Origin of the sequence: Streptomyces sp. C1-1 (assembly GCF_050214755.1) — a bacterium.
In the GTDB taxonomy this organism is placed as follows: domain Bacteria; phylum Actinomycetota; class Actinomycetes; order Streptomycetales; family Streptomycetaceae; genus Streptomyces.
Map to the genome: position 1 here is coordinate 1,592,326 of NZ_CP189826.1, position 903,311 is coordinate 2,495,636.

Here is a 903,311-nt window from a genome sequence, read left to right on the forward strand (position 1 = left end):
TGTGCTCCCGCCCCGTGACCGGAGGCCACAGCGCCGCGACCGTCGTCACCGCCCTCGACCTCGCCCCGTACCGCAACTCGGCGCGGACGGTGCTGCTCGGGTCACTGATCCTGGACGCCGTCATGCTGGCCTGCACCTATCTGCTGACGCGCCTGGCCGTGGGGCGGGCGCTGCGCCCCGTCCGCACGATGACGGACCAGGCCACGCAGTGGAGTGCCGTCGGCTCCGACGACCGCTTCGGAGCCGAGCACCATCCGGCCGAACTGGCCCGGCTGGGCACCTCGCTGGACGCGCTGCTGGACCGCATCCGCACGGTGCTGCGGCACGAGCGGCAGCTGACCGGCGAGTTGTCGCACGAACTGCGCACTCCGCTCACCCGGATCATCATCGAACTCGACTGGTGGCGGGCGCGGCCCCGCTCGGCAGCCGAGACCCACGCCACCCACGAGGTGATCGCCGAGGCCGCCCAGTCCATGCGCACGATCTGCGACACCCTGCTCGACGACGCGCGGGAGAGCGCCCTCAACTCCTCCACGGCCCCGGGTACCGCCGCCGTCGCGCCCGTCCTGCACCGGCTGGCCGCGAACCTCGACAAACGGGAACACGGCGAACGGATCAAGACGGTCGTCGACGTACCGGACGGGGACCTGGAGGCGGGCGTCGCTCCCGCTCTCCTCGAACGTGTCGTCAGCCCGCTGCTGACCAACGCGGTGCGGTACGCCCGCTCCACCGTGACCGTCTCCGCGCGAAGGCGGCCCGGCGGTCTGCGGATCACCGTCACCGACGACGGTACGGGCGTACCGGAGCCGTTCCTCGGCCGGCTCTTCCAGCCCGGCCGGCGCGCCGACCCGGGCGACGGGCACGACGGCGCGGGCCTCGGCCTGCCGCTCGCGCGCCGCCTGGCCCGTGCCGTCGGCGGTGAGGTGTCGCACGACGCCGGACACCAGGGCGGCGCGCGCTTCTGGATCGACCTGCCGGCCGGATGACGGACCGACCGGCCGGGCGACGACCGGCCGACTCAGTCGGCAGGCTGAGCGACGGCCTCCCGCTCCGACGGTGCCGCCGTCCGCCGCTCCCGGACCTGGGCGTGGGCCATCAGGCCGAACAGGACGGCCAGCAGTACGGCCGAGGAACCGGCCGTGCCGAGGTCGAGGCCGCCCTTGGCGACCGGCTTGGTCAGGAAGTCACCGGCCGTCGCACCGAGCGGCCGGGTGAGGACGAACGCGATCCAGAACAGCAGCACGTTCGGCACCGCCGGGACCTTCATCAGGGCGAGGAGGACGGCGAGCGCCCCCGCCACGAGCAGCGCGCCGCCTGCGTAGCCGAGTCCGGAGCTGTCGGAGAGGAAGTCGCCCATGGAGGTGCCGAGGGTGTTGGAGACGAGGATCGCCGACCAGAACAGCGCCTCGCCGCGGAAGCTGACGATGTCCCGGATGGCGAAGGTCATCCCGGCCGCCTTCCACACGGCGAAGATGACGAGCAGGATCGAGACGAGGATCGCGGCGCCCGCGGGATAGCCGAGGCCGAGGCCCTGCGGGCCCCAGCCCAGCGAAGTGGCGCCGCTCGCCAGGTACTTGGCGCTGGCGTCGCGGTTCATGAAGTCGGACATCGTGGTGCCGGCCATGCTGGTCGACAGGATCACGGTCCAGTAGAAGAACGGGTTGTAGTGGTCGGACCTGAGCTGGACGACCAGCGTCACCACGAAGACGAGGAACAGGACGATCGTGGTGAGGAAGTAGCCGAGCTTCAGGGTCTGCGAGAAGAGGTCGCCGGCCGTCTCGCCGAGGGTGGTCGCGGCGATCTTCATGATCCAGAACGCCAGCGTCACCTCCGGGAGTTTCTTCATGACCGACTTGGTCGAGCTCGCGACGTCGAGGTCGGTGAGCATGTCGGGTTTCTGCACGGTGGGGGGCTCCTAGGTCGAACGGCAGAGCGCCCGCCCCGCGAGGGGACGAGCGCCCTGTGACAAGCGGCGACCGCGCGACGGCGGTCGTCCTGATCGACCTTGGCAGCGTCCACCTGAACGCATCCTGAACGCCTGACGCACGATCAGGTGCGTGACGTCAGCGCACCCTGCCCCGCGGCTTCAGCAGCAGGGGCGGCAGCTCCGGAGCGGGCAGAGGGGCGCCGTCGTAGCCCTTCACCTCACCGAAGCGAGTGCCCTCCATCCAGCCCCGGCGTGCCTGCTCGATCTCTTCCTGGGACCGCCCGATCCAGTTCCGGAACATAGCGGGTCCTGTGCGCATTAGCGCAGGTCAGCGGCGTTCCGGACCGCCGACGGTGAGCAAACCGTCAGCATCGGTCTCGGAGGAGTCAGCAACCGTGAGTTCCACTGCCCTGGTTCGTGGGATGGGTTCGTTTTTCAAGGAGTGTGAGCATCCGCGGTCGCGGTGGTCGAAGTGTCCCCACCATTACAAGATCCGCTACCGGTCGGGGGCGGGGAAGCAGGTGAAGGAGTCCGGGTTCGCGACCCAGGACCAGGCGATTGCACGTTTGACGGAAATCTACAACGCAGAACCCCGCCCCGGGAGTCTGGACCGACGACATCGAACTGCCCGACACCGACGCCCCGCTCCTGGGCGAGAACGCGCGGATCCGGCTGGCCGTGACCCCCTGGGCCTGACGAGAGGAGGCGAACCGGTCATCGTCGCCCTGTCCAACGTCCAGTTCGGCAAGCGGAACGAGGACGTACGCACCGTACAGAAGGCCCTGATCACCCGGGGCCGCAAGATCCCCGACGGCCCCACCGGCTTCTTCGGCGAACAGACCAGAGCCGCCTACCGCGCCGAACAACTCGCCCAGGGCTTCAAAGGAACCGACGCCGACGGCAACCCCGGCTGCACCTCCCCCACCGCCCTCGGCCACGATGTCCATTTCCAGGTCGACTGCAGGACCGCAGCACCCTCCCCTCCCCGTGCGGGCACTCCCGGCAGGAAACAGGTGCCGTCGCCCGTGCCCGGGGACAAGGTCACCTTCGGCTTCTACGCACATGGTCCGTACGCCTGGAAGCCGGAACCGGACGGGAAAGCCTACGGGCAATGGATCGGGCTGCACGCGGACAACGGCCACATCTCCACCTACTGCCATCTCTCGGAACGGCAGGTGAAGGCCGGTCAGAAGGTCAGTGCCGGAAGGCAGCTCGGCAAGGTCGGCGCCATCGGCAACGCGACCGGGCCGCATCTGCACTTCGAGATGTCGAAGGGCTGCACCTGTTCCTACGGCGGTGTCGCCAGGCCCAGTTGGTGAGGGTGTGAGGGGGCCGGCGCCTTCTCAGAACGCGGAGTTGGCGAACCAGTGGGTCAGCAAGTGCTCGTCGCCCTCGTGGGCGAAGGCATCTGCCTGGTAGGGCAGTCGGCCGTAGACGAGGAGGAGCAGGTCGGCCGCGGTTCCCTGGACGGTCGCGTCAGTGGGGGCCGCGGTCGGGTGAGCCGGGTCGAGCCCGAAGCCGTCGGGCCGCAGGCGGACGACCCAGGCGTCGTCCCCGTCGGTCGTGCGGAAGCGGATGGTCGTGTCGGAGCCACGGAGGTCGGCCACCTTGGGCGCGAAGAAGGTGGCGAAGGGCAGATTGACGAGGAACTCGTCGATCCCGTCCACCGCGACCGGGCGGTCGATCGCGGGCCGGAGTCCGAGTGCGACCTCGGCGTCGGCCCGGTGCAGCAGGGTCTCGAAGAGCATCCGGCGTGCCCAGAATCGGGCGTGCTGGTCGGCGCCCCAGGCCCACATCGGCAGGTCCGGGTCGGTGGCCGCGAAGGCGTCCGCGGCCACGGTCGCGCTCTCGGCCAGCCAGTCGACGTATCCGTCCTCCTGGCCGGGGAGCTGAAGGTCCACGTCACGCGTGCGCGGGGGTTCCTGGATGCGCGCCCGCAGCAGGACGGAGAACCAGCGGTGGACGCTGCCCGTGTGCCTGACCAGGTCGGCCAGCGTCCAGCCGGGACAGCTGGGCACCGCCGTGGCCAGGTCGGCGTCCTTGACCGCTGCGACGAACCGGGCGGTCTCCGCCGCGACCGCGGTGCGGTGATCGACCGAGGTGGCAGCGGGTGCGTGCTGGGGGTGGTCGGACGTCGTCATCGTGACATGCCTTTCGGGGACTGCGGGTTCAAGGAGACTGCGGGGTCAAGCAGACGGCTGGGTGAGGACTGCTTTGTGGTGGCTGAACCTTTCGATGATTCCGGACGGCGGCAACGCTTGGAGACAGCGGCAGAGCCTGAAGCACGGTCACACGAGCTCGGCACCGGCCTCCGCCTCCGCAAGCCCCGCCGTCGAGGAGTCCGCGACCTTCCTCGGCACGGACGTACGAGGGGCGTGCGACGACTTGATGCCGACAAGGGCCACGGCGACGACCAGGCCGAAGGCCGCTCCGGCGATCACGAAGGTCGTCGTGAACTGGCTCTCCTGCGGCAGCGCGGGCCCTCCGCCCGGCAGCGGGATGGTCTTCGACGCCAGCAGCGAGGTGATCACCGCGCTTGCGACGGCGCTGCCGACCGAGCGGGAGATGGAGTTGATGCCGTTGGCGATGCCGGACTGGTGGGCGGGCACGCCGGCGACGATGAGCGCGGGCATGGCGGCGTAGCCGAAGCTGATCGCCAGGCCGATGACCATGCCGGCGCCGATCACCGAGGCCGTCACATCGTGCCCGACGCTCAGCCACGTGAAGCCGAGCACTCCGAAGCAGGCCCCGGCGGCCAGGGTGAAGCGCGCGCCGAGCCGGCGCACCAGGACCCCGCCGAACTGGGCGCCCACGAGCGAGACGAGTGTGGTCGGCAGCAGATACACGACGGACGCTTCGAGCACGGAAGCGCCGAAGCCGTAGCCGACGACGCCTTCCGGCATCTGGACGAGGTACGAGACACCGATGAACTGGGCGAACATCGCGAAGCCCAGCAGCAGCCCGGCCAGGTTGGTGAAGAGAACGGGCCGGTGGACGAACATCTTCATGTCCACCATGGGTTCCTTGACCCGGCGCTCGGCGACGACCCACACCACCGCCATGACGACGGCCCCGGCGAAGGAGCCGAGCGTACGGCCGGACGTCCATCCCCACTCGTGTCCCTGCGAGACCGGCAGAAGCAGCAGCACCAGCTGCATCGCCAGGGTGCCCGCGCCCAGCCAGTCCGTGCGCCCGCCCGTGGTCGTCCGGGAAGTGGGCACGGTGAACAGCACACCCGCCAGCGCCATCACCGCGAGGACCACCGCGAGCCAGAAGACCCGGTGGTAGTCGGGGTCGGAGCCGCGGGTGAGGAGCCCGGCGCCGACCAGCGCGAGTCCGCTGCCGAACGCGAGCGTGCCGCTGACCAGGGCCATGGCGCCGTGCAGCTTCTCCGGCCTGATCTCCTCACGCAGGATGGAGAGGGCGAGCGGGAAGATCGCGGTGGCCGCACCCTGCATCACTCGGGCGACGATCAGCCACGTCAGCGAGGTGGTGGTGGCGGCGAGCACCGAGCCCGCGATCATCACGAGCAGCACGCCCACGAGGGTGGGCTTCTTGCCGTGCTGGTCGCCGAAGCGGCCGAGCAGCGGTGTGAAGACCGCGGCCGACAGAAGCGTGGCGGTGGTCACCCAGCTGACGTTGGCCGTGGTCGCCCGCAGGTCGCTCTGGATGATTCCCAGGATCGGGACGACGAGCGTCTGCATCATCGAGACGACCATCGCGGCGAGGCCCAGCACCAGGACGACCGCGGTGTCGGCTGGCTGTCTCCGGGGCGCCGTCTGCTGCGCGTGAGGCACGGATCTCTTCCCTACGTGAGAGCTCGACGAACTACTTGAGAACATCGAAGCTTGAGAACTTCAAGTAACGGGTGAGACCGTAGCCATCGATATTTGAGATAGTCAAGTTTTCAGGCGTAAGGTGACGCTCATGACCGCACCCTCTCGCGTCGACACCTCCCGGCTCATGGAGCTGCTCTCGGTGTCCCTGGCTGCCTACTACGGCGACTTCACGGTCGCCGCCGCGAGCGAGAACCTCACGGCCAGCCAGGGCAAGACGCTCAACGTGCTGCGCCGGGGACCCGCCTCCATGAGCACGCTGGCCACCACGCTGACCTGCGACGCCTCCAACATGACCGGAATCGTCGACCGGCTGGAGAAGCGCGGCCTGGTGCGCCGCGAGCCGAGCCCCTCCGATAGGCGCGTCAAGAACGTCCTGCTCACCGAGGAGGGCGAGCAGGTCATCGACGTGATCCGCGGGAAGATGAACAAGACGTTGGCCGGGCTGAGCAGACTCAGCGAGCAGGAGCAGGACACTCTGTACGCACTGCTCGAGCGCGCGTTCGCCTCTCAGCCCACCACCGCCTGACGGTCTTCTCAGACGCCGACAGGCTCGCCGGGACCAGGGACCGTACGGAACCGGAACGGCTCCGGATCGCGGCCGGGCTGGATGAACCAGCACTCCCCCGTGCCGTCTCCGGTGAGGATCCGCAGCACGGTGTCCGCCACGACCTCGGCCGGAATGACCGACAGCCCCTGCTTGGAGAGCATGTCGCGCAGCGGATCGATGATCCGCGACTCCGCGAAGCCGGGGCAGACAGCGTTGAAGCGCACGTTGTCCGCCGCGAGAGCCGGCCCCAGGGAGCGGGCAAGCCCTACGACCGCGTGCTTGTTGGCCGCGTACAGAGGATCGAGCGGTACGGCGGCCAGGCCCGCCAGGGACGCGGTCGCCACGATGGCCCCTCCCCCGCGGGCCCGCAGCGCCGGCAGCACCGCATGGGTGCCGAAGACCACGCCGTCGAGGTTGGCTCCCATCGCGCGACGGTAGCGTGCCAGGTCGAAGTCCTCGCCGACGCCGCATCCGGTCGCCACCCCGGCGTTGAGCAAGGCGATGTCGACGCCGCCGTACTGCTCCTGGGCGAAGTCCACCAGCGCGCGGTTGGCGTCGGGATCGGAGACGTCGCAGGCGCGGAAACGGCCGCCGACCATGTCGGCCACCTCGCGGCCGCCCCGCGCGTCGAGGTCCGCGACGACCACGCGCGCCCCCGCCTCCGCCAGCGCCAGTGCCGTGGCCCGGCCCAGTCCACTGGCACCGCCGGTGACGATCGCCACCTTGCCCTGGAGCGCGGCGCCCTCCGCCTGTCCCGGCCGGGCGGCGACGGCGCTCTCGACGGCCGTCATGCCAACTCCAGGACGAGCTTGCCGACGTTCTCCCCGCGGAAGAGCATCCCCAGCGTCTCGGGGAAGTCGTCCACGCTCCCCTTCACCACATGCTCCTTGACCTTGATGCGGCCGGCCCCGATCCAGGCGGCGATCTCCTGCGCCGCCTGCGCGTAGCGCTTGGCGTAGTCGAAGACGACGAAGCCCTCCATGCGGGCGCGGCGCACCAGCAGCGAGAGGTAGTTGGACGGGCCCTTGACCGGCGTGGCGTTGTTGTACTGGCTGATCGCACCGCAGACCACGACCCGCGCGTGCATCGCCAGCCTCGTCAGGGCGGCGTCGAGGATGTCTCCTCCGACGTTGTCGAAGTAGACGTCGATGCCGTCGGGAGCGTGCTGCCGCAGCGCCTTCCTGACGTCCTCGGCGCGGTAGTCGATCGCCGCGTCGAATCCGAGTTCGTCGACGAGCAGGGCGCACTTCTCCGGCCCGCCGGCGATGCCCACGACCCGGCAGCCCTTGGCCTTGGCGATCTGACCGGCCATGGTGCCGACGGCTCCGGCCGCTCCGGACACCACGACGGTCTCACCGTCCTTCAGCGCCCCGACGTCCAGCAGACCGAAGTAGGCGGTCATGCCGGGCATGCCCAGCGCGCCGAGATAAGTCGAGGGCGGGGCGAGGGAGGTGTCGACCTTCAGGGCGCCCTTGCCGTCGGAGACCACGTACTCCTGGACGCCGAACGTGCCGACCACGTGATCGCCCGGCTGGAAGTCGGGGTGATTCGAGGCGGTGACCTCGATGACCGACCCGGCGCGCATCACCTCGCCGATGCCCACCGGCGGCAGGTAGGAGGGGCGGTCGTCCAGCCAGCCCCGCATCGCCGGATCCAGCGAGATGAAGCGCGTCCGGCCCGCGAATCGGCCCGGGCCCGGCTCGTCGAAGGGCCCTGAGAAGTGCTCCCAGTCCTCGGGCTTGACCTCGCCCACGGGGCGGGCTGCCAGACGGATCTGGCGGTTGGTCGCAGACATCGCGCCTCCTGTCGTTCACGGCTCCCGCCGCAGCGTACCGACCAGTAGGTATGCCTGGTGCATGATGTTCGCCACACGCCGGCACGCCGCCCGCCGACCTGCACCCAGAGAGCCGTACCGACCCCGAAACGTGACCCGCGATGACCTTATGGGCATTCCAACCAGTCGGTATCGTGCGCCGCTCACAGCCATCGCCGTAGCGGAAGGCCCTGCGATGACATTCGCCGACGAGAATCGGTATCCACCCTCGGACACGGGGTGGCCGCCGCCCCACACCGAGCACCAGCGGTACGGACACAACGCCCCGCGGTACGAGCCGTACGGGCAAGCCCCCTGGACCGAGTCGTACGAGCAGGCTTCGTGGACCGAGCCGTACGGACAGGCTTCCTGGGACGAGCCGTACGCGCACGAGACCCAGCGGCCCAACGCCGACCTCGCCGCCCTGCGCTCGGCCTACCGCGCGCTCCGCCGGATCTCCACCCTCACCGCGCTCGGCTCCTTCGTGGTGTATGTCGTGCTGTCCTGCTACGCGCCGGGCCTGATGGGGGTCAGTGTCGCCGGGCAGCTGAGCCTGGGAATGACCCTGGGGGTCTTCCAGCTCGTCGTCACCTTCGCGGCGGTCTCCTGGTACGGACGCAGCGCACAGCGCTCGGTGGATCCGTTGGCCCTGGCCGTCAGGGAGCGGGCGGTCCCCGCCGGCCGGAACGCGGGGATGGCGAGATGAACGACTTCAGCTCCGGGACGCAGGCTGTCGTCCTGGTCCTGTTCACCACGCTGGTCACCGTCACGCTGATGATGTGCGTGATGGCGGGACCGGAACGCGACGACCTGACGAACTTCTACACCGGCTACCGCTCGCTCACCCCGCTCAAGAACGGCCTGGCCATCGCGGGCGACTACATCTCCGCGGCCACGGTCCTGAGCACCACGGGCATCATCGCGCTCGCCGGTTACGACGGCTATGTCCTCGCGGTCAGCACGGCCCTGTCCCTGGTCCTGCTGATGTTCCTGCTGGCCGAACCCCTGCGCAACGCCGGCCAATTCACCATGGGTGACGTCCTGGCCCGCAACATGCAAGGGCGGGCGGTGCGGGTCGCCGCCTGCGTCGTGACGCTCTCGGCGACCGTGCCCTTCCTCGTCGTCCAGCTCTCCGGGGCCGGGTCACTGCTCACCTTCATCCTGGGCATCCCGCACATGGCGGGCGCCAGGACGGCCTGCATCGTCATCGTCGGCAGCCTGATGATCATTTACGCGGCGCTCGGCGGTATGCGGGGCACCGCGCTCATCCAGATGATCAAGATCGTAATCCTGATCGGCACCAGTTTCGTCGTCGCCGCTCTGGTGCTGAACCGATTCGACTGGAATCCCGGCGACGTCCTCAGGGCGGCCCAGCAGGGCAGCGGCGCGGGCCCGGCCTTCCTCCAGCAGGGCCTTCAGCTGGGCACCTCGGCCGTCGACCGGCTGGACTTCGTCGGTCTCCAGATCACCGTGGTCCTCGGCGTGGCCTGTCTCCCCCACATCACGATGCGTCTGTACTCCGCGCAGGACGTGCCGGCCGTGCGTCGCTCCATGTCGTGGGCGGTCGGCACGGTCACCACCTTCTGTCTGCTCGTGATCGTCATGGGTACGGGCGCGGCGGCGCTGGTGGGATCGCGGTACATCACCGCGGCCGACCCGCAGGGCCGGACGTCGGTGCTCATGCTGTCGCAGGTGCTCGGCGGAGCCTCCTCCTCCGCGGGCGCGACGATTCTCTACTCGGCCGTGGCGGGCATGGTGTTCATCACCCTGCTGTCGTCGGTCGCGGGGATGACCCTGGCCGCGGCCTCTTCGCTCGCCCACGACCTGTTCGCCCACGCGGCCCGGCGGGGACAGGCCGAGCCGCGTACGGAGATGACGGTGGCGGCGTGGACGAGCGTGGGCGTGGGAACCGTGGCCATCGGGCTCGCCACGCTCGTCCAGAACTGGAACGTCGGTGTGCTGACCACTCTGGCCATCTGCGTGGGCGCGTCGGCGGTGGCACCCGCGCTCACCTACTCCCTGTTCTGGCGCGGATTCACACGCACCGGCCTGCTCGCCACCCTCTACGGCGGTGCGGCCTGCGCGTTGCTGCTCATGATCTTCTCCAAGGCCGTCTCGGGCACACCGTCCGCCGTCTTCCCGAACGCCGACTTCGACCTGTTCCCGATGCAGTCCACCGGGCTGATCTCCATCCCGTTCGGCTACCTGGCCGGGTGGCTGGGCAGCCGCCTGGACCACCGGCGCCGCGCCGCCGACAGCCGGTTGAACCGGCGACTGTACGACGAGAGCGAGGCACGGCTGCTGGCCGCAGCGGAATGACCGCGGCCTGAGAGGGTCAGGTGAGCAGGCCGGTCAGTGACTGCTCGGTCCACACGGTCTTGCCCTCGCGGGTGTAGCGGGTGCCCCACCGTTCGGCCATCTGCGCCACCAGGAACAGGCCGCGCCCGCCCTCGTCGGTCGTACGGGCGCGGCGCAGGTGGGGGGAGGTGTGGCCGGTGTCGCTGACCTCGCACACCAGGGTCCGTTCACGGATCAGCCGGAGAGTCGCGGGGCCGCTGGCGTACCGGTACACGTTGGTGACCAGTTCGCTGGCGATCAGCTCGGTGGTGAACGCCAGATGCTCCAGACCCCATTCGGTCAGCTTGGCCGAGGTCAGCGCCCGTGCGCGGGCGGCACTGGCCGGCTCCGGCGGCAGCTGCCACGAGGCGACGTCGTCCTGCGGCAGCATGAGCGTACGGGCGATCAGCAGGGCGACGTCGTCGCTGGGGCGCGACGGTACGAGCGAGTCGACCACAGCCTGGCATGTTCGCTCCAGGGCGTCCGCCGGGCGGGTGAGCGCCGCGCACAGTTTGGACAGGCCCGCGTCGAGGTCGAGGTGGCGTTCGCCGATGACGCCGTTGGTGTACAGGCACAGCAGGCTTCCCTCGGCCAGTTCGACCTCCCGGGCCTCGAAGGGCAGGCCGCCCAGGCCGAGCGGCGGGCCGGCGGGCAGGTCGAGCGGTGCGACGTGTCCGTCCGGAGTGGTCACCACGGGCGGCGGGTGGCCGGCGCGGGCCACGGAACACCGCCGCGAGACCGGGTCGTACACGGCGTACAGGCAGGTGGCGCCGACGACCTGCTCACCGACGGGCCGTTCGCCCGCCGCCTCCTGTTCGACGGCCAGCAGGTTGACCATGTCGTCCAGCCGGGAGAGGACCTCGTCCGGTTCCAGGTCGAGGCTCGCGAGGGTGTGTACGGCAGTGCGCAGTCGGCCCATGGTGGCGGCTGCGTGGATGCCACGTCCCACCACGTCGCCGACGACGAGGGCGACCCGGGCCCCGGACAGGGGGATCACGTCGAACCAGTCGCCGCCCAGGCCCGGAGCCGCGCTGGCCGGCAGATACCGCAGCGCCACCTCTACGGCCGGCTGGTCCGGGACCGCCCGGGGCAGCAGGCTGCTCTGCAGGGTGAACGCGGTCTGCTGTTGCTGGGTGAAGCGCCGGGCGTTGTCGATGGCGACGGCGGCACGCGAGGCGAGTTCCTGGGCGAGGGTGAGATCGTCCGCCTCGAAGGGGTCGGGGCGGCGCGAACGCCACAGGGTCATCACGCCCAGCACCATGCCGCGCGCGGCGAGGGGTACGACGATCAGCGAGTGGACGCCCAGGTCCGGAGCGTGGGCTCCCTGGTGGCCTTCCGTCGAGAGCCAGTCGGGCGGCAGCACCGGTTCCAGGACGGGCCGCCCTTCGGACAGGCACCTGGCCTGGGGTGAGTCGGGCGCGAAGTCCACCGGCTCGCCGTGGGGGTGCGGTGGGCCGGGTTGCTGGGCCCCCACGCTGCTGGCGCCGAGCCGTACGACGGGCCCCGCCAGGACCGGTGCCAGTTCCTCGCCGCGCGTCACCGGCTGGAGCAGGTCCACCGACGCGTGGTCGGCGAGGTGGGGCACCATCACCTCGGCGAGTTCCCGGGCGGTCTCCGCCACGTCGAGGGTGGTTCCGATACGGCTGCCGGCCTGGTCGAGGAGCGCGAGCCGGCGCTGGGCCCGATGACGGTCGGTAATGTCCTCGATCATCTCGGCCACGCCCAGGATGCGGCCCGCGGGATCCTCCATGCGGAAGGACGAGACCAGGGCGACCCGTTCCCGTCCCGGATCCTGCTCCAGGCGGACGAACTGCTCGGAGTAGACGAGCGGTCTGCCGGTCTCCATCACCTGGCGCACCCGGTCCAGGGCCTTGCGTGCGTCGTCGGGGATGAGCATCTGCCCGCTGGGCAGCCCCTCGAAGCCCGCCGCGGGGACGCCGCTGAAGCGTTCGATGGCCCGGTTGACCCTGAGAAGCCTCAGGTCGGTGCCGTGCACGACCAGTCCGATCGGGCACTGGCGGTACAGACCGTCGAGGACCGCACGGTCCCGTTGCCACTCCATGACGTCGGCCGCGAGTGCCCCGGCCAGTAGCCACTCAGAGGTCTGGCCGTCGCGGGTGAGCGCATGGGCCCTGAGCCCCATCTCCACGAGCCGCCCGTCGCGGTGGCGCACCTTCAGCACCCCGAACCAGCCGCCGGCCTTCCTGCACTTTGCCGCGGCCTCCCTGGCGGCCGGCATTTCGCTCGGGCCGACAAGGACCTCGAAGGCCGGACGGCCGATCACGGCCGTGTCGGGATGGCCGAGCAGCTCCTGCGCCCGCTGGTTCCATCCGACCACGACTCCCCGGTCGTCGAGCACCGCCAGGGCGACGAGGTGCAGGGCAAACGGATCGTCGTGGCTTTCGCTGAACTCCGTCATCCGCTTCTCCACCGCTGTACCGGGACAGTCCCACTCTGACAACGTCCGTAGCTCGCCGCTACGGGACCGCGCCATGAACAGGGCCCGCCGGGCGGCGCGGGGGTGTCCTCAGGTCGCGTGCCGCCAGGGCCCAGCTGAGCTCCACAGCGGTATCCGCACTGTCCAGGCCGACACCGGTCAGCTCCTCGAACCGGCGCAGCCGGTAGCGGACGGTGTTGACATGGACGTGTGCGCTGCGGGCGACCTCACGGATGTGCCGCCCCTTCTGCAGGTATCCCCGCACCGACTCCTCGATGAGCGCTCCGAACTCACCCTCCGCCTCCAGTGGGCGCAGATAGCGGTCGATCAGCAACTCGGCGAGTTCCGGTTCGGAGACGACGGCCACGCGCCAGGACAGGTCGCTCAGGTCGTACACGCCGCGCAGACCGTACGCACGGGCGGCATCCAGCAGCCGGCCGGCGGTACGGAAGGAGCGGTGCGCCGCGGTGAGGTCCGTCGGCGGGCCGAGCCCCGCCGTCACCTCCAGATCGCCCGTCTCCGGCTTCGCCTCGACGACTCCGGCGACGGCGTCGTCCAGCACGGTGAGCAGCGCGCCTCGGCCGTTCCTGCGGGCCTGGGACTCCAGGGAGCGTTCGAGCGCGTCAGGACCGAGGTCGCCGTACGGTACGGCTCTGACGGCCCGGTACGGCCGCGACACGTCCAGTCCGTAGATCGCCGCACCGCTGTGGATCTCTACGGCGCTCAGCGTGCCGTAGAGCAGTCCGCGCAGGAAGTCGGCGCGGCGGCGGGCGTCGGACAGGGCGGAGGCGACCTCCGCCTGCCGGTGGACGGCGGCGATCCGCAGGCTGGCGACGTCCGCGAGCTCCCACAGGCACTTGGTTCGGTCGACGACGAGGCCGGGGTCCAGACCGTGTTCGGTCGCCTCGGCGATGAACAGATCCCGGATCGCGCTCAGCGCCCGGCGGAAGGCGCGGAGCCCGTCGTCGAGCGGGACGCCCCGGGCGACCCGGTCCCGGGCAACGTCGGCTTCGTCGAAGTCCTCCGGCGCGGGCACCGTTCCCTCCCGCAGCACGGTGAGAGCCCGCTGGAAGTGCCGATGCCAGATCTGGCCGAGGAGTTCGCGCGGGACGGCACGGTAGGACGGGATGTGGTCCGCCAGATCCCCGTGCAACCGCCCGCCCGCGTACCGCTGTTGCGCGGCCATCGCGGCGATGACCTGTTCGAGGGGCGCCGCCGCGCCCGACTGTCCGGGCATGGACCTCACCTTCCCCCCTCCGGCACCCGGCCGTTGTGCGAGTGAACAATATGCGGCCCTCCGGCCTTGGCCGGGGAGCCGTCGACAACTCCCCGCCCCTGAAAGCACAGTGGCACGGCGGAGAAGGAGCCCATCGGCGCACGCGGCAAGGCGCCGATCGACTGTGCTCGCCCCCGCCCTCGTGCCACCGGCCCACCCCGACGAACCGTGCGGAGACCGCCATGACCGACGAGCACCATGACCACCCTCACCACGCCGGCGCCGACACCGGCCCACGGCTCACGCCGCTGGGCGAGGACGACTGGGACCCGGCCACCCGGGAGTTGCTCGCCCTGATTCCCCGCGACGCCGACGGCCGCCTCGCCAACGTCTTCACCACCTTGGTACGGCACCCCGACCTCTTCCGGCACTTCCTGCCGTTCGGCAGCCATCTGCTGCGCGACGGCCGTCTTCCCGCCCGGACCAGGGAACTGCTGATCCTGCGTACCGCGTACAACACCCGGGCAGCCTACGAATGGGGACGGCATGTACCGCTGGCCCGGGCCGCCGGGGTCACCGACGAGGAGATCCGGCGGATCGGCGCGGGCCCGGACGCCCAGGGGTGGACGCCTGCCGACGCCCATCTGCTGCTCGCCGCCGACGAACTGCACCGGGACGCACGTCTGTCCGCGGCCACCTGGTCCGCTCTCGCAGCCGACCACGACGAGGCACAGCTGATCGAGCTCACCGTGCTCGTCGGCCAGTACCACATGGTCGCCTTCTTCCTGAACTCCGCCGGTACCCGGCTCGAGCCCGACTTCGAGGCGGAAGCCCTGCCCGCGCCCACCGGAGCCGGCGCGGACGCGGCGGACGGGACACACGGCGATGCCTGAGATCCTGCAGCCTGCGCCCCACCCGGCCGGTCTCCTGACCGGGCGGAACGTACTGGTCATCGGTGCCGGCACGCGTCCCAGCCACGATCCGAAAGCCCCCGTGGGCAACGGGCGGGCGATCGCCGTGCTCGCCGCCCGCGAGGGAGCGTCCGTGGCCTGCGCCGACGTCTCCCCCTCCGCCGCGGCGGCCACAGCCGCCCTGGTCGATGAGGAGGGCACCCGAGGCATCACCGTCGTCGGTGACGCCACGGGTCCCGGCCAGTCCTCGTCCATGGTCGCCGAGGCCCTCCGCGAACTCGGTGCGCTCGACGCGCTCGTGGTCAACGTCGGCATCGGACTCGGCGCGGGCCTGGCGGACACCTCACCGCAGCAGTGGGAACGCGTGCTCTCGCTCAACCTGGGCGCTCCCTTCCTCGCCGCCAAGTACGCGCTGCCCGTGCTCGCCGACGGGGGCTCGGTCGTCTTCGTCGGTTCCGTGGCGGGGCTGCGCGCGGCCACCAACTCGCCCGCCTACGACAGTTCCAAGGCGGGCCTGTTCGGACTCACCCGCCATGTCGCCAAGGAGGGCGCACCGCGTGGTATCCGCGCCAACCTGATCGTTCCGGGCCTGATCGACACCCCGATGGGCCGCGAGGCCTCGGCCGGGCGGGCGTCGCGTTCGGCCTCGTTCGCCCGCATACCGCTCGGCCGTCAGGGCACCGCCTGGGAGGTGGCCGAAGCCGTCACCTTCCTGCTCTCCGAGCGCGCCTCCTACATCACCGGGCAGAGCCTGGTGGTCGACGGAGGACTGAACGCCGTCTGAGCAAATGGTCAGCTGTCCGCTCCACCTCGGTGGACGAGGCGGGGGCGGTCCCGAGGTCAGGGCATCGACCGGGACCGCCCCCTCCGGCTCACTTCGCCAGCGGGCCGAACTCCTTACGGGTGTCCACCGGCTTGCCGAACAGCTGCCACCGCTTGCCCTTGAAGCGCATCAGCTGCATCGTCTCGATCGGGAAGGCGTCGTCGCGGCCCGTGGACAGCGTGACGCCGGGCAGCAGCATCCCCACCTTCACGCCCTTCAGGTCACGCACCGCGTCCCGCAGCCCCTCCCTGGTCGGGCACTTCATCGCGTCCAGCGCCTTGTGCAGGCTGGAGGCGACCGCCCAGCCGTAGGCGTTGAACTGGTTGGCCGGGTCGGAGCCGGGCGCGTACTTGTGCAGAGCGTCCTGGTACGCCCTCATCTCCTGGTCGTCGGCCCACTGCGGGTCGGCGGGGTCCTTGAAGTACGTCGCCGAGACCACACCTTGGACGTTCTTGAACCCGACGGGCTGGAGCACGGCGGCGGACGAGGACACGTTGTTGACGATGTGCAGCGGGTTCCACTTGGTGTTCTTGGCGTCGGCGGCGAGGGCCTGGCTGCCGAACTTGGGGGTGGTGATGTCGAGCAGGACGTCCGCCTCGGAGCGGGCCAGGTTCGCCATCTGCGCGGACACGGACGGGTCGGTGACCTCGTAGCTCTCCTCGGCGACCACCTTGATGCCGCTGCCGGCGACGGCCTTCTTGAACCCGCCCAGCAGGTCCTTGCCGAAGTCGTCGTTCTGGTAGAGGACCGCGACCTTGGCGTTCGGCTTCTCCTCCTTGAGGTACTTGGCGTACACCCGGGCCTCGGCCACGTAGTTGGGCTGCCACCCGATGGTCCAGGGGTGCTTGTCGTCGCTGCCCCAGACGGAGGCACCCGTGGCGACGAAGGGCTGCGGCACCTTCTGCTTGTTCAGGTAGTCCCACACGGCCGCCGTGGACGGGGTGCCCAGCGTCTGGAACACCGCGAAGACCTTCTCCTGCTCGACGAGTCTGCGGGCCTCCTCGACCGCCTTGGGCGGCTGGTAGCCGTCGTCACGGACGACGAACTGCACCTTGCGGCCGTCTATGCCGCCCTTGTCGTTGACGTACTTGAAGTAGGCGGCGACACCCTTGCTGATCGTGCCGTACGCGGAGGCCGGTCCCGACAGCGGGTAGATCCCGCCGAGCTTGATGGTCTTGTCCGTGATGCCGGTGGTCTGCTGCCCCTTGCACGCGCCATCGGCGGCGGTGTCCTGGGTGTCCTGCCCTCGCTGACTGCTGCAGGCGGTCGCGGTGAGCAGGGCGGCGGTGGCAGCTGCGGCAGCCCGCAGAGCGGTGGTCTTACGCATGTGATTCAGTCCTTTTCCGTACGGGGCGGGGCGCCCACGGGTTCGGCGTCGGCTACTGCGGGGTCCGCAGGGGTGAGCGTCGCGGAGGGTCGGGTTTCGGCCTGCGAGTTCGGCTCCGCGTCGGGTGGGGACTCCGGCTCCGCGTCAGGCGCGGATTCAGCCTCAGGTGTCCGGTCGAGAACGGTGGCGGTGGCAGCGGCAGAGGTGCGGGGCAGGCGGCGGGCTATCGCGCCCAGGACACGGCCCGGCAGACCGGCAAGTCCCGTCGGGGCCACGAACATCACCGTGATGATCAGCAGGCCGAACACCACTCCCGGCGCGGCCTCGCTGAGGTCCTGGGAGACACTCGGCACGTACATCACGAACGCCGCGCCCAGCAGGGGCCCGTACAGCGAGCCGAGCCCACCGACCACCAGGCCGGCCAGCAGGGTGATGGACAGCACGAAGCTGAAGGAGTCGGGCGAGACGAAGCCGATCACCCAGGTGTACAGGCACCCGGCGACACCAGCGAACATCGCGCTCCACGCGAAGGCGAGCGTCTTGTGCAGCGACAGGCGTACGCCCATGACCTCGGCGGCACTCTCGTTGTCCCGTACGGCGAGCAGGGCCCGGCCGACCCGGGAGCGCAGCAGGTTGCGAGCGAGCAAGAGGGCCACCGCGGCGACGGTGAGGACGACGAAGTACATCCACTGGTCCTCGGCGAGACCGCTCCACGCGGGTGGCTGCAGCTTGTCCACGGTCAGCCCCATGGAGCCGCCCGTCACCGGTTCGAGCCGCTTGAGCAGGGACGGCAGGAACACCGCGAACGACAGGGTGACCAGGGCCAGATACAGCCCACGCAGCCGCAGCGCGGGCACTCCGAACCCGAGGCCCAGCAGGAAGCATCCGGCGGCCGCGACCGGAAGCGTGGCCAGGTGGCCGGTGTCGTACCGGTCGAGCATGACCGCCGCCGAGTAGGCCCCCGCCGCGAAGAACGCGCCGTGCCCGAGCGAGATCTGCCCGCCGAAGCCGACCAGCAGGTTCAGCCCGGCCAGCGCGACGGCGTACAGCAGCACCATGGTCAGCTGGAAGACCTGAAAAGGGGCGAAGTAGAACGGCGCGCCGCAGGCGACCGCCACCGCGAGCAGCGCGGTGAGCGCGGCTCGCAGCCGCCGGGCCCGGTCGGTGCCGAGTGCCGTGGTGAGGGTGCTCATGCGCGCTCCACCGCCGCCCGTCCGAACAGGCCCTGGGGCCGCACCAGCAGCACCGCCAGAATGATCACGAGGGGTACGCCCACCTTCAGATCGGCACCGACCACATCGACGTACGCCCCGGTCAGCGTCTCGGCGACGCCCACGAACAGGCCGCCGACGACCGCGCCTACGGGGCTGTCGAAGCCTCCCAGGGTGGCCGCGGCGAAGGCGTAGATCAGCACCCCGCCCATCATGTTGGGCTCCAGGAACAGCAGTGGGGCGACGAGCACGCCCGACACGGCGCCGACCGTCGCGGCCAGCCCCCAGCCGAGCATCAGGACCCGGCCCACCCGGATGCCCGACAGCCGTGCGGAGGCCGGATTGCAGGCGACGGCCCGCATCACCAGGCCGATGGAGGTGTGCTGGAACAGCAGATACAGCAGGCCCATCACGACGGCCACCACGCCGAGGATCCCGAGCGTCGACCAGTCCACGCGTACTCCGGCCAGGTCCAGCCCGCCGTCGGGGAACTGCTGCGGGAAGTCCTTGACGGTGAACGACCAGATGAGGCCGGCCAGCGCGTTGACGAAGATGAACAGGCCGACGGTGACGATGACCACCGTCAGCTCGGGCGCGCCCTGCACGGGGCGGATGACGATCCGCTCGACCAGCATGCCGCCGGCGAAGGACACCGCGAGGGTGACCGGCAGCGCCAGCCAGAACGGCATCCCGGATGCCACCAACTGCCAGGCGACATACGTGGAGAGCATGGCCAGCTCGCCCTGCGCGAAGTTGACGATGCCCGTGAACCGGTGAATCAGTACGAGGGCCAGAGCCAGGCTGGCGTACACCGCGCCGGAGCCCAGTCCTTCCACCAGCTGCTGGAGAAAGTCGGTCACAGCGCTCACCCGGCCTTGCGGGAGCCGAGGGAGACACCGAGGTAGACCTCGGCGACCTGCCCGTCCTCGCGGATCTGCTGGGCCGGCCCGGACAGCACCAGGCGGCCGGCCTCCAGTACGTGCGCCCGGTGCGCGATGTCCAGCGCGAGCTGGGCGTTCTGCTCGACGACGACCACGGTGGTGCGTTCCTCCTCGTTGACGGCACGGACGATTTCGAACAGCTCACGGGTGACCAGTGGCGCGAGGCCCAGGGACGGCTCGTCGAGGAGCAGCAGCGAGGGCCGCAGCATCAGGGCCCTGCCGATGGCGAGCATCTGCTGCTCCCCGCCGCTGAGGCTGCCGGCGGCCTGCCGCGAGCGTTGGCGCAGTTTGGGAAAGTGGCCGTAGATCCGGTCCAGGTCGGCCGCCACGGCCGCCCGCTCGGCGCGGCTCCGCCATCCGGAGCCGGTGCGCAGGTGGGCGCCTATGCGCAGGTTCTCCTCGACGGTCAGCTCATTGAAGGTGCCCCGCCCCTCGGGCACATGCGCCACGCCGAGCCGGGCGGCCTGTTCGGGCGAACGGCCCAGCAGTCCCGTGCCGTTCAGGGTGACCGAGCCGCGGCCGCGGACCATGCCGCTCAGCGCCCGCAGTGTCGTGGTCTTGCCCGCGCCGTTGGGTCCGAGGATCGCGCAGACCTCGCCGCGGGCGACGGAGAAGTCGAGGCCCTGGAGGACGCGGGCCTGGCCGTATCCGGCGTGCAGTCCGGACACCTTCAGGAAGTCCGGTTCCGCAGTCGGGACATCCGGCTGCGTGGTCTGAGTGGTGGTGGGCTCGCTCATGCGGCCACTCCCAGGTACGCCTCGACGACCGCCGGATCGCGCTGGATCTCCTCCGGCGTGCCCTCGGCGATCTTGCGGCCGAAGTCGAGGCAGACCACCTTGTCGCACAGGCCCATCACGAAGCCCATGTGGTGTTCGACCACCACGAGCGTGAGGTCGAACTCCTCGCGCACCGACCGGACCAGATCCGCGAATTGGCCGACCTCGCCGTGGCTGAGCCCGTTGACGGGTTCGTCGAGCAGCAGCAGCCGGGGCCGTACGGCGAGGGCCCGGGCGAGTTCGACGCGTTTGAGCGTGCCGAACGGCAGCCCGGCGGCGGGGTGGTCGGCGACGTCCGCCAGACCGAGCCGCCGTAGCAGGTCGTCCGCCTGATCACACAGTTCCCTCTCCTCCCGCCGGACGCGGGGCAGCCGGAGCGCCGCGGCGAGGTGTCCGGTGTGCCCCCGGCTGTGGGCGCCGACCATGACGTTCTCCCGGACCGTGAGCTGCGGGAACAGGCCCAGGTTCTGGAAGGTGCGGGCGATGCCGCGCCCGGCCACGGCGTGCGGAGGGAGGGCCAGCAGGTCCTCGCCCTCGAACCGCACGTCTCCCCCGTCGGGGGTACAGCGCCTGGTGAGGCAGTTGAACAAGGTGGTCTTGCCGGCTCCGTTCGGTCCGATGAGCCCTACGGCGGTGCCCGGCTCGACGGTGAACGCGACACCGTCAAGTGCCGTGATCCCGCCGAAACGCACGGTGATACCGTCGACCGCGAGCATGAGTGACGCCCCTTCCGACGTTCTGGGGGGTGGGAGAGCGTCACAGTAGGTGGGGGCGTTCGGGGCGCACATTGGGTGCGAGCACCCAACTTCCCGGCCGTCGGACTGTGCGCCGCGCACAGATAACGCTTGATGTCTCACTCCGAGCCTGTTGACGGAGCACGAGGCGGGCGGCGACGATCGGCGCCATGCCTCACGGGCCCGCTCTGGGCGCTCCCCTGCTTTCCGAACCGCTCCGCCGGGAGCGGTGGCGGATCCTGCACGCCGTCCACGACCGGGTCGAGGATGTGGCGGACACCGCCGTGGGGGTGATGCGCGCGGAGATCCCGTCGTACGCGCTGCAGGACGAACGCTTCTTCGCGGACGTACGGGAGCAGGTGCTCGAGCACTACCGGATGCAGTTGGCGGCGCTGGCCGGGGATCGCGGTATCGCCCCCGAGGACCTGGTCTTCAGCCGCGCCGCTGCCATGCGGCGGGCACGGGCCGGGTTCGCGCTGGAGGACTGGATCAGTGCCTTCCGGGTCGGCCGACAGGTGCTGTGGGACGCGCTGCTGGACTGCGCGGGCACGTCCGCCGAGGCCCAGCAGGCCGCGCTGTCCCTGGTCACCCCGCTGATGCGGTACGTCGACTACGCCAGCACCCATGCCGCGCAGGCCTACGTCGAGTACCAGCAGCACGTGGTGGCGGACGCCGACCGGGAGCGCCGGGACCTTCTTGACCAGCTCCTGGCCGGCGTGGCACCGACGCGCGGCCCGCTGTCCGCCGCCGCGCAGGCGTACGGCATCGGGCCGCACTCGCCGATGATGGCGGTCGTGGCGGTGTGTGTGGGCGACACCCGCACCGGGGACCTCACGTCGGCCGAGCACGGGTATGCCACCACCGCGTCGATCAGCGTGGCCGGGCCGTGGGCGGGCCGGACCCTGGTCGTCGTACGCCACGAAGAGGTGGTGGCCGTGCCCGTGGTCCGGGCCGGCATGACCCCGGACGACATATGCGCCCACTTCGAGGCCGTGCAGCAGCGGCTCGCGCGGGGCGGGACCATGCTCTCCATGGGGATGAGTACGGTCGCGCACGGCGCGTGTGAACTGCCGCGCGCGTACGAGGAGGCGCGGGCAGCCCTCGACCTGGTGCCGAGCGGGGGCGGGGTGGCTGCGCTGCCGCGGCTTTCCCCGTTCGACTACCTCGCCCTGCGGGCCGACGACCTGGCCCGTCAGCTGGTCGATCCCCGGGTGCGGGTGCTGCTGGAGGAGGACCGCAGGCGGGGCGACACGCTGGCCGCCACCATTCGGGCCTTCGCGGAGGCCGACCTCAATCTGCGGCTGGCCGCCGACCGGCTGCGGGTGCATCACAACACGGCGCACTACCGGTTGCGCCGGATCGAGGAACGCACCGGCCGCAATCCGCGCCGGATCGCCGACCTGCTGGAACTACTGGTCGCCCTCGCCATCCGCGAGGGCGCCAGGGAAGGTGAGGAGGGCCGGTGAGCGGCATCGTGGAGTCCGCCGGAACCGAGGCGGCACATCAACTGCCGGGCGAGCAGACAGAGTCGGCCCTGCCGGAGGGGCACACGGAGCAGAACGGAACGGTCCGGCGGGCGCTGCTGGACGCCGCGCTGGAGGTGTTCACCGAGCGCGGTTACACCGACGCCGGCCTCACCGAGATCGCGGCGCGCTCCGGCATCCCGGTGGGCAGCCTCTTCCAGCACTACGGCGGCAAGCGAGGGCTCTACCTGGCCCTGTGGGAGGAGTTCCGGGAGGAACAGGAGCGCAGGACCGCGGCCACGCTGGCCGCCGAGCGCGGCCGTGGTGTGGACGACCCCATCGCTCTGTTCGTGGCGGGAACCAGGGCGTATCTGGAGGGTGCCTGGGACAATCGCAGGCTCGGCATGCTCCTCGTGGAGGACGACGGCCCCGCGGGCTTCGACGCGCTGCGCCGCCAGTGGGACCGCGCATGGGTACGGCGCAACGCCCGGCTGCTGGAGGTGGACGAGCGACGCCGCGCCGGCCGGGTCCGGGTGAGCGTACTGACCACCGTCATCGGCGGGGCGGCGCGCGAGCTGGGCGATTGCCGGGATGAGACGGAGGCCCGGGAGATAGTGGACGAGGTGTGCGGCATCCTGATCCATCTGTCGGCACCGCCCGGCCCGTGACCAGCAGAAGAAGAGGAGTCGTACGGCTTCGGCACCGGTGAGGGTCTGAGCCGGGAAGCGCCGTTCGGCCACGCCGGTGAAAGGCTGCACCAGTGGATGTTCGCCACCCGGTGGTGGCACGAGATGACCGGCGAGCCGGGCGGTACCAGCGGCCTCGACGACGCCTTCGTGCGCAGTTCACGCCCGGGATCGGCGCCGAGATCATGGGCGCCGTGAAGTACGGCCAACCCGGATGGCACGAAGACGAGGAGTGGAAGGGGTGGTGGGGCCCAACCCGTCCTTCCACACACCGACCTTCGTCCTCACCCGCCACACGCGCCCGTCGATCGAGATGGAGGACGGCACGACCTTCCACTTCCTCGATACGTCGCCCGCCGAGGCGCTGGAGACGGCCCGCGAGGCCGCTGGCGGCCAGGACGTACGCATCGGCGGGGGACCCACCCTGATCCGCGACTTCCTCGCCGCCGGGCTCATCGACCATCTGCACGTCGTGGTGGTCCCGATCCTTCTCGGCCGGGGCGTACGCCTCTGGGACGGACTGGAGAGCGTCGAGAAGGACTACCGGGTCGAGGCCACCTCCTCGCCCAGCGGGGTCACGCATGTGACGTTCAGCCGCGCAGGTCTCTGAACCACCTCTGTGCAACACGCCTCAGATGCCGATACCGGCTCCTTGCCTGAACGGGACCGCGTCACCCAGGAGTTGGCCGCCGTCGATCACCATGGTCTCGCCGGTGATCCAACTCGCCCCTTCCGAGACCAGAAAGGCGACCGCCGAGGCGATGTCGGCGGGCTCCCCGATACGCCCCAGTGCCGTCGAGGCGGAGACGGCCTGCTCGTGCTCCTTCCACAGGGCCTCGGCCAGCTTGGTGCGCACCACACCGGGTGCCACCGCGTTGACGCGGACCTTCGGTGAGAGTTCCAGGGCCAGTTGCCTGGTGAGATGGATCAGTGCGGCCTTCGACGCGTTGTACAGGCCGATGTTCGCCTCGAAGGCCATGCCGCCGACCGATGCCGTGTTGACGACCGCGCCTCCGTGCTCGCCCATCCAGGCCCGGGTGGCCAGGCCCGTCCACAGGACGGGAGCCCACAGGTTCACGTCGAAGGTCTTGGCGAACCGGCCGTGGTCCTGGTCGATGACAGGCCCGAAGGCCGGGTTGGTCCCCGCGTTGTTGACGAGGATGTCCAGGCTGCCGAACCGTTCGAGCGTCAGCTCGACACAGCGCCGGGCCGCCTCCTCGTCGACCGCGTGGGCCCCGACGCCGACCGCTGTGCCGCCGACCTGGGCCGCGGCGGCGTCCGCCGCCTCCTGGGAGCGGGAGGTGAGGACGACGTTCGCGCCGGCAGCGGCGAGGGCCTGGGCGATCGCCAGCCCGATACCGCGTGAGGCACCCGTGACGACGGCGGTGCGGCCGGTGAGATCCAGTCCGGCCATGTCAGCTCACCACTGCCGCGTTGCGGTACTGACGCAGTTCCTGCTTGGCGATGGCCCGCTTGTGGACCTCGTCGGGACCGTCAGCCAGCCTCAACGTCCGCAGGTGGGCGTACATCATCGCCAGCGGGAAGTCCTCGGTCACGCCCGCAGCGCCGTACACCTGGATCGCGCGGTCGACGATCTTCAGCGCGATGTTCGGTGCGGCCACCTTGATGGCCGCGATCTCGGTGCGCGCTTCCTTGTTGCCGACCGTGTCCATCAGGTACGCGGCCTTGAGCGTGAGCAGCCGGATCATCTCGATGTCGATGCGTGCTTCCGCGATCCAGTCCTGGATGTTGGACCGTTCGGCGACCGGGCTGCCGAAGGTCACCCGTGACTGCGCGCGCCGGCACATCAGCTCCAGCGCCCGCTCGGCCGCGCCGATGGCCCGCATGCAGTGGTGGATCCGACCGGGTCCGAGCCGGGCCTGGCTGATCGCGAAGCCCTCTCCCTCACCCTTGAGGAGGTCCTTGGCCGGTACCCGTACGTCGGTGAAGTCGATCTCGGCGTGTCCCTCGCGGTCCTGGTAGCCGAACACCGGCAGACCGCGCATCACCGTGATCCCGGGGGCGTCGATGGGGACGACCATCATCGACTGCTGCCGGTGCACAGCGGCGGTGGGGTCGGTCTTGCCCATGACGATGAGTACTTTGCAGTTGCGGTGCAGGGCGTTGGACGCGAACCACTTCCGGCCGTTGAGCACGTACTCGTCGCCGTCGCGTTCCATCCGCAGCTCGATGTTGGTGGCGTCGGAGCTGGCGACCTGCGGCTCGGTCATCGCGAAGGCCGAGGCCATCGTCCCGTCGAGCAGGGGCTTGAGGTACTTCTCCTTGTGCTCGTCGCTGCCGAACAGCGTGAGCACCTCCATGTTGCCGGTGTCGGGAGCGTTGCAGTTGCACGCTTCGGAGGCGATGTGACTGCGCCCCATGATCTCCGCCAGCGGCGCGTACTCGAGGTTCGTCAGCCCCGGCCCCCACTCCGGGTGCGGGTGGAAGAGGTTCCACAGGCCGCGCCGCCGTGCCTCCGCCTTGAGTTCCTCGAGGATCGGCGGCTGGAAGTGCGGGTCACCGGAGGCGCGCATCTGCTCGTGGTAGACCGACTCGGCGGGGTAGATGTGCGAGTCCATGAACTCCAGCAGATCCGCCTGGTACTTCTTGGCTCGATCCGACGTCTCAAACAGGGACATCCGAACTCCTGACGGGGGGTAGGGGAGGAAAACTCGGGGGGCGCTTCTCGAGGTGGCCGGCCACGCCTTCGACGACATCGGCCCCACTGAAGGCCTGGAGCATGAGGCTCTCCGCGCGGGCCACGGAGTCGGCGTAGGCGCCGTCCGCGTCGTGGTGCAGCTGGCTCTTGATGGTGGCCATGGAGCCCGGGGAGCAGCGCGTCGCCAGGTCAGTGGCGTACGCGACAGCCGCGTCGACCACGCTGCCGGTGGGGACCAGATGGTCGAGGAGTCCGATACGCAGTGCCTCGTCGGCGTCCACCATGCGGCTCGACAGCAGCAGGTCCATGGCTCGGCTGTGCCCCACCAGCCGGGGCAGCAGCCAGGAGATGCCGTACTCGGCGATGAGCCCGCGTTGCGCGAAGGCCGTGGTGAACCGGGCCGAGGGCGAGCCGAAGCGGAGGTCGCAGTAGAGCGCTTCCACCATGCCCAGGCCGGCGGCGACCCCGTTGACCGCGCCGATCAGCGGTTTGCGCAGGGTCAGCGGCAGGTCGCGCGGGCGGCGCCGCGCTGTGTCCACCGCGGAGGCCTCGCCGATCTCTCGGACGGACCGCAGGAGTTGGAGGTCGGCGCCGGAACAGAATCCGCGCCCCGCGCCGGTCACCACGACGGCACGTACGTCCGGGTCGTCCTCGGCGGCGTCGAGGAGCGCGAAGTAGCGATCTTCGAGTTCGTCGGTCCAGGCGTTCAGCTTGGCGGGCCGGTTGAAGGTGAGGACGAGCACGGGCCCGCGGTGTTCGGCGAGGACGAGCTCGCCGCTCGCGCCGGTCATTCCTGCTCCAGGAGGGAGCTCTGGTAGCGGCGCATTCCGCGCAGCCACCGGTCGTAGTCCGCGCCCTTCTGCCGGTACATGTCCAGCACCTCTTCGTGGGGCAGGATCAGGAAGCGCTCGTCGGCGATGGCGGTCAGGACGGCGTCGGCGACCTCGGCCGGCTCCAGGACGTCACCCGCGGACATGACGGCCTGCGTGGCCGCTCGTCCCAGCGCGTCCCCGGAGTCCTTCCCGGCGGTCAGCATCCGGGTGTTCACGCCCATCGGGCACAGACAGCTGACCCGGACCCCGCGATCGCCGTACGTGACGCTCAGCCATTCGGCGAAGCCGACGGCGGCGTGCTTGGTGACGGCGTACGTGGCGGAGCCGATCTGGGTGAGCAGCCCGGCGGCCGAGGCGGTAGTGACGAAGTAGCCTTCGCGGCGCTCCAGCCAGCGCGGGACCAGAAGTTGTGCCGCACGGATGTGGGCGCGCAGGTTGACGTCGATCGACAGGTCCCAGTCCTGTTCGCTCACGTCGAGGCCGGGTGCGCCGGCGATGCCCGCGTTGGCGAAGTAGAGGTCGACCGGGCCGAACGTGCTCTCCGCCAGGTCGATCAGCTCTTGGATCTGGGGGGTGTCCGACGCGTCCGCGCCGGCGCTGACAGTGCTCCCCGGATGGTCGGCGTTGGCCCTGTCCGACACCGCCCGCGCGCTGTCCGCGTCGAGGTCCGTGACAACGACCCGGGCACCCTCGCGAGCGAGCCGCGCGACCAGCGCGCTGCCGATACCGCCGGCACCACCGGTGACGATGGCGACTCTTCGTGCAACGTTCACAGCGAACCCTCTCCGAGATGGTGGGACCGTGCTCCGTCCGTCCGAACTGTATAGTTGAATCCGACGTCAAGTTCAACAGTCGGGCGTACGTCACCCCACACAGGGGTGGTGGCGGGCTTCGCCCCGGCTCAGGCTGCCGGGTCAGCGGTGGTCAGGGAACCGCAGGGCGTTCGCCCAGAGCCGGCTGACTGTGGACACGAGCTCCTCGAAGTCCACCGGCGTGCCTTCTTCCTCGCGCTCACCGAGCACGAAGGCGTTGTAGGCCATGACGCTGACCATGCCCGACAGCGCACGGGAGGCCAGCATCGGATCGACGTCCCGGTCTGCGACACCCCGCGCCTGCAGGTCGGCGATACCGCGGGCATTGCGGCGGATGAACGCGTCGGCGCGCCGGCTCCGGAATGTACGGAACTCCGGCTCGACCTGCGCCACCTGCTCGAGCAGCGCCATCAGCTTCGCGTTGCGCTTGTACGCCTGGAGATACGCGCGATTGCTCGCCTCGAGCACCGCATAGGGGTCGTCGGCATCCTCCACCCGGGCCATGCCGGGGTGCAGCATGTCCTCCTGCGCCTCCAGGAGGACGGCGGCGAGCACCTCTTCCTTGCCCGCGAAGTAGGTGTAGAACGACCCCGCCGCGCACTGCGCCTCTTTGGTGATGTCGGTCAGGCGGGTGTCGAGGTAGCCGTCCCGTTCGAACACCTTCCGCGCGGCCTTCACCAGAGCGGCCCGCGTCCGCGCTCCGCGCTTCGTCGTGGGCGGCTCGCGAAGGTGCGACAGGGGCGCCATCGGGGGCGGCTGCTCGCCGTCGATCTCCTCGGGCGCGGTGGTGTCCATCGCGGGAACTTTACTTGAATCCGACGCCATAGTCACAAACCGCGTCCGTCCGAAGAAGGTCGAAGAAGAGGCACATCCAGCAATTCCCGATCGGCCGATCGATCAGGCGCCGATCCCGAAGCTTTCGGCGAGCCGGCGGCGGGTGTCGGCGGCGCTGGTGTGCAGTACACCGCCGATCCCGATCCGTGCCGCCCCGTCGAGGTTCTGCTGCAGATCGTCGATCATGACCGCCTCCTCGGGGTCGACGCAGAGACGTTCACAGGCGATCGCGTAGATCCGCCGGGAGGGTTTACGGATCCCGACCATGGCGGAGATGACGACCACGTCGGCGAGCGAGGCCAGATCGACACCGTCGTAGGTACCGGTACCGAAAGAATTGGACACCAGCGCGACGGGATGCCCGGCGGCTCGGAGATCGCCGAGCAGGGCGAGCATGTCCTGGTCGATCGACATGCCTGCTTGCATGCGGGCGGTGAGTCCCTCGGCTTGGACGTCGGCACCGTGAGCCCGGAGACGTTGGGCGAATCCCCGCTCGAAGGCTTCGGCGTCGATACGGCCGCACTCGTGGTCGGACAGCAGGGCGCGTGACGGCTGGTCCCGGCTGAGGAGCTCCAACGGCAGACGTGGGTCGCCGCCGAGGGAGGCCCCGAAGTCGGTGAACGCCTGCAGCACGCTGGAGGTGATGACTCCGCCGAAGTCGACCAGGACCGCGGTTCTGGTCTTCTCCATCAGGCGACCTCGAACAGTCCGGCCGCACCCATTCCGCCGCCGACGCACATCGAGATCACCACGTACCGGACCCCGCGGCGCTTGCCCTCGACGAGGGCGTGTCCCACCAGTCGTGCACCGGTCATTCCGTACGGATGACCGACCGAGATCGCGCCGCCGTTGACGTTGAACCGCTCGGGGTCGATGTGCAGTTCGTCGCGGCAGTACAACGCCTGGGAGGCGAACGCCTCGTTGAGCTCCCACAGGCCGATGTCGTCGACGGTGAGGTTGTGCTGCTTGAGCAGCTTCGGGATGGCGAACACCGGCCCGATGCCCATCTCGTCCGGGCCGCAACCGGCGACGGCCATGCCCCGGTAGACGCCCAGCGGCTGCAGTCCGCGGCGCTCGGCCTCCCTGGACTCCATCAGCACCGACGCCGAAGCCCCGTCCGAGAGCTGCGAGGAGTTGCCCGCCGTCACGCTGGACTGCGCGCTCACCTGGCCGTCGGGCAGCACCGGCGCCAAGCCGGCCAGGCCTTCGAGCGTCGTCGAGGCGCGGTTGCCCTCGTCCCGGGTCAGGGTGACCTTCTCGTGCCGCACCTCCCCCGACTGCTTGTCGAGCACCTTCTTGACGCTGTCGAGGGCGACGATCTCCTGGTCGAACCGCCCGGCCTCCTGCGCCGCCGCGGTGCGCTGCTGCGACAGCAGAGCGAACTCGTCCTGACGTTCCCGGCTCACGCCGTAGCGTTCGGCGACGATCTCCGCCGTCTGCAGCATCGGCATGTAGATGCTCGGCTTGCGCTCGACCAGCCAGGGATCCGTCATGCGGTGCGTGTTCATGTGCTCGTTCTGCACGAGGGAGATCGACTCGACGCCACCGCCCACCGTGACCTGCATACCGTCGGCGACGATCTGCTTGGCGGCCGTCGCGATGGCCATCAGGCCCGACGAGCACTGCCGGTCGATCGTCATCCCCGACACGGTGTCCGGGAGCCCGGCGCGGAGAACTGCCTGGCGCGCGACGTTGAAACCGGATGCCCCCTGCTGCGCGGCGCAGCCGAAGAGCACGTCCTCGACCTCGCCTCCCTCGAGCCCGGCGCGCCGTACGGCGTGGGCCAGGGCATGGGCGGCGAGTTCCTGCGTCTGGGTGTCGTTGAACGCGCCGCGGTACGCCTTTCCGATCGGCGTCCGTGCCGTCGAAACGATGACTGCTTCCCTCATGTCGCCTCACTGTCTCTGCTGGTCCGACGCCACGTTATAGTTGAATCCGGCGTCAAGTTCAATAGTGGGCGTCCTGCATCCGCCGGGAAGCAGGCGCGCCCGCGGCCTTGACAGTCCGCCTCTGCACCTGAAGGCTACCGACCAGTCGGTATGAAGGGGGGGGTCGTGACCGAGCTGAGCATCTCCACCAGTGCGGGCGTCTTCGACGCGATCGAGGCGGGCCCGCCGGAGGGCCGACCGGTGCTGTTGCTGCACGGCTTCCCACAGACGGGGCTGGCCTGGGAACGGCAGATCGCGGCGTTGGCCGCGCAGGGCTACCGGATGGTGGCGCCCGACCAGCGCGGCTACTCCCCCGGCGCCCGCCCCGAGCGGGCCGAGCACTACCGCATGAGCCTTCTCGTCGACGACGTGGTCGCGATCACGGAGGAACTGGGGTGGTCGACGTTCGACCTGGTCGGTCACGACTGGGGCGGCGCGGTGGCCTGGTGGACCGCGGCCGCCCACCCCGGCCGCGTACGCACCCTCACGGTTGTCTCGACACCGCATCCCGGCGCCCTCGCCACCGCCCTGCGCACCGACGAGGACCAGCGTGAGCGCTCGCACTACATGATCGACTGGCGCGAGACCCCCGCGACCGAGGAGCGCATGCTGGCCCACGACGCCCAACTGCTTCGCGCCCTCTACGCCAGGAAGGTCCCGCAGGACAGTGTTGAGACCTATGTCCGGCACCTGTCCCGGCCGGGCGCTCTCACCGCTGCGCTGAACTGGTACCGGGCAGGCCGCCCGGACGGCAGTATCGGCACGATCGAGGTGCCCACGCTGTACGTCTGGAGCACGAACGACAGGGCGTTCGGCCCGGCGCCGGCACACGGGACCGGGCGGTGGGTCGAGGGGCCGTACCGCTTCGAGACCCTCCGGGGCGTCAGCCACTGGGTCCCCGAGGAGGCACCCGACACGCTGAACCGTCTGCTGCTCGAACACCTGCGAGCGCACGGCTAGTACCCCAGTCCGGAACCACAGCGAACACCCCGTTGACCGACTCTCCGAAGAGGTGACCCGTGAAGACAGCGCGCGCGGCCTGGCGCGGACTCGAGCCCGTGCACGGCATGATCTACTTCGTCCCCGAGGCGAGGCGACGGTACGCCGACCTCGGACTGAGCGGACGCGCAGGCTACTTCACCTCGCGGAGCGCCGCGTTCGGCCGGGCCCCCGCCGAGCTGGTCATCTCGACCTTCTACAACTTCAACCCCGATCTCGTACGGCAGGCACTCGACGGCGCCTGGGACGCGACGACGCCGCAGCAGGTGCTGGACGCCCGGTACGCCGCCGCGGGCGAAGCCCTGCGGCGGGCGGGAATCCACGAACTGCCCGAGCTGGGCGAGGTCCTGGCGCTGAGCCGGCGGGCCGCCGAGGCGGCCTGCGAACAAGCGCAGGGCCGCCCGCTCTTCGCCGCGCACGCCGCTCTGCCCTGGCCGGATGAGCCGGTGCTGCGCCTGTGGCACGCCCAGACGCTGCTCCGGGAGTTCCGTGGCGACGGCCATGTCGCGTGCCTGCTGAGCGAGGGCGTCGGAGGCCTGGAAGCCCTCGTGCTGCACGCCGCCACGGGTGAGGTTCCCGTCGACTTCCTCAAGATGAGCCGCGCATGGCCCGAGGAGGAGTGGGCCGGCACCCAGGAGAGCCTCCGTGAGCGGGGCCTCCTCGACGGCGACTCCCTCAGCGCGGAGGGCATCACCCTGCGCCGGCACATCGAGGACCGCACCGACCGTCTGGCCCTTCCCGCCTACGCCGCCCTGGGTGACGCCGACTGTGAGCGTCTCGCCGAACTCGCCGGCTCCTTCGGACGAGCCGTCCTCGAAGCCGGTCTTCTCAAGCTCGGCTGACCCGGCCTTGTCCGCCCGGACCCAGAAGCCGATGGGCACCTGCGCCGCCTGCATCGTACGGCTCGAGGCGGCAGAGTGTTGCCTGGACGTTCCCGCTCACCGTCCGTAGCAGCGCACCGTCGATCAGACCCATGCGGCCAACCTGCCCCACAGAGTGGCCATCAGAGCGCCACGAGCATCATTTCAGCGTCAAGATATCCCCCGTAACGCCCACACGGCACATAATGCGCGGGCATAAAATCCCAGGTCAGGAGCGCTTCGCGGCCGGTTCGAGGATGGCGACGCACTCCACGTGGTGCGTCATCGGGATCAGGTCATGGCAGAGCTGCAGCCGCCCTCTTGCGGACGGCACTTCGTCTGCACCTCGCAGCGTTGCCTCATCGGGCGTCTCATTCGCCAGAGCGCAGCACGGCCAGGCCCCGCTCACCATCCCCTCGGCAGCCCTCAGTCCAAGATCCGGCCAGGCGCGGACCGACTCGGCTCCGCATCAGCCCGCTCCCCTCATTGCCTCAGGTCAGCAAGGGGCCGACCGTGTATCACGCACAGACGAAGAACCTGCTCATCACTCTCCGGCGCAGCACCTTTTCGGATCGGACACAAGCGGCGCTGCCGACAGGCAGCGATGACATCGGAACCTTGTGGAATCTCCACAAGGCGGCAGTGAGAGTGACGCCGTCCCACCGCAACGCCCGACTCGACCGCCGGCCAGGTCAGCATCAGTCCCGGCACCACCGAACCTGCAAACGCCTACGCAAGCGCCGAAGCTGGAAGAAGAGCTCCTCACCCCAGCCTGACGGGGCGTCAGCAAAGTCAGCATCAGGTCAGCAAGAGTCCTGGCACAGCCACCCATAGACAGCCACACTGTGGAATCGCCAACCGCACCAGCCGGAGCCAGCCAGCTGTTCAGACGCCCTCCGGCAAGCAGGTGGAAGACAGTGAGAATCACCCGACCGCCTTCCGCCCACCGATGCTGACGCGTTTCAGCTGGTCAGCGCACTCTCCCCCGTGGCTTCAGCGGCAGGGGCGGCAGCTCCGGAGCGGGCAGGGGCGCGCCGTCGTAGCCCTTCACCTCGCCGAAGCGAGTGCCCTCCATCCAGTCCCGGCGTGCCTGCTCGATCTCTTCCTGGGACCGCCCGATCCAGTTCCAGAACATGATCAGCTCCTCCTCGAACGGCTCACCGCCCAGGAGCATCAGCGCCGCGTCCGACTCGGCGCGCAGGGGGAGTTCGGTGCGGCCGCAGCCGAGGTAGAGCATCGAGCCCGGCAGTACCGGCACGCCGTCGACATGGGCCTCGCCGGACATGGACAGCACGGCGTACTCGAAGTCCGGCTCCAGCGGCAGGCGTACGTCCGCCCCGGCGGAGAGGGCCAGGTCGGCGCCGACGAGGGGGGTGTACGTCGTACCGGGCGAGGTCGCGCCGTCGAGGTCGCCGAGGATCAGGGTGCCCTTCAGGCCCGGGGCCGTGACGACGGGCAGTTCGGCGTGGTGCTCGAAGTGCGGGTCGGTGTGGCGGTGGCCGTCGGGGAGGGCCACCCACAGCTGGGCGCCATGCAGGTAGCGGGCGTGCGTCCGGGGGCTCTCCTCGGAGTGGCTGATCGCCCGGCCCGAGGTCATGAGCCCGAGTTCCCGGGGGCGGATCGTCTGCAGGCTGCCGGTCGAGTCACGGTGCAGCACCTCGCCCTGGTGCAGCCAGCTCACCGTCTGCAGGCCCATGTGCGGGTGGGGCGGGACCTGCATGCCCGGTTCGTCGGCGATGTCGTCGGGACCGTAGTGATCGACGAAGCACCAGGCGCCGACCATGCGGCGGCCGAGGTTGGGCAGGAGACGGCGGACTTCGGTCGACTCGCCGAGTTTGACGCGGCGCGGGCTGAGGAGTTCGCGAACGGGCTCCGCCACCACGAAGCCACGGCCGCCGCACAGGGCGGGAACCGCCTCGCGATCAAGATTGCTCATGAAGCCCAACCTAGTCCCGTCGGGGCGGTCCCGTCAGTCCGTCACCCGGGCGGTCCCGGCCACCGCGGCTCACGGGACACGACAGCCCAGGGGGACTTCCAAATTTAGTAGCCATGGACATAGTAGCCATGTATCGTATTTTCATGAGCAGCGGTTCCGAGAAGGCGACGCCCGGGTTCCTCGTGTGGCGTCTGTCGATGAAGTGGCGGGTGGCGGTCGACCGGGCGGTGGCCCCGCTCGGACTGACCCACGCGCAGTACTCCCTGGTGGCCTCGCTGTACGGCATGCAGCGCGGGGGCGAGCGTCCGAGCCAGCGCCGCCTCGCCGACCACACCGGCCTGGAGGCGCTGTACGTGTCCAAGCTGGCGCGCGGCCTGGAGTCGGCCGGCCTCCTGGAACGCGCCCGGGACCCCCGCGATCCACGCGCCGTGCAACTGGCCCTCACCGAGCAGGGCCAACAGGTCACCCGGCGTGCGATCCAGGTCGTGCAAGGGCTGCTGCAGCAGCTGCTGGCGCCGCTCGGCGGCCTCGACGCCCCCCGCACGCGGGAGTTCACCCGCGACCTGGCCACCCTGCTCGACGCACCTCTTGATCCGTTCAGCGAGAACACCCCGAACAAGAAGGAGCAGTCATGACCACCACCGCGCCCGTCGCCGACGCCCGGGCCCTGGGCCTGGCCCACTACGCCGCCCGCGCCGCGCTGGAGAGCGTCCTGATCCGGCACGGCCTCACGTTCCAGCAGCACATCACCCTCAGGTCCGTCGTCGTCGCCGAGGCGCCGGTCGACCGCGACGCCCTCGTCGCCCAGGTCACCGGCTCGCTCAAGGTGGACGCCGCCGAGACGCGGGGCGTCGTCGAGGAACTGATCGGCAAGGGTCTGCTGACGGCCGAGGCGACCCGCGTCAGGGCCGCCGACGCCGGCCGCGCGCTCTACGCCGAGGTCGGCGCCGAGACCGGGGAGCTCTCGGCCCGGGTCTGGTCCGGGATACCGGCCGAGGACCTCGCCGCCGCCGGCCGCGTACTGGCCCTGGTGACCGAGCGGGCCAACGCGGAACTCGCGGCCATGGGCGCCTGAGCGCGGCCTCGACGCCGTACCGGAATAGGCGAAGGCCTTCCTCGGTTGCGCAGACCGAAGGAGGCAGCAGTGAACACGACGTACTACGACCACGGGACACCGGCGGAGCGCTGGGAGCGCGCGCGGATGTTCTTCGACGCCAAGGACTTCGCCGGCGCCGCGCGCGTGCTGGGCGGCCTGGTCGAGGAGGTGCCGGAGCAGACCGGCCCGCGGCTGCTGCTGGCCCGTTCCTACTACCACTCGGCACAACTCAAGCGCGCCGAAGCCGAGTTGCGCATCCTCGTCGAGCGCGACCCGGTCGAGCACTACGCCCGGCTGATGCTCGGCCGCACGCTGGAGCGCCAGGGGCGGCGGGAGGAGGCCGCATCGCATCTGCGCATCGCCTCGGCACTGGCGGGCGACTTCGAGCAGGTCTGAGCGAGGCCCTGAACGGTGAGACGGCCGGGCCCGGTTTCCGTACGGAAACCGGGCCCGGCCGTCGGCATCGGAATGGCGGCGCAGGCTACTTGACGGCCGGCGCACCGCCGGGTGTGCGGCGCCCGCGCCGGTGCGCGATCTCGCCGAGCACGACGTCCACCACGACGAAGGCGGCCAGCGGGATGCCGAGCAGGGGCACGAAGTAGCCGAATACGGCGATGACGGCGACGCCCGGGACGAGGATCACCGGGGGGACCTGCTGCCAGGCTCCGCGCGGGACGGGCCGGCCGAAGGCGGAATCGCGGCCGCGCTGCCACCACATGCGGTAGCCCCAGAGGATCAGCAGGACCAGAGCGAGCGACAGCAACATGAGGGCGATCTGGTTGACCAGGCCGAACAGGATGCCGGTGTGCAGGTCGATGCCCCACCGCGTCAGCTTGGCCAGCAACGGGTAGTCCGTGAACCGCAGCACGTCGGTGACCTCACCGGTCGCCGGGTCGACGGCGACCGAGTCCTGCTTCTCCGGCCAGCTGCGCTGGACCTGCCGCACGACGTACGCGGATTTCTCGTCGGCGGGTGGCACGATCTCCACCGGGTCCGTCAGGCCCTCGGCCCGGGCCGCCGCGAGCACCTTGTCCAGGCCGACACCGTGTTCACCGGAGCCGGTCGTGGCGGAGGCGCCGTGACCGGCGTGCTCACCGCCCGCCACGGTGGAGACGGACGGGGTGGCCTGGCCGAGCGAGGTGCGCAGCTCGTCGACGTTCGCGCCGGCGTACGTCGACCAGGTCAGGCCGGTCGCCGACAGGAAGAGGAAGCCGGCGGCGGCCCACACGCCGACCGTGCCGTGCAGCCCCAGAGTGCGGCGCCGGCCACGGGTGCCGCGCACCGTGCGCAGGGCCCGGCGCCGGGAGAACCACAGCACCAGCCCGCCGCCCGCGATCACCCACAGCCAGCTCGCGGCGAACTCGCTGTAGAGGCGGCCGTTCTCGCCCAGGTGGAGGTCACGGTGGAACTCGTCGATCCAGGTGCGCAGCGGCAGCGCCCCGGTCGAACCGTACTGTTCGAGGGCGCCGCGCACCTCGGCGGTGTAGGGGTCGACGAAGACGGCGAGCGTGTGGCCGGCGTCGACGCCCTCGACGCCGGAGAGCAGCACCCTGGTCGTGGCGTCGGCCTCCGGGGAGGGCCGTACCGCCGACACCGTGCCCTCGGGGTGGGCCTTGCGGGCGGCGGCCACCTGGCGGGAGACGGGCAGCTTGGCGTCGCCCACCTCGGTGACGCTCAACTCATGGGCGTAGACCAGCTTTTCGGCCTGGAAGGCGCCCGCGTACAGAAAGCCGGTGACGGCTGCGACGAGCAGGAACGGGGCGACGAACACACCGGCGTAGAAGTGCAGGCGCAGCACCAGGGGCCGTAGGGGCGCCCACCGGCCGGGGCGCGCTGACGGGGCGGCGGGCGGGGAGACCTCGTCCGACGGGGGTCCCCCCGATCCAGCGGAGCCGAGATGGGGGGAGGGCGAGGGAGCGGTGGACATTGGCGGGCTTCTCCGGGGCGGTGGGGACGGGACGGTGTGGCTGTAGTGGTCCAGTAGTCGGAGGGAGGAAGCCCTGAGTTCCCGGAGGGGCAAGTGGCTTACGCCACACGGCGGGACACGGGGTCCCGGAGGCGTCGTGCGATGCTTGCCGAATGGCAACTCCCCGTGATCACGCGTCCTTTGCCGAGCAGGTCGAGGAACTCCTCGCCACCGACGGCCCGCTGCCGATCGTCGCGGCCGGTGATCCGGTGCTGCGGCGCGGCACCGAACGCTTCGACGGTCAGCTCGATCCGGCGCTGTTCGCCCGCTTCGTCGAGGCGCTGCGCGTCACCATGCACGCGGCACCGGGCGTGGGCCTGGCGGCTCCGCAGGTCGGCGTGGGGCTGCGGATCGCGGTGATCGAGGACCCGGCACCGGTGCCGGAGGAGATCCGGCTGGCCCGGGGCCGGGAGCGGCAGCCGTTCCGGGTGCTGGTGAATCCCTCGTACGAGCCCGCCGGGCCCGCCCGGGCCGCCTTCTTCGAGGGCTGCCTGAGCGTGCCGGGCTGGCAGGCCGTGGTGGCGCGGCACGCGCAGGTGCGGCTGACGGCCGAGGACGAGCACGGGCGCGCGGTGGACGAGGTGTTCAGCGGGTGGCCGGCCCGGATCGTGCAGCACGAGACGGATCATCTCGACGGGATGCTCTACCTCGACCGGGCGGAGCCCCGCTCACTGGCGTCGAACGAGGCGATGGCGCGGCTGTGGACGCAGCCGACGCCCGAGGAGGCGGCGAGGGCACTCGGCTTCCGGCTGCCGTGACCTGCCAAGTGCCCCGCCGCGCGCGTCAGTTGTCCCGGTACGCCTCCAGCAGTCGCAGCCACACCTCGCTGATCGTCGGGAACGACGGCACCGCGTGCCACAGGCGGCTGATGGGCACCTGACCGGCGACCGCGATCGTCGCCGAGTGGATGAGTTCGCCGACGCCGGGGCCGACGAAGGTCACGCCGCGCAGGATCTCCTCTTCGAGGTCGACGACCATGCGGGCCCGGCCCTTGTAGCCGTCGGCGTACAGGCCCGCACCCGCGGCCGACGACATCTCGACGTCCACGGCGCGCACGCGGTGGCCGGCCTGTTCCGCCTCGGCCAGGGAGAGGCCGACGGCCGCGGCCTCCGGGTCGGTGAAGACGACCTGGGGGACGGCGTCGTGGTCGGCGGTGGCGGCGTGGGCGCCCCAGGGATCCGACTCCAGGATGGGGACCCCGGAGGCCCGCGCGGCGATGGCGGCACCGGCGATGCGGGCCTGGTATTTGCCCTGGTGGGTGAGGAGCGCGCGGTGGTTGACGTCGCCGACGGCGTAGAGCCAGTCGTGGCCGGTGACGCGCAGGCTGTCGTCGACCGGGAGCCAGCCGCCGGGTTCCAGGCCGACGGTGTCCAGGCCGATGTCGGCGGTGCGCGGCCTGCGGCCGGTGGCGAAGAGGATCTCGTCGGCCTCGATGCGGTCGCCGGCGTCGGTCACGACCACGACCGTGCCGTTCTCGCGGGTCACCGACTCGACCGACGTGCCGGTGCGGACGTCCGCGCCGGCCTCGGTGAGGGCCTCGGCGACGAGTTCCCCGGCGAACGGCTCCATGCGGTTGAGCAGGCCCTTGCCGCGGACGAGGACGGTGACCCGCGAGCCGAGGGCCTGCCAGGCGGTGGCCATCTCGGTGGCGACCACTCCCCCGCCGACGACCACGAGACGCCCGGGCACCTCCTGCGCGCTGGTGGCGTCGCGGCTGGTCCACGGCTTGACGTCGGCGAGGCCGGGCAGGTCGGGCAGGACGGCGTCGGTGCCGGTGCAGACGGCGACGGCGTGCCGGGCGGTGAGCACCTTCCGGGTGCCGTCCGAGGCGGTGACGGTCACCGTGCGCGGGCCGGTCAGCCGTCCGTGGCCCCGGTGGAGGTCGGCGCCGATGCCGTCCAGCCACTGGGCGGCGCCCTCGTCGTGCCAGTCGGAGGTGTAGTAGTTGCGGTGCGCGAGGACCGCGGCGGCGTCGAGGGGGCCCTGCACCGACTGGCGCAGGCCGGGTACGCGCCGCGCGTCCGCGCGGGCGATCACCGGGCGCAGCAGCGCCTTGCTGGGGATGCAGGCCCAGTACGAGCATTCGCCGCCGACCAGCTCGCTCTCGACGACCGCGGTGGACAGGCCGGCCGCGCGGGTGCGGTCGGCGACGTTCTCCCCCACCGGGCCGGCCCCGAGCACCACGACGTCGTACGCGAAGGTTTCCGTTTCCGTCATGGGGTCAGTCTGGTGGGTGGTGTGCGCTGAGACCACACGGGTAGGGGCTCGCGGAATAGCTGACCGCCCGGCCGCGTTTGTGCCGACGGCTTCGCCCCGACAGCAGGAAGAAGGATTCAGGTCATGAGCAGCACCGTGGAGCTCACCAAGGAGAACTTCGACCAGACGGTCACGGACAACGAGTTCGTCCTGATCGACTTCTGGGCGTCCTGGTGCGGGCCGTGCCGTCAGTTCGCGCCGGTCTACGAGAAGGCTGCCGAGGAGAACCCGGACCTGGTGTTCGGCAAGATCGACACGGAGGCGCAGCCGGAGCTGGCCGCGGCCTTCGGTATCCAGTCGATCCCTACGCTGATGATCGTCCGCGACCAGGTGGCCGTGTTCGCGCAGCCGGGCGCGCTGCCCGAGGCCGCCCTGGCGGACGTCATCGGGCAGGCGCGCAAGCTGGACATGGACGAGGTCCGCAAGGCGGTCGCCGAGCAGCAGGCGCAGGCCGAGCACAACGGCCAGTAGCGGCCGCCTTCGGACGGACCTCGGCTAGAACGGGTACGGCGCGACGTCTCCGCGTACGGTCGTCCAGCGGACGTCGGTGAAGGCCTCCAGGTTGGCCTCGCCGCCGAAGCGGGCGCCGGTGCCGGAGGCGGCGACGCCGCCGAAGGGTGCCACGGCCTCGTCGTTGACCGTCTGGTCGTTGATGTGGACGATGCCGGTCGGAATCCGCTCGGCGAGGTCCAGGCCACGGGCGGTGTCGCGGGTGACGATGCCCAGGGACAGGCCGTACTCCCCCGCCGCGGCCAGCGCGGCCGCCTCGTCGGCGGTGGCGAAGGACCGTACGGGCGCGACCGGGCCGAAGACCTCCTCGGCGTACGCGGGGGTGCGGTCGTCGACGCCCGCGAGGACCGTCGGCCGGTAGAACAGCCGCTCGTGGGTGCCGCCGGCGGCCAGCTTCGCGCCCTGCGAGGTGCTGGCCTCGACCAGTCCGTGGATCTTCGTGAGCTGGTGGTCGTCGATGATCGGGCCCAGGTGGACCTGTTCGCGGTGCGGGTCGCCGACGGCGAGGGAGTCGGCCTTGGCCGCGAGGCGCTCGACGTAGTCCTCGTACAGCGACTGGTGGACGAGGTGCCGGCCGGTCGTCATGCAGATCTGGCCCTGGTGGAAGAACGAGCCCCAGGCGGCCGTGGAGATCACCGCGTCGATGTCGGCGTCCTCCAGGACGACCAGGGCGGAGTTGCCGCCCAGCTCCAGGTGGACGCGCTTGAGGTGGCGTCCCGCGGCCTCGCCGACGGCACGGCCGGCGGCGGTGGAGCCGGTGAAGGAGATGACCGGCACGCCCGGGTCGGCGACGAGTGCCTGGCCGACGTCGGGACCGCCGGGCAGCACGTGCAGCAGGCCCTCGGGCAGGCCCGCCTCCGCGAAGACGGCAGCCAGGGACAGGCCACCGCAGACGGCGGTCCGCGGGTCCGGCTTGAGCAGGACCGCGTTGCCGAGCGCGAGGGCGGGGGCGACCGAGCGGATGGAGAGGATCAGCGGCGCGTTGAACGGGGAGATCACACCGACCACACCCACCGGGACGCGGCGGGTGTACGACAGTCGGGGTGCCTCGCTGGGCAGGATCTGTCCGGCCGGGCGGGAGGCGAGTGCGGCGGCCTCGTAGCACTCCTGGGCGGCGACGTGCAGTTCGAAGTCCGCCTTGCCGGGGATCGAGCCGGACTCGCGGACGAGCCAGTCGCGCAGTTCGTCGGCGTGTGCGGCGAACAGGTCGCCGGCCTTGCGCAGGACGCCCGCGCGGACGAAGTGCGGGACGCGGGCCCACTCGGTCTGGGCGGCGCGGGCGGCCTCGGCGGCCGTGGCGACGTCCTCGGCGGCGGCGAGGGTGACGGTCGCCAGCGTGTCCCCGGTGGCGGGCTCCGTGACGGCGTACTCCGGTCCCGACAGCGGACGGGCTTGCCAGGTTTTCGGGTCGAGCAACGGCATGACGGCTCTCCGTTTCGTCACCTGGGACTCAGATCATGAGCGGAAGTCCCGTGTAGTTGGCGGCCAGTTCGGCCGCCGCGTGGCGGGACGCGGTGATCCGGCGCAACCTTGCGAGCTGCAGCCGGGTCTCGAACGCGTCCCCATCTGGTTGAGCATGCAACATCTTAGTCATCTCGTACGAGAATCGCGTGGCCTGCCACACGCGGGAGAGGCACATCCGCGAGTAGTCGTCGAGGAGTTGCTCGGAGCCGCTGCGGTGCAGTTCGGCGAAGGCGCGGGCCAGGACGCGGACGTCGGAGACGGCCAGGTTGAGGCCCTTGGCGCCGGTGGGCGGGACGATGTGGGCGGCGTCGCCGGCCAGCAGCAGGCGGCCGTGGCGCATCGGCTCGTGGACGTAGCTGCGCATCGGCGTCACCGACTTTGCGGTGATGGGGCCGCGGCGCAGGGTCCAGTCGGCGTCGACGGCGAAGCGGGCGGCGAGCTCGTCCCAGATGCGGTCGTCCGGCCAGTCCTCGGGGTCGGTGTCGTTGGGGACCTGGAGGTAGAGGCGGGAGACGCGCGGCGAGCGCATGCTGTGCAGGGCGAAGCCGTTCTCCCCGCGCGCGTAGACGAGCTCCTCGCAGGACGGGGCCACGTCGGCGAGGATCCCGAGCCAGGAGTACGGGTAGTCGTGCGCGTAGGCCCGGCCGGCGGCGGCCGGGAACGCCTCGCGGGAGATGCCGTGGAAGCCGTCGCAGCCGGCCACCCAGTCGCAGGTGAGCGTCTGCTCCCGGCCCTCGTGCACGAACCGTACGACGGGCGTGTCGCTGTCCGGCTTCTCGATCGCGAGGGCCTCCGCGTCGAACAACAGGGGCGGCCCGTCGGCCAGTTGGAGGGCGACGAGGTCCTTCACGATCTCGGTCTGGGCGTAGATGGTGACGGTGCGGCCGCCGGTGAGCGTGGGGAAGTCGACGTGGTGGCGTTCGCGGTCGAAGCGCAGCTCGATGCCCTGATGCACCAGCCCCTCGGCGTTCAGACGCTCCGCCGCCCCCGCCTCGCGCAGGGCATCGACGGTGCCCTGCTCCAGCATTCCGGCGCGCTGGCGGTGCTCGACGTACTCCCGCGTCCTGGCCTCCAGGACGACGCAGTCGATGCCCGTGCGGTGCAGCAGCCGGGCGAGGAGCAGTCCGGCGGGGCCCGCGCCGATGATGCCGACCGTCGTGCGCATGCGCGCCTCCCGTGGTGTCAGCTGGAGTCGCGGTGGACCACCGTGGCCCCCAGCACCTTGTGCGTCTCGGGCGCGGCCGCGGGGTCGCGGACCGCGCGGTCGACGAGTTCCGCGAGGTCGCGGCCGGACGGCAGCTCGATGTGGACCGTGCTCAGCCGGGGCCTGAGCAGCCGGCCGAGCATCAGGTCGTCGGCGCCGATGACGGCCACCTCCTCCGGAACGCGCACACCCTCGTCCTGCAGGGCACGCATCAGCAGCATCGCGTACTCGTCGTTGTAAGCGAACACGGCGTCCAGGTCGAGATTTCGCCAGTCGGCGGCGAGGCGTGCGGCCGACTCCTCCTCATAGGCGAGGGGCAGCTCGGTGAGGGTCGCGGTGGTGCCGCGCAGGGCGTCGCGCACGCCTTCGAGGCGGGGCAGGGAGAAGGACTCCAGCCCGCGTTCGCGGGGCACGACCACCCCGATGCGGCACCGGCCTCTCTCATGGAGGTGGCTGCCCGCGCAGTGACCGACGGCCTCGTGGTCCATCAGCAGGGCGTGGGCGCCGTCGACGGGCTCGGGGCCCAGGGTGACCACGGCCCGGGCGCCGGAGCCCTTGAGCACCTGCACGCCCTGCGGACCGAGACCCGGGCCGGGCACCAGCACGGCCACCGGCCGCAGTTCGGCCCAGGCGCGGACGGCCTCGTCACCGTGCAGACCGACCGAACCGAACTGCACGACCGTGTAGTCGAGGCGGCCGAGCGCCCACTGCAGCTCGCTGATGAACCGGCTGTAGAGCGGGCCGACCGGGACGTCGGGCGCGGGCATCAGAACGAGCCGGCTGTGCCCGGCGCGCAGACTGCGGGCGGCGGCGTGGGGGACGTAACCGAGTTCCTTGGCGGCCTCGTGGACGCGGCGGCGCGTGGGCTCGCTGATCCGGACGGTGCTGGTGTTGTTGAGCACGTAGGACACGGTCGCGCGCGAGACGCCGGCCAGGCGGGCCACGTCGGCGCTCGTCGGCACGGACCGTGGTGCCGCGGACGAGGGCGCGGGCGTTTTCGGTATCTGCACCATGACGTACGGCATCTTCGCAGAACCTGACGCCGGTGATCCGGGTGGGGGAACTTCGCAATCAAGTCGGTAGAGAGCGAGTTCGAGCCATTTCGACGAACATGTTCGTCACGAACTTGTTCGCAACGAACATGTTCGTTACCGTCGAGCCATGACAGACCGATCCGACACCTCGCGCAGCCGCCGGGAGCGGCCGGCCAAGCCCGCTCTGACCAGGGAGGGCATCGTGGCCGCCGCCGTCGCGATCCTGCGGGCCGAGGGGTTGCAGAAGGTGACCATGCGGCGCCTGGCGCAGGAGCTCGACACCGGCCCCGCCTCGCTGTACGTCTACGTCCGCAACACCGCGGAGTTGCACGCGGCCGTCCTGGACGAGCTGCTCGGCACCGTCGGGCGGGCACCGGCCGAGGGCGACTGGCGCGAGCGTCTGGAGCGGGTGCTGGACTCGTACACGCAGATGCTCTTCGCGCACCCGAGCCTGGCCCGTTCCGCGCTGAGCGCCCGCCCCAGCGGCCCGCACTACCTGAACCTGATCGAGACGCTGCTCTCCCTGCTGGACGAGGGCGGTGTCCCTCCCGCGCAGGCCGCGTGGGGCGTCGACCTGCTGCTGCAGCATGCGACGGCGTCCGCCGCGGAGCACGTCGACGATGCGGCCGAGGAGGACTGGGACGCCCTGCGCGGCGCCCTGCGCGACCTCCCGGAGCGTACGCATCCGCGCATCGCCGCCCTGGGTGACGCGCTGTTGTCCGGCACACCCGAGGCCCGCCTGGCCTGGGGACGGCGGACGCTGATCGCCGGCATCGAGCGCACCGCCGTACCCGACTGACCCTCCGGCCGCACCGACCCACCCCAAGGAGCACGCCATGACCACACACCACCCCATCACCGTCGTCGGCGCCGGACTCGGCGGCCTCGCCCTCGCGCGCGTGCTGCACGTGCACGGCATCGAGGCGGCCCTCTACGACCTGGACGCCTCCCCCACCGCCCGCGTCCAGGGCGGCATGCTCGACATCCACGACGACTCCGGGCAGCGGGCGCTGCGCGCGGCGGAGCTGCACGAGGAGTTCCTGGCCCTCGTCCACCAGGGCGGGCAGGCCGTACGGGTCCTCGACAAGGACGCGACCGTCGTCCTGGAGCAGCCGGACGACGACGCCGGGGGCCGTCCCGAGATCGACCGCGGCGACCTGCGCGACCTGCTGCTCGGCTCACTGCCCGAGGGCACCGTCCGCTGGGGCGCCAAGGTCGCCGGCGCGCGGCCGCTCGGCGGCGGCCGACACGAGGTGACACTCGCCGACGGCTCGGTCTTCACCACGGATCTGCTGGTCGGCGCCGACGGGGCCTGGTCCCGGGTGCGCCCGCTCGTGTCCGACGCCCGGCCCGCCTACACCGGCGTGTCGTTCGTCGAGGCGGACCTGCACGACGCGGATCTGCGTCACCCGGTGAGCGCAGAGGTGGTCGGCGGCGGCATGCTCTTCGCCCTCGGGGAGGGCCGCGGCTTCCTCGCCCATCGGGAGACCGACGGCAGCCTGCACGTCTACGCCGCGCTCGAAAGCGCCGAGGGATGGCTCGACGGCGTCGACTTCACCGACACCGAGGCGGCCAAGGCCAGGGTTCTGGAGCACTTCGCCGACTGGGACAAGAGCCTGCGGGCGCTGGTCGCCGACGCCGACGACGCCCTCGTTCCGCGGCGCATCCACGCCCTGCCGGTCGGACACCGCTGGGAGCGCGTCCCGGGCGTGACCCTGCTGGGCGACGCCGCGCACCTGATGTCCCCGTTCGCCGGCGAGGGCGCCAATCTCGCGCTGCTCGACGGCGCCGAACTGGGCCTGGCCCTCGCCGCGCACCCGGGCGACACCGAGGCCGCGCTGGCCGCCTACGAGGAGAAGCTGTTCCCGCGCAGCGAGCGGTCCGCGGCCGAGTCGGCACGGCAGGGCGAGTCGCTCTTCCGGGCCGACGCCCCGCAGCGGCTGGCCGACCTGTTCACCGCCCACGACTGAGCGGGCACAGACGGGCGGGCTCGGCACCCGCCCACGACTCAGCGGCCCCAGCCGGGCGACCCCGGCACCCGCCCACGGCCAAGCGGACCCAGCCGGGCGACCCCGGCACCCGCCCACGACCGAGCGGACCCACCCGGGCGGCCCCGGCACCCGCCCACGACCCAGCGGGCTCAACAGGGCGACCCCGACACCCGCCCACGGCCAAGCGGACCCAGCCGGGCGACCCCGACACCCGCCCACGACCCAGCGGGCTCAACAGGGCGACCCCGACACCCGCCCACGGCCAAGCGGACCCAGCCGGGCAGCCCCGACACCCGCCCACGGCCAAGCGGACCCAGCCGGGCAGCCCCGACACCCGCCCACGACCGAGCGGACCCAGCCGGGCAGCCCCGACACCCGCCCACGACCGAGCGGACCCAGCCGGGCGACCCCGACACCCGCCCACGACCGAGCGGACCCAGCCGGGCGGGCTCGGCACGCGCCCGCGACTCAGCGGGCTCAACAGGGGCCCCGACACCCGCCCACGACTCAGCGGGCTCAACAGGGCGACCCCGGCACCGCCCACGGCCAAGCGGACCCAGCCGGGCGGCCCGGCACCCGCCCACGACTCAGCGGGCTCAGCAGGTGGGTGGCCGGTGCCCGCGAGCGGGCGGGTTCAGCAGGGCGGCAGCTCGGTGCCCGTCACGCGGGCGACCAGGTCCACCCAGCCGCGCTCCAGCCGCTCCAGGGGAATCCCCCGCTGGCTGGTCAGATGGTGGATGAGCGCGGGGTCGAGGTAGCCCAGCAGCGCCTGGGCGAGCAGTTCGCAGTCGGCGTCCGGGACGATCTGCCGCAGCAACACCATCACGTGCGTCGTGAGCGCCCGGGTCGAGGGGTGGGCGTACCGGCGGGCCGGCTCGGGCTGCGCGGCCAGCTGGAGATCCAGCTGCTCGGCCGAGCGGTACAGCAGCGCCACACCGAACGCCCGCAGCCGCTCCATGGGCGGTGCGCCGGGGCCCAGCGGCGGCGGGCCGCCGAGGAAGTCGGCCTGCAGCTTCCTCGCGGAGTGGTCCAGCAGCGCCATCAGCAGACCCGTGCGGTCACCGAAGCGGCGGAAGACGGTTCCCTTGCCGACGTTGGCCGCCGCGGCCACCGCCTCCATCGTGACCCCGGCCGCGCCGTGCTCGGCGATCAGACGGGAGGCCGCCTCCAGCAGCGCGGCTCGGTTGCGGGCGGCGTCGGCACGCAGGCAGGGCTCGTCCCCGACGGATCCGAGCTGCAGCAACTCGGCCTCGCCGGTGGGCTCCTGGGAAGCCGGGAAGGGCGGCACGGAGGCGGACATGAAGACAGCGTAAAGCATCGGGAACAAAACTGGACCGCGGTCCGGTTAAGGTGCTAGAAATCAAACGGACCTCGGTCCGGATTGTGACGGCACTGTTTCAGCATCTTTGGAGTTCGCATGTCTGTTCGTATCCTCGCGCTCGTCGGCAGCCTCCGCGCCGGCTCGACCAACCGCCAGCTCGCCGAGGCGGCCGTCAAGTTCGCGCCCGAGGGCGCGGACGTCGAGATCTTCGAGGGCCTGTCCGAGATCCCGTTCTACAACGAGGACATCGACGTCGAGGGCAAGGTCCCGGCCGCCGCCGCGCGCCTGCGCGCCGCCGCCCAGGCCTCCGACGCGTTCCTGCTCTTCTCCCCCGAGTACAACGGCACCATTCCGGCCGTCCTGAAGAACGCCATCGACTGGCTGTCCCGCCCCTACGGCGCCGGTGCCTTCGGCGGCAAGCCGGTGGCCGTGGTCGGCACCGCGTTCGGCCAGTACGGCGGCGTGTGGGCGCAGGACGAGGCCCGCAAGGCCGTGGGCATCGCCGGCGGCAAGGTCATCGAGGACCTCAAGCTGTCCATCCCCGGCTCGCTGACCCGCTTCGCCGAGACCCACCCGGCCGACGACGCCGAGGTCGCCGCGCAGCTGACCGAGGTCGTCGCCCGCCTGCACGGCCACGCGGGCGAGGCCGTCGCGGCCTGACACCGGGCCACGAAGGCCGGCAGGGGCCGGGCCGCATGGGGAACCAGTTCCGGTTGGTTCCCGACGCGGCCCGGCCCTTCGTCGTACGCCCCCTCGCATCCGCCGCCCGGCCCGTCGGCCTCCGTCACGCAACCGCCGTGGGTGCCAGCCGGTGGAGTTCCTCGAGCGCGGCCGCGACCGCGGGGCGTTCCCGCGCGCCTCGGCGGGTGCACGTGAGGAGACTGCGGTGGGGGTTACCCGTGCAGCGCACCCGGGTGATCGGCAGGTGGGGGGTGAGGTGGGCCAGTCGCGGGATGAGGGCCACGCCGAGACGGTTGGCGACGAGATGCGCGATGACGTTCCAGTCCAGGGCGTGATGGACGACGTGGGGGCTGAAGCCGGCCCTGCCGCACGCCGACATCACGTGCAGGCGGCACGGACTCTCCGGCACGGGCGCGATCCACGTCTCGTGCGCGGCATCGGCGAGATCTGCGCTCTCCCGCCCGGCCAGCGGATGCCCTTCCGGTACGACGAGGTCGAACGGGTCGTCCAGGAGCGCCTGTTGGTCGAACCGGGCGTCGCTCAGCGGCGGATTGAGCGGCGTGGCCTCGATGACCGCCAGGTCGGTCTCCCCTTCGAAGAGCAGGTCGAAGCTCTCCGGCAGGGCCGCCTCCCGGACCCGGACGGTCAGCCTCGGATGCCGTTCCTGCAACCGGGCCGCCATCGGCGCGAGCAGCACCGACAGGGCCACCGGAAACCCCGTGACGCGCAGCGGTCCGGCCGGGTCGCCGTGATCGGCGCGCAGGTCCAGCTCGGCCTGTTCCCAGCGGGCCTGGATGGCGTCGGCATGCGCCAGCAGGGTCAGGGCGGCCGGGGTGAGCCGTACCCCGCGCCCCTGCGGTTCGAGGAGGTCGACGCCCAGTTCGCGGGCGAGCTGGCGGATCTGCTGGGAGGCGGCGGAGGGCGTGAAGTGCAGCGCGCGGGCGGCCGCGGTGACCGTGCCGTAGTGGGCGACCGCCCGCAGGACGTGGAGCCGACGCAGGTCAATCATGAAGGCCAGGCTTCAAGGTCGGCTCCGACAAGTCAACCTGGACGTGTACGAATTCCGTGCCGCACCCTGGCTGTGTCGCGACGGTCAACCGCACCCGACGGACGAGGAGTCTGCCGCCATGACCAGCACCACCGGCGCCGCCGCCTGCCCGCACTGCGGCTGGCCCGACGGCGCCGAGCCCTTCCAGGTGGTGTCCCGGCACGCCACGGCCGCCGGCTGCACGCTGTGGACCCGTTGCGCCTGTGGCTCGCTGCAGGTCCGGATGGTCGACGGCTGCGGGACGCGCGTCGTCTCGCGCAGTAGTCCGGCCTGACCGCGGTCTCAGTCCAGCTCGGCGAGTCGCGCGGTGACCGGGGCGACGAACCGCTCCATCCAGGCCGCGGTCTCACCGAGCCGGGGTGCCAGGATCACCGTGTCGATGCCGAGCTCGGTGTAGCCACCGATGTCCCGCAGGAACGCGTCGAGGTCGCCGTCCGTGGCGGCCTCGCCCATGTAGGCCATGGTCTTGCGGATGCGGTCGTAGTCGCGCCCCAGGGCGTCGCAGTGGCCGCGCAGCACGTCTAGCTTGTGCCGGACCTCCTCGGGTGAGGTGGCGAAGAGATTGCAGGCGTCGCCGTACCGGGCGACCAGGCGCAGGGTTTTCTTCTCCCCGCCACCGCCGATCATGATCTCGGGGTGCGGGCTGCTGACCGGCGGCGGGACGCACAGGGTCTCGGCCAGCTTGTAGTGCTTGCCCTCGAAGGGGCCGTCGGCCTCCGGGTCCCACATCTGCAGGCAGATCCGCAGGGTCTCCTCAAGCCGCTCGAAGCGCTCGGCCAGCGGCGGGAACGGCACGCCGAGCCCCTCGTGCTCGCGGTCGTACCAGGCGGCGCCGATGCCGAGGGTGGCCCGGCCGCCGGACAGCACGTCGAGGGTGGTGGCGATCTTGGCGAGCAGGCCGGGATGACGGTACGTCACCCCGGTGACGAGCGCGCCCAGCCGGACCGTGGAGGTGTGGCCGGCGAGGTAGGCGAGCGTCGTGTAGGCCTCCAGCATGGGGTCCTCGGCACCGCCGTTGAACTCCATCTGGAAGTAGTGGTCCATGACCGACAGCCAGCTGACCCCGGCCGCCTCGGCCGCGGCGCCCGCGGCGGCGAGCTCGGAGCCGAGGGCGGCACCGCCGCCGCTGTGGTCGAACCGGTTGATGTGTACGCCCACCCGCATGTCGGTCTCCGTCCGCCGGACCTGCATCCATCGCGGGCGACGCTAGTTCTTCGAGCGCTCTCGAAGTCAAGCACGCACGGTCCGGTGGCGCGGGCGGCGGGCGGGCACCCGCCGTGCGGCGGGCAGGTTCCGCCGGACGGCGGCGGACGGGGCGGTGGGCGGGGCGTGAATCATGAGCGTCAGAGCCGCCGCGCCGTGTGTGAGGAGAAAGTCATGACCCTGGTCCCGCCCCCGTTCGACCCCGAGCTGGCAGCCGCGCTGGAACTCATCAAGGAGGTGGTGGCGCCGTCGATCACCCCCGACGAGATCGAGACGGTCCGCCAGGGCCCGGGCATCGAGATGCTGGCCGATCTCGACCTGACCGTCGGCGGCTTCTTCGAGGTCGAGGAGCGCGTCGTGCCCGGCCCCGAGGACGCGCCCGACATCTCGCTGCTGATCTGCCGCCCTTCGGGTGCGGCGGACGCGGGTCCACGGCCCGTGATCTACCACGTCCACGGCGGCGGCATGATCCTGGGCAACAACCGCGTCGGGGTGGACGTGCCGCTGGCCTGGGCGAAGGAACTGGACGCGGTCGTGGTGTCGGTGGAGTACCGGCTGGCGCCGGAGCATCCGTACCCGGCGCAGATCGAGGACGTGTACGCCGGTCTGGTGTGGACGGCGAAGCACGCCGGGGAGTTCGACGCCGACCCGGACCGGATCGTCGTCGCGGGCGCCAGCGCGGGCGGCGGGCTGAGCGCGGCTCTGGCGCTGCTCACCCGGGACCGCCAGGGGCCGCGGCCGATCGGCCAGGTCCTGATGTGCCCGATGCTCGACGACCGCAACGACACCCCGTCCACGCACCAGATGGCGGGTCTCGGCGTCTGGGACCGTACGGCCAACGAGACCGGCTGGACGGCGCTGCTCGGCTCGGCGCGAGGCGGCCCCGACGTCTCCCCGTACGCGGCACCGGCCCGCGCCGAGGACCTGACCGGTCTGCCGCCGGCCTTCCTCGACGTCGGCTCCGCCGAGACCTTCCGGGACGAGGTCGTCGCCTACGCCTCCCGGATCTGGCAGGCCGGCGGCATCGCGGAACTGCACGTCTGGCCCGGCGGCTTCCACGGCTTCGACGGCTTCGCCCCCCAGGCGTCCCTTTCCCAGTCGGCCCGCGCCGCCCACCTGGACTGGCTGCGGAGGCTCGTCAAGGACTGAGGCGGCCGGAGCGGTTCGGGGGTGCGGGTCGTGTCCCCGGTTCGCTGCTCACGGGCGTCGTCTCGGGCGAGGGCGGGAGGGGACACCCGGATCGACCGGCGTCGGAAGGGGCGCGGGGCTCCCCCGGTGGACGTCGGGTGGCGCACCATGTGCGTATGAAAGAGCTGGCGGGGCGACTGACCGCGCTGGACCCGGATGCCGGGGCCGCGGTGCAGGTCATCTCCTACTTCGATCGGCTGGCCGAGACCAGGGCCGGGCTGGAGGCCCTGGTGCGGGGCATGGCGGTGCTGGCCGGGTGTGCGGCACGGCTGGTCGAGGCCGAGCGGCGCGTGCGGGTGCGGGTGGAGCCGGACGGCACGCGGAACGACACCGACGCCGGCACTCCGCCGGACCCGGACTGGCCCTGCGCGCCATTGGAGCCCGGCGGCGCCCCCGTGCTGTGGCTGGAGCGGACGGCGACCCGGCCGAGTGTGGTCGACGCGGTGATCCTGGAGCGGGCCGCCGGTGCGATACGGCTGGTCCTGGACCGTACCCGGGGCCGCGCCCCGGCCTCCCCCGCCGACGATCCGGCGCTGGTCGAGGCCCTGCTGGACGCCACGGCGCCCGAGCCGACCCGGTTGCACGCGGCTCGCCGGCTGGGCGTCGATCCGGCGGATCCCGCCGTACGGGTCCGTGCGCTCGCCGCCTCCGACGACCGTCCCCGGATCGTGGCGGCGGGCGCCACCGAGGCCGAGCTGCCCGCGGGGCGCCTCGGTGTGGGCCCCGCCGTCCCGGTGCTGGAGCTGGCGCGTTCCTGGGCCGCCGCCCGCACCGCACTGCGGTTCACCGCCGAGGGCACCGCACAGGACCCCGGCCCCCGTGTGGTGTACGCCGATGAGCTCGGGGGCGTCGCCCTGCTCGCCGATCTGGTGGCGCCGGGCGCGGAGCCGCCGCCCGACGTCCGCGCCGTGGAGTCGGCCGCCGCGGCGGTGCCGGGACTGCTGGCCACCCTGAACGCCGTGGCGACGACGCCGAGCCAGCGTGCGGCGGCGGCCGAGATCAACGTGCACCACTCCACGCTCCAGGACCGGCTGACCCAGGCCGAGCACCTGCTCGGCTGGCCGCTGCGCACACCGCAGGGCCGACTGAGACTGCAACTGGCCCTGACGATGCGTCATTTGGCGCGGCCCTGAGCCAACTCACGGTACGGCGGCCGTCGTCGTCCTATCCGAACTCGTGCACGACCTGGATCTCGCCGACGATGTGGGCGTTGAACTCGTCGAGTTCCTCGGCGGGTACCCACAGTTCGAGGATCGTCTTGCCGCCCGCCTGCCGCACGGGGTAGCGGCTCACGAACTCCGAGTCGATCTCGAAGCGGGTGACGAACCCGGCGCCGTCGTGCTTGACGTTCCAGTCCCGGGCGATCCTGACGGCGTAGTCCTCGTCGAGCACCGGGTAGAAGATCGGCTGCTCGGGCAGCCGGGGCGGCCAGGCACGCCAGTCCAGTGCGCGGACCAGGTCGAGTTCCTTGGGGCCGGTGGGTCGCCAGAGGGTGGTCGTGGGGCGCGGGCCGGCCATGGTGTTCTCCTGGACGTGGCTAACGAAGTGCGAACGACGCCCGATGCTGCCACTCTCGACCGCTGAAGACCACGAGATCCACCGTCGGCACACGCGCGGTGAACGGCAGGGCGGCCCGCAGGCCCGCCTCGACCTCGTCGAGCACCGCGTCGTCCTGCCCCTGGGCGACCGTCAGATGCGGGTGTGCCTCGTACTTGCCGCCGTAGGGCGGGACTTCGGGCCAGCGGTCGACGACCGCCTCGGTGAGCCGGAGGAACGGGAGCTCGGGATCGGGGGCGAGGTAGAGCACCCCGGGGAAGCGTCCGCAGGTCTCGAACCGCACGTCGAAGGACTGGTGACGTCCGAAGATCTCGTCGAGGACGGCACAGGTCCCGTGGCCGACGAGGGAGGCGCGCAGGAACGGGAAGAGCACGGTGACGTGTGCCGGGACACCGGCCCGGGCCGCGGGGTCGTAGCGCTCCCGCCATTTCCGGACGGCGGGCTCCGCCTCCGGTACGGGTACGACGAGTGCAGTCTGCCCCGGTACGAATCGGTCGGAATCCTCGGCTGCCATGCCATGGGTGTACCAGCAGGATCCCGGTCGACGCGACTCAGCTCCGGCCGGGTCCGTTGCAGGCGCGGTATATGTGCCTGAGCCGACATTTTCACCGGTGTCCTATCCTGGATCGCAGGCACTTCGGGACGGAGGACCAGGGCCCCATGACCGCGACAGATCCGGCGCTCACCGCCCTCGCTCAGGGCTGGTGCGCCCTCTCGCTGCTGCACGGCAGGATCGAGGCCCACATCGAGCGCGCGCTGCAGGCCGCGCACGGCCTGAGCGTGCGGGAGTACTCGCTGCTGGACGTGCTGAGCAGGCAGCACGACGGCGAGGGCGGCCATCTGCAGATGAAGCAGGTCGCCGATGCCGTCGTCCTCAGCCAGAGCGCCACGACCCGCCTGGTGACCCGCCTCGAGGACCGTGGGCTGCTGACCCGCTACCTGTGCCCCACGGACCGGCGCGGCATCTACACCAACGTCACCGAGTCCGGACTGGAACTGCTGGAGCGGGCTCGCCCCACCAATGAGGCCGCCCTGCGCGAGGCCCTGGACGAGGCCGCACGGAACGCGGAGCTGGCACCGCTGGTCAAGGCGGTCGAGACGCTCCGCGTCCCCGCCTGAGACCGCGGCACTTCCCGCCCGAGACCACAGCCCCCGCGAGCGGCAGCGCTTCGGGGGCTTTGCTCTGCCCGAACATCCACTGCGGCCCAGTCCACTGTGGCCAATTACTTGCACACACGTGCTACCCGCCTCCAGCTTTGAGTGCACTTGCATTTAACCCGCGTCTGCAACTATTGTCGACGCTTGTTAGCGACACACGCAATCGCCTGGAAGGTTCTTCCCATGCCTCTCGCCCTCCTGGCCCTGGCCATAGGGGCCTTCGGGATCGGCACCACCGAGTTCGTGATCATGGGCGTGCTGCCCGAGGTCGCGGGGGACTTCGGCGTCTCCATCCCCACGGCCGGCCTGCTCGTCTCCGGCTACGCCCTGGGCGTCGTCCTCGGCGCTCCCCTGCTCACCGTGCTGGGCACCAGGGTGTCGCGCAAGAAGATGCTCATGTTCCTCATGGGCCTGTTCGTGGTGGGCAACACCCTGTCCGCCGTCGCCCCCAGCTTCGGCGTCATGCTCGCCGGCCGGGTCGTCGCCTCCCTCGCGCACGGCGCCTTCTTCGGCATCGGGTCCGTGGTCGCGGCCGGGCTGGTCGCACCCGAGAAGAAGGCCTCCGCGATCTCCCTGATGTTCACCGGGCTGACCGTGGCCAACGTCGTGGGGGTGCCGTTGGGCACATACATCGGTCAGGCCGCCGGCTGGCGGGTCACGTTCGCCGCCGTCGCGGTCCTCGGCATCGCGGGTCTCCTGGGCGTGGCCAGGCTGGTGCCGGAGACGGGCCGCCCGGATTCGGCCACGGTCCGTACGGAGTTCGCCGCCTTCCGCAACGCGCAGGTCTGGATCGCGATGGCGATGACGGTCCTCGGCTTCGGCGGGGTCTTCGCCGCGGTCACCTACATCACGCCGATGATGACGGAGGTCGCCGGCTACTCGGCCGGCGCGGTCACCTGGCTGCTGGTGCTGTTCGGGGCCGGGATGTTCCTGGGCAACCTGGTGGGCGGCCGGTTCGCCGACCGGGCCCTGATGCCGATGCTGTTCACCGCCCTCGGCGCGCTGTCGCTGACGCTGCTGGTGTTCACGGCGACCGCGCACGACAAGGTGCTCGCGGCGATCACCCTGACCCTGGTCGGCGCCCTGGGCTTCGCCACGGTGCCGCCGCTGCAGAAGTGGGTGCTCGACCAGGCCTCGGCCGCCCCGACGCTGGCCTCCGCCGCGAACATCGGCGCCTTCAACCTCGGCAACGCGCTGGCCGCCTGGCTGGGCGGCGTCGTCATCTCCGCCGGGTTCGGCTACACCTCGCCCAACTGGGTCGGCGCGCTGCTGACGGGCAGCGCCCTGCTCCTGTCCTTCCTGGCCGCCTTTCTGGACCGCCGCACCCGCTCGGCCGGCCGGGTCGTGACGGGTTCGGCCCCGGCCGAGAGCGCCCCCGTGCCGGCCCGGCGCTGACCGGGAACGCTCAGCGGGCCCACTTCGGAGTCCAGGTGTCCGCGCTCTGCCGGGCGGTGCCGAGGTGGGCGCGGAGCGCGGCCAGCGTCGGGTGCGGGTTGTCGGCCCGCCAGATCAACGAGTGCGGATACACGGGCGTGGGGTCGCGCAGCGGGATGCGGCGCAGGCCGTGGCCGGCCGGCCAGACCATGCGGGTCTGCACGCCGACGAAGGTCGCCAGGTGCGGGGAGTCGGCGATCGTGTCGAGGAGCGGTTCGGTGCCGAAGTCGGGACCGGTGACCTCGATGGTGAAGCCGAAGGCGGCGCCCAGATCGTCGTAGAAGGCGGCCCATTCGGTGCCCGCGACGTTGCCGGGCATCCAGATCCGGTGCCCGGCCAGCTGGGCCGGCGTGACGGCGCGGGCGGCGGCGAGCGCGTGCCCGGGGCCGGTGAGGAGCTCCAGGGGCTCGTCGTGGACGCGGGCCGCGGCGAGACCGTCGGGCAGCCGGCGCGCGGGGAGGGTGAGGGCGCGGAAGGACGCGTCGATCGTGCCGGAGCGCACGGCGGAGATCGCCGCGTCGGCGTCGAAGAGGGTCACCACGTCGAGCGCGGTCTCCGGGTGCGCGTGGTGGAAGTCCCGTAGCAGGTCGGCCGGTGCCAGGCGGCGGCCGATGACGTCGACGCGCAGGGCGCGCCGCCCCGGCCGCACCGAGGCCGCCGCCCGCTCCTCGGCCCGCAGGAGGTCGCGGGCGTGCGGCAGGAAGACCTGCCCGTCCACGGTGAGCCGGGCGCCTCGGGCGGTCCGGGTGAACAGACGCGCGTCGAGGTCCCGCTCCAGCGCCGCGACCCGCTTGGAGACGGCCTGCTGGGTGATCTCCAGGGTGAGGGCGGCCTCCCGGAACTGCCCGGCGTCCGCGACGGCCACGAAGGTGCGTACTGCGTCGAGATCCACGGCCCTTTTCTACAGCGTCCCGCGGTACTGCGCCGAGCGCCCGACCCTGACCGCCGGCTGTCCCGGGCCGGGAGTTCGGCCACAACCACCGGTTGTCTGGGGCCGGGCGTGTCGGTTGTTTGCTCACGGGCCGCGTGAGCGGCTTTGATGGCGCCGGTCGGATTCGGGCGGGGCGGGGAGACGGGCATGCGGAGCGGGCGATCGCTGGGGCGGCGGTTCGAGTGGCTGTGGGCCGCGTACGCCGTCAGCGCGCTCGGCACCTGGCTCGCCTTCGACGCGTTCTCGCTGATCGCGGTGATCGTGCTGCACGCCGGGGCGACCGAGGTCGCGGTGCTGTCGGCGGCCGGGCTGGCGGTGGGCGCGGTGGTGGCGACGCCGCTCGGGCCGTGGATGGAGTTCCGTCGCAAGCGGCCCGTGATGATGGCCATGGACCTGGTCCGCTGTCTGGTGCTGCTGACCGTTCCGGCCGCCTACGCGCTCGGCGCCCTCACCTTCGTACAACTGCTGGTTGTGGCGGTCGTCGTCGGCGCGGCCGACATCGGCTTCACGGCGGCGAGCGGGTCCTTCGTCAAGTCGCTGCTGGCGCCGGAGGACCTGCTGACCGCGAACGCGCGCTTCGAGGCGACGCAGTGGACCGCGACCATCCTGGGGCCGCCGCTGGGCGGAGCGGCGATGGGTCTGTTCGGGCCGGTGATGACCGTACTGGCCAACGCGGTCAGCTTCCTGCTGTCGGCCGTCGGGATCCGCGCGATCGGCGGCACCGAGACTCCCCCGGTCCGCACGGGCCCGGCGCCGGCCGGTGGTCTGCTCGAAGGCTGGCGGTACATCCTGGCCCACCCCGTGCTGCGTCCGCTGTTCTTCAACACGGCGCTCTACAACGCCCTGATCATGGTGTCGACCCCGCTGCTCGCCGTGCTCATGGTGGGTGACCTCGGGTTCGCGGCCTGGCAGTACGGTCTGGCCTTCTCCGTGCCGAGCGTCGGCGGGCTGATCGGCTCACGACTGGCCCGCAGGCTCGTGCCGCGCTTCGGGGAGCGGCGGGTGCTGCTCACCTCGGGGTGGCTGCGCGCGTGCTGGCCGATCGGCCTGGCCTTCGTCGGGCCGGGCACGGCCGGACTGGTGCTCGTCATGGCCGTGGAACTCGGCGTGATCACGTCCTGTGCCGTCTTCAACCCCGTGTACGCCACCACACGGCTGCGGCAGACGGACGCGGACCGGGTGGCGCGCACGCTCTCCGCGTGGTCGGTGACGAACAAGGCGACGACCGCCGCGATGACGGCCCTGTGGGGCCTGCTGGCCGGCGTGACCGGGCCCCGTACGGCGATCGCGACGGCCGGGGTACTGGTGCTGGCCACACCGCTGCTGCTCCCCCGCCGGGTCGAGGCCTCGCCGGGCCCGGCGCGGGTGCGCGCGGAGGAAGCGGCCTGACGGCACGGGCGACCCGGGCACGCCGGGTCGGGGAGTCAGCCGAAGCCCACCTCCGCCCGGGCGCGGGCCTCGTCACGGTGGCTCGAGGGCTACCAGGGGCTGGTCGTGCACGGCCCGCTGCTGGTCCTCGCCATGCTCGAACAGGTCCGTCGACGTCGGTGCCAGGGCGAAGTGCCGTCGTACGGATGGGCCTCGGTGTCCAGGGTGAGCCCGGACGGTTGGGGCGCGTCGCCGCCGCTGCGGTGGACGAGGTCCTGTTTCCTCGGTCAGAGATCACCGCTGCGTCCCCGTTTGGGGCGTACCCGGTCGACCGGCTGTGGGAAGCGGCTGTCCCGGGGGTGCCCGTCGGGGCCGAGTTCGCTGTGCCGGGGCCAGGACGGGAAGTGCAGCCAGTGCCGGCGGGTCGAGAGGGTCGGTCTCACGGAGAGCGTCGGGGCGCCAGGTGCGGGCGGTCTCCTCGAGGACGCCGAAGTCGGCCGCGGGCTCGGAATCGGAACGGGGCAACGGGACCCCCGAGGGGGTGCCTGACCAGGTGCCGCATTGTTGCGTACAAAGCCTCGGTATTGTGCGGATGGCGTCTCCGCCGCGTCAGGGGCGGGCCGCTAGCCACTGTTCAAGTCGTTGTGTCCGCCGTTGACAGGTCAGCGGATTTGGCCGTACAAAGCAGCGGAAAGGGCTCTTCCGGTCGTACGAGGAGCAGGCACCGAGCCCAGGACCGACCTGGGCGCGCGCCGGCGAGTTGCTGCGGACGCGGTCCCCCATCACAACCCGGAGGCATGACCGTGGAACTCCCCCTTTCCGGCATCACCGTGGTCAGCCTCGAACAGGCCGTGGCCGCGCCCTACGCCACCCGTCAGCTCGCCGACCTGGGCGCCCGCGTGATCAAGGTGGAACGTCCGGGCGAGGGCGACTTCGCGCGCCGCTACGACACCACCGTGCACGGCCACTCCAGCTACTTCGTGTGGCTCAACCGCTCGAAGGAGTCCCTCACCCTGGATCTGAAGGACCCGCGCGGGATGGAGATCCTGCACCAACTCCTCGCCGACGCCGATGTGTTGGTGCAGAACCTGGCACCGGGTGCGGTCGGCCGGCTCGGCCTCGGGGTGGACGCGCTGACCGAACGGTATCCGCGGCTCATCCCGTGCACGATCTCCGGCTACGGCACGAGCGGCCCATGGGCCGACCGCAAGTCCTACGACCTGCTGGTGCAGTGCCAGACCGGTCTGGTGTCCCTCACCGGAACGCCCGAGGAGAGCGCCCGGGTGGGGATCTCCGTCGCCGACATCGCCGCCGGGATGTACGCGTACACCGGCGTCCTGACCGCCCTGTACACACGGGCCACGACCGGGCGCGTCCACCCCGTGGAGGTGTCCCTGTTCGAGGCGCTGGCCGAGTGGATGGGGCAGCCCGCCAACTACACCCGCTACGGCGGCAGTCAGCCCGCCCGGCTGGGCACCCAGCACGCCACCATCGCCCCGTACGGCGCCTTCCCGACCGCCGACGGCAAGCAGGTGCTGTTCTCCATCCAGAACGAGCGCGAATGGGCGGCCCTGTGCGGGCGGTTCCTGGGACGGCCGGAGTTGACGGACGACCCTCGCTTCGCCACCGGATCCCAACGGGTGGCGCACCGCGAGGAGTTGAACGCAGTCGTTGCCGAGCGCCTCGCCCGCTCCGACGCCGAGGAGGTCCTCAAGGACCTGGAGGACATCGGCATCGCCTGCGCCGGGGTCAACGACGTCGCCGCGTTCCTCGACCACCCGGTGCTGGCGGAGCGCGGACGCTGGCGGGAGGTGGCAGTGCCCGGCGCCACCGTGCGGGCACTGCTGCCGCCGGCCGACCTCGCGGGGGTGCCCGCCCGCATGGACCCCGTACCGGACGTCGGCGAGCACACCGAATCGATCCTCGCCGAACTCGGCCGTACTCGGGCAGACATCGAGGCGCTGCGCGCCGACGCCGTCGTCTGAACCACCTCGATGACCCCGAGCCAGGCCACCGTTACGGAAGATGTGGAGATCCGTCGATGAGCGTCCTGGACACCCTCTCCGCCGACGAGCGTCTCGTCGTGCGGACCGTGCGCGAGTTCGTCGACAAGGACGTCAGACCCGTCGTGCGGGAACTGGAGCACACCGACACCTATCCCGAGGCCCTCATCGAGCGCATGAAGGAACTCGGCGTCTACGGACTGGCGATCCCCGAGGAGTACGGCGGCAACCCGGTCTCCACGCCCTGCTTCGTGCTGGTCACCGAGGAGCTGGCACGCGGCTGGATGAGCCTGGCCGGGGCGATGGGCGGGCACACCGTCGTGGCGAAGCTCCTGCTGTCGTACGGCACCGAGGCACAGAAGCGGCGGTACCTGCCCCGCATGGCCACCGGGGAGGTCCGCGCGACGATGGCGCTCACCGAACCGGGCGGCGGTTCGGACCTGCAGGCCATGACGACCGTCGCGCGCCGCGAGGGCGACGAGTACGTGGTCGACGGGGCGAAGACGTGGATCACCAACGCCCGCCGCGCCGGCCTGATCGCGCTGCTGTGCAAGACCGACCCGGCCGCCCGGCCGCGCCACGCGGGCATCTCGGTCCTGCTGGCCGAGCACGGTCCCGGACTGGTCGTCTCCCGGGACCTGCCCAAGCTCGGGTACAAGGGGGTGGAGAGCTGCGAGCTGTCCTTCGAGGACCACCGGGTGCCGGTGGACGCCCTGTTGGGCGGCGCGGAGGGGCAGGGTTTCGCCCAGATGATGAAGGGACTCGAGACCGGCCGCCTCCAGGTCGCCGCCCGCGCGCTGGGGGTGGGGCGGGCCGCCCTGGAGGACTCGCTGCGCTACGCGCAGGAGCGCGAGAGCTTCGGCAAGCCGATCTGGCGCCACCAGTCCGTCGGGAACCACCTCGCCGACATGGCGACCAAGCTCACCGCGGCCCGCCAGCTGGTCCTGTACGCGGCCCGTGCGGCGGACGCCGGGCGCCGGGTGGACATGGAGGCGGGCATGGCGAAGCTCTTCGCGTCGGAGACGGCGATGGAGATCGCGCTCGACGCGGTCCGCATCCACGGCGGTTACGGCTATTCGACGGAGTTCGACGTCGAGCGGTACTTCCGGGACGCCCCGCTGATGATCGTCGGCGAGGGCACCAACGAGATCCAACGCAACGTCATCGCACGCCAGTTGGTGGCGCGGGGCGGCCTCGATGACTGAGGGTTCGCAGCGGGAGAGCACGTACGTCCGACTCGCCCGTCAACTGCGGGCGGCGATCCTGCGCCACGACTATCCCGACGGGGTGCGGCTGCCCACCGAGGCCGAACTCGCCGAGACGTACCGGGTGAGCCGGCAGACCGTACGGCGGGCCTTCCAGGACCTCGTGGCCGAGGGACTGGTGTACCGGGTACCGGGGCGCGGCACGTTCGCGACGCCCCGGGAGGAGCAGTACCTACGGCAGTTCGGCTCGGTGGACGACCTGATGGGGCTGTCCATCGACACCCGCATGGACGTCGTCACGCCCCTGCACCGCCGGGTGGACGTCGACGCCGCGGGCCGCCTGGGCCTGCACACCGACCGGGTGCACAAGCTGGCGTTCCTGCGGCTCCACGAGGACGTCGCGTTCTGCCACACGTCGGTGTGGCTGCCGCCCGCCGTCGGCCGACTCCTGGAAACGGTGAAGGAGTTGACACTGCCGGGCACGCCCAACGCCTTCACCGTCATCGGCCTGCTGGACCGGTGGCTGCCGGAACCGATCGCCGAGGCCGAGCAGAGCATCACGGTCGCCGAGGCCACGGCGGACCTCGCCGAGCACCTCGGCTGCGAACCCGGCCGCCCCCTGCTGCGCATCGACCGCGTCTACCGGACCGTCGCCGGGCAGCCCGCCGAACTGGCCATCAGCCACTTCCTGCCGGAGCACTACTCGTATCGCGTACGGCTGCGGCGCAGCGGTGCCCCGACAGCCGGTTCACCTGTGACTCACCAGGGCAGCGGCCCGTCGACGTCGAAGTAGCCGCCGGTCGGGCCGTCCGGGCCGATCTGCGCCATGCGGACGATGACCTCGGCGCCCTGCTCGACGCTCTGCGTGCCCGTGTTGCCGTTCAGGTCCGTTTTGGTGAACCCGGGTTCCACGGCGTTGATCCGCATGTCCGGGAACGCCTTCGCGAACTGCACGGTGAGCATGTTGACCGCCGTCTTGGACGTCGGATAGGCGATGCCCGGGTAGAAGTGGGCGGGGTGAACGGGGTCGGAGAGGTTGGTCAGCGAGGCCAGGCCGCTGCTGACGTTGACCACCACCGGGGCGGCCGAGCGTCGCAGCAGGGGAAGGAAGGCGTGCAGGACCCGCACCACGCCGAAGACGTTGGTCTCGAAGGTCGTGCGCATGTGGTCGGCGGTCACGGTCTCGGCGACCGGCACGCTGTTGTCGTCGGTCCGGGTCTCGATCGCGGCGTTGTTGATCAGTACGTCGAGGCCGCCGGCCGCTTCGACGGTCTTGACCGCGGCGTCGACGGAGGCGTCGTCGGTGACGTCGAGCTGTACGAACCGGGCGCCCAGTTCCTCGGCGGCCCGTAGGCCGCGCTCCGCGTCACGGGCGCCGACCCAGACGGTGTGCCCCGCGGCGACGAGCCGGCGGGCGGTCTCGCGGCCGAGACCCTTGTTCGCTCCGGTGATGAGTGTTGTCGTCATGCCGTCCACCGTGCCGCCCGGCGAGGGGGGCAGCCAGTCGCCTCCGCTTCCTGGGACTGCCGGTACCAGGCACATCCGGGGCCGACGGTGTTCACTGGGCCGTATGGCGGCCACGGAACTCGGACAGGCACTGCGGCGTTGGCGCGACCGGGTCTCCCCGGACGCGGCCGGACTGCCCACGGGAGGCCACCGCAGGGCGGCCGGTCTGCGGCGCGAGGAGCTCGCGATGCTGGCCGGGATATCGGTCGACTACATCACGCGCCTGGAACAGGGCCGGGCGGTCAACCCCTCGGCGCAGGTCGTCGAGGCGCTGGCGCGCGCGCTGCGGCTGTCGGGGGACGAGCGGGCGTATCTGTTCGGGCTGGCGGAGCTGGTTCCGCCGGGACCGGACGTGGTGCCCGGATACATCACGCCGAGCGTCCAGCGGCTGCTGGACCGGCTGGTCGACACACCCGTGGGCGTCACCGACGCGGCGATGAACCTGCTGCTGGCCAATCCGATGTACGCGGCGCTGATGGGCGATCCGTCCCGGCTGCGGGGCCCGGAACGCAATGGCGCGTGGCGCAACTTCATGGGGGTGCCGAGCCGGGTCCGGCACACCCCCGAGGAACGGCGCTCCTTCGAGGCCGGGATGGTCGCCGAGCTGCGCTCGACCGCCGCCCGCTATCCGGCCGACCGCCAACTACAGCGCCTCGTAGCGGAGTTGAGGGCACGCAGCCCGCGGTTCGCGGAACTGTGGGAGGCGGGCGTCGTCGGCCGGCTCCAGGCGTCGCACAAGACGATCGACCACCCGCAGGTGGGTCTGCTGACCCTCGACTGCGACCTGCTGAGGGTCGAGGAGAACGACCTCCACATCCTCGTCTACTCGGCCGAACCCGGCACCGAGGCCGCCGAGAAACTACAACTGCTCTCCGTACTCGGCACCCAGAACCTGATCGATCAGGGCTAGGGCCTGTCGTTCGGATCAGCTCGGCGTCGCGGGCCCCGGCACGCGCATCTGCCGCGTTGTCGTCACTCGCCGACTCCCTCCTCCGCCTTGCAGCTGCACGCACCAGACCCCGCTCGGCTCGGCCGCAAGGCACCGTCCCCTGCAGCCGAGCCGATCCAAACGACAGGCCCTGGGCGGAGCCAACCGCACCGACGCGTCCCCGGGACCGCCGTGGTCGACCACTCACGTCGACTCCCGCACCACCAGTCGGCACGGCACCGTGTGCACTCCGGGTGTCGGGGCGGAGTCGATGGCCTCCAGCAGTTTCAGTGCGGCGATGCGGCCGATCTCGGTGAGGTTCATGTCGATGGTGGTGAGGGGCGGGCGGCAGGCCAGGGCCATGGTGTCCCAGTTGTCGTAGCCGACGACGGCGATCCGGCCGGGGACCTCCAGGCCGCGTTCGCGCAGCGCGTCGGCGACACCCCGGGCTATCTGGTCGTTGCCGCAGAAGAAGGCGTCCGTGTCGGGCGCCGTGCGCAGCACCGCGTCCGCCGCCCGGCGCCCCCACGCCTCGCTCCACTCCCCGAAGTGGACGCGGCCGCCGGAGAGCCGCAGGTCGGAGCGCTCGAGCACGTCGACGGCGTGACGGGCGCGGTCGCGGGCGGCCGCGTGGTGCTCGGGGCCGGTGACATGGGCGATCCGGGTACGCCCGGTGGCGATCAGGTGTCCGACGGCGAGCTGTGCGCCGCCCCGGTCGTCCGAGGCGACCGAGGTGTCGGCCGGGTCGGTGGACGGCGAGAGCGCGTAGACGATCGGAATGCCGTCGACGCCGTTCAGCGGCGGGCGGGCATCGGTCCGGCGGCCGGTGACGATGATGCCGTCGACCCGCCGGTCCATGAGGTTGCGCAGGTGGTGCTGTTCCCGGATGGTGTCGCCCCGGGTGTCGCACAGCAGCACGGAGATCTTCCCGGCGCCCAGCGCGTCCTCGGCGCCCAGCAGGACTGGCGTGCTGAAGCGGCCGATGCCGTCCGTCGTCATCAGCCCGACCGTCCAGCTGCGGCCGGTGTGCAGGCTCTGCGCGTGCTGGTTGGGCCGGAACCCGAGCTCCTCCACGGCGTCCAGCACCCGCTGCCGGGTCTCCGGACGCATCCGGCCGCTGCCGCTCAACGCCTTGGAGGCCGTGCCCACGCTGACACCGGCGAGCGCGGCGACGTCGGCGAGCTTCGCCCGGCCTGTGGAAGCGGAACGGGGAGCGGCTCCAGTCACGGGCAATCCTTTTCTCAGTGGTGGTGTCCGACGGGTCGACCGCCGCCCATGGTCGCAGGCGGTCGCACCGAGTGCCAGTCTTTGGGAAACAAGAGAAATCTTACGCAGACGACTTGACCGGGGTCCGCCGCCTCCCCTCTACTCTTCGACGAAGAAAACGGTTGCTCAAATCGTTGTTCAGTCGCTGTGTCGCTCCCACGCCTTCCACCTCCGGAGAGCCATGCCCCGCACCCCCTTGGCCCAGCACCCCGCCGGCCCGATCCGCCTCGGCCCGGACGCCCATGCCGCGCTGCGCCCCGCCACGGCCGAAGTGGCCGAAGGCTTCTGGCAGTTGCGTCGCGAGGTCAACGCCGGCACGTCCATCCCGCAGGGCCCCGGCCTGCTGGAGTCCGCCGGCAACCTGCACAACCTGCGGCTCGCGGCGGGCACGGCCGAGGGCGAGTTCCAGGGCGCGTACCCCTTCGTGGACACGGACGTCTACAAGTGGCTGGAGGCCGCGTCCTGGCAGCTGGCCCAGGGCGGGTCGCCGGAGCTGGAGGCGGACGTCGACCGGATCGTCTCCCTGGTCGCCGCCGCCCAGCAGAGCGACGGCTACCTCAACACCTGGTTCCAGCTGGTCAAGGGCGGCGAGCGCTACCAGGACCTGCGCTGGGGCCACGAACTGTACTGCGCCGGCCACCTCGTCCAGGCCGCCGTCGCGCACCACCGGGCCACGGGACGCACCGAACTCCTCGACGTGGCCGTGAAGTTCGCCGACCACCTCGACTCGGTCTTCGGCCCGCCCGGCAGCGGCAAGGAGATCGACGGCATCGACGGCCACCCCGAGGTGGAGACCGCCCTGGTCGAGCTGTACCGGGAGACCGGCGAGCGCCGCTACCTCGACCTGGCCGGTTACTTCGTCGACCGGCACGGCCACGGACTGCTCGGCGGCGAGGCCTACTGCCAGGACCGGGTGCCGGTGCGCGAGGCGGACAACGTCGAGGGCCATGCCGTACGGCAGTTGTACCTGCTGGCCGCCGTCGCCGACCTGGCCACCGAGACCGGGGAGGCCGAACTGCGCGCGGCCGCCGAGCGGTTGTGGCACGCCATGACCACCACCAAGACCCATGTCACCGGCGGCCTCGGCGCCCACCACGACTGGGAGGACTTCGGCGACCCCTACGAACTGCCCAACGAGCGCGCCTACTGCGAGACCTGTGCCGCGATCGCCTCGATCCAGTGGAGCTGGCGCATGGCCCTGCTCACCGGCGAGGCCCGCTACTCCGACCTGGTCGAACGCACCCTCTTCAACGGCTTCCTGGCCGGTGTCTCGCTGGACGGCGAGCGCTGGCTGTACGTCAACCCGCTGCAGGTCCGCGACGGACACACCGACCCGGGCGGCGACCAGTCCGCGCGCCGCACCCGCTGGTTCCGCTGTGCCTGCTGCCCGCCGAACGTGATGCGTCTGCTGGCCGGCCTGGAGCACTATCTCGCCTCCGGCGACGAAAGAGGCCTGCAGATCCACCAGTACGTCACCGGCCGCTACACCTCCGGTCCGATCGTCGTGCGGGCCGAGACCGACTATCCCTGGGACGGCACGGTCGCCCTCACCGTCGAGGGCACGCCCACCGACCGCCCCTGGACGCTGTCGCTGCGCATCCCGCAGTGGTGCCGCGACTTCCGGGTGCGGTGCGGTCAGGAGACGTACGACCGCGCGGCGGACGACGGCTGGCTGCGGCTGGAGCGGACCTGGGCGCCCGGCGACCGGGTGGTGCTGGAGCTCTCGATGGAGCCCCGGCTGACCGCGGCCGACCCGCGGGTGGACGCCGTGCGCGGCTGCGTGGCGATCGAACGCGGGCCGCTCGTGCACTGCCTGGAGCAGGTCGACCATCCCGGCGGCGGCCTGGACGACATCGTCCTGGACACCGGCCGTCCGCTCGCCGTGAAGCACCGGCCGGACCTGCTCGGCGGCGTCACCACCGTGGTGGCCGCCGGACGGCGGCGCCGCACCCCCGACCGGGGCTGGTGGCCGTACGCCTCCGCCGACACCGCCACCGAACCCGACGGCGAGTCCGTCGAGTTGACCGCCATCCCCTACTACGCCTGGGCCAACCGCGAGGACGGCAGCATGCGCGTCTGGCTCCCCACCTCCTGACACCCGCCCTACGACAACGAGGTCACCCCGTGATACCCACCCGCCGTACCCTCATGGCAGCGCTCGCCGCCGTCGGCACCCTCGCCTCCCTCACCGCCTGCGGAGGCGGTTCCAGCTCCTCCTCGGGCTCCTCGTCGGGCGGGTCCGCGGGGACGTACGCCTTCTGGGACCCCTACCCCCAGTTCAACGCCTCCTCGGCCTGGGGCAGGCTCGTGACCTCGTGCGGCACCAAGGCGGGGGTGAAGCTCGAGCGGACCGCCTACGACACCACCGACCTGGGCAACAAGGCCCTGCTGGCCGCCCAGCAGGGCAACGCGCCGGACGTGATGCTCGTCGACAACCCGGTCGTCTCCACGCTGGTGGAGGCAGGGATCCTCAACAAGACGAGCGACCTCGGTCTGGACACCACGTCGATCCAGAAGAACGTCATCGGCGCGGGCACCATCGACGGCGCCCCGTACGGTGTGCCGATCGGCGCCAACACCCTGGCCCTCTACTACAACAAGAAGGTCCTGTCCGCCGCCGGCGTCGACCCCGCGTCCGTCAAGGACTGGAACTCCCTCACGGCCGCGCTGAAGAAGGTCAAGGGGGCCGGCAAGAAGGGCATCACGTTCTCGGCGATCAACACCGAGGAGGGCAGCTTCCAGTTCCTCCCCTGGTTCTGGGGCGCGGGCGGCGATCTGACGAAGCTCGACTCCGCCAAGGGGGCCGCCGCGCTGTCCCTTTGGAAGCAGTGGGTCGACGCGGGATACGCGCCCAAGGACGTCCTGCAGAACACGCAGACGACCAGCTGGCAGGAGTTCGCCACCGGCGACTACGCGTTCGGCGAGAACGGCACCTGGCAGCTGGGCAACGCGGAGAAGGCCGGCTTCGGCTACGGCATCATCAACATCCCGGCGCAGAACGGCGGTTCGGCGCCGGTGCCGACGGGCGGCGAGTTCGTCACCGTGCCCGTGCAGAAGGACACCGGGCGCTATGACGTCAGCAAGAAGATCGTCACGTGTCTGACCAGCGACGCCAACCTGCTGCCGACCGACACGACGCTGCAGTACATCGCGCCCACGGCCGCCGTCCAGGCCGAGCAGGTCAAGCAGAACCCGAAGCTCAAGCCGTGGGTGGCCGCGGTGGCCGCGGCCCGTGGCCGGACCAGCGGCGGCCTCGGCACCAAGTACCCGACGATCTCCCAGCCGATGTGGACCGCCGTGCAGGCGGCGCTGTCGGGCAGCAAGAGCCCGCAGGACGCCCTGGCCACCGCCCAGCAGAGCGCGCAGAAGGGCTAGGACCGGCATGACCATCGCCCGGGTCGACCGTCCGCGGCGGACACCGGCCGCCGCGGCGGGGGCGAGCGACGCCGACGCACCGTCCCTGCGCCGCCGTCACCGGCGCAGGAGCCGTCTGACCGCGCTCGCCTTCGTGACGCCTCTGCTCGCCTATCTCGCCGCCTTCTACGTCTATCCGCTCTACCGCAACCTCGACCTGAGCCTGCGCGACTACACCGTGCGGTCGTTCGTGGCGGGCGACGCGCCGTTCTCCGGCTGGCACAACTTCCGCACGGTGCTGGACGATCCGACGTTCGGTCCGGCGATGCGGCACACGATGGTCTTCACCTTCGTGTCGATCGCCTTCCAGTACGCCATCGGGCTCGCCCTCGCGGTCTTCTTCAACCGCCACTTCCGGCTCGCGCCCACCCTGCGCGCGCTGTTCCTGATCCCGTGGCTGCTGCCGCTGATCGTGTCGGCGTCGACGTGGTCGTGGATGTTCAACAGCGAGTCGGGGGTGGCGAACTACTTCCTGCACTTCCTCGGCGTGAGCCCGGTCGGCTGGCTGACCTCGCCGGACTGGGCGCTGACGTCGGTGATCGTCGCCAACATCTGGATCGGCATCCCGTTCAACCTGGTGATCCTCTACAGCGGACTGCAGAACATCCCGGCCGAGCTGTACGAGGCGGCGTCCCTGGACGGGGCGAGCGCCTGGCAGCAGTTCCGCCGGATCACCTTCCCACTGCTGCGCCCGGTGTCGGCTGTCACCCTGCTGCTGGGGCTGGTCTACACGCTGAAGGTGTTCGACCTGATCTGGATCATGACCAAGGGCGGTCCCGGCGACGCCTCCTCGACCCTGGCAACGTGGTCGTACCAGCTCGGATTCGGCACCCTGCTGCCCAAGTTCGGGCCCGGGGCGGCGGTCGGCAACATCCTCATCCTCATCGCCCTCGTCTTCGGGCTGCTGTACATCCGCGTCCAGAGGAGGCAGGAAGCGTGAAGTCCCCTTCCACCGGACGCCGTCACACCGTCGTCGGGCTCGTCCTCACCGCGCTCATGCTGTTCCCGGTGTACTGGATGGTGAACGTCTCCCTCACCCCGCAGCAGGACATGCGCAAGGACCCGCCCGACCTGTTGCCGCTGCACCCCACCTTCGAGGGCTACCGGGCCGTCCTGGACGACCAGTTGCCGTACCTGGGCACCAGCCTGCTGATCGGGCTGGGGACCGTCGCCCTGACCCTCGTCCTCGCGGCCCCGGCCGGCTACTCGCTGGCGAAACTCCGCCCGCGCGGGGGCGGCGGGCTGGGCCTGGCCCTGCTGATCGCGCAGATGGTCCCCGGGATCGTCATGGCGATGGGCTTCTACGGCATCTTCCTGGACCTCGGGCTGCTCAACTCCTGGTGGGGGCTGATCATCGCGGACTCCACCATCGCCGTGCCGTTCGGCGTCATGATCTTCACGGCGTTCATGTCGGGCATTCCCGGCGAGCTCATCGCCGCCTCGCGGATCGACGGCGCCGGCACCTTCCGCACCTTCTGGTCGGTCGTGCTGCCGGTCAGCCGCAACGCCCTGGTCACGGTGTCGCTGTTCAGCTTCCTGTGGGCCTGGTCCGACTTCGTCTTCGCCAACACCCTCGACGGCGGCGGCGATCTGCGGCCGATCACCCTCGGCATCTACAAGTACATCGGCAACAACAACCAGGAGTGGAACGCGATCATGGCCACCGCCGTCGTCGCGTCCGTCCCGGCTGCCGTCCTGCTGGTCCTCGCGCAGCGCTATGTGGCCGCGGGCGTGACCGCGGGCGCCGTGAAGGACTGACGCCCGCCTTCCCCCCTCCCCCTTTCCTCCCTGAGGAGTTCTCTGTCATGAGCCGCACAAGACCCCCCGTCCCCGCACGCCTGACCGCCGTGCTCGGCGCAGCCGCCCTGACCGCGGCCGCGCTCGCCACCGCCTCCCCCGCCCAGGCGGCCCCCACCGCCTCCACCACCCTGGTCGTCAACGCCGCCCAGACCCTGCGGCCCGTCACCCATGTGGCGACCGGCAGTCTCTACGGTCTCGCCGACGCGAGCACCCCGGCCGACAGCCTGGTCACCCCGCTCAAGCCCAACACCTTCGTCCAGATGGCCCCGGGCGGCTCGCAGTTGCCCAACGGCGAGCCCCGGCCGGCCGGTGACGCTCTGGTGGTGGCCGCCAAGGCGGCCAACGCGGGCGCCAAGGTGGTCGTACGGATGCCGGACTGGTATCCCAACTTCCCCTACAAATGGGTGAGCTGGAGCGACTGGCTGTCCGCGGTGGACAAGCAGGTCGCGTCCGTGCAGTCCTCCGGCGCCACGAACATCTCCGCGTACGAGCTGTGGAACGAGCCCGACTGGACCTGGGACACGACCAACGCGGGCGCGTTCGACGCCGGCTGGGCACGGACGTACAAGGAGGTCCGCGCCAAGGACACCAAGACGCCCATCCAGGGACCCAGTTACTCGGCGTGGAACCAGTCCTGGATGAGCACCTTCTTCACCGACGCCAAGGCGAGCGGCACGGTGCCGGACATCATCTCCTGGCACGAGCTGCAGGGTTCGCAGAACATCGCCGCGCACGTCTCCGCCTACCGCGCCCTGGAGTCGAGCCTCGGCATCAGCCCGCGCCCGATCGCCATCGAGGAGTACGGCACCACGAGCGAGGTCGGCGTGCCCGGACCGCTGGTCGGCTATGTCGCCAAGTTCGAGCGGGCCGGCGTCCACGACGCCGAGCTGGCCTTCTGGAACCACTACGGCACCCTCGGCGACACCCTGACCGACACCGGCGCCTCCCCGAACGGCTCGTACTGGCTCTACAGGTGGTACGGCGACATGTCCGGGAACATGCTGGTCACCACGCCTCCGGCACAGACCGGCATCGACGGCTTCGCCTCCCTGAACGGCTCGGGCAACCAGATCAGCGTCGTCACCGGCGGCTGCACGGGTTCGTGCGCCGTCACCGTCAACGGCCTGTCCTCGCTGTCGGCGTTCGGCTCCACCGTGCACGTCAAGCTGGAGTACACCCCCTCCAAGGGCCGCACGACGGCGGTCGCCGGGCCGATCACCGTCTCGGACGCCAACTACACGGTGACGGGCGGGTCCATCACCGTGCCCGTCACGATGAACGCCTCCGACGGCTACCACCTGGTCATCACGCCCAGCGGCACCGCGACCTCGCTGGCCGGGCGCTACCAGATCAGCAACAAGAACAGCGGACTCGCCCTGGACACCAGCGGTGCGGGCACCGCGCAGGGCACCTCCGTCGTCCAGGCCGGCTCCACCACCGGCACCGACCAGAACTGGACCCTGGTGGCCGCCGGAAACGGGCTGTACAAGATCCAGCAGCAGGCGAGCGGTCTGCTCCTGGGCATCACCAACATGAGCACCGGCGACGGCGGAACCGCGGTGATCTGGGGTGACAACGGCACGGCCGACCACCTGTGGCAGCTCATCCCGGACGGCAGCGGCTACTACAAGATCGCCAACTACAACAGCGGTCTGCTGCTCGGCGTGAACAACATGAGCACCGCCTCCGGCGCCCAGGTCCTGCAGTGGACCGACAACGGCACGGCCGACCACCTGTGGAGGCTCACCTCCCGGTGAGCGGTGGCCGGGGCCGCCCCCGGCAGCCCGATGCCGGGCGTGCGCACCGCACGCCCGGCATCGGCTCCCCGCCAAAGCGCCCTCCCGGCCCGGGGTCAGCCGAACTGGCCGGGCTGGTAGTCGCCGGCCGGCTGCTGCACGAGGACGTTGAACCGGTTGTACATGTTGATCAGGGCGATGGCGGCCACCAGGGCCGCCAGCTGGTCCTCGTCGTAGTGCTTGGCGGCATCGGCCCACACCTCGTCCGGGACGCCGCCGGCCGCGTCGGCGATCCGGGTGCCCTGCTCCGTCAGCTCCAGGGCGGCCCGCTCGGCCTCGGTGAAGACCTTGGCCTCGCGCCAGGCCGCCACCAGGTTGAGCCGCTGCTGGGTCTCCCCGGCGGCCAGGGCGTCCTTGGTGTGCATGTCGGTGCAGAAACCACAGCCGTTGATCTGGCTGGCGCGGAGCTTGACCAGTTCCTGCGTCGCGGCCGGCAGCGTCGACTCGGAGAGCGCCCGGCCGGCGGAGTTGACGTACCGGAAGATCTTGGCGGCAACCGGGTTCTCGAAGAGGTTCAGGCGAGCTTCCATCATCCGCTCCTGTGTCGTCGTCGTTGGTTACACCTCATTGACGGAGCAGCCGGACGGAATGTGACAGGACGGAATGTGACCTGCGCCTCACCAATGGGAGCCGCTGCGGCCGCTGTTCAGCCGAGCGCCTTCAGCAGTTCGACGGCGAGCGGGGCGGAGGACGCCGGGTTCTGCCCGGTGACCAGGTTGCGGTCGACGACGACGTTCGGCGCCCACGGCTCGCCGGCCTGCACCTGCACGCCCGCCTCGGTCAGCCGGTCCTGCAGCAGCCACTTGGCCCTGTCCGCGAAGCCGGCCTGGGTCTCCTCGGCGTTGGTGAACGCGGCCACCCGGTATCCGGCGAAGGTGTTGGCACCGTCCGCGCCGGTGGCGGCGAGCAGGGCGGCCGGGGCGTGGCAGACGACGCCGAGGGGCTTGCCGGATTCCAGGGCGGAGGTCAGGAGCCTGCCGGAGTCGGCATTGACGGCGAGGTCCTCCATGGGGCCGTGCCCGCCGGGGTAGAAGACGGCGGCGTAGTCGTCGAGGTCGACGTCCTCCAGCCGGATCGGGTGCCGCAGCTCGTCCGCCGCGTCGAGCACCCCGGCGATCCGGTCGGCGTTCTCCTGGCCGCCGTTCACCTCGGCCGCGAGGCTGCCCTTGTCCACGGTCGGCACCACGCCGCCCGGGGTGGCCACGACGATCTCGTGGCCGGCGGCCTTGAACGCCTCGTAGGGCGCGACGGCCTCCTCGGCCCAGAAGCCGGTGGGGTGCAGCGTGCCGTCGGCCAGCGTCCAGTGGTCGGCGCCGGTCATCACGAACAGGATCTTCGACATGGTGTCTCTCTCGGTGGTCGCCGATGGTGGCCGTGCCGGTCCCCGCGCGAGCGGATCGCCGGCACGGCGATGCACCCGACCGTAACCTCCCCCACCCATTGGATTCCAATAGGCTCATACATATGAGGCATAGGGAAACCAATGGCCGGGAGGGATCGGGGCAGGCAGGCGTGGCGGCGCTGGACCTGAACCTGCTGCGCACGTTCCTGGCCGTCTACCGCACCGGTTCCTTCACGGCCGCGGCCCGTCTGCTCGGGCTGTCGCAGCCGACCGTCACCACACAGGTGCGCACGCTGGAACGGCAGTTGGGCCGCGAGCTGTTCGAGCGGCAGGCCCGCGGGGTCTCCCCCGTCCCCTACGCCGACGAGCTCGCCTCACGCGTGGTGGGGCCCCTGGACTCCCTCGCCACGGTCACCGGCCCGGGGACCGCGGGCGAGCACCGGCCGGCCGAGCCGGTGCACCTGGCCGGGCCGAACGAACTGCTCACCCGTTGCGTCCTGCCGGGCCTCGCGCCCCTGGTCGACAGAGGGGTACTACTGCGGGTCACGCCCGGTCTGACCGAGCCGCTCCTCGACGAGCTGCGCGCGGGCCGCTACGACCTGGTGATCGCGACCTTCCGGCCGCGCGGCCGCGCCCTGGCGGCGACGCCGCTCACCGACGAGGAGTTCGTCCTGGTCGCCTCCCCGGCGTGGGCGGAGCGTGTCGGCGGCCCGGCCCGCGTCGCCGCCGACGGCCCCGCGGCCCTGCACGGCGTCCCGCTGATCGCGTACGCCGAGGACCTGCCGATCGTCCGCCGCTACTGGCGTCATGTCTTCGGCCGGCGACTGGTGCGGCAGGCGGCGGTCACGGTGCCCGACCTGCACGCGGTCAGGGCGGCGGTCGTCGGCGGTACGGGCTTCACGGTCCTCCCCCGCTACCTGTGCGCCGCCGAGCTCGCCTCCGGCGCGCTGGTCCTGCTGCACGACCCGGACGACCCGCCGATCAACACCGGCTTCCTCGTGCAGCGCCCCGGCGCCTCGGCCAACCCGCACGTGGACCTCGTACGCGACCATCTGCTGCGGGCGGCACGGGACTGGTAAACCCCGCGTTCGCGGTCACCGCCTCAGGGCCGCCCGCGCCGTCGCCAGCGCCTGCTCGGCGTAACCGCGCCCGAACAGCACCGCGTGCACCAGCAGCGGGAACAGCTGGTGCAGTCCGATACGGTCCCGCCAGCCGTCGGCGAGCGGGGCCGCCCGCCGGTAGCCGTCGAGCACGTCCTCCAGGTGCGGGCAGCCGAAGAGGTGGAGCATCGCCAGGTCGGTCTCCCGGTGCCCGCCGTGCGCGGCGGGGTCGATCAGCCAGGCGTGTCCGTCGGCGCCCCACAGCACGTTGCCGTTCCACAGGTCGCCGTGCAGGCGGGCGGGCGGCTCGGCGGGGCCGGCGAGCTCGGGCAGATGTTCGCAGACGCGTTCCACCACGGCCGACTCGGCGGGGCGGACGGTACCGGCGTCGACGGCCGAGCGCAGATACGGCAGCACTCGGTGTTCGGCGTACCAGCGGGGCCAGTCGGTGCCGGAGGCGTTGCGCATGGGAGCGAGGCCGATGAACGCGTCCACGGGGCCGTCGGGCGGCGCTGCGCCGAACACGGGGGCGCCGGCGGCGTGCAGAGCGGCCAGCTCACGCCCCAGCGCCCGCGCCGCCACGGCCGTCGGCCGACCTCGCGGGACCAGGTCGGTGACCAGCCAGTCCTCGTCGTGTCCCCGCACCTCGGGCACCCGGACCGCGTCGGCCTCGGCCAGCCAGCGCAGTCCCGCCGCCTCGGCACGCACCGAGCCGGGCGCGTCGCCGCGCTTGACGACGACGGTCTGCCCGCCGTCGAGGCCGACCTCGGTGAGCGCCCCGGACAGCCGCCGCTCACTGCGCACCCCGCACCCGGTCAATCGCGCCGCCACCGCGCCCGGCGTCCGGCCGCTCATACGACGGCTCCGCACACCGCGACGACCAGGACGCCGACGGGCGGCGTCCGGACCAGGACCAGGTGTTCCACGCGAAGAAGGAGGAGGCGCACGGGCTCCAGCGTACGGACAGGTCCCTGCCGAGGCCGGTCACCGTGTCCGCGGTCATGGACCGCCCGGTCACGGGTACCCGTGGTCGTGAAAGACCTCATCGTGAGGAGATGACTCGGATGCTGTTCATCGGACTGCTCCTGCTGGGAGCCACCGGTGCCTTCACCGCTCTGGTGATCGCCGGCAACCTGTCCGGGGGGCCCGAGTACACCGTGTCGGTGCTGGGTCACCACATCGCCACGATGAACACGCTCGCCGTCTTCTGCTCCGGCCTCGCGCTGGCGCTCCTCTTCTGCCTGGCCCTGGCCATGACGACCGGGGCGACCCACCGCCGAAGGCGCAGGCCGCGGGCGCACGGCCCGGAGGAGACCACACACCTCGATGAACTGATGGGACGGGACGCGCGCGCCTGAGGGGCCGGCCGGACGGCGGCGTCCCGGCACAGGGCCCGCTCTTCCGCGCGGGCGCCGGGCTGCCTAGCGTGCGGTGCATGGATCTTCAACAGCCGCCGTCGGTACGGCATTTCGACCACTGCCCCTGGCTGTTCGGCGAGGCCGCGACCGAGGAGCAGCGGCGGGCGCAGCGGGAACGGCAGGAGTCGCTCGGCGGAGACGCCGTGATCGGCGAACGCTGTTACGTCGCCGAGTCCGCGGCGGTGTTCCCGGACCGGCTGCGCCTGGGCGACGACTCCTACATCGCCGCACACGCCTACGTCACCGGGGAGGTGACCACCGGCACCGACTGCACGCTCAACCCCTTCACCACCGTGCGCGGCACGGTCGCCCTGGGCGACGGCGTGCGGATCGGCGCGCACACGTCGCTGCTCGGCTTCAACCACTCCATGGCCCCCGACCGGCCGGTCTTCCGGCAGCCGCAGACCAGCCGCGGGATCAAGGTGGGCGACGACGTGTGGATCGGCTCGCACGTGGTCGTGGTGGACGGCGTCACCATCGGCGACCACTGCGTGATCGGGGCCGGAGCGGTGGTCACCAAGGACCTCCCGGCCTGGACCGTGGCCGCCGGAAACCCGGCCCGTCCGCTGCGCGACCGCCGTGACGTCCCCGCCGCGGCTCCCGCCCGCCGCGACCCGCTGGCCCGGTTCGCCGACACCGCCCGCGCACAGGCCCCCGACCTCATCGCCCGCTGCTGGGACGGCGCCCGGTACGTCGACCACCCCGGCGCGGCACCGACCGTACGGGCGCACTGCGACGCCGTCGAGATCGCCGACCTGCTGCTGGGAACGGCACCCGCGCAGCTCGCCGCCGACGAGCACGTCCGGCGGCTGAGCACGGCACAGGACCCGGACACCGGTCTGGTGCCGGAGCTCGGTGAACCGCTGCCCGAGCCGGAGGCGGACGGCTTCACCGGCGAGGGCGCCGCCCTCTACCACATTCTGTCGGTCGGCTACGCGCTCGACCTGCTGGGCGCCTCCTTTCCCCATCCGGTGCGCGGCGTGCGGGACATGACGGCACGTCAGCTCGTGGCGCGGCTGGAGGGGCTGGCGTGGCGGGACGGCGCGTGGGGGGCGGGGGCATGGATCGACGCCTGGGCCACCGCCGCGCACTGGAACCTGCGGCTCGCCGGGGACGACGGCGGCGGGGCGGTGGAGGCGCTGTTCGGCCGGCTGCTCGGCAGCGTCGACCCGTGGACGGGGATGTGGGGCGGCCCCTCGCCCGTGGAGGGGCGGCTGCAGGTGGTCAACGGCTACTACCGGCTGACGCGTGGCTCGTTCGCGCAGTTCGGGCTGCCGGTGCCGTACCCGGAGCGGGTCGTGGACACGGTGCTGGACCATGCCCGCGACCCGCGCCACTTCGGCCCGGGTCGGGAGAACGCCTGCAATGTGCTGGACGTCGCCCACCCGTTGTGGCTGTGCGCGCGGCAGCTCGGGGCGGGCACCGGCGGCGACGGGTACCGTACGGCCGAGATCCGGGCGTGGGCGGAGCGGCAGTTGGCCGCGGTCCTGCCGCGCTGGCGGGACGGGCAGGGGTTCAGCTTCGGTCCCGCCGGTCCCGCGGGCCCCGGACCGGAGCCGGGCCTGCAGGGCACCGAGATGTGGCTCGCCATCGTCTGGTACCTGGCCGACCTGCTGGGCCGGTCCGACGAACTCGGTTACCGCCCGCGGGGCGTCCACCGTCCGGAGCCGGCCCGAACGGGCCTGGGGCCGCTCGGCGGCTGACGGCGCCCGGGCACGTTCAGCGGCGCCGCCACGGCAGCGCCTCCGGGTCCGTCCCGCCGTTCTCGGCGCGGTGCAGGGCGTCGCTGATGGCCTCGCCGATCTCCGCGAACTGCCGGACCTGCTCCGGTGTCAGGGCGTCGAACACCGCCTGGCGGACGGCCTCCACATGGCCCGGCGCGGCCCGCTCCAGCAGGGCCCGCCCCTGACCCGTGAGGACGGCGAGCTGGCCGCGGCCGTCGGCGGGGTCCTCGCGCCGGTCCACCAGGCCGGACTCCCGGAGCCGGCTCACCGCGTGGGTGAGCCGGCTGCGGGTGATCTTCAGCCGTTGGGCCAGCTCGGACATGCCGAGAGCGCCGTCGGGCGCCGAGGAGAGGTGGACCAGCAGGCTGTAGTCGGCGTGCGTCATGCCGGCGTCCCGCCGCAGCTGCCGGTTCAGGTGATCGGCGAGCAGGGTGGAGAAGTCGACGTAGGCCAGCCAGGCGCGCCTCTCGTCGGAATTCAGCCAGCGTGGCGTCACGGACATGCGGCCACTCTAGCCATCTTCCGTTTGAAGGTTCACTCACAGCTCGGGAGTCCGTCGCCGTGTGGCGCACGCCTTTGAACCCTCGCGAGTCGGCCATTCTGACCGCGCGCCGACGACTGCCGCCACCTCACCCCGCCCACCGGCACCCACACTCCCGCAGTCCAGCGCCTGTCCCTGCCGCATACACCCTGACCTGCGGATCTCGGTCTCCGTGAAAATCAGTGACCCGCCAGGCACGCGGCAGCGTTCCGGCATTTCGCCGAAGGTGCGGAACTGGCCGGATTCCTTTGCGCGTCGTGGGCGCGGTGACGTTGATCTGCCACTGTGCGCTCTTCCAGTGGGGGGCTTTTCGGCGTCGATCGAGGAGGGGACGCTCGTGCTGAGACGTGAGGCCTTGCGGCTGCCCAGGCATCCGGCTTCGGTCGGCTTCGCCCGGCACCGGGTCCGGCAGCATCTGGCCACATGGGGGTACGCCGAGGACGACGCGCTCACGGAGGACGTCGTCCTGCTCGCCTCCGAGCTGGCCGCCAACGTCGTCCGGCACGGTCCCATCCTGCAACGGGAGTTCGAGCTGTCGGTGACGGCGCGGGCGGACGGCTCCTGCCTCATCGCCGTCTCCGACGCGAGCCCCGCACAGCCCGTCCTGCAGGCCGCGCCCGGCACGGACGACGAGCGGGGCCACGGTCTGCACCTGGTCGACCAGGTGGCGCGGACATGGGGCGTACGGCACCGGGGGCGGCACGGCAAGACGGTGTGGGCCCTGGTGGGCGACGCCGCCCCGTGAGGCACTACTGCGCCAACTGGGGGTAGAGCGCCGCCAGTTCTCCCGACAGGCCCGCCTTGACCTGCCGCGACAGGTCGTCGGCGAGCACCTCGTACGCGCCGGTCTCGATGCCGTCGAGAGCGAGCGCGGCGACATCGCGGGCGGCGGACTTCGGCGCGTCGATACGTGCGGTGAGGTCGGTGTCCACGTATCCGACGTGCAGACCGGTCACCTCGATGCCGCGCGGCTGCAGCTCCAGGCGCAGGGAGTTGGTCTGCTGCCACAGGGCGGCCTTCGACGCGCTGTAGGAACCGGCGTTGCCCAGCCAGGACAGCACGGAGTGGACGTTGAGGACGTGTCCGCCGCCGTTGCGTTCGATGACCGGCACGAAGGCGCGGGTGACCAGCAGGGGCCCGTAGAAGTTGATCTCGAAGTCGCGGCGCACGTCGTCGACCGGGGTGGTGAGGAAGGGACCGCCGACGGAGACTCCGGCGTTGTTGACCAGGACGGTGACGTCCTCGGCCTGCGCCGCCGCGGCCGCCACGGACTGCGGGTCGGTGACCTCCAGCGCCAGGGGTACGGCGTCGGGGTGCGTCACCGTGCGCGGGTCGCGGGCCGTCGCGTACACCTTGCCGGCGCCTCGCGCGTACAGCTCCTCGACCAGCGCCTTGCCGATGCCCCGGCTGCCGCCGGTGACGAGAACGACAGCGTCCTTGATCGCGGTCATGACTGACTCCCCAACTCGATGATCTCGGTAAACCGATCGGTTTCCCTTACTGTAAACCGATCGGTTTCCAACTCTCAAGGCAGACGGATGAGCCGACGGTCACACGCGACCGTCGGCTGTCCGGGGAATGCCCTGGATCCCGCTCAGCGGCGGGTGTCGGCGCGCGTCCGCGACCGCCGCAACGTCCGCGCGCGCCCGTCGAGCCGCCTGAGCGCCGCCTCCCCCCACTGCACATTGGCCCGCTCCAGCGCCAGGCCGCCCAGGAGCGTGAGGTAGGGGCCGATGCGTTCGGCGTGGGCGAAGTACTCGTCCTCGTCCCGCCCGTCGAGCAGCCGCTCCCGCAGCCGCTCGTACCGGCCGAGCTTGGCCCTGGCCCGCTCGACGCGCTCGGCGATCGCGGCCCGTACGGCGTCGACCGCGTCGGCGTCGGCGATGTCGACGCACTGCACCTTGACCATCAGCTCGTCGCGGATCGCCAGAGGCTTGGCCGGGGCGGACAGGACGTAGTCGCGCAGGACCTCGCGGCCCGCCTCGGTGAGCGAGAACAGCCGTTTGTTGGGGCGCCGTTCCTGGTGCACGACCCGCGCCGAGACGAGCCCCTCGCTCTCCATGCGCTCGAGCTCCCGGTACAGCTGCTGCGGTGTCGCCATCCAGAAGTTGGCGACGGAGGCCTCGAAGCCCTTGGCGAGGTCGTAGCCGGACGCCTCGCCCTCCAGGAGTGCGGCCATCACCGCGTTGCGCAATGCCATCGGCCCAAATTACACCGCGTTGACTAATCAACACGGTGCATGGTGGACGGGGACGGACGCGGCCGGCGAGCACACCCGCCAACTGGTCCCGGCGTGACAGGCGTTGACCGGACGGCACCTCCACAGCACAATGAGCGCGCGTCTTTGAGAGCGCTCTCAAGAGCTGCTCGTTCCCACACTCCCGAGGAGACCCATGACCGGCAGCCAGGGCACCGGACTCAGCCGACGCGCGCTCATCGGTACCGGACTCGGCGTCGGCGCCGCGGTCCTCACCACGGGCGGGACGGCCGCGGCGGCGGACCGCTCGGCCTCCGCACAGCGCCGGGCGTCCGCCTTCCTCGCCGCCGCCATGGACGCCTACCCGGACCACGGCACGGTCCGGCTGGCCCAGAGCTACACCGACCAGGCCGGCCTGTTCAGCACCGCGTTCACCTACGACAACGCGCTCGTGATCCTCGCGAACCTGGCCACCGGCACCGCCGACGGCCGCTCGCGGGCGGTGGCGCTGGGCGACGCGCTGCTCTATGCCCAGGCCCACGACCCCGCTCACGACGACGGCAGGCTGCGGCAGGCCTACAACGTCGGGCCGTACACCTTCTACGACGGTTCGGCGCAGCCGGACGGCTTCGTGCGGGCGGACGGAACGGCCAACGTGGGCAGCCAGTTCGGCTTCACCGGCACCGCCGTGGGCGACATGGCGTGGGCCGGCATCGCGCTGAGCACCCTCGCCGCACGGACCGCCCGGCGGCGGTTCCTCACCGGGGCCGTGCGGATCGGTGAGTGGATCGAGCGTGTCGGCCGCACGGACGAGCCGCTCGGCGGCTACAAGTTCGGCGTGAACGGCGCCGACGAGAAGCTGCCCTTCACCTCGACCGAGCACAACACCGACCTGGTCGGCCTGTTCGGCCGGCTCGCCGGGCTGACCGGGGACAAGGTGTGGCTCGAACGGCGCGCGCGGGCCGCGGCCTTCGTGCGCCGGATGTGGGAGCCGTCCGGCGGGTTCTTCTACACCGGCACGAACGACGGTGTGACGATCAACAGGTCGCCGGTCCCCGAGGACACCCAGACCTGGACCCATCTCGCCCTCGTCTCCCCCGCCCACTCCCGTTCGCTGGACTGGGCCGCGACCGAACTCGCCGTCCGGGACAGCGCCGAACGCCCCAACAGCACGGTGCCGCAGGGGCAGTCGTACGAGGGCGTCACGTTCAGCTCGGCCAGTCTGTCGGCGAACGAGGACGCCCCCATCGCGTCGGGGCAGCCCAGGCCCGACCGCAACGGTGTCTGGTTCGAGGGGACCGCCCACCTGGCGCTGGCCCTGCGCTGTCGCCGGTCCCCCGGTGACGGGGCGCGGGCCCGCCGGCTGCTCGCCTCGATCGAGCGCGCGCAGGATCTGCTCGGCGGCGGCCAGACCCTCGGCGGCAGGGCGGTCGCCGAGGGCTCGGGCGTCATCTCGGCGAGCAGCCCGCTCGACACCGGTTTCGGTTTCGGCTACTACCCCTACCGGCACACGGGGGCCACGGCCTGGTACCTGCTGGCGGCGGCGCGCGCGAACCCGCTGGCGGCCTGAGCGGCGCTGCCGGGCGCGGGTCAGGCGGTGTAGCCGAGCTGGCGCCTCATGTACGGCGTCATGAGGGTCTTCGCCTTGACCAGTACGGAGGTCCGGGCGCCGAGGACCGCGCTCGCGCCCGGCACCGGCAGGATGGTCAGCCCGTCGCCCGCGCCGAAGGGCACGATGACCGGGGTGCGGTGGACGGGCCGGTAGAGGCGGGGTTCCCTGCGGTGCCTGCCGGCACTGTTGAGATAGGTGCGGATGTTCCAGGCGGCGAGGTCGGCCTGGGCGAGCGCGGCCGGGGTGATCTTGAGTTCGGTGGCGTCGTTGACGTCACCGACCGCGAACACGTCCAGCCGCCCGTCGACCCGCAGAGTGCGGTCGACCTTGACGTGCCCGGCCGCGTTGAGCCAGTCGCCGTGGCCGCCGAGGCGCAGCCAGAGGGTGTTGGGCGTGGTGCCGGTGGCCCAGAAGGAGAGGTCGGCGGCGATGATGTTGCCGCGTGCGTCGCGGTAGGTGCCGAAGTCGTTGCCGGGCGACATGAAGGAGTCGAGTCGCACCTCCACGTCGTGGGCCTCCAGCCAGGCCCGTGCCCGGCGTCCGGCGCGCTCGACGCCGGTGTTGTGCAGGAGTTCGGTGCCGGAGTGGGCGAGGGTGATCCGGACGTCCGGCCGGGCCAGGCGTATCTCGGCACTGAGTTCGACCCCGGAGGGCCCGCCGCCGACGACCAGGACGTGTTCGGCACCGGCGATCTTCTGCTGGTGCCCGGCGAACGTCTTGAGGGTCTCCTCGGTGGTGGTTCCGGTGAAGCGTGCCGGTTCGGGGTAGTCGGCGCCGGTGGCGATCACGACCACGTCGTACGGCAGCCGCTCCCCCGTGGCCAGTACGACCTGCCGCTCGGCGGTGTCGATCCGCAGGGCCTTGCCCACCACCACCCGGCCGTTGGCCAGCAGCCGGTCGTAGGGGATGAAGGGGGTCACCGACCACTCCGGGCGCACACCGGCCCGCAGCGAGGCGATGCGGTGGAAGAAGACGTCCTTGCGGTCCACCAGCGTGACCCGGGCGATCCCGTCCAGTCGTCTGGCCAGGCGGACGCCCGCGTAGCCGCCGCCGATCACCACTATGTCGCTGTCGTGCACAACGACTCTCCTGTGCCTGCTCGTGGGGAAGCGAGCAGCCGGACGCGTGGGGCTTCCTCGGCCACTCGGACTGGCGACGAGCGTAGCGCTTGAACTCTAAAGCTTCTATGGAGGCATGTGCGCATTGTGTGAAGCGTGCCAAGGGTGCTCGCGCCCCCGTGTGACCGAGCGCTGCAGTTTGCAAGGCGGTGGCCGTCTCGTAGCAGGTGAGGTAGGTGTTGCGCGACGTGGTTTGCATGGTGTGTGCGTGGAAGCGTGCATCGGCGGGCTGTGCTGTGGAACCCTGCAGACATGGCCTTCAACCTGGCCGGAACTACGCGTCCGGATGCACGGGTGGTGAGAGCCGACGGTCTTCTCCACGGCCTCGGCGAGGTTGCGCCACAAGTGCCAGGCGTCCGCGACCTGTTGTGCCTGGGGAGCGCCAGAACGCGCGCCTTCTACCGGTAGTTCGTTGAATCCGGTGGTGGCGTGGGTTGACGACAGGTCGGGTTGGTCGTAGGCCGGGGGTAGGAGTCAACTGCCTTGCTGGGGGCTGAAGATGACTGCTCGCCGGCCGTGCCCGCCCGCGCTGGGACCGCTGGAGGACTACGCGGCCCGGTTCGACGACCTCTTCTTCAGCCTGGCCCAGAGGCGAGGGTTTCGCGAGTACCTGACCGGGCTGCTGGCGCCGCGGGAGCGGAACAAGACGATCACCTGCCTGGCCGGAGCAGAGCCGGTGACGGGTGCGGGGATGCCGGGGGTGCAGCGGCTGCAGTTCTTCCTGTCCGAATCGCCCTGGGAGGCCGAGCTGGTCAACGACCGGCGGCTTGAGCTGCTGCGCGAGCTGCCGGCGACGGCTCCGCACGACGGCGGGGGCATCGTGATCGACGATTCCGGGGACCGCAAGGACGGCACGGCGACCGCGCACGTGGGCCGGCAGTGAGCTCCAGGCCCTGATCGACGCAGTCACCACCGGACACGGCATTGACCTCTACTGCCGGATTTAACGAACTACCGGTAATAGGTCGCCGAGCCGTCCCGGCACACGATCTCGATGTCCGGATGCTCGCGCAGCCACGCTTCCAGGGGTGTCGGCCGTGCGACCGGGCAGCACGGCGATCCGCTCGTGGGTCTCGGCATCGATGATCACGGTGGCATAGCGGTGCCGCCGACGCAGAGCGAAGTCGTCGACGCCGATCACACGGGGCCCCGCCCGGTGGGCAACGGGATCCGCAGCAGGGCGCGCAGGGCCGTATGACGCGACAGACCCACCGCGAGTAACGCCAGCAAGCGAGCTCCTGACCGAACTGCTAACTCCTTGACCACGGCTTTGACTTGGCTGGCCAGACGGACTGTGCGGCGCTGGTATCGCTCCAGCACTCCGGGCACCTGCTCGCCGAAGGTGTGGCGGCAGCCGCGCGTGGGACACACCGGACGCCGCACCCGCACACGGACCACCACCCGCCGGCCGTCGACCGGTACGTCGGCCACCGTCCGCCAGTGATAGCCGTGCACCCGCCCCGATATCACCCCGCACACCGGACAGACCCCAGTGTTCTGCGGAGTCCGTGCCCGCACCACGACCCGCTCGCCCTCGTCGACCAAATCTCCGATGACCAGCGGGGACAGCCCTGAAAGTACCGTCTGCACGAGCTCGTTGGCATCCGTCACACGATTACCAACGACACCTCATGACTCTGCGTCACCACCGAATGTGAGACAGGGCCGTTAGATTTACACTCCCGGGCACGTTGGAAGGCTTCTACCAGGTGCGGAACAGCGTGGAGCCGGTCATCGGGGATCAGTGCCTCTCGGTCTCGAGCCTGCCCCCTCCGAAGTGCTTGTCGATCAGTGCGGTTGCCTTCTCCCGTTGGCGGACGCTGATCTCGGCGGCGTACTCCTCCCAGCCGAAGACGCACGACGATACGACCCCGTCGAATCCGACCGAGGCGAGCGCGGCGAACACCTCGTCGAAGTCGACCTCACCGCGGCCCATTTCGGCATGCTGGTGCACGCGCACGGTCGATCCGGGCGGGTTGACGATGTAGCGCAGTCCGTTGGACGCGGTGTGGTCGAGGGTGTCGGCGAGGTGGACGTAGGTGACCTTGTCGGCTGCCGCGGTGATGATTCCGGTCGCATCGTTGCCCTGGTGGAAGGTGTGCGGCGTGCAGTACAGGAACGAGATCCAGTCCCGGTTCAGACCGCGCACCATGTTCACCGCAGCGTGACCGTCCTCGATGAAATCGTCCGGGTGCGGTTCCAGGACGAGCTTGACGCCCTCGCGTTCGAACACGGGTATCAGCTCGTCCATCGAGCGCAGGAACTGGCTCTCCGCGAACTCGGCGCCCTCGGGACGGCCGTTGAACTCGGAGTTCATGGTGTCGACACCGAGGTCGACGGTCATCCGGATGGCGCGCTTCCAGGCCCGCACCGCAGCCTGCCGCTCTTCCTCACCCGGCCCTGACCAGCGCAGCACCGGCAGGACCGAGGCGATGCCGACCCCGGCATCGGCAGCGCGCTTGCGCAGCTTGGCCACCGTGGCGTCGTCGGCGCGCGGGTGGCTGAAGAAGGGGATGAAGTCGTCCTTGGGCGACAGTTCCATCCAGGAGTAGCCGGCGCGGGCCACCAGGTCGGGGAGCTCCAGCACCGAGTGCGTGGAATAGAACATCTGCGGATCAAGAGCGAGTTTCACTGGTGTCCTCCGAGATCGGAAGCGAAAGGCGGTCAGAGGGCCGATGCGGCGCTGTGCAGGTTCTTCGCCGCCAGGGCGAGTCCGTCGGTACGGGAGAAGGCGGCGTCCTCGTGCTCGATGTTGACGGCCATGTCCGGGTCGATCTCGGCGAGGGCGCGCAGGAACTCGGTCCAGTAGGCGACGTCGTGGCCGATGCCGACGGCGACGAACTTCCAGGCCGGGTTCTCCGGCCAGGCGTTGCACCAGAAGCCGTACCCGGTGGGGACCTTGTCCGGGGCGTCGGCCGGCACCCGGGCGAACGAGGTGTCGAGGACACCGCGGATGTCGGCGCCCGGGCAGAGGGTCGCGTCCTTGGCGGCGGCGTGGAACACGAGCGGGCCGAGCCACTTGACGGAGGCGATGACGTCCATGCCCTGCCACATCAGATGCGAGGGGTCCATCTCGGCGCCGACGTTCGTCAGCCCGCCCTCGTCGACCAGCCGCTTGAGGGTGACGGGGGAAAAGACGAGGTTGTGCGGGTGCATCTCGACGGCGACCCGGACGTCGTTCTCCCGGGCGAGGGCATCGATCTCCTTCCAGAACTCGACGGCCACACCCCACTGGTAGTCGAGGACGTCCATGTAGACGCCGTCCCATGGGTTGACGACCCAGGACGGGTACTTGGCGTCGGGGTCGGAGCCCGGCGTGCCGGACATGGTGACCACGTGCCTGACGCCGAGCAGGCCGGCCAGCCGGATGGTCCGCCGCAGGTCGTCGGCATGCTTGGGTCCGACGCCGGGGAGCGGGTTGAGCGGGTTGCCGTTGCAGTTCAGGCCGGTCAGTTCCATGCCCCGGTCGGCGAAGGTGGCGAGGTACTCCTCACGCGCGGCGGCCGAGGACAGCAGCAGATCGACGGGGCAGTGCGGAGACGGTATGAACCCGCCGCTGTTGACCTCGACCGAGGTCAGCCCGTTCTCCTTGAGGACGTCGAGGGCTTCGGTCAGCGGACGGTCGTGCAAACAGGCGGTATAGGCGCCGAGCTTGAGAGCCATGTGTCAGGTCCTTCGGTCGGGAAATGAGGTCAGGCCGCGGGCGGAACGGCGACGGACGCGCCGCCGCTGCGGGAGGAGTCGACGACGGCCTGGATGATCTCCATGGTGCGCAGCGCGTCTGCGAAGGTGGCGCATGCCGGCAGCGGCTCGGCGACCCCGGCGACCTGGTCGAGGAACGCCCGCGCCTGGTAGGTGAAGTTGTCGCCGTTGCTGGCACCGACACCCGGTGCCTCCATCGGGACACCGCCCGCGAAATACGGCAGCTGCGGGCCGGCGATGATCTGCCGGGCGCCTCGGGTACGGGCGTCGGGCTGGGCGTCGTCGAAGAGGTACTCGGCGGGCCGGTGCTGGTCGAACGCGGCCCGCCCGCTGACGCCGAGCACGTCGAAGGCGAGCCCGTTCGGCAGCCCGAACCCGGTGCGCGTCACGGAGAAGGTGCCGACCAGCCCGGACTCGAACCGGGCGGTGAAGGACGCGGTGTCCTCGTTCTCGACCTCGCCGAACTCGTCCGAGACAGGCGCCGCGTTGTGCCCGACGACCGCGCCCAGCGGCAGCGCACGCTTGGTGATCTGCGTCGACAGCACGGCACCGGACACCGAGGCGATCGGCCCGGCGACGTACTCGGCGGCGTCGATGATGTGCGAGCCGACGTCCCCCAGCGCACCGGACCCGGCTCCGCCCTTGAACCGCCAGCTCAGCGGCCCGTTCGGGTCGGTCGCGTAGTCGCACCAGTAGCGTCCGCTGAACAGGGTGAGGTCTCCCAGTTCACCGCGCAGCACATGGTCGCGGATAGCGGCGATGGCGGGCGCACGGCGGAAGGTGTACCCGACAGCGGTCACGACCTCGGCGGATCGCTCCAACGCGGCCATGGCCCGGGCGTCTTCGAGCGACCCGGCCAGCGGCTTCTCGCACAGCACGTGCTTCCCGGCGGCGACCAGCGCCTCGGCGATCGGCCGGTGCAGAGCATTGCCGACGACGATGCTGACCGCGTCGATGGTCGGGTCCTCCGCCACGGCCTCCCAGCTCGGAAGGGCTTCCTCGAAGCCGTAACGCCGGGCGGCGTCCTCGCCGAGTGCCACGTTGGCATCGGCTATCGCGGCCAGCCGTACCGGCGGCAGACCGGCGCCGAAGACCGTGTTGACGTTGCGGTATCCGGCGGCGTGACTGCGGCCGGCCATACCGGCTCCGATCACCGCAACGGAGAGCGGCTTGGATGTGGTCATGGAGCTGTCCTTCGAAAAGTCGCGGTGGGGGGAATGTCAGTTGGAGGTGGGGAAGTTGAAACCGGCGGCGACCTGCTGCCTGGGCTGGGGCCAGCGGGTGGTGACGACCTTGGGGCGGGTGTAGAAGCGGATGCCCTCGGGGCCGTGGATGGGGTTGTCGCCGATGAGGGAGTCCTTCCAGCCGCCGAAGGAGTAGTAGGCCATCGGGACCGGGACGGGGACGTTGATGCCGATCATGCCGACCTTGACCCGGCGCTGGAAGCGGCGGGCGGCTTCGCCGGAGGCGGTGAACAGGGCGGTGCCGTTGCCGTAGGGGTTGGCGTTGATGACGTCGATGGCCTCGTCGAGGGTGTCGACCCGCACGATCGCGAGGACCGGGCCGAACAGTTCGTCCTTGTAGGCGCCCATCCCGGTGGTGACGTGGTCGAGGAGGGAGGGGCCGGTAAAGAAGCCGTCCTCGTGACCGTCGATCTTGAGCCCGCGGCCGTCCACGACGACCGTGGCACCCTGGGCCGCCGCTGTCCCGACCGCGTTCTCCACGCGCTCCTGGGCGGCCTTGGTCACCAGCGGGCCCATCTCGGTGCCGGGCACGTCACCGGGGCCGACCTTGACCTCACGGGCCTTGCGCCGAAGCACCTCGACGAGCCCGTCCGCGGCCTCGCTGACGGCGACCGCCACGGAGACGGCCATGCAGCGCTCGCCGGCCGAACCGTAGGCACCGGCGGTGATGTGGGTGGCGGCGAACTCCAGGTCGGCGTCGGGCAGGACGACGGCGTGGTTCTTGGCGCCGCCGAGGGCCTGGACCCGCTTGCCGTGCGAAGCGGCCTGCTCGTGGACGTACTTGGCGATGGGTGTGGAGCCGACGAAGGAGACGGCCTCGATGCCCGGGTGGGTCAGGATCGCGTCGACGGCCGGCTTGCCGCCGTGGACGACGTTGAAGACACCGTCCGGCAGCCCGGCCCTGCGGTACAGCCCGGCGACGAAGTTGGCGGCCGAGGGGGCGCGCTCGGACGGCTTGAGGATGAAGGTGTTGCCGGTCGCGATCGCGACGGGGTGCATCCACAGGGGAACCATCGCCGGGAAGTTGAACGGGGTGATGCCGGCGACGACACCGAGCGGCTGACGGAAGTCGTGCACGTCCACGCCGCGCGAGACCTGGTCGGAGAAGGAGCCCTTCAGCACGTCGCCGAGGCCGCAGGCGAACTCGACGACCTCACGGCCGCGCACGATCTCGCCGCGGGCGTCGTCGACGGTCTTGCCGTGCTCGGCGGAGATGATCCGGCCCAGCTCCTCCTCGTGCTCGACGAGGAGCTGGCGGAAGGCGAACATCACCTGGGTGCGCTGGGTGAGGGAGGACTCGGACCAGGTCTCGAACGCGGCGGAGGCGGCCCGGACGGCGGTGTCCACGTCCGCGTCGCCGCCGAGGACGACCCGGGCCTGTTCCTGGCCGGTGGCCGGGTTGAACACCGCCTGGGTGTCCGTGCCGGAGACGGGTGCGCCGTTGATCCAGTGGGGAATGGTGTTCACGGAAGCGGTGTCCTTAGAGGTAGTGACGCTGGTTCTGCTTGTGGGCGGCGTACGTCTCGTACGCGGAGCGGGTGGACTCCAGGGCGGAGACCTCGCCGACCGGGACGTCCCACCAGCCGTGGCCGGGCGGGTTGGGGCCGTAGAGATCGGTCTCGACGTGCACGACGGTCGTCCGGGTGGCCGCCTTCGCCTTCTCCATCGCCGCGCGGAACTCCTCGACCGAGGCGGCGTGCAGGACGTCCGCGCCCAGCGAGGAGGCGTTGGCGGCGAGGTCGACCGGGAGGACGTCCCCGTCGAGCTGCCCCGAATCCCCGTTCCGGTAGCGGTACTTGGTGCCGAAGCGCTGCGAGCCGAGCGACTGGGACAGCGCCCCGATCGAGGCGAAGCCGTGGTTCTGGACCAGGACGACGATGACCTTCAGGCCCTCGGAGACCATGGTGACGATCTCCTGTGCCATCATCAGATACGAGCCGTCACCGACCAGGACGACGACCTCACGGGAGGGGTCGGCCATCTTCGCGCCGACGCCCGCGGCCACCTCGTAGCCCATGCAGGAGTAGGCGTACTCGACGTGGTAGGCCTTCGGATCCCGCGCCCGCCACAGCTGTTGCAGATCGCCCGGCATGGATCCGGCCGCGTTGATGACCACCGCGCGGTCGTCCAGGACGTCGTTGAGGGCGCCGAGGATCTCCGTCTGGGCGGGGAGCGGACCATGGCCCACGGTGAAGCACCCCTCCTCGATCTCCCGCGTACGGGCGATGAGTTCACGGCTCCTCGCGCGGTACGAGGGCTCCACCTCCCAGCCGTCGAGCGCCCCGGCCAGTGCCTGGATACCCAGTCGGGCGTCCGCGACCAGCGGCTCGGCGGAGTGCTTTACGGCGTCCAGTCGGGCCACGTTGAGGTTGACGAAGGTGACGTCCGGGTTGCCGAAGACGGTGTGGCTGGCGGTGGTGAAGTCGGAGTACCGGGTGCCGATGCCCAGCACCACGTCCGCGTCCTGCGCGAGCGCGTTCGCCGCGTACGACCCCGTGGAGCCGATGCCGCCGACCGCGTACGGGTGGTCCCACGGCACCGCGCCCTTGCCGGCGTGGGTGTCGGCGACCGGGATGCCGGTGGCCTCGGCGAAGGCGCGCAGCGTGGTCTCGGCGCCGGAGTACACGGCCCCGCCGCCCGCCACGATCAGCGGCTTCCTCGCGCTCCGCAGCAGGGCGGCGGCCCGCTCGACGGCGGCCGGTTCGGGCACCGGGCGGCCGACATGCCACACCCGGCGCCGGAAGAAGGAGACGGGCCAGTCATGGGCCTCGGCCTGCACGTCCTGGGGCAGGGCGAGGGTGACGGCGCCGGTCTCCACCGGGTCGGTCAGCACCCGCATCGCCGCGAGGGCGGCCGGGATGAGCTGCTCGGGACGTGAGACGCGGTCGAAGTACTTCGAGACGGCCCGGAAGGCGTCGTTGACGGTGACGTCCCCGCCCCGCGTGTCCTCCAGCTGCTGGAGCACCGGGTCGGCGGCGCGCGTGGCGAACATGTCGGACGGCAGGAGCAGCACCGGAAGCCGGTTGGTGGTGGCCAGCGCCGCGCCCGTGATCATGTTCGTCGAGCCGGGGCCGGTCGAGGCGGTGCAGGCGAAGGTCGCCAGCCGGTCGCGCATCTTGGCGTAGGCGACCGAAGCGTGCACCATGCCCTGCTCGTTACGGGCCAAGTAGTAAGGGAGATCGGCCTCTTGGGTGACCGCGGCCTGCAGCAGGGCCTGCCCGACGCCGGCCACGTTGCCGTGTCCGAAGATGCCCCACATCCCGGGGATCAGCCGCTGCTCCTGCCCGTCGCGCTCGCTGTACTGGTGGACGAGGAAGCGCACGAGCGCCTGGGCGGTGGTGAGTCTGATCGTTTCCATCTACTCGTTCTCCTCGGCGCCGAAGGGCAGCCGGTCATCGATGTCCTGCATGTCCCAGGTGTTGCGCACCCAGCCGTGGGCAGGGTCGTCGCAGATCAGCCAGGCACGGTCCTGCCCCGGACCCGCCATGACGTTGAGGTAGTACAGGTCGTATCCCGGTGCGGCGATCGACGGCCCGTGCCAGCCGTGCGGGATGAGGACCGTGTCCCCGGAGCGGACCTCCGCCAGCACCTCGATGGGCCTGTCCGGGATGCCGTAGACACGCTGGTAGCCGAACCCGTTCCCGTCACCGGAGACCTGGAAGTAGTAGATCTCCTCCAGCTCCGACTCCACCCCGGGCCGGGCCTCGTCGTGCTTGTGCGGCGGATACGACGACCAGTTCCCACCTGGCGTGAGGACCTCGCACACCAGCAGCTGCTCGGCGTCGAACGTCCCCGGCAAGCAGTAGTTGTTGACCTGCCGCGAGCATGCCCCGGCCCCGCGCAGCTCGATGGGGACGTTCTTCTTGGCCCCGTACCGGGCGGAGAGTGAACTCCGCCCGGTACGGGCGCTGGGCAGCGCGAACGTCCCGCCGTGCGCGCTGCTGATGAGGGCCTCCGACTCGCGGGGGAGGTAGGCGAAGTCGGTGACCGAGGCGAACACGTCCTGCCGGCCGTCGAGTTCGAAGCTCTGCCCGCCGACCGTGACGGTGCATCCGCCGTGGAGGGGAAGAACCAGGAACTCGCTGTCGCCCGTGCTTAGGGCGTGTGCCTCTCCCGGCCCCAGGGTCAGGATCCTGAGGCCGGAGTATCCCCAGCCCGCTGACTCCGGCGTGACCAGGACGTCGTAGGGGCCGTCGGCCGAAGTCCCGGCCGGCAGGTGGTACTTGCTGCTCACAGCAGGCTCACCGCCTTGTCCACCGCACCGGCCACGTCTCCGCCCGCCGGGTAGAGCAGGGAGCGCCCCACGACCAACCCCTGCGCGGTCGGCTGCTTGAGCGCCTTGCCCCAGGATGCGAACGCCGCCTCCGCGTCCTTCACCTCGCCGCCCAGCAGCAGCGCCGGCAGGGTCGAGGAGGCCAGGACACGCTCCATCCCCTCCACGACCGGCAGCTTCAGCCAGGTGTACGCGGTGCGCCGGCCCAGCCCCGAGGCGATGGCGACCGACTTGATGACCGCGTCCGTGGAGAGGTCGTTCCGGATCCTCCCGTCCTGCCAGACGGAGATGAACGGCTCCACCATCGCGATGAGCTGACGGTCGTTGAGCTCGTTGATCGCGTTGGCCGTGTTCGCCAGTACGGAGGGTGTGGCCGGATCGCCCAGCGCGATCCGGGTGAGCGTCTTGCCGCCGTCGAAGCCCATCGTGGCGATCGTCTCGGCGTCGTAGCCGGTGAAGCGGTCGTCGATCTCGAACACCGAGCCCGCCAGCCCCGCCCTGTTCATCGAACCGAACACGCTCTTGCCGTCCAGGACGCCGAGCAGGAGGAGATCCTCGAGGATGTCGGCCGTGGCCAACACGCCCGTCACCCCGGGGCGTTCGAGCGCTACGCACAGCCGGTCCAGCAGCTCGAAACGATCCGCCATGGCGTTGGGATCGCCGCCGACGCCAGTGGCTCCGCGCGCGGGGTGGTCGGCGGCGATGATCATCGCCTTGCCGTGGTCGCCGAACAGCGAGGTCGCCTTCACCCGGCGGGCGGCAGCCGCCGCCACGGCACCGGGATCGTTCACCCGGGCGGACACGATCCGGCTCACGTTCTCGGACAGCACGAGGTCACGCCTTTCGTTCAGTGGCAACGGAGCCGTAAGACGCCTCCTGGAGTTTTTGTTCGACTTCGGCTTCGGTCGGCATCGCCTCGGAGCAGGCCAGCCTGCCCGCGACGATCGCGCCGGCGGCGTTGGCGAAGGACACCGTGCGCCGTGTGTCCCACCGGGACAGCAAGCCATGGCAGAGCGCCCCGCCGAACGCGTCCCCGGCGCCCAGACCGTTGACCACGTCGACCGGAACCGGCGCCACCTCCACGGCGACCCCGTCTTGGCCCATGGCCAGGACCCCCTTGGGGCCCTGCTTGACCACTGCCAGCTCCACACCCGCCGCCAGCAGCGCCTTCGCCGCAGCGTACGGTTCGCGCTCCCCGGTAGCGATTTCGCACTCGTCGAGATTGCCGACGGCGACCGTCGTGTGCCGCAGTGCTTCCGTGTAGGACGACCGTGCCTGATCCGGGTCGGCCCAGAACATCGGCCGCCAGTCCAGGTCGAAGACCGTGGTTCCCGCCTTCGCCCGCGCTTCGAGCGCCGCCAGCGTCGCCGCCCGGCTCGGCTCCTCACTCAGCCCGGTCCCCGTGATCCAGAAGACCGCCGCCTCCCGCACCGCCTCCAGGTCCAGCTCCCCCGGCTGGATGTCCAGGTCAGGAGCCTTCGGCAGGCGATAGAAGTACAGCGGGAAGTCGTCCGGCGGGAAGATCTCGCAGAACGTCACCGGTGTCGGCGCCACGCCCGACGTGCCGACGAAACGGGGATCGACGCCGTATCCCCGCAACGCGGAGCGCACGAACTCCCCGAACGGGTCGCGGCCGGTTTTGGTGATCACGGCCGCCGTACGCCCGTAGCGCGCCGCGGCGACCGCGACATTGGTCGGACTGCCGCCCAGGTACTTGCCGAATGAGGTGACCTCGGCCAGCCCCACCCCGGTCTGAAGCGGATACACATCCACTCCAGTCCGGCCCATGGTCAGCACTTCGAACGGCATTGCTGGTTTCCTTTCCCGTCCCGATTTAGAGCGCTTTAAAGAGAGGTCGGACAAAACCCGCTCAGGCGTCGGCCTGGAGTTGGGCGAGTTCGGCTTCGAGGTCGGCCATGGCTTCGCCGCCGGCCATGAGGTCGGTGATCTCCTCGCGGGTGCGTTCGCCCTTGCGGAAGTCGTCGGCCTTCTGGCCGCGGATGAGGACGGCGAAGTGGTCGCCGACCATCATGGCGTGGCGGACGTTGTGGGTGACGAGGATGACGGCGACGCCCTTGGCGCGGGCCTGCATGATGATCCGCAGGACGTGGGCGGCTTCCTTGACGCCGAGGGCGGCGGTGGGTTCGTCGAGGATGAGGACGTTGGCGCCGAAGTAGACGGCCCGGGCGATGGCGAGGGCCTGGCGTTCACCGCCGGACAGGGCGCCGACGAGGCGGTTGCCGTCGGTGACGCGGGTGATGCCGAGGGACTGCATCTCGCGGACGGCGATCTCGCCGGCCAGCTTCTTGTCGAAGAGCTTGAACGGGCCGAAGCCCTTGGTGGGTTCGGCGCCGACGAAGAAGCAGCGGCCGACGCCCATGAGCGGGAAGGTGCCACCGAACTGGTGCACGGTGGCGATGCCCTGGGCGCCGGCGTCGCGGGGGCTGTCGAACTCGACGCGTTCGCCGTTGATCTCGATGGTGCCGCTGGTGGGCTTGTGGAAGCCGGAGAGGATCTTGATGAGGGTGGACTTGCCGGCGCCGTTGTCGCCGAGCAGGCAGAGGACCTTGCCGGCTTCCACTTCGAGGGAGATGTCCTGGAGGGCGTTGGTGCCGAGGAAGGACTTGCTGACGTCGGCGAGACGGAGCAGGGGTGTGGTCGTCATGGGGGTCAGACCTTCTTCGCGGAACGGGGCTTGTAGGACAGGGCCAGGCGGCGGAAGGTGTTGTTCATCAGCACGGCGGTGAGGATGAGGACGCCGAGGATGAGGCTGGCCCAGTCGGAGTTCCAGCCGGTGTAGTAGATGCCCTGGTTGACGATGGCGAAGGTCAGCGTGCCCAGCGCGATGCCGATGACGGAGCCGTAGCCGCCGGTGAGGAGCACGCCGCCGATGACGACGGCGATGATGGAGTTGAAGACGAAGGACTGCCCGTTGGCGACCTGGGCGCCGTTGTAGAGGATGGTCTGGATCACGCCGACCAGTGCGGCGCCGAAGCCGCTGGCCATGTACAGGGCGATCTTCACCTTCGTCACCGGGATGCCGGTGGCGCGGGCGCTCTCCTTGTCGCCGCCGATCGCGAAGATCCAGTTGCCGTACGGCATCATCTGGAGCACCACCGAGACCAGCACCGCGATACCGATCCACCAGAAGATCGCCACCTCGAACTGCCCGCCGATCAACTGCCCGAACACCGCCTTGGAGAACGGGTCGGGGCTGATCGCCACACTCGTCGTGCCGGTCGCGACGCGGGACAGGCCCAGGGTCAGACCCGCGACACCGGCCATCGTCGCCAGCGTGACGACCAGCGACGGGACGTTGGTGCGGGTGACGATGATGCCGTTGAGCAGGCCGATCAGCAGGCCGAGACCGAGGGCCAGGACGATGCCGACGATCATCGGCGCACCCCAGTGGCCGGAGACGATCGCCAGTGTCATCGAGGAGCCGGCGAGGACCGAGCCGACGGAGACGTCGAGTTCGCCGGCGATCATCAGCAGCCCGACGGGGATGGCGATGATGCCGAGCTCGGCGGCGATGTTCAGCCAGCTCGCCGCACCTGCCGCGGCCAGGAACTTCTCACCGCCGAAGATCGCGAAGAAGATGAAGACACTGATCGTTCCGATGAGTGCGCCCGCCTCCGGGCGGTGCCGCAGCTGGCCCAGGGGGCTTTCGGTGCGCTCGGGTGCGGAGACGTCGGGCGCCGACTCGGCCGTCGTCTCGGCCGTGATGCCGACCGTGTCGGGAAGAGAGGAAGTCATCGGTCTGGTGTCACCTTCGTGAATCTCGGATGGGGGTTGCGAGCGGGGGGCCTCAGGCGCCGGGTCCATGCCGGGTGCTCGACGCGCGGACCCGGCGCCCGAGGCGCTCAGCGGACGCCGGCCGCGGTACCTGCGATGGCTGCGGCGACGTTGTCGGAGGTGACCAGGAGCGGGCCGGTCAGAAGGGGGTTCTGGGGCGGGATCACGCCGTAGGAGAGGTACTGGTTGGCTATGGAGACGGCGTAGAAACCCTGCAGGTAGGGCTGTTGGTCGATGGCGAACAGCTGCTTGCCGGCCTTGATCCGGTTGAGCTGACTCGTCGACAGGTCGAAGGTGCCGAGCTTGACCTTGTCGCCGGCCTTGGCCTGTTCGATCGCGGAGGCGGCGCTGTCCGCGTCCTGGACCCCGATGGTGACCAGGGCGTCGACGCTGCTGTCCTTGAGCAGCGCACCCTTGATGGCCTGGGTGACGGCGGAGGGGTTGCCGAAGTTCGAGGAGGGCAGCGGCAGCTGCTTGGAGGTGGCACCCTTGCTCTTGGCGCCGTCGGCGATGCCCTTGCACCGGGCCTCCGAGTTGGCCGCGCCCGGCACCGTGTTGACGCACAGGATGTTCTTGGCACCGGACTCGGCGAACTTCACGCCGCCGGCCTTGCCGGCCTCGTAGTCGTCGGAGCCGATGTACTTGAGGCCGCCGGTACGCCGCGCCGCCTCGACGCCGCCCGAGTTGTAGACGAAGACCTTGACGCCCTTGGCCACGGCCTGCTTGATCGCCGCGTCCTGGCTGTCCGGGACCCAGTCGGGGACGACGATCGCCGAGGGGTTCTGGGAGAGCGCGGTCAGGGTCAGCTTCGCCGCATCGGGGCCGAGGTTGTCGTAGTTCTGCGGACCGAGGAAGGTGACCGAGCCGCCGCCGGCCTTGACCACCTTCGCCGCGTCCTCGCCGCCGCGTTTGACGGCGGACCAGAACGGGTCGTCGGCCTTGCCGCCGATCACGTAGACGGAGACCTTGCCGTTGCTCTTGGCGCCCGAGTCCGAGCCGGCCGCGGCAGACGCTGTCGCCGTGCCCGCCTTGTCGTCGGTCGCCTTGCCGCTGGCGCAGGCGGTCAGTGCGGAGGCGGCCAGGGTGAACAGGCCGACCGTGGCCAGCAGTCTGCGGGGAAGACGGCGACCGTGTGGCCGACGGGTATGGGTGCGTTCCATGTGCTGCGGTGCTCCTTCGTGGCGATCGGCGCGGGGAGGACGAGGCGCCGGGGACGATCGTGCGGCGGTTCTTCGGGACGTCGGTGCGGCCGGAAACCGGTGCCGCCGCGGCTCTGGCGGTGCCGATCGTGATGCGGGGTCGCGGTGCGCGATCGGAGAAAAGCGGGCGTGGACGGGCGGGATACGGACCTCTGGAATTCCGCGGAGGAATTCCCGGGGAGACGGACCGTATTGCCGTTCGAGCCTGGCCCCCTCTGCGGGGTTTTTCCTCAGGTCAAGGACGGTCGCAGATGGGTGTGGACGAGGCTTGCCGGGCGGCGGACGCCTCACGCTCAAGGATCTTTTAAACCGCTTTAAGCGATGGCCAGAGCATGCTTGCGTTTCGGGCGTGTGTCAAGGGTTTGACGCGCGACCTTCAGCTCCCGATATCTTTCCGTGACCCCTCGAATGATGCAATGGCCACGTATATCGGCGTGCGGAGAGGCGGGTGTGACAAGCCTTGGTCAGCGTGGCTCGGAAGTGGTGCCGCGCGCGATCAGGACGGGGGTGAGGACGATCTCCCGAGGGGCGGTGCGGCCGTGGTCCAGGCGTTCGACGGCAGCGGTGACGGCCTGCCGCGCCTGTTCCTCGGCGTTCTGGCTGACCGTGGTGAGGTCGAAGGAGGCGAGCCGGGAGAGGGTGTCGTCGTCGTAGCCGGCGACGGAGATTTTGCCCGGGACGTCGACTCCGGCCCGCCGGAAGGCGGTGAGCATGCCGATGGCGCACTGGTCGTTGTAGGCGACGACGGCGGTCGGCAGGTCGCCGCTTTCCAGGAGGTGCCGGGCTGCCAGCTCGCCGGCGTGTTCCGTGGCTCCGCCGTGCAGGACCCTGATGTGGGCGTCGAGGGTGTTGCGGCGCATGGCGGAGCGGTAACCGCGGCGGCGGTCGGTGACGATGACGCCCTTGCCGCCGTCGACGTAGACGATGGAGTGGTGACCGAGCTCCACCAGATGGTCGACGACCTGGCCGACTCCGGCGTCGTCCGCAGTGCGCACGACATCGAGGCCGGCCTTGATGATCCGGCGGCCCAGGGAGATGACCGGCGCCCGGCGGGCGAGCTCGGCGAGTTCGGCGTCGGCGGACTCCGAGCCGAGCAGGATGAGCGCCTCGCACCGGAAGGCCAGGAGGGTCTCGATCGCGGTGCTCTCGGTCCGGGTCCGGGTCCGGGTGCTCAGGACGAGGTCGTACCCGATCTCCTCGGCCGCCGTGTGCAGGTGCTCGACGAGCTCCGCGTGGAACGGACTGTGGACGTCGATCACCACGCCGAGGAGCCTGCTGCGGCGACTGGCCAGCGTGCTGGCGGTGCGGTCCGGGCGGTAGCCGAGGTCGGCCGCGGCCTTCAGGACGCGCTGGCGGGTGCGCTCGCTGGGTCCGGGAACTCCGCGCAGCACCAGAGAGACCGAGGCGGTGGAGAGACCCACCCGCGCGGCGACGTCCTCCAGTCGGGGACGAGGGGATGCGCCGTTGCCGCCGGCGGGGCCGGCGGTCTCGAAGTCGCCCACGTCACCTCCTGGTGGGTTTGGGGTCATACCCTTGACGCATGCCAGTGGCGGTGTTGATGGTAGCAGTGATTAAAGCGTTTTAATTCATGGAATGGTGGCGTAGCCCCACATGCCACGACCACGGCGCACCGGGCGCCTGAAGGGGAGGCCCATATGCCCACGCCCGGACACTGTCGCCGTTCGGCGGCCACGAACCGGAACGGGCTGTGAGTTCGCGACGGCCGCCCTGACGCCCCCGATCCTCGCCTCTCCGCCCCGCACAGTGAGGTGCAAGCACCATGAACCAGTTCCCCGCCCGTTGCCTCCGCAGAGTGGCACCGGCCGTTGCCGCGGCAGCGCTGGTGCTTGCGGGCTGCTCCAGCGCATCCGGCGGCAAGAAGGCAGAGCAGTCCGCCGCCCAGGCTTCGGTCGGGAAGGCCGACACGCCCCGTATGACGGTGGCGATGGTCACCCATGCGCCGTCCGGTGACACTTTCTGGGACACCGTCCGCAAAGGCGCCGAGGCCGCGGCCGCCAAGGACAACATCAAGCTGATCTACTCCAACAACGAGACGGTGTCCGATCAGGCCGCCCTGATGCAGAACGCGATCGACCAGAAAGTCGACGGCATCGCGGTCACTCTGGCCAAGCCGGACGCGATGAAGGGTGTGGTCGCCAAGGCGGAGCGGGCCGGCATCCCGGTGGTCGGCTTCAACGCAGGGCTTTCCGTCTGGAAGGAACAGGGCTTGCTGGAGTTCTTCGGTCAGGACGAGTCGGTCTCCGGCCAGGCCCTGGGGACCCGCCTGAACGGCGCCGGCGCCAAGCACGCCCTGTGTGTCATCCAGGCCCAGGGCGACGTGAATCTCGAACAGCGTTGCGCGGGCGTGAAGAAGACCTTCGGCGGCAGGACGGACATCCTCTACGTCAACGGCACCGACATGCCTTCGGTGAAATCCACCATCGAGGCGGGGCTCGCCCAGGACCGCTCCATCGACTACGTCGTCACGCTGGGAGCCCCTTTCGCGCTGACGGCGGTGCAGTCGGTCTCCGAGTCAGGCAGCAAGGCCAAGGTCGCCACGTTCGACCTCAACAAGGAACTGGTAACGGCCGTCGAGAAGGGGGCCATCCAGTTCGCCGTGGACCAGCAGCCTTACCTACAGGGTTACTTGGCGGTCGACTCGCTGTGGTTGTACAAGACCAACGGCAACTACATGGGCGGCGGCGAGGAGCCGGTCCTGACCGGTCCTGCCTTCGTCGACAAGGCCAACATCCACTCCGTCGCTTCCTTCGCGGCCAAAGGTACGCGCTGAGTGCGGTGTGCCCGTGACGGGCAAGCTTTGTCTGCGATCCGTGTCGGCGCTGGCAGGCGCGGACAGGCTCAGTCTCCAAGGGGCAGAAGGTCGTGGATGTTCAAGCTGCTGGCTTTGAACTTGTCCGCGTCGACTGCGTCGGCGAGGCGGACCGCCAGAGCGGTGAGGATGTCCAGCAGTGGGCGGTGTCGGCGGTGCGGCTTGGCATAGCGGAAGTTCTTCAGGACCTCATGGATCTGGTCCATCTGTCCGCCTTGAATGACCCAGGGTGCGAAATGCCGTTCTCCCTGGGTCACGAGGCACCAGACGAACGTGGAGGCGGCTGGCTGCTCCGAGGCGGTGAGGATTCCCCCGCCTCGGACCGGTGGTTCTGGCAAGCAGCGTGAGATGGCTTGCCAATCTGCGTCTGATAGCTGCCACTTGCGCATGCGTGCTCGACGCCTTTGATAGTTGACGAGGTGTTTCGCCGCTTCGAGTTCGGCGGTCAGGCCAGCGAGGGCTGCGTCGAATAGTTCTGGGTTATCGGTGTTTCGTTGCCATCGTCCGAGGGCGGTTGCGGCTCCGGGCGCGTGGTGGGGGCGGTGGTGTCCGAAGAATTCGGGTGCGCTGCTGGCGGGCTGGCCGGTCGCTTCCTGGTAGAGGCGAACGCAGATGGCGCGCCGGAAGACCCGCGGGCTGATGCCGGTGGGTCCAGATCCCGGAAATGCTGAGCACCAGGTCGTCCTCTTCCACCAGGTCGGCCGGCCGTACGTCGATGAGCCACGTACCCTCGAGGCCCACACACAGGCAGTCCGGTGTGTGCGAACGGTCCTTCCCCTGTGCCAAGAACCGCAGCCGGAACGGCTGTGGCAGCACATCGAGGAGATGATCGGAAGCTCAGTAACAGGATGCGACGCTCGGTCTCACCCCGCCCCTACGGCGGAAGGCCGGCCCGGCGCCTCTCGGCGCGGGCCGGCCTTCCGCTGTGCTCTGCGGTCAGTCCGTGCCGGACTCCATCGCGGCGCGGTCCAGCAGCGCCTCGTCCTCGGAGACCTCGCCGCGGGAGGCGATGGCCTCGGCGCCGCCCTCGGGCAGCTCCGGCATGGTGCCGATGAGCCCGGTCGCGGCGGCCTGGGAGGCGCCGATGGTGGGGCTGCCGGTGCCGATCAGGCCGAGGCCGACGTACTGCTCCAGCTTGGCGCGGGAGTCGGCGATGTCGAGGTTGCGCATGGTCAGCTGGCCGATGCGGTCGACCGGGCCGAACGCGGAGTCCTCGGTGCGCTCCATCGACAGCTTGTCCGGGTGGTAGCTGAACGCCGGGCCCGTGGTGTCGAGGATCGAGTAGTCCTCGCCGCGCCGCAGCCGCAGGGTGACCTCACCGGTGATCGCCGAGCCGACCCAGCGCTGCAGCGACTCGCGGATCATCAGCGCCTGCGGGTCCAGCCAGCGGCCCTCGTACATCAGCCGGCCGAGCCGGCGGCCCTCGTTGTGGTACTGGGCGAGGGTGTCCTCGTTGTGGATGGCGTTGACCAGGCGCTCGTAGGCCGCGTGCAGCAGGGCCATGCCGGGGGCCTCGTAGATGCCGCGGCTCTTGGCCTCGATGATGCGGTTCTCGATCTGGTCGGACATGCCCAGGCCGTGCCGGCCGCCGATGGCGTTGGCCTCCATCACCAGGTCGACGGCGGTGGCGAACTCCTTGCCGTTGATCGTCACCGGGCGGCCCTGGTCGAAGCCGATCGTCACGTCCTCGGGTGCGATCTCGACGGCGGGGTCCCAGAACCGGACGCCCATGATGGGCTCCACGGTCTCGATGCCGGTGTCCAGGTGCTCCAGGGTCTTGGCCTCGTGCGTGGCACCCCAGATGTTGGCGTCGGTGGAGTACGCCTTCTCCGTGCTGTCGCGGTAGGGCAGCTTGTGCGCGACCAGCCACTCCGACATTTCCTTGCGGCCGCCGAGCTCGGTCACGAAGTGCGCGTCCAGCCACGGCTTGTAGATCCGCAGGTTGGGGTTGGCGAGCAGGCCGTAGCGGTAGAACCGCTCGATGTCGTTGCCCTTGAAGGTCGAGCCGTCGCCCCAGATCTGGACGTCGTCCTCGAGCATCGCCCGCACCAGGAGCGTGCCGGTGACGGCACGGCCGAGCGGGGTGGTGTTGAAGTAGGCGCGTCCGCCGGAGCGGATGTGGAACGCGCCGCAGGTGAGTGCGGCCAGGCCCTCCTCGACCAGCGCGGCACGGCAGTCGACCAGGCGCGCGATCTCGGCACCGTAGTTCTTCGCGCGCCCGGGCACCGAGGCGATGTCGGGCTCGTCGTACTGGCCGATGTCGGCGGTGTAGGTGCACGGGACGGCGCCCTTGTCGCGCATCCACGCGACCGCGACGGAGGTGTCGAGGCCGCCGGAGAAGGCGATACCGACGCGCTCGCCGGCGGGCAGGGAGGTGAGGACCTTGGACATAGGAAGAGTATGCATGATGGCGCATGGTCATGCAAAGCCGGATCGCGGAACCGATACGGTCCGGTCATGGCAGCCAGAATCGATCTGACCCTCGACTGCGCGGACGCCCTGCTCCTGGCCCGCTTCTGGAAGACGGCGCTGGGCTATGTCGACGAGCCGCCGCCCGCTCCCTTCGCCACCCGTGAGGAGTGGCTCGCCCAGTTCGACCTCCCGGACGACGAGTCGGCGGACGACGCCGCGTGGCTCTGCGCTCCCGACGGCACCGGCCCCCGCCTGTCCATCCTGAAGGTGCCCGAGCCCAAGACGGCGAAGAACCGGCTGCACATCGACATCCGGGTGCCGGGGCACGGCGGCCCGGCGGAGCGATGGGCGCGGATCAGGGCGGAGGCCGGGCGGCTGGTGGCGGCCGGCGGGCGCGTCCTTCAGGAGTTCGACGCGCACCACATCGTGATGGCCGACCCGGAGGGCAACGAGTTCTGCGTCGCCGCCGCGTCCCCGGGCTGATCCCTCAGCGCAGGTCGAGCCGCATCAGCACCCTGGGACGGCCGGCCAGTACCGAGGTGGTGTCGGCGGCGTGGACGAACCCGGCGCGCTCGAAGTTCGCGCGGATCCCGGCGTAGGCCATGGTGGTGTCCACCCGGCCGCCGCCGCCGTCGAGGGGGTAGGCCTCGATCGCCGGTGCGCCCTGGGCGCGGGCGAAGTCGACCGCGCCGGCGATGAGGGCGTGCGAGAGGCCCTGTCCGCGATGGCCCGGGCGGACCCGGATGCACCACAGCGACCAGACCGGCAGGTCGTCGATGTGGGGGATCGTCCGGCTGCGCGCGTAGGAGGTGGCCGCGCGCGGGGCGACGGCCGCCCAGCCGACCGGCTCGTCACCGTCGTAGGCGAGCACACCGGGCGGCGGGGAGGTACGGCACAGCTCGGCGACGTACTCCCCGCGGGCCGGCCCGCGAAGCGTGCGGTCGAGCTTCGCCGGGATGCGGTGGCTCAGGCACCAACAGACCGTGGCGCCGGGGGACTTGGGGCCCAGCACCGTACGGACGTCGGCGAAGGCCGCTGCCGGGCGCACCTCGATGGTCATGTCACCACGGTGCCACGGGCCGCCGGTCCGCGCCCCGGTTCAGCGCACCAGGCAGGGGCGTTTGGGGTCGAACTCCCAGTCCTCGACCAGGTAGCGCATGCCGATCGCGTCGTCGCGGCCGGACAGCGCCTTCGCCCGGTAGAGCTCGTGGGCCGCCATCAGCCGGTCGGGGTCGAGGCGGATGCCCAGGCCCGGGGTGTCGGGGACGGCGACCTCGCCGCCGACGATGCGCGGCGGTTCGACGGTGAGCCGCTCCTGCCCCTCCTGCCAGATCCAGTGGGTGTCCAGCGCGTTGTACGCGCCCGGGGCCGCGGCGCCGCAGTGGGCCATCATCGCCAGCGAGATGTCGAAGTGGTTGTTGGAGTGACAGCCCCAGGTCAGACCCGTTTCGTGGCAGAGCTGGGCCACGCGCACCGACCCCTGCATGGTCCAGAAGTGCGGGTCGGCGAGCGGGATGGACACGGACTGCAGGGCCAGGGCGTGGGTGAGCTGACGCCAGTCGGTCGCGATCATGTTGGTGGCCGTGGGCAGTCCGGTGGCGCGGCGGAACTCGGCGAGGATCTCGCGGCCGGAGTAGCCGTCCTCGGCGCCGCAGGGGTCCTCGGCGTAGGCGAGGGTGCCCAGCAGCGGCCTGCACAGGTCGACGGCTTCGCGCAGCGACCAGGCGCCGTTCGGGTCGAGCGTGATCCGGGCCTCGGGGAAGCGGTCCTTCAATGCCCGTACGGTGGCGACCTCCTCGGCGCCGCGCAGGACGCCGCCCTTGAGTTTGAAGTCCCGGAAGCCGTAGTGGTCGTGGGCCGCCTCGGCCTGGCGGACGATCGCCTCCGGGGTGAGGGCCTCCTCGCGCCGGACCCGGTACCACTCGACGTCCGCGTCGGATTCGCGCAGGTAGTCCAGGTCGGTACGGTCGGGGTCGCCGACGTGGAAGAGGTAGCCGAGGACCCGCACCGCGTCGCGCTGCCTGCCCTCGCCGAGCAGGGCGGCGACCGGCACCTCCAGGTGCTGGCCGAGCAGGTCCAGCAGCGCCGACTCGACGGCGGTGACGGCGTGGACGGTGGTGCGCAGGTCGAAGGTCTGGGCGCCGCGGCCCCCGGCGTCGCGGTCGCCGAAGGCCGCCCGCACCGAGTTCAGGACGCGGTTGTGGTCGCCGAGACGCGCACCGACGACCAGCGGCTCGGCGTCGCGCAGGGTCCGGGTGATCTGCTCGCCGCCGGGCACCTCGCCGAGGCCGGTGCGGCCCTCGGAGTCCTCCAGGACGACGACGTTGCGGGTGAAATAGGGGGCGTGGGCGCCGGAGAGGTTCAGGAGCATGGAGTCGCGTCCGGCGACCGGGTAGACGGAGAACTTCGTGACGACGGGTTGGCTCATGGGGTGAACTGCCGTTCTGCGATGAGGGTTCGGGCGGGCGGTCAGACCTGCAGGGCGTCCAGCACTTGCTCCAGGACCAGGACACCACCGAGGCCGAGGACGGCGAGGACCGTGGTGTACGTGGTGCGCGCCTTGATCGCGTCGACGACCGACAGGTTGAAGTACTCCTTGAACATCCAGAAGCCCGGGTCGTTGACGTGGGAGAAGGCGATCGAGCCGCAGGAGACGGCGAGCACCATGACCTCGGGGTGGACGCCGCTGCCGGCGAGCAGCGGCAGTGCCACGCCGGAGGCGGTGACGACGGCGACGGTCGCCGAGCCCAGGGCAACGCGCAGGATGGCGGCGATCAGCCAGGCCAGGATGAGGGGCGAGACGGACCAGTGCGCGGTGGAGTCCTTGATGTAGTCGGAGATGCCGCCCTCGACGAGGACGTTCTTGAAGGCGCCCCCGGCGCCGATGACGAGCAGGATCATCGCCATCGCCTGGGCGGCCTCCCGGCAGGAGGTGGCGACCTCGGCGAGGCTGCGGCCGATGCGCGGGCCGAGCGCCCACACCGCGAGGCAGAGGGTGAGCAGCAGGGCGATCGGGGCGGAGCCGATGAAGGCGACGAAGTGCAGCAGCGGACTCGACCCGGAGGTGGCGAGGTCGGTCACCGCGGCACCGGCGATCAGCACGACGGGCAACAGGGCGACCGCGAGCGACCAGCCCATGCCGGGCATCTCGTCCTCCTCGAAGACGCGCTCGCTGACCAGCCCCTTGGGGACGTCGGGGTTCATCGCGCGGACGAAGGGCAGGCGCGGCCAGGTCAGGGCGATGAGCGCGCCGACCGGGACGGCGATGAACAGGCCGTAGAACAGGGTCAGTCCGACCGAGGCGTGGAAGGTGGCGGCCACCGCGGTCGGGCCGGGGTGCGGCGGCAGGAAGCTGTGCATGGTGGACAGGGCGATGGACATGGGCAGTCCGACCCACAGCAGGTTGGAGCGGGTGACGCGGACGAGGGTGAAGGCCACCGGCACGATGATGACGAAGGCGACCTCGTAGAACATCGTCACGCCGATGAGCATGGCGGTCAGCACCATGGCCACCTGCACCCGGCGCGGGCCGCAGGCGTCGAGGAGCCGGTTGGCTATCCGCTGGGCCGCGCCGGAGTCGCCCATCACCCGTCCGACCATGGCGCCGAGCCCGATGGTGAGCATCGTGTCGCCGATCTGGCCGCCGATCCCCTCGGCGAGGACGTCGGAGATCTTCTCCAGAGGGATGCCCTGGACCAGGGCGACACCCACGGCCACGAGGAGCAGGGCGGCGAAGCCGTTGAGTCTGAACTTCGTCATCAGCAGGAGCAGGACCAGCACGCTGATTCCGACCACGACGAGCGGCATGCGTCAGTTCTCCTTCGAACCGCCGGCGGGGAGCGCAAGGTTCACTCCCTCGAATCGCATCCCTGTATAGGGACAGCGTCTACATATGAGGACGGAGGCTAGGTTGATCAACGCGCCGGGGTCAATGGGTGTGCACGTGTCAATGCGATACGGCGGTCAGCCGGTCCGCAGCCACAGCGAGACGGCCAGCCACAGCCCGGCCACTGCGATGGCGATCCGCAACGGCCTCTCGGGCAGCCGGCGCACGACGACCGGCCCCACCCGGCTGCCGACCAGGCACCCGAGGCCAAGGGCCGCCGCGGCGCGCCAGTCGACCGGGGCCAGGAAGGCGTAGGCGACCGCGGCGGTGACGTTGGCCGCCCCGGTGGCGATGTTCTTCACGGCGTTGGTCACGCGCAGCGGCTCGTCGGCGGACAGGGCGAGCACCGCCAGCATCAGGACTCCGGACGCGGCACCGAAGTAGCCGCCGTAGAGCCCGACGAGCAGCACAGAGCAGGTCAGCGGCAGCGCCGTACGCAGGCCGCCGCCTTCCGTCAGGCGACCCTCGGTCAGCCGGCGCAGCGGTTCGCGGACCAGGATGAGCACCGAGCCGAGGGCGATCAGCCAGGGCACGACCCGCTCGAACGCCGAGGAGGGCGTGCCCAGCAGCAGCGTCGCGCCGACCGAGCCGCCGACGGCCGACAAGAGCGCCAGGCGCGCGAGTCTGCGGCCCTGCCCGCGCAGCTCCTCGCGTGAACCGGCCGCGGTTCCGGCGGTGTTGAAGAACAGCGCCACGGTGTTGGTGACGTTGGCGGCCACCGGTGGCAGGCCGGCGGCCAGCAGTGCCGGGTAGCTGAAGAGCGAGGCGAGACCGGCGATCGACCCCGCCAGTCCGGAGGCGATGCCCGCCACGGCGAGCAGCAGGGCGGAGCCGGCGGACACGGAGGGGTCCCTTCACGGGGCGGACGCGGACGCCTCACCCTCCCCGACGCTTGTTCTGTATACAAGACGCTGTCTACATAGAGAGACAAGCGTCAAGCGAGCCGCCAGGACGCCGCCCACGCCTCGACCGGGGTCGACGGCACCGGCGCAGGCCGTTCCGCCGTCGTCTCCAGCGTCAGGCGTCGGCCCTCGGCCGCCGAGCGCAGAAGGGCGGTCATCGTCTCCAGGACGTGCAGGGCGAGTTCGTCGCCTGCGCGCGGTCGGCCGCCGTGGAGGAAGTCGAGCAGGCCCACGCCGCGGCTGCCGCCGGCGTATCCCGCCGACGGTTCGAGGTCCTGCCAGTCGGTGCCGCCCAGCGCGAAGTGGCGCACCCGGCCGTCGAAGTGGTTGGGGTCGGGGACCGCGAGCGTGCCCGTCTCGCCATGGACCTCGATCGGGGCGGCCGTGGTCGCGACGCCGTCGAAGCTCGTGGTGAGGGTGGACAGGGCGCCGTTGTCGTGTTCGAGGACACCGGAGACATGGGTGTCCACCTCGACCGCGATCCGCTCCCCCTGGCGCGGCCCGGAGCCGATGACGCGCGCGCCGCGCAGCCGTGCGGCCGCTCCGGTCACGGCCCGGACGGGGCCGAGGAGTTGGACGAGGGCGGAGACGTAGTAGGGCCCCATGTCCAGCAGCGGGCCGCCGCCCGGTGCGTAGTAGAAGTCGGGGTGGGGGTGCCAGCGTTCGTGTCCCGGTGTGACCATGACGGCCTGGGCGGCGAGCGGGCGGCCGACGAGGCCCTTGTCGAGCGCGGCGCGGGCCGTCTGGGTGCCGGTGCCCAGGACCGTGTCCGGAGCGCAGCCGACCCGCGTTCCGGCCTTCGCGGCGGCGTCGACGACGGCCTTTCCGCCGGCGAAGGTGTCGGCCAGCGGCTTCTCGGTGTACACGTGCTTGCCGCGTGCGATGGCGCCGAGGGCGATGTCGGCGTGTGCGGCGGGGGTGGTGAGGTTGAGCACCGTCTGGATGTCGGGGGCTTCGAGCAGCGCCTCGACGCTCGACTGCCGGGCGCCGGGCAGCTGTCGGGCGACCGTCTGCGCGCGGGAGGTGTCGAGGTCGGCGACCGCGACGATCTCGACGTCGGGGTGCGGCGCGAGGGTGTCGAGGTAGGCGCGGGATATGAAACCGAGTCCTACGATGCCGATGCGGTGCGCGTCGCCCACAGCATTCCCCTCTCGACGACGGTGCGGACACTGGGGTGTTGCAGTACGTCGAGGCTGTGCCCCGGCGTCGTGACGACGACGCGTCCGGCGCCCCAGCGGCGGGTCCAGACGGCCGGCGAGGTCACCGGGCGGGCCCAGGGCTCGTACGGCCGGACCGGATGGGTGGTGGTGGCCAGGACGTCGATCAGGTCGTCGTGGAGCACCCAGTACTGCTCGGTCTCCAGCTCGAAGTCCGCCAGCCCGGCGGTGATCGGGTGGCTGCGGCCGAGTTCGGTGAGCCGCACGGTGTGGGGCAGGAAGTTGTCCTCCGCCTCGCCGCGCCGCAGACAGGGCTCCTTGCCGGGATGGGTGGCGAACTGGCCTCCGACCAGGTGCAGATAGTCGGACGAGGCGCGGAAGGAGTCGGCGATGCCGCCGTGCCAGCCGGTGAGACCGGTGCCGGCGACGACCGCCGCGCGGAGACCGGCCAGTTGCTCGGCGGTGATCTCCGACATGGTGACGCACTGCACGACGAGGTCGGTGCGCTCCATCTCGGCGGCGTCGCCGTAGACCGCGGTCGACTCCTCGACCCTCACCTCGTAGCCGTTGTCCCGGAGAAAGGGGAGGAACAGCCCGGTGGCCTCGACCGGCCGGTGCCCTTCCCACCCGCCACGGACCACCAGGGCCCTCTTCTGCGCCATGACACTCCCTCGTACGGCAACTCCTCTCATCTTCCCGGCCCTTGCGGGTCCGTACACATGAACGACTCCGGCATCCGGCGTACCGGGCACCCACTTGAGAGGATCGGGGCATGGCCGACTCCCCTCTCAAGATCAACGCGCTCATCGTCGACGCCGCGGACCCCGAGCGGCTCGCCGCGTTCTGGTCGGAGCTGCTCGGCCGGCCGGTCGTGGGCCGCACGGGCCCGTACGTCTGGCTGCGGCGGGACGCGGGCCTGGGCCTGGGCTTCCAGCGCACGACCGCGGTCAAGGCGGGCAAGAACCGGATGCACTTCGATGTGACCTCGCCCGATCCGGCGGCGGAGCGGCACCGGATCGAGCGGCTCGGCGGGCGCCGGCTGGAGCAGTACGCCGAGGGCGGGTTCCTGGTGATGGCCGACCCCGAGGGCAACGAGTTCTGCGTCATCCCCGAGGGCCCCTTCGAACTCGACGACGAAGGGCGGGCCGACTACCTCGGGTGAACGGTGGCCGAATTCTCGCCCTGGCCCCGGTCAGGACCCGGTCAGGGAGGAGACCGCCGTTCCGGGACCTGCTTAGGATCAACCGGTCGCCCCGCTCGTACGACCCCCAGGAGGCCCCGCGTGCCCGACGCCGCGGTCGGCGCCGAAACCGGAACCGGTGACGTGCCCGCCCCTCCCCCGCTCCCGCCCGCGCGGCGGCGCGCCGCGCTGCTCACCGGCGGCGCGCTGGCGGTCGCGGCGGCCACGGTCGCCGGTCTGCTGGTGGCCCGCGGCTCCGGCGGCCGGCCCGAGGCGGCGTCGGCCGACGGGCTGCGGCACACCTCGGTGGAGGTCACGCCCGCCGGCTGCGGGCGCGGCTGGAGCCACCCCGTGGGCGGCCGTCAGGTCTTCGACCTGCACAACACCTCCAGCACGGCGGCCGAGGTGGATCTGACCGACCCGAGGACGGGCGCGGTCTACGGCGAGGTGGAGGGGCTGGCCCCGGGCACCGTCCGCCCGTTGCGGGTGACGCTCGGCAACGGCACGTACGCCTTCAAGTGCCTGCCCGACGACGCGGACGCCGTCACCGGCCCCACCGTGCGCATCACCGGCGCGACCGTGAAGAGCGGCCCCGCCGCGGTGCCGGTCACCCAGCAGGACCTCATCCCGCCGACCCTCGCCTACCAGAGGTGGGTCCAGGCCCGCACCGCCGAGCTGGAGCGGAAGACCGACGCGCTGCGGGACGCCGTCGAGCGCGGCGACCTCGCGGCGGCGCGCGCGGCATGGCTGCCCGCGCACCTGGTGTACGAACGGATGGGCGCCGCGTACGGCACCTTCGGGGACGCCGACGGACAGATCAACGGCACCACCGCCGGGCTGTCCGGGGGCGTCCACGACAAGGATTTCACCGGCTTCCACCGGGTCGAGTACGGCCTGTGGCACGGGCAGTCGGCGAGCGCTCTGCGCGGCCCCGCCGACCGTCTCGCCGAGGCCGTCCACGCGCTGCGCGCCGGCTGGCCGGACGAGCGGATGGACCCGGCGGACGTCGGGCTGCGCGCGCACGAGATCCTGGAGAACACCGTGCAGTTCGAGCTGACCGGCCGCACCGACTACGGCAGCGGCACCAACCTGGCGACGGCCCGCGCCAACCTGGACGGCACCCGGGTCCTCCTCGACCACCTGCGCCCCCTGCTCAAGACCCGGGACACCGGCCTGCCCGGACTCGACACCTGGCTGGACCGTACCCAGCGGCTGCTGGACTCCTTCCGGCACGGCCGGAGTTGGACGCCTCTGGCCCGGCTGACCCGCGCCCAGCGGGAGACCGTCGACGCCGATCTGGGCGAACTGGTGGAGCGGCTCGCCGACGTGGCCGCCCTGACCGACGTACGGAGGACCGCGTGAAGCCCGTGAGCAAGGTCGGCCGGCGGGGTTTCCTGACGGGCGCGGCGGCCGTGGCCGGTGCCGGACTCGTGGCCGCGGATCACGGCGCCGCCTCGGCCACGCCGTCCCGGGAGAGCGGGCGGATCCCCTTCCACGGCCGCCATCAGGCCGGCATCCTCACACCGGCGCAGCGCGCCACGGCCTTCGTCTCCTTCGACGCGACCGCGCAGAACCGTGCCGAACTGCGCGACGCGCTGCGCGCGCTGACCGAGCGGGCCCGCTTGCTGACGACCGGCGGCAGCCCGGACGAGCCCGGTATCACCGGCCCGCCCGCCGACTCGGGCACCCTCGGTCCGGACGTGCCCGCGGACCGGCTGACCGTCACCGTCGGCGTCGGCGCCTCCCTCTTCGACGACCGCTACGGCCTGACGGCCCGCAGGCCGCGGCGGCTGACGGCGATGCCGTCGTTCCAGGACGACGACCTCGACGCCGGCCAGTGCCACGGCGATCTCAGCGTGCAGTTCTGCGCCGACGGCGCGGACACGGTCCTGCACGCGCTGCGCGACGTCGCCCGGCACACCAGGGGCGCCCTGCAGGTGCGTTGGCGCATGGACGGTTTCGTCAGCCCGCCGCGCCCGTCCGGAACCCCGCGCAACCACTTCGGCTTCAAGGACGGCATCGCCAACCCGGACGTGGCCGACGCGCGGGAGACGGACCGTCTGGTGTGGGTGGCGGCGGGCTCCGGCGAGCCGGACTGGGCGGCGGGCGGCAGTTACCAGGTCGTACGGCTGATCCGGATGCTGGTGGAGTTCTGGGACCGGGTCTCGCTCGCCGAGCAGGAGCGGATGTTCGGGCGCGCCCGTGACACCGGCGCCCCGCTGGACGGGCGTCACGAGAAGGACGTCCCGCAGTACGCGCAGGACCCCAAGGGCGACGTCATCCCGCTGGACAGCCACATCCGCCTGGCCAACCCCCGTACCGCGGCCAGTGCCGACCAGCGCGTCCTGCGGCGCGGCTACAACTACGACCGGGGCATGGACGGCAACGGCAACCTCGACATGGGCCTGCTGTTCTGCTGCTACCAGCAGGACGTGGTCCGGCAGTTCGAGGCCGTGCAGCGTCGGCTGGCCGGTGAGCCGCTCGTCGACTACGTCTCCCCGTTCGGCGGCGGCTACTTCTTCGCGCTGCCCGGCGTCCGGGACGGCTCCGACTGGTACGGGCGCGGTCTGCTGGCCTGATCGCACGCCCCCGGGTCAAAGGAACCTCAAAAGACCATGAGGATTTCCTGACCGAACATTCGCGCGCATGACATTGCCGCTCACCCGACCCGCCGCAACGATTGCCAAGGATCCGACCGTAGTTGCCATGACCATCGATGTCATGGCGGCGAAACGCAGTGCTCTCGGAAGCATGTCCTCTGAAGCAGTGTCCTCGGAAGGCGAGACAGCATGATCGGTACAGGAAGAACGACAAGTGCGCGGCGCGGCCTGAGCCGTGTGGGCGCCCTGCTGGGCGCGGCGGCGCTGGCGACGGCGGGCGGCGCCGTCCCGGCCGCGGCGGCCTCGGCGGGCGGCCACGGCACACACACCGCGACACCGATCAAGCACCTGGTGGTGATCTACGACGAGAACATCTCGTTCGACCACTACTTCGCCACCTACCCGAAGGCGGCCAACACCGACGGCACCGCGTTCAAGGCCGCGGCGCACACGCCGAAGGTGGACAACCTGCTCAACGCCGGGCTGCTGAAGAACAACCCGAACCTCTACGCGCCCAAGCGGCTGGCCAGTTCGCAGGCCATGACCTGCGACCAGAACCACTCCTACGGCCCCGAGCAGTACGCGGCCGACGGCGGCAAGGCCGACAAGTACGTCGAGAACACCGAGGTCAGCAAGTGCAGCGGCGGGCTGTTCGGCGAGCCCGGCCTGGTGATGGACTACTACGACGGCAACACCGTCACGGGCCTGTGGAACTACGCCCAGCACTACGCCCTCAACGACCGCTCCTTCAGCTCGGTCTACGGCCCCTCCACGCCCGGCGCCCTCAACCTGGTCTCCGGCCAGACGCACGGGGTGATCTCCGTCGACCCGGCCTCCGGCACGGAGAACCCGAAGCAGACGGCGACCCCGGACCCGTACACGGTCCTCTCCCCGAACGCCAAGGGTGTCGGCACGCTGATCAACGACCCCGACCCGGCCTTCGACGACTGCTCGGGCAAGAACCACACCAGCACCAACGCGCTCGCCGTGATGCAGGGCAGGAACATCGGTGACCTGCTCAACGCCAAGCACGTCAGCTGGGGTTGGTTCCAGGGCGGTTTCCGGCCGAGCACCGCGTGGGACGGCAAGAGCGGCGACTACGCGAAGTGCGACACCACGCACACCAACGTCGGCGGCGCCTCGGTCGTCGACTACAGCCCCCACCACTCGCCGTTCGAGTACTACAGGTCGACGTCCAACCCGCACCACCTCGCGCCGAAGAACGTCGCCGAGATCGGGCACGCCGGCCGCGCCAACCACAACTACGACCTGGCCGACTTCGACGCCGCCCTCAAGGCCGGCAACCTGCCCGCCGTCAGCTTCCTGAAGGCCGCCGAGTACCAGGACGGACACGCCGGTTACTCCGACCCGACCGACGAGCAGCACTTCCTGATCGACGAGATCAACGCGCTGCAGAAGTCGCCGCAGTGGAGGTCGACCGCGGTCGTGGTCGCCTACGACGACTCCGACGGCTGGTACGACCACGTCACCTCCAAGGTCCTCAACGGCTCCAAGGACTCCACCACCGGCTCCAACGGCAAGGCGCTGGACAGCCCGATGTGCCAGTCCGGGCCGGCCGCCGCGGGCGGTTACGCGGACCGCTGCGGGCCGGGCACCCGGCAGCCGCTGCTGGTCATCTCCCCCTACAGCAAGGTCAACTCGGTCGACCACACGGCCACCGAGCAGACGTCGATCACCCAGTTCATCGAGAACAACTGGGGCACCGGCCGCATCGGTGACGCCTCCTTCGACCGGCGGGCGGGCAGCCTGAGCGGCATGTTCGACTTCCGGCACCCCAACGGCAAGCAGGTGCTGCTGAACGCGGACGGCTCGGTGAAGTCCGTGAAGCCGATCCCGCACCACTACGCGCGGACGGCGTCGTCCGCGTCGACGCACGCGCCGTACCCGGCGTACGTCCAGGACCTCAGGGCCCAGAACGTGGCCGACGCGAGCTCCACGTCGCCGGCCCTGCCGATCGCCCTGACCGCCGGCGTCGTCACCGCCGGCGCGGTCGCCACGGGCTTCGCGCTGCGCCGCCGTAGGAGCAACGCCTCCGCCGCCGGGTAACTCCTCGGCACGGAATGACACTTGAGGGCCCCGGCCGGGCGAAGGCCGGGGCCCTCCGCGCTGCCCGGAGCCGCCGCGCCACGACCCATTGGGTAATGGGAGGGCAAAAGAGGCAGTTTAGGGTAGGTGAGGCCGAACGATCATCGCGCTTCCACCGCCGAAGGGAATCCCGACATGGGCGCACCACGCCTGAGCAGCACGCCGCTTCCGGGGATCGGCGTGCGCTACGACATGACGACGCGGGACCGGCAGCCCCTGTCGGTGGTGGCGCACCGCGACGGCGACCGGACGTTCAGCGTCTACCGCAGGGACGACCCCGACGCCTGCGCCCTGTCCGTGCGCCTCACCGCCGGTGAGGCGGCGGCCCTCGTCGGCGCGCTGCTGCCCGACCACCACACGCCGAACCTGCTGTCCACCGCCGATCTGGGCCTGGTGGCGGAGCGGATCGAGCTGTCGGCCACCTCGTACTGGAACGGCCGGGTCCTCGGCGAAACCCGCATGCGCACCGAGACCGCGTCTCCGTGGTGGCCGTCCTGCGCAGGGCGGAGGCGATCCCCTCCCCCACGCCCGACTTCCGGCTGGCAGGCGGTGACACGCTGATCGTGATCGGCACACGCGAGGGCGTGGACGCGGCGGCGGCCATACTCGGGCGGGAGTGAGCCATGCACTCCTCCGCCACGTTCCTGACCGAGTTCGGTTCCATCATCCTCGCCCTGGGCCTGCTCGGACGCCTGGCCTCGGGCATCGAGCCCTCCCTCGGCCCGCTGGCCACGGCCTACGTCCTGATCCTGGTCGTCCTCGGCCCGCTGACCGCCCGCTTCACCGAGCCCGTCGCCACCTGGCTGACCGCCCGGCGCCGCACCGCCGCCGCGAAGCCGGCGGCCGGGACCGTGGAGCGGGAGCGGAAGGCCGACCAGGACACCGTCGCCCGCCCTTGACCGCCCGGCGCCGTCGTCATCGCGAGAGGCCGTTCAGGGGGTGTCCGCGACCGTCACGGTGACCGGTGTGCCGAGTTCGACGGTGCGGCTGACCGTGCAGAGCCGGTCGTGGGAGGTCCTGACCGCACGGGGCAGGATCGCCCGCGCCCGGTCCGCGGACGCCCCTTCGGGGAAGGTGACGGAGAAGTCGACCGAGAGGTCGGTCATCCGGTTGCCCGACTCATCGCTGATCTTGTGGCCGGTCACGGTGACGGTGAATCCGGTGGGCTCGGCGTGCCGGGTGGTGGCCACGTCGACGTCGGCCGCGGTGCAGCCGCCGATCGCGGCGAGCAGCAGCTCGACCGGGGTGAACTCGGTGCCGCCCGGCTCCCCGCCGGTGCCGAAGTCGATCGTGCCGCCGCGTGCGTTGACGGCGGTGAAGTGGCCGGTGGCGGTGCGCCGGACGGTGACCGAGCGCAGGGTGTCGTCTGTCATGCCACGACAGTAGTGCGGCCCACCGCGGGAGGCCCGCTACCGGTACCGGGCGGCGGGAGTCGGGCGGTTGCCGCCGCTCAGCAGGGCCGTCGCGGCGGCCAGCAAAGTACGACCTCGAGCCGCTCGGGCAGGGCGTCAGCGCCATGCTCCGGCTCACGGTGGCGCCCCAGCCCTGGCCGGCGTCGGCCGCAGTCTCGCCGCACACCCCGAGGTGTACTTCGCGTCCGCGACCACCGGCCAGGCCAACATCGTCGTCTCCGCCCATACGAACCGAAACCGCGACCGGGGGGCGGAGACCCTGAGTCATGGAGCCCGCGGTCGCCGTCAGCTGTCCGCCGAGGCGCGCGTGCGCTCAGGCGGTGGCGGTCCCGAACCACCGCTCCAGGGCCGCCGGCAGGCCCTCCTGGTGCTCACCGACCCACGCCACATGCCCGTCGGGCCGCAGCAGCACGGCGGGGACGTCCAGTTCCGCGGCGGAGTCGACGACGTGGTCGACCCGGTCCGCCCAGCCCGCCGCGGACAGCCGTCCGGTCCGGTCGAGCAGCAGCCCGCGGCCGGCGTGCATCAGCTCGTAGAGGCGCCCCCGCCGCATCCGCACGTCCCGCAGCCGCCTGCCGAGCAGTTCGTGCCCCTCACCGAAGTCGTAGCGGATGCCTGTCGCGATGATCTTCTCGATCAGGAGGCGGTTGACCTCCTCGAAGTCCATCAGTTCCGCCAGCAGCCGCCGCACGGCCCGTGGCCCGGGATCGAGGGACATCAGCTCCATCTGCGCGCGGGCGTTGTCCAGTACGGCGGCCGCCACCGGGCGCCGCTCGGTCTGATAGCTGTCCAGCAGCCCCTCCGGTGCCCACCCGGCCGTCTGCGCGGCCAGCTTCCAGCCGAGGTTGAAGGCGTCCTGGACACCGGCGTTGAGCCCCTGGCCGCCCATCGGCGGGTGGACGTGCGCCGCGTCGCCGGCGAGCAGCACCCGGCCCACGCGGTACCGGTCGGCAAGCCGGGTGCCGTCGCCGAAACGGGAGAGCCAGCGCGGCGAGTGCACGCCGAAGTCGGTTCCGGCGGTCTCCCTCAGCCGGCGCCTGACCTCGTCGAGGGTCGGCGGGACCGAGCGGTCCTCGGCGACCTTCTCCGCGGGTACGACGACCCGGTACACCCCGTCGCCCAGGGGCATGGCGCCGAACATCAGCTGGGTCTCGCGTACGCGCGCGACCACGGCGGCCAGTTCCTCGGGCGGGGTGGTCAGCTCGACCTCGCCCAGCAGCGTGTCCACCCTGCTGGGCTCGCCGGGGAAGCCGACGCCGAGCAGTTTGCGGACCGTGCTGCGGCCGCCGTCGCAGCCCACCAGGTAGCGCGAGCGCAACCGCGTGCCGTCGGCGAGTTCGGCGGTCACCCCGTGCTCGTCCTGGCTCAGCCCGACCAGTTCCCAACCGCGTCGGAGGTCGGCCCCGGCCTCGACGGCGTGCTCGGCGAGCAGACGCTCGGTCACCGTCTGCGGAATGCCGAGAACGTACGGGTGGGTGGTGTCCAGCCGCTCCGGCGACGGTTTGGCGATGCCGGCGAAGAAGCCGCCGAGCGGGTGCGTCCGGCCGAGCGCGAGGAAGCGGTCCGCCAGCCCGCGCTGGTCCATCACCTCGATGCTGCGCGCGTGCAGGCCGAGCGCCCGGACGACCTCGGTCGGCTCCGGTTCCTTCTCCAGCACCACCACGCGCACGCCGTGCAACCGCAGTTCGGCGGCGAGCATCAGCCCCGTCGGTCCGCCGCCGGCAATGACCGCGTCGATCATCACGATCCCCCGTTTCCGCAGGTCCTGGCCTCGGCCGACGATTGTGCGACAGCAGGGGGATCTTGCCGCAAGCCCCCCTGTGCGCTATAGGTTGAAAGTGGCGGGGAGTGGACGACGACGCGTCTCGCTCCGTCGGCGCGCCCGGTGAGCGACCTCACGGCAGCGGGTGTCGGGCACCGCGGCCCGACCGCTCAGTCGTCCTCCCGCACCGCCGCGTCGAGGAGGGGGCCGAGTTCCCGGGTGACGGTCGTCAGGGCCCGGACGTCCCGCTCGGCGCGGGCGATGAGGACGGCCCCCTCCAGGGCGCTGATCATGAGGGTGGCGAGCGCGCCGGCACGTTCCTCGGGGACGCCCATGTCGGCGAGGGCCCGTGCCACGGGCGTGGTCCAGGTGGCGAACGCGGCGGCCGCGGCCTCCCGGGTGGAGGGCACCGACTCCGCGCAGTCCACGGTGGCCGCCGCGACCGGGCAGCCGGCCGCGAAGCCGGCGGACTCGTACTCGTCGGTCCACTGCCGCACCATCTCGGCGAACAGCCCGCTGGGCGTCGGCTCGTCCAGCGCGGCGAGGAAGCGGGCCACGCGCCTGCCCGCGTACCGGCCGGCCCAGCCCACCGCCTCGTTGACCAACTGCTCCTTGCCGCCCGGGAAGTAGTGCTGCAACGACCCGCGCGGTGCCTCGGCGTGGGCGGCCACGTCCCGCATGCCCGTGGCGGCGACCCCGTCCCGCCGGATGAGCTGGGCCGCGCTGAAGACCATCCGCTCCCGCGGGCCCCGTTCGGACATCCCCGGCCTCCTCGTGTCTGCGTCTCGCGCCCATCCTATGACCGCCGTCATACAGCTCCGCTACTATGACAGCGGTCATAGAGCTGTGACCGCTGTCATGGACCCTCGGGTGGTGGTGCGTCGTGTACGTCGGTTTCGTCGGCCTCGGGGTGATGGGACAGCCCATGGCCCTCAACCTCGCCCGCGCCGGGACACCCCTCGTCGTCTGGAACCGCACCCCGGCCAGGTGCGAGCCCCTGCGGGCGGCCGGGGCCGAGGTGGCGGCGGACCTTGCCGAGGTCTTCGAGCGCGCGGGGACGGTGATCCTCATGCTGGCCGACGAGACCGCAGTGGACACCGTCCTGGACCGCGGCGGTCCGGACTTCGCCACGCGCGTCGCCGGGCGCACGGTCGTCCACATGGGCACGACGTCGGCCGAGTACTCCGGCGCTCTGCGCGAGGACGTCCGTGAGGCGGGCGGCCGCTATGTCGAGGCGCCGGTGTCCGGCTCCCGGACTCCCGCCGAACGGGGCGAGCTGGTGGGGATGCTGGCGGGCGACGCCGACGCGGTGGCCGCCGTGAGACCGCTCCTGGCTCCCGTGTGCCGTGAGATCTTCGACTGCGGGAGCGTGCCCGGCGCCCTGCTGATGAAGTTCTCGGTCAACCTGTTCCTGATCACCATGGTCACCGGGCTGACCGAGGCGTTCCACTTCGCCGACCGGCACGGGCTCGACCGGCGGCTGCTCCGGGACGTCCTGGACGCGGGCCCCATGGCCAGCGCGGTCTCCCGGGTGAAGGGGGCCAAGCTGCTGGAACGGGACTTCACCGTCCAGGCCGGCGCCGCGGACGTACTGAAGAACAACCGGTTGATCGCGGAGGCCGCGCGCAAGGCCGGCCTGGCCTCCCCGCTCCTCGACGTCTGCCACGCCCTGTTCGGCGAGACGGTCGAACAGGGCCTCGGCGAGCAGGACATGGTGGCCGTACTGCGCGCGATCGAGAGGCGGAGCATGGCACGGTGAGACGCCGGTCGCTCATGGCTCGGCGAGCGCCATGAGGCCGGTTCAGCCGCCCCCGGCGCCGCGGCGTCCCAGGACGGGCTCGGCCAGCAGTCGCGCCGTCGCGCAGAGGGTCTGGCCGTGCCGGGCGAAGAGCTCGTCGCGGGAGTCGAAGTGGCCCAGGTCGGCCAGGACGTGGCCCGAGAGGTCGCAGCCGGCGCCCGAGGCCGGGCAGAGCGTCGTCCCGTCCCAGTCGATCGCCGTCCCGGACAGCGCGTCGAAGAGCGTCTCCGCGCCGGCGTTGCTGAAGCCGACCTCGCGCCGGATGCTCAACTCGTCCAGACTGCCGAAGAGTTCGGAGGCCGACAGCCAGGGCGTGACGTGCCCCCCGCTCGGGCCCGCCACCCGGAATTCCGGCCAGGCCAGCACGACCTGGTCCGGGACGACGAGGCGCAGCCGCGGAAAGCGCGGATACCAGAACCTGCCGTCCACCAGCAGGCCGCGCACCCGCGTCGGCACCCCGGACGCCCGCGCCACGGCCTCCAGCACGGCCAGCCGCTGACTGCAGGAGCCGCGGCCCCGGCGCAGCACCGCGGACACGGGCAGGTCGTCCCGCACGGAGTACACGGGCCGCACGGTCTCGGCGATGTGCCGGTGGGCCCGGCGCAGGAACGCCGCCCGGTCGTCGGCTCCCCCGGCCTCCGCCTCGATCCGCTGGAGGAGCGCTACGACCCGCGGGTGCCGCCCGTCGAGGATCCGCGTCGGGGCCGTGCTCCCCGTCGCCGCCGCTCCCGCGCCGCTCGCGCGGAGTCGGGCGGGCCTTCGGGGCATGAGAAGTGAACTCGTCATGGCGCCGTCCTCTCGATGCGGCACTCGGAGGGCCGCCGACGGCATCATGACGGAAGAATTGAACATGTTCAACTATGTGGGCCGTGGAAGGAACCATGTCGCCGCCGAAAGGTCTGCCGGCCTGCGGTTGCACCCCATTGGGCCTCGTGACAGAGCCGGTCAGCCCTGGTCGGCCGATCCGCCGACGCGTTGGATGGAAGTGTCTCAGGAGGCTGCCATGAACACTCAGGCCCCGAGCGCCCACACCTTCCTACGCCACCGCGCAGCGGTCACCGCGGTGTTGACGCTCCCTCTGCTCACTGTCACCGCGTGCGGCACGACCACCGGCTCGGGTGCACCGGCCGGGGTCGACCGGACCACGAGCCCCTCGACCGGCACGGCCGGCTCGGGCGGCATCTCCGGCGCGCCCGCGCCCTCCACGCCGTCGACGTCGACCGCCCCGGGAACGACGACCCGCGCGCCCTCGACGAGCGGCGGCACGGGCACCGGGACCGGCACCGCTGCGAAGCAGATCAGTACGGCGGTCTACTTCCTGCACGGCGAGCACGTCTCGCCCGCCCCGCGCACCGTCACCGCCCCGGCCACCGCCACCGGCGCCGTCCGCGCCCTGCTGGCCGGACCCAGCGGCTACGAGAGGTCCCACGGCCGTACGACGGCCATCCCGTCCGGCACCACGCTGCACTCGGTCGTCATCCGCGACCATGTGGCGACCGTGGACCTCTCCGGACGGTACGACGACGGCGGCGGCAGCCTGTCCATGCGGGCCCGGCTGGCCCAGGTCGTGTTCACCGCGACCCGCTTCCCGTCCGTCCACTCCGTTCGCTTCGAGCTCGACGGCAAGCCGGTGAAGTACTTCGGCGGCGAGGGCATCGTCCTCAACGGGCCCGTGGGACGGGCCGACTTCGAGGACGTCACGCCGGCCGTCCTGATGGAGTCCCCGGTGATCGGCAACAGCGTGCACACCCCTCTGCGGGTGTGGGGCAGCGCCAACACCTTCGAGGCCGTGTTCCGCCTGAAGGTCACCGACACCACGGGGCGCACCTGCGCCGACGTACGCGTCCAGGCGACTTCCGGCACCGGCACCCGGGGCACCTTCGACGTCGTCTTCCCCTACAAGGCCGCCCGCACCGGCCCGGGGCTGCTCACCGCCTACTACCTGTCCGCCAAGGACGGCAGGCCCGTCACCGTCGACACGGTTCCGCTGACCGTCAACCGCTGAGGAGGTCCCGCGTACCGCTCCGAGCCCGGCGGCCGGCATCCCGTCCGGGCTCGGAGCACGTTCATGAGAGGGAGGTGACGCGGAAGACCGGGAACCGGTCCGCGATCCGCGCGAACTCCTCCAACGGCGCGTGCCGGTCGACCGGCACGTGGGCCCTGGCGCCCGGCGCCAGCCGCAGGTACGTGCGCAGAACGGGCGCCCGGTCGCCCGGGTCCACCTCCTCCAGACGGACCTCCTCGCGGTGCCCGTGGCGCAGCGCCACCCGCCCGCCGGCGGCGCGGACGTTGCGCACCCAGTTCGCGCGTTCGCCGAGCATCGACACCAGATAGCGCTCGCCCTCGTGCTCCGCCACGACGACCGGGAACCTGATCAGCCGTCCGGTGCGCCGTCCGCGGACCTCCAGCGCCACCCAGTTGCGGGGGCCGAGGCCGGCCGCGTACTGGGCGGCCCCGAGGTGGTTGAGCACCCGGGCCGCACGGTTGGGGCGGCCGCCCCGGTACAGCCACCGGTCCAGCCGGTGCAGTCCTCCCACCGCGGCCATCACGCCACCTCCCTGCGCTCACGTGCCGGCTCCCGGCGTCACGGCTCCCTCCGTCGTGCCAGGGTCCCGCCGCCCCGGCGCCGGTCCCAGGGGTCCTTCGGTCCGGGTTCCGGGACGGTGGTCCCCTCCCGGACGGGGGCCGGTACCGCGACCGTGGAGGAGCGAGTCGACAGCGAAGAGGCGACATGAGCATCCGGCGTCACCACCACCGGCACCAGCGCGGAGAGACGGCCGCCCGCTGCCTCCCCGCCCGCGAGTAGCGGCCCCCGGGCGGCCGGGCCGCCCGTCCGAGCACCGTCACGAAGACAAGGGGAGGCATCTCATGCAGGCCGTACGAGCCGCGCTCGACACCGCCACCGTGGAATCGCTCCTGGCCGCCGCCGTGGCGGCACCCTCGATCCACAACACCCAGCCGTGGCGCTTCCGCGTGGACCCCGACGGCAGGCTGGTCGAGGTGCACGCGGCGCCCGGCCGGTACCTTCCGCTGGCCGATCCGGTGCATCGCGCCCAGTACCTGTCAGTGGGCGCCGCGCTGTTCAACCTCCGTCTCGCCGCGGTTCGTTCGGGGTGGCGGCCGGAGGTGCGGCTGCTGCCGGAGCGGGGCCGGCCGGGGCTGCTGGCCACAGTGCGGCTGACCGGTTCGCTCAGCGCCGACGAGCGGCACTCCGACCCGGGCCTGTACGACGCCATCGCGCGCCGGCACACCAGCCGGCTGCCGTTCACCGGCCGGCCGGTGCCCGATCCCGTCCTGGCGGAGATGGTGACGGCGGCGCAGGCCGCGGGCGCCCGGCTGCACGTGCCGGACATCGCCGGAACCCGCCGTCTGCTGCGTCTGACCGCCATGGCCGAGGCCCGCAACCAGGCCCGGCCGGACCGTGCCGCGGAGACCCGCGCCTGGCTCAACGCCCCGGAGGCGAGGACGCCCTACGGCATCCCCGTCACCGCGCTCGGCCCGTCGGACGCGGCCGGGCGGATGCCGATGCGGGACTTCACGGGCGAGCTGCCGGGCCTGCGGCTGCCGGCCCTGTGGTTCGAACGGCATGTGCAGCTGGCGCTGCTGTGGACGGGCAACGACCGGCGCGACGACTGGCTGCGCGCGGGTCAGGCCCTGCAGTACGTCCTGCTCACGGCGACCGCCCGGGGCCTGCGCACCTCCCTGCTCCACCAGGGCATGGAGTGGCCGGACCTGCGGGCGGCCATGGCCCTGCCCGGCCACAAGCGCTGCCACCCGCACCTGCTGCTGCGATTCGGCTACGGCCCGGACGGCGGCCGTACTCCCCGGGCACCCGGACAGCAGGCCGCCGCTCGTGCGACACCACCCGGCACCGGCGACGCGACGGCCTGACGACCGCCGTGTCGTCGGTGCCGATGCCCGGCGCGGCCGCCGGGACGGGCGTCAGCGCAGGCCGCGCTCCAGGCGTTCGGCGACGAGTTTCACGAAGCGCGCGGGTTCCTTCGGCTGGCCGCCTTCCGCGAGGACGGCCAGGCCGTGCAACAGCTCGGCCGTCTCGACGAGTTCGGCCCGGTCCTCGCGTTCCCGGTAGGCCTGGTTCAGGCCCTGCACGAGCGCGTGTGCGGGGTTGAGTTCGAGGATCCGCTTGGTGGGCGGGATCTCCTGGCCCATGGCGCGGTACATGTTCTCCAGCGCCGGCGTCAGGTCGTGGGCGTCGGAGACCACGCAGGCCGGGGAGACGGTGAGCCGGGTCGACAGGCGGACGTCCTTCACGTCCTCGCCGAGCTGCTCCTTCATCCAGCCGAGCAGACCGGCGTACTCCTCGGCCTGCTTCTCCCGCTCGCCGCCGGCCTGTTCGTCGCCCTGGACGTCCAGATCGATCTCGCCCTTGGCGACGGAGCGCAGCCGCTTGCCGTCGAACTCGCCGACCGCGTCGACCCACACCTCGTCGACGGGGTCGGTGAGCAGCAGGACCTCGACTCCCCGGGCGCGGAAGGCCTCCATGTGCGGGGAGTTCTCGATGGCCTGCCGGGACTCGCCGGTCATGTAGTAGATGTCGTCCTGGCCGTCCTTCATCCGCTCCACGTACTGCTGGAGCGTGGTCGGCTCGTCCTCCGAATGCGTACTGGCGAACGACGCGACGGCGAGGACGGCGTCGCGGTTGTCGGGGTCGCCGAGCAGGCCCTCCTTCACGACGGCTCCGAACTCCCGCCAGAAGGTGGCGTACTTGGCTGGGTCGGCGGCCTTCATCTCCTTGACCGACGCCAGCACCTTCTTGGTCAGCCGGCGCTGGATCATCCGGATGTGCCGGTCCTGCTGGAGGATCTCGCGGGAGACGTTGAGCGAGAGGTCCTGCGCGTCGACGACGCCCTTGACGAAGCGGAGGTACGGCGGCAGCAGCGCCTCGCAGTCGTCCATGATCAGTACGCGCTTGACGTACAGCTGGAGGCCGCGCCGGAAGTCGCGGGTGAACAGGTCGTGCGGGGCGTGTTCCGGGAGGAACAGCAGGGCCTGGTACTCGAAGGTGCCCTCGGCCTGGAGCCGGATCGTCTCCAGGGGGTCGCGCCAGTCGTGGCTGACGTGCTTGTACAGCTCGTGGTACTCGTCGTCGGAGACCTCGTCGCGTGAGCGCGCCCACAGCGCCTTCATCGAGTTGAGCGTCTCGGGCCCGGGCGTGTCCTCGCCCTCGCCCTTCGTGCCGGGCACGAGCCGGATCGGCCAGGTGATGAAGTCGGAGTACCGCTTGACGATCTCCTTGATCGTCCAGGTCGACGTGTAGTCGTGCAGCTGGTTCTCGGGGTCGGCCGGCTTGAGGTGGAGCGTGACGGCGGTGCCCTGCGGCGCGTCGTCGACGGTCTCCAGGGTGTACGTGCCCTCGCCGCGCGACGACCAGCGGGTGCCGCTGCTCTCGCCGGCGCGCCGGGTCACCAGGGTCATCTCGTCGGCCACCATGAAGCCGGAGTAGAAGCCGACGCCGAACTGGCCGATGAGCCCCTCGGCACCCGCCGCGTCCTGGGCCTCCTTGAGCTCCTTGAGGAACTCGGCGGTGCCGGAGTTGGCGATGGTCCCGATGAGCTTGCCGACCTCGTCGTACGACATGCCGATGCCGTTGTCCCGCACGGTGAGCGTACGGGCGTCCGGGTCGGCTTCGATCTCGATGTGCAGGTCGGAGGTGTCGGCGTCGAGGCCGTCGTGCCGCAGCGCGGCCAGACGCAGCTTGTCCAGTGCGTCGGAGGCGTTGGAGACGAGCTCCCGCAGGAAGACGTCCTTGTTCGAGTAGACGGAGTGGATCATCAGCTGGAGCAGCTGACGGGCCTCCACTTGGAACTCAAACGTTTCGGTCGGCATGGTTCGCATGTCCTCGCAGGTCCCGAAGTTGCCAGGTCAGGTGGTAGCCACTGTAGGACACCGAGTCGGTGCGGCCGGCCGAACCCGGTGCGGCCGCGGGAATTCACCCACGACACCTGGCGCGCCCCGCCCCCGCTCCGGTATGTCATGCCTCTGTCAGCATCGGCATTCTCGTGCCGCAGTGAAGGGAAGACCCCGTGCGCCTGCGCCCCTTGCGCCTCTTGTGCTGCTCCGCCGCCCTGGCCCTGTCCGTGCCCGCCCTGCTTCCGGGCGCGGCCTCGGCGGCGGTCCCGGCCTCCCCGGTCTATCTGCAGAACTACGTCACCGGCCGCAACGCGGCCGACAGCGGTGGCACCGTCGCCGCGCACAACCCCAAGGGCAACGAGGACCACCAGCAGTGGACCCCGCTCGCGGTCGACGGCGGCTACCAGCTTCGCAACGCCGACGAGTCCGGAACCTGCCTCGGCCGCAGCGGCACCACCGCCGTCACCTCGGCCTGCGGCGCGGACGGCACGACGTGGACGTTCACCGCCGGAGGCGACGGCACCTACACCGTCTCCGTCCCCGGCACCTCGCAGTACCTCACCGGCTCCTCCTCCGACGCCGGCGCCGTGCAGCTCGGCTCCGCGGGCGACCTGGCCCGCTGGTACCTGACCCCCGTCGCCTACGCCACCACGGCGATGCCCTCCGCCGACACCCGCACGCTGGACCAGGTCACCTTCCTGACCGCCCACAACGCCTTCGCCAACGGCGCCGACGGCAACTTCGCCTCCTGGCCGGTCAGCTGGTTCCCCAACCAGAACTACGGCATCAGCCGACAACTCGCCGACGGAGTACGGGGGTTCATGCTCGACGACTACACCGTCTCCGGGCAGGCGGTGGTGTGCCACAACAGCTGCGACGGCGTCAGCGGTCCCGTGCCGCTCGCAACCGACCTGCAGCGCGTCGTCGACTTCCTCAAGGCGCATCCGGGTCAGTTCGCCACCGTGTTCCTGGAGGACTACGCCTCCTCCGACGTGCTGAAGTCCTCCCTCGCGTCCGTCAACGGCCTCTACGACGTGCTCTACCGGCCGGACCAGGAGGGCGCGGCCACCAAGGGCTGGCCCACGATGGCCGACCTCGCCGCGCGCGGAAAGCAGCTGCTGATCTTCAGCGACCGCACCCGGGCGAGCGACACCGCCAGCGGCTGGAGCACCCGGGACACCTTCGGGGTGATGTACCAGCGCGAGTGGACCGTGGAGAACTACTGGTCCATGGGCGGCGGCCTCGCCGGCTCGGACTGGTCCTGCTACAGCCGCTGGGACACCAGGCCGCTGACCGCCGACTCCTCCGCGTTCCACCCGCTGTTCGTCATGAACCACTTCCGTGACTACCCCGTCGCCGGTACCGCCTCGACCGACAACGGCAAGATCCTCAACCGCGCGCAGAACTTCTGCACACCGGCCGCCCGCAAGAAGCCCAACTACGTCGCCGTGGACCGCTACGACCTCGGCTCTCCCAGCCCGCTGTCCACCGTGGAGACGCTCAACACTTACATCCTGGCGCCGGGACAGTGACCACGGGCCGGTGCGGGCCCCGCCTTCCGGCCGGGGCCCGCACCGCGCTCAGTTCTTGCCCGTGAGCCGCCAGATCTGGTTCTTCTTGGTGCTCAGGGCGCTCGCCGGGTCGCAGGTCCACTGGTGGATCTGGGCACCGGCCGTGGTGGAGACGTTGCTGACGTCGACGCACTTGCCGCTGTGGACGGCGACCAGCTGGTAGTCCTTGGCGTTGCCGAGCGCGGTGACGGGTTTGAGGGTGAACTGCTGGTTGGTGCCGCCGTTGCAGGTGTACTGGATGACGGCGGCGCCGTCGGCGGTGGAGGCCTGGGACACGTCGAGGCACTTGCCGCTGAGCTCGTCGACCACGGTGTAGGTGTCGGCCCTGCCGCCGACCGGCTTCAGGTCGAGCATCTGCTGGTAGCCGCCTTCGCAGTACCACTGCTGGTACTGGGTGCCGTTGGCGGTGCTCAGGCCGGTGTCGTCCAGGCACTGCCCGCTGTTCTCGCTGACCGCGACGGTGGAGACGGTCGGGTCGGACGGCGGGAGCAGGGTGATGGTGTAACCGTCCTTGGCGTTGCTCCAGGGGATGCTCACCGAGGCCGCGTTGCCGCTGACGCTCAGTGTGGTGTCGGAGATCGTCTCCGGTCCGGTCACCGCGGCGCCGCTGTTGTACGGGACCCGCTGGACGACCGCTCGGACCTGCCCGCCCTCCACCACCGAAGTGGTGTTGAGGCCGGTGAGGTTGACGGTGACGTTGCCGGTGTTGCCGTTGCTGCCGAGCAGGAGCTTGGTGTTCTTGGCCGTGTTGTCCTTGGTGGCCAGTCCGTCGATGCCGGAGCCGGGGGTGAGTTTGACGATGTTGCCGCTCTGGGAGCCGTAGTAGCGGTACATGAACCACTCGCCCAGCGGCAGGTACTGGCCGGCGCCGTTCTTGGTGAGCAGGTTGGCCTCGTTGTCGTGCAGGCCGGTGCCGGAGGCCCAGTTGCCGCGCAGCCCGTCGGCGCCGGCGCGCTCCAGGCGGCCGATGAACCAGGCGCCGCCGCCCGGGGACTGCATGGAGAGGGTGGCGTACTCGTTGATCTGGTAGGGGCGGGTGTTGGTCAACCCGGCGGCGGAGAGGGTGGAGTTGGCGTTGCCGACGCCACTGACGGGGTCGCCGGGCTCGTCGTGCCAGCTGTAGATGTCCGGCGCGACGTTGTTGGCCTTGACGTAGTTCAGGTAGGTGGTCCACCAGGTGTTGGACGACGTGGGCTGCCCTGCGATGCTGGGACCGACGATCAGCTGGCCCGGGAAGGCCGCCCGGACGCGGGCGTGGAAGCGGGACCACATCTGCAGGTACTGCGCCTGTGACGGCTTCCAGAAGCCGCTGCCGTCCGGTTCGTTCCACAGGTCCCACTGGACCGTCATGTTGTTGGCCCTGACGTCACCGATGAGCTGGTCGAGGAAGGCGTCGAACTGCGTCCAGTCGCCGTTGTCGCCGGGGAAGGCCTGGCTGGTGGTGCCGTCCGCGCCCCACAGGTCGTGCGGCAGCAGGACGAAGGTGCCGCCGAGGGCGACGGTGCGCCGGTACTGCGCGAGCGTGGAGTTCCAGCGGGTCTGATAGTCGGCGAGGCTGGTCGCGTAGCCGCCGCTGTTGAGCTGTGCGCCGCCGGCCCGCATGAAGTGCCACTTGATGTCCTTGAAGAAGTGGTCCTGCGGGAGCGAGCCGTTCGGCGTCATCCCGTAGATCATTCCGGAGCCGTGGTACGTGGGTGCGCCGCCGGCGGTGGCGAAGTCGACGGTGACGCCGGTGTCGGCGGCGTGGGAGGGGGCTGCGGGCACCAGGGTGGAGGCGAGAGCGGCGAGGAGGACGGCGACGGAGGCGACCGCCCGGCGTCTGACGCGGGTCGTGGTCGCGGCGGGTACGGCGGGTGAGTTCATGGTGCGGCTCCTGAGTCAGTGACGGTGTGCGTGTGCTTCGGCCAGCAGGAGGTAGCTGCCGGCGGTCCAGGTGTAGGCGCGGTCGCGCAGGCCCGTTCCGGTGAGGGCGTCGAAGTTCTCGGCGAATCCGTGGGTCTCGCACAGGGCGCGGAAGCGGTCGCTGATGTCGTCGGCCAGCCGGTGGTGGCCGGCGCGGCGCAGGCCGTCCTCGACGAGGACGGTGGCGGGCGCCCAGATGGGGCCGCGCCAGTAGCCGTCGGCGCGGTAGTGCGGTGACGTGGTCAGCTCGGTGGCCAGGCCGTACGGCGTGAGGTGGGCCTTGATGCGGTCGGCCAGGGCGCCGGCGACCTCGGCGGGCAGGTGTTCGCCGAGTACGACGGGCATGAGGTCGAGGAGACTGGCGCTGCTCCAGGTGTCGCCGGTGGCGGCACCGCGGGCGAGGAACCTGTCGCCGGTCCACAGCTGGTCGAGGAGCTCCGACTGCATCTCCGCGGCGGCGGCGGTCCACCGGGCCGCCTGCTCAGGACGGTCCAACTCGTCGGCCAGGTCGGAGAGTTCGCGCATCTGGAGGACTAGGAAGGCGGCCAGGTCGGCGGTGACCACCACCCGTTCGGGGTCGAAGGTGGTGGCGTTGTCCCAGCCGCTGTCGTTGCCGTGCTCGTAGTGGGCCAGCCCGGCCGCGGGGGCCCGACGTGCCGTGAGCCAGAAGTCGGTCCAGCGCTCCAACCGGTCGTAGAGCTCGGCCAGTTCGGCGCGGCCGGGCGGGGTCGGCAGACGGCGGCGCAGGTGGCCGAGGGCCCAGCCGTGGATGGGCGGCTTGACGAAGTTGTACAGCACCTCGGAGTGGGTGACCGAGTCGGGCAGGGCGCCACCGGCGTCCTGGTGGTCGAAGGGCAGGTGGTACTGGTCCAGCGCCAGTCCGGGGCAACCGCGGGCCAGCGCAAGGGCGTTGAAGCAGTGGTCCCAGCTCCAGACCTTGTCCATCCAGTGCTTCGACATCAGCACGGCGGGCCGGGTGACCAGGCCGGTCGGCCGTACCGTCGCCGACCACAGGACGTATGCGGCGAGTTCGGCCGCTGGGGTGGCGGCGGTGCGCCAGGGGGCCACCGCGTCGACGAAGCCGGTGAACGCGCTCAGCGCGGCGTCCACGACGTCGTCGAAGGCCTCCGAGGGCAGGTACGGGGGGCGTGCGGTGTCGAACTCCTCGATCGCGATCTCCCAGGTGCCGTCGGCCTCCCCGGTCACGGCGAGACCGCGCTCGGCACCGCCCAGGGCCTGGTCTCCGGCCGTGCGGGCGGTGGTGCCTCGCAGCACGGTGACGCGGTAGCGGCGTCCCGTCTCGTACGACGTGAACACATGGGCGTCGGCCACGGGGTCGTGGAAGAAGTACGTGCCGCTGAACGGGGTGAGGGCGGCCGCGGCGGCGAGGATGCCGACGCCGAGTCCGCTGCCGCGCAGACGTACGGTGTCCGGCGACTCGTAGGCGAGATCGATGCACCCGCCGGGGCCGCTCCAGCGGAGCAGGGCCGGTGTGGCCTCGACGCGGGTCTCGACGCGGTCGCCCGTGCCGGGGTCCAGGGGCACCAGGCGCAGTACGGCGTGCATGCCGTTCTGGTGCGAGACGAGGTGGAGGTCCTCGGCGTACGTCTTCTCTGCGACGACGGGCGAGACGTCGAACCAGGAGCCGTGCGTGCTGAACGGGATGTCGTGGACGGAGAAGGCCGGGCCGGGCGGTGCGGCGGTCATGTGGCGTGACTCGTTTCTGAGGCAGGGGGCTGCGGCCGGCCGACAACTGAGCGGCGACCGGGGCGGGTTGGTCGGTTTCAGTCCTTGACGGCACCGGCGGTCACGCCGGCGGCGACATAGCGCTGCGCGAGGACGAGGACGGCCGCGGCCGGCAGGGAGGCGACGACGGCGGTGGCCATGATGGCGTTCCACTGCTGGTTGTTGTTGCCGATGTAGTGGTAGATGCCGAGGGTGATGGGCTCGTGCGGGCCCCCGTTGACCAGGGTTCCGGCGAAGACGAAGTCGGACCAGGACCACAGGAACGCGAACAGGGACACGGTGACGACGGCGTTGCGGCTGATCGGCAGGACGATGGACCAGAAGGTGCGCAGTGGTCCGGCCCCGTCGGTCGTCGCGGCCTGGAGCAGTTCGCCGGGGATACCGGACATGAACGCGGTGAAGATGAGGACGCCGAAGGGGACGGCGAGGGTGGAGTCGGCGACGATGAGGCCGGGGACGGACTGCAGCAGGCCGAGTTGGAGGTAGATGGCGTAGAAGCCCATCGCCATGATGATGCCGGGGATCATCTGGGCCGCCAGCAGGACGAAGTTGAGGATGCCGGCGCCGCGCGGGCGCAGTTTCGCCAGGGCGTAGCCGGCCGGTGCGGACAGGGCGACGGTCAGGGCGACGGTGCCCAGTCCGATGACGAAGCTGGTGCCGAGGTAGGGCAGTTGCTCGTCGAGGACGGCGCGGTAGCCGCTCAGGGTGCCGTGCAGGGGCAGCAGGTCCGGCGGGGCCTTGCGCATGTCCTGGTCGCGGGTGAGGGAGACGTTGACCATCCAGTAGACCGGGAAGAGCATGATCGCGGTCAGCAGGACGCCGATGGCGGTCTTCACCCGCGTACGCCTGCGGTTTCGGCTCATGACAGGGCCTGCTTCCGCTGCGCCCGGACGTAGACGAGGCCGAAGAGCAGCGCGGCGACCACGAGCAGGTTGCCGACGGCGGCGCCGGGGCCGAAAGCCGGCAGGAGGTTGCCGAAGCCGAGCCGGTAGGACCAGGTGGCGAAGGTGGTGGACGAGTCCGCCGGGCCGCCCTTGGTCATGATCCAGATGATGTCGAAGACCTTGAGGGTGTAGATCAGCCCCAGCAGCAGGGTGATCGCCGACACCGGGCGCAGCAGCGGGAAGGTCACGCGCCAGAAGCGCTGCCAGGCGTTGGCGCCGTCGATGGCGGCGGCCTCGTACAGGCTCGCGGGGATGGACTGCAGGCCGCTGTGGAGCACGACCAGGTTGAAGGGGACGCCGATCCAGATGTTCGCGATGATCACCGAGGTCAGCGACCAGGACGGCGAGGTCAGCCAGTCGACCTGCCCGATGCCGAGGGCGTGCAGGGCGGCGTTCACGACGCCCGACTCGCTGTTGAGCATCCACGACCAGGTGGAGGCGGACACGATCAGGGGGAGCAGCCACGGTACGAGGAACAGGGCGCGCAGGGTCGCGGAGAGCCGGAAGTTCCGGTTGAAGAAGACCGCGAGGGCCAGTCCGATGGCGTACTGGAAGACCAGGCACACGGTGGTGAAGACGGCGGTGTGGAGCAGGGCCGGGGCGAAGACCGGGTCGGCGAGGACCTTGCGGTAGTTGGCCAGGCCCGTGAAGGGTGCGTCGCCCTGGACGAAGGAGCGGACGGTGTAGTCGCGCAGGCTCAGGTCGAGGTTGCGGTAGAGCGGATAGGCGTAGAAGAGGGCGAGGTAGACGGTCACCGGGGCGAGGAACGCCCAGGCGGCCCGCTGTTTCATCGGGCTCATGTCACTCGGCCGCGGCCTGCGCCGAAGTGAGCGCGTCCTTGGGGGACTTGGCACCGCTGAGGGCGGACTGGACGGCCTTCCACAACTGCTCTGAGATCTTGGGGTACTTGGTGCCGAGGTCGTCGCTGGTGCGCCCCTTGGCCGCCTTGACGGCCGCCACCCACGGCTTCAACTCGGGTTTCGCGGCCACCTGCTTGTCCTGGACCTCGCCGGTGGGGGCCACGTAGGACAGGGTGGTGTCGGTGTCGTACAGGTTGGCTGTGCTGGTCAGGCAGGTCGTCAGGTTCCGTGAGGTGGTGTAGCGGGCGGTGTCCTTCTGGACCGGGACGGTGACGAACTCGCCGCCGGTCGGGGCTGCCGCGCTGCCGCCGTCGGTGCCGGGTATGGGCAGGACTCCGTAGTCGAAGCCGGCCTTCGCGGCGTTGGCGAGCTGCCAGGTGCCGTTCTCGGCGAAGGCGTAGGTGCCGCTCGCGAACTCCTGCCAGCTGGTGGTCTGGGTGTTGTTGAGCACCGAGTCGGGGGCGTAGCCGTTCCTCAGCCAGTCCTTCCACAGGGAGAGGGCGGACACGGCCTGGCCGGAGTCGAGTTCGGTGAGTTCGGCGCCCGCGCCCCAGAACCAGGGCAGGAACTGGAAGCTGCCCTCCTCGGTGCCGATCGCGGAGAACGTGATGCCCTTCTTGCCGGCCTTCTTCGCCTTCCGCAGGGCCGCCGTGAGCGACTTCCAGTCCTTGACGGAGGCGATGTCGATCCCGGCCTGCTTCAGCACCTTCTTGTTGTAGTAGAGGGCGAGGGTGTTGGCGCCGATGGGGGTGCCGTAGGTCTTGCCGCCCGACTGCCCGGCCGCGAGGAGGTTGGGGTCGACCTTGGAGGTGTCGAGCTTGTTGTCGTCGGTGCTGGTGAGCACGCCCGCCTCGGCGAGGGTGGAGACCACCGGGTTGTCGACGACGAGGACGTCCGGCGAGTTGCCCTGCTGGGCCGCCAGCAGCGTCTTGTTGCCCAGGTCGCTGGTGTCGAAGGCGGTCCGCCTGACCTTCACGCCCGCCTTGGTGCCGCACTGGTCCAGCAGCTTCGCCCAGGCGGAGGTCTTGTCGAACTGGGGGTAGGGGTCCCAGACGGTGTACGTGCCGCCGCCGGCGCCCTTGGTGTCGCTGCCGCCGGAGCCGGAGGAGCAGGCGGTGGCGGTGACGGTCATGGCCAGGGCGGTCAGGGTGGCGGCGGTCAGCCGGCGCTGTCTTGCGGAGCTGTTCATCGAGGGTTCCTCTGTTCTGGGCATGCGGGTGCCGAGGCACGGGGTGATGAGGGTGAGAGGGCACGCCGAAGGCACCGAGGAGCGATCGGCGGGTGAGAAAGGGGCGCCGCGGGGGCCCGCGGGGCTGGGTCAGTTCGTCGGAGTACCGGGCCCGGTGCTGGCCCGCAGGGAGATCGGCGGGGTCAGGAGGTGATGGCGGGGCGGCGCGGCGGGGTGGTCGAGCCGTTCCACCAGCAGGTCGACTGCGCGCCGGCCCATCTCCTCCGCCGGCACGTCGGCCGCGGTGAGCCGCGGGGTCACCGTCTCCGCCCAGCGGCCGGCGACGACCCCGGTGACGGAGAAGTCGCGCGGCACATGCCGGCCGGCCTGGGCGAGCCCCCGGTACAGGCCGCCGAGGGCGGCCTCGTTCAGGGTGACCAGGGCGGTGGTGGCCGGGTCGTCGTGCAGGATCTGTTCCACGCAGGCCTGGCCGGAGGCGGCGTCGTCCCCGCAGCAGTACGTCCGTACCGTCAGCCCGCGCTCGGCCGCGGCCTTGGTGAAGCCGTCGAGGCCCCGCTGCGCGGACTCGTATCCGCACCGCAGCAGTTGCTCGGGCCGGTTGACGAAGGCGACCCGGCGGTGGCCGAGGTCCGCCAGGTGGTGGACGCACGCCGCCGCCAGCGCGGTGTGGTCCAGGCCCACCCACCAGGTCCCTTCGGGGCGTGCGGTGCGGCCGATGGCGACGAAGGGGAAGTCCAGCGCGGCCAGGTGATCGACCCGGTCGTCCTGGAGCCTGATCTCCATCAGGATCGCGCCGTCGACGCGCCGCTCCCCCAGCAGCCGCTGGAACGAGCGGTCGCTGTCGACGCCGCTCGGCGACAGCAGGACGTCGTAGTCGTGGGCCGCGGCCGCCTCGACCACGCTGCCGATGAAGTCCAGCTGCATGCCGGTGTAGTGGTTGCCGGCCGGTGGGAAGACCAGGCCGATCGTGCTGGTGCGGCCGTTGGCCAGGGCGCGGGCGCTGGCGTTCGGGCGATAGCCCAGTTCGTCGATGACCTGCTGGATCTTCCGGCGGGTGTCGTCCGAGACCGGGCGCTTGCCGCTCAGCGCGTAGGACACGGTGCTCCGCGAGACACCGGCTCGCCGGGCGATCTCACCGATGTTCACGAGGGACTCCTTGCTCGAACCGGTTCGGCACCTCACAGGAGGGTACGCCCGCCGGTCGCGAGGATGTGAGAGGGAGGGGCATTGCGACCCGATCATTCGTCGAACCGGTTCGCGTGAAGTGAAGGTAGGAACTGCCGGCACGGCTGTCAACACCCTAGGCGCGGCTTTTCACGGCGATATCGCTGCGAAAAATGCGAGGCGGCGCCTGTGCGGGAGGGATTGCCGGTGAGAACGCCCGGTGCTAGCTTCTCGAACCGGTTCGATGACGCGTCGGCGAGGGAGGAGGGCCGCCCAGCCCCTCGGAAGCGAGTGGATCGGTACCGGTCAGGACGTCGGTGCGGCCGGCTTCAGTGCCGGACGCCGCCCATCTCCGCGGCGAACAGCACGGGGTCGCTGTCGAAACCCCTGACCATCTCGTGCATCTCCCACCGGCCGGAGGCGTCGCGGGTGAACTCCGCGATCGTCGCGGCGGTGGCGTCGGCGACCTGGGTGAGGTCGTCCACGAGCAGGTTCCGGTATCCCTCGACCACGAGCACCCCGGCGTTGGTGAGGTCGCCGAACGTGCGGGGGCCGCCGTCCTGGTGGATGGCCACACCCACCACGACCCGCCGGTAGACGGGCGAGAGCCGGTCGAACTCCAGCACCATGACCTCGACGTACCCGAATCCCATGCCGGTCTCGCTGTGCCGGGTCATGTTGATGGTGCCGTCGGGCGAGCGGCTCTCGTAGTGCACGACGTAGGCGGGCCGTCCATGGGGATCGTCCGCCGAGTAGGTCGCCCCGATGATGTCGAGGTGGCGGGCCGGCTCACCGAAGGGGCTCGGGTCCCACTTGAGTCTGACCTCGACCTTGCCGAGACCTTCGCCGCCACCGCTCATTTCCGCCACTCCCCGTCAGACCGGCGCGGGACTCTCCCCGCATCCTCAAGTATGTGCCGTGACCAGCCGTTTGATGCCTCCTTGACGGCACAGGACGGGCATCGGACGACGGCGAACCGCGCCCACGGCCGGGCTCAGGGCCGGTACGCACCAGGCGCGGGGCCGCTCCGCCATGCCTGAAGCCTGACAGCTGCCACTGACAACGCCCCTGGCTCGGCGGGCGGTTGACCCGGTGAACGGACCAGCGGGCGACCGTCGGGGCGCGGATCCGGGTCCGGTGGGCGGCGGGCATCGCGTCTGCCGCGCGGCACGCGTTGCGGCCACCACAGGACGTAGGCGGCCGAACCGAACGCGAAGGCGAGGCGGATGAGGCCGCGGGCGCTGTCGGACGGGATCAGCAGGGCGCTGCCGTAGAGGGACAGCAGCGCGATCCAGCTGACCCACGGAACCAGGCGCCGCTGGCCGATCGAGTCCCAGATCAGGGTGCCGAGGAGGACGGAGGCGTTGTAGTACGTGTACACGCTGGGGTCCAGGGCGATGCGGGCGTCGGCGGCGAGCAGGACGACGGCCGGCCAGCGCTGCCGGCGGACCGCCAGGACGCCCAGGGCGACACCGAGGCTCATCTGGGCGGGCCGGTCCCACCAGGGGGTGACGGGATCGTGCACGCCGAACCAGCGCAGGGACGACGCCGCTTGGTTGGGAATGGTGAAGCGGGCGGCGGCGAAGGTCTGCGTGTGGGTGAGGTAGAACGGCAGCCAGGCAGCGGCCACCAGGGCGAACAGCCAGGCCGCGGCGCGCGCCCGGCCGCCGCGCGGAAGTGCCAGGAAGAGGGGTGTGAAGCCGACCGCCCAGGGTTTGCAGCCGACGGCCAGGGCCAGGCAGACGCCGACGGCGGTCGCCCGGCCGCGGACCAGGGCGCGCACGGCCAGCGTGGTGAAGAACAGGGCCAGGACGTCGTCGAGATGCGCGAACCGCACAGCGACCTCCACCCACATGGGGATGAAGGCCGCCCCGGCGATCAGAACCCGCTGCTGCAGGCGCCTGTGGTTGACGCCGGTGCCCCGGTAGTGGTCCGCGGCCGCCCGGCCGACCAGGACGAGCATGTACAGGCCCAGCACCGACATGAACAGGTCCGCGAGCTTCTCCCCCGTCTCGGGCGGAAACGGCGCGAAGAGTCCGGCGACGAGGAAGCTGACGGGGCCGATCTGCAGTTCGGGGTGGTTGGCGTAGAGGGCGAGGCCTCCCCCGGGGATCTGGTTGAACAGCAGTTGCTGGCCGGTCCTCAAGTAGTGCCAGGAGACGGCCTCGTGACGTTCGGCCACGACGAACCATCCGGCCGTCCACAGGGCCAGCAGCATGGTGTGCCGACGGACCGGCAACCACTTCGGCCGGCCGAACCGCTCCCCGTCCCCGGGCGCGGGACTCGCCGTTCGCCGGTTCGGCACACCCCGTCCTTCCGCTCCACGCTGCGTCGGCGCCGGGGCGGCCGGGGACACGGCCCCGCCCGGCTCACCTCAGTAGAGGGACTGGGCGCGAGGTGGGTTGCTCCTCGGGCCGCACTCCTCGCCGGCCGGGCCGGGGCCCGGTGTCTGCGTGCGGCGCGGCGGCGCCGTCGGCCGTCATGCCTGGAGCGCGCCTCGCAGCGCGGCGGCCATCAGCTCCATGGCCTCTTTCGCCGCCGCCACCGGGCCGGTGTGGGTGAAGTAGTGGTCGACGCCCGGGAAGACCCGGTGGGTGACCGGGACCCCGGCGGCCTCCAGGGCCTTCGCGTAGGCGTCTCCTTCGTCGCGCAGGCGGTCGTTCTCGGCGGTGATGACCAGGGCGGAAGGGAGTCCGGCGAGGTCGTCGGCGAGCGCGGGCGAGACGAGGGGGTCCGCGCGGTCGGCCGGGTCCGGGACGTAGGCGTCGGTGAAGATCCGCATCAGCCGGGGCCCCAGCAGCGGCCTGGCGATGGGCGACTGTTTGGTGGCGGGGTCGGCGTACTGGTCGAGCGGGGCCGAGTCCAGGATCTGGAGCCGGGGCGTGAAGGTGCCGCGGTCCCGGGCCGTACGGCAGACCGCGGCGGTGAGGTTGCCGCCGGCGCTGTGCCCGCCCACGGCGAGCCGCGAACCGTCCCAGCCGTTCGCGGCGCCGTTCTCGACGACCCAGGCGGTGACGTCGTACGCCTGTGTGACGGGGACGGGGAAGGGCCGCTGCGGGGCGACGGCGTAGTCCACGTTGACGACGACGCAGCCGGCCTCGGCGGCCAGATAGCGGCAGATGTGGTCGTCCTGGTCGGGGCGGGCGATGACGAATCCGCCGCCGTGGAAGTTGACGTAGACGGGTGCGTGGGCCTCGGCGGTGGCCGACGGGCGGTAGACCGTGCAGGTCACCGGGCCGGCGCCGGTCTCCACGCGGAGGACTTCGGTGCGCTTCGGTATGTCCGTGAAGCGCAGGTCCCGGTGCACCCGGGCCATCACGGGGCCGAGGAGCAACTGCATGCCCCTGGCCTGGAGTCTGGAGCCGAACGGCATGACCGCACCCCTTGCTGCAACATTAAACCAACAGGATTCCTGATGATGAATGATCGCCTCGCGCAGCGCAATGGGGAGGACCGGACGGCGCCGACCCGCTGCGTCGGACCGCGTCGCCGATGGCGGTCGCCGCGGCGGGGTGGGGCTGGGTGCCGGCCGCTTCGGTGGCACCGTGGGGAGCGCGGGCGCCGACCTCTGGGGGCGTGCGCGGCGACGGCCGGCGGGCGTCTCCGTCCAGCGTCACCGCGCGCTCAGCCCGCAGCGTTCTCGGCTCGAATCTCCATTGACGTACGCCGTTTCCGGTCGGGGAAACCGCCTCGGACCGCATACCGGCCGTGACGAGATGTCCTCGGACCTGCAGACCAAGGTGAACGACGGCGACGGCCGTGGGCTTCACCCGTGGCCGGGTCACCACTCTGACCTGCGGGTTTGCATCGGACTGTGTGGGGGACCCGTCGGGTGTGGTGGCCTATGGGGCGGAGCAGCGGGTGCGGGTGCCGGCTCTGCGGGCCCGCTGGCGGACCCAGGCGTTCGTCCACTGGCCGTACCCGCCGGAGGCGGTGCAGGCCCTGCTGCCCGAAGAACTCGTCGTGGACGAGTACGACGGAGCCGCCTGGGTGGGCCTGACCCCGTTCGAGATGGCCGGAGTGCGCCCACCGGGGGCGCCGGTCGCGGGCCTGACGTTCGCGGTGACGAACCTGCGCACCTACGTCCGCGGCGACGGGCGGGACGGGCTGTGGTTCCTCTCGATCGAGGTCGGCTGTCCGCTGATGCTGGCGGCGCGTGCCGTGGGAGCGCCGTACCACCCGGGCAGACTGAGCCTGCGCGCGAGCGGCGACACCGTCTCCTACGCCGGTTCGCGCCGAGGCGGCCGCCCTTCCTACCGTCTCGTCGTCCGCCCCGGAGACCCCGTTCAGCCCACGGAGCGCGATGTGTGGCTGACCTCGCGCTGGCGGTCGTACACGCGGCGGTTCGGGACCCTGTGGGAGACGCCGGTCGAGCACGAACCGTGGCCGCTGGCCGGGGCGACGGTCGACGTCCTGGAGGAGACGCTCACCGTCGCGGCGGGCCTGCCCTCCCCCGCCGGTGAGCCCGTCGTCCACTTCTCGGAGGGCGTCCGGCACGTACGGCTGGGCGCGTCCCGGCCCGTTCGCACGAGACCGCGCCGCTCGTGACGCCGCGGGGCGAGCGCGGTCGTCACCTCCGAAAGCCGGTCGGCCGCGCGGTGGACCGGCCCGGACGGGGCACTCGCCGGCGGACGACGGATTTTCCGCGACCCGCCGACGGCGGGATTCAGCGCCCCCCGACGGCGGATTCAGCGACCTCAAGGAGTGTCATGCCTGCCCCACGACTGCTCGGCGTCTATCTCAACGACCACCTGGCCGGCGCCACCGTCGGTGCCGAACTCGGGCACCGCATGGTCCAGGAGCACGGTGACACGGCGTACGGCAGCGAGCTGCGGAGCCTGGCGACCGAGATCGCGCAGGACCGGCGGGCCCTGTTGCGGATCATGGGCGAGCTGGACGTTCCCGCGCGGCGCTACAAGATCTACGGGGCATGGCTGGGCGAGAAGCTGGGCCGGGCCAAGCCCAACGGCCGTCTGCTGCGCCGCTCCGGGCTCACCCTGCTGATCGAGCTGGAGGCACTGCGGTCGGGTGTGGCCGGCAAGGCGCTGCTCTGGCGCGCCCTGCTCACCGTGGCGGCGGCCGATGCGCGCTTCGACCACGACCGGCTGGAGGAGCTGCGGCAGCGCGCGGAGCGGCAGATGCGGACGCTGGACTCCCTGCACACCAGGGCCGCCACCGGCCTGCTCGCCACCCCGGAGCCACAGCCCTCCGAGTCGTCGGCGGCGCGGTCCGGCTGACGCTCGCGGTGCCGCCGACGTCGGACCGCTCAGCCCAGCAGCGGATCGTCGAAGAGCGAGAGCCTGGCGGTGACGCGCTTGCCCACGGGCTCCCGGCGAGCCTCGAAGCCCTGCACCACCGCCATCACTATCTCCAGGCCGTGCTGTCCCACCCGTCCGGCGTCGGCGGCCTGGGCCCACGGAAGGGTGGGATCGGTGTCCCACACCTCGATCTCGACCATGCTGCCGTCCGCGACGCGCAGTTGCAGCAGGGCCGGCCCGGGCGCGTACTTCAGCGCGTTGGTGACCAGCTCGCTGACGACCAGCTGCGACAGGTCCAGTGTCCGGGCCGAGACCGGAAGTCCGTGCTCGGACTGGGCGCGCGCCAGGAAGGTGGACACCTGGTCCCTCGCGTCGGCGATGCAGCCCGGCTCTCCGTCGAGGGCCACGGTCACCTCGGCAGGTGCGGCTTCCGGCATCCGCAACCACTCCTCGGGCGGAACAGACTGCCTGCCGCCGATGTGCAATACCCCGTTCATGAGCGCGCGACTACCCCGTAGGTCTCGTCCTACTCCTGCGCCGCGCACAGATGATTGAGGCGTGTGCGTGCATCGAGCCCGGAATACGGGGCAGCGATGGCAACAGAGACGTGACGGGGTGGAGATCGACCGCGGAAGGATGCGAGTGGCAGACAACCGGGAAGCAGTGGGCCACGGCGGGCTGTCCGTGGTCCGTGCCGACGTCGACGGCATCGCCGTTCTCGGCCTCGAGGGAGAAGTGGACTATCAGAGCTCGTCGGCCCTGACCCGGGCGACGCCTCCGGCCGACGAGGACCCGGGCCGCCGGCTCGTGCTCGACCTGAGCGAGGTCACGTTCATGGACTCCAGCGGTGTCAACGCCCTGATCGCCGCGCACCAGGCCAGGCAGCCCGTACAGGGGTGGCTGCGGCTGGCGGGGGTGCGCGGAGCGGTGCTGCGGACCCTGCAGCTGGTGGGCCTCGACACGGTGATCGCCTGTTTTCCGAGCGTCGAGGACGCCCTTCGGCCGTGACGGGCGGGCGGTGAACGACCACCGAAGAAATCGTCCGAGTACCCCGCATCTCTCGGGGCATGCCGGTTTCCGCATGCCTTTTTTCGCCCTCTTCAAATGCCCGCGCGAGGCTTTGGCCGCCGCCCGGGGACTGCGTTAATCTTCGACCGATTTCTCATCAGGCATATCCGTGAACTGCGGAATTGCCGCTCATAGCGGGGCCGTCCAGGCCCCGGCGCGGTTCCGAGTCCTCGGGGTGAGGGCTCTTGGGGAGCGGAACGAGGATGCGCATGACCACCAAGTCGGTCGAGGCCGAGAAGCAGGGGCCGGGCGAGCAGGAGCTGCGGCAGCTGCTGGCCGGGCTGACCGCCGTACGCGACGGCGACTTCGGCACCCGGCTGCCGTCGGACGGGCAGGGGCTGCTCGGCGACATCGCCACGGTTTTCAACGGCATGGTCGACCAGTTGTCCGTGTTCACCTCGGAGGTGACACGGGTGGCCCGCGAGGTGGGTACCGAGGGCACACTGGGCGGTCAGGCGGAGGTGCCGGGTGTCTCCGGCACCTGGGCCGACCTGACCGACTCGGTCAACGCCATGGCGGGCAACCTGACCACGCAGGTCCGTGACATCGCCCAGGTGGCCACCGCGGTCGCCAAGGGAGATCTGTCCCAGAAGATCGACGTGCCGGCCCGCGGCGAGATCCTGCAGCTGAAGGAGACCGTCAACACGATGGTCGACCAGCTCTCCGCGTTCGCCGACGAGGTCACTCGCGTCGCCCGCGAGGTCGGCAGCGAGGGACGCCTCGGCGGTCAGGCGCAGGTGCCCGGCGTCGGCGGTGTCTGGCGTGACCTGACCGATTCGGTCAACTTCATGGCCGGAAACCTGACCTCCCAGGTCCGCAACATCGCCCAGGTGACGACCGCGGTGGCGCAGGGCGACCTCTCCCAGAAGATCACCGTCGACGCCCGCGGCGAGATCCTGGAACTGAAGAACACCATCAACACCATGGTCGACCAGCTCTCCGCCTTCGGCGACGAGGTCACCCGCGTCGCCCGCGAGGTCGGCACCGAGGGACGCCTCGGCGGCCAGGCGGACGTCAAGGGCGTGAAGGGCACCTGGCGCGACCTCACGGACTCCGTGAACTTCATGGCGGGCAACCTCACCGCGCAGGTCCGCAACGTCGCCCAGGTGGCCACCGCGGTGGCGCAGGGCGACCTCTCCCAGAAGATCACCGTCGACGCCCGCGGCGAGATCCTGGAACTGAAGAACACCATCAACACCATGGTCGACCAGCTCTCGGCGTTCGCCGACGAGGCCACCCGCGTCGCCCGCGAGGTCGGCACCGAGGGCAACCTCGGCGGCCAGGCGATCGTGCGGGGCGTGTCGGGGACCTGGAAGGACCTGACGGACAACGTCAACGTGATGGCGTCCAACCTGACCGGGCAGGTCCGCTCCATCGCCCAGGTCGCCACCGCCGTCGCGCGCGGCGACCTCTCGCAGAAGATCACCGTCGAGGCCAAGGGCGAGGTCGCCGCCCTCGCCGATGTGATCAACACCATGGTCGACACGCTGTCCGCGTTCGCCGACGAGGTCACCCGTGTCGCCCGCGAGGTCGGCACCGAGGGACGCCTCGGCGGACAGGCGCACGTGCCGAACGTGGCCGGCACCTGGAAGGACCTGACGGACAACGTCAACTCCATGGCCAACAACCTCACCGGGCAGGTGCGCAACATCGCCCTGGTGACGACCGCGGTGGCCAACGGCGACCTGTCGAAGAAGATCGACGTCGACGCGCGCGGCGAGATCCTGGAGCTGAAGACGACCATCAACACGATGGTCGACCAGCTGTCGTCGTTCGCCGCGGAGGTCACCCGCGTCGCCCGCGAGGTCGGCAGCGAGGGCCGGCTGGGCGGACAGGCCGAGGTGGAGGGCGTCGAGGGCACCTGGAAGCGGCTGACGGAGAACGTCAACGAGCTCGCCGGGAACCTGACCCGGCAGGTCCGGGCGATCGCCGAGGTCGCCAGCGCCGTGGCCGAGGGCGACCTGACCCGTTCGATCAACGTGGAGGCCTCCGGCGAGGTCGCCGAGCTCAAGGACAACATCAACTCCATGGTGGAGTCGCTGCGGGAGACCACGCGGGCCAACCAGGAGCAGGACTGGCTCAAGACCAACCTGGCCCGTATCTCCAGCCTGATGCAGGGCCACCGGGACCTGCCGGTCGTGGCCGAGCTGATCATGGACGAGCTGACGCCTCTGGTGTCGGCCCAGTACGGCGCCTTCTACCTCGCCGAGGACACCGAAGCCGGGCACGACCTGCGCCTGGTCGGCTCCTACGGCTTCCCGGACGACACCGACCGGCCCACCCGCATCCCCATCGGCCGCTCCCTGGTCGGCCAGGCGGCGCGCAACCGCCGGACCATCACCGTGGAGGACCTGCCCGAGGGCTACGTCGCCATCTCCTCCGGTCTCGGCCACGCGCTCCCCCGCGCGCTGGTGGTGCTGCCCATCGTGGTCGAGGAGCAGGTGCTCGGCGTCATCGAACTGGCCTCGCTCACCCGCTTCACCCAGATCCACCAGGACTTCCTGACGCAGCTGATGCCGACCATCGGCGTCAACCTCAACACCATCGTGGCCAACGTCCGCACCGACGAGCTGCTGGAGGAGTCCCAGCGTCTGACCGTGGAACTGCAGGCCAGGTCCGGGGAGTTGCAGGTCCAGCAGGTCGAACTGCAGCGCTCCAACGCCGAGCTGGAGGAGAAGGCCTCCCTGCTGGCCTCGCAGAACCGCGACATCGAGGCCAAGAACCTGCAGATCGAGCAGGCGCGGCAGGAACTGGAGACCCGCGCGCAGCAGTTGGCGCTGGCCTCCAAGTACAAGTCGGAGTTCCTGGCGAACATGAGCCACGAACTGCGCACCCCGCTCAACAGCCTGCTGATCCTGGCCCAGTTGCTGGCCCAGAACCCCTCGCGCAACCTCACCCCGAAGCAGGTCGAGTACGCGGGGATCATCCACTCGGCCGGCTCCGACCTGCTGCAGCTGATCAACGACATCCTCGACCTGTCCAAGGTCGAGGCCGGCAAGATGGACGTCTCCCCCGAGCGGGTCCCGCTGCGCCAGCTGCTGGAGTACGTCGAGGCGACGTTCCGCCCGATGACCACGCAGAAGAGCCTGGACTTCACCGTCTCCACCGCGCCCGGCACGCCCGCGGACCTGCTCACTGACGACTCCCGGCTGCGCCAGATCCTGCGCAACCTGCTGTCGAACGCGGTCAAGTTCACCGAGCAGGGCGGCGTCGAGCTGAGCATCGAACCGGCGGCGGACCGGGAGGTGCCGCCCGGTGTGCACCGGGGTGGCCCCGTGGTGGCGTTCCGGGTGAAGGACACCGGCATCGGCATCCCCCAGCAGCAACTGGAGACGATCTTCGGGGCGTTCCAGCAGGCCGACGGGACGACCAGCCGCAAGTACGGTGGCACCGGCCTCGGCCTGTCCATCACCCGGGAGATCGCCCATCTGCTGGGCGGTGCCGTCACCGTCGACAGCACGCCCGGCCAGGGCAGCACGTTCACGCTCTACCTGCCCGTCGCCCGCGCCGACTTCGAGGAGCAGGCGGACGGCGGACGGCCGGCCGAGCCCCACCGGGACGACAGCGTGCCGGACGCGACGGCGCCCCGTGCGCTGTCCGGTCCCACGCCGCCGCCCGGGCACCGCAGGCGCCGGCTGCTGGTGGTCGAGGAGCGCCAGCGCGGTCTGCTCTCGCTCGTCGCCGAGCGTGCCGTCGCGGACATCGCGCACGACCCGGCCGACCCGCACGGCGAGATCGACATCATCACCGCCGTCGGCGCGGAGGAGGCCGCGAGCACGCTGGCGGCCGAGCCCTGCCACTGCGTGGTCCTCGAGCTCGGCATGCCGCACGCCGAGGGCGCGGACTTCCTGGAGGCCATGCGCGGCGACTCCGCGCTGGCCAGCGTGCCCGTGCTGGTGCACACCGGCCACCGGGTGGACCTCTCCCAGGAGCAGGCCCTGCGGGCACTGGCGGGCGACCGGCCGCTGGACTTCCTCTCCAGCCTGGACGACCTGCGCGAGCGCATCACCCTGCACCTGTCCGCCGAGCAGCCCGGCGACGTGCTGTCGCTGGTGCGCGCCGAGGAGTCCCAGCACGCTCCGGCGCAGGTCGTGGACGACTCGTTCATCGGCCGGACGGTCCTGGTGGTCGACGACGACGCGCGCAACCTCTTCGCCCTCAGCGGGGTGCTGGAGCTGCACGGCTTCGAGGTCCTGCACGCGGACAACGGCCGCAAGGGCATCGAGATGCTGCTCGCGCACCCGGACATCTCGCTGGTGCTGATGGACGTGATGATGCCGGAGATGGACGGCTACGCGGCCACCGCGGAGATCCGCTCGAGGCCGCAGTACGCGGAGCTGCCGATCATCGCCGTCACCGCGAAGGCGATGCCGGGCGACCAGGAGAAGAGTCTCGCGTCGGGCGCGAACGACTACATCACCAAGCCCGTCGACACCGGCGACCTGATCGCCCGCGTCCGGCACTGGCTGCCCTCGTGACCGGGCGTCACCACCGCCGAGTCCCCCAGCCGACCGCGTGACGTCCCCCGGCGTCCCCGCCGCAGAACAGGCCAACCGTGAGTGATCTCCGTCAGCCGCCCGAATCGCCTGCCGCCGAGCGCGCCGAGTCGCCCGACGACGTCGGCACGTCCGTCGCGGAGAGCGCCGGCACCGACGATCCCGGGCAGACGTCCCCCGTGGGGCGGCTCGCGGCGACCGTGGACCGGCTGCGCCGCGAGGTGCGGGCGGCGCAGGCCGAGGCGGACGGGCGCGCCCTGATCGAGTTGGCCAAGGGCATCCTGGTCGAGCGGCTGGGCTGTGGTCCGGCGCAGGCGGCGCGGCAGCTAGCCGAACTGACCGCGCAGGCGGGCGTGACACCGCTGGAGTTCGCCGTCGAGGTCATCAACCAGGCCTCGCGCGACCGGGTCTCGGAGGTCACCAGCGCCTTCCTCGCCGCCACGGCGGCCCGGTCCGACGCGGCCGCGGCCGCGGCCACCGACGGCACCTCCTCCGCCGTACGCCTGCGCACCGCCGAGAGCGGCGCGCTCGCCGCGGACGACACCCAGGCCGTCGCCGACTCCCTGCTGGAGCACGCCCTGACCCCGCTGGGCGCGGAGGCGGTGGCCATCTGGGGGCTGGGGGCCGACGGCTCGCTGAGCCTCGCGGGCAGCGCCGGGTTCTCCACCGCCGAGGCCGGACGGTGGCGGCACGTGCCGCCGGGGGTGACGACGGTGGCGCGCCGGGGGCTCACCGAGGAGGGGGGCCAGTGGATCCGCAGCCTGGCCGAGACCGGGCTGCCCTCCATCGGCCAGCACCACCACCCCGAGGGCGGCCGGGTGGCCGTACCGGCCGGGACCGGCGGGCGGATCCACGGCGTGCTGGAGATCGCCTGGCCGGCACCGCTGGACCCGCTCTCGCCGCCGATCGTCCGGCAGATCGAGGCCCTCGCGGAGCTGTGCGCCCACACGCTGGAGACCTCGGCGCTGCCGGACCCCGCGGAGGACATGGGCCCGCGGATCCTGCCGGACGTCGCCGAGCTGATGGATCTCGCCGACGGGCTGCACGACCCGGCCCTGGTGCTGGTGCCGCACCTGGACGCCGAGGGACGGCTGGTCGACTTCCTCATCCAGCACGTCAACGGCCGCTTCCTGGACCCCGCCGGCCGGCCGCGCGGCGTCATCAACGGCGCCCTGCTGCTGGAGACCTATCCCCTGGCCGCGGGGCAGAGCGAACTGTTCGAGCGGATCGAGCGCGTCTACGCCACCGGCGAGCCCTACCGCGCCCACCGCATGCGGCTGACCGCGCTGGTGGACGACGTGCACCTGACCGCGGTCGCCGACATCAACATCAGCCGGCACGGCGGCAGCGTCCTGCTGATCTGGCGCATCGAGGACGAGACGGCCAGGCTGGCCAACCTGCTCCAGCACGCCCAACGCCTGGGCCGCATCGGCGGTTTCGAGGAGAACCTGCTCACCGGCGAGATCACCTGGAACGGCCAGCTCTACCACCTCTACGGCAGGTCGGCCTCCAGCACGCCGGTGCCGCTGGAGGAGCTGCCCGCGCACGCGCACCCCGACGACGCCGTGGCCATCGGCCGGTTCCTGCGGTCCGTGCTGCACCACCGCCGGCCGGCGTCCGCCGCCTTCCGGCTGCAGCGGCCCGACGGGGTCACCCGCCACATCCGGGTCGTCGCTGAGCCGGTCCTCGACTCCGACGGCCAGCTGTACGTCGTACGCGGCGCGTACCAGGACATCTCCGCGCACCACTGGACCGAGGTCGCCCTCGCCGCCACCCGTGACCAGCTCGCCCACACCGAGCAGCAGGCCAGCGAGCGCAACCGGCTCGCCCTCCAGCTGCAGCACGCCATCATGCCCCCGACGCAGGCCCCGCTGGAGGCGCCCGGGCTGCGGGTGGCCGTGCGCTACCGGCCCGCGGAGACCCAGCACCTGGTCGGCGGCGACTGGTACGACGCGGTCGTGCTGCCGTCCGGGCTGGTGCTGCTGTGCGTCGGAGACGTCGCGGGGCACGGCATAGAGGCGGCCACCAGCATGGTCGTGCTGCGCAACGCGATGCGCGGGCTCGCCGTCACCGGCGCCGGGCCGGGCCAGGTGCTGGCCTGGCTGAACATGGTGGCCCACCATCTGACCGGCGCCGTCACCGCCACCGCGGTCTGCGCCCTGTACGACCCCGAGCGGCGCACCCTGCGCTGGGCGCGCGCCGGCCATCTGCCGCCCGTTCTGGTGCGCGGCACGGACGCGACGGCGCTGCCGCTGGTCAAGGGGCTGCTGCTGGGTGCCGTACCGGAAGCGGGTTACGAGGAGCACGAGGTGCAACTCGCCGTCGACGACACGCTGTTGATGTACACCGACGGTCTGATCGAACGCCGTGACCGGTCCGTGGAGGAGTCGCTCGCGCAGTTGCTGACGGCGGCGCGCGCGGTTCCGCCCACGCTGGACCAGCAGCTGGACCGGCTGCTCACCCACAGCAGGTCCGACACGGACGACGACACCTGCATCGTCGGCATCCGCGTCGACTGACCCGCGAACGGCACGGTCCGGACCGGACCGGCCGACACCGGCCGAACCCACCGGCACCGGCCCCACCGGCACCGACCGGCCCCACCGGCACGGAGCGAACCGGCCGGCACCGGCCACACCTGTGCGGAATCCTTTCCTCTGCAAGTGTGGCGTAAGTATGGTGATCTCGTGAAGGCACTCCTGCTGTCAGGTGGCTCGGGCACCCGCTTGCGCCCCATCACCCACACGTCGGCGAAGCAGCTCGTACCGGTCGCGAACAAGCCGGTGCTGTTCTACGGGCTGGAGGCGATCGCACAGGCCGGCGTCACCGAGGTCGGGATCGTCGTCGGGGACACGGCCGAGGAGATCCGGGAGGCGGTCGGCGACGGGAGCGCGTTCGGCCTCGACGTCACCTACCTCCCGCAGTCCGCGCCGCTGGGGCTGGCCCACGCCGTGCTGATCGCACGGGAGTTCCTGGGCGAGGAAGACTTCGTGATGTACCTCGGCGACAACTTCGTCCTCGGCGGCATCACGGCCCTGGTGGACGCCTTCCGCGTCGAACGGCCGGACGCGCACATCCTGTTGACGCCCGTGGCGAACCCGACCGCCTTCGGGGTGGCCGAACTCGACGCCTCCGGGCGGGTGGTGGGCCTGGAGGAGAAGCCACGGCAGCCCAAGAGCGACCTGGCGCTGGTCGGGGTCTACCTGTTCACCCCGGCCGTCCACGAGGCCGTGCGGGCGATCAAACCGTCCGGACGCGGCGAGTTGGAGATCGCCGACGCCCTCCAGTGGATGATCGACGCCGGGCGTGACGTGCGCTCCACGACGATCTCCGGGTACTGGAAGGACACCGGGAACGTCTCCGACATGCTGGAGGTCAACCGCTCGGTGCTGGAGACCCTGGAGCGCCGGATCGACGGCGCGGTCGACGGCCGCAGCGAGCTCATCGGCCGGGTGCGCGTCGAGGCGGGGGCGAAGGTGACCGGCAGCCGGATCGTGGGCCCGGTGGTCATCGGCGCGCACACCGTGATCGCCGACTCCTACGTCGGCCCCTTCACCTCGATCGCCGAGAACTGCCGGATCGAGGACAGCGAGATCGAGTACTCGATCGTGCTGCGCGACTCCTCGGTGCGCGGCGTCCGGCGGGTGGAGGCCTCCCTCATCGGCCGCAACGTCGAGGTCACCCCCGCGCCCCGCAAGCCCGCCGCCCACCGTCTCGTCCTCGGCGACCACAGCAAGGTGCAGATCTCCTCATGACGGCCGAGAGGCCGGGTCTGCGACGAGACGGGTCCGCGGTCGTGTTCGACGACAAGAGAGGTCCAGCCCGGTGAGCTTCAGGAAGCAGCCGACCGCCCAGGTCGACGACAAGGCCACGATCGGTGACGGCACGACCGTCTGGGACCTGGCCCAGATTCGGGAGGACGCCCGGCTGGGCAGCGGGTGCATCGTGGGCCGGGGGGCCTACGTCGGTCCCGGCGTACGCATCGGCGACAACGTCAAACTCCAGAACTACGCGCTGGTCTACGAACCCGCGGTGCTCGCCGACGGAGTCTTCGTGGGCCCGGCCGCCGTCCTCACCAACGACTACTTCCCCCGGTCGGTGGACCCGGGCGGAAAGCTCAAGCGCGGGGACGACTGGGAGGCCGTGGCCGTGACGGTGGACGAGGGGGCGTCGCTGGGCGCGCGTTCGGTGTGCGTGGCGCCGGTGCGCGTGGGGCGGTGGGCGCTGGTCGCGGCGGGCGCCGTGGTGACCCGGGACGTGCCCGACTTCGCGCTGGTGGCCGGTGTTCCGGCGCGCCGGATCGGCTGGGTGGGGCGGGCCGGTGTACGCCTGGTGGAGCGGGAGGACGAGCCCGGTGTGTGGGAGTGCCCGGAGACGGGCGCGCTGCACGACGAGAAGGACGGCGGACTCGTCGAGCGCGCATGACGCCTCTTTCCGCCAAACCGCAAATCTTCGAACATTCACCGGCATAACATGTGTGCGAACTGTGCAGACACAGCACAATGAGCACACGAACCAGTGCCCAGGGGGGGTTACCGGGTGAGGACACCTGTGCCTGAAGCGAGGAGCGGAATCCGCTCCGTCGCCTGACGTCCGTCTTGTCTCACACCGTCCGGCCGTTCGCGCCGCGACGCTCACAAGCCTGCGCAAAAACAGGGGGGTTGGTGTGTCCAACCGATGACCAGTTCACGTCTCGCGGCACTCGGTGACGAGGACCCGCCGCTGCTCGCGCTCGCCCAGCGCCTGCTCGCCGTGGCCGAGTCGGGGCTTCCGTCGATGCTGCTTCCCGGCGGGGAGGCCTTCGTCTTCACCATGGCCGGACAGCAGGCCCCCGACGGCTCCTGGACCCTGGAGCGGCGCGGTACCAGCACCCGCTACGCCGCCATCACCGTGCTCGGCGCCCGGTTCCTGCCGGAGGACCGCCAGCGCGCGGTGCTCGGCGGGCGCACCGCCGAGGAGTTCGCGGGTCTGCTCATCGAGTCGCTGCCCGCGGTGACCAACCTCGGTGACGCGGCGCTCATCGCCTGGGCCGCCGCCGAGACCGGGCACCCCAAACTCTCCGACGCCCTCGCGCGGGTCGGGGAGCTCGATGTGGAGGGGCGCCCGCAGTACACCGTGGAGGCGGCCTGGGTGCTGTCCGCGCTCGCGGCGGCCCGCGACACGGTCGATGTGGAGAGACGTTTCACCGCAGCTCGCGACCGTCTGCTCCGCTCCCGGATCGGTGACAGCCCGCTGTTCCCGCACGCCACCGCTCCCGGCCTGGTGCCCTGGTACCGGGCGCACGTCAGCTGCTTCGCCGACCAGACGTACCCGCTGCAGGCCCTGGCCCGCGCGCACGCCAGCGGTGACGGGGACGGCGATCCCGAGGCGCTGGCCGCCTCGGAGGCGTGCGCGGCGCGCATCTGCGAACTGCAGGGCGACGGCGGACAGTGGTGGTGGCACTACGACGCCCGCACCGGCACGGTGGTCGAGGGCTACCCCGTCTACAGCGTCCACCAGCACGCGATGGCGCCGACCGCCCTGTTCGACCTCGCCGACGCCGGCGGCACCGACTTCGGCGCGGCGATCCGCAAGGGTCTGCGCTGGATGACGGACGTACCCGAACTGACGGGCTCCCAGCACCGGGAGCCGATGATCCTGGACGACCTCGGGGCCACCTGGCGCAAGGTCTACCGAGGCGATCCGAAGAAGGCCGTGCGGGCCGCCCGCGGCCTGTCCACCCGGCTCGCTCCGGCCCTGCGGCTGAAGTCCCTGGACCGGGTCTACCGTCCCCTGTCGGTGGACCGCGAGTGCCGACCGTACGAGTTCGGCTGGATGCTCCACGCCTGGCAGGCGGGTGGCATATGAGCGCGAGACGCACGCTGTTCGGGGTCGAGCTGGACCCGTTGACCATGGACGAGACCGTGGCGCACTGCCTGGCGGCGGTACGCGACGGCCACCAGCTGGAGATCGGCGTGGTCAACGCCGCCAAGCTGGTGAACATGCGCCGCGACCCGCGGCTCGCCGAGGCCGTGTCCGGCTGCGACCTGGTCCTCGCCGACGGGCAGGCCGTGGTGTGGGCCGGGCGGGTGCTGCGCGCCCCGCTGCCCGAACGGGTCGCCGGGATCGACCTGTTCCTGCGGCTGCTGGGCGAGGCGGAGGCCGCGGGCATCTCGGTGTACTTCCTGGGCGCCCGGCAGGAGGTGCTGGAGCGGATGCTGCTGCGGGTGGCCGACCGCTTCCCCGGTCTGAAGGTGGCCGGCAGCCGCAACGGCTACTTCGACGACTCCGAGCAGGAGGCGATCGCCGACGGCATCGCCCGCAGCGGAGCCCAGATGCTGTTCCTCGGCATGACCTCCCCGAAGAAGGAGATCTTCACCGCCGCCCACGGCGCCCGTACCGGCGCCCGCGTGGTGCACGGCGTCGGCGGCTCCTTCGACATCCTCGCCGGGATCACCAAGCGGGCCCCGGCGGCCTGGCAGCGGTGGGGGCTGGAATGGCTCTACCGCGTACTGCAGGAGCCGCGCCGCCTCGGCCGGCGCTACCTCACCACCAACGTCTCCTTCCTTCTCATGACGGCACGCGAGCTGATCCGGCTCACCCCGTCGACCGCTCCCGCGAACAGGAGTCACTGATGCGCGTCGTCGTGGTTGGACAGGGATACGTCGGCCTGCCACTGGCCATCCGGGCCGCCGAGGTCGGACACGAGGTGATCGGCTACGACGTCGACGCCCGCCGGATCAAGAGCCTGGCCGCGGGCGAGTCCTTCGTCGAGGACGTCTCCTCGGAGAGGATCCGCGCGGCGCTGGACGACGGCACCTACAGACCGAGCGAGTCGGCCCGTGACTGCGGCGGCTTCGACGTCGCCGTGGTGACCGTGCCGACCCCACTGCACGAGGGCACCCCCGACCTCCGCTACATCAGGGAGTCGGCGATCACGCTCGCCCGCTATCTGCGCCCCGGGGCCACGGTCGTCCTGGAGTCGACGACCTACCCCGGCACCACCCAGGAACTGTTCGCCCCGATCCTGGAGGAGGGCTCGGGCCTGACCGCGGGCAGCGACTTCCACCTCGGCTACAGCCCGGAGCGGATCGACCCCGGCAACGCCGTGTGGGGGTTCAAGGAGACCCCGAAGGTCGTCTCCGGGGTCAACGAGGCCTCGCTGAAGGCCGTTCGGGACTTCTACGGCCAACTCGTCGACACCACCGTGCCGGTGCGCTCGCCCAAGGAGGCCGAACTCGCCAAGCTGCTGGAGAACACCTTCCGGCACGTGAACATCGCGCTCGTCAACGAGATCGCGATGTTCGCCCACCACCTGGACATCGACGTCTGGCAGTCCATCGACGCCGCCTCCACCAAGCCCTTCGGGTTCATGAAGTTCACGCCAGGACCGGGGGTGGGCGGCCACTGCCTGCCCATCGACCCCTCCTACCTGTCCTGGCGGGTGCAGCGCGAACTGGGCCAGAGCTTCCGGTTCGTGGAGCTCGCCAACGACATCAACAACCACATGCCCGAGTACGTGACCCGCCGGATCGGCGACCACTTCAACGCCCGGCGGCGTTCCGTGAACGGCTCGCGCATCCTGCTGCTGGGCCTCGCGTACAAGAAGAACACCGGCGACGCCCGCGAGTCGCCCGCCCTGCGCATCTCCCAGCTGCTGCTCGACATGGGCGCCCAGGTCAGGGCGGCGGACCCGCACGTCGTCGAGGGCCTGCCGGCCGACAACCGGCTGGTGCGGGTCGAGCCGACGCGCGAGGAGCTGGCGGAGGCCGACGTGGTGGTGCTGCTCACCGACCACGACGGCTTCGACTACGAACTCGTCACCCAGCACGCCCAGTTCGTCCTCGACTGCCGTCGGCGGCTGCCCTCCGGACCCACGATCGAGGTGCTCTGAACCATGCCGCGCATCGTGTGCGTCGCCGGGGCTCGCCCCAACTACATGAAGATCAAACCGGTGATGGACGCCCTGGAGCGCCAGGATGCCGAGGTCCTCCTCGTCCACACCGGCCAGCACTACGACCCGGCCATGAACGACGTGTTCTTCGCCGACCTCGGCATCCGCCCGCCCGACCGCTTCCTCGGGGTCGGCTCCGGCACCCACGCCGAGCAGACGGGCCGGGTGATGACCGCGTTCGAGCCGCTGCTGGACGAGGTGTCCCCGGACATCGTGGTCGTGGTCGGCGACATCAACTCCACGCTGGCCTGCGCGCTGGTCACCGCCAAGGCCGGGCCGCTGCTGGCCCATGTGGAGGCGGGCCTGCGCAGCCGGGACTGGAGCATGCCGGAGGAGATCAACCGGGTCGCCACCGACCGCGTCGCCGACCATCTGCTGGCCCCCTCCCCCGACGCCGTGGAGAACCTGCGCGCGGAGGGGTACCGGGAGGACCAGATCCATCTGGTCGGCAACGTCATGATCGACACGCTGCTGGCCAACCTGGAGCGGGCCCGCGCCTCCGACGTGCTCGGCCGATACGGGCTCGCTCGCGGCGAGTTCGGGCTGGTCACGCTGCACCGCCCGGCCAACGTGGACGATCCCGCCGTGCTCACCGGGCTGTTGAAGGCCCTCGGCGAGATCGCCGGGCGCTGCCCGCTGCTGCTGCCCGTGCATCCGCGCGCGGCCGGACGGCTCGCCGAGATCGGCGTCCCCGGCGGCATCAGGCTCGTACCGCCCGCCGGCTACCTGGACTTCATCGCCTTGCAGGACGCCGCCCGGATCGTGCTCACCGACTCCGGCGGGGTGCAGGAGGAGACCACCGCACTGGGCGTGCCGTGCGTGACGCTGCGGGACAACACCGAACGTCCCATCACCGTCGAACAGGGCACCAATGTGCTGGCCGGCCGGGATCCGGCGCGGATCGTGACCACCGTCAACCGGGTACTGGACGATCCGCCCGCGCCTCGCCGGCCCGAGTTGTGGGACGGCCGCGCCAGCGACCGCATCGCCGACGTGCTGCTGAACGGAGGCACCGCGAACACCCGGCCGCGGCCAACCGACGTCACCCGGCCGAAATCCGCCGACCGGCCGAGACCCGAGGATCGAACGCTCCCCATATGATCCGCTTGCAACTTATGCTCGTCGAACGTTTGGCCGCTAGGGGGGACCGTCATGGATCTCGCTGAGATCTTCCGGGTGATGCGCAGGCGCTGGTACGTCCTGCTGCCCGGACTGCTGCTGACCGCCGCCCTGATCGTCGGCGTCGTCGTGCTGGTGCCGGTCAGCTACCAGTCGCAGAGCACGGTGGTCCTGCTCAACTCCCAGAAGGCCACGCGCGCCTACGACGGCAACCCCTTCCTCAGCACGCAGACCTCGCTCACAGGCATGGCCGACAGCCTGGCCCGCAACCTCAACTCCGACGACTCGCTGCGGGACCTCAAGGCCCGCGGCGCCACGGGCACGTTCGAGGCGAAGCTCGCCGACAACGCGCAGGGGCCGCTGCTGTGGCTCACCGTCACCGGCACCGACAAGGCGGCCGTCCTGTCCTCGGACAAGATCCTGACCGCCTACGCCAAGGAACGGCTGGACCAGTTCCAGAAGCAGCAGTCGGTCGCGCCGAAGGCCATGATCCGCATGACGACCATCGTCTCCCCGCAGAACCCGGTGGCGCAGACCAAGACCCGGCTCGAGTACCTGATCATGGCGGGTGCCCTGGGCCTGGTGGTCACCCTGGTCGCCGCCTTCTACGTGGAGGCCCGCAAGAGGCCCCGCACGCCCGAGCCGCAGGCCGCGCCCGAGGGGCCGCGGCAGCCGGGGACGACCGCGGCCGCCACCGCTCCCTCCGCCGAGGAACCGGTCGTGGAGGAACCGTTCGTGCAGGAGGGAGCCGTGGAGGAGACGCTCGCCATCCGGCGCCCGCCGAGCTGGTCACGGTCCGCCGGGGACGGCCGGGCCTCCGCCGAGACCGACGCGCCCCGGCCCGCCATGGCCGTGGCCTCCGCCGCAGAGCCGCTCGACGAGGAGTCGACCCATGGACATCGCCCGCGCACCGGACAGCGCGACCGGTGAGACGGGCGACCTACCCGCTGCTCCCGCTCCCGCACCTCCCGCCACCGCCTCCCTCGGCCGCAAGGTCCGCTCCGCGGCCCGTTGGAGCCTGATCAACACCGTCGTCCTGCGCCTGGGCAACTTCGCCACCGGCATCGTCCTGGCGCGCTTCGCCCTCGGCCCCGCGGAATGGGGCGTGTACGGCATCGCCCAGACGGTCCTGCTGGTCCTGCTGTCCGCGAACGAACTGGGCGTGGGCCTGGCCATCGTGCGCTGGGAGGGGGACGCGCGGCGGTTCGCGCCGACCGTGCTGACCCTCAGCACCCTCTCCAGCGGCCTGCTGTACGTGGCACTGTTCGCGGCGGCCCCTACGGTGGCCGGCCTGCTCGGCTCGCCGCACGCCGCGGGGGTGCTGCGGGTGATGTGCCTGTGCGTGGTGATCGACGGGGTGGCGCAGGTCCCCGGCGGCTTCCTGACCCGGGAGTTCGCCCAGGGCAGGCGGATGATCATCGACGGGCTCAACTTCGTGCTCGGCACGGCGGTGACCCTGCTGCTGGCCTTCGACGGCTGGGGCGCGATGAGCTTCGCCGTGGGCGCCGTCGTGGGGAACGTCGTGACGCTGATCGGCTGCGCGCTGGCGGCGCCGGGCACCCTGAGGTTCGGCTGGGACGGCGAACAGGCCCGGGCGCTGCTGCGGTTCGGGCTGCCGCTGGCCGGGGCGAGCATGCTGGCCCTGGCGGTGGTCAACGTCGACACCATGGTGGTGGGCGCGACGCTGGGCAGCGTCTCCCTCGGCTTCTACGTCCTCGCCTTCAACATCTCCGGCTGGCCCGTACGGATCATCTCCGAGGCCGCCCGCCGGGTCTCCTTCGCCGGCTTCTCCCGGCTGGCCGACTCGCCGCAGGCCCTCGCCCAGGGCTTCAGCCGTGCCCTGGGTGTGCTGATCACCGGCACGGTCCCGCTGTGCGTCCTGCTGGCGGGCCTCGCGGAGCCGCTCATCCGGACGGTCTACGGCGACCGGTGGGCCCCGGCTGCCGCGGCCCTGCCCTGGCTGATGGCCCTCGGCCTGATCCGCATCGGCAGCGAACTCGCCTACGACTGCCTGGTCGCGGTCGGACAGCGCCGCTCGCTCTTCCTGGTGCAGGGTCTGTGGCTGGTCTCCCTGGTCCCGGTGCTCCTCGCCGCCGCGCACCTCAACGGCATCGTCGGTGTCTCCCAGGGGCATGTCCTGGTGGCCGGCGGGCTGGTGGTGCCCGTCTTCCTGATCGCCCTGCGCCGCGGCGGCATCGGCCTCGGACGCATCGCCCGGGCCTGCGCCTGGCCCTTCCTCGGCGGCGCCGTGATGGGCCTGATCATCCTCGCTCTGGAGCGCCTGCTGGGCGACGGACGGCTCGCGCTCCTCGCCATCGGCACCATCGCCCTGGCCGGCTACACGCTGTGCGTCCTGCCCAGCCGCGACTTCCTGCGCGGCGTGGACCGGCCCCACCGCGGACGGCACCGGTCGACGGCACCGGTCCGCTCCCTCCCCGACAGGACATGAGGTGAACCGCATGTCACGGCGTATCCGCCCCAGTTCGCTCGTCTGGCTGCTGCTGGCGTCCCTGCTGGCCGTCGTGGGCGCCGCCTGCTCGGGATCGCACGACTCCGCGCTGCCGGACTGCCCGGACGACGCGCTGACCTGCCCCGCGAGCGGGTCCTCGGCGGCGCCGGAAACCAGTGCGCCCAGCTCGGCGCCCGCCGGGACGCCGACGAGCCCCACCGCCTCGCCGTCCCCCTCGGGCACGCCCCCGGCGAGCGGCCCGTCCGGCTCCCCCGCCGCGAAGGCCGCGTGCTCCTCGCCCGCCGCCTGTGGCTTCCCCGACGCCCGCACCACCGGCCCCCGCATCGCCCTCACCCCCCACAAGACCGGCTACAAGGCCATCCGTACCAACGGGCTCACCATCCGGGGCTGGGACATCACCGGCTCGCTCGACATCTACGCCAACGACGTCACGATCATCGACACGAGGATCACCTCGGACAGCTGGTGGGGCATCAACCTGCGCCCCGGCCACCACGGCCTGCGCGTGCTGCACTCCACGATCACCGCGGTGCCCGGCAAGGGGCCGGACAACGGCGGGGTGGACTACGCGGTGTCGAACATGGGCGGCAGCTCCATCGAGGTCGGCTGGTGCGACGTCTCGGTGTTCGGCGACGCCCTGTCCATGGGCCAGGGCGACATCCACGACAACTACGTGCACGACATCGAGCCGTTCATCAACCAGGGCGGCGAGTGGCAGCACACCAACGCGGTCATCAGCGGCGGCGGCAACACCGGGCACCTGGTCATCCGCCACAACACCCTGCTGAACCCGACCAGTCTCAAACAGGGGGCCTCGGGCAGCATCGGCCTGTTCGCCGACACCGGCGTGGTCCGCAACGTCACCGTCGACCACAACTGGATCGCCGGCGGCGCGTACGCCCTGTACGGCGGGGACACGGGCGCCACCGGGATCAAGGTCACGAACAACGTGTTCTCGACGCAGTACCACCCCGCCGCCGGCGGCTACGGCGTGGTCGCCCACTGGAACCACGAGGGCGCCGGAAACGTCTGGCGCGACAACCGGATGTCCGACGGCCGCCCGATCGTCCCCGAGCCCGCCTCATGATGCGCCGCGTCGCGCGGGCGCCCTGGACCCTGCTCAAGACGCTGTTCGGCTGGTTGGTGCTCTTCGAGGCCCGAAACAAGGTCCTGCTGGCGCCCTCCGCGGTGCGACTGCGCCGTGTCGAGGACGCCGAGACCCGCCGGCTGTCCGCCGTGCTGCCGGCGCCGCCCTCGGCACTGGTCGCCACGGTGATCGCCACCCACCGGCGCCCGGAGGCACTGCGGGCCGCGGTGCGCTCGGCGCTGGAGCAGACGGTGCGCGACCAGGTCGTCATCGTGGTCGACGACGGGGCCGGACTGCCCGAACTCCCCGCCGATCCACGGCTGTCCGCCGTCTCCCTGGCGCACAACACCGGCGTCGCGGGCGTCGTGCGCAACGTCGGCATCCGCCTCACCCGCTCGCGCTACGTGGCGTTCCTCGACGACGACAACCTGTGGGAACCCGACCACCTGGAACGTGCGTTGGCGGCCCTGGAAGCCCCCGGCGGCCCCGACGGCGTCTACACGGCGCTGCGCCGCGTCCTGCCCGACGGCAGTGAGAAGGACGTCCTGTCGGTGCCCTTCGACCGGCGCCGGGCGGCCCGCGAGGCCTTCCTGGACACCAACGCCTTCGTCGCCCGCCGCGACCGCTCCCTGCGCTTCAGCCGGCTGCGCCGCACACCGGAGGTGCTGCCCCGCGAGGACTGGGAGCTGATCCGCCGGTACGGCCGCGGGCACCGGGTGCTGCACGTGCCGCACCCCACCGTCCGGTACCTGGTGAACCCCGCCAGCTTCTACACGGACTGGTGACAGCCCGTGCCGCTTCCGCTCCTCTTCCGCTCCGACGTCAGGTGGTTGATCCGATGCCCCGATCCCGCGCACTGAGAAACAAGTTCGTCGACGCACCGGGCTCCCTGGGCGAACGCCTGCGCATCGCCCGCTGGGAACGGTTCAGGCGCTGCTTCCCCGGCATCGAGAACATGAGCGTCGTCGATCTGGGCGGGACGGCCGAGATGTGGCTGCGCGCGCCGGTGCGTGCCAAGCACGTCCACCTGATCAACCTGGAGGCGCATCCGGCCGACCTGCCCGACTGGATCACCGCGGAGAACGCCGACGTCACCGACCCGGCCGTGGCCGCGCAACTGAGCGGCGACGGCGGCTACGACATGGTGTTCTCCAACTCCACCATCGAGCACGTGGGCGGCCACAGCCAGCGGCAGAAGTTCGTCGCGGCCGTCGAGCGGCTGGCGCCGCTGCACTGGATCCAGACGCCGTACCGCTACTTCCCCGTCGAGCCGCACTTCGTCGCGCCCGGCTTCCAGTTCCTGCCCCTGGCCGCCCGGGCCCGTCTGGTGCGGCACTGGCCGCTCGTGCACAGCCGCCCCGACAGCCCGGAGTCGGCGATGAACGCCGTGATCAACATCGAGCTGCTCACCCGCACCGAGATGCGCTACCTCTTCCCCCGGTCGGAGCTGCTGAGCGAACGGGTGCTCGGCGCGCCGAAGTCGCTCATCGCCGTACGAACGGAGCTCTGATGCTGAACAACCTGGTCAACAGACATGACGCGGACCGGCTGCTGCGCAAGGTGCGCAAGCTGGACCTGGACCCCGTGCTGGCCAAGCTGCGGGTGCGCGGCGGCGCGCGGGTGGTGCAGCACTGGTCCCAGGTCGACCCCTCGCTCACCGAGTGGTGGGCGATACCGGCCGTCATCACGCGGTGGAACCTGCTGATGACCGGGGACGCGGACACGTCCTTCCCCGGGTACGTCGCCGCCAAGCACTTCGCGCCGCGTACCGATCTGCGCGGCCTGTCGCTGGGCTGCGGCACCGGCGGGAACGAGCTGCTGTGGGCGAAAACCGGGGCGTTCTCCCTGCTGGAGGGCGTGGACGTGGCCCCGGAGCGCATCGACTTCGCCACCCGGACGGCCGCCGAGGAAGGACTCGGCGATGTGCTGCGCTTCCGGGTCACCGACGTCAACCGGATGACCGCCGACGGGGAGCGCTTCGACGTCCTGCTGGGCCTTCAGTCACTCCACCACTTCGACCACCTCGACGAGACCCTGCCGCGCCTGGCCGAACTGATCGAGCCGGACGGTACGTTCGTGGTCGACGAGTTCGTCGGCCCCACCCGCTTCCAGTGGACCGACGCCCAGCTGGACGCGGCGAACACCCTGCTGGCCCGGCTCCCCGAGGAGCGGCGGCGCCTGGCCGACGGCCGGATCAAACACCGTGTCGTACGGCCCAGCCGGCTGTCGATGGTGCTGGACGACCCCTCGGAGGCCGTCGACGCGGCGGCGCTGCTGCCGGGCCTGCGACGGCATTTCGAGGTCGTCGAGGAACGGCCCTACGGGGGCACCGTGCTGCACATCGCCTTCTCCGGCATCGCGCACAACTTCCGCGACCAGCGTCCGGAGACGCTGGAGCTGCTGGAGCGGTGCTTCACCGCCGAGGACGCCGCGCTGCCGGAAGTGGGACACGACTTCGTCGCCATGGTGTGCCGTCCGCGGCGCGCCGGCTGACAGGATGGCGGCATGGAACGAGTGCTGGGAATCGGCGGCTACTTCATGCGGGCCGCCGATCCGGCGGCCCTGACCGCCTGGTATCGCGATTGTCTGGGCCTGGACGCCGACGAGGTCGGCCTGTGGCGGCAGGAGGCGGGGCCGACGGTGTTCGCGCCGTTCGAGTCCGACACCGACTACTTCGGCTCCCGCACCCAGCAGACCATGCTCAACTTCCGCGTGCGCGACCTGGAGGCGATGCTCGCCCAGCTGCGCGCCAAGGGCGCGGACGTGGCCGACGAGACGCAGGACATGGCGGGCGTCGGCCGGTTCGGCTGGGTCACCGATCCGGAGGGCAACCGGATCGAGCTGTGGCAGCCCGCGTGAGCCCGCCCGTCACGGCCCCGGTGTGACGTTCAGGGACCCCGGCCGGGCGAGTGCGGCCGCGGCCGCGCGGCTGGCCGGGCGGCCGAGCAACGCGCGCGAGGTCTCCCGGAGCAGGACGGCCGCGCGGAAGGCGGCCGTGGCGAGCGGGCCGTGCCGACGCCGGTACAGGCGGACGCGGTTGAGGGTGAGAAGGGTCCACAGGCGGGGTGACACCTGGGAGTCGCCGCCCAGGTGAACGGCCTCGGCCGTGGGCTCCAGCTGGGTGGCGTACCCCAGGTCGCGGGCCCGCAGGCAGTACTCGGTCTCCTCCGAGTAGAGGAAGAAGGACTCGTCCCACGGGCCGCACGCGGCCAGACAGTCCTTCGAGAAGGCCATCAGGGCACCGGTCGCCCAGTCCGCGCGGGTGGGCCGCCGGTAGGCGACGGGATCGGTGACGAGCTCGCTCAGGGCCGGGAAGCGTCCGGCCCGGGTGTTGCCGATGACGGCCTCGCCCAGCGCGCGCAGCACGCTCGACTCGCGGCGCAGCGAGCGGTGCGGGGTGTCGTGGCCCTCCTCGTAGAGCAGGGGTACGGCGATGCCGACGCCGGGGCCGAGGCTGTCGAGGAGGCGTTTGGCGCAGCCCTGCCGCATCCGGATGTCGGGGTTGCAGACGAGGACGGCGTCGTACTCCCCGGCCGCGGCAAGCGCCGCGTTGATGCCGGCCGCGTACCCGGCGTTGCGGCCGGTCTCGACGACCGTGGCGTCCGGGGCGAGGGTGCTCAGCACCTCGACGGTCTCGTCGGCGGAGTCGTTGTCGGCGACGACCAGCCGGTGGTCGAGGCCGGCCATGCCGTCGGGCAGCGCGGCGAGGAACCCGGGCAGCACCTCGGCGCTGTTCCAGGTGACGACGATGACGGCGACGGTGCTCATCGGGACTCCGCGAGTTGGGGGAGCTGGACTTCGGACGTCGTACGAGGGGCGGGGACGGCGGCCGTGGCCGCCTCGCGGCGGATGAAGCCCAGGTAGCTGCCGCCGGCGCCCAGGGTCAGGAAGAACATCCCGGCGTACATGGGGAAGCTGAGCGCGTCGAAGGTGGCGCTGATGACCAGGGCGACCAGGGCCGAGGCGAGGAAGGCCTGCCCGAGCTCGCGGTCCGACTCCGTGCGGGCGAGGCGCCTTACGGCACCGCCCTGGTGGATGCCGGTGACGAACAGGGCGAGCAGCGCGACCATCCCCAGGGTGCCCGTCTCGGCCAGGGTCAGCATGTACTGGTTGTCGGTGAAGAAGTACAGATCCGGGGTGAAGGTGCCGAACCCCCGCCCGAACCAGGGGTGTTCCTGGAGGTAGGGCACGATCGCGCTGTACTTCACCGTGCGGGCCTGGGTGCTGCTGTCGGAGTTGGACAGGAAGCTGGCGAACAGGTTGGTGATGGTTCCGATCAGGCCGGGGATGATCACCTTGAAGCCGGCCACGGACCCCAGGATCAGTGCGATCGCGGCCCAGCGGCGCTGCGGCTTCCAGCGGGGCACCATCACCAGGATGACGATGAAGGCGCCGATGATGGAGGTGCGGGACACCGTCAGCGGAAGGGCGCCGGCCATGATGGCCACGGGGGCCCAGCGGCGCATCGCGCCCGCGTGCCGGCGCACCGGGTCGAAGGCCTGGTGGACGGCGAAGGGCAGCAGGATGGCCAGCATCCCCCCGAACTCCAGCGGATGGGCGGTGGTGGAGCGCGGCCGGGTGAACGAACCCCGGTCCATGGCGCTGATCCCGGCGGTGCTGGAGTGCAGGCCGGGGATGTGGATGGAGTCGGCGATGTTCGTCGCGGCGAAGAAGTCGTAGTAGCCGATCAGGGCGACCACCGTGCCCAGGACGACGAGCCGGCGCATCAGGGTCTCCAGCCGGCTGCGCTCCTGGATGCCGGCCGAGGCGAGCACCACGAGCGCCACCCACACCCCGAGCCCGATGAGACCGCGGTCGGCGCCGAGGACCTCCTCGTGCGAGCTGTCCCGGGTGGCGTTGGCGAGGTAGGACAGCAGCACCGCCGCGGCCAGCAGGCACATCACCACACGCGGCAGCCGGGTGCCCTTGGCCGGGAGGATGCGGCCGCCGAGCCAGGTCGCGAGGTACCAGAGGAGTCCCAGCAGGGCGAAGACGTTGGCGGGGGTGCCGACCCCGCCCAGCGCGGGCAGGGTGAGGTTCGACGGCACGAAGAAGGCCAGCACCAGATAGCAGGTGAGGACGGTGGTGGCGTCGAGTCTGCGCACCAGCAGGCCCTTGGGCCGCTCCGGCGGCCGGGCGCGGTGCCGGCGGGGCACGTATCCGGCCAGGGCGCGTCCGCGGCGGCGGACCACCGCGACACCCTCGGCCAGGATGGACAGCAGGAACGCGCCGACCAAGCCGATGATGACGACCGCCGCGATGCCCTGGTAGCGGCCCTTGGACTGGGAGACCGGGGTCTGCGGCAGGACGACCGGCGCGGCCTGCACCGCGTACACGGCCGGCACCTTGGAGGCGGCCTGCAGGGCCTTGAGCTGCTCGCCGGTGAACTTGGTGAGAGTGGTGGTCTCCCGGAGCACCTTCGCCCGGTCGGTGCCGGTGACGCTCAGGGTGAGCAGCGGGCTGTCGGCCTGCGGCGCGAAGCCGACCGTGTACTGGTCGGTGACGCCGCGCGAGTGCAGTTCCTTGGCCGAGTCGCTCGACTGGAGCGTCCTGATCAGCACGTCGGCGGTGACGACCAGCGAACCGCCCGCGTTCGACAGGGGGTTGCCGAAGGTCGGGGCGAGATCGGCGATCGCGGTGGAGTCGAGGAGCGTGACGGAGCTCTGCGACTCGTAGGAGACCGGGATGGTCCGGTACAGGTAGCCGCCGGCGAGAACGCTGAGCAGCGTGAGGGGCACCATGAAGTACCAGCGCCTGCGCATGATCGCCAAAAGGTCGGCAAGGCTCATGAGATCTCCCTTTTGGTGGCGAACCGCCCGTGCGCCTGCGAGGATCGGTGCCGACGGAAGGAATCCCCGTGTCGCCTCGTGACGTCGCCGAAGCGCTGCTCCGCCGCTGGTACGTGCTGCTGCTCGCGCTCCTGCTGACGGCCGCCGGAGCCTACAAGGTGCTGCACCCGGCGCCGCGCTATCTGAGTTCGGCGGTGGTCGTGCTCAAACCGCCCGTGACCGGGTCCCAGCCGAACCAGCTGACGAACCTCCAGCCGCCGCTCGCCACGTTGTCGTACGGCGTCATCCAGCAGCTCGAGTCGCCCGCCGGGCGCAGGGAACTGGCGGCAGCGGGCGTGCACGGGACGTACCAGCTGATCCCCCGCAACAGCGGCACCAGCGCGACGCCGCGCTATCTGATCCCCTCGGTGCAGGTGCAGGCGCGGCGCGGTGACGCCGTCGAGGCCGACATGGCGGTCCAGCGGGTCATCGACGTGTACTCCCGGCATGTGGCGGCCATGCAGGAAGGGCAGGGCGTCGCGTCCGGCGCGCGGATCACGGCGTCGGTCCTGGTCGCCCCGAGCGCCGCCCCGGTGCAGGGCAACAGGACCCGCGCCCTGGCGGGTACGGCACTGCTGGGCGCGACCGCCGGCCTGCTGGGCGCGCTGTGGCTGGACCGGTTCGCGCGGCGCCGCGGGCGGCGCGAGGAGGAGGTGCCGGGCACGGTCCGCCGCGCCGACGGGGTCGCGGTGGCGGGCTGAGCTGATCTGATCGCGCATCAGATACCGCGGCGCTTCCAGGACTCCCACCACAGCCACTCCCGCCCGCGTTCGGCCACGGCCGACCACACCAGCGGCTGCAGGTACGGCATGGTCTTGGGCCCTATGCGTCGGCGCAGCCGCAGGGCGCGGTACTCGGGCAGCTTCCGGTATCCGGGAAGGCACTGCTCGGCGAACGCGACGCATTCGTCGACCGGTACGACGCCGGTGCGGCCCCGGTCGTAGGCGCGGTAGGCGCGGCGCAGGGCGTAGCGGGCGAGGCGGGTGTGGACCTGGTCGGCGAGGCGGTCGGCGTGGGGCAGCCGGTCGGCGCACTTGGCGAGCACCGAGTCGAAGGCCACCAGACGCTGGCGCAGGTCGTCGAGTTGGCCGCCGAAGTCGACGGTGGACATGTTGTTGCCGTGGACGCGGTAGAAGGCCTGGTCGGCGCCGCGGACGTAGCCGACGTCGGCGTGGGCGGCGAGCCGCATCCACATCTCGATGTCGCCGGCGTGCGGCAGGGCGGGGTCGTAGCCGCCGACCTTTCGCTGGAGGCCGGTACGGACGACGACTTCCGGCGAGGTGATGCAGCCGGTGCCCTCGCGGAAGCGGCGCTCCAGCCACCACTGGCCGGGGTAGACGACCGAACCGGTGCTGTGGGTGCGGGCCTTGGGCAGCGGTCCGCCGTGCTGGAAGCGCAGGGGCCGGCCGTAGGCGAAGCCGGCCTCCGGGTGGGCGTCCAGGAGCCGGGCGGCGCGGACGAGCGCGCCCGGGACCAGCCGGTCGTCGGCGGACAGCAGGGCCACGTAGTCGCCGTCGGCCCAATCCAGGAGGCCTTCGTTGTAGGTGGCGATGTGGCCCTTGTTGGTCTCGTGGACGTGGACCTCGATCCGCGGGTCGGCGGCGGCGAGTTTCTGCGCCACCTCCGCCGAGTCGTCGGGCGAGGCGTCGTCGATGATGAGGACGCGCACGTCAACGCCGTCCTGCTCGTCCAGGACGCTGCTCACGCAGTCGGCGAGGAAGTGCCCGTACTTGTAGCAGGGGATCACAACACTGACGCTGCTCATCGGTGGGGAAGCCAATCCCCGTCGGTGGTCCGCGCCGCGTTGGCGCGGACCACCGGCGGTGTGTGGGGACGGGTCGGTGCCGGGTCCGTCAGTTCTTCTTCTTCTTGAAAGTGGTCTTGCCGGTCAGGGTCCAGCTGTGGGACTTCACCGTGTGATGGTGCTTGTCCCTGGCCGTCACCGTGACCTTGAACCGGGTGCCGTCCGGCAGCGGCGAGGACAGGTGCACGGACACCTTGTGCGTCGCCCGGTTGTAGGAGACGACGGCCGTGACGTGGAGCTTCCGGGCGGCCTTGGAGCCGCTCAGCACGGTCACGGTCGCCTTCACGGACGCCACCGGGGCCTTCTTCTGCACGGCCATGACGAGGGCGTTCGCCGCGTCGGCGGTGTGCGCCACCGTGGACGCGGTCACCTCCGAGGCGGCCGTCTCCGACGCCAGGGACGCGCTCGGGTTGTCGGCGGTGAAGACGGGGCCCACCCAGTAGTTCGACGATCCGTAGGAACCGTTGGGGAAGGCCGGGTCACTGCCGTACTTGTAGAGCCCGTTGTGGTGGGTGGTGGTGTCGGCCGTGGCCGTGAGCGGATAGGACTTGTGGGCCGCGCCGAAGTAGCCGCCGTCCACCGCGTAGTTGCCGTTGGGCGCGTGGTAGGAGACGACGTACCCGGTGTCCGCGGTGATGGCCACGGGGGTGGCGAAGGTCAGCGTCTGCCAGCCGGACGCGGTCTCGTTGGCGAAGGTGCCGCTGGCGAGCAGGGTGCCGTCGTCGCTCCACAGGCTGCCGGTGTGGGTGCCCGTGTTGCCGGTGCCCTTGTAGAAGGTGACACCGGTGACCCAGCCGGCCGCGGAGGACGTGAACCGGGTGCCCAACTCCACGGAGTTGGGGTCGGCGGTCATGTCGGGTGTGGCCGGCACGGCGGAGGAACTCCACAGCGTGCAGGGGCAGGTGACCGCGGGCGGCGTGGAACTGGTGGTGAACGACCAGGTCACCGGGTCCGCCATGGCGTTGCCCCACACGTCGGAGGCCTGGACGGACGCGGTGTACGTGGTGTGCAGTTCCAGTTCCGTCGACGGCGTGTAGGTCGCCTTGTTCGACGCGGGGAAGGTGACGGCGCCCGGCACGGTGTTGCCGTCCGGGTCCTTCAGGGTGAACGTCACGCTGTCGGTGTCGACGGCCGAGCTGAAGGTGGCCGACACCGGTGCCGTGATGGATGCGCCGGTCGCCCCGGAGGTCGGTGAGGTCGAGGTGACGGTCGGCGGGGTGGTGCTGGCCGTCGAGGTGTCCAGGACGACGTCGACCCAGTAGTTGCTGCCGGAGGTCTGCGAGGACGGAAAGGCGCTGGTGGAGCCGTAGTGGTAGACGCCGTTGCCGCCGTCGGTGCCGGACTTCAGGGCCGTCAGCGGGGCCAGTCCGGCGTCACTGCCGGCGAAGGTGGTGTCGTAGGAGTAGCCGCCGTTGGGGGCGAAGTACGAGGCGACGTAGGTGGTGTTGGCCTTGACGGTGACCGGCGTGGAGAAGTTCAGCTGCTGCCAGCCGGAGGCCGTCTCGCCCGTGAAGGTGCCGGTGGCCAGGCGGGTGCCGGAGGCCGTCCACAGGTTGCCGATGTGGGTGCCGGTGTTGACCGGCGACTTGTAGAAGCGGACGCCGGTGATGGAACCGGCCACCGTGGTGCGGAACTTGACGCCGAGCTCGACCGAGCCGCCGTCGCCGCCGTTGACGGTGCCGGGCACGGCGGAGGCCGGCCAGATGGTGCAGGGGCAGGCCTGGGGTCCGACGGTCAGCGGGATGGTGGTGACGGCGCCGATGTTGACGCTGTCGTCGACCGCGCGGACCTTGACGGACGCCGAGCCCGGGGTGGTCGGGGTCCAGCTGAAGCTCCAGGACGTGAGGCCGGTGGCGGCCTTCCAGGTCGTACCGCCGTCCGTGGACACCTCGACGCGGGCCACGACGCCGCCGGAGTCACTGGCGGTGCCCTTGATGGTGACCGGCTTCAGCGCGGGCACGGTGACCCCGGAGGACGGGCTCGTCACGGTGACGGACGGGCCGGAGGTGTCGGTGGAGGCCGTGGCCGCGACGAGGTTGCTCTGCCGGGTCAGCGGCTGGACGCCCATGTCGGCGAGGATGTTGAGCGTCGCCTGCTGCATCCGGGAGTCCTCGGTGACCACCGTGTCGGCGGGGTCGTAGGTGGGGACGTTGGTCAGGCCCCACGACCACTGCACGGTTCCCGAGCCGAACACCAGCGCCCCGGAGTCCTGGTCGCGGAACTCGACCAGGTTGTGCGTCGCCGTGCCGTTGCCGTAGAGGTTGCCCCAGTCCTGGCGGAGCTTGCCGTCGTTGATGTCGACGGTCGTGGACGACACGTCGATCGCGCCGGCGGGCCGGGTGCTGTTGTCGAGGTCGCTGTCCCACTCGTAGCCGAGGGTGCCCGTCGGGAAGGTGGCGGTCTGGCCGGCGGTGAGGTTCGCGATGGAGGTGTTGCGCCAGATGCGGTTCTTGCCGTACGAGCCGGGGACGGTGATGGCGTCCGCGCGGTAGCCGTTCACGGTGAACATGGAGCCGGTGAGGATGTTCGGCGGCTGGTAGGTCTGCCCGTAGTTGGTGCTCGCCGGGTCCATCCAGGTGCCGGTCCACACGCCGCTGGGATCGGCGATGCCGTTGTTCTGCGCCATCTTGGTCATCTTGTAGCAGACCAGGGTGCGGTCGGCCGTGCTCGTGCCGTCGATGCTCGGCGCGAGCCGCGTCTTCCAGAACACCTCGTTGCCGCTGAAGAAGGCCTCCCGCACACCGGCCTTCCGGGCCGCCAGGACGTTGGAGTACTGGCTCTGCGTCCAGTACTCGTCATGTCCGGACGACAGGTACACCTTGTGCTTCTTCAGCAGGGTGGCACCGCCCGAGGACGACACCTGCACCCCGGAGGTGTAGCTGACGTCGTAGCCGTTGCGCTCCAGCCAGGACAGCATCATGTACTCGGAGCCGTAGATGCCGTTGTCGCCGCCGATGTCCAGCGGCCGGTTGTAACTGACCTCGTAGGCACGGCCGTCGGGCGCGGGCCCGGTGCCGCCGTACAGGTCCTGGCCGCCGTAGTCGTTGTACGCCTGCCAGGTCTGGTCACTGGTCTGTACGACGATGTCGGAGGTGCTGGCGTCGCTGCGCACCACGAACGGGTACGGCATCAGGCCGTCGCCGTCGGTCTGCGTGATGTTGGCGATGTACAGGCCGGACACGGCGTCGCTGGGCACGGTCCAGGTGGCGGTCACCGGCCAGTTGCCGCAGTCGACCAGGCCGGTGCTGCTCTTGGTGGTGCAACTGGCGGCCTTGGAGGTGTAGTTCGCCGGGTACGTCACGGCGGCCTGGGCCGCGGTCGACATCTGGCGGGCGCCGTCGCCGCCGTACCAGCCCAGCCGGTAGATCTGGATGTTGTACGAGACCGGCGACTGGACCTTGAACTGGACGGTGTCGCCCGCCTGGACGCTCTCCTTGGTGGTGAAGCCCTTGATGTCACCGTAGGCGTTGGGCGAGAACCAGTCGCTCTTCGGGCTGCCCGTCTTGGAGTTCTCACAGACGATGGCGTTGGAGCCCGACCCGCACGGATCGGATGCCGCCTGGGCGGACCCGGCCAGCGGGAGCACCGCCAATATCAATGCCGCTACGACGGCGAGGCGACCGCCTCTGATCCGTCTGCTCCATCTTTTCATGCGTACCTCTCAGCGGTGCTGTGCAGGACCGACCCTCGGGCCGGCGGTAAGGCGTGGGGGGCGGTCAGATGCCCATCGCGTCGGCGAGCGTGTCGACGACCCGCTGCTGCTGCTCGGGCGTGATCTGCGGGTAGAGCGGCAGGGAGAGGATGCGGTCCGCTGCCTGCTCCGCGTTCGGGAAGTCGCCCCGGCGGTGGCCGAGATGGCGGTACGCCGGCGTGAGGTGGACCGGGGCGGGATAGTGCACGCCCGCGCCGATGCCCTCCGCGTTGAGCTTGCCGACGACGTCGTCCCGGTCGGCGCCGACGACCTGGACGACGTACAGGTGCCAGACGTGGAGGTTGCCCGGTGCGGTCACGGGGAGGACGACCCGGCCGGCGTCGGCCAGGTCGGCCAGCAGTCCGTCGTAGCGGCTGGCGGCCGCCCGGCGGGCCGCGTTGCCGTCGGCCAGCCGTGCCAGCTTGGCCCGCAGGACGACGGCCTGCAGCCCGTCCAGGCGGCTGTTGAACCCGGGGACGTCGTGGCGGTACTTGGCGACTCCGCCGTGGTTGGCGATCGCCCGCACCAGGTCGGCGTGTTCCTCGTCGTCGGTGAGCACCGCGCCCGCGTCGCCGTAGGCCCCGAGGTTCTTGCCCGGGTAGAAACTGGTGGCCGCGATGCCGCCGCTGCCCGGCGCACGGCCGTCGCGGGTGGCGCCCTGGCACTGGGCGGCGTCCTCCACCACGGCGATTCCGTCCGGGAGTCGGTCGGTCAGCGCCGTCACGTCGGCCATCTGGCCGTACAGGTGCACGGGGACGACCGCGCGCGTGGCCGGGCCGACCGCGTCCAGCGCGGCCTGCGGGTCGAGGAGATGGCTGTCGGGCAGGCAGTCGGCCAGGACCGGGCGCGCCCCGATCCGGGCCACCGCGCCGGCGGTGGCGATGAAGGTGTTGGCGGGCACCACGACCTCGTCGCCCGGGCCCACTCCGCTCGCGCGCAGGGCGAGCTCGACGGCGTCGGTGCCGTTGGCGACGCCCACGCAGTGCGCGACGCCCCCGAACTCGGCGTACTCGCGCTCGAATCGGCGGACCTCGTCGCCGCCGACGAAGGCGGTGCCGGCCAGGATCCGGTCGAATCCGGCCCGCACTTCGTCGGCGACCTCCTCGTGGGCCGCCTTGAGGTCCACGAGCGGAATCTGGTTCATGTCAGCGGTCCCCCCACTGTGTGCGGCGCGCGTTGTGTCCGCGCCGCGAGTTCGTCGAGCGCGGGCGCGTCCGCCGCGCGCAGCCGCCGGGCCGGGCTCCCCACCCAGACCTCACCCGGCGGAACATCGCCGAGCACGGCACTGCCCATCCCGATCAGCGACCAGGCACCGACCGTCGTCCCCTCCCTGACCAGTGCGCCGGAGCCGACATAGGCCCCCCGCTCCAGCCGCGCTCCGCCGCCCAGGCGTACTCCGGAGGCGAGCGTCGCGAAGTCCTCGACGACGTCGTCGTGGGTGAGGACGACATGCGGCATCACGGCGACGTGAGCGCCCACGTGGACGGCGGCGGTCAGCGCGCAGTGCGCGAGCAGCACCGAGCCGGGGCCGACCGGGGACGACCGGGACACCGACGCCGTCGGGTGGATCACGGTGGCGTAGCGGTCCGCGGGCAGGGCGAGCCTGCGGACCAGGCGGGCGCGGGCCGCGTAGTCGCCGGGGTTGCCGACGCAGATCACCGCCTGGGCGCCGGGCAGTCGGTGGATGAGGTCGCAGCCGCCGAGGACGGGCACGCCGTCCACCGCGGTGCCGTGCAGGGCCGCGTTGTCGTCGAGGTGGCCGAGCAGCTCGAAGCCGCCCGCGTCCCGTACGGCCTGTGCGGTCTCCCGGGCGAAGCCGCCCGCACCGATGATGACAAGTTCCGTCATGCGCGGGCCTGTTCGCGCAGTGCGGCCACGACGCGGTCCTGCTGGGCCTCGGTCATGGTGTGGAACAGGGGCAGGATCAGCGAGTCGCGGGTGAGGCGTTCGGTGACCGGCAGCGGTGCGCTCGGGTGGTCGGCGTAGGCGGGTTCGAGGTGCGCGGCCATGATTCCGCGCCGTGCGGAGACGCCGGCCGAGGCGAGCGCGGCGAGCAGGTCGTCCCGGTCGACGGGGAAGTCCTGGTCCAGCAGCACCCAGTAGGACTGGAAGTTGCTCTGCCCGTGCTCCGGGTCGCGCACGGGCGTCAGGCCCGGGACGTCCTGCAGCAACGCGTCGTAACGGGCGGCCAGTTCACGGCGGCGGGCGATCATCGTGTCGAGCTTGCCGAGCTGGACCAGGCCGACGGCGGCCTGGATGTCGGTCATCCGGTAGTTGAAGCCGACTTCCAGGTAGTTCTCCAGGACCGGCTTGTCGCTCGCGTGCCGGTCGGCCGCGGAGGCGTTCATGCCGTGTTCGCGCAGTCGGCGCAGCCGGGCCGCCCACGCGGCGTCGTCGGTGGTGATCATGCCGCCCTCGCCGGTGGTGACCACCTTGCGGGGGTGGAAGGACCAGGCGGCGAGCAGCGCGCCGTGCCCGACGGGCTTGCCGCCGACCGTGGAGCCGATGGCGCAGGCCGCGTCCTCGACCAGGGGCAGGTCCCACTCGGCGCAGGCGGCGCGCAGGGCGTGCACGTCGGCCGGCACGCCGCCCTGGTGGACGGCGAGGACGGCCCTGGTACGCCCGGTGCGGACCGCGTCCACGGTGGCCGGGGTCAGGTTCCCGGTGGCGGGCTCGACGTCGGCGAACACCGGTTCGGCGCCGACGTACCGTACGGCGTTGGCGGTCGCGATGAACGACAGTGACGGGACCACCACCTCGTCGCCGGGGCCGAGGCCGAGCGCGACGAGGCAGAGGTGCAGGGCGGTCGTGCACGAACTGACGGCGATGCCGTGCTCGGCGCCCACCCGCTCGGCGAAGGCCCGCTCGAACTCGGCCACGCGGGGGCCCTGTGCGACCCAGCCGGACAGGACCGCGTCGGAGGCCGCCTTGGCCTCCTCCTCGCCGAGCCAGGGGATCATCACCGGGATGCGGTCGGTGCTCACTTGGCGGCCTCCCGCTCCGCGCGCCACCACTCGACCAGGTCCCGGAGGCCCGTACGCAGGTCGATCCGCGCGGTGAAGCCGAGGCGTTCGGCGGCGTGCGAGGTGTCGGCGAGGCGCCGTACGACGCCGTTGACCGCGCGGGCGGGCCCGTGCTCCGGCTCCAGGCCGTGGGCGTCCATGGCCTCCAGCAGGCCTTCGGCGAGTTCCTTCAGCGAGGTCTCCGTGCCGCTGGCGATGTTGAAGACCTCGTCGGTGAGGTCCGATTCGGCGGCCAGGACGTTGGCCCTGGCGATGTCACGGACGTCGACGAAGTCCATGGTCTGCGTGCCGTCACCGAGGATCAGCGGCGGCTCGCCCGCCTCGATGCGCTCCATCCAGCGGATGAGGACCTCGGTGTAGAGGCCGTGGATGTCCATGCGGGGGCCGTAGACGTTGAAGTAGCGCAGGGCCACGTAGTCCAGGCCGTACATGGCGTGGAAGCTGCGCAGCATACCCTCGTTGAAGGCCTTGGCGGCGCCGTAGAAGGTGTCGTTGTTGTACGGGTGGTGGCGCTCGGTCGTCGGGAACTGTTCGGCCATGCCGTAGACGGAGGCCGAGGAGGAGGCGATGACCTTGCCGACGCCGGCCTCGGCCGCCGCCTCCAGGACGTTGAAGGTGCCGTCGACCAGGACCTCGTTGGCGAGCCGGGGCTCCTCCGCGCACTGGGTGATGCGGATCGCGGCCAGGTGGAAGACCAGGTCGGCGCCCTCGGTGACCTTCCGTACGGTCTCGGCGTCCCGGACGTCGCCCTCGACGATCTCCACGACCCCGCTGGGCAGGGCCTTCGCGAGGTTGGCCCGCCGTCCGCGCACGAAGTTGTCGAGCACGACGATCTCGCGGGCGCCGCCCTCGGCCAGGAGGTCGACCAGGTTGGAGCCGATGGTGCCCGCTCCCCCGGTGACCAGGATCTTCTTGCCTCGTACGCTGCTCAAGTGCTGTTACCTCTCAGCGATTTCGGATCTGTCAACGCCCGGCGCGCAGGCCGACGACCGCGCCCTTGAACTCGAGGCTCCGGGACGCCGCCTCGAGAATGTCCAGCACCCTCAGGCCCGCCCGGCCGTCGGTGAGCGGCGCCCGGCCCGCCCTGATGGCGTCGCCGAACTCGTCGACCATGCTGCGCAGCGCTTCCTTCTCGCCGATCGCGGGCGCGACCATGTCGCCGGAGCGGTACGAGACGAGCATCTCCCGGCGCTCGTCCGCGCCGATCTCCTGCGGTGCGGCCATCTCCACGCCGCGGTCGTAGACGGCCACCCGCTGCAGGGGGTTGAGGTCGTCCCAGAGCAGGGTGCGCTTGGAGCCGCCCACCATGGTGGTGCGCACCTTGGTCGGGGAGAGCCAGTTGACGTGCACGTGGGCGATGGCGCCGGTGCTGAGCGTGAGCGTCAGATAGGCGACACAGGCCTGCCCGGCGCCGATCGGGTCGGCGCCGTGCGCGGCGACGGCGACCGGCTCGACGCCCGCGGGGAGGATGAAGTCCAGGATGGACAGGTCGTGCGGGGCCAGGTCCCACAGGACGTCGATGTCCTTCTGCACGAGCCCGAGGTTGATGCGGACCGAGTCGACGAAGTGGATCTCGCCGAGGTCGCCGGCGCGGACCATCTCGCGGATACGGCCCACCGCGGGCGTGTAGCAGTAGGTGTGGTCGCACATCAGGGTCAGACCGCGTTCCTCAGCCTCGGTCACCAGACGCACCCCGTCGGCGTAGGTCGCCGCGAGCGGCTTCTCCACGAGGACGTGCTTGCCGGCGCGCAGGGCGGCCAGGGCGATGTCGAGATGGGTGCCGGCGGGCGTGGCCACGGCGACGGCGGCCACGTCGGGGTCGGCGAGGACGGCCGCGTAGTCCGCGGTGGCCTCGACCGTGGAGTAGCCGCCGAGGACCCGCCGGGCCCGCTCGACGTCGAGGTCGCACAGCCACCGCAGCCGGAACCGCTCGCTGGCCTGGAAGTTGCGTACGAGGTTGGGGCCCCAGTAGCCGGCGCCGACGACGGCGACCCCCAACGGCTCCTGCGTCACTGTCTTCCTCTTCCTGTGGTCCTTCAGTGGGCGGTCCATCAGTAGGCCCCCGTTCCCCGCACCACCGCGGACCCGGTGCGCGCCAGGATCGACAGGTCCAGGCCCATCGACCAGTTGTCCACGTATCCGAGATCGAGCCGGACGGCCTCGTCCCAGGGCAGGTCGGAGCGGCCGCTGACCTGCCACAGCCCGGTGAGGCCGGGCTTGACCAGCAGTCGGCGTTTGATGTCCGAGGTGTACTCCTCGACCTCCTCGGGCAGCGGCGGGCGGGGGCCGACGAGCGACATCTGGCCCCGCACGACGTTGATGAGCTGCGGGAGTTCGTCGATCGAGCTGTGGCGCAGGAAGGAGCCGACCCGGGTGATCCGGGGGTCCTTCTTCACCTTGAACAGCAGGCCGTCGCTGTTCTGGTTGAGGTGCTCCAGTTCCGCGCGCAGGGCCTCGGAGTCGGAGCGCATCGTGCGGAACTTGAACATGGTGAAGTGGTCGCCGTACCTGCCGACCCGCTGTTGCCGGAAGAGCGCGGGGCCGGGGCTGTCCAGCCGGACGACCAGGGCGATCAGCAGCATGGGCAGGGCGAGGAACAGCAGCAGCGCCGCCGCGAGGGAACGATCCAGCAGTTCCTTGGGCAGCCGGGAGACCCGCGAGAGGTTCGGGGGCTTGACCCGCACCAGCGGCACCCCGTTGGTGGGCCGCACGGCGAGGCGGGCGGCGGACACGTCGGTCAGCACGGGGGCGAGGAGGAAGTCGACGCCCTGCACGGCCGCGGTCCAGGAGATCCGGCGCAGGACGGAGGCGTCGAGCTCGGGGGCGGGCAGCACCACCACGGTGCTGATGCCCAGGGCGCGCACGACGTCGTTCATGTCGCCGACACCGCCGAGCGCGGGCACCCCCAGCCTGCGGACCTGCGAGGCGTTCTCCGGGTCGGTCAGGCAGACTCCGGCCGCCTGGAGCCGCGGGGTGCCGCCGCGCCGCAGTACGGCGATCAGCTCGGCGACCCCGTGAGCCGGTCCGACCAGGAGCGTCGCGCTTGCGTCGGGGCTGCGCGCCCAGCGCCGGTGCAGTCGGCGGCGCAGCCAGTACCGGACCGCGAGGGCGATCACGGCAGCCGGCCCAGCCGCCATGATCATGTCATGGAGGAGCCCCGCATCGTGCCTGAACAGCCCGTACGCGACGGCGGCCAGCGCCGGCAGCGCGACGGCCCCGCGGAGCACCCGTCGGTACTCCTCGACGCCCAGGCCGAGCACGCCGCGGTCGTAGGACCGGTGGGCGAGCATGGCCACGATCCAGGTCGGCGGCAGCACCAGGGCGACCGCCCACCGGCCGTAGGCCGCGTGGACCAGGAAGGCCGCGGCTGCGGCTGCGAAGCCGTCCGCGGCCAGGAGAAGAATCCGGTACTTCTGTTCCCAACGTCTTCGGCGAGCTGGTGGACGTCTGTGTTCCACACCAACTTGCTCATGCGTGACCTCAATGGTCATGCGCCCCCCACCACATGCGCGGTACCCCTGACCGAAGCGCCCTCGACGAGAGGGCGCTGGAAAGCGATGGGAGCTTCGGCGGTTCCCCAACCGCCTCATGCACCCAGCATGCTGGCTACTGATTGATCAGAACTTGCCACTCAGCCGTACCGTGACATGCAGTCAAGAACAAGTTCCCCACCCAAACCGGTCCGGCCGCCATCAATCTAGACCACGCGGCGCAGTGTCGGGAACAGTTGGACGAAACACATGTCGCAATAGTGACACCGGCGGCATACTGCCCGCGTGACGAGCATCGTGATCCCGGCCCACAATGAGGCGCCTGTCATCGGAAGACTCCTCGACGCACTGTTGGCCGATTCCTCCTCCGACGACGACCCGGACATCGTGGTCGTGTGCAACGGCTGCACGGACGACACCGCGAGCGTCGCGGCGGCCCGGGGCCCACGCGTGCGGGTGGTGGAGATCCCCGTGCCGTCCAAGCACGCCGCCCTGCGCGCGGGTGACGACCACGCGCGCGGCTTCCCGCGCGTCTACGTGGACGCCGACGTCGTGATCACCGGCGCCGACGTGCGGACGCTGACCGAGCCCCTGGCGGACGAGGCCTCGGGCATCCTGGCCACCGCCCCGCAGCGGCGCATTCCACTCGCCGGCTGTGCCTGGCGGGTGCGCGCCTACTACCGGGTGTGGCAGCGGCTGCCCGCCGTGCGCGAGGGGCTGTTCGGCCGGGGCGTCATCGCCGTCTCCAAGACCGGGCACGCGCGGATCGTCGCGCTGCCGCCGCTGATGGCGGACGACCTGGCGGCCTCCCTGGCGTTCACCGCGCGGGAGCGGCGGGTGGTCGACGACGCCGGCGTCGTCGTCCGGCCGCCGCGCACTTGGCCGGATCTGATCAGACGGCGCATCCGGGCGGCGGTCTCCACCGCCCAGGTCGAACAGCATCAAGGACCGCAGGAGGCCTCGGCGCGCACCAGCAAGGCGGACCTGAGAGCCATCGTCCGTGAGAAACCGGGACTGCTCCCGAGCGTCGTGGTCTTCGTCGCGGCGGCGCTCGCCGCCCGGAGGGGGTCCCGAAAGGCCATCCGCGCACAGGACTTCGGCACCTGGCTGCGGGACGAGAGCAGCCGGCAGAACTGATCGCACGACCGTCGTACCGGGAGCCACCACTTGTACCTCACCGATCGCTCCGCGCCCGCGCCGGCGGGCGCCGCCGACCGGGGCCGAAGACGCGGACCGGTGACCGGTGTCGCCCCGGTCGTCCTCGTCCTGGGCACGGTCAGCCTGATCACCGACATCTCCTCGGAGATGGTCACCGCCGTCCTGCCGCTGTACCTCGTCACCACGCTCGGCTTCAGCCCGCTCGGCTTCGGCACCCTCGACGGCGTCTACAACGGCGTCAGCGCGCTGGTCCAGCTCACCGGCGGACACCTCGCCGACCGGGTGCGGAACCACAAGCTGATGGCGGGGCTCGGATACGGGCTGTCCGCGCTGTGCAAGCCGCTGCTGCTGCTCGCGAGCAGTGTCGGCGCGCTCGGCACGGTCCTCGCCCTGGACCGGACCGGCAAGGGCCTGCGCACCGCTCCGCGCGACGCGATGATCTCCCTGTCCACGCCCGCCGAGCGGCAGGGCCGGGCCTTCGGCGTACACCGGGCGATGGACACCACCGGCGCGCTGCTCGGCCCGCTCACGGCCTTCCTCATCCTGCGCGCGGCGGCCGACGGCTACGACGCCGTGTTCGGCGTGAGCGCGTGCGTCGCCGTGCTCGGCGTACTGGTACTGGTGCTGTTCGTGCCGGGCAGGCGGCGGGCGCCGGGCACCCCGGGAGCATCGGATGCGGGGGCGACCGCCGCGGACGAGGGTTCCGCGGCCGACGGCAGGCAACCCGTCCGGGTCCGTGAGGCGTTGGCGCTGCTGCGCCTGCCCCGGCTGCGGGCGCTCGCCGGGTGCGCGGCACTGCTCGGCCTGACCACCGTCAGCGACGCGTTCGTCTACCTGCTGCTGCAACGGCGTGCGGGCATCGCCGAGCAGTGGTTCCCGCTGCTGCCGCTCGGCACCGCCGCCGTCTTCCTGCTGCTGGCCGTGCCCGTCGGCTCCCTGGCCGACCGGATCGGGCGCCGTACCGTGTTCCTCGCCGGGCACGCGGTCCTGCTCACCGGTTACGCCCTGCTGCTCTGGGCCCCGGCCACGCCGGCCCTTCCCTTCCTGGTCCTCGCCCTGCACGGCACCTTCTACGCGGCCACGGACGGCGTGCTCCCGGCCGCCCTCGCCGGCGTCGTGCCCGACCATCTGCGCGCCAGCGGCCTGGCCATCGTCGGCACCAGCCAGGCGCTGGCCCGATTCTGCTGCTCCCTCGCCTTCGGCGCCGCCTGGACTATGTGGGGACCCGGCCCGGCCCTGGCCGGCTCGGCGGCCGGGCTGCTGTGCTGCGCGACCGTCGCGGGCATGGTGCTGCGACCGGCCGACGAGACCCGATGACCACCTCAGCGAACCGAACCACGGGGATCCACATGACATCGATGCGCCGCCGCCTGCTCGTACTCGTCGCGGCGGTCCTGGTGCTCGCGGGCGTGGGCACCGGCGTGGTGCTGCACGCCGCCGCCCGCGCGGACCGCCAGAACCGGCCACAGGCGGGCGGACCCGCCGTGGACGACGGGAAGTTGACGCTCCGTCAGAAAGAGCGGCTGGTCTTCGTCAACGGCGCCGCCGGCCCGCACCGGACGGCGGTCGCCTCCGTCGCGTCCGCCGATCCGAAGGGCCGGCGCACCGCCTCGGACCTGAAGTGCGCGCGCTTCTACGCCGCGGCCGGCACGGGCGTCTGCCTCCAGTCCACCACCGGCGTCCTCAAGCAGAGCAACCGCGCCCTGCTGCTCGACGCGAACCTGCGCACCCGGCACACCTTCGCGCTCGCCGGCACACCCAGCCGGGCCCGGGTCTCGCCCAGCGGCCGCTTCGTCGCCTGGACCGTGTTCGTCTCCGGCGAGTCCTACTCCTCGGCGTTCTTCTCCACCCGCACCTCGGTCCTGGACACCCGCACCATGAAGCTGACCCCGAGCCTGGAGACGTTCTCCGTCGTCAAGGACGGCAAGCCCTACCACGCCTCGGACATCAACTTCTGGGGCGTCACCTTCTCCTCCGACGACGACACCTTCTACGCCACCCTCAACACCGCCAACAAGACGTATCTGGTGCGGGGTTCGCTCTCCCGGCGGACGGTCACGACGCTGGTCGAGAACGTCGAGTGCCCCTCGCTCTCCCCCGACGAGACCCGCGTCGCCTTCAAGAAGCGGATCCTGTCGCGGACCGACCTGTGGCACGAGTACGTCCTCGACCTCAAGACGCTCGAGGAGACACCGCTGGCCGAGCGCCACAGCGTCGACGACCAGGCCACCTGGCTCGACGACCATACCGTCGCCTACGCCCTTCCCACGGACGGGAAGGTCGGCACCAGCGACCTGTGGAGCGTCCCCGCGAACGGCAAGGGAACTCCCCACCTCCTGATCGCCGGAGCCTCCTCCCCCGCACCCCTCTAGCCCTGGCAGCGATCAGGTCAGGCGGAGTTCCAGGACGGTCACCGAGAGCGGCGGCACGACGCTGGTGAAGGACGGCGCCGCGCCGGTGACCGTGCTCGTCCTCGGCACCAACGTGTCGGGGGCGGTCAGTGTGTTGGTGGCCGTGCGCGAGGCGCCCGTGAGGACCGTGGCGGTGGCCCGGCTCCGGACTCCCTTGACCAGACCCTTCAGTTCCACCGGCACATTCAGCTTCTGCGTACCGGAGTTGACGACCGCGAGGTAGAGGCGGTCGCCGGAGCGGGTGGCCACGGTGGCGAGGCCCGGCAGCGCCCGCGCGGTGGCCGGCAGCACCGTCTTGCCGAGCCTGCCCGTCAGCATCTGCTGCGCCCAGTAGCTGGGCGACACATAGCTGTCGAGGTTGTCGTAGGCGATCAGGTTGGTGGCCCACACGTTGTTCTTGACGTGCGAGAAGAGCGGCGCGTAGCACTCCATGAGGACCTGGTCGGAGTTGCGGATCAGTCCGGCCAGCCAGGCGGCGTCGCCGAGCGCCGCGTTGAGGTCGGGCGTGGGCCGGCCCTCCTGCGCCGCCCACTCCCCGACGAACACCTTCGTCGAACCGCGGTCCCGGTTGTCGTACTTGTGGGTGGAGGCCTGGGCGGCGGACGGCGCGAGGTAGTAGTGCTCGTCGATCAGGTCCGGCGTGCGGCTCTTCACGGTCGTCGTGGCGATCAGCTTCAGCTGCGGGTACTTCGCCTTGATCGCGTCGTGGAAGGCCGCGAACCGCTCGTCGTACGACCCCGAGGTGTCGAACCAGTCCTCGTTGCCGATCTCCACGAACTCCAGCGGGAACGGCTCCGGGTGGCCGTCCGCCGCCCGGCGCGCGCCCCACTTGCTGGTGACCGGGCCGGTGACGTACTCGATCTCGTCCAGCGCGTCCTGGACGAACGGCTCGAGCGCGGCGCCGGTGACGTGCTCGCCCCTGAGCGAGTAGCCGGCGAAGACGGCGAGGACCGGCTGCGCGCGCAGGTCCTCGGTCCACTGCAGGTACTCGAGGAGGCCGAGGCCGTCCGTGGACCAGTAGCCCCAGGCGTCGTCCATGTGGCCGGGGCGCTCCCAGGCCGGGCCGATGGTGTTCTTCCAGTCGAACCGGGTGGCGATGGTGTTGCCCTCGAGGAAGTTCCCGCCGGGGAAGCGCAGGAACTTCGGCTTCAGGGCGACCAGTTTCTCCATCAGGTCGATGCGCAGGCCGTTGGGCCGGTTGCGGTAGGTCGGCGGGAAGAGGGACACGTGCTGCAGCCACAGCGTCTCGCCCGCGGCGGCGGGGTCGGCCGTGGTGACGGTCAGCCTCGCGTCACCCGTCACGGGCGCGCCCGGCCCGGTGCGCAGGGTCAGTTCGAAGGGGCGGCCGGGGAAGGCGGTGCCGATGTGCGGCACGTGGGCGGAGGCGTACACCGTCGCGCCGTCCGCCGACTCGATGGCCACGGTGAGCGCGCCGATGCGCCGCGAGGCCTTGGCGAACAGCCGGGCGGTGTAGGTGGTGCGGGGCCGCACGGGTATGCCCCAGAAGCCGTCGTTGGCGACGCCGGCGCGGCTTCCGGCGCCCGTCCCGTTCGGCAGTACGACCTTCAGGGAGCGGTCGAGCGCGGCGTTGAGCGGGGTGGTGGTGTCCAGCGAGAGGGCGGTGCCCCCGACCGCGGACCAGTGGACGGGCGTGCTGTCGTCGGCCATCATCGAGCGGTTCTGCACGAGTTCGGCGTAGATGCCTCCCTCGCCGGAGTGGTTGATGTCCTCGAACATCAGCCCGGGCAGGATCGGGGACACGGCGTGCGCGGGGGTGCCGACGTCCACGCTCAGCAGCGGCGTCGTGTTCCCCACGGGCACTCCGGCCAGCGCCGCGACCTGCTCGGAGGTCAGGGCGGCCGGGAACATGTGCACGTCGTCGATCAGGCCGTGCCACTGGTCGACGTGGCCGCCGCCGTAGAGGGCGCGTCCGACGGCGGTGTCGCCGCTGCCGGCCCAGCCCGCGGTGTAGGCGGTCTCCCCCTCCAGCACGCCGTCGACGTAGAGGCGGATGACGCCGGCCGCCGGGTCGCTGACGCCGGTCAGGTGGGTCCAGGTGCCGGTGGTGGGCGCCGAGGCGGCGGCCGCGACGGCGGCGTTCTGGGTGGCGTCCGAGTTCAGCCGGGCGAAGGCGAAGGTGCCGGTGTCGTCCCGCAGCCCCAGGTAGAAGGAGCTGACGACCTTGCCGTCGACGCTCACGGCGGTCTGGTAGCCGCCGAGTTGGGCGAGATTGACCCAGACGCCCACCGAGAACGCCTTGGAGGTGTCGAGGGCCGGCCCGGACGCGGTGGCGTTGCCGCCCGCGGTGAGGCCCAGGCTGTGGGCGCCGACCTTGCCGGCGTCCCAGCCGGCGGCGCCCTGGAGGGTCGCGGTGCGGCCGTTGCCCGACGAGTCGGCGGCCGAGGTGCCGGAACCCTCGTCGAAGGTCCAGTGGGCGGCAGCGGCGGGGAGGTCCGCGGTCGCGGCGCTCGCGGTGGTGCCGGTGAGTTCGGCGGCCCCGGCGGGGGCGGCGGCGAACGTCCCGGCGAGGGATGCGGCGGACGCGGCCCCCAGGACGGTGAGGACGGTTCTGCGGGGCACTCCGGCTTCTGAAGGCATGCGGCTCATTCCTTGGTGACAGACCGTTCGACATTTCGTACAGCGGTCGGTACTTCGAGCAGCAGGGATCTTAAGGTGTTCGCTCGGACCGTCAACACCCCTCGTACGGCAATGCTTTACGGGTTTCGGCCGCCCCGCGGCGCGAGGGCGTCGCAGACGAGGTCGAGCAGGCGATCGGTCTGCTCCTGGGGGGAGTTGGACGTGATGGCGAAGAAGACGCGACGAGCATCGTCGTGACGTCCGCGGCGTCGACGTCCGCGCGGAGCGTGCCCTGCGCGGCGCCTCGCTGGAGGAACCCGGCGATCGTGGCGGTGACCCGCTCCCGCGAGGGGGCGCGATGCGTCCGGCGGCGAAGCCCGCCCGCAGCGCCTCCATCAAGTGGGCGCCATCGCCCTCGACGAGGAGACCCTCGCCGAAACCGACGCGATCCCGACCCGTCCACCCGCCACCGCGTGAACCGCGCTCCGGCAGGTCAGCGCGCGCCGGCCCGGGCCAGGGATTCCACGGCGGCCGCGACCTCGTGGGGGCTGGAGATCATCGTGAGGTGGCGGGCACCGGGCACCAGGGTGGGCGGCGGTGCGCCGATGCGCCGCGCGGTCTGTCGCGGGGTCTGCTCGCTGAACACGTCGTCCTGCGCGCCGAACACCACGGACTTGGGGATGCGGACAGCGGCGAGCCGGGCGACCCGTCTCGCCGGAAGACCGGGCACGCCCTCGCCGAGCATGTCCCACAGGGCCGCCTCGGCGCCCGGCATCCGCAGCGGCCGCCGCCACTCGTCCACTCCGGCGGCGTCCAGGCGCGGGCAGGCCGGCCCGCACTGGGCGTCGTACACGGAGCGGATCAGCCGGTCGGTGCTCAGACCGAGACGCAGCAGGCTGGTGCGGTAGGGGTCGATCAAGAGGTACTTGAGTACGGAAGGCGGTCCGGCGCCGGTGTCCAGGGCGTCCCCGTCGAGCAGCATCACGCTCCCGATCCGTCCCGGGGCGCGCAGTGCCGCCTCCGTGACGACCGCGGCCCCGCTCGAATGACCCACCAGCAGGGGACGCTCACCGGGCCCGCCGAGGTGCATGGCGCTCAGGAAGCCCAGGAGCTGCCGGGTGAAGTGGTCGACGGTGTAGGGGCCGCGGCGCCGGCTGTAGCCGTCCCCGGTCAGATCCAGCGCGTAGACCCGGTGGTCGCGCGCGAGCAGCGGTGCGAGCCGGGACCAGGTGTCCACCTGCTCGAAGGCGCCGTGGACGAGCACGACGGGTGAGCCGGTCGTACCCCATTCCCGGTAACGGGTGCGGATGTCGGCCGCCTGGACGTACCGCAGCCCGGCGGGCGGCGCGGCACGTCCCGCGGTGAACGCGTTGTAGGTGAGGGAAGCCGCGGTGACGACCATCAGCAGCACCGAAAGGACGAGGACAGCGCGCCGCATCCACCGCCCGCGCCGCGGGATCGCACGGGGTGCGGCGTCGGCGTCGGCATCCGCCTGCGGGGGCTCGATCGGCCCGGCCTCGGGGTCGGCATCCACGTGAGTTTCCATTCTGCCCGGTCTCTCCGGTCACAGGATCGCCCGGCTCGGGGCCGAGATCATCCACCCACAGGCGTGTACGCACATACACCCACGGAAGTAGCTCCAGCCCCGGCGCGGACAACTAAGCTGTGCGGCAGACGAGTTGCCAGGGGGGCGGATGTCCGCGGGGAACGACCCGGAGCTGAGCGAGGGCCGGATCAAGCACCTGGAGCTGATCCAGGTGATCGTGGCCCGGATGGGCAACAACTCGTTCCTGATCAAGGGCTGGGCACTGACCGTCACCGGCGCGCTGCTCGCCTACGCGACCGGGAACGGCAGGAAATCCGTCGCGCTGGTGAGCTTCGTCCCCATCCTCGCCTTCTGGCTCCTGGACGGCTACTTCCTCTACCAGGAGCGGCTGTTCCGACGGCTGTACGACCGGGTGCGCCGCCCCGGGACCGAGGTGGAGCCGTTCGCCCTGGACGTGACGCCCGGCCGGGAGAAGGCGGGGGTCATGAAAGCGGCCGGCTCCCCCACCCTGGCCTTCTTCTACGGGGGCCTCGCCATCGCTCAGGCGTTCGCGCTGCTCTTCGTGCTCTGACCGGGACCGCACCCTCAGGGGCGCCGCGTGACGAAAGCGGCACGCAGCCGTCGCGCCGAGTCGTCGAGCAGGTCCTGGTCCTCCTCGCCCTTCTCGGGCCACAGCCGCGGCATCCGGTCGCCCTGGTAGCGCGGGACGACGTGCACGTGCAGGTGAGGCACCGACTGCGTGGCCACCGCCCCCGACGACTGGATGACGTTCAGCCCCTCGGGGCGGTGCGCCGCCCGCACGGCGTGGGCCGCCCGGAGCACCGCCGAGCCGACGGCCGCCGCCGTGGGGCCGTCGAGCTCCCAGATGTCCGCGACATGGTGCCGGGGCACGACCAGCACATGCCCCGCGTGCGCCGGGTTCACCGGCAGGAACGTCAGGGTCTGCGCGCTCTCGTCGACGACCCTTGCCGGTGCGGCCCCGGCGACGATCTCGCAGAAGACGCAGTCGTCCGCGGAGTGATCCACTGTCATGGGTCGACGATATGCCCCGGCACGCCGCGCTCAGGCCCAGGCACTCACCGGCACAAAGGAGCTGTCCTGCCGGAAGAGGGCCGTGCCGTCGGTGGCGTCGACCCGCAGCTGGTAGTTGTAGTGCCGCAGGTAGTAGCCGGGGTAGTTGTACGACTCGAATCTGACCGAGCCGGTCGCCGATCCGGTCCTGGCGACGAACGTCGCGTCCTTGGCGAACGTCGACGTGCCGTCGTTCGCGTCGAAGCGGCCCCGGAAGTCGTAGTGACGCAGGTAGTTGCCGGACGCGTCACGGAAGGAGAAGGCGCCCGGGTCGGCCAGGCCGGGGACGACCGTGAAGGACGACGCCTGCTTGGCCGCGGTCGTGCTGGAGCCGGTCACCACCGGGAGGTTCAGCAGGGACGACTGCTCCTGCCAGTACCGGGTCGTGTAGTTGGCGGACCGGAACGAGCGCGAGACGTTCGTCGGCAGGGCCACTCCGCCGGAGACGGTCTCCTTGATGACCGTGAAGTGGCGTGCGGTTCCGGAGATGACCGGCAGTGCCCTGGGAGCGGTCCAGGTCGCGAACGTGTCGGAGCTGTCGCTGTAGTAGTAGTTGCCGTCTCCGTAGCCGTCGAAGAAGATCCGCCAGGCGCCGTTGTCGAGCTGGACGACCGACGGGCCCTCGCGGTAGCTGCCCCAGCCCGCCCAGTCGCCGGTCTTCGAGATCGTGTAGGGGCCGGTGAGGCTGGACGCCGTGCCGTACTCGATGTACTTGGCCGTCTCGTTCTTGGTGAACGCGTGGTAGGTCCCGCCGATCCGCACGATGTAGGTGTCGATGTGGTTGGCGCCGATGCCGGACAGTGCCGTCGGTGAAGTCCAGGCGGTCAGCGCGGAGTCGGTCGCCTTCATGACGTACGGCGTGAAGATCCACTCGTTGTCGGTCGTCGAGCAGGACACGATGACGTTCACGCTGCCGTCGCCGTCGACGAACCACTCCGGCGCCCATGCCCGGGACAGATTGGTGATCGGCACCGTGTAGTCGTACAGGAAGGTCCAGGCGGCGCGGTCGGAGCTGCGCGCGAAGCCGATCGTGGTGCTGACGTCCTGCCAGGTGTGCGTGGTGTACGTCAGGTAGTAGTAGCCGTCGGTGTGCTTGAAGACGCTCGCGTCGCGGATGCGGTTGGCCGGCGGGGTGTAGGCGGAGGACCGCACGAGCCGGAAGTCGGTGGCGTCGTCGGACTCGTAGACGTTCACCGTGCCGTCGTCGCTGTTGAGGAACGGCACGATGGTGTAGCGGGTGGCCGAGCCACTCGCGGGTGCGGCGGCGGCCGCCGTTCCGAGCAGGCCGGGGAGTTCGCCCAGGACGAGCGCCGAGGCGGGCAGGGCGGCCATCGCGCGCAGGAGGGCGCGGCGGGACGGGGCGGGGGGTCGTGTGCTCACGTGCGGCTCCTTGGTCCAGCCGGAACCATGGGATGCGGGATTTCGAACATGGTTCGGCAAGTCGGTCAGAAGGTAAGGGTGAGACGTGAGCACGTCAATGCTTTCAGCGGGGCTCGACGGCACCTGTGCGAAGCATGTGCCGCCGTTCGGTCGACGCTCGGGCCAGGGACGTTCGACATGCCGCACCAAGGGGGGCCGACACACGTTACCGTTCAGTAGACAACCCGCTTCCGGAGGTGTCCCGTATGACGCTCGACCGTGCCGCAGGCCTGGCGGAGTCCGCCCGAGCGCTGGCCGAGGGGAAGGTGACCTCACGGGAACTGGTGGAGCGGGCGCTGGCCCGCATCGAGGCCACACAGGGTTCGCTCAACGCCTTCCGGATCGTGCGGGCGAACGCCGCGCTCGCCGAAGCCGACGCAGCCGACGAGGAGTTGGCGGCCGGAGTGCGCAGGCCGCTGCTCGGCGTACCGGTCGCCGTCAAGGACGACATGGACGTCGCCGGTCTGCCGACCGCGTTCGGCTGTGCCGGGGAGTTCCCGCCCGTCGCGCGGGACGGCGAGGCCGTACGACGGTTGCGGGCGGCCGGGGCAGTGATCGTCGGCAAGACCAACACGTGTGAGTTCGGGCAGTGGCCGTTCACCGAGGGACCCGCGTTCGGGGCGACCCGCAACCCGTGGAACACCGGGCACACTCCGGGCGGTTCGTCCGGCGGGTCGGCCGCCGCGGTCGCCGCCGGACTGGTGCCCGCCGCCCTGGGCTCCGACGGCGCCGGATCCGTGCGCATCCCCGCCGCCTGGACCCACCTCGTCGGCATCAAGCCCCAGCGCGGCCGCATCTCCACCTGGCCGCGTGGCGAGTCCTTCCAGGGGATCACCGTCAACGGCACGCTCGCCCGGACGGTCGCGGACGCGGCGCTCCTCCTCGACGCCGCGAGCGGCAACCACGAGCTCGATCCGCACCGGCCGCCCGCCATCCGGGCGTCCGAGGCCGTCGGCCGCGATCCCGGCCGCCTGCGCGTCGCCCTGTCGCTCAAGCCGCCGTTCACCGCGGTGCCCGCGCGCCTGCGGCCGGAGGTCCGCGCGAAGGTCGTCGAACTCGCCGAGAGAATGAGCCGGTTGGGCCACTTCGTGGAGGAGGCCGATCCGCCGTACGGCCAGATCGGCCTCACCTTCGTACCCCGGGCCACCGCCGGTATCGCCGAACGCGTCGTCGAGGCCCCCTTTCCCGCCCTCCTGGACCGGCGCACCCGTGATGCCGCCCGGCTCGGACGGCTGCTCGGCGGGGCACCGTTGCGGGCGGCGCGCCGGGCGGAAGCGGTGCTGCACCGTCGTATCGGCGGATTCCTCGAGTCGTACGACGTCATCCTCGCGCCCACGACCGCCGCTCCCCCGCCGCGCGTCGGGGCGATGCTGTCGCTCGGCGGATTCGCCACCGACCGGGCGATGATCGCCGCCTGCCCCTACGCCTGGCCGTGGAACGTGCTGGGCTGGCCGGGCGTCAACGTGCCCGCCGGGTTCGTCGGCGACGGACTGCCCGTCGGCGCCCAGCTCCTGGGACCCGCGGGCAGCGAACCGCTGCTGATCTCGCTGGCCGCGCAGCTGGAGGCGGAGCTGCGCTGGCACGAGGCGTGGCCGCCGCAGCCCCTCGCCGCGAACTCCCCGGCGGTGTGAGCCGGTTCGGTCGTACCCTGTGACCATGGACGACGTGTCGATGGTCGGGCTCATAGGGCGGGTCACCGGGACGGTCGGGCCCGGGCTCGTCGGCGAGGTGATCGTCCGGGTGCGCGGCGGCGCCGAGCACTTCCTCGCCCACCCGGCCCCGGGGACGGCCCGGATCGAGCGGGGCACGGTGGTGACGGTGGTGGAGTACCTGCCGCCGAGGACGGTCTACGTCACCGAGGCGTACGACGGCCAAACCGTCTGACGCATCGACAGGTGAGCCCGCTTCCGCGCAGGTGAGAGGCTCTTTAGGGGCCGCGCGTCAAGATTGCGGCAAGGATTCGCCGACGTCTTCACCCCGGCCTCCCGCAGGAGCACACTCCCTTCGTTCGGTGCCGAGAGGGCACCATTCAAAGGGGGCGTATGCCGATGATCGTCGGCGTCGTTGCGGGAGTGGTGGTCCTCGCCATTCTCGTTCTGATCGGTCTGTTCAAGATGATGTGGCGGGTCGCCGAGCCGAACGAGGCGCTCGTCATCTCCGGTTCCAAGCACCGCACCGAGGGCCTCGAGGAGGGCATGGGATTCCGTATCGTCACCGGGCGCGGCACGCTGGTGCTGCCCGGGGTGCAGGCGGTGCGCAAGCTCTCGCTCGACCTGAACGAGACAGAACTGCACGTGGACTGCGTGACGCACCAGGGCATTCCGCTCAAGGTGCGGGGCGTGGTCATCTTCAAGGTGGGCGACGACTTCGTGTCGATCGCGAACGCCTCCCGCCGGTTCCTCGACCAGCAGAAGCTGATGGCCGAGCGGGTGCACAACGTCTTCGCCGGTCATCTGCGTTCCATCGTCGGCGGGTTGACGGTGGAGGACATGATCCGTGACCGGGAGAAGCTGACCGCGCAGACCCGGGCGGCCTGCGGCACGGAGATGGAGAAGCTCGGGCTGATCGTGGACTCGCTGCAGATCCACGAGATCGAGGACCCGACCGGGTACATCCAGAACCTGGCCGCCCCGCACGCGGCGGCCGTCCAGCGGGACGCGCGCATCGCGCAGGCGGAGGCGAACCGGCTGGCCACCGAGGCGGAGCAGCAGTCGTACGCGCGGATGGCCGAGGCCACCCGGGACAGCGAGATCCTGCAGGCCGGCTATCAGGCCGAGCGTGACAAGGCGGCGGCGAAGTCCCGTCAGGCCGGTCCCCTCGCGGACGCGGCGGCGCGGCAGGAGGTCGTCGTACAGGAGACGCGGGTCGCCGAGCTGGAGGCGCACCGGCGCGAGCAGCAGTTGCAGGCGGACGTCCGCAAGCCGGCCGACGCCCAGGCCTACGAGAAGCGGACGCTGGCCGAGGCCGAGCGTGACGCGCGGATCTCGGCGGCGCAGGCCAAGGCCAAGGAGACGGAGCTCGCGGCGGCGGCCGAGGCGACCAGGGTCAAGACGGCCGCGGGTGCCGAGGCGGAGGCCACCAAGGCCCGCGGTGCCGCCTCGGCTGCCGCGACGCGGAACACCGGTGAGGCCGAGGCGGCGGCCGCGCAGGCGAGGGGCCTGGCGGAGGCCGAGGCGACCAAGGCCAAGGGGCTCGCCGAGGCGGAGGCCATCAAGGCACGGGCGGCCGCGCTCGCCGAGAACCAGGAGGCGGTCGTCGCCCAGCAACTCGCCGAGAACTGGCCGGAGATCGTGCGGGCCGGCGCGTCCGCCTTCGGCAGCGTCGACAACATGGTGCTGCTCAACGGCGCCGACGGCATGACGGACATGTTCACGAAGGCGCTCACCATGGGCGGCGCCGGCCTCGGTCTCGCTCGCCAGCTGCTGGCGTCGATGAACCAGAACGGGCAGACGCCGAACGGGACTTCGCCCTCCCTGAACGGGGTCACGCCGCCGTCGCAGAAGGTGCCGATGGACCGGGAAGGGTAGTCCGCAGCGCCGGAGAAAGCGGGCGCTGCGGGGACGCGCGTCCGTCCGGACAGTACGCCCGGGGGCCTCGGTTTCGTGAGCCCCCGGGCTCTGTCGTGCTCCCGTGTGCTTCAAGCGCCCCCTGGCCCGGTGCGGCGGGGAGCGGGGAGCATCCCCCTGTGCACGGACCCGCACGCACCCTGAGGAGGCCCCGTGTCCGAGTCGGCGAAGAACCCCGAGGACGAGGCGGAGGACATCCCCGGACCCGAAGCCCTCGGGGAGGGAACGGAGAAGGCTTCCGAGCTCGCCGACGAGGGACTCGGCCGGCAGACCGGCACCGGCGCGGACAGCGCGGCCAGGGAGCTGCTCGACCGGCTGGCCGAACAGGCGTCGGACTCCGCGGACTGACGGGTCGTACGGCGCTCGCCGCCCTGAACGTCGCGACTCCCGGGTCCGCCCCGAAAGACCCGCGGAAGCGACCACTAAGGTGCCTGCGTGACTGCGTTTACCGATGAGAACGTCCCGGGCCGTTTCGGCCCCACCGCCACCACCGAGGCCGACCCCCGCCAGGTCGGCCCGGTGCGCACCGAGTACTCCCCCGCACACGACGGCGACCCCGACCCGGGCGAGATCGTGTGGACCTGGGTGCCGTTCGAGGAGAACGACGGCCGAGGCAAGGACCGTCCGGTCCTGGTGGTCGCCCGCGAGGCCGCCGGCACCCTGCTCGCCGTGCAGCTGTCCAGCAAGCGGCACGACGACGACCGGGAGTGGGTGGCGATCGGCAACGGGCCGTGGGACCGGTCGGGCCGCGACTCCTGGATCTCCGTGGACCGGGTGCTGAGGCTGCACGAGGACGGGATGCGCCGGGAGGCGTGCGCCCTGGACCGGGGCCGGTTCAACCTGGTCCGCCACCGCCTGCACGAGCGCTACGGCTGGAGCTGAGCGACTCCGCCACCCCGCGGGCCGGCTGGACTCCCCCTCGCCGACGGCCCGACGTCACCCGGAACTTTTCACCCGCTTCGGGTGATTGAGGCGCTCGCCATCCCGTGGATTCTGCTGTTCAGAGGTTCGGCCCAGGAGCTGATCGCCCGCGCGACCCGCTCTTCGCCTGAGCTTCCGTCGGGCGGAGAGGGAGGCCGGATGTACACGGCACAGATGTCCGGGCACTGGGCACTCAACTGGGCGACGAGGGCCCGGAGCGTACCCGGGGGCGGACTGCTGGCGGCGTTCCTGGTGGATCTGGTGGCCGACGTGGAGCCCGTCCGGGAGGCCGACACGGTCAGCTTCCCGCTCCGTCCGGCGGCCCACGCGCTGGGGGTGCAGCCGACGCATGTCAGCACGGCCCTGCGCCGCCTTTCGGACGCGGGCCTGCTGACCTGGCACGCCGACGGTGCACCGGAGACGTCGCACGTCACCGTGACCCTCCGGCTCTCCTTCGCCGACTCCGCACTCGAAGATGCCGCGTCGGCCGCCCCGAAGCGTGAACCGGCACGGTCCTGACAACACAGGAAGGCGGTGCGCGATGACCGCTGCACCCGACACTCCCGTACTCGACACCCTCACGGCCATGACCCTCGACTCCGTCGAGCGATGCCACATGGAACCACGCTCGCTGATCCTCGCCCGGATCTCGGCACTCGTCGCCATGGACGCGCCCGCGATCTCCTACCTGGCGCACATCGACCCCGCGATCAAGGCCGACTTCACGGTGGAGCAGCTGCAGGACCTGCTGGTCGCCATCGCTCCCGTCGTGGGCACGGCACGCGTCATGTCGGCCGCGGGTCACATCGCCCAGGCCTTCGGCGTCGCGATCGCGCTGGCCGACACCGAGGCGGAGGCCATCGCCCAGGCCGAGGCGGAGAGCCGTAAGAGCTGACCGGCGGCCGTCACGGCGGCTTTCGGCTGTGAGGGATGGTGAGCAGCCCGGGCTGTCATTGATGGGTGAGCAGCCCGGGCTGTCAGGGATGGGTGAGCAGCCCGGGCTGTCAGGGATGGGTGAGCAGCCCGGGCTGTCAGGGATGGGTGAGCAGCCCGATCCCGAGCGCCACCAGTGCGGCGACCTTGGCCACCTCCAGGCCGACGTAGTAGAGGTGCTCGCGGGACCGGGGCACGTCCTCGCCCGCCAGGACGCGGTCGGACCTGCGGTTGAGCCGCGGCCGCACCACGATCAGCTGGGCCGAGAGCAGCACGAACACCGCGACGACCGGTCCCACGACCCCGACGGGCCGGTCCCCGGTGGCGACGGCCACGGCGAGCGCCACGGCGAGGACGGCCTCGACGAGGTTCAGGGCGCGGAAGACCAGCCGCCCGATCCCCAGGCCGATGGGGATGGTCACGCCCGGGGCGCGGAACTTCAGCGGCGCCTCCAGGAAGGAGATCGCCAGCACCATCCCGAGCCAGAGGAAGGTGACCGCGACCGACGTCACGGCCCATGTGGGGTGCATCAAGGGTGCCTTTCTGCTGTCTGCCGCGGTGCGGGCTGCTGCGGTGCGGGCGCCAAGTGGGCCAGACACGCGTCGGGTTCGGCGAAGGGTTCGAGGCCGGTCGCGGTGAGCGGCGCGCCCAGCTCGGCCAAGGCGCCCTGCATCAGGCCGAGATGCAGGGGACAGACCAACTGACCGTGCTCCTCGGCAAGTTCGAGGAAGGGGCAGTGGCGCAGCCGGATCCGGGCGGGCGGCGTGCCGCCCTCGGCGTCCGGGGCGAAGCCGAGGTCGTCCAGCAGGCGCACGAGACGGGCGGCCGCGTCCGCGGGGGTGGGCCGTCGGTACGGCTCCGGCTGCTCCACCAGAAAGCGACCCCAGGCGTGGCCCGTCTCCATGACGGCGGAGCGCGCATCGGGTCCGGTGGCGGCGAGCCGGCTGAGCAGCATCCGCGCGAGCAGCTGGTAGCCGCGGCTTCCGCCGCGGTCCATGCCCGGACGGGGCACGTAGACGGTACGCGGGCGTCCGCGGCCGGAGGGCGGCCGCGTCCGTCGTTCGACGGCGCCCTCCTCGACCAGGGCGTCCAGATGGAACCGCACGGTGTTGGGGTGGACGCCGACGCGCTCGGCCGTCTCGGTGACGCCGAGCGGACCTTCGGCCGCCCGCAGTACGGCGAGGACCTGGCCGCGGCGCGGACTGGTGCCCTCGCCGCGGCGCGGGCTGGTGCGTGAGGTGGACATGCCTCCTCGCCCCTCTTCCGTCTCTGCCGTCCCCGACAATTTCTCCAAATACTACCTGTAATAATTGGCGAAAGATGAGGCGGGTCGGGAGCCGAAAGGCTCGGACGGTCGGGAGCGGAGAGACCGATGGAACGAGTCCCACAGACGCACGAGGAGGAGCCGATGCCGACTCCTCTGTGCGACATCGATGCCCTGGCCGCCGCCGCGCCGACCGTGTCCGCCACGGGCGTGCTCTGGAAGCTCACGGAGAGCGGGCGCCAGCTGGACGCCAACCTCGTCCGGCTGGCTCCCGGCCGGCACATCGCCCCCCACGCGGAACCGGACCTGGACGTCCTGGTGCTCGTCGTCTCGGGCGCCGGCACGTTCGGGGCCGGCACGGAGGGCGAACCGCTGCCCCTCGTCGCGGGCTCCCTGTTCTGGCTCCCCCACGGCTCGACCCGCAGCATCACCGCGGGCGACGACGGCCTCGCCTACCTCACGGTCCACCGCCGCCGGCCCGGCATGCAGATCGGCCGCGCACGCTGAGGCGGAAGCAGGCCCGCAAAACTGTTACGCCGACCGGGAACGCGGGCCGTCCCTCGTCCGTCTTTCCCAGTGAGGCCCCCGCGGCATCCCCCGTCTGCGGGGGCCTCGCCAGCTCGCGGGACCCCGGTCCGCCGCCTACGGCTGAAGCGCCCCGGCCGTGAACGCCCGCGCGAACGCCTCCCGTGCCGCGCTGTCCGGTCTGCGGTCGAGCACCCCGAACACCACGTGCTCGAAGTGCGCCGCGAACCGTCCGCCCGGTCCGAGCAGCGCCCGGAACGCGGCGGCCACCTGCGCGGGGTCGTTCTGGAACACGCCGCACCCCCACGCCCCCAGCACCAGGCGCCGGTAGCCATGGGCGGCTGCCGTCTCCAGCACCCGCTCCGCGCGCACCGCCAGGGCCCGCGGGAGGTCGGCGGCCCGCTCGGGCGCCGTGCGCCTGATGACGCCGGCGTTCGGTGCGGCGGCCGTGAGAAAGCCCGCCGTGTACGGCTCGTCCAGCAGGCGGCCCCGGTCGTCGCGGAAGACGGGGACGGCCGGCGAGTGGATGACGCGGTCCGTGTAGAACGGGTCGCGGTGGGCGCGGTGGTGGTCGTAGAACCTGGGGACTTCGAGCAGGCACCGGTACAGGGCGGAGGAGCGGCACAGCGCCTCCTCCTGGGCCTGTGCGCCGTTGAGGAAGCCGCCGCCCGGGTTGCGTGCGGAGGCGAAGTTCAGCACGGCCGGCCCGCCGCCGACGCGACGCGCCGCCTCCAGGCTGCTCTCGCCGGTGACCTCGAAGAACGTCTCGGCGGGCACGGTCTGCGGCACGGGGACGGGCTCCGGCCCGTACATGCGCGTGCCAAAGCGGGCCGCGGACACGGACTCCGCGATGGACACCTCACGCCCGTCGGACGCGCGATACGCGCCCGCCGCGACGATCTCCTCCGTCTCGCGCGCGATGCCGCGCAGGCGCGCGCTCATGGCGCCACCCCCGTGGGCGCCATGCTCGCGCGCCGTGCGCGCTCCCCCGTCGTGCTCATGCACGCATCGTGGGTGATGCTGGAGTGACGGCGCAACAGAGTTTTCCGCGTCCGAAAACGCCCTGGAAAGCCCCGGGAAACCCCCCTGAGAAGCCCCGGGAGACCCCGGGAAGGAGGAGATTACCGAGCCGGAACGTACCGGTACGCACCCTTGTGCGAAGCGGCACGAGGGTCTTGGGTGGGACGAGTGCCGCCGTCCGGGCGCCTGACGGGCCGGGCCGGCGGCACGGTGGAATCTCAGAAGGGATCCCGGTATGTCCGATTCAGCCACTGACTGCGGCGACTGTACGGAGCCTCGCACCGCCCTGTCCGAAGCCGAGGTGGAGGCCCTGGTCCGGGGCATCTGCTTCAAGACCGGCCCGCCCCGGGGCATCGGGGTCGAAGTGGAATGGCTCGTCCACGAGCTGCGCCGGCCGCAGCTGCCCGTCACATCCGAACAACTCGACGCGGCGTACGCCGCACTGCGGACCGTGCCCCTGAGGTCGGCGCTCACCAAAGAGCCCGGCGGCCAGCTGGAACTGAGCTCGCCGCCCGCCACCTCCCTGATGGAGTGCATCGGTACCGTCTCCGCCGATCTCGACGCCGTCCGTACGGCGCTCGCCGGGCACGGCCTCGGCCTCGTCGGCATCGGCCACGACCCCTGGCACCCGCCCCGCCGCTTCCTGCGTCAGCCGCGCTACGACGCCATGGAGGTCGCCCTGGACCGCACCGGTCCGGCCGGCCGGCGCATGATGTGCACCTCGGCCTCAGTCCAGGTGTGCCTGGACGCCGGGTACGAGGAGCCCGGACCGCTCGGCCACGGACGGCGCTGGTGGCTGGCGCACCAGCTGGGCGCGGTGCTCCTGGCCGCCTTCGCCAACTCCCCGCTGACCGGCGGACGGCCCACGGGCTGGCGCTCCACCCGGCAGCTGACGTGGATGGAGATCGGCGCCGGCCGGGCGGGCGGGCCCGCGCTGGACGGCGATCCGCGCAGGGCCTGGGCCCGGCACGTCATGGACGCCCCGGTGATGTGCGTCCGGCGCGAGAGCGGCCCCTGGGACGTCCCCGAGGGGCTCACGTTCCGCGAGTGGGTCCGCTCGAAGGTGCCCAGGGCGCCGACGCGCGAGGACCTCGACTACCACATCACGACGCTGTTCCCGCCGGTCAGGCCGCGCGGCTTCCTGGAGCTGCGCATGATCGACGCGCAGCCGGGCGACGACGGCTGGATCGTGCCGCTCGCCGTGATCACCGCGCTGTTCGAGGACCCGGAGGCCGCGGAGACCGCCTACCGGCTGGTCAAGCCCCTGGCCGAGCGTTCCACGGGGCGTCCGGCGCCGCACAACCCGCTGTGGACCGACGCGGCCCGCCACGGCCTGGCCGACCCCGAGCTGCAGGAGACGGCCGTCGGCTGCTTCGCCGCGGCTCTGGAGGCGCTGCCCCGGATCGGCGCCACCGAGCAGGTCACGGACGTCGTGACCGCGTACCTGGAGCGCTACGTCCGCAAGGGCCGAACCCCTGCCGACGATCTGCTGGACCGCCTGCGCGAGACGAGCCCTCGCGCCCACGGGAAGGACCTGAGCACATGACCGACCCCGCCATCGACGAACCCCATATCGATGCGGAAGCACTCCGGGAACGGGCGCTGACCACCCTCACCACCGCCCGCACCCGCACCACGCTGCTGACCAGCTGCGTCGAGGACCCCGACCTGACCACCCAGCACTCCCCCCTGATGTCGCCGCTGGTCTGGGACCTGGCGCACATCGGCAACCAGGAGGAGCTCTGGCTGCTGCGGGCCGTCGCCGGCCGGGACGCGATGCGCCCCGAGATCGACGGCCTCTACGACGCCTTCGAGCACCCCCGCTCCGAACGCCCCTCGCTGCCGCTGCTGCCGCCCGCCGAGGCCCGCGCGTACGCGGCCGAGGTGCGGGGCCGGGTGATGGACGTGCTGGAGCGCGCCGACTTCCACGGCACGCGGCTGACCCAGGCGGGCTTCGCCTTCGGGATGATCGCCCAGCACGAACAGCAGCACGACGAGACGATGCTGATCACCCATCAGCTCCGCAAGGGCCCGCAGGCCCTGACCGCCCCCGACCCGGAGCCGGTGCCGCTGTTCACGGGCCCGGCCGAAGTCCTCGTCCCGGGCGGCCCGTTCACCATGGGCACCTCCACCGAACCGTGGGCGCTGGACAACGAACGCCCGGCGCACCGCCGCGAGGTGGCGCCCTTCCACATCGACACCACACCCGTGACGAACGGCGCCTACCAGGCGTTCATCGAGGACGGTGGCTACGACAACGAGCGCTGGTGGACGGCCGAGGGCTGGGCCCACGTGCGCAAGAACTCCCTGTACGCACCGCTGTTCTGGCGCCGTGACGGCAAGCAGTGGCTGCGGCGCCGCTTCGGGGTGACGGAGGTCGTGCCGCCGGACGAGCCGGTCGTGCACGTGTGCTGGTACGAGGCCGACGCCTACGCCCGCTGGGCCGGCCGGCGACTGCCCACCGAGGCCGAGTGGGAGAAGGCCGCCCGCCACGACCCGGCGACCGGCCGCTCGACGCGCTACCCGTGGGGCGACGCCGACCCGGCGCCCGAGCACGCCAACCTCGGCCAGCGGCACCTGCGCCCGGCACCCGCCGGCAGCTACCCGGCCGGTGAGTCACCGCTCGGCGTACGGCAGTTGATCGGTGACGTGTGGGAGTGGACGGCGAGCGACTTCCTGCCCTACCCGGGCTTCCAGGCCTTCCCGTACAAGGAGTACTCGGAGGTGTTCTTCGGGCCGGAGTACAAGGTGCTGCGCGGCGGGTCGTTCGCCGTGGACCAGGTCGCCTGCCGGGGCACGTTCCGCAACTGGGACTACCCGATCCGGCGGCAGATCTTCTCCGGGTTCCGCACCGCGCGCTCCGTGGGGGACGCCTGATGTGCCGTCACCTGGCCTATCTGGGGCCGCAGGAGACGCTCGGCGCCCTTCTCGTGGAGCCGGCGCACAGCCTCTACCGCCAGTCGTGGGCGCCGCGGCACCAGCGCTACGGGACCGTCAACGCCGATGGTTTCGGCGTGGGTTGGTACGCCGAGGGCGATCCGGTGCCGGCCCGGTACCGCCGTGCCGGACCGATCTGGGCGGACCTGTCCTTCGCCGACCTGGCCCGGGTCGTCCGCGGCGGCGCCCTGCTGGCCGCCGTACGCGACGCGACCCTGTCGGGCGCGGACGCGGAGGCCGCGGCGGCCCCGTACACCGCCGGGCCCTGGCTGTTCAGCCACAACGGTGCCGTCAGGGGCTGGCCGCAGTCGCTCGCGCTCCTGGTGGAGCGGCTGCCCGCCGTCGACGTGCTGTCCCTGGAGGCCCGCAACGACTCGGCGCTCGTCTGGGCGCTGGTCCTGGCGCGGCTGCGCGACGGCGACGACGAGGGGCAGGCGCTGGCCGACACGGTGCTGGAGGTCGCCGAGGCGGCCCCCGGCTCCCGCCTGAACCTGCTGCTCACCAACGGCGAATCGATCACCGCGACCACCTGGGGCGACACCCTCTGGTACCTGTCCCGGCCCGGCCGCGGCACCGTCGTGGCCTCCGAGCCCTACGACGACGACCCGCACTGGCAAGAGGTCCCCGACCGCACCCTTCTCGCGGCGAGCGGCACGGACGTGCTGCTCACCCCGCTCAAGGAGCCGAGCGACAACTTGGCCACCGCACTGCCGAAGGAGCCCCGTACGTGAGTCCGTTCCTTCTCACCCGCACCCTGCCCGAGGACGCCACGGACGCCGCGCTGCGCGCCGACGTCCTGCACGGTCTGACCGGCAATCCGAAGACGCTGCCGCCGAAGTGGTTCTACGACGCCCACGGCAGCGAGCTGTTCGAGCAGATCACCGAACTGCCCGAGTACTACCCCACGCGCGCCGAGCGCGAGATCCTCATCACCCGCGCCGGCGAGATCGCCTCGGCGACGCGGGCCCGCACCCTGGTCGAACTCGGCTCCGGTTCGTCGGACAAGACGCGTCACCTGCTCGACGCGTTGACCGGACTGCACACGTACGTCCCGGTGGACGTCAGCGAGAGCGCGCTCACCCAGGCCGGGCAGGCGCTCGTGGCGCAACGTCCCGGACTGAGCGTGCACGCCCTGATCGCCGACTTCACGGCATCACTGGCCCTGCCCGACACACCCGGGCCCCGCCTCCTGGCGTTCCTGGGCGGCACGATCGGCAACCTGCTCCCCGCCGAACGGGCCGTGTTCCTGACCTCGATCCGCTCCCTCCTCTCCCCGGGCGACGCGCTGCTGCTCGGCACCGACCTGGTCAAGGACGAGAAGGTGCTCGTCGAGGCGTACGACGACGCGGCGGGCGTGACGGCCGCCTTCAACAAGAACGTCCTGTCCGTCGTCAACCGCGAACTCCACGCCGACTTCGACCCCGACGCCTACGAGCACGTGGCGCTGTGGGACGCGGAGAACGAGTGGATCGAGATGCGACTGCGCTCGCGCGCGGAACAGACGGTGAAGATCCCGGCCCTGGACCTGGCCGTGGACTTCGCCGAGGGCGAGGAGTTGCGCACCGAGGTGTCGGCGAAGTTCCGCAAGGACGGCGTACGCGCCGAACTGGACGCCGTGGGCCTGGAACTGGCCCGCTGGTGGACGGACGAGGCGGGACGGTTCGCGCTGTCGTTGAGCGTCGCGCGCTGACCGACGGGGGCGAACGCGCCGACCGACGGCGGCAAACGCGCTGCCCGACGGCGCAAAGGGGCGGGTGACGGCGACGTCACCCGCCCCTTTCACCGCCGCCCGGATGCACCAGCACCTGGACATCGGCCAGGGCGAGGTCGACCGGGACGGCTTCTTCGGCACGCTGCGTGAGCTGGACTTCGACGGCGTCGCCACGGCCTGCGTGGCCGCCTGGGAGGAGCGGGCCCGGGAGTCCTCGGCGTTCATGGTGGACCGCATCACTAAGGAGCTCGCCCCGTAGCCGGTCAGCCCAGGCTGTTCAGCACGTCCGTGATGCGCCGGGAGGCGCGGCGGGCCTCGGTCGCCGGGTCGGCTCCGGTGAGCACCTTGGTCATGTAGGGCTTGATCGGGTTGTCGGCCTCGACCGCGCCCCACTGGGGCGTGGCCGGCGTCGCCCGTCCCTGGGCGGCCCCGGCCGCCATGGCCGCGACGCCCTCCTCGCCGGCGACGGCCTTGGCGAGGGCCTTGCGGTTGGGGACGTAGTTCATGGTCCGGGCCAGTTCGGTGTCCCATGTCGCGCCGGTGAGCGCGGCGACCACGGCCACGGCGCCGTCCCGCTCGCGCGTGTTGTTCGGTACGACGAGGTCGGAGCCGCCGGTGAAGACGGCGCCGGGGCGGTGCGCGCTCCGGCCGGGGACGGGGAAGAAGCCGATCTTCTCCTTCAGGCCGGGGTTCTGCTGGACGATGGCCCGGGCCTGACCCGGCACCGCGACGATCTGCGCCACCTTTCCCTGGGCGAACACGCCCGCCTGCGGCGGGTGTTCCTCGTCGGAGCCGACGGGGCCGTGGCCGAGCGCCTGCAGGCGCCGGTAGAAGTCCATGCCGCGCAGGGCCGCCGGGGTGTCCAGGGTGCCCCGCCAGCCGCCGCCGTCCTGGTCGCCGGCGAGGTCGCCGCCCTCGTCCCAGATGAAGCCGGCGAGGGTGTACCAGTCCTGTCCGGCGAGGTAGATGCCCTGTACGTCGCCGGAGTCGAGCCGCCGCGTCGCGGTGAGCCAATCGTCGCGGGTGCGCGGCGGAGCCGTGACGCCGGCCTTGGCGAACAGGTCCTTGCGGTAGATGACGACGCGGTTGGCCGCGTACCAGGGAATGCCGTACTGGTGGGCGGTCTGCTGGCCGGGCTCGGCGAGGCCGGGCAGCCAGTCGCTCCTTCCCCAGCGCAGTGACTCGAGCGTCAGGTCCAGCAGCCGGTCGCCCTCCACGTACTGCGGGACCTGGGTGTTGCCGACCTCGATGACGTCGGGTCCGTGGCCGGAATCGGAGTCGAGGGCGGCCTGCACCTTCGCGCCGATGCCGGTCCACTGCTGGATGCGGATGTCGAGCCTGAGGTCGGTGTGTTCGTGCTCGAACCGCTCGGTGAAGCGGCGGAGGAAGTCATGGGAGGCGCTGTCCTTCATCAGCCACACGGTGACCGTGCGCCGGTCGGCGTTGCCGGGGACGAGTCCACAGGCGCCGACGAGGCCGGCCGGGGCCAGGGCGAGCAGGCTGCGACGTCTCACGAGGGGTCCTGTTCTGTCTGCGGACAGGGAAGGGGGCCCGGCGTGGGGGGACGAGCGCGGTGCTCGTACGGGTGTGCCCGGATTTTGGTATGGACCAATGCGGGGGGTCAAGAGGGGCAAGCGCCCCGAAGCAGACGTCTCGCGCTCCGCCGCAGCTTGGGGCACCGTGGAGTGACGCGTGACACACGTGACACTGCGGTCATCACGGCCGTACGGAGAGGAGCACCCGCATGTCGAACCACACGTATCGGGTCACGGAGATCGTCGGCACCTCCCCCGACGGTGTCGACGAGGCCATCCGCAACGGCATCGGCCGCGCCTCGCACACCCTGCGCAACCTGGACTGGTTCGAGGTCACCCAGGTGCGCGGCCAGATCGAGGAGGGCCGGATCGCGCACTGGCAGGTCGGCCTGAAGGTGGGGTTCCGGCTGGAGGAGGAGTCGGACTGACGGCCCCGCGGGCAGCGCGGAAGCTCACCCCTTCGGCCGGCAGGCGGCGCTCAGGTACGCCCTTCCCGCTCCTGTGCCACCGTCAGCTCCGTCGACGGGGCCGCCCACCGCGCCCGTACGACCCTGAACCCCGCCCGTTCGGCGTCGTCGCACACCAGCTCGTCGTCGTCGACGAACAGGCGGATCTCACGGGTGCGGGCGAGGCGGCGCAGGACCTCCAGCTTGGTGCGGCGGGCTGGCCTGCGGTCGTCGTTGCGCCGCATGTGGACCCGTCCCTCGGGCAGTCCCTGCGCGGCGAGCCAGTCCAGCGTGTCGCGCCGGCAGCGCTCGGGACGTCCGGTGAGGTAGACGACCTCGCACTCCTCACCGCTCTCCAGCACCAGCGCGACGCCCTCGGCGATCGGGGGATCGTCGGTGGCGGCCGCGAAGAAACCGTCCCAGTCGCGCGGCTTGCGCTCGAGGAACCGTTGCCGGTGCGCGGTGTCGGCGAGGGTGTTGTCCAGGTCGAACACGGCGAGGGGGCGTGCGCTGCTGTCGGTCACCCCACCACCCTAGGCGCCGCTCACATGGCCCAGCCGAGGGACTGACGGGGCTCCCGCTCGGCACCGGTGGCGGCCGTGCCCTCGACGTCGTGCTCGGCGAGGGCCACCAGCTGCCGGCCGAGATCGTTCAGGGCCCGGCCCGCGGCCAGCTCGTCGCCGATCTCCGGCACGTCCGAGTCCGCGGGGTTGCGGTGGGCGATCCCGTGGCCGGTGAGCGTGGTCGTACCGGTGTCCAGCACGACATGCGCCTTGGTCGTCCTCTCCTCCTCGAAGAGATGGAGACGCATCTTCCACTCACTGGTGTGCGCCATGGCGTCCCTCCTTCCACCGGCGGGCTCCTCGCCCGGTGCGGGGCCTGCCCGCCCCGCACCTCCATGCTCGGACGCCCGCGGGACCCTGTCACCCGACGCGGCCGGGGAACCGTTGCCTACATGTGGCCGGGGGAGACACCGGCCGGAAGCGGCCGGGAGTCGTCCAGGCGGTGGATCAGCGCGTCGGTGACGGCCACGACGCCGTCGACACGGCGGGCGACGAGCACCGCGAGCCCGGCGTCGCTGCGCCGCTCCACATGCCCGCGCAGTCTCACCACGCCGCCGGTGACACCGACGTCCACCAGGTAGCGGGGCTGGCAGAGCGCCGAGGCCACCTGGTCGCCGACGTCACGGCGGATGTCCTCGTCCGGGCGCAGGAAGACCCGGAGCAGGTCGCCGCGGGTGACGATGCCCGCCAGCCGGCCCTGCGGGTCCACCACGGGCAGACGTTTCACGCCGTGCCGCCGCATCCTGCGCGCCGCCTCGGTCACCGGCTCGTCGAGCGCGGCGGTGACAGCGGGCCCGGTCATGAGGTCTTCCGCGGTAGTGGCGCGCGCCTTCGCCGCTGCCGCCCGTGCGGAGCGGGTCAGCCGGGGCAGCCGCCGGCGCCTGCCCCGCCGTATGTCGTCCTGCGCGGCCTGCCGCTGGAGCAGGTCGGTCTCGGAGATCACCCCGAGGACCCGCTCCCCGTCGTCCACCACGGGCAGTCCGCTGATGCGATGCTCCGCCAGCAGCCCGGCCACCGTCTTGAACGACGCGTCGGGAGTCGTGCGCACCACCTCCCGGGTCATCACGTCCTCGATCGTGCGGTGTCTCATCGTCTTTCCTCCTGCTCCTTCCGGACTTCGGGTGGGGATGTCGGCCGTCCGCGCTCAGCCGGCGGGGACGAGGTAGACCGGGCAGTGCGCGCGGTGCAGCAGCGCGTGGGTGACCGGGCCGAGGCGCGGCGCGGGCCGCCGGCCGTGCGGACGGTGTGCCGTGATCACGACGGCGTCGGCCGCGCGCGTGGCCTCCACCAGGGACTCGGCCGCGCCGCCCCACACGGTGTCGGTCTCGACCCCGACCCCCGGGTACTTCTCCCTCAGCGTGGCGACGGCCGTCCGGGGCACCGCCGACTGCTTGCGGGCCTTGGTCTCCAGCTCCGCCCGCAGCCGCTCGGCGGAGACCACGGGACCGGCACCCGACGTCGCCGGCAGGACACAGCTGTGCAGCACCCGGACCCGGGCGCCCCGCTGCTGCGCCTGCTCGAAGGCGAACCGGGCCGCCTCGGTCTCGGTGTCGGTGCCCACGCCCACCAGTACGACGCCGTGTTCCAGGCCGCCGTACGCCGCCTCGCCCCGCACCACCAGCAACGGGCTCGGGCAGCAGCCGGCGAGCCGCCGGCTCACCGAGCCGGACACCAGTCCGGTGATCTCGCTCAGGCCGCGGCTGCCGATGACGGTCAGCGCGGCGTGCTCGCCCCGGCGCATCAGCTCCGCCGCCGCCGGATGCGGGCTCAGGGTGGCCGTCACGTCCAGTTCCGGAGCCTGCTCGCGCACGCGCGCGACGGCGGACTCCAGCACGGTGTGCGCCCGCTCCAGGAGGGAGGACGTCTCCGGCCCCGGGCCGCCCGGTCGTCCCTCGTGTGCGCCGTGCCTGGCCCACGGCCAGCCGTGCAGGATCTCCAGCGGAGCCCGGCGCGCCCCCGCCTCCGCGACCGCCTGGTCCAGGGCCCGGAGCGCCTCTTCGGATCCGTCCACGCCCGCCAGCACATGGCCGTGCAGGGCGGGCCGGGGCGCGTACCTGCTGTAGTCCCAGAGGCTTTCGCGCTCGTGCGTCATGACCACTCCTCTCCTGGCCCACAAGGCCGTCGGGCGCGCCCGGCACGCACCTGCCCACGCGTTGGTCCCTCTCGTCACTTCCAGCCTCGTGAGGCGGCGGCACACCGTGCTTGGGCCCAACGGGCACGAGCCGAGCCACTCGGCCCACGCCGTCCGCGGAGCCGCCGGGCGTCGTGCCGAGGGACACGGCCGGCGTCGGGCGGGTCGGGCGGCGGACGCCCGAAGGGGCCGAACGGCCCTGCGTGACGGCCCCTTTCGGCCCTGGTACGCCGCCCGGGCAGCCGTACGCTGGAATCAGCCTGCGGGGCGAGCGAGGGAGCGCATCCGGGACACCACCTTCAACAGGGGACAGGAGCCCTTGTCAACGGAAGGTGCGACGGATGGGCTGAGAGGCCGGAAGGTCGAAGGACCGGACGGCGACCTCCATCACCTGATCCGGACCATGCCGGCGAAGGGAGCCCACCTCGCAGGTTCTGTCGTGCCCGGGGGGCAACCTTTGGGCTGCCCTCGGCACCGTCCTTCCTCGTGCCGCGCAACGGGGCGGACATCCGGGCCCGGTTCTGACCCGACCGACCCGGTGGGGTGGGGCCCCGGACGGATGGATCATGCTTCTCCCATGGCATCCCGGTTCTCCGCCCCCCGCACCACTCTGATCGGCGCGGCCCAGCAGCGCCCCTGCACGCTCGTCGTCTGCCGGGGCTGTTGCTGCGGCGATCCACGCAAACACCCGGGCAGCGACCACGTCTGGCAACTGGAGCGGCTGCGCGCCGCGGCGGCCGAGTCCGGCTTCCAGGTCCGTACGACGGACTGCCTCGGCCCCTGCGACCAGGCCAACGTCATCGTCGTGCAGCCGTCGGCCGCGGGGCGGCGGGCGGGCGGCCGGGCCACCTGGGTCGGCTTCGCGATGGACGACGACTGCACCCAGGAGGTCATCGACTGGGCCGCGGCGGGCGGCCCGGGCCTCGCCGAGCCCCCGGTGACCCTGGAGCTGCAGTTCATCCGCCCGCCACGCGACGCCCGGACACGCAGCCGCCGCTGAGGCCCGACTTCTAGGCGAGGCCGCCGTTGCTCATCAGGAGTTGGCCGTTGATCCAGCCACCCTCCGCGGAGCACAGGAAGTCCACCAGGTGCGCGGTGTCCCTCGGTGTGCCCAGCCGGCCGAGCGGGGTGGCACGCACGCAGTGCTCGCGGACCTCCTCCGTCATCCAACCGGTGTCGACGGGACCGGGGTTGATCACGTTGGCGGTCACGCCGAGTCCGGAGAGCTCGTGGGCGGCTGCCAGGGTGATGCGGTCGAGGGCACCCTTGCTCGCCCCGTAGGGCAGGTTGCCGACGGTGTGGTCGCTGGTGAGGGCGATGATCCGGCCGGCTCCCGCGCCTCCGGCGAAGCGACGCCCGAACTCGCGGATGAGCAGCCAGGTGGCGCGGGCGTTGACGGCGAAGTGCCGGTCGAAACTCTCGACGGTCGTCTCGAGCAGTCCGGAGTCGACCGACTCGCAATGGCACATCACCAGTGCGGTGACCCCGCCCAGCCGCCGCTCGGCCTCCTCGAAGACGCGGGCCGGGGTCTCAGGGTCGGCGAGGTCCGCCTCGATCGCCGCCGTGGACGCGCCGCGTCCGTTCAGGTCCGCGATGATCGCCGCGGTGGCGCCGGCTTCTCTGCCCCAGGTCATGCGGTCGTCGTAGGGAGTCCAGTAGGTGAAGGCGACGTCCCAGCCCGACGCGGCCAGGCGGCGGGCGATCCCCGCGCCGATGCCGGCCGTGCGGCCCACGCCGGTGATCAGGGCGACGGGGCGCACGGCGGCCCCGCCGGGCACGGTGGCGTCTTGATCGGCAGTCGTCGTCACGATGGGAGATCGTCCCGGGGCGGCCTCGGGGCGTCAACGGCTTTTCCCGGCGCCCCGGACGCGGTGCGCGCCCGCGGACCGGCCCCCCGGGGTGGCGGCGTCAGGAATCCTGGGGGCCGCCCGGTGTTGAACCCTGTATGAGTTCCCTGATCGCCCAGACCCGTTTCTCCGTGCTCGACCGCTCCCGCACCCGCGAGGGCCGCACGAACGCCGAGGCGCTGCGGGACACGGTTCGGCTGGCGCAGGAGCTGGAGGGACTCGGCTACCGGCGGCTGTGGGTGTCGGAGCACCACGGTGTGCCCGGGGTCGCCGGGTCCGCGCCGACCGTGCTGGCCGCCGCCGTCGCGGCCGCGACGCGCACGATCCGGGTCGGCACCGGAGGCGTGATGCTGCCCAATCACCGGCCTCTGGTCGTGGCCGAGCAGTTCGGGGTGCTGGAGTCCCTCTTCCCGGGACGCATCGACATGGGGCTGGGGAGGTCGGTGGGCTTCACCGACGGTGTGCGCCGGGCGCTGGGCCGGGACAAGGAGGCCGCCGAGGACTTCGCGGGGCAGCTCGACGAACTGCTCGGCTGGTTCCGTGGCAACTCCCCCACCGGCGTCCACGCCCGCCCCGCCGAGGGCCTGACCGTGCCGCCGTTCGTGCTCGCGATGGGCGAGGGCGCCGACATCGCGGCCCGCGCGGGCCTGCCGATGGTGATCGGCGACCTCCGCAACCGGGAGAAGATGCTGCGCGGCATCGACCGCTACCGCGCCGGCTTCCGCCCCTCCCCCTGGGCGGCGCAACCGTACGTCGTCGTCTCCGGCACGATCGCCGTGGCCGCCACGCCCGAGGAGGCCCGCCGCCTGCTGATTCCGGAGGCCTGGTCGATGGCGTACTCCCGCACCCGCGGGACGTTCCCGCCCCTGCCGCCCGCCGAGCGCGTCGAGGCCCTGACGATGACCGCGAAGGAGCGCGGCTTCTACGAGGCCGGGCTCGCCGGACATGTCGCGGGCACCGAGGAGCAGGTCACGGACGAGCTGGAGACGGTGCTGAAGGAGACGGCAGCCCAGGAGGTGCTGGTCACCACGAGCACGTACGACCGGGCGGCGCTGGTCGACTCGTACCGCCGGCTGTCGCGGATCTTCGGCGGGTGACGCGGCGCGACCGCATAGAATCGCGGGGTTTGCAACGCAGCAACGGAGCTTCCCACATGCCCACCCCCCACGACCCGTACGTCCGTGTCCGCGGCGCCCGCGAGCACAACCTCAAGGGCGTGGACGTCGACATCCCGCGGGACGTGGTGACCGTGTTCACCGGCGTGTCCGGTTCCGGGAAGTCGTCGCTGGCGTTCGGCACGATCTACGCGGAGGCGCAGCGGCGCTACTTCGAGTCCGTCGCCCCGTACGCGCGCCGGCTGATCCACCAGGTGGGCGCGCCGAGGGTCGGCGAGATCACCGGTCTGCCGCCCGCGGTCTCGCTCCAGCAGCGGCGCTCCGCGCCGACGTCCCGCTCCTCGGTCGGCACGGTCACCAACCTCTCCAACTCCCTGCGCATGCTGTTCTCCCGCGCCGGCTCCTACCCGCCGGGCGCCGAACGCCTCGACTCGGACGCCTTCTCCCCCAACACCGCCGTCGGCGCCTGCCCGGAGTGCCACGGCCTGGGCCGAGTGCACCGGACGAGCGAGGAGTCGCTGGTCCCCGATCCGTCGCTGTCGATCCGCGAGGGCGCGATCGCCGCCTGGCCGGGCGCCTGGCAGGGCAAGAACCTGCGCGACATCCTCGACGCGCTCGGATACGACGTGGACCGGCCGTGGCGCGAACTGCCCGCGGGGCAGCGCGAGTGGATCCTGTTCACGGACGAGCAGCCGGTCGTCACCGTGCACCCGGTCCGCGACGCGGACCGCATCCAACGCCCCTACCAGGGCACGTACATGAGCGCCCGCCGCTACGTCATGAAGACGTTCGCCGACTCCAAGAGCCCCGCACTGCGAGCCAGGGCGGAGAGCTTCCTGGTCGCCGCCCCCTGTCCGGCCTGCGGCGGCGCCAGGCTCCGCCCGGAGGCGCTGGCGGTGACCTTCGCGGGCCGCACCATCGCGGAGATGGCGGCCCTGCCCCTGGTCGACCTGGCCGATCTCCTGGTCGGCGAGGACGAGCCCGCCCGCGTGCTCACCGACGACCTGCGCTCCCGCATCGCACCGGTCCTGGAACTCGGCCTCGGCTACCTCGGCCTGGACCGCGCCACGCCCACCCTCTCCGCGGGCGAGCTCCAACGGCTGCGTCTGGCCACGCAGTTGCGCTCCGGACTGTTCGGTGTCGTGTACGTCCTCGACGAGCCGTCCGCCGGCCTGCACCCGGCGGACACCGAGGCCCTGCTGACCGTGCTGGAGCGGCTGAAGACGGCCGGGAACACGGTGTTCGTGGTCGAGCACCACCTCGACGTGGTGCGCGGCGCCGACTGGCTGGTGGACGTGGGGCCGCGCGCCGGGGAGCACGGCGGGCAGGTCCTGCACAGCGGCCCCGTGGCGGAGCTCGCCGGGGTGGAGCAGTCCGCGACGGCCCGCCATCTCTTCCGCCGCTCCCCCGCGCCCCGACGTCAACCACGCCTCGCCCGAGGGCAGTTGAAGGTGGGCCCCATCACCCGGCACAACCTGCGGGCGGTCACGGCCGAGTTCCCGCTCGGCGTGTTCACCGCGGTCACCGGCGTCTCCGGGTCCGGGAAGTCCACGCTGATCGGCGAGATCACCGAGGACCTGCCGGGCGTGCGACGGCTGGTCTCGGTCGACCAGAAGCCCATCGGCCGCACCCCGCGCTCCAACCTCGCCACCTACACGGGCCTGTTCGACGTCGTGCGCAAGGAGTTCGCGGCCACCGAGGAGGCCGCCAGGCGCGGTTACGGCGTCGGGCGGTTCTCCTTCAACGTCGCGGAAGGCCGCTGCGAGACCTGCCAGGGCGAGGGCTTCGTCAGCGTGGAACTGCTGTTCCTGCCGAGCACCTACGCGCCGTGCCCGGACTGCGGCGGGGCCCGCTACAACCCCGAGACGCTCGAAGTGACGTACCGGGGACGGAACATCGCGCAAGTGCTGGACCTCACGGTGGAAAAGGCCGCGGACTTCTTCTCCGGGACCCCGGCCGTGGCACGGAGCCTGCGCACGCTCCTCGACGTCGGCCTCGGCTATCTCAGCCTCGGACAGCCCGCGACGGAGCTGTCCGGCGGTGAGGCCCAGCGCATCAAGCTCGCGGCCGAGCTGCAGCGCGGCCGCCGCGGCCACACCCTCTACCTCCTCGACGAACCGACGACCGGCCTCCACCCCGCCGACGTGGAGGTCCTGATGCGGCAACTGCACGGTCTGGTGGACGCGGGCCACACGGTGATCGTCGTCGAGCACGACATGTCGGTCGTGGCGGGCGCGGACTGGGTGATCGATCTGGGGCCGGGCGGCGGGGACGCGGGCGGACGGATCGTGGCGGCCGGGCGGCCGGCGGAGGTGGCGGCGGTGGCGGGCAGCGCCACGGCGCCCTACCTGGCGCGGGCGCTGGACCCCCACACCCGCTGAATCATGGTGGCGAGGATCGCGGTCGCGGCGAGGCTGCCCACCATGACCATGATCACCCCGACCATGAACAGACCGCTGGAGTCGTCCGACCAGTCGAGGTAGGCGGCGAGCGTCAGGCCGGCCGTGGTGCCGAGCACGGCGCCCGCGATGTGGCTGCGGGAGGCCGCCCAGAACAGCGGCACGAGCAGGGTCAGCACCAGCCCGATCACCTGCCACGCCTGGTAGGGGCCGGTCGTCGTGCCGTCCGGCTGTACGTCGTAGTGCTGGTCCCAGCCCAGCCAGGCGGCCCACAGCGCGAGCGCTGCGCCGGCCGGCACGAGGACCGGCAGAAGTCGGGGCACGGGGTTCGTCAGTCCTTGGCTCATGCCCCAAGCGTTCCGCCGCGGCCCCGTCAGGGGACAGGGCGCACGTACTCAGATCCACCCGAGTACGTGCGCACCACCGGGCGAGTACCGCTACGGCGTCACCCGGACGCCGCCGAACGTCACCGCCAGGCTGCCGTCCGACGCGAAGGACCAGTCCAGGGAGCCCGAGTAGGAGGAGCAGCGGGAGCCGTTCGAGCCGGTCCAGAACTGGTTGGAGCTGTCGGCGCTGCCGACGGTCTTGTCGTTGGAGCCGCTCACGGCGAAGCGGCACGAGGTGTTGTCGCGGAAGACCGAAGTGCCCTTGTCGAAGGAGAAGTTGCGCTCGGCGTTGTCGACGCTCGCGTTGTTGGAGATCGTCATCGTGCCGGGGTTGCTGTTGTACGTGAACCCGTGGTGGCCGTTGCGGTAGGCGATGCTGTGCTGGACGACGTGGTCGACCGGGATGTCGTCGCCGCCCAGCTTGTAGCCGTTGCGGTCGCCGTTGGAGTTCACGGTGCCGTTGCTGAGCGTGCCGTTGGTGTAGGACAGGGAGTACTCGATCGTCACCGGCCCGATGGGACCCGTGTCGGTCTTGGTGTACAGGTCCCAGCCGTCGTCGATGTTGTTGTGGGAGACGTCGTAGCGGAACACGTTCCCGGTGCCGGTGGTCAGTTTCGCGGCGAAGCCGTCCGCGTCCTCGCCGTCGGAGTCGGCGTTGTCGTGCGACTCCGAGCTCACGATCAGGTTGTTCGACGGCCACTGGCTGCTGGGCGTGCTGGAGGAGATCCGGCCCAGCTGCAGACCGGTGTCCCGGTTGTACGCCGTCACCGCCCGCTCGACGACGTTGTTGCTGCCGCCGACGTAGATGCCGTTGTCCCCGGCGTGCTGGACGGTGATGCCGTACAGGCGCCAGTAGTCGGCGTTGAGCTGGATGCCCCGGTTCGACGAACTCTCGCTCTGTGCCGCGAAGTCCAGCACCGGCTTCTCGCCCGGGTAGGCGGTCAGTGTGGTCCGGGCGCCGGAGGTGCCGTTGCTGCCCGCGGGGATCGTGATCGTCGACGAGTAGTCGTACGTACCGCCGCGCAGGTAGATGGTGCCGCCCGAGGCGATGCGGCTGATCGCCGTGGCGAGTGTCGTCGGGGCGGACTGCGTGCCGGCCGCGCTGTCGGTGCCGCTCGGCGACACGTACTGCGTGGCGCTCGCGGCCTGGGCCGGCGTGCCCGACAGAGCGACGAGCGCGCCGGCCAGCAGGCTGACTGACGCGAGGACGGATCTCACGTGCATGGTGGTTCCTCCGGTTCGTCCGTGACCAGGGGTGCCGTGCAGGAGAAAGCGCTTTCTCAAGTTCTCGGACGGGAACGTAAGCGCTTACTGTAAACGCGTCAATAGCCGAGTGCTTGATTCTTATTCACGGACATGAACTAAGGTCGGGTCAGGGTGCTCCTTTCCAGCAGCCCGACGACGAGGTCGCGGGGCAGGCCGTGGGTGTCGTGGAGGTAGCCGAAGTCCTCCTCGCTCAGCGGCCGCCGGAACTCCGGACGGGACAGCAGGCGGCGCCCACGTTCCAGAAGCCTGGTGAACTTCCGCTCCTCCTCGAGGAGTTCACCGCGGAGCCGGTCGATGTCGCAGGTCTGGCGGAAGTGGTCGAGGGTGTGCAGGAGGGGCTGCGAGGGCAGGTCCGTCAGGCTGCGGGAGGGGTCGTCGCGCCGCAGGGTGGTCAGCAGGCGGCGGATCAGCCGGCGCAGCACGTAGCCGCGGCCGGTGTTGGACGGTCGTACGCCGTCGCCCAGCACGACGACACTGGAGCGCAGATGGTCGCAGACCAGCCGTGTCGACGGCTCGTCGCGCAGGTCCCACAGCCCGGGCACCGTGGACGTCCACGGCTCGAACAGGTCCGTGTCGTAGACCGACCGGTGGCCCTGCAGGACGGTCACGAGCCGTTCCAGACCCATGCCGGTGTCGACACCGGACCGGCCGAGGGGTTCGAGGCTGCCGTCCTCGTGCCGGTGGTAGCGCATGTGAACGTGGTTCCAGATCTCCACCCAGCGGGAGTCGGTGGTGGGCGTGCCCTGGGGCGGGGTGCCCTCCCCGCCGGTCCAGACGAAGATCTCGGAGTCGGGGCCGCACGGGCCGACCGGACCGTTGCACCACCAGTTGTCCTCGGTGGTCGACTCGACCGGCAGCCCCAACTCCCGCCAGGTGCACAGGGATTCTACGTCCGGGCCGACCTGTCCGTCGCCGCCGAAGACGGTGACGTACAGCTGCTCCCGTGGGATCCCGAAGCCGTCGCGCAGCAGTTCGTACCCCCAGCGCAGGCTCTGTGGGTGACCGTAGTCGCCGAGCGACCAAGAGCCGAGCATCTCGAAGACCGTCAGATGGGTCGGATCGCCCACCTCGTCGAGGTCGGTGGTGCGCAGGCAGCGCTGGACGTTGACCAGGCGTCGCCCCTGGGGGTGGGGACGGCCCAGCAGGTAGGGGGTGAGCGGATGCATGCCGGAGGTGGTGAACAGCACCGGGTCCGAGGGTGGCGGCAGCAGTGTGCTGCCGGTGACGAGGCTGTGCCCGCGCTCGCGGTAGAAGTCCAGGAAGGTGCGGACGGTCTGCTCGGTGTTCATGGCGTGGTCCTTCGCGTCGGGGCACCGGAAAGGACCGCGAGAAGGACGGGCGATGACGCGAGGAAGTCCCGGCGGTCCGTTTCCGGCCGCCGGGGAGAGGTGTGAGGTCAGGCGTCGGCAGCCGGGGAGCTGGTCGCTCGCGCGGCTGCGGTGCGGGTTCGCCTGATGACCTTCATGAATCCGACGCTAACAGCACGGGCGCGGACCGTCGCGGGAATTTTCCTCGGCACCACTGGGCAGTGGTGCGGCTCAGGCCACCAAGGCGGCGTGGGTCCAGTCGGGTTGGGGCGGGGATTCCGGCTGTGCCGCCCGGGCCAGGGAGCGGCGGTCGGGGTGGCTGTCCGGTGGGATGGCCTCCCGGACCTCGACCTCGGCCACCAGTCCCCGTGTCATCACCACCCGCCACACCGACGCCAGCAGCGAGTCCTCGCCGATGAAGGCCGGTGCCGTGCTGGCGGTGCCGGCGATCCGGTACCGCAGGCGCACGGGCTGGACCGGGACGTGCGCGTCGAGGGCGGCCTGGAAGACGGCCCGGCGGAAGCTGCCCTGGGCGCGGCCGCACCAGGTGCTGCCCTCGGGGAAGACGCCGACGGCCTGCCCGGAGCGCAGCGCGTCCGCGATGCGGGCGACGGTGTCGGGCAGGGCGCGCAGCCGGTTGCGGTCGATGAACAGGGCGCCGCCGCGGGCCGCGAGGGGGCCGGCCACGGGCCAGTCGCGGATGTCGGACTTGGCGAGCATCCGGGCGGGGCGGACGGCCGCCAGCAGCGGTATGTCCAGCCAGGAGATGTGGTTGGCGACGAGGAGCAGCCCGCCGGCGGGCGCGTCGGCGCCGGTGATCCGCACCCGTACCCCGGCGGCCCGGACGATCCACCGGCACCACCGCCGCACCCAGTCGGCGGGCATCCGTCCGGCGAACGGCGACAGCGCGATCCCGACGAGCATCAGGGCCACGACGGCGGTGATGCGGGCGACGGCACGCGGTACGGCCGTGACGCGGTCCCGCTGCTCTATGCACGCCCGCGGGGTGCAGGGCGCGCTGGGCATCCAGACGCTCATGAGGCCGGGACCAGGGAGAGGAAGTGCCGCAGATAGCGCGGGTTGACCCGGCGCATCGACAGCAGCACGTACAGGTCGGCGACCCCGAAGTCCGGGTCGTGGGCGGGCTCGGCGCAGACCCAGGCGCCGAGGCGGAGGTAGCCGCGCAGCAGGGCGGGCAGCTCGGCGGCCGGGGCGGGGGCTGCCGGGGCGGCCGTGGGCGGGACCCAGGGCAGCAGCGGCCGTACGCGGTACTCCTGCGGAGCCAGGTGCTTGGCCCGCACCCGGTCCCAGGTCGCGGAGGCGAGCGCGCCGCCGTCGGCGAGCGGCACGGAGCAGCAGCCGGCCAGCCACTCGTGGCCGCGATCGACCATGTAGCGGGCGATGCCGGCCCAGATGAGGCCGATGACGGCGCCGTCGCGGTGGGCGGGGTGGACGCAGGAGCGGCCGACCTCGACCAGGCCCGGCCGGATCGCGTCGAGCGGTCCGAGGTCGAACTCGCCCTCGGAGTAGAGCCGTCCGGCGACCGCGGCGCGCTCGGGCGGCAGCAGCCGGTAGGTGCCGACGACCTGCCCGGTGGTCTCCTCGCGCACCAGCAGGTGGTCGCAGTAGGCGTCGAAGGCGTCGATGTCGTATCCGGGCTGCGCGGTGGTCAGCAGGGCGCCCAGCTCCCCGGCGAACACCTCGTGCCGCAGCCGCTGGGCGGCACGCACGTCGGCCTCGTCGCGGGCGAGGGAGACGGAGTAGCGGGTGGGGGCGGCGGGCTGTGCGGGACGGTCCAGGGTGGTGACGCCGGTCATGGCTCTCTCCAGGTCGACGGCCGGGGACGGCGGAGCGGGAGCAGACCGTTGGCGCGTGATCTGCCGCCCCTGTTCTTCCGATGCCGGCTGACCTTCGCGTGACGGACGTAGAGAGAGCGGGTGTGGGCTTGCTGAACGGCTCGCCCCGGACAAGCGAGACGGGGCCGGGGAGCACCGTCCCGACCCCGCCCGTCCGCACCCGACGGCGAACGCTCTTCCTGAACCGGCGCAAGCGGGGCTACCGCTTCGCCACCTTGCGAGTGGCCCGCAGCCACTCCTTGTTCATGCTCGTGATGGACACCAGCGGAATCCCCTTGGGGCAGGCGGTGGCGCACTCCCCCGTCAACGTGCAGCCGCCGAACCCCTCCTCGTCCATCTGCGCCACCATGTCCAGCACCCGGGTCTCCCGCTCGGGCGCGCCCTGCGGCAGCACGTTGAGGTGGTTGACCTTGGCGGAGGTGAACAGCATCGCGGCGCCGTTGGGGCACGCGGCCACACACGCCCCGCACCCGATGCACTCGGCGTGCTCGAAGGCGAGGTCGGCGTCCGGCTTCGGCACCGGCGTGGCGTGCGCCTCCGGGGCGGAACCGGTCGGCGCGGTGATGTACCCGCCGGCCTGGATGATCCGGTCGAAGGCCGACCGGTCCACGACCAGGTCCTTGATCACCGGGAACGCGGACGCCCGCCACGGCTCGATGTCGATCGTGTCGCCGTCCTCGAAGGACCGCATGTGCAGCTGGCAGGTGGTGGTCCGCTCGGGCCCGTGCGCGTCCCCGTTGATCACGAGGGAGCACGCGCCGCAGATGCCCTCGCGGCAGTCGTGGTCGAAGGCGACCGGGTCCTCGCCCTTGAGGATGAGCTCCTCGTTGAGGGTGTCGAGCATCTCCAGGAAGGACATGTCGGAGGAGATGCCGTCCACCTCGTACGTGGACATGGCGCCTTCGGCGTCGGCGTTCTTCTGCCGCCAGACGCGCAGGGTGAGCCTCATGCGTAGCTCCGCTGGGTGGGGTGGACGTACTCGAAGACCAGGTCTTCCTTGTGCAGGGTGGGCGCCTCGCCGGTGCCGGTGAACTCCCAGGCGGCCGCGTACCCGAACTCGTCGTCCCGGCGGGCGGCTTCGCCGTCCGGCGTCTGGGACTCCTCGCGGAAGTGGCCGCCGCAGGACTCGGCGCGGTGCAGTGCGTCGAGGCACATCAGCTCGGCGAGTTCGAGGTAGTCGACGACGCGGTTGGCCTTCTCCAGGGACTGGTTGAACTCCTCGCCGGTGCCGGGCACCTTGATGCGCCGCCAGAACTCCTCGCGGATCTCCGGGATGCGCTCCAGCGCCTTGCGCAGACCGGCGTCGGTGCGCGCCATGCCGCAGAACTCCCACATCAGCTCTCCGACTTCGCGGTGGAAGGAGTCGGGGGTGCGGTCGCCGTCGACGGACAGCAGCAGGTTCAGCCGGTCCTGGGTCTCGGCCAGCACCTCCTGCACCGCGGGGTGTTCGTCGCCGACCTCGCCCTGGTGGGGGTTGCGGGCGAGGTAGTCGTTGATGGTGGCCGGCAGTACGAAGTAGCCGTCGGCCAGGCCCTGCATCAGCGCGGACGCGCCGAGGCGGTTCGCCCCGTGGTCGGAGAAGTTGGCCTCCCCGACGGCGAACAGGCCGGGGACGGTGGTCTGCAGGTCGTAGTCGACCCACAGGCCGCCCATCGTGTAGTGCACGGCCGGGTAGATGCGCATGGGCACCCGGTACGGATCCTCGTCGGTGATCCGCTGGTACATGTCGAAGAGGTTGCCGTACTTGGCCTCGACGGCCTTGCGGCCCATGCGCTCGATGGCGTCGGCGAAGTCCAGGTACACGCCCTGTCCACCGGGACCGACCCCGCGGTCCTCGTCACAGACGTTCTTCGCGGCGCGGGAGGCGATGTCACGCGGGACCAGGTTGCCGAAGGAGGGGTAGATGCGCTCCAGGTAGTAGTCGCGCTCGTCCTCGGGGATCTCGTTCGGCGGGCGGGTGTCGCCCTTGGCCCTGGGCACCCAGATCCGGCCGTCGTTGCGCAGCGACTCGCTCATCAGCGTCAGCTTGGACTGGTGGTCGCCGGTGCGCGGGATGCAGGTCGGGTGGATCTGCGTGAAGCAGGGGTTGGCGAAGTACGCCCCGCGCCGGTGGGCCCGCCAGATTGCCGTGGCGTTGGAGTTCATGGCGTTCGTCGACAGGTAGAAGACGTTGCCGTAGCCGCCGCTGGCCAGGACGACGGCGTCCGCGAAGTAGGTGGAGATCTTCCCGGTGATCAGGTCCCGGGCGACGATCCCGCGCGCCCGCCCGTCGACGACGATCAGGTCGAGCATCTCGGTGCGCGGGTGCATCTCCACGTTTCCGGCGGCGATCTGCCTGCTCAGCGCCTGGTACGCACCGAGCAGCAGCTGCTGGCCCGTCTGGCCGCGGGCGTAGAAGGTCCGCGAGACCTGTACGCCGCCGAACGACCGGGTGTCGAGCAGGCCGCCGTACTCGCGGGCGAACGGCACGCCCTGTGCCACGCACTGGTCGATGATCTCGACGGAGATCTGCGCGAGGCGGTGCACGTTGGACTCGCGTGCCCGGAAGTCGCCGCCCTTGACGGTGTCGTAGAACAGCCGGTGGACGGAGTCGCCGTCGTTGCGGTAGTTCTTCGCCGCGTTGATGCCGCCTTGCGCGGCGATGGAGTGGGCGCGGCGCGGGGAGTCCTGGTAGCAGAACTGGACGACGTGGTAGCCCTGTTCGGCCAGGGTGGCGCCGGCGGAGCCGCCCGCGAGGCCGGTACCCACCACGATCACCGTGTGCTTGCGCCGGTTGGCGGGGTTGACCAGCTTGGCCTCGAAGCGGCGCTTGTCCCAGCGCTCGTTGACCGGTCCGGCCGGGGCCTTTGTGTCGGCGACGGGTTCGCCGGTGACGTAGTCGGTGTAGGTCATGTCAGCTCACCACTCCGGTCATGACGCCCACGGGTACGGCGATGAAGCCGGCCGTGAGCAGCAGCGCGAGGACGTTCGCGACGGTCTTCAGGGCGCGGTCGCGGGTGCGGCTGCCGACGCCGAGGGTCTGGGCGGCGCTCCAGAAGCCGTGCCTGATGTGCAGGCCGAGCGCCAGCATCGCGACGATGTAGATGACGTTGCCGTACCAGGTGGAGAAGGTGTCCACGACGTTCTGGTACGGGTGGCCGGGCTGGAAGCCGCCCGGGTGGACGGTGCCGGTGGTCAGGTCGAGGAGGTGCCAGACGATGAACAGGCCGAGGATGATCCCGCCCCAGCGCATCGTGCGCGTCGCGTAGCTCGACCCGGCCTTCCTGTGTACGTACTTGCTGGGGCGCGCCTTGATGTCGCGGCGGCTGAGCTGGTACGCGGAGACGGCGTGCGCGACGACGGCGGCGATCAGCACGACGCGGACCAGCCACAGCGTCCACTCGTAGTGCATGAACGGTTCGCCGACGGTTCGCAGCCAGTGCGCGTAGTGGTTGAACTCCCCGGGCCCGAAGAAGATCTTCAGGTTGCCGATCACATGGGCGACCAGGTACAGCAGCATGATCACGCCGCTGACGGCCATCACCGTCTTCTTGCCGACGGAGCTGTCCCACACCGTGCGCGCCATCGACGGCCGTCGGTCCGTCCGCGTTGCCAGAGCCATGGGTCCTGACGTTAGGGCCGTTCGGCCCCATCGGTCCAAGACATGATCGACCTCGATTCCATAGGCTGCGACTATCGTACGAGGATGCAGTTCCAGCAGCTCCAGTACTTCGTGGCCGTCGCCGAGACCCGCCACTTCACCCGGGCCGCCGAGCTGGTCCATGTCGCCCAGCCGTCGCTCTCGCAGCAGATCAAGGCGCTGGAACGGGAGCTCGGGGCCGATCTGTTCCGGCGCGCGCGGGGCAACATCACGCTCACCGACGCGGGTGAGGCGCTGCTGCCGCTGGCCCGCCGGATCCTGGCCGACGCGGACACCGCCCGGCACGAGGTGCAGGAACTGGCGCAGCTGCGCAGCGGCCGGGTACGGCTGGGCGCCACGCCGAGCCTGTGCACCGGCCTGCTGCCGGACGTGCTGCGCGCCTTCCACGACCGCTATCCCGGCATCCGGCTGCTGATCGAGGAGGGCGGCTCGCACGACCTCGTACGTGAGCTGGCGCGCGGCGCCCTGGACCTGGCGCTGGTCGTCCTGCCGCTGCCGACGCCGTCCCCGGCGCTGACGACGGTGGAGCTGCTGCGCGAGGACCTGGTGGTGGTGTCCTCACCGGAGGCCCCCGCCCCCGGCGGCCCCGGCCGGCGCACGGTGCGCATCTCCGATCTGGAGGGCGAGCGCCTGGTGATGTTCCGGCACGGCTACGACCTGCGGGAGCTGACCGTGGCCGCGTGCCGCGCCGAGGGGTTCGAGCCGGAGTTCGCGGTGGAGGGCGGCGAGATGGACGCGGTGCTGGGCTTCGTGCGGGCAGGGCTGGGCGTGGCCGTCGTACCGCGGATGGTGGCGACGCGGACCGGACGGGGGCTGCGGGTCACCCCCCTCGCCCGGCCCGGTCTGCGCCGCACGATCGCGCTGGCGCACCGCAGCGACGTCGCTCCGCCGCGGGCGGCGCGGGAGTTGCAGCGGATGCTGCTGGAGCGGTGAGCGGCGCCGCGCGGACGGAGCGGTGAGCGGTCCCGGGTGGGGTTCGCCCGGATCACCAGGTGGGGATGAAGCCGCCGTCGATCACCAGATCGCTGCCGGTGATGTTGCGGGAGCGGTCGCCGGCGAGGAAGAGGACCAGGTCGGCGATCTCGGCGGGCTTGGAGAAGCGGCCGGTGACGGCGGCCTTCGAGGCCTGCGCGACCACGTCGTCCGGGGTGATGCCGGCGGCCGCCGAGACCGTCTGCGCCACTCCCCCGCCGCCCAGCCACAGCTCGGTCTCGACCGGGCCGGGACTGACGGTGTTGACGCGGATGCCCTTCGGGCCGACCTCCTTCGACAGTGCCTTGGAGAAGGCGACCAGGGCGGCCTTGCCCGCGCTGTAGTCGATGACCAGCGGGTCCGGGAGGGTGGCGTTGACGGAGCCGACCGTGATCACCGAGCCGTCGGCGGCGTCCAGCATCACGGGCAGCGCGGCCCGGGTGACCCGTACCGCCGTCAGCAGGTTGAGGTCGATCGTGCGCCGCCACTCCTCGTCGGTGACCGACAGGAAGCCGCCGGTGCGCGCGGGTGCCGAGCCGACGTTGTTGACCAGGACGTCGATGCGTCCGCCGGCCGCCGCGATCAGTTCCCCGGCCGCGTCCGGCTCGGCGAGGTCGACCGGCACCCAGGTCACCGATCCTTCCTTCACCAGCGCGTCCAGCCGCTCGGAGGACGTGCGCGACCCCGCCACGACATGGGCGCCGGCCTGGGCGAGAGCCTCCACGATCGCCAGTCCGATGCCCTTGCTGGCGCCGGTGACCACGGCGGTCCTGCCCTGCAGTTCGCTGTTCATGCTGTCCGACTCCCTCGATGTGATGGCGATGTCAGGCGTGTGCGGTGTCATGGCCCCGGATGTCCTGCCGGTCCAGCCAGTCCAGCGCGTACTCGGCGACGGTCCGCCAGCCGTGGTCCACGGTGAGCGAGTGGCCGCGGTCGGGGAACTGCTTGAGCTCGGTGACGGCCGGCGAGTCGCCGTAGAGCTTGTAGGCGGAGCGGGTCACCGCGTCCGGGACGGTGTGGTCGGCCTGTCCGGAGATCAGCAGCAGCGGCCCCCGGTCGGGGTTGCGCGTGGCGACCTCGGCGGCCGAGTGCCGGGTGAAGTTGGCGAACGCGGCCTCGAACAGCGGGCGGCCGGGCGAGGGGATGGTGAACCGCTCGTGCAGGGCGTCGGACTCGGTCTGCTCCAGCGCGTTGCCGAAGCCGTAACGGAACTGCGCGGGGGTCAGGGAGACGGAGCGCTTGCGGTTGGCGGGGTTGCCCAGCACCGGGAAGCCGGCCCGGAGCTGGGCCGGGGGAAGTGCCTTGACGCCCTTGATCTGCGCCGGGTCGACGGCGACCGCGGCCCGGGCCAGGCCCTTGCCGAGCAGCTTCTGGGCGATCAGCCCGCCGAAGGAGTGGCCGATCAGCACGGGCGGGGCGTCCAGGGAGCGGATGATGCCGGCGTAGTGGTCGGTGACGTCGTCGATGCCGAGCCCGGCGACGGCCTCGGGGTGCCGGCGCGCCTCGGCGACGGTGGCGGCCTCGCCGGGCCAGCCGGGGGCCACCGCCGCGTACCCGCGCTCCGTGGCCAGGTCGATCCAGGGCTGCCAGGACGAGGCATGCAGCCACAGTCCGTGGATGAGGACGAGGGGGGTGCGCGATGTGGCCATGGCCGGCTCCTGGGACTTCGGGACCGCCGAGGGGCGGTGCGTTGCCTTCACAGTGCCGCGACAGTCGCCCACGCCGATTGAGTCGAATGACTGTCGTCGGCGACGGCGGCTGGGTGTGCCGAACGGGTCAGATCCCCTCGAGCGCGTCCCGCAGGGAGGCGCGGGAGGAGATGCCCAGTTTGGGGAAGATCCGGTAGAGGTGCGCGCCGACCGTGCGCGGGGAGAGGAAGAGCCGGGCGCCGATCTCCTTGTTGCTCAGGCCGCTCGCCGCGAGGTCGGCGATCTGCCGCTCCTGCGGGGTGAGCGCGGCGCCGGTGGCGGTGGGCTCGCCGGGCAGGCCGGAGGCGCGCAGCTCCGCCTGGGCGCGGCGCAGCCAGGGGGTGGCACCGAGCCGTTCGAAGGTCTCGGCGGCGAGGCCGAGCGCCGTCCGGGCCGTCGTGCGGTCGTGGGTGCGGCGCAGCCACATGCCCTGCTCCAGCCTGACCCGGGCCAGCTCGAAGGGGAAGTCGACACCGGCCGGGTGGGCGACCGCCCGCTCGAACAGCGGCCCCGCCTCGGTGTCCTCGGCCGTCATCGCCAGCACCGCCGTGGTCAGGAAGGCCAGGCGCGGAGAGATGGCCGGCAGCCCCTGGTCGCGGGCCGCCAGGGCATGCGTCCGGGCGTGGTCGAGGCGGCCGGTGTGCACGGCGGCCTCCACCAGGTCCAGCAGCATGCGCACGGCCTGCTGGGAGTACGGCGTGAAGGTGCCGGGCGCGGTGAGGCCGCCGGCGTAGGCGTAGGCGCTCTCGTAGTCGCCGGTGGTCAGGCCCAGGGCCGCGCCGGTCGCCTCGGCGAGCTGGGTGAGGTAGCCGACGCCGCGCGGGCGGGCCCAGCGGTCGACGCGGTCGAGGGCCGCGCGGGCGGTGTCGGCGTCGCCGCGCCAGGCCGCGAGCAGGCCGAGGAAGCCGTGGTACTGGTGCTCGAACAGCCGGTAGCCGTGGGCGACGGTGAGGGCGAGTCCGCGCCGGCCGGTCTCCTCCGCGGCGTCCCACTCGCCGCTGGACATCTGGTCGAGCATGACGAGCTGCTGCAGCGTCATCGCGTTGGTGACCGCGCCACTGCCCGTCTCGCGTTCGGCGACCCGGCGCACCAGCGTCCGGTGTTCGGCGAGCGCGTCCAGGTAGTACGCGGCCACGCCGAGCCGCATCACGTCCCACGGCTGGCCGTCGCCGAGCCTGCCGAACGCGGCCAGGACCCGCTCGCGCGCCCCGGCCCCCCTGCGGGCCACGTCGCCCCAGGCGTCCCGGTAGAGCGGGGTCGGGCCGTCGACGCGGTCCGCGTCCCGGTCCATCAGCGCGTCGCTCACCCGCCACAGGGCGGGGTCGGCGGAGAACACGCTGATGGCCAGCAGCAGGTTCAGCAGGCGTGCGCGGATCTCCTCGTCGGCGTCGGACGGGAGCGCCTTGAGTTCCGCGGCGACCCTGCGGTGGGCGGAGCGGACGTCGCCGTCCTCGTAGAGCGCCGTGTAGGCGTAGGTGATCACCGCCGTCGGCGACCGGCCCGTCCCGGCCAGCCGGTCGGACGCCTCGCGCAGTTCGTGCGCCTGGTCCAGCAGGGCCGACTGGGCGGCGACATAGGCGGCCTCGCCGAGGCGGCGGGAACGCTGCGCCGCGGTGGGACTGAGTTCGGCGGCCCGGGTCAGCAGGGTCAGGGCGGCCGCCGAGCCGCCGCGCGCGGTGGCGGAACGGGCGGCGCGCTCCAGGACGACGGCGACCGACTCGTCGGGGTCGACGGTGGCCGCCGCGAGGTGGGTGGCGTGGCGTTCGAGTTCCTCGCGGTGCAGCCGCGCCAGGTCGACGTGGGCGGCACGGCGTTCGTTGGGGGTGGCGGACTGCAGCAGCGCGGAGCGGACGAGCGGGTGCCGGAAGACCAGGTCGCCGGTGTCCGCGTCGGTGGTGAGCAGGCCGTGTGCGACGGCGCCGTCGACGGCGCCCAGCGGATAGCGGGCCCGGCCCGGCAGCGCGGCGGCGCCGGTGCCGTCGAGAGCGGCCCGCAGCAGCTCCGCCCGCTCGGCCCCGTCGAGGCGGGCGATACGGTCGCCGTACAGGCGCTCCAGCCGCCGGGACAACGGCAGTTCGGGCCGGTCGGCGGAGCCGTCCAGGGCGGCGGGCAGCTCCAGCAGTGCGAGGGGGTTGCCGCGGGCCTGGTCGAGGATCCGGCGCCGGGCCGGCTCGGCAAGGCCGGGACTGCTGGCGTCCAGCAGCCGGGCCGAGGCCTCGGGCGACAACGGGGACACCGTCAGCTCGGGGAGCCCGGAGCCGTCCCACGGCGACGGCGTGTCGGCCCGCACCCCCACCGCCATGCGCACGGCGTACCCGGACAGCCGCCGCGCGATGAAACGCGCCGCCTCCGCGCTCTGCGGATCCAGCCAGTGCGCGTCGTCGACCACGAGCAGCAGCGGTACGTCGCCGGAGGCCAGGGCCAGCAGATCCAGTACGGCGATGCCCAGGGCCATCACCGACGGCGGCTCACCGGTGCTGCGGCCGAAGACGATGTCGAACGCCGCCCGCGTCGCCGGGTCCAGCGCACCGGCGTCGGCCAGCAGCGGGTGCAGCAACTGGTGCAGCCCGGCGAACGCCAGTCCGGCCTCCGCCTCCACCCCGGCCGCCCGCACGACGCGCTGCCCCAGCTCGGCCGCTCGCGCGGCCGCCACGTCCAGCAGCGCGCTCTTGCCGACCCCGGGCTCGCCCCGCAGCACGAGCGCCCGCCCCTCGGTGGAGGCCACGAGCCCGGCCAGCTCGCCGACCTCCCACTCCCGCCCCACGATCGAACCCGCATTCGCCATGCGCACATGCTGCCCCCTACGGGCCCGGCCCGCCGCCGGAATGCCGGTCACCGATCACGCGCGCACCGTCCGCCGTCCGCCGGGCTGCCGCCGTCCCGCACGGCACACGAGAGGCGGCACGACCGGGCCGCCGCCGTCCAGGACGGACCACGCCTGTCGACCGCAGTGCGGTGGCGAGGGGCCCAGGCCCCAGACCTGCATCCCCCGGGCGGCAGGAAGAAGGTCCGGTCCGAGGGCCGAGAACGGGCCACCGCCGTCCCACACGGCACACGAGAGGCGGCAGGACCGAACCGCCGCCGTCCAGGACGGACCACGCCTGTCAGCCGCAGTGCGGTGGCGAGGGGCCCAGGCCCCAGACCTGCATCCCCCGGGCGGCAGGAAGAAGGTCCGGTCCGAGGGCCGAGAACGGGCCACCGCCGTCCCACACGGCACACGAGAGGCGGCAGGACCGAACCGCCGCCGTCCAGGACGGACCACATCTGTCAGCCGCAGTGCGGTGGCGAGGGGCCCAGGCCCCAGACCTGCATCCCCCGGGCGGCAGGAAGAAGGTCCGGTCCGAGGGCCGAGAACGGGCCACCGCCGTCCCACACGGCACACGAGAGGCGGCAGGACCGAACCGCCGCCGTCCAGGACGGACCACGTCCTTCGGCGGCTTCCGGGGCGGCCGGGTCAGCCCGTGGCGTCGACCAGCGCCAGCTCGTGCAGGCGGTCCGGCGGGCCCGGGCGGGCGTAGTACCAGCCCTGGGCGGTGTCGCAGCCCAGTATCCGCAGCTGTTCCGCCTGGGCGCCGGTCTCCACGCCCTCGACCGTGACCGCGAGGTCGAGGCTGTGGGCGAGCGAGACGATCCCCTCGACGATCTTGAGGTCGACGGGGTCGGCCGGGAACTGCTGCATGCCCTGGGTGAAGGAGCGGTCCAGCTTGAGGATGCTGACCGGCAGGCGGCGCAGGTTGGCGAGGTTGGAGTAGCCGGTGCCGAAGTCGTCGAGGGCGATGTCGACGCCCATCTCGGCGAGCCGGCGCAGCGGTTTGAGCAGGTCGTCGTCCGCGCCGATCAACGCCGACTCGGTCACCTCCAGGCACAGGGCGTCCGGTTCGACGCCCGCGCGTTCCAGGATGTCGACGGTGTCCTGCACCAGGCCGGGGTGGGTGAGCTGGCAGGGCGAGAGGTTGACGTTGATGCGCAGCGGGCCGGCCTCGTCGTGCCGTTCCCGCCACTGTCGGGCCTGCCGTACCGCCTGCTCCAGCACCCAGCGGCCGAGCGGCACGATCAGGCCGGTGTGTTCGGCGAGCGGGATGAACCGGTCCGGGCCGAGGACGCCGTGCTGCGGATGCAGCCAGCGCACCAGGGCCTCGGCGCCCCGGACGCTGCCGTCGCCGAGATGGACAAGCGGCTGGTACTCGATGAAGAACTCGTCCCGCTCCAGCGCGGCCGGCAGGGCGTTGGTCAGGCCGTGCCGGGTGATGGCGCGGGCGTCGGCCTCCGGGTCGGCCAGTTCGAAGCGGTTGCCGCCCGCCGACTTGGCCCGGTACATGGTGATGTCGGCGCTGCGCAGCACCTCGGCCGGGCTGCGTTCGCCGGCCGGCCCCTCGACGATGCCGATACTGCCGCGCACGGTCAGCTCACGGCCGTCGATGCTGATGGGGGCGAGCAGCGCGCTCATGATGCGGGCGGCGAGGTCGTCGACCTCGCGCTGGGTGTCGGGACCGGTGGTCAACGCCACGAACTCGTCGCCGCCGAGCCGGGCGACCATCTCGCCGGGCGCGGTGGCGCAGGACGACAGCCGGTCGGCGACCTCGACGAGCAGCCGGTCGCCGGCCGCGTGGCCGAGGCTGTCGTTGACGGTCTTGAAGCCGTCGAGGTCGAGGTAGCACAGGCCGAAGCGCTGCCCGCCGCCCGCGCCGAGGGCCTTCTCCAGGCGCTCGAAGAAGAAGGTGCGGTTGGGCAGGCCGGTGAGCGCGTCGTGGGTGGCCTCGTAGCGCAGGCGGAGGTTGAGCAGCCGGCGCTCGGTGGTGTCCTCCATGAGGGCGAGCTGGTACTGCGGGTTGCCGTCGGCGTCGCGCAGCAGGGAGACCGTCAGGTTGGTCCACAGGACCGTTCCGTCAGGTCGGTAGAAGGCTTTTTCGAGGTGGTAGTGCTCGCGTTCGCCGCGGACCAGCTCCTCGTACAGCGTCCAGGTCTGGGGCGCGTCCTCGGGATGCGTCCACTCCTTGACGTTGCGGGAGCGCAGACTGTCCTCGGGGATGCCGAACATGCGCAGCAGGGCGCCGTTGACCTGAAGGATGTTGCCGTCCAGGTCGGCCATGCCGATCCCTATGGCCGCGCCCTCGAAGACCGCGCGGAAGCGGGCCTCGGTCGCGTGCAGCGCCTGCGCCACCACGCCCTGCGCCTTCAGGGCGGCCGCGGAGATCGCCTCCTGCTCGGCGAGGGTCCGCTCGCGCAGCTCCTGTGCGAACCCGGCGGCCATGGCGTGCTGCAACCGCGAGCAGCGGGACCGCAGTTCCTCCCGGTCGCCGTCCTCGCCGCAGTACAGCACGAGGTAGGCGTCGACGCAGTCGAGGGTCCGGCTGAGCGCCTCGGGATCGGTGCAGTGGACGGAGACGAGGGCGGCGCCCACCGCCCTGCCCTCGTCCGCGTCGAGCGGCCGTGCGTGCAGCGCCCGGCTCAACCGCCGGGCCAGTGGCAGGAGTTCCTGTTCGAACTCCGGCCGGGTCAGCGACGTGGAGGTCACCGGGAACACCGCCCGGCTCCAGATCGTCGCGAACCGGCGCAGTCTGTCCTCCGGCCCGTCCGGCTCCGCGGTCACGCCGTACGCCCCACGCCGGCGAACCCGGAGAAGGCATAAGGATCCTCGTCCTCGGGCGCCGTATCCGGCCGCCAGTGCGGCATCGGCACCAGTCCCGGTTCCACCATGTCGTACCCCTCGAAGAACCGCGCGATCTCCTCGCGCGAGCGCATGATCAGCGGGTTGCGAATGTCCTTGTACACGTCGACCGTGCCCGCGGCCCGCTCCGGGGAGAGCGGGATTCCTTCGTACGAGGCATGGGTGAGGATCAGCAGACTGCCGGGCGCGAGCGCGTCGCGCAGCTGGGCCACCGCCTCGTACGGGTCGTCCTCGTCCTCCACGAAGTGCAGTATGGCAACGAGAAGCAGCGCCACTGGCCGATTCAGGTCGATCAGGCGCTCCACTTCGGCGCTGGCGAGGATCTCCTGGGGCTTGCGGAGGTCGGCGGCGACGACGCCGGTGTCGTCGTTGCCCTCCAGGACCGCCTGGCTGTGCGCGACGGCGACCGGGTCGTGGTCGACGTAGACGACGTGCGCGCCGGGGCTGGCCGCCCCGGCCACCTCGTGGACGTTGCCGAAGGTCGGGATGCCGGAGCCGATGTCGAGGAACTGGGTGATGCCCTCGGCGGCCGCGAACCGCACCGCGCGGCGCATGAACGCCCGGTTCGCCTGCATGATCTTGGGCAGGCCCGGCATGAACTCCATCGCCTTGCGGGCGGCCTCCCGGTCGACCTCGAAGTTGTGCGAACCGCCCAGGTAGAAGTCGTAGATCCGGGAGACGCTCGGCACCGAGATGTCGATGCTCCGTGGGGCCCAGGCGGGACGTTCCATCTATCTCTCCAGGGGCGTAGGCGATCCGGTGTTCGAGCTGAGGCTACTGATCGCCTGCCAACGGGGCGAGCCGAAACGGAAATTGACCGTCCGTTCCCGGTCACTGCCTGCGGCACGTGCCGCATTCGCCCGTCGAAAAGCGGCAAAACGGCCGCATGCGCAAAGCGGTCCGCCCCCTCCGTGCGGTGCGGAGGGGGCGGACCTGCGATCGAACGCGCGTGGAGGTGCGATCAACCCTGGGGAGGTGACGCCTACTTCTTCGGCGCGCCGATCGGCTTTCCGGAGGGGGCCATGACGTACCAGGTGCCACCGACGCCCTGGCCGTTGATGTCCCCGGGCTTGGTGTCGCCGGAGAAGGTGTACGCCGGCCAGCAGTCGACGGTCATCTGCTTGACGCCGTCGGGGCGGGTGAAGCCCATCAGGCCCTTCTTCTCGATGCCCTTGGTGTCGTTCGGGGAGACCGGGGCGACGGCCGGCCACTTCTCCAGGCAGGCACCGGTGCAGTTGGAGATGACCTTCGGCCAGGCCACGTCCTTGATGAAGCGGTAGACCGTCATGCCGTTCTTGTCGACGACGATGTCGCCGAGCTTGGGGTCCTTGCGGACGGACAGTCCGGGCAGGCTCGCCAGGGAGGCCTTCTTACCGGTCGGGGCCAGCGCGAACCACTTGCCGCCCACGCCCTGTCCGGTGACGTCGCCGGCCTTGGTGTCCTTCGCGTAGCGGTACGCCGGCCAGCCCGCGATGGTCAGCTGCTTGGTGCCGTCGGCCCGGGTGACCTCGCCGAGCAGCGACTTGTCTATACCGGCGCCGGCGGTGGCGTCGTCGGCGGGCACGGGCGGCCAGGCCTTGGCGCAGTCGCCGTCGCAGTTGGACTTGGGCGGCTCGGCGGTGTCCTCGTCGTAGCGGTACAGGGTCAGGCCGGCGCCGTCGGTGAGCACCTTGCCGAGCTCGGCGTTGTCGGTGGCGGTGAGCTTGCCGGCGGGGGTGCTCTGGCCGCCCGCGGCCTGCTGTCCGTCGGCGCCGTACCCGTTGCCCGGGCTGGCGCTCGCGCTCGTGCCGGCGCCCACGCTGCCGTATCCACCGGCCGGGGCCGTGGCGCCCACGTTCTGACTGCCCACCGAAGAGGTGCCGCTTTCCTGGCCGCACGCGGTCGTAAGGGCCAGCATGGCCGCGGCGCCCACCACGAACGAGGCGCTCCGCCAGGAGGTCTTCATCGTCAACAACTCCCCATGATCACAAGGGTGTTGCAGCGCCCTGCTGCGCCGCCGCACGAGCATGGGTACGCATGAGACCTGTGGTTGTGTTCAACCACCTCACAAATTTCTTTCCGCAACCCGTGCCACCCGCACGCAAACTCGTACATCCGTGCGCGACTTCGGACACCACGGGGTTACGTCGATCAAACCACCGCACGCCGTCATCCCCCGTTCGGGCCAAGTTGCGCGACACGTCGGCGTGTGGCGGCCGGGCAAGCCTCATGATCTTCGTCGTGCATGGACCCGAACCGACCCAAACCGCCTTCATCGCGCGGGTGTTGACACTGACCGCGTTGACCTGGCTGCTCGTCGGGGCCCCGGCCGGCGTCGCGACCGCCGACGCCTGCGCCTATGCGTCGACCGGCCCCGACGGCACACAGGCGGTGGCGGTCGCCGGGAGCCTCTCCTGGCCGACGCCCCCGGCATGCCCGAAGCCCACTCCGCCCCCGCCGCCTCCGAGCCCGCCCTGCCCGACACCGACCCCGACCCCCACGCCGCCCCCCGCTCCGAGCCCTCCCCCGGCCCCCAAGCCCCCGCCCCCCAGGCCGAAACCCACGCCGAAGCCGGTCCCTCCGCCACCCCCGCACCCGGCCGCACCGCGTCCGGCCGCGCCTCCTCCCCCGCCTCCCCCCGCACCGGTTCCGCCGCCCGCCCCGAAGCCGTCGCCCAAGCCCACCCCGCACCCGTCCGCGGCCCCCGTGAGCTATCCGCGCTACCGGGCGCCCGCGCCGCACACACCCCGCCACGACGGCCCCTCGCCGCTCACCTTCGTCCTGCTCATCACCGCGCCCGCCGCGATCGCCGTCGCCGCGCTGCGTCCCCGCTGATTCCTGGAGGCACCTCTTGCCGCAATGGCTTGTTCTCACCCTCGCGATGCTGGCCGCGTGCGTCGTGGTGGTCGTCATCACCGTCGTACGCCACAAGGCCGCGCCCGAGGACGAGGACCCCAGCGAGACCCCGGACGTCATCGAGTACATGACCATGTGGATCGGCGTGGTGTACGCCATCGTCCTGGGCCTGGCCATCGCCGGGGTGTGGGAGGGCCGCAGCGCCGCCCAGGACCACGTCCAGACGGAGGCGGTCGCGCTGCACGAGATCTCGGAGCGGGTGCGGGTCTATCCGCCCGACGTGCGCGATCGCATCCGGGAGGATGTCAACGCCTATGTCGGACAGGTCGTCACCACCGAGTGGAAGACGATGGCCGACCACGCGAAGACGACCGCGCGCGGCGATGAGCTCTTCGACCGCGTCCGCCACGACGTCACCGACTACCAGCCGGGGAGCGACTTCGAGGCGCAGGCCTACCAGCCCCTGCTCGACCAGGTGACCACGGCCGCGCAGGCCCGCAGCGCCCGCACCGACTCACTGGGGGCGACCATGCCGGGCGTGGTGTGGTTCGGGCTGCTGAGCGGGGCCGTGATCACCATCGGCATGGTCTTCGCCCTGCAGATCCGGCGAACCGCGCGCGAGCTGGTCCTCGCTGGGCTGTTCTCCGCCCTGATCGCCTTCCTGCTCTTCCTCATCTGGGACTTCGACGCGCCCTACAGCCGCGGCATCACGGCGTCCGCGGCCCCCTTCCTCAATCTTTTCCCGCATCTCGGCGCCTGACAGCCCTTCACCCCACGGGCCACCCCGGCAAAGGGGCCACGCCGTGCGTGTCCCCTGGGTGGCCCAGTGTTTTCCCCCATTCGCCCGACTGGGATCGCACAGGCGCACACATGTTCCTAGCGTTTCGGTCATCGAGGTGCATTTATGGCGCAAGCGGAAAAGGTCCGCAGCTGCTCCTCGGGGACCCGGAGGATTCACCATGCGCGCGATACGCGTCGCTTCGGCCGCGCTGCTGGGCGTCGGCGCCCTCGCCTTCTCCGCACCGCCCGCCGTCGCGAACGACGGCGGCAACGTCACACCGTTCGGCTTCAGCGTCCTGCCCACGACCATCGCGGCGGGCGGGCAGATCTCCTTCCGGCTCGACAGGGACAGCGGCGGCTGCAAGGGGTCGGTGACCGTCTCCTCGGCCGTCTTCGACACCGTGACGATCCCGCGCGGACGCTCGTCCGGGACCGCGACGGTGGACGTGGACGCCAAGGCCATGGCGGTGTATCAGGTGAGGTTCGCCTGCGACGGGATGAGCGGATCGACGGATCTCACCATCGCGGGGGACCGGCCGGCGGGCCCCACCCCGGTGCCGGTCGGTCCGGTCAACCCCGACCAGGGTGTGCGCGCGGGCGAGGGCGGCAGCATCGCCGGGTTCGACCTCCGGGAGATCGGTCTCGGCGCGGCGCTGGTGGCCGGCTCCGTCGGGACGGCGTACCACTTCTCGCGGCGCCGCGGCCGCGAGGACGGTGCCTGACCGGGACCGGTCGCACATGCCCTCGCCCCGAATCCTGGCCGAGGATCCGGGGCGAGGGCCGTTCCACGTGCGATCCGCGCTCCGAAGGGGGAGGAGGCCGGACGGGGGCAGGAGGTCAGATCCGCCGCTCCGCCCTGCGGCGCATCAGGAACACGCCGCCGCCGATGACCGCCGCGGCCACCAGACCGCCGCCGATGGCCATGTCGGTGGGGGTCGCCCCGGTGGAGGAGCTGCCGCCCAGGCCGCCCCGGACACCGCCGATCACGGTGTAGGCGGTCGGGTTGGTCAGGGTCTGGCTGCCGCAGGTGACCGTGATGCTGTGGGAGCCGGTGCGGGCGTTGGCGTTGACCGTCGCGGTACCCCTGGACGTGTTGCTGTTGGCGACCCGGTTCAGCGTCGTGGACGAGAACGCGTCGGAGGTCGCCACGGCCAGCCCCGGGCAGCCGTCGACGGTGATGGTCAGCTGCCCGCCGCGGGCGATGACGCTGGGCAGGGCGACGAGGTTGCTCAGGGTGATGGGCATGCCGTCGCGTGCGACGGCCGTCGGGGCGGCGAGCCCGAGGGTGGCGACCACGGCGGCCGAGGCCGCCAGGGCACGAGTGGTACGCATGTGATCCTCCGCGGAAGACGCCCCGGGTCCCGTCCCCGGTCGATCGGCGAGAAAGCGCCTCCCGATAAGACCCTCAGTTGCCGTGCGGCGGCCCGCATTTCGGCGATGGTCCGTCCTGGTGAGAGGACACGCCGGACGACAACCGCACAATCGGATATCTCCGCAGGTCACGGACCGTCAGAAAATTCCTGGGAGCGGCAACTCGGATGGCGCACCGGCAACACGCGGGGCCACCCGTTCGGCTTGTGCCCCGTCGCCGGTCGCGTGCGCGGGACTTAGCGTTCTCGTATGCGCGAATGACGTGGCGACGGCCGCGTCGAGAGGGGAAGTCGAATGTCTGCGTTCGAGCTGGCCGAAGAAGAGGAGCAGCCCAAGAAGCGCGCTCCTTGGGGCGTGATAGCGCTTGTTCTGCTGACCGGCCTCGCGCTCATTCGGAACGGGTCGGGAGAGTTCGACGTGGGTCCGCCGCAGCCTGCTTCGGCGGCCGCGGCGGACAGCCGTGTCCCCGGCACCTTCGCCAAGGTCCAGGCGCTGCCGTACGCCGTGCCCGACCGGGTCAGGATCCCCACGATCCGGGTCGACGCGCCGGTCATGCCGGTGGGCCTGGACTCGGACGGCTGGGTCGGCGCGCCACCGCCGGAGGACCCGAACCTGGCGGGCTGGTTCACCGGCGCGGTGTCGCCCGGCGAAAAGGGCACCGCGGTCGTCGTCGGCCACGTGGACAACAAGTCGGGCCCCGCCGTTTTCTACGGACTCGGGGCCCTGAAGAAGGGAAATCGCATCGAGGTCGCCCGTAAGGACGGAAAGACGGCCGTGTTCGAGATCTACGGCATCGAGGTCTTCGCGAAGAACAACTTTCCCGGGGACCGTGTCTACGGCTCCAAGGGGGAACCGGAATTGCGGGTCATCACCTGCGGCGGCGGTTTCTCGAAGCAGCACGGTTACGACGGCAACGTCGTCGTCTTCGCCCGCCTGGCCGAGGTCCGCTGAGCGTTCCCCGGCCGGATGGGCGCCGTCCGCTCAGGCGTAGCGGCGCCTCGGGACGGTGAGGTGGTAACCGGAGGCCAGCAGGTGCGGCAGATACCGCTTCAGCGCCCGGACGCTCTGGGAGCGGTCGCCCCCGGCGTCGTGGGAGAGCACCACGACGCCGGGGGCGGCGCCGGCCTCGACGTGGTCGACGATGACCCGGGTGCCCGGGGTGGTCCAGTCCTCGGTGTCGACGGTCCAGGCCATGGGCTCCATGCCCAGTTCGGCCTCGATCTGGAAGACCGAGCGGCTCCATGCCCCGTAGGGTGCCCGGAACCACAGCGGACGCTCTCCGTAGGCGTCTTCGATGACCTTGCTGGTGCGCTGCAGCTCCGAGTGGATCTGACGGCGGCTCAGCCGGGTCAGCAGGGGGTGGGACCAGGTGTGGTTGCCGACGACGTGCCCCTCGTCGGCCATCCGGGCCAGCAGGTCCCGGTTCCAGTCGGCCTGCTCCCCGCACACGAAGAACATGGCGCGGACGTCGTGCTCGGCCAGGGTGTCCAGGATGTGCGGCGTGTAGCGGGGGTCGGGCCCGTCGTCGAAGGTCAGCACCATGGTGCGACCGCGCCCCGAGACACGCAGGAACGGCTCGTGCCGCACCGCGGTACGGGCGGCCGTCCCTTGCGGTGGTCCGTACCCGGTCAGGGGCTGAAGACGGTAGGCGGAGGGCTTGAGCACGGGTCGTGCCTGCGGGCCGGCGGCGAAGGCGGCCGTGCGCGCCGGTTCGTCTCCCGCGCCGAGCGCGAACGCGCCGGCGGTGCCGGCGGCTCCCAGAGCGGCGGCGCCGCCGATCAGCATCCGGCGCCGCGTGAGGAACTGATCCTTCTTCATGACCCATCAGTCGCCCGGCCGAAGGCCGACGCCCCACAGCGACACCGCAGTGGGGCGGGAAAGCACCCGCTCGGCCCAAGCGGACGGGGCACGGTCAGCGGCGGCGCACCAGCGGGAAGGGCAGGGTCTCCCTGATCGTCCGGCCGGTGAGGAACATGACCAGCCGGTCCACGCCGATGCCGAGGCCGCCGGTGGGCGGCATCGCGTATTCGAGGGCGTCGAGGAAGTCCTCGTCCAGTTCCATGGCCTCGGGGTCTCCCCCGGCGGCGAGGAGGGACTGGGCGGTCAGGCGGCGGCGCTGCTCGACGGGGTCGGTCAGCTCCGAGTAGGCGGTGCCCAGTTCGGTGCCGAAGGCGACCAGGTCCCAGCGCTCGGCGAGCCGCGGGTCGGCGCGGTGCTGCCGGGTGAGCGGGGAGACGTCGGTCGGGAAGTCCTTGTAGAAGGTGGGCAGCAGGGTCCTGTCCTCGACCAGCCGCTCGTACATCTCCAGTACGACGTCGCCGCGGCCGTCGTCGGGGGTGTACGGCACTCCGGCCCGGTCGCAGATCCGCCGCAGCGCGGGCAGTTCGGTGTCCGCGTCGATCTCCTCCCCGACGGCCTCGGAGATCGCGCCGTGCACCGTCCTGACCGGCCATCGGCCCGAGATGTCGTACTCCTTGCCGTCCTTGCGGGCGACGGGTGTGCCGAAGGCGGCGGTGGCGGCGCCCTGGATCAGTTCGCGGGTGAGGTCGAGCATCACGTCGTAGTCGGCGAAGGCCTGGTAGGCCTCCAGCATGGTGAACTCGGGGTTGTGCTTGTAGGAGACGCCCTCGTTGCGGAAGGTGCGGCCCATCTCGAAGACCTTCTCCAGGCCGCCGACGCACAGCCGCTTGAGGTACAGCTCGGGGGCGATGCGCAGGTAGAGGTCGAGGTCGTAGGCGTTGATGTGGGTGGTGAAGGGGCGAGCGTTGGCGCCGCCGTGGATCTGCTGGAGCATCGGGGTCTCGACCTCCAGGTAGCCACGCTCCAGCAGGCCCTGCCGCAGTGCCTGTACGGCGGTGGAGCGTGCGCGCACGAGTGCGCGGGCGTCGGGCGCGGAGATCAGGTCGACGTGGCGCATCCGGACCCTGGCCTCGGGGTCGGCCAGGCCCCGGTGCTTGTCGGGCAGGGGACGCAGGCACTTTCCGGTCAGCAGCCAGTCGGTGACGAACACGGTGGGTTCGCCCTTGTCGCTGGTGCCGGCCCGGCCGGTGGCGGTGATGTGGTCGCCGATGTCGGTGTCGGCGGTGAACCGCCTCAACGCGGGGCCGGACTCCGCGCGGGTGAGCGCGAGTTGGTGATCTCCCGACCAGTCGCGCAGCACGACGAAGACGATGCCGCCGAAGTCGCGGACGAGGATGATCCGGCCGGCGACGGTGACGTGCTCGCCCTCGCGGACGTCGGCGAGGGCGTGGGTGCGCGCGGGGACGCCCACCGGGTAGGGGTCCGTGCCCTCGGCCCGCAGACGGTCAAGGGTGCGGTGCCGGACGCGGACTTGTTCGGGCAGGCCGGCCTGCTGGTCATCGGGCCCGGCCTCGTCCCCTCCGTCGAGGCCGAGCGCCGACAGCGACGGCAGGCCCTCCGTCGTGGCGGGCCTGGACGCACCTCTCGAGTGCCCCTTTCCCCAGAGTTTGCGCAACGACGGTACGGAGACGAAGCCTTCGGCGATTCCGGAGGCCAGGCCGATGCGGGCGAGGGCGCCCGCGTCGCCGTAGCAGATGAAGCGCGGGTACCACTGCGGGCGGTACTTGGCGTTGGAGCGGTAGAGGGCCTCCAGCTGCCACCAGCGGGAGAAGAACAGCAGCAGTCGCCGCCACAGCCTCAGAACGGGTCCGGCGCCGATGCGGGAGCCCTCCTCGAACACCGAGCGGAAGACGGCGAAGTTCAGGGAGACGCGGCGCACGCCCAGCTTCGGGGCCACGGCGCACAGTTCGGCGACCATGAACTCCATGACGCCGTTGGGGGCGGTGCGGTCACGGCGCATCAGGTCGAGGGAGACGCCGTCGCGGCCCCAGGGGACGAAGGAGAGCAGGGCGAGCAGGCGGCCGTCGCGGCCGAGTGCCTCCACGAGCAGGCAGTCGCCGTCGGCCGGGTCGCCCAGACGGTCCAGGGCCATGGAGAAGCCGCGTTCGGTCTCGGTGTCGCGCCAGGCGTCGGCCTTGTCGACGATCTCCTCCATCTCCGCGTCCGTGAGGGTGGAGTGGCGGCGGATGCGGCTGGTGGCGCCGGTGCGGCGGACGCGGTGGACGGCCTGCCGGGTCACTCGCATGTCACGGCCGTCGAGGTCGAAGTCGGCGACGTTCAGGATCGCCTCGTCACCGAGCTGGAGCGCGCCGAGGCCGGCGCGGGCGTACGCCCTGGCGCCGTCCTCGGAGGCGCCCATCGCCGCCGGTGCCCAGGCATGCCGGCGGGCCACGTCCTGCCAGGCGGCGATGGCGTGCGGCCAGGCCTCCCGGTCGCCGACCGGGTCGCCGCTGGCCAGGCAGACTCCGGCCTCCACGCGGTAGGTGACGGCGGCCTTGCCGCTGGGCGAGAAGACGACGGCCTTGTCGCGGCGGGTCGCGAAGTAGCCGAGGGAGTCGTTCTCGCCGTAGGCCCCGAGCAGGGCGCGGATGCGGGGTTCCTCGTCACCGTGCAGGGCGGATTCCATGCGCTGGGAGCGGAACAGGGCGGCGGCCGCGTTGAGGAGGGCGAGAGCGCCGAACAGGCCGAGCAGGAAGTACAGGGCGCGGGGCGGGCGGCCGTCGAAGGAACGGGCGGAGACCAGGCCGCCGCATACCCGGTTGGCGGCCCACAGCAGGCGCTGGCCCCAGGGCAGGGTGCCGGGGAAGAGCTCCACCAGGCCCCAGCCGGCGAGGATGCCCAGCGCGAGTCCGGCGATCAGGACGCCGACCGCCCGGCGTACGGCGGCGCGGCGCGAGGCGGCGTAGAACTCCCGGCGGGCGACGATCAGCACGACGAGCAGGAGTCCGCAGACGACGAGGGACGGCAGGGACTCGGCGTACAGGCCGAGCAGCACGTCGACGGCGTCGTCGGCGACCAGCAGGCCCAGGTAGACCACGACGAGCCACCACGCGACCTTCTTGCGCGCGGCGGTCGCGGCGGCCAGCAGCAGGAGGAAGACGGCGTAGGCGAGGTTGGCGCTGACCGGGACGGTGATCAGGTCGAGGAAGCGGACGACCGGGCGCAGCAGCAGGCGCAGGGGCGGGATCAGGGCGAGGAGGGCGCACAGGACGGCGAGGGCGCCGAAGAAGGTCGCGAAGGCCTCCGGCACCTTGCTCGTCGGGCCGGTTCCGGGCTGCGGTGTCGGGCCCGTCGCCGTCTTGCGCGAGGAGGCCTCCGCCGTGGCACTCATGTACCCGACTGTAGGAAGTTCCGGGCCACCACGCTCCCCCAGAGGTCCCTCGCACGGGGCGGACCTGGGCCCTCCGATAACCTCGCAGCCGTGACGGAACAGCACTCGCACCAGTTCGAGCGGGGTACCGACGGGCCCAAGGTCATCGTCGTCGGCGTGGACGGCTCCGACTCCTCCCTCCGGGCGGCGGCATATGCCGGAGGCCTGGCCCGGCGTCAGCGGGCGCTGCTCGCCGTCGTCTACGTCCAGCCGGTGATGGCGGCCGGCGCGGCGATGGGGGCGCCGGTGGCGGAGACGACGGACGAGATCGCCGAGGACCTGGTCAAGCAGATCCGCGAGGCCACCGAGCGCACGAAGGGGATATTCGACGTGCGCTGGGAGTTCCACACCTTCCGTGGCGACGCCTACGGCGGCCTGGTGAAGGCGGCGGACGAACTCAAGGCGGACGCGGTGGTGGTCGGCGCCTCGGAGCAGGCGGGCCACCGGATCGTGGGCTCGGTGGCGGTACGGCTGGTCAAGGCGGGGCGGTGGCCGGTGACGGTGGTGCCGTAGCGCCGTGGGGCCGGAGTCGGCGGGCGGTCAGAGCCCGCGGAGGAAGTCGAGCAGGATGCGGTTGAAGGCGTCCGGCTTCTCCATGTTCAGGTAGTGCCCGACGCCCTCGACGGTCTCGACGCGCCCGTCGGGGACGGCCTGGGCCAGGCGTCGTGCCGCGTCGAGGAGTTCCACGGGCTCCAGGGTGCCGTTGACGGCGAGCACGGGGACGTCGATCTTCGGCAGGCGGGACCAGGAGTCGGTCACCCGCACCAGCCAGTCCGTCTCGCCCGGCGCGTGCTTCGACATCGTCCCGACGGCCATCTCCCGCAACCGGCGCCCGATGTCCGGGGCGACGTCGCCGGCGCTGCGGTGCGGCCCCGGCACGACCCGCAGGAAGGCCTCCAGCCACCCCTCGAGGTCGCCGGCGCCCAGGGTGCGCGCGTACTCGGCCTGGATCCCGCGGGTCCATTCGTCCGTGTACTGCCAGTCGCCGGTCGCGGCGCCGCAGGTGACGACCGCCCGGACCAGTTCGGGGTGCTCCAGCACCGTGTCGGTGGCGATCACTCCGCCCATCGAGACGCCGACGACGACCGCGGGACCGGCGTCGAGCCGGCGCAGCAGTGCGGCGAGGTCGTCGGCCCAGCGGAAGGGCCCGGTCGCGTTGGCGGAGGAGCCGTGGCCGCGCACGTCCGGGGCGATCACGCGGTACTCCGCCGCCAGCGCCGGGATCTGGTCCCGCCAGACGCGGTGGTCGACGAATCCGGGATGGAGGAGGACCACGGGGTCGCCGGAGCCGGCGTCGAGGTAGGCGAGGTCGCCGTCGGAGGACGGGAAGAAGCGGAGATCAGTAGCGGTATTCATGACAACCAAGGTGTCATCTTGCCGAGATTTTGGCAACCGAGGTGTCATGATGGTCGGGTGAACGACAGCGACGAACCCCTCGCACCCGACGAGCTGGGCCACCGCGTGGCGGAGGTCTTCGACCTGGTCGGCCCCCTCTACCGGCGCGCCCTGCGCAAGCTGGAGCAGGGTGAACCGGCCGAGGGTGCCTCCGTCGGGGTGCGCTCGGTGCTGGATCTGCTGCGGCTGAGCGAGCCCATGACGGTGCCGCAGATGGCTCGCGTCCTGGCGCTGAGCCGGCAGTTCGTCCAGCGCATGGTCAACGACGCGTCGGCGCGCGGCTGGACGGAGGTCACCCCCAACCCCGCGCACCAACGGTCCTCCCTGATCCGGCTCACCGGGGAGGGCAGGGCGGCCATCGCCGCGATCCGCGCCCGCGAGCGGGCCCTGAACCAGCAGGTCGGCGGCGGCCTGACCGACGCGGAACTGACGGCGTGCCTACGGGTGCTGCGGGAGATGCTGAAGACCTTCGACCAGACCGACACCGACCCCGACTGACCTACTTCCCCATCACCAGGCCGTCCTTGGCGGCGCCCCGGCCGAGGACGACGTCCCGGATGCGGTCGCGCACCCCCTGCAGGCCGGCGCCCTGGTCGATCGCCCGGTTCAGGTCGACCACCCGCCCGGCGTCGACGTCGAACATCAGCGGGATGAACTCGGCCCTGGTCACCTGCCAGCGCTCGCCCGGGCGGGCGGGTGGGGCGAAGGTGAAGCGGCCGAGGGTGGACTGGTCGCCGCGCGGGTCCTGGACGCCCTGCTGGTTGTACATCTCGCCGGCGATCTGGTCACCCATGCCGTAGATCACCCAGGTGCCGTTGACCTTCTCGTAGGCCTGCGGGACATGGGCGTGGGTGCCGAGGACGAGGTCGATGTCGGGGCGGCCGCCGGTGCGGGAGGCGGTGAGCGTCCGGGCCAGGTCGAGTTGCTGCCCGTCCGGTTCGTCCTGCCACTCGGTACCCCAGTGCAGGGAGACGACGACCACGTCGGCGCCCGCCTGCCGGGCGGCCCGGGCGTCCGCGACGATCCGGCCGGGGTCGATGAGGTTGACGGCCCACGGCTCGCCCGCCGGCATCGGGATGCCGTTGGTGTCGTAGGTGTAGGCGAGGTGGGCGACCTTCGCCGGGCCCGCCTGGAGGACGGTGACGGTGTGCGCCTCCGCCTCGGTGCGCGCCGAGCCCGCGTGCCGTACGCCCGCGCGGTCGAGGGCGTCGAGGGTGCGGCCGATGCCCGCGGCGCCGTCGTCGAGGCTGTGGTTGGAGGCGGTGGAGCAGCCGTCGTAGCCGGTGGCGGCCAGGCCTTGGGCCACTTCGGGCGGGGACTTGAAGAGGGGATAGCCGGTGTAGTCGCCATTCTCCCCGTAGACGGTCTCCATGTGACACAGTGCCAGATCCGCGCGGGAGACGATGGCTTTGACCCCGGCGAGCATCGGACGGAAGTCGTAGCGGCTGCCACCGCCGTCGAAGCGCGCGCGGTCGATGACGGAGGAGTGCGGGAGGACGTCGCCGGAGGCGACGAGTGTGAATCCGCGGGCGGGGGCCGGGGCCGGTCGCCCCGCCCGCGGCGCCGCCTCGTGGTGCTGGGCCTGACAGGCGGCGCCCCCGGCGAGGACGGCCGTGAGGGCCAGGGCAACCTGCTGTCTGCGTGCAATCATCAGCTCACCCCACTGTTGTCATATTTACCCACAAAAGGTACGAACTTGTCGGCCCCGTCCCCGGCTTCGACCCGCCGATTAGCCCGTCCGGCACGCGGGAGGGCGCCCCCGGCCCTGCGTGAACGGGCCGTCACGGACCGTTCGTCGTACCGTTCGTCGACGCGATCGACCGTCCGCCGCAGATCCCGGCGCGGCCCCTGTCCCGAATCCGCCCCCTGCGATGCCATACGCGCATGACGGCCGGAACCACCCTCACGAACGGGACGACCGCCGAGCACGAGCTCGCCGCACTGCAGCGGGAGCACGGCCGGCCCCTCTTCGCGCTCCTGCTCCGGCTCTGTGACGGCGACCGGCAACGCGCCGAGGACCTGGTGCAGGAGACCCTCGTGCGCGCCTGGCAGCACCCCGAGGCGCTGCGGGCCGACGACTTCGAGTCCGTACGGCCGTGGCTGATGACCGTGGGACGGCGGCTGGCCATCGACGCGCGGCGGGCCCGGCAGGCACGGCCGGCCGAGGTCGGGGACGCGATCCTGGAGAACTCCCGGGTGATCGCCGACCACGCCGAGCGGGCCGCCGCCGCGCTCGACGTGCGCGAGGCTGTGAAGACACTCACTCCCGAGCACCGCGAAGTCCTGGTGCTCGTGTACTTCCAGGGGGCGAGTGTGGCGGAAGCCGCCGAGGCCCTCGGAATCCCTGCCGGTACCGTGAAGTCCCGCGCGTACTACGCGCTGCGCGCCCTGCGCCGGGTGCTTCCCGGATATGCGGCCGACCTGCGGTGAAACCGACGGCTGAGTCAAACCTCCGTAAAGCGCCTTGCTGAGGACCCCGGTTGAGTAATCGGCTGTCCTCATCCGTGTTCCGGAGGGGGCCGCGGCGCTGGATTCCGGACGTCGGGAATCCAGCGCCGCGACCCCAGAGCCCGGGTGCTCGGGCAGACGCGCACGCACCGGAGGAAGGCAGGAAGGGATGCTGGACAGAGGTCAAGAGAGCACGGACGGCGCCAGCGGGGAACTGGTCGTCCCCATGGCCTGGTTGTACGCGGAGTACATCGCCGACGAGCTGCTGCGCACGGGCGACCTGATGCCGCCGACGTCCATGGAGTTCCGCGCCGGGCGCGACGCCCTGGCCCTGACTGTCTTCCTCTCGGACACCGACGGCGAACTCTCCGGCATCCGGGTGGTGTCACAGCTGGAGACCTGGCTGTCCCTGACGGCCTACGACCAGCCGTGGCAGGACTGGGTGCGGGAGCGGATGACCGATCTGGCCGCCGAGGCCGCCGCGTCGGGCGGGCCCGCGCCCGACCTGGAACTCGCGGCGGCGGCCTGGCGCTGGCTGGAGGAGACCGAGTTGCTCGCGCCCGACCTGAACGCGGTGCCCGGCGGGGCCGTAGGGGTCGGCGAGGACGAAGGTCCGAAGGTGTGGACGAAGGCGTGGCAGCTCGGACTGCCCCTCGGTCATCTCGCCATCCACCTTTTTTAGCCGTGTTTCGATCCGGACCAATCCTCGGGCGGGGCCGCTACGAATCCCTTGGTTGTGATTCCTCTGAGTCTTGAGTGATTCGGCGGTCTGGTCCGTACCGGTGGGAGCAAGGAGTAACCCAACCCGCACCCAACGGCACGAGGTTTCGGCATGAGGTCCCAGGAGAGGCATCGCGACGTCGCCGCGTACGCGCTCGGCGTGCTGGACGAGGCGGACGCCTTCCGCTTCGAGGACCACCTCATGGAGTGCGCGCGCTGCGCCGCTCACGTGACCGAGTTCGGGCCCGTCACCCGGCAGATGATGCTTTACCGCCGGTCGACGCCCCGGTTCGTGAGCCCCATGACCCGACCCGGCCCCCAGCTGCTCGACCGGCTGATGGCCGCGGTGGCGAACCGGCACCGGGCGACGCGGCGGCGTTTCCTGTACGGCCTGGCCGCCTCGGTCGCCATCGCCGCGGCCGGCCCCGGGCTGATGATGCTCACCAACGGCGGCGGCAGCGGCGGCGGCGCCATGCAGATGGCGGCGACCGACGCGAAGACGGGTGTGTGGGCCCAGGTGACGGCGGCGGACGCGGACATGGGCAGCGATGTGCAGCTGAAGGTGAAGGACTCCGCAGGCCCGCGGGCCTGCCGGCTGGTCGCCGTAGGCCGCGACGGCTCCGAGCAGATCGTGACCAGCTGGACCGTCCCGGACCACGACGCCCGCCCGATCACGATGCGGGGCAGCACGGCCATGCACATGGCCGAGATCGCCCGGTACGACCTGCGGACGGCGCAGGGCGAGCACCTGGTGACGCTGGACGCGCACTGAGCGAGCCCCCGCCGCCTACTTCAGCAGCCGCGACATCCTCCGGTCCGCCAGCGGCTTGCCGCCCGTCTGGCAGGTCGGGCAGTACTGCAGGGAGGAGTCGCTGAAGGAGACCTCGCGGATGGTGTCGCCGCAGACCGGGCAGGCTTCGCCGGTGCGGCCATGGACACGCAGACCGCTCTTCTTCTCCGCCTTCAGCCGGCCGGCCGCCAGGCCCCGGGAGCGCTCGACCGCCTCGGTGAGAGTGGTGCGCAGGGCCTCGTAGAGACGGGTGGTCTCCTGCGGGGTGAGTGACGCGGCCAGTTTGAACGGGGACATCTTGGCGGCGTGCAGGATCTCGTCGCTGTAGGCATTGCCCACCCCGGCGATCAGGCTCTGGTCGCGCAGGGCGCCCTTGATCTGGCGCCTCTCGGGTCCCAGGAGCTTCGCGAACGCCTTCTCGTCGAAGGTGTCGGCCAGGGGGTCCGGGCCGAGGCGGGCGATGCCCGGGACCTCCTGCGGGTCCTGGACGACGTAGACCGCGAGGCGCTTCTGGGTGCCGGCCTCGGTGAGGTCGAAGCCCTCCCCGGTCTCCAGGGCCACGCGCAGGGCGAGGGGGCCCTTGCCCGGACGGGGCGGGCCGTCGGGCAGCCGGTCCCTCCACTGCAGCCAGCCGGCGCGGGCCAGATGGGTCACGAAGTGCGGGCCGCCCTCGGTGGCGAGGTCGAGGAACTTGCCGTGCCGCCGCACGGCGGTGACCTCCCGGCCCTCGACGGCGGAGAGCGGGGGGTCGTAGGTCTTCAGGACGCTGATCGCGACGGGCAGCACCCGCACCATCTCGTGTCCGACCAGGTGCTCGGTGAGGAAGTCCTTGAGCGCTTCGACCTCGGGGAGTTCCGGCATACGTCCAGAGTGCCACCCGGCACCGACAGTGCCGGGCGGGACGGCCGGGTCACGGCATCAGGAACTCGCACCACACGCATTTGCCGCCGCCCCGCGCCTCCACGCCCCACACGTCCGTGAGCAGGTCGACCAGGAGCAGGCCCCGGCCCGAGACGCCCGACTCCCCCGCCTCGCGGCGGCGTGGCAGGGCGCTGGAGGAGTCCTCCACCTCGACCCGCAGCCGCCGGTCGCTGCCCGTGAGCACCCTGAGGGTGAGGATCGCGGAGCCCTCGGTGTGCATGAGCGCGTTGGTGATCAGTTCGTCGGCGACCAGTTCGATCTCGTCGGCACGGTCCTTCGCCCCCCAGGCGCGGACCGCGGCCCGGATCATGTGGCGGGCCTCGGTGAGGGCCTCGGGGTCGCCCGGTGCCACGTGCTGCTGGAGCCGGCCGCCGGAGCGGGGGGCGTCCAGGCCGCGGCGACGCAGCAGGAGCAGGGCGACGTCGTCGTCGCCGCCGCGTTCCTCGGCGACGTCGATGAGGCAGTCCGCGAGGTCGCGTACGTCGTCCGGGCCGGCGGCGATGAGGGCGCTGAGTGTGCGCATGCCGTCGTCGAGGTCGGCGCCGGGCTGTTCGACCAGGCCGTCGGTGCACAGCATGAGGGTGTGCCCGGCGTCCAGTTCGATCGTTCCGACCGGGTATTCGAGGCTGCCGAACTCGGCGGACAGGCCGAGCGGCAGGCCGCCCGGGACCGGGATGCGGTGGCAGCTGCCGTCCTCGTCACGGATCAGCGGGTCGATGTGGCCGGCCCGCACCACCTGGACGACTCCGGTGGACAGGTCGGCCTCGGCGTACAGGCAGGTCGCGAAGCGGTCGGTGTCGAGTTCGTGCAGGAAGACGGAGGCGCGGGCCATGACGGTGGCCGGGGTGTGGCCCTCGGCGGCGTAGGCGCGCAGCACGATGCGCAGCTGGCCCATGACGGCGGCCGCGTGCGTGTCGTGGCCCTGGACGTCGCCGATGACGGCGCCCACCCGGCCGCCGGGCAGCGGGATCAGGTCGTACCAGTCGCCGCCGATGTCCCGACCGAGGGAGGCCGAGCGGTAGCGGACGGCGACGTCGGCGCCGCGGACGCTGGGGATGGTGCGCGGCAGCATGGCCTGCTGGAGGCCGGTGGCGAGGTCCTTCTCCTGTTCGTAGAAGGTGGCCCGCTGCAGACTCTGCGCGATGCTGCTGCCCAGGGCGAGCAGGACGTCGCGCTCGTCGGGCGAGAAGCCGCGCCGGTCGCTGTAGAGCAGGCCCATGGCGCCGATCGGGCGGGCCTGCACGATCAGCGGGAGGTAGGCGGCCGCGGTGATGTCCAGGTCGGTGATGTGCGGCCACAGGATGGGGTAGCCCGCGGCGAACTCCTCGGGGGACTCGATGAAGCGGGGCGTGAGGGTCCGTACGACCTCGCTCATCGGGTAGGGCTCGTCGATCCGGGTGACGAGGGTGCCGGGCACGAAGCTGCCCTCGGGGCCCTCGGCGATCAGCCGGATGCGGCCGGCCTCCACCAGGCCCATGACCAGGCTGGTGGCGCCGAGATGGGTGAGGCCCTCGGTGTCCTTGAGGACGTCGATGACGTCCTGCACGGTGCGGGCGTGGGCGAGGGCGGCCGTGGTGAGCTGGACGACGCTGCTCTGGTCGGGCCGGGCCTCGTCCTGGGCGGTCCGCTCCTCGTGGGCGGCGAGTTCGGCGAGTTCCTGGGTGGCGTCCCGGACGATGCCGATGATGCGGCGCGGGCGGCCCGTCTCGTCGCGCCGGATGTAGCCCTGGGTGTGGGTCCAGCGCAGGCTGCCGTCGCGGCGGCGGATGCGGAAGTAGGCGCCGTAGTTCTCGCTCCCGTCCTTCATGGACTGGGCGACCAGGGCGTCGAGACGGTAGGCCTCGGCGGGCGGGACCCGGACGGAGAGGCTCTCGGGGTGGCCGTCGTACTCGTCGGGGCGCACGTCGAAGACCTCGTGGGCCTGGGCGTCCATGTGGAAGAGCCCGGTGTCCAGGTCCCAGTCGAAGCTGCCCATGCGATTGAGCGCCAGGATCGGGTCCGGGTGGGCGGGCCAGTCGTCCGGGAGTGACAGGGCGCTCGCTCCCCGATCAACCATGGAGCCACCTTGCCAGGGTTTGACCGATTCTTCGACCGGGACGACAGGACGTATTCGGCGTATTTTGCTCTGCAAGCGGACCGCGATCTCCGCTCGGGTTACGCAGGCGGAGGCTGGTTACACGGAGCGTGACGCAGGGTTCCGGCGCGACACTGGAGTGAGGAGCGCACGGCCGTGGACTGGTTCACCGCACCCGAGTACTGGACGAGCCGGCTGGTCTTCCAGCGGGCTCTGGCCGGCGTGTACCTCGTGGCCTTCCTCTCGGCGGCCCTGCAGTTCCGGGCGCTCATCGGGGAGAGGGGCATGCTGCCGGTCCCCCGCCTCACCGCCCGCATGCCCTTCCGGCGTGCCCCCAGTCTCTTCCAACTCCACTACTCCGACCGCTTCTTCGCGGCCTGCGCCTGGACGGGCTGCGCGGTCGCCGCCGCGCTGGCCGCGGGCCTCGACTCCCGACTCCCGCTGTGGGGAGGGATGTTGCTGTGGCTGGTGCCCTGGCTGCTGTACCTGTCGATCGTCAACGTCGGCCAGAGCTGGTACGCGTTCGGCTGGGAGTCCCTGCTCCTGGAGGTCGGCTTCCTCGCCGTCTTCCTCGGCAACGACGAGGTGGCCCCGCCGGTCGTGGTGCTCTTCCTGCTCCGCTGGATCCTCTTCCGCGTCGAGTTCGGCGCGGGACTGATCAAGATGCGCGGGGACGCGTGCTGGCGGAAGCTGACCTGCCTGGACTTCCACCACGAGACACAGCCGATGCCGGGCCCGCTCAGCTGGTTCTTCCACCATCTGCCGGCGCCCGCGCACCGGGTCGAGGTGGCCGCGAACCACGTCACCCAGCTCGTCGTGCCCGTCCTGCTCTTCGCCCCTCAGCCGGTCGCCACGGCCGCCGCGTCGCTGATGATCGTCACGCAGCTCTGGCTGGTGCTGTCGGGCAACTTCTCCTGGCTGAACTGGATCACCATCGTGCTGGCGGCGTCCGCGCTCGCGCTCCCGTCCGACGCGCCGTCGTCCGTGCCGGCCGCCCCGCTCTGGTACGAGGTCCTGGTGTCGGCGGTCGCCGTACTGCTCGTCGCGCTCAGCTACCGTCCGGTCGCCAACATGCTCTCCCGCCGCCAGATCATGAACCGCTCCTTCGACCCGCTCCACCTGGTGAACACCTACGGCGCGTTCGGCAGCGTCAGCCGGGTCAGGTACGAGGTGGTGATCGAGGGCACCGCCGACGACGTGCCCCGCGAGGACTCCGACTGGCGGGAGTACGAGTTCAGGGGCAAGCCGGGCGATCCTCGGCACTGGCCGCGACAGTTCGCGCCGTACCACCTCCGTCTGGACTGGCTGATGTGGTTCGCGGCGCTCTCCCCCGCCTACGCCGACTCCTGGTTCGGCGGGCTGGTGGAACGGCTGCTGGAGAACGACCGCGACACGCTGCGGCTGCTGCGCCGCTCCCCGTTCCCGCCGGACGCGCCGCCGCGCTTCGTCCGGGCCCGGCTGTTCCGCTACCGGTACACGAGCCGGCGCGAGCTGCGGGAGACGGGGGCGTGCTGGGACCGGACCTACGTCCGCGAGTACCTGCCGCCGACGCGGCTGTCGGGAGTGGCGCAGCGGTCCTGAACGGGGCCCGTCAGGCGAGCCGTTGGGGGAACATCCGCATCTCCGGGTACCGGCCCGACGTCCCGTCCAGCAGGCCGTCGTCGTCCCGGCCCCGCAGCCAGCGGTCGAAGAAGGCGGCCAGACAGGCCCGTTCGGCGCTGATGGCGTGCCCCGGCGGGATGGTGCCGATGTTCTCCACGACCGTCTTCCGGGGCAGGCCGAACCGGTGGGCGATCTGCGGGATCAGCGCCTCCGCGTCGGTGTACGTCGCGTGTTCCGCGCCCCGCAGGGTCAGGCCCCGGTGCCAGCCGCGGCTGTGCCGCCACAGCGCGTTCCAGGACGGCACGCCGTCGAGGTCGTTGCCGTCCATGCCCATCAGCAGGAAGGGCCGGTCCAGTCCGTCGGCGGCGACGGTGGAGAGGTTGCCGGGCGTGCTGTCCTTCTGGACGTGGGCGAGGACGCCGTCGAGGTCGGCGGCCGCCGCGATGCGCGGGTCGTCGTGCGTCGCCTGCAGGGCGGTGAAGCCGCCCGCCGACTGGCCGAACATGCCGACGCGGTCCATGTCCACGGCACCGCGCAGCTCCGTGGGGAGCGCGCCGGGCAGTGCGTCGAGAAGGAAGCGGGTGTCGGCCACGCGGACGGCCAGTGTCTTGCGCAGAAGGGCCGTGATGCGGCCCTCGGCCGGGAACGCCTTGGCGTACTCGGCGGGCAGGACGGTCTTCTCGACGCGCCCGTCGGGGAACTGGACGGCCACGGCGTCGTAGGTGTGGTCGAGCATCACCACGACATGGCCCCGGGAGGCGAGGTCGTCGCAGAGCGTGGTGCCCAGGGACCGCGGGTCCCCCGCACCGGGCGAGTAACAGATCACCGGGCGGGGGCACTCGCGGCGGTCGATCGGGGCGCCCTCGTGGGCGTGCGTGCGGGTGGCCGACCAGTCGACGGCGTCGGCGGGCACACCGGTGAAGCTGTTGAGGGCCGCGAACGCGGCGGCCTCTCCCGGGAGCATCTGGGGGGCGGTGGGGTGTCCGTCGACGGTACGGGCCGGGTAGCGGACGCTGATCATGAGCTCGCGATACGGCCGGGACGGGACCCAGGGGTCGGTGCGGGTGCGGTCGACGAGGCGCAGGGAGACCGTCCCCACGGGGTACGGCCCGCTCGGTGGCGGCAGGACCGGCTTCAGCGGGCCGGTCGTGCGTGGGCCCGCGGACGCGGTCGGCGCGGTGATGCCGGGCAGGAGGGTGGCGGCGACGGCGGAGAGCAGGGCGGCGCGGCGGGTCAGCATGGCTGGGGCCTCTTCGTCTGTGGGGTTTGCGGTCTCTGCGACTCCTCCAGGGTTGTGGATCAAGGCGGCCGCCACCATCCGGTGGGCCGGTCGACGGGCCTGGGGGTTAACCCGTAGGCAGGGTCCCGCGGAGCCGTGAATCGCCTTTCGTCCGCTGCCCGTCGGGAGCTAGGTTCGCGCTGCGAGTGACTCACGAGGAGCGGGGACATGGTCGGTCGTTCGAGCACGCGTTGACGTTCGGGGCCGCGAGCGGCCCGTCATCGCGTGCCGCCCTTGACGCGCGGCACGGCACGGTCGTCCGAGGGGCCCTTGTGCCGTCCTTTTCCTCCGCTGTTCCCGATTCCGCCCGTCCGATCGCCTCGCCGCGTGATCTGCGTCTGCCGGGCATCGCCGTCGGGGCGGCACTCGCGGCGACCGGGCCGGGCGCGCCGCTGGGGTCGGTGCTGGCCGCCCGCCTGCCGGGCCGCTTCGGCCACGGCAGGGTGCCGGTGTGGGCGGCGGCGCTCGGCGACGCGGTGTTCCTGCTGGTGCCCGCGCTGCACGGCCCGCCCATGGTGACGGTTCCCGCGCTCCTCGCGATCGGCTTCGTCTTCGGGACCTTCGGCCAGCTCGTGAACGTCACCGTCATGGCCGTCCGGCAGAGCCTCGCTCCGGACGGGATGCAGGGTCGTGTGGCGGCGACGATCAGCTTCGTCGGGATGGGGCTGACCCCGTTCGGCTCGCTCCTCGGTGGCCTGCTCGCGGAGGCGTTGGGCACACGGACCGGCCCGGCGGCGGCGGCCGCGGGCATGCTCCTGTCGCCGGCCCTGATGGCCCTCTCGCCGCTGGCCCGCCTGGGACGGACGCTTCCCGGCGGGCGAACCGGGTCATAGTCGGTAGACGTGGGTCGCCGTGCCCTCCAGGATCCGCGTCCGCTCGGCCTCGCCCAGGCCGGCGATCAGGTGCTCCGCCGCGGCCACGACGTCGCCGTAGGTCGCGGCGAGGGTGCACACCGGCCAGTCCGAGCCGAACATCAGGCGGTCGGGGCCGAAGGCCTCCAGGGCCGTCTCGGCGTACGGGCGCAGGTCGTCGGGCGTCCAGGTGGCCGGGTCGGCCTCGGTGACCAGGCCGGAGAGCTTGGCGACCGTGTTGGGGACGGCGGCCAGGGCCCGCAGGTCCGTCGCCCAGGGGTCCAGGGCGCCTGAGGCGATGGGCGGCTTGCCCAAGTGGTCCAGGACGAAGGTGAGTTGGGGCAGATGGGCGGCCGCCTTCGCGCCGGCCGGGAGCTGGTGGGGCAGGACCACCAGGTCGTAGGCCAGACCCGCTTCGGCCACCGCGGTCAGGCCGCGCTGTACGTGGGGACGCAGCAGCCACTCGGGGTCCGGCTCTCCCTGGACCTGGTGGCGGATGCCCTTGAGGTGTGCGCCGCCGGGGAGGGCGCGCAGACGGGCGAGTTCGTCGGCGATGTCGGGGCGGGTGAGGTCGGTCCAGCCGACGACACCGGCGACGAGGTCGTGCGCGTCGGCCAGCGCCAGGAACTCCGGGGTCTCCTCGGCCACGGTGACCGTCTGGACCAGGACGGTGCGGTCGACGCCCGCCGCACGAGCCTCGGGCTCCAGGTCGGTGACCGTGAAGTCCCGCCGTATCGGGCTGTGTTCGGGGATCCAGTCCTGGTCCCGGACCGACAGGTCCCACACGTGGTGGTGGGCGTCGACCGTCATGGCAGCTCCCAGACCACGGGCAGGCCCGCGTTCGCGCCCTCGTCGGAGTAGTCGTGCACCACGTCCAGCAGCTCCGCCATACGGGCCTGCCAGGCGACGTTGACCGGCAATTCCTCCAGCTCCGCGAGGAGGCGGGCGTAGTCCTTGCACTCCAGGACGTGGAAGAGGTCGGTGCCGCTGCGCCAGATGGTCCAGGACGTGGCGCCGGCCGCGCGGATGGCGGCCGTGAGCTCCTCGGGGACCTCGCGGTGGGCGGCCTCGTACTGCGCGACGCGGTCCGCGCGGACCTTGGTGTGCAGGGCGACTCTCATGACGGCTCCTCCTCGGGGACGGGGGCCTCGGCGGGCAGGAGCCGCTCCGCGCGCAGCTCCCGCCAGAGCCCCGAAGGCACCTGGGCCGCGAACTGCCGTGCACTGTCGCGTACTTCGTCTGCCGAGCGGGCCCCGACGAGCACGCCGGCGACCGCCGGATGCGCCGTGCAGAAGGCCAGGGCCGCGGCCCGCAGGGTGGTGCCGTGCCGTTCGGCGATCGCCTTCAGGCGCAGGGCGCGGTCGAGCAACTCACGCGGCGCTGTCGCGTAGTTGTACGTCGCCTCCGGGCTCGGGTCCGCCAGCAGACCGGAGTTGAAGGCACCGCCGATCACCACCGACGTGCCGCGTTCCTCGGCCGCCGGCAGCAGCTCGGTGAGCGCCCGCTGGTCGAGGAGGGTGTAGCGGCCCGCGCACAGGACGACGTCGACGTCGGTGTCGCGGACGAAACGGGTGAGCATCTCGGCCTGGTTCATGCCGGCGCCGATCGCGCCCACCACGCCCTGGGACCGGAGTTCCTCCAGCGCCGGGTAGCCCTCACGGAAGGCCTGCTCGGCGTGGTCGTCGGGGTCGTGGAGATAGACGGCGTCGACCCGGTCGAGGCCGAGCCGGTCCAGACTGGCCTCCAGGGTGCGTCGTACGCCGTCGGCGCTGAAGTCCCACACGCGGCCGTGCGTTGCGGGTACGGCGAAGCCGTTCGCCAGGTCGTCGCCGCCCTCGTCCGACGGCTCCAGGCGGCGCCCGACCTTCGTGGAGATCGTGTAGTCCGCTCGTGGGCGTTCGCGCAGCGCGGCGCCGAGGCGGCGCTCGGACAGGCCGAGGCCGTAGTGCGGGGCGGTGTCGAAGTAGCGGATGCCCTCCGCCCAGGCGGCTGACACGGCCTCGTGCGCCTGTTCCTCGGTCACCTCGGTGTAGAGGTTGCCGATCACCGCCCCGCCGAAGGCGAGTGCGCTGACCTCGACGCCGCTCTTGCCGAGGCGGTTCACCGGCCCACCGCCCGCAGACGCAGGCCCTGCATGCCGCCGTCGACGGCGAGCGAGGTGCCGGTGGTGGCCCCGGACAGCGGGCTTGCCAAGTAGGCGATGGCACCGGCGACTTCGGCCGCCGAGACGAGCCGGCCGCTGGGCTGGCGGGCCTCCAGGGCGGCGCGCTCGGCGGCCGGGTCGGGAGCCTTGTCCAGCAGGCGGCCGACCCACGGGGTGTCCGCCGTACCGGGGTTGACGCAGTTGACGCGGATGCCCTCGCGGACGTGGTCGGCGGCCATGGCCAGGGTGAGGGAGTACACGGCGCCCTTGGTGGCGCTGTACAGCGCGCGCTGCGGCAGGCCTGCGGTGGCCGCGACGGAGCAGGTGTTGACGATCGCCGCGTGCCGCGACGCGCGCAGGTGCGGCAGGGCCGCGCGGGCCACACGCACCATGCCGACCACGTTGACGTCGAGGACCCGGTGCCACTCGGCGTCGTCGTTGTCCTCGACGGTGCCCTGCGCGCCGATGCCCGCGTTGTTGACCAGCACGTCGAGGCCGCCGAGTTCGGCGACGGCGGCCGCGACCGCTTCCCGTACGGACGTGTCGTCGGCGACGTCGGCCCGGAAGCCCAGCAGCGGCTTCTCCACCGGGGACGGGTCGAGGTCGAGGACGGCGACCTGCGCGCCGCGGGCGGCGAGGAGGTCGGCCGTGGCCCGTCCGATACCGGAGGCTCCCCCCGTCACCAGGGCCTTCAGCCCCGTGAAGTCGGTCATGCCGCCCGTCCCTTCTTCTCGTCGAGGTCGGCGGCCCAGAAGGCGCCGCCGGGGAAGGTGTACCGCGCGATGGACTCCGGGCGCATGGCGGACGAGAAGCCCGGCGCGGTGGGTGCCGTGTAGTGACCCTCGCGGATCACCACCGGATCCAGGAAGTGGTCGTGCAGGTGGTCGACGTACTCGATGACCCGGTCCTCGGTGGTGCCGGTGACCGCGACGTAGTCGAACATCGACAGGTGCTGGACGAGTTCGCACAGGCCGACGCCGCCCGCGTGCGGACAGACCGGCACGCCGAACTTCGCGGCGAGCAGCAGGATCGCGAGGTTCTCGTTGACGCCGCCGACGCGGGCCGCGTCGATCTGGACGACGTCCAGGGCGCCGGCCTGCAACAGCTGCTTGAACATGACGCGGTTCTGGACGTGTTCGCCGGTGGCGACCTTCACGGGGGCGACGGCCTCGCGGACGGCGGCGTGCCCGAGGACGTCGTCGGGGCTGGTGGGCTCCTCGATCCAGTACGGGTCGAACTCGGCGAGGGCCTTGGTCCAGCGGATGGCCTCGGCGACGTCCCAGCGCTGGTTGGCGTCGATCGCCATGCGGACGTCCGGGCCGACGACCGAGCGGGCGACCCGGCAGCGGCGGATGTCGTCGTCGAGGTCGGCGCCGACCTTCAGCTTGATCTGCGTGAAGCCGTCGGCGACCGCCTGGGAGGCGAGCCGGGTGAGTTTCTCGTCGCTGTAGCCGAGCCAGCCGGCGGAGGTCGTGTAGGCGGGGTAGCCGCACTCCAGCAGCCGGGCCGTGCGCTCCCCGGCTCCCGCGCGGCCCCGGCGCAGGACGTCCAGCGCCTCCTGGGGCGTGAGCGCGTCCGTCAGATACCGGAAGTCGATCTGCCCCACCAGCCACTCGGGGTCGGACTCGGCGAGCAGCCGCCACAGCGGCTTGTCGGCACGCTTGGCGGCCAGATCCCACACGGCGTTGACGACCGCGCCGATCGCCATGTGCATCACGCCCTTCTCGGGCCCGAGCCAGCGCAGCTGGCTGTCCCCGATCAGGTCCCGGTACACCACCGCCGGATCGGCGCACACCTCGTCCACGGACCGCCCCACCACGTGGTGACGCAGCGCGTGGATCGCGGCGACCTGGACCTCGTTGCCCCGCCCGATGGTGAAGGTGAACCCGTGCCCCTCCAGACCGTCCTCGGCGTCGGTGCGCAGCACGAGGTAGGCGGCCGAGTAGTCGGGGTCCGGATTCATCGCGTCGGAGCCGTCGAGCTCGCGCGAGGTGGGGAACCTGATGTCGTGGGTGTCGACCGCGGTGATGCGGGCGGGCGTCGGGGACACGGAGGGCCTTTCGGTCGGGGGCTGGGGCGGGTCAGTCCTGGGCGCGGCCGGTGGTGAGACGGGCGATCAGGAGGGCGAACAGGATGATTCCGCCATAAATAGCCTGAATCCAGTACGGCTGGACCTGCGCCTGGGTCAGCAGGTTGTCGACGGTGCCCAGCAGCAGCACACCGGTCAGGGCGCCGAACATGGTGCCCTTGCCGCCGTCGAGACTGATCCCGCCGATCACCGCCGCGGCGAACACCGTGAAGATCATGTTCTGGCCCTGGTTGGCGTTGATCGCCCCCACGTAGCCGGTCTTCATGATGCCGCCCACGGCGGCGAGCACTCCCGCGCTCACGTACACGCCGAGCATCACCCGGTCCACCCGGATTCCGGCCGCCCGGGCCGCCTCGGCGTTGCCGCCGATGGCGTACAGGGCACGGCCGACCCGGTGGTAGCGCAGCACGGCGCCGGTGACGGCGAAGCCCGCGGCCGCCACCCACACCGAGATCGGCACCTGCAGGAACGTGGTGGTGTGGATCGCGAAGAAGGCGTCCGGCATGTCGAAGAGCGTCTTGCCCTTGGTGGCGCCGACCAGAACGCCGCGCAGGATGATCAGCATCGCGAGCGTGACGATGAACGCGTTGAGCCGCAGCTTCACCACGAGGAGGCCGTTGAAGAGGCCGACCGCGCCGCCCACCACCAGGATGGCCAACATGGCCAGCCAGGTGGGCAGTTCGACACCCCAGCCCGCGCCGGCCGCCGGCAGCACGAGCAGTGCGCCCACCGCGGGTGCGATGCCGACCACCGACTCCAGGGAGAGGTCGAACTTGCCGGTGATCAGGACGAGGGCCTCCGCGAGGACCACCATCGCCAGCGACGCCGACGACGCGGCGATGGAGATGAGGTTGTTCTTGGTGAGGAACGAGTCGTTGACGAACGCTCCGATCACCAGAACCGCCAACAGAGCGGGCAGCAGCGCGAGTTCGCGCGCCCGTCGCAGCAGTACGGTCCGCGCCGACCGGGCGTCCGGCGAACTCACCGGCTTCACCGGGACAGCCTTGGTGTCAGCCATGGTGGTCCACTCCTTCGATGGAGGCGATCAGCTCGTGGTCGCGCCAGCCCGCCGGATGCTCGGCGACGACGCGGCCGTGGAAGAGGACGAGGACACGGTCGCAGCGCCGCAGGTCGTCGAGTTCGTCGGAGACGACGAGTACGGCGGTGCCGTCCTCACGGGCGGTGTCCACGCGGGCCAGCAGTGACTCCTTGGACTTCACGTCGACGCCGGCGGTGGGGTTGATGAGGACCAGCAGCCGGGGCTCGGAGGCGAGGGCTCGGGCCATGACCACCTTCTGCGCGTTGCCGCCGGACAGGTCGGAGACCGGCTGCTCGGGGCCCTCGGTGTGGATGTCGAGGCGGTCGATCAGCTCGGCGGCGAAGCCGCGTCTGCGGTCGGTGCCGATGAGGCCGAAGCGGCCCAGCCGGTCCAGCACGCTCATGGTGGTGTTGTCGCCGACGGACATGGAGCGCACCAGGCCCTGGTCGTGCCGGTCGCGCGGGACGCAGCCGACGCCGGCCGCGAGGGCGGCCTGCACCGAGCCGAACTTCAGCGCTTCGCCGTCGAGCCGTGCCGTTCCGCCGGTGGGGGCGCGCAGGCCCGCGAAGGCCTCCGCCAGCTCGATCTTGCCGCTGGCGCTGGAGCCGGCGAGCCCGACGACCTCGCCGCGCCGGACGGTCAGGTCGATGTTCTCGTACGTCTCCGAGGTGAGCCCCCGTGCCTCCAGCAGGACGGGCGCCCTGTCGTCGACGAGCCTTTCCTGGACGGCCTGTTCGGCGATCGCCTCGATGCTCTCCCCGGCCATGGCCTCGATCAGTGCCGCCCTGGGCAGTTCGGCGACCGGGGCGGTGGTGATCCAGCGGGCGTCGCGCAGCACGGTGACGGTCTGGCAGACCTCGTAGACCTCCTGCAGGTGGTGCGAGATGAACAGGAAGGTGACGCCGGAGTCCTGCAGGCCGCGCATGCGCTCGAAGAGCCGCTCGATCTCCCGGTTGTCGAGCTGGGCGGTGGGCTCGTCGAGGACGATGAACCGGGCGCCGAAGCTCAACGCGCGTGCGATCTCCACCATTTGGCGGTCCTCGACCTTGAGGTCGGCCGTGCGCGCCTCGGGGTCGACGTGCACGTCCCAGGTGCCGAGGAGGGCGGCTGCCTCGCTCTTGAGACGGCGCCAGCTGATGAACCCGCGGCTGAGCGGCTGCCGGTTGATGAAGAGGTTCTCGGCGACCGTCAACTCCGGTACGACGGTGGGGTGTTGGTAGACGCAGGCCACCTTGCGGCGCCAGGCGTCGCGGTCGGCGAGCGAGGGTGCCGCTTCGCCGTCGAAGCGGACGGTGCCCTCGTCGGGTGCCTGGAGTCCGGTGAGGATGTTGACCAGGGTCGACTTGCCGGCGCCGTTGCGGCCGACGAGGGCGTGGGACTCGCCGGGCAGCACGGTGAGCCGGCCGTCGGCGAGGGCGGTGGTGGGTCCGTAGCGCTTGACGATGTCCCGCGCCTCGACGAGTGGCGTAGTCATTTGACCGTGTTGCCCCAGAGCTTGGGGTCGTCGACGTTGTCCTTGGTCACCAGCGGGGCGGGCAACTGGTCCTCGAGGATGCCGCTGGGCAGCTTGACGATGGTGGAGTCGTGGTCGGTGGGGCCGGGCTGGAAGGTCTTCCCCTGCATCGCCGCCTTGATGTAGTACATGCCGTACTTGGCGTAGGCGTCGGCGGGCTGGGAGACGGTCGCGTCGATCTGGCCCTTGCGGATGGCCTCGAACTCCTGCGGGATGCCGTCGTTGGAGACGATGACGATGTGGCCCTTGCTACCGGCCGCCTTGAGCATGTTCTTCGACTTCAGGGTCTGCAGGGTCGGGGCGAGGTAGACGCCGCCGGCCTGCATGTAGATGCCCTTGATGTCGGGGTTGGCGTTGAGGAGGGTGTCGAGCTTCGAGGCCGCGGTGTCGGACTCCCACTTGGCGGGGATCTCCAGGACCTTCAGCTTGGGGTACTTCTTCTTCACGCAGGAGCGGAAGGCCTCGGAGCGGTCGCGGCCGTTGACGGAGGCCAGGTCGCCCATGATCTGCACGACCTTGCCGCTGGTGATGTGCGCTCCGAGGTAGTCGCAGGCCTTGGTGCCGTAGGCGACGTTGTCGGCGCGTACGACCATGGCGACCTTGCCCTTGTCGGGCGCCACGTCGACGGCGACGACCGGCACGCCCTTGCGCTCGGCCTGCTTGAGGCCGGCCTCGATGGCGGCACTGTCCAGGGGGGCGACGACCAGGCCCTTCACGGCCTGGTTGAGCTGGTTGTCGATGTCGGTGATCTGCTGCGAGGGGTCACTGTTGGAGTTGACCGTCTTGAGCGCGTCGACACCCTCGGACTTGGCCATCTTCGGCACGTAGTCGTTGTACGACTGCCAGAACGGCGAGGTCAGCAGGGGCAGGATCACCCCGACCTTGCCGGTGCCACCGCCTCCCGTACTGCCGGAGCCGGTGTCCTTGGTGCTTCCGCACGCCGCGAGCGCGAGCGAGGCGCTCGCCGCGACCGCGACCGCTGAGACGATCCGCATTCTGTTCCGCTTCCCCACTGTTCTGCCGGGCATCTGGCGGCTCCTCGTTGAGCGTGTTCGAGCAGATGCCCGCATACTTATCAGACCACTCTCGCGAAACAACACCCTCTGGCGGCAGAATTCCGGGATTTTGGCCGTAGTGGTCCGACCACCTTGGCGGTTAGACTGCGGCGCACCCGGTGAGTGGAGGAGTGGCGTGGACGAGACAGCCCCGCAGAAGGGCACCGTGACGCAACGCGCCATCGAGCAGATCAAGGCGTTCATCGCGGAGGGCCGGCTGGAACCGGGCCAGCGCCTGCCCACCGAGCGCGACCTCGCCGCGCAACTCGGCATCTCCCGCAGCTCGATGCGGGAGGCGATCCGGGCCCTGACCGTGCTGGGGGTGCTGGAGGCGCGGCACGGCTCCGGCATCTACGTCACCCAGCTGGAGGCCGGCGACCTGCTGGAGACCTTCGGCGTCGTCGCCGACCTCTCGCGGGGCCCGCGCCTGGTGGAGCTGCTGGAGGTGCGGCGCGTCCTGGAGTCGACGGCGACGGCGCTGGCGGCGGCCCGCATCACGCCCGACCGGCTGGCCGAGGTCGAGAAGCACCTGCTGGCCATGAACGCCACCGAAGACCCGGAGGAGATCCTCGCCCACGACCTCGCCTTCCACCGCGAGATCGCGGCGGCGGCCGGCAACGACACCATGGCGGCCATCCTGGAGGGCCTGTCGTCACGGACCTTCCGTGCCCGGGTGTGGCGCGGCTACCAGGAGGAGGGCGCCTTCGAACGGACCCGCCGGCAGCACGCGGCGATCCACCGCGCCCTGGCGTCCCGCGATCCGGAGGCGGCACGGGCGGCGGCGGCCGCGCACGTGGGCGAGGTCGAGGAGTGGCTGCGGGCCCAACTGGGCGACTGATAAGAGCAGTTCATACGGCGCCCTGCGCGATGACGATCCCGACGAGGCGACGGGCTGCCGACCGGATGGACCACTCCGGTGGGAGTCGCCGACGGTGGAATGCCCGGACCGAGCACGACATCGCACCGCTCTGTCCCGTGGGCCGTCATGGCGCAGGCGTCCGCCTCTGTCCCGGGGGCCGTCGCGGCGGAGGGTGCTGAGAGTCGAGCGCCTGCGCCGGGTGCGGGATCGGCGTGTGGGCGGGTGCAGGCGCGCCGCGTCAGCTCTGGCGGGCGTTGAGGCGGGCCGCCTGGCGGGTCAGGTGGTCGCGTTCGGCGAGGTTCGGGGCCTTGTGGGCCGCCTCGGCGTACAGCCGGGCCGCCGTGGCCAGGTCGCCGTCGCGCTCGTGGAGGTAGGCCGCCACCGCGGTGTGCCGGGGCAGGGCGGTGTCCACCTGTGCGAGCGCGGCCAGGCCCGCGCGCGGTCCGTCCGCCTCGCCGACGGCGACCGCCCGGTTGAGCCGGACGACGGGGCTGTCGGTCAGGCGGGCGAGTTCGTCGTACCACTCGACGATCTGCACCCAGTCGGTCTCCGCGGCGGTGGGCGCGTCGGCGTGGAGGGCGGCGATGGCGGCCTGCGCCTGGAACTCGCCGAGCCGGTCGCGGGCGAGGGCCGCCTGGAGGATCCCGACCCCCTCGGCGATCAGGCGGGTGTCCCATCGGCCGCGGTCCTGCTCGGCGAGCGGGACCAGCCCGCCGTCGGGCGCGGTCCGGGCGGCGCGCCGGGCGTGGTGGAGCAGCATCAGGGCCAGCAGCCCGGACACCTCCGGGTGGTCGATGGCGGCGGCGAGCTGCCGGGTGAGCCGGATGGCCTCGGCGGCGAGGTCGACGTCACCGGAGTAGCCCTCGTTGAAGACCAGGTAGAGGACGCGCAGCACGGTCGCGACGTCTCCGGGCCGGTCGAACCGCACGTCGGCCACGGTCCGCTTGGCCCGGCTGATCCGCTGGGCCATGGTCGCCTCGGGCACCAGGTAGGCCTGGGCGATCTGCCGGGTGGTGAGTCCGCCGACCGCGCGCAGGGTGAGGGCCACGGCGGAGGACGGGGTGAGCGAGGGGTGGGCGCACAGGAAGTAGAGCTGGAGCGTGTCGTCCACGGCGGGCGCGGGCCCGGGGGCCGGTTCCTCCTCGACGCGCTCCTCGCGTCGGCGGCGTGCGGTGTCCGCGCGGGTCTGGTCGAGGAACTTCCGCCAGGCGGCGGTCACCAGCCAGCCCTTCGCGTCCCGCGGCGGGTGCGCGGGCCAGACGCGGAGGGCCTCCACCAGCGCGTCCTGGACGGCGTCCTCGGCCGCCGCGAAGTCGGCTCCGCGGCGGACGAGGACGGCGAGGACGCTCGGCGTGAGGCTCCTGAGCAGAGCCTCATCCACTGGCATGGCAGTCCGCGTCGGTGGGCGACGCCGGGTAGAAGGGGCGCAGCTCCAGCCACTCGTGGATCGGCTTCCCGCCGGCCCCGGGCGCGGCCGACAGCTCCCCCGCCAGCTCGACGGCCCGCTCGTGGCTGTCGACGTCGATGACCATCCACCCGGCGATGAGGTCCTTGGTCTCGGCGAAGGGCCCGTCGGTCACGGGCGGGCGTCCCTCTCCGTCGTAGCGCACCCAGGTCCCCTCGGGAGCGAGCGCCTGCCCGTCGACGTACTCCCCGGTCTCCACCAGCCGGTCCGCGAAGTCCCGCATGTACTGCACGTGAGCCGAGATCTCCTCGGGCGTCCACTGCTCCATGGGGACGTCGTTCACCGCGGCCGGGGCGCCGCGGTAGTGCTTCAGCAGCAGATACTTCGCCATCGGGACTCTCCTCGGTACTGGTGCGACCCATTGTGGCCGCGTTCACCCCTGGGACGGAGCGGGGCCGGGGTTCTCGACATCGCCGTCCGAGTTTCTCTCCCGGCCCGCACTCCTGCCCGCCTAGGCCCTCCGCAGCCGCAGTGTCACCAGTTCGAAGGGGCGCAGGCGTACGGCGACGTGTCCGCCGTCGTGCTCCACCGTGGCGCCGTCCGGCAGCGGCCGCTCCAGGAGGTCGGTCACCGTGACGTCGGCGACCTCGAACCCGGCGGTGAGCACGGCCCGGACGCGCCCGCCGTGGGCCTCGTGGAAGCGCACGACCACGTCTCCGCTCCCGTCGTCGGCCAGCTTGACGGCGGTGATCACCACCGCCTCCACGTCGACCGCCACCAGCGGCGCGACCTCGCGCGCGCCCTCGACCCGCCGCTCCGCGACATTGATGCGCCAGCCCTCCCGGACCGCGTCCGCGATGCCTGCCCCGGGCACCAGCGCGTGCCGGAAGCGGTGCACGCCCTGGTCGGTCTCCGGGTCAGGGAAGCGCGGAGCGCGCAGCAGGGACACGCGGACCGTGGTGGTCGTTCCGCGGTCGCCGTCGGTGCGCACGGTACGGGTCACGTCGTGGCCGTAGGTCGAGTCGTTGACGACGGCGACACCCCAGCCGGGTTCCTCCAGATGGACGAAGCGATGGTTGCAGGCCTCGAACTTCGCCGCCTCCCATGAGGTGTTGGTGTGGGTGGGGCGGTGGAAGTGACCGAACTGGGTCTCCGAGGCGTACCGTTCGGCGTGCACGTCGAGCGGGAAGGCGAGCTTGAGGAACTTCTCCGTCTCGTGCCAGTCCACCTCCGTGTCCAGCACCAGCCGCCGCTCCCCGGGCGGCAGCGACAGCACCTGGGTGACACGCGACGCGCCGAAGGAACGCACGATCCGCACCGAGGTGCCGTCCTCGCCGGGGCTCACCTCGTCGGCGCCGGTGAGGTCGGTCACCGTGTTGCGGTAGAACTCGTCCACGTCCCAGGCGTCCCACATGTTCGGGAAGTCGGGGTGGAGCTGGAGGAGGTTGGCGGATCGGCCGGGGGCGACGGTCTCGCGGTCGGCCGCGCTGTCGTAGGCCGAGACGACCAGGCCCTGGGCGTCGATCTCCACCCGCAGCAGGCCGTTGTCGAGGACGTGCCCGCCGCCGGGACGCGGTGACAGATGCGTCGCCCCCTGGGTGAGTGCCGTGCCCGCGGCTCCCGCGGGGATCCCGGCACGGGCGTGCGGGGCGGCGTTGAAGACGAGGGGCGTCGATCCCTCGCCCGCGAGGGCGCGTTGGGCGGCGTCGATGACGGCGTTCAGTTCGGCGGCGACGCGCTCGTAGGTCGCCCTCGCCTCCCGGTGCACCCACGCGATGGACGACCCCGGCAGGATGTCGTGGAACTGGTGCAGCAGGACCGTCTTCCAGAGGCGGTCCAACTGCTCGTAGGGGTAGGGGAATCCGGTGCGTACGGCCGCGGTGGCCGCCCACAGTTCGGCCTCGCGCAGGAGATGTTCGCTGCGTCGGTTGCCCTGCTTGGTCTTCGCCTGGCTGGTGAGCGTGGCGCGGTGGAGTTCCAGGTAGAGCTCTCCGACCCAGACGGGCGGTTCGGGGTATTCGGCCTCGGCCTTCTCGAAGAAGTCCCGCGGGGTCTCCCAGGTGACGGTCGCCGAGCCCTCCAGGTCGCGCACGCGCGCGGCCTTCGCGACCATCTCACGGGTGGTGCCGCCGCCCCCGTCGCCCCAGCCGGTCGGGGCGAGGGAGTGGCGGGCGACTCCCTTGTCCTTGAAGTTGCGTGCCGCGTGGGCGAGTTCGCCGCCCTTCATGGAGCAGTTGTAGGTGTCGACCGGCGGGAAGTGGGTGAAGATCCGGGTGCCGTCGATGCCCTCCCAGCGGAAGGTGTGGTGCGGGAACCTGTTCGTCTGCGACCAGGAGATCTTCTGGGTCAGCAGCCACTTGGAGCCGGCCGCGCGGATGATCTGCGGCAGTCCGGCCGCGAAGCCGAAGGTGTCGGGCAGCCAGGCCTCCTCGTTCTCGATACCGAACTCGTCGAGGAAGAATCGCTTGCCGTGCACGAACTGACGGGCCATCGCCTCCGAGCCCGGCATGTTGGTGTCCGACTCCACCCACATGCCGCCGGCCGGCACGAACCGCCCGTCGGCCACGGCCTTCTTCACCCGCGCCCACACCTCGGGCCGGTGCTCCTTCACCCACGCCCACTGCTGGGCCTGGGACATGGCGAAGACGAAGTCGGGCTCGTCGTCCAGCAGCGCGGTCATGTTGGAGGTGGTGCGGGCCACTTTGCGGACCGTCTCGCGCAGCGGCCACAGCCACGCCGAGTCGATGTGCGCGTGGCCGACCGCGCTGATGCGGTGGGCGGAAGGCGCGGCGGGGGTCGCCAGCACCTCGGCGAGACGCGAACGGGCCGCCTCCGCGGTCGCGTTGACGTCCTGCAGGTCGATGGCGTCCAGCGCGCGCTCCACCGCCCGCAGGATCTCCCAGCGCCGGGCCGACTCCACCGGCAGCTCGGCCATCAGCTCGCCGAGCACCTCCAGGTCGACGACCAGCTGCCACACGGTCTCGTCGAAGACGGCGAGGTCCATGCGGGTGAGGGTGTACTGGGGATCGCTGCCGGCGGTCTCCTTGTCGCCCAACCGGGTCGGCAGGAAAGGGTGGTAGTCGAGGATGACGGGGTTGGAGGCGGCCTCGACGTGGAGGCGCACCTCCTCGCCGCCCTCGACCGGGGCACCGACGCGCACCCACTGGTTGCGCGGGTTGAGCCCCTTCACCGGGGTGCCGTCGGGGCGGTAGACCAGGCCCTCGCACTGGAAGCCGGGCATGTTCTCGTCGAAGCCGAGGTCGAGGATCGCCTCGACGGTCCTTCCGGCCCACGCCTGGGGCACCGTCCCGCTGACCCGGAACCAGCTGGTCCCCCACGGAGCACCCCAGCGGGCGCCCACCACGATCGGCTCGGGCTCGGCCGCCAGCCCCTCGGCGACCGGCACCGGCTCACCGGGCGCGTGCCACACCGCGACCTCCAGCGGTACGGACTCGGGGTACACGGCGGGGCGGAGGCGCTCGTCCAGGACGCGTTTGAGACGGGCTTCGACCAGGGTGCGGTCGTCATGCATGCGGGTGCTCCGTAGGTCTTCCGGTGGCGGGTGGTTACCAGGTGTGGGTCACGGTGACGGGGGCCGACGAGGTGTACAGCTCCCCCACGGCGCGCAGCTCCAACCGCGCGTCCTTCTCGCCCTGTTCGGGCTGCAGCCCGGCGAGGAAGTACGCCCGTTGGCAGGTCGCGCCGAGGAAGCGGCGGGTGCCGTCGGCCAGGAGGCGGTGCAGGGTGTAGTGGCGTACGTCGCCGGGCGCGGGCGTCCAGGCGAGGCGCAGGTCGCCGCCGGAGGCCGCCGTGACACGCAGGTCGGAGGGGGCCTCGGGGGTGACGACGGAGTCGCGGACCGCGAGGCCGCCGAGACGCCACTTCACCGGGCCGTCGGTCGCGGCGAGCCGTACCGCGATCGAGTGGACCGTCCCCGACAGACCTGTGAGCGGGACCGTCACGGTCTGCCAGCCGTTGACCGAGTTCACGGGCAGATAGGTGTACGGCGGTGTCGCACCCGGCGCATCCGGTTCGGCCAGGGCGACCGCGAGCTCGACGTTCACAGCCCCCGCGTCCGTCCGGTGCGTCAGCTCGACAACCGTGTCGACGCCGACCGGCAGCCGTGTCGCGTACAGCTCGACCGTCGTCGGAGCGTCCAGTTCACCGTCGACCAGCACACTGCTGCCGCCCCGCCAGGCGTCCGCGAAGTCGAACGACACCGCCGGTCGCGTCCCCGCCGTCCGTACCACCCAGCGCCGCGACGGCAGCCGGTCCTGGAGCCCGAGGTGGTTCCACGGCGTGTCCGAGGTGACGGCCCCCGCCTCGTACCAGCGCAGCCCGTGCCCGGTGTTGAAGGTGGTCGCGAAGGGCAACCCGCTCACCGTGGACCGGTCCGCGACCGACACCGCGGGCGCCCGCCAGGGGTCGGCGGCGTCGGGCCGCGACGGATCCAGCGAACGCCCGGTCCAGAACCGGTCGTCGGCGGCGTGGAAGTCGCCCGGGGTGCGGGAGACCGGCAGGTGGTTGCGCGTCCACTCGGGCCGGTAGAAGCCGATGGACGTGATGTGCGCCTTGCCACTGGGCACGATCGCGTCCCAGTTCACGGACGTGTCCGACCCGTTGGACTCGACGTCGACGCCCGCCCACAACTCGTACCGGCTGCGCCCCAGTTGGTCCGCCTTCTGCCCGGAGGAGACGAGGCTGCCCGTGCTCCAGCGGAAGTCGACGAACATGTCGTCGGCGGCCTGGAAGAACGCCTGGTTCTGGCTGTTCAGCGCCCCCTGCCAGCTCACCGTCCCGTTCACGGTCATGGCGTCGTACCAGGTCACCCGCTGTCCCCGGGCCTTGGCCAGCGCCTTCAGCTCCTTGACGAAGCCGAGCATGTCGGCGCCCAGCGCCGCGTTGCCGCCGCCCGTCTCGGCGTTCACGAACCAGCCGTCGAAGCCGTACGCGGCGGCCACGGCCACCAGCTGCGCGGCGAGCGGGTAGTGTCCGGCGGCGTCCTTCTGCACCAGGTCCCGAGTCCACCGCAGCTGTCCGCCGTAGGCGACGGGCGGCAGGAAGATGTTTCCGAGCACGGGCACGCCGTGGCGGTGGGCGGCGTCGACGATCGGCGCGTTCGGGGCGAGGATCAGCCCTTCGCCGGAGGAGCCGCCCCAGAACACCAGCTCGTCGACGTACGCCCAGTGCGTGAGGGCGTAGTAGTCGGCGGTGGCCGAGCCCTGCGAGGGATTGCCCGACGTCGGCCCGAAGGACACCAGCGACTGGACGCGGGCCTGTCCCGAGCGGGCGGTCGTGTTCACCGGGGTCGGGGTGAAGCGGGGCGCCGGCGGCACGGAGGCGGCGTTGAAGGCGAGGTCCGGGTCACCGGCGGCCGTCCAGGACTTCAGGCTGCGCCAAGTGACGCCGCTGCCCGGCGAGCCGGAGGGCAGGGAGTCGGGGTACCAGTAGGAGGCGTACGGCTGGGTGGCCGCGGCGGCCGCTTTCGGAGCCGCGAAGGCGGGCAGCGGGGGCAGCAGGGCGGCCGCGGCGCCGGCGAGCAGGACGGTGCGTCGGGTGGGGTTCACGAGCTGGTGTCTCCTTGTGGGGTGGGGAGTACCTGTTCGGGAGTGACGACTTCGGTGATGCCCCGGGCGGCGAGGTGGTCCCCGTCGTCCGCACGGGTGTCCAGAACGGTCGTGGGCCGGGTGCCGTCGGCGGTGAGCCGGAAGAAGGCGTCGAAGACCGGGCCGCCGGGCGCGCAGCGGGAGCGCGAGCCAGGCTCCGCGGGGACCACGAGCGCGGTGCTCCGGGGTGCGGGCGCCCTGCGCTCACCGGATGTCGCCGCGGCCAGCACCCGTGCCGTGTCCTTCGGGCGCCGGTCGTTGGTCAACAGGCCGAGTCCGTATTCGAGTTCGGGGAAGTCGGCGAGCTCCCGGGACACGTCGTGGGAGCACCACCAGGTGATGCCCCACAGGTCGGGGCAGTCCAGCGCGTTCGCGACGGTCGCCTCGGTGAAGGTGGCGGCGTGCTCGGGCGGGACCAGCGGCGCGGGTGCGCCGACCTCCTGCAGCCAGACCGGGCGGTGCGGGTCGTCGGCCCAGGCCTTGGACAGTTCGACGAGGTAGGCGGCGTGGTGCTCGGTGGGGACGGCGGTACGGCCGTGGCGCTGGGCTGTGCCGTTGAAAACCCAGGAGTGCACGGCCGTGAGCGCGCCGCGCCGGGCGGCCTGGGCCGGGGTGAAGGGCATGTCGTCCTGGTACCAGGTGGCGTCGTACTCGGCGTGCAGGTGCAGCCTGCCGGGGGCGCCCTTCTCGCAGGCGGCCAGCATGCGCTCCAGCCAGGCGTCGATCTGCGCCTCGGTCGCCCGGTCGGGGTCGGGATGCGGGCCGGCGGAGAACTGGTTGACCTCGTTGCCGAGGGTCATGCCGAGGAAGTTGGGCCGGTCGGCGAGCGCGGCGGCGAGCGTGCGCAGGTACTCCGCCTGGCCGTCGAGCACGTCCGGGTCGGTGAAGAGGTTGCGCCGGTGCCAGGTGCGCGTCCACGCGGGCAGGTAGTCGAAACTGCTCAAGTGCCCTTGCAGACCGTCCACGTTGACGTCCAGTCCGCGTTCGGCTGCCGCGTCCACGAGCTGCACGAGCTGTTCGACGGCGCGCCCGCGGATCAGCGTCCTGTTGGGCTGGAAGTACGGCCACAGCGGGAAGACCCGGATGTGGTCCAGGCCGAGTGCGGCGATGGAGTCGAGGTCGGCGCGTACGGAGTCGGGGTCGAAGTCGAGCCAGTGGTGGAACCACCCTTCGCTGGGGGTGTAGTTGACGCCGAAGCGCACGGCAGGAGGCATGCGGTGTCCTTGCGGGGGGCGAGTCGGGGATGTTCAGCCCTTCACGGCGCCCTCGCCCACCCCGCGGAAGAAGTACCGCTGCAGACAGGCGAACAGGGCGATCAGCGGTGCCACGGCGATGACCGTGCCTGCGGCGACGAGCCGTTCGTCGTTGGCGAAGGTGCCGTGCAGATAGTTGAGGCCGATGGTCAGGGTGAACTTCGAGGGGTCGCTCAGCACGATCAGCGGCCACAGGAAGTCGTCCCAGGCGCCCATGAAGGCGAAGATGGCTACGACCGCGACGGTTCCCCTGACCGACGGCAGCGCGATGCGCAGGAACCGCTGCCAGACGTTGGCGCCGTCGACGTAGGCGGCCTCCTCGATCTCGTAGGGCAGGTTGAGGAAGGCGTTGCGCATCAGCAGCACGTTCATGGCGCCGATGCAGCCCGGCAGGACGACCCCGACGAGGGTGTTGTTCAGGCCCAGCTCCCGCATGGTGGTGAACTGGGCGATGACGATGCCCTCGACGGGCACGAGCATCGCGAGGATGAAGACGAGCGTGGCGACCCGGCGCCCGCGGTAGCGCAGCCGGGCGAGCGCGTAGCCGGCGAGGGCCGAACCGACGCAGTTGGTCACGACGTTGGCGGCGGCGACCTTCAACGAGTTCAGGGCGTAGTCCCAGACCGGGATGGTGTCGGCGACGCGTTCGTAGTTGTGCAGGGTCGGATGGCCCGGCAGGAACTTCGGCGGGGAGCTGAAGATGTCCTCCGTCGGCCCTTTCAGCGAGGTGGACAGCTGCCACAGGAACGGGCCGACGGTCAGGGCCAGGACGGCGAGCAACAGGACGTAGCGCAGGACCAGTTCCCACACCCGCACGCGGCGGCCGTGCTCGTCGGTGACGCGGGGTTCGCGCGCCGCGGGCTTCTCGGTCCGCGGTCGGGCCTTCTCCAGGACGCTCATGTCTCGTCCCTCCGGTCGGCGCGCAGCACGAGCAGCATCAGGGCGACGGTGACGACGAAGACGACCACGGAGATGGCCGAGGCGTAGCCGACGCGCCCGGTCAGGCCGGTGCCGGTGCGCTGGACCAGCATGACGAGGGTGGTGTCCTCGCCGGCCGGTCCGCCACTGGGTCCCGCCATCAGGTACACCTCGGAGAAGACCTTGAAGGCGGCCACCGAGGACAGCGCGCCGACCAGGACCATCGTGGAGCGGACGGCGGGCACGGTGACGGTGAGGAAGCGGCGCACCGCGCCCGCGCCGTCGACGGAGGCGGCCTCGTGGAGTTCGCGCGGGACGTTCGCCAGCGCCGCCAGATAAATGATCATGTAGTAGCCGAGGCCCTTCCAGACCGTGACGGCCATGGCGCTCAGCAGGAGCAGCCACTGGTCGCTGAGGAAGCCGACCCGGCCGACCCCGACGGTCTCCAGCAGCGAGTTGACCAGGCCGCGTTCGTCCAGCAGCCACACCCAGATCAGCCCGACGACGACGATCGAGGCGACGACCGGGGTGTAGAAGGCGGACCGGAAGAAGGTGATGCCGGGGATGTTCTTCTGGACCAGCAGCGCGAGCAGCAGCGGCAGGACGACGAGTGCGGGGACGACCCCCACCACGTAGAGCGTGCTGTTGCGCAGGCCGATCCAGAACATGTCGTCGTGCAGCAGCTCGCGGAAGTTGGCGAGCCCGACGAACTTCCCCGGGATCAGGGTGCGGCGGTCGGTGAGGGAGTTGACCAGTGTGGAGACGAACGGGTACAGGATGAACACGCCGGTGATCAGCAGTCCGGGTGCCGCGAACAGCCACGGGCTGAAAGGCAGTTGGCGCCGTACGCGCTGTACCCGGGAGGCGGTGGACAGGGCCATCGGACGCTATCCCTGCTGCTGGAGAAGCGTGTTGCACTGCTTGACAGCGTTGTCGAGAGCCGCCTTGGGGCTCTCCTTGCCCTGCAGCGCCTTGGCCACCTCGTTGCGCAGCGCCGTCTTCATCTGCTCGCTGAACAGCACCGGGGTGTAGTTGACCGCGTTCTTCAGCGACTTGGCCGCGGCGATGCGCACCCGTGTCTCGTCGGTGCCGTCCTCCTTGGTGAAGTACGGGTCGTCGAGCGAGCCGGCGGTGCTGGGGAAGATGGCGACCTTCTTGGCGAAGGACATCTGGTGCTCGGCGTCGGTGACGAAGTGCGCGAAGGCGACGGCGGCCGGCGTGTGCTTGGTCTTGGAGTTGACCATCACGCCCATGACGTACATGTTGACGTGGCCGGTGCTGGTGATCTGGTCGGTGATGCCGATGTTCTTGTACAGGTTCGGCGCCTGCTTCTTGAAGTTGCCGAGGTCGAGGGCGCTGCCGGGGTTCATGGCGACGGCCTCGGTGAGGAACTTCCGTCCCGAGGACTCCGGGGTGGCGGTGAGCGCCTGCGGGTCCAGTGCCTTCGCGTCGTACAGCTCCTTGTACTTCGCGAGCATCTGGACGCCCTTGGCGTCGTTGAAGGTGAAGGCGGTGCCCTGATTGTTCATGAGCTCGACGCCGTAGCGGCCGAAGTCCTCGATCGTCGGGACGTTGGCGAGGGTCGCCACCTTGCCGTCGCTCTTCTTCGCGAGTTCGAGGGCGTCGGCGAAGAGTTCGTCGTACGTCTTCGGCGGCTTCTCGGCGTCGAGGCCCGCCTTCTTGAAGAGGGACTTGTTGTAGAACAACGGGCCGGTGTTGAGGTACCAGGGGAAGGCGTACGTCCCCGTCATGCCCGGTATCCGGTGGCTCGCCCAGGCGCCCGCGAGGTACTCCTTCTCGTACTTCGCCGCGGCCTTGTCGAGATCGAGGGCGAGGCCCGCCTTGGCGAGCGGGGCGACGAGGTCCGGGGAGACGTTGACGACGTCGGGCAGGGTGCCGCCCGCAGCGTCCGCGCTGATCTTGTCGGCGTAGCCCTCGGCGGGCTGGTCGACCCACTTCACGTGGGTGTCCGGGTACTTCTTCTCGAAGTCGGCGATCACGCCCTCGAAGTAGTCCTTGAAATTGGCGCGCAGGTTCCAGGTCTGGAAGGTGATGTCGCCCTCGACCTTGCCCGAGGCGTCGGTCGAGCCGCCGCCGTCGCCCCCGGAGCCGCAGGCGCTCAGCGGCAGGGCGAGACAGAGGGCGGCGGCGGCGAGGGTTCTGCGGGAAACGGGCACGATGGAACGGCCTCCTTGTGCGGCGGAGTGGCAGCGGGGTTGGCCAACGACCGAGACCCTGCACGCCGATTCCACGGCCCGTCAATGGCACCGGCGAAGCTAATTTCATTAGTTGCTAAAGCGCATTAGGTTCTTGCAGCTGAACCGCATTAGTGCATATTCTCGCGGAATCCGTCGGACGAATGGGGAATCACCGTGTCAGGCAAGCGGTCACCCGCGCCCCGGCCCACGATGAAGGACATCGCACGGCACGCCGGGGTCTCCCAGAGCGCGGTGTCCTTCGCGCTCAACGGCCGGCCGGGGGTGTCCGAGGGGACCCGCGACCGGGTGCGCCGGGTCGCCGAGCAGCTGGGCTGGCGGCCCAGCACGGCGGCGCGTCAGCTGTCCGGGGAGGGCGCGGCGACGGTCGGCTTCGTGCTCGCCCGGCCCGCGGACACGCTCGGCGTGGACTCGTTCTTCCTCCAGCTCGTCTCGGGCATCCAGGAGGTGCTGGCCGAACGCCATCTCGGACTGCTCTTCCAGGTGGTGGAGGACGTGGCCGACGAGTGCGCGGTCTACCGGCGCTGGTGGGCCGAGCACCGCGTCGACGGTGTCCTCGTCGTCGACCCCCGCACCGACGACCCGCGCCCCGACCTGCTCGACGAACTCGGCCTGCCCGCCGTGGTGATCGGCGGCGCGCCGGACGAACGCCATCCCGGCATCTCCACCGTGTGGGCGGACGACGCGGGCGCCATGGCCTCGGTGGTGGACGAGCTGTACGCGCTCGGCCACCGCCGGATCGTCCACATCGCCGGCCTGCCGGGCCTGGCCCACACCGAGCGCCGGATCCGCGCCCTGCGCGCCGAGGCAGGACGCCGGGGCCTGACCGAGGTGGAGTCGGTGACCACCGACTACTCGGACGCGGAGGGCGCGGCCGTCACCCGGCGGGTCCTGGAGCGCCCCGCTCCCCCGACGGCCCTGATCTACGACAACGACGTGATGGCCGTCGCCGGTGTCGCCACCGCCGCCGAACTGGGCTTCTCCGTACCGGCCGACGTGTCGGTGGTGGCCTGGGAGGACTCGGCGCTGTGCCGCATGGTCAAGCCGTGGCTGTCGGCGCTGTCCAGGGACAGCGTGGAGTTCGGGCGCACGGCGGCCCGGGAGCTGACCGCGCTGGTGGACGGAGGGCCGGCCCGGGCCGTACGCGTACCGGTGCCGCGGGTGATCGTGCGCGACAGCACGGGCGCGGCGCGGGGCGGCTGACGCGACCGCCCGCGAGACGCCGCCGGGCGTCCGGCGCGCGTCAACGGGCGGACGGCGCGGCCCACTTCGTGTGACGCTTTCCCCATGACCGACGAAGACCCGCCGGACGACCGGCTGCGACTGGACCAGCCCCACTCGGCCCGGGTGTGGAACTTCCTGCTCGGTGGCAAGGACAACTACGCCGCCGACCGCCAGGCGGGCGAGGCGATCCTGCGGATGTTCCCCGACATCGCCATGCTCGCCCGCCTCCAACGGCGCTTCCTGGTCCGGGCGGTGGGCTACCTGGCCGCCGAGGCGGGCATACGCCAGTTCCTGGACGTCGGCACCGGACTGCCGACGGCCGACAACACCCACGAGGTGGCCCAGCGGATCGCCCCCGACAGCCGCATCGTGTACGTCGACAACGACCCCCTCGTGCTGGTGCACGCCCAGGCCCTGCTCACCAGCGCCCCCGAGGGTGCCTGCGACTACCTCGAAGCGGATGTCCGCGACCCCGAACGCATCCTCCAGGAGGCCGCGCGGACACTGGACTTCGACCGGCCGATCGCCCTGACCATGCTGGGCATCCTGGGCCAGCTCCCCGACTCCGACGACCCGCACGCCCTGGTCGGGCGCTATCTCGACGCCCTCCCCGCGGGCAGCTACCTGGCCCTGGCCGACGGCACCGACACCAACGAGGCGCTCAACCGGGCGATCGCCGTCTACAACGCCAACTCCACCGGCTCCTACCACCTGCGCCCGCCCGAGCGGATCGCGGCCTACTTCGACGGCCTCGACGTCGTCGAACCGGGCATCGTGCCCATCTCCGAGTGGCATCCGGAGCCCGTCGACGTCGGCGAGCCGCCCAGCGTGGTGGACACGGTCTGCGGCATCGGCCGCACACCGTAAAAGCGCAATTGCCGATGCAATTGCAGAGGATCTTGGTACTGTCATTCTCGGGCAACAACGCTGTCCGCCGGGCGAGTTGATCGCGAAGAGGCTTCAGATGCGACGAGTGGTCAACGGCATGCCGGCGGCCGAACTGACGGACGTGGTCTGGCACAAGAGCCGGTACAGCAACCCCGAGGGCAACTGCGTCGAGCTCGCACTGCTCCCGGACGGCCGTGTGGCCGTGCGCGACTCCCGTCACCCTCAAGGTCCGGCACTCGTCTGCACCGGCGCCGAGATCTCCGCCTTCGTCCGCGGTGTGAAGGACGGCGACTTCGACGGCCAACTCCCCGGTCGCTGAGGTCAGCACACCCGCGGACGGCCGGAGGGCGCCGGTCGAGAACCGTCGCCCTCCGGCCACTTCGCTCTCCCGAGGGAAGAACCATGACGCGCGCTCGACCCGAACGTCGCTCCTCCGACTCCCGTCCCGACCCCGCACCCCACGTCCTGAGCCTCAAGCACGGCGGACCGACCGTACAGCGCATCATGCTGGGCACCCGCCTCCGCCGTCTGCGCGAGTCCCTCGGCATCACCCGCGAGACCGCCGCATCGGCCATCCGCGCCTCGGACGCCAAACTGTGCCGCATGGAGCTCGGCCGCGTGGGCTTCAAGGTGCGCGACGTCGCCGACCTGCTCACCCTGTACGGCGTCGACGACCCGGACGTGCGCGAGGAGTTGCTCGACTCCGTGCGGCAGGCGAACCGGCCCGGCTGGTGGCGAGCGTACGGCGACGCGTTCCCCAGCTGGTTCGAGCAGCACCTCGGGCTGGAGGAGGCGGCCTCCCTCATCCGCACCTACGAGGTCCAGTTCGTCCCGGGCCTGCTGCAGACCCCCGCCTACGCCGAGGCCGTCATCCGCCTGGGCCGCACCGTCACCTCGCAGGACGCCGTCCGGCGCCGGGTCGAGCTCCGGATGACCCGCCAGGAACTGCTCTCCCGGCCCGACGCGCCCAGGCTGTGGGTCGTGGTGGACGAGGCGGCACTGCGCCGCCCGCTCGGCGGCCCCGAGGTGATGCGCGCCCAGCTGCGCCGGCTGGTGGAGGCGGCCGCCCTGCCCGGCGTCACCGTGCAGGTGCTCCCCTTCCACGTCGGCGGGCACGCGGCGGCCGGCGGCCCGGTCACCGTGCTGCGCTTCCCCGTGCCCGACCTGCCCGACGTCGTCTACCTCGAGCAGCTCTCCAGCGCCCTCTACCTGGACAAGCCCGAGGACGTCGACCACTACCTCGGCGTCATGGACCGCCTCAGCGTGGTCGCGCTGCCGGCCGCGGACTCGGTCGACTTCCTGGAACGGGTCCTGAGCGAGACCGGACGCCCCGGCCGCGCCCGGGGACGGCCACTATCGTGACGCTCATGGGACCCGTACGACCCGCAGAGCGTCCACACCGACGGGATCATGATGCGGCTGTACGCCGGCCCCTAGGTGAGCGGGGTGGCGAGCCTGGCCTCCCCCGGCGTCGAGGAACAGCGCTGGGTGCGCCCGGTCCGCCCCGGTGACACGCTGTCCCTGCGGACAACCGTGAAGGAGGCACGTCTGTCGCGCTCGAAGCCGCACCGTGGGCTCGTGCGCACCGCGATCGAGGTGTTCGACCAGCACGGCGACACCGTCCTGACCATGACCGCGATCAACATCCTGCGCCGCCGCCCGGCAGGGGACGCCTCCGGGCACCGGCGCGGGGTACTCGTCGGTGCGTCGGCGGTGACGGTCACCGCGTGACGGCCGGGAAGGGAGTCGGCGGATGGGCACGCTCCTCCACTGGCTCGACGATCTGTCCGCGCCCGTGGTGTACGTGGTGGTCTCGGCCCTGGTCTTCGCCGAGGACGCGCTGTTCTTCGGGTTCGTGCTGCCCGGTGAGACGGCGGTGATCGTCGGCGGCGTGCTGGCCCGGCAGGGCGTCGTCGACCTGGCGTGGCTGTCGGTGGCCGTCGTCGTCGCGGCGATCGTCGGAGACGGCGTCGGCTACGAGATCGGCCGGCGTCTGGGCCCGCGACTGCTGGGCAGCCGTGCGCTGCGCCGGAAGACGGAGCGGGTGGAGAAGTCCCGCGACCTGCTGCGCCGCCACGGACCGGCGGCGGTGTTCATCGGCCGCTTCATCGCCCTGTTCCGCTCCTTCGTCCCGGCGATGGCCGGCGCCTCGGACATGCCGTACCGCCGCTTCCTGCTCTACAACGCGCTCGGCGGGGTGATCTGGGGCGTCGGCAACGCCGTGCTCGGCTACGCCGCCGGGGCCGCCTACCAGCGCGCGGAGACCCTCGTCGGGCGGTCCGTCGCGCTGGTGACGGCCGTGCTGGCGGTCGTCGCCCTCGTCGTCTGGCGGGTGCGCAAGCACCGTCGCCACCACGCGTGACGGCGTCCGGCCGTCAGACCCGCGAGCGGTACAGGGCGAACTGCGCGAGGTGGACGGCCGCACGTGCCGAGGTGACCCGCAGCCGCCAGCGGCGGGCCCGTACCGGCGCCGCCAGCAGCAGGATGCGGCTCGCGCCGATGGTGCCCGCCGAGGCGACCCGGACCCATGCGCCGTCGACGACGGCCTCCACCTCGAACGCCTCGACCTGCTGACCGTGCCGGACGTCCTCGGCGAGCCGGATCCGGTCCACCTCGTGTGCCGTGCCGAGGTCGACGGTCCGCGTCCCGGCGGAGTCGGTGACCCGCGCGCCCCGGGCGAGGTCGGCGGGCAGCTCCGCGTCGACGCGCTCACGGAACTCGCGCAGCCGGACCACGTCGGTGTCGTGGAGCAGTCCGTCGGTGTCCGGCGGGACGTTGAGCAGCAGCACCGCGTTGCGGCCCACCGAACCGAAGTAGATGTCGGTCAACACGTCCACCGATTTGGGGAGTTGGTCCGGGTGGTAGAACCAGCCGTCCCGGATGGACACATCGCACTCGGCGGGCCACCACTGCAGGTGGTCGGTCTTCGGCCGGGCGGCGACCAGGGCGTCACGACTGCCCTCGTCGGGGGTGTCGTACGACAGCGCCCAGTCCGTGCGGCCGTACTGGTTCTCCTTGACCGGGACGACGCTCCACTCGTTCTCGCGCGCGGTGCCGCCCTCGTTGCCGACCCAGCGCACGTCCGGGCCGGTGACGGCGACGGCCGCGTCCGGGGCGAGGGAGCGGACCAGCGTGTACCAGCTGTCCCAGTCGTACTGCTCGACCTTGTCGGGCGGGATGTGACCCTGGGCGCCGTCGAACCACACCTCGTCGACGGGACCGTACTCGGTGAGCACCTCGTAGAGGGTGTTGAGCATGTGGGCGCCGTAGTCGGTGGCGTCCAGGGAGTGGAAGCGGTCGGGGGTACGGTCGTCGCCGTCGACGAGCGTGGGGACGGTACGGGTGGTGCGGGCGCTGCCGTTGGCGTAGACGCCGTGCAGGTACTGGTTCTCGTCGGCGGGTGAGAGGTAGACGCCGACCTTGAGGCCGTGGCGGCGCATGGAGTCGGCGAAGGACCGCAGGACATCGCCCCGGCCGCCGCGCCAACTGCTCGACGCCACCGTGTGGTCGGTGTAGCGCGAGGGGTAGAGGACGAAGCCGTCGTGGTGCTTGACGGTGAGGATGGCGAGGGCGAAGCCGCCGTCGCGCAGGGCGCGCGCCCACTGGTCGGTGTCCAGGCCGGTCGGCTGGAAGACGTCCGGGTCCTCGTCGCCGGTGCCCCATTCGAGGCCGGTGAAGGTGTTCACGCCGAAGTGCAGGAAGGCCGTCCGGCCGAGCTGCTGCCAGGCGATCTGCCGTGCGGTGGGCCGCACTCGGGAGGCCTTGCGGACCAGTTCGTCCGGGGTGTCGTCGGGACTCACCGGGATGAGGGACCCGGAAGGCGCGTCGGCCGGTGCCGCGAGGGCGGGCGCCGTAGGGACGCCGACCGCGGCGAGGGCCACGGCCGTGGCGACGAAGGTACGTCTGGAGACTGCCATGGTGTCGGTGCTCCTCGGGTCAGTCGGCGGTCAGGTGCCACACGGCCGGGGTGTGCTGGTCCGGCGGGTACTGGACCGTCCGGCCGTCGTCGGTGACGCTCAGCGCCATCTGTGTGATCGCGTTGACGAGCCGGAAGCCGCCGGCGGCGGGTTCCAGCTGCCAGCGCTGCAGGGTGTCCGTCGCGTCGCAGGCGGCCCGGTCGGCCTCGACACCGGGCTGGAGCGGCACGTTGAGCGTCAGTCTGCCGCCGCTGATCTCCAGACAGCCGTCCGCGGTCCTGAGCGAGGCGTAGCCGTCCGCGGTGCGGGTCAGGTCGGCCTTGAAGGAAGCCCCGTCGGTGGTGAAGGTGTACGACCCCTCCGTCACCGGCGGCCGCGTCAGGTCCCGCCACCCCGGCGCGTGCCCGACGGCCGTGCCGCGCGCGGTGAACTCGGCGTAGGTGGCGTCGGGGTGGGGGTCGCCCCAGGTGGCCTGGGCGATGTGGCGCAGGGCGGGCCACAGCTCTACGGCGACCTCGTTCTCCGTCTCGCCGCGGCCGTTGTCCGGCCAGAGACTGATCTTCGCGCCGGTGACGCCCTTGCCGGAGGCGAGTTTCTCGCCCTCGAAGCTGCGCGGGTCCCAGCTCTGGTCGTACAGGGACGCGGTGTCGGAGTGGAAGCCTCCGCGGACGAGGTAGAGCGAGTAGGCCGCGTTCATCAACGGATGGCCCTGGGCGATGAGTTGACTGGGCTTCACGGCCACGTTCAGCCAGTGCTCGACGGTCGTACCGGCCGCGACCGGCACGGTGTTGGCGCCGGTGAGCCCGTCGTTCCAGATGCGCAGCTTCCGGCCCTTGCTCGCGGCGTACGCCTGGACGCGGTTGACGAAGTCGACATACGCGTCCTGCGGGGTGGCGCTCGAACCGTACTTCTCCTGGGCGTACTTCAGCATCTGCGGATACTTGGAGTAGTCGGAGCCGAGCATGTACTCGTCGGCTCCCATGTGCCAGGACCTCGCGGTGAAGACCTGCGCGTACTCGTCCATCAGGCTCGTGTAGTAGTCGAACGCCTTCTGCTGGGTTACGTCGAGGCGGGCCGGCTGCTTGTTGCCGTCGGAGTCGGTGAGCTGCAGATCGGGGCGGTTCTCGATCCACGGGTCCATGTGGCCCGGGGAGTTGATCTCGGGGATGATCTCGACGTGGTACCGGTCGCCGAGGGCGACGAGCCGCCGGATCTCGTCCTTGGTGTAGTAGCCCCAGGTGTCGGCCTCGGGGTGGGCGTCGCTCCTCACCTTCAGCTCGACGAGCAGCTGGTTGAGCTTTTGATACGCCATCTCGCGGACGAGGTTCTCCAGCCAGGGCAGGGTGATGTGGACGTAGCAGGCGCAGACGCCGACCCCGCGTTCCCGGTAGCGGGGTACGTCGACCGTGCGCCCCGCGGGGATCCGGTCGCCCTGGGCGAGGAGCTGCAGGAGGGTGCGGGTGCCGTAGAAGGCGCCCGTCTCGGTGGCGCCGGTCACCGACAGCCGTCGTCCGGCACGGAGTTCGTAGCCCTCGGTTCCCAGGGCCGACCGGGACGCCTGGACGTCGATGACGATGTCGCCGGCGCGGGCGCCGCCAGGGACGACCGGGACGGTGCCGTGCCCCGCCGCCCGCAGGTCGTCGGCGAGGGTGTCGGCGACGCGGCGCTCCGCCGCAGTGTCCGCGACCAGCCGGGCGCCCCGGCCGTAGAGGTAGCTGCCCGCCTCGGCCGACCAGTCGGCCAGTGCCGGCACCGTGACCGGCGCCCGCTGCGCCTCCCGCTGTTCCTGCTGCTGCGCGGCGGCCGATGTCGGCGCCACCAGGAGTGTCAGTACCGCTGCCGCGCCGAGCAGGCGCAGCGCTCTCTTCCGGAACTCACCCATACCACTCCACCTCGGACGGAGGCTCCCATTCATCGGAGGTCTGATCATTGGGCGGCCCCAGAAGGGTGTCAACGGGGCCCTATGCGACCCCTGTTGAGCCAGTGATCGGATGACCTGCGGGTCCGAGGGGAGTGGCCCGACGGCACGGCTCGAAAAGTCCAAGAAGACCCGCCCGAATGTCCAAGAGCCGGTGCTCTCGACGTGGGGCCGGGCTCCGGGGCAGAGTGCTCTCCGTACTGACGAGTAAGCCCGTGTACCGCACCCCCGAGGAGCGCCCGTGACCAGCTGGGTCGGCCGGACCGCCGCCGAGATCGCCGCCGCCGTACGCGAGAAGCGCGCCACACCGCGGGACGTGGTGGCCGAGCACCTCGCCCGGATCGAGCGGCTGGACGGACGGGTCGGAGCGTTCCGGGTCGTACGGGCCGAGGCGGCCCTGGCCGAGGCCGACGAGGTGGCCTCGCGTTCCGACCTGGCCGAGCTGCCCCTGGCCGGGGTGCCGGTCGCGGTCAAGGACAACCTCGCCGTGCGGGGCGAGTCCAACCGGGTCGGCTCGGCCGCGACGCCGGACACGCCCGCCGCCGAGGACCATGTCACCGTGGCCCGGCTGCGGGCGGCGGGCGCGGTGGTCGTGGGCCTGACGAACGTGCCCGAGCTGTGTGTCTTCGGCACCACCGAGGGCGTGCACGGCACCGCCCGCAACCCGTGGGACCTCACCCGCACGGCGGGCGGCTCCTCGGGCGGCAGCGGGGCCGCGGTGGCCGCCGGCTTCGTGCCGCTCGCCCTTGGCAACGACGGCATGGGCTCCCTGCGCATCCCGGCCGCCAACTGCGGTCTGGTCACGATCAAGCCGGGGCACGGGGTCGTCCCCGCGGGCATCAGCGACGGCGACTGGTTCGGCATGTCGGAGAACGGGCCGCTCGCCACGACGGTCGAGGACACGAGCCTGATGCTGGCGGTCCTCGCGGACACGGACACCGAGGCGGCGGCGCCGCCCGAGCCGGCCATGCGCAGGATCGCCGTGTCGCTGCGCAGCCCCCTGGCCGGCGTGACCGTCACCCGGCCCTACACGACCGCGGCCCGCGACGCCGCCGGCGTCCTGATCAAGGCCGGTCACCAGGTCCGCCGCGCGGACCCGCCCTACCCGCTCTCGCTGAGCACGACCTCCCTCGCCCACTGGACGGCGGGCACGGCGGTGGACGCCCAGGGTCTCGACCCGCGCCTGCTGACCCGGCGCACGCGGGTGCACGCCGCGGTCGGCCGCCGCTTCGTCGGCCGTGTCCGCGCCGGCGACAGCCGGGAGCGGCTGCGCCGCCGAATGGAGCCGTTCTTCGCCGAGTACGACGTGCTGCTCACCCCGGCGCTGGCCCGTCGCTCCCCCAGGTCGGTGGCCTGGCACGAGCGGGGCTGGCTGGCCAACATCGTGGCCAACACCAATTACTCGCCCCTCACCCCGCCCTGGAACCTGACCGGCTGGCCGGCGATGTCCGTGCCCTTCGGCACCCTGCCCTCCGGGGCCCCGACCGCGGTCCAACTGGTGGGCCGCCCGGGCTCGGAGGCGCTGCTGCTGGAGGTGGCGCGGCAGCTGGAGGAGCTGCATCCGTGGCAGCGCACGGCGCCGCTGGACTGAGGGCCCGCGGAAAATAGGGCTGAGCCCGGGCGCCTCGCCGTGCTTGCATGAGGAGCATGATGTCCACCGACCGACTGCTCGCCTTCGCGGCGCTGTCCTTCCTGCTGATCGTGATCCCGGGCCCCAGCGTCCTGTTCGTCGTCGGGCGGGCGCTCGCCCAGGGGCGCCGGGCCGCGCTGACCACGGTCGTGGGCAACACGCTCGGCGCCTATCTGCTGGTGGTGGGCGTCGCGGTCGGCATCGGTTCCGTCGTGGAACGCTCCGTCCTGGTCTTCACCGCGCTCAAGCTGGCCGGCGCCGCCTACCTGGTGTACCTGGGCGTCCGGGCGTGGCGCACCCGCGGTTCGCTGCGGGCGGCGTTCGCGGGCGGCGGGGAGGTGCACAGCGGGCTGCGCACGTTCTGGGAGGGCTTCGCCGTCGGCGTGACCAACCCCAAGACCATCGTGTTCTTCGCGGCCGTCCTCCCCCAGTTCGTCGATCGCGACCGGGGGCACGTCACCCTGCAGATGCTGGTGCTGGGCCTGGTCTTCAACGCCATCGCGCTGGCCTCCGACAGCGTGTGGGGCCTGGCCGCCTCCACCGCCCGCGCCTGGTTCGCCCGCTCCCCGCGCAGGCTGTCACTGGTGGGCGGGACCGGCGGCCTGACCATGGTCGCCCTGGGCGTGACCGTGGCCGTCACCGGCCGCAAGGACTAGGACCTGTCGGTTTGGATCAGCTCGGCGTCGCGGACCGCGGGACGGTCACGGAAGCGGGCCGATGCACACGGAGCCGCGGCCGGTGTCGGCCGCGGCTGCTGTGCTCCGCGAGGGCGTGAGTGTGGCGGTACACCCTCGCGGTCGGCGATCGCGAAGATCCTGCCGAGGGTTCAGTCGACGCTGGGCAGGATGTGGGGTTCGGCGAGGTCGTCCTCGTAACCCGCCAGGCGGATCGGGGCCGACCGGGCCCACACGTCCAGGCTGCCGAGCTCGCCGGGCCTGCGGCCGGCGCGCTCGGTGCGTTCCTTGGGGCGTTGTTCGCGATTCGTCTTCTCCGGTGTCACCGCGCACTCCTTATGTGTCGGGTCACCCTCGGGGCCTACCGGCCACTGTGTGGTCCGGCACCTGACGCCCGCTCGGGTTTGAGTCGAAAGCAGCTCGGACGCGGTGGCGCCGGTAACTCGTGTACGAGCAGACCGTTGTCAACGGCTTGCCCCGGGACGGACGTGGGTGTGGGTGGGACCCTGTCGTGCTGTCCGTTCGGACCAGATTAACCAAATGAGCGGCACCCTGCTCTATGGGGCTGAAAACTTGGGGTTACTGTTGTAATTCATCCTGTTTCAGGCCCCTCATGCGTCACTCTTTCGGACTAGAGGCGTGCCGAACGGCAACACCCGTTCCACTCTGGGTTCGAGAACCTGTGCGGGAGGGGGATGTCATGGCGTCCGTCACCTTCGACAAGGTCACCCGGCGTTTCCCGTCGGGCGACCGGCCGGCCGTCGACTCGCTCGACCTCGAGATCGAGGACGGTGAGTTCATGGTGCTGCTCGGACCTTCCGGGTGCGGAAAGTCGACCTGTCTGCGCCTGCTCGCCGGTCTGGAGGACGTCGACTCGGGGTCGATCCACATCGGCGTCCGTGACGTCACCCATCTTCCGCCCCGCGAGCGGGGTGTCGCGATGGTGTTCCAGAACTACTCCCTGTACCCGCATTTGTCGGCTGCCGACAACATCGGCTTCCCGCTGCGGGTCGCCGGCATGCCCCGGCAGCACGCCCGCGGGCGGGTCCGCTTCGCCGCGTCCCTGCTGGACATCGAGCGGTATCTGGGGCGCAGGCCGCGCACGCTGTCGGGCGGCGAGCGGCAGCGGGTGGCGACCGGGCGGACGCTGGTACGGGATCCGCGGGTCTGCCTGATGGACGAGCCCCTGTCGAACCTCGACGCCCGGCTGCGGGTGGAGACCCGGGGCCGGATCGTCCGGACGCAGCACCATCTGGGCATCACCACGGTGTATGTCACGCACGATCAGACCGAGGCGATGGCCGTGGGCGACCGCCTCGCCGTGCTCAGGGACGGGGTGCTGCAGCAAGTCGGGCGACCGCGGGAGGTGTTCGCGCGGCCCGTCAACACGTTCGTGGGCGGGTTCGTCGGCTCGCCGCCGATGAACCTGTTCCGGCTGCGGCTCACCCCGGACGGCGTCGGACTGGGCGGCCTGAACGTGCCCCTCCCCCGCTCCGTCCTGCGGGCCACCGCGGCGGAGGGCGCCGCCGAGATCGTGCTCGGCGTGCGGCCCGAGCAGTTCGACGTCCTGCCTCCGCAGGATCTTGTGACGCCCGGGCTGGACCTGGTGGTCGAGGCGGTCGAGGACACGGGCGCCGTCGTCCACCTGCACACGTCCGCGCCCTCGGCCGCCCGGCTCGGCCACATCGTCGTCCGGCTCCCCGGGCGTCCCACGCACTCCAGAGGGGAACCCGTCCGCGTGGCGGTCCGCACCGATGCCGTGCACTGCTTCTCGGCCGCGACCGGGATGCGCTACGCATACCCCTAGGGGGTACAGTGCCGCAGAGAGGTGTCACACCGGACGGACCGGAAGGACCACAACCCCATGGACGCGATCCTCCACGCGCTCTCCATCACCGGATCGATGACCTGGGAGATCACCTGGGCCCTGGTGCTCGGCTTCGCGCTGTCGGCCGTGGTGCAGGCGGTGGTGCGCAGGTCCACGGTCGTACGGCTGCTCGGCGACGACCGCCCCCGCACCCTCACCCTGGCGGCAGGCCTCGGCGCCGCCTCCTCGTCCTGCTCCTACGCGGCCGTGGCGCTGGCCCGCTCTCTGTTCCGCAAGGGCGCGAACTTCACCGCCGCCATGGCCTTCGAGATCGCCTCCACCAACCTGGTCGTCGAACTGGGCGTGATCCTCGCCCTGTTGATGGGCTGGCAGTTCACCCTGGCCGAGTTCACCGGCGGTCCCATCATGATCGTCGTGCTCGCGGTGCTGTTCCGGATCTTCCTGCGGCAGCGCCTGCTGCGCGAGGCCCGCGAACAGGCCGGGCGCGGGCTCGCCGGCTCCATGGAGGGCCATGCCGCGATGGACATGTCGGTGGGCGGCGAGGGGTCGTTCGTAAGGCGGCTCCTCTCCCGCGACGGCTTCACCTCCGTCTCCCACGTGTTCGTCATGGAGTGGGCGGCGATCCTGCGCGACCTGGTGGTCGGCCTGCTGATCGCGGGCGCGATCGCCGCCTGGGTGCCCGACTCCTTCTGGCAGTCCCTCTTCCTGGAGGGCCATCCGCTCGCCGCGAAGCTGGTCGGCCCGCTCCTCGGCCCGCTGGTGGCGATCGCCTCGTTCGTCTGCTCCATCGGGAACGTGCCGCTGGCGGTGGTGCTGTGGAAGGGCGGCATCAGCTTCGGCGGGGTGGTCTCGTTCATCTTCGCGGACCTGCTGATCCTGCCGATCCTGAACATCTACCGGAAGTACTACGGCCCACGGATGACGGCCTTCCTGCTGGTCACCTTCTACGCGGCGACGGTCCTCGCCGGCTACGCGGTGGAGCTGGTCTTCGGCGGCCTCGGGCTCGTCCCGGACCAGAGCGCGGCGAAGATCCCCGACGAGGGTGTGTCGTGGAACTACACCACCTGGCTCAACATCGCCTTCCTGCTGCTCGCCGCGTTGCTCGTATGGCGGTTCTGGCGCACGGGCGGGCCCGCGATGCTGCGCATGATGGGCGGAGCGCCGTCCGAGGAGGACCACGAGCACGCCGGGCACGCGCACCACGACCCGCACGCGCAGCACTGAAAGGGCCGCGCAGTTCAAGTCCCGTTGGCCGATTCGAAACACGGCCATGATCTGCTGACGTCACGGCAACGGCCCGTCCGGCGGGAGGACTGACGCATGGAGCTGCGCAGTGTCGAGGAGCTGATGGATCTGCTGTACGCCTGCCGGAGTCAGCACGCGCTGCGCACCGCCGCACTGCTGCGCCGCAGCCGCCCCGCCGACAAGGAGCTCCAGGTGGCGGGGCTGGTGCACGACATCGGACGGTTGCTGTGCCCCGGCGACGAGTCCCGCCGGGCCGAGCACGCCGCCGCGGCCGTGAGGCCCCTGCTCGGCGAGCGCGTCTACCGCCTCGTGCGCCGCGACGGCCGCGCCCGCGACGACGATCTGGTGCGCCTCCACCTGGCGGACGAGGAGAGCCGGACCGCCGGGTTCGACGCCGGTGTCCTGGAGGACTGGCGCACCGTCCTGGAACTCGTCGCCGCGCGCAACTCCCGCCTGGGGGCTGTCGACTGACGGCTCGTCATGAGACGGTACGGCGATGACGTCGTCGTACGCGCAGGACGGGCTGCAGGGCCGGGCCGCCGTGGTGACCGGCGGGACCCGGGGCATCGGGCGCGCGGTCGCAGAGCGGCTGGCCGCGGCGGGCGCACGGGTGTGCGTGACCGCTCGGGACGCGCTGGAGGTGCGGCGCACGGCGGCCGAGCTGGACGGGGTCGGCGTCAGCGGCGACGTCGGCGATCCGGACCATCTGCGGGAGGTCGTCGACACCGCCGTGCGGGCGTTCGGGCGGATCGACGTGGTGGTCAACAACGCGGCGACCAACCAGCCCTACGGCCCGCTCATGGACGCCGACCCCGAGGCTTGGCGGGCCGCCTTCGCCGTGAACGTCGAGGCACCGCTGCGGCTGGTGCAGGGCGCCTGGCGGGCGTGGATGCGGGAGCACGGCGGCTCGGTCGTCAACATCTGCACCGAGGGCGCCGGACACGCCGGGCCGAACGTAGGCGCCTACGGCACCAGCAAGGCGGCCCTGCTGCACCTGACCCGGCAGCTCGCGGGCGAGCTGGCGCCGAGGGTGCGGGTGAACTCGGTCTCCCCCGGGCTGGTGCGCACCGAGATGGCCCGGTTCGTGTGGGAGCCCGAGGAGGCGCGGGTGGCCGCCGGTCTGCCGCTCGGCCGGATCGGCGAGCCCGACGACATCGCGCGGGCCGTGGTGTGGCTGGCGTCCGACGCGGCCGAGTGGATCACGGGCGCGGATCTGCTGGTGGACGGCGGCACACGCGTGAGGACGGCGCACTCCGCGCGGGAGTACGCCGTCCACGACATGCTTCGCTCATACGCACCACCTCGCTCATGACAGCGGCGGAGGCTCCCTCACGGGAACAGTGCGATGCCGACGATGATCAACAGGATGATGCCGGCGACCAGCGCGACCGTTGCCCACGGGCCGCGGTGCTTCATCGGAATCCCTTCGCCACCGCCGCGCGGCCGGTCCTCGGGCAGCAGGGCGTGCTCTGGGCGGTCGCTGCCGTAGAACTGTTCATCGGTCGGGTAGCGGTTGCGAGGGTCGTTCTGCGCTCGCGGATCGATGCCGTGTGGACTGCTCATGGTCACTCCCTGGCGCGGTGTTCACCAGGGTCCGGGTTCCCGGGCGACGCCGGGCCACACGCTCGCCCCCGCGCTCACCACTTTCCGGGCGCGTAGTCCTTCAGGAAGACGCCGTACAGGTCCTCGCCCTGCTCGCCGCGCACAATCGGATCGTAGACCCGCGCGGCCCCGTCGACCAGGTCGAGCGGGGCGTGGAAGCCCTCCTCGGCCAGGCGCAGCTTGTCGAAGTGGGGACGCTCGTCGGTGATCCAGCCGGTGTCGACCGAGGTCATGAGGATGCCGTCGGTCTGGAACATCTCCTGGGCGCTGGTCCGCGTCACCATGTTCATGGCGGCCTTGGCGGCGTTGGTGTTCGGGTGGCCCGCTCCCTTGTAGCCGCGGCCGAAGACGCCCTCCATCGCCGACACGTTCACGACGTAGGCCCGCCCGCTGGACGCCCTGCGCGCGGCCTCGGCCATCGCCGGCCGCAGCCCGCTGATCAGGATGAACGGCGCGGTGTAGTTGCACAGCTGGGTCTCCAGCAGCTCCACCGGCGAGATCTGCTCGATGGTCTGCACCCAGGTGTTGCTGTCGACGACGTCGGGGACCAGGCCGCCCGCGTCGATGGCGGTGCCGTCGAGATGGCGGGCGACGCTGGCGTTGCCCGCGACCAGGGCGAGGTCGGCGACCTGCTGGGCGTCGAGGCCGCTGGTGCCCAGCGGCAGCGCGGCCAGGCCGTCGACCGCTCCGGAGTTGAAGGCGCCGATGACGTGGTGGGCGGGCAGCTCGCCGGCGGGCAGCGGGGCGCTCTCGCCCTCGACGAGGGCGGCGTAGGCGGAGGGCAGGCGGCGTACGGTCTGCGTGGCGTTGTTGACGAGGATGTCCAGCGGGCCCGCCTCGGCGACCTGCTCGGCGAGCGCGACGGCCTGCGCCGGGTCGCGCAGGTCGATGCCGACGACCTCCAGTCGGTGCATCCACTGCGCGGAGTCGTCCATCGCCTTGAAGCGGCGGATGGCGTCCTTGGGGAAGCGCGTGGTGATCGTGGTGTGGGCGCCGTCGCGCAGCAGCCTGAGCGCGATGTACATGCCGATCTTGGCGCGGCCGCCGGTGAGCAGGGCGCGCTTGCCGGTGAGGTCGGCGCGGGCGTCGCGCTTGGCCCGGTTGGTGTCGGCGCAGTCCGGGCAGAGCTGGTGGTAGAAGTAGTCGACTTCCACGTACCGGGTCTTGCAGGTGTAGCAGGAGCGCGGGCGCTGGAGTATCCCCGCGACCCGGCCCTCCTCGGTCCGCGAGGACGGCAGCAGCCCCTCGGTCTCGTCGTCGATGCGCTGGGCGGAGCCGGTCGCCGTGGCCTCGGTGACCGCCTTGTCGTGGGCGGTCTTGGCGGCCCGGCGCTCCTGCCGGCGGCGCTGCTTGACCGTCCGGTAGACGCCGGCGGTGGCCCGGCGCACGGCGATCGCGTCCGGGTGGTCGACCTCCAGCTCGTCGAGCTCCTCCAGCACGCTCAGGCAGACGGCGAGCCGCTCCGGGTCGATACCGGGCCCGTACACGACCTCGTCCGTGGTCGCCGGACCTTCCTCTGTCACCGTCATCGCGCTGCCGTTTCCCTGATCACCCGAGCGGCGCTCCGATCGCACCCGCTGTCGAAGGAAGGATTTTACGGAGCGCCGGGCCGGTCCTCCAAACCTGCCGTGGTCAGGAGCCGCATGCGGTGATGAGAGTCTCGACCTCCTGGGACAGGGCCGCGGCCAGGCGGTCCAGGTCCGGTACGGCCTCGGCGTCGGCGACGAGGCCGTAGTGGACGTGGCCGCGGTAGGTGGAGACGGCGACCGCGAGGGCCTGGCCGCGGGCCAGCGGGGCCAGCGGGTAGACCTCGGTGACCGGGTTGCCGCCGAGCTTCAGGCCGAGGCTGGGCAGGGGCACGCTGGTGACCAGGATGTCGAACCAGAGCCGGGCCGCCTGGCTGACCAGCGGGCCGCCGAGCCGGTGGGCGAGCGGCGGCACGTGGTCGGCGAGCAGGGCGACGGCGCCCGCGCCCCGGTTGGGGCCGGCGTTCTTGTTGCGGTCCATGGCGGTACGGACCGTGCCGAGGCGGCCGATCGGGTCGGGGTCGTCGACCGGGAGCCGTATCAGGTAGCCGGAGAGCCGGTTGCCCTGCGGGGTGGCGGTGCGCGGGCGCCGCTTGGAGACCGGGATCAGGGCGCGGGGCGCCACGCCCTCGCTGCCGTCGCCGCGCTCGTCCAGCCAGCGGCGCAGCGCGCCGGCGACCACCGCGATCAGGACGTCGTTGACGGTGCCGCCCTCGGACTTGCGGATGCGCTGCACGTCGTCGAGGTCGATGACGACGCCCGCGGTGCGGCGGGTGCCGGTGGCCTCGGAGGTGAACGCGGACGACGAGCGCGCGGCGAGGCCGGAGAGGGCCACCGAGGCACCGATGTCCAGGGCCCGGCCCACGTCGGACACGGCGCCCCTGACCAGGTCCGGGAGCCTGCGCACGTCGGGCAGCAGGCCGCCGCCCTTCGGCTCCTCGGCCCGGGGCCTGCGTTCGGGCAGGTCCATGGGGTCGAGGACGGCGGCGGCGAGGGTGAGCGCGCGCAGCCCGTCGGCCAGGGCGTGGTGGAACTTGAACAGTACGGCGAAGGACACGCCGTCCTCGCCGGGCAGCACATGCGCCTCCCACGGCGGCCTGCCGCGCTCCAGCGGGCGCTCCATGAGCCGGCCCGCGTCCGCGTGGAAGTCGGCGGTGGGGGCGTGCAGCCTGACGTGGTGGAGCGGGTCGAAGTCGGGGTCCGGCTCGCGCGTGGCACCGCCGAAGGCCAGCGGCCGGAAGGAGAACGGCTGCCACACGTCCCGGATCCGCATGCGCAGCCCGGGCACCGCGGCGGCGCGGGCCGCGAGCAGGTCGGCCGCGTGGGCGCCGGCGGTGGGCGAGTGGGCCGAGAAGACACCCAGGGCACCGAGGTGCATGGGGTGTTCTGCGGACTCGATGTTCCAGAACGCAAGGTCGAGAGGAGCGAGCAGGTCAGAAGTCAATGGCTTGCCTCGCGTCGACGACGGGTGAGCAAGCAGTCAACCGCTCTCAGGCGATTACGGTCAAGTACGATCAAGCTACACACAGTTAACATCGGATTAAGTCCCGTCACTCGTCCCGCCCCCACAACAGGGGCGGGACTCGTGTGACACCTGGGGTCACTTCAGCGCCGGTGGCCCCGCCTCGGGTGACGTAGCCCACTCGGACGGGCGCGGGCCGACCGTGAAGGAGAGCCTGCGCATCGAGCGCAGATCACCGGTGGTCAGATACGCGCTGTCGTGCGGCGTCCGGTCCGTGCGCACCGACTGGACGTAGCGATCGGTGGCGGAGGTGCCGGGGGCGGTGACGCTCAGGGTGCCGTGCGGGTAGTAGCGGCGGTCCAGGGTCAGGTCCACGCGGTCGAAGACCGGCGTGGACAGACCCCAGGTGTCATAACCGGGCTGGACCGGGAAGATCCCGATCGACGACAGCACCATCCAGGCGGACATGGTGCCGAGGTCGTCGTTGCCGGTCATGCCGGTCGGGCCGTCCGTGAAGAGCGTCAGCGCCGCGTGCACGACGTCGGTGGTCTTCCAGGGCCGGCCGGTCGAGAGATAGGTGTACGGGGCGATGAGGTCGGGCTCGTTCTGCGGGTTGTACTTGTCGGCGTTGTAGTAGTCGTACGGGCCGTTGACCCACACCTCGCGCGCCGTCTTCGCCGGGTCCTCGAGCAGCTGGTCGTAGGCGAAGAAGGAGTCGAGCCGCTCGTCGGCCGCCCGGGCGCCGCCGATCAGGTCGACCATGCCCGGCAGGTCCTGCGGCACCAGCCACTGGTACTGCCAGGACGTGCCCTCGTGGAAGCCCACGCTCTGCGCCGGGTCGGCGGGGCCGGTGAAGGCGCCGGAGACGTCCCGGGCGCGGAAGAAGCCGGTCGAGGGGTCGAAGATGTTGCGGTAGTTCTGGGAGCGGGCCGCGAACCGCGCCGCGTCGGCGTCGTGCCCCAGGCCGTGCGCCATCCGGGCGAGCACCGCGTCCGACAGGGCGTACTCCAGGGTGGCCGAGGCGCCCTGGTGGTAGTCCGAGTCACCGGGCTTCGACTTCGGGCGGTCCTTGACGTACGGGGCGAAGCCGTTCGCGATGTACTCCCGGTTGGCCTCCCTGCCCAGCGAGGGCGAGTCCGCGGGCGGCACCCCGTCGGCGTTCTTCTTCAGCGCCCGGTAGGCCCGCTCCTCGTATCCGGCGAGCAGCCCCTGCTGGTAGGCGTTGGTCAGGAACGGGGTGACCGGGTCGCCGGTCATGATGTTCGTCTCGACCGTGCCGTAACCCCACTTGGGCAGCCAGCCGCCGTCCTCGGAGACCTTGACGACCGAGATCGCCATGTCCCGTGCCTCGCGCGGCGCGAGCAGGGACAGCAGTTGGGACTGGGTGCGGTAGGTGTCCCACAGCGACCAGTTCTGGTAGTACGTGAACCCGTCCGCACGGCGCACCTTCTGGTCCCAGCCGCGGTAGCGGCGGTCGGCGTCGCTGCCGACGTTGGGCGCCAGGAAGGACCGGTACAGCGAGGAGTAGAAGGTGCGGCGCAGCGTCTCGTCGCCGCCCCGCACCCGCACCTTCTGCAGCCGGTTCTCCCACGACCGCCGGGCCGCGTCGCGCACGGCGTCGAAGGAACGCCCGCCCTCGGCCCGGAGGTTGCCCGCCGCGCCGGCCGCGTCGACGTACGACAGGGCCGTGGTGGCCTCGACGGTGCGGTCCTTCGTGGTGTCGAAGCGGACGTAGGCGCCGTCGGCCCCGGTCGTCGAGCCGGCCGTGACCGTGCCGCCGTCCCAGGTGCCGTAGGCGGTGAAGGGGCGGTCGAAGCGGGTGACGGTGTACACGGTGTAGGGCCGGGTGCCCTGGCAGAAGCCGCTGCCGGTGATGGCGGTGCGCACCGTGTGGTCGTCGAGGATCTCGACCCGGCTGACGCCCTTCCTGTGCAGCGACTGCCCCGCGTTCAGCAGGACGTTGGCCTTGTCGGTGGCGGGGAAGGTGTAGCGCTGCACTCCGGTGCGCTCGGTCGCGGTCAGTTCCGCCTCGATACCGGCGTCGAGGCCGACCCGGTAGTAGCCGGGGCTCGCCGCCTCGTGGTCGTGGCTGAAGCCGGCCGCGTACTTGGCGTAGTCCGTCTGCGTGACATCACCCGTGGTCGGCAGCACGGGCAGGTCGCCGCCGATGCCGCAGCCGACGCCGGACAGGTGGACCAGGGAGAAGCCCCGGATGTGGGCCCAGGAGTAGTCGTAGCCGGTGTTGTGCCCGGTGTCCGGCGAGAGTTGCACCATGCCGAAGGGCACGGCGGCGCCGGGAAAGGTGTTGCCTTCGTTCTCGGTGCCGATGAACGGGTTCACCAGGTCGGTGAGCCTGCCGTCCCTCGGCTCGGCGGCCCGGGCGGCCGGAGCGGCGAGCAGCGCTGACGCCGCCACCACCCCGGCCGTGCACAGGCGCAGGCGCCGGGTCCATCTCATGTCGTATAGCCTCCGTCGGGCGTGAGACAGCGTTGTCTGCATGATCGGGTTCGCGGGTCAGTCAGCCGCGCATCCGGCGGGGTTCGGCTGTGACGCGTCGCGGATCAGCGCCCGCTGTGCGGCCCGCACGCGCCGGGCGTCCGGCTTGAGCACCCGGCGGTCGTAGGTCAGCAGACCGTTCAACTCACCCTCGACGTCGGAGATCTGGGTGTAGACGGCTCCGTTGCTTCCCCGGCAGGCGAGGGCGTGCACCTCGGCGAGCTTCGTCAGGTAGTCGTCGGTGTAGGCCGCCGGGTCGACGTCGACGTACGACTGCTGCACCGACCAGGCATGGCCGGGCACCGCGAGGCCCAGGCCGCCGTACTCGCCGCTGACCAGGGCGCGTCGGCCGTCCGGGTGAGGTGGCAGGGCGGGGCTGGGATAGCCGTGCTCGTCCATGATGTCGCCGGTGCCGCCGTCGGCCCCGAGGTTGAGCCCGGACATGGAGTTGACCAGGCGGCTGGGGTCCCAGGCCTTGGCCTGGTCGGCGACGCGGGCCATGTCGTACTGGCCCCAGCCCTCGTTGAAGGTGACCCACATGACGACCGACGGGCTGCTGATGTGCTCGTCGATCACCTGTTTCATCTCACGCTCGAACTCGGCGCGGGCGGCCGGGCTCGGATCGACGCCGGCGGTCATCGCGGGCATGTCCTGCCACACCAGCAGGCCGAGCCGGTCGGCCCAGTAGAACCACCGGTCGGGTTCGACCTTGATGTGCTTGCGCACGGCGTTGAAGCCGAGCTGCTTGTGCACCTTCAGGTCGTAGGCGAGCGCCTCGTCGGTCGGGGCGGTGTAGAGGCCGTCGGGCCAGAAGCCCTGGTCGAGGGTGGCCATCATGAAGACGGGCTTGCCGTTGAGGAGGGTGCGCGGGACGCCGTTCACCTTCTCGACGGAGATCGAGCGCATCCCGAAGTAGCTGCCCACGCGGTCGGCGCCGACGGTGACCTTCAGGTCGTACAGGAAGGGGTCGTCGGGGGACCACAGGTGCGGGTCGTGGAGGGTCAGGGTGAGCGGGCCGCCGGTGCGGCCGCGGGCCGTGGCGACCTTGCGGTGTCCGGCGTAGGCGGTCGCCGTGACGGGTACGCCGTCGCGGACTCCCCGCGCCTCGACGGTGAGCCGGCCGTTCGCGACGTCCGGGGTGAGTTTCAGCGCGTCCACGTGGTCGGGTGCGACCGGCTCCATCCACACCGTCTGCCAGATGCCCGAGGTCGGCGTGTACCAGATGCCGCTCGGGTCCAGGCGCTGCTTGCCGAGCGGCGGGTTCTCGCCGGCGGCCGCGTCGGTCGGGTCGTAGACGCCGACGATGAGTTCCTGGGTACGGCCGGGCTTCAGCGCGTCGGTGACGTCGACGCCGAACTTGTCGTAGCCGCCCTGGTGTTCGGTCACCTTGACGCCGTTGACGTACACCTCGGCGCGCCAGTCGACGGCGCCGAAGTTGAGCATCAGCCGCTTGCCCGAACCGATCCTCCAGCCGGCCGGGACGGTGAAGGTGCGCCGGTACCACATGCGGTCCTCGTGCCGCTCCAGTCCGGAGAGCTGGGACTCGACCGGGTAGGGGACCAGGATGCGTTCGGCGAGGGTCCTGCCGACGGGCGGCCGCTCGCCCTCCTCGGCGGCGGCGAACTGCCAACGGCCGTTCAGGTTGCGCCAGTCGGTGCGGGTCAGCTGCGGACGCGGGTACTCGGGGTGGGCGTTGCCCGGGCCGACCCGGTCGGCCCACTTCGTGCGCAGCTCGTACGTGGAGCGGTTGGGGCCGCTGCTCCAGAACGCGTTGACAACGTTGCCGTCCGCGCCGGTGAGGATACCGTCGCCGTCGTAGCGGACGTCCGCCGTGCCGCGTGCGGTGCCGGTCTTGTTGCCGACGACGGGCTGTTCCAGGGAGACCAGCAGGGACCGGGGGTCGGCGGGGTCCAACCGGGCGTCCGCCAGCGGCCACTTGGCGCCGCCGATCACCGCTGTGAGGTGGTCGGTGAGGCCGGCCGGGGGTGCGGCGAGGCGCTGGGCGAAGTCCAGCCGCAGAGTGCGGCCGGTACCGGTGACGGTGGCCGCGACGGCGCCGTCGTAGTCCCAGCCGTCGGGCAGCCGGAACGCCGAGCGAGGGACCGTCTCCTTCACGCCGCCGGGCTCGGTCCAGCGCACATGGAGGTTGGAGCCGCCGTAGTGCTCGAAGTACTCGACCTTGATGTCGTAGGCCCTGCCGGCGGTCAACTCGACGGGCTGCGAGGTCTGTTCGCGGTCCCAGTCGTCGACCCAGTGGTCGATGACGAGGGCGCCGTCGATCCAGAGGCGGAAGCCGTTGTCGCCGGTGATCGAGAAGGTGTGCGGCCCGGTCTTGTCCGGGACGATCTTTCCGGTCCAGCGGACGCTCACGTCGTCGGACCGGCCGGTCGTGAAGGCGAGGCGTGGTTCGAGGTTGTCGAAGTCGAGGTTCGGGTCGAAACCGGTGGCCTTGAGCTCGTGGAGGTCGAAGGCGCCGGGGGCGGACTGGGTGTAGTACTCGCCCTTCAGGCCGTGGATCTCGACGGGGTCCTCGGCGGCGGTGGCGGTGGGGGCGGTGGCGAGGCCGACCGCGCCGAGTACCGCGGCGAGCAGTAACGCGAGTCTGTCTCTGAGGCGTCTGGCGTGCACGGAACCCTCCCATAACAACGTTGTCATGGACAGCAGTTGGCATGACAACACGGATTCCGCTTTGCGTCCAGGGACATGACAACAGCCCCGGCCGTCGACGTGGGCCGGGGCTGTTGCGAGCGCGCCTTTCGGGAGACGGGCGCGGTTACGACACCACCTGTCCCTTGCCGAGCGCGATCACGCCGCCCTTGGAGACCGTGTACAGCTCCGCGTCCCGCTCCGGGTTGACGCCGATGGTCGCGCCGGGAGGCACCTCGACGTTCTTGTCCAGCACCGCCCCGCGCACGACCGCGCCGCGCCCGATGTGGACGTTGTCGTGCAGGATCGAGCCCTGGACCACCGCGCCCGGGTCGACCAGCACGCCCGGTGACAGCACGGAACGGGTGACCTGGCCGCGGATCAGGCAGCCGGCACTGATGATCGACTCACTGGCCATGCCGCCCGCGTTGAAGCGGGCCGGGGAGAGCTGGTACGAGTGGGTGTAGATGGGCCACTGCCGGTTGTAGAGGTTGAAGGCCGGCCGCTCGGCGATGAGGTCCATGTGGGCGTCGTAGTACGCGTCGAGGGTGCCGACGTCGCGCCAGTAGCCACGGTCGCGGGTGGTCTCGCCGGGGACGTGGTTGGCGCTGAAGTCGTAGAGCTGGGCCTCACCGCGTTCGGTGAGCTGGGGCAGGATCGAGCCGCCCATGTCGTGCACCGAGTTCTCGTCCTCGGCGTCCCGCTGCAGGGCCTCGATCAGGGCCTTGGTGGTGAAGATGTAGTTGCCCATGGAGGCGAAGACGCACTCCGGGTCGTCGGCGAGGCCGGGCGGGTCGGCCGGCTTCTCCAGGAATCTCTCCACCGTCAGTCCGTCCGAGCCGGGAGTGATCACGCCGAACTGCGACGACTCCGAGCGCGGCACCCGGATGCCGGCCACGGTCACGCCCGCCCCGGACTCGATGTGCTGGGCGAGCATCTGGCGCGGGTCCATGCGGTACACGTGGTCGGCGCCGAACACCACCACGTACTCGGGCCCCTCGTCGTGCACGAGGTTCAGCGACTGCAGGATGGCGTCCGCGCTGCCCAGGTACCAGCGCGGGCCCAGCCGCTGCTGGGCCGGGACCGGCGTGACGTAGTTGCCGAGCAGGCTCGACATCCGCCATGTGGTGGTGATGTGCCGGTCCAGCGAATGCGACTTGTACTGCGTCAGCACGCAGACGCGCAGGATGTCGCCGTTGACGAGATTGGACAGCACGAAGTCGACAAGGCGGTACGTACCGCCGAAGGTGACCGCTGGCTTCGCGCGATCCGCCGTCAGGGGCATAAGGCGCTTGCCTTCTCCGCCCGCCAGCACGATCCCGAGCACCGAAGGTCCGCCACGACGCATGGTCGCTCCCCTCACCGTGGTTGATCCATCCCTGCCCCTGCCCAGGGCGGAGTAAGCCTGTTCGAGGAAGTCCCCTTCGCTCTGTTCCTGTTTCTATTCCTGTTTCAGGATCTCCTCGTAAAGACGGACCGTACGGCGGGCGACGGCGTCCCAGCCGAACTCCACCACCGCGCGCTCGCGCCCCGCCTCACCCATCCGCCGTGCCGCCTCCGGGTCGCCGACCACCGAATCCAGGGCCCGCGCGAGAGAGGCCTCGAAATCGTCGTCCACGGTGACGAGTACCCCCGTCCTGCCGTCGTCCACGACCTCGGGGATGCCGCCGACCCGGGAGGCCACGACGGGGGTGCCGCAGGCCATCGCCTCCAGGTTCACGATGCCGAGGGGCTCGTACACAGAGGGGCACACGAAGGCGGCCGCATGGGTGAGGAGCTGGATCACGTCGGGGCGCGGCAGCATCTGCGGGATCCAGCGCACATGGTCGCGGACCCGGCTCAGTTCCTCGTAGAGCTCACGGAACTCCCGGTCGATCTCCGGGGTGTCCGGTGCCCCCGCGCACAGCACGACCTGCACGCCCGGGTCGATGTCCCGGACGGCCCGCAGCAGGTGCGGCACGCCCTTCTGGCGGGTGATGCGACCGACGAACAGGAGGTACGGACGCCCGGTGTCCAGGCCGATGCGGCTGAGGACGTCGGTGCCGTGGTCGGGGCGGTACAGCGTGGTGTCGATGCCGTTGTGCACGATGTGGACCTTGGCCGGATCCAGCTCCGGATAGCAGCCGAGGATGTCCTCGCGCATGGCGCCGGAGACGGCGATCACGGCGTCGGCGGACTCGATCGCGGTCCGCTCGGCCCAGCTGGACAGGGCGTAGCCGCCGCCCAGTTGCTCGGCCTTCCAGGGGCGCAGGGGCTCCAGCGAGTGCGCGGTCATGACGTGCGGCACGCCGTAGAGCATCTTCGCGAGGTGACCGCCGAGGTTGGCGTACCAGGTGTGGGAGTGCACCAGCTCGCGGCCCTCCAGGCCGGCGGCCATGGCGAGGTCCACGGAGAAGGTGCGCAGCGCGTCGTTGGCGGTGTCCAGGGCGGCCCAGGGGCGGTGGCGTACGACGCCCACTCCGCGGCCCTCGCCCCAGCAGTGCACCTCGAGGTCGACCAGGGGGGTCAGCTCCCGGGCGAGGAACTCGACATGGACGCCCGCGCCGCCGTACACGTCCGGGGGGAATTCCCGGGTCAGCAGTCCCACACGCACCCGCAACCCCTTGCCTCGGCGACCAGTTCCTTCATGGTCACCCAGATGCGCCGCGCGCGGAAGGGCGCGGCGGTCGTGTGAAGCAACAGTCGCCGCACACGCCCCCGCCGGGCACCCGGTAGTACAGGCAGCAGCTGCGGCGGCGGAAGGCGGCGCCGGTGAGGGTGCCGGTGCCCGCCAGGAGGGGGTGGGCGAGGAGAGCGGCGGTGAGGGGGCGGGCCGCGGGGCCCAGCTGCCGGGCGGTGCCGGCGAGGGCGGAGGCGGCGTTGCCCCACAGCAGGCCGGGCGCGATGCGGTAGTGGGCATGCAGCGCTTCGGCCAAGGGTTCGAGGTGGCCGTGCAGGACGACGCGGGCGACGGTGGCGGGGTCGGCGGGCAGCGGGCGGACATCCGAGAGCCAGAGGTCGTCGGGGGCGCTCGCGTCGGGGTCCCAGCGCAGCAGCGCGGGGTCCAGGTCGGGGACGCCGCCGTACGCGAGGGCGCAGCCGAGCGTCACCGACCACAGCCGGGCCGCGAGCCCCTGCTGGAACACGGACGCCGCGACCCGCGGCTCCGGGGCGCGCAGCACGGCCGCGACCTTCTCGACCCGGAAGACGAGGGGATTTCCGTGCGCCCGCGACGGCCGGTTCTCATACGTCGCAGCGAGTGTCGGCAGGGTGGAGGGCGGCGCTCCGCCCGTGCGTAGTACGAAGAAGCCGCCGAGCGGTGCCAGGGCGGCGAGTTCGGGGTCGAGGTCCACGAGGAGCAGTAGTACCAAGCCCCCTAGGGGGCGGCTTCCAGGGGTGTCCACCCCGTGTCGCCCACCCTGGGGATGACGGTGCCCGATTCGTACTCCATCGGCAGTAGGACCCATTGCGTGCTCAGGGACGACGACGGGAACAGATCGGCAGGGCATCGTGTTGGCTATGAAGGCCGACCGTTCGCCGCGCAGGGGTCACCGCCCCCGCCACACGCAGAGGAGCATCCGATGAGTGCCCTCGCGTTGTCCGTGCTCCTCTCCCTCGTCTCCGCCGTCGCCTACGCCGGCGGGGCGATCGTGCAGGAGCGCGTGGCGGTGTCCTCGCCGGGCGAGCAGTACGCGCCGCTGCGCCGGCCGTCCTGGTGGGCGGCGGTGGCGCTGAACGGCCTCGGCGGGCTGCTGCACGTGGTGGCGCTGGCCTACGGCCCGCTCAGCCTTGTGCAGCCGCTGGGTGCCCTGACCATCGTGTTCGCGCTGCCGATGGCCGCGCTGTTCGTGGGGCGCAGGGCCGGTGCGACCGCCTGGCGGGGCGCGATCATGGCGACCGTGGGCCTCGCCGGCCTGCTGGCGCTGGTCGGCGCCTCCGAGGGGCAGTCGCTGGACACGGCCCAGCGGGTGGCGGTGGCCGTGGTCACGGGCGGTGTGGTCGTCGCCCTGATGATCGCGGGCCGGGCCGCCCACCGGCACCCGGCGGTGCGCAGCATGCTGCTGGCGACCGGATCCGGCATAGCGTTCGGCATGTCCTCGGTGTTCACCAAGACTGTCGCGGTCGACTGGACCGACGGGGTGACCGTGTCCGACCTGCCGTCCCTCGCAGTGATCGGGGTCTTCGCCACGGCCGGCATGCTGCTGTCCCAGGCCTCCTACCGCGGCGCGGGCCTCGCGGCCCCGCTGGCGACGCTGACGGTCGTCAACCCGGTGGTGGCGGCCGCCGTCGGCATCACGATGTTCGGCGAGACCTTCCGTTACGGCACCACGGGCACCGCTCTCGCACTGAGCTGCGGTGTGGTGGCGGCGGGCGGCCTGATCCTGCTGACGACGGAGCGGCTCGCCCGGACCGTCGAGACCGAACCGGCCGTCGGGAGCGCGTCGGCCGTCGAGACCGAACCGGCCCCCGAGCCGGAGCCCACGCCCGTCGAGGAGGACCTGCTCACGGCGGAACTCCTCGTCCCGGCGCAGGTGGGCCCCACGGTCCTGGAGGTCGCCTACGACGAGACGGACGAGCTCTCGCTCGACCCGGCCCGCTACCGCTTCTACGGCCCGTTCTACGGCGGCTCGTACGTCCCGGCGCCGGCCCTCGACCGGCACCGGGTGCGGGTCAAATCCTGACGCCCCCGGCCCTGAGGTAGGCGAGAGGGTCGATGTCGGAACCGAAGCCGGGCCCCGTCCGCACCTCGAAGTGCAGATGCGGGCCCGTCGCGTTGCCCGTGGCCCCGGACCGGCCGATGCGCTGACCGGGGCTCACGCTCTGCCCGGCCCGCACCGAGATCGCCGACAGGTGGCCGTACTGCGTGTAGCGGCCGTCGGAGTGCCGGATCACCACCTGGTAGCCGTAGGACCCGCCCCAGCCGGCGCTCACGACCTGGCCCGCGGCGACCGCCCTCACCGACGTGCCGGTGGGCACGGGGAAGTCGACACCGGTGTGGTAGCCCTTCGACCAGGAGGAGCCGGGCACGTGGTAGCCGGTACCGATCGGGCCGTTCACCGGGGCGACCAGAGCGTGACGGCTGGGCGCCTTCTCCTTCTTCTCGGTGTGCTTCTCGGTGTGCTTCTCGGTGGTCGCAGAGGCCTTCTTCACCGGGGACTTGGCGCCGGTGTGGGTCGGCGCCGGGGCGTTGCCCCGCAGGTGCAGCCGCTGGCCGGGCAGGATCAGGTCCGGATCGGCCCCGATCGTCGAGCGGTTCGCGTCGTACAGCCGCCGCCAGCCGCCCGTGACGTGCTCGGTCTCGGCGATCTCGGAGAGGCTGTCGCCACGCACCACGGTGTACATCTCGGCCGTGCCCGCCCGCGACTGGGGCGTGGTGTGCGGCTGGACGTCCTTCACCGACGTCTTCTTCGTGCTCTTCGTGCTCTTCGTGCCGGCGCTCTCGGTGTGCACGTCCGGGGTGCCGCCCCCGCGCGACAGCCCGGCCTGCCCCGAGCACACCGGCCAGGCGCGCGGCCCCTGCCCGTCCAGGACCTTCTCGGCGACGGCTATCTGCTGGTCCTTGGTGGCCAGATCGGCCCGGCGGGCGTAGGCCCGGCCGCCGTAGGCCTCCCAGGTGGACTGGGTGAACTGCAGTCCGCCGTAGAAGCCGTTGCCGGTGTTGATGCTCCAGTTGCCGCTGGACTCGCACGCGGCGACCTTGTTCCAGGTCGACACGTCGGCCGCGTGGGCGGTGCCGGCTCCGATCAGCGGGATCGCCATTCCCGCGCTGCCCGCGGTGACGGTGAGTGAGGCGCGGTTGATCCTGTTCGGCTGATACCGGCGGTGCCGGCCGCGTACGGCCATGAAGATCCCCCTCGACATGCGTCAGGAGGGCCAAAAGTAAGCGCCGCGAACAGGCCATGACAAGACGGCAATCGGCCGCCCTGTATCTCAAGGGAACAGGAATACGCCGCAGTTGCGGATCGGCTGAGGCAGGTGGGGTCCGTCGTCCGTACTTGCGTACGCCACGCCGGACAACCCGGACATGCGCCGGGCGTACCGGCAAGTCAGGATGGTCGGTGGGGCGATACTGACGGGCACGACCGGCACCACCGATACCGGATCCTCAAGGAGCCAACCGAATGAGCAAGACAGCCCAGATCGGCGTCACGGGACTCGCGGTCATGGGCCGCAACCTCGCCCGGAACTTCGCGCGCAACGGCTACACGGTCGCCTTGCACAACCGGACGGCGGCGCGTACGCACGCCCTCGTCGAGGAGTTCGGGGACGAGGGCGACTTCATCGCGACGGAGACCGCCAAGGAGTTCGTGGCGGCGCTGGAGCGGCCGCGGCGGCTGGTCATCATGGTCAAGGCGGGCGGCCCGACGGACGCGGTGATCGACGAGTTCGCGCCGCTCCTGGAACCCGGCGACATGATCATCGACGGTGGCAACGCGCACTTCGCGGACACCCGCCGCCGCGAGGCCGCGCTGCGCGAGCAGGGCATCCACTTCGTCGGCATGGGCGTCTCCGGCGGCGAGGAGGGCGCGCTGAACGGGCCGAGCATCATGCCGGGCGGCCCGAAGGAGTCGTACGACTCGCTCGGCCCGATGCTGGAGAAGATCTCGGCGAAGGCGAAGGACGGCGCGCCCTGTGTGACGCACGTCGGCCCCGACGGCGCCGGGCACTTCGTGAAGATGGTCCACAACGGCATCGAGTACGCCGACATGCAGCTGATCGGCGAGGCGTACCAGTTGCTGCGGGACGTCGCCGGGTACTCCCCCGCGCAGATCGCCGAGATCTTCCGCACCTGGAACACGGGCCGGCTGGACTCCTACCTGATCGAGATCACCGCCGAGGTCCTGTCCCACGTGGACGCGGCGACGGGCGAGCCGTTCGTGGACGTGGTGGTGGACCAGGCGGAGCAGAAGGGCACGGGCCGCTGGACGGTCCAGATCGCCCTCGACCTCGGGGTGCCGGTCTCGGGCATCGCGGAGGCGGTTTTCGCCCGGTCCCTGTCGGGTCACGCGGCGCTGCGCGAGGCGTCCCGCGGCCTTGCGGGCCCGAAGGCGTCGCCGCTGTCGGAGTCGGAGGCGGGGGCCTTCGCGGACCGGGTGGAGCAGGCCCTGTACGCGTCGAAGATCGTCTCCTACACACAGGGCTTCCACGAGATCGCGGCGGCCCGCGAGGAGTACGACTGGGACATCGACCTGGGCGCGGTCTCGGCGATCTGGCGGGGCGGCTGCATCATCCGCGCGGCGTTCCTGGACCGGATCCGCGCCGCGTACGACGCCCGCCCCGACCTGCCGAGCCTGCTGTCGGACGAGACCTTCGCCCAGGAGATCGCGGCCGCCCAGGACGACTGGCGCGAGGTCCTCGTCGCCGCGACCCGCCAGGGCGTACCGACCCCCGGCTTCGCCGCGGCCCTCGCCTACTACGACGCCCTGCGCGCCGAGCGGCTGCCGGCTGCGCTGACGCAGGGGCAGCGGGACTTCTTCGGCGCCCACACCTACCGGCGCACGGACCGGGACGGGTCGTTCCACACCCTGTGGGGCGGCGACCGGTCGGAGGTGACCGCGTAGGGGCGGACGTCTCCTCTGCGGCTCCGCGAGACGGCGGACGGCCTGACGGCCGTCCGCCGTCTCGTGCCTTCGGCATGCGGGGGTGTCAGCTCAGCGGTGGGCCCGGCTCCGGGTTCGGGACCGGTTCCGGTCCCGGTGGGATCGGGGACGGGCCCGGGGGCGGGGAGGGTTTCGGCGTCGGCGGCGAGGGGGGCTGCGGGGGCGGGGTGGGCTCCGGCCCCGGGGGTGGCTGAGGGTTGGGGACCGGAGACGGGTACGGGTCCGGCGGCTGGGGGTCCGGGCCGGGATTCGGACCCGGCGGTACGGGGTCCGGGCCGGGGTTGGGGCCCGGCGGTACGGGGTCGGGATACGGGTCGGTCATCAGGTCCTCCGGCCAGTCGGTCGACGTCGGCTCTGGACTACTCCCCCGCGTACCCGGGCGCCGTTTCCCCACTCACCCGCCCGTATGACGACCTGGGTCCGGTCGGCCCCGCCCGGCGCGCGCGTCGACGCGCGCCGGCGGCCGGGGCGGCGCCGTATGACGTGGGCTCAGAAGCGTCCGGGGTGCGCCACCAGCCATGCCTTCGCCGCGCGCAGCAGCTCGTGGTCGGCCGGCGGGGCCACGTCCGGGTGACGCTCGGCCCACTTCACGACGTACGGGCACAGCGGCGCGACGACGACGCCTTCGCGCTCGGCGATGGCGTACAACTCCCGGGCCAGGGACCCGGCGATGCCCTTCCCCTCGTGCGCCGGCTCCACGATCGTGTGGACCGGGACCAGGGCGCGCCGGGGCGCTTCGAGGACGAAGTACTCGATGTGGCCGACGACTTCGCCGTCCGCGCCGTCACCGAGAGCCTCCAGGCGGCCCGCCGCCCGGTCGTCACGGATCTCGATGTCGCTCATGGGCACGCTCCTGGTCGAAGAGGGCAGTCCGGGGGTCAGGCCGTCACGGCCTGCGGGCTGCGCTGCTGGTCCGAACCCGGTACCGGCTCGGAGGGGTCGGCACCGAGGGCCACGATGCGGTTGTCGCGGTCCACGTGCACGACCCGGGGCCGCAGTGCCCGGGCCTCGGCGTCGGTCACCTGAGCGTAACTGATGATGATCACCAGGTCGCCGGGGTGGACGAGATGGGCGGCGGCACCGTTGATGCCGATCACGCCGGAGCCGCGCTCGCCCTCGATGACGTACGTCTCCAGGCGCGAGCCGTTGGTGATGTCCACGATGTGCACGAGCTCGCCCGGCAGCAGGTCGGCGGCGTCGAGCAGGTCGGCGTCGATGGTCACCGATCCCACGTAGTGCAGGTCGGCCTGGGTGACGGTGGCTCGGTGGATCTTGGACTTGAACATGGTGCGAAACATGAGAGTGCTCCCGATTCGTCTGCTCCCTGCCTGCTACTGCAGGTCAAGGGCGATTCGGAGATTACATCGTTTCGCATGCTCGGTCAGCTGTCGCAAGGTGTTCGAGGACTCACACTGACCCGTTGCCGGCTTTTGTGTATGCCGCGGGAATCCTCGTGATCTCATCGCCCGCCATTTCTCATGCGAGCCATGCGGACTCCTTGTGACGTATGCGTGGCGAGACGTCCGAGCCGCCCGCGGCAGCGGGCGTGCCCGTGGTGCCGGGTGCGGCCGAGTGCCCCAGGTGCCGGTGCACGAAGTGGATGGCCATCGCGCCCTCACCGGCCGCCGAGGCCACCCGCTTCACCGAGCCGCTGCGGACATCCCCTACCGCGAAGACCCCGGGCAGGCTGGTCTCCAGGGTCATGCACGGGCGCCCGCGGCCTTGCCACACCTCGGGGTGGGCGCAGGCTTCCTGGGCCTCCGGACCGGTGAGGACGAAGCCGCGGGAGTCGAGGGCAATCATGCCGGTGAGCCACCCGGTGTGGGGGTCGGCGCCGGTGAAGACGAACAGGCCCCGTACCGCGAGTCGGCGGTGCCCGCCCGTGCGGTTGTCGACCACGTCGAGCTCCTCCAGCACCTCCTGGCCGATGACCTCGGTGACCTCGGTGTGCAGCATGACCTCCACCCGCGGATGGCGCTCGACCTGGTCGACCAGGTAGCGGGACATGTTGGCCTCAAGGCTGGGGCCTCGGACCAGCAGGTGCACCTTCGGCGCGTACCCGGCGAGGAACAGCACCGCCTGGCCCGCCGAGTTGCCTCCGCCGACGACGGCCACCGGGTCGGTGCGGCACTGCTGGGCCTCGTAGACGGTCGCCGAGTAGTGGACGCTCGTTCCCTCCAGGCGTTCGATGCCGGGCACCTGGAGCCGGCGGTAGCGGGCACCCGTGGCCAGGACGACGGCGCGGGCGGCGATCTCGCTGCCGTCGGCGAACGCCACCACGTAGTGGTCCTCGTCCTTGGGATGGAGACCGGTCGCCTCCACCGGAATGCTGATCCTGGCGCCGAACTTGTCGGCCTGGAGCACGGCGCGATCGGTGAGTTCGGCGCCGGAGATGCCGGAGGGAAAGCCGAGCAGATTCTCGATGCGGGACGACGTGCCGGCCTGGCCGCCGGTGGCCATCGCCTCCACCACGGTGGTGGTCAGGCCCTCGGAGGCGGCGTACACCGCGGCAGCGAGGCCGGCGGGTCCGGAGCCGACGATCAGGACGTCGCGGTGACGGTCTCCGGCGGGCAGTGACGGCAGGCCGATGAGCCGGGCCAGTTCCGCGTTGCTGGGGTTGCGCAACAGGGTGGTGTCCCGCCAGATGACGAGCGGTGTCTCCTCCGGGCCGACGCCGAAGCGGCGCAGCAGCTCCTCGGCCTCCTCGTCGGTCTCCAGGTCGATCCAGCGGTGCGGCAGCCGGTTGCGGATGGCGAACTCGCGCAGCCGCCGGGTGTCGGGCGAGTAGCGCGAGCCGATGATGCGGAAGCCGGCGCCTTCTCCGACGAGCAGCGCACGACGGCCCAGACAGGCGCGCAGCACGACGTCCCCGATGGTGGAGTCCTGGGACACCAGGTGGCGCAACTGGTCCAAGGAGACGACGAGGGCCTCGCCCGGCTCCCTGGCGACAGCGGTGTAGAAGGCCACCTGTCCGTGCAGCAGACCGAGTTCGCCGATGAAGCGACCGGGACCGTGCACGCGCAGCACGTGCTCCTCGGGAGTGCCGTAGTCCTCGACGACGGCGACGGTACCGCTGAGGACGACGAAGAACGTCTCACAGCGCTCCCCTTCCCGGATCAGCACGTCGTTCGGAGCCGTGCTCCGGCGTTGCCCGTGCTCCGCCAGACGTGCGATCTGGTCCTCCGTAAGGCGCGGATACGCCCCGCAGATGTCCGGGGTCTCCCGGAAGACGGCCTCGTCCGCTTCCTCCGGCACCGGTCCTTCGCCCGGCGGCGACTGGTCGCCGGACATCAGACGAACGCCTCGTGAACGTAGCACCAGCGCCATTCCTCGCCGGGCTGGAACGACTGCACGATCGGATGGGCGACGGCAGCTGCGTGCTTTCGCGCGTGCTTGTTCGGCGAGGAGTCACAGCAGCCGACGTGCCCGCAGGTCAGGCAGAGCCTCAGGTGGACCCACGGGGAGCCGAGCAGCAGACACTCCTGACACCCTTCCGGGGTCAGCGGCTGGACCGGCCGGACAAGCGCGAGGTGGGGGTCTGCGTGCAGGGTCATCCGGATCACCCTTCCCGGGCCGTGATCGACTGTTCCACCCACTGGCGCAGAGCGGGGGCCGGCGCCGCCCCCGCCTGCCGGGCGACCGTCTCGCCCTGGTCGAGGACGAGCAGTGTCGGTACCGCCTGGACCTCGAAACGCTGCGACAGCCGTGGGTTCTTGTCGACGTCGACCTTGACCAGTTTGATTCGGCCGGCGAGATCGGTGGCGACCTTCTCCAGCGCGGGGCTGACCATGCGGCAGGGGCCGCACCAGGTGGCCCACAGGTCGACCACGACGGGGACGTCGGCCCGCTCGGCGACCTCGGTGAAGTCGTCGTCGCCCGCGTCCACCATCCACGGCAGGGGCTGCTTGCAGTGGCCGCACTTCGGGCGGCCCTCCGCGGCCACGGGCACCCGGTTGGTGCGCCCGCAGTTGGGACAACTGACGGTCGTCGCCTGCATCGTGCTCATGCCGCCCGCGCTCCCTTCACGTCCCCGGGCTGGTCGTAGGTGACCACCAGCTCTCCGTGTTCGGCGTCGACGCGGACCGTCGCGCCGTCCTGGACGTCGCCGCGCAGCAGGGCGCGTCCGACCAGTGTCTCGACCTCGTGGGAGATGTAGCGGCGCAGTGGCCGGGCCCCGTACACCGGGTCGTAGCCCTGGTGAGCGATCACTTCCCGCGCAGCGGCGGTGAGTTCGACGGTGATGCGGCGTTCGGCGAGCCGCTGCCGCAGTTCGTCGAACTGCAGCTCCACGATCCGCTCGATCTGCCGCTCGCCGAGCGGCTTGAACAGCACGATGTCGTCGACGCGGTTGAGGAACTCCGGGCGGAAGTGCCCGCGCAGCTCGCCCATCACCAGGGCGCGGGCGTCGGGCTTGATCTCACCTTCGGCGGTGGCGCCGTCGAGGAGGTACTCGGAGCCGATGTTGGACGTCATGATGATCACGGTGTTGCGGAAGTCGACGGTGCGGCCCTGAGCATCGGTGATGCGGCCGTCGTCGAGGATCTGCAGCAGGGTGTTGAAGACATCGGTGTGCGCCTTCTCGATCTCGTCGAACAGCACGACCGAGTACGGCTTGCGGCGTACCGCCTCGGTGAGCTGGCCGCCTTCCTCGTAGCCGACGTATCCGGGCGGTGCGCCCATGAGCCGGCTGACGGTGTGCCGCTCCTGGTACTCGCTCATGTCGAGGCGGACCATGTTCTCCTCGGAGTCGAACAGAGTCCGGGCGACGGTCTTGGCCAGCTCGGTCTTCCCGACGCCGGTGGGGCCGAGGAAGATGAACGAGCCGATGGGGCGGCGAGGGTCCCGGATGCCGGAGCGGGCACGGATGATGGCGTCGGTGACGAGTTTGACGGCTTCGTCCTGGCCGATGACGCGCTCGCGCAGGATCTCGTCGAGGCGCAGCAGTTTCTCGCGTTCGCCCTCCTGGAGGCGGGCGACGGGGATGCCGGTCCAGGCGGCGACGATCTCGGCGATCTCCTCCTCGGTGACGACCTCGCGCAGCAGCCGGTTCTGCCCTTGTTTGGCGGCCAGTTGCTCCTCCTCCGCGGCGAGTCGGCGCTCCAGGTCCTGGAGCCGGCCGTAGCGGAGTTCGGCGGCGCGGTTGAGGTCGTAGGCGCGTTCGGCCTCCTCCGCCTCGTGGCGGACCTGCTCCAGTTCCTGGCGCAGCTCCTGCACGCGGCGGATCGCCTGCCGTTCGGCCTCCCACTGGGCGTGCTTGGCGTCGGCCTCGCCGCGCAGGTCGGCCAGTTCCCTGCGCAGCTCCTCCAGGCGGGCTTTGCTGGCGGGGTCGCTCTCCTTGGACAGGGCCGCTTCCTCGATCTCCAGGCGGGTGACGCGGCGGGTGATCTCGTCGAGTTCGGCGGGCATCGAGTCGATCTCGGTACGCAGCCGGGCACAGGCCTCGTCGACGAGGTCGATGGCCTTGTCGGGCAGGAACCGGTCGGTGATGTAGCGGTGGCTGAGGGTGGCCGCGGAGACCAGCGCGGTGTCCTGGATCTTCACGCCGTGGAAGACCTCCAGGCGTTCGCGCAGTCCGCGCAGGATGGAGATGGTGTCCTCCACGCTCGGCTCGTCGACCAGGACCTGCTGGAAGCGGCGTTCGAGGGCGGCGTCCTTCTCGATGTGCTTGCGGTACTCGTCGAGGGTGGTGGCGCCGATCATGTGGAGTTCGCCCCGGGCGAGCATCGGCTTGAGCATGTTGCCCGCGTCCATGGCCCCTTCGGCGGCGCCCGCGCCGACGACCGTGTGCAACTCGTCGACGAACAGCAGGATCCGTCCCTCGGCGGCCTTCACCTCGGACAGTACGGCCTTGAGGCGTTCCTCGAACTCGCCGCGGTACTTGGCGCCGGCGACCAGGGAGCCCATGTCGAGGGCGAACACGGTCTTGTCGCGGAGGCCCTCGGGGACGTCGCCGCGGACGATGCGCTGGGCCAGCCCCTCGACGATGGCGGTCTTGCCGACGCCGGGGTCACCGATGAGGACGGGGTTGTTCTTGGTCTTGCGGCTGAGGATCTGGGTGACGCGGCGGATCTCCGCGTCCCGGCCGATGACCGGGTCCAGTCGCCCGGACCGGGCCTCGAGGACCAGGTCGCGGCCGTACTTCTCCAGCGCCTCGTAGGCCACTTCGGGGTTGGCGGAGGTGACGCGCTGGTTGCCCCGGACCTGGGTGAGCGCGCTCAGGAACGAGTCCCTGGTGATGCCGGCCTGTTTGAGCAGTCGCCCGGCGGCGGTCGAAGAGCTCTCCTCAGCCAGGGCTAGCAGGAGGTGCTCCACGGACACGTACTCGTCCTTGAGGCGTTTGGCCTCCCGTTCGGCGGCGTCGAGCAGCCGGGCGAGGCGCTGGGTGACGAAGACCTGGCCGGGTGCCGCGCCGGGGCCCGTGACCTTCGGGCGGCGGAAGAGTTCCTCGCGCAGGGCCGCGCTCAGTTCCTTCGGCTCGGTGCCGGCCTGTTGCAGCAACCGAGGGATCAGACCGTCCTCCTGATCGAGAAGTGCGAGCAGCAGGTGTTCCCCGTCGACCTCGGTGTGCCCCATGCCGACGGCCGCGGTCTGGGCCTCCTGGAGGGCTTCCTGGGACTTCTGGGTGAGACGGTTCATGTCCATGGGGGTGTTTCACTCCTCGTGCCGCGGCCGCGCAGGGCGGCTTCGAGCAGGCTGATGCGGTCGAGCAGGTCGAGCACCAGGCCGATGGATGCGTAGTTGAGGCAGAGGCCGGTGCGCAGCCGCTGGATGCGGGCGAGGACCGCCGGGGCCGTGGGGTCGAACACCAGCCCTCCGGAGGCGTCGCGTTCGGCGTCGATCAGGCCGAGGGCGACGAACCGGCGGATGAGATCGGGGTGGAGGCCCGAGCGAAGGGCCACGGCGGTCAGGGAGAGCCTGGGGACGGGGACGAGCGCGTACCGGACAGCCGTCGGGGCGGTGCGGTCGGCACCCGTCCGCGCCGGACGGGCGCCCACGCCGGCCCCGCCGATGCCTGCCGCTCCCGCGGGTCGGTCGTTCATCACGTCCTCCTGGGGTCGTACGAGGAGGTGGCGGCGAGCTCCTCGAACAGTTCGCGCTCCCGCTCGCCGAGGGTGGGCGGCACCATGACGCGGAGTTCGGCGTACAGGTCGCCGTTCGCGCCTCTCGGGTTCGGCATGCCCTCGCCGCGCAGCCGCAGCCGCCGGCCGCTGGACGAGCCCGCGGGCACCGTGACCTTGGCCGTGCCGCCGCCGGGGGTGGGCACCGGCACGGTCGCACCCAGGGCCGCCTCCCAGGGGGTGACCGGGACTTGTACGTGCACATCGCGGCCGTCCAGCCGGAACCGGGGGTGGGGCTGGATGCGCACCCGCAGGTACAGGTCGCCCGCGGCGGCGTCACCACTGCCCCGCCCGCCCTCGCCCGCCAGCCGGATGCGCTGCCCGTCGGTGACGCCCGGCGGCACGTCGACCTCGTACCGCCGCGGCTGCCCGGTGGGACCGGCGAGCGTGACGGTGCGACGGCCGCCCCGGTACGCCTCCTCGACGGTGAGCGGCAGCTCGGCCTCCTGGTCCGCTCCGGGAACGCCGCCCCGGGCGGCGCCGGCCCCGAACATGGAGCCGAACAGGTCCTCGATGTCGATGCCCTCCGCACCGAAGTCGTCGCCGAAGCCGGTGGCGTACCGGACGCGAGGACCGCCCCCGCCTGCGGTCCCCCGACCGCGGAAGCCGCCGCCCGCTCCCGCCGCGACCCGTTCGTCGAAATCCTCCGGGATCTTGCGGAAATCCTCGCCGAAGCGGTCGTAGCGGGCTCGGGTCTTGGGATCGGACAGGACGCTGTACGCCTCGTTGAGGTCCTTGAAACGCTCCTCCGCCCCGGGGTCCTTGTTGACGTCGGGGTGGTGCCTGCGGGCGAGTTTGCGATATGCCTGCTGGATCTCGTCCTGGCTCGCGGTCCGCGACACGCCGAGCACCTCGTAGAAGTCCCGCGCCATGACCGGTCACTCCCGCTTCGCGACGGTCACTGCGGCGGGCCTGAGCTGCCGCTCGCCGTCCCCGTAGCCGGGGCGCAGCACCTCGACGACCGTGCCCGGTGGGGCGTCGGGGTCCTGGACGACGCCGACCACCTCGTGCCTGGCCGGGTCGAACGCGACGCCGGTCTCCGCGTGCCGCGGGTAGCCGAGCAGTTCGAGGACGTTCACCGCCTGGTCGCGTACGGCCCGGACGCCCTCCACGATCGCGCCCGGATCGGCGCCCGCGTGGGTCAGGGCGAGTTCGAGGTTGTCGAGGACGGGCAGGAAGGCGGCCGCCGTGCGGGACCGCTCGACCGCCCGTTCCCGCTCCAGTTCCCTGGCATGCCGCTTGCGAAGGTTGTCGAGGTCGGCGAGTGCGCGCCGCCAGCGGTCCTGCAGTTCCTCGATCGCGGTCGTGTACTCGTCCTCGGCACGCGCGGGACCGGCGGCGTCGGGTCCCGGTTCGCCGTGCGCCCCTTCGGGCCGGGGCGGGCCCGGTTGGGGCAGATCCCCGCGAGGAGGAGGTGCGACGCCTTCCGGGACCGGTACGACCGGATCCGACGCGGCCCGGCCGGGTTCCTGGGGGTGGGTGGGCATGGCGCGCCTCAGCCCTTGTCGAACTCGGCGTCGATGACATCATCGTCACCGCCACCGCCGCTCGTGGGACCGCCGGTGGCGGCGTCCTGGCCGGGACCGCCGCCCGGGGCGCCGGCGCCCTGATGGGCCGCCAGCCCGGCGAGCACCTGCTGGAGTTCGGAGGTCAGGGGCCGTACGCGCTCCACGCCCGCCTCGTCCTTGACCGCCGCCCGGGCGTCGGACACGAGCATCTCCGCGCGTGCCTTCTCGTGCGCGGGCGCCGCGTCGCCCAGTTCGGCGAGACGCTTCTCGACCTGGTACGCGACGGCGTCGAGTTCGTTGCGGGCGTCGACGGCCTCGCGGAGTGCCTGGTCCTGGCCCCGGTTGCTCTCGGCCTCCTGGACCATGCGTTCGACCTCGCTGCGGTCCAGGTTGGAGCTCTCGCTGATGGTGATGCCCTGTTCCTTGCCGGTGTCCCGGTCGCGGGCCTTGACGTTGAGGATGCCGTTGGCGTCGATGTCGAAGGTGACCTCGACCTGCGGTTCGCCCCGCGGCGCCTGGCGGATGTCGGTGAGCTGGAACCGGCCCAGCACCCGGTTGTCGGCGGCCCGCTCGCGCTCGCCCTGGAGGACCACCACATCGACGGCCGGCTGGTTGTCCTCGGCGGTGGAGAAGGTCTCGCTGCGGCGCACCGGGATGGTGGTGTTCCGTTCGATGATCTTCGTCATCACTCCGCCGCGCGTCTCCACGCCCAGCGACAAGGGGGTGACGTCGAGCAGCAGGACGTCCTTGACCTCGCCCTTGAGCACCCCGGCCTGGATCGCGGCGCCCAGGGCCACGACCTCGTCGGGGTTGACGCTCATGTTGGGTTCCTTGCCGCCGGTCAGCCGGCGGACCAGGGTCTGGACTGCGGGGATGCGGGTGGAACCGCCGACGAGGATGACCTCGTCGATGTCGCTCTCGCCGACCTTCGCGTCGGCCATCGCCTGCTGCACCGGTCCCAGGCAGCGCTCCACCAGGTCGCCGGTGATCTGCTCGAACGTGGACCGCATGATCGAGTCGGTGAGGTGCTTGGGGCCCGTGGCGTCGGCGGTGACGAACGGCAGGCTGACCTGCGTCTGCGTCACCGAACTGAGCTCGGTCTTGGCCTTCTCCGCCGCCTCGAACAGTCGTTGCAGCGCCTGCGGGTCCTTGCGCAGGTCGATGCCGTTCTCCTTCTGGAAGTCGTCCGCGAGGTGATCCACCAGACGCCGGTCGAAGTCGTCGCCGCCCAGGTGGCTGTCACCGGCGGTGGAGCGAACCTCCACCACGCCGTCGCCGACGTCGAGGATGCTCACGTCGAAGGTGCCGCCGCCCAGGTCGAAGACGAGGACGGTCTCGTGCTCCTTCTTGTCCATGCCGTAGGCGAGGGCGGCCGCCGTCGGCTCGTTGATGATCCGCAGCACCTCCAGTCCGGCGATCCGTCCGGCGTCCTTGGTGGCGGTGCGCTGAGCGTCGTTGAAGTAGGCGGGCACCGTGATGACCGCCTCCGTGACCCGCTCCCCCAGTTGCTTGGAGGCGTCATCGGCGAGTTTGCGCAGCACCTGTGCGCTGATCTCCTCAGGCGCGTACAACTTGTCGCGCACCTTGAAGCGAGCGGCCCCGCCGTCGCCCTCGACGACGTCGTACGCCACCGCCCTGGCCTCGTCGGAGATCTCGTCGAAGTGCCGGCCGATGAACCGCTTGGCCGAGTAGATGGTGCCCTTGGGGTTGAGGATCGCCTGGCGCCGGGCCAGCTGGCCCACCAGGCGTTCCCCGGTGTCGGTGAAGGCCACCACGGACGGCGTCGTGCGGTTGCCCTCGCTGTTGGGCACGACGGACGGCTCGCCGCCCTCCCACACGGCGATCACCGAGTTGGTGGTGCCCAGGTCGATGCCCACTGCCTTGGCCATGGGGAACTCCTCCCGGTTCGGCGCCTGCGACGCCGACTTTCCGGATTCAGGTGGGGCCTCCGCCGGTTTCGCACCGGTGCGCACGGAGGGTCTCGAGCACTCCAGGGTGGCGAACCGGGTGGCTCCACGCCTGCGCCTGGGGAGTCAGGATTGCGCGGGTCCGGTCGCCCCACGAGTACGAGGGAATGAACCGGAACATCTCGGGTAGGCCCGCCGGGAGCGGGTACGCGACACGCTCGCCTCCCTGAAGGCTCATGGAGAACGGAGTGATCCCATGGCCGGCAGTCGGACGAACAGCCTGTACCACCACCGCTCCGACCGGGCGAGCAGCCTTCCGCGGGGCAGCGCTCGGTGGCACCGTACGGCCGCGCGCGCACGGCCCCGCCCACCCGCTCGCACCCCGGCCGACCATGCTCTTCGCGACCTGACGGTGCTCCCCCGCGCCCTGTTCGACACCTTGGACGAAGGCGAGATCCTGCGACTGGCCATGGACCACATGGCCGCCGCGGGGCCATTCCGCGCCGAGACCGGATACCTCAAGGTGGGCGGCGACCTGATCCCCAGCCCGAGGAACGGGCAGACGCATGCCTCGGCCATGGGCCGGAGGGTGCGGGAGCTGGCCGGGCGGGACGGCCCCGTGACCGTACCCGGCAGGCCCTGGGGCCGCGCCCTGGGGATACGCGGACTTGAGGGACTCCACGGCTACATCGTGGTGACGTGCCGCTCCCAGCCATCCGAGGCCGAGCGATCCCTGCTCGCCACGATCGTCCGGCACACCGCTGCTGCACTGTCAGTCGCCTCCGCACACCGCCGCCGACGCGAGGACGCGCTGGAACTGCACCGGCTGAGGGACGAACGCACAGCCCTCCAGGGGCAGCTGATCTCCGTCGTGGCGGAGCTGGGGTACCAGCGGGCCGTTCACGCGCTGATGGCCGAGGTCGCCGCCTCCAGCGGCGGCGAGGAAGCCATCACCCGCGCACTGCACAGGCTCACCGGACTCCCCGCGCTGGTCGAGGACCGCTTCGGTCGGCTCAGGTCCTGGACCGGCCCCGGCCGCCCCGACCCCTATCCCGAGCCGGACCCCGTGCGCCGGGACGAAATGCTGCACGCCGTCGCCCGTCAGGCCGGGCCGGTGCGGATAAAGGACCGGCTGATCACCCTGGTCCGCCCACACGGAGAGATCCTGGGCGTCCTGGCCGTGGTCGATGCCCGGGACGAGGCCGACGAGCACACCGTGCTCGCGCTGGAACACGCCGCCGCGTCGCTCGCCCCGGGGCTGACACACCTGCGCGATCTGGCCGAAGTGGAGCTGAGGCTGCACCGCGAGCTGGTCGACGACCTCCTGGCGGGGACGGACGAGGCGAGCGCCTACGCCCGGTCCGGGGCAGTCGGACACGACCTGCACCGCAGCCACTACATCGTCGTGGTGCAGTGGCCGAACCGGACTGCGGACGACTCCTTCGCGCAGACCGTGGGACGGGCGGCCTCTGCCGTGGGCATGCGCTCGCTGCTGACCCGCCGTTCCGACCATGTGGTCCTGGTCGCCGACGACAGGCCGCACGCCCGCGCGTTGTACGAGGCGCTCGCCCGGGAGACCGGGACACGGTCCGGGACGATCGGGGTGAGCGCCCCTTGCGACTCCCTGGACGACATACCCCACGGCTACCAGGAGGCACAACGCGCCATGGAAGTGCGCCGCCACTCCCGCGAGCGCTACGGCACGACGTTCTTCGACGAGCTCGGCCTCTACCGCATCCTGGGACCCGGCAATGATTACCGGGAACTGGAGACGTTCGTCCAGGAGTGGCTCGGGCAGCTCATCGACTACGACTCCCGGCACCACACGGCCATGGTGGAGACCCTGTCCCGGTACTTCGACTGCGGCGGCAACTACGACGAGACCGCGGAATCCCTCGCGATCCACCGCAGCACGCTGCGCTATCGGCTCCAGCGCATCCGCGACATCAGCGGCAACGACCTCGCGAACGTCGAGGACCGGCTGAACCTCCAGGTGGCGACCCGGGTGTGGAAGATCGTGCTGGGCGGCCCCGGCTGATGCCTCGCTAGAACTTCTGCGCGACTGGCCTCCCCGCGGCTCATGCGACACCGGTTGTCCGGGAGGCGCGGACCCGGGCACTCGGTACGGGTGGGCGTGACGCGGATCCGCGGCGGACGGGGGCCCGAGATGTCTGCGGAATCGGCCAGAACGATCGCGCTCGCTTCCGGTGGGTAGATCGCGGCGCTCGGGCAGGGCACCGGGTACCCGGGCGAGGACCCGGCCCGGCGTCAGCAGGAGAAGATGCTGCCCGGGCGCACCAGTTCCGCACGCTCACGCCGGCTCACGTCCGCAGGGCACCGCCAGTTCGGACGCCTCATGCTGCTCTGCCAGGGGAAGTGGGGGCGCCCTTTTTCGGCCTGGGGTGCGGAGGCGCTCAGCAGGGGGCTCTGCGAATCTTGAGCGGGTAACAGCCGATGGCGGCGCGGGCGGGAGCGAACGACGCCGTCCGTTCCCGGTGAGGAGGCGAGAGGCATGACCGTGATGGGTGTGTCGAAGTTCGAGAGGTTCTTCCGCGCCGCCGCAAGCCTCGACATGGACAGGAACGACCTGAAGCGGTACGGCGACTTCGTCGACGCCAAGCTCTACGACCTCCTGGTCGTCGGCCAGGCGTCGGCCAAGGCCAACGGCAGGGATACCGTCGAACCGTGGGACCTACCGATCACCAAGGGCCTCCAGGAGAGCATCCACCGGTTCCGGCGACTCGACGAGGAGGTCGAGCTGAAGCCGATCCTGGAACAGCTCGCCGCGCACCCTCCTCTCGACAGGGCACCCACCCAGGAGGCCGAGGAGCGCTACCCCGAGATCATCGGCGGTCTCAGCGTCGCCCTCGCCGAGACGTTCAAGACCATGTATCCGGATGTCAAGAACCCGCAGACCAGTCACTGGGAGGGCGTGACCGCCGTGTTCGACCGGCTGCTGTAGCAGTCGCGCCCCGGTGCATGTGGCAGCTTTCACTGACCGCGCGCAGACATGCGCTCGGGACGCCTTCGGCCGGGCCTCGCAGTCCCCGGTCCGCGGGCGAGCAGTGCGCGGTGCGGGAGCCGTTGTCGCCGAAGGGGGCCAAGGAGGGGCGGGCGCCTGTCCGGCCTCGGCGGCAGTTGATCGACGACCGGGTCCGTGCCGGTGTTCCGTCGCGGGACACGCCCGTCGAGTACGAGCCATGGGGCCGGGTCTACGACCTGCCCCTTTGATGGCAGCGGAACGGAACCTGGCACCGGGTCCTCACCCGGCTCCAGTCTCTGGCCGACGCGAAGGGTGCGATCACGTGGGACGTGAGCGTCGACTCCACGGTCTGCCGCGCCGCCACGTCGCCGAACTCGTCGTGGAACGGGCCCAGACGGGAGACCTCGCGAGCGATATCCGCCACAAGCCGGAACGCAGCGGGGCGACGCGCGCGCCCCTGCGAACCGAACCCGGCTGACCGGTGCTCAGCCCCTCGCGCCGTCGTCAGGAGCGCGCGAGCCGGGCCGCGAGATAGGGCGCGGTGGCGCTGCGGCGGGCTCTCGCCACCTTGGCCGGCGGGCCCGCCACGACCACCCGCCCGCCCGCGTCGCCGCCGCCCGGCCCGAGGTCGATGACCCAGTCGGCGGTGGCGATCGTGTCCAGGTCGTGCTCGACGAGGACGACCGTGTTGCCGGCGTCGACGAGCCGGTGCAGCTGTCGCAGCAGCAGCGCGATGTCCGAGGGGTGCAGCCCCGCCGTCGGCTCGTCGAGCAGGTAGAGCGCGTGCCCGCGGCGGGCTCGCTGCAGTTCGGTGGCCAGTTTGATGCGTTGCGCCTCACCACCGCTGAGTTCCGTCGCGGGCTGCCCCAGCCGCAGGTACCCCAGTCCCACCTCGCGCAACGTCTCCAGACTGCGGGAGGCTGCCGGGACGGCGGACAGGAACTCGGCGGCGGCGTCGACGGACAGCCCCAGCACTTCCGCGATGTTCTTGCCGCGGTGGGTGACTTCCAGTGTTTCGGCGTTGTACCGGGCGCCCTGGCAGGTCGGGCACGGCGCGTAGGTGCCGGGCAGGAACAGCAGTTCCACCGCGACGAATCCTTCGCCCTGGCAGGTCTCGCACCGCCCTTCGGGCACGTTGAAGGAGAACCGCCCGGCCGAGTAGCCGCGAGCCCTGGCCTCGTCCGTCGCCGCGTACAGCTTGCGCACCGCGTCGAACATCCCCGTGTACGTGGCCAGGTTGGACCGGGGAGTCCGGCCGATGGGCCGTTGGTCGACCAGGACCAGCCGGTCGAACGACTCGACCCCCGACGCGTCCTGGACGTCGACCTCCAACTGCGCCTCGTCGGGCTCCTCGAGTACGACTCCGAGGTGGCCGCGGACGACCTCGGCGAGCACCTGCGTCACCAGCGTCGACTTCCCGGAACCGGACACGCCCGTCACCGCCGTCAGTACGCAGAGCGGTACGGCGACGGACACGTCGTGCAGATTGTGGCGGGAGACGCCGCTCAGGTGCAGCCAGCCGTGCGGTCTGCGCGGGCGGTGATCGAGCGGCTGGGCGCGCCCGAACAGGTACCGGCTCGTGGCCGACTCCCCGACCCGCTCGAGACCGGCGACCGGGCCGCTGTACAGCACGCGTCCGCCGCCCTCACCCGCGCCGGGGCCGATGTCGACCACCCAGTCCGCCCGCCGGACGACGTCCATGTCGTGCTCCACGACGAACAGCGAGTTGCCCGCCGCCTTGAGGCGGTCCAGCACGTCCAGCAGCGGTTCCGCGTCGGCCGGGTGCAGGCCCGCGGAGGGTTCGTCGAGGACGTAGACGACGCCGAACAGCCCCGAGCGCAGCTGGGTGGCGATCCGCAGGCGCTGTGCCTCGCCGGGCGACAGGGTCGTCGAGCGGCGCCCGAGGCTGAGATATCCGAGGCCCAGGTCGAGCAGTACCTCGACCCGCGCGACCAGATCGCCGCAGATCCGGACCGCGACCTCGGTCGTCTCCCCGGATCGGGCGGTCGACGTGGTGGCGTCGGCCTCGGACCGCCCCGCGACGGGCCGCAGCAGCGCCACGACCTCGGTGAGCGGCATGGCGTTGATCTCGGCGATGGACCGTCCGGCGAAGGTCACGGCGAGCGCCTCGGGCCGCAGTCCGCTGCCGTGGCACTCGGGGCAGGGCACACTCCTGACGAACCGGAGCGCCCGTTCGCGCATCTTCTCGCTCTTGGAGTCGGCGAGGACGTGCATGACGTGCTTGCGGGCGCTCCAGAACGTGCCCTGGTAGCCGTAGTCGACGCGGTCCTCCTCCGGCTCGACGTACACGGAGGGCTGCTCGTCCGTGTACAGCAGCCAGTCCCGGTCCTTCTTCCTGAGCCTGCGCCACGGTCGGTCGATGTCGATCCCCAGGCCGCTCACGACACTGCGCAGGTTGGCGCCCTGCCAGGCGCCCGGCCAGGCGGCGATCGCCCCCTCGCGGATGCTCAGCGAGGGGTCCGGGACGAGCAGGTCCTCGGCGACGTCGTGCACGACGCCCAGTCCGTGGCACTCCGGGCAGGCGCCGGCCGCGGTGTTGGGTGAGAACGACTCGGCCTCCAGCCGTGCGGCCCGGGGCGGATAGGTGCCGGCCCGGGAGTACAGCATGCGCAGCAGATTGGACAGCGTGGTGATGGTGCCGACCGTCGAGCGCGAGCTGGGCGACCCGCGTCGCTGCTGCAGGGCCACGGCCGGTGGCAGTCCGGTGATCTCCTGCACGTGCGGTGCGCCGACCTGTTGCAACAGCCTTCGGGCGTACGGTGCCACGGACTCGAAGTAGCGCCGCTGAGCCTCCGCGTAGAGCGTGCCGAACGCGAGCGAGGACTTGCCCGAACCGGAGACGCCGGTGAAGGCGACCATCGCGTCCCGCGGAACGTCGACGTCGATGTTCCGCAGGTTGTTCTCACCGGCGCCCCGGACATGCACGAAGGGGTCGGTCGCGTCCTTGTCCACCGTTCCTGACTACCTGATCGCGCCGGGAACCGCGCGACAGGAGCCGTCACCGGGCCGGCCCGCTCACACGAGCGTCCGGCCAAGCCCGGTATGAGCCGCAGCCAGGGAACATTCGAGGGCGCTTCACCGTTGAAGCAAATGTGGGCGTGAAGGGAACAGTGTCCCCGGGCCTCACCTTTTGCTCATGAGGACGATCGTTCGGCTGAAGCCTCATGGAGCCTCCGCCGCGAGGCGACCGCCCTTCGCGCCCACTCTCGATCGGCCCCGGCTGGGGATCCCCCGAACCAGTCGGGGCCTTCGCCTGCCGTGAGCGAGTTCGGTAACCGGTCCACCGGGTACTGTCGGGACGTCGGCGCCTCCTGGGCGGAGGTCGTGCGGCGCACGGTCAGAGCCAGCGCGTCACACGGCGTCGGCGATGCCTCGGGGGGCATCCTGTGGGAACGGGCGATCGCGGGGGCAGCCGACGAGAAGGAGTCATGCGGGTGTCGTCTCAGGGCGTTACGGTCGTGGCTCTCCTGGCGGATCCGGACGCGCCCACGGAGGTCGCGCAGCGCATCGCCCGGATACTTCCTGCTCGGCTCGCCGACAAGTCTGTCCAGGGGCGACGGTTCGACGTCGAGGTGGTCAGTGAGCCCTTCACCGCAGGGACCGAGGATCTGCCCACTCTGATGCGCCGGATCATGGACCGGGGAAGTGCGGAGAGTTGGGACATCGTCGTGGCCCTCACCGACCTTCCGCTGCACTCACAGGGGCGCAAGATCGTGGTGGATCTCAGTCACGAACACGGCTTGGCACTGCTGTCTCTTCCTACGCTGGGCGGCTTGCGGCTGCAGACGAGGGCCCGGCGGGTTGTGGAAGAAGCCGTGCTCAGTTTGGCGCGTCCGCGAGCCTCCGGGGTGGAGGGACCTCCGCAGAGTGAGCCGTTGCTGGCTCCCTTTGTCAGTCGTTTCGCGCCTATTCACCCGAGCCAGGTCGGTGCGGAGGAGACCGCTGATCTTCGGTACGTCGTCAGCGGGCCGCGCGGCTACCTGAGGGTGCTCTTCGGTATGGTCCGCGCCAACCGGCCGTGGCGCTTGGTGCCGGGCCTGTCGAAAGCCCTGGCGGCCGCACTCGCCACGGGAGCCGTCGCCACCGTGAACTCCACCACCTGGAGCCTGGCCGAGGCCCTGAGCGCGCCACGCCTCGTGATCGCCACGGTCGGGTCTGTCGGGCTCATGATCGGCTGGCTGATCGTAGACGGGCAACTGTGGCATCGATCAACAGAGCTCTCGCCGGAGGCGAGGCAGAGGGCGAGGCTCTACAACACCTCGACGGTCATGACCGTGGGTATCGGGGTGCTCGTCTGCTACTTGGGTTTGATCGTCATCAACTTGGTGTGGGCCCTGTTCATCCTCAACGGCCAAGTGTTCGCCTCCACGACACGGACCCCGCTCAACGCCACGGCATACTGGACGTTGTCCTGGTTCGTCGCTTCGGTCGCCACGGTGGGCGGGGCGCTGGGGTCGGGCTTGGAGAGCGACGAGGCGATCCGGGCAGCCGCCTACTCCAAGCGCGAACAGGACCGCCGCCACATGCTCCAGGACGACGACAGCGACTAGCTGGTGACCCGCGCCGGAGATGCGTTGGTGGTCGGTGGTCGTCCGCGTACGAGGATTCCGCTGATCGATCGGTGCGTGGTCGTTTCGCGTCGTGGGCCTGCGGGGACCCGGCCGGCACGCTGCCGGAGCGCCGAAGCTCCGCCTGGCAAGCCGGCGGCGGCACCACCGTTTCACCTGAATCGGGTGAGCGGCCCGCAGAGGCATGCCGGAGCCACGGACCCCGTCGCACCAACTCCCGGGAGTCTGGCTCTGTACGCCGTCTCCATCACCGCCGTGCCGCGGTCATGCCGCGACACCGAGGAAGTCATCATGAAAGCAGCGGTCTGGCCAGGCTCACACCCGTGACGTGGCTGCGGGCCTTCGGGGAGGTCGTGCGATCCGGGCTCACGATCGAGGAGACGCGGCTGGAGCCCCTGCTCGCGCTGCGCACGGCCGCTGGGGTGGCGATCGTCGTCGGGCCGACGCTGTGGCTGGTCTCCCCTGCGTATGCCGCGTCCGCCGCCCTCGGCGCCTACTCCGCGGGTGGGGCCACCTTCCAGCGCACCTGGCGTCCACGCAAGGTGATCGCGCTCGGCGCGGGCGCGGGTCTGGCGCTCAGCACCTTCGTGGGCTACCTGGCCGCGGGACGACTCGTGACGTTCCTCCCGCTGCTGGCCGTATGGGCCTTTGCCGCGGGAATGGCGTGGGCCGTCGGATCGACCGCCGGGATCGTCGCGGCGACGACGGTCGGCAGCATGCTGGTGACCGTCACCCTGCCCACGAGCGTCGGGCGAGCCCTGGAGCACGCAGGGGTCATCGCACTCGGGGGCGTGACGCAGGCCGTGCTGATCCTGCTGTTCCCGATCCGGCGTTGGGGAGCCCATCGTGACGCGCTCGCCGACGCCCTGGCCGCCGTGGCGGACTACGCCCGCCGGTTGCGGCACGACCCGACCGCACCGTTCGACCCGGACCCGCTGATGACCGCCCGGGACGCGGCCGCCGTGACGCCGTCACAGGCCCGAACCCGTCCCCCCGTCCTCCACGGCCCCCGGGGACTCGCCGAGCGCATTCGGCCGGTCGTCGCCGCACTCGCCGACCCGGACGTCGGCGCCCCGGCGGAGGGACCCGGGCGGGACCGCGCGCGGGAGTTGCTCGACGCGGCCGCCGACGTCCTCGATGCGGCCGCCCGTTCGATCCGGCGCGGCACTCCCGCCGAGGTGCGGCCCGGGAGCACGGACGTCCTGCGCGTCGACGAGGAGCACGAGGTGCTGGAGGGCCCCGCGCGGCAGGCCGCCGAGCGGCTCGTGGAACTGCTCGGCGAGGCGTTGGAGATCGCGCGCTGCGGCGGCGCGCGCGGGAGGACGCCCACGCCGCCCGGCCCCGCGGGCACCCAGTTCCTGGTACGCCCGACCATGCTCCGGCTGGTCCCGGTCGTCGTCCGGGCGGTCCGCCGTGAACTCCGGCGGGACTCGCCCGTGTTCCGGCACGCCGTCCGCCTGGCGGCGGTGGCCACGCTCGGCTATCTGATCGCCGCCCGGCTTCCCCTGGGCCACGGCTACTGGGCGCCCATCGCGTCGGTGATGGTGATGCGGCCGGACTTCCACCGGACGTACGCGCGCGCGGTGGCCCGTCTCGCCGGGACCCTTGCGGGGGTCGCGCTCGCCACCGGGATGGTGCGAGCCCTGGGCCCGGACGCCCATGTGTTCGGCGCGCTGGCGGTGGTCTCGGCGGGCCTGTCGTACACGCTGATCCGTACCGGCTACGCCTACTCCCAGTGCTTCACCGCCGCGTACGTCGTCTTCCTGCTCGGCATGGGCGGCCAGGCATGGGAGCAGACGGTCCCGGAGCGCGTGGTGCTCACCCTGCTCGGCGGGGCCCTGGCAATGCTGGCCTACGTGGTGTTCCCCGCGTGGGAGACGCCCCGGCTGCCGGGCCGGCTCGCGGACTGGCTCGCCGCCAACGGCCGCTACGCGGCCGCGGTGCTCCGCGACTACGCCGAACCGACCCGGGAGCATCACGCCGACATGCGCAGGGCACTGCTGGCGAGCAGGGAGGCACGTGCCGCCTGGCAGGAGGCGTACGACCGGGCAAGGCAGGAACCGGTCCGCCCCAGGGGTCTGACGTTGCGCGAGGCGCAGGAGGCAGAGGAGGCGCTCAAGCGGTTCGGCCGGGCGGCGATGCTCATGGAGAGCCACGTCCCGCGGGCGGACAGCCGTTTCGCGCCCGAGGCGGAGCGGTTCGCCGAGGCCCTGGAGGCCGACACCGAGCAGGCGGCAGTCGACCTGCGCGAGCACAGGAATCCGGACTGGGGGCACGTGGACGAGGCGTTCCACGCGTGGGAGGGCGCCGCCGGGGACCGAAGCCCGGTCGTGCGGCGCGAGGCGGGACTGCAAAAACGGGCCTTGGAAGAGCTCGCGACGGCCGTGAGCCGCACGCCCCTGGAACGGGACGTCGGCTCTGCTCGCGAGGACCAGCGGGTGCGGGCTGCCGTGGCGGCGGAAGGTGACGGATCAGGCACCGGGCACCAGGGTGGGTGACGACTTCGGCGACGGGGAGCGTCGCGCCGTCCTCGAGCGGCAAAGTACCCTCCCGGCCGCGTCGGGTGCCGCCACACATACGCGGCTGTCGCCGATACGAGGCTTCAGCCCAGCCAGGGTGCTGCGGTGGCGATGCCGTTTCGGCGATGGGGCGAGCGGTTGTCGGCGGTGGTTCCTCCCTCGGCGGGAAGGACGGCGAGCCGCGCGCGACCGAGCCGTTCTTCAGCGCGAGGGGCCGTGGGCGCGGGTGGTGATCGAGATGCGGCAGCAGTCGGGGCGGTGTGCGCCGAGCAGCGGGACGGGGCGCGCGGGCCTTCGGTGAGCTCGCCTTGGCACTCGACCCGCAGGACGTCGACCACGCGGTTTGCCGTAGCCGACCTCCTCACGTGTACGGGTGCGCGCATCGGGTCGGCTTGCCACAGTCGCCTGCAACGGCTCGGCCTCCGGCTGACGCCGGCCACTCATCGTGGGATTTGCGCTGACCGCTCGCTGAGTTTGCTGACAGTCCGCCGGTCTCACCCTCGACGACAAGCGTGACCAGAGTAAGGAGGGAGCCCCCAAGCTGCATCGAGATCCCGGTCACGTCACGTCGAAGCGAGTGGTGGCAGCGAAGATGACGGTTCGGCCAGGCCGACGACGGCGCCGAACACCATGCCCCGGTAGCCCGTGGCCCCGACCTCGGTCAGGACATGTCGGCGAGGGCGCAGCCGAGGCCGCGGCCCACGTGGTCGGGGTCGGCCACGAAGCCCGCGTTGGCGACGCGGACGGCGGGGGCGCCTTCGGTTCGGGGTGAGGTAGGCGGAGCCGACCGCGGCTCCGTCGGCGCCCTCGGCGACGTTCCGGGCGCGGACGTGGTTCTGCGCGTCCAAGCAGGATCGATCGCCCCGACCCGCCCGTCGCGGCCACCCGAGGGGAGGCCGCTCCCTTGGAACTGGGTTCAGTATCCGAAACCGAACCCCGAACCCATGCCGCCTCACGCCGCCCCCTCAGGAAACGGCCCAGGCGGACCCGTGCCGAGCCTTGTCGTGCCCGCCCCTCTGAATCTAGACTCAATAGAGGTGAAGTCAGTTCAGTTCAGGTGTTGCGAAGCACACTCGGGAGTATCCGCACAATGGGATCCTTGGACGGCAAGACCGGGCTCGTCACCGGGGCGGGGCAGGGCATCGGGCGAGCCATCGCCGTGGAGATGGCTCGGCAGGGCTCGTCCGCGGTGGCCGTCGCGGACCGGGACGCGGAGACCGCCGCCGGGACCGCGGAGCTGGTGCGTGCCGCCGGGGCACGGGCCGAGGTGATCGTCTGCGATCTGCGCGTGCGTGACAGCATCGCCGAGATGGTAAAGCGCACGGCGGAGCGTTTCGACGGACTCGACGTGCTGGTCAACAACGCCGGGGTGATCGAGACCGCGTTCACGGCGGAACCGGACCGAGGCGTCGACGCGCTCCCCGAGGAGGTCTGGGACGCGGTCTACGAGGTCAACCTCAAGGCGGTGTGGCTGACGACGAAGTTCGCCGCCCCGTATCTGCGCCGCTCCTCGCGCGGGGCCGCCATCGTCAACACCGCCTCCGTCTCCGGCCTCACCGGATTCCCGAACGCCCCCGCCTACGGCGTCACCAAGGCCGGTGTCGTCCATCTGACCAAGGTGACCGCCGTCGACCTGGCCCCGGTGCGCTGTAACTGCCTCTGCCCCGGCGTCATCGACACCTCCCTCACCCAGGACACCTTCGCCGCCGCCGAGGACCGTGACGCCATGGAACGTGAACTGACCTCACCCCAGTTGGTGGAGCGGCTCGGACGCCCGGAGGAGGTCGCCAGGCTCGCGTGCTTCCTGGCCTCCGACGACGCCGCGTTCATCACGGGATCGTCGTACGTGATCGACGGCGGCGCCCTCGCGTGGCTCGGCGTACGGAACTGAGGATCACCGAAAAGCCAAGAAGTGAGGGGACACGATGCAGTTCAGGCTGGCCGGGAAGACCGCGTTGGTGACCGGTGCCACGGGAGGTATCGGCGACGCCGTCGTACGGCGGCTCGCGGCCGAGGGTGCGGCCGTCGTGGTGACCGACCTCGACGCCGATCGTTGCGAGAAGCTCGCGGAGGAGGTCGGAGGCGGTGCCCTGGGGCTGGCCCTGGACGTCGCCGACGAATCGGCCTGGCGCGCGGTCGTCGCCACCGCGACCGCCGCGCTGGGCGGACTGTCCGTGCTGGTCAACAACGCCGGCATCGCCACGATGCACACGGTCGAGACCGAGACCATGGACTCCTGGGAGCAGGTCCTCGGCGTCACGCAGACCGGTGTGTGGCTCGGCATGAAGTACGGCGGCCCGGCCATCGAACGCTCCGGCGGCGGCTCGATCGTCAACGTCGCCTCGATATTCGGCACGGTCGGTGGATTCGGCGCCCAGTTCTCGTACCACGCGGCCAAGGGCGCCGTACGCCTGATGACGAAGAACGCGGCGCTGCACTGGGCGACGCGCGGGGTCCGGGTCAACTCCCTGCACCCCGGTTTCATCGAGACACCCCGATCGCGCGAACTGTGGCGCGGCACGCCCCGGTTGACGGCGATGCTGGAGGGGACGCCACTCGGCCGGCTCGGCACGCCCGAGGAGGTGGCGGCCGCCGTGGCCTTCCTCGCCTCCGACGACGCGAGCTTCATGACCGGGTCCGAGCTCTACGTCGACGGAGGCTGGACCGCGCGTTGAGCCGGCCGTGCCGACCGTCCTAGACGGCCGTGGCCGCGTACCGGTCGACCCCGTCGGACCGTGTGCGCAGGGCCCGTCCGCGTGCCGCCAGCACGTCCAGGTGCGCCGCTGTCTCGTTGACGGCGAGCATCTGGTCGAAGGCGCCGAGGTCCGCGAAGGACACCTTGCGCCGGGTCCATCCCAGCTCCCCCGCCACGTCGTACGCGGTGCGCGTACGGTCGCCGAGGGCGGCCAGCGTCTCGGCGAGCCGGTCGTCGTGGTGGGCCAGCAGCTCTCCCACCCGTGCGTGCATGCTGTCGCCGACCGGACCGTGGGCGGGCAGCAGGCGCGCGTCGGCGAGCGTGGTCATCAGGTGCAGCGAGTCGAGGTAGTCGCCCAACGGCAGGGCGGGGCCGCCGAGTTCGAAGCCGATGGACGGGGTGATGTGCGGAAGGACGTGATCCCCGGAGAAGAGCAGCCCCCGCGCCTGGTCGAGGTAGACGACATGCCCCTGGGTGTGGCCGGGCGTCGGGACGACCGTCAAGCGCGTGTCACCGAAGCGGAGTTCCTCCGCCTGCAGCCAACGGTCCGGCGCCTCCCAGACGGTGGCGTCGAAGCTGTCGTCGTACATCGCGGCGACACGCTCGGCGAGTTCGTCGGCCCCGGCCCGGCGCAGCGTCTCGAGCGAGCCGACCGGCTCGTCCGTGCGCAGCTCGCCCAGCAGTTCCAGACCGCGCCGCTCGCCCGCGCCGAGGTAGACCCGCGAGCCCAGGAGTCTGCGCAGTTCGACGGCCTGGGTGTAGTGGTCGCGGTGGATGTGGGTGACCAGGACGTGGCTGATCTCGCCGAGATCGTGGCCGAGTTCGCCCAATGCGTCCTCAAGTGCCTTGCGGGACTCGGGGATCGACCAGCCGCCGTCGATCAGGACCAGCCCCTCCGTCAGTCCCTCCAGCGCGTAGACGTTGACGGCCCGCAGTCCGTCCTCCGGCAGCGGGAGCGGAATGCGGTGGACCCCGGGTCGTACGGTCTCGGGTCCGCCCTGCGCCCAGCGGCCGCGGTCGAAACGGGTGGGACGGGTCGTGGGGGTGGTCATGCATCTCCTTGCCGGTGCTGTTCGAGGTGTTGCCGGTGCTGTTCGGGGTGGGCGGCGAGCCGCGCGTGCAGGTCGTGGGCGAGCCTGCGGGCTCCCGACCGGTCGAGCTTGCCGACGGTCGTCTGCGGCAACTCCCCTACGGTGAAGGCGAATTCGGGCCACTTGGCCTTGGACAGACCGGTGCGGGCCAGGTGTGCGGTGATCTCGCCGAGGCCGAGTTCACCGCTGCCGTCCTCGACCACGACGAGCACGGCTGCGCGTTCGCCGAGGAGCGGGTCCGGTACGGGGGCCACGCAGGCGCGGGCCACGGCCGGATGGGCGGCGACGGCGCGCTCGATCTCGGTGATGTCGAGGTTGCGTCCGCCGCGGATGATGACGTCCTTCTCCCGGCCCATGACGGTGACCGTGCCGTCCTCGCCGGTCACCAGCAGGTCGCCGGTGGGGAAGAAGCCGTCCGGGGTGAGGGCCGGCGGCTCGACCTTGCCGTCGCGTGCGTAGCCGAGGAAGAGGGACGGGCCGCGTACCTGGGCATGGCCCGTCGCCCCGGGCCCCAGGACGGTGCCGTCGGCGGCGACGGCCCTGAGGTCGGTGCCGGGGAAGGGCCGTCCGTCACGGCCGAGGCGGATCTCCTCGGGGTCCTCGGGCCGGGGCGAGGTGTGCCCGAGGCACTCGGACATGCCGAAGACGCGCAGGATCTTCGTCCCCAGCGAGCGTTCGGCACGGGCGAGGGCTCCGCGGTCCATGGGGCCGCCGCCGACGGTGATCGAGCGGACCCCGGCGAGGGGCTGCGAACCCGCGGCGGCGGAGCCCATCTGCAGAGCCATGGTCGGCACGCACATGGTCCACCGGACGTCATTGGCGGCCATCCGCGCGAGTGCCTCCCGGCGGTCCCATCGGCCGGACAGGACGAGTGGTCCGCCCAGCATGAGCGAGAGGCAGACCCCGAAGCAGTAGGCGGCGGTCGAGGAGAGCGGGACGACGGCGGCCACCGCGTCCCCGTCGCACAGGCCGTTGACGTCGATCGTGCAGGAGCACGCGTACCGCAGGGCACTCTCGGACTGGACGACGCCCTTGGGCCGTCCGGTGGAGCCGGAGGTGAGACCGATGAGGGTGCCGCCGGACCAGCGGGAGACATCGCGCGGACCACGGCCGGCGCGGACCGCCCAGCCGTCGAGGGCCTCGGCCGTCAGCGCGTCCGGCAGGGCCGCGCCGCCGCCCCACTCCTCGATCGCGGACGGTTCGGCGACCAGGAGGTCCGGCCGGATGTCCTCCACGGCCGCGGCGAACTCGGCGCGGGTCGTGTGCCGGTTGACCAGGGCCAGCACCCCGCCGGTGAGTCCCACGGCGAGGGTCGCCGCGACCGTGCGCCAAGAGTTGTCGGCCTGGAGGAGCACGGTGCCGCCCGGAGCTCTGTCCGGGGTCATCGCCTCGGCCAGCTCGGCCGCCCGCCGCAGGAGATCGCGCGCACCGTGACGTCCGTGGTCGTCGACGACCGCTGTGAAGTCGGCCTGTTGGGACCGTTCGTGGAACTCCCGCACTGTCTGTCGCATCCGCTTCCTCGCCTCGTTGCGAAGGGCCTTCACGAAGGGGGTGGGCCGGGTCGGCCCGGATCCGTACCCCGGCGGGCTCAGCCGCCGTACATCTCCATCTCGCCGCCCATGACGGCGATCCGGCGGCCGCGCATGTCGCCCACCTGGGCTACGGCCGCCGCCCACTCCGCGCTCCGCAGCGCCTTGTGCAGGTCCTCGGCCGTGTCGAAGCCCAGGACGGAGACGCCGTCCCAGCCCTCCGAGCGTGGTTCGAGCGCCGAGTCGACCTCGGTGTGCCGCCAGGACCTGAGCCCGGGCAACTGCCGTGCGAGTTCGGCGTGTTCACCGCGCCACCAGTCGATGAACCGTTCGTGGGTCCACTCGGGCGGCCGGGCGGCCAGCAGAACGAGGTTGTACATTGCGCCTCCTCAATCGCGCCTTCTCAGGTGAACAGGACCGCGGGCGAGCGCCCGATCAGCAGGCGCCGTACCCGGCCCTCGTCGTCGAGCCGGGCGGAGGCCACGAAGGTCGCCTCCGGTAGCCCCGACCTGCGCACCTCGCCCAGGTACAGCTCGTCCTGGCCGACGGTGGACGCGGTCAGCAGGTGGTGGGTGCGCACGCCGACCTCGCGCTGGGCGAGGTAGCCCTCCATCTCGGCGCGGCCGCCGTGGAAGTCGGTGCCGGCGTCGCCCCCGGTGGAGAACAGGATGGAGAAGGTGAAGTCGTCCGCGATCAGGTCGAGGATGCGGTCGGCGTCGTCGCTGTCCGGGATCCCGAACCAGGTGGTCAGAAACGGGGCGGCGGACGTGGACGGCGCGCTCACGGCCGGTCCACGAGGTCGAAGTCGGTGGTGAAGAAGGACTGGTAGCGGGCCATCAGTCCGGCGGGTGAGACCTGTGCGGCGGAGAGGAACGCCCCCGTGGTCACCCCTTTCTCGACGACGAAGCCGTACGCCGTCTCGACGTCACCGTCGACCGCGTACCGCTTGATCTCGTGGGTACGGTCCACCGCCTGGCGTCCGGCGATGTACGCGGCGAACTCCTCGCGTGACGTCCCGCTCCGCTGCCCGCCGGGCAGGGCGATGAGGAAACGGAAGCCGGGCTCCACCAGGTCCAGGGCCTTCTCCGGGTCCTGGCCGTCCATCCGGGCCATGTATTCGCGAAGCACCATTGCTGATCGCTCTCTCCCGAGGAACACAAACAGAAGCACAAGCAAGCTGAGTTCAGTTCAGTTTGACTGTAAGACGACCGCCCCGCCCCCGACAAGGGGCGGGCCGGAGCCTATTCCGCGACCATCCGCACCACGCAGCCCTCGATCATCTCGCTGATCTCCGACAGGGGGATCGCGCCGGTCGGGCGGTACCACCGCCAGACACTGACGATCATGCCGAGCACGGCGAGACCGAGGGTGTGCGCGTCACGGACCGGGAACGAGCCCTTCGCCATGCCGCGCATCAGCAGGCTCGTCCAGTCCCGCTCGACCATCTGGACCAGTTGGCGGGCCGCGACTCGCTCGGTCTCCTCGCGCTTGGACTTCCGCGGGTTGGCCAGCAGGGACATGTTGGCCTGCAGGATGCGCATCTGGCGGATCTCCTGCTCGGTGACCGCGAAGGCGGCCCGGACCGCCGCGCGCAGTTCCTCCACCGGGTCCGTCGCGTCGGTCGTGGCCTCGACGAACTGGTCGTGGGAGCGCTGCAGTTCCAGTCGCATGATGGTGAGCAGGCAGTGGGCCTTGGACTCGAAGTAGTGGTACAGGGCGGTCTGCCCGATGCCGACCCGGTCGGCCACCTCCGACCACTTGGTGTTCTCGTAGCCGTCCTCTCCGAACCGCTCCACGGCGGCCACGAGGATCGCGCCGCGCTTCGACCTGGGCCCCTCCTCCGGATCCACGATCCGCGCCCTTGCCATCGCCTCTCCCTCTCGTCCACGGGCGGTACCGATCACCGTCCGGTGTCCGAGAGTAGACCCAAGTTCAAGTCGGCTACGAATCGAAGATCGGGCGGATTCATCCGGCGAGGCCGACCCCGCGGCACCGCGCCTGGCGAGATCGGGTCACTACGGATCAGATCGACGCGGCCACGGATCCCTCGGCCATCGGCCATCGGCGCCGCGCTCTCCGGCACGGGGCCGACAGACCCATCACGTGCCATCCGACCGGGGGAGCCGGGTCGCGCAGACTCGGGTGGCGCAGAGTCGGATCGCGGTCGACCGGGCGGCGCAGACTCGGACCTCGCAGCCACCGGCATCGCGCCTCCGGCACCCAGCCGGCAGGCCCATCACGTGCCATCCGACCGGGGGGGCCGGGTCGCGCAGAGTCGGGTGGCGCAGAGTCGGATCGCGGTCGACCGGGCGGCGCAGACTCGGACCTCGCAGCCACCGGCATCGCGCCTCCGGCACCCAGCCAGCAGGCCCATCACGTGCCATCCGACCGGGGGGGGCCGGGTCGCGCAGAGTCGGGTGGCGCAGATTCGGATCGCGGTCGACCGGGCGGCGCAGACTCGGACCTCGCAGCCACCCAGCATCGCGCTCTCCGGCATGGAGGCGACGGATCCGTCATGCGCCGTCCGCCCACGCGGAGCCAGGCCGCGCAAGCTCGGGCCGCGGCGGAACGAGCGGTGGGGGATCAGGGCTCGCGGCCGCCGGTCTCACAGCCCCAGGGCTCGCGCCCTCCGACCCTCCGCCCTCCGACCTCGTGAAATCCGGTCGGTGCCCCCCAAGAAACGCCGCCACGCCTTCCCGGCCCTCCGCGGACACCGCCGCAGCGGCCAGCTGACGGGCCTCCGTGTCGAGGTGTTCGTCGAGGTCGGCGGAGAGCGCCCGTCCGACGAGCCTTCGCGCCGCCGCGTAGGCCGCCGTGGCTCCGCGTGCCAGCGCGCCCGCGGTCTGAACGGCTTCCTCGTTCAACCGCTCCGGCGCCACGACCCGGCTCACCATTCCCAGCTGCAGGGCCTCGGCGGCCGGGACGCGCCGGTTCGTCAGCAGCAGGTCAACGGCCCGTCGCGGCCCGACGAGCCGGGGCAGTGACCAGCTGACCCCGGCGTCCGGCGTGTACCCGATCGCGGTGTACGCGGCGGTGAAGCCGGCGTCGCTCGCCGCCAGGCTCACGTCCGCCGCCCCCACGAGCCCGAGCCCGGCCCCCGCGACGGCCCCCTGCACCGCGACGACCAGCGGAGCGTCCAGCCCGGTGAGGATCCGCAGCGCCCCGTGGAGCGCGTCGGTGACGTCGGTGAGATGTCCTGCCAGGCGCTCACGCGGCAGCGCGGCGAACTCCTTGAGGTCACCGCCGACGCAGAAGGACCGCCCCTGCCCGGTGAGCAGCACCGCCCGTGCCCGCGCCTTCTCGCACTCCCGGGCGGCGTCCAGCAGCGCCCGGGCCATCGCCAGGTCGATCGCGTTGCCCGCCCCGCGGCACATCTCGACCCGTGCCAGCCCGTCGTCGTCGATGTCGACCGTGACCCTCATCGTGCGGTCCACCCGCCGTCGACGGTGAGCACGTGCCCGGTGCAGTACGAGGACGCGTCCGAGGCCAGGTAGAGCAGCGCCCCGTCCAGTTCTCCCTGCTCGCCGCCGCGCCCCAGCATCGTGCCGCGCTCGACCCACCGCCGGGATCGCTCGTCGGAGAACAGCCCCTCGGTCATCTCCGAGCGGAACCAGCCGGGGGCGAGCGCGTTGACCCGCACCCCCGACCTGCCCCACTGTCCCGCCAGTTCACGGGTCAGGCCGACGAGCCCCGCCTTGGAGGCGGCGTAGGCCGCACCGCCCAGTGGGGCACCGGAGACCAGCCCGAGGACGGACGACACGTTCACCACCGATCGCGTACGACCGGACGGCGACGGCGCCTCCGCCAGCAGCCGCGCGAGATGGAAGGGTGCCACCAGGTTCACATCCAGTACGCCGGAGAAGTCGTCGGTGCTCTCGTCCTCCGCGCGTACGGCGCCGGGCGCGCCGGCGTTGTTGACGAGGACGTCGATCCGGCCGGTCTCGTCGAGCGCCGTCTCCATCAGCCGCACACGGTCCGCCTCCCGTGACACGTCGCAGACGACGGGATGGATGCGCGGGTCCTCGTCGGCGAGGTCCTTGAGCTTCTCCAGCCGCCGGGCGGCGGCGAAGACGGTGGCGCCGGCCGTCGCGAGCACCGTGGCGAACCTGGCCCCGAGCCCGGACGACGCCCCGGTGACCACAGCGGTCCGCCCGCGCAGCGAGAACAGCTCCTCGAGGCGAATCACCCCTCCACCCCGATCGGCAGCACGGTCGCCCCGCCGTCCAGGACCAGCGTCTGCCCCGTCATCCAGGACGAGGCCTCGGACGCCAGGAAGACGGCCGCGTGCGCCACGTCCTCCACCGTGCCGAGTCTGCGCAGCGGCAGCTTCGCCGTCAGGATCGGCTCCCTCGGCTCCCAGACGGCCCGGGCCAGCTCGGTCTTGATCAGCCCGGGTGCGATGGCGTTCACACGTACCCGCGGCCCGAGTTCGTAGGCGAGTTGCCGGGTCATGTGCAGCATGGCCGCCTTGGTGGCGTTGTACCAGCCGATGTGGGGGTCGACGACCAGTCCGCCGACGGAGGCGATGTTGACGACCGCTCCCCCGTGTTCCCGCATCCACGCCCGCCAGGCGCACCGGGTCCAGGCGACCATGCCGTACTGGTTGACCCGTACGGTCTTCTCCGCGCGCGGCAGGTCGAGGTCGAGGAGATCGCCCATGTAGGGGTTGGTGGCCGCGTTGTTGACCAGGACGTCGAGGCTGCCGAGGCGGGAGACGGTCTCCTCGGCACAGCGCTCGGCGTCCTCGGGCTCCCCGACATTGGCGACCACCTCGTGGACCTCGCCGTCGCCCTTGACCCGCAGCAGTTCCTCGCGGGCCGCGGCCAGTCCGTCCGTCTTGCGGGAGGCGATGACCACATGGGCGCCGGCCTCGCGGTACGCCTTGGCGATACCGAGACCGATGCCCCGGGAGCCGCCGGTGACGACGGCGACCCGGCCGCCCAGTTCCTGTCCGTTCACACCGACTCCTCCGGATACTTCGCCAGTTCACGCCGCGCGACCGTCCGCAGATGCACCTCGTCGGGGCCGTCCGCGATCCGCAGCGCCCGAGTGATCGCGTACAGCCGCGCCAGTACGGTGTCGTCGCTGACCCCGGCGGCCCCGTGCGCCTGGACGGCCCGGTCGACCACCCGGTGCGCGACCTCCAGCGCGGCCACCTTGATCGCGGCGACTTCGGTACGGGCGGCCGCGTTGCCCGAGGTGTCCATCAGCCAGGCCGACTTGAGGACCAGCAGCCGCAGTTGCTCGATCTCGATGCGGCTGCGGGCGATCCACTCGCGCACGACACCTCGCTCGGCGAGCGTGCCGCCGAAGGCGGCGCGAGTCAGGGTCCGGCGGCACATCAACTCCAGTGCACGTTCGGCGAATCCGACCGCACGCATGGCGTAGTGCATGCGCCCCGGCCCCAACCGCCCCTGCGCCAGGGCGAATCCCTCGCCCGCGCCGCCCAGCAGCGACGACACCGGCACCCGTACGTCCTCGAAGAGCACGTCGCCATGGCCGCAGCGGTCGGTGTAGCCGAACATCGGCAGGTCGCGCAGGACGGTGATGCCAGGGGTGTCGCGCGGGATCAGCAGCATGCTCTGCTGCCGGTACGACGGTGCGTCCGGGTCGGTGACCCCCATCAGGATGATCAGCCGGCAGTCGGGGTCGAGGATCCCGGACGTGTACCACTTGTGGCCGTCGACGACGTACTCGTCGCCGTCGCGGGTGATCCGGGTGCGGATGTTGCGCGCGTCGGAACTGGCCACCTCGGGCTCGGTCATGGCGAAGCAGGACCGGATCTCGGCGGCCAGCAGCGGCCGCAGCCAGCGGTCCTGCTGCTCGGGGGTGCCGAAGAGGGCGAGCAGTTCCATGTTGCCGGTGTCGGGGGCAGAGCAGTTGAACACCTCCGGCCCGATGATCGAGCGTCCGGCCAGCTCGGCGAGCGGCGCGTACTCGAGGTTGGTGAGACCGGCACCCCAGTCGCCGTGCGCCAGGAAGAGGTTCCAGAGCCCTTCGGCGCGCGCTTTCTCCTTCAACTCGCGTATCACTGGCGGAAGTTCATGGGGATCGTCCGCCTCGGCGAGCTGCCGGTCGTAAACGAGCTCGGCGGGCAGGACGTACTCCTCCATGAACGCGGCCATGCGCGAGCGGAGTTCGTCGGCCCTCGGGGAGAGTCCGAAATCCATGGTGGCGCTCCTTCAGGACCGTCGGGCGAGGATGTCGCCGGCCGTGCGGATCATCGCCGCGATGGTCGGCGGCAGCCGCTCCTGGTCGGGGTCGTGGTGCTTGCCCTCGCGGTGCCGGCGCAGGTTGTGGCCCATGATCGCGGCCATCTTGGTGCGGGCCAGGGCACGGAACCAGTCGAGGGCGGGGGGTTCGGGACGTCCGTCGAGGTAGGCGGTGAGCAGCTCTTCCTCGGTGGGCAGGCCGGGGACGGCGCGGCCGAGCCGGGGGAAGTTGCGATGGTCGGCGAAGAGGAGGAACCAGCCGAGGTCGATACGCGGATCGCCGTACGCCCAGATCTCCCAGTCGACGACGGCGGCCGGCCGTTCGCCCCGGCACAGGACGTTGCCGAGGCGGAAGTCGCCGTGGGTGAGGGTGGGCGTGATGCCGTCGGGAATGCGTGCGGCCAGGACTTCCAACAGGTCCTCGGCTCCGGGACGGAGTTCCGGGGGCACCGCCCGCATGGTGCGGCTCCACCGGTCCAACTCCCCCGCCGGGTCGAGCGGTTGGGCGGATTCCGCTCCGGGCGTGCTGTGCAGGTCCCGCAGTACGTCGGCCAACGCCAGCATCCGGGCCCGGCACAGTGCGGGCTCCGGGCGATGCTCGTCGAGGACCGGCTCGATCGCCTCGCCGGCCACGAACTCCATGGCGAACCAGGCCGGTTCGCCCTCGTCGACGGCGACGACGCCCGGCACGGGCACTCGTGATCCGGCGAGCGCGCGCAGCACCCGGGCCTGACGGAGCACATCGTTGCGGCCGACGGGTCGTTGTCCCGGTGGCACCGTTTTCACAACGTACGAGACCGGTCCGGCCGTGACGGAGTAGGTGAGGCCCGAGTGGCCGCCGGGCAGCGTGCGCAGGTCACCGAGCGGCTCGCCCGGATGTCGCTCGGCGAGCCGCTCGCGGACCCGCCGCCCGAGTTCGGCCACCTCGGTCGTTGTTGTCAACTCCCTGCTCCCTTCGGTTCCTTGGGAAGCCGCAGCACGCGCTCGGCCAGGATGTTGCGCTGGATCTCGTCGCTGCCGCCGGCGATGCGATAACCGGGAGCGCCGAGCAGGTGCTCGGTCCAGGCGAACGTGCCCCACTCCCCCGTGTCGGCGGCCAGGCGCGGCCCGAGGAGCTGCTGGACGAGGTCGGTAGTGGCGCGCATGGTCGCGGTGGCGTGAAGCTTGCCGACCGAGGCCTCGGCGCCCGGTTCGCGGCCGGCCGCCAGGGCCGACGTCACACGCAGCCCGATGAGCCGCTGGACCAGGGTACGGACGAACAGGTCGGCCGCCTGCTGCCGTTCGCCGCCGGTGAGCGGGCGGGGCAGGTGACGGGCGAGGTCGAGAGCGCGGTCGGCGTTGTCCAGGCCGAGGCCACCGGAGTCGAGGCGTTCGGCGGCGAGCACGGTGAGGGTGACCCGCCAGCCCTCGCCGACGGGGCCGAGCCGGTCGGTGTCGGGCACGAACACGTCGTCCAGGTAGACCTCGTTGAAACTGGCGCCGCCGGTCATCTGCCGGATGGGCCGTACGGTCACGCCGGGCGCGTCCATCCGGACCAGGAAGACCGTGATGCCCGCGTGTTTGGGCACATCGGGATCGGTCCGGCACACGGCCACGCCCCAGGTGGCGACCCGGGCACCGGACGTCCAGACCTTGTGGCCGCGCAGGACCCAGCCGTCGCCTTCCCGCACGGCCCGGGTACGGACGGCGGCGAGATCGGAACCCGCCTCCGTCTCCGAGAAGAGCTGGCAGGCGAGTTCGTCGGTGCGGAGCATGGCGCGCAGCCAGCGGCGCTTCTGCTCCTCCGTCCCCCAGATGCGGACGGCGGGCGCGACGAGTTGCTGGGTGACCGGGAAGATCTCGGTGCGCCGCGGCACGTCGAAGCCGGCTTCCTCGGCGCGGTACAACTGCTCGTAGTACGAGAGCAGTTCACGCCCTCCGTACTCGGGCGGCCAGCCGAACGCGCCCCAGCCCTGGTCGTACCGGATGCGCTCCCAGTCCCGTATGCGGTCGGTGTGGGCGCGTTCCTCGGCCTCGGTCCAGTTCTCGAAGACGGCCACCGAGTCGTCGCCACGTCCCCATTCCCGGTGCCCGGCGCGCTCTTTCGCCACGCCGGTCAGCCAGTTGCGGGCCGCGGCGCGGAACTCGTCCGGGGCGGGTATGCCGTCCATGATCCTCCTTTCAGCGGGTCAGCACGGTGCAGGCGCTGACGCCCGGTGCCCCGTACACATGGGTGAAGCCGGTCGACGGATCCTCCGGCACCTGCCGTTCGCCGGCCCGGCCGCGCAACTGCTGCACGACCTCGTGGACCTGGCGCAGTCCGGAGGCGCCGATGGGCTCGCCGTTGGCGATGCACCCGCCGTCGGTGTTGACCGGCAGCGAGCCGCCGATCCCGGTCGCCCCGAACGGGACGAGCGACTCCTGCTCGCCGTGTTCGCAGAACCCGCACTCGGCCAGGTGCATCACCTCGGCGCCGCTCTCGGTGTCCTGCAACTGGCACACGTCGATGTCGCGCGGCCCCAACCCGGCTTCCTCGAAGGCATGTTGGGCAGCGTCCGCGCTCACGCTCGTCGGCGTCCCGGGAGGCGCCCACGGGCTGAACACCTCGAAGGAGCCGAAGCGGCGGGTCCGTACGACCGCCGCCCGCAGCACCACCGGCGTTCCGCCGAGCTCGCGGGCCACCGCGCGGTTGCACAGGATCAGGGCGACCGCGCCCTGGCCGGGCGAGCAGAACATGTACCGGGTCAGGGGGTCGTTGACCATGCCTGACGCCAGGATCTCGTCGGCGTCGAGGGGCTTGCGGCGCCAGGCGTGCGGGTTGAGCACTCCATTGGCGTACGCCTTCTCTGCGACCAGCGCGAGGGTGCGGGCGCTGATGCCGTGGTCGTGCATGTACCGCTGGATCTTCATGGCGAAGAACTGTGTGGTCACCATCAGCCCGTCGCGGCCGTAGGCCTCGTCGAGCCCCCAGTCGGCGGGCCGCGGGTCGAAGGCGCCGCGCGGGTGCTTGTCGAAGCCGACGGCGAGGGCCACGTCCGCCGCCCCCGAACGGATCGCGTTGGCGGCCGACACCAGCGCGCTGCCGCCGGTGGCGCAGCCGTTGCGCACATTTGTGAACGGCACCCCGGTCAGGCCGAGTTCGGCGACCAGTGTGTCGGCGTTGCCGGCCGCATCGCTGCCGCCGTACGCGGCCCGCACCCGCGACCACGGCAGTCCGGCGTCGGCGAGAGCGGCCCGTACGGCCTGGACGGCAAGTTGCCGACCACTCGCCTCCGTACGGGCAAAGGAGGTGATCCCGGCGCCGCAGACGAGCACGTCCTCACCGCTCATACGGCGGCTCGCACGGCCCTGGGCACGCCGTCTCCCGCCGCGATCGTGAGCGGCATGCCGATCTCCGCCTTCTCGGGCCGGATGTCGAGGACGGCCAACACCCTTACTCCTTCCGGAAGTTCCACGTATCCGACGGTGAACGGCGTGAATCCGGCGGCGGGTGGAATGTACGGCGGCGACTTGGGGGCGTACCGCTGCACGGTCCAGGTCCACAGCGTGCCCACGGCGGAGAGCACGACCGGCTCGGCCGGCCCTCCGCAGCGCGGACAAGCGGGGTCGGCGGGGTATGTGGCCACGGCGCAGTCGGCGCACCGGGAGCCGCGCAGTCGGCTCCCGGTCTCCTTGGCGGCGCTCAGCGGCCCTTCCACTGCGGCTCCCGCTTCTCCAGGAACGCCGCCACGCCCTCCGCCGCGTCCTCGGAGTTGAGCATCACGCCGACGGCGAGGTGCTCCATGACCATCAGCGACTGGATGTCGGCGTCGAGGCTCCGGTCGATGGTCATCTTGGTGATCCACATGGTGAACGGACTCTTGTCGACGAGCTGGTCGGCGAACTCCTCGACCGTGGCGTCGAGTTTGTCCGCGGGTGCCGAGGAATTGATGAGACCGAACTCGGCGGCCTCGACCCCGGTGAGCAGCTTGCCGGTGAGCATCAGCTCCTTGGTCTTGCGGACGCCGATCATGCGCGGCACCCGGTAGATCGGACCGGCGCCGCCGAACAGGGCGCGCCGGATGTGGAAGTCGCCGATCAGGGCGTCGTCCGCGGCGATCGCGAAGTCGCACGAGATCATCAACTCGAAGCCGCCCGCGGTGACATGACCCTCGAGGACCGCGATGGACGGGGTCTTCATCGAGTAGAGCCTGTCGCAGACCTTCGCCGAGAGCACGGCGACGTCGATGGCGTTGGACCTGCCGACGAAGTCGGCCTTCAGACTGTCCAGGTCGAACCCGGAGCAGAAGGTGTTCCCGCGCCCACGCAGCACCAGCACGCGCAGTTCGGGGTCCGCGTCGACCTCCGTGATGATCTCGTCCAGCCGGTTGAGAATCGGCACGGTCACGCAGTTCTTCTTGTGCGGGCGGTTGAGCCATACCCGCGCCACGTGTCCGTCCCGCTCGAACTGGATCTCGTCCTCGACTGCCATGAGCTCCTCCAAACTGAACTGAATTGAGTTCGATTCTGTGGGCGGATGGATGCCCTGTCAATGGATCGGGAAGCGGTGACCGCTTCGGGCGGTACGCGAGTGATCAGCCGGTACGGCCGGTGAGGCCGAGCAGACCGGCCAGGCGCAGGCGGTGGTCGTCGCCCGTGCCGAACAGCGCCTCGTCGGCCCGTGCCCGGCGCAGATAGAGATTTGCCGGATGCTCCCAGGTGAAGCCGATTCCGCCGTGGAGCTGCACGTATTCCGTGGTGGCGAGGCGGTAGGCACCGGTGCAGGCGACGGCTGCGGCACTCGCGGCGAGTGGGAGTTCCGGCGCCTCCGCGGCAAGGCAGGCACTCGCGTACGCCGAGGCCGACCGCGCACCCTCGACCTCGACCAGCAGGTCGGCCAGCCGGTGCTTGACCGCCTGGAACGAGCCGATGGCACGTCCGAACTGGGTCCGCTGGGACACGTAATCGAGTACGGCGTCCAGGGCGTGCGCACTGCCACCGACGTGCTCGGCAGCCACAGCCACCCGGCCGGCGTCGAGGACGACATCGACGACTCCCGCCGCCCGCCCGGGCTCACCGACCGGCTCGGCAGGCGCTCCCCGGAGGCGGACGAGTGCCTGGCGGCGCGTGGGGTCGAGGACCCGACGAGCGGTGCGGTCGCAGGTCGCACCGTCCGGCTCGCAGGCGAACAGCCGCTCCCCGTCCGGCGCACGGGCGGCGACCAGCAGCAGATCGGCGCCGGCTCCGTCGGGCACGAAGTCGGCCTCTCCGCGCAGTACCCAGCCGTCGGGACCAGGCTCGGCCGTCACGTCGGCGGGATGCAGAAATCCGGCGACGGTGGCCGTGAGCGCCCCGGAGGCGATCCCGGGCAGCCAGCGTTCGCAGGCCCGCCGATCGCCGCTGCCCAGCAGGGCCTGTCCGGCCAGCACGACGGTCGACAGCAGCGGCGCGGGACACAGCACGCGCCCCGCCTCCTCCACGGCGACGGCGAGTTCGGCGAACGTGTACCCGGCTCCGCCGTAGTCCTCGGGCAGGGCGAGCCCGTGCACTCCGATCTCGCCGGCGAGCCGGTCCCAGAGCGCCCGGTCGTATCCGCGCGGGCTCCCGGCCTGCTTGCGGACCTCCTCCGGCCCACAGGTCTCGCCGAGCAAGTCCCTTAGGACACCTCGTAGTTGGTGCTGCTCATCGGTCTCCAGCAACAGCGCTGGATCGGCATCGAGCCGAAACATGCAAACCTCCCTCGACCACACCACCCTCAGGGGCGCGGGGCTGTGACATCGCGCGGCTCCGCCGCGCGGGCGCGGCCGGCCACGAACAACCCGCGGCCGACCACCCGGAGTCGGTCCTCACACCGTGAACCGCCCGCCATTCGCAAGCAGCACCGCCCCCACGAGATTCGCCGCCTCCTCACTCGCCAGAAACAGAGCGACATCGGCGATCTCCTCCGCCGTCGCATACGGACGAACCCGCGGATCGGCGAACCCCCGCCGAAGCGCCGCGGGCGTCCGCGCCGCCATGCCCGTCTCCGTCGGTCCCGGCGCCACCGTGTTGACCCGGACCCCGAACGCGATCGCCTCCTTGGCGACGGACTGGCTCAGCGCATGGACGCCGGCCTTCGAGGCCGCGTAGTGCGGGTAGCCGGCCTGGGCGTCGAAGGCCGAGGAGGAACCGACGGTGACGACGGTTCCGCAGCGGTGGGGTGCCATGACCCGCAGGGCGGCGCGCAGAACGTGGAACGTGCCGTCCAGGTTGACGCGCATGACGCGTCGCCATGCGTCGTCGCCGAGCCGCGCCGTCACCTCCGGCGGCCGCTGCGCGACCAGGGCCTCGGCGATCCACTCCTTGGCCGCGGGATCGTCGACTCCGGCCGCGTGCACCACGACGTCGAGCCGTCCGTGCCGCCGTACGACCTCGTCGAAGGCCGCGTCGACCTGCGCCGGTTCGGCCACGTCGAGGGTCAGGGCGTGTGCGTGCGGCACCTCCTTCGCGACGGCCTGTGCCGCCTCGCCGTCGACATCCGTGGCCGACACCTCGGCCCCCTGCGCGGCGAGTCGCCGGGCGACGGCCGCGCCGATGCCGGATCCCGCGCCGGTGACGAGGGCGATCCGCCCGGTGAAACGCCCCGCGTGTTCACCTGCCATGCACGGTCACCACCTCACTCTCGGTCTATTGAACTGACTTCATTTTTGCTACCGTCGCAGGTATGTCAACAGGCAGGACGAGAGCGTTCCGGCTGACCCGATGGGGCGGCCCACCGGTCCTCACCGAGGTGGCCCGGCCCATCCCCACCGCCGAAGAGGTGCTGATCCAGGTGGAGGCGGCCGGCCTCTGCCGGTCGGACCTCCACGTCGTCGACGCCCGACCGGGCGTTCTCCCGTACCGGATTCCGTTCACCCTCGGACACGAGGTCGCGGGCCGAGTGGTCGAGCGCGGCCCGCTGGCCACGGGTCCGGCAGTCGGCGAGCGGGTGGTCGTCTACGGTCCCTGGGGCTGCGGGAGTTGCGCGCGCTGCGCGGCGGGAGCGGAGAACTACTGCGACCGGCGCGCGGCCCTGGACGCCGACCGCGTCGGCACGGGGGCGGGTCTCGGGCGGGACGGCGGAATGGCCGACCTGATGCTCGTGCCGTCCGGGCGCATCCTGGTCCCGGTGGGCGATCTGGCCGCCGTCCAGGCGGCCCCCCTGTCGGACGCCGGGCTCACCGCGTACCACGCCGTGGACACGGTCCGGCGCACTCTGGGCGACGACGCGAGTACGAGCGTGGTCGTCCTCGGCGTCGGCGGCCTGGGGCATCTGGCCGTCCAGATCCTGCGCGCCACGACGTCCGCACAGGTGCTGGCCGTGGACGTACGGGACGAGGCGCTCGCCCTGGCCGACGAGTGCGGCGCGCACTTCGGCACCCTCCTGCGGCCCGACACCGCGGCGGTCCTGCGAAGCCGCACGGGCGGAGCCGGCGCGGCGGCCGTGCTCGACTTCGTCGGCAGTGCCTCGAGTCTGGAGCCGGCGGTGGGCGTGCTGCGCGCGGGCGGCGCACTGGCCGTGGTGGGCAGCGGCGGCGGGGGGCTCACGGTCCGCAAGCCCGGCGCGCTCCCGCCCGGGACGCAGATCTCGTTGCCGTTCTGGGGGACCCTGCCCGAACTTCAGGCGGTCGTCGCCCTGGCGCTCAAGGGCTCCTTGAGAGTGGGCGTCGAGCGATTCGCACTGTCGGGCGCGGCGGAGGCGATCACGAGGCTCCGCTCCGGCGAGGTGCGGGGGCGCGCGGTTCTCGTCCCCGACTGATCCGGCCGAAACCCGCACTGCCACACCCCGCGCCCGCCACCCTATCGACTCCAGAAGTGAGTTCAATTAGCGTCATGTCCCACTCGGCGACACGAAGGCGGTGGGGCCCGCTATGGATGCGGAGGCAGTGGATCTGCTGGTGATAGGCGGCGGCATGGCCGGTCTCTCGGCCGCCGCCCGGGTGGCCACCGAGGGCGGCTCGGTGATCCTGGTGGAGAAGGCGGAACGCACCGGCGGCTCCGCCCGCTTCGCCGGTTTCGTATGGACGACCCCGACGATCGAGGAAATGCGCCAGGTCAACCCGGACGGCGACCCGGAGCTGGCAACCGCCCTGGTGGGCGGGTTCGCGGACGGCGTGGCCTGGATCCGGTCACTCGGCGTGGAGTGCCGGCCACCGGTGCCCGTGCTCGGCTTCGGCCGCGGCCACCAGGTCGACACGAACCACTACCTCGACACGTGCGAGCGGTTGATCCGCGACCGGGGCCAGGAGGTGCTGACCGCCACCGGGACCCGCTCGCTCGTGACGGAGAACGGCTTGGTCAAGGGCGCCGACTGCCTCCTGCCGGACGGCTCCTCGCGGCGGATCGAGGCCACCTGGACCCTGCTCGCGACCGGCGGTTTCCAGGGGGATCCGGGCCTGCGCGCCGAGCACGTCCACCGCGGGGCCGCGGACATCGGGCTGCGGGCCAACCCGCACAGCCGGGGCGACGGCCTCGGGCTCGGACGCAGTGCCGGTGCGGCGTTCGGCAAGAAGGACGCCGGGTTCTACGGGCATCTGATGCCTGCGGGCGTCTCCCTGGCCGACCCCGCACGCTTCGTCGACCTTGCGCTCTACTACAGCGAACACGCCCTGCTGTTCGACACCACCGGCGAGCGCTTCGTCGACGAGACGGTCGGGGACCATCTCACCGCCATGGCGCTGCTCGAACGACCGGAAGCGCGCGGCCTGTTGGTCGCCGACGCACGCGTACATCGGGAGTGGATCAGCGCGTCGTACGTGGAGGGCATCCCCGGCGTGGACAAGTTCCAGCTGTGCCATCGCGCGGGCGCCCGCAGCGCGGTGGCGGTCAGCCTGGAGGACTTCGCGTCGATGCCCGAGGAGTGGGGCTATCCGGGAGTCACGATCCGCGACCGCATCGAGGAGTTCAACTCCACCGTGGGCACGGACGGCGCGACGACGCCCGGCCGGCTGCTCGACCACCGGCCTCTCGACGAACCGCCCTACTACGTCGTCGAGGCGGCCCCTGCGATCACGTTCACGTTCGGTGGCCTGCTCATAGACCCAGGTGCCCACGTCCTCTCCGCCGGCTCCGGCGGACGAGGCCCCGTACCCGGCCTGCTCGCGGCCGGCGCGGACGCGGGCGGGCTCTACCGGCGCGCCTACGCGGGCGGCCTCGCCCCCGCCCGGGTCTTCGGCCTGGCGGCGGCGCGGACCGCGCTCACCGAGACGCCCACGGCCGTCGGGCGCTGAGCCCCGGCCGGCCGCTCGCACAAATCCCGTGCACGAGGCTTGCCCACGCGGCACCGGAGTGCCTAGCTTACTGAATTGAGTTCACTTTAACTCAGCGGTTCGTGAGGTGATCATGCAGCTCGCACATGTGGCGCGAACGCGCTCTTCCCCGAGGGAGGGACTGTGAGTCAGTTCCTGCTTGTCCTGGTCAGCGGAGTGGCCAGCGGAGCCGTGTACGGCCTCATGGGTCTCGGGCTCGTCATCGTCTACCGGGCCACGGACGTCGTGAACTTCGCGACGGCCTCGCTCGCGACACTCGGCCTGTACGTGGCGGTCTCGCTCCACGACCGCGGTGTGGCCACCGTGCTCGGCATCCTCGCCGCTGTCGCGATCACGGTGGCGGCGGGCCTGCTCGTGCGTGAGACCGTGATCAGGCCCCTGGGGCAGGGGCAGTTGTTCTCCGCCCTCGTCGTGACGATGGGCGTGTCCCTGATCGCGGAGAGCACGGCCGGATCGATCTGGGGGGACCAGCCCAAGGCCTTCCCCGACCTGGTCGGCGGGACGGTGCGCTGGTCGGGCGCCGCGGTGCCGGTCCAGAGTCTGGTGACGATCGCCGTCGCCGCCGTGGCGATGGCGTTGGTCGGCTATCTCTTCGCCCGCACCACGCTCGGCTCGGCCATGCGCGCCGCGGCCGAGTCGGCGGACACCGCCCGCGTGGTCGGGCTGAGTTCGCAACGGCTGGCCAGGATCTCCTGGGCGCTCGGCCTCGGTCTCGCCGCGCTCGCCGCCTGCCTGTACGCACCGCGGTCCGGCCTGGTGCCCACCGCGCTTGTCGCCCCCCTGTTCCGGGCCTTCGCCGGAATCTTCCTCGGCGGGCTGACCAGCATGTACGGCGCGGTCCTCGGCGGGCTGACCATCGGCGTCCTGGACAACCTGGCGGCGAACTACGTCTCCGCCAGCTTCCGGGACACGTTCGTGTTCTCGTTCACCGTGCTGGTGCTGCTGATCCGCCCCCAGGGCATGTTCGGCACCCGCACCTTCCAACGGGTCTGAGGGGTCGCATCCATGGTCTTCAACCGTTCCCTCCTGGCGAGGGCCGCCCTGGGCCCGGCAGCCGGTGCGGTGCTCATGGCGTTCATGGCCTCCGGCGCGATCCCCGCGTACCAGATGTACTCGGTGGGGCTCGCGGCCGTGTACACGATCGTCGTGCTGTCGGTCGGCCTGCTCGCCGGCTGGTCCGGCATCTGGTCGGTGGGCCACCCCGCGTTCTTCGCCATCGGCGCCTACTTCGCCGCGTACGGCAGCGGCCACGACTGGCCCCTGGAGGCGGTGGTTCTCGGTGCCGTCGCCACCGGTGCCGCCCTGGGGGCCTTCCTCGGGTACGCGGGTGCCAGGTTCTCGGTGCTCTACATCGCCCTGCTGACCCTTGCCTTCACCACGGTGACCCTGGAACTGGTCAACCGCTGGAGCAGTGTGACCGGCGGCGACCAGGGGGTGCCGGTGATCCAGCTGCGCAGCGCCCTCGGCCTGGGCACCGTCCTGGGCGGCGGGGCCGATGCCCAGTATCTGGCGGTCGGGGCCGCCGCCGTGGTACTCGCGCTGGCCGTGCCGGCCGCCGCCTCGGGGCTGCGGATGCGGTTGGTGGCCGCCAAGTCGCACCCCCTGGCCGCCCGTACGATCGGCATCGCGCCGGAGGCGCAGTCGGCGCTGTCGTTCGCGGTGAGCGGCGCGTGCACGTGCTTCGCGGGCGTGCTGCTCGGTCTGCTGACCGGATTCGTCAGCCCGGACCCGTTCTCGCTGACCTTCGGCATCTCCCTGATCGCGGCATGCGTGCTCGGCGGGGTCGGCACCGTCCTCGGCGCGGTGGCCGGCGGCATCTATCTGACCTGGAACCCTTCGCTCTCGTCCGCCGTCGGGCTGCCCCAGCCGGTCGTGCAGGGCCTTGTGCTGATCGCGGTCCTCCTCTTCCTGCCCGGTGGAGTCGTACCGTTCCTCGCCACACCCGCACGGAGCGTCCTGCGGCGCATGCGGCGCCAACCGGACGCCGAAGTCCCTCCGTCCGCCGAGGAGTTGCCGGATCTCGCGCCGCTCGAACCTCCGTCCCGGACCCCGGACGACGGCCCCGTCCTGCTGCACCTGGAGCACGTGTCGGTCTCGTACGGCGGAATCAAGGCCCTGGAGGACGCCTCACTGTCCCTGCGGCACAACGAGATCCTGGCGGTCATCGGACCCAACGGTGCGGGAAAGACAACCCTGTTGAACGCGCTGTCGGGGCTGACCGGCAACGGCCGGGTGAGCGGCAGCGCCGAGTTCGACGGACGGCCCTTGTTCAGGTCCAGGGCGACCGCACGGCGGCGGCTGGGCATCGGCCGCACCTTCCAGCATGCGGAGGTCTTCTCCGAACTCACCGTCGCCGAGAACGTGTTGTGCACCCGTCGCCGGATCACCGCCCAGGACCGGGCAGAGGTCGCGCGGCTGCTGCACTCCGTCGGTCTTGCGGACGTGGCCGACCGCCGCCCCGGGGAGCTGCCCTTCGGCCTGCAGAAGCGCCTCGACCTGGCGCGTGCGATGGCCGAGGATCCGCAACTGCTGATCCTGGACGAGCCGTTCGGCGGCCTCGACGCGGGTGAACGGGCGCTGCTGGCGCGGCACATCAGGCGGCTGCACGCCGACGGCACCGCCGTGGTCGTCATCGACCACGTCCTCGACGACCTCTTCTCCGTCGCGCACCGGGTGCTCGCGTTCGACTTCGGCCGCACGATCGGCGAAGGCAGCCCGGACACCGTTCTGCAGGACCCGAAGGTGCGGTCGTCGTACCTGGGAACGGTCGACGGCCGGACCCGGCCGCCCGAGCACGTGGGCGAGCGGAGCATGATCCGCCTGCACGGGGTCGGCCACACGTACGGCGGCGTGGTCGCCCTGCGGGACATCGATCTCGACGTCCGCCAGGGGGCCGTGCTGGGCATCGCCGGAGCCAACGGAGCGGGCAAGAGCACGCTGGCAGGCATCCTGCACGGCTCGCTCACGCCCACCCGCGGCGACCGCGGGACGGGCGGAGCGGTACGCACCAGCCTGGCGCCCGAGGGGCGGGCATTGTTCAAGACGCTGTCCCTGCGCGAGAACCTCGAAGTCGCCGCCTACGCGGCGGGCATCACCGGTGCACCGCTGCGCGAACGGCTGGAGGAGACCGTGCAGTGGCTGCCGTCGAGGCTGCGCGACCGCATGTCCGCCTCCGCCGGCGGGCTGTCCGGCGGTGAGCAGCAGATGCTCGCCATCGCCCGGGCCCTGATCGTCGAGCCGGACGTCCTGATCGTCGACGAACCGGCGCTCGGGTTGGCCCCGGCCCTGGTCGACGAGGTGTACGACCGGCTGGCCGGGCTGGCCCACGACGGTCTGACCGTCGTCCTGCTCGAACAGCTGCTCAGCCGGGCCATGTCCGTGTGCCACGAGGTGGCCGTGCTGCACGAGGGCGTCGTCGCGGCCCGCGGGCGGCCGGGCGATCCGGCGTTCGCGGCCATGGCGGAAGCGGCGTACTTCGGTGGCGGCCAGGACGCGGCCGCCACCACCGCGGCGGCCGACGCCCGGATTTCCCCAGTGAAGTGACAATCCCGTTGTGAACGAGGTGGACCGTGTTCCGGACAATCAGAAAATTCCGCCGCGCCGCGGGAACGATGGCCGTCATGGCCGCGGTGGCTCTGACCGCCAACGCGTGCGCAGGTCAGGACTCCGCGGCAGCCGGAGGCAACTCCTCCGAGATCCACATAGGCGCGTGGCTGCCTCTCACCGGCGCCACCGCGACGTACGGCGTGGCCGAGAGGGCGGGCGCCGACGCGTACTTCAAGATGCTCAACGCCCAGGGCGGCATCAACGGACGCAAGGTCCGCTGGACCGTCAAGGACAACGCGGCCGACCCGCAGCAGACCGTGCAGATCGCACGCGAACTGGTCGGCCAGGACAAGGTCGTTGCCATCGTCAACGCCAACGGCACCTCCCAGGCGGAGGCGGCCTTCCCGTTCGTCCTCAACCAGTCCAAGGTGCCGGTTGTCAACGAGGTGGGCGGCACCGAGTCCTGGTACAAGCCGCCGCGCCCCGGCCTGTTCGGCACCCAGACCCTCTACGAGGACCAGGCCGCGGCGATCGCCGCCTGGGCGGTGCAGGACGGCGCGAAGAAGATCCTGGTCGTGCACAGTGACCCGGCCGCGTTCGTGAACGTGGCCAAGCAGGTCGAGCCCGTCGCGAAGAAGGTGGATCCCTCGGTCGAGGTCGACCGGCTGCCGGTCAAGTACCAGACCACCGACTACACCCCCGTCATCAGCAAGGTGAAGGCCGCGAAAACCCAGGCGGTGGTCCTGATCCTCACCTCCCCCGAGGCGGCCGCCTTCCTCAAGGAGGCGAAGCTCCAGGGCCTGTCCCTGCCCACCTACGCCTACGCGCCCGTGGCCGCCGAGTCCACGGTCTCGCTGGCGAAGGACGCGGCCGAGGGCCTGAAGGCCGTACAGCTGGTGAAGGCGCCGTCCGACGACGACGCCGCGGTGAAGGAGTTCCGGTCCGCGATGGCCAAGTACGAGCCCGGTCAGACCGCCGGATTCCTCGCCCTGTGGGGCTGGAGCAACGCGAAGGTGTTCGCCCAGATTACGAAGACCATCAAGGGGCCCGTCACGTCCCAGGCCATCACTGCGGCGTACCAGAAGGCGTCCGACGTGGACCCGGGGGTGTCGCCGGTGATGAAGTTCGGCGCGAGTGAGCACCTCGGCACGCGCAGCGTGCAGCGGGTGGAGGTGAAGAACGGCGTCTGGACGTCCGTCGGCGACTTCTACACACCGCCGGAGCGCGACTGAGCGCTCTCCCCGGTGGTGTGCCGGGCGCCCCCAAGGGCTCCGACAAGGTGGCGGTGAGCAGCGGGTCGTACTCCGTCGTCCTGCGCTGCCGCGGCCGCTGTTCCCTGCCTGCTTCTGCAGGTCAAGGGCCGTTCGGAGGCTACAGGGTTTCGTGTGCGGGGTCAGCCTTCGTGGGGTGTTCGAGGACTCACACCGCCTCGTTGCCCCCGGCGCGTTTGCGGACCACCGCACCGGGCGCGCGGGTGGCGCGCACGGTGCCGGTGGTGGGCTCGGGCCGCAGGACCGTTGGGCTCAGCCGCCGCTCTTGCGCCTGAACGACCGCTGGCTCGAGGCAGGGCCGTGTGCCGCGCGCACCTTCGACGCGTCGGGGTTGGCGGCGCTGTCGGCGGCGTCCGCCTGCGCGCCGCGCTTACGGGCGAGGGCTTCGCGGAACTTGCGCTTGAGGTCGTAGTTGCCGTCGCTGTCCGGCGCCAGAGGGGACGGCTCGGCGGCGGCCGGCTCCGAACCTTCCGTGGACACGGGCTCTGCGGTCATGGTGACCTCCTGGGTTCGGGGATGTGCGATCACAGCTTGTCATGGCGGACGGGACCCGGGCGGGCCGGGCGGGGAGTTGTCCGTCAAGTGGGCGGGATCCCGCCTCCCGGGCGACGCCTGTCAGCCGTTGCGACGCACGAGGGCGGCCTTGCGGGCCTCGGCCAGCTTGCGTGCCTCGCCGGCCTTCCGGGACTTGCCGCCGACGCCGCGGGAGGTGTCCTTGCTGGTGCCGAGGCCGCGGAAGGGAGCGTTGGTGTTCTTGGGCCGGGGAACGGCGGGCCCGCCGTCGAGCGGGGTCCCGGAGGGGGCCTTGGCGCCGGTGATCCGGCTCAGCTCCGCCTCTCCCGAGCGCACCTTGGTGACGGTCGCCTCGACGCCGGCCTCGGCCAGCATGCGGCTCGTCTCGCGGCGCTGGGCCGACAGCACGAGCGTGACCACGCTGCCGGACTCACCGGCCCGGGCGGTGCGGCCGGCCCGGTGCACATAGTCCTTGGGGTCGGTGGGCGGGTCGACGTTGACCACGAGGTCGAGGTCGTCGACGTGCAGGCCACGGGCCGCGACGTTGGTCGCCACCAGAACGGTGAGCCGGCCGTTCTTGAACTGCGCCAGGGTCCGGGTGCGCTGCGGCTGGGACTTGCCGCTGTGCAGGGCCCCGGCGTGCACCCCGCTGGCCCGCAGGTGCCGGGTGAGCTGGTCGACGGCGTGCTTGGTGTCGAGGAACAGCAGGACGCGGCCGTCGCGGGCGGCGATCTCCGTGGTGACGGCGTAGCGGTCGGGGCCGTGGACGACGAGAACGTGGTGCTCCATCGCCGTGACCGTGCTCGCGGACGGGTCGACCGAGTGGACGACGGGGTCGTGGAGGTAGCGACGGACCAGCTGATCGACGTCACCGTCCAAAGTGGCCGAGAACAGCATCCTCTGACCGTCGGGGTGCACCTGCTCGAGCGCGTCGACCACCTGCGGCAGGAATCCCAGGTCGCACATCTGGTCGGCCTCGTCGAGCACGGTGATCCTCACCCGTCCCAGGCGGCAGGCGTTGCGCTGGATCAGGTCGTGCAGGCGTCCGGGGGTGGCGACGACCACCTCCGCTCCCTGACGCAGCGCTGCGGCCTGCCGGCCGATCGACACGCCGCCGACGACGGTCGCCATCCGCAGCCGCAGCGCCTCGGCGTACGGCGCCAGCGCCTGGGTGACCTGTTCGGCCAGCTCCCGCGTGGGGACGAGGACCAGAGCGAGGGGCTGCTTCGGCTCGGCACGCCGCCCGGCCGTACGAGTCAGCAGCGGCAGACCGAAGGCGAGCGTCTTGCCCGATCCGGTGCGCCCGCGTCCCAGGACGTCGCGCCCCTTGAGGGCGTCGGGGAGTGTGGCGGCCTGGATCGGAAAGGGTTCGCGCAGCCCGAGTCCGGTCAGTGTCCGCAGTACCTCCACCGGCAGTCCGAAACCGGCGAAGGAGTCGTCGGGGCGCTTCATGAACAGCCTTCCGTAGAGGAACGTACCGAGGAAGGCCCGGCAGGATCGAAGAGCCCACACACCAGCGGAACCGGCCGCGCGGAGCCGCCCGGCGCGAGGACCACGCAAACGCACGACGGTAACACGACGGACGTCAGCGGGCCGACCTCGCCCAGGAGGAGAACCCCCGGCCGGTGCACGGCCGGGGGTTCCGGAGGGGACGGCTCCTGGTCAGTGCTGCAGGGTGAGGACACCCGGCCGCCACGGCAGCTGGTCGTAGGGGCCGCTCGCCGAGGGGGACTTGCCCTGGTAGAGGAACTGCAGGTTGCAGGGGTCGACGGTCATGGTCTGGTCGGGGTTGTTGCGGACCAGGTCGCCGTGACTGATGTCGTTGGTCCAGCCGGCACCGCTGTTGGCCTTGCCCGCGAAGGGGTGGCTCTCGCTGCTCGCCTGCGGGGTCCACGACCCGCTCAGGCTGGAGGCCGTGAACGAGCGGAAGTAGCGCCCGTTCGCCCCCATCGCCTCGACGATCATGAGGTACTGGTTCTGGCCCTGGACCTTGTAGACCTGCACCGCCTCGAAGAGGTTGGCCGTCGAGTCGCTCATGACCGTCGTGTACGAGGAGCCGAAGTTGCCCGGGAAGTTCCCGATCGGCATGCTCGCCCGGTAGATCTTGCCGTTGTCGCCGGCGAAGAACAGGTACATGTTCTGGCCGTCACCGATCAGGGTCTGGTCGATCGGACCGGTGCCGGAACCGGAGATGCCACCGGTGAACAGCGGCTGCGGCGCGGACCAGCCGTTGGGGTTGGTGGGGTCGCTCGACGTCCGGTAGATGAACGGCCACGCACCCCACTGGTACGCCAGCACCCAGATGTTCTTGGGAGCGAAGTAGAACAGCGTGGGCGCGACCGCGGACTGGCTCATCCCGGTCTGGCGGGCCGACCCCATGTCGGACCAGTTGGTGAAGGGGCTGAACGCCATCGAGCCGTACGACGATCCCGACACGTTCGACGCGTAGACCAGGTGCCTGCCGTTGTAGACGACGTCGGTGAAGTCCTTCAGCGAGACCCAGCCGTTCGCCGGCTGGGCCAACGCACCCGTCGACGTCCACCGGTACGTCGACGGAAGGGAGCACGCGCTGGTGGCCGCCTGAGCCGGGTCGGCGACGAGCGTCGCCGCCAGCGAGACCAGGGCCGCGGCGGAGGCGGCGAGCGCCACGGACAGGCGGGTGCGGCTGAGACTTCCTCTGCGCATGGGGACCTCTTGATTCTCGAGTGAACGGTTCCGGTTTCTGCGAGTTGCCGTGCCCATGACATTTCCAGCCACGACGTGTTCGTGGTTTCGAACAAATGTCAAGCTGTCGAACAATCTGGATGATAGGGAGCCGATCGGGGGCGTCAATCCCTCTCGCAATATTCGCCGTCCACGTCAAAACATTTCGGATCGGTAAGGGGGCACATCGGTAAGGGGCACACGAGCGGGGCGGACCGCGCCGCGCACGGTCCGCCCCGCGTTTCCTGCGCGGGTCCGGGATCTGGCTACCCGGCCGTCGTCGGGAAGGGCGTTCCGCCACCCAGAAGCCCCGTCACCAGCGGGAGGATGGACGGGAGGGCGCCCGTCACGGAGTCGAGAGCCGAGCCCGGGTCGAGCGGGCCCAGGGCCTTGAGCAGATCCGAGACCGCCGCCTGGATCTGATCCACGGCGTCCGAGATCGGGTCGGCGGCGCGTACGCCCGCACGGGGCGTGCCGTCGGCGGTCGGTGCGCCGCGTTCCCGCAACTCCCGCACCAGGGAGGAGGACATGGTTTCGATCGCCTTCCGGTAATCAGTCGCCTTCTGGAGCGCTTCGGTGCCGTGGAGCCGCTTCGCCCCGTCGAGCCATCGGCCGACGTCCGCCGTCCCGTCGGTCGTCGGCGCCGCTGGGACGGACGGCCGCGCGACGCCGGTTTCGGTGGCTGCGGTTCTGGGGCCGGTCGTGGCGGCGGTGCCGCGGGTTCACTCCACGTCGGCGACGACGGAGCCGACCCGTTCGGCGAGGCCCGGGTCGCGGCGGACCAGGAGTGCCGCGTAGCCGACGGCCAGGAGCAGCGCCGCGAGGGCCGCGACGGGGAACCAGTTGTACGGCGCGGGCTGGCCGGGCTTGGCCAGGTAGTACAGCGGCACCAGGATCGCCAGGGCGCCGAGCGCGGGCAGCACCAGGTGGCGGACGGTGCGGAACTCCTGCGGCCGGTAGCGCCGGTAGTAGAAGGGCAGGGCGATGTTGGAGGCCAGGTAGACCACCAGGATCAGGATGGTGCCCAGGGTCGAGGACTCGGTGAAGAACACCACGGGGTCCATGGGCCCGCCGTCGGCGCCGAGCAGGTGGCCGAGGCCCCAGCCGCCGATGATCAGCAGGGCGGTGACGGCGAAGGTGACGATCGCGTTGTTCGGCGTACGGCGCACGGGGTGGACGTAGCCGAAGAAGGACGGCAGCAGTCCCTCGCGTCCGGCGTTGAACACCAGCCGGGCCTGGGAGTTGATGCCGGCGATGAGCACGCCGAGAGTCGAGGTCAGGCCGCCGACGTAGGCGAGGAGGGCCAGTGCGCCGAGGGTGCCGTGGGCGACGTCGATGAAGGGGATGGCCGAGTCGCCGAGCCGCTGGACGTCGTAGTCGAAGCCGGTGACGGTGGCGTAGGAGAAGAGGATGTAGCTGGCCGTCATGATGCCCACCGAGGAGAACACGGCGCGGCCGACGTTGCGCCGCGGGTTCTCCGTCTCCTCGGCGAGGGCGGCGGAGTTCTCCCAGCCGACGAAGAGGTACACGGCGAGCGGGAAGCCCGCGGCCAGACCCTTGAGGCCGTCGTGGATGTGGTCGGGCAGGAACGGCGCGGCGGACAGGTTGCCGCGGTGTTCGACGAGCGCGGCGACCGAGACCACGACGAGGACCAGCATCTCCACGGCGAAGAAGTAGCCGGCCCACTTGGTGGAGACGACGATGCCGCGCAGCATCAAGACCACCGAGGCGCCGGTCAGCAGCAGTGTCCAGATGATCCAGGGGACGTCGAGGCCGGTGTAGTGGTGCAGGGTGATCTGCACGAACCCGCCCGAGATGGCGATGACGGAGGCCATCGCGATGATGTAGCCGAGGCCGGCCAGCAGGGCGGTGGTCACGGCGCTGACCGGGCCGAAGGTCTTGCCGACGAAGGTGATGAAGCTGCCCGCCGAGGGGTGCGCCCGGGAGAACTGGGCGAGGGTGTTGCCGAGCAGCGCGACGGCCACGCCCGCGGCGAGGATGGTCAGCGGGGAGGCGACGCCCGCGGTGGTGGCGAGGAAGGCGAAGCCGAAGAAGAAGCTCATGGCCGGGCCGACGTTGGCCATGGTGGCGGCGGCGATGTCCGCCATGCCGAGGACGCCGCCGCGCAGCCGCTGGGGCGGGCCGGCGGTTCTCCGGTCGGGCATGACGGCGGCTCCTTGTGCGGGGTCGGTGCGGAGGTCGGGGTCGTGGGCGGGGCTCAGACCGTTCCGGCGTCGCGGTGGGCCTTGACCGCGGCCACCGCCGGGGCCATGGCGCCGCGGGCGAGTTCGTCGAGCAGGTCGGTGTGATGGCGGTTGCGTGCCCGTACGACCTCGGGGGTCGGGGCGGGCAGCAGCAGGCACTGGCGGCCGAGCAGGTCGGCGGCGAACTCGCGGATGCCGGGGCCCCCGAGCGCCTCCGCGAGGTCGAGGTGGAACCGGGTCTCCAGTTCGAGCAGCCGGTCCGGTACGTCGGTCCGGTCCAGTTCGTCGGTCAGCGCCCGCAGTCCGTCGAGCCGGTCCTGCGGCACCTCGCCGACGGCGTGGGAGACGAGCCCGCACTCCAGGAGCGCGTGCACGGCGTCCAGCGAGGCCGCCTCGTCGGGGTCGTGCATCACGGCCACGACGGTGTCCCAGTCCTGGGCGACGAAGGTTCCGCCTGCCCTGCCCCGCCGACGGTCGAGCAGACCGTCCTGGCACATGCCCTCCAGGGCCCGGCGCACGGTGATCTCGCCGATGCCGAGTTCCTCGGCCAGGACGCCGACGTCCGGCAGCCGGTCCCCCGGCGGCTCGGACCTCAGGCGCACCCGCAGGGCGATCCGTGAGCGGACGAGTTCCGATCCGGTCTGTCCCCTGCCGGGCAGGACGCGGACGTCGAGCACCCCGGAGACGAACTTGCCCGCTGCCTTGGCCACGACGTCACCTTAACCGCCTGCTGAACGGGGTCACGGCCCGCGTGAGATGTGCATGGAGGCTCCTACGAACGTAGCGGCTCCGCGTTGCACGCAAAATAGAGCATGATGAACAGTTAAACAAGTCTTGTTCTTTTGGATCGTACTGAACTAATTTCCCGGTCACCGTCTCCTCCGTCCTCACTCCTCTCATGGATGTCGCGATGACCTCAACGCTCACCCAGAGTCCGCCCACCGAGCCCGGCCTGAAGCCGGGGCTCAAGAACCGCCATCTGTCGATGATCGCCATCGGCGGTGTCATCGGCGCCGGCCTGTTCGTCGGCTCCGGCTCCGGCATCGCCGCCGCCGGCCCCGGCATCCTCGTCTCGTACGCGCTAGTCGGCGTCCTCGTCGTCCTCGTGATGCGCATGCTGGGCGAGATGGCCGCTGCCAACCCGACGTCCGGCTCCTTCTCCGCCTACGCCGACCGGGCGCTGGGCCGCTGGGCCGGCTTCACCATCGGCTGGCTGTACTGGTTCTTCTGGGTCGTGGTGCTCGCCGTCGAGGCGACCGCCGGGGCCAAGATCCTTGCGGGCTGGGTGCCGGCGGTCCCGCAGTGGGGCTGGGCGCTGATCGTCATGCTCGTCCTGACCGCCTCCAACCTCGCCTCGGTCAGCTCCTACGGCGAGTTCGAGTTCTGGTTCGCGGGCATCAAGGTCGTCGCCATCGCCGCGTTCATCGTGCTGGGCGGCCTCGCGATCTTCGGTCTGCTGCCCGGCTCGGACCACCCGGCGTCCGGCTTCTCGTACCTCACCGCGCACGGCGGGTTCCTGCCGCACGGACCGGGCGCGATCCTCACCGGCGTGCTGATGGTGGTCTTCTCCTTCATGGGCAGCGAGATCGTCACGCTCGCGGCCGGTGAGTCCCAGGACCCGCGGGGCGCGGTCACCAAGGCCACCAACAGCGTGATCTGGCGGATCGCGGTGTTCTACCTGGGCTCGATCCTGGTCGTGGTGTCGCTGCTGCGCTGGGACGACCCGGCGATCCTCAAGGAGGGTTCCTACGTCGCCGCGCTCAGCTCCATCGGCATCCCGCACGCCGCGCAGATCATGAACGCGATCGTGCTGACCTCGGTGCTGTCCTGCCTCAACTCCGGCCTGTACACCGCCTCCCGCATGGCCTTCTCGCTCGGCGGGCGCAGCGACGCCCCGGCGTCCTTCGCCCGCACCACGGAGCGCGGTGTGCCGCGCACGGCGATCCTCGCCTCGGTGGTCTTCGGCTTCGTCGCGGTCGCCTTCAACTACCTGTGGCCGGACACCGTCTTCCAGTTCCTGCTCAACGCCTCCGGTGCGATCGCGCTCTTCGTCTGGCTGGTGATCTGCTTCTCCCAGCTGCGGATGCGGAAGATCATCCAGCGGGAGTCGCCGGAGAAGCTCGTCGTGCGAATGTGGCTGTACCCCTACCTGACCTGGGCCACGATCGCCCTGATCACCTTCGTGCTGGGGTACATGCTGACCGACACCGCCGATGGCGGCGGACGCGACCAGGTGGTCCTGTCCACGCTGGTGGCGCTGGGAGTGGTGGCCTTCGCGCTGGTCCGCCAGCGGGTGCGCGGCAAGCAGGACGAGCCGGCCCTGCAGTCGTAGCGGCCTCGTGACGTACGGCCCCGGGGGCGGCGATGCCCCCGGGGCCGACGCTTCGTCACGCGACCACCTCGACCTCCGGCGTGCCCCCCTCGCCGCCGCGCTCCTCGAACTGGGTGCGGTACAGCTCGGCGTACCGGCCGCCGGCCAGCAGCAGTTCGTCGTGGGTGCCGCGCTCCACGATCCGCCCGTCCTCGACGACGAGGATCATGTCCGCGGCCCGCACCGTGGACAGCCGGTGCGCGATCACGACCGCGGTCCGGCCCGCGAGCGCCTCGGTCAGCGCCTCCTGGACGGCGGCCTCGGAGGTGTTGTCGAGGTGGGCGGTGGCCTCGTCGAGGATGACGACGCGCTGGCGGGCCAGCAGCAGGCGGGCGATGGTCATGCGCTGGCGCTCGCCGCCGGACAGGCGGTAGCCGCGCTCGCCGACGACCGTGTCCAGACCGTCGGGCAGCGAGCGGACCAGGTCGTCGAGGCGGGAGCGGCGCAGCGCGTCCCACAGCTCGGCCTCGGCCGCCTCGGGGCGGGCCAGCAGCAGGTTGGCGCGGACGGTGTCGTGGAAGAGGTGGCCGTCCTGGGTGACCATGCCGAGGGTGCCGCGCAGCGAACCGGCGCTCAGGTCGCGGACGTCCACGCCGCCGATGCGCACGGCGCCCTCGTCGACGTCGTACAGGCGGGGCAGCAGCTGCGCGATGGTCGACTTGCCGGCGCCGGAGGACCCGACGAGCGCCACGGTCTGGCCGGCTTCGGCGCGGAAGGAGATGCCGTGCAGGACCTCGGCGCCGCCCCTGGTGTCCAGGGACGCGACCTCCTCCAGCGAGGCCAGGGAGACCTTGTCGGCGGACGGGTAAGCGAAGCGGACCGCGTCGAACTCGACGGAGACCGGGCCCTCGGGGACGGCCCGCGCCGCGGGCTTCTCCACGATGAGCGGCTCCAGGTCGAGCACCTCGAAGACGCGCTCGAAGCTGACCAGCGCGCTCATCACCTCGACACGGGCGCCGGCGAGCGCGGTGAGCGGCGCGTACATGCGGGTCAGCAGCAGGGCGAGGGAGACGACGGCACCCGGCTCCAGGCTGCCGCGCAGGGCGAACCAGCCGCCCAGTCCGTAGACGAGGGCCAGCGCCAGCGAGGACACCAGGGTGAGGGCTGTGATGAACACCGACTGGGCCGTGGCGGTACGCACACCGATCTCCGCGACCCGGCGGGCGCGCGCCGCGAACTCCTCCGACTCCTGCTCCGGGCGCCCGAAGAGCTTGACCAGGGTGGCGCCGGGTGCGGAGAAACGCTCGGTCATCCGGGTGCCCATGGCCGCGTTGAGGGTGGCCGCCTCGCGCTGCATGCGGGCCATGCGGCTGCCCATGCGCCGGGCCGGGATCACGAACGCCGGCAGGAGCAGCAGCGCGAGCAGCGTGATCTGCCAGGACAGGGTGAGCATGACGACCAGCGTGAGCACGAGGGTGACCAGGTTGCTGACCACTCCGGACAGGGTGTTGCTGAAGGCGCGCTGGGCGCCGATGACGTCGTTGTTGAGTCGGGAGACGAGCGCTCCCGTACGTGTGCGTGTGAAGAACGCGACCGGCATCCGCTGCACATGATCGAACACAGCCGTCCGCAGATCGAGGATGAGGCCCTCCCCGAGCGACGCCGAGAGCCTCCGGCCGAGGATCCCGAGCGCCGCCTCCGCGACCGCGATGAGCGCGATGAGCAGGGCGAGGCGTACGACGGTGGATTGGTCGCCGTGCGACACGATCGCGTTCACGACATGTCCGGCGAGCACGGGGGTCGCGACGGCGAGCAGCGCGGTCACCACCCCGAGGAGCACGAACTGTGCGATGCGGGCGCGGTGCGGACGGGCGAACGCGCCGATACGGCGCAGCGTGGCACGCGCCACGGGTCGGCGCTCCTGCTGGGCGGTCATGACACTGTGCAGCTGTGTCCACGCTGTGGTTTCCATGCTCATGGGAGAGAACGTAGAACCTCGAGCGTCGTTGAGGTCAACACTCCCGCCGCTTCGTCCCCTGCCCCGAAGGACCTCATGGCCCTGCCTCCCCACCCGCTTCCCGTCCGTAAGCCGCTGTCCGCGGTCCCGCAACCCGCAGTTGGCGCGGTGCGGAAACCCTCTTCCGGTGTGACTGCGGTTGAAGTTCCCCACGGCTCCCTCCCTCCGGGACGGTTCCCCCGTCGCGTCCCGGTCCGCCAGGTCCTGTGCCTGCTTCCGCTCCTGCTGGTCACCGTCGTCGCCGTGCGGCACCGTGACGTGCTGGCCGAGGGTTTCGGCCATCTGCGCTCGGCCGACTGGCCGTGGCTGCTGGCCGCGGTCGCCGCCACCTGTCTGACCTGGGTGGCGGCCGCCTTCACCCGGCAGGGCGCGGTCGTCGACCGGCTGCCGAGGCGGCGGCTGCTGGCCACCCAGTTCGCCGCGGGCTCCGCCAACCACCTGCTGCCCACCGGCCTGGGCGCGGGGGCGGTCAACCTGCGGTTCATGACCGTGTGCGGCATTCCGCTGGCCCGTTCCTCGGCCGCCCTCGCCCTGTACCTGCTGGCGGAGTCGGTCACCCGGGTGGCGTTGCTGGTCGTGCTGCTGCTCGCGTTCCCCGGCGCGTTGCGCTTCGGCAGCCTGGTCCCGCCGGGCGCGACGGCCCCGCTGCTGCTCACGGTCGCGGCGGTCGCGGTCGTGGCCGCCACGGTCCTGGTCCTGGTACGGCGGCTGCGGACGACCGCGCTGTCCTTCCTGCGTACGGCGCTGGGCGAGCTGCGCTCGGTGCACACCCGGCCGTCCCGTGCCCTCGCCCTGTGGGGCGGCTCGCTCGCCTTCCCCGCGCTGCAGGCCGCCGGGCTCGTCCTGGTCGGCATGTCGCTCGGGCTGCCGGTGCCCCCGGTGCACATGGCGGTGGCGTATCTGGCCGCGACGGTCGCGGTCGCGCTGGTGCCGACGCCCGGTGGGCTGGGCTCCGTGGAGGCGGCGCTGGTCGTGGCCCTGGTGGCGGCGGGCGGCCCGGCGGCCGTGGCGACGGCGGTGGTGCTCGCCTACCGGATCATCACGGTGTGGCTGCCGCTGGTGCCGGGGGCGCTGACGCTGGGGGCGCTGGTGCGGCTGAAGGTGATCTGACGCCTCGCCGGAGGCGGACCTCTCATCGGGCAGACGCCTGCCCCGGGGCCGACGCGCTACCAGGCAAGCGGCTCGCCGTCCCGGAAGAAGCCGCCGGTCGGGCCTCCGTCGGGCAGCGTGGCCGCCCAGACGACGCCCGCCGCGCCCTCGGCCACGGGCCTGCCGCCGCGGCCCCCCATGTCGGTGGCCACCCATCCCGGGCAGACCGCGTTGACGAGCACACCGTCCGGGCCCAGCTCGCCGGCCAGCAGACGGGTGAGGGCGTTGAGGGCGGCCTTGGAGACGCTGTAGGCCGGGGTGCCGCCGCTCATCGCGTGCAGGGAGCCGGCCTCGCTGCTCACCATGACCACCCGGGCGTGCCGGCTTCGCCGCAACAGCGGAAGCAACGCCTGTGTGACCCTCCAGGCGCCGAACAGATTGGTGTCCAGGGCCTGTTGGACCTCGGCCAGATCGGCGGACCGGGCCTGCGCCCAGGTGTCGTAGAGGATCGCCGCGTTGTTGACGACCACGTCCACCCGACCCTGCTCGCCCGTCACCCGGTCGGCCATCGCGACCACGCTCGCCGCGTCGGCGACGTCGATCCGGACGGCGGTCACCCGCTCGCCGCCCGGATCGAGGCGGGCAGCGGCGGCGCGCCCCTTGTCGAGATCGCGCGAGCCGAGGACCACGCGATACCGCCGGTCGGCGAGCTGTCGTACCACCTCGTATCCGATACCGCGGTTGGCCCCGGTCACGACGGCGACCGGGAGGTCCGCGCCTTCGACTGCCATCAGGAACACTCCCTCGAGTACGCAACGTCAGCCTCGCACAGGAAAAGGAGGTCCGGCATGCCGGTCCGAACCGAGCGCCAGGGACACGTCACCACGGTCGTCCTGTCCCGCCCCGAGGTCCGCAACGCGGTCGACGGTCCGACGGCCGCCGAACTGGTCGCCGCCTTCCGGGAGTTCGAGGCGGACCAGGAGGCGCGGGTGGCGGTGCTGTGGGGCGAGGGCGGCACGTTCTGCGCGGGCGCCGACCTCAAGGCCGTCGGCACGGAGCGGGGAAACCGGGTGGCGCGGGACGGCGACGGCCCGATGGGCCCGACGCGGCTGCGGCTGTCCAAGCCGGTGATCGCGGCGGTCGCCGGGCACGCCGTGGCGGGCGGCCTGGAACTGGCCCTGTGGTGCGATCTGCGGGTCGCCGAGGAGGACGCGGTCTTCGGCGTGTTCTGCCGCCGCTGGGGCGTGCCGCTGATCGACGGGGGCACGGTACGGCTGCCCCGGCTGATCGGGCAGAGCCGGGCGCTGGACATGATCCTGACGGGCCGTCCGGTGCGGGCGCCGGAGGCGTACGGGATGGGACTGGCCAACCGCCTCGTGCCCGTCGGCACGGCCCGCACCGCGGCCGAGGAACTGGCCGCGGAGATCGCCCGTTTCCCGCAGGCGTGCCTGCGTGGCGACCGGGCGTCGGCGCTGGAGCAGGAGGGTCTGCCGGAGGAGGAGGCGATGCGCGGCGAACTCCGTCACGGGATCGACGTGTTGGCCCAGGGTCTGGAGGGGGCGGCGCGGTTCGCCTCCGGCGCGGGGCGGCACGGGTCCTTCACGGACGTATGACGAACGGAACGCGCCAGGCTCCATGGACGGCGGGCGCGAACCCCTGTGCGGATGCGGCAGGATGAGCGGTTGCACATCCCGAAATTGGAGGTAACCGGTGAACCGAGCGCTCACCGTGGACGATCTTGTCCTCGCCGGAATCGCGCTGGGCGCGGGCCTGTTGGCCGCGTTCCTGCTGCGCGTGCTGATGCGGTGGCTGGGCAAGCACGCCGACCGCACCCGCTGGAGCGGTGACGACGTCATCGTGGACGCGCTGCGCACGGTGGTGCCGTGGGCCGCGTTCCTGGGCGGGGCCGCGTCCGCGGGCGGGATACTGCCGCTGACGAGGAGCGTGCAGAAGCACGTGAACCAGTCGCTCACCGTCCTGCTCATCTTCGTCGTGACGCTGACGGCGGCCCGGGTGATCGCCGGCCTGGTGCGCACGGTCACCCAGTCCCGCTCCGGGGTCGCCGGGTCGGCCACGATCTTCGTGAACATCACCCGGGTCCTGGTCCTGGCGATCGGATTCCTGGTGGTGCTGCAGACGCTGGGCATCTCGATCGCCCCGATGCTCACCGCCCTGGGTGTCGGCGGTCTGGCGGTCGCCCTCGCCCTGCAGGACACCCTCGCCAACCTCTTCGCCGGCATCCACATCCTCGCCTCCAAGACCGTGCAGCCCGGTGACTACATCCAGCTCAGCAGCGGCGAGGAGGGCTACGTCGAGGACATCAACTGGCGTCAGACGACCGTGCGGGCGCTCTCCAACAACTTGATCGTCATCCCCAACGGGGAGCTCGCCAAGGCCAACATGACCAACTTCATGCGCCCCGAGCAGAAGTTGACGATCACCGTCCAGGTCGGCGTCGCCTACGACAGCGACCTGGAGCACGTCGAACGCGTCACCTGCGAGGTCGTCGCCGAGGTGATGAAGGAGATCGACGGCGCCGTCCCGGACCACGAGCCGCTGGTGCGCTTCCACACCTTCGGCGACTCCCGGATCGGCTTCACGGTGATCCTCGGGGTCGGTGAGTTCAGCGACCAGTTCCGGATCAAGCACGAGTTCATCAAGCGACTGCACCGGCGCTACGGCCGGGAGGGCATCCGCATCCCGGCGCCCGCCCGGACGGTGGCGCTGCAGCAGGGCTCGGTGAGCATCCCGCAGCAGCGCACCGCCGAGCAGGTGGGCGACGCGCACGTCGCCCACCTCGACTGACGGCTCAGAGAGTCGCCGAGTTCTCGTGCCAGTGCCCGCCCCGGCGGCTGTGCGGGGCGGCGAGCGAGGAGCTGACCGGCGTGACCGTCCAGTCCGGGTGGCCGGGCATCCGCGGGGTCTTGGTGCCGTAGAGCCAGTCCCGCAGGAAGCCGGTCAGGTCCTGGCCGGAGACCTCCGAGGCGACGGCGATGTAGTCGGCCGTCGTCGCCGAGGAGTTCCGGTACCGGTCCAGGAAGGCACACTCGATGGCGTGGAAGACGTCCTCGCCGACGACCTGGCGCAGCGCGTACAGGACGAGGACCCCGCCCGTGTAGCGCTGGTTGTCGAAGAGGTTGACCTCGTTGGGCGCGGCGACCGGGCCCGAGTCGTGCCGCCACTGGTCGCCGACGCCGTAGGTCCACTTCATGCGGTCCTCGAACGTGCTGTAGCCGAGCGAGTCGGTCCAGCCGCGCTCGTAGCGGTACAGCAGTCCGTAGTAGTCGGCGTGGCCCTCGTTGAGCCACAGGTCGGCCCAGTTCGCGGGGCTGACCATGTTGCCGAACCAGGAGTGGACCAGCTCGTGCATCATGTGCGAGCCGATCTTCTTCTCCTCCTGGAGCAGGAAGTTCGGCTTGTACAGCGTGAGGGTCTGGGTCTCCAGGCCCGTGAAGTCGAAGGCGGTCGGGCTGTCGGAGTTGCAGGGCAGCAGACCGTACGTCTCGAAGGGGAACGCCCCGAGGCGCTGCTCGATCCACTCCACCAGTCCGGGCGTCAGCGCGAGCGCGGGCTCCAGTGCGGCGGCCCGGGCCGTCGGCACGATGTCCCGCAGCGGCAGACCGTTCGGGCCCGGCCGCTCCTTGACGACGTAGTCGCCGACCGTGATCTGCACCAGCTCCGTGGCCATGGGCTCACGGGACTCGTACGTGTAGGCCGTACGGCCCCCGTCGAGGTTCTCGGTACCGAGCAGGACGCCGTTGGCGACGCCCCGCAGTCCGCTGGGGACGGTGACCCGGAAGGTGAAGTCCGCCTTGTCCGACGGGTGGTCGTTGCAGGGGAAGACCGTGTGCGCGGAGTTCGGCTGCGGGCAGATCGCGAAGCCGTCCGGGGTGACGACCCAGGCGGTGTGCGCGAGGGTGCGGGCCGGGTCGGCCGTGTACTCCACGCAGACCGTCACCCGGGCCTTGTCGGGCAGCGGCCGGGCGGGCGTGATCCGCAGCTTCTCGTCCGCCTGCTCGAAGGAGGCGGTGCGGCCGCCGACGCGCACGGCGTGCACGTCCAGGCCGAGGCAGTCCAGGGAGAACCGGCTCAACTGCTGGGTGGCGCGGATCCTCAGGGTGGCGGTGGCCTCGACGAGCTTGGTCGTGGCGTCGTAGGCGAGGTCGAGATGGTAGTCCGAGACGCGGTAGCCGTCGTTGCCGAGGGCAGGGAAGACGGAGTCGCCGAGGGTCTCGGCGCCCGGGGTGCCCCCGTCCTTCGGCGTCGCCTGGGCCGCTCCCCCCACGGTCAGTGCCGCGGCCGTACCGATCAGGGCAGCCGCGGGGGCCGTCACTCTGGTGCGATATCTCATGGTCAGCTTTCGCTCGGGCGGCCGGGTGGTCAGGTCCGGCCGTCGACGATCAGTTAGGACGATCTACATCCAGGACCATGGGATCGGGTGTTTGGTTGCATCCCCGCGCGGCGTTTCGAGCACCGTCGAAGCGGACTCGGGGCGGACCCCTGTCGAGTCCGCCTCGATCACGAGATATCTTGATGTCGAGCAATGTTGCAGACGTGGAGCGGAGCACCCGGTGACTGACTCGACCATCATCTATACGCACACTGACGAGGCCCCGGCCCTGGCGACGTATTCCTTCCTGCCGGTGGTCCAGGCGTACGCCTCGCAGGCGGGTGTCTCCGTGCAGACGCGGGACATCTCACTGGCGGGCCGCATCATCGCGGTGTTCCCGGAGTACCTGACCGAGGACCAGCGCATCCCGGACGCCCTGCACGAGCTGGGCGAGCTGGCCAAGACGCCCGCGGCCAACATCATCAAGCTGCCGAACATCTCGGCGTCGATCCCGCAGCTCAAGGCCGCCGTCGCCGAGCTGCAGGCGCAGGGCTACGCGCTGCCGAACTACCCGGACGACCCCAAGACCGACGAGGAGCGGGAGATCCAGGCCCGCTACGACAAGATCAAGGGCTCCGCCGTGAACCCGGTCCTGCGTGAGGGCAACTCCGACCGCCGCGCCCCCGCCTCGGTCAAGAACTACGCCAAGACCCACCCGCACCGCATGGGCGCCTGGACCGCCGAGTCCAAGACGAACGTGGCGACCATGGGCGAGAACGACTTCCGCTCCACCGAGAAGTCGGCCGTCGTCTCCGAGGCCGGCACGCTGCGCATCGAGCTGGTCGGCGACGACGGCTCCACGACCGTGCTGCGCGAGTCCGTCCCGGTCCTGAAGGACGAGGTCGTCGACGCCTCCGTGATGCGTGTCGCCGCGCTGCGCGAGTTCCTGACCGCGCAGGTCGCCGAGGCCAAGGCGCGGGGCGTGCTGTTCTCCGTACACCTGAAGGCCACGATGATGAAGGTCTCCGACCCGATCATCTTCGGTCACGTCGTACGCGCCTTCTTCCCGAAGACGTTCGCGCAGTACGGCGAGACGCTCGCCGCGGCCGGCCTGACCCCGAACGACGGTCTGGGCGGCATCTACAAGGGCCTGGAGGCCCTGCCCGAGGGCGCCGAGATCAAGGCCTCCTTCGACGCCGAGCTCGCCGAGGGCCCGGAGCTGGCGATGGTCGACTCCGACAAGGGCATCACCAACCTGCACGTGCCGTCCGACGTCATCGTCGACGCCTCGATGCCGGCCATGATCCGCACCTCCGGCCACATGTGGGGCCCGGACGGCCAGGAGGCCGACACCCTCGCCGTCCTGCCGGACTCCTCGTACGCGGGCGTCTACCAGGCCGTGATCGAGGACTGCCGGGCCAACGGCGCCTACGACCCCTCGACCATGGGCTCGGTCCCGAACGTCGGCCTCATGGCGCAGAAGGCCGAGGAGTACGGCTCCCACGACAAGACCTTCGAGATCCCGGTGACCGGCACCGTCCGCCTGGTCGACCAGGCCGGCAACGTGGTGCTCGAGCAGACGGTCTCCGCCGGCGACATCTTCCGCGCCTGCCAGACCAAGGACGCCCCCATCAAGGACTGGGTGAAGCTGGCCGTCACCCGCGCCCGCGCCACCGGCGACCCGGCGGTGTTCTGGCTCGACGAGACCCGCGCGCACGACGCCAACCTGATCGCCAAGGTCAACACCTACCTGGCGGAGCACGACACCGAGGGCCTGGACATCCGCGTCCTGAACCCGGTCGAGGCGACCAAGCTGTCGGTGGAGCGCATCCGCCGCGGCGAGGACACCATCTCGGTCACCGGCAACGTGCTGCGCGACTACCTGACCGACCTGTTCCCGATCCTGGAGCTCGGCACCAGCGCCAAGATGCTGTCGGTCGTCCCGCTGATGGCGGGCGGCGGCCTGTTCGAGACGGGCGCCGGCGGCTCCGCGCCGAAGCACGTCCAGCAGCTGGTCAAGGAGAACTACCTGCGCTGGGACTCCCTGGGCGAGTTCTTCGCGCTGGTTCCGTCGCTGGAGCAGTACGCGAGCGCCACGGACAACCCGAAGGCCAAGGTGCTCGCCGACACCCTCGACCGGGCCACGGCGACCTTCCTCAACGAGGACAAGTCCCCGACCCGTCGCGTCGGCGGCATCGACAACCGCGGCAGCCACTTCTACCTGTCCCTGTACTGGGCGCAGGAGCTGGCCCGGCAGACCGACGACGCGGACCTGGCCAAGGCCTTCGCCCCGCTCGCCGAGACCCTCGCCGCGAACGAGCAGAAGATCGTCGAGGAGCTGAACGCCGTCCAGGGCGAGCCGGCCGACATCGGCGGCTACTACCAGCCCGACCCGGCCAAGGCGGCGGCGGTCATGCGCCCGTCGGCCACCTGGAACGAGGCGCTGGCGTCCCTGAGCTGACGCCCGGCCCCCGATGCCTGTGAGCCGACGTCCCGGCAGGCACCCCGCCTGCCGGGACGTCGGCGTTCCCGGCGTCAGCGCGGCAGGGCGAGGTCCAGTGCCAGCCAGCGGGCCAGGTCCTCGATCTCGTACCCGATCTCGGCCCGCATCGCCGCGGTGAACGGGACGTCCTCGTGGATCGCGTGCACGCTCAGCACGCCCGCCCGGCGGTCCGCGGTGGCGTCGAGCTTCCCCACCAGCCGGTCGCCGTACAGGATCGGCAGCGCGAAGTACCCCCAGCGGCGCCTGGCCGCCGGCTTGTACATCTCCAGCTGGTACTCGTACGTGAACAGCTCCACGGTCCGCTTGCGGTCGTGCACCAGCCGGTCGAAGGGGGACAGCAGCGCCGCCCGGCCCTCGAAGGGCTGCCCCAATTGCACGGGGTCCACCCGCCACCTGCCCCGGACGCCCTCGACGACGGCCTCCTCCCCCGCCGCGCCGACGTCCGCCGGCTCCACCTGGCACTCCGGGCCCCGGGCGCGGGCGATGCCGAGGGCGCGCAGCCGCCGCTCGTCACGGACGCGCAGGGCCTCCTCGACCGGGACGGGCGGGGTGTCGGGGTAGACCCGCTCGGCCAGGTCCCACAGCCGGTCGCCGCCGCGCCGGCCCGCGACGGCGACCTCGCCGCGCTGGACCATCAGCTCCAGCAGCTTGGTGACGTTCCGGTTGTTCGTCCAGCCGCTCGATCTCCAGGGCTTGACGCAGGTGTCCGGCAGCGCGCGGGAGGGCAGCGGCCCCTCGGCCCGCAGGCGGTCGAGGATGTCCCGGCGGCACGCGTCGTTGGCCGCCACCCAGGCGCGGTGGTGCTCCCGCCAGGACGACGGCGTGCCCCGCTCGGGCCACTCGGCCATCTCGGCGCGGTACAGCGCGAGGTCCTCGGCGGGCCGGATCATCGCCTGCAGCTCCAGCAGCGTCCGCTTCCGCAGCGCCTCCCCGACCTCGTCCGCCGAATGGGCCGACCCGAGCCGGCTCCAGGCCACGAGTTCGGCGTTGGGCGCGATCGCCGCGGTCGGGTCGATCTGCAGCAGGGTCAGCCCGCGCACGACGCCGAGCAGACCGTCGGGCCGTACGGCGTCCAGGAGTTGGGCACGTACGGCGATCCGCCGGGCGTCGGTGCGCGAGAGCTCGTGGACGGTCATGGGGCCGAGACTAGGCGAGGGGTCTGACAGCGGGGCCTGGATATCGCGTGGCGAAGCCCTGCCGACCTGGGCAGACTCTGCGTGCATGGAGTTCTTCTGCTACCACCGTGACCGGCCCGGCTCCGCTGCCCTGCGCGAGGAGCTGCTGGAGGCGCACTGGTCCTACATGGACGGCTACGCGGCCCAGCTGATCGCCCGCGGTCCGACCTTCCACGCCGGAGGTGACACGCCCACCGGCAGCGTGCACATCGTGGATCTGCCGGACGCGTCCGCCGCCCGCGCGTTCGCCTTCGACGAGCCCAACCACCAGGCCGGCGTGTACCGGGACGTACTGCTGCGCCGGTGGCGCAATCTGCTGGGACGCACCATGTGGGAGTTCCCCGGCGGGCGCAGCGGAGGCAACCGGTACCTGGTGCTCGGCCTCGGCTCGGGAGAAGCCGTCGACCTCGAACCGCCGTACGACAGGGACGAGTTGGTGGCGTTCGGGCCGCTGCTGTCCGACGACGGCAAGACCTGGCTGGGCACGGCGGCCCTGCTGCGGGCCCCGGACCCGGAGACCGCCCGCGCCGTCCTCACCGCGGACCGGTACGCCGACGTCGAGGTGCACGAATGGGAGTTCGGCGGGCGACGATAGCTCCTCGTACGTGACACCGAACCGCAGGGAGCAGCCCATGCGCGCCGACGCGCCCTCCTTCGAGCTCCTGCCCGGCGCGCCCGGCTCCCCCGTGATCCTCCATGTGCCGCACTCGGCGCGGAGGATCCCGGCATGGGCGCGTGCGGGCATCGTGCTGGACGACGCCGCGCTCGAGCGGGAGCTGGACCACATCACCGACGCGCACACGGCCGAGCTCGCCGAGGCGGCGGCGCGGTCGGCGGGCGTCACCCCGTGGCGGTTCGTCAACCGGCTGTCGCGGCTGGTCGTCGACCCCGAGCGGTTCCCCGACGAGCGGGAGGAGATGCTCGCCGTCGGGATGGGCGCGGTGTACACGCGGACGACGCACCGTCAGGCGCTGCGGGCCGCGGACACCGACCCGCGGCCGCTGATCGACCGGTACTTCCGGCCGTACGCGCGGGCGATGACGGACGCAGTGGCCGACCGGCTCGCCGCGACGGGCCGCGCCGTGATCGTCGACGTGCACTCCTACCCGACCGCGGCCCTGCCGTACGAGCTGCACGGCCAGGGCCCGCGTCCGCCCGTCTGTCTGGGCACCGACTCCTTCCACACGCCACCCGCACTGCTGCGGGCGGCACGGGAGGCGTTCGCGTCCTGCGGGGAGACCGGGCTGGACAGCCCGTTCGCCGGGACGTACGTGCCGCTTCGGTTCTACGGCGCGGACGCGCGGGTCGGCGCGCTGATGGTGGAGATCCGGCGGGACACCTACATGGCGGAACCGGGCGGGCCCGCCGGACCGGGGCTCGGCCGGCTGGCGGCGGCGCTGGCGACCCTCGTCGACGCCGTCACCGGCCCCGCCGGCTGACCTCGGGCCGCCCGGCGGAGCCCCTGGTCACACGGTCAGCCAGTCCGTGACGAGCACTCCCTCGCCGGTCCGCAGCCGCAGGGCGAACGGTCCGGCGGGGGGCCGGTCGTGGGTGAAGCGGCCCATGTCGTCGGTCGTCAGCGGGGCGCCCGGGTGCGGGCCGGTGAGCACCTCGACCCGGGCGTGCTGCGGCGGCAGCACCTGTCCCATCAGCCCGTGCGCGGTCAGTTCCACGTCGACGGTCACGCCACCCGCGTGGAACGTCAGCATCCGTGGCGTGTCGACGGCTCCCCGGACCGGGATGGCGTCGACCACCGAGTCGAAGGTCAGCTCGGCGAGCCGGGCTTCGAGGTCGTGCAGGGCGAACGCCTCCACGGCCAGCTGCCGCAGCTCGGCCGGGACGGGGTCGAGGACGGCCGCGGCCCGGCGGAGCTCCTCCTCCAGCAGGTCGAGGTCGAAGTCCTCGCCGTCGAGGGGCTCTTCGCCGTCCATGTCGTCCATGCCGTGCATGCCGTTCATGTCGTCGTCCATGCCCCTCACACCGCTCCCCGTGCCTCGAGCCGCGCCCGCAGACGCCGAAGACAGCGCTGGCGCAGCGGTCCGATGCTGCCCACGGCGATGCCGAGGGCCACGGACACCTCCTGGTAGCTGGGCGGCGGCGTGGCCATCAGGACGCGCAGCAACTGCCTGCACCGCTCGCCCAGTTCCTCGAACTCCTGCCACAGGTGCCTGATCCGCTCCGACTCCGCGGCTGCCTCCTCCAGGTCGAGGAAGGACTGCTCCGGCGTACGGTCCTCGCTGATCCGGTCCAGCAGCTGCGGATCGTCCGTCGGGGTCAGCCGCCGCAGGCTCTTGAGCACCTTCAGGCACTCGTGCCGTGCGGTGCTCGCCAGCCACGAGCCGGCCTTGTCGGGCTCGCGGATACGCCCCAGGTGCTGGGCGAAGCGGAACCACACCGTCTGGTAGACCTCGTGCGCGTCGGCGTCGGAGAGCCGGTGCGCGCGCACGACCGACCACACCAGTGGGCTCAGCCCCTCCACGAGCGCCTTCCAGGCCGCCGCGTCGCCGTCGACGGCGGTCTGGACCAGCGCGCCGACATGTGCTCGGTCCACGGTCCCACTCCTCGTGTACGGCCTGTCATCGTACGCCGTGGAGGGGACCGTTCCGCACCTCATGCCGGAGGCACCAGCTGCGTGACCGGCGACGGACGCCAGCCGGCCGGGAGCAGCGCCGGCACGTGCGCCCCGCGCACCTCCGCGTACGCCGTGTCGCCGGCGAGCAGCTGCTTACGGGCGGCGCGCGCGTCGCCCTCCTTGTCGGCCGTCATGAAGGCGGCGATCATCGCGGCGGCCACCGGGGTGGCGAAGGAGGTGCCGCTCCAGTGCGCGTAGCCCTCGAACATCACCTGGTCGGCCTTGCCCGAGGTGGGCGTGCCGGCCTCGCTCAGCACACCGGTGTGGCGCGGGGACTGGCAGGTGCACGCGTAGGTGAAGTTGTACCTGCAGGCGTCGTAGGTGCTGTGCTGGTAGAGGTACGGAATCGGCGCGTCGAACCCGGTCAGCGTGCTGGTGAGCCGCTCCCCGGGGGCGTAGGCCTTCACCCAGGAGCCGTAGTTGGAGAAGCAGGCGCCGTACTCGCCGTCGGTGCGCAGCGCGCCGACGGACAGCACCGCGTGCGCGTACTCGGGCAGGCCGGCGTAGGCCGCGGGCCAGAAGGGGCTGGCGCTGGAGTTGTTGCCGGCCGCCGCGACCAGCAGGGTGTTCTGCTCGCGCAGTTCCTCCATGAAGGCGGCGACGCCGAGCAGGCCGTCGTCACGGCCGTTGGCGGTGCCCGCCGAGAGGCTCAGGATCGCCGGCCAGCCGTTGCGGTCCACCGCGTCGAAGAGCCGCTGGCCGAACTCGTCCTCCAGGACGGCACCCGCGTCGTTGAGGGTGTTGCGGACGGTGATGTTCGTGTTGGGGGCGACCGCCGCGACGAGCCCGGCGATGAACGTGCCGTGCCCGACGTACTGCAGCAGGTTCCCCTGGGCGTCGGTCTCGGTGCCGTGCAGGTCGCCCTGGACGTGGGCGAGCAGCGGCACCAGGGAGTGGTCGTGGGTGAGGCCGTTGTCGACGACGAGGACGTCGACCGCCGTGTCGGCGTCGTGGCCGCCCTCGGCGGGAGCCGGGTTGGTGCCCTGGGTGAGCGGGGCGGGCACGGGCTCGTCACCGGGACAGGAGTTGACGGCGAGGGACACCACGTGGTTGCGGCTGACCAGCCGGCGTCCGGCGCGGGACTCGGGCCCGCGCAGGGCGCGCAGGGCGTGGGCGACGGCCCGGTCGCCGCGCCGGTCGCCGTGGCCGGGGTCGCCGACCTGGATGCGGGTGATGCCCGAGCGGTTGGTCTCCGGGCTGCCCCGGCGCACCTGGTCGCCGCTCAGGCCGGTCGCCTCGGTGAAGTGCGTGCGCACGGTGTCCTCGACGAGCCGGGCCTCCTCGCCGTCACGGGCGAGGACCACGCCCTTCTCGTAGACGAACTCCGCGGAGTCGTCCGGTCCCAGGGCCAGCGGTACGTCGGGCATGGAGCGCTGGATCTGGTCGAACTGCTCGTGGAATCGCTGTGGTGCCATGGCGTGTCCTCCCCCTCGAGGCAGCTGTCGTCAGTTCAGAGTCACGTGGACGTCACCTGATACAGCGCCAAACGGGTGTATCGCGCCACCAGGGCCGTTACCATCCTCAGAGTGACAGCGGGAAGCGATTCGGTGCTCGAACTGCTGCCGATGGTGTTCGCCGCCCCGAACGAGGCTCTGGCGCGGGCGCAGGATGTGCTGGAGTCCGATCCGTCACCGTGGAGCGCCTCCGTGGCGCACCAGGCGATCGGCATCTGGCAGCGGGACTGGGGCGACCTCAGGATCGCGCTGCGCCATCTGCGCCGCGCCCGTGATCTGGCCACGCGCGCCCAGGACCCCGACCGTGAGGCGGACGTGCTGGCCGCGCTGGGCGTGGCCCTGATCCACGCGGGGCGCACCCGGCAGGGCCTGGAGGCGCTGGAGCGGGGTGTCGCCGTCAGCAGCGGGCACACCCGCGCGCGGGTGCTGTTCCGGCGGGCGTACGCCTCCTGGGTGCTGGGCCGGCACCGTGAGGCCCTGGAGGACGTGCGGCGGGCGATTCCCGTGCTGCGGCAGGCCGACGACGTCATCTGGACGGCGCGGGCGCTGACCCTGCGGGCGACCGTGCATCTGGCGCTCGGCGCGGTGGAGCGGGCGGACGCCGACTTCGCGTCGGCCGAGGCGCTGTGGGACACCACCGGGCAGGACCACGACAAGGCGGACGTCGTCGAGAGCCGGGGACTGGCCGCGTTCCGGCAGGGGGACGTGCCGGCCGCGCTGCGGCTGCTGGACGAGGCCGAGGAGCGTTACCTCAAGCTCGGCACGCCGTCGTTCATGCTCTACATCCGGCGCTGCGAGGTGCTGATGGCCGCGGGGCTGGTGCCGGAGGCGCTGGCCGAGGCGGACGCGGCGATCGGGACGCTGGACCGGATCGGTGGTCAGTCGACGCGCAAGGCGGAGCTGCTGCTCGTGGCGGCGCGGGCGGCGAGGCTGGCGGGGGACGCGCACACCGCGATCGCCCGCGCCGCGCTGGCGGTCCGGCTGTTCGCCGGGCAGCGGCGCACCTGGTGGGAGACGCACGCCCGGCTGGTGCTGATCGAGGCGCGGCTGGCCGCCGGGCGCGGCTCGGGGCGGCTGGTCGCGGACGCGGCCGCGGTCGCCGACCGACTCGCCGCCTTCGGCGCGCCGGCCGCCCCGGAGGCCTCACTGCTGGCGGGCCGGATCGCGTTGGGGCTGGGCTGGCGGGCGGACGCGGAGCGGCATCTGGCCGTTGCCGCCCGCAGCCGGCACAGCGGACCGCCGCTGGCGCGGATGACGGGCTGGGCGGCGCAGGCCCTGCGCGCGCGGGCCGCCGGTTCGGGCCGGGGCGTGCTGGAGGCGTGCCGGCGCGGACTGGACGTGCTCGACGACCATCGCACGACCCTGGGTGCCTCGGAGCTGCGGGCCCGGGCCACCGCGCAGGGCGCCGAACTGGCCGCGCTCGCCCAGCGGGCCAGCCTCGACTCGGGCGCGCCCCGGCGGCTGCTGACGTGGAGCGAACGCTGGCGGGCGACCGTGCTGTCCACGCCGCCCACCCGGCCGCCGGCCGATCCGGCGCTGCTCGGCAGTCTGACCGCGTTCCGGGAGATCGCGGCCCGCGCGGAGGAGGCCCGCAGCGACGGCCGGCCCATCCCCGCCCTGGAGCGTGAACAGCGGCGCCTGGAGCGGGAGATCCGCTCCCGCACCCTGCACATGCGCGGAGAGGCGCCCGGCGACGAGCGCCGCTTCGCCCCCGCCCGGCTGCTGGACGGGCTGGGCGGGACGCGGCTGGTGGAGCTGGCCGTGCTGGACGGGCGGGTGCAGGTGCTGCTGTGCGGGGACGGGCGGGTGCGCAGGTTCGAGGCGGGGCTGCTGGCCGACGCCGAGGTGGAGGCCGAGCATGTGCAGGCCGGGCTGCGGCGCCTGGCCCATCCCGGGGCGGAGGCCCGCCTTCCGCTGGTGGAGGAGATGGGACGCCGTCTTCAGGAGCTGCTGCTGGGGCCGGCCGCGGCGCACCTGGGCTCCGGGCCCGTGGTCGTCGTACCGCCGGGGCGGCTGCACCGTGTGCCGTGGGCGCTGCTGCCTTCGCTGCGCGAGAGGGTGCTCAGTGTGTCGCCGTCGGCGAGCAGTTGGCTGCGGGCACGCGAGACCGAGCCGCCGCCGGGCGGCCGCCATGTGCTGGTGCGCGGTCCGGGCCTGGCCACCGGGGGCGCGGAGGTGCCCGAACTCGTCGGCCGGTACGGCAGACCGGTGCTGCTGGAGCACGACCACGCGCGCGTGCCGCGGGTGCTGGAGGAGCTCGACGGGGCCACGCTCGCCCACATCGCCGCGCACGGCACCTTCCGTGCCGACAGTCCCCTGTTCTCCTCGCTGCGGATGGCGGACGGCCCGCTCATCGTGCACGACTTCGAGCGCCTGGACCGCAGCCCGTACCGGATCATCCTCTCCAGCTGTGACACCGCCCGTTTCGCCTCGGTCGGCGCGGACGAGCTGCTGGGTCTGGTCACCGCGCTGCTGCCGCTGGGCACGGCGGGGGTGGTGGCGAGCAGCGCGCCCGTCAACGACCACGCGGTGGTGCCGCTGATGCTGGCGCTGCACAAGGGGCTCAGCGCGGGCCTCTCCCTGGCGGAGGCGCTGCGCGACGCCCGGACCGCCCTGCCGGCCGACGCCCCGCACCAGGCGACCGGCTGGGCCTTCACGGCGTTCGGCGCCGCCTGAAGAACCGGACGGCCCGCTGTACGTCACCCCCTCGGCGCGCGTTTGAACTCGCGGCAAATCCCCGGGCGCCCGCCACCAGCACCAGAGAACCCGCCCACGCACGTCACCCCCGCGACACCCGCCAACGCCCGCCCGAAATCGCGGCAGATCCCCCGGCGCCCGCCACCAGCACCAGAGAACCCACCCACGCACGTCACCCCCGCGACACCCGCCAACGCCCGCCCGAAATCGCGGCAGATCCCCCGGCGCCCGCCACCAACACCAGAGAACCCGCCCACGCACGTCACCCCCGCGACACCCGCCAACGCCCGCCCGAAATCGCGGCAGATCCCCCGGCGCCCGCCACCAACACCAGAGAACCCGCCCACGCACGTCACCCCCTCGGCGCGCGCTTGAGCTCGCGGGAGATTTCCCAGGCGTCGGCCACGGGGCCCAGGTGGGCGAGCTTGTCGGGGTTGATGACCAGGCGGATGGCCTGGATCCGGCCGTCGAGGACGTCGAGGGCCAGGGTGTGCAGCACCCTGCCGTCCCGGTCACGGAAGACCGCGCCGGGCTGGCCGTTGAGCTCGTGCGGCTCGAACGACACGTCGATACGGGCCATGCGGGGCAGGACGGAGGCGAGCAGCCGCGCCACGTTGTCGGCGCCCATGACCGCCCTGGCCAGCTGCGGCGCCTTGCCGCCGCCGTCGCCGACCAGCGACACGTCGGCGGCGAGCAGGTCCCGCAGGCCGGCGACGTCGCCCTCGCGCAGTGCGTCGAAGAACCGCGCCGCCAGTTCCTGACGTTCCTTGCGGTCGGCGTCGAAGCGGGGCCGGCCGGCGGCCATGTGGCGCCGGGCCCGCACCACCAGCTGGCGGCAGGCGGCCTCCGAGCGGCCCACCGCCGACGCGATCTCGGGGTAGCCGAAGTCGAACACCTCGCGCAGGACGAACACCGCGCGCTCCAGGGGGCTGAGCCGCTCCAGCAGCAACAGGGCGGCCATCGACACGGAGTCGGCCAGCTCCGCCGCGCGCGCCGGGTCCTCGTAGGGGTCGGCGAGCAGCGGCTCCGGGAACCACGGGCCGACGTACTCCTCCCGCCGGACGCGGGCCGAGCGCAGCACGTCGACGCAGATCCGGGTGACCGTGGCCGACAGGTAGGCCTTGACCGACCGGGGCTCGGCCGCCGCGCCCTCGAAGCGCAGCCAGGCCTCCTGGACGGCGTCCTCGGCCTCGCTCACGCTGCCCAGGATGCGGTAGGCGATCGAGAACAGCAGCGGCCGCAGCTCCTGGAACTCCTCGGTCCTGGTCATGCCTGCCTCTCCTCGGGACGACGTCGTGTGCACCTTCCTACGACGAGACGGCGCGTGCGCCTGTGACATCCGCGAGGGCATGCGAGGTCCGGGCATGGGGTGGCGGCCTGACCCCTCCCCCGAATCCTGGGGGTCAGACCGCCGGTCCATGACGTGGCTCAGGCCGATCGGGTGTCCGGCAGGTCCACGAGCCACACCAGCGCCGCCCGGTCGCTCGCGCCGAGGCGGGCGTAGGCGCTGTAGAGGTGGTTGCCCACGGTCCGGATGGACAGCGTGAGCTGTTCGGCGATCTGCCGGTTGCTCAGACCGGCGGCGGCGAGGTTGACGATCTGCCGCTGGCGGGCGGTCAGTTCACCGAGGACCAGCCCGGACAGGGCCGGGGTGCGGGCGCCCTGGCAGCGGCGGGCGAGGGCGGCGGCACGCGTGCGTGCGACGCGGGCGGCGCTCGGGTCGCGGTGCGCCCGTACGGCCTGTGCGTGCGCCTCCGCCGCGAACAGCTGGAAACCGCGCTCCTCCAGTGCCTCGGCCACCCGGACCAGCTCCGGCCCGTCGCCCCGGGCGAGCGCGTCGGCGTGCCGCGCGAACACACCGCCCTCAGGGAGGCGTCCGGCGACCTTGTCGGGGGCGCCGAGGCGCACGGCGTCGTGAAGGGCGTAGGCGTCCCGCCCGTCGAAGGCCTCCAGTGCCGCCCCCTCCGCGTCCCCGCGGGCCGCCGCCAGCCACGCGGCCGGTTCCTGGAGCTCCGGCCGGCCGGCCACCGCCTCCTGGGCGGTGGCCGTGTCCCCGGACTGCGCGGCGGCCAGGGCGAGTTCGCTGCGGCAGGGCGCGTCCCCCGGCGCGTGCCGCAGTCCCTCCCTCGCCCAGGCCGCCGCCTCCCGCAGCTCCCCCCGAAGCCGCGAGAACCGGGCGCGCACGGCCGCGTGTGCGGCCGGGACGGGCGCGCCCTCGTGCACCAGCCACTCCCCCACCGGGGCCGGCAGCACGCGTACGTCGGTCTGTTCGATGCGCGCGGTCAGCGCGGCCGTCTCGGCGGCGAGCGCCGGCCCGCACTGGTCCGGGGTGCGGGCCAGCCGCCTCGCCCGCAGCCGGCCGGCCGCGGCCCGCAGCACCGGGCCGTGCAGGGGGTGGGCGAGACGGGCGCCGCCGCGGTCGTCGACGGTGACCAGGCCGTCGGCCTCCAGCGCTTCCAGGGCTCGCAGGTCGAGGCCGTCCATGGGCAGCGGCAAGGGCTCGGAGAAGGCGAGCAGTTCGAGCGTCGCGCGCTCCTCGCGGCAGGGACGGGCCAGGGCCCCGGCGGTGCGTTCGCGGATCGCCGCCGTCACCGGGACCGGGCCGCGCCACGCCCAGGCGTCGGCGTCCTTCACTCGTGTGTGCGGCGCTCGCTCGCGCACCGCGTCCACCAGGTCGCGCAGCAGCCGCAGATCGCCCTGGGCGAGGTGGAGCAGCCGGCGCAGGGTGAGCGGCTCCACGGCGCCGCCGACGCCGGCCGCGAGGAGCTGCTCCATGTCCTCGCGGGGCAGCGGCTCCAGGGCCAGGCGCGGCAGCAGTTCGCCGGTCCACAGGCGGGCGACGGCGGCGGGGTACGGGGCGCCGTCCGCCGTGACGACGACGAGACGGGTGCGGCCGTGCACGGCCAGCTGGTGGACGAGGGCGGCCGAGGCGTCGTCGAGCAGATGGGCGTCGTCGACCAGCAGCAGGCGCACCCCGGACAGCAGTTGGACGGCGCGGTGCAGGGAGACCGACTCGGGCAGCAGGTGCGCGAACGCGGCGAACGGGATGTGCCGGGTCTCCGGTGTCCCGGCCGCGCGGGCGCGGTCGCCGCCGCGCACGGCCTCGGTCACCAGCCGGGTCTTGCCGCAGCCGGCCGGGCCGGTGACCACGATGCCGTGGTGACCTGCCGTGAGGGACCGGCGGATCAGCTCCAGTTCGTCCTCGCGGCCGGTGAACTGCCAGGGCAGTTCAAGGGTCTTGGCGTCCCGTTCGAAAGTCGTCACGTGAGTACGAGTGCGAGTACTCAGTCCTGATACAGGGCGACTTGAGTAGCCCCCGACTCAGGCGCCCGTACCCCCGCCCACGGCAGGCTGTGCGCATGACCGGACGCTACTGCAGCCTCGCGCAGCAGTCGGCCCCCGCTCCGGCGCCGGGGCTGACCGCCGAGCGGCGCGGTGCGCTGGTCGCGGGCAACCGGATCTGGCTGGGCGGCACGGTGCTGCACTACTGGTTCTTCGACGGCGACGCCGACGCCTCGGTCATCGCCGTACCCGGAACCGGCTCGGTACGGCGGGTGTCGTGGGGCGGCGGCCAGGAGCAGCGGGACGTGGTGCGCGACTGCTTCCGGGAGTGGCGGGACCTGGGCATCGGTCTGTCGTTCGTCGAGGTCGGCGACCGCTCGGAGGCCGAGCTGCGGATCGGCTTCCAGCCGGGCGACGGGTCCTGGTCGGCGGTGGGCCGGGACGCGCTGCGGGCCGGGCAGAACGAACGCACCATGAACTTCGGCTGGGACCTGACCGCGCCCGGGGAGCGCGGGACGGCCCTGCACCAGATCGGGCACGCGCTGGGCATGCTGCACGAGCACCAGAGCCCGTACGCCGGGATCACCTGGGACGACGAGGCCGTCTACGCCGACCTGGCCGGTCCGCCGAACTTCTGGGGCCGGGACACGACGTTCCACAACGTCCTGCGCAAGCTCGACCCTGACGAGGTCAACGGCACCGTCTGGGACCCGCATTCGATCATGGAGTATCCGTTCCCGGGCGGGCTGATCCTGGAGCCCGAGCAGTTCCGCGGGGGTATCACTCCGCCCGGCACGCTCTCCGTGGCCGACAAGGAGTTCGTCCTGCGCTGGTATCCGCCGGCCGAGCGGGGGCGGTCGGCGGCGCTGGTGCCCTTCCGGTCCGTGCCGCTCGGTCTCGGCCCGGGCGAACAGGCCGACTTCACGATCGAGCCGCCGCAGACCCGCGAGTACACGGTGGGCACCTTCGGCGCGAGCGACAGCGTGGTCGTGGTCTTCGAGGAGCGGGACGGGGAACCCCGCTACCTCGCCGGCCACGACGACGGCGGCACGCCGCACAACGCGACCGTCCGGGCGCGGCTCGTCAGGGGCCGCCGCTACTTCGTCCGAGTGCGTCAGTACTCCGCGTGGGGTTCGGGGGAGACAGCGGTCATGTGCTGGTGACGGCACGGACCGCCCACGCGGTCGGCTGGACCCATCAGTCCGGCGCCGGGGGAAGGTCGGAGGCACATCACCTTCGGGGGAGGGAGATGTGCCTCCGACCCATGTTCCGGGCCTGGAGAAGCCGAGTTCGCGCCGAGAGCGCCACGGGCGCCGCGGCTGCGACGGCAGGAGTGACGTTCGGGCTGCCGGCGGCGGGCGGGCGCGGGAGGATGGCCGTATGGTCGGCGACGTCTTGGACGAGGCGGTGCGGGCGGCTCCCGCGCCGCCGTTGCGCGGGCTGGTCGGCTGGTACTCCGGCTATCGCCAGCGCGGCCTTCCGATTACCCGGCACCGCGGCCTGCCGTCCCCGTGGCTGACGCTGATCCTCACCCTCGACGAGCCGCTCAGCATGGCCGCCCACCCCGACCCGGCCGCCTCCCCGGGCGACTACCCCACCCTGCTGGGCGGCCTGCACGTCACGCCCGCGCTGATCGACGTCCCCGGCCGGCAGTCGGGCATCCAGGTGGCGATCAGCCCGCTCGGCGCCCGCGTCCTGCTGGGGCTGCCCGCCGGGGCGCTGGCGGGGATCGACGCCCACGCGGACGAAGTGCTGGGCGCGGGCGTGCGCGAGGTCCACGACCGGCTGCGCGAGGCTCCCGACTGGACGGCCCGCTTCCGGGTCGTCGACGGCTGGCTGCTCGGTCGGCTCGCCCGCAGCCGGGACGTCCGGGCCACCGCCGCGGTCGCGGAGGCCTGGCGGCGGTTGCTCGGGGCCGGCGGCCGGCTGCGCGTCGACGAGCTGGCCGCCCGGACCGGCTTCAGCGACCGCCATCTGCGCACGCTCTTTCGCACCGAGATCGGCCTCACGCCGAAGGCCGCGGCCCGGGTCGTCCGCTTCGACGTGGCCCGGCGCCGCCTGGCCGCGCGGCCGGCCCCGCCCGATCTGGCGGCTCTGGCCGCCGACTGCGGTTACGCGGACCAGTCCCACCTCGACCGGGAGTTCGCCGCGCTGGCCTCCTGCACGCCCAGCGCCTGGCTGGCGCAGGAGTTCCGAAACATCCAAGCCGGGCACCATCCGCCCGGGTGACGCTGAGGGAGTCGACCACCGACCCCACGAAAGAGGCGCATCCCATGACCAGCACCCCCGGCCCCGCCGAGCAACCGCCCGCCCCGCAGGTCTGGCCCACTCTGCGCGCCCGTGACGCCCGTGCCCTGATCCGGTTCCTCGTCGACGCGTTCGGCTTCGAGGAGACGGTGGTGTACGGCGACGCAGATCTGGTGGAGCACGCGCAGGTCAGCTGGCCCGAGGGCGGCGGCGTCATGCTGGGCTCCGTGCGCGAGGGCCAAGACGCGGGCGACGGCCCGACGCCACCGGGTCACTTCAGTGCCTACGTCGTCACCACCGACCCGGACGCCGTGCACGCCCGCGCCAAGGCCGCCGGCGCCGACATCATCACCGACCTGCACGTCACGGACTACGGCTCCCGTGACTTCGCCGCCCGCGATCCCGAGGGCAACCGCTGGTACTTCGGCACCTATCGGGGCGAGCCGCGCTGATCCGGGGCCGGTGTCAGGAACCCGGTCGCTGCTGCCGGATGCGCTGGGCGACGGCGCTGTTCTCCGTCTCCCACCACGGACGCACGAGATCGGACGCCTGCGCCGATCCCTCGACCGGTGCGGCGGGCACCAGTTCCGTCGCCAGTCGGCGGTCCAGCGCGACGGTCTCCGCGCGTTCGGTGCGGGCCCACTGGACGAGGATCGCGAGCAGGAAGGGCAGCGCCACCAGCTCGGCGATGCCGACCATCGCGCCGCCGCCGACCTGCTGGTCGTACTGGACGTCCGGCGCCCAGGCCGGGGCGTGGTGCAGGTACCAGGCGCCGGCGATCAGGGTGCCGTGGGTCATGACCACGATGCCCGGTACGGCGTCGACGATGCCGTCGAGGAACACCAGCGCCGCCCGCACGGGGTGGGTGCACCAGCGCGGCAGCGCCTCCTCGCGGGTGAGCACCGGGACGACGAACAGGCAGCCGGCGAGCAGCAGGTGCAGGTACATCACCTGGTGCAGCCAGCCCACGCGCAGCGCGGTCTCGAAGTACGGCGTGAAGTACACGGTCAGCTCGGTGGCCAGGACAAGGACCGTACTGACCAGCGGGAAGGTGAGCAGCCGTACGGTGCGTCCGGTCATGGCCCGCCGTACACGCCCGGCGGCGGGCTCGGGCAGGGCGCGCAGGGCGAGCCGCAGCGGGTCGCCCAGCGCCAGGCCGAGCGGTGCGATCAGGTCGAGGAGGATGTTCTGCACCGCGGCCGGCCAGAACAGCACCCGGTCGTAGACGGCGAGGGCCGACATGGTGGCCACGACGAGGGCCCCCAGGCCGAACAGCCCGAAGGCGGCGCCGCGCGCCACGGGCCACGGTTCGCCCCGGCGCCGCAGCCGCAGGACCCCCCAGCCGTACAGACCGCCGAGGAGGGCGACGAGCAGCAGCGCGGGCAGGTCCCACTGCCACGAGATGAACAGGCGTCCCGGGGTCAGCTCCGGCAGACTCCCCATGACGCCCCTCTCCCACGGCACACCGGCCTGGCGACGACCGGACTCGCCGAGGCACTTTACGCCGCCGGTGACCGGCCCGAACGCACCACGCCCGGCGACCGCTCACCGTCATACCTCCCTCATGCCGAGCTCTTACCGGAGGGGTCCGGTTCGGGCCGTGGCGGTGGCCCCGGGGTCAGCCCGGGTAGGCCTGTTCCGGTTCCGTCGTGGGTGCGGTGGCACGAAGCCCTGGTGCGGGGCGGCGGGACGGTGTGGTGAGGACGGCGAGGCAGCCGACGACCAGGGCGACGCCGGCCCAGCCGAGCGGGGGCAGGCGCTCGCCGACGACCAGTACGGCGAGCACCGCTGCGACGGCGGGTTCCAGCAGCGAGAGGGTGGTCGCGGTGCTCGCCGGGACGTGTGCCAGGCCCCAGCCGAACAGCAGGTAGCCGAGGAACATCGGGATCAGGGCCATGTAGGCGCCGACGGCCGCGTTGGACCAGGACGCCAGCAGCGGGGCGCCGGTGGCCGTCAGCACGGGCAGGAGCAGCAGGCCGCCCAGGCCGAAGACCGTGCCCATGGCGGCGCGCGAGGGTATGCCGTGGCTGATCAGGCGATGGGCCGCCCAGGAGTACAGGGCGTAGGTGAAGCCGGCGACCAGGCCGAGTGCCACGCCGAGTACGGTCGCCCGAGCGGAGTGGCCCGCCGTACCGGATTCCGACCGGCCCGTTTCGGCCAGGCAGAGCAGCACGGTGCCGGACAGGCCCAGGCCGGCTCCGGCCGTCCAGCGGCGGGTGAGGCGTCGGCCGTCCCTCACCCGCTCGATGACCGCCGAGGCGAGCGGGGCCGAGCCGATGGAGACGACCGTGCCTGCGGCGACGCCGGCCAGGTGCATGGAGCTGTAGAAGGCCAGCGGGTAGGCGCCCACCGACAGCGCGCCGGTCACGACCACACCGCGGTGCGCGCGCAGCCGGGCCGCTTCCCCGGCGATGCGCGGGGCGGCCAGGAGGGCCTGGAGCAGGCCGCCCAGTCCCATGGCCGCGGCCCCGATGGCGAGCGGTCCCACGCCCGGGGCGAAGGTCGCGGCGGTGCCGGTGGTTCCCCACAGGACCGACGCCATGAGCACGCACACCGCGCCCATGCCGGCCGGACCGGGCGCGTGCAGGGCCGGCCGCGTCACAGCCGGTCCAGCAGGTCGGCCGCCATGGCCCGCGCACGCACCACCCGGGTGGCCGCGCCCTCCAGGCCGGCGCGCGCCATGGCGCCCTCCAGCAGGAAGGACAGCTGCTCCGCAAGGGCGCGGGCCTCCTCGGGGCGGTCGGGCAGCAGTTCCCCCAGGTGTCCGGCGAGCAGGGCCTCGACCTCCTCCTTGTGCCGGCGCACCAGGTCCCGCCCCTCGTGCCCGGCGGGCAGTTCGGCGGCCGCGTTCAGCAGCCCGCACCCGCGGAAGCCGCGCTCGTAGGCGAAGGCGGCGTGGTCGGCGTACGCGTCGTAGACGGCCAGGACGCCGCCGCGCGGGTCCCGGGCCTCCGCCAGCCGTCGCCGGTACAGGCCCAGCCACTCCTCGTGCCGCTCGTCGAGGTAGGCCAGTACCAGGTCGGCCTTGGAGGAGAAGTTGTTGTACAGGCTCATCTTGGCCACGCCGGCCTCGGCGGTGATGGTGTCGATCCCGGTCGCCGAGACTCCGTCCGCGTAGAAGCGGCGCGCGGCGGCGGCGAGCAGCCGGCCGCGCGCGCTGCCGGGCCGCCTGCCGGGGCGTGCTGCCGGGGTGGCCGTGTCGTCCATGTGGTTCCTCCAACCAGGAAAATAGGTAGGTCGGTCTACCTAGTATTCCATACGGTTTCCCGGTGCAACCATTCCGGTGCGGAGGGGGTCTGTTGTTGCGGAACTCGCGTTCCCACGACGTTCGTTCACCCGTCACCGATGCTTCACCCCGAGGACCCCCCATGCTCCAGAGCTCCCCCGGCCTCCGCCCGCTCCGACTGGCCGCCGGCACCCTCGGCGCCGTCGCCCTGACAGCCCTGGGCATCACGCCGGCAACGGCCGTCGACGACTCCGGGGCCGTACTGACTCTGAGCCCCATCGCCCCGGTCAACGGTGTGAAGCCGGGCGAGAGCTTCGACGTGCCAGCCTCGTTCACCGACACCGGCAGCGCCTCGGTCGGCAAGGTCTATCTGTCGTACTCCGTCACCCGCGGCCTGAGCCACACCGAGCTGCCCTCCAACTGCCTGCGCTACGAGGTGGCTTCGTTCGACGAGGCGCCCAGCAAGTCCGAGGCGGTCTGCGAGTTCGACCAGACGGTGAAGCCGGGTGTCGTCTACGCGCCGGAGAAGTCGCTGACGCTCAAGGCCCTCGACCGTGCCCTCTACGACCGGCTGCGGGTGGTCGTCGCCACCGACGACCCCGCCCCCACCGACGGCGCCGCCGAGCCCGTCCGCGGCACCGGCCCCGCCGTCAAGCTGGTCGAGCGGCCCGACGACAAGCCGGCGCAGCCCGGTCACAGCGCGCACCCCGACTGGGACGCGGTCGATGTCGCGGTCACGGCCGAGAACACCGCCGACTTCCAGGTCACCGGCGCCGATCTCAAGGGCCGGGTGGGCGACACGGTCGGTCTGACGGTGAGGTTCACCAACGCCGGTCCGGCCTGGGCGCTGCGGGACGGGGACATCCCGGTCACCAAGGTGAAGATCAGGATGCCGGCCGGTACGACGGTCACCAAGGCCCATGACTTCTGCGACAAGGTGGCCACCGGAAGCTACGAGTGCGGCACCAGCCAGGCCTGGGAGAACGAGGGCGAGGGCGAGACCTACACCTTCAAGCTGCGCATCGACAAGGCGGTGCCCGGCGCCAAGGGCTCGGTGTCCCTCGACGGGGCTCCCCGGCCGTTCGACGACCACAAGGCGAACGACAAGGCCGACATCACGCTCGACGTCGCCGGCAGCGGTGGCTCGACGGGCGGTTCCGGTTCCACGGGCGGTACCGGCTCGTCGACGTCCGGCGGCGGTACGGGCGGCTCGTCCACCGGCGGTTCCACCTCCACGGGCGGCGGTTCCGCCACCGGGGGCGGCTCGTCCACGAGCGGCACCTCAGCGCAGTCCGGCTCCGGCGGCGACCTGGCGAGCACCGGTTCCGGCGCCGTCCTGCCCGTCGCGGGCGCGGCCGCCGCGGCCGTCGCCGTCGGCGCGGGCGCCGTCGTGGTGGCCCGCCGCCGCCGCGCCTCCCGATAGCGGCCGAAGCCCCGCAGATCCTGCGCGCCCGGCACCCCGTGGGCGGGTCGGCCCACGGGGTGCGGGGGTCAGCGCAGGTCGGCGCCGGCGACACTGCCGGTGACCCGGCCGTCCGTCAGCGCAGAGTCAGCGGGCGCGTTGTCGTCGAGGAAGCCGCCCGACTGGTGCGACCACAGCTTCGCGTAGGCGCCCTCGGCCGCGAGCAGTTCCTGGTGCGTGCCCTGTTCGAGGATCCGGCCGCGGTCGAGGACGACGAGCCGGTCCATGCCCGCGACCGTGCTCAGCCGGTGCGCCACCACCAGGGCCGTGCGCCCCTCCATCAGCCGCCACAGCGCTTCCTGCACGAGGATCTCGCTCTCGGAGTCCAGTGCGCTGGTCGCCTCGTCGAGCAGCAGGATCGGCGCGTCCCGCAGGATCGCCCGGGCCAGGGCGACGCGTTGGCGCTGCCCGCCGGACAGCTTGATGCCGCGCTCGCCCACCATGGTGTCGAAGCCGTGCGGCAGCGCGTCGGCGAACTCCGTGACGTGCGCCGCCTCGGCCGCCCGGCGGATCTCGGCGTCGGTGGCGTCCGGCCGGGCGAAGGCGATGTTGTCGCGCAGGGTGCGGTGGAACATGGCCGGGTCCTGCGGCACGTACGCGATGAGGCCGCGCAGGTCGGCCTGGCGCATCCTGCTGATGTCCTGGCCGCCGATGAGGATCCGGCCGCCGTCGATGTCCGTCATCCGCAGCAGCAGCCGCGTCAGCGTGGTCTTGCCGCCGCCGGACCGGCCGACGAGGCCGATCTTCGTGCCGCTGGGCACGGCCAGGTCGAGGCCGTCGAAGAGCGGTTCCCCTCCCCCGTGGGCGAAGGTCACCCGCTCGAAGCGGACATCGGCGGGCCCCTTGCGCAGCGGCTCCGGGGCCGCCGGGTCGAGCACGGTCGGCGGCACCAGCAGCAGCTCGGTGAACTGCGCGGCCTCCGTCATCGAGCTCTCCAGACGCCGGTAGATCTGGTTGAAGTCGAACATGATCTTGGTGGCGTTGGTGTAGTAGGTGAAGGCGACGACGATCGCCTCCACCCCGTGCTCGCCGCCGCCGAGAGTGACCGCGAGCAGCAGCCCGAGGACGTTGGTCAGCACGGACATCGGCGCGACCAGCGTGTCGATGCGGAGGTTGCCGTAGTCCCAGGAGCGCAGCATGAGCCGCCGGGAGTGCGCGACCCGCGAGCGGTGTTCGGCGGCCTCACGTTCCTCGGCGGCGAACGCCCGGACCGTGTCCATGTTCATCAGGCTGTCGGCGACGTGGCCCGAGACCCGGGCGATCGCCTCCTCCCGCTGGTCGACGAGGGCCTGACGGCGCCGGATGAGCGGTATCACCAGCAGGGCCGTCAGCGCGATCATCGCCAGCAGCCCCACGACCAGCAGCGGTTCGTAGCGCCACAGCACCACCGAGCCGAAGATCAGCGGCACCAGGCTGCCGACGACGTTGAAGGTGAGCGTGTCGATGAAGTCCTCGAAGCGGGAGGCGAAGCTCAGCACCCGCTTGGTCAGCGATCCGGCGAAGTTGTCGTGGAAGAACGCGGCGTCCTTGGCGAACAGCTCGTCCATGCCCAGGACGTACAGGTGCTCGACGCCGAGGGCGTCGAGGCGGTTCAGCGCGTGCAGGCCGATTCGCCACAGGCCCTCCGCCAGCAGCATGACGCTGGCGAAGCCGATGACGTACGGCAGTGTCGCGCCGAGGCCGGCGCCGTCGTCGCCGGCGATGCGGGCGACGAGCTTGGCCACGATGAGCGGCGCGATGTAGTTGAGGCCGATGTTTCCGAGGGCCGGCAGCAGCATGGCGGGTGCTGTCAGCCGCCGTAACCGGGCCAGTTCCCGTCCGTAGTAACGAAGTGCGAGGAGCACGGAGCCCCTGCGCGGCGAACCCGCGCGTGCGTCAGCTGATCCCATCCCGATCCCGTCGTCGTACGGCGGTGGTCCTGCGCGTGATGCGGCGGAGAACGTCGTGCGGGTGAGCGCCCTCGCACAGCTCGCGGCGACGCCCTCGCGCGAGTACCTGCAGGCCAGGAATGGGAGTGTCCCGCGAAGGCCCCCGCCCGGTCCACGCGTTTTCCGCCCGCCGGGAGGTGCGCCCGCGGCGCACGGGACGCACGTCACGTGCGGCCGCACGGGTGTCACAGATTTTTGACGCACCATGTCGCGCTGTCCGTCGTCGGCACCGGACGCTTGCTGGAGAGCGGGTACTTCCGCGCCAAGCAGGTCCAGGAGGATTTGATCAGGGCATCGGACGTCCCCTACTCCATCGTGCACGCCACCCAGTTCTTCGAGTTCGCGAAGGGACTCGCCGACGGGATGACCGAGGTCGACACCGTCCGCCTGCCCGACGCCAGGATCCAGCCCATGGTGTCCGACGACGTCGCCGCGGCGGTCGGCCGTACCGCGGTCGGCGACCCGGTGGGCGGCGTGGTGGAGACCGGGGGACCCGAGGCCTTCCGGCTCGAGGAGTTCATCCGCATGGGCCTCGCCGCGCAGAACGACCCCCGCGAGATCGTCACGGACTCGCAGGCCCGCTACTGGGGCGCCGAGTTGCGGGAGGACACGCTGCTGCCGGGCCCGGACGCGCACCTCGCCGAGACCCGGTTCGCCGACTGGCCGGCGCGGCGGAAGTGAGCCCGCGGGGCCCTCTCCCACGGGGAAGGGCCCCTCGCTCGCGTCTGCGCCTACCCGGCCCTCGACGGCTGCAGCGCCGCGCCTTGCCGCATCGCGCGGCGTTCGCCCTCCGTCGTCCCGCCCCAGACGCCTTCGACGTTCCCCGCCCGCACGGCCCAGTCGAGGCACTGCTCGACGACGGGACAACGGCCGCAGACGGCCTTGGCCCGGTCGATCTGCCGAAGCGTCGGACCGCTGAGGGATATGGGGAAGAACAGGTCGGGGTCTTCACGCAGACAAGCTGCCCGCTCGCGCCAGTGCATGGCTCGGTCACCTCGTTCGGTGGGGATCGGGAACGCGGGGTCTGCCTATAGGACAGGTCAACCGGCGCATCTGTGACATTCGGCCGGCGTGCGGAACGGAAGGTGCCGGGATGGATCAGGGCGATGCGGTGCCGCTCGCGGAACTGCCTGCGGAGCGCCGGTTCCTGCTGGACGTCGCCCACGGGATGCTGGGCAGCGCGGATACGGCGGAGAGCATCGTCGAGGAGACCCACCGGCGGTGCTACGGGCTGTCCGACGCGGCACGCCGACGCATCACCGTCCCCGGTCCCGGCCGGCGCAGGCCGTGCGCGGAATCTGCCGGGAGGCGGAGCGGGAAACGGACCGGCGCGGGGAAACGGACCGGCGCGTCGTGAACCCGCCGACGGGCTCCGCCCGGCGCGCCTCGGGGGCGGCCCCGGGGACGCCCCCCGGCACGGTCGCCGAACTCGGGCGCGCCGCCGGGCTCTCCTCCCAGGCCGGACGCCGGTCGCGACTGCGGCGCGACGCCGTCGCGCGGGGTGTGCTCCGGGCGTGTGTCGCCGGGGACGGTGAGCTGCTCGCGTCGTTGCTGCGCCCGGACGGCATGGCCGTCTTCGACGGCGGCGGCAAGGTGCGGGCGCCGACCGGGCCGGTCCACGGCGGTCGGGCCGTCGCCGAGAGCCTGCTGACCCTCCTGGGCGGACACCGGCGCCCCGCCCTGAGCGCTCATTCCGTCAACGGGCGTACCGGTCTCGTCGCCTGCTGCGGCCATCGGATCGCGGCCGTCATCAGCCTCGACGTCACCGGCGGCCGGGGCACCGGGCCCTGGATCGTGCTCAACCCCGACAAGCTGGTGGCCTGGAACCAGCGCGTCGGCACAGCGAAGGGCCTCCACAGACTTTCCGCTGTGAAGGCCCTTCGCACCGTCGGGACGACAGGATTTGAACCTGCGACCCCTTGACCCCCAGTCAAGTGCGCTACCAAGCTGCGCCACGTCCCGGTGCGCGCTTCGCGGTGGACCGCGTGATCGCGCAGGTCAACCTTACCGTACGGGTACCGGTGCGTGCGTCGGCCCGGCGGTGGGGCCGGTCCGGTGGTCGCCGGGCCGGCCCGGTCGCGTCAGCCGCGGGTGGCCGACGCGACGGCCTGCGGTTCCGCGGGCGCCGGGTCGTCGCCCGCTCGCGCCGGACCCGTCAGGCGTCCGGAGCGCGCCGTCGGGACCAGCAGCGCCGCCAGCGCGGCGGCCAGGCACAGCACCGCCAGCAGGGCGAAGCCGTGGGTGTAGCCGGACTCGTACGGCAGACCCGAGGGCTGGAGCCGGCCGGTGACCAGGACGCCGGTGAGGGCGGCGCCGATGGAACCGCCGATGGTGCGGATGTTGGCGTTCATGCCGGTCGCCGCGCCGGTCTGGTCGGCCGGGACGCTGCCGACGATGAGGTTGGCCATGGAGGCGAAGGCCAGGCCGATGCCGAGGCCGAACACACCGGAGACGACGGCGACCTGCCACTGGGCGGCGTGCCAGAGGGCGAGGAAGCCCAGGGCGAGGGCGCCGAGCGCGGCACCCGTCGTCAGGAGCGGCTTCGCGCCGATCACGGGCTCCAGGCGACCGCTGAGGATGCCCGAGGCGAACATCGCGACCAGCATCGGGAGCATGAGCAGCCCGGAGGTCGTCACGCTCGCGCCGAAGCCGTATCCGGCGGAGCCCGGCGTCTGGACGAAGCCCGGCAGGAAGGACCACAGCGCGTACATGCCGGCGCCGAACAGCAGGGCCGCGGTGTTGGTGGTCCACACCGCCGGCAGTCGCATCACGCGCAGGTCGATCAGCGGGGTGCGCGAGCGGGCCTCGGCCAGCAGCCACACCGCGAACAGGACGGCCGCGGCCACGAACAGGCCGATCACCTTCCCCGAGCCCCAGCCCCACTTGCCGGCCTGGCTCAGCGGCAGCAGCAGCGCCACCAGCCAGGCCGACAGCAGGCCGGCGCTCAGCCAACTGACGCCGCCCTCGGCCCTGTTGGCCGACTCGGGGACATAGCGCACGGCGATCAGCACGATGGCCGCGACGACGCCGACGGGGATCCAGAACAGCCAGCGGTAGTCGAGCGCGGAGACGATGGGGCCGGCCGCGACGATGCCGACACCGCCGCCCGCCGCGATCACCGCGGAGAGGTTGGAGATGCTGCCGGGGACCCTGGACGGGGCGAACTCGTCGCGGATGATGCCGAAGGAGAGCGGGAACAGGGCGCCGCCGACGCCCTGCACGACCCGCGCGACGATCAGGACGCCGATGTTCGGGGCGAGCGCGGCCAGCAGACAGCCGAGCAGCACGACGAACAGGACGGCGACCAGGGTGCGCTTCTTGCCGATCAGGTCGCCGACGCGGCCGAGTATCGGCGTGAAGACGGAGGCGGACAGGAGATAGGCCGTCATCACCCAGGTCGCGGTGGACTGGGAGGTGTGCAGCGCGTGCTGGACCGTCGGCAGGGCAGGCGCGATCAGCGACTGCAGCATCGCGAACACACCGGCGCCGGTCGCGAGGACCGAGAAGGTGAGACGGGTGGACTTGCGGGGCATGAGGGGCCTCTCCGAACGGGGTGCGGCCTCGGGCCGCGGTCGTACGGGCTGGTGCGCCACTCGGGCGGCACCGGCACGCCGACGGCCGCGGTGAGCGGTCGCGGAAAGGTGGTCGAGGAACCTCGCACTGCTAAAGTGGAGGTACGCCTCCACTCTAGCGGAGGCACCCCTCCGCTTCAAGTAGCGGAGGTATCCCTCCGTATTGATCGTGCTCGGGAGGCATCCGTGACGTTCCCCGTAGGCGAGATCGTGACGTCCCGGCGGCCGCACCGGAAGGACGCCGCCCGCAACTACGACGCCCTGCTGGCCGCGGCCCGTGAGGCCTTCGCCGCGCACGGCGCGGAGGCGTCCCTGGAGGACATCGCCCGCCGTGCGGGCGTCGGCATCGGCACGCTGTACCGGAACTTCCCGACCCGGCGCGATCTCTTCGAGAGCGTCTACGCGGACGAGGTCAACGAGCTGTGCCGGGTCGCCCAGGAGGTCGCCGAGTTGGAACCCTGGGAGGCACTGACGGCGTGGCTGCGCCGCTTCACCGGTTACATGGTGACCAAGCGAGCCGTGCGCGAGGCCCTGAACGACGAGTCGGAGATCTTCCAGGCCTGCCGGACCTCGATGTACGCGGCGGGCGGACCGCTGTTCGAGCGGGCGCAGGAGGCCGGTGAGGCCCGTAAGGACATGGACTTCACCGACCTGCTGCGGATGGTCGCCGGGATCACGGCGACGGCCTTCGACGACGACGCCCAGCGGGACCGCGTGCTCGCCATCGCCCTCGACGGGGTGCGTGCCGGCGCGGGGGGCGGCGGCGCCTAGGGCCTGGTGCGGGGCGCCGTGGGCCGGTGCGGATGGATCGTGGCTGGTCGCGCAGTTCCCCGCGCCCCTGAAGGGGCGCCTGGGGCCCAGCCGTTCGGCGACATGGGCCCGGACATCGTCCCGGACCGCGTCGGAGTCCCATCAGGCGCCGTTGAGCAGGTGCTGCGGACCCGCCGGGTCGCGGTGGCCGACCCACTCGGCCACCTGCCGGCCGTTCTCGCGTTCCACCGGCGCCGGCAGGCCGCGGACGCGGTCCCGCATCCGCCGGCGCGGATCCACCCGGGTGAAGCGGCCCGCCACCCGAGCGAACACCGACTCCAACTCACCCTGCCACTGGTCGACTTCGACCGTCGCCTCCATACCCCGACGGAATCCGACTGGAGTACCAAGTCAGGAGCGCTCGCCGGTTCGCGGCGTAGGGTCCGTCCCATGCGACTCACCGTTCTCGGCGGCAGCGGCGCCTGGCCCACGGCAAGGCAGGCGTGCAGCGGATACCTCGTCGAACACGCGGGCTTCCGGCTGCTGATCGACCCCGGATACGCCACGCTGCCACGCCTGTTGACGCGTCTCGACGTGGGCGCGGTCGACGCGGTGCTCGTCAGCCACGGGCACCCCGATCACTGCGCCGACCTCAACCCCCTGCTGCGGGCGCGGGCGTTGCGGGACGACCCGGCACCCCCGCTCCCCGTGTACGCACCGCACGGAGCACTGGACGCCGTCCTCGCCCTCGACCGCCCGGGCATGCTGGGCGGGGCCCTGCGCCTCCACGAGTTCAGCCCGGGCGACCGTTTCGGCGTCGGACCGTTCACGGCGGAGACCGCGCTGCTGCCGCACTTCGTGCCCAACGCCGGCATCCGGCTCACCACGCCCGACGGCGTGCTGGTCTACACCGGCGACACCGGTCCCAGCCCCGACGTCCCACGTCTGGCCCGGGACGCGGACCTGCTGGTGTCGGAGGCGACCTATACGCGCCGGGTGCCGGACGAGGACGCCCGCTGTCTGCTCACCGCGGAGCTGGCCGGGCGGTACGCCCAACAGGCGGGCGCGTCAGGGCTGTTGCTGACCCATCTGTGGCCCGGGACCGATCGGGCGACGGCGATCGAGGCGGCCGCGGAGGGCTTCTCGGGGCCCGTCGGCGTCGCGGTGCCGGACCTGGTCGTCGAGCTCTGAGCGGTCGCCCGAGCGGTCGTCCGGGTCAGACCGCGGCGACGGCTTCCGCGATCACGTCGGCGACCCGTGCGGGCTGCTGGACCAGCAGGAGGTGACCGGCGTCGGGCACCGTGACCATGCGGACGTGCGGGCAGGCTTCCAGGCCCTTGCGTTCGGTGTCCGTCAGGCCGATCTCGTCGTGGTCGCCCCTCACGACCCAGGACGGGACGGCGGCCCCGCACAGCCGGTCGACCAGTGAGGGATGGCGGCCCAGGTACTCGTAGTAGCCGTGGACGATCCTGCGGCAGGCCGCGGGATCGTTGCCACGCATCACCGCCGCCAGCACGTCCGCGCGGGCCTTGGGCAGTTCTCGTTTCATGGCGGTCGGCACGACTTTGAGCATCCCCGACCAGGCCACCGCGCCGAGGCCGGGCACCCGCCCGAGCGCGTCCAGCACCGCCAGGAACGAGGCCTCGTCCTTGCGCGAGAAAGTGGGCGACAGCAGGACCAGCGGGCCCTTGAACAGCCCGGCCGCCGCCATCTCCAGGGCCACGTTCGCCCCGAGGCTGTGGCCCACGACCACATCGCATCCGGTGTCGGCCGCGAAGCGCGCCATCAGCTCCGCGTAGTGCTCCATGGACACGTCCTCGGGCGCCTCGGTCCCGGCCATCCCCGGCTGCGTCACCGCCACCAGGCCCACGTCGGCGAGTACGGGCTCGGCCATGACATCGGCGTAGAACTCGGTCGAGCACATCCCACCCGGAATCATCATCACCCGGTGCGAGGCCCCCTCGGGACCCGCACGCCGGACATCCCAACGGTCGCTCATACAACGAGCGTGACCCCGAGCGGGGCACCTCGCATCCGCTGCGGCGGGCGGGGGTTCGTTCCGGTGATCAACGCGGCCCGCACCGTGCGATCGGCCGCAGGGACCGCCGGCGCTCTCCCGGCGCGCTCCGGTCGCCCGGTCACGGCCCGCGCCCCGTCGGACGCCGGGCCGCCGGGCTCGGCTCCCGCCCGTGAGGCGCCGGACGCGCGTCACGCGCCCCACTCGAACGCCGACGCCGGCCCCCGTCGTCGTAGGGGCCGGCGTCCGTCCTCGTTCACGCGCCCTCGGGCGAGCGGGCAGGCTGCCGTGGCTCAGTGTGCGGCGACCAGCTTCTGTTCCGAGTCGATCGGCGCGCCCGTGCGCGGGGTGCGCAGGGCGGCGATGCCGATGAAGACCATGGAGGAGACGCCGGCGAGGGCGAAGGCGGTGAAGCCCCACTCGCCGTTGCCGGCCGCGAGGAGCTGGCCGCCGAGCCACGGCCCGAAGACGGCGCCGAAGCGGCCCATGCCGGAGGTCCAGCCGACGGCGGTGGCACGGCTGTCCGGGGCGGAGCGGATGGAGACGGTCGCGTAGATCATCGTCTGGGCGCTGTTGAGGAAGACGCCGGTGAGGAAGACGACCAGCGTGGTGACGCCCATCGACATATGGACGCTGAGCAGGTAGACGCCGGCTGCCGTGAGCGCGAACCAGATCGCCGAGATGCGCGGGGCGCCGAACCGGTCGGCCGCGCGGCCGGCGACCAGCATGCCGACGATGCCGCCGAGGTTGAAGACGACGACGAAGGTCAGCGCGTTGGTGAGCTCGTAGCCCTCGGTGCGCATCAGGGTGGGCAGCCAGGTGGCGACGCCGTAGACGAGGAGCAGTCCGCCGAAGGAGGCCAGCCAGTACAGCAGGGTCTGGATCCACTCGCCGCCGCTGAAGAGGCCCTGCAGCGCGTCCCAGCGGTCGGCGGCCGTCTTCCGGCCGGACGTGGCGGGCAGCTCGACGTCGTAGCGGGCGGCGAGCCCGGCGGCCTCCTCGTCGCGGCCCTTGGCCACCAGGAAGCTCAGCGACTCGGGCAGCGTCTTGACCAGCACCGGGGCGAAGAGCAGCGGGGCCACGCAGACCCAGAAGGCCGCCCGCCAGCCGACGGGCTCCACCAGCCACTTGGCCACGTAGGCCGACAGGATGCCGCCCGCGTGGTGGGCCGTCATCAGCAGGCCGATGACGATCGCGCCGCGGCCGCGGGGGGCGTAGTCGGAGACCATGCTGATCGCGGTCGGCAGCAGTCCGCCGAGGCCGACGCCGGCCAGGGTCCGGCCGAGGCCGAACACCTGGACGCTGCCGGAGATCGCGCAGATCCCGGAGGCCAGCGAGAACAGCGTCACGCAGCCGATCATCAGCTTCTTGCGGCCGATCCGGTCCGCGACCGTGCCCGCGGTCAGCGCGCCGACCAGCATGCCGAAGGTGGCGTAGGAGCCGAGGTCGCCGGCCTGGTCAGGGGTGAGGCCGAAGGTCTTCGTCTCCAGCAGGTGCGGCAGCACGGAGCCGTAGATGAACATGTCGAGGCCGTCGAAGAGCACGGCCAGCCAGCACAGCCCGACGACCAGGAGGGCCAGTCTGCTGCCGCGAGCGGTTGGGGAGGGGGAGGAAGACATCGTTGGTTGCCTCTCGTACGTGGTGCGCCAGACGCTAAGGAGCCACCCCCAGAGAGTCAACATTTTTGTCAACAATCTCATCGACAATCTGGGGGTGGCTCGCGGCCTCGCTCAGGCGACCGGCGGCGTCCCGTGCGTGTGGAACGACTCGATGGTCTTCAGGCCCCAGGCCTGCCCCTTCTTCCGCTCCTCCTCGGTCCAGGTGATCAGCGGCCAGTCCGGCGCCAGGACCAGCCGGGTGAGCGGGTTGCACAGCTCGATGCGGTTGCCGCCCGGCTCGTAGACGTAGAGGAAGAACGTCTGCTGGATGGCGTGCTTGTGCGGGCCCGTCTCGATGAACACGTCGCTGTCGATGGCGAGATCGGCGGCGCGCAGGACGTCCTCGCGGGTGTCGGTCGCGAAGGCGATGTGGTGCAGCCGCCCGGCCGAACCGGTCCAGTCCTCGGTGTAGACAACGTCGTAGGACTTGTTCGTGAACGTCAGCCAACGCGCCGCGACGCGGCCCGAGTCGAGCCGGATCTGCTCCGTGGGCCGGGCGCCGAGCACGTGTTGCTGGAACTCGGCGTTGGCGAGCACGTCGGCGGCGAGGAAGTTGACGTGGTCCAGGCGACGGACGCCGACTCCCTTGTTGGGCTTGGCCTGCGGCTGGTTCTTCAGCGCCGGCCGCAGTTCCTCGGGGGCCCGGTAGTGCTCGCTCTCCCAGTACAGGGCGTGCTCGTGGCCGTCCGGGTCGGTGGTCGAGTACAGCTTGCCCAGGCCGGGTTCGTCCTCGACCCATGTGCCGGAGCCGCCCGCCTCCTCGATCGCCCCGACACGGCGGTGCAGGGCCTCCTCGCTGGAGGTGCGCAGGGCGAGCCGGCCGAGGCCGGGCCGCTCGCGGGCGGTGAGGACCAGGCTGTGGTGCTCGTAGTCGTCGAAAGTCCGCAGGTAGACCGTGTCGCCGTCCTGGCCGTTGACGGTCAGGCCGAGGTAGTCGGTGAAGAAGGCGACGCTGGCGTCCAGGTCGGGGGTGAACAGCTGGGCGTGGCCGATGTGGGCGATGTCGCCGAGCGGCGGAGTCATCGTTGACCTCCATGGGGGTGCGGGGGGATCGGCGCCGTCCCGGCGGCCCGGGGGAACACGCTGCCGTCGAAGATCTTGCGGGCCGTGCGGACCACGGCGGTGCGGCGGGCGCGGGGCAGGCCGCCGGGGCCCGCCGCGAGGCTGCTCTCGATGTCCATGAAGCCCGTGGGGTGTTCGATGCGGACGCGGTCGCCGCCCGCGTCGAGATCCGCGAGTTCCGCGCCCACGCCGCCCTCGATCCGCAGGCCGGCGGCGACGCCGGCGGCGCCCAGTACGCCGATCGAGGTGTGGCAGCGGACCGGGATGAAGGTACGGGTGGTCACCGCTCCGCCGTTGCGGGGCGGCGCCAGCAGCGTCAGCTTGGGCACGGTGGTGTCGGAGACGTCACCGAGCCCCATCAGCCGGCCCGCTTCGAGGCGGATCGCGCGGAGCCGGTCGGCGAGCGCGAGGTTCTCCTCCAGGTCCTTGGGCGCCTCGTAGCCGGTGACGCCGAGCGCGGAGGCCTCGACGAGCACCGTCGGCATGCCGTTGTCCACGCAGGTGACGGGCACGCCGTCGATCACGTCACGGACGTTGCCGGTGGGCAGCAACTTCCCCGCGCCGGGCGGGAATTCGATGACCACGGGCGCGGCCGTCCCGGGCACACCCGAGATCTCGGCGTCCCCGGTGTACTCGACGCGGCCGTCCGGGGTCGGGAAGGTGGCCGTCGCGCGGTCACCGGAGTTGACCATGCGGATGCGGACGGACGTCTCCTTCTCCCCCGCCGGGACCAGTCCGCGCTCCACGGCGAACGGGCCGATGCCGGCGAGGATGTTGCCGCAGTTCTGACGGTCGCTCACCTCGGGCCGGTCGACGAGCACTTGGAGGAAGAGGTAGTCGACGTCGGCGTCCGGGTCGGCCGAGGGCGAGACCACGGCCGCCTTGCTGGTGAGCGGGTGGGCGCCGCCCAGGCCGTCGATCTGCCGTTCGTCCGGGCTGCCCATGACGCGCAGCAGGAGCTCGTCGCGGGCGGCCGGGTCGGCGGGCAGGTCCTCGGCCAGGAAGTAGGCGCCCTTGGAGGTGCCTCCGCGCATCAGCATGCAGCGCACCTCCGCGGGCCCGGTCACGAGCCGTCTCCCGTGTACTCCTCGTACGTCCGGTACTCGACGCCCAGCCGCTTGAGGGTGTCCCGCAACCCGTAGCGGTCCAGGCCGAGTTGGCCGTCGAGGAAGGCGGCACGGGTGGCGGCCTCCTTGGCCTCGCGGGCCTCGGACCGCTCGGCCGTCTCGCGGGCCCGCTCGCGCGGTACGACCACGACGCCGTCGTCGTCGGCGAGGATCACGTCGCCGGGGCGGATCACCTGGCCGTCGATGGCGATCGGCACGTTGACCGAGCCGCCGGTGGCCTTCACGGTGCCCTGCGCCGAGACGGCCCGGGACCAGGCGGCGAAGCCCATGTCCCGCAGTTCCTGGGTGTCGCGGATGCCGGTGCTCAGGACGACACCGCGCACACCGCGCTGCTTGAGCGCCGTCGCGAACAGCTCGCCGAACAGTCCGTCCGTGCACGGGGAGGTGGTGGTGACGACGAGGATGTCGCCCTCGCCGCACTGCTCCACGGCCGCGTGGATCATGAGGTTGTCGCCGGGCCAGGCGAGCACGGTGACGGCCGTGCCCGCGACCCGCACGCCCTGCTGGACGGGGCGGATCTCCGGGCCGAGCAGGCCGGTGCGCCCCATCGCCTCGCCGACCGTGGCCACGCCGTAGCCGGCCAGCGCCTCGACGTCCGCGGCCTCCGCCTTCGGCGGGTCGGTGACGATGACGCCGCTCACGCCAGCTCCTTCGCGATCTGCGGGTAGGGGCGCATGTACGCCTCGGCCATGGTCTTGTGGGCCAGGCCCAGGTTGGGGCCGGCGTTGCGCTTGAGCTGGACGCCGCGGCGGACGGCGAGGTCGGTGTAGTAGTCCCACAGGTGCTGCTGGGCGCCGAGGCACTCCATGGCCCTGCGCTTGGTGTCCCAGACCTCGGTGATGTCGAGGAGGACCTCGGGCCGGAAGCCGCTCATCTCGGGCTGGTGCGGTTCGAAGTAGAACACCGGCGGGGCGCCGATGATCTCGCCCTCGCCCGGGTAGCCGATGGCCTGCGCGAGGACGCGGGCCTCCAGTGCCATGCGGTTGGCGGCCGGGTGGTCGCCGTTGTACGGGTCCTCGGTGGGGTGGGTGAGCACGACGTCGGGCTGGGTGGCGCGGTAGAGGGCGACGAGCCGGTCGGTCAGCTCGGCGGTGGCGACGAGCGGGTAGTCGCCCGCGTCGAAGAAGCGGACCTCGGCGCCGAGGGTGGCGGCGGCCTTCTCCGCCTCCTCCCGGCGTATCGCCTTGATCTCCTCCAGCTTCCTGCCCTCGCGCCATGCCTTGGCGGACTCGCCGCGCTCGCCGAAGGTGAGGCAGGCGATGGTGACCTTCTCCCCGCGGGAGGCGGCCAGGGCTATGGCGCCGCCCGCGCGCCACACGAAGTCCCCGGCGTGCGCGGTGACCACGAGGGTGGAGCGTGGGGTGGCGGGCGCGTTGGCCTGAGTCATTGCTGCTATCTCCTTGATGGACAGGTGGGCGCCCGCCTCCCCCGCGTCCGGCGCGCGTGCGTCAGTCGCGCAGCGCCTCGATCACGCTGGTGAGGTGGGCGCGGACGGCCGCCTCGGCCGCCTGCGGGTCCCTGGCCCTGATCGCCTCGATCATCGCCAGGTGCTCGCTCAGGGAGTGTTGCGGGCGTCCCGGCCTGAGCGCCAACTGGAAGCGGTGGCGCACCAGTTGGGCGTTGAGCCGCTCCAGCAGGTCCACTGCGGTGCGCTGGCCGGAGAACTCGCGCACCTTGGCGTGCAGTTCCTGGTTGAGCTCGGAGTACGTCACCGGCTCACCGTCGGCCACGGCCTTGGTCATCGCCGTGCCCAGCTCCGTCAGCTCGGCGAGCTGCTCGTCACTGGCCAGGGCGGCGGCCTTCGCCGCGCACAGCCCCTCGAGGACCATGCGGCACTCGGTGATGGCGACCGCCTCCTCGACGGTCACCACCCGCACCCGCGAGCCGCGGTTGCGGATCCGCTCGACGAGACCCTGGGCCTCCAGATCGATGAGCGCCGCCCGGATGCTCGCCCGTGTCACACCGAACTGCTCGGCGAGTTCGTTCTCCACCAGCCGCTGCGCCGGTGCCATCTCGCCGTGCAGGATCGCCTGCCGCAGCTGCGCGAGCGCGTGCTGCTTGGCCTGCTCCCCGGTGCTCGGACGGGCTTCTTTCGGCATCGTTGCCCTCCCTGAGTGAGTGCCTGTCGAACCTAAATCTAGCCAAACAAGATTGTCAACAATTTTGTCTGCCGTATTGCGGGCGTAGTGATGGGCGGTTTCGACATCGACGGGCGCTGGGGGTGTTCAGCCGGCCCGGACGCCGTTCCGGCCGCCCTACCGGCAGCCGTCGCACCGCTCCCGCGGACGGCGGTCGTCTCGCCCGTCCGAGAAGGGGTCCCGTCGGCTCAGGTCTCGGGGAACTCCGGCTCCGCCCCCTCGTACGCCGCCCGCAGCACGGCGAGTGCGTCTTGCGTCGTGATCGTGCGGGGGTTGGCGTAGGCCTGGCCCGCGGTCTGCGCTGCGGCCACCGCCAAGTCGGCCTCGTCCAGGCCGAGTTCGGCGAGGGTGCGCGGGGCGCCGAGGCCTTCGGCCAGGGATCGCAGGGCGCGGGGGGCGTCGTGGGCGTCCAGGGCGCGGGCCACGGCGGCGGCCGCGTCCGGGACGGCGGGGGTGTTGTAGGCGAGGGCGTAGGGCAGGACGACGGTGTGGGTCTCGGCGTGCGGCAGGCCGAAGGTGCCGCCGAGGACGTGGCAGAGCTTGTGGTGCAGGCCCATGGTGGTGGCGCCGAGGCAGGAGCCGCACAGCCAGGCGCCGTACAGGGCGCGGCCGCGGGCCTCCAGGGAGTCCGGGGCGTCGGCCACCGCGGGCAGGGCGGCCGCCATGGCCCGTACGCCCTCCTCGGCCATCAGCGAGGTCAGCGGTGAGCCGTCGGGGGCGTACAGGGCCTCGACGGCGTGGGCGATGGCGTTGACGCCGCTGGTGACGGAGAGCGGCACCGGCAGGGAGAGCGTGAGCTCGGGGTCGTAGACGACACTGCGCGGCAGGACCACGAGATCGCGGCCGGTGCGCTTGACGCCGTGTTCGGTCAGGCCCCAGACCGGGGTCATCTCCGAGCCGGAGTAGGTGGAGGGCACGGCGATCAGCGGCAGGCCGGTGCGCAGGGCCACGGCCTTGCCGAGGCCGATCGAGGAGCCGCCGCCGACCGCGACCAGGCCGTCCGCGCCGGCCGCGCGTGCCACCTCCACGGCCCGGTCGGCGACCTCGACGGGTACGTGCATGCGGGCGCCGTCGTGCAGACCCACGCAGGCGGGGCCGAGCGAGTCGGCGACCGCCCGGGCGGTGGCCGTGCCGCGGCTGCCGCACACGACGAGCAGGCGGCGCAGGCCGAGTCCGGCGGCCTCCCCGGCGGTCGCGTTCGTGGCGGCGCCGGGCCGGAAGACGACCCGGACCCGCCGGGACTCGTGGGTGAAGTCGAGGACGTCCTTCACGAGCGTTCCAGCACGAGGTCGAAGCGGGCGTGCCGGAAGGGGTTCGGCAGGCCGAACTCCCTTGCCAGGGCAGGGTCGTCGGTGACTTCGAAGTCCTGCACCAGGCTCGGCTTGACGGCGAACACGGCGTCCGAGTCGAGGTAGTCGCTGCCGGCGACGAAGATGTGCGTGGTGACCGGCGCGTGCCCGTCCGCCGAGGCGATGAAGTGGATGTGGGCCGGGCGGTAGGGGTGGCGGCCGGTCGCCCGGAGCAGGTCCCCCACGGGGCCGTCGGTCGGGATCGGGTACGGGCTGGGCACACAGGTGCGGAACCAGAAGCGGCCGTCGGCGTCGGCCGTGAACAGTCCGCGGCCGTTGCCCGGCGGCTGCAGGTCGGGGCGCTGGACGTCGTAGAAGCCGTTGCCGTCGGCCTGCCACACGTCGATCGCCGCGCCCGGCAGCGGAGTTCCGTCGCCGGACAGGACGCGGCCGCTGACCGCGCAGGGTTCGCCGCCGCCCACCAGGTCGATGTTCGCGCCGAGTTGACGCGCCGGGGACTCGGTCATGTGGAACGGGCCGAGGACCGTGGACTCGGTGACGCCGGGCGCTCGGTCGCCGTTGATCGTCTCGACCAGCATCGACAGGCCGAGCACGTCGGACAGGAGGATGAACTCCTGCCGGGTGTCCGTGCACGTCTGCCCGGTCGCGGTCAGGAACGAGATCGCCCGTTCCCACTCGGCCTGGGTCAGCCGGGTCTCACGCGCGAAGGCGTGCAGATGCCTGATCAGGCCGGTGAGCAGCTCGCGCAGGCGCGGGTCGGCGGTGCCGGCCAGGCTGTTCACCGCCTCGTCCGTGACGGTCGTACTCGTGACGTCGGTGGTCATCTGTCGCTTCCTTCCCCGGTGCGCCGGTCAGCCGAACCAGACGACGAGCCGTACCTGCTCGTCGCCGTGCCGGCTCGCGAGCTCCCGCATCACGCTCCACACCTCTGCCCAGCATCCCTCGTCCGGCGGGGCGAGCATCCGCGCGGTGAGCGTCACGGGCCGGTACACAGCCCCGTCCACGCGCACCTGGCCTCCGGGTGGCCACTCGGGCGGCGCGAGCAGCAGGTCCCCGCCGAAGGTGCGCGCGGCGGCCTCGCGCACGCCGGGCGTCACCCGTACGACCTCCTCGCCCTCCGGCGCCGCCCTGACCGCGCGGTTCCAGGCGGCGCCGGCGGCGAGGGGCGCGTCCCAGTCGACCGCGGCGACCTCGGTCCAGGTGGCGTAGGTGTGGTTGTGCTGATAGTCGCCGACGGCGGCCTCCCGCACGGGATCGCTGACGTCATGGGGCAGGCCCCGGTCGGCGAAGAGCGGGCGGTTGACGTCTCCCGTCCCGCGCACGCCGAACAGGCACTCCCAGGCGTCGTAGTCCCGCGGCGGCCGGAAGTCCAGCAGATCCGCCTCGATGTTCCAGCGCCCGTCGGCCGAGCGGCTTTCGACGGCGCCGTCGATGTCCGTTCCCACGGGACAGGACCCTACGACAGTCCGGGCACCCGCACGCGGTGATCGAGTGGGCCGGTGCCCGGTATTCGCACGGTCGGGAGCACGACGACGCCGGGCAGCGCGCCGCCCCGCCGACGGGCGCCCGGACGGACCGGGCGCCGGGGCGGACGGTGGTGAACGAGGGCGGCCGCGGTCGCCGCGCGTGCAGTCGCGACGAAGTGTCCTTCCACCTGGGCCGATACCCCACACTGTGTCCAGGCCCGGGGGCCGCCGCCCTGGCTAGTCTCGCCCCATGACCCACAGCTTCGCAGTGCACGTCCCGGACGCCGAGCTCGAACCCGAGCCTCTCGCCCCGGAACAGATCGTCTCCGGTACGCCCGAGGTGACCGGGAAGGTCCTCTGGGAGTCGGCGGACGGCAGGCAGATCCGCGGGATCTGGCAGATCACGCCGGGCGTCGTGACCGACACCGAGGCGGACGAGCTGTTCGTCGTGGTCAGCGGGTCGGCCACCGTCGAGGTCGAGGACGGGCCGACGCTGGAGGTCGGGCCCGGCGACATGGCGGTGCTGCGCGCGGGCGACCGTACGACGTGGACGGTGCACGAGACGCTGCGCAAGGCGTACGCCATCACGCTGTGAGCGGGGCGGACGTCGTGCCGCGGATCTCCAACGCCGGTGCGGCCAGGTGGAGTTGCCCCGCTCCCCCGGGCCGCTCGAAGCGGTCGAGGAGGCAGCGGGCGGCGCGCCGGCCGACCTCGTGGCCGGCGCCGTCAACCGTGGTCAGCCAAACGTGGCGCAGCCGGGAGATACTCGTGTTGTCGTAGCCCACGACCGACACGTCGTGCGGGACGCGCAGGCCGAGTTCCTCCGCCGCCGAGAGCGCGCCGACCGAGGCGATGTCGTTCACGGCGAACACGGCGGTGGGCCGGTCCGGGCGACTGAGCAGCCGGACGGTGGTGCGGTAGCCGCCCTCCTCCGTCATGTCGCTGGGCTCCACCGCCGCCCGGTCCGCGAGGCCGTGCTCGCGCATGGCCGCCTCGAAGCTGCGCCTGCGCAGCTCGCCGACGGCGCCGTAGCCCGCGATGTGCGCGATACGGCGGTGGCCGAGGCCGATGAGGTGTTCGGTGACCAGCCGCGCGCCGAGCTCGTCGTCGCCCGCGACGACGTCCACGCCCGCCGGTGCCGCCTCGCGGGCGCCGGCCACGACGACCGGGATGCGTTCGGCGACCGCGCCGAGCGCGGCGAGGTCGGGCAGTGTGCCGACGACCACCAGCCCGTCGACCCCGAGGTCCAGGAAGGGACCCGTGAGGTCCTGGCCGGTGCGGCGGTTGAGGCGGGCGTCGGCCAGCAGCATGTGCAGACCGGCCGCGTGCAGCAGCGAGTTGAGGCCGTCGAGGAGTTCGACGAACCAGGGGTTGCGCAGGTCGTGCAGGAGTACGCCGACCGTGCGGGTGCGCTGCTCGCTGAGGCTGCGCGCGGCGGCGTTCGGCCGGTAGCCGAGCTCCCGCACCGCCCGCAGCACGGCCTCCCGCTTCTCGGGCCGCACCTGCTCGGAGCCGCGCAGCACGAGCGAGACCAGCGACTTGGAGACACCGGCCTGCTCGGCCACGTCGCGGATCGTCGGCGGTTTCATGTTCTGGACCGTTCCATGAGCCGCTCCGGCTTGTCAAAGGGACGGGTGAGGGTTGACACCGGCCAAAGTGTCCCTTCAGTGTGGCCTGGACAGATTATGGACCGGTCCAAAGAGGGGCTGTCATGGTGGATTCGCTGGGTGTCGCCGTCGTCGGGTTCGGCTGGATGGGCCGGGTGCACACCCAGGCGTACGCCCGCGTCGCGCACCACTACCCGAGCCTGGGCCTGCGCCCGCGGCTGGTCACGGTCGCCGAGGACGTTCCGGGCCGGGCCGAGGAGGCCGCCGCGCAGTTCGGCTTCGACTCCGCCACTCGCGACTGGCGCGAGGTCGCCCGGGACCCGCGGGTGCGGGCCGTTTCCATCACCGCCCCGAACTTCCTGCACCGGGAGATCGGCGTCGCCATGGCCGAGGCCGGCAAGCACATCTGGATCGAGAAGCCGGTCGGCCTGAGCGCGGCGGACGCCCGGGCCGTGGCCGACGCGGTGGCGCGGGCGGGCGTGCAGGGGGCGGTCGGCTTCAACTACCGCAACGCCCCCGCCGTGGAGGCCGCCCGCGAGCTGATCGCCTCGGGCGAGCTCGGCACGGTCACACACGTCCGCATCCGCCTCTTCAGCGACTACGCCGCCCACCCCGAGGGCGCCCTGACCTGGCGGTACGAGAAGGAGCGGGGCGGCAGCGGGGTCCTGGGCGACCTGGCCTCGCACGGCGCCGACCTGGCCCGCTTCCTGCTCGGCGACATCGAGTCGCTGACCGCGGACACGGCCGTGTTCATCCCCGAGCGGGCCCGGCCCACCGGTGCCACCGCCGGCCACACCCGCGCCACCGGCGGCGAGCCGGGCCCGGTCGAGAACGAGGACTACGTCAACTGTCTGCTGCGCCTCGCCTCCGGCGCCCGCGGAGTGCTGGAGGCCTGCCGGGTCTCGGTCGGCGAGCAGAACAACTACGGCTTCGAGGTGCACGGCACCAGGGGCGCGGTCTTCTGGGACTTCCGGCGCATGAACGAGCTGGGCGTCAGCCGCGGCACGACCTTCCAGGACCAGCCCGTCAGCACCGTCTACGTCGGCCCGGGCGCGGGCGAGTACGGCGCCTTCCAGCCGGGCGCGGCCAACGGCATGGGCTACGACGACCTGAAGGTGATCGAGGCCCACCGCTTCCTGCGCTCGATCGCGGAGGGCAAGCCGTACGGAGCGACCCTCGCGGACGCCGTGCACAGCGCCGCCGCCCTGGAGGCGATGACCGAATCCGCGGAGAGCGGCACCTGGGTCAGCGTCCGGGCGTAGAGGACAGGAACTCCACGCCCTTGGCCAGGGCGTCGACGACGGATCGAGGCGGGGTGTCCGGGACCCCCGGCGCCCATGGCCGCCCGCCGGTCCTGGCCGTGAGGGGGAGTTCGACCTGGACGCCGCCGCCGCGGGTCATGTTCACCGGGTTCCTCGGGTGCAGGCCGCGCAGGGCCACGGGGATCTCGTCGAGGTCGGTGACCGGGTCGAACTCCGGCCGCAGGCCTTCGAGTCCGTCGGCGACCAGGAGCGCCGCCGGCCGGTTGCCGCCGCCGAGGAAGACCGAGCGGGGTGTCGCGGTCCTGTTGTGGCCGTGCAGGGAGACCGTGAGCTCCACCCGGAACAGGAACTCCCGCAGCAGCGCGCAGTGTTCGACCGCCATCCGCGGCGAGCGCACGTGCACCGGCTCGGGCACGCCCGGCTGTGTGAAGACCAGGCTGGTGGCGCCGCACAACTCGGCCACGGAGCGGGCCAGTTCGGCCGTACCGCCTTCGTTGCTGCCGTGCAGTGCCAGCAGTCCGATCCCGTCGCCCGGGGTGAGGGCGGCGAGCATGCGGACGCCCTCGATCTCGACCTCTTCCGTCCTCGTCAATCCCTGTCCTCTCAACTCGTCGCCTGCGGAGGCATGTTGTAAGGGGTGACCACCTGGATCGCGGACGGCAGCACGGGCCCCGCGGGCGGCAGGGCGCCGTGGGCGCGCATCACGATGTGGCAGGCCTCCCGCATGTCCTGGCGCAGGTCGTGGTGGAGGACGGCGGAGAGGCGGTGTTCGCGCAGCAGGCGGGTGTTGTCGTGGTCGAGGTCGTGCGCGACGAACACCGCGCACTCGCGGCCGAGGTCCTCGAAGGCGCGCAGGGTGGCGATGTTGCCGCCGCCGATGGAGTAGACGGCACGGATGCCGGGGTCGCGCTCGAGGGCGGCGCGTACGAGGTCGTACTGGGTGGCGTCCAGGCCCTGGCCCTCGGCGATCTCCACCAGCGTGCGCTCGGGGTGACGGGTGCGCATGGCGCTGCGGAAGCCCATCTCGCGCTCCTCCTCGTTGCGGAAGAAGCCGCTGCTGAGGCTGGTGAGCACATTGCCCGGCCGGTCGCCGAGCCACTGGCCCATCAGGTACGCGGCGGTCGCGCCGGCGGCTCGGTTGTCGATGCCGACGTAGGCGAGGCGGGCGGTGGCGGGCAGGTCGGTGACGAGGGTGACGACGGGGATGCCCGCCTCGGCCAGGCGGCCGACGGCGGCGGTGATCTCCGGGACGTCCGGGGCCTTGAGGATCACGCCCTGGGAGCCGCGCCGGCCGATGCGGTCCAGGATGCCCGTGAGCTCGGGCACCGGCCCGGTCTCCCGGAAGTGGAAGCGGGAGCGCACGACGGCCGGGTGCAGGGAGGGCAGCTCGGTCTCCAGGGCGGCGCGCACGGCGGTGGAGAACCGCTCGGGCGTCTGCATCACTATGTCGATCATGAAGGTCCGCCCGACCAGCCGGACCTGGGTGCGCTGGCGGTCCAGGTCGGCTATGGCCTGCTGGACCTCGCGCGCCGTGCTCTCGCGAACCCCTCCCCTGCCGTTGAGCACCCGGTCCACGGTGGCCTCGCTCAGCCCCGCCTGACGTGCGATCTCCCGGATCGGGAACGGGTGACCCATGCGGTGGCTCCTTGAGGGGTTTTTGATGGCTGCGTGCCGGTTGTTCGACGGGTTTGTACTGACAAGAATGGCAGCGCTGAGTCGCCCCTGTCACCGAGAGGACGCAGATGTCCTTCACCGCCGTACACCGCCGTGCCTGGCTGTCCGAGCAGGACTGCGACCTCGACTCCTTCCGCACCCTCGTCGAGCGGACCGTCGATCCCGCCGACTACCCGCACGCCTCCTCGGTGGAGCGCGACGTCCTCCTCTACGACGCCGAGCGCGTCCTCGGCGCCGAGGGCCGCCGGGGCGTCCAGGAGGAGTTCGTCCGGGCGCTCACCGACGGGCCCGGCGTCGTGGTGTTCCGGGGGGCGTTCCCCGACCCCGCGGTCGTCGACCGGCTCACCGAGGTGTTCGAGGCGCTGATCCGCGAGCAGTACGCGTCCGGCGCGAAGGCCGGCGACCACTTCGCCAAGCCCGGCGCGAACGAGCGGGTGTGGAACGCGCTGGAGAAGGCCGCGCTCTACGACCCGACGGCGTTCGCCGACTACTACGCCAACCCCGTCCTCGCCCTGGTCTGCGAGGCCTGGCTCGGCCCCGGCTACCAGGTCACCTCGCAGGTCAACGTGGTCAACCCGGGCGGCCTGGCGCAGACCCCGCACCGCGACTACCACCTCGGATTCCTCTCCGACGAGGCAGCCGCGGCCTACCCGGCGCACGTGCACCGCCTCTCCCCCGTGCTCACCCTGCAGGGCGCGGTGGCGCACTGCGACATGCCGGTGGAGTCGGGGCCGACGCTGTACCTGCCGTTCTCGCAGGCGTACGAGCCGGGCTATCTGGCGTGGCGGCGGCCGGAGTTCCAGGCGTACTTCAAGGAGCACCACGTCCAGCTGCCGCTCACCAAGGGCGACGCCGTCTTCTTCAACCCGGCGCTGTTCCACGCCGCCGGGACCAACCGCACCCCGGACGTGCGGCGCACGGCCAACCTGCTCCAGGTGTCCTCGGCCTTCGGCCGCGCGATGGAGACCGTGGACCGGGAGGCGGTGACGAACGCGGTCTACCCGGTGCTGCTGCGCCGCAAGGCGGAGGGCGCCGACGAGGCCTGGCTGGAGAACGTGATCGCCGCGAGCTCCGAGGGCTACCCCTTCCCGACCAACCTCGACAGCGACCCGCCGGTCGACGGCCTGGCCCCGCCCTCGCAGGCGGACCTCGTGCGCCAGGCACTGCGCGAGGCCCGGCCCGCGCGGATTCTGCGAGACCAACTGCGCGTGGCCGGTGAACGGCGCGCGAGCTGAAAGGGCAACGAAGATCCATGGGACTTCTCGACGACAAGGTCGTCCTCGTCAACGGCGGCAGCCAGGGCGTGGGCGCCGCCATCGCGCGGGCCGCGGTCCGCGAGGGGGCGGTCGTGGCCGTCACCGGGCGGCGGCCGGAACCCGGCGAGGCGCTGGTGGCCGAACTGACGGCGGCCGGCGGCAAGGCGATGTTCGTCCGCGCCGACCTTTCCGACGCCGAGCAGGCCAAGGCGGCCGTCGGTGACGTCGTCGCCGCGTACGGCCGGATCGACTGCCTGGTGAACTCCGCGGGGCTGACGTCCAGGGGCACGCTGCTGGACACGACGCCCGAACTGTTCGACCAGCACATCGCGATCAACCTCAAGGCGCCGTTCTTCGCGATGCAGGCGGCCGTCGCGGACATGGTCGCCCGCAAGGCGCCCGGCACGGTCGTCAACATCATCACCTCCTCGGCGCACGGCGGGCAGCCCTTCCTCGCCCCCTACGTCGCCGCCAAGGCCGGTCTCATCGGCCTGACCCGCAACGCCGCGCACGCCCACCGCTTCGACCGGGTCCGCATCAACGGCCTGAACATCGGCTGGACCGCCACGGAGGGCGAGGACGCCACCCAGAAGGCGTTCCACGGCGCCGGGGACGACTGGCGTGAGCAGGCCGCGGCCAGGCTGCCGATGGGCAAGCTGGGCCAGCCGGACGAGATCGCCGACTTCGTGGTCTTCCTGCTGTCGGACCGGTCGGGCGTGGTGACCGGATCGGTGATCGACTGGGACCAGAACGTACTCGGCGGCCTCGACTGACCTCTTCTCCACCGCTCACCGAAACACCCTCAAGGAGCTGCACCCCCATGCGCATCGGAATCCTCGGCCTCGGCCGCATCGGCGCCTTCCACGCCGAGACCCTCTCCGGGCTCGACGCGGTCGACTCGCTCGTCCTCACCGACCCGTTCGCGGACGCCGCCAAGAGCGCCGCCGACCGGTTCGGCGGCGAGGTCGTGGACTCGCCGGAGGCCCTGCTGGCCGCCGGTGTGGACGGCATCGTCGTCGCCGCCGCGACCGACGCCCACCCCGGGCTGATCCTGGCCGGCGTCGAGGCCGGCATCCCCGTCTTCTGCGAGAAGCCCGTGGCCCGGACCATGGCCGAGGGCGTCGAGGTCCTCAAGGCGGTCGAGGGCAGCGACGTGCCGATCCAGATCGGCTACAACCGCCGCTTCGACGCCGGTTTCGTCGCCGCCCGCGCGGCCGTCCAGAGCGGCGAGCTGGGCAAGCTGCACACCGTGCGCTCGACCACGCTGGACCCGGCGCCGCCGCCGGCCGCGTACATCGCCGCCTCGGGCGGCATCTTCCGCGACTGCAGCGTCCACGACTTCGACATCATCCGCTGGGTGACCGGCCGCGAGGTGGTCGAGGTGTACGCGGTCGGCGGCAACCGCGGCGCCGACTACATCAAGGAGGCGGGCGACGCGGACACCACCGGCGCCATCCTCACCCTCGACGACGGCACCATCGCTGTGGTCTCCAACTCCCGCCACAACGCCCGGGGTTACGACGTCCGCATGGAGATCCACGGCTTCACGGACTCCATCGCCGTCGGCCTGGAGGACAAGCTGCCGCTGCGTTCGGTCGAGCCCGGCGTGACCTTCCCCGCGGGCACCCCGCACGACTTCTTCATGGACCGCTTCACCGCGGCCTACCGCGCCGAACTCACCGCGTTCACCGAGGTCGTGGCCGGCAAGATCCCCTCGCCGTGCACGATCGCCGACGCGCTGGAGGCCGGCTGGATCGCCGACGCCTGCACGCTGTCCCTGCACGAGCACCGCCCGGTGACGATCGCCGAGGTCCGCGCCGGCTGACCGGCGTCCCGCCCAGAAAGCGTGTTCCGGGCACCGGACGGCCTCAGGCGCCCGGAACACAATCACGTCTCTCCACGTATGACCAAGGGATGCGATCACGTCCCGCCTACCGAGGAGCGACGACCATGAACGCCGGCCACAAGCCGACATCCCCGCCGTACGAAGGCCCTTCCCGCCCCCGCAGCGTGGTGGTCGTGGGCGCCGGACCGAGCGGCCTCGCGGTCGCCCGGGAACTCGAGCGCGCCGGGCACCGGGTGACCGTCCTGGAGGAGCGGGACACCGTGGCGGGCAAGTGCCGCAGCGTCGACATCGACGGGCTCGCCTACGACCTCGGCGGCCACATCTGCACCAGCCACTACGAGCGGACGGCGCAGTTGGTGACCGAGCTGGACCTGGAGACGGAACGCACCAGCCGCTACCGCGTCCTCGACGTCGAGGCGGGCACCGCGAGCCGGCAGACCATGGCGTTCCTGCGTGAAGAGGCCTTCGGGCGCTACCTGGCACTGCGCGGGCGGGAGTTCCCGCGCATCGCCGAACCGGGGCTCGCCCACTCGGCGCGCGCCCTGGCCGCACCCGTCTCCGAGTGGATCGCCGAACACGGCCTCGATGCGATGGCCGAGTCCTTCGGCACCGGGTACACGGCCGCCGGGTACGGCTATCTCGACGACGACGTGCCGGCGCTGTACTTCGTCAAGTACGCGGAAATGACCGGACTGTTGGCGCCTCGGCCCGAACTGCTGGGCCACGCGGGCGCGTTCACCGTGGTGGGCGGGTTCGGCAGACTGTGGCAGCGGGTCGCCGAGGAGCTGAAGGACGTGCGGTGCGGGGTCCGTGTGCGGTCGGTGGAGCGGCATGAGGACGGGGTGCGGGTGGACACCGACTCCGGTCGCGTGGACGCCGACGAGCTGGTGCTCGCCGTCCCGCTGGACCGGATCCTGCCGGTGCTGGACGCCTCCGAGGACGAGCGCGACCTCGCCGGACGGGTCCGCTCCCACGCCTACCACACCACCGTGGCCACCGCTCCGGGCCTCCCGGAGGACGCCTTCTTCTTCCTCGACGGCCACACCGCGAGCCGGTCGGCGACCGGCCACTGCGTCTCGTACCACCACCGCTACCCCGGCAGCGAGATCCGGACCTTCTACTCCTACGGCAGCCCCGAGGACGTCGCCGCACGGCTACGGGACGACGTCGAGCGGCTCGGCGGACGGCTGGCCGGGGTGCACGGGCGGCACGAGTGGGCGTTCATGCCGCACTTCGGCAGTGCCGACCTGGCGGGCGGCGCCCTGGACCGGCTCGACGCGCTGCAGGGCCGGGACCGCACCTACCACGTCGGCGGCCTGCCCGCCTTCGAACTGATCGAGTGCACCGTCGCCCACGCGCAGGACCTCGCGCGTCGCCACTTCCCTCCGGTCGACGGCACACTGATCCCGCAGTGACGGATTGACCAAGGAGAACGGAAGAGCCATGAGCGAACCGGTCCGGGAACCCCTGCGCATCGGCGTACTGGGCGCCGCGCGGATCACCGACAGCGCCCTCGTCGAGCCGGCCCGCGCCGCCGGTCACCGGCTCGTCGCGGTGGCCGCCCGCGACCGGTCCCGCGCCGAGGCCTTCGCCGCGCGGCACGGCGTGGAGCGCGTCGTCGGCTCCTACGCCGACCTGCTCGCCGACCCAGAGGTCGAGGCGGTCTACAACCCCCTCGCCAACGGTCTGCACGGTCCGTGGAACCTCGCCGCCCTCGCGGCCGGCAAGCACGTCCTGACGGAGAAGCCGTCGGCGAGCAACGCCGAGGAGGCCGCCGAGGTCCGACAGGCGGCGGCGAAGGCCGGCACGGTCTTCATGGAGGGCTTCCACTACCTGTTCCACCCGGTCACCCGGCGCCTGCACGAGCTCCTGGACAGCGGCGAGCTGGGCGACCTGCGGCGGGTGGAGACGCTGGTGGCGATCCCGGCCCCCGAGGACACCGACCCGCGCTGGTCGCTGCCGCTGGCCGGCGGTGCCGTGATGGACCTGGGCTGCTACAGCCTGCACGCCCTGCGGATGCTGGCGCCCTGGGCGGGCGGCGCCCCGCGCCTTGTGTCCGCCCGGGGCGGGGAACGGGCGGGCGCGCCCGGGGTCGACGAGTGGCTGGACGCCGAACTCGCCTTCCCCGGCGGCGCCACCGGCTCCGCGCGCTGTCACATGGCGTACGACGAGCTGGAGATGAGCTGCCGGATCATCGGCACGAAGGGCGAGGCGAGCGCCCCGAACTTCGTCCTCCCCCACCTCGACGACCGTGTCGTGGTGCGCACGGCGGAGGGTGAGCGGACGGAGCACCTCGGCACCCGGTCCTCGTACGCCTACCAGTTGGAGGCGTTCGCGGCGCGGGTGCGGCAGGGCACGCCCGTGCCGCTGGACGCGGACGACGCGGTGGCGACGATGACGCTGATCGACGAGTGCTACCGGGCGGCGGGCTTCGAACCGCGGCCGCGCACCACCGGGGGGAGCTGAGGTGGACTTCCGGATCGTCCCCGCGCGGGTCACGGACATCCGGCAGGTCCTCGCCGACCACGCCCGCTACTGGGGGGAGCGCGACCTGCGGGCGCTCCATCTCCTGCCGCTGGTCCACGAGTTCGGCGAGACCTGTCTGCTGGCCCGGTCCGACGACGGCGTCCTCGGCTATCTCATCGGCTTCGTCACCCCGGACGGCACCGGCTATGTGCACCTGATCGCGACGCGGGACGACGCCCGCGGCGCCGGTCTGGGACGCGAGCTGTACGGCGCCTTCGCCGAGGCCGCCGGGCGCCAGGGAGCGGTGCGGCTGAAGGCGATCACGACGGTCGGCAACGAGGGTTCGGTCGCCTTCCACCGCAGCCTGGGCTTCGACGTGCGCGTGGAGGAGGAGTACAACGGACCCGGGCAGCCGCGGGTGGTGTTCTCGCGGGCGCTCAGCTGACGTCGTACAGGGCCGGCCGTTCCACCAGCTCGACCTCCACCCTGCCGCCCTCCTCCAGCGCCCGTACGCCCGCCTCGCACACCGCGGCCACCGCGTAGCCGTCCCACGCGCTCGGGCCGGTGACCTGGCCGCGGCGGGTGGCGTCGACCCATGCCTGGACCTCGCGGTCGTAGGCGTCGGCGAAGCGTTCGACGAAGTCCTGGGCGATGGTGCCGCCCCAGCGGCCGGCCATGTTGGTGACCATGGCGTGGCCGTCGCCGATGCGGGCTGTGCCGCGTTCGCAGACCACCTCGGCCTGGACCTGGTAGCCGAAGCCGCAGTTGACGAAGATCTCGACGTCGACGATCGCGCCGCCGTCGGTCTCGAAGACCACGAACTGGGGGTCCTGCATCCGGTCGGGCGCGTTCGCGGACGGCGCCGGACGCAGCACCGTCACGGCCGTGATCTCGTGGCCCAGCAGCCAGCGGGTCACGTCCATCTCGTGCACGACGGAGTCGTTGATCAGCATCTCGCTGCGCCAGCCGGGCGGTGAGGCGACGTTGCGGTGCCGGTTGTGGAGCATCAGGGGCCTGCCCAACTGGCCGGTCTCCAGCAGGGACTTGAGCTTCATGTACTCGGCGTCGTAGCGCCGCATGAAGCCGACCTGGACCCGTCGCCGGCCGAGGCGTCGCTCGGCCTCCATGACCCGCAGCGCGGAGGCCGCGTCCGGGGTGAGCGGCTTCTCGCACAGCACGGGCAGGTCGTGCTCGAACGCCGTCAGCAGGGCGGCCTCGTGAGCGGGCCCCGGGGAGGCGATCAGGACGGCGTCGACGTCGGCCGCGGCCATCGCGGCCGCCGGGTCGGTGTAGGCGGTGCATCCCTCGACGCGGGCGGCGACGGCCTTGGCGCGTTCGGCGTCGACGTCCACGACGGCGCTGACTCTGGCGCCGCTGACGACCTCCTGGATACGGCGGACGTGGTCGGCGCCCATCTTTCCGGTGCCGACGACGGCGACTTGCAGCGTGGCGGGCTGAGCCATGGTCGTCCCCTCCAGGGAGTCAGGCGCCGCAGGACCTCAGGAACGCGCGGGTGCGCACCGCGATGGGCAGCGGCCGGTCCGGCTCGCAGGGGTACATGTCCTGCTCGACGATCGCGAACAGCTCCACGCCGAGCCGCTGCGCGGCCTCCAGGACCGGGCCCAGCTCCGGTACTCCGGAGGGCGGTTCGCACATGACACCCTGGGCGACGGCGGGCCCGAAGGGGGTGCCCGCGGCCTGCACGCCGGCCAGGATCTCCGGATCGACCTGCTTGAGGTGCAGGTAGCCGATGCGCTCGCCGTAGGTCTCGATCAGCTTGACGCTGTCGCCGCCGCAGTAGGCGTAGTGCCCGGTGTCCAGGCAGAGGTTGACCAGTTCGGTGTCGGTGGAGTCGAGGAAGCGCTCGACGTGGTCCTCGGTGTCGATGTGCGTGTCCGCGTGCGGGTGCACCACGATGTCGAGGCCGTACGTCTCCTTGACCTCGTGGCCGAGCCGTTCCATGCCCTTGGTCAGGTACGCCCACTGCTCGCCGGTCAGCTCCGGCGGTTCCAGGATCTCGGCGGTCTTGTCGTCGCGCCAGAAGGACGGGATGACGACCAGGTGCCGGGCGCCCGTCGCCTGGGTGAGCGCGGCCACCTGGCTGACGTGCTCCCAGGTGGACTCCCAGACCGAGGGGCCGCGGTGCAGGCCCGTGAAGACCGTGCCCGCGGACACCTTCAGGTCCCGCTTGCCGGTCTCCTCGGTGAGCCGGGCCGGGTCGGTCGGCAGATAGCCGTACGGACCCAGCTCGATCCACGAGTAACCGGCCTCGGCGACCTCGTCCAGGAAGCGTTCCCAGGGCACCTGCCGCGGGTCGTCCGGGAACCAGACGCCCCACGAGTCGGGGGCCGAGCCGACGCGGATGCGGTCGAGGGCGCCTCCTTCCGCGCAGCCGACGGGGGCGGTGAGGTCGGCTGCTTCGGGGAGTTCCTCGACGTCGACGCCGCGGACCTGGGCGAGTTCGTGTTTGAGGGCGGCGAGTTCGGCGCCTCCGGCCATGTGGTTGGTCAGTTCGTCGAGGCTGACCTCGTCGCGGGAGGCGTTGAGTTCCATGGTGCCCAGGCGCAGCACGCTGAAGTGGTCGCCGACCATGTAGGCGTGGTGGGGGTTGTGGGTGATGAAGATGACGCCCAGGCCCTTGTCCCGTGCGGCGGCGATGTATTTGAGCACGACGCCGGACTGTTTGACGCCGAGGGCGGCGGTGGGCTCGTCGAGGATGAGGACGCGGGCGCCGAAGTAGACGGCGCGGGCGATGGCGACGCACTGGCGCTGGCCGCCTGAGAGGGTGCCGATGGGCTGTTCGAGGTCGTCCAGGACGATGCCCATGTTGCGCAGTTCGGCATCGGCGGTCTTCTTCATGGTCTCGATGTCGAGGCGGCGCAGGGGCCAGGGGCCCTTGGTGATCTCGGAGCCGAGGAAGAAGTTGCGCCAGACCGGCATCAGGGGGACGACGGCGAGGTCCTGGTAGACGGTGGCGATGCCCTTGTCGAGGGCCTCGCGGGGGGTGGAGAAGCGCACCGCGCGGCCGTCGACGAGGAAGTCGCCCTCGGTGTGCTGGTGCAGACCGGAGATGATTTTGATCAGGGTGGACTTGCCGGCGCCGTTGTCGCCCAGCACGCAGGTCACCTTGCCGGGATACACGGACAGGCTCACGCCGTGCAGGGCACGGATGTTGCCGTAGGACTTGCCCGCGCCGCGCAGTTCGACGATCGGTCCGTCCTCGCCCTGGGCGGGGGTGTCGGGGAGGATGGCTCCGTGCGTGGTCGATTCGTTCTTCGTCATCGGGTCACCTCCTGGTCGCCGACTGGCGGACCCACAGATTGATCAGGACGGCGCCGAGCAGCATCACGCCCAGGAAGGCCTTGAACCAGTCCGGGTTCCAGCCGGCGAAGACGATGCCCTGGTTGACCATGCCGAACATGAACGCGCCGAAGACCGGGCCGATCGCCGAGCCGTAGCCGCCGGTCAGCAGACAGCCGCCGATCACCGCGGCCGCGATGTAGATCAGCTCCTGGCCCACACCCTCACCGGACTGCACGGTGTTGAAGGTGAACAGCTGGTGCATGCCCACGAACCAGGCGCCGAAGCCGACCAGCATGAACAGGGAGATCTTCGTGAACGTCACGGGCACGCCGACCGCCCGCGCGGAGTCCTTGTTCCCGCCCACCGCGAAGATCCAGTTGCCGTACTTGGTGCGCAGCAGCACCCAGGTCGCCAGCGCGGCGAAGACCAGCCAGTAGAAGACGGTGATCTTCACCTGCACGCCGCCGATGTCGAACGACGACGCGAAGATCTTCCGCGCCTGGCCGAAACCGTCCATGTTGCTGATGTCGTCGGTGGCGACGTTGGTGGTGACCAGCTTGGTGACCGCGAGGTTGGCGCCCTGCAGGATCAGGAACGTGCCCAGGGTGACCAGGAAGCTCGGCAGGCCGGTCTTGACGACCATCCAGCCGTTGAAGAAGCCGATCGCCAGGGACACCACGAGCGCGGCGACGACGCCGACCCACACGTTCATGGACAGCTGGTAGGCGAGCATGCTCGCGGTCAGCGCGGAGGTGATGACCGCGACACCGGCGGAGAGGTCGAACTCGCCGCCGATCATGAGCAGCGCGACGGGCAGCGTCATGATGCCGATGGTGGACGACTGGTACAGGATCGTGGCCATCGAGCCGCCGTCCCGCACCGGCGGGGCGGCGATCAGGAAGAACACGTACACCGCGGCGGCGCCGAGGAATACGCCGACCTCCGGGCGGGCCAACAGCCGCAGGATCAGGGGCCGTTCGGCGGTGCGCCCGTCGGTCTGCTGGGGGCCGGGGGCCGGCGGTGTCTCCACCGCCGGCTCGGCGTGCTGGGTCATGCTCATCACCGGGTTCCGTTGGCGGCGTACTTGGCGATCTGCTCGACGTTGGTCTTGTCGACGAAGGCCGGGCCGGTCAGCACGGGCTGCTCGCCACCGCCGCTGTAGTTGCCGTTGTTCTTGTACAGCCACAGCGAGTCGATCGCCAGGTAGCCCTGCAGGTACGGCTGCTGGTCCACCGCGAACTGGATCGTGCCCTTGCTGATGGCCGTCGTCAGGTCCTTGTTGAGGTCGAAGGTGGCGATCTTCGCCTTGCTGCCGGCGTCCGAGACCGACTGGACCGCGGTCAGCGCGAAGGGGGCGCCGAGGGTCGCGACGTAGTCGATGGAGGAGTCCTGCTTGAGCTTGGCGGTGATCGTCGACTTCACCGACGGCATGTCAGTGCCGTTGACGTAGAGGACGTCGGTCTTGCCGGAGAAGGTCTTCTTCACGCCGTCACAGCGCTGGGTCAGGCCGACGTTGCCCTGCTCCTGGATGACACAGACGGTGTGCTTGGCGCCGAGGTCGTTCAGCTTCTTGCCGAAGGCCTCGCCGGCCACCGTCTCGTCCTGGCCGAAGAACTCCATCAGGCCGAGCTTCTTCCAGTCGCTCAGACCGGAGTTGAGGCCCACGACGGGTATGCCGGCGGACTTGGCCTTGGCGACGACGTCCTTCATCGCGTCGGGCTTGGCGAGGGTGACGGCGATGCCGTCGACCTTCTGGTCGATCGCGTTCTGCACCAGGTTGGCCTGGTTGCCCGCGTTCGGGTCGTTGGAGTACACCAGCTTGATGTTGTCCTTGGCGGCGGCCGCCTCGGCGCCCTTGCGGACGATGTCCCAGAAGGTGTCGCCGGCCGACTGGTGCGTGACCAGCGCGACGGTCATACGGGGCGTGGTGGCCTTCCCGGCGGACGCGTTGGCGCCGCCTTCCTCGGACTTCTTGCCCCCGGAACTGCTGGAGCAGCCGGCGAGGGTCAGGGCAGCCGCCGCAGCCACCGCGACAACGGGGACGAGTCTGCGGGAGCGGGGGTGAGAAGAACGGTCCATCTTTCCTGGCACCTCACTGTGCTTCGCGGGGGAAAGGGAGAAAGGGATCATCGATGATCCAGGGCCCGGGATCTTGGCATGTCCGAGTCGTTTACGGCAAACGCGGCCTGTTGCGCTGGGACGGGATCAAACCCCCGCCCGCGCCCGCTGTCAATACTTTGTTAAGACATCATTTCACGATCAGGTCCGAATGTAAGTACAAAGTATTGACAGGGCAGCCGGTGGAGGCCTACACCTGGGAGGCGGCAGCCCCACTGGGATCCGCACCCCAGCCCAAGGAGATCCACGCATGGCCGAGTCAGCCCCGACCTTCGACTTGATCACCATGGGCCGCATCGGCGTCGACCTCTACCCTCTCCAGTCCGGCGTCGCCCTGGCCCAGGTGGAGACCTTCGGCAAGTTCCTGGGCGGCTCCGCCGCGAACGTGGCCGTCGCCGCGGCCCGGCTCGGCCGGAACACCGCGGTGATCACCCGCACGGGAGACGACCCCTTCGGCGCCTACCTGCACCAGGCGCTCAAGGAGTTCGGCGTCGACGACCGCTGGGTCACGCCCGTCGCCGCGTACCCGACACCGGTGACGTTCTGCGAGATCTTCCCTCCGGACGACTTCCCTCTGTACTTCTACCGGCAGCCTAAGGCTCCTGACCTGGAGATACACTCCGAGGGTCTGGACTACTTCGCCATCCGGGCGACCCGGGTCTTCTGGATCACCGGCACCGGACTGAGCCAGGAGCCCAGCCGTTCCGCGACGCTCGCCGCCCTCAAGGCCCGTGGCCGGGCCGGCACCACGGTCTTCGACCTCGACTGGCGCCCCATGTTCTGGCGGGACCCGGAGGAGGCCCGCCCGTACTACGCGGAGGCCCTGCGGCACGCGACGGTCGCGGTCGGCAACCTCGACGAGTGCGAGATCGCCACCGGCGTCCGCGAGCCCCGGGCCTGCGCCGACGCACTGCTCGCGGCGGGCGTCGAACTCGCTGTCGTCAAGCAGGGCCCCAAGGGCGTGCTCGCCGTGCACCGCGACGGCACCACCGCGCAGGTCCCGCCGGTGCCGGTCGAGGTGGTCAACGGCCTCGGCGCGGGCGACGCCTTCGGCGGCTCGCTGGTGCACGGCCTGCTGTCCGGCTGGGATTTGGCCGAAATCATGCGGTACGCCAACGCGGCCGGAGCCCTCGTCGCCTCGCGTCTCGCCTGTTCCTCCGCGATGCCCACCGAGGCCGAGGTCGAGGACCTCCTGGCCCACGCCACTTCCCGCGCCACTTCCTGAACGGAGCCCCTTTGTCGCCCCTCAGCATCCCCGACCTCGTCTCGGTCCGCGCCCAGCGTCCCGAGGCCGTCGCCGAAGCCGCGGCCCGGCGCTCTCGCCGCCCGCTCCTCGGCGACGGCGGCCGTCTGATGATCGTGGCGGCCGACCACCCGGCGCGCGGCGCGCTCGGCGTCGGCGGCCGTGGGCTCGCCATGGCCAACCGCGCCGACCTGCTGGAGCGCCTGTGCGTCGCGCTGTCCCGGCCGGGAGTGGACGGGGTGCTCGGCACCGCGGACGTGCTGGAGGACCTGCTGCTGCTCGGGGCGCTGGAGAACAAGGTCGTCATGTGCTCGATGAACCGCGGCGGCCTGGCGGGCGCCTCCTTCGAGCTGGACGACCGCTTCACCGGCTACCGCGCCCGGGACATCGCCCGCTTCCGCTTCGACGCCGGCAAGACCCTCACGCGTATCGACTACGCCGACGCCGGCTCGCTCAACACCCTCGAGGCCACGGCCCGCGCGGTCGACGAGTGCGCCGAGCACCGGCTGCCCGTCTTCGTCGAGCCGTTCATCTCCCGCCGAGTCGACGGCCGGGTCCGCAACGACCTGTCCGCCGAGGCGGTCACCAGGTCGATCGCGATCACCGCGGGCCTGGGCGGCACTTCCGCCTACACCTGGCTGAAGCTGCCGGTCACCGACGACCCCGACGCCATGGGCGAGGTCCTGGAGACCTCCACGCTGCCGGCCGTCCTGCTGGGCGGCGAGGTCGGCGACGACCAGGAGGGCGCCTACGAGCGCTGGCGCAAGGCCCTGCGACTGCCCACCGTGACGGGCCTGGTCGTGGGCCGCTCGCTGCTCTACCCGGCCGGGGGCAGCGTGGAGACCGCCGTGGACACGGCCGTCGGTCTGCTGTGACAAGGAGGAGTGCCGCATGACGTACCACCTGCCCGCGGGCAAGGCCGCCGACGGCCCCTACGCCGTCGACGTCACGCCGGAGAAGGCCGGCTGGGGCCACTCCAGCCTGCGCGTGCTTCAGCTGCCGCCGGGCGGCACGCACACCTTCGACACCGGTGAGAGCGAGTGGATCGTGCTGCCGCTCAGCGGCGCCTGCACGGTCGCCGTCGCCGACGACTTCGGCCACGACACCTTCGAACTCACCGGCCGCGCGAGCGTGTTCGGCGCGGTCAGCGACTTCGCCTACGCGCCGCGCGACGCCCGTACGACGGTGTCGTCGGCCGGCGGCGGGCGGTTCGCGCTCACCGGGGCGCGCTGCACCCGCAGGCTGCCCGCCCGCTACGGACCGGCCTCCGCCGTCCCCGTGGAGCTGCGCGGCACCGGCAGCTCCTCGCGCCAGGTCAACAACTTCGGGGCAGCCGCCCGCGCCGGAGGCTCTGATGGACAGGGTTTCGAGTGCGACAAGCTCATCGCCGTCGAGGTGATCACCCCGGGCGGCAACTGGTCGTCCTTCCCACCGCACAAGCACGACGAGCACCGCCCCGGCGAGGAGTCCGTCCTGGAGGAGATCTACTACTTCGAGTTCGCCGCCCACGACGGCGTCCCGGGCCTCGGCTACCAGCGCGTGTCGCCCTCGGGCCACGGACGCAACACCGACGTCCTGGCCGAAGTGCGCGACGGGGACGTGGTGTTGATCCCCGACGGCTGGCACGGGCCCTCCATGGCCGTGCCCGGCCACCACATGTACTACCTCAACGTCATGGCGGGCCCCGAGCCCGAGCGCGCCTGGCTGATCTGCGACCACCCCGATCACGCCTGGGTCCGCGACAGTTGGCCCGACCAACCGGTCGACGCCCGCCTCCCCCTTTACACGGCCCCGGAGAAGTCCTGATGAGCACCCCCACCCGCCGCCTGACCGTCGCCCAGGCCCTGGTGCGCTTCCTGTCCGCGCAGTACACCGAGCGCGACGGCGTACGCCACCGGCTGATCGCGGGCACCTGGGGCATCTTCGGCCACGGCAACGTCGCCGGCCTCGGCCAGGCCCTGCTGGAGGCGGGCGAGGACACCATGCCCTACCACCAGGGCCGCAACGAGCAGTCCATGGTGCACGCGGCCGTCGGCCACGCCCGCCAGCTCAACCGGCTCTCCGCGCAGGCGGTGACGACGTCCATCGGGCCCGGCGCCACCAACCTGGTCACCGGAGCCGCCCTGGCCACCATCAACCGGCTGCCGGTCCTGCTGCTGCCCGGTGACTACTTCGCCTCGCACGCCCCGGACCCGCTGCTGCAGCAGCTGGAGCACCCCACCGAGGCGGACGTGTCCGTCAACGACACCCTGCGCCCGGTGTCGCGCTACTTCGACCGGGTCACGCGTCCCGAAGCCCTGATCCCGTCGGCGCTGAACGCGATGCGGGTGCTCGCGGACCCGGCGGAGACCGGCGCGGTCACCCTCGCCCTCCCCCAGGACGTCCAGGCCGAGGCCCACGACTGGCCGGAGGAGTTCTTCGCCGAGCGCGTGTGGCACGTAAGGCGCCCCGCGCCCGACCCCTACGAGCTGGCGGAGGCGGCGGCGGCGATCCGGGCCGCCGAGCGTCCGCTGATCGTCGCGGGCGGCGGCGTCCACCACAGCCAGGCCGAGGAGGCGCTCAAGGCGCTGGTGGAGGCCACCGGCATCCCGGTCGCCTCGACGCAGGCAGGCAAGGGCTCGCTGCGCCACGACCACCCGGCCGACCTCGGCGGCATCGGGCACACCGGCACGGCGGTCAGCGACGACATCGCGCGCACGGCCGACCTGGTGATCGGCGTCGGCACCCGCTACACGGACTTCACGACCGCTTCCGGCACGCTCTTCAAGAACCCGGACGTGCGGTTCGTCAACCTCAACATCACGGCGTTCGACGCGCACAAGCTGTCCGCGCGGACACTGGTGTGCGACGCGCGCGCCGGGCTCACAGCGTTGACCGAGGCGCTCGCGGAGCACCGTGTGAACGCGGTTCACGAGGCGGCGTACCGTGAAGGCAAGGAACGCTGGGAACAGGTCGTCGACGCCGCTTACACGGCCGCCGACGAGAACGCCGTCCCCACCCAGATCCAGGTCCTCGGCGCCCTGGACGCGGTGGTCGGCGACGAGGACGTGGTGATCAACGCGGCCGGCTCGCTCCCCGGCGACCTGCACAAGCTCTGGCGGGCCCGCAGCCCCCGCCAGTACCACCTGGAGTACGGATACTCCTGCATGGGCTACGAGATCCCGGCGGGCATCGGCGTCCAGCAGGCCGCGCCGGGCACCCCTGTCTGGTCCCTGGTCGGCGACGGCACCTATCTGATGATGCCGACCGAGATCGTCACCGCCGTCCAGGAGGGCCTGCCGGTCAACCTCGTCCTCATCCAGAACCACGGCTACGCCTCCATCGGCGGCCTGTCCGAGACGGTCGGCGGCGAGCGCTTCGGCACGGCCTACCGCTACCGGGCCGCCGACGGCACCTTCTCCGGCGCCCCGCTCCCCGTCGACCTGGCCGCCAACGCGGGCAGCCTCGGCATGGACGTCCTGCGGGCCAAGACGGTCCGCGAACTGCGCGAGGCGCTCGCCGCGGCCCGCGCCTCCGACCGCCCGACCTGTGTCTACGTCGAGACCGACACCGCCGGCCCGGCCGCTCCCCCGGCCGAGGCCTGGTGGGACGTCCCGGTCGCCGAGACCGCCACCCGCGAGGCCGCCGTACGGGCCCGCGCGGAGTACGACCGCCAGGTCGCCGACCGCCGCCACCACCTCTGAACCCCCTGTCCCCGAAAGGCCCTCGCACCATGAAGACCATCACTCACTGGATCGGCGGCAAGCCCGTCGAGTCCGCCTCCGGCCGCCACGGCGCCGTGTTCAACCCGGCGACCGGCGCGCAGGAGAAGCAGGTCGGGTTCGCCACCGTCGACGAGGTGGACGCCGCCGTGGCCGCCGCGAAGGCCGCCTTCGAGACCTGGGGCACCTCCTCGCTGGCCAGGCGCACGGCGGTCCTGTTCAAGTACCGCGAGCTGCTGGACGCCCACCGCGACGAGATCGCCGAGCTGATCACCGCCGAGCACGGCAAGGTGCACTCCGACGCGCTCGGCGAGGTCGCGCGCGGCATGGAGATCGTGGAGCTGGCCTGCGGGATCAGCGTGCAGCTCAAGGGCGAGCTGTCGACGCAGGTCTCCACCCGTGTCGACGTCGCCTCGATCCGTCAGCCGCTGGGTGTGGTCGCGGGCATCACGCCGTTCAACTTCCCGGCCATGGTGCCGATGTGGATGTTCCCGCTCGCCATCGCGTGCGGGAACACCTTCGTGCTCAAGCCGAGTGAGAAGGACCCGTCGGCCTCCTTCCGGCTGGCCGAACTGGCCGCCGAAGCGGGCCTGCCGGACGGGGTGCTCAACATCGTGCAGGGCGACAAGGTGGCCGTGGACCGCCTGTTGGAGCACCCGGACGTCGAGGCGGTGTCCTTCGTCGGCTCGACGCCGATCGCGAAGTACATCCAGCTGAAGGCGGTCGAGCACGGCAAGCGCGTGCAGGCCCTGGGCGGCGCCAAGAACCACATGCTCGTGCTCCCGGACGCCGACCTGGACTTCGCCGCCGACCAGGCGATCAACGCGGCCTACGGCTCGGCGGGCGAGCGCTGCATGGCGGTGTCGGTCGTGGTCGCCGTCGGCGACACGGGCGACGAACTGGTCGCCAAGATCGCCGAGCGGGCCAAGAACCTGAGGATCGGCCCCGGCGACGACCCCTCCTCCGAGATGGGCCCGCTCATCACGCGCGAGCACCGCGACAGGGTGGCGTCGTACGTGACGGGCGCCGCCGAGCAGGGCGCCGAGGTCGTGGTCGACGGCACCGGATACACGGTCGAGGGCCACGAGGACGGCTTCTTCCTCGGTGTCTCGCTGCTCGACAGGGTGCCGCTGACGGCGGACGCGTACCGGGACGAGATCTTCGGCCCCGTCCTGGCGGTGGTACGGGCGGAGTCGTACGACGAGGCCATAAAGCTGATCAACGACTCCCGCTGGGGCAACGGCACCGCGATCTTCACCCGGGACGGCGGCGCCGCCCGCCGCTTCCAGCTGGAGGTCAAGGCGGGCATGGTCGGCGTGAACGTGCCGATCCCCGTGCCCGTCGGCCACCACTCCTTCGGCGGCTGGAAGGACTCCCTCTTCGGCGACCTGCACATCTACGGAAACGACGGCATCGCCTTCTACACCCAGGGCAAGGTGATCACCACGCGCTGGCCCGACCCGGCCGACGCGGGCATCAACCTCGGTTTCCCCAGCCACTCCTGACAGTTCGTCAACTCCTCTCGGAGGGAGGTACGTCCATGGCGAGGACCCGTGGCGCGACCCGTGCCGCGAACGCCCCCGCGCTCGACTCCCTGGACTTCGCCCTGGACCGGGGCAGTCCGGTGCCGCTGTACTACCAGCTCGCCCAGCAACTGGAGGCGGCCATCGAGCACGGGGTCCTCGCCCCGGGGAACCTCCTGGGCAACGAGATCGACCTCTCGACCCGTCTGGGCCTGTCCAGACCAACGGTCCGCCAGGCCATCCAGTCCCTGGTCGACAAGGGCCTGCTGGTGCGCCGCCGAGGCGTGGGCACCCAGGTCGTCCACAGCCAGGTCAAGCGTCCGCTGGAGCTCTCCAGCCTCTACGACGACCTGGAGGCGGCCGGCCAGGGCCCGACCACCCAGGTGGTGCGCAACGAGCGCCGGCCCGCCGCACCGGAGGTGGCGGCCGCGCTCGGCGTCGCCGAGGGCAGCGAGGTGATCGTCCTGGAGCGGCTGCGCCTCACCCACGGCCAGCCGGTGGCACTGCTGTGCAACTACCTGCCGGCGACGCTGCTCGACCTCGACTCCGAACGCCTGGAGGCGACGGGCCTGTACCGCATGATGCGCACCGCCGGCATCACCCTGCACAGCGCCCGCCAGACCATCGGCGCCCGCTCCGCCACGGCCGACGAGGCCTCCCGCCTCGACGAACAGGAGGGGGCCGCCGTACTGACCATGCAGCGCACTGCGTACGACGACACAGGACGGCCGGTGGAGTACGGGAGCCACATCTACCGGGCGTCGCGCTACGCCTTCGACTTCCAGCTGTTGGTCAGGCCCTGAACCGACCCGTTCCCTCCCCGATCGCCCTTGACTCGGGGGTGACAGGAGGCGCACAGTCGTGTATACGTCGTAAACATACGTCGTCACCTCAGCAGCCGGTGAGGCACCGTGGACGAGAACCGGCAGACACGGGCACGCCCGGGGGTCGAGTACCCCTGGGCTCCGTCCACCGTCCTCGTGACCGGCGGCGCCGGCTTCGTCGGCAGCCACGCCTGCGTCGAACTCCTCGACCACGGCTACGAGGTGATCGTGGTCGACGACTACACCAACAGCACCCCGCAGGTCTTCGCCCGGGTGGAGCAGATCGCCGGCCGGTTCGTGGGCGCCTTCTACGAGTTGGACATCCGCGACCGGCGCGCCCTGTCGGCGGTGTTCGACCGGCACGCGGTGGACGCCGTCATGCACTTCGCCGCACGCAAGTCCGCGAGCGAGTCGCTGGTCTCACCGGTCGAGTACTACGACACCAACGTGGGCGGTACCACGTCCCTGCTGCGGACCATGCACGAGCACGGGGTGCACCGGATGGTGTTCTCCTCCTCGTGCTCGGTCTACGGCGACGCCGGCCCCGATCCGCTCGACGAGACCACCCCGCCCCGTCCCGTCACCCCGTACGCCGCCTCGAAATGGTTGTGCGAACAGATCCTGGCCGACGTCTGTGACCGCCGTCCCGAGTACACGGTCCTGTGCCTGCGCTACGCCAACCCGGCGGGCGCGCACCCGAGCGGGCTGCTCGGCGAGGACCCGCCGGGTGTCCCCGGCAACCTGATGCCGTACGTGACCCAGGTCGCCGTCGGCCGATGGGCCCGGCTGCCCGTCTTCGGCGGGGACTACCCCACCCCCGACGGCACCGGGGTCCGCGACTACATCCATGTCATGGACCTCGTCGAGGGGCACCGCACGGCGCTGGACCACCTCGTCGACGCACCGGGCATGCACGTGTACAACCTCGGCCTGGGGCAGGGCAGTTCGGTGCTCGACGTGCTCACCACCTTCGCCGGGTCGACCGGCGTCCAGGTGCCGTACGAGATCGCCGCGCGCCGTCCCGGCGACATCGCCACGCTGGTCCCGGACACGAGCGCGGTCACCCGGGCCTGGGGGTGGCGGCCGACCCGCGGACTGGCCGACATGTGCCGGGACGCGCTGCGGTTCCAGAAGCTGAACCGGCACGGTCATTCCGACCCGGCGCACGATCAGCGCCCGCCGCACCGACCGTGAGCGCCGTCTCGATCAGGGCGATGTGACTGAAGGCCTTGGGCGCGTTGCCCAGCTGGCGCCCCGCGACCGGATCCCACTGTTCCGAGAGCAGACCGACGTCGTTGCGGACGGCGAGGACCCGCTCGAAGGCCTCCCGGGCCTGTTCGACCCGTCCGGTGACGGCGAGGGCGTCGGCGTACCACAGCGAGCAGGACACGAACGCCGCCTCCGGGCCGCGGACGCCGTCCACGGACTGCGTGCCGCCGCCGGCGGACGCGTACCGCCGCAGGAAGTCCCCGTGCCGCAGACGCTCCATCGCCCGGACGGTGGCGCGCATCCGCTCGTCCCGGCAGGACAGGAAGCCGAGCCGGGGCATCAGCAGGGCCGAGGCGTCCAGGGTGGATGAGCCGTAGGACTGGACGAAGGACCTCTGCACGGGGTCCCACCCCTCCTGGCAGACCTGGCGGCGCACCCGGTCGCGAAGGGCCCGCCACTCCCCCGAGGACCCGTTGCGCCCGAGCATCCGCCCCATGCGCAGGGCCCGGTCGGCGGCCACCCAGACCATGACCTTGGAGTGGACGAACTGCCGTCGTTCACCGCGCACCTGCCACACACCCTGGTCCGGTTCGCGCCAGTGCCGCTGCAGGTAGCCCATCATCGCCTCCACCAGGTCCCACACATGGGCCGGCATCGGGATGCCGGCCCTCAGCGACGTGCAGAAGGCGTCGAGCACCTCACCGTAGACGTCCAACTGGAAGCAGTGTGCCGCCGAGTTGCCGAGACGAACGGGCTGCGAGCCCTCGTAGCCCGGCAGCCATGGGGCCTCGGTCTCCGGCAGCAGCCGCTGTCCGCCCACGCCGTACACGGCCTGCAGGTCCGCGGGGTCGCCGGCGACCGCCCGCACCAGCCAGTCGACCCAGGCGGCGGCCTCCTCGCGGTAGCCGCTGTGCAGCAGACAGTGCAGGGCGCGGGTGGAGTCGCGCAGCCAGCAGTAGCGGTAGTCCCAGTTGCGTTCGCCTCCGACGTGGCCCGGCAGGGAGGTGGTGGGGGCGGCGACGATGGCACCCGTGGGAGCGAAGGTCAGGGCCTTCACCGTGATCAGCGATCGCATCACGGCGTCCCGCCACGGCCCCTCGTAACTGCTCCGGGCAGCCCATCGGCGCCAGAAGTCGCGGGTCTCCTTCAGGAGCGTCTCGGCGGGCACGGCGAGCGGCGCGGGCGGCTCCGGCAGGTGCGAGGGCGCCCACGCCAGGGTCAGCGCCAACCGCCGTCCGGCCTGCACCGTGAACTCGCACACCGAGGCGTCCCCGGCTCCGCCCGCCCCCACGGGCCCGTCGACGCCCAGCCATACGGCGTCCGGACCGGCGACCGCCACCGCACACCGGTCGACAGCCCGGATCCAGGGCACGACGCGGCCCTGGTGAAAGCGCAGTCGCAGCTCGCTGCGCATGCGTACGGCACCCGACAGCCCCTCCACCAGCCGCACGAGGCTCGGCAGTCCGGCCCGGGGCGGCATGAAGTCGGTGACCCGCACGGTCCCGGTCGGCGTCTCCCAGACCGACTCCAGAACCAGCGTGTCGGGCCGGTAGGCGCGCCGCGTACAGGGGCCGCCGCCGAGGGGCGCGACGCTCCAGCGGCCGTTGTCCGGGCCGCCCAGCAGCGAGGCCAGACAGGCGGGCGAGTCGAACCGCGGCAGACACAGCCAGTCGACCGAGCCGTCCCGGCCGACCAAGGCAGCGGTCTCCATGTCACTGAGGAGGGCGTAGTCCTCGATGGGCGCGCTCATGGGAGGCGGACTCCTCTCATGGAGAGAATGAGAGGTTTACGATGTATACGTACATCATCACCTTTTAGGTGATTCCGGTCAACTGCCCGGGTTGACGCCAGCGCCAAAGCGTCCGAAAGTGTATATATACGTCGTAAACGTACGACGCCGGACCTCAGGTTCGGCCGCTCACACCGGGAAGTGGGAACGCCTCGTGCGGTGCCTGGTTCAGCCTCTTCAGCACTCGGAGCAGTTCCGGGTGGTCGGCCAGCCGACCCCCCTTGTACTGCCAGGAGAAGGTGAGCTGACCCTCCCAGTCGGAGCGCTGCCACTGCGCGATCATGCCGGTCAGCTCCGCGGCCGTCGGCCAGCGCCACTGCGCGAAGGAGAAGGCCTGGAGCATGCCCATGTAGCGGGTGACCCCCGCCGCACGCAGACGGGAGAGCGCGTACGGGATCCGCGACCAGTCACACGGCTTGCCCACCAGACAGGGGTAGACGTCGACGCTCATCACGTCCGCCGCACCCCGGAAGGCGGCGAACTGGTTCGGGTCGTCGACGTTCACGACGGTGAAGCGGCGGGTGTCCGGGTCGAGAGAGCGTACGAGCGCCGAGCGGGCGCGGACCTCGACGGCGGCTCGGGGGCAGTTGAGGTTCGTGTTGGGTTCGTCCGCCACGAAGTAGCCGGCGATCCGCGAGGAGCGCGCCAGACCGTAGCGCGCGAAGCGCTCTTTGACCTGGGCGTCGGTCCAGTGCCAGCGGCAGCGGACCTTGTCGTACCCGCCGAGCCACACCAGCGCGCGCTGGTCGGTGGTGATCTTCGCGACCCGTTCGGGCGTGACGTCGACCAGCGAGTAGCCGTAGCGCACCGTGACCGGATCCGCCGTGTTCAGCGCCACGGAGCGGAACTCGGCGCCCCGCTCGCCCCGCCCTGTCTGGCAGGAGAGCGTCAGCGCCACCAGGAGAACGGCCACCAGAGTGGCGCGACACCCGCGCCACCACCGTCCGCGCCGAGTGTCGGGCCCGCCCATCGGTGCCCCTCCCCCGCCCACTGGGCGATAAGGACTTATCCGGCAATTCAGACAACAGATTGTGATCCTACTGAGGACGCACGATGGAATTCAACGAGACTCTGCGCCGCACCGCCGGTGGTCACTGGCGGGTGCTCGTCCTGTTCATCGTCCTGCCGATACTCGTCGTAGGAGCCCTCGAGTTCGGCAACGCACGCACCTACGTCTCACGGGCGCGCATCCAGGCTTCGGCCACGCTGCCCCAGACGGACGTCCAGGCCAACGCCATGCTCAGCCGGGTGAAGGCCGTCGCCACCAGTGGTTCGGTCATCAAGCCGGCCCTGAAGCAGGCGAAGGTCACCGACCGCACCCAGGGCCGGGTGGCCCGCGAGATCCGGATCTCCCGGCTGGGCGGCAGCTCCGTGTTCAACATCGAGGTGACCGACCGCGATCCGCGAACGGCGGAGAAGCTCGCCGGCGCGGTGTCGGAGCAACTGGTGCACTTCTTCAACGGCACCGGAAACCTCCTGGTCACCCAGCTGACCGACCGTGAGAACACGCTCCAGGAGCAGCGCACACGCATCGCCGCCCAGCTCCCGCAGGCCACCAGCCCGGCCCAGTCCGGGCAACTCACGGCCAAGCTCGGCGCCCTGGACCAGCAGATCCTCGACGTCCAGGGGTCCCTGCGCGCGGCGCAGGCCGCGGGCCTCGGGGACCGCACGGCCTCCCTGCTGTCCTCGGCCAGTGACGCGGTGCGGCTGCCCGCACTCACCGCCACCGGGCTGGTGCTCGCCGGTGCCATCGGCCTGGTGGCCGGCCTGCTGGCGGTGTCGCTGCTGGAGGTGGTGCGACCGCACGTGCCCGGGCAGAGCGCGTTCGCCCGGGAGTTCGACGCGCCGGTGCTGGGCCGCCTGCCGAGGCCCGCCCGCGGTGGCCGCGATGCCCCGGAGACCGATGCCGAGTCCGTCGTGGCGCTGCGCCGGGCCGCCGCCCGGGCGGGCGCGGGCACGGTCGTGCTGACCGGGCCGGGCGGCGAGGAGCGTCTCGCCCTCCTCGCCCGAGCACTCCAGACACGGCTCACGAGCGTCCGCGGCCCGGACGAGACCGGGCCGGCGGCTTCCGGCGCCGACGCCGGCGAGCCGTACCCCACGGGCCCGAAGACGGGGGACAATCATGGCCGCGAACTCCCTGAGTGGCTGCGGACGAGCCCGGGGCACACCGCCACGGCCCTGGCGGACGGCCGGGTCGCCGAGCAGAGCCGCGTGACCCACAACGCCACCCGCTCGCTCAGCGTTCGCGCCCTGCACGAGGTGGACGACGCCACCGACCCCGCCCCGCACGTCCTGGTCCCCGTGGAGCCGGATCTTCCCTCGCACGCCGAGCTGAGCCGGGTACGCAACCTGGTGGCCACGACCGGCTGGCCGGTCATCGGCGTCCTCGGCGATCCCGTACGGCCGCGCGGTGCCGACACGGAGCGGACGGAGCGGACGTGATGCGCGCCCTGCTCCTCCAGGCCGGAGAGCGCCTCCTGGTCGACTGCGACTCGGCCTCCCTCGCGCGGCTGCTGACCGAGGGCGGTGACCGGGCCTGGCGGTCCCCCGAGGGAGCGCGAGCCGATGTGCACGTCGTGGTGGAGTCGCGGCACGCTCCCTTCGACGTGCGCGGCTGGGCCGTGCTCACCCGGGGAGGGCATGCCAAGGACGGCGCGGTCGTGCTGGCCAACGCCTGCGGCAGCGGCTTCGACCTGCGGGTGGCGGTCACCGACGGCCGGTTGGAGGTGACGGCGCGGTGGCGGCCGCCGGTCCGCGAGCGGGCGGCCGCGCGGCTGCTGCGGTCCCGCTTCCATCTGCTGGCCAGGGCCGTGCTGCTGCAGTACCCGGCGCTGTGGTGGGCGGGCTGCCGTGGCCGGACACCCCTGCACGCGTCCCCGGTCGCCCTCGGCTCCTCCGCGTCGCCGGAGGCCCCACCCGGCGCCGTCGGCTCGGTGCCGCTGCTGGCCGGGCCGGGCGGTGCGGGCCGCTCCACGCTGCTGCTGGGCGCGGTCGCGGCGGGCGGTCGCACGGTCTCCGACAACCTCTGCGTCACCGACGGCGGAGACTGCTTCGGGCTGGTCGAACCGGTACGCGTCGAGGGGGACGGCGGCCGCCGCATGGCCTACGGACGCACCGAACGTCCGCTGCCCGGACGAGTGGAGAGCCTGCGCCCCGACCGGCTCGTCCTGCTGCGCCGTACGCCCTCGGGCCGCCCCGCCGTACGGCCGCTGCACCCCGCTCAGGCGGCCCGCGCACTGGTCGCCGCCACTTATCTGGCCGGGGAACTGCGCCGCTACTGGCCCTTCGCGGCCGCCCTCGCACTGGGCACCGGCCTGGGCCCCGCCCATCCACCGGTCGCGGAGGTCGCCGACCGGATCGCCCGGCGCCTCCCGGCCCACGAGCTCGTCCTGGGCGACTCGCCCGAGGAAGGCCTCGCCGCGCTGTACGCCCTCGCGACCGGCACGACCGGCATGACCGAGAGCGCCACGGCGCCCGAGACCGCCGAGACGCGCGACACCGCCGAGACGCCCGAGACCGCCGAGGCGCCGTCATGAACGGGAGGCACCCCGTGAAGAGACTGCAGGTGGCCACCGTGGTCACACGGTTGGAGGCCGGGGCCGGCATCGTCGCCCTGCGTGGGGCGCAGGCCCTGGACCCGGCCGTGTTCCGGCCGACCGTCATCACCGGCAGCGGCGACCGGCTGCTCGGCCTCGCCGCCGACGCCGGTGTCGAGGTCCTCGTCGTACCCGCGCTGCGCTCGCCGATCGCACCCGCCGACGACCTCACGGCCCTGCGCCGGCTGACCGGCCTGTTCGCCCGGCGCGGCTTCCACATCGTGCACACGCACAGCGCCAAGGCCGGCGCGCTGGGCCGGCTGGCGGCCCACCGGACCGGCGTACCGCGCATCGTCCACACCTTCCACGGGCTGCCCTACCACGAGTTCCAGTCGGCGGCGCGGCGCGGCGCCTACGTGCGCGTCGAGCGCCATGTCGGCCGGTTCACCGACGTGGCCCTGTGCGTGGGTTCCGCCGTCTCCGTCGAGGTGGTGCGGCGCGGCCTGGTGCGCCCCGAGCGCGTGCGGACCATCGGCGTCCCCGTGGACCTGGACGCCCCCGTGCGAACCCCGGCCACCCGGGCGCGCGCCCGCGAGGCGCTCGGCCTGCCCGCGGAGGGAATGGTCGTGGGGGCCGTGGGGCGGCTCTCCTACCAGAAGCACCCCGAGGCCTTCGTCCACGCGCTCGCCGGCCTGCGCCGGCCGGACGTGACGGGCGTGTGGATCGGCGGCGGCGAACTCGCGCGCGACGTCATGGAGTTGGCGGATCGTGAGCGGGCTCCCGTGGTGTTCGCCGGGGAGCGCGCCGACGTACCGGAACTGCTGCCCGCCTTCGACGTGTTCGCGCTCCCGAGCCGGTACGAGGGGCTCCCCGTCGCGATCGTCGAGGCGATGGTGAGCGGCGTGCCCGTCGTGGCCACGGCCGTCAACTCCGTACCGGACGTGGTCGTACCGGGCCGCACCGGGGTGCTCGTGCCCCCGCAACGGCCCGACCTGCTCGCCCGTGCCGTCGCCCACCTGCTGGACCACCCCGGCGAGGCGGCCCGGTTCGCCGCCGAGGCCCGCGCGCGCATCGGCGACGGCTTCGGAACCAAGGCGCTCGGCGAGGAACTGGCCGACGCCTACGCGCCACCGCACGCACCCCAGACCTGACCGTCCCGCACCCGAGGAGTCACCGTGCGCGTCGACATCATCAGCGGACCACAACACGGCCCCGACACCGGCTCCCGGGCCGGCCTGACCGTGTTCGACAGTGCCGCGGCACCCGCCGACCCCGAGCTGCTGGACCGGGTCCGCGAGGGCACCGAGACGGCCGACCTGGCCGCCCCGCCGGTGGTACTGCCGGACTTCTGCCACAAGGGCAAGTCCGAGATGCCGTCCAGCATCGCGGTGGCCACCCGGGGAGCGATCCGGCCCGCCCTGACCGACGCCGCCCTCAACTGCGGGATGGCACTGGCCGCACTGGACGTGCCGAGGCCCTCCGCGAGCGCCGTCGAGGACTTCTACCGGCGGGTCAAGCACCGCTATCCGAACCCGCCGGCCTGGCGGTTCGAACTCTCCCGCGCCGAGGTGCTGCGGGCCGCCGTCGAGGGCGCCGGATTCGCCGCGGAGCGCTTCGGCATCGACGCCGCGGACGTCGAACGGATCGAGGAGTACGGACGGCTGCCCGTCGAGGAGTACGGCGGCGCCGCCCGCGCCCGCCGTGAACTTCCCTGGATCTGTGTGCAGTTGGCCCGGCTGCGGTTCGGCGGCATCGGCCCCAGCACCCACTTCCTGGAACTCCAGGAGGTCGAGGAGGTACTGGAACCGGAGATCGCCGGACGACTCGGCCTGCACCAGGGTCAGGTGACCCTGCAGTACCACAACGGCGGCGGCGTGCTCACCGGCCAGCTCGGGGAGCTGTACGCGCGCCGGCGGGCCGCCTCCCGGCAGCTGCGCGTCGAGATGGCCGTACAGAAGCCCGTCTCGCATCTGCTGCGGGCAGGCAGCAGGGACGAGCTCCGGCGGCGGTACGCGACCTACTTCCAGCACGGCTGCCCGTCCGTGCCGGTCGACGGCGACGACGGCCGACGGGTGCTGCTCGCCCAAAGGCTCGCCATGAACTACGGCTTCGCCTACCGGCTCGCCACCTACGCCTCGCTGTCCGCCTTCGCCCGCCTGGCCTTCGGCGCCTCCCTGCGGCTGGTCGTGGACTCCCCGCACAACTCCGTCTACGAGGAACTCGTCGACGGCAGGCCGGCGTTCGTGCACCGGCACAACGCGGCCCGCGCCTGGACCCCGGACATGCTGCCCGGCCACCCCGCCTTCGCCCGCACCGGCCAGCCGCTGCTGGTGCCCGGCACCAACCGCACCTCCTCCTTCCTCTGCGTGCCCGCCCCGGGCGCCCACCGCAGCCTCTACACCGCCTGCCACGGAACGGGCAGTGTCATCAGCGAGTTCGAGCGCAGCGGCCGCAGCGGACCCGACCCCCGCCACCGGCACACAATGCGCTTCGGCTACGACCGCACCGCGCCCCGCTCCGTGCCCCAGCTCGACGACACCGGCGTGGACGCGGCGGTGGCCATCCTCATCGGCAACAGGCTGGTCCGCCCGGTCGTCCGGCTGCGTCCCTTCGCGGTGCTGTCATGACGAACGCGGCGCTCACGACGACCACGGCCCCCGCCCGGGACCGGATCCGGCGCGCGCTGCTGCCCGCCGGACGGCGCTATGTGGCACTGCCCAGCCGACGGCACCCGGTCGTGATCGCCGAGGACCGGGCGGCGGTGCTCGCCTACGTGCGCGAGACGCTGCTGGCGGTGCCGCCGCCGCTGCCCGTCTGGCTCTACCCGGCCGCCCGCGCCGCGCTGTCCGTTCCGGCGGTACGGCGCTGCGTCCCCCGGCTGACCGTCGGGGCCCGCGGCGACGGCGCACCGGACGAGGTCGGCCGGCTGCTCGGCACGGCCGCTTCCGTGGTGCTGCTGGACCACAGCCACGACCCGGACGCCCGGCTCGTCCTGCTGGTCTTCCCGCCCGGTGCGGCGCTGCCCTCGCTGGCCGTGAAGGTGCCGACCGGGCCCGGCGCGGCGGCGGGCGTCGTCCGCGAGGCGGACCGGCTGCGGGCCGTTGCGGCCCTGCCGCTCGGTGCGGTCCGTGCGACGGTGCCCGCCGTCCTGGCGCTGCTGCGGCACGACGGCCTGCCGGCCCTCGCGACCACCGCCGTGCCGGGCGTGCCCATGCTCGTCGCCTACCACCGGCCCGCGCACCACGCCCGGCCGGCGCCCGTGCGCGCGGACTTCACCGCGGCCGCCCACTGGCTGACCGCCCTCCAGTCGGCCACCGTCCGGGGCGGCGCGTCGCTGGATCTCGCCCCGCACGTGACCGACCTGCTCGGGCCGCGCCTGAACGCCGTCGCCCGGCGCCGACTGGACGCGCTGCGCCTGCGGTTGGGGCGGTACACGGCGCCGCTGACCGCCGTGCACGGGGACTTCTGGCCCGGGAACGTGCTGGTGCGCGACGGCCGGGTCTCCGGCGTGGTCGACTGGGAGCACGCCCGTACCGCCGGCAGCCCGCTCGCCGATCCCGCCCGGTTCGTCGTGGCCTACTGCGAGTACCTGGACCGGCGCACCAGGCCGGGCCGCCGGGTGCCCGGCCATCCGGGGCTGGTCGCCGGGCGGCCGGGGGCGGCCCTGGCCTACGCCCTGGAGGGCAGCGGCTGGTATCCGCGCCTGGTCCGCGGGTTCGTCACCGCGGCCCTGCGCCGCCTCGGCCTGCCCGACGGGTGCGGGCGGGACGTCGTCCTCGCGGAGCTGGCCGCGGTCGCCGCCGAGGCCACGGACCCGGACTTCGCCCTCGCCCAGACGCTGGCCTTCGACCGCCTGATCAGGGAGGAGGCGGCATGACGACCACCATGACCGCGGACCGGCTCCTGCCGTCCGCCTCCCCGTCCACCACCCGGCCGGAGCCGATGCTGCGCACGGCGACGTTCCTCGCCTGCACCGCGTTGTTCTTCCAGCCGATCCTGCGCCCCGCGGGGCCGGGCAACAGCGCACCGGTGGACCTGCTCACCGTGGCCACCGTGGTGGCGACCCTGCTGTGGGCGGCGACCAGCGGCCGCCGGCTCGGTGCCCCGTACGCCGTGGCCATGGCCCTGCTGCTGCTCAGCGGCGCCATCGCGGGCATCGCCGGCCCGCTGCCGGGCACCTCACTGGTGAACCTCGTCAAGGAGGTACTGCTGCTCGCGTGGTGCGTGTCGCTGTACAACCTGGCGCGCCGGCCGGGCGTCCTGCGCCTGTTCACCTCGTCCTTCGCGTACGGGGCCGTGCTCTGGGCGACGGTCCTGGTGGCCGGCACCCTCGCGCACGTCAAAGCCATCGAGGGGATCTCCCCGACGGAGGGCGACCGCAAGCTGTTCACGCTCGGGGACCCCAACTACGCCGCCACGTACTGGGTGGTGTCCGTCTTCGTCGTGTACGCGTCGGGGCGGCCGCGATCCCGGCCGCTGCGCTGCTGGGGCTACGTCGTGCTGGTGTGGGCCCTGCTGCTCAGCCAGTCCAACGGCGGCTTCCTCGAACTCGGCATCGGTCTGGTCTGTCTCGCGCTGTACCGGGCGTACCGCCGCAGCGGCCCCGCCGCCGCGATCGCGGCCGGGCTGGCCGTGGTCCTCGTCGGCGTGGGTCTCGTCACGGCGGCTCCGCTGTCCCACGTGCAGGACCAGGCCCAGTTGTCGCAGAGCACCGAGCTGGTGAACACGCTCGGCCGCAGCGGAGCGAGCACCGATCAGCGCAGTACGCTGCGGCGCGAGAGTCTGCAGCTGTACGAGCATCAGTGGCTGACCGGTTCGGGCCCGGGCACGACGAAACAGCTCCTGACCGACCGGGACTTCGCGTACGCCAAGGAGGCCCACGACGACTACCTCGCGGCCCTCGTCGAACGCGGCCCGCTGGGTGTGATCGCCCTGGTGACGCTGCTGGCCTCGGCGGCCCGGCGGTCCTCCGCGGCGCTGCGCGCCCCGCGCGGCACGGGCTTCGCAGCCCAGCTGCGCCGGCCCGCCGGACTCGTCGCGGCGCTGGTGGGTCTGGCCTTGGCGGGCGCGTACTACGAGGTGCTCCACTTCCGCTTCCTGTGGATGCTGCTCGCGCTGGTCGCCGTACTGGGCTCCGGGCCCGATCCGGACGGGCGGCGGGCCGGCGGGGGTGACGGTCCGCCATGACCGGGAGCGCGGCGCTGGGGCGCCGCAGCATGGCGGGCAACCTGGTGGCCCAGGCCTGCGCGGTGGGCGGGGTCTTCGTCGCCAGTCTGCTGGTCGCCCGGCTGTCCGGACCCGAGGTGCTCGGCGAGTACGCGCTGTTGCGGGTGATGCCCTGGCTGACCGGCGTGGTCGTCAGCTGCGGGCTGCCGCTCGCGTCCGCCTACTTCCTGGCCGGCGGGCGCCGGGACGACCCGCGGCTGCGTCCCACTCTGACGCTGCTCGCCGGCGCCGGGTCGGCCGCGGGCGCGCTGCTGTGGCTGGCCGCCGTTCCGCTGCTGGGCGGCTGGTTCCCCACCGTGCCCCGCTGGCAGCTGGCCCTGCTGGCGGTCACCGTGGTCACCCAGCTGCTCACCGTGTGGGGCAAGGCCTGCTGCCAGGGCCGCACCGACATGCGGGGCGCCAACCTGGTCATCGTCGCGGAGGAGCTGCTGTTCCTGCCGGCGTACGGGGTGGCACTGGGCAGCGGGCTGCGCGGCAGCGACGCCGTGGTCGCCGGGCTGCTCGGCGGCGGAGTGGCCGCGACGCTCACCTCGCTGGGCCGGCTCGCCGGCACCGGGTTCGGGCGCGGCTGGGGCCGGCCGTCGGCTCCGCTGGCCGCCGAGGTGCTGCGCTACGGGGCCCGCGGCCAGCTGGGCAACGTACTGCTGCTGGTCAACCTGCGGCTGGACTTCCTCGTCGTGGGCGCGATCTCCGGGCCCGCCGTGCTGGGGGTGTACGCCGTCGCCTCCAAGTTCGCCGAGCTGATGCGGCTGCCGGCCGTGGCGATGCACTACGTGCTCTATCCGCGGTTCGCACGGGACGGACCGCGGGCGGCCGGCGAGGAGGTGCGCCGCCTGCTGCCGCGGGCGCTGGCGCTGACCGTGGCCCTGGTGCCGCCCCTGGTGGGCGCCTCCGTCCTCCTGCTGCCGCTGCTGTACGGCGAGGCCTTCCGGGGCGCCGTCGTGCCGGCCTGCATCCTGCTGGTGGGTCTCGCCGTCGAGGGCGCGGCGGCCGTGTCCACCGCGTATCTCTTCGGCGTCGGCCGTCCTGGGCTGAACTCCCTGGGCATGGGGGCCGGCGTCGCCGTCACCGTCGTACTGGACCTGCTGCTGATCCCCCGGTTCGGGGCCGTCGGAGCTGCGGTGGCCTCCAGTGCCGCCTACCTGGTCACCACCGTGGTGCTGGTGGCCCTGACCCGTGTCGTGGTCCTGCGCGGTCCCACCGATGCCGACCCGGACACCCGAGCACGCAGGAGGCGTCATGCCCTTCGCATCCGTTCCGTCCTCTTCCGCGGACCGGCCCGGCCGGGTCGTCTTCGTCGGCGCCGTGCACGAGGCCCGGGCGGCGCTGACCGCCCTGCTGGACTCGCCTCTGGTCCGCCTCGCGGCGGTGATCACCCCGCCTGACGAGGACCTGGGCCGGCTGTCGGGGGCGGCCGGACTGGCCGGTCCGGCGCGCGCCGCCGGCGTCCCGCTGCTGCGCGAGAGCGACCTCAACACCCCTGCGACAGTGGCCCGGGTAAGGGCACTGGACCCGGATCTCCTGGTCGTCGTCGGCTGGACCCGGCTGCTGGGGCCCGAACTGCTGTCCGTGCCACGGCACGGCTGCGTCGGCTTCCACGCCTCCCTGCTGCCCCGCCATCGCGGCCGGGCCCCCGTCAACTGGGCGATCCTGCGCGGCGAGTCGGCCACCGGCAACACCATGATGATGCTCGACCCGGGCGCGGACACCGGTGACATCGTCGACCAGCGCACGGTGACCATCGGGCCGGACGACACCTGCGGCACCGTCTACGACCGGGTGGCACTCGCCGGTGCCGAGATGTTGCTGACCCAACTGCCCGCCCTGCTCACCGGCACCGCGCCGCGCCGCCCGCAGAACCCCGGGGAAGGAGATGTGCTGCCCCGCCGTACACCCGGCATGGGAGTCCTCGACTGGGACCGGCCGGCGCCCGCGGTCCACGACTGGGTACGGGCGCTGACGACGCCGTACCCCGGTGCCTTCAGCACGCTGGACGGCGAGCGGGTGATGGTGTGGCGGACCCGTCCGCCCCGTGGCGACGAGCCCTGCGGCCCGCCCGGTTCGGTGCTCGCCGTCGAGCCGTCCGGCGTCCTCGTGGGCACCCATGGCGGCAGCGTCCTGGTCACCGCCATGGGCGGGCCGGGCCGGCCGCCGCAGCCCGCGATCCGCTGGTCCCGGCGAGCCGGTCTGCGGCCCGGCGCGAGGTTCGCGGCGGTGTCTCCCGCCGTGGCCCGCTGGGTGCTGGGCGAGGGCCCGCGGCCCGAGGGGGTGGCCCGGTGAACACCGTGCTCGTGCTGGCGGCGCACCCCGACGACGAACTGCTCGGTGCCGGCGCCACGTTGGCCCGGCACGTCGGGGACGGCGACCTGGTCCATGCCGTGGTACTGACCGAGGGGGCCTCCAGCCGCTACCGGGAGGGCCTCGCCGAGGACCTCGTGAAGTCGGCGCACCGGGCGGCGCAGTTGCTCGGCCTGGCCTCGCTGCAGTTGTGGCCGCTGCCCGACCAGCGACTGGACACACTGCCGCTGATCGACGTGGTGCAGCGGGTGGAGGCCGTGGTGGACGCGCTGCGGCCGGACCTCGTCTACACGCACTTCCCCGGCGACGTGAACACCGATCACGGGGTCGTGGCCCGTGCCGCCTGGACCGCCTGCCGCCCCTATGTGCTGCCCGGGCTGCGCCGGTTCGCCGTGTTCGAGACACCGTCGTCCACGGAGTGGGGGTGGTCGGCCGACCCCCCGTTCACGCCGTCGCTGTACGTCGACGTGAGCGCCACCCTCGACATCAAGATCGAGGCCATGAGCTGCTACGAGACGGAACTGCGGGACGAACCGCACCCGCGCTCGCTGCGGGCGCTGCGCGAACGCGCCGCGTACTGGGGCAGCAGGGTGGGGCGGTCCGCCGCGGAGCCGTTCCAGGTACTTCGGGAGGTGAACTGACCATGCGGGTCCAAGAACGCGAATCCGACGGGAAGCCGCGCGGGGACAGCCGGCTGCGGCGCACGGTGGACATAGTCGTCACACTGGTCCTGTTGCCGGTCCTGTTGGTGCCGATGCTGGTGCTGGCCCTCCTGGTGCGGTGCACCGGACGCGGCCCCGCTCTCTTCCGCCAGTGGCGCGTGGGCCGCGGGCTGCGGCCGTTCGTCATCCTCAAGTTCCGTTCCATGACGGCCGGTGCGGACCGTGCGGGGCCCGCCGTGAGCGGCGCGGCGGACCCCCGTGTGACCCGTGTCGGGCGGTGGCTGCGCAGGACGCACCTCGACGAACTCCCGCAGCTCGTCAATGTGTTGCGTGGTGAGATGACGCTCGTCGGACCGCGTCCCGAGGTCGAGCGGTTCCTGCCGTACTACACGCGGGACGAGCTGGGCCTGCTGGACGTGCGGCCCGGCGTCGTCGGCCCGGGCGCGCTGTACGTGACGCGGCGGGACGGCGAGCTGGGCGGCGCGGCCGGCGCCGAGGAGTGTTACGTGGAGCTGCAGTTGCACACCAAGCTCGCCCTGGACCGGGCGTACCTGTGCGACCGGCGGCTCCGCGCCGACCTGGGGCTGATGGCGCGGGCGGTGTCAATCAGCCGCCGGAAGAGCTCCTGACGCCTCGGCCCGCCTCAAGAGGCCTCGACCCGGTGCCAGATCGCCCGCAGCCCTGGCCCTGTCCACGATCAGCGCGTACTGACCGCGGCGGAACGGCGAGCTGGGCGGTGGCACCGGGTCGAGGCCTCTTGAGATCGCCCGCAGACCGGCCCTGTCCAGGACCAAGCGCGTACGGGCCGCGGCGGGACGGCGAGCTGGGCGGCGCGGCCGGCGCCGAGGAGCGTTACGTGGAACTGCAGTTGATGGCGCGGGCTGTATCGGTCAGCGGGCGGAAGAGCTCGCGACCGCCTCGGCCCGGCTCAAGAGGCTCGACCCGATGCCAGATCGCCCGCAGACCGGCCCTGTCCACGATCAGCGCGTACGGGCCCCGGCGGAACGGCGAGCTGGGCGGCGCGGCCGGCGCCGAGGAGCGTTACGTGGAACTGCAGTTGCACACCAACTCGCCCTGGACCGGGCGTACCTGTGCGACCGGCGGCTCCGCAGCGACCTGGGGTTGATGGCGCGGGCGGTGTCAATCAGCCGGCGGAAGAGCTCCTGACGCCTCGGCCGGCCCGGCGCTCAAGAGGCCTCGACCCGGTGCCAGATCGCCCGCAGCCCGGCCCTGTCCAGGATCAGCGCGTACTGGCCGCGGATCATCTCCGAGCGGACGATCGGCGCGGTGGCGAACCGGGCGTGGGAGGCGTCCAGGTGCCGCAGACCGAGCACGAGATCGCGCAGATCCCCGTTGGACATCCGGTCGTCGACGCTCACGGTGCGGGTGATCGCGTCGAGGATGCGGGCGGTGCCGAGCGGGTTGGTGAGCCGGGCCTTGGCCCGCATCTCACCGACCAGGCTGCGCAGGTACTGCTGCTGGTGCTTGATCCGGTCCAGCTCGCCGCCGGGCACACCGTGACGCTGGCGGACGTAGGCCAGCGCCTGCTCGCCGTGCATCACCTGGGTGCCGGCCGTGAAGTGCACCTGCAGCACCGGGTCGTAGGAGTCCTCGGGGACGGTGATGCGGACGCCGCCGACGGCGTCGGTGAGGCGGCGGAAGCCGTGCCAGTCGATGACGCCGAAGTGGTCGACGCGGACCCCGGTGAGGTTCTCCACGGTCTGGATGAGCAGCGGCGGGCCGCCCCAGGAGAACGCGGCGTTGACCTTCGCCGAGCCGTGTCCGGGGATGGGCACCCAGCTGTCGCGGGGTATCGACATCGTGTAGACGACGCGCTCGTCGGCGCCGAGGCGGACCAGCATGAGGGTGTCGCTGCGCTGGGCGCCGTAGCGCCACAGCCGGGTGGTGGCCTGGGTGCCGGTGGTCGGCCGCGTGGAGCGGCTGTCGACCCCGGCCAGCAGGAAGGTGGTGGCGCCGTGGTCGGCGGTGGGTGCGGGCGGGCGGGGGCCGCTGGGGAAGGCGTCCGGGATGCGGGTGACCTGGTCGCCATAGTGGTTGGTGCCCCACCACAGGGCGCCCGCACCGAGGCCCAGCACGGCGAGCAGCACGACCGACACGCACACCAGCAGTCTGCGCAACAACCGGTGGCGGGACCGCGTGTCCGCCTTGGGGCTAGGCCTCGGCGGCCAAGGGGGCCACGGGCCGGGCGGAGGCATCAGAAGTCGTCCGGATACGGCTCGGACAGGGCGGTGCGGGCGAGCTCGGCCGACTCCGCCGCGGGGAACCCGGGCAGCAGCCCGGCGAGGGCGCGGCGTACCTCGTCGGTGTCGTTGCGCTCCGCCGCCGCGTAGAGGGCGGGGAGTCGGCGGGCGAGGGCGGGCGGGTGGGCGACGGGGGTGGCGGCGAGGATGCGCGGGTGGGTGGTGGTGGTGTGCTTCTCCTGGGCGCAGAACAGGGTCTCGTTGAGCTTCTCGCCGGGCCTGAGGCCGGTGAAGCGGATGTCGACGTCGGGTACGTGGACGGAGCGGGCGAACTTGCGGACGAGGTCGACGATGCGCACCGGTCCGCTCATGTCCAGCACGAACACCTCGCCGCCATGAGCCATGCGCGCCGCCTCCAGGACCAGGCCGACGGCCTCCTCGACGGTCATGAAGAACCGGGTCACGTCGGGGTGGGTGACGGTCACCGGGGAGCCGGTGCCCAGTTGTTCGGCCACGACCGACAGCAGGGAACCGCGACTGCCGAGGACGTTGCCGAAACGCACGGCCGAGAAGACGGTGCCGGGCGGGGCGTCCTGCTGGCTGTTCTGGACGACGAGTTCGGCCAGCCGTTTGGTCGCGCCGAGCACGGAGACCGGGTCTGCGGCCTTGTCGGTGGAGATCAGCACGAAACGCGCGGTGCCCGCGGCGGCCGCGGCACGGACGAGGTTCTCGGTGCCCCGCACATTGGTCTTCACGCCTTCGCCGGGGTGCAGTTCGAGCAGCGGCAGGTGCTTGTGGGCGGCGGCGTGGAAGACGACCTCCGGGCGCAGTTCCCGGAAGACCTGGTCGATACGGGGGCGGTCGCGGATGTCGGAGATGACGATGTCGTCGCAGCGCAGCGCGTCGCCGTAGAGCTCCAGCTGCAGCCGGTGCAGGTTGGACTCGTCGTGGTCGAGCAGGTACAGCCTGCTGGGGCCGAACGCCCGCACCTGGTGGCAGAGTTCGCTGCCGATCGAGCCACCGGCCCCGGTGACCAGCACGCGTCGTCCGGTGACGGTGGAGCGGGCCTCGGGGCTGACCACGTGCACCTCCGCGCGCCCGATCAGTTCGTGGACGTCCAGGGAGCGCATGTCGCTGCCGACCACGTCACGGCGGAGTGCGGCGATGAAGGACGGCAGGTAGCGCACGCTGGCGCCGGCGGCCTCGGCGGCCCGTGCGACGCGGCGGAAGCGGGCGGGACGCAGGCCTGGGATGGCGACCACCACCGCCTCGATCCTGTGCTGCAGCACCGTCGTGCCGGTGTCGTCGAGTTCGCCGAGGACGGGCAGGTCCCCGTTGGTGCGGGGGCGGTGTTTGGTCAGGTCGTCGTCGAGGAAGCCGACGGGGTCGAGCCCGAACTCCGGGGTGCGGGCCAGGTCGCGGGCGAGCGCCCGGCCCGCCTCGCCCGCGCCGACGACGAGGGTGCGCAGGCCGCCCGGCCGCCGTGGCCAGGCCGGCCGGGCGGGGGCGATGGTCGCGTATCGGTGGAGCTCGGCGCAGACCTGGTCGACGGCCTCTTCTTCGAGGGACGGGTGCAGGGGCAGGGAGAGCAGCTGCGGGAACAGCGCGTCCGCCCCGGGCAGGCCGCCCGGCGGAACGGTCGCCGTGCCGCGGAAGAACGGCAGCCGGTGCAGCGGCACGAAGTGGACGGAGGTGCCGATGCCGCGCTCGCCGAGCCGGTCGATCAGCTCGTCCCGCTCGGTTCCGTAGTCCTCGGTCACCCGCACCACCTGAAGGTGCCGGGCGTGCCGTCCTGGCGTGGCGGACCCGAGGGCCTGGAGTCCCGGCACGACCGCCAGCGCGGCCTCGTAGCGGGCGGCCAGGTCGTGGCGGCGCCGTTGCCAGTCGTCGAGGTGGCGCAGCTGGGCGCGGCCGACGGCGGCCTGCACGTCGGTCATGTTGGCCTTGAGACCGGCTTCCTCGACCGTGTAACGCCAGCTCCCGCCGGGGAGGTTGCGCCGCCAGGCGTCGGCCGACATGCCGTGCAGCCGGGTACGTCGGATGCACTCGGCGATGTCGGGGTCGTCGGTGGTGACCATGCCGCCTTCGCCGATGGGCAGGTTCTTGGTGGCGTAGAAGCTGAAGCAGGTCGCGCGTGAGAGAGCGCCGACGGGGCGGTCGCCCACCGAGGTGCCCAGAGCGTGCGCGGCGTCCTCCACGACGCGGGTGAGGGGCAGTCTCGCGGCCTCGGCCAGTTCGGCCACCGGCGCCGGGGCGCCCGCGTAGTGCAGCACCATCATGGCCTGGGGCTGTCCGCACGACCGGGTGGCCTCGGCGACCGTGGCGGGCGTGGCCATGGCGGTACGGGGGTCCACGTCGACCAGCACGGGGTGCAGTCCGGCGTGCAGGACCGCCTGGGCGGCCCCGCAGAACGTCATCGCGGGCACCAGCACGGTCCCGCCGGGCGGCAGCCGAAGGGCGCGCAGGGCGAGTTCGAGGGCGGCCGTGCACGAACTCACGGCGACCGCGTGCCCGGCGCCGACGTAGGCCGCGAACTCCTCCTCGAAGAGTTGCGTCTCGCGGCCCGTGGTCACCCAGCCCGAGGCGAGTACGCGCTGTACGGCTTCGCGGGCGTCGGGGCTGATCCACGTCGTGGCGAAGGGTACCTCCGACGCCGGGAGCCGCTGCGGTTGCACTGTCATGTCCTTGCTCCCCACTTCGGCCTCTCCTTCGGAAAGGAGAGGCGACACGCCGGCCGAAAGCCCACGTGACGCGTGCGCGAAATGCGTATATTTACGACGTATACGTACACATTGCGCCGTGAAGGGTCCCGAGTCAACACAGAAGCGGGACACTGGGTGCACGGATCGCCTGGGAGGCAGGCCATGGCCAAGGAGCAGGCCGCGCGCAGGACGGGCGCGGAGACCGGAGCGGGTCCGGCACGGCGCGCGAGCGACCGGGGCCGCTACGGGCGGCTGAGCCGGGAGCGGGTGCTGGCCAGTGCCCTGGAGCTGGTGGACCGCGAGGGCCTGTCGGCGCTGAGCATGCGGCGGCTGGGCGCCGAGCTCGGCGTGGAGGCGATGGCCCTGTACCGGTACGCGGCCGGCAAGGAGGTCCTCCTGGACGGGCTGGTGGAGGCCCTCTACCTGGAGCTGGCGGAACGGCTGGCCGCCGGTCCGGTCGCGAGCGCGGAGTCCGCCTGGCGCACCGAACTCCACCGCATCGCCCGCGCCACCTACGAGGTGTGTCTGGCGCATCCCCATGTCGTCCCGTTGCTCACGACCCGCATGCTGGCGGTGCCCCTGGCCCGCCGTCCGCTGGCCGTGCTGAAGGACCACGAGCGGGTGCTCGACCTGCTGCGGCGGGCGGGCCTCGACGACGCCGGTACGGCCGCCCTATTCCGGGCCTTCACCGCCTGGCTGCTCGGCTATGTGTCCGTCGAGCTGCGGCCGATGGTCGACAACCCGGACGAGGAGGACCCCGCGTTCCGCCTCGGCCTGCACCGCATGCCGCCCCAGGATCTGCCGGGACTGCGGCGGGCCGCCCCGGCGCTCACCGAACAGGGCGGACCCGAGGGACTGGCCCTCGGGCTGGACGCCCTGCTCGACCGGTTCATGCGGGCCGCGGAGGAACAGACGTCCTCGTGACAGACCGGACGGCCCGCACCGAGGGGTGCGGGCCGACGACCGGGACGGGCCGGATCAGGCGGGGCGGAAGGTCGCGGCGACGGCGTACCAGTCGGACGCGGTGGCCAGGCCGAACCGCGCGTTCTGGGTGCCGGCCGCGCTGGAGAGGATGCCCTCGATCACGCACGACCTGCTGCCGTTGTACACCTCCAGGGTGAAGGGCACTCCCTGGCTGCTGCCCGGGGTGACCGTCAGCGGCTGGCCGCCCGTGATCATCCCGCCGAAGACCAGCTCACCGCCGGGAATCGCCGCGGTGGACCCGGAGTCCACGGAGGTGCCGGCCCCGCGCCCGACCGCCGTCTGGTCGAGAGCGTTGGACGTGGCCACTCCGGAGTACTCGGCGACCGCGCTCGGCAGGTAGGTCGCGGTGGAGGCGCTCAGGGTCACGGTCAGCGAGGTCGCCGCGCGCGTGTTCTGCACGTAGTACAGCGCGATGTCCCCGCCGCCGTTGTTGAAGTGCTCCGAGGCGGGCGCCCGGGTCCAGGCCCCGTTGACGTTGTCCGAGACCTGTACCTGCCCCTGGGCGTCGTACTGGGCGAACCAGCCGACCAGGAGGTGGCCGGCGCCCACCGGGGACGGCAGGGTGAGCGTGGCCGACGTCGCCCTCGTGCCCGGCGAGTCTGCGGCCCCCTGCACGAACGCCGGCGCGGAGGTCGGTGTCGTCACCTGGATGGCTGTGGCCCGGGCGGAGTGGTTGCCGGCGCCGTCGAAGGCGTCGACGGTGTAGCTGTACGTCTGGCCGCCGGCGACCGTGGTGTCGGTGTACGAGGTCGTGGTGGGCCCCGGTGTCGCGATCGCGACACCGTCCCGGTACACGGTGTAGCCGGTCACGGCCACGTTGTCGGTCGAGGGGGACCAGGCGAGGCTGACGCTCGTCGAGGACACGCTGGTGGCGCGCAGGTCGGTCGGGGTGGTCGGGGGCTGCGAGTCCGAGGTGGCGGGCCGGAAGGTCGCGACGACCGCGTACCAGTCGGACGAGTTGGCGAGGGTGGCCCGGCCGTTCTGCGGCCCGGCCGTCGCCGAGGTGATGTCCTCCTCGAAGGCCGAGCCCGAACCGGTGCGCGCCCGCTGGGTGTAGGCGACCCCGCCGCTCGACCCCGGGGTGACGTTGCCCGGCGAGCTGCCGGTCACCAGTGCGGAGTAGACCAGTTCGCCGGCGGCCACCGCGGCCGTGGGGCCGGTGTCCACGGACGTGCCCACGCCTCGGTTGGAGACGACGGCGTCGAGGGGGCCGGCGACCGCGACCCCGGAGTACTCGGCGAGCGAGCCCTGGAGGTAGGCGGGGGCGTTGGCCGACACGGTGACGGTCACCCCGCCCGGGGCGGCCTTGGCGTTCTGCAGGTAGTAGAGGGCGATGTCACCGGTGTCGTTCTGGAAGGCGGTCGACCCCGGAGCCCGGGTCCAGGCGCCGTTGACGTTGTCCGAGACATGCACCTGTCCGGCCGCGTTGTACTCGGCGAACCAGCCGACGAGGAGATCGCCGGACCCCACGCTCCCGGTGAGGGCGACCGGGAGGGAGGACACCCGGCCCCCGGTGGAGAACGCCCTGCCCTGCACGAAGGCCGGCGTGGCCGCCTGGGCCGCGGTCGGCAGGGCGACGAGCGAGGCCATGGCGAGGGCCACGGCGACGGCACACCTGGAGACGACGCGCGGAACGAGCCGGGAAAGGGTTCTCGAGACGAATCTGGAAACGGCGGACGGCAGTCTTCGGCATGGTGGCACGGCTGGTTCACGTCCTTCGCACGAGCGGTACACGGGACGCGTCACAGGGTGGCGGGCGGCCCGTCCGGACCGGAGCAGCCGCACCGTCCGGCGGGACAACTTCCGCCCGGCGGGTGAATTCGGCCCGACCTGGCCTAACGTACGAAGAGATCACCATCTGCCCGGGAGCCCTCATGACCGGTAGCCGTCGCAAGAGATCCGTCGAAGCCGTCGATGCCATCGAGCCGCCGGGCAACATCGACGTGGTGGCCGCCGTGGTGGCGGTGACGGTGCTGGTGGAGGTGCTCAGCAACCTGTCCGGGTCCGAGGTGTGGCTGCTCGGGCTGCTGGTGTTCCTGCCGGGTACGGCCTCGGCGCTGTGCACGGTGGTGCAGACCGCGTTCGTCGCCGCCTGGACCGCCCTGGTCGTCACCGCCACCGTGGTGCTACGGGCTCCCCTCGACGGGCACTGGCTCGACCGGGTGCTGCTCGTCCTGTTCACCCTCGGCCTGGGCGGGATCTCGGTCTACGCCTGCCACCGCCGCGTCGGACGCGAGCGCGAGATGCTGCGGCTGCGCTCCACCGCCGCCGCCATGCAGCGGCACATCCTGCACCCCCTGCCCCTGGTCACCGACGACGTCCTGGTCAACGGCGTCTACGAACCCGTCCAGGAGGACCGCCTCGTGGGCGGGGACATCTACGACGTCGTCGCCTCGCCCTTCGGCACCCGGGTGCTGATCGGCGATGTGCAGGGCAAGGGCCTGGCCGCCGTCGGCGCCGCCTTCGCCGTCATCGGCGCCTTCCGCGAGGCCGCCCACCGCGAGCCGACCCTCACCGCGCTCGTGGACGCCCTGGACGCCGCCGTCGTACGCCACAACTCCTATGCCGAGCAGACGGGTGAGGACGAGCGGTTCGTCACCGCCCTCATCCTCGGCATCGACGCGGAGCAGGAGGCACAGATCGTCAACTGCGGGCATGTCCCGCCGCTGCTGATGCACGACGGGCTCGTCACCGCGCCGCCGCTCGACACGGGCGTCCCTCTCGGCCTCGCCGAACTCGCCGTGGTACCGACCACGGTCGACTGGTTCGACTTCCGGGCCGGCTCCACCCTGTTGCTGACCACCGACGGGCTCACGGAGACCCGGGCCGACGACGGCACCTTCTACCCGCTCGACGAGCGCCTGTCGAAGCACCTCGGCCTCTCCCCCACCGAACTGCCCCGCGCCCTGTACGAGGACGCCCTCGCCTTCAGCGGCGAGGACCGCAGACAGGACGACATCGCCATCCTCACCGTCCGCCGCGCGACCCACCGCTGAACGGACGCCCCTCGATTCCCACTCGGGTTCGAGAGGGCACCTGGCACCACTGGTCATGAGCATCACTAGTCTTGACACCTGAGACAACCATTCGGTCGTCCCGAGGGGAGGGAGTGCCCCGAGGGCCGGCCGAGGTCGCCGATGCCAGGGTCCGCTCCCCGGGCTGCGGTGATCTTCCTGACCAGGAGGACCCTCCCGCATGTTCCGACGTATTGGCAATGTCGTCGTCCGACATCCCGTCTGGACGATCGTGGCATGGCTGATCGCCGCGGTGGCGATCGTCGCCACCGCTCCGAGCCTGCCGTCCAGCAGTGACGAGAGCAGTTTTCTGCCGAAGAGTTACGAATCGATCAAGGCCGCGGACCTCCAGGCGAAGGCGTTCCCCAGCGCCTTCACCCCGTCCGCCATCGCGCTGTACCAGCGCACCGACGGCGGCAAGCTGACCGCCGCCGACAAGCAGGACGTCGTCCGGATCACCAAAGAACTGGGCGACAAGCACATCGACCAGGTGCAGAAGGTCGTCCCGGGCCGGCCGTCGCAGGACGGCAGGTACACCCTGACCCTGGTCCAGATGGACAGCAAGAACGCCGGCCAGCCCAAGCAGGCCGACGCCGCCAAGGTGTTGCGCGACGACGTCAAGCAACTGGTCAGGGGCACCGACCTGGAGGTCGGACTGGGCGGCTCCGCCGCGCAGGCACTCGACCAGCAGGACTCGTCCAAGCGCGGCGAGGCACTGATCGGCATCGGCACCTTCGTGATCATTCTGGTGACGCTGCTGATCATCTTCCGGGCGCCGATCCTGGCCGTCCTGCCACTGTTCCTGATCGGCCTGGTGTCCGCCATCGCCAACGGGCTGATCGCCTACGCGACAAAGCTGTTCGACCTCCAGGCGAACAGCTCCATCTCGTCGATCCTGATCGTCGTGCTGTTCGGCGTGGGCACGGACTACTTCCTGTTCCTGATGTTCCGCTACCGCGAACGGCTGCGAACGGGGGACGAACCGAAGCAGGCCATGGTCAACGCGGTCGGCCGGGTCGGTGAGGCCATCGCCTCGGCCGCCGGCGCGGTCATCATCGCCTTCTTCGCGCTGGTGCTGTCGACGCTGGGCTTCCTCAAGCAGATGGGCCCGGCGCTCGCCATCGCGGTCACCGTCACCCTGCTCGCCGCCCTGACCCTGATCCCGGCGGTGGTCTCGCTGATCGGGCCCAAGGTGTTCTGGCCGTCGAAGTCCTGGCAGCGCGAACCGGAGAACGCCCGGTTCGCCGCGCTGGGGCGCGGGGTGGAACGCCGTCCGGCGCTGACCGCCGCGGTCTCCGGCCTCGTCCTGGTCGCGCTGTCGCTCGGCACGCTCGGCTTCAACGCCACGTTCGACCTGGCCGCGGGCTCCATGCCCAAGACCAAGGAGTCGATGGTCGTCCAGGACGAGATGCAGAAGGCGTACTCGGCGGGCGCCGCCGCCCCCACCGACGTCTATCTCTCCAGCACCGACGGCAAGCCGCTGGACAAGGGCACCTTCGACGCGTACGCCAGGCAGCTCGGCGCCGTGGACGGCGTCGCGAACGCCCGGATGACACAGGTGAACAAGGCCGGCACCACCGCGGACTTCACCGTCACGCTCAAGTACGAGGCCTCCACGGACAAGGCGCTGGACGCGGTGGGCAAGGTCCGCGACGTCGCGCACGCCGACGCTCCCGACGGCACGAAGGCCCTGGTCGGCGGCATGTCCTCGATCTACAAGGACATCGACGCGGCGGTCACCCACGACTACCGGACGGTCTTCCCCGTCGCCGCCCTGCTGATCATGGTGATCCTGGGTCTGCTGCTGCGCAGCGTGGTCGCCCCCTGGTACCTGATCGCCTCCGTGGGCCTCGGTTTCGGTGCCACGCTCGGCGCCACGGTGTGGATCTTCCAGGAGGCGCAGGGCAAGTCGGGGCTGATGTTCATGCTCCCGGTGATCATGTATCTCTTCGTGGTCGCCATCGGCACGGACTACAACATCCTGATGATCGCCCGGTTGCGGGAGGAGGCCCGCGAGGGCCGCGAACCGCGCGAGGCGGCCGGCATGGCGCTCCGGCACGCCGGTCCCACCGTGGCCGCGGCCGGCTTCATCCTGGCGGCCACGTTCGCCACGATGATGCTGGCGGGCAACGCGCTGCTCACGGAGATGGGCTTCGCGGTCTCCTTCGGTATCGCGGTCGCCGCCTTCGTGATGGCGATGTTCTTCACGCCGAGCCTGACCGCGCTCATCGGCCACGCGGCGTGGTGGCCCGGTCACGCGGACCGGGCGGAGCCGGTGGCGGTCTCCGGCGCCGGGCACGCCGGCGCGATGCCGGTCTCCGGTGACCGCCGGGACACGGTCGGCCAGGACTCGGCGGGGCGGCGCGGCTAGCGTGCCGCCCACCGGCTGACACGGCCTCAGGGGCCGGGCATCATCCGCGCGGTGGTGCCCGGCCGAGGTCGCTCCCGGTCCGTGAACACGACGAAGCCCCCGAACCGACAGGTTCGGGGGCTTTCGATGTCCTGAGACATCGTGACCGTCGGGACGACAGGATTTGAACCTGCGACCCCTTGACCCCCAGTCAAGTGCGCTACCAAGCTGCGCCACGTCCCGGTGCGCTTTCCGCGGTGAACCGCGTGATCGCGCGAACAGCACTTTACCTCACGTGGGGGGCGGGGCCGAAAGGGGGCACCGGGCGCGCGACAATCGGCGTATGGGCAGCACTTCCTCAGGACGGCCGGTGGACGCGCGGGACCGGGACGGCGAGGGGCGGGCGCGCAACGCCCGGCCCAGGGACGGCCTCGGGCGGCCGCTGCCCTATGGGGCGGCCGGTGTGGCCCGGCAGCCCGAGGGGGTCGTGCGCACGCCGGAGGAGACCGTCGTCGAGGCGCAGACGCTGCTGGCCGAGGGCAAGCCCTTCCACGCGCACGAGGTCTTCGAGGACGCCTGGAAGTCGGGCCCCGAGGAGGAACGTCAACTGTGGCGCGGCCTCGCCCAGCTCGCCGTCGGCCTCACCCACTCGGCCCGCGGGAACGTCACGGGCGGCGCCCGGCTGCTACGGAGGGGAGCCGGAGCCGTGTCGGCCTGGGCGGCGGACTCGCGGCGCCGACAGCCGTACGGGATGGATCTGGCGGGGCTGTCCGCCTGGGCGCGGGAGCTGGCGGACACCGTGGAGCGGGGCGGGGCGGCCGTCGACGCGGCGGAGCGGGCGCCACGGCTTCGGGGGCAGGCCGGCGTCTGACGCACCGCAAGCCGTTCCTCCCCGGGCCCGGACGCGGTGTCCGGGCCGTCGGTGGCGTGCGGCAGACTCGGGGGGTGCGAAAGATTCATGTCATCGGTATCGGCGCGGGCGACCCAGACCAGCTCACCCTGCAGGCGGTCAAGGCGCTGCGGAGCACGGACGTGTTCTTCGTCCTGGACAAGGGCGAGGTGAAGAGCGACCTCACCGGGCTCCGCCGGGACATGCTCGACGCGCACATGCCCGAGGGGGCGTCGTACCGGATCGTCGAGGCCCGCGATCCGGAGCGGGACCGGCGGGCGGGCGGCTCGGCGTACTCCCCCGCCGTCGGGGACTGGCGCAGCGCCCGGGCCGGCATCTACGAGCGGCTGATCGCCGAGGAACTGGGCGAGGGGCAGAGCGGGGCGTTCCTGGTCTGGGGCGACCCGGCGCTCTACGACAGCACGATCGCCATCCTGGAGGAGGTCCTGGAGCGGGGCGCCGTGGCCTTCGAGTACGACGTGGTGCCGGGCATCAGCAGTGTCTCGGCGCTCGTCGCCCGGCACCGCACGGGCCTGAACCGGGTCGCCCGCCCGGTCCAGATCACCACCGGGCGGCGGCTCGCGGAGGGCTTCCCGGAGGGCGTGGACGACGTGGTGGTGATGCTGGACGCCCACCAGGCCTTCCGGGGGTACGCGGACCAGGACATCGACATCTACTGGGGCGCGTACATCGGCACCCCGGACGAGATCCTCGTCTCCGGTCCGATCGCCGAGGCCGCTCCGCGGATCGAGCGGCTGCGCGCCGAGGCGCGCGAGCGCAAGGGCTGGATCATGGACACGTACCTGCTGCGGCGCCACCCCGGGCAACGGTAGTCCTCGCGGCCCCCCGGACCGGTGCTCGGGGCCGCCCGTACGACGGTGTCAGGGCCACCCGGGCGGACCGGTTCGGCGACCCGTTCGGTCGCAAGGTGGTCTTCCAGGTCTCGGCGGTCGTGTTCATCACCGGCTCGTTCCTGTGCGGTCTGGCGACGAACATGTCGCTGCTGATCGCCTGGCGGGCGATGCAGGGCGTCGGCGCGGGCGGGCTGATGGTGACGGCCATGGCGTTGATCGCCGACGTCATCCCGCTGCGGGAGCTCGAGCGGCACGGGCTGAGCGCCGCCCGTTCCCTCGGCGAGTCACGGCGAGTCGAGTCCCAGCCACGCCAGCACCTGCGCCACGTCCGTCGCCACGCCCACCCCGTCCGGCAGCGGCGGACGGGCCACCATCACGACCGGCAGGCGGAGCCGGCGGGCCGCCGTCAGCTTCGCGGCCGTCGCCGCTCCCCCGCTGTCCTTGGTCACCAGGACGTCGATCAGGTACTCGCGCAGCAGCGTCAGCTCGTCGGCGACGGTGAACGGGCCGCGGGCCAGCAGGACTTCGGTGTGCGGGGGCATGGGGGGTTCGGGGGGATCGACCGAGCGCACCACGAAGTGACGGTCCGCCAGATGAGCGAAGTGGGACAGTCCCATGCGTCCCGTGGTCAGGAACACCCGGGGCCCGAAGCGCGGCAGCAGGTCCGCCGCCTCACTGAGGGACGCGACGGTGTGCCAGCGGTCCTCGGGGTCCGGCCGCCAGCCCGGGCGGCGCAGTACGACGGCCCGTACGCCGGTCGCCCCGGCCGCGCGTGCCGCGTTGGCCGTGATCGCCTCGGCGAAGGGGTGGGTGGCGTCGACCAGCGCATCCACGCGCTGCTCGCGCAGCCAGTCGGCCAGCCCCTCGGCTCCGCCGAAACCTCCGACGCGTACTTCCCCGGCCAGCGGCCCCGGCCGCGTCACCCGCCCCGCGAGAGAGGTGGTGACGCGCAGACCGGGGCGGGCCACGAGCGCGGCGGCGAGTTCACGGGCCTCGGCGGTACCACCGAGGATCAGCACGTGGGGGGACATGGGGTGAGCGTACGAGGCCGACCGGGAGGAACGCCGTGCAGGGCGGCCCCAGGCGGGGCCGCCCTGCACGTTCGGTGCCCGCGTCAGCCCTGGCGGGCCTTGAAACGCGGCTCCTTCTTGTTGATCACGAAGACCGTGCCGCGCCTGCGGACCACCTGGGCGCCGGGCCTGGCCTTCAGCGAGCGCAGTGACTTGCGCACCTTCATCGTGCTGCCTTCCTCGTACGGCCGTAGCGGCGCTCGAAGCGCTCGACTCGGCCGGCGGTGTCCACAACCCGCTGGTTGCCGGTGTAGAAGGGGTGGCTGGCCGAGGAGATCTCGACGTCGATCAGCGGGTAGGTGTTGCCGTCCCGCCACTCGATCGTGCGCGGCGAGTCGGCGGTGGAGCGGGTCAGGAACGCGACGTCCGCGGCGCGGTCACGGAAGACGACGAGCCGGGAGTCGGGATGAATGCGGGGCTTCACGGGGTTTCCCTCCTTGGGAGCGGCCTGGGGCGGGCGGTCTTCGTTCAGCGGGTCTCGCGGAACTCGACGTGCTGCCCGGCGACCGGGTCGTACTTGCGCAGAACCATCCGGTCGGGCTGGTTCTGACGGTTCTTGCGGGTCACGTAGGTGACGCCGGTTCCGGCCGTCGACCTCAGCGTGACGACGGGGCGCGCCTTGCTGCGAGCCATGGGGTCCTCCCTTCGCCCACGCCACGGATCTTTGATCCGAGCATGTCAATCACATGCGGTGTAACGCGGTACCCCCTCGCCGCATTCCCGGGTTCGACGGAGCGATTTCAGCGCAGCAGGAGTTGCAGCCCGCCCACGATCGTCGCGGCGATGACCAGCTGCTCGAAGAGGCGCTGGTTGATCCGGTTCACAGCCCATTTGCCGAACAACGCACCAGGTACGACGAACACCGCGAGCGCGGCGTCGAGGAGCAGCGAGCGGCCGTCGATCAGGCCGAGGCCCGCGCTGAAGGGCACCTTGGAGACGTTGACGATCAGGAAGAAGAACGCCGAGGTGCCGAGGAAGCCGAGCTTGCGGAAGCCCGCGGACAGCAGATACATCGACATCACCGGGCCGCCCGCGTTGGCGACCATGGTGGTGAAACCGCCCAGGACGCCGTAGGAACGGGCCTTCGCCCGCCCGGCCCTGCTGGTCACCGAGTCCGGCTCCTCGTCCGCCTCGGCCGTGCGCCGGCGCCAGACGGTCACTCCCGCCATCAGCAGCAAGATCGCGCCGATCGACGTCCGCACGATGCCGTCGTCCGCCCACATCAGGAACAGCGTGCCGACCACCACGCCCGCGGCCACCGCGGGGAACAGCCGCCACAGGGTGGGCCAGTGGGCGTGCCGGCGGTAGGTGACCACGGCGAGGACGTCGCCGACGATCAGGACCGGCAGGAGTACGCCGGTGGAGGCGCGGGCGGGCAGGACCGCGGCGAAGATGGCGAGGCTCACCGTGTTGGCCCCGCTCACGGCGGTCTTGGAGAAGCCGACGAGGAGGGCCGCGAAGGCCAGGGCGGCGAACTCCCAGCCGGTTATGTGCCAGAGCGTCATCGTGTTCATGCGGGGACCGATGCTATGTGCAGACAACCGGTCCTTGTAAGCACCGTCTCGGTGGGTGACCCTCTGAGGGTTTGCAGCCCTCAGGCCCCCGCTTTCCGCCCTGAACGGGCCTCGTCCTCAAACGCCGGACGGGCTGAAGCACGGAAAGCCTCGCCCACGCAGCTGGAGGAGACATGGTCGACGCACGGGAGCACGTCGTGACCGGAGGTCGCGGAGAGGTCCGGGTCCGTGAGTGGCCGGCGCCGCGGCCCCGGTACGTCGCTCTGGTCGTGCACGGGTACGGGGAGCACATCGGGCGGTACGAGGAGCTGGCCGGTGTGCTGGTGGAGCACGGGGCCGCCGTGTTCGGGCCGGATCACATGGGGCACGGCAGGTCGGCGGGCGAGCGGGTGCTGATCGAGGACTTCGAGGAGGTGGTCGGCGACCTGCACGCCGTGGCCGAGCTCGCGCGGGGGACGTACCCCGGTGTGCCGGTCGTGGTCGTCGGGCACTCGATGGGCGGGCTGATCGCGGCCCGCTACGCCCAGCGCCATGGCGACGGACTCGCCGCGCTGGTGCTCTCGGGTCCGGTGATCGGCGCCTGGGAGCTGCCGGGGAGGCTGCTCGCCCTCGACGAGATCCCGGACACGCCGATCAGTCCGGCGGCGCTGTCCCGGGATCCCGCGGTCGGGGCGGCGTACGCGGCGGATCCGCTGGTGTGGCACGGGCCGATGAAGCGGCCCACGCTCGAGGCGTTCGCCCGCACCCTGGCGGCCGTGGCCGAGGGCGGCGACGTCGGCCGGCTGCCTCTTCTGTGGCTGCACGGCGACGACGACCGGCTCGTGCCGCTCGCCGGGAGCCGTGTCGGGGTCGAGCGGCTGAGCGGGGGCCGTCACACCGAGCGGATCTACCGTGGCGCCCGGCACGAGGTCTTCCACGAGACCGACAGGGCCGAGGTGTTCGCGGATCTGACGCGGTTCCTCGACGGGGCGCTCGCCGGCTTCGAAGGCTGACCCGGACGGTGTGCGTGGTGTTTGCACGGGATGCGGCCGGGCACCCGGTCGAGGAGCCGTTGCACGCTGCGACCTGCGAGGACGTACGCGGCACGGTTTCGTATCGACATCGACGACGCGAGGAGGAGCACTCCATGACCGTGGTGAAGAGCACGCTTCCCGAACCGGCGCGCAAGGTGACCGGGGAAGCCCTCCAGGACACTCTCGTGGATCTTCTCGGGCTCTCACTGATCGGGAAGCAGGCGCACTGGAACATCGTGGGGCCGCGTTTCCGCTCGATCCACCTGCAGCTCGACGAGGTCGTGACCACCGCCCGTACCCACGCCGACACCGTGGCGGAGCGCTCCGCGGCGCTCGGTCTGCCGCCGGACGGCCGGCCGGAGACGATCGCGGCCGACTTCGGGCTGCCCGGCCCCAAGGAGGGCTGGGTGCGCGACACCGACGTCGTGCAGGTGATGGTGGAGGCGCTGGAGGCCGCGATCGGGCGGCTGCGCAAACACATCGCCGCGACCGACGAGCCGGACCCGGTCACCCAGGACCTGCTGATCGCGATCACCGCCGACCTGGAGAAGCAGCGGTGGATGTTCGAGGCGGAGAACTTCCCGAACGAGAAGTGACCGGCCGGCAGACCTGACCGCCCGCCGACCCCACCGGCCGGCCCGCGGCCGGAACACGCACGTACCGAAAGGGGCACGCGATGACCGACGCCCTCGAACTCGACGCGCTGTGGGAGGACTTCCACCGCGTGGTGAACATGACCTCGCAGGAGCTGGCGGCCTGGCTCCGGGTGAGCGACGCCGACGAGCTGACGGAGCCGCTGCCCGAACACGCGGGCACGCCCACCGGACAGCACGTCCTGGCGATCCTGCAGAAGCGGCGCACCGACCTCACCGACGACGACATCCGGGTCATGCACGAGGTGGTCGACACCGTGGAGGAACAGACCGACCTGGAGAACGAGCCCGCGGCCGAGGACACCCGCCGCCGGCACCTGCTGATGACGATCGGCCACGACCCGCTCAGGCCGTGAGGCGTGCGTCGTGAGCGGGCAGAAGGACGTGGTGCGGGAGCTCGTGCGGGCCCACGGGCGGACGTTCGCCGAGGAGGCGGGCATCACGCTCAGGGACACCCCGCAGCCGCTGTACCGGCTGCTGGTCCTGGCCCTGCTGCTGAGCGCCCGCATCCGCGGGTCCGTCGCCGTGGCCACCGCCCGGGAGCTGTCCGGGGCCGGGCTGCGCGATCCGCGCCGGATGGCCGGGGCCGGCCGGCAGCGGCGCGTCGACGCGCTGGGTCGCGGCGGCTACCGGCGCTACGACGAGCGCACCGCCACCCAACTAGGTGACGGCGCCGAGCTGTTGCTGGAGCGTTGGGGCGGCGACCTGCGCCGGATGCGGGAGGCGGCGGACGGCGATGTCGGTGAACTGCGCCGACTGCTGCGGGAGGTTCCGGGGCTGGGCCCGGCCGGGGCCGACATCTTCCTGCGCGAGGTTCAGCGCGTGTGGCCGGAAGTGGCCCCGTACCTCGACCGCAAGGCCCTCGACGGCGCCGCGCGGCTGGGGCTGCCGGAGGACCCCGACCGCCTCGTGAAGCTGGCCGGGGACACCCGACCGGCTTCCCTCGCCGCCGCGTTGGTGCGGGCGGCTCTCGACAAGGACGTGGTGGAGGACTGTCTGCGGCGCGCCGTCTGAGCGCGACGCCCCGCACGCCGCCCGCCGGTCAGCCGAGCAGCCACCCCCCGTCCACGCTCAACTCCACCGCGTTCACCGACCTGTTGCGCAGCAGGAAGTCCACCGCGTCCACGACGTCCGCCATGGTGGCGAGCCGTCCCGTCGGGGTCCGGGCGCGCAGGCCGGCCAGCACCTCCTCCGGCTTGGCCCGCCAGTAGGGGCTGTCGCCGACGACGCCGGGGTGGACGGCGTTGACCCGGACCGGCGCGAGCTCCACGGCGAGGGTGTTCACCAGGCCCCGTACACCGGCGTTGACCGTGGCCACCGTCGTGGCCCCCGGATAGGGCCGCTCCTTGGCCTGTCCGCCGAACACCACGATCGCGGAGTCGTCGGTCATGCGCGGGCGCAGGACGTGCACGACCTCGGTGTAGCCGACGAGCTTGAGGGTGACCAGGCGCAGGGCGGCGGAGATGTCGTAGTCGGTGGCGCGGTTCTCGTCCCGGGAGACGCCCGCGAGGACCAGATGGTCGACGCGGCCGAGGTCGGCCAGGGCCGCGGCGATGTCGCGGGGGTGCGACAGGTCGAGGGCGAGGCCGCGGGCGCCCACCTCCTTGGCGACGGCGTCGGCGCGGTCGGGATCGCGGCCGGTGAGGACGACCTCGTCCCCCCTGTCGGCACGGACCCGGGCGAACTCGCGGCCGATGCCCGATGTGCCGCCGACGACCAGGACACTGCTCATGACTCCAGGGCCTTTCTCAGGTAGTCCCAGTCACGGGTGAACCGGTAGGAGTGGCGCGACGGTGGCTGGGGCGCCTGGGTCTCCAGCCAACGCAGCACTCCTGTACCGGCGTTGGAGAATCCGTGCACACAACCGGCGCCCGCCCAGGCGCAGTCGCCGGGCCCGAGGCGGTAGCTCTCGCCGTCGAACACCGCCTCGGCCTCGCCCTCCAGGAAGTAGTACGTCTCCTCGAAGGGGTGGTCGTGCGTGCCGGCGACGCCGTCGGGCGCGTACCGCACCATGAACATCGTCGAGGCGACCGCGCCGAGGTCGCCGTCGACCATCATCTTGACCGTGATGCCGCTGTAGACGAGCAGGGCGGTGCGCATGCTCGCCGAGACCGCGAGAAGGTCCTGGGACTGCCGGTCCGGGTCCATCTGGGCGGGCTCGAAGTGGCCGAAGGAGCGGGTGCGGGGGTCGCGGACGTCGATGCGGACGGGGGCGCGCGCGGGCAGGCCGGGCACCTCCTGGGTGTCGTACCCGTAGCGCGCCCGCGGGACCGGCGCCAGCATGTCCGCCCAGCGCGCGGCCGTGTCCCCGGTGCCGCGCCAGGCGTGCGGGACACCGGCCGGCAGGAGGCCGTAGTCGCCCTCCACCAGGAGGTGGGACCCCTCCGGCACGTCGAGGATCACGCTCCCGCCGAGGATGTGGAAGCTCTCCTCGTACGAGTGGACGTGTGCGGGCACCCGGCCCTCGGGCCGCAGTTCGCAGACGCCGAAGCCGGTGTGCACACTGCCGTCGTCCTCGCCGACCAGGGCCCGTCTGCGGTACCCGAGCCGGTCGTAGGGCGGTTCGGGCAGGTCGGCGGCGCGGCGCACCAAGTGCCGTGTCATGCGGTCTGCTTCGCCTCCTTCGCGGCCAGCAGCCGGTCCCGGGACTCCTCGACCAGGCGCCGTGCCCGGGCCGCGTCGGCCGTCAGCTTCCCGTCCCGCTTGCGGATCACGCCGTCGACGAGGACCGTCTCGACGTTGGAGACGTCGGCGCACAGGGTCACCGCGGCGGCCGCGTCGTGCACCGGGGTCATGTTCAGCGCGGTGGCGTCGAGGGCGACGACGTCGGCGCGCTTGCCGGGGGTCAGGGAACCGGTGCGGTGTTCCAGTCCCGCGACATGCGCGCCGTTGAGCGTCGCCATCTCCAGCATCCGGCGGGCCGTCAACATGGTGGTGGGCACGGGCATGTTGGCCTGCCAGCAGTCGGCGTTGACGCGGGCGCGCTCGGCGCCGAAGGCCGCGCGGATCTGGGTGAACATGTCGCCGGGCACGGTGGTGACGACGTCGATGCTCAGGGAGGGCCGCAGGCCGTGCTCGACCGCCTGCATCACGGGCGGCCAGCCGTGCCCCATCTGCGTCTCCACCTGCGGCGCGATGGACACCGTACCGCCGCTGTCGGCGACCATCCGCCACTCGTCCTCGTGGAGGTAGCAGCAGTGGATGTAGGTGGTGTCGGGGCCGAGGAGGCCCAGGTCGTGGAGTTGCTTGACCATGCCGAAGCGGCCGGCGAGCCGGCCCATCGCCACGTGCACGGTGATGGGGATGCCCAATTCGCGGGCGAGGGCCCATTCGGAGGTGACGACGTCGTTGACGCAGAAGCCGGGACCACGGGTGGCCAGGCCCATGGTGAGCAGGCCGTCGTCGGAGGAGAAGTACTTCGCGCGGACACGGCGTACGTCGTCGCCCGGGATGGCGATCTTGCTCTCGAACCAGTAGTCGGCGAGGGAGGTGTTGGCGCTGCCGTAGGCGTACTGGGCGCGGATGCCGGTCTCGGCGAGGGCCCGGATCGCCGCGTCCGGGTGTTCGGGCGTGTTGTTGATGTGGGACCAGTCGACCAGCGTGGTGATGCCCGCGTTCAGGCATTCCAGGGCGCCGGCGAGGTTGGCCGCGTAGACGTCCTCCGGTGTGTACAGCGGGGCGAAGGTGTCCAGGATGTCGACGAAGTAGTCGTCGAGGGTGGCGTCCGGGGCGACACCTCGGATCGAGGCCTCCCAGGTGTGCCGGTGGGTGTCGACGAAGCCGGGGATCACGATGCGCCCGGTCATGTCGAGCACCTCGGCGTCGGCGCTGATCTCCGGCCTCACGGCCGTGATCGTCCCGTCCTCGATGAGGACGTCACCCCGGGGCAGGTCCCCGATTGCCGGGTCCATCGAGACGACGTGCCCGGCGCGAAGCAGTATCCGATCGGTCATCGCGCTTCCTCCCATGGGGTGTTCAGTACGCGGCGAGGCCGCGGACCGCCGCCACGACCTTCTCAGTGGTGGGGATGACCTGTTCCTCCAGCACGTCGGCGAACGGCAGCGGGACGCACTCCCCCGCGATCCGCCGCACGGGCGCGTCGAGCAGGTCGAATCCCTCGTCGGCGACGACCGAGACGAGGGTGGCGCCCCAGCCGCCCTGGTACGGGTTCTCCTCGACGGTGACCAGGCGCGAGGTCCTGCCGAGCGAGGCGAGCACGGTGGCGGTGTCGAGCGGGATCAGCGTGCGCAGGTCGACGACCTCGGCTTCGATGGCCTCCTCGGCGAGGCGGGCGGCCGCTTCGAGCGCGACCGGCACCATCGAGGCGAGGGCCACCAGGGTGACGTCGGCGCCCTCGCGTACGACGGCGGCGCGGCCCAGCTCGACGACATGGTCCGGGGGCGGCGGGGCGCCCTTGCTCGCCAGCAGCCCCTTGTGCTCGAAGAACACCACCGGGTCGTCGCTGCGGATCGCCGCCGCCATCATGCCGATCACGTCGGCGGGCGTGGCCGGCGCGGCTATCTTCAACCCGGGCACCGTCAGTGCCCAGTTCTCGGTGGCCTGCGAGTGCTGGGCACCGAAACCGAGCCCGCCGCCGTTGGCGGTGCGCACGACGAGGGGCACGGTGACCTGACCACCCGTCATGTAACGCACCTTGGGTATCTCGTTGGCGAGGTAGTCCCAACAACAGGCCAAAAAGTCGGAGAACATGATCTCCGCGACCGGCCGCATCCCGGTCATCGCGGCGCCCATCGCGGCGCCCACGATGGCCTGTTCGGAGATCGGCGTGTCCCGCACCCGCTCGGGCCCGAACTCCTTCAGCAGCCCCACGGTCGTCTTGAACACCCCGCCGGCCTCGCCGATGTCCTCCCCGAGGCACACCACGGCCGGGTCGCGCCGCATCTCGCGCGCGATGCCCTCGGCGACCGCCTCGCGGTAGGTGATCACGTCCGCCATGCCGCACCTCCGTCCGCCCACACGTCGGTCAGTGCCTCGCGCGGATCGGGCGGCGGCGCGTTCTTTGCCGCCTCCACCGCCCTCTGTACGGCGTCCCGGGCGCGCTCGTCGGCCGCGGTGACCGTCTCCTCCTCCACCCCGAGTTCGGCCAGCCGTCCCCGGGCGAGGTCCAGGGGGTCGTGCTTGAGCCAGCGTTCGACCTCCTCGGCCGGGCGGTAGGCCGCCGGATCGGCGCGGCTGTGCCCGAAGTGGCGGTAGGTCTCGGCCTCGACGATCGCGGGTCCGTCTCCCGCACGGGCCCGCTCGGCGAGTGCGGCCACCGTCTCGCGCACGGCGACGACGTCGTTGCCGTCGACGACCTCGCCGGGGACGCCGTAGGCGGGCGCCCGGTCGGCGGCCGGGCGGGCCACCGCCGTGACGTCGGCGATCGGCGTGTACTCCATGTACAGGTTGTTCTCGCAGACGAACAGCACCGGCAGCTTCCACACGGCGGCCAGGTTGAGCGCCTCGTGGAAGGCGCCGATGTTGGTGGCACCGTCGCCGAAGAAGGCGACCGCGAGCTGCCCGGTGCCGCGCAGCCGGGCCGACCAGGCGGTGCCGACCGCCATGGGGAGGTGGGCGCCGACGATGGCGTAGGAGCCGAGCATGTTCACGGACGCCTTGGTGAGGTGCATGGAGCCGCCCTTGGCCCGGCACAACCCGGTGGCCCGGCTCATGAGTTCGGCGAGGCACTCCTCGGGGGTGGCGCCGCGGGCCAGGGCGTGGTGGTGGCCGCGGTAGGTGGCGAAGACGTAGTCGTCGTCGCGCAGGGCGGCGCTCGCGCCGACGGCGATCGCCTCGTGCCCGGCGGCGAGGTGGGTGGTGCCCTTGACCAGGCCGGACAGGAACAGGTCGTGGGCGGCCTTCTCCGTGCGGCGGATCAGGGCCATCCGCTCGTACAGGGCGAGGAGTTCGGTCGCGTCCATCAGCGGTCCCGGGTGTTGAGGTGGGACTGGGACTCGCGGCGGGTGTTCAGCTCGCCGCCGACCGTCCAGTACTTGCGGCCCGCGACGAGCAGTTCCTCGGCGGGGAACTTGGTGATGACCTCGCAGCCGTCGGCGGTGACGACCAGTTCCTCCTCGATGCGGGCGGCGGACCAGCCGTCGGCGGCCGGCCAGTAGGTCTCCAGGGCGAACACCATGCCCTCTTCGAGGACTTCGGGGTGGTCGAGGGAGACCAGGCGGCTGAAGATGGGCTTCTCCCAGATCGACAGGCCCACCCCGTGGCCGTACTGCAGGGCGAAGGCCGCGGTCTCGTCGGCGAAGCCGAACTCCTCGGCGCGCGGCCACACTTGGACGATGTCGGCGGTGGTGGCGCCGGGGCGGACGAGGGCGATGGCCTGGTCCATGTACTCCCGGCAGCGGACGTAGGCGTCGCGTTGGGCACCGGAGGCGCTGCCGACGGCGAAGGTGCGGTAGTAGCAGGTGCGGTAGCCGAGGTGGCTGTGCAGGATGTCGAAGAAGGCGGGGTCGCCGGGGCGGATCAGGCGGTCGCTGTAGACGTGCGGGTGGGGTGAGCAGCGTTCGCCGGAGATGGCGTTGACGCCTTCGACGTACTCGCTGCCGAGGTCGTAGAGGACCTTGCTGACGAGTCCGACGCACTCGTTCTCGCGCACTCCCGGGCGCAGGTACCCGTACAGCTCCTCGTAGGCCGCGTCCACCATCGCGCAGGCCTGGGTGAGCAGGGAGATCTCGTCGCGGGTCTTGGTGCGCCGGGCCTCCAGGAAGACCTGCTGGCCGTCGACGACGTCGATGCCCTCGGCGCGCAGGGCGGCCAGGACCGGCATCTCGGCGACGTCGATGCCGAGCGGCTCCCCCGCCAGGCCATGTTCGCGCAGTTCGGCGGCGATCTTGCGGGCCACGTCCTCGGCGATCCCGGCGTCCGGGTGGAAGGCTCCGCGCAGGGTGGAGATCCCGGCGCGGGCGCCGGTGGGCGGGCCGCCCTGGCCGTCGCTGTAGTCGAGCCAGGGGTTGTAGAGCTGGTGGTGGCGGGCGGCCGAGCCGAAGTCCCAGACGACGGGTTCGCCCCCGCGCACCAGCAGGGCGAAGCGGATCAGCTTGTCCATCGCCCAGGTGCCGATGTGCGTGGCGGTCATGTAGCGGATGTTGGCGAAGTCGAAGCTGAGCACCGCGCCCAGCGAGGAGCGGTTCAGGGTCTCGTTGAGCCTGGCCAGGCGCTGCTTGCGCAGCCGGTCCAGGTCGATGCGCTCTTCCCAGTCGACGGCATTGGGTCCATATGTGCGGATCGCCATGGCGACCACCCCCACTCCGGAGTGAACGACCGCACCAAGCAGGTGTCAAGTGCTACTGAACACTCTGGCTGAACACGAACCAGACCCCGACGGCCGGTTCAGTTCCATCATTCCGGTAGCGGTGGGGGGTCGTCGACTCGAAGCAGACGGCGTCGCCGGGGCCCAGCGTGTACTCGTCGAAGCCGAGGGTGAGGACCAGTTCACCCGAGGTCAGATAGCCGTACTCGGTGCCGGTGTGCCGCATCAGGCCGCCGGAGCTGGAGGAGGAGCCGCCGGGCCGGTAGGTCACCAGCAGGAAGTCGACGTCCGTGCCCGGCACATGCCCGAGCCGCTCCCACACGACCCCCGAGTCCAGCTCCAGCAGCTCGCGCTCACCCGGTGTGACCAGGGGTCCGATGCGCCGGCCCGGGTCTGCGGCGAAGGCCGCGAGGGCGTGCAGGACGGTGGCGGGGGCGGCGGCCGCGGCCACGACCGGCGATGCGGGGATCTCGCCCTCGTAGCCGTCGAAAAGCGCCTCCACGGAGATCGACAGTGCGGTGGTGATGGCGTACAGCGTGCTCACCGACGGCTGGCTCTTGCCGGTCTCGATCTGGGAGACCAGGCTCGCGGACACCCCGATCTCCCTGGCGAGGGCGCGCAGGCTCACGCCTTTGGCGAGGCGCGCCTGTCGGATGCGCGCGCCGACGGGCGGTACGGCGGCGGCGGACACGGCGGCTCCTCTCGCGACCGGAGATGTGCAGCCCCATTGAACAGCCTCGGCCGACCGCGGCACCAGGGGCTCAGAGTGCCAGTACGCGGGCGATCGTGCGGAGCACGCCGTCGTCGTTGTTGGAGGGGGCCAGGTGGCGGGCGCGGGCGATGACGTCCGGGTGGCCGCCCGCCATGGCGAAGGACCACTCGGCGGCGTCCAGCATCTCCAGGTCGTTGAGGTAGTCGCCGAACACCATGGTCTGGGCGGGGGTGATGCCGAGCGCGCGCTGGAGCCGGCGCAGGGCGCTGCCCTTGTTGGCGGTGCGGTTCATGACGTCGACCCAGTGCTCGCCGGAGACGACGACCTGGTGGGTGTCGGCGAACGGGGCCAGGGAGGGGGCTGTGGTGCGCGCGGCCGAGCCGAAGTCGAAGAGGGCCACCTTGATCACGTCGTCGTCGAGGGCGGTGGCGTCCTCGACGATCCGGTGCTCGACGTAGTACTTGCGCACCTCGGCCAGGAACGCCTCGTCGCTCCGCTCGACGTAGGCGGACCGCTTGCCGCAGACGACGGCGCCCACGTCCACGCCCTCGGCCACCAGCCGCCGTACGGCCTGGACCACGCGGGCGGCGACGCCGGGAGCCAGCGGGTCGGAGCTGAGTTCGACGCCGTCGCGGACCACGTAGGTGCCGTTCTCGGCGATGAACACCATGCCCTCGGCCACGTCGGCGAACTGCCGTGCCAGCGTGGCGTACTGGCGGCCGCTCGCCGGGCTGAACAGCACCCCGCGCCGGCGCAGTTCGGCCAGCGTGTCCCACAGCCCGGGCGGGACGCGGCCCGCGTCGTCGAGGAGCGTGCCGTCCATGTCGGTGACGACCAGGCGGATGTCGGCACGGCCGGCGGGCGGGTCGGAGACGGTGGCCTGGGGCGTGGAGGCGGAGGTCATGACCTGCTTCCGGTCAGGGCGCGCCGAGGCGCCGGAGGGTGTGCGGCGGTCCCGCCACCCTACGCGAGCCGACCGCGTCAGTTGTTCGAGCGGATCAGTCCGGCCAGGTAGCGCCACAGCGACGAGCGGCGCCGGGCGCTGTGCTCCGGTGTCTGCGGGGCGTCCGCCGACGGCACGGCCAGCTCCGTCCGCGGCGCCGTCCTGGGCGCGGGTCCGGCGAGTTCGTAGCGCACCGGCAGGGACCGCAGTCCGCGCATGAACGGCGAGGAGCGCCAAGGGAGCTGGTCGACCGGGAGGGCGAGTTCCAGGTGGGCGAAGCGTTCGAAGACGCGGCTGACACCGGCCATCGCGATCGTCGAGGCCAGCTCGCGGGCGGGGCACTGGCGCTTGCCCGCTCCCCACGCCAGGTGCGCTCGGCTGCTGATGTTGGAGTCCGGGGTCATCTGCCCGGCGAAGAGGGGGTCGGCGTGGGCAGCGGCGGCGGAGACCCACACCGGATCGCCGGCGCGGATCACGTGGTCGCCCAGCGGGGTGTCCTCGGCCGCGAACCGCGGCACGAAGTTGACCAGGGGCGGCTTGCGCATGACGACCCGGTTCATGGTCTCGCGGACCATTCCGGCGGACAGGGTGGTGCGCACACCGCCCGCGCTGTCCCCGCAGATGACCTCGACGACGGTGTTGGAGATGAGGATGCCGACGTGGTCGGAGGTCATGCCGAGCAGCATGAACAGCTCCCGCGCCAGCTCGTCGACCGAGAGGTCCGGGTGGGCGGCGAGCAGGTGGGAGGGGAAGTCGTCGCCCGGCTTCTCGATCTTGGCGGCGGCGAGGTCAGTGAGTGTCACCAGCAGCCGCTCCAGGGCCGGTCCGGCGTCGGGGCCGGCGTCCAGGATCCGCCACATGTCCATCAGGGCCTCGTCGCCCTGCGAGCCGGGGAAGCCGAGCAGGTGGCTCGCCGCCATCAGGGGCAGCGGACGCGAGAACTGCGCCGACAGATCGGCGTGGCCGCTGCCGCCGCCCTGCGCCAGGAGGCCGATCAGCTCGTCGGCGTAACCGGTGACGGCCGTCCGCAGCCGCTTCGCCAGCGGGTGGCGCGGGTCCTGGAAGGGGCGCAGCGCGGCGTCCCAGGCGGTGCGCAGGTCGCGGTAGCCCGCGCCGCCCTGGATCAGTACGTGGTTGACCTCCAGGGAGGGGGCCAGCGGCCAGTCGGCGGGCACCCGGCCCTCCGAACGGGCGCGCCAGTTCTCCAGGCCCTTGGGCCAGGCGTCGTCGTCCTGGAGGACCTGCAGCGACTCGCGGTAGCCGAGCACCAGCCAGGCGGGCACACCCAGCAGGTCGACCGGGGCGACGGGCCCGTGGCGGTCGCGCAGCCTCTCGTAGACGAGCGCGGGGCGTATCTCGTAGTCGCGGGTCAGCAGGGGCTCGGGGGCGAGGTCCTCCAGCCGCGTGTCGTCCGGTGTCGCGTGCTCGTGGTCGACCACGTGGAATTCCATGGTTGCGGCGCCCCCTTCGACACTGCCCGTAACGGCCCGCGGGCTGCGGGTGGTTGTGAGCCGGTGGGACCTTACCCCAGGTGTGCCGTCCGTCACCCGGCGGGGGTACTGGCGGGTAGCCGAGCGGGCGGGCGCCCGTCCGCGGGGGTCACCCGTACGCTCCGGTGCGCTGGTGGGCCGTACGGGCCGGTGGTGCGCTGAAGGGAAACCGCGCCCGCCCAGCCGCGCACGCCCAGGAGGCCCCGCCATGTCCCGTCGTCCGTCCCGGCCCGCCCGTGTCCTCGCCTCGGCCGTGTCCCTCGGTGCGCTGCTGGCGCTCACGGCGTGTTCGAGCGACGGCGACGGCGGCAGTGCCGCGGCCTCCGACGTCACCGGCTCCCCACTCGCCGAGGCGGCCCGGACCAGCCCGACACCCTTCCGGCTCACCGAGGCCGGGGCGAAGGCCGCGCTGATCACCGAGACGAACCTGGAGGGCGACTGGAACCAGGTCAAGACCGCCGCCTCCTGGGGCGACACCCTGCTCGTCGGAAAGGTCGACGTGGCCGATTTCCTCACCGCCAAGGCGGACGCCGCCGACTGCCAGCGGCTGCTGGACTCGCTCTACGACAACGACCTGCTGGGCAAGCCGTCCGGCGCGTCCGCGCTGAGGGGCTTCGAGGAGGGCGACTCCCGGCTGTTGTACCAGGTCGCCGCCTACAACCCGGTCCGGCTGAGCGCCGCGCTGGGCTGGCTCAAGTCGCTGCCGGTCAAGTGCGACCAGTTCACCGCGATCGACTCCAAGGGAGGCAAGCGGACGGTGCAGGTGACCACCTCCTCGGTGCCGTCCCAGGGCGACGCCCGGCAAGGTCTGCACGTGGTGGTGCAGGGCACCTCGAACGGCGAGCCCGCCACGCTCACCCTGGACGTGGCCGCCGTACGCATCGGCAACGACGCGATCACGGTCACATCGGGCGGTCTCGCCGGCGGCCAGTACGCCTCCATGGAGCTGGCGGTGCGCGAGGGCGCCCAGCGGCTCAAGCAGGTCCAGGCGGGCAAGACGCCCGCCCCCGGTCCCGCGCGCAACGGCTGACGGGTCGAACCGGCCGATTCCGCACACCTGATCAGCCGATTCCCGGGACAGCGTGATCACCGGGCGGCACAATGGCGGCGACGGCCGCGGACGGTGCGAGAAGGAGTCGAGTCGTGAGTGAGAGCCACACCCCGTCGAGCGGGTCGGCACGGCTGAACACGGGTGTGGCGCACAACGCGCGCGTGTGGAACTACTGGATCGGCGGCAAGGACAACTACGAGGTCGACCAGCAGGTCGGTGAGCACGTCGCCGGGATGTTCCCGATCATCCGGGACATCGCCCGCGCGGACCGCTGGTTCCTGGGCCGGGCGGTGCGGTTCCTCACCGAGGAGCGCGGGGTGCGGCAGTTCCTGGACATCGGCACCGGGCTGCCCACGGTGGACAACACGCACGAGATCGCGCAGCGCATCGCCCCCGACGCCCGGATCGTCTACGTCGACAACGACCCGATCGTGCTCGCGCACGCCCGCACCCTGCTGACCAGCACACCCGGCGGCGTCACCGACTACATCGACGCCGATGTGCACGACCCGACCGCGATCCTCGAACGCGCCGCGCGGACCCTGGACTTCACCAAGCCGGTCGCGGTGATGATGCTCGGCATCCTCAACTTCGTGCTGGACGTGGAGAAGGCGCGGCGGATCGTGCGCGAGATCATGGCGGCGGTCCCCTCCGGCAGCTATCTCGTGCTGACCCACCCCACCTTCGACGACGACCTCGGCGGCGCCGGCCAGATCCCGGCGATGGAGTTCTGGAACGAGAACGCCACCCCGCCGATCACCGCCCGCAGCGGCGAGGACATCGCCGCCTTCTTCGAGGGTCTGGAGATCCTTCAGCCGGGCCTGGTGTCGTGTTCCCGCTGGCGTGCCGAGCCCGAAACGCCCCCCGTGGTACCGCAGTTCGGCGCGGTGGCCGTGAAACCCTGACGCACGGCAGCCGCCCGGCCGAGTCCGTCGAGGAGGACGTATGACCACCCTTGCCGATCCCGTCCCGGGCGGGCGCCCCGGTGAAGTGCAGCGGGCCGCCGCGATGAGCGGGGAGTTGTCCGGGCGGGGCGTGCACGGCATCGTGCTGTCCTACGTCGACACCGCGGGTGTCGGCCGGATCAAGACGATCCCCACGCAGAAGCTCGCCTCGGCGTCGGCCTGGGGCGTCGGGATGTCGCCGGTGTTCGACACCTTTCTGGCGAACGACTCCATCGTCACCACCGACGTCCTCGGCTCCCCGGACGGCGACCTGCGCCTCTACCCCGACCTCGACCAACTGGTCGTCCTGGCCGGGCAGCCCGGCTGGGCGTGGGCCCCGGTCGACCGGATCACGCAGGAGGGCGAGCCGCACCCGGGGTGCGGCCGTACCGTCCTGCGCCGGATCGTCACCGACGCCGCCGAACGGCACGGGCTGGCCTTCAAGGCGGCCATCGAGATCGAGTGGAGCGTGGGGCAAGGGGCCCCGGCGGGCGGGGAGTTCGTGCCCGCGACCACCGGGCCCGCCTACAGTGCCACCCGCCAGGTCGAGTTGAGCGACTACACCGCCGACCTGCTGGCGGCGTTCGCCGCGCAGGACGTGGAGGTCGAACAGATCCATCCCGAGTACGCGGCCGGGCAGTTCGAGATCTCGGTGGGTGCGCTGGACCCGGTGGCGGCGGCCGACCGCAGCGTGCTGGCGCGGCAGACGATCCGGGCCGTGGCGCAAAGGCACGGGCTGGTGGTCTCGTTCTCCCCGGCCGTCCTCGCCGAGGGCGTCGGCAACGGCGGCCACCTCCATCTCTCCGCCTGGCGCGACGGCGTCAACCTGCACTCGGGCGGCGAGGGCCGCCACGGCATGACGGCCGACGCGGAGTCCTTCGCGGCGGGCATCCTCGCCCGGCTGCCCGCCCTGACGGCCGTGACCGCGCCGAGCCCGGCGAGCTATCTGCGGCTCAAACCCTCCCAGTGGGCGGGGGTCTTCACCGCGTGGGGCCGGGAGACCCGCGAGGCGGCGGTGCGGGTCGTCACGGGCACGGCGGGCCTGCGCGAACAGGCCGCGAACCTGGAGGTCAAGCCGGTCGACCTGGCCGCGAACCCCTACCTCGCCCTCGGCTGCGTGATCGCGGCGGGGCTGGACGGCGTGACCCGCTCCCTGTCGCTGCCGGAGGAGATCACCGGTGACCCGGCCCGTCTGAGCGCGGCGCAGGCGGCGGCGCGGGACGTACGGCGGCTGCCGGTCTCCCTCGCCGAGGCCGTCGAGGAGTTCCGCGAGGACGAACTGCTGCGGGCCGCGCTCGGACCGGTACTCGCCGATGCCGTGATCGCCGTACGGCAGGGGGAGATCGCGGCGGTCGAGGGGCTGGACGACGAGCGGGTGGCGGCGGCGTACCGCTGGAAGTACTGAGATGGGCGGCGGACCGGTCCTCCGGGCGCTGGACGCGCTGCCGCTGGTGGACCACCACTGCCACGGGGTGGTCACCGCCGACCTGTCCCGGGAGGAGTTCGAGGACCTGATCACCGAGGGCGGGTCGTGGCCGGGGAGCTCCTCCTTCGACAGTCCCGTCGGGGTGGCCGTCCGCCGCCACTGCGCCCCCCTGCTGGACCTGCCGCGCCACGCGTCGGCCGACGACTATCTGGCCCGGCGCGCCGGGCTCGGGTGGCGCGAGGTCCACCGCCGTCTCCTGGCCGCCGCCGGGACGGGCGTGTTCTGCGTGGACACCGGGTACGCGCCGGAGCGTCTGAGCACCCCGGCCGAGCTCGCCGTCGCCGCGGGCGGCACCGCGTTCGAGGTGGTGCGGCTGGAGAGCGTGGCCGAGTCGGTCGCGGCGCGGGGCGTGGAGCCGGGCGAGTACGCGGACGGGTTCCGGGTGGCCGCGCTGGAGGCCGTACGGCGGCCCGGCGTGGTGGCGGTGAAGTCGGTCGCCGCCTACCGCACGGGCTTCGACCTGGACCCGGCCCGCCCCTCGGACACCCAGGTCGCCGAGGCGGCCCGGCACTGGCTCGCGGGCGGCGGCGGCCGGCTGGCGGACCCGGTCCTCGTACGGCATCTGCTGTGGACGGCGGTCGATCTGGGGCTGCCCCTCCAGCTGCACGTCGGCCTCGGCGACAACGACATCCGGCTGCACCGCTCGGACCCCGCCCACCTCACCGACTGGCTGCACCTGACCGCCGGCACGATCCCGGTCCTGCTGCTGCACTGCTGGCCGTACCAGCGCCAGGCCGCCTATCTGGCCACGGTGTTCGAGCAGGTGTACCTGGACGTGGGGCTCGCCCTGCACTTCGTGGGCCCGGCACGGTCCCGGGCCGTGCTGGAGGAGGCCCTCGAGATCACGCCGTTCCGCAAACTGCTGTACAGCTCCGACGCATACGGTGTGGCGGAGTTCCACTTCCTGGGCGCGCTCGCGTTCCGCCGGGGTCTGGCCGGTCTGCTGCAGGACCGGGTGGACGCCGACGAACTGGACCTGCCGGACGCGTTGCGCATCGCGGAGTGGGCAGGAGCACACAACGCCCGTCAGGTCTACCGCCTTCCCGGCACTTCCTGAAAGTATGATCAAGCAATGTCTGACATGACCGAAACCACGCCCGGCTGGCTCTCCCCCGACGAGCTGGAGATGGCGCGTGCGCGCATGCCGATCCTGTACGTCGAGGCCGTGCCCGTACGGGTCGACGACAGCGGCGAAGTCACCAGTGTCGGCCTGCTGCTGCGCATCGGGCCGGACGGCACGGTCAGCCGGACCCTGGTCTCCGGCCGGGTACTGCACCACGAGCGCGTGCGGGACGCCCTGCTGCGCCACCTGGAGAAGGACCTAGGCCCGGTGGCGCTGCCCCGGATCCCGGCATCGCTGCAGCCCTTCACGGTCGCCGAGTACTTCCCGACCCAGGGCATCACGCCGTACCACGACCCGCGCCAGCACGCGGTGTCGCTGGCCTACGTGGTGCCGGTGACCGGCGACTGCCGGCCCCGCCAGGACGCCCTGGACCTGGTCTGGTTCAGCCCGCAGGAGGCGATGTCGCAGGCCGTGGCCAGCGAGATGCCGGGCGGCCACGGGGTGCTGCTCAGGCAGGCCCTCGCCCACGTCGGCTGCTCTGTCTGAGCATCGCGCTGAACGGCGTGACGGGGCGCTCGCTCCGCTCGCCGTCCACGGTGATGTCGACGACCTCGTTGTAGAAGGCGAGCAGGCCCTTGATCACCGCCACGGCGGGCAGCGGCTCCGGGTAGCTCCACACGAGGTTCGCCTCGCCGCCCGTCGACCAGTACGCGGCGACGCCCTTGTAGGGGCAGGCGGTGTGGTGGTCGGTCGCGGTGAGCAGGTCCATGCGGACGTCCTCGCGCGGGATGTAGTAGCGGGTGGGCAGGCCGGTCTCGAAGAGCAGCACCGGCCGGTGGGTGTCCGCGACGAGCGTGCCGTCGACCGTGACCTGCACATGGCGGCTGCTCGGGATGGCGTCCACCCGTTTGTGCGGGTCACGGGGGTGGACGAAGATCTCTTCCTCCTCCTCGTACCAGTGGTCCAGGCCCCTGCCGCTGCGCCCGAACCACTCGAAGGCGATGTACTCGGCCAGCTCGGCGGCGGGGAAGGTCCAGGCGGCGTTCTCCAGCACCTCGCCGTCGACGTCGAGGTCGTAGAAGACCTTCGATCCACTGTGGGTGCCCGGCCGCGGGTTCCTCGCGGGGCGCAGCAGGTCCTGGCGTACGTCGCCGCGGGGGAAGGCGTACTGCGGTACGGGCAGCGACGGCTCCCAGACGAGGACGGGGTGCCGGCTGTCGACGACGGTGACGTCGCCCTTGCGGCCTCGCACCCAGCGTTCGCTCGGTTCCCACAGGAGACCTTCGGGGGTGCTGCGGACGGACTGTCCGGTGCGGAGTCCACTCATGGGTCCATGATGAACTCCATGGACCTTGAGCCGTACCGGGGCGAGTTGGTCGCGTACTGCTACCGGATGTCGGGGTCGTTCCACGAGGCCGAGGACCTGGTGCAGGAGACGATGCTGCGCGCCTGGAAGGCCCGGGAGCGCTACGACGCCTCGCGGGCGTCGGTGCGCACCTGGCTGTACCGGATCGCGACGAACGTGTGCCTGACGGCCCTGGAGGGGCGGGCGCGGCGGCCGCTGCCCTCGGGGCTCGGGGCGCCCAGCGAGGACCCGGGAGCGCCGCTGACGCCGGCGTTCGACATCCCCTGGCTCCAGCCGTTCCCCGACGCGCGGTACGACGTCGACGCGCGGGCCGACCTGCGGCTGGCGCTGGTGGCCGCGATGCAGGTGCTGCCGGCGCGGCAGCGGGCGGTGCTGGTGCTGCGGGAGGTGCTTCAGTTCAGCGCCGCGGAGGTCGCCGAGCAGCTCGGGACCACGGTCGCCGCGGTCAACAGCGCGCTCCAGCGGGCCCGGGCGGCGGTCGCCGAGGTGGGTGACCCGGGCGGGATCGGCGAGCCGGACGACGCCGGGGCGCGGGAGGCGGTCCGGCGCTACGCGCGGGCCTTCGAGGCCGCGGACGTGCCCGCGCTGGTGCGGCTGCTGACCGACGACGCGGTCCTGGAGATGCCGCCGGTGCCGCTGTGGTACCGCGGCCGGAGCGACTACGGCCGGTTCATGGAGCGGGTCTTCGAGACGCGCGGCACCGGGTGGACGGTGCGGCACCTCGGCGCGGGCGGCGAGCCCGCGTTCGCCGCGTACGCGCCGGCCGCGGACGGCGGGTTCCGGCTGCACACGCTGCAGGTGTTCACGGTGACCGGCGGACGGATCGCGCGCAATGTCGTCTTCGCCGACCCGCGGGTGTTCGAGGCGTTCGACCTGCCGCCGGAGATTTCCGCGGAGGAGTCCGCCGGGCCGCGATGAGTCCGCGCGGTGGCGCCGGTAGGTACCGGTGACCACCGATCGAGAGGACATCCGACATGACGGCGCGTTTCCTGGCCCTGTACGACACCCCCGACGACCCCGCGGCCTTCGAACGGCACTACCGCGAGGTCCACCTCCCGCTGGCCCACAAGCTGCCCGGGCTGCGCCGCTACACCGTCGGCACCGGCGTCACGGCCGTGCGCGGCGGCGCGCCGTACTACCTGGTCGGCATGCTCGAGTGGGACAGCCTGGACGAACTGCGCGCGGCGTTCGCCTCCCCCGAGGGCCGGGCCTGTGCGGCGGACTCCGAACGCCTCCAGGAGTTCACCGCCGTGCGCAGCATGGTCTACACCGTGGACGAGGTCTGAGCGGGCCTACGCCAGCAGCGACGGCCGGCCCGGCGGCACGACCGGCCGGGCCGGCACCGGCCCCGAGACGACCGGGGGCATCGGCTCGTGGCGCAGGCGCCGGCGGTTGCGACGGCATTCGTGGAACAGGGCCAGGGCGATCGCGGCACCGACCGCTATCAGGTGCTCGCGGCCGGCCAGGTTGGGTACGGCGATCGACTCCCACACCATCGACCCGCCGGTGAGGGTGAACACGATGGGCGCCCGCCGGACGACCGAGATGTAGGTGAACAGGCCCACGACGGCGGCCGACGGCCCGGTGTCGAGCACCTGGCCGATCTCCGGCGGCAGCCCGACCCCGTGCCAGCCGGGCCCGATGGCGAGCATCACCCGCACCATGAGGGTGCCGGCGAGCGTGGTGGCGTACGAGATGACGAGGGTCCTGGCCCGGCCGAGGGCGAGTTCGGCCAGCGCGAAGGCGAGGAAGAGCTGGGTGATGCCCGCCCACACCGGCAGGTCCAGGGCCGGGACGTACAGGGACACGGGCGTGCGCAGCAGCGCGAGCCACAGCGGCAGGTCGGCGTAGACGCCGCCGAGCAGCCGTACCGCCGTGGCGCCGGTGCGGTGCTGCGCGATGGCGTGGAAGAAGATCACGCCACCCGCGGCCAGGAAGGCCAGGGAGAGCGCGGGCAGTCCCCGGCGTCTGAGCTGGCGCAGCGGGTCGGCGACGATGCCTTCCCACTCGCCCCGCAGGGTGCGCCAGACGAACAGCACGACGCGCCACCACCACGCGGCGCGCGGCCGTTCGTTCCGGCGCCCGGGTATGTGGCCCGCGGACCCGTCGCCGTCCAGTCCCCTGTCGGCGCCGTCCCAGCGCCGTGTCTCCCTGTGCAGCAAGACTCCCCCGTCTCTCGTACGGCGGCCCCACCGACCGTATGCATCGAAATGCAACCGTTTCTAGAGACTGTGCAAAAGAGGGTCAGGTTGCCTCAGTGCGCCGAGTCCAGCCGGAATCGCTGGTCGTCCGACAGGTCCAGGTCCACCGCGGCCAGGCTCTCCTCCAGCTGGGCCACCGAGGACGCGCCGACCAGCGGGACGACCGGCAGGGCGCCGCCGAGCTGCCACGCCAGGACCACCTGGTTGACGGTGGCGCCGGTCTCCCGGGCCACCTCGTGGAGCGCGGTGAGACGGGCCGGGGTGCCCGGGTGGTCGTACTCGGCCGGCAGTCGCTCCGGGCGGACGTACGCCCCCTTCAGCAGGGGTGAGTAGGCGACCAGGGTGAGGCCGGGCTCGGCCCGCAGGTAGCCGAGCATCTCGGGGCCGACGGCGCCGAGGCTGCCGTCGGGGAAGAGGTCGCCGGGCACGTCGAGGCGGGGCCGCAGGTAGCTCTGCTCGTACTGGAGCACCTCGTAGCCGGGCAGTCCGGCCGCCGCCGCGATCGCCCGGGCCCGCTCCACCCGCCACACCGCCTGGTTGCTCACTCCGAGCAGGCCCACGGTGCCCTCGGCGACCAGTGCGGCGAAGGCCTCGACGGTCTCGCGCTGCGGGACGGTGTGGTCGTCGATGTGGGCGTAGAGCAGGTCCAGCCGGTCCACGCCCAGGCGTTCGCGGCTGCGCTCGGCGGACTCGCGGATCACCTTCGCGGACAGCCCCTCGGGGTTGTCGACGTAGCCGGTGCCGGGGGCGAGCGGGCGGGCCCCGAGCTTGGTCGCGACGAGGATCTCGTCGCCGACGCCGCGGCTGCGCCGCCAGCGGCCGAGGAGTTCCTCGCTCTGGCCGCCCCGGCCGCCGTCCTCCCAGAAGGCGTAGTTGTCGGACGTGTCGATGAAGGTGCCGCCGGCCTCCACGTAGCGGTCCAGGACGGCGAAGGACGTCTTCTCGTCGGTGCGGGAGCCGAAGAGCATCGCGCCGAGGGCGAGGACGCTGACCTCGCGGCGGGTGCCGGGGGCGGTTCCGATCGTGCGGTACTTCATGGTTGTCCTCCCGTTCGTGCCCCGCGCGGAGGTGCGGGCACGAAGGGGAGTCTCGTTCTTGAAGCGCGCTTCAAGTCAAGGGAGTGCGTGCCGCTTGCGCGCTATTTTGCGAACGGCCCCTCCAGGGCGGCCCATTGGAGCAGCATGATGGTCTTGGCGTCGTTGATCTCGCCGGTGCGGATCATCTCCAGGGCGCGGCGGAAGGGCAGTTCGACGATCTCGATGTCCTCGCCCTCCTCGTCGAGGCCGCCGCCCTCGTGGGTGCGGGTCGAGGGGCCGTAGACGGCGGCGTAGAAGCTGACGCGTTCCGTGACGGAGCCGGGGCTCATGTAGACGTCGAAGACGTGCCGGACCTCGCCGATGGTGTGGCCGGTCTCCTCCACGACCTCGCGGCGGACGGCGAGTTCGGGGTGCTCGTCGTCGTCGTCGAGGAGGCCGCCGGGGGTTTCGATCAGCATGCCGTCGGGGTGGCCGTTGACGTAGACGGGGAAGCGGAACTGCCGGGTGAGCAGCACGGTCTCCCGCTCGGTGTCGTACAGCAGCATGGTGGCGCCGTTGCCGCGGTCGTGGGTCTCGCGCTGCTGGGTGGACCAGCTGCCGTCGGCGCGCCGGATGTCGAAGGTGGTGGCGCGCTCGACGTACCAGTGGCTGGAGAGCAGTTTCACCTCCCGCACCTTCACGCGCGGGTTGCCGGTCAGGTCGAGGCCGGTCCTGTCCAGGCCGGTGCGGCCGCGGCGGTCGGGGGTGTCGATGCCTGCGGTCATCGGGCGCCCCCGGGCGGGCGGAGGACGGTGCGGTTCGTCATGGTCGCTTCCTACCACGGCTCCCTTCGGGTGACGGCGAGCACGTGGGAGTGGCGGGCGGGCAGGTCGACGAAGAGACCGGGGGTGAGCAGGGCGTCGCCGTCGCGGTCGTACGTCTGGTCCGTGAGCAGGTCGATGAGTCGGTGGGGCCGGCCGGCGAGTTCGGGCCAGGGCAGCGGGATCTGCGCCTGGGCGGGGGCGTCGGAGTGGTTGACGATCACGACGTGGCGGGTGTCGGAGCCGGTCCAGGTCCAGGCGAGCAGGTTGCGGTGGGTGTCGTTGTCGGGCCAGCCGGTGGTGGTCAGCAGCCGCCACTCGCCGTCGCGGACGGCGGCCGCGGCCGGCAGCAACCGGGCGTAGAAGGCGCGGAGTTCGTCGTCGACGGGTTCCGGCGGGCGGCGGTTGAGGAAGACCGGCGGGCGGACCGTGCGGCCCTCGAACTGGCCCTCGTGCCAGAGGGTGGCGCCGGGCAGGGTGGCGACGGTGACGGCCGCGGCGGGCTCCCGGCCGCCGGGCAGGGTGGCCGCGGCGCGGGGTTCGTCGTGGTTCTCCAGGAAGCGGACCAGGCCGCGCTGGTGGGCGGGGTCCGCCTGGAGGTGGGCGCGGACCGCCTCGGCGTCCTCGTGGACGAGGCGGTCGTAGAGGCGTTTGTCGTAGCAGTGGTCGAAACCCTGCTCCTGCAGGGCGTGTTCGAGGTCCCAGTAGGCCTCCGCCACGAAGAGCATGTCGGGGTGGCGGGCGCGGACGCGCGGGAGGACGTACGGCCAGAAGTCCTCGGCGGGCGGCGGGCCGGCCCGGTCGCCCCAGGTCTTGGCGAACACGTCGTTCATGAGCAGCATGGCCATGTCGCAGCGCACGCCGTCCGCCTGGTCGCCGATGGAGACGAGGGTGTCCACGGTCGCGGTGCGCAGGTCGGCGCCGAATGCGTCCAGCTGGACCACGTCGTGCCAGGGCGCGAAGTACGGGTCGCGGCCGTTGGCGTAGATCCGTCCGCCGACCTCGAGGAAGCCCTCGGGCGAGCGGGCCAGGTCCTCCTCGGTGCCCTGGACCAGGCGCTCGGGGTGCCCGGTGAGCCAGGGGTGGTCGGCGGCGACGTGGTTGGGGACGTAGTCGACGAGCAACCGCATTCCGCGGGAGCGGAGTTGGGCGCGGGCCTCGGCGAGGCCCTCCGGTCCGCCGAGGCCGGGGTCGGCCACGTAGTCGCGTACGCAGTACGGCGATCCGGTGATGTCGGCCTCGGTGAGGTCGGGCAGGGCCTCGCGGAAGGAGGCGAGGAGTGCGGGGTCGCGCAGGGCGATGGCGAGGCCGGCCGGGCTGCGCTCCCAGACGCCCATCAGCCAGACGGTGTCGACGCCGGTCCGGGCGACCTCGTCCCAGTCCTCGCCGGGTACGTCCCCGAGGGTTGTGCGGCGGCCGTGGCGGGCGCTCAACTCGTTGAGCCAGATCAGGGTGTTGATCTCGTAGATCACCGTCATGAGAACGGCTCCTCCTCGTCCACGGTGAAGTGTTCGTCGTCGGCGGACCGGGGTGGGTCCGTCGGCCGCAGGGACTCGCGGGCGCCGCGGTGCCAGTCCTCGGCGGTGATGGTGTGGAACACGGTGGCGGTGGCCGCGACCAGGCCGGTCCAGCCGGTCTGGTGGGAGGCGCCGAGGCCGGCGCCGTTGTCGCCGTGGAAGTACTCGTAGAAGAGGATCAGGTCCTTCCAGTGCGGGTCCTTGGCGAACTTGGCCTGGGCGCCGTGCACGGGGCGGTGGCCGTCCTCGCCGCGCAGGAAGGTGGCGGTGAGCCGGTTCGAGATCTCGCGGGCGACCTCGTAGAGGTTCATGAGCCGGCCGGAGCCGGCCGGGCACTCCACGGTGAAGCCGGGGCCGTGGTAGGCGTGCAGGTTCAGCAGGGCCCGGATGAGCAGCAGGTTCATCGGGAACCACACCGGGCCGCGCCAGTTGGAGTTGCCGCCGAACATGCCGGAGTCGGACTCGGCGGGCAGATAGCCCACGCCGTACGTCTCGCCGTGCACCTCGAAGGTGTACGGGTGGGCCGCGTGGTGGCGGGAGAGGGACCGGATGCCGTGCGGGCCGAGGAACTCCTCCTCGTCCAGCATGCGGGCCAGGACGCGGCGCAGCCGGTCCTCGCCGAACAGGGCGAAGAGGTAGCGGCCGTTGTGCGCCGGATCGGCGTCCAGGCGCTGGGTGACGACGGCCTCGACGGCCGGGTGCCGCCTGATGAACTCCCTTGCCCCTTCGGCGAGTTCGGGGAAGCTGTGGTCGGCGCGTCCACCGACCACGCTGGTCGCCGCCAGGGGGAGCAGGCCGACCAGGGAGCGCACCTTCAGCGGGGTGGCGCTGCCGTCGGGCAGCCGCAGCACGTCGTAGAAGAAGCCGTCCTCCTCGTCCCAGAGGCCGGCGTTGTCCTTGCCGATGCGGTTCATGGCGACGGCGATCCAGGCGAAGTGTTCGAAGAGCATCTGCGCCTGCTCGATGTAGACCGGGTTGTCGACGGCGAGTTCGACGGCGATCTCCAGCAGGTTCTGGCAGTACAGGGCCATCCAGGCGGTGCCGTCGGCCTGGTCGATGTGACCGCCGGTGGGCAGCGGGGCGCTGCGGTCGAAGACGCCGATGTTGTCCAGGCCCAGGAAGCCGCCCTGGAAGACGTTGTTGCCGTCGACGTCCTTGCGGTTGAGCCACCAGGTGAAGTTCTTCATCAGCTTCTGGAAGGCGTTCTCCAGGAAGGCGCGGTCGGCGCGGCCGGTGCGGTGCTTCTCCAGTTCGAAGACGAAGAGCACGGCCCATGCGTGCACCGGCGGGTTGACGTCGCCGAAGTTCCATTCGTACGCCGGGATCTGGCCGTTGGGGTGCAGGTAAAGGCGGCGCAGCAGCAGTTCCAGCTGGGACTTGGCGAAGCCGATGTCGACCATCGACAGGGCGATGGTGTGGAAGGCGAGGTCCCAGGCCGCGAACCACGGGTACTCCCAGGTGTCCGGCATCGAGATGACCGCGTCGTTGACCATGTGGTACCAGGCGCTGTTGCGGATGCCGGGGTCGCCCGCGAGGGGGTCCACGCCGTGCTCGGCGAGCCAGCGTTCGACGTCGAGGTAGTAGTACTGCTTGCTCCACAGCATGCCGGCGAGGGCCTGGCGGACGACCCGGCGCTCGTCCTCGTCCATGCCGTCCGGGACGACGCTCTCGAAGAAGGCGTCGGCCTCGGCGCGGCGCAGGTCCATCGTCGCCGCGAAGTCGCCCCAGGGATCGGGCTGTTCGCGGTCCGTCAGCCGCAGCCGGACCGTCGCGCTCTCGCCCGCGGGGAGGGTGAGGACGCTGTGCAGGGCGGCCTTGGTGCCGGTGCGGTCCGGGTTGACGGCCGCGGTGTCGCCGTGGACGACGCGGCGGTCGATGCCGTCCTTCACGTAGGGGGTGGGGTTCGGGCTGCCGAAGACACGCTCGTCGTTCGTCTCGTTCTCGGTGAACAGGGCGGTGGCGTCGGTGTCGCAGTACAGCCGGCGCGTGCCGAGCTCCTCGTGGTCGGCGCGGACGGCGTCCGCGGTCAGACTCAGGCTCGGCACGGCGGTCCCTCCGGCCCAGGACCAGGTGTGCCGGAACCAGAGGGTCGGCAGCAGGTGCAGGGTCGCCGGGTCGGGTCCGCGGTTGTGCGCGGTGATCTCGATCAGCAGGTCCTCGGGGCCGGCCTTGGCGTACTCGACGAAGACGTCGAAGTAGCGGTCCTCGTCGAAGACGCCGGTGTCGAGGAGTTCGTACTCGAAGTCGTGGCGGGTGCGGGCGCGGTTGGTGTCGACGAGGTCGGCGTAGGGGAACTCGCCCTGCGGGTACTTGTACAGGTACTTCATGTACGAGTGCGTGGGCGTGGAGTCGAGGTGGAAGTAGTACTCCTTGACGTCCTCGCCGTGGTTGCCCTCCTGGTTGGTCAGGCCGAACATCCGCTCCTTCAGGATCGGGTCGCGGCCGTTCCACAGGGCGAGCGCGAAGCACAGCCGCTGCTTGTCGTCGCTGATCCCGGCGATGCCGTCCTCGCCCCACCGGTAGGCGCGGGAGCGGGCCTGGTCGTGGGTGAAGTACGACCAGGCGTCGCCGTTCGCGCTGTAGTCCTCCCGTACGGTCCCCCACTGGCGTTCGCTGAGGTAGGGGCCCCAGCGGCGCCAGGCCGCCCGGCCGGTGTCGGCCTCTTCCAGCCGCTGCCGTTCTCCGCCCGCCGCGCCGCTGTCCGCCGCCATCGCCGCCTCCTCGTAGGCCCGGCACTGCTCCCAGACTCGGGGGCGCGGGTCCGGCCCGCAATGGCTGGGCGGCGGAGGGGGGACTTCCGTGTCCGCGTGGCGTGCGCAGCGCCGGTTCGGCTCAGGCGCCCGGGACGGGGAACAGCATGCAGCTGCTGGTGGCGTGCGCGAGGAGGCGGTCGGCGGAGTCGAGGAGCTGCGCCTCGGCGAGCGCGGTGCGCCGGCCGCTGCTGAGGACGCTGCCGACGGCACGGACCTTGCCCGTGTCGGCGGTGATCGGGCGCAGGAACTTCACGGTGAGGTCGAGCGAGGTGTAGGCCATGCCCTGCGGGAGGGTGGACTGCACGGCACAGCCCGCCGCGGAGTCGAGCATCGTCGCGTAGATACCGCCGTGGACGCTGCCGATGGGGTTGTAGTGCTCCTCGCCGGGCTCCAGCGAGAACACGGCGTGCCCGTGGTCGACCTCTTCGAGGTCCATGCCGAGGGTGGCGGCGATCGGCGGCGCGGGCAGCCGGCCGGCGAGGATCTCGCGCAGGAAGTGCAGGCCGGAGCCCTGGCCGACGGTGGCCGCGGAGATCGCGGGGTCGTCCCAGTCGTACGTACGTGAGCGTTCCATGCGGCTGCGCTTCCTCCTTGGCCCGCGAGGCCTCCGACGCTGTCGCCCGGTCCTCCGGGGCCCTCTGGCTCTGTCCGCCGAAGCTAGCTCTCCCCTCCGCTGACTGTCAATGTCGAAGTCAGGTGCTCTACGATGGCCGCATGAAGTGGCTCGAGATGAGCACCGAGAACTGTCCCGTGCAGCGCACCCTCGACCTGGTCGGCGAGAAGTGGACGCTGCTGCTGTTGCGCGACGCCTTCAACGGCGTGCGGCGCTTCGACGACTTCCGCCGCCATGTGGGACTGTCGGAAGCGGTCCTCGCCGACCGGCTGCGCAAGCTGGTCGCGGCCGGGGTCCTGCGGACCGTCCCCTACCAGGAGCACGGCAGCCGGACCCGGCACGAGTACCGCCTCACGCCCAAGGGCCGCGATCTGTGGCCCGTCCTGGTGGCGTTGCGGCAGTGGGGCGAGACCTACGTCGGGGACCCCGAGGGCCCGACGCTCGACATCCGGCACCGGGACTGCGGCGCCCCCGTCCGCGTCGTGGTCGAGTGCCCCGACGAGCACACCGCTCTCTCCCCCGCCGAGGTCACGGTCGTGCCGGGCCCGGCGGCGCGCCCGCTGGCCCGGTCGTCGACGCGGGCCTGATCCGCGGCCTGCCGCTCCGGACGCCGTACGGCGTCACGCGCCCTCGGCCAGGGCCCGCCCCCACGCCCGCTCGCGCAGCAGGCGCAGTCCGTTGAGACCGACGATCACGGTCGATCCCTCGTGACCGGCGACCCCGAGCGGCAGCGGCAACGTGCCCGCGAGGTCCCAGGCGACCAGGCCGGCGATGAACACCCCGGCGATCACGAGGTTCTGCACGACCAGTCGCCGGGCCCGGCGGGAGAGGGCGACGACGGCGGGCACGGTGGCCAGTTCGTCGCGCACGACGACCGCGTCCGCGGTCTCCAGCGCGAGATCGGAGCCGGCCCGGCCCATGGCGACGCCGGCGTGCGCGGCGGCCAGGGCGGGCGCGTCGTTGACCCCGTCCCCCACGACCAGCACCTTGCGGCCGGCGGCCTCCAACTCCCTGACGGCGAGGACCTTGTGCTGCGGCAGCAGCCCGGCCCGGACGTCCTCGATGCCGGCCTCCGCCGCCAGGTGCGCCGCCGCGCGCGGGTTGTCCCCGGTCAGCAGCAGGGGGGCGGTGCCGGTGAGGGCGGTGAGGGAGGCGACGGTCGCGGCGGCGTCGGGCCGCAGCCGGTCGGCCAGGCCCAGCACACCGACGGGGACCCCTTCGACGAGGACCAGGACGGCCGTACGTCCGCGCTCCTCCGTCTCGGCCGCGAGCACCGCCGCCAGGGCGGCCCTGGCGTCGTCCGCGCCGGCGAGCAGCCGGGCGGGGGCGCCGACCTCGACCCGGCGTCCGTCGACGGTCGCCACGACCCCCACCCCGGGTGTGGAGCCGAAGTCCTCGGCGGGCGGCAGTGCCGGTCCCCGCTCCCGCGCCGCCGCCACGACGGCACGCGCCAGCGGATGCTCGCTGGGGTGCTCGGCGGCGGCCGCCAGCCTTGTCACCTCCCGCTCCCCCAGGCCCGATCCGGGCAGCGACCGGACATCGGTCACCCGGGGGACGCCCTCGGTGAGCGTGCCGGTCTTGTCCAGCGCCACGGCGTCGACCTGTCCGAGCCGCTCCATCACCACCGCCGACTTCACCAGCACGCCGTGCCGGCCGGCGTTGGCGATGGCCGACAGCAGGGGCGGCATGGTGGCCAGTACGACCGCGCACGGCGAGGCGACGATCATGAAGGTCATGGCCCGCAGCAGGGCGCCCGTCAGGTCGTCACCGAGGGCGAGCGGCACCAGGAAGACCGCGAGCGTCGCCGCCACCATGCCGAGCGAGTAGCGCTGTTCGACCTTCTCGATGAACAGCTGGGTCGGCGCCTTGGTCTCGGACGCCTCCTCGACCATGCGGACGATCCGGGCGATCACCGAGTCGGAGGCATCGCGTTCGACGCGGACGCGTAGTGCGCCCGTACCGTTGACGGTCCCCGCGAACACCTCGTCGCCGGGCTCCTTGGCCACGGGCAGCGGCTCGCCGGTGATGCTCGCCTGATCGACCTCGCTCGCCCCGTCCAGCACCCTCCCGTCGGCGCCGACGCGTTCGCCCGGCCGTACGAGAACGAGGTCGCCGACCGCCAACTCCTCCACCGGCACGGCCTGTTCGGTGCCCTCCGGGGTGAGCCGACGGGCCGTGGCCGGGGCCAGGTCGAGCAGTCCGCGCACCGAGTCGGCGGTGCGGGCCGTGGCCAGGGCCTCCAGGGCACCCGAGGTCGCGAAGATGACGATCAGCAGGGCGCCGTCCATCACCTGGCCGATCGCGGCCGCCCCGAGGGCGGCGACGACCATCAGCAGATCGACGTCGAGGGTCCGCCCCGCGAGCGCCTTGAGACCTTCCCAGCCCGGTTCCCATCCCCCGGTCGCATACGCCAGCACGTACAACGGCCCCCACAGCCAGGCCGGTTGCCCCGCCAGCTGGAGCGGCAGGGCGAGCAGGAAGGCGGCCGTGGCGGCGAGGGCCCAGCGCGCCTCGGGCAGGGCCAGGAGGCGGGTGCGGCGCGGGGGTGCGACCGGGTCGGGTGCGGAGGCGGAGCGGGGTGGGGTGAGGGTGGAGGTCACCGGCCCACCATACAGGAACACATGAAGAGTCATTCATCTCTTCATTGGTTGATCCGTGCCGCTCCTCATCGGTCGATCCGCGTCGCCCCCCTCCGCCCACCGCGGCGCCGGAGCAGCAGCCGGCGCGCGGGGCGCTCGACCTTCTCGTACAGCAGCCAGGACAGGGCCAGGGACACGGTGAAGATCACGGCCGTGACGGTCAGGCCCTGCACGAAGCCGTAGCGGGGCTTGACCCCGAGCAGGGCGGTACCCGCCCGCAGGACCAGCAGATGGACCATGTAGAAGGCGAAGGAGAGCTCCCCGAGCCGCACCAGTCGCCGGTGCCGCCACAGCGAGGGCAGGCCGTGCAGGTCGGCGACGGCCGCCGCCGGGATGAGCAGGGCGAAGCCCAGGACAGTGCAGGTCGTCGCCGGGTAGCCGGCGGTCACCTGGGGTACGAGGAAGTAGCCGATGATCGCCAGCGCGAGGGAGCCCTCGAGGCCGGGTCCGCGCCAGCGGTCCAGGACAACGAGCCGGGCGACGGCGGCGCCGAGCACGAACTCGGGCAGGCGGGCGGCGGGGAAGGAGTACAGCGGCTGCCCGAACCAGTGATGGGCGTCGGCCCAGGCCAGCACCAGCACCGCCAGCAGCGACGCGACGGCCAGTGCCGCCGACCCGCGGGCGCCGAGCCGGCGCAGCAGGAGCGCGAGCAGGGGGAAGGCGGCGTAGAAGAAGGCCTCGCAGGCCAGTGACCAGCTGACCGGGTCGAGGGTCTGCCACCAGGGGCGCCACCAGGAGTGCAGCAGCAGGACGTTCGCCAGGCCCTGGCTCAGGGTCGGCATCGCCATGCGGGGCAGCGTCCAGGCCATCAGCAGGGCGAGGGCGGCGGTGACGAGATGGACCGGGAGGACGCGGGCGACCCGGCGTCTCCAGAAGGCCGGGGCACGGTCGCCGGGCCGCGCGGACCACATCAGCACGAAGCCGGACAGCACGAAGAAGAACGACACTCCCGTGCCGCCGGCCGCGAAGGCCCAGGTCGTGATGCGGTCGGCAGTGCCGCCGAGGTAGCCGAAGTTGTGCACGTGCAGGCCGAAGACCAGCAGCGCGGCCATCCATCTCAGTCCGGTGAGGGACGGCAGCGAGGGCGCCGCGGTCCTGGCGGTCCTGGTGGTGGTGGCCGCGGGTGCGGGCGTGGTCCTCGGTGTGCCGGCCGGCGCCGTTCCGGTCGCCGTCGTCATCGAGTCACCCTCCCGGGGATGTGCGTAGGGGACATGAGAGGGAGCGTTGCCGGTTCCCCGTCTTCCAATCGGTCGCGTAGGCAACGTCACACGAACGGCGGGCGTAAGCGGAGTCGTCCCTGGTGTCACGCCCCGGCTACCGGTGGGTCTATCGTCGGAACCGTGGGCCAGAGCGTGGGAGGTCGGCCGGTGATGCCGCAGGACGAAGCCGTGATCGGCTGCACGGGGAAGCTGCTCGTGGGCACCCGCGGAACGGCGGGCCCCGGCGAGATCATGGTGCGCGTACGGGGTGGCTCCGAGACCTTCATCGCCTGGTCCGACGCCCCTCTGCCGACGGGGGCGACGGTGCTCGTGATCGAGTCACGGGGGTGCCGTGAAGTCGGCGTCATCGAGTGGCAGGATCCACTCGCCGCGTTCGGCGACAGTGCCGACGCTGACTGAGGAGCAAACAGAATGTTCGGTTACCGCGTTCCCGCGCCAGACGAGGCGATGCTGATCTCGGGTGGCAGGCGGGGACTGGGGGGCGCGCCGTTCCGGGTGGTGACGGGGCACGGGAAGTTCGTGCTGCCGTTCTTCCGAAAGACCCGCTTCCTCACACTGGCGATGTGCGAGGCCGAGGTCACGGAGACCTGTGTGACCCGGCAGGGCATCGCGTTGAACGTCCGTGCCGTCATCGCGTTCAAGGTCGGCAACGACAACGAGAGCATCATCAACGCCGGCCAGCGTTTCCTCTCGGACCAGGACCAGATGTCGGTGCTGACCGGCCGGATCTTCGCCGGTCATCTGCGGGCCATCATCGGCTCCATGACGGTCGAGGAGATCGTCACCGAGCGGCAGAAGCTCGCCGCGGAGGTGCTGGACACCTCCAAGATGGAGATGGCGAAGATCGGCCTGATCGTGGACTCGCTGCAGATCCAGTCGATCGACGACGGCGACGCCGGCTACATCGACGCCATGTCCGCGCCGCACCGCGCGGCCATCCAGCGGCAGGCCCAGATCGCGCAGGCCCAGGCCACCCAGACCGCGGCCGAGGCGCAGCAGGAGGCGGCGCGCAAGCAGGCCGAGTACGCCCGGCAGACCGCCGTCGTCAAGGCGGAGTACTCGGCGGAGGTCGACCGCGCGCAGGCCCAGGCCGCGCAGGCCGGTCCGCTGGCGCAGGCCCACGCCCAGCAGGAGGTGCTCGCCGCGCAGACCGAACTGGCGCAGCGGCAGGCGCAGTTGCGTCAGCAGCAGCTGGTGGCGGAGATCGTCAAGCCCGCCGAGGCGGAGGCCGAGCGGATCAAGCTGCTCGCCCAGGCGGACGCACAGCGGATGAAGATCCAGGCCGAGGCGGCCGCCTCCTACGACCGGGTCGCCCTCGACCGGATGCTGATCGACCAGCTCCCGCAGATCGTGAAGGAGGCCGCGGGCGGCCTCGCCGGCGCCAACGTCAACGTCCTCAACGGCGCGGACGGCCTCGGCGAGATCGCCGCGGGCCTGGTCTCGCAGGGCCTGACGATCCTGGACTCGGTCCGCCAGAACCTCGGCGGCCAGGACTCCGACGGCCGTCGCAGCGCGGGCGACGGCGTGCTGGAGCTGCGCGCGAAGGACGACCGCAAGCCGGGCGACGGACCGGTGAACGTCGACTGATCCGGGACGCGGTCTCCGTTCCGGCGGGGACCGCGTCCTACTCTGACCGTCATGGGCGACGGCGACTTCACCGACCTGCGGGGCACGGAGTTCGAGCGCGCGGACCTGGGCGGCGCCCGGTTCACCGCGGTGGGGCTCGACGGAGCGACGTTCCGGTCGTGCGAGCTGAACCACGTCGTGATGCGGGGTGTGGAGCTGGTCGACACCACCATCGACGGCGAGATCAGGAACCTCGTGGTCAACGGCGTCGACGTGGCACCGCTGGTGGAGGCCGAGCTGGACCGCCGGCACCCCGACCGCCCCAGGTTCCGGCCGACCACGGCCGACGGGTTCCGTGCGGCCTGGGACCTCGACGAGCGGCTGTGGGAGGCCACCGTCGCCCGGGCCCGCCGGCTGCCCCCGGAGTCGCTCCACGCGTCCGTGGGCGGGGAGTGGTCGTTCATCCAGACCCTGCGTCACCTCGCCTTCGCGAGCCAGTCGTGGGTGGAGCGCTGCATCCTGCGCGACCCCTCGCCCTGGCACCCGCTGTCCCTGCCGTGGGACGAGATGGGCCCCCGCCCGGGCGTCCCCCACGACCGTGACGCCCGTCCCTCGCTCGACGAGGCGCTCGCCCTGCGGCGGGCGGCGATGGCGGCGGTGCGGCGGGTGGTCGACGGCCTGACCGACGACCTGCTCGACGCCCGCACCGAACCGCTCGTCGGGCCCGGTTGGCCGGACGAGGGCGAGACCTTCGCGGTCCGCGACTGCCTCCTCGTGGTCCTCAACGAGGAGTGGTGTCATCGTATGTACGCCGAGCGCGACCTGACCGAGCTCGAGAGAAGGGGCTGACCGCGTGGAACTCGCCTTCACGGGCCGGGTGATCGAGTGGCGCGGGCCGGCGCCGTACTACTTCGTGGCCGTGCCCGACCAGGAGTGCGCCGACGTCCGCGAGGTGGCCGCGACCGCCACATACGGCTGGGGTGTCGTCCCGGTCGAGGCCCAAATCGGTGAAGTCGCCTTCGCCACCTCGCTGTTCCCCAAGGACGGCGGCTATCTGCTGCCCCTGAAGAACGCCGTGCGGGTGCCGCAGGGCGTGGCGGCGGGGGACGACGTGGCGGTGCGGATGACCGTCCGCCTCTAGGATCCGCCGTCCCCCGTATTCTTCGATCATGGCCGATACCGAAGTGATGCGGCTGGCCGAGATGCCGCTGCACGACCCGTTCGTCGTCGCCGACAGCGGCACCCGCACGTATTACCTGTACACCTCCAACGACCCGTCGGTGTCCGGTGTGGAGGGCGTCGGCACGATGGTCTACCGCAGCCGCGACCTGCGCGACTGGACGCGTCCCACGGTGGTCTTCCTGGCCGCCGAGCAGAGCGAACCGTGGGCGGCCGACGGCGGCTGGGCGCCGGAGGTTCACGAACGGGACGGCCGTTACTACCTGTTCACCACCCTGCACGACGAGAGCAAGCCGCTGCCGGTACCGCCCCCGGGCCACTACGGCACGCCGTTCCGGCTGCCGACCCACCGGCGTGGCACGGTCACCGCCGTGTCCGACTCGCTGCTCGGGCCGTTCACGCTCGTCGACGCCTCCCGCCCCACACCGCCCGCCCACCTCATGACCCTCGACGGGACGCTGTACGTCGACCCCTGCGGGCAGCCCTGGATGGTGTACGCCCACGAGTGGCTGCAGACCGTCGACGGGACGATGGAGGCGATCCGGCTGGCCCCGGACCTGACGCGAACCGTCGGGGACCCCGTCTTCCTCTTCAAGGGCTCGGACGCGCCCTGGCTCGGGGAGCAGATCCCCGCCGGCGTCCCGCACCAGCTGCCGCCCTACGTCACGGACGGCCCGCAGCTGCACCGCACTGCGGACGGCGCCCTGTTGATGCTGTGGTCGACGTACGAGAAGAACCGGGCCGGCGCGGACGGCGGCCTCGGCGGCGGATATGTGCAGACCTACGCCGTCTCCCGCTCCGGTGAGCTGCGGGGCCCGTGGGAACAGCGACGGCCCCTGGTCCGCGACGACAGCGGGCACGGCATGCTGTTCCACACCTTCGAGGGCCGGTTGATGATGGTCCTGCACCGCCCGTTCGAGAACGCCCGCGGCAAGCTGTACGAAATGGAGCTGCACGGCGACGAGTTGCGCGTGCTCCGGCAGCGCACGGACCTCGACGGCGGCGGGTGAGCGCGACCACCGTGGCCGGGGACGTCCGGAGGTCACCGGACGTCCCCGGCCGGGACGGCGTCAGCCCTTCATGGCGTCGCGGACGAGCGCGGTGTCGACGAACTGCTCGAAGCGGACGATGAGTCCGCCGCGGACGACGAAGTGGTGGGCCACGCGGACGTCGATCGGCCTGCCGGTGGCCTTGTTGACCGCGGTGTAGCGGGCCAGGACGACGACGTTCTCGCCGTCGACGACGTAGGTGTCGTCGTGGGCGGTCCAGCCGTCCCACTCCTTGCCCAGCCGCTCCATCACGTTCGACGTCACGCCTTCGGGGGTGCGGTAGTTGCCGGCCAGCGGGAAGCCGGCCATCTCCGTCCACTCCACATCGGGCGCGAGAGTGGCCCGCAGGGCCGCGAGGTCACCGGCCGCGGAGGCCAGGTACTGGCGTCGTACGACGTCGGCGGGTGCCGTGGAGGTGGCGAACTCGTCCATGGTCAGCCCCACTTCATCTCGCCCTTGGCGACCTTCGAGCCGATCTGGGCGGCGATCAGCATGCCGTGGTCGGGGAAGCGCTTGACCAGGGCGTCGTTCAGCGCGGCTCCGTCGGCGGCCTTGCCCAACTCCTCCTCGAAGGCGACCAGGTAGGCACGGGTGGCGGTGATGGCGGAGGCGTCGGCGGCGGTTCCGGGCAGGCGGTGGCCGGGGACGACCAGCTCGGGCCGGAGGGCGGCCATCTCGTCGAGCAGCTCGATCCAGACGGCGCGGTCGCCCGGGGTGGGGGTGTCGGCGACCCAGACGTGCTCCTGCTGGAAGAGCAGGACGCCGCCGAGGAGGGCTCGGTGCTCGGCCTGCCACAGGTAGTGCCGGTCGGGCAGGCCGGCCGGGCCGCCCTTCAGCTCGAAGCGGTGGCCCTCCAGGGTGAGGTCGCCGCTCAGCGGCTCCAGGTCGACCAGGCGGGTGGGCAGGTTCGCCCCGAGGGCCGCCCAGGCCTTGAGCTTGCCCTCGTAGGAGTGGGCGATGTGCTCGATGACGAGCGGGGTGGCGACGAACTTCGCCTCGGGGAAGGCGTCGGCGAGGACTTCGGCGCCGAAGTAGAAGTCGGGGTCGGCGTGGGAGACGAAGACGGTGGTCAGCCGCTTGCCCGAGTCGAGGACCTCGGCGGCCAGCCGGTGACCGTCGGCGCGGGTGAAGGCGGCGTCCACCAGCAGCGCGTCGCTCTCGCCGGTGACGAGGGTGGCGGTCTTGTTCTTGCTGCCGGCCGGGAAGTCCAGGTCGAGGACCTTGAAGGAGAGAGTGCTCATCGTTGGCTCCTTGCGGGAGGAGGGGCGGGGAGACGGGAACGGGAGGGGATCAGTGGGCGTCGAGGGCCGCGAGGCGTCGGTCGATGTCGTCGGCGGAGGCGTGGCCCTCGGCCAGGACCGTGACGCGGTCGCCGTGGACGGCGAGGAGGGTGGGGAAGGCGTTGACGCCGAGCTCGGCGGCCCGACGGAAGTCGGCCTCGGCCGCGGCCCGCGTCCCGGGCGCCCGGAAGGCGGTGACCACGGCTTCGGCGTCGAGGCCGGCCCGCTCCGCGAGCGTCCCGTAGGTCGCGGGGTCGGAGAGGCTCAGGCCCTCGACGTAGAAGGCGTGCTGGAGAGCGGCGGCGAGTTCGGGCGCGCGGTGCGGGGCGGCGTCGCGCAGGGCGACGGTGCCGCGGGCGGCGGCCTCGGAGTCCATCACGAACGAGCCGTCGGCGATCAGCCGGTCGTAGGCCTTGCCGAACTCGGCACCGGTCAGCCGGGCGATCCGGGCGTTTGCCCCCTGCGCGTAGCCGAACTCGCGGATCGGCACCCGGCGCGATCCGGTGAACAGCCCGCCGGAGACGACCTCGACCGGCAGCTCGGGATGGCGGGAGACGACCTCACGCAGCGTTCCGGAGAACCCGTGCGACCAGCCGCAGTAGGCGTCGTAGACGTGGACGAGCTTCATCGAGGACCTCGACAGGGTGCGGCGCTCGCCGACTGCGAGCGGTTCACCTGACGGAACAGTAACTGACTCGTCAGATATTTCGCCAGCGGTATGGCGCTCGCCGTACGCCTGCATGCCCCTGGCCCCCTCGGCCCCGGAGGGCTCTCAGGGCAGCCGGGGCAGCTCGTCGCGTGCGGAGTGGCTGAGTATGCGCAGGTCCTCGGCGAACCGGTCGCGGTCCTCGGGCGGCAGCGGCGCCAGGAAATGGCGTCGGATGTTCTCCACGTGCAGCCGGGAGGCCCGTACGACGGTCTCCTCGCCCAGCGGGGTCAGCCTCACCAGTCGGCCGCGCCGGTCGTCGGGATCCTCGGCGCGCGCGACCAGTCCCGCCTTCTCCATCCGGTCCACCAGGCGGGTGACACCGCCCGTGGTCAGCACCTGCTCCTGGGCGATGGCCCGCATCGACAGCCCGGGCCCCTCCGCCCGCCCCAGGATGAGCAGCACCTCGAACATGAGGTGGCTGATGCCGCACTCGCGCTCCAGCGCCCGGCCGAGGATGTACTCCAGCCGGTTCGCGGCCCCCTGCAGCCGCCCGAAGGCCAGCACCAGCGCGTTGTCCGCGGCGTCCTTGGGCGACGTGATCTCCGCCCGCTCGTCCACGTTCCCACCACCCGTCCGGTCGTCCACGGCATCCATCCACTGATCATGCCGTGGATCCCGCCCCCGCACGCGGACACCCCCGGAACTTCCGTCGCCGCGCCGGACCCGGCGGCCGGCGCGGCCGCGCCCGGGACCGCGTGTCGTCACGTCTCCTGGAGCGGCGCCGTCCGGTCGAGGCGGAGGAGTACGGCGGTGTCGGGGCGCGGCAGGGTGACGGTGAGGCGGCCGTGGGCGGCGTCCCAGTGAGTGATGGCGTCGGCGGTGGCCGGGTAGAGGAGCGTGGGGGTGACGCGGGCGCCGCGGAGGTGGTCGAGGGGGACGGTGCGGGTGCTGCCGGTGGCGTCGTCACCGGGGGCCGGGTCCCGTCGCCACAGCGTGAGCCAGTCGGCGTCGGCTCCGCGCCGGCCGAGAGCGATCCAGGAGTCCTCCCACGCGGGCAGGCCGAGCGGCCAGAAGGGCAGGCCGGTGGGGATCTCCGCACGGAGTTCCTTGTAGACGGACAGCCCGGTGCGGACGAGGTCGAACTGTTCCGGGTCCATGCGGTCGAGGAACCCGGACAGGTGGATGCGTCCCGTCATCGCGCCGGTGAGGGTGAAGGCGATCAGGTCCGGGTCGAAGTGCGGCTGGGGGTAGGCCCATACGGCGGCCTGCTCGGGCGTCACCGCGGTGGCGGCCGCGGCCGCGATCGGCGGACAGCGCAGGGGGTCCTGCTGGTCGCTGGTGGACTGCACCTGGGTGAGGGCGAGTTGGGCGTAGTCCATGCGCAGTCCGCCCGAGCCGCAGTTCTCCAGGATGAGTCGGGGATACCGGTCGAGAACGGCGCCCAGCCAGTCGAGGTGGGCGCGATGGTGCCCGAGCAGTCCCGCGCCGGCGCCCTCCTCGCCGCTCTCGGTGCCCGGCCCGACGTTGATGTTGTAGTCGAGCTTCAGATAGCCCACTCCCCACTCCCCCACGATCCGGTCGACGACCCGGTCGAGGTGGGCGCGGGCGGCGGAGTGGCGCAGGTCCAGGTGGTGGCGGCCGTGCTCGGTGACACGTATGCCGCCCCGGCGGAAGAACGCCTCGGGCGGCAGGGTGCGCGCCAACGGGCTGCGTACGCCCACCACTTCGGGCTCCAGCCACAGGCCCGGCGTCATCCCGTGCTCCCTGACGGCGTCCAGGACCTGCTGGATGCCGCCCGGAAAGCGACGGCCGGAGGGCTCCCAGGCGCCGACGGCGTCCCACCAGCCCTGGGCGTCGTCGTCGTACCAGCCGGCGTCGACGACGAAGACCTCGGCGCCGGCGGCGGCCGCCGCCTCGATGAGCGGCAGCAGCTTCTCGGTGGTGGGGTCGCCCATCAGGGTGTTCATGTAGTCGTTGTAGATCACCGGGAGAGCCGTGTGGTCCGGGTGGCCGCGGCGCATGCGGCGCCGGCAGTCGGTGAGTTGCCCGAAGGCCGCGTCCAGGCCGCCCGCCGCGACGCCGGCGAGGGTCGCGGGGACGGTGCTGAACTCCTCGCCGGGCGCGAGGACCTGCTGCCACTGGTGGTGGGCGTCGTCGGGGCCGAACAGGGCGACGTAGGCGGCGCCCTCGCGTTCGCCGGTCTCGTAGCGCCAGCCGGCGCTGGACTCGATCTGCCACAGCCACGCACGCCCCGTCGGGTCGGTGAGCGCGGCGACCGGGAGATGCCGGCCCGTGGACCAACTGCCCTGCGAAAAGCGCTCGAAGCAGCCGCGGCCTTCGTGGCCGTGGGCGGCTCGGTTCAGCCGGACGACCTGGTCACGGAACGGCGCCTGCCGCCAACGGCACTCGGCGAGCCAGTCGTTGTCCGCCCAGTGCAGGGTGAGGCCGTCGAGGGCGCCTGCGGCGAGACCGCCGAGCGCGAGGCTCGACACGCTCTCCAGCCGCAGCGGGACGGCACCCTCGTTGACCAGGCGCACCTGCGAGCGGACGAAGCCGGCGCCGGGGCGGGTCCGCAGACTCACCTCGGCGGTGAGGCCGGTCACCGGGTCCGCGAGCGCGATCGTCGTGCGGTGCCACTCCCCTTCCTGGACCGTCTCGTGGCCGCGGTGGGCGAGGCGCTCACCGATCGCGGTGTCGATGAACCGTTCCCCCGACCAGGTGCGCCCGTGGCCGGTGGCGGCGACCTCCACCAGGGGCAGCAGGGTGTCCCCGTCCTGTCCGGGCGCCCCCAGCCTGACCGACCCACCGGGACCCACGACGGCCCTCAGCCCGAGTACCTCCTGGGACCAGAGAACCGATCCCTCCGCTGCTTCGACGGCACTGGTCAACGCGGTTCCCTTCGGTGGCGGGCGGGCTTCAGCAGATCTTTCCAGGACCGGGCCCTGCTACTCGGACCGCCCACCTCGCGTACAATTACCCCCGGGGGTATCCGAGAGGACAGTGGTCATGGAGCTCGAACCGACGGACACGGAGCTGCGCGCGGTACTGAACCGGTTGCGGCGGGCACAGGGACAGATCTCCGGAGTGATCCGGATGATCGAGGAGGGGCGGGACTGCGAGGACGTCGTCACGCAGCTGGCGGCGGCGTCGCGGGCGCTCGACCGCGCGGGATTCGCGATCATCGCGACCGGCCTGCAGCAGTGCGTCGTGGACGGCGAGAGCGCGACGGACCCCGCCGGGGGGCAGGAGCGGACACGCGCCCGCCTGGAGAAACTCTTCCTCTCACTCGCCTGATCACCGTCGACCGTCTCGGCGACCCCGAATCTCGACTCCGAATCCCGAATCCCGAATCCGAAGGAGAACACCTCATGTGCCGACAAGCGGTCTGCCGAAAGTGCAAGGGCATCACGTACCGGGGCTGCGGCATGCACGTCGACCAGGTACTCGCCGGAGTCCCGCGTTCCCAGCGCTGCACCTGCTCCGAGGACGAGGCTCCGGCCGCAGGACTGTTCAAGCGCCTGTTCGGCGGGCGTTCCTGAGCGGACGCACGAAAAAGGGTCCTCGCAGGCTCTCGCCCGCGAAGACCCTTCGCACCGTCGGGACGACAGGATTTGAACCTGCGACCCCTTGACCCCCAGTCAAGTGCGCTACCAAGCTGCGCCACGTCCCGGTGCCCGTCTGACCTGGGGTTTCCCCGGGCCGAACACGCAGGGAAACCATACCGCACTCGAGTCCATGGTCGCGCACGGCTTTTCGCGGGCCCCGCGCCCGCCCACGGGCCCCGCCCCCCGGCGCCGGCGCCCCCGCCGGTCAGTCGCCGGACGGCGTCCCCAACTCCGGATAGGCGTCCAGCAGTCGGGACGGGGCCGCCTGGCGCCAGGAGTCGGCGAGTATGTCGCGCAGTTCGTCCTCGTCCTCGATCGCGTCGAGCCGGGCCCTGACCCAGGCGAACTGCGCCTCGTGGTCGGCGATCCAGAACTTCGCCGGTTCGGCCAGCACCAGTTCGTCGCGCTCCTCCTTGGGACAGCGCACGGCGATGGAGGTCTCGTCCTCGGGCAGCGTGGCGAACATCTTCCCCGCGACTCTGAAGGTGGGCATGCTCCAGGCGATCTTCTCCGTCGTGTCCGGCAGGGCGAGGCAGATTCGGCGTACGTCTTCGGCATCCGGCATGCTCCGCACGTTAGCCGCCGCCACTGACAATCACCTGGTGGGAGCGTCGGCGCCCGTCTCCCGGCCAAGGGCCTTGCAGTAGATCGACGTCGGTCTCAGCACCCCGTCCGGGGCCGCCGCGTAGTCCGGGATGGCGCCGATCCGGCTCCAGCCGGCCGTCCGGTAGAGCCGCTCGGCGGGGCTGTCGGTCTCGGTGTCCAGGTGCAGCAGGGTGATTCCGGCCGCGGCGGCGGCTTCCTCCGCCGTGGTCAGGAGCCGGCGGCCGAGGCCCTGCCCGCGGGCGTCCCGGTGCACCATCAGCTTCACCAGTTCGGCCCGGTGGCGGCTGTTGGGCTTGTCCGGGAAGTCCAGACTCACCGTGCCGACCGGCCGACCGCCGTCGTGGGCCACCCACACCGCGAGCCGGCCCGCCGCGGTGCCGGCGGCGCGCTCCCGCCACCAGGCGAGGGCCTCCGACCGGTCGAGCGGCGCGAGGAAGCCGATCGAGGCGCCGCCTTCGACGGTGTCGACCAGCAGGTCGGCCAATCCGGGCGCGCACGCGAGCAGTTCGGCGTGGTCCAGGCGCTTGACGATCATGGCAGCACCACCGCCAGTACGTAGCGCACGTCCGCCGGGCCCGCGCACCGGAACCGCGTCGGCCCCCACACCCGCAGCCGCAGGCAGTCCCCCGTGCCGAGGTGGTGCTCCGTCTCTCCCGCCGTCACGTCGAGTGCTCCTTCCAGGACCCAGATGTGCTGTTCCAGGCCGGGTACGGGCGGCCGGTCGTAGGAGAGGTCGGCTCCCGCGGCGAGCCGCCCCTCGACGAGTTCGCCGCGCAGCCCGGCGTGCGGCGGCGAGACGGACCGTCGTACGAAGCCGGAGGCGCGGTCCCGCCACACCGGCTGCTCGGCGGCCGGCACCAGGAGCGTGGGCTCCGCCTCCACCTCGGCGAGCAGCAGGGACATGGTCCGCCCGTAGACGGCGCACAGGCGGTTGAGCAGTGCTGCGGTGGGGCTGATCTCCGCCCGTTCGGCGCGGGAGAGGGTGGACTTGCTGACGCCGCTGCGTTCCGCCAGCTCCCCCAGCGACCAGCCGTGTTCGGCTCGCAGCTCGGCGAGCCGAGCTGCGAGCCGGGCGTCGACCGGGTCCGGGGCAGAGGCCGAGGACGGGGCCGAGGACGAGACGTCCCCGGCGAGCTCATCGCGTTTCACATCCGGGACGATATCCCTGATATGAAACAGACAGGTTACGGAGTCTTCACTCCGGCCGCCTCGCGCAGCGCCTCCAGCACGGGGCGGATCAGCGGATGCTCCTCGGCCCCGCGTCGTACGGCCGCGAAGACCCGGCGGGTGGGCGCGACGCCGTCGACGGGCCGTACGACGACGCCGGCGAGGTCCATCCCGCTCAGCGCCGACCGCGGTACGAGGGCCACACCGGCGTCGGCCGAGGCGAGGGCGACGACCGCGCGGAAGTCGTCCGAGGAGTGCTCCAGGCGCGGCTGGAACCCGGCGCTCTCGCAGGCCAGCACGACCACGTCGTGACAGGGGTTGCCGGGGTACGGGCCGATCCACGCGTCCTTGGCCAGGTCGGCGAGCGGGATCTCGGCGGCCTCGGCCAGCCGGTGGCGCACGGGCACGACCGCGTCGAACGGCTCGGCGTACAGGGACACGTGGGTCAGCCGCGGGTCGTCGGCGGGCGGGGCGCCCCGGTACTCCACGGCGACGGCCACGTCGACCTGCCGGTCCAGCACCATCGGCAGGCTGGCGTCGCCCTCGGCGTCCTGGACGCGGATGCGGATGCCGGGCGCCGACTCGGCGAGACGGGCCACCGCGGGGGCGACGACCTGGGCGATGCCGGTGGCGAAGGCGGCGACGGTGACGGTGCCGGCGGCCCCCGATCCGTACGCGGCCAGCTCGGCCTCCGCGCGCTCCAGCTGGGCGAGGACCGCGTTGGTGTGGCTGAGCAGGATCTCGCCGGCCGGGGTCAGCCGTACGCCCTTGGCGCCGCGCTCGACCAGGCGGTGACCCGTCTCCTGTTCCAGGGCGGTGAGCTGCTGGGAGACCGCCGAGGGGGTGAGGTACAGCGCGGCGGCAGCCGCCGTCACCGTGCGGTGGTCGGCCACCGCACGCAGGATGTGGAGCCGCCGCGCTTCGATCATGGAGTCGATTGTCTCAAATGGGCCCCTTCACCGATCGCGGCGGCCGGGCCCCGGCCTCAGTCCTGCTCGGCCTCCAGCTGCGTCCGCGCGGCCAGGAAGGCGTCGACGGCCCGGTTCACGTCCTCGGTCGAGTGCGCGGCGGACAGCTGGACGCGGATACGGGCCTGCCCCTGCGGCACCACGGGGTAGGAGAAGCCGATCACGTACACGCCCCGCTCCAGCAGCAGCTCGGCCAGCCGGCCCGCCTTCGCGGCGTCGCCGATCATCACCGGGGCGATGGCGTGGTCGCCGGGGAGGACCTCGAAGCCCTCCTCGGTCATCCGGCGGCGGAAGAGGGCGGTGTTCTCGGCCAGCCTGACGCGCAGGTCGTCCGCCGACTCCAGCAGGTCGAGGACCTTCAGGGAGGCGGCCGCGATCACCGGGGCGAGCGTGTTGGAGAAGAGGTACGGGCGCGAGCGCTGGCGCAGCAGGGCGACGATCTCGGCGCGGGCCGCCACGTAGCCGCCCGAGGCGCCGCCGAGGGCCTTGCCGAGGGTGCCGGTGATGATGTCCACGCGGTCCATGACGCCGTGCAGTTCGGGGGTGCCCCGGCCGCCGGGGCCGACGAAGCCGACGGCGTGCGAGTCGTCGACCATGACCATGGCGTCGTGGCGGTCGGCGAGGTCGCAGATCTCGCGCAACGGCGCGACGTAACCGTCCATCGAGAACACGCCGTCGGTGACGATCAGCTTGCGCCGCGCACCCGCGGCCTCCTTCAACTGCCGTTCCAGGTCGGCCATGTCACGGTTGGCGTAACGGAAGCGGCGGGCCTTGGACAGCCGGATGCCGTCGATGATGGAGGCGTGGTTGAGGGCGTCGGAGATCACCGCGTCCTCCGGGCCCAACAGGGTCTCGAAGACACCGCCGTTGGCGTCGAAGCAGGAGGAGTACAGGATCGTGTCCTCCTGGCCGAGGAACGCCGACAGGCGCGCCTCGAGTTGCTTGTGCACCTCCTGCGTACCGCAGATGAACCGCACGGACGCCATGCCGTAGCCCCAGCGGTCGAGGGCCTCGTGGGCGGCGGCGATCACCTCGGGGTGGTCGGCCAGGCCGAGGTAGTTGTTGGCGCAGAAGTTGAGGGTCTCGCCGGGGCGGCCGCCCGCGGTGACGTTGACGGTCGCGGACTGCGGGGTGCCGATCACACGCTCGGGCTTGTGCAGGCCGGCGGCGCGGATCTCGTCGAGGGTGGCGCGCAGGTCGTCGCGCACGGAGTCGAACATCTCAAAGCTCCTATGGATGCTGATGACTTACGCGGTCCAGTCGAGGATGACCTTGCCGCCGCGGCCGCTCGCCGCGTCGGCGAAGGCCGCCTCGAAGTCGCGGTAGCCGTACCGGCCGGTGATCACGGGCGACAGGTCGAGGCCGCCTTCGAGCAGCACCGACATCGCGTACCAGGTCTCGAACATCTCCCGGCCGTAGATGCCCTTGACGGTGATCATCGAGGTGACGATACGGGCCCAGTCGACCGCGAACTCCTCGGCGGGCAGGCCGAGCATGGCGATACGTCCGCCGTGCGTCATGTTGGCGATCATGTCACGCATGGCCTCGGGCCGGCCGGACATCTCCAGGCCGATGTCGAAGCCCTCCCGCAGCCCCAGCTCCCGCTGCCCGTCGGCGATCCGGGACTGCGAGACGTTCAGCGCCAGGCTCACGCCGATCTTGCGGGCCAGTTCCAGCCGTTCCTCGCTGACGTCGGTGATCACGACGTTGCGGGCGCCGGCGTGCCGGGCCACCGCGGCGGCCATCAGGCCGATCGGCCCGGCGCCGGTGATGAGCACGTCCTCGCCGACCAGCGGGAAGGACAGCGCGGTGTGCACGGCGTTGCCGAACGGGTCGAAGATCGCCGCGACGTCGAGATCCACCGGCACCCGGTGCACCCAGACGTTGGCGGCGGGAAGGGCGACGTACTCGGCGAAGGCCCCGTCCCGGCCGACACCGAGCCCGACCGTGGCCCGGCACAGGTGGCGGCGGCCGGCGAGGCAGTTGCGGCACTTGCCGCACACCAGGTGGCCCTCCCCGCTGACCCGGTCACCGGCCTTGATGTCCGCGACGTCCCGCCCGGTCTCGACGACCTCGCCGACGAACTCGTGCCCGAGCACGAGCGGGGTGCGGATCGTCTGCCGCGCCCAGCCGTCCCAGGAGCGGATGTGCAGGTCGGTGCCGCAGATGCCGGTGCGCTGCACCTTGATCAGTACGTCACCGGGTCCCACCGCGGGCTCCGGGACGTCCGCGAGCCACAGCCCGGGCTCCGCCTTCTCCTTGACCAGCGCCTTCAACGCTACGGCTCCTGACGGTGAGACCCCGGGCGCGGGCATGCCGAGGAAGCCCGCATCCGGGGAGAGGGGTGGGATCGCGTAGCAATCTGCCGCACGTTCCCGCCCCGGTCCATCGAGAGTTTCTTAACCCGCGCCGCAGATCCGCTTCACGCCCCGGAGACGCCACACGTCCCGGAGACGCCTCGAGCCCGGAGCCGCCTCACAGCCGGGAGACCTGGTAGTGGCCGATGTGCCACTCGTCGCCCTCCCGGGTCACCAGGACCGAGAGCTTGACGTCCAGGGGCGGCCGGTCCGTGAAGGAGAACTCGACGGCCAGGTAGCCGAGGACGAGTCCGTCGGCGGGCCGCCGGGTCTCCAGGATGCGGTACGCGGCCTTCATGCCGAGGGGCTGGGAGTCGTAGTACTCGGCGACGCCCTGCCGTCCGACGCTGTAGGGGTGGAGCCCCTGGAAGATCGCGTCCTCGGTGAAGACCGAGGCGACGAGTTCGGGCCGGTGCTCGTCGACCGCGGCCTTCCACCGGTCGAGGACGCCGCGCAGGACGCTCTCGTCGGCTGTCGTGCTGGTCATGGCTGCTCCTCGGAGGTGTCAGTGGCCGGCGCTCATGCCGCCGTCGACGTGCAGGATCTCGCCGGTGACGAACGGTGCCGTCTCCAGGAAGAGCACGGCGTCGACGATGTCGCCCACTTCACCCATCCGGCCGACGGGGTGCAGGGCGGCGAGGAAGTCGTGCGTCTCGGCCGGGTGCATGGGGGTCTTGACGGTGCCGGGCGAGACCGCGTTGACCCGGATGCCGCGGGTGGCGTACTCGATGGCGAGGGACTTGGTCGCGGACTGCAGACCGCCCTTGGTGAGCGAGGCCAGGACCGAGGGGACCCGGGAGTCGGCGGCGTCGACCAGGCTCGTGGTGACGCTGACGATGTGGCCGCCGCCCTGGGCGAGCAGGTGCGGGACGGCCTGCCGGGTGAGGTGGAAGAAGCCGGCGACGTTGATGCCGGTCACGGTGGCGTAGTCCTCGGCCGTGTAGTCGGTGAACGGCTTGGCGACGAAGACGCCCGCGTTGTTGACCACGGTGTCGATACGGCCGAAGCGCTCGACGGCGGCCGCGACGACTCGCTCGGCGGTGGCCGGGTCGGCGATGTCGCCCTGGACGGTGACGACGCCGGCGTCGTCGACGGGGGCGATGGTGCGCGAGGTGGCGACGACCGCGTAGCCGAGCTTGCGGTAGCCCTCGACGATTGCGGCGCCGATGCCCTGGGAGGCGCCGGTGACGATCGCGACCTTCTGGTTCTGCGTGCTCATGGTGACCTTCTCCGAAGTGATGACCGGCTACTAGCCGACCGGTCGACTATCTGGAAGCTAGGCCGGACCGCACGGGGACGGAAGGATCGGTTCCCTACCGCGTGGGAGGCTGAACCTCCCAGCGCAGGTCAGCCCGGGAGCGCGTACGGATCGCCGGCGGGCAGCCAGGCGTCCGGGGCGTGGATACCGAGGTCGCCGACGCCGTCGCACAGGGAGTCGACGGTGGCGAGGACGGCGGCGCGGTCCTCCTTCTCGCGCCACACGAGCGACCACGTCCAGTACACCTTCGGGGCGACGATCTCGCGGCGGACCAGGTCGGAGGGGATCGGGTCGCCCTGCCCCTTGGGGGAGTTGAGGACCGGGCGGCGGCAGCGGCGGACGTGGTCGAAGAAGGCGGGGCCGGTGACGGCCCCGTCGGAGATGCGCACCGGACGGGCCCCGGTGCTGAGGGCGAGTTCCTCGGCGTAGACGTTCCAGGACTGCCAGGAGGTGATGTCGTCGTCGATGAGGACGTCCGTCTCCCCCGCGGCCACCTCGCCGGTGTCGGTGCCCTTGGCGACGGCGTAGAGCCGGTCGGCGCCGATCAGCCGGGCCCGCAGCCCCAGCCGCTTCAGGTCCTCGTCGCGCACCCAGCACACGGCTAGGTCCAGGCTGCCGTCGGCGACCCGGGCGGCCTGCGTGTGGGAGGGGGCGACCCAGGCGTCGACCCGGACCTGGGCGACCGAGGCCGTGCGCGAAGCCAGGTCGGCGGGCAGCCAGTTGACGTATCCGAGGCGAACCGGCCGGTAACCCGACAGCCGGCCGGCCCGGCGCTCGAGATCGTCCGCCCGCTCCAGCAGGGCCCGGGTGTGCGGGAGCAGGTCGGCGCCGGCCGCCGTGAGGGAGACCGAGCGGCGGTCCCGGTCGAAGAGCCGTACCCCGAGGTCCCGTTCGAGCGCCTTGATCTGCTGGGAGAGCGAAGGGCCCGCGATGAGCAGCCGCTCGGCGGCCCGGCCGAAGTTCAGCTCCTCGGCGACCGCGACGAAGTACCGCAGCTGGCGCAGTTCCACGCGCGCCATGCTACGCGCGCTGGTAGGCCGGGCCTATCAGCAGCGAGGAAGCCGGTCGTGGCAGGTGTGCCGGGGGCGGACGCACGATGGGCTCACCGACGAGCACGAACGGAGTGCGTCATGCGAGAGTTCCTGGTCGAGATCACCACCACCGTCCCCGAGGGCACCGGCCAGGACGAGGTCGACCGGCGGCGGGCCGCCGAGGCCGTCCGCGCCCGGGAACTGGCCGCCACCGGCCATCTGGCCCGACTGTGGCGCCCGGTGGGCGAGTTGCGCAGCATCGGCGTCTGGCGGGCCACCGACGAGGCGGAGCTGCACGAGAAGGTGCTCGGCACGCTGCCGCTGCGCCCGTGGATGGCCGTCACGGTCACCCCGCTGGAGTCGCACCCGAACGATCCGGGCCGATGAGGCGCTCCTCCCCCTGGACCCATGTCGCCCGGGCCGCCGCCGCACTCGCGGCGGGCATGGGCGTCGGCCGCTTCGTCTACACCCCGATCCTGCCCCTGATGCACACCGGGGCGGGCCTGCCGGCCGCCTCCGGGGCGAACCTGGCCACCGCCAACTACGTCGGCTACCTGGCCGGGGCGCTCGCGGGCATCCTGGCCCCCGCGCTGACCCGCTCGCGCGCCGTGCTGCGCGGGTCGCTGCTGCTGCTGACCGGGACGCTCGCCGCGATGCCGCTCACCCACAGCACGGCCGTCTGGGCCCTGCTGCGGCTGGCGGCCGGGGCGGCCGGCGCCCTGGTGTTCGTCGTCGCGGCCGGATCCCTCCTGCACCACCTGCGCGACCGTCCGCCGCACCTGTCCGGCTGGGCGTTCGGCGGCGTGGGCGGCGGGATCGCCCTGTCCGGCCTGCTGGTCCTGGTCCTGCGGTCCTTCGGCGACTGGCGTACGGCCTGGTGGGCGGCGGCCGTGCTCTCCGCGCTGCTCACCGCCGCCTGCTGGAACCTGCGGCCGGAGGCGGCGCCCGCCGCCCGGGTGGCAGGGGGCGGGGCGCGGCCCCGCACGCACCGCTGGTTCGGCGCGCTGTTCGTCAGCTACACCCTGGAGGGCGTCGGGTACATCGTCGCCGGGACCTTCCTGGTCGCGGCGATCGGACAGGAGGCCCCCGGCCCGGTCGGCAGCGGCGCCTGGGTGCTCGTCGGGCTGGCCGCCGTACCGTCCTCGGCGCTGTGGGCGCGGCTGGGGCGCCGCTGGTCCCGTCCCGGGCTGCTGGTCACGGCGCTCGTGGTGCAGGCGGCGGGCATCGCCCTGCCCGCCCTGGCCGGCGGTACGGCGGCCGCCTACGGCTCGGCGGTGCTGTTCGGCGCCACGTTCATCGGCGTGAGCACGCTCGCCCTCGGCATCGGGGCCCACCTGCGCTTCCCGCGCTCGGTCGCCCTGCTGACCGCCGGGTACTCCGTCGGCCAGATCCTCGGCCCACTGGCGGTGGCGCCGCTGCTGCACCACGGCTACCGGCAGGCGCTGCTCCTGGCCGCCCTGGTCGTCCTCGCCGCGGCCGCGGCCGCCGCCCTGCTGGGCGTCGGTTTCCCGCACCACATGCCGGCAACGCAGCGCACGGGACCGGCGGGGCGGCGACAATCGAGCGAGGAAGCGGGCGCGCTCGCCCCGCACTCGGCCGACTGACGTGGAGCCGCACATGACCACCGCACGGGACCTCGCGATCGTCGCCCTGGACGTGGCGACCGACAAGCCGGTGGAACAGGGCGACCTGTCGCTCGCGCTCGCGGCGGCCGAGGTGTTCGACCTCGTCGAGGCGAAGGCCCTCGTCCTGGACGGGGATCGCATCCTGCCCAGCGCCCAGTCCCCCACCGGCGACCGGCTGCTGGACGAGGCCGCGGCGGCGCTCGTACGGCAGGAGCCGTACGAGTCGGTCGAGGACTGGCTGTGGCGCCGGGGCCGCGGGCTGTCCGCGGCCTACGTCGACGACCTGGAGCGGGTCGGGCTGACGGCCCGGCCGCGGGGCCGCCGGATTCCGCTGCGGACCGGGCGTTCGGTGCTGGTCGACTCGGCGGCCCGGCGCGCGGCCGAGGAGCGCCGGGCGGCGGGCGAACCCGTCCTCGCCGCACTCGCCGCCGCGGCCGGCATCGGCGCCGAACCGCCCGAGATCCCCGAGGAGTTGGCGGGCGACACGGCCACGACCGTACTGGCCGCCGTCGGCAACGCGGTGATGGAACTGGAGGCCGTCCGCCAACGCCGCCAGATCGAGGACGCGGCGTTCGACAACGTCTGGCGGGGTTACTAGGAACCGGTGGTGCCCAGCAGGGCGCGGCAGTTGTCCCACAGGGGGCTCAGTCGGCCGGTGTCGTTGTAGAGCTTGGCAAACATCACCTGGCCCTCCAACTGGGCCACCACCGCGCGCGCGGCCCGGCGGGTGTCGGTCACGGTGACGTCGCCGCGCTCACGGGCCTCGGCGATCACCGCCTCGACCATGCCGATCTGCGCTTCGAAGATCTCCTGCAACCGCTCGCGGACGGCCTCGGTCTGGTTGCTCAGCTCCAGGGTGAGGTTCCCGAACAGGCAGCCCGAGACGGTGCCGCAGCCCTGCTGGACGGCGCGCTGCCCGGCCTCCGTCTCCTCGAACAGCCGCCGCAGGCGCCGCAGGGGCTCCGCGTCACCGCCCAGGGCGCGGGTCCAGTCGCGCTTCTGGGCCGCCCAGTGCTCGTCGACGACGGCGAGCGCGAGCGCCTCCTTCGACTCGAAGAAGTAGTAGAAACTCCCCTTCGGCACCCCCGCGGCCTTGCAGATCTCGGCCACGCCCAGGGCGGAGTAGCCGCGCCCCTCGATCAGCGAGCGCGCGGCACCGAGGATCTTGTGCTTGGCGTCGCTGGTGCGTCCCATACGGACAGCGTACGGAAGTATTGGACCGGTCGGCTAGTGATGGTGGCCGGTCCCCGGGTCACAGCAGCGGAAGCCCGTCCGCCTCACGCCGCTCCAGCCGCGCCACCAGCTCCGCCGCCGAGGCCTTGATGCTCTCGAGGCCGGGCCGGCCCCACGGCCGCGGCTCCACGTCGGCCACGCACACCGTGCCGAGCACCATGCCCGTACTGTCGACGAGCGGCGCGCCCAGATAGGAGCGGATGCCGAACTCGTCGACGATCGCGTTGCCCGCGAACCGCGGGTAGTCACGCACGTCCTCCAGCACCAGCGCCTTGCGCCGCACCACCACATGAGGGCAGAAGCCGTGGTCGCGGGTCAGTTCGCGGCCGAGCACCGGTGCGCTGCCGTCGGCCCTGACGACGACGGCCGGCGGTACGTCCGGCACCCGCAGGCCCGCGAAGAACTGGCGGTTCTCGTCGATGAAGTTGACCATGGCGTACGGCGCCCCGGTCACCTCGGCGAGACGGCCGGCGTAGGCGTCGAGACCGGGGTCCGGGTGTTCGTTCAGGCCGAGTTGGCACAGGCGCAGGGTGCGGGCGGGAGCCTCCTTGTCCTCGGGGGTGAGCAGCAGTCGACCGGCGGGGCGCGCCGGGTCGTACCTCATGGGCGGGCTCCGTCACTGTGGACGCGGGTCATGTAGGGGCTCCATGGCGGGTGTTCGGGAATCACATGTGGGCGCCGTGGCTCGGCGCGTGGGCCGGGGCGTGTGCGATGAGATGGCGGACGAGGGTCAGCAGGGTCTGCACACCCGAGCTGGAGATACGGGCGTCGCAGCGCACGACGGGGATCTCCGGGGGCAGGTCGATGGCGGCACGGACCTCTTCGGGGTCGTAGCGGTAGGAGCCGTCGAACTCGTTGATGGCGACGATGAAGCCGAGGCCGCGCTGCTCGAAGAAGTCGACCGCGGCGAAGCACTCCTCCAGGCGGCGGGTGTCGGCCAGGATGACCGCGCCGAGCGCCCCTTCGGAGAGTTCGTCCCACATGAACCAGAACCGCTCCTGCCCGGGCGTGCCGAACAGATAGAGCACATGCTCCGGATCGAGGGTGATGCGGCCGAAGTCCATGGCCACCGTCGTCTCGACCTTGTTCTCGATCCCGTCGAGCCGGTCGGTCGCGGCGCTGACCGTGGTGAGCAGCTCCTCCGTGCTCAGCGGCGCGATCTCGCTCACCGCGCCCACGAAGGTCGTCTTGCCGACTCCGAACCCTCCGGCGACCAGGATCTTCAGTGCGGTCGGGAAGGGGTCAGAGCTGTCGTCGTAGTCCATCGAGCACTGCCTCCAGTAGGGCCCGGTCGGTCGGGGCGTGGTGGAACTCGGGGGGCTTGGTGGTCAGCGCCCCGCAGTCGACGAGGTCCGACAGCAGCACCTTGGTGACCACCGCCGGCAGCTTGAGATGGGCGGCCAGCTCGGCGACCGAGACGGGCGCGCGGCACAGGTCGAGGGCCTGCTGGTGCTCGGGGCCGAGGTAGCCGAGGGGCGTGGCGCCAGTGGCCATCACATGGGACAGGAGGTCGAGGGCGATGGTCGGCCGGGTGCGGCCGTTGCTGACCGTGAAGGGGCGCACCAGCCGGCCGGCCGCGTCGTCGAGCCAGGGCCCGTCGCCCGCCGCCGTCACGTTCAAGGCCTCATCGCCGTGGGTTCGACGGCGTGCTGCCGGGGCGCGGTGGCCAGGTACGGGCGGACGCTCTTGACCAGCATGGCCATCTCGTAGCCGAGGACGGCCGCGTCGGCCTCGCGGCCGGCGAGCACCGCGAGGCAGGTCCCGGAGCCCGCGGTGGTCACGAACAGCAGGGTCGAGTCGAGCTCGACGACGACCTGGCGGACCTCTCCGCCGTCGCCGAAGCGGACCCCGGCGCTGCGGCCGAGGGAGTACAGGCCCGAGGCCAGCGCCGCCATGTGGTCGGCGCTGTCCGCGTCGAGGCCGTGGACCGACTTCACGAGCCCGTCGCAGGAGAGGAGTACCGCGCTGGTGGTGTGCGGTACGCGCTGCACGAGGCCGCTCATCAGCCAGTCGAGATCGGATGCATGGCCGGTCGGCGCATCGCTCGCCATGGTGGATCGACTCCTTGGGGTACGAAGGTCTGCGGGAGCGGTGGGGGCGGGGGTGGGGGCTGCGGTGGTCATCCGGCGGGTGCGCTCCCGTCGCGCCGGGTGGGGTGGTCGGTGCCGCGCGCGGAGGCGGGGCGCGCCTGGGCTATGTGGGCCGGGTCCATGGGTGACCCGTCCCTGGGCGATACGTCCCTGGGCGATACGTCCCTGGGTGATACGTCCATGGGGCGCGGCGGAGTGGTGGCGGTGACGTCCGTATGGGGGGCGTCCAGACGTGCGGTGGGGACGCTGTGCAGGCGCTCCATGTGGGGTACCGACATGTGGTCCGCCCCCGTGTGGTCAGCCCCCATGTGTTCCGCCTCCAGGTGCTCCGCCTCCAGGTGCTGCTGGGCCTCGGCGAGACCGATGCCTCGTTGGAAGGCGGCCATCAGGCCGGGGTCGTGACCGGCGACGTGGTCGGCGTCCTGGCGGGGTGCCGGACCGTCGCGCAGCTGGGGCGCGATGTGTTCCTGGGCGCGGCGGCGGGGCAGTTGAGGGGGCCTGCCCATGGTGCCGCGGACGGTGCCGGTGCGGGACGTGGGCGGCGCGGCCGCGTGGTCCGCGACGAGGTGCCGGTCGTCGGGCCTGATGCCGGGCAGCGCCTCCGCCGGGTTGGGCCGCTCCTCGTGGGAGCCGCGCACGGGCAGGGGCGCGGGACCGCCGCCTGCCGTGGTCCCGTGCGACACGGCGCCGTTGCGGAGGGGTGACCCGGTGCCGTCGCCGTCCCACTGCTCGCCGTGGCGCGGTGCGGACGGCGGGAGTACGGCCCGGCGCCCGGCGGCGTCGGCTCCGGTGCGGGACGGTGGCTGCGGTTGCGGTTGCGGTTGCGGTTGCGGCTGCGGTTGCCGGGGGTGCGGCGGCACCGCCGCTGTCGTACCGCCGGTACGGTTCTGGGGCTGCGCCGCGCCCCCGGGCAGGCCGGGCGTCGGCCCCAGCAGCCCCTGAGGTACGACGAGTACGGCCTGCACTCCGCCGTAGATGTTGGTCTGCAACCGGACGTTGATGCCGTGCCGACGCGCCAGCTGCGAGACCACGAACAGTCCGATCCGGCCGTCGGCGAGCAGGCTCGCGACGTTGACCTGGTCGGGGTCGGCCAGCAGGGCGTTCATCTTCTTCTGCTCGGCGACGGGCATGCCGAGGCCCCGGTCCTCGACCTCGACGGCGAGGCCGGAGGTGACGAGGGTGGCCCGGAGCAGGACCTGGGTGTGCGGGGCGGAGAACACCGAGGCGTTCTCGACGAGTTCGGCCAGCAGGTGGATGACGTCGGCGACGGCGTGGCCGCGCAGGGTGCCGTCGATCGGCGGCACCAGCTTGACCCGGGAGTACTGCTCGACCTCGGCGATGGCGGAGCGCAGCACCTCGGTCATGGGGACCGGGTGGCTCCACTGGCGGCGGGAGACCGCGCCGCCGAGGACGGCGAGGTTCTCCGCGTGCCGTCGGATGCGGGTGGCGAGGTGGTCGACGTGGAAGAGGCCCTTGAGCAGGTCCGGGTCCTCGATCTCGTTCTCCAGCTCGTCGAGGATCGAGATCTCCCGGTGCACCAGGGACTGCAGCCGCCGGGCGAGGTTCACGAAGACCTCGAGTTTCTGCTCGCTGCCGGCCTGGCTGGAGAGCTGGGCGGCCTGCACGACGGCGGTGACGGCGCCGTCGTGCGCGCGGGCGAGGTCGGCGGCGAGCAGCTCGAAGTCCTCGGCGTCGTCGGCGGGCGCGCCGCGCGGCTTGCGCTGGGGCGGGGCGTCGCCGCGGCGCAGTGTCTCGACGAGGGCACGCAGGTCGGCCTCGCCGCGGGCGGTGCTGCGGCGCAGGGCGCCGATGCGGTCGCTCACGGACCTGGCGGCCCGGTCGGCGGCGACGGCGGCGATCAGGATGCCCGCCAGCGCGACCGAGACGGCGCCGGCGAGCACGCCCCACAGGGTGAGGCCGGGGCGGGCGCCGGTCGAGCGGACCGTGAACAGGACGGCGGCGCTGGCGCTCAGGGCGACCGCCACGGGCGGCAGTACGGCGAGCCTGAGCAGCTGGGGCCGTATGTGGTTTTCGGGCAGCGAGGGCGCTGTGCGGGCGACCGGTCGTCCGTGCCGTCCGCCCTCGCGGCGGTCTGCGCGTGCGGCCGGTGCGCGGAGGTGAGACATCGGATTCCTCGTGCTGGTCCGTCGGTGCCTGGGGCGCGGGCGTGCGCGGTTCGGGCATGCGCCGTCGTGTCGGTCGAGTGGGGGACAGGAATGCGGCCCCGCATCGCCCGACGGACACTCACAGTAGTCGCCAAGGCATCATGTGCGGTGGGCAGTTGACAAAGTCCCACGCAGAGCGTCCCGCTCTGGTATGAGGCGTCGCACGACAGACCGATAAACCCAGGGGACGCGCGATCCCGCCCAAGAAGGGATCGATCAGAGCTGGTCAGAAGCGGTCACAGCGATACAGGGCGCCCGCCCCCGTGATTCCGGGCGCGAGAAGGAACCGACCACGGACACCGCCCACCCCTTGTCCGCCCACCGCCCCGACGGGACCGTTTCACCCCCCTTTCCGCCCACCGGAGTCACCCCCTGAACGTCACTGTCCGTGTCAACGACGAGGACACGACCATCACCCGGCAGGGGTTCGCGGAGCGGTGCCGTCGCGCACCGTGCAGGAGCCCGCGTACTCGGCGGTGCCGCCGTCGGTGTGCACGGCGTGCAGGTGGATCCGTACGGAGTCCCGCGCCACGGAGTCGATACGGATCTCGTCGACGGCGGTGCCGGCGAAACCGGCGGCCCGCGCCACCGGCGCGATCGAGGGCGGTCCGGTTTCACCGGCGACCGGTGGGGCGGACCGGCCGGCTGCATGTGAGCGGTGAGCCCGAGGGCGGCGACGACACAGAGCCCGGCGACCGCTTCCTCAACGTCGCCAGCCGCACTCCGCCGGACTCACAGTCCCGGGCCGCACGCCACCGCGCTCACTGCCCGAGCCGCCCTTCTCCGCGCTCACCGCCCGAGCCGCCCCTCCGGACTCAGTGTCCTGAGCCGCCGCCACCGACGTCACCCGGCAGGTACCGCCTCCGGCTCCCCCGTGCCCTCGTCCGCGCTCCGGGACGCGGCGTTCTCGGTGTCGGTCCGGTCGTCGGCCGCCGTCTTGAGCGCCGCTCCGGCGAGGGCCGTCGGCCAGCCGCCGTCGGGGGCATGGGCGACCCCGCGCCACCACGGTTCGGAGGGAACCGTCTCTGCGGTGGGTTCGAAGGGCTCGCCGGGGCGGGGCAGGGCGATACGCGAGCCGGTGGCGTGGGCGGCCTCGATGGTGCCCTCGCCGGGCTCGGCCCACGGGTGGGGCGCCAGGTTGAAGGTGGCCCAGTGGATCGGCAGCATCACGCCGTGCGGCTGCCCGCCCTGGAGGTCGAGGTGGGCGCGCATGCCCTCCTCGGGCGTCATGTGGATGTCGGGCCAGAAGTCGGAGTAGGCGCCGATCTGGATCATCGTGGCGTCGAAGGGGCCGTGCTCGGCGCCGATGTCCCGGAAGCCGTCGAAGTAGCCGGTGTCGCCGCTGTGGTACACCCGGTGCTCGTCACCGGCGACGGACCAGGACGCCCACAGGGTGTGCTGGGTGTTGCGCATACCGCGGCCGCAGAAGTGGCGGGCGGGAGTGGCGGTCAGCGTGAGGCCGCCGACCCTCGTCGACTCGTGCCAGTCCAGCTCGCGCAGCCGGTCGGCGGAGACACCCCAGTGTTCGAGGTGGGCGCCCACGCCGAGCGGGACGGCGAAGAGGGTGTCCGTGTCGGCCAGCGCCTTGATGGTGGGCAGGTCCAGGTGGTCGTAGTGGTCGTGCGAGATGACGACGACGTCGACCGGACCGAGCGCCGCCAGCGGCAGCGGCACCGGGTGCACCCGCTTGGGGCCGATGAACGGGAACGGGGAGCAGCGCTGCCCCCAGACGGGGTCGAAGAGCACCCGGTGGCCGTCGATCTCCGCGAGCACGCTGGAGTGCCCCATCCATGTCAGCCGCAGCCCGGTGGCAGGCGGCTTCGCGATGTCGGCGAGTGTGGTGGCGTGCACCGGAACCGTGCCCTGGGGGCCGCGGCGGGGCCGCTCGTCCTTGTCGAAGTAGACCTTCGCGAAGTCCACCATCGAGATGGAGGGGCGGCTCGTCGGGCCGCCGGGATTCTGGAAGACCCCGTCCTTGAAGTGCGGCGATCTGCGAATGCGCGCCAGACGCTCACCAGTGGGATCCGCGCCGAAAGCCTCGGGCTGCAGCGCCTTGAGCCCGGAGCTCAGGGGACGGAAACCGGACACGCTACCTCCAGGTGGAGTCGGTGAGGCATTCCATTATGGTCGGCTCCACTGACAACACCCGAGTCATGCGGTCCCGGCGGGCTCTTTCCAAGGAAAGCCCAAAGATGCGGCCGCTCGCGACCTCTGCGAGGCAGAGGTCGTGCTGCTGCTCCCCGGCTCACCTGCTGCACCGCGGCGCCCGCCTCCCACAGGAAGCGAACCCACCACCTGGGGAACCGGGAATCCCCGGCGCCCATTCCCGCCGCCGGCGCTGAGCCTTGCCGGCTCGGCGAGCACGCCCGTTCCCCGGGTTCCGTTGACAACCGGAAGCACCCTCTCGATACTGACCGACGATTCAGTAGTACTCTCCCCCTCCCCACCACCCGGTCCCCTCTGATCGGCGTCTCCGAGGAAACCTCATGACCGCTCCCCTGATGTCGCTCACCTGGACCGACCACGTCACCGGCCACCAGGGCTTCCTGGTCGTCGACCGGCTGGTCCGCGGTGTCGCCAGCGGCGGACTGCGCATGCGGGCCGGTTGCACGCTGGACGAGGTCGCCGGGCTCGCCCGCGGGATGACCATGAAGGAGGCGCTGCACTACAACCCCGAGGGCCGTTACGTCCCGCTGGGCGGCGCCAAGGGCGGCATCGACTGCGATCCCCGGGACGCGGGGGCGTACGGACTGCTGGTGCGCTACCTGCGCGCCATGAAGCCGTACATCGAGGACTTCTGGACCACCGGTGAGGACCTCGGGCTGACCCAGGACACGGTGGACCGGGCGGCGGCCGAGGCGGGGCTCGTCTCCTCGATCCAGGCGGTGTATCCGCTGCTCGACGACGAGGTGACGGCACGGCGGCGGCTCGCGGAAGCGTTCGCCGTCGAGGTGGACGGCATCGGGCTGGACGAACTCGTCGGCGGCTGCGGTGTCGCGGAGTCGGCGCTGGCCGCCCTGGACCGGGCGGGCGTGCCGCACGCGGGAACGCGGGTCGCCGTGCAGGGCCTGGGCACCATGGGCGGGGCCACGGCGCGCTTCCTCGCGCGCGCGGGGCTCTCGGTCGTGGCGGTGGCCGACATCAAGGGCACCATCGCCAACCCCGCCGGCCTGGACGTGGAGTCGCTGCTGGCCGCGCGCGACGGGTACGGCACCGTGGACCGTGCGGTGTTGCGGCCCGGGGACCGCGAACTGCCGGGCGACGCCTGGCTCGCGGCCGAGGCGGAGGTGCTGGTGCCGGCGGCCGTCTCGTACGCGATCGACACGGCGGACCAGGAGCGGATCGGGGCCCGTTGGATCGTCGAGGCGGCCAACATGCCCGTGCTGCCCGAGGCGGAGGAGCTGCTGGCCGCGCGCGGGGTCACCGTGCTGCCCGACGTCGTCGTCAACTCCGGTACCAACGCCTGGTGGTGGTGGACTCTCTTCGGCGACATCGGCCCGGACGCGGACGAGGCGTTCGCCCACACGCGCCGCTCGATGCGCGCCCTGGTCGACCAGATGCTGGTCCGCGCGGAGGCCGACGGCACGACCCCGCGCGCGGCCGCCCACGCCATCGTCGGGGACCGGCTGCCGGTGATCGCGGAGCGGTTCGGCTGGTACCGCTGAACGGGCCGGGGCCGGAAGGCCCCTCGTCGACCATCGGCGGCCGGTCGGGCAGGAGTTGAGGGTGACCCCGGACAGGGACGCGGACCATGAGGATTCGCCTGTGCTGTCTGCTCCGGGCCCGTCCCGGCGCCGCCGAGGCCCTGGCCGCGTACGAGGACAAGGTGCTGGCCCTGCTGGGCCGGCACGACGGCCGGATTCTGCAGCGCGCCCGGGCCGACGGCGCCGAGGGCCGCCCGGACGAGATCCAGCTGATCGAGTTCGCCTCGCGGGCCGGTTACGACGGGTTCATGGCCGACGAGCGCCGCACGTCCCTGTCCGGGGAGCGCGACGCGGCGATCGCCAGGACCGAGCTGTACCCGGTGGAACTGGTCAAACATCGGTCCGACCCGGCGCCGGCAGCGACGACGGAATAGGCTGACCGCGTGGCGAGAGTGCGGTTGAGCGTGGCCGAGCGGCGTGAGGAACTGCTGCGGGCGGCCATCGGGCAGATCGAGGCGCGGGGCGTGGCGGCGGTCCGGATCGCCGACGTGGCGTCGGCCCTCGGTGTCAGCAACGCCCTGGTGCTGTACCACTTCTCGACGAAGGAGAAGCTGGTCGCCGCCGCTTTCACCTACGCCGCCGAGGACGACCTCGCCCATCTGCGCAAGCTGCTCGGCCGTCGCACCACGGCGCTACGGCGACTGCGTGCCGCCGTGCGCTGGTACGCGCCGACCGGCCAGGCCAAGGGCTGGCGGCTGTGGATCGAGGGCTGGGCGGCGGCGCTGCGCGAACCCGCGCTGCGGGAGGTGGCGCGGGACCTCGACAAGCGGTGGAAGGCGGCGCTCGCCGAGGTCATCGCGGAGGGCGTGGCCGCGGGCGAGTTCCACTGCCCCGACCCCTTCGGCACGGCCCTGCGTCTGACGGCCCTGCTGGACGGCCTGGCGGTACAGCTGACCTCGTACGCCGGCGCCGTCCCCCGGACCCGGGCACAGGAGTGGGTGGACGAGGCCCTGGCCCGCGAACTGGGCCTGGAACGAGCGGCGTTGACCACTTCGCAGGCGTGAGGGCGCGCCCGCTCCAGGGGTCCCCCGACTCTCACCGGGGGACCGGGAGACCTCGAGACCGAGTGACCGGGAGACCCCACCGCCCTCAGGCGACGGAGGCGATCCGTGTCCTGATGTCCTCGGGTGACAGCGCGCCCTTCGCCGTGACGTGGTCGCCGGACGACTCGCCGCGCAGCCGACGCCCGATCCACGGCACCAGGTACTCGCGCGCCCACTGCACGTCGTCCCGCCGCACCTCCAGCGTGCCCCGCGGCGGCAGCGGCGGCCAGGGCTGGTCGGGGTCGGCCGGGATCTCCAGGCCGAGGACCTGCCCGGCGCGCAGCGCCACGCGCGTGTGACCCTCGGGCGAGAGGTGGAGCCGGTCGCCGTCCCAGGCCCTGCGGTCCTGCACCGACTTCAGCGACCACAGGTCGAGCACGGGGCAGCCGTACCGGTCGGCGATGGCCCGTACATGCCCGTTGTAGGTGGCGATCTTGCCGCGCAGGTGCTTCAGCACGGGCACGCCACGGGTGTCGAACCCGGTCGTCACCATGACGGTGCCGGCGACCGCCGTGAGGCGGGCGATCGCCCGCTCGAAACGCTCGGCCACCTCGTCGGGGTCGGTGCCCGGCCGGATGATGTCGTTGCCGCCCGCGCAGAAGGAGACCAGGTCGGGGGCGAGCTCGACGGCCTGCGGGAGCTGGTCCGCCACGATTTGGTCGAGCAGTTTGCCGCGCACGGCGAGGTTCGTGTAGCTGAAGTCGCCCTCCGGACGCCGGTCCGCGAGGAGCACCGCGAAGCGGTCCGCCCAGCCGACGAAGGCCCCGTCGGGGCCGGGGTCGCCGACGCCCTCGGTGAAGCTGTCCCCCACCGCAACGTACGACCCGATCACTGATCTGCTGTCATTCTTCGAATCGTCTGCCACAGCCGTCACTATTCACCTTCGAATGTGACCTACGCGACCGTAGGCCGGGGTTGACGGGCGGTGACATAAGCCACTCCCAAAGTGTTGGCCAAGGTCGGAATAACGCTCTGTTCAGGGCTGTTGACGGGTCAACCGCCACACGGCCGTGCGCCCGCCCCGTCGTCGACCCCGCGGACACACCGAAGGCCGGACCCGGGGATCGGGGTCCGGCCTTCGGCGGCGTGTCGGGCGGCGTGGCGGCGGGGGGTCAGCCGACGGCGACGCCCTTGGAGCGGAGGTAGGCGACCGGGTCCACGTCGGAGCCGTAGTTCGGCGTGGTCCGGATCTCGAAGTGCAGGTGCGGCCCGGTGACGTTGCCCGTCGCGCCGGACAGGCCGAGTTGCTGGCCCGCGCTGACGCTCTGGCCGGCCGAGACGGACAGCTGCGAGAGGTGCCCGTACTGGGCGTAGTAGCCGTCGGCGAGCCTGATGACGACCTGGTTGCCGTATGCGCCGCCCCAGCCGGCGGAGACGACCGTGCCCGCGCCGACGGCCTTGACGGAGGTGCCGGTGGGGACGACGAAGTCGACGCCGGTGTGGTAGCCGCTGGACCACATGCTGCCGGCCACGTGGTAGCCGGTGCCGACGGTGGCGCCGGAGACGGGGAGCTGGAAGCCGGTGGCGGCGGTGGTGGTCGCGGCGGCGCTGCGGGTGGTGCCCTCACCGGAGGAGGACGAGCGCTCCTTCGGCGTGGTCGAGCCCTGCGAGGACGAGGACTTGGCCGTGGAGGACTTGGTGGTGCCCGTCGCGGCCTTCTTGCCGATCGAGAGCTTCAGACCGGGGTGGATGAGCGACGGGTCGTCGCCGACGGCGGCGCGGTTGTCGGCGTAGAGCTTGTGCCAGCCACCGCTGACGTGCTGCTCCTCGGCGATCTTCGAGAGGTAGTCGCCGGACCGCACCGAATAGACGTGCACCGCCTTTTCGGAGGCGGTGTTCTTCTTTTCGGTCGCCTTCTTGACGGTATTCGGAAGAGACTGCACGGCCTTTTCCGAAACCGACTGGGAAGCGGACTGGGCGGTGGCCGCGTGGGCGCCGGTGGCACCCATCAGCGGGAGGGCGAGCGCGGCGCCGCCGGTTCCGGCGACGGCGATGGAGCGGGTGAAGCGCTGGGGCTTCGGGCGGCGGTGCTTACCCTTCGCGGGCATGGCGAATTCCTCTCCGGCGCCTGCGAGGTGAGCTGTCGGGTGCGGGCTGGAGATGCCCGGCCGCGCGCTGGTCGCGGCTGTACCCCTAGCCGTTCCGGAGACCGGAACAGGCGTTGTACCTGTGGGTCCCCCGCTCCTGCCGTACACGGGTGAGTTGGTGCGGGCTCCGGGCGGCGGCAGGATTGGGCGTCCGTCCGGATTGGTGTGGAACGTAAGCGACGAAGACGCGAAGGGACAAGCGACGGTTCCCCGTGAATGCGTTTCTCTTGATCCTCCGCGGAAATCCACGGTCACTCTCCGTGAATTTCCGCTTCAGGCCATTCTTCAATCCGCAGGAAAGACAGATTGATTACGTGAGCATGACGAGGTACGCACCGTCACGGATATGACGCTGCTCACGTGACACTGCTCCAGCTTCCCTTGTCGCAGCGCGAGTTGGAATGAAGCCCAATCAACGCAGCAATTCGGACAGAAGAGTCAGATGCGGCGCAGGCGGAGAACTGCCGCATCGAGGTCGCCCCGAAGTCCGGTACGCAGGCCATGGTGCAGCAATACGCCACCTCGATGCACTTCGCCCGTTTCGAGGCATTCGTACGACGCCGTCGGGTCGAGAGCACGCAGCCGCAGGGCCGGTACGGGCTCGCCGTAGCTCTGCGCCTGCAGCCAGGCGAGGACGACGGTCTCGTCCCCGCGCACGTACTGCACCGCGCTCAGCCCGCCCGTCGGCGGCCTGAGGCGGTGGAGCTCGCCGTGCTGGACGAGCGGCCGGATCTCCTTGTAGAGGCCGACCCAGTCGCGGGCCTCGGCCAGCTCCTCCTCGGTCCACTGCGTGAGGTCCCCACCCACCCCGAGCACTCCGGCCATGGCACTGACGAACCGGAAGCGCAACGAGCTGACGCGCCCGTTGAGCTGGGTGTTGGGGCTGTCGGTGACCCAGGCGGCCATCACGCGCGCGGGGTGGATCTGGCTGAAGCCGTGCTGGATGGCGAGCCGGTCGAGCGGATCGGTGTTGTCCGAGGTCCACACCTGGTCCGTACGGCTCATGATGCCGAGGTCGATCCGTCCGCCGCCGCCCGAGCAGGACTCGAAGACGACACCGGGGTGGGCCGCCCGCAGCCGGTCCAGGAGTGCGTACAGGGCGCGGACGTGGTCGACCCAGAGTCGCTGCGGATAGCCGTCACCCGGCCACCCGGCGTCCGTGAAGCAGCGGTTGAAGTCCCACTTGACGTAGTCGATCGGAGCGCTGGTCAGGAGTGCGTCGAGCCGCTCCCACAGGTACTCCTGGACGTCCTCGCGGGCCAGGTTCAGCACGAGCTGGTTGCGCAGCTCCGTCCGCTTGCGTCCGGGCTGGAACTGGACCCAGTCGGGGTGGGCGCGGTAGAGGTCGCTGTCCGGGTTGACCATCTCGGGTTCGACCCAGATGCCGAACTGCATGCCCAGTGCGTGCACGTAGTCGGCGAGCGGCGCCAGGCCCTTGGGGAAGCGGTCCGGGTTGGGTGTCCAGTCGCCGAGTCCGGCCCGGTCGCTGGTGCGCGTGCCGAACCAGCCGTCGTCGACGACGAACAGTTCCACGCCGATCGCCGCGGCCCGCCGCGCGAGGGCCCCCTGCTGCTCCTCGGAGATGTCGAACTCCGTGGCCTCCCAGGAGTTGAACAGCACGGGGCGGTCCTGGTCAGCGTCCGGGACGACGTACGCGCGCTGGTAGGCGTGCCAGGCCCGGCTCGCCCCGCCGAAGCCGCCGTCGCTCCACAGTCCGGCGAAGACGGGGGTGGTATAGGACTCCCCCGGCGCCAGGTTCAGCAGCCCTGAGTCGTCGTATCCGGCGCCTCCGGTGATCTGCACGCGCGCGTCCGGGAGTTGGGCCACCGCGATGCGCCAGGAGCCGGACCAGCCGAGGGCGCAGCCGTAGACCTCGCCGCGCTCCTCGGTGGCGTCGGTGTCGAGGGCGACCCAGGGCAGGTGCTGGTGTCCGGTGTGCCCGCGGCGGCTGCCGATGATCTTCTCGCCGTAGGTGAGCGGGGAGCTCGTGAGCCGGGACTCGGCGGCCCAGCGGCCGTGCAGCTGGGACAGCCGCCAGCCGTCGCGGTCGGGCAGCGTCCAGGTGGCGGCGTCCGCGCGCAGCAGCTCCAGGGGGCCGGGGCCTTCGTTGTCGAGGGTCACCCAGCGCTCGACGACGTCGTGCCGCATCCGGTGGTGCAGGGTGATCGCGAGACCGCCGTCGCGGAACCTCAGCCGGAGATGGTCGCCCACCGTCTCGTACGCCTCGAAGCGCCACTCGGTGCCGCGCCGCTCGTCGGAGCGTACGGACAGGGCGGGCCGCACGAAGCGCGGACCGCCCTCGACCGGGTACTCCTCACGGCCGTCGAGCGGGGACTCGAAGGGGCGGTAGTCGGGCAGCGGGCGTACGGCGAGGGCCTCGGCGTCGGCGAGGGCGATCCGGGGGCCCCAGTGCAGGTGCAGGAGCTCGTCGTCCTCAGTGAGATGGATGGCGTAACCGCTGGTCGGCCCGGTCAGGAGCCACGTACGGCGGTTGTCGGAGATCTCCAGCATCAAGCCCCCACAGATTCGAACAGGTGCGATCAAGCAGCAACATCATCAACTCCGGTGGGGGTCGACGGCAACGCCTGTGGACAACTCGTTGCCCAAGGAAGCCATGTCGTATCGTCGACAAGGTCCCCGCCGTCGAGCCGAGTCGGCGGGGCCGACTGGGAGGAGCCCCCGTGACGCAGCAGGTCCCGTCGACCGATCCGGAGCTGGCCCGGGTCCGCAACTTCCGCGACGTGGGCGGGCTGCCGACGGTGGACGGGCGGCGGGTGCGGCACGGGGTGCTGTTCCGCAGCGGGCATCTGGCGCACGCGACCGAGGAGGACGCCGCCTTCCTCGCCTCGCTGGGGCTGCACACGATCTTCGACTTCCGCAACGCGGCGGACCAGAAGCTGGAGGGGCCGGACGTCGAGCTGCCCGGCGTGCGCAATGTGAACCTGCCGCTGTCCGACCCGGCGGACGGCGCCGGTTTCTGGAAGATGGTGCGGGACGGCGAGATCGAGCAGCTGCGCGAGGCCCTCGGCGACGGCAAGGCGGCGGGCCGCATGATCGCTTCCTACCGCACGATCATCAGGGAACGCACCACCGAGCACACGCGCGTGCTGCGCTCGCTCGCCGATGACAGCGTGCCGGCCCTGATGCACTGTGCGGCGGGCAAGGACCGCGCGGGTCTGTCCATAGCCATCACCCTGCTCACCCTGGGCGTGGAGCGTGAGGCCATCGTCGCGGACTACCTGGAGTCCAACGCCAAGCACCGCCGCTACAAGGTGCACCGCAGCAGCGGCTCCGCCGCCGGCTACTCCCCCGAGGTCATGGAGCTGCTCAGCCCCCTGTTCGAGGCGCGCGCCGAGTATCTGGCGGCGGCCTTCGAGACCATCGAGGAGACGTGGGGCGGGGTCGAGGCGTACCTGGAGCAGGGGCTCGGGGTCACACCGGAGATCCGAGAGCGGCTGCGCGGGCGGCTGCTCGACTGACGGGCACCCGGCCTACTTCGCGCCCACCGCGAACAGCAGGTAGATGAAGGCCGCGAACAGGTGTCCCACGGCGATGTAGATGATCAGCCGGACCCACAGGCCGCGGGGGAACTTCTCCTCCATGTTGCTGTTGCTCATGGCATCTCTCCATCGGTGGGGCCGAGGCACAGGGTGGCCGTCGGGCTCTGCAGCAGGGTGTGGACGAACAGGAGCTCGACACCGTCGGGGTCCTGCGCGGCGATGCGGTGCGGTGTGAGCGAGTCGAAGTGCGCGCTGTCGCCGGGGGCGAGGCGGTGCGTGGTGTCACCGAGGCGCAGCCGCAGCCGTCCGCTGAGGACGTACAGCCATTCCTCGCCGGGGTGCACGCGCACGATGTCGCCCTGCGAGCCGTGCGGCACGTGCACGCGCAGGGCCTGCATGCCACGGCCGGGTGATCCGGCCTGCCAGTAGGTCCAGCCGCCCGCAGGCGTCGGTTCCATGTCGGCGCCGCGCACGACGGCGTCCCGGTCGGCGACCCGCTCGCCGAGCAGTTCCGAGACGGTCGTACCGTAGATACGGGCGAGGGCGAGCAGCATCGGCAGCGAGGGCTGGCGCTGTCCGGTCTCCAGCCGGGACAGATGGGCCGGCGAGAGCCCGGCGGCGCGCGCCGCGGCCTCCAGGGTGAGGGTGGCGCGACGGCGCAGGGCGCGCAGCTGGGGCGCGACGGCGGGCAGGTCCGGTCCGGGGAGCGGCTCGGACTCGGCTTCCGGAGAGCTCATGCTCTCCATTGAGCCGCGGTTTTGCCCCTGCGGCAAATTCGTTGCCTCAGAGGCAAAAAACCCCGGCCGGGCGGCTCACCGGTTGGCGACCGCCTGCTTCACGAGCGTCTTGCCGAAGTCCCACATCAGTCCGCCGCCACTGTGCGCGTCGTCCATCACGGCGGTGAAGGCGTCCACGAACCGGTCGACGTCCTGCTCGCCGATGATCAACGGCGGGATCAGCTTGATCACCTCGAGGTGGTCGCCGGAGACCTGGGTGAGGATCCGGTGCCGCTGCAGCAGCGGTACGACGACCATCTGCGCGAACAGTCCCTTGCGCGCGGCCTGCAGCATCGTCCAGCGGCTGCGCAGCCTGAGCGACCTGGGCCTGCCGAACTCGATGCCGACCATCAGGCCGCGGCCGCGGACGTCGGCGAGCAGCTCGTACTTGTCGACGAGCGCCGCGAGCCGGGACTTCAGCTGCTCCCCCGTCGCCCGGGCGTTCGCGACGATCTGCTCGTTCTCCATGACGGACAGCACGGCGAGGCCCGCCGCCATGGCCTGGGCGTTGGAGCCGAAGCTCGCCGAGTGGACCAGCACCCGGTCCATCGACGAGTAGACCTTCTTGAAGATCCAGTCCTTGCCGAGGGTGGCGCCGACCGGGACGTAGCCGCCCGACAGCGCCTTGGCCACGCACACCAGGTCGGGTTCCACGCCCTCCTCGTGCTGGTAGGCGTAGAAGTCGCCGGTGCGGCCGAGGCCCGTCTGCACCTCGTCGGCGATGAGCAGCGCCTTGTGCCTGCGCAGCAGTTCCTGGGCGGCGCGCAGATAGCCGGGCGGCGCCTCGTGCACGCCCTTGCCCTGGATCGGCTCCACGATCAGAGCGGCGACGTCGCCCTTGTTCAGCTCCCGTGCCAGGGCGTCGAGGTCGCCGAGCGGGACGGCGGTGTCCGGCAGCAGCGGGGCGAAGCCGTCCCGGAAGCCGGACTCACCGTTGACGGACAGCGAGCCCGTGGTCAGGCCGTGGAAGGCGTGGTCGCAGTACAGTACGCGCGGTCTGCCGGTGGCGTAGCGGGCGAACTTCAGCGCCGTCTCCACCGCTTCCGTACCGCTGTTGCCGAAGAACACCCGGTCCAGGTGCGGGCTGTACGTCAGCAGCCTCTCGGCCAGCAGCCCGGGCAGCGGCTGGCAGTCGAAGCGGGTGAGGTCGGCGAGCGAGGCGTCGAGGACGTCGTGCAGCGCCTTGCGGACGACCGGGTGGTGGCGGCCCAGGCCCATCACCCCGAACCCGGCGAGCATGTCCAGGTAGTCGTTGCCGTCCGCGTCCCAGAAGTGGGCGCCCTCGGCGCGCTCGTAGACCTTGTCGAAGCCGATGGTGTGCAGCATGCGCGGGAGCTGGTGGTTGAGGTACTTCCCGTGCAGCTCGTAGCGTTCGGCTCCGCGCTCGGCCAAGAGCGCCCCGAGGTCGAACTCCTTGGTCATTCAGCCCTCTCCTTGACGGTGCCGTTCACCTGTTCCTTGACGGCCAGGGTGTCCTCGGCCTCCTTGACGGCCAGGCTTGCGCTGATCCGCCCGGCCACCTCGACCGGCGTGAGTCCGATGTCGGCCAGCACCTCGCCGCGCTTGGCGTGCGCGAGGAACTGCTCCGGGATGCCGAACCGCCGTACGGGCACGTCGACTTCGGCGTCGCCGAGGGCCAGCGCCACGGCCGAGCCCACACCGGCCGACCGGCTGTTGTCCTCGACGACGGCCACCAGCCGGTGTTCCGCGGCGAGGCCAGGGAGCGCCGGGTCGACCGGCTTGACCCACCGGGGGTCGACCACGGTGCAGGAGATCCCGCGCGCCTGGAGCAGCTCGGCGGCCTGCAGGCAGACGGGAGCCATCACGCCGACGGCGACCATCAGCACCTCGGGCGTGCCGGGGCCGCGGTGCAGGACGTCGAGGCCGCCGACCCGGTCGATCGCCGGGATCTCGGGGCCGACCGACTCCTTCGGGAAGCGGACCAGGGTCGGGGCGTCGTCCACGGCGACCGCCTCGCGCAGCTGCGCCCGCAACTGGTCGGCGTCGCGTGGCGCGGCGATCCTGAGCCCCGGCACGACCTGGAGGATCGACATGTCCCACATGCCGTTGTGGGAGGGCCCGTCGACGCCCGTCACACCGGCCCGGTCCAGCACGAAGGTGACTCCGCAGCGGTGCAGGGCGACGTCCATCAGGAGCTGGTCGAAGGCGCGGTTGAGGAAGGTGGCGTAGACGGCGACGACGGGATGCAGCCCGCCGGTCGCGAGCCCCGCCGCGCTCACCGCGGCGTGCTGCTCGGCGATGCCCACGTCCCACACCCGGTCCGGGAACTTCGCGGCGAACTTGCCCAGCCCCACCGGGTGCAGCATCGCCGCCGTGATCGCGACGACGTCCTCCCGCTCCTCGCCGATCCTGACGATCTCGTCGCCGAACACCGACGTCCAGGAGGGGCCGTTGGAGGGCGCGAGGGGCTCGCAGGTGAGCGGGTCCATCACGCCGACGGTGTGGAAGTGGTCTTCCTCGTGGGCCAGGGCCGGCTCGTAGCCACGGCCCTTCTCGGTGAGGCAGTGGACGAGGACAGGGCCGTGGAAACGTTTCGCGCGCCGCAGCGCCGACTCGACGGCCCCGATGTCGTGTCCGTCGATCGGGCCGACGTACTTCAGGCCCAGGTCCTCGAACATGCCCTGCGGGGCGAAGGCGTCCTTGAAGCCCTTCTTCGCGCCGTGCAGGGACTCGTAGATGGTGTTGCCGACGACGGGTGTGCGCAGCAGGACGTCCTTGCCCCAGGCGAGCACCTTCTCGTAGGAGTCGGTGGTGCGCAGGGTGGCGAGGTGGTTCGCGAGCCCGCCGATGGTCGGCGCGTACGACCGCTCGTTGTCGTTGACGACGATGATCAGCGGCCGGTCCTTGGCGGCCGCGATGTTGTTCAGCGCCTCCCAGGCCATGCCGCCGGTCAGCGCGCCGTCGCCGATCACCGCGACGACATGCCCCTTCTCGCCCTGCACCTGGCGGGCCTTGGCGAGGCCGTCGGCCCAGCCGAGCGCCGTGGAGGCGTGGCTGTTCTCCACGATGTCGTGCTCGGACTCCTCGCGCGACGGGTAGCCGGACAGGCCGCCCTTGCCGCGCAGCTTGGAGAAGTCCTTGCGGCCCGTCAGGATCTTGTGGACGTAGCTCTGGTGGCCGGTGTCCCAGACGATGCGGTCCACCGGTGACTCGAAGACCCGGTGGAGCGCGATGGACAGTTCCACCACGCCCAGGTTGGGCCCGAGGTGTCCGCCGGTCCTGGCGACCGCGTGCACCAGGAACTCCCGGATCTCCTCTGACAGTTCGCGAAGTTCCGCCTCGGACAGCGCCTTAAGGTCGCGTGGTCCCCGGATGTTCTCCAGAATGGTCACGCTCGGGCCCCCTTCGGTCCGTGCTGTTCAACTCACGGTGACGGCCGGCTCCCCCGAAGCGACGCCGTCCTGTTCCATCTGCTCGGCGATCTTCATCGCCTCCTCGATGAGGGTCTCCACGATCTTCGACTCGGGTACGGTCTTGATGACCTCGCCCTTGACGAAGATCTGCCCCTTGCCGTTGCCGGAGGCGACCCCCAGGTCCGCCTCCCGCGCCTCACCGGGGCCGTTGACCACACAACCCATCACGGCTACCCGCAACGGGACCTCCATCCCCTCCAGACCGGCCGTGACTTCGTCGGCGAGCTTGTAGACGTCGACCTGCGCCCGGCCGCAGGAGGGGCAGGAGACGATCTCCAGGCGCCGCTGGCGGAGCCCGAGCGACTCCAGGATCTGGATGCCGACCTTGACCTCCTCGGCGGGCGGGGCGCTCAGCGAGACCCTGATCGTGTCGCCGATGCCCCGCGAGAGCAGCGCCCCGAAGGCGACCGCCGACTTGATCGTGCCCTGGAAGGCGGGGCCGGCCTCGGTCACCCCTAGGTGCAGCGGGTAGTCGCACCGCTCGGCCAGCAGCCGGTAGGCGTTGACCATGACCACGGGGTCGTTGTGCTTGACCGAGATCTTGATGTCCCGGAAGTCGTGCTCCTCGAAGAGGGACGCCTCCCACAGGGCCGACTCCACCAGCGCCTCCGGAGTCGCCCGGCCGTACTTCTGCAGCAGCCGCCTGTCCAGCGACCCGGCGTTGACCCCGATCCGGATGGGCGTGCCGTGGTCCCTGGCGGCCTTGGCGATCTCCTTCACCTGATCGTCGAACTTCTTGATGTTGCCCGGGTTAACCCGCACCGCGGCGCAGCCGGCCTCGATGGCCGCGAACACGTACTTCGGCTGGAAGTGGATGTCCGCGATCACCGGGATCTGCGACTTGCGCGCGATGGTGGCCAGGGCGTCCGCGTCGTCCTGCGTGGGGCAGGCGACGCGGACGATCTGGCAGCCGGAGGCGGTGAGCTCCGCGATCTGCTGCAGGGTGGCGCCGATGTCGGACGTACGGGTCGTCGTCATCGACTGCACCGACACCGGCGCCCCGCCCCCTACGGCCACCGGCCCCACGTGGATCTGCCGCGAGACGCGCCGCTCGGCGATCGGCCGGGCCGGCACCTCGGGGACACCCAGGGAAACGGCGGTCATGACGTCACTCCCGGTTTCCGGAGACCGTCTCGCGCATCGCGCGCAGGGACTCCTTCAGGGACCCCATGGTGGCGAGGACGGCGGTGGGCTCGTAGCCGCAGTGCGCCATGCAGTTGGCGCAGCGCGGGTCCTTGCCGCGGCCGTACTTGTCCCAGTCCGTCTCCTCGATGAGTTCGCGGTACGTCGGCACGTACCCGTCGCTCATCAGGTAGCAGGGGCGCTGCCAGCCGAAGAGCGAGTAGTTCGGGATCGCCCAGGCGGTGCAGGGGAAGTCGACCTTGCCCTCGAGGAAGTCGAGGAACAGCGGCGAGTGGTTGAGCCGCCACTTGCGGCGGTTGCCGCCCGCGAAGGCCTTCTTGAACAGCTCGCGGGTCTGCTCCACGCCCAGGAAGTGCTCCTGGTCGGGCGCCTTCTCGTAGGCGTAGGCGGGAGAGATCATCATCTCGTCGACCTTGAGGTCGTCGTTGAGGAAGTTGAGCACCTCGATGATGGTCTGCGGGGTGTCGGTGTTGAAGAAGGTGGAGTTGGTGGTGACCCGGAAGCCGCGCCGCTTGGCCTCCTTGATCGCCTCGACGGCCTCGTCGAAGACGCCCTCCTTCGCCACCGACTCGTCGTGCCGCTCGCGCAGTCCGTCGATGTGCACGGCGAAGGCGAAGTAGGGAGAGGGCTTGAACTTGTCCATCTTCTTGCGCAGCAGCATGGCGTTGGTGCAGAGGAACACGTACTTCTTCTTCGCCACCAACTGCCGCACGATCTCATCGATCTGAGGGTGCATCAGGGGCTCGCCGCCGGCGATCGACACCATCGGGGCACCCGACTCCAGCACCGCCCCCACGGCCTGCGCGACCGGCATACGCTGCTTGAGCACGCCCGCCGGATGCTGGATCTTGCCGCAGCCCTCGCACTTCAGGTTGCATGCGAAGAGAGGTTCCAGCTCCACGATCAGCGGGAACTTGTCCCGCTTGCGGAGCTTCTGTTCGGCCAAGTATGTAGCGACTTTGATGGACTGACGCAGCGGCATGGCCATCTGGCTCACCTCCTGGGGAGCAGCAAATTACGGTGCCATTCGAAAAAAGCCGGAAGTACCGAACGAAGAACGCGGAAAGCCGATATTCCACCGCGCACCGTGCCGATACGGACGAGTTCATGTTCAGGAGCGTCCACGACCACCCGTACGGCCGCAACAGGGCGCTCGCCGGTGCGCACGGCGCTCAGAAGCGTCGCCGCGGACTCCATGTCGACCGCGATCGCGCCGGTCGCGTGCAGATCCGACCGTTCATGACCGCGGACGACGTGGTCCGCGCCGATGAGGGGGCCGGTGTGGACGGTGCGGCCGGGTACGGCACGCACGAGCTCCTTGACGAGCAGGTCGGTCCCCGCGCACGGAACGGTTCCGTCCGGGGCCCGGGTCTCCTCGGCGACGATCAGATCGCCGGGGTGCATCCCGGGGGCGAGCCCCGCGCAGAACCCGGTGGCCAGCACGGCGGCCCCGGCGAGGGCCGGATCGGCCAGGGCCCGGGTGACGGACCGCTCGGCCGCCTCGGGCCCCATGCCGGTGCGCAGGACGGTGACCGGCCCGCCGGCGCCCCACTGGCTCGGTTCGGCTCCGCGGCGCTGAATGCCGGTCCGCCTCACGCCGCGCTCGCCCGTGCGCAGGGCGAGGTGCTCGATGCCGAGCGCGCAGGCGATCAGCAGCGGTGCCGGGGCGGACTGGGTGCTCATCAGCTCCCCTTGCCGGCGGAGAACGGTTCTCCGTGCACGTAGCGGCCGAGCGCGGTCAGGGGGAAGACCTGCCGGTAGAGGTGGTAGTTGATGGAGAAGTCCCAGGGGAAGCCGGTGCCGGTGAAGTAGGGCTCGTCCCAGGAGCCGTCCTCGCGCTGGGTGGCGGCGAGCCACTCGACGCCCCGCTCGACGGCCCCGGAGTCCCTCTCCCCCGCCGCCAGCAGCGCCATCAGGGCCCACGCGGTCTGCGAGGCGGTGGAGGCACCCTTGCCGCTCCACTCCCTGACGTAGCGGTAGGAGCGCAGGTCCTCGCCCCAGCCACCGTCGTCGTTCTGCACCGACTCCAGCCAGGCCACCGCCCTGCGGATCGCCGGGTGCGAGCCGGGGAAGCCGGCCGCGACGAGGGCGGGTACGACCGACCCGGTGCCGTAGACGTAGTTGACGCCCCAGCGCCCGAACCACGAGCCGTCCGGCTCCTGTTCGGCCAGCAGCCACTCGATGCCGCGCCGGGTGCGCGGGTCGTGCGAGAGGCCCTCGACGGCCAGCATCTCCACCACGTGGGCGGTGACGTCCGCGGACGGCGGGTCGATGACCTCGCCGAAGTCGCAGAACGGCAGCCGGTTGGGGAACGGGCTGGTGTTGTCGACGTCGAAGGCGCCCCACGCCCCGTTCTTCGACTGCATCCCGAGGTTCCAGCGCACCCCGCGCCCGATGGCCTTCTCCACCCGTTCGGGGTCGTGGTGCCTGACCCGGCGCAGTGCGAGGACCACCTCGGCGGTGTCGTCGATGTCGGGGTAGTTGTCGTTGTGGAACTCGAACGCCCAGCCACCCGGCGGGAGTCCGGGCCGCTTGACGGACCAGTCGCCGGGCCGGACGATCTGCTCGCCGAGCATCCAGTCGGCCGCCTTGACCAGCTGCGGATGATCGGCCGGCACACCCGCGTCGGCGAGGGCGATCATCGCGAGGCACGTGTCCCACACCGGCGACTGGCAGGCCTCGATCATCCGGGCCCCGTCCTCCCGCCACACGGCGAAACGGTCCAGCGAGGCCAACCCCTCGCGCATCACGGGGTGTTCGAGGTCGTAGCCCAGCAGGTAGAGCGCGATGACCGAGTACACGGCCGGCGGCTGGATGCCGCCCCAGCAGCCGTCGTTCTCCTGCCGTTCGATGATCCAGCGGGCGGCGCTGTTCATGGCGGCCTTGCGCAGTCTGCGCGGCACGGCCTTGCGCAGTTGGTGCAGGGCCTTGTCCAGCCGCTGGAAGGCCCCGTCCCAACTGGCCACCGGAGCGAGGGGCTTGGGCGGGTTGGGGTCGGAAGGGTCGGTGTGCAGCTCGTCCAGCGGGAAGGGCGCCGGCCGCACCGGCCGCTTCGCGGAGACGATCGTCAGCGGGACGATGGTCTGCCGCGCCCAGCAGCCGAAGTCGTAGATGTTGAGCGGCATCCACTTCGGGAAGTAGATCAGCTCCGGCGGGAGTTCGGGCAGGTCCTCCCACTTCCACCAGCCGAAGAGCGCGAGCCAGATCCGGGTGAACACCCGGGCGGCGGCGATGCCCCCCTGCTCGCGGACCCACGCGGCGGCCCTGGCCATGTGCGGGGCGTCGGGCTCGTCGCCGGCCAGCCGAAGGGCGACGTAGGCCTCGACCGTGGTGGAGAGTTCGCCGGGTCCGCCGTAGAAGGTGGCCCAGGTGCCGTCCTCGCGCTGCCGGCCGCGGATGAACAGGGCGGCGGCGTGCGCGGTGGCCTCGTCGAGGATGCCCAGGAACTGCCGCAGGAGCAGGTCCTCGGCGTCCATGGTCACATTGGTCTCGAGGTCGCCCTTCCACCAGCCCTGGGCGTCCTGCCGGGACAGCAGGAAGTCGGTCGCGCGTTGGGTCGCGCGCACGGCGACGTCGTGCACCCCGGCCGCCACGGGGTCGGTGCTGTGTGTTTCGCTGGCCGAGGCAGCTCGGGGCGGCAGGGCCCCGGTGCTTCCGTCGGTCGTCGCTGTCATGGCTTCCCCTTCGTGCAGTCGTGCAAAGTCGTGCTGCTGTGGGTCCGCCGTCGGCCGGTGCCTGATACCTCTGCTGCGGCGCCGGCCGGCGACTACGCGAGGGCTATTCGACCGATAATGATCATCTCTTCCGTACGACGACGAAGTCGGCGAGCGCCGCGAACCGATCCCGCACCCGGTCGGGCATGTCGATGGCGTCGAGGGCCTCGATGGCGATGGCGTGCTGGCGGCGGGCCTCCTGCGCCGTCCACTCGCGGCCGCCCGCCTCCTCGATGAGGGCGGCCCGGGCCGCGAACTCCTCCTCGGAGAAGTTCTCGAAGTCGCTGCTCTTGGCGTCGGCGGCGAGGATCTCGCCGAGCCGCTCCGAGGCGGGACCGCCCGCGGCGAGCGCGGCCACGACCGGCAGGGACTTCTTGCGCTGGCGCAGGTCGCTCCAGGTCTGCTTGCCGGTGGAGACCGGGTCGCCCCAGATGCCGAGGAGGTCGTCGACGGCCTGGAAGGCCAGGCCCAGGTGGTAGCCGTACTTCTCCAGGGTGTCGGCGGTGCGCTCGTCCGCGCCGCCGAGGACCGCGCCGATGGAGGAGGCGCAGGCGAGCAGGGCGCCGGTCTTGTTGCCCTCCATCTCCAGGCACTCCTCGACGCTGACGCGGTCGCGGTGCTCGTAGGAGATGTCCTGGGCCTGGCCGTCGATCAGGGCGCGGGTGGCGGTGGTCAGGCGGCGGGTGGCGCGGCCGGCCTCGACCGAGCCGAGTTCGAGGAGGATCTCGTTGGCGAGGGCGAACAGGGCGTCGCCGACGAGGATCGCCTGGGCGGGACCGTGCACCTTCCAGACGGTGTCGCGGTGACGGCGCTGTTCGTCGCCGTCCATCAGGTCGTCGTGCAGGAGGGAGAAGTTGTGCACCAGTTCGACGGCGACGGCTCCGGGGATGCCGACCTCCGGGGCGGCGCCGGTGACCTCGGCGGACAGCACCGCGAGGGCGGGGCGTACGGCCTTGCCTCCGTCGCCGTCCGCGGGCCTGCCGTCGGCGTCGATCCAGCCGAAGTGGTAGGCGGAAACGGTGTCCATGGGAGGAGCCAGGCGGTCCACGGCCGCCCGCAGTACCGGTGTGGCAAGGGTCCGGCCGCGCTCGAGGAGCGCGGTCACGTCCACTGCGGTCTCTCGATCGGCCTTCTCGGCCGGGGGCACAGTGGGCACAGTCTCTCCTCTTGTTGCGGTACCGGGGGTGCGGGGACCTGCCGCATGCTGGTCGAGCATCAGGCCGCCTCCTCGAACTCGAAGAGACGACGCGGGCGGGGCCGGCCCAGGGCGCCCAGCGCGGCGTCCGCCGCACTCACACCACTGCGGACCGCACTCTCCATGGTCGCGGGCCACCCTGTGGCGGTCCACGCTCCGGCCAGGTAGAGGCCGGGGGCCTTGGTACGGGCGCCGGGCCGCAGCCGTCCGACGCCGGGGGTGGGAGCGAAGGTCGCCGTGCGCTCCCTGGTCACGAAGAAGTCCTCGACCACGGCGGCGCGCGTACCGGGAAGGAGCCGTTCCAACTCGGGCAGATAGCGCTCGCGCAGCGCGGCGACCGGCTCGTCGATCTCGTCGTGCGCCGCCGACTGGGAGAGCGCGAGGTACTGGCCCTTGCGCAGTCCGGAGGCGTCGGTGCGGTCGAAGACCCACTGGACGGGGGTGCCGAGGGCCGCGAAGAACGGCTTGTCGAGCACCTTGCGGTCGTAGACGACATGCACGTTGAGGATCGGCGCGGTGCCGATCCTCAGAAGATTCTCCGGAGCGTCGAGCGCGCCCTGCGGCAGCAGGTCATGGGCCTCGCGCTGGGGTACGGCGAGCACGACGGCGTCCGCCGTGAGCCTCTCGCCGGGAACCTGAACGTTCCAGCGCCCGTTTTCGTCATGGGAGATGGAGGTGACGCGTGTACGGACCTCGGTACGGACGCCCGCGGAGTCGAGCGCCTTGCGGGCCAGCCGGTCGTGCAGTTCACCCAGCGGGACGCGGGCCCATCCGATGTCGGCCGCGCCCGGGTCGGACAGCAGACCGGTCTTGAACACCATCGCGGCGAGCCCCAGCGAGGCGTCGCCCGCGACCGCGTTGAGGGTGGCGACCCCGACCAGGTCCCACAGGGCCTCGACGGCACGCGCCGACTGACCGTGCGCGGTCAGCCAGCCGCCGAAGTCCTGCGTGTCCAGGTCCGGATCGGCGAGGTCGAGCCCCTTGAGCGCGAGCGCGGCACGGCCCACCCCGGCCCGCTCGGCGAGCGAGAGATGCGGATACGTCGCCAGGCTGCGCCCCAGGTGCAGGGGTACCGGCAGGGCGTCGCGCCGCAGTCTGCCCAGCCGCCGGCCCTCGGGCCTCGCGACGTCGAGGACGGGCACGTCGAGACGATCCTGCAGCGGCGCCAGCGCGGCGGCCTCGATACGGTCGAGGAACCAGCGGTAGGCGGTGCAGCAGCGCAGGTACACGTGCTGGCCGTTGTCGACGGTCAGGTCGCCGCGCTGGAAGGAGAAGGCCAGGCCCCCCAGTCTCGGCCTGCCCTCGACCAGGGTGACGTGGACGCCCGAGTCGGCGAGGGCCAGCGCGGCGGTGATGCCCGCGAGCCCGCCGCCGATCACGACGGCGTCCCGCCCGGACCGTCCCGGGATGTCGGCGGCCGGTCCCCCCGACTGCGTGCCGTCGCTCATCGTGCGTCCTCCCCTGCGCGACCGCCGTGGTTGAACCGTGCACGGCTGGCCGTCGCAGTCAGGGACGCCGTCCTCGTCCGGAGGGTTGCGTGCCGCTTTTCACCGCTGGAATCACCTTGGACCGCTTTGTCCATCAGGCGCGCCTCCTGACGGTCCTCCGCGTCACATGGCGGGTGTCCAGGCCGGACAGCCCGCGGACGGCGACGTAGGCCTTCTCCCGCCCGGGCAGCGAGACGCGGCCGCGCAGCACGGCCTCCGGGTCGCGCTCGATGCGGTCGAGTAGGCGGCGGTAGATGCCGGCCATGGCCGCCACGCAGGCTCCGCTGCGCCGGTCGAGCATGGGCAGCAGCCGGTAGCCCTCGGCGAAGAGGGCGCGGGCCCGTCGCACCTCGAAGTGCACGAGGCCCACGAAGTCGGAGCCCTCCGGCGGGGTCGGGCCGTGGAACCCTGCCGAGCACCCGAACTTCGCGAGGTCGTCGGAGGGCAGGTAGGTGCGCCCGCCCTCGGCGTCCTCGCGGACGTCCCTGAGGATGTTGGTGAGCTGCAGCGCGAGGCCCAGGGTGTCCGCGTACTCGGACGCGCGCTCGGCGCCGCGCGCTCCGGGTTCGGTGCCGAAGACGCCGAGCGAGAGCCGCCCGATGGCGCCCGCGACACAGCGGCAGTAGACCTTCAGGTCGTCCCAGGTCTCGTAGGTCTCGCCGTGGACGTCCATCAGGACGCCGTCGATCAGCTCGTCCAGGCCGCCGAGCGGGATCGGGAAGACCTCGGCGGCGTGGGCGAGCGCGACCGCGACGGGGTCGATGTCGTCCTCGGCGACCTCGCCGGCGCGCACCCGGGTCAGCAGTGCCCGGGTGTCCTCCAGTCTCGCGGCCTTGACGTCTCCGGCGAGCGCTCCGTCGCCGATGTCGTCGACGCGCCGTGAGAACGCGTACAGCGCCGACATCGCCCGCCGCTTCGGCGTCGGCAGCAGCCTGATGCCGTACGCGAAGTTACGGGCCTGCTGTCCGGTGACGGCCTCGCAGTAGCTGTAGGCGGCGAGTACCGGTGCGGACACGTGCTGTTCCGACTCCACGGTCCGGATCACCCCTCTCCTCGCAGAGTCACGCCCACCTCGCGCAGCAGCCGGAGCTTGCCGGGCTTGGGCGGGCCGGGAAGTACGTCGTATTCGGCGGCGGCGATCGCTCGGACCGCCGCCCTTCCCCCCGCCACGAACCCCGCGAGCAGCAGCTTCAACCTGCCGTGGACGCTACCCACCAGGGGGGCGCCTTCATTCAGGAGGGAGCGGGCGCGTTCTGCTTCGTATGCAACCAGTGCGCGCACCGATGCGCCCGCGGTGGGCGTGGCGAGATCCGCCTCCTGAACATGGAATCGTTTCATGTCCTCGGCGGGCAGGTAGATGCGGTCGCGGCCGAGGTCCTCGGCGACGTCCTGCAGGTGTTCGACGATCTGCAGGGCCGTGCAGACCGCGTCGGAGAGACGGACGCGCTCGGGGGTCGAGGTGCCGGTGACGGACAGCACCAGCCGGCCGACGGGGTTGGCCGAGAGTTCGCAGTACGCGAGCAGGTCGTCGTAGGTCTCGTAGCGGCTGACCAGCTGGTCCTGGCGGTTGGCGGCGATCAGGCCGAGGAAGGGCTCGGGCGTGAGCGAGCGGCGGCGGACCGTCGACCGCAGGCGGCGCAGCAAAGGGTGGCGGGGCTCCCCGGAGAAGACCCGCTCGAGGTCGGCCTCGAAGGCGTCCAGGAGCAGCAGCCGGTCCTCGGCGTCCGCGGGCGACACGCCGAGCAGGCGGGCGTCGGCGCCGCCGGGGGCCAGATCGCCGTCACCGATGTCGTCGACGAGGCGGGCGAAGCCGTAGACCGCCATGAGGTCGTCTCGCCAGGCCCTGGGCAGGAAGAAAGGCGCCACGGGGAAGTTCTCGCCCGCGGCCTTGTCGAGCGTGCCGCGCACCGGATCACCGGGGCGCGGCGTGTCGCCTGCCGTCACCGCTCGCTGCCCGGCGCGGGGACGGCAGACGCTGCGTGGAGCTGGGGAGTTTCCGTAGCCATTGCCGTCACATCTCCCGTTCTACACCGCAGACCCAATACACACTATTTCGGACACGCCGCCCCGCTGTCCGCACGGTTGTCCCGCTTGAGGGTGTCGCGCATTATCGCCCCACTTGCCGCGTTTCGGGACCGGTACAGCTTACGTTGTACAACGCAGCGAGGATCCCTGGGGTGTCCTGCACATCACAACAACACACCGATTGGCGTCAAGATTCCTAAGCCATCACCGAGTTGACGTTTCCTTTGCAGACGCGGGGCCCCGCCGCGGAGGTTGCGGCGGGGCCCGGCGATCCGTCCTGGCGTTTACGTCCAGGCGCGGGTGGACTACTTGCCCGTGAACTTCTCGTACTCCTTGAGGACCTCTTCGGTCGGTCCGTCCATGCGCAGCTCGCCGCGCTCCAGCCACAGCACGCGGTCGCAGGTGTCGCGGATCGACTTGTTGTTGTGACTGACCAGAAACACCGTGCCCGCCTCCTTGCGCAGCTCACGGATGCGTTCCTCGGAGCGCTTCTGGAACTTGCGGTCACCGGTGGCCAGCGCCTCGTCGATCATGAGGACGTCGTGGTCCTTGGCGGCGGCGATGGAGAAGCGCAGCCGGGCCGCCATGCCGGAGGAGTAGGTGCGCATCGGCAGCGTGATGAAGTCGCCCTTCTCGTTGATGCCGGAGAAGTCGACGATCGACTGGTAGCGCTCCTTGATCTCCTCACGGGACATCCCCATGGCGAGACCGCCCAGGATGACGTTGCGCTCGCCCGTCAGGTCGTTCATCAGGGCCGCGTTCACGCCCAGCAGGGACGGCTGGCCGTTGGTGTAGACCTTGCCGCTCTCGGCGGGCAGCAGGCCGGCGATGGCGCGCAGCAGGGTCGACTTGCCGGAGCCGTTGGAGCCGATCAGACCGATGGCCTCGCCGCGGTAGGAGACGAAGGACACGCCCTTGACGGCGTGCACCTTGCGCACCCCGCGCGCCGTGTCGTCGGAGCCCCGCTTGACGATGCGGCTGAGCGCGGCGGTGGCGCTGCCCTTGCCGGTCTTCGCCCCGTGGACGCGGTAGACGATGTGCAGCTCGTCCGCGATGACGGTGGGGACGGCGTCCCCGGTGTTCTGCTCAGCCACGGCCGTACCGCTCCTCTGCCTTCCAGAAGTACACGAAGCCACCGACGAAGACGACGAAGGACCAGAACAGGGCGACGGCCCACACGTGCGGGGGCAGGTTCGAGGCGCCGTAGCCGTCGATGAGGGCGAAGCGCATCAGGTCCATGTAGATGGCCGCCGGGTTCAGCTGCATCACGCGGATGAAGGCCTCGGAGCGGCCTGCCAGCATGTGGTTGATCGAGAACATGACGCCGGACATGTACATCCAGGTGCGCAGGATGAACGGCATCAGCTGGGCGAGGTCGGGCGTCTTGGAGCCCATGCGGGCCACGATCAGCGCGAGCCCGGTGTTGAAGAGGAACTGCAGCACCAGGATCGGCAGGATCAGCAGCCAGGACAGGCCGGGGTAGCTGCCGAACGCGATCACGATGACGAACAGCACGATCATCGAGAACAGCAGCTGCTGGAGCTGCTGCAGCGCGAAGGAGATGGGCAGTGAGGCCCGCGGGAAGTGCAGGGCGCGCACCAGGCCGAGGTTGCCTGAGATCGCGCGCACACCCGTCATGATCGAGCTCTGCGTGAACGTGAAGACGAACACGCCGGTCACCAGGAACGGGATGTAGACGTCCTGCGGCAGGCCCCGGCTGGCGTGCAGGATGACGCCGAAGATGAAGTAGTACACGGCCGCGTTCAGCAGCGGTGTGGCCACCTGCCACAGCTGGCCGAGCTTGGCCTGGCTGTACTGGGCGGTCAGCTTCGCCTGCGAGAAGGCGAGGATGAAGTGACGCCGGTCCCAGAGCTGGCGGACGTACTCGACGAGGGAGGGCCGGGCGCCGCTCACGGTCAGCCCGTACTTGGTGGCGAGCTGTGCCGCCGTAAGGCCCTCGTCTGGCGGCGGGAACGCGCTCAGCGCGACCGTGCCGTCGTGCGTTGTCTCACTCACTGGTGGAAACCTTCGTCTTCGTGATGCGCAGCCTGTGCGGGCATGGCATGGAACCTGGGGCCCTTGGTGGGGCCGAGGGGTCACAGGAACGAGCTTGTCAGATCACAGGGGGCCGGCCCAGTCGGGTCAGCCGCCACACGGTACGCCACTTCATGGGCCTGCGCGGCCCGCACGCGGTGGTCCAGCCTTCCCGGAACCCGCCGAACCACGCCTTCAGGGCGGGCCGCGAGGGGCGGCGGACGAGGGTGAGCAGCAACCAGACCCCGAGGTAGACCGGGACCAGGGGCGCGGGGAGGTTGCGGCGGGCCAGCCAGACACGGTTGCGGGCGACCATGCGGTGGTAGACCGCGTGCCGCGAGGGCGCGGTCGTGGGGTGGAACAGCACCATGTCGGACCGGTAGTCGATCATCCAGCCCGCGTCGAGGGCCCGCCATGCCAGGTCGGTTTCCTCGTGCGCGTAGAAGAATTCGTCCGGCAGGCAGCCGACTTCGGCGAAGACCTGGGTGCGTACGGCGTTGGCGCCGCCGAGGAAGGTGGTGACCCGGGACGAGCGCATCGGGTCCTTGGCGTTGAGGCGCGGCACGTGGCGGCGCTGGGTGACGCCGGTGTCCGGGTCGGCGATGCGGAAGCTGATGATGCCGAGCCGGGGGTCGGCCTCGAAGGCCCGGCGGCACAGCTCGGCGGTGTCGTGGTTCGCCAGCAGGCCGTCGTCGTCGAGGAACATCAATATGTCGACGTCGCGGCCGCTGGGGCCGAAGGCCTCGATGCCGACGTTGCGGCCGCCTGGGATGCCGAGGTTCTCTGGCAGCTCGATCGTGCGGACGCCCTCGGGGACGTCCGGGACGGGCGAGCCGTTGCCGACCACGACCACCTCGACGCGGTCGCCGTCCTGCTTGGCGACCGAGTCGAGCAGGGCGCGGAGCTCGTCGGGGCGGTTGCCCATGGTGATGATCACCGCACCGACCTTCATGCCGCTCACTTCAGCCTGCTGGAGGCGAGGATGGACACGAGGTGCAGGAGGGTCTGCAGCAGGGCGATGCCGGCCAGGACGGCCACGCCGAGCCGGGTGAAGAACAGGTCGCCGCGCGCCTGGTCGGCGATCGCCAGCACCAGGATCAGCAGGGACGCCTCGATGCCGAGGATGAGCCGGTGGAACTTCAGCATCGCCGCGGCCCTGCGTGCCACGGCCATGCCGGAGGAGCGCATCTCGGCGGCGGCCTCCTGCACCGGGGGCTTGCCCGCCTGGTGCCGGGCGACGCCGACCAGGTCGGTCTCGGCCTTGATCAGGATCGCGCCGAGCGCGGCGAGGGTGCCGAGGAACGCCCACAGCCAGTCGACACGGCCGCTGCCCCACACGTCGGCGGCGCGCAGGCCGAAGCCGACGAGCACGGCGGCGTCGGTGAGGTAGGCGCCGACCCGGTCCAGGTAGACGCCGTTGAGCGAGTACTGCTTCTTCCAGCGCGCGATCTCGCCGTCGACGCAGTCCAGGAGCAGGTACATCTGGACGCAGACGACGCCGAGCACGGCGCCCGGGATCCCCGGCACGAGCAGTGCCGGGGCCGCGAGCACGCCGAAGACGGTCATCAGGTACGTGAGCTGGTTGGGCGTGACCCTGGTGTTCACCAGGTAGCGGTCGACCCGCAGGGACACCTCACGCATGTAGAGGCGTCCCATCCAGTGCTCACCGCTGCGCCGGTCCTTCACCCCCGCGGGGTGGACGACCGGACGGAGTTCAGCTACCGATGGCCTTGACATAGTCGGCGTAGATGTCCTTGATCTGGTCGGGCTTGAGGTCGAGGTGTTCGAGGATCGTGTAGCGGCCGGGCCTGGTCTCCGGGGCGAACGCCACGGCACGGACGAACTCGTCCGCCGTGAAGCCGATCTCCTCCGGCAGCACCGGAAGCCCGTGCCTGCGCAGCACCTCGGCCATGTAGACCGACTCCTCGTGGGCGCCGCGCAGGTACATCGCGAAGGCGGCACCGAGGCCGCACTGCTCGCCGTGGCTCGCGGCGCGCTTGGGGTAGAGCAGGTCGAAGGCGTGGTTGATCTCGTGGCAGGAGCCCGAGGCGGGACGCGAGTCGCCGGAGATCGACATCGCGACGCCGGTGAGGACCAGCGCCTCGGCGAGCACCTGGAGGAAGTCGCTGTCCCCGATGCCACCCGGGTGCCGCAGCACCGCCTCGCCCGCCTGACGGGCCATGGCGGAGGCGAGACCGTCGATCTTCTCGCCGGTGACGCGGTTGGAGAGCTCCCAGTCCGCGATCGAGTTGATGTTGGAGATCGCGTCGCCGATGCCCGCCCGCACGAACCGCGCCGGTGCCTCACGGATGACGTCCAGGTCGATGACGACGGCGATCGGGTTCGGCACGCCGTACGAGCCGCGGCCCGCGTCGTTGTCGAGGGTGGCGACCGGCGAGCACAGGCCGTCGTGCGCGAGGTTCGTCGGTACGGCGACCAGAGGCAGGCCGACGCGTGCCGCGGCGAACTTGGCACAGTCGATGATCTTGCCGCCGCCGAGGCCCACGACCGCGTCGTAGTGGCCGGCCTTTATCTCGCCGGCCAGCCGTACGGCGTCGTCGAGGGTGCCGCCGCCGACCTCGTACCAGGTGGCGCCGGGCAGCGTCGGTTCCAACCGGGCCCGCAGCCGGGCGCCGGAGCCGCCGCTGACGGCGACGGCGAGCCGGCCCGAGGTCGAGATGCGCTCGTCGGCGAGCACACCCGCGAGGTCGTCGAGGGCACCCGGGCGGATGTCCACGACGAGCGGCGAGGGAATCAGCCGGGTCAGTAGTGGCATGCGATCTCCCGTCCCCGGGCGAGATCGTCGTGGTTGTCGATCTCGACCCAGTCGACGTCGCCGATCGGCGCCACGTCGATGCGGAAGCCGCGGTTCACAAGCTCCTGGTACCCGTGCTCGTAGAACTGCTGCGGGTCGGTCTCCCAGACCGCCTTCAGGGCGTCGGCCAGCTCGGGGGCGGCGTCGCCCTCGATGAGCGTCACGCCGATGTACTCGCCGGTGGCCTCGGCCGGGTCCATCAGCTTGGTGATCTTCGTCATGCCCTTCGCGGGGTCGACGACGACCTTCATCTCCTCGTCGGCGAGGTGCTTGACCGTGTCCAGGGCGAGGATGATGCGACGGCCCTCGCCGCGGGCGGCGAGCAGCGTCTTCTCGACGGAGACCGGGTGGACGGTGTCGCCGTTGGCGAGGATCACGCCGTCCTTGAGGGCGTCACGGCCGCACCACAGGGAGTAGGCGTTGTTCCACTCCTCGGCCTTGTCGTTGTCGATGAGGGTGAGCTTGAGGCCGTACTTCGCCTCCAGCGCCGCCTTGCGCTCGTACACGGCCTCCTTGCGGTAGCCGACGATGACCGCGACCTCGGTCAGCCCGATCTCGGCGAAGTTGCCGAGGGTCAGGTCCAGAACCGTGGGTTCACCCTCTATGCCCGCGGGCCCCACCGGCACCAGCGCCTTGGGAAGGCTGTCGGTGTAGGGGCGCAGACGCCGTCCGGCGCCGGCCGCCAGCACGAGGCCGATCATGCGGGTTCTCCTTCATCGTGTACGGCGGGGGCCCCGGAGGACACCCAGAAGCGGATGCTCTCGACGAGCACCACCAGGGCGACGGCCACGGCGAGGACCGTGAGCGCGACCTTGAACTGCGAAGCGGTGAGCGCGGCGGCCAGGACGGTGACGAGCAGCGTCCGTCCTTCATGCCCCCCGATGGCCCGCGTCAGCCAGGCCGGGGGCGCTCCGGCGTCGCCGCGGATGCGGTACACCGTGTCGTAGTGATGGTAGGCGACGGCCGCCACCAGGCCGAAAGCCGCTGGAAGGGCCCCGTTCACGTCCGCGTCGGCCGCCAGGATCAGGACGGTGCCGTATTCGGCGGCGCGGAACAGCGGGGGGATCAGCCAGTCGAGGGGGCCCTTGAGGGGGCGAGCGACGGCGACGGCGGCCAGCAGGGTGTAGCCGATCGCCCCCGTCACGGTCTGCCAGCCGGCGCCCCAGAGCGCTGCGGCGCCCGCCACGAGGAGGCCTCCGACGGCAGCGCTCACGGGCGCCGTGAAGCGGACCCGTCCGCGCGACACCCGCGTCAGCAGCTCGACGAGCGGCCCGCTGTCCGCCAGGTCCGCCAGCGCCTGCGCCGCCCGGTCGGTGCGCTGTGCCTTGCGGGTCAGCGAGCGCAGGACGCGGCCCGCCGTCGTGTACGTCGCGGCGAACGCGCAGCCGACGAGCAGGACGTAGAAGGTGATCCGGGGCGTGGTGACCGCCGTGAGCACCGCGATCATCGCCCAGCGCTCGCCGATCGGCAGCACGATCATGCGCCGTACCCACACCGTCCAGCCGACGCTGTCCAGTTTGTCCGAAAGGGCCGCGGTGGGGCTGGTGTTGGCCGTCGCGTCGTGGTTGGCCTCGTTGAAGGAGAAGTCGACGACGTGCCGGCAGGTCTGCAGGACCATCGCGCCGAGGGCCAGCGCCCATACGTCGTCGCCGCCACGGGCCGCTCCGAGCGCGAGGCCCGCGTAGTACGCGTACTCCTTGGCCCGGTCGAAGGTGGCGTCCAGCCAGGCGCCCAGCGTGGAGTACTGCAGCGAGTAGCGGGCCAACTGGCCGTCGGTGCAGTCCAGTACGAAGGAAGCGATCAGCAGGACGCCGGCGGCCACGAAGCCGATCCGGGTGCCGGTGGCCGCGCAGCCCGCCGCGATCAGCGCGGTGAGCAGGGAGGCGGTGGTGACCTGGTTGGGGGTCAGACCGCGGCGGGCGCACCAGCGGGCGATGTAGCGGGAGTAGGGGCTGATGAAGAACGTGGTGAAGAAGCCGTCGCGGGACTTCACGGCGGACTTCAGGCGTACGGCCTCGTCGTCGACGTCGGCGACGGCCTGCCGTGCCTCGTTGCGGGCCTGCGGGTCGGCGGGGACGGCGGCGACCAGGCTGCCGAGTTCGGGGTGGTGCACGCCGGCGCCGTCCGCGTCCAGGACGGCGACGATGCGGTCGGCCAGGCTGTCCACGGCGAGCGCCGTACCGCCGCCGAGGGAGTTCTCCCGGGCCATCGCGCGGGTCAGCGCCTGCCGGCCGGCCGGTTGCGCGGTGACCGCGCCCGGGATCGCGGCGAGGTCGAAGCGCGGGTCGGTGAGGCCGAGGCGCAGGGCGTGCGGGTGGCCGACGAAGCGCGGGTCGACGACGGCGACCCGCGCGCCGCCGGGCACCTGGGCGAGCAGGGTCTCGGCGTCTGCGGCGTCGGAGGCGATCCGGACCTCGAAGCCGAGGGACCGCAGATCGCCCTCGATCGACGATCCGGGGACCGGCTGACCGGTGAGGATGGCGGTCGACAACCGAACTCACTCCCTGGGTGCCGACGCGCGGGCGCCGGTCATGTGCACGGTGGGGGCGCCCCTTGGCTGCACCAGGCGGGCGGCATGTCGGCAGAGGCTATCGGATGCCCGGAGAGCGCCGTTCACCGCCCGTTCACGGGCCGATCAACACCGTCTCCACCGGCCTTTGCCGCGATCATCATCGGTGATGCGGGGGCCCGCCCACAAACCGCGCGGGGCAGATCAGGCATCCCGGGACATTGGGGATCGCCCGCCGGTGCCGACATAGGGTGGACGACCATGACATGGCTGATCACAGGCGGAGCGGGATACATCGGGGCCCATGTGGCGCGGCTCATGGCCGACGCCGGGGAAGGGGTCGTCGCGCTGGACGACCTCTCGACCGGGTTCCCCGAGCGGCTGCCGGCCGCCGTGCCGCTCGTCGAGGGTTCGGCGTACGACGGGCAGCTGCTGAAGCGGGTGTTCGCCGAGTACGACGTGACGGGCGTCGTCCATCTCGCCGCGCGCAAGCAGGTCGCCGAGTCGGTGGCGCAGCCCACCCGTTACTACCGGGAGAACGTGGGCGGTCTCGCGACCCTGCTGGAGGCGGTTGCCGGGGCCGGGATCGGACGGTTCCTGTTCTCCTCCTCGGCGGCGGTGTACGGCAACCCCGACGTCGACCTGATCACGGAGACCACGCCCTGCCTGCCGGTGAACCCGTACGGCGAGACCAAGCTGGCCGACGAGTGGCTGGTCCGGGCGGCCGGGCGGGCGCACGGCATCGCGACGGTGTGCCTGCGCTACTTCAACGTGGCGGGCGCGGGCGCGCCCGAGCTGGCCGACACGGGCGTGTTCAACATCGTCCCGATGGTCTTCGACCGGCTCACCCGCGGCGAGGCCCCGAGGATCTTCGGCGACGACTATCCGACGCCGGACGGCACCTGCGTGCGGGACTACATCCATGTCGCCGACCTGGCCGAGGCCCATCTCGCGGCGGCGCGGACGCTGGACGCGCGCGCGGGCGGCGACCTGACGGTCAACATCGGCCGGGGCGAGGGCGTCTCCGTACGCGAACTGATCACGGTCATCGGCGAGGTGACCGGCGACCGCCGCGCGCCGGTCGTGGAGGGGCGCCGTCCCGGGGACGCGCCGCGCGCTGTCGCCTCCGCCGCGCGGGCCGCCGAGGAGCTCGGCTGGACGGCCCGGCGCGGGGTGCGGGAGATGGTCGAGTCGGCCTGGCAGGGCTGGCTGCGCTCCCACTCCGGATGAACTCGGGCGGGCACGCCGGGCACGAGGCGAAACGGTGCCGTCGAGGCCGGTGGGACGCCCCGGGGGCGGAATGCAGCGATCCGGCGCGCGTGAGCGTCCTTGGAGTGCACAGCCCCGCCCGGACGGTTCCCCGTCGACCGCGCCGGGCACGATCAACCACCGGGCCCCTTCCGGCGTCCGACCGGTGTACGGCCGTGGTCCGCGCCGCGCGCGGGACATGCGGTCGCGCCGCGAAGTGCCGGGAGTGCCGGATTCGTGCGGCACACTTGGGGCGCGAAGACCGATGCGAAGGATGGGTATGCCGATCACACCTGCCACCGCGACGCACAGTCCGTCGAACGGCACCTCAGACGCGATTCTGCTGGAACTGGTCGACGAGGACGGCGTCACGATCGGCACCGCGGAGAAGCTCGCCGCCCACCAGCCGCCGGGCCGGCTGCACCGGGCCTTCTCCGTCTTCCTCTTCGACGAGCACGGCCGGCTGCTGCTGCAGCAGCGGGCCCTGGGCAAGTACCACTCCCCCGGTGTGTGGTCCAACACCTGCTGCGGCCACCCCTACCCCGGCGAGGCACCCTTCGCGGCGGCGGCAAGACGGACGTTCGAAGAGCTGGGCGTCTCGCCGTCGCTGCTCGCCGAGGCGGGCACGGTCCGCTACAACCACCCGGACCCGGACTCGGGCCTGGTGGAGCAGGAGTACAACCACCTCTTCGTCGGCATGGTGCAGTCCCCGCTGCGGCCCGACCCGGAGGAGGTCGGCGCGACCGCCTTCGTGACCCCCGCCGAGCTCGCCGAGCGGCACGGGAAGGACACCTTCTCGGCCTGGTTCATGACCGTGCTGGACGCCGCCCGTCCGGCGGTCCGGGAGCTGACGGGCCCGTCGGCCGGGTGGTGAGCGTCACGGCACGCGCACGGGTTTGAGCGGCAGGGCGGCCCAGATCACCTTGCCGCCGCTCGCCGTGTGCGCGACGTCGCACACCCCGCCCGCCTCCCGGGTGACCTCGGCGACGAGGAGCAGCCCCCGGCCGCCCTCGCCCCCGTGGTCGGCCTCCAGGGCGGTGGGGCGGTAGGGGTGGTTGTCCTCCACGGACACCCGCACCCACTCGGCGCCGACGGCGACCTCCACGGCGAGCATCGGCGACAGCAGCGCCGCGTGCTTGACCGCGTTCGTGGCCAGCTCCGAGACGATCAGCAGCAGGCCGTGCACCAGGTCGTCGGAGACGGGCACGCCCTGGCGGTACAGCAGGTCCCGTACGGCGTGCCGCGCCTGCGGGACCGAGGCGTCGACGGCGGGAGCGGTGAACCGCCAGACGCCTTCGTACGGCAGCGGATCCGGCGGCCCGGGATCGAGGGGGTCCTGCCCCTCGTCCTCTGGGCGCGAGCCTGACCCGCGCCCGTGGTTGTCCATCGTCCGGTCGCCACCCTTGCGCTCGATTGTCACCACACGTCGAGTGTTGGTAACGGCCCGCCGCCACCCGGATGACTGAACAGAAGTCAGCGAGTATCGAGCACTTGTGACCCCTTTTTGTGCGATATGAGTTCACCCGCGACCGTCCCGGTCGGACGTGGCGGTTAGCATCCGGCCCATGGAGTCCCAGCTGCTGCACGGCGTGACCGACGCGGTCGCCACCGTCGTCATCCACCATCCGGCCAAGCGCAACGCCATGACGGCCGCGATGTGGGCGGCCCTGCCGCCGCTGCTCGACGACCTCGCCGCGGACCCGGACGTGCGGGCCCTGGTGCTGACCGGGGAGGGCGGGACGTTCTGCGCCGGCGCCGACATCTCCACCCTGCGCGAATCGCCGGAGGAGGCGCAGGGGCTGGCGGTGCGGGCCGAGGAGGCGCTGGCCGCCTTCCCCAAGCCGACACTGGCCGCGATCCGGGGGCACTGCGTGGGCGGCGGGTCGCAGCTGGCCGCGGCCTGTGATCTGCGGTTCGCCGAGGAGGGCGCGCTGTTCGGGGTGACGCCGGCGAAGCTCGGCATCGTCTACCCGGCCTCCTCCACCCGCCGTCTGGTGTCGCTGGTGGGACCGGCCGCCGCCAAGTACCTGCTGTTCTCCGGCGAGTTGATCGACGCCGGGCGGGCGCTGCGCACCGGCCTGGTGGACGAGGTGCTGCCCGAGGGCGAACTCACCAAGCGCGTAGCGGAGTTCACCCGGATCCTGGTGTCCCGCTCCCAGCTCACCCAGGCCGCCGCCAAGGAGTTCGCCGACGGCCGCACCGACCGGGACGCCCACTGGACGGAGCAGATGCGCGCCGGCGGGGACACCGCCGAGGGGGTCGCCGCCTTCCTGGAGCGCCGCCCGCCGCGGTTCACCTGGGCTCTTCCCGGCCGAGGATGAACCGGCTGCGCGAGCGCAGCAGCTCCACGACCTCCGCGGGCGCCTTCTCCGGGGCCCCCGCGTCGTAGGGCGGCCGCGGGTCGTACTCGATGCCCAGCTGTACGGCCTGGGCCACGAAGTCGCCGGAGATCCGTCCCACCAGGGCGAGCCCCATGTCGATGCCCGACGACACCCCGGCGGCGGTGACGTACTTGCCGTCGGTCACGACCCGCTCCCCCGTCGGCTCGGCGCCGAACCGCTTCAGCTCGTCGAGGGCCAGCCAGTGCGAGGTGGCCCGGCGGCCCTGAAGCAGGCCCGCGGCGGCCAGCAGCAGGGAGCCGGTGCACACCGACGTCGTCCAGGTGCTGGTGACGTCCGCGGCGCGGATCCAGCCGAGCAGCGCCTCGTTGTCCATCTGCCCGCTCTGCCCGGGGCCGCCGGGCACGACCACCACGTCGGGGCGCGGTACTTCGGCCAGGGTGCGGTCGGCGGTGAGCGCCAGGGCGGCACTGTCGGTGCGGACGGGGCCGGTGCGTTCGGCGACGAACACGGTCTCGGAGTCGGGCAGCCGGCCCAGTGTCTCGTACGGCCCCACGGCGTCGAGAGCGGTGAAGCCGTCGTAGAGGACGATCGCGATCTGCATGGTTCCCCCTTGGCGGGTCGGTTCGGTGGGTTCGGTGAGTGGTCAGTGGGCGGGCGCGGGGCGGAATCTGCGCCGGTACTCGGCGGGCGCGGTGCCGAGGGTCCGGACGAAGGCGCGGCGCATCGCCTCCGGAGTGCCGTAGCCGCAGGTGCGGGAGATCTCCTCGACGCCGTCCGCGGTGTCCTCCAGCAGGCGCCGGGCGTGCTCGAGGCGGACGCGGTCGACGTAGCGGCCGGGCGTCATGCCGGTCTCGGTCTGGAAGGCGCGGGCGAAGTGGCGGGGCGAGAGGCGGGCGCGGGCGGCCAGCGCCTCGACCGACAGATCGGCTCCCGGGTGCTCGCTGATCCACTGCTGGACCTCGCGCAGCGGCTCGCGCCGGGCGGTCTGTGCGGTGAGCTGGGCGCTGAACTGGGCCTGGTTCCCGGGACGTCGCAGGAAGACCACCAGGTGCCGGGCGACGGACAGGGCGATGTCCCGGCCCGTGTCCTCCTCGACGAGCGCGAGCGCGAGGTCGATGCCGGAGGTGACGCCGGCCGAGGTGGCGAGGTTCCCGTCGCGGACGTAGATGGGGTCCGGGTCGACCTCCACGGACGGGTGGTCGCGGGCGAGCCGGGCGCACACCGACCAGTGGCTGGTGACCCGGCGGCCGTCCAGCAGGCCCGCCTCGGCGAGCAGCAGCGCGCCGCTGCACACGGAGACCAGCCGTTCGGCCCGGGGGCCGTGCTCGCGCAGCCAGTCCACCAGGCCCGGATCGGGCCGCCTGGTGCCCTCGCCGCCCGGGACCAGCAGGGTGTGCGCGGACGGCGCGTCGGCGAAGGAGTGGTCGGGGACGAGGGTGAGGCCGCTGGAGGTGCGCGCCGGCCCGCCGTCCGCGGTCACGGTGCGGATCCGGTAGGTCCCCGGGCGGTGCCGCTCGGCGCCGTTGAAGACCTCCACCGGGCCCGAGACGTCGAGGCTCTGCACGTCGTCGAAGAGGACGACCAGCACGGTTCGCATGTCCTCCATCCTTGGCGCCCCACGTGATGGCCGCAATGACGAGCACCCCACCTTTCCTGCCATGCCGAGGTGGAATCCGCGCACGCCGGGGTACCCGGACGCTCCCGGTCGTCGCGGCCGGGAGAGGAAAGGGGAAGTTCCGTGTTCCGTGCGATAGCCGACGTACTGCGCCAGATCGGTGGCGCGATCGCCACCGTCGTGACGCTGCCCTTCCGGGCCCTGGCCCGGCTCTTCGGCGGAGCCTCCGGTTCCGCACGCGGTCACCGGACCTGACTCCCGCGCGTCCCGGCCCGCCGAGGCCGCCCTGATCCCCGAGTGTCGGTGCCACCTGCCACAATTGCCGCGCAACCTCAGTGAGAAGGCGGTACGGGATCGTGACCACACCCGGGTCCCTGGCAGCAGGGTCCATCGAAGGCAGGATCGCCGAGGAGCTCGGCGTACGGGAGCGGCAGGTCAGGGCTGCCGTGGAGCTGCTCGACGGCGGTTCGACGGTGCCCTTCATCGCCCGCTACCGCAAGGAAGCGACCGAGATGCTCGACGACGCGCAGCTGCGCACGCTCGAGGAGCGGCTGCGCTACCTGCGGGAGCTGGAGGAGCGGCGGACCGCGATCCTCGACTCGGTGCGCGAGCAGGGCAAGCTCACCGAGGAACTGGAGGCGCGGATCCGGGGCGCGGAGACCAAGGCCCGCCTGGAGGACATCTACCTGCCGTTCAAACCGAAGCGGCGCACCAAGGCGCAGATCGCGCGTGAGGCGGGCCTGGAGCCGCTGGCCGAGGGGCTGTTGAGCGACCCGACGGTCGAGCCCCTCGCCGCGGCGGCCGCGTTCGTCGACGCCGACAAGGGGGTCGCCGACCCGCAGGCCGCCCTCGACGGCGCCCGGGCGATCCTGACCGAGCGGTTCGCGGAGGACGCCGACCTCATCGGCGAGCTGCGCGAGCGCATGTGGGTGCGCGGGCGGCTCGCCGCCAAGGTGCGCGACGGCAAGGAGGAGGCGGGCGCCAAGTTCGCCGACTACTTCGACTTCACCGAGCCGTTCACCGAGCTGCCCTCGCACCGTGTCCTCGCGATGCTGCGCGGCGAGAAGGAGGAGGTCCTCGACCTCGTCCTGGAGCCGGAGGAGCCGACCGACGGGCCCTCCTCGTACGAGGGGATCGTCGCGTCCAGGTTCGCGATCGCCGACCGGGGCCGGCCCGCCGACAAGTGGCTGACGGACACGGTCCGTTGGGCCTGGCGCACCCGCATCCTCGTCCACCTCGGCATCGATCTCAGGCTGCGGCTGCGGACGGCCGCCGAGGACGACGCCGTCCAGGTGTTCGCCGCCAACCTGCGCGACCTGCTGCTCGCCGCCCCGGCCGGCACGCGCGCCACGCTGGGCCTCGACCCCGGGTTCCGCACGGGCGTCAAGGTCGCCGTGGTCGACGCGACCGGCAAGGTGGTCGCGACGGACGTCATCCACCCGCACGTACCGGCCAACAAGTGGGACGAGGCCATCGCCAAGCTGGCCCGGCTGGCCAAGGAGCACGCCGTCGAGCTGATCGCGATCGGCAACGGCACGGCGTCCCGCGAGACCGACAAGCTCGCCGGTGAACTCATCACCAAGCACCCCGAGTTGAAGCTCACCAAGGTGATGGTCTCCGAGGCCGGGGCCTCCGTGTACTCGGCGTCCGCGTTCGCCTCCCAGGAGCTGCCCGACATGGACGTGTCGCTGCGCGGCGCCGTGTCGATCGCGCGCCGGCTGCAGGACCCGCTCGCCGAGCTGGTGAAGATCGACCCCAAGTCGATCGGTGTCGGCCAGTACCAGCACGACCTGTCCGAGGTGAAGCTGTCGCGCTCGCTGGACGCGGTGGTGGAGGACTGTGTGAACGGCGTGGGTGTCGACGTCAACACGGCCTCGGCGCCGCTGCTCGCGCGGGTCTCCGGCATCACCTCCGGCCTCGCCGAGAACATCGTCGCGCACCGCGACTCCAACGGGCCGTTCACGTCCCGTACGGAGCTGAAGAAGGTGGCCCGGCTCGGCCCCAAGGCGTACGAGCAGTGCGCGGGCTTCCTGCGCATCCGCGGCGGCCACGACCCGCTCGACGCCTCCAGCGTGCACCCGGAGGCGTACCCGGTCGTGCGGCGCATGGTGAAGACCTCTGGGCAGGAGGTCGCGTCCCTCATCGGCAACACGGGCGTGCTGCGCTCGCTGCGGCCGGACGACTTCGTGGACGAGACGTTCGGACTGCCGACCGTCACCGACATCCTCAAGGAGCTGGAGAAGCCGGGGCGCGACCCTCGGCCCGCGTTCAAGACGGCCACCTTCAAGGAGGGCGTCGAGAAGATCTCCGACCTCGCCTCGGGGATGGTCCTGGAGGGCGTGGTCACCAACGTGGCCGCGTTCGGGGCGTTCGTGGACGTCGGTGTGCACCAGGACGGCCTGGTGCACGTCTCGGCGATGTCGAAGACGTTCGTCAAGGACCCGCGGGACGTGGTGAAGCCCGGCGACATCGTCAAGGTGAAGGTGCTGGACGTCGACATCCCGCGCAAGCGGATCTCGCTGACGCTGCGGCTCGACGACGAGGCCGCGCCGCAGGATCAGCAGGGCGGCGGCGAGCGCCGGCAGCGCGGCGGGCGTCCGCCTCAGCCGCGGCAACAGCAGCAGCGGCAACAGCAGCAGCGCCAGGGCGGCGGCGGGCGTCAGGGCGGCGGCGGGCGCCAGGCCACGCCTCCGGCCAACAGCGCGATGGCCGACGCCCTGCGGCGGGCCGGGCTGCTGGACCAGAAGAAGCGCTGACCGCGGCGGGCCGGGGCCGGGCGGCTCCGGCCCGCGTCCGGACGCGGACGGGCGGCGATGGGGCCGGACGGGTCAGTGGACATGCCCGTAGACCAACGCCTGGGTTCCCACGCGGGCGCACGCCTCCTGGGCCACGTCCCGCGCCTCGGTCGCCTCGGTGTGCCGGCCCGCGGACTCCAGGGCGAGGGCCAGGTTGGCTGCCGTCATCCCGGTCGCGTACCAGTTGTCGTCCTGCCGGCGGACCTGCAGCGACTTCTCCAGCACCGTGATCGCCTCGGTGGTCTCACCCACCGTGTACAGGGCCCAGCCCAGGCTGTTGAGGGAGTCGCCGTAGTAGATGCGGTCACGCCGGCGGTGGAGGTCGCAGGCGAGACGGAAGGCGGCGGCCGCCTCGGCGGGCCGGCCCACCTCGTCCAGGACCAGTCCGATGTTGTGCTGGGCACGGCCCTCGTTCCAGCGGTCGCCGAGAGCCTGGAACCGGTCCCGGGCCCGCCGGTGGATGGCCAACGACCGCTCCAGGTCGCCGGACCTGCGGTACGCCAGGCCCAGGTTGTTCCAGGCCATGCCCTCGCCCGTGGGGTCCGCCACGCGGGCGAAGAGCAGGGCGGCGCGGGTCAGCGGCTCCACCGCCTCGGCGGGCCGCCCTCCGCGGGACAGGGCGTTGCCGAGGTGGTTGCAGGCGGCGGCCTCGGCGCGCTCGTCGCCCAGTTCGTGCGCGAGGGACCGTGCCGTACGGCCGACGGCGATCCAGTCCTCGTAGAAGCGGCGCCAGCGCAGGTATCCGGCCAGGTGCAGGCCCAGGGCCAGCCGCGTCTCCGCGTCCTGCCGGTCCGGCGCCTGCACGACGGCCACCAGGTTCGCGTGCTCGCTGTCGAACCAGGCCAGGGCGGCGTTGCGGCGGGCGGTGGCGGCCGGGGACGGATCGTGCACCGGGGCGGGGAAGTTGCGGTCGGCGAGCGCGGCCAGCCTGCACAGGTGGCGCCGCGCCCGGGTGCGCGCGCCGGCCGCCTCGGCCGCGAGGCGCGGGTCGGACTCCCCGAGGGCGCCGGCGTAGCTGCGGACGAGGTCGTGGATGCTCCAGCGGTCCCGGGGCGGGTCGCCGGGCTGCTCCCGGGTCACCAGATGGGCCCAGGCGAGGTCGGCGAGCAGGTCCAGGGCGGCCGCGCGCGGCAGTGCGGCGATCTCGGCCGCGGTGTCGGTGTCGTAGTCCGCGCACGGCACCTGTGCCAGCAGGCACAGGGCCCGGATGCGGTCGGCGGGCAGCCGGCGCAGACAGGCCTCGAAGACCGGTGCCAGGGCCAGTGGTCTGCCGTACTGGTCGACGCCCCGGCTGCGCAGCGCGTCGGTGCGGGACGTCGACGAGCGGAGTTCCGCGAGCAGGGACCCCATGCCGGCGCTCGACCCGCGGTGGCGCAGCACGGCGGCGGCTATCTGCAGGGCCAGCGGCATGTGGCCGCACAGTCCGGTCAGTTCGCGCAGGGACGCGGCGTCCCTCGGGGACCGGCCGTCCTCCGGTTCCCGCAGGCTCAGCGCCTTGGTGACCAGGTCGGCGGAGTCCCGCGGGCACAGCGGACCGAGCGACAGCTCCCGGGCCGGCAGCGAAGGATGCGACTCCCGTGAGGTGAAGAGCACGCGGTGCTCCGCGCTGCCCGGCAGCAGCGGCGGGAGCTGGCCGGGGTCGCAGACGTTGTCGAACAGCAGCAGGACCCTTCGCCCCTGGTCGGCGAGGGTGGTCAGGCGGCTGCGGTACAGGGCGTGCTGGTCGATCTCGTCCGAGGGCAGGTGCGCGCCGCCGACGCCGAGGGCGTACAGAAGGGAGGCGACGGCCTGCTCGGGGGTGAGGGGGTTCTCGTCGTAGCCGGCGAGGTCGAGGAAGAGGGTGCCGCCCGCGAACCAGCGGCTGCGCCGGGCGATGTGCGCGGCCTCCAGGGCGAGTGCCGTCTTGCCCATGCCCCCCAGTCCGGTCACGGCCCACAGGGCGGCCGCGTCGGTTTCGGGCGGCCCGTCGGGCGGCCGTAACCCGTCCAGGAGCGCCGACAGTTCGCGGTCACGGCCGGTGAACCCCGCGGGTGCGGCCGGCAGGGCGGACAGCACCGTCGGCTCGTACGGGGTGTGCTCGCACGCGGCGCCGACCGTGACGGGCCCATGGAAGTGACCGCCGCGGAGGTCGACGTGGTCCTGATACCTGACCGGTTCCCCCGACCGCTCCTGCCCTGCCTCCACCCGCCCCTCCCCCCGTGGTGGCCCGGACGGCGCCAAACGTCCGTGGCATGGCGCCATACGGTAGGGCATACCGCACCACGACGGTATGTGATCCGGCGATTTCGGTGCGCGTCCGGGCTCGCGGGCACCTCAGCGCTCGGTCACCTTGCCGTCCGCGACCTCCAGTCGGCGGGTGACGTGGACCGCGTCCAGCATGCGGCGGTCGTGGGTGACGAGGAGGAGGGTGCCCTCGTAGGAGTCGAGGGCGGACTCCAGTTGCTCGATGGCCGGCAGGTCGAGGTGGTTGGTCGGCTCGTCCAGGACGAGCAGGTTGACGCCGCGGCCCTGGAGCAGCGCGAGGGCGGCGCGGGTGCGTTCGCCGGGTGACAGGGTCGCCGCCGGGCGCAGGACGTGGTCCGACTTCAGGCCGAACTTGGCCAGCAGGGTGCGGACCTCGACCGGCTCGGTGTCGGGTACGGCGGCGCAGAACGCGTCCAGCAGGGACTCGGTGCCGAGGAACAGCTTGCGGGCCTGGTCGACCTCGCCGACCAGGACGCCGGGGCCGAGGGCGGCCGTGCCCGCGTCGAGGGGGACGCGGCCGAGCAGGGCGGCGAGCAGGGTGGACTTGCCCGCGCCGTTGGCGCCGGTCACCGCGACCCGGTCCGCCCAGTCGATCTGCAGGGAGACCGGGCCGAGGGTGAAGCCGCCGCGTCGTACCTCGGCGTCGCGCAGGGTGGCCACGACGGCTCCCGAGCGGGGGGCCGACGCGATCTCCATGCGCAGTTCCCACTCCTTGCGGGGCTCGTCGACGACCTCGAGACGTTCGATCATGCGCTGGGTCTGGCGGGCCTTCGCCGCCTGCTTCTCGCTGGCCTCGCTGCGGAACTTGCGGCCGATCTTGTCGTTGTCGTTGGCCGCCTTGCGGCGGGCGTTCTTGACGCCCTTGTCCATCCAGGAGCGCTGCATCTGGGCCCGGTCCTGGAGGGCGGCGCGCTTGTCGGCGTACTCCTCGTAGTCCTCGCGGGCGTGCCGGCGGCCGACCTCGCGTTCTTCCAGGTAAGCCGCGTAGCCACCGCCGTAGAGAGTGATCTGCTGCTGGGCGAGGTCGAGTTCGAGGACCTTGGTGACCGTGCGGGTGAGGAACTCGCGGTCGTGGCTGACGACGACGGTGCCGGCGCGCAGGCCGCCGACGAAGCGTTCGAGGCGCTCCAGGCCGTCCAGGTCGAGGTCGTTGGTCGGCTCGTCGAGGAGGAAGACGTCGTAGCGGGACAGCAGCAGGGAGGCGAGGCCCGCCCGTGCCGCCTGGCCGCCGGACAGGGACGTCATCGGCTGGTCGAGGTCGACGGCGAGGCCAAGGGAGTCGGTGATCTCCTCGGCCCGCTCCTCCAGGTCCGCGCCGCCGAGGTCGAGCCAGCGCTCCAGGCTCGTCGCGTAGGCGTCGTCGGCGCCGGGCGCGCCGTCGACCAGCGCCTGGGTGGCCTCGTCCATCTCACGCTGGGCCTCGGCGACGCCGGTGCGGCGGGCGAGGAACGCGCGGACGGTCTCGCCGGGGCGGCGCTCCGGTTCCTGCGGGAGGTGGCCGACGGTCGCCGTCGGCGGGGAGAGCCTGAGCTCGCCCTCCTCCGGGGCGAGGAGCCCCGCGAGCATCTTCAGCAGGGTGGACTTGCCCGCGCCGTTGGCGCCGACGAGTCCGATCACGTCGCCGGGCGCGACGACGAGGTCCAGCCCGGAGAAGAGGGCGCGGTCGCCGTGTCCGGCGGCGAGGTTCTTGGCGACGAGAGTGGCAGTCATCAGATCGCCGATCCTAGCCGCCGTGGCGCGCAGGCCGTCAGCGTGCCATCGCCTCCACCAGCACGCTCCCGGCCGTCCGGGCCACGACGTAGGACTCCCCCTTTCGTGCCCTGGCGTCCAGGGCGATGCGGTGGCGGCCCGGTTCGAGGACGCCGTCGAAGACCTCGTGGGTGTGGGTGCGGTACAGGCGGTCGAGGCGGTACGCGGTCAGACGCACCCGGCACGGCGAGGTGACCTCGACGCCGGCCTCGCCGTCGGCCGCCACCAGCCGGGTGAGGCGGCGCTGTTCGGCGGGGCTGCGGTCCAGGGCGTGTTCGATCTGGGCGACCAGGAGGGGCACGATCGGGGCGAGCCCCTCGACGTACGCCACGTCGAGTCCGGCCTGTTCGAAGGAACGGCGTACGGCGGCACGTTCCTCCTGGGTGACCGCGCGGCCGAAGGCGACGGCGCCGTAGGCGCGCAGTTCGTCGGCGGGCACGCCGTGCGCGTCGTGGGCGATGTCGGCGCCGATGCCGATGGTGCGCAGGGCTGCGGCGAGCTTGGCGAGGAGGGCGACGCGGGCGCCGATGAGCAGGACGCGGCGGCGCGCGGACGGGGTCTCGCCGTCGAGGAGGGCGGCCAGCGCGGCACGGTAGTCGGTGCCGCGGAACCGGAACGGCCCTATGCCGTGGTAGCCGTTGAGCTCCAGGTCGGCCCGGTCGCCGGTCTGCCAGGCGAAGTCCCGCCAGATGAAGTCCTCGCCGTCCCGGTCGATGACCGCGGTGACCGCGCCGCACGCGAGGTCGGCGCACTCGGGACAGCCGTAGATGACGTGCCGGCCGTCGGGCAGCGGGGCGTCCGTCTCCAGGAGCAGGCCGCGGACCTGCTCGGTGAAGATCGCGGGCGGGACGTCGGAGGCGAGCGGGGAGACGGCGTCGAGGTCGGAGAGCTGGAACAGCAGCGGGCGCCCGTCGACGAGGAAGTCCACGAAATCCCGGTGCACCTGGTAGTCACCGTTGGCCAGGAGTCCACCGGCACGCATCGCCGGTGCCAGGCCGAAGGTCGCGTACTCGGCAGACATGCTGTGAGTATTCCCGCAGCGGGGGCGGTCTGCGCACGGCATGGGACATTCCGCTACGGTCCCGGCGTGGAGAGTGGATCGAACAACGATGTCGTGGTGGTGGGCGGCGGGGTCATCGGGCTCTCGACCGCCGTCGTCCTGGCCGAGCGCGGGCTGCGGGTGCGGGTGTGGACGCGGGATCCGGTCGAGCGGACCACCTCGGTGGTGGCGGGCGCGCTGTGGTGGCCCTACCGCATCCGGCCGGCCGCGGCGGCTCGTGCGTGGGCGCTGCGGTCGCTGGACGTGTACGAGGAGCTCGCGGCGCGGCCGGAGGTGACCGGCGTACGGATGGTCGAAGGCGTAATGGGCGAGACCGCCCTGGACGAGGAGGTGGCGTGGGCGGCCGCCCGGCTGCCGGGGCTGAGGGTGTCGACGGCCGAGGAGTACGCGGGCTCGGGGCTGTGGGCGCGGCTGCCGCTGGTCGACATGGCGGCCCATCTGCCGTGGCTGCGGGAGCGGTTGGCGCGGGCGGGTGGCGTGGTGGAGGAGCGGGCGGTCGGCGGCCTCGCGGAGGCGGACGCGCCCGTCGTGGTCAACTGCACCGGGCTCGGCGCGCGGGAGCTGGTGCCGGATGCCGCCGTACGTCCCGTGCGCGGGCAGTTGGTCGTGGTGGAGAACCCGGGGATTCGCACCTGGCTCGTCTCCACCGGCGCCGACGGCGAGATGGCGTACTTCTTCCCGCAGCCCGGGCGGCTGGTGCTGGGCGGGACCGCCGAGGAGGACGTGTGGTCCACGGAGCCCGACCCGGCGGTGGCCGAGGCGATCGTACGACGGTGTGCGGCGCTGCGGCCCGAGATCGCGGGCGCTCGGGTGCTGGCCCATCGGGTCGGTCTGCGGCCGGCCCGGGAGGCGGTACGGCTGGAGCGCGAACTGCTGCCGGACGGGCGGGTGTTGGTGCACAACTACGGGCACGGCGGGGGCGGGGTCACGGTCGCGTGGGGCTGCGCGGAGGAGGCGGCCGGGCTGGTCGGCCCGGCCGCCTGACACCGCGGTCGCCACATCAGCCGATGCCGGCGTCCCCGGGAACGCGCTGCACGCCGCGGGGGTCGCCCACGCCGGACGGACGGGTGACCGGGGAGGGGGCGGGCGCCGTGCCGGAGGTCGCCCGCGCGAAGGCCGGGGCGCCGCCGAGGAGCGGGACGCGGGCCGAGGTGCGGGAGAGGTCCAGGGTGAGCGTGGGCTTGTCGGCGGGCGGGTCGATGAGGTCCTTGTCGGTGCCCGCGACGATCAGGGCGAGGCGGTGGCCGGCCGGGACGACGTGGTCGGTGGCCGCGAGGTCGACGGTGATCGTGTACGCCTCGCCCGGGGTGAGCGGGACGCCCTTGCCGGGAGAGGCGTAGGTGCCGAGGTCGGCCCAGCCGCGGCTGAACACGGTCTGGTCGACGTGGGCCGTCTTCGCCGCGGTGTTCTTGAAGCAGGCGCTGTCGCCCGGGGTGCTCGCGCCCCAGCAGCTGCGGTCGGTGAGGGTGGTGATGCCCTCGGCGGCGTCGGCGTAGTCACGGACGGTGTCGGGGCCGAGGTCGACCAGGACGGCGGAGAGGTGGGCCGTGGCGGTGGTCGGGGTCGCGGTGACCGTCACCTTCGACGAACCGGACAGGCGCAGGTCGTGGGTGAGGGGCCGGGTGACGAAGCCGGCCTTGTCGGGCGTCGGCGTGTCGATGTGCGCGGCCCAGTCGGTCTCGCTGTGACTCGGGTCGTCGGTGAAGGTCTCGGTGCCGGAGCCGGTGGCGAGGCCGAGGGTGCCGACGCCGTTCTGAGCACCGCCGGCCGGGCGCAGCGTGGTGGTGGCCGTGCCGCGCGGCGGCCAGACCTTGGAGGTGACCCACTGGTTCGGGTGGCGTTCGATGTCGGCCATGGGCTCGCGGTCGACGCCGTTGTCGTAGCCGAGGAGTTCGTGGTCGAACCAGCGGTGCAGGGTGTCGACCCAGGCGCCGCGCCGGTAGTCGAAGGGGTCGACGTGACCGGTCTGGGAGAGCCAGATCTTCCGCTCGACGCCGTGCCGGGCGAGGGCGTCCCACCACTGCCCGAAGTGCTTGGTGCGGACGTTGAGGTCCTGCATGCCGTGGACCAGCAAGACGCTGGCCCGCACCTTGGCGGCGTCCTTGACGTAGTCGCGCTCGGTCCAGAACGGCGTCCAGTCGCCGGTGCGCGGCGCGCCGTCGACGATCTTCTGCTGAACGGCGGCGCACCTGGCGCGGGCGTCGGGGCTGTCGACGTAGTCGCTCAGCCAGTCCGGGCCGGAGTCGTAGAGGGGGGCGCCCTGCTGGAAGTAGTAGTCGTACCAGGAGGAGATGCCGCTCATCGGGACGATCGTCCGCAGGCCCTTGACACCGGTGGCGGCGACGCCGTTGGCGATGGTGGCGTCCCAGCTCTTGCCGATCATGCCGGTCCGGCCGTTGGTCCAGTCCGCCCTGGCGCGGGTGTTCCCGGTCCGGGTCGTGTACGCCCTGGCGCGGCCGTTCAGCCAGTCGACGACGGCCTTGGCGGACTGGATGTCGGAGCGGCCGCCGACGTCCACGCAGCCGTCGGAGCGGTTGGTGCCGGCGAGGTCGACGCCGACGAACGCGTAGCCGCGGGGGACGAAGTAGTTGTCGTAGAACAGCGGCATCTGGACGACGTCGCCGTTCGCGTCGTAGGTCTTCTTCTGGCTCTCGTTGCCGCGGCCGCAGCAGGAGTAGTAGGGGCTGGCGTCCATGATGACGGGGATCTTGCGGTGCTGCGCCGCGGGTTCGCGGGGGCGGACGATGTCGGCGGCGACGCGGTCGGTCTTCCCGTCACCGTCGCCGTCGAGTCCGGTGTCCACCCATACGGCCTCGCGGATCGCGTTCGTGTACGAGTAGACGGGCCTGCTCTCGCGAGGGGCGCCGTGGGCCACCGCCGGGGTGAGGAAGGCGGCCATGAGGACGGCGACGACCACCGTCGCGAGCGGTCTCCAGGTCGTGAAGCGCATGCGTATGGGCATGCGCGGGACGCTACATCGGTCAACTACCGTGCAAAAGAAGGCGCGTCGGCGGCGAGAGTGACTGCGGGGGCCTACGGTCCGGTCGGTTCATGAAGGCCGAATGGCGATCGTGTGACAGGGGATGCTGTGGACACATCCGGAGCCACAGGGACTGAATAGGCTCCGAACAGACTTCGCCCCCCTACGACTTGGAGTCTTTCCGTGCACCCCAGAATCCTGGCGCCGGGCGCACTCGCCGCGGCCTCCCTGTTGCTGGCGATCCCGGCATCGGCGGCGAGCTTCTCCCCCGGCGCTCCGGGTATCGGCGACCCCTACTACCCGTACTACGGCAACGGCGGCTACGACGTCTCCCACTACGATCTGCGCCTGAAGTACCAGCCCGCGACCGATGAGTTGGAGGGTACGGCGACGATCCTGGCGAGGACGACACAGGACCTGTCGAGCTTCGACCTGGATTTCCTGCTGGACGTGAGCGAGGTGCGGGTCAACGGCGCGGCGGCCTCTTTCACCACCTCCGGCCAGCACGAGCTGGTGATCACGCCGAAGACACCGCTGGCCAAGGGCACGCCCGTCACCGTGGTCGTCCGCTACAGCGGGGTGCCGTCCACGAAGAGCGCGTACGGCTTCAACACCTGGCACCGCACCCCGGACGGGGCGGTAGCGGCCGACGAGCCCGAGGCGGCCTGGTGGTGGTACCCGAGCAACGACCACCCGCTCGACAAGGCGACCTACGACGTGTCGGTGGCCGTGCCCGACGGCACCCAGGCGATCTCCAACGGCACGCTGCAGTCGACGAGTTCGAAGCTGGGCTGGACCCGGTACAACTGGCGGGAGAACAAGCCGCAGGCGACCTATCTGACCACGCTGGCCGTCGGGAAGTTCGACATCACGACCGGCACGTCGGAAGGCGGCGTGCCGGTCGTCAACGCCTACAGCAGGGACCTCGGCGACAACGACGGGGCCGCGCGGGCGAGCGTGGAGCGCACCGGTGAGCTCGTGGACTGGCTCAGCGGCTACTTCGGGCCGTACCCGTTCGCCTCGGCCGGCGGGTACGTGCCCAACACGACCACCGGGTACGCGCTGGAGACGCAGACCCGGGTGTACTACAGCCCGAAGCAGTTCGCGAACGGCTCCAACACGTCCGTGGTCGTCCATGAACTGGCCCACCAGTGGTACGGCGACAGTGTGTCGCTCAAGGGCTGGAAGGACATCTGGATCAACGAGGGCTTCGCGCGGTACGCGCAGTGGCTGTGGTCCGAGCACGAGGGCGAGGGCACCACGCAGGAGCTCGCCGACTACGTGTACGCCTCCCATCCGGCCGACGACGCGTTCTGGACGGTGAAGCCGGGCGACCCCGGGCCGGACGACCAGTTCGACCTCGCCGTCTACGACCGGGGGGCGCTGGCGATCCAGGCGCTGCGCAACGAGATCGGTGACGATGCGTTCTTCGCCATTCTCAAGGGCTGGCCGCAGGAGCACGCGTACGGCAACGCCTCGGTCGCCGACTTCCGGGCGTACGCCGAGCGGGTCTCCGGGAAGTCGTTGTCCGCGCTGTTCGACACGTGGCTGTTCCAGCCGGTGAAGCCCGCGGCGGCCGCCGCGAAGGGCGCGTCGATCGCGGCGAAGACGGGTGCGGTCGCGCAGCCGAAGTCGTGGAAGAGGATCGCCGCGACGAACGACGTGCACTGAGCCGCACCCGGCCTTCTACGACTCGGCGGCCCTGGCGAGCAGTTCCTCCCGGCCGATCGGCTCCGCCTGCGTCGAGGCGACCGTGCAGGCGTGGGCGCCCGCGACGCTGCCGTAGCGGGCGCAGCGCCGGGGGGTCTCGCGGTGGAGCCAGCCGTGCAGGAAGGCGGAGACGAAGGCGTCGCCCGCGCCGTTGGAGTCGACCACCGGCGCGGGCGGCGCCACGGGCGGTACGTGGGTGAGCTCGTCGTCGGCGAGCAGGTAGGCGCCCTTCGCCCCGGCCATCGCCACGACCACCTCGGCGCGGCCCCGCTCGGTGAGCCGCCGCATCGTCCGCTCCGGGTCGGTGAGGGCGGCGGCGGACAGGAAGACGATGTCGGCGGCGTCGGCGAACGCCTGGTGGTACGGGTTCTCGCCGTCCCAGTCGTGCAGGTCGGTGGAGAGGGTCACACCGGTCTCGCGCAGCACGGGTATGGCCTCGGCGCACGGCTGGGTGATGGACACGTGCGCGTGCCGGCTCGCGGCGGCCAGCTCGCGGACCAGGGCCTCCGGGAGGCGGTCGGTGCTCCGGGTGCGGCTGGAGTCGTACAGGGACAGGCGGCGGCCGTCGGGACCGACGAGGTTCACGGCGCGTTTCGTCCCGGCGGGCTGCGGGACCGCCGTGAGCGGGATGCCGTGCGCCTGGTGCAGGGCGCGGACCAGTTCGCCCTCGGGGTCGTCGCCGAGCATGTCGAGGTGGTGCACGCGCAGGCCCAGGGCGGCGAGCCCGAGCGAGACGAAGTCGCCGGTCTGCCCGGCGCGGGTGCGGATGCCCCGCTCGATCATGTAGCTGTCCGCGTACGGCAGCGGCAGCTCCGGCACGTACACGATGGTGTCCACCCCGGCGCCACCCAGCACGAGCACGTCGGTCTCGCGACTCACCTTGAGCCCTCCCCATGGTCGTAGACGGTGACGCCGACACCCCGTTCCACCAGCCGCCGCAGGATCAACGGCTCGACACGGGACCAGGTGCCGCCCGCCAGACCGCACCCTATCCGGGGCATGTGGACGGAGGCCCCCAGCTCCAGGGCCTTCTCGGCCAGCCCGCCGAGGGCCGTGTCGATCGCCTCGTAGCGGACCGGGACCCCCTTGCTGCCGGTTCTGGTCCCGCGCTGGCCGATCATGTTGGCCACCCACACATACGGCTCGACCTGGACGCACTGGACCGCGCCCAGCCCGAAGTCGTTCGTGGCGCGGTCGCGGTGCCAGGCGCGGTAGGCCGCCTCGGGCTGCGGCCAGCGGCGCGACACCGCCAGCACGAAGCCCTTGCCCCATCCCCCGATGTCGTTGCAGACATGGGCGATCATCTTGACGCCCTTGACCGACGGCACGGTGGCGTCACCCCGGACGTAGATGATCTCCGACATGACGCCACCGTAGGCGATGCCACTGACAGAGGTCCTGACCTGCTACTTCGGCTGACGCGCCGAGGCTTGGTCCGGGCTCTGGGCGACCCGGTGGCGGACGGCGAACCAGCCCGCTGTCAGCATCGCGGTGATCAGGGGGATGAGGAGGAGGGTCCTGCGGCCGGCCTTCGCGCGGCGGACGAAGACCAGGTGGCAGACCATGATGATCACCCAGGTCGACACGATGCCCAGCGAGGCGACGTTCAGCACGACCTCGAAGGCCTGCGCGGGCACGAGGTAGTTGAGGCCGACACCGAGGACGCAGACCGCACAGGTGAGCAGGATGCCGCCGTAGGGGACCTGGCTGCGGTTCATGCGGGCGGTGAACTTCGGCGCCGGGTCCGGCGCGCGGCTGCCGAGGTTTCGCAGTACTGGTGTGACAGCGATACTGCTGCACATGACGACCGACACCGACAGCGCCACCGGGGAGCCGACGCTCACGATCGACGAGCTGGCCGCGCGGGCCGGCATCACGGTCCGCACGGTCCGGTTCTACGGCACGAAGGGGCTCATCCCGCCGCCGGTGATCGGTCCGCGCCGGGTCGGTCACTACGGGCCCGGCCACCTGGCCCGGCTGAACCTGATCGAGGAGCTGCAGCACCAGGGCATGACGCTGGCGGCGATCGAGCGCTACATGGAGCAGCTGCCGGCGGACCTCAGCCACCACGACCTGGCGATCCACCGGGCCGTCGTGGCCTCCTGGGCGCCGGACACCGTGGAGACGGTGACCCCACAGGAGCTGCGGCGCCGTGCGGGACGGGCGCTGGACGAGGACGACGTCGAGCGGCTGACGGCGATGGGCATCGTGCGGCCCGAGGGGAACGCCTTCCGGGTGGACTCGGGGCTGCTGCGGCTCGCCGTGCAGCTCCTCGACGTACCGCTGTCCCAGGAGGCGATCCTCGCGGCGCGCGAGGTGATGATCGAGCACTCCCGGGCCGCGGCACGCGAGTTGTCGCGGCTGTTTCGCAGCGAGGTGTCCGAGCGGGCCGAGGAGGACGTGAAGTCCCTGTCCGCGCACATGCAGCCCATCGTGGTGCAGGCGCTGCTGACCACGTTCCAGCGGTCGCTGAAGGAAGAGGTCCACCAGTGGCTGACCGCCTCGGAGGACGGCCGTCCCGCCTGACGAACCAGGTCAGCAGCGCGGGATCGGCTTGCTGTACGTCGTGCCGCTGGGTGTCGCCACGTAGTGGTCGGAGACGTAGTGGCCGTTGTCGAGGCGGTCCCAGATCTTCGTCGTGCCGACCGTCGTCCCGGTCCGCTGGCAGGTGACCCAGGCGAGCGCGCCGTTCGGTGAGGTGCCGACGGCGGTGTAACCGGAGCCGGGGCCGCTGCGCTCGGTCAGGCCGCCCGAGGCGGTCACCTGGTAGGGGTAGGTGCAGCGGGGCAGCGGGGAGCTGTAGCCGGTGTCGGACGGGGTGCCGACGTAGTGGTCGGAGACGTAGGTGCCGTTGGGGAGCTTGTCCCACACGGACGTGGTGGCGACCTTGGCTCCGGGGGCCTGGCAGACGACGTCCAGGGTGGTGCCGGGGGCGTAGGTCGCGGCGACGGGGTAGCTCGTCGAGGGACCGGTGCGGGCGTTGAGGGCGGTCGTGCTGGTCACCTTGTAGGGGTGCGCGACCGTGGCGACGGGAGCGTCCAGGCGGTCGGTGTCGATGTTGAGGGTGACGCCGCCGTAGGTCTCGTCGTGGCCGCCGCGGAACTGCTTGGCGCGCTGGTGGACGGCCCACTTGGAGTCGGTCACGCCGCTCCAGCCCTTGAGGGAGTCGACCCCGTCGTAGCGCGCGATCCACAGGGCGTCCGGGCGCGCGTAACCGGTCGACGTGTATACGGCGGCGAGTTGCCCCGCGCCCAGGTTGAGGTTCATGTAGACGCCGGAGACCCAGCCGACGCGGTGCAGTTCCTTCGTCCAGGCGGAGAGGTAGGTCAGGACGGCCGTGCGGCACGTGGTGTCCGTCTGGCTGTAGTTCTCGATGTCGTTGTAGAGGGCGCTGCCCGGCCGCATGCCGAGCGCTTTCGCCGCCGTGACCGCCTCGGTGGCCGCGGCGGTGCCCTGCGAGCGGGCGGTGGCCGGCGTCGTGCTGATCTTGGAGTCGGTCGGGCGGGCTCCGCAGGGCGGCTGCAGGCCCTTGTGGATGGGCAGCAGACGCCACTTCAGCTGGGACACCGAGGCCACCCAGGATGCGGTCAACTGCGGCTGGGCGCAGGTGCGGTTGACGCCGGAGACGTAGACGCCGAGGGCGCGGTACGGCGAGGAGCTCCAGGCCTGCACGGACGCGAGCGGCGGTGCCGTACAGGTGTCGAAGGCGAGGCCCGAGTAGCGGGTGGCGCTCGCACCGGACGGGTAGGCGACGGAGGTGGCCGGTTCCGCGGTGGCGGCGGGGGCCAGGGCCAGGGCGGCCGCCGCGGTCAGGACGCAGGCGGACGACAGGACGAGCAGTCTTCGTGGGGTGGTGCGCCGATGCGGCATGACGGCCTCCCGGGCGGCTGTCAGTTGATGTGCCGTCAGCGTGGGGGCGGTCCCGGTGCGCCGCCATGGGCCGACCGGCCCCCCGCCGGGGCCGGCTCGGCCTTGTTCACGACCGCAGCGGTACGTCGATCAGCAGCGGCCCGGTCAGTTCCCCGGCCTTCGCGACCAGTTCACGCAGCTGGTCGGCGCTCTCGGCTCGTACCGCGTCCACCCCGAAGAACCGGGCCGCCTGCGTGAAGTCCAGCTCCCCCAGTTCCGTGCCCGGGCAGACGCCCCGGCCGCCCATCGCCTCGTAGGTGTCCTGCACGGTGCGGTAGGCGCCGTTGCCCATCACCACGAACAGGACGGGGGTGTTCTGCCGGGCAGCGCTCCACAGGCCCTGGAGGCCGAACAGGGTGGAGCCGTCGCCGAGGACGGCGACCACCGGGCGGCCCGGTTCGGCGAGGGCGCGGCCGACGGCGGCACCGATGCCCCAGCCGAGGCCGCCGCCGACGGTGTGGGTGTAGCTGCCGGGGCGGTCGAGGCGGACGAGGCGGCGGAGCAACAGGCCGACGGTGATGGCCTCTTCGACGACCACGGCGTCCCGGGGCAGACCGCGGGCGACGGCGTGGGCGGCAGCCCAGGGGGCCAGCGGGGCCGGGGAGTAGGCGGCGCGGGCGGCGGACTCGACGCGGTCGCGCTCGGCGGCGTGGCGCTCACCGGCGCGTAGCGTGCGGGACTTGGCGGTGTGGGCGGGGACGCGGTTCCGCAGGAGTTCCGAGAGCCGGTCCAGGGAGGGGGCCAGTGCGCCCACCAGGCCGGTCGCCGCGGGGAAGTTGCGGCCGATCTCGTGCGGGTCGGAGTCGAGCTGGACGACCTGGAGGCCGGGTGGCAGCGGGGGGCCGGGCGTGTAGGCGTGGGGCGTGAAGGCGTGCGCTCCGACGATCAGGACGGTGTCGTACCCGGCCAGGGCGGCGCGGACGGCGTCGTGACGGGGCGGCAGCATCCCGGCGTGCAGGGGGTGCGTGGTGGGGAAGTCGAGACAGTCCGCCATGGGCTGGTGGTGGACGACCGCCCCGCAGGCCTCCGCCGTGCGCACCAGTGCGGCCAGCGCGCCCTCGCGGCCCACGCCGTCGCCCGCGACGATGGCCGGGCGGGTGGCGGCGGCGAGCAGGGCGGCGGCGCGTTCGAGGCCGGCGGCGGGTCCCGCGGGCGGCACGGGGGTGCGGGCCGGGACCTCGACCTCGGTGTCCTCGGTGAGCAGGTCGGTGGGGACGGACAGGAACACCGGCCCGGCGGGCGGGCGTACGGCCAGGGCGAAGGCGCGGCGCAGGGCGAGCGGCAGGTCGTGGGCGTGCTGGACGTCGTACGCCGCCTTGACCGCGGGGGTGGCGATGCCGATGAGGTCGCCGGAGAGCATGGGGTCCTGCTGGAGGTGGCGGCGGTCCTGCTGACCGGCCGTCACCACGAGGGGGGTGCGGGAGCGACGGGCGTTGAGCAGGCCGATGAGGCCGTTGGCGAGGCCGGCGGCGATGTGCAGGCTGACGAAGGCCGGGCGGCCGGTGCCGCGGGCGTAGCCGTCGGCCATGGAGACGACGGCGCCCTCGTGGACGCCGAACACGTACTCGGGAGCGTCGGAGGCGTCCGACAGGGCGGCCAGGAAGGGGAGTTCGGTGGTGCCGGGGTTGCCGAAGACGCGGTCCACACCCTCACCGCGCAGGATGTCCAGGACGGCGAGGGCGGGACGGTATCCCATGGGGGCTCCTCCGGGGGTGGGGCCGTGCTGACGGCTCGCGGGTCAGCGTCGGTGTCCCGGCGCCGGAGGGCAAGCGGGTCCGGTCCCCGACCGAAAGAAACCGGGCAGCGGCGCCGGGAGGTACCGGCGCCGCCGCCCTCGTTCGCTACGCGTCCGCGAACCGCTCCCCCTGCTCGGCCTTGCGCACCAGTAGCGCGGGCGGCTCGAACCGCTCGCCGTAGCGCTCGGCCAGCTCACGCGCGCGTGCCACGAATCCGGGCAGTCCGCCGTCGTAGCCGTTGATGTACTGCAGCACCCCGCCCGTCCAGCCGGGGAAGCCGATGCCGAAGATCGACCCGATGTTGGCGTCGGCGACCGACGTGAGGACGCCCTCCTCCAGCAGACGGACCGTGTCGAGGGCCTCGGAGAAGAGCATGCGTTCCTGCATGTCCTCGAACGGGATCTCGTGCCCCGGCTCGGTGAAGTGCTCGCGCAGTCCCGGCCACAGACCGGCCCGCTTGCCGGCCTCGTCGTAGTCGTAGAAGCCCGCTCCCCCGCTGCGGCCCGGGCGGTCGAACTCGTCGACCATGCGGTCGATGACGGCCTCCGCGGGGTGCGTCGCCCAGGTGCCGCCCGCCTCCTCCACGGCCCGCCGGGACTCGTTGCGGATCTTGCGCGGCAGGGTGAGGGTCAGCTCGTCCATCAGGGAGAGCACCTTGGCCGGATAACCCGCCTGGGCGGCCGCCTGTTCGACGGACGCGGGCTCGACGCCCTCGCCGACCATGGCGACGCCCTCGTTGATGAAGTGGCCGATCACCCGGGAGGTGAAGAAGCCGCGCGAGTCGTTGACGACGATCGGGGTCTTCTTGATCTGCCGGACCAGGTCGAAGGCGCGCGCGAGGGCCTCCTCGCCGGTCCGCTCGCCCTTGATGATCTCGACGAGCGGCATCTTGTCGACCGGCGAGAAGAAGTGCAGGCCGATGAAGTCGGCCTGGCGCTCCACACCTTCGGCGAGGACGGTGATGGGGAGGGTGGAGGTGTTGGAGCACAGCAGCGCGTCCGGCTCGACGATGTGCTGGATCTCCTGGAAGACCTTGTGCTTGAGTTCGGGGTTCTCGAACACGGCCTCGATCACCGCGTCGCAGCCGGCGACGTCCTGCGGGTCGGCGGCCGGCGTGATGCGGGCGAGCAGCGCGTCCGCCTTCTCCTGGGTGGTACGGCCGCGGGAGACGGCCTTGGCGCACAGCTTCTCGGAGTAGGCCTTGCCCTTGACGGCCGCCTCCAGGGACACGTCCTTCAGGACGACGTCGATGCCGGCGCGGGCGCAGGAGTAGGCGATGCCCGCGCCCATCATCCCGGCGCCGAGGACGGCGACCTTGCGGACCTTGCGGGGCTCGATGCCCTTGGGGCGGTTGGCGCCGGAGTTGACGGCCTGGAGGTCGAAGAAGAAGGCCTGGATCATGTTCTTGGAGGTCTGGCCGGCGGCCAGCTCCACGAAGTACCGGGCCTCGATGACCTGGGCGGTCTCGAAGTCGACCTGGGAGCCCTCGACGGCCGCGGCGAGGATGTTGCGCGGGGCCGGGTAGGGGGCGCCGCCGGTCTGCTTGCGCAGGTTGGCGGGGAAGGCGGGCAGGTTGGCCGCGAACTTGGGGTTGGCGGGGGTGCCGCCCGGGATGCGGTAGCCCGGCTTGTCCCAGGGTTGCTGCGAGGCGGGGTTGGCGTCGATGAAGGCGCGCGCCTTGGCGAGCAGTTCGTCCTGGGTGGCGGCCACGTCGTCGACCAGGCCGTTGGCCAGGGCGCGTTGCGGGTTGTACTGGGTGCCCTGGAGCAGGACCTTCAGCAGGGCGTCGGCGATGCCCAGCAGGCGGACGGTGCGGACCACGCCGCCGCCTCCGGGCAGCAGGCCCAGGGTGACCTCGGGGCAGCCGATCTTGGAGCCGGGGGCGTCGAGGGCGACGCGGTGGTGGCAGGCGAGCGCGATCTCGTAACCGCCGCCGAGGGCTGCGCCGTTGATCGCGGCGACGACCGGCTTGCCGAGGGTCTCGATGCGGCGCAGGTTGCGCTTGATCGCCATGCCGCCGTCGAAGAGGTCCTGCGCGGTCTCGGGGGTGACCCGGATGAGGTCGCGCAGGTCGCCGCCGGCGAAGAAGGTCTTCTTGGCGGAGGTGACGATGACGCCGCGGATGGAGTCCTTCTCGGCCTCCAGGCGGTCGGTGATCACGGCCAGGGAGTCGCGGAACGCCTGGTTCATGGTGTTCGCGGACTGGTTCGGGTCGTCGATCACGAGGGTGACGACGCCGGTGCGGTCCTGTTCCCAGCGGATGGTGGTGCTCTCGGTCATGAGGGGGTCTCCGTAGAAGTCTCTTGTGGCCGCTGGGGTGTTCAGACGCGCTCGACGATGGTGGCGATGCCCATGCCGCCGCCGACGCAGAGGGTCGCCAGGCCGTACCGCTTGTCCTGGCGCTCCAGTTCGTCGACGAGCGTGCCCAGGATCATCGCGCCGGTCGCGCCGAGGGGGTGGCCGAGGGCGATGGCTCCGCCGTTGACGTTGACCTTGTCCAGGGACAGGCCCATGTCCTTCACGAAGCGCAGGACGACCGCCGCGAAGGCCTCGTTGATCTCGACGAGGTCGATGTCGTCGATGGTCAGGCCGGCCTTGGCGAGCGCCTTGCGGGTGGCGGGGGCGGGGCCGGTGAGCATGATGGTGGGCTCGGAGCCCGAGACGGCGGCGGAGACGATCCGCGCGCGGGGCGTGAGGCCGTAGCGCTCGCCGATCTCCTTGGAGCCGATGGCGACCAGCGCGGAGCCGTCGACGATGCCGGAGGAGTTGCCGGCGTGGTGGACGTGGTCGATCTTCTCGACCCAGTGGTACTTCTGCAGGGCGACGGCGTCGAAGCCGCCCAGTTCGCCGATGTCCGCGAAGGACGGCTTGAGCTGGGCCAGGGAGTCGGCGGTGGTGCCCGGGCGCGGGTGCTCGTCGTGGTCGAGGACCGTCAGGCCGCTGCGGTCCCTCACCGGCACGACGGAGCGGTCGAAGCGGCCCTCCTTCCAGGCGGTGGCCGCGCGCTCCTGCGACAGGGCGGCGTACTCGTCGACGTCCCGGCGGGAGAAGCCCTCGATGGTGGCGATCAGGTCGGCGCCGATGCCCTGCGGCACGAAGTTGGTGGCGATGTTGGTCATCGGGTCGTTGAACCAGGCGCCGCCGTCGGAGGCCATCGGCACCCGGGACATGGACTCGACGCCGCCCGCGAGGACGAGGTCCTCGAAGCCGGAACGCACCTTGGCGGCGGCCATGTTGACGGCTTCCAGGCCCGAGGCACAGAAGCGGTTCTCCTGCACGCCGGCGACCGTGTCCGGCAGGCCCGCGGCGATCGCCGCGATGCGGGCGATGTCGGAGCCCTGGTCGCCCACCGGTCCGACGACGCCGAGGACGATGTCGTCGATCGCGGCCGGGTCGAGGTCCGGGAAGCGGCCGCGGAGCTCGTGGATGAGGCCCACGACCAGGTCGACGGGCTTGGTGCCGTGCAGGGCGCCGTTCGCCTTGCCGCGGCCGCGCGGGGTGCGGATCGCGTCGTACACGTACGCTTCGGTGCTCACTGGGAAGCCTTTCGAGGGTGAGGGTCGGGCCGGGCGGGAGAGCTTCAGCCGAGCAGGGAACGGCCGATGATCTCCTTCATGATCTCGGTCGTACCGCCGTAGATGGTCTGGATACGGCCGTCGACGAAGGCCCTGGCGACGGGATACTCGCTCATGTAGCCGTATCCCCCGTGCAGTTGGAGGCAGCGGTCGGTGACCCGTTTCTGCAGCTCGGTCGCCCACCACTTGGCCATCGAGGCGTGCACCGCGTCGAGCGTGCCGTTCGCGTGCTCCTCGACGCAGCGGTCCAGGAAGGTCCGGGTGACCGCGCACTCGGTCGCCATCTCGGCCACCTCGAAGCGGATGTGCTGCTTGGTCGCGAGCGGCCGGCCGAAGGCCTCGCGCTCCCTGACGTACTCGGTGGTGATCTCCAGCAGGTGCTCGGCCGCGGCGATCGCGGACACGGCGATGCTCAGGCGCTCCTGCGCGAGGTTGGTCATCAGATGGACGAAGGCGCCGTTGAGCTCGCCGAGGAGGTTCTGCTTGGGCACGCGCACGTCGTGGAAGAACAGCTCGGCCGTGTCCTGCGCCTTCTGCCCGATCTTGTCGAGGTTGCGTCCGCGCTCGAAGCCCTCCATGCCCCGCTCGACGACGAGCAGCGACAGCCCGCGCGCACCGCCCTCGGGCGTCGTCCGCGCGACCACGATCACCAGGTCGGCGAGGATGCCGTTGGAGATGAAGGTCTTGGAGCCGTTGAGCACCCAGTGGTCGCCGCGGTCCTCGGCGTGGGTCCTGATGCCCTGCAGGTCGGAGCCCGCGCCGGGTTCGGTCATGGCGATGGCGGTGACGATCGAGCCGTCGCAGAAGCCGGGCAGCCAGCGCCGCTTCTGCTCCTCGGTGGCCAGCGAGGTGAGGTAGGGGCCGATGATGTCGTTGTGCAGGCCGAGGGCGAGGCCGGGCGCGCCCGCGCGCGTGAACTCCTCCGCCAGTACGGCGCTGTAGCGGAAGTCGTCGGTGCCCCCGCCGCCGTACTCCTCGGGCACGGCGAGTCCGAGCAGGCCCTGCTTGCCGGCCGCGCGCCAGGCCTCGCGCGAGACGATGCCGTCCTTCTCCCACTGCTCGTAGTGCGGCAGCACCTCCCTCGCCAGGAAGGCGCGCACGGTCTCCCGGAACGCGTCGTGCTCGGGGGCGAAGATCTGCCGCTTCATTCGAGGCCCTTCAGGAGGTCGGGTACGTCCCAGTCGCGTGCCACGCCGGCGGTGTCGGCGCCCGGCCGGGCGGGGCCGGTGCGCACGGTGGTGGGGGTCGCGGAGAAACGGGGTGCGGGGGCGGGCTGGGTGATGCCGCCGTGGTCGGTGAAGGTGCCGCGGGCGGCGAGGTGCGGGTGGCCGGGGGCCTCGCCGAGGGAGAGCACGGGGGCCACGCACGCGTCGGAGCCCTCGAAGACGGTCGTCCACTCGTCCCTGGTGCGGGACGCGAAGCGGGCGGCGACCGCCTCGCGCAGCTCGCCCCAGCGGGTCCAGTCCTTGCGGGCGTCGGCGTGCTCCGGCAGGTCGAGCAGGGTGACGAACTCGTCGTAGAACTGCGGCTCCAGGGGGCCGACCGCCATGTACCGGCCGTCGGCCGTGGCGTAGGTGCCGTAGTACGGGCAGCCGCCGTCCAGGAGGTTGGCGCCGCGCCGGTCCTGCCAGCCGCCGGCGGCGAGCATGCCGTGGATCATCGCGGAGAGGTGGGAGGTGCCGTCGACGATGGCGGCGTCGACGACCTGGCCGGCGCCGGTGGCGCGCGCGTGGTGGAGGGCGGCGAGGACGCCGACGACGAGGTAGAGGGAGCCGCCCGCGTAGTCGCCGAGGAGGTTGGCGGGGACGGCCGGCGGCAGGCCCGGTTCGCCGATCATGCCGAGCGTGCCGGTGAGCGCGATGTAGGCGATGTCGTGGCCGGCTCGCTGGGCGAGGGGGCCCTGCTGGCCCCAGCCGGTCATGCGGCCGTAGACGAGCGCGGGGTTGCGGGCGTGGCAGTCCTCGGGGCCGACGCCGAGGCGCTCGGCGACGCCGGGGCGGTAGCCCTCGACGAGGATGTCGGCGCGGGCGGCCAGGTCCAGGACGCGTGCGGGTCCGTCGGCGGCTTTGAGGTCGACGACGACCGAACGCTTGTTGCGGTTGGTCACGTCGTAGGCGGGGTCGATCGCGAGACCGACGCCGCCGGGGCGGTCCACGCGGACGACGTCGGCGCCCAGGTCGGCCAGGAGCATGGCGGCGAACGGGCCGGGCCCGATCCCGGCCAGCTCGACCACGCGCACGCCGGTGAGCGGCCCCTGCCCTGGCGTCGTCGCCATCCGGCCCCCAGACTGATCACACGGGTATGACACAACTGATGTAACACCAGTGATGCTATGAACCTGTCCCGATGAGCACAAGACCCGGACGAGCAAGCGCTTAGCCAATTATGGTGAGCGCGCGCCACCCGGCGCCGGGGCTCGGCACTGTTCAAGCTAGCCTCGGCCACCGACAACGGCGCGCGCAGCGGACGAGAGGTGTCATGAGCAGGCTGAACAGGACGGACCGTCCGTACGACATCGTGCTTTTCGGAGCCACGGGGTTCGTCGGGACGCTCACCGCGCAGTACCTCGCCGCGCACGCGCCCGACGGGCTGCGCTGGGCGATCGCGGGCCGCAGCGAGCGCAGGCTCCAGGAGCTGCGCGAGCGGCTGCCGGGCGGCGAACAGGCCGGAGTGCTGACGGCCGACGTGACCGAGCCGGCCTCACTGCGCGAACTCGCCGAGCACGCGCGTGTGGTGGCCACGACCGTGGGACCGTACGTGACCTACGGCGAGGACCTCGTCGCCGCCTGCGCCGACACGGGGGCCGACTATCTCGACCTCACCGGCGAGCCGGAGTTCGTGGACCTGACCTATGTGCGGCACGACGCACGCGCGCGTGAGACGGGTGCACGGCTGGTGCACGCGTGCGGGTTCGACTCGGTCCCGCACGATCTGGGCGCGTACTTCACGGTGCGGCAGCTGCCTGAGGGCGTGCCGCTGAGGGTGGACGGGTTCGTCACCGCCGACGCCACCTTCTCGGGCGGTACGTTCGCCTCGGCGCTCAACCAGTTCTCCCGGCTGCGGCCGATGCTGGCCGCCGAGCGGGACCGGCGCCGCCACGAACCGCGCCTGGTGGGCAGGCGGGCCGCCGCGCCGACCGGTGCGCCCCGCTTCGCCAAGGAGGTCGGCGCCTGGGCGCTGCCGCTGCCGACCATCGACCCGCAGATCGTGCACCGGTCCGCGAAGGCGCTGGAGCGCTACGGCCCGGACTTCCGCTACCGGCACTACGCGGCGGTGCGGCACCTGCCCGTTGCGGTGGGCGGGGCGGCGGCCATGGGCGCGCTGGTCGCGGCGGCTCAACTGCCGCCCGCGCGGCGCTGGTTGTCGGACCGGCTCAAGCCGGGCGACGGACCGGGTCCCGAGAAGCGCGCCAAGAGCTGGTTCTCCGTCCGCTTCGTCGGGGAGGGCGGCGGCCGGCGGGTCTTCACCGAGGTCGCGGGCGGCGATCCCGGCTACGACGAGACGGCCAAGATGTTCGCCGAGTCGGCCCTGTCCCTGGCCTTCGACGACCTCCCGCCGACGTCCGGCCAGGTCACCACGGCGGTCGCGATGGGCGACGCCCTGACCGAGCGGCTGCGCCGGGCGGGCATCACCTTCCGGGTGGCCGCGAGCCGATGACCAGCGGCCCGCGCGGGCCCTACAGCGACCAGCCGGCCACCGTGTAGATCATTCCGCCGATCCAGCCGAGCCCCGCCAGCACGGCGAGGACCAGGGCGGCCGTCACGGCACGCTCGACGGGACGGTTCGGGTCGGCGAGGGGCTTGGGAGCGCGGGCGCGATGCGTCGTCATGCGGGCCAGCCTGCCGACCGGGACGGCCCGCCCACATCCGTACACGTACTCAGTCCGGGTACTCAGTCCCGGTACTCGGATCGGGTACCCGGAGGCGTGGGCCGTCAGGCCTCGGTCGCCTCCCGCAGCGCCCTGCGGCACAGGGTGTCCGCTCTGCGGGTGGTCTCCGGGAGGCGGTAGGCGGGGGTCAGGGCCAGGACGTGGGCGCAGGCGTTGTCGAGGGTCGTGCGGTGGCCGACCGAGACGAACACCGGCTTGACCGAATCGCGGGTGCGCAGGGCGCGGCCGACCTCCTCGGTGTCCGCCTCGGTGTCCGCGAGGAGGGGGGAGGTGCTGCCGCGCGGGGCGGCCGGGTCGTCGTACCGGAACGTGAAGGGGTTCTTCGCGACGCCGATCGTCGGAAGGTCCGTCAGCACGCCCAGGTGGCTGGCGAGGCCGAAGCGCCGGGGGTGGGCGAGGCCGTAACCGTCGCAGACGACCAGGCCCGGCGGGCACGGCAGGGCGTCGAGGGCGGCGACGACGGTGGGGATCTCCCGGAAGGCGAGCAGCCCGGGGACGTACGGGAACGAGATGCGGCCGATCGCGGTGGCCTCCGCGACGACCCGCAGCGTCGCGGCGTCCAGGACGACCGCCGCGGCCGCGACGACGTCCCGCTCGTCGTCGTAGGCGACGTCGACGCCCGTCACGTGCCCGCTCCCGGGCGGCGGGCCGGGCTCGTCCAGCACCACCCGGGCCCGCAGTTCGTCCTGCACGGCCCGGGCCTCTTCCTCGGTCGCGGGCCAGCCCGCGGGAATGCGTACGCTCGTCATGATGGGGACGAGCGTACGTGTCCCGACGGGGCGGCCCGGGCCGGGCGGGTCAGCTCTTCTTCGAGTCCAGCGCGCGCTGCAGCTGGTCCTTGTTCATGTTCGAACGGCCCTCGATGCCGCGCTGTTTGGCCTCGTTGTAGAGCTGGTCGCGGGTCGGGCCCTGGGAGCCGGTCCGGTTGCCCGACCGCCGGCCGCCGCGCTTGCCGGACGACATGTCCTGCTTCGAGCTGCGGCTCGCCGTCTTCGACTCGCCGGACCGCGCGCGTTCCTTGTTGACCGTCCGCGCCGCGATCTCCTTGGCGCGTCCGGCGCTCTCTCCCCGGTCCTGCGCGCTCTCCTTGATGTGCTCGTACTGGCGCTCCCGCTTCGGGCTGGAACCTGCGGGCATGGTCGCTCACTCCTTTCGCGGTCGACGGCCGGCGCCGTCGGCGACCGGGTACCCGCATTCCGGCCCATGCGTCACCGTTCCAGGCGAGCCACCCGTCCCTGCTCCCCCGCGGCCCAGCAGCCGAGGTCCGCGGCGCAGTCCACGGTGTCGTACGAGCCCGTGTCGACCGTCCGCCAGGTGCGGCCGCCGTCCGTGGTGAGATCGGTGCCGGTGGGACCCACCGCGAGGGCGGCGGTGCGGCTGTGCGGCAGCCAGGCGGCGCCGGAGCGGTAGGCGGGCGGGGGCGTCGCGGCCGGTGTCCAGGTGCGGCCGCCGTCGCCGGTGACCGCGGCGGCCTGAGGGGACGCCTGGTCGGCGCGGTAGTCGCCGCCGACGGCGAGGCCGTGGATGCGGTCGCGGAAGGCGAGGGCGAAGACGCCCTTGGCCGGGTCGCCCGCCGGGATCGGCGTGTCGGCGGCCGTCCAGGTCAGCCCGCGGTCCGCGGAGTGCAGCACACGCGCGCGTGCGCCGCCTCCGGTGGCCAGCCACACGTCCGACGGACCCGCGGCGACCAGGCACTGCCCGCTCGCCGCGAAGCCCGCCTCGCCGTCCAGGGCGGCCGGCATGCCCGCGCTCGGCAGTACCTTCCAGGAGCGGCCGCCGTCACTGGTCGACAGGATGCGGAACCTGCCGTCCACCGGGTCGCTCATCGCGAGGCCGTGGCGGCGGTCGAAGAAGGTCATGCAGTCGTAGAAGGCCTTCGCGTCGGTGTTGCGGAAGGACTCCGTCCAGGTCGCTCCGCCGTCGTCGGTGCGGTACACGCGGGACGCGTCGCCCTCGCCGATCGCCAGGACCACGGCCCGGCGCGCGTCGAAGGCCTCGATGTCGCGGAACTGCAGGTCCGACGTGCCGGGCGGCGAGACGTTCCGCCAGCTCGCCCCGCCGTCCGTGGTCCGCAGCACGGTGCCCTGGGTGCCCGCCACCCACGCGGTCTGGCGGCCGACGGCCGCCAGACCGCGAAAGCGCACCCCGGGTGTTCCGGTGTCCTTCAGCTCCCAGTGCGGCGCGGGTCGCTCCCGCTCCCCCGCCTGGGCCGGTACGGCGGTCAGGGCGGCCAGCGCCGCCGAGCACACCGCCCCCGCGGCCACCGTGCGAAACGTGCGTCTCATCCGTCGCGTGATCACCGATCGCCTCATGGCGGGCGAAGCTAGCCCACCGCACCGGCTCCGTCCAGATGCCCACCGCGTCCCAACTGCCCACCGGCGCACCCGAGGTGGATCACGTCACTTCTGTGAATGAACGCGGTGACGGAGGTCACTCGAAATTCGTGTGCACGGATTCACCGATTCCGGCGTCTCTAGCAGTGCCCGGCTCAGAAGCCCGCAAGCTCGTCCAGCCGTCACAAGGGAGCAGGCGTTGTCCACCGTCATCGAGCAGCCCGTCGAGGCCCGCCTCGTCGCCGCCGCGCCGCGTATGCCGAGCATCCCGGCGACGCTTCACTACGACCGTACCGATCCGTTCGCGGTGCGCATGACCTTCCCCGCGCCCGCCACGCTGGAGGGCGTGGAGGTCTGCTGGACCTTCTCTCGGGAACTGCTCACGGCCGGCCTGGAAGGGCCGGAGGGACACGGGGACGTGCGGGTGCGGCCGTACGGGTACGAGCGGACCGTGCTGGAGTTCCACGCGCCCGAGGGGACGGCCGTGGTGCACGTGCGGTCGGAGGAGGTGCGGTCGTTCCTCGACGCGACGGGTGATCTCGTGCCCGTCGGGCTGGAGCATCTGCACCTCGATCTGGACCACGACCTGGCCGAGTTGATGCGGGACGCCTGCTGAGGGTGGGAATCCCAGGCGGTCGTCTGCGGCCGCGTGTGGCTGGTCGCGCAGTTCCCCGCGCCCCTGAGGTGGGTCAGGGCGTCGCCAGGTCGTTCAGGGCCGTGTAGTCCAGGCCTCCCGCCAGACAGTCGTACGTTCCCTTCTCCAGCAGTTCCCTTGCCGCCCCCTGAGCCACGGCGTACGCCGCCTGCGCCAGTTCGGAGCCGACGCTCACCCGGGCGACGCCCAGGGATGCCAGTTCGGTGACCGACATTGCTCCGGGGCCCGCCAGGACGTTCAGCGGGGCGTCGATCCCCGCGGCGAGGACTCCGATCGTCTCCGGGTCGACGGCCCCGGGGACGAAGACTCCGTCGGCGCCCGCGGCGAGGAAGGCGGCGGCCCGCTCCAGGGTGCGGTCCACTTCTCCGCCGGCCCGCAGGAAGGTGTCGATCCGGGCGTTGACGAACAGCGGCACCCCTTCCGCGTCGGCGGCCTCCCGGGCGGCCGCGATGCGCTCCGCCTGCTCGGCGACCGGCCGCAGGGGTCCCGCCGCGGGCTCGTGCAGCGCGTCCTCGATGTTGACGCCCACCGCGCCCGCCTCGATCACCGCGCGGACCGTGTCGGCGACTCCCGCCGGGTCCTTCGCGTAGCCGCTCTCGATGTCGGCGCTGACGGGCACGCCGACCGAGGCGGCCATGCGCGCCACGGCGGCGAGCGCGGTGTCCCGGTCCAGCCGGTCGCCGTCGGCCGCGCCGAGCGCCCAGGCGAGGCCCGCGCTGGTGGTGGCGACGGCCGCGGCGCCCGCTTCGGCGACGACGCGGGCGCTCATGGCGTCCCAGGCGTTGGGCAGGACGAGCGGGGCGCCGGGGACGTGCAGGGCGCGGAAGGCGAGGGCGCGGTCGCGCAGGGGGCGCGGGTTCGTCGTCATGCGCCTCACCCAACCAGCCGGTGCGGGGCGGAGGCTGGCAGGAATCCGACCTCTACGTGCGGGCGACCCGGGGCCGCGGGTATCCGGCCTCCACGTGCGGGCGGCCCGGGGCCGCGGGTATCCGGCCTCCACGTGCGGGCGACCCGGGGCCGCGGGTTTCCGACCTCCACGTGCGGGCGACCCGGGGCCGCGGGTTTCCGACCTCCACGTGCGGACGGCCCGGGGCCGCAGGTTTCCGACCTCCACGTGCGGGCGACCCGGGGCCGCGGGTTTCCGACCTCCACGTGCGGGCGACCCGGGGCCGCAGGTTTCCGACCTCCACGTGCGGGCGACCCGGGGCCGCGGGTTTCCGACCTCTACGTGAGCGCTCGGCCCGGCGTCGACAGGGCGGCGCACAGTTCGCCCAGCACCGCCCGCGCCCCGCTGAGCGTGATCAGCTCCTCGACGCGCTCCTCATGGCGGCCGCGGCCCCCGTCCGGGAACGGCGTGGGCGGGTCGGCGGCGGCCGCGAGGGCGGCGAACGCGGCCTCAGGGCCGGAGACCTCGGGCAGCCGCTCCGAAAGGATCCGCTGTGCCTCCTCCCGCAGGGCCTCCACGCGGGCCGTGTCGTCCAGTACGTGCTCCACGCTCGGGAAGACGCCGAGGACCCGCTTCTTCTCCGCCCGCAGACACCCCTCGGCGGTCAACTGCTCGCGTGCCGCGTCGTACGTCACGCGCGCGTGCAGCGTCACCCAGGTCCGCCACCGGTGCGGCCGGGACTCGCGGACCAGTTCCAGGAGGCCGTCGAGCACGGCGTCCCCGGCGAGGGAGTCCATGTCCACGGGGGTGGCGATGCCGTCGTCATCGGTGAGCAGGCCGCGCAGGACCAGTTCGGTGAGGGCGCCGGCCCGCACCACGTGCGCGGCGGCCATGGCCTCGCCGCCGGGAGTGTCCCAGGTCAGCAGGCAGAGCTTGGCCGGGAGGGGGAGCGAACCGTGGGGCACTTGGTCTCCTTGGTGCGGCGAGGTCGGGGCTCACGTTAATTCGTTGACAGCCCCGAGCCCCGCTCGTACGGTGTATGGCGGTTCTGTTGTCGTCGATCGGAGAAGGACGTTGCTCCTCTGAGGTCCTGAGACACCGCGTCACACCCGAGAGGTGTGTGCGCAGCGTGCGACCTCGGTGTTCGAGCCGTCCCGACGAAGCGGGGCCTTCTTCGTGCCCTCCCCTTCTCCTCGGGCGCCCTCCCGGGTCGCCGGTGTCTCGATACGCGTTTGCCCCTGACCGCAGCACGCAATCGCGGAGGCCCCGTATGTCTACATCCATCACCTGCACCTCCCTGTCCTTCGCCTGGCCGGACGGCACCTCCGTCTTCGAGGGACTGGACGTCGCCTTCGGCCCGGGCAGGACCGGGCTCGTCGGCGTCAACGGGTCGGGCAAGTCGACCCTGTTGAAGCTCATCGCCGGCGAACTCGCCCCGGGCGACGGCGTCGTACGCGTCGCGGGCGAGATCGGCCACCTCCCGCAGAACGTCACGCTCGACACGCGCCTGCGCGTCGACGAGGCGCTCGGCATCGCCGGCCGGCGGGCCGCGCTGCACGCCATCGAGGCGGGCGACGGGGCCGAGGAGCACTTCGAGGCGGTCGGCGACGACTGGGACGTGGAGGAGCGCGCCCTGGCCACCCTCGGCGAACTCGGCCTCGGCCACATCGGGCTGGACCGCACCGTCGGCGAGGTCTCCGGCGGCGAGTCGGTCCTGCTGCGTCTGGCCGCGCTGCTGCTGCGCCGCCCGGACGTGCTCCTCCTGGACGAGCCGACGAACAACCTCGACCTGTACGCGCGCAGGCGGCTGTACGCGGCCGTCGAGTCCTGGCCGGGCGTCATGGTCGTGGTCAGCCACGACCGCGAACTCCTGGAACTCGTCGACCAGATCGCCGACCTGCGCTCCGGCGAGGTCACCTGGTTCGGCGGCAACTTCTCCGCCTACGAGGAGGCCCTCGCCGTCGAACAGGAGGCGGCCGAGCGGATGGTGCGCGTCGCCGAGGCCGATCTGCGCAAGCAGAAACGCGAACTGGTCGATGCCCAGGTCAAGTTGGCCCGACGCAAGCGGTACGGCCAGAAGATGTGGGACCAGAAGCGCGAGCCGAAGATCGTCATGGGGGCGCGCAAGCGCGCGGCCCAAGTGTCGGCGGGCAAGCACCGGCTCCTGCACGAGGAGCGGCTCACCGAGGCGAGGGAGCGGCTCGACGACGCGGTGGACGCGGTACGGGACGACGACGAGATCCGCGTCGACCTGCCGTACACCGCCGTACCGCCGGGCCGGAGCGTGCTCACTCTGCGGGACTTGGAGCTCGCGTACGGCGCGTGCGTGGCCGGCGGTCTCGACCTGCACGGCCCCGAGCGGGTCGCGCTCGTCGGCCGCAACGGCGCGGGCAAGACGACGCTGCTGCGGACGATCGCCGGGGAGCTCGCGCCGGTGTCGGGCGAGGCGCTGGCGCACGTGCCGCTGCGGTTCCTGCCGCAGCGCCTCGACGTGCTCGACGACGAGCTCTCCGTCGCCGAGAACGTGGCCCGGTTCGCGCCGGGCGCCACCAACAACGGGATCCGGGCGCGGCTGGCCCGCTTCCTGTTCCGGGGCGCCCGCGCCGACCAGAAGGCGGCGACCCTGTCCGGCGGCGAGCGCTTCCGGGCCGCGCTGGCCGCGTTGATGCTGGCCGAGCCGGCGCCGCAGCTGCTCATGCTCGACGAGCCGACGAACAACCTCGACATGGCGAGCGTGCGACAGCTGACGAGCGCCCTGGAGTCGTACGAGGGGGCGCTGATCGTGGCCAGTCACGACCTGCCGTTCCTGGAGTCGATCGGCATCACGAGGTGGCTGCTGCTCGACGGCGAGCTGCGGGAGACGGCGCCGGAGGAGGTGGGGTAGCGCGTCTCGAGAGGGCCACAGCCCGGCAACGGGGGTTTTGCCCTCGCCGGTCCGCGCTGCATGATGGCGGACCGGGCCCCCGCACACCCACGGGTGCCCGGTCCCCTGCCCCTCCGATGCGAAAGGCTTCTCGTGCCCAGCAAGAAGGCCCTCGTCCGCCGCCCCAGCCCGCGCCTCGCCGAAGGTCTGGTGACGCACATCGAGCGGGAGAAGGTCGACGCCGATCTCGCGGGTGAGCAGTGGGAGGCCTACGTCGAGGCCCTGCGGGCGCACGGCTGGGAGACGATCGAGGTCGACCCGGCCGACGACTGCCCGGACTCGGTCTTCGTCGAGGACACCGTCGTCATGTACAGGAACGTCGCGTTGATCGCGCGCTCCGGCGCCGAGTCGCGCCGGGAGGAGACGGCCGGCGTCGAGGAGGCCGTCGCCCGGCTGGGCTGCTCGGTGAACTGGATCTGGGAGCCGGGCACGCTGGACGGCGGCGACGTGCTGAAGGTCGACGACACGATCTACGTCGGCCGGGGCGGGCGCACCAACGCGGCCGGCGTGCAGCAGTTGCGGGCCGCCTTCGAACCGCTCGGGGCACGGGTCGTTGCGGTGCCGGTCAGCCGCGTGCTGCACCTGAAGTCGGCGGTCACCGCGCTGCCCGACGGGACCGTCATCGGGCACATCCCGAAGGTCGACCGGCCCGCGCTCTTCCCGCGCTTCTTGTCGGTGCCGGAGGAGTCCGGCGCACACGTGGTGCTGCTCGGCGGCGACAAGCTGCTGATGGCGGCGAGCGCGCCGAAGACGGCGGACCTGCTCGCCGATCTCGGCTTCGAGCCCGTGGTCGTCGACATCAGCGAGTTCGAGAAGCTCGAAGGGTGTGTGACGTGCCTCTCGGTCCGCATGCGCGACCTCTACGCCTGACGGGTGATCCGCTCACCCTTTCGACCCTGGGACCTGCGGGTCCTGAGGCTTTTTGACATGTCCCAGGAAGCGTGCGGCAGGGCACCTGATCAGGGATCTTTACAGCGCCCTTAACCTACGGCTTCGTAACCTACGGATTCGTAGCCTACGATTCCGTAGGTTCCGGCACCGCTCGCCGGTCAGTTCGGCTTCTGTCATGCGTCCCCCTGGAGTTCCCGTGACGATCACTTCCCCTTCCCTCGGCAGCCCCGCCGTCTGGACCGACGCCCGGCTGCTGTATGCCCTGGAGGAAGTGGTCGAGAAGGAACTCAACCGGCATCTCCAGGTCGCCAAGGACTGGATGCCGCACGAGTACGTGCCGTGGTCGGACGCCCGTAACTTCCCCGGCCTCTTCGAGGACGGCGAGGCCTGGGACAAGGAGCAGTCGAACGTCACCGAGATCGGCCGCATCGCCCTCGTGGTGAACCTCCTCACCGAGGACAACCTGCCCAGCTACCACCACGAGATCGCCTCGCTCTTCGGCCGCGACGGCGCCTGGGGCACCTGGGTGCACCGCTGGACCGCCGAGGAGGGCCGGCACGGCATCGTGATGCGCGACTACCTGCTCGCCTCGCGCGCGGTGGACCCGGACAAGCTGGAGCAGTTCCGCATGTCCCACATGAGCGAGGGCTTCGAGTCGGACAACCGCCACTCGATGCTGCACTCGGTGGCCTACGTCGCCTTCCAGGAGCTCGCGACCCGCATCTCGCACCGCAACACCGGCCACCAGTCCGGCGACCCGGTCTGCGACCGCATGCTGGCCCGCATCGCGACCGACGAGAACCTGCACATGGTCTTCTACCGCAACCTGCTGAAGGCCGCCTTCGAACTCGCCCCCGACCTGACGATGCAGGCCGTGCGGGACGTCGTCGTCAACTTCCGCATGCCCGGCCACGGCATCCCCGGCTTCGAGCGCGCGGCGGCGCAGATGGCGATCGGCGAGGTCTACAACCTGCGCATCCACCACGACGACGTCCTCCAGCCGGTCCTGCGCTTTCTGAAGATCATGGAGATCGACGGCCTCGGCCCCGAGGGCCGCGCGGCGCAGGAGGAGCTCGGCCTGTTCATGGGCGGGCTGGACGCGGAGGCCCTGAAGTTCGACGAGAAGCTGGCGGCCCGCAAGGCACGGATGGCGGCCCGGGCGGCCGGCTGACGCCACCACCCGTCGGCGTGCCCGGTCACTCGTGCGCCGTCGTCTCCTCCAGCGCCGCGTCCCGTACGTCGGCGCAGGGGTGGCGGCGCAGCGCCCGTAGCCGCTCGCGCCACGGGGCGGGCCAGTCGAGGCGGGTGCCGAGCGCCTGGACGACGGCGAGGGCGAGCAGGCCCTCGGTGTGACCGCCGTGTGCGGTGAGCGATATCGCCTCCGCCAGCAGCGCCTCGGCGTCCACCTGCTTCTCCTGGTGCTGCAGGCGCAGCCGCAGCGTGTGCGCGATCCGGCCGGCGAGTACGGGCCGTCCGGTGCCCACGACGGCCGAGAGCCGGTCCAGGCCGGGCGGTACGACGGCCAGGTCCAGGTGGGCGACGGCGAGCGCGGCGGCCTGCGGGACGTGGGCGTCGTACTCCCCCAGCACCTCACTCGCGGCGTGCGCGGCGGGACGCAGGGCCGCCGGAGCGGTCCGGGCGCTGTCGCCGAGGCACGAGGCGAGGAACGCGACGCGTCGGCGGGCGGGCCGGTCGCGGCCCTCCTCGGCGTCGGGTTCGGCGTCGGCCGGGGTCTCGGCCAGGGTTCGCAGCGCCTCACGCAGCCCGAGGGCACCCTCGGGGCTCGCCGAGGCGGCCGTGACCAGCCCGCGGGCGGCGGCATGCCAGTTGGTGCGCTCCGACAGGTCCGTCACGGCCCGGGACAGCACCACGGGCGCCTCGGGGGACCAGGGGGTCCAGCGGGCCAGGGCCTCGAAGGCGAGACCCGCGGTCTCCGGGTCGTCCGTGCCGCTGACCTCGCGCACCAGGGCGGCGTACCGCTGCCGCCGGGGTTCGGGCAGGTCGAACGGTGTGATCCGCAGCACGGCGGCACGCAGGACCGGTTCGGCGCCGGCGGCGTCGCGCAGCAGCTCCCAGATCTCCTCGTGGGCCAGCAGCCCTCCGGTGAAGGCGACGCAGGCCGCGCGCACGTCGGGGTGGGTGCCCGGGCGCGCGTAGGTGTCGGCGACCAGGCGCGCGGCCAGGGGCACCGGAAGTCTGGCGGCGGCGAGCCGGACGGCCTCCTTGCGGCCGGTCACCTTGGTGTCCGCTGCGGTGAGCACGTCCGTGAGCTGCGCGGCCAGGCGTGACGGCGGCGCGTGACGGCTCGCGCGCGTGGCCGCGTAGACCGCCACCCGGGCCCGGTCCGTGCCGGCGTGTGCCAGCAGCTCGGGCAGCGCGTCGGCGGGGCGGTCGGTGCGGGACAGCGCGGCGAGTGCCGCCTCCGCCAGGACGACGTCGGACGACCCGGTCCAGCGGCGGATGAGACCGGCACCGCCGTCCGGAACGTACGCCGCCCGGGCCACGGCCTGCGCCCGCTCGTGAGCGGGCAGCCCGGCGTCCCCGGCCAGAGCGGCCAACTGCCGCAGCAGAGCCGCCTGTTGACGCGGCACCCAGCGTCGTACCTCCACCGTCGCCGGTACCGACCACGGGGTGCCCTTGGTCAGGAAGCGCCCGTGGGGCGGGGTCTCGGCGAGCAACCCGTCCAGGAGGTCGGTGCGGCGCCGGACGACGGTGCGCCGCACGGCGGGCAGCGCGGCCGCCGAGGGCTCGTGGGTGAGGACGCGCGCCACCCGTTCGTCACGTGCGGCGTGCGGCTCCAGCCACAGCTCGACGGCCGTGCGCACGGTGGAGTCGTTGCCGTACCGGATCGCCTGCCACAGCAGTTCCTGCAGCTCGGTCATGCCGGCGGCGCGGCGGCCCACGGCGCGGGCGAGGGCGAAGGCGAGGCCGTAGTCGGCCTTCTCGGCGCCCGCCTCGATCCACGGTCGCAGCGCGTCGAACACCTGGTGCTCCTGGCCGCGCCGCAGCGTGCGGTCGAGGCACCCGAGGTCCGCGCCGCCGGTGTGGCCGGAGATCCGGACCAGGGTGCGCAGCGCCCAGTTCACCAGCTCCCGGGAACCGCCCGGCGCATGCTCGCGCAGCACGGCCACGGCGAGCGCGCTCAGCCGCCGCCGGGTCTCGGGCGAGGAGTCCCGGGCCTCGACGGCGTCACCGGCGATCCGGTCCAGGTGGGGCGCCGCGTCCTCGGTGAACAGGGCCGCCCGGGTGTCGGCGAGGGCGCGCAGCGCGGCCGAGCGGACCGGGTCCTGTTCGTTGCGCAGCCGCTCCATGTCCCGCAGTACGGCGGTGACGGCGGCCGGGTCGCCCCAGCGCGCGGCGTTGCGGATCAGCAGCGGCCAGGCCTCGGCCCGGTCCTCGGCGGCCGGACGCCGGGTCGCCGTGAGGAGCCGCTCGCGCACCTCGGCGACGGGCAGATAGGACTCGGCGAGCAGCACCGCACTCCACCGGGCCCCCCGCTCGCGGGCCCGTGCCGCCGACTCCCGTGCCACGTCGGCGGCATGAGGGCGGGTCAGGACGTCGAGGACGGCGACATCGAGGGTGTCGGAGCCGCCGCGCCCTTCGTTGACGGCGGTGTGCAGCGCCTGCCTCCGGCCGGGCGGGAGTGCCCGCAGCAGGGTCGGCAGGCCGCCGTACGCCACCAACGACCGTCCGTAGTCGACGAGTTCGGGCCGCCCGGAGCGGGCGAGGCGGCGCAGGGCGGCCGGGCTCACGGCGTGGACGCCGACCACGTCGGCCCACGCGGGCGTGAGCAGGAGCCGCAGCACCCGGCCCGGGTCCACGGCCGCGAACCTCCGGACCTGGGCGCGGAGTTCGTACGGCAGACGGGTGGGCCCCAGCCGTTCCAGCAGGTCGAGCACGCGCAGTGGCGCGGTGGGCGTGACGGCGGCCACCGCGCGTCCGTAGCGCGTCCACCAGGTCTCGCGCAGCGCGGGCGGCAGGGCGGCGAGCTGTTCCTCCAGCGCGTCGAGCAGGATCGCCGGGTGCCGTCCGACCAGTGCCGTCCACGCGCCGACGGCGTGCAGGAGCCCGGGCAGCAGCCGCTCGACGGTGCCGGCCGTGCAGCCGGGCAGCAGGCGGGCCGCCTCGGTGTCGCCCCAGTCCGCGCGCAGTGTGTCGACGAGCCGGTCGGCGAGCGCGGTGCGTCCGGAGGCGACCACCGCGCGCAGCAGGTCCCGGCGCACGGTCTCGGCGGCGTCGGCGAGTCCCGCCTCGAAGGCGCTGTCGGGAACGCCCAGGCTGTCGGCCACCCGCAGCGCGTGACCCCGTACGAAGGAGTCCGGGTCGGCGATCCGCGCGGCGATGAAGTCGGCGTCGCGCCCGACGGACGCGGCGACGACGGCGAGCTGCCGGCCGTAGGTGCCCCGCGCCTCGAGCTCCTCCAGAAGCGGTCGCAGGGGTGACGTCTCCCGGGCGCGTACGGCGAGTTCCCGCATGCGGTGCGGGTGGGAAAGCGGATCGAGGGCGCTGAGCAGGCTCTCGGTCTGCTGCAGCGGGGTGAGGCGGACCATGCGGGGATTGTGCCCGCCCACGCGCGTGTGGCGGGCGGGTTTTCGCTCAGCGCGGGGTGCGCCTGAGCTCCAGCCGCTCCTTCTCCGACAGCCCGCCCCAGACCCCGAAGCGCTCGTCGTTGCTCAGCGCGTAGTCCAGGCACGCGGGCCGCATCTCGCACAGGGCGCAGATGCGCTTGGCCTCGCGCACCGAACTGCCGGGCTCGGGGAAGAAGAAGTCGGCCCCGGTCTGCGCGCACAGGGCCTGGGCCTGCCAGGCGAGGTCGCCCGGGGGGATGGTGTCGATGTGCATGGGCGTGATCGTGCCGGGCGGCGAAAAACGTTCGCTCAACGCCCGATCAACGCCGGCGTTCACGACCTCCGGCCACCCTGATGGTGGCCCGGCGGCCCACCGCGGCGCACGGCGGCGCGCGGAATGCGGCGTGATCCGTTCCGGCGGCGATTGTCAGTGGGCGGTGCAAGACTCGGCAGTGCACAGGACGGGACCCCTGCGAGGAGGGCGACAATGCTCACCACCCGTTTCGTCAACGGCGCTCCGAACTGGATCGACGTCGGCACGTCCGACATCGAGGGCGCCATCTCCTTCTACGGCGGACTCTTCGGCTGGCGGTTCCGGTCGGCGGGACCGGACGCCGGCGGCTACGGCTTCTTCCAGCTGGACGGGAAGACGGTGGCCGGCGCCATGCAGACCGGACCCGACCAGGGCCCGCCTTCCTGGACCGTCTACTTCCGCTCGGCCGACGCCGACGCCACCGCCAAGGCCGCCGAGCAGGCCCACGGCAGCGTGTTCATGCAGCCCATGGACGTGATGGGCGAGGGCCGCATGGCGATCCTCGGGGACAAGGCGGGCGTGCCGTTCGGCATCTGGCAGCCCGGCCGGACCAAGGGCGTCGACCTGGCGAACGAGGTGGGCGCGCTGTCCTGGGTGGAGCTGTACACCCCGGACATGGCCGCGGCGGCCTGGTTCTACCACGAGACGCTCGGCCTGGAGACCTCCGCGGTGCCCTTCCCCGGCGGTACGTACACGTGCGTGAACCCCGCGGAAGGCGGCGAGGACGCCATGTTCGGCGGCATCGTCTCGCTCGCCGACGACCCGTCCGAGGACAGCCCCTACTGGCTTCCGTACTTCGAGGTCGCCGACGCGGAGGCCACGGTGGAGCGGGCGCGTGAGCTGGGCGCGACGGTGCGGATGCCGGCCACCCGGATCGAGGGCGTCGGCAGCGTCGCGCGCCTCGCGGACCCGTACGGCGCCCGCTTCGCCGTCATCAGGAGCGAGCCGCCGCAGAGCTGAGGGAGGCGCCGGGAACTGCTCCGCGGGCGACGCGGACGGCGACCGGCCGGTCCCGGCGCCGCCGGCTCGGCGTCACGCCGAGGCCCGTCGCACCAGGGTGGTGGGCAGCACCACGCTGGACGGCGCGCCCTCGGCGCCCTCGCCGGTGCGGTGTCCGAGCCGTTCCAGCAGCAGCCGTGCCATCAACCGCCCCATTCCCTCGATGTCCTGACGGACCGTCGTCAGGGGCGGGTCGGTCTGCTCGGCGACGGGCAGCATGTCGTCGAAGCCGATCACGGCCACGTCCTCGGGCACCCGCCGTCCGCTCTCGCGCAGCACCCGCAGGGCACCCGCGGCCATGAGGTCGTTGGCGGTGAACACCGCGTCCACGTCGGGGCGCCGGTCCAGCAGCTCGCGCATCGCCCGCTCGCCGCCGGCCGGCGTGAAGTCGCTCTCCTCGACCAGCCGCGGGTCCGCGTCGGGCATGACGTCCCGGAAGCCCTCGAGCCGGTCGGCGGCGGACGTCTGGTCCAGGGGGCCGGTGATGTGCGCGACGCGGGAGCGGCCGAGGCCGACGAGGTGGCGTACGGCCTCGCGGGCGCCGCCCCGGTTGTCGCTGTCGACGTACACGGCGTCGCCGCCGCTCTCGCTCCAGCCTGGCCGGCCGCCGAACACGGTCGGCACCCCGGCATGCTGGATGAGCCCCGGCAGCGGGTCGTCGAGGTGGAGCGAGAAGACGAGCGCGCCGTCGACGTGGCCGCCGGCGAGGTAGCGGCCGACGCGGACGTGGTCGTCGCGGCCCTCGGTGAGGAGCAGCACGAGCTGGTTGTCGTGGGCCGTCAGCTCCTTGCTGATGCCGCGCAGCTGGAGGGCGAAGAAGGGGTCGGCGAAGACCCGGGTCTCCGGTTCGGCGATGACCACGGCGACCGCGTCGTGACGCCGGGTGACCAGGCTGCGGGCGGCCTGGTTCGGCACGTACCCGAGTTCCTCCACGGCCCGCCGCACCCGGGCGACGAGCGCCTCGCGCACGCCGTCCCCGCCGTTGACCACCCGTGAGACGGTGGCCCGCGACACGCCCGCCCGGGCGGCCACGGCCTCCAGCGTGGGGCGTGGTGCGGTGTCGGTCACTCGTGGCTCCTCGTCGGCGGGTGCGGATCAGGATAGCCCGGGGCGACCACGGACGTGAGAGCGCTCTCGCTGCGCGGAACCCGCTTGCGCGCGGGCGACGGACGGACCGAGGATCGGCGCATGACGACGAGAAAGGCCCATGCCGGCTGACCGCCGCCTCGCCCCCTGCGCCCGCCTTCCCTCCGCGTACCGGGGCCGCGATGTCCTGCACAGCACGGTCGACGCCTTCGGACGCGCGCACTGGCTGCTGCGCGGCCCGGACGAGCGGTACGACGACGATCTGTACGACGCGCTGGTCGTCACCGTCGACGACGCGGACGCGTACGCCACCCGGCTGGGTCCGGTGCGGGCCCGTGTTCCGCGTATCGACGCCCTCCCGGACGGCGGTTTCGTCGTCGCCGACGCCCGCAGCCGCAGGGGAGTCGACCAGGTGCGGGTCTTCGACGCGCTGGGGCGCCCGGTGTCGGCCTTCACGGTGGGCGACGCCATCGAGCACCTGCTGACCGACGAGCGGGGCGACCTGTGGGTCGGGTACTTCGACGAGGGCGTCTTCGGGGACCCGCTGAGCGCGGCGGGCGTGCGGCGGTGGAGCAGTACGGGCGACCCCTTGTGGCGGCACACCCCGCTGTCGGACGCCGAGTTCGTCTCCGACTGCTACGCCCTCAACGTCGGCCGACGCGCCACCTGGGTCTACCCCTACACGCTCTTTCCGCTCCTGGAGGTGCGCGAGGGCCGGCCGGTCCGGGTGCGGACGACGCCCGTCAGAGGCGCGACCGGCGTCGTGGTGTGCGGCGGCCGCGTGGCGTTCCGCGGCGGCTACCGAGCCGCCGGGGACCAGCTCGTCCTCGGCGAACTCACCGAGACCGCGGTCGAGTTCGTGGCGAAGGACCGGCTCGTACGCCCGGACGGCGCTCCGCTGGGCCGCTGTCGCACCGTCTGCCGCGGCCCGCGCCTCTACGTCCTGGAGGAACCGTTCACGCAGTGGACCGTCTTCGAACTCGGTTGACCGGCGTCTCGGCCAGCAGATCCACGCGCTGCCCGGCGCCGTCCCGCTCGGCCCGCCGGTACGCGAGCCAGGCCAGTGCCAGATCCTGCCACGGAAGCCCCACCGGGGCGTAGACGGTGCGCTCCTCGGCGCTCCGTCTTCCCGGGTGCTCCCCCCGAAGCACCTCGCCCAGCACCGGGCCGGCGGCGGCCGCGGGAAGGTCCGCGGCGGCCAACGCGCCCATGGTGGCGGCGAGTTCGCGGTCGTCGACGACGAGCAGGGCGGCCTTCAGCAGATCGGCCGCCAGCTCCCGCTTGCCCGGCTCGTCCGCCCCCAGAGAGGTGAGGTGCTGTCCCGGCCGGGTGTCCGCCAGCCGCAGCAGCGGCTCCCGCGACCACGTGGCGAGCAGTACCACGTCGGCGGCCGCTGCGACCTCCGGCGCCGACCCCACGACCCGGCCGCCGTGCCGGGCGGCGAACTCCGCCGCACGTTCGGCGTCGGTGTCGTGGACGACCGGCGCGCCGGTCCCCCGCAGCGCCGCCAGGCCCCGTACCACCAACTCGGCCTGTGCGCCCGCCCCGACCACGCCGAGCGTCCCGCCGGGCCGGGCGAGCGCATGCGTTCCCAGGGCCGCGGCGAGACCGGTCCGCCAGGCCGTGACCGTCGCCGAGTCCAGCAGCGCGAGCAACTCGCCGTCCTTGCCGCTGTGCAGGCAGATCACCCCGCGCAACGCGGGCCTCGAACCGGGGAACTTGGCGTTGACCTTGACCGTGTAGGCCTCGACGCCGGGCAGCAGCCCGGGCATCAGGGCGGTGGCCGTCCCCGGGAACGGCAGGTCCGTCCGCATCCGCTGCCCCACGACCGGCACGTCCCGCACCGCACGGAACCCCTCCCGCAGGGCGTCGAGGCACTCCTCGACCATCAGCAGGGCCCGCAGATCACCACGCGTCAGTACAAGCGTCACCCACCCATGATCCGCCGGGACCGCGGCGGGGTCGAGAAGCCGCGGGCGCCCTCAGGAGGGGTCCTTCCGGGCCCGGCTCGGCTGCACCCGCCGGGGCTCCCCCGGCATCTTCGGATACTCCGGGGGATACGGCAGGTCGCCCAGCCCGTGGTCGTGTTCGTCCCGGCGGGCCAGTTCGAGCAGCGTTTCCAGGGAGTAGCGGTGGTCGTCCATGTCCGCGTGCACGTCGCCGATTTCGGCGAAGCGCGCGGGCATGGTGGCGATGTCGAAGTCCTGCGGATGCGCGACGCCGACCTCCTCCCAGCGCAGGGGCGCCGAGACGGGCGCGTGCGGGCGGGGCCGTACGGAGTAGGCGGACGCGATGGTGCGGTCGCGGGCCGTCTGGTTGTAGTCGACGAAGATGCGCTCGCCGCGCTCCTCCTTCCACCACTTGATGGTCACGCGGTCCGGCATCCGGCGCTCCATCTCCCGGCCCACGGCGATGGCCGCGCGCCGCACCTGGGTGAAGGTCCAGCGCGGTTCGATCGGCACGAAGACGTGCAGGCCGCGTCCGCCGGAGGTCTTCGGGAAGCCCTTGAGACCGCCGAACTCGTCGAGGACGGCGCGCAGTTCGTGGGCGGCCCGTACGGCGTCGTCGTAGTCGGTGCCGGGCTGCGGGTCGAGGTCGATGCGCAGTTCGTCGGGGCGGTCGACGTCGTCGCGGCGCACCGGCCACGGGTGGAAGGTGAGCGTGCCGAACTGGGCCGCCCACAGGACGGCGGCCTCCTCCGTGGGGCACATCTCGTCGGCGCTGCGGCCGCTGGGGAAGGTGATGTGGGCGGTCGGGATCCAGTCGGGCATGTTCTTGGGCGCCCGCTTCTGGAAGAAGGACTCGCCGGTGACGCCGTCCGGGTAGCGCTCCAGGGTGGTGGGCCGGTCGCGCAGGGCGCGCAGGATGCCGGGGCCCACGGCGATGTAGTACCGGGCGAGGTCCAGCTTGGTGAATCCGCGCTCCGGGAAGAAGACCTTGTCAGGGCTGGACAGCCGGACCGTACGGCCGCCCGCTTCCAGTTCCATCGCTTCACCCATACGGCCACGGTAGGCACACCCCGTAAACCGCGCATACCGGGCGGCAAGTGACGTATGCGAGCAGAATCGGGGGCATGGATCTCCCGGTGATGCCGCCCGTGAAGCCGATGCTCGCCAAGTCGGTGGCGAAGATCCCGCCGGGCATGCAGTACGAGGCGAAATGGGACGGCTTCCGGGCCATCGTGTTCCGTGACGGAGACGAGGTCGAGCTGGGCAGCCGGACCGGCAAGCCGCTGACCAGGTACTTCCCCGAGCTGGTGAGCGCCCTCAGGGAGCGGGTGCCCGAGCGCTGCGTCCTCGACGGCGAGATCGTGATCGCCCGGGACGGGCACCTCGACTTCGACGCGCTGACCGAGCGCATCCACCCGGCGGACTCCAGGGTGCGGACGCTCGCCGAGCGGACCCCGTCCTCCTTCGTGGCCTTCGATCTGCTGGCCCTGGCGGACGAGTCGCTGCTGGACGTACCGCTCACCGACCGCCGGGCGCTGCTGGAACGGGCGTTGTCCGAGGTCACCGCGCCGGTGCACCTGGCGCCGGCGACGACCGACCTGGAGGTGGCGCAGAGCTGGTTCGAGCAGTACGAGGGGGCGGGCCTGGACGGCGTCATCGCCAAGCCGCTCGCGGGCCACTACCGGCAGGACGAGCGCGCCATGTTCAAGATCAAGCACGAGCGGACGGCGGACGTCGTCGTGGCGGGCTACCGCCTGCACAAGAGCGGGCCCGTCGTCGGCTCGCTGCTGCTCGGCCTGTACGACGACCGGGGCCGGCTGCAGCACGTGGGAGTGTCGGCCGCGTTCCCGATGAAGCGGCGCGCGGAGCTGATCGAGGAGCTGGAGCCGCTCAGGATGGCGGACGTCACGGGGCACCCCTGGGCGGCCTGGTCCGAGGAGGCGGCGCACGAGACGGCACGGCTGCCCGGCGCGCCGAGCCGCTGGTCGGGCAAGAAGGACCTGTCCTGGGTGCCGCTCAGCCCGGAGCGGGTGGCCGAGGTGGCCTACGACCACATGGAGAACGGGGCGCGCTTTCGGCACACGGCCCGTTTCCGCCGCTGGCGCCCGGACCGGACCCCCGAGAGCTGCACCTACGCGCAGCTGGAGGAGCCGGTCCGCTACGACCTGGGCGAGATCCTCGGCTGACCCCGTCCGGTCAGGGCTGCATCAGCACCTTCACCATGCCGTCCCGCTTCTTCTGGAACGTCTCGTACGCGCTCGGCGCCTCGCTGAGCGGCAGCCGGTGGGTGGCGAAGTCGTCGACGCCGAGCGGGTCCTCGTCCGTCAGGTACGGCATGATCTCGTCGCTCCAGCGGCGCACGTTGGCCTGCCCCATGCGGAGCTGGATCTGCTTGTCGAACATGGTGAGCATCGGCATCGGATCGGCCATCCCGCCGTAGACCCCGCTCAGCGAGATCGTGCCGCCCCGGCGGACCAGGTCGATCGCGGTGTGGAGGGCGGCCAGCCGGTCGATGCTGAACCGCTCGGCGAAGGGTCCGCTGATCTTGCGCGGCAGCAGTGCCGAGGCCTGCTGGGCCAGTTTGGCCGCCGCGCTGCCGTGCGCCTCGGTGCCGACGGCGTCGATCACGGCGTCGGGTCCCCGGCCGTCGGTCTCGTCGCGGATCGCCTCGACCAGTTCCTTCTCGTTGTCGAAGTTCCTCAGGTTGTACGTCTCCACCCCCCGCGCCCGCGCCCTGCGCAGCCGCTCGCCCACCAGGTCCACGCCGAACACCCGCCCGGCGCCGCGCGCCATGGCGATCCGGCAGGCCATGTCACCGATGGGGCCGAGGCCGAGCACGGCGACGCTGCCGCCCTTCGGCACGCCCGCGTACTCGACGGCCTGCCAGGCGGTGGGCAGTACGTCCGAGAGGTAGACGAAGCGGTCGTCGGGCGGACCCTCGGGAACCTTGATCGGCCCGAACTGGGCCTGCGGGACCCGCAGGTACTCGGCCTGCGCCCCCGGGACGGCGCCGTACAGCCGGGTGTAGCCGAACAGGGCGGCGCCCATGCCCTCGCTGGTCACCTGGGTGGTCTCGCACTGCGTGGGCAGCCCGGTCAGGCACATCCAGCAGTTGCCGCAGGCGATCTGGAACGGCACCACCACGCGGTCGCCCACCGCGAGGTCCGGCACACCCGCCCCGACCTCCTCGACGATGCCCATGGGTTCGTGGCCGAGGATGTCGCCCGGTGTCATGAACGGGGTCAGCACCTCGTACAGGTGCAGGTCGGAGCCGCACAGCCCGGTGGACGTGATGCGGATGATCGCGTCGGTCGGCTCCTGGATCTTCGGATCGGGCACGCTCTCCACTCGTACGTCCCGCTTGCCCTGCCAGGTCACAGCCTTCATCGCGTGGCGCTCCCTCCATCGCGTCGGTGAGTCCGCTGCAGCAGTGCCGCCCGGGTACCCGAGCCCCTCCTGCCGAAGCGCGCACGAAGGCGATGCCTGTTGTTCAGGGCGATCCGGCCCATTCGACCGCGCGCAACCAGATTCGATCGGGTATGGCCATCGATGAACTTATAAGCGCACAATCATTGACAAGAGACTGGTGGCCAACGGTGGGCATGGGACGAATGGTGCGCAAGAGACGCGTCTCGCTGGGCGTGGCCGTGTTGGCCACGGGAACGGCGCTGCTCGCCGCGGGATGCACGGGTGGACACGGCCGGGCGGACGACGGCCGCGGGCAGCTGAAGCCGCCGACGGCTTCCTCGTCCCCGTCCGCGCCCACCGGTTCCGTGCTCGCCGTGAAGATAGACAACGCGGGCCCCGGTCGGCCCCACACGGGTCTGCGGGACGCGGACGTCGTGTACGTCGAGCAGGTCGAGGGCGGCCTGAGCAGGCTGATGGCGGTGTACGCGAGCAAGCTGCCCAAGGCCGTCGGGCCGGTGCGCAGCGCCCGCGAGTCGGACCTGGAGCTCCTCGCCCAGTACCACGATCCGACGCTCGCCTTCTCGGGCGCCCAGCACAAGCTGCTGCCGCTGATCGACAAGGCGCCCCTGAAGGCGGAGCCGCCCGCGAAGGCCACCGACGCCTACTTCCGCGGCACCGACAGGCCGGCACCGCACAACCTCTATCTGCGCCCCGCCCGCCTGATGCGCTCCGCCCCGGGAGCGGGCGCCCTCACCAACGGTTTCCGCTACGGCGCCGCGCCCGCCGGAGGCCGGGCCGACACCTCCACGACGGTCGCCTACCCCTCCGCCCGCTTCACCTTCCGCTGGTCCGCCGACCGCCACCGCTGGCTGGTGTCGATGGACGGGACGCCGACGGTGACGACGGACGGGCAGCCGGTGGCACCGGCGACCGTCGTCGTCCAGCACGTGCGGATCCGCGAGTCCGGCTTCCGCGACTTCCTCGGCAACAACACGCCGTACACCGAGACGGTGGGCTCCGGGAAGGCCGAGGTGCTGCGGGACGGGAAGGTCTACCAGGCCGGCTGGAAGCGCGCGAAGGCCGCCGACGGCACCGACTTCACGACGGGCGACGGCAAGCCGCTGAACTTCGCGAGCGGCCAGGTCTGGGTCGTGTTCGTCAAGGCTTGACGCGCGGACCTTTCGGTCATCCCCGCGCCAGGAGGGGTTCCGCTGGGTTGCGGAGCCCCTCGGCCGCGTCCGCGACCCGTTGGATGAGGTCGAAGAACACCGCCTGCTCGGCGGCGGACAGCGGGGCCAGGAAGACCTGGTTCATACGGGCGGTGCGCACGGTCAGCTTGCGGTGGGTGCGCTCGCCGTCGTCCGTCAGGCGCAGCAGGAAACGGCGGCCGTCCTGCGGATCGCGCACCTTGTCCACCAGGCCCCGCCTGCCGAGCCGGCTGATCACCTCGGCGATCGTGGAGCGGTCGAGGCCCACCCGCTCCCCCACCGTGCGCTGGTCCAGGCCCGGCTCGTCGGCGAGCGCGTTGAGGACCGCGAACTGCGGCGAGGTGATCTCCTCCGAGACCATGGTGTTCCACAGCAGGTAATGGGCCTGCTGCAGCCGCCGGGCCAGGTGCCCGGGGTGGGTGGTGAGATCCACCGCGGTCATGCGCGCCCCCCGAGGTCGAATTAGTTGGTGCACTGAACGATAGCGGGCGCGTCGTCGCCTGTCTCCCGTCGGGCGGGCTCGCCCGGCCTCACTGTCCTTGGAGGTCTTGACGCTGAACCGTTCCGATGGCAGCGTGAAGGAAACTTCACCGAAATACTCAGTGCCCTGATTAATCTTGACCGGGCGCTCGGACGGGATGGGGCTTCACGGATGGACAAGGTGGTCGCCACAGCCGCGGAGGCGGTGGCCGACGTGCCGGACGGCGCGTCGCTGGCGGTGGGCGGTTTCGGCCTGAGCGGTGTGCCGAACGTGCTCATCGGGGCGCTGTACGAGCGGGGCGTGTCCGGGCTGCGCGTCGTTTCCAACAACTGCGGGGCGATGGAGACGGGGCTCGCGGTACTGCTGGCGGCCGGCCGGATCGCGCGGGTGACCGGGTCCTACATCGGCGCCAACAAGGAGTTCGCCCGTCAGTACCTGGCCGGGGAGCTGGAGGTGGAGCTGATCCCGCAGGGCACGCTGGCCGAGCGGCTGCGGGCCGGCGGCGCCGGCATCCCCGCCTTCTACACCCCGGCGGGAGTGGGCACCCAGGTGGCCGAGGGCGGCCTGCCCTGGCGCTACGACGGCACGGGCGGCGTCGCGCTGGCCTCGCCGCCGAAGGAGGTGCGGGAGTTCGACGGCACCGAGTACGTGCTGGAGCGGGGCATCCGTACCGAGTTCGCGCTCGTCCGGGCGGCGAAGGGCGACCGGCACGGGAACCTGGTGTTCAACAAGTCGACCCGGAACTTCAACCCCCTCGCCGCCATGGCGGGCAAGGTCACCGTCGCCGAGGTGGAGGAACTCGTCGAGCCCGGCGAGATCGACCCGGACGCGGTGCACCTGCCGGGCATCTTCGTCCAGCGGGTGGTGGCGCTCACGCCGGAGCAGGCGGCCGACAAGAAGATCGAGCAGCGGACGGTGAGCAGCTGATGCCGTGGAGTCGTGAGCAGATGGCCGCGCGCGCCGCGCGCGAGCTGCGGGACGGGCAGTACGTCAACCTCGGCATCGGCCTGCCGACGCTGATCCCCAACTACCTGCCCGAGGGTGTGGAGGTGATCCTGGAGTCGGAGAACGGCATCCTGGGCACCGGACCCTACCCGGCCGAGGCGGAGGTCGACCCGGATCTGATCAACGCCGGGAAGGAGACGGTGACGGTCCTGCCGGGCGCGTCCTTCTTTGACTCGGCGCTGTCCTTCTCGATGATCCGCGGCGGTCACATCGACGTCGCCGTGCTGGGCGCCATGCAGGTCTCCGAGACGGGCGACCTGGCGAACTGGGCCATCCCCGGCAAGCTGATCACCGGGATCGGCGGGGCGATGGACCTGGTGCACGGCGCCCGTACGGTCATCGTCGTGATGACGCACACCGCCAAGGACGGCTCGGCGAAGATCGTTCAGGAGTGCGCGCTGCCGCTCACCGGCAAGGCGTGTGTGAACCGTGTCATCACCGATCTCGGCGTGATCGACGTGACACCCGACGGACTGGTGTTGACCGAGGTCGCCCCAGGGGTGAGCGTCGATGACGTCGTCGCCAAGACCGGCGCGAAGCTGACTGTTGCGGAGGACCTGCTGTGAACACGGTTTACCTCGTCGACGCCGTCCGTACCCCGATCGGCCGCTACAACGGCGGCCTGGCGGCGGTGCGCCCGGACGACCTGGCCGCCCACGCGATCCGCGAACTCCTCGCCCGCACCCCCGGCCTGGACCCGGCGCGCATCGAGGACGTCTACTTCGGCAACGCCAACGGCGCGGGCGAGGAGAACCGCAACGTCGGCCGCATGGCGGCCCTCCTCGCGGGCCTGCCGACCTCCGTCCCCGGCGTCACCGTCAACCGGCTGTGCGCCTCCGGCCTCGAAGCCGTCATCCAGGCGGCCCGCGCCATCGCCGCCGGCGACGCCCACATCGCCGTGGCCGGCGGTGTGGAGTCCATGACCCGGGCGCCGTACGTGCTGCCGAAGTCGGACAAGCCGTTCCCCGCGGCGCACACCGAGCTGTACTCCACCACCCTCGGCTGGCGCATGGTGAACCCGAAGATGGACCCGCAGTGGACCATCCCGCTGGGCGAGTCGGCCGAACTCATCGCCGACAAGCACAAGATCAGCCGTGAGCAGCAGGACGAGTTCGCGCTCGCCTCGCACCAGAAGGCGGCAGCGGCGCAGCGGCAGGGCCTGTTCGACGCCGAACTCGCCCCCGTCTCCATCCCGCAGCGCAAGGGCGACCCCGTCGTGTTCGCCGCCGACGAGTGCGTACGCCCCGACGCCTCCCTGGCCGCGATGGCCAAGCTCAAGCCGTCCTTCCGCACGGAGAACGGCACCGTCACCGCCGGCAACGCCTCGCCCCTGAACGACGGCGCGGCGGCCCTGCTGCTGGTCGACGAGGAGGGCCTGAAGGCGGTGGGCCGCGAGCCGCTCGCCCGCATCAGCGCGACCGGCGTGAACGCGCTCGACCCGCACTACTTCGGCCTCGCCCCCGTCGAGGCGGTCAACCGGGCGCTCGCCAAGGCGGGCAGGACCTTCGACGACCTGTCCGTACTGGAGCTGAACGAGGCCTTCGCGGCCCAGGTGCTCGGCTGCGTCGCCGAGTGGCCCGAGTTCGACCCGGCGGTCCTCAACCCCCAGGGCGGCGCCATCGCGCTGGGCCACCCGCTCGGTGCCTCCGGTGCCCGGCTCGCCGGCACCGTCGCCCACCAGCTCGCCCGCCGCGGCTCCGGCGTCGGCGTCGCCACCCTCTGCATCGGCGTCGGCCAGGGCCTCGCCCTCGTCCTGGAACGATAGAAACCCCGAGGAATCCCCATGACTCTCACCCAGCACGACATCGACCAGGAGATCGCGGCCGAGCACGCCGCGTACGAGAAGCGGGTCGCCGACGGCGCCCCGGTGGAGCACCACCCGCGCCGCGACTACGCCCCGTACCGCTCCTCGGTGCTGCGCCACCCCCAGCAGCCGCCGGTCGCCATCGACGTCACCAAGGACCCGGAGCTGGTGGAGCTGCACTCCCCCGCCTTCGGCGAGCGCGACCTCGGCGCCATCGACAACGACCTCACCCGCCAGCACACGGGCGAGCCGGTCGGCGAGCGCATCACGGTCTCGGGCCGACTGCTGGACCGGGCCGGAAAGCCCGTACGCGGCCAGCTCGTCGAGATCTGGCAGGCCAACTCGGCCGGCCGCTACGCCCACCAGCGCGAGCAGCACGACGCCCCGCTGGACCCGAACTTCACCGGAGTCGGGCGAACGATCACCGACGCCGAGGGCCGCTACCACTTCACGACGATCCAGCCCGGCCCCTACCCCTGGCGCAACCACGTCAACGCCTGGCGGCCCGCCCACATCCACTTCTCGATGTTCGGCACGGCGTTCACGCAGCGGCTGGTGACGCAGATGTACTTCCCGGCCGACCCGCTCTTCCCCTACGACCCGATCATCCAGTCGGTGACGGACGACGCGGCGCGCCAGCGGCTGGTCGCCACCTACGACCACGACCTGTCCGTGCCGGAGTTCTCCATGGGTTACCACTGGGACATCGTGCTGGACGGCCCGAACGCCACCTGGATCGAAGAAGGACGCTGACCTGCCATGACGAAGATCGACACCAGCCGGCCGGAGAGCGTGCTGCCCACCCCTTCGCACACCGTGGGCCCCTTCTACGGCTACGCGCTGCCCTTCCGCGGCGGCGAGGACATCGCGCCCCTCGGCCACCCGGACACGATCACGGTCCACGGTTACGTCCTCGACGGCGAGGGCAAGCCGCTGCCCGACGCGTTCGTGGAGCTGTGGGGCGCCGACCCGGACGGCAACGTGTCCACCACCGACGGCTCCATCCGGCGCGACCCGGCGTCCGGCGACTACCTGGGCCGCAACGGCGTGGAGTTCACCGGCTGGGGACGCATCCAGACCGACGCGAACGGCCACTGGTACGCGCGGACCCTGCGTCCGGGCGCGCGGGGGCGCAGCGCGCCGTACCTCAGCATGTGCGTCTTCGCGCGCGGGCTGCTGGTGCACCTGTTCACCCGGATCTATCTGCCGGGCGACGAGGCGGCGCACACGGACGACCCGCTGCTCGCGCAGCTGGCGGCGGAGCGCCGCGACACGCTGATCGCGAAGGACGAGGGCAACAGCACCTACCGTTTCGACATCCGCCTTCAGGGCGAAGGCGAGACGGTCTTCCTGGAGTACCAGTGACTTCTGTCGATCCCGACGACACCGGCCTGCTCGCCCCCGGGTGGGCAGGCTCCCCCGCCGCCTCCGCGACCTCCGACACCGCCTTCCTGCAGGCCCTGCTGGATGCGGAGGCGGCCCTGACGCGCGCCCAGGCCGCCCGGGGCCTCGCCCCGGCCGAGGCAGCCACCGCGGTCACCGAGGCGGCCGACGCCGCCCGTTTCGACGTGCGCTCCCTCGCCGGGCGCGCCCGCTCCGGCGGCAACCCGGTCATCCCGCTGGTCGCCGACCTGACGAAGAACGTCGGCGAGGAGTACGGCCCCTACGTCCACCGGGGCGCCACCAGCCAGGACATCATGGACACGGCGATGATGCTGGTCGCCGTGCGGACCCTGGAGCCCGCCCTGGCCGACCTCGCCCGCACGGAGCGGGCGCTGGCCCGGCTCGCCGCCGAGCACCGCGACACCCCGATGCCGGGCCGGACGCTCACCCAGCACGCCGTACCGACGACGTTCGGGCTGAAGGCGGCCGGCTGGCGCTCGCTGGTGCTCGACGCACGCGACCGGCTCATCCGGGTACGCGACACCCTGCCCGTCCAACTCGGGGGCGCCGCCGGGACACTGGCGGCCTTCACCGTGTACGGCGCAGAGGACACGGCGGCCCTCACCGCGGCCTTCGCCAGTGAACTGGGCCTCGTCGCCCCGCTCCTGCCGTGGCACACCCTGCGCACGCCGGTCGCGGATCTCGCCGGCTGTCTGGCCTTCACGGCCGGCGCGCTGGGCAAGATCGCGGCGGACGTCCTGGTTCTCGGCCGCACCGAGATCGCGGAGGTCTCGGAGGGCAGCGGCGGCGGCTCCTCGGCGATGCCGCACAAGGCCAACCCCGTGCGGTCCACGCTGATCGCGGCCGCCGCCCGGCGCGCCCCGCAGCTCGCGGCCACGCTGTACGGCTCGATGTCCGCCGAGGACGAACGGCCCGCCGGGGCCTGGCACGCCGAGTGGGAGCCGCTGCGGGACCTGCTGCGGCTGGCCGGCGGGGCCGCCCGGGACGCGGCCGAACTCACCGAGGGACTGCGGGTGAACGCGGACGCGATGCGCGAACACCTCGGCCTCACCCACGGGTTGATCGTCTCCGAACGGCTGTCCGCCGAGCTGGCCGCGGTGCTCGGGCGGGCCCGCGCCAAGGAACTGCTGACGAGGCTCGCCCGGCGGACCTACGCCGAGGACCGCCCCCTCGGTGAACTCCTCGCCGAAGAGCCGGAACTGAAGGACACCGACCTCGGCGAGCCCACCGACCCCACCCGTTACACCGGCTCCGCCGGAGCCCTCACCGACCGTGCTCTGGAGCGACGTTGACCGACACACTCCTCAACCACCGTGCCGAGGGGCCCGCTTCCGCGCCCGCGCTGCTGCTCGGGCCCTCGCTCGGTACGTCGTACGCGCTGTGGGACAAGGTCGCGCCCGAGCTGTCCGCCGCCCACCGCGTGGTCCGCTGGGACCTGCCGGGGCACGGCGGGTCCGCCCCCGGCCTGATCGGGCCCGGCGCCACCGTCGGCGACCTGGCCGGCCTGGTGCTGGCCCTCGCCGACTCGCTCGGCATCGAGCGGTTCGACTACGCGGGTGTGTCGCTGGGCGGCGCCGTCGGTCTGCACCTCGCCCTGCACCACCCGGAGCGCGTCTCCTCGCTGGCCGTGATCTGCGCGTCCGCGCACTTCAGCGGAGCCGGGCCGTGGCAGGAGCGGGCCGAGCGGGTGCGCCGGGAGGGGCTGGACTGGCTCGTCGAGAGCGCCCCGGCACGCTGGTTCCCCGACGGATTCACGATCCCGGAACTCGTGCGGGACCAAGGCGCCGCCGACCCCGGGGCGTACGCCGCCTGCTGTGACGCGCTGGCCGCCTACGACCTGCGCGACCGGCTCCCCGAACTCTCCGTCCGCACGCTGCTGATCGCCGGCCGCGAGGACCGGGCGACCCCGCCGCCGCATCTGCGCGAGATCGCCGACGCCGTCCCCGGCTCCACGCTCGTCGAGCTGCCGGGGGCCGGCCACCTCGCCCCCGCGCAGTGCCCGCAGGCCGTGCTGACGGCGCTGCGCGCGCACCTCGACGGGGGCGTCAAGCTCGGCATGGAGGTGCGCCGCGAGGTGCTCGGCGACGCGCACGTGGACCGCGCCCAGGCCCGCCAGACCCCCTTCACCGCCCCCTTCCAGGACTTCATCTCGCGCTACGCCTGGGGCGAGATCTGGACCGACCCGACGCTCTCGCGCCGCGAGCGCAGCATGATCACGCTGACCGCGTTGGTCGCGCACGGCCACTACGAGGAACTGGCCATGCACGTGCGCGCGGCCCGCCGCAACGGGCTCACCCCCGAGGAGATCGGCGCGGTGCTGCTGCAGACGGCCGTGTACTGCGGCGTCCCGGCGGCCAACTCGGCGTTCGCCGCGGCGCAGCGCGTCCTCGCCGAGGAGGCCGAGGCGGAAGGGTGACCCTGCTGGTCGTAGCCTCAGCAGCACCTCGCACATACCTTCGCCGCGTGCCTACGGTGGGGGCATGGCCACCATTCTCATCACCGGCGCCACCTCGGGGCTCGGCCGCTACGTCGCCTTCGAGCTGGTCCGCTCCGGACACGTCGTCCTCGCCCACGGCCGCGACGCCGGGCGGACCGAGCGGCTCGTCGAGGAGCTGCGCACCGAGGGCGACGCCGAGGGGTTCGTCGCCGACCTGGCCTCGCTGGCGCGGGTGCGCGAGCTGGGCGCCCATGTGGCCGACGCTCATCCCGACCTGGACGTACTGATCAACAACGCCGGTGTGGGGGCGGGCGCGCCGGGCACGGGACGGGAGTTGAGCGCCGACGGCCACGAACTGCGCCTGGCCGTGAACTACTTGGCGCCGGTGGTGCTGACCCGCGCGCTGCTGCCGGTGCTGCGCGCGAACACGCCGGCCCGGATCGTCAACGTGGGTTCGGTGGGCCAGGAGCCCCTCGACTTCGACGACGTCGAGTTCCGTCGCGGCCACGACGGCTTCGCGGCCTACCGGCGCGCCAAGTTCGCCCTGGCCGCCCACACCTTCGCGCTGGCGCGGGAGCTGGCGGACACCGGCGTCGCGGTGAACGTCCTGCACCCGGCGACCTTCATGGACACGGCGATGGTCCGGGAGGGCGGCGTCACCCCGTGGAACACGGTGGCGGACGGCGCCCCGGGCGTACTGGCCCTGGCCACCCAGGACTTGGGCACGGGCGGCTACTTCGACGGCACGAGCCGGTCGAGGGCGCACGAGCTGACGTACGACCGCCAGGTGCAGAAGCGACTGTCGGCGGTGACGGACCAGCTGCTGGCGCTGTAACGCCCTCAGCGCAGGCCCCGCCCCGTGTCCAGCACCTCCCGGGCCGTCGCCACCAGACCGTCGGCGCCGCTCGAACGCGCCAGTGCCAGGCCGCGGTTGATCTCGGCCACCGACCGCGCGGCGATCCCGTACTCCACGCGGGCCGCCGCGTGCTCGTACTGGCAGGGGGAGGCCTCCAGGTAGGCGACCGCCTGGGCCGCCAGCCGGACCGCCCGCTGCCCGGTCTCCAGCGCCGCGGCACACCGAAGCGCCTCGCCGATGGCCGTGTCCGTGCCGAACCGTTCGGCCTGCCGGCGGGCGTCGGAGGCGAGCCGGGCGGCCCGGGACGGGTCCTCCGTGGCGAGGGCGCGCGCCAGGTCGAGGGCCCAGGGGACGACCACGGGGTTGTGGTGACCGCGGGCGGCGGCGGCCTTCTCGGCCTCCTCCAGTTCGTTGATGCCGTCCTTGGTGCGGCCGACGGCGAGCAGCAGCCTGCCGCGGACGGAGCGCACGTCGGGCATCACGATGGTGGAGGGGTAGGGCGGGGCGAAGCCGTACTGCTCGGCGATCTCCCAGGCCTCCACGACATGGCCGCGGGCCAGCAGGGTGTCGACGAGGTTGCAGGTCACGGTCCAGTACAGCGGCAGTCCGCGGCCGACGCGCTCGGCGAGGCGCAGCGACTCGCGCAGGGAGGTCTCCGCCTCCCGCAACCGGCCGCGCCTGCGGTGCGCGAGGCCGACGTAGGCGTGGGCCAGGACGAGATGGCCGCCGCTCCAGCCGGCCGACTCGTAGGCGCGCAGGGCCTCGGTGCACAGGCTCTCGGCGCGGTCGAGACGGTCGGTGTGGGCGTAGGAGCTGGCCAGCATCAGCAGGAGTTCGATGCCCCACTCGGTGTCGGTCCAGCCGAGCCCGGGGGCGAGGCGGCCGTTGACCAGGGAGCGGTCGCAGTACTCGACGACCTCTTCGGCGTTCTCGCCGTGGATGAGGGCGTCGAAGCCGCGCAGCATCAGCAGGGCGCGCTCGGAGTTGTCGCGGCCGGTGCAGGTCGCGGCGAGCGCGGCGAGGCGCTCGGAGCGGTCCGGGGAGACGGCCTCGCCGGCGATGCCCTCCCACATGAACCTGACCGCCTGCAGCCGGAGCTTGGCGGGACCGTCGTCGAGCCGGGCGGCCTCCGCCTCGACCGTGCGGACGGCCTCCTCCAGCTGGTCGTTGTGCAGGAGGGCCTGGGAGAGGCGGAAGACGGCGTCCACGCGCTCGTCGCCGGCCAGGCCGGGCATGCCGAGCGCGGACTGGAGGTGGTCGATGGTGACGGCGGGCGCGGTCAGGAGGGTGGCGCAGCCGAGTTCGTAGAGCACGCGTGCGTGGAACTCAGGGGTCGGCGGTTCCAGCAGGGCGCGTTCCAGGCAGCGGCGGGCCGCGTCGGGGGCGCCGACGGCGAGGTGTTCACGGGCGGCCTCGCGCAGCTGCTCGACGAGTTCCTCGTCGTCGTCCGGATGCACCTTGAGCAGGTGCCGGGAGGCCATGGCGGCGCCGCGCCCGGAGTCGGTGATGACCTGGGCGGCGATGCCGTGCATGGCGGTGCGCAGGGCGTCGGGGATGGAGTTGTAGACGGCGGAGGCGATCAGCGGGTGGACGAACTCCAGCTCGCCGTCGCCCGTCCGGCCCGCCGACGGGTCGGGTTCGGCGAGGATGCGGGCGCCCTTGAGCAGCTCGGCGCAGCGCGCCGCCGTGTCGTGCTCCATGGTGGCGAGCTTGGCGACGAGGCGGACGGTGATGTCGGTGCCGAGGATGGCTGCGGCCCAGGCGAACCGGGTGGCGTCTATGCCGAGTTCCTCCAGCCGGGCGACGAGTCCGCCGCCGCGGGCCGAGCGGTTGAGGGCGCGCAGTTCGGCGGCGGAGCCCTCGGTCGGCTCCAGCTCGCTGTCCTGGACCTTGGCGAGGAGTTCGACGGTCTCGTACGGGTTGCCGCCGGTGACGGCCCAGACCTCGCGGCAGAACGGGGCGTCGGCGTGCGCGCCGAGGGTGGCGCGGGTGAGGCCGGCGGTGGCGTCCGGGGTGAGGGCGCTCAGCAGGGTGCCGGGGCGGCCCGCGGTGGCGGCGACCGCGTCGAGGAGGCGGGCACTCTCGCCGCTGACCTCGCCGGGACGGCGGGCGACGACGACCAGGACGGAGAGGTCGTCGAGGCGTTCGGCGAACGCGGCGAGCCAGCGCAGGGTCTCCTGGTCGGCCCAGTGGGCGTCGTCGATGAGCAGCACCAGGGGCCAGTCGCGCCGGGCGAGCCTGCGTACGGCGGCGACCAGGCCGTCGCGCACGCCCTGCGGGTCGGCCTGCCGCTCGCCCGGCTCGGTGATGCCGAGGGCGGGGCCCGCGACCTCGTACCAGTCGCCGAGGTACTCGCGCGCCTCCTCCGGCATCAGTGACACCAGGGCGGGCTGCAGCAGCTGGCGGACCACGTTGAAGGGCACGGACCTGAGGGTCTCGCCGCCGCGGGCCGACCAGACCGTGCAGCCGCGCCGCTCCGCGATGTGGCGGGTCTCGGCCAGCAGGGCGGTCTTGCCCAGGCCCGCCTCGCCCTGGACGATCAGCAGGCTGCCCGAGGACGAGCGGTCGGCGCGCAGGGTTTCGACCGCCTGTGCGACGGCGGCGAGTTCCGCGTCCCGCTCCCACAGGGAGGCCGAGGCGGCCTCCATGGGCCGTGCCTCCGTCATCCCGCTACCTCCCCAAGTCGCCCGAACGACGTACAGATCTCGAGCGTAGCGGCCCGGTCGTGCGAGTGGAGGCCGGTCGGGGCAGCTGTTGCCGTGATGGGTGACAGCGGGTGCGGCCGGGCGACGCACCGAGGGCCTGACCTGCGGACGAGCAGTCGACGAACCGTCAAAAGCCCTTCAAATGAAGCTTTTTTTCGGGCAACGCGAGGACAGACGGGGCTCGTTCGCACTAAGGGGGGCGTCGGGCGACCTGGTCGAGCGGTACGGGTCGGGTGTCCACGGCGGCTCGAAGTCCGGATCCTCTCATCCCGCTTTCACGGACGCCTCATACGGTGGGGGCATGACGCAGGTGACTCCTCCCGGGTGGTATCCCGACCCGGGGCAGACGAGTGAGGGTCCCGCCACCGAGCGCTGGTGGGACGGCAAGGCATGGACGGACCAGACCCGCCCCGCGGGCTCCGCCGCCGTATGGGGTCCCCCGGCGCAGTCGCCGACGGCCGGGACGGATCCGGCGTACGCGGCGTATCCCACCTATCCGGCGTTCCCCGCCCAGCCGCCGCACGCTCCGCGGCGCGGGCTGCACACGGGGATAGCCGTCGCCGTGGCGGTGGCGGTCCTCGCGAGCATCGGTGTGGGCGTCTGGGCGCTGACCGGCGACGGCGGCTCGGGCGGCGGTACCGCGAACTCACAGCAGGGCCCGGGCGGACAGGGCGGCACGGGCGGACAGGGCGGCCCCGGCGGCCCCGGTGGTTCGGACGGTTCCGGCGGCTCGGACGGCGGGCAGTCCCCCGCCCCCGGCCAGTCCGAGGCGCCGAAGATCAAGAGCGGTTCGGTGACCGACCCGATCAGCGGCATCAGCCTGCCCATCCCGGCGGACTGGTACGGACAGCAGCTCCAGGTGGGCGCCTCGGTCACGTCGAACGACTCCTACAAGTGCCCCGGCGACACCTCGAAGAGCTGCACCAAGGGCGGCGCGTACTCGGCTCCGGCCCAGGTCCTCAGGGCCTCGGGCAGCACGGCCGAGGAGGTCGCGAAGGCCGACATCGAGGCGAACGCCACGGATTCCTACGGCGGCAAGACCTACGGTTCGATCACCTCGCACCAGGTGCTCGACTCCAAGGCGGTCACGGTGGCCGGGCAGAAGGGCTACATGGTCCGCTGGAAGGCGGTCACCAGCAAGGGCTCCGACGGCTACGTCGAGTCGCTCGCCTTCCCCTCCCCCGCCAACCCCTCGAACATCGTCGTGGTGCGCTTCGGCGTCGACGTCGGCGAGAAGCAGTCGGTCATCGACGACATCACCAAGGGCATCAAGGTCTCCACCGGCAGCGGCGACGGCCACAACGTCTGACACGGGCCCCGGCAGAGGTCGGCCGGGTGGAGCGCCCCTCCGCTCAAGGGGCACCCCACCCGGCCGGGGAGTGCGCGCCGCCCCCGTCCCCACGGTGCGGCGCGACCAGGTCGCCGTCCAGTCATCCCGTGGACGGCGGCCCGGGTCTCAGGTGAGTCCGAGCGCGGGCAGCACGGCGGCCTCCACGAAGCGGACCAGGTAGTCGGGGTCGGCGTACTCGCCGTCCACGACGGGCCGGGCGCGGGCGACCCCGAACATCTGCGCCGGGATGTACTCCAGTGCCGGATGGTCGGCGGCGATCTCGCCGCGCTCCACCCCGCGCCGCAGCAGTTCCTTCAGCGCGGCGATCTCCGGGTAGACGATGGCCTCACGCAGCGCCTGCGCGAGTTCGGCGTCCTGGGTGACGGCGTGCCCGAGGGCCTGCAGCAGTTTGGTGTCGTTGGTCGACCAGCGGCCCACGGCCCGCGCGGCCTCGCGCAGGTCGCCGGCGAGCGAGCCGGTGTCGATGCCCTCGAAGCGGGACCTGCGGCGCGAGCGCAGCGCGGCGACCACGAACTGGGGCTTGGTCTTCCACTGCCGGTAGAGCGTGGACTTGCTGCAACGCGTGCTGGCGGCGACGCCCTCCATGGTGACGGCGTCGTAGCCGCACTCGCGGACCTGCTCGAGCACGGTGTCGAAGAACTCCTGCTCACGCTCGGGCGTGATCTTGGAGCGGCGCGAGGCGGCGACCGTCTCCGGTCCGTCCGCGGCCTGCGACGTCATGCTCGTCTCCCTTCCTGGGTCCACTCGGAGTCGGTTGGGCCTCCACCCCGACTCTATTCCCGAGAGCCACTGTGTCCTTCCTCAATCGATACGCCAGTGTACCGGAACGCTCTCGTATCGGTACACTGCCGTATCGGAACGCTTCCGTTTCGGGACGTTGGCGTACCGATGAGTTCCGGCCGCGACAGGGGTCTCGACTCGCACCACCACACGCACCTCGTCAGCGAAGGGGCCGGGGGATGACAGCCCGCACCGAGCCTGCAGAAGGAGAGACCCGCGCGACAGCGCGGCCTCCGCTCGTCCGTGAGCTCCTGCTCGTCGCAGGACTCTTCCTCGTCTACAAGCTCGGCCGGCAGCTGGCGACCGGCCACACCGGCGAGGCGATCCACAACGCGCACCGCGTGTGGGACCTGGAACGAGCGGTCCGACTGCCCGGCGAGGGCTCGGTGCAGTCCGCCCTGCTGCACGGCGACACACTGGTGCGCCTGGCGAACACCTACTACGCCACCGTCCACTTCCCCGCCACTGTGGCCTTCCTGGGCTGGCTGTACCTGCGGCGTCCCGCGCACTACGTCTGGGCCCGCCGGGTCCTCGCCACGGTCACCTCCGCGGCCCTGGTGCTGCCCTTCGTGTTCCCGCTGGCACCACCGCGCATGCTGGCCGGCACGGGCCTGATCGACACCGCCAGGGTCTACGGCCCCTCGGTGTACGGGCCGCCGTCCTCGGACCATCTCTCGAACCAGTTCGCGGCGATGCCCTCGCTGCACTTCGGCTGGGCCCTGATGGTGGCCGTCGGCCTGATCGCGGCCACCCGGTCCCGGTGGCGTTGGCTGTGGCTGCTGCACCCGGCGGTCACCCTGCTGGTCATCGTCGGGACGGCGAACCACTACTGGCTCGACGCGATCGTGGCCACCGCGATGCTCGGTACGGCGCTCGCGCTGATCCACCGGCCGCGGCACACGGTCTCCACGGCGGGCCGGGGCGGCGCCGCGCCGGCCCCGGCCGTCGACGACAAGATCCTGGTGGGAGCGGCCCGATGACCGCCACACTCGTCGCCGTCGCCCTGTCCCTGGTCTCCGCCGTCGCCTACGCGGCCGCGGCCGTGGCCCAGGAGCGGCTCGCCGCCCGCAACTCCGGCACCGGCACGCTCCGCCTGCTGGCCGCCGGCGCCTGGTGGGCCTCCGTCGGACTGAACGCGGGGGCGGCCCTGCTGCACGTCGTGGCACTCAAGTACGGCCCGCTGACCGTCGTACAGCCGCTCGGTGCGCTGACTCTGGTCGCCGCGGTGCCGATGGGGGCCCGCGTGGCCGGACGGAAGGTGAGCTCCGCCGAGTGGCGGGGCACCGCGCTGACGCTGGCCGGGCTGGGCGCGATCCTCGTCACCGCTTCGGGGAAGGCGCCGGAGGCCGTGCTGAGCGTGCCCGAGGCGCTGGCGGTCGCCGGGGGGACGGCCGCGCTGATCGGCGCGCTGGCCCGGCCGGGGGCCAAGCCGGGGCTGCGGCACGCCACCGCGTCCGGCTTCGCCTCCGGCGTCGCCTCGGCGCTCACCCAGACCGTGACGGTCGCGGCGACGGACCGCTCCGGTTCGCTGCTGAGCTGGCAGGTGATCGGCGTGGCCCTGCTGGTCGCCGCCTTCGCGGCGGGCGGACTCATGCTGTCGCAGACGGCCTACCAGGGCGGACTGGGCGCGCCTCTCGCCGTGGTGACGCTGGCGAACCCCCTGGCCGCCGCGGTCATCGGCCTCTCGCTGCTCGGCGAACGGCTCCAGGGCGGGGCGGCGGGCGTCCTGCTCGCCCTCGCGGGAGCGGGCCTCGCCTCCTGGGGCGTGGTGCTCCTGACCCGGACGGCCCCGGCGTTCGCCCCGGAGGAGGAGCACCCGGTGGCGGCCGTCCTGGCCCTGAAGCCCGAATCGGCGCTGCTGGAGAACCCGTTGGTGCCCCGGCAGCCGGCCGACCCGGGCCACCTGACGCCCCTCTGAGCCCGCACGGGCCGGCCCCTGACCGGTCTCAGCCCAGTCCGCGCGAGTCCTGCTTCAACGCCGTGTCCACGGTCAGTGCCGTGGCCACCACCAGGCTCAGCAGCGGCTCCGGCAACTGGTAGTGGATCTGCAGCACGTAGTTGTCCGCGGTGGTGAACATCGTCTTGGCGAGGCCCTCCCACGTCTTCGTGATCCGGGCGACCTCGTTGCCCGCATGGTCGACGATCGCGAAGTTCCAGGCCCGCCAGTTCTCCGCCTTGATCGCTCCGACCTGCTGGTCGTTCACGACCAGCGCGAAGTTGATCTTCCCGATCATGTTCTGCTGCACGATCTCACCGACCGGCGAGCCGTCGGGACGGGACACGATCACCCGGGACTTGAACACCTTCGCGGGCCGGGTCAGCACCAACTGCGGCTGTCCGTGGGCGTCCCGGATCTCCAGCCGGTGCGTCATGAACTGGTCGAGGCTGGAGACGAACCGCACCGCCTTCTTCAACGCGCTCTGCCCGACCTCGGTCACCGAGCCGATCTGGTTGCCGTTCTGATCCATGACCGTGTACTCGTTGGTCAGCTCGATCAGCTTGGCCTTCTGGTTGACCACCAGGACCGGCTCGGTGAACAGGCTGCCGCCACCGGGGCCGCTGGGCGCGACCCCGGCCTGCTGCTGCACCTGACGCTGCACCCGCGGGTCGGGCGCGGCGGGCTGCTGCGGTACGTGCTGCATCGGCTGCTGCTGCGGCGGCTGCTGAGCGGCGGCCGACGGCTGCTGCTGGTCCGCATGGGTGTGCTGGGTCCACTGGGCGCCGTCCCAGTAGCGGAGGGTCTGCGGCGCTCCCTGCGGATCCGGATACCAGCCAGCAGATGTGTTCGATTGTGTGGTCACCGGGGCACACTACCCCGGCACCACCCACGCCCCGCCAGTCCCGGCAACACCGCCTTCATCACCTTTTACCCAGACGGCTTCCGTCACCTTTCGCCTAGGCGGTGATCAGCCCCGGGTCGCTCACCCCGGGCCGCCCGTTCTCGACGTGCCCGGCGAACCGCCGCAGGAACGAAGGGTCGGTCTCGGAGGTGACGGTGAGGTCGTACCAGCGCCGGCTCGCCGCCAGGTCGACGGTGTGCTTCACCGTGGCGCCGGGCCGGACCGTGAGGAACCGTGTCCTGCAGCCGTAGCCTCCGCTCAGCTTCAGACGGACCGTGCCGGGGCCCTTGTTGGTCAGGGTCAGCTCGATGTCGTCGCCGTGGTGGCGGGCGGTGACCTCGGGTCCCGCGGCCTTGTTCACGCCCTTGAAGGCGCGCAGGAAGCCGTTGGGGCCGTGCACGGTCAGGTCGTACGAGCCGCCGGAGTACGCCGAGTTCCAGGTGTCCGCCACCGTCTTCCCGGCCTCGGTCGTGTAACTCCACGGGCCGTCGGTGCGGTTGGCGGAGGTCACCAGGAAGGCGGCGCCCGCCTTCGCCCCGGAGGCGAAGGTGAGGGTGAACTTCCCGGCCGCCGTGTCCGCCGAACCGTCCACGTAGGGCGTGTACTTGAGGGGACGGGCGGGGCGCAGGCCGCGCTCCTGCTTCGGCAGCGAGCCGTTGGCCGGCGGGGTCGGCACGTAGTCGGGGTGACGGTTGTGGTCCGGCGGCAGGTAACCGTCCGTGGCGGGCAGGGCGACGGGCTTGACGTCCTTGTGGGAGAAGTCGAACGCCGAGGTCAGGTCGCCGCAGATGGCGCGCCGCCAGGGCGAGATGTTCGGCTCGTGCACCCCGAAGCGGCGCTCCATGAACCGGATGATCGAGGTGTGGTCCATTGTCTCGGAGCAGACGTAACCGCCCTTGCTCCAGGGCGAGACGACGAGCATCGGCACACGCTGGCCGAGCCCGTAGGGCCCCGTCGGGTGGCTGCCGTCGCCCTTGAACAGGTCGGGGCCGACGTCGACGGTCGACTTGCCCTGCGCGGCCGAACCGGGAGCGAACGGCGGGATCTGGTGGTCGAAGAAGCCGTCGTTCTCGTCGTAGGTGATGAACAGGGCCGTCTTCGCCCACACCTTCGGGTCGGAGGTCAGCGCGTGCAGGACCTGGGCGACGTACCAGGCGCCGTAGTTGGCGGGCCAGTTGGGGTGCTCGGTGAAGGCCTCGGGGGCCACGATCCAGGAGATCTGCGGCAGCTTGCCGCCCTTGACGTCGGCCTTCAGCCGGTCGAAGAAGCCCTCGCCCTTGGTCGCGTCCGTGCCGGTGCGGGCCTTGTCGTAGAGGGGTTCTCCGGGCTTGGCGTTCTGGTACTGCTTGAAGTAGAGCAGCGAGTTGTCGCCGTAGTTGCCGCGGTAGGCGTCCTGGATCCAGCCCCAGCCGCCGGCCGCGTCGAGGCCGTCGCCGACGTCCTGGTAGATCTTCCAGGAGACGCCGGCCTGCTCCAGGCGCTCGGGGTAGGTGGTCCAGGCGTAGCCCGCCTCGTCGTTGCCGAGGACCGGGCCGCCGCCCTGGCCGTCGTTGCCCGTGTACCCGGTCCACATGTAGTAGCGGTTGGGGTCGGTCGAGCCGATGAACGAGCAGTGGTAGGCGTCGCAGACGGTGAAGGAGTCGGCGAGCGCGTAGTGGAACGGGATGTCCTCGCGGGTCAGGTAGGCCATCGTCGTGGAGCCCTTGGACGGGACCCACTTGTCGTACCTGCCCCCGTTGAAGGCGGCGTGTCCGTCGTTCCAGCCGTGCGGCAGGTCCTGGATGAAGGCCAGGCCCAGGTCGTCGGCGTCCGGGTGGAACGGCAGGATGTCCTTGCCGTTCGCGTCGGCCTGGTACCAGACCGGCTTGCCGTCCTGCCGGGTCACGGCCGGGCGCGGGTCGCCGAAGCCGCGGACGCCTCTGAGGGTGCCGAAGTAGTGGTCGAAAGAACGGTTCTCCTGCATCAGGACGACGATGTGCTCGACATCCTCGATCGACCCCGTGCGATGGTTCGCGGGCAGCGCGGCGGCGCGCTGGATGCTGCTGGACAGGGCGGTGAAGGCGCTCGTGGCGCCCGCGAGTTGGAGGAATCGGCGCCGATTGACTTCGGGCATGGGTGAGTGCCTCTCATCCTGGGTGCGGATGCCGGAACGTGACGGATTGCGCGCGGTGCGAGTGTTCCAAGAGCGACAAACGTCAGGGAAGGGTGCGGTGGCGTCTGTGTGAAAGTCGTCGGTACGAGCGGTGCGGCGCGAACGCCGTGCGCCGTGCGGTGGACGCCGTGCGGTGGGCGCCGTGCGGTGGGCGCTGTGCGCGGTGCCGTGTGCGGTGGGCGCCGTGCGGTGGGCGCCGTGCGGTGTGCGGTGGGCGCCGTGCGGTGTGCGGTGGGCGGTGGGCGCGGTGCGGTGGGCCGACCACGAGACGGCCAGTAGGCAGCCGCTCGCCGCATCCCTCGCCGCCTCCCTCGGCAACGCGATCGTCTGCTCGCCCGAACTCGGCTCGATGGGAGGGGAGTTGACCCAAGCGACAGGGGTGCCGAAGGGCGACTCCGCTCGGTTGGAAGGCTTGGCGACGAGGCGCCGAATGTCCGGATTGGATCTTTTTCCGCTGATAGAGTCGCCGCGGCGGAACAGTCGTCCCACCCCCGTGGCCACGAGGCCGTCGTCAGGAAGGTGGCGACGTCCCGCATCGGGGGGATCGATGCCGCTCATCGCCAAGGGACTCGCGCCCTGCCCGCCGGGCAGGGCCCTCGACACCGTACTCAGCCCGGCCGTACTGCCGCCCTTCACGGAGGCGGCGCAGGGGGGACTCACCGTCCTGCAGGCACCGCCCGGCTGTGTCCTGGGCGAGGGACTGGCCGCCGCACTGGCCGGCGCGGGCAGACTCCCGCTGTGGCTGCGGCTCGGTGTCGAGGACGGTGATCCGGCGACCTTCCTCATCTCCCTGTCGGCCGCCGCCTGCCGACAGCGCGCCGGTGCCGCGCGGAGCACCCGGGAGTTGCTGCGCGCCCGGCCGGGTCCCGTCTCGGGCTGGCCGCCGCTGTTCGGCAGCCTCGCGTCCGAGCTCGTGCCCCTGCTGGCCGGGAAGGGCGCCCTCGTACTGGAGAACGTGGATCACGCCTCGGCACCGTCACGGACCCTCTCCCTCGTTCTCGCCCATCTGGTGCCGGCCCTCGTGACCGCCGGCGTTCCCTGCGTCCTCGTGGGTCACCGGCAGGTCCCCCAGAGTCTGCTCAGCGCCCGCGACGTCCGCCGTTGCGGACCGGAACTGCGGCTCGCGCCGGGCGCGCTGGAACGCCTCCTGGACGGCGCCGTACCGGTGCCCCGACGCTCGAGGCGGCGGCTGCGCGGCCTGTGCGGCGGCCGGGTCGCGGTCGTCGACGCGGTCCGCAGCGCGCTGGTCCTCTCCGACGTCCGGGAGGTGGAGTGCGCGCTCGACCGGGCCACGGACGTGGACGACCTCCTCACCCGGCTGGCCGGGACGCTTCTGTACCGCGCCGACCGTGCGCAGCAGCGCGCCCTGGGGCGTGCGGTGCGGCTGGAGTACGACCATCCGACGCTGATGGGCGGCGGCCTGCTCCCGCCCGGCCCCTGGCTGCAGGGTCTGGAGGACGGCTGGACACGGGTGCGCACGGTGTGGCGCAACCCGCTGCGCGCGGTGCTCGACCGGCGCGCCTCGCCGCTGCACGAGGAACTGCGGCGTGCCGCCGAGCAGTTGGTTGCGCTCGACGCCGTGGAGAACGCCGTCCGGCTGTATCTCGACCTCGGTGACGCAGAGTCCGCCGCGCGCCTCGTCACCGAGCGCTCGGAGGGCCTGATGGACGACGGCCAGTGGGAGATGCTCGACGGCTGGATCGAACGGCTTCCGGAGAGCGCGCTGGCGGCGCACCCGCAACTCCTGTATCTGCGGGCCGAGATGGCGGCCGCTTCGGGGGCCGCGGCCAGGGCCCGGCACTGGTTCGACGTCGCCGCCTCCCGGTTCACCGGTGCCGCGGACTCCGACGGCGCCTGCCGCAGCATGCTGGCCGCGAGCGTCGTGGCGGCCGGTGCCGGAGATCTGGTCACCGCCGCCGACCGGGCCCGCACGGCCCATGCGCTCGCCGAGCGCGACGGCCTTGCCGAGCACCGGAGTTGGGCCGGGTGGCAGCGGGGCCGGCTGGCGCTGCTGGCGGACGACACCGAGAGCGCGCTGGCGCACTTCGCCGGGATCACCGCCGCTCCGAGCCTCGACGCCGCGGTGCCGGAGGACGACCCCACGGCCTCGCCCGTGCTCGCCGCCCACCACCTGGCGCGGCAGGTGCGGGGACTGCGTCACGAACAGGCCCTGCACCGGGAATCCCTGACCGTGCTCGAGGAGGTGGAGCGCGACGTCCTCGACCGGATCACGCACAGCGCGACGCCCCCCGCGGACCGGCTCGACCAAATGGTCGGCAGATGCGGCTGGTCGCACGCTCCGGTCCCGCTGAAGCTCCTCGGCGTCGCGGCGCCGGCCACCCGGGAGGCCGACCGGCCGAGCGGCCCCGCCGAGGGGCTGTGGGCGGAGTTGTGGCGCACGTTCAGGAGTGCCCGCCGGGACGCGGAGGGGGCGCCGCCGACGGTTGCGCCCGACGCCCTCGCCGCGCGGGACACACCGCCCCCTCTGTCCACGCGGGACACACCGCCTCCTTCCTCTGTGCGGGACGCACCGCCCGCGGCGACCGGCGGGCCCGCCACGACGTCCGGTACCGCCCCCGCCCGGTCGTCGCGTGTGCTCGCCGTCCATCTGCTCGGCTCCCAGGTCGTCACCGTCGAGGACGTGCCGACGGACAGGTTCACCGGCGGTCGTGCCCGCTCGCTCCTCGCCTACCTGCTCACCCATCGCGACCCCTGGCCACGGCGTGAGGCGCTGATGGAGCTCTTCTGGCCGGGCTCCACCCAGGTGGCCGCCCGCAACAGCCTGAACGTCGCCATCCACGGTCTGCGCCGGACCCTGCGCGCGGTCACCCCCGATCCGGTGATCGTGTACGCCGACGGCGCCTACCGGCTCGCCGACGACATCCGGCTGTGGCTGGACGTCGAGGAGTTCGAGCGGCGCGCCGAGCGGGGGCGTCGGCTGGAGGATGCCGGACGACTGGGCGGCGCGATGTCCGAGTACGAGGGGGCAGCGGACCTGTACCGGGGCGATCTGCTCGCCGACGATCCGTACGAGGACTGGCCCGTGCTCGACCGCGAACGGCTGCGGCTCGCCCATCTCGACGTGCTGGACCGGCTCGGCGGTCTCTTCTTCACCTTCGGGCGGTACGCGTCGTGCGCGGCGCTGTGCCGACGCATCGTCGAACTCGACCCGTGCCGCGAGGACGCCCACCGGCGCCTGATGCGCTGCCACTGCCGACAGGGCCGGCCGCACCTGGCGCTGCTGCAGTACCGCACCTGCGCCCAGCTGCTCCAGGACGAGCTCGGCGTCCTCCCCGGCCCGGCGACCGACGACTTGCGTGACCGGATAACCCGGCATGACCCGATTTGATCCGCGATTAAATCCAGGACCCCGCACGGCTAAGCGCGGGGGGAGACGGCGGTTAAGCGGCGGGCGGTATGCCGTTGGGCAGATACCACCGGCCGAAGGGAGCCGCACCATGCCCACCGAACCGAGCACGGACCTCAAAGTCGTCGAGCGCCTCCAGGTACTCGACCCGAACGGCATCCCGTCCAACCTGATCATCAGGAGGGCCGACCCGTTCCAGGTGGCGATCGACTTCGAGGTGCTCGCTCCGAGCGCCAAGGCCGTGCTGTGCGCACTGGCCTACGAGGTGAAGTACTTCGCCGAGAGCATCGGTCCCGGACCCGAGGTCGAACTCGGCACCGTCACGAGGAACACCGTCGCCGGACAGTCCGTGTACAACGCCACCACTCCCGCGGGGTCGGGAACCGCCCTCACCGTCCCGGGCAACACGCTCCCCGCGGGCATCGTCTACAAGCTCGCGGCCGTGCTCACCTTCAAGGTGCGCTGCCCGGGGGCGGGGTCCCCCGTCAGCCCGTACCCGATGAACGCGTTCGTCATCGGCGGGCCGGCCATCAACATCACGTAACGCGCCGAGGGACGGCCGGCCCTCCGGCACAGCGACAGCGGAGGACCGGCCTTCCGGCAACGGAACACCCCGGACCAGGCCACCCGAAGGAGCAGCGACCGTGGATCGCGGTAACGACATCATGGGCGCGGCGGACGGCGGTCCCCGCACGCACGAGTTGACGCGGATCGAGGGCATCGGCCCCAAGATCGCGTCCAGGCTCGCGGCTTCGGGGGTCCGCGACTGCGCGGATCTCGCCGGACGTTCCGGGGACGAGATCATCGGAATGCTCCCGGACATCACGGGGCTGTCGTCGGCCAAGGTGGAGCGCTGGCGCGTCCGTGCGCGGGAGATGGCGGCAGGCGCCGAACCGCCGGTGGACAACCGGCCCTACGAGAACTTCCTCGTCCGGCTGCTGCTGGACGAGCGCGGATCGATCCGCCGTACGACGGTGGAGCATGTGCAGAGCGGGGAGGGGCGGCGCTGGGCGGCGTGGGAGCGTGAGGCGCTGCTGGACTTCATCGAGAGCCGGGTCGCCGCGCCGCCGGCCCAGGGACCACACGCGGCCGGGGAGCGTGCACCGGAACCGTCCCCCGAGCCCGTCGCGCCGGAAGCGGGTGGGCAGGTCGCGGAGCCGGGTGACGCCTCAGGGCGGCACAGCGTCGCCCCGGGTCTCACCCTCGTCCTGGGGGACCGGCACCCCCTCCACGCCGACAGCGGGTTCGACATGGCGATCACGCTGGACCTCGCCGCGGCCGCTGTCCACGCGGACCGTCTCGCCTACCACGCCATCGTCGTGGCACGGCAGTTGGGCACGAAGACCCGCTTCACGGTCGCGTCCGAGGACGGGCTGATCCCGGTGAGCGCGCCCGTCATCCGGCTGGAGGGCCGGGGACTGCCCGTCGGCGTCTACCGTCTGGAGGCGGTCGTCGGTCTGCGCGAACCGGGGACGGAGCACGCGGGCGGCCTCGCCGCGACGGCCGAGGGCCTGATGCTGGAAGTGCCGGCGAACTGAGGAGATCCCCGGGCCACCGGGATTCCCCCGCTCTCACGCCGACGCGTCGTTCCAGTCGATGCCGTTGTCCCGCAGCCACCGCATGTCGCGCTCGGCCACCGGCTGCGGTGCCGGCGTGGTCTCCACGGCGCCCACCCGGACTCCGCCCTTGCCGCCGACGTGGGTGACGTCCTCGTCGCCCGGTTCGAGGACGACCTTCTCGTAGCGGGGCGGCCAGCGCAGCAGCATGCGCCGGTCACAGCTGAGGCAACTCCACTCCTCCGCGCCGGACTCGACCGTCCTGGTCAGAACCATCTCGTGCGTCCCGGGCATCGCACCGTCCTCCTCCACCCCCCTCGCCCCCACGGGAGACGGCGGGCAGGTACCCCGCCACTCCCCAGTGTTTCCGTGGAGCGCGGGACTCATGCTCGTGACCATGCATGTCCAGCGGCCCTTCCGTACGGCGGAAGGCGCTCTTGCGTCCCTCAACCGGCCCTCCCGACGATGTCGCCACGACCCACAGACGGGAGCCGCATCCATGCCTCACATCACCGCCTTCGCCAGGAACCAGTGGTACGTCGCCGCCTACAGCCAGGAGGTCGGGCGCGAGGAGCTGCTCGGCCGGACGATCCTCGGTGAGCCGCTCGTCCTCTACCGGACGGAGGAGGACGGCACGCCGGTCGCGCTGGCCGACCGCTGTGTGCACCGCCGCTTCCCGCTGCACGAGAAGCCCGGCCGGCTCGACGGCGACCGGCTCGTGTGCGGGTATCACGGCTTCACCTACGACACGTCGGGTACCTGCGTCTACGTGCCCGGCCAGAAGCGCATACCGCGCACCGCCCGGGTCGCCTCCTACCCCGTGGTCGAGCAGGACTCCCTGGTGTGGGTGTGGATCGGCGACCCGCAGCTGGCCGACGCGCAGACCATCCCGAGGGCCAGGCACCTGGACTCCCCCGGCTGGGTCACCGTGCGCGGCATGGAGCCCATCGACGCGGACTACGGGCTGCTGGTCGACAACCTCCTCGACCTCTCCCACGAGACCTATCTGCACGGCGGTTACATCGGCACGCCCGAGGTCGCCGAGACGCCGATCACCACCGAGGTCGACGAGGGCGCGGGCATCGTACGGGTGAGCCGGCACATGGACGACGCCGAGTGCCCGCCGTTCTACGCCAGGTCCACCGGCATCGAGGGCCGGATCACGCGCTGGCAGGACATCGAGTACCACGCGCCCTGTCTGTACCTGCTGCACAGCCGGATCGCCCCGGTGGGTGTGGTGCCGGAGGCCGACGGCAGCGACCCGAACGCCTTCCACACCGAGATCACGTACGCGATCACCCCGTCGTCCGACGGTCACGTCCTCGACTTCTGGATGGTCTCCCGTGACTGGGCGACCGAGGACGCGGAGGTCACCGAGTTCCTGCGGGGCAACAACCACACCGTGGTGATGCAGGACGTGGACGCGCTCAACCTGCTGCAACGGACGCTGGGTTCGGAGCGGACGGGGTACCAGGAGCTGAGCATCAACATCGACACCGGCGGTCTGGCCGCGCGCCGTATCCTCGCCCGGCTGGTCGAGGAGGGCGACAAGCCCGTGGAGAAGGTTCTGTGAGCAGCACCCCCACGGGCGAGATCTACCGCATCGACTGGCTGCCGGGCACCGACGTCCTGCACGGCACCTGTCACTGCGGAGCCGAGCACACTGCCCAGGACCCGGTCGAGATGTGGGAGTGGATGCTCGGCCACCCCGAAGGACACCGGCCACCGGAAGGCAGCGCCTCATGACCGTGTACGAAGCCGAACTCGTCGTCGGCAGCCGGGAGTTCGCGGCCGACGGCGTGCTCGCCCTCACCCTGCGCCATCCCCTCGGCGAAGACCTGCCGGCCTGGGAGCCGGGCGCCCATGTCGACGTCGTGCTGGGGCCGGAGCTGGAGCGGCAGTACTCGCTGTGCGGGAACCCCGCGGACCGTTCGGCGTGGCGGATCGCCGTGCTGCGCGAGCCCGCCGGGCGGGGCGGATCGGCCCATGTGCACGAGCAGTTGGGGGTCGGCGACAAGGTGCGGGTGCGCGGGCCGCGCAACCACTTCCGGCTGGAGAGCGCGCCCCGGTACCGGTTCGTCGCCGGCGGCATCGGCATCACACCGATCCTGCCGATGCTGGCCGCGGCCGAGGCGGCGGGTGCCCGGTGGACACTGCTGTACGGCGGCCGGACGCGCGACTCCATCGCGTTCACCGAGGAGTTGGCGCGCTACGGCGACCGGGTGATCGTCGCCCCGCAGGACGAGACCGGGCTCCTGGACCTCGGCTCCGTCCTAGACGACCTGCCGGAGGACACGCTCGTCTACTGCTGCGGTCCCGGCCCGCTGCTCGACGCGGTCGAGGAGCGCTGCCCGGCCGGGCGGCTGCGCATCGAGCGGTTCGCGCCCAAGGTCCAGGAGGACGGCGAGAACGGCGAGTTCGAGGTGGAGCTGGCACAGAGCGGCCGTACGGTCACCGTCGCGCCGGACGTCTCGGTGCTGGACGCCGTGCGGGCCGCGGGCGTCGAGGTGCTGTTCTCCTGCACCGAGGGCACCTGCGGCACCTGCGAGACCGACGTCCTGGAGGGCACCCCGGAGCACCGGGACTCGGTGCTCACGGACGCGGAGCGGGAGAGCGGGGAGACGATGATGATCTGTGTGTCCCGCTGTCGTGGCAGGAGGCTCGTGCTGGATCTCTGACCCCCCCGCCCGGCTCCTGCGAAGTGTCAACAATTTCGTCAGCCGAACCATTGACCGCGTGGAGCGCGGCGCTCTAGGTTCCGTGCACGCCAGTTGAGCACTACTGTGCGGTGCGCGCACAGCCTGTAGGAACACCTGGAGGACCTGGTGCGCGGGCTGTGGCGGGAGCGCGGCATCACGATCCTGTTCGTCACGCACGACATCGACGAGGCCGTCTACCTGGGCGAGCGGGTGGTCGTGCTGTCCGCCTCCCCCACCGTCGTACAGGAACAGCTGAAGGTGGATCTGCCCGTCGAGCGCGACCAGTTGCACACCCGCGTGGACCCGCGCTTCGCCGAACTGCGCACGCGGGTGTACGAGCAGATCCAGGCGGCGAAGCGCGGACCGGCGGCGCCCGCCGACCGGGGCTGAGCGTCAGGCGGTGACGATGTCCGCCTTGAGCGGGAGCAGGGTCTGGGCGATCGTGCCGATGGTCGCCTCGTCCACGCCCGCCTCGGTGAGGGCGCCGGCCAGGTGGCTCACGACCTTGCCGAAGGCCTCGTCCGTGATGGCCAGATGCTCGTGGGCCCTGCGCATGGAGCGACCGGAGTAGGGGCGGTTGGCGCCCAGGGCCTGGCCGATGAAGCGCCGTTGGTGCTGCTTGAGAACGTCCAGATCCACTGCCGTGAAGTACGGCTGGAGATCGGGGTCGCCGAGGACCTTGTCGTAGAAGATGTCGACGACGGCCCCGACGGCCTCCTCCCCGCCGAGCTGCTCGAAGAGGGTGGGGGACGTGGCCGGGGCCGGCGCGCCGGAGGTGGTGTCGGTCATGGTGTCAGCGTCGCGACGCCGTCTTGCCGGAGCGTGAGGAGACGGTTTCCGGGCTGTCAGAAGGCCCTCCGGCGGGCCCAGGACCGCAGTGAGCTCTTGGCAACCGGCTCCTCACGCGCCGAGTGGACGCCGGAAACACCTGGTCAGCTGGTCAGGTACGCCTCCACCTCGCTGAACTGGCCCGCGGGCCAACCGGTGTTGGCGCTCACGGACAGCCGCAGGTACCGCAGGGTCGTGCTCGCGGGCAGCGAGACGGTGGCCGTGTTGCCGCTCGCCGGGTCGAAGCGGTAGCCGGCGGAGCCGACGACGGTCGAGTAGGTGGAGCCGTCGGTGCTGCCCAGCACGGTGATGGTCTGGGTCCGCGCGCCCCATGCGGAGGAGGGCGGCAGCTTCAGCACCAGACGTCGGACCGCGTAGGACGAGCCGAGGTCGACCGTCCAGGACTGCGGGAAGGCGTTGTTGGTCGACTCCCAGTAGCTGTTGGCGTCACCGTCGACGGCCTTGCCGGGCGTGTAGACGTCCTGCGAGCCGGTCGCGGTCGCCGGACGGCCCTTGGCCAGGTTGCGGCCCGGGTCGGGGTCGGGGTTGCCCTGGCCCGGCTGCGGCCAGGTCGAGCAGTCCGACCAGGTGCTGCTCCAGCCGGAGTTGCCGCCGCCGTCGGTGAGGCTGAAGGTCCCCGAGTTCGCCGGGTAGGGGCAGTTGTAGACACCGGCGACGCCGACCGCGGTGGCGGTGACGTTGCGGAAGGTGGCGGCGCCCTGCGCCTCGGCCTGGACCACGACCGTGCCGCTGTTCTTCACGGTGGCGCCGTCCACGGTGACGTTGCGGACGGGGTAGCCCTGCCCCCCGCCCGAGACGAACTCGAAGGCACTGTACGGGCTGTCGGTGATCGTCGTGTTGGTGATGTTCACCGTCGCGTTGATCGCGCTGTCGTAGGAGTCGACGCGCAACGCGCCCATCGGGTGGTTCCAGTTGGGGTTCATCGCGCCCGCGCGGACGAGGGTGTTGCCGTCGACGGTGATCGTCCCGGCGAGCGGGGAGAACGGGTCGAGGAACTTCTGGTTGGAGATCGCGATGCCGCTGCCGAGGGCGTTGGTGTCGGAGACCAGGTTGTTCTTCACGGCGATGTCGGTGCCGCCGTAGATCGCGATGCCGTTGGCCAGGTTGGGCTGCGAGATGGTGTTGTTCTCGAAGCTGCTGTTGCTGTCCGCGCCGTTCAGCGACCACATGGCGAGCGAGTCGTCGCCCTGGTTGCGCAGGAAGTTGCCCCGCACCCGGACCCCGTGGGCGTTGCCGTTGAGGTTGAGGCCGTCGGCGGTGGTGTCGAGGATGCGGCTGTTCTCCACGACCAGGTTGTCGTTGTTGCCCATCAGCCACAGGCCGACCTTCATGTGCTGGATCCACATGCCGGAGACCGAACTGCCCGGTCCCAGAGCCCCGTTGACGAAGTTGTCGGGGTTGGAGTCGACGCGTTCGGTGACCTCGCCCATGACCGCGAAGTCCTTGATGTGGACGTTGCCGGAGGAGCTGGACTGGTCGATGAAGCGGGAGGTGTGCACGACCGAGTACCAGCTGCCGGCGCCCTGGAGGGTGACGTTCTGGACGCCGCTCAGGGAGGAGGTCAGCCGGTAGTCGCCCGGCGGGATCCACACCGTGCCGCCCTGCGCGGCGGCGATGGCGTCCCGGAAGGCCTGGGTGGAGTCGCCGTTGCCGCTGGGGTCGGCCCCCTTGGAGGTGACCGAGACGGAACCCGCGGGCTGGCCCGAGGCCTGCCCGACCTGCTCGAAGTCCGCGACGTCGACGGTCGCTTGGGTCCCGGTCGCCTGGAAGGCGACCTTGTCGCCCTGCTGGACGTTCTGGCCCAACAGCAGCCGGGCGTCGTCGAAGAAGTGGTGCGTCTTGGCGCCGGGGATCCATCCGGTGTCGATGTAGGAGTACTTGGAGGTCACCGGCAGGGTCTTGGAGATCTTGGTGCCGTTGACGTACACGTCGAGCGAGCCCGACTGGCCGTCGGGGACGCTGTAGGCGAGGTTCACTGCGTTGGCCGCGCGCGGCACGGTGAACTCGACGCGCTGCCCGGCGGACAGGCGGACCGCCTGGCGCCCGGAGGCCTCGGAGGCGAGGGTGCCCTGGGTGTAGTCGGGGCCGATCTTCGTGCCGGTGGTGGTGGCCGACTCGGCCTCGACCGAGGCGAAGGGCAGGTCGGCGCCGGCCGCGGCGTGGGCGGCGGGAGCCGTCGCGGTGAGCAGGCCGGCGAAGAGGGCGACCACCATGGCGGCTGGCATGCCCCTGACAGTTCTGCGCATGTGCTGATCCCTTCGGGAGTGGGGGTGAGGGGATGGCGGGACGCGGTCTCAGGCGCGCAGCCAGACCGCGGTGTCCGTCGGCAGCCGTCCCTCGTCGTCCAGGGGGCCGCTGCCGAGCAGCAGTCGGGAGTGGTCCGGCAGCCGTGCGGGCGTGTCGGCGAGGTTCACCACGCACAGGGCGTCGGCGCGGGCGAAGGCGAGGACACCCTCGGGCGAGGGCAGCCAGGTGAGGGGGCCGGTGCCGAAGACCGGGCGGAGCCGGATTCCGGCCCGGTAGAGGGCGAGCATCGAGCCGGGGTCGGCGGCCTGGACGTCCGCGGCGTAGCCGGACCAGCCGGCGGGCTGCGGCAGCCACGGCTCCTGCCGCGAGCCGAAGCCCGCGTAGGGAGATGCGGCCGCCCAGGGCAGCGGCACCCGGCAGCCGTCGCGTCCGGGGTCGGTGCCCTGGGAGCGGAAGTACATCGGGTCCTGGATGCTCTCGCGCGGGATGTCGGCCTCGGGCAGGCCCAGTTCCTCGCCCTGGTAGACGTAGACGGCTCCGGGCAGGGCGAGCGAGAGCAGGGCCGCCGCGCGGGCGCGCCGGGTGCCGAGCGCGAGGTCGGTGGGGGTGCCGAACGCCTTGGCCGCGAAGTCGAAGCCGGTGTCGGCGCGACCGTAACGGGTGACCGTCCGGGTGACGTCGTGGTTGCACAGCACCCAGGTGGCCGGGGCGCCGACCGGGGCGTGCTCGGCGAGCGTGGTGTCGATGGACGTGCGCAGGCGATCGGCCTCCCAGGGGCAGGACAGGAACGAGAAGTTGAAGGCCGTGTGCAGTTCGTCGGGGCGCAGGTAGCGGGCGAAGCGCTCGGTGTCGGGCAGCCACACCTCGCCGACGAACACACCGTCGTAGTCGTCGGCGACGGCCCGCCAGGAGCGGTAGATGTCGTGGAGTTCGTCGCGGTCGACGAACGGGTTCGGGTCGCGGCCCGCGACGAAGTCCGGCAGTTCGGGGTCCTTGGCGAGCAGCGCCGCCGAGTCGATGCGGACTCCCGCCACGCCCCGTTCGAACCAGAAGCGCAGGATGTCCTCGTGTTCCTGACGGACCGCGGGGTGGGCCCAGTTGAGGTCGGGCTGCTCGGGGGTGAACAGATGCAGGTACCAGTCCCCGTCCGGCAGCCGTGTCCACACCGGGTCGGTGGAGCCGACGAACTGGGACGGCCAGTCGTTGGGCGGGAGGTGGCCGCCCGGGCCGCGGCCGGGCCGGAAGTGGAACAGCTCGCGCTCCGGGCTGCCGGGGCCCGCGGCGAGCGCGGCCCGGAACCAGGGGTGCTGGTCGGAGACGTGGTTGGGCACGATGTCGACGATGGTGCGGATGCCGAGCTCCCGCGCCTCGGCGATCAGCTTCTCGGCCTCGGCGAGAGTGCCGAAGGCCGGGTCGACCACGCGGTAGTCGGCGACGTCGTAGCCGCCGTCCTTCATGGGCGAGAGGTACCAGGGGTTGAACCACAGGGCGTCGACGCCGAGTTCGGCGAGGTACGGAAGCTTCGAGCGGACGCCGGCGAGGTCGCCGGTGCCGTCGCCGTCACCGTCGGCGAAACTGCGGACGTACACCTGGTAGATGACGGCGGAGCGCCACCACTCCTGCCGGGCATGGCGGGGCTGTCCCACTGTGCTTGCCTTTCTGTCGGAGGGAGGGCGTCAGCCCTTGGTGCTGCCCGCGCTGATCCCGGCGATGATGTGCCGCTGGAAGAGGAGGAACAGGGCGACCATCGGGATGCTGGCGATCACCATCGCGGCGATGAGCACGGTCAGTTGGATGTTCTGCGACAGTTGGACCAGGGCCACGCTGATGGGCTGTTTGCCGGTGTCGGAGAAGACCATCAGCGGCCAGAGGAAGTCCTGCCACACGGCCACCAGCGCGAAGATCGACACGACTCCGAGGACCGGTCGCGACATGGGCAGCACGATCGACCACAGCGTGCGCAGCTTCCCGGCCCCGTCGATCTCCGCGGCCTCCAGCACGTCGCGCGGGAGCTGGTCGAAGAACCGCTTGAGCAGATAGAGGTTGAAGGCGTTGGCGACGGCCGGCAGCCAGATGGCGACGGGATCGTTGAGCAGACCCAGATCCGCCACGGTGAGGTACTTCGGTACGACCAGCGCCTGGGCCGGGACCATGAGCGTGGCCAGGATGCCACCGAGGATCAACTTGCCGAAGACGGGCCGCAGTTTCGACAGGGCGTAGGCCGCGGCGGTGCAGAACACCAGCTGGCAGGCCCAGGCGCCGGCCGCCTGCACCACGGTGTTCCACAGGTGCTGCGGAAGCTGCATCAGGTCCCAGGCGTCCGTGTAGCCGCCGAGGTGCCAGTGGGCGGGGACGAGGGTCGGCGGGGTCCGCGCGATCTCGTCCGGCGACTTCATCGCGCCGGTCACCATCCAGTAGACCGGGAAGAGGAAGGCGAGGGCGAAGAGCAGGACGACGGCCGTGAAGACGCTCCAGTACAGCGCCCTGCCGCGGGGGCGGGCGAGGACCGCCGGGGAGATCAGGGTCCGGGTGCTCACGCGTCCCCCTCTCCGGACCGGGTCAGTCGCAGGTAGACGGCGGAGAAGGCGCCCAGAAGCACGAGCAGCATGACGCTCAGCGCGCAGGCGCCGCCGAAGTCGTTGTAGAGGAAGGCGTACTTGTAGATCAGGTACAGGACGGTGACGGTGGCGTTCTCCGGCCCGCCGCCGGTGATCACGAACGGCTCGGTGAACACCTGCATCGTCGCGATGATCTGAAGCAGCATCAGCATCAGGATGACGAAGCGCGTCTGAGGGACGGTGACGTGCCGGACGCGCTGCAGCAGGCTCGCGCCGTCCAGTTCGGCGGCCTCGTAGAGCTCACCGGGGATGGACTGCAGGGCGGCGAGGTAGATCAGGACGGTGCCGCCCATGTTGGCCCAGGTCGCGACGAGGACCAGGGATACCAGCGCGGTGTCGGCGCCGTTGGACCAGTTCGAGGTGGGCAGGTGGAGGAAGCGCAGCGCCTCGTTGGCGAGGCCGGCCCCGGGGTCGTAGAACCACTTCCACAGCAGGGCGCTGACCACCGGCGGGATCATCACCGGCAGGTAGACCACGACTCTGAAGAAGGCCTTGGCGTGGCGGAGTTCGTTGAGGACGAGGGCCATCACGAAGGGGACGGCGAAGCCGATCAGCAGGGCGAGCAGGGTGAAGGTGAGCGTGTTGCGCCAGGCCGCGGTGAACTCGGGGTCGTGCCAGACGCGGGTGAAGTTGGCGGTGCCGACCCACTCGGGTGAGGAGCCCGGCGTGTATTTCTGGAAGGCGATCACGACGGCGCGGATCGCCGGATACCAGGAGAACAGCGCGAAGCAGACCAGGCCGCCGAGCAGGAAGCCGTAGGCGCGGGCCTGTTCGGCCAGGCGGCGCCGCCCCCGGCCCCCTACCGGGGGCGGCGCCGGGTCGAGGGGGGCGGCGGCCGTGGTGACCGGTCGCCGCTCGGCCGTCTTGGTCATGACGGTCAGCCCCGCGCCAGGATGCCGTCGATCTTGCCGGAGGCGTCCTTGAGCAACTGGTCGATGTCGGCGTCCTTCTTGGTGAGGACCGCGGAGACGGCGCCGTCGAGGACGGAGTAGATCTGCTGGGCGTCCGGGGGTTCGATCTTCATCTGGAGGCTCTGGTTGCCGTCGAGGAAGGCCTGGTAGTTCTCGACCGGGACATTGGCGTTTGCCTTCTTGACCTGCTGGTCGGTGGCGTCGGCGGCGCCGGTGAACAGGCGCGGCTCGGGCAGGCCGACGGGCGCGTTCGCCTTCTTGGCGCGGGCGTAGTCGCCGAGAAAGCCCTTGCCGGGGGTGAGGAACATGTGGTCGAGCCACTTCAGGCCGGCGCGGATCTGGGCGGGCGTGTCGTGCTTGTTGAACATGTAGCCGTCGCCGCCGATGAGCGTGCCCTTGCCGCCGGGCATGGGGGCGAGGGCGAGGTCCTTGTAGTCGCCGCCCTTCTCCTTGACCAGGATCGGGATGTTGTCGGGCGCGGAGAGGTACATGCCGAGCTTGCCCGAACCCATCATCTGCTGCACGTCGTTGATGACGAGGAGCTGCTTGCTGCCCATCGAGTCGTCGCTCCAGCGCATGTCGTGCAGGTTCTGCAGGACGGCGTGGCCCTCGGGGGTGTCGATGGTGGCCTTCTTGCCGTCGGCGCTCACCACGTCGCCGCCCTGGGAGTACAGCTCGGCGGTGAAGTGCCAACCTCCCTGGTTCTGGGCGCTGTAGTCGGCGTATCCGACGGTTCCGCCGCCGAGCGCTGCGATCTTCTTGGCGTCGGCGCGGACCTCTTCCCAGGTGGTGGGCGGCTTGTCGGGGTCGAGGCCGGCCTTCTGGAAGAGCTTGCGGTTGTAGATCAGGCCCATCGAGTAGCCGGTGCGCGGGATGCCGTAGATCTTCCCGTCGACGGTGTAGATGTCGCGCAGCTGCTTCTGGATGGTGGCGTAGCTCTTCAACTCCTTGACGTACGGGGTGAGATCGGCCGCCTGGTGGATGTCGACGACGTGTCCGGCGTCGGTGAAGTACGTGTAGAAGACGTCTTCCATCTGGCCGCCGGCGAGCTTGGCGTCGAAGGTCTTGGGGTCCTGGCAGGGGAAGGCGTCGTGGGCGACGACGTCGATGTCCGGGTGCTTCTTCTCGAAGGCGGCGACGTCCTGCTCGAAGAACCCGCGGTCGACCTTGGCGCTCTTGGGCGGTTCGCAGTTGACGGTGATGCGCGTCTTTCCGCCGGACGAACCGTCGTCGCTCGACCCGCAGGCGGAGGCGGCGAGTGCGAGCGAACAGACGCTGAGCGCGGCGAACGTACGGCGGAACCCGGTGCTTGTCATCGGTGGACCCCTCGTGGCAGGAGCGTGGAAAGCCCACGGCGGCCTGCGAGCGCACACCACCGTGTCCGGCGCCGCACACTCAAGCACCGCCAACATCTCCCCGCAAGATGTCGCGCATAATCTGTAATTGTTTGACAGCGAGCTGGATCTCAGGGACGAGGGGCTTGCGCGGTGGATCCCCGGACCACCAGCTCGGGCTCGAACAGCAGCTCCTCGGGGGCCACCGAGGAGCCGCCGATCTGCGCGTTCAGCAGCTCCACGGCGGCTCGGCCCATGGCCTCGATCGGCTGGCGGACGGTGGTCAGCGGGGGTTCGGTGCAGTTCATGAAGGCCGAGTCGTCGTAGCCGACGACCGACACCTGCTCGGGCACGCCGAGACCCTTGCGGCGCGCGGCCCGGATCGCGCCCAGGGCCAGCGGGTCACTGGCGCAGATGATGCCCGTGACGCCCCGGTCGATGAGCCGGGAGGCCGCCGCGTGCCCGCCCTCGATGGAGAACATGGCGCGCGCCACGTGCTCGTCGGGGAGCTCGCCCATCGCCCGCGCCGCGGCCAGTTTGCGCGCCGACGGCATGTGGTCGTCCGGCCCCAGGACCAGCCCGATCCGCTCGTGCCCGAGGGAGGCGAGGTGCCGCCAGGCCTGCTCCACGGCCACCGCGTCGTCGCAGGAGACGCCCGGGAAGCCGAGGTCGTCGATGGACGCGTTGACCAGCACGACCGGGATCTTGCGCTCGGCGAGCCTGCGGTAGTGGTCGTGCGGGGCGTCGGCCTGGGCGTACAGACCGCCGGCGAAGACCACGCCGGAGACCTGCTGTTGCAGCAGCAGGTCCACGTAGTCGGCCTCGGAGACGCCGCCCTTGGTCTGGGTGCACAGCACCGGGGTCAGACCGAGCTGGGCCAGCGCCCCGCCGATCACCTCGGCGAAGGCCGGGAAGATGGGGTTCTGCAGCTCGGGCAGGACGAGACCGACGAGCCGGGCGCGCTCGCCGCGCAGCTGGGTGGGCCGCTCGTAGCCGAGGACGTCCAGGGCACTGAGCACCGCCTGCCGGGTGGCCTCGGAGACCCCCGGCTTGCCGTTGAGCACCCGGCTGACCGTGGCCTCGCTGACCCCTACCTTCTTCGCCACCTCGGCAAGTCGTCGCGTCATGCACGCAAGAATAGCGCAAGAAACGCAAACGGCTTGCGTAATGGCGCGTCCTGGCGTCAGTGTTCCTCGCGGGCGGCCCACAGACCGCGGACATGGCCCAGGTGACGGTTCATGACCTCGCGTACGGCCTCCTCGTCCCGGGCCAGCAGGGCGTCGAGGAGTTCGAGGTGCTCCTGGGCGGATGCCTCCAGCCGGCCCGCCTGCGACAGCGCCGTCAGTCCGTACAGCCGCGCCCGGCGCCGCAGGTCCCCCACCACCTCCACGAGGTGGTCGTTGCCCGCCAGCGCCAGCAGCCCGAGATGGAAGCGCAGGTCGGCCTCGACGTAGGCGATGAGGTCGCCCTTCGCGGCCGAGGTGACGATCTCCAGGGCGACCGGCCGCAGCGCCTCGAGGTCGGCGGGGTCGGCGGTCGCCGCGAGGCCCACGGTCGTCGGGATCTCGATCAGGGAGCGGACATGGGCGTACTCGTCGAGCTGCTTCTCGGAAAGGGCGGTGACCCGGAAACCCTTGTTCGGGACGATGTCGACCAGGCCCTCCTTCGCCAGTTCGAGCATCGCCTCGCGGACGGGGGTGGCGGAGACGCCCAGGCGGGGGGCGAGGGCCGGCGCCGAGTACACCTGGCCCGGGCGCAGCTCGCCGGCGATCAGCGCGGCCCGCAGCACGTCCACGACCCGCTCCCGGAAGTTGGGCTTCCGGCCGCCGAGCGCGGGCAGGGCGGGGGCGGGAAGGGCCGGGGTGGCGGGGCGTCGGGCGGGCATGGGCGTCTTCTCCCTCACAGGACGAACCCGGCGGGGAACGGGTCGGTCGGGTCGAGCAGGTACTGGGCGGTGCCGGTGATCCAGGCGCGGCCGGTGAAGCTGGGCAGGACGGCGGGGCGGCCGGCCACCTCGGTGGTGCCGAGGAGGCGGCCGGTGAACCGGGTGCCGATGAAGGACTCGTTGACGAACTCGGTGTGCAGGGGGAGTTCGCCGCGTGCGTGCAGCTGGGCCATGCGGGCGCTGGTGCCGGTGCCACAGGGCGAGCGGTCGAACCAGCCCGGGTGGATCGCCATGGCGTGCCGGGAGTGACGGGCGGTGGAGCCCGGCGCCAGCAGGTGGACGTGGTGGCAGCCGCGGATGGAGGCGTCCTCGGGGTGGACGGGTTCGTCCTCGGCGTTGATCGCGTCCATGAGGGAGAGGCCCGCCGCAAGGATGTCGTCCTTGCGGGCGCGGTCGAAGGGGAGGCCGAACTCCTCCAGCGGCAGGATGGCGTAGAAGTTGCCGCCGTAGGCGAGGTCGTAGGTGACGGTGCGCCCGTCGGCGAGGGTGGTCTTGCGGTCGAGGGCGACGGAGAAGGACGGCACGTTCCGCAGCGTGACGTTCTTCGCGGCGCCGTCCTCCACCGCGACCTCGGCGACGACCACGCCGGCCGGGGTGTCGAGCCGGATGGTGGTGACCGGCTCGGTGACCTCGACCATGCCGGTCTCCACCAGCACGGTCGCCACGCCGATGGTGCCGTGCCCGCACATCGGGAGGTAGCCGGAGACCTCGATGTAGACGACGCCCCAGTCGCAGTCGGGGCGGGTCGGCGGCTGAAGGACGGCCCCGCTCATCGCGGAGTGACCGCGTGGCTCGTTCATCAGCAACTGCTTGATGTCGTCGCGGTGTTCGCGGAAGTACAGCCGTCGCTCGTTCATGGTGGCGCCGGGGATGGTGCCGATGCCGCCAGTGATCACCCGGGTGGGCATGCCCTCGGTGTGCGAGTCGACGGCGTGCAGGACGAGTCTGCTGCGCATGCGGTGCCCTCCTCCCTAGGCCAGGCCCGCCGCGACGGCCCGCTCGGTGGCCGTGCGGACCGCGGCCTCCTGCTCGGGCAGCAGCGGGACGCGCGGCGGCCGGACCGGGCCGCCGTACCGGCCGACGATGTCCATGGACAGCTTGATGGCCTGGACGAACTCGACCTGGGAGTCCCAGCGCAGCAGCGGGTGCAGTTGCTCGTAGAGCTTCTTCGCGGTGGCCAGGTCGCCGCCGACGGCGGCGTGGTACAGCTCGCTGCTCGCGACGGGCAGCGCGTTCGGGTAACCGGCCACCCAGCCCTTCGCGCCCGCGATCGCGAGCTCCAGCAGTACGTCGTCGGCGCCGATCAACAGGTCCAGTTCCGGGGCGAGTTCGGCGATCCGGTAGGCACGGCGGACGTCTCCGGAGAACTCCTTGACGGCGTGGATCCACCCCTCGCCGTGCAGCTTGGCGAGCAGTTCCGGCACCAGGTCGACCTTGGTGTCGATGGGGTTGTTGTACGCGACGATCGGCAGGCCCGCCTTCGCGACCTCGGCGTAGTGCGCGAGCACCGAACGCTCGTCGGCGCGGTAGGCGTTGGGCGGCAGCAGCATCACGCTGGCGCAGCCCGCGTCGCGTGCCTGCTCGGCCCAGCGCCGGGACTCCGCCGAGCCGTAGGCCGCGACCCCGGGCATCACGCGCGCGCCGCCGATCGCGGCGACGGCGGTCTCCACGACCCGGGCCCGCTCCTCGGGGGTGAGCACCTGGTACTCGCCGAGCGAGCCGTTGGGGACGACACCGTCGCAGCCGTTCTCGACGAGCCATGCGCAGTGCTCGGCGTACTTGTCGTGGTCGACGGACAGGTCGTCGGTGAGCGGGAGCGCCGTGGCGACGAGGATGCCGCGCCAGGGGCGGTGGTCGGTCATGAGGGCCCTTCCTCGGTGGTTTGGTCGGGTTCCCGGGCCAGGACGCCGAGCGGCACGGGTCGCGCGAACGGCCGTCTGGACGGGCTGGGTCGGCATCCCGCGAGCCCGGCGACCGCGGGTCCGCAGATCCGGCCCTGGCACCAGCCCATGCCGGCCCGGGTGAGCAGCTTCACGGTGCGCGGGTCGCCGGCGCCCAGGTCGCCGACGGCGGCCCGGACGGCGCCGGCGGTCACCTCCTCGCACCGGCAGACCAGGGTCTCGTCGGTCACCTGCTCGCTCCAGTGCGCGGGCGGCCGGTACACGCGGTCGAGGGCGGCGGCGAACTCCCGCAGTCTCGTACGGGACTTGAGGACGTTCGCCCACTCCGTCCGGTCGGGTTCGGCTCCCGTCAGGCGCGCCGCGGCGGAGCTTCCCGCGATGCGGCCCTCGATGAGGGCGAGGGCGGATCCGCCGATGCCGGTGGCCTCCCCCGCGGCCCAGACTCCGGGTACGTCGGTCCGCTGCTCGTCGTCGACGTGGACGGCCTGCCCGTCGAGGCGGCAGCCGAGGCTCTCCGCGAGGTCGGTGTGGGCCAGCATGCCGTGGCTCACGGCGAGGGTGTCGCAGGCGATACGGCGCCGCGTGCCGGGCCGGACGCGTCCCTCGGCGTCGAGCGCGGCGACGGTGACGGCCTCCACGCGCTCGGTGCCGTGCGCCTCGACCACCGTGTGCCGGAACAGCGGGCGGACCCGGCGCCCGACCAACCGGGCCGCGTAGGCGGCCCCTTCGGCGAGCTTGCCCGGCTGGGAGATCAGCGGTCGAAGGTGCCGTGCGAACGCTCGGGGACCGGCGGACTCGACGAGGGCGGCCACCTCGACGCCCGCGGCCGCCAGCCCCGTCGCCACCGGCAGCAGCAGCGGACCGGTCCCGGCGACCACGGCGACCCGGCCCGGGACGACGAGCGTTCCCTTCAGCATGGCCTGGGCGCCGCCCGCGGTGACGACGCCCGGGAGGGTCCAGCCGGGGAAGGGCAGCACCTGTTCGTACCCTCCGGTGGCCAGGAGCACGGCGTCGGCGCGGACGGTGACCGGGTCCTCCTGCTCGGGGCCGAGCAGCGCGTGCACGACGAAGCCCGCGGACCGCCGCTCCACGAACCAGACATGATGGTCCGTCAAGTGCCGTACGGTTCCTGCCTTCAGGTGGCCGCGCAGGTCGTCCCGCAACCGCTCCCACACCTGCCACTGGTGGTGCAGGGCCTGCGGTCGGCGGGCACGCAGCTCCGCCGCCGGCTGCCGGTAGAACTGGCCGCCCGCCTCCGCCGCGGAGTCGACGAGCGTGACGCGGAGCCCGCGCGCGGCGGCGGCGAGCGTCGCGGCGAGGCCCGCCGGGCCCGCGCCGATCACCGCGAGGTGCGGTCGGTCAGTCATCGTGGCCGGTCCCCTCCTGCGTACGGATCACGTCGCCCGGGGCCAGCGGCACCAGACAGGCGCGTTGGTTGGGGCGGTCGTTGACGGTCACCAGGCAGTCGAAGCAGACGCCGATGCCGCAGAAGACGCCGCGGGGGCGGCCCTCGCCCCGGGTGGTGCGCCACGAGGTGACGCCGGCCGCCCAGAGCGCGGCCGCGACGGTCTGGCCGGGCAGCGCCTCGATCTCCCGGCCGTCGAGGGTGACCGTGAAGGCGGGGCCCGGGCGGGCGTCGGCCAGGTCGAGGGGGGAGCTCACGCGGCCTCCTCGGCGAAGCGGTCGGGGCTGAACGGCGTCAGGTCCAGGTCGGGTTTCTTGCCGGTCAGCACCTGGGCGACGAGGTGCCCGGTGCCGGTGGACAGCCCGATGCCGGCGCCCTCGTGGCCGCAGGCGTGGTACAGGCCGGGGACCCTGGGATCGGGGCCGACGGCGGGGAGGTGGTCGGGCATGTACGGGCGGAAGCCGAGGTAGGCGCGGGTGGCGCGCACGTCGGCCAGGAAGGGGAACAGCCGAGTGGCCCCCGCGGCCAGCGCGCGGACGGCGGGCAGCGAGAAGGTCCGGTCGAAGCCCACCCGTTCGCGGCTCGCGCCGATCAGGACGGGTCCGGCGGCGGTGCCCTCGACGACCGGCGAGGTCTGCAGGGCGGCCGAGTCGCTGGCCACGTCGGCCACGTAGTCGGCGGCGTACACCTTGTGCCGGACCCGGCGCGGGAGCGGCTCGGTGACCAGGACGAAGCCGCGGCGCGGCAGGACGGGGAGGTGCACGCCGGCGAGGGCGGCGATCTCTCCGCCCCAGGTGCCGGCCGCGTTGACGACGGCGGGAGCGTGCAGGTCCCCCCGGTCGGTGCGCACCCCGCGAACCGCGCCGTCCGGGCCGCTCAGTACGTCCGTCACGCGGTGGCCGGTCAGCAGGCGGGTGCCCGAGGCACGGAGGAGGTGGGCGGCGGCCAGAGCGGGCATGACCTGGCTGTCCTGGGGGTAGTGGACGCCGCCCGGCAGTCCGGGGGCGAGGTGGGGTTCGAGCGCGTAGAGGGTGTCGCCGGCGACCGGGTCGGCGACGACGCCGACGGCGCGCTGTGCGTCGGCGAAGCGCTCCAGGGCCGTCAGGCCGCCCGGGGAGGAGGCGACCACGACGCCGCCCTTGGCCTCGTACTCGACGGACGCTCCCAGGTCCGCGGTGAGCTCGGTCCACAACCGCAAGGACAGCAGGGCGAGTTCGAGCTCGGGTCCCGCCTCCTTGTCGGAGACGAGGATGTTGCCCTCGCCGGCCCCGGTCGTGCCGCCGGCCACGCCGCCGCGGTCGACCACGAGAACGTCCAGGCCCGCGCGGGCCGCGTACAGGGCGCAGGCGGCGCCCACCATTCCGGCGCCGATGACCACGACATCGCAGGTCAGTGGCTTGCTCACGCCAGTACTATGTCACATACCGCACTCGCAGGGAACGCCCCGGCGCGCCCCGTCCCCAAGACCCGCCTCCCCCTCACACCCGCCTCCCCCTCACACCCGGCTCCCGGTCGCCGTATCGGCCGACAGCCGCTGGGCGACGTAGATCGGGACGACGGAGAGCAGGACGAGGACGGCCGCCACCACGTTCACCACGGGCGCCTGTTGGGGCCTGGTCATGTTGTTGAAGATCCAGATGGGGAGGGTCTCGATGCCGGGCCCGGCGGTGAACGTGGTCACCACGATCTCGTCGAAGGAGAGCGCGAAGGCGAGCAGTCCGCCCGCGAGGAGGGCCGAACGCACCAGCGGGAAGGTGACGTCGACGAAGGCGCGGAAGGTGTCGGCGCCGAGATCCATCGCGGCCTCCTCGTAGGAGCCGGAGGTGCGCCGCAGCCGGGCGACGACGTTGTTGAAGACGACGACGATGCAGAAGGTGGCGTGTCCGACGATCACGGTGAACAGGCCCAGGCCCACCCCCAGCGGCTCGAGGACCGTGTTGAAGGCCGAGTTGAGGGCGATGCCGGTGACGATGCCGGGCAGCGCGATCGGCAGGACCACCACGAAGGAGATCGTGTCGCGGCCGAGGAACCGGTGCCGGGCGACGGCGAAGGCGATCAGGGTGCCGAGGACGAGGGCGATCGCGGTCGCCCCCAGCCCCGCCCTGACCGAGGTCCAAAGCGCCTCGCGCGCACCGGAGTTGCGCCACGCGACGGACCACCAGTGCAGGGTCAGGCCGGGCGGCGGCCAGCTCGCGCTGCGGTCGGGGTTCAGGGAGTTGACGACGACCAGCAGCAGGGGCACGTAGATCACGGCGAAGCCGGCCCCGGCGGCGACGCGCAGGGCGATGCGCGCGGAACGCGAGAGTTGCACGGCGGGCTCCTTCTACAGGCTGCTGAGCGCGCCCGTACGCCGCATGGCGAGCAGGTACAGGACGATGACGACGACCGGGACCGTGCCGAGCGCGGCGGCCATGGGCAGGTTGAGCTCGATGTTGGAGTACACGAGGTTGCCGATCAGCTGGGTCTTGCCGCCGACGATCTGCACGGTGATGTAGTCGCCGAGGCTGAGCGAGAAGGTGAAGATCGACCCGGCGGCGACCGACGGCAGCACCATCGGCAGCACGACCGCGCGGAAGGTGCGCCAGGCCCTGGCCCCCAGATCGGCGGAGGCGTCGAGCAGGTTGGCGGGCAGCTGCTCAAGGGCCGTGTGGATCGGCAGGATCATGTACGGCAGCCACAGGTACGTCAGGGTCAGTACGGCGGCCGGCAGACCGAACCCGGGGCCGCTGAGCCCGAACGGCCTGAGCATCCAGTCGGCGAGTCCGCCCTCGGACAGGATCAGCCGCCAGGCGTACACCTTCACCAGGTAACTGGCCCACAGCGGGGTGAGGATGGCGACGACGAGCAGCGGACGCCACCTGGGCCGGGCGACCCGGGCGGTGTAGAAGGCGACCGGGAAGGCGATGACCGCGCACAGCACGGTCACCGAGGCGGCCACCCCCACGCTCCGTACGATCACCTGCCGGTAGACGGGCGTCGTGAACAGCTCGTGGAAGTTGTCGGTCGACCAGACCTTCACGACCTCGGAGGTGAAGGAGTCCGTCGTCCAGAACGCGGAGACGAACAGCACCGTGAGCGAGCCGAGGTAGAGCACGGCCAGCCACAGCAGCGGGGCGGCCAGCAGCAGGGTCAGACGGAGGCGGGGGCGGCGGTGCAGCGCCCCCGCGGTCCGGGTCAGCAGGGCCACGCCTCAGCCCTTGATCTCGGTCCAGGCCTGCACCCACTTGGCGTAGGGCACGCACTTGACGTCGGTGCGGCCGTCGAGGCACTGCTCGATGGGGGTGTTCCAGAAGGCGATGTTCTTCCAGTAGCCCTCGTCGGCCGCGTGGTAGGTGGTGCAGAAGTTCTTGTCGCTGGTGAGGTCGCAGGCCCTGGAGTTGGCGGGCGCCTCGCCGAAGTACTCGGCGACCTGGGCGTTGACCTTCGGGGAGACGATCCAGTCCAGCCATTTGTAGGCGCAGTTGGGGTGCTTGGCCTTGGCGTAGATCATCCAGGTGTCGGACCAGCCGGTCGAACCCTCCTTGGGCACGAAGGCCTTGACCTTGGCGCCCTCCTGCGCCGCCAGGTTGGCGATGACCTGCCAGGTCGTGCCGACGACGGAGTCGCCGCTCTTGAACGCGGATATCTCCTTCAGGTAGTCGCTCCAGTACTCGCCGATGTCGGCGTTCTGCTTCTTCAGCAGGCTCACGGCCGCGTCGAACTGCTTCTGGTCCAGCGCGTACGGGTCCTTGATCTTCAACTCGGGCCTGGTCGCCTTGAGATACAGGGCGGCGTCGGCGATGTAGATGGGCGAGTCGTAGGCGGTGACGTGCCCCTTGTACTTCGGGGCGTCGCCGAAGACGGCGGACCACGAGGTGGGCGCGGGGGTGACCTTCTGGGTGTTGTACATCAGCAGGTTGGCGCCGCGGCCGTGCGGGATGCCGTACATCTGTCCCTTGACGGAGTTCCAGGCGCCGTTCTTCAGGCCGCTGAAGATGTCCTTGTAGTTCGGTACGAGCTCGGTGTTGACGGGGGCGGCGTCGCCGGAGGCGATCAGGCGCAGGGAGGCGTCGCCGGAGGCGGAGACGGCGTCGTACTCGCCGGTCTTCATCAGCTTGACCATCTCGTCGGAGCTGGCGGCGACCTTGGAGTTCACCTGGCAGCCGGTCTGCTTCTCGAAGTCGGTGACCCAGTCGACCTTGGGGTCGTTGGAGCCGTCCTCGACGTAGCCGGCCCAGGCGATCAGGTTGACCCTGCCCTCGGACTTGCCGAGTTTCGACTGCGCTTTGAGATCAGGGGGGTTGAGGCCGCCGGCCGCCGAGCCGCCGCCGGAGTCGCAGGCGGTGGCGGCGAGCAGGAGTGCGGCGGCACAGGCCGTGGCCTGGACGGTTCGGGTGAGGCGCACGTCGTTCTCCCAATCGAGGTGGAGCGGGATCAGGGGTGGTCCGGTACCGGGACGGTGTGGCGGCGGTGCCACCGCAGCCGCACCCGGGTGCCGCGGTAGGCGGCCACGTCCTCGGCTGACGTCTCCAGGTTCTGCTGGAGGGCGGTGAGGCGGCCGCCGGCGTCGAGGTCGACCAGGAAGCGGGTGGCGTCGCCGAGGTAGACGACCTCGGCGACGGTGCCGACGGCGGTGGTGTGCTCCGGCTCGTCGGGCTCGGCGGCCTCCTTCAGCACGCGGATCTTCTCCGGGCGGATGCTGTAGATGCCCGGGGTGCCGACGACCCGCTGGGCGGACTCGCCCTCCAGCAGGTTGGAGGTGCCGACGAACGAGGCGACGAACGGGGTCGCGGGGCGTTCGTAGATCTCGGCGGGGGCGCCGACCTGTTCGATGCGGCCCTGGTTGAAGACGGCGATACGGTCGCTCATCGTCAGGGCCTCCTCCTGGTCGTGGGTGACGAAGACGAAGGTGATGCCGACCTCGCGCTGCAGGGCCTTGAGCTCGACCTGCATCTGTTCGCGCAGTTTCAGGTCGAGGGCGCCCAGCGGCTCGTCGAGGAGCAGCACCCGGGGTCGCCCCACCAGGGCGCGGGCGAGGGCGACGCGCTGGCGCTGGCCGCCGGAGAGCTGTGCGGGCCGCCGCTTGCCGAAGCCCTCCAGCCGGACCTCGGCGAGGGCCTTCCGCGCCCGCACCAGCCGCTCGGCCTTGGGGACCTTGCGGACCTTGAGGGGGTAGGCGACGTTCTGCTCGACGCTCATGTGCGGGAAGAGGGCGTAGTCCTGGAAGACCGTGTGGACGTCCCGCTCGAAGGGGGCGAGGCCCGTGACCTCCTGCCCGGCGAGTTCGATGCGTCCGTCCGTCGGGGTCTCGAACCCGGCGATCATCCGCAGGACGGTGGTCTTGCCGGACCCGGACGGCCCGAGCATCGAGAAGAACTCGCCGTCCCGGATCTCCAGGTCGACCCCGGCCACGGCGTCGGTCTCCCCGAACGACTTCCGCAGGTCCCGCAGCCGGACCGCAATTCCCTCCATGCAGGGGAACCTTTCTGGCGCTCTTCACCGTTTCACGGAAAGATATGAAGTCATAGTTCAAAGCTCAAGGCCCCCTTAGGGTAAAGCTTGAGTCAACGCACAAGGTGGTGGCGGTGAAGCAGCAGCAGACGAGCGGCGGCGCCCGGGGAGCCGTCTTCGCCCCGGTCGACAGCCGGGCGCGGGTGGACGCGGTGGTCCGGCGGATCGGCGACGCCATCGAGCTCGGGCTGCTCGCCGACGGCGAGCAGCTGCCCGGCGAGACCGAGCTGGCCGGCCGGCTCGGCGTGTCCACCGTGACCCTGCGCGAAGCCCTCATGGCCCTGCGCCAGCAGGGCCTGGTCACCACCCGCCGGGGCCGCGGCGGCGGCTCCTTCGTCTCCCTTCCCGAGGTCCCCGGCGAGGAGCGCCTCAGGGCCCGCCTGCGCGGCTGGAGCACCGAGGAACTGCGCGACCTCGGCGACCACTGGGCGGCCCTGTCGGGCACCGCGGCACGGCTCGCCGCCCAGCGCACGGAACCGGACGACCTCCTGCAACTGCGGCGCACGGCGGACGAGTTGGCGCACGCTCAGGACGCGGCGGCCCGCAGCCGCGTATACGGCCGCTTCCACGTCGAGCTGGCCGCGGCCGCCCAGTCGGCGCGCCTGACCCGGGAGCAGGTGGCCCTGCAGACCGAGGTCGGAGCACTGCTGTGCCTTGTGCTCGGCGACGACGAATATCGTGAAGAGGTGGCGGACCGTCACCGCGCCGTAATCTCGGCCGTGCAGGATGGGGCCCACGATTCGGCCAGGCAGCTGGCCGAGCGGTGCGTCCAGGAGTCGACGGCGCGGCTCATCGCCGTACGCCTGTCGCTCTAGCCGCACCGCGTCCGGTCACCGTTCGCTGGAGGCGCGCATGAGGCTCGCGACCACGGCGCTCGGCACGGCAGCGGAGGAGTCGGTCGCGGCCGGGGTCGGCTCCGCCCTTGAGCACGTGTTCGATGCCGTCTGCGCCATCCGCTCCGAGACGGCCGCACTGTTGGCCCGGGTGGCCGCCGAGGGCCGCCGCCCCGCCACCGTGGACCTCGCCGCCCTGCGCCCCGGCCTCCATCTGCGGCTCGCCCGCCAGGAGCTGGTGTCGGGGGTGGGCTTCGTCGCCGCGCCGGGGCTGCTCGCCGACGTACCGGCCTGGCTGGAATGGTGGCAGTCCGACGCGCAGGGGGACGTCCGGCCGCTGCTGCTCGACCTCGACCCCGACCACTCGGCCTACGCCGACTACACGCACTGGGACTGGTTCGCCCTGCCCCGCGACACCGGCGAGCGCGCGGTGGCCGGACCGTACGTCGACTACCTCTGCTCCGACGAGTACAGCCTCACGCTGTCCGCGCCGGTCGAACTGGAGGGCCGGTTCGCCGGGGTCGCCGCGGCCGACGTGTACCTGCGGCACTTCGAGGCGGCCGTACTCCCCCTCCTGCGGCGACTGCCCCGCCCGGCACACCTGGTCAACGCGCGCGGCCGGGTGGCGGCCTCCGCGGACCCGGCTCATCTGGCCGGGTCGCTCACCAAGGGCCCGGACTTCGCCGCCGTGCTGGACCGGCGGCGGCCGACGACGGCCGGCGGCACCCGCCTCGTCCCCTGCGGGGACGTGCCGCTCGTCCTGGTGACGTAGCGACCACTGACATGACACCGTCGGCGACCTGAACACCGACGGGGTCAGGTCAGCTCTCGGCGGCCGGCACCACCCGCAGGTGCGCGCCGGCCGACCGCACCCTGCGGGACCGCGGACGGTCGCGCCGGGACTCCCGCAGCACCAGCGTCAGCCGCGTGTAACCCAACTCCCCCAGCGTCCGCGGCGTCTCGTCGACGACCCGGCAGTCGGTGGCACCCCAGCGCGGATCGGGGTGGAGCAGGGGCCGTACTGCGCCGTCGTGCTCCACGGCCCGCTCGCCCACGGCGCTCATCCAGTGGGGCAGCCCCTGCCGGAAGGCGGCGTCCATGATGGGGTCCTGGGCGATGTCCCGGCGGATGGCCTGCAGGCCGTGGTCATGGCCGTACCGCTCCACGGCGGCCGCGAAATGGGCCAGCATGGGCAGGCACCAACTCGACTCGTGCTCGCCGAGGACGGTCCCCGCGTCGGGGTGGAAGAGCACGAACCGCAGGAAGTTCTCGCCCGGCATGGCCGTCGGGTGCGGACCGACCCCGCCGAAAAGTGACGCGAAAGCGTTGTTGGAGAGAACGACGTCCCACCGGTGGTCGAGAACGACGGACGGAAAGGGAACGGCGTCCAGGAGGGTGGCGTAGTCCTGCAGATATGCCTGGGCCCCAAGACTCTCGGGGACGGGCCGCGGTGCCGGCCGCCGCCCTCCTGCCTGATGTGCCATCGGGAGGTCACCCCTCTTGCCTATGCGGCCTTCACGCGGCGCCCTGATCCTGCGGCCCGGACGCGAGTCGTGTCAACTATCGTGGCATTTCATGCCCGTTGACGGCCGAAACCGGCCACAGTTGTGGCGAGACCTGGATGTGAGTTCGAAACTCCCGGTAATGTCCGTCGAGTTCACGGCAACCGCTTGTGAGAATCCTGTTGGGAAACGTAGGAGATCTGTCGGTGACGGACGGCTTCGAGGCTCCGGGCGCCACGCCGGCGACCGCCGCGCTCTCGGCAGTCGTCGCTCGCGTCGGCACGCTCGCCGACCGGCTCGGCGTGCCCCACACGGAGATCTTCGACACCCGCCGCCTCTCGGTCTCCTCCGGCGTTCCCGAACCCGTCGTCAAGGCGCTCCTCCGCGGCCGCCCGGCCGGCGAACCCGACGTACAGGCCCGCTTCCTGCAGCGCCTGGACCTGCTGCGCCGCACCCGGCTGAAGCCCAACGGCCGCAAGTACACCCAGCAGGAGATCGCCGACGGCGCGGGCATGTCGCGTCAGCAGGCCGGCGCACTGATCAACGGCGACCGCCGCCCCACCATGGAGCACTGCGACGCCATCCAGCGCTTCTTCCGCGTCCACGCCGGCTTCCTCACCGCCGAGGACCCCGAGGCCCTCACCACCGCGCTCCAGGGCACCGAACAGGAGCTCCTGCAGAGGCTGGCCGAGCGGGACGAGGCCACCGCCGCCGCGGACCCGTTGGAGAAGCTGCTGCAGGACCACGGCGTGCGCGGCATCGCCTGGCGGGCCGCCCAACTGCCCACCGACCAGCACCGCGACAAGGTGGCGGAGTGGCTGGACATGCTCCTGGAGGGCGTCAAGCGACCGGAGGCCTAGGGCCCGCCGGTGTCGCTCGACGGGCCGCCGACGTCATGTGGCGCTGCGCTCGCTCGCCTCCCGCAAACCCCGCTCCACACCGCGTCCCGGGCCTCCCCCGACCAGCAGTTCCCGCCACCGCTCCCGGCTCCAGTCCGCCGCCTCGGTGCTCTCCGTGAACTCCTCGACCAGCGCCACGAACCGCCCCGGATCGCTGTGGAACGGGAAGTGCCCGGCGCCCTCGAAGATCTCCAGCCGGCTCCCCGGCATCGCCTCGTGCGCCCGATGGGCGTGCCGCACCGGCACCACGCTGTCGCGGTCGCCCCACAGCAGCATGGTCGGCATGCCCTGCGTCAGGTAGCACCGGTCCAGCATGGTCACCACCTGCCCCCGCCAGTCGACCACCGCCCGCAGCGTGCGGATGAACGCGTTCCGGGACGTCTCGTCCGGCAGCGCGTCCACCAGCGTGAGCAGTTCGGAGGCGTCCTGCCCGAGATCGGTCTCCAGCAGCTTCATCAACCGCACCACGGCCCCCACTTGCAGCCGCGCTCCCGGCAGTCGCAGGGCGGAGAGCGCCAGATGGGCCCCCGGCAACGACACGAACCGCAGGACGGGGTTGACCTCTCTGCCCACTCCGCCCGCGCTGACCAGGATCAACCGCTCGGTCCGCTCGGGGAACTGGTAGGCGAACTGCATGGCCACTCCCCCGCCCAGGGAATGCCCCACCAGCGTCGCCGACTCGATGCCGAGCGTGGTGAGCAGATCGCGCACGCCGTTCGCGTACGCGGCCACCGAGTAGTCCGCCCGGGGCTTGTCCGAGTCCCCGTGTCCGAGCAGGTCGGGCGCGATGACCGTGTGCGTACGGGCGAGATCGGGGATCAGTTCGGCCCAGGTGGCCGAGGAGTCGCCGATCCCGTGGATGAGCACCAGCGCCGGCCCCTGTCCGGCCATGCGGAACGCGCGCCGGTATCCGTGCACCACGCGGTACCGCAGCTCCAGTTCACCGTCGCGCACCGAGCGCAGCCGTACGGCGCGCACCGGGCGCGGGAGCGGGACGTCGACCACGCGCGCCTCCCCTTCCAAGGCCGCCCGGGGGGGCGGCCGAAAGCCCTTGATCTCCAGCGTAGAACCGCTTTCCCACAAGGGATTTCGGGGACGTTTCACCTCCGCTAAGCGGGCGAACCCAAGCGTCCTCGAACCCCATTGTCAGTGGCGGACGGCAAGCTGGACACACGCACTCGAGTGAATGCGTGACCGATGACGCCGACGCGGGGAGAGCCGACGATGCCGACTGCCGTACTGACCGACCGCGAGCGCACCGCCGTCCAGGCCTACCTGCGGCTGTTGCACACCGTACGAGCCGCCTTCGACGGTCCGCCCGGCGAGGCCCGACCACCCGTGGTGCCGCCGTCCGTGCTCGCCGAGGCGGAGCAGGCGCTGGCGGCCGCGGGACTGACGGGGAACGAGGAGGAGTTCTTCCGGCTGCTGCAGAGCTGGTGCCCGGAGCCGTGAAGCCGTATGGCGAGAGAGCCGACGGGGGCTCAGGTGGTGTGCGGGACCGTGACCGCCGTCGCCACGAGCCCCCGCTGCACGGTCCAGCGGCCCTCGAAGTGCGCGAGCCTGCGGCCGCCCACCACCGGTCCGGGGACGAGGAGTTCGGCGCGGAAGCCGCCGTGCCGCGGCCGGCCGGGGCCGACGAGAACCTCGATGTCGGCCTCACTGAAGTCCAGCCAGCGTCCGGTGAGGGGGAACCACGCCTTGTAGACGGACTCCTTGGCGCTGAACAGGAGCCGGTCCCAGTGCACCTCGGGACGCTCCTCGGCGAGGCGGCGCAGCCGGGCCGCCTCGCCGGGCAGGAACACGGCGTCCAGGACGCCGTCCGGGAGGGGCAGGTCGGGTTCGGCGTCGATGCCCACGGACGCCAGGTCGTTGGCGCGGACCACGGCCGCGGCGCCGTAGCCGTCGCAGTGGGTCATGCTGCCGGCCAGGCCGGCGGGCCAGCGGGGTGCTCCGCGTTCGCCGGGCAGCAGGGGCTGCGGGGGCACGCCGAGCTTCTCCATGGCGCGCCGGGCACAGGTGCGGACGAGGGCGAACTCGCGGCGGCGCTTGTCCACGGCCCGCCTGACGATCTCGGCCTCCTCGGGGTACAGGTACCCGGGCTCGATGCCGTCGCCGCCGTGCGCCTCCACGACCACCACCTCGTTCGGCAGCAGCTCCTCGATCACCCGACCCCGACCTCCCTCGCCCGGTCCCGACCACACGGTTCACCCTCAGGATCCCTCATCCGGCACCGACCACCGCGTTCACCCGGCGCCCTCGTGCGCCGACAGCACCCGCCGCAGTCTCGCCGGTGGTCGCGACCGCTCGCGCCACTCCCGTGGGTAGCCGACGGAGACCTCCTCGAAGCGGACGCCGTCGTGCCAGGTCGTGCGGGGGATGTGCAGGTGGCCGTAGACCATGGCCTCCACGCGGAAGCGGCGGTGCCAGTCGGCGGTCAGTGCGGTGCCGCACCACATGGCGAACTCCGGGTGCCACAGCACGTCGCAGGGGTGGCGGTCGAGGGGGTAGTGGTTGACGAGGACGGTGGGCAGGTCGTCCGGGAGGGCGGCGAGCCGGCGTTCGGTCTCCGCGACCCGGGCCCGGCACCAGGCCTCCCGGGACGGGTAGGGGTCGGGGTGCAGGAGGTACTCGTCGTTGCAGACGATGCCGGTGCCGTGCGCGTAGGCGAGTCCCTCGTCCTTGGTGGCGCAGCCGGCCGGCAGGAACGAGTAGTCGTACAGGAGGAAGAGCGGTGCGACGGCCACGGGTCCGCCGGGGCCGTCCCAGAGGGGGTACGGGTCCTCGGGGGTCGTGACGCCCAGATCCCGGCACAGCTCGACGAGGTGGTCGTAGCGCGCGACGCCGCGCAGCGCGACGGGGTCCTTCGGGTGGGTCCACAGTTCGTGGTTGCCCGGCACCCAGATCACCTTCTCGAACCGGCTCGCGAGGGTCTTCAGCGTCCAGCGGATGTCGGCCGCGGTCTCCGAGACGTCGCCGGCGACGAGCAGCCAGTCGCCGTCGGACCCGGGGCGCATCTCCTCGACCAGGGCTCGGTTCTCCGGGTGTCCGACGTGCAGGTCGCTGATGGCCAGCAGCTGCCCGGCGCCCTCGGTCGTCGACGTCACCTCTCGCCCCCTCCGCACCCCGTCCCGCTTCCGGACGTGACCACGGCACCACATTCGAGGCGTCCGGACAAGGCGGCTCTCCAGGCCGTGCGCAGGTCCGCCGGCCCGTGTGCCGGCGCGGGCGGGCGGGCGCGGCCGATCCGTAACACGCGCGTTGCACGCGCAGCCCCGGGAAAGCCGTATGATCGCCCCACCACCACCGCTACGAACTTCCCTTCACAGGGGCGGTTTGGTGACCCTCCATCTCCCCTGCCCGGGCACGGGCTGCTCAGCCCTGCCCGCGAACCGTGAAAGGACGGCTTGCATGGTCTCTCGCGTACGCGTCTGGCTCAACCGCACGTACGCGGAGAACGTGTTCTTCATGGATCAGCTGCGGCGAAATCCGAGTGATCGCGCGGTCGAGATCCATGCGACGCACGGCGACGCCGACTCGCCCGTGCTGGCCGCCGCCGACACCGCCGACCTGGAGCCGGAGGGCCTGTCCTCCGCCGCGTACGTCGAGTACGCGCTCGCCCAGTGCCGGCGGCGCGGCATCGACGTGTTCGTGCCCCGGCTGGAGCAGTCGGCGATCGTCGCGCACCGCGCGGACTTCGAGGCGGTCGGCACGGCGCTGCTGGCGCCGCCGCCGGAGGCCGTGGCCGTCTTCGAGGACAAGGTGATCGCCTACGAGGCCGTGCAGGCGATCGGCGTGCCGGTGCCGTCGTGGTGGCGGGTCCGCGGGGTCGACGAACTCGTCGCCGCTGTCGAGGAGTTGGAGGCGGCTGGGCACAAGGCGTGCTTCAAGCCGGCGTCCGGCGCGGGCGGGGTGGGCTTCCGTGTGATCACGCGTACGCCCTTCTCGATGTCGCACCTGACCGGGTTCCCGAGCCCGTACGTGCCTTTGGACCTGGTCGTCTCCGCGCTCAAGGACAGCGACGAGCCGGTGGACTGGCTGGTGATGCCACGGCTGGAGCAGCCGGAGGTGTCGGTGGACTGCCTCACCGGGCCGGACAACCGGGTGCGGCTGGCCATCGGCCGTACGAAGAACGGCCGTCGGCGCGGGTTCACGCTCCACGAGCAGTGGCTGGAGCCGGCGCGGCGGATCGCGGAGGGCTTCGGCCTGCACTACCTGTCCAACATCCAGTTCCGGATGTTCGGCGACCGTCCGGTGCTGATGGACGTCAACACGCGGCCCGCGGGCGGGCTGCACCAGCTGTCGCTGTGCGGGGTCAACGCCCCTTGGGCGGCTGTGCAGTTGGCGCTCGGGGAGGACCCGGGCGAGATCGCGCCGCCGTTCCTGGGGCAGGACTACACGGTGGTGTCGGGGCCACGGCCGCTGCGTGCCGTCTCGCTCCCCCAGCAGCGGGCCGAGGCGCCCGGGACGCTGCTGCCGGCGGTGCCCGCCCAGACGACGGACCCCGTCGAGGTCGCGCCTTCCGGAACGGTCGGCCGGGCCATCGCACCGGCCTAGGACACACCCTCACACCGGTCTGGACCAATTGTGGGTCAGCATCTTGACACCACGACTGGTCCAGACCAACTTGGTTGCGCACACCCCTGCTCTTCTCTCTGCACTCCCGAACACCCCCATTCCTCCAGGGAGATCGCGTGCGCAACACACTCAGACGTTCCAGACACCGGCTCCTCGCCCTGGTCGGCTCCGCCGCTCTCGCGCTCGCCGGAGCCATCGCCCTCCCGGGCACGGCCCAGGCGGCCAACATCCTGACCAACCCCGGCTTCGAGTCGGGCACCCTGTCCCCGTGGACCTGCACCGGGAACCTCGGCTCGGTCGTCTCCTCACCCGTGCACGGCGGCTCCAAGGCACTGCAGGGCGCGGTGAGCGACAGCGACAACGCGCAGTGCACCCAGACCGTGTCGGTGCAGCCGAACACCACGTACTCGCTCAGCGGCTGGGTGCGCGGCTCCTACGTCTACCTGGGCGTCAACGGCGGTGCGTCGACCTGGACCACCTCGCCGTCGGCGTACAGCCAGTTGAGCGTCTCGTTCACCACCGGGGCCTCGCAGACCAGCGCGCAGATCTATGTGCACGGCTGGTACGCGCAGGGAACCTACTACGCCGACGACATCAGCCTCGACGGACCCGGAGGGGGCGGAGGCGGCGGGGACACCCAGGCGCCCAGCACGCCCACCGGGCTGACCTCCACGGGCAAGACGTCGTCGAGCGTGTCGCTGAAGTGGAACGCCTCGACCGACAACGTCGGGGTCACGGCCTACGACATCTACAGCGGCTCCAACAACGTGCTCTCCGTCTCCGGCACGTCCGCGACGGTCAGCGGCCTGTCGCCCAGCACGAGCTACACCTTCACCGTCAAGGCGCGGGACGCGGCCGGCAACACCTCCGGCGCCTCCAACTCCGTGAGCGTGACGACCGACGCGGGCGGCGGGGGCGGGACCGGCTTCAAGCAGGCCGCGCCGTACCTGTACGAGGGCTGGGGCGATCCGCCGAACCCGTCGACGGTGATGAGCGCGACCGGCGTCAAGTGGTTCACGATGGCGTTCGTGCTGGACTCCGGCGGCTGCACCCCGGCCTGGGACGGCAGCCGGTCACTGACCGGCGGCGTCGACCAGACCGCCATCAACCAGATCCGTTCCGCCGGCGGTGACATCGTGCCGTCGTTCGGCGGCTGGCAGGGCAGCAAGCTCGGCGCCAACTGCTCCTCCGCGAGCGCGCTCGCCGGGGCCATCCAGAAGGTGATCGACGCCTACGGCCTCAAGGCCGTCGACATGGACATCGAGAACACGGACGAGTTCGAGAACGAGGCCGTGCAGGCGAAGATCCTGACCGCGCTGAAGACCGTCAAGGCCAACAACCCCGGCCTGAAGACGATCGTCACCTTCGGTACGTCCACCACCGGGCCGACGTACTACGGCAACCGGCTCATCGAGCAGGCCCAGTCGCTCGGCGCGAACATCGACGTCTTCACCATCATGCCGTTCGACTTCGGCGGCGGCTCGGACATGTACGGCAACACCGTGAACGCGGCCGAGGGTCTGAAGGCGAAGCTGAAGTCGACCTTCGGATGGGACGACGCGACCGCCTACGCGCACATCGGCATCTCCGGCATGAACGGTCTGTCCGACCAGCAGGAGAACACCACTCCGGCGATCTGGACCCAGATCAAGGACTGGTCCAACTCCCACCACATCGCGCGGCTCGCGTTCTGGTCGGTCAACCGCGACCGGCCGTGCCCGGGCGGCGGCGTGGTGAGCAACTGCTCCGGCATCAGCCAGAACAACTGGCAGTTCAGCTCGATCACGGCCGGCTTCACCGGCTGAGCCGATCGTCGACCGGCTGGGCCGATCAGTGTCACCGGAGTGGGGGTGTCCCGACCGGATACCCCCACTCCTGCGCCAACCCCGTCAGACGGGGCGGCAGTTCGGCCTCGGCCTCTGCGACCAGGGCTTTTACCGCTTTCTTGAGATTCGATGGAAATCAGGACCGGCCCGATCCCCGGTACAGCTCCAGCTCTCCGTCCAGTTCGACGGCGAGCACGGTGGCGTACGGGTCGAGGTCGGCCGCCGGCGGTGGGTCGATCCACAGCACGCCGACCGCCTCGTGCAGGCCGCCGACGACCCGGTGGCCGAGCTCGGTGCCGGTGCCGGTGCCGACCACCCTGACCCCGCGGACCTCGGTGGCCAGACCCCGTACCCCGATCTCGGCGCGCGGGACGTCGAAGAGGGTGAGGTAGAGGGTGCGGCGGTCGGCGGAGAGGGTGCTGGGCCCGTAGTGGTGCCCGGCGGGCATGCCGCGCACCGTGCCATGAACCGCCTCCGCGTGCCGGCGGATCCACTCCCCCAGTCCCTCCAGGCGCTCGACCTGCGGCTGCGGGATGGTGCCGTCCTCCATCGGTCCGACGTCGAGGAGCAGGTTGCCGCCCCCGCCGATCGTCTCGGTGAAGTAGCGGATCAGCTGCGCGAGCGACTTGTGGTTGTGGTCGTGGTGCTGGTAGCCCCACGAGTCGTTGATCGTCAGGCACAGTTCCCACGGGCCCTGCGGCGGCACGACGGGCGCGCCCTGTTCCGGCGTCGCGTAGTCGCCCTCGCCGAGCATGCGGGCGTTGAAGACGACGTCTGGGACGTACGACCGCACCAGCGCGGCCAGTTCGGGGATGCGCCACTGCTCCTCGCTGCGCTCCCACTCGCCGTCGAACCACATCAGGTCGGGACGGTAGCGGGAGGCCAGCTCGCGGATCTGGCCGTCCCGGTAGGCGATGAACCGCTCCCAGGCCGCCAGGTCCTCGTCCTCGGCCGCCACTTCGGAGTAGCGGTTGTCCTCCTGCTCCGGCGGGCGGCCCGGCTTGCGCGTGGAGGCGTAGTCGGGGTGGTTCCAGTCGGAGTGGGAGTAGTAGAGCCCGACCTTGAGGCCCTTGTCCCGCAGGGCCTCGGCGTAGGGGCCGAGGTAGTCCTTCCCGAGGCCGAGGTCGCCGTACGCGGTGTCCCACAGGGCAACGCCGTCGTGGTGACGGCTCGTCAGCACCGCGTACCTCGCCCCGGCGCGGGCGAACAGGTCCGCCCACGCCTTCGGGTCGTAGCGGGCACCCGTGAACCGCTCCAGCTGGGACATGTACTGCTCGTGCGGCACGATGTCGTCGTAGAACGACCAGGATTCCTGGACGCCGTCGACGGCGTAGATGCCCCAGTGCACGAAGATCCCCAACTTGGCGTCGGTGAACCACGGTTGCATCGCCATGAGTCAGCCCCGTCGCAGCCGGAGAGTCAGGATCTGGAAGGGGCGCAGCGAGACCGGGACGCCGCCGTCGGCCATCTCGGCGTCCTCCAGGGGGCGTTCCAGCAGGTCGGTCACCTGGGCGCCGGCCAGCGGGAAGCCGGTGCGCAGGACGCCGGTCGCGCGGCCGCCGCGGGACTCGTAGAGCCGGACGACGACGTCACCGGACTCGTCGTCGGCCAGCTTCACGGCCTCGACGGTGACGCCCTCGCCGTCGACGGAGACGACCGGTTCCGGCACACCCCCCGAATCGGCCACCCGCAGCGGGAGGTTGAGGGCGTAGCCCTCGGCAACCGCGTCCTCGATGCTCGCCCCGGGCAGCAGGGAGTAGGTGAGGCGGTGGCGGCCCTGGTCGGCGCCCGGGTCCGGGATGCGCGGGGCGCGGACCAGGCTGAGGCGGACCGTGGTGGTCGTACCGCCGTCCTCGCGGACCGTGCGGGAGACGTCGTGGCCGTAGGTGGAGTCGTTGATGACCGCGACGCCGTAGCCGGGTTCGGCGAGGTGCACCCAGCGGTGGCCGGAGACCTCGAAACGGGCCGCCTCCCAGCTGGTGTTGGTGTGCGTGGGCCGCTGGATGTGGCCGAACTGGATCTCCGCGGAGGAGTGCGGGGCGCGGATGTCGACCGGGAAGCCCGCCTTGAGGAACTTCTCCGCCTCGTTCCAGTCGATGTCCGTCTCGAAGTCGATGCGGGCGCTGCCGGCGCGCAGCGTGATCGTCTGGACGATCCTCGAGCCCTTGCCGAAGGAGCGCGTGACGCGGATCGAGCCGAGCAGCGGGTCCTCGTCGACGATCTCCACGGAGTCGGCGTCGAGCAGGTCCGTGTAGCGGTTCTTGTAGTGCTTGTCGACGTCCCAGGCGTCCCAGTAGTTGGGCAGGTCGGTGTGCAGGCGCAGCAGGTTGCCCGCCTCGGCGAGGACCTCACGGTTCGCCCTGAGGTCGAAGACGGACGAGAGCGTGCCGTCCTCGGCGACCTCGACCCGGACCAGGCCGTTGTCGAGGACCCGGCCGTTCACCGTGACGGGGGCCGGGGGTTCGGCCGCCGCGACCGGCGCGCTGCCGTTGGCCGGCACCTCGACGAACGTCGGGAAGCCCGTCGCCGTGCGGATGACCTCGGCGCGGTCGAAGGGGCTGGTGTTGAACACCCGGGTGCCGCCGTCGCCCAGCGCCGCCACCGCCTCGGCGGTCAGGGCCTCCAACTCCTCGGCCACACGCGCGTATTCGGCCTCCGCCTCGCGGTGCACCCAGGCGATCGAGGAGCCCGGCAGGATGTCGTGGAACTGGTGCAGCAGGACCGTCTTCCACAGCCGGTCCAGCTTCTGGTACGGGTAGGCGTAGCCCGGCGCGTGCAGCGCGGCGGTGGTCGCCCACAACTCCGCCTCGCGGAGCTTGTGTTCACTGCGCCGGTTGCCCTGCTTGGTGCGGGCCTGCGAGGTGTAGGTGGCGCGGTGCAGCTCCAGGTAGAGCTCGCCGACCCAGACCGGGGCGTCCGGGTACTCCTCGCGGGCCTTGGCGAAGAACTCGTCCGGGTGCTCGACGACGACCTTGGGCGAGCCCTCCAGGTCGGCCAGCCGGCGCGCCCGCTCCATGATCTCGCGGGTGGGTCCGCCGCCGCCGTCGCCCCAGCCGAAGGGGGCGAGGGAACGGGTGGCGTTGCCCTTCTCGGCGTAGTTGCGCACCGCGCGGGACATCTCCTCGCCGCTGAAGCGGGCGTTGTAGGTGTCGACCGGCGGGAAGTGGGTGAAGATGCGGGTGCCGTCGATGCCCTCCCACCAGAAGGTGTGGTGGGGGAAGGTGTTGGTCTGGTTCCAGGAGATCTTCTGGGTGAGGAACCACTCGTTGCCGGCGAGCTTGGCGAGCTGCGGGTAGGCGGCGTTGTAGCCGAAGGAGTCGGGCAGCCAGACGCCCTTGGTCTCGATGCCGAAGTGCTCGATGAAGAACCGCTTGCCGTGGACGAGCTGGCGGGCGATGGCCTCGCCGCCGGGCAGGTTGCCGTCGGACTCCACCCACATGCCGCCGACCGGCGCCCACTGTCCCTTCTTCACCGACTCCTGGATGCGGGCCCACACGTGCGGGTAGTTGTCGCGCACCCACTCGTACTGCTGGGCCTGCGAGCAGGCGAAGACGAACTCCTCGTACTCGTCGGCCAGCGCGGTGACGTTGGAGAAGGTGCGGGAGGTCTTGCGCTTGGTCTCGCGGATGGGCCACAGCCAGGCGGAGTCGATGTGGGCGTGGCCGACACCGGAGATGACGTGGGCGCTGGCGTTGGCGGGCTTGGACAGCACCGGCCGCAGGGCCTCGCGCACGGCGGCGGCCGAGCCGGCGACGTCGTCCAGGTCGAGCAGGTCCAGGGAGCGGTCGAGGGCGTGCAGGATCTCGTGCCGGCGCGGGTCGTGCTCGCCGAGCTCCACCATCAGCTCGCGCAGCACCTGCAGGTCGAGGTCGAGGTGGAAGACCTCTTCGTCGAGGACGGCGAGGTCGGCGCGCCGGAAGGTGTACAGCGGCTTGTCGCCGGCGGTGAGGACGTCGCCCAGCTGGGTCGGCGCGCTGAAGTTGTTCGCGAGGATGTCGGGGTTGGAGGCGGCCTCGACCAGGTAGTCGATCGGCTCGCCGCCCTGTGCCGGGTTGGCGACGGGCACGTACTGGTTGAGCGGGTTGACCGCCTTCAGCGGGCGTCCGTCGGGCAGGTGGACCAGGGCCTCGGCCTGGTTGCCGGGCCAGTCGCCGACGAAGCCGAGGTCGATGACCGCCTCGACGCGCCGGCCGGCCCACTCGGCGGGCACCTGCCCGCTCATCCGGAACCAGGTCGTGCCCCACGGCGGGCCCCACGGGGTGTCCATGGCGAAGGGCGCGTAGCGCTGGGACGCGGCCTCCTCGAAGGAGACGGGCTCGCCCGGCGCCTGCCAGGACTCGACCGTCATCGGGACGGTGGCCGCGTAGAGCGCGGGCTTGATGCGCTGGGTGTGGAGGCGCTCGGCGCGCTCCTCGATCCGGCGGCGTTCGTCGTGCATCAGGAGTCTCCAGGGAGGCGGCGGCGGGAGTGGCTGGGGAGGACCTGGAAAGCGCTTTCCAGGTGCCGGTCACCTAAGGTACGCGAGGCCAGGATGGACCGCGGTGTAGCCCTCGACCAGACGTCTGGCCACGTTCACGGAGTCGACGAGCGGGTGCAGCGCGAATGCCTTGGCGGCCGTCGCGCGGGAGCCGGACTCGGCGGCGGCCAGGACCTCGCGCTCGACGGCCTTGACCGCGCAGACCAGACCGGTGGCGTGGTCGGGCAGCGGGTCGACGGCGACCGGGTGGGCACCGTTGGCGTCGACCAGGCAGGGCACCTCGATGACCGCCTCGGAGTCGAGCACCGAGAGGGTGGTGCGGTTGCGGACGTTGAGGATCAGGGTGGTGCGTTCGTCGCGGGCGATGGCCCGCATCAGGGCGAGGGCGACCTTCTCGTAGCCGCCGGAGAGGTCGTCGGCGTCGCGCTCGCCGGCGCCGGCCGTCTCCCGGTTCTCGGCCATGTACGTCGCCTCGCGCTCGGCGCGGGTGCGGTCCCAGATCTCCAGGGCGGAGCCGTCCGAGCGCCCGACCTGCTCGTAGAAGCCGGCCTGCTGGTCGCGCAGGAAGGCGCCGCGGGTGCGCTCGGCCTGCTGGTAGGCGCGGACGGCCTCGCGGTTGAAGTAGTAGTAGTGAAGGTATTCGTTGGGGATCGCGCCGAGGGAGCGCAGCCAGTCGGTGCCGAAGAGCTTGCCCTCCTCGAAGGAGCCGAGCAGGTCGGGGTCGGCGAGCAGGCGCGGGAGCTCGTCACGTCCCGCGACGTACAGGCCGCGCACCCAGCCGAGGTGGTTGAGGCCGACGTAGTCGATCCAGGCCTCCTTGGGGTTCGCGCCGAGCACCCGGGCGATACGGCGGCCGAGGCCGACCGGCGAGTCGCAGATGCCGATGACGCGGTCGCCGAGGTGGCGGGACATGGCCTCGGTGACCAGGCCGGCGGGGTTGGTGAAGTTGATGACCCAGGCGTCGGGGGCCAGCCGGGCCACCCGCCGTGCGATGTCGACGGCGACGGGAACGGTCCGCAGGCCGTAGGCGATGCCGCCCGCGCCGACCGTCTCCTGCCCGAGGACGCCCTCCGCGAGGGCCACCCGTTCGTCGTCCGCCCGCCCCTGCAGGCCGCCGACGCGGATCGCCGAGAACACGAAGTCGGCGCCGCGCAGGGCCTCGTCGAGGTCGGTCGTGGCGGTCACCGCGGGCGCGTCCGCGACCCGGGCGGCCTGTTCGGCGAGGACCCGGGTCACCGCGGAGAGCCGGCCGGAGTCCAGGTCGTGCAGCACGACCTCGGTGACCCTGCCCTCGCCGCGGTCGCCCAGGAGGGCGCCGTACACGAGCGGCACGCGGAACCCGCCGCCGCCCAGAATCGTCAGCTTCACTCTCGCACCTTTCCTGCCACGACCACCTCGACGCCCGCCTCCTCCAGGGAGGAGCGGGTCACCGGGTCGGCCGGGGCGTTCGTGACCACCACATCCAGGTCCTCGGGACCGCAGACCCTCGCCATGCCCGTACCCGGGAACTTGGCGGCGTCCGCGAGCAGGACGACCTTGTCGCTGGCCTTGATCATGGCCCGCTTCACCGGCACCTCGACGACCGTCGTGTCCATCACCTGCCCACCAGGACGCACTCCACTGGTGCCGAGGAAGAGCCAGTCGGCGTGGAGCTGGCGCAGGTTGTCCTCGGTGAGGAAGCCGACCAGGGAGCGGTACTCGCGGCGGAGCATGCCACCGAGCAGGACCAGCTCGATGCCCTCGTCGTCGGCGAGCTCCTCGTAGACGACCAGGTTGCTGGTGATGACCGTCAGCCGACGGCCGTGCAGCTGGCGGGCGAGCCGGTAGGCCGTGGTGCCGATGTCCAGCAGCACCGACTGGCCGTCGGCGACCATGGCCGCGGCCCGTTCGGCTATCGCGTCCTTCTCGGCCACCCGGACCTCGGCGACCTCGGCGAAGGGCTGGTCGCCCTCCTCCACGACGGCGCCGCCGTGCACACGCGTGAGGAGCCCGTCCTCCTCGAGCTTGACCAGGTCGCGCCTGATCGTGGCGGGGCTCACACCCAGCTGCTCGGAGAGATCGGTCACGGACGCGGGGCCGCCGGAGCGCAGGGCCCGCAGGATGAGTTGGTGTCGTCGTTCTGCCAGCACGGCGTGCACACTACTCGTCATCTTCAATCAAATCCATGCTCACTTCTGCTCGGGTATTGACCAATCTCATGGATCAGCGCACGATTCCCGTCATCGAAATTGACGGGTTTTGACGAGAGGCGCTCCCGTGGACGACGACAGGCCCGATGTGCTGCTGACCGGGCTGCTCTTCTACGACCTCGTCCTCACGGGGCTGGGGAAGCCGCCCACGCCGGGCGAGGAGATCTGGACGGCCGGCATGGGCTGCGGTCCCGGAGGCATCGCCAACCTCGCGGTGGCCGCGTCCCGGTTCGGTCTGCGCACCTCGCTGGCCACGGTCTTCGGCGACGACTTCTACGGCGAGTACTGCCGGGACGTCCTGTGCGACCAGGAGGACATCGACCTCTCGCTCTCCCGGACCGCGGACGGCTGGCCCACCCCCGTCACCGTCTCGCTCGCCGCCGGCGACGACCGGGCGCTCGTCACCCACGGCCAGGAACCCCCGTACTCGCAGGACGCGCTGATGGGCGACCCGCCCGAGGCCCGCACGGCCCTCGTGCACATCGAGGCCGAACCGCGCGAGTGGCTCGGCCGGGCCGCCGCGAACGGCACCCACATCTACGCCGACGTCGGCTGGGACCCCACCCAGGAATGGTCCACCGACCTGCTGGACCAGCTCAAGCTGTGCCACGCCTTCCTCCCCAACGAGACCGAGGCGATGGCCTACACCCGCACCGACAGCGCGGTCGCGGCCCTCGGCACGCTCTCCGAGCTCGTGCCCGTGGCCGTGGTCACCCGGGGCGGGGCCGGCGCGGTCGCCGTCGACCAGACCACCGGCGAGTACGCGGAGGTACCGGCCCTCGCGGTCGACGTGCTGGACGCGACGGGCGCCGGTGACGTCTTCGGCGCGAGCTTCGTCGCGGCCTCCCTCGACGGCTGGCCGCTCGAGGAACGGCTGCGGTTCGCCGTCCTCGCGGCCGGGCTGTCCGTCCAGCGGCACGGCGGCGCGCTCGCCGCCCCCGGCTGGTACGGCGTCGACCGCTGGTGGCGCTCACTGACCGATCCCGGCCTGCGGCACGCCTACGGCTTCCTGGCCGACCGCCTCCCGGTGGACGTCGGCCCGCCGGTGCGCCACGCCCCGGTCACCCCGCCCGCACGGCAGCACTGACCCTCACAACGGCCCCACAGTCCCAACGCCCCTCAGCACCACGAACAGGAACAACAGGAGTGACCCGTGGACCTTTCTCGTAGAGGCTTCCTCCAGGCCGCCGCGCTGACCGCGGCCGCGTCCGGACTGACCGTCGCCTGCGGCGGCGGATCGGGCTCGGGCGGCACCAAGAACGGCAAGAACCTCACCTTGTGGTACTGGGGCGGCGCGCTCAGCGACAAGGTGGTCGCGGAGGCGAAGACCCACTTCAGCAGCGCGGTCACGCTCACCACCGCGTCCATAGGCGGCGACTTCAAGCAGAAGCTCACCACCACCCTCGCGGCGGGCACCTCGGTGCCCGACATCACCGGCATCAAGGGCGAGGACATCGCGTCCTTCCTGCCCAACGCCAACCGCTTCCTGGACCTGAACGACCTGGGCTTCAAGAAGCTCGCGCCCCAGTACCTGGAATGGAAGACCAAGCTCGCCCGGACCGAGGACGGCAAGCAGATCGGGTTCCCGATCGACATCGGTCCCACCGCGCTCTTCTACCGCGAGGACCTGTTCGCCAAGGCCGGGGTGCCCACCGACCCCGACAAGGTCGCCGCCCTGGTCAAGACCTGGGAGGACTACTTCCAGCTCGGCACCGAGCTGCAGAAGAAGAACCCCGGCACCTACCTGGTCAACAACCTCGGCTCCATGTTCGACATGACCGTCGGCCAGGGCACGCAGCGGTTCATCGACAAGAACAACCACTTCATCGGCGACCAGGACCACATCCGCGCCGCATGGACCACGTCGGTGCGCCCCTACACCCTCGGTCTCGACGCCAAGATCAACGACAACACCTGGAACGCCGCCGTCGGCAAGAGCCTCCTCACCGAGCTCGGCGCGGCCTGGCACGCGCTGGACATCGAGCAGGCCGCACCGCAGACCAAGGGCAAGTGGCGGGTGTGCGCGATGCCCGTCGGCCCGGCCAACCAGGGCGGCTCCTACCTGGCCCTGCCCAAGCAGTGCCGCAACCCCGAAGAGGCGTTCAAGATCATCAGCTGGATCCTCAGCCCCGCCAACGACGCCCGCGGCTTCACCGACGCCGCCATCTTCCCCGCCGCCCCGGCCGCCTACACCATGCCGGCCATGACGGGCCCCGACGCCTTCTTCGGCGGACAGAAGATCATCGAGATCTTCGGGCCGGCCGCCAAGGCCGTGCCCACCGCGTACGAGGCCCCGGCCGACGCCGCTGTCATGGCCCCCTACAAGACGGAACTGACCAACATCGAGGCCAAGGGCAAGAAGCCCGACGACGCCTGGAAGGACGCGGTCAGCCAGGCCAAGCAGATCGCCCGGCGGCAGGGGGTGAACTGAGGTGACGTCCCCTCCGGTCACCGGTCCCGCCACGGTGCCCCGGCACCGCGGCGGGCCGGGCCCGGCCCGGTTCCGCCCACGGCGCGCCACGCCCGTGGGCACCGCTCGGCCGAAGCGTCGCGGGCTGCTGTCGTACTGGCGGCAGTACCTCGCGATCTCGCCCTTCTACCTGATCTTCGCCGCCTTCTCCTTCTTCCCCGTCTTCTACTCGCTGTACCTGGCCTTCCAGCGCTGGGACGGCATGGGCACCATGCAGTTCGTGGGCCTGCAGCAGTTCCGGTTCCTGTGGGACGACCCGGTCTTCTGGCTGTCGATCCGCAACACCCTGGTGATCTGGGTGCTGTCCACCGTGCCGACCCTGTTCGGCGCCCTGATACTGGCCACGCTGCTGCACTCGGTGCGCCGCTTCAAGGGCTTCTACCGCATAGCCCTCTACGTGCCGAACGTGACCTCGATCGTCGCCGTGGCCATCTTCTTCGGCGCGGTGTTCAGCAACAACTTCGGTCTGGTCAACGCGATTCTGGGCGTGGTCGGCATCTCGCCGGTGCCGTGGCTGAGCAACCCGTGGCTGATCAAGGTGGTCATCTCCCTGCTGATGACCTGGCAGTGGACCGGCTACAACATGATCATCTACTTGGCCGGCCTCCAGGCGATACCGGACTCGATCTACGAGGCGGCGAAGATGGACGGTGCGGGCCCGATCCGCACGTTCTTCCAGATCACGATCCCGATCATGCGGCCGATCATCCTGTTCACGGTCATCATCTCGACCATCAACGGCCTGCAGAGCTTCAGCGAACCGCAGGTCCTGTTCGCCAGCAACGCCGCCAACGCCAACCTCGGCGGCCCGGGCCAGGCGGGTCTGACCACGCTGCTGTACTTCTACCAGTCGGCCTTCCTCAACAACGACTACGGCTACGGCGCGGCCATCGTGTGGGCCTTCTTCGTCCTGATCATCGTCCTCGTCGCCGTCAACTGGCGCATCACCACACGAGGGAGGAAGCCATGACGGCTCCGGACACCGCACTGCCGGCCACGGGCGGCAGGCGGCTGCGCCGCCCCAAGGGCCTGACGGCGCACGTCGTCCTCGTCGTGGCCGTCTTGATCTCGATCTTCCCGTTCGCGTGGACGATCATCATGGCGACCAACACCACGCAGGACATCTACAAGAGCCCGCCGAAGTTCACCTTCGGCTCCCATCTGCTGGAGAACATCCGGCATGTGCTGAACACCATCGATTTCTTCGGGTCGATGCTCAACACGGTGATGGTCGCGACCGTCACCACCGTCCTGGTGCTGTTCATCGACTCCCTGGCGGCCTTCACCTTCGCCAAGTTCGACTTCCCCGGCCGCAAACTGCTCTTCGGCACGCTGCTGCTGTTCATGATGCTGCCGCTGCAGCTGGCGATCCTGCCGCAGTTCATCCTCATGTCGAAGATCGGCTGGGTCGGGATGCTCAAGGCGCTGGCCCTGCCCTCCCTCGCCAACGCCTTCGGCATCTTCTGGCTGCACCAGTACATCCAGAACGGCGTGCCCGACGAACTCCTCGACGCCGCGCGCATCGACGGCGCCGGGTTCTTCCGTCAGTACTGGAACATCGCGCTGCCGATGATCAGGCCCGCGCTGTCCTTCCTGGCCATCTACGCCTTCGTCAACTGCTGGAACGACTACATCTGGCCGCTCGTCGTGCTCACCGACCCCGGGCACGTGACCCTCCAGGTGGAACTCGCCCAGCTCAACGTCGGCCACACCACCGACTACAGCATGGTCATGGCCGGTGTGCTGATGGCGGCGCTCCCACTGGTCATCGTCTTCAGCATCTTCGCCCGCGGATTCATCGCGGGCGCCACCGAAGGCGCGGTACAGGGCACCTGACCCGGTGTCAGGAGAAAGGGGTGGGCGGTGACGTACGGAGGTCGGCCGGGGCGCGGCAAGGTGCTCGTGGTCGGGATGGACGGGCTGCGCTACGACCGGCTCACCCGCTCGCCGGCCACGGCACCGGTGCTGCACGGCCTGATGGCGGCGGGCGCGCACGGCACCAGCCTGCTGCCCTATGGCGAGATGGACGGCCAGGCCGAGAACGGGCCGTGGACCAGCATGGCCTACACCGACTCCGGGCCCGGCTGGTCGAGCGTGCTGACCGGCGTGTGGCCCGACCGGCACGGGGTGAGGGGCAACGACTTCGACGGCGCCGACTACGCCCGCTACCCCGACTTCCTCAGCCGCGCCGTCGCCGCCCGGCCCGGTCTGCGCACCGCCGCCGCGGTGTCCTGGCCGGAGCTGGTCCACCGCGGCGTCCTCGGCCCCGCCATCGGCCGGCGGGTGCGCTTCGACGGCGAGTCCGACGGCTACGGCACCGCGGACCGCCTGGTCGCCCGCACCGCCGTGCGCTGGCTCACCGAGGAGGACCCGGACGCCGTGTTCGTGTACTTCGGCGCCACCGACGAGGCCGCCCACTCCACCGGCCCGTTCAGCACCGCCTACGAACGGGCCCTGCTCACCCAGGACACGCATCTCGGGTGGCTGCTGGCGGCCGTCGAGGACCGGCGCCGCGACCTCTCCCGGGCCGACGAGCACTGGACGGTACTGGTCACCACGGACCACGGACACCTCGACGCCGGTGGCCACGGCGGGGACACCCGTGCCGAGCGCGAGGTGTTCGTCGTCCTCGCCGAGCCCGGTATGCCCGGCGGCACCCGGCTCGACACGCCCCGCCTCGTCGACATCGCCCCTACCGTCCTGGACCGGCTCGGCGTCCCCGTCGACCCCGCCTGGGGACTGCCGGGCCGGGTCCTCGCCGGCCCCCTGTCACTCACCTCACCCCCGACTTCGGAACGGTCATGACCGACGCATCCCCCGCGCCCCGCCCCGCCGATCCCCTGATCGCCCTCCGCCCCTGGGAGGCGCCCGAGGTGACCTCCTGGGGGCGCCTGCCCATGAACGCCGTCGACCGGCGTTCCGGAGCCCTCTCCCTGGACGGCGACTGGCGCTTCCAGCTGCTGCCCGCTCCGGACGCGCCGGCCGGCGGTGCGTGGTCGTCGTCGTACGTCCCCGGCGCCTGGACCCTCCAGGGCACGGACGACCTGCCGCAGTACACCAACGTCCGCATGCCGTTCCCCGACTTCCCGCCGCACTCCCCGGCCGCCAACCCGACGGGGGTGTACGAGCGTGACGTGGACGTGCCCGGCGAGTGGGCCGGGCGGCGGATCGTGCTCCAGGTCGGGGCCGCCGAGAGCGTGCTGCTGGTGCATGTCGACGGGCGGCCCGTCGGCGTCTCCAAGGACTCCCACCTCGCCGCCGAGTTCGACCTCACCGACGTCGTGCGCCCCGGCGAGCGGTCGGCCGTCCGGCTCACGGTCGTGAAGTGGTCGGACGCCTCGCACATCGAGGACCAGGACCAGTGGTGGCACGGCGGCGTCACCCGGTCGGTGCTGCTGTACCCGACCGATCCGCTGCACCTCGCCGACGTGAGTGTCAGGGCGCGGCAGGACGGCGAGCTGCGCATCGACTGCCTGGTGCGCGACGCGCGCGGCGCGCTGCCCGGCGGCTGGTACGTGAGCGCCGAACTGGACGGCCGGCTCCTCCCGCAGGACGGCGAGTTCGACCGGGTGAACGTCGAGGACGACCGGGTCTCCGACTTCCTCGGCGAGGCCCGCGTGCACGGCTTCGTACCGGAAGTGCGCACCTGGAACGCCGAGACGCCCGAGCTGTACGGCCTCACCGTCCGTCTGTACCGCCCCGACGGCACGGTCGCCGACGCCTCCCACCACCGGGTCGGCTTCCGCGACGTCGAGATCGCGGGCCGGGACCTGCTGGTCAACGGCGAGCGCGTGTACATCCGGGGCGTGAACCGGCACGACTTCCATCCGCTGACCGGCCGGACGGTGTCGTACGACGACATGCGCGCGGACCTGGTCCTGCTCAAGCGCTTCGGCTTGAACGCGATCCGCACCTCCCACTACCCGAACGACCCGGCGCTGTACGACCTCGCCGACGAACTCGGCTTCTACGTCGTCGACGAGGCGGACATCGAGTCCCACGACCACGCCCACGAGATCGCCGACGACCCGCGCTACCTGAACGCCTTCGTCGACCGGGTCTCACGGATGGTGCTGCGCGACAAGAACCACCCGTCGGTCATCGTCTGGTCGCTGGGCAACGAGTCCGACTACGGCGCCAACCACGACGCTGCGGCCGGCTGGGTGCGCCGGCACGACCCGACCCGGCCCCTGCAGTACGAGGGCGCGGCCAAGCTCGACTGGGCGGCCACGGACGACTGCTCCGACATCGCCTGCCCCATGTACGCCCCGCTGGAGGACTGCGTCGCCCACGCCCTGTCGGGCCGGCAGACCAGGCCGCTCATCCAGTGCGAGTACTCCCACGCCATGGGCAACAGCAACGGCACGCTCGCCGACCATTGGGCGGCCATCGAGTCCACGCCGGGTCTTCAGGGCGGGTTCATCTGGGAGTTCTGGGACCACGGCATCCTCCAGCGTGTGAACGACGGCAGACCGGTCGGGCGTGGGGGCGCCGGACTCCATGACAACGGTGTCGCCGCGCCGGGCCATCGCTGGGCGTACGGCGGCGACTTCGGCGAGACGATCCATGACGGCGCCTTCATCGCGGACGGGGTCGTCTTCCCCGACCGCACCCCCAAGCCCGCGCTGTACGAGCACCGCGAGATCGCGGCGCCGGTGCGCATCGAGTGCTTCCGGCACGAGGGCGTCGTCCTCGGCAACCACCAGCACTTCCGGGGCCTGGACTGGCTGGCCGGCGAGTGGGAGCTGTCCCTCGCCGACGGCCGTACGCTGACCGCGCCCGCGGACCTGCCCGGCCTCAGGCCCGGCGAGACGGCCGCCGTGCCGCTGCCCTTCGAACTGCCCCGCGACGGCGGCGAGGCCTGGCTGACGCTGCGGGTGAGAACCGCCGAGGACCAGCCGTGGGCGCCGCGCGGCACCGAGGTGTGCGTACCGCAGGTGCGCCTGCGCGGGCCGGCCGCCCCCGAGGACGCCGTCGTGGACGGGTCCGTCGAGGTCGACGGCGAGGGCCTGCTGGTCCACCCGTCACTGACGGCCGCGCCGACGCTGTCGCTGTGGCGGGCGCCCACCGACAACGACGAACTCGGCGGCATGGCTCCGCGCTGGCGTACCTGGGGGCTGGACTCGCTCGTCCGCAAGGTCGTGTCGGTGCGGTCGGACGGCGGCCGGGTGACCGTGGACGCCGAGTACGCCGGCACGGTCGGCGTGGTGCGGCACCGGCAGGTGTTCACGCGGGTCGAGGGCGGCATCCGGATCGACGAGGAGGCGGAGCTGCCCGAGGAGTTCGACGACGTGGCGCGGGTCGGCACGGTCTTCGAGACGGCGCCGGGACCGGACCTGCTGGAGTGGTTCGGGCAGGGACCCTGGGAGTCGTACCCCGACCGGAGCGCGGGAGCGCCCGTCGGCCATCACGCGCTGCCGGTCGAGGCGACGTTCACCCCCTATCTCCGTCCGCAGGAGAGCGGCGGCCGGCACGGTGTACGACGGTTCACGCTGTCGGCGCCGGACGCCACCGGCCTCGCGGTCGTGCTGGACGAACCGCGGCAGCTCTCCGTCACCCGGTACCGGGCCGAGGACCTGACCGCGGCACGGCACCACGACGAGCTGGTGCCGCGTCCGGGCTGTGTCGTGCACATCGACGCGGCGCACCGGGGTCTGGGCACGGCCTCGTGCGGCCCCGACACCTTCCCCTCCTACCGAATCGCCCCGGGCGTCCACCGCTGGAGCTGGACGCTGCGCGTTCTGTAACCTCCACGAACCCCCACGAACCCCCACGAAACCCCACGAAACCCCACGAACCCCCCGCGCCTTTCCCCGCTCATTCGCTCATGTCACCTCTCACGGAGCACACGTGTGTACTTCGCATGACCACAACCAGGGCGAGGCCACGCAGGCCGGTGCCGGAAGACGCGGTTTCCTCCGGGCCACCGCGTTGCTCGGCGCCGCCGCCACCGCCGGGGTCGCCCTGCCGGCCGTGGCCGAGGCGGCGTCGGCGAGCAGCTGGCGGCCCGACACCGAGAGCCGTCGCTTCACGCTCGCGGTGATGCCGGACACCCAGTACCTCTTCGACGGGCCGAGCATCGACCCGGCACCGATCGAGGCCTCGCTGCGCTACCTGCTGGAGCACGGCAAGGACGAGAACATCGTCTTCCTGTCCCACCTCGGCGACCTCACCCAGAACGGCGCCCCGGCCGAATTCGCCGCGGTCAGCGAGGCGTTCGAGCTGCTGGACCGCAAGGGAGTGGGCTACAGCGTGCTCGCCGGCAACCACGACGTGAGGTCCTCGACGACCGACCAGCGCGGTGCGACGCCGTACCTGGACGCGTTCGGGCCGCAGCGTTTCAAGGGAAAGAAGACGTTCGGCGGGGCGTCCGACGACGGCTACAACACCTACCACCTCTTCCAGGCGGCCGGCCGCGAGTGGATGGTGCTCGCGCTGGACTGGCGGCTCTCGGCGCAGGGTTACGCGTGGGCGAAGGACGTGCTCGCCCGGCACCCGAAGACGCCGGTGGTCCTCACCACGCACGAACTCGTCGTCGAGGACGACCGGTTTTCGGCCTACGGCCAACAGCTGTGGGACCGGCTGGTCGAGGACCACGACCAGATCTTCCTCACCCTCAACGGCCACTACTGGCCGGCCGGCCGGGCGACCCGCAAGAACGCGGCCGGCAACGACGTGCACCTGCACCTGACGAACTACCAGAATCGCTACTTCGGCGGCGCGGCGATGATCCGCCTCTACCGCTTCGACCTGGACCGGGGTGTCATCGACGTCGAGACGGTCTCGCCGTGGATCCTCGGCCGGGCCAAGAAGGGCCTCAACGAGCTGGAGCGGCAGGAGATCGAGCTCAGCGGTGACGCCGACCGCTTCTCCGTCGGCATCGACTTCGCCGACCGCTTCTCCGGCTTCGACCCGGTGCCGGCGCGCCCGGCGCGGCCCGCCTCGCAGATGCTGGTCCGGGGCACGGCCGCGTACTGGCGGTTCGACGCGGCGGTCTCCGGCACGGTCCGTGACCTGTCCGGCAACGGCAACGACCTCACCGTGGTGTCGGTGGGCGGCGGCACGCTCGGCTGGTCGGCCGACCACCACCCGGACCAACCGGGTCACGGCAGCCTGGAGTTCAGCGGCTACAAGTCGCCGCTGAAGGGCGCCTATCTGCAGACGGTCGACACGGCGCCGCTCAACTCGTCGGTGTTCAGGGACGGTTACACCATCGAGGTGTTCTACCGGATGCCCGCCGACTGGGACCCGGACCACAACGCCTGGGCGGGACTGGTCAGTCGACGGGGTACGGGCGGCGCGGCGGGCAAGACCGGCGACGACCCCGACGAGCCGCTCGCCACCCTGTCGCTGTCGAACGACCGCGAGCCGCAGTGGGCCATGCGCCCGCTCGACCAGGAGGGCATCGCCACCAACTGGGGCCAGGAGACTCCGCTGGAGACCTGGTGGCACCTCGCCGTCGTCAACGACGGCAGGCACACCACGATGTACGTCCAGGGCTGCCCGGTGGTCCGCAACCCCAAGGCGTCCGCCGTCGGGATCACCTCGGTCGGAGAGCCGTGGCTGCTGGGCGGCTACACCTACGCCGACAAGATCGACCAGATCCTGCATGGGCGCCTCGGCGACGTCCGGATCGTCTCGCGGGCGCTGCCCGTCACCTCCTTCATGACCCACTGACGCCCTTCCCAGAGGACCTTCCCAAGATCATGACCGAGCAGCAGCTGCCCGCCTGGGCCGACCCGTCCGTCTCCCCCGCCGACCTCGACGCCCAGGGCGTCTCCCGTCGTCAGCTCATGCGCCGAGCGGGCCTGTTCGGCGCCGCGTTCGCCCTCGGCCCGGCGGCGACGCCCGCCTTCGCCGCCTCCTCCGACGGGAAGGGCTTCGGCGGCGACGACCCGCGCCTGGCCTACCTGGTCGGCGACCACCACGTGCACTCCGTCTACAGCCACGACGCCAAGTACACCTTCTCCCAGCAGGCGCGGGCCGCGGCGAAGTACGGCCTGGACTGGATGGTGTTCAACGAGCACTCCAACTTCGGGCACGCCCGCTACGGCGCGCAGCTGGAGCACGCCGAGATCCTCAAGGCCCGCGCGGACAACCCGCGTCAGCTGATCTTCCAGGGCCTGGAGTGGTACATCCCGGCGGCCGAGCACTGCACGGTGTTCGCGGCTCCCGGGCCCCACGAGACCGATCTGCTCACCCAGTTCGAGCTCGCCTACGACGGCAAGCTGCTGAACTACACCGAGGGCTCCGCCGGTGCCGCGGACACCGCGCGCAACGAGGCGCACGCCGTCAAGGCCGTCAAGTGGCTCGCGGAGCAACGCCGTTCGGGATACGTCGACGACGTCCTCGTCCTCGCCAACCACCCGCTGCGCCTGGGCATCGACTCCCCGCACGAGATGCGCAACTGGCGGGACGCGGCACCCGAGATCGTGATCGGCATGGAGGGCGCGCCCGGCGCGCAGGGTGCCGCGATCCCCGGCTGGCGCGGCGCCACCTCGATCCGCGGCGAGTACGAGAACAAGCCGACCGCACAGTCCTGGGCGGGCTACCCGGCGGACGCGTACCTCACGTACGGCGGCTTCGACTGGGCGACGGCGACGGTCGGCGGCCTGTGGGACTCGATGCTGGCCGAGGGCCGCCTGTTCACGATCACCACCAACTCCGACAACCACCGCACGGTCTTCGACACCTGGAAGAACGGCGACTGGCCGGCCGGGCAGAACTTCGACAACACCGGCAAGCTGCCCGACCCCGTGAACACGGACACCCCGCAGCCCGGAAGCGACTTCTGGCCGGGCGAGTTCAGCCGCACCCACGTCGGCGTGACCCGCTACGGCTACCGCGCCGTGATGGCGGGCCTGCGCGCGGGCCGGGTCTGGCTGGACCACGGGCACCTGCTGGACGGGCTGGACGTCCGGCTGAAGCGGGACTGCGACGCCGGCCGGGGCGTCACGCTCGGCGGCCGGCTCCGCGTCCGCAAGGGCGAGAGGATCACGCTGTACGTCACCGTCACGACGGCCTCCCGGGCCAACCCGCAGGGAATTCTGCCCGAGTTGGCGCACGTGGACGTGATCCGGGGCGCGGTGCGCGGTCCGGTGTCCGACCGGGACACCTGGCAGGCGCCGGACACCCGGGTCGTACGGACGAAGGACGTCTCCGGCCGCGAGGGGACGTACACCCTGCGCGTCCCGCTCACCGCCGGGGACGAGTCCTTCTACGTCCGGCTGCGCGGCAGCGACGGCAACCGGCACGGCGCGGGCTACCTGGGCGCCGCGATCGACCCGAACGGTCCGGTCCCGCACGAGCCCGGGAACGGCGACCCGTGGGCGGACACGTGGTTCTACTCGAACCCGATCTTCGTCGACGTGGCAGGTGGCTGAGCCGTACTGATCGGTGACGTCGTACCGTGGGCCGCATGAACGGTGAGGAATCGTCCTTGCGGCCCCAGTCCCTGCTGCTGACGTTCCTGGGAGACCAGGTGCTCGGGCGGGACGTCTGCGTGTACTCCGGCAGCGTCATCGACGTCTTCGAGCGCGCCGGGATCGGCGAGCAGGCGACCCGCTCGACGCTGACCCGGATGGTCAAGCGCGGCCTGCTGCGGCGCCAGCGCGAGGGGCGCCGGATGTACTTCGGACTGACCGAGCACTCGACGGCGGTCCTGCGGGACGGCGAGCACCGCATCTGGCAGACCGGTGCCGTCAACCGCGACTGGGACGGCACCTGGACCCTCCTCGGTTTCTCCCTCCCCGAGTCCTGGCAGCGCCAGCGCCACGACCTGCGCTCCAAGCTCACCTGGAGCGGCTTCGGCCCCCTGTTCAGCGGCCTGTGGATCGCGCCCGGCGAGGTCGACGTCTCGGAACTGGTGTCCGAGCTCGGCCTCTCCGCGCACGTCAAGGTCTTCCGCGCGCACGCCGACGCCGGGATGGACATCGGCGCGATGATCGAGGAGACGTGGGAGCTGGCGGAACTGGCGGCGCGCTACGCGGAGTTCGTACGCCGCTGGCGGCTCTGGGAGACCGGCTCGCCCGAGGCCGAGGAGGCCCTCGTGCTGCGCCTGCGCCTCCAGGCCGAGTGGCTGGAGATCATCCGCCGCGACCCACGCCTGCCGGTCAAGCACCTCCCGGACGACTGGCCGGCGGAACAGGCGGAGAAGACGTTCCGCGCGGTGCACAACCGCTTCACGCCGCTCGCGCAGAACGCCTCCGTCCGCCTGCTCGACCTGGTGTCGGTGCGCAGCGACCCGCACGAGCTCGGCTGAGCGCGGCCCTTCAGATGAGCGGCGGCTCCAGATCCTGGTGGATGCGCCTGCCCTCGCGCACGCTCACCGTGTGCGGATGTCCTTCGCCGAGCATGTGCTCGAAGTCGGCCAGCGCGCTCGCCCTCAGCTGATCGGCCTCGGGGACGCGGCCGAGGGTGCGCAGTGTGAGGGCGAGGTTGGCGCGGGCGACGACGGTGTCGGGGTGCCGGGCTCCGACGGCCGCCTGGAAGCCGGCGACGGCCGCCCGTTCCAGTGCTTCAGCCCCGGCCGGCTCACCGAGCCGCGCCAGCACGTTGGCCAGGTTGACCGAGCAGGCCAGCGTGCAGGGGTGGTGTTCGCCCAGGACGGTGCGCAGGGTGGCGAGGTTCCGCTCCAGCAGCAGCCGGGCTTGGTCCGCCGCACCCGAACCGTCCATGAAGATGCCGAGGTTGTTGACGGCGGCCAGCGTCGCCGGATGGCGTTCGCCGAGCGCTGCCCGGTACTGCCCCACGATGTCCTGCGCCAGGTCCAGAGCCCGTTCCGGGGCGCCGGTGGCGTACAGGTCGCAGGCGTGATTCAGCGTGCAGTCCAGCACGTCCGGCGTGGTCGGGGGCGTCGCGCGCAGCCGGTGGTGTTCCTGCGTCTGCTCGGTGAGGACGCGGGCCCCGTCGGCCATGCCCGCCCTGCGCAGGGAGACGGCGAGACTCTTGGCGGTGCGCAGTGTCTCCGGGTGGTCCTCGCCGAACAGCTCCCTGTACAACTCGTGGCTGGTGCTCAGTTCCGACACCGATTCCTCGTAGTGGCCCGTCTCGCGCAGGTCGCGTCCCAGGTTGGTGAGCGTGAACAGCGTGTGCGGGTGCGCGCTGCCGAGGAGGGTGCGGCGGCGTTCGTAGATCTCCTCGTCGAGGGCGCGGGCCTCGCCGTAGCGGCCGAGGAGGCGCAGACACAGGGCGAGGTTGTTGCGTGCGCTCAGGGTGCGGGGGTGGTTCTCGCCGAAGAGCTCCTCGAAACCCGTGTGGGCCTCGGTGGCCAGTTCCAGGGCCTCGTCGAAACGGCCGAGGCTGCCGAGGTCGGCCGCGAGCGCGGTGGCCGTCATCAGGATGTGCGGATGGCCCGGCCCCAGCAGGGCGCGCTGCCCGGCCAGCGTGGCGAAGCCCAGTTCCGCCGCCTCGGTGTATCGGCCCAGGGAGCGCAGGACGTTGCCGGTCTGGGTCTGCAGGCGCAGAAGCTGGGTCTGCAGCGCCGTGTCCCGGCTCTCGGACAACCGGCGCTGCCACCGGGTGCGCAGGTCATCGGTGAGCGCGAGGGCGACGTTCAGGTCACCGCGCCGCCACAGATGACGGACCCGGTCCATGAGCAGTTGCCGGGTCTCCGGGGCGTCGCAGTCGGCCGCGTCCGAGGCCTCCAGGTGCGGCCAGATCGCCGCGAAGAGGGGCCCGTTCTCCGGGTCGTCGACCGGCTCGTTGCCCGAGGGTCGGGCGGCGGCCAGGATGCGGTGCACGGTGTGCCTGGCCTCCGCCTGCTCCTGCTCCGTGAGCGCGGAGCGGATCACCGCCTGCACGAGCCGGTGCACCTGGATCGACTGGGTGGCCGAGTCCACCCTGGCCAGGGCGAACCGGCCGATCTCCCTGATCACCCGGCCCACGAACAGCCTCTCCTGCAATGCGGGATCCTCCGCGGCCAGGACGCTCACCATCGGATCGCTGTACAGCAGTTTCATGGAGATCGGTTCGGTGCCGAAGAAGGCGCACAGCTGAAGGAGGCGTACGGCGGCCGGGGAGTGTTCCCTGAGGCGCTCGATGGAGACGTTCCAGGTGGCACCGACGGGCTGGGGGTAGTTCGCGGGCCGGCCGAAGGACATCACCTGCGCGGCCTGCCGCTCCAGTTCGGCGAGATAGGTGTCGACAGGGGTACCGGTCTCGGCGAGCCAGGCGGCCGCCTGGTCGAGGGCGAGGGGCAGGTCGCCGACCGCGGCGGCCACCAACTCGGCGTCGTCGAGCCGCAGGTCCGGGGCCCGGCGCAGCAGGCGTTCGACGCTCTCCTCGCGGAGGAAGGGTTCGATCTCCAGGACCTCGACGTACTGCAGCCAGGCCTGGTTGCGGGAGGTGACCAGCACATGCCCGGTGCCGCCGGGGAAGTGGCGCATGACCTCCTCGGGCTCGTCGGCGTTGTCGAACACCATGAGCCAGCGCAGGCCGGGCGCCTGGCGCAGATGGTCGAGCGCGTCCCTGGCGCTCTGGGAGACATCGTCTCCCGTCCTCAGCCCCAGTCGGCGGGCGAGTTCCGCGAGTCCGTCCACCACGTACTCGTGTTCTTCGGCCGAGATCCACCAGACCACGTCGTAGTCGGCGGCGAACCGGTGCGCGTACTCCAGCGCGATCTGGGTCTTGCCGACGCCGCCCAGACCGTACAGGACATACGGCGAGGCGGTCCGGCCGACGGCTCCGTGGCCGAGCGCGTCGCGCAGCCTCTCCAGCAGAGCGTTGCGGCCGGTGAAGTGCGCGTTGCGGGGCGGAGCGTTCCAGAACCGGGGCACGGTGCCGGGAAAGCGGGTGTCGGTGTCGGCCGCGCCGTCGGGCCGGTCCGCGGGCTGGGCGGGACGGCCGAGGGCACCGAGCAGAGCGGCCGCGGCGTCCCGCTCGTCGCTGCCCACCAGGTCGAGCCAGGGCTGCTGATCGAACTCGCCGGCCGGGCGCTGCGGACCGACGCGTACCGCGACGACCTGACGGCACTCGGCACGGTCGCCGCCGGTGGCGGTCTGCCATACACGGCGGGCCCGCGCCGAGCGCTGGAAGGCCGGTGACAGCACGAAGACCGTACGGTCGGCGGGCTGTTCAGCACCGTCCCCGTCGCTGCCCACGTACGTCGGCAGCACCCTGAACCCGGCCCGCGACAGCACGCCGGCGATCCAGTCGGCCCACAGCCGGTCCTCGGCGGCATAGCTCAGCCGCAGCTCGGCGGGGAGCGGGATGCGGGCCCTGCTGAACTTCTTGCGGACGCTGTCGCGCACGCTCCCCGGCATGCGGGGCAGCCGGGTGACCGCCTGGTCGCTGATCACGCCGGTGAGACGCTCGAACGCCGACAGCAGGGAGGTGGACAGGCCCGGCTCGTCACCGAAGACGGCCAGGGTCTCCTCGTAGGCGTAGTAGGGGCGGTACGGAATCTCGACGGCCCCCCAGTAGCCGGCGATCCCGTCCTCGTCCAGGCCGGTCGGGAACCCGTCGAAGCGGGCCCTGGCCAGGGAGCGTCCGGCGTCGGCCTTCTCCTTCTCGCCCTCGTCGATGCGCATGGGGACGGGAAGCACGCGGATGCGCCGGCCGTGGAAGCGCTCGTGGATGTCGTGGGCCACAGCGGCGGCGCCGTCGATGCTCTGGTCGCTGAGGGTGAAGCAGTCCACGAGGACGTCGGGCAGATGGGCGGTGCAGATGTCGGCGATGTCGGAAAGGCCGGTCCGGCTGTCGATGAGGACGTAGTCGTAGGTGTTCCGCATGTCCTCGCGCAGCGCGTCGAGGAACAGGCCACCGCCGAGCCGGTCGTAGAAGTTGTCCCAGTCGAAGGCGGTGATCGTCGAGGCGTAGTCGCGGTTCTGCCGTCCGGCGAAGACCAGATCGAGCGTGCCGGGTTCCGGAAACGCCCAGTCGAGGGAGACCGCGTGGCGCTGGATGCGGGCGTACTCACGATGCCAGTCGGGGGTGCGCTCCTCGGGATCGAGGTCGTCACCGGTGGCCGCCCATGCGTAGTCCCCGAGCAGGTCGACGACTCCGGTGGTGGCGCCGACGGTGCCGGGGTCGAGGAAGGGGTGGAAGAAGCGGTGCAGCCCGGGTGCCTCCAGGTCCCAGTCGACGGCCAGGACACGGTTGCCGTTCGCGGCGAGGATCCAGGCGACGTTGGCGAGGGCCATGGTCCGGCCGGTGCCGCCCTTGTACGAGTAGAACGTCACGATGCGGCCCCGGCGGCCGCCCTGCCCGTCACGCCCGCTCATCGTGCGCCTCCTTCTCGTCCTCCGGGTGCGGTGCCGGGGCCCAGCCGCCGGAGGCGCCGAGGCGGAAGCGCGGGGTGGCCTGCCCGGGCGGTGTCCTGGACTGGGCCCTTCTGAGGTACTGACCCTCGGCCCAGCGCACGACCCGCGGCAGCACCTCGCGGAAGGACCTCTCGTCGGGCACACCGCGCACGGCGGCGCGGCAGGCCTCGCGTCCCTGCCGCACTCGGCGCGGGAGGGTGGCGTCCAACTGCGCGGCCAGTTCGTGTTCGCTCTCGTCGCCGTCGGGGTCGTCGTCGTTCCACGGCACGACCAGCCCGACCGGTGGTCCGTCCCCGGTGTCGTACTCGCCGAGCCGGGTGCGGTGGTCGGGGTCGCGCAACAGCCAGCGGTCGATGAGCAGGACCTCGGGGGCGTCGGCGGGCGCGGCCCGATGGTCGAACTCACTCACATCGGCGCGGAAGTCCAGGCGGGTGGCGATGCCGGCGGCCACCTGGGCGAGCGGCTGGTCGGACGCCGGGTGGTAGGGGTTCCAGTGCAGCGCCGTGGGGCCGTAGTACTGCGTGCTGCGTCCTTCGGGCAGCCGGCCGAGGCAGCCGGCCGCCACGCTGATGCGCAGTCTGCGGCCGGCCGGTGAGGGGGTGCCGGGCGGTGCGGTGAAGGCGTCGGGTGCCGTGCTCAGGCCGTCGGGGTCGCCGCGTTCGACGATGACGTTCTCGCCGACCTCGACGATGCGCCGGGCCAGGTGGAGCACGGCTTTCTGGTAGTCGCGGCGGAACGCGTGGAGCTTGGCCAGCCCGTACAGTCCGAACGTGCGGTAGCGGTCGCCGAGTTCGGGTTGCGCGTACTGCACCTCCTTCACACAGTCGGGGAGCCTGCGGTCCGGCACCGGTGCCCACAGGGCCGGCACGATCGCGCTGGGCGTGCCCCTCGCCTCCGGGTCCCGGTGGCGCACCCGGCGGTCGCTGAAGGCGGCCCACTCCCTTCCGCACCAAGGGCTGATGAAGTAGCGCGGCGAGTACAGCGGGACCAGGACCCGGCAGCCGCCGAGCGCGTCGGCCAGTTCCTCGGTCCAGATCTGTCCGGCCTGCATGGAGCGGTCCATGAAGCCGGGCGCACCGGGATGCGCGGTCAGGTTGCGGATGTGCTCGCACAGGTCGCGGAAGAGACGGTGAACCCACAGGTCAGGGTCGGGTTCGTCGGGGCGGACCGAGGGGATGTGGGCGTAACTGAGGAAGAAGTAGGGAGCGGTGGCGTCCGCCCCCGCAGGCTCCGTCGACTCCACGCGACCCCCCGATCCCGTCCCCCGCCCGCCGTGGGGGCGAACACTCAGTGTAGGAACTTCGCCGCTCCCTGTGACGGCGCTGGGGGAATGTGACGGGGTCTGTTTCCGGACAGCCGGCCAGTGGCGAAGTCCACGGCCGCGGCCAGGGGGAACCGCCGGGCGGACGTGCGGCCGACGGTACCGCTGCGGACAACCGGGCCGGTGCCGTGATGCGCTCCCGAACGGCGTCGGGCGACGGGATGTGCCGGCACAGTACAACCGATCGGCCCCGTGCGAGTGCACAAGCACGCCTCACACCGGATGGCGGGGGCCGAATCCCTGACGCCTCATGTATATCCCGCCGCCCCACCTCGAAGGGGGTTCAGACGTAGAACCGCGACAGACTCTGCAGCACCGCCGCCGGCTTCGCTCCGCCCTCGATCTCGATCGTGCCGTCCACGGTGATCTGGACGCCGCCCGGCACCTCCTCCACCTCCGCCAGCCGGCCGGCCAGGCGGATCCGCGATCCCACCTTCACCGGGGAGGGGAAACGGACCTTGTTGAGGCCGTAGTTGACCTTTGTCGTCACGCCCTGGACGTCCAGGAGCTCGGTGAACAGGGGGATGAAGAGGGAGAGGGTGAGGTAGCCGTGGGCGATCGGGGCGCCGAAGGGGCCCTCGGCGGCGCGCTCGGGGTCCACGTGGATCCACTGGTGGTCGCCGGTGGCATCGGCGAAGGTGTCGATGCGCTCCTGGGTGACCTCGATCCATTCGCTGGTGCCCAGGTCGCTGCCCGCGAGCTTCTTCAGTTCCTCGACGCCGTTGACGGTGACGCTCATGTGGTCTTCCTTCGCTAGGAGTTGGTGCCGTAGCGCTTGCGCACGCGGGACTTGAGGAGTTTTCCGGAGGCGGTGCGCGGGAGTTCGTCCGCGAGGACCACCGACTTCGGGATCTTGTACTTGGCGAGGCGGCCGGCCAGGGTGGCCAGCACCTCGTCGGGGTCGATCGAGGCGCCCTCGCGCGGCACGACGACCGCCCGCGGCACCTCGCCCCACTTGTCGTCCGGCACGCCGATGACCGCGCACTCGACGATGTCCGGGTGGGCGAGGAGCTGGTCCTCGATCTCGGCGGGGTAGACGTTCTCGCCCCCGGAGATGATCATGTCCTTGATGCGGTCGACGATGAAGACGTATCCGTCCTCGTCGACCCGGGCCGCGTCGCCGCTGCGGAACCAGCCGTCGGCGAAGGAGGCGGCCGTCTCCTCGGGCAGCCCCCAGTAGCCGGGCATGACGTGCGGTCCGCGGACCACGACCTCGCCGGTCTCGCCGACGTCCACGGGGGTGAAGTCCGGCCGGACCACCCGAACGTCACTGAAGAAGTGCGGGACGCCCGCCGAACCGGCCTTGCCGACCGCGTGTTCCGCGTCCAGGAACAGCGTGCCGGGCGACGCCTCCGTCATGCCGTAGCCCTGGAGGAAGGTGAGCCCGCGTTCCTGGTACGCGGCGATCAGCGGGGTCGGGACCGGGGAGCCGCCGCAGGTCAGGATGCGCAGCGAGGAGAGGTCCGCGGACGGCCAGCGGGGGTGGCGGGCCACCTGCTCGAACATCGTCGGCACCCCGAACATGAAGGTGATCCGGTGTTCCTCGATGAGGTCGAAGGTGGCCCGCGGGTCGAAGGCCTCCACCAGGACGCAGGTGCCGCCCTTCAGCAGCACCGGCAGGGTCAGCATGTTCAGGCCGGCCGTGTGGAACAACGGCGCGGAGACCAGGGCGCGTTCGTCGGCGATCAGGTCCGTGTCGACCAGGACGTTGAGCGCGTTCCAGGTGAGGTTGCCGTGCGTGAGCATGGCGCCCTTGGGACGGCCGGTCGTCCCCGAGGTGTACATGATGATGCAGGTGTCGTCGGGGAGCACCGGTTCGTCGACCGGTTCGTGCGAGGCGGCGGCCACGGCCTCCTCGTACTCCGGACCCACCTCGATGTACGTACGTACGTCCGTGTCGCCCGGCAGTCCGGCGACCAGGCCGGCGTGCGAGGGGCCGTAGACGAGGGCCTTCGCGCCGGAGTCGGCGAGCTGGAAGGCGATCTCCGGGCCCGCGAGGCGAGTGTTGAGCGGGACGAAGACGGCGCCGAGCGTGCCCGCCGCGAACAGGGTCTCCAGGTAGGTGGGGTGGTTCGGGCCGAGGTAGGCGATGCGGTCGCCGCGGCGCACCCCGCGGGCGCGCAGGGCGTGGGCGAGGCGGGTGGTGCGGTCGTACAGCCGCGCGTACGTGAGCGAGGTGCCGCCATGGATCAGGGCGGTGCGGTGCGGGGTCTTGCGGGCCCGGCGTGCGGGCCACGATCCCAGTCCCTCGTTGCGCATCTACGGCCCCTTACGGCTTGGTCAGCCCGAGCAGGCGGGCGGCGTTCTCCTTGAGGATCTTCGGCTTGACCTCGTCCTTGATCGACAGCTTCTCGAAATCGGCGAGCCATCGGTCGGGGGTCAGGACGGGGAAGTCGGAGCCGAAGAGGACCTTGTCCTTGAGCAGCGTGTTCGCGTACTGCACGAGCTGCGGCGGGAAGTACTTCGGCGACCAGCCGGACAGGTCGATGTGCACGCCCGGCTTGTGCGTGGCGACGGCGAGGGCCTCGTCCTGCCAGGGGAAGGACGGGTGCGCCAGGATGATCTTCAGGTGCGGGAAGTCGGCGGCGACGTCGTCGACGTGGAGCGGGTTGGAGTACTTCAGGCGGATGCCGCCCCCGCCGGGGACGCCGGCGCCGATGCCGGTCTGGCCGGTGTGGAAGAGGGCGATGGTGCCCGTCTCCTCGATCACCTCGTACAGGTCGTACGCCACCGAGCGGTCGTTGGGGAAGAAGCCCTGGATGCTCGGGTGGAACTTGAAGCCCTTGACCCCGTACTCCTCGACCAGGCGGCGGGCCTGCTTGACGCCCGCCCTGCCGCGGAAGGGGTCGATGGAGGCGAAGGGGATGAGGACGTCCGCGTTGGCTGCCGCGGCCTCGGCGACCTCCTCGTTCGGGACGGGCGCGGTGCCGGTGGCGGACTCGGCGTCGACGGTGAAGATCACCGCCGCCATCTTCCGCTCGCGGTAGTACGCGGCCGTCTCCTGAAGGGTCGGCTTCCGCTTGCCCTCCACCTTGAAGTAGGCGGAGGAGGCGTCGTGCAGGTCGTCGTCCAGGGAGGAGTGGCCCTTGGAGGAGACCTCCGCGTGGGTGTGGACGTCGATCGCGACCAGGTCGTCGAGGTTCATCGAGGGGGACATCACGCCTCCGGGAACTTGGGCGCCGGGATGCCGACCGACTGCAGCTCGGCGCCGACCGAGGTGGGGAAGGCGTCGGCCAGCGTGTCGGGGGTCCAGCCGCCGTCGGCGTACGCCGTCCTGATCTCCTGCGGATGCGACCAGAGTGCCACCTTGTCGCCGCCGATGCCGATGGCCTGTCCGGTGATGGAGCGGGCGGCCTCGGAGGCGAGGAAGGGCACGAGGGCCGCGCAGTCCTCGGGGGTGCCGAAGCCCTCGCCCTTGCGGAGGAAGGCCGGGAGCGGCTCGCCGTTCTTCATGGCCTCGACGTACGGGGCGAAGGCGGGGATGGTCTCGGTCATCGCGGTCGCGGCGACCGGCACGATCGCGTTGACGGTGATGTTCGCCCGGCCGAGCTCCATCGACCAGGTGCGGGCCATGGCGGCGATGCCGGCCTTGGCGGCGGCGTAGTTCGTCTGCCCGAAGTTGCCGCGCTGGCCGGCCGGGGAGCCGACCAGGATCAGGGTGCCGCCCTCGCCCTGCTCGCGCATGCGGACGGCGGCGGCCCGGGCGCAGGTGAAGGTGCCCTTGAGGTGGGTGGTGACGACCGCGTCGAAGTCCTCGTCGGTCATCTTCCACAGCACCTTGTCGCGCAGGATGCCCGCGTTGGTGACCAGGACGTCCAGTCGGCCGAACTCCTCGACGGCCCGGTTCACCAGCCGTTCGGCGGCCTCGGACGTGCCGACCGGGACGACCTCGGCGACGGCCGTGCCGCCCGCCTCGGCGATGGACTTCACGGCCGCCTCGGCCACCGCCTCGTCGACGTCGTTGACGACCACGGACGCGCCGTGGGCGGCCAGGGCGTGCGCGTAGGCGAGGCCGAGGCCCCGGCCGCTGCCGGTGACGACGGCGACCTTGCCGGTGAGATCGATGCTGGACACGGGTGGGTCCCTTCACGAGCTGATGCGGGTGGTGCGGCTGATGTGGATGGTTCGGGTGGTGCGGGGGTGCGGCCGTACGACGCCGACCGCGGCTCCGAGATCGAAGCTAAGAGCAATAATTGTTGACGTCAATAGTTGTTGGCGACCCACAGGTGCGACATGCTGGAATCGTCACGACGCATCGAGCACCGGGAGCCCGCCATCACACGCCAGCACGTCACGAACCCGAGCCCCATCGACGCGGACGAGCCGTGGATGCGCGGACTGCACGCGGACACCGGCTATCTGCTGTACCGCCTGGGCCTGCGCTCGGGTCAGTTGTTCAACACCTTCCTGCAGGAGTCCGGGTTGCGCCTGCGCCACTACGCGGTGCTGCGCTTCCTGGCCGGCTCCGCGGGCGCCCTGCAGCGGGAGCTGAGCACCCGCCTCGGCTACGACCCGAGCGCGATCGTCGGCCTGGTCGACGACCTGGAGAAGCTCGGATTCGCCGAGCGCCGGCCCTCCCCCGACGACCGGCGCAGCCGGATCGTCGTCCTCACCGCCGAGGGCCGCGCCTTCCTGCGCGACACCGACGAGGCGGGCCTGCGCGTGACGAACGACCTGCTGGGCCCCCTCGGCCCGGCCGAGCGGGAGACGCTGCACACCCTGCTGCTGCGGATCGCGGAGGACGGACTCGGCTGAGATGTTGTGCAAGTTGTTGACTGCCGACTCATGAGTGCCTAACTTCACCGAGGCCTCGTCCCGCACTCCCCCCACGGAAGGGACCCCCGTGAAGACCCGCACCTGCCTCGCCGTACTGACCCTCGCCCTGAGCGCCGCCACCGCGGTGCCCGCCCGGGCGACGACCGGCACCCATCTGTCGGGGCAACTCCCCTCGGGCGCCGCGTACTTGATGGACGTTCCCGCCGCATGGAACGGCACCGTGCTGCTCTACAGCCATGGCTACACCCCCGCCGGAGTCCCCAACCCGGCCCAGAACGCGCCCGGTTCGGGCAGCCGGAGCAAACTGCTCGCCGAGGGCTACGCCCTCATCGGCTCCTCGTACGCCACCACGGGCTGGGCGGTGACGGACGCCGTGCCCGACCAACTGGCCACGCTGGATCTGTTCACACGGAAGTTCGGCCAGGCGCGGCGCACCGTCGCCTGGGGCACCTCCTACGGCGGCTTCGTCACGACGACCCTCGCCGAACGGCACGCCGACCGCTTCGACGGCTCACTGTCGATGTGCGGGCTGGTCCAGGGCGGGGTCGCCAACTGGAACAGCACGCTGGACCCCGTCTTCGCGCTGCGGACGCTGCTCGCGCCCGGCGAGGACATCCCGCTCACCGGATTCGCCGACCAGGCGTCCGCGGCCGCCGCCGCGAAGTCGCTGACCTCGAAGACCGCCGCGGCCCAGCAGACGCCCGCGGGGCGTGCGCGCATCGCCCTCGCCGCCGCCCTGCACAACATCCCCGGCTACAACGACGCCTCGCAGGCCGAGCCCGGCCCGACCGACTGGAACACCCGGGAGGCCAACCAGTACACGGCGGTCGACGGGCTGCTGCGGCTGCCCGCCTTCAGCTGGCGGCAGGAGGCCGAGAGCCGGGCCGGCGGCAACATGTCCTGGAACACCGGCGTGGACTACACGTCGATGCTGGGCCGCTCCCCCCTGTACAAAGAGGTGACCGAGCTCTACAAGGAGGCGGGACTGTCCTTGCGCACCGACCTCGCGGCCCTCGCCACCGCGCCCCGGATCTCCGCCGACCCCACGGCCGTACGGTGGATGCGGCACACCAGCGTGTTCGGGGGCCGTCTCACCGACCCCCAGCTGGACATCCACACCACCGGCGACGCCCTGATCCCGGTACAGGCGGAGAGCGCCTACCGGCGGGCGGCCACCGCGGCGGGCCGGGGCCCCCTGCTCACCCAGGCCTACGTCGACGGGCCCGGACACTGCGCCTTCACCGACGGCGAGATGCTCGGCGCCCTGCACACCCTGGAACACCGGCTGGACACCGGCCGCTGGGACGCCTCGGCGGGGGCGCTCAACACCCGCGCGGCGCAGGAGGACCCGGCGAGCGAGCCGCGGTATGTGACATACCACCCGGCCGCCTACCCCCGACCCTACGACCTCGCCCACCCGGGAGACACCCGGCCATGACCCTTCGCTCGGCCCCCGACCGGCTGCTGTCCGTGCTCGCCGCGTTCGACCACGAGCACCCGGCGCTGTCCCTGACGGACATCAGCCGCCGGGCCGGGCTGACCCTGACCACCGCACACCGGCTGGTGGGCGCCCTGACGGAGTGGGGCGCCCTGGAGCGGGACGCGTCCGGCGTCTACCACGTCGGGCTCCGGCTGTGGGAGGTCGCGGCGCTCGCCCCGCGCGGGCTGGCCCTGCGGCAGATCGCGCTGCCGTACCTGGAGGACCTGTACGAGGCGACGCACGAGAACGTGCAGCTGGCGGTGCGGGACGGGTCGGAGGTCGTCTACATCGAGTGGATCTCGGGGCGTTCGGCCGTCGGCGTGCACATCCGGGTCGGGGCGCGCTGGCCGCTGCACGCCACCGGCGTCGGGCTGGCACTGCTGGCGCACGCGGGTCAGGAGGCGCAGGAGGAGTACTGCGCGGCCCCGCTCGCCCGCTTCACGCCGTACACCATCACCGATCCGGCGGAGCTACGCCGGATGCTCGCCGAGGTGCGCCGCACAGGGGTCGCGGTGAGCAGCAGGCAGGTCACCGAGGACGCCCTGTCGGTGGCCGCCCCCGTGCGCGGGCCGGGCGGGGTGGTGGTCGCCGCGGTGTCCGTGGTGGTGCCGCGGACCCACGCGCAGGTGCCGGTACTGGTGCCCGCCGTGCGGCTCGCGGCCCGCGGCATATCGCGGGCACTGGGGTGGCGGCCGTCGAAGGAGCCGTAGGACAGCGACGGAGCCGCAGGCCGTCGATGGGGCCGCAGGCCGCCGACAGGGCCGCAGACCGTAGACGGGGCCGCAGGCGGTCGAAGGGGCCGCAGGCCGCCGACAGGGCCGCAGACCGCCGACAGGGCCGCAGACCGTAGACGGGGCCGCAGGCGGTCGAAGGGGCCGCAGGCGGTCGAAGGGGCCGCAGGCCGCCGACAGGACCGCAGGCGTGCGCCTTGCGCCGCCCGCGCTCCGCCGCCCGCGTTCGAATATCCCTCTCGCCGGTGAGGCCGGCGGCCGGACGCGGTCGGGATACTGGGACCGCCCTGTCCGGAGGAGCCGCCCATGTCCCCGCAGTCCTGGCTCGGGCGGGTCGCCGCGCGGCTGCGCACGGCCGACCCGTATGTCGTCGACACCGCTCTCGCCGCGCTCGTGCTGTTCGCCGTCTCCCTGCAGTGGCTCTTCCCCGACGAGGGCGACGACCCGCTGTCCTGGCAGGGCTGGCTGCTGGGTGCCGCGACGGCGGTGCCGTTGGTGTGGCGGCGCCGGGCGCCGTTCGCGACCGCGTGGGTCGTCTCCGCGGCCACGCCCGCGATGGCGGTCTACCACGCGCCGCCGCCGGACGTGGTGTGGGGCGGCCTGGTCGTCCTCTACACGGTCGCCTCCCTCTCGCCGCCCTGGCAGCGCCGGCTGATGCTGGCGGGCTGGCTGGTCGGGGCCACGCTCACCATGCAGCACAAGGAGCACGCCCGGCCCTTCGAGTACGCCTTCCACCTGCTGACGATCCTGTGCGCGTACGGGCTGGGCACGATGGCCCGGGACCGGCGCGCCCACACGGAGGCGGTCGAGGAACGGGCCCGGCGCCTGGAGCGGGAGCGGGCCGCCGACACCGCGCGGGCGATCGCCCGGGAACGGTCCCGGATCGCCCGGGACATGCACGACGTCCTCGCGCACGCGGTGAGCCTGATGGTGGTGCAGGCCGAGGCCGGACCCGTCGTGGTGCGCAGCGACCCGCGGCGCGCGGAGGCGTCCTTCGACGCCATCGCCACGACCGGACGGGACGCGATGGCGCAGCTGCGGCGGATCCTCGGTGTCCTCAAGGAGGAGCAGGCGAACGGCACTTCACCGCAGCCCGCGGTGGCGGGTGTGCCCGCGCTCGTACGGCAGGTCGCCGACACCGCGGGCCTGCGTGTGGAGTTGCGTACCCGGGGCGAGCCGCGGCCGCTGCCGGCGGACGCCGAGGTCGCCGCCTACCGGGTGACGCAGGAGGCGCTGACCAACACGGTGAAACACGCCTACGCTTCCTGCGCGACGGTCGAACTGGACTGGACGGAGGACGCGTTGACCCTCACGGTGACCGACGACGGACGAGGGCCGGCGGCCCTGGACGGCGGGCACGGGCTGATCGGCATCCGGGAGCGGGCCGCCGCCTGCGGGGGCAGCGCCGAGGCGGGGCGCGGTCCCGACGGCGGCTTCCGCGTCGTCGTACGGCTGCCCGCCGCGGACGACCGGCGGGCGGAAGCCCGGCGACGGGGCCCGGCGTGAGCATCCGGGTGGTGGTCGCCGACGACCAGGAACTGGTCCGCAGCGGCTTCAGCATGATCCTTGAGGCCCAGCGGGACATCGAGGTGGTCGCCGAGGCCGGGGACGGCGCCGAGGCGGTCTCGGCGGTGCGGCGGCACAGCCCCGACGTGCTGCTCCTCGACATCCGCATGCCGGTCATGGACGGGCTGGAGGCGGCGCGCCGGGTGTGCGCGCAGTCCGGCTGCAAGGTCGTCATGCTGACCACGTTCGACCTCGACGAGTACGTCTACGAGGCGCTGTACGCGGGTGCCAGCGGCTTCCTGCTCAAGGACCTGCGCCGCGACGACCTGGTGCACGCGGTGCGCGTGGTCGCGGCCGGCGACTCCCTGCTCGCGCCGACGGTGACCCGGCGCCTGGTGGCGGACGTCGTGCGCCGCCGCCGCGAGGAGGCCGCCGCGTCGGTCACCCCGCAGCGCCTGGAGGTGCTGACCGCCCGCGAGATGGAGACGCTGCGGCTGCTGGCCCGCGGCCTGTCCAACTCCGAGATCGCCACGGCGTTCTTCGTCAGCGAGCACACGGTCAACACCCATGTCAGCAACGTGCTGGGCAAGTTGGGGCTCAGGGACCGGGTGCAGGCGGTGATCTGCGCCTACGAGGCGGGGCTGGTGACACCGGGCAACCCGTGATCGTCCAGTTCCTCGAACAGGGTCAGCTGGAGGGCGCCCGGGGCCTGAAGCCGGGAGTTCAGAGAGTTCCAGGGGGTGCGCGTCGGCTCGGCGAGGATCTCGGCCCCGGCGGCGGACAGCCGCGTCGTGGCGGCGGTCGCGTCGTCGACCTGGAAGGCGACCCGGATGTGGCCGGCCACCCGTCGCCCCACCTCGACGTCGTCGATGAAGGCCGCGTGGTGGGGGTCGGTCAGCTCCAGGGTGGCCCGGCCCGCGTCGAGGATGGTGACCCTCCCGTCGGGGGAGGAGAACGCGGCGCGCTCGGGCAGGCCGAGCACGTCGCGGTAGAAGCGCAGGGCCTCGTCGTAGTCGGGTGCCGTGACGACGAGACGGAGCTCGCGGACGGTGGGTTCCTCGGACATGCGGACTCCTCGGAGATCGCGGGTGGCCTCCCCCGTCAACCGTGCCGGCCCGCCGGACGATTCCCTTCGCCTCCCTCCGGGGAGTGAGCCGGGCCCGCTTCTCCCCCGCGCGGGCGAGCCCGCGAAACCGCTCCCACCGGCGATCCTGCGGCGCCCCGTCCGGCAGCAGTCTGAGGGCGATGGCAACCGACGACCCGCCGGGAGGCACCGTGCTCTCCTCACTCGCCCGGGCGGCGACCCGCCGCCCGCTGACCGTCATCCTGCTGTGGGTGCTCTTCCTGCTGCTCGGCTTCGGGCTGGGGACGGGCGTCTTCGGGCGGCTGTCCGACAACGTGCCCGAGGTCCCGGGCACCGAGTCGGAGCACGCCGCCCAGTACCTCGACCGCGCCGACCCGGCCGGTGAGTCGTTCACCGGGGTCGTGGCGGGGGCCACCGTCACCGAGCCCGGACTGCGCGCACAGGTCGAGCGGGCCGTCGCCGACGTGCGCGGCATCGACGGCATCGCCGCCGTACCGGACCCGTACACGACCCGTGGGCTCACGGCGCGGGACGGGAGGGCGCTGCTCGTCCCGGTCACCCTCGACGGCGCTCTCGGGGACGACGCCGAGAAGAAGGCCGTGGACGCGGCCGTCGACCGGATCAAACGGATCGACGCACCCCAAGTACACGTCAGCGGAGGCCCATTGCTGGGCAGGCAGCTGGGCGAGCGGGCCCAGCACGACGTCCGGAACGCCGAGTTGATCTCACTACCGGTCGTCCTCGCCCTGCTGCTGGTCGTGTTCGGCGGACTGCGCGCGGCCGCGCTGCCGCTGGTGATCGCGGTGAGCGGGATCGCGGGCGCCTTCCTGGCGCTGTTCGGCTTCAGCCGGGTCACCGACATCTCGGTGTACGCGATCCAGGTGACCACCATGCTGGGGCTCGGACTCGCCGTGGACTACGCCCTGTTGATGCTGGTCCGGTTCCGCGAGGAGCGCCGGCACACGCCGGACGTCGACGAGGCCGTGCACCGTACGGTCGCGGCGGCGGGGCGGACGGTGCTGTTCTCCGGGCTCACGGTCGCCGTCAGCCTGACCGGGCTGCTGGTCTTCCCGAGCGTGTTCCTGCGCAGCATGGGGCTGGCGGTGGCCGCCGTCGTCGTCATCGACATGCTGGCCGCGCTGACGCTGCTGCCCGCCCTGCTCGCCAGGTTCGGCGGGCGGATCGCCCCGGCGAAGGTCCGGCCGGAGGCCGAGGAGGGCCGCTTCTTCGCCCGCGTCGCCCGATTCGCGGCCCGCCGCCGCGTCGCCGTCCTGGCGGCGGTCGTACCGGTGCTGCTGGTACTGGCCCTGCCCGCCACGGGCATGCGGATCGAGATCGGCGACGCCACGCAGCTGCCCGCGACCACCGAGGCACGGAGGTTGTACGACACCGTGGACACCCACTTCCCGCCGGGCACCGGGGTCTCGCCGGTGACGGTGGTGCTGAAACCGGGCACCGATGCCGCCACCGCCGGCCGGATCCGCGCCCTGTCGCCCACCGCCCGCTTCCGCGAACTGCCGGGCGGCGCCGGCGTCGTACAACTGCAGCCGTCCGGACGGGTGGACGGCGCGCAGGCGACCGCTCTGGTGGAGGCGGTGCGCGACCTGCGAGGTGCCGAGCCGGTGCAGGTCACCGGGCCCGCCGCGCGTCTGGTCGACTTCCGGGCGATGCTCACCGACCGGGCGCCGTGGGCGGCCCTGACCGTGCTCGTGGGCATCTCCGTCCTGCTGTTCGCCTTCACGGGCTCGGTCCTGATCCCGTTGCGCACGATCCTGACGACGCTGCTGAGTCTGGGCGCGGCGCTGGGCGTGGTGGTGTGGGTGTTCCAGGACGGCCACCTGGCGGGTCTGCTGGGCGCCGAGGGCCTGGGCGCGCTGAGCCTGACGGCACCGCCGCTGATCGTCGCGATCGCCTTCGGACTCGCCATGGACTACGAGCTGTTCATCCTGGCCCGGATGCGCGAGGCCCGGCGCGCGACGGGCGACGACCGGGAGGCGGTGGTGACCGGGCTGCGCCGCTCCGGCCGCGTGGTCACCTGCGCCGCGCTGCTGCTGGCCGTCGTCTTCGGCGCGTTCATGACGGGCGGCTTCTCGCCCATCCTGCAGATCGGCCTCGGCCTGACCCTGGCGGTCCTCATCGACGCGACGGTCGTACGGATGCTGCTGGTCCCGGCGACGATGGCGCTGCTGGGGCGCCGCGCGTGGTGGGCGCCGAGGCCGCTGCACCGGGCGCACGAGCGGTTCGGGCTCGGCGAGGAGGCGCCGGCCCCGACGGCGGACGTCGTGGGGGCCGGATCCCGGACCCCGTGACGGCGGGTCCCGCCCGGGCCGCTCCTCACGGGAATCTCAGGGAGCGGCCGGGAGATTCAAAGGATCAGCACATCTGCGCGGCGCAGGATGCACCCGGAACAGGTGGACATCCCAGGAAGGCCTGACGTGGGCGTCTCACACATATCGAACCGGTCGCAGCGGCAGTCGCACAGGTGGTCCCGGCGCGGGCTGCTCGGCGCGCTCGGCGTGGCGCCGGCCGCCGCGGTCCTCACCGCGTGCAGCGGCTCGGCGGGCGCGTCGGAGGGCACGGCGGAGGCCTCCGCGAGGTCGGCCCCGTCCGCCGGCGCGAAAAAGCCCGTCGTCTCCGTGACGCCCGCCGACGGCACCCGCAAGGCCGACTTCTCCAGCCCCGTCGAGGTCACCGTGACCGACGGCACGCTGGCCTCGGTGAAGGTCACCGGCAACGACGGCTCCACGCTGGACGGTTCCCTCAACGACGCGAGGACGAGGTGGACGTCGGCGAGGAACCCGTACTCGGGCACGAAGTACACGGTCACGGCCACCCCGGAGGGCGCCTCCGCGCAGACGGCGAGCTTCACCACCAAGTCGCCCGGCGAGACCTTCGTCGGATACTTCACGCCCGAGGCGGGCTCCACCTCGGGCGTCGGCATGCCCGTGTCGATCAACTTCACGCACGCGGTGAAGGACCGGGCGGCCGTCCAGAAGGCGATCACCGTCACCGCGGAGCCCGCGGTCGAGGTGGTCGGCCACTGGTTCGACGACACCCGGCTGGACTTCCGTCCGGAGACCTACTGGGCGGCCGGTACGAAGATCACGCTCAGCCTGCGGCTGAAGGACGTGGAGGGCACGGACGGCGTCTACGGCGTCCAGCAGAAGGACGTCACCTTCCACATCGGCCGGGAGCAGATCAGCACGGTGGACCTGTCGAGCAAGCGGATGACGGTCCGGCGGGCCGGCGAGACGATCGCCACCTACCCGGTCTCCGGCGGCAACGCCCAGCACACCACCTGGTCCGGGATCATGGTCATCAGCGAGCGGTTCAAGCAGACCCGCATGGAATCCTCGACGGTCGGGCTCGGCGACGAGTACGACATCTCCGACGTCCCGCACGCCCAGCGCCTGACCACCTCCGGCACCTTCGTGCACGGCAACTACTGGGCGTCCACCTCCGTGTTCGGCCACCAGAACACCAGTCACGGGTGCGTGGGCCTGCACGACGCCAAGGGCGCGAGCGACTCGTCCGTGGACGGTTACAAGTTCTACGAGTCCTCGATGCTCGGCGACGTCGTCATCGTGAAGAACTCCGGCGAGAACACCGTCGATCCGGCCAACGGTCTCAACGGGTGGAACCTGTCGTGGGCGCGGTGGAAGGCCGGGAGCGCGGTTTAACACGATTGCGTCGTTCAGAGTGTGAACTTCCGTGCCGCGAAAGGACTTTCCTTGCTTTAACTCTTGACGACCCCGGTGGCGCGGAGCACATTGGGCCCACTTTGAGAGCGCTCTCACGTGCTCTCGACGGTACCCGCAGCTCCTCACCCCGTACCCGGGAGGCACCCCCCGATGAGTGCAACCTCCGGCATGCCCAGACGGCGACGCTCGCTCGTCGCCGCCCTCAGCACGCTCGGCCTGGCGGCCGTGCTCGCCACGGCCGCCACCCAGTCCGCCGACGCCTCCGCGCCCACGCCTCCGTCCGGCTGGACGCAGGTCTTCGCCGACGACTTCAACGGCTCGGCCGGCACCGGCGTCAACACCTCCAACTGGCTGTACGACACCGGGACCTCGTATCCGGGCGGCGCCGCCAACTGGGGCACCGGCGAGGTCGAGACGATGACCACCAGCACCAACAACGTGGCCCTCGACGGAAGCGGCAACCTGAAGATCACGCCGCTGCGCGACGCGTCCGGCAACTGGACCTCGGGCCGCATCGAGACCAACCGCACCGACTTCCAGCCCCCGGCCGGCGGCAAGCTGCGCGTCGAGGCGCGCATCCAGATGCCCAACGTCACCGGCAACGCGGCCGCCGGCTACTGGCCGGCGTTCTGGATGCTGGGCGCGCCCTACCGCGGCAACTACCAGAACTGGCCGAGCGTCGGCGAGCTGGACATCATGGAGAACGTCAACGGCATCAACAAGACCTGGGCCACCATGCACTGCGGCACGGCCTCGGGCGGCCCCTGCAACGAGACGACCGGCCTGGGCAATTCGACGGCCTGTCCCAACACCACCTGCCAGTCCGGCTTCCACACCTACACCATGGAGTGGGACCGCTCCGCCAGCCCCGAGGCGATCCGCTTCTACGTCGACGGCGTCAACTACCAGACGGTGACGGCCAATCAGGTGGACGCCACGACCTGGGCCAACGCCACCAACCACGGCTTCTTCGTCATCCTGAACGTGGCGATGGGCGGCGGCTTCCCGGCCGCGTTCGGCGGCGGGCCGACCAGCGCGACGGAGTCCGGCCACCCGATGCTGGTGGACTACGTCCAGGTGCTGTCGTCCGGTGGAGGGGGCGGCACCACACCCCCGCCCTCCGGCAACCGGGACGCCTACAGCGCCATCCAGGCGGAGTCCTACGACAGCCAGTCGGGGGTCACCGCCGAGACCACGTCGGACACCGGCGGCGGCCAGGACATCGGCTACATCGCCAACGGCGACTGGGCCCTGTACAAGGGCGTCAACTTCGGCTCCACGGCGGCCAAGCAGTTCTACGCCCGGGTGGCCGCCGGTGCCGGATCCGGGGTCAGCGGTTTGGTCCAGGTACGTCTGGACAGCGCCACCAGCACCCCCATCGGCAGCTTCGCCGTCGGCAACACGGGCGGCTGGCAGTCCTGGACGACGATCCCGGCCAACATCAGCTCGGTCACGGGCACGCACGACGTGTATCTGACCTTCAGCAGTGGCCAGCCGGCCGACTTCGTGAACGTGAACTGGTTCGGCTTCGGGCACTGACCGACGGGCCGGGTGTCCCGCGGCCCGCATCCCGCGGGGCACCCGTCAGTCCCGGCGCCGCTCCACGGCGGCGATCGCCTTCATGTACGTGGCGAACTGCCGCCGCAGTCCGGCCCGTTCGGCGATCCGGCCCAACGCCGCCCGCGCGCACGCGTCACCGCCCAGACTGACCAGGAAGTACTCCTCGAGCGCTTCCTCGTAGCGGCCGTTGTGCTCCAGCAGCCAGGCGAGATGCCGTCGCGCGTAGGCGTCACCGGCCTCGGCGCGCCCGCGCAGCTCACGGACGGCCACGGCCGCGCCCCGCTCGCGCTCCAGCTCGCGGACCCGTTCGCGCAGCCTGATGTTCTCGGCCCTGCGCGTGGACCGCGCCGGCCGGGTTCCCGTCTCCCGGTCCCGGCCCGGCATCCCCGGCCGCGCTCTGTCCGCCCTGGCCCGTACGCGGATGACCTGCCCGTGGTCGACCGGTTCCCCGGCCGCGGCGGCACGGTCGTACAGGCGGGTGGCGACGTCGAACAGCCCCTGGCCGGCGGCCCGTTCCGCGAGCGCGGCACAGGATTCGGCGTCCGCGTGCTGGGCCAGGGTCCTCCACACCTCGTGCCGCCGTGCCGGCACGGCGATCTTCTCGCGCTCCAGGAAGTTGCTCAGGCGGTAGCGGACGGCCTCGGACCGGCCGGGTTCCCGGTCCACGCGGACCAGCAGGCCGCCCAGGCCCTGGCAGTCCGTGACGCAGTACCCGAAGGCCCGTCCGAGAGCGCTGCGTGTCGTGTCCGGCGCCCAGTGGGCCGCCATGCCCACGAGCAACGGCTCCGGCAGTTCGGGGTGGTGACCGAGGCGGCGGGCGGTCATCGCGCCCATCAGTACGGCGGCGGCGACCGGATCCGCCTCGGTCCACTGCCGGTGCAGGGCCAGGGCGCCCGCCAGGTACTGGGTGACGCGGGAGCCGTCCTCGTACTCGAGTGCGCGAAGGAAGCGGGGATCGCGCCCCGCCTCCTGCCGGGCCCGCGCTCGTTCGTCCTCGCTGAACCGGCCGCCGACCGGCACTTCGCGGCTCACCCGGAGCAGCCTGTGGGCGTGGCGGTGTGCGGGGTCCGCCTTCAGCGCGTCCACGTGGGCCGAGCGCATCGTCATCAGGACGAGGACCGGGCGGCGTTCGACGTCCCCGCGCAGGCGCAGCACCTCGGCGGCGAAGGCCTCGCTCGTGTCCCTGTCCGGGGTGAGCAGGTACTCGTCCGCGTTGTCGAGCCACAGCACGGTGCGCGGTGGGAGCTGCCGCAGGCCGGCCAGTGCCTCGGCGTGATCGAGGGGCGGCTGCCACAGCCGCCAGCTGCTCAGCGGACCGGGCTTGGCACCGGGCCCCAGCTCGGCCACGACCGCCTCCCAGGAGGAGCGGGTCTTGCCGCTCCCGGGGGCGCCCCGGACGAGGAAGCTGTGGCTCGCCCCGCCCGCGACCGCCCGGACATGGGCACGCAGGGAGCCGTCGTGATCGCGGGATATGTAGCGCGGCAGGCCGCCCGGGGCGCCGTGGTCCCCGACGGCGTGGGTCACGCCCAGCGCGACGGGATCGTGGGCGTGGGCGGCGACCGGGCGGGCGTCGGGGCGGACGGCCGGTTCACTGCGCCCCGACGCCGCGCCTCGGCGGCCCTGCCCCCGGCGCCGTTCCCGGAGCCCGAGACGGCGAAGGCGCTCCAGTTCGGCGACCGCGTGGACCGTTTCCTCGCCGGCCAGATCGGCCTCCCGCGCCAGGGCCCGGACCAGTTTCGCGAGGCCCGGCTCGTCGCGCGGTACGGCCTTCCCCGTGAGCCACTGGCTCAAGGTCGCCTTGGGAACGTCCAGTTCGCTGTACGTGGGCTCACCGGCGAGCGCGAACAGCGAACGCAGCTCCGCCGCGAACGCCCGCGCGTGCGACGCGTCGTCATCGGTCACGTCTGCGAACCTTCCTTCGACGCGGCGAGGTTGGGGGCGGGCAGCCGTCCTTGTCCAGCACGATAGCCGACGCCGGCGAGGGACTTCCGCGGACGTTCCACGAACGCTCTCCAGCTCGACGGACAGCCGTCGACGGCCTCTCCTGGTCGCAGGCCCGACACATCCGTACGGAAGGAGAGCGATCCCGATGACAGCGACCGAGCGGTCCACGCGCCGTCGCCGCACCGCCGAACGCCTGCTGCGCAGCGCGCTGTTCAGCGCGGTGCGAGCCGCCGCGGCCACCGCGGGTTCGGCGGGAGCCGCGGCCTTGCTGTGGTGGCTGAGGGGTCACCGATGAACGGCGGGCCCCGCTACCGCAGCTCCGCCCGGAACGCCGCCGGTGTCAGCTCCGTGTGCTGCTGGAAGAACTTGGAGAAGTTCGCCGCGTCGGGGAAGCCGATCGCCGCGCCCACCCGCCCGATCGGCATGTCCGTGTGGGCGAGGAGGCGTTTGGCCTCCAGGATCACGCGCTTGTCGATGAAGCCCTTCGGGGTCTGGCCGGTGGCGGCGCGGACCGCGCGGACGAGGGTGCGGCGGGAGTAGCCGAGCGAGTCGGCGTAGGCGCTGACGCTGTGGTTGGTGGCGAAGTCCTTCTCCACGGCGTCGCGGAAGCGGGTGAAGGTGCTGTCCGACTGGAGCCGGGCCGCCTCGGCGGAGCTGGCCGCCAGATGGGCGAGGCGGAGCAGGAACGCCGTGAGGCAGTGGCGCAGCACGGCGGTGTGCAGCCCGGGCGGCAGGCTTTCGGTGTCCTCGTATTCGCGGGTGAGCTGGGCGAGGGCCGCGCGCAGGCCGGCCAGCCGGGGCGCGTCGGGGCTGAGCAGCGGCGGGAGGTCGTAGCGGTAGAGGCCGGTGGCCTCCACGGTGGCGCGCGGCAGGAAGCCGGGCTGCATGGTCAGCACGGTTCCGCGGTACTCGCTCGTACTGGAGAAGCGGTGGACCTGACCGGGGCGGATCCACAGCAGGTCGCCGGCGTTCGCCTCGTACTCGGCGAAGTCGATCATGTGGCGGACCGGGCCGGCGTCGAAGAGCATCACGACATGGAAATCGATGCGGTGGACACGATGCAGGGGGGCGTCGGCGTGCCAGGTGCGGTCGGCTCCCATCGGGCCCACCTGCATCCCGACGCCCCGCACGCTCAGTTCGACCGGGAAGGGGAACGTTCTGATCCCGTCCACGTCGCCGTCGTCGTCTCCGCCTCGGATGGTTCTGTCCGCCATGTCCCTCTACCGCCGCCCAGCTACCGCTTTCGGTGTCCCACTTTCACCACAGGCTGGCACACGAGGACCTTCCCTCGTAAAAGTCAGACTTTTAAGTTTGAACGCGTAAGGCCAGCAATCCCGCTCAGATCGAGGATTTCTTGAAGATGAGTACGCAGACACCGGACAGCTTCGAATGGACCGAACTCGACCGTCGAGCCGTCGACACCGCCCGTCTGCTCGCGGCCGACGCCGTGCAGAGGGTCGGCAACGGCCACCCGGGCACCGCCATGAGCCTCGCCCCTGCGGCGTACACGATCTTTCAGAAGTTGATGCGGCACGATCCGGCCGACCCGGAGTGGACCGGCCGTGACCGGTTCGTCCTCTCCCCCGGACACACCTCGCTGACCCTCTACACCCAGCTCTTCCTGGCCGGGTACGAGGTCGAGCTGGACGATCTGAAGGCCTTCCGCACGCACGGCTCGCGGACCCCCGGCCACCCGGAGTACGGGCACACCGCCGGTGTCGAGACCACCACCGGCCCGCTCGGCCAGGGCGCCGCCAACGCCGTCGGCATGGCGATGGCCGCCCGCTACGAGCGCGGTCTGTTCGACCCCGAGGCGCCCGAGGGCACCTCCCCCTTCGACCACACCGTCTGGGCGATCGTCTCCGACGGCGACCTGGAGGAGGGCGTCTCCGCCGAGGCCTCCTCGATGGCCGGCCACCAGAAGCTCGGCAACCTGGTCTTCCTCTACGACGACAACCACATCTCGATCGAGGGCGACACCGCGACCGCGTTCTCCGAGGACGTCCTGAAGCGGTACGAGGCCTACGGCTGGCACACCCAGCGCGTCGAGCCCACCGAGAACGGCGACGTCGACGTGCCCGCGCTGTACGCGGCCCTGAGGGCGGCGCAGGCCGAGACCGGACGCCCCTCGATCGTCGCGATGCGCACGATCATCGCCTGGCCCGCCCCGAACGCGCGGAACACCGAGGCCTCCCACGGCTCGGCACTGGGCGCGGACGAGGTGGCCGCCACCAAGCGCGTCCTCGGCTTCGACCCGGAGCGGTCCTTCCAGGTGGACGCCGACGTCCTCGCCCACGCCCGACAGGCCCTCGACCGGGGTGCCGAGGCGCACGCGGCCTGGGACAAGCAGATCGACAAGTGGCGCGGCGCGAACCCCGAGCGGGCCGAGCTGTTCGACCGGATCGTGGCCGGCCGGCTCCCCGAGGGCTGGGAGGACGCGCTGCCGGTGTTCGAGGAGGGCAAGGCCGTCGCGACGCGTGCCGCCTCCGGCAAGGTGCTGCAGGCCCTGGGCGCCGTCCTGCCCGAGCTGTGGGGCGGTTCCGCGGACCTGGCCGGCTCGAACAACACCACCATCGACAAGACGTCGTCGTTCCTGCCGGAGGGCAACCCGCTGCCCGAGGCCGATCCGTACGGCCGCACCCTCCACTTCGGCATCCGCGAGTTCTCGATGGCCGCGGAGATGAACGGCATCGCCCTGCACGGCAACACCCGTGTCTACGGCGGCACCTTCCTGGTGTTCTCCGACTACATGCGCAACGCGGTGCGGATGTCGGCGCTGATGCAGCTGCCCGTCACCTACGTGTGGACGCACGACTCCATCGGCCTCGGTGAGGACGGCCCCACGCACCAGCCGGTCGAGCATCTCGCCTCCCTGCGCGCCATCCCCGGCCTCAACGTCGTCCGTCCGGCCGACGCCAACGAGACGGCGATCGCCTGGGCCGAGATCCTCAAGCGGCACGCCACCGACCCCGCCCCGCACGGTCTCGCGCTCACCCGCCAGGGAGTGCCGACGTACGCGCCCAACCCCGATGCGGCGAAGGGCGGTTACGTCCTGAAGGAGTCCTCGACGCAGACCCCGGACGTCGTCCTGATCGCCACCGGCTCGGAGGTACAGCTCGCCGTCGCCGCGCGGGAGCTGCTTCAGGCCGAGGGGATCGGCGCGCGGGTGGTGTCGATGCCGTCCGTGGAGTGGTTCGAGCAGCAGCCGCGCGAGTACCGCGAGAGCGTCCTTCCGCCGTCCGTGCGAGCCCGTGTCGCCGTCGAGGCCGGAATCGGTCTGACCTGGTACCGCTTCACGGGTGACGCGGGACGCATCGTCTCCCTCGAGCACTTCGGCGCCTCCGCCGACGCCAGGACCCTGTTCGCCGAGTACGGCTTCACCCCCGAGAACGTCGCAGCGGCTGCCCGGGAATCCCTGGCCGCCGCCCGCGGTTGATCCGATCGCAAGAAAGAAGATGATCACAGTGACCGAAGTGACCGCGACCGCGGGAGCACTCAAGCGCCTGAGCGACGAAGGCGTCTCCATCTGGCTGGACGACCTCTCGCGCCGGCGGATCGAGTCCGGCAACCTCGCCGAACTCGTCGCGAACAGCAACGTGGTCGGCGTGACCACCAACCCCTCCATCTTCCAGGCCGCCATCGGTTCGGGCGAGGGCTACGAGGAGCAGCTCGCCGACCTGGCGGTGCGGGGCGTCACGGTCGAGGAGGCCGTGCGCATGATGACCACCGCCGACGTCCGCGCCGCAGCCGACGTCCTGCGGCCCGTGTACGACGCCACCGGCGGCCGGGACGGCCGGGTCTCCATCGAGGTCGACCCGCGTCTCGCCCACGACACGAGGGCCACCGTCGCCGAGGCCAGGCAGCTGGCCTGGCTCGTCGACCGTCCCAACGTCATGATCAAGATCCCGGCGACGAAGGCCGGCCTCCCGGCGATCACCGAGGTCATCGGCATCGGCATCAGCGTCAACGTCACGCTGATCTTCTCCCTGGAGCGCTACCGCGAGGTCATGGACGCCTACCTCGCCGGCCTGGAGAAGGCACGGGCCAGGGGCCTCGACCTCGCCGCGATCCACTCCGTGGCCTCCTTCTTCGTCTCCCGCGTCGACTCCGAGGTCGACAAGCGGCTGTCGGCCCTCAGCTCCCCCGAGGCCGCCGCTCTCAAGGGCAAGGCGGCGCTGGCCAACGCGCGCCTCGCCTACCAGGCCTACGAGGAGGTCTTCAGCGGTGAGCGCTGGACCGCCCTGGCCGGGGCGCGGGCCAACAAGCAGCGCCCGCTGTGGGCGTCGACCGGCGTGAAGGACCCGGCGTACAAGGACACCCTGTACGTCGACGAGCTGGTCGCGCCGGGCACCGTCAACACGATGCCGGAGGCCACCCTCAACGCCACCGCCGACCACGGCGAGATCACCGGCGACACGGTGACCGGCGGCTACGAGCAGGCCCACGCCGACCTGACCGCCGTCGAGGCGCTCGGCATCTCCTACGACGAGGTCGTCCAGCAGCTCGAGGACGAGGGCGTCGCCAAGTTCGAGGTGGCCTGGCAGGAACTGCTGGACGCCGTGACCAAGTCTCTGGACAGCAAGGGGGCCGACGCGGAATGACCGAGATCCCCGCCACCGACTGGCAGAACCCGCTGCGCGACCCGCGCGACCGGCGGCTGCCCCGCATCGCCGGCCCGTCCGGGCTCGTCATCTTCGGCGTCACCGGTGACCTCTCCCGCAAGAAGCTGATGCCGGCCGTCTACGACCTGGCCAACCGCGGTCTGCTGCCGCCGGGCTTCTCCCTCGTCGGGTTCGCCCGCCGGGACTGGGAGGACCAGGACTTCGCGCAGGTCGTGCACGACGCGGTCCGCGAGCACGCGCGCACCGAGTTCCGCGAGGAGGTCTGGCAGCAGCTCGCCGAGGGCATGCGGTTCATCCCCGGCGACTTCGACGACGACACCGCGTTCGAGCAGCTGCGCAGCACCGTCGACGAGCTCGACAAGGCCCGCGGCACGAGCGGCAACTACGCCTTCTACCTCTCCGTACCGCCGAAGTTCTTCCCCAAGGTCGTCGAGCAGCTGAAGAAGCACGGTCTCGCGGACGCGCCCGAGGGTTCCTGGCGGCGCGCGGTCATCGAGAAGCCCTTCGGCCGCGATCTGACCACCGCCCGGGAGCTGAACGCGCTCGTGCACGACGTGTTCGAGCCGGACCAGGTCTTCCGCATCGACCACTACCTGGGCAAGGAGACCGTCCAGAACATCCTGGCGCTGCGCTTCGCCAACCAGATGTACGAGCCCATCTGGAACCGCTCGTACGTCGACCACGTGCAGATCACGATGGCCGAGGACATCGGCATCGGCGGCCGCGCCGGCTACTACGACGGCATCGGCGCCGCACGTGACGTCATCCAGAACCACCTGCTGCAGCTGATGGCGCTGACCGCCATGGAGGAGCCGGCCGCGTTCGACGCCGAGTCGCTGCTGACGGAGAAGCTGAAGGTGCTCAAGGCCGTGAAGGTCCCCGAGGACCTCGGCCGGCACACGGTGCGCGGACAGTACGCGGCCGCCTGGCAGGGCGGCGAGAAGGTGCGCGGCTACCTCGACGAGGACGGCATCGACCCGGCCTCGACGACGGACACGTACGCCGCGCTCAAGCTGAACGTGGACAACCGGCGGTGGGCGGGTGTGCCGTTCTACCTGCGGGCCGGCAAGCGGCTCGGCCGCCGCGTCACCGAGATCGCGGTCGTCTTCCAGCGGGCGCCGCACTCCCCCTTCGACTCGACGGCGACGGAGGAGCTGGGCGAGAACGCGATCGTCATCCGCGTCCAGCCCGACGAGGGCATGACGGTCCGCTTCGGCTCCAAGGTGCCGGGCACCTCGATGGAGATCCGGGACGTGTCGATGGACTTCGCCTACGGCGAGTCCTTCACCGAGTCCAGCCCTGAGGCGTACGAGCGGCTCATCCTGGACGTACTGCTCGGCGACGCCAACCTTTTCCCCCGTCACCAGGAAGTGGAAGAGTCCTGGAAGATCCTCGACCCGATCGAGGAGTACTGGGCGAAGAACGGCAAGCCGGCGCAGTACGCCTCGGGGACCTGGGGACCCAAGGAAGCCGACGAGATGCTCGCACGAGACGGACGGAGCTGGCGCAGGCCATGAAGATCGACCTGACCGACACCACGGCAAGCAAGATCAACAAGGCGCTGGTGCAGGGGCGCCGCGCCATCGGCACTCCTGCCGTGGGCATGGTCCTGACGATGGTGATCGTCACGGACGAGGAGAACGCCTACGACGCGATCAAGGCGGCCGAGGAGGCCTCGCACGAGCATCCCTCGCGCACCCTGGTCGTCATCAGGCGGCAGGCCCGCACCCCGCGCGACCGCATCGCGTCCAAGCTGGACGCGGAGGTGCGGGTGGGCTCCGACGCGGGCACCGGCGAGACGGTGGTGCTGCGCACCTACGGCGAGGTGTCCGACCACGCCGACTCGGTCGTGCTGCCGCTGCTGCTGCCGGACGCGCCGGTCGTCGTGTGGTGGCCGGTGGACGCGCCGGACAACCCCTCGAAGGATCCGCTGGGCGCGCTGGCGCAGCGCAGGATCACCGACCTGTACGCGGTGGAGAACCCGCTGCAGGCGCTGGAGACCCGGAGGCGTTCCTACGCGCCCGGCGACACCGACCTGGCCTGGACCCGGCTGACGCCGTGGCGTTCGATGCTGGCCGCCGCCCTGGACCAGGCCCGCGCCCAGATCATCTCGGGCGCGGTGGAGGCCGAGGCGGAGAACCCGGCGGCCGAGCTGCTGGCGCGCTGGCTGGAGGCGCGGCTGAACGTGAAGATCGACCGCGTGGTCACCGCCGGCCCGGTCGTCACCGCGGTCCGCCTGGGCACGATCGACGGCGAGATCGTCATCGACCGCCCGGAGGGCCCGCTGGCCACCCTGTCCCTGCCGGGCCAGCCCTCCCGCACCCTCGCGCTGAAGGTGCGCACCACCTCCGAACTCATCGCCGAGGAGCTGCGCCGCCTCGACGCCGACGAGATGTACGCCGTGGCCCTCAGGGGCGAGGCCGCCAAGGAGACCGTCTGATGTCCGACAACCCCCAGCTCTCCCTGCGCCCCGAGTGGACCGCGCTGGAGGACCACCGCGCCCAGGGGCAGCCGCAGCTGCGTGAGCTGTTCGCGACGGACCCGGGACGGGCGGAACGGTACGTGGTGCGCGTGGGCGACCTGCGCATCGACTACTCCAAGCACCTCATCACCGACGAGACGCTCGCGCTGCTGCAGGAACTGGCCACCGCCACCGACGTGTTCGGGCTGCGGGACGCGATGTTCCGCGGCGAGCGGATCAACCTCACCGAGGACCGTGCCGTCCTGCACACCGCGCTGCGTGCCTCGCGGGACGCGGTGGTCGAGGTCGACGGCGAGAACGTCGTGCCGAAGGTGCACGAGGTCCTCGACAAGATGAGCGACTTCGCCGCACGGGTCCGCTCCGGCGAGTGGACCGGCCACACCGGCAGGCGCATCAGGAACGTCGTCAACATCGGCATCGGCGGCTCCGACCTCGGTCCGGCGATGGCCTACGAGGCCCTGCGGGCCTTCACGGCGCGGGAGTTGACGTTCCGGTTCGTGTCGAACGTCGACGGGGCCGACCTGCACGAGGCGGTCCGCGACCTGGATCCGGCGGAGACGCTGTTCATCGTCGCGTCCAAGACGTTCACCACGATCGAGACGATCACCAACGCGACCTCCGCCCGCTCCTGGCTGCTGGCCGGGCTGGGAGGGGAGGACAAGGCGGTGGCACGGCACTTCGTGGCGCTGTCGACGAACGCCGAGAAGGTCACGGACTTCGGCATCGACCCGGACAACATGTTCGAGTTCTGGGACTGGGTCGGCGGCCGCTACTCCTTCGACTCCGCGATCGGCCTGTCGCTGATGATCGCCATCGGCCCCGAGCGCTTCCGGGAGATGCTGGACGGCTTCCGCATCGTCGACGAGCACTTCCGCACCGCGCCCGCCGAGGCCAACGCCCCGCTGCTGCTGGGCCTGCTCGGCATCTGGTACGGCAACTTCTTCGACGCCCAGTCGCACGCCGTGCTGCCCTACAGCCACTACCTCTCCAAGTTCACGGCGTACCTGCAGCAGCTGGACATGGAGTCCAACGGCAAGTCGGTGCAGCGCGACGGGCATCCGGTGGGCTGGCAGACCGGCCCGGTGGTGTGGGGCACGCCCGGCACCAACGGCCAGCACGCCTACTACCAGTTGATCCACCAGGGCACCAAGGTCATCCCCGCGGACCTGATCGGCTTCGCCCGCCCGGTCGGCGAACTGAGCGACGAACTCAAGGCCCAGCACGACCTGTTGATGGCCAACCTGTTCGCGCAGGGCCAGGCGCTGGCCTTCGGCAAGACCGCGGAGGAGGTCCGTGCGGAGGGGGTGCCCGAGGAGCAGGTCGCGCACCGCACCTTCAAGGGCAACCACCCCACGACGACCATCCTGGCCCGCGATCTGACGCCCTCGGTCCTCGGCCAGCTGATCGCCCTCTACGAGCACAAGGTGTTCGTCCAGGGCGCGGTCTGGAACATCGACTCCTTCGACCAGTGGGGCGTCGAGCTCGGCAAGGTACTCGCCAAGCGCGTCGAGCCCGCCCTGACGGAGGGCGCGGACGTCCCCGGCCTCGACCCCTCCACCACCGCACTCGTGGCCGCCTACCGCGACCTCAAGGAAGGCAACTGAACATGACAGCGATGCAGCTGGGCCTCATCGGTCTCGGCAAGATGGGCGGCAACATGCGCGAGCGGATCCGCCGCGCCGGCCACACCGTCATCGGCTACGACCGCAATCCCGAGCTCTCCGACGCGGCGAGCCTCGCCGATCTGGTCGACAAGCTCGAAGCCCCCCGCGTGGTCTGGGTGATGGTCCCGGCCGGCGGCCCGACCCAGTCGGTGGTGGACGAGCTGGGAGACCTCCTCTCCCCCGGCGACACCGTCGTGGACGGCGGCAACTCCCGCTGGACGGACGACGAGAAGCACGCCGCCGAACTCGGCGCCAAGGGCATCGGCTTCGTCGACGCTGGCGTCTCCGGCGGCGTGTGGGGCCTCCAGAACGGCTACGCGCTCATGGTCGGCGGCGACAAGGAGCACGTCGAGCGGCTCCAGCCGATCTTCGAGGCGCTCAAGCCGGAGGGCCCCTACGGCTATGTCCACGCGGGCAAGGTCGGCGCCGGGCACTTCTCCAAGATGGTCCACAACGGCATCGAGTACGCCATGATGCAGGCCTACGCCGAGGGCTGGGAGCTGCTGGAGAAGGTCGACTCCGTGGACAACGTCAGCGAGGTCTTCCGCTCCTGGCAGGAGGGCACGGTCATCCGCTCCTGGCTGCTGGACCTCGCGGTCAACGCCCTCGGCGAGGACCCGCACCTGGACAGGCTGAAGGGCTTCGCGCAGGACTCCGGCGAGGGCCGCTGGACGGTCGAGGCGGCCATCGACAACGCGGTGCCGCTGCCCGCGATCACGGCCTCCCTCTTCGCGCGGTTCTCCTCCCGCCAGGACGACTCGCCGCAGATGAAGATGATCGCCGCGCTGCGCAACCAGTTCGGCGGCCACGCCGTCGAGTCGACGAAGTAGCCTGCCGTGGGTGACCTACTCCTGGTCCGTCACGGCGAGACCGAGTGGAGCGCCTCGGGACAGCACACCAGCTTCACGGACCTGCCCCTCACCCACCGCGGTGAGGAGCAGGCCAAGTCCCTCGCTCCGCTCCTCGCCCGGCGGACGTACGCACTCGCCCTCACCAGCCCGCTGGCCCGCGCCGTCCGGACCGCCGAACTGGCGGGCCTGACCGGCACGGCCGTCGAGCCGAACCTGCACGAGTGGAACTACGGCGCCTACGAGGGCATCACCACCGTCGAGATCCACCGCACCCGCCCGCACTGGGACCTGTGGCTGCACGGCGTCCCGCCGGGCGGCGAAGGCCGCCCGGGCGAGTCGCCGGCCGAGGTCGGCGAGCGGGCCGACCGGGTGCTGGCCCGGGTCGACGCCGCACTGCAGAACAGCACGGGCGACGTGATCCTGGTCGCCCACGGACACTTCCTGCGCGTGCTGACGGCACGCCGGCTGGGGCTGTCCCCGGCGGATGGCCGGCTGTTCCAGCTGGCGACCGGCACGGTCGGCCGGCTGTCCACCGAGCACGGGCACCCGGTCATCGCCGAGTGGAACACCCGGCCGTAGGCCCGCATCACGTGGACGGCCTCGCTCAACACCCCTGGTGGAGCGGGGCCGTTGCCGTAGAGGCCCGGGCCGGGAGTGACTAGAGTCCCCGGTTTGTGGAGATCAACGAGCTGACGGCGGCCGAGCGGCGGGTGTGGCGGGCCTTCGCCACGGGGACGGCCGTCGACTTCCGCGCGGGGGACGACGAGGACGCGGCGGAGGGCGCCCGGTGGGGGCCCGAACGGACCGTCCGGGCGAGCGTGTTGCGGGCCCTGCTGCTCAACGGGCCGCAGGAGCCGGGGGAGATAGCGGCGCTCAAGCTGGCCGGGGCCCGGATCACCGGGGTCCTCGACCTGCGCTACGGCGCGACCGACTGCGCCGTCCGGCTGAGCCACTGCCACTTCCACGAGGTTCCGGAGCTGTACGGCGCCCGGTTCCGCCAGCTCAACCTGAGCCACTCGGCGCTGCCGGGCCTGATCGCGGCCACCGTGCGCGTGGAGGGCGTGCTGCGGCTGACCGACTGCACGATCACCGGGCCCGTGCGGCTGGGCGGGGCCCACATCTCCGGTGCGCTGTTCCTGGAAGGGGCACGCCTGTCGGCGCCGGACGACCCGGAGCCGGTGCTGCGGCTGCACCACGCCGAGATCGGGGACGACCTGTGGGCTCCCGGGATGCGGGCCGAGGGACAGGTGCAGCTCGACGGGGCGGCCGTCGCCGGCACCGTGAACCTCGAGGGAGCGCGGTTCCACAACCCCGGGGCCACCGCGCTGAGCGCCCTGACCCTCGACGCCGGCTCCGACGTGCGGATGCGGCAGGTGCGGGCCGAGGGGCGGATCGACTTCCGCGGCTGCCGGATACCGGGCCGGCTCGAACTGACCCTCTCCCGGCTCTCGAACCCCGGCGGGACGGCGTTGCGCATCAGCAGCGGCACCGTCGGAGAGCTGTGGCTGCGCAGGAGCGAACCCGTCGAGGGCATCCTCAACCTGCGCCGCGCGCGCCTCGACGTCCTGTACCTCGACCCGGGGGTGCTGCCGGAACGAGTCTTCCTCAGCGACCTCACCTACACCACCCTCACCCCGCACGAGCCCGCCGAGCGCCGCCTGCCGATGCTGGAGCGCGACCCGCGGTACGAGCCCCACGCCTACGAGCAGCTGACCGCCGCCTACCGCCGCATCGGCGACGACTACGCCGCCCGCCTGGTCCAGCTCGCCAAACAGCGCCGCCTGCGCACCACCCGCGCCTGGTACGGCCGCCTGTGGGGCTACGTCCAGGACGTCACCGTCGGCTACGGCTTCCGTCCGCTGCGGGCGGCGGTGTGGCTGCTGTCGCTGCTCGCGATCGGCTCCATCGCGTTCGCCGCGCACCACCCCCGGCCCCTCAAGGCGTCCGAGGCCCCGCACTTCAACCCCGTCTTCTACAGCCTCGACCTGCTCCTGCCCGTGATCTCCTTCGGTCAGGAGGACGCCTTCGCCCCGGACGGCTGGTACCAGTACCTCGCCTACACCCTGATCATCACCGGCTGGATCCTGGCGACGACCGTCGTCACCGGCGTGACCAGGAGCGTCAGCCGCCAGTGAGCCGGCGCACCGCGTGCTGGGCGGCCAGGCGGACGGGGGCGTTGGCCGCGCCGTAGCCGCGGTAGCCGCCGTCGCGCTGGACCAGTTCGAAGAAGACGCGGCCCACGGTCCGGGTGTAGCAGTGCTTGAACTCCCCGTACACGTCACGGTCGTAGAGGATGCCCAGCTCGCGATACGTCTCCAGCTCGCCGTCGGCGAACTCGAACCGGGCGGCCAGGTCGTCGTAGTAGTTGGCCGGCATCGGCAGCAGCGCGCCGCCCGCCGCCCGGAAGCGACGGGCCGCCGCCACCACGTCCGGGGTCGCCAGGGCGATGTGCTGGGCGTGGACGGTGTCGTCGTCCGGTGCCGCGCCGACCGACAGGGCGATCCGGACGCCGCCGCCGTCGCCCGTCACCGCGCGGCTGCGCAGCAGGCCGTAGGGATCGGCGACGTCCACGCTCTCCTGGGCGGACAGGCCGAGGACGCCGCGGTGGAAGAGGGCGGCCTCGTCGAAGTGGTGCCAGGGCTGGACGAGGGCGAGGTGGTCGATGCGGGTCACCCCGGTCTCCTCGCCGCGCTGTCCGGTGTCCTCGAAGTCGGCCCGCCAGTTGGGCAGTCCGGGGCGGTCGGTGGCGCAGAAGAAGAGTTCGGTGCCGTCGGGGGCCGCCACGGCGTCGAGGGGGGCGTCCTGTTCGGCCCGCCTGCGCGGCAGCACCGGCGCGAGCAGCGCCTCGGCCCGGCGGGCGGCGCCGACCGGGTCCGGGGACTCCAGGCCGATCGCGGCGAGCCCGGTGCCGTCGCCGCGTCGTACGGCCGTGCCGGTGTTGACGAGGATGCGGGCCTCGCCCTGCTGCCACAGGTCGACGGGCTTGCTGCGGTGCCGGGCGCCGCGGGTGAAGCCGAGGGCGCCGAGCACTTCGGCGACCGGCTCGGCGTCGGGCGTGACCAGTTCTGCGAAGGCGACGCCGGTCGGGACGACGGGGGCGGGCAGGTCGGCCACGCCGACCCGCTCCTGCAGGACGAGCAGCGAGCGGTGGGCGTCCAGGGCGGTGGGGCCGGCCTCGGCCTGCCGGAAGACGTCGTTGAAGACCTCCAGGGAGAGCGGGCCGTCGTATCCCGTGCGCAGCACGTGCCGCACCAGTCCGGCGACGTCGAAGCCGCCCTGGCCGGGGAAGCAGCGGTAGTGGCGGCTCCACTGCAGGACGTCCATCGCGAGCAGCGGGGCGTCCGCGAGCTGGAGGAAGAAGATCTTCTCGCCGGGGATGTCCTCGATGCCCTTGGGGTCCGAGCCGCGCGAGAGGATGTGGAAGCTGTCCAGGCAGGTGCCCAGTGCGGGGTGGCCGGCCGTCTCCACGACGTGCCAGGCGTGGTCGTAGGTGCTGACGTGCCGTCCCCAGGCGAGCGCCTCGTAGGCGACGCGGACGCCGAAGTCCTGTGCCAGGGCGGCGAGCCGGTTCAGGTGCTCGGCGGCGAGGGCGTCGTCGTCGACCGCGAGCGGGTGGACGCTGGAGCAGACGAGGACCGTGTCGGCGCCGAGGCGCCGCATCAGCTCGAACTTGTGCCGGGCGCGGCGCAGGTTCCGCGCGAACTCCTCCTCCGGTACGGCCTCGATGTCCCGCATGGGCTGGTAGAGGTCGACGGTGAGGCCGAGGTCGGCGCACCGGGCGCGGATCTCCTCGGGGGTGAGCGGGCTCGCGAGCAGGTCGTTCTCGAAGATCTCGACGCCGTCGAAGCCGGCCCGGGAGGCCGCGGTGAGCTTCTCCGTGAGGGAGCCGCTGAGGGAGACGGTGGCGATGGACGTACGCACCTTGGGGTACCTCGTTTCAGTTCGCGGCGGTGACGGCGCCCGCGAGTTCGCCGATGTCCCGCAGCATGCGTGCCGCGTCGGGCTCACGGCCGGTGAAGAGGCGGAAGGCGTCCGCCGCCTGGAAGACGGCCATGCCGCCGCCGTCCAGCGTGGCGCAGCCCAACGCGCGTGCGGTGCGCAGCAGTTCGGTCTCCAGCGGGCGGTAGACGACCTCGGCCACCCACAGTCCGGGGCGCAGCAGTCCGGCGGCGAAGGGCAGGCCCGGGTGGGCGGCCATGCCGGTCGGCGTGGCGTGCACGACGCCGTCGGCCCGGTCGAGGAGCTCCGCCAGCCGGTCGGGGGCGGCCGCGGCGGCGCGCCCGGCGCCGAAGTGGCGGTTGAGGGCGGCGGCGAGGTCCGCCGCCCGGTCGGCCAGCGCGTCCACGACGGTGACCCGCCCGGCGCCGAGGGTGAGCGTGGCGTGCGCGACGGCCGCCCCCGCCCCGCCGGCGCCCAGCTGCACGACCCGCTCCAGCGGCACGTCCGGCAGCCCGCGGGCGAAGGACGCGGCGAAGCCGGTGACGTCGGTGTTGTGGCCGGTCGCGCGACCGTCCTCGAAGACGACGGTGTTGACCGCGCCGAGCGCCTCGGCCTGCGGGGCGAGCGCGTCGAGGTGGTCGATGACCAGTTGCTTGCACGGGTGCGTGATGTTCAGCCCGTCGAAGCCGAGGTCCCGGGCGGCCCGCACCAGGTCTCCGACCGCCTCCGGCCGCACACCGAGGGTGTCGATGTCGATGAGCCGGTACAGGTAGCGCAGGCCCTGCCGGTCCGCTTCCCGCTCGTGCAGCGCCGGGCTGAGCGAGGGGCCTATACCGGCGCCGATCAGTCCGACGAGATACGAGTCCTTGGTCACGCGGTCCTCCTGAGCCAGACGCTAATGTACGAACCAGTACGTTAGCTATATCAGCCGGGCCGCTTTCCGGGAAGACCTCGCAGGCGATCCCCGGCCCGCCTTCTAGAATCTGCGGCACCGGCCGCACTCCCGAAGGAACCCCATGACCAGCGTCGACGAACCGGCACGACCGAACGGGCGGATCCGCGACGCCGCCCGCACCCAGGCCGAGATCCTCGACGTGGCGACCCAGGAGTTCGCGCGGGCCGGCTACGACGGCGCCCGGGTCGACGAGATCGCCGCCCGGACCCGCACCACGAAGCGGATGATCTACTACTACTTCGGCGGCAAGGAGCAGCTCTTCACGGCCGTCCTGGAGCGCGCCTACGGCGTGATCCGCGAGGCCGAGCAGCAGCTCGACGTCGACCACCTGGATCCGGTCGCGGCGATCCGGCGCCTGGCGGAGCTGACCTTCGACCACCACGAGCAGCACCCGGACTTCATCCGCCTGGTCAGCATCGAGAACATCCACGGCGCCGAGCACATCGCCGCCTCCGAGAAGCTCGGCAGGATCGGCTCGCCCGCCCTCGACGTGATCCGCCGCATCCTGGCCGCCGGGCAGGAGTCGGGCCTGTTCACGGCCGACGTCGACGCGGTCGACCTGCACGCGATGATCAGCTCGTTCTGCTTCTTCCGGGTCGCCAACCGGGCGACCTTCGGCGCCCTGTTCGACCGCGACCTGGTGGACCCGGGCCGGCGCGAGCACTACCGCACCATGCTGGGCGACATGGTGATCGCCTACCTGACGGCGGAGCGGACCGCCGACTGAGGTCGCACGACGGAACCCCTTGACACCCAGGAAACGCGGCTGCAACATCCCTGGACAACCGCTACTAACTATCCAGTGCGTTAATTAGCCGGGTAGCGCCCGGCGCGGCCGCCCCGCCACCCCAGGGCTGCGGCACCTTCCCTCTCCGCTCACTCCGCCTACGCTGGAGTCCCCCCGAAGGAGCACCGCCGTGTCGTCCGTCCCCGCCGAAGCCGTCGGGCAGCCGAAGAAGGCGGCCGCCGCCGCCTGGATCGGCAGCGCCCTGGAGTACTACGACTTCTTCATCTACGGCAGCGCGGCAGCGCTGATCTTCCCGAAGGTGTTCTTCGACGAGTCCGACCCCGCCACCGCGACCCTGCTGTCGCTCGCCACGTTCGGTGTCGCGTACGCGGCCCGCCCGGTCGGCGCGCTCTTCCTCGGTCACTTCGGCGACCGGCTCGGCCGCAAGAAGATCATGGTCTTCACGCTGATCCTGATGGGCGTGTCGACGTTCCTGATCGGCTGCCTGCCCACCCGCGCCCAGGTCGGCGCGCTCGCACCGGTCCTGCTCGTGCTGTGCCGGGTCCTGCAGGGCGTCTCGGCCGCCGGCGAGCAGGCCAGCGCCAACTCCATGACCCTGGAACACGCCCCCGGACACCGGCGCGGCTTCTTCACCAGCTTCACGCTCAGCGGCACCCAGGGCGGCCAGCTCATCGCCACCCTGGTCTTCATCCCCGTCGCGGCCCTGCCCGAGGACCAGTTGCTGTCCTGGGGCTGGCGGATCCCGTTCTGGGCGAGCGTCGGCGTCGCGGCCGTCGGCTACGTCATCCGCCGCAGGCTGGAGGAGACGCCGGCCTTCACTCGGCAGGCGGCCTCCTCCGAGGGTGTCGTGAAGCTGCCGCTGGTGGTGCTGCTGCGCGAGCACTGGGCGGATGTGCTGAGGGTGATCGCGGGCGCGCTGATCGCCTCGGTCTCCACGATCTTCACGGTCTGGGCCCTCGCCTACGCCACCAGCGACTCCGTCGGCATGTCCCGCTCCTCGATGCTGTGGGTGGGAGCACTCGCCAACCTCGTCGCGCTCGCGGCCATCCCGCTGTGGGCGACGCTGTCGGACCGCATCGGCCGCCGGCCGGTGTACCTGATCGGCGCGGCGGGCAGCGCGGTCGCGATGTTCGGGTACCTCTGGGCGATCTCCACGGGTGACTACCCGCTGACCCTGGTACTGGGCATCGTCGCCTTCGGCGTCGTCTACAGCGCCGCGAACGGCGTGTGGCCGTCCTTCTACGGCGAGATGTTCTCCACCCGGGTCCGGCTGTCCGGCATGGCGATCGGCACCCAGATCGGCTTCGCCGTGGCCGGTTTCGCGGTCACCTTCGCCGCCGAGATCGCGGGCCCCGACGGCAGTGACTGGTCCTCGGTGGCCCTGTTCACCGCGGCCTTGTGCGTCCCGCCGGTGATCGCCGCCCTCTCGGCCCGCGAGACCGCCAAGGTCCCCACCGAACGGCTGGGCGAGCGCCTGGCCGGGGAGCAGGCCCAGCGGGAGACGGCGACGGCCTGACCCCTCGGGCCACCGAAGCCCCGGACTCCGCGGATCACCGGAGTCCGGGGCTCCTGCGTGAGCGGGACAGGGGGTCCGCCGTCAGGTCACGGCCCGGGGGCCCGTACGGCATCGGCTCCCCGCGGCCGCGGGTGCCGCGGCTCGTACAGCGCGATCTCGCCGCCGCCAGGCAGCCGGAAAGCCGTCACCCGGCCCCAGCGGACGTCCCGCGCGGGACGCGTGAACTCCACGCCCGCCCGGGTGAGTTCGGCGACGGTCGCGTCCAGGTCGTCGCACATCAGCATCAGTTCGTGCGCGGGCTCGCCCTCGGTCGGGTGGCAGGCGACCTCGGTGGGCGGCGCCTCGAAGATCAGCCAGCCGTGCCCGGCGTCGACGTACGCCCAGCCGAGGACGTCCCGGAGGAAGAGCCGGTCCGCCTCGGCGTCGCGGGAGTGGATCACCATGTGTGCGCCATTGATCACCCCACGGAGCCTACGTACTGATGTCACGAATGGAGAAGCGCCGCTCCCGGGCCTCGCCTAGCCTGACCGTCACGGGCGTCACCCGCGCTACGGATGGAGAGACGATGAGCAAGGTCCCGGCACCCTCGCAGCACGCCGCCGACAGCCATGACCTGATCCGCGTGCACGGTGCCCGCGAGAACAATCTCAAGGACGTCAGCGTCGAGCTCCCGAAGCGCCGTCTGACCGTGTTCACCGGCGTCTCCGGCTCCGGCAAGAGCTCCCTGGTGTTCGACACGATCGCCGCCGAGTCGCAGCGGCTGATCAACGAGACCTACAGCGCCTTCGTGCAGGGCTTCATGCCGACCCTGGCCCGCCCCGAGGTGGACGTCCTCGACGGCCTGACCACCGCGATCAGCGTCGATCAGCAGCGCATGGGCGCCGACCCCCGCTCCACCGTCGGCACCGCCACCGACGCCAACGCGATGCTGCGCATCCTCTTCAGCCGCCTGGGCAAGCCCTACGTCGGCCCGCCCGGCGCGTTCGCCTTCAACGTCCCCTCGGTCTCGGCGGCCGGCGCGATCAAGGTGGGCGGCGCCAAGAAGGCCCAGAAGGTCACCTTCAACAAGGTCGGCGGCATGTGCCCGCGCTGCGAGGGCCGCGGCGCGGTCTCCGACCTCGACCTCGGTCAGCTCTTCGACGACACCAAGTCGATCAACGAGGGCGCCTTCACCGTCCCCGGCTACACCGGCGGCGGCTGGAACTCCCGCCTCTACGCGGAGTCCGGTTTCTTCGACCCCGACAAGCCGATCCGGAAGTTCACCAAGAAGGAACTGCACGACCTGCTGCACCACGAACCGGTACGCATGAAGATCGCGGGCATCAACATGACCTACGAGGGTCTGATCCCGCGCATCCAGAAGTCGATGCTCGCCAAGGACAAGGAGGCGATGCAGCCGCACGTCCGGGCCTTCGTGGAACGGGCGGTCACCTTCACCACGTGCCCCGAGTGCGACGGCACCCGGCTCGCCGAGCACGCCCGCTCGGCACGGATCAAGAGGATCAACATCGCCGACGCCTGCGCGATGCAGATCAGCGACCTGGCCGAGTGGGTGCGCGGCCTGAAGGAACCGTCGGTGGCGCCGCTGCTGACCGCGCTGGAGCAGACCCTCGACTCGTTCACCGAGATCGGCCTCGGCTACCTCTCCCTCGACCGCCCGGCGGGCACCCTCTCCGGCGGCGAGGCGCAGCGCGTCAAGATGATCCGCCACCTCGGCTCCTCCCTCACCGACGTCACGTACGTCTTCGACGAGCCGACCATCGGGCTGCACCCGCACGACATCCAGCGGATGAACGACCTGCTGCTGCGCCTGCGGGACAAGGGCAACACGGTCCTGGTCGTGGAGCACAAGCCGGAGGTCATCGCGATCGCCGACCACGTCGTCGACCTCGGCCCCGGAGCCGGCACGGGCGGCGGCACGGTCTGCTACGAGGGCACGGTGGAGGGCCTGCGGGACAGCGGCACCATCACCGGCCGCCACATCGGCGATCGGGCGGCTCTGAAGGACACGGTGCGCAAGGCGACCGGTCGGCTGGAGATCCGGGGCGCGCGGACGCACAACCTCCAGGGTGTAGACGTCGACCTCCCGCTGGGCGTGCTGTGCGTGATCACCGGTGTCGCCGGTTCCGGCAAGAGCTCGCTCGTGCACGGGTCGATCCCGGCCGACGCGGGCGTGGTCGCGGTCGACCAGAGCCCGATCCGCGGCTCCAGGCGCAGCAACCCGGCGACGTACACCGGTCTCCTCGACCCGATCCGCAGCGCGTTCGCCAAGGCCAACGGAGTGAAGCCGGCCCTGTTCAGCGCCAACTCCGAGGGCGCGTGCCCCACGTGCAACGGCGCCGGCGTCGTCTACACCGACCTGGGGATGATGGCCGGTGTCTCCAGCACCTGTGAGGACTGCGAGGGCAAGCGGTTCGACGCGTCGGTGCTGGAGTACCGCTTCGGCGGCCGGGACATCAGCGAGGTGCTCGCGATGCCGGTGGCCGAGGCGGAGGAGTTCTTCGCGGCCGGCGAGGCGCGCACCCCCGCCGCCCACCGGATCCTGACGCGCCTGGCCGACGTCGGTCTCGGCTACCTCACCCTGGGCCAGCCCCTCACCACCCTCTCCGGCGGCGAGCGGCAACGTCTGAAGCTGGCCACCCACATGGGCGACAAGGGCGGCGTCTACGTCCTGGACGAGCCGACCGCGGGCCTGCACCTGGCCGACGTCGAGCAACTGCTCGGCCTGCTGGACCGGCTCGTGGACGCCGGGAAGTCGGTCATCGTGGTCGAGCACCACCAGGCGGTGATGGCCCACGCCGACTGGATCGTCGACCTCGGCCCCGGCGCCGGCCACGACGGCGGCCGGATCGTCTTCGAGGGCACCCCGGCCGACCTGGTGGCGGAACGCTCCACCCTGACGGGACAGCACCTGGCCACCTACGTGGGGAACTGACCCGCGTGCGCGGCTAGTTGTTCGACCAGCCGCGTTCGCACAGCACCAGGCGGTAGCCGTCCGGGTCCTCGACGGTGACGCCCCAGCGGTTCCAGTACGGGTTGGGGGACGGCACCCGTTTCCCTCCGTGCTCCTCCAGCCGCGCCACGAGGTCCTCCGGGACCGGCCCGTCGACGTAGACGACGAGCAGGTCCTCCTCGGTGGGCCGCGGCTCGACCGGGGCGGCGGACTCGTGGACGAGCTCCAGGTGCCAGCCGGCGTCCGGCCAGCCCACCATCAGCAGATCGTGCTCGCCGGGTTCGCCACCGCCCTCGGTCCGCCATACGACGCCCAGCCCGAGTCCGCCCACCCAGAACCGCTCGGCGGCGGCGAGGTCGCGCGAGGGGCGGGCGACACGGATGTGGCTGCGGCCGTTGACGGGCATCGAGGTCTCCTTGCGCTGCGAAGTCTCCGTGAGCAGCCTAGGCAGCGGGTGATCGCCGGACCATGCGACATCCGGTCTGCGTCCACGGACCTAGGACCCGCCTCCCGGCCATGCCCGGCGGCCTTGTCAGCCCTGGTTCGCACCCTTCGGGATGCCGTAGGCCCGTTCCACTCTCAGGCGCAGCACCAGCCGGCCGTCGCGCACCATCGCGGCGCGGTAGTCGTCCCAGTCGGGGTGCTCGCCCAGCACCTCACGGTAGTGGCGGATGAGTTCCTCCACCGTGTCGTCGTGCGGGTCCTTGGCGACGGGCGAGAGATCTGCGGTGCCCTCGACGACGGTGTAGGCGCGGCGGTCGGGGCTGGATACGTGGTACGACACCCGCGGGTCGCGGCGCAGGTTGCGGGTCTTGGCCCGGTCGTCGGTGACGGAGATCCGGATGATCCGCTCGTCCGGGTCGTAGTGGTGGCTGACGTTCGACAGCTGGGGGCGGCCGTCGCGCTTGAGGGTGACCAGTACGCCGCCGCGGTGGTCCGACAGCAGTTCGAGCAGTGTGTCCTGAGTCATATCCCGGTCAACCCACCCGGCTCGGGACCGCATTCCCCCTTTTCCGGGGACCGTGAGTAGACAGTGTCTACCCATCGCTGGTAGACACTGTCCATGCCTGAGTCGTCAATGTCCGGACCGGAGGCGGGGCTGCGGGCCCGGCTCGTCGACGCCGGTGTGCAGCTGGTCGCCCGGGAAGGTGCGCAGGCGCTGACCCTGCGGGAGATCGCGCGCCGGGCGGGGGTCTCGCACGGGGCGCCGCGGCGCTACTTCCCCACCCACGTCGAGCTCCTGTCCGCCATCGCCCGGCGCGGGTTCGCCGAACTTGCCGAACGGACCGCGGCGGCGGTCGGGGACGGTACTCCGTCGCCGCGCGAGCAGGTGGCCGAACTGGGGCGCGTGTACCTGGAGTTCGCGCTGGCCAACCGCGGGATGTACGAGCTGATGTTCCGTCACGACCTGTTGGAGAGCGGCCACCTGGGCCTGCGGGACACCAGCCTGCCGCTGTTCGGCAGGCTGGTGGAGCTGGTCGGCCGGGCCCGCCCCGAGGCGGACGCCCGGGTCGTCGCGGGGGCGCTGTGGGCGAACCTGCACGGCATCGCCCAGCTCTGGGGCTGGGGCAGCCTCCAACTCGCCACCGCAACCGAGGACTTCGTGCCGCTGCTGCGCTCCGCGCTGGACGCGCACCTGGGGGCCGAGGCGTGAGAGGGCGGCGTGTGCCGGCGCTGGCGGGCAGCGTCGTCGGAGCCGTGGTGGTCGCCCTGGACGGCACGGTCCTGTCCGTCGTACAGCCGACCCTGCGGCGGGACCTGGACGCCTCGTTCGCGCAGGTCCAATGGACGAGCACGGGCTATCTCATCGCGGTGGCCGGCCTGTTGGTGTTCTCGGGACGGCTCGGGGATCGGTACGGGCACCAACAGCTGTTCGGCATCGGCATGTTGGGCTTCGGGGCTGCCTCGGCGGGTATCGGCCTGGCTCCCGGGATCGGATGGGTGATCGCGCTGCGGGTGGTCCAGGGCGTGTTCGGGGCGCTGCTGCAGCCCACCACGCTCGGCATGTTGCGGGACGCGTTCCCACCGGAGCGGCTGCGGATGCCGATCGCCGTACGGACCGGTGCGATCGGGCTGGCGGCCGCGGCGGGCCCCGTACTGGGCGGGAGCCTGGTGGCCGGCCCGGGCTGGCGCGCCGCCTTCTTCCTCAACGTCGTACCGACACTGACCCTGGGCGCCCTGGCCCTCACCTCCCGCGGCGGGGCGAGGCGACCGCACAGGGCCGACCCCGGCACGCCCTCCCCTCGACGACCGCACAGGGCCGACCTCGGCACGCCCTCCCCCCGCCCGGTCACCGCCCTCGACCTGCCCGGTGCCCTGCTCCTCGCGCTGACCTTGGCCAGTCTGGTTCAGGCCCTCGTCGGCCTGCCGGAGCGGGGCTGGACGCCGGCGAGCGGTGCCGGACTCGCGCTGGCCGTCACCGCGGGAACCTGGTTCGTACGGCACGAGCGGCGGGCCGCGAGTCCGCTGGTGCCGCCGGACCTCGTCGGCTCGACGGGTGTCGGCCGGGCGGTCGGCGTCCTGGTCCTGGCGTCGGCCGCCCTCCAGGGCACCCTGTTCACCACCACCTTCCTGCTGCAGAACACCCTCGGCGTCGCCCCGCTGCGCATGGCCCTGCTCGGCCTGCCGCTGGCGGGCCTGATGATCCTCGCCGCCCCGTGCTGCGCGGTGCTGCTGCGCCGGTTCGGGGCCCGGCGTACGACGGTCGCGGCGATGGCCGTGCTCGCCGGAGGGATCGCGGTCCTGGACCGCGCCACGGCCACCCTCGCCTTCTGTACCGGGTTCGGGCTGCTGGGCGCCGGCTTCGGCACGGTGATGGTGGCGGCCACCCACGTCGTCGTACGGCAGGCGGCCGTCGAGTCGGCCGGGGTGGCGGGCGGGCTGAAGCAGACGGCGATGAACGTCGGGCCGGTGCTGGGCGTGGCCGTGGCGACGACCCTCATGGGATCGCACGCGGGTGGCGCGCGGCTGCCGTTGATCGTCCTGGCGGCCGTGGCCGTGGTGGGCGCGGTCGTGGCCGGATCTCTGCCGGAACGTTCCGCCTTGATGATCAATCCTGCTCAACCCGGGGACCGTACCGGTGTTCCTGCGCGACGATGAGGTCTGAGGTCAGGGCGGCGGGATATGCGGGATATCCCGTCCGGCACCTCGACGAGCGCATTTCGGAGGAGAGCGATGGCACAGCTGCGGCAAGAGGTCGACCCGAGCGAGGTCGGGCTGGACGCGAAGGCGCTGGACCGCCTCGACCAGCACCTCGCCCACCACGTCGACGAGGGACGCGTGCCCGGCTTCCTGGTGGCCGTGGCCCGCGGCGGACGCGTCGCCCATCTCACCCTGCTCGGCCGCCGCGACGTCGCGGCCGGACTGCCGGTCGAGCACGACACGCTGTGGCGGATCTACTCCATGACGAAGCCGGTCACCTCGGTCGCCGCGCTGATGCTGGTGGAGGAGGGACGGCTGTCGCTGGACGACCCGGTCGCCCGCCATCTGCCGGCCTTCGCGGACCCTCAGGTGTACGAGAGCGGCTCCGGCGCCGACATACGGACCCGCCCGGCCCACGGTCCTGTCCTGATCAGGCACCTGTTGACCCACACCGCGGGCCTCACCTTCGCCTTCTACCGCTCCCACCCGGTCGACGCCCTCTACCGCGCGGCCGGCCTCGAGTCCTCGGTCGTGCCGGGCACCGACCTGGCGCAGACGGTCGACGTGTACGCGAGCCTGCCGCTGCAGTTCGAGCCCGGGACGCAGTGGAACTACTCGGTCGCCACCAACGTCCTCGGCCGGGTGATCGAGGTGGTGAGCGGGCAGTCGCTCGACGTGTTCTTCGCCGAGCGCATCCTCGGCCCGCTCGGCATGTCCGACGCCGGCTTCCAGGTCACCGACGAACAGGCGCCGAGGCTCGCGGAGTTGTACGGCGAGACGGACTCCGGCGGCATCGAGCCGGTCCCCGGGCTGCCGCTGCGCGGCGGGCGGCCCCGCCTGCTGTCCGGCAGCGGCGGGATGGTGGCCTCCGCGCACGACATGCACCGTTTCATGGAGCTGCTGCGCAGGCGGGGCGAGCTCGACGGCGTGCGCCTGCTGGCCCCCGGGACGGTGGACCTGATGACCAGGAACCACCTGCCGGGCGACGTGGACCTGCGCTCCTTCGGCGCCCGCCCGGCCCACGACGAACCCAACAACGACGGCGTCGGCTTCGGCCTCGGCGTCTCGGTCGTCATCGACCCCGAGCGCACCCAGGTCCCCTCGACCCTCGGCGCCTACGGCTGGAGCGGAGCCGCCACGACGACCTTCTGGGTCGACCCCGTCCACGACCTGACCGTCCAGTTCATGACGCAGGTCCGCCCGAAGACGTCTCTGAGGATCGTCCCGGACCTCAAGCGCCTGGTCCACGAGGCGATCACCGACTGACCGGCTACGGAGCGAGGCGGAGGGAGAACTCCACTCCCTCCGCCCTCAGTTCGTCCAGCCACTCCTCGGACCGGGCCGCCGTCCCGGCGGCCCGGTTCAGCCCCGCCGGCAGCTCGCCGTCCAGGATGTGCCGGACGCCCAACGCCAGCGGGCGCGACACGCAGCGGGCCATGGCGGACTCCTCCGCGTCCCCCACGAGGTCGAGGAGGTAGCTCCCCGACCAACCCCCCTCCTGCGCCCGCACATCCAGTGACACCGACAGGACGACCCGGTCGCGGTCGGCGTCCGTCGTCGGGTGGCGGGCCGCCAACTCCCGCGCCAGGGCGGCGATCCGCACGTCGTCACCGGCCTTCAGCTCCTCGAACACCGCGTCCCAGGCCCGCAGCCAGCCGTCGAGCCGCAGGGTGCCGCGGACGAAGGACCGCGCCCGCCAGGCGGCCGGAAGCCCGTACTGCTCGACGAAGGGCACGCTGTCGCGGTTGGGGTAGACCTCGAAGGGTTCCCCGTCGAGGACGTGGCTGCGGGTGGCCTCCCACGGGCGGTCGGCGGTGGTCTCGGTCCCGTCCTCGATGTATCGGGCGGGCGAGCGCAGGGCGCCCAGGACGCCGGCGGGGGCCCAGCTGAAGCGGTACCTGAAGTCGTTCGGGACGGCGGGTATGCCCCCGCAGTACGAGGTGAAGGTGTACGACGCCGGGGTGCCGGCGCCGACGGCCGCACCGGCGCGGGCGACCAGGCTGTGGGCGAAGAGGTGGTCGATGCCCGGGTCGAGCCCGGCCTCGGTCAGGACGACCAGGCCGGACCGCCCGGCCGCGGGCACCTGTTCGAGGACGGCGTCCGAGACGTAGCTGGAGCAGGCGAAGTGGGCGCCGCCCGCGACGCAGGCGGCCAGGATTCCGGCGTGCTCCGGCGCGGGCAGCATCGACACGACGATGTCGCCGGGCGCGAGTTCGGCGGTGAGCGCGGGGAGCGAGTAGGCGCGGGGTTCGGCGCGCGCGCCGAGCCCGAGGCGGTCCAGGGCGTCCGCTGCCCGCTGCTCGGTACGGTGCCACAGGCGCACCCGTCCGGCCGTCTCGCACAGCCGGGCCAGACCGCTGCCCGTGGACAGCCCGGCGCCGACCCAGTGGACGGTGCCGGACGCGGTGACCCGCTCAGCCATTGCCGGACTCCCCTTCCGTGCTGCCGAGTTCCCGGCAGGCCTGGTGGAACCGGTCCAGACAGCGTCCCCACGGGCCGCCGACGGAGAACTCCAGCAGCTGAAGCACCAGCGCGGACGAGAAGTCCGTGCTGGACTCCCGCGGCAGCAGGGAGGGCAGGTTGTCGATGGCGATGAGGTCCAGCGGGGGTTCCTTGCGCAGCCGGCGGACCGGCTCGTCCCAGTCCGTGGTGCGGTCGTAGACCGGCAGGACGTTCAGCGGCGAGCCGACGTCGCAGGTGACGTCGCACAGGGTGCGCAGGCGGCGGGCGGGGTCGTCGAGGTCCTGCTCGCGCAGGAAGGGCGGGACCGGCGAGGTGGCGAGGACCGCGTTCACCATGACGTCGTGGGCGAGCAGGGCGGGGCGGTCCAGGGCACGGGTCTCGGCGAGGTCCCAGCAGGTCGGGTCGATCCCGGCGACCTGGAGGGCGACCCGCGCGCCGCGGCCGCTGCGGCCCAGGGCGCCGATCACCAGCGCGGTGAAGTCCTCGTCGCCGTCGGCCCGCCGGAGCCTGTCGTCCAGTTCCTCCTTCGACCCCGGTGTGAGGGGGGCGGCCAGCCTTCCGCGGTGCTGGAGGACGGCCAGGGCGGCGCCCAGGTAGCCCGCCCAGAAACCGAAGGCCGCGAGGCGACGGCCGTCGTCGTCGACCAGGTACTCCAGGTCGAGCAGGGCCCCTCCCCCGGCGGCGAAGCGCCGCAGCAGGGCCTCGGCTCCCGGCTGCCGCTTGTAGGCGTGCCCGAAGAAGATGTGGCGGTGCGGCAACGCGCCCGGCTCGTCCGGGAGTTCCTTCAGTCCGAGGACGACGGCGTCGGCCGGCGCCGACACCCACGAACCCGCGGACGCCACGCCGCAACCCGCCGCCTCGTACTCCTCGATCGGGAAGATCCGCTGCGGGGACTCCTCCACCGTCAGCGTCACCCCCGCCTCGACGAGCCGCCGGGCGTCGGACGGCACGAGCGGCGTGCGGCGTTCGGTCGTACGGGCCTCGTGGCGCAGCCACAGGTGGAGCTCGGTCATACGAGATTGGCCTCCGGGCGCGGGGCGTCGGCCGCGAAGCGGTCGGCGCTCAAGGGGCGGACGTCCACGAAGGGTACGCGGCCCAGGTACAGGTCGCGGATCACCTCGCCGACGGCGGGCCCCTGCAGGAAGCCGTGCCCGGAGAAGCCGGTGGCGTAGAGGAAGCGGGAGACCGAAGTGGCCTCGCCGATCAGCGCGTTGTGGTCGGGGGTGATCTCGTACAGGCCCGCCCAGCCGCCCGTGCGGCGCAGGTCGAGCAGGGCCGGGGCGCGGCGCTGCATGGCCGCGTACAGGGCGGGGATCCAGCGGTCGTGGGTGTCGGTGGCGAAGCCGGGCCGCTCCTCGGGGTCGGACATCCCCAGGAGGAGACCGGGACCCTCGGCGTGGAAGTAGAGGCTGGTGGTGAAGTCGATCGTCATGGGCAGGTCGGGACGCGGCTCGGCGAGGGGTTCGGTGACCGCGATCTGGCGGCGCAGCGGCACCACCGGCAGGTCGACGCCGGCCATCGCGCCGACCGCCCGCGACCAGGGGCCGGCCGCGCAGATCACCGTGTCGGTCGCGACGCGGCCCAGGGTCGTGGACACGGCGGTGATCCGGTCGCCGCGCAGCTCGATGCCGGTGACCTCGGTGTGCCGCAGGACGCGGGCGCCGAGGGTGCGGGCGGCGGAGGCGTAGCCGTGGACGACCGTTTCGGGGGTGCAGTGGCCGTCGTCCGGGGAGAACGCGGCGGCGAGCAGACCGTCGGTGACGATCAACGGGGAGAGCCTGCGGGCCTCCTCCGGTGTGATCATGCGACTGGGCACACCCAGGGAGTTCTGCAGCTCGACGCTGCGCTCGAAGGAGGCGACCTCCTGCGGCGTCGACAGCAGGAACAGGTAGCCGACGCGGTGCAGCCCGATGTCGTACCCGATCTCCTCGTCGAAGCGGCCGAACGCCTCCAGGCTGCGCGCACCGAGCTGGATGTTCAGCTCGTCGGAGAACTGCGCCCGCACTCCGCCGGCCGCTCTCGACGTGGATCCGGAGGCGAGTTCGTCGCGTTCGACGAGGACGACGTCGCGGACACCGGCGGCGGCGAGGTGGTAGGCGATGCTCGCGCCCATCACCCCGCCGCCGATGACGACGGCACTGGCCTGCGTGTTCACCGGCGAGCCTCCCAGGAATGTCGGATCGTCCCTCTTCCTGTCCCCGCTCGCCGGCCCGTAAGCGCGGGTTCAGGACAGGTGGGCCAGGGCGTCCAGGTGCGGCAGCACGTGGTCGAGCCGTTCCCGCTTGGTGCGCAGGTAGGTGATGTTGCTCTCGCACGGCGGGATCAACAGGGGCACGGTCTCGGCGACTTCGATGCCGTGCTCCACCAACGCCTCGCGCTTGCGCGGGTTGTTGGACATCAGGCGCACGGAGTTGACGCCCAGGTCGTGCAGGATGCCGGCGGCGACCCCGTAGTCGCGGGCGTCCACCGGCAGCCCGAGCGCGAGGTTGGCCTCGACCGTGTCCAGGCCCTCCGCCTGCAGGGCCATCGCGCGCAGCTTGGCGAGAAGACCGATCCCGCGGCCCTCGTGGCCCCGCAAGTAGACGACAATGCCGCTGCCTTCGGCGACCACGGCCTTCAGCGCGGACGCCAGCTGGTCGCCGCACTCGCAGTGCTGGGAGCCGAACGCGTCACCCGTCAGGCACTCGGAATGCAGCCGGGTCAGGACATCGTCCGTGCCGATCTCACCGTGGACGAGGGCGACTTGTTCGTCACCGCGATCGTGATCGATGTAACCGACCGCCCGGAATTGTCCGTACACCGTGGGCAGCGGGGCATTCACTATGCGTTCCACACCGGTGCGCTTCGCGGTCTTCTTGCCGAGTACCCCGATTTTATCTGTCATGATTCGATTCCTAAGCAGAGACGAAAGGCCGTGAAGAAATGAGTGGTTCGGGCGCGCGTACGGCGGCGGACGGGCTGGTGCCGGCGGACACTACGGAAGAGGTACGGACCAGGGCGGCGGGTGTCTCAACACAGGTCGCGGTCCTTCCGGTGGGGAGCTTCGAACAGCACGGTCCGTTCCTTCCGCTGGCGACCGACACGCTGGTCGCCTGTGCAGTGGCCCGGGAGATCGCCGCGGCGTACCCGGTGCACCTCCTCCCGCCGGTCACGATCTCCTGCTCGCACGAGCACGCGGGCTGGCCCGGGACCGTCAGCATCTCCTCTGTGACCCTTCATGCGGTGGTGAGTGACATCGCGCAGTCCCTGCGCCGCTCCGGCGTCGACGCCCTGGTGGTGGTCAACGGGCACGGCGGAAACTACGTGCTGGGCAACGTCGTTCAGGAATCCTCCGCCCGCGGCGAGCGTATGGCGCTCTTCCCGGCCGCGGAGGACTGGGAGGCGGCGCGGCAGCGGGCGGGGGTGACCACCTCGCTGCTGACCGACATGCACGCGGGAGAAATCGAGACCTCCATCCTTCTGCACGCCCACCCGGAATTTCTCCGGCCCGGTTACGAGACCTCCGATTTCGTCGCCGACGACCGTCGCCATCTGCTCACCCTCGGGATGTCCGGCTATACCGATTCGGGAGTCATCGGACGGCCTTCGCTGGGTTCCGCGGAAAAGGGGAAGGAACTGCTGGCGAGCCTCGCTGATTCCTTCGGCGCGTATTTCTCGCTCCTCACCTCGGAGGACGGGGACGAATAGCCGGCGCCGGGTTCCGGGACCGTCCCGGAACCCGCCCGCAGCCCCGTGTACCAGCGGGCGACGAGAACGACCGCGCCCGGCAGGGCGGCGACGAAGCTGAGGACGCCGTACACGACGGCGACCGCCACGCCGCTGCTCGCACCCAGTCCGGCCGCGCCGAACGCCCAGGCGGTGACGCCCTCCCGGGGGCCGAAACCGCCGACGTTCAGCGGCAGCCCCATGGCGACCAGTGCCAGCACCGCGAGCGGGATCAGCGCGGCGACGGACGCCGGGGAGCCGGCGACCCGGGCGGCGAGCACGAACATCCCGATGTGACCGGCGAGGACGAGCAGCGAGGAGACGGCGACGCCGGGTCCGTTGCGGCGGGAGAGCAGTCCCTCGCGCGCCTCCGCGAGGGTCGCGCGCAGGGCGCGGCCGCGACGGGAGCCGGCCGTACGGTTCATCCGCAGCGCCAGGACGACGGCCAGCGCGCCGACCGCGGCGAGCAGGACCGGCGGGGCGAAGTTGCGGACCTCGGCGCGCACGGGGGACGGCATCGTCAGCAGCACCGCGGTGCCGACGACGGTCAGCGCGATCTGTCCGGCGACCCGTTCGAGGACGACCGAGCGTACGCCGCGGCCGAGGTCACCGGCGTCCTTGCCGTGCCGCACCGCCCGGTGCACGTCCCCGAGGACACCGCCGGGCAGGGCGGCGTTCAGGAACAGCGCGCGGTAGTAGTCGGCGACGGCCGCCCCGAGCGGGAGCCGCATCTTCAGGCTCCGGGCCACCAGCGCCCAGCGCCAGGCGCTGAGCACGGTGGTGACCACCCCGGTCACGAGCGCCAGCACCAGCGTCGTCGCGTCGATCCGCCGCAGCCCGTCCAGCAGCACACCGGTACCGAGATGCCACAGCAGGGCCCCGAGGATGACGACACCCGCGACGGTCCCGAAGTGGCGGCGCAGCAGCGGGGAGTTGAGCCGGGCCAGGGCGGCCCGCCACCGGGGCGTGCCCTTTGCGGCCGCGGCGCGCTCGTCGGTGAGGGCGAGCTCGTCGGCCCGCGCCCGCAGGGCCGACTCCCGCGCCGCGAGACAGGCGGCCCCGTCGTCCCACACCTCGACCACGACGGAAGCGGCCCCGGCAGCCGCCGACACGACGGCGCCCTCGGCGCGAGGGCTCACCGGTGTCCTCACCGTCTCCACGCTCATGACGCCCCGCCCGTCGGGCGGGACATCGCCAGGAGGTCGCTGTGGTGGACGGTGACGTGCAGTTCGCCGGCCTCGCAGGCGGCCAGGCGGTCGCGCAGATACCGTTCTGCACGCGCTGCCAGCTCGGGACGTTCCTCCACGGCCGCGCCGACCCAGCCGCGCAGCCACTGGGCCGTCAGCTCGGCCTCGCCGGGGCCGAGCCGCCAGGGGCTCGGGTTGACGCGTACCGTGGCGCCCCGTTCCGAGAAGGCCTCGCAGGCGATGTTGACCGCGTCCGGGCCGAGCATGCCGTCGCGGCGCTGGTGGGCGTTGAACGCCTCGGTGATCTCCGCGTCCATCGGGTCGGACGGGGAGAGTTCGACGCGGCCGGCGACGGAGAGCGTCAGCAGGGCCGGGCAGCCCGCCCCCGTGCAGGCGTCGGCCAGCGTCTCCAGCTCCTCGCGGGTGAGGACGTCGAGAAGAGCGGAGGCGGTCACCAGGGAGGCGCCGGCCAGACCGTCGGCGGTGAGCCGGGCGATGTCACCGCGGCGGGTCTCCACCGAGACCCTGCTGCCGTCGGCGGCGGACCGCGGCGAGGCGACGGCGGCGAAGTGCAGCAGGTACGGGTCGCGGTCGTGCAGGACCCAGTGCTGGGCGCCGTCGAGGCGGGAGGCCAGCCAGCGGCCCATCGAGCCGGTGCCGCAGCCCAGGTCGTGGATGACCAGCCCGGCCTTGCCCGGCAGGTTGGCGAGCCGGATGCGCAGCGTGTCCAGCAGGTCGTGCGAGCGCGCGGCGGCGTCGGCGGGTTCGCGCAGCTCCAGCCACTCGGGGGCGTAGCGCGGGGGCTCGTCCGGCCCGGTCTCGCGCAGGCGTACGGTGGCGCGCTCGCCGGGCCGGGCGGGACCGGCTCCGGGGATCACGGAACCGGCGCCGAGCGCCGTCGGGCCTGTGCCCGGCGAACCTCCGGCCGCGAGACCGCCGCCCGCTCCGGGGCCGTCCGTGCCCTGCGTGCCCTGCGCCACGGAACCCACCGCCTTCGCCTCGCGTGCCCCGGCCTCCGTGGGCACATCCGCCGTCCGTGTCACCATCTGCCGACCCTCCCCCACCGTCTCCCGCATGTCCCTCGGCCCCGGCTGCGCCGGGACCTTCCCCCCGGTCTGCGCCGGTACGGTCCTGTTCATGCCGCCCTCCCGGGCTCGCTCGGCAGCCGGCCCAGTACTCCGGCGAGGCTGCGGGCCGTGGTCGCCCAGCCGTCCAGGGCGGCCCGCCGGCCCCGGGCCGCGGCCTTCAGCCGACGCCGTACGTCGGCCTCGCCGAACCAGCCGCGCAGTTCGGCGGCGAGGGCGGCGGGGTCCTCCGGCGGCACGAGAATGCCGGGCACGCCGCCGTCGGGGGCGCGGCCGACCGCCTCGGGCAGGCCGCCGACGTCCGTCGCGAGCACGGGGATGCCGCGCGCGAGGGCCTCGGTCACGGCCATGCCGTACGTCTCCGCGTAGGAGGTGAGGACCATGAGGTCGGCGGAGTTGTAGCTGGCGTCGAGCTCGGCGCCGGCCTGCGGGCCGGCGAGGTGGATGCGGTCCTGAAGACCGTGCTCCCTGATGAGCTGCCGCAGCTCGGCGACGTACTCCGGGTCGTGCCCGAGCCCGCCCACGCACACGCAGCTCCACGGCAGTTCGGCCGCCGCCGCCAGCGCCTGCACCAGCCGGTGCTGGCCCTTGCGCGGGGTGACGGCGGCGACGCACAGCAGCCGCGAGACCCCGTCGGTGCCGGAGGCCAGGGGCGCGATGTCGGCGCCGGGGGCGGCGACATGGACCCGCTCGGGGGCGAGGCCGTGGTGGGAGACGAGCCGGCGGACCGCCCAGTCGCTGGTGGCGATCACGGCGGGCACGGCCCGCAGCACGACCCGCTCCTTGGCGTCCAGCTCGGCGGCCACCGCGGGCTCCAGGCCCGTCTCGTCACCGAGCGGCAGATGCACCAGCACGGCGAGGCTGAGCCGTTCCGTCTCCGGTACGACGATCTCGGGCACCCCGCAGGCGACCAGTCCGTCCAGCAGGACGACCGTCCCGTCCGGCAGCTCCCGCAGGACGCGGGCGAGTTCCGCGCGGGCCGCCGCCCCCGGCCGGGGCCACTCCCCGGCCACGGCGTGCTTGTGCACCTGCCAGCCGAAGCCCGGCAGGTCCAGGCTCACGCGCCGGTCGTAGGCGTTGCCGCCGCTCGGCGCCGCCGGGTCGTCGACGCCGCCCGGCATCACGAAGTGCACGGAGCGCAGGGACATGGGGATGATCTCGGCGTTCTTCAGCGCGGAGTGCTGGACGGGGACGTATCCGAGTGCCGGATGCGCCGTCTTCTCCAGGGTCACGTCGGTCACAGGGCACGCTCGTAACTCGCCCAGGCGATGTGCGACTCGTGCAGGGTGACGGTGATCCCGGCGATGCCCTTGGCGCCCTCGCCGAGGGCGCCCTTCTCGATGCGGTCCGCGAGCCGGTCGGCGATGACCTTGGCCAGGAACTCCGTGGAGGTGTTGGTCCCGGCGAACTCGGGTTCGTTGTCGAGGTTTCTGTAGTTCAGCTCGCTGACGACGGCGCCGAGTTCCTGGGTGGCCAGTCCGATGTCGACGACGATGTTGTCGTCGTCCAGCTGCTCGCGCCGGAAGGTGGCGTCCACCAGGAACGTCGCTCCGTGCAGGCGCTGCGCGGGTCCGAAGACCTCGCCGCGGAAGCTGTGGGCGATCATGATGTGATCGCGGACGGTGACACTGAACAACGGACGACCCTCCAGGTGCGGCGCGTCTGGCCCCCCGGCAGTCGGCCGCCGGGGGATGCCGTGTAGTACGGCTCTTCGGTTGCCCGCGTTCAGCCGTCCCTCACTCTTTTCTCAGGTCAGGCGGTCTTGCCCGGCCCCGAAAGTCGTCCCGGATTGGACGACTGCGTCAGACTGTGTCCTCGTACCGGATCCGGTGGCAGAGCGCGGGCAGCTCCCCTGAGGCCAGCCTGGGCATCAGGTCCGGCAGTTCGTCGAAGGCGGACTCGCCGGTGACGAGGGCATCGAGCGCCGGGTCGGCGAGCAGTTCCAGGGCGAGGGCGAGCCGGTCGGCGTAGCTCCGCCCGGCGCGCCGGGGGGAGACGGTACCGACCTGGCTGGAGCGGATGACGAGCCGCCGGGAGTGGAAGGCCTCGCCGAGCGGGAGGGAGACCTTCCGGTCGCCGTACCAGCTGAGTTCGATCACCGTGCCCTCGGCGGTGAGCAGTTCGAGGGAGCGGGCGAGCCCCTGCTCGGTGGCGCTGGCGTGCACGACGAGGTCCCGCTCGCCGTGGGCGTCCGAGGGCAGGGCGAAGTCGACGCCGAGGGCCTGGGCGACCTTGGCGCGGGCGGGATCGGCGTCCACGAGCTGCACCTTGGCGCCCGGGAAGCGCGCGAGCAGCGCGGCCACCGAGCAGCCGACCATGCCGCCGCCCACGACGGCGATCCGGTCGCCGATCAGGGGCGCGGCGTCCCAGAGGGCGTTGACGGCGGTCTCCATGGTGCCGGCGAGGACGGCGCGCTCGGCGGGCACGGTGTCGGGGACGACGGTGACGGCGCTGGCGGGTACGACGTACCGGGTCTGGTGCGGGTAGAGGCAGAACACGGTCCGCCCGGCCAGCCCGTCGGGTCCCTCCTCCACCACTCCCACGTTGAGGTAGCCGTACTTCACGGGGGCCGGGAAGTCGCCTTCCTGGAAGGGGGCCCGCATGGCCGCGTGCTGGCTCTCGGGGACTCCGCCCCGGAAGACGAGCGTCTCCGTCCCACGGCTCACTCCGGAGAACAGCGAGCGCACCAGCACCTCGTCCCCCGCGGGTTCCGGCAGTTCGACGTCCCGTATCCGGCCCTCGCCCGGGCGATCCAGCCAGAACGCGCGTGCGACACGGTTCATCGACGTCCTCCTGAACGATCGGGAAGTGGTTCACGTACCGAGGTGTGCACAGGCCGCGCACAGTACGCGGCGTGATCGACTCTGTCATATGGCCGGAGGGTGTGCGGTGGCCCTGAACAACACTTACGACGCAAGGCTGGTCCAGCAGGAGACCGCTGTGGGAGCGGGCGTACAGATCCTGTTGCTGGCCCTGCTCGGTACGGCGATCGGCCTGGGGCCGGCGGGCTGGCTGACCGGCCTCGCCTTCGCCGTCGCCACATGGGCGGTGCTCTCCAGGGCGCTGCACCGCACCCGGCCGCGCTCCTTCGGCCCGGCGAACCGGGTGACGCTCGGCCGCGCGACCCTGGTCGGGGGGGTGACCGCCCTGGTCGCGGACTCCTTCGAGAGCTCGCCGCCGGTCACCGTCTTCGTCGGTCTCACGGCCGTCGCGCTGATCCTCGACGGTGTGGACGGCAAGGTGGCCCGCGCGACGGGGACCTCCACGCCTCTGGGCGCCCGCTTCGACATGGAGGTGGACGCGTTCCTGATCCTGGTACTGAGCGTGTACGTCTCCATGCAGGAGGGCCCGTGGGTGCTGCTGATCGGCGGCATGCGCTACGGGTTCGTGGCGGCGGCCCGCGTCTACCCGTGGCTGAACGCCCCGCTGCCCCCGAGCATGGCCCGCAAGACGGTGGCCGCGATGCAGGGCGTCTGCCTTCTCCTGGCCGCCTCCGGCTACCTCCCCGCAGCAGCCTCCTTCGGCGTCACGGCCCTCGCCCTCGCCTCCCTGACCTGGTCCTTCGCCCGCGACATCCACTACCTCCACCAGGCGTCCCGCGTCCGCCAGGCAGAGGTCGAGGAAATGCTGGAACTGGCAGCTGAACGAGAGCCGGTGGCGTCCTGATCCCCGGCCCGGGCCACGGCACCGCCCTGAGCGCCGACACTGCACATGGTGCCGCCCTGAGCGCCGGCTCGGGAGACGGTGGCGCGCCCTGAGCGCCGGCACGGGAGACGGTGGCGCGCCCTGAGCGCCGGCACGCGAGACGGTGGCGCCCTGAGCGCCGGCGCGTCTCCTCATCCCTCGATCGGGTACCGGTACACGGTCGATCCCCGCCGCTGGAAGCCGAGCCGCTCGTAGAGCCGGTTCGCCGCCTCCCGGTCCGGGCGGGAGGTGAGGTCGACGGTGCGGGCTCCGGCCTCGCGGGCCAGTCCCAGCGCCTGTTCCATCAGCAGCCCGGCGATCCCGTGACCTCGCGCCGCAGCGTCGACGATCACGTCCTCGACCCGGGCGCGCAGACCGGACGGCAGCGGCACCATCGACAGGGTCAGGGCGCCCACGATGTCGTGCTCGGCGCGGGCGACGAGGACGGTGTTCGTGTCGGACGCCAGGATGCGGGCGAGGGCCCGGGCGTCGAGCGGCAGCGCGGAACGGGACAGTTGCGGCAGCAGACGCCCGAAGGCGTCGACGAGCTCCTGGTCCGCTTCCCGGGCGGGCTCCACCTGGATCTTCATGGCGGCGAGCCTATCGGCGTGGCAGTGGTCCGATCGCGGCGAGCGGCACGGTCGCCGGCGCCGGCGCCGGCCATGGCACCGCCGGCGGCGGGTGGGCGTCCAGCAGGGTGCCGGTCGCGGTGCTGCCGAGCAGCACGATCAGGCCGGATGCCGAGCACAACGCGCCCGTGTAGAGCCCGAGTCGGCCTTCCTCCGCGAGGTCAGCAGGCGGAGCAGTGGGGTGAGGCGGGTGCCGCTGCCCTCGGCCCGTGGCGAACTCACTCCGCCCTCGCCGACTCCCGTGCGGGCGAGGGCTTTTCCAGGGCGGCTTCCGTCGTACGGCGCCATGGTCGTCGTACTCCCCCGGCCGCGCTCACCGCCGGCGCGCCGAGCAGCGCGAGGACGGCGGCCGGGGCGAGGACCGCCCAGGGCGCGCGCTCGGCCTAGGGCTGGTTCTCGGCGAGCAGCAGCCCCCATTCGGGGGAGGGCGGCTGGGCGCCAAGACCTAGGAAGGCCGGGTCGGTGCAGTCCGCCTTGGTCATCGCGATTTGACAGAACCTCGGGAGTTGCCTACAACCTAGCGACATGACATTCATTTTCAAAACCGGATCGAGCCGGTAGTGCGGGTGGCGTTCGTCGGCAAGGGCGGCAGCGGAAAGACCACCCTGTCCGCGCTCTTCGCCCGCCATCTGCTGGCTTCCGGGGCTCCCGTGCTCGCCGTCGACGGCGACATCAACCAGCACCTCGCCGAGGCGCTGGGTCACGACGGCCCCTTCGCCGCCCCGCCGCTAGGGGCCCACCTCACCGGGATCAAGGACTACCTGCGCGGCACGAACCCCCGTATCGCCTCCGCCGGTTCCATGGTCAAGACCACACCTCCGGGCCGCGGCTCCCGTCTGCTGCGCCTGCTCGGCGACGACGAACTGCACACACGGCACGTCCGGCGCGCGGGCGGGATCCCGCTGATGGTGACGGGCGAGTTCGACGAGAGCGACCTGGGGGTGGCCTGCTACCACTCCAAACTCGGCGCGGTCGAGCTGTACCTGGGACACCTGGTGGACGGTCCCGGCGAGTACGTCGTCGTCGACATGACGGCGGGCGCGGACGCGTTCGCCTCGGGCCTGTTCACGCGCTTCGACCTCACGTTCCTGGTGGTGGAGCCGACACGCAAGGGCATCTCGGTGTACCGCCAGTACCGCGACCACGCCCGGGAGTTCGGAATCCGCGTCGCGGTCGTCGGCAACAAGGTGAGCGGCGAGGACGACGTGCTCTTCCTCAAGGAGCAGGTGGGCGACGACCTCCTGACCCACCTGGCCCACTCGCCCTGGGTCCGGGCGAACGAACAGGGCCGTGCGCAGGGCGAGTTGGAGGAGCACAACCGTCACGCCCTGAACGTTCTGCGGGCGGCGGTGGACGCCCGCCCCAAGGACTGGGACACCCTGCACCGCCACGCCGTCGAGTTCCACCTCCGCAACGCCCGCGCGTGGGCGGACCGCGCCACGGGCGAGGACCTGGCCCGCCAGATCGACCCGGAGTTCGTGCCGGGCCCGTCCGCAATGACCTGACCGAACCACCCCTCACTCACACGCACCGCCGACCAGAACGGAAACCCCCATGTCTCTCGACGTCTCCCCCGAACTCCTCGCCGAGGCCGAGTCCGGTGACCTCCGCGAGCAGGACTTCGTGGCCACCGTCCGCACGTCCCTCCCCTACGCCTACGACCTCATCGCCTCCCTGGCGGCCGAACTCGGCTCCGGCACGGCAGAGTTCGCCGACAACCAGACCCCGCCGCCGTCGGAGACCGAACGCGGGCAGCTGCTGCGCGCCCTGGCCAGCAACGCGATCCGGGGCAGCCTGGAACGCCACTTCGCCATCGAACTGGCCTTCCAGAACTGCCACCGCGTGGCGGCGTTCCGCCCGGGCGCACGGGACGGCGAGACCTACGGCCGGTTCACCTCCCCGCGCTCCCAGGTACTGAACCAGTCACCGGAGTTCAGGGACTGCTGACCGCCCGGACAGCAGGACGGGCCGGGCGGTGAGACCGCCCGGCCCGTGTCGCTCATCCTCAGGTGAGGTTGCTGACCCACCCGGAGCAGGTGCCCGCGGTGATCGTCTTGGTGCTCCAGTGCCCCAGACAGATACGGAAGCGGATGGTGGCGTCCTCGGTGAAGTCCTTGTTCTTGTAGCGGTAGGTGGAGGCGCCGTCGGCGTTGAAGATGCTGCCCCAGCGGCTCCCCACCTCCCAGTCCACGACCGCGGAGGAGCCGTCCGGGTTCCCGTCGTAGACCGAGAACCAGTCGCCGGGAGGCGAGAAGCAGGCCTGGTAGACGATGCCGCCGTCCTCCATCTTGTTGGCGCACTTCACCCACTCGACCTCATTGGCGTACGTGGTGGCGGTCGCGCGCTCGATCTCACCGGCGGCGGCGTTCGCCTGCGTGACGGTGAGGAGAAGGGCGGCGGAGACGGTGCCCCCGACGGCACTCATTCGCTTGAGGCGACGGCTCTTGATCACACGGTTCCTTCTGTGGGAGGTGTCCAACAAGGCTTCGTTGAAGCCGAGTTGGCGAGTTCTTGACTTTAGCCGCTGAAGGATGTGCCGATCAAGCATATGTTCGATATTGCCGCCCGCGCCGTCCCGGCTCAGGCGGCCCGCGAGGACCTCCCTCGGTGGGTCCGGATGATGTCCGCGTACCGGTGTCCCGTGCCCTTGATCGTGCGCTTCTGGGTCTCGTAGTCGACGTGGACCAGGCCGAACCGCTTGTCGTAGCCGTAGGCCCACTCGAAGTTGTCCAGCAGGGACCAGGCGAAGTAGCCGGCCAGCGGGGCGCCCTTGCGGACGGCCGAGGCGCAGGCGGCGAGGTGGCGCTCGAGGTAGTCCTGGCGCTCCGGGTCGTCGACGGTCCCGTCGGGGCGTACGACGTCCGGGTAGGCGGAGCCGTTCTCGGTGACGTAGAGGCGGCGGATCGGGTATTCGTCGGTGAGGCGCAGCAGGAGCGCCTCGATGCCGTTCGCGTCGATCTCCCAGTCCATGCCGGTGCGCGGGACGCCGAGGCGGCGCACGGAACGGACGTGGGGCGCCGGGGCCGAGGGGTCGTCGGCGACGGTGGACGGCATGTAGTAGTTCAGGCCGTGCCAGTCGAGCGGCGCGGCGACCCTCGCCAAGTCGCCTTCTCGTTCGGGCAGTTCGACCCCGTACACCTCGCGCATGTCGGCCGGGAAGCCGCGGCCGTACACCGGGTCCAGCCACCAGCGGTTGATGTGGCCGTCCTGCCGGCGGGCTGCCGCCACGTCCTCGTCGCGGTCGGTGGCGGCGTGCACCGTGGAGAGGTTGGTGACGATGCCGACCTGGGCGGACGGTGCCGCGGCGCGGATCGCGTCGACGGCGAGGCCGTGACCGAGCAGCAGGTGGTAGGAGGCGCGGACGGCGGCCGTCAGGTCGGTCAGGCCCGGGGCCATCCTGCCTTCCAGGTGGCCGATCCAGGCCGAGCAGAGCGGTTCGTTGAGCGTCGCCCAGTGGGAGACGCGGTCGCCGAGGCGTTCGGCGACGACGGAGGCGTACTCGGCGAACGCCAGCGCGGTGTCCCGCTCGGGCCAGCCACCGCGGTCCTGGAGGGCCTGCGGCAGGTCCCAGTGGTAGAGGGTGACGGACGGGGTGATGTCCGCCTCCAGCAGGGCGTCGATCAACTCGTCGTAGAAGGCAAGGCCCTTGGGGTTCACCGGGCCGTCGCCGCCGGGCAGCACCCGCGGCCAGGCGACCGACAACCGGTAGGCGTTGGTGCCCAGTCGGCGCATCAGACCGATGTCCTCGCGCCAGCGGTGGTAGTGGTCGCAGGCGACGTCGCCGTTGTCGTTGCCGGCGACCTTGCCGGGCGTGTGGGAGTAGGTGTCCCAGATCGAGGGGGCCCGGCCGTCCTCCGCGGCGGCTCCCTCGATCTGGTACGCCGCTGTGGCCGTGCCCCACAGGAAGTCGTGGGGGAAGGCGGCGAGGTCGATGCGGTCGGACACGGAAGTCCTCTCAAGGCGATGGGAGTTGGTCACTTCACGGCTCCCGCCGTCAGCCCGGCGACGAGATAGCGCTGCAGCAGCAGGAAGCCGGCGACCACCGGCACGCTGACGACCAGCGAGGCGGCCATGATCTGGTTCCAGTACACGTCGTTGAGCGTGGAGTAGCCCTGGAGGCCGACGGCGAGGGTACGGGTGGTGTCGTTGGTCATGACGGAGGCGAACAGCACCTCGCCCCAGGCGGTCATGAAGGCGTAGACGGCGACCGCGACGATGCCGGGGATCGCGGCCGGCACGACCACCCGGAACAGTGCGCCGAGCGGACCGCAGCCGTCCACCAGCGCCGCCTCGTCCAGGTCGCGCGGCACCGAGTCGAAGTACCCGATCAGCATCCAGATGGAGAACGGCAGGGAGAAGGTCAGGTAGGTCAGGATCAGGCCGCCGCGGGAGCCGAACAGGGCGATGCCGGTGGCGTTGCCGATGTTGACGTAGAGGAGGAACAGCGGCAGCAGGAAGAGGATGCCCGGGAACATCTGCGTCGACAGCACGGTGACCGTGAAGACGCGCTTGCCGCGGAAGCTGTAGCGGCTGACTGCGTACGCGGCGAACACCGCGATCACCACCGAGCAGAGGGTCGCCGCGCCCGCCACGATCAGCGAGTTGGCGAAGTAGCGGGCCAGCGGGACCGTCGACCAGATGTCGATGTAAGGGCGGATCGTCAGACCGCTGGGCACCCACCGGAACTTGCCGGTGACGTCCGCGAGCGGCTTGAGCGAGCTGGAGACCATCACGTACACCGGGACCAGCACGAAGCCGGTGAGCAGGGTGAGGAAGACCCGGCGCGACCAGAGGAACGAACTCGGGGGTGCCATGGGGGACTTAGACATCGCCGGTCCTCCGTCCGCGCGTGGTGAGCACCAGGTACACGCCTGTCACGACGAGCAGGAACAGCAGCAGCAGGACGGACATCGCGGAGCCGGTGCCGAAGTTCCAGGTGACGAACGAGGCTTGGTAGATGTGCACGGAGATGAGGTCCGCGGCCTCGGGTGCGGACTTGCCGAACAGGACGTAGGGGGTGTTGAAGTCGTTGAACGTCCACAGGAACAGGACCAGCAGCAGGACCTGGTTGACCGGGCGCAGCGACGGCAGGGTGATGCGGCGGATCTGCTGCCACATCCCGGCGCCGTCCAGGGCCGCGGCCTCGTACAGCTCCGCGGGGATGTTCTGCAGGCCGGCCATGACGATGAGGAAGGCGAAGGGCCAGCCCTTCCACACCGACACCGTCAGCAGGGCGTAGAAGCTGTTGTCGCCGATCAGCCAGAACGACGGCTTGTCGGTGAGGTGGAGCTGGTCGTGCAGGACGTGGTTCACCAGGCCGTTGTCGTGCTGGAACATGAACACCCAGGTGATGACGGCCGCGTAGACCGGCAGGGCGTACGGCACCAGGAACAGCGCCCGCAGCAGGCCGCGGCCGGTGAAGGTGTCCTGCATGTAGATCGCGGCCGCGGTGCCGATCAGCCAGCACAGGCCGACGGAGAGCAGGGTGAAGGCGACGGTGACGAAGAAGGAGTGCAGCAGCGCCTCGCCGACCGGGGCGTCGAAGTCCACCGACACCTTGTAGTTGCCGAGGCCGGACCAGGGCGCGGTGCCCCAGTCGCGGATGTAGAACTGCGTGAGCTCCTTGAAGCTCATCACGATGCCGATCACCATCGGCACCAGGTGGACCAGGAGTTCGAGGATCAGGGCGGGCAGGAGCAGCAGGTACGGGAGTCCGGCGCGGCGGATCCGCCCGGTGCGGCGACGCGGTTCGCGCGTCGCCGCACCGGCGGGACTCCCCCTCAGTGGCTCCTTGAGGGTGGTGGTGGTCATCGGGCTCACTTCGCCGGCATCTGCTGCTGGGCCTTGTCCAGGGCGGCCTTCACCGAGGCGGTGGTGACCGCGCGTCCGGCCGCCACGTCGGCGAACAGGTTCTTGACCGCGGTACCGACCGCCGTCTCGAACTGCGACTCGTCGGCGACCTGCGGCAGGGCGGCGGCGCTCTTGGCGAGGGTGTCCTTCAGGACCGCGTTGGCCGGGGAGTTGAAGGCCGCGTCGGTCTGCGCGGTCTTGACCGGCGGGATCGAGCTGTACGCCGTGTTGAGGATCTTCTGCTCGCCGTCGCTGGTCATGAACTTCACGAACTTCGCGGCGCCGTCGAGGTTGTGGCTGTTCTTGAAGACGGCCAGGTTGATGCCGGCGACCATCGAGTTGACCTGGGTGCCGGTGCCGGGGGTGCCGGACTGCACCGGGACCGGCGCGATGCCGTACTGGTCGGGGCTCATGCCCTGCGACTTGAGGTTGGCGGACGCGGACTGCCACAGCAGCATGGCCTGCTTGCCCTTGGCGAAGTCGCTGACGGACTGGTTCTGCGCGTACTCCGCGTCACCGGTCGGTATGACCTTGTCCTTGGCCATCAGGTCGACGTACTGCTTGACCGCGTCGACCACCTTGGGGTTGGTGAAGTCCGCCTTGCCGTCGGCGGTGAAGAAGTCGCCGCCGTGCTGCTTGGCGAAGACGAAGACGTGGTGGATGTTCTCGGAGAGGTTCGAGCCCTCGGCGCCGAGCGGCGACTTGCCCTTGGCGGAGATCTTCTTGCCGTCGGCGACCAGCTCGTCCCAGGTGGCCGGCGGCTTGGAGATGCCGGCGTCGGCGAAGATCTGCTTGTTGTAGTAGAGGGCGTAGGCCATCGAGTACAACGGGACGGCGGCCGGGTCCTTGCCCGCGGCGCCGGTCGAGCCGAGCGCCGAGTCGACGAAGCGGTCCTTGCCGCCGATCTTGGCGAAGTTCTTCGCGTCCCAGGGCAGCAGCGCGCCCGTGGCCTGCAGGGAGGCGCTCCAGGTGTTGCCGATGTTCAGGACGTCGGGGCCCTGACCGGAGGTGGTGGCGGTGAGGATCCGGTTCAGCAGGTCCGACCAGGGGACCACCTCCAGCTTCACCTTGATCCCGGTCTGCTTCTCGAACTTGTCGAGTTCGGGCTGCAGGACCTTCTTGTCGATGGCGATGCTCGCGCCCTGGTTGGAGGCCCAGTACGTGAGCGTCTTCGGGGAGTCGTTCGACCCTCCGCCGTTCGACGAACCGCCTCCGCAGGCCGTGGCGGCAAGGGCGAGTGACACGGTGACGGCGCCTACGGCCGCGGCTCGGATGCTGCGCATGGCTCCCGGTGTCCCTTCGGGGTTTGCACTCATGGCTTAATTTAGGACGTGAGTTAAACCTCCGGAGAGGAACTCGTCAAGAGGTATCGCAGCCCCGGGGCAATCCGGTCCCAGCTCTTGACGCGAGTGTTCGGGCAGTTGAAGCATGCACGGCCAAGAGAGCGCTCCCAAACCACACCCCGTTCACTTCCTGAACAGGAGAGCCGCCCCATGCCCCTGCCCGACATAGGCCGCAGAACCGTCCTCGGCGCGGCCGCCGCCACCGCGCCCGCGCTGCTGGGACTGTCGGCGCCCGCGAACGCCGCCCCCAAGACGCCCAGGAAGCCGCGCCTCCTCCCCGGTGGCGGCGACCTGGGCCCCAACGTCCTGGTCCTCGACCCGTCCACCCCGGGCATCCAGGCCAGGCTGGACGAGGTGTTCCGGCAGCAGGAGTCGGCCCAGTTCGGCACCGGCCGCTACGCGCTGCTGTTCAAACCCGGCACGTACGACGGCCTCAACGCCCAGCTCGGCTTCTACACCTCCATAGCGGGCCTGGGCCTGTCCCCCGACGACACCACCATCAACGGGGACGTGACGGTCGACGCCGGCTGGTTCGGCGGCAACGCCACGCAGAACTTCTGGCGTTCGGCGGAGAACCTGGCCCTGGTCCCGGCGAACGGCACCAACCGCTGGGCGGTCGCGCAGGCGGCGCCGTTCCGCCGGATGCATGTGCGCGGTGGCCTCGACCTGGAGCCCTCCGGCTACGGCTGGGCGAGCGGCGGCTACATCGCCGACAGCCGGATCGACGGTCAGGTGGGCCCGTACTCGCAGCAGCAGTGGTACACCCGGGACAGCACGATCGGCAGCTGGCTCAACGGCGTGTGGAACATGGTCTTCTCGGGTGTCGAGGGCGCCCCCGCGCAGAGCTTCCCCAGCCCGCCGTACACCTCCCTCGACACCACCCCGGTCTCCCGCGAGAAGCCCTTCCTCCACGTCGACCGCGCGGGCGCGTTCCATGTGTTCCTGCCCGCGAAGCGCACCAACGCCCGCGGCGTCACGTGGGGCAACGGCGTCCCGAGGGGCACCTCGCTGCCCTTGTCGCGCTTCTACGTCGCCAGGCCGGGCGTCTCCGCGGCCACCCTCAACCAGGCTCTCGCGCAGGGACTGCACCTGCTGCTGACGCCCGGGGTCTACCACCTGGACCGGCCCGTCCAGGTCAACCGCCCCAACACCGTGGTCCTGGGCCTGGGTTACGCGACCCTGATCCCCGACAACGGCGTCACCGCCCTGCGGGTCGCCGACGTCGACGGCGTCCGCCTCGCCGGCTTCCTCATCGACGCCGGACCGGTCAACTCCCGGACGCTGCTGGAGGTCGGCCCGCGCGGAGCCACCAGGGACCACTCGGCCAACCCCACCACCGTGCAGGACGTGTTCGTCCGCATCGGCGGGGCGGGCGCGGGCAGGGCCACCACCAGCATGGTGATCAACAGCCGGCACACCATCGTCGACCACACCTGGGTCTGGCGCGCCGACCACGGCGACGGCGTCGGCTGGGAGACCAACCGGGCCGACTACGGCATCGTCGTCAACGGCGACGACGTGCTGTGCACGGGCCTGTTCGTCGAACACTTCAACAAGTACGACGTCCAGTGGTACGGGCAGCGCGGGCGCACGATCTTCTTCCAGAACGAGAAGGCCTACGACGCCCCGACCCAGGCGGCGATCCAGAACGGCCCGGTGAAGGGCTACGCCGCCTACAAGGTCGGCGACCACGTCACCGCGCACGAGGGCTGGGGGCTGGGCAGTTACTGCTTCTACAACGTCGACCCGAGCATCGTCCAGCACCACGGCTTCGCCGCCCCGAACACCCCGGGCGTGCGGTTCCACGACCTGCTCGTGGTCTCGCTGGGCGGCCAGGGCCAGTACGAGCACGTGATCAACGAGACGGGGGCGGCGACGTCCGGCACGTCGACCGTGCCGTCCACGGTGGTGTCGTACCCGTGAGCCGGGGCGGCCCCGCCCGCGTGGGGCGGGGCCGCCGTCGGTCACCGTGCCGGTGCCGGCGCGTAGCCGGTGGGGCGGGCGGTGAAGGTGCCGCGGCCCTGGGTGCGGCTGCGCAACCGGGTGGCGTAGCCGAAGAGTTCGGCCAGCGGCACCGTCGCCGTCACCACCGCCGAGCCCGCCCGGGTGAGCGAGCCCGAGACCCGGCCGCGGCGCGCGGCGAGGTCGCCGAGGACACCACCGACGGCGTCCTCGGGGACGCTCACCGTGACCTCCACGACCGGCTCCAGCAGAACCATCGCGCAGGCGCGCAGGGCCTCGCGCAGGCCCAGCCTGCCCGCGGTGCGGAACGCGGTGTCCGAGGAGTCCTTCACGTGCGTCGAGCCGTCGGTGAGGGTGACGCGCAGCCCGGTCACCGGGTGCCCGCCGAGCGGCCCCTCGCCGAGCGCCTCCCGGCAGCCGGCCTCCACCGCGCGCACGTACTCCTGCGGCACCCGCCCGCCGACGACGGCCGAGCGGAACTCGAATCCCTCCTCCAGTGGCTCGACATCGAGGACGACATGGGCGAACTGCCCCGCCCCGCCGTCCTGTTTGACGTGCCGGAAGACAAGGCCCGACACTCCGCGGCCCACGGTCTCCCGGTGACTCACCGCGGGACGGCCGACGTTGACCTCAAGGCCGTAGACGCGCCGGAGCTGCTCCGCCGCGACCTCCAGGTGCAGTTCGCCCATCCCCGACAGCACCGTCTGACCGGTCTCGGGATCCGTGCGGACGACCAGTGACGGGTCCTCCTCGGTCAGCCGTGCCAGCGCCGAGGCCAGCCGGTCGGTGTCGGTGGACCTGCGGGCCTCGACGGCGACCGAGACCACCGGCTCGGTGACGCCCGGCGGTTCCAGCACCAGCGGGGCGCGGGGGTCGCACAGCGTCGAGCCGGCCCGGGCCGACTTCAGCCCGACCACGGCGACGATGTCCCCGGCCTGCGCACGGTCCACCTGGATGTGGCGGTCGGCCTGGACCCGCAGGACCCGGCCGATCCGCTCGCTGCGGCGCGCGCCCGCGTCCCACACGGTGTCCCCCTTCCCGATCGTTCCCGAGTAGATCCGTACGTACGTCAGCCGTCCGGTCGGCGTGGCGTGCACCTTGAACGCCAGAGCCGCGAACGGCGCCGCCGGGTCGGCCGCCCGCTCCTGAGCCGTACCGTCGTGACCGCCTCTTACGGCGGGCACGTCCAGCGGCGAGGGCAGGTAGGCAACGACCGCGTCGAGCAGGGGCTCGATGCCGCGGTTGCGGTAGGCGGAACCGCAGAGCACCACCACGCCGTCACCGCTGCGGGTCAGGTCGCGCAGGGCGGTGGCCAGGGTCTCGGCGGACAGCTCCTCGCGGCCGACGAACTCCTCCAGCGCCGCCGGGTGCAGCTCAGCGACGGCCTCCTCCAGCAGCCTGCGGCGCCGCCGCGCCTCCTCGCGCAGACCCTGCGGCACCGGCACCTCCTCGGCCGTGTCGGCTCCCTCGGTCCAGACCAGCGCACGCATGCGCAGCAGGTCGACGACACCGGTGAAGCGGTCCTCCGCGCCGATGGGCAACTGGACGACCAGGGGCGCCGGATGCAGCCGTTCCCGGATCGAGGCGACGGCCGTGTCGAGGTCGGCGCCCGCCCGGTCCAGCTTGTTGACGAACGCGATCCTCGGCACGCCGTGCCGGTCGGCCTGCCGCCACACCGACTCGCTCTGCGGCTCCACGCCGGCCACCGCGTCGAACACGGCGACCGCGCCGTCGAGGACCCGGAGCGAGCGTTCCACCTCGGCGGCGAAGTCGACGTGGCCCGGGGTGTCGATGAGGTTGATCCGGTGGCCGTCCCAGGCGCAGCTGACGGCCGCGGCGAAGATGGTGATGCCCCGGTCGCGCTCCTGCGGGTCGAAGTCGGTGACGGTGGTGCCGTCGTGGACCTCGCCGCGCCGGTGCGTGGTGCCGGTGGCGTACAGGATCCGCTCGGTGACGGTGGTCTTGCCCGCGTCGACGTGGGCGAGGATGCCGAGGTTGCGGACGGTGGTGAGGGCATCGAGGTGGGTGCGCACGGCCCGTTGGCCTTTCTGGTGAAGTGAGCAGGGCGGCGCGATTCCCGGACGTGGCGGATCGCAGGGCGGAGCTGCGGGGTCAGACGCTCGTCGCGGGCATCCGGTACCGGCCGCGCAGCGGGCACCGGACGGACGGGGACACCAGGATCACCTCGTACCGCGAGCGGGGGACGACGACAGCGGTGCGGTACGGCACGGCCGGTCTCCCCTCGTCACTCGGTCCGCGCGTCACGGCGACGCGCGGTGCGTTGCGAGTGTAGGGAACCGGGAAGCGACGGAGCATCACCTTTTCCCGTGGGCCCGCTCAACCCCCGCCCCGTCGTCGTGAGATGGTTCGCGCCCGTCGGGAGACAGCTCCCGCAGCGGCCCGCGCGCCCGGGCGTCAACCCTCAAGCCCCGCCGACCCCCTTTGCGGGTGGTTTACGGCCGCCAGATCCGGTGAGGCGGCTGTAATGTCCCAGCCCCAGACCACAGCCTTGGCACCAGTGAAGGCCGCACCTCGCAGAGTCGCACCCCAGGCAGCGAGTTCCCCCCACGGCGTGCGGGAGGCTCGGGCGAAGCAGCGTGACGCCTACTTCGACAACGCGAAGTACCTGGCGATCGTGCTGGTGGCGATCGGCCACGCGTGGGAGCCGCTGCGCGACGACAGCCGGGTGGTCAGCGCGCTCTACAACTTCGTCTACGCCTTCCACATGCCGGCGTTCATCGTCATCTCGGGCTACTTCTCCCGTAGCTTCGACGCGAGCCCCGGGCGGATCAGACGCCTGGTGACGGGAGTGGCCGTGCCGTACGTCGTCTTCGAGACGGCGTACACCCTTTTCACCCGTTGGACCGACCAGGTGCCCGACCGGCCGTTCAGCCTGCTGGACCCGCTGTACCTGACGTGGTTCCTGGCCGCGCTGTTCGTCTGGCGGCTGACCACCCCGCTGTGGCAGCGCGTGCGGTGGCCACTGCCGATCGCGCTGACCGTCGCCGCCCTCGCCACCCTCTCCCCGTCCATCGGCAACGACCTCGACCTGCAGCGCGTCCTGCAGTTCCTGCCGTACTTCGTGCTCGGGCTGTGCCTGCGGCCCGAGCACTTCCGGCTGGTGCGGCGGTGGCGGGTGCGGCTGCTGGCCCTGCCGGTGCTGGGGTGCGCGGTCGCGGTGTCGTACTGGGCGGAGCCGCGGATGACCGGGGCCTGGTTCTACCACCGCGACAGCGCCCAGGAGCTGGGGGCGTCCGCGTGGTTCGGGCCGGTGATGACGCTGGCCGCCTTCGGTTTCTCGATGGTGCTGGTCGCCTGCTTCCTGTCCTGGGTGCCGGGGCGGCGGCTGTGGTTCACCGCGCTGGGCGCCGGCACGCTCTACGGCTATCTGCTGCACGGCTTCGTCGCCCAGGGGTCCAAGTACTGGGGCTGGTACTCCCCGGACTGGATCCACCGTCCGCTCGGTGCGGTCGTCGTCACGCTGGCCGCCGGGGCCGTCGTGACGTTGCTGTGCACACCGCCTGTGCGGCGGGTCTTCCGGTTCGTCGTGGAGCCGGACATGGGGTGGGCCTTCCGCAGGGAGCCGCGGGAGCGGCTGCCCGTTCCCGCGCGGACCCGTGAGCCGGGAACCCGGGCCGGGTCCCGGGCGTTGTCCTGACAAGCACCGAGGAAACAAGAGGAGCCACCCCTTTGTCCGCCAGACCGACGGACCCCCCGGGGCACAGTCCCCGCCCGTACCGCCGCGGTGAGCCCGACCGCGGCACCCGGCCGGACGCCCCCTTCCGGCCGTCACGCCGGTGAGTACCGCGAGCGCCGTCCTGGGCCTGCTGGCCGTGCTCGTGCTGACCGCCGGCACCGGCTACTTCGTGGCCCAGGAGTTCGCGTATGTCTCCGCCGACCGCCTCGCCCTGGCCCGTGAGGCGCAGGCCGGGGACCGCCGGGCCGCGCGGGCGCTGAAGGTGCTCGAGAGGCTGTCGTTCATGCTGTCCGGCGCCCAGCTGGGCATCACGGTGACCGGTCTGATCGTCGGTTTCATCGCCGAGCCGTCCGTGTCCGCGCTGCTCGGGCGCGCGCTGTCCGGCGTCGGCGTCCCGGGCGCGGCCGTCACCGGCATCTGCGTGGTGCTCTCCTTCGTGGGCGCCACGGTGGTGCAGATGGTGCTGGGCGAGCTGGCCCCGAAGAACCTCGCCATCGCGGTGCCCGAGCGGCTGGCGAAGTCGCTGGCCGCCTCGACGCTGGCGTATCTGAAGGTCGTGGGGCCGGTCGTACGGATCTTCGACGGCGCGGCGAACCGGCTGCTGCGCGAGACCGGCATCGAGCCGGTCGAGGAGCTGCACCACGGTGCCACCCTGGAGGAGCTCAGTCAGCTGATCGGCGAGTCGCACGAGCAGGGGCGGCTGTCCAGGGACACCGCCGAGCTGTTGGACCACGCGCTGGAGTTCTCCGAGCGCACGCTGGACGAGGTGATGGTGCCGCGCGCGGACACCGTGTTCGTCCGGGCGGACGCGAGCGCGTCCGAGGCCGTCGACCTCATCGGCAAGTACGGTCACTCCAACCATCCGGTGCTCGGCGAGCACCCCGACGACGTCGGCGGAGTGCTGGGCGTGCGCGAGCTGATGCGGCTGCCCGCGGACCGGCTGGCCGCCACGACCGCCGGCGAGCTCGCCCGCCGCCCGCTGCTGCTGCCCGACACCCTCCCCCTGCCCGAGGCGGTCGAGCGGATGCGGGAGCGCGACGACGAGTTCGCGGTCGTACTCGACGAGCACGGCGGCGTCGCGGGGGTCGTCACCTACGAGGACATCGCCGAGGAACTGGTCGGCGACATCGCCGACGAGTCCGACACGGTCACCCACCTCGCCGTCGCCGACACCGACGGCTGGCTGGTGGACGCCGGGCGCCGACTGGACGAGGTCGCCGAGGCCACCGGCATCGGGCTGCCCGAGGAGGACGACTTCGACACGGTGGCCGGCCTGGTCGTGGACCGCCTCGGCCGCTTCCCGGCCGTCGGCGACCGGCTCACGGTCACGCTGCCCGACGGCGGGCGCGCGGTGATCGACGTACGCGCCCTGGACCGGCACGTGCCCGAGCGCGTGCGGATCGCGCGGCTGGCGGAGCGGGCGGAGGAGCAGGCGTGAGTTTCCCGATGGCGCTCTTCGTCACCGTCGTGCTGCTGATCGGCAGCGGCTTCTTCGTGGCCGCCGAGTTCGCGCTGGTCGCCGCCAAGCGACACCGCATGGAGAAGGCGGCCGCCGAGGAGCGGCGCGGCGCGCGGGCGGCCCTTGACGGCATGCGCGAACTGTCGCTGATGCTGGCCGGCGCCCAGCTCGGCATCACCGTCTGCACCCTCGGCCTGGGCTCGGTCTCCAAGCCGGCGATCTCGCACTCGCTCGACCCGCTGCTGCACGCGCTGGGCCTGCCGAGCGCGCTCAGCTACGGCATCGCGTTCGCCGTCGCCATGATCGTCGTGGTGTTCCTGCACATGGTGGTGGGCGAGATGGCCCCCAAGTCCTGGGCGATCGCGCATCCGGAGCGCTCGGCGATGCTGCTCGCGCCGGCGTTCCGGGCCCTGGTGACGGCCGTACGCCCGCTGATCTCGCTGCTCGACACGGTCAGCAACGCGCTGGTGCGGCTCTGCCGGGTCACCCCGCGCGACGAACTGGCCTCGGTGCACAGCCGGGAGCAGCTGACCCACCTCGTCGCGGAGTCGCGGCGGCTGGACCTGATCAGCGAGGCCGACTCGGAACTGATCACCCGCTCGCTGACCGAGCCCGAGACCCCGGTGGGCGCGCTCCAGGTCCCGGCCGCGCTGATCACCTCCGTGGAAGGCGCCGCCGGTGCCGAGGAGGTGCTGCGCGCGGCGGCCGGCAGCGACCGCACCCGCCTGCTGGTCCGCGAGGGCGATCGCGTCCTCGGCTCCGTGCACGCCCGGGACGCCCTGGTGGCCCGTGCCCGCGGGCGCGGCGCGAGCGCGCGCGACCTGGCCCGGCCGGTGCCGGAGTTGGGTGCGGACACCACGGTCGCCGACGCGATCGACGTCCTGCGCGCGCACCGCGCCTCGCTCGCCGTCGTCCGTGACGGCACCGGCCGGCTGACCGGCATGGTGGCCCTGGACGACCTGCTGGCCCGCTTCCTGCAGCCGCGGGCGGCGTAGCGGTGCCGTCGCGGGCCGGGGCGGCCCTCGCTGCGGCGAGCCGGTCCGGGAAAAGCGAAAGACCCCTGATGAACAGGGGTCTCAGCTGTCTGGTGTCCGAGGGGGGACTTGAACCCCCACGCCCGATAAAGGGCACTAGCACCTCAAGCTAGCGCGTCTGCCATTCCGCCACCCGGACGAGGTGTCCGTCGCGCGACGGGGAGCGTTCCCCGCGGCGACACGCACAACAATACCAAGCTTTCGGAGTGCGTTTCACCTGCGTATCCGGTGCGGGCCGGGTGGCGTCCCCGGGCCCCGGAGGCGGGCACCGGGGACGCCACCGGGCCGTCTGTCACGGCATGAGGTGGTAGTCCGGGAAGTTGCCGGGCAGCCGTTCCCGCGCCGGGCCCCGCGTCACGGCGCGTACGAGGAGTTCGCCGCCGACGAACGCCCCGCGCCAGGACGCGCCGAAGCCGCCGAAGAGCTCGTCGCGGTCGCCGCGGGAGCGGGCCTTTCCGTGGCCGACCTTGAACGCGCGGATCTGCGGGGCCAGCCGTTCGAAGGTGGCCCGGTCGTCCGTGGACAGCGTGGCGACGAGCGCCCCGTTGGAGGCGTTCATCGCGGCCAGCAGTTCCGCCTCCGTGTCGACCAGGACGATGGTGTCGACCGGGCCGAACGGTTCCGCGTGGTGCAGCGGCGAGGACCGCGGCGGGTTCAGGAGCGTGACCGGCTGGACGTACGCCGAGGTGTCCTGACCGGGCAGGAAGCGGGCGGCGCTCTCGCAGCCCCGGTGCAGCGGCACGGCGCCGCGGTCGATGGCCTCGGCGACCTGGTCGCGCAGCTCCTTGGCCTTGGCCGCGTTGATCACGGGCCCGAAGTCGAGCGCGGGGAAGGGGTCCTCCGGGCGCTCGACGGCGAGCGGGTGCCCGACCCTCAGCGTGCGCACCGCCGGGAGGTAGGCCGCGAGGAAGTCGTCGAACAGCCGCCGCTGGACGACGAAGCGCGGGTAGGCCGTGCAGCGCTGCTTGCCGTAGTCGAAGAGCTTGGGCACGACCGCCGCGAGCTCGTCCCAGTCCGAGTGGTTCCAGATGCCCCAGGTGTTGAGTCCCTCCTGTTCGAGGATGTGCCGTTTGCCGAGGTCGGCGACGGCCGTGGCCACCGCGCCGCCGGTGTCGCGGCCGCCGACGAAGGAGACGCAGCCGATCTCGGGCGCCCGCACCAGCGCCTGGGACAGCTCTCCCCCGCTGCCGCTGACGAGGGTGGCGGGGATTCCCTCGCGGGCGGCGAGCGCGCAGGCCAGGGTGAGACAGGCGAGGCCGCCGTCGGTCGGGGTCTTGGCGATCACCGCGTTGCCCGCCAGCGCCTGGACCAGCATGGCGTGGACGAGGACGCTCATCGGATAGTTCCAGCTCGCGATGTTGGACACCGGGCCGTCCAGCGGGGCCCGGCCGGCCAGCATCGGCTCGATGCCGTCGACGTACCAGCGCACGCCGTCGATGGCCCGGTCGACGTCCGCCTGCGCGAGCCGCCAGGGTTTGCCGATCTCCCAGACGAGCAGCAGGGCGAGCAGTTCGCGGTGTTCGGTGAGGGCGTCGAGGGTGGCCGCGACGCGGGCCCGGCGCTCGTCCAGGGGTACGTGCCGCCAGGCGCGGTGCCGGTCGAGGGAGGCGCGGACCGCCTGGTGCGCGGTGCGGCTGTCGAGGCGGGGCGGGCCGGCGATGGGGCTGCCGTCGACGGGGCTGGTCGCGGGCAGGGCCCGGCCGTCGGGCTGCCAGGCGTCGGCCCAGAGGTTGAGGACGCGGTCGTCCCGGAAGGCCTCCGGGGCGACGGTCAGGCAGCGCTGCCAGGCGTCGGCCCAGGACGTGCCTGATTTGAGGGTGAGGGTGGAGGTGTCGGGGGTGAGGGTGGATGCCATTCGGTTGCTCCGCTCTCGGTGCACGGTCGGGGGCGGGGGGATGTATGGCTCACGTCAACTATGAGTGACCGACCGCTGCTCTTCGAGGCGGGCGAGCACGAGTTTCGCCGTTTCGGTCGGTGTGCCGCCCACACGCACCCCGGCAGCCTCCAGGGCCTCCTTCTTCGCCTGCGCGGTGCCGGAGGAGCCCGAGACGATGGCGCCCGCGTGGCCCATGGTCTTGCCCTCGGGGGCGGTGAATCCGGCGATGTAGCCGACGACGGGCTTGGTGACGTGCTCCCGGACGTAGGCGGCCGCGCGTTCCTCCGCGTCGCCGCCGATCTCGCCGATGAGGACGATCAGTTCGGTGTCAGGGTCGTCCTGGAAGGCGGCCAGGCAGTCGATGTGGGTCGTCCCCACCACCGGGTCGCCGCCGATGCCGACACAGGTGGAGAAGCCGATGTCGCGGAGTTCGTACATGAGTTGGTAGGTGAGCGTGCCGGACTTGGACACCAGGCCGATACGGCCGGGCTTGGTGATGTCGGCGGGGATGATGCCGGCGTTGGACTGGCCGGGGGTGATCAGGCCCGGGCAGTTGGGGCCGACGATCCGGGTGCCCTTCTCCTTCGCGTACGCGGTGAAGGCGACGGAGTCGTGGACCGGGATGCCCTCGGTGATGACGACCGCGAGGCCGATGCCGGCGTCGGCGGCCTCGGTGACCGCCGCCTTGGCGAAGGCGGGCGGCACGAAGACGACGGTGACGTCGGCGCCGGTCGTGTGGATGCCCTCGGCGACCGAGCCGAGGACGGGGACGGAACGGTCGTCGAAGTCGACGGTGTGGCCGGCCTTGCGGGGGTTGACGCCGCCGACGACGTTCGTGCCGGCGGCGAGCATGCGCCGGGTGTGCTTCATGCCCTCGCCGCCGGTCATGCCCTGGACGAGGACCTTGCTCTCCTTGGTGAGATAGATGGCCATGTCCGTCTCCTCAGGCTGTGGTGGCGAGTTGGGCGGCGCGGCGGGCGGCGCCGTCCATGGTGGTGGCCTGCTGGACCAGCGGGTGGGCGCGCTCGTCGAGGATGGCGCGGCCGCGGGCCGCGTTGTTGCCGTCGAGACGGACCACCAGGGGCTTGGTCAACCGCACGGTGTCCAGCGCCCGCACGATGCCTTCGGCGACCGCGTCACAGGCGGTGATCCCGCCGAAGACGTTGACGAACACCGACTTCACGTCGGGGTCGGAGAGGATGACGGACAGCCCGTCGGCCATGATCTGGGCGGAGGCCCCGCCGCCGATGTCGAGGAAGTCGGCGGGCCGGGCGCCGCAGCCGGCGACCACGTCGAGGGTCGACATGACCAGTCCCGCGCCGTTGCCGATGATGCCGACCTCGCCGTCCAGCTTCACGTAGTTGAGACCCTTCGCGGCGGCCGTCGCCTCCAGCGCGTCGTCGTGCTCGATGTCGTCGGCGCCCCAACGTGACTGCCGGAAGCGGGCGTTGTCGTCGAGGGTGACCTTGCCGTCGAGGGCGAGGATCCGGCCCCCTTTCGTGCGCACGAGCGGGTTGACCTCGACGAGCAGCGCGTCCTCGCGGACGAGGACCTCCCACAGGCGTACGAGGACGTCGACCGTCTGCGCCGGCAGTCCCGCCGCTTCGGCGATCTCGGCCGCCTTCGCCGAGGTCACGCCCTCGGCCGGGTCGACGGGGATGCGGGCCACGGCCTCGGGCCTGCTCGCGGCGACCTCCTCGATCTCCATGCCGCCCTCGGCGGATGCGATCGCGAGGAAGGTGCCCGCGGCGCGGTCGAGGACGTAGGAGACGTAGAACTCCTCCTCGATGTCCACCGGTTGGGCCAGCATGACCTTGCGGACAGTGTGGCCCTTGATGTCCATGCCGAGGATCTGACGGGCCGTGAGCTCCGCGGCGGCCGGGTCCGCGGCGAGCTTCACGCCGCCGGCCTTGCCTCGCCCGCCCGTCTTGACCTGGGCCTTCACCACCACGCGTCCCCCGAGTGCGCGGGCGATCCCACGGGCCTTCTTGGGTGAGTCCGTCACCTCGGCCCTCGGTACCAAGATGCCGTGTTCTTCGAAGAGTTCCCTTGCCTGGTGCTCGTACAGGTCCATCTCGGCTCCTGTCTGCGAAGTCATCGCGAGGCCGAACTCCGATGACTGAAAAGTGCCGCACGCCCCCTGGACACCACCCACCGGATGCGGGATAACAAGGTTCATACAGTATTCGTCGACTGTATGCAATGTACCGCGAGAGCGTTCCCACCCCCCTACGAAGGGACAGGACTTCGCCATGCCCGACGACACCCAGGACGTGATTTCCGGCGGTCACCTCGTCGCCAAGGCTCTGAAGGCCGAAGGGGTCGACCGCATCTACACGTTGTGCGGCGGCCACATCATCGACATCTACGACGGCTGCGTCGACGAGGGCATCGAGGTCGTCGACGTACGACACGAACAGGTCGCCGCCCACGCCGCGGACGGCTACGCCCGCATCACCGGCAAGCCGGGCTGCGCGGTCGTCACCGCGGGACCGGGGACGACCGACGCCGTCACCGGTGTCGCCAACGCCTTCCGCGCGGAGTCCCCGATGCTGCTGATCGGCGGCCAGGGCGCCCTCACCCAGCACAAGATGGGGTCCCTGCAGGACCTGCCGCACGTCGACATGATGACGCCGATCACCAAGTTCGCGGCGACCGTGCCGGACACGGCGCGCGCCGCCGACATGGTGTCCATGGCGTTCCGCGAGTGCTACCACGGCGCGCCGGGCCCCTCCTTCCTGGAGATCCCGCGCGACGTGCTGGACGCCAGTGTGCCGGCCGGCAAGGCGCGTGTGCCGAGGGCCGGCGCCTACCGTGCCTCGACCCGCTCGGCCGGCGACCCCGAGGCCATCGAGAAGCTCGCCGACCTGCTCGTGCACGCCGAGAAGCCCGCCATCCTGCTGGGCAGCCAGGTCTGGACGACCCGCGGCACCGAGGCGGCCGTCGAGCTCGTACGGACCCTCAACATCCCCGCGTACATGAACGGCGCCGGCCGCGGCACCCTGCCTCCCGGCGACCCGCACCACTACCAGCTCTCGCGCCGGTACGCCTTCTCCAACGCCGACGTCATCGTCATCGTCGGCACGCCCTTCGACTTCCGCATGGGCTACGGCAAGCGGCTGTCCCCCGAGGCGACCGTCGTGCAGATCGACCTCGACTACCGGACCGTCGGCAAGAACCGCGACATCGACCTCGGGATCGTCGGCGACGCCGGGCTGGTGCTGAAGTCGGTGACCGAGGCGGCCTCGGGACGCCTCAACGGCGGCGCCGCCAAGCGCAAGGAGTGGCTCGACGAGCTGCGCGCCGCCGAGCAGACCTCGATCGAGAAGCGGCTGCCGAGCCTGAAGTCGGACGCCTCGCCGATCCACCCGTACCGCCTGGTCAGCGAGATCAACGACTTCCTCACCGAGGACTCGATCTACATCGGCGACGGCGGCGACATCGTCACCTTCTCCGGGCAGGTCGTCCAGCCCAAGTCGCCGGGCCACTGGATGGACCCGGGACCGCTCGGCACCCTCGGCGTCGGCGTCCCCTTCGTGCTCGCGGCCAAGCAGGCACGGCCCGACAAGGAGGTCGTCGCCCTCTTCGGCGACGGCGCCTTCTCCCTGACCGGCTGGGACTTCGAGACCCTCGTCCGCTACGACCTCCCGTTCGTCGGCATCGTCGGCAACAACTCCTCGATGAACCAGATCCGTTACGGCCAGAAGGCCAAGTACGGCGAGGAGCGCGAGCGGGTGGGCAACACCCTCGGCGACGTCCACTACGACAAGTTCGCGCAGATGCTGGGCGGTTACGGCGAGGAGGTCCGCGACCCCGCCGACATCGGCCCCGCCCTGCGCCGCGCCCGCGAGTCGGGCAGGCCGTCGCTGATCAACGTCTGGGTCGACCCGGACGCGTACGCCCCCGGAACCATGAACCAGACGATGTACAAGTGAGGTGAACGCCCGTGACCCGCAAGGCACTTGAGGGCATCCGCGTCCTCGACATGACCCACGTCCAGTCCGGGCCCTCCGCGACCCAGCTGCTGGCCTGGCTCGGCGCGGACGTCGTCAAGCTGGAGGCCCCGACCGGCGACATCACACGCAAGCAGCTGCGTGATCTGCCGGACGTCGACTCCCTCTACTTCACGATGCTCAACTGCAACAAGCGCAGCATCACCCTCAACACCAAGACCGAGCGCGGCAAGGAGATCCTCACCGAGCTGATCCGGCGCTCGGACGTCATGGTCGAGAACTTCGGCCCGGGCGCGGTCGACCGCATGGGCTTCACCTGGGACCGCATCCAGGAGATCAATCCGCGAATCGTCTATGCCTCCATCAAGGGGTTCGGCGAGGGCCCGTACACCGCCTTCAAGGCGTACGAGGTCGTCGCGCAGGCCATGGGCGGGTCGATGTCGACCACCGGTTTCGAGGACGGACCGCCGCTGGCGACTGGGGCCCAGATCGGGGACTCGGGCACGGGCGTCCACGCCGTGGCGGGGATACTCGCAGCGCTGTTCCAGCGCGAGCACACCGGGCGCGGTCAGCGGGTGAACGTGGCCATGCAGCACGCTGTGCTCAACCTCTGCCGGGTGAAGCTGCGCGATCAGCAGCGCCTGGCCCACGGCCCCCTCGCCGAATATCCCAACGAGGACTTCGGCACCGAGGTTCCCCGCTCGGGAAACGCCTCCGGCGGCGGCCAGCCGGGCTGGGCGGTCAAGTGCGCGCCCGGCGGCCCCAACGACTACGTGTACGTCATCGTGCAGCCCGTCGGCTGGAAGCCCATCAGCGAGCTCATCGGCCGTCCCGAGCTGGCGGAGGACCCCGAGTGGGCCACGCCGGAGGCCCGGCTGCCCAAGCTCAACAAGATGTTCCAGCTGATCGAGGAGTGGTCCTCGACGCTGCCCAAGTGGGAGGTGCTGGAGCGGCTCAACGCGCACAACATCCCGTGCGGGCCGATCCTGTCGACGAAGGAGATCATCGAGGACGAGTCGCTGGTCGCCAACGAGATGGTCGTCACCGTCCCGCACCCCGAGCGCGGCGAGTTCACGACCGTCGGCAGCCCGCTGAAGCTCTCCGACTCCCCCGTCGAGGTGAGCAGTTCACCGCTGCTCGGCGAGCACAACGAAGAGGTCTACGTCGGCGAGCTCGGCCTCGGCGACGAGGAGCTGCGCCTGCTCAAGTCGAACGGAGTGATCTGACGTGATGGCGGAAGACCGGGAGCTGCGGGTGCGCTCGCTCCTCGACGCTGTGCGGGCCGAGGGGCGGACCGCGCTGACCGCGCCCGAGGGCAAGGTGATCGCCGACGCGTACGGGATCGCCGTACCGGGTGAGGAGCTGGCGAGGGACGTCGACGAGGCCGTCGCCTGCGCGGCGCGCTTCGGCGGGCCCGTGGTGATGAAGATCGTCTCGCCGGACATCCTGCACAAGACCGACGCCGGCGGTGTGATCGTCGGCGTCGAGGGCGCCGCCGAGGTACGGGCCGCGTTCTGCGGGATCATCGAGAACGCGCGCGCGTACGACGCGGACGCGCGGATCGACGGCGTGCAGGTCCAGGAACTGCTGCCGCAGGGGCAGGAGGTCATCGTCGGCGCGGTGACGGACCCGACCTTCGGGAAGGTCGTCGCGTTCGGGCTCGGCGGGGTGCTCGTCGAGGTGCTCAAGGACGTGACGTTCCGGCTGGCGCCGGTGAGCGCGGACGAGGCGCTGTCCATGCTGGACTCGATCCGGTCGGCGGAGATCCTGCGCGGGGTGCGCGGCGCGCGGGCGGTGGACCGGTGGGCGGTCGCCGAACAGATCCGGCGGGTGTCCCAACTGGTCGCGGACTTCCCGGAGATCGCCGAGGTGGACCTCAACCCGGTGATCGCCACACCGGAGGGTGCGGTGGCCGCCGACATCCGGGTGATCCTCGCCGAGAAACAGCCGCCACCGCGCAGGAAGTACACGCGCGAGGAGATCCTCACCTCGATGCGCCGGCTGATGCAGCCCGCCTCGGTAGCCGTCATCGGCGCCTCCAACGAGCAGGGCAAGATCGGCAATTCGGTCATGCGCAACCTCATCGACGGGGGTTTCGCCGGGGACATCTTCCCGGTGAATCCCAAGGCCGATGACATTCTGGGCCGCAAGGCGTACAAGAGTGTCACGGACGTTCCCGGTGAGGTGGATGTGGCGGTCTTCGCGATCCCCGCCAGGTTCGTGGCCTCGGCGCTGGAGGAGGTGGGACGCAAGAACATCCCCAACGCCGTGCTGATCCCCTCCGGGTTCGCGGAGACCGGCGAGCACGAACTCCAGGCGGAGATCGTGGCGATCGCCGAGCGGTACGGCGTCCGCCTCCTCGGTCCGAACATCTACGGCTACTACTCGACGTGGCAGGACCTGTGCGCCACGTTCTGCACGCCGTACGACGTCAAGGGCGGGGTGGCGCTCACCTCGCAGTCGGGTGGCATCGGGATGGCGATCCTGGGCTTCGCCCGCACCACGAAGACGGGTGTGTCGGCGATCGTCGGCCTCGGCAACAAGTGCGACCTCGACGAGGACGACCTGCTGACGTGGTTCGGCGAGGACCCGCACACCGAGTGCATCGCGATGCACCTGGAGGACCTCAAGGACGGCCGCGCCTTCGTGGAGGCCGCGCGGGCGACCGTACCGAAGAAGCCCGTCGTCGTGCTGAAGGCGGGACGTACGGCGGCGGGCGCGAAGGCCGCCGGGTCGCACACCGGGGCGCTCGCGGGCGACGACGCCGTGTACGACGACATCCTGAGGCAGGCCGGAGTGATCAGGGCGCCCGGTCTGAACGAGATGCTCGAGTACGCGCGCGCGTTGCCGGTGCTCCCCACCCCCCGGGGCGACAACGTCGTGATCATCACCGGGGCCGGCGGCAGTGGCGTACTGCTGTCGGACGCGGTGACCGACAACGGGCTGTCCCTGATGGAGATCCCGCCGGACCTGGACGAGGCCTTCCGGAAGTTCATCCCGCCGTTCGGGGCCGCGGGCAACCCGGTGGACATCACCGGCGGCGAGCCGCCGTCGACGTACGAGGCGACGATCCGGCTGGGCCTCAAGGACCCGCGCATCCACGCGCTCGTCCTCGGCTACTGGCACACCATCGTCACTCCCCCGATGGTCTTCGCGGAGCTCACCGCGCGCGTGGTGGCCGAGTTCCGCGAACGCGGCGTCGAGAAGCCCGTGGTGGCCTCGCTCGCGGGCGACGTCGAGGTCGAGGAGGCCTGCCAGTACCTCTACGAGCGCGGGGTCGTGGCGTACCCGTACACGACCGAGAAGCCGGTCGCCGTACTCGGAGCGAAGTACCGCTGGGCACGGGCTGCGGGGCTGCTGTGATGTCGGCGGGGGCTGCCGTGGCACCGGCGCGCGAACGGCGTCGGCCGGGGGTCCGGGGGTTGCCCCCCGGACGCGACACCGCCCGCTGGGCACGGGCTGCGGGGCTGCTGTGATGTCGGCGGGGGCTGCCGTGGCACCGGCGCGCGAACGGCGTCGGCCGGGGGTCCGGGGGTTGCCCCCCGGACGCGACACCGCCCGCTGGGCACGGGCTGCGGGGCTGCTGTGATGTCGGCGGGGGCTGCCGTGGCACCGGCGCGCGAACGGCGTCGGCCGGGGGTCCGGGGGTTGCCCCCCGGGCGCCACACCGCCCGCTGGGCACGGGCCGCCGGGTTGTTGGGGGGCGGTTCATGAGGTGACCGAGACGCGGGGCCGGCCGGCAGTGCGGCCGGTAGGCCCCGGGACCCGTGCGCACACGAAAGGCATTGGACAGGGGGCGCTGGCCAGAGCTTTCGACGCAAGGGGCACTGAACGATGACAACGACCGACTACTCGGCCTCCGTCCCGTACCGGGAGGTGAGGGATCGCAACGGCCGCGTGTACCGGATCGGCGAGTCAGACGTCGACATCATGGGCCGGACACGCAAGTGGATGGTCATCCTGCCCTGGGTGGGCATGATGGGCATCAGCTCCGCCGAGTACGCGTTCACCTCGGCGGAGGACACACTCCACGAGGCGCATCTGTGGAGCAGCGGACACATCTTCTGGCTGATGGGCGTCTGGGTGTTCTTCCAGGCGGCCGTGGCCTTCCCCGCCGGGCAGCTGCGCGAGAGCGGCAGGCTGCCGGCCCGAACGGCGATGCTGCTGGGCGCCGTCGGCACGATGCTCGGCTATCTGTCGCTGGCGTACGCGCCGCACGTCGCGGTCGCATACCTCGGCTTCGGGATGTTCAGCGGCATCGGCGCCGGCCTCGTCTACGCGACCTGCGTGAACATGGTCGGCAAGTGGTATCCGGAGCGCAAGGGCGGCAAGACGGGTTTCGTCAACGGGGGTTTCGCCTACGGGTCCGTGCCCTTCGTCTTCCTGTTCACCTCGTACATGGACCTGGGCAACTACCGGACCGTGCTCGCCACGGTGGGCGTCGGCCTGTGTCTGCTGGTTGCCTCGGCGGGCTGGTTCTTCAAGGACCCGCCGAAGAACTGGTGGCCGGCGCACGTCGACCCGCTCCGGCTGACCGACGACCCGAAGATCCGCCGGGCGCTGGAGAAGAACCCGCCGGCGGTCAAGCAGTACACCCCGAGGGAGGCCGCCCGTACGCCCGTCCTGTGGATGATGTGGTTCTGTCTGCTGTGCACGGCCGGCATCAACATCTTCGGCATCGCCTTCCAGGTGCCGTTCGGCAAGGACATGGGGTTCGCGGGCGGGGTCGTGGCCACGGCGATGTCCCTGAAGGCCGTCGTCAACGGCACCGGGCGGGGCGTGATCGGCTGGATCTCCGACCGCTCCGGGCGCCGCAACACCCTGATCATCGTCTGCGTCGTGCTGGGCACCGCCCAGTTCGGCGTGCTGGTCTCCGGCCAGATGGGCAGCATGCCGTTCTTCCTGTTCTGCTCCATGGTCTCCGGATTCGGCGGCGGGGCGATCTTCCCGCTGTTCGCGGCCATGACGGCGGACTACTTCGGCGAGAACAACAACGCCACCAACTACGGCATGGTCTACAGCTCGAAGTTGATCTCCGGGCTCGTCGGCTCCGGCCTGGGCGCGGTCGTGGTCGGCGCGTGGGACTACCACGGCGCGTTCGTGCTGGCGGGTTCCATCGGGCTGGCCTCGGCGGTACTGGCGCTCTTCCTGAAGTCCCCGGGCAGGCCGAACGCCCGGCGCATCGTTCCCAACCCGCACCCGCTCGGCGAGGAGATGGCATAAGCATGACAGCAGATCCGCTCTCGGCCGATCCGGCAGCCGCACACCGTCCCTACCGTGAGGTCACCGACGCCCGCGGCCGCGTCTACCGCATCGGCGAGACCGACCACGACATCCTCGGGCACTCCCGCAAACTCATGGTGTACCTCCCGTGGATCGCCATGATGGCCATCAGCGTCTTCGAGTACGCGTACGGCTCCGCGGAAGACACCCTGTCCCACGCGCACGGCTGGACGCAGTCCAACACCTTCTGGATCCTCAGCGTCTGGGTCTTCTTCCAGGCCGGCATCGCCTTCCCGGCGGGCTGGCTGCGCGAGAGGGGCATCCTCAACGCGCGCCGGGCCATGTACATCGGCTCCGGGATGTGCCTGGTCGGCTTCCTCGCCCTGTCGCACCTGAGCAACGTGCTGCTGGCGATCGTCGGTTTCGGCGTCATCGGCGGTCTCGGCGCCGGACTGGTCTACGCGACCTGCATCAACATGGTCGGCAAGTGGTTCCCCGAACGCCGCGGCGCCCGCACGGGCTTCGTCAACGGCGGCTTCGCCTACGGATCGCTGCCGTTCATCTTCATCTTCAACTACGCCTTCGACACCGGCAACTACCACCGCGTGCTGGACCTGATCGGCTGCTACGTCATGATCGTGGTCTTCGGGTGTGCGTTCTTCTTCAAGGACCCGCCGAAGAACTGGTGGCCCGCGGACATCGACCCGCTGACGTTCTCCGGCAACCGGAAGAACGCGACGAGCCTCGCCAAGAACCCCCCGGCGACGCGGCAGTACACGCCCAAGGAGGCCGTCCGGACCGGCATGCTGCCCCTGATGTGGATAGCCATCGTGATGACCGCCGGCGTGTCGATCTTCGGTATCTCCTTCCAGGTCGACTACGCCAAGGAAGTCGGCTTCGGCCCGCTCGTGGCGGCCTCCTCGATGGGCGTCATGGCCGTCATCAACGGCATCGGCCGCGGTGTCGTCGGCTGGCTGTCCGACAGGTGGGGCCGCAAGCCGACCCTGGTGTTCGTCATCGTCGTCCTGGGCCTCGCCCAGTTCGGGGTGATCCTGGCGGGCGAGATGAAGAGCGAGTGGCTGTTCCTGTTCTTCGCCTTCCTCTCCGGATTCGGCGGCGGCGCCTTCTACCCCATGTTCGCCGCGCTGACCCCGGACTACTTCGGGGAGAACTACAACGCCACCAACTACGGCCTGGTCTACAGCGGCAAGCTGATCAGCGGCCTGTTCGGCGGCGGCCTCGGCTCCATGGTGGTCGCGGCCTGGGGCTACAACGGGGCGTACGCCCTGGCCGGCGGCGTCTCGATGATCGCGGCGGCGATCGCCCTGCTGCTGCGGCAGCCGGGACGCAGCGGCGCGGACGCGCTGACCGCGCAGCCCCAGCCCACCACGGGGTGACGGCACGCGCGCGTGAGGAGGCCCTCCCCGGACCGCGGGGAGGGCCTCCTCATGTGCGGGCAGGCTTTCTCATGTGCGGGCGCGGTTCAGCACTTCTCGCGCAGCGAGTGCAGGTAGGCACTGGAGCGGCGGGCGAAGGTGAACGACTCGGCGGGCTGGTCGTGTTCGGTCTGCCAGTGGTGGGCCATGCGCTCACCGCGGAGCCTGGTGACGGCCGAGATGAACTTCTTGTAGTCGATGTCTCCGTCGCCCACGTCGACCATCCGGTAGCCGAACTGGTTCGCCGGATCGCTCACACCGTCCTTCACATGGAACAGCGGCTAGCGGTGGGGCTGCCTGAGGACGTAGTCGAGGGGCTCGAAGGGGGCGGGGCCGCCGTCGGGCCGCTTGGAGAAGCGGAACTGGCCGGCGTAGGCCCAGAAGATGTCCATCTCCAGGAACACCAGGTCGGGGTCCGTCTCCGCGAGCAGCACGTCGTAGAGGCGGACCTTGGGATTGTCGGTGGCGAAGGAGAACTCGTCGGAGTGGTTGTGCTGATAGAACTTCATGCCGCGGGCCTTCGCCGCCGCGCCGTAGGTGTTGAACTCCTCGGCGGCACGCTTCCACGCGTCGACCGTCGAGCCGTAGCGGAACGGGCCGGAGGCGGTGCCGATGTGCTTGAGGCCGAGGGCCTGGGCGTCGTCGAGGACCTTGGTGAGGTTCTGGGCGAAGGTGTACGCGTTCGGGTCGTCGGAGTAGTAGCCGACGTGGCTGCCGATCGGGGTCAGGCCGTGGTCCCGGGCCAGCCGCCTGAGCTGGGCGAGGGTGATGGGGCCAGCCGATCCCTGCGTGTACCCGGCGAACTCGACCTCGTCGTACCCGTACTTCTCCAGTTCGGCGAAGACGGGGGCGAAGCCGAGCGTGGAGACCTTGTCGCGCAGGCTGTACAGCTGGATGCCGAGACGGCCCGGCGGCAGGACGGGCCGTCCGCGGCCGGCGAGGGCGGAGTCGGTGGCGGCGGTGGCCGGGGCCGTGGCGGCGCCGAGCAGGGCGGCGGCGGTGGCGCCCGCGGCGACGCCGAGCATGCCTCGTCTGGTGAGGCGGTGGGTGAGTTCGGGGTCGCTCTGGGAGGTGCGGCTCATGTCTGGGACTCCTCGGGATCAGAGGGCGTTGTCAGAGGCGGGTGCTTCACTGGGAACCAGCCGGGAAAGACCGGCCAGTCGGAGCAGGAGTGACTTGACGTCGGTGGCCGCGAGGCGGTCGCCGACGGCGCGGGGGGTGGAGCAGATGAGGAGCGGACCGTCGTCGTCGCTCGCGGGAAGGCGGCCGTGGCTGCCGCGCACAGGTGACGCGTCGAGGGGCACGACCGCCATCCGGTAGCGCAGGCCGAGCTTCTTGCGGGCGAGCGCCGTCGCCGCCCTGACCTTGACGTAGGGGTCGAGCGGGTCCATGAACAGCTCGACCGGGTCGTAGCCGGGCTTGCGGTGGATCTCGACGAGCCGCGCGAAGTCGGGCGCGCGGGCGTCGTCGAGCCAGTAGTAGTACGTGAACCAGGCGTCCGGCTCCGCGACGGCGACCAGTTCGCCCGAGCGCGGGTGGTCGAGGTGATGCGTCTTCTTGCCCTCGTCGTCGAGGAGCTGGTCGATGCCGGGCAGGCCGGACAGGGCCGCCCGGGTGGCGTCGAGGTCCTCGGGGCGGCGTACGTAGACGTGGGCGATCTGGTGGTCGGCGACCGCGAAGGCACGGGACGCCATCGGGTCGAGGTACTCCATGCCGTCCTGCGTGTGCACCTCCAGCAGGCCGGCCCGGCGCAGCGCCCGGTTGATGTCGATGGGCCGGCCGGCGCGCGTGATGCCGTACTCGGACAGCGCGACGACGGTACGGCCCTCGGCGCGGGCGTCGTCCAGGAGCGGGGCTAGCGCGGCGTCCAGATCGGTGGCCGCCTTCAGGGAGCGCGGGTCGTCGGGGCCGAAGCGCTGCAGGTCGTAGTCGAGGTGAGGGAGGTAGCAGAGGGTCAGGTCGGGGTGCCGGGTGCGGTTGATATGGCGGGTCGCGTCGATGATCCACCTGCTGGAGACCAGGTCCGCGCCGGGTCCCCAGAAGTGGAAGAGGGGGAAGGTGCCGAACCTGTCGGTGAGTTCGTCGTGCAGGGCCGGGGGCCGGGTGTAGCAGTCGGGTTCCTTGCGGCCGTCGGAGTAGTACACCGGACGGGGGGTGACGGTGATGTCGGTGTCGGCGCCCATCGCGTACCACCAGCAGATGTTGGCGACCGTGTAGCCGGGGTGGGTGCGGCGGGCGGCGTCCCAGAGTTTGTCCCCGGCGACGAGGCCGTTGTGCTGCCGCCAAAGGAGTACGTCGCCGAGCTCGCGGAAGTACCAGCCGTTGCCGACGATGCCGTGCTCGGACGGGTGGGTGCCGGTGAGGAAGGTGGACTGGGCGGCGCAGGTGACGGCGGGCAGGACGGTGCCGAGGGCGGCCCGGGAGCCGGACCGGGCGAGTGCCTTGAGGTGGGGCATGTGGTCGAGGAGACGGGGGGTGAGGCCGACGACGTCGAGGACGAGGAGCGGGGTGGGGTCCGGGCCGGCCCGGTGGGTGCTCATGGGAGTTCCTTCAGGCCGAGTTCGGTCAAAAGGTCGCGGGCGAGGGTGAGTTCGGCGGCGATGCCGTCGGCGAGCTGCGCGCGGCCGCGGGGCCGCAGGTCGGGCGGCAGGGCCTGCCAGGTGTAGGTCTCCACCTCCAGGTGGCGGGTGAGCGGGTGCGGGCCGCCGACGAGCCGGGTCAGCGCGGACTTGAGCACGGGGAGCGTGGAGGTGAGGGGGGCGGCGGGGGCCGCGTGCAGCGGGACGTGGAAGTGGGCGCGCCAGGGTGCCGTTTCGGGCAGGGCGTCGGTCTCGAGGGCCTCGCCGAGGTCGTCGGTGCCACGCAGGCCGATGGCGGCGGCGGTGCGGGTCTGGTGCAGGAAGCGGGGTTCGTCGAAGGCGGCGAGGGCTCGGCGGACCTCGGGGAGGTGGAGGCCTTCGGCGTGCAGGGCGGCCGAGAGCTGGGCTTTGACGACGGGGACGCGGGCTGCGGCGAGTGCGTCCAGGGCGGTGTGCGGGTTCTCGAAGGAGGTGGCGAGATGGCAGGTGTCGACGCAGACGCCGACGCGCTCGTGGGCGAGTGCGGTGAGCGGGGCGATCGCGTCGGCGGTGGTCTCGATGACGCAGCCGGGTTCGGGCTCCAGCCCGACGCGGACGGAGCGGCCCGTCAACTCGGCGAGGGCGTCGAGTCGTTCGGCCAGGGTGACCAGCGCAGCGCGGGCCTTGTCGGCGCGGTCCTCGCCGTAGGCGGTGCGCCAGGCCAGGGGCAGCGTCGAGATGGTGCCCTCGGTGACGTCGTCGGGGAGCAGGCCGGCGAGGACGCGGGCCAGGGCGGTGGTGTGCTCCAGACGTTCGGGGTCCGCCCAGTCGGGCCGGTACACGCGGTACTTGACCTCCTCGGCGCCGAAACCCTCGTAGGGGAAGCCGTTGAGGGTGACGACCTCCAGGCCGCGCCGGTCGAGTGCGGTGCGCAGGCCGCGCAGCGCCGACGGGTCGGTGACCAGGGCGTGGGCCGCGTCCCTGGCGAGCCACAGGCCGATGCCCAGGCGGTCGCGGCCGAGACGCCGGCGGACCGGTTCGCAGTGGTCGCGGAGCTGGGCGAGGACGCCGTCGAGGGTTTCGGCCGGGTGGACGTTGGTGCAGTAGGCGAGGTGGACGGTGGTGCCGTCCGGGTGGCGGAAGCGCATCGGTCACTCCCCGCCGCGCAGGACCGAGTTGCCCTCGTGGGTGGGGTCGGTGGGGGTGACGTCGAGGTTCAGGCGGCCGCTGAGCCCGTAGAAGGCGACGGGGTTGCGCCACAGGACCCGGTCGACGTCGTCCTCCGAGAAGCCCTCGGCCAGCATCAGGTCGGCGACCTTGCGGGTCTTGAGGGGGTCGCTGCGGCCCCAGTCGGCGGCGGAGTTCACCAGCACCCGCTCGGGGCCGTGGGTGCGCAGCATCGCCACCATCCGCTTCTCGTCCATCTTGGTGTCGGGATAGACGGAGAAGCCCAGCCAGCAGCCGCTGTCCTTCGCCTCGTCGACGGTGGTCTCGTTGAGGTGGTCGACCAGGACGCGGTCCGGGGGCAGCCGGGACTCGCGGACCACGTCGAGGGTGCGGCGCAGGCCGGCGCGTTTGTCACGGTGCGGGGTGTGGACGAGCGCGGGGAGCCCGTGATCGGCGGCGAGCTGGAGCTGGGCGGCGAGGGCGGTGTCCTCGGCCGGGGTCATCGAGTCGTAGCCGATCTCGCCGACGGCGACGACCTGGTCCTTGACGAGATAGCGGGGCAGTTCGTCGAGGACGGGCACGCAGCGCGGGTCGTTGGCCTCCTTGGGGTTGAGGGCGAGCGTGCAGTGGTGGGCGATGCCGTACTGGGCGGCGCGGAACGGCTCCCAGCCGAGGAGGGAGTCGAAGTAGTCGAAGAAGGAGGCGGGCGAGGTGCGGGGCTGGCCGAGCCAGAAGGCGGGTTCGACGACGGCGCGGACGCCGGCGGCGTGCATGGCCTCGTAGTCGTCGGTGGTGCGGGACGTCATGTGGATGTGGGGGTCGAAGATGCGCATCGGGAGTCCTCGCCGTCGGTGGGGTCGGTCAGGGTCAGGACGCGGTGCAGGTCTCGGGGTACGGGACGGCCCGCGGCGGTGCGTTCGGCGGCGTGGTCGCGGAGCATCCGGGCGAGTTCCGTGTCGGCGCGGGCGCGCCGGTCCAGATCGGCGACGCGGTCGACGGGGACGCCGGTGAAGAGGCACTTCAGGACCGCGTGCCGCCAGTGGTGCGGGGCGAGGTGCCGGGCGGCGTAGGGGCCGACGGCGGCGGCCACGAGGCGGGTGTCGTTGGTGCGCAGGGCGTCCTCGACGAGCGGAAGGGCGTCGGGGCCCTCGAGCAGGTGGGGCAGGGCGTGCAGGACGGCCCGGCGTTCGGCGGCGGTGCCCTGGAAGTAGACCCGGCCGAGGGCGTCCGCGTCGGCGCGGGCGGCGTGCAGGATCAGGACGCGGGCGGCGTCGGCGTGCGCGGGCCCGCATCGGCGGCCGGCCTCGGCGAGGCGCAGCTCCCACACGGTGATGGGGCCGTGGATGCCGGGCTGGGCGGCGGCCTCGTCGAGGGCCTGGTCGAGCCAGGCGCGGGCGGCTGCGTCGAGGTGGGCGACCAGGCGGGCGCGCAGGCCGTCGAGGGATGTGTGGGCGAGAGTGGTGCCCGAGAGGCCGTCCGCGGGGGCGGTGTGCGTGTGACTCATGAGGTGCTGCTCTCTTCGAGGGCGGCGGAGGGATCGCCGTGGGGTGGGGCGGGGGCGGCGTGGCGCAGGAACGGCAGGGAGCGTTCGGCGTGGTGCGGGCCCGCGTGGGAGTGGCGGGGCAGTTCCACGACGGTCAGGCCCTGGTAGCCGGTCGCGGCGAGGGCCGCGAGGACGGGCGGGAAGTCGATCTCGCCCTCGCCGAGAGGGAGGTGCTCGTGGACGCCGCGGCGCATGTCCTCGATCTGGACGTGCCGCAGCCAGGGAGCGGCGGCGCGGACGCAGTCGGCCGGGGAAAGGGGTTCGAGGCACTGGCAGTGACCGATGTCGAGGGTCAGGCCCAGGGGCCGGGGGCTGCCGAGGGTGCGGCGCAGGTGGTGGAAGTCGGCGAGGGTGGCGAGCAGATGGCCCGGTTCGGGTTCGACCGCGAGGGGGACGCCGGCGCGGGCGGCGGCCTCCAGGACGGGGGTGAGCGCCTCGGCCAGGCGCTTCCACGCCGTGTCACGGTCGGTCCCCGCGGGGGTGGTTCCGCTGAAGCAGTGGACGGCGTGGGCGCCGAGGTCGGCGGCCACCTCGACCGCGCGGACCAGCAGGGCGACGCGGCGGGCGCGGTCTTCCGGGCCCGGGTCCAGCAGCGAGGGGCCGTGCTTGCGGCGCGGGTCGAGCACATAGCGGGCGCCCGTCTCCACGGTGACGCCGAGGCCGAGCGCGTTCAGCCGTGCGGCCAGGCGGCGGGTGCGGTCGGCGAGATCCGGTGCCAGGGGATCGAGGTGCATGTGGTCGAGGGTCAGGCCAACACCGTCGTAGCCGAGGTCGGCGAGGAGCGCCAGGGCGTCGTCGAGGCGAAGGTCGGCGAGGCCGTTGGTGCCGTAGCCGAAGCGCAGGGAAGGCGTGGCCGTGCCTTCGGGGTGGTGTGTGGCGGGGCTCATGTGATGCTCACCGTCCTTGCGAACCGCCTGCCGAGTGGGGCCAGAGCCGCGACGAGCAGCGCGGTGGCGCCCGCACCGGCGCGGGCGGCCAGGGCCGCCTGGAGCGGGATCACGGCGCGGATACCGCCTCCTACGGCCCGCTGAGTCAGCGGGGGTGAGGGGTTGAGGGCGGCGTGGAGGTAGGGGCGGGCCGCGGTGGCGGCGTAGGCGGCGCCGAGGGCGAGACGCGGCACAACGGCGTCCCCCTGCCCGGCACGGGGACGCGGCCGGGTCCGCCATGGCGCGGGGGTTCGGCGAGCGACACCGGTGAGCGGGGCCGGCGGCTCCGCCGGGGTGTGGGGGGCCGGGGACGACACGGCCGCGGCGCGGCGCCTGCTCCGGCTCGGAGCGGGAACCGTGGCCGACGTGACCGGCCGAGTGAGGCGTCGGGTCAGCAGGGCCGTCGTGGCGAGGGCTGCCAGCGGGGCCGGCGTTGAGCCGCCCGTGGTCTCCCGGCGGGACACGGTCGTCACCGCGAGCGTGTGCGCCGCGAGCAGGGCGGCCGAGGGGAGCGCCTCGCGGGGGTGGCCGGTGGTCGCCGCCGCACCCAGCAGCAGGTCGAGGCCACGGGCCGCCGCCATGGCCGCCGGGCCCGCGGGCGTGCGCTTGAGGGCGAGGTCGTAGGCCCAGACCGTGGCCGTGAGGGGGGCGGCGACCGTGAACGCGGGGCGGCCGGCGCGGGCGGCGAGGGCGAGACCTGCCGCGGTGAGCGCGCAGGCCGCCGAGAGGGCGGCGGCCGGGTGGACGCGGCCGGACGGGAGGGGGCGGTGCGGGCGTTCGGCGGCGTCCTCCTCGCGGTCGGCCCAGTCGTTGAGCGCCATGCCGGCCTCGTAGAGGCAGAGGGAGGAGCCGATGGCGAGCAGGGTGTGGGAGTTCGGGGCGGCGGCGACCGCGGCCGCCCCGGCGAGGGCGTCGCCGGGGACGGTGAACAGGGCGGGCAGGCGCAGGAGTTCGGCCCAGGCCCGGGCGCCGCCGGTCGGCTGCGCGTCCGCATGGAACGGTTTCACCGACACGCCACTCGCCGCGCAGCGACGCCTCGTCGCGACGACGGCGCTCACCGCCGGCCGCCCGACGAGTCGCATCGCCTGGAACCGCCGTCCTGCCCTGCCTCCTCCCCCGACGGGCCACCAAGCCCGACGCCGCCGTCAGGCCCCAACCGCTCCTCCCCCGACGGATCGCCAAGCCCGACACCCCCACGCTGGCCGAACCGCTCCTCCCCCGACGGGCCACCAAGCCCGACACCGCCGTCAGGCCCCAACCGCTCCTCCCCCGACGGATCGCCAAGCCCGACACCCCCACCCTGGCCGAACCGCTCTTCCTCCGACAGGTGACGAAGCCCGTTGGCTCCGCCCTGCTCCGACCGCCGCTGCTTGTGCCCGGTGCCGGAATCCGCGTGCTCCTCCGCCGGGCCGGACGCCCGCCCCTCGCTCAATCGGCGGGCGAAAGCCGTCAGGGTCGCGTACTGCTCCGCCAGCGCCGACGGCGCCCCCTCCCCCACTGGGTCCTTGAAGTAGAAGGCGAGTTGGGTGAGGGGGCCCGACAGGCCCGCTTCTTCGGCGCGGGCGGTGAGGCGTGCCACGTCCAGGACCAGGGGCGCGGCCAGGGCCGAGTCGCAACCCTGCCAGATCGTCTGCAGGACCATCCGCGTGCCGAGGAAGCCGTCGAAGGCGACGTGGTCCCAGGCGGTCTTCCAGTCGCCGAGTGCGGGCACGTCGTCGATGTGCACCTCCCCCTCGGGCGCCGTGCCGAGGGTGTCGGTCAGCACGCGTTCCTTGCCGGCGTTCTTCGCCGCCGCGGCCGCGGGGTCGGCGAGGGCGGCACCGTCGCCGCCGCCGAGGAGGTTGGTCCCGGACCAGGCGCGGACCCGCAGGGCCCGCTGGGTGAACATGGGTCCGAGGACGGAACGCAGCAGCGTCTGGCCCGTCTTGCCGTCGCGGCCGGCGTACGGCAGTCCGCTCGACTCGGCGGCGGCCCGCAGCGCGGGGTGGTGCAGGCCGGTCGACGGGGTGAAGTCGACGTAGGGGCAGCCCGCGCGCAGGGCTGCCGCCGCGTAGAGCGAGCTGGGTGGGAAGGCGTCGCCGGTGGCCGGGGGTTCGGTGGAGGCCACGTTCACCACGACGGCCCGCGCCAGTGCGTGGCGCCGTACGAAGTCGGTGATGTCGGCGGTGAAGGCGGCGATCAGTTCCTGTTCGGTGCGGGTGTCGCCGGTTGCCGGGCCGCCCGGTCTGATCTCCCGGTCGGCGGCGGCCAGTTCGCCGGTGACGGCGGCGGGGAGACCCGGAGGCAGGACGCCGCCGGCGGCGAGGGCCTCCGCGCGCTTGGGCAGGGGGCAGTCCAGTGTGTCGTGGCCGCCGAAGACCAGCGAGGCGAGCGGGGGCAGACCGGCCTCCGCGAACGCCGGGGTCTCGGTGACCAGCCCGGTCGGCGGGTGCAGGCCCGCCGTGATCGCCGCGCAGCCCGCGACGACGGTCGTCGCGACGGAGCCGCGGGCGCCGATCAGCCAGACGCCGACGCGCTGTCGGGGGACGGAAGGGAAGTCGGACGCGGACATGGGCAGCCTCCTGGTCGAACACGTCGTGAGCGAGGCCCCGTGACGGGAGGGGTGAGACGGCGGGCGGAGGTCCGGCGTCCTCCGCCCGCCGTCGCTCAGTCGCCCTTGGCGGGCAGTTCCTTGATCCGGATGTCGCGGAAGGACACCTGGTCGTCGGCTCCGTGGTTCTGGATGCCGATGTGTCCGTCGGCGAGGCTCCGGGCCGGATCGGTGTTGGTGAAATCGTTGATCCGCACGCCGTTGAGCCAGACGCGCAGGCGCTCGCCCTCCACGCGGATCTCGTACGTGTTCCACTCCCCCGGCGGATTGAGCGCACGGTCGCGCTTGATCAGGTCGGCGGACTGGAAGCCGTAGACGGACCCTGTCGTCTTCTCGGGTACGTCGGTGGCGTCGATCTGGATCTCGTAGCCGTTGTCCACGGCCGACCACGGATCGTCCGAGGGCGGGAAGCCCACGAACACACCGGAGTTGTCGTCACCGGCCGTCCTCCAGTCGAGCTTCAGCGAGTACGCGGAGAAGTCCGAGGCGGCGTACCAGAGCAGGCCCGTGCCGCCCGACGACGTCAGGGTGCCGTCGTTCTCCAGTTGGAACGCGCCGGGTCCCGCCTGCTTCCAGCCGTCCAGTGCGGTGCCGTCGAACAGCGGGCGGTAGCCGTTCTCCGGCCGGCAGTCGGCCTGTGCGTCGCCGACGGCCCAGCGGATTCCGCCCAACAGGTGCTGTCGGAAGGCGGGTTCGGCGTACGACTCCTTGGTGTGGCCGCCTCCGGTGTAGAAGGCGCGGCCGCCCCGGTAGTTCTGGCACCAGGCGATGGGATGGTCGCCGTTCATGGTGCCGCCGGTGTACGACGACTCGTCGAGGGAGGCCAGGACGTGGGCCCGCTCCCGGGGATTGGAGCGGTAGTTGTACCACTCGTCGGTGCGGGACCAGGTCCGTGCCAGGCCCGAGGTCGCCGGATGGGCACGGTCCTCGACGTCCACGGTCGCCGGCTGGATCGCCGGGTGCGACTGGAAGTACGCGCCGGCGAGGCCGCCGTAGAACGCCCAGTCGTACTCGGTGTCGGCGGCCGCGTGGACGCCGACATAGCCTCCGCCGTGCCGGATGTAGCCCTCGAAAGCGCTCTGTTGGGCCGCGTCGAGGACGTCGCCGGTCGTCGAGAGGAACACGACGGCGTCGTAGCGCCGCAGGTTCTTCGCGGTGAAGGTGGTCGCGTCCTCGGTCGCGTCGACCGTGAAGCCGCCCTCGGAGCCGAGTTGCCTCACCGCCGCCACGCCGTCGGGAATGGAGTCGTGGCGGAAGCCGGCCGTCTTGGAGAAGACCAGCACGCGCTTGCCCTCTGCGGGGTGCGAGGCGGCAGGGCCCGAGACACAGCCGAGGAGCAGTGCGGCACCCACGACAGCGGTTGCCGGCCGGGTGGTTGAGCGCATCACGTCCCCTCCTCTCAGCCGGTCGTGAAGGTGAAGTCGTCCACGTCGAACAGCGCGCCGGAGCCGCCCTTGAAGACGAGGTGGAGCGTGGTGGTGCCCCTCGGGGCGCGGGACAGGTCGGCGCTGACGTCCTGGAAGGTGTCCCAGCCGCCGGTGACGGGGACGGTCGCCTTGCCCAGCAGGGTGCCGGTCGACGAGCCGGCCCGTATTTCGAGCGTGCCGCCCGCGCCGCCGGAGGCGACCCGTGCGGTGATCTTCCGGGCGTTGTTCAGGGCGTACGGGGTGAAGGAGATCCAGTCGCCGTTGTCGATGTCGCCGACCGTCTTGCCGCCGTGCGCGGTGTCCTTGGCGACGACGGTGACGCCGGAGCCGTTGCCGAAGTGTTCGGCCTGGCGGTGCCGAGGCTGCAGGACGTTGCGGTCGTGCGAGGTCAGCGCGGCCTGTCCGCCGCCTCCGTTGTCGGTGTACTCGGCGTCGAGGACGCCGAAGATGTTGGCGTTCTCGTCGTGGCCGCCGTCGGCGGTGGTCCGGATGGTGCCGGTGCAGCCGTTCGCCGAGGTGATGGGGTGGCCGTGGGTGTCGTGGCCGAGGACGAAGGTGACCTTGACCTTGGCGCAGTCGATGTTCTTGCCGTCCTCCGGGTCGGTGACCCTCACCTTGAACGGGATGGCGTCACCGAAGCTGAACAGCTGCCCGTCCTTGGGAAGTTCGACCGTGACCGTGGGCGCGGTGTTGCCGACAACGATCTGTACGCTCGCGCTGCCGGTGCGGCCGGTCGGGTCCTTGGCGGTCAGGGTCGCGGTGTAGGTGCCGTTCTTCCTGTACCTGTGTGTCGGGTTCGCCGCCGTCGACGTGCCGCCGTCGCCGAAGTCCCAGCTGTACGTGACCGCGTCGCCGTCCTGGTCGGAGGTGCCCTCGGAGGAGAACTGCACCCTCAGCGGCGCCTGGCCGGACGTCCTGCTCGCCGCGGCCTGCGCCACCGGGGAGTGGCCGTCGGTCGCGTTCTCGATGCGGTACAGGCCTGAGTTGTCGTCGCCGCCGAACCACGCGGTGCCGTAGTCGAGGACGTACAGCGCGCCGTCGGGGCCGAAGGCCATGTCCATCACCTGAGTACCGGTCCAGGGGACGGGGTTGATGGACTGCACGGTGCCGTTCGCGTCGCTCACGATCCGCTTGATCCAGCGGCGGCCGAACTCCCCGGCGAAGAAGTTCCCGTCGTAGGCCTCGGGGAACTTCACGGGTGAGTCGAGCGAGGCGTCGTAGTGGTAGACCGGGCCGCCCATCGGGGACTCGGAGCCGTCGCCGAACTCGGGGACGGACGGGCCGTCGTAAGGGATCCAGGCGGGCTGGGCCGGGGGCAGGTCCGTGAGGCCGGTGTTGTGCGGGGAGTTGTTCTTCGGCGCGGCGCAGTCGAAGGACGCTCCGGAGGCCCTGGTCGCGAAGTCGTAGTCGACGTAGGCGTCGTTGGCGCCGGTGCAGTACGGCCAGCCGAAGTTGCCGGGGCCGGTCACCCGGGCGAACTCGACCTGGCCGGCCGGTCCGCGGGCCGGGTCGGCGGCGCCGGCGTCGGGGCCGTAGTCGCCCACGTAGAGGATGCCGGCCTTCTTGTCGACGCTGAAGCGGAACGGGTTGCGGAAGCCCATGGCGTAGATCTCGGGCCGGGTCCGGTCCGTGCCGGGTGCGAAGAGATTGCCGTCGGGGACGGTGTACGAGCCGTCGGCGCCGACCTTGATGCGCAGGATCTTGCCGCGCAGGTCGTTGGTGTTGCCCGCCGAGCGCTGGGCGTCGAAGGCGGGGTTGCGGTCGGCGCGCTCGTCGATGGGCGTGTAGCCGTCGGACTGGAAGGGGTTGGTGTCGTCGCCCGTCGACAGGTACAGGTTGCCCGCCGCGTCGAAGTCGATATCGCCGCCGACGTGGCAGCACAGGCCCCGGGACGCGGGGATGTCGATGACCTTCTTCTCGCTGGCGGTGTCGAGGGTGCCGTCGGCCTTCAGGACGAAGCGGGAGAGGCGGTTGACGCCGTCGAAGGGAGCGAAGTCGGCCGCGGTGCCGGTCTCGGGGGCGTCGCCGGACGGGGTGTTCAACGGGGGTGCGTAGTAGAGGTAGATGGCCCGGTTGGTGGCGAAGTCGGGGTCGACGCCGACGCCTTGGAGGCCTTCCTCGTCGTGGGAGTAGACGTCGAGCTTGCCGATCAGCCGTGTGTTGCCCGCCGCGTCCGTGAGGCGGAGTTCGCCGTCGCGGGAGGTGTGCAGCACGGAGCGGTCGGGGAGAACGGCGAGCGACATGGGCTCGCCGACCTCCGCCTCGCCCTTGGCGAGGGTGACCTGCTGGAAGTCCTCCGCCGCCGATGCCGCCGGGGCGGTTCCCGGGCCGGTGACGGCTGCGCCGGCCTGGGGGGTGGTCAGGGTCAGTGACGCTCCGGCGAGGAGCGCGCCGCCGAGAAGGGCGACGGCTCTGCGCGGGCGTCGTCTGTGGGTCTCGATTCTGCCGGTGCCGGTGGTGCGGTCGTTCCCGTGCACGGATGCCTCCAGTAAGGGGCCGGTTGTACGGGCGGGTGCGTACGCCGGGATGCGCCGTCATCCCGGAGTTGCCAACAGGTGTTCGTACGGCCTAGGGCCTGTCGTTTGGATCAGCTCGGCGTCGCGGGGTCTGGTGCGTACATCTGCCGCGTTGTCGTCACTCGCCGACTCCCCCACTCTCGGCTTCGCTCGAGCGGGGGGACCCCCATCGCGTCGACTCCCTCCTCCGCCTTGCAGCTGCACGCACCAGACCCCGCTCGGCTCGGCCGCAAGGCACCGTCCCCTGCAGCCGAGCTGATCCAAACAACAGGCCCTAGTTGCCGAAGGCCGCGTCGAAGGAGGCCGACGGGGGTTCGAAGTCGTAGGCCTTCAGGCGGGTCAGTGCCTCGGGGGCGCCCTGGAGCCGGTCCATACCGGCGTCCTCCCACTCGACCGAGACGGGGCCCTGGTAGTCGATGGACCTCAGCATGCGGAAGACGTCCTCCCAGGGCACGTCCCCGTGGCCGGCGGACACGAAGTCCCAGCCGCGGCGCGGGTCGCCCCACGGCAGGTGGGAGCCGAGGCGGCCGTTGCGGCCGTCGAGGCGCTTGCGGGCCTCCTTGCAGTCGACGTGGTAGATCCGCTCGCGGAAGTCCCACAGGAAGCCGACCGGGTCCAGGTCCTGCCAGACGAAGTGGGAGGGGTCGAAGTTCAGGCCGAAGGCGGCCCGCCCGTCGACCGCCGCCAGGGCACGGTGCGTGGTCCAGTAGTCGTAGGCGATCTCGCTCGGGTGGACCTCGTGCGCGAACCGCACGCCCTCCTGGTCGAAGACGTCGAGGATCGGGTTCCAGCGCTCGGCGAAGTCGTCGTAGCCGCGCTCGATCATCGACTCCGGCGCGGGCGGGAACATGGCGACCAGGTGCCAGATCGCGGAGCCGGTGAAGCCGATGACGGTGTCGACGCCGAAGGCCGCCGCGGCCCGTGCGGTGTCCTTCATCCGGTCCGCAGCGCGCCGCCGGACGCCTTCGGGATCGCCGTCGCCCCACACCTCGGTGGGCAGGATGGCTTGGTGGCGTTCGTCGATGATGGCGTCGCAGACCGCCTGGCCGGTCAGGTGGTTGGAGACGGCCCAGCACTTCAGGCCGTACTTGTCCAGCAGTTGCCTCCGCGAGTCGATGTACGCCGGGTCCGTGAGTGCCTTGTCGACCTCGAAATGGTCTCCCCAGCAGGCGAGTTCGAGGCCGTCGTAGCCGAAGTCGCGAGCGAGTCGGCAGACTTCCTCGAGGGGCAGGTCGGCCCACTGGCCGGTGAAGAGCGTGAACTGGCGCGGCATGTCTTCGAGCCCTCCTCAGACGGCTATGGGCGTGTAGAGGGAGTTCTTCTCGGCGCTCTCCTCCACCGCCGCCAGCACGCGCTGCACCTGCAGCCCGTCGGCGAAGGAGGGTTCGGGCCGCCGGCCCTCGGCGATCGCGTGGACGAGGTCGCGGGCCTGGTGGACGAAGGTGTGCTCGTAGCCGAGGCCGTGGCCGGGCGGCCACCAGGCGTCCAGGTAGGGGTGGTCGGGTTCGGTGACGAGGATGCGGCGGAACCCGGCGCGCGTCCCGGGTTCGGTGCCGTCGTGGTACGACAGCTCGTTGAGCCGTTCCAGATCGAACGCCAACGAGCCCTTCTCACCGTTGAGTTCGATGCGCAGGGCGTTCTTCCGGCCGGTGGCGTAGCGGGTCGCCTCGAAGGAGGCGAGGGCGCCGGAGGCGAAGCGGCCGGTGAACAGGGCGGCGTCGTCGACGGTGACCGTGCCGGTGCCGGCGGACGACACGGCGGACAGGCCGCTGGTGGCGCCCGCCGGCAGCGGCCGCTGTCGTACGAAGGTCTCCGTCAGGGCCGACACACCGGCCAGCCGCTCCCCCGCCAGGTACTGGGCGAGGTCGACGATGTGGGCGCCGAGGTCGCCCAGCGAGCCGGAGCCGGCCGACTCCTTGCGCAGCCGCCAGGTGAGCGGGAACCGCGGGTCGACGAGCCAGTCCTGGAGGTAGGTCACCCGGACGTGGCGGAGGGTGCCGATCCTGCCCTCGGCCACCATGGCACGGGCGAGGGCGGTGGCGGGCAGCCGCCGGTAGTTGAAGCCGACCATCGCCAACTGGCCGCGTCCGTAAGCCTCTTCGGCCGCCTCGGTCATGGCCGAGGCCTCCTCGACGGTGTTCGCGAGCGGCTTCTCGCACAGTACGTGCTTGCCGGCGGCGAGGGCGGCGAGGGCGATCTCGGCGTGGCTGTCGCCGGGGGTGCAGATATCGACGAGGTCGACGTCGTCCCGGGTGATCAGGGCCCGCCAGTCGGTCTCGGCCGCTGCCCAGCCGTGCCGGTCGGCGGCCCGGCGCACGGCGGCGGCGTCGCGCCCGCAGATCACGGACAGGACCGGGCGGCTCGGCAGGTCGAAGACGTGTCCCGCCGTGCGCCAGCCCTGGGAATGGGCGGCGCCCATGAAGGCGTAGCCGACCATTCCGACGCGCAGGGGCGGTTTCGCGGCCTCCGGTCCGTCCGGCTGCTGGGGCTGTCCCATACGGATGTCCTCCTCGTCCTCGTCGTGATGGCGCCGTGGGGGGTGCGGGGCGGGCCGGGTCAGCGGAAGCCGGTGGGCATGTAGCGGTCGACGTTGTCCTTGTCGACGACGGCCGAGTACAGGGTGATCGACGCGGGGATCTCGAACTCGGCCATGCCGGTGACGCCCTTGCCCTGGCCGAGGGCACGGGCCAGGTCGATCGCGGACGCGGCCATCGTCGGCGGGTAGAGGACCGTCGCCTTGAGGACGCCGTCGCCCTGCTTGATGGCCTGGAAGGCGGAGAGCGCGCCCGCGCCGCCGACCATCAGGAAGTCGTCGCGCCCGGCCTGGTCGATGGCGCGCAGCGCGCCGACGCCCTGGTCGTCGTCGTGGTTCCACAGGGCGTCGAAGCTCGACTGCGCCTGTAGCAGCTGGGCCATTTTGGCCTGGCCGGACTCGACCGTGAACTCGGCGGCCTGGCGGGCCACTTTCTTGATGTTGGGGTAGTTCTTCAGGGCGTCGTCGAAGCCCTGGGTGCGCTGCTTGGTCAGTTCCAGGTTGTCCAGGCCGGCCAGTTCGACGACCTTGGCGTTCGGCTTCCCCTTGAGCTTCTCGCCGATGTAAGTGCCGGCGTTGAGGCCCATGCCGTAGTTGTCGCCGCCGATCCAGCAGCGGTAGGCCTGGGGGGAGTTGAAGATCCGGTCGAGGTTGACGACGGGGATGCCGGCCCGCATCGCCTTCAGTCCGACCTGGGTGAGGGCCTTGCCGTCGGCGGGCAGCACCACCAGGACGTCGACCTTCTTGTTGATGAGGGTCTCGATCTGGCCGATCTGCGCGGCGGTGTCGTTGGAGCCCTCGGTGATCTCAAGGGTGACGTCGGAGTACTTCTTCGCGCGGTTCTTGGCGTTGTCGTTGATGGCGTTGAGCCAGCCGTGGTCGGCCTGCGGTCCGGCGAAGCCGATGGTGACGTGCTTGCCGGGCTTGTCGTCGGCGGCCGACCCTGCGTCGGCGGCCGGGCTCTCGTCCTTGGTCTCGTTGCTGGTGCAACCTGTGAGGAGGGCACCGGTGGACACGGCGGCGGCCCCGAAGAGCAGTCCTCTGCGACTGGTGAGCTGTGGCATGGCGGTGAACCCTTTCCTCAGGTCGTGCTCGCGGTACGGCGCTGGACCAGCACGGCGGCGACGATGATCGCGCCCTTGGCGATCTGCTGGACGTCGCTCTGCAGGTTGTTCAGGGCGAAGATGTTGGTGATCGTGGTGAAGATCAGGACGCCGAGCACGGAGCCGGTGATGGTGCCGCGGCCCCCGCTGAGCAGCGTGCCGCCGATGATCGCGGCCGCGATGGCGTCGAGTTCGTAGAGGTTGCCGTTGGTGTTCTGGCCGGAGCCGGACAGGATGACCAGCAGGAAGGCGGCGATGCCGCAGCACAGTCCGGACAGCAGGTAGAGGTAGAGGCGCTGACGGCGCACGTCGATGCCGGCGAGCCGGGCGGCCTCCGCGTTGCCGCCTACGGCGACGGTGCGGCGGCCGAAGGTGGTGCGGTTGAGGACCAGCCAGCCGAGGATCGTCACGACCGCGAAGACGAGGACGAGCGGCGGGATGCCGAGCACGTAGGAGTCGCGTTCGCCGAGGTCGAGGATGCCGGTGAGGGTGACGATCTGCGTCTTGCCGTCGGTGATCTGCAGCGCGAGCCCTCGCGCGGAGGCCAGCATGGCGAGCGTGGCGATGAAGGGGACCATGCCGCCGTACGCGATGAGCAGGCCGTTGACCAGCCCGCAGCCCACGCCGACGAGCACCGCGGTGAACAGGACGCCTGCGAAGCCGTACTCCTGGGTGGCGACCGTGGTCGCCCACACCGAGGACAGGGCGACGATCGCGCCGACCGAGAGGTCGATGCCGCCGGAGGTGATGACGAAGGTCATGCCGACGGTGACGACACCGGTCACCGAGGCCTGGGTGAGGACGAGTTGGAGGTTGCGGGTGTCGAGGAACTCGTCGGGCTTGGTGATGCCGCCGATGAGGACCAGCGCGGCGAGGACGCCGAGGAGGGACAGGGTGCGGACGTCGGCGTGGGCCAACAAAGCACGCCAGGAGGGGGGTTGGCCGACCGACGGCACCTTGTCGGTGTTGTCCCGGGGCGGGGAGGCGTGCTGCGTCATGACGCCGGACTTCCTTCCATGACCAGGTCGAGTACGCGGTGTTCGTCGAGCTCGCGGGCGGGCGCGGTGTGGACGACGCGGCCCTCGCGGAGCACCAGGACGCGGTCGGCGAGGCCGAGCACCTCGGGCACCTCGCTGGAGACCAGCAGCACGGCGAGGCCCTCGTCGGCGAGGCGGCGGATGACCGCGTAGAGCTCGGCGCGGGCGCCGACGTCGACGCCCCGGGTGGGTTCGTCGAGCAGCAGGACCCGGCAGCCGCGCAGCAGCCAGCGGGCCAGGACGGCCTTCTGCTGGTTGCCGCCGGAGAGGGTGCGCACCGGCACCGAGGGGTTGTCGGGGCGCAGCGACAGCTCGCGGGTGGCCGCCCTGGCCGCGCCCTTCTCGGCGCCCCGGTCGATCCAACCCCCGCGTGCGAAGCGGGACATGGAGGAGACCGAGACGTTACGGGTGACGGACTCCAGCATCAGCAGGGCCTGCGCCTTGCGTTCCTCGGGGGCGAGCCCGAGGCCGGCCCGGACGGCCGCGCGGACGCTGCCCGGCCGCAACACCCGCCCGTCGACACGGACTTGACCGGCGGTGGGTCGGCGGGCGCCGTAGACGGTCTCCAGGATCTCGGAGCGCCCCGAGCCGACGAGCCCGGCCAGACCGACGATCTCGCCGGGCCGTACGTCCAGGTCGAGGGGCGCGAACTCCCCCTCCCTGGCCAGCCCCCGGACCTCCAGCACGGGCGCGCCGTCCGCGGCCGAGGCGGGCCGTTCGGGGAAGACGTACTCGACGTTGCGGCCCGTCATCAGCGCGACCACCTCCCGCGTCGGCGTGGACTTCGCGGGCAGTCCGCCGGCCACCGCCCGGCCGTCCTTCAGCACGGTCACGCGGTCGCCGATGCGGCGGATCTCCTCCAGGCGGTGGGAGATGTAGACGACGGCGACCCCGTCGGCGGTCAGGTCGCCGACGATGCGGAAGAGGTTGTCGACCTCGTCGGGGTCGAGGGCGGCGGACGGCTCGTCCATGACGATGAGCCGTACGTCGTGGGAGAGCGCCCGGGCCATCGACACGATCTGCTGCTGGGCGGCGGACAACTCCCCCACCAGGCGGGCGGGATCGATCTCGGGATGCCCGAGCCTCTTCAGCAGACGGGCGGCCGCCGCCCTCGACGCCTTCTTGCGTACGACGAACCCGGCGGCGGTCGGCTCGTGCCCGAGGTGGACGTTCTCGGCCACCGACAGGTGCTCCACCAGGTCGAGTTCCTGGTAGATGGTGGCGATGCCGAGGCGCATGGCGGCGATCGGCGAGCGGAGGACGACCGGTTCGCCGCGCCAGCCGATGGTGCCGGTGTCGGGCTGGTGGGCGCCGGCCAGGACCTTGATGAGGGTGGACTTGCCGGCTCCGTTCTGGCCGAGCAGGCAGTGCACCTCACCGGCCTGGACATCGAGGTCGACGCCGTCGAGGGCCCGGACTCCGGGGAAGGACTTGGTGATGCCGGACATGCTGAGCAGCGGTGGTTCTGGTGCCATGCGGATCCCCTTGGCGGGCGTTCGGGCCGGTTGCAGGGTGCGTGCGGGCAGGCGGAGTCCGGGGCACGGCGAAGCCGCGCGCCGTACACGCCGAACGGTGTGGTGAGCCGGTGTTTACGCGGGCGTGGACAAGTGGTCGCTGACGAGCGGTGCTTACGCGGGCGAGAACAGGTGGTCGCTGATGAGCCGGGCCGCGCCGATGACGCCGGCGGTCGGTCCCAACTCCCCCAGCACGATGGGCAGGTTGCCCGTCGCGAGGGGCAGTGACTGGCGGTAGACCTGGGTGCGGATCGCGGCGAGCAGGGTGTGGCCGAGGCCGGTCACCCCGCCGCCGATCACCACCAGGCCGGGGTTGAAGAAGGAGACCAGGCCGGCGATGACCTGGCCGGTGCGGTTGCCGCCCTCGCGGATCAGGTCGAGAGCGGTGGCGTCGCCCGCGGCGGCCGCGGCGGCGACGTCGACGGCGGTCAGGGTGCCGCTCGCCGCGAGCCGCGCGGCGAGTTCCTCCGACAGCCCCTGCCCGGCCGCCTCCACGGCATCCCGGGCGAGGGCCGCTCCGCTGAAGTGCGCTTCCAGACAGCCCCGGTTGCCGCAGGCGCAGGGGCGGCCGTCGGGCACGGCCTGGATGTGCCCGATGTCGCCCGCGCTGCCGGTGACGCCGCGGTGGACCTCACCGCCGGCGACGATGCCGCAGCCGATGCCGGTGCCGATCTTGACACAGAGGAAGTCGCGCACGGAGCGTGCGACGCCCGCGTGCATCTCTCCCATCGCCATGAGGTTCACGTCGTTGTCGACCATGACCGGGCAGCCGAGTTCCTGGCTGAGCGCCTCCCGTACGGGGAAGCCGTCCCAGCCGGGCATGATCGGCGGAGCCACCGGCACGCCGTCGGGGAAGCGGACCGGACCCGGGACGCCGATGCCGGCGCCGTCGAAGCCCTCCGCGAGCCCGGAGGCGCGCAGCTTGGCGGCCATGGACAGGACCTGCTCGAAGACCGCGACCGGGCCCTCGCGCACGTCCATCGGCTGGTTGAGGTGTCCGAGGATCTCCAGCTCGGCGTTGGTGACGGCGACGTCGACCGAGGTCGCGCCGATGTCCACGCCGAGGAACCGCAGGTTCGGATGGAGGCGGACGTTGTGGGAGCGGCGCCCGCCGCGCGAGGCGGCGAGTCCGTCGGCCACGACCAGGCCCGTCTCCAGGAGCCGGTCCACTTCCACGGCCAGCTTGGACCGCGAGAGGTCGACCTGGTCGCCCAGCTGCGCACGGGAGTTGGGACCTGCGTCGCGCAACAGCTTGAGCAGCCTGGCCTGATGGGCGTTGGCGGGTCGTGCCGTCATGCGTCTCACGAACCCCTCCCCGCCTCAATCGGCCACCTGTTGTTCGGGCTTTCGAGGGGAACGTAGCAGTGGACGCCGAACCTGAGAAGAAGCCGTGCACAAATTCATCGCCACTTTCTCCACTCTCAGGACAAAGAAAAGTGGCGCGCCGGAGGCCGGCGAACCGCCTACGATCTGGTCGGCATCGCCGCAGGGGGCCACGGACACAGGGGGACGGCATGGGCAGCGCAGTGGAGGAACCGGGCCGCAGGGTCACGACGTTGGAGCTCTTCTTCGATCTGGTCTTCGTCTTCACCCTCACCCAGCTCACCGTGCTGCTCGCCGGTGACCTGACCTTCGCCACCGCGGGGCGTGTGGCCCTGATCTTCGTGGTGCTGTTCTGGATGTACGGCGCCTACGCGTACCTCACCAACCAGGTTCCGCCGGACCGGCCCTCGCGCCGGCTGTTGCTGATGCTGGGCATGGGGGCGTTCCTGGTCTGCGCGCTGGCGATCCCGCGGGTCTTCGACGACACCGGTGTGGTCTTCGGGCTCGGTTTCCTGGCGGTCGTGGTGGTGCACACCGCCCTCTACACCCGCAGCCACGGCCGGGACTCCATCTGGTACGGCGTCCCGAACGGGCTCGCCGCGCTGTCCGTGACCGCGGCCGGTCTCGTCGACGGCCTGACGGCGGACGGTCTGTGGGTGCTCGCGCTCCTCCTGCAGTTCGTGACGCCGTTCCTGGCCGAGCACGGGCCCGGGCGGGCCGACGGACGGTCGGCCGACGCCATGCGGGCGCAACTGGGCCGGCTGGACCCGGCGCACTTCGTGGAGCGCCACGGTCTGCTGCTGATCGTCGCGTTCGGCGAGTCCGTCATCGCGATCGGCACCGGAATCGGCGATCTGCCGCTCACCCCGGGGCTGTTCGGCGGGGCGTTCCTCTCGCTGGCACTGGCGGTCGCGCTGTGGTGGACGTACTTCGTGCGGGACGAGGAGCTCGCCGAGGCCGCGTTCCGGGCCACGCCGGCACCGAGTCGCTGGCGTCTGGCGATGAATGCGTACTACTACGCCTTCCTGCCGATGCTGCTCGGCATCGCCTACCTGGCCACGGGCGTGAAGAAGACCCTCGGCCATCTCACCGAGCACCTGCACACGGGTCCCGCGCTGGCGCTCGCGGGCGGTGTGGCGCTCTTCCTCGCGGGGGACGTGGCGTTCCGGGCCGTGCTGCGGCTGTACCCGGTCCACTTCCGGGCGGCCGCGGCCCCGGCCGCCCTGGCCACCGCCCTCATCGGCGTCCACGCGTCGGCCGTCGCCGAACTGCTGGCCCTGGTCGCGGTGTTGGTGGTCATGCTGGCGATCGAGGCACGGACGGTCCCGCGCACGACCGAGACCCCGGCGGTCACGCCGGTACCGTGACTCCGCCGCCCACGAAGGTCGGTCAGGCGGCGGTCACTTCGCGCGCTGATGGTACGAGCGGCGGGTGTGCTCCGTGTGCTCTCTCATCAGCTGCGTCGCCCGGTCCTCGTCGCGGTCCGAGACGGCCGCGATCAGTGCGCGGTGCTCGATCCAGGACTGCTGTCCGCGCTGCCGGGCGATCGGCGTGTAGTACCAGCGCACCCGGCGGTCGACCTGGGCGGCCAGTTCGGCGAGGACCGCGTTGCCCGCCAGCTCCATGATCTTCGCGTGGAAGCGGGCGTTCATGGCGACGGCGCCGTCCACGTCGTCCGCGGCCACCGCCTTCTCGCCTTCGGCGCACAGCTCTTCGAGCACCTTGATGCCGGCGCTGCCCGCGTTCGCGGCGGCCAGCCGGGCGGCCTCGGCCTCCAGCAGCGTACGGACCGTGAGGAGCTGGTCGGCCTCCTCCTCGGTCGGCTCGTGCACGAACGCGCCCTGCGCGGGCCGCAGATCGACCCAGCCCTCGGTGTTCAGCCGCTGCAGTGCCTCCCGCACCGGCTGGCGCGACACGCCCAGGTGGCCCGCGAGTTCGCTCTCCACCAGGTGCTGGCCGGGCTGCAGGGCGCGCGTGGTGATGAGTTCGAGCAGTGCCTCGTAGACGCGGTCGCGCAGCGGGCCGGGGCGTTCGAGCTTGGGCACCGCACCCTGCGGCAGTCCTGTCGACAACATCGGTCGGTCCCCCTCCTGGGCAGCGCGGGGCAACTGCAGCCGGACAACATCCAGTATGGATTGTCTTTCGTCTACAGTCTACGGCGCACAAGAGCCAGGGGGTTGGGGGGTCGACTGCGTCGCACCGTGCCGAAACCGCAGGTCACGGGCAGCGGACGACCTGACCGGCGTACGACAGGTTTCCGCCGAATCCGAACAGCAGCACCGGATCGCCCGTCGAGACGGCGCCCTGTTCGACGAGCTTGGAGAACGCGAGCGGGATGCTCGCCGCCGAGGTGTTGCCGGAGTCGACGACGTCCCGCGCGACGACGGCGTTGACGGCGCCGATCTTCTCCGCGAGGGGCTCGATGATACGGAGGTTGGCCTGGTGCAGCACGACGGCGGCGAGGTCGGCGGGCTCGAGCCCGGCACGTTCGCAGGCCTTGCGGGCGATGGGCGGCAACTGGGTGGTGGCCCAGCGGTAGACGCTCTGCCCCTCCTGGGCGAACCGCGCGGGCGTGCCCTCGATGCGCACGGCGTGTCCCATCTCGGGCACCGAGCCCCACAGCACGGGCCCGATCCCGGCCTCCTCCGAAGCCTCGACGACGGCGGCCCCCGCACCGTCGCCGACGAGCACGCAGGTGGTGCGGTCGGTCCAGTCGGTGACGTCGGTCATCTTGTCGGCGCCGATCACCAGGGCCCGCGCGGACGCGCCGGCGCGCACCGCGTGGTCGGCGGTGGCGAGGGCATGGGTGAAGCCCGCGCACACGACGTTGACGTCCATCGCGGCGGGCGAGGGGATGCCGAGGCGGGCCGCGACCCGGGCGGCCATGTTGGGCGAGCGGTCGACGGCGGTGGACGTGGCGACGAGGACCAGGTCGATGTCGGCGGGCGCGAGGCCGGCGCCGGCGAGCGCCTTGGCGGCGGCGTGCCCGGCGAGTTCGTCGACGGGCTCGTCGGGTCCGGCGATGTGCCGCGTGCGGATGCCGACCCGGGACGTGATCCACTCGTCGCTGGTGTCGACCATGCCCGCCAGGTCCTCGTTGGTGAGCACCCTGGCGGGCTGGTAATGGCCGACGGCGGCGATGCGCGAGCCGTTCATACGGTGGTCCCCCTCGTGCCGTGGGTTGCGGGATCCACCAGTCTGATCAGTGACTCACGGGTACGACGGCACGTAAGGCGACAGGAAACGGGCGCCCGGGTTGTCGGATTCTGTCATCCCTCCACGGGGAGAAAAGGGACACCCGAACACTCCTTCAGAAGTTACCCCCAGTCACCCGGTGAAGAGCTTCGTCGCCTTCTGCACCAGCTCGTACAGCCCGTAGACGAGCGGCGCCCCCACCCACAGCCAGGCGAAGGCGATGAGCGGGCGCCGGTCAGGCGGACTCTGGCTGCTGTCGTTCGACATCGAGGGCCTCCTCCCGCGGGGCGGGGACGTGGTGGCGGGCATGGACGGGCCGGACGAACTCGTTGGCGACGAAACCGATGACGAGCAGCCCGATCATGATCATGAAGGAGAGGCTGTACAGGCTCGCGCCGCTCTTGCCGGCCTCCTTCTGGTGGTCGGCGATCCAGTTCACGATCAGCGGCCCGAGCACGCCGGCCGTGGACCAGGCGGTGAGCAGCCGGCCGTGGATCGCGCCGACCTGGTACGTCCCGAAGAGGTCCTTCAGGTAGGCGGGCACGGTCGCGAAGCCGCCGCCGTAGAAGGACAGGATCACCATCGCGCACAGGACGAACAATGGCTTGGAGGAGTCGCCGAACAGGGCGATGAGCGCGTACATCACCGCGCCGACGCCGAGGTAGACGCGGTAGATGTTCTTGCGGCCGATCAGGTCGGAGGTGGACGACCAGCCGATGCGGCCCGCCATGTTGGCGGCCGACAACAGGGCGACGAAGCCCGCCGCGGCCGACACCGACACAGGGGTCGAGGTGTTCGCGAAGAAGTCCGTGATCATCGGGGCGGCCTTCTCCAGGATGCCGATGCCCGCGGTCACGTTCATGCAGAGCACGACCCACAGGCACCAGAACTGCGGGGTGCGCAGGGCGCTGCCCGCGGAGACCTGCGGCCCCTGGAGGGTGCTCGGCGCGCCTTCGACCGGCCTGTCGGTGCGCGGGACCCGCACCAGCAGGACGCCGAGCGACATGAAGACGGCGTACGTCAGCCCGTGCACGAGGAACGCGAGCGCGATCCCGGAGCTGTCGGTGCCGAACGACTGGAGCATCTGCGTCGACCAGGGCGAGGCGATCAGCGCGCCGCCGCCGAAGCCCATGATGGCGATGCCCGTGGCCATGCCGGGGCGGTCGGGGAACCACTTGATCAGGGTGGAGACGGGTGAGATGTAGCCGATGCCCAGGCCGATGCCGCCGACGAAGCCGTAGCCGAGGACGATCAGCCAGTACTGCTCGGTGGCCGCGCCGAGGGCGGAGATCAGGAAGCCGGAGGAGAAGCAGACCAGAGCCACCGTCATCGCCCAGCGCGGCCCGTTGCGTTCGACCAGCGTGCCGCCGAACGCGGCGGACAGGCCGAGCATCACGATGGCGAGCTGGAAGGGCAGCGCGCTCTCGGTGCCGCTCAGGCCCAGCGCGGACTCCAGGGGCGGCTTGAACACGCTCCAGGCGTAGGCCTGGCCGATGGACAGATGGACGGAGAGTGCGGCGGGGGGAACCAGCCAGCGGCTCCAGCCGGCCGGTGCGACAGGGGGACTCATGATCCCGAACCGTAGGCACCGGCAAGGTAGTTGAAAAGGCAACGCGTCGGCCGTATGCGATGAGCGGTATGCGACGCGCGCCGAACGGTCGAACCGGCCGCGGCCGAGCCGACCCGTCCGCACGACGGGCTCCGGTGCTGCGCGAAGCCTTGTCGCCCCCACCTCCATACTGTAGACAATATTCAGTCGACAGAGGTCGGCAGTGCGCTCATCTCCGCGGTATCCCTCGACCGAACGGAGCTTCCTCGTCATGAAAGTCGCAGTCCTGGGCGCCGGTGCGATCGGCGCCTACGTCGGAGCCGCGCTGCACCGCGCGGGCGCCGACGTCCATCTCATCGCCCGTGGACCGCACTTGGCGGCCATGAGGCAGCACGGAGTCCGGGTCCTCTCCCCGCGCGGCGACTTCACCGCGCAGGCCCACGCCACCGACGACCCGACGCAAGTGGGCCCGGTCGACTACGTCTTCCTGGGCCTGAAGGCCAACTCGTACGCGGCGTGCGGGCCGCTGATCGAGCCCCTGCTGCACGACACCACGGCGGTGGTGGCCGCGCAGAACGGCATCCCCTGGTGGTACTTCCACCGGCACGGCGGCCCCCACGACGGCCACCGCGTCGAGAGCGTGGACCCGGACGGCGCGGTCAGTGCGGTGCTCGCGCCCGAACGGGCCGTCGGATGCGTCGTCTACGCGGCGACCGAGCTGGAAGGGCCGGGCGTCGTACGACACTTGGAAGGCACCCGGTTCTCCGTCGGCGAGCCCGACCGGACTGTGTCCGGGCGCTGTGAGGACTTCAGCGAGGCCATGGTCGCCGGCGGCCTGAAGTGCCCCGTGGAGCCCGACCTGCGCAACGACATCTGGCTCAAGCTGCTCGGCAACATCTCGTTCAACCCGATCAGCGCCCTGGCCCGCGCCACCATGCGGCAGATGTGCCTGCACGGCGGCACCCGCAAGGTCATCGAGACGATGATGGCCGAGACGCTCGCGGTCGCCGAGGCCCTGGGCTGCGAGGTCGGCGTCTCCATCGAACGCCGGCTGGCCGGCGCCGAGCGCGTCGGCGATCACCGCACCTCCACGCTCCAGGACCTGGAGCGCGGCAAGCCGCTCGAACTCGACGTCCTGCTCGCCGCGGTCGTCGAACTGGCGGAGATCACCGGCGTCCAGGTGCCCACCCTGCGCACCGTGCACGCCATCTCGGACCTGCTCGCACTGAGGACCGCCGCATGAGGAGTGCCGTATGAGCAAACGCGACCGGACCCCGAAGACCTACACCCGGCTCACCCGTCCCCTGGTCCGCGACTCCCGCGACGAGCCCTTCCGGCAAGCGAGTTGGCAGGAGGCCCTGGACCGCGCGGCCCACGGTCTGCAACGCAACCGCGGCGCGTTCGGCATGTTCTCCTGCGCCCGGGCCACCAACGAGATGAACTACGTGGCGCAGAAGTTCGCGCGGGTCGTCATGGGCACCAACAACGTCGACTCCTGCAACCGGACCTGTCACGCCCCCAGCGTCGCCGGACTCTCCGCCGCCTTCGGCTCGGGCGGCGGGACCTCGTCGTACGAGGAGATCGAGCACACCGACGTCATCGTGATGTGGGGCTCCAACGCCCGCTTCGCACACCCGATCTTCTTCCAGCACGTGCTGAAGGGGATCAGGAACGGCGCCCGGATGTACGCCGTCGACCCGCGCCGCACCTCCACCGCCGAGTGGGCGGAGAGCTGGCTCGGCCTCAACGTCGGCACCGACATCCCGATGGCGCACGCGATCGGCCGCGAGATCATCCACGCGGACCTGGCCAACGAGGCGTTCATCGAGCGGGCGACCACCGGCTTCGAGGAGTACAGGGCGCTCGTCGAGCCGTGGACGCTGTCCCTGGCCGAGAAGGTGACGGGTGTACCGGCGCGCGCCATACGGGAGTTGGCGCACGCCTACGCCCGGGCCGAACGCGCCCAGCTGTGCTGGACCCTGGGCATCACCGAGCACCACAACGGCACCGACAACGTCCGCGCGCTCATCAACCTCTCCCTCCTGACCGGCCAGGTCGGACGGTACGGCGCCGGGTTGCAGCCGCTGCGCGGCCAGAACAACGTGCAGGGCGGCGGCGACATGGGCGCCATCCCCAACCGACTGCCCGGCTTCCAGGACATCCTCGATCCCGGCACCCGGCTGAAGTTCGAGTCGGCCTGGGACACCGTCATCCAGCCGCACTACGGGCTGAACCTGACGGAGATGTTCGAGGCGATGGAGGAGGGCGCCCTCAAGGCCGTCTACTGCATCGGGGAGAACCCGGCGCAGTCGGAGGCCGACAGCGAACAGGCCGTACGGCGCATGAGCCGGCTCGACTTCCTCGTCGTGCAGGACATCTTCCTGACGAAGACGGCCGAACTGGCCGACGTCGTCCTGCCCGCGACCGCCGGCTGGGCGGAGACCGACGGCACGACGACCAACAGCGAGCGGCGGGTCCAGCGCGTGCGGCGGGCGGTCACCCCGCCCGGCGAGGCCCGCGAGGACATCGACATCATCTGCGAGCTCGCCGCACGCCTCGGCCACGACTGGAAGTACGCCGACGCCGAGACCGTGTGGAACGAGCTGCGCTCGGTCTCACCGGACCACTACGGGATGACGTACGAACGCCTGGAGCGCCACCAGGGCATCCAGTGGCCGTGCCCGAGCACCGAAGCGCTCGAACCGACCTACCTGCACGGCCGGTTGTGGGAGAAGGACCCGGTCAGGCGCGGCACACCCGCCCCCTTCGGACTCGTGCAGCACGATCCGCCGGTCGACCTCACCGACGAGCGGTACCCGATCCGGCTGACCACCGGACGGCGCCTGGACTCCTACAACACCGGTGTGCAGAGCGGCGGTTTCGCCTCCCCGCTGCGGCGCGGCGAGTACGTCGAGCTGTCCCCGGAGGACGCCGAGCACTACGGCGTCGTGGTCGGCGAGGAGGTACAGGTGTCCTCGCGGCGCGGTTCGGTGGTGGCCCCCGTCTGGGTCGACCCGGCGCTGCGCCCCGGCCTCGCCTTCATGACCATGCACTTCCCCGACGACGTGGACACCAACCGGCTGACGATCGAGGCCAACTGCCCGATCGCGGGCACGGCGGAGTTCAAGGCGTCGGCGATCCGGATCGAGAAGCTCCCCGTCGCGACCATCGTGAGGTGACCTGGTGGATCTGCACTTCGGCGACAGCAAGCCGACGGACGACGAACGGGCCGCCGTCGACGCCCTGTTGGGCCCTCCCGAGTCCGCCTGGGAGGGTGCCGACCGGTCCGACGCCGATCTGAGGTGGGCGCGCGGCGGCCGCGAGGCCCGCGACCGGCGCGAGCTGCTGCTGCCGGGGCTGCACGCGATCAACGACCGGGTCGGCTGGATCACTGAGGGCGCCCTCGACTACCTGTGCCGGCGGCTGACCGTGCCGCCGGCGGAGGCCTACGGCGTCGCCACGTTCTACGCGATGTTCTCCGTCCGGCCGCGCCCGGCCACCGTGCTCCACGTCTGCACGGACCTGGCCTGCGCGGCGGCCCGCTCCTCCGAACTGTGCGCCGGCGTCGAGGCCCGGCTCGGGCCCGGCGTCTCGATGCAGCGCAGCCCCTGTCTGGGCCTGTGCGAACGCGCCCCGGCCGCCCTCGCCGTGCGCGCGGGCGACCCGGTGCGTACGGCGGTGTCGGCGCCGGCGACGGTCGAGTCGGCCGTCCTCGCCGCGAACGCCCCAGACTCCGCCCCCGAGGAACCGCCGGCGGCGACGGCCGTACCACAGGCCGGGGACCCGGGACTCACGCTGCTCGCCAGGGTGGGCGTCGTCGACCCGTCCTCCCTGGACGACTACCGCGCCCACGGCGGCTACACCGCCCTGCGCCGGGCCTTCGAACTCGGCCCCGCCGGGGTGATCCGCGAGGTCACCGACTCCGGCCTGGTCGGGCGCGGCGGCGCCGCCTTCCCCACCGGCCGAAAATGGCAGGCCACGGCGTCCCAGCCCGACCACCCCCACTACCTGGTCTGCAACGCCGACGAGTCCGAGCCGGGCACCTTCAAGGACCGCGTCCTGATGGAGGGCGACCCGTACGCGCTCGTCGAGGCGATGACCGTCGCCGCCTACGCGGTCGGCGCGCACCGCGGCTACCTGTACCTGCGCGGCGAGTACCCCCGGGCGCTGCGGCGGCTGGAGCACGCGATCGCGCAGGCACGCGCGCGCGGCTTCCTCGGCGACGACGTCCTCGGCCAGGGCTACACCTTCGACATCGAGATCCGGCGGGGTGCGGGGGCCTACATCTGCGGCGAGGAGACGGCCCTGTTCAACTCCATCGAGGGCCACCGGGGCGAACCGCGCTCCAAGCCGCCGTTCCCGGTGGAGAAGGGCCTGTTCGGCAAACCGACGGTGGAGAACAACGTCGAGACGCTGGTCAACGTCCTGCCGATCCTGACGATGGGCGCCCCGGCCTACGCGGCGATCGGCACCGACAGATCCACCGGCGCCAAGCTGTTCTGCGTGTCGGGCAGCGTGGAACGGCCCGGGATCTACGAGCTGCCGTTCGGGGCGACACTGGGCGAGGTCCTCGCCCTGGCCGGGGTCCGCGAGAACCTGCGGGCGGTGCTGCTCGGCGGCGCCGCCGGCGGCTTCGTACGACCCGATGAACTGGACATCCCGCTCACCTTCGAAGGCACCCGGGAGGCGGGCACCACCCTCGGTTCGGGGGTCGTCATGGCCTTCGACGACACCGTCCCGCTGCCCCGGCTGCTGCTGCGCATCGCCGAGTTCTTCCGGGACGAGTCCTGCGGCCAGTGCGTGCCCTGCCGGGTCGGGACCGTGCGGCAGGAGGAGGCGCTGCACCGGATCGTGCGGCGCACGGGGGCGGCCGCCGCCGACGACATCGCGCTGCTCAGGGAGGTCGGCCGCGCCATGCGGGACGCCTCGATCTGCGGTCTGGGGCAGACCGCGTGGAACGCCGTGGAATCCGCCATCGACCGTCTGGGGGCCTACGAATGATCACGCATCGACCGTCCCGGGGCCCACGAACGATCACGCATCGACCGTCCCGGGGCCCACGAACGGTCACGCATCGCCGCACAGGAGCCGCCGTATGACCGTGACACCGCTGGGGATCCCGCGCCGGCTGCTGGAGTTCACCATCGACGGGCAGGCGGTCCGGGCGCCCGAGGGCTCGACGATCCTCGACGCCTGCCGGGCCGCCGGGAAGGACATCCCGACGCTGTGCCAGGGCGACACGCTGCGACCCAAGAACGCCTGCCGGGTGTGCGTCGTCGAGGTGGAGGGCTCCCGGACCCTCGTACCGGCCTGCTCGCGCCGCGCCGAGCCCGGCATGGAGGTGCGGACCGACACCGAGCGCGCCCGGCACAGCCGCAAGATCGTCCTGGAGCTGCTCGCCTCGTCGGTCGACTTGTCGACCACTCCACAAGTCGCTGAATGGATCAAGGAGTACGAGGCGAAGCCGGACCGCTTCGGCCCGGACGCGGCCCGGCTGAACGAGGAACCCAAGGTCGACAACGACCTGTACGTGCGCGACTACGACAAGTGCATCCTCTGCTACAAGTGCGTCGACGCCTGCGGCGACCAGTGGCAGAACACCTTCGCGATCTCCGTCTCCGGCCGCGGCTTCGACGCCCGGATCGCCGTGGAGCAGGACGCCCCGCTCACCGACTCCGCCTGCGTGTACTGCGGCAACTGCATCGAGGTCTGCCCCACCGGGGCACTGTCCTTCAAGTCGGAGTTCGACATGCGGGCCGCGGGTACCTGGGACGAGAGCAGGCAGAGCGAGACGACCACCGTGTGCGCCTACTGCGGAGTGGGCTGCAACCTCACGCTCCATGTGCAGGACAATGAGATCGTGAAGGTCACCTCCCCGCACGACAACCCGGTGACCCACGGCAACCTCTGCATCAAGGGCCGCTTCGGCTACCAGCACGTACAGAACCGGGACTGAGGCACACATGGGACGAGTCACGGAACGACGCAAGGTGATCCGCATCCGCGACGGGGCGGTCTCCTCACGCCCCGACACGCTGGTCGCCGAGGAGCCGCTGGAGATCCGGCTGAACGGCAAACCGCTCGCGATCACCATGCGCACCCCGGGCGACGACTTCGCGCTCGCCGCGGGATTCCTGGTCAGCGAGGGCGTGCTGGCCGAACGGTCGGACCTGCAGAACATCGTGTACTGCGCGGGCGCGACCGTCGACGGCTCGAACACCTACAACGTGGTGGACGTACGCACTGCGCCGGGGGTGCCCCTTCCCGACATCACCCTCGAACGGAACGTCTACACAACCTCGTCCTGCGGCCTGTGCGGCAAGGCGAGCCTCGACGCCGTGCGTACGACGGCCCGCTGGCCGATAGCCGACACTCCCCCGGTCCGGGTCGACCCCGAGCTGCTCGCCGGCCTCCCCGACCGGCTGCGCGCGGCCCAGCGGGTCTTCGACCGGACCGGGGGCCTGCACGCCGCCGCCCTGTTCAGTGAGGGCGGGGAACTGCTCGACGTACGGGAGGACGTGGGCCGGCACAACGCGGTCGACAAGCTGGTCGGCCGCGCCCTGCAGAACGGGGACCTGCCCCTGTCCCGGACGATCCTGCTGGTCTCCGGCCGGGCCTCCTTCGAGCTGGCGCAGAAGGCCGTGATGGCCGGCATCCCGGTCCTGGCCGCGGTCTCGGCCCCCTCCTCGCTGGCCGTGGACCTGGCCGCGGAGACCGGGCTCACCCTGGTGGGCTTCCTGCGAGGCACCTCCATGAACGTGTACGCGGGCGAGGACCGCATCGCCCTGCGGACCGCGGCCGCCCAGGGGTGACCGCCTCCCCGCGGCACGGCGGCGGGGCCCCGACCGGCGGGGAGCGCCCCCTGCGCCTTCGGGGTCCCGCTTCTTTTTCTGCTGCGTTCGCCTTCGGGGGCGCTTTGTGCCGGTGTCGAGACGGCGATCGTGCTCGCCGCTGCGCGCCTCCGCGCGTTCGCCGTCTCGACACCGGCGCGCCCCCTGCGGCTCTCTTCGCGGCCGACGCGTGGGTGCGGTTTGCGTTGGTGGGCTCTTGCCGTCTGTTCAGGGAGGAGTACCGGCGTCTGGGTCAGCCGGCGACGAACCGCACCTGCGCGGCCGTCACCACCGTCCCCAGTCGGGGGAAGTCCAGTCGTACCGATGCCTCGTGCTCCGCGGACGTGAAGGCTGCCATGGCGTCCTCGACGAAGATCAGGTCGTAGCCGAGGTCGCCGGCGGCGCGGGCGGTGGACTCGACGCCGAGGTTCGTGGCGATGCCGCCGAACACCAGGGCGCGTACGCCGCGTTCGCGCAGGAGGTCGTCCAGGTCCGTGCCCTGGAAGCCGCCGATGGTCCGCTTCACGACCTCCAGGTCGCCCTCCCGGGCGAGGCCCGCGACCAGACCGCTGCCGGGCGGCTGTTCGGCGACGCCGGGGCGTTCGACGCGGATGAGGACGACGGGTGCGCCCGCCGAGCGGAAGGCGGTCGCCAACTGCTCGGCTGCGGACAGGACTTCGGTGCCCTTGCGGGGCTCCAGGGGCAGCGCGACGATCCGGTCCATCAGATCGACGAGGACGAGGGCGCTGCGCGCGGGGTCGAGGGCGAGGGGTGGGGTCATGACGGAACGTTATCCGTCGTCAGCCCTCCGTACCGGAAATCCGGATCAACAGGGCCAGGAACCGGTCGCGTTCCGCCGCCGTGAGGGGGGCGAGCAGTTCGTCGTTGGCCGCCCGGGCCGCCTCCTCGCAGCGCTCCAGCAACCGCGCGCCCTGCGCGGTGAGGGACACGGCGTTCTTGCGGCGGTCCTCGGGGTCGGGTTCGCGGACGACGAGGCCGGCGGCCTGGAGGTCGTTGAGGACGCCGACCAGGTCCTTCGGGTCCAGCCGCACGCCGCGGCCGAGGTCGGCCTGGGCGACGGGCGCCAGGTCGCGGACGGCGGAGAGCACCACGTGGTGCCACATCTTCAGCCCCTCCGCGGCCAGCGCCTCGGCCACCAGGGAGCGCCCCCGGTCGGCGGCGCGGCCGAGCAGCCAGCTGGGCAGGGAGCGGATCGCGGCGAGCGGCGCTTCGGGAACGGCAGACATGGCAGGAGTCTAGGCGAAAAGTCGTTGGGAGTCCCAACGAGATGACATATCGTTGGGACTCCCAACGACATGTCCTGTTGCCGGGCATCTCGACGACCCCTGGAGGTGCGATGCGCCGCGTTCGCCACGAGTCCACCGGCGGCCCCCTGTTCCTGGAGGAGACCGACGTTCCGGAGCCCGGGCCCGGTGAGCTCCTCGTCCGGTGCGAGGCGGTCGGCGTCACCCTTCCGGTCGTCCGCAAGGTCACCGAGGCCGCTGAGCCCATTGCGCTGGGCGGTGAGGTCGCCGGGGAGGTGGTGGCCGTCGGCGAGGGGGTCGGCCGCTTCCGTGCCGGCGACCGGGTGACCGGGCTCGTCTTCGGGCACGGCTACGCCGATTTCGCCCTGTTGGGGGAGGCAATGGCCTCGCCCGTGCCGGACGGCGCGTCCGCCGTCGACGCCGTCGCCCTGGTCCGCAGCGGTCTTGTCGCGCTCGGGGCCCTGGAGGCGGCCGGGCCCGAGCCGGGCGAGGCGGCGCTGGTCACGGCCGCCGCGAGCGGGGTGGGCCATCTGGCCGTGCAGCTGGCGCGGACACGGGGGGCGGACCGGGTCGTGGGGGCCGTCTCCGACCTGGGCAAGGGTGACTTCGTACGCTCCCTCGGCGTCGACGAGGTGATCGGCTACGGCGACGAGAGCTGGGGCGAACCCGTCGACTACGTCCTCGACGCGGTGGGCGGCGCGTTGCTGAGCCCGGCGGTGGCCGCGCTGGCCCCGGGCGGGCGGCTGGTGGCGTACAGCTCGGGCGGCGGGACCGTCCAGGCGTACGACCTGCTCGTGGGCGCCAAGTCGGTGATCGGGTTCCAGATGGCGCGGATCGCGCGCGGCAGGCCCGAGTTGTACGAGCGGTGGCGGCGGGAGCTGTGGCAGTTGTTCGCGGAGGGTGCGCTGAAGCCTGTCGTGCATGGGGAGTTCGCGCTGGAGGACGCCGCGAAGGCCCATGCGGTGATCGAGTCGCGCGGCAACCTGGGGAAGGTGGTCCTGCGGCCCTGACAGCAAGTGGCCGCACGCTTCTTGTGAGTCCTCGGAGGCCGCAACTAGCCTCTGTGGCACGGACATTGGACGTCGGATGTCCGGATGTCCGGTCGTTGAGGCCTCTGAAGGGCAGGTTCGCACCATGCCGTCACGTCTTCGCACGCGTCTGAGAGCCATCGGCGCCGCACTCGTCGCCGCCGCGGCGCTCGCCGCCCTCCCGGCCCCCACCGCCCACGCTGCCGCGACGGCGCCCGAGTTCGAGCAGCAGGTGCTCTTCAAGGCCGCCCAGGACCCCGGCTACGCCTGCTTCCGGATACCGGCCGTGGTGCGGACGACCGCCGGCACGCTGCTGGCGTTCGCCGAGGGACGGCGGCTGAACTGCGGGGACGCCGCGGACATCGACATCGTGCTCAAGCGCTCCACGGACGGTGGGCGCACCTGGGGCCCGCTGCGGGTCGTCACCGCGGGCGGCGGTGACACGCACGGCAATCCGGCGCCGGTCGTGGACCGGGAGACGGGCCGCGTCCTGCTGGCCGAGACGTACAACACGGGCCGTACGGACAGCGCGAGTTGCTCGGTGCCGTGCGACCGGACCCCGCATCTGCAGTACAGCGACGACGATGGTCTGACCTGGTCGGCGCCGCGCGACCTGAGCGACGAGATCCGGCCCGCCGACTGGAACTCCTGGTACGCCACCGGGCCCGTGCACGGCATTCAACTCACCCGCGGCCGGCACGCGGGCCGACTCGTCCTCGGCGTCAACACCGAGACATGGAGCGGCGAGCGAAGCGAGAGGGGGGTTCCCCCGGCCGGAGGCTGGGGGAGGGTCACCGCCAACCACGCGGCACTGATCGTCAGCGACGACGGCGGCGACCACTGGCGGGCCGGTGCCACGGACTCCTGGCCGATCGCGGACGACGGCACCTTCCGGCAGAAGCCGTCCGAGCTCACCCTCGCCGAGCGCACCGACGGCTCGGTCCTGGTCAGCGGGCGCGAACAGGACGGCACCGACCTCGGCCACCGCACCCAGACCGTCAGCCGGGACGGCGGCGACAGCTTCGCCGCCCCCTTCCGTGATCTCCCCGACCTCTACACGCCCCAGGTGCAGGGCTCGATGCTGCGCCTGGGCGACCGCATCCTGCTGGCCTGCCCGGGCGACCCGGACCGGCGCCGGACCATGATGATCCGCTCCTCCTACGACGGCGGCCGCACCTGGGACAGCGTGGACCGCGGCACGGTCGTGACGACGGACTGGTCGGGCTACTCGGACCTCACGCGGATCGACCGGGACACCGTGGGGCTGATGTACGAGGGCGGGGCCGTCGACGCGCGCGACGAGATCCGCTTCGCCCGCTTCGGCGAGGACTGGCTGCAAGCGCGGCGCGGCCCCGACCCGACCACCCCCGACCTGGCCCGGCACGCGCGCCCGGCGGCCGTGCTCGGCGGAGCCGTGCAGACCAAGGGAGTCCAGGGCGGCGCGCTGGAGTTCGACGGCGCCGACGACGCCGTACGCCTGCCCTACAGCGACCGGCTGCCGCTCGGGACGAAGGACTTCACCGCGGCGCTGTGGTTCCGCTACACCGCGACCAACGGTGAGCAGCCGCTGCTGTGGATGGGCGGCATCGGCACCACCCAGCCGCAGGTGTGGCTGCGCGGAGAGCCCGCCAACGACCGCGTCCAGGGACTGATCACGGTACGCGACGGGGCGGCGGCCCCGCGGTCGGTCTCCGTCCGCACCACCGGCGCCTACAACGACGGCCAGTGGCACCGGCTGGCGCTGCGCCGCGGCGGCGGGCTGCTGACGCTGTTCGTCGACGGCACGGCCGTCTCGGCCGCCGACGTGCCGGGCTCGGTCAGCCGCAACTCCCCCTTCGGCGTGCACATCGGCCAGCGCATGGACAGCCGGGCGTACTTCACCGGCGCGATCGACGACGTCCACGTGTGGGACCGGGCGCTGAGCGACGAGGAGATCGCCGGGCGGGAGGCGTCCCCGAAGGACACCGTCCTGTGGCTGCCCATGGACCACGTGAGCGACAGCCACTAACGTCCCGTGGGTGCCCGACGACGTACGAGCACGACAGCGGACGGGGACCGGCATCGGCCTGCTGCTGACGCTGGTCCTCGCGGCCGTGCTGCTCACCGCCCTCCCGGACCACGGCGGACGGCAGGGCGGCGGATGCGTGCCGTACACCATCTCCTCGTGGTCCGGGGACGACCGGCTCGACGACGAGTTCACCCGGTACGGCGACGATCCGACCCGCGGCGACGACTGGACCGGCGGCGACGGCACCCACTCGGTGCGGCTGCCGGACGGCCGGGTGCTGTGGCTGTTCTCGGACACCTATCTGGGCCAGGTGCACGCCCCGCCCAACCCGGTCGGCGAGTCCGCGTCCTGGCGGGACACCTCCGCGCCGCTGGTGCGCAACTCGGCCGTGGTGATGCGCGACGGCCGGCTGCGGGCCACCCTTCCCGCCCCACTCTTCGCCGACCCGGCCGCGAACCAGTGGCGGTGGCCCGTCGCGGCCCGCGTCGAGCCGCGCTCCCCCGGCTCGTCCGAGCAGGTCGTGCGGGTGCTGCTGTGGCTGCGGACGGCCGGACAGCCGCCGTGGATCTACGGCGTGCCGACGGCCACCGAGGTGGCCACGCTGTCGCTGCCCGACCTGCGGGTGGAGTCGGTCGTGAAGGTGCTCGACCAGAGCCTGGTCGCCGATCCCTCGCGCCGGGTCCTGTTCGGCACGACGCTGGTCGAGAAGGGCGGCTGGAGCTACGTGTTCGGCGGCGACGACGGGCAGGCGGCGTCCCGCCCGTCGTCCTCGGCCTATGTGGCGCGCGTACCGCAGGGCCGGCTCGGCGATGCTTCGGCCTGGCGGTACTGGGACGGCTCGGGGTGGGGGACGCGGCCCGCCGCGGTGCGCGGGGCGAAGGTGGGCAGCGCGTTCTCGGTGGTGCGCCAGGACGGCACGTACGTGCTGTTCACGATGGCCGCGGGCAGTGCGGGGCTGACCACCGTGACCTCCTACTGGGCCTGCTCCCCCACCGGGCCGTGGCACGGCCCGACGAGGAACTTCGACGCCTCGCTGCCGACGTCCGAGGTCGCCGCGTACAACCCGCAGGCGCACCCCGCCGTGTCCGACAGCGCCTCCGGCACGGGCGGCGACAACGGGCGGCTGGTACTCAGCTACGACGTCAACTGGCTGCAGACGACGGGCGCTTCGGCGGGCATCAACGCGAACGTGTCCCTGTACCGACCGCGTTTCGTGACGGTGCGGCTGGTGCGGACCCGGTGACGTCCTCGTCGAGGGGGTCGTGCGAGCGGCGCTTGGCGATCACCGCGCACACCATGAGCTGCATCTGGTGGAAGAGCATCAGCGGCAGCACGGCCAGCGAGGCGTGGGCCCCGAACAGGACGCTCGCCATGGGCAGTCCGGAGGCCAGGGACTTCTTGGAGCCGGCGAACTGGATGGCGATGCGGTCCTCGCGGCCGAAGCGCAGCGCCTTGGCGCCGTACCAGGTCAGGGCCAGCATCACGGCGAGCAGGACCGCCTCGACGACCAGCAGGCCGCCCAGCCGGACCGGGCTCACCTGGTGCCAGATGCCCTGGACCATGCCCTCGCTGAACGCGGTGTAGACGACCAGCAGGATCGAGCCGCGGTCGACCAGGCCGAGGACCTTCTTGTGCCGGGCGACGAAGCCGCCGATCCAGGGGCGCAGCACCTGTCCGGCGAGGAACGGCACCAGCAGCTGCAGCACGATCTTGACGAGCGAGTCGGCGCTGAAGCCGCCGCCGCTGTTGCCGAGCAGGGCGGCGGCGAGCAGCGGGGTGACGACGATGCCGACCAGGGAGGAGAAGGAGCCGGCGCAGATCGCGGCGGGCACGTTGCCGCGTGCGATCGACGTGAAGGCGATCGACGACTGGATGGTGGACGGGACGAGAGTGAGGAAGAGCAGGCCCTGGTAGAGCGGGTGGGTCAGGAAGACCGGGACCAGTCCCCGGGCGGCCAGGCCCAGCAGCGGGAAGATCACGAACGTGCAGGCGAGGACGGTGCCGTGCAGCCGCCAGTGCCGGAGTCCGTCCAGCGCCTCACGCGTGGACAGCCGGGCGCCGTACAGAAAGAAGAGGAAGGCGATCGCCGCCGTGGAGGCGCCCGAGGCCACGTCGGCCCCCGTCCCGCGCGCCGGGAACAGGGCCGCCAGGCCCACCGTCCCGAGCAGCAGCAGGATGTACGGGTCGATCGGCATCCAACTCGGCCAGCGCAGGCGTTTCACGGTGCTCCACTTGCTTGTTCTGTCGTCGGTACGGGGTCGGTTCGGGGGCTCCGGGAGGGACGGAGTCCCCCGCTCCATGGTCCTCCTCCGCGGACCGATCGGGAATCCGTCATACCGCTCTGACTGTCATCGCCATTCGCGATGACCGGCTACCGTGGACCTCATGTACGAGCCCTCCCACCTGCGTACTTTCCTGGCGGTCTCGCAGACCCTGAGCTTCACGCAGGCCGCGCGGCGGCTCGGGCTGCGGCAGTCCACGGTCAGCCAGCACGTGCGCCGTCTCGAGGACGCCACCGGCCGCCGGCTGTTCTCCCGGGACACGCACTCCGTGGAGCTGACCGAGGACGGTGAGGCGATGCTCGGCTTCGCGCGCCGCATCCTGGAGGTGCACGAGCAGGCGACGGCGTTCTTCGGGGGCACGCGGCTGCGCGGCCGGCTCCGCTTCGGTGCCTCGGAGGACTTCGTGCTGACCCGGCTGCCGGAGATCCTGGAGGGCTTCCGCCACGACCACCCCGAGGTGGACCTGGAGCTGACGGTCGAGCTGTCGGGCACCCTGCACGAACAGCTCCAGGCCGGGAAGCTGGACCTGGTGCTGGCGAAGCGGCGCCCCGAGGACCCGCGCGGGGAGCTGGTCTGGCACGACGAGCTGGTCTGGATCGGCGCGGAGCGGCTGCGCCTGGACCCGGACCGGCCGGTCCCGCTGATCGTCTTCCCGCCGCCGGGCATCACCCGCGCCCTCGCCCTGGAGGCCCTGGAGCGGCAGGGCCGGGAATGGCGCATCGCCTGCACCAGCGGCAGCCTCAACGGGCTGATCGCGGCGGCCCGGGCGGGACTCGGCGTGATGGCCCACTCCCGGGGACTGGTCCCGCCGGGCCTAGCCCGCGTACCCGATCGGGCGGGGCTGCCGGAACTGGGCAAGGTCGACTTCGTCCTGGTCCACGGCCGGCGCCGGGCCTCCGCCCAGAGCGCGGCCGACGCCCTGGCGACGGCGATCCTGGCAGCCGGCGACCGCCTGCACCGCCGCTGGGCACCCGCGACGCGGACACAGGTCGGCGGGGCGCAAGCGGCACGGTGAGCCGCGCCGGGAGTGCACAGGCAGGCCCCCGTTGTGCCACGCCCGGCGACCGACCCCGCCGCCGCTGGGGACCCCCCGCGCGGACGCCCGTCAGCGGGTCGGGAGCGGATAGGTGAGCTGTTTGATGCGGCGTAGGAACACGGTCGTCTCCACGTGCTGGACGCCCTCCAGGTGGCCGAGGGGGCCGCTGAGGTAGGTGTACAGGGCGGCGGTGTTCTCCGCCAGCGCGGTCGCGACGATGTTGCAGGGGCCGGCCGTCGCGGAGGCGTGGGCGATCGGACGGTGTCCGGCCAGGGCCTCGCCGACGGAGTGCAGGGCGGCCGGGGCCGCGGTGATCCACAGCATGGCGGCGATCGGGTGGCCGACCACGGTCGGGTCGCACTCCGAGTCGACGTACACCGCCCCCGAGGAGCGCAGCGCGGCGAGGCGGCGCTTGACCGCGGACTCGGACAGGCCGGTGGCGCGCTGCAGTTCGGGGTAGGTGGCGCGGCCGTCGCGTTCCAGGGCGCCCAGGAGGGGCTCGTCCTCGGCGGTGAGGCGGACGGGACCCGGCGCGGGACCGGCGGGCGGACGCAGGGCCTCGGTCTCCTCGGCGGTGAGCGCGCCGAGCTTGCTGATCCAGCCCTGCGCGCCGCCGTAGAACCGGTGCAGCAGCTGGTGGGCGCGGATCTCCACCACGCTGGGGGTGCGCGGGAGCCTGCCGAGCAGCAGGTCGTCGTGGTCGCTCGAGCTGCGCGGGCGGGTCAGGCACAGGACTTCGGTGCCGCCCGAGGCGAGTCCGACCCAGGACGTGTCGGGACGCTTCGCGAGCGCCTCCCCGATGGCCGGGGCGCTGTCCGGCGCGCAGCGCACCCGCAGCATCCACTGGTCCCGGCCCAGCCGGTGGGCGTCCCGCATCACCACGACCCGCAGCCCGGCCTCGGCGCACAGCCGGCGGTAGCGGCGGGCGACGGTCTGGTCGGAGACACCGAGCACCGAGGCGACCTTGCTGAACGGCGCCCGGCCGTCGATCTCCAGCGCGGTCAGCAGGCGCACGTCGAGCCCGTCGAAACCGGGGGACAGCGGTGCGTCGATATTCGTCTCCATGTGGCCCCCTGACGTCGGATTCCGGCGCCAAGCGGCCGGTGGCCGCCGTGATCGGCCGGATCGCCCCATCGTACGGGGACAGACGCAGACATCGCACGAGGAGTTGAGGACATGCGTACTTGGGGGCCACTCACGGCCGTCTGCCTGGGCACGTTCATGCTGTTGCTGGACGTGACCATCGCGGTGGTCGCGCTGCCGGACATGGCGGGCTCGCTGCACGCCTCGCTGAGCGACCTGCAGTGGGTGATGGACGGTTACGCGCTCGCGCTGGCCGCGCTGCTGCTCGGCGTGGGCGCCGCGGCCGACATCCTGGGGCGGCGGCGGGTGCACGTAGCGGGCGTGGTGGTGTTCGCGACGGCGTCGCTGCTGTGCGGCATGGCGGACGGGCCGGGGACGCTGGTCGCGGCGCGCGGGCTGCAGGGCTTCGGCGCGGCGGCGATGCTGGCGACCACGCTGCCGCTGCTCAGCTCGGTGTACCGGGGCAGGCAGCGTTCGGCCGCGCTCGGCGTGTGGGGCGCGGTCAGCGGCGCCGCGGCGGCGGTGGGACCGGTGGTCGGCGGGCTGCTGACCGACGGGCCCGGCTGGCGGTGGATCTTCTACGTCAACCTGCCGGTGAGCGTGGCCGCGGTGTGGCTGACGCTGAGGGTCGTACCCGAGTCGCACGGTTCGCGCGCGCGCCGGGTGGACTGGGCGGGCACGGTGACGTTCGCCGCGTTCGCGGGCTCGCTGACGTACGGCGCGGTGCGGGCGGGGCAACACGGCTGGGGCGAGACGGGCACTCTGCTGACCTTCGCGGCGGCCGTCGCGGCGCTGGTCTGCTTCGTCGTCGTCGAGCGGCGCGGCGCCGACCCGATGCTGGACCTCCGGCTGTTCGCGAAGCCCGCGTTCTCGGGGGTGATGGTCGGCGCGCTCGCCTTCAACGCTGCGGCGTTCGGCCTGATGGCCTACGACTCGATCTGGCTGCAGTCGCTGCTCGGGATGAGTTCGGTGCGCGGCGGCCTGGTCTTCCTGTGGCTGTCGCTGTCCTCCTTCGTGGTGGCGGCGGCCGGCGGCCGGCTGCTGCACGGGGTGCCGGCCCGGATCACCATCGGCGGCGGACTGCTGCTGATCGGCACGGGGCAGTTCTGCACGACCTCGCTGGACGCGCACTCGACGGCGTCCGCGCTGCTGCCGGGGCTGGTGCTGCTGGGTGTCGGTACGGGGCTGGTGGCGCCGGGGCTCGCGGGCGCCGCGCTGGCCGCCGTACCGCAGGACCGGCACGGGATGGCGGGCGGCGCGGTCAACACCTTCCGCCAGCTCGGCCTGGCGCTCGGCATCGCCGTCTACGGGACCGTGCTGACCTCGCGGATGCAGGACACGCTGCCGCACGGCCCGGCCCACGCCCTGGCGGGCGGCGGGGCCGCGGCGCTGCGCGGCGCCTTCTCCGAGCACGCGCTGCGCACGGCGTTCGCCGCGGGCCTGAACTCGGCCGGCGGGGCGGCCGGAGTGACCGCCACGGTGGGCGGGGCGCTGGTGCTCGCCCTGGTCAGGCCGCCACGGGCGACCGGGGCCGCAGTGACGAAATCCGCCCGTGAGACGCTGACGGAGAAGACGGGCGCGCGTCGCGGACAGGGCCGTTGACCTGCGGTCAAGGGCGGTAGTCGGCTCGTACAGATTCCGTGGAGATTACGGGACCGAAACTTACTCAACCGTCAGTTTTCTGTCCGACCCTTCCTGATGTGAGCGCATTTTCCGCCCGACGGGCGGGGTGTACGTGAGGGTTGTTCGGATTCGACCCCCCTCCCGCCCCGTCCGCCGGTGGGGTAGCTTTCACGGCGCTTGCGAAGTCTCGAACAGGGAGCGGGGAGTGGGTTTGCGCGAGTTCACCAGCCCGCCGTTGACGCTGCCGCCGACAGTGGGCGGTCTGGCCGACGTCGTCTTCGAGCGCGCCCTGGCGGACCCGCTGCACATCTCCCTCGGCCGCAAGGACGACGAGGGCCGGTGGCGCGATGTGACGGCGGCCGAGTTCCGGGACGAGGTACTGGCCCTCGCCAAGGGGCTCCTCGCCCGCGGCATCCGGTTCGGCGACCGGGTCGCGATCATGTCCCGCACCCGCTACGAGTGGACCCTGTTCGACTTCGCGCTGTGGACGATCGGCGCCCACGTGGTGCCGGTCTATCCGACGTCCTCGGCCGAGCAGTGCTTCTGGATGCTGTACGACTCCGAGTGCTCGGCGGCGATCGTGGAGCACGAGGACCACGCCATGACGATCGCCAGCGTCATCGACCGGCTGCCGCAGCTGCACCAGCTGTGGCAGCTCGACCTCGGAGCCGTGCAGGAGCTGTACGACGCCGGCGCGCACCTCGACGACGACGTGGTGCACCGCCATCGGCAGGCCGTCACCCCGTCGTCGACCGCGACGATCATCTACACGTCGGGCACCACGGGCCGCCCCAAGGGCTGTGTGATCACGCACAGCAGCTTCATGTGGGAGGCGGACACGGTCGCCGACCGCTGGGAGTCGGTCTTCCACTCCAAGAAGGGCGACGAGGCGGCGACGCTGCTGTTCCTGCCGCTCGCGCACGTCTTCGGCCGCATGGTGGAGGTCGCCGCGATCCGCCGCGGGGTCCGCTTCGGCCACCAGCCGCAGCTGCACGCCGCCGCCCTGCTGCCGGACCTGCAGGCGTTCAAGCCGACGTTCATCCTCGCGGTGCCGTACATCTTCGAGAAGGTCTTCAACGCCTCCCGCCGCAAGGCCGAGAAGGAGGGCAAGGCCGGGCCGTTCGAGAAGGCCGTCGAGATCGCCGTGAAGTACGCGGACGCCGTCGAGGCGAAGGCCTGGGGCATCGGCCCCGGCCCCTCGGCAGGTCTGCGCATGCAGCACCAGCTGTTCGACAAGCTCGTCTACTCCAAGGTGCGCGCGGCGATGGGCGGCCGGATCCGCAACGCCATGTCCGGCGGCTCCGGGATGGACCGCCGGCTCGGCCTGTTCTTCGCAGGCGCGGGCGTGCAGATCTACGAGGGCTACGGCCTGACCGAGTCGACGGCGGCCGCGACCGCGAACCCGCCCGAACGCACCCGTTACGGCACGGTCGGCCGGCCCATCCCGGGCGTCACCGTGCACATCGCGGACGACGGCGAGATCTGGCTGCACGGCCCGAACATCTTCCAGGGCTACCTCAACAATCAGAAGGCCACCGACGAGACCCTGCACGACGGCTGGCTCGCCACTGGCGACCTGGGCTCCCTGGACGAGGACGGCTACCTGACCATCACCGGCCGCAAGAAGGAGATCCTCGTGACCTCCGGCGGCAAGAGCGTCTCCCCGGGGGTGCTGGAGGAGCGGGTCCGGGACCATCCGCTGGTCAGCCAGTGCATCGTCGTGGGCAACGACCGCCCCTACATCGCCGCCCTGGTCACCCTCGACCACGAGGCCGTCGAGCACTGGCTGACGATGCGCGGCAAACCGCGGCTGTCCCCGGCCGAACTGGTGCGCGACGCCGACCTGGAGACGGAGGTGCGGCGCGCGGTGGTCGCCGCCAACACCCTCGTCTCGCAGGCCGAGTCGATCCGCACCTTCCGCATACTGGCCCAGCCGTTCACCGAGGAGCACGGCCTGCTCACCCCGTCGCTGAAGCTGAAGCGCAAGGCGATCGAGAACGCCTACGCCAATGAGGTCGAGGCGCTGTACCGGGCCTAGCCGATGTCGACGCGGAAGAGCTTGTCCGATCCGTCCGGCTGGTTACCGTTGTTGTCGCAGTTGGTGGTGGACAGCCACAACTGGTCCGCGCCCGGCACCTTGGTGACGGTGCGCAGCCGACCGTAGGTGCCGACGTAGTACGCGGTCGGCGTGCCCACGCTCTCGTTGTCGCCGTTGATCGGGATCCGCCACAGCCGTTCGCCGCGCAGGGACGCCATGTAGACGACGTTGCGGACGATGGCGATCCCGCTCGGCGATGCCTCGGAGACGTTCCAGGTGGCCTTGGGGTTGGTCATCCCGGACACGCTGCAGGTGCCCTCGCAGGTCGGCCAGCCGTAGTTGGCGCCGGGCTTGATCAGATTCAGCTCGTCCTTGGAGCTGTTGCCGAACTCGGCCTCCCACAGACGGCCGTTGCGGTCGAAGGCGAGGCCCTGCGGGTTGCGGTGGCCGAGGCTGTAGACGTAGTTGCCGAACGGGTTGCCGGGAGCCGGCTTGCCGTCGCTCGTCATGCGCAGGATCTTGCCGTTGAGGGAGTTCTTGTCCTGCGCCAGGTCGGGCGTCTGGGCCTCGCCGGTGGAGACGTAGAGATACCCGTCGGGACCGAAGAGGAGCCGTCCGCCGTTGTGGTAGCGGTTCTTCTTGATGCCCTGGAGCAGGACCTTGTAGTCGCTGAGGGTCGTGCCGTCGTACGTCATGCGGACCACCCGGTTGCCCTCGGAGGCGGTGTGCATGAAGTAGACGTAGTGGTCGGTCGCCCACTTGGGGTCGACGGCGACGCCGAGCAGTCCGCCCTCGCCGTTGGTGGTGACGGCGTTCGGGACGGTGCCGACCTGGGTCTTCGTGCCGTCCTTGGTGACCTTCCAGACCTTGAAGGCGTCCCGCTCGGTGACCAGGGCGGTCTTGCCGTCGGGCATCCAGTAGGTGCCCCAGGGGATGGTCCAGCCGCTGGAGAGCGTCGCGATCGAGGACGGGACGCCGCCGTCGGTCGCGCACGCCTTCGTGGTGAAGGTGACCGTGTTGCCGGCCTCGGAGACGTTGCCGGCCGCGTCCCGGGCCACGACGTTCAGGCTGTACGGGCTGTTGCAGGCGAGCCCGGTGAGCGTGGTCGAGGTGCCGCTGGTGACCGTGTCGTAGACGGTGGTGTCGCTGCGCACGTCGTAGGCGACGACCGCCTTGTCGTCGGTCGAGGCACCCCACTTCAGATCTGCGCTGTTGGCGGTGATGTTGCTCGCGGACAGCGTGCCCGGCTTGCTCGGCGGGGTGGTGTCGGAGCTGGGCTTGGTGGTGCAGTCGACGACCGGGCTCGCGGGCGAGGTGTTGCCGGCCGCGTCGCGGGCGATCACCGTGAGGTTGTAGTCCGTGTTCGGGGTGAGCCCGGTCAGTGCCTTCGAGGTCGAACTCCCCGGCGCCTCACTGATCTTGTTGCCGTGCTCGTAGATGTCGTACGCGCTGACGCCCACGTTGTCCGTGGACGCGCCCCAGGCCAGGGTCAGCGTGTCCGCTCCGACGTCGGAGCAGCTGGGCTGTCCGGGGCGGGTCGGGGCCTGGGTGTCGGCGGCCGCGTCGAGGCTGACGCGGTCGAGGTTGGGTCCGCCGGCGGCGGTGGTGGCTGTCGCCCGGATCTTGTCGGTGCCCGCGGTCAGCGGCACGTCGAGGGTCTTGGTGACCCAGGTGTTCCAGTCGGCGGTGGCCGGGAAGGAGACGCCGGAGGCGACGACCGTGCCGTTGACGGAGATGTCCATCGGCCGGTCGGTGGAGGTGCCGTTGGCGTAGCGCAGGGTGAGGGCGGAGGTGCCGGCGGAGGCCGCGCTCACCGTGAACTCCACATAGGAACCCTTGACGTTGGTGTAGTCGACGAAGCCGGTGCCGGTGTACCCCGTGTGGTTGGTGGCGACGGTGCCCTGCGAGATCCGGGCGTCCTCGGCCTGGTAGTCGGTGGCGGCCAGCGCGGTGCCCTGGCCGAGACCGGCGAGCGGCAGCGCCAGGGCCGCCGCGACGCCGTACGGCAGAACTCTTCTGATGTTCACGGATGTTCCCCTCAGCCCGTGTACTGGGTGAAGACCTTGAGGTAGTCGTACGGCTGCTGCGTCACGCCGCTGCAGGCGTCGCCGTCGGTGCCGGAGCCGCAGGCCCGGTCGCGGTTGACGGCCCAGTAGGTGAGCCGGCCGATGTGGTGCTGCTGGGCGTAGGCGAGCATGGTCTTGAAGTCGGCCACCCGCACGCGCTCACCGGAGTCGTCGGTCTTGCCGTTCATCGACGACAGCCCGATGTGGGCGTAGGCGGTGGCGTCGCTGTAGCCGTATGCCGACTTCACCTGGGCCTTGAGGCCTTCCATGGCCTTGGTGGTGAGGCTGCCCATGTTGGTCGTGCCGCCGCCGAAGTCGAACGGCATGACGCACCAGACGTCGTTCGCCAGACCGGAGTCGGCGGCCCGCTTGATCATGTCGACGCCGGTGGAGTCGGGGCCGGAGGAGGTGGTGCCGAAGGTGATGACGGTCTTCAGGCCCGGGTTGTTCGCCTTCACCGTCTTCAGCGCGTCGACCACCCGCTGCCGCACGGCCGCGTTGGACCACTCGGTGTTCTCGATGTCGATGTCGAGAGCCTTCAGCTTGTAGGCGTTGATCACCTTCTGGTAGGCACCGGCGAGCGCGGAGGCGCTGGAGCACTTCTCGCCGAGCTTGTTCCCGCTCCAGCCGCCGACGGAGACGACGACGTCACCGCCCGCCGCTCTGATCGCGTTGATCGTGGACTGGTCGCTGCCTCCGGTCAGCGGGCGGGAGCCGTCCCACTTCGGGTTGCAGGTGCCGTCGGAGAGGATGAAGGCGAGGGTGAACCACTTGACGCCGGTCGCGGACATCACGGACGTGGGGTTCTGGGGGTTGCCCCAACCGAGGTACTCGTAGGGGGCCACGGCGAATCCGGGTGAAGCGGCCGCCGTCTTGGCGGAGTTGGCGGGCTTGACCCGGATGAGCCTGGTCTCGCCGGGACGCAGGGTCGCGCTGTAGGACTTCGCGATCACGCCCTTGTGCGATCCGGACCAGAGGTCGGTCACGTCACCCGAGCCGCTGAAGCCCACCTGCGACCAGTTCACGCTGACGTTGGCGTTGCCCGAGGTCCCGGTGTTGAACAGCGCCACGACGTACTGCCCGTCGCTCTCCTTCTTGCTCCAGACCTGCTGCACACCGCTGTTGACGATCCGCTCGGCCGCGACCCCGTCCTGGTCGACGCCGATCAACCGGTCGTTGGTGAGCATCGCCTTGTCGACGGGGTCGAGTTGGGTGAGGTCGGTGCCGAGGAGCAGCGGGGCCGCCGCCATCGACCACAGCGTGAAGTGCGAACGGCGCTGGTCGGCCGTCAGGCCCACCTGGTCGCCGTTGCCGATCTCCAGCGAGTCCAGGTCGTTCCAGCCACCGGGCCCGGCATACGGCTGCCAGGAGGCGGCCGAGTCGAAGCGTTTGGAGACGTGGGACCAGTCGGTCAGCGGATAGCCGCTGCCGTTGCTCCCCGGCCCGCAGTAGCACTCCACGTCACCCTGGGTGCGCCAACTGTTCGCCGATTCGCGCCAGGTGGAGGCGTTCGCGATCGGCAGGTTGTTGGAGAGCGCGAAGTTGATGGGCCGCCCGCTCGCCCGCAGCGCCCTGTCCCACGCCTGGACGTCGGGGATGTCTGCGCTGCCCACTCCGTCGATCTTCAGGTAGTCGACTCCCCAGGACGCGAACTGCTTGGCCCAGGAGTTCACGAACTCCTGCGCGCCGGGCTTGGAGTAGTCGATGTAGTACATGTTCTTGCAGTTGTAGTTCTTCTCGGTCCTGGACGTGTCCGCGATGTCCTTCGCGTGGTACGAGGTCCCCTCGATCGGCGTGTTCTTGGTGACGGCGTTCTTCGCGATGCCGGGAGTGACGTAGAAGCCGAACTTCAGCCCCTTGGAGTGGACGTAGTCCGCCAGCCCCTTGATGCCGTCCGGGAATTTGGCGGTGTCGACGGCCCAGCGGCCGTAGCCGTCGACGACGAAGCCGTTGCTGTCGCACTTCTGCCAGAAGTCGTCGAGGTTGACGTGAACGAAGCCGTGGTCCTTCAGACCACTGGAGACCAGCGCGTCGGCCTGCGCCTTGATCTTCGCCTCGGTCGGCGTGCGGCGCACGAAGCTCCAGCTGGACCAGCCCATGGCGGGCCGTACGGACTGGCCGTTGTCGGAGGCGGCCGCCGGGTGGGCGGTGACGCCCGTCAGCGGCACGGCGGCCGCCACGAGCACCCCGGCCACCGCGGCCGTGAGCGATCTGACACGGATCATGACTGTCCCCCGTTCGCGGGTGTGGCGTACGACGTGCCGATCCACGCCTCGTCGACCCGCAGTCGCTTGTAGCGGGTGGTGTCGCTGGAGGCGGCCCAGGTGGTGTCGACCTCGAGCCGGACATAGCGGGCATTGGCGGCGGTCAGGTCGATGCCCTGGATGCCGCGGCGGCTCGGCAGCTGGCCGGTCTTGACCACGCTCCAGGTCGAGCCGTTGTTGCTGAGGAACACCTTGTAGTCCTTGATGCGGGCCGACTGCTCCGTGTCCGAGCGTGCGTAGGCGACGGAGTCCTCGCGCTGGTTGAGCCCGATGTACTGCACCTTCTTGGCCGAGCCGAGGTCGAAGGTGAGGTTCACCGGCAGGGTCTTGTTGCTGTCCCAGTAGGTGAGGTGGTCGCGGTCACCCGCCGCCGACGCGGCGTGTCCGTCGGCGGAGGCGCTCGCGCTCACCTTGACGCCGGTGAGGATGCCCTGGCGGCCGGCGGTGGTGACCTTGAAGACGGTGTCGTACGGGTCCCAGTCGCCGAGCCCGGTCAGGGTCAGCACACCGCCCGACTGCGACCACGAAACCGGCTTGCCGGTACGGAGGTTGGTGACGGAGGCGATGCGGTAGCCGTTGTCCCGGACACGCAGGGTGCTGGTGCCGGGCGGGGTCAGGACGTGGACGTACTGCCGGTTCGGGTCGTCCTTGGCGATGGTCGTCACACCGTACGCGCCGTCGTTCCAGGCACCGGGCTTGAGACCGCCGTACATGTAGCCGCCGCCCTCGGTGCCGTGCAGGGACTCCCAGATGGGGTCGAGGTAGGAGTCGGCGAAGGTGTTGAAGGAGGCCTGGTTCGACGGGAACTTGCCGTTGACCTGGGCGGTCTCGGCCATGAGCGCCTTGACCGAGGAGCCGGCGTTGGTGATGAGGCGGCCGAGGGTGAGCGCGCGGTCGACGGAGGGGTTGGAGCCGTCGTACCACCACGCACCGGTCGAGGGCAGCTTGAAGTCGGCCTCGGTCAGGCGGGGTTGGGCGGTGTAGACGGCCTGCGGGTAGTCGTAGGCCGGGGTCATGCCCGCCTTCTGCTCATTGCTGATCATGTCCATGATCGGCGTGTCTTCGTTGTTGTTGCTGAGCGTGTAGTTCGGGCGCTTGTCGTAGATCTGCTGGTAGAGGTTGTGGCTCTCCCAGTAGGAGTTGTCGTTGTCGATCCAGAAGCCGCCGAGGTCGGGGTAGCGGTCCATGACCTCGAAGAAATTGTCGTAACTGAACTGCCCGAAGCCGTCGTTGGTGGTCAGGTCGACGTTCTTGCCCTTGTAGGCGGAGTAGGCGGCCGAGTCGAGCCACTCGTGGCCGCCCTCGTCGTGCCACTGGGGGTCGTTCGTCATGTAGAGGATGACCTTCATGCCCTTGGCCTCGGCGGCGGTGATCAGCTCGCCGAGGAAGTCCCGCTTGGTGGAGCAGGACCCGGGGATCTTGGACGGCCAGGGGCGGGCGTAGCCGAGGCGGCTGTGGAAGGTGGCGAGGACGAGGTACTGGGTGTGCAGCTTCTGCGCCTCGTTCACCCAGTAGTCAGGGCTCCAGCCCCCGCTCGTGACGTCGTTCTCCCAGGCGGTGCAGTTGGTGTGGGCCGGTGCGGTGCGCAGGCCCCAGTGCAGGAACAGACCGCCGACGGAGGCGCGGAGGAAGTCCTGGCGGGGATTCTCCAGGTCGAGCGGCTTCACCGCCGTACTACTGCCGCAGTCCTGGCTTCCCGAGACGCGCAGGGCGCCGCCGGAGGTGTTGTGACTGTCCGTCAGGCAGCCGCCGGTGACGTCCTGGAAGCCTACGTCGAAGGGAGAGTTGCTGCCCTTCTGCGCGGTGAACCGGGTGAGCCGGACACCGCTGGCCGCGTTGGCGATGAACGCGGGCCGGCCGTCGTTCGAGGCGAACTTGACCGAGCTGTCCGTGAACTGCACGTTGTCGGCGTTGTGCAGGTACCAGCCGTAGGCCGGCCGGGTGCCGATACTCTTCGGGTTGTAGTCGGTCGAGTCGTTGCTGGGCACGCCCGTGGACATGGTGCCGTTGCCGCCGGGGACCGTGATGTTGACGTCGGTGAAGGTCACGCCGTTGATGCGGTGCCCGGACTCGCCCCACAGGGTCGGGCTGAAGGACGGGCTGTTGCCGGTCGCGGTGATGTCGTCGTACGTGACGTCGCTGATCGATCCGACACCGGGACTGTTGCCGCAGCGTTTGCGGGTGCCGATCTTCTGCATGATCGGCGAGTGGACGTTCGTCATTGTGATGTCGCGGTAGTGGACGTCGGAGATCTTCGAGCCGTCCATCGAGACCATGCCGAGGCCGGACTTGTCGGCGCCGTCGATACGGATGTTCTCGAACTGGTAGTCCGAGAAGTCGCCGCAGGTCTCGGAGCCGAACATCAGGGCGTTGCAGCACTTGGCCCCGAGGGTCGAATCGCTCACCCGCACATGCCCGTTGGGCAGCTTGGCGCCGAGCGCGTAGTCGCTCTTGAACACCAGCGCGTCGTCGTTGGCGTGGATGGTGGCGTTGGTGATCGTGGCGTGGGTGGTGGAGATGACGTTCCAGCCGTCGCGGTCGCTCGCGGTGTCGATGGTCAGGTGGTCGGAGGTCACGTTGGTGCAGCCGTTGACGAGGGCCGCGAAGTGGCCGCCGCGGCGCAGCGTGAGACCGTCACCGATTCTGAGCCCGTCGCACAGGGTCAGTGAGATGATCTTGTCTGCCTCGCCGGACTTGGGGTTGCCGGTGATCAGGTTGCCCGCGCCGTCGATGACTCCCTGGCCGACGAAGCCGATGTCGGTCAGCTTGTCGCCGTAGATCATCGCGTCGTGGAAGTGGCTGTGCCCGTAGTCCTGGTAGGCGTCGTAGGGGTTGGACTCGGCCTTGTCGTAGGTGTCGGCACCGGAGCCCTGGAGAGTGGCGCCCTTGTCGAGCTGGAGCGTCACATGGCTCTTCATGTGCAGGGTGTTCTTGGACTTGTAGGTGCCGGCGGGGAAGCGGACGGTGCCGCCGCCGGCCGCGTTGGCCGCCGTGATCGCCTTGTCGATGGCCGGGCTGTCGTTGGTGGAGCCGTCTCCCTCGGCGCCGTAGTCGCGCACGTCGTACTCCGCGGCCGCGCTCGGGGCGGTGTGCGGGGAGGCGAGGGCCGCGGGGTGGGTGAGGCCGAGGACGACGGCCACCACGAAGAGGATGACGGCCGACGCTCGGCGGCCCGCACCGGTGGGGGGTTTCATGGTGACGGCTCCTCACCCGAGTTGGTAGCCGCGGAGGTTGGTGAGCAGGAGGTAGGTGTCCTGCAGGGAGCCGGAGGTGTCGCCTAGGGAGCGGTAGATGCCCCACTTCGGGCGGACACGGTCGGCGAGGAAGGTGTCGACGCCGGTCTTCGACACGTCGATCACGGTGGAGCCGCCCGACTTGAGGATCCAGCGGACGGAGCCCGCCGAACCGTTGCCGACCTTGATCTGGAAGTCGACGTCGGTCCACTTGTCGTGCAGCGGGTCGAGGTCGGCACGGCCGACGATGACGCCCTCGGTGGCGAGGTTCAGCTCGATGGTCTGTCTGCCGTTCACCCGGCGCAGCGACTGCGTGACGATCGGGGAGGTGCCGGTGCCGGGCTGCTTCATCTGCATGATGTGCGTGAAGGTGGTGGTCGCCTTCAGCGAGCTCGGGATGAACATCGAGTAGGTGACCCGCCAGGTCTGGCCCTCGTTCCATTTCAGGTAGCCGCTGGAGCTCGTGCGCAGGCCCGTGACCTCCTGGCGCTGGCGGTCGGTCGAGGTGTCGCGGTCCACCGTGTGCATGTTGAAGCGCCAGTTGTCGCCGGTGGCGAAGATGTGCGGATGCCCCGCGGGGTGCGAGTCGGCGCGGTCGTCCTCGATGGTCTCGAAGGCGCCCAGGCCGTCACCCCTCGCCGTTGGCGCCCACTTCTGCTGCCAGGAGGCGGCGTGGGCGGTGGCGGGCAGCCCGATGGCCGCCCCGGCCGCGCCCGCGACCGCCGCGCCCAGCAGTGCCCTTCTGGACGTGCTCATGACACTAATCACCTCGCAGTTGTTCGTTCATGATCAGGAAGGCGCCCAGGCCGTGGAAGTCGTCGGTGGCCCGGGTCCGGCCGACGTAGTACGCGTAGTCGCCGACATTGGTGCCCACGGAGATGTCGGCGAGCTCGGTGCGGCCGTCGGGGCCGACCGAGAGCTTCGCCAGCACGCCCTGGTAGCCGCGGCGCGCGACGGCGGCGTAGTGCTGGTCGAGGTAACCCTGCTGGGCGCCACGGGAGAGGGCATAGGTGAACATGCTGGAACAGGAGGTCTCGGTCCAGTCGTCGGACCGGTTGCCCTTGTCCATCACCTGGAACCAGCGTCCGGTCGCCGGATCCTGGTGGTTCTCCAGCCCGGCGGCCAACCTGCGGAATATGGAGAGCAGTTGAGGACGCCTGGGCTGATTCGCCGGGATGGCGTCCAGGACGTTCACGATCGCCATGGAGTACCAGCCGACGGCTCGGCACCAGTGCTCGGGGGCGAGCCCGGTCCGCGGATCGGCCCAACTCGCGCTCTTGGACTCGTCGTAGGCGTGCCTGAGCAGTCCGTTCGCGACCTGCAGATGACTGCCGTAGACGTACAGCTGCCTGGCCGCCTCGTCGTCGGTGTACGCGCTGTCGCCGAACTCCCTGCCGTACTCGACGAGGAACGGGTTCACCATGTAGACCCCGTCCGACCACAGCTGGTGGGCACGACTGGAGGTGTCCGCGTGCCAGAAGCCGCCGTCGCTCGTCCGCGGGTAGGTGTTCAGGCGGTCGCGGATCTTCTTGGCGGCCCTGCGGTAGCGCTCCTGGCCCGTCTCGTGGTGCAAGATCACCAGCAGGCGGCCGGCCTGCATGCTGTCGAGGCTGTCGAAGGACTGGCCGATGGAGCCGTCGCTCCTCACGAACCGGTCGACGTAGTCCTTGATGTACGCGAGATAGCGGGCGTCATGGGTGCGTTCGTAGGTGAGGTACTGACCGTAGAGGTACAGGCCGACCGGATAGGACCAGCCGCCGATGGTGGACGGGGTGTAACGGGCCATGGTCGAGTCCACGACGGACACCGACCAGTCCGGGGCGGCGGCCCGGCGGTGCGCGGCGGCGGTCGCCGGGGTTCCGGGCAGAGCCCCCGGCGGGGGCGCGGCCGCGGGCAGGGCGGTCAGTGCCGCGGTGGCGAGGGTGAGGGTCGGCAGTACCGTTCGCAGGCGACGGCGTCTCATGTTTCTCCCTCTCATGGGCCGGGAGACGCGGAAACATCGGAGGAAAGGCGATCGAACCGTTCACGTACATGTATCAAGTTCATCGGCTCGTTCGATGCGCGACCCAGAGTGGCGGCAGGGACGCTACAGCGTCAATGGTCCGGACCGCAGAGGTCGGATGCGTTTCCAGCCATTCTCGCCACTCCGCAACTGACCGATGAGTCAGTTGTGGCGGATTTCCCGGTCAGGAATGCATCACGGCCCGTGATCGTTGACGATAGGAGTACCACCTGACAAGCAACCGTAAGGATCAAGAGCTCGTGAGCAGCAAGGTCCCCCCGATCATCCTCAACAACGGCGTAGAGATGCCCCAGCTGGGCTTCGGCGTCTGGCAGGTGCCGGACGACGAGGCGGAGCGGGCGGTCGCCACCGCGTTGGAGGCCGGGTACCGCAGCATCGACACAGCGGCGATCTACGGCAACGAAGAGGGCACCGGCAAGGCGATCGCCGCATCCGGCGTCCCGCGCGAGGACGTCTTCGTCACCACCAAGCTCTGGAACAGCGAGCACGGATACGACTCGACGCTGCGCGCGTTCGACGTCTCGCTCCAGAAGCTCGGCCTGGAGTACGTCGACCTCTACCTCATCCACTGGCCGACCCCGGCCCGTGACAAGTACGTCGACACCTACAAGGCGTTCGAGAAGCTCCTCGCCGACGGCCGTGTCCGCGCCATCGGCGTGTCGAACTTCGAGCCGGAGCACCTTCGCCGGCTCATCGACGAGACGTCCGTCATCCCGGCGGTCGACCAGATCGAGCTCCACCCGCACCTGCAGCAGCTCGCGGCGCGCGAGTTCCACAAGGAGCAGGGCATCGCCACCGAGGCCTGGTCGCCGCTCGGTTCGGGCAAGGGCCTCCTGGAGGTCCCGGCGATCGTCGCCATCGCGCAGAAGCACGGCCGCACCCCGGCCCAGGTGGTGCTGCGCTGGCACCTGCAGCTGGGCAACGTGGTGATCCCGAAGTCCGTGACGCCCTCCCGGATCAAGGAGAACATCGAGGTGTTCGACTTCAGCCTGGACACCGAGGACCTGGCCGCGATCAGCGCGCTGAACGAGGACCGGCGCCTGGGTCCGGACCCGTCCACCTTCAACATGGCCTGACGAACCGTCACGGCCCGCGCGAAGGCCCCCGCCGAGCGGCGGGGGCCTTCGCGTACGGAGGGCGGCCGAGACCGGGTCCCGGATCGGGTCAGGTGCCCCACACCTCCGCGTGGACGATCTCGAACTCCTCCAGTCCTACCACGGTGACATGCGCCTTGGCCGCCCCCTCCTGTCGCACCGAGGCCTGCGCCGAGCGGGAGGCCGCCAGCGACCCGCGGTCGGCGAACAGGGCACCGACCAGGCCGCGGCCACGCGACCGGTCGATGTGCAGGGACGTCCCGGTGAAGCCCGGCAGCGTCTCCAGACGGGGAACCACCGAGGCACGGAAGGTGTCGGCCAGCAGATCCGCGTCAGCGGGGTCGAACTCCAGCCGGGTGATGCGCAGTCCGCCGCCGGCCACCGGCCTGCCGGCCGGATGGAAGACGGCCACCTCGTAGTTGTCGACCGCTATCGTCGCGGCGAACGGCTCCATCAGCGCCGGACGCCGCTCCCGCATGACCTCGTCGCTGTTGCGCCTGGCCTCCTCGGACTCCCACCAGCTGACGGCCAGCAGTTTGCCGAGCTCCCGGTCGACGAAGACGCCCGCCCCGCGATACCCCGGGCGCTCCTGCAGAAGGTCCCGGCCCTGCGCGTTCAGGGCCCTGACGGCGGTGTCCACCTTCGCGGGATCACCGGTGGCGTACACAGTGCGCACGAACATGAGCCTCGCCTCCAAGAAGTAGGGCGAATTTCCGGAATGCTCATTACGCCCAGTGTTGCCCTGGGCGCAAAGCCCCGCAATCAGGGCCGCCAACGGAAGTCTGGACCAAGGGGGTTGACGAGAGCACGTAAAGCACGCCACCTTGTACGGCACTCGAGTAAGGAAACTTTCCTAACAGAAGGGTCCCCCACAGTGCGCCTACGAACACTGACCCTCGCCGCGGCCTCCGGGGCCGCTCTGCTCGCCGCCGGAGTCCTCCCCGCGAACGCCTCCGGCACCGCCCGTCCGGCCTCCGCCCAGGAGGGCTCGGTCAGCGCGGCCGACCTGCTCGCCAAGGTGACGTCCTGTTCCCAGATATCGAACGGCAAGTACAAGACCGACGACGAGACGTCGGCCACCGTCCCGGTGTGCGGCAAGAACGGCGCCGTGTTCTGGAAGGCCGACATGGACATCGACTGCGACGGACAGCGCACGTCGAAGTGCAGCGAGAGCACCGACCCCTGGTACCAGGACGACACGGCCTTCCACCAGTCCGACGGCCGGCCCCTGCGCGCGGACTCGCTGCCGTACGTCGTCGTGCCCAGTTCCAGCAGCATCTGGAACTACGCCGGCGCCGGCATCAAGGGCGGTGGCGTGGTCGCCGTGATCTACAACAACAAGGTCGAGTACGCCGTGGTGGGCGACACCGGCCCCACCAAGATCATCGGTGAGGCCTCGTACGCCACCGCCAACGCGCTCGGGATCGACCCGAACCCCGAGACCGGCGGCGCCGACTCCGGCGTGACCTACATCCTGTTCAAGAACTCGAAGGTCTCCCCCATCGAGAGCCACAGCGCGGCCGTCACGCTGGGAGACAAGCTGGCCAAGCAGTTCCTGCAGAACAACTGACTCCGGCCGGACAGCCCGACCGGCCTTCGTGCGGGATCAGTTGGGCTGTCCGATCGGCCGTACGACGATGGTGTTCACGTCGACCCCCTCGGGTCGGCCCACGGCCCACACCACCGAGTCGGCGATCTGGTCGGCCGTGAGCAGATGGCCCGGCGGCAGGCTGCCGAGGCCGTCCCAGAACGGCGTCTCCACCCGGCCCGGCGCGATCAGGGTCACGCCGAAGCCGGGACCGGGCCGCACTGCCGGTGCTGGGTCTCAGCCGGTGCGTACCGCTGTGTGGACCGTGTGCGCCGCCAGGACGAACACGTCCGAGCGGTGGTGCACGCCCGCCTTGTCGTCGGGGTCCAGGAGACGGTCGAGGGTGGCGCGGTCGTCGGCGTCGAGCCGGTCCCCGTAGGCGTCCCGGAATCGGCCGAGGGAGTCGGCTACGTAGGCACGCGCCCGGTCGGAGGCGGGCGCGGGAAGGTCGAGGAGGAAGGTGCGCGTGCGGGCGTGGGTCAGCCCCGCGGCGCTCAGCAGCGCCGGCCAGTCCTCCACCTCGTCGACGGAGCCGGGCAGGTCGGCCCGCATCCGGGCGAACCACTCCGCTTCCAGGGCGTCCAGGCGGGCCTGCAACCCGGGGCGGCCGAAGCCGAGGTCGCGCGGCAGGAACCGGGCCGGCAGGCCGCCCTCCATGATCGCCAGGGTCCCGCCGGGCGCCAGCCGCTGCGCGAAGGCGCCGAGGGCGGCCCGCTGGTCCCCGAGGTGGTGCAGGCTGCGGCCGGCCCACAGCAGATCGGCCGGATAGTCCAACTCGGCGAGGACCTGCGGAAGTTCACCGGTCAGGGTGTCGAACCGGTCGGTGTGTCCCAGACGCTCGGCGCGCTCCCGGGCGCGTTCGAGCAGCGGTGCAGAGCCGTCGACGGCCACGACGCGGGCGCCGGGGAAGGTCTCGGCGAACAGACAGGTGACAACGCCGGGGCCGCTGCCCGCGTCGACGATCAGCCCCGGCTCGGTCACTTCCCTGCCGAGCCAGTTCAGGGCCCGCTCGTACAGCGGAGTGAACAGCTCGGCCTGTGCCTCCAGGTGCGGGGCCATCTCGGCCCAGTCGATGTCGGTGTCATGGCCGTGCTCGTGCCGGTGACCCTCTTGGTGGTGACCGTGTCCGTGGTGGTGCTCGTGCGCCATGGTCGTCAGCCTCTCGTCCGGGATGCCGCCAGCGTGCTCCGACGCACCGGGCGAGGGCCACTTCTGTTGCCGGGGCGGCAAAATCCGGATGCGGGCCTTGCTCCGCGTCTCGCAGGATGGCCCGATGGACGACAGGCTGGTCGAGCACTTCCTCGCGGACGGTTTCGTGAAGGTCGAGGGAGCGTTCCCTCGAAGGGTCGCCGAGGACTGCGCGCGGCTGCTGTGGCGGGAGACGGGCTACGACCCCGAGGACCCGGCCACTTGGAAGGAACCGGTGGTCCGGGTGGCCGGGATGGCCCAGGGACCGTTCGCCGCGGCCGCCAACTCCCCCGCGCTGCATGAGGCGTTCGACCTGCTGGTGGGCGAGGGCCGGTGGGTGCCGCGCTACTCGCTGGGCACCTTTCCGCTGCGGTTCCCGCACGAGCGGGAGCCGGACGACGCGGGCTGGCACATCGAGGGCAGCTACCTCCCGGAAGGGGAGAGCTGGTATTTCACCAACCTCCGCTCCAGGGACCGTGCCCTGCTGATGCTGTTCCTGTTCAGCGAGGTGACCGAGACGGACGCCCCGACCCGTGTCCGCGTCGGCTCCCACCTGGACGTACCGCCCCTGCTGGAGCCGTACGGCGAGACGGGCGTCTCGGGTCTCGAGATCGCGCCGAAGCTGGTCGAGGCCTCCGCCGACCGTCCCCTGGCGTACGCCACCGGCAGCCCCGGCGACGTCTACCTCTGCCACCCCTTCCTGGTCCACGCGGCCCAGCCCCACCACGGCACCCGCCCCCGCTTCATGGCCCAGCCCCCGCTGATGCCGGCGGTGCCGTACGAGCTGGACCGGCCCGACGGCGACTACTCCGCGGTGGAGTACGCGATCCGCCGGGGTCTGGCCAAGAGGCCTTGACCCCAGCGGACCCGTTTTCACCGACGAGGTCTACAACGGCGGGTACGCGTTCTGCATCAGCTGCTGGAACTGCGCCGAGAACCAGTGCCCCGACAGCGGAGCGTTCGGCAGCGCACCCGACATGTTGTTGCCGTTGCGCGCGTTGCCCGTGTACGTCGGGTCGCACATCCGGTCGAAGCCCTTGCCCTCGTCGTTGGCGATGGCGGTGCTGGAGCCGTCCGACTCACCCGGAGGCTTCATCCACACGTAGGCGTCGATCCCGCTCGCCGGGTTGGCCTGCGGACGCTCGCCGAGACCGGCGCCCGACTGGTTGCACCAGTTGCCGACGTGGATCCTGCGGTCGTAGCGGCCGCCGTCGACGTAGGTGTCCACGCTGGTCTTCGCGCCGGGGCCGGCGGGTCGCGCGGTGCCTCCCCAGCCGTTCCTGGAGGTGTCGATCAGCATGCCGATGTTGGAGTTGAAGCCGACGGAGACCAGTTGGTTGCGGAACGCCTGGGCGAAGGACAGCTCGTCGACGTACCGGTTCCAGTCGACCCACTTCGACTGCCGCACCGAGGTGCCGTTCACCGTGTCGTTGATGGTGAAGTTGTTCTCCTTCAGGGCGCTGTAGTTGGCCGTGTTGGTGATGAAGCCCTGTACGTCGTCGACGGTCGCGCCCTCGCTGGTCGCGGCCTGCTTCATGATGGTGGCGGACGGAGCGAAGTTGTCGTCCCAGCCGAGCCAGCCGTGGTGGCCGGCGTCGAGGTAGTTGTAGACGTTGGGGATCGCGCCGAGCTTGGCCAGCGCGTAGCCGACGCCCTTCACGTAGTTGCCGTTGGCGAGCATGGTGTCGCAGTTCGGGGTGGCGGTGGCGCGGCTGCCGGTGTTGGTGACCAGGTTGGGCAGCGAGTCGATCTCGATCGTGGTGACGATGCGCAGGGAGGCGTACTTGGGGTCGGCCAGGATCGCCGCGATCGGGTCGATGAACTGCGTCTTGTACTTGTCGATCTCGGTCGGGCCGAGTTCGCCGTTGGAGGCGAGGGCCGAGCAGTCACGTCCGGGGAGGTCGTAGACGACCAGCTGGACGACCTCTTCGCCGCTGCCCTTCTGCTGCAGGGCCGCGTCGAGGTGGGCGCGCAGGCCCATGCCGCCGTTCACGCCGTTGATGGCGGCGATGCGGTCGAGCCAGACGCCGGTGGGCTGGTTGGAGACTCGGCTGCCGCCCGGTTCGGCGGCCGCCTTGGCGGACCACTCGGGGTTCACGTACACCTTGGCGCCGGCGTAGGGGTTGTCGACGCGGCTGCCGGTGCCACCGCCGCCCGTGCCGCCGCCCGTGCCGCCGCCCGTGCCGCCGCCCGTGCCGCCGCCGGTGCCGCCACCGCCGCTTCCGTCGTCGACGTTGCAGGTGACGCCGTCGAGGGTGAAGGTCGTCGGGAGCGCGTTGGTGCCGCTGTAGGAGCCGTTGAAGCCGAAGCTGACCGAACCGCCGGTGGCCAGGGTGCCGTTGTAGGTCTCGTTGGCGGCGGTGACGGCGGCACCGCTCTGGCTGACCTTGGCGTTCCAGAAGCTGGTGATCTTCTGGTTGCCGGCGTACGACCACTTCAGCGACCAACTGCTCTTGGCCGCGCTGTTGTTGGTGACCGTCACGGCGGCGGTGAAGCCGGTGTCCCACTGGTTCTGCACCTTGTAGTCGACGGTGCAGGGGACGGCCTGGATTCCGATGTCCCCGGGGACGACGGCCGTCGCGGTCCCGGCGGTCCCGGCGACCAGCGCCAGGGCGGCGAGTATCGCTGTTCTGGTACGACTCATGAGTGCGGGTTTCCCTCTCCGATACGGGGATTACGGGTTGATGGCGCGCAGGTGATCGCGCAGCCCGATGCCGTACGACGTGGGGGTTCCGTCGTAGTTGGAGATGAGCGAGGGACCGGAGGAGCAGTCCCAGGTGTTCCAGGTCCAGCCCAGATAGGACAGGTTGTGGTCGTCGAACCACTTCATGACCCGGTCGACGAACCCGTGCGAGCAGGTGCTCTCGCCGATCTCCCCGGCCACCAGCGGCACCTGGGCCGCGACGGGGGCGAGGGTGGAGTTCCAGCAGCTCTCGCTCGCACAGGTGTTGAAGTTGTACCCGTGGTACGCGGCGACGAGGTTGCCCGCGGGATCACTGGGCTTGTACGTCAGCCACTGGCTCAGGTCGTTCGAGTACGCCAGGCCGCCCGCGAGCACGACGTTCCTGGCGCCGGTGGCGCGCACGGCGTCGACGAGGTCCTGCATGCCGGCGACCTGGTACCCGATGCCGGGGCAGGTGCCGCCGTCCCGCCAGCACTGCCACGCCTGGGTGGTCGTGGAGGTCGCGCGGTCCGGGTAGGGCTCGTTGAACAGGTCGAAGGCGACGGCCTGGTCGCCCTTGAAGGTGTTCGCCACCGAGGACCAGAAGGACGGCGTGTACTGCGCGTCCGGCATCGGCTTCTGGCAGGTGGCATGGACGTCGGAGCAGCCGGCGGAGTTGCCGGTGTACTGGCCGTAGGTCCAGTGCAGTTCGACGATCGGTGTCATGCCGTGCGCCTCGACGCGCGCCACCAGGTCCTTGACGGCGTTGATGTAGTTGGCGCCGCCGTACTCGGACTTGATGTTGGAAAGTCCCAGCCAGCACTCCTCGTTGAGCGGGATACGGACCGCGTTGGCCTTCCAGTCGGCGATCGCCTTGACGGCCGTGTCGTCGACCGGACCGTCCCAGATGCCGTAGCCCTGCACGCACATGAACTCGCCGCCGGAGCGGTTCACGCCGAGCAGCCTGCGCGTGGCGCCCGAGGCGTCCACGAGCTTGTTGCCCGAGACGTGCAGCGCGGGTGCCGTGCCCGTCGCCGGGGGTTCCGTCGGGGTGGGTGACGGTTCCGGATCGACGTTGCACGTGGTGCCGTTGAGCTTGAACGACGTCGGTACGGCGTTGCTCCCCGATGCCGGCCGGGAGGCGAGGAACCCGGCGCCGACGCTCGCGCCGGTGGCCAGCGAGCCGTTGTAGCTCTCGTTGGCGGCGGTCACCGTCGTGCCGGACTGGGACCACTTGGCGTTCCAGCCCTGGGTGACCTTCTGGCCGTCGGCGAAGTCGAAGCTCAGGCTCCAACCGCTCAGGGCGGCCGTGTTGTTGGTGATCTTCACGGCCCCCTGGAAGCCGGTGTCCCACTGGCCGGTGACCGAGTACTCCACCGAGCAGGCGGGCGTGGCTCCCCGCGCCGTCACGGCCGGAATGGTCATGGTCCCGACAAGAGCGACCGCGCCGGAGACGGCTAAAAGTACTGAACGCGGGGGGTGTCGCATGAGCGACTCCTTGCAGCTCAGGCGCGTCGTGACGGACGCGTCGACTGATGGAACCGCTCCCACTGGTGTCAACGAAGCTAGCGCCAAGTGACAGCAAAGGACAGGGGGGTCGCAGAGTTTCCTGACTTTCCCTCAGCTAAAACGCAGTCGAATCTTTTCGACTCTTCAAGCACCTTGACCGCCTCCACCCCCATCCCCACTATGGGAGCGCTCCCACTGGTTCAAGGCTTGTTGCTCCTCCCCCACTTCGCTCGAGCCGCAAGGAGGAACCAGCACCATGCATCCAAGACGCAGACGCCGCGGGACGCGGCGGCTGTGGACCGCTGCCATGGCGGCCCTCGCGCTTCCGCTCACCATGCTCGGCACCGGCACGACTCCCGCCCACGCGGCGGCACTTCAGTGCAGTGTCGACTACAAGACGAACGACTGGGGCTCCGGCTTCACCGCGGATCTGACGATCACCAACCGCGGCACGGACGCCATCGACGGCTGGACGCTGACCTACAGCTACTCGGGCAACCAGAAGCTGAGCAACGGCTGGAACGGCACATGGTCGCAGTCCGGTTCGGCGATCACCGTGCGGGACGCGGGCTACAACGCGAAGATCGCCGCCAATGCCGCCGTCTCCACCGGCGCGCAGTTCACCTACAGCGGCACCAACACCGCTCCCACGAACTTCGCGATCAACGGCACCACCTGCGCCGGCGCGCACCAGCCGCCGGTCACCGTGCTGACCAGCCCCACGGCCGGCGCGGTCTACACGCAGGGCACCGCCGTCCCGCTCGCGGCCACCGCCGCCGCGGCCGACAACGCGACGATCAGCAAGGTCGAGTTCTACGACGACACGACCCTGCTGGGCACGGACACCAGCGCGCCGTACACCCTGTCCGCCTCCGCGCTGGCGGTGGGCAGCCACTCCCTGGTGGCGAAGGCGTACGACAGCCTGGGCGCCTCCGCCGAGTCGACGCCGGTCGGCATCACCGTCGCCTCCGGCCCGGCCGTGGTCGCCTCCCCCACCCAACTGGGCGTCCAGCAGGGCAAGTCGGGCACGTACGCGGTGAAGCTGTCGACGCAGCCCTCGTCGAATGTGACGGTGACGACGGCCCGCGCGAGCGGCAACTCCGGTCTGTCGGTGTCGGGCGGGGCGAGCCTCACCTTCACCCCCTCCAACTGGAACACCGCGCAGAACGTGACCGTCACCGCCGACTCCTCCGGCACCGGCGCGGCGTCCTTCGAGTCGACGGCCACGGGGTTCACCAAGGCGACGGTCACCGTGACCGAGCTGGCGGCCTCGAAGGCGTACGACGCCCGCTTCCTGGACCTCTACGGGAAGATCACCAACCCGGCGAACGGCTACTTCTCGCCCGACGGCATCCCCTACCACTCGGTGGAGACGCTGATCGTCGAGGCGCCCGACCAGGGGCACGAGACCACCTCGGAGGCCTACAGCTATCTCCTGTGGCTGCAGGCGATGTACGGCAAGGTCACCGGTGACTGGTCCAAGTTCAACGGCGCGTGGGCCCTCATGGAGAAGTACATGATCCCCACGCACGCCGACCAGCCCACCAACTCCTTCTACAACGCCTCGAAGCCGGCCACCTACGCTCCCGAGCTGGACACCCCCAACGAGTACCCGGCGAAGCTGGACACCTCCGTGTCCGTGGGTTCGGACCCGATCGCGGGTGAGCTGAAGAGCACGTACGGCACGGCCGACGTCTACGGCATGCACTGGCTCGAGGACGTCGACAACGTCTACGGCTATGGCGACACGCCCGGTGGCACCTGCGAGGGCGGCCCGACGGCGAAGGGTCCGTCGTACATCAACACCTTCCAGCGCGGCGCGCAGGAGTCGGTGTGGGAGACCGTGCCGCAGCCGACCTGCGACGCCTTCAAGTACGGCGGCAGCAACGGATACCTGGACCTGTTCACCGGCGACTCGTCCTACGCCAAGCAGTGGAAGTACACGGACGCCCCGGACGCCGACGCACGTGCGGTGCAGGCCGCGTACTGGGCGGACGTGTGGGCCAAGCAGCAGGGCAAGGGCAGCGACGTCTCCGCGACCGTGGGCAAGGCCGCGAAGATGGGCGACTACCTGCGCTACGCGATGTACGACAAGTACTTCAAGAAGATCGGCAACTGCGTCGGCCCGTCCACCTGTGCGGCCGGCACCGGCAAGGACGCCTCGCACTACCTGCTGTCCTGGTACTACGCGTGGGGCGGCGCGACCGACACCAACGCCGGCTGGGCCTGGCGGATCGGGTCGAGCCACGTGCACGGCGGCTACCAGAACCCCCTGGCCGCCTACGCGCTGAGCTCGTACGCCGACCTGGAGCCCAAGTCGGCGACCGGCACCTCGGACTGGTCCAAGTCGCTGCAGCGACAGCTGGAGTTCTACCAGTGGCTGCAGTCGTCCGAGGGCGCCATCGCGGGCGGCGCGACGAACAGCTGGGCCGGCCGGTACGCCACTCCGCCGTCCGGTACGTCGACCTTCTACGGCATGTACTACGACCAGCAGCCCGTCTACCACGACCCGCCGTCCAACCAGTGGTTCGGCTTCCAGGCGTGGTCGATGGAACGCGTCGCCGAGTACTACCAGCAGACGGGGAACGCGCAGGCCAAGGCGGTCCTCGACAAGTGGGTCAAGTGGGCGCTGTCCAAGACCACCATCAACCCGGACGGCACCTATCTGATCCCGTCGACGCTTCAGTGGTCGGGCCAGCCCGACACCTGGAACGCCTCGAACCCCGGCTCCAACAGCGGTCTGCACGTCACCGTCGCCGACTACACCAACGACGTCGGCGTGGCGGCCGCGTACGCCAAGACCCTGACGTACTACGGCGCCAAGTCCGGTGACGCCAGCGCCAAGTCGACGGCGAAGGCGCTCCTCGACGGCATGTGGAGCAACTACCAGGACAGCCTGGGCGTCGCCGTCCCGGAGACCAGGGCCGACTACAACCGCTTCGACGACGGCGTGTACGTCCCGAGCGGCTTCAGCGGCAGGATGCCCAACGGCGACGCGATCAACTCGTCGTCGACGTTCATCTCGCTCAGGTCGTTCTACAAGAACGACCCGGCCTGGTCGAAGATCGAGGCGTACCTCAAGGGTGGCGCCGCGCCCTCGTTCACGTACCACCGGTTCTGGGCCCAGGCGGACATCGCGCTGGCCATGGGTTCGTACGCGGAGCTTCTCGAATAGTCCCCGCCGGGCGCTCCGCGGGATGGGCGGTGTTCGGCTGCGTGCCCGCTGTGGCTGGTCGCGCAGTTCCCCGCGCCCCTTTGGGGCGCGCCACCCACCGCCCCTCTCGCGGCACCGCCTGAAGGCTTCGCGTGCGTGGCTCCGTCACCTGACGACGGGGCCGTCCCGCCGGGCAGCCCCCACCCGCACTGGGGGCCGCCCGGCGACTCTCGCATGATCTAGAAAGCGCTTACCACCCTTCCGAAACCCCCACCCGGAAAGGACCTCCCGTGCGAAGAACCCGCATCCTCACGGCCGTCCTCGCGCTCGCCGCCGGTCTGCTCGCCGGTACCCCGCCCGCACTCGCCGCCGGCCACACCGCCGGAGCCGCCCTCGCCGCCGACACCTACACCTGGAAGAACGCCCGCATCGACGGCGGCGGCTTCGTTCCCGGGATCGTCTTCAACCACACCGAGAAGAACCTCGCCTACGCGCGCACGGACATCGGCGGCGCCTACCGCTGGCAGGAGTCGACGAAGACCTGGACGCCGCTGCTGGACTCGGTCGGCTGGAACGAGTGGGGGCACACCGGCGTGGTCAGCCTCGCCTCCGACTCCGTGAACCCCGACAAGGTGTACGCGGCCGCAGGGACGTACACCAACAGCTGGGACCCGACGAACGGCGCCGTGCTGCGGTCCGCCGACCGGGGCGCGAGCTGGCAGAAGACCGACCTGCCCTTCAAGCTGGGCGGCAACATGCCCGGGCGCGGCATGGGCGAACGGCTGGCGATCGACCCGAACAAGGACAGCGTGCTGTACCTGGGCGCCCCCAGCGGCAAGGGCCTGTGGCGCTCGACCGACGCCGGGGTGACCTGGTCGCAGGTGACGAGCTTCCCCAACCCCGGCAACTACCAGCAGGACCCGAGCGACACGACGGGGTACGCGAGCGACAACCAGGGCATCGTCTGGGTCACCTTCGACGAGTCCACCGGCACCTCCGGGAACGCCACCAAGACGATCTACGTCGGGGTCGCCGACAAGGACAACGCGGTCTACCGCTCGACGGACGCCGGCACGACCTGGACCCGGCTGGCGGGTCAGCCGACGGGCTATCTGGCCCACAAGGGGGTCCTCGACGCCAAGAACGGCTACCTGTACCTCGCCTACAGCGACAAGGGCGGCCCGTACGACGGCGGCAAGGGGCAGCTCTGGCGCTACGCGACGGCGAGCGGCACCTGGACGAACATCAGCCCGGTCGCCGAGGCCGACACGTACTACGGCTTCAGCGGGCTGACCGTCGACCGTCAGCACCCCGGCACCGTGATGGCGACGGCGTACAGCTCCTGGTGGCCGGACACGCAGCTCTTCCGGTCGACGGACAGCGGGGCCACCTGGACGAAGGCGTGGGACTACACGTCGTATCCCAACCGCGCCAACCGCTACACCATCGACGTCTCGTCCTCACCGTGGCTCACCTTCGGCGCGAATCCCTCCCCGCCCGAACAGAGTCCGAAACTGGGCTGGATGACGGAGTCGCTGGAGATCGACCCGTTCGACTCGGACCGGATGATGTACGGGACGGGCGCGACGCTGTACGGCACCGAGAACCTCACCCGGTGGGACAGCGGCGGCCAGTTCACCGTGAAGCCCATGGTGCAGGGCCTGGAGGAGACCGCGGTGAACGACCTGGCGTCCCCGCCCAGCGGTGCGCCGCTGCTCAGCGCCCTGGGCGACATCGGCGGCTTCCGGCACACGGATCTGGCCAAGGTCCCCTCGATGATGTTCACCTCGCCGACCTTCACGACGACGACCAGCCTCGACTTCGCCGAGACGAACCCCAACACCGTGGTCAGGGTGGGCGATCTGGACTCCGGCCCGCACATCGCGTTCTCGACGGACAACGGCGCCAACTGGTTCGCCGGGACGGACCCCTCGGGCGTCAGCGGCGGCGGGACGGTGGCCGCGGCGGCGGACGGCAGCCGGTTCGTGTGGAGCCCCGCGGGCACCGGCGTGCGGTACACGACGGGCTTCGGCTCCTCGTGGCAGGCGTCCAGCGGCATCCCGTCCGGGGCGCTCGTCGAGTCCGACCGCGTGGACCCCAAGACCTTCTACGGCTTCAAGTCCGGCAAGTTCTACGTCAGTTCGGACGGCGGCGCCACCTTCACCGCGTCGGCCGCGAGCGGCCTGCCCGGCGGCGACAGCGTGCGCTTCAAGGCGCTGCCCGGTACCAAGGGCGACGTCTGGCTCGCGGGCGGCGCCTCCGACGGCGCGTACGGCCTGTGGCACTCCACCGACGGCGGGGCCGGCTTCACCAAGCTGTCGAACGTCGAGCAGGCCGACACGATCGGCTTCGGCAAGGCGGCGACAGGAGCCTCGTACCAGACCCTCTACACCAGCGCGAAGATCGGCGGTGTGCGCGGCATCTTCCGCTCGACCGACAAGGGCGCGACCTGGACCCGTATCAACGACTACGCCCACCAGTGGGGTTGGACGGGCGCGGCGATCACCGGTGACCCGCGGGTCTACGGCCGGGTGTACGTCTCGACCAACGGCCGGGGTGTCGTCTACGGGGACACCTCCGACACCGGCGGCGGAGACGGCGGCGGCGGCACGGACCCGACGCCGACGCCCACCGGCGCCTGCACGGTCACGTACCGGATCACCAACCAGTGGTCGGACGGCTTCCAGGCGGACGTGCGGCTCGACAACACCGGGTCCACCGCCTGGACCGGCTGGTCCCTCGGCTGGTCCTTCGCCGACGGCCAGAAGATCGGTCAGCTGTGGAACGCCGACCACACCCAGTCCGGCGCGGCGGTGACCGCGAAGAACGTGAGCTGGAACGGGAACGTGGCGGCGGGCTCGTCCGTGAGCTTCGGCTTCACGGGAACCTGGTCGGGCTCGAACACGAAACCGACGTCGTTCAAGCTGGGCGACCAGAGCTGCACGGTCGCCTGATCCGTTCGGGGGCGCGTGCCGGGTGGCACGCGCCCCCGTCTTGTCCTACGGCGTGTACACCGTCGGGCGCGGCGGTGTCGCCATGCCGTCGCCGATGAACTCAGTCGCCGCCGTGCGAGGCCGGGTTGCCGTACATTCCGGCCAGTTCGGCGACCGTCCGGGCGATGCTCAGCCGCAGGTCGGAGGGTTCCAGTACCTCGATCCGCGAGCCCAGGCGCAGGAACTCGCCATGCGCGTGGCCGGCCGACTCGATGGGCACGCGGGCGACCGTCCAGCCGTCGTCGTCGGTGCGCAGTCCGACCGCCCTGGGCAGCCGCACGCCCGGCGCCAGCCGTACGACCGCCTCGCCGCGGTACAGCCGGTCGTGGAAGTCGCGCTGGTAGGCCGTCCAGTACGCGGCCAGGTCGAAGTCGGAGGGCCGGGTGAACTCCTCGCCCGGGTCGGCGAGCCGCAGGATCTGGTCGACGCGGAAGGTGCGCGGTCCGGGCCCCGCGACGACGTACCAGCGGCCCGCCTTGAGGACCAGCCCGTACGGCTCCAACCGCCGCTCCACGTCGGTGGGTTCGGCCCAGCGGCGGTACAGCACGTGCAGCACGCGGCTGTTCCACACCGCGTCGGCGACCGCCGTGAGGTACGGCGTCTCCTCCGCGTCCGCGTACCAGCCGGGGGCGTCGAGGTGGAAGCGCCCGCCGACCCGGTCGGCGTGGGCGCGCAGCTCCGCCGGCAGGGCGGCGCGCAGCTTGAGCTGTGCGGCGGCCAGGACGGAACCGAGACCCAGCTCGGCGGCCGGGCCGGGGGCGCCGGCCAGGAACAGGGCCTCGGCCTCGTCGGCGGTGAGACCGGTCAGGCGGGTGCGGTAGCCGTCCAGCAGGCGGTAGCCGCCGGCGTGGCCCGCGTCGCCGTAGAGCGGGACGCCCGCCGCGCTCAGCGCCTCCACGTCCCGGTAGACCGTGCGGACCGAGACCTCCAGCTCCTCGGCGAGCTGGGCGGCGGTCATCCGGCCCCGGGTCTGCAGCAGCAGGAGGATCGAGACGAGACGGCTGGACTTCACTGACACATGGTGTCAGTGAAGCGGTCCTAACGTCACCTCATGCCCTTCACGGAGAAACTGCTGACCGTGCCGCCGCCGATCGAGGTGGCCGGCCGGCACGTCAAGCGCTACCACGTCACCGCCGACCCGGCGGGCATCGCGCCCGGCGTGGAGAAGGCGGCGTACGAGATCCTGCCCGAGCTGCTGCCGGAGCCGGACGGGACGCCGCCGGTGACGTTCGTCGTCGTTCACCGGGGAAACGACGACGGCGCCTACGTCAACGCCTACAGCTGGGTGTGGGACAACGTCCTGCACTACGCGAACGCGGCCGCGGGCCAGCCGGTCCTCGGCTGCCCCGACCGCGATCCCACGCACTTCGTCAGGCCCGAACTCCCCTGGATCGGCTGCGTCTTCGAGCTGCCGCCCATCCAGCACGAGCGGGACGCCTGGGTGCGGCACATGCTCGTGCCCGAAGTCCCGGACCTGGCCGCCTACTTGTCCGACACCCTGCCCGAAGGAACCACGGGAGACCGCACATGAGCAGTCCGCACGACTTCGACTTCCTGCACGGAGAGTGGGAGGTGTCCCACCGCCGCCGCGCCGACTTCCTCGACCCGGACAGTGACTGGGTGGAGTTCCCGTCCACCAGCCGGTGTCTTCCGCTGTTCGACGGTGCCGCCAACATCGACGAGATCGACATGCCGTACCTGGGCGCCAAGGGGCTGACCCTGCGGCTTTTCGACCCGGAGCGCGAGGAGTGGTCGCTGAACTGGTCCTCCAGCCGCACCGGCACGCTCTTCCCGCCGGTCACCGGCCGCTTCGACGGTGACCGCGGCGAGTTCTGCGGTGACGACACGCACGACGGCAAGGACGTCCGCGTGCGCTTCCTCTGGACGGGTGTCTCCCCCGCCTCCGCCCGCTGGGAGCAGGCGTTCTCCGTCGACGGCGGGGAGAGCTGGCTGACCAACTGGACGATGGAGTTCAGCCGGCCTTCCTGAAGCTCCGCAGGTGGAAGACCGGATCGGGGCGGGGCCTGTCCTGGTCGGGCAGCCGGGCGAGGCGGTCGGCGAACCGCTCGGCCAGCGGCTCGCCCGGCGGCAGGGTGACGAACCAGCCGCGCCGCAGGTCGGCGACGGTACGACGGGGGCTGCGCCCCTGCCCGTGCCCCTGGAACCGGGCCTGTCCGGCCGGGAGCAGGCCCTGGGCCGCGGCGTACCGGGTGACGAGGTCGGCGGGGTCCCGGGGCACGCTGTGCGGCCGCTCGGCGAGCACGGCGTCGATGTCGCTGCCGACGTTGTGCGCGGCGGCCTTGTCGACGGTGGTGACATAGACCCCGCCGGGTCTGAGGACCCGGGCGCACTCGGCGACGACGGCGCGGACGTCCTGCGGCCCGTCCAGCAGGTGCAGCAGCCACACGCTGCTGACGGCGTCGAACGTGGCGTCCGGGAAGGGCAGCGCGCGACTGTCGGCCAGGGCGATCGCGCCCGGCAGCCGGCCCGCGGCCATCCGGGCCATGCCGGGCGTCAGGTCGACGCCCGTCACTCTGGTCGCGGGCCGCGCGGCCGCGAGGCGGCGGGTGACGATGCCGGTGCCGCAGCCGATGTCGAGGAGGCGGCCGGCGGTGGGCGGGACCAGGCCCAGTACGGCGGCCGCGGCGGCCGCGGCCCTGGCCTCGCCGCCGCGTGTCTCGTCGTAGGCGTCGGCTTCCTTGTCGTAGTCGAGCACGCGCGTCAGTGTGCGCCGTGCCCCGGTGCGAGCTCCTCGACCCTGCTCGCCAGGCCGAAGTCCAGCTCGGTGATCCGGCCGCCGACGCTGTGCGTGTTCACCGAGAGGGAGACGGTGTTGTAGCCGAGGGTGAGGTCGGAGTGGTGGTCGAGCTCCTCCTGGACCTGGGCGATGTGCACGACCATCGCCGTGGCCGCGAAGTGCGAGGCGAGCCGGTAGGAGCGGGTGAGCCGGTCGTCCTGGGCCGACCAGCCCGGCAGCTCGGCCAGCCGGTCCTCGATCTCCTTCTGGGACAGCGGTTCCACGGGCATGGCCTCGCTCCTTCGTCGGCTGCGGATGCCTCTTCAGCCTGCCACAGCCGGGCGACTGCGGTCCTGGTCAGAGGGTTCCCGGGGGTGAGCCGAGGACACCTCGCCGGGGCTGTTCCTCGACTACGGTCGTACACATGACCACTGCCGTGACCGGAACCACAGCCTCCGTGACCGCTCCCGCCGACCGGGGCGTCGGCCCGCTGCTGCGTGCCTGGCGGGAGCGGCGTCGGGTGAGCCAGCTGGAGCTGGCCCTGCGCGCCGACTCCTCGGCCCGGCACATCAGCTTCGTCGAGACGGGCCGCTCCCGGCCGAGCGAGGAGATGGTGCTGAAGCTGGCCGAGCACCTGGACGTTCCGGTGCGGGAGCGCAACGCCCTGCTGCTCGCGGCCGGCTACGCCCCGCGCTACCCGGAGACCCCGCTGGACGACCCGGCGATGGGCGCCCTGCGCGAGGGCATCGAGCGGCTCATCCAGGGCTACGACCCCTATCCGGCGCTGGTGGTCGACGCGACGTACGACGTGGTCGCGGCCAACCGCGGCATCATGACGCTGCTGGACGGGCTCCCGGAGTCCCTCCTCAAGCCGCCGCTGAACGCCATGCGGCTGACCCTGCACCCGCAGGGCCTGGCGCCCCGCATCCTCAACCTGCCCGAGTGGCGCGGCCATCTGCTGGCCCAGATGGAGCGGCAGATCGCCCTGCACCGCTCGGCACCGCTGCGGCGGCTGTACGAGGAGGTCGCGGCCTACCCGCTCCCGAAGAGCGCCGGCGGCGGCGAACCGGCGGAGCCCGTACCGTACTTCGCCCTGCCGATGCGGATCGAGCACGAGGGCCGGGCGCTGTCCTTCATCTCCTCCATCTCGACCTTCAACACGCCCATGGACGTCACCGTGGCCGAGCTGGCCATCGAGACGCTCCTGCCGGCCGACCCGGCGACGGCCAAGTACCTGCGGTCGCTGATCTCCTGACGGGCGCCGCCGCCGCCCGGAACCGGCCGCCCGCGCGAGGGACCGGCCGACGCCCGTTCGGCACACGTGGCAAGCGCCTCACCCCGGACCCCGTGAGACTGACACCGGAACATGACACACTGCTTCGCGCGGACTTCGGCGCGTAGGGGAGGCGTGGCGTGAGTGAGCGGCGGCCCGCGCCCACTGTGGGCCAGGTGGTGCTGGGCAGACGGTTGCAGGAGCTGCGGGAGGCGGCGGGGTTCAAGCGCGAGGAGGCCGCGCGCGTGCTGCGCGTGGCGCCGGCGACCGTGCGGCGGATCGAGATGGCCGAGGTCGCGCTGAAGATCCCGTACGTCCAGGTGCTGCTGACCACGTACGGCGTACCGGACGAGGAGGCGGCCGCCTTCGTCGCGCTGGCCGAGGAGGCGAACCAGCCGGGCTGGTGGCAGCGCTTCCACGACGTGCTGCCGGACTGGTTCAGCCTGTACGTCAGCCTGGAGGGCGCCGCCGGGATCATCCGCTCCTACGAGCCGCACTTCGTGCCCGGCCTGCTGCAGACCGAGGAGTACGCGCGCGCCGTCATGGAGGCGGGGACGGTCGGCCAGACCGGCCCGGAGACCATCGACCGCCATGTGTCGCTGCGCATGGCCCGGCAGAAGCTTTTGGACCGCCCGGACCCGCCCCACCTGTGGGTGGTCATGGACGAGACGGTGCTGAAGCGTCCGGTGAGCATCCGCGGCGAGGTCATGCGGGAGCAGCTGGACAAGCTGCTGGAATTCGCCGAGCGCGACCGGATCACGCTGCAGGTCGCCGAGTTCGAGGACGGCCCGCACCCGGGGACGTACGCGCCCTTCACGCTGTTCCGCTTCGCCGAGCCCGAACTGCCCGACATGGTCTTCACCGAGTACCTGACGGGCGCCCTCTACCTCGACTCGCGGGGAGAGGTCTCCGCGCACCTCGAGGTCCTGGACCACATGACGGCGCGCGCCGCCTCGGCGCAGCGCACGAAGAAGCTGCTGCGGGAGTACCGCGAGACCTTCTGAGTCCGCCGCCGGCTTCCCCTGTCCGCGGCACGCACGGCACCCTTCCCACCCCGAGGAGACGACACCGCATGACCGGATCCGACGCCTTACCGCAGATCGACACCAGCCGCCCGCACCCCGCCCGGGTGTACGACTGGTGGCTGGGCGGCAAGGACAACTACCCGGTGGACGAGGCGCTGGCCCGCAACATCCTGGCCGCCGACGGCACCGCGGTGCGCGGGGCGCGCGCCAACCGCCGGTTCATGCACCGGGCCGTGCGGGCCGCCGCCGGGGCCGGGATACGCCAGTTCCTCGACATCGGCACCGGCATCCCCACCGAGCCCAACCTGCACCAGGTGGCGCAGGAGACGGCGCCGGATGCGAGGGTGGTGTACGCGGACAACGATCCGATCGTGCTCAGGCACGCGGAGGCCCTGCTGCGCGGCTCCGCCGAGGGCAGCACCCAGTACGTGCACGCCGACGTCCGCGATCCCGACACCATCCTGCGGCTGGCCGCCGAGACCCTGGACCTCTCCCGGCCCGTCTCGCTGTCCCTGATCGCGCTCACCCACTACCTGGGCGACGAGGAGGACGACGTCCACGGCCTGCTCAAGCGGTACGTCGAGGCGCTCGCCCCCGGCAGCTTCCTGATCCTCTCCCAGGTCACCCAGGACCTCAGCCCCGAGGGGGTGGCCAGGGCCGCGGGGCTGTTCCGCAGGAGCGGCACGCCGTTCCACCCGCGCACGCTGCCCGAGTTCTACCGCTTCTTCGACGGCCTGGAGCTGCTCGGCCCCGGTGTGATCCCCGTTCACGGCTGGCGGCCGGAGCCGGTGGACGTGGAGGCGCAGGCCGAGGGCGTCGTGCCGGTGTACGCGGGGGTGGCCCGCAAGCCCGGCGCCTGAGGCCCGCCGTCCACGGCCCGTACACCCGTACGGGCGTCTGGACGGGTGTGTTCCCCCGCTCGCCCCTAGCGTCGAAGCACGGGGCGAGCAAGGGAGCGACGGACGTGGCCGACACGCGGATACCGCCCACCGAACAGGGAGCGGCGCTGCTGCGCGTCGGCAGGTTCTTCCGGCCCGGCACGGCGGCGCCCGACCTGCACAGCGTCGGCATGGTCGGCGGGCGCGAGGCGGACGCCTTCTACCGGGACCGCTGGAGCCACGACAAGGTCGTGAACTCCACGCACGGCGTGAACTGCACGGGCTCCTGCCGCTGGAAGGTGTACGTCAAGGACGGCATCATCACGTGGGAGACCCAGCAGACGGACTACCCCAGCGTGGGTCCCGACCGGCCCGAGTACGAGCCGCGCGGCGTCCCCCCGGGCGCCGCCTTCTCCTGGTACACGTACTCGCCGACGCGGGTGCGCAACCGTGTGTCCGGGGCGTGCTGCCGGAGTCGTACCGTGAGGCCCTCGGCCGCCTCGGCGATCCCGTCCTCGCCTGGGCCGACATCCAGAACGACCCCGAAAAGCGCCGCCGTTGTCAGCAGTCGCGCGGCAAGGGCGGTCTGGTGCGGGCGAGTTGGGACGAGGCGATCGAGCTCGTCGCCGCCGCCCACGTCCACACCATCAAGACCCACGGCCCCGACCGCATCGCCGGCTTCTCCCCGATCCCCGCGATGTCGATGGTCTCGCACGCGGCCGGCGCCCGCTTCCACTGGAGGCAGACCTCCGACGATCCCGCCGACGCCGAAGCCAAGGAGGTCTGATGCCCTCGGACGCCGTACTCCATCAGGCGGCAGCTCTCTGCCTGACCTACCCGGACGACGACTTCCGCACACGGCTGCCGCTGCTGCGCGAAGCCGCCCCGCAGCTGAGGGAGTTCACCGACCATGCCGCGGTCACCCCGGCCCGGGAGCTGGAGGCGCACTATGTGCAGGTCTTCGACTTCAAGAACCGGCACAGCCTCTATCTGAGCTGGTGGCAGGACGGGGACACGCGGCGGCGCGGCATGACGCTGGTCCGCTTCAAAGACGTCTACCGCGCCGCCGGACTGGAGATGACCGGGGAGGAGCTGCCCGACTTCCTGCCCGCCGTCCTGGAGTTCGCGGCCCGCACCGGCGACACGGACCTGCTCACCGAGCACCGCGCGGGCCTGGAGCGGCTGCGCGCCGCGCTCACCGACTTCGGCACGCCGTACGCGTCCGTACTGGACGCGGTGTGCGCGACCCTGCCGGGGGTGCGCCGATGACCACCCTCCTGTGGGGCGTCCTGCCGTACGTCGCCTTCGCGCTGCTGGTCGTCGGCCTGTTCGTCCCGATGTCCTGGACCGACTCGATCGGCGTCGACGAGCACCTGTACCACCTGTTCTCCCGGTACGGCGGTACGGCGGCGGGTGTGCCGGCGGTCGTCGGCATCCTGCTGCTGGTGTACCGGCGGCGGACCAACGCCCCCGTCTTCCAAGCGACTACGGCCAACGACAAGCTGATGTACCTCGTCCTGCTCGCCGCGATCGCGCTGGGCGTGATCGCCGAGCTCGGTCACGCCTCCGGGGACGGCTACGACTACCGCGAGACGATCGGCCCCTGGTCCCGCAGCCTGTTCACCCTCCGGCCGAAGACGGACCTGATGCAGGGCGTGCCGGCCCTGTACCAGGTCCACGCGGTCGTCGGCATGGTGCTGATCGCCCTGGTCCCCTACACCCGTTCGGTCCACATGTTCAGCGCCCCCGTGCAGTACCTCTTCCGCCCCTACGTGATCTACCGCAGCCGCGACCCGCGACAACTGGGCCCACGCCGCGAACGCAGGGGCTGGGAGAGAACGGACGCCTAGGACGGCGCCGGGGCGTCAGGCGGCCCCGCCCTTCGTGTCCTTCTCGTCGTCGACGATCTCCGCGTCCACCACGCCCTCCTCCTCGGGGCCCGCCTGTTCATGGGCCGTGCCCTCTTCACCGGACGGACCGCCGGCGGCGTTCGCGTACATGGCCTGCCCCATCTTCTGGCTGACGGTGGCGAGTTTCTCCACGCCCGTACGCAGTTCGCCGGTCTCGGCGTTCCGCTCCAGGAGCCCCTTCAGCTCCGTGGCGGCCTCCTGCACCTCGGACTTGGTGTCGGCGGGGATGCGGTCCTCGTTGTCCCGGATGAACTTCTCGGTCTGGTAGACGAGTTGCTCGGCCTGGTTGCGGGTCTCGGCGGCCTCCCGCCGCTTGCGGTCCTCCTCGGCGTACTGCTCGGCCTCCCGCATCATGCGGTCGATGTCGTCCTTGGGCAGCGCGCTGCCGCCGGTCACCGTCATCTTCTGTTCGCGGCCGGTGGCGAGGTCCTTCGCCGAGACGTGCATGATGCCGTTGGCGTCGATGTCGAAGGCCACCTCGATCTGCGGCACGCCCCGCGGGGCCGGCGGCAGCCCGGTCAGGTCGAAGACGCCCAGCTTCTTGTTGTACGCGGCGATCTCCCGCTCGCCCTGGTACACCTGGATACCCACCGAGGGCTGGTTGTCGGTGGCCGTCGTGAAGATCTCCGAACGCCGGGTCGGGATCGTGGTGTTGCGCTCGATGAGCTTGGTCATGATGCCGCCCTTGGTCTCGATGCCGAGGGACAGCGGGGTGACGTCGAGCAGCAGGACGTCCTTGACGTCGCCGCGGATGACACCGGCCTGCAGGGCGGCGCCGACGGCCACGACCTCGTCGGGGTTGACGCCCTTGTGCGGGTCCTTGCCGGTGAGCTCCTTCACCAGGTCGGTGACGGCCGGCATACGCGTGGAGCCACCGACGAGGATGACGTGGTCGACCGCGGACAGCTTGATGCCCGCGTCCTTGACCGCCTGGTGGAAGGGGGTCTTGCACCGGTCGAGAAGATCGGCGGTGAGCTCCTGGAACTGCGCGCGGGTCATCTTCTCGTCGAGGTGCAGCGGCCCCTCGGCGGACGCGGTGATGTAGGGAAGGTTGATCGTCGTCTCCGAGGAGCTGGACAGCTCGATCTTGGCCTTCTCGGCGCCCTCCCGCAGCCGCTGCAGGGCCATCTTGTCCTTGCCGAGGTCGACGCCGTACTGCCCCTGGAACCTCTTGACCAGGTGCTCGACGATCCGCTGGTCCCAGTCGTCGCCACCGAGGTGGGTGTCGCCGTTGGTGGCCTTGACCTCGATGACCCCGTCGCCGATCTCCAGCAGCGACACGTCGAAGGTGCCGCCGCCGAGGTCGAAGACCAGGACGGTCTGCTCCTCGCCCCGGTCGAGGCCGTAGGCGAGGGCGGCGGCCGTCGGCTCGTTGATGATCCGCAGGACCTTCAGGCCCGCGATCTCCCCGGCCTCCTTGGTGGCCTGCCGCTGCGAGTCGTCGAAGTACGCGGGGACGGTGATCACCGCGTCTGTGACGTCCTCGCCGAGGTAGGACTCGGCGTCCCGCTTGAGCTTCTGCAGGACCCGCGCGGACAGCTCCTGCGCCCGGTAGCGCGTGCCGTCGATGGAGCCCTGGTCGGGGAAGCGCCAGTGCGCGTCGCCCATGTACCGCTTCACCGACCGCGCGGTGCGCTCCACGTTGGTCACGGCCTGCCGTTTGGCGACCTCACCGACGAGCACCTCCCCGTTCTTGGCGAAGGCCACGACCGACGGTGTGGTCCTGGCCCCCTCCGCGTTGGCGACGACCGTGGGTTCGCCGCCCTCCAGGACGGCAACCACGGAGTTCGTGGTCCCGAGATCGATCCCGACCGCACGTGCCATCTCCGTCCCCTTCCGCCAGGCACTTCCCAGACTCCAGCACAAAACTTGAGTGCGCTGTTGTCAATGCCGCGTAGGTCCCGGGTACTCCCGGAAAACGGCTCCCGGGTACCCGGAAACGGCGGTGCCGCGCTCCCGGGCCCGGGAGCGCGGCACCTGTGGGGCACATGTTCAGGCGAGCTTGGCCGACAGGGTGATCGTCGTACCGGCCAGGGCCTGGCTGACCGGGCAGTTCTTCTTGGCGTCCTCGGCCGCGGCGACGAACGCGTCGTCGTCGATGCCGGGGACCGTGCCCTCGACGGTGAGGTGGATGCCGGTGATGCCCTCACCCGGCTGGAAATTCACGTCCGCCGAGGTGACGAGCTTGGTGGGCGGGGTGCCGGCGCCGTTCAGGGCGTGCGACAGCGCCATGGAGAAGCAGCTGGAGTGCGCGGCGGCGATCAGCTCCTCGGGGCTGGTCTTGCCGTTCGCGTCCTGGGAGCGCGAGGCCCACGTCACCGGCTGCGCCTCGATGGCCCCGGAGGAGTCGAAGTTCACGACACCGCTGCCCTCGAGCAGGTTGCCTTCCCATACGGTGTGTGCGGAGCGCGTGGTTGCCACGGTGAATCCTTCCGAAAACCTGCTGTTGCTTGCGTCCCCATCCGATCACATTCCGGCTCACCGCACCCGGAAGACCGGCCCGCGGGGGGTGAACGGCAGGCGTGCCCCCTGCGGGATCAGGTAGGCGTGTTCGCGGCGGACGCGCAGTACGTCGCACCAGCCGTCGGTGATCACGAGGACGGGTGCGCCCGGCGGGAAGTCGTCCGCACGGTGCAGCAGGTCGATCCCGGGCTGCAGGACCGTACCGCCGCGCCCGTGTACGCGCACCCGGCCCGCGATCTCGGTCACCGGCAGATAGCCCGCGTCGTGCGGGGCGGCGTCGCAGAAGACGACGCGGGCGGCCGGCACGTCGCGGGCCTCGGCGTAGGAGGCGATCGCGCCCAGCGCCTTGCCCAGCAGCGTGTGGTTCATGGAGCCGGAGGTGTCGAGGACGACGCCGAAGGTGCAGCGGGCGATCTCCTCGGGCGGGAAGTAGTGCCCCGCGCGCGGGATGTCCGGAGTGGAGGACTGGCGGCGGGAGGGGCGCGCGTACGTCCGGACGGGCTGCGGGCTGGGTACGAACTCGTCGAACCAGCGGGCGAGTCGGGCGTCCCAGGGCAGGGGCGGCTGGCTGAGCGCGCGGATCTCCTCGACCAGGCCGCCCGGGAGGTAGCCGCGTTCCTGACGCTGGTGCAGGTCCAGGCCCTGGCCGAGGCCCCGGCGGTAGAACTCGTCGAGGTCGACGTGGGTGCCGGGCGCTCCGAGGGGAGCCCCGAGCACGTCGCCGACGCCCTTGCCGCGGAGGGTGGCCAGACGGCGCATGCGGCGCAGGTCGCCCGCGATGCGGTCGTAGACCTCCTCGGCGGACAGGCCGGCGAGCGCGGGGTCGTGGAGCAGGCCCTCGGGCATGGTGCCGACCTGCATCTCTACCAGCCAGCCGTTGATGACGTAGTCGCAGGCGATGTTGAAGAGGTACGGGTCGCGGGTGCCGCAGCGGTCGCCGTGGCGCAGGGCGGCGTGCAGCATCTCGTGGGCGAGGACGAACCGCCACTCCTCGTCCTCGAGTTGGCGCAGCGGGTTGACGTAGATCTCGCCCGCCTCCGGGTTGACCGCGGCCACGGAGATGCCGTGGGCGCGGGCGAGTTCGGCGTCGGCGACGAGGGTGATGCCGGCCGCGATGCCGCCGAGCAGCGGGTAGGAGGAGACGAACCAGCTCAGCGCCTTCTGCCAGGGGCGCCGCGGGGCCGCCTCGCCGTCGAGGGAGTCGCGGCGGCCGCCCGCCATGTCCATCGCCGCGGACACGGTCCGGGTCAAGGCGGCGGCGAACGCCAGCTGGTGGTCCGGCGGGCCGCCGTACCATCCGTTCCATCTGAGGAGCAGCTGGTCGGGCGCGTCGCCCGCCGTGCCGCAGCGCTCGTAGGCGGGCGGCAGGCCGTCCCGGCGCCAGCGTGCGGCGAGTTGCTCCTCGTCGCCGTCGGGATAGGAGGCGGGGAGTGCTTCGGGGGTCTCGCCGACGGTGAAGTTCAGCAGGAAGCGGTTGACGACGACGCAGCGCGCGGCGAGGTCGAAGCGGTCCGGCTGGACGCGCTCGCCCTTCGCCGCCGGGACGTGCCCGAAGCCGAGGTGGAGCACGGCGTGCGCCAGCGCCCAGGCCCAGGCGGCGGGTTCGGCGAGGCGGTGGGGGTGGACGTGCAGGGCCGCGTCGGAGTCGACGACCACGAGCCCGTCGCGCGGGGCGAGTTCGCACTCCTCATGCCGGCACACGTCGAACTCGACGGCCGCGAGGGCCGGGTTGGCCTTCACCAGCCGCATCCCCTCGGCGAACGCCTCGGCCGCGGAGTCCCGTTTCTTCTGCCCGTTGCCCTTGGTGCGGCTCACCGCCGCGCCTCCACCAGCCGCGGCATGTCCCGCGCCGCCTCGATGAGGAACCACGACGGCAGTACGGGGTTGCCGTCCTCGTCGGAGGCGATGACGGTCTGGGCGACCTCGACGGAGATCTCCGCGAGCTGCACCAGCAGCGACTTGGCGCGGTACGCGGTCTGCCGGCCGTTCGCCGACATGTGCTCCTTGCTGACCGGGAGTTCCTTGACCAGTCGGCCGCGGAAGGACTCGGCGAGGTAGTAGAGCAGGTCGCGGTCCTCGACGCGGTTCGGCCACGGGGCGTCGCCCTTGATGATCGCCTCGATGCCGAACCGGCTGCGCACGATCTTGACGTAGCCGCAGAAGGCGGTGGCGTGCGCGGGCGTCAGGGTGCCGTGCGCGAGGACCTTGAGGGTGTACTCGTCGAGGTCGCGGCCGAAGGAGTGCAGCGCGTCGGAGAGCATGTGCCAGGAACGGGGCGTGGAGAAGGGCTCCTCTGTCTTCGGCGGCTTGGACCACAGGTGGTCGGGCCGGTCGGTGAGGTGGTCGAGGATCCAGGGGTGGATGCCGTGGCCCGCGGCCCAGGTCAGCCAGTCCTGCGCGGAGGCCTCCAGGTGGACGTGGGTGAGGCGGTTGACCAGGGCGGAGGCGATCGGGCGGGCGAGGGCGTTGTCCGTGGCGCGGTTGCCGGCGCCGATGACGATCGAGCCCTTCGGCAGCTCGTAGTCGCCGATCCGGCGGTCGAGGATGAGGGAGTAGAACGCCTTCTGCACGTCCGGGGTGGCCGCGTTGAGCTCGTCGAGGAACAGGCAGTACGGCTCGTCGCGGGCGATCGCCTCCGGCGGGCAGAACACCGACCGCCCGTCCCGGATCTGCGGCACGCCGATCAGGTCCTCGGGCGCCAGCTGGGTGCCGAGCAGGCTCACGCACTCCAGCCCCAGCGACTCGGCGAACTCCCGTACCAGCGAGGACTTCCCGATGCCGGGCGCGCCCCAGAGGAACACGGGCCGGACGGTGGCCAGTCCCAGCAGCAGTTCGGGGATGCGGGCGGGAGTGACGGTGACAGCGGCCTGCAAGGGGTTCCTTCGGGTTCGGGTGCACAGCGACTCGAACAGTGTGATCCGGTGCCGGAACCGACGCAGCCCATTTTCGGGCCCCTAGGCCGCCTGCTCCCCCTCATCGAGCAGCGGTACCTGGGGGCCGTCGGCCTCTCGCAGCCAGCGCCGCAGGACGCGGTGCACCCGCTCGGCGCCGACGAGTTCGCACCCGTCGTCGACCGGTGCCGTGAGGGCGACCGGCGACAGCAGGAAGGGCCTGCCCTGCGCGCCGCCGAGTCCGCCGTGCGAGCCGATCTGCTCCTCGAAGGCCAGAACCTCCCCGTCGGCCGGGTCGTGGAAGGAGTTGACCATGATGTCGGCGGTGTGCGGGAAAGAGTGCGTGCGCCGCACCGCGTCCGCCGCGCCCGGCCCGAAGGCCTCCAACGGGCCCGTCTTGTCCTCGAGTTCGTCCAGCGGAATCTCGGCTCCGTAGGCGCCCAGCACGACCCCGCCGTGCTGCTCGCTGCGGACCAGGAGGAAGCCGATGCCGGGATGGTTGGCGAGGGTCGTCAGCAGCGCGGGGTGACGGGCGTCGATCTCCTCCTTGCTCATCCGGTGCGGCACGTCCGGGAAGGAGACCAGGCCGAGGTTGCCGGAGGCCAGCACCAGCGGCTCGGAGCCGCGGCCGGAGGGGTGGTACCGCTCGCCGCCCTCCACGGGCCTGTGCAGTGCCGCACGCACGGCGGCCCGGGCCTCGGCACCGCTGTGGGTGCGCCGTGCCCTGCGCGGCACGGGCAGCCCGCAGCCGGCCCGCACCAGGTCGCCGAGGCTCAGGCCGTAGCGGGCCCGGAAGGTCTCGCCGGGGCTCTGCCCGTGGTCCGACAGCACGACGATCCGGTACGGCCGCGGGGCGTGCTCGGCGACGTTCGCGATGAGCGCGAGCGCGCGGTCGAGGCGTTCGAGGACCTTCCCGGCGTCACGGCTCTTCGGGCCCGAGTGGTGGGCGACCTCGTCGTAGGCGACCAGGTCGGCGTAGACGGCGGTGCGGCCGGCCAGCATGTCGCCCATCACCGCGGCGACCACGACGTCCCGTTCGACGACGGTCGCGAAGGCGCGCACGAGCGGGTAGAGGCCGCCGCGGGACACCCGGGGGCGCTGCTTGCGGATCAGGGCCCGGGTGGACTGGCCGATCTCGCGGCCGACCTCGGCGACGAAGGACATGGCGGTGCGCACGGCGTTGGCGGGGTCGGAGAAGTAGGCGAAGTAGCCCGCCCGGGAACGGTTCTCCCGGCCGCGCCTGCGGGTGGCGATGGACAGCACCAGGGCCTGCTCGTCGGCGCCGCCGCCGAAGAGGTTGCCCCGGCTGGCCCCGTCGAGGGTCAGCAGTCCGGCGTCGCCGGTGAACTCCACGGCGCGGCGCTGGAGTTCCGCGGCGCTGGTCGGGCGGTTGCAGACCATCACCTCGCCGCTGTCCTTGTCGTACCAGCGGAACGCGGGGACGTCGTGGTTGGTGCCGTGCAGGATGCCGAGCTGGCTGGCGCCGGTCTGGCTGGACCAGTCGGTGCGCCAGGGGGTGAGCCGGTGCGTGGACCCCAGCCACCGCGCGACGGTGGGCATGATCCCCTCGTCGACCGCGTCCATCAGGACGTCGTGGCCCACGCCGTCGAGCTGCACGAAGACGGTGCCGGGGGAGGCGGGGCCGGGCGGCAGGCGTCTGCGGCGGCGGTCGGCGAGCCGGTAGAGCCGCCGCCGGTAGGCGTCGTCGTCGCGGACGGCGAGGGCACCGCCGGTGGCGGAGGCGACGGCGGACATCACGGCGGCCACGACCACGGCGGTCTCGGGGGCCGCCTCGGCGCTGCTGGCGGGGTTGAGCCGAAGGGCGACCAGCAGCAGGGAGCCGTTGAGGACGAAGACGAGCAGCCCCAGCACGAGCGCGGGCACGAGCAGCAGCAGCCGCACCAGCAGCGGCCAGACCAGGGCCGACAGCACACCGAAGGCGCCGGCGCCGACCGCGGCGGTCACGGCGATGTGGGTGGCGCTCTCGCCGTCCGGGGACTGCAGGCGGAAGTCCGGCAGGATCCCGGCGAGCACGAGCATGGTGACCGTCGAGACGGCCCACACCGTGACACTCCGCCCCATCTGACTGGCGATCCGTCGCCAACGCCCGCCACGCACGCCCACACACCTCACGTCCCGCCCGTCGTCGATGCGGGCCTGGACCAAGCCTGTCATACGAGGTCCGGCGGGGGCCCGGGCGTTGTGCGGGGGGCTTCAGCGCCCGTCGTAGCCGGCCGTCGGCATCGACAGCCTGCGGTGCACGCGCGCCTTCATCTGGGCGTCGTAGCAGGGTTCCTCGAAGCCCACCGTCTCCACCCGCACCCCGCGCCGCGCGCACTCCGCCGTGAACTCCTCCACGGACGACAGGGCGCTCTCCAGCACCCGCCGGCTCGGCGCCACGAACAGGTCGAGGCCGGGGCGGACGCCGTCCCACAGCACGCAGTGGTCGGCCCGCAGCCCCCGCACCAGCAGCTCCCGGCTGACGATGTACCCGTGCTCGGCCGCCCAGCGCGCGCACATCGCGTGCTGGCTGCGGGAGTCCACCAGGAAGGGATCGGCGTCCAGCTCCTCGAGCGGCGTCAGACTCGCGATCGCCGTGACGCGCACGCGCATCGGTCCCATGGCGTCCCCCTCACCTCCGGGTTTCGCCGCCGACCCTACTCCAGCCCGTAGGCTTCGGGGAGTCGCGCGAAGGAGGCAAAGAAGGTGCCGGTGGAGATCACCTGGTGGGGTCACGCGACCTGCACGGTCGAGGACTCGGACGTACGGGTGCTCACCGACCCTCTGTTCGCCCGCCGCCTCGCGCATCTCCGGCGCCGCAGAGGCGCGCTGCCACCGCCCGGCGCCTGGCGCGCGGACGTGGCGCTCGTCTCCCATCTGCACGCCGACCATCTGCACGTGCCCTCGCTGGAGCGGCTCGCCGAGGGCATGCGCCTGCTTGTGCCCCGGGGCGCACCCCGGGCGGTACCGGCGCTGCGCCGGCTCACCCACCTCCGGCTGACCGAGGTGGCGCCCGGCGACCGGCTGACCTTCGGGGACGTGGCCGTACGGGTCGTGCCCGCCCTGCACGACGGGCGGCGGCTGCCGGTCGGCCCGCACCGCTGCCCCGCCCTCGGGTACGTCGTCGAGGGCCAGGCGCGGACCTACTTCGCCGGGGACACCGGGCTGTTCGACGCGATGGCGCGGGAGGTGGGGCCGGTCGACGTGGCGCTGCTGCCGGTGGGCGGCTGGGGGCCGTATCTCGGTGAGGGTCATCTGGACGCGGGGCGGGCCGCGCAGGCGCTGGCCCGGCTGGCGCCGCGCAGTGCGGTGCCGGTGCACTACGGCACGTACTGGCCGATCGGGATGGACGCCGTGCGCCCCCATGAGTTCCACGCGCCCGGCGACGAGTTCGTGCGCCTGGCGGCCGACCATGCGCCGCAGGTGGCGGTGCACCGGCTCGGGCACGGGGAGAGCGTGCGGCTGGAGGTCGCCCGGTGATGTGGCTCGCCGGCACCGTGACCTCGACCGTTCCGCCCGAGTCCACCCAGCAGGCGCTGGGCTATCCGTCCCTGTTCCTGCTCGTGCTGTTCGGGGCGCTGGTGCCGGTGATCCCGACGGGGGCGCTGGTGAGTTCGGCGGCCGTGGTGGCGTTCCACCAGACGGCGCCGTTCGCGCTGGCGATGGTGTTCGTGACGGCGTCGCTGGCCGCGTTCCTCGGGGACGCGGCGCTGTACTTGCTCGGGCGGCGCGGGATGAGGTCGAAGAACGGCTCCCGGTGGCTGGAGGCGATCCGGTCGCGGGCGCCGGAGGAGCGGCTGGCGCAGGCGCAGGCGAAGCTGGCCGAGCACAACGTCTCCGTTCTGGTGCTGTCGCGGCTGGTGCCGGCCGGCCGGATCCCGGTGATGCTGGCCTGTCTGATGGCGAAGTGGCCGCTGGGGCGCTTCTCGCGGGGCAACCTGCCGGCCTGCCTGGCGTGGGCGGCGACGTACCAGGTGATCGGGATTCTGGGCGGGTCGCTGTTCGAGGAGCCCTGGGAGGGTGTGGTCGCGGCGGTCGCACTGACTGTGCTGGTCAGCGCGACCCCCGGTATCTGGCGCCGGATCCGCCGGACGACGGCCGCCTGAGCCGCATCGGACGACGGGCCCCGGTCCGCTACTCCAGCACGCGCGACGCCCCGACCGGCAGGTCCCACAGGTCCGCGCGGTCCAGGCCCGCCTTCTCCCAGGCCGCGCGCACGCGGGTGAGCGGTTCCAGGACCGGCTCCGCGGACAGCACGAACGTGGCCCAGTGCATCGGCGCCATGCGTCGTGCGCCGAGGTCCTGGGCCGCTCTGACCGCCTCCTCCGGGTCGCAGTGGACGTCGCTGAGCCACCAGCGGGGGTCGTAGGCGCCGATGGGCAGCAGGGCGAGGTCGATGCCGGGGTAGCGCTCGCCGATGCGGGAGAACCAGTGGCCGTAGCCGGTGTCGCCCGCGAAGTGGACCCGCTGTCCGTCCGGGGCGGTCAGGACCCAGCCGCCCCACAGGGAGTGGCAGGTGTCGGTGAGGGTGCGCTTGGACCAGTGGTGGGCGGGGACGAAGTCGAAGCGGACGCCGCCGAGTTCGGCCGCCTCCCACCAATCCAGCTCCGTGACCTCGGTGAAGCGCCGGCGGTGGAACCAGCTGCCGAGGCCGGCGGGCACGAACACCGGTGTGTCGCGCGGCAGTCGGCGCAGGGTGGGGGCGTCCAGGTGGTCGTAGTGGTTGTGGCTGATGACGACCGCGTCGACGCGCGGCAGGGTCTCCCAGGGAATGCCGACCGGCGTGATGCGCGCGGGGGTGCCGAGGATGCGACGGGACCAGACGGGGTCGGTGAGGACGGTCAGTCCGCCTATCTGCACCACCCAACTGGCGTGACCTGCCCAGGAGACGGCCAGCGTGCCGGCGTCGACGCGGGGCAGGGGGGCGGGGGCGAAGGGGAGCCTGGGGATGTCGGCGAGGCCCTCGCGGCCGGGGCGCACGGAGCCTTCGCGGGCGAAGCGGGCCATGGCCTTCAGGCCGGGCAGAGGGGCGGTCAGACGGTCGTGGAAGGTTCGCGGCCACACCCGGCGTTCGCCCAGCGGGCGGGGCTCGGCGAGCGGCGGGAAGGGGGGCGCGAACCCCGGCGTCGACGCCGGATCGTCCGCTTCCCGGGTGGTGGTGGTCGACTCGGACTGCTGCGTCATCGAGGAGGCTCCCATCGCTGAGCGTCGTCGCGGAGATCGTCGAGGACCGACTTCACATGACTCAACGCGCGTTGCACGTGTGGCAGTTCCAACGGCGCGGGGGACGTGAGACATTCCGCGCGCTCGTCGTCCGTACGGCCCAGCAGCGGGCCGGTGGACAACCGGACGCGCAGGGCGCCCAGTTCGTCCCCGAAGCGGTGACCGCCGGGCGCGGGCATGCCGAGCCGGACGGCGAGGAAGTCCTCCAGTTCCTGGGCGTCGCCGACGCCGTGGGCGGTGAGGGCGGTGCGCAGCGGGGCGAGGTCGGCGTAGACGTGGCGGCCGGCCTGCGGGGGCAGGGACAGGGTGCCGGCGCGCACGAGCACGCCGTGCAGGGCCTCGGCCACGCGCGCGTGGAGGCGTACGGCGGCGGCCACGCGCGCGGTGACCGGCAGGGGCTCGCCGAGCGCGTAGGCGGCGGGAGCGGCGACGGGGCCCGCGATCCGGGCCCCGAGGGCGGTGAGGATGTCCAGCACGCGCGCGTGGAGGCCGGTTCCGTCCGCGCCCGCCGGGAAGCGGGCCACCGCGGCCGGCCAGCCCGGCGGCAGCAGCGCGCCGGCCAGGTCGGTGACGACGGTGACCCGGTCGGGCAGCATCTCGGCGGGGCTGACCTGCACGGTGTCGCGTGGGGCGTGCAGGGTGTCGCGCCAGGTCTCGTCGCTGACCAGGTACAGGCCCTCGCCCGCGGCGGCCTCCACGCACGCGTGCATCGCCTCGGGCGGGGCCACGGTGGCCGTGGGGTCGTCGGCGACGGACAGCACGAGCAGCCGCGGCTCACCGCCCTCGTCGCGTACCCGCCGGACGGTCTCCAACAGGGCGTACGGGTCCGGGATGCCGCCGCACTCGGCCGGTGTCGCGACGTGGAAGACGGGCCTTCCCAACAGGCGGGCGTACGGCGCCCACCAGGCCGCGCAGGGACGGGGCACAAGGACGTCACCGCCGAGCGCGGCGGTCAGGGCCAGCAGCAGCGCGGGGGCGCCGGGGCCGGCGGCGACCCGTTCGGGTCCGGTGGCGAGGCCGCGCCGTTCCCAGTAGTCGCAGGCGGCCCGCAGCAGTGCGGGGCCGCCGCCGACCGGTTCGGCGTCGGCGCGGGCGGCGGCCGCGGCGAGGACGGCGGTCAGTTCGGGCAGTACGGGCAGGCCGTCCTCGGGGAGCGGCGGCCCGAAACGGACGGGGCCGTGGCCTTCCGGGTCCGTCCGCGGCATCCCTACCTCCGTTGTGGCTGCTTGCTGCGCCGGGCGGCCGACGATCGCGCCCCCCGGGGCGGTGGTGCCGTCCACTCCCCTGTTCGTACGGTGCGGGTCGGGTCCCTGAGCTCTGAGTACCCCGTGCGCCGTCGCCTCATGAGGGTCCCCCGGGTCGTGCGGGTCACACCCGTTGATCTTCCGGTCAGCCGCCGGCCGTGGAGTCGCGGTGGCGCAGCCGGTGGGCGGCGGCGCCCAGCGCGCCCGCGATCAGGACGCCGCCCGCGACCAGTGCGGGCACCGAGTCGGTGAAGGTGCCGCCCTCGCCGGCCCGGACGCCGCGCTGGACCGGCGCCGTACCGCAGCCCTCGGTGCGTTGTCGCTCACCGCACTGCCCGCTGCCGCGGGCGGTGAGGTCGACCTTGAACGTGGCGCTCCACGCGGCGCCCTGTTTCCCGGGCCCGGCCGGACAGGTGCCGTTCACGGTCCAGGCCGAGTCCGAGGTCACCGAGTGCGGGGGCACGGTGGCGGGGGCCACCGCGTCGGGCGGCACGGTGTCAGGACTCACGGTGTCAGGACTCACCGTGTCAGGACCCACGGCGTCCGGAGCCGCCGTGTCCGGGGGCACCGTATCCGCGGGTACCGGGTCCCCGGGTACTGAGTCCCCGGATACCGAGTCCGGACCCACGGCGTCCGGATTCACCGCGTCCGGGACCGCCGCATCGGGGACCGCCGGGTCCGGGACCGCCGCATCGGGGACCGCCGGGTCCGGGTCCACCGCGTCCGGCGCCGCCGCGTCGGGGGGCGTCGTGCCCGGGGGCACGGTGTCCGGGACCACCGCGTTCGGGCCGCCGCCCTCCAGGTCGGCCGCGGAGGCGATGCGGGCGGTGCCGCGATAGGTGACCCCGGCGGCCTTCGCGTCGTTTCCGGCGACGCGGCGCAACTGGACGGTGCCCTCGTCGAAGGCCTGCGAGGTCGCCTCGATGACGGCGGGCGCCTCACCGCCGACGGATTCGCAGGAGACCGAGACGGTGACGCTGCCGCCGGGCGACGCGGTGCCGGGGCTGACCTCCGAGGCCGGTTCCGCGAAGGCGGCCGTGACGGGGAGGCCGACCGCGGCACCGGCGAGGGCCGCGGCGGACAGGACACGGGCGGTGCGGCGCATGGGGTGGGCTCCTTCGAGCGGCGTTTGCGGACGGGGTCACGCAGGGCGTGCCTCGTCCCCATCACAGCCCTCCACCCGGCCGCCCGCGCGCGGCCGGACACCATTCGCGTCACACGCTGGGCCGAGCGGGTGACAGGAATGGGCAGACGCGGCGGCCGCCCGGGGGCCGTGGCCCCCGGGCGGCCGGGAGGGTGCGAATGCGCGCCGCGCGGCGCTACGCCGCCCCGTCCAGCACCTGTTCGCGTACGCGGCTGCAGCAGCGGCTGATCAGCCGGGACACGTGCATCTGTGAGATGCCCAGCTGCTCGGCGATCCGGCTCTGCGTCATGTCGCCGAAGAACCGCATGTACAGGATGGCCCGCTCCCGTTCGGGCAGCGCCGCCAGCCGGGGTGCGACGGCCTCGCGGTCCACGACCGTGTCGAGGGCGGGGTCGGACGAGCCGAGGGAGTCGCTGAGGGAGTAGCCGTCCTCGCTGCCGGGCAGTTCGGCGTCGAGGGAGAGGGCGGTGAAGCTCTCCAGGGCCTCCAGGCCGGCCAGCACGTCCTCCTCGCTCATGCCGGCGTGCTCGGCGATCTCGGCGACCGTGGGCCTGCGGCCCGAGACGGTCTGGGTGAGGTCCTGCGTGGCGAACCGGACCCGGTTGCGCAGGTCCTGGACCCGGCGCGGGACGTGCAGGGTCCACATATGGTCCCGGAAGTGCCGCTTGATCTCGCCGGTGATGGTGGGCACGGCGTAGCTCTCGAAGGCGCTGCCGCGTTCGGGGTCGTACCGGTCGACCGCCTTGACCAGGCCGAGGGCCGCGACCTGGCGCAGGTCCTCGTAGCTCTCGCCGCGGTTGCGGAACCGTCCGGCGAGCCGTTCGGCCATGGGCAGCCAGGCCTCGACGACCTTGTCGCGCAGTGCGTCGCGCCGCTCGCCCGGGGGCAGCGCGGCGAGTTCGCGGAAGGCTTCGGCGGTGTCGGGGGCGTCGTCGTGCGGGTGGTGCTTCGCGGTCACTCGGGTGGGCATGGTACGTCCCAACTCCCTAGGTGGTGCTCGGGGATGGACGGTCACCGTGGGAGGAGGGCCGCGCGGTCGGGACAGGCGCGGCCGGGGCGGCGCCAAGGGGCGCTCCCACGGACGTGCCTCCTGTCCGAAGCACTGATTTTGCGCCTGCCCCGGACCCGCCCCGGCAAACCCGCCGATGTTTTCTACAGGCCCGCCGGGTGACTCGGCCCGCAGACGAGTGCTGCCCGTCAAGACGACTGCTGCCCGTTAAGCCGACGGCCCGGGAGGTCCGCACATGAGCACCAAGGTCTCCGACCACATCCTGCAGCGCCTGCGCGATTGGGGGGTGGACCACGTCTTCGGCTATCCGGGCGACGGCATCAACGGGCTGCTCGCCGCCTGGGGCAGGGCGGAGAACCAGCCGCGGTTCGTGCAGTCCCGGCACGAGGAGATGTCCGCGTTCGAGGCGGTCGGCTACGCGAAGTTCAGCGGCCGGCTCGGAGTGTGCGCGGCGACGTCCGGACCGGGGGCGATCCACCTGCTCAACGGCCTGTACGACGCGAAACTCGACCATGTGCCGGTGCTGGCGATCGTCGGCCAGACCCACCGCACGGCGATGGGCGGCTCGTACCAGCAGGAGGTCGACCTGCACACGCTGTTCAAGGACGTCGCCTCGGACTTCGTCGAGACGGTGACGGTCCCCGAGCAGCTGCCGAACGTCATCGACCGCGCGATCCGCACCGCGTACGCCCGCCGCTGCCCCACCGCGATCATCGTCCCCGGTGACGTGCAGGAGCTGGACTACTCGCCGCCCACGCACGAGTTCAAGATGGTCCCCTCCAGCCTGGACCGCAGTTCCTGGACGGCCGTTCCCTCGGAGGACGCGCTGCAGCGCGCCGCGGAGATCCTCAACTCCGGTGACAAGGTGGCGATCCTGGTCGGCCAGGGCGCCGCCGGAGCACGCGCCGAGGTCGAGCGGATCGCCGAGGTGCTGAAGGCCGGCGTCGCCAAGGCGCTGCTCGGCAAGGACGTCCTCAGCGACGAACTCCCTTACGTCACCGGCTCGATCGGCCTGCTGGGCACGCGGCCGTCGTACGAGCTGATGCGGGACTGCGACACCCTGCTGACCATCGGATCCTCCTTCCCCTACACGCAGTTCATGCCGGAGTTCGGCAAGGCACGCGGCGTGCAGATCGACATCGACCCGCACATGGTGGGGATGCGTTACCCGTACGAGGTGAACCTGGTCGGCGACGCGAAGGCGACGCTCGAGCGGCTCATCCCGCTGATCGACCAGGCACGCGGGCCCGAGTGGTACGACACGGTGTGCGACAACGTGACGCGCTGGCGCGGGGTGATGGAGCGGCGGGCGCAGCTGTCCGCCGACCCGATCAACCCGGAGTACGTCACCCACGCGCTGGACGCGCTGCTGCCCGAGAACGCGATCATCACCTCCGACTCGGGCTCCGCGGCCAACTGGTACGCCCGGCATCTGACGATGCGGCCCGGCATGCGCTCCTCGCTCTCCGGCACCCTGGCGACCATGGGCCCCGGGGTGCCGTACGCGATCGGCGCGAAGTTCGCGCATCCGGACCGGCCCGCGATCGCGCTGGTCGGGGACGGCGCGATGCAGATGAACGGCCTGGCGGAGATGATCACGGCGGCGAAGTACCGCCATGCGTGGGAGGACCCGCGGTTGATCGTCGCCGTCTACAACAACCGCGATCTCAACCAGGTCACCTGGGAGATGCGGGCCATGGAGGGCGCGCCGTCCTTCCTGCCCTCGCAGGAGATCCCGGACGTGCAGTACGCCGCGTTCGCCCGCTCCCTCGGGCTGACCGGTGTGCGGGTGGAGAAGCCCGAGGACGTCGAGGCGGGCTGGCGCGCGGGACTCGAGGCGGACGGCCCCGCGGTGATCGAGTTCCTCACCGACCCCGCGGTCCCGCCGATCCCGCCGCATGCCACCTGGGAGCAGATGGAGGCCACGGCCGCGTCCATCCTCAAGGGCGACGCGGACCGCGGCTCCATGGTCAAGCAGGGGCTCAAGGCGAAGATGCAGGAGTTCCTGACGGGGCACGAGAAGAAGTAGCCGGTGGGGTGCCGGGGCTGCTGACTCCGGGATCTCCACCCGTGGGTGGGGCGGGTGCTCTACCCGTGGGTGGGGCACGGTTCAGCCCGTGGGTGGTGGTGGTCCGCGGGCCCCGCGAAGCAGTCTTGAGGCATGGATTCGCTTCGCTCCGCGCTCGCCGTGCTCATCGCCGTCTGTGGCGCCGTGTTCGTCGCGGCGTGGCTCGCCGGCGCGGTCTACTTCGGCGCGAAGAGAGGGTCCGGCGCGCGGGAGCTGGCCCGCGATCTCCGCCGGACCCTGCCGCGCCGCCTCGCGCTGATCGCCGGTGCCTGGCTGTTCGTACTGCTGGTCCGGCGGACACCGGGGTCCTGGCGGCATCACCTCGAGTTCTGGCAGCCGGAACTGGCGCTCCTGGGCGCCGTTCTGGCCGTCGCCTCCACGGTCTGGCTGCTGTGGGCGCGGTGGGTCCTGGGCACCATGTGGGCGAGCATCCCGATGGTCCGGGAGCACCATGAACTGCGCACGGACGGCCCGTACCGGATCGTGCGCCACCCCATCTACACCGGGATTCTCGGGCTGGTCACCGGCGCCATGGCGGCCTGCGGCTTCGGGGTCTGGGTGCTGGTCCTCGCCGTCGCGGTGCCCTGGCTGCTGCGCCGGGTCCGGATCGAGGACGGCCTGATGGCGGACCGGTTCGGCGCATCCTACGAGGCCTACCGGGCCCGGGTACCGGCCCTCATACCCTCGCTCCGTCTGCACCGGAGCGTCCCGCGTCGGGCGGACGGTCACCGCCCCACGACCTGACGTGGGTGCTAAGTGCCTGCCGACTTCGGCGGCCCGGTGAGGGCCTTCTCGTTCCGGTCGGTCTTCTTGGTTTGCAGCAGCAGCTCCTCGTAGCGGCCCAGTGCAAGCACCACGCCGAGCATGAGGAGCGGGATGAACACGGCGATCAGTGCCATGGCCGTTCCCTCCCGGAGATGGGAGTGGGGGGCATCTGCCGGGTCTCCCTCCCCTCGTTGCGCAAACCCTCGTGTCGGCCTCCGCGCATCGGGTACGCGGTGCCCATCCCGAAGATCTGGAGGGAGTCTCATGCAGCGAGGCAGCGATCGGCTGAGCGTCCATCGCGACGAGGAGATGAAGCACGAACTGCGGGGTCTGCTCCGCTCCGGGCACCCCACCCGGACCGAGGAGTGGCACGACCCCGAGCCCACCGCCGACGACGACCCCGAGATCGCCGGCGGCCCGATCGCCCCGGGAGGTTCCGCCGCGTCCCTGGCCTCGGTCCGCACGGAACTGGCCCGGCACCTGAACCGCCACGTGTTCCCCGCGGGCCCGCGCGACCTGGCACGCGCCATGCGGCGGTCGTACGCCCCGGACGCCCTGGTGGAACCGGTGGAGCGCCTGCCGCGCACGGCGAAGTACACCACGGTCCAGCAACTGGCCGAGGCTCTGGTGGAGTCCGGCCGGGAGCGGCAGGGATAGCCCGAGTCGGCGGGGCCGAGGGCCCGTGCCCGCCCGGCGGGCCGGCCGGGCCCTCGCCCCACGTACGCATAGCCCCCGGCCCCAGGGGTACTGCGGGCGGCGTCATGCCGACGACGGCCGCGGTGCTCCCACCGGCCGGGGAACGGAGAAGGGCCGACTGTGATGGCTGATTTCGTGAGGGAGGTCATGACGCCGGGCGTGGTCGCCGTCCGCCCCGACGCGTCACTGGTCGAGGCGGCGCAGCTGATGCGCACGCAGCACATCGGCGATGTGCTGGTGGCCGACGGACAGCGGATCGTCGGTGTGCTCACCGATCGCGACATCACGGTGCGCGCGGTCGCCGAGGGGATCGACCCGCTCACCGTGAGCGCTCAGTCCGTGTGCACACCAGATCCGGTCGTGATCGCCCCGGACGATCCCGTCGGGACGGCCGTCGCGCTGATGCGCACACACGCCGTGCGCCGGCTGCCGGTCGTCGAGGACGGGATGCCGGTCGGTGTGGTGAGCCTCGCCGATCTCGCCGTGGCCGAGGACCCGGACTCGGCGCTCGCCGAGATCGGCCGAGCCGAGCCGACGGGCGGTGCCAGCGCGTGAGCCGGGGCCAGGACACGGAGATCAGTGCCACCGGTGACGAGGCCGAGTGGCGTGCGTCGAAAGGACGTTGAGACATCATGCGTATCGCATTCCTGACCGCACCCGAGGGCGTCGAGCAGATCGAGCTGACCGACCCGTGGGAGGCGGCGAAGGACGCCGGCCACGAGCCTGTGCTGGTGTCGACGAAATCGGGTGAGATCCAGGCGTTCAACCACCTCGACAAGGCGGACACGTTCCCCGTGGACGAGGTCGTCGGGGAGGCCTCGGCAACCTCCTTCGGGGCTCTCGTCCTGCCGGGCGGGGTGGCGAACCCCGACTTCCTGCGCATGGACGAGAAGGCCGTGTCGTTCGTGCGGGACTTCTTCGACCAGGGCCGCCCGGTCGCCGCGATCTGCCACGCGCCCTGGACCCTGGTCGAGGCGGACGTCGTACGGGGGCGGGTGCTGACCTCCTGGCCCAGCCTGCGGACGGACATCCGCAACGCGGGCGGCACATGGGTCGACGAGCAGGTGAAGATCTGCGACCACGGCACCAACAAACTGGTCACCAGCCGCAAGCCGGACGACCTCAAGGCGTTCTGCGACGCCTTCCTGCACGTGTTCTCCGAGGGCGCCGGCTGAGGGCTCCCGGGCCGGCCGCCGGTGCCCCGGTGAGCGGTGCCGTCAGGAGCGGGGAGTCATCGACTCCCCGCTTCGGCGTTCCCGGGCGCCTTCCCGGGTACGGCCCGCGGCCACCATGCGCTGCGGATTGCGGCGCAGGAACTCGCCCTCCAGCTCGGCCATGCGGTCGTTGTGGGCCCGCAGCGCGTCGCTGGAGCCGTACAGCAGCGTGTCGTGGCGTGTGCGGTGGATCGTCTCCAGCTCCTTCATGAGCTGCTGGTCGTCCAGCCTGCCGACGTCGACTCCGGTCATGGTGGTTTCCCGCTCGTCGTGTTCGTCCATGCGGTCCGGGTACCCGCCCGGCGGCAACAACCCCAAGTGGCATCCGGGAGGGAGCCATGGACCTCGCCTTTCTCCACCCACTCTACGAACATCCCGGCCCCTGGGCCTCCGTGTACGTCGACACCTCCCGGCATACGGAGGACACACCGCACGAACGGCATCTGACGGCCGTGGCGCTGGCCCGGGACCTGGATCGGCAGGGTGCGGACGAGGCGACGTGCCGGGCCGTCCGGGCGGCCCTCGACGAGCTGCAGCACTCCTCCGAGCCCAACGGCCGGGCCCTGTTCGCCCGCGCCGGCGAGGTCGTCCTCGACCCGCCGCTGGCCCGGCCGCCGATGCGCGACAGCGCCCACTGGGCGCCGCTGCCGCACACGGCACCCCTGCTGGAGCTGGCCGGCGAGGACCCCGTCTGCCTGGTGATGTACGTGGACCGCAGGGGCGCCGACATGGAGCTGCGCAGCGCGATGGGCCGCGAGGACGCCGGCTCGGTCAGCGGCCGCCAGTGGCCGGTGCACCGCACGAGCACGGTCGACTGGTCGGAGCGGCACTTCCAGCTGAAGGTGGAGAACACCTGGGAGCACAACGCGGCCGAGATCGCCCAGGCACTGGCCGCCTGCCAGGAGGAGACCCGGGCCGACCTGCTGATTCTCGTGGGCGACGACCGGGAGCGGCGGTCCGTGCACGAGCGGCTGCCCAAGCAGCTGCAGGCGCTGGCCGTCGAGGCGCCGCACGGCACGGGCAGCAGGCTGCTGGACGAGGACGTCGAGAGGACCCGCGGCGAGCATGTGCGGCAGCGGGCCGAGCGGGAGCTGGAACGTTTCCTGTCGGCGCGTGAGCCGGACGCCGAGGGTCACGCCGGTGCGGTGGAGGGCGTCCCGGCGCTGGTGGAGGCCGCCCGCGAGCACCGCATCGACGAGCTGCTGATCCGCCCGGACGGGCCCGACGCCCACCGCGAGGTGTGGATCGGCGAGGACCCGGACCAGCTGGCGGTGCGCCGCACGGACCTGAAGATCCTCGGTGAACAGCACTCCTGGCCGGCCCGCGCGGACGACGCGCTCATCCGCTCCGCGGTGGCCACCGGAGCCCCGGCCCTGTCGGTGTCACCGGCGACGGGCCGGGAGGCCCCGGTGGGCGGCCTGGGAGCCCTGCTGCGGTGGACGTGATCGGGCCGGTCGTGGTGACTTCCGCGACCTACCGCACCCGCTCCACGCGCCGCTCGTCCCACACCGGCTCCGGGGTCTCCCGCACCCGGCCGTCACTGCCGAAGACCAGATACCGGTCGAACGAGCGGGCGAACCACCGGTCGTGCGTGACGGCGAGCACCGTTCCTTCGAACGCCTCCAGACCCTCCTGGAGCGCCTCGGCGGACTCCAGGTCGAGGTTGTCGGTCGGCTCGTCGAGCAGCAGCGCCGTGACGCCCTGCAGTTCCAGCAGAAGGATCTGGAAGCGGGCCTGCTGACCGCCGGAGAGCCGGTCGAAGCTCTGCTCGGCCTGGTTGGTGAGCTCGTAGCGGCGCAGCCGGGACATGGCCGCGCCCCGGTCCTGTGAGTGTTCCTGCCACAGGATGTCGAGCAGGGTGCGGCCCGTCAGCTCGGGGTGGGCGTGGGTCTGGGCGAAGTGCCCGGGCACCACTCTCGCCCCCAGCTTCCACATTCCCGTGTGCGCCACGTCCTCGCCGGCCAGCAGCCGCAGGAAGTGGGACTTGCCGGAGCCGTTGGAGCCGAGTACGGCGACGCGTTCGCCGTAGAAGACCTCCAGGTCGAAGGGCTTCATCAGGCCGGTGAGTTCGAGTCCCTCGCAGGTGACGGCCCGCACGCCGGTTCGGCCGCCCTTGAGCCGCATGGTGATGTCCTGCTCGCGCGGCGGCTCGGGCGGCGGGCCCGCCTCCTCGAACTTGCGCAGCCGGGTCTGCGCGGCCTGGTAGCGCGAGGAGAGTTCATGGCTGATGCTGGCCGCCTGCCGGAGGTTCAGCACCAGCTTCTTCAGCTGGGCGTGCTTCTCGTCCCAGCGGCGGCGCAGCTCCTCGAAGCGGGCGAAGCGTTCGCGTCGGGCGTCGTGGTAGGTGTCGAAGCCGCCGCCGTGCACCCAGGCGTCGGCGCCGGCCGGGCTCGGCTCCACGGACACGATCTTCTCCGCCGCCCGCGCGAGGAGTTCACGGTCGTGGGAGACGAAGAGGACGGTCTTGCGGGTCTCCTTCAGCCGCTCCTCCAGCCAGCGCTTGCCGGGTACGTCGAGGTAGTTGTCGGGCTCGTCGAGCAGCAGCACCTCGTCGGTGCCGCGCAGCAGCGCCTCCAGCACCAGCCGCTTCTGCTCACCGCCGGACAGGGTGCGTACCTGGCGCCACTGCGCCTTGTCGTACGGCACCCCGAGCGCGGCCATGGTGCACATGTCCCACAGGGTCTCCGCCTCGTAGCCGCGTGCCTCGGCCCAGTCGGCGAGGGCCTGCGCGTACTTCATCTGCGCGGCCTCGTCGTCGACGGTCATGACGGCGTGCTCGGCCCGGTCGACGGCTTGTGCGGCCTCGCGGATCCGGGGCGGCGCCACCGACACGAGCAGGTCGCGTACGGTCGTCTCGTCCCGTACGGATCCCACGAACTGCCGCATCACGCCGAGGCCGCCGCTCACGGTGACGGTCCCGCCGTGCGGTTTCAGCTCGCCGGAGATCAGCCGCAGCAGTGTCGTCTTCCCGGCCCCGTTGGGGCCGACGAGTGCCACGACGGCCCCTTCGCCGACCCGGAAGGACACATCGCCGAGCAGCGCCCTCCCGTCGGGGAGGTAGTACTCGAGGTGCGCGGCTTCCAGATGTCCCATGAGGCGGCATTCTCCGGGCCGCGGCGCGGACTCGGCAAACCGTTATCGCTCGGCGGCGGGTCCGTCACTCGGTGTCGACGGGGCGACCGGCGGGTCCGCCCTCTCCGGCGGGTGTCACCAGCGCTCCCGCCCACGACAGCGCCTTCCATCCGTCCTCCGGTGAGCCCTCCAGGACCACCACGCCGGTGTTCCGCAGCGGACGGGCAGCGGCGAAGGGCACGTCCACGTTGTCCGCGCGGGCCGCGGTCCACATGCGGATGGCGGCGCCGTGGCTGACCATGGCGACGGTGCCGGCGCCGCTCGCGGCGGCCTCCGCGACCACGGCGTCGTACCGCGCCAGCGCCTCCGTGCCGCTCTCGCCGCCGGGCATCCTCAGCTCCGTCTCCCCCGCCGCCCACGCGAAGACCGTCTTCATGTACAGCAGTCCGTGCTCGGAGTCGCCGGGCAGCATCTCCAGGTCGCCGGCCGACACCTCGCGGATGCCGTCGCGCACCAGCGGCTCGAGCCCCCGGGCGGCGGCCAGCGGGGCGGCGGTGAGCTGGGTGCGCACCAGGGTGGAGACGTACAGGGCCTCGATGTCCTCGTCGGCCAGGGCCTCGGGCAGGGCCGCCGCCTGCTGCTCGCCGAGTGCGGTCAGGGCCGCTCCGGGTACGGCGGTGTCCAGCAGCGCCTCGACGTTGGACGGAGTCTGGCCGTGGCGTATGAGGAGCAGACGCATACAAGGAGCCTTCGTTGTCGGTCGCCACCCGTCGGACGGGAAACGGGCACTTCAGAGTACCGGCAGACGCGTGAGCCCAGCCCTCGGCCCCGCGCTCCGTCCGTCCACATGGCAAGACACTGGTCTCATCATTCGACATGCAGGCGTACGGTGAAGCGCACCGACGAAGCGTCGAACAGGGGAGTTCAGCCATGTCGAAGCCGCAGGAGACCGCCGTCTACACGCACGGGCACCACGAGTCGGTGCTGCGCTCGCACACCTGGCGGACCGCCGCCAACTCCGCGGCCTATCTCCTCGGCTCGCTGAAGCCCCACATGAGGATCCTGGACATCGGCTGCGGCCCGGGCACCATCACCACGGACCTGGCGGCCCTGGTCCCGGACGGCCATGTCACGGGCGTCGACCACGCGCCCGGCATCCTGGACCAGGCCAGGGCCACGGCGTCCGAACGCGGCCTGACGAACATCGACTTCGCGGTCGCGGACGTGCACGCCCTGGACTACCCGGACGACACCTTCTGCGTGGTCCACGCCCATCAGGTGCTCCAGCACGTCGGCGACCCCGTGCAGGCGCTGCGCGAGATGCGGCGGGTGGCGAAGCCGGGTGGGTTCATCGCCGTCCGCGACTCGGACTACGCGGCGATGACCTGGTATCCGGCCTCTCCGGGGATGGACGACTGGCTGGAGCTGTACCGGCGGGTGGCCCGCGCCAACGGCGGCGAGCCGGACGCCGGGCGCCGGCTGAAGTCCTGGGCGCTGCGGGCGGGGCTCACCGACATCACCGCCACCTCCGGCACGTGGACCTTCTCGACGCCGCAGGAGCGGCAGTGGTGGAGCGGGCTGTGGGCGGACCGGACGCTGGCGTCGGCCTACGCCGAGCGTGCCACCGAAGGCGGACACGCCACGCCGGAGCAGCTGAGGGCGGTCTCGGACGCCTGGCGGGAGTGGGGCGCGCGGGAGGACGGCTGGTTCGCCGTACTCCATGGAGAGATCCTGTGCCGAAAAGATGCCTGAATCTCCTTTTCCGGGATACCCGGGCAACAGGAGGTTCACATTATGATTGCCGTCCTTCTCGTATTGCTACTGGCGCTGATTCTTTTCGGCGCGGGATTCGCACTGAAGGCACTCTGGTGGATCGCGGTGGCGGTTCTCGTGGTGTGGCTGCTGGGCTTCCTGGTACGCGGCACCACAGCGGCCGGAGGCAGGGGCCGCTGGTACAGGTGGTAGGCCGAGAGAACTGAATCAGGCAGAAGAACTCAATCGCGCGGCAGCAGCGGTCCCAGCGGCCCGAGGTCCAGGTTCAGGTCCTCGGGCCGCAGGCCGTAGCGTTCGCGCAGTTCCGTCATGCGGTCGTCGAGGAGCATGAGCGTGAGCCCGATCCGCTCCTCCTGCTCCTCGCTGAGATCGCCCGTGTCGAAGCGGCGCAGCGCCTGACGTTCCATGAGCTGACGCAGCAACTCCACCACGGTCAGGACGAGTTTGACGAGATCGCGTTCGACCGTGTCGGGTTCCAGGTCCAGCCGGTTGCGCCGGGCTGTCATAGCAACTCTCCCCAGGGCGAGGGAACTTGTTCGTTCACCGAGCTGATCAGAGCATTGAGGTCGATGCGGACCAGGTCGACGTCCGCGATGCGCAGGGTGATGTCGCCCTTGATGACGACGCCGCCGGCCAGCAGCCGGTCGAGCAGGTCCACGAGGGCGATCTCCCGGCGTTCCACCACGGTCATGCTTCTTCCCCCGCAAAGGAATAGGCGGCCCACGGTCCGGTGAGTTCGACCCGTATTCCGACGCTGTCCACGTGGGTTTCGTCCTTCGTCCGGTCGACCAGTTCCACGAATTCCTCGGAATCCTGGCGGGGCACGAGATAGGCGGCGTTCAGTACGTTACGGCCGGAAACCCCGGACAGCGCGGGATTCTGCGGGGCGTGCATCCGCGAGTCCTCGGCATAGGCGGAGAGCGTGGTGTGCAGCCGGTTCGCGAACTCCTCCGTGCGCTGCCACATGTCCTCGTTCGCGTGCACGCGCATCCGGCGCTGGCGCAGATAGTCCCGGCCGGACGCCGGCTTCGCCGCGGGGGCGGCCTCGCTCTGCTGCGGCTCGGTGTCGGCGTACACCTTGACGCCCCACTCCACCCGGCCCTCCAGCCGGTCGAGGGTGCGCCGGAACTCGTCCTCGCGCTCTTCCAGCATCACGCGGACCCCGCTGTCGTCGCGGAAGACGGTGGCCATCCGCAGGGGCAGCGGGGTGGTGACGACGGTGAGCGCGTCGATCACGCTCTGGTGGGCCCGCGCGGTCTCGGTCAGCCAGTCCAGGTCCTCCAGACGCCGGTGGAGCGGCTCCTCCGCGAAGTCCCGCTCCGGCACGTGGCTGACCACGGCGATCAGGCCGTGATGGGACAGCATTCTGGGCGGATCGCCGGCCACGCCCTTCAGCTGTGCCTGCAGTGGCGCGCCGAAGGGGCGGCAGACGGCGTAGACGTAGCGCAGTCCGCTCATGCCCTGTCCTCCTCCTCACGCTCCCGGTCCGCGACGGCGGCCTCCAGGGTCTCCAGCCGGGCCAGCCGTTCGCGCAGCTCGGTGTTCTCGCGGGACAGTTCGTTGCGTCGGGCGCGGGAGGACAGTGCGGGGTCGTCCTCCCACCAGTCGATGCCCATCTCTTTGGCTTTGTCCACCGAGGCGACGATCAGCCGCAGCTTGATGGTGAGGAGCTCGATGTCGAGAAGGTTGATGCGAATGTCACCGGCGATCACGATGCCCTTGTCGAGCACGCGCTCCAGGATGTCGGCAAGGTTGGCGCCCGAACCCTGACCGTAGGGTTCGGGCATCCGGCCGGCCATGCTCATCGGCGGCCCCCGCCGCCGGCGTGCTCGTACTCGGGCTCGGGCTCTTCCTCAGCCTCTTCCTCTTCCTCTTCCTCGTACTCGCCCTCGGGCTCCTCGCCCTCCTCGGCCTCCTCGTCGTACTCCTCTTCCCCGCGAGGCTCCTCCTCCTCGGCGCCCTCTTCTTCCTCGTCGTACTCGGCCTCGGGCTCCTCTTCGCCCTCTTCGCCCTCTTCGCCCTCGTAGGCGTCCTCGCCTTCCTCGGAGCCCTCCTCCGAGGACTGCTGCGCCTCTTCCTCCTCGGCTATCGCGTCCTCGTGGCTGCGTACGACCTCGCCGTCGCGGATCTCACCGCGCCAGCTGTCCTCGGTCTCGCCCTTGAGGGTGATGAAGCGGACGTAGTTCTTGAGGTCGAGCCGGGCGCGGCGGCCCTGGGCGCGCCAGATGTTGCCGGTCTTCTCGAACAGACCCGAGGGGTAGTACTCGATGACCAGCAGCACGCGGGTCAGGTTGTCGTCGAGCCGGTGGAAGGAGACGACGCCCTTGGTGGTGCCCTTGGCGCCCTCCGAGGTCCAGGCGATCCGGTCGTCCGGCACCTGCTCGGTGGTCTTCGCCTTCCAACTGCGGTTGGACCAGAAGACCTTCAGCTGCCAGTCGGACTGGGTGTCGTCGGAGCGGCTCGCGCTCTTGACGCCCTTGGCGAAGGTGCTGAAGTCCTGGTACTGGGTCCACTGGTCGTAGGCGGTGCGCCGGTCCACGCCCACGTCGACGGACTCGAGGATCACCGTCGGCTTCTTGCCCGCCGCCTTCTTGCGCTTGCCCTTGCCCCCACCGAGACCCTTGAAAGCGCCCATGACCTTGTCCTTGGCGTGGGAGGCCCCGAGTTCCAGGGCGGAGCGCAGCGGCCCCTTGCCCTCAGCGAGCTTGCGACCGCCGTCCAGGGCGAGCTTGGCGAACCCGGGGCTGTTGCCCTCGGCTATGTCGTTGAGCTTGCCGGTGGTCTGGCCCAGCTTGCGGCCGACGCCCGTGAGCAGGCGGGTGGCCTGTGCGGCGAGGTACTCCTGAGCCTCGGCCTTGAGCCGGTCCGCAGCCTCGCTGTGGGCCAGGTCGGTCAGCGGGGAGGCCTTGTCGGTCGCTCCACGCGCGGCCGAAGTGGCTGATCCGACTGTCTCGGTCATCACTCACCGCCTCCCTTCGGCCGACGGGAACGGGCTGCGCGCGCGCCGCCTCCGGCCGATGCCGTCTTCTTGGCGGTCTTCTTCGCCGGTGCCTGCTTGCTCGCGGTCCGCTTGGCCGCCGTCTTCTTGGCCGGGGCCTTCTTGGCCGGGGCCTTCTTCGCGGCCGACTTCTTGGCCGGGGCCTTCTTGGCCGGGGCCTTCTTGGCGGTCCGCCTCACCGGCTCCCGGTCCTCGTCGGATTCCGAGGACTCCTCGTCCTCCTCCGCCTCCGGCTCCTCGTCCTCCGGCTCCTCGTCCTCCGGCTCTTCGTCCTCCTCCGGCTCCTCGTCCTCCTCCGCCTTCGGTTCCTCGTCCTCCTCAGGCTCCGGTTCCTCGTCGTCGTACTCCTCGCGAGGTTCCTCTTCCTCAGTGTCCTCCCGCCCGGCGTCCTCGTCCTCCTCGTCCGAGGCGAGGCCACCGGTCGCCTTGCCGGCCACGCCCGTCAGCTGGTCGCGGACCTGAGCGGTACGGCCGTGCAGGCGGTCGGCGAGGGCGTCCATCTGCCGCTCCACCATCGCGCCGGAGGCGGCCTTGCCGACACCCCGCATGTCCTCGCGCAGCTGGTCCCCGATCTCCTTGAACTGCGGATTCTTCTGCAGCTGCTGCGACATCAGGTCCGCGATCGCCCGCGGGTTCAGATGCATCCGCTTGCCGGCCACGAGCGAGCCCAGCGCGAATGCCATCTTCATTTTCTTGGTACGTCCCAGGACGTACCCGGCCCCTACCGCGAGGCCCAGTCCCACTCGGTTCATAGCGCCGTCCCGTTGCCTGTGGCCCCGCTTCTGCGGAGGCCGGTCTCAAGCCGGTCCAGGAGTTCGTCCTCCTGCCGGTCGAACTCCTCCTCGTCTATTTCTCCGGCCTCCAGCTGCTCCTCGAGCTTGGCGAGCTCGGCCCTGATCGTGGAGGGGTCGTAGTAGATCCGCTCCGCCTCCTGCACGACCTGCTTGATCACCCATCCGCTGCCGCGCACCGGGGCGAAGGGAAGCAGGACCAGCTCACTGATCAATCCCATGTGTGCTCACTCCTGGGCGATGCCCGGACCGGCTGCTGTGCCCGCGTGCTCGGCGGGGCCCGGATCGACGAAGCTGTACGGGGGCAGCGGCCCGTTGACGCGCAGCTCGATGTGCGGATGGCTGTTGCGGACCTGGTCCACCGTGGCCAGGAAGCCGTCGGCGTCGTCGCGGTCCACCAAGAAGGACACGTTGAACAGCCAGCCGCTGGACTCGGGGCCGGCGGCCACGGCCGCGGCGACGGGTTCGAGGGCCTGCTGCAGTTCGTTGGCGTCCTCGCCCTCGCGGGCCTTGACCGCGGCCACCACCATCTCGCCGAGCCTGAGCCGGTCGTCGTAACTACCGCCGCCCGCCTGCCGGTTGGCCTCGGTCATGGCGCGGATGTCCGGGTTCCCGGACATCACGAGGTGCAGTACGGCCTCTTCCTGGTGGGAGGCCTTGACGTTGTACTCGACCTTGTCCTCCAGGGCGCCCAGCCGCTCCGCGTAGTGGTCGGCGCGCTCGGTGAGGACATCCTTGACCGTGTCGTCGTCCGGTGCGACGCTGCCGAAGCGCATGGGCAGCACCACCCCGCCGGCGCCCGCCTCGGCGAGCACCGCCTGATGGGCGAGCAGGTCCTTGCGCTTGGGCCGCAGCCCCTCGGGCGCGTCGCTCACGACGGCCGCCAGCTCCCCGGCCTGCAGGACCCGCACCTGGCGGGGCGGATCACCGACGCCCACCAGGTCCTCCGGGAGCGCGGGGTGCGAACTCGCGGTGATGCCGTACACGTACGTGCTCACTCCTGCTCCTCCTTCCTGCGCGAGGCAGTGGCCTTGCGCGTGCGCGGCCGGGACTGGGTCTCCCGCTCCTGCCCCTCGTCACGCGCCTGCTTGAAGGCGCCGGATACGGTCTCGGCGGCTCCGGAGAGCGCACCCTTGGACTTGCCGCGCGCGCCGGACTCGGTCATCTCACCGACCAGGTCGGGCAGGCCGGGGTCCTTGTGCGGACCGGACTCCAGGTCCAGTCGGTTGCACGCCTCTGCGAAGCGCAGGTAGGTGTCGACGCTGGCCACGACGACACGCACGTCGATCTTCAGGATCTCGATGCCGACCAGGGATACCCGTACGAACGCATCGATGACCAGACCCCTGTCGAGGACGAGTTCCAGAACGTCGTAGAGGCCGCTGGAACCGCCCCCACCGCCGGTCTGCTGTGCCGGGACAACGGTCATGCCGACCGCGCCTCCTTGTCTGTGGTTTCGGGAATGTATGTGAGCGGGTCGGCGACCTAACGGCCGCCGGGCCGTGCATCGGCCCGCCCGCGTTCGTAACGGCGGACGCGGCGGTATCCGGTCAGTTGACCGTCGGGGTCGAGGTCGACCTGATAGCTCGCCATCAGGCTCATCGTGTCCGGCACCCGGGTCAGCTCCAGAACCTCGATCTCAAGAGACCAGCCGTCGTCGGTCTGCTCGAAGGACGAGACGCTCTCGGCGGTCATGCCCGTCAGCTCAGCGAGCTGGGTGCGCGCCTGGCGCAGCACCTCCATCGGGTTCGACCGCTTACTCGTCCCACCATTCTCTTTGTCCGAATTCTGTGACTTCTGTGAATTCTGGGATTCTTGTGAGTTTTTTGTGTCAGACATGGCCACCTCTTGTCTCCGGGTGGCCGCAATATCAGCCGCCAAACATTCATGCGCCCCGCAAGGCGTCCAGCCTGCGACGGGCGGGCCCGAGAGCGCGTTTTTTGCTCATGAGGCCGGCCCACGGGTCGCCGCGGACCTGTTCCACCGCGTCGGCGATCGTCCAACGGCGCGCGTGCAAGCCCGGGTCGTCCAGCTGGGCCCACTCCAGGGGGGTGGCCACCGGCGCCCCGGGCAGGGCGCGGACGGTGAGGGGGGCGACCGCGGTCTGCGCGTAGGCGTTGCGGCCCACGTCGAGGTAGAGCCGGTCGCCGCGGTCCTTCTTGCGGGCGGCGGTGGTGAGCCGGTCGGGGTGGGCCTCGACGAGCGCGTCGGCGACGTCCCGGGCGAACTCACGGACCTCGTCGAAGTCGTGCCGGCCGTCGACCGGCACCACGACGTGCAGGCCGCGCGAGCCGGTGGTCATCAGGGCGGAGGGCAGCTTGAGCTCGTCGAGGAGCTCACCCAGCCACCGGGCCGCCTCCCGCACCGCCGCGAAGTCGTCACTTGCCGGGTCCAGGTCGAACACCATCCGGTCGGGCCGGTTCACCCCTCCCACCCGGGACAGCCAGCGGTGCAGGGTGACAGCGGCCTGGTCGGCCAGGTACACGAGGGTGGCCACGTCGTCGCACACGGTGTGGCAGACGGTGCCGCCCTCCTTGGCCAGCTCGACCCGCGTGATCCAGTCCGGGTAGTTCTCTGGGGTGTTCTTCTGCATGAAGCGCGGGCCGTCGAGGCCGTCCGGGTGTCGCTCCAGCATCAGCGGACGGCCGCGCAGGTGAGGCAGCATGAACGGGGCGGCCGACCGGTAGTAGTCGACGAGGTCGCCCTTGGTGTACTCCTTCGCGTCGCCGCTTCCGGGGAAGAGCACCTTGTCCGCCCGGTGGACCCGCACGGTCCGGCGCCCGGACCGCACGGTCCGTCCGCCGTCGTCCCGGCTCACGACACGACCGCCTCCTCCACCAGCAGCTTCCCGGCCGCCGCGATCGACTCGGCGTCGATGCCGGCCGCGTGCAGCTGCTCGTCGGGAGAGGCGGAGCCGGGCATGCCGCGCACGGCGAGCCGCACCAGCCGCGGCACGGGCCGGCCGTCGAGGAACGCGTCCAGGACGGCGTCGCCGAGGCCGCCCTCCTCGTGGTGGTCCTCCACGGTGACCAGACAGCCGGTCTCCTCGGCGGCCCGGCGCAGCGTGAGCCGGTCGACGGGCTTGACCGAGTACAGGTCGACGACCCGGGCCCGGATGCCCTCGCGCTCCAGCGCGTCGGCGGCGGCCAGCGCCTCGTGCACGGTCACGCCGGCCGCGACGAGGGTCAGCCGGTCGTCGGAGGAGGAGCGCAGCACCTTGCTGCCGCCGATCGGGAACTCCTCGTCGGGGCCGTAGATCACGGGGCTCTCGCCGCGGGAGGTGCGCAGGTACCGGACGCCCTCGCAGCCCGCCATCGCGGCGACGAGCTGGGCGGTCTGGTTGGCGTCGCAGGGGTACAGCACGGTCGAGCCGTGCACGGCCCGCATCATCGCGAGGTCCTCCAGACCCATCTGGGAGGGCCCGTCCTGACCGATGGCGACGCCCGCGTGCGAGCCGACGAGGTTGATGCCGGCCCCGCTGATGGACGCCATGCGCACGAAGTCGTGGGCGCGGGTCAGGAAGGCGGCGAACGTGCAGGCGTACGGCACCCAGCCGCGGGCGGCGAGGCCGACGGCGGCGGCGACCATCTCCTGCTCGGCGATGTAGCACTCGAAGTAGCGCTCGGCGTGTTCCTTGGCGAAGGCCTCGGTGCGCGTGGAGTCGCCGACCTCGCCGTCGAGGGCCACGACGTCACCGCGGCCGCTGCCGAGCGCGGCCAGCGCCTCCCCGAACGCGTTGCGGGTGGCGACCTCGTCCCCCTTGTCCCAGCGGGGCAGCTCGGTGTGGCCGGTGCGCACGGCGTGCAGCATCCGGGCGGCGGGCGGTTCGTGCACCTGGACGCGGATGTCGCGGGGTCCGCCGAGCTCGGCGATGGCCTCGTCGGCGTCGGGCAGCGGCTTGCCGTGCAGGCCCTCGCGGTCCTGGACGGCCTGGACGCCCTTGCCCTTGAGGGTGCGGGCGAGGATCGCGGTGGGCTGGCCGACGGTCGAGACCGCCTCGCCGTAAGCGCGGTCGATGGCGTCCACGTCGTGCCCGTCCACCTCGATGGTGTGCCAGCCGAACGCCTGGAAGCGGCGGGCGTAGGCGTCGAGGTCGTGCCCGTGCCGGGTGGGTCCGCGCTGGCCCAGCCGGTTCACGTCGACGATCGCGGTGAGGTTGTCGAGATGCTCGTAGGCCGCGTGTTCGGCGGCCTCCCACACGGACCCCTCGGCCAGCTCGCTGTCCCCGCACAGCACCCACACGCGGTAGCCGGTGCGCTCCAGGCGCTTGCCGGACAGCGCGATGCCGACTCCGACGGGGAGCCCCTGGCCGAGCGATCCGGTGGCCGTCTCGACCCACGGCAGCCTGCGCGGGGTCGGATGCCCCTCGAGCCGGCTGCCGAGCTTGCGGAAGCTCAGCAGTTCGTCGTCGTCGACGGCGCCGACCGCCTTGTAGGCGGAGTACAGCAGCGGCGAGGCGTGGCCCTTGGACAGCACGAAGCGGTCGTTGCCTGGGTGGGCGGGGCGGTCGAAGTCGTAGCGGAAGTGGCGTGCGATCAGTACGGCCACCAGGTCCGCGGCCGACATCGAGGACGTCGGATGCCCGGACCCGGCGGCAGCCGCGGCCCGCACACTGTCGACCCTCAACTGCTGCGCGAGCTCGGTGAGTTCGGTGGTGTTCATGCGTCTCCTTCCGCGGGGGTGTCGGAACGGCGAACGGATCCGGGAGCCTGCGCGCCCTCACCATCACGCGCCTTCCCACCCGACTCGCCACCGGCCGGTGGGCCGGGTTTATTCTTCGCGGGCTCACCGCCGGGCTGGTTCTTGGCGACCTCGCCACCCGGCTGGTTCTTGGCGGGCTCGCCGCCCGGCGGGTTCTTGGCGACCTCGCCACCCGGCTGGTTCTTGGCGGGCTCGCCGCCGGGCTGGTTCTTGGCGACCTCGCCGCCCGGCTGGTTCTTGGCGACCTCGCCGCCCGGCTGGTTCTTGGCGGGCTCGCCGCCGGGCTGGTTCTTGGCGACCTCGCCACCCGGCTGGTTCTTGGCGACCTCGCCACCCGGCTGGTTCTTGGCGACCTCGCCACCCGGCTGGTTCGCTTTGGGGTGTTCCGTGTCCTCGGCCGTGGCCGCGCCCGGGCCGGAGCGGGCCTGGGACTGTGATCGGTCCTCCGGGCGGCCCGCCACGCGCGCGAGTTCCGGGGAGGCCGTGTCGAGGGGTACCGACCAGGAGCGCACGAGGCCCAACTGGACGGCCTGGCGGGGCAGTACGGCGTCCAGGAGCCAGTCCGCGGCGACCCGGACGCGGTTGCCGGGCATCGCGGCGAGGTGGTAGCCCCGGGTGACCGCGCCCGCGATCGGGCCGGACAGCGGGACGCCGAGCGGATTGGCGGCGGCCTTGACCCCGCCCAGGTCGACGACGAACCCCAGGTCCCGGTGGCTGTAGGCCCGCCGCTCACCGTGGCCCAGCGACGCGGCGACGTTGCGGCCCGCGACCTTGCCCTGCCGCCACGCGTGCTGTGCCGTCATCGGGGTGTACTGGCCGGGCTTCTCCAGATCGGGTACGGCGGCCGCGTCCCCGGCGGCGAACAACTCGGGCCGGCCCGGCACCTGCAGGTGCGGATCGACCAGCAGCCGGCCGCGTTCCATGGGCAGCCCCAGGGACTCGGCGAGCGGATCGGGCCGTACGCCCACGCACCACACCAGCGAGCGGGTGGGCACGAACTCCCCGTCGGTGAGCAGGACCCCGTCGCGCGTGGCCTCCTTCACGGAGGTGCCCATGCGCACGTCGACGCCCCGCTCGCGCAGCACGGCGTCGGCGGTGCGGGAGAGGTGTTCGTCGAGTTCGGGCAGGACCCGTTTCGCGATGTCGAGCAGCAGCCAGCGCGGCCGCATGCCCCGCCGCAGCGGATGCTTGCGGACCTGAGCGTCGGTGAACAGCTGCCCCTGCGCGGCGACTTCGGTACCGGTGTACCCCGCGCCGACCACCACGAAGGTGCAGCGCGCGGCGCAGGTCTCCGGGTCGTCCGCGGCCGCGGCCAGCTCCACCTGCCGGGTCACGTGGTCGCGCAGGTACAGCGCCTCGGGCAGCCCGCGGAAGCCGTGCGCGTGCTCGGCGACGCCCGGGATGGGCAGCAGTTTGTTGACGCTGCCGGCCGCGAGCACCAGCCGGTCGTAGGTGAGGGTTCCGCCGTCGCCCTCCGGCCCGGTGTAGTGCACGGTGCGTCCGTCGAGGTCGATCGCGTCGGCCTCGCCGAGGACCAGCCGGACGTGCGGCAGGGTGCCCGAGAGGGAGACGGTGACCCGGCGCGGCTCCAGGATGCCGGCGGCGACCTGGGGCAGCAGGGGCAGGTAGAGGAAGTAGTCGGTCGGATTCAGCAGGGTGACCTCGGCCCTGTGCCGCATCAGCCGGGACAGGGTGCGGGCCGTCTGGTACCCGGCGAAGCCGGCTCCGACGATCAGGATGCGGGGTCGAGCCACGTTTCGCCTCCGGCGCTGTCGCGTACGTCGTGCGGAAACTTCCGCGTCCCCCTGGTCAGGGCCGCCAAACGTGCGCCGGTTGCCGCTCCGGCCCCCGGGTACCCGGACCCGGACCACAACCGCCGACGTCGCGGAGGCACTCCCCCATGCCCGAGTACGGCTATTTCCTCTCGTGCGAGCAGTACGGTCCCGCGGAGCTGATCGAGCAGGCGCGGATGGCCGAGCAGGCCGGGTTCCAGTCGTTGTGGATCTCCGACCACTACCACCCGTGGAACGACGAACAGGGCCAGAGCCCGTTCGTGTGGTCGGTGATCGGCGCGCTGTCCGAGGCGGTGTCCCTGCCGATGGAGACGGCGGTGACCTGCCCGACCGTGCGGATGCACCCGGCGGTGGTGGCGCAGGCCGCGGCCACCAGCGCGGTGATGACGAACGGCGCCTTCCGGCTCGGCCTCGGTTCGGGCGAGGCGCTCAACGAGCACATCCTCGGCGACCACTGGCCGCCCGCGCACGTCCGCCTGGAGATGCTGGAGGAGGCCATCCAGATCATGCGCCGGCTGTTCGGCGGCGAGGAGGTCAACCACCGCGGCCCGCACTACACGGTGGAGAACGCCCGGCTGTACACGCTGCCGGAGGAACCCGTGCCGATCGACATCTCCGGCTTCGGACCGGCCGCCACCAAGCTGGCGGCCCGGGTCGGCGACGGCTACATCACGATGACGCCGGACCCGTCGATGGTGGAGCAGTACCGCAAGGGCGGCGGCGGCGGAAAGCCGGTCAGCGGCGGCACCAAGGTCTGCTACGACACCGACCGGGACGAGGCCGTACGGACCGTGCACCGGCTGTGGGCGAACGAGCAGCTGCCCGGCGAACTGAGCCAGGTGCTGCCCTCCCCGAAACACTTCGAGCAGGCGCAGCAGCTGGTCACCGAGGACATGGTGCGCGAGAACCGGGTGTGCGGCGGCGACGTCGACGAGCACGTGGCGGAGCTGAAGCAGTTCGCGGACGCCGGTTTCGACCGGGTCTACGTCAACCAGATCGGCCCAGACCTGCGCGGCTTCTTCGACTTCTACCGGACGAAGGTGCTGCCGCAGATCCAGCAGGTCTGAGGGGGCGGCGATGAAGCTCCAGCGGCCCGTCGTCTCCGTCTACACCGTGCCCACGGACGCCCCGGAGGCCGACGGCACGCTGTCCTGGGAGTCGACGACGATGGTGATCGCGGAGGTGTCGGCGGGCGACGCGACCGGCACGGGCTGGACGTACGGTCCGCCCGCCGTCGCCGACTTCCTGCGCGGACAGCTGGCCCCGCTGGTCGAGGGCCGGGACCCCCTCGACATCCCCGCCACGCACGACGCGATGTGCCGCTCCGTGCGCAACGCGGGCCGGCCGGGCGTGGCCGCGGGCGCGATCTCGGCGCTCGACATCGCCCTGTGGGATCTGAAGGCCCGTCTGCTCGAACTGCCGCTGGCCCGGCTGCTGGGCGTCTGCCGGGAGGAGGTCCCGGTGTACGGCAGCGGCGGTTTCACGACGTACCACGACACGCATCTGGCCGCCCAGGTCAACGGCTGGGTGCACGGACAGCACATCCCGCGCGTCAAGATCAAGATAGGTGAGGGCTGGGGCCGGGCCGTCCCCCGCGATCTGGCCCGGGTCCGCGCCGCACGCCATGTCATCGGCGACGAGGCGGAGTTGTACGTCGACGCCAACGGCGCCTACACCCGCAAGCAGGCCGTCCGGGTCGGCCATGCCCTCGCGGACCACGGCGTCGGGTGGTTCGAGGAACCGGTCTCCTCCGACGACCTCACCGGGCTGCGCCTGGTCCGCGACGCCCTGGTCTGCGACGTCACGGCCGGTGAGTACGGCTACGACCTGCCGTACTTCGCCCGCATGATCGCGGCGGGCGCGGTCGACTGCCTGCAGATCGACGCGACGCGCTGCGGCGGCATCACGGAGTTCCTCCGCGCCGCCGCCCTGGCCCAGGCCCACGGCCTGGAGGTGTCCACACACTGCGCGCCCCATGCCCACGCGGCGGCCGCCTCCTCGCTCCCCAACATCCGCCACATGGAGTGGTTCCACGACCACGTCCGCATCGAGGACATGTTCTTCGACGGCGCCCTGGACCCCACGGGCGGTTCGGTACGACCGCTGGGCGGCACGGGCCACGGCCTGACGCTCCTGGCCGACGAGGTGACGCAGTACCGGATCGGCTAGCGGCGGACCAGGGGTCGACTAGCGGCGGACCAGGCGGGTCAGCCTTCGGGCCGCCAGGACGGTGGCGCCCGCGGTCAGGGCCGCGCCGGCTCGAGTGCGGTTGCGGGAGAGCCAGTCCTGCGGGCTGCTCCCGTGGGACTCCGCGTCGAACCGCCCGTGGGCCCCGAAGTCCCGCCCGTGCGGGCCGTCCACAGGGGTCCACAGGTTGGCGGAGTCGCCGTGCTCGCCCTTGTCCTGCTGGGCCTCGAATCCCGTCCGTGCCAGGTACCGGTCCAGCACACCGGGGGCAACCGCGTTGGCGATCAGGGTGGCCACGGTGGAGCCGCCCACCCAGTACTCGCGGCGCCGGCCGTGCGAGGCGGCATGCACGATCGCCCGTCCGGCGACCTCCGGCTGGTAGACGGGAGCCACCGGCCGGGCCTGGCCCGGCATCCGGCTGAGCACCCAGTCGAACTGCGGGGTGTTGACGGCGGGCAGCTGCACCATCGTCGTACGCACACCGCTGCGGGAGTGCAGCAGCTCGCAGCGCAGCGACTCGTTGAACCCCTGGATCGCGTGCTTGGCCCCGCAGTACGCCGACTGCAGCGGAATCCCGCGGTACGCCAGCGCGGAGCCGACCTGCACGATCGTGCCGCGGTCGCGCGGCAGCATGTGACGGAGGGCGGCCCTGGTGCCGAACACGTAACCCAGGTAGGTCACTTCGGTCACCCTCTTGAACTCGTCCGGGGTGATCTCGGTGAACGGCGCGAAGACCCCGGCGAAGGCGTTGTTGACCCAGACGTCGATGTGCCCGAAGGTGTCGACGACCTTCTGCGCCGCGTCGTCGACGGCCTTGGCGTCGGCCATGTCCACGGGGACGACCAGCGCCTCGCCGCCGGCACGCTGCACGTCGTCGGCGGCCGCGGCGAGCCCCTCACGTCCCCGGGCCAGCAGGGCGACCCGGTCACCCCGGGCGGCGAAGGCCACGGCCGTGGCCCGGCCCACGCCGCCGCTGGCGCCGGTCACCACAACGGTCTTGGGGCTCCCGGGTACCCGCATTCCCAAGCGCTTGCGCACCTCGCGTCACCCCCGGTGGTGCGGGCGCTCGGGGTCGATGTTCTCCTGCGTCGGCGCCGGCGTGCCGGGCACGCCGGTCGCCGGCATCCCGGCCACGGGCGCCCCGCTCGCGCCGGCCGTGCCACCGGGCGCCACGGGCGGCACCGGCGGGTACGGCGGAACGGCGCCGCGGGTGCGGTCGCGCTCGGTGGCACCCGCCATCTCCGCCGCGTGCTCCGGAGTGGGCCGGGACGCGGAGGGACGGGCCGCACTGCGCAGGGCGAAGGCGACGACACCCAGGATCACCGCGGTGATCAGCGCGGCCGCCCACGCGGGCAGAGCGATCGCCAGCGCGAGACCCACGGCGAGGGCGAGGGCCGCTCCCGCGTAGAGGGCGACGGCGCCGGACGCGCCGTACAGCATGGCCCTGCGGCGCTGCTTGCGAGTCTGTTCGCGCAGCTCGTCGCGCACGGTCTCGCGCGCCACCTGCGCCAGCTCGTCGACCAGGTGCTTGTCCAGATGCTCCAGATGATCCAAGCCTTCCATGACTGCCGGGTACCCGTACACCCGTACGCATAACGCGCTCCGTCACGGCCGGAAAGCAGCGCGTCAGCCCAGGGGCGCCGGGTACCCGCCCGGCTCGCACGACGAAACCCTCACACAACCCATCACAGGAGTCACAGCATGACGGAGCGCACCGACGTGGTGGAGCTGCTCAAGGAGCAGCACACCCGGATCCGAGAGCTGTTCGACGAGGTGGCGAACACCAAGGGCGGGGACCGGAAGAGGCACTTCCACGATCTCGTCCGGCTCCTCGCGGTGCACGAGACCGCCGAGGAGGAGGTCGTCCACCCCTTCGCCCGCAAGAACATCGACGGCGGTGAGCTGGTCGTCAAGGACCGGATCGAGGAGGAGGAGAAGGCCAAGCAGGCCCTGTCCCGGCTGGACGACATGGATCCGGACTCGCCCGAGTTCCTGGATGAGTTCGCGGCCCTGCGCCAGGACGTCCTCGCGCACGCCGACAACGAGGAACGGTACGAGTTCGCGCACTTCGCGCGGATCGCCGACCGCGGCAAACTGGAGGCCCTGGCCCGCGCGGTGCGGGCGGCCGAGGCGCTGGCGCCGACCCGGCCTCACCCGGGCACCGACACCGCTCTGAAGAACGTGGTGGTGGGGCCGATGGCGGCCGTCGTCGACCGCACCCGTGACGTCGTACGCAAGGCGATGGGCTGACCCACGCCCGAGGGGCGGCCGGGAGCGGGGTGATCACCGGAACGGATCACCTCACCCGGCCGTCCCAACTAGGCTCGACGGCATGGACATTCTGGGAGCCACGCTGCGCATCTGCGTCGACGACCTGGAGACCGCGGTCCCCTTCTACGAACGCCTCGCGGGCGGCCACGCCCTCCGCTTCGAACGCGGGGGCGTCCAGGTGGCCGCCGTCGGCTGCTTTCTGCTGATGAGCGGGCCCGAGGCCGAGCTGGACGTGCTGCGCAAGGTGGCGGCGACGATCGCGGTGAAGGACCTCGACCAGGCCCACCGGGTACTCACCGAGCTCGGGGCCCGCATCGTCGCCGGGCCGCTGCCGACGCCGGGGGGCCGCAACCTGATCGCGATGCACCCGGACGGCACGGTGTACGAGTACGCGGACCGCAACCCGTAACGCCCCTCACGTCTCCGGCGGCCGCATGCGGAAGTCGTAGTGCGCCGGGAGCGGTTCGTCGCTCAGCCTCGCCCACAGCCGGCCGATCGTTTCCGCCCCCTCCCGCAGGTCGGCGACCTCGAAGCCGGCGCGGAAGATGTCCCGCGCCTCCTCGGGCATCCCCTCCGCGAGCAGCAGCCCGGCCTCGATCAGCCGGAACCTGCCGCGCCGCCGGACGGCGGGCTGGAGCCGGTCCCAGACGGCGCGCGCCTGCGCGGTGCGGCCCGCGGCGAGCAGTGCCTCGATCGCCTCGCGGCCCAGCGCGGCCGTGGCCGCCGTCCACGACTCGCCGTTGTCGCGCCGCTCGGCGCACAGGTCCTCGAAGGCCTCCGCGTACCGGTCGGCGGCCCGCTCGGGGTTGCCACTCGCCTGGTCGGCGACGGCGAGGCAGCGCAGCAACGGCCACACGGACGGCGCGAGTTGGAGTGCCCGCTCCCAACTGCGCACGGCCTGCGCCCGGTCGCCGGCATGCCACTGGGCTACGCCCAGGTGGTACTCGGTGAGGGGGGTGGCCGGCGCGGCCTCCAGCATGTCCCGCCAGTGCGGGGAGACGAGCGTCTCGCCGGGCGGCCGCACCCGGCGCGGCTCGGGAAGGAATCCGGCGCGCAGGAGGTGCAGCCAGGGCGCCTGGGCGTCGCCGAGCGCGCTCTCGTCGAAGGGTGTTCCGGGCAACTTGAGGTCGGCGCGCAGCACTTCGAGGGCGCCCCAGCCGGAGCCGGTGGCGAGGATCTCGACCGGTTCGGTGTCGGCGTACGGCTTCCAGGCGGCGTGGGCGGCGTCGACGTCGGCGCGCGGAAGGGCCGCTTCAAGGCGAGCGTCCACCTCGTCGGCGTTCCGCGGGGAGTTCAGCGGACCGTACGCCTCCAGCCAGGACACCTCGCTCTCCGCGTCCAGTCGTACGTGCTCCAACTGGGTGCGGGCGAGGCCTGCCTGGATCTCCAGATAGCCGTCGGTGCCGGGTTCGGTGAGCCACTGCTGCCAGCGGCGTCCGCCGGGCGCCCGGCCCCAGATGAAGAGCTTGCGCCCGCGCAGCGCATCGGTGGAGGTCTGCACCAGTCCGCGCCCGTCCTCGTCGAGCGCGGCGATCCAGCGGCGGCGTTCCTCGGGCAGGTCGTAGAAGTAGTCGGCGGCGTACGGGTGTTGCTCGATCTCCGGGTGCGTGGGCGCGGGCACTTTCCGCAGTCTGCGCTCGTAGCCGAAGTGCCAGGCTTCCTCGGCGGGCACGAGGACGCGGCGGGTCTCGGGCACGGCGATGTTGGACCACCAGTACGTCGGCACCGGCTTCTGGTGGGGGTTGCGGACGCGGACGCCGACGTACAGGAAGTCGGAGCGGTCCGGCAGCCAGAGGTCGACCTGGAAGGGGAGGTCCCGCAGGCGCTCCCACTCCCACAGCCGGAGCATCTCGCCGCCGTCGGGGGCGGCCACGCGGGCCGCGTGCAGGGGTGAGCAGGACAGGGTCGTGTGGCCGGTGGCGCCGATGTTCCATTCGATGCCGCCGGAGAACCAGGCGCCGTTGAGAGCGAAGGCGGCCGGCTGGAACACGGGGTTGCGGTACAGGAGTTCGCGGCCGGTCGGCTTGTGCAGGAGGGAGGCGACACGGCCGCCGAGCCGCGGCAGGACGGTGGCGCGCAGCCGGTCGTTCTCGATCACGAGGGCGTCGATGGCGCGGGGCTCGCGCGAGCGCCCGTACTGGTCCCGGACCCGCACCGGCAGCACGCTGCGCAGTGGCTCGTAGCCCGCCTGACGGGCCATGTCACGCGGCAGTTCGTCGCGCTCGCGGTCCTCGATGCGGTGTACCTCGTGCGGGAGCCGCAGTGGGGGCAGCGGATTGTCCGGGCCCAGCTCCGCCGCCGGCATGGTCAGTACCTCACGTCGGATCGTCGTCACGATCACCATGGAAGCCGCTGACCGGTGATCCGGCCAGGGGAGCTACCGGTCAGGATTGCGCAAAGGCCGCCCCAGGGGTCATCCCGTCATCTCGACGGTGATCGCCCACCGCTCGTGGTCGCGCCACGCCCCGTCGATGAAGAGCATGTTCGGGGAGAATCCCTCCAGGCGGAAGCCGCAGGAGCGGGCCAGGGCGATCGAGCCGGTGTTCCCCGGCTGCGCGTTGATCTCCAGCCGGTGCAGGCGCATCGGCCCGAACGCGTGGCCCACCACCAGCCGCAGTCCCTCGCGCATCAGTCCGCGGCCGACGGCGTGCGCGAAGGCGCCGTAGCCGAGCGCGCCGCTCTGGAAGCCGCCCTCGACGATGTTGTTGATGTTGATGAACCCGGCGATGGCACCGTCGTCGTCCTTGTCGCACACCAGGAACCCGGCCTTGGTCGGGTCCTCGATCAGCCGGCCGGCGTAGGCGGTGTACGCGTTCGCGGTGTCCGGCGGGTACAGCCACGGATGGTGCAGGTCCTTGCTCTGCCGGGCCCGTGCGGTGAACTCGGCGCCGTCCCCGTAGGTGAAGTGACGTATCCCCACCCGGGGCCCCTCGGCGAGATAGCGGGAAGCGGTGTGCGGCATCCGGCCAGCCTACGTCGGCCCGCCTCCGGTCAGCGCAGCGCGGGCTCGTCCAGGGTCAGCGTGCCCGCGTCGGCGTCGACGACGGCGGCCACTCCGAAGGGGACGGTCAGGGCGCCCGCGCAGTGCCCGAAGCCGAAGCCCTCGACGACCGGGACACCGAGCCCGCCGAGCCGGTCGACGAGCAACGGACGCACCTTCTCGTACGGGTCGCACCGCTCCCACGACCCGAGCAGCACCCCGCGCACCCCGTCCAGCCATCCGGCGCGCCCGAGCTGTGTGAGACAGCGGTCCAGGCGGTACGTCTCCTCGCCGACGTCCTCCAGGCACAGCAGTCCGCCGCGGGCACCGGGCCGGGCCTGCGGTGTGCCCAGTTCGGCGGCGAGCAGGGTCAGGCAGCCGCCGAGTGTGACGCCCCGCGCGCGCCCCGGAACGAGGGCGCTGCCGCCGGAGGCGATCGTGCGGACGGTCTCCGGCGCGAAGAGGGTGGCCTTGAGATGTTCCTGTGCGCCGGCGTTCTTGATGAAGTCGACGCCGGCCGCCATCGGCCCGTGCAGCGTGACCAGGCCGAGCCGTGCGGCGAACGCCTCGTGCAGCACGGTGACGTCACTGAAGCCGACGAACACCTTCGGCCCGGCCGCCCGCATCGCCTCCCAGTCGAGGAGGTCGACCGTCCGCTGCGCGCCGTATCCGCCCCGCGCGCACAGCACCGCGTCCACCGAAGGGTCGCACCAGGCGGTCTGCAGATCGGCCGCGCGGTCGGCGTCCGTACCCGCCAGGTAGGTCAACTCCCCGTGCCGGTCCAGCACATGGGGCCCGACGACCGGGTCGAGGTCCCAGCCCCGAAGCACGTCGAGCCCGGCCTGCAGCCGCTCCTCGGGCACCGGTCCGCTGGGCGCGACGACGGCGACCCGTGCGCCGGGGGCGAGCCGGGGCGGCCGGACGAGTTCTCGTACCGCTTCTCTCACTTGGACAGCTCCAGGGTCGGGACGCCGCGCGGATTAAGCCCGAACACCTGCGCGTACAGGGACAGTTCGGCCTCCATGGAACGGATCATGGTGTCGGCACGCCGGAATCCGTGCCCCTCCCCCTCGAAGGCGAGGTAGGCGTGGGGCACCCGCTGCCCCCGGATCCGCTCCAGGAACCGCTCGCACTGCGCGGGCGGGCAGATCACGTCGTCCAGCCCCTGGAGCAGCAGGAACGGCGCGGTGACGCGGTCGGCGTGCTCGGTGGGCGAGCGTTCCGCGTACCGTCCGGGCACCTCGGCGAGCGGTCCGACCAGCGACTCCAGGTACCGCGACTCGAAGTCGTGGGTCTCCCCCTCGGCCCAGGCGGCGAGGTCGAGGACGGGGTAGATGATCGTGCCGCAGGCGTAGACGTCGGTCTGGGTGAGCGAGGCGGCCGTGGTCCAGCCGCCCGCGCTGCCGCCGCGGACGGCGAGCCGGTCCCGGTCGGCGGTGCCCTCGTCGGCGAGGGCGAGGGCGACGGCCGCGCAGTCCTCGACGTCGACGACGCCCCACTGCTCGCGCAGCCGCTCCCGGTACTCGCGGCCGTACCCGGTCGAACCGCCGTAGTCGACCTCGGCGACCCCGATGCCGCGGGAGGTGAAGTAGGCGATGCTCAGGTCGAGCACGAGCGGCGCCCTGCTGGTGGGACCGCCGTGCGCCCAGACGACAAAGGGCGGAAGTTCGTCGCCGGGAGGGACGCAACCGGGATTGTGGGGCGGGTAGATGCGGGCGTGGATGTCGCGTCCCGCGGGCCCCGTGAAGGTGCGGATCTGCGGCTCGGGGTAGTGGGCGGGGTCCACGGCGTCCTCGTGCTCGGCGCCGACCACCCGGGCCCGTCCGGTCCGGGTGTCCAGTTCGACCACCTCGTAGGCGCTGCGCGGGCTCGCCCCGACGGAGACGACCCGCTCGCCGTGCACCGCCAGGGTGGGCGCGAACTCGGTCCAGGGGCCGGCCGCGTCGACGATCTCGCCGGTCTCCGGGTCGAGTATGCCGAGGGCGGTGGCGCCGCGCCCGTGCACCACGGCGACGAGCCCGCTCATCAGCGGGGCGAACCAGCGGTGGCCGAGTTTCCACAGCGGCCCGGCGAACTCCTCCTCGCGGGGGCACAGGGGTACGCCGTCGCGGTAGAGGTTCCACCAGCCGGTGCGGTCGCTCGCGTACAGCAGGGACCCGTCGGCCGCCCAGTCGGCCTGCGCGATCGACTCCCGCGGCCCGCCGGCGACGGTCCGCGGCCGGCTCAGCGTGCCGTCGTCCAGGACTGCGGCGACGACCAGTTCGGTGCCGTCCCAGGGCATCTGGGGATGGTCCCAGACGAGCCAGGCGGCGCTGCCTCCGTCGGGCGAGATCCGGGGGCCGGTGACGAACCGGTGTGCGTCGTCGGTGAGTTCGCGTATGGCGTCGCGGTCCTGGGCGGCGGAGCCGTCCAGCGGTACGGCGGCCAGGACGCGGCGCACGTCGGTGGGTCCGTCGCCGGTGAACTCCTCCAGGACGCACCACACTTCGCCCCGGTCGGGCAGCAACAGCGGCTCGGCCCAGCGCAGTCCGCCGCCGACGGGCGACAGCGGGGTCAACGGGCGCGGCTCGGCACCGGGTTCGTACCGGTAGAGCCGCTGGTCGGCGAAGTTCACGAACACCACGACCGGGCGGCCGTCCAGGAACAGGCCGGCCCAGGGGTGTCCGCCGTACTCGATGACCCGGCTGCGCACGTTCCACGGCTCGGGCAGCACCGACTCCTCGTGGCCGTCGGCCCGTCTGCGCACCAGGGTGCGCCGGCCGCCCTCCTCGGGCCGGGGCTCGGTCCACCAGGCCTCGTCACCGACGAAGCCGACGTACTCGGGGTGCCCGTCGTGCGCGGCGGTGAGCGCCGCGTCGATGGGCGAGGGCCAGGAACCGTAGGGCAGCGTCTGCACGTCTCCTCCGACTCGCCTAGGCCGTGCGCAGGAACCGGTCGAGTACCCGGACGCCGAAGTGCAGTGCCTCCACCGGCACCCGCTCGTCGACGCCGTGGAACATGGCCTGGTAGTCGTACCCCTCCGGCAGCTTCAGCGGGGTGAAGCCGTAGCCGGTGATGCCGAGGCGGGAGAACTGCTTGGCGTCCGTGCCGCCCGACATGCAGTACGGCACCACATGGCCCTCGGGTGCGAACTCCTCGACGGCCGCCCGCATCCGGGCGTAGGTCGTTGAGTCCACGGGCGCCTGCAGGGCGACCTCACGGTGGTGGTACTCCCAGTCGACGTCCGGTCCGGTCAGCCGGTCGAGGGTGGCGCGGAACTCGTCCTCGCCGCCCGGCAGATACCGTCCGTCGACGTAGGCGACGGCTTCGCCCGGGATCACGTTGACCTTGTAACCGGCTTCCAGCATGGTCGGGTTGGCGCTGTTGCGGACGGTCGCCTCGACGAGCTTGGCAGCCGGCCCGAGCTTGTCCAGGAGGGCGTCGACGTCGTCGAGGCCGCCGTCGAGGCCGTAGAGCGCGGCGAGTTCGCCGAGGGCGGCCCGTACGGTCGGGGTCGGCCGCAGCGGCCACTCGTGCCCACCGATGCGGGTGACGGCGGCGGCGAGACGGGTGACGGCGTTCTCCGCGTTCACCTTGGAGCCGTGCCCGGCGCGCCCGCGCGCGGTGAGCTTCAGCCAGCCGGTGCCGCGCTCGCCGGCGGCGATCGGATAGAGCTGCCGGCCGCTGCCGTCGTGGAAGGTGAAGGCGCCCGACTCGCTGACGCCCTCGGTGCACCCCTCGAAGAGGCCGGGATGCTCGTCCGCGAGGAAGCCGGAGCCGTCGCGGGCGCTGTCCTCCTCGTCGGCGGTGAAGGCGACGACGACGTCCCGCCGCGGCCGGACGCCCTCGCGCGCCCACTGCCGCACCACGGCGAGGATCATCGCGTCCATGTTCTTCATGTCGACCGCGCCGCGCCCCCACACGACCCCGTCGCGGATCTCGCCGGAGAAGGGGTGCACGCTCCAGTCCTCGGCCCGGGCCGGGACGACGTCCAGGTGACCGTGGAGCAGCAGCGCGTCGGCGGACGGGTCGCTGCCCTCGACGCGGGCGACGACGTTCGTACGCCCCTCGGTCCGCTCCAGCAGGACGGGTTCGAGGCCCGCCCCGGCCAGCTGCTCGGCCGCGTACTCGGCGGCGGGCCGCTCCCGGCAGTCGCCACCGCCCCGGTTGGTGGTGTCGATCCGGATCAGGTCGGAGGTGAACCGGACCACTTCGTCCAGTGCCCGCTGGTCAGCCATACTGCTCCTCCACCGCGGCCGAGACGATCGTGGTGACCGCCTTGAAGGTACGGATGCCCTCGTACATGGTCCCGCTGGTGTACGCCACCTTGCGCTCCCCGATCCGGTCCACGCCGGGCACGACGGTGGCGGCCATGGCGAGGTGCTCGGCGTCGAACTCCAGGGCGATGGTGAACGGCCCCGCACGCAGCGGTTCGTGACGGACCGCCAGCCGCGCCGCCTCCTTGGCCGCGGCCCGGATGTCGGCGGCGGTCCTGGCCGGTGTGCGGCACACGGCCGCGTACCGCGAGACATGGTCCTTGACGGCGACCTTCAGCGCCTCCGGCGCGTAGCCGAGGGCGTCCTCGCAGGCCACGTCGTCACCGGTGACGAGGACGACGGGCACGCCGTACTCGGCGACGACGTGGGCGTTGAGCAGGCCCTCGCTGGCCCTGACGTCGTTGAGCCAGACCCCGGTGATGGAGTTGGCGAGATAGGTGTGGGCGAGGACGCCCTCCATGCCGGCGCCGGCGTGGTAGCCGACGAACGCGATCCCGTCCACGTCGCCGTGCTGCACGCCCTCCACCATGGACAGCGACTTGTGCCGTCCGGTGAGCATCTGCGTCCGCTCGTCGAGGCGTTCCAGAAGCAGGTTGCGCATGGTCCAGTGGGCCTCGTTGACGACGACCTCGTCCGCCCCGCCCTCGAAGAACCCCAGCACGGCCGCGTTCACGTCCGAGGTGAACAGCGAACGGCACCGCTCCCACTGCGGTGTCCCCGGCAGCACGTCGGCCGGCCAGGTGACGCCCGTGGCACCTTCCATGTCGGCGCTGATCAGGATCTTCATGATGCGCCACGTTACGCGCCGGGACGGGTCCGGTTCCAGGACCCGCTGCCTCGGAGGAGCCCGGGTTGCGCCGGCGGGCGCGACGGCGTCGGATGGGAGTCCGTCGATGCCGAAGGCGAGGGCCCATGACGAAGCACGATCCCGCGGCGGACGACCGGCGTCCCGGAGGCCTTCCCGTGCGCTGCCAGGGGCCGTACGGCCGCCCGGAGGACGGAGGGGACTGCCCCGACCCCGCCCGCTTGGAGGTCGTCCGCTTCCGGCGGCCGGCGCCGGCCGTGTGCCCGGTGCGTCTGGGGCCGTCCCTGCTGACGGCGGGCGATGTGCTGTGGCCTCCGCAGATCACACTGGTTCGCTGACGCGGCGCCCTCAGCTCGCGCGGCCCGCCACCAGCCACTTCGAGGGCAGCTCGATCCGGGTGCCGTCGGCGGTGAACTCGGTCGTGACGAGCGGCAGTTCGCCGGCTGCCAGCACCGTGAGGCCGGCTGCCGCCAGATACCCGGGCACGTCGTCGTCGGCGACCTCACCGGGCGCGAGGCCGTGCCGGAAGACCGGTGCGAGCTTGGGCGGCGGGCCGGAGGGGCTCTGCGCCAGGCCCAGCAGGACGGGCTTGGCGGTCTCGGACAGCTCGACGAGGAAGGCGCGCCCCCGCTCGCCCACGAGCGTGGCGATACCGTCCACCATGGCCTGCCGGGCGTCGGGTTCGACCTGGTGCAGGACGCCGCGCATGTAGACGTTCGCGTCGCCGAGTTCCGCGTGCAGCGTCTCGGTCTCGTTCTTCTCCACCGCGTCGAGCACCCGGTAGGTGGCCTGGCCCGCGGGGTCGGCGTGCCGGGCGTGCTCCACGGCGGCGGCGGACAGGTCGGCGCCCACCACGTGCCGGAAGCGGTCGGCGAGGAAACGGGTCTGGGTGCCGTTGCCGCAGCCGAGGTCCACCATGGCCAGGCCCGAGTCGACCAGATGGGGCGTGAAGAGGCCGAGATGGACACCGGCGGTCAGGGCCGGCTCCGCGTCCCAGAAGACGGCCCCCTCCTCCTCGGGGGCCTCACGCCAGAAGCCCTCCCAGGCCTCCCGGTACCTGCTCGTCACGCTCATGTCCGACTCCCCAGGGTGCGCCGCGAACCCGTCCCGAGTGACGGGCCAGTACGGTCTACCGCGCCCTTGGCATGGCTACAAGCGCGTGGCGCATTCCTTCACGCCGCATTCGACAGGCGTACGCTCCTGGTGCTGCGCACGCCCTCCTGTGGTGCGCGGGTGACCGGTGTGCTGTCAGCGCCGCGGCAGCGTCAGCTCGAACCAGACGGTCTTGCCGGTCGTCGTACGGCTCGTGCCCCATTCGCGCGCGAGGGTGCTCACCACGCGCAGTCCGCGCCCGAAGTCGTCGCCCGGTTCCGCGCTGAGCAGGGTCGGCAGCTCGTGGTCGTCGTCGTCCACTTCGCACAGCAGGGTGTCGCCACGGACGAGACGCAGCAGGACCGGGCGGCTGCGGGAGTGCCGTACGGCATTGGTGACGAGCTCGCTCACCAACAGCTCGGTCTGGCCGGCGAGTTTCGCCAGCCCCCAGTCGTGGAGCTGTTCGCGGACCACGGCACGCGCGCGTGAGACCTCGACCGGGTCGAGGGAGAGCCGCCATTCGGCGACGTCGTCGGCGTCGATGCCGTTGAGCCGGGCCATCAGCAGGGCGACGTCGTCCTTGCGGCCGCCGCGGCCCGCTGCGGAGAAGGTCGCGGCGAGGGCGCGGATGATGGCGTCGCAGGCGTCGTCCATCGACGCTGCCGGGTGGGCGGCGGACTCGCTGAGGGCCGCGAGGCCCACGCCGATGTCCTCGCCGCGCACCTCGACCAGCCCGTCGGTGCACATCACGATCCGGTCGCCGGGCTCCACGCGCACGTGTACCGCCTCGAACGGCACCCCGCCGACACCGATGGGCGCGCCGGTCGGCAGATCGAGCAGCTCGCTGCGGCCATCCTCGGCACGCACGAGCACCGGCGGGATGTGGCCGGCGTTGGCGAGGTGCAACTCGCTCGCGATCGGGTCGTAGACGGCGTACAGACAGGTCGCGAGGTAGTTGTCGCCGAGGCGCTGGGCGAGGTCGTCGAGGTTGCGCAGGAGCTGGGCGGGCGGCAGGTCGAGAGCGGCCATGGTCTGTACGGCCGTGCGCAACTGGCCCATCATGGCGGCCGAGTTCAGGCCGTGGCCCATGACGTCGCCGACGACCAGGGCGGTGCGGGCGCCGGGCAGCTTGACCGAGTCGAACCAGTCGCCGCCGACGCGGCCCAACAGGGTGCCGGGCAGGTAGCGGGTGGCGATGTCGCAGCCCGGCATGCGCGGCGGGATGTGCGGCAGCATGCTGTCCTGGAGGGTCTCGGCGACGCTCTCCTGGTAGGTGTACATGCGCGCGTTGTCGAGCACGAGGCCCGCGCGGGCGGCGAGTTCGGCGCCGGTGACCCGGTCCATGTCGTTGAAGACGGGCCGCTCCGGGTGGCGCAGCAGGATCATGAAGCCGAGAACGACGTTGCGTGCCTTCAGGGGCACGACCAGCATCGACCGGTGGTTGATCAACGGCCGGATGTCCCGCTTCTCGAACTGCGAGGCGATGGCGTGGCCCATCTCCTCGCTGATGCGCGGCACCAGCACGGGCTCGCCGGTGGTCATGCACTGGAAGAACGGTGTGTGCGCCGGGAACGGCATGGCCTCGCCGACCGGCACGACGTCGTCCCACCGGCCCGGTTCGTCGGTGTGCTCGACGGCGACCCGGTGCCACATGGTGGTGGTGTCGGGGACGCCTTCGGGGAACCCCTCGCCGGCGACGACCTGTTCGCGCAGATAGGTGCCGGCGACGTCGGTGAAGCGCGGGACGACGGCACGGCTGACCTCGAGGATCGTCGTGGCCAGGTCGAGGGAGGTGCCGATGCGGCCGCTGACCTCGTTGAGGAACTCCAGGCGTTCGCGTACGGCCGTGTACTCCAGATCCTCGCCGTCGTCGGCGAGTTCCCGCGGTACCGGTAATCCGTCGGCGACGGCGCGCGCGGCGCGCTCGCGGCGGGCCCGACGCCGCTCACGCCGGGGCACACCCCAGTCGGGGGTGACGGGCACCCGGTCGTTCTGGCTGAACTCCAGTACGGGATAGCCCAGTTCGAGGACCTGCGCGACGATCCGGGCGCTCTCGTCGACGCTCATGCTGGGCAGGATCTCGGGCAGTCGGCCGGCCAGTTCCTCGGCTCCGGGGAAGTCGGTGTGCAGGGCGAAGCCGGGCGCGATCCGTTCGAACGCCAGGTCGTCGTCGGGCTCGTCCTGGTGGAGCCTCGCGGTGTCGGCGGCGAGCACGAGCAGCCGCTCCTGGCCCGGGCCCACCAGCGGGTACGCCCACCACAGCACGTCGACGCGGTCGCCGGAGCGGCCCGGTTCGTCCCGTCCGCGGACGGTCAGGCGGGCGCGGCCCGCGGCCGGGTAGGAGAACCTGCCGTCCAGCGACGACTCGAGGCCGGGACCGAGTCCGTCGTAGGCCGCGAACGCCCCGTACTCCGGGATGTCCTCCTCCTCGGGCAGCACGCCGGAGACGGGCAGCAGGTCGACGGCCGCGCGGCCGAGCGCCTCCTCCTTGGGGACGCCGAACAGGCGGCGTGCGCCGGTGCTCCAGTGGGAGACGAGGCCGCCACGGTCCACGACGACCACGGCCAGCGGGACGCGACCGGTCGCGGCATGGCCGTTCGCCAGGCCGTTCCCGGATCCGAGGCTGGGAGGTGCGTCCCTCTCGGTGCCACGGTCAGCGCCACTTTCCATGGCCCAGGCCCTCTCTCCCCACGGCTCGGCAAGATCTGTGCCGCCTGCTCCACCGTACGGCTCCGTCCGGTGGCGGTGTGCGGCAATGCGCGAATTGATGCACGGCACGATCGCACGCGCGCGGGGGCGCACGCCCCGGTCCGGTCAGTCCTCGTGGCCCAGTTGCAGGTCGCGCTCCGTTCGGCCGCCGCCGGCCACTTGGAGCACGGTCGCGACCGGTGGGTAACCCGCGGCGATGACGGTGTACTCGCCGGTCGCCAGGTCGACGAAGCGGAATGTTCCGTCCGGTCCGGTGGTGAGTGAGTCGACGACGTTGCCCGCCGCGTCGAGCAGCGTCACGCGCGCGTCCTCGACCAGGCATCCGCCGCTCGCGCGCACGGCGCCGCGCAGCACCGCGCCGCCGGCGAGTTCGACGTCCTGGCGGGTCTCGCGGGAGGCCTGGACGGTGACCGGGAGCGCGACCGGGCGGTAGGTGTACGCACTGGCGGCCAGGGTGTACTCGCCGGCGACGAGTTCGGTGACGAGGTAACCGCCCTCGCGTCCGCTGCGGGTGGTGGCGACGACCTCGCCGCGCACGTCGGTGAGGGTGATCGTGGCGTCCGGTACGGGTGTGCCGTCGGCGGTGCGCACCTGGCCGGCGAGGCGTCCGGCGCCGCCCAGGGCGATGTCCAGCTCGACGGGGTGCTCGCCGACGGTGACGGTGACGGCCTGGGGCTGGTGGCCGCCCGCGGCGGCGATGAGCACGTACGAGCCCGTGCCGGGCGTGGGCAGCGCGTACCGCCCGTCCGCACCGCTCGCGCCCCGGCCGATCTGCCGCCCGGTCACGTCGATCAGGGTGAGCGCCGCGCGGGCCAGGACGGTCCCGTCGGAGTGCTGCACCGTGCCGCGGACGGGGATTCCGGCGGTGTGCGGCGACCGGGCTCCCGGCACCCGGGCGTCCGCGGTCACCGGGTCCGTTTCGGCTGCGTCGTGGGACACCAGTGGTTTCTCCTCGAGGAAGAAGGCGAAGAGCACACCGAGGGCGAGTACCGGCACGAGACAGAGGAAGACGCGGGGCATGGCGTCGGCGTACGCCCGGACGTAGTCCTCCCGCAGAGGTGCGGGCAGCGCGTGCACGAGCTGCGGGGTGAGGGACTGCGGGTCGGGGAGGCGGGCACCCGCGCGCGTGGGGAGGCGTTCGTGGAGCGCGTCGGTGAGCCGGCCCGCGAAGAGGGTGCCGAAGACCGCGGCGCCGACACTGCCGCCGATCTGCCGGAAGTAGTTGTTCGCGCTCGTCGCCGTGCCGAGGTCGGCGGGGCGCACCGAGTTCTGCACGGCGAGGATCAGGACGGGCATCACCATGCCGATGCCGGCGCCCAGGACGGCCATCCAGAGGCTGTACTGCAGCCGGGGCGTGTCCACCTGGAGGCGGGACAGCAGCCACATGCCCACGCAGGACACGGCACTGCCGAGCACGGGGTAGACCTTGTAGCGCCCGGTGTGGCTGATGAGCCGGCCGCACACGATGGAGGCACCCACGATGCCGCCCATCATCGGCAGCATGAGCACGCCCGACTCGGTGGCACTCGCCCCGTCGGCCATCTGCAGGTACGTCGGCAGATAGCCGGCCGCGCCGAACAGCGCGACCCCGGTCACCAGGCCGACCAGGCCGGTGACGACGAAGACGGGGTCCTTGAACAGCCTCGGCGGGATGAGGGGTTCGGCGGCGAAGTGCTCGGCGACGAGGAAGAGAACGGCGGCGACGGCGGCCCCGGCGCCGAGGCCGAGGATCGTCCGCGAGTGCCACGCGTACTCGGTGCCGCCCCAACTGGTCAGCAGCACCAGGCAGGTGGAGGCGGCGGCCAGCAGCAGGGCACCCGGGACGTCGATGCGCCCCCGGCTTCGCGGCTTCGGCAGTTTCAGTACGGCGGTGACGACGGCCAGGGTGACGAGGCCGAAGGGTACGTTGAAGTAGAAGCACCACCTCCAGGAGAGGTGGTCGGTGAAGTAGCCGCCCAGCAGGGGGCCGGCGACCGAGGCGAGCCCGAAGGCGGCGCCGATGAGGCCCATGAAGCGGCCGCGCCGCCTCGGGGGCACGATGTCCGCGATGATCGCCTGCACGCCGGTCATGAGGCCGCCCGCGCCGAGGCCCTGGACGGCACGGAAGGCGATCAGCTGGTCCATGGACCGGGCGCGGCCGGCGAGTCCGGCGCCGATCACGAAGACGACGATGGCGAACTGGAAGACGCCCTTGCGGCCGAGGAGATCGCCGAGTTTGCCGTAGACCGGCAGTCCGATCGTGGCCGTGAGCAGATAGGCGGTGATCGCCCAGGACATCCTGTCGAGGCCGTGCAGCTCACCGACGATCTTCGGCAGCGCGGTGGCGACGATCATCTGCTCCAGGGCGGCGAGCAGCAGCGCCGGCATCAGCCCGAGGAAGACCAACCGCACCCGGCGCGGGCTCAGTTCGGCCGTCGCCGCCGCAGCCGCGGCGGCGGTCCGCGCGGGCGCCGCCTCCTCATGCACCAGAGTGGTCCCGCCCACGTGCCGCTCCCCTCGTCGCGCCTGCCGCACAATTCCCGCGTAAGCGACAACTGCGAGCAAGCACGGCGAGTTACGGAGTCCCGGGGGGCCGAGCGGAGATCCACTCGAACCGGTGAGAGGGACCGACCGGGGGCAACGCCCCCCGGTCATCGCCGACTTACTTCTCCACCTCGGCGGCGAGCTTCGCGAGCACCGCGTCGTAGATGCGGCCGAGGCCCTTGGGCGCGAAGGTCTTCTCGAAGAAGCCGCCGATGCCGCCGGCGCCGTTCCACACGGCGGTGACGACCACGCGCGACCTGCCCTCGCCGGCCGGGGTGACCGTCCAGGTGGTGACCATGGAGGAGTTGCGGTCCTTCTCCACGAGCTGCCCGTCGGTGGGCTCGGTGACCTCCAGGAGGCAGTCGCGGACGCGCTTGCTGGTGGCCTGGAGCTTCCAGTGGACGAGGGTGCCCTCGCCGTCGCCGCCCTCGCGCACCTCGTACTCGCTGAAGTGCTCGGGCAGCAGCTTCGCGCGCGTGCCGCTGTAGTCGGCGAGGGCGTCGAACACCTTCTCCGCGTCCGCCGCGACGACCCGCTCAGTAGTGGCCTCGACCTGCGCCATCGATTTCCTCCAGGGCTTGCTTTCTCGGGCTTGGGGCAAGCCAACCACCCCCGCCCACGACCACCCAAATCGGGGTGCCCCAGGCCGCCACGGAGGCATCTCGAGGGCGTCGGAAGCGATCAGAAACAGGCCTTGCACGATAATTCGAACACGTGTTTCACTCTCGGGGTAGCGGCACCGAGGAGGCGTCATGCGCTGGGAGAACCTCACAGTGGAGTCCGGCGGCCACAGCCGGGCGGCCGAAGCCGCGCTGTTCGGCGCGGACGCGGTCGTGAGCAGGACCTTCGACACGCCGGAGTTCCGCGGGATCACCTTCCACGAGGTGCGGGCCCGCTCGATCGTCAACCGGGTGCCGGGCGCCTCGCGGATGCCCTTCGAGTGGACGGTCAACCCCTACCGGGGGTGCTCGCACGCGTGCGTGTACTGCTTCGCCCGCAAGACGCACACCTACCTGGACCTCGACTCGGGGCTCGACTTCGACTCCCAGATCGTGGTCAAGGTGAACGCCCCGGAGCTGCTGCGCCGCCAGCTGGGCTCGCGCCGCTGGCAGGGCGAGCACATCGCGATGGGCACCAACGTCGACTGCTACCAGCGCGCCGAGGGCCGCTACCGCCTGATGCCGGGCATCCTGTCCGCGCTGCGCGACCACGCGAACCCCTACTCGATCCTGACCAAGGGCACGCTGATCCTGCGCGACCTGGACCTGATCGTGCAGGCGGCCCAGGTGACGGACGTCGGCATCTCGGTCTCGGTCGGCTTCACCGACCCCGAGCTGTGGCGCACGGTGGAGCCCGGCACGCCCGCGCCGGAGCGCCGCCTGGAGGTGGTGCGCGCGTTCACGGAGCACGGCATCGGGTGCGGTGTGCTGATGGCGCCGGTGCTGCCGTTCCTGAGCGACCACCCGGGCCAACTGCGCGCCACCGTGCGTGCCATCGCGGCCTCGGGCGCCACCTCCGTCACTCCCCTGGTGCTGCATCTGCGCCCGGGCGCCCGCGAGTGGTTCATGGCCTGGCTGGCCCAGTGGCACCCGCATCTGGTGGCGCGCTACGAGCGCCTGTACGCGGAGGGCGCCTACGCCCCCAAGTGGTACCAGCGCCGGATCACCCGTCAGGTCCACGAGCTGGCCCAGGAGTACGGGATCGGCCCCGCGCGCGCGGGAATGCCCCGGCGCGTCCGGCCGCCGGAGCCGGTCGAGGAGGCCGTGTCCGAGCCGACCCAACTTTCGCTGATCTGAGAGCAATCGAGCGCATCCCTCGGCCCGATCGGGTCAAGTATCGCCAGAACGAGTTCTTCCGGGGCCGTGATCCGGGACGATTCGGCGAGGACCGTGACATTCACGGTCCGACCCCCTCCGTCCTGGGAGGACTCCATGAGAAAACGCGCAGCCGTGCTGTGCGCCGCCGTCGTCGTGGCCGGGACCGTCGCGGCCGTCCCCGCCGACGCCAGCGCCCCGGGCACCGCGGACACCGCCCACGCCGCGACCCTCACCTGGAAGAGCTGCGGCACCACCGACTATCCGACGCTCCAGTGCGCGTCCCTCAAGGTCCCGCTCGATCACCGGCATCCGTACGGCAAGCAGATCACCCTCGCCCTGTCGCGGGTGAAGCACACCACGAGGAAGAGCCTGGGCCCGCTGCTGGTCAACCCCGGCGGGCCGGGCGGCAGCGGCCTCACTCTGGCCGGATTCGTGGCGTCCTCGCTGCCCAAGTCGGTCGCGTCCCGCTACGACGTCATCGGCTTCGACCCGCGCGGGGTGGGCAAGAGCAAGCCCGCCCTCGACTGCGAGCCGGGCCACTTCGACCCGGTGCGCCCCGACTCCGTGCCGAGCACGCCGGCGCTCGAGCGCGCCAACCTGCGGCGCGCCAAGGCCTTCGCCGCCGCCTGCGGCCGCAAGTACGCGAGCGTGCTGCCGTACATCGACACCCTCCAGACCGTGCGGGACATGGACGCGATCCGCGCGGCGACCGGGTACCGGCGGACCAGCTACTTCGGCTACTCCTACGGCACCTACCTGGGCGCGGTCTACGCCAAGCTCTTCCCCCAGCGCGTCAAGCGCCTGGTCCTGGACTCGATCGTCGACCCGACGGGTGTCTGGTACGACGACAACCTCGGACAGGACTACGCCTTCAACGACCGCCACCGGGCCCTGATGTCCTGGATCGCCAAGTACGACTCGACTTACAGGCTGGGCACCGATCCGGAGAGGATCGAGGCCAAGTGGTACGCGATGCGTGGGGCGCTCGCGAAGAAGCCGGCCGGCGGCAAGGTGGGCGCCTCCGAGCTGGAGGACACCTTCATCCCCGGCGGCTACTACAACGGCTACTGGCCCTACCTCGCCGAGGCGTTCGCGGCCTATGTGCACGACAAGAACGCCGATCCGCTGGTGGAGGCGTACGAGAACTTCGGCGCGATCGACGCCTCCGGGGACAACGGCTACAGCGTCTACACCTCGGTGCAGTGCCGCGACGCGGCCTGGCCGCGCGACTGGAACCAGTGGCGCAAGGACAACTGGGAGGTGTACGACAAGGCCCCGTTCATGACATGGAACAACGCCTGGTACAACGCGCCGTGCGCGTTCTGGCCGACGGACTCGCTGCGCCCGGTGAACATCGCCAACGGCAAGCTGCCGCCGGTGCTGCTGTTCCAGGCGACGAACGACGCGGCGACGCCGTACGTGGGCGGCCTGACGGTCCACCGGATGCTCGCCGGTTCGAGCTTCGTCGTCGAGGAGGGCGGCGGGAACCACGGCGTCACGCTCAGCGGGAATACCTGCCTGGACAAGTACCTGGCGAAGTACCTGTCCGACGGCACGGTGCCGCGCGGCGGCGGCGAGATCGACGCGGTCTGTCCGAAGCTGCCCGATCCCAAGCCGCTGACCTCGAAGGCGGCCTCGCCGTCGGCCCGCGGTTCGGCACTGCACGGCCTGGTGGGCTTCCGCGGCTGACCGGCCGACGGCCCGGTCGGGGGCGGGCGTTGTCAGACCCGTGGTCCACCATGGACCCATGAGTGAGCTGACCAGGATTCCCGCCCCCGACGGGGTCTTCCCCGCCGCCCAGTACAGCCACGTCGTCATGGGCACCGGCCGCCTCGTCGCCGTCGCCGGCCAGGTCGCGGTCGACGAGGACGGCAAGCCTGTCGGCGAGGGCGACCCCGAGGCCCAGGCCCGCCAGGTCTTCGAGAACCTCCGCCGCTGTCTGGCCGCCGCCGGCGCCTCCTTCGACGACGTCGTCAAACTCACCTATTTCGTCACGGACATGGCCCATATGCCGGCGATCCGTGCGGCCCGCGCCGAGCACATAGCCGACGACCGCCTGCCGACGGCCTCGGCGGTGCAGGTCGCCGCGCTGGTCCGGCCGGAGTTCCTGCTGGAGATCGAGGCGCTCGCGGTGCTCGCCCAGTGATCGGCGGCGTGTGAACCGGCGAGGGCGCCCGGCCCCACGTCAGCGCTGCTTGGGGATCCGCGCCAGCGCCTGCACCGCCGCCTCCGCGAGGGCCGGATGCGCCAGGGCCTCGTTGAGCACCGGCCGGGCGCGGCCGTCCTGGAGCGTGCCGAGCCCCTCCACGCAGGCGAGAGCGACCCGGCGGTAAGGATCGTGCGGGCGCAGTCTGCGCTCCAGCGTCGTGATGAGCGCCGGTACGGACTCCGGGGCGCGCAGCCGCGTCAGCAGACGAACCGGGTGCAGGGCGTAGGCGACGCGGAGTTCGTTGGTGGCGAGGGCGGCCGCCGCGCGCGCCGTACGGGGGTCGCCGAGTCGGGCGAGGGCGTGGGCGGCGGAGGCGCAGCGCTGCGGGTCACGGTGGTTCAGCAGCAGGACGAGGGACTCGAAGGCGCGCCGGTCGCCGGCGAGGCCCAGCCGGAACGCGGCCAGCTCCCTGGCCCACAACGGCTGTCCCGGTTCGGTGAGGACGCCGGCCAGCTCGTCGAGGTCTTCGGTCGCCGTGAGCCGCTCGTATGCGAGGGACCCTCCGGACTCCTGCCGTAAACGCTCCGTGAGTGATCGCAACTCTTCGTCCATGGCACCGAGATTAGAGGGACCGCCGATCTCTCGGGACGTACATCACAAACACGAGGTCTGGCGCGCTCGTTACCCACCGGTTAAGCTCAGACGAGCGAGTTACCCACTCGCACCCCCTTGCGGCGGCCTGGTGACGCAGCCGTCGTGAGAGCAGTCGGTTCGGTACCTCATGTACCGCAGCACGACCCGGCCCCGGGACAGGGCCGGTCGGATTCCCGCCGTTCGCCCGGGCGTGTGCACGCCCTCGGTGACGGCACCGGGCGTGTGCGCTCGCAGCCCGGCAACACCCGCATTGATCCACGCACCCGGTGCGCCATGGCACGGCTTCGGCCGGGCCCCACTCGGCGCACCCGGGGGCGCTCCCAGTCGTCACCCTCATTCCTGGAGTCCGCGATGGCCACTCCCCTGTCCCAGCCCCCTCAGTCCCCGCTCTCGACCGTTGCCGTCGTCGGTCTCGGCACCATGGGCACCGGCATCGCCGAGGTCCTCGCCAAGGCCGGCCGCGAGGTCGTCGGCATCGACATCAGCGAGGCGGCCGCCGCCAAGGCGGTCGCCGCCCTGGAGGCCTCCACCGCCCGCGCCGTGGAGAAGGGCCGGCTGAGCGAGCAGGAGCGCGCCGACGTCCTCGGCCGCGTGCGCACCTCCACCGATCTGCGCGCCGCGGCTGACGCCGACCTGGTCATCGAGGTGGCCCCGGAGTCGTACGAGATCAAGCACCAGATCTTCCGCGAGCTCGACGGGATCGTGCGCCCGGAGACGATCCTGGCGACCGGCACCAACGCCCTGTCCGTGACCCGTCTGGCAGCCGACTCGGCCCGCCCGGAGCGCGTGCTCGGTCTGCACTTCTTCAACCCGGCGCCCGCGATGAAGCTGGTCGAGATCGTCTCCTCCGTCCTCACCGCGCCCACCGCCGTCGCGGCCGTCACCAACCTCGCCCTCGACCTCGGCAAGGAGCCCGTCGCGGTCGGCGACCGGCCCGGATTCGTCGCCGACGGGCTGCTGTTCGGCTACCTCAACCAGGCCGCCGCGATGTACGAGGCGAAGTACGCCTCCCGTGAGGACATCGACGCCGCGATGCGGCTGGGCTGCGGTCTGCCGATGGGCCCGCTCGCCCTGCTCGACCTGATCGGCATCGACACCGCGCGCACGGTCCTGGAGGCCATGTACGCCGAGTCCCACGACCGGCTGCACGCCCCCGCGCCGATCCTCAAGCAGCTCAGCGAGGCCGGTCTGACCGGCCGCAAGTCGGGCCGCGGCTTCTACAGCTACGAGGCCCCCGGCAGCGCGACGGTCGTGCCGGACGCGCTGACGCCCGCCTCCGGTGACCTGACGGTGCCCGGCCGTCCGGTCCGCTCCGTGGGCGTCGCCGGCTCCGGCACCATGGCCTCCGGCATCGCCGAGGTCTTCGCCAAGGCCGGCTACGAGGTCGTCCTGGCCGCCCGCAGCGAGGAGAAGGCGCAGGCCGCCAAGGCCCGTATCGGCAAGTCTCTTTCGCGCTCGGTCGACAAGGGGCGGATGACCGCCGAGGCCGCCGCGCAGACCCTGGAGCGGATCACGCCGGCCGGCTCGTACGAGGCCTTCGCGGACGTCGACCTGGCCGTCGAGGCGGTCGCCGAGGACCTGGAGGTCAAGCAGCAGCTGTTCCAGGCGCTGGACAAGGTCTGCAAGCCGGGCGCGGTCCTGGCCACCACGACCTCCTCGCTGCCCGTCGTCGCCTGTGCCCGGGCCACCTCGCGCCCGCAGGACGTGATCGGCATGCACTTCTTCAACCCGGCGCCGGCGATGAAGCTCGTCGAGGTCGTCCGCACGGTGCTGACGGCCGAGGACGTCCACTCGACGGTCCGCGAGGTCTGCGTCAAGATCAGGAAGCACGCCGTGGACTGCGGCGACCGGGCCGGCTTCATCGTGAACGCGCTGCTCTTCCCGTACCTCAACAACGCGATCAAGATGGTGCAGGAGCACTACGCGTCCCTCGACGACATCGACGCGGCGATGAAGCTGGGCGGCGGCTACCCGATGGGCCCCTTCGAGCTGCTGGACGTCGTCGGCCTCGACGTCTCCCTCGCCATCGAGAAGGTCCTGCACCGCGAGTTCCGCGACCCGGGCCTCGCTCCGGCCCCGCTCCTGGAGCACCTGGTGGCCGCGGGCTGCCTGGGCCGCAAGACCGGCCGTGGCTTCCGTGAGTATGCCCGGCGCTGACGGCGTCGGCGACTGGTTCAGAGGCGAGAAGGACTGGGGCGGACTGCTCGAGCCGGGCAGCCACCCCGCGTCCGCCGGACCCGGCACTCCCCCGCCCGCGGCGGGCGGGGGAACCCCGGTACATGCGCGCCAAGCTGCGCACATGCAGTACGTTCGGGTCATGTCCCAGCCCGCCAAGTCCTCACGTACACCAGCTACGCCCGACGCGCCGGAGAGTGCCGCAGGCAGCCGCGCCGCCGCCCAGCGGCTCAAGATGCGCCGAGAACTGGCGGCCGCGGCCATGGAGCTGTTCGCGACCAAGGGGTACGAGGCGACCACCGTCGACGAGATCGCGGCCGCGGCCGGGGTGGCCCGCCGTACCTTCTTCCGTCACTTCCGCTCCAAGGAAGAGGCGATCTTCCCCGACCACGACGACACCCTGATCCGGGCCGAGGCGGTGCTGAACGCGGCTCCCCCGCACGAGCACCCTCTCGACACGGTGTGCCGCGGCATCAAGGAAGTCATGCGGATGTACGCGGCCCGGCCGGAGATCTCGGTCGCGCGCTACAAGCTGACGCGCGAGGTGCCCACCCTGCGCGAGGCGGAGATCGCGTCGGTGGCCCGCTACGAGCGCCTCTTCACCCGCTACCTGCTGGGTCACTTCGACGAGCACGCGCACGACGACGACGCCAACGACGACCCGCTGCTGGCGGAGGTCGCCGCGTCCGCGGTGGTCACGGCCCACAACCACGTCCTCAGACGCTGGCTGCGGGCCGGCGGGCAGGGGGACGTGGAGGCGCAGCTGGACCACGCCTTCGCGATCGTGCGCAAGACGTTCGGGACCGGCATCGGGGCCGGCCGGTCGAGCGCGCCGAAGGCGGCTTCCTCCCCCGCCTCGGTGTCCGCCCAGGGTGAGGTCCTGGTGGCGGTGGCGCGCACCGACGCGCCTCTGGACGAGGTCATGCGCACTATCGAGCAGGCCCTCAAGGAGCGCTGAGCGGCGGATCGCCCTGTGATGACGGCCACCCTACGGGGTGGCCGTTTTGCCATGTCAGGGCACCTTTTCGCGCGGATTTCAGGGGCCGTTCGATCGATCATCGCTCATTTGTTACGTAAAGATTTCACCTGAGAGCAAGTCCTGGCACTCAGTGCCTTGTCACGTGACACGCGGTGTCATACCTTGAAGGAGTCCGGGCGGCCGGCGTGCAGAGACCATGCGCACGTCGGCTGTCCCCTCAAGCCCATGGCTTGCGCGCCCGGACGCCTGCGTCACAGGCACCCTCCCGCGCCACAAAGCGCTGCCGAACAGCACGACCGCCGAACCGACGGCACCTTCAAAAACCCTCAGCAGCACACCGACGTGACCCTCAGCGTCTCCCCTCAAGACGCCATTCGCCGGAGGCAACACCGTGACCGTGAAGGACATCCTGGACGCGATCCAGTCGACCGACTCGACGCAGGCCGACTTCGCCGCTCTGCAGCTCCCCGAGTCCTACCGCGCGATGACCGTGCACAAGGACGAGACGGAGATGTTCGCGGGCATGGCGACCCGCGAGAAGGACCCCCGCAAGTCCCTGCACCTCGACGAGGTGCCGCTGCCCGAGCTCGGCCCGGGCGAGGCCCTGGTGGCCGTCATGGCCTCCTCGGTCAACTACAACTCCGTGTGGACCTCGATCTTCGAGCCGCTGTCCACCTTCGGGTTCCTGGAGCGCTACGGCCGTACCAACGAGCTCGCCAAGCGCCACGACCTGCCGTACCACATCATCGGCTCCGACCTCGCGGGCGTCGTCCTGCGCACCGGCCCGGGCGTCAACGCCTGGAAGCCCGGCGACGAGGTCGTCGCGCACTGCCTGTCCGTCGAGCTGGAGTCCTCCGACGGCCACAACGACACGATGCTCGACCCCGAGCAGCGCATCTGGGGCTTCGAGACGAACTTCGGCGGCCTCGCCGAGATCGCGCTCGTCAAGTCCAACCAGCTGATGCCGAAGCCCGGTCACCTGTCCTGGGAGGAGGCCGCCGCCCCCGGCCTGGTCAACTCCACCGCCTACCGGCAGCTGGTCTCCCGCAACGGCGCCGGCATGAAGCAGGGCGACAACGTCCTGATCTGGGGCGCGAGCGGCGGACTCGGCTCGTACGCCACCCAGTTCGCGCTGGCCGGCGGCGCCAACCCGATCTGCGTCGTCTCCAGCGACCAGAAGGCGGACATCTGCCGCTCGATGGGCGCCGAGGCGATCATCGACCGCAACGCCGAGGGCTACAAGTTCTGGAAGGACGAGAACACCCAGGACCCGAAGGAGTGGAAGCGCTTCGGCAAGCGCATCCGCGAGCTCACCGGCGGCGAGGACATCGACATCGTCTTCGAGCACCCCGGCCGCGAGACCTTCGGCGCGAGTGTCTTCGTCACCCGCAAGGGCGGCACGATCACCACCTGCGCCTCGACCTCCGGCTACATGCACGAGTACGACAACCGCTACCTGTGGATGTCCCTGAAGCGGATCATCGGCTCGCACTTCGCCAACTACCGCGAGGCCTGGGAGGCCAACCGGCTCATCGCGAAGGGCAAGATCCACCCGACGCTGTCGAAGACCTACTCCCTGGAGGAGACCGGGCAGGCCGCGTACGACGTGCACCGCAACCTCCACCAGGGCAAGGTCGGCGTGCTGTGCCTCGCCCCCGAGGAGGGCCTCGGCGTGCGCGACGAGGAGATGCGCGCCAAGCACATCGACGCCATCAACCGCTTCCGCAACATCTGAGACACCCGGGGTCATAGATGACTGAGCGTCAGCCCGCCGACGGCACGCGGGAGAAGGACCGGCCGTGGCTCATGCGCACGTACGCCGGCCACTCCACGGCCGAGGCGTCCAACGAGCTGTACCGGCGCAACCTCGCCAAGGGGCAGACGGGCCTGTCCGTGGCCTTCGACCTGCCCACGCAGACCGGCTACGACTCCGACCACGTCCTCGCCCGCGGCGAGGTCGGCCGGGTCGGCGTGCCGATCGCACACCTCGGTGACATGCGCCGGCTGTTCCAGGACATCCCCCTGGAGCAGATGAACACCTCGATGACGATCAACGCCACCGCCATGTGGCTGCTGGCGCTCTACCAGGTCGTCGCCGAGGAGCAGGGTGCCGACATCACCAAGCTCCAGGGCACGACCCAGAACGACATCGTCAAGGAGTACCTGTCCCGCGGGACGCACGTCTTCCCGCCGGTCCCGTCGCTCCGCCTGACGACGGACATGATCGCGTACACGGTCTCCCACATCCCGAAGTGGAACCCGATCAACATCTGCAGCTACCACCTGCAGGAGGCGGGCGCCACGCCGGTCCAGGAGATCGCGTACGCGATGTCCACCGCGATCGCCGTCCTCGACGCCGTGCGCGCCTCCGGGCAGGTTCCCGAGGAGAAGTTCGGCGACGTCGTGGCCCGTATCTCCTTCTTCGTGAACGCGGGCGTCCGCTTCATCGAGGAGATGTGCAAGATGCGGGCGTTCGGGCGGATCTGGGAGAAGATCACGCTCGAGCGGTACGGCATCGAGAACGCCAAGCAGCGCCGCTTCCGGTACGGCGTCCAGGTCAACTCCCTCGGCCTGACCGAGGCGCAGCCGGAGAACAACGTCCAGCGGATCGTGCTGGAGATGCTGGCGGTGACCCTCTCCAAGGACGCACGCGCGCGTGCCGTGCAGCTCCCGGCCTGGAACGAGGCCCTGGGCCTGCCCCGCCCCTGGGACCAGCAGTGGTCGCTGCGCATCCAGCAGGTGCTCGCCCACGAGAGCGACCTGCTGGAGTACGACGACATCTTCGAGGGGTCGAAGGTGATCGAGGACAAGGTCGCGCAGCTCGTCGAGGACTCCCTCGCCGAGATCGAGCGGATCCAGGAGATGGGCGGCGCGATGGCCGCCGTCGAGTCCGGCTACCTCAAGTCGCAGCTCGTCTCCTCGCACGCCGAGCGGCGCGCCCGTATCGAGTCCGGCCAGGAGAAGATCGTCGGCGTCAACATCTTCGAGACGACCGAGCCGAACCCGCTGACGGCCGACCTCGACACGGCCATCCAGACGGTCGACCCGGCCGTCGAGGCACGGGTGATCGCGGGTCTGCAGCACTGGCGCGACACCCGCTACCAGCCGCCCTTCAACCACCCGCGCCCCTGCAAGGCGCTGGAGAGGCTGAAGGAGGCCGCCAAGGGCACCGACAACCTCATGGAGGCCACCCTGGAGTGCGCCCGCGCCGGTGTCACGACCGGCGAGTGGGCGGGGGCCCTGCGCGAGGTGTTCGGCGAGTTCCGGGCGCCGACGGGAGTCTCCTCCGCGCCGGTCGCGGTGGCCGCCGAGGCGGGCTCCGCGCTGGGCGAGGTGCGGCGCAAGGTCGACGCCACCGCCCGCGACCTCGGAGTCGGCAAGCTGCGCTTCCTGGTCGGCAAGCCCGGCCTGGACGGCCACTCCAACGGTGCCGAGCAGATCGCCGTGCGGGCCCGCGACGCCGGCTTCGAAGTGGTCTACCAGGGCATCCGCCTGACACCCGAGCAGATCGTGGACGCGGCCCTCGCCGAGGACGTGCACGCGGTCGGCCTGTCCATCCTGTCCGGCTCGCACGCCCAGCTCGTGCCGGACGTCCTGGAGCGGCTGCGTGTGGCCGGTGCCACAGATATACCCGTCATCGCCGGTGGGATCATCCCCAATGGAGATGCCGAGCAGCTCAGGGCCGCCGGAGTGGCCGCCGTCTTCACCCCGAAGGACTTCGACATCACCGGGATCATCGGCCGCATCGTCGACGAGATCCGGAAAGCGAACAAGCTCGACCCCCTGGAGGTCCCCGCATGACCGTCAACCGTCTCCGCCCGCGGCGCTCCTGCCTGGCCGTGCCGGGCTCGAACCCCCGCTTCCTGGAGAAGGCCCAGGGTCTCCCCGCCGACCAGGTCTTCCTCGACCTGGAGGACGCGTGCGCCCCGCTCGCCAAGCCCGAGGCGCGGCACACCATCGTCAAGTTCCTCAACGAGGGTGACTGGACCGGCAAGACGAGGGTCGTGCGGGTCAACGACTGGACGACCGAGTGGACGTACCGCGACGTCGTCACGGTCGTCGAGGGCGCCGGCCAGAACCTCGACTGCATCATGCTGCCCAAGGTGCAGACGGCCCAGCAGGTCGTCGCCCTGGACCTGCTGCTGACCCAGATCGAGAAGACCATGGGCTTCGAGGTCGGCAAGATCGGCATCGAGGCGCAGATCGAGAACGCGCAGGGCCTGAACAACGTCAACGAGATCGCGACGGCCTCCCAGCGCGTCGAGACGATCATCTTCGGCCCGGCCGACTTCATGGCCTCCATCAACATGAAGTCGCTGGTCGTGGGCGAGCAGCCGCCCGGCTACCCGGCGGACGCCTACCACTACATCCTGATGAAGATCCTGATGGCCGCCCGCGCCAACAACCTCCAGGCGATCGACGGCCCCTACCTGCAGATCCGCAACATCGACGGCTACCGCGAGGTCGCCCAGCGCGCCGCCGCGCTCGGCTTCGACGGCAAGTGGGTGCTGCACCCGAGCCAGGTCGAGGCGTCCAACGAGATCTTCTCGCCGTCGCAGGAGGACTACGACCACGCCGAGCTGATCCTGGACGCGTACGACTACTACACGTCCGAGGCCGGCGGCAAGAAGGGCTCGGCGATGCTCGGCGACGAGATGATCGACGAGGCCAGCCGCAAGATGGCGCTGGTCATCTCGGGCAAGGGCCGTGCGGCCGGCATGCAGCGCACGTCGAAGTTCGAGATCCCGGAGGCCTGAGCGCGATGCAGTTCGGACGCACCTACGAGGAGTTCGAGGTCGGGGCGACGTACAAGCACTGGCCGGGCAAGACGGTCACGGAGTACGACGACCACCTGTTCTGTCTCCTCACCATGAACCACCACCCGCTCCACATGGACACCAACTATGCGGAGAAGACGACGGACTTCGGCAAGAACGTCGTCGTCGGCAACTACATCTACTCCCTCCTGCTCGGCATGAGCGTGCCGGACATCTCCGGCAAGGCGATCGCCAACCTGGAGATCGAGTCGCTCAAGCACGTGGCGCCGACCTTCCACGGCGACACGATCTACGGTCAGACCACCGTGCTCGACAAGTGGCCGTCCAAGTCGAAGAACGACCGCGGCATCGTCTACGTCGAGACCAAGGGCTACAAGCAGGACGGCACGCTGGTCTGCGTCTTCCGCCGCAAGGTGATGGTGCCGACCGAGACCTACATCAAGGAGCGCGGCGGCGAGCAGCCCGGCCGCCCGGAACTTCAGGAGGGCTGAGCCCCATGGCACGCCTCGCCCAGACCGCCGGTCTGACCGACGTCCAGCAGGAGATCCTCTCCACCGTCCGCGACTTCGTGGACAAGGAGATCATCCCGGTCGCCACCGAGCTGGAGCACCGCGACGAGTATCCGCAAGCGATCGTCGACGGCCTGAAGGAGCTGGGCCTGTTCGGCCTGATGATCCCCGAGGAGTACGGGGGTCTGGGCGAGTCGCTCCTGACGTACGCGCTCTGCGTCGAGGAGATCGCCCGCGGCTGGATGTCGGTCTCCGGCATCATCAACACCCACTTCATCGTGGCGTACATGCTCAAGCAGCACGGCACGCAGGAGCAGAAGGACCACTTCCTGCCGCGCATGGCGGCCGGCGACATCCGCGGCGCCTTCTCGATGTCGGAGCCGGGTCTCGGCTCGGACGTGTCGGCCATCACCTCCAAGGCGGTCAAGGACGGCGACGAATACGTCCTCAACGGCCAGAAGATGTGGCTGACGAACGGCGGAACGTCAAGTCTGGTCGCCGTACTCGTCCGAAGTGATGAAGGACACCCCGAGGGCACCGCGCCCCACAAGTCCATGACGACCTTCCTCGTCGAGAAGGAGCCCGGCTTCGGAGAGGTCCGCCCCGGCCTCACCATCCCCGGGAAGATCGACAAGATGGGCTACAAGGGTGTCGACACCACCGAGCTGATCATGGATGGCCTGCGGATTCCGGCCGACCGGGTGCTCGGCGGCGTCACCGGCCGAGGTTTTTACCAAATGATGGACGGCGTCGAGGTTGGCCGCGTGAATGTCGCGGCGCGTGGCTGCGGCGTCGCTCAGCGTGCCTTCGAGCTCGGCGTCCAGTACGCCCAGCAGCGTCACACTTTCGGCAAGCCGATCGCCCAGCACCAGGCCATCCAGTTCAAGCTCGCGGAGATGGCTACCAAGGTCGAGGCCGCGCATGCGATGATGGTGAACGCCGCACGCAAAAAGGACTCCGGGGAACGAAACGACCTTGAGGCCGGCATGGCGAAGTACCTCGCCTCCGAGTACTGCAAGGAGGTCGTGGAGGACGCGTTCCGGATTCACGGTGGTTACGGCTTCTCCAAGGAGTACGAGATCGAGCGTCTCTACCGTGAGGCACCGATGCTCCTCATCGGTGAAGGTACCGCCGAGATCCAGAAAATGATCATCGGTCGCAGGCTGCTCGAAGAGTATCGATTCCAGGGCTAGATGTCCGGATACGGGGTGTTTTCTTGGAGAAGAAGATCACACCCCGTCAACATTCTTCGGCCGCCGACTCGGCTTCCTGGCTTGCCCAGTTGTGGCCGTCGACCGGTACGATCCCCGGAAAGCCGCCGTCCCCCGTTACAGCGCGGCATCATCCGCTACGAAGGTCATCCATGCCCCACAGCCAAACCTCTGCACCACGCGACAGCCTGGCAGGCGTACGTCTTGCGCGCGGAGCATCGCCGTGGCTTCTCCCGACCGTCGCCACCGCAGCCCTCAGCCTGGCCCGCGCCCGCCGCTCCGGCGTGGCCAAGGCCGTGGCCGTACCCGCCACCGCGCTCGCGGCCGGCATGCTGTGGTTCTTCCGCGACCCCGAGCGCGAGATCGCCCCGGGCCGGGTCATCTCCCCCGCCGACGGTGTGGTGCAGAGCATCATGCCGTGGAAGGACGGCCGCACCCGCGTCGCGATCTTCATGAGCCCGCTCAACGTCCACGTCAACCGCGCGCCGCTCTCCGGCACCGTGACGTCGGTCGAGCACATCCCCGGCGGGTTCGTTCCGGCGTTCAACAAGGAGAGCGAGAACAACGAGCGCGTAGTCTGGCACTTCGACACCGAACTCGGCGACATCGAGATGATCCAGATCGCCGGCGCGGTGGCCCGCCGTATCGTCCCCTACATCCCGCAGGGCACGAAGGTCGAGCAGGGCGACCGCATCGGTCTGATCCGTTTCGGCTCGCGTGTCGACATCTACCTGCCGGAGGGCGTGGAGGTCGCGGTCGAGGTCGGTCAGAAGACCGTGGCTGGGGTGACTCGCATTGACCGTGATTGATCCTGATACCCAGGCGGGCTGGGTGCCCGAGGCGGACGAGGTCGACGACGAGGAGGAGATGCCTCTTTCTCTCCGCCTCTCAATAGCGGACACCCTCACCCTCGGCAACGCCACGTGCGGCTTCATGGCGGTGTACTTCACGACCACCGGGATCCTGATCCCGCACCTCACCGGCGACCAGGAGACCGGCATGGCCCGCCACAGCGCGGCCACGGCGGTCATCCTGATGCTCTGCGCGGCGGTCTTCGACCTGTTCGACGGTCTGGTCGCGCGCAAGCTGCGCTCCTCCCCCATGGGCGCCGAGCTGGACAACCTCTCCGACCTGATCAGCTTCGGGCTGGCGCCGGCGTACTTCGTCCTCGTCTACGGCATGGTCGCCGACGACGCGCACCAGAGAGTGGCCGCGGTCGGGGCGATCGTGGTGCTCCTGGCCGTCGTACTCCGCCTCGCGCGCTTCTCGTGCGTGACGGTGCCGAACGGCATGTTCCAAGGCATGCCGTCCCCGTTCGGTGCGCTGACGGTGGTCTCGATCGTGCTCCTGGAGCTGCCCTTCGTGGCGACGCTCCTCGCCATCGTGGGCACGGCCTGGCTGATGGTGAGCCGGGTCGAGTACCCGAAGCCGCGGGGCCGCCTCGCGGTGGCCATGCTGTCCTGGATCGTCGTGTCCATGGGCCTCCTGGCAGCGTGGGCCTTCGACGCCCCCAGCGGTCAGCTGCTGCTCCAGACGGGCTGCGCGCTCCAGCTGGTCACGGGCGCGGTGATCCCCCTGTTCGCCACGGCCCGCCGGGTGAACAACTTCCGCGGCAACCGCCGCGAGGCACGGGCGGCCCAGCTGCCCTGACCCGCGTCTCACCGCCTGCGGGTGTGGCCCGAGCCTTCACGGCTCGGGTCACACCCGTTTCGGCTTCGAGGACGTCCGCTGTTTGCCCTCGGTCTTCGATCTCGTGCTCCCCGCAGGGGCCGGCGGCTCCGCCATCCGGTGCAGGGCAGCCCACTCCAGCGGGAGGAGGGCATGGAGGAAGTTCGAGCCGGCCGGCGCGGGACACTCCGTGGTGTGGGAGCGGCCCGCCAAGATCGTGCACCACTTCTCGTTGCAGTGGCTCGACAAGAACCAGGTGGAGGGCCTCACCAGCGGGAGCGCTCAGGTCAGGAAGTCCCGTGCGATCTGCTCGGCCACCCGCTCCAGGATCGGGCCGGCGTCCGTGATGCACTTCGCCACGTCCGGTTCGATCTCCGTCAGGGCGTACACCCGGCGGATGCCCGCCCGGCCCAGTGCCTCCGGCGGCAGGGCGAGCCGTCCGCAGACCGCGACGACCTCCTTGTCCGCCGCGCGGGCCGCCGCGGCGACCCCGGCCGGCGCCTTGCCGTGCAGGGTCTGCTCGTCCAGGGAACCCTCGCCGGTGATCACCAGGTCCACCCGCTCCAGGGCCGGGGCGAAGCCCAGCACGTCGAGCATGACCTCGATGCCGGCGCGGAAGCGGGCCCCGAGCAGGAGGGCGCCGTAGCCGATACCGCCCGCGGCGCCCGCGCCCGGGGAGGCCGCGTACTCGGCGGCCCGCGGGCCCACTGCCTCCTCCAGCACCTTGGCGTAGTGCGCCAGAGCCGAGTCCAGGGCCGCCACGTCGTCCGGGGAGGCGCCCTTCTGCGGGCCGTACACGACGGGGGCGCCCTTCGGGCCGGTCAGGGGGTTGTCGACGTCGCTGGCCAGGACCAGTTCCACGTCCGCGAACCGCGGGTCCAGGCCCGACAGGTCCGCCGTGGCCAGCTCGTCCAGGCCGCCGCCGCCCGGCGGGACGGGCTCGCCGTCCGCGTCCAGGAAGCGCGCGCCCAGTGCCGACAGCATCCCGGCGCCGCCGTCGGTGGTCGCGCTGCCGCCCACGCCGAACACGATGGTGCGGGCGCCCGCGTCGAGGGCGGCCCGCAGCAGCTCACCGGAGCCGTACGTGGAGGCCGTGAGCGGCGCGAAGACGCCCTTGGGCAGCCGCTGCAGCCCGCTCGCCTCCGCCATCTCCACGACCGCCGTGTCGCCGCGCAGCGCGAAGGCCGCGCTCACCTCGTGCCCGAGGGGCCCGGCGACGCGCACCTCCCGTCGCTCGAAACCGGCGGCGACCGCCGCGTCCACGGTCCCGTCGCCGCCGTCGGCGACCGGCAGTGCCGTCACCTCCACGGCCGGCACGACCCGGCGCAGGCCGGCCGTCACCCGCTCGGCGACCTGCACGGCCGTCAGCGACCCCTTGAACTTGTCCGCGGCGATGAGCACGCGCTGTGTCACCTGTTTTCCCCTCGCTCTCCGGGCCTCGCGCACGTCAAGGCCAGTCGCGCCGCTGCGACCTTAACCGGAGCACACCCCCGCCGTCATGCCCCGCCCAGAGCCTGAGAACGGCGTGGAAGCGACGTCCGAGCGCCGTGGGAAGCGCCTGTGCGGTCGCCCGAAACCGCACACGCGCCCCCGGAATTGGGTAAACCGGAAACATGACCCCTGTGGGCACCGAGCAAGAGCTCACCGACCGCGTCCTCGGGGGCTGGCTGGGCCGGATCGCGGGCAACATGCTCGGCAAGCCGGTCGAGCAGGGCGACCTGTGGACGCGGGACCGGATCGACCGCTATCTGCGGCAGGCCGCGGCCCTGCCCCTGACCGACTACCTCCCCGAGCCCGCCGTCGAGAGCGACGGCTTCGAGCTGCGCCCCGAGTGGCGCCAGTGCGTACGCGGCCGCATCCACGGCAGCTGCCGGGACGACGACGTCGACTACGCGATCCTCGGCCTCGACCTGCTGGAGACCCACGGCTTCGGCTTCAGCACCGAGCAGGTCGGCGACCTGTGGCTGCTGAGACTGCCCTACCTGCAGACGTTCACCGCCGAGCGGGCGGCGTACCGCAATCTCGCGAACGGTCTGAAGCCGCCGCTGACCGCGACCTACGACAACCCGTACCAGGAGTGGATCGGCGCCCTGATCCGCGCCGACATCTACGGCTGGACCTCACCCGGCGCCCCGCGCCGGGCCGCGTCCCTCGCCCGGCGGGACGCGGTGCTCTCGCACACCGGCAACGGCGTCTACGGCGCGATGTGGGCGGCGGCGCTGATCTCGGCGGCGTTCACGGCGCCGACGGTCCGGCAGGCGGTGGACGCCGCGCTGGCCGTGATCCCGGCCAGCAGCCGTCTCTCCCGCACCGTGCGCCGGGTCGTCTCGCTCCACGACACCCGGATGAGCTGGGAGGACACACTGACGACGGTCGCCGAGGAGACCACCGGCCTCGGCTGGATCCACACCGTCCCGAACGCGGCGGTCCTCACGGCCGGCCTGCTGTACGGCGACGGCGACTTCACCCGCACCATCACGCTCACCGTCCGCGGCGGCCTCGACACCGACTCCAACGGCGCGACGGCGGGCTCGGTGGCCGGCGTCCTGACCGGGGCGGCCGCGATCCCGCCCCAGTGGACGGACCCCCTGGAGGACACCGTCCGCAGCGCGGTCTTCGGCTTCGACGGCGCCCACATCAGCGACCTGGCGGAACGGACGGTGCGGTTGGTGGGCGAGGAGGAGTGAGCGCGACGGCTGGTTACCCTTCCTGGATGAGCAGCTCTGAAGATTTCGCCGCGTACGTCGCGGGTCTGCCCCGCATCCTCTCCGGTGCCGCCGCCCTGTTCCGCGACACTGCGGGCCGGGTCCTGCTCGTCGAGCCCAACTACCGTGACGGCTGGGCCCTGCCCGGCGGCACGATCGAGTCCGACGACGGCGAGACCCCGCGCCAGGGCGCGCGCCGCGAGACGCTGGAGGAGATCGGCCTCGACCGCGAGCTCGGACGCCTGCTCGCGGTGGACTGGGTGTACCGGCCGGGCTGGCCGCCGCTGGTGGCGTACCTCTACGACGGCGGCGTCCTCGGCGAGGAGGACCTGAAGGCGATCCGCCTGCAGGAGGAGGAACTGCTGTCCTGGCGGCTGGTGGACCGCGCGGAACTCGACGACTACCTCCTGGGCACCCTCGGCGGCCGCGTCCTGGCCGCCCTGGACGTCCTGACCGAGGGCTCGGGGACGGCAGAGCTGGAGAACGGGCGGCGGGTGGGCTGAGTCTCGGATGCCAAAGGGAGGGCGAATTCACACACTGTTGTTCTCTCTTCCCGGGCGTGGACGCTGTTCGGGCTCTCGCCCGAGAGAGCGGTACGAGCCGGGGGCGAGAACATGCCAGACGACTTCGTCCCACCATCACCCCGCGAGCCGTCCGGGCCGCGGTTGATGCTCGCGTCCGGCCGGGACCCCGGCAGGGCCTTCCCCGTTCGCCGGGCGGGAGCGCTCGCCTCGGCCGGAGCGTCGGTCGGATTACTCGCTCGCCCCCAGGCGCTGAAGCGACCTACTCTCGGCCCATGAACAGGCCCCTCGTAGCCATCCTGAGTGGCGCAGGCATCTCCACGGACTCCGGGATCCCCGACTACCGCGGACCCAGCGGACTGTGGCGGAAGGATCCCGAGGCCGAGAAGCTCGTGACGTACGAGTACTACATGGGCGATCCGGAGATCCGGCGACGCTCGTGGCAGATGCGGCGCGCGAACGGGACGCTGAAGGCCGAGCCGAACACGGCGCACCTCGCCGTGGCCGAGCTGGAGCGCGCCGGAGTGCCGGTCAGGGTCGTGACGCAGAACGTGGACGGGCTGCACCAGCTCGCCGGGCTTCCCGCCCGCAAGGTGATCGAACTGCACGGCAGTGCGCGGAGCGTGGTGTGCACGAAGTGCCGGGCGCGCGGGCCGATGGAGGCCGCGCTGGCCCGGGTGGAGGCCGGCGAGGCCGACCCGCCGTGCTTGGAGTGCGGCGGGATCCTGAAGTCGGCGACCGTGATGTTCGGGGAACGCCTCGACCCGGTGGTGCTCGGCGAGGCGCTGGCCATCAGCAAGGCCTGTCAGGTGTTCATCGCCGTAGGCAGCAGTCTTCAGGTGCAGCCGGCGGCGGGGCTCGCCGGTGTCGCCGCCGACCACGGGGCTCGCCTGATCATCGTCAACGCCGAACCGACCCCGTACGACGAGATCGCCGACGAGGTCGTACGGGAGCGCATCGGAACGGCGCTCCCGGCGCTGCTGCGGCGGCTTCGCGAGGACGGCTCGTAGGGCTCACTCAGGGGCCGTACGGCGTCCACGGTGCTCGCGCAGAGTGCTCAGCCAGTGGTCGGCCGCCGGACCGGGACCCGTCAGGGGCACGCCCGTCACCTGGGGGCCCCAGACGTCGGGCTGGAACACGCCGTCCTCGACCGGGGGCTCGGCGGCGACCAGGAGCGGGACGTGCAGTGCCGCGGCCATGCCGGCCTCGATCTGCAGCCAGGGCGAGGTCCACCAACCGGCCGACGGGGCTTCCTCCTTGGTGTCGGGCCGCCAGATCGCGGTGCGCGCGTCCAGCTGGCGGAAGCCGAGCAGGACGGCTCCGTCGCAGTGGGCGATCAGACTCGACAGGGTCCGCCAGGGGTCCGCACCGTAGCTGTCCCTGCCCATGCGCAGGACGTCGCAGGACCGGCGTTGAAGCCAGGTCACCCAGCGGTCCAGCTCCGGCTGCTGCTCCGGGCTGAGGACGGACGGTGTCCCGAGAAAGACGCGGGGGAGTTCGGGTTCGCTCGTGTTCATACGGGTTCTTCGCTGACTACTTTGCCGGTCGAGTCCAGTAGGCCCATTATCTCCTGCGGTATGTCTAAGGCCCCGGAGAACTGAGCGCCCTTGAGACGCGCCCCGGCGAAGTGGGCGCCCGCAAGGCGGGCCTCCCTGAAGTCCGCGCCGGTCAGGACGGCGTCGGCGAGCACCGCGTCCGCGAGGGACGCGCGGTAGAAGACCGCCCCGGGCGCATGGACTCCTTTCAGGGAGGCACTGGTGAGGTCGGCCTCGAAGAGATCCGCGTGGGTGAGATCGACCTTCTTGCGATCGCCCTCCTTGCGGCCCAGGTAGGCGCGGGTCAGGTTGCACCCCTGCAGATCTGCGCCGGCCAGGGAGGGGGCGTAGCGCAGGCCGTCGGCGAGGACCTTCTGGATGTGGCCCGTCCCGGCCTCCCTGAGCAGGCCGGTGATCACGGCGACGGCCTCGTTGGCGTAGGGCGTGCGGCCCGCTCCCTGTTCCGAGTGGGTGTCGAAGAACCGGCGCATCAGGATCGCCGCGGCCATCTGCTGTGTCGAATTGTCCGAGGCCAAGGCCTCCATGACATCCCGAAAGGCCGCGCCGACCGCCGCGGACGTGTCGCGCTTGCGCTGGAAGTTGACCACCCCCAGCACGCTGACGCCGACGGTTGCGAAGGTTCCGACGATTCCGGTCCACACCTGCACGTCGCTGGCCGCCATCTCACCCCTGTGTCCGAAGCCCGCTCGTCACGGCGTGATGACCCTACAAGGAGCGGGGCGAGGAAGTGGCGGTCCCGCAGCGGCGGTTCAGAAGAGGGCCGAGCCCCGCTCGAAGTCCAGTAGGCGGCGTTTGCGGGGGAGGCCGCCGCCGTAGCCCGTGAGGCTGCCGTCGGCGCCGACGACGCGGTGGCAGGGGACGATGATGCCGATCGGGTTCTTGCCGTTGGCGAGGCCGACCGCGCGGGAGGCGCCGGGGTTGCCCAGGGCGTCGGCGAGTTCGCCGTAGGAGCGGGTCTCGCCGTAGGGGATGCGGCGGAGCTGGTCCCAGACGGCGCGTTGGAACGGGGTTCCGTGCAGGTGGAGTTGGAGGGTGAACTCCTTCAACTCGCCCGCGAAATAGGCCTTCAGTTGTTGCCGCGCCTCTTCGAAGAGGGTGTCGTCGCGGTCCCCGAAGGTATCCTGCGGCGGGCGGTGGCGCTGGTCGGTCATGTAGAGGCCGCAGAGGGAGCCGTCCTCGGCGACGAGGGTCAGGGGGCCGTACGGGCTGTCGATGACGGTGTGTCGTCTCACTGGATGTCCCTGCTTTTCCTTACACCGGGAGGAAGTTGATCGGGTGGCTGTCGGTCGCCCACAGGTACTGGACCGCGTACGCCCGCCAGGGCCGCCAGGCCGCCGCGCGGGCCGTGAGCGCCGCCGGCGTGGAGGGCAGCCCCAACTCCTGTGCGGCGCGCCGGATTCCGAGGTCGGTGGGGAGGAAGGCGTCGGGGTCGCCGAGGGCGCGCATCGCGATCACGTCCGTCGTCCAGGGGCCGAAGCCGGGCAGGGCGAGGAGGCGGGTGCGGGTCTCCGGCCAGTCGCTCTCCGGGCCCAAGTGGATCGTGCCCGAGGCCAGTTGGGTGACCAGGGTGGTGAAGGTGGTGCGCCTGCTGCGGGGCATCGCCAGGGACTCGGGGTCGACTGCGGCCAGGGCCTCAGGGGTCGGGAAGAGGTGGGTGAGACCGCCTTCGGGATCGTCCACCGGATCGCCGTGGGCGGTGACCAGGCGGGCCGCGTGGGTGCGGGCGGCGGCCGTGGAGACCTGCTGGCCGAGGACCGCCCGCACGGCGAACTCCGCCTCGTCCACCGTGCGCGGGACGCGCCGGCCGGGGGCCTTGTCGACCAGCGGGGCGAGCTGCGGGTCCGTGCGCAGCTGTTCGTCGATCGCGACCGGGTCGGCGTCCAGGTCGAGCATGCGCCGGCAGCGGCTGATGGCGACGGGCAGGTCGCGCAGGTCGCTGAGGGCGAGACGGCAGGCGATGTGGTCCGGCTGCGGGGTGAGGGACGCGATGCCGTGGCCGTAGGGGAGGCGGAGGGTGCGGCGGTAGGCGCCGTCACGCCATTCCTCGACGCCGGGTACGGCGGTCGCGGCGAGGTGGCCGAAGAGGTTGTCGGGGTTGAGCGGGGTACGGAAGGGGAGGCGGAGGGCGAGGGTGCCGGGGGCGCCGCCCGCCGCGGCGGGGACGCCCGCACCGGCGGCCGGCCGGGACTTCCTCTTCGGCAGGCGGGCGCGCAGCTCGCTCGGGGAGAGGGCGAAGACCTCGCGGACGGTGTCGTTGAAGGTGCGGATCGAGGAGAAGCCGGCCGCGAAGGCGATCTCCGCCATGGGGAGCGGGGTCGTCTCGATCAACAGGCGGGCCGTCTGGGCGCGTTGCGCGCGGGCCAGGGCCAGCGGGCCCGCGCCGAGCTCGGCGAGCAGCTGGCGTTCGGTCTGCCGGGTGCTGTAGCCGAGGCGGGCGGCGAGACCGGGGACGCCCTCGCGGTCGACGACGCCGTCGGCGATCAGGCGCATCGCGCGGGCCACGAGGTCGGCGCGCTGGTTCCACTCCGGGGAGCCGGGGCTGGTGTCCGGACGGCAGCGCTTGCAGGCGCGGAAGCCGGCCTGCTGGCAGGCGGCGGCGCTCGGGTAGAAGGTCATGTTCCGGGGCTTGGGCGGGACGACCGGGCAGCTGGGCCGGCAGTAGATGCGGGTCGTCAGGACCGCCGTGAAGAACCATCCGTCGAAACGGGCGTCCTTGGACTGGACGGCCCGTACGCAGCGCTCTCGGTCGGTGTGCATCCCGTTCTGCATGCGTCCAGCATCCGCGATGGGCGCCGGTCGGGCTGGCGAGAATCCGACATGAACCTGGGATGCCCTGGGACGGCGCGGATCGCCGGGAGCGCCGGGACGCGTGAACGGCCGTTCGGCTGTCGGCGCCCGCTGGGTAGGATGCCCGCATGGGTCATGGAGCCGCTGCCGCGCAGGACGTCACCGAGCGCGTCCGTCTGGACGCGGGCAACGTCGCCAAGGTGGCGACCACGCTCCAGGCCCTGTCGACCCCCTCCAGGCTGCTGATCCTCGCACGGCTGCGCGAGGGGCCGCTGCCGGCCACCGAGCTGGCGGCCGAGGTGGGGCTGGAACAGTCCGCGTGCTCGCACCAGTTGCGGCTGCTGCGCAACCTGGGACTGGTCGTCGGTGAGCGCCGCGGGCGGTCGGTGGTGTACGCGCTGCACGACCACCATGTCGCCGAGCTCCTCGACCAGGCCGTGTACCACGTCGAGCACCTGCGGCTGGGGATCAGTGACGCCGGGGAGTGACCCCGCGCGGCGGCGGATGTGGCCCTTGTACGCCGCCGGGTTCACCACCGCCTTCGGAGCGCACGGCATCGCCGCGAACCTCGGGGGCGCCGGACCCGACGCCGTCACGTCCCTGCTGGTCCTGGGCGGCCTGCTGGCCCTGTACGACGGTGCCGAGGTGCTGCTGAAGCCGGTGTTCGGCACGGTCGCCGACCGGATCGGGGCGCGGCCGGTACTGCTGGGCGGGCTCGTGGGCTTCGCGGTCGCGTCCGCGGTGTACGTCCTCGCGGACGGCCCGGGATGGCTGTGGGCGGCGCGGCTGGGGCAGGGAGCGGCGGCGTCCGCGTTCTCGCCGGCCGCCTCCGCACTGGTGTCACGGCTCAATCCGGCGGCGAAGCAGGGGCGGGCGTTCGGGAGTTACGGCTTCTGCAAGTCGATCGGGTACACGCTGGGTCCGCTGCTGGGCGGGGTGCTGGTGTGGGCGGGCGGGCTGCGGCTGCTGTTCACGGTGCTCGCGGTGCTCGGCGCGGCCGTCGCGGTGTGGGCGCTGGTGGCCGTACCCGTCGTGCCGCCGCTCCCCCGGGCCCGGCAGACCGTGCTGGATTTGGCGCGGCGGCTCGCGGACCCGGCGTTTCTCGGGCCGACGGCCGCGCTCGCGGGGGCGACGGCCGCACTGTCGGTCGGCGTGGGGTTCCTGCCGGTGTCCGGCCGGGTCGCCAGGCTCGGGACGGTGGCGACGGGGGCCGCGGTGTCGGTGCTGGCCGCCTGCGCGGCGGTCGTCCAGCCGCGGGCCGGCCGGGCCCTGGACGCGGGGCGGCTCGGCGCGCGCGCCGGTCTCACCGCGGGGCTGCTGCTGGCCGCGGCGGGCCTGGCCTGCGCGATGCTGCCCGGTCTGGCGGGCATCCTGCTCGCCGCCGTCCTCATCGGCGTCGGCACGGGGCTGATCACACCGCTCGGCTTCGCGGCACTGGCCTCCGCCACCCCGCCGGAACGGCTCGGGCAGACCATGGGCGCGGCCGAGCTGGGACGCGAACTGGGCGACGCGGGCGGCCCGTTGCTGGTGGCCGCGGTCGCCACGACGGCGACACTGGCATACGGGTACGCGGCGCTGGCGGTGGTGCTGGCGGGCGGCACGGCGGTGGTCGCGGCCTCGCGTGTGCGTCGCGGGGCACGCGTGACGGAGGGACGGGACGGCTGACGCCGGCCGGGAATCGGCACGCGCGTGACGACCTGGCCCGACGGCGCGCCTCAGCCCGCGCCGTCCGCGGTTCGGAGCGCCTCAGCACCCGCCGCCCCCGATTCGGAGCGCCTCAGCCCCCGCCGCCCCCGGTTCGGAGCGCCTCAGCCCCCGCCGCCCCCGATTCGGAGCGCCTCAGCCCCCGCCGTCCCCGGTTCGGAGCGCCTCAGCCCCCGCCGCCCCCGATTCGGAGCGCCTCAGCCCCCGCCGCCCCCGATTCGGAGCGCCTCAGCCCCCGCCGTCCCCGGTTCGGGGCAGCCCGCCTACAGCGCCCCTCCGGTCAGCATGCTCAGCAGATCTCCCGTGGCGTCCACCGCTCCGAGGGCCGCCAGGGCGCCCACGGTCAGGATGGCCGCGGCGACAGGGCGCAGATGGCGGGGCGGGGTGGCCTGGAGGGCGGCGATGCGGCGGGTGACGGCGCGGTCGGCGAAGTGCAGGGCGCAGTCGGCGCCGTGGGAGACCAGGGCGGCTCGGGCCAGGGCGCGGGCCGTGGTGCGGCGGTCGCCGACGGCGCCGGCGGCCTGTTCGTCGGCCCAGCGTTCCACCAGGTAGGCGACGGCGCCGCGGACCGGCAGGAGCAGCGGGTTCGCCGCGGCGGCCAGGGTCGCCGCGTGGACGTAGAACGCGTGCCGGTGGGTGAGGTGGGCGCGCTCGTGGGCGAGCAGGACCCGGCGTTCGGCGGGGCGCAGCGCGGCGAGCATGGCGCTGGTGACCAGGATCCGGCCCGGGTCGCCGGGCACGGCGAAGGCCCGGGGCCGCGGTGAGGCGGCGACGACGAGTTCGGTGCCGGGCGGGTGGCCCTCGCACAGTCGGCGCAGGGTGCGGCGGGTGGCGCGATGGGCGCGGACCGCGCCCAGGATCCGGCCGACGGCGACCGCGAGGACGAGGAGTGCGAGGAGGGCCACGGCGTCCGGGACCGGCTCGGGCAGCGCGCGGCCGCCGGCTCGGGCGTGGGCGACGACCGGCGGGACCTCGCCGGCCAGTGTCGCGGTCAGCAGCGCGAAGGCCCACAGGGAGGCGCCGGCGGTGAGCACGGCGGCGCCGGTCAGCGCGCGGGCGGCCGCCGCGGGCGTCCCGAACCGGGCGAGTCGCGGCCCGGCCGCGCCGAGCAGGAGCGACAGCAGCAGCGGGGTGTAGACGTCGATCCTCATGTGCCGCCTCCTGTCCGACCGTTGCATCCGTATGCCGTACGACACCGCCGGCCGGGCCCCTCACGCACCGCCGTCGCTCAGCAGCTCGCGCAGGGCGCTCTCCTCCTCGGGGCTCAGCCCGGTCACGAACTGCTGCAGGGCGGCTATCGGGTCGGGCCCGCGGTCCAGGGCCCGGTGCATGGCCTCGGCGGTCATCTCGGCGGCGTTCTTCACGGGACGGTAGGCGCCGCGCCGGCCGTCGGCGTCGCGCAGGACGAGGTCCTTGTCGTGCAGGCGGCGCAGGATGGTGTGCACGGTGTTGTAGGCGAGTCCGTCGCCGAGTTCGGACTGGATCTCGGCCGGGGTCAGGGGCCGTTCCGTGGCCCACAGGGTGGCGAGGATCTCGCTCTCCAGCTCCCCGGGGCTGCGTCGCTCGGCCCTGCCGCGAGGGGTCGTGCCTGCCATGGCCACCACCTTACGGTGCGTAGGTTCCCTCGGTCACCGACTCGCACCTGCCCCTTACCCGCCTCCGGCGCCTGCCCGACCTACAAGTTGTAGGGTGACTTGGACCTTACAGACTGTAGGGCCGGGAGGGATGAGGATGACGACAACGTCCCCCGCCTCCTCCGCACCCTCGCCGGAGCGGACACCGGCGGCGATGCGGAACGGGGCATGAGCACCCCGGTCGGTCCGTCCACGGACGTCGGCCGGCGGCTGCCGTGGCAGAGCCTGCTGGGAGTCACGGTGGCCGCGGCGGCCGCGGGGCTCGCCGTCCGGCACTGGCCGGTGCTGGACGCGGGGGCGGACCGGCTGGCCGTCGCCGACCGCGGTTGGCTGTCACTGGCCGCCCTGCTCAGCGTGCTGACCTGGGGTTGCTCGGCGCTCGCGCTGCAGGGTGCGGTGCGGGAGGCACTGCCCGTACGCCGGCTTGTGGCGGCGCAGTTCGCGGCGTCCGCCGCGAACCACGTGCTGCCCGCGGGGCTGGGCGCCGGTGCGGTCAACGTGCGGTTCCTCATGCGGTGCGGACTGCAGCCGGGCCGGGCCGCGACGGCCCTCGCGGTGAAGGGCACGGCGGGCACCGTGGTGCGGGGCGCGCTGATCGCGGGGCTCGCCATGGCCTGGCCCGGGACACTGCGGGTGCCGGCGGTGGGCGGGTTGCCGCTGCTCGTCGGCGCGGGGGCCGCCGTGGCGGTCGCCGGTGCGGCCGTGCTGCTGCGGACCCGGCTGCGGCGCGGACTGGCCTGCGCGGTGGCCGATGTGCGCGGTGTCCACGAGCGTCCGGGGCGGGCGGCGGCCCTGTGGGGCGGCTCGCTGGTGTTCGCCGCGCTGCACACGGGCGTCGTCCTGGCCGTCGTAAGGGCTCTGGACGTGCCGCTTCCGGCCGGGCGGGTGGCGCTCGCGTATCTCGCCGCGAGCAGCGCCGCCGTGCTGCTGCCGACGCCGGGCGGGCTCGGGTCCCTGGACGCCGCGCTCGCCTGGTCGCTGACGGCGGCCGGGGCACCGGCGGGGGTCAGCGTGTCGGCGGTCATCGGCTACCGGCTGCTGACCGTGTGGCT

798 protein-coding genes, 4 tRNA genes, 23 pseudogenes and 1 riboswitch (2 of these 826 only partly in view) are annotated in these 903,311 nt (G+C 71.8%); of the genes and pseudogenes, 351 read left to right on the forward strand and 474 right to left on the reverse strand.

Annotated elements, in window-relative coordinates:
* Positions 1–986, forward strand: the 3' portion of a protein-coding gene (locus tag ACQF4J_RS07270; protein WP_427165191.1) for a sensor histidine kinase. The gene continues 400 nt to the left of window position 1, outside the view; only the last 986 of its 1,386 coding nucleotides appear in the window; its start codon lies beyond the left edge, outside the window; the stop codon is at positions 984–986.
* A 32-nt stretch (positions 987–1,018) separates the two neighbouring features.
* Here ACQF4J_RS07270 and ACQF4J_RS07275 read toward each other — a convergent pair whose 3' ends face one another.
* Both ACQF4J_RS07275 and ACQF4J_RS07280 read right to left on the reverse strand, forming a co-directional pair.
* A complete protein-coding gene (locus ACQF4J_RS07275) occupies positions 1,019–1,903 on the reverse strand; it encodes a COG4705 family protein (protein WP_351584415.1) in 885 nt (294 codons plus the stop codon).
* Positions 1,904–2,063: 160 nt separating this feature from the next.
* Positions 2,064–2,228: pseudogene (locus tag ACQF4J_RS07280) on the reverse strand (pirin family protein); the annotation flags it as partial.
* Positions 2,229–2,493: 265 nt separating this feature from the next.
* On the opposite strand from ACQF4J_RS07280, the gene ACQF4J_RS07285 reads away from it, so the two are divergent.
* Positions 2,494–3,246 carry a peptidoglycan DD-metalloendopeptidase family protein gene (locus ACQF4J_RS07285; RefSeq protein WP_427165193.1) on the forward strand — a complete coding sequence of 251 codons (753 nt, stop codon included), beginning with the start codon at positions 2,494–2,496 and terminating at the stop codon, positions 3,244–3,246.
* A gap of 24 nt (positions 3,247–3,270) precedes the next feature.
* Here ACQF4J_RS07285 and ACQF4J_RS07290 read toward each other — a convergent pair whose 3' ends face one another.
* Both ACQF4J_RS07290 and ACQF4J_RS07295 read right to left on the reverse strand, forming a co-directional pair.
* Entirely contained in the window at positions 3,271–4,068 is a 798-nt protein-coding gene (locus ACQF4J_RS07290; protein ID WP_351584419.1) for a maleylpyruvate isomerase family mycothiol-dependent enzyme, read from the reverse strand.
* 147 nt (positions 4,069–4,215) lie between these two features.
* Positions 4,216–5,724: an MFS transporter gene (locus tag ACQF4J_RS07295; RefSeq protein WP_351584421.1), complete on the reverse strand. Its 1,509-nt coding sequence runs from the start codon at positions 5,722–5,724 to the stop codon at positions 4,216–4,218.
* A 130-nt stretch (positions 5,725–5,854) separates the two neighbouring features.
* Between ACQF4J_RS07295 and ACQF4J_RS07300 the strand changes: the two genes are divergently transcribed.
* Complete coding sequence (locus ACQF4J_RS07300) at positions 5,855–6,292, forward strand: MarR family winged helix-turn-helix transcriptional regulator (protein ID WP_351584426.1); 438 nt, start codon at positions 5,855–5,857, stop codon at positions 6,290–6,292.
* 8 nt (positions 6,293–6,300) lie between these two features.
* Here the strand turns inward: ACQF4J_RS07300 and ACQF4J_RS07305 are convergent, their stop codons facing one another.
* Complete coding sequence (locus ACQF4J_RS07305) at positions 6,301–7,104, reverse strand: SDR family NAD(P)-dependent oxidoreductase (protein ID WP_351584428.1); 804 nt, start codon at positions 7,102–7,104, stop codon at positions 6,301–6,303.
* Positions 7,101–8,108: an NADP-dependent oxidoreductase gene (locus tag ACQF4J_RS07310; protein WP_427165197.1), complete on the reverse strand. Its 1,008-nt coding sequence runs from the start codon at positions 8,106–8,108 to the stop codon at positions 7,101–7,103. Before ACQF4J_RS07310 ends, ACQF4J_RS07305 begins: the two co-directional genes overlap by 4 nt.
* Before the next feature lie 214 nt (positions 8,109–8,322).
* On the opposite strand from ACQF4J_RS07310, the gene ACQF4J_RS07315 reads away from it, so the two are divergent.
* Both ACQF4J_RS07315 and ACQF4J_RS07320 read left to right on the forward strand, forming a co-directional pair.
* Positions 8,323–8,832, forward strand: a complete 510-nt coding sequence (locus ACQF4J_RS07315) for a DUF485 domain-containing protein (protein WP_427165199.1) — start codon at positions 8,323–8,325, stop codon at positions 8,830–8,832.
* Positions 8,829–10,445 (forward strand): cation acetate symporter, encoded by a 1,617-nt coding sequence (locus tag ACQF4J_RS07320; protein ID WP_351582810.1) that lies wholly within the window; start codon positions 8,829–8,831, stop codon positions 10,443–10,445. The genes ACQF4J_RS07315 and ACQF4J_RS07320 overlap by 4 nt, the downstream gene beginning before the upstream one ends.
* Positions 10,446–10,461: 16 nt before the next feature.
* Here ACQF4J_RS07320 and ACQF4J_RS07325 read toward each other — a convergent pair whose 3' ends face one another.
* Positions 10,462–12,882, reverse strand: a complete 2,421-nt coding sequence (locus ACQF4J_RS07325; protein WP_427165201.1) for a SpoIIE family protein phosphatase — start codon at positions 12,880–12,882, stop codon at positions 10,462–10,464.
* Positions 12,883–12,940: 58 nt separating this feature from the next.
* Positions 12,941–14,137 (reverse strand): PucR family transcriptional regulator, encoded by a 1,197-nt coding sequence (locus ACQF4J_RS07330; RefSeq protein WP_427165203.1) that lies wholly within the window; start codon positions 14,135–14,137, stop codon positions 12,941–12,943.
* 221 nt (positions 14,138–14,358) lie between these two features.
* On the opposite strand from ACQF4J_RS07330, the gene ACQF4J_RS07335 reads away from it, so the two are divergent.
* Both ACQF4J_RS07335 and ACQF4J_RS07340 read left to right on the forward strand, forming a co-directional pair.
* Positions 14,359–15,009 (forward strand): carboxymuconolactone decarboxylase family protein, encoded by a 651-nt coding sequence (locus ACQF4J_RS07335; protein ID WP_351582804.1) that lies wholly within the window; start codon positions 14,359–14,361, stop codon positions 15,007–15,009.
* Complete coding sequence (locus tag ACQF4J_RS07340) at positions 15,002–15,811, forward strand: SDR family NAD(P)-dependent oxidoreductase (protein WP_427165206.1); 810 nt, start codon at positions 15,002–15,004, stop codon at positions 15,809–15,811. Before ACQF4J_RS07335 ends, ACQF4J_RS07340 begins: the two co-directional genes overlap by 8 nt.
* Positions 15,812–15,899: 88 nt before the next feature.
* Here the strand turns inward: ACQF4J_RS07340 and ACQF4J_RS07345 are convergent, their stop codons facing one another.
* Genes ACQF4J_RS07345 through ACQF4J_RS07365 form a run of 5 tightly spaced genes read right to left on the reverse strand, consistent with a single transcriptional unit; the run spans position 15,900 to position 20,821 of the window.
* Positions 15,900–17,177, reverse strand: a complete 1,278-nt coding sequence (locus ACQF4J_RS07345; RefSeq protein ID WP_427165208.1) for an ABC transporter substrate-binding protein — start codon at positions 17,175–17,177, stop codon at positions 15,900–15,902.
* Between the two features lie 5 nt (positions 17,178–17,182).
* Positions 17,183–18,370, reverse strand: a complete 1,188-nt coding sequence (locus tag ACQF4J_RS07350) for a branched-chain amino acid ABC transporter permease (RefSeq protein ID WP_351582798.1) — start codon at positions 18,368–18,370, stop codon at positions 17,183–17,185.
* Entirely contained in the window at positions 18,367–19,248 is an 882-nt protein-coding gene (locus tag ACQF4J_RS07355; protein WP_351582796.1) for a branched-chain amino acid ABC transporter permease, read from the reverse strand. Before ACQF4J_RS07355 ends, ACQF4J_RS07350 begins: the two co-directional genes overlap by 4 nt.
* 5 nt (positions 19,249–19,253) lie before the next feature.
* Positions 19,254–20,066: an ABC transporter ATP-binding protein gene (locus ACQF4J_RS07360; RefSeq protein WP_427165211.1), complete on the reverse strand. Its 813-nt coding sequence runs from the start codon at positions 20,064–20,066 to the stop codon at positions 19,254–19,256.
* Positions 20,063–20,821, reverse strand: a complete 759-nt coding sequence (locus ACQF4J_RS07365) for an ABC transporter ATP-binding protein (RefSeq protein ID WP_351582792.1) — start codon at positions 20,819–20,821, stop codon at positions 20,063–20,065. The genes ACQF4J_RS07360 and ACQF4J_RS07365 overlap by 4 nt, the downstream gene beginning before the upstream one ends.
* Positions 20,822–21,009: 188 nt before the next feature.
* On the opposite strand from ACQF4J_RS07365, the gene ACQF4J_RS07370 reads away from it, so the two are divergent.
* From ACQF4J_RS07370 to ACQF4J_RS07380, 3 genes and pseudogenes are all read left to right on the forward strand, one after another.
* Entirely contained in the window at positions 21,010–22,305 is a 1,296-nt protein-coding gene (locus tag ACQF4J_RS07370) for a PucR family transcriptional regulator (protein ID WP_351582790.1), read from the forward strand.
* The gene (locus ACQF4J_RS07375) at positions 22,302–22,970 is read left to right on the forward strand and encodes a TetR/AcrR family transcriptional regulator (protein ID WP_351582788.1); all 669 of its coding nucleotides are present in this window, start codon (positions 22,302–22,304) and stop codon (positions 22,968–22,970) included. Before ACQF4J_RS07370 ends, ACQF4J_RS07375 begins: the two co-directional genes overlap by 4 nt.
* 45 nt (positions 22,971–23,015) lie before the next feature.
* Positions 23,016–23,598 (forward strand): annotated as a pseudogene (locus ACQF4J_RS07380) (dihydrofolate reductase family protein).
* A gap of 21 nt (positions 23,599–23,619) precedes the next feature.
* Here the strand turns inward: ACQF4J_RS07380 and ACQF4J_RS07385 are convergent.
* The 7 genes from ACQF4J_RS07385 to ACQF4J_RS07415 all read right to left on the reverse strand — a co-directional run bounded on the left by ACQF4J_RS07385 (position 23,620) and on the right by ACQF4J_RS07415 (position 30,015).
* Positions 23,620–24,402 (reverse strand): SDR family oxidoreductase, encoded by a 783-nt coding sequence (locus ACQF4J_RS07385; protein WP_351805990.1) that lies wholly within the window; start codon positions 24,400–24,402, stop codon positions 23,620–23,622.
* Between the two features lies 1 nt (position 24,403).
* Complete coding sequence (locus ACQF4J_RS07390; protein WP_399907880.1) at positions 24,404–25,627, reverse strand: acyl-CoA dehydrogenase family protein; 1,224 nt, start codon at positions 25,625–25,627, stop codon at positions 24,404–24,406.
* Positions 25,614–26,438: an enoyl-CoA hydratase-related protein gene (locus tag ACQF4J_RS07395; protein WP_351805992.1), complete on the reverse strand. Its 825-nt coding sequence runs from the start codon at positions 26,436–26,438 to the stop codon at positions 25,614–25,616. The genes ACQF4J_RS07390 and ACQF4J_RS07395 overlap by 14 nt, the downstream gene beginning before the upstream one ends.
* Positions 26,435–27,253, reverse strand: coding sequence for an SDR family oxidoreductase (locus ACQF4J_RS07400; RefSeq protein WP_427165217.1), 819 nt, complete (start codon positions 27,251–27,253; stop codon positions 26,435–26,437). Before ACQF4J_RS07400 ends, ACQF4J_RS07395 begins: the two co-directional genes overlap by 4 nt.
* A gap of 141 nt (positions 27,254–27,394) precedes the next feature.
* Positions 27,395–28,087, reverse strand: coding sequence for a TetR/AcrR family transcriptional regulator (locus tag ACQF4J_RS07405; protein ID WP_351582778.1), 693 nt, complete (start codon positions 28,085–28,087; stop codon positions 27,395–27,397).
* A gap of 102 nt (positions 28,088–28,189) precedes the next feature.
* Positions 28,190–28,816 carry an HAD family hydrolase gene (locus ACQF4J_RS07410; protein ID WP_351582774.1) on the reverse strand — a complete coding sequence of 209 codons (627 nt, stop codon included), beginning with the start codon at positions 28,814–28,816 and terminating at the stop codon, positions 28,190–28,192.
* On the reverse strand, positions 28,816–30,015 hold the full coding sequence (locus ACQF4J_RS07415) for an acetyl-CoA C-acyltransferase (protein ID WP_351582772.1): 1,200 nt from the start codon (positions 30,013–30,015) through the stop codon (positions 28,816–28,818). The genes ACQF4J_RS07410 and ACQF4J_RS07415 overlap by 1 nt, the downstream gene beginning before the upstream one ends.
* Before the next feature lie 165 nt (positions 30,016–30,180).
* On the opposite strand from ACQF4J_RS07415, the gene ACQF4J_RS07420 reads away from it, so the two are divergent.
* Together ACQF4J_RS07420 and ACQF4J_RS07425 are read left to right on the forward strand one after the other, a co-directional pair.
* Entirely contained in the window at positions 30,181–31,014 is an 834-nt protein-coding gene (locus ACQF4J_RS07420) for an alpha/beta fold hydrolase (RefSeq protein WP_427165220.1), read from the forward strand.
* Between the two features lie 59 nt (positions 31,015–31,073).
* Positions 31,074–31,895 (forward strand): SCO6745 family protein, encoded by an 822-nt coding sequence (locus tag ACQF4J_RS07425; protein ID WP_351582767.1) that lies wholly within the window; start codon positions 31,074–31,076, stop codon positions 31,893–31,895.
* A gap of 988 nt (positions 31,896–32,883) precedes the next feature.
* Here the strand turns inward: ACQF4J_RS07425 and ACQF4J_RS07430 are convergent.
* Entirely contained in the window at positions 32,884–33,849 is a 966-nt protein-coding gene (locus ACQF4J_RS07430) for a pirin family protein (RefSeq protein ID WP_351582763.1), read from the reverse strand.
* Between the two features lie 143 nt (positions 33,850–33,992).
* On the opposite strand from ACQF4J_RS07430, the gene ACQF4J_RS07435 reads away from it, so the two are divergent.
* The 3 genes from ACQF4J_RS07435 (at position 33,993) to ACQF4J_RS07445 (ending at position 35,341) form a co-directional block, all read left to right on the forward strand.
* Complete coding sequence (locus tag ACQF4J_RS07435; RefSeq protein ID WP_351582761.1) at positions 33,993–34,484, forward strand: MarR family winged helix-turn-helix transcriptional regulator; 492 nt, start codon at positions 33,993–33,995, stop codon at positions 34,482–34,484.
* Positions 34,481–34,924, forward strand: coding sequence for a MarR family transcriptional regulator (locus ACQF4J_RS07440; protein ID WP_427165223.1), 444 nt, complete (start codon positions 34,481–34,483; stop codon positions 34,922–34,924). Before ACQF4J_RS07435 ends, ACQF4J_RS07440 begins: the two co-directional genes overlap by 4 nt.
* Positions 34,925–34,993: 69 nt before the next feature.
* The gene (locus ACQF4J_RS07445) at positions 34,994–35,341 is read left to right on the forward strand and encodes a tetratricopeptide repeat protein (RefSeq protein ID WP_351582757.1); all 348 of its coding nucleotides are present in this window, start codon (positions 34,994–34,996) and stop codon (positions 35,339–35,341) included.
* A gap of 85 nt (positions 35,342–35,426) precedes the next feature.
* On the opposite strand, the gene ACQF4J_RS07450 is transcribed toward ACQF4J_RS07445, so the two are convergent.
* The gene (locus ACQF4J_RS07450) at positions 35,427–36,872 is read right to left on the reverse strand and encodes a PepSY-associated TM helix domain-containing protein (protein WP_427165226.1); all 1,446 of its coding nucleotides are present in this window, start codon (positions 36,870–36,872) and stop codon (positions 35,427–35,429) included.
* 152 nt (positions 36,873–37,024) lie between these two features.
* Between ACQF4J_RS07450 and ACQF4J_RS07455 the strand changes: the two genes are divergently transcribed.
* Positions 37,025–37,669, forward strand: a complete 645-nt coding sequence (locus ACQF4J_RS07455; protein ID WP_427165228.1) for a peptide deformylase — start codon at positions 37,025–37,027, stop codon at positions 37,667–37,669.
* Positions 37,670–37,694: 25 nt separating this feature from the next.
* Here ACQF4J_RS07455 and ACQF4J_RS07460 read toward each other — a convergent pair whose 3' ends face one another.
* Positions 37,695–39,128: a dihydrolipoyl dehydrogenase family protein gene (locus ACQF4J_RS07460; RefSeq protein ID WP_351572957.1), complete on the reverse strand. Its 1,434-nt coding sequence runs from the start codon at positions 39,126–39,128 to the stop codon at positions 37,695–37,697.
* A 123-nt stretch (positions 39,129–39,251) separates the two neighbouring features.
* Here ACQF4J_RS07460 and trxA (ACQF4J_RS07465) point away from each other — a divergent pair, with 123 nt between their 5' ends.
* Positions 39,252–39,638, forward strand: a complete 387-nt coding sequence (gene trxA / locus ACQF4J_RS07465) for a thioredoxin (protein WP_351572960.1) — start codon at positions 39,252–39,254, stop codon at positions 39,636–39,638.
* Between the two features lie 24 nt (positions 39,639–39,662).
* Here trxA (ACQF4J_RS07465) and ACQF4J_RS07470 read toward each other — a convergent pair whose 3' ends face one another.
* From ACQF4J_RS07470 to ACQF4J_RS07480, 3 genes are read right to left on the reverse strand one after another with little or no spacing between them, the layout of a single operon-like run.
* A complete protein-coding gene (locus ACQF4J_RS07470; RefSeq protein ID WP_351572963.1) occupies positions 39,663–41,099 on the reverse strand; it encodes an aldehyde dehydrogenase family protein in 1,437 nt (478 codons plus the stop codon).
* 28 nt (positions 41,100–41,127) lie between these two features.
* The gene (locus ACQF4J_RS07475) at positions 41,128–42,306 is read right to left on the reverse strand and encodes a 4-hydroxybenzoate 3-monooxygenase (RefSeq protein ID WP_427165231.1); all 1,179 of its coding nucleotides are present in this window, start codon (positions 42,304–42,306) and stop codon (positions 41,128–41,130) included.
* Positions 42,307–42,323: 17 nt separating this feature from the next.
* Positions 42,324–43,358: a LacI family DNA-binding transcriptional regulator gene (locus tag ACQF4J_RS07480; protein WP_351572969.1), complete on the reverse strand. Its 1,035-nt coding sequence runs from the start codon at positions 43,356–43,358 to the stop codon at positions 42,324–42,326.
* 148 nt (positions 43,359–43,506) lie between these two features.
* Between ACQF4J_RS07480 and ACQF4J_RS07485 the strand changes: the two genes are divergently transcribed.
* Together ACQF4J_RS07485 and ACQF4J_RS07490 are read left to right on the forward strand one after the other, a co-directional pair.
* Complete coding sequence (locus ACQF4J_RS07485) at positions 43,507–44,178, forward strand: TetR/AcrR family transcriptional regulator (RefSeq protein WP_351802109.1); 672 nt, start codon at positions 43,507–43,509, stop codon at positions 44,176–44,178.
* A gap of 37 nt (positions 44,179–44,215) precedes the next feature.
* Positions 44,216–45,349 carry an FAD-dependent oxidoreductase gene (locus tag ACQF4J_RS07490; protein WP_427165234.1) on the forward strand — a complete coding sequence of 378 codons (1,134 nt, stop codon included), beginning with the start codon at positions 44,216–44,218 and terminating at the stop codon, positions 45,347–45,349.
* Positions 45,350–46,004: 655 nt separating this feature from the next.
* Here ACQF4J_RS07490 and ACQF4J_RS07495 read toward each other — a convergent pair.
* Positions 46,005–46,688 carry a TetR/AcrR family transcriptional regulator gene (locus tag ACQF4J_RS07495; protein ID WP_427165236.1) on the reverse strand — a complete coding sequence of 228 codons (684 nt, stop codon included), beginning with the start codon at positions 46,686–46,688 and terminating at the stop codon, positions 46,005–46,007.
* A 99-nt stretch (positions 46,689–46,787) separates the two neighbouring features.
* On the opposite strand from ACQF4J_RS07495, the gene ACQF4J_RS07500 reads away from it, so the two are divergent.
* A complete protein-coding gene (locus tag ACQF4J_RS07500) occupies positions 46,788–47,351 on the forward strand; it encodes an NAD(P)H-dependent oxidoreductase (RefSeq protein WP_351572981.1) in 564 nt (187 codons plus the stop codon).
* A 124-nt stretch (positions 47,352–47,475) separates the two neighbouring features.
* Here ACQF4J_RS07500 and ACQF4J_RS07505 read toward each other — a convergent pair whose 3' ends face one another.
* Positions 47,476–48,381, reverse strand: a complete 906-nt coding sequence (locus ACQF4J_RS07505; protein WP_427165238.1) for a LysR family transcriptional regulator — start codon at positions 48,379–48,381, stop codon at positions 47,476–47,478.
* 118 nt (positions 48,382–48,499) lie between these two features.
* Here ACQF4J_RS07505 and ACQF4J_RS07510 point away from each other — a divergent pair, with 118 nt between their 5' ends.
* A complete protein-coding gene (locus tag ACQF4J_RS07510; RefSeq protein ID WP_351572987.1) occupies positions 48,500–48,694 on the forward strand; it encodes a hypothetical protein in 195 nt (64 codons plus the stop codon).
* An 8-nt stretch (positions 48,695–48,702) separates the two neighbouring features.
* On the opposite strand, the gene ACQF4J_RS07515 is transcribed toward ACQF4J_RS07510, so the two are convergent.
* A complete protein-coding gene (locus ACQF4J_RS07515) occupies positions 48,703–49,584 on the reverse strand; it encodes an LLM class F420-dependent oxidoreductase (RefSeq protein ID WP_427165241.1) in 882 nt (293 codons plus the stop codon).
* 213 nt (positions 49,585–49,797) lie between these two features.
* Here ACQF4J_RS07515 and ACQF4J_RS07520 point away from each other — a divergent pair, with 213 nt between their 5' ends.
* Both ACQF4J_RS07520 and ACQF4J_RS07525 read left to right on the forward strand, forming a co-directional pair.
* Entirely contained in the window at positions 49,798–50,772 is a 975-nt protein-coding gene (locus ACQF4J_RS07520) for an alpha/beta hydrolase (protein WP_351572993.1), read from the forward strand.
* A 155-nt stretch (positions 50,773–50,927) separates the two neighbouring features.
* Positions 50,928–51,944: a helix-turn-helix domain-containing protein gene (locus tag ACQF4J_RS07525; protein WP_351802101.1), complete on the forward strand. Its 1,017-nt coding sequence runs from the start codon at positions 50,928–50,930 to the stop codon at positions 51,942–51,944.
* Between the two features lie 31 nt (positions 51,945–51,975).
* Here the strand turns inward: ACQF4J_RS07525 and ACQF4J_RS07530 are convergent, their stop codons facing one another.
* Both ACQF4J_RS07530 and ACQF4J_RS07535 read right to left on the reverse strand, forming a co-directional pair.
* Positions 51,976–52,329 carry a hypothetical protein gene (locus ACQF4J_RS07530; RefSeq protein ID WP_351573000.1) on the reverse strand — a complete coding sequence of 118 codons (354 nt, stop codon included), beginning with the start codon at positions 52,327–52,329 and terminating at the stop codon, positions 51,976–51,978.
* A gap of 19 nt (positions 52,330–52,348) precedes the next feature.
* The gene (locus tag ACQF4J_RS07535; protein WP_351573003.1) at positions 52,349–52,882 is read right to left on the reverse strand and encodes a 2'-5' RNA ligase family protein; all 534 of its coding nucleotides are present in this window, start codon (positions 52,880–52,882) and stop codon (positions 52,349–52,351) included.
* A gap of 146 nt (positions 52,883–53,028) precedes the next feature.
* On the opposite strand from ACQF4J_RS07535, the gene ACQF4J_RS07540 reads away from it, so the two are divergent.
* On the forward strand, positions 53,029–53,487 hold the full coding sequence (locus tag ACQF4J_RS07540; RefSeq protein ID WP_351802098.1) for a MarR family winged helix-turn-helix transcriptional regulator: 459 nt from the start codon (positions 53,029–53,031) through the stop codon (positions 53,485–53,487).
* A gap of 222 nt (positions 53,488–53,709) precedes the next feature.
* Entirely contained in the window at positions 53,710–54,921 is a 1,212-nt protein-coding gene (locus ACQF4J_RS07545) for an MFS transporter (protein WP_351802096.1), read from the forward strand.
* A 10-nt stretch (positions 54,922–54,931) separates the two neighbouring features.
* Here the strand turns inward: ACQF4J_RS07545 and ACQF4J_RS07550 are convergent, their stop codons facing one another.
* Positions 54,932–55,852 carry a LysR family transcriptional regulator gene (locus tag ACQF4J_RS07550; protein WP_351573012.1) on the reverse strand — a complete coding sequence of 307 codons (921 nt, stop codon included), beginning with the start codon at positions 55,850–55,852 and terminating at the stop codon, positions 54,932–54,934.
* A gap of 186 nt (positions 55,853–56,038) precedes the next feature.
* Between ACQF4J_RS07550 and ACQF4J_RS07555 the strand changes: the two genes are divergently transcribed.
* The 4 genes from ACQF4J_RS07555 (at position 56,039) to ACQF4J_RS07570 (ending at position 61,260) form a co-directional block, all read left to right on the forward strand.
* A complete protein-coding gene (locus ACQF4J_RS07555; RefSeq protein WP_351573014.1) occupies positions 56,039–57,280 on the forward strand; it encodes an MFS transporter in 1,242 nt (413 codons plus the stop codon).
* 782 nt (positions 57,281–58,062) lie between these two features.
* Positions 58,063–59,244, forward strand: a complete 1,182-nt coding sequence (locus ACQF4J_RS07560; protein WP_427165246.1) for a CaiB/BaiF CoA transferase family protein — start codon at positions 58,063–58,065, stop codon at positions 59,242–59,244.
* 56 nt (positions 59,245–59,300) lie between these two features.
* Complete coding sequence (locus ACQF4J_RS07565; RefSeq protein WP_351802091.1) at positions 59,301–60,467, forward strand: acyl-CoA dehydrogenase family protein; 1,167 nt, start codon at positions 59,301–59,303, stop codon at positions 60,465–60,467.
* Positions 60,460–61,260, forward strand: a complete 801-nt coding sequence (locus ACQF4J_RS07570) for a GntR family transcriptional regulator (protein ID WP_427165248.1) — start codon at positions 60,460–60,462, stop codon at positions 61,258–61,260. Before ACQF4J_RS07565 ends, ACQF4J_RS07570 begins: the two co-directional genes overlap by 8 nt.
* Here ACQF4J_RS07570 and ACQF4J_RS07575 read toward each other — a convergent pair.
* Positions 61,227–61,934 (reverse strand): SDR family oxidoreductase, encoded by a 708-nt coding sequence (locus ACQF4J_RS07575; RefSeq protein WP_351573028.1) that lies wholly within the window; start codon positions 61,932–61,934, stop codon positions 61,227–61,229. The two genes, ACQF4J_RS07570 and ACQF4J_RS07575, sit on opposite strands and share 34 nt — an antisense overlap.
* Before the next feature lie 103 nt (positions 61,935–62,037).
* Here ACQF4J_RS07575 and ACQF4J_RS07580 point away from each other — a divergent pair, with 103 nt between their 5' ends.
* Positions 62,038–62,883 carry a helix-turn-helix transcriptional regulator gene (locus ACQF4J_RS07580; RefSeq protein WP_351573031.1) on the forward strand — a complete coding sequence of 282 codons (846 nt, stop codon included), beginning with the start codon at positions 62,038–62,040 and terminating at the stop codon, positions 62,881–62,883.
* A 222-nt stretch (positions 62,884–63,105) separates the two neighbouring features.
* Here the strand turns inward: ACQF4J_RS07580 and ACQF4J_RS07585 are convergent, their stop codons facing one another.
* Entirely contained in the window at positions 63,106–64,128 is a 1,023-nt protein-coding gene (locus ACQF4J_RS07585) for a LacI family DNA-binding transcriptional regulator (RefSeq protein ID WP_351573034.1), read from the reverse strand.
* Positions 64,129–64,348: 220 nt separating this feature from the next.
* On the opposite strand from ACQF4J_RS07585, the gene ACQF4J_RS07590 reads away from it, so the two are divergent.
* Genes ACQF4J_RS07590 through ACQF4J_RS07610 form a run of 5 tightly spaced genes read left to right on the forward strand, consistent with a single transcriptional unit; the run spans position 64,349 to position 71,138 of the window.
* Complete coding sequence (locus tag ACQF4J_RS07590; RefSeq protein ID WP_427165252.1) at positions 64,349–66,262, forward strand: glycoside hydrolase family 127 protein; 1,914 nt, start codon at positions 64,349–64,351, stop codon at positions 66,260–66,262.
* Positions 66,263–66,315: 53 nt separating this feature from the next.
* Complete coding sequence (locus tag ACQF4J_RS07595) at positions 66,316–67,542, forward strand: sugar ABC transporter substrate-binding protein (RefSeq protein ID WP_427165254.1); 1,227 nt, start codon at positions 66,316–66,318, stop codon at positions 67,540–67,542.
* A gap of 7 nt (positions 67,543–67,549) precedes the next feature.
* Positions 67,550–68,521, forward strand: a complete 972-nt coding sequence (locus tag ACQF4J_RS07600; protein ID WP_427165256.1) for a carbohydrate ABC transporter permease — start codon at positions 67,550–67,552, stop codon at positions 68,519–68,521.
* 56 nt (positions 68,522–68,577) lie between these two features.
* Entirely contained in the window at positions 68,578–69,339 is a 762-nt protein-coding gene (locus tag ACQF4J_RS07605) for a carbohydrate ABC transporter permease (protein ID WP_384811192.1), read from the forward strand.
* Positions 69,340–69,386: 47 nt separating this feature from the next.
* Entirely contained in the window at positions 69,387–71,138 is a 1,752-nt protein-coding gene (locus ACQF4J_RS07610) for an RICIN domain-containing protein (protein ID WP_427165258.1), read from the forward strand.
* A 95-nt stretch (positions 71,139–71,233) separates the two neighbouring features.
* On the opposite strand, the gene ACQF4J_RS07615 is transcribed toward ACQF4J_RS07610, so the two are convergent.
* Complete coding sequence (locus ACQF4J_RS07615; RefSeq protein ID WP_351573245.1) at positions 71,234–71,707, reverse strand: carboxymuconolactone decarboxylase family protein; 474 nt, start codon at positions 71,705–71,707, stop codon at positions 71,234–71,236.
* 116 nt (positions 71,708–71,823) lie between these two features.
* The gene (locus tag ACQF4J_RS07620) at positions 71,824–72,519 is read right to left on the reverse strand and encodes a type 1 glutamine amidotransferase domain-containing protein (protein WP_427165260.1); all 696 of its coding nucleotides are present in this window, start codon (positions 72,517–72,519) and stop codon (positions 71,824–71,826) included.
* Positions 72,520–72,641: 122 nt separating this feature from the next.
* Here ACQF4J_RS07620 and ACQF4J_RS07625 point away from each other — a divergent pair, with 122 nt between their 5' ends.
* Positions 72,642–73,598 carry a LysR family transcriptional regulator gene (locus tag ACQF4J_RS07625; RefSeq protein WP_351573059.1) on the forward strand — a complete coding sequence of 319 codons (957 nt, stop codon included), beginning with the start codon at positions 72,642–72,644 and terminating at the stop codon, positions 73,596–73,598.
* Positions 73,599–73,613: 15 nt separating this feature from the next.
* Here ACQF4J_RS07625 and ACQF4J_RS07630 read toward each other — a convergent pair whose 3' ends face one another.
* A complete protein-coding gene (locus ACQF4J_RS07630) occupies positions 73,614–74,474 on the reverse strand; it encodes a fructosamine kinase family protein (RefSeq protein ID WP_427165263.1) in 861 nt (286 codons plus the stop codon).
* Positions 74,475–74,674: 200 nt separating this feature from the next.
* Between ACQF4J_RS07630 and ACQF4J_RS07635 the strand changes: the two genes are divergently transcribed.
* Entirely contained in the window at positions 74,675–74,977 is a 303-nt protein-coding gene (locus ACQF4J_RS07635; protein ID WP_351573065.1) for a hypothetical protein, read from the forward strand.
* Positions 74,978–75,054: 77 nt separating this feature from the next.
* The gene (locus tag ACQF4J_RS07640; protein WP_427165265.1) at positions 75,055–76,740 is read left to right on the forward strand and encodes a DapH/DapD/GlmU-related protein; all 1,686 of its coding nucleotides are present in this window, start codon (positions 75,055–75,057) and stop codon (positions 76,738–76,740) included.
* A 16-nt stretch (positions 76,741–76,756) separates the two neighbouring features.
* On the opposite strand, the gene ACQF4J_RS07645 is transcribed toward ACQF4J_RS07640, so the two are convergent.
* Positions 76,757–77,263 carry a MarR family winged helix-turn-helix transcriptional regulator gene (locus ACQF4J_RS07645; protein ID WP_351573071.1) on the reverse strand — a complete coding sequence of 169 codons (507 nt, stop codon included), beginning with the start codon at positions 77,261–77,263 and terminating at the stop codon, positions 76,757–76,759.
* A gap of 376 nt (positions 77,264–77,639) precedes the next feature.
* Here ACQF4J_RS07645 and ACQF4J_RS07650 point away from each other — a divergent pair, with 376 nt between their 5' ends.
* The gene (locus ACQF4J_RS07650; protein ID WP_351573074.1) at positions 77,640–78,047 is read left to right on the forward strand and encodes an ATP-binding protein; all 408 of its coding nucleotides are present in this window, start codon (positions 77,640–77,642) and stop codon (positions 78,045–78,047) included.
* Between the two features lie 4 nt (positions 78,048–78,051).
* Here ACQF4J_RS07650 and ACQF4J_RS07655 read toward each other — a convergent pair whose 3' ends face one another.
* Together ACQF4J_RS07655 and ACQF4J_RS07660 are read right to left on the reverse strand one after the other, a co-directional pair.
* Positions 78,052–78,753, reverse strand: a complete 702-nt coding sequence (locus tag ACQF4J_RS07655) for an SDR family oxidoreductase (protein WP_351802078.1) — start codon at positions 78,751–78,753, stop codon at positions 78,052–78,054.
* Between the two features lie 143 nt (positions 78,754–78,896).
* Positions 78,897–79,502 carry a PadR family transcriptional regulator gene (locus ACQF4J_RS07660; protein WP_351802075.1) on the reverse strand — a complete coding sequence of 202 codons (606 nt, stop codon included), beginning with the start codon at positions 79,500–79,502 and terminating at the stop codon, positions 78,897–78,899.
* Positions 79,503–79,695: 193 nt separating this feature from the next.
* Here ACQF4J_RS07660 and ACQF4J_RS07665 point away from each other — a divergent pair, with 193 nt between their 5' ends.
* Entirely contained in the window at positions 79,696–81,069 is a 1,374-nt protein-coding gene (locus tag ACQF4J_RS07665; protein ID WP_427165269.1) for a Tat pathway signal sequence domain protein, read from the forward strand.
* Between the two features lie 20 nt (positions 81,070–81,089).
* Here the strand turns inward: ACQF4J_RS07665 and ACQF4J_RS07670 are convergent, their stop codons facing one another.
* On the reverse strand, positions 81,090–82,190 hold the full coding sequence (locus tag ACQF4J_RS07670; protein ID WP_427165271.1) for an NAD(P)/FAD-dependent oxidoreductase: 1,101 nt from the start codon (positions 82,188–82,190) through the stop codon (positions 81,090–81,092).
* Positions 82,191–82,728: 538 nt separating this feature from the next.
* Between ACQF4J_RS07670 and ACQF4J_RS07675 the strand changes: the two are divergent.
* A pseudogene (locus ACQF4J_RS07675) lies at positions 82,729–83,109 on the forward strand (transposase); the annotation flags it as partial.
* A gap of 80 nt (positions 83,110–83,189) precedes the next feature.
* On the opposite strand, the pseudogene ACQF4J_RS07680 reads toward ACQF4J_RS07675, so the two are convergent.
* The 13 genes and pseudogenes from ACQF4J_RS07680 to ACQF4J_RS07740 form a co-directional block, all read right to left on the reverse strand.
* A pseudogene (locus ACQF4J_RS07680) lies at positions 83,190–83,840 on the reverse strand (ISL3 family transposase); the annotation flags it as partial.
* 130 nt (positions 83,841–83,970) lie between these two features.
* Positions 83,971–84,861 carry a sugar phosphate isomerase/epimerase family protein gene (locus tag ACQF4J_RS07685; protein ID WP_351573094.1) on the reverse strand — a complete coding sequence of 297 codons (891 nt, stop codon included), beginning with the start codon at positions 84,859–84,861 and terminating at the stop codon, positions 83,971–83,973.
* Positions 84,862–84,893: 32 nt separating this feature from the next.
* Positions 84,894–85,892, reverse strand: coding sequence for a sugar phosphate isomerase/epimerase family protein (locus ACQF4J_RS07690; protein WP_351573097.1), 999 nt, complete (start codon positions 85,890–85,892; stop codon positions 84,894–84,896).
* Positions 85,893–85,921: 29 nt separating this feature from the next.
* Positions 85,922–87,115, reverse strand: a complete 1,194-nt coding sequence (locus ACQF4J_RS07695) for a Gfo/Idh/MocA family protein (protein ID WP_427165274.1) — start codon at positions 87,113–87,115, stop codon at positions 85,922–85,924.
* 36 nt (positions 87,116–87,151) lie between these two features.
* The gene (locus tag ACQF4J_RS07700) at positions 87,152–88,642 is read right to left on the reverse strand and encodes a CoA-acylating methylmalonate-semialdehyde dehydrogenase (RefSeq protein WP_427165276.1); all 1,491 of its coding nucleotides are present in this window, start codon (positions 88,640–88,642) and stop codon (positions 87,152–87,154) included.
* A gap of 13 nt (positions 88,643–88,655) precedes the next feature.
* A complete protein-coding gene (gene iolD, locus ACQF4J_RS07705) occupies positions 88,656–90,533 on the reverse strand; it encodes a 3D-(3,5/4)-trihydroxycyclohexane-1,2-dione acylhydrolase (decyclizing) (RefSeq protein ID WP_351573104.1) in 1,878 nt (625 codons plus the stop codon).
* A complete protein-coding gene (gene iolB / locus ACQF4J_RS07710) occupies positions 90,534–91,409 on the reverse strand; it encodes a 5-deoxy-glucuronate isomerase (protein ID WP_351573107.1) in 876 nt (291 codons plus the stop codon).
* Entirely contained in the window at positions 91,406–92,278 is an 873-nt protein-coding gene (locus tag ACQF4J_RS07715) for a Cgl0159 family (beta/alpha)8-fold protein (RefSeq protein ID WP_427165279.1), read from the reverse strand. Before ACQF4J_RS07715 ends, iolB (ACQF4J_RS07710) begins: the two co-directional genes overlap by 4 nt.
* 4 nt (positions 92,279–92,282) lie before the next feature.
* Positions 92,283–93,257: a 5-dehydro-2-deoxygluconokinase gene (gene iolC, locus ACQF4J_RS07720; RefSeq protein ID WP_351573112.1), complete on the reverse strand. Its 975-nt coding sequence runs from the start codon at positions 93,255–93,257 to the stop codon at positions 92,283–92,285.
* A gap of 61 nt (positions 93,258–93,318) precedes the next feature.
* Complete coding sequence (locus tag ACQF4J_RS07725; RefSeq protein ID WP_427165282.1) at positions 93,319–94,113, reverse strand: ATP-binding cassette domain-containing protein; 795 nt, start codon at positions 94,111–94,113, stop codon at positions 93,319–93,321.
* 5 nt (positions 94,114–94,118) lie between these two features.
* Complete coding sequence (locus ACQF4J_RS07730; protein ID WP_351802065.1) at positions 94,119–95,204, reverse strand: ABC transporter permease; 1,086 nt, start codon at positions 95,202–95,204, stop codon at positions 94,119–94,121.
* Positions 95,205–95,311: 107 nt separating this feature from the next.
* A complete protein-coding gene (locus ACQF4J_RS07735) occupies positions 95,312–96,403 on the reverse strand; it encodes a sugar ABC transporter substrate-binding protein (protein ID WP_055631838.1) in 1,092 nt (363 codons plus the stop codon).
* Positions 96,404–96,906: 503 nt separating this feature from the next.
* Complete coding sequence (locus ACQF4J_RS07740; protein ID WP_351573119.1) at positions 96,907–97,944, reverse strand: LacI family DNA-binding transcriptional regulator; 1,038 nt, start codon at positions 97,942–97,944, stop codon at positions 96,907–96,909.
* A 278-nt stretch (positions 97,945–98,222) separates the two neighbouring features.
* Here ACQF4J_RS07740 and ACQF4J_RS07745 point away from each other — a divergent pair, with 278 nt between their 5' ends.
* A complete protein-coding gene (locus ACQF4J_RS07745) occupies positions 98,223–99,233 on the forward strand; it encodes a sugar ABC transporter substrate-binding protein (RefSeq protein WP_351573122.1) in 1,011 nt (336 codons plus the stop codon).
* 68 nt (positions 99,234–99,301) lie between these two features.
* On the opposite strand, the gene ACQF4J_RS07750 is transcribed toward ACQF4J_RS07745, so the two are convergent.
* Positions 99,302–99,478, reverse strand: a complete 177-nt coding sequence (locus ACQF4J_RS07750; RefSeq protein WP_157880821.1) for a hypothetical protein — start codon at positions 99,476–99,478, stop codon at positions 99,302–99,304.
* 730 nt (positions 99,479–100,208) lie between these two features.
* On the reverse strand, positions 100,209–101,663 hold the full coding sequence (gene argG / locus ACQF4J_RS07755; protein WP_351583450.1) for an argininosuccinate synthase: 1,455 nt from the start codon (positions 101,661–101,663) through the stop codon (positions 100,209–100,211).
* 66 nt (positions 101,664–101,729) lie between these two features.
* On the opposite strand from argG, the gene ACQF4J_RS07760 reads away from it, so the two are divergent.
* Positions 101,730–102,167, forward strand: a complete 438-nt coding sequence (locus ACQF4J_RS07760) for a VOC family protein (protein WP_351583453.1) — start codon at positions 101,730–101,732, stop codon at positions 102,165–102,167.
* 4 nt (positions 102,168–102,171) lie between these two features.
* Here the strand turns inward: ACQF4J_RS07760 and ACQF4J_RS07765 are convergent, their stop codons facing one another.
* The 6 genes from ACQF4J_RS07765 to ACQF4J_RS07790 all read right to left on the reverse strand — a co-directional run bounded on the left by ACQF4J_RS07765 (position 102,172) and on the right by ACQF4J_RS07790 (position 108,291).
* Positions 102,172–102,744, reverse strand: coding sequence for a GNAT family N-acetyltransferase (locus tag ACQF4J_RS07765; protein WP_427165287.1), 573 nt, complete (start codon positions 102,742–102,744; stop codon positions 102,172–102,174).
* Between the two features lie 39 nt (positions 102,745–102,783).
* Positions 102,784–104,112: an enolase C-terminal domain-like protein gene (locus tag ACQF4J_RS07770; RefSeq protein ID WP_427165289.1), complete on the reverse strand. Its 1,329-nt coding sequence runs from the start codon at positions 104,110–104,112 to the stop codon at positions 102,784–102,786.
* A gap of 41 nt (positions 104,113–104,153) precedes the next feature.
* Positions 104,154–105,491 (reverse strand): gluconate:H+ symporter, encoded by a 1,338-nt coding sequence (locus ACQF4J_RS07775; RefSeq protein ID WP_427165291.1) that lies wholly within the window; start codon positions 105,489–105,491, stop codon positions 104,154–104,156.
* A gap of 156 nt (positions 105,492–105,647) precedes the next feature.
* Entirely contained in the window at positions 105,648–106,412 is a 765-nt protein-coding gene (locus ACQF4J_RS07780; protein WP_427165293.1) for a sulfite exporter TauE/SafE family protein, read from the reverse strand.
* Positions 106,413–106,504: 92 nt separating this feature from the next.
* Positions 106,505–107,611 (reverse strand): Gfo/Idh/MocA family protein, encoded by a 1,107-nt coding sequence (locus ACQF4J_RS07785; protein WP_427165295.1) that lies wholly within the window; start codon positions 107,609–107,611, stop codon positions 106,505–106,507.
* The gene (locus tag ACQF4J_RS07790) at positions 107,581–108,291 is read right to left on the reverse strand and encodes a ThuA domain-containing protein (RefSeq protein WP_351583470.1); all 711 of its coding nucleotides are present in this window, start codon (positions 108,289–108,291) and stop codon (positions 107,581–107,583) included. Before ACQF4J_RS07790 ends, ACQF4J_RS07785 begins: the two co-directional genes overlap by 31 nt.
* Before the next feature lie 110 nt (positions 108,292–108,401).
* Between ACQF4J_RS07790 and ACQF4J_RS07795 the strand changes: the two genes are divergently transcribed.
* The 6 genes and pseudogenes from ACQF4J_RS07795 (at position 108,402) to ACQF4J_RS07820 (ending at position 114,414) form a co-directional block, all read left to right on the forward strand.
* Complete coding sequence (locus ACQF4J_RS07795) at positions 108,402–108,791, forward strand: VOC family protein (protein ID WP_351802055.1); 390 nt, start codon at positions 108,402–108,404, stop codon at positions 108,789–108,791.
* Between the two features lie 120 nt (positions 108,792–108,911).
* Positions 108,912–110,171, forward strand: a complete 1,260-nt coding sequence (locus tag ACQF4J_RS07800) for an EfeM/EfeO family lipoprotein (RefSeq protein ID WP_427165298.1) — start codon at positions 108,912–108,914, stop codon at positions 110,169–110,171.
* Positions 110,168–111,388, forward strand: coding sequence for an iron uptake transporter deferrochelatase/peroxidase subunit (gene efeB / locus ACQF4J_RS07805; RefSeq protein WP_427165300.1), 1,221 nt, complete (start codon positions 110,168–110,170; stop codon positions 111,386–111,388). Before ACQF4J_RS07800 ends, efeB begins: the two co-directional genes overlap by 4 nt.
* A gap of 210 nt (positions 111,389–111,598) precedes the next feature.
* Positions 111,599–113,476 carry a phospholipase C gene (locus ACQF4J_RS07810; RefSeq protein ID WP_427165302.1) on the forward strand — a complete coding sequence of 626 codons (1,878 nt, stop codon included), beginning with the start codon at positions 111,599–111,601 and terminating at the stop codon, positions 113,474–113,476.
* Between the two features lie 174 nt (positions 113,477–113,650).
* Positions 113,651–114,135: pseudogene (locus ACQF4J_RS07815) on the forward strand (cation:proton antiporter regulatory subunit).
* A 3-nt stretch (positions 114,136–114,138) separates the two neighbouring features.
* The gene (locus ACQF4J_RS07820; protein ID WP_427165304.1) at positions 114,139–114,414 is read left to right on the forward strand and encodes a hypothetical protein; all 276 of its coding nucleotides are present in this window, start codon (positions 114,139–114,141) and stop codon (positions 114,412–114,414) included.
* A gap of 33 nt (positions 114,415–114,447) precedes the next feature.
* Here the strand turns inward: ACQF4J_RS07820 and ACQF4J_RS07825 are convergent, their stop codons facing one another.
* From ACQF4J_RS07825 to ACQF4J_RS07835, 3 genes are all read right to left on the reverse strand, one after another.
* Positions 114,448–114,888, reverse strand: coding sequence for an OsmC family protein (locus ACQF4J_RS07825; RefSeq protein WP_351802049.1), 441 nt, complete (start codon positions 114,886–114,888; stop codon positions 114,448–114,450).
* A gap of 352 nt (positions 114,889–115,240) precedes the next feature.
* Positions 115,241–116,668, reverse strand: a complete 1,428-nt coding sequence (rox, locus tag ACQF4J_RS07830; protein WP_427165307.1) for a rifampin monooxygenase — start codon at positions 116,666–116,668, stop codon at positions 115,241–115,243.
* Positions 116,669–116,859: 191 nt separating this feature from the next.
* Positions 116,860–117,450 carry a TetR/AcrR family transcriptional regulator gene (locus tag ACQF4J_RS07835; protein WP_427165309.1) on the reverse strand — a complete coding sequence of 197 codons (591 nt, stop codon included), beginning with the start codon at positions 117,448–117,450 and terminating at the stop codon, positions 116,860–116,862.
* 122 nt (positions 117,451–117,572) lie between these two features.
* Between ACQF4J_RS07835 and ACQF4J_RS07840 the strand changes: the two genes are divergently transcribed.
* Positions 117,573–118,448 carry an NAD(P)-dependent oxidoreductase gene (locus ACQF4J_RS07840; RefSeq protein ID WP_351583496.1) on the forward strand — a complete coding sequence of 292 codons (876 nt, stop codon included), beginning with the start codon at positions 117,573–117,575 and terminating at the stop codon, positions 118,446–118,448.
* Between the two features lie 42 nt (positions 118,449–118,490).
* On the opposite strand, the gene ACQF4J_RS07845 is transcribed toward ACQF4J_RS07840, so the two are convergent.
* Positions 118,491–119,273 carry a transglutaminase domain-containing protein gene (locus ACQF4J_RS07845; RefSeq protein ID WP_351583499.1) on the reverse strand — a complete coding sequence of 261 codons (783 nt, stop codon included), beginning with the start codon at positions 119,271–119,273 and terminating at the stop codon, positions 118,491–118,493.
* A gap of 217 nt (positions 119,274–119,490) precedes the next feature.
* On the opposite strand from ACQF4J_RS07845, the gene ACQF4J_RS07850 reads away from it, so the two are divergent.
* Positions 119,491–120,492 carry a GerMN domain-containing protein gene (locus tag ACQF4J_RS07850; protein WP_427165312.1) on the forward strand — a complete coding sequence of 334 codons (1,002 nt, stop codon included), beginning with the start codon at positions 119,491–119,493 and terminating at the stop codon, positions 120,490–120,492.
* 61 nt (positions 120,493–120,553) lie between these two features.
* Here the strand turns inward: ACQF4J_RS07850 and ACQF4J_RS07855 are convergent, their stop codons facing one another.
* A complete protein-coding gene (locus ACQF4J_RS07855; RefSeq protein ID WP_351802043.1) occupies positions 120,554–121,033 on the reverse strand; it encodes a nitroreductase/quinone reductase family protein in 480 nt (159 codons plus the stop codon).
* Between the two features lie 322 nt (positions 121,034–121,355).
* On the opposite strand from ACQF4J_RS07855, the gene ACQF4J_RS07860 reads away from it, so the two are divergent.
* Positions 121,356–122,378: an Acg family FMN-binding oxidoreductase gene (locus tag ACQF4J_RS07860; RefSeq protein ID WP_351585026.1), complete on the forward strand. Its 1,023-nt coding sequence runs from the start codon at positions 121,356–121,358 to the stop codon at positions 122,376–122,378.
* 51 nt (positions 122,379–122,429) lie between these two features.
* Here ACQF4J_RS07860 and htpG read toward each other — a convergent pair whose 3' ends face one another.
* On the reverse strand, positions 122,430–124,334 hold the full coding sequence (htpG, locus tag ACQF4J_RS07865; protein ID WP_351802041.1) for a molecular chaperone HtpG: 1,905 nt from the start codon (positions 124,332–124,334) through the stop codon (positions 122,430–122,432).
* 197 nt (positions 124,335–124,531) lie between these two features.
* Here htpG and ACQF4J_RS07870 point away from each other — a divergent pair, with 197 nt between their 5' ends.
* Positions 124,532–125,890 (forward strand): RICIN domain-containing protein, encoded by a 1,359-nt coding sequence (locus ACQF4J_RS07870; protein ID WP_427165315.1) that lies wholly within the window; start codon positions 124,532–124,534, stop codon positions 125,888–125,890.
* A gap of 48 nt (positions 125,891–125,938) precedes the next feature.
* On the opposite strand, the gene ACQF4J_RS07875 is transcribed toward ACQF4J_RS07870, so the two are convergent.
* The 9 genes from ACQF4J_RS07875 to ACQF4J_RS07915 all read right to left on the reverse strand — a co-directional run bounded on the left by ACQF4J_RS07875 (position 125,939) and on the right by ACQF4J_RS07915 (position 137,107).
* Positions 125,939–127,792: an RICIN domain-containing protein gene (locus tag ACQF4J_RS07875; RefSeq protein ID WP_427165317.1), complete on the reverse strand. Its 1,854-nt coding sequence runs from the start codon at positions 127,790–127,792 to the stop codon at positions 125,939–125,941.
* 15 nt (positions 127,793–127,807) lie between these two features.
* Entirely contained in the window at positions 127,808–129,538 is a 1,731-nt protein-coding gene (locus tag ACQF4J_RS07880) for an amylo-alpha-1,6-glucosidase (protein WP_427165319.1), read from the reverse strand.
* Between the two features lie 77 nt (positions 129,539–129,615).
* On the reverse strand, positions 129,616–130,440 hold the full coding sequence (locus tag ACQF4J_RS07885; protein ID WP_351572655.1) for a carbohydrate ABC transporter permease: 825 nt from the start codon (positions 130,438–130,440) through the stop codon (positions 129,616–129,618).
* On the reverse strand, positions 130,437–131,321 hold the full coding sequence (locus tag ACQF4J_RS07890; RefSeq protein WP_351802035.1) for a carbohydrate ABC transporter permease: 885 nt from the start codon (positions 131,319–131,321) through the stop codon (positions 130,437–130,439). The genes ACQF4J_RS07885 and ACQF4J_RS07890 overlap by 4 nt, the downstream gene beginning before the upstream one ends.
* 1 nt (position 131,322) lies before the next feature.
* Positions 131,323–132,570 (reverse strand): sugar ABC transporter substrate-binding protein, encoded by a 1,248-nt coding sequence (locus ACQF4J_RS07895; protein ID WP_427165322.1) that lies wholly within the window; start codon positions 132,568–132,570, stop codon positions 131,323–131,325.
* A gap of 129 nt (positions 132,571–132,699) precedes the next feature.
* Positions 132,700–133,716, reverse strand: a complete 1,017-nt coding sequence (locus ACQF4J_RS07900) for a LacI family DNA-binding transcriptional regulator (protein WP_351572664.1) — start codon at positions 133,714–133,716, stop codon at positions 132,700–132,702.
* A 347-nt stretch (positions 133,717–134,063) separates the two neighbouring features.
* Complete coding sequence (locus ACQF4J_RS07905; protein ID WP_351572667.1) at positions 134,064–134,594, reverse strand: TerD family protein; 531 nt, start codon at positions 134,592–134,594, stop codon at positions 134,064–134,066.
* Between the two features lie 134 nt (positions 134,595–134,728).
* Positions 134,729–136,039: a hypothetical protein gene (locus tag ACQF4J_RS07910; protein ID WP_427165325.1), complete on the reverse strand. Its 1,311-nt coding sequence runs from the start codon at positions 136,037–136,039 to the stop codon at positions 134,729–134,731.
* A 174-nt stretch (positions 136,040–136,213) separates the two neighbouring features.
* Positions 136,214–137,107 (reverse strand): alpha/beta hydrolase, encoded by an 894-nt coding sequence (locus tag ACQF4J_RS07915; RefSeq protein WP_427165327.1) that lies wholly within the window; start codon positions 137,105–137,107, stop codon positions 136,214–136,216.
* 461 nt (positions 137,108–137,568) lie between these two features.
* Here ACQF4J_RS07915 and ACQF4J_RS07920 point away from each other — a divergent pair, with 461 nt between their 5' ends.
* Both ACQF4J_RS07920 and ACQF4J_RS07925 read left to right on the forward strand, forming a co-directional pair.
* The gene (locus ACQF4J_RS07920; RefSeq protein ID WP_427168576.1) at positions 137,569–138,282 is read left to right on the forward strand and encodes a YqjF family protein; all 714 of its coding nucleotides are present in this window, start codon (positions 137,569–137,571) and stop codon (positions 138,280–138,282) included.
* A gap of 161 nt (positions 138,283–138,443) precedes the next feature.
* Positions 138,444–138,971, forward strand: coding sequence for a hypothetical protein (locus tag ACQF4J_RS07925; protein ID WP_351572679.1), 528 nt, complete (start codon positions 138,444–138,446; stop codon positions 138,969–138,971).
* A gap of 29 nt (positions 138,972–139,000) precedes the next feature.
* Here the strand turns inward: ACQF4J_RS07925 and ACQF4J_RS07930 are convergent, their stop codons facing one another.
* Entirely contained in the window at positions 139,001–139,429 is a 429-nt protein-coding gene (locus tag ACQF4J_RS07930) for an ATP-binding protein (protein ID WP_351572682.1), read from the reverse strand.
* A gap of 199 nt (positions 139,430–139,628) precedes the next feature.
* Here ACQF4J_RS07930 and ACQF4J_RS07935 point away from each other — a divergent pair, with 199 nt between their 5' ends.
* From ACQF4J_RS07935 to ACQF4J_RS08010, 16 genes are all read left to right on the forward strand, one after another.
* Positions 139,629–140,000: an STAS domain-containing protein gene (locus ACQF4J_RS07935; protein ID WP_385241042.1), complete on the forward strand. Its 372-nt coding sequence runs from the start codon at positions 139,629–139,631 to the stop codon at positions 139,998–140,000.
* A gap of 269 nt (positions 140,001–140,269) precedes the next feature.
* Positions 140,270–144,538 (forward strand): HAMP domain-containing protein, encoded by a 4,269-nt coding sequence (locus tag ACQF4J_RS07940; protein WP_351572688.1) that lies wholly within the window; start codon positions 140,270–140,272, stop codon positions 144,536–144,538.
* A 77-nt stretch (positions 144,539–144,615) separates the two neighbouring features.
* A complete protein-coding gene (locus tag ACQF4J_RS07945; RefSeq protein ID WP_427165330.1) occupies positions 144,616–147,075 on the forward strand; it encodes a SpoIIE family protein phosphatase in 2,460 nt (819 codons plus the stop codon).
* A 168-nt stretch (positions 147,076–147,243) separates the two neighbouring features.
* The gene (locus tag ACQF4J_RS07950; protein ID WP_427165332.1) at positions 147,244–148,311 is read left to right on the forward strand and encodes a glucose-1-phosphate thymidylyltransferase; all 1,068 of its coding nucleotides are present in this window, start codon (positions 147,244–147,246) and stop codon (positions 148,309–148,311) included.
* Between the two features lie 70 nt (positions 148,312–148,381).
* Positions 148,382–148,981 (forward strand): acyltransferase, encoded by a 600-nt coding sequence (locus ACQF4J_RS07955; protein WP_351572697.1) that lies wholly within the window; start codon positions 148,382–148,384, stop codon positions 148,979–148,981.
* Between the two features lie 252 nt (positions 148,982–149,233).
* On the forward strand, positions 149,234–150,403 hold the full coding sequence (locus tag ACQF4J_RS07960) for a hypothetical protein (RefSeq protein ID WP_351572700.1): 1,170 nt from the start codon (positions 149,234–149,236) through the stop codon (positions 150,401–150,403).
* On the forward strand, positions 150,400–151,170 hold the full coding sequence (locus tag ACQF4J_RS07965; RefSeq protein WP_351572702.1) for a WecB/TagA/CpsF family glycosyltransferase: 771 nt from the start codon (positions 150,400–150,402) through the stop codon (positions 151,168–151,170). Before ACQF4J_RS07960 ends, ACQF4J_RS07965 begins: the two co-directional genes overlap by 4 nt.
* Entirely contained in the window at positions 151,170–152,429 is a 1,260-nt protein-coding gene (locus tag ACQF4J_RS07970; RefSeq protein WP_427165335.1) for a nucleotide sugar dehydrogenase, read from the forward strand. Before ACQF4J_RS07965 ends, ACQF4J_RS07970 begins: the two co-directional genes overlap by 1 nt.
* A 3-nt stretch (positions 152,430–152,432) precedes the next feature.
* On the forward strand, positions 152,433–153,590 hold the full coding sequence (gene wecB, locus ACQF4J_RS07975) for a non-hydrolyzing UDP-N-acetylglucosamine 2-epimerase (RefSeq protein WP_351572708.1): 1,158 nt from the start codon (positions 152,433–152,435) through the stop codon (positions 153,588–153,590).
* 51 nt (positions 153,591–153,641) lie between these two features.
* The gene (locus ACQF4J_RS07980; protein WP_351572713.1) at positions 153,642–154,538 is read left to right on the forward strand and encodes a chain length determinant protein; all 897 of its coding nucleotides are present in this window, start codon (positions 153,642–153,644) and stop codon (positions 154,536–154,538) included.
* The gene (locus tag ACQF4J_RS07985; protein WP_351572718.1) at positions 154,501–156,057 is read left to right on the forward strand and encodes an oligosaccharide flippase family protein; all 1,557 of its coding nucleotides are present in this window, start codon (positions 154,501–154,503) and stop codon (positions 156,055–156,057) included. Before ACQF4J_RS07980 ends, ACQF4J_RS07985 begins: the two co-directional genes overlap by 38 nt.
* Positions 156,058–156,067: 10 nt before the next feature.
* Positions 156,068–157,165 carry a hypothetical protein gene (locus ACQF4J_RS07990; protein WP_351572721.1) on the forward strand — a complete coding sequence of 366 codons (1,098 nt, stop codon included), beginning with the start codon at positions 156,068–156,070 and terminating at the stop codon, positions 157,163–157,165.
* Positions 157,162–157,950, forward strand: a complete 789-nt coding sequence (locus ACQF4J_RS07995) for a glycosyltransferase family 2 protein (protein ID WP_351572724.1) — start codon at positions 157,162–157,164, stop codon at positions 157,948–157,950. The genes ACQF4J_RS07990 and ACQF4J_RS07995 overlap by 4 nt, the downstream gene beginning before the upstream one ends.
* Positions 157,951–158,003: 53 nt before the next feature.
* Positions 158,004–158,675, forward strand: coding sequence for a class I SAM-dependent methyltransferase (locus tag ACQF4J_RS08000; protein WP_351572727.1), 672 nt, complete (start codon positions 158,004–158,006; stop codon positions 158,673–158,675).
* The gene (locus ACQF4J_RS08005; protein WP_351572730.1) at positions 158,675–159,658 is read left to right on the forward strand and encodes a class I SAM-dependent methyltransferase; all 984 of its coding nucleotides are present in this window, start codon (positions 158,675–158,677) and stop codon (positions 159,656–159,658) included. Before ACQF4J_RS08000 ends, ACQF4J_RS08005 begins: the two co-directional genes overlap by 1 nt.
* A gap of 12 nt (positions 159,659–159,670) precedes the next feature.
* Entirely contained in the window at positions 159,671–160,024 is a 354-nt protein-coding gene (locus ACQF4J_RS08010) for a VOC family protein (protein WP_351572733.1), read from the forward strand.
* A 9-nt stretch (positions 160,025–160,033) separates the two neighbouring features.
* Here ACQF4J_RS08010 and ACQF4J_RS08015 read toward each other — a convergent pair whose 3' ends face one another.
* Positions 160,034–160,933, reverse strand: coding sequence for a glycosyltransferase family 2 protein (locus tag ACQF4J_RS08015; protein ID WP_427165340.1), 900 nt, complete (start codon positions 160,931–160,933; stop codon positions 160,034–160,036).
* Positions 160,930–162,954 carry an O-antigen ligase family protein gene (locus ACQF4J_RS08020; protein WP_351572739.1) on the reverse strand — a complete coding sequence of 675 codons (2,025 nt, stop codon included), beginning with the start codon at positions 162,952–162,954 and terminating at the stop codon, positions 160,930–160,932. Before ACQF4J_RS08020 ends, ACQF4J_RS08015 begins: the two co-directional genes overlap by 4 nt.
* A gap of 68 nt (positions 162,955–163,022) precedes the next feature.
* Between ACQF4J_RS08020 and ACQF4J_RS08025 the strand changes: the two genes are divergently transcribed.
* Complete coding sequence (locus ACQF4J_RS08025) at positions 163,023–163,694, forward strand: hypothetical protein (protein WP_351572742.1); 672 nt, start codon at positions 163,023–163,025, stop codon at positions 163,692–163,694.
* A gap of 17 nt (positions 163,695–163,711) precedes the next feature.
* Here the strand turns inward: ACQF4J_RS08025 and ACQF4J_RS08030 are convergent, their stop codons facing one another.
* From ACQF4J_RS08030 to ACQF4J_RS08065, 8 genes are all read right to left on the reverse strand, one after another.
* On the reverse strand, positions 163,712–164,758 hold the full coding sequence (locus ACQF4J_RS08030) for a glycosyltransferase family 2 protein (RefSeq protein ID WP_351572745.1): 1,047 nt from the start codon (positions 164,756–164,758) through the stop codon (positions 163,712–163,714).
* A gap of 88 nt (positions 164,759–164,846) precedes the next feature.
* Positions 164,847–168,383 (reverse strand): DUF4082 domain-containing protein, encoded by a 3,537-nt coding sequence (locus tag ACQF4J_RS08035; RefSeq protein ID WP_351572748.1) that lies wholly within the window; start codon positions 168,381–168,383, stop codon positions 164,847–164,849.
* Between the two features lie 130 nt (positions 168,384–168,513).
* Positions 168,514–169,632, reverse strand: coding sequence for a DegT/DnrJ/EryC1/StrS family aminotransferase (locus ACQF4J_RS08040; protein ID WP_427165343.1), 1,119 nt, complete (start codon positions 169,630–169,632; stop codon positions 168,514–168,516).
* Positions 169,629–170,336 carry an acetyltransferase gene (locus ACQF4J_RS08045; RefSeq protein WP_351802009.1) on the reverse strand — a complete coding sequence of 236 codons (708 nt, stop codon included), beginning with the start codon at positions 170,334–170,336 and terminating at the stop codon, positions 169,629–169,631. The genes ACQF4J_RS08040 and ACQF4J_RS08045 overlap by 4 nt, the downstream gene beginning before the upstream one ends.
* Positions 170,333–171,472: a DegT/DnrJ/EryC1/StrS family aminotransferase gene (locus tag ACQF4J_RS08050; protein ID WP_427165346.1), complete on the reverse strand. Its 1,140-nt coding sequence runs from the start codon at positions 171,470–171,472 to the stop codon at positions 170,333–170,335. The genes ACQF4J_RS08045 and ACQF4J_RS08050 overlap by 4 nt, the downstream gene beginning before the upstream one ends.
* On the reverse strand, positions 171,469–172,443 hold the full coding sequence (locus tag ACQF4J_RS08055; protein WP_427165348.1) for an SDR family NAD(P)-dependent oxidoreductase: 975 nt from the start codon (positions 172,441–172,443) through the stop codon (positions 171,469–171,471). The genes ACQF4J_RS08050 and ACQF4J_RS08055 overlap by 4 nt, the downstream gene beginning before the upstream one ends.
* A gap of 31 nt (positions 172,444–172,474) precedes the next feature.
* Positions 172,475–173,524 carry a Gfo/Idh/MocA family protein gene (locus ACQF4J_RS08060; protein ID WP_427165350.1) on the reverse strand — a complete coding sequence of 350 codons (1,050 nt, stop codon included), beginning with the start codon at positions 173,522–173,524 and terminating at the stop codon, positions 172,475–172,477.
* A 38-nt stretch (positions 173,525–173,562) separates the two neighbouring features.
* A complete protein-coding gene (locus ACQF4J_RS08065) occupies positions 173,563–174,969 on the reverse strand; it encodes a sugar transferase (protein ID WP_351572766.1) in 1,407 nt (468 codons plus the stop codon).
* Between the two features lie 318 nt (positions 174,970–175,287).
* On the opposite strand from ACQF4J_RS08065, the gene ACQF4J_RS08070 reads away from it, so the two are divergent.
* The 3 genes from ACQF4J_RS08070 to ACQF4J_RS08080 are packed head-to-tail and all read left to right on the forward strand — an operon-like array spanning position 175,288 to position 178,532.
* A complete protein-coding gene (locus tag ACQF4J_RS08070; RefSeq protein WP_351572769.1) occupies positions 175,288–176,139 on the forward strand; it encodes a glycosyltransferase in 852 nt (283 codons plus the stop codon).
* Positions 176,140–176,169: 30 nt separating this feature from the next.
* Positions 176,170–177,477, forward strand: coding sequence for an MFS transporter (locus ACQF4J_RS08075; RefSeq protein ID WP_351572772.1), 1,308 nt, complete (start codon positions 176,170–176,172; stop codon positions 177,475–177,477).
* 32 nt (positions 177,478–177,509) lie between these two features.
* The gene (locus tag ACQF4J_RS08080; protein ID WP_351572775.1) at positions 177,510–178,532 is read left to right on the forward strand and encodes a TolB-like translocation protein; all 1,023 of its coding nucleotides are present in this window, start codon (positions 177,510–177,512) and stop codon (positions 178,530–178,532) included.
* A 12-nt stretch (positions 178,533–178,544) separates the two neighbouring features.
* Here the strand turns inward: ACQF4J_RS08080 and ACQF4J_RS08085 are convergent, their stop codons facing one another.
* Positions 178,545–181,169, reverse strand: coding sequence for a LamG-like jellyroll fold domain-containing protein (locus tag ACQF4J_RS08085; protein ID WP_427165357.1), 2,625 nt, complete (start codon positions 181,167–181,169; stop codon positions 178,545–178,547).
* A 472-nt stretch (positions 181,170–181,641) separates the two neighbouring features.
* Positions 181,642–182,682: an alpha/beta fold hydrolase gene (locus tag ACQF4J_RS08090; RefSeq protein WP_427165359.1), complete on the reverse strand. Its 1,041-nt coding sequence runs from the start codon at positions 182,680–182,682 to the stop codon at positions 181,642–181,644.
* Between the two features lie 160 nt (positions 182,683–182,842).
* Here ACQF4J_RS08090 and ACQF4J_RS08095 point away from each other — a divergent pair, with 160 nt between their 5' ends.
* Positions 182,843–183,265, forward strand: coding sequence for a hypothetical protein (locus tag ACQF4J_RS08095; RefSeq protein ID WP_427165361.1), 423 nt, complete (start codon positions 182,843–182,845; stop codon positions 183,263–183,265).
* Between the two features lie 14 nt (positions 183,266–183,279).
* On the opposite strand, the gene ACQF4J_RS08100 is transcribed toward ACQF4J_RS08095, so the two are convergent.
* Together ACQF4J_RS08100 and ACQF4J_RS08105 are read right to left on the reverse strand one after the other, a co-directional pair.
* Positions 183,280–183,726, reverse strand: a complete 447-nt coding sequence (locus ACQF4J_RS08100; protein ID WP_351572787.1) for an HIT family protein — start codon at positions 183,724–183,726, stop codon at positions 183,280–183,282.
* Positions 183,727–183,756: 30 nt separating this feature from the next.
* The gene (locus ACQF4J_RS08105; RefSeq protein ID WP_427165364.1) at positions 183,757–185,145 is read right to left on the reverse strand and encodes an AbfB domain-containing protein; all 1,389 of its coding nucleotides are present in this window, start codon (positions 185,143–185,145) and stop codon (positions 183,757–183,759) included.
* Positions 185,146–185,390: 245 nt separating this feature from the next.
* Between ACQF4J_RS08105 and ACQF4J_RS08110 the strand changes: the two genes are divergently transcribed.
* The 7 genes from ACQF4J_RS08110 (at position 185,391) to ACQF4J_RS08140 (ending at position 190,566) form a co-directional block, all read left to right on the forward strand.
* Positions 185,391–186,815 (forward strand): amidase, encoded by a 1,425-nt coding sequence (locus ACQF4J_RS08110; RefSeq protein ID WP_351572790.1) that lies wholly within the window; start codon positions 185,391–185,393, stop codon positions 186,813–186,815.
* 25 nt (positions 186,816–186,840) lie between these two features.
* Positions 186,841–187,068 carry a hypothetical protein gene (locus tag ACQF4J_RS08115; RefSeq protein WP_427165366.1) on the forward strand — a complete coding sequence of 76 codons (228 nt, stop codon included), beginning with the start codon at positions 186,841–186,843 and terminating at the stop codon, positions 187,066–187,068.
* Positions 187,069–187,226: 158 nt separating this feature from the next.
* On the forward strand, positions 187,227–188,711 hold the full coding sequence (locus ACQF4J_RS08120; RefSeq protein ID WP_427165368.1) for a flotillin family protein: 1,485 nt from the start codon (positions 187,227–187,229) through the stop codon (positions 188,709–188,711).
* Between the two features lie 192 nt (positions 188,712–188,903).
* Entirely contained in the window at positions 188,904–189,098 is a 195-nt protein-coding gene (locus ACQF4J_RS08125) for a hypothetical protein (protein ID WP_351572799.1), read from the forward strand.
* Positions 189,099–189,185: 87 nt separating this feature from the next.
* The gene (locus tag ACQF4J_RS08130; RefSeq protein WP_142145021.1) at positions 189,186–189,632 is read left to right on the forward strand and encodes a type II toxin-antitoxin system PemK/MazF family toxin; all 447 of its coding nucleotides are present in this window, start codon (positions 189,186–189,188) and stop codon (positions 189,630–189,632) included.
* Between the two features lie 198 nt (positions 189,633–189,830).
* The gene (locus ACQF4J_RS08135) at positions 189,831–190,190 is read left to right on the forward strand and encodes a helix-turn-helix domain-containing protein (protein ID WP_351801995.1); all 360 of its coding nucleotides are present in this window, start codon (positions 189,831–189,833) and stop codon (positions 190,188–190,190) included.
* Between the two features lie 22 nt (positions 190,191–190,212).
* Positions 190,213–190,566, forward strand: a complete 354-nt coding sequence (locus ACQF4J_RS08140; protein ID WP_351572804.1) for a carboxymuconolactone decarboxylase — start codon at positions 190,213–190,215, stop codon at positions 190,564–190,566.
* 136 nt (positions 190,567–190,702) lie between these two features.
* Here the strand turns inward: ACQF4J_RS08140 and ACQF4J_RS08145 are convergent, their stop codons facing one another.
* Entirely contained in the window at positions 190,703–191,134 is a 432-nt protein-coding gene (locus ACQF4J_RS08145; protein ID WP_427165370.1) for a hypothetical protein, read from the reverse strand.
* The gene (locus ACQF4J_RS08150; protein ID WP_351572810.1) at positions 191,134–191,850 is read right to left on the reverse strand and encodes a helix-turn-helix transcriptional regulator; all 717 of its coding nucleotides are present in this window, start codon (positions 191,848–191,850) and stop codon (positions 191,134–191,136) included. Before ACQF4J_RS08150 ends, ACQF4J_RS08145 begins: the two co-directional genes overlap by 1 nt.
* 162 nt (positions 191,851–192,012) lie before the next feature.
* Between ACQF4J_RS08150 and ACQF4J_RS08155 the strand changes: the two genes are divergently transcribed.
* On the forward strand, positions 192,013–192,375 hold the full coding sequence (locus ACQF4J_RS08155) for a cupin domain-containing protein (protein WP_427165371.1): 363 nt from the start codon (positions 192,013–192,015) through the stop codon (positions 192,373–192,375).
* Between the two features lie 135 nt (positions 192,376–192,510).
* Here ACQF4J_RS08155 and ACQF4J_RS08160 read toward each other — a convergent pair whose 3' ends face one another.
* Positions 192,511–193,335, reverse strand: a complete 825-nt coding sequence (locus ACQF4J_RS08160) for a TIGR02452 family protein (RefSeq protein ID WP_427165372.1) — start codon at positions 193,333–193,335, stop codon at positions 192,511–192,513.
* 313 nt (positions 193,336–193,648) lie between these two features.
* On the opposite strand from ACQF4J_RS08160, the gene egtA reads away from it, so the two are divergent.
* The 5 genes and pseudogenes from egtA to ACQF4J_RS08185 form a co-directional block, all read left to right on the forward strand.
* Entirely contained in the window at positions 193,649–194,959 is a 1,311-nt protein-coding gene (egtA, locus tag ACQF4J_RS08165) for an ergothioneine biosynthesis glutamate--cysteine ligase EgtA (protein WP_351572818.1), read from the forward strand.
* Positions 194,956–196,290, forward strand: coding sequence for an ergothioneine biosynthesis protein EgtB (gene egtB / locus ACQF4J_RS08170; RefSeq protein WP_351572821.1), 1,335 nt, complete (start codon positions 194,956–194,958; stop codon positions 196,288–196,290). The genes egtA and egtB overlap by 4 nt, the downstream gene beginning before the upstream one ends.
* A complete protein-coding gene (gene egtC / locus ACQF4J_RS08175; RefSeq protein ID WP_351572824.1) occupies positions 196,290–197,081 on the forward strand; it encodes an ergothioneine biosynthesis protein EgtC in 792 nt (263 codons plus the stop codon). The genes egtB and egtC overlap by 1 nt, the downstream gene beginning before the upstream one ends.
* Positions 197,078–198,040: an L-histidine N(alpha)-methyltransferase gene (gene egtD / locus ACQF4J_RS08180; protein ID WP_351572827.1), complete on the forward strand. Its 963-nt coding sequence runs from the start codon at positions 197,078–197,080 to the stop codon at positions 198,038–198,040. Before egtC ends, egtD begins: the two co-directional genes overlap by 4 nt.
* A gap of 85 nt (positions 198,041–198,125) precedes the next feature.
* Positions 198,126–198,320 (forward strand): annotated as a pseudogene (locus tag ACQF4J_RS08185) (sugar phosphate isomerase/epimerase); the annotation flags it as partial.
* A 4-nt stretch (positions 198,321–198,324) separates the two neighbouring features.
* Here the strand turns inward: ACQF4J_RS08185 and ACQF4J_RS08190 are convergent.
* On the reverse strand, positions 198,325–199,575 hold the full coding sequence (locus ACQF4J_RS08190; protein WP_351801981.1) for an extracellular solute-binding protein: 1,251 nt from the start codon (positions 199,573–199,575) through the stop codon (positions 198,325–198,327).
* Between the two features lie 230 nt (positions 199,576–199,805).
* Between ACQF4J_RS08190 and ACQF4J_RS08195 the strand changes: the two genes are divergently transcribed.
* On the forward strand, positions 199,806–200,024 hold the full coding sequence (locus tag ACQF4J_RS08195) for a dodecin (protein ID WP_351572832.1): 219 nt from the start codon (positions 199,806–199,808) through the stop codon (positions 200,022–200,024).
* 50 nt (positions 200,025–200,074) lie between these two features.
* Here ACQF4J_RS08195 and ACQF4J_RS08200 read toward each other — a convergent pair whose 3' ends face one another.
* From ACQF4J_RS08200 to ACQF4J_RS08215, 4 genes are all read right to left on the reverse strand, one after another.
* The gene (locus ACQF4J_RS08200) at positions 200,075–200,566 is read right to left on the reverse strand and encodes an LNS2 domain-containing protein (RefSeq protein WP_427165373.1); all 492 of its coding nucleotides are present in this window, start codon (positions 200,564–200,566) and stop codon (positions 200,075–200,077) included.
* 20 nt (positions 200,567–200,586) lie between these two features.
* Positions 200,587–200,877, reverse strand: a complete 291-nt coding sequence (locus ACQF4J_RS08205) for a dsRBD fold-containing protein (RefSeq protein WP_351572838.1) — start codon at positions 200,875–200,877, stop codon at positions 200,587–200,589.
* Between the two features lie 116 nt (positions 200,878–200,993).
* Positions 200,994–201,695 carry a CBS domain-containing protein gene (locus ACQF4J_RS08210; protein WP_351572840.1) on the reverse strand — a complete coding sequence of 234 codons (702 nt, stop codon included), beginning with the start codon at positions 201,693–201,695 and terminating at the stop codon, positions 200,994–200,996.
* 54 nt (positions 201,696–201,749) lie between these two features.
* Positions 201,750–202,697 (reverse strand): universal stress protein, encoded by a 948-nt coding sequence (locus ACQF4J_RS08215; RefSeq protein ID WP_351572842.1) that lies wholly within the window; start codon positions 202,695–202,697, stop codon positions 201,750–201,752.
* Between the two features lie 616 nt (positions 202,698–203,313).
* On the opposite strand from ACQF4J_RS08215, the gene ACQF4J_RS08220 reads away from it, so the two are divergent.
* A complete protein-coding gene (locus ACQF4J_RS08220; RefSeq protein ID WP_427165374.1) occupies positions 203,314–203,736 on the forward strand; it encodes a (2Fe-2S) ferredoxin domain-containing protein in 423 nt (140 codons plus the stop codon).
* 10 nt (positions 203,737–203,746) lie between these two features.
* Here ACQF4J_RS08220 and ACQF4J_RS08225 read toward each other — a convergent pair whose 3' ends face one another.
* Complete coding sequence (locus ACQF4J_RS08225; RefSeq protein WP_427165375.1) at positions 203,747–204,544, reverse strand: SDR family oxidoreductase; 798 nt, start codon at positions 204,542–204,544, stop codon at positions 203,747–203,749.
* A gap of 137 nt (positions 204,545–204,681) precedes the next feature.
* Between ACQF4J_RS08225 and ACQF4J_RS08230 the strand changes: the two genes are divergently transcribed.
* Positions 204,682–205,680, forward strand: a complete 999-nt coding sequence (locus ACQF4J_RS08230) for an LLM class flavin-dependent oxidoreductase (protein WP_427165376.1) — start codon at positions 204,682–204,684, stop codon at positions 205,678–205,680.
* A gap of 56 nt (positions 205,681–205,736) precedes the next feature.
* Positions 205,737–208,079 carry an excinuclease ABC subunit UvrA gene (locus ACQF4J_RS08235; RefSeq protein WP_351801977.1) on the forward strand — a complete coding sequence of 781 codons (2,343 nt, stop codon included), beginning with the start codon at positions 205,737–205,739 and terminating at the stop codon, positions 208,077–208,079.
* On the opposite strand, the gene ACQF4J_RS08240 is transcribed toward ACQF4J_RS08235, so the two are convergent.
* From ACQF4J_RS08240 to ACQF4J_RS08275, 8 genes are all read right to left on the reverse strand, one after another.
* Positions 208,043–208,444: a hypothetical protein gene (locus tag ACQF4J_RS08240; RefSeq protein WP_427165377.1), complete on the reverse strand. Its 402-nt coding sequence runs from the start codon at positions 208,442–208,444 to the stop codon at positions 208,043–208,045. The two genes, ACQF4J_RS08235 and ACQF4J_RS08240, sit on opposite strands and share 37 nt — an antisense overlap.
* Before the next feature lie 90 nt (positions 208,445–208,534).
* Entirely contained in the window at positions 208,535–209,707 is a 1,173-nt protein-coding gene (locus ACQF4J_RS08245) for a right-handed parallel beta-helix repeat-containing protein (RefSeq protein WP_427165378.1), read from the reverse strand.
* A gap of 137 nt (positions 209,708–209,844) precedes the next feature.
* A complete protein-coding gene (locus tag ACQF4J_RS08250) occupies positions 209,845–211,038 on the reverse strand; it encodes an alanine--tRNA ligase-related protein (protein WP_427165379.1) in 1,194 nt (397 codons plus the stop codon).
* 249 nt (positions 211,039–211,287) lie between these two features.
* Complete coding sequence (locus tag ACQF4J_RS08255; protein ID WP_427165380.1) at positions 211,288–212,094, reverse strand: lysophospholipid acyltransferase family protein; 807 nt, start codon at positions 212,092–212,094, stop codon at positions 211,288–211,290.
* Complete coding sequence (locus ACQF4J_RS08260) at positions 212,091–212,873, reverse strand: GNAT family N-acetyltransferase (RefSeq protein ID WP_351572874.1); 783 nt, start codon at positions 212,871–212,873, stop codon at positions 212,091–212,093. Before ACQF4J_RS08260 ends, ACQF4J_RS08255 begins: the two co-directional genes overlap by 4 nt.
* A 238-nt stretch (positions 212,874–213,111) precedes the next feature.
* Positions 213,112–213,861: a succinate dehydrogenase/fumarate reductase iron-sulfur subunit gene (locus ACQF4J_RS08265; protein ID WP_351572876.1), complete on the reverse strand. Its 750-nt coding sequence runs from the start codon at positions 213,859–213,861 to the stop codon at positions 213,112–213,114.
* Positions 213,858–215,804 carry a fumarate reductase/succinate dehydrogenase flavoprotein subunit gene (locus ACQF4J_RS08270; protein WP_427165381.1) on the reverse strand — a complete coding sequence of 649 codons (1,947 nt, stop codon included), beginning with the start codon at positions 215,802–215,804 and terminating at the stop codon, positions 213,858–213,860. The genes ACQF4J_RS08265 and ACQF4J_RS08270 overlap by 4 nt, the downstream gene beginning before the upstream one ends.
* Position 215,805: 1 nt before the next feature.
* A complete protein-coding gene (locus ACQF4J_RS08275; RefSeq protein ID WP_351802121.1) occupies positions 215,806–216,477 on the reverse strand; it encodes a succinate dehydrogenase in 672 nt (223 codons plus the stop codon).
* A gap of 120 nt (positions 216,478–216,597) precedes the next feature.
* Here ACQF4J_RS08275 and ACQF4J_RS08280 point away from each other — a divergent pair, with 120 nt between their 5' ends.
* Positions 216,598–217,485, forward strand: coding sequence for a LysR family transcriptional regulator (locus ACQF4J_RS08280; protein ID WP_351572882.1), 888 nt, complete (start codon positions 216,598–216,600; stop codon positions 217,483–217,485).
* A 52-nt stretch (positions 217,486–217,537) separates the two neighbouring features.
* Here ACQF4J_RS08280 and ACQF4J_RS08285 read toward each other — a convergent pair whose 3' ends face one another.
* The 6 genes from ACQF4J_RS08285 to ACQF4J_RS08310 all read right to left on the reverse strand — a co-directional run bounded on the left by ACQF4J_RS08285 (position 217,538) and on the right by ACQF4J_RS08310 (position 226,825).
* Positions 217,538–218,317, reverse strand: coding sequence for an SDR family NAD(P)-dependent oxidoreductase (locus ACQF4J_RS08285; RefSeq protein ID WP_427165382.1), 780 nt, complete (start codon positions 218,315–218,317; stop codon positions 217,538–217,540).
* A gap of 31 nt (positions 218,318–218,348) precedes the next feature.
* Positions 218,349–219,173 (reverse strand): alpha/beta hydrolase, encoded by an 825-nt coding sequence (locus tag ACQF4J_RS08290; protein WP_351572888.1) that lies wholly within the window; start codon positions 219,171–219,173, stop codon positions 218,349–218,351.
* A gap of 127 nt (positions 219,174–219,300) precedes the next feature.
* Positions 219,301–221,997 carry an ATP-binding protein gene (locus ACQF4J_RS08295; protein WP_427165383.1) on the reverse strand — a complete coding sequence of 899 codons (2,697 nt, stop codon included), beginning with the start codon at positions 221,995–221,997 and terminating at the stop codon, positions 219,301–219,303.
* Positions 221,998–222,666: 669 nt separating this feature from the next.
* The gene (locus ACQF4J_RS08300; protein ID WP_351572900.1) at positions 222,667–224,802 is read right to left on the reverse strand and encodes a putative bifunctional diguanylate cyclase/phosphodiesterase; all 2,136 of its coding nucleotides are present in this window, start codon (positions 224,800–224,802) and stop codon (positions 222,667–222,669) included.
* A complete protein-coding gene (locus ACQF4J_RS08305; protein ID WP_351572903.1) occupies positions 224,799–225,611 on the reverse strand; it encodes an SAM-dependent methyltransferase in 813 nt (270 codons plus the stop codon). The genes ACQF4J_RS08300 and ACQF4J_RS08305 overlap by 4 nt, the downstream gene beginning before the upstream one ends.
* Positions 225,612–225,862: 251 nt before the next feature.
* On the reverse strand, positions 225,863–226,825 hold the full coding sequence (locus ACQF4J_RS08310; RefSeq protein WP_351572905.1) for an SCO0930 family lipoprotein: 963 nt from the start codon (positions 226,823–226,825) through the stop codon (positions 225,863–225,865).
* Between the two features lie 740 nt (positions 226,826–227,565).
* Between ACQF4J_RS08310 and ACQF4J_RS08315 the strand changes: the two genes are divergently transcribed.
* The 3 genes from ACQF4J_RS08315 to ACQF4J_RS08325 all read left to right on the forward strand — a co-directional run bounded on the left by ACQF4J_RS08315 (position 227,566) and on the right by ACQF4J_RS08325 (position 229,217).
* Entirely contained in the window at positions 227,566–227,694 is a 129-nt protein-coding gene (locus ACQF4J_RS08315) for a hypothetical protein (protein WP_351572908.1), read from the forward strand.
* A 16-nt stretch (positions 227,695–227,710) separates the two neighbouring features.
* Complete coding sequence (locus tag ACQF4J_RS08320; protein WP_351572911.1) at positions 227,711–228,475, forward strand: DUF4239 domain-containing protein; 765 nt, start codon at positions 227,711–227,713, stop codon at positions 228,473–228,475.
* Between the two features lie 199 nt (positions 228,476–228,674).
* Entirely contained in the window at positions 228,675–229,217 is a 543-nt protein-coding gene (locus ACQF4J_RS08325; RefSeq protein WP_427165384.1) for a hypothetical protein, read from the forward strand.
* 115 nt (positions 229,218–229,332) lie between these two features.
* On the opposite strand, the gene ACQF4J_RS08330 is transcribed toward ACQF4J_RS08325, so the two are convergent.
* Positions 229,333–229,827 carry a hypothetical protein gene (locus tag ACQF4J_RS08330; protein WP_351572917.1) on the reverse strand — a complete coding sequence of 165 codons (495 nt, stop codon included), beginning with the start codon at positions 229,825–229,827 and terminating at the stop codon, positions 229,333–229,335.
* A 333-nt stretch (positions 229,828–230,160) separates the two neighbouring features.
* On the opposite strand from ACQF4J_RS08330, the gene ACQF4J_RS08335 reads away from it, so the two are divergent.
* Positions 230,161–230,817 carry a class F sortase gene (locus tag ACQF4J_RS08335; RefSeq protein ID WP_351572920.1) on the forward strand — a complete coding sequence of 219 codons (657 nt, stop codon included), beginning with the start codon at positions 230,161–230,163 and terminating at the stop codon, positions 230,815–230,817.
* A gap of 30 nt (positions 230,818–230,847) precedes the next feature.
* Here ACQF4J_RS08335 and ACQF4J_RS08340 read toward each other — a convergent pair whose 3' ends face one another.
* Together ACQF4J_RS08340 and lysX are read right to left on the reverse strand one after the other, a co-directional pair.
* Positions 230,848–231,684 carry a polysaccharide deacetylase family protein gene (locus ACQF4J_RS08340; RefSeq protein ID WP_351572922.1) on the reverse strand — a complete coding sequence of 279 codons (837 nt, stop codon included), beginning with the start codon at positions 231,682–231,684 and terminating at the stop codon, positions 230,848–230,850.
* Positions 231,685–231,778: 94 nt separating this feature from the next.
* On the reverse strand, positions 231,779–235,057 hold the full coding sequence (gene lysX / locus ACQF4J_RS08345) for a bifunctional lysylphosphatidylglycerol synthetase/lysine--tRNA ligase LysX (RefSeq protein ID WP_351801961.1): 3,279 nt from the start codon (positions 235,055–235,057) through the stop codon (positions 231,779–231,781).
* Positions 235,058–235,147: 90 nt separating this feature from the next.
* On the opposite strand from lysX, the gene ACQF4J_RS08350 reads away from it, so the two are divergent.
* Positions 235,148–235,609, forward strand: coding sequence for a universal stress protein (locus ACQF4J_RS08350; protein WP_351572928.1), 462 nt, complete (start codon positions 235,148–235,150; stop codon positions 235,607–235,609).
* Between the two features lie 27 nt (positions 235,610–235,636).
* On the opposite strand, the gene ACQF4J_RS08355 is transcribed toward ACQF4J_RS08350, so the two are convergent.
* Positions 235,637–236,452, reverse strand: a complete 816-nt coding sequence (locus tag ACQF4J_RS08355) for an alpha/beta fold hydrolase (protein WP_351572931.1) — start codon at positions 236,450–236,452, stop codon at positions 235,637–235,639.
* Positions 236,453–236,509: 57 nt separating this feature from the next.
* Between ACQF4J_RS08355 and ACQF4J_RS08360 the strand changes: the two genes are divergently transcribed.
* Positions 236,510–236,989 carry a MarR family winged helix-turn-helix transcriptional regulator gene (locus ACQF4J_RS08360; RefSeq protein WP_351572934.1) on the forward strand — a complete coding sequence of 160 codons (480 nt, stop codon included), beginning with the start codon at positions 236,510–236,512 and terminating at the stop codon, positions 236,987–236,989.
* A 1-nt stretch (position 236,990) separates the two neighbouring features.
* Here ACQF4J_RS08360 and ACQF4J_RS08365 read toward each other — a convergent pair whose 3' ends face one another.
* Complete coding sequence (locus ACQF4J_RS08365; RefSeq protein WP_427165385.1) at positions 236,991–238,142, reverse strand: CapA family protein; 1,152 nt, start codon at positions 238,140–238,142, stop codon at positions 236,991–236,993.
* Positions 238,143–238,375: 233 nt separating this feature from the next.
* Here ACQF4J_RS08365 and ACQF4J_RS08370 point away from each other — a divergent pair, with 233 nt between their 5' ends.
* The 3 genes from ACQF4J_RS08370 to ACQF4J_RS08380 all read left to right on the forward strand — a co-directional run bounded on the left by ACQF4J_RS08370 (position 238,376) and on the right by ACQF4J_RS08380 (position 240,431).
* Complete coding sequence (locus ACQF4J_RS08370) at positions 238,376–238,921, forward strand: sigma-70 family RNA polymerase sigma factor (RefSeq protein ID WP_058921633.1); 546 nt, start codon at positions 238,376–238,378, stop codon at positions 238,919–238,921.
* Positions 238,922–239,108: 187 nt separating this feature from the next.
* The gene (locus tag ACQF4J_RS08375; protein WP_427165386.1) at positions 239,109–239,621 is read left to right on the forward strand and encodes a hypothetical protein; all 513 of its coding nucleotides are present in this window, start codon (positions 239,109–239,111) and stop codon (positions 239,619–239,621) included.
* Positions 239,622–239,771: 150 nt separating this feature from the next.
* Positions 239,772–240,431, forward strand: coding sequence for a zf-HC2 domain-containing protein (locus tag ACQF4J_RS08380; RefSeq protein ID WP_351578774.1), 660 nt, complete (start codon positions 239,772–239,774; stop codon positions 240,429–240,431).
* Between the two features lie 15 nt (positions 240,432–240,446).
* Here the strand turns inward: ACQF4J_RS08380 and ACQF4J_RS08385 are convergent, their stop codons facing one another.
* Positions 240,447–241,310, reverse strand: a complete 864-nt coding sequence (locus ACQF4J_RS08385; protein ID WP_351578771.1) for an Fpg/Nei family DNA glycosylase — start codon at positions 241,308–241,310, stop codon at positions 240,447–240,449.
* A 49-nt stretch (positions 241,311–241,359) separates the two neighbouring features.
* The gene (locus tag ACQF4J_RS08390; protein WP_351578768.1) at positions 241,360–243,426 is read right to left on the reverse strand and encodes a SpoIIE family protein phosphatase; all 2,067 of its coding nucleotides are present in this window, start codon (positions 243,424–243,426) and stop codon (positions 241,360–241,362) included.
* Positions 243,427–243,600: 174 nt separating this feature from the next.
* On the opposite strand from ACQF4J_RS08390, the gene ACQF4J_RS08395 reads away from it, so the two are divergent.
* Positions 243,601–245,025, forward strand: coding sequence for a lipase maturation factor family protein (locus ACQF4J_RS08395; RefSeq protein WP_427165387.1), 1,425 nt, complete (start codon positions 243,601–243,603; stop codon positions 245,023–245,025).
* A 10-nt stretch (positions 245,026–245,035) separates the two neighbouring features.
* Here ACQF4J_RS08395 and ACQF4J_RS08400 read toward each other — a convergent pair whose 3' ends face one another.
* Positions 245,036–246,286: an alpha/beta hydrolase family protein gene (locus tag ACQF4J_RS08400; protein ID WP_427165388.1), complete on the reverse strand. Its 1,251-nt coding sequence runs from the start codon at positions 246,284–246,286 to the stop codon at positions 245,036–245,038.
* Between the two features lie 248 nt (positions 246,287–246,534).
* On the opposite strand from ACQF4J_RS08400, the pseudogene ACQF4J_RS08405 reads away from it, so the two are divergent.
* Positions 246,535–247,158: pseudogene (locus ACQF4J_RS08405) on the forward strand (MFS transporter); the annotation flags it as partial.
* Here ACQF4J_RS08405 and ACQF4J_RS08410 read toward each other — a convergent pair.
* Genes ACQF4J_RS08410 through ACQF4J_RS08445 form a run of 8 tightly spaced genes read right to left on the reverse strand, consistent with a single transcriptional unit; the run spans position 247,153 to position 254,988 of the window.
* The gene (locus ACQF4J_RS08410; RefSeq protein ID WP_427165389.1) at positions 247,153–247,986 is read right to left on the reverse strand and encodes an amidohydrolase family protein; all 834 of its coding nucleotides are present in this window, start codon (positions 247,984–247,986) and stop codon (positions 247,153–247,155) included. The pseudogene ACQF4J_RS08405 and the gene ACQF4J_RS08410 sit on opposite strands and share 6 nt — an antisense overlap.
* The gene (locus ACQF4J_RS08415; protein WP_427165390.1) at positions 247,983–248,297 is read right to left on the reverse strand and encodes an L-rhamnose mutarotase; all 315 of its coding nucleotides are present in this window, start codon (positions 248,295–248,297) and stop codon (positions 247,983–247,985) included. The genes ACQF4J_RS08410 and ACQF4J_RS08415 overlap by 4 nt, the downstream gene beginning before the upstream one ends.
* A complete protein-coding gene (locus tag ACQF4J_RS08420; RefSeq protein WP_427165391.1) occupies positions 248,294–249,280 on the reverse strand; it encodes an aldo/keto reductase in 987 nt (328 codons plus the stop codon). The genes ACQF4J_RS08415 and ACQF4J_RS08420 overlap by 4 nt, the downstream gene beginning before the upstream one ends.
* Positions 249,277–250,032: an SDR family NAD(P)-dependent oxidoreductase gene (locus ACQF4J_RS08425; protein WP_351578749.1), complete on the reverse strand. Its 756-nt coding sequence runs from the start codon at positions 250,030–250,032 to the stop codon at positions 249,277–249,279. Before ACQF4J_RS08425 ends, ACQF4J_RS08420 begins: the two co-directional genes overlap by 4 nt.
* Positions 250,029–251,369, reverse strand: coding sequence for an L-fuconate dehydratase (locus ACQF4J_RS08430; protein WP_351578746.1), 1,341 nt, complete (start codon positions 251,367–251,369; stop codon positions 250,029–250,031). The genes ACQF4J_RS08425 and ACQF4J_RS08430 overlap by 4 nt, the downstream gene beginning before the upstream one ends.
* Positions 251,370–251,400: 31 nt before the next feature.
* A complete protein-coding gene (locus ACQF4J_RS08435; RefSeq protein ID WP_351578743.1) occupies positions 251,401–252,426 on the reverse strand; it encodes an ABC transporter permease in 1,026 nt (341 codons plus the stop codon).
* The gene (locus ACQF4J_RS08440) at positions 252,419–253,921 is read right to left on the reverse strand and encodes a sugar ABC transporter ATP-binding protein (protein ID WP_351578740.1); all 1,503 of its coding nucleotides are present in this window, start codon (positions 253,919–253,921) and stop codon (positions 252,419–252,421) included. The genes ACQF4J_RS08435 and ACQF4J_RS08440 overlap by 8 nt, the downstream gene beginning before the upstream one ends.
* The gene (locus tag ACQF4J_RS08445) at positions 253,918–254,988 is read right to left on the reverse strand and encodes a sugar ABC transporter substrate-binding protein (RefSeq protein WP_351578737.1); all 1,071 of its coding nucleotides are present in this window, start codon (positions 254,986–254,988) and stop codon (positions 253,918–253,920) included. Before ACQF4J_RS08445 ends, ACQF4J_RS08440 begins: the two co-directional genes overlap by 4 nt.
* 163 nt (positions 254,989–255,151) lie before the next feature.
* Between ACQF4J_RS08445 and ACQF4J_RS08450 the strand changes: the two genes are divergently transcribed.
* Positions 255,152–255,853: a FadR/GntR family transcriptional regulator gene (locus tag ACQF4J_RS08450; RefSeq protein ID WP_351578734.1), complete on the forward strand. Its 702-nt coding sequence runs from the start codon at positions 255,152–255,154 to the stop codon at positions 255,851–255,853.
* A 259-nt stretch (positions 255,854–256,112) separates the two neighbouring features.
* Here the strand turns inward: ACQF4J_RS08450 and ACQF4J_RS08455 are convergent, their stop codons facing one another.
* From ACQF4J_RS08455 to ACQF4J_RS08490, 8 genes are all read right to left on the reverse strand, one after another.
* Positions 256,113–257,255 (reverse strand): RNA polymerase sigma factor, encoded by a 1,143-nt coding sequence (locus ACQF4J_RS08455; protein WP_351802119.1) that lies wholly within the window; start codon positions 257,253–257,255, stop codon positions 256,113–256,115.
* Positions 257,248–257,670 (reverse strand): YciI family protein, encoded by a 423-nt coding sequence (locus ACQF4J_RS08460; RefSeq protein WP_351578731.1) that lies wholly within the window; start codon positions 257,668–257,670, stop codon positions 257,248–257,250. Before ACQF4J_RS08460 ends, ACQF4J_RS08455 begins: the two co-directional genes overlap by 8 nt.
* A 120-nt stretch (positions 257,671–257,790) precedes the next feature.
* Positions 257,791–260,811 carry an alpha-mannosidase gene (locus ACQF4J_RS08465; protein WP_427165392.1) on the reverse strand — a complete coding sequence of 1,007 codons (3,021 nt, stop codon included), beginning with the start codon at positions 260,809–260,811 and terminating at the stop codon, positions 257,791–257,793.
* A 34-nt stretch (positions 260,812–260,845) separates the two neighbouring features.
* Positions 260,846–262,846 carry an endo-beta-N-acetylglucosaminidase gene (locus tag ACQF4J_RS08470; RefSeq protein WP_427165393.1) on the reverse strand — a complete coding sequence of 667 codons (2,001 nt, stop codon included), beginning with the start codon at positions 262,844–262,846 and terminating at the stop codon, positions 260,846–260,848.
* Positions 262,843–264,099 carry a glycoside hydrolase 5 family protein gene (locus tag ACQF4J_RS08475; RefSeq protein WP_427165394.1) on the reverse strand — a complete coding sequence of 419 codons (1,257 nt, stop codon included), beginning with the start codon at positions 264,097–264,099 and terminating at the stop codon, positions 262,843–262,845. Before ACQF4J_RS08475 ends, ACQF4J_RS08470 begins: the two co-directional genes overlap by 4 nt.
* A gap of 33 nt (positions 264,100–264,132) precedes the next feature.
* Positions 264,133–265,038, reverse strand: a complete 906-nt coding sequence (locus ACQF4J_RS08480; protein ID WP_351578719.1) for a carbohydrate ABC transporter permease — start codon at positions 265,036–265,038, stop codon at positions 264,133–264,135.
* Positions 265,035–265,937, reverse strand: coding sequence for a carbohydrate ABC transporter permease (locus tag ACQF4J_RS08485; protein WP_351578705.1), 903 nt, complete (start codon positions 265,935–265,937; stop codon positions 265,035–265,037). The genes ACQF4J_RS08480 and ACQF4J_RS08485 overlap by 4 nt, the downstream gene beginning before the upstream one ends.
* A gap of 6 nt (positions 265,938–265,943) precedes the next feature.
* Complete coding sequence (locus ACQF4J_RS08490) at positions 265,944–267,233, reverse strand: ABC transporter substrate-binding protein (RefSeq protein WP_427165395.1); 1,290 nt, start codon at positions 267,231–267,233, stop codon at positions 265,944–265,946.
* Positions 267,234–267,464: 231 nt separating this feature from the next.
* Between ACQF4J_RS08490 and ACQF4J_RS08495 the strand changes: the two genes are divergently transcribed.
* The 6 genes from ACQF4J_RS08495 (at position 267,465) to ACQF4J_RS08520 (ending at position 271,746) form a co-directional block, all read left to right on the forward strand.
* On the forward strand, positions 267,465–268,475 hold the full coding sequence (locus ACQF4J_RS08495; protein WP_351802117.1) for a LacI family DNA-binding transcriptional regulator: 1,011 nt from the start codon (positions 267,465–267,467) through the stop codon (positions 268,473–268,475).
* Positions 268,476–268,559: 84 nt separating this feature from the next.
* A complete protein-coding gene (locus ACQF4J_RS08500; protein ID WP_427165396.1) occupies positions 268,560–269,363 on the forward strand; it encodes an SAM-dependent methyltransferase in 804 nt (267 codons plus the stop codon).
* 97 nt (positions 269,364–269,460) lie between these two features.
* Complete coding sequence (locus ACQF4J_RS08505; RefSeq protein WP_351578695.1) at positions 269,461–269,703, forward strand: DUF397 domain-containing protein; 243 nt, start codon at positions 269,461–269,463, stop codon at positions 269,701–269,703.
* Between the two features lie 83 nt (positions 269,704–269,786).
* Entirely contained in the window at positions 269,787–270,746 is a 960-nt protein-coding gene (locus ACQF4J_RS08510; protein WP_427165397.1) for a helix-turn-helix domain-containing protein, read from the forward strand.
* Between the two features lie 84 nt (positions 270,747–270,830).
* Positions 270,831–271,115, forward strand: a complete 285-nt coding sequence (locus ACQF4J_RS08515; RefSeq protein ID WP_351801937.1) for a hypothetical protein — start codon at positions 270,831–270,833, stop codon at positions 271,113–271,115.
* Between the two features lie 22 nt (positions 271,116–271,137).
* Entirely contained in the window at positions 271,138–271,746 is a 609-nt protein-coding gene (locus tag ACQF4J_RS08520) for a DedA family protein (RefSeq protein ID WP_351578689.1), read from the forward strand.
* Positions 271,747–271,759: 13 nt separating this feature from the next.
* Here ACQF4J_RS08520 and ACQF4J_RS08525 read toward each other — a convergent pair whose 3' ends face one another.
* Together ACQF4J_RS08525 and ACQF4J_RS08530 are read right to left on the reverse strand one after the other, a co-directional pair.
* On the reverse strand, positions 271,760–273,301 hold the full coding sequence (locus tag ACQF4J_RS08525; RefSeq protein ID WP_427165398.1) for an alpha-L-fucosidase: 1,542 nt from the start codon (positions 273,299–273,301) through the stop codon (positions 271,760–271,762).
* Between the two features lie 19 nt (positions 273,302–273,320).
* A complete protein-coding gene (locus tag ACQF4J_RS08530; RefSeq protein WP_427165399.1) occupies positions 273,321–275,183 on the reverse strand; it encodes a family 20 glycosylhydrolase in 1,863 nt (620 codons plus the stop codon).
* Positions 275,184–275,460: 277 nt separating this feature from the next.
* On the opposite strand from ACQF4J_RS08530, the gene ACQF4J_RS08535 reads away from it, so the two are divergent.
* Together ACQF4J_RS08535 and ACQF4J_RS08540 are read left to right on the forward strand one after the other, a co-directional pair.
* The gene (locus ACQF4J_RS08535; RefSeq protein WP_351578681.1) at positions 275,461–276,810 is read left to right on the forward strand and encodes an amidase; all 1,350 of its coding nucleotides are present in this window, start codon (positions 275,461–275,463) and stop codon (positions 276,808–276,810) included.
* Positions 276,811–276,866: 56 nt separating this feature from the next.
* On the forward strand, positions 276,867–277,505 hold the full coding sequence (locus ACQF4J_RS08540) for a LysE family translocator (RefSeq protein WP_427165400.1): 639 nt from the start codon (positions 276,867–276,869) through the stop codon (positions 277,503–277,505).
* 170 nt (positions 277,506–277,675) lie between these two features.
* Here the strand turns inward: ACQF4J_RS08540 and ACQF4J_RS08545 are convergent, their stop codons facing one another.
* On the reverse strand, positions 277,676–277,849 hold the full coding sequence (locus ACQF4J_RS08545) for a hypothetical protein (RefSeq protein WP_106980896.1): 174 nt from the start codon (positions 277,847–277,849) through the stop codon (positions 277,676–277,678).
* Positions 277,850–278,223: 374 nt separating this feature from the next.
* Between ACQF4J_RS08545 and ACQF4J_RS08550 the strand changes: the two genes are divergently transcribed.
* The 4 genes from ACQF4J_RS08550 (at position 278,224) to ACQF4J_RS08565 (ending at position 281,908) form a co-directional block, all read left to right on the forward strand.
* Complete coding sequence (locus ACQF4J_RS08550) at positions 278,224–279,330, forward strand: ABC transporter ATP-binding protein (RefSeq protein ID WP_351578676.1); 1,107 nt, start codon at positions 278,224–278,226, stop codon at positions 279,328–279,330.
* Between the two features lie 57 nt (positions 279,331–279,387).
* Positions 279,388–280,575 (forward strand): permease, encoded by a 1,188-nt coding sequence (locus ACQF4J_RS08555; protein ID WP_351578673.1) that lies wholly within the window; start codon positions 279,388–279,390, stop codon positions 280,573–280,575.
* A 96-nt stretch (positions 280,576–280,671) separates the two neighbouring features.
* Positions 280,672–281,067, forward strand: coding sequence for a hypothetical protein (locus ACQF4J_RS08560; RefSeq protein ID WP_351578670.1), 396 nt, complete (start codon positions 280,672–280,674; stop codon positions 281,065–281,067).
* 25 nt (positions 281,068–281,092) lie between these two features.
* Entirely contained in the window at positions 281,093–281,908 is an 816-nt protein-coding gene (locus tag ACQF4J_RS08565; RefSeq protein WP_351801927.1) for an SDR family oxidoreductase, read from the forward strand.
* Positions 281,909–281,925: 17 nt separating this feature from the next.
* Here ACQF4J_RS08565 and ACQF4J_RS08570 read toward each other — a convergent pair whose 3' ends face one another.
* The 8 genes from ACQF4J_RS08570 to ACQF4J_RS08605 all read right to left on the reverse strand — a co-directional run bounded on the left by ACQF4J_RS08570 (position 281,926) and on the right by ACQF4J_RS08605 (position 293,678).
* Positions 281,926–282,159, reverse strand: a complete 234-nt coding sequence (locus ACQF4J_RS08570; protein ID WP_351578665.1) for a hypothetical protein — start codon at positions 282,157–282,159, stop codon at positions 281,926–281,928.
* 74 nt (positions 282,160–282,233) lie between these two features.
* On the reverse strand, positions 282,234–283,727 hold the full coding sequence (locus ACQF4J_RS08575) for an SDR family NAD(P)-dependent oxidoreductase (protein WP_351578662.1): 1,494 nt from the start codon (positions 283,725–283,727) through the stop codon (positions 282,234–282,236).
* A 103-nt stretch (positions 283,728–283,830) separates the two neighbouring features.
* A complete protein-coding gene (locus ACQF4J_RS08580) occupies positions 283,831–285,168 on the reverse strand; it encodes a wax ester/triacylglycerol synthase family O-acyltransferase (protein WP_427165401.1) in 1,338 nt (445 codons plus the stop codon).
* Between the two features lie 156 nt (positions 285,169–285,324).
* Positions 285,325–287,643, reverse strand: coding sequence for a GH92 family glycosyl hydrolase (locus tag ACQF4J_RS08585; protein ID WP_427165402.1), 2,319 nt, complete (start codon positions 287,641–287,643; stop codon positions 285,325–285,327).
* 57 nt (positions 287,644–287,700) lie between these two features.
* Positions 287,701–290,310 carry a PA14 domain-containing protein gene (locus ACQF4J_RS08590; RefSeq protein ID WP_427165403.1) on the reverse strand — a complete coding sequence of 870 codons (2,610 nt, stop codon included), beginning with the start codon at positions 290,308–290,310 and terminating at the stop codon, positions 287,701–287,703.
* Between the two features lie 145 nt (positions 290,311–290,455).
* Entirely contained in the window at positions 290,456–291,676 is a 1,221-nt protein-coding gene (gene glgC, locus ACQF4J_RS08595; RefSeq protein WP_351578652.1) for a glucose-1-phosphate adenylyltransferase, read from the reverse strand.
* A gap of 93 nt (positions 291,677–291,769) precedes the next feature.
* Entirely contained in the window at positions 291,770–292,921 is a 1,152-nt protein-coding gene (gene glgA / locus ACQF4J_RS08600; RefSeq protein ID WP_351578649.1) for a glycogen synthase, read from the reverse strand.
* Positions 292,922–292,958: 37 nt separating this feature from the next.
* Positions 292,959–293,678, reverse strand: a complete 720-nt coding sequence (locus tag ACQF4J_RS08605) for an IucA/IucC family C-terminal-domain containing protein (protein WP_351578646.1) — start codon at positions 293,676–293,678, stop codon at positions 292,959–292,961.
* A gap of 210 nt (positions 293,679–293,888) precedes the next feature.
* Here ACQF4J_RS08605 and ACQF4J_RS08610 point away from each other — a divergent pair, with 210 nt between their 5' ends.
* Entirely contained in the window at positions 293,889–294,989 is a 1,101-nt protein-coding gene (locus ACQF4J_RS08610; RefSeq protein ID WP_351578643.1) for a DMT family transporter, read from the forward strand.
* On the opposite strand, the gene ACQF4J_RS08615 is transcribed toward ACQF4J_RS08610, so the two are convergent.
* Positions 294,979–296,151, reverse strand: a complete 1,173-nt coding sequence (locus tag ACQF4J_RS08615; protein WP_427165404.1) for a transglycosylase family protein — start codon at positions 296,149–296,151, stop codon at positions 294,979–294,981. The two genes, ACQF4J_RS08610 and ACQF4J_RS08615, sit on opposite strands and share 11 nt — an antisense overlap.
* A 278-nt stretch (positions 296,152–296,429) precedes the next feature.
* Between ACQF4J_RS08615 and gndA the strand changes: the two genes are divergently transcribed.
* Positions 296,430–297,869: an NADP-dependent phosphogluconate dehydrogenase gene (gene gndA, locus ACQF4J_RS08620; protein WP_351578637.1), complete on the forward strand. Its 1,440-nt coding sequence runs from the start codon at positions 296,430–296,432 to the stop codon at positions 297,867–297,869.
* A gap of 528 nt (positions 297,870–298,397) precedes the next feature.
* Here gndA and ACQF4J_RS08625 read toward each other — a convergent pair.
* The 10 genes from ACQF4J_RS08625 to dnaK (ACQF4J_RS08670) form a co-directional block, all read right to left on the reverse strand.
* On the reverse strand, positions 298,398–298,751 hold the full coding sequence (locus tag ACQF4J_RS08625) for a GNAT family N-acetyltransferase (protein ID WP_351585107.1): 354 nt from the start codon (positions 298,749–298,751) through the stop codon (positions 298,398–298,400).
* 35 nt (positions 298,752–298,786) lie between these two features.
* Positions 298,787–299,206, reverse strand: coding sequence for an aspartate 1-decarboxylase (gene panD, locus ACQF4J_RS08630; protein ID WP_351585108.1), 420 nt, complete (start codon positions 299,204–299,206; stop codon positions 298,787–298,789).
* 178 nt (positions 299,207–299,384) lie between these two features.
* Positions 299,385–301,199: an FAD-dependent oxidoreductase gene (locus ACQF4J_RS08635; RefSeq protein ID WP_427165405.1), complete on the reverse strand. Its 1,815-nt coding sequence runs from the start codon at positions 301,197–301,199 to the stop codon at positions 299,385–299,387.
* Complete coding sequence (locus ACQF4J_RS08640) at positions 301,199–301,462, reverse strand: UBP-type zinc finger domain-containing protein (protein ID WP_351578623.1); 264 nt, start codon at positions 301,460–301,462, stop codon at positions 301,199–301,201. Before ACQF4J_RS08640 ends, ACQF4J_RS08635 begins: the two co-directional genes overlap by 1 nt.
* A 5-nt stretch (positions 301,463–301,467) precedes the next feature.
* The gene (gene trxA / locus ACQF4J_RS08645; RefSeq protein ID WP_351578620.1) at positions 301,468–301,914 is read right to left on the reverse strand and encodes a thioredoxin; all 447 of its coding nucleotides are present in this window, start codon (positions 301,912–301,914) and stop codon (positions 301,468–301,470) included.
* Positions 301,911–304,550, reverse strand: coding sequence for an ATP-dependent chaperone ClpB (gene clpB, locus ACQF4J_RS08650; protein WP_351578617.1), 2,640 nt, complete (start codon positions 304,548–304,550; stop codon positions 301,911–301,913). Before clpB ends, trxA (ACQF4J_RS08645) begins: the two co-directional genes overlap by 4 nt.
* Positions 304,541–304,948 carry a chaperone modulator CbpM gene (locus ACQF4J_RS08655; RefSeq protein ID WP_351578614.1) on the reverse strand — a complete coding sequence of 136 codons (408 nt, stop codon included), beginning with the start codon at positions 304,946–304,948 and terminating at the stop codon, positions 304,541–304,543. The genes clpB and ACQF4J_RS08655 overlap by 10 nt, the downstream gene beginning before the upstream one ends.
* The gene (locus ACQF4J_RS08660; RefSeq protein WP_351803917.1) at positions 304,948–305,898 is read right to left on the reverse strand and encodes a J domain-containing protein; all 951 of its coding nucleotides are present in this window, start codon (positions 305,896–305,898) and stop codon (positions 304,948–304,950) included. Before ACQF4J_RS08660 ends, ACQF4J_RS08655 begins: the two co-directional genes overlap by 1 nt.
* A gap of 6 nt (positions 305,899–305,904) precedes the next feature.
* The gene (gene grpE, locus ACQF4J_RS08665; RefSeq protein WP_351803914.1) at positions 305,905–306,513 is read right to left on the reverse strand and encodes a nucleotide exchange factor GrpE; all 609 of its coding nucleotides are present in this window, start codon (positions 306,511–306,513) and stop codon (positions 305,905–305,907) included.
* An 8-nt stretch (positions 306,514–306,521) separates the two neighbouring features.
* The gene (dnaK, locus tag ACQF4J_RS08670; protein ID WP_351578605.1) at positions 306,522–308,423 is read right to left on the reverse strand and encodes a molecular chaperone DnaK; all 1,902 of its coding nucleotides are present in this window, start codon (positions 308,421–308,423) and stop codon (positions 306,522–306,524) included.
* Positions 308,424–308,697: 274 nt separating this feature from the next.
* Here dnaK (ACQF4J_RS08670) and ACQF4J_RS08675 point away from each other — a divergent pair, with 274 nt between their 5' ends.
* From ACQF4J_RS08675 to ACQF4J_RS08685, 3 genes are all read left to right on the forward strand, one after another.
* Positions 308,698–310,479, forward strand: a complete 1,782-nt coding sequence (locus tag ACQF4J_RS08675; protein WP_427165406.1) for a PucR family transcriptional regulator — start codon at positions 308,698–308,700, stop codon at positions 310,477–310,479.
* A gap of 474 nt (positions 310,480–310,953) precedes the next feature.
* Positions 310,954–311,403 (forward strand): DUF1931 family protein, encoded by a 450-nt coding sequence (locus ACQF4J_RS08680; RefSeq protein WP_351578599.1) that lies wholly within the window; start codon positions 310,954–310,956, stop codon positions 311,401–311,403.
* A 343-nt stretch (positions 311,404–311,746) separates the two neighbouring features.
* On the forward strand, positions 311,747–311,902 hold the full coding sequence (locus ACQF4J_RS08685) for a hypothetical protein (protein ID WP_427165407.1): 156 nt from the start codon (positions 311,747–311,749) through the stop codon (positions 311,900–311,902).
* A 26-nt stretch (positions 311,903–311,928) separates the two neighbouring features.
* On the opposite strand, the gene uvrA is transcribed toward ACQF4J_RS08685, so the two are convergent.
* Positions 311,929–314,397: an excinuclease ABC subunit UvrA gene (gene uvrA, locus ACQF4J_RS08690; RefSeq protein WP_427165408.1), complete on the reverse strand. Its 2,469-nt coding sequence runs from the start codon at positions 314,395–314,397 to the stop codon at positions 311,929–311,931.
* Between the two features lie 476 nt (positions 314,398–314,873).
* On the opposite strand from uvrA, the gene ACQF4J_RS08695 reads away from it, so the two are divergent.
* From ACQF4J_RS08695 to ACQF4J_RS08710, 4 genes are all read left to right on the forward strand, one after another.
* Entirely contained in the window at positions 314,874–315,995 is a 1,122-nt protein-coding gene (locus ACQF4J_RS08695; RefSeq protein WP_351578590.1) for a hypothetical protein, read from the forward strand.
* 341 nt (positions 315,996–316,336) lie between these two features.
* On the forward strand, positions 316,337–318,511 hold the full coding sequence (locus ACQF4J_RS08700; protein WP_351578587.1) for an FUSC family protein: 2,175 nt from the start codon (positions 316,337–316,339) through the stop codon (positions 318,509–318,511).
* 1,111 nt (positions 318,512–319,622) lie between these two features.
* The gene (locus ACQF4J_RS08705) at positions 319,623–320,423 is read left to right on the forward strand and encodes an SDR family NAD(P)-dependent oxidoreductase (protein WP_351803906.1); all 801 of its coding nucleotides are present in this window, start codon (positions 319,623–319,625) and stop codon (positions 320,421–320,423) included.
* A 34-nt stretch (positions 320,424–320,457) separates the two neighbouring features.
* Complete coding sequence (locus ACQF4J_RS08710) at positions 320,458–321,207, forward strand: SDR family NAD(P)-dependent oxidoreductase (protein WP_351578581.1); 750 nt, start codon at positions 320,458–320,460, stop codon at positions 321,205–321,207.
* Positions 321,208–321,226: 19 nt separating this feature from the next.
* Here the strand turns inward: ACQF4J_RS08710 and ACQF4J_RS08715 are convergent, their stop codons facing one another.
* From ACQF4J_RS08715 to ACQF4J_RS08795, 17 genes are all read right to left on the reverse strand, one after another.
* Positions 321,227–322,279: an MBL fold metallo-hydrolase gene (locus ACQF4J_RS08715; RefSeq protein ID WP_427165409.1), complete on the reverse strand. Its 1,053-nt coding sequence runs from the start codon at positions 322,277–322,279 to the stop codon at positions 321,227–321,229.
* Entirely contained in the window at positions 322,276–323,829 is a 1,554-nt protein-coding gene (locus ACQF4J_RS08720; protein WP_427165410.1) for a class I adenylate-forming enzyme family protein, read from the reverse strand. The genes ACQF4J_RS08715 and ACQF4J_RS08720 overlap by 4 nt, the downstream gene beginning before the upstream one ends.
* Positions 323,830–323,906: 77 nt before the next feature.
* Positions 323,907–324,227, reverse strand: coding sequence for an EthD family reductase (locus ACQF4J_RS08725; RefSeq protein WP_427165411.1), 321 nt, complete (start codon positions 324,225–324,227; stop codon positions 323,907–323,909).
* 23 nt (positions 324,228–324,250) lie between these two features.
* Positions 324,251–324,631: a nuclear transport factor 2 family protein gene (locus tag ACQF4J_RS08730; RefSeq protein WP_427165412.1), complete on the reverse strand. Its 381-nt coding sequence runs from the start codon at positions 324,629–324,631 to the stop codon at positions 324,251–324,253.
* Entirely contained in the window at positions 324,628–324,978 is a 351-nt protein-coding gene (locus ACQF4J_RS08735; RefSeq protein WP_351578566.1) for a nuclear transport factor 2 family protein, read from the reverse strand. The genes ACQF4J_RS08730 and ACQF4J_RS08735 overlap by 4 nt, the downstream gene beginning before the upstream one ends.
* Before the next feature lie 110 nt (positions 324,979–325,088).
* Entirely contained in the window at positions 325,089–325,715 is a 627-nt protein-coding gene (locus ACQF4J_RS08740) for a TetR/AcrR family transcriptional regulator (protein ID WP_351578563.1), read from the reverse strand.
* A gap of 645 nt (positions 325,716–326,360) precedes the next feature.
* Positions 326,361–327,269, reverse strand: coding sequence for an enoyl-CoA hydratase/isomerase family protein (locus ACQF4J_RS08745; RefSeq protein ID WP_427165413.1), 909 nt, complete (start codon positions 327,267–327,269; stop codon positions 326,361–326,363).
* Complete coding sequence (locus tag ACQF4J_RS08750; RefSeq protein WP_351578557.1) at positions 327,266–328,033, reverse strand: SDR family NAD(P)-dependent oxidoreductase; 768 nt, start codon at positions 328,031–328,033, stop codon at positions 327,266–327,268. The genes ACQF4J_RS08745 and ACQF4J_RS08750 overlap by 4 nt, the downstream gene beginning before the upstream one ends.
* Positions 328,030–328,806, reverse strand: a complete 777-nt coding sequence (locus tag ACQF4J_RS08755; protein WP_351578554.1) for an SDR family oxidoreductase — start codon at positions 328,804–328,806, stop codon at positions 328,030–328,032. The genes ACQF4J_RS08750 and ACQF4J_RS08755 overlap by 4 nt, the downstream gene beginning before the upstream one ends.
* Positions 328,803–330,017 (reverse strand): acyl-CoA dehydrogenase family protein, encoded by a 1,215-nt coding sequence (locus ACQF4J_RS08760; protein ID WP_351578551.1) that lies wholly within the window; start codon positions 330,015–330,017, stop codon positions 328,803–328,805. Before ACQF4J_RS08760 ends, ACQF4J_RS08755 begins: the two co-directional genes overlap by 4 nt.
* A 12-nt stretch (positions 330,018–330,029) precedes the next feature.
* Positions 330,030–331,001 (reverse strand): phosphotransferase family protein, encoded by a 972-nt coding sequence (locus ACQF4J_RS08765; RefSeq protein ID WP_351578548.1) that lies wholly within the window; start codon positions 330,999–331,001, stop codon positions 330,030–330,032.
* Positions 330,998–332,209: an acyl-CoA dehydrogenase family protein gene (locus ACQF4J_RS08770; RefSeq protein WP_351578545.1), complete on the reverse strand. Its 1,212-nt coding sequence runs from the start codon at positions 332,207–332,209 to the stop codon at positions 330,998–331,000. The genes ACQF4J_RS08765 and ACQF4J_RS08770 overlap by 4 nt, the downstream gene beginning before the upstream one ends.
* Positions 332,210–332,219: 10 nt before the next feature.
* A complete protein-coding gene (locus ACQF4J_RS08775; protein WP_351578542.1) occupies positions 332,220–333,368 on the reverse strand; it encodes a thiolase family protein in 1,149 nt (382 codons plus the stop codon).
* Positions 333,365–333,736 carry a Zn-ribbon domain-containing OB-fold protein gene (locus tag ACQF4J_RS08780; RefSeq protein ID WP_427165414.1) on the reverse strand — a complete coding sequence of 124 codons (372 nt, stop codon included), beginning with the start codon at positions 333,734–333,736 and terminating at the stop codon, positions 333,365–333,367. Before ACQF4J_RS08780 ends, ACQF4J_RS08775 begins: the two co-directional genes overlap by 4 nt.
* Positions 333,721–334,509, reverse strand: coding sequence for an enoyl-CoA hydratase/isomerase family protein (locus ACQF4J_RS08785; RefSeq protein ID WP_351803895.1), 789 nt, complete (start codon positions 334,507–334,509; stop codon positions 333,721–333,723). The genes ACQF4J_RS08780 and ACQF4J_RS08785 overlap by 16 nt, the downstream gene beginning before the upstream one ends.
* A gap of 103 nt (positions 334,510–334,612) precedes the next feature.
* On the reverse strand, positions 334,613–335,746 hold the full coding sequence (locus ACQF4J_RS08790) for an acyl-CoA dehydrogenase family protein (protein ID WP_351803893.1): 1,134 nt from the start codon (positions 335,744–335,746) through the stop codon (positions 334,613–334,615).
* A 117-nt stretch (positions 335,747–335,863) separates the two neighbouring features.
* Complete coding sequence (locus ACQF4J_RS08795) at positions 335,864–336,658, reverse strand: SDR family NAD(P)-dependent oxidoreductase (RefSeq protein WP_351578519.1); 795 nt, start codon at positions 336,656–336,658, stop codon at positions 335,864–335,866.
* A gap of 62 nt (positions 336,659–336,720) precedes the next feature.
* Between ACQF4J_RS08795 and ACQF4J_RS08800 the strand changes: the two genes are divergently transcribed.
* From ACQF4J_RS08800 to ACQF4J_RS08820, 5 genes are all read left to right on the forward strand, one after another.
* Entirely contained in the window at positions 336,721–337,794 is a 1,074-nt protein-coding gene (locus ACQF4J_RS08800) for an alcohol dehydrogenase catalytic domain-containing protein (RefSeq protein ID WP_427165415.1), read from the forward strand.
* A 112-nt stretch (positions 337,795–337,906) separates the two neighbouring features.
* Complete coding sequence (locus tag ACQF4J_RS08805) at positions 337,907–339,265, forward strand: FAD-dependent oxidoreductase (RefSeq protein ID WP_427165416.1); 1,359 nt, start codon at positions 337,907–337,909, stop codon at positions 339,263–339,265.
* A gap of 162 nt (positions 339,266–339,427) precedes the next feature.
* Positions 339,428–340,297 carry a branched-chain amino acid ABC transporter permease gene (locus ACQF4J_RS08810; protein ID WP_351578510.1) on the forward strand — a complete coding sequence of 290 codons (870 nt, stop codon included), beginning with the start codon at positions 339,428–339,430 and terminating at the stop codon, positions 340,295–340,297.
* Between the two features lie 12 nt (positions 340,298–340,309).
* A complete protein-coding gene (locus tag ACQF4J_RS08815) occupies positions 340,310–342,847 on the forward strand; it encodes an ATP-binding cassette domain-containing protein (protein ID WP_427165417.1) in 2,538 nt (845 codons plus the stop codon).
* A 77-nt stretch (positions 342,848–342,924) separates the two neighbouring features.
* On the forward strand, positions 342,925–344,082 hold the full coding sequence (locus ACQF4J_RS08820; RefSeq protein ID WP_351578504.1) for an ABC transporter substrate-binding protein: 1,158 nt from the start codon (positions 342,925–342,927) through the stop codon (positions 344,080–344,082).
* 291 nt (positions 344,083–344,373) lie between these two features.
* Here ACQF4J_RS08820 and ACQF4J_RS08825 read toward each other — a convergent pair whose 3' ends face one another.
* The 6 genes and pseudogenes from ACQF4J_RS08825 to ACQF4J_RS08850 form a co-directional block, all read right to left on the reverse strand.
* Positions 344,374–344,616 carry a DUF5302 domain-containing protein gene (locus ACQF4J_RS08825; RefSeq protein ID WP_351578501.1) on the reverse strand — a complete coding sequence of 81 codons (243 nt, stop codon included), beginning with the start codon at positions 344,614–344,616 and terminating at the stop codon, positions 344,374–344,376.
* Between the two features lie 120 nt (positions 344,617–344,736).
* Entirely contained in the window at positions 344,737–346,086 is a 1,350-nt protein-coding gene (locus ACQF4J_RS08830; RefSeq protein ID WP_351578498.1) for a DEAD/DEAH box helicase, read from the reverse strand.
* A 210-nt stretch (positions 346,087–346,296) separates the two neighbouring features.
* Positions 346,297–347,199, reverse strand: a pseudogene (locus ACQF4J_RS08835) (non-reducing end alpha-L-arabinofuranosidase family hydrolase); the annotation flags it as partial.
* 404 nt (positions 347,200–347,603) lie between these two features.
* Positions 347,604–347,867: a hypothetical protein gene (locus tag ACQF4J_RS08840; RefSeq protein WP_351578495.1), complete on the reverse strand. Its 264-nt coding sequence runs from the start codon at positions 347,865–347,867 to the stop codon at positions 347,604–347,606.
* A gap of 192 nt (positions 347,868–348,059) precedes the next feature.
* Positions 348,060–349,502: an APC family permease gene (locus tag ACQF4J_RS08845; RefSeq protein WP_351578491.1), complete on the reverse strand. Its 1,443-nt coding sequence runs from the start codon at positions 349,500–349,502 to the stop codon at positions 348,060–348,062.
* A 53-nt stretch (positions 349,503–349,555) separates the two neighbouring features.
* Entirely contained in the window at positions 349,556–350,251 is a 696-nt protein-coding gene (locus ACQF4J_RS08850) for a FadR/GntR family transcriptional regulator (RefSeq protein ID WP_427165418.1), read from the reverse strand.
* Between the two features lie 200 nt (positions 350,252–350,451).
* Between ACQF4J_RS08850 and ACQF4J_RS08855 the strand changes: the two genes are divergently transcribed.
* Positions 350,452–351,873, forward strand: a complete 1,422-nt coding sequence (locus tag ACQF4J_RS08855; protein ID WP_351578488.1) for an amino acid permease — start codon at positions 350,452–350,454, stop codon at positions 351,871–351,873.
* A gap of 55 nt (positions 351,874–351,928) precedes the next feature.
* On the opposite strand, the gene ACQF4J_RS08860 is transcribed toward ACQF4J_RS08855, so the two are convergent.
* On the reverse strand, positions 351,929–353,824 hold the full coding sequence (locus ACQF4J_RS08860; protein ID WP_351803923.1) for an ABC transporter ATP-binding protein: 1,896 nt from the start codon (positions 353,822–353,824) through the stop codon (positions 351,929–351,931).
* Positions 353,825–353,998: 174 nt separating this feature from the next.
* Here ACQF4J_RS08860 and ACQF4J_RS08865 point away from each other — a divergent pair, with 174 nt between their 5' ends.
* Positions 353,999–354,979 (forward strand): lysylphosphatidylglycerol synthase transmembrane domain-containing protein, encoded by a 981-nt coding sequence (locus ACQF4J_RS08865; protein ID WP_351578485.1) that lies wholly within the window; start codon positions 353,999–354,001, stop codon positions 354,977–354,979.
* A gap of 56 nt (positions 354,980–355,035) precedes the next feature.
* Here ACQF4J_RS08865 and ACQF4J_RS08870 read toward each other — a convergent pair whose 3' ends face one another.
* Positions 355,036–355,749 (reverse strand): SDR family oxidoreductase, encoded by a 714-nt coding sequence (locus ACQF4J_RS08870; RefSeq protein ID WP_427165419.1) that lies wholly within the window; start codon positions 355,747–355,749, stop codon positions 355,036–355,038.
* A 57-nt stretch (positions 355,750–355,806) separates the two neighbouring features.
* Here ACQF4J_RS08870 and ACQF4J_RS08875 point away from each other — a divergent pair, with 57 nt between their 5' ends.
* Both ACQF4J_RS08875 and ACQF4J_RS08880 read left to right on the forward strand, forming a co-directional pair.
* A complete protein-coding gene (locus ACQF4J_RS08875; RefSeq protein WP_427165420.1) occupies positions 355,807–356,571 on the forward strand; it encodes a crotonase/enoyl-CoA hydratase family protein in 765 nt (254 codons plus the stop codon).
* 97 nt (positions 356,572–356,668) lie between these two features.
* The gene (locus tag ACQF4J_RS08880) at positions 356,669–357,763 is read left to right on the forward strand and encodes a mechanosensitive ion channel family protein (RefSeq protein WP_351578476.1); all 1,095 of its coding nucleotides are present in this window, start codon (positions 356,669–356,671) and stop codon (positions 357,761–357,763) included.
* 4 nt (positions 357,764–357,767) lie between these two features.
* Here the strand turns inward: ACQF4J_RS08880 and ACQF4J_RS08885 are convergent, their stop codons facing one another.
* Positions 357,768–359,309, reverse strand: a complete 1,542-nt coding sequence (locus ACQF4J_RS08885) for a M1 family metallopeptidase (protein ID WP_427165421.1) — start codon at positions 359,307–359,309, stop codon at positions 357,768–357,770.
* A 220-nt stretch (positions 359,310–359,529) separates the two neighbouring features.
* Here ACQF4J_RS08885 and ACQF4J_RS08890 point away from each other — a divergent pair, with 220 nt between their 5' ends.
* Positions 359,530–361,749 carry an NADP-dependent isocitrate dehydrogenase gene (locus ACQF4J_RS08890; RefSeq protein WP_351803879.1) on the forward strand — a complete coding sequence of 740 codons (2,220 nt, stop codon included), beginning with the start codon at positions 359,530–359,532 and terminating at the stop codon, positions 361,747–361,749.
* 74 nt (positions 361,750–361,823) lie between these two features.
* Here ACQF4J_RS08890 and ACQF4J_RS08895 read toward each other — a convergent pair whose 3' ends face one another.
* On the reverse strand, positions 361,824–362,927 hold the full coding sequence (locus ACQF4J_RS08895; RefSeq protein WP_427165422.1) for a DNA glycosylase AlkZ-like family protein: 1,104 nt from the start codon (positions 362,925–362,927) through the stop codon (positions 361,824–361,826).
* 85 nt (positions 362,928–363,012) lie between these two features.
* Between ACQF4J_RS08895 and ACQF4J_RS08900 the strand changes: the two genes are divergently transcribed.
* Together ACQF4J_RS08900 and ACQF4J_RS08905 are read left to right on the forward strand one after the other, a co-directional pair.
* Entirely contained in the window at positions 363,013–363,561 is a 549-nt protein-coding gene (locus ACQF4J_RS08900; RefSeq protein ID WP_351576539.1) for a YciI family protein, read from the forward strand.
* Positions 363,562–363,598: 37 nt separating this feature from the next.
* Complete coding sequence (locus ACQF4J_RS08905; protein WP_351803875.1) at positions 363,599–364,405, forward strand: N-formylglutamate amidohydrolase; 807 nt, start codon at positions 363,599–363,601, stop codon at positions 364,403–364,405.
* Positions 364,406–364,432: 27 nt separating this feature from the next.
* On the opposite strand, the gene ACQF4J_RS08910 is transcribed toward ACQF4J_RS08905, so the two are convergent.
* From ACQF4J_RS08910 to ACQF4J_RS08920, 3 genes are read right to left on the reverse strand one after another with little or no spacing between them, the layout of a single operon-like run.
* Positions 364,433–364,936, reverse strand: a complete 504-nt coding sequence (locus ACQF4J_RS08910) for a hypothetical protein (RefSeq protein ID WP_351576544.1) — start codon at positions 364,934–364,936, stop codon at positions 364,433–364,435.
* 5 nt (positions 364,937–364,941) lie between these two features.
* Positions 364,942–365,517 (reverse strand): RNA polymerase sigma factor, encoded by a 576-nt coding sequence (locus tag ACQF4J_RS08915; RefSeq protein WP_351576547.1) that lies wholly within the window; start codon positions 365,515–365,517, stop codon positions 364,942–364,944.
* 59 nt (positions 365,518–365,576) lie between these two features.
* Complete coding sequence (locus ACQF4J_RS08920; protein ID WP_427165423.1) at positions 365,577–367,013, reverse strand: S8/S53 family peptidase; 1,437 nt, start codon at positions 367,011–367,013, stop codon at positions 365,577–365,579.
* 150 nt (positions 367,014–367,163) lie between these two features.
* Here ACQF4J_RS08920 and ACQF4J_RS08925 point away from each other — a divergent pair, with 150 nt between their 5' ends.
* On the forward strand, positions 367,164–369,728 hold the full coding sequence (locus ACQF4J_RS08925; protein ID WP_351576741.1) for a CHAT domain-containing protein: 2,565 nt from the start codon (positions 367,164–367,166) through the stop codon (positions 369,726–369,728).
* 373 nt (positions 369,729–370,101) lie between these two features.
* On the opposite strand, the gene ACQF4J_RS08930 is transcribed toward ACQF4J_RS08925, so the two are convergent.
* Together ACQF4J_RS08930 and ACQF4J_RS08935 are read right to left on the reverse strand one after the other, a co-directional pair.
* Positions 370,102–371,019, reverse strand: a complete 918-nt coding sequence (locus ACQF4J_RS08930; protein ID WP_427165424.1) for an RNA polymerase sigma-70 factor — start codon at positions 371,017–371,019, stop codon at positions 370,102–370,104.
* A 158-nt stretch (positions 371,020–371,177) separates the two neighbouring features.
* Positions 371,178–373,013, reverse strand: a complete 1,836-nt coding sequence (locus ACQF4J_RS08935) for a LuxR family transcriptional regulator AbsR2 (protein WP_351576555.1) — start codon at positions 373,011–373,013, stop codon at positions 371,178–371,180.
* 95 nt (positions 373,014–373,108) lie between these two features.
* Here ACQF4J_RS08935 and ACQF4J_RS08940 point away from each other — a divergent pair, with 95 nt between their 5' ends.
* The 3 genes from ACQF4J_RS08940 (at position 373,109) to ACQF4J_RS08950 (ending at position 375,730) form a co-directional block, all read left to right on the forward strand.
* Positions 373,109–374,194, forward strand: coding sequence for a beta-glucuronidase AbsR1 (locus ACQF4J_RS08940; RefSeq protein ID WP_351576558.1), 1,086 nt, complete (start codon positions 373,109–373,111; stop codon positions 374,192–374,194).
* A gap of 217 nt (positions 374,195–374,411) precedes the next feature.
* Positions 374,412–375,260, forward strand: a complete 849-nt coding sequence (locus ACQF4J_RS08945; protein ID WP_427165425.1) for a helix-turn-helix domain-containing protein — start codon at positions 374,412–374,414, stop codon at positions 375,258–375,260.
* A 44-nt stretch (positions 375,261–375,304) separates the two neighbouring features.
* Entirely contained in the window at positions 375,305–375,730 is a 426-nt protein-coding gene (locus ACQF4J_RS08950) for a VOC family protein (RefSeq protein ID WP_351576564.1), read from the forward strand.
* Between the two features lie 13 nt (positions 375,731–375,743).
* On the opposite strand, the gene ACQF4J_RS08955 is transcribed toward ACQF4J_RS08950, so the two are convergent.
* The 3 genes from ACQF4J_RS08955 to ACQF4J_RS08965 all read right to left on the reverse strand — a co-directional run bounded on the left by ACQF4J_RS08955 (position 375,744) and on the right by ACQF4J_RS08965 (position 378,485).
* Positions 375,744–376,721, reverse strand: a complete 978-nt coding sequence (locus tag ACQF4J_RS08955; RefSeq protein WP_427165426.1) for a cytochrome c oxidase assembly protein — start codon at positions 376,719–376,721, stop codon at positions 375,744–375,746.
* 175 nt (positions 376,722–376,896) lie between these two features.
* Positions 376,897–377,880 carry a DMT family transporter gene (locus ACQF4J_RS08960; protein WP_427165427.1) on the reverse strand — a complete coding sequence of 328 codons (984 nt, stop codon included), beginning with the start codon at positions 377,878–377,880 and terminating at the stop codon, positions 376,897–376,899.
* On the reverse strand, positions 377,877–378,485 hold the full coding sequence (locus tag ACQF4J_RS08965) for a TetR/AcrR family transcriptional regulator (protein WP_427165428.1): 609 nt from the start codon (positions 378,483–378,485) through the stop codon (positions 377,877–377,879). Before ACQF4J_RS08965 ends, ACQF4J_RS08960 begins: the two co-directional genes overlap by 4 nt.
* A gap of 161 nt (positions 378,486–378,646) precedes the next feature.
* Between ACQF4J_RS08965 and ACQF4J_RS08970 the strand changes: the two genes are divergently transcribed.
* A complete protein-coding gene (locus ACQF4J_RS08970) occupies positions 378,647–379,927 on the forward strand; it encodes a hypothetical protein (protein ID WP_427165429.1) in 1,281 nt (426 codons plus the stop codon).
* A 68-nt stretch (positions 379,928–379,995) separates the two neighbouring features.
* On the opposite strand, the gene ACQF4J_RS08975 is transcribed toward ACQF4J_RS08970, so the two are convergent.
* Positions 379,996–381,810 (reverse strand): ABC transporter ATP-binding protein, encoded by a 1,815-nt coding sequence (locus tag ACQF4J_RS08975; RefSeq protein ID WP_427165430.1) that lies wholly within the window; start codon positions 381,808–381,810, stop codon positions 379,996–379,998.
* A gap of 279 nt (positions 381,811–382,089) precedes the next feature.
* Between ACQF4J_RS08975 and ACQF4J_RS08980 the strand changes: the two are divergent.
* Positions 382,090–382,575: pseudogene (locus tag ACQF4J_RS08980) on the forward strand (SDR family oxidoreductase); the annotation flags it as partial.
* A gap of 50 nt (positions 382,576–382,625) precedes the next feature.
* On the opposite strand, the gene ACQF4J_RS08985 reads toward ACQF4J_RS08980, so the two are convergent.
* On the reverse strand, positions 382,626–382,877 hold the full coding sequence (locus tag ACQF4J_RS08985) for a WhiB family transcriptional regulator (RefSeq protein ID WP_351576578.1): 252 nt from the start codon (positions 382,875–382,877) through the stop codon (positions 382,626–382,628).
* Positions 382,878–382,987: 110 nt separating this feature from the next.
* Between ACQF4J_RS08985 and ACQF4J_RS08990 the strand changes: the two genes are divergently transcribed.
* Together ACQF4J_RS08990 and ACQF4J_RS08995 are read left to right on the forward strand one after the other, a co-directional pair.
* Positions 382,988–383,251, forward strand: a complete 264-nt coding sequence (locus tag ACQF4J_RS08990) for a hypothetical protein (RefSeq protein ID WP_427165431.1) — start codon at positions 382,988–382,990, stop codon at positions 383,249–383,251.
* A complete protein-coding gene (locus ACQF4J_RS08995) occupies positions 383,248–383,817 on the forward strand; it encodes a hypothetical protein (protein WP_427165432.1) in 570 nt (189 codons plus the stop codon). Before ACQF4J_RS08990 ends, ACQF4J_RS08995 begins: the two co-directional genes overlap by 4 nt.
* Here ACQF4J_RS08995 and ACQF4J_RS09000 read toward each other — a convergent pair.
* Both ACQF4J_RS09000 and ACQF4J_RS09005 read right to left on the reverse strand, forming a co-directional pair.
* Positions 383,783–383,856, reverse strand: a tRNA-Pro gene (locus ACQF4J_RS09000). The genes ACQF4J_RS08995 and ACQF4J_RS09000 overlap by 35 nt on opposite strands.
* Positions 383,857–383,975: 119 nt before the next feature.
* Positions 383,976–385,427 (reverse strand): MFS transporter, encoded by a 1,452-nt coding sequence (locus tag ACQF4J_RS09005; RefSeq protein ID WP_351803857.1) that lies wholly within the window; start codon positions 385,425–385,427, stop codon positions 383,976–383,978.
* A 225-nt stretch (positions 385,428–385,652) separates the two neighbouring features.
* Here ACQF4J_RS09005 and ACQF4J_RS09010 point away from each other — a divergent pair, with 225 nt between their 5' ends.
* Entirely contained in the window at positions 385,653–386,237 is a 585-nt protein-coding gene (locus ACQF4J_RS09010; RefSeq protein ID WP_351576593.1) for a TetR/AcrR family transcriptional regulator, read from the forward strand.
* Between the two features lie 144 nt (positions 386,238–386,381).
* Here the strand turns inward: ACQF4J_RS09010 and ACQF4J_RS09015 are convergent.
* A pseudogene (locus tag ACQF4J_RS09015) lies at positions 386,382–386,597 on the reverse strand (IS701 family transposase); the annotation flags it as partial.
* 69 nt (positions 386,598–386,666) lie between these two features.
* On the opposite strand from ACQF4J_RS09015, the gene ACQF4J_RS09020 reads away from it, so the two are divergent.
* Positions 386,667–387,407, forward strand: coding sequence for an MBL fold metallo-hydrolase (locus ACQF4J_RS09020; RefSeq protein ID WP_351576600.1), 741 nt, complete (start codon positions 386,667–386,669; stop codon positions 387,405–387,407).
* A 25-nt stretch (positions 387,408–387,432) separates the two neighbouring features.
* Here the strand turns inward: ACQF4J_RS09020 and ACQF4J_RS09025 are convergent, their stop codons facing one another.
* From ACQF4J_RS09025 to ACQF4J_RS09070, 10 genes are all read right to left on the reverse strand, one after another.
* Positions 387,433–388,215 carry an alpha/beta fold hydrolase gene (locus tag ACQF4J_RS09025; protein WP_351576603.1) on the reverse strand — a complete coding sequence of 261 codons (783 nt, stop codon included), beginning with the start codon at positions 388,213–388,215 and terminating at the stop codon, positions 387,433–387,435.
* Between the two features lie 311 nt (positions 388,216–388,526).
* Positions 388,527–389,852, reverse strand: coding sequence for an MFS transporter (locus ACQF4J_RS09030; protein WP_427165433.1), 1,326 nt, complete (start codon positions 389,850–389,852; stop codon positions 388,527–388,529).
* A 111-nt stretch (positions 389,853–389,963) separates the two neighbouring features.
* Entirely contained in the window at positions 389,964–390,914 is a 951-nt protein-coding gene (locus ACQF4J_RS09035) for a catechol 2,3-dioxygenase (protein WP_351576609.1), read from the reverse strand.
* Entirely contained in the window at positions 390,911–392,020 is a 1,110-nt protein-coding gene (locus ACQF4J_RS09040; RefSeq protein WP_427165434.1) for a 4-oxalomesaconate tautomerase, read from the reverse strand. Before ACQF4J_RS09040 ends, ACQF4J_RS09035 begins: the two co-directional genes overlap by 4 nt.
* Positions 392,017–392,721 carry a 4-carboxy-4-hydroxy-2-oxoadipate aldolase/oxaloacetate decarboxylase gene (locus ACQF4J_RS09045; RefSeq protein WP_351576615.1) on the reverse strand — a complete coding sequence of 235 codons (705 nt, stop codon included), beginning with the start codon at positions 392,719–392,721 and terminating at the stop codon, positions 392,017–392,019. Before ACQF4J_RS09045 ends, ACQF4J_RS09040 begins: the two co-directional genes overlap by 4 nt.
* A complete protein-coding gene (locus ACQF4J_RS09050) occupies positions 392,718–393,467 on the reverse strand; it encodes a PIG-L deacetylase family protein (protein WP_351576618.1) in 750 nt (249 codons plus the stop codon). The genes ACQF4J_RS09045 and ACQF4J_RS09050 overlap by 4 nt, the downstream gene beginning before the upstream one ends.
* Positions 393,468–393,528: 61 nt before the next feature.
* Entirely contained in the window at positions 393,529–394,179 is a 651-nt protein-coding gene (locus ACQF4J_RS09055; RefSeq protein ID WP_351576621.1) for a GntR family transcriptional regulator, read from the reverse strand.
* A 227-nt stretch (positions 394,180–394,406) separates the two neighbouring features.
* Positions 394,407–395,489 carry a maleylacetate reductase gene (locus ACQF4J_RS09060; RefSeq protein ID WP_427165435.1) on the reverse strand — a complete coding sequence of 361 codons (1,083 nt, stop codon included), beginning with the start codon at positions 395,487–395,489 and terminating at the stop codon, positions 394,407–394,409.
* The gene (locus ACQF4J_RS09065) at positions 395,486–396,352 is read right to left on the reverse strand and encodes an intradiol ring-cleavage dioxygenase (protein ID WP_351803843.1); all 867 of its coding nucleotides are present in this window, start codon (positions 396,350–396,352) and stop codon (positions 395,486–395,488) included. The genes ACQF4J_RS09060 and ACQF4J_RS09065 overlap by 4 nt, the downstream gene beginning before the upstream one ends.
* Positions 396,353–396,379: 27 nt before the next feature.
* Positions 396,380–396,973: a hypothetical protein gene (locus ACQF4J_RS09070; RefSeq protein ID WP_351576634.1), complete on the reverse strand. Its 594-nt coding sequence runs from the start codon at positions 396,971–396,973 to the stop codon at positions 396,380–396,382.
* A gap of 271 nt (positions 396,974–397,244) precedes the next feature.
* Between ACQF4J_RS09070 and ACQF4J_RS09075 the strand changes: the two genes are divergently transcribed.
* A complete protein-coding gene (locus ACQF4J_RS09075; protein ID WP_351576637.1) occupies positions 397,245–397,589 on the forward strand; it encodes a cupin domain-containing protein in 345 nt (114 codons plus the stop codon).
* On the opposite strand, the gene ACQF4J_RS09080 is transcribed toward ACQF4J_RS09075, so the two are convergent.
* Complete coding sequence (locus ACQF4J_RS09080; RefSeq protein WP_351576640.1) at positions 397,579–398,583, reverse strand: LacI family DNA-binding transcriptional regulator; 1,005 nt, start codon at positions 398,581–398,583, stop codon at positions 397,579–397,581. The two genes, ACQF4J_RS09075 and ACQF4J_RS09080, sit on opposite strands and share 11 nt — an antisense overlap.
* Positions 398,584–398,705: 122 nt before the next feature.
* Between ACQF4J_RS09080 and ACQF4J_RS09085 the strand changes: the two genes are divergently transcribed.
* A complete protein-coding gene (locus tag ACQF4J_RS09085; protein WP_427165436.1) occupies positions 398,706–399,863 on the forward strand; it encodes a Gfo/Idh/MocA family protein in 1,158 nt (385 codons plus the stop codon).
* On the opposite strand, the gene ACQF4J_RS09090 is transcribed toward ACQF4J_RS09085, so the two are convergent.
* Together ACQF4J_RS09090 and ACQF4J_RS09095 are read right to left on the reverse strand one after the other, a co-directional pair.
* Positions 399,847–400,455 (reverse strand): poly-gamma-glutamate hydrolase family protein, encoded by a 609-nt coding sequence (locus tag ACQF4J_RS09090; RefSeq protein WP_351576645.1) that lies wholly within the window; start codon positions 400,453–400,455, stop codon positions 399,847–399,849. The two genes, ACQF4J_RS09085 and ACQF4J_RS09090, sit on opposite strands and share 17 nt — an antisense overlap.
* 11 nt (positions 400,456–400,466) lie before the next feature.
* Positions 400,467–401,498, reverse strand: coding sequence for a LacI family DNA-binding transcriptional regulator (locus ACQF4J_RS09095; protein WP_351803840.1), 1,032 nt, complete (start codon positions 401,496–401,498; stop codon positions 400,467–400,469).
* 107 nt (positions 401,499–401,605) lie between these two features.
* On the opposite strand from ACQF4J_RS09095, the gene ACQF4J_RS09100 reads away from it, so the two are divergent.
* The 6 genes from ACQF4J_RS09100 to ACQF4J_RS09125 all read left to right on the forward strand — a co-directional run bounded on the left by ACQF4J_RS09100 (position 401,606) and on the right by ACQF4J_RS09125 (position 407,550).
* Positions 401,606–402,772 carry a phytanoyl-CoA dioxygenase family protein gene (locus ACQF4J_RS09100; protein ID WP_351576650.1) on the forward strand — a complete coding sequence of 389 codons (1,167 nt, stop codon included), beginning with the start codon at positions 401,606–401,608 and terminating at the stop codon, positions 402,770–402,772.
* A 17-nt stretch (positions 402,773–402,789) separates the two neighbouring features.
* Positions 402,790–403,566: an SDR family oxidoreductase gene (locus ACQF4J_RS09105; RefSeq protein WP_351576653.1), complete on the forward strand. Its 777-nt coding sequence runs from the start codon at positions 402,790–402,792 to the stop codon at positions 403,564–403,566.
* A gap of 47 nt (positions 403,567–403,613) precedes the next feature.
* A complete protein-coding gene (locus tag ACQF4J_RS09110) occupies positions 403,614–404,618 on the forward strand; it encodes a Gfo/Idh/MocA family protein (RefSeq protein ID WP_351576656.1) in 1,005 nt (334 codons plus the stop codon).
* Between the two features lie 125 nt (positions 404,619–404,743).
* Positions 404,744–406,054 (forward strand): protoporphyrinogen/coproporphyrinogen oxidase, encoded by a 1,311-nt coding sequence (locus ACQF4J_RS09115; RefSeq protein WP_351803839.1) that lies wholly within the window; start codon positions 404,744–404,746, stop codon positions 406,052–406,054.
* A gap of 28 nt (positions 406,055–406,082) precedes the next feature.
* A complete protein-coding gene (locus tag ACQF4J_RS09120; RefSeq protein ID WP_351576661.1) occupies positions 406,083–407,105 on the forward strand; it encodes a Gfo/Idh/MocA family protein in 1,023 nt (340 codons plus the stop codon).
* Position 407,106: 1 nt separating this feature from the next.
* Positions 407,107–407,550, forward strand: coding sequence for a GNAT family N-acetyltransferase (locus tag ACQF4J_RS09125; protein ID WP_351803838.1), 444 nt, complete (start codon positions 407,107–407,109; stop codon positions 407,548–407,550).
* On the opposite strand, the gene ACQF4J_RS09130 is transcribed toward ACQF4J_RS09125, so the two are convergent.
* From ACQF4J_RS09130 to ACQF4J_RS09150, 5 genes and pseudogenes are all read right to left on the reverse strand, one after another.
* Positions 407,543–408,568: a Gfo/Idh/MocA family protein gene (locus tag ACQF4J_RS09130; protein WP_351576667.1), complete on the reverse strand. Its 1,026-nt coding sequence runs from the start codon at positions 408,566–408,568 to the stop codon at positions 407,543–407,545. The two genes, ACQF4J_RS09125 and ACQF4J_RS09130, sit on opposite strands and share 8 nt — an antisense overlap.
* 19 nt (positions 408,569–408,587) lie before the next feature.
* Entirely contained in the window at positions 408,588–409,469 is an 882-nt protein-coding gene (locus ACQF4J_RS09135; RefSeq protein WP_427168577.1) for a sugar phosphate isomerase/epimerase family protein, read from the reverse strand.
* Between the two features lie 12 nt (positions 409,470–409,481).
* Positions 409,482–410,387: pseudogene (locus tag ACQF4J_RS09140) on the reverse strand (ATP-binding cassette domain-containing protein); the annotation flags it as partial.
* A 4-nt stretch (positions 410,388–410,391) separates the two neighbouring features.
* Entirely contained in the window at positions 410,392–411,468 is a 1,077-nt protein-coding gene (locus ACQF4J_RS09145) for an ABC transporter permease (protein WP_351576681.1), read from the reverse strand.
* A complete protein-coding gene (locus tag ACQF4J_RS09150) occupies positions 411,468–412,487 on the reverse strand; it encodes a sugar ABC transporter substrate-binding protein (protein ID WP_351576684.1) in 1,020 nt (339 codons plus the stop codon). The genes ACQF4J_RS09145 and ACQF4J_RS09150 overlap by 1 nt, the downstream gene beginning before the upstream one ends.
* Positions 412,488–412,776: 289 nt before the next feature.
* Here ACQF4J_RS09150 and iolC (ACQF4J_RS09155) point away from each other — a divergent pair, with 289 nt between their 5' ends.
* From iolC (ACQF4J_RS09155) to galE (ACQF4J_RS09185), 7 genes and pseudogenes are all read left to right on the forward strand, one after another.
* Positions 412,777–413,751, forward strand: a complete 975-nt coding sequence (gene iolC / locus ACQF4J_RS09155; RefSeq protein WP_351576687.1) for a 5-dehydro-2-deoxygluconokinase — start codon at positions 412,777–412,779, stop codon at positions 413,749–413,751.
* An 11-nt stretch (positions 413,752–413,762) separates the two neighbouring features.
* Positions 413,763–414,644, forward strand: coding sequence for a Cgl0159 family (beta/alpha)8-fold protein (locus tag ACQF4J_RS09160; RefSeq protein ID WP_351576690.1), 882 nt, complete (start codon positions 413,763–413,765; stop codon positions 414,642–414,644).
* A 16-nt stretch (positions 414,645–414,660) separates the two neighbouring features.
* Positions 414,661–415,575 carry a 5-deoxy-glucuronate isomerase gene (gene iolB, locus ACQF4J_RS09165; RefSeq protein ID WP_427165437.1) on the forward strand — a complete coding sequence of 305 codons (915 nt, stop codon included), beginning with the start codon at positions 414,661–414,663 and terminating at the stop codon, positions 415,573–415,575.
* Positions 415,575–417,452, forward strand: coding sequence for a 3D-(3,5/4)-trihydroxycyclohexane-1,2-dione acylhydrolase (decyclizing) (gene iolD / locus ACQF4J_RS09170; protein ID WP_427165438.1), 1,878 nt, complete (start codon positions 415,575–415,577; stop codon positions 417,450–417,452). The genes iolB (ACQF4J_RS09165) and iolD (ACQF4J_RS09170) overlap by 1 nt, the downstream gene beginning before the upstream one ends.
* A gap of 29 nt (positions 417,453–417,481) precedes the next feature.
* The gene (locus ACQF4J_RS09175) at positions 417,482–418,975 is read left to right on the forward strand and encodes a CoA-acylating methylmalonate-semialdehyde dehydrogenase (RefSeq protein WP_427165439.1); all 1,494 of its coding nucleotides are present in this window, start codon (positions 417,482–417,484) and stop codon (positions 418,973–418,975) included.
* 35 nt (positions 418,976–419,010) lie between these two features.
* Positions 419,011–419,796 carry a GntR family transcriptional regulator gene (locus tag ACQF4J_RS09180; RefSeq protein ID WP_351576702.1) on the forward strand — a complete coding sequence of 262 codons (786 nt, stop codon included), beginning with the start codon at positions 419,011–419,013 and terminating at the stop codon, positions 419,794–419,796.
* A gap of 108 nt (positions 419,797–419,904) precedes the next feature.
* Positions 419,905–420,981 (forward strand): annotated as a pseudogene (gene galE / locus ACQF4J_RS09185) (UDP-glucose 4-epimerase GalE); the annotation flags it as partial.
* Here the strand turns inward: galE (ACQF4J_RS09185) and ACQF4J_RS09190 are convergent.
* Positions 420,878–422,776, reverse strand: a complete 1,899-nt coding sequence (locus tag ACQF4J_RS09190) for a glycoside hydrolase family 15 protein (RefSeq protein ID WP_427165440.1) — start codon at positions 422,774–422,776, stop codon at positions 420,878–420,880. The pseudogene galE (ACQF4J_RS09185) and the gene ACQF4J_RS09190 sit on opposite strands and share 104 nt — an antisense overlap.
* 154 nt (positions 422,777–422,930) lie before the next feature.
* The gene (locus ACQF4J_RS09195; protein ID WP_427165441.1) at positions 422,931–423,728 is read right to left on the reverse strand and encodes a hypothetical protein; all 798 of its coding nucleotides are present in this window, start codon (positions 423,726–423,728) and stop codon (positions 422,931–422,933) included.
* A gap of 140 nt (positions 423,729–423,868) precedes the next feature.
* On the opposite strand from ACQF4J_RS09195, the gene ACQF4J_RS09200 reads away from it, so the two are divergent.
* From ACQF4J_RS09200 to ACQF4J_RS09250, 11 genes are all read left to right on the forward strand, one after another.
* Positions 423,869–425,257 (forward strand): hypothetical protein, encoded by a 1,389-nt coding sequence (locus ACQF4J_RS09200; protein WP_427165442.1) that lies wholly within the window; start codon positions 423,869–423,871, stop codon positions 425,255–425,257.
* Positions 425,257–426,351: a hypothetical protein gene (locus ACQF4J_RS09205; protein ID WP_427165443.1), complete on the forward strand. Its 1,095-nt coding sequence runs from the start codon at positions 425,257–425,259 to the stop codon at positions 426,349–426,351. The genes ACQF4J_RS09200 and ACQF4J_RS09205 overlap by 1 nt, the downstream gene beginning before the upstream one ends.
* 14 nt (positions 426,352–426,365) lie before the next feature.
* A complete protein-coding gene (locus tag ACQF4J_RS09210) occupies positions 426,366–427,502 on the forward strand; it encodes a glycosyltransferase (protein ID WP_427165444.1) in 1,137 nt (378 codons plus the stop codon).
* A 24-nt stretch (positions 427,503–427,526) separates the two neighbouring features.
* A complete protein-coding gene (locus tag ACQF4J_RS09215; RefSeq protein WP_427165445.1) occupies positions 427,527–428,978 on the forward strand; it encodes an RtcB family protein in 1,452 nt (483 codons plus the stop codon).
* A complete protein-coding gene (locus tag ACQF4J_RS09220; RefSeq protein WP_427165446.1) occupies positions 428,975–430,228 on the forward strand; it encodes a phosphotransferase family protein in 1,254 nt (417 codons plus the stop codon). Before ACQF4J_RS09215 ends, ACQF4J_RS09220 begins: the two co-directional genes overlap by 4 nt.
* On the forward strand, positions 430,225–431,538 hold the full coding sequence (locus ACQF4J_RS09225) for an O-antigen ligase family protein (protein WP_427165447.1): 1,314 nt from the start codon (positions 430,225–430,227) through the stop codon (positions 431,536–431,538). The genes ACQF4J_RS09220 and ACQF4J_RS09225 overlap by 4 nt, the downstream gene beginning before the upstream one ends.
* A complete protein-coding gene (locus ACQF4J_RS09230) occupies positions 431,535–432,962 on the forward strand; it encodes a lipopolysaccharide biosynthesis protein (protein WP_351803819.1) in 1,428 nt (475 codons plus the stop codon). The genes ACQF4J_RS09225 and ACQF4J_RS09230 overlap by 4 nt, the downstream gene beginning before the upstream one ends.
* Positions 432,883–433,857, forward strand: a complete 975-nt coding sequence (locus tag ACQF4J_RS09235) for a methionyl-tRNA formyltransferase (protein ID WP_351803817.1) — start codon at positions 432,883–432,885, stop codon at positions 433,855–433,857. Before ACQF4J_RS09230 ends, ACQF4J_RS09235 begins: the two co-directional genes overlap by 80 nt.
* The gene (locus ACQF4J_RS09240; protein ID WP_351576735.1) at positions 433,854–434,516 is read left to right on the forward strand and encodes a PIG-L deacetylase family protein; all 663 of its coding nucleotides are present in this window, start codon (positions 433,854–433,856) and stop codon (positions 434,514–434,516) included. The genes ACQF4J_RS09235 and ACQF4J_RS09240 overlap by 4 nt, the downstream gene beginning before the upstream one ends.
* 2 nt (positions 434,517–434,518) lie before the next feature.
* Positions 434,519–435,166, forward strand: a complete 648-nt coding sequence (locus tag ACQF4J_RS09245) for a sugar transferase (protein WP_351803815.1) — start codon at positions 434,519–434,521, stop codon at positions 435,164–435,166.
* A gap of 227 nt (positions 435,167–435,393) precedes the next feature.
* Positions 435,394–435,663, forward strand: a complete 270-nt coding sequence (locus ACQF4J_RS09250) for a hypothetical protein (RefSeq protein WP_427165448.1) — start codon at positions 435,394–435,396, stop codon at positions 435,661–435,663.
* A gap of 61 nt (positions 435,664–435,724) precedes the next feature.
* Here ACQF4J_RS09250 and ACQF4J_RS09255 read toward each other — a convergent pair whose 3' ends face one another.
* Together ACQF4J_RS09255 and ACQF4J_RS09260 are read right to left on the reverse strand one after the other, a co-directional pair.
* Positions 435,725–436,678 (reverse strand): LCP family protein, encoded by a 954-nt coding sequence (locus tag ACQF4J_RS09255; RefSeq protein ID WP_427165449.1) that lies wholly within the window; start codon positions 436,676–436,678, stop codon positions 435,725–435,727.
* A gap of 74 nt (positions 436,679–436,752) precedes the next feature.
* Positions 436,753–439,419 (reverse strand): DegT/DnrJ/EryC1/StrS family aminotransferase, encoded by a 2,667-nt coding sequence (locus tag ACQF4J_RS09260; protein WP_351585041.1) that lies wholly within the window; start codon positions 439,417–439,419, stop codon positions 436,753–436,755.
* A gap of 183 nt (positions 439,420–439,602) precedes the next feature.
* Here ACQF4J_RS09260 and ACQF4J_RS09265 point away from each other — a divergent pair, with 183 nt between their 5' ends.
* Positions 439,603–440,364 carry a TetR/AcrR family transcriptional regulator gene (locus ACQF4J_RS09265; protein WP_427165450.1) on the forward strand — a complete coding sequence of 254 codons (762 nt, stop codon included), beginning with the start codon at positions 439,603–439,605 and terminating at the stop codon, positions 440,362–440,364.
* Between the two features lie 54 nt (positions 440,365–440,418).
* Here the strand turns inward: ACQF4J_RS09265 and ACQF4J_RS09270 are convergent, their stop codons facing one another.
* A complete protein-coding gene (locus ACQF4J_RS09270) occupies positions 440,419–442,026 on the reverse strand; it encodes a fibronectin type III domain-containing protein (RefSeq protein WP_427165451.1) in 1,608 nt (535 codons plus the stop codon).
* Positions 442,027–442,298: 272 nt separating this feature from the next.
* On the opposite strand from ACQF4J_RS09270, the gene ACQF4J_RS09275 reads away from it, so the two are divergent.
* Both ACQF4J_RS09275 and ACQF4J_RS09280 read left to right on the forward strand, forming a co-directional pair.
* The gene (locus ACQF4J_RS09275; protein ID WP_351804432.1) at positions 442,299–443,420 is read left to right on the forward strand and encodes a PP2C family protein-serine/threonine phosphatase; all 1,122 of its coding nucleotides are present in this window, start codon (positions 442,299–442,301) and stop codon (positions 443,418–443,420) included.
* 199 nt (positions 443,421–443,619) lie between these two features.
* Entirely contained in the window at positions 443,620–445,809 is a 2,190-nt protein-coding gene (locus tag ACQF4J_RS09280; RefSeq protein WP_351573550.1) for an MMPL family transporter, read from the forward strand.
* A gap of 148 nt (positions 445,810–445,957) precedes the next feature.
* Here ACQF4J_RS09280 and ACQF4J_RS09285 read toward each other — a convergent pair.
* Positions 445,958–446,031 (reverse strand) — tRNA-Pro (locus ACQF4J_RS09285).
* Positions 446,032–446,131: 100 nt separating this feature from the next.
* Here ACQF4J_RS09285 and ACQF4J_RS09290 point away from each other — a divergent pair.
* The 3 genes and pseudogenes from ACQF4J_RS09290 to ACQF4J_RS09300 form a co-directional block, all read left to right on the forward strand.
* Positions 446,132–446,659: a DUF309 domain-containing protein gene (locus ACQF4J_RS09290; protein WP_351573547.1), complete on the forward strand. Its 528-nt coding sequence runs from the start codon at positions 446,132–446,134 to the stop codon at positions 446,657–446,659.
* Positions 446,660–446,733: 74 nt separating this feature from the next.
* Positions 446,734–447,510 carry a precorrin-6A synthase (deacetylating) gene (gene cobF / locus ACQF4J_RS09295; protein WP_351573544.1) on the forward strand — a complete coding sequence of 259 codons (777 nt, stop codon included), beginning with the start codon at positions 446,734–446,736 and terminating at the stop codon, positions 447,508–447,510.
* Positions 447,511–447,578: 68 nt separating this feature from the next.
* Positions 447,579–447,773 (forward strand): annotated as a pseudogene (locus tag ACQF4J_RS09300) (MFS transporter); the annotation flags it as partial.
* Positions 447,774–447,815: 42 nt separating this feature from the next.
* Here ACQF4J_RS09300 and ACQF4J_RS09305 read toward each other — a convergent pair.
* From ACQF4J_RS09305 to ACQF4J_RS09325, 5 genes are all read right to left on the reverse strand, one after another.
* A complete protein-coding gene (locus tag ACQF4J_RS09305) occupies positions 447,816–448,562 on the reverse strand; it encodes a cobalt-precorrin-6A reductase (protein ID WP_427165452.1) in 747 nt (248 codons plus the stop codon).
* A gap of 83 nt (positions 448,563–448,645) precedes the next feature.
* Entirely contained in the window at positions 448,646–448,768 is a 123-nt protein-coding gene (gene ykgO / locus ACQF4J_RS09310) for a type B 50S ribosomal protein L36 (protein ID WP_351573538.1), read from the reverse strand.
* Positions 448,765–449,025 carry a type B 50S ribosomal protein L31 gene (locus ACQF4J_RS09315; protein ID WP_351573535.1) on the reverse strand — a complete coding sequence of 87 codons (261 nt, stop codon included), beginning with the start codon at positions 449,023–449,025 and terminating at the stop codon, positions 448,765–448,767. Before ACQF4J_RS09315 ends, ykgO begins: the two co-directional genes overlap by 4 nt.
* Positions 449,026–449,069: 44 nt before the next feature.
* Positions 449,070–449,234 (reverse strand): 50S ribosomal protein L33, encoded by a 165-nt coding sequence (rpmG, locus tag ACQF4J_RS09320; RefSeq protein WP_142144673.1) that lies wholly within the window; start codon positions 449,232–449,234, stop codon positions 449,070–449,072.
* Positions 449,235–449,341: 107 nt separating this feature from the next.
* The gene (locus ACQF4J_RS09325; RefSeq protein ID WP_351573532.1) at positions 449,342–450,115 is read right to left on the reverse strand and encodes a sulfite exporter TauE/SafE family protein; all 774 of its coding nucleotides are present in this window, start codon (positions 450,113–450,115) and stop codon (positions 449,342–449,344) included.
* A 173-nt stretch (positions 450,116–450,288) separates the two neighbouring features.
* On the opposite strand from ACQF4J_RS09325, the gene ACQF4J_RS09330 reads away from it, so the two are divergent.
* From ACQF4J_RS09330 to ACQF4J_RS09345, 4 genes are all read left to right on the forward strand, one after another.
* On the forward strand, positions 450,289–451,107 hold the full coding sequence (locus ACQF4J_RS09330; RefSeq protein WP_351804436.1) for an alpha/beta fold hydrolase: 819 nt from the start codon (positions 450,289–450,291) through the stop codon (positions 451,105–451,107).
* 134 nt (positions 451,108–451,241) lie between these two features.
* Positions 451,242–451,724 (forward strand): Dps family protein, encoded by a 483-nt coding sequence (locus ACQF4J_RS09335; protein WP_351804438.1) that lies wholly within the window; start codon positions 451,242–451,244, stop codon positions 451,722–451,724.
* An 80-nt stretch (positions 451,725–451,804) separates the two neighbouring features.
* Positions 451,805–452,137: a DUF3140 domain-containing protein gene (locus tag ACQF4J_RS09340; RefSeq protein ID WP_351573523.1), complete on the forward strand. Its 333-nt coding sequence runs from the start codon at positions 451,805–451,807 to the stop codon at positions 452,135–452,137.
* A gap of 10 nt (positions 452,138–452,147) precedes the next feature.
* Positions 452,148–452,795, forward strand: coding sequence for an endonuclease (locus ACQF4J_RS09345; protein ID WP_351573521.1), 648 nt, complete (start codon positions 452,148–452,150; stop codon positions 452,793–452,795).
* A 28-nt stretch (positions 452,796–452,823) separates the two neighbouring features.
* Here ACQF4J_RS09345 and ACQF4J_RS09350 read toward each other — a convergent pair whose 3' ends face one another.
* The 9 genes from ACQF4J_RS09350 to ACQF4J_RS09390 all read right to left on the reverse strand — a co-directional run bounded on the left by ACQF4J_RS09350 (position 452,824) and on the right by ACQF4J_RS09390 (position 462,151).
* Positions 452,824–453,513 carry an SDR family NAD(P)-dependent oxidoreductase gene (locus ACQF4J_RS09350; protein WP_351573518.1) on the reverse strand — a complete coding sequence of 230 codons (690 nt, stop codon included), beginning with the start codon at positions 453,511–453,513 and terminating at the stop codon, positions 452,824–452,826.
* On the reverse strand, positions 453,510–454,385 hold the full coding sequence (locus tag ACQF4J_RS09355; RefSeq protein WP_351804442.1) for a cupin domain-containing protein: 876 nt from the start codon (positions 454,383–454,385) through the stop codon (positions 453,510–453,512). The genes ACQF4J_RS09350 and ACQF4J_RS09355 overlap by 4 nt, the downstream gene beginning before the upstream one ends.
* The gene (locus tag ACQF4J_RS09360) at positions 454,382–455,734 is read right to left on the reverse strand and encodes an amidohydrolase family protein (protein WP_427165453.1); all 1,353 of its coding nucleotides are present in this window, start codon (positions 455,732–455,734) and stop codon (positions 454,382–454,384) included. Before ACQF4J_RS09360 ends, ACQF4J_RS09355 begins: the two co-directional genes overlap by 4 nt.
* 22 nt (positions 455,735–455,756) lie before the next feature.
* Complete coding sequence (locus tag ACQF4J_RS09365; RefSeq protein WP_351573509.1) at positions 455,757–456,737, reverse strand: alpha-ketoacid dehydrogenase subunit beta; 981 nt, start codon at positions 456,735–456,737, stop codon at positions 455,757–455,759.
* Positions 456,725–457,702 carry a thiamine pyrophosphate-dependent dehydrogenase E1 component subunit alpha gene (locus tag ACQF4J_RS09370; protein ID WP_427165454.1) on the reverse strand — a complete coding sequence of 326 codons (978 nt, stop codon included), beginning with the start codon at positions 457,700–457,702 and terminating at the stop codon, positions 456,725–456,727. Before ACQF4J_RS09370 ends, ACQF4J_RS09365 begins: the two co-directional genes overlap by 13 nt.
* Complete coding sequence (locus tag ACQF4J_RS09375; RefSeq protein WP_427165455.1) at positions 457,702–459,027, reverse strand: M24 family metallopeptidase; 1,326 nt, start codon at positions 459,025–459,027, stop codon at positions 457,702–457,704. Before ACQF4J_RS09375 ends, ACQF4J_RS09370 begins: the two co-directional genes overlap by 1 nt.
* Before the next feature lie 52 nt (positions 459,028–459,079).
* Positions 459,080–459,736, reverse strand: a complete 657-nt coding sequence (locus tag ACQF4J_RS09380; RefSeq protein WP_351573504.1) for a helix-turn-helix domain-containing protein — start codon at positions 459,734–459,736, stop codon at positions 459,080–459,082.
* 70 nt (positions 459,737–459,806) lie between these two features.
* On the reverse strand, positions 459,807–460,661 hold the full coding sequence (locus ACQF4J_RS09385; RefSeq protein ID WP_351573501.1) for a Cof-type HAD-IIB family hydrolase: 855 nt from the start codon (positions 460,659–460,661) through the stop codon (positions 459,807–459,809).
* 77 nt (positions 460,662–460,738) lie between these two features.
* Positions 460,739–462,151: a cytochrome P450 gene (locus tag ACQF4J_RS09390; RefSeq protein WP_351573498.1), complete on the reverse strand. Its 1,413-nt coding sequence runs from the start codon at positions 462,149–462,151 to the stop codon at positions 460,739–460,741.
* A 247-nt stretch (positions 462,152–462,398) separates the two neighbouring features.
* Between ACQF4J_RS09390 and ACQF4J_RS09395 the strand changes: the two genes are divergently transcribed.
* The 5 genes from ACQF4J_RS09395 to ACQF4J_RS09415 all read left to right on the forward strand — a co-directional run bounded on the left by ACQF4J_RS09395 (position 462,399) and on the right by ACQF4J_RS09415 (position 467,280).
* Positions 462,399–463,220 carry a hypothetical protein gene (locus tag ACQF4J_RS09395; protein ID WP_427165456.1) on the forward strand — a complete coding sequence of 274 codons (822 nt, stop codon included), beginning with the start codon at positions 462,399–462,401 and terminating at the stop codon, positions 463,218–463,220.
* A 113-nt stretch (positions 463,221–463,333) separates the two neighbouring features.
* Complete coding sequence (locus ACQF4J_RS09400; RefSeq protein ID WP_351573493.1) at positions 463,334–464,146, forward strand: SAM-dependent methyltransferase; 813 nt, start codon at positions 463,334–463,336, stop codon at positions 464,144–464,146.
* A gap of 40 nt (positions 464,147–464,186) precedes the next feature.
* Positions 464,187–465,590: a glutamine synthetase family protein gene (locus ACQF4J_RS09405; RefSeq protein WP_351804452.1), complete on the forward strand. Its 1,404-nt coding sequence runs from the start codon at positions 464,187–464,189 to the stop codon at positions 465,588–465,590.
* Between the two features lies 1 nt (position 465,591).
* Positions 465,592–466,728: an amidohydrolase family protein gene (locus tag ACQF4J_RS09410; RefSeq protein WP_351573482.1), complete on the forward strand. Its 1,137-nt coding sequence runs from the start codon at positions 465,592–465,594 to the stop codon at positions 466,726–466,728.
* Between the two features lie 15 nt (positions 466,729–466,743).
* The gene (locus ACQF4J_RS09415; protein WP_351573479.1) at positions 466,744–467,280 is read left to right on the forward strand and encodes an NUDIX hydrolase family protein; all 537 of its coding nucleotides are present in this window, start codon (positions 466,744–466,746) and stop codon (positions 467,278–467,280) included.
* On the opposite strand, the gene ACQF4J_RS09420 is transcribed toward ACQF4J_RS09415, so the two are convergent.
* Positions 467,243–468,061: a DUF427 domain-containing protein gene (locus ACQF4J_RS09420; protein ID WP_351573476.1), complete on the reverse strand. Its 819-nt coding sequence runs from the start codon at positions 468,059–468,061 to the stop codon at positions 467,243–467,245. The genes ACQF4J_RS09415 and ACQF4J_RS09420 overlap by 38 nt on opposite strands.
* 18 nt (positions 468,062–468,079) lie before the next feature.
* On the opposite strand from ACQF4J_RS09420, the gene ACQF4J_RS09425 reads away from it, so the two are divergent.
* A complete protein-coding gene (locus ACQF4J_RS09425; RefSeq protein WP_351573473.1) occupies positions 468,080–469,018 on the forward strand; it encodes a sigma-70 family RNA polymerase sigma factor in 939 nt (312 codons plus the stop codon).
* Between the two features lie 56 nt (positions 469,019–469,074).
* Complete coding sequence (locus ACQF4J_RS09430) at positions 469,075–469,386, forward strand: EthD family reductase (RefSeq protein ID WP_351573470.1); 312 nt, start codon at positions 469,075–469,077, stop codon at positions 469,384–469,386.
* Between the two features lie 6 nt (positions 469,387–469,392).
* Here ACQF4J_RS09430 and ACQF4J_RS09435 read toward each other — a convergent pair whose 3' ends face one another.
* From ACQF4J_RS09435 to ACQF4J_RS09460, 6 genes are all read right to left on the reverse strand, one after another.
* Positions 469,393–470,136: a hypothetical protein gene (locus tag ACQF4J_RS09435; protein WP_351573568.1), complete on the reverse strand. Its 744-nt coding sequence runs from the start codon at positions 470,134–470,136 to the stop codon at positions 469,393–469,395.
* Positions 470,137–470,354: 218 nt separating this feature from the next.
* Positions 470,355–471,338: an aldo/keto reductase gene (locus tag ACQF4J_RS09440; protein WP_427165457.1), complete on the reverse strand. Its 984-nt coding sequence runs from the start codon at positions 471,336–471,338 to the stop codon at positions 470,355–470,357.
* A 101-nt stretch (positions 471,339–471,439) separates the two neighbouring features.
* Complete coding sequence (locus ACQF4J_RS09445; RefSeq protein ID WP_351573457.1) at positions 471,440–472,102, reverse strand: NUDIX domain-containing protein; 663 nt, start codon at positions 472,100–472,102, stop codon at positions 471,440–471,442.
* A 50-nt stretch (positions 472,103–472,152) separates the two neighbouring features.
* Positions 472,153–473,616, reverse strand: a complete 1,464-nt coding sequence (locus ACQF4J_RS09450) for an alpha-amylase family glycosyl hydrolase (protein WP_427165458.1) — start codon at positions 473,614–473,616, stop codon at positions 472,153–472,155.
* On the reverse strand, positions 473,613–476,366 hold the full coding sequence (locus tag ACQF4J_RS09455; protein ID WP_427165459.1) for an MGH1-like glycoside hydrolase domain-containing protein: 2,754 nt from the start codon (positions 476,364–476,366) through the stop codon (positions 473,613–473,615). The genes ACQF4J_RS09450 and ACQF4J_RS09455 overlap by 4 nt, the downstream gene beginning before the upstream one ends.
* A 121-nt stretch (positions 476,367–476,487) precedes the next feature.
* Positions 476,488–476,982 carry a PaaI family thioesterase gene (locus ACQF4J_RS09460; protein ID WP_351573448.1) on the reverse strand — a complete coding sequence of 165 codons (495 nt, stop codon included), beginning with the start codon at positions 476,980–476,982 and terminating at the stop codon, positions 476,488–476,490.
* Positions 476,983–477,122: 140 nt separating this feature from the next.
* On the opposite strand from ACQF4J_RS09460, the gene ACQF4J_RS09465 reads away from it, so the two are divergent.
* Positions 477,123–477,608 (forward strand): winged helix-turn-helix transcriptional regulator, encoded by a 486-nt coding sequence (locus tag ACQF4J_RS09465; protein WP_351573445.1) that lies wholly within the window; start codon positions 477,123–477,125, stop codon positions 477,606–477,608.
* Positions 477,609–477,641: 33 nt separating this feature from the next.
* On the opposite strand, the gene ACQF4J_RS09470 is transcribed toward ACQF4J_RS09465, so the two are convergent.
* Together ACQF4J_RS09470 and ACQF4J_RS09475 are read right to left on the reverse strand one after the other, a co-directional pair.
* Entirely contained in the window at positions 477,642–479,621 is a 1,980-nt protein-coding gene (locus ACQF4J_RS09470; RefSeq protein ID WP_351573442.1) for a heavy metal translocating P-type ATPase, read from the reverse strand.
* Positions 479,622–479,686: 65 nt separating this feature from the next.
* A complete protein-coding gene (locus ACQF4J_RS09475) occupies positions 479,687–480,838 on the reverse strand; it encodes an acyltransferase family protein (RefSeq protein ID WP_427165460.1) in 1,152 nt (383 codons plus the stop codon).
* Between the two features lie 192 nt (positions 480,839–481,030).
* Here ACQF4J_RS09475 and ACQF4J_RS09480 point away from each other — a divergent pair, with 192 nt between their 5' ends.
* From ACQF4J_RS09480 to ACQF4J_RS09500, 5 genes are read left to right on the forward strand one after another with little or no spacing between them, the layout of a single operon-like run.
* Positions 481,031–481,279, forward strand: a complete 249-nt coding sequence (locus tag ACQF4J_RS09480; RefSeq protein ID WP_351573436.1) for a hypothetical protein — start codon at positions 481,031–481,033, stop codon at positions 481,277–481,279.
* 12 nt (positions 481,280–481,291) lie between these two features.
* Complete coding sequence (locus ACQF4J_RS09485; protein WP_351573433.1) at positions 481,292–482,467, forward strand: SPFH domain-containing protein; 1,176 nt, start codon at positions 481,292–481,294, stop codon at positions 482,465–482,467.
* A gap of 51 nt (positions 482,468–482,518) precedes the next feature.
* Complete coding sequence (locus tag ACQF4J_RS09490) at positions 482,519–483,295, forward strand: DinB family protein (protein WP_351573430.1); 777 nt, start codon at positions 482,519–482,521, stop codon at positions 483,293–483,295.
* A 4-nt stretch (positions 483,296–483,299) separates the two neighbouring features.
* Positions 483,300–483,587: a DUF1905 domain-containing protein gene (locus ACQF4J_RS09495; protein WP_351804465.1), complete on the forward strand. Its 288-nt coding sequence runs from the start codon at positions 483,300–483,302 to the stop codon at positions 483,585–483,587.
* Positions 483,588–483,615: 28 nt separating this feature from the next.
* A complete protein-coding gene (locus tag ACQF4J_RS09500; protein ID WP_351804467.1) occupies positions 483,616–484,635 on the forward strand; it encodes a glycoside hydrolase family 43 protein in 1,020 nt (339 codons plus the stop codon).
* A 60-nt stretch (positions 484,636–484,695) separates the two neighbouring features.
* Here ACQF4J_RS09500 and ACQF4J_RS09505 read toward each other — a convergent pair whose 3' ends face one another.
* The 5 genes from ACQF4J_RS09505 to ACQF4J_RS09525 form a co-directional block, all read right to left on the reverse strand.
* Positions 484,696–485,106, reverse strand: a complete 411-nt coding sequence (locus ACQF4J_RS09505; protein ID WP_351573421.1) for a nuclear transport factor 2 family protein — start codon at positions 485,104–485,106, stop codon at positions 484,696–484,698.
* A gap of 2 nt (positions 485,107–485,108) precedes the next feature.
* Positions 485,109–485,915: an MBL fold metallo-hydrolase gene (locus tag ACQF4J_RS09510; RefSeq protein WP_427165461.1), complete on the reverse strand. Its 807-nt coding sequence runs from the start codon at positions 485,913–485,915 to the stop codon at positions 485,109–485,111.
* Between the two features lie 49 nt (positions 485,916–485,964).
* On the reverse strand, positions 485,965–486,582 hold the full coding sequence (locus ACQF4J_RS09515; RefSeq protein ID WP_427165462.1) for a DsbA family protein: 618 nt from the start codon (positions 486,580–486,582) through the stop codon (positions 485,965–485,967).
* A 144-nt stretch (positions 486,583–486,726) separates the two neighbouring features.
* Positions 486,727–487,257 (reverse strand): MarR family winged helix-turn-helix transcriptional regulator, encoded by a 531-nt coding sequence (locus ACQF4J_RS09520; protein ID WP_427165463.1) that lies wholly within the window; start codon positions 487,255–487,257, stop codon positions 486,727–486,729.
* A gap of 107 nt (positions 487,258–487,364) precedes the next feature.
* Positions 487,365–489,491, reverse strand: a complete 2,127-nt coding sequence (locus ACQF4J_RS09525) for an alpha-galactosidase (RefSeq protein WP_427165464.1) — start codon at positions 489,489–489,491, stop codon at positions 487,365–487,367.
* Positions 489,492–489,609: 118 nt separating this feature from the next.
* On the opposite strand from ACQF4J_RS09525, the gene ACQF4J_RS09530 reads away from it, so the two are divergent.
* Both ACQF4J_RS09530 and ACQF4J_RS09535 read left to right on the forward strand, forming a co-directional pair.
* On the forward strand, positions 489,610–489,897 hold the full coding sequence (locus ACQF4J_RS09530) for a metal-sensitive transcriptional regulator (protein ID WP_351573413.1): 288 nt from the start codon (positions 489,610–489,612) through the stop codon (positions 489,895–489,897).
* Positions 489,898–489,971: 74 nt separating this feature from the next.
* Complete coding sequence (locus ACQF4J_RS09535) at positions 489,972–490,142, forward strand: hypothetical protein (RefSeq protein ID WP_351573410.1); 171 nt, start codon at positions 489,972–489,974, stop codon at positions 490,140–490,142.
* 57 nt (positions 490,143–490,199) lie between these two features.
* Here the strand turns inward: ACQF4J_RS09535 and ACQF4J_RS09540 are convergent.
* The 10 genes from ACQF4J_RS09540 to ACQF4J_RS09585 all read right to left on the reverse strand — a co-directional run bounded on the left by ACQF4J_RS09540 (position 490,200) and on the right by ACQF4J_RS09585 (position 497,583).
* A tRNA-Pro gene (locus ACQF4J_RS09540) sits at positions 490,200–490,273 on the reverse strand.
* A 140-nt stretch (positions 490,274–490,413) separates the two neighbouring features.
* A complete protein-coding gene (locus ACQF4J_RS09545) occupies positions 490,414–490,773 on the reverse strand; it encodes an MmcQ/YjbR family DNA-binding protein (RefSeq protein ID WP_351573407.1) in 360 nt (119 codons plus the stop codon).
* Between the two features lie 30 nt (positions 490,774–490,803).
* On the reverse strand, positions 490,804–491,349 hold the full coding sequence (locus ACQF4J_RS09550) for a GNAT family N-acetyltransferase (RefSeq protein WP_351804477.1): 546 nt from the start codon (positions 491,347–491,349) through the stop codon (positions 490,804–490,806).
* Complete coding sequence (locus ACQF4J_RS09555) at positions 491,346–491,963, reverse strand: helix-turn-helix domain-containing protein (RefSeq protein WP_351573401.1); 618 nt, start codon at positions 491,961–491,963, stop codon at positions 491,346–491,348. Before ACQF4J_RS09555 ends, ACQF4J_RS09550 begins: the two co-directional genes overlap by 4 nt.
* Positions 491,964–491,998: 35 nt before the next feature.
* Complete coding sequence (locus tag ACQF4J_RS09560) at positions 491,999–492,910, reverse strand: LysR family transcriptional regulator (protein WP_351573398.1); 912 nt, start codon at positions 492,908–492,910, stop codon at positions 491,999–492,001.
* Positions 492,911–492,966: 56 nt separating this feature from the next.
* Positions 492,967–494,169, reverse strand: coding sequence for a glycine C-acetyltransferase (locus ACQF4J_RS09565; RefSeq protein WP_427165465.1), 1,203 nt, complete (start codon positions 494,167–494,169; stop codon positions 492,967–492,969).
* Between the two features lie 27 nt (positions 494,170–494,196).
* On the reverse strand, positions 494,197–495,225 hold the full coding sequence (tdh, locus tag ACQF4J_RS09570) for an L-threonine 3-dehydrogenase (RefSeq protein ID WP_351573392.1): 1,029 nt from the start codon (positions 495,223–495,225) through the stop codon (positions 494,197–494,199).
* A gap of 199 nt (positions 495,226–495,424) precedes the next feature.
* Positions 495,425–495,793 (reverse strand): YybH family protein, encoded by a 369-nt coding sequence (locus tag ACQF4J_RS09575; RefSeq protein WP_427165466.1) that lies wholly within the window; start codon positions 495,791–495,793, stop codon positions 495,425–495,427.
* Between the two features lie 18 nt (positions 495,794–495,811).
* Positions 495,812–496,525, reverse strand: a complete 714-nt coding sequence (locus ACQF4J_RS09580; protein WP_351573386.1) for an SDR family NAD(P)-dependent oxidoreductase — start codon at positions 496,523–496,525, stop codon at positions 495,812–495,814.
* Positions 496,526–496,653: 128 nt separating this feature from the next.
* Complete coding sequence (locus ACQF4J_RS09585) at positions 496,654–497,583, reverse strand: LysR family transcriptional regulator (protein ID WP_427165467.1); 930 nt, start codon at positions 497,581–497,583, stop codon at positions 496,654–496,656.
* A 111-nt stretch (positions 497,584–497,694) separates the two neighbouring features.
* On the opposite strand from ACQF4J_RS09585, the gene ACQF4J_RS09590 reads away from it, so the two are divergent.
* From ACQF4J_RS09590 to ACQF4J_RS09600, 3 genes are read left to right on the forward strand one after another with little or no spacing between them, the layout of a single operon-like run.
* Positions 497,695–497,982, forward strand: coding sequence for a muconolactone Delta-isomerase family protein (locus ACQF4J_RS09590; RefSeq protein WP_351573380.1), 288 nt, complete (start codon positions 497,695–497,697; stop codon positions 497,980–497,982).
* On the forward strand, positions 497,979–499,199 hold the full coding sequence (locus ACQF4J_RS09595; RefSeq protein WP_427165468.1) for a YbfB/YjiJ family MFS transporter: 1,221 nt from the start codon (positions 497,979–497,981) through the stop codon (positions 499,197–499,199). Before ACQF4J_RS09590 ends, ACQF4J_RS09595 begins: the two co-directional genes overlap by 4 nt.
* Before the next feature lie 13 nt (positions 499,200–499,212).
* Complete coding sequence (locus ACQF4J_RS09600) at positions 499,213–499,818, forward strand: GPP34 family phosphoprotein (protein ID WP_351573374.1); 606 nt, start codon at positions 499,213–499,215, stop codon at positions 499,816–499,818.
* Here ACQF4J_RS09600 and ACQF4J_RS09605 read toward each other — a convergent pair.
* The 8 genes from ACQF4J_RS09605 to ACQF4J_RS09640 all read right to left on the reverse strand — a co-directional run bounded on the left by ACQF4J_RS09605 (position 499,815) and on the right by ACQF4J_RS09640 (position 506,796).
* Positions 499,815–500,414, reverse strand: a complete 600-nt coding sequence (locus tag ACQF4J_RS09605) for a TetR/AcrR family transcriptional regulator (protein WP_351804485.1) — start codon at positions 500,412–500,414, stop codon at positions 499,815–499,817. The genes ACQF4J_RS09600 and ACQF4J_RS09605 overlap by 4 nt on opposite strands.
* A 58-nt stretch (positions 500,415–500,472) precedes the next feature.
* On the reverse strand, positions 500,473–501,057 hold the full coding sequence (locus ACQF4J_RS09610; RefSeq protein WP_351804487.1) for a GAF domain-containing protein: 585 nt from the start codon (positions 501,055–501,057) through the stop codon (positions 500,473–500,475).
* 61 nt (positions 501,058–501,118) lie between these two features.
* Complete coding sequence (locus ACQF4J_RS09615) at positions 501,119–501,718, reverse strand: GTP-binding protein (protein ID WP_058921822.1); 600 nt, start codon at positions 501,716–501,718, stop codon at positions 501,119–501,121.
* Positions 501,696–502,067, reverse strand: coding sequence for a DUF742 domain-containing protein (locus ACQF4J_RS09620; RefSeq protein WP_351804527.1), 372 nt, complete (start codon positions 502,065–502,067; stop codon positions 501,696–501,698). Before ACQF4J_RS09620 ends, ACQF4J_RS09615 begins: the two co-directional genes overlap by 23 nt.
* Positions 502,068–502,069: 2 nt before the next feature.
* Entirely contained in the window at positions 502,070–502,504 is a 435-nt protein-coding gene (locus ACQF4J_RS09625) for a roadblock/LC7 domain-containing protein (protein WP_272174322.1), read from the reverse strand.
* A gap of 68 nt (positions 502,505–502,572) precedes the next feature.
* The gene (locus ACQF4J_RS09630) at positions 502,573–504,669 is read right to left on the reverse strand and encodes a sensor histidine kinase (protein WP_427165469.1); all 2,097 of its coding nucleotides are present in this window, start codon (positions 504,667–504,669) and stop codon (positions 502,573–502,575) included.
* Between the two features lie 451 nt (positions 504,670–505,120).
* Complete coding sequence (locus ACQF4J_RS09635; RefSeq protein ID WP_351804491.1) at positions 505,121–505,297, reverse strand: hypothetical protein; 177 nt, start codon at positions 505,295–505,297, stop codon at positions 505,121–505,123.
* Between the two features lie 254 nt (positions 505,298–505,551).
* Complete coding sequence (locus tag ACQF4J_RS09640; RefSeq protein WP_427165470.1) at positions 505,552–506,796, reverse strand: MBL fold metallo-hydrolase; 1,245 nt, start codon at positions 506,794–506,796, stop codon at positions 505,552–505,554.
* Between the two features lie 398 nt (positions 506,797–507,194).
* Between ACQF4J_RS09640 and ACQF4J_RS09645 the strand changes: the two genes are divergently transcribed.
* The 3 genes from ACQF4J_RS09645 to ACQF4J_RS09655 all read left to right on the forward strand — a co-directional run bounded on the left by ACQF4J_RS09645 (position 507,195) and on the right by ACQF4J_RS09655 (position 509,416).
* On the forward strand, positions 507,195–508,373 hold the full coding sequence (locus ACQF4J_RS09645) for a Glu/Leu/Phe/Val dehydrogenase dimerization domain-containing protein (protein WP_351573357.1): 1,179 nt from the start codon (positions 507,195–507,197) through the stop codon (positions 508,371–508,373).
* A gap of 86 nt (positions 508,374–508,459) precedes the next feature.
* Positions 508,460–508,786 (forward strand): hypothetical protein, encoded by a 327-nt coding sequence (locus ACQF4J_RS09650; protein WP_351573354.1) that lies wholly within the window; start codon positions 508,460–508,462, stop codon positions 508,784–508,786.
* Positions 508,787–508,795: 9 nt separating this feature from the next.
* A complete protein-coding gene (locus ACQF4J_RS09655) occupies positions 508,796–509,416 on the forward strand; it encodes a TetR/AcrR family transcriptional regulator (RefSeq protein ID WP_351573351.1) in 621 nt (206 codons plus the stop codon).
* Positions 509,417–509,501: 85 nt separating this feature from the next.
* On the opposite strand, the gene ACQF4J_RS09660 is transcribed toward ACQF4J_RS09655, so the two are convergent.
* The 3 genes from ACQF4J_RS09660 to ACQF4J_RS09670 all read right to left on the reverse strand — a co-directional run bounded on the left by ACQF4J_RS09660 (position 509,502) and on the right by ACQF4J_RS09670 (position 514,053).
* Positions 509,502–510,287: an SGNH/GDSL hydrolase family protein gene (locus ACQF4J_RS09660; protein ID WP_351573563.1), complete on the reverse strand. Its 786-nt coding sequence runs from the start codon at positions 510,285–510,287 to the stop codon at positions 509,502–509,504.
* Between the two features lie 280 nt (positions 510,288–510,567).
* A complete protein-coding gene (locus ACQF4J_RS09665) occupies positions 510,568–511,503 on the reverse strand; it encodes a M23 family metallopeptidase (RefSeq protein ID WP_427165471.1) in 936 nt (311 codons plus the stop codon).
* A 4-nt stretch (positions 511,504–511,507) separates the two neighbouring features.
* A riboswitch (cyclic di-AMP (ydaO/yuaA leader) is annotated at positions 511,508–511,665 on the reverse strand.
* Between the two features lie 315 nt (positions 511,666–511,980).
* Entirely contained in the window at positions 511,981–514,053 is a 2,073-nt protein-coding gene (locus tag ACQF4J_RS09670) for an alpha-galactosidase (protein ID WP_351573345.1), read from the reverse strand.
* Between the two features lie 170 nt (positions 514,054–514,223).
* On the opposite strand from ACQF4J_RS09670, the gene ACQF4J_RS09675 reads away from it, so the two are divergent.
* Positions 514,224–515,021 (forward strand): tyrosine-protein phosphatase, encoded by a 798-nt coding sequence (locus ACQF4J_RS09675; protein WP_351804497.1) that lies wholly within the window; start codon positions 514,224–514,226, stop codon positions 515,019–515,021.
* 12 nt (positions 515,022–515,033) lie between these two features.
* Here the strand turns inward: ACQF4J_RS09675 and ACQF4J_RS09680 are convergent, their stop codons facing one another.
* The 20 genes from ACQF4J_RS09680 to ACQF4J_RS09775 all read right to left on the reverse strand — a co-directional run bounded on the left by ACQF4J_RS09680 (position 515,034) and on the right by ACQF4J_RS09775 (position 536,155).
* Entirely contained in the window at positions 515,034–515,159 is a 126-nt protein-coding gene (locus ACQF4J_RS09680) for a DUF6126 family protein (protein ID WP_142144551.1), read from the reverse strand.
* Positions 515,156–515,779, reverse strand: coding sequence for a helix-turn-helix domain-containing protein (locus tag ACQF4J_RS09685; protein ID WP_351804499.1), 624 nt, complete (start codon positions 515,777–515,779; stop codon positions 515,156–515,158). Before ACQF4J_RS09685 ends, ACQF4J_RS09680 begins: the two co-directional genes overlap by 4 nt.
* 75 nt (positions 515,780–515,854) lie before the next feature.
* Positions 515,855–517,240, reverse strand: a complete 1,386-nt coding sequence (locus ACQF4J_RS09690; RefSeq protein WP_427165472.1) for an aspartate aminotransferase family protein — start codon at positions 517,238–517,240, stop codon at positions 515,855–515,857.
* Positions 517,237–519,171 (reverse strand): 1-deoxy-D-xylulose-5-phosphate synthase, encoded by a 1,935-nt coding sequence (dxs, locus tag ACQF4J_RS09695; RefSeq protein WP_351573333.1) that lies wholly within the window; start codon positions 519,169–519,171, stop codon positions 517,237–517,239. The genes ACQF4J_RS09690 and dxs overlap by 4 nt, the downstream gene beginning before the upstream one ends.
* A gap of 27 nt (positions 519,172–519,198) precedes the next feature.
* Complete coding sequence (gene ispG / locus ACQF4J_RS09700) at positions 519,199–520,356, reverse strand: flavodoxin-dependent (E)-4-hydroxy-3-methylbut-2-enyl-diphosphate synthase (protein WP_385238946.1); 1,158 nt, start codon at positions 520,354–520,356, stop codon at positions 519,199–519,201.
* A 4-nt stretch (positions 520,357–520,360) separates the two neighbouring features.
* On the reverse strand, positions 520,361–521,383 hold the full coding sequence (gene hpnH, locus ACQF4J_RS09705; RefSeq protein WP_194081685.1) for an adenosyl-hopene transferase HpnH: 1,023 nt from the start codon (positions 521,381–521,383) through the stop codon (positions 520,361–520,363).
* Between the two features lie 5 nt (positions 521,384–521,388).
* Positions 521,389–522,078: a 1-hydroxy-2-methyl-2-butenyl 4-diphosphate reductase gene (locus tag ACQF4J_RS09710; protein ID WP_351573327.1), complete on the reverse strand. Its 690-nt coding sequence runs from the start codon at positions 522,076–522,078 to the stop codon at positions 521,389–521,391.
* Positions 522,078–524,069 carry a squalene--hopene cyclase gene (shc, locus tag ACQF4J_RS09715; RefSeq protein ID WP_351573324.1) on the reverse strand — a complete coding sequence of 664 codons (1,992 nt, stop codon included), beginning with the start codon at positions 524,067–524,069 and terminating at the stop codon, positions 522,078–522,080. The genes ACQF4J_RS09710 and shc overlap by 1 nt, the downstream gene beginning before the upstream one ends.
* A 121-nt stretch (positions 524,070–524,190) precedes the next feature.
* Positions 524,191–525,255 (reverse strand): polyprenyl synthetase family protein, encoded by a 1,065-nt coding sequence (locus ACQF4J_RS09720; protein ID WP_351573561.1) that lies wholly within the window; start codon positions 525,253–525,255, stop codon positions 524,191–524,193.
* Positions 525,256–525,323: 68 nt separating this feature from the next.
* On the reverse strand, positions 525,324–526,751 hold the full coding sequence (gene hpnE / locus ACQF4J_RS09725; protein WP_427165473.1) for a hydroxysqualene dehydroxylase HpnE: 1,428 nt from the start codon (positions 526,749–526,751) through the stop codon (positions 525,324–525,326).
* Complete coding sequence (locus tag ACQF4J_RS09730) at positions 526,748–526,885, reverse strand: DUF6380 family protein (protein ID WP_351573319.1); 138 nt, start codon at positions 526,883–526,885, stop codon at positions 526,748–526,750. The genes hpnE and ACQF4J_RS09730 overlap by 4 nt, the downstream gene beginning before the upstream one ends.
* Positions 526,885–527,835 carry a presqualene diphosphate synthase HpnD gene (gene hpnD, locus ACQF4J_RS09735; RefSeq protein WP_351573316.1) on the reverse strand — a complete coding sequence of 317 codons (951 nt, stop codon included), beginning with the start codon at positions 527,833–527,835 and terminating at the stop codon, positions 526,885–526,887. Before hpnD ends, ACQF4J_RS09730 begins: the two co-directional genes overlap by 1 nt.
* The gene (hpnC, locus tag ACQF4J_RS09740; RefSeq protein ID WP_351804503.1) at positions 527,832–528,734 is read right to left on the reverse strand and encodes a squalene synthase HpnC; all 903 of its coding nucleotides are present in this window, start codon (positions 528,732–528,734) and stop codon (positions 527,832–527,834) included. Before hpnC ends, hpnD begins: the two co-directional genes overlap by 4 nt.
* Positions 528,735–529,120: 386 nt before the next feature.
* Positions 529,121–529,909, reverse strand: coding sequence for an ABC transporter ATP-binding protein (locus ACQF4J_RS09745; RefSeq protein ID WP_351573310.1), 789 nt, complete (start codon positions 529,907–529,909; stop codon positions 529,121–529,123).
* A complete protein-coding gene (locus ACQF4J_RS09750; RefSeq protein ID WP_351573307.1) occupies positions 529,902–530,831 on the reverse strand; it encodes an ABC transporter permease in 930 nt (309 codons plus the stop codon). Before ACQF4J_RS09750 ends, ACQF4J_RS09745 begins: the two co-directional genes overlap by 8 nt.
* 97 nt (positions 530,832–530,928) lie before the next feature.
* Positions 530,929–531,801, reverse strand: coding sequence for a glycosyltransferase family 2 protein (locus ACQF4J_RS09755; protein ID WP_351573304.1), 873 nt, complete (start codon positions 531,799–531,801; stop codon positions 530,929–530,931).
* Between the two features lie 5 nt (positions 531,802–531,806).
* Positions 531,807–532,586: a CDP-alcohol phosphatidyltransferase family protein gene (locus ACQF4J_RS09760; protein ID WP_351573301.1), complete on the reverse strand. Its 780-nt coding sequence runs from the start codon at positions 532,584–532,586 to the stop codon at positions 531,807–531,809.
* Positions 532,564–533,625 carry an iron-containing alcohol dehydrogenase family protein gene (locus ACQF4J_RS09765; RefSeq protein ID WP_351573298.1) on the reverse strand — a complete coding sequence of 354 codons (1,062 nt, stop codon included), beginning with the start codon at positions 533,623–533,625 and terminating at the stop codon, positions 532,564–532,566. The genes ACQF4J_RS09760 and ACQF4J_RS09765 overlap by 23 nt, the downstream gene beginning before the upstream one ends.
* The gene (locus tag ACQF4J_RS09770; RefSeq protein WP_351573295.1) at positions 533,613–534,365 is read right to left on the reverse strand and encodes a phosphocholine cytidylyltransferase family protein; all 753 of its coding nucleotides are present in this window, start codon (positions 534,363–534,365) and stop codon (positions 533,613–533,615) included. Before ACQF4J_RS09770 ends, ACQF4J_RS09765 begins: the two co-directional genes overlap by 13 nt.
* Complete coding sequence (locus tag ACQF4J_RS09775; RefSeq protein ID WP_427165474.1) at positions 534,362–536,155, reverse strand: DUF5941 domain-containing protein; 1,794 nt, start codon at positions 536,153–536,155, stop codon at positions 534,362–534,364. Before ACQF4J_RS09775 ends, ACQF4J_RS09770 begins: the two co-directional genes overlap by 4 nt.
* 279 nt (positions 536,156–536,434) lie before the next feature.
* On the opposite strand from ACQF4J_RS09775, the gene galE (ACQF4J_RS09780) reads away from it, so the two are divergent.
* Positions 536,435–537,403 (forward strand): UDP-glucose 4-epimerase GalE, encoded by a 969-nt coding sequence (gene galE, locus ACQF4J_RS09780; protein ID WP_351573289.1) that lies wholly within the window; start codon positions 536,435–536,437, stop codon positions 537,401–537,403.
* 298 nt (positions 537,404–537,701) lie between these two features.
* Positions 537,702–538,295, forward strand: a complete 594-nt coding sequence (gene idi / locus ACQF4J_RS09785) for an isopentenyl-diphosphate Delta-isomerase (protein ID WP_351573286.1) — start codon at positions 537,702–537,704, stop codon at positions 538,293–538,295.
* A gap of 3 nt (positions 538,296–538,298) precedes the next feature.
* Here the strand turns inward: idi and ACQF4J_RS09790 are convergent, their stop codons facing one another.
* Positions 538,299–538,808 carry an ATP-binding protein gene (locus ACQF4J_RS09790; RefSeq protein WP_351804531.1) on the reverse strand — a complete coding sequence of 170 codons (510 nt, stop codon included), beginning with the start codon at positions 538,806–538,808 and terminating at the stop codon, positions 538,299–538,301.
* A 178-nt stretch (positions 538,809–538,986) separates the two neighbouring features.
* Between ACQF4J_RS09790 and ACQF4J_RS09795 the strand changes: the two genes are divergently transcribed.
* Positions 538,987–539,742, forward strand: a complete 756-nt coding sequence (locus ACQF4J_RS09795) for an enoyl-CoA hydratase/isomerase family protein (RefSeq protein WP_351573283.1) — start codon at positions 538,987–538,989, stop codon at positions 539,740–539,742.
* Here ACQF4J_RS09795 and ACQF4J_RS09800 read toward each other — a convergent pair.
* A complete protein-coding gene (locus ACQF4J_RS09800) occupies positions 539,714–540,364 on the reverse strand; it encodes a DJ-1/PfpI family protein (protein WP_351573280.1) in 651 nt (216 codons plus the stop codon). The genes ACQF4J_RS09795 and ACQF4J_RS09800 overlap by 29 nt on opposite strands.
* 42 nt (positions 540,365–540,406) lie before the next feature.
* A complete protein-coding gene (locus tag ACQF4J_RS09805) occupies positions 540,407–541,360 on the reverse strand; it encodes a GlxA family transcriptional regulator (RefSeq protein WP_351573271.1) in 954 nt (317 codons plus the stop codon).
* 141 nt (positions 541,361–541,501) lie between these two features.
* Between ACQF4J_RS09805 and ACQF4J_RS09810 the strand changes: the two genes are divergently transcribed.
* Positions 541,502–541,633, forward strand: coding sequence for an LPFR motif small protein (locus ACQF4J_RS09810; RefSeq protein WP_351804505.1), 132 nt, complete (start codon positions 541,502–541,504; stop codon positions 541,631–541,633).
* A 101-nt stretch (positions 541,634–541,734) separates the two neighbouring features.
* Positions 541,735–544,134 (forward strand): Tex family protein, encoded by a 2,400-nt coding sequence (locus ACQF4J_RS09815; protein ID WP_351573265.1) that lies wholly within the window; start codon positions 541,735–541,737, stop codon positions 544,132–544,134.
* Positions 544,135–544,206: 72 nt separating this feature from the next.
* Here the strand turns inward: ACQF4J_RS09815 and ACQF4J_RS09820 are convergent, their stop codons facing one another.
* The 3 genes from ACQF4J_RS09820 to ACQF4J_RS09830 form a co-directional block, all read right to left on the reverse strand.
* Positions 544,207–546,357: a tetratricopeptide repeat protein gene (locus ACQF4J_RS09820; protein ID WP_427165475.1), complete on the reverse strand. Its 2,151-nt coding sequence runs from the start codon at positions 546,355–546,357 to the stop codon at positions 544,207–544,209.
* A gap of 129 nt (positions 546,358–546,486) precedes the next feature.
* Complete coding sequence (locus ACQF4J_RS09825) at positions 546,487–548,127, reverse strand: ABC-F family ATP-binding cassette domain-containing protein (protein ID WP_351573260.1); 1,641 nt, start codon at positions 548,125–548,127, stop codon at positions 546,487–546,489.
* Between the two features lie 37 nt (positions 548,128–548,164).
* Positions 548,165–549,187, reverse strand: a complete 1,023-nt coding sequence (locus tag ACQF4J_RS09830; RefSeq protein WP_351573257.1) for an oxidoreductase — start codon at positions 549,185–549,187, stop codon at positions 548,165–548,167.
* A gap of 66 nt (positions 549,188–549,253) precedes the next feature.
* On the opposite strand from ACQF4J_RS09830, the gene ACQF4J_RS09835 reads away from it, so the two are divergent.
* Positions 549,254–550,210: an FAD-dependent oxidoreductase gene (locus ACQF4J_RS09835; protein ID WP_351804509.1), complete on the forward strand. Its 957-nt coding sequence runs from the start codon at positions 549,254–549,256 to the stop codon at positions 550,208–550,210.
* A gap of 16 nt (positions 550,211–550,226) precedes the next feature.
* Here ACQF4J_RS09835 and ACQF4J_RS09840 read toward each other — a convergent pair whose 3' ends face one another.
* Entirely contained in the window at positions 550,227–552,188 is a 1,962-nt protein-coding gene (locus ACQF4J_RS09840; RefSeq protein WP_427165476.1) for a Xaa-Pro dipeptidyl-peptidase, read from the reverse strand.
* Positions 552,189–552,389: 201 nt separating this feature from the next.
* Between ACQF4J_RS09840 and ACQF4J_RS09845 the strand changes: the two genes are divergently transcribed.
* On the forward strand, positions 552,390–553,877 hold the full coding sequence (locus ACQF4J_RS09845) for a M1 family metallopeptidase (protein ID WP_427165477.1): 1,488 nt from the start codon (positions 552,390–552,392) through the stop codon (positions 553,875–553,877).
* A 15-nt stretch (positions 553,878–553,892) separates the two neighbouring features.
* On the opposite strand, the gene ACQF4J_RS09850 is transcribed toward ACQF4J_RS09845, so the two are convergent.
* From ACQF4J_RS09850 to ACQF4J_RS09860, 3 genes and pseudogenes are all read right to left on the reverse strand, one after another.
* The gene (locus ACQF4J_RS09850; protein WP_427165478.1) at positions 553,893–554,795 is read right to left on the reverse strand and encodes an adenosine kinase; all 903 of its coding nucleotides are present in this window, start codon (positions 554,793–554,795) and stop codon (positions 553,893–553,895) included.
* Positions 554,792–555,280, reverse strand: coding sequence for a macro domain-containing protein (locus ACQF4J_RS09855; protein ID WP_427165479.1), 489 nt, complete (start codon positions 555,278–555,280; stop codon positions 554,792–554,794). The genes ACQF4J_RS09850 and ACQF4J_RS09855 overlap by 4 nt, the downstream gene beginning before the upstream one ends.
* A gap of 42 nt (positions 555,281–555,322) precedes the next feature.
* Positions 555,323–555,691: pseudogene (locus ACQF4J_RS09860) on the reverse strand (amino acid permease); the annotation flags it as partial.
* A 25-nt stretch (positions 555,692–555,716) separates the two neighbouring features.
* Between ACQF4J_RS09860 and ACQF4J_RS09865 the strand changes: the two are divergent.
* Positions 555,717–556,442, forward strand: a complete 726-nt coding sequence (locus ACQF4J_RS09865; RefSeq protein ID WP_351583714.1) for a MerR family transcriptional regulator — start codon at positions 555,717–555,719, stop codon at positions 556,440–556,442.
* A 9-nt stretch (positions 556,443–556,451) separates the two neighbouring features.
* On the opposite strand, the gene ACQF4J_RS09870 is transcribed toward ACQF4J_RS09865, so the two are convergent.
* The 6 genes from ACQF4J_RS09870 to ACQF4J_RS09895 form a co-directional block, all read right to left on the reverse strand.
* A complete protein-coding gene (locus tag ACQF4J_RS09870) occupies positions 556,452–557,786 on the reverse strand; it encodes a glycoside hydrolase domain-containing protein (RefSeq protein WP_351583717.1) in 1,335 nt (444 codons plus the stop codon).
* 106 nt (positions 557,787–557,892) lie between these two features.
* On the reverse strand, positions 557,893–559,521 hold the full coding sequence (locus ACQF4J_RS09875) for a thiamine pyrophosphate-binding protein (RefSeq protein ID WP_351583720.1): 1,629 nt from the start codon (positions 559,519–559,521) through the stop codon (positions 557,893–557,895).
* A gap of 145 nt (positions 559,522–559,666) precedes the next feature.
* Complete coding sequence (locus ACQF4J_RS09880; protein WP_427165480.1) at positions 559,667–561,841, reverse strand: 3-hydroxyacyl-CoA dehydrogenase NAD-binding domain-containing protein; 2,175 nt, start codon at positions 561,839–561,841, stop codon at positions 559,667–559,669.
* A 41-nt stretch (positions 561,842–561,882) separates the two neighbouring features.
* On the reverse strand, positions 561,883–563,097 hold the full coding sequence (locus tag ACQF4J_RS09885) for an acetyl-CoA C-acetyltransferase (protein ID WP_351583726.1): 1,215 nt from the start codon (positions 563,095–563,097) through the stop codon (positions 561,883–561,885).
* Positions 563,098–563,141: 44 nt separating this feature from the next.
* Positions 563,142–564,284, reverse strand: coding sequence for an acyl-CoA dehydrogenase family protein (locus ACQF4J_RS09890; RefSeq protein WP_427165481.1), 1,143 nt, complete (start codon positions 564,282–564,284; stop codon positions 563,142–563,144).
* A complete protein-coding gene (locus tag ACQF4J_RS09895; RefSeq protein ID WP_351583732.1) occupies positions 564,281–565,411 on the reverse strand; it encodes a CaiB/BaiF CoA transferase family protein in 1,131 nt (376 codons plus the stop codon). Before ACQF4J_RS09895 ends, ACQF4J_RS09890 begins: the two co-directional genes overlap by 4 nt.
* 203 nt (positions 565,412–565,614) lie before the next feature.
* Between ACQF4J_RS09895 and ACQF4J_RS09900 the strand changes: the two genes are divergently transcribed.
* Positions 565,615–566,793 carry a saccharopine dehydrogenase family protein gene (locus tag ACQF4J_RS09900; RefSeq protein ID WP_351804521.1) on the forward strand — a complete coding sequence of 393 codons (1,179 nt, stop codon included), beginning with the start codon at positions 565,615–565,617 and terminating at the stop codon, positions 566,791–566,793.
* A 19-nt stretch (positions 566,794–566,812) separates the two neighbouring features.
* On the opposite strand, the gene mmpA is transcribed toward ACQF4J_RS09900, so the two are convergent.
* From mmpA to ACQF4J_RS09920, 4 genes are all read right to left on the reverse strand, one after another.
* Complete coding sequence (gene mmpA / locus ACQF4J_RS09905) at positions 566,813–566,965, reverse strand: morphogenic membrane protein MmpA (protein ID WP_203237637.1); 153 nt, start codon at positions 566,963–566,965, stop codon at positions 566,813–566,815.
* 104 nt (positions 566,966–567,069) lie between these two features.
* Entirely contained in the window at positions 567,070–567,774 is a 705-nt protein-coding gene (locus ACQF4J_RS09910; RefSeq protein WP_351804523.1) for an endonuclease V, read from the reverse strand.
* A 49-nt stretch (positions 567,775–567,823) separates the two neighbouring features.
* Positions 567,824–568,162, reverse strand: coding sequence for a plasmid stabilization protein (locus tag ACQF4J_RS09915; RefSeq protein ID WP_351583741.1), 339 nt, complete (start codon positions 568,160–568,162; stop codon positions 567,824–567,826).
* Between the two features lie 71 nt (positions 568,163–568,233).
* On the reverse strand, positions 568,234–569,310 hold the full coding sequence (locus ACQF4J_RS09920) for a WD40/YVTN/BNR-like repeat-containing protein (RefSeq protein WP_427165482.1): 1,077 nt from the start codon (positions 569,308–569,310) through the stop codon (positions 568,234–568,236).
* 247 nt (positions 569,311–569,557) lie between these two features.
* On the opposite strand from ACQF4J_RS09920, the gene ACQF4J_RS09925 reads away from it, so the two are divergent.
* Complete coding sequence (locus tag ACQF4J_RS09925) at positions 569,558–569,974, forward strand: SsgA family sporulation/cell division regulator (protein ID WP_142144485.1); 417 nt, start codon at positions 569,558–569,560, stop codon at positions 569,972–569,974.
* A gap of 73 nt (positions 569,975–570,047) precedes the next feature.
* Here ACQF4J_RS09925 and ACQF4J_RS09930 read toward each other — a convergent pair whose 3' ends face one another.
* Positions 570,048–570,881: an isocitrate lyase/PEP mutase family protein gene (locus tag ACQF4J_RS09930; RefSeq protein ID WP_351582544.1), complete on the reverse strand. Its 834-nt coding sequence runs from the start codon at positions 570,879–570,881 to the stop codon at positions 570,048–570,050.
* A 356-nt stretch (positions 570,882–571,237) separates the two neighbouring features.
* Positions 571,238–571,864, reverse strand: coding sequence for a GOLPH3/VPS74 family protein (locus ACQF4J_RS09935; protein WP_427165483.1), 627 nt, complete (start codon positions 571,862–571,864; stop codon positions 571,238–571,240).
* Between the two features lie 305 nt (positions 571,865–572,169).
* Between ACQF4J_RS09935 and ACQF4J_RS09940 the strand changes: the two genes are divergently transcribed.
* From ACQF4J_RS09940 to ACQF4J_RS09950, 3 genes are all read left to right on the forward strand, one after another.
* Complete coding sequence (locus ACQF4J_RS09940) at positions 572,170–573,783, forward strand: ABC-F family ATP-binding cassette domain-containing protein (protein ID WP_427165484.1); 1,614 nt, start codon at positions 572,170–572,172, stop codon at positions 573,781–573,783.
* A 132-nt stretch (positions 573,784–573,915) separates the two neighbouring features.
* The gene (ddaH, locus tag ACQF4J_RS09945) at positions 573,916–574,692 is read left to right on the forward strand and encodes a dimethylargininase (RefSeq protein ID WP_351806049.1); all 777 of its coding nucleotides are present in this window, start codon (positions 573,916–573,918) and stop codon (positions 574,690–574,692) included.
* Between the two features lie 217 nt (positions 574,693–574,909).
* A complete protein-coding gene (locus ACQF4J_RS09950; protein ID WP_351582552.1) occupies positions 574,910–575,884 on the forward strand; it encodes an acyl-ACP desaturase in 975 nt (324 codons plus the stop codon).
* Between the two features lie 25 nt (positions 575,885–575,909).
* On the opposite strand, the gene ACQF4J_RS09955 is transcribed toward ACQF4J_RS09950, so the two are convergent.
* Both ACQF4J_RS09955 and ACQF4J_RS09960 read right to left on the reverse strand, forming a co-directional pair.
* Positions 575,910–579,263, reverse strand: coding sequence for a hypothetical protein (locus tag ACQF4J_RS09955; RefSeq protein WP_351806047.1), 3,354 nt, complete (start codon positions 579,261–579,263; stop codon positions 575,910–575,912).
* A gap of 46 nt (positions 579,264–579,309) precedes the next feature.
* Positions 579,310–579,555: a WhiB family transcriptional regulator gene (locus tag ACQF4J_RS09960; protein ID WP_427165485.1), complete on the reverse strand. Its 246-nt coding sequence runs from the start codon at positions 579,553–579,555 to the stop codon at positions 579,310–579,312.
* Between the two features lie 213 nt (positions 579,556–579,768).
* On the opposite strand from ACQF4J_RS09960, the gene ACQF4J_RS09965 reads away from it, so the two are divergent.
* Positions 579,769–580,554, forward strand: coding sequence for a VOC family protein (locus ACQF4J_RS09965; protein ID WP_351582560.1), 786 nt, complete (start codon positions 579,769–579,771; stop codon positions 580,552–580,554).
* A 72-nt stretch (positions 580,555–580,626) separates the two neighbouring features.
* On the opposite strand, the gene ACQF4J_RS09970 is transcribed toward ACQF4J_RS09965, so the two are convergent.
* Entirely contained in the window at positions 580,627–581,661 is a 1,035-nt protein-coding gene (locus ACQF4J_RS09970) for a LacI family DNA-binding transcriptional regulator (RefSeq protein ID WP_427165486.1), read from the reverse strand.
* 139 nt (positions 581,662–581,800) lie between these two features.
* On the opposite strand from ACQF4J_RS09970, the gene ACQF4J_RS09975 reads away from it, so the two are divergent.
* Positions 581,801–582,667, forward strand: a complete 867-nt coding sequence (locus ACQF4J_RS09975) for a hypothetical protein (protein WP_351806043.1) — start codon at positions 581,801–581,803, stop codon at positions 582,665–582,667.
* On the opposite strand, the gene ACQF4J_RS09980 is transcribed toward ACQF4J_RS09975, so the two are convergent.
* Together ACQF4J_RS09980 and ligD (ACQF4J_RS09985) are read right to left on the reverse strand one after the other, a co-directional pair.
* Entirely contained in the window at positions 582,636–583,610 is a 975-nt protein-coding gene (locus ACQF4J_RS09980; RefSeq protein WP_351582566.1) for an ornithine cyclodeaminase family protein, read from the reverse strand. The two genes, ACQF4J_RS09975 and ACQF4J_RS09980, sit on opposite strands and share 32 nt — an antisense overlap.
* 51 nt (positions 583,611–583,661) lie before the next feature.
* Complete coding sequence (gene ligD, locus ACQF4J_RS09985) at positions 583,662–584,678, reverse strand: non-homologous end-joining DNA ligase (RefSeq protein WP_351582567.1); 1,017 nt, start codon at positions 584,676–584,678, stop codon at positions 583,662–583,664.
* Between the two features lie 74 nt (positions 584,679–584,752).
* Between ligD (ACQF4J_RS09985) and ACQF4J_RS09990 the strand changes: the two genes are divergently transcribed.
* Positions 584,753–585,814, forward strand: a complete 1,062-nt coding sequence (locus tag ACQF4J_RS09990; protein ID WP_351582569.1) for an ATP-dependent DNA ligase — start codon at positions 584,753–584,755, stop codon at positions 585,812–585,814.
* Positions 585,815–585,824: 10 nt separating this feature from the next.
* Here ACQF4J_RS09990 and ACQF4J_RS09995 read toward each other — a convergent pair whose 3' ends face one another.
* Positions 585,825–587,015, reverse strand: a complete 1,191-nt coding sequence (locus tag ACQF4J_RS09995; RefSeq protein WP_351582571.1) for a zinc-dependent alcohol dehydrogenase — start codon at positions 587,013–587,015, stop codon at positions 585,825–585,827.
* A gap of 215 nt (positions 587,016–587,230) precedes the next feature.
* Between ACQF4J_RS09995 and ACQF4J_RS10000 the strand changes: the two genes are divergently transcribed.
* Positions 587,231–588,205, forward strand: a complete 975-nt coding sequence (locus tag ACQF4J_RS10000; RefSeq protein WP_351582573.1) for a DUF3048 domain-containing protein — start codon at positions 587,231–587,233, stop codon at positions 588,203–588,205.
* A 16-nt stretch (positions 588,206–588,221) separates the two neighbouring features.
* On the opposite strand, the gene ACQF4J_RS10005 is transcribed toward ACQF4J_RS10000, so the two are convergent.
* Positions 588,222–588,686 (reverse strand): MarR family winged helix-turn-helix transcriptional regulator, encoded by a 465-nt coding sequence (locus tag ACQF4J_RS10005; protein ID WP_351582575.1) that lies wholly within the window; start codon positions 588,684–588,686, stop codon positions 588,222–588,224.
* A gap of 210 nt (positions 588,687–588,896) precedes the next feature.
* On the opposite strand from ACQF4J_RS10005, the gene ACQF4J_RS10010 reads away from it, so the two are divergent.
* From ACQF4J_RS10010 to ACQF4J_RS10045, 8 genes are all read left to right on the forward strand, one after another.
* Positions 588,897–589,652, forward strand: a complete 756-nt coding sequence (locus tag ACQF4J_RS10010) for a CoA transferase subunit A (protein ID WP_351582577.1) — start codon at positions 588,897–588,899, stop codon at positions 589,650–589,652.
* Positions 589,652–590,296, forward strand: a complete 645-nt coding sequence (locus tag ACQF4J_RS10015; RefSeq protein ID WP_351582579.1) for a CoA transferase subunit B — start codon at positions 589,652–589,654, stop codon at positions 590,294–590,296. The genes ACQF4J_RS10010 and ACQF4J_RS10015 overlap by 1 nt, the downstream gene beginning before the upstream one ends.
* Complete coding sequence (locus ACQF4J_RS10020) at positions 590,293–591,495, forward strand: thiolase family protein (protein WP_351806037.1); 1,203 nt, start codon at positions 590,293–590,295, stop codon at positions 591,493–591,495. The genes ACQF4J_RS10015 and ACQF4J_RS10020 overlap by 4 nt, the downstream gene beginning before the upstream one ends.
* Positions 591,496–591,513: 18 nt before the next feature.
* Positions 591,514–592,287 (forward strand): protocatechuate 3,4-dioxygenase subunit beta, encoded by a 774-nt coding sequence (gene pcaH, locus ACQF4J_RS10025; protein ID WP_351582585.1) that lies wholly within the window; start codon positions 591,514–591,516, stop codon positions 592,285–592,287.
* Positions 592,288–592,293: 6 nt separating this feature from the next.
* Positions 592,294–592,899 carry a protocatechuate 3,4-dioxygenase subunit alpha gene (gene pcaG, locus ACQF4J_RS10030; protein WP_351582588.1) on the forward strand — a complete coding sequence of 202 codons (606 nt, stop codon included), beginning with the start codon at positions 592,294–592,296 and terminating at the stop codon, positions 592,897–592,899.
* On the forward strand, positions 592,896–594,230 hold the full coding sequence (gene pcaB / locus ACQF4J_RS10035; protein WP_427165487.1) for a 3-carboxy-cis,cis-muconate cycloisomerase: 1,335 nt from the start codon (positions 592,896–592,898) through the stop codon (positions 594,228–594,230). The genes pcaG and pcaB overlap by 4 nt, the downstream gene beginning before the upstream one ends.
* On the forward strand, positions 594,227–595,354 hold the full coding sequence (pcaC, locus tag ACQF4J_RS10040; RefSeq protein ID WP_351582592.1) for a 4-carboxymuconolactone decarboxylase: 1,128 nt from the start codon (positions 594,227–594,229) through the stop codon (positions 595,352–595,354). The genes pcaB and pcaC overlap by 4 nt, the downstream gene beginning before the upstream one ends.
* 64 nt (positions 595,355–595,418) lie before the next feature.
* Positions 595,419–596,210: an SDR family NAD(P)-dependent oxidoreductase gene (locus ACQF4J_RS10045; protein ID WP_427165488.1), complete on the forward strand. Its 792-nt coding sequence runs from the start codon at positions 595,419–595,421 to the stop codon at positions 596,208–596,210.
* 5 nt (positions 596,211–596,215) lie between these two features.
* Here the strand turns inward: ACQF4J_RS10045 and ACQF4J_RS10050 are convergent, their stop codons facing one another.
* The gene (locus ACQF4J_RS10050; RefSeq protein WP_351582596.1) at positions 596,216–598,897 is read right to left on the reverse strand and encodes an ATP-binding protein; all 2,682 of its coding nucleotides are present in this window, start codon (positions 598,895–598,897) and stop codon (positions 596,216–596,218) included.
* Between the two features lie 340 nt (positions 598,898–599,237).
* Here ACQF4J_RS10050 and ACQF4J_RS10055 point away from each other — a divergent pair, with 340 nt between their 5' ends.
* Positions 599,238–600,245: a DUF2510 domain-containing protein gene (locus tag ACQF4J_RS10055; protein ID WP_351806033.1), complete on the forward strand. Its 1,008-nt coding sequence runs from the start codon at positions 599,238–599,240 to the stop codon at positions 600,243–600,245.
* Positions 600,246–600,392: 147 nt separating this feature from the next.
* Here ACQF4J_RS10055 and ACQF4J_RS10060 read toward each other — a convergent pair whose 3' ends face one another.
* A complete protein-coding gene (locus ACQF4J_RS10060) occupies positions 600,393–601,007 on the reverse strand; it encodes a TetR/AcrR family transcriptional regulator (protein WP_351571745.1) in 615 nt (204 codons plus the stop codon).
* A 239-nt stretch (positions 601,008–601,246) separates the two neighbouring features.
* On the opposite strand from ACQF4J_RS10060, the gene ACQF4J_RS10065 reads away from it, so the two are divergent.
* Both ACQF4J_RS10065 and ACQF4J_RS10070 read left to right on the forward strand, forming a co-directional pair.
* Positions 601,247–602,047, forward strand: coding sequence for a phosphatase PAP2 family protein (locus ACQF4J_RS10065; protein ID WP_351571748.1), 801 nt, complete (start codon positions 601,247–601,249; stop codon positions 602,045–602,047).
* Positions 602,044–602,985 carry a hypothetical protein gene (locus ACQF4J_RS10070; protein WP_351571751.1) on the forward strand — a complete coding sequence of 314 codons (942 nt, stop codon included), beginning with the start codon at positions 602,044–602,046 and terminating at the stop codon, positions 602,983–602,985. Before ACQF4J_RS10065 ends, ACQF4J_RS10070 begins: the two co-directional genes overlap by 4 nt.
* Positions 602,986–603,013: 28 nt before the next feature.
* Here ACQF4J_RS10070 and ACQF4J_RS10075 read toward each other — a convergent pair whose 3' ends face one another.
* Together ACQF4J_RS10075 and ACQF4J_RS10080 are read right to left on the reverse strand one after the other, a co-directional pair.
* The gene (locus ACQF4J_RS10075) at positions 603,014–603,868 is read right to left on the reverse strand and encodes a phospholipid scramblase-related protein (protein WP_427165489.1); all 855 of its coding nucleotides are present in this window, start codon (positions 603,866–603,868) and stop codon (positions 603,014–603,016) included.
* A gap of 94 nt (positions 603,869–603,962) precedes the next feature.
* Positions 603,963–606,020: a phosphocholine-specific phospholipase C gene (locus tag ACQF4J_RS10080; RefSeq protein ID WP_427165490.1), complete on the reverse strand. Its 2,058-nt coding sequence runs from the start codon at positions 606,018–606,020 to the stop codon at positions 603,963–603,965.
* A gap of 586 nt (positions 606,021–606,606) precedes the next feature.
* On the opposite strand from ACQF4J_RS10080, the gene ACQF4J_RS10085 reads away from it, so the two are divergent.
* From ACQF4J_RS10085 to ACQF4J_RS10095, 3 genes are all read left to right on the forward strand, one after another.
* Complete coding sequence (locus tag ACQF4J_RS10085) at positions 606,607–609,408, forward strand: BTAD domain-containing putative transcriptional regulator (RefSeq protein ID WP_427165491.1); 2,802 nt, start codon at positions 606,607–606,609, stop codon at positions 609,406–609,408.
* A 109-nt stretch (positions 609,409–609,517) separates the two neighbouring features.
* Positions 609,518–609,970, forward strand: a complete 453-nt coding sequence (locus ACQF4J_RS10090; RefSeq protein ID WP_351571763.1) for a hypothetical protein — start codon at positions 609,518–609,520, stop codon at positions 609,968–609,970.
* A 100-nt stretch (positions 609,971–610,070) separates the two neighbouring features.
* Positions 610,071–610,964: a helix-hairpin-helix domain-containing protein gene (locus ACQF4J_RS10095; RefSeq protein ID WP_427165492.1), complete on the forward strand. Its 894-nt coding sequence runs from the start codon at positions 610,071–610,073 to the stop codon at positions 610,962–610,964.
* Between the two features lie 33 nt (positions 610,965–610,997).
* Here ACQF4J_RS10095 and ACQF4J_RS10100 read toward each other — a convergent pair whose 3' ends face one another.
* Entirely contained in the window at positions 610,998–611,276 is a 279-nt protein-coding gene (locus tag ACQF4J_RS10100) for a hypothetical protein (RefSeq protein WP_351571769.1), read from the reverse strand.
* Positions 611,277–611,481: 205 nt separating this feature from the next.
* Between ACQF4J_RS10100 and ACQF4J_RS10105 the strand changes: the two genes are divergently transcribed.
* The 4 genes and pseudogenes from ACQF4J_RS10105 to ACQF4J_RS10120 form a co-directional block, all read left to right on the forward strand.
* Positions 611,482–612,555 (forward strand): aromatic ring-hydroxylating dioxygenase subunit alpha, encoded by a 1,074-nt coding sequence (locus ACQF4J_RS10105; RefSeq protein WP_351571772.1) that lies wholly within the window; start codon positions 611,482–611,484, stop codon positions 612,553–612,555.
* A complete protein-coding gene (locus ACQF4J_RS10110; RefSeq protein WP_351571775.1) occupies positions 612,552–612,728 on the forward strand; it encodes a hypothetical protein in 177 nt (58 codons plus the stop codon). The genes ACQF4J_RS10105 and ACQF4J_RS10110 overlap by 4 nt, the downstream gene beginning before the upstream one ends.
* The gene (locus ACQF4J_RS10115) at positions 612,725–613,660 is read left to right on the forward strand and encodes a PDR/VanB family oxidoreductase (RefSeq protein WP_427165493.1); all 936 of its coding nucleotides are present in this window, start codon (positions 612,725–612,727) and stop codon (positions 613,658–613,660) included. Before ACQF4J_RS10110 ends, ACQF4J_RS10115 begins: the two co-directional genes overlap by 4 nt.
* A gap of 135 nt (positions 613,661–613,795) precedes the next feature.
* Positions 613,796–614,071, forward strand: a pseudogene (locus ACQF4J_RS10120) (ABC transporter ATP-binding protein); the annotation flags it as partial.
* Positions 614,072–614,074: 3 nt separating this feature from the next.
* Here the strand turns inward: ACQF4J_RS10120 and ACQF4J_RS10125 are convergent.
* From ACQF4J_RS10125 to ACQF4J_RS10205, 17 genes are all read right to left on the reverse strand, one after another.
* Entirely contained in the window at positions 614,075–614,470 is a 396-nt protein-coding gene (locus ACQF4J_RS10125) for a group I truncated hemoglobin (RefSeq protein ID WP_351571781.1), read from the reverse strand.
* Between the two features lie 143 nt (positions 614,471–614,613).
* The gene (locus tag ACQF4J_RS10130; protein WP_427165494.1) at positions 614,614–616,755 is read right to left on the reverse strand and encodes a discoidin domain-containing protein; all 2,142 of its coding nucleotides are present in this window, start codon (positions 616,753–616,755) and stop codon (positions 614,614–614,616) included.
* A gap of 69 nt (positions 616,756–616,824) precedes the next feature.
* Positions 616,825–618,423 carry a glycoside hydrolase family 13 protein gene (locus ACQF4J_RS10135; protein WP_427165495.1) on the reverse strand — a complete coding sequence of 533 codons (1,599 nt, stop codon included), beginning with the start codon at positions 618,421–618,423 and terminating at the stop codon, positions 616,825–616,827.
* Between the two features lie 30 nt (positions 618,424–618,453).
* Positions 618,454–619,314, reverse strand: a complete 861-nt coding sequence (locus ACQF4J_RS10140; RefSeq protein ID WP_351806017.1) for a carbohydrate ABC transporter permease — start codon at positions 619,312–619,314, stop codon at positions 618,454–618,456.
* Positions 619,311–620,267 (reverse strand): carbohydrate ABC transporter permease, encoded by a 957-nt coding sequence (locus tag ACQF4J_RS10145; RefSeq protein ID WP_427165496.1) that lies wholly within the window; start codon positions 620,265–620,267, stop codon positions 619,311–619,313. Before ACQF4J_RS10145 ends, ACQF4J_RS10140 begins: the two co-directional genes overlap by 4 nt.
* A gap of 5 nt (positions 620,268–620,272) precedes the next feature.
* Complete coding sequence (locus tag ACQF4J_RS10150; protein WP_351571798.1) at positions 620,273–621,622, reverse strand: ABC transporter substrate-binding protein; 1,350 nt, start codon at positions 621,620–621,622, stop codon at positions 620,273–620,275.
* 149 nt (positions 621,623–621,771) lie between these two features.
* Positions 621,772–622,767 (reverse strand): LacI family DNA-binding transcriptional regulator, encoded by a 996-nt coding sequence (locus tag ACQF4J_RS10155; protein WP_351571801.1) that lies wholly within the window; start codon positions 622,765–622,767, stop codon positions 621,772–621,774.
* Between the two features lie 56 nt (positions 622,768–622,823).
* Entirely contained in the window at positions 622,824–623,525 is a 702-nt protein-coding gene (locus tag ACQF4J_RS10160) for a GntR family transcriptional regulator (RefSeq protein ID WP_351571803.1), read from the reverse strand.
* A gap of 14 nt (positions 623,526–623,539) precedes the next feature.
* Entirely contained in the window at positions 623,540–624,541 is a 1,002-nt protein-coding gene (locus ACQF4J_RS10165; RefSeq protein WP_351571806.1) for a proline racemase family protein, read from the reverse strand.
* A 15-nt stretch (positions 624,542–624,556) separates the two neighbouring features.
* Positions 624,557–625,447 (reverse strand): dihydrodipicolinate synthase family protein, encoded by an 891-nt coding sequence (locus tag ACQF4J_RS10170; RefSeq protein ID WP_351806011.1) that lies wholly within the window; start codon positions 625,445–625,447, stop codon positions 624,557–624,559.
* Positions 625,444–626,853 (reverse strand): FAD-dependent oxidoreductase, encoded by a 1,410-nt coding sequence (locus ACQF4J_RS10175; RefSeq protein ID WP_351571811.1) that lies wholly within the window; start codon positions 626,851–626,853, stop codon positions 625,444–625,446. Before ACQF4J_RS10175 ends, ACQF4J_RS10170 begins: the two co-directional genes overlap by 4 nt.
* Complete coding sequence (locus tag ACQF4J_RS10180) at positions 626,846–627,148, reverse strand: (2Fe-2S)-binding protein (protein ID WP_351571818.1); 303 nt, start codon at positions 627,146–627,148, stop codon at positions 626,846–626,848. Before ACQF4J_RS10180 ends, ACQF4J_RS10175 begins: the two co-directional genes overlap by 8 nt.
* Positions 627,145–628,296, reverse strand: coding sequence for an NAD(P)/FAD-dependent oxidoreductase (locus ACQF4J_RS10185; protein WP_427165497.1), 1,152 nt, complete (start codon positions 628,294–628,296; stop codon positions 627,145–627,147). Before ACQF4J_RS10185 ends, ACQF4J_RS10180 begins: the two co-directional genes overlap by 4 nt.
* 90 nt (positions 628,297–628,386) lie before the next feature.
* A complete protein-coding gene (locus tag ACQF4J_RS10190) occupies positions 628,387–629,202 on the reverse strand; it encodes an ABC transporter permease (RefSeq protein WP_351571824.1) in 816 nt (271 codons plus the stop codon).
* 12 nt (positions 629,203–629,214) lie between these two features.
* Positions 629,215–630,078 carry an ABC transporter permease gene (locus tag ACQF4J_RS10195; protein WP_351571827.1) on the reverse strand — a complete coding sequence of 288 codons (864 nt, stop codon included), beginning with the start codon at positions 630,076–630,078 and terminating at the stop codon, positions 629,215–629,217.
* 3 nt (positions 630,079–630,081) lie between these two features.
* The gene (locus ACQF4J_RS10200) at positions 630,082–631,275 is read right to left on the reverse strand and encodes an ABC transporter substrate-binding protein (protein ID WP_351806005.1); all 1,194 of its coding nucleotides are present in this window, start codon (positions 631,273–631,275) and stop codon (positions 630,082–630,084) included.
* 29 nt (positions 631,276–631,304) lie between these two features.
* Entirely contained in the window at positions 631,305–632,342 is a 1,038-nt protein-coding gene (locus ACQF4J_RS10205) for an ABC transporter ATP-binding protein (protein ID WP_351571833.1), read from the reverse strand.
* Between the two features lie 113 nt (positions 632,343–632,455).
* On the opposite strand from ACQF4J_RS10205, the gene ACQF4J_RS10210 reads away from it, so the two are divergent.
* Both ACQF4J_RS10210 and ACQF4J_RS10215 read left to right on the forward strand, forming a co-directional pair.
* On the forward strand, positions 632,456–633,196 hold the full coding sequence (locus ACQF4J_RS10210; RefSeq protein ID WP_351571836.1) for a FadR/GntR family transcriptional regulator: 741 nt from the start codon (positions 632,456–632,458) through the stop codon (positions 633,194–633,196).
* A gap of 37 nt (positions 633,197–633,233) precedes the next feature.
* Positions 633,234–633,986 carry a cache domain-containing protein gene (locus ACQF4J_RS10215; protein WP_351571839.1) on the forward strand — a complete coding sequence of 251 codons (753 nt, stop codon included), beginning with the start codon at positions 633,234–633,236 and terminating at the stop codon, positions 633,984–633,986.
* A gap of 49 nt (positions 633,987–634,035) precedes the next feature.
* Here ACQF4J_RS10215 and ACQF4J_RS10220 read toward each other — a convergent pair whose 3' ends face one another.
* A complete protein-coding gene (locus ACQF4J_RS10220) occupies positions 634,036–634,698 on the reverse strand; it encodes a hypothetical protein (protein WP_351571842.1) in 663 nt (220 codons plus the stop codon).
* Between the two features lie 224 nt (positions 634,699–634,922).
* On the opposite strand from ACQF4J_RS10220, the gene ACQF4J_RS10225 reads away from it, so the two are divergent.
* Positions 634,923–635,576 carry a helix-turn-helix domain-containing protein gene (locus ACQF4J_RS10225; protein ID WP_351571845.1) on the forward strand — a complete coding sequence of 218 codons (654 nt, stop codon included), beginning with the start codon at positions 634,923–634,925 and terminating at the stop codon, positions 635,574–635,576.
* 33 nt (positions 635,577–635,609) lie between these two features.
* On the opposite strand, the gene ACQF4J_RS10230 is transcribed toward ACQF4J_RS10225, so the two are convergent.
* Positions 635,610–636,620 carry an alpha/beta fold hydrolase gene (locus ACQF4J_RS10230; protein ID WP_351571848.1) on the reverse strand — a complete coding sequence of 337 codons (1,011 nt, stop codon included), beginning with the start codon at positions 636,618–636,620 and terminating at the stop codon, positions 635,610–635,612.
* A gap of 219 nt (positions 636,621–636,839) precedes the next feature.
* Here ACQF4J_RS10230 and ACQF4J_RS10235 point away from each other — a divergent pair, with 219 nt between their 5' ends.
* Positions 636,840–637,067, forward strand: a complete 228-nt coding sequence (locus tag ACQF4J_RS10235; protein ID WP_351571851.1) for a hypothetical protein — start codon at positions 636,840–636,842, stop codon at positions 637,065–637,067.
* 29 nt (positions 637,068–637,096) lie between these two features.
* Here ACQF4J_RS10235 and ACQF4J_RS10240 read toward each other — a convergent pair whose 3' ends face one another.
* Both ACQF4J_RS10240 and ACQF4J_RS10245 read right to left on the reverse strand, forming a co-directional pair.
* The gene (locus tag ACQF4J_RS10240) at positions 637,097–637,780 is read right to left on the reverse strand and encodes a 4'-phosphopantetheinyl transferase family protein (protein ID WP_351805772.1); all 684 of its coding nucleotides are present in this window, start codon (positions 637,778–637,780) and stop codon (positions 637,097–637,099) included.
* A 78-nt stretch (positions 637,781–637,858) separates the two neighbouring features.
* Positions 637,859–638,719, reverse strand: a complete 861-nt coding sequence (locus ACQF4J_RS10245; protein ID WP_351571857.1) for a metallophosphoesterase family protein — start codon at positions 638,717–638,719, stop codon at positions 637,859–637,861.
* Between the two features lie 304 nt (positions 638,720–639,023).
* Between ACQF4J_RS10245 and ACQF4J_RS10250 the strand changes: the two genes are divergently transcribed.
* Both ACQF4J_RS10250 and ACQF4J_RS10255 read left to right on the forward strand, forming a co-directional pair.
* Positions 639,024–640,169: an ATP-grasp domain-containing protein gene (locus ACQF4J_RS10250; RefSeq protein WP_351571859.1), complete on the forward strand. Its 1,146-nt coding sequence runs from the start codon at positions 639,024–639,026 to the stop codon at positions 640,167–640,169.
* Positions 640,170–640,306: 137 nt separating this feature from the next.
* Positions 640,307–641,995 (forward strand): carbohydrate binding domain-containing protein, encoded by a 1,689-nt coding sequence (locus ACQF4J_RS10255; protein WP_351571861.1) that lies wholly within the window; start codon positions 640,307–640,309, stop codon positions 641,993–641,995.
* A gap of 157 nt (positions 641,996–642,152) precedes the next feature.
* Here ACQF4J_RS10255 and ACQF4J_RS10260 read toward each other — a convergent pair whose 3' ends face one another.
* The 4 genes from ACQF4J_RS10260 to ACQF4J_RS10275 form a co-directional block, all read right to left on the reverse strand.
* On the reverse strand, positions 642,153–643,409 hold the full coding sequence (locus ACQF4J_RS10260; RefSeq protein WP_351805774.1) for an alpha-L-fucosidase: 1,257 nt from the start codon (positions 643,407–643,409) through the stop codon (positions 642,153–642,155).
* 3 nt (positions 643,410–643,412) lie between these two features.
* On the reverse strand, positions 643,413–646,454 hold the full coding sequence (locus ACQF4J_RS10265) for an alpha-mannosidase (protein WP_427165498.1): 3,042 nt from the start codon (positions 646,452–646,454) through the stop codon (positions 643,413–643,415).
* A gap of 69 nt (positions 646,455–646,523) precedes the next feature.
* Positions 646,524–647,861, reverse strand: coding sequence for a 6-phospho-beta-glucosidase (locus ACQF4J_RS10270; RefSeq protein WP_351571870.1), 1,338 nt, complete (start codon positions 647,859–647,861; stop codon positions 646,524–646,526).
* Positions 647,858–648,622, reverse strand: coding sequence for a DeoR/GlpR family DNA-binding transcription regulator (locus tag ACQF4J_RS10275; protein WP_351572040.1), 765 nt, complete (start codon positions 648,620–648,622; stop codon positions 647,858–647,860). Before ACQF4J_RS10275 ends, ACQF4J_RS10270 begins: the two co-directional genes overlap by 4 nt.
* Positions 648,623–648,749: 127 nt before the next feature.
* Between ACQF4J_RS10275 and ACQF4J_RS10280 the strand changes: the two genes are divergently transcribed.
* The 9 genes from ACQF4J_RS10280 to ACQF4J_RS10320 all read left to right on the forward strand — a co-directional run bounded on the left by ACQF4J_RS10280 (position 648,750) and on the right by ACQF4J_RS10320 (position 661,413).
* Positions 648,750–649,769, forward strand: coding sequence for a carbohydrate kinase family protein (locus tag ACQF4J_RS10280; protein ID WP_351571873.1), 1,020 nt, complete (start codon positions 648,750–648,752; stop codon positions 649,767–649,769).
* A 66-nt stretch (positions 649,770–649,835) separates the two neighbouring features.
* On the forward strand, positions 649,836–651,113 hold the full coding sequence (locus ACQF4J_RS10285; RefSeq protein ID WP_427165499.1) for an extracellular solute-binding protein: 1,278 nt from the start codon (positions 649,836–649,838) through the stop codon (positions 651,111–651,113).
* A 124-nt stretch (positions 651,114–651,237) separates the two neighbouring features.
* Positions 651,238–652,122 (forward strand): carbohydrate ABC transporter permease, encoded by an 885-nt coding sequence (locus ACQF4J_RS10290; protein ID WP_351572043.1) that lies wholly within the window; start codon positions 651,238–651,240, stop codon positions 652,120–652,122.
* A complete protein-coding gene (locus ACQF4J_RS10295) occupies positions 652,119–652,988 on the forward strand; it encodes a carbohydrate ABC transporter permease (RefSeq protein WP_351571880.1) in 870 nt (289 codons plus the stop codon). The genes ACQF4J_RS10290 and ACQF4J_RS10295 overlap by 4 nt, the downstream gene beginning before the upstream one ends.
* Before the next feature lie 27 nt (positions 652,989–653,015).
* Entirely contained in the window at positions 653,016–653,957 is a 942-nt protein-coding gene (locus tag ACQF4J_RS10300; protein WP_351805778.1) for an alkaline phosphatase family protein, read from the forward strand.
* Positions 653,954–656,899 (forward strand): glycoside hydrolase family 2 TIM barrel-domain containing protein, encoded by a 2,946-nt coding sequence (locus ACQF4J_RS10305; protein WP_427165500.1) that lies wholly within the window; start codon positions 653,954–653,956, stop codon positions 656,897–656,899. Before ACQF4J_RS10300 ends, ACQF4J_RS10305 begins: the two co-directional genes overlap by 4 nt.
* Before the next feature lie 103 nt (positions 656,900–657,002).
* Entirely contained in the window at positions 657,003–658,829 is a 1,827-nt protein-coding gene (locus tag ACQF4J_RS10310) for a LamG-like jellyroll fold domain-containing protein (protein ID WP_427165501.1), read from the forward strand.
* Positions 658,830–658,858: 29 nt separating this feature from the next.
* Positions 658,859–660,535 carry a histidinol-phosphatase gene (locus tag ACQF4J_RS10315; protein WP_427165502.1) on the forward strand — a complete coding sequence of 559 codons (1,677 nt, stop codon included), beginning with the start codon at positions 658,859–658,861 and terminating at the stop codon, positions 660,533–660,535.
* 35 nt (positions 660,536–660,570) lie between these two features.
* On the forward strand, positions 660,571–661,413 hold the full coding sequence (locus ACQF4J_RS10320) for a PaaX family transcriptional regulator (protein WP_351571895.1): 843 nt from the start codon (positions 660,571–660,573) through the stop codon (positions 661,411–661,413).
* Between the two features lie 10 nt (positions 661,414–661,423).
* On the opposite strand, the gene fxsT is transcribed toward ACQF4J_RS10320, so the two are convergent.
* From fxsT to ACQF4J_RS10350, 6 genes are all read right to left on the reverse strand, one after another.
* Positions 661,424–665,374 (reverse strand): FxSxx-COOH system tetratricopeptide repeat protein, encoded by a 3,951-nt coding sequence (fxsT, locus tag ACQF4J_RS10325; protein ID WP_427165503.1) that lies wholly within the window; start codon positions 665,372–665,374, stop codon positions 661,424–661,426.
* On the reverse strand, positions 665,361–666,656 hold the full coding sequence (locus tag ACQF4J_RS10330; RefSeq protein WP_427165504.1) for a TIR-like protein FxsC: 1,296 nt from the start codon (positions 666,654–666,656) through the stop codon (positions 665,361–665,363). The genes fxsT and ACQF4J_RS10330 overlap by 14 nt, the downstream gene beginning before the upstream one ends.
* A gap of 361 nt (positions 666,657–667,017) precedes the next feature.
* The gene (locus ACQF4J_RS10335; RefSeq protein WP_351571904.1) at positions 667,018–667,473 is read right to left on the reverse strand and encodes a MaoC family dehydratase; all 456 of its coding nucleotides are present in this window, start codon (positions 667,471–667,473) and stop codon (positions 667,018–667,020) included.
* A 14-nt stretch (positions 667,474–667,487) separates the two neighbouring features.
* Complete coding sequence (locus tag ACQF4J_RS10340; protein WP_351571906.1) at positions 667,488–668,993, reverse strand: acyl-CoA synthetase; 1,506 nt, start codon at positions 668,991–668,993, stop codon at positions 667,488–667,490.
* Positions 668,994–669,003: 10 nt separating this feature from the next.
* The gene (locus ACQF4J_RS10345) at positions 669,004–669,879 is read right to left on the reverse strand and encodes an amidohydrolase family protein (RefSeq protein ID WP_351572046.1); all 876 of its coding nucleotides are present in this window, start codon (positions 669,877–669,879) and stop codon (positions 669,004–669,006) included.
* Positions 669,880–669,890: 11 nt separating this feature from the next.
* A complete protein-coding gene (locus ACQF4J_RS10350) occupies positions 669,891–670,808 on the reverse strand; it encodes an SDR family NAD(P)-dependent oxidoreductase (RefSeq protein WP_351571909.1) in 918 nt (305 codons plus the stop codon).
* A gap of 255 nt (positions 670,809–671,063) precedes the next feature.
* Here ACQF4J_RS10350 and ACQF4J_RS10355 point away from each other — a divergent pair, with 255 nt between their 5' ends.
* The 5 genes from ACQF4J_RS10355 to ACQF4J_RS10375 all read left to right on the forward strand — a co-directional run bounded on the left by ACQF4J_RS10355 (position 671,064) and on the right by ACQF4J_RS10375 (position 675,892).
* Positions 671,064–671,489 (forward strand): MarR family winged helix-turn-helix transcriptional regulator, encoded by a 426-nt coding sequence (locus ACQF4J_RS10355; RefSeq protein WP_351572049.1) that lies wholly within the window; start codon positions 671,064–671,066, stop codon positions 671,487–671,489.
* An 88-nt stretch (positions 671,490–671,577) separates the two neighbouring features.
* Positions 671,578–672,948 (forward strand): alpha/beta hydrolase family protein, encoded by a 1,371-nt coding sequence (locus ACQF4J_RS10360; protein ID WP_351571912.1) that lies wholly within the window; start codon positions 671,578–671,580, stop codon positions 672,946–672,948.
* Complete coding sequence (locus ACQF4J_RS10365) at positions 672,945–673,700, forward strand: IclR family transcriptional regulator (protein WP_351805788.1); 756 nt, start codon at positions 672,945–672,947, stop codon at positions 673,698–673,700. The genes ACQF4J_RS10360 and ACQF4J_RS10365 overlap by 4 nt, the downstream gene beginning before the upstream one ends.
* A gap of 327 nt (positions 673,701–674,027) precedes the next feature.
* Positions 674,028–675,227 (forward strand): sensor histidine kinase, encoded by a 1,200-nt coding sequence (locus tag ACQF4J_RS10370; RefSeq protein WP_351805790.1) that lies wholly within the window; start codon positions 674,028–674,030, stop codon positions 675,225–675,227.
* Complete coding sequence (locus tag ACQF4J_RS10375) at positions 675,224–675,892, forward strand: response regulator (RefSeq protein ID WP_427165505.1); 669 nt, start codon at positions 675,224–675,226, stop codon at positions 675,890–675,892. The genes ACQF4J_RS10370 and ACQF4J_RS10375 overlap by 4 nt, the downstream gene beginning before the upstream one ends.
* Here the strand turns inward: ACQF4J_RS10375 and ACQF4J_RS10380 are convergent.
* On the reverse strand, positions 675,856–676,293 hold the full coding sequence (locus ACQF4J_RS10380) for a VOC family protein (RefSeq protein WP_351571930.1): 438 nt from the start codon (positions 676,291–676,293) through the stop codon (positions 675,856–675,858). The two genes, ACQF4J_RS10375 and ACQF4J_RS10380, sit on opposite strands and share 37 nt — an antisense overlap.
* A 209-nt stretch (positions 676,294–676,502) precedes the next feature.
* On the opposite strand from ACQF4J_RS10380, the gene ACQF4J_RS10385 reads away from it, so the two are divergent.
* The 3 genes from ACQF4J_RS10385 (at position 676,503) to ACQF4J_RS10395 (ending at position 681,551) form a co-directional block, all read left to right on the forward strand.
* Positions 676,503–678,620, forward strand: a complete 2,118-nt coding sequence (locus tag ACQF4J_RS10385) for an MMPL family transporter (RefSeq protein ID WP_427168578.1) — start codon at positions 676,503–676,505, stop codon at positions 678,618–678,620.
* A gap of 126 nt (positions 678,621–678,746) precedes the next feature.
* Positions 678,747–679,991 carry an Ig-like domain-containing protein gene (locus tag ACQF4J_RS10390; RefSeq protein WP_427165506.1) on the forward strand — a complete coding sequence of 415 codons (1,245 nt, stop codon included), beginning with the start codon at positions 678,747–678,749 and terminating at the stop codon, positions 679,989–679,991.
* Between the two features lie 171 nt (positions 679,992–680,162).
* A complete protein-coding gene (locus tag ACQF4J_RS10395; RefSeq protein WP_427165507.1) occupies positions 680,163–681,551 on the forward strand; it encodes a glycoside hydrolase family 16 protein in 1,389 nt (462 codons plus the stop codon).
* Between the two features lie 45 nt (positions 681,552–681,596).
* Here the strand turns inward: ACQF4J_RS10395 and ACQF4J_RS10400 are convergent, their stop codons facing one another.
* Positions 681,597–683,474, reverse strand: a complete 1,878-nt coding sequence (locus tag ACQF4J_RS10400) for a hypothetical protein (protein WP_427165508.1) — start codon at positions 683,472–683,474, stop codon at positions 681,597–681,599.
* Positions 683,475–683,661: 187 nt separating this feature from the next.
* On the opposite strand from ACQF4J_RS10400, the gene ACQF4J_RS10405 reads away from it, so the two are divergent.
* A complete protein-coding gene (locus ACQF4J_RS10405) occupies positions 683,662–683,811 on the forward strand; it encodes a hypothetical protein (protein ID WP_351571942.1) in 150 nt (49 codons plus the stop codon).
* 13 nt (positions 683,812–683,824) lie between these two features.
* Here the strand turns inward: ACQF4J_RS10405 and ACQF4J_RS10410 are convergent, their stop codons facing one another.
* Positions 683,825–684,730: a helix-turn-helix domain-containing protein gene (locus ACQF4J_RS10410; protein WP_427165509.1), complete on the reverse strand. Its 906-nt coding sequence runs from the start codon at positions 684,728–684,730 to the stop codon at positions 683,825–683,827.
* Between the two features lie 146 nt (positions 684,731–684,876).
* On the opposite strand from ACQF4J_RS10410, the gene tkt reads away from it, so the two are divergent.
* The 8 genes from tkt to ACQF4J_RS10450 all read left to right on the forward strand — a co-directional run bounded on the left by tkt (position 684,877) and on the right by ACQF4J_RS10450 (position 695,270).
* A complete protein-coding gene (gene tkt / locus ACQF4J_RS10415; protein WP_351571948.1) occupies positions 684,877–686,952 on the forward strand; it encodes a transketolase in 2,076 nt (691 codons plus the stop codon).
* A 19-nt stretch (positions 686,953–686,971) separates the two neighbouring features.
* Positions 686,972–688,117, forward strand: a complete 1,146-nt coding sequence (gene tal / locus ACQF4J_RS10420) for a transaldolase (protein ID WP_351571951.1) — start codon at positions 686,972–686,974, stop codon at positions 688,115–688,117.
* Positions 688,114–689,655 carry a glucose-6-phosphate dehydrogenase gene (gene zwf, locus ACQF4J_RS10425; RefSeq protein WP_351571954.1) on the forward strand — a complete coding sequence of 514 codons (1,542 nt, stop codon included), beginning with the start codon at positions 688,114–688,116 and terminating at the stop codon, positions 689,653–689,655. The genes tal and zwf overlap by 4 nt, the downstream gene beginning before the upstream one ends.
* The gene (gene opcA / locus ACQF4J_RS10430) at positions 689,652–690,578 is read left to right on the forward strand and encodes a glucose-6-phosphate dehydrogenase assembly protein OpcA (protein ID WP_200701178.1); all 927 of its coding nucleotides are present in this window, start codon (positions 689,652–689,654) and stop codon (positions 690,576–690,578) included. Before zwf ends, opcA begins: the two co-directional genes overlap by 4 nt.
* On the forward strand, positions 690,578–692,224 hold the full coding sequence (pgi, locus tag ACQF4J_RS10435; RefSeq protein WP_427165510.1) for a glucose-6-phosphate isomerase: 1,647 nt from the start codon (positions 690,578–690,580) through the stop codon (positions 692,222–692,224). The genes opcA and pgi overlap by 1 nt, the downstream gene beginning before the upstream one ends.
* A gap of 11 nt (positions 692,225–692,235) precedes the next feature.
* On the forward strand, positions 692,236–693,114 hold the full coding sequence (gene gnd, locus ACQF4J_RS10440) for a phosphogluconate dehydrogenase (NAD(+)-dependent, decarboxylating) (protein ID WP_351572053.1): 879 nt from the start codon (positions 692,236–692,238) through the stop codon (positions 693,112–693,114).
* A gap of 6 nt (positions 693,115–693,120) precedes the next feature.
* Entirely contained in the window at positions 693,121–693,714 is a 594-nt protein-coding gene (locus ACQF4J_RS10445) for a histidine phosphatase family protein (RefSeq protein ID WP_351571960.1), read from the forward strand.
* Between the two features lie 95 nt (positions 693,715–693,809).
* Entirely contained in the window at positions 693,810–695,270 is a 1,461-nt protein-coding gene (locus ACQF4J_RS10450; RefSeq protein WP_427165511.1) for a membrane-associated oxidoreductase, read from the forward strand.
* On the opposite strand, the gene ACQF4J_RS10455 is transcribed toward ACQF4J_RS10450, so the two are convergent.
* On the reverse strand, positions 695,257–697,056 hold the full coding sequence (locus tag ACQF4J_RS10455; RefSeq protein ID WP_427165512.1) for a TIM barrel protein: 1,800 nt from the start codon (positions 697,054–697,056) through the stop codon (positions 695,257–695,259). The two genes, ACQF4J_RS10450 and ACQF4J_RS10455, sit on opposite strands and share 14 nt — an antisense overlap.
* 16 nt (positions 697,057–697,072) lie before the next feature.
* Positions 697,073–697,948 carry a shikimate dehydrogenase gene (locus tag ACQF4J_RS10460; protein WP_351571968.1) on the reverse strand — a complete coding sequence of 292 codons (876 nt, stop codon included), beginning with the start codon at positions 697,946–697,948 and terminating at the stop codon, positions 697,073–697,075.
* A gap of 142 nt (positions 697,949–698,090) precedes the next feature.
* On the opposite strand from ACQF4J_RS10460, the gene ACQF4J_RS10465 reads away from it, so the two are divergent.
* Complete coding sequence (locus tag ACQF4J_RS10465) at positions 698,091–698,756, forward strand: TetR/AcrR family transcriptional regulator (protein ID WP_351571971.1); 666 nt, start codon at positions 698,091–698,093, stop codon at positions 698,754–698,756.
* Positions 698,757–698,946: 190 nt separating this feature from the next.
* Positions 698,947–700,293 (forward strand): MFS transporter, encoded by a 1,347-nt coding sequence (locus ACQF4J_RS10470; RefSeq protein WP_427165513.1) that lies wholly within the window; start codon positions 698,947–698,949, stop codon positions 700,291–700,293.
* 86 nt (positions 700,294–700,379) lie between these two features.
* On the opposite strand, the gene ACQF4J_RS10475 is transcribed toward ACQF4J_RS10470, so the two are convergent.
* The gene (locus tag ACQF4J_RS10475) at positions 700,380–700,754 is read right to left on the reverse strand and encodes a VOC family protein (RefSeq protein ID WP_427165514.1); all 375 of its coding nucleotides are present in this window, start codon (positions 700,752–700,754) and stop codon (positions 700,380–700,382) included.
* 104 nt (positions 700,755–700,858) lie between these two features.
* Here ACQF4J_RS10475 and ACQF4J_RS10480 point away from each other — a divergent pair, with 104 nt between their 5' ends.
* The gene (locus ACQF4J_RS10480) at positions 700,859–703,228 is read left to right on the forward strand and encodes an excinuclease ABC subunit UvrA (protein ID WP_351571980.1); all 2,370 of its coding nucleotides are present in this window, start codon (positions 700,859–700,861) and stop codon (positions 703,226–703,228) included.
* A 13-nt stretch (positions 703,229–703,241) separates the two neighbouring features.
* On the opposite strand, the gene ACQF4J_RS10485 is transcribed toward ACQF4J_RS10480, so the two are convergent.
* Together ACQF4J_RS10485 and ACQF4J_RS10490 are read right to left on the reverse strand one after the other, a co-directional pair.
* Positions 703,242–703,652, reverse strand: a complete 411-nt coding sequence (locus ACQF4J_RS10485; RefSeq protein WP_427165515.1) for a VOC family protein — start codon at positions 703,650–703,652, stop codon at positions 703,242–703,244.
* A gap of 126 nt (positions 703,653–703,778) precedes the next feature.
* Complete coding sequence (locus ACQF4J_RS10490; protein ID WP_427165516.1) at positions 703,779–704,216, reverse strand: PPOX class F420-dependent oxidoreductase; 438 nt, start codon at positions 704,214–704,216, stop codon at positions 703,779–703,781.
* Positions 704,217–704,324: 108 nt separating this feature from the next.
* Between ACQF4J_RS10490 and ACQF4J_RS10495 the strand changes: the two genes are divergently transcribed.
* The 3 genes from ACQF4J_RS10495 to ACQF4J_RS10505 all read left to right on the forward strand — a co-directional run bounded on the left by ACQF4J_RS10495 (position 704,325) and on the right by ACQF4J_RS10505 (position 707,653).
* On the forward strand, positions 704,325–704,900 hold the full coding sequence (locus tag ACQF4J_RS10495; RefSeq protein WP_351805830.1) for a TetR/AcrR family transcriptional regulator: 576 nt from the start codon (positions 704,325–704,327) through the stop codon (positions 704,898–704,900).
* Between the two features lie 11 nt (positions 704,901–704,911).
* Positions 704,912–706,345 (forward strand): MFS transporter, encoded by a 1,434-nt coding sequence (locus ACQF4J_RS10500; RefSeq protein ID WP_427165517.1) that lies wholly within the window; start codon positions 704,912–704,914, stop codon positions 706,343–706,345.
* A gap of 75 nt (positions 706,346–706,420) precedes the next feature.
* The gene (locus ACQF4J_RS10505) at positions 706,421–707,653 is read left to right on the forward strand and encodes a serine hydrolase domain-containing protein (RefSeq protein WP_427165518.1); all 1,233 of its coding nucleotides are present in this window, start codon (positions 706,421–706,423) and stop codon (positions 707,651–707,653) included.
* 4 nt (positions 707,654–707,657) lie between these two features.
* On the opposite strand, the gene ACQF4J_RS10510 is transcribed toward ACQF4J_RS10505, so the two are convergent.
* From ACQF4J_RS10510 to ribA, 4 genes are all read right to left on the reverse strand, one after another.
* Complete coding sequence (locus ACQF4J_RS10510) at positions 707,658–708,809, reverse strand: saccharopine dehydrogenase family protein (RefSeq protein WP_351571992.1); 1,152 nt, start codon at positions 708,807–708,809, stop codon at positions 707,658–707,660.
* Positions 708,802–709,863, reverse strand: a complete 1,062-nt coding sequence (locus tag ACQF4J_RS10515; RefSeq protein WP_351571998.1) for a saccharopine dehydrogenase — start codon at positions 709,861–709,863, stop codon at positions 708,802–708,804. Before ACQF4J_RS10515 ends, ACQF4J_RS10510 begins: the two co-directional genes overlap by 8 nt.
* Positions 709,860–711,005 carry an NAD(P)/FAD-dependent oxidoreductase gene (locus ACQF4J_RS10520; RefSeq protein WP_351572002.1) on the reverse strand — a complete coding sequence of 382 codons (1,146 nt, stop codon included), beginning with the start codon at positions 711,003–711,005 and terminating at the stop codon, positions 709,860–709,862. The genes ACQF4J_RS10515 and ACQF4J_RS10520 overlap by 4 nt, the downstream gene beginning before the upstream one ends.
* Positions 711,006–711,074: 69 nt before the next feature.
* Positions 711,075–711,734, reverse strand: coding sequence for a GTP cyclohydrolase II (ribA, locus tag ACQF4J_RS10525; RefSeq protein ID WP_142144155.1), 660 nt, complete (start codon positions 711,732–711,734; stop codon positions 711,075–711,077).
* 38 nt (positions 711,735–711,772) lie between these two features.
* Here ribA and ACQF4J_RS10530 point away from each other — a divergent pair, with 38 nt between their 5' ends.
* Positions 711,773–712,537 (forward strand): creatininase family protein, encoded by a 765-nt coding sequence (locus ACQF4J_RS10530; protein ID WP_351805816.1) that lies wholly within the window; start codon positions 711,773–711,775, stop codon positions 712,535–712,537.
* An 86-nt stretch (positions 712,538–712,623) separates the two neighbouring features.
* Here ACQF4J_RS10530 and ACQF4J_RS10535 read toward each other — a convergent pair.
* From ACQF4J_RS10535 to ACQF4J_RS10555, 5 genes and pseudogenes are all read right to left on the reverse strand, one after another.
* Positions 712,624–713,721: pseudogene (locus ACQF4J_RS10535) on the reverse strand (lysylphosphatidylglycerol synthase transmembrane domain-containing protein); the annotation flags it as partial.
* Positions 713,718–714,881, reverse strand: a complete 1,164-nt coding sequence (locus ACQF4J_RS10540) for a class I SAM-dependent methyltransferase (RefSeq protein ID WP_351572008.1) — start codon at positions 714,879–714,881, stop codon at positions 713,718–713,720. The pseudogene ACQF4J_RS10535 and the gene ACQF4J_RS10540, both read right to left, overlap by 4 nt.
* Positions 714,878–716,068, reverse strand: a complete 1,191-nt coding sequence (locus ACQF4J_RS10545) for a glycosyltransferase family 4 protein (RefSeq protein ID WP_351805818.1) — start codon at positions 716,066–716,068, stop codon at positions 714,878–714,880. The genes ACQF4J_RS10540 and ACQF4J_RS10545 overlap by 4 nt, the downstream gene beginning before the upstream one ends.
* Complete coding sequence (locus tag ACQF4J_RS10550; protein WP_142144147.1) at positions 716,065–716,463, reverse strand: 6-pyruvoyl trahydropterin synthase family protein; 399 nt, start codon at positions 716,461–716,463, stop codon at positions 716,065–716,067. The genes ACQF4J_RS10545 and ACQF4J_RS10550 overlap by 4 nt, the downstream gene beginning before the upstream one ends.
* A 166-nt stretch (positions 716,464–716,629) precedes the next feature.
* Entirely contained in the window at positions 716,630–717,610 is a 981-nt protein-coding gene (locus tag ACQF4J_RS10555) for a zinc-dependent alcohol dehydrogenase (protein ID WP_351805820.1), read from the reverse strand.
* A 106-nt stretch (positions 717,611–717,716) separates the two neighbouring features.
* On the opposite strand from ACQF4J_RS10555, the gene ACQF4J_RS10560 reads away from it, so the two are divergent.
* Positions 717,717–718,493, forward strand: a complete 777-nt coding sequence (locus ACQF4J_RS10560) for a CDP-alcohol phosphatidyltransferase family protein (RefSeq protein ID WP_351572017.1) — start codon at positions 717,717–717,719, stop codon at positions 718,491–718,493.
* Between the two features lie 170 nt (positions 718,494–718,663).
* Here the strand turns inward: ACQF4J_RS10560 and ACQF4J_RS10565 are convergent, their stop codons facing one another.
* The 3 genes and pseudogenes from ACQF4J_RS10565 to ACQF4J_RS10575 form a co-directional block, all read right to left on the reverse strand.
* Positions 718,664–719,101, reverse strand: a complete 438-nt coding sequence (locus ACQF4J_RS10565) for a GNAT family N-acetyltransferase (RefSeq protein ID WP_351572020.1) — start codon at positions 719,099–719,101, stop codon at positions 718,664–718,666.
* Positions 719,102–719,111: 10 nt separating this feature from the next.
* Positions 719,112–719,303 (reverse strand): annotated as a pseudogene (locus tag ACQF4J_RS10570) (MFS transporter); the annotation flags it as partial.
* 55 nt (positions 719,304–719,358) lie between these two features.
* Positions 719,359–719,592, reverse strand: a pseudogene (locus ACQF4J_RS10575) (ABC transporter permease subunit); the annotation flags it as partial.
* A 108-nt stretch (positions 719,593–719,700) separates the two neighbouring features.
* Here ACQF4J_RS10575 and ACQF4J_RS10580 point away from each other — a divergent pair.
* Positions 719,701–720,645, forward strand: coding sequence for an ATP-binding protein (locus ACQF4J_RS10580; protein WP_427165519.1), 945 nt, complete (start codon positions 719,701–719,703; stop codon positions 720,643–720,645).
* 49 nt (positions 720,646–720,694) lie between these two features.
* Positions 720,695–721,087, forward strand: coding sequence for an SCO5389 family protein (locus ACQF4J_RS10585; RefSeq protein WP_351572028.1), 393 nt, complete (start codon positions 720,695–720,697; stop codon positions 721,085–721,087).
* A 58-nt stretch (positions 721,088–721,145) separates the two neighbouring features.
* Here the strand turns inward: ACQF4J_RS10585 and ACQF4J_RS10590 are convergent, their stop codons facing one another.
* From ACQF4J_RS10590 to ACQF4J_RS10610, 5 genes are all read right to left on the reverse strand, one after another.
* Entirely contained in the window at positions 721,146–721,565 is a 420-nt protein-coding gene (locus ACQF4J_RS10590) for a hypothetical protein (RefSeq protein ID WP_351572031.1), read from the reverse strand.
* A 155-nt stretch (positions 721,566–721,720) separates the two neighbouring features.
* Positions 721,721–723,085, reverse strand: a complete 1,365-nt coding sequence (locus ACQF4J_RS10595; RefSeq protein ID WP_351572034.1) for a GH1 family beta-glucosidase — start codon at positions 723,083–723,085, stop codon at positions 721,721–721,723.
* Positions 723,086–723,114: 29 nt separating this feature from the next.
* Positions 723,115–723,954, reverse strand: a complete 840-nt coding sequence (locus ACQF4J_RS10600) for a carbohydrate ABC transporter permease (protein ID WP_351572059.1) — start codon at positions 723,952–723,954, stop codon at positions 723,115–723,117.
* Between the two features lie 7 nt (positions 723,955–723,961).
* Positions 723,962–724,951, reverse strand: coding sequence for a carbohydrate ABC transporter permease (locus ACQF4J_RS10605; RefSeq protein ID WP_427165520.1), 990 nt, complete (start codon positions 724,949–724,951; stop codon positions 723,962–723,964).
* Positions 724,952–724,956: 5 nt separating this feature from the next.
* On the reverse strand, positions 724,957–726,273 hold the full coding sequence (locus tag ACQF4J_RS10610) for an ABC transporter substrate-binding protein (RefSeq protein ID WP_351583776.1): 1,317 nt from the start codon (positions 726,271–726,273) through the stop codon (positions 724,957–724,959).
* 210 nt (positions 726,274–726,483) lie between these two features.
* Here ACQF4J_RS10610 and ACQF4J_RS10615 point away from each other — a divergent pair, with 210 nt between their 5' ends.
* Positions 726,484–728,256 (forward strand): coagulation factor 5/8 type domain-containing protein, encoded by a 1,773-nt coding sequence (locus ACQF4J_RS10615; RefSeq protein ID WP_351805055.1) that lies wholly within the window; start codon positions 726,484–726,486, stop codon positions 728,254–728,256.
* 41 nt (positions 728,257–728,297) lie between these two features.
* On the opposite strand, the gene fusA is transcribed toward ACQF4J_RS10615, so the two are convergent.
* Positions 728,298–730,328, reverse strand: coding sequence for an elongation factor G (gene fusA / locus ACQF4J_RS10620; protein WP_351583770.1), 2,031 nt, complete (start codon positions 730,326–730,328; stop codon positions 728,298–728,300).
* A 452-nt stretch (positions 730,329–730,780) separates the two neighbouring features.
* On the opposite strand from fusA, the gene ACQF4J_RS10625 reads away from it, so the two are divergent.
* From ACQF4J_RS10625 to ACQF4J_RS10635, 3 genes are all read left to right on the forward strand, one after another.
* Positions 730,781–731,953: an acyltransferase family protein gene (locus tag ACQF4J_RS10625; protein ID WP_427165521.1), complete on the forward strand. Its 1,173-nt coding sequence runs from the start codon at positions 730,781–730,783 to the stop codon at positions 731,951–731,953.
* A gap of 139 nt (positions 731,954–732,092) precedes the next feature.
* Positions 732,093–733,430, forward strand: a complete 1,338-nt coding sequence (locus ACQF4J_RS10630) for a hemolysin family protein (RefSeq protein WP_427165522.1) — start codon at positions 732,093–732,095, stop codon at positions 733,428–733,430.
* The gene (locus ACQF4J_RS10635; protein WP_427165523.1) at positions 733,427–734,446 is read left to right on the forward strand and encodes a hemolysin family protein; all 1,020 of its coding nucleotides are present in this window, start codon (positions 733,427–733,429) and stop codon (positions 734,444–734,446) included. The genes ACQF4J_RS10630 and ACQF4J_RS10635 overlap by 4 nt, the downstream gene beginning before the upstream one ends.
* Before the next feature lie 90 nt (positions 734,447–734,536).
* Here ACQF4J_RS10635 and ACQF4J_RS10640 read toward each other — a convergent pair.
* The 4 genes from ACQF4J_RS10640 to sucC all read right to left on the reverse strand — a co-directional run bounded on the left by ACQF4J_RS10640 (position 734,537) and on the right by sucC (position 738,435).
* A tRNA-Leu gene (locus ACQF4J_RS10640) sits at positions 734,537–734,624 on the reverse strand.
* Between the two features lie 153 nt (positions 734,625–734,777).
* Positions 734,778–736,340, reverse strand: coding sequence for an aldehyde dehydrogenase family protein (locus ACQF4J_RS10645; RefSeq protein WP_351583758.1), 1,563 nt, complete (start codon positions 736,338–736,340; stop codon positions 734,778–734,780).
* A 54-nt stretch (positions 736,341–736,394) separates the two neighbouring features.
* Entirely contained in the window at positions 736,395–737,294 is a 900-nt protein-coding gene (gene sucD, locus ACQF4J_RS10650) for a succinate--CoA ligase subunit alpha (RefSeq protein ID WP_351583755.1), read from the reverse strand.
* A gap of 10 nt (positions 737,295–737,304) precedes the next feature.
* Positions 737,305–738,435, reverse strand: coding sequence for an ADP-forming succinate--CoA ligase subunit beta (gene sucC, locus ACQF4J_RS10655; RefSeq protein ID WP_351805049.1), 1,131 nt, complete (start codon positions 738,433–738,435; stop codon positions 737,305–737,307).
* A gap of 178 nt (positions 738,436–738,613) precedes the next feature.
* Between sucC and ACQF4J_RS10660 the strand changes: the two genes are divergently transcribed.
* The 5 genes from ACQF4J_RS10660 (at position 738,614) to ACQF4J_RS10680 (ending at position 746,934) form a co-directional block, all read left to right on the forward strand.
* On the forward strand, positions 738,614–740,296 hold the full coding sequence (locus tag ACQF4J_RS10660) for a thiamine pyrophosphate-binding protein (RefSeq protein WP_351583750.1): 1,683 nt from the start codon (positions 738,614–738,616) through the stop codon (positions 740,294–740,296).
* 11 nt (positions 740,297–740,307) lie between these two features.
* Positions 740,308–741,540, forward strand: coding sequence for a formyl-CoA transferase (frc, locus tag ACQF4J_RS10665; RefSeq protein WP_351583748.1), 1,233 nt, complete (start codon positions 740,308–740,310; stop codon positions 741,538–741,540).
* Between the two features lie 4 nt (positions 741,541–741,544).
* Positions 741,545–743,677 carry an acetate--CoA ligase family protein gene (locus ACQF4J_RS10670; RefSeq protein ID WP_427168579.1) on the forward strand — a complete coding sequence of 711 codons (2,133 nt, stop codon included), beginning with the start codon at positions 741,545–741,547 and terminating at the stop codon, positions 743,675–743,677.
* A 471-nt stretch (positions 743,678–744,148) separates the two neighbouring features.
* The gene (locus ACQF4J_RS10675) at positions 744,149–745,537 is read left to right on the forward strand and encodes an OFA family MFS transporter (protein ID WP_427165524.1); all 1,389 of its coding nucleotides are present in this window, start codon (positions 744,149–744,151) and stop codon (positions 745,535–745,537) included.
* A 2-nt stretch (positions 745,538–745,539) separates the two neighbouring features.
* Positions 745,540–746,934: an OFA family MFS transporter gene (locus ACQF4J_RS10680; RefSeq protein WP_427165525.1), complete on the forward strand. Its 1,395-nt coding sequence runs from the start codon at positions 745,540–745,542 to the stop codon at positions 746,932–746,934.
* An 86-nt stretch (positions 746,935–747,020) separates the two neighbouring features.
* Here the strand turns inward: ACQF4J_RS10680 and ACQF4J_RS10685 are convergent.
* The 16 genes and pseudogenes from ACQF4J_RS10685 to ACQF4J_RS10760 all read right to left on the reverse strand — a co-directional run bounded on the left by ACQF4J_RS10685 (position 747,021) and on the right by ACQF4J_RS10760 (position 767,183).
* Positions 747,021–748,055: pseudogene (locus ACQF4J_RS10685) on the reverse strand (sugar phosphate isomerase/epimerase family protein).
* Positions 748,056–748,073: 18 nt separating this feature from the next.
* Complete coding sequence (locus ACQF4J_RS10690; RefSeq protein WP_351584089.1) at positions 748,074–749,513, reverse strand: nucleotide pyrophosphatase/phosphodiesterase family protein; 1,440 nt, start codon at positions 749,511–749,513, stop codon at positions 748,074–748,076.
* On the reverse strand, positions 749,510–750,679 hold the full coding sequence (gene eboE / locus ACQF4J_RS10695) for a metabolite traffic protein EboE (protein ID WP_351805039.1): 1,170 nt from the start codon (positions 750,677–750,679) through the stop codon (positions 749,510–749,512). The genes ACQF4J_RS10690 and eboE overlap by 4 nt, the downstream gene beginning before the upstream one ends.
* Before the next feature lie 3 nt (positions 750,680–750,682).
* Positions 750,683–751,531: a TatD family hydrolase gene (locus tag ACQF4J_RS10700; RefSeq protein ID WP_351584095.1), complete on the reverse strand. Its 849-nt coding sequence runs from the start codon at positions 751,529–751,531 to the stop codon at positions 750,683–750,685.
* Positions 751,501–752,202: an EboA domain-containing protein gene (locus tag ACQF4J_RS10705; protein ID WP_351584097.1), complete on the reverse strand. Its 702-nt coding sequence runs from the start codon at positions 752,200–752,202 to the stop codon at positions 751,501–751,503. The genes ACQF4J_RS10700 and ACQF4J_RS10705 overlap by 31 nt, the downstream gene beginning before the upstream one ends.
* A complete protein-coding gene (locus tag ACQF4J_RS10710) occupies positions 752,199–753,128 on the reverse strand; it encodes a sugar phosphate isomerase/epimerase family protein (protein WP_351584100.1) in 930 nt (309 codons plus the stop codon). The genes ACQF4J_RS10705 and ACQF4J_RS10710 overlap by 4 nt, the downstream gene beginning before the upstream one ends.
* The gene (locus ACQF4J_RS10715; RefSeq protein WP_427165526.1) at positions 753,125–754,249 is read right to left on the reverse strand and encodes an SCO3242 family prenyltransferase; all 1,125 of its coding nucleotides are present in this window, start codon (positions 754,247–754,249) and stop codon (positions 753,125–753,127) included. The genes ACQF4J_RS10710 and ACQF4J_RS10715 overlap by 4 nt, the downstream gene beginning before the upstream one ends.
* 346 nt (positions 754,250–754,595) lie before the next feature.
* Positions 754,596–755,718 (reverse strand): annotated as a pseudogene (locus ACQF4J_RS10720) (inositol-3-phosphate synthase); the annotation flags it as partial.
* Between the two features lie 95 nt (positions 755,719–755,813).
* A complete protein-coding gene (locus ACQF4J_RS10725; protein WP_427165527.1) occupies positions 755,814–757,142 on the reverse strand; it encodes a ThuA domain-containing protein in 1,329 nt (442 codons plus the stop codon).
* A 14-nt stretch (positions 757,143–757,156) separates the two neighbouring features.
* The gene (locus ACQF4J_RS10730; RefSeq protein WP_427165528.1) at positions 757,157–759,661 is read right to left on the reverse strand and encodes a carbohydrate-binding protein; all 2,505 of its coding nucleotides are present in this window, start codon (positions 759,659–759,661) and stop codon (positions 757,157–757,159) included.
* Between the two features lie 313 nt (positions 759,662–759,974).
* Complete coding sequence (locus tag ACQF4J_RS10735; RefSeq protein ID WP_351576946.1) at positions 759,975–760,973, reverse strand: sugar phosphate isomerase/epimerase family protein; 999 nt, start codon at positions 760,971–760,973, stop codon at positions 759,975–759,977.
* 15 nt (positions 760,974–760,988) lie between these two features.
* Positions 760,989–762,197, reverse strand: coding sequence for a Gfo/Idh/MocA family protein (locus tag ACQF4J_RS10740; protein WP_427165529.1), 1,209 nt, complete (start codon positions 762,195–762,197; stop codon positions 760,989–760,991).
* 59 nt (positions 762,198–762,256) lie between these two features.
* Positions 762,257–763,297 carry a substrate-binding domain-containing protein gene (locus tag ACQF4J_RS10745; protein WP_351576952.1) on the reverse strand — a complete coding sequence of 347 codons (1,041 nt, stop codon included), beginning with the start codon at positions 763,295–763,297 and terminating at the stop codon, positions 762,257–762,259.
* Positions 763,298–763,314: 17 nt separating this feature from the next.
* Positions 763,315–764,334, reverse strand: coding sequence for an ABC transporter permease (locus ACQF4J_RS10750; RefSeq protein ID WP_427165530.1), 1,020 nt, complete (start codon positions 764,332–764,334; stop codon positions 763,315–763,317).
* The gene (locus ACQF4J_RS10755; RefSeq protein WP_427165531.1) at positions 764,331–765,848 is read right to left on the reverse strand and encodes a sugar ABC transporter ATP-binding protein; all 1,518 of its coding nucleotides are present in this window, start codon (positions 765,846–765,848) and stop codon (positions 764,331–764,333) included. The genes ACQF4J_RS10750 and ACQF4J_RS10755 overlap by 4 nt, the downstream gene beginning before the upstream one ends.
* Before the next feature lie 153 nt (positions 765,849–766,001).
* Positions 766,002–767,183, reverse strand: coding sequence for an ROK family protein (locus tag ACQF4J_RS10760; RefSeq protein ID WP_427165532.1), 1,182 nt, complete (start codon positions 767,181–767,183; stop codon positions 766,002–766,004).
* 218 nt (positions 767,184–767,401) lie between these two features.
* On the opposite strand from ACQF4J_RS10760, the gene ACQF4J_RS10765 reads away from it, so the two are divergent.
* On the forward strand, positions 767,402–768,577 hold the full coding sequence (locus ACQF4J_RS10765; RefSeq protein ID WP_427165533.1) for a low temperature requirement protein A: 1,176 nt from the start codon (positions 767,402–767,404) through the stop codon (positions 768,575–768,577).
* Positions 768,578–768,610: 33 nt separating this feature from the next.
* Here ACQF4J_RS10765 and ACQF4J_RS10770 read toward each other — a convergent pair whose 3' ends face one another.
* From ACQF4J_RS10770 to ACQF4J_RS10785, 4 genes are all read right to left on the reverse strand, one after another.
* Positions 768,611–769,285, reverse strand: a complete 675-nt coding sequence (locus ACQF4J_RS10770; RefSeq protein WP_351576966.1) for a GntR family transcriptional regulator — start codon at positions 769,283–769,285, stop codon at positions 768,611–768,613.
* Between the two features lie 142 nt (positions 769,286–769,427).
* Positions 769,428–770,366 carry a beta-ketoacyl-ACP synthase III gene (locus tag ACQF4J_RS10775; RefSeq protein ID WP_351576969.1) on the reverse strand — a complete coding sequence of 313 codons (939 nt, stop codon included), beginning with the start codon at positions 770,364–770,366 and terminating at the stop codon, positions 769,428–769,430.
* A 171-nt stretch (positions 770,367–770,537) separates the two neighbouring features.
* Positions 770,538–770,672: an MFS transporter small subunit gene (locus ACQF4J_RS10780; RefSeq protein WP_351576972.1), complete on the reverse strand. Its 135-nt coding sequence runs from the start codon at positions 770,670–770,672 to the stop codon at positions 770,538–770,540.
* Positions 770,641–771,975 (reverse strand): OFA family MFS transporter, encoded by a 1,335-nt coding sequence (locus tag ACQF4J_RS10785; protein ID WP_351576975.1) that lies wholly within the window; start codon positions 771,973–771,975, stop codon positions 770,641–770,643. Before ACQF4J_RS10785 ends, ACQF4J_RS10780 begins: the two co-directional genes overlap by 32 nt.
* Positions 771,976–772,225: 250 nt before the next feature.
* On the opposite strand from ACQF4J_RS10785, the gene ACQF4J_RS10790 reads away from it, so the two are divergent.
* The 5 genes from ACQF4J_RS10790 to fdhD all read left to right on the forward strand — a co-directional run bounded on the left by ACQF4J_RS10790 (position 772,226) and on the right by fdhD (position 778,766).
* A complete protein-coding gene (locus ACQF4J_RS10790; RefSeq protein ID WP_351576978.1) occupies positions 772,226–773,197 on the forward strand; it encodes a 2-dehydropantoate 2-reductase in 972 nt (323 codons plus the stop codon).
* 10 nt (positions 773,198–773,207) lie between these two features.
* Positions 773,208–775,133 (forward strand): molybdopterin oxidoreductase family protein, encoded by a 1,926-nt coding sequence (locus ACQF4J_RS10795; protein WP_351576981.1) that lies wholly within the window; start codon positions 773,208–773,210, stop codon positions 775,131–775,133.
* Positions 775,134–775,137: 4 nt separating this feature from the next.
* Positions 775,138–776,955 carry an NADH-ubiquinone oxidoreductase-F iron-sulfur binding region domain-containing protein gene (locus ACQF4J_RS10800; protein WP_427165534.1) on the forward strand — a complete coding sequence of 606 codons (1,818 nt, stop codon included), beginning with the start codon at positions 775,138–775,140 and terminating at the stop codon, positions 776,953–776,955.
* Between the two features lie 94 nt (positions 776,956–777,049).
* Complete coding sequence (locus tag ACQF4J_RS10805) at positions 777,050–777,910, forward strand: 2Fe-2S iron-sulfur cluster-binding protein (RefSeq protein ID WP_351576987.1); 861 nt, start codon at positions 777,050–777,052, stop codon at positions 777,908–777,910.
* A gap of 7 nt (positions 777,911–777,917) precedes the next feature.
* A complete protein-coding gene (gene fdhD / locus ACQF4J_RS10810; RefSeq protein WP_351576990.1) occupies positions 777,918–778,766 on the forward strand; it encodes a formate dehydrogenase accessory sulfurtransferase FdhD in 849 nt (282 codons plus the stop codon).
* Between the two features lie 271 nt (positions 778,767–779,037).
* Here fdhD and ACQF4J_RS10815 read toward each other — a convergent pair whose 3' ends face one another.
* On the reverse strand, positions 779,038–779,565 hold the full coding sequence (locus ACQF4J_RS10815; RefSeq protein WP_351576993.1) for an isochorismatase family protein: 528 nt from the start codon (positions 779,563–779,565) through the stop codon (positions 779,038–779,040).
* Between the two features lie 19 nt (positions 779,566–779,584).
* Positions 779,585–780,031: a MarR family winged helix-turn-helix transcriptional regulator gene (locus tag ACQF4J_RS10820; RefSeq protein WP_427165535.1), complete on the reverse strand. Its 447-nt coding sequence runs from the start codon at positions 780,029–780,031 to the stop codon at positions 779,585–779,587.
* Between the two features lie 110 nt (positions 780,032–780,141).
* On the opposite strand from ACQF4J_RS10820, the gene ACQF4J_RS10825 reads away from it, so the two are divergent.
* From ACQF4J_RS10825 to ACQF4J_RS10835, 3 genes are all read left to right on the forward strand, one after another.
* Positions 780,142–781,059: a quinone oxidoreductase family protein gene (locus ACQF4J_RS10825; protein ID WP_427165536.1), complete on the forward strand. Its 918-nt coding sequence runs from the start codon at positions 780,142–780,144 to the stop codon at positions 781,057–781,059.
* Between the two features lie 124 nt (positions 781,060–781,183).
* The gene (locus ACQF4J_RS10830; protein ID WP_427165537.1) at positions 781,184–783,085 is read left to right on the forward strand and encodes an exo-alpha-sialidase; all 1,902 of its coding nucleotides are present in this window, start codon (positions 781,184–781,186) and stop codon (positions 783,083–783,085) included.
* A gap of 10 nt (positions 783,086–783,095) precedes the next feature.
* Positions 783,096–784,328 carry a DUF4185 domain-containing protein gene (locus ACQF4J_RS10835; RefSeq protein ID WP_427165538.1) on the forward strand — a complete coding sequence of 411 codons (1,233 nt, stop codon included), beginning with the start codon at positions 783,096–783,098 and terminating at the stop codon, positions 784,326–784,328.
* Here the strand turns inward: ACQF4J_RS10835 and ACQF4J_RS10840 are convergent.
* Positions 784,264–785,280 (reverse strand): bile acid:sodium symporter family protein, encoded by a 1,017-nt coding sequence (locus tag ACQF4J_RS10840; protein ID WP_351577117.1) that lies wholly within the window; start codon positions 785,278–785,280, stop codon positions 784,264–784,266. The two genes, ACQF4J_RS10835 and ACQF4J_RS10840, sit on opposite strands and share 65 nt — an antisense overlap.
* A 190-nt stretch (positions 785,281–785,470) precedes the next feature.
* Between ACQF4J_RS10840 and ACQF4J_RS10845 the strand changes: the two genes are divergently transcribed.
* On the forward strand, positions 785,471–786,382 hold the full coding sequence (locus ACQF4J_RS10845; RefSeq protein ID WP_351577002.1) for a LysR substrate-binding domain-containing protein: 912 nt from the start codon (positions 785,471–785,473) through the stop codon (positions 786,380–786,382).
* A 90-nt stretch (positions 786,383–786,472) separates the two neighbouring features.
* Here the strand turns inward: ACQF4J_RS10845 and ACQF4J_RS10850 are convergent, their stop codons facing one another.
* Positions 786,473–787,468 carry an Lrp/AsnC family transcriptional regulator gene (locus ACQF4J_RS10850; protein ID WP_351577005.1) on the reverse strand — a complete coding sequence of 332 codons (996 nt, stop codon included), beginning with the start codon at positions 787,466–787,468 and terminating at the stop codon, positions 786,473–786,475.
* 111 nt (positions 787,469–787,579) lie between these two features.
* Here ACQF4J_RS10850 and ACQF4J_RS10855 point away from each other — a divergent pair, with 111 nt between their 5' ends.
* Complete coding sequence (locus ACQF4J_RS10855) at positions 787,580–789,088, forward strand: MFS transporter (RefSeq protein WP_427165539.1); 1,509 nt, start codon at positions 787,580–787,582, stop codon at positions 789,086–789,088.
* Between the two features lie 232 nt (positions 789,089–789,320).
* Complete coding sequence (locus ACQF4J_RS10860; RefSeq protein WP_351805006.1) at positions 789,321–791,147, forward strand: AMP-dependent synthetase/ligase; 1,827 nt, start codon at positions 789,321–789,323, stop codon at positions 791,145–791,147.
* Here the strand turns inward: ACQF4J_RS10860 and ACQF4J_RS10865 are convergent.
* The 5 genes from ACQF4J_RS10865 to ACQF4J_RS10885 are packed head-to-tail and all read right to left on the reverse strand — an operon-like array spanning position 791,144 to position 800,673.
* Positions 791,144–793,174 (reverse strand): PQQ-dependent sugar dehydrogenase, encoded by a 2,031-nt coding sequence (locus ACQF4J_RS10865; protein WP_427165540.1) that lies wholly within the window; start codon positions 793,172–793,174, stop codon positions 791,144–791,146. The genes ACQF4J_RS10860 and ACQF4J_RS10865 overlap by 4 nt on opposite strands.
* A gap of 11 nt (positions 793,175–793,185) precedes the next feature.
* On the reverse strand, positions 793,186–795,438 hold the full coding sequence (locus tag ACQF4J_RS10870) for an alpha-galactosidase (protein ID WP_351577022.1): 2,253 nt from the start codon (positions 795,436–795,438) through the stop codon (positions 793,186–793,188).
* Entirely contained in the window at positions 795,435–798,671 is a 3,237-nt protein-coding gene (locus ACQF4J_RS10875) for a glycosyl hydrolase family 28 protein (protein ID WP_427165541.1), read from the reverse strand. Before ACQF4J_RS10875 ends, ACQF4J_RS10870 begins: the two co-directional genes overlap by 4 nt.
* A 12-nt stretch (positions 798,672–798,683) precedes the next feature.
* Positions 798,684–799,466 (reverse strand): heparin lyase I family protein, encoded by a 783-nt coding sequence (locus ACQF4J_RS10880; RefSeq protein WP_351577028.1) that lies wholly within the window; start codon positions 799,464–799,466, stop codon positions 798,684–798,686.
* 4 nt (positions 799,467–799,470) lie between these two features.
* Positions 799,471–800,673 carry a glycoside hydrolase family 88/105 protein gene (locus tag ACQF4J_RS10885; RefSeq protein ID WP_427165542.1) on the reverse strand — a complete coding sequence of 401 codons (1,203 nt, stop codon included), beginning with the start codon at positions 800,671–800,673 and terminating at the stop codon, positions 799,471–799,473.
* A gap of 299 nt (positions 800,674–800,972) precedes the next feature.
* Between ACQF4J_RS10885 and ACQF4J_RS10890 the strand changes: the two genes are divergently transcribed.
* Positions 800,973–801,809, forward strand: a complete 837-nt coding sequence (locus ACQF4J_RS10890; RefSeq protein WP_351577034.1) for an aldo/keto reductase — start codon at positions 800,973–800,975, stop codon at positions 801,807–801,809.
* A gap of 88 nt (positions 801,810–801,897) precedes the next feature.
* Here ACQF4J_RS10890 and ACQF4J_RS10895 read toward each other — a convergent pair whose 3' ends face one another.
* Complete coding sequence (locus tag ACQF4J_RS10895) at positions 801,898–802,509, reverse strand: hypothetical protein (protein WP_351804998.1); 612 nt, start codon at positions 802,507–802,509, stop codon at positions 801,898–801,900.
* Between the two features lie 192 nt (positions 802,510–802,701).
* On the opposite strand from ACQF4J_RS10895, the gene ACQF4J_RS10900 reads away from it, so the two are divergent.
* A complete protein-coding gene (locus tag ACQF4J_RS10900; protein ID WP_351577040.1) occupies positions 802,702–803,397 on the forward strand; it encodes a glycoside hydrolase family 75 protein in 696 nt (231 codons plus the stop codon).
* Between the two features lie 36 nt (positions 803,398–803,433).
* Here the strand turns inward: ACQF4J_RS10900 and ACQF4J_RS10905 are convergent.
* Positions 803,434–803,622: pseudogene (locus tag ACQF4J_RS10905) on the reverse strand (short-chain dehydrogenase); the annotation flags it as partial.
* A gap of 30 nt (positions 803,623–803,652) precedes the next feature.
* Positions 803,653–804,564: a class I SAM-dependent methyltransferase gene (locus ACQF4J_RS10910; RefSeq protein WP_351577043.1), complete on the reverse strand. Its 912-nt coding sequence runs from the start codon at positions 804,562–804,564 to the stop codon at positions 803,653–803,655.
* Positions 804,565–804,688: 124 nt separating this feature from the next.
* Between ACQF4J_RS10910 and ACQF4J_RS10915 the strand changes: the two genes are divergently transcribed.
* Positions 804,689–805,459, forward strand: coding sequence for a phytanoyl-CoA dioxygenase family protein (locus ACQF4J_RS10915; protein ID WP_351577046.1), 771 nt, complete (start codon positions 804,689–804,691; stop codon positions 805,457–805,459).
* 30 nt (positions 805,460–805,489) lie between these two features.
* On the opposite strand, the gene ACQF4J_RS10920 is transcribed toward ACQF4J_RS10915, so the two are convergent.
* Positions 805,490–807,247: a glycoside hydrolase family 6 protein gene (locus tag ACQF4J_RS10920; RefSeq protein ID WP_427165543.1), complete on the reverse strand. Its 1,758-nt coding sequence runs from the start codon at positions 807,245–807,247 to the stop codon at positions 805,490–805,492.
* Positions 807,248–807,277: 30 nt separating this feature from the next.
* Positions 807,278–808,753, reverse strand: a complete 1,476-nt coding sequence (locus ACQF4J_RS10925) for a cellulase family glycosylhydrolase (RefSeq protein WP_427165544.1) — start codon at positions 808,751–808,753, stop codon at positions 807,278–807,280.
* 277 nt (positions 808,754–809,030) lie between these two features.
* On the opposite strand from ACQF4J_RS10925, the gene ACQF4J_RS10930 reads away from it, so the two are divergent.
* A complete protein-coding gene (locus ACQF4J_RS10930) occupies positions 809,031–811,949 on the forward strand; it encodes a glycoside hydrolase family 48 protein (protein ID WP_351804990.1) in 2,919 nt (972 codons plus the stop codon).
* Positions 811,950–812,218: 269 nt separating this feature from the next.
* A complete protein-coding gene (locus ACQF4J_RS10935) occupies positions 812,219–814,882 on the forward strand; it encodes a cellulose binding domain-containing protein (protein WP_427165545.1) in 2,664 nt (887 codons plus the stop codon).
* 100 nt (positions 814,883–814,982) lie between these two features.
* On the opposite strand, the gene ACQF4J_RS10940 is transcribed toward ACQF4J_RS10935, so the two are convergent.
* Positions 814,983–815,933, reverse strand: coding sequence for a helix-turn-helix transcriptional regulator (locus ACQF4J_RS10940; RefSeq protein ID WP_351804986.1), 951 nt, complete (start codon positions 815,931–815,933; stop codon positions 814,983–814,985).
* A 39-nt stretch (positions 815,934–815,972) separates the two neighbouring features.
* Here ACQF4J_RS10940 and ACQF4J_RS10945 point away from each other — a divergent pair, with 39 nt between their 5' ends.
* Positions 815,973–816,452 (forward strand): hypothetical protein, encoded by a 480-nt coding sequence (locus ACQF4J_RS10945; protein ID WP_351577063.1) that lies wholly within the window; start codon positions 815,973–815,975, stop codon positions 816,450–816,452.
* Positions 816,449–816,910, forward strand: a complete 462-nt coding sequence (locus ACQF4J_RS10950) for a hypothetical protein (protein WP_351804984.1) — start codon at positions 816,449–816,451, stop codon at positions 816,908–816,910. Before ACQF4J_RS10945 ends, ACQF4J_RS10950 begins: the two co-directional genes overlap by 4 nt.
* Here the strand turns inward: ACQF4J_RS10950 and ACQF4J_RS10955 are convergent.
* Together ACQF4J_RS10955 and ACQF4J_RS10960 are read right to left on the reverse strand one after the other, a co-directional pair.
* Positions 816,894–817,637, reverse strand: coding sequence for a class I SAM-dependent methyltransferase (locus tag ACQF4J_RS10955; RefSeq protein WP_427165546.1), 744 nt, complete (start codon positions 817,635–817,637; stop codon positions 816,894–816,896). The genes ACQF4J_RS10950 and ACQF4J_RS10955 overlap by 17 nt on opposite strands.
* 5 nt (positions 817,638–817,642) lie before the next feature.
* Positions 817,643–817,948, reverse strand: coding sequence for a 4a-hydroxytetrahydrobiopterin dehydratase (locus ACQF4J_RS10960; protein WP_351577072.1), 306 nt, complete (start codon positions 817,946–817,948; stop codon positions 817,643–817,645).
* Positions 817,949–818,082: 134 nt separating this feature from the next.
* Between ACQF4J_RS10960 and ACQF4J_RS10965 the strand changes: the two genes are divergently transcribed.
* From ACQF4J_RS10965 to narI, 6 genes and pseudogenes are all read left to right on the forward strand, one after another.
* Positions 818,083–818,913 (forward strand): helix-turn-helix domain-containing protein, encoded by an 831-nt coding sequence (locus ACQF4J_RS10965; RefSeq protein ID WP_427165547.1) that lies wholly within the window; start codon positions 818,083–818,085, stop codon positions 818,911–818,913.
* A 158-nt stretch (positions 818,914–819,071) separates the two neighbouring features.
* The gene (locus ACQF4J_RS10970; RefSeq protein WP_351577078.1) at positions 819,072–819,935 is read left to right on the forward strand and encodes a helix-turn-helix domain-containing protein; all 864 of its coding nucleotides are present in this window, start codon (positions 819,072–819,074) and stop codon (positions 819,933–819,935) included.
* A 68-nt stretch (positions 819,936–820,003) separates the two neighbouring features.
* Positions 820,004–820,816 carry an SAM-dependent methyltransferase gene (locus ACQF4J_RS10975; protein WP_351804980.1) on the forward strand — a complete coding sequence of 271 codons (813 nt, stop codon included), beginning with the start codon at positions 820,004–820,006 and terminating at the stop codon, positions 820,814–820,816.
* A 104-nt stretch (positions 820,817–820,920) separates the two neighbouring features.
* A pseudogene (locus tag ACQF4J_RS10980) lies at positions 820,921–821,567 on the forward strand (molybdopterin-dependent oxidoreductase); the annotation flags it as partial.
* Positions 821,568–821,620: 53 nt separating this feature from the next.
* Positions 821,621–822,103: a nitrate reductase molybdenum cofactor assembly chaperone gene (narJ, locus tag ACQF4J_RS10985; protein ID WP_351577089.1), complete on the forward strand. Its 483-nt coding sequence runs from the start codon at positions 821,621–821,623 to the stop codon at positions 822,101–822,103.
* Positions 822,100–822,684 carry a respiratory nitrate reductase subunit gamma gene (gene narI / locus ACQF4J_RS10990; RefSeq protein ID WP_351577092.1) on the forward strand — a complete coding sequence of 195 codons (585 nt, stop codon included), beginning with the start codon at positions 822,100–822,102 and terminating at the stop codon, positions 822,682–822,684. The genes narJ and narI overlap by 4 nt, the downstream gene beginning before the upstream one ends.
* Positions 822,685–822,699: 15 nt before the next feature.
* Here narI and dnaK (ACQF4J_RS10995) read toward each other — a convergent pair whose 3' ends face one another.
* The 6 genes from dnaK (ACQF4J_RS10995) to ACQF4J_RS11020 all read right to left on the reverse strand — a co-directional run bounded on the left by dnaK (ACQF4J_RS10995) (position 822,700) and on the right by ACQF4J_RS11020 (position 830,720).
* Entirely contained in the window at positions 822,700–824,568 is a 1,869-nt protein-coding gene (dnaK, locus tag ACQF4J_RS10995) for a molecular chaperone DnaK (protein ID WP_351577095.1), read from the reverse strand.
* Between the two features lie 168 nt (positions 824,569–824,736).
* Positions 824,737–825,165 carry an OsmC family protein gene (locus ACQF4J_RS11000; RefSeq protein ID WP_058922110.1) on the reverse strand — a complete coding sequence of 143 codons (429 nt, stop codon included), beginning with the start codon at positions 825,163–825,165 and terminating at the stop codon, positions 824,737–824,739.
* 57 nt (positions 825,166–825,222) lie between these two features.
* On the reverse strand, positions 825,223–826,956 hold the full coding sequence (locus ACQF4J_RS11005; RefSeq protein WP_351805059.1) for a vWA domain-containing protein: 1,734 nt from the start codon (positions 826,954–826,956) through the stop codon (positions 825,223–825,225).
* Between the two features lie 62 nt (positions 826,957–827,018).
* Positions 827,019–828,080, reverse strand: a complete 1,062-nt coding sequence (locus ACQF4J_RS11010) for an ATP-binding protein (RefSeq protein WP_351577101.1) — start codon at positions 828,078–828,080, stop codon at positions 827,019–827,021.
* Between the two features lie 81 nt (positions 828,081–828,161).
* A complete protein-coding gene (locus ACQF4J_RS11015; protein WP_351577123.1) occupies positions 828,162–830,180 on the reverse strand; it encodes a phage holin family protein in 2,019 nt (672 codons plus the stop codon).
* Positions 830,181–830,312: 132 nt separating this feature from the next.
* Positions 830,313–830,720 carry a hypothetical protein gene (locus tag ACQF4J_RS11020; RefSeq protein WP_351577104.1) on the reverse strand — a complete coding sequence of 136 codons (408 nt, stop codon included), beginning with the start codon at positions 830,718–830,720 and terminating at the stop codon, positions 830,313–830,315.
* Positions 830,721–830,804: 84 nt separating this feature from the next.
* Between ACQF4J_RS11020 and ACQF4J_RS11025 the strand changes: the two genes are divergently transcribed.
* Together ACQF4J_RS11025 and ACQF4J_RS11030 are read left to right on the forward strand one after the other, a co-directional pair.
* The gene (locus tag ACQF4J_RS11025) at positions 830,805–831,578 is read left to right on the forward strand and encodes an MBL fold metallo-hydrolase (protein ID WP_427165548.1); all 774 of its coding nucleotides are present in this window, start codon (positions 830,805–830,807) and stop codon (positions 831,576–831,578) included.
* On the forward strand, positions 831,578–832,204 hold the full coding sequence (locus ACQF4J_RS11030; protein WP_351577126.1) for a DedA family protein: 627 nt from the start codon (positions 831,578–831,580) through the stop codon (positions 832,202–832,204). The genes ACQF4J_RS11025 and ACQF4J_RS11030 overlap by 1 nt, the downstream gene beginning before the upstream one ends.
* Before the next feature lie 28 nt (positions 832,205–832,232).
* Here ACQF4J_RS11030 and ACQF4J_RS11035 read toward each other — a convergent pair whose 3' ends face one another.
* The 4 genes and pseudogenes from ACQF4J_RS11035 to ACQF4J_RS11050 form a co-directional block, all read right to left on the reverse strand.
* Complete coding sequence (locus ACQF4J_RS11035; protein WP_427165549.1) at positions 832,233–833,282, reverse strand: MBL fold metallo-hydrolase; 1,050 nt, start codon at positions 833,280–833,282, stop codon at positions 832,233–832,235.
* Positions 833,279–834,526 (reverse strand): aminotransferase class I/II-fold pyridoxal phosphate-dependent enzyme, encoded by a 1,248-nt coding sequence (locus ACQF4J_RS11040; RefSeq protein WP_351804977.1) that lies wholly within the window; start codon positions 834,524–834,526, stop codon positions 833,279–833,281. The genes ACQF4J_RS11035 and ACQF4J_RS11040 overlap by 4 nt, the downstream gene beginning before the upstream one ends.
* A 184-nt stretch (positions 834,527–834,710) precedes the next feature.
* Positions 834,711–835,004: pseudogene (locus ACQF4J_RS11045) on the reverse strand (hypothetical protein); the annotation flags it as partial.
* Positions 835,005–835,884: 880 nt separating this feature from the next.
* On the reverse strand, positions 835,885–836,679 hold the full coding sequence (locus tag ACQF4J_RS11050) for an RNA polymerase sigma factor SigF (protein ID WP_351567680.1): 795 nt from the start codon (positions 836,677–836,679) through the stop codon (positions 835,885–835,887).
* Between the two features lie 274 nt (positions 836,680–836,953).
* On the opposite strand from ACQF4J_RS11050, the gene ACQF4J_RS11055 reads away from it, so the two are divergent.
* Both ACQF4J_RS11055 and ACQF4J_RS11060 read left to right on the forward strand, forming a co-directional pair.
* On the forward strand, positions 836,954–838,747 hold the full coding sequence (locus tag ACQF4J_RS11055) for a thiamine pyrophosphate-requiring protein (protein WP_351567678.1): 1,794 nt from the start codon (positions 836,954–836,956) through the stop codon (positions 838,745–838,747).
* Positions 838,748–838,879: 132 nt separating this feature from the next.
* Positions 838,880–839,530, forward strand: coding sequence for a methyltransferase family protein (locus ACQF4J_RS11060; protein WP_351567676.1), 651 nt, complete (start codon positions 838,880–838,882; stop codon positions 839,528–839,530).
* 8 nt (positions 839,531–839,538) lie between these two features.
* On the opposite strand, the gene ACQF4J_RS11065 is transcribed toward ACQF4J_RS11060, so the two are convergent.
* Positions 839,539–839,685 (reverse strand): hypothetical protein, encoded by a 147-nt coding sequence (locus tag ACQF4J_RS11065; protein ID WP_351567670.1) that lies wholly within the window; start codon positions 839,683–839,685, stop codon positions 839,539–839,541.
* A gap of 130 nt (positions 839,686–839,815) precedes the next feature.
* On the opposite strand from ACQF4J_RS11065, the gene ACQF4J_RS11070 reads away from it, so the two are divergent.
* The 3 genes from ACQF4J_RS11070 to ACQF4J_RS11080 all read left to right on the forward strand — a co-directional run bounded on the left by ACQF4J_RS11070 (position 839,816) and on the right by ACQF4J_RS11080 (position 841,422).
* The gene (locus tag ACQF4J_RS11070; RefSeq protein ID WP_351567667.1) at positions 839,816–840,208 is read left to right on the forward strand and encodes a DUF2795 domain-containing protein; all 393 of its coding nucleotides are present in this window, start codon (positions 839,816–839,818) and stop codon (positions 840,206–840,208) included.
* A gap of 162 nt (positions 840,209–840,370) precedes the next feature.
* Positions 840,371–840,802 carry a CBS domain-containing protein gene (locus ACQF4J_RS11075; protein WP_351567663.1) on the forward strand — a complete coding sequence of 144 codons (432 nt, stop codon included), beginning with the start codon at positions 840,371–840,373 and terminating at the stop codon, positions 840,800–840,802.
* 77 nt (positions 840,803–840,879) lie between these two features.
* On the forward strand, positions 840,880–841,422 hold the full coding sequence (locus ACQF4J_RS11080; protein WP_351803136.1) for a type 1 glutamine amidotransferase domain-containing protein: 543 nt from the start codon (positions 840,880–840,882) through the stop codon (positions 841,420–841,422).
* 42 nt (positions 841,423–841,464) lie between these two features.
* Here ACQF4J_RS11080 and ACQF4J_RS11085 read toward each other — a convergent pair whose 3' ends face one another.
* Complete coding sequence (locus ACQF4J_RS11085; RefSeq protein ID WP_351567658.1) at positions 841,465–841,743, reverse strand: DUF6158 family protein; 279 nt, start codon at positions 841,741–841,743, stop codon at positions 841,465–841,467.
* A 56-nt stretch (positions 841,744–841,799) separates the two neighbouring features.
* Between ACQF4J_RS11085 and ACQF4J_RS11090 the strand changes: the two genes are divergently transcribed.
* A complete protein-coding gene (locus tag ACQF4J_RS11090; RefSeq protein WP_351803138.1) occupies positions 841,800–842,906 on the forward strand; it encodes a Vms1/Ankzf1 family peptidyl-tRNA hydrolase in 1,107 nt (368 codons plus the stop codon).
* Between the two features lie 28 nt (positions 842,907–842,934).
* On the opposite strand, the gene ACQF4J_RS11095 is transcribed toward ACQF4J_RS11090, so the two are convergent.
* Positions 842,935–844,554 carry an ABC-F family ATP-binding cassette domain-containing protein gene (locus ACQF4J_RS11095; RefSeq protein ID WP_351803140.1) on the reverse strand — a complete coding sequence of 540 codons (1,620 nt, stop codon included), beginning with the start codon at positions 844,552–844,554 and terminating at the stop codon, positions 842,935–842,937.
* Between the two features lie 64 nt (positions 844,555–844,618).
* Positions 844,619–845,272, reverse strand: a complete 654-nt coding sequence (locus ACQF4J_RS11100) for a histidine phosphatase family protein (RefSeq protein ID WP_427165550.1) — start codon at positions 845,270–845,272, stop codon at positions 844,619–844,621.
* Between the two features lie 191 nt (positions 845,273–845,463).
* On the opposite strand from ACQF4J_RS11100, the gene ACQF4J_RS11105 reads away from it, so the two are divergent.
* Both ACQF4J_RS11105 and ACQF4J_RS11110 read left to right on the forward strand, forming a co-directional pair.
* Positions 845,464–846,285, forward strand: a complete 822-nt coding sequence (locus ACQF4J_RS11105) for a class I SAM-dependent methyltransferase (RefSeq protein WP_351567647.1) — start codon at positions 845,464–845,466, stop codon at positions 846,283–846,285.
* A gap of 42 nt (positions 846,286–846,327) precedes the next feature.
* Complete coding sequence (locus ACQF4J_RS11110) at positions 846,328–846,498, forward strand: hydrophobic protein (protein WP_351567644.1); 171 nt, start codon at positions 846,328–846,330, stop codon at positions 846,496–846,498.
* Between the two features lie 29 nt (positions 846,499–846,527).
* On the opposite strand, the gene ACQF4J_RS11115 is transcribed toward ACQF4J_RS11110, so the two are convergent.
* The 13 genes from ACQF4J_RS11115 to ACQF4J_RS11175 are packed head-to-tail and all read right to left on the reverse strand — an operon-like array spanning position 846,528 to position 856,550.
* Positions 846,528–846,812 carry a gas vesicle protein K gene (locus ACQF4J_RS11115; RefSeq protein ID WP_351567641.1) on the reverse strand — a complete coding sequence of 95 codons (285 nt, stop codon included), beginning with the start codon at positions 846,810–846,812 and terminating at the stop codon, positions 846,528–846,530.
* Complete coding sequence (locus tag ACQF4J_RS11120) at positions 846,809–846,997, reverse strand: gas vesicle protein (RefSeq protein WP_058922134.1); 189 nt, start codon at positions 846,995–846,997, stop codon at positions 846,809–846,811. The genes ACQF4J_RS11115 and ACQF4J_RS11120 overlap by 4 nt, the downstream gene beginning before the upstream one ends.
* A complete protein-coding gene (locus ACQF4J_RS11125) occupies positions 846,994–847,764 on the reverse strand; it encodes a GvpL/GvpF family gas vesicle protein (protein WP_351567638.1) in 771 nt (256 codons plus the stop codon). Before ACQF4J_RS11125 ends, ACQF4J_RS11120 begins: the two co-directional genes overlap by 4 nt.
* Positions 847,761–848,111, reverse strand: a complete 351-nt coding sequence (locus tag ACQF4J_RS11130) for a gas vesicle protein (protein ID WP_351567635.1) — start codon at positions 848,109–848,111, stop codon at positions 847,761–847,763. Before ACQF4J_RS11130 ends, ACQF4J_RS11125 begins: the two co-directional genes overlap by 4 nt.
* Positions 848,108–849,265, reverse strand: coding sequence for an SRPBCC family protein (locus ACQF4J_RS11135; protein ID WP_427165551.1), 1,158 nt, complete (start codon positions 849,263–849,265; stop codon positions 848,108–848,110). Before ACQF4J_RS11135 ends, ACQF4J_RS11130 begins: the two co-directional genes overlap by 4 nt.
* Positions 849,265–850,056, reverse strand: coding sequence for a DNA primase (locus tag ACQF4J_RS11140; RefSeq protein WP_351567630.1), 792 nt, complete (start codon positions 850,054–850,056; stop codon positions 849,265–849,267). The genes ACQF4J_RS11135 and ACQF4J_RS11140 overlap by 1 nt, the downstream gene beginning before the upstream one ends.
* Positions 850,053–850,316 (reverse strand): gas vesicle protein GvpG, encoded by a 264-nt coding sequence (locus tag ACQF4J_RS11145; protein ID WP_351567627.1) that lies wholly within the window; start codon positions 850,314–850,316, stop codon positions 850,053–850,055. The genes ACQF4J_RS11140 and ACQF4J_RS11145 overlap by 4 nt, the downstream gene beginning before the upstream one ends.
* A gap of 6 nt (positions 850,317–850,322) precedes the next feature.
* Positions 850,323–851,093 carry a GvpL/GvpF family gas vesicle protein gene (locus tag ACQF4J_RS11150; protein ID WP_351567624.1) on the reverse strand — a complete coding sequence of 257 codons (771 nt, stop codon included), beginning with the start codon at positions 851,091–851,093 and terminating at the stop codon, positions 850,323–850,325.
* On the reverse strand, positions 851,090–851,524 hold the full coding sequence (locus tag ACQF4J_RS11155) for a gas vesicle structural protein GvpA (protein ID WP_200697848.1): 435 nt from the start codon (positions 851,522–851,524) through the stop codon (positions 851,090–851,092). Before ACQF4J_RS11155 ends, ACQF4J_RS11150 begins: the two co-directional genes overlap by 4 nt.
* 56 nt (positions 851,525–851,580) lie before the next feature.
* Entirely contained in the window at positions 851,581–851,934 is a 354-nt protein-coding gene (locus ACQF4J_RS11160) for a gas vesicle protein (RefSeq protein WP_351567621.1), read from the reverse strand.
* 46 nt (positions 851,935–851,980) lie between these two features.
* Positions 851,981–852,913, reverse strand: coding sequence for a non-homologous end-joining DNA ligase (gene ligD, locus ACQF4J_RS11165; protein ID WP_427165552.1), 933 nt, complete (start codon positions 852,911–852,913; stop codon positions 851,981–851,983).
* Entirely contained in the window at positions 852,910–854,757 is a 1,848-nt protein-coding gene (locus tag ACQF4J_RS11170) for a transketolase (RefSeq protein ID WP_351803152.1), read from the reverse strand. The genes ligD (ACQF4J_RS11165) and ACQF4J_RS11170 overlap by 4 nt, the downstream gene beginning before the upstream one ends.
* Positions 854,754–856,550 (reverse strand): FAD-dependent oxidoreductase, encoded by a 1,797-nt coding sequence (locus ACQF4J_RS11175; RefSeq protein ID WP_427165553.1) that lies wholly within the window; start codon positions 856,548–856,550, stop codon positions 854,754–854,756. Before ACQF4J_RS11175 ends, ACQF4J_RS11170 begins: the two co-directional genes overlap by 4 nt.
* Positions 856,551–856,696: 146 nt before the next feature.
* Here ACQF4J_RS11175 and ACQF4J_RS11180 point away from each other — a divergent pair, with 146 nt between their 5' ends.
* Both ACQF4J_RS11180 and ACQF4J_RS11185 read left to right on the forward strand, forming a co-directional pair.
* Positions 856,697–857,656 carry an LLM class F420-dependent oxidoreductase gene (locus ACQF4J_RS11180; RefSeq protein ID WP_351567605.1) on the forward strand — a complete coding sequence of 320 codons (960 nt, stop codon included), beginning with the start codon at positions 856,697–856,699 and terminating at the stop codon, positions 857,654–857,656.
* Positions 857,657–857,666: 10 nt separating this feature from the next.
* Positions 857,667–858,758 carry an enolase C-terminal domain-like protein gene (locus ACQF4J_RS11185; protein WP_427165554.1) on the forward strand — a complete coding sequence of 364 codons (1,092 nt, stop codon included), beginning with the start codon at positions 857,667–857,669 and terminating at the stop codon, positions 858,756–858,758.
* 18 nt (positions 858,759–858,776) lie between these two features.
* Here the strand turns inward: ACQF4J_RS11185 and ACQF4J_RS11190 are convergent, their stop codons facing one another.
* Together ACQF4J_RS11190 and ACQF4J_RS11195 are read right to left on the reverse strand one after the other, a co-directional pair.
* A complete protein-coding gene (locus ACQF4J_RS11190; RefSeq protein WP_351567692.1) occupies positions 858,777–859,796 on the reverse strand; it encodes an SDR family oxidoreductase in 1,020 nt (339 codons plus the stop codon).
* A 24-nt stretch (positions 859,797–859,820) separates the two neighbouring features.
* Positions 859,821–860,339 (reverse strand): phage holin family protein, encoded by a 519-nt coding sequence (locus tag ACQF4J_RS11195; protein ID WP_427165555.1) that lies wholly within the window; start codon positions 860,337–860,339, stop codon positions 859,821–859,823.
* Positions 860,340–860,477: 138 nt separating this feature from the next.
* Here ACQF4J_RS11195 and ACQF4J_RS11200 point away from each other — a divergent pair, with 138 nt between their 5' ends.
* Entirely contained in the window at positions 860,478–861,026 is a 549-nt protein-coding gene (locus ACQF4J_RS11200) for a hemerythrin domain-containing protein (RefSeq protein WP_351567596.1), read from the forward strand.
* Positions 861,027–861,108: 82 nt separating this feature from the next.
* Complete coding sequence (locus ACQF4J_RS11205) at positions 861,109–861,456, forward strand: VOC family protein (RefSeq protein WP_351567593.1); 348 nt, start codon at positions 861,109–861,111, stop codon at positions 861,454–861,456.
* Positions 861,457–861,462: 6 nt separating this feature from the next.
* Here the strand turns inward: ACQF4J_RS11205 and ACQF4J_RS11210 are convergent, their stop codons facing one another.
* The 6 genes from ACQF4J_RS11210 to ACQF4J_RS11235 form a co-directional block, all read right to left on the reverse strand.
* Complete coding sequence (locus ACQF4J_RS11210; protein WP_427165556.1) at positions 861,463–863,391, reverse strand: DUF5107 domain-containing protein; 1,929 nt, start codon at positions 863,389–863,391, stop codon at positions 861,463–861,465.
* Between the two features lie 69 nt (positions 863,392–863,460).
* Positions 863,461–864,009 (reverse strand): GNAT family N-acetyltransferase, encoded by a 549-nt coding sequence (locus ACQF4J_RS11215; protein WP_351567587.1) that lies wholly within the window; start codon positions 864,007–864,009, stop codon positions 863,461–863,463.
* Between the two features lie 29 nt (positions 864,010–864,038).
* Positions 864,039–864,974 (reverse strand): S66 peptidase family protein, encoded by a 936-nt coding sequence (locus ACQF4J_RS11220; RefSeq protein ID WP_351803158.1) that lies wholly within the window; start codon positions 864,972–864,974, stop codon positions 864,039–864,041.
* Positions 864,971–866,923: a prolyl oligopeptidase family serine peptidase gene (locus ACQF4J_RS11225; RefSeq protein ID WP_427165557.1), complete on the reverse strand. Its 1,953-nt coding sequence runs from the start codon at positions 866,921–866,923 to the stop codon at positions 864,971–864,973. Before ACQF4J_RS11225 ends, ACQF4J_RS11220 begins: the two co-directional genes overlap by 4 nt.
* A gap of 16 nt (positions 866,924–866,939) precedes the next feature.
* Positions 866,940–868,244, reverse strand: a complete 1,305-nt coding sequence (locus tag ACQF4J_RS11230) for a M20/M25/M40 family metallo-hydrolase (protein WP_351567580.1) — start codon at positions 868,242–868,244, stop codon at positions 866,940–866,942.
* Positions 868,237–869,070 (reverse strand): M55 family metallopeptidase, encoded by an 834-nt coding sequence (locus ACQF4J_RS11235; protein WP_351803162.1) that lies wholly within the window; start codon positions 869,068–869,070, stop codon positions 868,237–868,239. Before ACQF4J_RS11235 ends, ACQF4J_RS11230 begins: the two co-directional genes overlap by 8 nt.
* Before the next feature lie 125 nt (positions 869,071–869,195).
* Here ACQF4J_RS11235 and ACQF4J_RS11240 point away from each other — a divergent pair, with 125 nt between their 5' ends.
* Positions 869,196–869,426 carry a hypothetical protein gene (locus tag ACQF4J_RS11240; RefSeq protein WP_427165558.1) on the forward strand — a complete coding sequence of 77 codons (231 nt, stop codon included), beginning with the start codon at positions 869,196–869,198 and terminating at the stop codon, positions 869,424–869,426.
* 10 nt (positions 869,427–869,436) lie between these two features.
* Here the strand turns inward: ACQF4J_RS11240 and ACQF4J_RS11245 are convergent, their stop codons facing one another.
* The 4 genes from ACQF4J_RS11245 to ACQF4J_RS11260 all read right to left on the reverse strand — a co-directional run bounded on the left by ACQF4J_RS11245 (position 869,437) and on the right by ACQF4J_RS11260 (position 875,974).
* The gene (locus tag ACQF4J_RS11245; protein ID WP_351803166.1) at positions 869,437–870,162 is read right to left on the reverse strand and encodes a class I SAM-dependent methyltransferase; all 726 of its coding nucleotides are present in this window, start codon (positions 870,160–870,162) and stop codon (positions 869,437–869,439) included.
* Positions 870,163–870,336: 174 nt separating this feature from the next.
* Entirely contained in the window at positions 870,337–872,850 is a 2,514-nt protein-coding gene (locus ACQF4J_RS11250) for an ATP-binding SpoIIE family protein phosphatase (protein WP_351567568.1), read from the reverse strand.
* Between the two features lie 144 nt (positions 872,851–872,994).
* The gene (locus tag ACQF4J_RS11255; RefSeq protein ID WP_427165559.1) at positions 872,995–875,373 is read right to left on the reverse strand and encodes an MFS transporter; all 2,379 of its coding nucleotides are present in this window, start codon (positions 875,371–875,373) and stop codon (positions 872,995–872,997) included.
* 157 nt (positions 875,374–875,530) lie between these two features.
* The gene (locus ACQF4J_RS11260) at positions 875,531–875,974 is read right to left on the reverse strand and encodes an SRPBCC family protein (protein ID WP_427165560.1); all 444 of its coding nucleotides are present in this window, start codon (positions 875,972–875,974) and stop codon (positions 875,531–875,533) included.
* 190 nt (positions 875,975–876,164) lie between these two features.
* Here ACQF4J_RS11260 and ACQF4J_RS11265 point away from each other — a divergent pair, with 190 nt between their 5' ends.
* From ACQF4J_RS11265 to ACQF4J_RS11275, 3 genes are all read left to right on the forward strand, one after another.
* Positions 876,165–877,208, forward strand: a complete 1,044-nt coding sequence (locus ACQF4J_RS11265) for an Rv2578c family radical SAM protein (RefSeq protein WP_427165561.1) — start codon at positions 876,165–876,167, stop codon at positions 877,206–877,208.
* 135 nt (positions 877,209–877,343) lie between these two features.
* Positions 877,344–878,918 (forward strand): alpha/beta hydrolase, encoded by a 1,575-nt coding sequence (locus tag ACQF4J_RS11270; RefSeq protein ID WP_351567556.1) that lies wholly within the window; start codon positions 877,344–877,346, stop codon positions 878,916–878,918.
* Between the two features lie 58 nt (positions 878,919–878,976).
* Complete coding sequence (locus ACQF4J_RS11275) at positions 878,977–879,375, forward strand: RidA family protein (protein ID WP_351567553.1); 399 nt, start codon at positions 878,977–878,979, stop codon at positions 879,373–879,375.
* Positions 879,376–879,414: 39 nt separating this feature from the next.
* On the opposite strand, the gene ACQF4J_RS11280 is transcribed toward ACQF4J_RS11275, so the two are convergent.
* The gene (locus tag ACQF4J_RS11280) at positions 879,415–879,990 is read right to left on the reverse strand and encodes an adenylosuccinate lyase (RefSeq protein ID WP_351567550.1); all 576 of its coding nucleotides are present in this window, start codon (positions 879,988–879,990) and stop codon (positions 879,415–879,417) included.
* A gap of 393 nt (positions 879,991–880,383) precedes the next feature.
* Between ACQF4J_RS11280 and ACQF4J_RS11285 the strand changes: the two genes are divergently transcribed.
* The 9 genes from ACQF4J_RS11285 to pssA all read left to right on the forward strand — a co-directional run bounded on the left by ACQF4J_RS11285 (position 880,384) and on the right by pssA (position 891,334).
* On the forward strand, positions 880,384–882,189 hold the full coding sequence (locus tag ACQF4J_RS11285; RefSeq protein WP_427165562.1) for a 3-hydroxyacyl-CoA dehydrogenase family protein: 1,806 nt from the start codon (positions 880,384–880,386) through the stop codon (positions 882,187–882,189).
* A gap of 160 nt (positions 882,190–882,349) precedes the next feature.
* Positions 882,350–883,165, forward strand: coding sequence for a TetR family transcriptional regulator (locus ACQF4J_RS11290; protein ID WP_351567544.1), 816 nt, complete (start codon positions 882,350–882,352; stop codon positions 883,163–883,165).
* A 412-nt stretch (positions 883,166–883,577) separates the two neighbouring features.
* The gene (ccrA, locus tag ACQF4J_RS11295) at positions 883,578–884,921 is read left to right on the forward strand and encodes a crotonyl-CoA carboxylase/reductase (protein WP_351567541.1); all 1,344 of its coding nucleotides are present in this window, start codon (positions 883,578–883,580) and stop codon (positions 884,919–884,921) included.
* A gap of 17 nt (positions 884,922–884,938) precedes the next feature.
* The gene (locus tag ACQF4J_RS11300) at positions 884,939–886,987 is read left to right on the forward strand and encodes a protein meaA (protein WP_351567538.1); all 2,049 of its coding nucleotides are present in this window, start codon (positions 884,939–884,941) and stop codon (positions 886,985–886,987) included.
* Entirely contained in the window at positions 886,984–887,943 is a 960-nt protein-coding gene (locus ACQF4J_RS11305) for an HpcH/HpaI aldolase/citrate lyase family protein (RefSeq protein WP_427165563.1), read from the forward strand. The genes ACQF4J_RS11300 and ACQF4J_RS11305 overlap by 4 nt, the downstream gene beginning before the upstream one ends.
* A 5-nt stretch (positions 887,944–887,948) precedes the next feature.
* On the forward strand, positions 887,949–888,455 hold the full coding sequence (locus tag ACQF4J_RS11310) for a MaoC family dehydratase (RefSeq protein ID WP_059195327.1): 507 nt from the start codon (positions 887,949–887,951) through the stop codon (positions 888,453–888,455).
* A gap of 5 nt (positions 888,456–888,460) precedes the next feature.
* Positions 888,461–889,666 (forward strand): acyl-CoA dehydrogenase family protein, encoded by a 1,206-nt coding sequence (locus tag ACQF4J_RS11315; protein WP_094056016.1) that lies wholly within the window; start codon positions 888,461–888,463, stop codon positions 889,664–889,666.
* Positions 889,667–889,836: 170 nt separating this feature from the next.
* Positions 889,837–890,493 carry a phosphatidylserine decarboxylase gene (locus ACQF4J_RS11320; protein WP_058922170.1) on the forward strand — a complete coding sequence of 219 codons (657 nt, stop codon included), beginning with the start codon at positions 889,837–889,839 and terminating at the stop codon, positions 890,491–890,493.
* A gap of 22 nt (positions 890,494–890,515) precedes the next feature.
* Entirely contained in the window at positions 890,516–891,334 is an 819-nt protein-coding gene (gene pssA, locus ACQF4J_RS11325) for a CDP-diacylglycerol--serine O-phosphatidyltransferase (protein WP_351567690.1), read from the forward strand.
* Positions 891,335–891,634: 300 nt separating this feature from the next.
* Here the strand turns inward: pssA and ACQF4J_RS11330 are convergent, their stop codons facing one another.
* The gene (locus ACQF4J_RS11330) at positions 891,635–892,765 is read right to left on the reverse strand and encodes a glycerate kinase (RefSeq protein WP_427165564.1); all 1,131 of its coding nucleotides are present in this window, start codon (positions 892,763–892,765) and stop codon (positions 891,635–891,637) included.
* Between the two features lie 200 nt (positions 892,766–892,965).
* Between ACQF4J_RS11330 and ACQF4J_RS11335 the strand changes: the two genes are divergently transcribed.
* The 3 genes from ACQF4J_RS11335 to ACQF4J_RS11345 all read left to right on the forward strand — a co-directional run bounded on the left by ACQF4J_RS11335 (position 892,966) and on the right by ACQF4J_RS11345 (position 895,588).
* Complete coding sequence (locus ACQF4J_RS11335) at positions 892,966–894,039, forward strand: ADP-ribosylglycohydrolase family protein (RefSeq protein WP_351567530.1); 1,074 nt, start codon at positions 892,966–892,968, stop codon at positions 894,037–894,039.
* Between the two features lie 26 nt (positions 894,040–894,065).
* Complete coding sequence (locus ACQF4J_RS11340; RefSeq protein WP_351567527.1) at positions 894,066–894,560, forward strand: NUDIX hydrolase; 495 nt, start codon at positions 894,066–894,068, stop codon at positions 894,558–894,560.
* A gap of 293 nt (positions 894,561–894,853) precedes the next feature.
* On the forward strand, positions 894,854–895,588 hold the full coding sequence (locus ACQF4J_RS11345; RefSeq protein WP_351567524.1) for an SIR2 family NAD-dependent protein deacylase: 735 nt from the start codon (positions 894,854–894,856) through the stop codon (positions 895,586–895,588).
* A gap of 3 nt (positions 895,589–895,591) precedes the next feature.
* On the opposite strand, the gene ACQF4J_RS11350 is transcribed toward ACQF4J_RS11345, so the two are convergent.
* The 4 genes from ACQF4J_RS11350 to ACQF4J_RS11365 all read right to left on the reverse strand — a co-directional run bounded on the left by ACQF4J_RS11350 (position 895,592) and on the right by ACQF4J_RS11365 (position 898,903).
* Entirely contained in the window at positions 895,592–896,095 is a 504-nt protein-coding gene (locus tag ACQF4J_RS11350; RefSeq protein ID WP_351567521.1) for a hypothetical protein, read from the reverse strand.
* Positions 896,092–896,796: a pentapeptide repeat-containing protein gene (locus tag ACQF4J_RS11355; RefSeq protein WP_351567516.1), complete on the reverse strand. Its 705-nt coding sequence runs from the start codon at positions 896,794–896,796 to the stop codon at positions 896,092–896,094. The genes ACQF4J_RS11350 and ACQF4J_RS11355 overlap by 4 nt, the downstream gene beginning before the upstream one ends.
* Before the next feature lie 87 nt (positions 896,797–896,883).
* Positions 896,884–897,366: a methylated-DNA--[protein]-cysteine S-methyltransferase gene (locus ACQF4J_RS11360; protein WP_351567511.1), complete on the reverse strand. Its 483-nt coding sequence runs from the start codon at positions 897,364–897,366 to the stop codon at positions 896,884–896,886.
* A 19-nt stretch (positions 897,367–897,385) separates the two neighbouring features.
* The gene (locus ACQF4J_RS11365; RefSeq protein ID WP_351803178.1) at positions 897,386–898,903 is read right to left on the reverse strand and encodes an AlkA N-terminal domain-containing protein; all 1,518 of its coding nucleotides are present in this window, start codon (positions 898,901–898,903) and stop codon (positions 897,386–897,388) included.
* Positions 898,904–899,049: 146 nt separating this feature from the next.
* Between ACQF4J_RS11365 and ACQF4J_RS11370 the strand changes: the two genes are divergently transcribed.
* Complete coding sequence (locus ACQF4J_RS11370) at positions 899,050–899,409, forward strand: ArsR/SmtB family transcription factor (protein ID WP_351567505.1); 360 nt, start codon at positions 899,050–899,052, stop codon at positions 899,407–899,409.
* A 16-nt stretch (positions 899,410–899,425) separates the two neighbouring features.
* Positions 899,426–900,586 (forward strand): MFS transporter, encoded by a 1,161-nt coding sequence (locus ACQF4J_RS11375; RefSeq protein WP_427168580.1) that lies wholly within the window; start codon positions 899,426–899,428, stop codon positions 900,584–900,586.
* A 302-nt stretch (positions 900,587–900,888) separates the two neighbouring features.
* On the opposite strand, the gene ACQF4J_RS11380 is transcribed toward ACQF4J_RS11375, so the two are convergent.
* Both ACQF4J_RS11380 and ACQF4J_RS11385 read right to left on the reverse strand, forming a co-directional pair.
* Complete coding sequence (locus ACQF4J_RS11380; RefSeq protein ID WP_351803180.1) at positions 900,889–901,776, reverse strand: M48 family metalloprotease; 888 nt, start codon at positions 901,774–901,776, stop codon at positions 900,889–900,891.
* A 60-nt stretch (positions 901,777–901,836) separates the two neighbouring features.
* Positions 901,837–902,220 carry a BlaI/MecI/CopY family transcriptional regulator gene (locus tag ACQF4J_RS11385; protein ID WP_427165565.1) on the reverse strand — a complete coding sequence of 128 codons (384 nt, stop codon included), beginning with the start codon at positions 902,218–902,220 and terminating at the stop codon, positions 901,837–901,839.
* A gap of 207 nt (positions 902,221–902,427) precedes the next feature.
* On the opposite strand from ACQF4J_RS11385, the gene ACQF4J_RS11390 reads away from it, so the two are divergent.
* Positions 902,428–903,311, forward strand: partial view of a lysylphosphatidylglycerol synthase domain-containing protein gene (locus ACQF4J_RS11390; RefSeq protein WP_351567496.1) — the 5' portion only. It continues 58 nt past the right edge of the window; only the first 884 of its 942 coding nucleotides appear in the window; the start codon lies at positions 902,428–902,430; its stop codon lies beyond the right edge, outside the window.

Coding starts and splice junctions, on each gene's coding strand:
- ACQF4J_RS07290 (WP_351584419.1), bottom strand. CDS start 4,068: ATGACGACGTCCGACCACCCCCAGCACGCACCCGCTGCCACCTCGGTC.
- ACQF4J_RS07300 (WP_351584426.1), top strand. CDS start 5,855: ATGACCGCACCCTCTCGCGTCGACACCTCCCGGCTCATGGAGCTGCTC.
- ACQF4J_RS07305 (WP_351584428.1), bottom strand. CDS start 7,104: ATGACGGCCGTCGAGAGCGCCGTCGCCGCCCGGCCGGGACAGGCGGAG.
- ACQF4J_RS07310 (WP_427165197.1), bottom strand. CDS start 8,108: ATGTCTGCGACCAACCGCCAGATCCGTCTGGCAGCCCGCCCCGTGGGC.
- ACQF4J_RS07315 (WP_427165199.1), top strand. CDS start 8,323: ATGACATTCGCCGACGAGAATCGGTATCCACCCTCGGACACGGGGTGG.
- ACQF4J_RS07320 (WP_351582810.1), top strand. CDS start 8,829: ATGAACGACTTCAGCTCCGGGACGCAGGCTGTCGTCCTGGTCCTGTTC.
- ACQF4J_RS07325 (WP_427165201.1), bottom strand. CDS start 12,882: ATGACGGAGTTCAGCGAAAGCCACGACGATCCGTTTGCCCTGCACCTC.
- ACQF4J_RS07330 (WP_427165203.1), bottom strand. CDS start 14,137: ATGCCCGGACAGTCGGGCGCGGCGGCGCCCCTCGAACAGGTCATCGCC.
- ACQF4J_RS07335 (WP_351582804.1), top strand. CDS start 14,359: ATGACCGACGAGCACCATGACCACCCTCACCACGCCGGCGCCGACACC.
- ACQF4J_RS07340 (WP_427165206.1), top strand. CDS start 15,002: ATGCCTGAGATCCTGCAGCCTGCGCCCCACCCGGCCGGTCTCCTGACC.
- ACQF4J_RS07345 (WP_427165208.1), bottom strand. CDS start 17,177: ATGCGTAAGACCACCGCTCTGCGGGCTGCCGCAGCTGCCACCGCCGCC.
- ACQF4J_RS07350 (WP_351582798.1), bottom strand. CDS start 18,370: ATGAGCACCCTCACCACGGCACTCGGCACCGACCGGGCCCGGCGGCTG.
- ACQF4J_RS07360 (WP_427165211.1), bottom strand. CDS start 20,066: ATGAGCGAGCCCACCACCACTCAGACCACGCAGCCGGATGTCCCGACT.
- ACQF4J_RS07365 (WP_351582792.1), bottom strand. CDS start 20,821: ATGCTCGCGGTCGACGGTATCACCGTGCGTTTCGGCGGGATCACGGCA.
- ACQF4J_RS07370 (WP_351582790.1), top strand. CDS start 21,010: ATGCCTCACGGGCCCGCTCTGGGCGCTCCCCTGCTTTCCGAACCGCTC.
- ACQF4J_RS07385 (WP_351805990.1), bottom strand. CDS start 24,402: ATGGCCGGACTGGATCTCACCGGCCGCACCGCCGTCGTCACGGGTGCC.
- ACQF4J_RS07390 (WP_399907880.1), bottom strand. CDS start 25,627: ATGTCCCTGTTTGAGACGTCGGATCGAGCCAAGAAGTACCAGGCGGAT.
- ACQF4J_RS07395 (WP_351805992.1), bottom strand. CDS start 26,438: ATGACCGGCGCGAGCGGCGAGCTCGTCCTCGCCGAACACCGCGGGCCC.
- ACQF4J_RS07405 (WP_351582778.1), bottom strand. CDS start 28,087: ATGGACACCACCGCGCCCGAGGAGATCGACGGCGAGCAGCCGCCCCCG.
- ACQF4J_RS07410 (WP_351582774.1), bottom strand. CDS start 28,816: ATGGAGAAGACCAGAACCGCGGTCCTGGTCGACTTCGGCGGAGTCATC.
- ACQF4J_RS07415 (WP_351582772.1), bottom strand. CDS start 30,015: ATGAGGGAAGCAGTCATCGTTTCGACGGCACGGACGCCGATCGGAAAG.
- ACQF4J_RS07430 (WP_351582763.1), bottom strand. CDS start 33,849: ATGAGCAATCTTGATCGCGAGGCGGTTCCCGCCCTGTGCGGCGGCCGT.
- ACQF4J_RS07435 (WP_351582761.1), top strand. CDS start 33,993: ATGAGCAGCGGTTCCGAGAAGGCGACGCCCGGGTTCCTCGTGTGGCGT.
- ACQF4J_RS07440 (WP_427165223.1), top strand. CDS start 34,481: ATGACCACCACCGCGCCCGTCGCCGACGCCCGGGCCCTGGGCCTGGCC.
- ACQF4J_RS07450 (WP_427165226.1), bottom strand. CDS start 36,872: ATGTCCACCGCTCCCTCGCCCTCCCCCCATCTCGGCTCCGCTGGATCG.
- ACQF4J_RS07455 (WP_427165228.1), top strand. CDS start 37,025: ATGGCAACTCCCCGTGATCACGCGTCCTTTGCCGAGCAGGTCGAGGAA.
- ACQF4J_RS07460 (WP_351572957.1), bottom strand. CDS start 39,128: ATGACGGAAACGGAAACCTTCGCGTACGACGTCGTGGTGCTCGGGGCC.
- trxA (WP_351572960.1), top strand. CDS start 39,252: ATGAGCAGCACCGTGGAGCTCACCAAGGAGAACTTCGACCAGACGGTC.
- ACQF4J_RS07470 (WP_351572963.1), bottom strand. CDS start 41,099: ATGCCGTTGCTCGACCCGAAAACCTGGCAAGCCCGTCCGCTGTCGGGA.
- ACQF4J_RS07475 (WP_427165231.1), bottom strand. CDS start 42,306: ATGCGCACGACGGTCGGCATCATCGGCGCGGGCCCCGCCGGACTGCTC.
- ACQF4J_RS07480 (WP_351572969.1), bottom strand. CDS start 43,358: ATGGTGCAGATACCGAAAACGCCCGCGCCCTCGTCCGCGGCACCACGG.
- ACQF4J_RS07485 (WP_351802109.1), top strand. CDS start 43,507: ATGACAGACCGATCCGACACCTCGCGCAGCCGCCGGGAGCGGCCGGCC.
- ACQF4J_RS07490 (WP_427165234.1), top strand. CDS start 44,216: ATGACCACACACCACCCCATCACCGTCGTCGGCGCCGGACTCGGCGGC.
- ACQF4J_RS07495 (WP_427165236.1), bottom strand. CDS start 46,688: ATGCTTTACGCTGTCTTCATGTCCGCCTCCGTGCCGCCCTTCCCGGCT.
- ACQF4J_RS07500 (WP_351572981.1), top strand. CDS start 46,788: ATGTCTGTTCGTATCCTCGCGCTCGTCGGCAGCCTCCGCGCCGGCTCG.
- ACQF4J_RS07505 (WP_427165238.1), bottom strand. CDS start 48,381: ATGATTGACCTGCGTCGGCTCCACGTCCTGCGGGCGGTCGCCCACTAC.
- ACQF4J_RS07510 (WP_351572987.1), top strand. CDS start 48,500: ATGACCAGCACCACCGGCGCCGCCGCCTGCCCGCACTGCGGCTGGCCC.
- ACQF4J_RS07515 (WP_427165241.1), bottom strand. CDS start 49,584: ATGCGGGTGGGCGTACACATCAACCGGTTCGACCACAGCGGCGGCGGT.
- ACQF4J_RS07520 (WP_351572993.1), top strand. CDS start 49,798: ATGACCCTGGTCCCGCCCCCGTTCGACCCCGAGCTGGCAGCCGCGCTG.
- ACQF4J_RS07525 (WP_351802101.1), top strand. CDS start 50,928: ATGAAAGAGCTGGCGGGGCGACTGACCGCGCTGGACCCGGATGCCGGG.
- ACQF4J_RS07530 (WP_351573000.1), bottom strand. CDS start 52,329: ATGGCCGGCCCGCGCCCCACGACCACCCTCTGGCGACCCACCGGCCCC.
- ACQF4J_RS07535 (WP_351573003.1), bottom strand. CDS start 52,882: ATGGCAGCCGAGGATTCCGACCGATTCGTACCGGGGCAGACTGCACTC.
- ACQF4J_RS07540 (WP_351802098.1), top strand. CDS start 53,029: ATGACCGCGACAGATCCGGCGCTCACCGCCCTCGCTCAGGGCTGGTGC.
- ACQF4J_RS07545 (WP_351802096.1), top strand. CDS start 53,710: ATGCCTCTCGCCCTCCTGGCCCTGGCCATAGGGGCCTTCGGGATCGGC.
- ACQF4J_RS07555 (WP_351573014.1), top strand. CDS start 56,039: ATGCGGAGCGGGCGATCGCTGGGGCGGCGGTTCGAGTGGCTGTGGGCC.
- ACQF4J_RS07565 (WP_351802091.1), top strand. CDS start 59,301: ATGAGCGTCCTGGACACCCTCTCCGCCGACGAGCGTCTCGTCGTGCGG.
- ACQF4J_RS07570 (WP_427165248.1), top strand. CDS start 60,460: ATGACTGAGGGTTCGCAGCGGGAGAGCACGTACGTCCGACTCGCCCGT.
- ACQF4J_RS07575 (WP_351573028.1), bottom strand. CDS start 61,934: ATGACGACAACACTCATCACCGGAGCGAACAAGGGTCTCGGCCGCGAG.
- ACQF4J_RS07580 (WP_351573031.1), top strand. CDS start 62,038: ATGGCGGCCACGGAACTCGGACAGGCACTGCGGCGTTGGCGCGACCGG.
- ACQF4J_RS07590 (WP_427165252.1), top strand. CDS start 64,349: ATGCCCCGCACCCCCTTGGCCCAGCACCCCGCCGGCCCGATCCGCCTC.
- ACQF4J_RS07595 (WP_427165254.1), top strand. CDS start 66,316: ATGGCAGCGCTCGCCGCCGTCGGCACCCTCGCCTCCCTCACCGCCTGC.
- ACQF4J_RS07600 (WP_427165256.1), top strand. CDS start 67,550: ATGACCATCGCCCGGGTCGACCGTCCGCGGCGGACACCGGCCGCCGCG.
- ACQF4J_RS07605 (WP_384811192.1), top strand. CDS start 68,578: ATGCTGTTCCCGGTGTACTGGATGGTGAACGTCTCCCTCACCCCGCAG.
- ACQF4J_RS07610 (WP_427165258.1), top strand. CDS start 69,387: ATGAGCCGCACAAGACCCCCCGTCCCCGCACGCCTGACCGCCGTGCTC.
- ACQF4J_RS07615 (WP_351573245.1), bottom strand. CDS start 71,707: ATGGAAGCTCGCCTGAACCTCTTCGAGAACCCGGTTGCCGCCAAGATC.
- ACQF4J_RS07620 (WP_427165260.1), bottom strand. CDS start 72,519: ATGTCGAAGATCCTGTTCGTGATGACCGGCGCCGACCACTGGACGCTG.
- ACQF4J_RS07625 (WP_351573059.1), top strand. CDS start 72,642: ATGAGGCATAGGGAAACCAATGGCCGGGAGGGATCGGGGCAGGCAGGC.
- ACQF4J_RS07630 (WP_427165263.1), bottom strand. CDS start 74,474: ATGAGCGGCCGGACGCCGGGCGCGGTGGCGGCGCGATTGACCGGGTGC.
- ACQF4J_RS07635 (WP_351573065.1), top strand. CDS start 74,675: ATGACTCGGATGCTGTTCATCGGACTGCTCCTGCTGGGAGCCACCGGT.
- ACQF4J_RS07640 (WP_427165265.1), top strand. CDS start 75,055: ATGGATCTTCAACAGCCGCCGTCGGTACGGCATTTCGACCACTGCCCC.
- ACQF4J_RS07645 (WP_351573071.1), bottom strand. CDS start 77,263: ATGTCCGTGACGCCACGCTGGCTGAATTCCGACGAGAGGCGCGCCTGG.
- ACQF4J_RS07655 (WP_351802078.1), bottom strand. CDS start 78,753: ATGACCGCGATCAAGGACGCTGTCGTTCTCGTCACCGGCGGCAGCCGG.
- ACQF4J_RS07660 (WP_351802075.1), bottom strand. CDS start 79,502: ATGGCATTGCGCAACGCGGTGATGGCCGCACTCCTGGAGGGCGAGGCG.
- ACQF4J_RS07665 (WP_427165269.1), top strand. CDS start 79,696: ATGACCGGCAGCCAGGGCACCGGACTCAGCCGACGCGCGCTCATCGGT.
- ACQF4J_RS07690 (WP_351573097.1), bottom strand. CDS start 85,892: ATGGCTCTCAAGCTCGGCGCCTATACCGCCTGTTTGCACGACCGTCCG.
- ACQF4J_RS07695 (WP_427165274.1), bottom strand. CDS start 87,115: ATGACCACATCCAAGCCGCTCTCCGTTGCGGTGATCGGAGCCGGTATG.
- iolD (WP_351573104.1), bottom strand. CDS start 90,533: ATGGAAACGATCAGACTCACCACCGCCCAGGCGCTCGTGCGCTTCCTC.
- iolC (WP_351573112.1), bottom strand. CDS start 93,257: ATGCCGTTCGAAGTGCTGACCATGGGCCGGACTGGAGTGGATGTGTAT.
- ACQF4J_RS07725 (WP_427165282.1), bottom strand. CDS start 94,113: ATGACGACCACACCCCTGCTCCGTCTCGCCGACGTCAGCAAGTCCTTC.
- ACQF4J_RS07730 (WP_351802065.1), bottom strand. CDS start 95,204: ATGACTTCCTCTCTTCCCGACACGGTCGGCATCACGGCCGAGACGACG.
- ACQF4J_RS07735 (WP_055631838.1), bottom strand. CDS start 96,403: ATGGAACGCACCCATACCCGTCGGCCACACGGTCGCCGTCTTCCCCGC.
- ACQF4J_RS07745 (WP_351573122.1), top strand. CDS start 98,223: ATGAACCAGTTCCCCGCCCGTTGCCTCCGCAGAGTGGCACCGGCCGTT.
- ACQF4J_RS07750 (WP_157880821.1), bottom strand. CDS start 99,478: ATGGACCAGATCCATGAGGTCCTGAAGAACTTCCGCTATGCCAAGCCG.
- argG (WP_351583450.1), bottom strand. CDS start 101,663: ATGTCCAAGGTCCTCACCTCCCTGCCCGCCGGCGAGCGCGTCGGTATC.
- ACQF4J_RS07760 (WP_351583453.1), top strand. CDS start 101,730: ATGGCAGCCAGAATCGATCTGACCCTCGACTGCGCGGACGCCCTGCTC.
- ACQF4J_RS07765 (WP_427165287.1), bottom strand. CDS start 102,744: ATGACCATCGAGGTGCGCCCGGCAGCGGCCTTCGCCGACGTCCGTACG.
- ACQF4J_RS07770 (WP_427165289.1), bottom strand. CDS start 104,112: ATGAGCCAACCCGTCGTCACGAAGTTCTCCGTCTACCCGGTCGCCGGA.
- ACQF4J_RS07775 (WP_427165291.1), bottom strand. CDS start 105,491: ATGCCGCTCGTCGTGGTCGGAATCAGCGTGCTGGTCCTGCTCCTGCTG.
- ACQF4J_RS07790 (WP_351583470.1), bottom strand. CDS start 108,291: ATGGCGCAGAAGAGGGCCCTGGTGGTCCGTGGCGGGTGGGAAGGGCAC.
- ACQF4J_RS07795 (WP_351802055.1), top strand. CDS start 108,402: ATGGCCGACTCCCCTCTCAAGATCAACGCGCTCATCGTCGACGCCGCG.
- ACQF4J_RS07810 (WP_427165302.1), top strand. CDS start 111,599: ATGATCGGTACAGGAAGAACGACAAGTGCGCGGCGCGGCCTGAGCCGT.
- ACQF4J_RS07820 (WP_427165304.1), top strand. CDS start 114,139: ATGCACTCCTCCGCCACGTTCCTGACCGAGTTCGGTTCCATCATCCTC.
- ACQF4J_RS07825 (WP_351802049.1), bottom strand. CDS start 114,888: ATGACAGACGACACCCTGCGCTCGGTCACCGTCCGGCGCACCGCCACC.
- rox (WP_427165307.1), bottom strand. CDS start 116,668: ATGATCGACGCGGTCATTGCCGGCGGCGGACCGACGGGGCTGATGCTC.
- ACQF4J_RS07835 (WP_427165309.1), bottom strand. CDS start 117,450: ATGTCCGAACGGGGCCCGCGGGAGCGGATGGTCTTCAGCGCGGCCCAG.
- ACQF4J_RS07845 (WP_351583499.1), bottom strand. CDS start 119,273: ATGACGAGTTCACTTCTCATGCCCCGAAGGCCCGCCCGACTCCGCGCG.
- ACQF4J_RS07850 (WP_427165312.1), top strand. CDS start 119,491: ATGAACACTCAGGCCCCGAGCGCCCACACCTTCCTACGCCACCGCGCA.
- ACQF4J_RS07855 (WP_351802043.1), bottom strand. CDS start 121,033: ATGGCCGCGGTGGGAGGACTGCACCGGCTGGACCGGTGGCTGTACCGG.
- ACQF4J_RS07860 (WP_351585026.1), top strand. CDS start 121,356: ATGCAGGCCGTACGAGCCGCGCTCGACACCGCCACCGTGGAATCGCTC.
- htpG (WP_351802041.1), bottom strand. CDS start 124,334: ATGCCGACCGAAACGTTTGAGTTCCAAGTGGAGGCCCGTCAGCTGCTC.
- ACQF4J_RS07875 (WP_427165317.1), bottom strand. CDS start 127,792: ATGAACTCACCCGCCGTACCCGCCGCGACCACGACCCGCGTCAGACGC.
- ACQF4J_RS07880 (WP_427165319.1), bottom strand. CDS start 129,538: ATGACCGCCGCACCGCCCGGCCCGGCCTTCTCCGTCCACGACATCCCG.
- ACQF4J_RS07885 (WP_351572655.1), bottom strand. CDS start 130,440: ATGAGCCGAAACCGCAGGCGTACGCGGGTGAAGACCGCCATCGGCGTC.
- ACQF4J_RS07890 (WP_351802035.1), bottom strand. CDS start 131,321: ATGAGCCCGATGAAACAGCGGGCCGCCTGGGCGTTCCTCGCCCCGGTG.
- ACQF4J_RS07895 (WP_427165322.1), bottom strand. CDS start 132,570: ATGAACAGCTCCGCAAGACAGCGCCGGCTGACCGCCGCCACCCTGACC.
- ACQF4J_RS07905 (WP_351572667.1), bottom strand. CDS start 134,594: ATGAGCGGTGGCGGCGAAGGTCTCGGCAAGGTCGAGGTCAGACTCAAG.
- ACQF4J_RS07915 (WP_427165327.1), bottom strand. CDS start 137,107: ATGCCGTTCGGCTCCAGACTCCAGGCCAGGGGCATGCAGTTGCTCCTC.
- ACQF4J_RS07925 (WP_351572679.1), top strand. CDS start 138,444: ATGCCTGCCCCACGACTGCTCGGCGTCTATCTCAACGACCACCTGGCC.
- ACQF4J_RS07930 (WP_351572682.1), bottom strand. CDS start 139,429: ATGCCGGAAGCCGCACCTGCCGAGGTGACCGTGGCCCTCGACGGAGAG.
- ACQF4J_RS07935 (WP_385241042.1), top strand. CDS start 139,629: ATGCGAGTGGCAGACAACCGGGAAGCAGTGGGCCACGGCGGGCTGTCC.
- ACQF4J_RS07940 (WP_351572688.1), top strand. CDS start 140,270: ATGACCACCAAGTCGGTCGAGGCCGAGAAGCAGGGGCCGGGCGAGCAG.
- ACQF4J_RS07960 (WP_351572700.1), top strand. CDS start 149,234: ATGACCAGTTCACGTCTCGCGGCACTCGGTGACGAGGACCCGCCGCTG.
- ACQF4J_RS07965 (WP_351572702.1), top strand. CDS start 150,400: ATGAGCGCGAGACGCACGCTGTTCGGGGTCGAGCTGGACCCGTTGACC.
- ACQF4J_RS07970 (WP_427165335.1), top strand. CDS start 151,170: ATGCGCGTCGTCGTGGTTGGACAGGGATACGTCGGCCTGCCACTGGCC.
- wecB (WP_351572708.1), top strand. CDS start 152,433: ATGCCGCGCATCGTGTGCGTCGCCGGGGCTCGCCCCAACTACATGAAG.
- ACQF4J_RS07980 (WP_351572713.1), top strand. CDS start 153,642: ATGGATCTCGCTGAGATCTTCCGGGTGATGCGCAGGCGCTGGTACGTC.
- ACQF4J_RS07985 (WP_351572718.1), top strand. CDS start 154,501: ATGGACATCGCCCGCGCACCGGACAGCGCGACCGGTGAGACGGGCGAC.
- ACQF4J_RS07990 (WP_351572721.1), top strand. CDS start 156,068: ATGTCACGGCGTATCCGCCCCAGTTCGCTCGTCTGGCTGCTGCTGGCG.
- ACQF4J_RS07995 (WP_351572724.1), top strand. CDS start 157,162: ATGATGCGCCGCGTCGCGCGGGCGCCCTGGACCCTGCTCAAGACGCTG.
- ACQF4J_RS08000 (WP_351572727.1), top strand. CDS start 158,004: ATGCCCCGATCCCGCGCACTGAGAAACAAGTTCGTCGACGCACCGGGC.
- ACQF4J_RS08005 (WP_351572730.1), top strand. CDS start 158,675: ATGCTGAACAACCTGGTCAACAGACATGACGCGGACCGGCTGCTGCGC.
- ACQF4J_RS08010 (WP_351572733.1), top strand. CDS start 159,671: ATGGAACGAGTGCTGGGAATCGGCGGCTACTTCATGCGGGCCGCCGAT.
- ACQF4J_RS08015 (WP_427165340.1), bottom strand. CDS start 160,933: ATGAGCACCGTCGCCGTCATCGTCGTCACCTGGAACAGCGCCGAGGTG.
- ACQF4J_RS08020 (WP_351572739.1), bottom strand. CDS start 162,954: ATGAGCCTTGCCGACCTTTTGGCGATCATGCGCAGGCGCTGGTACTTC.
- ACQF4J_RS08030 (WP_351572745.1), bottom strand. CDS start 164,758: ATGAGCAGCGTCAGTGTTGTGATCCCCTGCTACAAGTACGGGCACTTC.
- ACQF4J_RS08040 (WP_427165343.1), bottom strand. CDS start 169,632: ATGAACCAGATTCCGCTCGTGGACCTCAAGGCGGCCCACGAGGAGGTC.
- ACQF4J_RS08045 (WP_351802009.1), bottom strand. CDS start 170,336: ATGACGGAACTTGTCATCATCGGTGCGGGCGGCTTCGCCCGGGAGACC.
- ACQF4J_RS08080 (WP_351572775.1), top strand. CDS start 177,510: ATGACATCGATGCGCCGCCGCCTGCTCGTACTCGTCGCGGCGGTCCTG.
- ACQF4J_RS08085 (WP_427165357.1), bottom strand. CDS start 181,169: ATGCCTTCAGAAGCCGGAGTGCCCCGCAGAACCGTCCTCACCGTCCTG.
- ACQF4J_RS08095 (WP_427165361.1), top strand. CDS start 182,843: ATGTCCGCGGGGAACGACCCGGAGCTGAGCGAGGGCCGGATCAAGCAC.
- ACQF4J_RS08100 (WP_351572787.1), bottom strand. CDS start 183,726: ATGACAGTGGATCACTCCGCGGACGACTGCGTCTTCTGCGAGATCGTC.
- ACQF4J_RS08110 (WP_351572790.1), top strand. CDS start 185,391: ATGACGCTCGACCGTGCCGCAGGCCTGGCGGAGTCCGCCCGAGCGCTG.
- ACQF4J_RS08115 (WP_427165366.1), top strand. CDS start 186,841: ATGGACGACGTGTCGATGGTCGGGCTCATAGGGCGGGTCACCGGGACG.
- ACQF4J_RS08120 (WP_427165368.1), top strand. CDS start 187,227: ATGCCGATGATCGTCGGCGTCGTTGCGGGAGTGGTGGTCCTCGCCATT.
- ACQF4J_RS08135 (WP_351801995.1), top strand. CDS start 189,831: ATGTACACGGCACAGATGTCCGGGCACTGGGCACTCAACTGGGCGACG.
- ACQF4J_RS08140 (WP_351572804.1), top strand. CDS start 190,213: ATGACCGCTGCACCCGACACTCCCGTACTCGACACCCTCACGGCCATG.
- ACQF4J_RS08145 (WP_427165370.1), bottom strand. CDS start 191,134: ATGCACCCCACATGGGCCGTGACGTCGGTCGCGGTCACCTTCCTCTGG.
- ACQF4J_RS08150 (WP_351572810.1), bottom strand. CDS start 191,850: ATGTCCACCTCACGCACCAGCCCGCGCCGCGGCGAGGGCACCAGTCCG.
- ACQF4J_RS08155 (WP_427165371.1), top strand. CDS start 192,013: ATGCCGACTCCTCTGTGCGACATCGATGCCCTGGCCGCCGCCGCGCCG.
- ACQF4J_RS08160 (WP_427165372.1), bottom strand. CDS start 193,335: ATGAGCGCGCGCCTGCGCGGCATCGCGCGCGAGACGGAGGAGATCGTC.
- egtA (WP_351572818.1), top strand. CDS start 193,649: ATGTCCGATTCAGCCACTGACTGCGGCGACTGTACGGAGCCTCGCACC.
- egtB (WP_351572821.1), top strand. CDS start 194,956: ATGACCGACCCCGCCATCGACGAACCCCATATCGATGCGGAAGCACTC.
- egtC (WP_351572824.1), top strand. CDS start 196,290: ATGTGCCGTCACCTGGCCTATCTGGGGCCGCAGGAGACGCTCGGCGCC.
- ACQF4J_RS08195 (WP_351572832.1), top strand. CDS start 199,806: ATGTCGAACCACACGTATCGGGTCACGGAGATCGTCGGCACCTCCCCC.
- ACQF4J_RS08205 (WP_351572838.1), bottom strand. CDS start 200,877: ATGGCGCACACCAGTGAGTGGAAGATGCGTCTCCATCTCTTCGAGGAG.
- ACQF4J_RS08210 (WP_351572840.1), bottom strand. CDS start 201,695: ATGAGACACCGCACGATCGAGGACGTGATGACCCGGGAGGTGGTGCGC.
- ACQF4J_RS08215 (WP_351572842.1), bottom strand. CDS start 202,697: ATGACGCACGAGCGCGAAAGCCTCTGGGACTACAGCAGGTACGCGCCC.
- ACQF4J_RS08220 (WP_427165374.1), top strand. CDS start 203,314: ATGGCATCCCGGTTCTCCGCCCCCCGCACCACTCTGATCGGCGCGGCC.
- ACQF4J_RS08230 (WP_427165376.1), top strand. CDS start 204,682: ATGAGTTCCCTGATCGCCCAGACCCGTTTCTCCGTGCTCGACCGCTCC.
- ACQF4J_RS08235 (WP_351801977.1), top strand. CDS start 205,737: ATGCCCACCCCCCACGACCCGTACGTCCGTGTCCGCGGCGCCCGCGAG.
- ACQF4J_RS08240 (WP_427165377.1), bottom strand. CDS start 208,444: ATGAGCCAAGGACTGACGAACCCCGTGCCCCGACTTCTGCCGGTCCTC.
- ACQF4J_RS08245 (WP_427165378.1), bottom strand. CDS start 209,707: ATGCACGTGAGATCCGTCCTCGCGTCAGTCAGCCTGCTGGCCGGCGCG.
- ACQF4J_RS08250 (WP_427165379.1), bottom strand. CDS start 211,038: ATGAACACCGAGCAGACCGTCCGCACCTTCCTGGACTTCTACCGCGAG.
- ACQF4J_RS08255 (WP_427165380.1), bottom strand. CDS start 212,094: ATGAGCGTCTGGATGCCCAGCGCGCCCTGCACCCCGCGGGCGTGCATA.
- ACQF4J_RS08260 (WP_351572874.1), bottom strand. CDS start 212,873: ATGACCGGCGTCACCACCCTGGACCGTCCCGCACAGCCCGCCGCCCCC.
- ACQF4J_RS08265 (WP_351572876.1), bottom strand. CDS start 213,861: ATGAGGCTCACCCTGCGCGTCTGGCGGCAGAAGAACGCCGACGCCGAA.
- ACQF4J_RS08270 (WP_427165381.1), bottom strand. CDS start 215,804: ATGACCTACACCGACTACGTCACCGGCGAACCCGTCGCCGACACAAAG.
- ACQF4J_RS08275 (WP_351802121.1), bottom strand. CDS start 216,477: ATGGCGCGCACGGTGTGGGACAGCTCCGTCGGCAAGAAGACGGTGATG.
- ACQF4J_RS08280 (WP_351572882.1), top strand. CDS start 216,598: ATGCAGTTCCAGCAGCTCCAGTACTTCGTGGCCGTCGCCGAGACCCGC.
- ACQF4J_RS08285 (WP_427165382.1), bottom strand. CDS start 218,317: ATGAACAGCGAACTGCAGGGCAGGACCGCCGTGGTCACCGGCGCCAGC.
- ACQF4J_RS08290 (WP_351572888.1), bottom strand. CDS start 219,173: ATGGCCACATCGCGCACCCCCCTCGTCCTCATCCACGGACTGTGGCTG.
- ACQF4J_RS08295 (WP_427165383.1), bottom strand. CDS start 221,997: ATGGCGAATGCGGGTTCGATCGTGGGGCGGGAGTGGGAGGTCGGCGAG.
- ACQF4J_RS08305 (WP_351572903.1), bottom strand. CDS start 225,611: ATGGAACGTCCCGCCTGGGCCCCACGGAGCATCGACATCTCGGTGCCG.
- ACQF4J_RS08310 (WP_351572905.1), bottom strand. CDS start 226,825: ATGAAGACCTCCTGGCGGAGCGCCTCGTTCGTGGTGGGCGCCGCGGCC.
- ACQF4J_RS08325 (WP_427165384.1), top strand. CDS start 228,675: ATGCGCGCGATACGCGTCGCTTCGGCCGCGCTGCTGGGCGTCGGCGCC.
- ACQF4J_RS08330 (WP_351572917.1), bottom strand. CDS start 229,827: ATGCGTACCACTCGTGCCCTGGCGGCCTCGGCCGCCGTGGTCGCCACC.
- ACQF4J_RS08335 (WP_351572920.1), top strand. CDS start 230,161: ATGTCTGCGTTCGAGCTGGCCGAAGAAGAGGAGCAGCCCAAGAAGCGC.
- ACQF4J_RS08340 (WP_351572922.1), bottom strand. CDS start 231,684: ATGAAGAAGGATCAGTTCCTCACGCGGCGCCGGATGCTGATCGGCGGC.
- lysX (WP_351801961.1), bottom strand. CDS start 235,057: ATGAGTGCCACGGCGGAGGCCTCCTCGCGCAAGACGGCGACGGGCCCG.
- ACQF4J_RS08355 (WP_351572931.1), bottom strand. CDS start 236,452: ATGAATACCGCTACTGATCTCCGCTTCTTCCCGTCCTCCGACGGCGAC.
- ACQF4J_RS08365 (WP_427165385.1), bottom strand. CDS start 238,142: ATGATTGCACGCAGACAGCAGGTTGCCCTGGCCCTCACGGCCGTCCTC.
- ACQF4J_RS08370 (WP_058921633.1), top strand. CDS start 238,376: ATGACGGCCGGAACCACCCTCACGAACGGGACGACCGCCGAGCACGAG.
- ACQF4J_RS08375 (WP_427165386.1), top strand. CDS start 239,109: ATGCTGGACAGAGGTCAAGAGAGCACGGACGGCGCCAGCGGGGAACTG.
- ACQF4J_RS08380 (WP_351578774.1), top strand. CDS start 239,772: ATGAGGTCCCAGGAGAGGCATCGCGACGTCGCCGCGTACGCGCTCGGC.
- ACQF4J_RS08385 (WP_351578771.1), bottom strand. CDS start 241,310: ATGCCGGAACTCCCCGAGGTCGAAGCGCTCAAGGACTTCCTCACCGAG.
- ACQF4J_RS08390 (WP_351578768.1), bottom strand. CDS start 243,426: ATGGTTGATCGGGGAGCGAGCGCCCTGTCACTCCCGGACGACTGGCCC.
- ACQF4J_RS08400 (WP_427165388.1), bottom strand. CDS start 246,286: ATGCTGACCCGCCGCGCCGCCCTGCTCTCCGCCGTCGCCGCCACCCTC.
- ACQF4J_RS08410 (WP_427165389.1), bottom strand. CDS start 247,986: ATGACGGTCGACGCCCACCACCACGTGTGGGACCTGTCGGTCCGGGAC.
- ACQF4J_RS08415 (WP_427165390.1), bottom strand. CDS start 248,297: ATGAGAGTCGCCCTGCACACCAAGGTCCGCGCGGACCGCGTCGCGCAG.
- ACQF4J_RS08425 (WP_351578749.1), bottom strand. CDS start 250,032: ATGACCGACTTCACGGGGCTGAAGGCCCTGGTGACGGGGGGAGCCTCC.
- ACQF4J_RS08435 (WP_351578743.1), bottom strand. CDS start 252,426: ATGGCTGACACCAAGGCTGTCCCGGTGAAGCCGGTGAGTTCGCCGGAC.
- ACQF4J_RS08440 (WP_351578740.1), bottom strand. CDS start 253,921: ATGACTACGCCACTCGTCGAGGCGCGGGACATCGTCAAGCGCTACGGA.
- ACQF4J_RS08445 (WP_351578737.1), bottom strand. CDS start 254,988: ATGCCCGGCAGAACAGTGGGGAAGCGGAACAGAATGCGGATCGTCTCA.
- ACQF4J_RS08460 (WP_351578731.1), bottom strand. CDS start 257,670: ATGGCGAAGTATCTGCTGCTGAAGCACTACCGCGGCGCCCCGGCCGCG.
- ACQF4J_RS08465 (WP_427165392.1), bottom strand. CDS start 260,811: ATGCATGACGACCGCACCCTGGTCGAAGCCCGTCTCAAACGCGTCCTG.
- ACQF4J_RS08475 (WP_427165394.1), bottom strand. CDS start 264,099: ATGCCTCCTGCCGTGCGCTTCGGCGTCAACTACACCCCCAGCGAAGGG.
- ACQF4J_RS08480 (WP_351578719.1), bottom strand. CDS start 265,038: ATGAGCGTCCTGGAGAAGGCCCGACCGCGGACCGAGAAGCCCGCGGCG.
- ACQF4J_RS08485 (WP_351578705.1), bottom strand. CDS start 265,937: ATGGCCCTGTCCACCGCCTCCCGGGTACAGCGCGTACGGCGCCAACTG.
- ACQF4J_RS08495 (WP_351802117.1), top strand. CDS start 267,465: ATGAAGGACATCGCACGGCACGCCGGGGTCTCCCAGAGCGCGGTGTCC.
- ACQF4J_RS08500 (WP_427165396.1), top strand. CDS start 268,560: ATGACCGACGAAGACCCGCCGGACGACCGGCTGCGACTGGACCAGCCC.
- ACQF4J_RS08505 (WP_351578695.1), top strand. CDS start 269,461: ATGCGACGAGTGGTCAACGGCATGCCGGCGGCCGAACTGACGGACGTG.
- ACQF4J_RS08510 (WP_427165397.1), top strand. CDS start 269,787: ATGACGCGCGCTCGACCCGAACGTCGCTCCTCCGACTCCCGTCCCGAC.
- ACQF4J_RS08520 (WP_351578689.1), top strand. CDS start 271,138: ATGGGCACGCTCCTCCACTGGCTCGACGATCTGTCCGCGCCCGTGGTG.
- ACQF4J_RS08525 (WP_427165398.1), bottom strand. CDS start 273,301: ATGGCAGTCTCCAGACGTACCTTCGTCGCCACGGCCGTGGCCCTCGCC.
- ACQF4J_RS08530 (WP_427165399.1), bottom strand. CDS start 275,183: ATGGGTGAGTTCCGGAAGAGAGCGCTGCGCCTGCTCGGCGCGGCAGCG.
- ACQF4J_RS08540 (WP_427165400.1), top strand. CDS start 276,867: ATGATGTCCACCGACCGACTGCTCGCCTTCGCGGCGCTGTCCTTCCTG.
- ACQF4J_RS08550 (WP_351578676.1), top strand. CDS start 278,224: ATGGCGTCCGTCACCTTCGACAAGGTCACCCGGCGTTTCCCGTCGGGC.
- ACQF4J_RS08555 (WP_351578673.1), top strand. CDS start 279,388: ATGGACGCGATCCTCCACGCGCTCTCCATCACCGGATCGATGACCTGG.
- ACQF4J_RS08560 (WP_351578670.1), top strand. CDS start 280,672: ATGGAGCTGCGCAGTGTCGAGGAGCTGATGGATCTGCTGTACGCCTGC.
- ACQF4J_RS08565 (WP_351801927.1), top strand. CDS start 281,093: ATGACGTCGTCGTACGCGCAGGACGGGCTGCAGGGCCGGGCCGCCGTG.
- ACQF4J_RS08570 (WP_351578665.1), bottom strand. CDS start 282,159: ATGAGCAGTCCACACGGCATCGATCCGCGAGCGCAGAACGACCCTCGC.
- ACQF4J_RS08575 (WP_351578662.1), bottom strand. CDS start 283,727: ATGACGGTGACAGAGGAAGGTCCGGCGACCACGGACGAGGTCGTGTAC.
- ACQF4J_RS08585 (WP_427165402.1), bottom strand. CDS start 287,643: ATGAGATGGACCCGGCGCCTGCGCCTGTGCACGGCCGGGGTGGTGGCG.
- glgC (WP_351578652.1), bottom strand. CDS start 291,676: ATGCGTCGTGGCGGACCTTCGGTGCTCGGGATCGTGCTGGCGGGCGGA.
- ACQF4J_RS08610 (WP_351578643.1), top strand. CDS start 293,889: ATGAGTGCCCTCGCGTTGTCCGTGCTCCTCTCCCTCGTCTCCGCCGTC.
- ACQF4J_RS08615 (WP_427165404.1), bottom strand. CDS start 296,151: ATGGCCGTACGCGGCCGGCACCGCCGGTATCAGCCGAACAGGATCAAC.
- gndA (WP_351578637.1), top strand. CDS start 296,430: ATGAGCAAGACAGCCCAGATCGGCGTCACGGGACTCGCGGTCATGGGC.
- ACQF4J_RS08625 (WP_351585107.1), bottom strand. CDS start 298,751: ATGAGCGACATCGAGATCCGTGACGACCGGGCGGCGGGCCGCCTGGAG.
- panD (WP_351585108.1), bottom strand. CDS start 299,206: ATGTTTCGCACCATGTTCAAGTCCAAGATCCACCGAGCCACCGTCACC.
- ACQF4J_RS08635 (WP_427165405.1), bottom strand. CDS start 301,199: ATGTCCGGCGACCAGTCGCCGCCGGGCGAAGGACCGGTGCCGGAGGAA.
- ACQF4J_RS08640 (WP_351578623.1), bottom strand. CDS start 301,462: ATGACCCTGCACGCAGACCCCCACCTCGCGCTTGTCCGGCCGGTCCAG.
- trxA (WP_351578620.1), bottom strand. CDS start 301,914: ATGAGCACGATGCAGGCGACGACCGTCAGTTGTCCCAACTGCGGGCGC.
- clpB (WP_351578617.1), bottom strand. CDS start 304,550: ATGGACATGAACCGTCTCACCCAGAAGTCCCAGGAAGCCCTCCAGGAG.
- ACQF4J_RS08655 (WP_351578614.1), bottom strand. CDS start 304,948: ATGAACGACCGACCCGCGGGAGCGGCAGGCATCGGCGGGGCCGGCGTG.
- ACQF4J_RS08660 (WP_351803917.1), bottom strand. CDS start 305,898: ATGGCGCGGGACTTCTACGAGGTGCTCGGCGTGTCGCGGACCGCGAGC.
- grpE (WP_351803914.1), bottom strand. CDS start 306,513: ATGCCCACCCACCCCCAGGAACCCGGCCGGGCCGCGTCGGATCCGGTC.
- dnaK (WP_351578605.1), bottom strand. CDS start 308,423: ATGGCCAAGGCAGTGGGCATCGACCTGGGCACCACCAACTCGGTGATC.
- ACQF4J_RS08675 (WP_427165406.1), top strand. CDS start 308,698: ATGGCCGGCAGTCGGACGAACAGCCTGTACCACCACCGCTCCGACCGG.
- ACQF4J_RS08680 (WP_351578599.1), top strand. CDS start 310,954: ATGACCGTGATGGGTGTGTCGAAGTTCGAGAGGTTCTTCCGCGCCGCC.
- ACQF4J_RS08695 (WP_351578590.1), top strand. CDS start 314,874: ATGCGGGTGTCGTCTCAGGGCGTTACGGTCGTGGCTCTCCTGGCGGAT.
- ACQF4J_RS08705 (WP_351803906.1), top strand. CDS start 319,623: ATGGGATCCTTGGACGGCAAGACCGGGCTCGTCACCGGGGCGGGGCAG.
- ACQF4J_RS08710 (WP_351578581.1), top strand. CDS start 320,458: ATGCAGTTCAGGCTGGCCGGGAAGACCGCGTTGGTGACCGGTGCCACG.
- ACQF4J_RS08715 (WP_427165409.1), bottom strand. CDS start 322,279: ATGACCACCCCCACGACCCGTCCCACCCGTTTCGACCGCGGCCGCTGG.
- ACQF4J_RS08720 (WP_427165410.1), bottom strand. CDS start 323,829: ATGCGACAGACAGTGCGGGAGTTCCACGAACGGTCCCAACAGGCCGAC.
- ACQF4J_RS08725 (WP_427165411.1), bottom strand. CDS start 324,227: ATGTACAACCTCGTTCTGCTGGCCGCCCGGCCGCCCGAGTGGACCCAC.
- ACQF4J_RS08735 (WP_351578566.1), bottom strand. CDS start 324,978: ATGGTGCTTCGCGAATACATGGCCCGGATGGACGGCCAGGACCCGGAG.
- ACQF4J_RS08740 (WP_351578563.1), bottom strand. CDS start 325,715: ATGGCAAGGGCGCGGATCGTGGATCCGGAGGAGGGGCCCAGGTCGAAG.
- ACQF4J_RS08745 (WP_427165413.1), bottom strand. CDS start 327,269: ATGAGGGTCACGGTCGACATCGACGACGACGGGCTGGCACGGGTCGAG.
- ACQF4J_RS08760 (WP_351578551.1), bottom strand. CDS start 330,017: ATGGATTTCGGACTCTCCCCGAGGGCCGACGAACTCCGCTCGCGCATG.
- ACQF4J_RS08770 (WP_351578545.1), bottom strand. CDS start 332,209: ATGGACGGCATACCCGCCCCGGACGAGTTCCGCGCCGCGGCCCGCAAC.
- ACQF4J_RS08775 (WP_351578542.1), bottom strand. CDS start 333,368: ATGAGCGGTGAGGACGTGCTCGTCTGCGGCGCCGGGATCACCTCCTTT.
- ACQF4J_RS08785 (WP_351803895.1), bottom strand. CDS start 334,509: ATGGCAGTCGAGGACGAGATCCAGTTCGAGCGGGACGGACACGTGGCG.
- ACQF4J_RS08790 (WP_351803893.1), bottom strand. CDS start 335,746: ATGTTTCGGCTCGATGCCGATCCAGCGCTGTTGCTGGAGACCGATGAG.
- ACQF4J_RS08795 (WP_351578519.1), bottom strand. CDS start 336,658: ATGGCAGGTGAACACGCGGGGCGTTTCACCGGGCGGATCGCCCTCGTC.
- ACQF4J_RS08800 (WP_427165415.1), top strand. CDS start 336,721: ATGTCAACAGGCAGGACGAGAGCGTTCCGGCTGACCCGATGGGGCGGC.
- ACQF4J_RS08805 (WP_427165416.1), top strand. CDS start 337,907: ATGGATGCGGAGGCAGTGGATCTGCTGGTGATAGGCGGCGGCATGGCC.
- ACQF4J_RS08815 (WP_427165417.1), top strand. CDS start 340,310: ATGGTCTTCAACCGTTCCCTCCTGGCGAGGGCCGCCCTGGGCCCGGCA.
- ACQF4J_RS08820 (WP_351578504.1), top strand. CDS start 342,925: ATGGCCGCGGTGGCTCTGACCGCCAACGCGTGCGCAGGTCAGGACTCC.
- ACQF4J_RS08825 (WP_351578501.1), bottom strand. CDS start 344,616: ATGACCGCAGAGCCCGTGTCCACGGAAGGTTCGGAGCCGGCCGCCGCC.
- ACQF4J_RS08830 (WP_351578498.1), bottom strand. CDS start 346,086: ATGAAGCGCCCCGACGACTCCTTCGCCGGTTTCGGACTGCCGGTGGAG.
- ACQF4J_RS08840 (WP_351578495.1), bottom strand. CDS start 347,867: ATGTCCTCCTCCCTGGTGCGGGAGTTGCGGGAACGCGGCGCACCGACC.
- ACQF4J_RS08845 (WP_351578491.1), bottom strand. CDS start 349,502: ATGCCCGACCGGAGAACCGCCGGCCCGCCCCAGCGGCTGCGCGGCGGC.
- ACQF4J_RS08855 (WP_351578488.1), top strand. CDS start 350,452: ATGACCTCAACGCTCACCCAGAGTCCGCCCACCGAGCCCGGCCTGAAG.
- ACQF4J_RS08860 (WP_351803923.1), bottom strand. CDS start 353,824: ATGGAAACCACAGCGTGGACACAGCTGCACAGTGTCATGACCGCCCAG.
- ACQF4J_RS08870 (WP_427165419.1), bottom strand. CDS start 355,749: ATGGCAGTCGAAGGCGCGGACCTCCCGGTCGCCGTCGTGACCGGGGCC.
- ACQF4J_RS08875 (WP_427165420.1), top strand. CDS start 355,807: ATGCCGGTCCGAACCGAGCGCCAGGGACACGTCACCACGGTCGTCCTG.
- ACQF4J_RS08885 (WP_427165421.1), bottom strand. CDS start 359,309: ATGAGATATCGCACCAGAGTGACGGCCCCCGCGGCTGCCCTGATCGGT.
- ACQF4J_RS08895 (WP_427165422.1), bottom strand. CDS start 362,927: ATGACCGTCCACGAGCTCTCGCGCACCGACGCCCGGCGGATCGCCGTA.
- ACQF4J_RS08900 (WP_351576539.1), top strand. CDS start 363,013: ATGGAGTTCTTCTGCTACCACCGTGACCGGCCCGGCTCCGCTGCCCTG.
- ACQF4J_RS08905 (WP_351803875.1), top strand. CDS start 363,599: ATGCGCGCCGACGCGCCCTCCTTCGAGCTCCTGCCCGGCGCGCCCGGC.
- ACQF4J_RS08910 (WP_351576544.1), bottom strand. CDS start 364,936: ATGGACGACGACATGAACGGCATGCACGGCATGGACGACATGGACGGC.
- ACQF4J_RS08920 (WP_427165423.1), bottom strand. CDS start 367,013: ATGGCACCACAGCGATTCCACGAGCAGTTCGACCAGATCCAGCGCTCC.
- ACQF4J_RS08925 (WP_351576741.1), top strand. CDS start 367,164: ATGGTGTTCGCCGCCCCGAACGAGGCTCTGGCGCGGGCGCAGGATGTG.
- ACQF4J_RS08930 (WP_427165424.1), bottom strand. CDS start 371,019: ATGACCAGGACCGAGGAGTTCCAGGAGCTGCGGCCGCTGCTGTTCTCG.
- ACQF4J_RS08940 (WP_351576558.1), top strand. CDS start 373,109: ATGACCGGACGCTACTGCAGCCTCGCGCAGCAGTCGGCCCCCGCTCCG.
- ACQF4J_RS08945 (WP_427165425.1), top strand. CDS start 374,412: ATGGTCGGCGACGTCTTGGACGAGGCGGTGCGGGCGGCTCCCGCGCCG.
- ACQF4J_RS08950 (WP_351576564.1), top strand. CDS start 375,305: ATGACCAGCACCCCCGGCCCCGCCGAGCAACCGCCCGCCCCGCAGGTC.
- ACQF4J_RS08955 (WP_427165426.1), bottom strand. CDS start 376,721: ATGGGGAGTCTGCCGGAGCTGACCCCGGGACGCCTGTTCATCTCGTGG.
- ACQF4J_RS08965 (WP_427165428.1), bottom strand. CDS start 378,485: ATGGACGACACGGCCACCCCGGCAGCACGCCCCGGCAGGCGGCCCGGC.
- ACQF4J_RS08970 (WP_427165429.1), top strand. CDS start 378,647: ATGCTCCAGAGCTCCCCCGGCCTCCGCCCGCTCCGACTGGCCGCCGGC.
- ACQF4J_RS08985 (WP_351576578.1), bottom strand. CDS start 382,877: ATGCACTGGCGCGAGCGGGCAGCTTGTCTGCGTGAAGACCCCGACCTG.
- ACQF4J_RS08990 (WP_427165431.1), top strand. CDS start 382,988: ATGGATCAGGGCGATGCGGTGCCGCTCGCGGAACTGCCTGCGGAGCGC.
- ACQF4J_RS09005 (WP_351803857.1), bottom strand. CDS start 385,427: ATGCCCCGCAAGTCCACCCGTCTCACCTTCTCGGTCCTCGCGACCGGC.
- ACQF4J_RS09020 (WP_351576600.1), top strand. CDS start 386,667: ATGCGACTCACCGTTCTCGGCGGCAGCGGCGCCTGGCCCACGGCAAGG.
- ACQF4J_RS09025 (WP_351576603.1), bottom strand. CDS start 388,215: ATGAGCGACCGTTGGGATGTCCGGCGTGCGGGTCCCGAGGGGGCCTCG.
- ACQF4J_RS09030 (WP_427165433.1), bottom strand. CDS start 389,852: ATGTCTTCCTCCCCCTCCCCAACCGCTCGCGGCAGCAGACTGGCCCTC.
- ACQF4J_RS09035 (WP_351576609.1), bottom strand. CDS start 390,914: ATGACTCCGCCGCTCGGCGACATCGCCCACATCGGCCACGCCCAGCTG.
- ACQF4J_RS09050 (WP_351576618.1), bottom strand. CDS start 393,467: ATGACTCAGGCCAACGCGCCCGCCACCCCACGCTCCACCCTCGTGGTC.
- ACQF4J_RS09055 (WP_351576621.1), bottom strand. CDS start 394,179: ATGCCGAAAGAAGCCCGTCCGAGCACCGGGGAGCAGGCCAAGCAGCAC.
- ACQF4J_RS09065 (WP_351803843.1), bottom strand. CDS start 396,352: ATGACCACCGACGTCACGAGTACGACCGTCACGGACGAGGCGGTGAAC.
- ACQF4J_RS09075 (WP_351576637.1), top strand. CDS start 397,245: ATGACCCACAGCTTCGCAGTGCACGTCCCGGACGCCGAGCTCGAACCC.
- ACQF4J_RS09080 (WP_351576640.1), bottom strand. CDS start 398,583: ATGAAACCGCCGACGATCCGCGACGTGGCCGAGCAGGCCGGTGTCTCC.
- ACQF4J_RS09085 (WP_427165436.1), top strand. CDS start 398,706: ATGGTGGATTCGCTGGGTGTCGCCGTCGTCGGGTTCGGCTGGATGGGC.
- ACQF4J_RS09095 (WP_351803840.1), bottom strand. CDS start 401,498: ATGGGTCACCCGTTCCCGATCCGGGAGATCGCACGTCAGGCGGGGCTG.
- ACQF4J_RS09100 (WP_351576650.1), top strand. CDS start 401,606: ATGTCCTTCACCGCCGTACACCGCCGTGCCTGGCTGTCCGAGCAGGAC.
- ACQF4J_RS09105 (WP_351576653.1), top strand. CDS start 402,790: ATGGGACTTCTCGACGACAAGGTCGTCCTCGTCAACGGCGGCAGCCAG.
- ACQF4J_RS09110 (WP_351576656.1), top strand. CDS start 403,614: ATGCGCATCGGAATCCTCGGCCTCGGCCGCATCGGCGCCTTCCACGCC.
- ACQF4J_RS09115 (WP_351803839.1), top strand. CDS start 404,744: ATGAACGCCGGCCACAAGCCGACATCCCCGCCGTACGAAGGCCCTTCC.
- ACQF4J_RS09120 (WP_351576661.1), top strand. CDS start 406,083: ATGAGCGAACCGGTCCGGGAACCCCTGCGCATCGGCGTACTGGGCGCC.
- ACQF4J_RS09130 (WP_351576667.1), bottom strand. CDS start 408,568: ATGGCTCAGCCCGCCACGCTGCAAGTCGCCGTCGTCGGCACCGGAAAG.
- ACQF4J_RS09145 (WP_351576681.1), bottom strand. CDS start 411,468: ATGAGCATGACCCAGCACGCCGAGCCGGCGGTGGAGACACCGCCGGCC.
- ACQF4J_RS09150 (WP_351576684.1), bottom strand. CDS start 412,487: ATGGACCGTTCTTCTCACCCCCGCTCCCGCAGACTCGTCCCCGTTGTC.
- iolC (WP_351576687.1), top strand. CDS start 412,777: ATGGCCGAGTCAGCCCCGACCTTCGACTTGATCACCATGGGCCGCATC.
- iolB (WP_427165437.1), top strand. CDS start 414,661: ATGACGTACCACCTGCCCGCGGGCAAGGCCGCCGACGGCCCCTACGCC.
- iolD (WP_427165438.1), top strand. CDS start 415,575: ATGAGCACCCCCACCCGCCGCCTGACCGTCGCCCAGGCCCTGGTGCGC.
- ACQF4J_RS09175 (WP_427165439.1), top strand. CDS start 417,482: ATGAAGACCATCACTCACTGGATCGGCGGCAAGCCCGTCGAGTCCGCC.
- ACQF4J_RS09180 (WP_351576702.1), top strand. CDS start 419,011: ATGGCGAGGACCCGTGGCGCGACCCGTGCCGCGAACGCCCCCGCGCTC.
- ACQF4J_RS09190 (WP_427165440.1), bottom strand. CDS start 422,776: ATGAGCGCGCCCATCGAGGACTACGCCCTCCTCAGTGACATGGAGACC.
- ACQF4J_RS09200 (WP_427165442.1), top strand. CDS start 423,869: ATGGAATTCAACGAGACTCTGCGCCGCACCGCCGGTGGTCACTGGCGG.
- ACQF4J_RS09205 (WP_427165443.1), top strand. CDS start 425,257: ATGCGCGCCCTGCTCCTCCAGGCCGGAGAGCGCCTCCTGGTCGACTGC.
- ACQF4J_RS09220 (WP_427165446.1), top strand. CDS start 428,975: ATGACGAACGCGGCGCTCACGACGACCACGGCCCCCGCCCGGGACCGG.
- ACQF4J_RS09225 (WP_427165447.1), top strand. CDS start 430,225: ATGACGACCACCATGACCGCGGACCGGCTCCTGCCGTCCGCCTCCCCG.
- ACQF4J_RS09230 (WP_351803819.1), top strand. CDS start 431,535: ATGACCGGGAGCGCGGCGCTGGGGCGCCGCAGCATGGCGGGCAACCTG.
- ACQF4J_RS09245 (WP_351803815.1), top strand. CDS start 434,519: ATGCGGGTCCAAGAACGCGAATCCGACGGGAAGCCGCGCGGGGACAGC.
- ACQF4J_RS09260 (WP_351585041.1), bottom strand. CDS start 439,419: ATGACAGTGCAACCGCAGCGGCTCCCGGCGTCGGAGGTACCCTTCGCC.
- ACQF4J_RS09265 (WP_427165450.1), top strand. CDS start 439,603: ATGGCCAAGGAGCAGGCCGCGCGCAGGACGGGCGCGGAGACCGGAGCG.
- ACQF4J_RS09275 (WP_351804432.1), top strand. CDS start 442,299: ATGACCGGTAGCCGTCGCAAGAGATCCGTCGAAGCCGTCGATGCCATC.
- ACQF4J_RS09280 (WP_351573550.1), top strand. CDS start 443,620: ATGTTCCGACGTATTGGCAATGTCGTCGTCCGACATCCCGTCTGGACG.
- ACQF4J_RS09290 (WP_351573547.1), top strand. CDS start 446,132: ATGGGCAGCACTTCCTCAGGACGGCCGGTGGACGCGCGGGACCGGGAC.
- ACQF4J_RS09305 (WP_427165452.1), bottom strand. CDS start 448,562: ATGTCCCCCCACGTGCTGATCCTCGGTGGTACCGCCGAGGCCCGTGAA.
- ykgO (WP_351573538.1), bottom strand. CDS start 448,768: ATGAAGGTGCGCAAGTCACTGCGCTCGCTGAAGGCCAGGCCCGGCGCC.
- rpmG (WP_142144673.1), bottom strand. CDS start 449,234: ATGGCTCGCAGCAAGGCGCGCCCCGTCGTCACGCTGAGGTCGACGGCC.
- ACQF4J_RS09325 (WP_351573532.1), bottom strand. CDS start 450,115: ATGAACACGATGACGCTCTGGCACATAACCGGCTGGGAGTTCGCCGCC.
- ACQF4J_RS09330 (WP_351804436.1), top strand. CDS start 450,289: ATGGTCGACGCACGGGAGCACGTCGTGACCGGAGGTCGCGGAGAGGTC.
- ACQF4J_RS09335 (WP_351804438.1), top strand. CDS start 451,242: ATGACCGTGGTGAAGAGCACGCTTCCCGAACCGGCGCGCAAGGTGACC.
- ACQF4J_RS09340 (WP_351573523.1), top strand. CDS start 451,805: ATGACCGACGCCCTCGAACTCGACGCGCTGTGGGAGGACTTCCACCGC.
- ACQF4J_RS09350 (WP_351573518.1), bottom strand. CDS start 453,513: ATGAGCAGTGTCCTGGTCGTCGGCGGCACATCGGGCATCGGCCGCGAG.
- ACQF4J_RS09355 (WP_351804442.1), bottom strand. CDS start 454,385: ATGACACGGCACTTGGTGCGCCGCGCCGCCGACCTGCCCGAACCGCCC.
- ACQF4J_RS09360 (WP_427165453.1), bottom strand. CDS start 455,734: ATGACCGATCGGATACTGCTTCGCGCCGGGCACGTCGTCTCGATGGAC.
- ACQF4J_RS09365 (WP_351573509.1), bottom strand. CDS start 456,737: ATGGCGGACGTGATCACCTACCGCGAGGCGGTCGCCGAGGGCATCGCG.
- ACQF4J_RS09370 (WP_427165454.1), bottom strand. CDS start 457,702: ATGGACGCGACCGAACTCCTCGCCCTGTACGAGCGGATGGCCCTGATC.
- ACQF4J_RS09375 (WP_427165455.1), bottom strand. CDS start 459,027: ATGGCGATCCGCACATATGGACCCAATGCCGTCGACTGGGAAGAGCGC.
- ACQF4J_RS09385 (WP_351573501.1), bottom strand. CDS start 460,661: ATGACCTCCGCCTCCACGCCCCAGGCCACCGTCTCCGACCCGCCCGCC.
- ACQF4J_RS09390 (WP_351573498.1), bottom strand. CDS start 462,151: ATGGAATTCCACGTGGTCGACCACGAGCACGCGACACCGGACGACACG.
- ACQF4J_RS09395 (WP_427165456.1), top strand. CDS start 462,399: ATGTCCCGTCGTCCGTCCCGGCCCGCCCGTGTCCTCGCCTCGGCCGTG.
- ACQF4J_RS09405 (WP_351804452.1), top strand. CDS start 464,187: ATGACCACCCTTGCCGATCCCGTCCCGGGCGGGCGCCCCGGTGAAGTG.
- ACQF4J_RS09410 (WP_351573482.1), top strand. CDS start 465,592: ATGGGCGGCGGACCGGTCCTCCGGGCGCTGGACGCGCTGCCGCTGGTG.
- ACQF4J_RS09415 (WP_351573479.1), top strand. CDS start 466,744: ATGTCTGACATGACCGAAACCACGCCCGGCTGGCTCTCCCCCGACGAG.
- ACQF4J_RS09420 (WP_351573476.1), bottom strand. CDS start 468,061: ATGAGTGGACTCCGCACCGGACAGTCCGTCCGCAGCACCCCCGAAGGT.
- ACQF4J_RS09425 (WP_351573473.1), top strand. CDS start 468,080: ATGGACCTTGAGCCGTACCGGGGCGAGTTGGTCGCGTACTGCTACCGG.
- ACQF4J_RS09430 (WP_351573470.1), top strand. CDS start 469,075: ATGACGGCGCGTTTCCTGGCCCTGTACGACACCCCCGACGACCCCGCG.
- ACQF4J_RS09440 (WP_427165457.1), bottom strand. CDS start 471,338: ATGAAGTACCGCACGATCGGAACCGCCCCCGGCACCCGCCGCGAGGTC.
- ACQF4J_RS09445 (WP_351573457.1), bottom strand. CDS start 472,102: ATGACCGCAGGCATCGACACCCCCGACCGCCGCGGCCGCACCGGCCTG.
- ACQF4J_RS09450 (WP_427165458.1), bottom strand. CDS start 473,616: ATGACGGTGATCTACGAGATCAACACCCTGATCTGGCTCAACGAGTTG.
- ACQF4J_RS09455 (WP_427165459.1), bottom strand. CDS start 476,366: ATGGCGGCGGACAGCGGCGCGGCGGGCGGAGAACGGCAGCGGCTGGAA.
- ACQF4J_RS09460 (WP_351573448.1), bottom strand. CDS start 476,982: ATGGAACGCTCACGTACGTACGACTGGGACGACCCCGCGATCTCCGCG.
- ACQF4J_RS09465 (WP_351573445.1), top strand. CDS start 477,123: ATGAAGTGGCTCGAGATGAGCACCGAGAACTGTCCCGTGCAGCGCACC.
- ACQF4J_RS09475 (WP_427165460.1), bottom strand. CDS start 480,838: ATGACGACGGCGACCGGAACGGCGCCGGCCGGCACACCGAGGACCACG.
- ACQF4J_RS09480 (WP_351573436.1), top strand. CDS start 481,031: ATGCCGCAGGACGAAGCCGTGATCGGCTGCACGGGGAAGCTGCTCGTG.
- ACQF4J_RS09485 (WP_351573433.1), top strand. CDS start 481,292: ATGTTCGGTTACCGCGTTCCCGCGCCAGACGAGGCGATGCTGATCTCG.
- ACQF4J_RS09490 (WP_351573430.1), top strand. CDS start 482,519: ATGGGCGACGGCGACTTCACCGACCTGCGGGGCACGGAGTTCGAGCGC.
- ACQF4J_RS09500 (WP_351804467.1), top strand. CDS start 483,616: ATGGCCGATACCGAAGTGATGCGGCTGGCCGAGATGCCGCTGCACGAC.
- ACQF4J_RS09505 (WP_351573421.1), bottom strand. CDS start 485,106: ATGGACGAGTTCGCCACCTCCACGGCACCCGCCGACGTCGTACGACGC.
- ACQF4J_RS09510 (WP_427165461.1), bottom strand. CDS start 485,915: ATGAGCACTCTCTCCTTCAAGGTCCTCGACCTGGACTTCCCGGCCGGC.
- ACQF4J_RS09515 (WP_427165462.1), bottom strand. CDS start 486,582: ATGAAGCTCGTCCACGTCTACGACGCCTACTGCGGCTGGTCGCACGGG.
- ACQF4J_RS09520 (WP_427165463.1), bottom strand. CDS start 487,257: ATGGATGCCGTGGACGACCGGACGGGTGGTGGGAACGTGGACGAGCGG.
- ACQF4J_RS09530 (WP_351573413.1), top strand. CDS start 489,610: ATGGAGCTCGAACCGACGGACACGGAGCTGCGCGCGGTACTGAACCGG.
- ACQF4J_RS09535 (WP_351573410.1), top strand. CDS start 489,972: ATGTGCCGACAAGCGGTCTGCCGAAAGTGCAAGGGCATCACGTACCGG.
- ACQF4J_RS09545 (WP_351573407.1), bottom strand. CDS start 490,773: ATGCCGGATGCCGAAGACGTACGCCGAATCTGCCTCGCCCTGCCGGAC.
- ACQF4J_RS09550 (WP_351804477.1), bottom strand. CDS start 491,349: ATGATCGTCAAGCGCCTGGACCACGCCGAACTGCTCGCGTGCGCGCCC.
- ACQF4J_RS09560 (WP_351573398.1), bottom strand. CDS start 492,910: ATGATCGAAGCGCGGCGGCTCCACATCCTGCGTGCGGTGGCCGACCAC.
- ACQF4J_RS09565 (WP_427165465.1), bottom strand. CDS start 494,169: ATGTTCGACTCCGTGCGCGACGACCTGCGCGCCACCCTCGACGAGATC.
- ACQF4J_RS09575 (WP_427165466.1), bottom strand. CDS start 495,793: ATGACCAGCACGACAGCCGACGAGAGCGTCCTGCGCGGCGTCCTCGAC.
- ACQF4J_RS09580 (WP_351573386.1), bottom strand. CDS start 496,525: ATGAGCACGCAGAACCAGAAGGTCGCGATCGTCACCGGCGCCTCCCAG.
- ACQF4J_RS09585 (WP_427165467.1), bottom strand. CDS start 497,583: ATGGCGCGCGTGGAACTGCGCCAGCTGCGGTACTTCGTCGCGGTCGCC.
- ACQF4J_RS09590 (WP_351573380.1), top strand. CDS start 497,695: ATGCGAGAGTTCCTGGTCGAGATCACCACCACCGTCCCCGAGGGCACC.
- ACQF4J_RS09595 (WP_427165468.1), top strand. CDS start 497,979: ATGAGGCGCTCCTCCCCCTGGACCCATGTCGCCCGGGCCGCCGCCGCA.
- ACQF4J_RS09600 (WP_351573374.1), top strand. CDS start 499,213: ATGACCACCGCACGGGACCTCGCGATCGTCGCCCTGGACGTGGCGACC.
- ACQF4J_RS09605 (WP_351804485.1), bottom strand. CDS start 500,414: ATGGGACGCACCAGCGACGCCAAGCACAAGATCCTCGGTGCCGCGCGC.
- ACQF4J_RS09610 (WP_351804487.1), bottom strand. CDS start 501,057: ATGAGGTACGACCCGGCGCGCCCCGCCGGTCGACTGCTGCTCACCCCC.
- ACQF4J_RS09615 (WP_058921822.1), bottom strand. CDS start 501,718: ATGGACTACGACGACAGCTCTGACCCCTTCCCGACCGCACTGAAGATC.
- ACQF4J_RS09625 (WP_272174322.1), bottom strand. CDS start 502,504: ATGGCGAGCGATGCGCCGACCGGCCATGCATCCGATCTCGACTGGCTG.
- ACQF4J_RS09630 (WP_427165469.1), bottom strand. CDS start 504,669: ATGTCTCACCTCCGCGCACCGGCCGCACGCGCAGACCGCCGCGAGGGC.
- ACQF4J_RS09645 (WP_351573357.1), top strand. CDS start 507,195: ATGACCGCTCCCCTGATGTCGCTCACCTGGACCGACCACGTCACCGGC.
- ACQF4J_RS09650 (WP_351573354.1), top strand. CDS start 508,460: ATGAGGATTCGCCTGTGCTGTCTGCTCCGGGCCCGTCCCGGCGCCGCC.
- ACQF4J_RS09665 (WP_427165471.1), bottom strand. CDS start 511,503: ATGCCCGCGAAGGGTAAGCACCGCCGCCCGAAGCCCCAGCGCTTCACC.
- ACQF4J_RS09670 (WP_351573345.1), bottom strand. CDS start 514,053: ATGCTGGAGATCTCCGACAACCGCCGTACGTGGCTCCTGACCGGGCCG.
- ACQF4J_RS09680 (WP_142144551.1), bottom strand. CDS start 515,159: ATGAGCAACAGCAACATGGAGGAGAAGTTCCCCCGCGGCCTGTGGGTC.
- ACQF4J_RS09685 (WP_351804499.1), bottom strand. CDS start 515,779: ATGAGCTCTCCGGAAGCCGAGTCCGAGCCGCTCCCCGGACCGGACCTG.
- ACQF4J_RS09690 (WP_427165472.1), bottom strand. CDS start 517,240: ATGACCAAGGAGTTCGACCTCGGGGCGCTCTTGGCCGAGCGCGGAGCC.
- ispG (WP_385238946.1), bottom strand. CDS start 520,356: ATGACCGCCGTTTCCCTGGGTGTCCCCGAGGTGCCGGCCCGGCCGATC.
- hpnH (WP_194081685.1), bottom strand. CDS start 521,383: ATGGCCATGCCGCTGCGTCAGTCCATCAAAGTCGCTACATACTTGGCC.
- ACQF4J_RS09710 (WP_351573327.1), bottom strand. CDS start 522,078: ATGAGCACCCAGTCCGCCCCGGCACCGCTGCTGATCGCCTGCGCGCTC.
- shc (WP_351573324.1), bottom strand. CDS start 524,069: ATGACAGCGACGACCGACGGAAGCACCGGGGCCCTGCCGCCCCGAGCT.
- hpnE (WP_427165473.1), bottom strand. CDS start 526,751: ATGAGCGACGGCACGCAGTCGGGGGGACCGGCCGCCGACATCCCGGGA.
- ACQF4J_RS09730 (WP_351573319.1), bottom strand. CDS start 526,885: ATGGACAAAGCGGTCCAAGGTGATTCCAGCGGTGAAAAGCGGCACGCA.
- ACQF4J_RS09755 (WP_351573304.1), bottom strand. CDS start 531,801: ATGAAGGTCGGTGCGGTGATCATCACCATGGGCAACCGCCCCGACGAG.
- ACQF4J_RS09760 (WP_351573301.1), bottom strand. CDS start 532,586: ATGTCAAGGCCATCGGTAGCTGAACTCCGTCCGGTCGTCCACCCCGCG.
- ACQF4J_RS09765 (WP_351573298.1), bottom strand. CDS start 533,625: ATGCCACTACTGACCCGGCTGATTCCCTCGCCGCTCGTCGTGGACATC.
- ACQF4J_RS09770 (WP_351573295.1), bottom strand. CDS start 534,365: ATGATCGGCCTCGTGCTGGCGGCCGGCGCCGGACGGCGTCTGCGCCCC.
- galE (WP_351573289.1), top strand. CDS start 536,435: ATGACATGGCTGATCACAGGCGGAGCGGGATACATCGGGGCCCATGTG.
- idi (WP_351573286.1), top strand. CDS start 537,702: ATGCCGATCACACCTGCCACCGCGACGCACAGTCCGTCGAACGGCACC.
- ACQF4J_RS09790 (WP_351804531.1), bottom strand. CDS start 538,808: ATGGACAACCACGGGCGCGGGTCAGGCTCGCGCCCAGAGGACGAGGGG.
- ACQF4J_RS09795 (WP_351573283.1), top strand. CDS start 538,987: ATGGAGTCCCAGCTGCTGCACGGCGTGACCGACGCGGTCGCCACCGTC.
- ACQF4J_RS09800 (WP_351573280.1), bottom strand. CDS start 540,364: ATGCAGATCGCGATCGTCCTCTACGACGGCTTCACCGCTCTCGACGCC.
- ACQF4J_RS09805 (WP_351573271.1), bottom strand. CDS start 541,360: ATGCGAACCGTGCTGGTCGTCCTCTTCGACGACGTGCAGAGCCTCGAC.
- ACQF4J_RS09825 (WP_351573260.1), bottom strand. CDS start 548,127: ATGACTGCCACTCTCGTCGCCAAGAACCTCGCCGCCGGACACGGCGAC.
- ACQF4J_RS09830 (WP_351573257.1), bottom strand. CDS start 549,187: ATGTCTGCCGAGTACGCGACCTTCGGCCTGGCACCGGCGATGCGTGCC.
- ACQF4J_RS09840 (WP_427165476.1), bottom strand. CDS start 552,188: ATGCCCATACGCATGCGCTTCACGACCTGGAGACCGCTCGCGACGGTG.
- ACQF4J_RS09855 (WP_427165479.1), bottom strand. CDS start 555,280: ATGTCGGAGATCATCTACGTCCGGGGTGACGCCACCGTGCCGTCGGTC.
- ACQF4J_RS09865 (WP_351583714.1), top strand. CDS start 555,717: ATGACGACCGACACCGACAGCGCCACCGGGGAGCCGACGCTCACGATC.
- ACQF4J_RS09870 (WP_351583717.1), bottom strand. CDS start 557,786: ATGCCGCATCGGCGCACCACCCCACGAAGACTGCTCGTCCTGTCGTCC.
- ACQF4J_RS09875 (WP_351583720.1), bottom strand. CDS start 559,521: ATGGGATACCGTCCCGCCCTCGCCGTCCTGGACATCCTGCGCGGTGAG.
- ACQF4J_RS09880 (WP_427165480.1), bottom strand. CDS start 561,841: ATGACCGAGAGCACCACCATCCGCTGGGAACAGGACCGCACCGGCGTC.
- ACQF4J_RS09890 (WP_427165481.1), bottom strand. CDS start 564,284: ATGAAGCGGCAGATCTTCGCCCCCGAGCACGACGCGTTCCGGGAGACC.
- ACQF4J_RS09895 (WP_351583732.1), bottom strand. CDS start 565,411: ATGGCGACGACGCCAGGGCAGGGGCCGCTCACCGGCGTGCGCGTGGTC.
- ACQF4J_RS09900 (WP_351804521.1), top strand. CDS start 565,615: ATGAGCAGGCTGAACAGGACGGACCGTCCGTACGACATCGTGCTTTTC.
- mmpA (WP_203237637.1), bottom strand. CDS start 566,965: ATGACGACGCATCGCGCCCGCGCTCCCAAGCCCCTCGCCGACCCGAAC.
- ACQF4J_RS09910 (WP_351804523.1), bottom strand. CDS start 567,774: ATGACGAGCGTACGCATTCCCGCGGGCTGGCCCGCGACCGAGGAAGAG.
- ACQF4J_RS09915 (WP_351583741.1), bottom strand. CDS start 568,162: ATGCCCGCAGGTTCCAGCCCGAAGCGGGAGCGCCAGTACGAGCACATC.
- ACQF4J_RS09920 (WP_427165482.1), bottom strand. CDS start 569,310: ATGAGACGCACGTTTCGCACGGTGGCCGCGGGGGCGGTGTGCTCGGCG.
- ACQF4J_RS09930 (WP_351582544.1), bottom strand. CDS start 570,881: ATGACGACGAACCCGCGCCCCCTGCGCGACCGCGCCCTCGCCTTCCGC.
- ACQF4J_RS09940 (WP_427165484.1), top strand. CDS start 572,170: ATGTCTACATCCATCACCTGCACCTCCCTGTCCTTCGCCTGGCCGGAC.
- ACQF4J_RS09955 (WP_351806047.1), bottom strand. CDS start 579,263: ATGGTCCGCCTCACCCCGCTGCAGCAGACCGAGAGCCTGCTCAGCGCC.
- ACQF4J_RS09960 (WP_427165485.1), bottom strand. CDS start 579,555: ATGCACATCGACACCATCCCCCCGGGCGACCTCGCCTGGCAGGCCCAG.
- ACQF4J_RS09965 (WP_351582560.1), top strand. CDS start 579,769: ATGCTCACCACCCGTTTCGTCAACGGCGCTCCGAACTGGATCGACGTC.
- ACQF4J_RS09975 (WP_351806043.1), top strand. CDS start 581,801: ATGCCGGCTGACCGCCGCCTCGCCCCCTGCGCCCGCCTTCCCTCCGCG.
- ligD (WP_351582567.1), bottom strand. CDS start 584,678: ATGGGTGAAGCGATGGAACTGGAAGCGGGCGGCCGTACGGTCCGGCTG.
- ACQF4J_RS09990 (WP_351582569.1), top strand. CDS start 584,753: ATGGATCTCCCGGTGATGCCGCCCGTGAAGCCGATGCTCGCCAAGTCG.
- ACQF4J_RS09995 (WP_351582571.1), bottom strand. CDS start 587,015: ATGAAGGCTGTGACCTGGCAGGGCAAGCGGGACGTACGAGTGGAGAGC.
- ACQF4J_RS10000 (WP_351582573.1), top strand. CDS start 587,231: ATGGGACGAATGGTGCGCAAGAGACGCGTCTCGCTGGGCGTGGCCGTG.
- ACQF4J_RS10005 (WP_351582575.1), bottom strand. CDS start 588,686: ATGACCGCGGTGGATCTCACCACCCACCCCGGGCACCTGGCCCGGCGG.
- ACQF4J_RS10010 (WP_351582577.1), top strand. CDS start 588,897: ATGGACAAGGTGGTCGCCACAGCCGCGGAGGCGGTGGCCGACGTGCCG.
- ACQF4J_RS10015 (WP_351582579.1), top strand. CDS start 589,652: ATGCCGTGGAGTCGTGAGCAGATGGCCGCGCGCGCCGCGCGCGAGCTG.
- pcaH (WP_351582585.1), top strand. CDS start 591,514: ATGACTCTCACCCAGCACGACATCGACCAGGAGATCGCGGCCGAGCAC.
- pcaG (WP_351582588.1), top strand. CDS start 592,294: ATGACGAAGATCGACACCAGCCGGCCGGAGAGCGTGCTGCCCACCCCT.
- ACQF4J_RS10045 (WP_427165488.1), top strand. CDS start 595,419: ATGGCCACCATTCTCATCACCGGCGCCACCTCGGGGCTCGGCCGCTAC.
- ACQF4J_RS10050 (WP_351582596.1), bottom strand. CDS start 598,897: ATGACGGAGGCACGGCCCATGGAGGCCGCCTCGGCCTCCCTGTGGGAG.
- ACQF4J_RS10055 (WP_351806033.1), top strand. CDS start 599,238: ATGACGCAGGTGACTCCTCCCGGGTGGTATCCCGACCCGGGGCAGACG.
- ACQF4J_RS10060 (WP_351571745.1), bottom strand. CDS start 601,007: ATGACGTCGCAGGCCGCGGACGGACCGGAGACGGTCGCCGCCTCGCGC.
- ACQF4J_RS10065 (WP_351571748.1), top strand. CDS start 601,247: ATGACAGCCCGCACCGAGCCTGCAGAAGGAGAGACCCGCGCGACAGCG.
- ACQF4J_RS10070 (WP_351571751.1), top strand. CDS start 602,044: ATGACCGCCACACTCGTCGCCGTCGCCCTGTCCCTGGTCTCCGCCGTC.
- ACQF4J_RS10080 (WP_427165490.1), bottom strand. CDS start 606,020: ATGCCCGAAGTCAATCGGCGCCGATTCCTCCAACTCGCGGGCGCCACG.
- ACQF4J_RS10085 (WP_427165491.1), top strand. CDS start 606,607: ATGCCGCTCATCGCCAAGGGACTCGCGCCCTGCCCGCCGGGCAGGGCC.
- ACQF4J_RS10090 (WP_351571763.1), top strand. CDS start 609,518: ATGCCCACCGAACCGAGCACGGACCTCAAAGTCGTCGAGCGCCTCCAG.
- ACQF4J_RS10100 (WP_351571769.1), bottom strand. CDS start 611,276: ATGCCCGGGACGCACGAGATGGTTCTGACCAGGACGGTCGAGTCCGGC.
- ACQF4J_RS10105 (WP_351571772.1), top strand. CDS start 611,482: ATGCCTCACATCACCGCCTTCGCCAGGAACCAGTGGTACGTCGCCGCC.
- ACQF4J_RS10115 (WP_427165493.1), top strand. CDS start 612,725: ATGACCGTGTACGAAGCCGAACTCGTCGTCGGCAGCCGGGAGTTCGCG.
- ACQF4J_RS10125 (WP_351571781.1), bottom strand. CDS start 614,470: ATGACCGACACCACCTCCGGCGCGCCGGCCCCGGCCACGTCCCCCACC.
- ACQF4J_RS10130 (WP_427165494.1), bottom strand. CDS start 616,755: ATGCCAGCCGCCATGGTGGTCGCCCTCTTCGCCGGCCTGCTCACCGCG.
- ACQF4J_RS10145 (WP_427165496.1), bottom strand. CDS start 620,267: ATGACCAAGACGGCCGAGCGGCGACCGGTCACCACGGCCGCCGCCCCC.
- ACQF4J_RS10150 (WP_351571798.1), bottom strand. CDS start 621,622: ATGACAAGCACCGGGTTCCGCCGTACGTTCGCCGCGCTCAGCGTCTGT.
- ACQF4J_RS10155 (WP_351571801.1), bottom strand. CDS start 622,767: ATGACGCGACGACTTGCCGAGGTGGCGAAGAAGGTAGGGGTCAGCGAG.
- ACQF4J_RS10160 (WP_351571803.1), bottom strand. CDS start 623,525: ATGCCCGCCCGACGCCCCGCCACCCCGGCCCTTCCCGCCCCCGCCCTG.
- ACQF4J_RS10165 (WP_351571806.1), bottom strand. CDS start 624,541: ATGCGCAGCAGACTCGTCCTGCACGCCGTCGACTCGCACACCGAGGGC.
- ACQF4J_RS10170 (WP_351806011.1), bottom strand. CDS start 625,447: ATGACCGACCACCGCCCCTGGCGCGGCATCCTCGTCGCCACGGCGCTC.
- ACQF4J_RS10175 (WP_351571811.1), bottom strand. CDS start 626,853: ATGACTGACCGACCGCACCTCGCGGTGATCGGCGCGGGCCCGGCGGGC.
- ACQF4J_RS10205 (WP_351571833.1), bottom strand. CDS start 632,342: ATGGAGGGAATTGCGGTCCGGCTGCGGGACCTGCGGAAGTCGTTCGGG.
- ACQF4J_RS10215 (WP_351571839.1), top strand. CDS start 633,234: ATGAGGCTCGCGACCACGGCGCTCGGCACGGCAGCGGAGGAGTCGGTC.
- ACQF4J_RS10220 (WP_351571842.1), bottom strand. CDS start 634,698: ATGGCACATCAGGCAGGAGGGCGGCGGCCGGCACCGCGGCCCGTCCCC.
- ACQF4J_RS10235 (WP_351571851.1), top strand. CDS start 636,840: ATGCCGACTGCCGTACTGACCGACCGCGAGCGCACCGCCGTCCAGGCC.
- ACQF4J_RS10250 (WP_351571859.1), top strand. CDS start 639,024: ATGGTCTCTCGCGTACGCGTCTGGCTCAACCGCACGTACGCGGAGAAC.
- ACQF4J_RS10260 (WP_351805774.1), bottom strand. CDS start 643,409: ATGGCGATGCAACCGTGGTTCACCGACGCCAAGTTGGGGATCTTCGTG.
- ACQF4J_RS10265 (WP_427165498.1), bottom strand. CDS start 646,454: ATGCACGACGAACGCCGCCGGATCGAGGAGCGCGCCGAGCGCCTCCAC.
- ACQF4J_RS10295 (WP_351571880.1), top strand. CDS start 652,119: ATGACGGCTCCGGACACCGCACTGCCGGCCACGGGCGGCAGGCGGCTG.
- ACQF4J_RS10305 (WP_427165500.1), top strand. CDS start 653,954: ATGACCGACGCATCCCCCGCGCCCCGCCCCGCCGATCCCCTGATCGCC.
- ACQF4J_RS10315 (WP_427165502.1), top strand. CDS start 658,859: ATGACCGAGCAGCAGCTGCCCGCCTGGGCCGACCCGTCCGTCTCCCCC.
- ACQF4J_RS10320 (WP_351571895.1), top strand. CDS start 660,571: ATGAACGGTGAGGAATCGTCCTTGCGGCCCCAGTCCCTGCTGCTGACG.
- fxsT (WP_427165503.1), bottom strand. CDS start 665,374: ATGAGCGGGCGTGACGGGCAGGGCGGCCGCCGGGGCCGCATCGTGACG.
- ACQF4J_RS10335 (WP_351571904.1), bottom strand. CDS start 667,473: ATGAGCGTCACCGTCAACGGCGTCGAGGAACTGAAGAAGCTCGCGGGC.
- ACQF4J_RS10340 (WP_351571906.1), bottom strand. CDS start 668,993: ATGCGCAACGAGGGACTGGGATCGTGGCCCGCACGCCGGGCCCGCAAG.
- ACQF4J_RS10345 (WP_351572046.1), bottom strand. CDS start 669,879: ATGAACCTCGACGACCTGGTCGCGATCGACGTCCACACCCACGCGGAG.
- ACQF4J_RS10355 (WP_351572049.1), top strand. CDS start 671,064: ATGCGCGGACTGCACGCGGACACCGGCTATCTGCTGTACCGCCTGGGC.
- ACQF4J_RS10365 (WP_351805788.1), top strand. CDS start 672,945: ATGACCCTTCGCTCGGCCCCCGACCGGCTGCTGTCCGTGCTCGCCGCG.
- ACQF4J_RS10370 (WP_351805790.1), top strand. CDS start 674,028: ATGTCCCCGCAGTCCTGGCTCGGGCGGGTCGCCGCGCGGCTGCGCACG.
- ACQF4J_RS10380 (WP_351571930.1), bottom strand. CDS start 676,293: ATGTCCGAGGAACCCACCGTCCGCGAGCTCCGTCTCGTCGTCACGGCA.
- ACQF4J_RS10395 (WP_427165507.1), top strand. CDS start 680,163: ATGAGTGCAACCTCCGGCATGCCCAGACGGCGACGCTCGCTCGTCGCC.
- ACQF4J_RS10405 (WP_351571942.1), top strand. CDS start 683,662: ATGACAGCGACCGAGCGGTCCACGCGCCGTCGCCGCACCGCCGAACGC.
- ACQF4J_RS10410 (WP_427165509.1), bottom strand. CDS start 684,730: ATGGCGGACAGAACCATCCGAGGCGGAGACGACGACGGCGACGTGGAC.
- tkt (WP_351571948.1), top strand. CDS start 684,877: ATGAGTACGCAGACACCGGACAGCTTCGAATGGACCGAACTCGACCGT.
- tal (WP_351571951.1), top strand. CDS start 686,972: ATGATCACAGTGACCGAAGTGACCGCGACCGCGGGAGCACTCAAGCGC.
- zwf (WP_351571954.1), top strand. CDS start 688,114: ATGACCGAGATCCCCGCCACCGACTGGCAGAACCCGCTGCGCGACCCG.
- opcA (WP_200701178.1), top strand. CDS start 689,652: ATGAAGATCGACCTGACCGACACCACGGCAAGCAAGATCAACAAGGCG.
- pgi (WP_427165510.1), top strand. CDS start 690,578: ATGTCCGACAACCCCCAGCTCTCCCTGCGCCCCGAGTGGACCGCGCTG.
- gnd (WP_351572053.1), top strand. CDS start 692,236: ATGCAGCTGGGCCTCATCGGTCTCGGCAAGATGGGCGGCAACATGCGC.
- ACQF4J_RS10465 (WP_351571971.1), top strand. CDS start 698,091: ATGACCAGCGTCGACGAACCGGCACGACCGAACGGGCGGATCCGCGAC.
- ACQF4J_RS10480 (WP_351571980.1), top strand. CDS start 700,859: ATGAGCAAGGTCCCGGCACCCTCGCAGCACGCCGCCGACAGCCATGAC.
- ACQF4J_RS10485 (WP_427165515.1), bottom strand. CDS start 703,652: ATGCCCGTCAACGGCCGCAGCCACATCCGTGTCGCCCGCCCCTCGCGC.
- ACQF4J_RS10490 (WP_427165516.1), bottom strand. CDS start 704,216: ATGACTCAGGACACACTGCTCGAACTGCTGTCGGACCACCGCGGCGGC.
- ACQF4J_RS10495 (WP_351805830.1), top strand. CDS start 704,325: ATGTCCGGACCGGAGGCGGGGCTGCGGGCCCGGCTCGTCGACGCCGGT.
- ACQF4J_RS10505 (WP_427165518.1), top strand. CDS start 706,421: ATGGCACAGCTGCGGCAAGAGGTCGACCCGAGCGAGGTCGGGCTGGAC.
- ACQF4J_RS10510 (WP_351571992.1), bottom strand. CDS start 708,809: ATGGCTGAGCGGGTCACCGCGTCCGGCACCGTCCACTGGGTCGGCGCC.
- ACQF4J_RS10515 (WP_351571998.1), bottom strand. CDS start 709,863: ATGACCGAGCTCCACCTGTGGCTGCGCCACGAGGCCCGTACGACCGAA.
- ribA (WP_142144155.1), bottom strand. CDS start 711,734: ATGACAGATAAAATCGGGGTACTCGGCAAGAAGACCGCGAAGCGCACC.
- ACQF4J_RS10530 (WP_351805816.1), top strand. CDS start 711,773: ATGAGTGGTTCGGGCGCGCGTACGGCGGCGGACGGGCTGGTGCCGGCG.
- ACQF4J_RS10540 (WP_351572008.1), bottom strand. CDS start 714,881: ATGAACAGGACCGTACCGGCGCAGACCGGGGGGAAGGTCCCGGCGCAG.
- ACQF4J_RS10555 (WP_351805820.1), bottom strand. CDS start 717,610: ATGAACCGTGTCGCACGCGCGTTCTGGCTGGATCGCCCGGGCGAGGGC.
- ACQF4J_RS10565 (WP_351572020.1), bottom strand. CDS start 719,101: ATGAAGATCCAGGTGGAGCCCGCCCGGGAAGCGGACCAGGAGCTCGTC.
- ACQF4J_RS10585 (WP_351572028.1), top strand. CDS start 720,695: ATGTCTCTCGACGTCTCCCCCGAACTCCTCGCCGAGGCCGAGTCCGGT.
- ACQF4J_RS10590 (WP_351572031.1), bottom strand. CDS start 721,565: ATGAGTGCCGTCGGGGGCACCGTCTCCGCCGCCCTTCTCCTCACCGTC.
- ACQF4J_RS10600 (WP_351572059.1), bottom strand. CDS start 723,954: ATGGCACCCCCGAGTTCGTTCCTCTGGTCGCGCCGGGTCTTCCTCACC.
- ACQF4J_RS10605 (WP_427165520.1), bottom strand. CDS start 724,951: ATGACCACCACCACCCTCAAGGAGCCACTGAGGGGGAGTCCCGCCGGT.
- ACQF4J_RS10610 (WP_351583776.1), bottom strand. CDS start 726,273: ATGCGCAGCATCCGAGCCGCGGCCGTAGGCGCCGTCACCGTGTCACTC.
- ACQF4J_RS10615 (WP_351805055.1), top strand. CDS start 726,484: ATGCCCCTGCCCGACATAGGCCGCAGAACCGTCCTCGGCGCGGCCGCC.
- ACQF4J_RS10625 (WP_427165521.1), top strand. CDS start 730,781: ATGTCCCAGCCCCAGACCACAGCCTTGGCACCAGTGAAGGCCGCACCT.
- ACQF4J_RS10645 (WP_351583758.1), bottom strand. CDS start 736,340: ATGGCATCCACCCTCACCCCCGACACCTCCACCCTCACCCTCAAATCA.
- sucD (WP_351583755.1), bottom strand. CDS start 737,294: ATGGCCATCTATCTCACCAAGGAGAGCAAGGTCCTCGTCCAGGGCATG.
- sucC (WP_351805049.1), bottom strand. CDS start 738,435: ATGGACCTGTACGAGCACCAGGCAAGGGAACTCTTCGAAGAACACGGC.
- ACQF4J_RS10660 (WP_351583750.1), top strand. CDS start 738,614: ATGCCCGACGACACCCAGGACGTGATTTCCGGCGGTCACCTCGTCGCC.
- ACQF4J_RS10670 (WP_427168579.1), top strand. CDS start 741,545: ATGGCGGAAGACCGGGAGCTGCGGGTGCGCTCGCTCCTCGACGCTGTG.
- ACQF4J_RS10675 (WP_427165524.1), top strand. CDS start 744,149: ATGACAACGACCGACTACTCGGCCTCCGTCCCGTACCGGGAGGTGAGG.
- ACQF4J_RS10680 (WP_427165525.1), top strand. CDS start 745,540: ATGACAGCAGATCCGCTCTCGGCCGATCCGGCAGCCGCACACCGTCCC.
- ACQF4J_RS10690 (WP_351584089.1), bottom strand. CDS start 749,513: ATGAGCACCCACCGGGCCGGCCCGGACCCCACCCCGCTCCTCGTCCTC.
- eboE (WP_351805039.1), bottom strand. CDS start 750,679: ATGCGCTTCCGCCACCCGGACGGCACCACCGTCCACCTCGCCTACTGC.
- ACQF4J_RS10700 (WP_351584095.1), bottom strand. CDS start 751,531: ATGCGCATCTTCGACCCCCACATCCACATGACGTCCCGCACCACCGAC.
- ACQF4J_RS10705 (WP_351584097.1), bottom strand. CDS start 752,202: ATGAGTCACACGCACACCGCCCCCGCGGACGGCCTCTCGGGCACCACT.
- ACQF4J_RS10710 (WP_351584100.1), bottom strand. CDS start 753,128: ATGAGCCCCGCCACACACCACCCCGAAGGCACGGCCACGCCTTCCCTG.
- ACQF4J_RS10715 (WP_427165526.1), bottom strand. CDS start 754,249: ATGCGACTCGTCGGGCGGCCGGCGGTGAGCGCCGTCGTCGCGACGAGG.
- ACQF4J_RS10725 (WP_427165527.1), bottom strand. CDS start 757,142: ATGCGCTCAACCACCCGGCCGGCAACCGCTGTCGTGGGTGCCGCACTG.
- ACQF4J_RS10735 (WP_351576946.1), bottom strand. CDS start 760,973: ATGCCGCGCCAGTTCACGCTCTTCACCGGCCAGTGGGCCGACCTGCCC.
- ACQF4J_RS10740 (WP_427165529.1), bottom strand. CDS start 762,197: ATGGGACAGCCCCAGCAGCCGGACGGACCGGAGGCCGCGAAACCGCCC.
- ACQF4J_RS10745 (WP_351576952.1), bottom strand. CDS start 763,297: ATGCCACAGCTCACCAGTCGCAGAGGACTGCTCTTCGGGGCCGCCGCC.
- ACQF4J_RS10750 (WP_427165530.1), bottom strand. CDS start 764,334: ATGACGCAGCACGCCTCCCCGCCCCGGGACAACACCGACAAGGTGCCG.
- ACQF4J_RS10755 (WP_427165531.1), bottom strand. CDS start 765,848: ATGGCACCAGAACCACCGCTGCTCAGCATGTCCGGCATCACCAAGTCC.
- ACQF4J_RS10760 (WP_427165532.1), bottom strand. CDS start 767,183: ATGACGGCACGACCCGCCAACGCCCATCAGGCCAGGCTGCTCAAGCTG.
- ACQF4J_RS10765 (WP_427165533.1), top strand. CDS start 767,402: ATGGGCAGCGCAGTGGAGGAACCGGGCCGCAGGGTCACGACGTTGGAG.
- ACQF4J_RS10770 (WP_351576966.1), bottom strand. CDS start 769,285: ATGTTGTCGACAGGACTGCCGCAGGGTGCGGTGCCCAAGCTCGAACGC.
- ACQF4J_RS10775 (WP_351576969.1), bottom strand. CDS start 770,366: ATGAACGGCTCGCGCATCGCCGCCGTCGGCCATTACCAGCCCGCCAGG.
- ACQF4J_RS10780 (WP_351576972.1), bottom strand. CDS start 770,672: ATGTCGAACGACAGCAGCCAGAGTCCGCCTGACCGGCGCCCGCTCATC.
- ACQF4J_RS10785 (WP_351576975.1), bottom strand. CDS start 771,975: ATGAGTCCCCCTGTCGCACCGGCCGGCTGGAGCCGCTGGCTGGTTCCC.
- ACQF4J_RS10790 (WP_351576978.1), top strand. CDS start 772,226: ATGAAAGTCGCAGTCCTGGGCGCCGGTGCGATCGGCGCCTACGTCGGA.
- ACQF4J_RS10795 (WP_351576981.1), top strand. CDS start 773,208: ATGAGCAAACGCGACCGGACCCCGAAGACCTACACCCGGCTCACCCGT.
- ACQF4J_RS10805 (WP_351576987.1), top strand. CDS start 777,050: ATGACCGTGACACCGCTGGGGATCCCGCGCCGGCTGCTGGAGTTCACC.
- fdhD (WP_351576990.1), top strand. CDS start 777,918: ATGGGACGAGTCACGGAACGACGCAAGGTGATCCGCATCCGCGACGGG.
- ACQF4J_RS10815 (WP_351576993.1), bottom strand. CDS start 779,565: ATGACCCCACCCCTCGCCCTCGACCCCGCGCGCAGCGCCCTCGTCCTC.
- ACQF4J_RS10820 (WP_427165535.1), bottom strand. CDS start 780,031: ATGTCTGCCGTTCCCGAAGCGCCGCTCGCCGCGATCCGCTCCCTGCCC.
- ACQF4J_RS10825 (WP_427165536.1), top strand. CDS start 780,142: ATGCGCCGCGTTCGCCACGAGTCCACCGGCGGCCCCCTGTTCCTGGAG.
- ACQF4J_RS10830 (WP_427165537.1), top strand. CDS start 781,184: ATGCCGTCACGTCTTCGCACGCGTCTGAGAGCCATCGGCGCCGCACTC.
- ACQF4J_RS10840 (WP_351577117.1), bottom strand. CDS start 785,280: ATGCCGATCGACCCGTACATCCTGCTGCTGCTCGGGACGGTGGGCCTG.
- ACQF4J_RS10845 (WP_351577002.1), top strand. CDS start 785,471: ATGTACGAGCCCTCCCACCTGCGTACTTTCCTGGCGGTCTCGCAGACC.
- ACQF4J_RS10850 (WP_351577005.1), bottom strand. CDS start 787,468: ATGGAGACGAATATCGACGCACCGCTGTCCCCCGGTTTCGACGGGCTC.
- ACQF4J_RS10855 (WP_427165539.1), top strand. CDS start 787,580: ATGCGTACTTGGGGGCCACTCACGGCCGTCTGCCTGGGCACGTTCATG.
- ACQF4J_RS10870 (WP_351577022.1), bottom strand. CDS start 795,438: ATGATCCGTGTCAGATCGCTCACGGCCGCGGTGGCCGGGGTGCTCGTG.
- ACQF4J_RS10875 (WP_427165541.1), bottom strand. CDS start 798,671: ATGAAACCCCCCACCGGTGCGGGCCGCCGAGCGTCGGCCGTCATCCTC.
- ACQF4J_RS10880 (WP_351577028.1), bottom strand. CDS start 799,466: ATGAGCACGTCCAGAAGGGCACTGCTGGGCGCGGCGGTCGCGGGCGCG.
- ACQF4J_RS10885 (WP_427165542.1), bottom strand. CDS start 800,673: ATGAGACGCCGTCGCCTGCGAACGGTACTGCCGACCCTCACCCTCGCC.
- ACQF4J_RS10895 (WP_351804998.1), bottom strand. CDS start 802,509: ATGTTCGTGCGCACTGTGTACGCCACCGGTGATCCCGCGAAGGTGGAC.
- ACQF4J_RS10910 (WP_351577043.1), bottom strand. CDS start 804,564: ATGGCGCACGAGCACCACCACGGACACGGTCACCACCAAGAGGGTCAC.
- ACQF4J_RS10915 (WP_351577046.1), top strand. CDS start 804,689: ATGGACGACAGGCTGGTCGAGCACTTCCTCGCGGACGGTTTCGTGAAG.
- ACQF4J_RS10920 (WP_427165543.1), bottom strand. CDS start 807,247: ATGAGTCGTACCAGAACAGCGATACTCGCCGCCCTGGCGCTGGTCGCC.
- ACQF4J_RS10925 (WP_427165544.1), bottom strand. CDS start 808,753: ATGCGACACCCCCCGCGTTCAGTACTTTTAGCCGTCTCCGGCGCGGTC.
- ACQF4J_RS10930 (WP_351804990.1), top strand. CDS start 809,031: ATGCATCCAAGACGCAGACGCCGCGGGACGCGGCGGCTGTGGACCGCT.
- ACQF4J_RS10945 (WP_351577063.1), top strand. CDS start 815,973: ATGCCCTTCACGGAGAAACTGCTGACCGTGCCGCCGCCGATCGAGGTG.
- ACQF4J_RS10950 (WP_351804984.1), top strand. CDS start 816,449: ATGAGCAGTCCGCACGACTTCGACTTCCTGCACGGAGAGTGGGAGGTG.
- ACQF4J_RS10960 (WP_351577072.1), bottom strand. CDS start 817,948: ATGCCCGTGGAACCGCTGTCCCAGAAGGAGATCGAGGACCGGCTGGCC.
- ACQF4J_RS10965 (WP_427165547.1), top strand. CDS start 818,083: ATGACCACTGCCGTGACCGGAACCACAGCCTCCGTGACCGCTCCCGCC.
- ACQF4J_RS10975 (WP_351804980.1), top strand. CDS start 820,004: ATGACCGGATCCGACGCCTTACCGCAGATCGACACCAGCCGCCCGCAC.
- narJ (WP_351577089.1), top strand. CDS start 821,621: ATGCCCTCGGACGCCGTACTCCATCAGGCGGCAGCTCTCTGCCTGACC.
- narI (WP_351577092.1), top strand. CDS start 822,100: ATGACCACCCTCCTGTGGGGCGTCCTGCCGTACGTCGCCTTCGCGCTG.
- dnaK (WP_351577095.1), bottom strand. CDS start 824,568: ATGGCACGTGCGGTCGGGATCGATCTCGGGACCACGAACTCCGTGGTT.
- ACQF4J_RS11005 (WP_351805059.1), bottom strand. CDS start 826,956: ATGCGGCTGGTGAAGGCCAACCCGGCCCTCGCGGCCGTCGAGTTCGAC.
- ACQF4J_RS11015 (WP_351577123.1), bottom strand. CDS start 830,180: ATGGGGCGGAGTGTCACGGTGTGGGCCGTCTCGACGGTCACCATGCTC.
- ACQF4J_RS11020 (WP_351577104.1), bottom strand. CDS start 830,720: ATGGGACCGATGCGCGTGCGCGTCACGGCGATCGCGAGTCTGACGCCG.
- ACQF4J_RS11030 (WP_351577126.1), top strand. CDS start 831,578: ATGTGGCTCGCCGGCACCGTGACCTCGACCGTTCCGCCCGAGTCCACC.
- ACQF4J_RS11035 (WP_427165549.1), bottom strand. CDS start 833,282: ATGACGCAGCAGTCCGAGTCGACCACCACCACCCGGGAAGCGGACGAT.
- ACQF4J_RS11040 (WP_351804977.1), bottom strand. CDS start 834,526: ATGCCGCGGACGGACCCGGAAGGCCACGGCCCCGTCCGTTTCGGGCCG.
- ACQF4J_RS11050 (WP_351567680.1), bottom strand. CDS start 836,679: ATGCCCACCCGAGTGACCGCGAAGCACCACCCGCACGACGACGCCCCC.
- ACQF4J_RS11055 (WP_351567678.1), top strand. CDS start 836,954: ATGAGCACCAAGGTCTCCGACCACATCCTGCAGCGCCTGCGCGATTGG.
- ACQF4J_RS11060 (WP_351567676.1), top strand. CDS start 838,880: ATGGATTCGCTTCGCTCCGCGCTCGCCGTGCTCATCGCCGTCTGTGGC.
- ACQF4J_RS11065 (WP_351567670.1), bottom strand. CDS start 839,685: ATGGCACTGATCGCCGTGTTCATCCCGCTCCTCATGCTCGGCGTGGTG.
- ACQF4J_RS11070 (WP_351567667.1), top strand. CDS start 839,816: ATGCAGCGAGGCAGCGATCGGCTGAGCGTCCATCGCGACGAGGAGATG.
- ACQF4J_RS11075 (WP_351567663.1), top strand. CDS start 840,371: ATGGCTGATTTCGTGAGGGAGGTCATGACGCCGGGCGTGGTCGCCGTC.
- ACQF4J_RS11080 (WP_351803136.1), top strand. CDS start 840,880: ATGCGTATCGCATTCCTGACCGCACCCGAGGGCGTCGAGCAGATCGAG.
- ACQF4J_RS11085 (WP_351567658.1), bottom strand. CDS start 841,743: ATGGACGAACACGACGAGCGGGAAACCACCATGACCGGAGTCGACGTC.
- ACQF4J_RS11090 (WP_351803138.1), top strand. CDS start 841,800: ATGGACCTCGCCTTTCTCCACCCACTCTACGAACATCCCGGCCCCTGG.
- ACQF4J_RS11095 (WP_351803140.1), bottom strand. CDS start 844,554: ATGGGACATCTGGAAGCCGCGCACCTCGAGTACTACCTCCCCGACGGG.
- ACQF4J_RS11100 (WP_427165550.1), bottom strand. CDS start 845,272: ATGCGTCTGCTCCTCATACGCCACGGCCAGACTCCGTCCAACGTCGAG.
- ACQF4J_RS11105 (WP_351567647.1), top strand. CDS start 845,464: ATGTCGAAGCCGCAGGAGACCGCCGTCTACACGCACGGGCACCACGAG.
- ACQF4J_RS11110 (WP_351567644.1), top strand. CDS start 846,328: ATGATTGCCGTCCTTCTCGTATTGCTACTGGCGCTGATTCTTTTCGGC.
- ACQF4J_RS11115 (WP_351567641.1), bottom strand. CDS start 846,812: ATGACAGCCCGGCGCAACCGGCTGGACCTGGAACCCGACACGGTCGAA.
- ACQF4J_RS11120 (WP_058922134.1), bottom strand. CDS start 846,997: ATGACCGTGGTGGAACGCCGGGAGATCGCCCTCGTGGACCTGCTCGAC.
- ACQF4J_RS11125 (WP_351567638.1), bottom strand. CDS start 847,764: ATGAGCGGACTGCGCTACGTCTACGCCGTCTGCCGCCCCTTCGGCGCG.
- ACQF4J_RS11130 (WP_351567635.1), bottom strand. CDS start 848,111: ATGAGCATGGCCGGCCGGATGCCCGAACCCTACGGTCAGGGTTCGGGC.
- ACQF4J_RS11135 (WP_427165551.1), bottom strand. CDS start 849,265: ATGACCGAGACAGTCGGATCAGCCACTTCGGCCGCGCGTGGAGCGACC.
- ACQF4J_RS11140 (WP_351567630.1), bottom strand. CDS start 850,056: ATGAACCGAGTGGGACTGGGCCTCGCGGTAGGGGCCGGGTACGTCCTG.
- ACQF4J_RS11145 (WP_351567627.1), bottom strand. CDS start 850,316: ATGGGATTGATCAGTGAGCTGGTCCTGCTTCCCTTCGCCCCGGTGCGC.
- ACQF4J_RS11155 (WP_200697848.1), bottom strand. CDS start 851,524: ATGACCGTTGTCCCGGCACAGCAGACCGGCGGTGGGGGCGGTTCCAGC.
- ACQF4J_RS11160 (WP_351567621.1), bottom strand. CDS start 851,934: ATGTCTGACACAAAAAACTCACAAGAATCCCAGAATTCACAGAAGTCA.
- ACQF4J_RS11170 (WP_351803152.1), bottom strand. CDS start 854,757: ATGAACACCACCGAACTCACCGAGCTCGCGCAGCAGTTGAGGGTCGAC.
- ACQF4J_RS11180 (WP_351567605.1), top strand. CDS start 856,697: ATGCCCGAGTACGGCTATTTCCTCTCGTGCGAGCAGTACGGTCCCGCG.
- ACQF4J_RS11185 (WP_427165554.1), top strand. CDS start 857,667: ATGAAGCTCCAGCGGCCCGTCGTCTCCGTCTACACCGTGCCCACGGAC.
- ACQF4J_RS11190 (WP_351567692.1), bottom strand. CDS start 859,796: ATGCGGGTACCCGGGAGCCCCAAGACCGTTGTGGTGACCGGCGCCAGC.
- ACQF4J_RS11195 (WP_427165555.1), bottom strand. CDS start 860,339: ATGGAAGGCTTGGATCATCTGGAGCATCTGGACAAGCACCTGGTCGAC.
- ACQF4J_RS11200 (WP_351567596.1), top strand. CDS start 860,478: ATGACGGAGCGCACCGACGTGGTGGAGCTGCTCAAGGAGCAGCACACC.
- ACQF4J_RS11205 (WP_351567593.1), top strand. CDS start 861,109: ATGGACATTCTGGGAGCCACGCTGCGCATCTGCGTCGACGACCTGGAG.
- ACQF4J_RS11210 (WP_427165556.1), bottom strand. CDS start 863,391: ATGGTGATCGTGACGACGATCCGACGTGAGGTACTGACCATGCCGGCG.
- ACQF4J_RS11215 (WP_351567587.1), bottom strand. CDS start 864,009: ATGCCGCACACCGCTTCCCGCTATCTCGCCGAGGGGCCCCGGGTGGGG.
- ACQF4J_RS11230 (WP_351567580.1), bottom strand. CDS start 868,244: ATGGCTGACCAGCGGGCACTGGACGAAGTGGTCCGGTTCACCTCCGAC.
- ACQF4J_RS11235 (WP_351803162.1), bottom strand. CDS start 869,070: ATGAAGATCCTGATCAGCGCCGACATGGAAGGTGCCACGGGCGTCACC.
- ACQF4J_RS11240 (WP_427165558.1), top strand. CDS start 869,196: ATGACGAAGCACGATCCCGCGGCGGACGACCGGCGTCCCGGAGGCCTT.
- ACQF4J_RS11245 (WP_351803166.1), bottom strand. CDS start 870,162: ATGAGCGTGACGAGCAGGTACCGGGAGGCCTGGGAGGGCTTCTGGCGT.
- ACQF4J_RS11250 (WP_351567568.1), bottom strand. CDS start 872,850: ATGGAAAGTGGCGCTGACCGTGGCACCGAGAGGGACGCACCTCCCAGC.
- ACQF4J_RS11260 (WP_427165560.1), bottom strand. CDS start 875,974: ATGGCGCAGGTCGAGGCCACTACTGAGCGGGTCGTCGCGGCGGACGCG.
- ACQF4J_RS11265 (WP_427165561.1), top strand. CDS start 876,165: ATGCGCTGGGAGAACCTCACAGTGGAGTCCGGCGGCCACAGCCGGGCG.
- ACQF4J_RS11270 (WP_351567556.1), top strand. CDS start 877,344: ATGAGAAAACGCGCAGCCGTGCTGTGCGCCGCCGTCGTCGTGGCCGGG.
- ACQF4J_RS11275 (WP_351567553.1), top strand. CDS start 878,977: ATGAGTGAGCTGACCAGGATTCCCGCCCCCGACGGGGTCTTCCCCGCC.
- ACQF4J_RS11280 (WP_351567550.1), bottom strand. CDS start 879,990: ATGGACGAAGAGTTGCGATCACTCACGGAGCGTTTACGGCAGGAGTCC.
- ACQF4J_RS11285 (WP_427165562.1), top strand. CDS start 880,384: ATGGCCACTCCCCTGTCCCAGCCCCCTCAGTCCCCGCTCTCGACCGTT.
- ACQF4J_RS11290 (WP_351567544.1), top strand. CDS start 882,350: ATGTCCCAGCCCGCCAAGTCCTCACGTACACCAGCTACGCCCGACGCG.
- ACQF4J_RS11300 (WP_351567538.1), top strand. CDS start 884,939: ATGACTGAGCGTCAGCCCGCCGACGGCACGCGGGAGAAGGACCGGCCG.
- ACQF4J_RS11305 (WP_427165563.1), top strand. CDS start 886,984: ATGACCGTCAACCGTCTCCGCCCGCGGCGCTCCTGCCTGGCCGTGCCG.
- ACQF4J_RS11310 (WP_059195327.1), top strand. CDS start 887,949: ATGCAGTTCGGACGCACCTACGAGGAGTTCGAGGTCGGGGCGACGTAC.
- ACQF4J_RS11315 (WP_094056016.1), top strand. CDS start 888,461: ATGGCACGCCTCGCCCAGACCGCCGGTCTGACCGACGTCCAGCAGGAG.
- ACQF4J_RS11320 (WP_058922170.1), top strand. CDS start 889,837: ATGCCCCACAGCCAAACCTCTGCACCACGCGACAGCCTGGCAGGCGTA.
- ACQF4J_RS11335 (WP_351567530.1), top strand. CDS start 892,966: ATGACCCCTGTGGGCACCGAGCAAGAGCTCACCGACCGCGTCCTCGGG.
- ACQF4J_RS11340 (WP_351567527.1), top strand. CDS start 894,066: ATGAGCAGCTCTGAAGATTTCGCCGCGTACGTCGCGGGTCTGCCCCGC.
- ACQF4J_RS11345 (WP_351567524.1), top strand. CDS start 894,854: ATGAACAGGCCCCTCGTAGCCATCCTGAGTGGCGCAGGCATCTCCACG.
- ACQF4J_RS11350 (WP_351567521.1), bottom strand. CDS start 896,095: ATGAACACGAGCGAACCCGAACTCCCCCGCGTCTTTCTCGGGACACCG.
- ACQF4J_RS11355 (WP_351567516.1), bottom strand. CDS start 896,796: ATGGCGGCCAGCGACGTGCAGGTGTGGACCGGAATCGTCGGAACCTTC.
- ACQF4J_RS11365 (WP_351803178.1), bottom strand. CDS start 898,903: ATGCAGAACGGGATGCACACCGACCGAGAGCGCTGCGTACGGGCCGTC.
- ACQF4J_RS11370 (WP_351567505.1), top strand. CDS start 899,050: ATGGGTCATGGAGCCGCTGCCGCGCAGGACGTCACCGAGCGCGTCCGT.
- ACQF4J_RS11375 (WP_427168580.1), top strand. CDS start 899,426: ATGTGGCCCTTGTACGCCGCCGGGTTCACCACCGCCTTCGGAGCGCAC.
- ACQF4J_RS11380 (WP_351803180.1), bottom strand. CDS start 901,776: ATGAGGATCGACGTCTACACCCCGCTGCTGCTGTCGCTCCTGCTCGGC.
- ACQF4J_RS11385 (WP_427165565.1), bottom strand. CDS start 902,220: ATGGCAGGCACGACCCCTCGCGGCAGGGCCGAGCGACGCAGCCCCGGG.